The sequence below is a fragment of the Bacillus sp. FSL R5-0709 genome (assembly GCF_038004785.1).
Taxonomy (GTDB): Bacteria; Bacillota; Bacilli; order Bacillales; family Bacillaceae_G; genus Bacillus_A; species Bacillus_A mycoides.
In genome coordinates this window covers 3,365,492-4,288,237 of record NZ_JBBORT010000001.1, presented here as the reverse complement: position 1 = coordinate 4,288,237, position 922,746 = coordinate 3,365,492, and the positions used below count along the sequence as shown (strand labels likewise).

General features: G+C 36.0%; 947 protein-coding genes, 3 tRNA genes, 7 pseudogenes, 8 riboswitches and 8 other annotated features (2 of these 973 only partly in view). Of the genes and pseudogenes, 759 read left to right on the top strand and 198 right to left on the bottom strand.

Features of this window, described 5'->3' with window-relative positions:
• From MKX37_RS21935 to MKX37_RS21890, 10 genes are all read left to right on the top strand, one after another.
• Positions 1-837, top strand: partial view of a purine/pyrimidine permease gene (locus MKX37_RS21935; protein ID WP_078422015.1) — the 3' portion only. The gene continues 459 nt to the left of window position 1, outside the view; 837 of the gene's 1,296 nt are visible here — the last part of the coding sequence; its start codon lies beyond the left edge, outside the window; its stop codon occupies positions 835-837.
• 165 nt (positions 838-1,002) lie between these two features.
• Positions 1,003-1,227: a spore germination transcription factor GerE gene (gene gerE / locus MKX37_RS21930; protein ID WP_000659484.1), complete on the top strand. Its 225-nt coding sequence runs from the start codon at positions 1,003-1,005 to the stop codon at positions 1,225-1,227.
• Positions 1,228-1,334: 107 nt separating this feature from the next.
• Positions 1,335-3,080: an MFS transporter gene (locus tag MKX37_RS21925; protein WP_078422014.1), complete on the top strand. Its 1,746-nt coding sequence runs from the start codon at positions 1,335-1,337 to the stop codon at positions 3,078-3,080.
• A gap of 348 nt (positions 3,081-3,428) precedes the next feature.
• On the top strand, positions 3,429-4,253 hold the full coding sequence (gene racE, locus MKX37_RS21920) for a glutamate racemase (RefSeq protein ID WP_048517140.1): 825 nt from the start codon (positions 3,429-3,431) through the stop codon (positions 4,251-4,253).
• A gap of 130 nt (positions 4,254-4,383) precedes the next feature.
• Entirely contained in the window at positions 4,384-5,433 is a 1,050-nt protein-coding gene (locus MKX37_RS21915; RefSeq protein ID WP_002129281.1) for a GerMN domain-containing protein, read from the top strand.
• A 131-nt stretch (positions 5,434-5,564) separates the two neighbouring features.
• A complete protein-coding gene (rph, locus tag MKX37_RS21910; protein ID WP_002015340.1) occupies positions 5,565-6,302 on the top strand; it encodes a ribonuclease PH in 738 nt (245 codons plus the stop codon).
• An 11-nt stretch (positions 6,303-6,313) separates the two neighbouring features.
• The gene (locus MKX37_RS21905) at positions 6,314-6,922 is read left to right on the top strand and encodes an XTP/dITP diphosphatase (protein WP_002143277.1); all 609 of its coding nucleotides are present in this window, start codon (positions 6,314-6,316) and stop codon (positions 6,920-6,922) included.
• 13 nt (positions 6,923-6,935) lie between these two features.
• Positions 6,936-7,439, top strand: coding sequence for a metallophosphoesterase (locus MKX37_RS21900; protein ID WP_002129278.1), 504 nt, complete (start codon positions 6,936-6,938; stop codon positions 7,437-7,439).
• A gap of 108 nt (positions 7,440-7,547) precedes the next feature.
• Positions 7,548-7,621: transfer RNA gene (locus MKX37_RS21895), tRNA-Gly, on the top strand.
• Between the two features lies 1 nt (position 7,622).
• Positions 7,623-7,696, top strand: a tRNA-Arg gene (locus MKX37_RS21890).
• 51 nt (positions 7,697-7,747) lie between these two features.
• On the opposite strand, the gene MKX37_RS21885 is transcribed toward MKX37_RS21890, so the two are convergent.
• A complete protein-coding gene (locus MKX37_RS21885) occupies positions 7,748-8,362 on the bottom strand; it encodes a PH domain-containing protein (RefSeq protein WP_000473869.1) in 615 nt (204 codons plus the stop codon).
• A 315-nt stretch (positions 8,363-8,677) separates the two neighbouring features.
• Between MKX37_RS21885 and MKX37_RS21880 the strand changes: the two genes are divergently transcribed.
• From MKX37_RS21880 to yihA, 7 genes are all read left to right on the top strand, one after another.
• Complete coding sequence (locus tag MKX37_RS21880) at positions 8,678-8,926, top strand: hypothetical protein (RefSeq protein WP_001983650.1); 249 nt, start codon at positions 8,678-8,680, stop codon at positions 8,924-8,926.
• Positions 8,927-9,124: 198 nt separating this feature from the next.
• Complete coding sequence (locus MKX37_RS21875) at positions 9,125-10,123, top strand: hypothetical protein (RefSeq protein ID WP_002034206.1); 999 nt, start codon at positions 9,125-9,127, stop codon at positions 10,121-10,123.
• Between the two features lie 310 nt (positions 10,124-10,433).
• The gene (gene tig, locus MKX37_RS21870; RefSeq protein WP_002015345.1) at positions 10,434-11,711 is read left to right on the top strand and encodes a trigger factor; all 1,278 of its coding nucleotides are present in this window, start codon (positions 10,434-10,436) and stop codon (positions 11,709-11,711) included.
• Between the two features lie 264 nt (positions 11,712-11,975).
• Positions 11,976-13,235 (top strand): ATP-dependent protease ATP-binding subunit ClpX, encoded by a 1,260-nt coding sequence (gene clpX / locus MKX37_RS21865; protein ID WP_000472285.1) that lies wholly within the window; start codon positions 11,976-11,978, stop codon positions 13,233-13,235.
• A gap of 106 nt (positions 13,236-13,341) precedes the next feature.
• Entirely contained in the window at positions 13,342-15,012 is a 1,671-nt protein-coding gene (gene lonB, locus MKX37_RS21860; RefSeq protein ID WP_002034202.1) for an ATP-dependent protease LonB, read from the top strand.
• Positions 15,013-15,197: 185 nt separating this feature from the next.
• Positions 15,198-17,528: an endopeptidase La gene (gene lon, locus MKX37_RS21855; RefSeq protein ID WP_002034201.1), complete on the top strand. Its 2,331-nt coding sequence runs from the start codon at positions 15,198-15,200 to the stop codon at positions 17,526-17,528.
• Positions 17,525-18,121, top strand: coding sequence for a ribosome biogenesis GTP-binding protein YihA/YsxC (gene yihA / locus MKX37_RS21850; RefSeq protein WP_002088829.1), 597 nt, complete (start codon positions 17,525-17,527; stop codon positions 18,119-18,121). Before lon ends, yihA begins: the two co-directional genes overlap by 4 nt.
• A gap of 35 nt (positions 18,122-18,156) precedes the next feature.
• Here the strand turns inward: yihA and MKX37_RS21845 are convergent, their stop codons facing one another.
• Together MKX37_RS21845 and MKX37_RS21840 are read right to left on the bottom strand one after the other, a co-directional pair.
• Positions 18,157-18,573: an organic hydroperoxide resistance protein gene (locus tag MKX37_RS21845; protein ID WP_002015349.1), complete on the bottom strand. Its 417-nt coding sequence runs from the start codon at positions 18,571-18,573 to the stop codon at positions 18,157-18,159.
• A 2-nt stretch (positions 18,574-18,575) separates the two neighbouring features.
• A complete protein-coding gene (locus MKX37_RS21840; protein ID WP_002034199.1) occupies positions 18,576-19,028 on the bottom strand; it encodes a MarR family winged helix-turn-helix transcriptional regulator in 453 nt (150 codons plus the stop codon).
• Positions 19,029-19,445: 417 nt separating this feature from the next.
• Between MKX37_RS21840 and hemA the strand changes: the two genes are divergently transcribed.
• From hemA to pheA, 32 genes are all read left to right on the top strand, one after another.
• On the top strand, positions 19,446-20,777 hold the full coding sequence (gene hemA / locus MKX37_RS21835; protein WP_002129273.1) for a glutamyl-tRNA reductase: 1,332 nt from the start codon (positions 19,446-19,448) through the stop codon (positions 20,775-20,777).
• A 17-nt stretch (positions 20,778-20,794) separates the two neighbouring features.
• Entirely contained in the window at positions 20,795-21,628 is an 834-nt protein-coding gene (locus tag MKX37_RS21830; protein ID WP_002015354.1) for a cytochrome c biogenesis protein, read from the top strand.
• A 15-nt stretch (positions 21,629-21,643) separates the two neighbouring features.
• Positions 21,644-22,573, top strand: a complete 930-nt coding sequence (gene hemC, locus MKX37_RS21825) for a hydroxymethylbilane synthase (RefSeq protein WP_002034194.1) — start codon at positions 21,644-21,646, stop codon at positions 22,571-22,573.
• Between the two features lie 2 nt (positions 22,574-22,575).
• Entirely contained in the window at positions 22,576-23,328 is a 753-nt protein-coding gene (gene hemD, locus MKX37_RS21820) for a uroporphyrinogen-III synthase (protein WP_078422013.1), read from the top strand.
• 20 nt (positions 23,329-23,348) lie between these two features.
• Positions 23,349-24,338 (top strand): porphobilinogen synthase, encoded by a 990-nt coding sequence (gene hemB, locus MKX37_RS21815; RefSeq protein ID WP_002015358.1) that lies wholly within the window; start codon positions 23,349-23,351, stop codon positions 24,336-24,338.
• Positions 24,338-25,627, top strand: coding sequence for a glutamate-1-semialdehyde 2,1-aminomutase (gene hemL, locus MKX37_RS21810; RefSeq protein ID WP_002034163.1), 1,290 nt, complete (start codon positions 24,338-24,340; stop codon positions 25,625-25,627). Before hemB ends, hemL begins: the two co-directional genes overlap by 1 nt.
• Positions 25,628-25,706: 79 nt before the next feature.
• Positions 25,707-26,714 carry a stage VI sporulation protein D gene (gene spoVID / locus MKX37_RS21805; RefSeq protein WP_002015360.1) on the top strand — a complete coding sequence of 336 codons (1,008 nt, stop codon included), beginning with the start codon at positions 25,707-25,709 and terminating at the stop codon, positions 26,712-26,714.
• A gap of 72 nt (positions 26,715-26,786) precedes the next feature.
• On the top strand, positions 26,787-27,812 hold the full coding sequence (gene ysxE / locus MKX37_RS21800; protein ID WP_002129265.1) for a spore coat protein YsxE: 1,026 nt from the start codon (positions 26,787-26,789) through the stop codon (positions 27,810-27,812).
• A gap of 134 nt (positions 27,813-27,946) precedes the next feature.
• Positions 27,947-28,178 (top strand) — a binding site (T-box leader).
• Between the two features lie 38 nt (positions 28,179-28,216).
• Complete coding sequence (locus MKX37_RS21795; RefSeq protein ID WP_002129263.1) at positions 28,217-30,862, top strand: valine--tRNA ligase; 2,646 nt, start codon at positions 28,217-28,219, stop codon at positions 30,860-30,862.
• A gap of 94 nt (positions 30,863-30,956) precedes the next feature.
• Positions 30,957-32,258, top strand: coding sequence for a bifunctional folylpolyglutamate synthase/dihydrofolate synthase (locus tag MKX37_RS21790; protein ID WP_002129261.1), 1,302 nt, complete (start codon positions 30,957-30,959; stop codon positions 32,256-32,258).
• A 164-nt stretch (positions 32,259-32,422) separates the two neighbouring features.
• Positions 32,423-33,385, top strand: coding sequence for a hypothetical protein (locus MKX37_RS21785; RefSeq protein ID WP_002129259.1), 963 nt, complete (start codon positions 32,423-32,425; stop codon positions 33,383-33,385).
• A gap of 219 nt (positions 33,386-33,604) precedes the next feature.
• Entirely contained in the window at positions 33,605-34,180 is a 576-nt protein-coding gene (locus MKX37_RS21780) for a Maf family protein (protein WP_002129258.1), read from the top strand.
• A 51-nt stretch (positions 34,181-34,231) separates the two neighbouring features.
• Positions 34,232-34,909, top strand: coding sequence for a DNA repair protein RadC (radC, locus tag MKX37_RS21775; RefSeq protein ID WP_002015368.1), 678 nt, complete (start codon positions 34,232-34,234; stop codon positions 34,907-34,909).
• A 158-nt stretch (positions 34,910-35,067) separates the two neighbouring features.
• Entirely contained in the window at positions 35,068-36,087 is a 1,020-nt protein-coding gene (gene mreB / locus MKX37_RS21770) for a cell shape-determining protein MreB (protein WP_002015369.1), read from the top strand.
• Positions 36,088-36,128: 41 nt separating this feature from the next.
• Entirely contained in the window at positions 36,129-36,980 is an 852-nt protein-coding gene (mreC, locus tag MKX37_RS21765) for a rod shape-determining protein MreC (RefSeq protein WP_002129256.1), read from the top strand.
• A 14-nt stretch (positions 36,981-36,994) separates the two neighbouring features.
• Positions 36,995-37,540 carry a rod shape-determining protein MreD gene (mreD, locus tag MKX37_RS21760; RefSeq protein WP_002015371.1) on the top strand — a complete coding sequence of 182 codons (546 nt, stop codon included), beginning with the start codon at positions 36,995-36,997 and terminating at the stop codon, positions 37,538-37,540.
• A gap of 35 nt (positions 37,541-37,575) precedes the next feature.
• Positions 37,576-38,262: a septum site-determining protein MinC gene (minC, locus tag MKX37_RS21755; RefSeq protein WP_002015372.1), complete on the top strand. Its 687-nt coding sequence runs from the start codon at positions 37,576-37,578 to the stop codon at positions 38,260-38,262.
• Between the two features lie 2 nt (positions 38,263-38,264).
• The gene (gene minD, locus MKX37_RS21750) at positions 38,265-39,062 is read left to right on the top strand and encodes a septum site-determining protein MinD (RefSeq protein ID WP_000503308.1); all 798 of its coding nucleotides are present in this window, start codon (positions 38,265-38,267) and stop codon (positions 39,060-39,062) included.
• Between the two features lie 133 nt (positions 39,063-39,195).
• Positions 39,196-39,942 (top strand): M23 family metallopeptidase, encoded by a 747-nt coding sequence (locus MKX37_RS21745; protein WP_002034147.1) that lies wholly within the window; start codon positions 39,196-39,198, stop codon positions 39,940-39,942.
• Positions 39,935-40,795: a M50 family metallopeptidase gene (locus MKX37_RS21740; protein ID WP_002088816.1), complete on the top strand. Its 861-nt coding sequence runs from the start codon at positions 39,935-39,937 to the stop codon at positions 40,793-40,795. Before MKX37_RS21745 ends, MKX37_RS21740 begins: the two co-directional genes overlap by 8 nt.
• Positions 40,796-40,837: 42 nt before the next feature.
• Positions 40,838-42,247 carry an Rne/Rng family ribonuclease gene (locus MKX37_RS21735; RefSeq protein WP_002015376.1) on the top strand — a complete coding sequence of 470 codons (1,410 nt, stop codon included), beginning with the start codon at positions 40,838-40,840 and terminating at the stop codon, positions 42,245-42,247.
• A gap of 77 nt (positions 42,248-42,324) precedes the next feature.
• Positions 42,325-42,403, top strand: a sequence feature (ribosomal protein L21 leader region).
• 14 nt (positions 42,404-42,417) lie between these two features.
• Positions 42,418-42,726 carry a 50S ribosomal protein L21 gene (gene rplU, locus MKX37_RS21730; protein WP_000270907.1) on the top strand — a complete coding sequence of 103 codons (309 nt, stop codon included), beginning with the start codon at positions 42,418-42,420 and terminating at the stop codon, positions 42,724-42,726.
• 11 nt (positions 42,727-42,737) lie between these two features.
• Positions 42,738-43,082 (top strand): ribosomal-processing cysteine protease Prp, encoded by a 345-nt coding sequence (locus tag MKX37_RS21725; protein WP_002184913.1) that lies wholly within the window; start codon positions 42,738-42,740, stop codon positions 43,080-43,082.
• A 3-nt stretch (positions 43,083-43,085) separates the two neighbouring features.
• Positions 43,086-43,376: a 50S ribosomal protein L27 gene (rpmA, locus tag MKX37_RS21720; RefSeq protein WP_000944957.1), complete on the top strand. Its 291-nt coding sequence runs from the start codon at positions 43,086-43,088 to the stop codon at positions 43,374-43,376.
• Between the two features lie 63 nt (positions 43,377-43,439).
• Positions 43,440-43,988 (top strand): sporulation initiation phosphotransferase B, encoded by a 549-nt coding sequence (locus MKX37_RS21715; protein WP_002015377.1) that lies wholly within the window; start codon positions 43,440-43,442, stop codon positions 43,986-43,988.
• The gene (gene obgE / locus MKX37_RS21710) at positions 43,988-45,271 is read left to right on the top strand and encodes a GTPase ObgE (RefSeq protein WP_002015378.1); all 1,284 of its coding nucleotides are present in this window, start codon (positions 43,988-43,990) and stop codon (positions 45,269-45,271) included. The genes MKX37_RS21715 and obgE overlap by 1 nt, the downstream gene beginning before the upstream one ends.
• Before the next feature lie 172 nt (positions 45,272-45,443).
• Complete coding sequence (locus MKX37_RS21705; protein WP_002034150.1) at positions 45,444-46,151, top strand: response regulator transcription factor; 708 nt, start codon at positions 45,444-45,446, stop codon at positions 46,149-46,151.
• Positions 46,141-47,223, top strand: coding sequence for a HAMP domain-containing histidine kinase (locus MKX37_RS21700; RefSeq protein ID WP_078203631.1), 1,083 nt, complete (start codon positions 46,141-46,143; stop codon positions 47,221-47,223). Before MKX37_RS21705 ends, MKX37_RS21700 begins: the two co-directional genes overlap by 11 nt.
• Before the next feature lie 93 nt (positions 47,224-47,316).
• Positions 47,317-48,093, top strand: a complete 777-nt coding sequence (locus tag MKX37_RS21695) for an ABC transporter ATP-binding protein (RefSeq protein WP_002015381.1) — start codon at positions 47,317-47,319, stop codon at positions 48,091-48,093.
• The gene (locus tag MKX37_RS21690) at positions 48,068-49,990 is read left to right on the top strand and encodes an ABC transporter permease (RefSeq protein WP_002167623.1); all 1,923 of its coding nucleotides are present in this window, start codon (positions 48,068-48,070) and stop codon (positions 49,988-49,990) included. The genes MKX37_RS21695 and MKX37_RS21690 overlap by 26 nt, the downstream gene beginning before the upstream one ends.
• A 49-nt stretch (positions 49,991-50,039) precedes the next feature.
• Positions 50,040-51,953, top strand: coding sequence for an ABC transporter permease (locus MKX37_RS21685; protein ID WP_050001089.1), 1,914 nt, complete (start codon positions 50,040-50,042; stop codon positions 51,951-51,953).
• Between the two features lie 97 nt (positions 51,954-52,050).
• On the top strand, positions 52,051-52,902 hold the full coding sequence (gene pheA, locus MKX37_RS21680; protein WP_002167625.1) for a prephenate dehydratase: 852 nt from the start codon (positions 52,051-52,053) through the stop codon (positions 52,900-52,902).
• A 102-nt stretch (positions 52,903-53,004) separates the two neighbouring features.
• Here the strand turns inward: pheA and MKX37_RS21675 are convergent, their stop codons facing one another.
• From MKX37_RS21675 to MKX37_RS21665, 3 genes are all read right to left on the bottom strand, one after another.
• Positions 53,005-53,652: an MOSC domain-containing protein gene (locus MKX37_RS21675; protein WP_033731350.1), complete on the bottom strand. Its 648-nt coding sequence runs from the start codon at positions 53,650-53,652 to the stop codon at positions 53,005-53,007.
• Between the two features lie 86 nt (positions 53,653-53,738).
• Positions 53,739-54,281: a transcription repressor NadR gene (locus tag MKX37_RS21670; RefSeq protein ID WP_002034157.1), complete on the bottom strand. Its 543-nt coding sequence runs from the start codon at positions 54,279-54,281 to the stop codon at positions 53,739-53,741.
• A complete protein-coding gene (locus tag MKX37_RS21665) occupies positions 54,281-55,423 on the bottom strand; it encodes an IscS subfamily cysteine desulfurase (RefSeq protein ID WP_002034158.1) in 1,143 nt (380 codons plus the stop codon). Before MKX37_RS21665 ends, MKX37_RS21670 begins: the two co-directional genes overlap by 1 nt.
• A 153-nt stretch (positions 55,424-55,576) precedes the next feature.
• Between MKX37_RS21665 and nadB the strand changes: the two genes are divergently transcribed.
• The 6 genes and pseudogenes from nadB to MKX37_RS21640 all read left to right on the top strand — a co-directional run bounded on the left by nadB (position 55,577) and on the right by MKX37_RS21640 (position 62,154).
• Positions 55,577-57,106 (top strand): L-aspartate oxidase, encoded by a 1,530-nt coding sequence (gene nadB / locus MKX37_RS21660; RefSeq protein ID WP_002067402.1) that lies wholly within the window; start codon positions 55,577-55,579, stop codon positions 57,104-57,106.
• A 19-nt stretch (positions 57,107-57,125) separates the two neighbouring features.
• Entirely contained in the window at positions 57,126-57,959 is an 834-nt protein-coding gene (nadC, locus tag MKX37_RS21655) for a carboxylating nicotinate-nucleotide diphosphorylase (protein ID WP_002034160.1), read from the top strand.
• Positions 57,960-57,989: 30 nt separating this feature from the next.
• On the top strand, positions 57,990-59,096 hold the full coding sequence (gene nadA, locus MKX37_RS21650; protein WP_002034162.1) for a quinolinate synthase NadA: 1,107 nt from the start codon (positions 57,990-57,992) through the stop codon (positions 59,094-59,096).
• A 224-nt stretch (positions 59,097-59,320) separates the two neighbouring features.
• Positions 59,321-59,477 (top strand): annotated as a pseudogene (safA, locus tag MKX37_RS27490) (SafA/ExsA family spore coat assembly protein); the annotation flags it as partial.
• A gap of 155 nt (positions 59,478-59,632) precedes the next feature.
• Positions 59,633-61,326, top strand: a pseudogene (locus MKX37_RS21645) (spore coat protein).
• A 180-nt stretch (positions 61,327-61,506) separates the two neighbouring features.
• Positions 61,507-62,154, top strand: coding sequence for a YhcN/YlaJ family sporulation lipoprotein (locus MKX37_RS21640; protein ID WP_002015328.1), 648 nt, complete (start codon positions 61,507-61,509; stop codon positions 62,152-62,154).
• A 32-nt stretch (positions 62,155-62,186) separates the two neighbouring features.
• Here the strand turns inward: MKX37_RS21640 and MKX37_RS21635 are convergent, their stop codons facing one another.
• Positions 62,187-62,621 carry a hypothetical protein gene (locus MKX37_RS21635; protein WP_002167630.1) on the bottom strand — a complete coding sequence of 145 codons (435 nt, stop codon included), beginning with the start codon at positions 62,619-62,621 and terminating at the stop codon, positions 62,187-62,189.
• A gap of 433 nt (positions 62,622-63,054) precedes the next feature.
• Between MKX37_RS21635 and MKX37_RS21630 the strand changes: the two genes are divergently transcribed.
• On the top strand, positions 63,055-63,570 hold the full coding sequence (locus tag MKX37_RS21630; RefSeq protein WP_002167631.1) for a BofC C-terminal domain-containing protein: 516 nt from the start codon (positions 63,055-63,057) through the stop codon (positions 63,568-63,570).
• A gap of 10 nt (positions 63,571-63,580) precedes the next feature.
• On the opposite strand, the gene MKX37_RS21625 is transcribed toward MKX37_RS21630, so the two are convergent.
• Positions 63,581-64,525: an iron-hydroxamate ABC transporter substrate-binding protein gene (locus MKX37_RS21625; protein ID WP_002167632.1), complete on the bottom strand. Its 945-nt coding sequence runs from the start codon at positions 64,523-64,525 to the stop codon at positions 63,581-63,583.
• A 189-nt stretch (positions 64,526-64,714) separates the two neighbouring features.
• Here MKX37_RS21625 and ruvA point away from each other — a divergent pair, with 189 nt between their 5' ends.
• The 6 genes from ruvA to yajC are packed head-to-tail and all read left to right on the top strand — an operon-like array spanning position 64,715 to position 69,048.
• Entirely contained in the window at positions 64,715-65,332 is a 618-nt protein-coding gene (gene ruvA, locus MKX37_RS21620) for a Holliday junction DNA helicase RuvA (protein WP_002088786.1), read from the top strand.
• A 5-nt stretch (positions 65,333-65,337) separates the two neighbouring features.
• A complete protein-coding gene (gene ruvB / locus MKX37_RS21615) occupies positions 65,338-66,339 on the top strand; it encodes a Holliday junction branch migration DNA helicase RuvB (protein ID WP_000344470.1) in 1,002 nt (333 codons plus the stop codon).
• Positions 66,336-66,536 carry a DUF2905 domain-containing protein gene (locus MKX37_RS21610; RefSeq protein ID WP_000138161.1) on the top strand — a complete coding sequence of 67 codons (201 nt, stop codon included), beginning with the start codon at positions 66,336-66,338 and terminating at the stop codon, positions 66,534-66,536. Before ruvB ends, MKX37_RS21610 begins: the two co-directional genes overlap by 4 nt.
• Before the next feature lie 19 nt (positions 66,537-66,555).
• Positions 66,556-67,608 (top strand): tRNA preQ1(34) S-adenosylmethionine ribosyltransferase-isomerase QueA, encoded by a 1,053-nt coding sequence (gene queA, locus MKX37_RS21605; RefSeq protein ID WP_002167633.1) that lies wholly within the window; start codon positions 66,556-66,558, stop codon positions 67,606-67,608.
• A 12-nt stretch (positions 67,609-67,620) separates the two neighbouring features.
• The gene (tgt, locus tag MKX37_RS21600; protein WP_002015319.1) at positions 67,621-68,760 is read left to right on the top strand and encodes a tRNA guanosine(34) transglycosylase Tgt; all 1,140 of its coding nucleotides are present in this window, start codon (positions 67,621-67,623) and stop codon (positions 68,758-68,760) included.
• A gap of 27 nt (positions 68,761-68,787) precedes the next feature.
• On the top strand, positions 68,788-69,048 hold the full coding sequence (gene yajC, locus MKX37_RS21595; RefSeq protein ID WP_002015317.1) for a preprotein translocase subunit YajC: 261 nt from the start codon (positions 68,788-68,790) through the stop codon (positions 69,046-69,048).
• 37 nt (positions 69,049-69,085) lie between these two features.
• On the opposite strand, the gene MKX37_RS21590 is transcribed toward yajC, so the two are convergent.
• Positions 69,086-69,469, bottom strand: a complete 384-nt coding sequence (locus MKX37_RS21590; protein ID WP_002015315.1) for a TIGR04086 family membrane protein — start codon at positions 69,467-69,469, stop codon at positions 69,086-69,088.
• 104 nt (positions 69,470-69,573) lie between these two features.
• On the opposite strand from MKX37_RS21590, the gene MKX37_RS21585 reads away from it, so the two are divergent.
• Positions 69,574-70,230: a DUF421 domain-containing protein gene (locus MKX37_RS21585; RefSeq protein ID WP_002143230.1), complete on the top strand. Its 657-nt coding sequence runs from the start codon at positions 69,574-69,576 to the stop codon at positions 70,228-70,230.
• Between the two features lie 29 nt (positions 70,231-70,259).
• Here MKX37_RS21585 and spoVB read toward each other — a convergent pair whose 3' ends face one another.
• Positions 70,260-71,819: a stage V sporulation protein B gene (gene spoVB, locus MKX37_RS21580; protein ID WP_002015313.1), complete on the bottom strand. Its 1,560-nt coding sequence runs from the start codon at positions 71,817-71,819 to the stop codon at positions 70,260-70,262.
• Positions 71,820-72,005: 186 nt separating this feature from the next.
• Here spoVB and MKX37_RS21575 point away from each other — a divergent pair, with 186 nt between their 5' ends.
• The 11 genes from MKX37_RS21575 to MKX37_RS21525 all read left to right on the top strand — a co-directional run bounded on the left by MKX37_RS21575 (position 72,006) and on the right by MKX37_RS21525 (position 86,714).
• Positions 72,006-72,290 carry a post-transcriptional regulator gene (locus MKX37_RS21575; RefSeq protein ID WP_002112000.1) on the top strand — a complete coding sequence of 95 codons (285 nt, stop codon included), beginning with the start codon at positions 72,006-72,008 and terminating at the stop codon, positions 72,288-72,290.
• A 282-nt stretch (positions 72,291-72,572) separates the two neighbouring features.
• The gene (secDF, locus tag MKX37_RS21570; protein ID WP_003191552.1) at positions 72,573-74,837 is read left to right on the top strand and encodes a protein translocase subunit SecDF; all 2,265 of its coding nucleotides are present in this window, start codon (positions 72,573-72,575) and stop codon (positions 74,835-74,837) included.
• Positions 74,838-75,144: 307 nt separating this feature from the next.
• The gene (locus MKX37_RS21565) at positions 75,145-76,038 is read left to right on the top strand and encodes a cation diffusion facilitator family transporter (protein WP_078422011.1); all 894 of its coding nucleotides are present in this window, start codon (positions 75,145-75,147) and stop codon (positions 76,036-76,038) included.
• Between the two features lie 101 nt (positions 76,039-76,139).
• Positions 76,140-78,461: a single-stranded-DNA-specific exonuclease RecJ gene (recJ, locus tag MKX37_RS21560; protein ID WP_050000290.1), complete on the top strand. Its 2,322-nt coding sequence runs from the start codon at positions 76,140-76,142 to the stop codon at positions 78,459-78,461.
• Between the two features lie 65 nt (positions 78,462-78,526).
• Positions 78,527-79,039, top strand: coding sequence for an adenine phosphoribosyltransferase (locus tag MKX37_RS21555; RefSeq protein WP_002015305.1), 513 nt, complete (start codon positions 78,527-78,529; stop codon positions 79,037-79,039).
• A gap of 211 nt (positions 79,040-79,250) precedes the next feature.
• Positions 79,251-81,434: a GTP diphosphokinase gene (relA, locus tag MKX37_RS21550; protein WP_002167636.1), complete on the top strand. Its 2,184-nt coding sequence runs from the start codon at positions 79,251-79,253 to the stop codon at positions 81,432-81,434.
• 17 nt (positions 81,435-81,451) lie between these two features.
• The gene (locus tag MKX37_RS21545; protein WP_002015302.1) at positions 81,452-81,892 is read left to right on the top strand and encodes a D-tyrosyl-tRNA(Tyr) deacylase; all 441 of its coding nucleotides are present in this window, start codon (positions 81,452-81,454) and stop codon (positions 81,890-81,892) included.
• Positions 81,893-82,160: 268 nt separating this feature from the next.
• Positions 82,161-82,337: a hypothetical protein gene (locus MKX37_RS21540; RefSeq protein WP_001242605.1), complete on the top strand. Its 177-nt coding sequence runs from the start codon at positions 82,161-82,163 to the stop codon at positions 82,335-82,337.
• Between the two features lie 54 nt (positions 82,338-82,391).
• Positions 82,392-82,622: a binding site (T-box leader), on the top strand.
• A 69-nt stretch (positions 82,623-82,691) separates the two neighbouring features.
• Positions 82,692-83,963 carry a histidine--tRNA ligase gene (gene hisS, locus MKX37_RS21535; protein ID WP_012261743.1) on the top strand — a complete coding sequence of 424 codons (1,272 nt, stop codon included), beginning with the start codon at positions 82,692-82,694 and terminating at the stop codon, positions 83,961-83,963.
• A 12-nt stretch (positions 83,964-83,975) separates the two neighbouring features.
• Positions 83,976-85,751, top strand: a complete 1,776-nt coding sequence (gene aspS, locus MKX37_RS21530; RefSeq protein WP_002015297.1) for an aspartate--tRNA ligase — start codon at positions 83,976-83,978, stop codon at positions 85,749-85,751.
• Positions 85,752-85,946: 195 nt separating this feature from the next.
• A complete protein-coding gene (locus MKX37_RS21525; protein WP_000903181.1) occupies positions 85,947-86,714 on the top strand; it encodes a tRNA threonylcarbamoyladenosine dehydratase in 768 nt (255 codons plus the stop codon).
• Positions 86,715-86,870: 156 nt separating this feature from the next.
• Here the strand turns inward: MKX37_RS21525 and MKX37_RS21520 are convergent, their stop codons facing one another.
• On the bottom strand, positions 86,871-87,512 hold the full coding sequence (locus MKX37_RS21520; protein ID WP_002034101.1) for an RsfA family transcriptional regulator: 642 nt from the start codon (positions 87,510-87,512) through the stop codon (positions 86,871-86,873).
• Between the two features lie 37 nt (positions 87,513-87,549).
• Entirely contained in the window at positions 87,550-88,836 is a 1,287-nt protein-coding gene (locus tag MKX37_RS21515) for a replication-associated recombination protein A (protein WP_002167638.1), read from the bottom strand.
• Positions 88,837-89,231: 395 nt separating this feature from the next.
• Here MKX37_RS21515 and cymR point away from each other — a divergent pair, with 395 nt between their 5' ends.
• The 7 genes from cymR to MKX37_RS21480 all read left to right on the top strand — a co-directional run bounded on the left by cymR (position 89,232) and on the right by MKX37_RS21480 (position 95,638).
• Positions 89,232-89,648, top strand: coding sequence for a cysteine metabolism transcriptional regulator CymR (gene cymR, locus MKX37_RS21510; RefSeq protein ID WP_000704117.1), 417 nt, complete (start codon positions 89,232-89,234; stop codon positions 89,646-89,648).
• A 35-nt stretch (positions 89,649-89,683) separates the two neighbouring features.
• The gene (locus tag MKX37_RS21505; RefSeq protein ID WP_002129219.1) at positions 89,684-90,829 is read left to right on the top strand and encodes a cysteine desulfurase family protein; all 1,146 of its coding nucleotides are present in this window, start codon (positions 89,684-89,686) and stop codon (positions 90,827-90,829) included.
• Between the two features lie 16 nt (positions 90,830-90,845).
• A complete protein-coding gene (gene mnmA, locus MKX37_RS21500) occupies positions 90,846-91,961 on the top strand; it encodes a tRNA 2-thiouridine(34) synthase MnmA (RefSeq protein ID WP_002088752.1) in 1,116 nt (371 codons plus the stop codon).
• Between the two features lie 110 nt (positions 91,962-92,071).
• Positions 92,072-92,731: a tetratricopeptide repeat protein gene (locus tag MKX37_RS21495; RefSeq protein WP_002088750.1), complete on the top strand. Its 660-nt coding sequence runs from the start codon at positions 92,072-92,074 to the stop codon at positions 92,729-92,731.
• 107 nt (positions 92,732-92,838) lie between these two features.
• Complete coding sequence (recD2, locus tag MKX37_RS21490) at positions 92,839-95,175, top strand: SF1B family DNA helicase RecD2 (protein ID WP_002184924.1); 2,337 nt, start codon at positions 92,839-92,841, stop codon at positions 95,173-95,175.
• 127 nt (positions 95,176-95,302) lie between these two features.
• On the top strand, positions 95,303-95,491 hold the full coding sequence (locus tag MKX37_RS21485) for a hypothetical protein (protein WP_002015288.1): 189 nt from the start codon (positions 95,303-95,305) through the stop codon (positions 95,489-95,491).
• Positions 95,492-95,509: 18 nt separating this feature from the next.
• Positions 95,510-95,638 carry a YrzQ family protein gene (locus tag MKX37_RS21480; RefSeq protein WP_002015286.1) on the top strand — a complete coding sequence of 43 codons (129 nt, stop codon included), beginning with the start codon at positions 95,510-95,512 and terminating at the stop codon, positions 95,636-95,638.
• A gap of 36 nt (positions 95,639-95,674) precedes the next feature.
• Here MKX37_RS21480 and MKX37_RS21475 read toward each other — a convergent pair whose 3' ends face one another.
• Complete coding sequence (locus tag MKX37_RS21475; RefSeq protein ID WP_002015285.1) at positions 95,675-95,887, bottom strand: hypothetical protein; 213 nt, start codon at positions 95,885-95,887, stop codon at positions 95,675-95,677.
• Between the two features lie 176 nt (positions 95,888-96,063).
• Here MKX37_RS21475 and MKX37_RS21470 point away from each other — a divergent pair, with 176 nt between their 5' ends.
• Positions 96,064-97,131 carry an AI-2E family transporter gene (locus MKX37_RS21470; RefSeq protein WP_002129216.1) on the top strand — a complete coding sequence of 356 codons (1,068 nt, stop codon included), beginning with the start codon at positions 96,064-96,066 and terminating at the stop codon, positions 97,129-97,131.
• Between the two features lie 38 nt (positions 97,132-97,169).
• Here MKX37_RS21470 and MKX37_RS21465 read toward each other — a convergent pair whose 3' ends face one another.
• The gene (locus MKX37_RS21465) at positions 97,170-97,514 is read right to left on the bottom strand and encodes a PH domain-containing protein (RefSeq protein ID WP_078422010.1); all 345 of its coding nucleotides are present in this window, start codon (positions 97,512-97,514) and stop codon (positions 97,170-97,172) included.
• Between the two features lie 237 nt (positions 97,515-97,751).
• Positions 97,752-97,970: a binding site (T-box leader), on the top strand.
• A gap of 41 nt (positions 97,971-98,011) precedes the next feature.
• Between MKX37_RS21465 and alaS the strand changes: the two genes are divergently transcribed.
• The 12 genes from alaS to MKX37_RS21405 all read left to right on the top strand — a co-directional run bounded on the left by alaS (position 98,012) and on the right by MKX37_RS21405 (position 110,141).
• Complete coding sequence (alaS, locus tag MKX37_RS21460; RefSeq protein ID WP_002015283.1) at positions 98,012-100,654, top strand: alanine--tRNA ligase; 2,643 nt, start codon at positions 98,012-98,014, stop codon at positions 100,652-100,654.
• Positions 100,655-100,732: 78 nt separating this feature from the next.
• Complete coding sequence (locus MKX37_RS21455) at positions 100,733-100,999, top strand: IreB family regulatory phosphoprotein (RefSeq protein ID WP_000348591.1); 267 nt, start codon at positions 100,733-100,735, stop codon at positions 100,997-100,999.
• A gap of 3 nt (positions 101,000-101,002) precedes the next feature.
• A complete protein-coding gene (gene ruvX / locus MKX37_RS21450; RefSeq protein ID WP_001221204.1) occupies positions 101,003-101,416 on the top strand; it encodes a Holliday junction resolvase RuvX in 414 nt (137 codons plus the stop codon).
• Between the two features lie 12 nt (positions 101,417-101,428).
• Positions 101,429-101,707: a DUF1292 domain-containing protein gene (locus tag MKX37_RS21445; protein WP_002034112.1), complete on the top strand. Its 279-nt coding sequence runs from the start codon at positions 101,429-101,431 to the stop codon at positions 101,705-101,707.
• Positions 101,708-101,948: 241 nt separating this feature from the next.
• Complete coding sequence (gene mltG, locus MKX37_RS21440; RefSeq protein ID WP_002129212.1) at positions 101,949-103,019, top strand: endolytic transglycosylase MltG; 1,071 nt, start codon at positions 101,949-101,951, stop codon at positions 103,017-103,019.
• A gap of 215 nt (positions 103,020-103,234) precedes the next feature.
• Positions 103,235-103,876 carry an O-methyltransferase gene (locus MKX37_RS21435; RefSeq protein ID WP_002129210.1) on the top strand — a complete coding sequence of 214 codons (642 nt, stop codon included), beginning with the start codon at positions 103,235-103,237 and terminating at the stop codon, positions 103,874-103,876.
• A gap of 7 nt (positions 103,877-103,883) precedes the next feature.
• Positions 103,884-104,813, top strand: coding sequence for a peptidase U32 family protein (locus MKX37_RS21430; RefSeq protein WP_002015276.1), 930 nt, complete (start codon positions 103,884-103,886; stop codon positions 104,811-104,813).
• Positions 104,814-104,831: 18 nt separating this feature from the next.
• Positions 104,832-106,112: a peptidase U32 family protein gene (locus tag MKX37_RS21425; RefSeq protein ID WP_002015275.1), complete on the top strand. Its 1,281-nt coding sequence runs from the start codon at positions 104,832-104,834 to the stop codon at positions 106,110-106,112.
• Between the two features lie 17 nt (positions 106,113-106,129).
• Complete coding sequence (gene udk, locus MKX37_RS21420; protein ID WP_002015274.1) at positions 106,130-106,768, top strand: uridine kinase; 639 nt, start codon at positions 106,130-106,132, stop codon at positions 106,766-106,768.
• 276 nt (positions 106,769-107,044) lie between these two features.
• Positions 107,045-107,521 carry a transcription elongation factor GreA gene (gene greA / locus MKX37_RS21415; RefSeq protein WP_078213491.1) on the top strand — a complete coding sequence of 159 codons (477 nt, stop codon included), beginning with the start codon at positions 107,045-107,047 and terminating at the stop codon, positions 107,519-107,521.
• A gap of 92 nt (positions 107,522-107,613) precedes the next feature.
• The gene (locus tag MKX37_RS21410) at positions 107,614-109,368 is read left to right on the top strand and encodes a peptidoglycan D,D-transpeptidase FtsI family protein (RefSeq protein WP_002129205.1); all 1,755 of its coding nucleotides are present in this window, start codon (positions 107,614-107,616) and stop codon (positions 109,366-109,368) included.
• Positions 109,369-109,484: 116 nt separating this feature from the next.
• Positions 109,485-110,141: a YrrS family protein gene (locus tag MKX37_RS21405; RefSeq protein ID WP_078422009.1), complete on the top strand. Its 657-nt coding sequence runs from the start codon at positions 109,485-109,487 to the stop codon at positions 110,139-110,141.
• A 36-nt stretch (positions 110,142-110,177) separates the two neighbouring features.
• Here the strand turns inward: MKX37_RS21405 and MKX37_RS21400 are convergent, their stop codons facing one another.
• The gene (locus tag MKX37_RS21400) at positions 110,178-110,393 is read right to left on the bottom strand and encodes a YrzA family protein (protein WP_002015268.1); all 216 of its coding nucleotides are present in this window, start codon (positions 110,391-110,393) and stop codon (positions 110,178-110,180) included.
• A gap of 137 nt (positions 110,394-110,530) precedes the next feature.
• Between MKX37_RS21400 and MKX37_RS21395 the strand changes: the two genes are divergently transcribed.
• From MKX37_RS21395 to MKX37_RS21335, 13 genes are all read left to right on the top strand, one after another.
• The gene (locus MKX37_RS21395) at positions 110,531-111,169 is read left to right on the top strand and encodes a class I SAM-dependent DNA methyltransferase (protein WP_002015267.1); all 639 of its coding nucleotides are present in this window, start codon (positions 110,531-110,533) and stop codon (positions 111,167-111,169) included.
• 14 nt (positions 111,170-111,183) lie between these two features.
• Positions 111,184-111,879, top strand: a complete 696-nt coding sequence (mtnN, locus tag MKX37_RS21390) for a 5'-methylthioadenosine/S-adenosylhomocysteine nucleosidase (RefSeq protein ID WP_002015266.1) — start codon at positions 111,184-111,186, stop codon at positions 111,877-111,879.
• Between the two features lie 82 nt (positions 111,880-111,961).
• Positions 111,962-112,885 carry an O-acetylserine dependent cystathionine beta-synthase gene (locus MKX37_RS21385; protein ID WP_002067263.1) on the top strand — a complete coding sequence of 308 codons (924 nt, stop codon included), beginning with the start codon at positions 111,962-111,964 and terminating at the stop codon, positions 112,883-112,885.
• 3 nt (positions 112,886-112,888) lie between these two features.
• Entirely contained in the window at positions 112,889-114,022 is a 1,134-nt protein-coding gene (locus MKX37_RS21380; RefSeq protein ID WP_002184930.1) for a bifunctional cystathionine gamma-lyase/homocysteine desulfhydrase, read from the top strand.
• Between the two features lie 260 nt (positions 114,023-114,282).
• Positions 114,283-116,886 carry a bifunctional acetaldehyde-CoA/alcohol dehydrogenase gene (adhE, locus tag MKX37_RS21375; protein WP_078422008.1) on the top strand — a complete coding sequence of 868 codons (2,604 nt, stop codon included), beginning with the start codon at positions 114,283-114,285 and terminating at the stop codon, positions 116,884-116,886.
• Between the two features lie 126 nt (positions 116,887-117,012).
• Complete coding sequence (locus tag MKX37_RS21370; protein ID WP_002034123.1) at positions 117,013-117,249, top strand: YrhC family protein; 237 nt, start codon at positions 117,013-117,015, stop codon at positions 117,247-117,249.
• Positions 117,250-117,396: 147 nt separating this feature from the next.
• Positions 117,397-118,344, top strand: coding sequence for an ABC transporter substrate-binding protein (locus MKX37_RS21365; protein WP_002015260.1), 948 nt, complete (start codon positions 117,397-117,399; stop codon positions 118,342-118,344).
• 5 nt (positions 118,345-118,349) lie between these two features.
• Positions 118,350-119,378 (top strand): FecCD family ABC transporter permease, encoded by a 1,029-nt coding sequence (locus tag MKX37_RS21360; RefSeq protein ID WP_002015259.1) that lies wholly within the window; start codon positions 118,350-118,352, stop codon positions 119,376-119,378.
• The gene (locus MKX37_RS21355) at positions 119,365-120,183 is read left to right on the top strand and encodes an ABC transporter ATP-binding protein (protein ID WP_002129193.1); all 819 of its coding nucleotides are present in this window, start codon (positions 119,365-119,367) and stop codon (positions 120,181-120,183) included. Before MKX37_RS21360 ends, MKX37_RS21355 begins: the two co-directional genes overlap by 14 nt.
• Entirely contained in the window at positions 120,150-120,545 is a 396-nt protein-coding gene (locus MKX37_RS21350; RefSeq protein WP_002129192.1) for an ankyrin repeat domain-containing protein, read from the top strand. Before MKX37_RS21355 ends, MKX37_RS21350 begins: the two co-directional genes overlap by 34 nt.
• 294 nt (positions 120,546-120,839) lie before the next feature.
• A complete protein-coding gene (locus tag MKX37_RS21345; RefSeq protein WP_002129191.1) occupies positions 120,840-121,367 on the top strand; it encodes a GNAT family N-acetyltransferase in 528 nt (175 codons plus the stop codon).
• A gap of 58 nt (positions 121,368-121,425) precedes the next feature.
• The gene (locus MKX37_RS21340) at positions 121,426-121,884 is read left to right on the top strand and encodes a GNAT family N-acetyltransferase (RefSeq protein ID WP_002129190.1); all 459 of its coding nucleotides are present in this window, start codon (positions 121,426-121,428) and stop codon (positions 121,882-121,884) included.
• 110 nt (positions 121,885-121,994) lie between these two features.
• On the top strand, positions 121,995-122,372 hold the full coding sequence (locus tag MKX37_RS21335; RefSeq protein ID WP_002129189.1) for a MaoC/PaaZ C-terminal domain-containing protein: 378 nt from the start codon (positions 121,995-121,997) through the stop codon (positions 122,370-122,372).
• A gap of 38 nt (positions 122,373-122,410) precedes the next feature.
• Here MKX37_RS21335 and MKX37_RS21330 read toward each other — a convergent pair whose 3' ends face one another.
• A complete protein-coding gene (locus MKX37_RS21330) occupies positions 122,411-122,956 on the bottom strand; it encodes a helix-turn-helix domain-containing protein (RefSeq protein ID WP_002015249.1) in 546 nt (181 codons plus the stop codon).
• Positions 122,957-123,112: 156 nt separating this feature from the next.
• Between MKX37_RS21330 and MKX37_RS21325 the strand changes: the two genes are divergently transcribed.
• Positions 123,113-123,517, top strand: a complete 405-nt coding sequence (locus tag MKX37_RS21325) for a DoxX family protein (RefSeq protein ID WP_002015248.1) — start codon at positions 123,113-123,115, stop codon at positions 123,515-123,517.
• Between the two features lie 21 nt (positions 123,518-123,538).
• Positions 123,539-124,396 (top strand): VOC family protein, encoded by an 858-nt coding sequence (locus MKX37_RS21320; RefSeq protein WP_002129187.1) that lies wholly within the window; start codon positions 123,539-123,541, stop codon positions 124,394-124,396.
• Positions 124,397-124,412: 16 nt separating this feature from the next.
• Here the strand turns inward: MKX37_RS21320 and MKX37_RS21315 are convergent, their stop codons facing one another.
• The 3 genes from MKX37_RS21315 to MKX37_RS21305 form a co-directional block, all read right to left on the bottom strand.
• Positions 124,413-124,727 (bottom strand): 4a-hydroxytetrahydrobiopterin dehydratase, encoded by a 315-nt coding sequence (locus MKX37_RS21315; RefSeq protein WP_002167644.1) that lies wholly within the window; start codon positions 124,725-124,727, stop codon positions 124,413-124,415.
• A complete protein-coding gene (locus MKX37_RS21310) occupies positions 124,708-126,462 on the bottom strand; it encodes an aromatic amino acid hydroxylase (protein ID WP_002167645.1) in 1,755 nt (584 codons plus the stop codon). Before MKX37_RS21310 ends, MKX37_RS21315 begins: the two co-directional genes overlap by 20 nt.
• Positions 126,463-126,624: 162 nt before the next feature.
• Positions 126,625-126,852, bottom strand: a binding site (T-box leader).
• A gap of 51 nt (positions 126,853-126,903) precedes the next feature.
• Positions 126,904-127,132 (bottom strand) — a binding site (T-box leader).
• A gap of 70 nt (positions 127,133-127,202) precedes the next feature.
• Positions 127,203-129,950, bottom strand: a complete 2,748-nt coding sequence (locus tag MKX37_RS21305) for a S8 family peptidase (RefSeq protein ID WP_078422007.1) — start codon at positions 129,948-129,950, stop codon at positions 127,203-127,205.
• Positions 129,951-130,160: 210 nt separating this feature from the next.
• Between MKX37_RS21305 and MKX37_RS21300 the strand changes: the two genes are divergently transcribed.
• Positions 130,161-131,399, top strand: a complete 1,239-nt coding sequence (locus MKX37_RS21300; RefSeq protein ID WP_050000296.1) for a TolB family protein — start codon at positions 130,161-130,163, stop codon at positions 131,397-131,399.
• A gap of 43 nt (positions 131,400-131,442) precedes the next feature.
• Here the strand turns inward: MKX37_RS21300 and MKX37_RS21295 are convergent, their stop codons facing one another.
• Both MKX37_RS21295 and MKX37_RS21290 read right to left on the bottom strand, forming a co-directional pair.
• On the bottom strand, positions 131,443-131,565 hold the full coding sequence (locus tag MKX37_RS21295; RefSeq protein WP_000071861.1) for a DUF4023 domain-containing protein: 123 nt from the start codon (positions 131,563-131,565) through the stop codon (positions 131,443-131,445).
• A gap of 72 nt (positions 131,566-131,637) precedes the next feature.
• On the bottom strand, positions 131,638-131,976 hold the full coding sequence (locus tag MKX37_RS21290) for a hypothetical protein (protein WP_002167648.1): 339 nt from the start codon (positions 131,974-131,976) through the stop codon (positions 131,638-131,640).
• Positions 131,977-132,145: 169 nt separating this feature from the next.
• Here MKX37_RS21290 and MKX37_RS21285 point away from each other — a divergent pair, with 169 nt between their 5' ends.
• The 3 genes and pseudogenes from MKX37_RS21285 (at position 132,146) to MKX37_RS21275 (ending at position 133,831) form a co-directional block, all read left to right on the top strand.
• Positions 132,146-132,721, top strand: a complete 576-nt coding sequence (locus tag MKX37_RS21285) for a histidine phosphatase family protein (protein ID WP_002129176.1) — start codon at positions 132,146-132,148, stop codon at positions 132,719-132,721.
• Positions 132,722-133,006: pseudogene (locus MKX37_RS21280) on the top strand (delta-aminolevulinic acid dehydratase); the annotation flags it as partial.
• A 324-nt stretch (positions 133,007-133,330) separates the two neighbouring features.
• Positions 133,331-133,831: a DoxX family protein gene (locus tag MKX37_RS21275; RefSeq protein WP_002015237.1), complete on the top strand. Its 501-nt coding sequence runs from the start codon at positions 133,331-133,333 to the stop codon at positions 133,829-133,831.
• Positions 133,832-133,867: 36 nt separating this feature from the next.
• On the opposite strand, the gene MKX37_RS21270 is transcribed toward MKX37_RS21275, so the two are convergent.
• Both MKX37_RS21270 and MKX37_RS21265 read right to left on the bottom strand, forming a co-directional pair.
• Positions 133,868-134,752: an alpha/beta fold hydrolase gene (locus MKX37_RS21270; protein ID WP_050000297.1), complete on the bottom strand. Its 885-nt coding sequence runs from the start codon at positions 134,750-134,752 to the stop codon at positions 133,868-133,870.
• 15 nt (positions 134,753-134,767) lie between these two features.
• A complete protein-coding gene (locus MKX37_RS21265) occupies positions 134,768-135,607 on the bottom strand; it encodes a GNAT family N-acetyltransferase (protein WP_002129172.1) in 840 nt (279 codons plus the stop codon).
• A 269-nt stretch (positions 135,608-135,876) separates the two neighbouring features.
• On the opposite strand from MKX37_RS21265, the gene MKX37_RS21260 reads away from it, so the two are divergent.
• Both MKX37_RS21260 and MKX37_RS21255 read left to right on the top strand, forming a co-directional pair.
• Positions 135,877-137,262: an alkaline phosphatase gene (locus MKX37_RS21260; RefSeq protein ID WP_078422006.1), complete on the top strand. Its 1,386-nt coding sequence runs from the start codon at positions 135,877-135,879 to the stop codon at positions 137,260-137,262.
• Positions 137,263-137,316: 54 nt separating this feature from the next.
• Positions 137,317-137,781, top strand: coding sequence for a hypothetical protein (locus tag MKX37_RS21255; protein ID WP_002129170.1), 465 nt, complete (start codon positions 137,317-137,319; stop codon positions 137,779-137,781).
• A 75-nt stretch (positions 137,782-137,856) separates the two neighbouring features.
• Here the strand turns inward: MKX37_RS21255 and MKX37_RS21250 are convergent, their stop codons facing one another.
• Positions 137,857-138,507: a GTP pyrophosphokinase gene (locus MKX37_RS21250; RefSeq protein ID WP_002015229.1), complete on the bottom strand. Its 651-nt coding sequence runs from the start codon at positions 138,505-138,507 to the stop codon at positions 137,857-137,859.
• Positions 138,508-138,811: 304 nt separating this feature from the next.
• Between MKX37_RS21250 and MKX37_RS21245 the strand changes: the two genes are divergently transcribed.
• The 3 genes from MKX37_RS21245 (at position 138,812) to MKX37_RS21235 (ending at position 142,285) form a co-directional block, all read left to right on the top strand.
• Positions 138,812-140,308 carry a YcdB/YcdC domain-containing protein gene (locus MKX37_RS21245; RefSeq protein WP_078422005.1) on the top strand — a complete coding sequence of 499 codons (1,497 nt, stop codon included), beginning with the start codon at positions 138,812-138,814 and terminating at the stop codon, positions 140,306-140,308.
• Between the two features lie 183 nt (positions 140,309-140,491).
• Positions 140,492-141,205: an RNA polymerase sporulation sigma factor SigK gene (sigK, locus tag MKX37_RS21240; protein ID WP_000051382.1), complete on the top strand. Its 714-nt coding sequence runs from the start codon at positions 140,492-140,494 to the stop codon at positions 141,203-141,205.
• A gap of 291 nt (positions 141,206-141,496) precedes the next feature.
• Positions 141,497-142,285 carry a phosphatidylserine decarboxylase gene (locus tag MKX37_RS21235; protein ID WP_002129166.1) on the top strand — a complete coding sequence of 263 codons (789 nt, stop codon included), beginning with the start codon at positions 141,497-141,499 and terminating at the stop codon, positions 142,283-142,285.
• A gap of 152 nt (positions 142,286-142,437) precedes the next feature.
• Here MKX37_RS21235 and MKX37_RS21230 read toward each other — a convergent pair whose 3' ends face one another.
• Positions 142,438-142,593 (bottom strand): sporulation histidine kinase inhibitor Sda, encoded by a 156-nt coding sequence (locus MKX37_RS21230; protein ID WP_002015226.1) that lies wholly within the window; start codon positions 142,591-142,593, stop codon positions 142,438-142,440.
• Between the two features lie 246 nt (positions 142,594-142,839).
• Here MKX37_RS21230 and MKX37_RS21225 point away from each other — a divergent pair, with 246 nt between their 5' ends.
• The 8 genes from MKX37_RS21225 to MKX37_RS21190 all read left to right on the top strand — a co-directional run bounded on the left by MKX37_RS21225 (position 142,840) and on the right by MKX37_RS21190 (position 147,972).
• Positions 142,840-143,352, top strand: a complete 513-nt coding sequence (locus MKX37_RS21225; protein ID WP_002015225.1) for a YqeG family HAD IIIA-type phosphatase — start codon at positions 142,840-142,842, stop codon at positions 143,350-143,352.
• 3 nt (positions 143,353-143,355) lie between these two features.
• Complete coding sequence (yqeH, locus tag MKX37_RS21220) at positions 143,356-144,462, top strand: ribosome biogenesis GTPase YqeH (protein ID WP_002167651.1); 1,107 nt, start codon at positions 143,356-143,358, stop codon at positions 144,460-144,462.
• A gap of 15 nt (positions 144,463-144,477) precedes the next feature.
• Positions 144,478-145,311 (top strand): shikimate dehydrogenase, encoded by an 834-nt coding sequence (gene aroE / locus MKX37_RS21215; protein ID WP_002015222.1) that lies wholly within the window; start codon positions 144,478-144,480, stop codon positions 145,309-145,311.
• Between the two features lie 4 nt (positions 145,312-145,315).
• Positions 145,316-145,609 carry a ribosome assembly RNA-binding protein YhbY gene (yhbY, locus tag MKX37_RS21210; RefSeq protein WP_002015220.1) on the top strand — a complete coding sequence of 98 codons (294 nt, stop codon included), beginning with the start codon at positions 145,316-145,318 and terminating at the stop codon, positions 145,607-145,609.
• Positions 145,610-145,744: 135 nt separating this feature from the next.
• Positions 145,745-146,314 carry a nicotinate-nucleotide adenylyltransferase gene (locus MKX37_RS21205; protein WP_002015218.1) on the top strand — a complete coding sequence of 190 codons (570 nt, stop codon included), beginning with the start codon at positions 145,745-145,747 and terminating at the stop codon, positions 146,312-146,314.
• Positions 146,304-146,873: a bis(5'-nucleosyl)-tetraphosphatase (symmetrical) YqeK gene (yqeK, locus tag MKX37_RS21200; RefSeq protein WP_002129163.1), complete on the top strand. Its 570-nt coding sequence runs from the start codon at positions 146,304-146,306 to the stop codon at positions 146,871-146,873. The genes MKX37_RS21205 and yqeK overlap by 11 nt, the downstream gene beginning before the upstream one ends.
• Positions 146,870-147,226 carry a ribosome silencing factor gene (rsfS, locus tag MKX37_RS21195; protein WP_000653209.1) on the top strand — a complete coding sequence of 119 codons (357 nt, stop codon included), beginning with the start codon at positions 146,870-146,872 and terminating at the stop codon, positions 147,224-147,226. Before yqeK ends, rsfS begins: the two co-directional genes overlap by 4 nt.
• Entirely contained in the window at positions 147,223-147,972 is a 750-nt protein-coding gene (locus MKX37_RS21190; RefSeq protein ID WP_002088700.1) for a class I SAM-dependent DNA methyltransferase, read from the top strand. Before rsfS ends, MKX37_RS21190 begins: the two co-directional genes overlap by 4 nt.
• Positions 147,973-148,144: 172 nt before the next feature.
• On the opposite strand, the gene comER is transcribed toward MKX37_RS21190, so the two are convergent.
• Positions 148,145-148,972 (bottom strand): late competence protein ComER, encoded by an 828-nt coding sequence (gene comER, locus MKX37_RS21185; protein WP_078422004.1) that lies wholly within the window; start codon positions 148,970-148,972, stop codon positions 148,145-148,147.
• 77 nt (positions 148,973-149,049) lie between these two features.
• Here comER and MKX37_RS21180 point away from each other — a divergent pair, with 77 nt between their 5' ends.
• The 3 genes from MKX37_RS21180 to MKX37_RS21170 all read left to right on the top strand — a co-directional run bounded on the left by MKX37_RS21180 (position 149,050) and on the right by MKX37_RS21170 (position 152,606).
• A complete protein-coding gene (locus tag MKX37_RS21180) occupies positions 149,050-149,649 on the top strand; it encodes a helix-hairpin-helix domain-containing protein (RefSeq protein WP_002015211.1) in 600 nt (199 codons plus the stop codon).
• A 63-nt stretch (positions 149,650-149,712) separates the two neighbouring features.
• The gene (locus tag MKX37_RS21175) at positions 149,713-150,270 is read left to right on the top strand and encodes a ComE operon protein 2 (RefSeq protein ID WP_002088698.1); all 558 of its coding nucleotides are present in this window, start codon (positions 149,713-149,715) and stop codon (positions 150,268-150,270) included.
• Between the two features lie 14 nt (positions 150,271-150,284).
• Positions 150,285-152,606: a DNA internalization-related competence protein ComEC/Rec2 gene (locus MKX37_RS21170; RefSeq protein ID WP_078422003.1), complete on the top strand. Its 2,322-nt coding sequence runs from the start codon at positions 150,285-150,287 to the stop codon at positions 152,604-152,606.
• Positions 152,607-152,637: 31 nt separating this feature from the next.
• Here MKX37_RS21170 and MKX37_RS21165 read toward each other — a convergent pair whose 3' ends face one another.
• Complete coding sequence (locus tag MKX37_RS21165; protein WP_000997609.1) at positions 152,638-152,772, bottom strand: YqzM family protein; 135 nt, start codon at positions 152,770-152,772, stop codon at positions 152,638-152,640.
• A 348-nt stretch (positions 152,773-153,120) separates the two neighbouring features.
• Here MKX37_RS21165 and holA point away from each other — a divergent pair, with 348 nt between their 5' ends.
• On the top strand, positions 153,121-154,131 hold the full coding sequence (gene holA, locus MKX37_RS21160; RefSeq protein WP_002034073.1) for a DNA polymerase III subunit delta: 1,011 nt from the start codon (positions 153,121-153,123) through the stop codon (positions 154,129-154,131).
• A gap of 84 nt (positions 154,132-154,215) precedes the next feature.
• Here the strand turns inward: holA and rpsT are convergent, their stop codons facing one another.
• Positions 154,216-154,473 carry a 30S ribosomal protein S20 gene (gene rpsT / locus MKX37_RS21155; protein ID WP_002088694.1) on the bottom strand — a complete coding sequence of 86 codons (258 nt, stop codon included), beginning with the start codon at positions 154,471-154,473 and terminating at the stop codon, positions 154,216-154,218.
• Between the two features lie 180 nt (positions 154,474-154,653).
• On the opposite strand from rpsT, the gene gpr reads away from it, so the two are divergent.
• The 32 genes from gpr to MKX37_RS20995 all read left to right on the top strand — a co-directional run bounded on the left by gpr (position 154,654) and on the right by MKX37_RS20995 (position 185,885).
• The gene (gpr, locus tag MKX37_RS21150) at positions 154,654-155,757 is read left to right on the top strand and encodes a GPR endopeptidase (RefSeq protein ID WP_002088693.1); all 1,104 of its coding nucleotides are present in this window, start codon (positions 154,654-154,656) and stop codon (positions 155,755-155,757) included.
• Positions 155,757-156,119 carry a YqxA family protein gene (locus tag MKX37_RS21145; protein WP_033707987.1) on the top strand — a complete coding sequence of 121 codons (363 nt, stop codon included), beginning with the start codon at positions 155,757-155,759 and terminating at the stop codon, positions 156,117-156,119. Before gpr ends, MKX37_RS21145 begins: the two co-directional genes overlap by 1 nt.
• Positions 156,120-156,327: 208 nt before the next feature.
• Entirely contained in the window at positions 156,328-158,151 is a 1,824-nt protein-coding gene (lepA, locus tag MKX37_RS21140) for an elongation factor 4 (RefSeq protein ID WP_002015204.1), read from the top strand.
• A 189-nt stretch (positions 158,152-158,340) separates the two neighbouring features.
• The gene (locus MKX37_RS21135) at positions 158,341-158,715 is read left to right on the top strand and encodes a winged helix-turn-helix transcriptional regulator (protein WP_002015203.1); all 375 of its coding nucleotides are present in this window, start codon (positions 158,341-158,343) and stop codon (positions 158,713-158,715) included.
• Positions 158,716-158,766: 51 nt separating this feature from the next.
• Positions 158,767-159,906 (top strand): radical SAM family heme chaperone HemW, encoded by a 1,140-nt coding sequence (gene hemW, locus MKX37_RS21130; protein ID WP_002015202.1) that lies wholly within the window; start codon positions 158,767-158,769, stop codon positions 159,904-159,906.
• Positions 159,907-160,039: 133 nt separating this feature from the next.
• The gene (gene hrcA / locus MKX37_RS21125; RefSeq protein WP_002015201.1) at positions 160,040-161,056 is read left to right on the top strand and encodes a heat-inducible transcriptional repressor HrcA; all 1,017 of its coding nucleotides are present in this window, start codon (positions 160,040-160,042) and stop codon (positions 161,054-161,056) included.
• 114 nt (positions 161,057-161,170) lie between these two features.
• On the top strand, positions 161,171-161,737 hold the full coding sequence (grpE, locus tag MKX37_RS21120) for a nucleotide exchange factor GrpE (RefSeq protein ID WP_000392715.1): 567 nt from the start codon (positions 161,171-161,173) through the stop codon (positions 161,735-161,737).
• A 26-nt stretch (positions 161,738-161,763) separates the two neighbouring features.
• Positions 161,764-163,599 carry a chaperone protein DnaK gene (gene dnaK, locus MKX37_RS21115; RefSeq protein WP_002015198.1) on the top strand — a complete coding sequence of 612 codons (1,836 nt, stop codon included), beginning with the start codon at positions 161,764-161,766 and terminating at the stop codon, positions 163,597-163,599.
• Positions 163,600-163,801: 202 nt separating this feature from the next.
• Positions 163,802-164,905 (top strand): chaperone protein DnaJ, encoded by a 1,104-nt coding sequence (dnaJ, locus tag MKX37_RS21110; RefSeq protein WP_002129144.1) that lies wholly within the window; start codon positions 163,802-163,804, stop codon positions 164,903-164,905.
• 28 nt (positions 164,906-164,933) lie between these two features.
• Entirely contained in the window at positions 164,934-165,872 is a 939-nt protein-coding gene (prmA, locus tag MKX37_RS21105; RefSeq protein WP_002167655.1) for a 50S ribosomal protein L11 methyltransferase, read from the top strand.
• Positions 165,873-166,017: 145 nt separating this feature from the next.
• Positions 166,018-166,767 (top strand): 16S rRNA (uracil(1498)-N(3))-methyltransferase, encoded by a 750-nt coding sequence (locus tag MKX37_RS21100; RefSeq protein ID WP_002015195.1) that lies wholly within the window; start codon positions 166,018-166,020, stop codon positions 166,765-166,767.
• A 6-nt stretch (positions 166,768-166,773) separates the two neighbouring features.
• Positions 166,774-168,126 (top strand): tRNA (N(6)-L-threonylcarbamoyladenosine(37)-C(2))-methylthiotransferase MtaB, encoded by a 1,353-nt coding sequence (gene mtaB, locus MKX37_RS21095; RefSeq protein WP_002015193.1) that lies wholly within the window; start codon positions 166,774-166,776, stop codon positions 168,124-168,126.
• A 465-nt stretch (positions 168,127-168,591) separates the two neighbouring features.
• Positions 168,592-168,765, top strand: a complete 174-nt coding sequence (gene rpsU, locus MKX37_RS21090; protein WP_000048061.1) for a 30S ribosomal protein S21 — start codon at positions 168,592-168,594, stop codon at positions 168,763-168,765.
• Positions 168,766-168,780: 15 nt separating this feature from the next.
• Entirely contained in the window at positions 168,781-169,224 is a 444-nt protein-coding gene (locus MKX37_RS21085; RefSeq protein WP_000054578.1) for a GatB/YqeY domain-containing protein, read from the top strand.
• A gap of 107 nt (positions 169,225-169,331) precedes the next feature.
• Positions 169,332-169,625, top strand: a complete 294-nt coding sequence (gene yqfC, locus MKX37_RS21080) for a sporulation protein YqfC (protein ID WP_002067170.1) — start codon at positions 169,332-169,334, stop codon at positions 169,623-169,625.
• 249 nt (positions 169,626-169,874) lie between these two features.
• A complete protein-coding gene (gene yqfD / locus MKX37_RS21075) occupies positions 169,875-171,074 on the top strand; it encodes a sporulation protein YqfD (protein ID WP_002184946.1) in 1,200 nt (399 codons plus the stop codon).
• A 3-nt stretch (positions 171,075-171,077) separates the two neighbouring features.
• Entirely contained in the window at positions 171,078-172,037 is a 960-nt protein-coding gene (locus tag MKX37_RS21070; RefSeq protein ID WP_002015189.1) for a PhoH family protein, read from the top strand.
• A gap of 196 nt (positions 172,038-172,233) precedes the next feature.
• On the top strand, positions 172,234-174,378 hold the full coding sequence (locus MKX37_RS21065) for an HD family phosphohydrolase (RefSeq protein WP_002015188.1): 2,145 nt from the start codon (positions 172,234-172,236) through the stop codon (positions 174,376-174,378).
• Positions 174,375-174,845 (top strand): rRNA maturation RNase YbeY, encoded by a 471-nt coding sequence (gene ybeY, locus MKX37_RS21060; protein WP_002088675.1) that lies wholly within the window; start codon positions 174,375-174,377, stop codon positions 174,843-174,845. Before MKX37_RS21065 ends, ybeY begins: the two co-directional genes overlap by 4 nt.
• Positions 174,842-175,195 (top strand): diacylglycerol kinase family protein, encoded by a 354-nt coding sequence (locus tag MKX37_RS21055; protein ID WP_002129138.1) that lies wholly within the window; start codon positions 174,842-174,844, stop codon positions 175,193-175,195. Before ybeY ends, MKX37_RS21055 begins: the two co-directional genes overlap by 4 nt.
• A 99-nt stretch (positions 175,196-175,294) precedes the next feature.
• Positions 175,295-175,693 carry a cytidine deaminase gene (locus MKX37_RS21050; RefSeq protein ID WP_002015184.1) on the top strand — a complete coding sequence of 133 codons (399 nt, stop codon included), beginning with the start codon at positions 175,295-175,297 and terminating at the stop codon, positions 175,691-175,693.
• Positions 175,686-176,591, top strand: coding sequence for a GTPase Era (era, locus tag MKX37_RS21045; RefSeq protein ID WP_002088672.1), 906 nt, complete (start codon positions 175,686-175,688; stop codon positions 176,589-176,591). Before MKX37_RS21050 ends, era begins: the two co-directional genes overlap by 8 nt.
• Before the next feature lie 176 nt (positions 176,592-176,767).
• Entirely contained in the window at positions 176,768-176,911 is a 144-nt protein-coding gene (locus MKX37_RS21040; protein ID WP_000883924.1) for a YqzL family protein, read from the top strand.
• Between the two features lie 33 nt (positions 176,912-176,944).
• Positions 176,945-177,691, top strand: a complete 747-nt coding sequence (gene recO / locus MKX37_RS21035; protein WP_002129136.1) for a DNA repair protein RecO — start codon at positions 176,945-176,947, stop codon at positions 177,689-177,691.
• A gap of 106 nt (positions 177,692-177,797) precedes the next feature.
• The gene (locus tag MKX37_RS21030) at positions 177,798-178,430 is read left to right on the top strand and encodes a helix-turn-helix transcriptional regulator (protein ID WP_002015181.1); all 633 of its coding nucleotides are present in this window, start codon (positions 177,798-177,800) and stop codon (positions 178,428-178,430) included.
• Between the two features lie 29 nt (positions 178,431-178,459).
• On the top strand, positions 178,460-179,272 hold the full coding sequence (locus MKX37_RS21025; protein WP_002015180.1) for a pyruvate, water dikinase regulatory protein: 813 nt from the start codon (positions 178,460-178,462) through the stop codon (positions 179,270-179,272).
• Positions 179,273-179,936: 664 nt separating this feature from the next.
• Positions 179,937-180,080 (top strand): hypothetical protein, encoded by a 144-nt coding sequence (locus MKX37_RS21020; RefSeq protein ID WP_162836445.1) that lies wholly within the window; start codon positions 179,937-179,939, stop codon positions 180,078-180,080.
• A gap of 81 nt (positions 180,081-180,161) precedes the next feature.
• On the top strand, positions 180,162-181,964 hold the full coding sequence (gene dnaG / locus MKX37_RS21015; RefSeq protein ID WP_002129132.1) for a DNA primase: 1,803 nt from the start codon (positions 180,162-180,164) through the stop codon (positions 181,962-181,964).
• 59 nt (positions 181,965-182,023) lie between these two features.
• On the top strand, positions 182,024-183,151 hold the full coding sequence (gene rpoD, locus MKX37_RS21010) for an RNA polymerase sigma factor RpoD (protein ID WP_000764062.1): 1,128 nt from the start codon (positions 182,024-182,026) through the stop codon (positions 183,149-183,151).
• A 385-nt stretch (positions 183,152-183,536) separates the two neighbouring features.
• Positions 183,537-183,893 carry a cytochrome c550 gene (gene cccA / locus MKX37_RS21005; RefSeq protein ID WP_002129130.1) on the top strand — a complete coding sequence of 119 codons (357 nt, stop codon included), beginning with the start codon at positions 183,537-183,539 and terminating at the stop codon, positions 183,891-183,893.
• 166 nt (positions 183,894-184,059) lie between these two features.
• Positions 184,060-184,767: a tRNA (adenine(22)-N(1))-methyltransferase gene (locus MKX37_RS21000; RefSeq protein WP_002129129.1), complete on the top strand. Its 708-nt coding sequence runs from the start codon at positions 184,060-184,062 to the stop codon at positions 184,765-184,767.
• Positions 184,764-185,885 carry a Nif3-like dinuclear metal center hexameric protein gene (locus MKX37_RS20995; RefSeq protein WP_002129128.1) on the top strand — a complete coding sequence of 374 codons (1,122 nt, stop codon included), beginning with the start codon at positions 184,764-184,766 and terminating at the stop codon, positions 185,883-185,885. The genes MKX37_RS21000 and MKX37_RS20995 overlap by 4 nt, the downstream gene beginning before the upstream one ends.
• Positions 185,886-185,925: 40 nt before the next feature.
• Here MKX37_RS20995 and MKX37_RS20990 read toward each other — a convergent pair whose 3' ends face one another.
• Entirely contained in the window at positions 185,926-186,876 is a 951-nt protein-coding gene (locus MKX37_RS20990) for a 4-hydroxy-3-methylbut-2-enyl diphosphate reductase (protein WP_002067184.1), read from the bottom strand.
• A gap of 89 nt (positions 186,877-186,965) precedes the next feature.
• A complete protein-coding gene (gene vrrA, locus MKX37_RS20985) occupies positions 186,966-187,691 on the bottom strand; it encodes a VrrA/YqfQ family protein (RefSeq protein ID WP_002184950.1) in 726 nt (241 codons plus the stop codon).
• Between the two features lie 179 nt (positions 187,692-187,870).
• Between vrrA and MKX37_RS20980 the strand changes: the two genes are divergently transcribed.
• Complete coding sequence (locus MKX37_RS20980; protein ID WP_002015172.1) at positions 187,871-189,181, top strand: DEAD/DEAH box helicase; 1,311 nt, start codon at positions 187,871-187,873, stop codon at positions 189,179-189,181.
• Between the two features lie 250 nt (positions 189,182-189,431).
• Positions 189,432-190,328, top strand: a complete 897-nt coding sequence (locus MKX37_RS20975; protein ID WP_002129124.1) for a deoxyribonuclease IV — start codon at positions 189,432-189,434, stop codon at positions 190,326-190,328.
• A 19-nt stretch (positions 190,329-190,347) separates the two neighbouring features.
• Here MKX37_RS20975 and MKX37_RS20970 read toward each other — a convergent pair whose 3' ends face one another.
• Positions 190,348-190,602, bottom strand: coding sequence for a DUF2624 domain-containing protein (locus MKX37_RS20970; protein ID WP_002088657.1), 255 nt, complete (start codon positions 190,600-190,602; stop codon positions 190,348-190,350).
• A 151-nt stretch (positions 190,603-190,753) separates the two neighbouring features.
• Between MKX37_RS20970 and MKX37_RS20965 the strand changes: the two genes are divergently transcribed.
• From MKX37_RS20965 to MKX37_RS20950, 4 genes are all read left to right on the top strand, one after another.
• The gene (locus MKX37_RS20965) at positions 190,754-191,632 is read left to right on the top strand and encodes a YitT family protein (RefSeq protein WP_002015168.1); all 879 of its coding nucleotides are present in this window, start codon (positions 190,754-190,756) and stop codon (positions 191,630-191,632) included.
• Positions 191,633-191,812: 180 nt separating this feature from the next.
• Entirely contained in the window at positions 191,813-192,583 is a 771-nt protein-coding gene (locus MKX37_RS20960) for a metal ABC transporter ATP-binding protein (protein WP_002015167.1), read from the top strand.
• Positions 192,583-193,416, top strand: coding sequence for a metal ABC transporter permease (locus MKX37_RS20955; protein WP_002015165.1), 834 nt, complete (start codon positions 192,583-192,585; stop codon positions 193,414-193,416). The genes MKX37_RS20960 and MKX37_RS20955 overlap by 1 nt, the downstream gene beginning before the upstream one ends.
• Before the next feature lie 13 nt (positions 193,417-193,429).
• On the top strand, positions 193,430-193,843 hold the full coding sequence (locus MKX37_RS20950) for a Fur family transcriptional regulator (RefSeq protein WP_002015164.1): 414 nt from the start codon (positions 193,430-193,432) through the stop codon (positions 193,841-193,843).
• Positions 193,844-193,927: 84 nt separating this feature from the next.
• Here the strand turns inward: MKX37_RS20950 and ispG are convergent, their stop codons facing one another.
• The 3 genes from ispG to yqgB form a co-directional block, all read right to left on the bottom strand.
• Positions 193,928-195,037, bottom strand: a complete 1,110-nt coding sequence (ispG, locus tag MKX37_RS20945; RefSeq protein ID WP_129146754.1) for a flavodoxin-dependent (E)-4-hydroxy-3-methylbut-2-enyl-diphosphate synthase — start codon at positions 195,035-195,037, stop codon at positions 193,928-193,930.
• Positions 195,038-195,202: 165 nt separating this feature from the next.
• The gene (locus tag MKX37_RS20940) at positions 195,203-195,568 is read right to left on the bottom strand and encodes a hypothetical protein (RefSeq protein WP_002129120.1); all 366 of its coding nucleotides are present in this window, start codon (positions 195,566-195,568) and stop codon (positions 195,203-195,205) included.
• Positions 195,569-195,633: 65 nt separating this feature from the next.
• On the bottom strand, positions 195,634-196,401 hold the full coding sequence (yqgB, locus tag MKX37_RS20935; protein ID WP_078422002.1) for a protein YqgB: 768 nt from the start codon (positions 196,399-196,401) through the stop codon (positions 195,634-195,636).
• Between the two features lie 239 nt (positions 196,402-196,640).
• Between yqgB and MKX37_RS20930 the strand changes: the two genes are divergently transcribed.
• From MKX37_RS20930 to glcK, 14 genes are all read left to right on the top strand, one after another.
• Positions 196,641-196,714, top strand: a tRNA-Ile gene (locus MKX37_RS20930).
• Positions 196,715-196,934: 220 nt separating this feature from the next.
• Positions 196,935-197,546: a superoxide dismutase [Mn] gene (gene sodA / locus MKX37_RS20925; RefSeq protein WP_001052029.1), complete on the top strand. Its 612-nt coding sequence runs from the start codon at positions 196,935-196,937 to the stop codon at positions 197,544-197,546.
• 122 nt (positions 197,547-197,668) lie between these two features.
• The gene (locus MKX37_RS20920; protein WP_002015154.1) at positions 197,669-198,946 is read left to right on the top strand and encodes an MFS transporter; all 1,278 of its coding nucleotides are present in this window, start codon (positions 197,669-197,671) and stop codon (positions 198,944-198,946) included.
• A gap of 109 nt (positions 198,947-199,055) precedes the next feature.
• Positions 199,056-201,188 carry a peptidoglycan D,D-transpeptidase FtsI family protein gene (locus MKX37_RS20915; RefSeq protein WP_016120813.1) on the top strand — a complete coding sequence of 711 codons (2,133 nt, stop codon included), beginning with the start codon at positions 199,056-199,058 and terminating at the stop codon, positions 201,186-201,188.
• Between the two features lie 522 nt (positions 201,189-201,710).
• Entirely contained in the window at positions 201,711-202,628 is a 918-nt protein-coding gene (locus MKX37_RS20910; RefSeq protein WP_002190684.1) for a PstS family phosphate ABC transporter substrate-binding protein, read from the top strand.
• A gap of 27 nt (positions 202,629-202,655) precedes the next feature.
• Positions 202,656-203,606 (top strand): phosphate ABC transporter permease subunit PstC, encoded by a 951-nt coding sequence (pstC, locus tag MKX37_RS20905; RefSeq protein WP_078422001.1) that lies wholly within the window; start codon positions 202,656-202,658, stop codon positions 203,604-203,606.
• A 1-nt stretch (position 203,607) separates the two neighbouring features.
• Positions 203,608-204,474, top strand: a complete 867-nt coding sequence (pstA, locus tag MKX37_RS20900; RefSeq protein ID WP_002167665.1) for a phosphate ABC transporter permease PstA — start codon at positions 203,608-203,610, stop codon at positions 204,472-204,474.
• 28 nt (positions 204,475-204,502) lie between these two features.
• Positions 204,503-205,318: a phosphate ABC transporter ATP-binding protein gene (gene pstB / locus MKX37_RS20895; protein WP_002088644.1), complete on the top strand. Its 816-nt coding sequence runs from the start codon at positions 204,503-204,505 to the stop codon at positions 205,316-205,318.
• 172 nt (positions 205,319-205,490) lie between these two features.
• Positions 205,491-206,147 (top strand): phosphate signaling complex protein PhoU, encoded by a 657-nt coding sequence (phoU, locus tag MKX37_RS20890; RefSeq protein ID WP_002015145.1) that lies wholly within the window; start codon positions 205,491-205,493, stop codon positions 206,145-206,147.
• 330 nt (positions 206,148-206,477) lie between these two features.
• On the top strand, positions 206,478-208,832 hold the full coding sequence (locus tag MKX37_RS20885) for a sugar phosphate nucleotidyltransferase (RefSeq protein WP_050000304.1): 2,355 nt from the start codon (positions 206,478-206,480) through the stop codon (positions 208,830-208,832).
• 70 nt (positions 208,833-208,902) lie between these two features.
• Positions 208,903-209,052, top strand: a complete 150-nt coding sequence (gene rpmG, locus MKX37_RS20880) for a 50S ribosomal protein L33 (RefSeq protein WP_001265616.1) — start codon at positions 208,903-208,905, stop codon at positions 209,050-209,052.
• Between the two features lie 105 nt (positions 209,053-209,157).
• Positions 209,158-209,736 (top strand): 5-formyltetrahydrofolate cyclo-ligase, encoded by a 579-nt coding sequence (locus tag MKX37_RS20875; RefSeq protein WP_002015142.1) that lies wholly within the window; start codon positions 209,158-209,160, stop codon positions 209,734-209,736.
• A gap of 103 nt (positions 209,737-209,839) precedes the next feature.
• Complete coding sequence (locus MKX37_RS20870; protein WP_002015140.1) at positions 209,840-210,040, top strand: YqgQ family protein; 201 nt, start codon at positions 209,840-209,842, stop codon at positions 210,038-210,040.
• Between the two features lie 19 nt (positions 210,041-210,059).
• Entirely contained in the window at positions 210,060-211,043 is a 984-nt protein-coding gene (gene glcK, locus MKX37_RS20865; RefSeq protein ID WP_002015139.1) for a glucokinase, read from the top strand.
• Between the two features lie 80 nt (positions 211,044-211,123).
• On the opposite strand, the gene MKX37_RS20860 is transcribed toward glcK, so the two are convergent.
• On the bottom strand, positions 211,124-211,297 hold the full coding sequence (locus MKX37_RS20860) for a DUF2759 domain-containing protein (RefSeq protein ID WP_002015138.1): 174 nt from the start codon (positions 211,295-211,297) through the stop codon (positions 211,124-211,126).
• A 170-nt stretch (positions 211,298-211,467) separates the two neighbouring features.
• Here MKX37_RS20860 and MKX37_RS20855 point away from each other — a divergent pair, with 170 nt between their 5' ends.
• Both MKX37_RS20855 and MKX37_RS20850 read left to right on the top strand, forming a co-directional pair.
• A complete protein-coding gene (locus MKX37_RS20855; protein WP_002129110.1) occupies positions 211,468-212,097 on the top strand; it encodes an MBL fold metallo-hydrolase in 630 nt (209 codons plus the stop codon).
• A 9-nt stretch (positions 212,098-212,106) separates the two neighbouring features.
• Entirely contained in the window at positions 212,107-213,219 is a 1,113-nt protein-coding gene (locus MKX37_RS20850) for a class I SAM-dependent methyltransferase (protein WP_002129109.1), read from the top strand.
• A 146-nt stretch (positions 213,220-213,365) separates the two neighbouring features.
• On the opposite strand, the gene MKX37_RS20845 is transcribed toward MKX37_RS20850, so the two are convergent.
• From MKX37_RS20845 to metI, 4 genes are all read right to left on the bottom strand, one after another.
• Positions 213,366-213,656: an ArsR/SmtB family transcription factor gene (locus MKX37_RS20845; protein ID WP_000894375.1), complete on the bottom strand. Its 291-nt coding sequence runs from the start codon at positions 213,654-213,656 to the stop codon at positions 213,366-213,368.
• A 437-nt stretch (positions 213,657-214,093) separates the two neighbouring features.
• Positions 214,094-214,600: a cysteine hydrolase family protein gene (locus MKX37_RS20840; protein ID WP_003191346.1), complete on the bottom strand. Its 507-nt coding sequence runs from the start codon at positions 214,598-214,600 to the stop codon at positions 214,094-214,096.
• A gap of 172 nt (positions 214,601-214,772) precedes the next feature.
• Complete coding sequence (gene metC / locus MKX37_RS20835) at positions 214,773-215,936, bottom strand: cystathionine beta-lyase (RefSeq protein WP_002165069.1); 1,164 nt, start codon at positions 215,934-215,936, stop codon at positions 214,773-214,775.
• Positions 215,933-217,045: a cystathionine gamma-synthase/O-acetylhomoserine thiolyase gene (metI, locus tag MKX37_RS20830; RefSeq protein ID WP_002184958.1), complete on the bottom strand. Its 1,113-nt coding sequence runs from the start codon at positions 217,043-217,045 to the stop codon at positions 215,933-215,935. Before metI ends, metC begins: the two co-directional genes overlap by 4 nt.
• An 89-nt stretch (positions 217,046-217,134) precedes the next feature.
• A riboswitch (SAM riboswitch) is annotated at positions 217,135-217,248 on the bottom strand.
• Between the two features lie 202 nt (positions 217,249-217,450).
• Positions 217,451-217,560: riboswitch (SAM riboswitch) on the top strand.
• A 70-nt stretch (positions 217,561-217,630) separates the two neighbouring features.
• Here metI and MKX37_RS20825 point away from each other — a divergent pair.
• From MKX37_RS20825 to MKX37_RS20800, 6 genes are all read left to right on the top strand, one after another.
• Positions 217,631-219,463, top strand: coding sequence for a bifunctional homocysteine S-methyltransferase/methylenetetrahydrofolate reductase (locus tag MKX37_RS20825; protein WP_078421758.1), 1,833 nt, complete (start codon positions 217,631-217,633; stop codon positions 219,461-219,463).
• Positions 219,463-222,861 (top strand): methionine synthase, encoded by a 3,399-nt coding sequence (gene metH, locus MKX37_RS20820; protein WP_078421757.1) that lies wholly within the window; start codon positions 219,463-219,465, stop codon positions 222,859-222,861. The genes MKX37_RS20825 and metH overlap by 1 nt, the downstream gene beginning before the upstream one ends.
• Positions 222,862-222,879: 18 nt before the next feature.
• Positions 222,880-223,938, top strand: a complete 1,059-nt coding sequence (locus tag MKX37_RS20815; protein WP_002067149.1) for an undecaprenyldiphospho-muramoylpentapeptide beta-N-acetylglucosaminyltransferase — start codon at positions 222,880-222,882, stop codon at positions 223,936-223,938.
• Between the two features lie 242 nt (positions 223,939-224,180).
• Positions 224,181-224,423, top strand: a complete 243-nt coding sequence (locus tag MKX37_RS20810; protein WP_085960924.1) for a DUF3966 domain-containing protein — start codon at positions 224,181-224,183, stop codon at positions 224,421-224,423.
• 97 nt (positions 224,424-224,520) lie between these two features.
• Positions 224,521-224,898, top strand: coding sequence for a nucleoside 2-deoxyribosyltransferase (locus MKX37_RS20805; protein WP_002034029.1), 378 nt, complete (start codon positions 224,521-224,523; stop codon positions 224,896-224,898).
• A 108-nt stretch (positions 224,899-225,006) separates the two neighbouring features.
• Entirely contained in the window at positions 225,007-225,495 is a 489-nt protein-coding gene (locus MKX37_RS20800) for a hypothetical protein (protein WP_002015119.1), read from the top strand.
• A gap of 36 nt (positions 225,496-225,531) precedes the next feature.
• Here MKX37_RS20800 and MKX37_RS20795 read toward each other — a convergent pair whose 3' ends face one another.
• Positions 225,532-225,843: a hypothetical protein gene (locus MKX37_RS20795; RefSeq protein WP_002129099.1), complete on the bottom strand. Its 312-nt coding sequence runs from the start codon at positions 225,841-225,843 to the stop codon at positions 225,532-225,534.
• A gap of 252 nt (positions 225,844-226,095) precedes the next feature.
• Here MKX37_RS20795 and MKX37_RS20790 point away from each other — a divergent pair, with 252 nt between their 5' ends.
• On the top strand, positions 226,096-226,311 hold the full coding sequence (locus MKX37_RS20790) for a DUF3912 family protein (RefSeq protein ID WP_002067106.1): 216 nt from the start codon (positions 226,096-226,098) through the stop codon (positions 226,309-226,311).
• Positions 226,312-226,398: 87 nt separating this feature from the next.
• Positions 226,399-226,791: a hypothetical protein gene (locus MKX37_RS20785; protein ID WP_002190672.1), complete on the top strand. Its 393-nt coding sequence runs from the start codon at positions 226,399-226,401 to the stop codon at positions 226,789-226,791.
• 80 nt (positions 226,792-226,871) lie between these two features.
• Here the strand turns inward: MKX37_RS20785 and MKX37_RS20780 are convergent, their stop codons facing one another.
• The 3 genes from MKX37_RS20780 to MKX37_RS20770 all read right to left on the bottom strand — a co-directional run bounded on the left by MKX37_RS20780 (position 226,872) and on the right by MKX37_RS20770 (position 229,593).
• Positions 226,872-228,266: an L-cystine transporter gene (locus MKX37_RS20780; protein ID WP_002138338.1), complete on the bottom strand. Its 1,395-nt coding sequence runs from the start codon at positions 228,264-228,266 to the stop codon at positions 226,872-226,874.
• Positions 228,267-228,373: 107 nt separating this feature from the next.
• On the bottom strand, positions 228,374-228,616 hold the full coding sequence (locus MKX37_RS20775; protein WP_002015110.1) for a DUF2626 domain-containing protein: 243 nt from the start codon (positions 228,614-228,616) through the stop codon (positions 228,374-228,376).
• 281 nt (positions 228,617-228,897) lie between these two features.
• Positions 228,898-229,593 (bottom strand): helix-turn-helix transcriptional regulator, encoded by a 696-nt coding sequence (locus MKX37_RS20770; protein WP_002014995.1) that lies wholly within the window; start codon positions 229,591-229,593, stop codon positions 228,898-228,900.
• Between the two features lie 205 nt (positions 229,594-229,798).
• Here MKX37_RS20770 and comGA point away from each other — a divergent pair, with 205 nt between their 5' ends.
• From comGA to MKX37_RS20720, 10 genes are all read left to right on the top strand, one after another.
• A complete protein-coding gene (comGA, locus tag MKX37_RS20765; protein WP_078421755.1) occupies positions 229,799-230,842 on the top strand; it encodes a competence type IV pilus ATPase ComGA in 1,044 nt (347 codons plus the stop codon).
• Positions 230,829-231,866 carry a competence type IV pilus assembly protein ComGB gene (comGB, locus tag MKX37_RS20760; protein ID WP_002138336.1) on the top strand — a complete coding sequence of 346 codons (1,038 nt, stop codon included), beginning with the start codon at positions 230,829-230,831 and terminating at the stop codon, positions 231,864-231,866. The genes comGA and comGB overlap by 14 nt, the downstream gene beginning before the upstream one ends.
• Positions 231,867-231,877: 11 nt before the next feature.
• Entirely contained in the window at positions 231,878-232,177 is a 300-nt protein-coding gene (gene comGC / locus MKX37_RS20755; protein WP_002088623.1) for a competence type IV pilus major pilin ComGC, read from the top strand.
• Positions 232,174-232,629: a competence type IV pilus minor pilin ComGD gene (gene comGD, locus MKX37_RS20750; protein ID WP_002129089.1), complete on the top strand. Its 456-nt coding sequence runs from the start codon at positions 232,174-232,176 to the stop codon at positions 232,627-232,629. The genes comGC and comGD overlap by 4 nt, the downstream gene beginning before the upstream one ends.
• The gene (locus MKX37_RS20745; protein ID WP_078421754.1) at positions 232,622-232,918 is read left to right on the top strand and encodes a competence protein ComG; all 297 of its coding nucleotides are present in this window, start codon (positions 232,622-232,624) and stop codon (positions 232,916-232,918) included. The genes comGD and MKX37_RS20745 overlap by 8 nt, the downstream gene beginning before the upstream one ends.
• Positions 232,902-233,363, top strand: coding sequence for a competence type IV pilus minor pilin ComGF (gene comGF, locus MKX37_RS20740; protein ID WP_002088620.1), 462 nt, complete (start codon positions 232,902-232,904; stop codon positions 233,361-233,363). Before MKX37_RS20745 ends, comGF begins: the two co-directional genes overlap by 17 nt.
• Entirely contained in the window at positions 233,360-233,731 is a 372-nt protein-coding gene (gene comGG, locus MKX37_RS20735) for a competence type IV pilus minor pilin ComGG (protein WP_033731267.1), read from the top strand. The genes comGF and comGG overlap by 4 nt, the downstream gene beginning before the upstream one ends.
• Positions 233,732-233,905: 174 nt before the next feature.
• Positions 233,906-234,556 carry a 2OG-Fe(II) oxygenase gene (locus tag MKX37_RS20730; protein ID WP_002131210.1) on the top strand — a complete coding sequence of 217 codons (651 nt, stop codon included), beginning with the start codon at positions 233,906-233,908 and terminating at the stop codon, positions 234,554-234,556.
• 151 nt (positions 234,557-234,707) lie between these two features.
• Positions 234,708-235,205, top strand: coding sequence for a shikimate kinase (locus MKX37_RS20725; protein ID WP_033731265.1), 498 nt, complete (start codon positions 234,708-234,710; stop codon positions 235,203-235,205).
• Positions 235,206-235,243: 38 nt separating this feature from the next.
• Positions 235,244-235,444 (top strand): YqzE family protein, encoded by a 201-nt coding sequence (locus MKX37_RS20720; protein WP_002015009.1) that lies wholly within the window; start codon positions 235,244-235,246, stop codon positions 235,442-235,444.
• Between the two features lie 66 nt (positions 235,445-235,510).
• Here the strand turns inward: MKX37_RS20720 and MKX37_RS20715 are convergent, their stop codons facing one another.
• Together MKX37_RS20715 and MKX37_RS20710 are read right to left on the bottom strand one after the other, a co-directional pair.
• The gene (locus MKX37_RS20715; protein WP_002015010.1) at positions 235,511-236,146 is read right to left on the bottom strand and encodes a VC0807 family protein; all 636 of its coding nucleotides are present in this window, start codon (positions 236,144-236,146) and stop codon (positions 235,511-235,513) included.
• Between the two features lie 128 nt (positions 236,147-236,274).
• Positions 236,275-236,392: pseudogene (locus tag MKX37_RS20710) on the bottom strand (GTP pyrophosphokinase).
• A gap of 71 nt (positions 236,393-236,463) precedes the next feature.
• Between MKX37_RS20710 and MKX37_RS20705 the strand changes: the two are divergent.
• Positions 236,464-236,691: a hypothetical protein gene (locus MKX37_RS20705; RefSeq protein ID WP_000032698.1), complete on the top strand. Its 228-nt coding sequence runs from the start codon at positions 236,464-236,466 to the stop codon at positions 236,689-236,691.
• Between the two features lie 98 nt (positions 236,692-236,789).
• Positions 236,790-236,921, top strand: coding sequence for a hypothetical protein (locus tag MKX37_RS20700; RefSeq protein WP_002129080.1), 132 nt, complete (start codon positions 236,790-236,792; stop codon positions 236,919-236,921).
• Between the two features lie 49 nt (positions 236,922-236,970).
• On the opposite strand, the gene MKX37_RS20695 is transcribed toward MKX37_RS20700, so the two are convergent.
• Both MKX37_RS20695 and MKX37_RS20690 read right to left on the bottom strand, forming a co-directional pair.
• Entirely contained in the window at positions 236,971-237,765 is a 795-nt protein-coding gene (locus MKX37_RS20695) for a YqhG family protein (protein WP_002088611.1), read from the bottom strand.
• Entirely contained in the window at positions 237,752-239,434 is a 1,683-nt protein-coding gene (locus MKX37_RS20690) for a DEAD/DEAH box helicase (protein WP_016120803.1), read from the bottom strand. Before MKX37_RS20690 ends, MKX37_RS20695 begins: the two co-directional genes overlap by 14 nt.
• Positions 239,435-239,825: 391 nt before the next feature.
• Between MKX37_RS20690 and gcvT the strand changes: the two genes are divergently transcribed.
• The 12 genes from gcvT (at position 239,826) to MKX37_RS20630 (ending at position 248,877) form a co-directional block, all read left to right on the top strand.
• Positions 239,826-240,926 (top strand): glycine cleavage system aminomethyltransferase GcvT, encoded by a 1,101-nt coding sequence (gcvT, locus tag MKX37_RS20685; protein WP_002034013.1) that lies wholly within the window; start codon positions 239,826-239,828, stop codon positions 240,924-240,926.
• Between the two features lie 20 nt (positions 240,927-240,946).
• On the top strand, positions 240,947-242,290 hold the full coding sequence (gene gcvPA / locus MKX37_RS20680; protein WP_002015020.1) for an aminomethyl-transferring glycine dehydrogenase subunit 1: 1,344 nt from the start codon (positions 240,947-240,949) through the stop codon (positions 242,288-242,290).
• Positions 242,287-243,762, top strand: a complete 1,476-nt coding sequence (gene gcvPB, locus MKX37_RS20675; RefSeq protein WP_078421752.1) for an aminomethyl-transferring glycine dehydrogenase subunit 2 — start codon at positions 242,287-242,289, stop codon at positions 243,760-243,762. Before gcvPA ends, gcvPB begins: the two co-directional genes overlap by 4 nt.
• Positions 243,763-244,046: 284 nt before the next feature.
• On the top strand, positions 244,047-244,250 hold the full coding sequence (locus tag MKX37_RS20670; RefSeq protein WP_000262495.1) for a DUF3929 family protein: 204 nt from the start codon (positions 244,047-244,049) through the stop codon (positions 244,248-244,250).
• Between the two features lie 70 nt (positions 244,251-244,320).
• Positions 244,321-244,512 carry a hypothetical protein gene (locus MKX37_RS20665; RefSeq protein ID WP_002088608.1) on the top strand — a complete coding sequence of 64 codons (192 nt, stop codon included), beginning with the start codon at positions 244,321-244,323 and terminating at the stop codon, positions 244,510-244,512.
• Positions 244,513-244,630: 118 nt separating this feature from the next.
• A complete protein-coding gene (locus tag MKX37_RS20660; RefSeq protein WP_002184968.1) occupies positions 244,631-245,005 on the top strand; it encodes a GntR family transcriptional regulator in 375 nt (124 codons plus the stop codon).
• A 3-nt stretch (positions 245,006-245,008) separates the two neighbouring features.
• Positions 245,009-245,881, top strand: a complete 873-nt coding sequence (locus tag MKX37_RS20655) for an ABC transporter ATP-binding protein (RefSeq protein WP_078421751.1) — start codon at positions 245,009-245,011, stop codon at positions 245,879-245,881.
• Positions 245,862-246,530 carry an ABC-2 transporter permease gene (locus MKX37_RS20650; protein ID WP_033731257.1) on the top strand — a complete coding sequence of 223 codons (669 nt, stop codon included), beginning with the start codon at positions 245,862-245,864 and terminating at the stop codon, positions 246,528-246,530. The genes MKX37_RS20655 and MKX37_RS20650 overlap by 20 nt, the downstream gene beginning before the upstream one ends.
• A gap of 14 nt (positions 246,531-246,544) precedes the next feature.
• On the top strand, positions 246,545-247,177 hold the full coding sequence (locus MKX37_RS20645) for an ABC-2 transporter permease (RefSeq protein ID WP_003191399.1): 633 nt from the start codon (positions 246,545-246,547) through the stop codon (positions 247,175-247,177).
• 32 nt (positions 247,178-247,209) lie between these two features.
• On the top strand, positions 247,210-247,833 hold the full coding sequence (locus tag MKX37_RS20640) for an ABC-2 transporter permease (RefSeq protein ID WP_078421750.1): 624 nt from the start codon (positions 247,210-247,212) through the stop codon (positions 247,831-247,833).
• A 14-nt stretch (positions 247,834-247,847) separates the two neighbouring features.
• Entirely contained in the window at positions 247,848-248,444 is a 597-nt protein-coding gene (locus MKX37_RS20635; RefSeq protein ID WP_033728154.1) for an ABC-2 transporter permease, read from the top strand.
• Positions 248,445-248,691: 247 nt separating this feature from the next.
• The gene (locus tag MKX37_RS20630; protein WP_050000311.1) at positions 248,692-248,877 is read left to right on the top strand and encodes a hypothetical protein; all 186 of its coding nucleotides are present in this window, start codon (positions 248,692-248,694) and stop codon (positions 248,875-248,877) included.
• A 16-nt stretch (positions 248,878-248,893) separates the two neighbouring features.
• Here the strand turns inward: MKX37_RS20630 and MKX37_RS20625 are convergent, their stop codons facing one another.
• The 5 genes from MKX37_RS20625 to MKX37_RS20605 all read right to left on the bottom strand — a co-directional run bounded on the left by MKX37_RS20625 (position 248,894) and on the right by MKX37_RS20605 (position 251,544).
• On the bottom strand, positions 248,894-249,151 hold the full coding sequence (locus MKX37_RS20625) for a DUF3975 family protein (protein WP_078421748.1): 258 nt from the start codon (positions 249,149-249,151) through the stop codon (positions 248,894-248,896).
• 15 nt (positions 249,152-249,166) lie between these two features.
• On the bottom strand, positions 249,167-249,481 hold the full coding sequence (locus MKX37_RS20620) for a DMT family transporter (protein ID WP_002015033.1): 315 nt from the start codon (positions 249,479-249,481) through the stop codon (positions 249,167-249,169).
• A 1-nt stretch (position 249,482) separates the two neighbouring features.
• Positions 249,483-249,815 (bottom strand): DMT family transporter, encoded by a 333-nt coding sequence (locus tag MKX37_RS20615; RefSeq protein WP_000312339.1) that lies wholly within the window; start codon positions 249,813-249,815, stop codon positions 249,483-249,485.
• A gap of 71 nt (positions 249,816-249,886) precedes the next feature.
• Positions 249,887-250,468: a TetR/AcrR family transcriptional regulator gene (locus MKX37_RS20610; protein ID WP_003191412.1), complete on the bottom strand. Its 582-nt coding sequence runs from the start codon at positions 250,466-250,468 to the stop codon at positions 249,887-249,889.
• A 98-nt stretch (positions 250,469-250,566) separates the two neighbouring features.
• A complete protein-coding gene (locus tag MKX37_RS20605; RefSeq protein WP_002129066.1) occupies positions 250,567-251,544 on the bottom strand; it encodes a LacI family DNA-binding transcriptional regulator in 978 nt (325 codons plus the stop codon).
• A gap of 317 nt (positions 251,545-251,861) precedes the next feature.
• On the opposite strand from MKX37_RS20605, the gene MKX37_RS20600 reads away from it, so the two are divergent.
• Positions 251,862-252,398, top strand: coding sequence for a hypothetical protein (locus MKX37_RS20600; RefSeq protein WP_016100627.1), 537 nt, complete (start codon positions 251,862-251,864; stop codon positions 252,396-252,398).
• A 35-nt stretch (positions 252,399-252,433) separates the two neighbouring features.
• On the opposite strand, the gene MKX37_RS20595 is transcribed toward MKX37_RS20600, so the two are convergent.
• Entirely contained in the window at positions 252,434-252,817 is a 384-nt protein-coding gene (locus tag MKX37_RS20595; protein WP_002034000.1) for a rhodanese-like domain-containing protein, read from the bottom strand.
• 170 nt (positions 252,818-252,987) lie between these two features.
• On the opposite strand from MKX37_RS20595, the gene MKX37_RS20590 reads away from it, so the two are divergent.
• The gene (locus MKX37_RS20590; protein ID WP_016120796.1) at positions 252,988-253,824 is read left to right on the top strand and encodes a lipoate--protein ligase family protein; all 837 of its coding nucleotides are present in this window, start codon (positions 252,988-252,990) and stop codon (positions 253,822-253,824) included.
• A 28-nt stretch (positions 253,825-253,852) separates the two neighbouring features.
• On the opposite strand, the gene MKX37_RS20585 is transcribed toward MKX37_RS20590, so the two are convergent.
• From MKX37_RS20585 to MKX37_RS20570, 4 genes are all read right to left on the bottom strand, one after another.
• Positions 253,853-254,662 (bottom strand): hypothetical protein, encoded by an 810-nt coding sequence (locus tag MKX37_RS20585; RefSeq protein WP_078421747.1) that lies wholly within the window; start codon positions 254,660-254,662, stop codon positions 253,853-253,855.
• Positions 254,663-254,862: 200 nt separating this feature from the next.
• The gene (locus tag MKX37_RS20580; protein ID WP_002145779.1) at positions 254,863-255,531 is read right to left on the bottom strand and encodes a DUF1048 domain-containing protein; all 669 of its coding nucleotides are present in this window, start codon (positions 255,529-255,531) and stop codon (positions 254,863-254,865) included.
• Between the two features lie 7 nt (positions 255,532-255,538).
• The gene (locus MKX37_RS20575; RefSeq protein WP_016120794.1) at positions 255,539-256,225 is read right to left on the bottom strand and encodes a DUF1129 family protein; all 687 of its coding nucleotides are present in this window, start codon (positions 256,223-256,225) and stop codon (positions 255,539-255,541) included.
• A 5-nt stretch (positions 256,226-256,230) separates the two neighbouring features.
• Positions 256,231-256,548, bottom strand: a complete 318-nt coding sequence (locus tag MKX37_RS20570; RefSeq protein WP_002111775.1) for a PadR family transcriptional regulator — start codon at positions 256,546-256,548, stop codon at positions 256,231-256,233.
• Positions 256,549-256,704: 156 nt separating this feature from the next.
• On the opposite strand from MKX37_RS20570, the gene splB reads away from it, so the two are divergent.
• The 3 genes from splB to MKX37_RS20555 all read left to right on the top strand — a co-directional run bounded on the left by splB (position 256,705) and on the right by MKX37_RS20555 (position 258,993).
• Positions 256,705-257,730 carry a spore photoproduct lyase gene (gene splB / locus MKX37_RS20565; protein ID WP_002067092.1) on the top strand — a complete coding sequence of 342 codons (1,026 nt, stop codon included), beginning with the start codon at positions 256,705-256,707 and terminating at the stop codon, positions 257,728-257,730.
• A gap of 133 nt (positions 257,731-257,863) precedes the next feature.
• Positions 257,864-258,292: a transcriptional regulator MntR gene (gene mntR, locus MKX37_RS20560; RefSeq protein ID WP_001143080.1), complete on the top strand. Its 429-nt coding sequence runs from the start codon at positions 257,864-257,866 to the stop codon at positions 258,290-258,292.
• Between the two features lie 53 nt (positions 258,293-258,345).
• Positions 258,346-258,993: an HAD family hydrolase gene (locus tag MKX37_RS20555; RefSeq protein WP_050000317.1), complete on the top strand. Its 648-nt coding sequence runs from the start codon at positions 258,346-258,348 to the stop codon at positions 258,991-258,993.
• Positions 258,994-259,071: 78 nt separating this feature from the next.
• Here the strand turns inward: MKX37_RS20555 and MKX37_RS20550 are convergent, their stop codons facing one another.
• Together MKX37_RS20550 and MKX37_RS20545 are read right to left on the bottom strand one after the other, a co-directional pair.
• Positions 259,072-259,473: an SA1362 family protein gene (locus tag MKX37_RS20550; RefSeq protein WP_002129056.1), complete on the bottom strand. Its 402-nt coding sequence runs from the start codon at positions 259,471-259,473 to the stop codon at positions 259,072-259,074.
• A 79-nt stretch (positions 259,474-259,552) separates the two neighbouring features.
• Positions 259,553-260,473, bottom strand: coding sequence for a DUF1385 domain-containing protein (locus tag MKX37_RS20545; RefSeq protein WP_002015047.1), 921 nt, complete (start codon positions 260,471-260,473; stop codon positions 259,553-259,555).
• 244 nt (positions 260,474-260,717) lie between these two features.
• Here MKX37_RS20545 and MKX37_RS20540 point away from each other — a divergent pair, with 244 nt between their 5' ends.
• The 4 genes from MKX37_RS20540 to efp are packed head-to-tail and all read left to right on the top strand — an operon-like array spanning position 260,718 to position 263,344.
• Positions 260,718-261,203, top strand: a complete 486-nt coding sequence (locus MKX37_RS20540) for a YqhR family membrane protein (RefSeq protein ID WP_002192506.1) — start codon at positions 260,718-260,720, stop codon at positions 261,201-261,203.
• Positions 261,204-261,258: 55 nt separating this feature from the next.
• Positions 261,259-261,699 (top strand): type II 3-dehydroquinate dehydratase, encoded by a 441-nt coding sequence (gene aroQ / locus MKX37_RS20535; protein WP_002015049.1) that lies wholly within the window; start codon positions 261,259-261,261, stop codon positions 261,697-261,699.
• A gap of 4 nt (positions 261,700-261,703) precedes the next feature.
• Positions 261,704-262,765 (top strand): Xaa-Pro dipeptidase, encoded by a 1,062-nt coding sequence (gene pepQ / locus MKX37_RS20530; protein ID WP_002015050.1) that lies wholly within the window; start codon positions 261,704-261,706, stop codon positions 262,763-262,765.
• Positions 262,766-262,786: 21 nt separating this feature from the next.
• A complete protein-coding gene (efp, locus tag MKX37_RS20525) occupies positions 262,787-263,344 on the top strand; it encodes an elongation factor P (RefSeq protein ID WP_002129052.1) in 558 nt (185 codons plus the stop codon).
• A gap of 35 nt (positions 263,345-263,379) precedes the next feature.
• Here efp and MKX37_RS20520 read toward each other — a convergent pair whose 3' ends face one another.
• Both MKX37_RS20520 and MKX37_RS20515 read right to left on the bottom strand, forming a co-directional pair.
• Positions 263,380-263,700 carry a hypothetical protein gene (locus MKX37_RS20520; protein WP_078421745.1) on the bottom strand — a complete coding sequence of 107 codons (321 nt, stop codon included), beginning with the start codon at positions 263,698-263,700 and terminating at the stop codon, positions 263,380-263,382.
• Positions 263,681-264,262 (bottom strand): GNAT family N-acetyltransferase, encoded by a 582-nt coding sequence (locus MKX37_RS20515; RefSeq protein WP_002129049.1) that lies wholly within the window; start codon positions 264,260-264,262, stop codon positions 263,681-263,683. Before MKX37_RS20515 ends, MKX37_RS20520 begins: the two co-directional genes overlap by 20 nt.
• 178 nt (positions 264,263-264,440) lie before the next feature.
• Between MKX37_RS20515 and MKX37_RS20510 the strand changes: the two genes are divergently transcribed.
• From MKX37_RS20510 to MKX37_RS20470, 9 genes are read left to right on the top strand one after another with little or no spacing between them, the layout of a single operon-like run.
• On the top strand, positions 264,441-264,722 hold the full coding sequence (locus MKX37_RS20510) for a YqhV family protein (protein WP_000816054.1): 282 nt from the start codon (positions 264,441-264,443) through the stop codon (positions 264,720-264,722).
• A 27-nt stretch (positions 264,723-264,749) separates the two neighbouring features.
• Positions 264,750-265,676 (top strand): stage III sporulation protein AA, encoded by a 927-nt coding sequence (gene spoIIIAA, locus MKX37_RS20505; RefSeq protein WP_002088576.1) that lies wholly within the window; start codon positions 264,750-264,752, stop codon positions 265,674-265,676.
• Complete coding sequence (gene spoIIIAB / locus MKX37_RS20500) at positions 265,670-266,185, top strand: stage III sporulation protein SpoIIIAB (RefSeq protein WP_002088574.1); 516 nt, start codon at positions 265,670-265,672, stop codon at positions 266,183-266,185. Before spoIIIAA ends, spoIIIAB begins: the two co-directional genes overlap by 7 nt.
• A gap of 14 nt (positions 266,186-266,199) precedes the next feature.
• Entirely contained in the window at positions 266,200-266,403 is a 204-nt protein-coding gene (spoIIIAC, locus tag MKX37_RS20495; protein WP_000020914.1) for a stage III sporulation protein AC, read from the top strand.
• Positions 266,404-266,426: 23 nt separating this feature from the next.
• Positions 266,427-266,810, top strand: a complete 384-nt coding sequence (gene spoIIIAD / locus MKX37_RS20490) for a stage III sporulation protein AD (protein WP_078172833.1) — start codon at positions 266,427-266,429, stop codon at positions 266,808-266,810.
• Between the two features lie 10 nt (positions 266,811-266,820).
• Positions 266,821-267,993, top strand: coding sequence for a stage III sporulation protein AE (gene spoIIIAE / locus MKX37_RS20485; RefSeq protein ID WP_002033983.1), 1,173 nt, complete (start codon positions 266,821-266,823; stop codon positions 267,991-267,993).
• A 12-nt stretch (positions 267,994-268,005) separates the two neighbouring features.
• Positions 268,006-268,638, top strand: a complete 633-nt coding sequence (gene spoIIIAF / locus MKX37_RS20480) for a stage III sporulation protein AF (protein ID WP_002015059.1) — start codon at positions 268,006-268,008, stop codon at positions 268,636-268,638.
• A complete protein-coding gene (gene spoIIIAG / locus MKX37_RS20475; protein WP_002088572.1) occupies positions 268,628-269,290 on the top strand; it encodes a stage III sporulation protein AG in 663 nt (220 codons plus the stop codon). The genes spoIIIAF and spoIIIAG overlap by 11 nt, the downstream gene beginning before the upstream one ends.
• Positions 269,291-269,305: 15 nt before the next feature.
• On the top strand, positions 269,306-269,962 hold the full coding sequence (locus tag MKX37_RS20470; RefSeq protein WP_002015062.1) for a SpoIIIAH-like family protein: 657 nt from the start codon (positions 269,306-269,308) through the stop codon (positions 269,960-269,962).
• A gap of 58 nt (positions 269,963-270,020) precedes the next feature.
• Here the strand turns inward: MKX37_RS20470 and MKX37_RS20465 are convergent, their stop codons facing one another.
• The gene (locus tag MKX37_RS20465; protein WP_012261697.1) at positions 270,021-270,218 is read right to left on the bottom strand and encodes a hypothetical protein; all 198 of its coding nucleotides are present in this window, start codon (positions 270,216-270,218) and stop codon (positions 270,021-270,023) included.
• Between the two features lie 471 nt (positions 270,219-270,689).
• Here MKX37_RS20465 and accB point away from each other — a divergent pair, with 471 nt between their 5' ends.
• The 15 genes from accB (at position 270,690) to MKX37_RS20390 (ending at position 286,085) form a co-directional block, all read left to right on the top strand.
• Positions 270,690-271,178, top strand: coding sequence for an acetyl-CoA carboxylase biotin carboxyl carrier protein (gene accB / locus MKX37_RS20460; protein ID WP_002129047.1), 489 nt, complete (start codon positions 270,690-270,692; stop codon positions 271,176-271,178).
• Positions 271,179-271,194: 16 nt separating this feature from the next.
• Positions 271,195-272,547, top strand: a complete 1,353-nt coding sequence (gene accC / locus MKX37_RS20455; protein ID WP_002015065.1) for an acetyl-CoA carboxylase biotin carboxylase subunit — start codon at positions 271,195-271,197, stop codon at positions 272,545-272,547.
• 22 nt (positions 272,548-272,569) lie between these two features.
• Complete coding sequence (locus tag MKX37_RS20450) at positions 272,570-272,962, top strand: Asp23/Gls24 family envelope stress response protein (protein WP_000807630.1); 393 nt, start codon at positions 272,570-272,572, stop codon at positions 272,960-272,962.
• 348 nt (positions 272,963-273,310) lie between these two features.
• On the top strand, positions 273,311-273,703 hold the full coding sequence (gene nusB, locus MKX37_RS20445; protein ID WP_002067080.1) for a N utilization substance protein NusB: 393 nt from the start codon (positions 273,311-273,313) through the stop codon (positions 273,701-273,703).
• Positions 273,704-273,726: 23 nt separating this feature from the next.
• Entirely contained in the window at positions 273,727-274,587 is an 861-nt protein-coding gene (gene folD / locus MKX37_RS20440; protein ID WP_002067081.1) for a bifunctional methylenetetrahydrofolate dehydrogenase/methenyltetrahydrofolate cyclohydrolase FolD, read from the top strand.
• 26 nt (positions 274,588-274,613) lie between these two features.
• Positions 274,614-275,972: an exodeoxyribonuclease VII large subunit gene (gene xseA / locus MKX37_RS20435; protein WP_002015068.1), complete on the top strand. Its 1,359-nt coding sequence runs from the start codon at positions 274,614-274,616 to the stop codon at positions 275,970-275,972.
• A complete protein-coding gene (xseB, locus tag MKX37_RS20430; RefSeq protein ID WP_000428422.1) occupies positions 275,962-276,192 on the top strand; it encodes an exodeoxyribonuclease VII small subunit in 231 nt (76 codons plus the stop codon). The genes xseA and xseB overlap by 11 nt, the downstream gene beginning before the upstream one ends.
• Positions 276,192-277,085, top strand: coding sequence for a (2E,6E)-farnesyl diphosphate synthase (ispA, locus tag MKX37_RS20425; RefSeq protein ID WP_002129045.1), 894 nt, complete (start codon positions 276,192-276,194; stop codon positions 277,083-277,085). The genes xseB and ispA overlap by 1 nt, the downstream gene beginning before the upstream one ends.
• A 308-nt stretch (positions 277,086-277,393) precedes the next feature.
• Complete coding sequence (gene dxs, locus MKX37_RS20420) at positions 277,394-279,286, top strand: 1-deoxy-D-xylulose-5-phosphate synthase (RefSeq protein WP_002129043.1); 1,893 nt, start codon at positions 277,394-277,396, stop codon at positions 279,284-279,286.
• 3 nt (positions 279,287-279,289) lie between these two features.
• Positions 279,290-280,129, top strand: coding sequence for a TlyA family RNA methyltransferase (locus tag MKX37_RS20415; RefSeq protein WP_002015074.1), 840 nt, complete (start codon positions 279,290-279,292; stop codon positions 280,127-280,129).
• Between the two features lie 142 nt (positions 280,130-280,271).
• On the top strand, positions 280,272-280,721 hold the full coding sequence (argR, locus tag MKX37_RS20410) for an arginine repressor ArgR (RefSeq protein WP_002015076.1): 450 nt from the start codon (positions 280,272-280,274) through the stop codon (positions 280,719-280,721).
• Between the two features lie 270 nt (positions 280,722-280,991).
• A complete protein-coding gene (gene recN, locus MKX37_RS20405; RefSeq protein WP_002088564.1) occupies positions 280,992-282,731 on the top strand; it encodes a DNA repair protein RecN in 1,740 nt (579 codons plus the stop codon).
• Between the two features lie 119 nt (positions 282,732-282,850).
• A complete protein-coding gene (spoIVB, locus tag MKX37_RS20400) occupies positions 282,851-284,143 on the top strand; it encodes a SpoIVB peptidase (protein WP_002015079.1) in 1,293 nt (430 codons plus the stop codon).
• Between the two features lie 286 nt (positions 284,144-284,429).
• A complete protein-coding gene (spo0A, locus tag MKX37_RS20395) occupies positions 284,430-285,224 on the top strand; it encodes a sporulation transcription factor Spo0A (protein WP_002015081.1) in 795 nt (264 codons plus the stop codon).
• Positions 285,225-285,521: 297 nt separating this feature from the next.
• Positions 285,522-286,085, top strand: a complete 564-nt coding sequence (locus MKX37_RS20390; RefSeq protein WP_002167694.1) for a PRK06770 family protein — start codon at positions 285,522-285,524, stop codon at positions 286,083-286,085.
• A gap of 240 nt (positions 286,086-286,325) precedes the next feature.
• Here MKX37_RS20390 and MKX37_RS20385 read toward each other — a convergent pair whose 3' ends face one another.
• Positions 286,326-286,472, bottom strand: a complete 147-nt coding sequence (locus MKX37_RS20385) for a YycC family protein (RefSeq protein ID WP_001247671.1) — start codon at positions 286,470-286,472, stop codon at positions 286,326-286,328.
• 50 nt (positions 286,473-286,522) lie between these two features.
• Here MKX37_RS20385 and MKX37_RS20380 point away from each other — a divergent pair, with 50 nt between their 5' ends.
• Positions 286,523-287,251: a glycerophosphodiester phosphodiesterase gene (locus MKX37_RS20380; RefSeq protein WP_002033957.1), complete on the top strand. Its 729-nt coding sequence runs from the start codon at positions 286,523-286,525 to the stop codon at positions 287,249-287,251.
• A gap of 51 nt (positions 287,252-287,302) precedes the next feature.
• Here the strand turns inward: MKX37_RS20380 and MKX37_RS20375 are convergent, their stop codons facing one another.
• Positions 287,303-287,536, bottom strand: coding sequence for a DUF2627 domain-containing protein (locus tag MKX37_RS20375; protein ID WP_001190193.1), 234 nt, complete (start codon positions 287,534-287,536; stop codon positions 287,303-287,305).
• 137 nt (positions 287,537-287,673) lie between these two features.
• Between MKX37_RS20375 and MKX37_RS20370 the strand changes: the two genes are divergently transcribed.
• The 19 genes from MKX37_RS20370 to MKX37_RS20280 all read left to right on the top strand — a co-directional run bounded on the left by MKX37_RS20370 (position 287,674) and on the right by MKX37_RS20280 (position 306,294).
• Positions 287,674-289,746, top strand: a complete 2,073-nt coding sequence (locus MKX37_RS20370) for a sigma 54-interacting transcriptional regulator (protein ID WP_002129032.1) — start codon at positions 287,674-287,676, stop codon at positions 289,744-289,746.
• Positions 289,747-289,941: 195 nt separating this feature from the next.
• Positions 289,942-290,841 (top strand): phosphate butyryltransferase, encoded by a 900-nt coding sequence (yqiS, locus tag MKX37_RS20365; protein ID WP_002033959.1) that lies wholly within the window; start codon positions 289,942-289,944, stop codon positions 290,839-290,841.
• 35 nt (positions 290,842-290,876) lie between these two features.
• Positions 290,877-291,977: a leucine dehydrogenase gene (locus tag MKX37_RS20360; RefSeq protein WP_002015088.1), complete on the top strand. Its 1,101-nt coding sequence runs from the start codon at positions 290,877-290,879 to the stop codon at positions 291,975-291,977.
• Positions 291,978-292,064: 87 nt separating this feature from the next.
• Positions 292,065-293,168 carry a butyrate kinase gene (buk, locus tag MKX37_RS20355; RefSeq protein WP_002088555.1) on the top strand — a complete coding sequence of 368 codons (1,104 nt, stop codon included), beginning with the start codon at positions 292,065-292,067 and terminating at the stop codon, positions 293,166-293,168.
• Positions 293,169-293,172: 4 nt separating this feature from the next.
• Complete coding sequence (gene lpdA, locus MKX37_RS20350) at positions 293,173-294,594, top strand: dihydrolipoyl dehydrogenase (RefSeq protein ID WP_002015090.1); 1,422 nt, start codon at positions 293,173-293,175, stop codon at positions 294,592-294,594.
• A 27-nt stretch (positions 294,595-294,621) separates the two neighbouring features.
• The gene (bfmBAA, locus tag MKX37_RS20345; RefSeq protein ID WP_002167697.1) at positions 294,622-295,623 is read left to right on the top strand and encodes a 3-methyl-2-oxobutanoate dehydrogenase subunit alpha; all 1,002 of its coding nucleotides are present in this window, start codon (positions 294,622-294,624) and stop codon (positions 295,621-295,623) included.
• 13 nt (positions 295,624-295,636) lie between these two features.
• Complete coding sequence (bfmBAB, locus tag MKX37_RS20340; protein WP_000290070.1) at positions 295,637-296,620, top strand: 3-methyl-2-oxobutanoate dehydrogenase subunit beta; 984 nt, start codon at positions 295,637-295,639, stop codon at positions 296,618-296,620.
• A gap of 15 nt (positions 296,621-296,635) precedes the next feature.
• The gene (locus MKX37_RS20335; RefSeq protein WP_078421743.1) at positions 296,636-297,949 is read left to right on the top strand and encodes a dihydrolipoamide acetyltransferase family protein; all 1,314 of its coding nucleotides are present in this window, start codon (positions 296,636-296,638) and stop codon (positions 297,947-297,949) included.
• Between the two features lie 340 nt (positions 297,950-298,289).
• Positions 298,290-299,468, top strand: coding sequence for an FtsW/RodA/SpoVE family cell cycle protein (locus tag MKX37_RS20330; RefSeq protein ID WP_033731238.1), 1,179 nt, complete (start codon positions 298,290-298,292; stop codon positions 299,466-299,468).
• A gap of 106 nt (positions 299,469-299,574) precedes the next feature.
• Positions 299,575-300,279, top strand: a complete 705-nt coding sequence (locus tag MKX37_RS20325) for a DUF421 domain-containing protein (RefSeq protein WP_050000322.1) — start codon at positions 299,575-299,577, stop codon at positions 300,277-300,279.
• A gap of 70 nt (positions 300,280-300,349) precedes the next feature.
• Positions 300,350-300,814, top strand: coding sequence for an NUDIX hydrolase (locus tag MKX37_RS20320; RefSeq protein WP_002129025.1), 465 nt, complete (start codon positions 300,350-300,352; stop codon positions 300,812-300,814).
• Between the two features lie 122 nt (positions 300,815-300,936).
• Positions 300,937-301,344, top strand: coding sequence for a YjdF family protein (locus tag MKX37_RS20315; RefSeq protein ID WP_002129024.1), 408 nt, complete (start codon positions 300,937-300,939; stop codon positions 301,342-301,344).
• Positions 301,345-301,488: 144 nt separating this feature from the next.
• Positions 301,489-301,902, top strand: a complete 414-nt coding sequence (locus tag MKX37_RS20310) for a BrxA/BrxB family bacilliredoxin (protein WP_002008492.1) — start codon at positions 301,489-301,491, stop codon at positions 301,900-301,902.
• A gap of 251 nt (positions 301,903-302,153) precedes the next feature.
• On the top strand, positions 302,154-302,933 hold the full coding sequence (locus tag MKX37_RS20305; protein WP_002129023.1) for a transporter substrate-binding domain-containing protein: 780 nt from the start codon (positions 302,154-302,156) through the stop codon (positions 302,931-302,933).
• A gap of 36 nt (positions 302,934-302,969) precedes the next feature.
• Positions 302,970-303,629 (top strand): amino acid ABC transporter permease, encoded by a 660-nt coding sequence (locus MKX37_RS20300; RefSeq protein ID WP_002067073.1) that lies wholly within the window; start codon positions 302,970-302,972, stop codon positions 303,627-303,629.
• On the top strand, positions 303,622-304,344 hold the full coding sequence (locus MKX37_RS20295; RefSeq protein WP_002088545.1) for an amino acid ABC transporter ATP-binding protein: 723 nt from the start codon (positions 303,622-303,624) through the stop codon (positions 304,342-304,344). Before MKX37_RS20300 ends, MKX37_RS20295 begins: the two co-directional genes overlap by 8 nt.
• A gap of 100 nt (positions 304,345-304,444) precedes the next feature.
• Positions 304,445-305,413 (top strand): aromatic acid exporter family protein, encoded by a 969-nt coding sequence (locus MKX37_RS20290; RefSeq protein WP_002033971.1) that lies wholly within the window; start codon positions 304,445-304,447, stop codon positions 305,411-305,413.
• A 16-nt stretch (positions 305,414-305,429) separates the two neighbouring features.
• Entirely contained in the window at positions 305,430-305,990 is a 561-nt protein-coding gene (locus MKX37_RS20285) for a L,D-transpeptidase (RefSeq protein WP_078421742.1), read from the top strand.
• A gap of 64 nt (positions 305,991-306,054) precedes the next feature.
• Entirely contained in the window at positions 306,055-306,294 is a 240-nt protein-coding gene (locus tag MKX37_RS20280; RefSeq protein WP_002088543.1) for a DUF3894 domain-containing protein, read from the top strand.
• Between the two features lie 90 nt (positions 306,295-306,384).
• On the opposite strand, the gene prli42 is transcribed toward MKX37_RS20280, so the two are convergent.
• Positions 306,385-306,477 carry a stressosome-associated protein Prli42 gene (gene prli42, locus MKX37_RS20275; protein ID WP_000549036.1) on the bottom strand — a complete coding sequence of 31 codons (93 nt, stop codon included), beginning with the start codon at positions 306,475-306,477 and terminating at the stop codon, positions 306,385-306,387.
• Positions 306,478-306,665: 188 nt separating this feature from the next.
• Between prli42 and MKX37_RS20270 the strand changes: the two genes are divergently transcribed.
• Entirely contained in the window at positions 306,666-307,211 is a 546-nt protein-coding gene (locus MKX37_RS20270) for a GNAT family N-acetyltransferase (RefSeq protein ID WP_002015105.1), read from the top strand.
• A 127-nt stretch (positions 307,212-307,338) separates the two neighbouring features.
• On the top strand, positions 307,339-308,457 hold the full coding sequence (locus MKX37_RS20265) for a tripeptidase T (RefSeq protein ID WP_002015107.1): 1,119 nt from the start codon (positions 307,339-307,341) through the stop codon (positions 308,455-308,457).
• 51 nt (positions 308,458-308,508) lie between these two features.
• Here the strand turns inward: MKX37_RS20265 and MKX37_RS20260 are convergent, their stop codons facing one another.
• A complete protein-coding gene (locus MKX37_RS20260) occupies positions 308,509-308,715 on the bottom strand; it encodes a hypothetical protein (RefSeq protein ID WP_002129020.1) in 207 nt (68 codons plus the stop codon).
• Positions 308,716-308,857: 142 nt separating this feature from the next.
• On the opposite strand from MKX37_RS20260, the gene MKX37_RS20255 reads away from it, so the two are divergent.
• A complete protein-coding gene (locus tag MKX37_RS20255; RefSeq protein ID WP_002088539.1) occupies positions 308,858-310,096 on the top strand; it encodes a DNA polymerase IV in 1,239 nt (412 codons plus the stop codon).
• Here the strand turns inward: MKX37_RS20255 and MKX37_RS20250 are convergent.
• From MKX37_RS20250 to MKX37_RS20240, 3 genes are all read right to left on the bottom strand, one after another.
• Positions 310,089-310,238, bottom strand: a complete 150-nt coding sequence (locus MKX37_RS20250) for a hypothetical protein (protein ID WP_162208024.1) — start codon at positions 310,236-310,238, stop codon at positions 310,089-310,091. The two genes, MKX37_RS20255 and MKX37_RS20250, sit on opposite strands and share 8 nt — an antisense overlap.
• A 76-nt stretch (positions 310,239-310,314) precedes the next feature.
• The gene (gene mgtA, locus MKX37_RS20245; protein ID WP_078421740.1) at positions 310,315-313,020 is read right to left on the bottom strand and encodes a magnesium-translocating P-type ATPase; all 2,706 of its coding nucleotides are present in this window, start codon (positions 313,018-313,020) and stop codon (positions 310,315-310,317) included.
• Between the two features lie 331 nt (positions 313,021-313,351).
• A riboswitch (M-box (ykoK) riboswitch) is annotated at positions 313,352-313,519 on the bottom strand.
• Between the two features lie 177 nt (positions 313,520-313,696).
• Positions 313,697-313,948, bottom strand: coding sequence for a DUF3932 family protein (locus MKX37_RS20240; protein WP_050000326.1), 252 nt, complete (start codon positions 313,946-313,948; stop codon positions 313,697-313,699).
• A 189-nt stretch (positions 313,949-314,137) separates the two neighbouring features.
• Between MKX37_RS20240 and rnz the strand changes: the two genes are divergently transcribed.
• The 4 genes from rnz (at position 314,138) to sdaAA (ending at position 317,363) form a co-directional block, all read left to right on the top strand.
• Positions 314,138-315,061 (top strand): ribonuclease Z, encoded by a 924-nt coding sequence (rnz, locus tag MKX37_RS20235; RefSeq protein ID WP_002014952.1) that lies wholly within the window; start codon positions 314,138-314,140, stop codon positions 315,059-315,061.
• A gap of 562 nt (positions 315,062-315,623) precedes the next feature.
• Positions 315,624-315,761: a hypothetical protein gene (locus tag MKX37_RS20230; RefSeq protein ID WP_229193783.1), complete on the top strand. Its 138-nt coding sequence runs from the start codon at positions 315,624-315,626 to the stop codon at positions 315,759-315,761.
• 45 nt (positions 315,762-315,806) lie between these two features.
• A complete protein-coding gene (sdaAB, locus tag MKX37_RS20225; protein ID WP_002088527.1) occupies positions 315,807-316,466 on the top strand; it encodes an L-serine ammonia-lyase, iron-sulfur-dependent subunit beta in 660 nt (219 codons plus the stop codon).
• An 18-nt stretch (positions 316,467-316,484) separates the two neighbouring features.
• On the top strand, positions 316,485-317,363 hold the full coding sequence (gene sdaAA / locus MKX37_RS20220) for an L-serine ammonia-lyase, iron-sulfur-dependent, subunit alpha (protein ID WP_002033842.1): 879 nt from the start codon (positions 316,485-316,487) through the stop codon (positions 317,361-317,363).
• A 57-nt stretch (positions 317,364-317,420) separates the two neighbouring features.
• Here sdaAA and proI read toward each other — a convergent pair whose 3' ends face one another.
• Positions 317,421-318,260 carry a pyrroline-5-carboxylate reductase ProI gene (gene proI / locus MKX37_RS20215; RefSeq protein ID WP_002066991.1) on the bottom strand — a complete coding sequence of 280 codons (840 nt, stop codon included), beginning with the start codon at positions 318,258-318,260 and terminating at the stop codon, positions 317,421-317,423.
• Positions 318,261-318,426: 166 nt separating this feature from the next.
• Between proI and MKX37_RS20210 the strand changes: the two genes are divergently transcribed.
• Complete coding sequence (locus MKX37_RS20210; RefSeq protein ID WP_002014957.1) at positions 318,427-319,380, top strand: MBL fold metallo-hydrolase; 954 nt, start codon at positions 318,427-318,429, stop codon at positions 319,378-319,380.
• A gap of 9 nt (positions 319,381-319,389) precedes the next feature.
• Complete coding sequence (locus MKX37_RS20205) at positions 319,390-320,184, top strand: SDR family oxidoreductase (protein WP_078421738.1); 795 nt, start codon at positions 319,390-319,392, stop codon at positions 320,182-320,184.
• Between the two features lie 29 nt (positions 320,185-320,213).
• Here MKX37_RS20205 and MKX37_RS20200 read toward each other — a convergent pair whose 3' ends face one another.
• Positions 320,214-320,399 carry a YqzH family protein gene (locus MKX37_RS20200; RefSeq protein WP_002014960.1) on the bottom strand — a complete coding sequence of 62 codons (186 nt, stop codon included), beginning with the start codon at positions 320,397-320,399 and terminating at the stop codon, positions 320,214-320,216.
• A 224-nt stretch (positions 320,400-320,623) separates the two neighbouring features.
• Between MKX37_RS20200 and argC the strand changes: the two genes are divergently transcribed.
• From argC to MKX37_RS20165, 7 genes are all read left to right on the top strand, one after another.
• Positions 320,624-321,661, top strand: coding sequence for an N-acetyl-gamma-glutamyl-phosphate reductase (gene argC / locus MKX37_RS20195; protein WP_002129012.1), 1,038 nt, complete (start codon positions 320,624-320,626; stop codon positions 321,659-321,661).
• A gap of 10 nt (positions 321,662-321,671) precedes the next feature.
• On the top strand, positions 321,672-322,895 hold the full coding sequence (argJ, locus tag MKX37_RS20190) for a bifunctional glutamate N-acetyltransferase/amino-acid acetyltransferase ArgJ (RefSeq protein ID WP_078421737.1): 1,224 nt from the start codon (positions 321,672-321,674) through the stop codon (positions 322,893-322,895).
• 11 nt (positions 322,896-322,906) lie between these two features.
• On the top strand, positions 322,907-323,674 hold the full coding sequence (argB, locus tag MKX37_RS20185; RefSeq protein ID WP_033731234.1) for an acetylglutamate kinase: 768 nt from the start codon (positions 322,907-322,909) through the stop codon (positions 323,672-323,674).
• A complete protein-coding gene (locus MKX37_RS20180; RefSeq protein ID WP_002167704.1) occupies positions 323,671-324,831 on the top strand; it encodes an acetylornithine transaminase in 1,161 nt (386 codons plus the stop codon). The genes argB and MKX37_RS20180 overlap by 4 nt, the downstream gene beginning before the upstream one ends.
• A gap of 12 nt (positions 324,832-324,843) precedes the next feature.
• Positions 324,844-325,794, top strand: a complete 951-nt coding sequence (gene argF / locus MKX37_RS20175; protein WP_002185000.1) for an ornithine carbamoyltransferase — start codon at positions 324,844-324,846, stop codon at positions 325,792-325,794.
• A gap of 147 nt (positions 325,795-325,941) precedes the next feature.
• The gene (locus MKX37_RS20170) at positions 325,942-326,493 is read left to right on the top strand and encodes a DUF2062 domain-containing protein (RefSeq protein ID WP_002167705.1); all 552 of its coding nucleotides are present in this window, start codon (positions 325,942-325,944) and stop codon (positions 326,491-326,493) included.
• A gap of 58 nt (positions 326,494-326,551) precedes the next feature.
• On the top strand, positions 326,552-326,767 hold the full coding sequence (locus MKX37_RS20165; protein WP_033731229.1) for a hypothetical protein: 216 nt from the start codon (positions 326,552-326,554) through the stop codon (positions 326,765-326,767).
• 24 nt (positions 326,768-326,791) lie between these two features.
• Here MKX37_RS20165 and MKX37_RS20160 read toward each other — a convergent pair whose 3' ends face one another.
• A complete protein-coding gene (locus tag MKX37_RS20160) occupies positions 326,792-327,238 on the bottom strand; it encodes a MarR family winged helix-turn-helix transcriptional regulator (RefSeq protein WP_002129002.1) in 447 nt (148 codons plus the stop codon).
• A 72-nt stretch (positions 327,239-327,310) separates the two neighbouring features.
• Entirely contained in the window at positions 327,311-328,090 is a 780-nt protein-coding gene (locus MKX37_RS20155) for a GDSL-type esterase/lipase family protein (RefSeq protein ID WP_002129000.1), read from the bottom strand.
• Between the two features lie 271 nt (positions 328,091-328,361).
• Between MKX37_RS20155 and cpdB the strand changes: the two genes are divergently transcribed.
• On the top strand, positions 328,362-330,731 hold the full coding sequence (gene cpdB / locus MKX37_RS20150; RefSeq protein ID WP_078421736.1) for a bifunctional 2',3'-cyclic-nucleotide 2'-phosphodiesterase/3'-nucleotidase: 2,370 nt from the start codon (positions 328,362-328,364) through the stop codon (positions 330,729-330,731).
• Positions 330,732-330,780: 49 nt separating this feature from the next.
• Here the strand turns inward: cpdB and nhaC are convergent, their stop codons facing one another.
• Positions 330,781-332,154, bottom strand: a complete 1,374-nt coding sequence (gene nhaC, locus MKX37_RS20145; protein WP_002128996.1) for a Na+/H+ antiporter NhaC — start codon at positions 332,152-332,154, stop codon at positions 330,781-330,783.
• A 277-nt stretch (positions 332,155-332,431) separates the two neighbouring features.
• Positions 332,432-332,651 (bottom strand) — a binding site (T-box leader).
• 142 nt (positions 332,652-332,793) lie between these two features.
• Here nhaC and MKX37_RS20140 point away from each other — a divergent pair.
• From MKX37_RS20140 to MKX37_RS20105, 8 genes are all read left to right on the top strand, one after another.
• Positions 332,794-333,150: a hypothetical protein gene (locus MKX37_RS20140; protein WP_050000372.1), complete on the top strand. Its 357-nt coding sequence runs from the start codon at positions 332,794-332,796 to the stop codon at positions 333,148-333,150.
• 77 nt (positions 333,151-333,227) lie between these two features.
• Entirely contained in the window at positions 333,228-334,661 is a 1,434-nt protein-coding gene (gene bioA / locus MKX37_RS20135; protein ID WP_002128994.1) for an adenosylmethionine--8-amino-7-oxononanoate transaminase, read from the top strand.
• Positions 334,661-335,389 carry a dethiobiotin synthase gene (gene bioD / locus MKX37_RS20130; protein WP_002128992.1) on the top strand — a complete coding sequence of 243 codons (729 nt, stop codon included), beginning with the start codon at positions 334,661-334,663 and terminating at the stop codon, positions 335,387-335,389. The genes bioA and bioD overlap by 1 nt, the downstream gene beginning before the upstream one ends.
• Positions 335,355-336,542, top strand: a complete 1,188-nt coding sequence (gene bioF, locus MKX37_RS20125) for an 8-amino-7-oxononanoate synthase (RefSeq protein ID WP_002167709.1) — start codon at positions 335,355-335,357, stop codon at positions 336,540-336,542. The genes bioD and bioF overlap by 35 nt, the downstream gene beginning before the upstream one ends.
• The gene (locus MKX37_RS20120) at positions 336,539-337,279 is read left to right on the top strand and encodes an alpha/beta fold hydrolase (protein ID WP_002185005.1); all 741 of its coding nucleotides are present in this window, start codon (positions 336,539-336,541) and stop codon (positions 337,277-337,279) included. Before bioF ends, MKX37_RS20120 begins: the two co-directional genes overlap by 4 nt.
• Positions 337,245-338,054, top strand: a complete 810-nt coding sequence (gene bioC, locus MKX37_RS20115; protein WP_002128987.1) for a malonyl-ACP O-methyltransferase BioC — start codon at positions 337,245-337,247, stop codon at positions 338,052-338,054. Before MKX37_RS20120 ends, bioC begins: the two co-directional genes overlap by 35 nt.
• A 1-nt stretch (position 338,055) precedes the next feature.
• Positions 338,056-339,054 carry a biotin synthase gene (gene bioB, locus MKX37_RS20110; RefSeq protein WP_002014986.1) on the top strand — a complete coding sequence of 333 codons (999 nt, stop codon included), beginning with the start codon at positions 338,056-338,058 and terminating at the stop codon, positions 339,052-339,054.
• 180 nt (positions 339,055-339,234) lie between these two features.
• Positions 339,235-339,555, top strand: a complete 321-nt coding sequence (locus MKX37_RS20105) for a hypothetical protein (protein ID WP_002088493.1) — start codon at positions 339,235-339,237, stop codon at positions 339,553-339,555.
• Positions 339,556-339,578: 23 nt separating this feature from the next.
• Here MKX37_RS20105 and ribH read toward each other — a convergent pair whose 3' ends face one another.
• The 5 genes from ribH to MKX37_RS20080 all read right to left on the bottom strand — a co-directional run bounded on the left by ribH (position 339,579) and on the right by MKX37_RS20080 (position 343,853).
• Entirely contained in the window at positions 339,579-340,040 is a 462-nt protein-coding gene (gene ribH, locus MKX37_RS20100; protein ID WP_000230892.1) for a 6,7-dimethyl-8-ribityllumazine synthase, read from the bottom strand.
• 18 nt (positions 340,041-340,058) lie between these two features.
• Complete coding sequence (gene ribBA, locus MKX37_RS20095) at positions 340,059-341,252, bottom strand: bifunctional 3,4-dihydroxy-2-butanone 4-phosphate synthase/GTP cyclohydrolase II (protein ID WP_002128984.1); 1,194 nt, start codon at positions 341,250-341,252, stop codon at positions 340,059-340,061.
• Positions 341,253-341,264: 12 nt separating this feature from the next.
• Positions 341,265-341,909, bottom strand: a complete 645-nt coding sequence (ribE, locus tag MKX37_RS20090; protein ID WP_002128983.1) for a riboflavin synthase — start codon at positions 341,907-341,909, stop codon at positions 341,265-341,267.
• Positions 341,891-343,003 carry a bifunctional diaminohydroxyphosphoribosylaminopyrimidine deaminase/5-amino-6-(5-phosphoribosylamino)uracil reductase RibD gene (gene ribD / locus MKX37_RS20085; RefSeq protein ID WP_002167712.1) on the bottom strand — a complete coding sequence of 371 codons (1,113 nt, stop codon included), beginning with the start codon at positions 343,001-343,003 and terminating at the stop codon, positions 341,891-341,893. The genes ribE and ribD overlap by 19 nt, the downstream gene beginning before the upstream one ends.
• Positions 343,004-343,312: 309 nt before the next feature.
• Positions 343,313-343,456, bottom strand: a riboswitch (FMN riboswitch).
• Between the two features lie 190 nt (positions 343,457-343,646).
• Positions 343,647-343,853: a CDGSH iron-sulfur domain-containing protein gene (locus MKX37_RS20080; RefSeq protein WP_002128981.1), complete on the bottom strand. Its 207-nt coding sequence runs from the start codon at positions 343,851-343,853 to the stop codon at positions 343,647-343,649.
• Positions 343,854-343,992: 139 nt separating this feature from the next.
• Here MKX37_RS20080 and MKX37_RS20075 point away from each other — a divergent pair, with 139 nt between their 5' ends.
• Complete coding sequence (locus MKX37_RS20075; RefSeq protein WP_002014992.1) at positions 343,993-344,238, top strand: DUF2552 family protein; 246 nt, start codon at positions 343,993-343,995, stop codon at positions 344,236-344,238.
• Between the two features lie 10 nt (positions 344,239-344,248).
• On the opposite strand, the gene MKX37_RS20070 is transcribed toward MKX37_RS20075, so the two are convergent.
• A complete protein-coding gene (locus MKX37_RS20070) occupies positions 344,249-345,172 on the bottom strand; it encodes an alpha/beta hydrolase (protein ID WP_002014993.1) in 924 nt (307 codons plus the stop codon).
• An 82-nt stretch (positions 345,173-345,254) separates the two neighbouring features.
• On the opposite strand from MKX37_RS20070, the gene MKX37_RS20065 reads away from it, so the two are divergent.
• Entirely contained in the window at positions 345,255-345,731 is a 477-nt protein-coding gene (locus MKX37_RS20065; RefSeq protein WP_002128979.1) for a GNAT family N-acetyltransferase, read from the top strand.
• Positions 345,732-345,845: 114 nt separating this feature from the next.
• On the top strand, positions 345,846-346,772 hold the full coding sequence (locus tag MKX37_RS20060) for a LacI family DNA-binding transcriptional regulator (protein ID WP_002014951.1): 927 nt from the start codon (positions 345,846-345,848) through the stop codon (positions 346,770-346,772).
• Positions 346,773-346,797: 25 nt separating this feature from the next.
• Here MKX37_RS20060 and MKX37_RS20055 read toward each other — a convergent pair whose 3' ends face one another.
• The gene (locus MKX37_RS20055; RefSeq protein ID WP_078421735.1) at positions 346,798-348,117 is read right to left on the bottom strand and encodes a Na+/H+ antiporter family protein; all 1,320 of its coding nucleotides are present in this window, start codon (positions 348,115-348,117) and stop codon (positions 346,798-346,800) included.
• 119 nt (positions 348,118-348,236) lie between these two features.
• Positions 348,237-349,235 (bottom strand): alpha/beta fold hydrolase, encoded by a 999-nt coding sequence (locus tag MKX37_RS20050; RefSeq protein ID WP_002128974.1) that lies wholly within the window; start codon positions 349,233-349,235, stop codon positions 348,237-348,239.
• 131 nt (positions 349,236-349,366) lie between these two features.
• Here MKX37_RS20050 and MKX37_RS20045 point away from each other — a divergent pair, with 131 nt between their 5' ends.
• Positions 349,367-349,843 (top strand): ribbon-helix-helix domain-containing protein, encoded by a 477-nt coding sequence (locus MKX37_RS20045; RefSeq protein ID WP_002014948.1) that lies wholly within the window; start codon positions 349,367-349,369, stop codon positions 349,841-349,843.
• Positions 349,844-349,892: 49 nt separating this feature from the next.
• Here the strand turns inward: MKX37_RS20045 and MKX37_RS20040 are convergent, their stop codons facing one another.
• Together MKX37_RS20040 and MKX37_RS20035 are read right to left on the bottom strand one after the other, a co-directional pair.
• A complete protein-coding gene (locus MKX37_RS20040) occupies positions 349,893-350,204 on the bottom strand; it encodes a ferritin-like domain-containing protein (RefSeq protein ID WP_078421734.1) in 312 nt (103 codons plus the stop codon).
• A 169-nt stretch (positions 350,205-350,373) separates the two neighbouring features.
• On the bottom strand, positions 350,374-351,963 hold the full coding sequence (locus MKX37_RS20035; RefSeq protein ID WP_078421733.1) for a bifunctional metallophosphatase/5'-nucleotidase: 1,590 nt from the start codon (positions 351,961-351,963) through the stop codon (positions 350,374-350,376).
• 201 nt (positions 351,964-352,164) lie between these two features.
• On the opposite strand from MKX37_RS20035, the gene MKX37_RS20030 reads away from it, so the two are divergent.
• The 3 genes from MKX37_RS20030 to MKX37_RS20020 all read left to right on the top strand — a co-directional run bounded on the left by MKX37_RS20030 (position 352,165) and on the right by MKX37_RS20020 (position 353,980).
• Positions 352,165-352,428 (top strand): YqkE family protein, encoded by a 264-nt coding sequence (locus tag MKX37_RS20030; protein ID WP_002014945.1) that lies wholly within the window; start codon positions 352,165-352,167, stop codon positions 352,426-352,428.
• Positions 352,429-352,496: 68 nt separating this feature from the next.
• The gene (locus MKX37_RS20025) at positions 352,497-353,021 is read left to right on the top strand and encodes a GrpB family protein (protein ID WP_078421732.1); all 525 of its coding nucleotides are present in this window, start codon (positions 352,497-352,499) and stop codon (positions 353,019-353,021) included.
• Between the two features lie 131 nt (positions 353,022-353,152).
• Positions 353,153-353,980 carry an aldo/keto reductase gene (locus MKX37_RS20020; protein ID WP_078421731.1) on the top strand — a complete coding sequence of 276 codons (828 nt, stop codon included), beginning with the start codon at positions 353,153-353,155 and terminating at the stop codon, positions 353,978-353,980.
• 57 nt (positions 353,981-354,037) lie between these two features.
• Here the strand turns inward: MKX37_RS20020 and MKX37_RS20015 are convergent, their stop codons facing one another.
• Both MKX37_RS20015 and mciZ read right to left on the bottom strand, forming a co-directional pair.
• Positions 354,038-354,952 carry an aldo/keto reductase gene (locus MKX37_RS20015; protein ID WP_002088476.1) on the bottom strand — a complete coding sequence of 305 codons (915 nt, stop codon included), beginning with the start codon at positions 354,950-354,952 and terminating at the stop codon, positions 354,038-354,040.
• A 191-nt stretch (positions 354,953-355,143) separates the two neighbouring features.
• Complete coding sequence (gene mciZ / locus MKX37_RS20010) at positions 355,144-355,278, bottom strand: Z-ring formation inhibitor MciZ (protein ID WP_000870297.1); 135 nt, start codon at positions 355,276-355,278, stop codon at positions 355,144-355,146.
• Positions 355,279-355,352: 74 nt separating this feature from the next.
• Here mciZ and MKX37_RS20005 point away from each other — a divergent pair, with 74 nt between their 5' ends.
• A complete protein-coding gene (locus MKX37_RS20005; RefSeq protein WP_002014941.1) occupies positions 355,353-355,892 on the top strand; it encodes an NUDIX domain-containing protein in 540 nt (179 codons plus the stop codon).
• Between the two features lie 23 nt (positions 355,893-355,915).
• Here MKX37_RS20005 and MKX37_RS20000 read toward each other — a convergent pair whose 3' ends face one another.
• Positions 355,916-356,467 carry a GNAT family N-acetyltransferase gene (locus tag MKX37_RS20000; protein ID WP_002033881.1) on the bottom strand — a complete coding sequence of 184 codons (552 nt, stop codon included), beginning with the start codon at positions 356,465-356,467 and terminating at the stop codon, positions 355,916-355,918.
• 126 nt (positions 356,468-356,593) lie between these two features.
• Here MKX37_RS20000 and spoIIM point away from each other — a divergent pair, with 126 nt between their 5' ends.
• The 9 genes from spoIIM (at position 356,594) to corA (ending at position 364,789) form a co-directional block, all read left to right on the top strand.
• Positions 356,594-357,241 carry a stage II sporulation protein M gene (spoIIM, locus tag MKX37_RS19995; protein ID WP_002167716.1) on the top strand — a complete coding sequence of 216 codons (648 nt, stop codon included), beginning with the start codon at positions 356,594-356,596 and terminating at the stop codon, positions 357,239-357,241.
• A gap of 106 nt (positions 357,242-357,347) precedes the next feature.
• Complete coding sequence (gene fur / locus MKX37_RS19990; RefSeq protein WP_000392654.1) at positions 357,348-357,803, top strand: ferric iron uptake transcriptional regulator; 456 nt, start codon at positions 357,348-357,350, stop codon at positions 357,801-357,803.
• Positions 357,804-357,906: 103 nt separating this feature from the next.
• Positions 357,907-358,137, top strand: a complete 231-nt coding sequence (locus MKX37_RS19985) for a YqzK family protein (protein WP_002167717.1) — start codon at positions 357,907-357,909, stop codon at positions 358,135-358,137.
• Positions 358,138-358,143: 6 nt separating this feature from the next.
• A complete protein-coding gene (gene xerD, locus MKX37_RS19980; RefSeq protein ID WP_002067028.1) occupies positions 358,144-359,034 on the top strand; it encodes a site-specific tyrosine recombinase XerD in 891 nt (296 codons plus the stop codon).
• Positions 359,035-359,180: 146 nt separating this feature from the next.
• Positions 359,181-359,921, top strand: a complete 741-nt coding sequence (locus tag MKX37_RS19975) for a FixH family protein (RefSeq protein WP_002167718.1) — start codon at positions 359,181-359,183, stop codon at positions 359,919-359,921.
• Between the two features lie 364 nt (positions 359,922-360,285).
• Positions 360,286-361,470 carry a phosphopentomutase gene (gene deoB, locus MKX37_RS19970; RefSeq protein ID WP_002014935.1) on the top strand — a complete coding sequence of 395 codons (1,185 nt, stop codon included), beginning with the start codon at positions 360,286-360,288 and terminating at the stop codon, positions 361,468-361,470.
• Positions 361,471-361,482: 12 nt separating this feature from the next.
• Positions 361,483-362,304, top strand: a complete 822-nt coding sequence (locus MKX37_RS19965) for a purine-nucleoside phosphorylase (protein ID WP_001078443.1) — start codon at positions 361,483-361,485, stop codon at positions 362,302-362,304.
• Positions 362,305-362,311: 7 nt separating this feature from the next.
• Positions 362,312-363,616: a pyrimidine-nucleoside phosphorylase gene (locus MKX37_RS19960; protein ID WP_002067030.1), complete on the top strand. Its 1,305-nt coding sequence runs from the start codon at positions 362,312-362,314 to the stop codon at positions 363,614-363,616.
• A gap of 210 nt (positions 363,617-363,826) precedes the next feature.
• The gene (gene corA / locus MKX37_RS19955; protein ID WP_002067031.1) at positions 363,827-364,789 is read left to right on the top strand and encodes a magnesium/cobalt transporter CorA; all 963 of its coding nucleotides are present in this window, start codon (positions 363,827-363,829) and stop codon (positions 364,787-364,789) included.
• A gap of 33 nt (positions 364,790-364,822) precedes the next feature.
• Here the strand turns inward: corA and MKX37_RS19950 are convergent, their stop codons facing one another.
• Both MKX37_RS19950 and MKX37_RS19945 read right to left on the bottom strand, forming a co-directional pair.
• A complete protein-coding gene (locus tag MKX37_RS19950) occupies positions 364,823-366,112 on the bottom strand; it encodes an NCS2 family permease (RefSeq protein ID WP_002143039.1) in 1,290 nt (429 codons plus the stop codon).
• Positions 366,113-366,246: 134 nt separating this feature from the next.
• Complete coding sequence (locus MKX37_RS19945) at positions 366,247-366,918, bottom strand: SIMPL domain-containing protein (RefSeq protein WP_002033894.1); 672 nt, start codon at positions 366,916-366,918, stop codon at positions 366,247-366,249.
• A gap of 160 nt (positions 366,919-367,078) precedes the next feature.
• Here MKX37_RS19945 and MKX37_RS19940 point away from each other — a divergent pair, with 160 nt between their 5' ends.
• Both MKX37_RS19940 and MKX37_RS19935 read left to right on the top strand, forming a co-directional pair.
• Positions 367,079-367,498, top strand: coding sequence for a MarR family winged helix-turn-helix transcriptional regulator (locus MKX37_RS19940; protein WP_078421730.1), 420 nt, complete (start codon positions 367,079-367,081; stop codon positions 367,496-367,498).
• A 100-nt stretch (positions 367,499-367,598) separates the two neighbouring features.
• Positions 367,599-368,144: a hypothetical protein gene (locus MKX37_RS19935; protein ID WP_078421729.1), complete on the top strand. Its 546-nt coding sequence runs from the start codon at positions 367,599-367,601 to the stop codon at positions 368,142-368,144.
• Positions 368,145-368,168: 24 nt separating this feature from the next.
• Here the strand turns inward: MKX37_RS19935 and MKX37_RS19930 are convergent, their stop codons facing one another.
• The 4 genes from MKX37_RS19930 to MKX37_RS19915 are packed head-to-tail and all read right to left on the bottom strand — an operon-like array spanning position 368,169 to position 371,563.
• The gene (locus MKX37_RS19930) at positions 368,169-369,233 is read right to left on the bottom strand and encodes an ABC transporter permease subunit (protein ID WP_002128960.1); all 1,065 of its coding nucleotides are present in this window, start codon (positions 369,231-369,233) and stop codon (positions 368,169-368,171) included.
• Between the two features lie 12 nt (positions 369,234-369,245).
• Positions 369,246-370,307, bottom strand: a complete 1,062-nt coding sequence (locus MKX37_RS19925) for an ABC transporter permease subunit (protein WP_078421728.1) — start codon at positions 370,305-370,307, stop codon at positions 369,246-369,248.
• Positions 370,297-371,178 (bottom strand): ABC transporter ATP-binding protein, encoded by an 882-nt coding sequence (locus MKX37_RS19920; protein ID WP_002128958.1) that lies wholly within the window; start codon positions 371,176-371,178, stop codon positions 370,297-370,299. The genes MKX37_RS19925 and MKX37_RS19920 overlap by 11 nt, the downstream gene beginning before the upstream one ends.
• Complete coding sequence (locus MKX37_RS19915; RefSeq protein WP_002033900.1) at positions 371,144-371,563, bottom strand: GntR family transcriptional regulator; 420 nt, start codon at positions 371,561-371,563, stop codon at positions 371,144-371,146. Before MKX37_RS19915 ends, MKX37_RS19920 begins: the two co-directional genes overlap by 35 nt.
• 166 nt (positions 371,564-371,729) lie before the next feature.
• Here MKX37_RS19915 and dacF point away from each other — a divergent pair, with 166 nt between their 5' ends.
• The 13 genes from dacF to MKX37_RS19850 all read left to right on the top strand — a co-directional run bounded on the left by dacF (position 371,730) and on the right by MKX37_RS19850 (position 380,837).
• Positions 371,730-372,920 carry a serine-type D-Ala-D-Ala carboxypeptidase DacF gene (dacF, locus tag MKX37_RS19910; RefSeq protein ID WP_078421727.1) on the top strand — a complete coding sequence of 397 codons (1,191 nt, stop codon included), beginning with the start codon at positions 371,730-371,732 and terminating at the stop codon, positions 372,918-372,920.
• Positions 372,921-373,085: 165 nt separating this feature from the next.
• Positions 373,086-373,436 carry an anti-sigma F factor antagonist gene (gene spoIIAA / locus MKX37_RS19905; protein ID WP_002128957.1) on the top strand — a complete coding sequence of 117 codons (351 nt, stop codon included), beginning with the start codon at positions 373,086-373,088 and terminating at the stop codon, positions 373,434-373,436.
• Positions 373,437-373,877: an anti-sigma F factor gene (gene spoIIAB, locus MKX37_RS19900; protein WP_001243400.1), complete on the top strand. Its 441-nt coding sequence runs from the start codon at positions 373,437-373,439 to the stop codon at positions 373,875-373,877.
• 12 nt (positions 373,878-373,889) lie between these two features.
• Positions 373,890-374,648, top strand: a complete 759-nt coding sequence (gene sigF / locus MKX37_RS19895) for an RNA polymerase sporulation sigma factor SigF (protein ID WP_002014922.1) — start codon at positions 373,890-373,892, stop codon at positions 374,646-374,648.
• Positions 374,649-374,802: 154 nt separating this feature from the next.
• Entirely contained in the window at positions 374,803-374,904 is a 102-nt protein-coding gene (locus MKX37_RS19890) for a methionine/alanine import family NSS transporter small subunit (RefSeq protein ID WP_002094424.1), read from the top strand.
• Positions 374,905-375,019: 115 nt separating this feature from the next.
• Positions 375,020-375,640 carry a stage V sporulation protein AA gene (locus tag MKX37_RS19885; protein ID WP_002067040.1) on the top strand — a complete coding sequence of 207 codons (621 nt, stop codon included), beginning with the start codon at positions 375,020-375,022 and terminating at the stop codon, positions 375,638-375,640.
• Entirely contained in the window at positions 375,633-376,049 is a 417-nt protein-coding gene (gene spoVAB, locus MKX37_RS19880) for a stage V sporulation protein SpoVAB (protein ID WP_016092269.1), read from the top strand. Before MKX37_RS19885 ends, spoVAB begins: the two co-directional genes overlap by 8 nt.
• 12 nt (positions 376,050-376,061) lie before the next feature.
• On the top strand, positions 376,062-376,520 hold the full coding sequence (gene spoVAC, locus MKX37_RS19875) for a stage V sporulation protein AC (RefSeq protein WP_002128953.1): 459 nt from the start codon (positions 376,062-376,064) through the stop codon (positions 376,518-376,520).
• 13 nt (positions 376,521-376,533) lie between these two features.
• Entirely contained in the window at positions 376,534-377,550 is a 1,017-nt protein-coding gene (gene spoVAD, locus MKX37_RS19870) for a stage V sporulation protein AD (protein WP_002128952.1), read from the top strand.
• A gap of 3 nt (positions 377,551-377,553) precedes the next feature.
• Positions 377,554-377,904: a stage V sporulation protein AE gene (gene spoVAE / locus MKX37_RS19865; protein ID WP_002014916.1), complete on the top strand. Its 351-nt coding sequence runs from the start codon at positions 377,554-377,556 to the stop codon at positions 377,902-377,904.
• A 5-nt stretch (positions 377,905-377,909) separates the two neighbouring features.
• On the top strand, positions 377,910-378,479 hold the full coding sequence (locus MKX37_RS19860; protein WP_002088445.1) for a stage V sporulation protein AE: 570 nt from the start codon (positions 377,910-377,912) through the stop codon (positions 378,477-378,479).
• Positions 378,466-379,938 (top strand): spore germination protein SpoVAF, encoded by a 1,473-nt coding sequence (spoVAF, locus tag MKX37_RS19855; protein ID WP_002128950.1) that lies wholly within the window; start codon positions 378,466-378,468, stop codon positions 379,936-379,938. Before MKX37_RS19860 ends, spoVAF begins: the two co-directional genes overlap by 14 nt.
• Before the next feature lie 95 nt (positions 379,939-380,033).
• The gene (locus MKX37_RS19850; protein ID WP_002014913.1) at positions 380,034-380,837 is read left to right on the top strand and encodes a Cof-type HAD-IIB family hydrolase; all 804 of its coding nucleotides are present in this window, start codon (positions 380,034-380,036) and stop codon (positions 380,835-380,837) included.
• 31 nt (positions 380,838-380,868) lie between these two features.
• Here the strand turns inward: MKX37_RS19850 and MKX37_RS19845 are convergent, their stop codons facing one another.
• Positions 380,869-381,735, bottom strand: a complete 867-nt coding sequence (locus tag MKX37_RS19845; protein WP_002014912.1) for a DUF1002 domain-containing protein — start codon at positions 381,733-381,735, stop codon at positions 380,869-380,871.
• 187 nt (positions 381,736-381,922) lie between these two features.
• Here MKX37_RS19845 and MKX37_RS19840 point away from each other — a divergent pair, with 187 nt between their 5' ends.
• Both MKX37_RS19840 and ribT read left to right on the top strand, forming a co-directional pair.
• Positions 381,923-382,360, top strand: a complete 438-nt coding sequence (locus tag MKX37_RS19840; protein WP_000853785.1) for a peptidylprolyl isomerase — start codon at positions 381,923-381,925, stop codon at positions 382,358-382,360.
• A gap of 484 nt (positions 382,361-382,844) precedes the next feature.
• Positions 382,845-383,213, top strand: a complete 369-nt coding sequence (gene ribT, locus MKX37_RS19835; protein WP_000908403.1) for a GNAT family N-acetyltransferase RibT — start codon at positions 382,845-382,847, stop codon at positions 383,211-383,213.
• Positions 383,214-383,233: 20 nt separating this feature from the next.
• Here ribT and MKX37_RS19830 read toward each other — a convergent pair whose 3' ends face one another.
• Both MKX37_RS19830 and MKX37_RS19825 read right to left on the bottom strand, forming a co-directional pair.
• Entirely contained in the window at positions 383,234-383,752 is a 519-nt protein-coding gene (locus tag MKX37_RS19830) for a DUF309 domain-containing protein (RefSeq protein ID WP_002167723.1), read from the bottom strand.
• A 99-nt stretch (positions 383,753-383,851) separates the two neighbouring features.
• Complete coding sequence (locus MKX37_RS19825) at positions 383,852-383,947, bottom strand: YjcZ family sporulation protein (RefSeq protein ID WP_000510194.1); 96 nt, start codon at positions 383,945-383,947, stop codon at positions 383,852-383,854.
• A 169-nt stretch (positions 383,948-384,116) separates the two neighbouring features.
• Here MKX37_RS19825 and MKX37_RS19820 point away from each other — a divergent pair, with 169 nt between their 5' ends.
• From MKX37_RS19820 to phnF, 6 genes are all read left to right on the top strand, one after another.
• The gene (locus MKX37_RS19820) at positions 384,117-384,860 is read left to right on the top strand and encodes a segregation/condensation protein A (RefSeq protein WP_002143025.1); all 744 of its coding nucleotides are present in this window, start codon (positions 384,117-384,119) and stop codon (positions 384,858-384,860) included.
• A 156-nt stretch (positions 384,861-385,016) separates the two neighbouring features.
• Positions 385,017-385,589, top strand: coding sequence for an SMC-Scp complex subunit ScpB (scpB, locus tag MKX37_RS19815; RefSeq protein WP_002128944.1), 573 nt, complete (start codon positions 385,017-385,019; stop codon positions 385,587-385,589).
• A gap of 78 nt (positions 385,590-385,667) precedes the next feature.
• The gene (locus tag MKX37_RS19810; protein ID WP_002128943.1) at positions 385,668-386,570 is read left to right on the top strand and encodes a ComEC/Rec2 family competence protein; all 903 of its coding nucleotides are present in this window, start codon (positions 385,668-385,670) and stop codon (positions 386,568-386,570) included.
• A gap of 206 nt (positions 386,571-386,776) precedes the next feature.
• A complete protein-coding gene (gene nagA, locus MKX37_RS19805; RefSeq protein ID WP_002088433.1) occupies positions 386,777-387,919 on the top strand; it encodes an N-acetylglucosamine-6-phosphate deacetylase in 1,143 nt (380 codons plus the stop codon).
• Positions 387,920-387,923: 4 nt separating this feature from the next.
• Positions 387,924-388,712 (top strand): glucosamine-6-phosphate deaminase, encoded by a 789-nt coding sequence (gene nagB / locus MKX37_RS19800; protein ID WP_002033913.1) that lies wholly within the window; start codon positions 387,924-387,926, stop codon positions 388,710-388,712.
• Positions 388,642-389,373: a phosphonate metabolism transcriptional regulator PhnF gene (phnF, locus tag MKX37_RS19795; protein WP_078172874.1), complete on the top strand. Its 732-nt coding sequence runs from the start codon at positions 388,642-388,644 to the stop codon at positions 389,371-389,373. Before nagB ends, phnF begins: the two co-directional genes overlap by 71 nt.
• A 73-nt stretch (positions 389,374-389,446) precedes the next feature.
• On the opposite strand, the gene MKX37_RS19790 is transcribed toward phnF, so the two are convergent.
• The gene (locus tag MKX37_RS19790) at positions 389,447-390,265 is read right to left on the bottom strand and encodes a Cof-type HAD-IIB family hydrolase (protein ID WP_033734224.1); all 819 of its coding nucleotides are present in this window, start codon (positions 390,263-390,265) and stop codon (positions 389,447-389,449) included.
• A gap of 165 nt (positions 390,266-390,430) precedes the next feature.
• On the opposite strand from MKX37_RS19790, the gene glcT reads away from it, so the two are divergent.
• From glcT to ptsP, 4 genes are all read left to right on the top strand, one after another.
• Complete coding sequence (glcT, locus tag MKX37_RS19785; protein WP_002033914.1) at positions 390,431-391,279, top strand: glucose PTS transporter transcription antiterminator GlcT; 849 nt, start codon at positions 390,431-390,433, stop codon at positions 391,277-391,279.
• A 340-nt stretch (positions 391,280-391,619) separates the two neighbouring features.
• Positions 391,620-393,683, top strand: coding sequence for a PTS glucose transporter subunit IIABC (ptsG, locus tag MKX37_RS19780; RefSeq protein WP_002014901.1), 2,064 nt, complete (start codon positions 391,620-391,622; stop codon positions 393,681-393,683).
• A 135-nt stretch (positions 393,684-393,818) separates the two neighbouring features.
• Positions 393,819-394,082 carry a phosphocarrier protein HPr gene (gene ptsH, locus MKX37_RS19775; RefSeq protein ID WP_002033915.1) on the top strand — a complete coding sequence of 88 codons (264 nt, stop codon included), beginning with the start codon at positions 393,819-393,821 and terminating at the stop codon, positions 394,080-394,082.
• Positions 394,082-395,794, top strand: coding sequence for a phosphoenolpyruvate--protein phosphotransferase (gene ptsP, locus MKX37_RS19770; RefSeq protein ID WP_078421726.1), 1,713 nt, complete (start codon positions 394,082-394,084; stop codon positions 395,792-395,794). The genes ptsH and ptsP overlap by 1 nt, the downstream gene beginning before the upstream one ends.
• A 96-nt stretch (positions 395,795-395,890) precedes the next feature.
• On the opposite strand, the gene MKX37_RS19765 is transcribed toward ptsP, so the two are convergent.
• From MKX37_RS19765 to MKX37_RS19755, 3 genes are all read right to left on the bottom strand, one after another.
• Positions 395,891-396,268 (bottom strand): DUF3915 family protein, encoded by a 378-nt coding sequence (locus MKX37_RS19765; protein ID WP_003191204.1) that lies wholly within the window; start codon positions 396,266-396,268, stop codon positions 395,891-395,893.
• Between the two features lie 197 nt (positions 396,269-396,465).
• Positions 396,466-396,684 carry a hypothetical protein gene (locus tag MKX37_RS19760; protein ID WP_002088422.1) on the bottom strand — a complete coding sequence of 73 codons (219 nt, stop codon included), beginning with the start codon at positions 396,682-396,684 and terminating at the stop codon, positions 396,466-396,468.
• 234 nt (positions 396,685-396,918) lie between these two features.
• Positions 396,919-397,536: a nitroreductase family protein gene (locus MKX37_RS19755; protein WP_002033918.1), complete on the bottom strand. Its 618-nt coding sequence runs from the start codon at positions 397,534-397,536 to the stop codon at positions 396,919-396,921.
• Between the two features lie 310 nt (positions 397,537-397,846).
• Here MKX37_RS19755 and MKX37_RS19750 point away from each other — a divergent pair, with 310 nt between their 5' ends.
• From MKX37_RS19750 to MKX37_RS19735, 4 genes are all read left to right on the top strand, one after another.
• Positions 397,847-399,139 (top strand): GGDEF domain-containing protein, encoded by a 1,293-nt coding sequence (locus tag MKX37_RS19750; protein ID WP_078421725.1) that lies wholly within the window; start codon positions 397,847-397,849, stop codon positions 399,137-399,139.
• A gap of 149 nt (positions 399,140-399,288) precedes the next feature.
• A complete protein-coding gene (locus MKX37_RS19745; RefSeq protein ID WP_002128933.1) occupies positions 399,289-400,419 on the top strand; it encodes a serine hydrolase domain-containing protein in 1,131 nt (376 codons plus the stop codon).
• Positions 400,420-400,423: 4 nt separating this feature from the next.
• Positions 400,424-401,302: an NAD(P)-dependent oxidoreductase gene (locus tag MKX37_RS19740; protein ID WP_002128930.1), complete on the top strand. Its 879-nt coding sequence runs from the start codon at positions 400,424-400,426 to the stop codon at positions 401,300-401,302.
• Between the two features lie 5 nt (positions 401,303-401,307).
• Complete coding sequence (locus MKX37_RS19735; RefSeq protein WP_002014892.1) at positions 401,308-401,640, top strand: DUF3909 family protein; 333 nt, start codon at positions 401,308-401,310, stop codon at positions 401,638-401,640.
• Positions 401,641-401,751: 111 nt separating this feature from the next.
• Here the strand turns inward: MKX37_RS19735 and MKX37_RS19730 are convergent, their stop codons facing one another.
• The 6 genes from MKX37_RS19730 to MKX37_RS19705 all read right to left on the bottom strand — a co-directional run bounded on the left by MKX37_RS19730 (position 401,752) and on the right by MKX37_RS19705 (position 406,785).
• The gene (locus MKX37_RS19730; protein WP_002014891.1) at positions 401,752-402,027 is read right to left on the bottom strand and encodes a hypothetical protein; all 276 of its coding nucleotides are present in this window, start codon (positions 402,025-402,027) and stop codon (positions 401,752-401,754) included.
• A 319-nt stretch (positions 402,028-402,346) separates the two neighbouring features.
• Complete coding sequence (locus MKX37_RS19725; RefSeq protein WP_002128927.1) at positions 402,347-402,859, bottom strand: 1,2-dihydroxy-3-keto-5-methylthiopentene dioxygenase; 513 nt, start codon at positions 402,857-402,859, stop codon at positions 402,347-402,349.
• Positions 402,837-403,475: a methylthioribulose 1-phosphate dehydratase gene (locus tag MKX37_RS19720; RefSeq protein ID WP_002128926.1), complete on the bottom strand. Its 639-nt coding sequence runs from the start codon at positions 403,473-403,475 to the stop codon at positions 402,837-402,839. Before MKX37_RS19720 ends, MKX37_RS19725 begins: the two co-directional genes overlap by 23 nt.
• Entirely contained in the window at positions 403,472-404,131 is a 660-nt protein-coding gene (locus tag MKX37_RS19715; RefSeq protein WP_002128925.1) for a 2-hydroxy-3-keto-5-methylthiopentenyl-1-phosphate phosphatase, read from the bottom strand. The genes MKX37_RS19720 and MKX37_RS19715 overlap by 4 nt, the downstream gene beginning before the upstream one ends.
• Positions 404,128-405,372 (bottom strand): 2,3-diketo-5-methylthiopentyl-1-phosphate enolase, encoded by a 1,245-nt coding sequence (mtnW, locus tag MKX37_RS19710; protein WP_078421724.1) that lies wholly within the window; start codon positions 405,370-405,372, stop codon positions 404,128-404,130. The genes MKX37_RS19715 and mtnW overlap by 4 nt, the downstream gene beginning before the upstream one ends.
• Positions 405,373-405,436: 64 nt before the next feature.
• Positions 405,437-405,542, bottom strand: a riboswitch (SAM riboswitch).
• A 52-nt stretch (positions 405,543-405,594) separates the two neighbouring features.
• Positions 405,595-406,785, bottom strand: coding sequence for a pyridoxal phosphate-dependent aminotransferase (locus tag MKX37_RS19705; protein ID WP_002128923.1), 1,191 nt, complete (start codon positions 406,783-406,785; stop codon positions 405,595-405,597).
• 14 nt (positions 406,786-406,799) lie between these two features.
• On the opposite strand from MKX37_RS19705, the gene MKX37_RS19700 reads away from it, so the two are divergent.
• From MKX37_RS19700 to MKX37_RS19685, 4 genes are all read left to right on the top strand, one after another.
• Positions 406,800-407,663, top strand: coding sequence for a carbon-nitrogen family hydrolase (locus MKX37_RS19700; RefSeq protein ID WP_002131202.1), 864 nt, complete (start codon positions 406,800-406,802; stop codon positions 407,661-407,663).
• A gap of 71 nt (positions 407,664-407,734) precedes the next feature.
• Positions 407,735-407,875, top strand: a riboswitch (SAM riboswitch).
• Between the two features lie 88 nt (positions 407,876-407,963).
• Positions 407,964-409,142: an S-methyl-5-thioribose kinase gene (gene mtnK, locus MKX37_RS19695; RefSeq protein WP_078421762.1), complete on the top strand. Its 1,179-nt coding sequence runs from the start codon at positions 407,964-407,966 to the stop codon at positions 409,140-409,142.
• Complete coding sequence (mtnA, locus tag MKX37_RS19690; protein ID WP_078421723.1) at positions 409,139-410,194, top strand: S-methyl-5-thioribose-1-phosphate isomerase; 1,056 nt, start codon at positions 409,139-409,141, stop codon at positions 410,192-410,194. Before mtnK ends, mtnA begins: the two co-directional genes overlap by 4 nt.
• Positions 410,195-410,484: 290 nt before the next feature.
• Positions 410,485-410,622, top strand: coding sequence for a YvrJ family protein (locus MKX37_RS19685; protein WP_002014881.1), 138 nt, complete (start codon positions 410,485-410,487; stop codon positions 410,620-410,622).
• Positions 410,623-410,772: 150 nt separating this feature from the next.
• Here the strand turns inward: MKX37_RS19685 and MKX37_RS19680 are convergent, their stop codons facing one another.
• Positions 410,773-411,549, bottom strand: a complete 777-nt coding sequence (locus MKX37_RS19680) for a 3-hydroxybutyrate dehydrogenase (RefSeq protein WP_002128918.1) — start codon at positions 411,547-411,549, stop codon at positions 410,773-410,775.
• A gap of 196 nt (positions 411,550-411,745) precedes the next feature.
• Between MKX37_RS19680 and MKX37_RS19675 the strand changes: the two genes are divergently transcribed.
• Genes MKX37_RS19675 through MKX37_RS19660 form a run of 4 tightly spaced genes read left to right on the top strand, consistent with a single transcriptional unit; the run spans position 411,746 to position 413,971 of the window.
• Positions 411,746-412,078: a PadR family transcriptional regulator gene (locus MKX37_RS19675; protein WP_002014879.1), complete on the top strand. Its 333-nt coding sequence runs from the start codon at positions 411,746-411,748 to the stop codon at positions 412,076-412,078.
• Positions 412,078-412,845: a DUF1129 domain-containing protein gene (locus MKX37_RS19670; protein WP_078421722.1), complete on the top strand. Its 768-nt coding sequence runs from the start codon at positions 412,078-412,080 to the stop codon at positions 412,843-412,845. The genes MKX37_RS19675 and MKX37_RS19670 overlap by 1 nt, the downstream gene beginning before the upstream one ends.
• A gap of 13 nt (positions 412,846-412,858) precedes the next feature.
• A complete protein-coding gene (locus MKX37_RS19665; protein WP_016120762.1) occupies positions 412,859-413,620 on the top strand; it encodes a DUF1129 domain-containing protein in 762 nt (253 codons plus the stop codon).
• 51 nt (positions 413,621-413,671) lie between these two features.
• Positions 413,672-413,971 (top strand): hypothetical protein, encoded by a 300-nt coding sequence (locus MKX37_RS19660; RefSeq protein WP_002128914.1) that lies wholly within the window; start codon positions 413,672-413,674, stop codon positions 413,969-413,971.
• A 15-nt stretch (positions 413,972-413,986) separates the two neighbouring features.
• On the opposite strand, the gene MKX37_RS19655 is transcribed toward MKX37_RS19660, so the two are convergent.
• Positions 413,987-414,604: an ImmA/IrrE family metallo-endopeptidase gene (locus MKX37_RS19655; RefSeq protein ID WP_002167734.1), complete on the bottom strand. Its 618-nt coding sequence runs from the start codon at positions 414,602-414,604 to the stop codon at positions 413,987-413,989.
• A gap of 177 nt (positions 414,605-414,781) precedes the next feature.
• On the opposite strand from MKX37_RS19655, the gene MKX37_RS19650 reads away from it, so the two are divergent.
• From MKX37_RS19650 to MKX37_RS19640, 3 genes are all read left to right on the top strand, one after another.
• On the top strand, positions 414,782-415,075 hold the full coding sequence (locus tag MKX37_RS19650) for a DUF3928 family protein (RefSeq protein ID WP_002088390.1): 294 nt from the start codon (positions 414,782-414,784) through the stop codon (positions 415,073-415,075).
• Between the two features lie 262 nt (positions 415,076-415,337).
• A complete protein-coding gene (locus tag MKX37_RS19645; protein WP_012261633.1) occupies positions 415,338-415,787 on the top strand; it encodes an NUDIX hydrolase in 450 nt (149 codons plus the stop codon).
• Between the two features lie 139 nt (positions 415,788-415,926).
• On the top strand, positions 415,927-417,102 hold the full coding sequence (locus MKX37_RS19640; RefSeq protein ID WP_002128911.1) for an acetyl-CoA C-acetyltransferase: 1,176 nt from the start codon (positions 415,927-415,929) through the stop codon (positions 417,100-417,102).
• A gap of 29 nt (positions 417,103-417,131) precedes the next feature.
• On the opposite strand, the gene MKX37_RS19635 is transcribed toward MKX37_RS19640, so the two are convergent.
• Together MKX37_RS19635 and MKX37_RS19630 are read right to left on the bottom strand one after the other, a co-directional pair.
• The gene (locus MKX37_RS19635; RefSeq protein ID WP_002088384.1) at positions 417,132-417,857 is read right to left on the bottom strand and encodes an AAA family ATPase; all 726 of its coding nucleotides are present in this window, start codon (positions 417,855-417,857) and stop codon (positions 417,132-417,134) included.
• 10 nt (positions 417,858-417,867) lie between these two features.
• Positions 417,868-418,126 (bottom strand): annotated as a pseudogene (locus tag MKX37_RS19630) (hypothetical protein).
• Between the two features lie 148 nt (positions 418,127-418,274).
• Between MKX37_RS19630 and MKX37_RS19625 the strand changes: the two are divergent.
• Complete coding sequence (locus MKX37_RS19625) at positions 418,275-419,003, top strand: DUF4184 family protein (protein ID WP_002167736.1); 729 nt, start codon at positions 418,275-418,277, stop codon at positions 419,001-419,003.
• Positions 419,004-419,039: 36 nt separating this feature from the next.
• Positions 419,040-419,798 (top strand): hypothetical protein, encoded by a 759-nt coding sequence (locus MKX37_RS19620; protein WP_002066932.1) that lies wholly within the window; start codon positions 419,040-419,042, stop codon positions 419,796-419,798.
• Positions 419,799-419,842: 44 nt separating this feature from the next.
• On the opposite strand, the gene MKX37_RS19615 is transcribed toward MKX37_RS19620, so the two are convergent.
• Entirely contained in the window at positions 419,843-420,274 is a 432-nt protein-coding gene (locus MKX37_RS19615) for a DUF3997 domain-containing protein (RefSeq protein WP_002128907.1), read from the bottom strand.
• Positions 420,275-420,405: 131 nt separating this feature from the next.
• Here MKX37_RS19615 and MKX37_RS19610 point away from each other — a divergent pair, with 131 nt between their 5' ends.
• The 3 genes from MKX37_RS19610 (at position 420,406) to MKX37_RS19600 (ending at position 421,805) form a co-directional block, all read left to right on the top strand.
• Positions 420,406-420,861: an RDD family protein gene (locus tag MKX37_RS19610; protein ID WP_002138152.1), complete on the top strand. Its 456-nt coding sequence runs from the start codon at positions 420,406-420,408 to the stop codon at positions 420,859-420,861.
• A gap of 270 nt (positions 420,862-421,131) precedes the next feature.
• Positions 421,132-421,230 (top strand): hypothetical protein, encoded by a 99-nt coding sequence (locus MKX37_RS19605; RefSeq protein ID WP_002128904.1) that lies wholly within the window; start codon positions 421,132-421,134, stop codon positions 421,228-421,230.
• Between the two features lie 65 nt (positions 421,231-421,295).
• The gene (locus MKX37_RS19600; RefSeq protein WP_002066937.1) at positions 421,296-421,805 is read left to right on the top strand and encodes an SDR family NAD(P)-dependent oxidoreductase; all 510 of its coding nucleotides are present in this window, start codon (positions 421,296-421,298) and stop codon (positions 421,803-421,805) included.
• 69 nt (positions 421,806-421,874) lie between these two features.
• Here the strand turns inward: MKX37_RS19600 and MKX37_RS19595 are convergent, their stop codons facing one another.
• Positions 421,875-422,975 carry an ABC transporter ATP-binding protein gene (locus MKX37_RS19595; RefSeq protein ID WP_002128903.1) on the bottom strand — a complete coding sequence of 367 codons (1,101 nt, stop codon included), beginning with the start codon at positions 422,973-422,975 and terminating at the stop codon, positions 421,875-421,877.
• A gap of 278 nt (positions 422,976-423,253) precedes the next feature.
• Between MKX37_RS19595 and MKX37_RS19590 the strand changes: the two genes are divergently transcribed.
• Positions 423,254-424,930 (top strand): glycoside hydrolase family 13 protein, encoded by a 1,677-nt coding sequence (locus MKX37_RS19590; protein ID WP_139358482.1) that lies wholly within the window; start codon positions 423,254-423,256, stop codon positions 424,928-424,930.
• A 38-nt stretch (positions 424,931-424,968) separates the two neighbouring features.
• Here MKX37_RS19590 and MKX37_RS19585 read toward each other — a convergent pair whose 3' ends face one another.
• The gene (locus MKX37_RS19585; protein ID WP_002128901.1) at positions 424,969-426,729 is read right to left on the bottom strand and encodes an alpha-glycosidase; all 1,761 of its coding nucleotides are present in this window, start codon (positions 426,727-426,729) and stop codon (positions 424,969-424,971) included.
• 324 nt (positions 426,730-427,053) lie between these two features.
• On the opposite strand from MKX37_RS19585, the gene MKX37_RS19580 reads away from it, so the two are divergent.
• The 4 genes from MKX37_RS19580 (at position 427,054) to malR (ending at position 431,848) form a co-directional block, all read left to right on the top strand.
• Positions 427,054-428,313 carry an extracellular solute-binding protein gene (locus tag MKX37_RS19580; RefSeq protein WP_002128900.1) on the top strand — a complete coding sequence of 420 codons (1,260 nt, stop codon included), beginning with the start codon at positions 427,054-427,056 and terminating at the stop codon, positions 428,311-428,313.
• A gap of 76 nt (positions 428,314-428,389) precedes the next feature.
• Positions 428,390-429,691: a maltosaccharide ABC transporter permease MalC gene (gene malC / locus MKX37_RS19575; protein ID WP_002088367.1), complete on the top strand. Its 1,302-nt coding sequence runs from the start codon at positions 428,390-428,392 to the stop codon at positions 429,689-429,691.
• Positions 429,692-430,534: a maltosaccharide ABC transporter permease MalD gene (gene malD, locus MKX37_RS19570; protein ID WP_002088365.1), complete on the top strand. Its 843-nt coding sequence runs from the start codon at positions 429,692-429,694 to the stop codon at positions 430,532-430,534.
• 282 nt (positions 430,535-430,816) lie between these two features.
• Positions 430,817-431,848 carry a maltose operon transcriptional repressor MalR gene (gene malR / locus MKX37_RS19565; protein WP_002014809.1) on the top strand — a complete coding sequence of 344 codons (1,032 nt, stop codon included), beginning with the start codon at positions 430,817-430,819 and terminating at the stop codon, positions 431,846-431,848.
• Between the two features lie 4 nt (positions 431,849-431,852).
• Here the strand turns inward: malR and MKX37_RS19560 are convergent, their stop codons facing one another.
• Positions 431,853-433,016 carry an aminotransferase A gene (locus tag MKX37_RS19560; protein ID WP_002128899.1) on the bottom strand — a complete coding sequence of 388 codons (1,164 nt, stop codon included), beginning with the start codon at positions 433,014-433,016 and terminating at the stop codon, positions 431,853-431,855.
• 234 nt (positions 433,017-433,250) lie between these two features.
• On the bottom strand, positions 433,251-433,451 hold the full coding sequence (locus tag MKX37_RS19555; protein WP_000929276.1) for a hypothetical protein: 201 nt from the start codon (positions 433,449-433,451) through the stop codon (positions 433,251-433,253).
• A gap of 309 nt (positions 433,452-433,760) precedes the next feature.
• Between MKX37_RS19555 and MKX37_RS19550 the strand changes: the two genes are divergently transcribed.
• Positions 433,761-435,035 (top strand): sensor histidine kinase, encoded by a 1,275-nt coding sequence (locus MKX37_RS19550; protein ID WP_002014814.1) that lies wholly within the window; start codon positions 433,761-433,763, stop codon positions 435,033-435,035.
• Positions 435,036-435,094: 59 nt separating this feature from the next.
• Here the strand turns inward: MKX37_RS19550 and MKX37_RS19545 are convergent, their stop codons facing one another.
• Positions 435,095-435,838, bottom strand: a complete 744-nt coding sequence (locus MKX37_RS19545; protein ID WP_002014816.1) for a DUF3967 domain-containing protein — start codon at positions 435,836-435,838, stop codon at positions 435,095-435,097.
• Positions 435,839-436,074: 236 nt separating this feature from the next.
• On the opposite strand from MKX37_RS19545, the gene nucA reads away from it, so the two are divergent.
• Together nucA and comJ are read left to right on the top strand one after the other, a co-directional pair.
• Positions 436,075-436,509 carry a DNA-entry nuclease gene (gene nucA, locus MKX37_RS19540; protein ID WP_002014817.1) on the top strand — a complete coding sequence of 145 codons (435 nt, stop codon included), beginning with the start codon at positions 436,075-436,077 and terminating at the stop codon, positions 436,507-436,509.
• Between the two features lie 38 nt (positions 436,510-436,547).
• The gene (comJ, locus tag MKX37_RS19535; RefSeq protein WP_078421721.1) at positions 436,548-436,937 is read left to right on the top strand and encodes a competence protein ComJ; all 390 of its coding nucleotides are present in this window, start codon (positions 436,548-436,550) and stop codon (positions 436,935-436,937) included.
• 41 nt (positions 436,938-436,978) lie between these two features.
• Here comJ and metE read toward each other — a convergent pair whose 3' ends face one another.
• From metE to MKX37_RS19520, 3 genes are all read right to left on the bottom strand, one after another.
• Positions 436,979-439,267: a 5-methyltetrahydropteroyltriglutamate--homocysteine S-methyltransferase gene (metE, locus tag MKX37_RS19530; protein WP_002014819.1), complete on the bottom strand. Its 2,289-nt coding sequence runs from the start codon at positions 439,265-439,267 to the stop codon at positions 436,979-436,981.
• A 130-nt stretch (positions 439,268-439,397) separates the two neighbouring features.
• Positions 439,398-439,585: riboswitch (cobalamin riboswitch) on the bottom strand.
• Positions 439,586-439,807: 222 nt separating this feature from the next.
• Entirely contained in the window at positions 439,808-440,365 is a 558-nt protein-coding gene (locus tag MKX37_RS19525; RefSeq protein ID WP_078203120.1) for a PadR family transcriptional regulator, read from the bottom strand.
• Positions 440,366-440,456: 91 nt separating this feature from the next.
• Positions 440,457-441,998, bottom strand: coding sequence for an MDR family MFS transporter (locus tag MKX37_RS19520; RefSeq protein ID WP_002014821.1), 1,542 nt, complete (start codon positions 441,996-441,998; stop codon positions 440,457-440,459).
• Positions 441,999-442,550: 552 nt separating this feature from the next.
• Between MKX37_RS19520 and MKX37_RS19515 the strand changes: the two genes are divergently transcribed.
• Positions 442,551-443,051, top strand: coding sequence for a hypothetical protein (locus MKX37_RS19515; protein ID WP_002033821.1), 501 nt, complete (start codon positions 442,551-442,553; stop codon positions 443,049-443,051).
• Positions 443,052-443,082: 31 nt separating this feature from the next.
• On the opposite strand, the gene MKX37_RS19510 is transcribed toward MKX37_RS19515, so the two are convergent.
• On the bottom strand, positions 443,083-443,316 hold the full coding sequence (locus MKX37_RS19510; protein WP_002014824.1) for a phage holin: 234 nt from the start codon (positions 443,314-443,316) through the stop codon (positions 443,083-443,085).
• Between the two features lie 162 nt (positions 443,317-443,478).
• On the opposite strand from MKX37_RS19510, the gene MKX37_RS19505 reads away from it, so the two are divergent.
• Together MKX37_RS19505 and MKX37_RS19500 are read left to right on the top strand one after the other, a co-directional pair.
• On the top strand, positions 443,479-444,132 hold the full coding sequence (locus MKX37_RS19505; protein ID WP_078206271.1) for a diguanylate cyclase domain-containing protein: 654 nt from the start codon (positions 443,479-443,481) through the stop codon (positions 444,130-444,132).
• Between the two features lie 550 nt (positions 444,133-444,682).
• On the top strand, positions 444,683-445,345 hold the full coding sequence (locus MKX37_RS19500; protein WP_050000350.1) for a YkyA family protein: 663 nt from the start codon (positions 444,683-444,685) through the stop codon (positions 445,343-445,345).
• A 32-nt stretch (positions 445,346-445,377) separates the two neighbouring features.
• Here MKX37_RS19500 and MKX37_RS19495 read toward each other — a convergent pair whose 3' ends face one another.
• Entirely contained in the window at positions 445,378-445,836 is a 459-nt protein-coding gene (locus MKX37_RS19495) for a YkyB family protein (protein WP_002014827.1), read from the bottom strand.
• Between the two features lie 141 nt (positions 445,837-445,977).
• Here MKX37_RS19495 and MKX37_RS19490 point away from each other — a divergent pair, with 141 nt between their 5' ends.
• Positions 445,978-447,552, top strand: coding sequence for a Ppx/GppA family phosphatase (locus MKX37_RS19490; RefSeq protein ID WP_078421720.1), 1,575 nt, complete (start codon positions 445,978-445,980; stop codon positions 447,550-447,552).
• Between the two features lie 108 nt (positions 447,553-447,660).
• Positions 447,661-449,769 (top strand): polyphosphate kinase, encoded by a 2,109-nt coding sequence (locus tag MKX37_RS19485; protein WP_002014829.1) that lies wholly within the window; start codon positions 447,661-447,663, stop codon positions 449,767-449,769.
• 166 nt (positions 449,770-449,935) lie between these two features.
• Here the strand turns inward: MKX37_RS19485 and MKX37_RS19480 are convergent, their stop codons facing one another.
• Positions 449,936-450,172 (bottom strand): hypothetical protein, encoded by a 237-nt coding sequence (locus MKX37_RS19480; RefSeq protein ID WP_002014830.1) that lies wholly within the window; start codon positions 450,170-450,172, stop codon positions 449,936-449,938.
• A 97-nt stretch (positions 450,173-450,269) separates the two neighbouring features.
• Complete coding sequence (locus MKX37_RS19475; protein ID WP_078421719.1) at positions 450,270-451,127, bottom strand: metallophosphoesterase; 858 nt, start codon at positions 451,125-451,127, stop codon at positions 450,270-450,272.
• Positions 451,128-451,322: 195 nt separating this feature from the next.
• Here MKX37_RS19475 and fadH point away from each other — a divergent pair, with 195 nt between their 5' ends.
• The 3 genes from fadH to MKX37_RS19460 all read left to right on the top strand — a co-directional run bounded on the left by fadH (position 451,323) and on the right by MKX37_RS19460 (position 454,230).
• Positions 451,323-452,087: a 2,4-dienoyl-CoA reductase gene (gene fadH / locus MKX37_RS19470; protein ID WP_002128892.1), complete on the top strand. Its 765-nt coding sequence runs from the start codon at positions 451,323-451,325 to the stop codon at positions 452,085-452,087.
• 254 nt (positions 452,088-452,341) lie between these two features.
• The gene (locus MKX37_RS19465) at positions 452,342-453,559 is read left to right on the top strand and encodes an EAL domain-containing protein (RefSeq protein WP_003191087.1); all 1,218 of its coding nucleotides are present in this window, start codon (positions 452,342-452,344) and stop codon (positions 453,557-453,559) included.
• Positions 453,560-453,741: 182 nt separating this feature from the next.
• Entirely contained in the window at positions 453,742-454,230 is a 489-nt protein-coding gene (locus tag MKX37_RS19460; RefSeq protein WP_002128890.1) for a DUF3993 domain-containing protein, read from the top strand.
• A gap of 25 nt (positions 454,231-454,255) precedes the next feature.
• On the opposite strand, the gene MKX37_RS19455 is transcribed toward MKX37_RS19460, so the two are convergent.
• On the bottom strand, positions 454,256-454,492 hold the full coding sequence (locus MKX37_RS19455; RefSeq protein ID WP_002014835.1) for a glutaredoxin domain-containing protein: 237 nt from the start codon (positions 454,490-454,492) through the stop codon (positions 454,256-454,258).
• Positions 454,493-454,724: 232 nt separating this feature from the next.
• On the opposite strand from MKX37_RS19455, the gene MKX37_RS19450 reads away from it, so the two are divergent.
• The 10 genes from MKX37_RS19450 to MKX37_RS19405 all read left to right on the top strand — a co-directional run bounded on the left by MKX37_RS19450 (position 454,725) and on the right by MKX37_RS19405 (position 461,752).
• A complete protein-coding gene (locus MKX37_RS19450) occupies positions 454,725-454,961 on the top strand; it encodes a YkuJ family protein (protein WP_000055151.1) in 237 nt (78 codons plus the stop codon).
• A gap of 185 nt (positions 454,962-455,146) precedes the next feature.
• Positions 455,147-455,296, top strand: coding sequence for a hypothetical protein (locus tag MKX37_RS19445; RefSeq protein ID WP_002033828.1), 150 nt, complete (start codon positions 455,147-455,149; stop codon positions 455,294-455,296).
• 74 nt (positions 455,297-455,370) lie between these two features.
• Positions 455,371-455,889, top strand: coding sequence for a ribonuclease H-like YkuK family protein (locus tag MKX37_RS19440; protein ID WP_002033829.1), 519 nt, complete (start codon positions 455,371-455,373; stop codon positions 455,887-455,889).
• Positions 455,890-456,016: 127 nt separating this feature from the next.
• Entirely contained in the window at positions 456,017-456,208 is a 192-nt protein-coding gene (gene abbA, locus MKX37_RS19435; RefSeq protein WP_033708000.1) for an antirepressor AbbA, read from the top strand.
• Positions 456,209-456,371: 163 nt separating this feature from the next.
• On the top strand, positions 456,372-456,815 hold the full coding sequence (gene cbpB, locus MKX37_RS19430) for a cyclic-di-AMP-binding protein CbpB (protein WP_002066926.1): 444 nt from the start codon (positions 456,372-456,374) through the stop codon (positions 456,813-456,815).
• Between the two features lie 177 nt (positions 456,816-456,992).
• A complete protein-coding gene (locus tag MKX37_RS19425) occupies positions 456,993-457,877 on the top strand; it encodes a LysR family transcriptional regulator (RefSeq protein WP_003191095.1) in 885 nt (294 codons plus the stop codon).
• Between the two features lie 71 nt (positions 457,878-457,948).
• A complete protein-coding gene (gene dapD, locus MKX37_RS19420; protein WP_002128886.1) occupies positions 457,949-458,671 on the top strand; it encodes a 2,3,4,5-tetrahydropyridine-2,6-dicarboxylate N-acetyltransferase in 723 nt (240 codons plus the stop codon).
• Positions 458,672-458,732: 61 nt separating this feature from the next.
• Positions 458,733-459,863, top strand: coding sequence for an N-acetyldiaminopimelate deacetylase (locus MKX37_RS19415; protein WP_002033831.1), 1,131 nt, complete (start codon positions 458,733-458,735; stop codon positions 459,861-459,863).
• Positions 459,864-460,136: 273 nt separating this feature from the next.
• Positions 460,137-461,003, top strand: coding sequence for a hypothetical protein (locus MKX37_RS19410; RefSeq protein ID WP_002014843.1), 867 nt, complete (start codon positions 460,137-460,139; stop codon positions 461,001-461,003).
• A gap of 83 nt (positions 461,004-461,086) precedes the next feature.
• On the top strand, positions 461,087-461,752 hold the full coding sequence (locus MKX37_RS19405) for a potassium channel family protein (RefSeq protein ID WP_000504033.1): 666 nt from the start codon (positions 461,087-461,089) through the stop codon (positions 461,750-461,752).
• Positions 461,753-461,790: 38 nt separating this feature from the next.
• Here MKX37_RS19405 and rnjA read toward each other — a convergent pair whose 3' ends face one another.
• Together rnjA and MKX37_RS19395 are read right to left on the bottom strand one after the other, a co-directional pair.
• Positions 461,791-463,458, bottom strand: a complete 1,668-nt coding sequence (rnjA, locus tag MKX37_RS19400) for a ribonuclease J1 (RefSeq protein WP_002033834.1) — start codon at positions 463,456-463,458, stop codon at positions 461,791-461,793.
• Between the two features lie 4 nt (positions 463,459-463,462).
• Entirely contained in the window at positions 463,463-463,675 is a 213-nt protein-coding gene (locus tag MKX37_RS19395) for a DNA-dependent RNA polymerase subunit epsilon (RefSeq protein WP_000576436.1), read from the bottom strand.
• Positions 463,676-464,223: 548 nt separating this feature from the next.
• Here MKX37_RS19395 and MKX37_RS19390 point away from each other — a divergent pair.
• On the top strand, positions 464,224-464,997 hold the full coding sequence (locus MKX37_RS19390; protein WP_002014845.1) for a Cof-type HAD-IIB family hydrolase: 774 nt from the start codon (positions 464,224-464,226) through the stop codon (positions 464,995-464,997).
• 62 nt (positions 464,998-465,059) lie between these two features.
• On the opposite strand, the gene def (MKX37_RS19385) is transcribed toward MKX37_RS19390, so the two are convergent.
• Complete coding sequence (def, locus tag MKX37_RS19385; protein WP_002014846.1) at positions 465,060-465,614, bottom strand: peptide deformylase; 555 nt, start codon at positions 465,612-465,614, stop codon at positions 465,060-465,062.
• Between the two features lie 167 nt (positions 465,615-465,781).
• Positions 465,782-465,931 carry a YjcZ family sporulation protein gene (locus MKX37_RS19380; RefSeq protein WP_002014847.1) on the bottom strand — a complete coding sequence of 50 codons (150 nt, stop codon included), beginning with the start codon at positions 465,929-465,931 and terminating at the stop codon, positions 465,782-465,784.
• A gap of 513 nt (positions 465,932-466,444) precedes the next feature.
• Here MKX37_RS19380 and pdhA point away from each other — a divergent pair.
• The 5 genes from pdhA to MKX37_RS19355 all read left to right on the top strand — a co-directional run bounded on the left by pdhA (position 466,445) and on the right by MKX37_RS19355 (position 471,785).
• Entirely contained in the window at positions 466,445-467,560 is a 1,116-nt protein-coding gene (gene pdhA, locus MKX37_RS19375; RefSeq protein WP_000536893.1) for a pyruvate dehydrogenase E1 component subunit alpha, read from the top strand.
• 3 nt (positions 467,561-467,563) lie between these two features.
• Positions 467,564-468,541 (top strand): pyruvate dehydrogenase complex E1 component subunit beta, encoded by a 978-nt coding sequence (gene pdhB, locus MKX37_RS19370; protein WP_000068162.1) that lies wholly within the window; start codon positions 467,564-467,566, stop codon positions 468,539-468,541.
• 93 nt (positions 468,542-468,634) lie between these two features.
• The gene (gene pdhC / locus MKX37_RS19365) at positions 468,635-469,927 is read left to right on the top strand and encodes a pyruvate dehydrogenase complex dihydrolipoyllysine-residue acetyltransferase (RefSeq protein WP_002033838.1); all 1,293 of its coding nucleotides are present in this window, start codon (positions 468,635-468,637) and stop codon (positions 469,925-469,927) included.
• Between the two features lie 5 nt (positions 469,928-469,932).
• Complete coding sequence (lpdA, locus tag MKX37_RS19360; RefSeq protein ID WP_002014851.1) at positions 469,933-471,345, top strand: dihydrolipoyl dehydrogenase; 1,413 nt, start codon at positions 469,933-469,935, stop codon at positions 471,343-471,345.
• A gap of 212 nt (positions 471,346-471,557) precedes the next feature.
• Entirely contained in the window at positions 471,558-471,785 is a 228-nt protein-coding gene (locus MKX37_RS19355) for a hypothetical protein (protein ID WP_002088334.1), read from the top strand.
• 1 nt (position 471,786) lies between these two features.
• Here MKX37_RS19355 and MKX37_RS19350 read toward each other — a convergent pair whose 3' ends face one another.
• On the bottom strand, positions 471,787-472,179 hold the full coding sequence (locus MKX37_RS19350; protein ID WP_002128879.1) for a DUF1885 family protein: 393 nt from the start codon (positions 472,177-472,179) through the stop codon (positions 471,787-471,789).
• A 134-nt stretch (positions 472,180-472,313) separates the two neighbouring features.
• Between MKX37_RS19350 and MKX37_RS19345 the strand changes: the two genes are divergently transcribed.
• The 4 genes from MKX37_RS19345 to MKX37_RS19330 all read left to right on the top strand — a co-directional run bounded on the left by MKX37_RS19345 (position 472,314) and on the right by MKX37_RS19330 (position 473,295).
• Entirely contained in the window at positions 472,314-472,610 is a 297-nt protein-coding gene (locus MKX37_RS19345; RefSeq protein WP_000462037.1) for a DUF3055 domain-containing protein, read from the top strand.
• A gap of 195 nt (positions 472,611-472,805) precedes the next feature.
• Entirely contained in the window at positions 472,806-472,934 is a 129-nt protein-coding gene (locus MKX37_RS19340; protein ID WP_000536778.1) for a GapA-binding peptide SR1P, read from the top strand.
• A 59-nt stretch (positions 472,935-472,993) separates the two neighbouring features.
• A complete protein-coding gene (locus MKX37_RS19335) occupies positions 472,994-473,122 on the top strand; it encodes a GapA-binding peptide SR1P (RefSeq protein WP_002033839.1) in 129 nt (42 codons plus the stop codon).
• A 44-nt stretch (positions 473,123-473,166) separates the two neighbouring features.
• The gene (locus MKX37_RS19330) at positions 473,167-473,295 is read left to right on the top strand and encodes a GapA-binding peptide SR1P (RefSeq protein ID WP_000536785.1); all 129 of its coding nucleotides are present in this window, start codon (positions 473,167-473,169) and stop codon (positions 473,293-473,295) included.
• Between the two features lie 37 nt (positions 473,296-473,332).
• Here MKX37_RS19330 and MKX37_RS19325 read toward each other — a convergent pair whose 3' ends face one another.
• Together MKX37_RS19325 and speA are read right to left on the bottom strand one after the other, a co-directional pair.
• Positions 473,333-474,163 (bottom strand): protein-glutamine gamma-glutamyltransferase, encoded by an 831-nt coding sequence (locus MKX37_RS19325; protein WP_002066931.1) that lies wholly within the window; start codon positions 474,161-474,163, stop codon positions 473,333-473,335.
• Positions 474,164-474,781: 618 nt separating this feature from the next.
• Positions 474,782-476,254 carry an arginine decarboxylase gene (speA, locus tag MKX37_RS19320; RefSeq protein ID WP_002128878.1) on the bottom strand — a complete coding sequence of 491 codons (1,473 nt, stop codon included), beginning with the start codon at positions 476,252-476,254 and terminating at the stop codon, positions 474,782-474,784.
• A 383-nt stretch (positions 476,255-476,637) separates the two neighbouring features.
• Between speA and MKX37_RS19315 the strand changes: the two genes are divergently transcribed.
• Entirely contained in the window at positions 476,638-476,907 is a 270-nt protein-coding gene (locus tag MKX37_RS19315; protein WP_002014862.1) for a UPF0223 family protein, read from the top strand.
• 80 nt (positions 476,908-476,987) lie between these two features.
• Here MKX37_RS19315 and MKX37_RS19310 read toward each other — a convergent pair whose 3' ends face one another.
• Positions 476,988-477,614, bottom strand: a complete 627-nt coding sequence (locus MKX37_RS19310; protein ID WP_002014864.1) for a YktB family protein — start codon at positions 477,612-477,614, stop codon at positions 476,988-476,990.
• A gap of 205 nt (positions 477,615-477,819) precedes the next feature.
• On the opposite strand from MKX37_RS19310, the gene MKX37_RS19305 reads away from it, so the two are divergent.
• A complete protein-coding gene (locus tag MKX37_RS19305) occupies positions 477,820-478,008 on the top strand; it encodes a hypothetical protein (RefSeq protein ID WP_002121995.1) in 189 nt (62 codons plus the stop codon).
• A gap of 88 nt (positions 478,009-478,096) precedes the next feature.
• Entirely contained in the window at positions 478,097-478,888 is a 792-nt protein-coding gene (locus MKX37_RS19300; protein WP_002033721.1) for an inositol monophosphatase family protein, read from the top strand.
• A gap of 43 nt (positions 478,889-478,931) precedes the next feature.
• Here the strand turns inward: MKX37_RS19300 and MKX37_RS19295 are convergent, their stop codons facing one another.
• The gene (locus MKX37_RS19295) at positions 478,932-479,111 is read right to left on the bottom strand and encodes a DUF5325 family protein (RefSeq protein WP_000400127.1); all 180 of its coding nucleotides are present in this window, start codon (positions 479,109-479,111) and stop codon (positions 478,932-478,934) included.
• Positions 479,112-479,251: 140 nt separating this feature from the next.
• Here MKX37_RS19295 and typA point away from each other — a divergent pair, with 140 nt between their 5' ends.
• The 3 genes from typA to MKX37_RS19280 all read left to right on the top strand — a co-directional run bounded on the left by typA (position 479,252) and on the right by MKX37_RS19280 (position 481,852).
• Positions 479,252-481,096 (top strand): translational GTPase TypA, encoded by a 1,845-nt coding sequence (gene typA, locus MKX37_RS19290; protein WP_002014867.1) that lies wholly within the window; start codon positions 479,252-479,254, stop codon positions 481,094-481,096.
• 160 nt (positions 481,097-481,256) lie between these two features.
• Complete coding sequence (locus MKX37_RS19285) at positions 481,257-481,559, top strand: YlaH-like family protein (protein ID WP_002014795.1); 303 nt, start codon at positions 481,257-481,259, stop codon at positions 481,557-481,559.
• Positions 481,560-481,576: 17 nt separating this feature from the next.
• Positions 481,577-481,852, top strand: coding sequence for a hypothetical protein (locus tag MKX37_RS19280; protein WP_002014793.1), 276 nt, complete (start codon positions 481,577-481,579; stop codon positions 481,850-481,852).
• A gap of 35 nt (positions 481,853-481,887) precedes the next feature.
• Here MKX37_RS19280 and MKX37_RS19275 read toward each other — a convergent pair whose 3' ends face one another.
• Positions 481,888-482,088: a YlaI family protein gene (locus tag MKX37_RS19275; RefSeq protein ID WP_002094429.1), complete on the bottom strand. Its 201-nt coding sequence runs from the start codon at positions 482,086-482,088 to the stop codon at positions 481,888-481,890.
• Between the two features lie 145 nt (positions 482,089-482,233).
• Between MKX37_RS19275 and MKX37_RS19270 the strand changes: the two genes are divergently transcribed.
• Both MKX37_RS19270 and MKX37_RS19265 read left to right on the top strand, forming a co-directional pair.
• On the top strand, positions 482,234-482,689 hold the full coding sequence (locus tag MKX37_RS19270) for a pyridoxamine 5'-phosphate oxidase family protein (protein ID WP_002014791.1): 456 nt from the start codon (positions 482,234-482,236) through the stop codon (positions 482,687-482,689).
• A 246-nt stretch (positions 482,690-482,935) separates the two neighbouring features.
• Complete coding sequence (locus MKX37_RS19265; protein WP_002088317.1) at positions 482,936-484,264, top strand: PhoH family protein; 1,329 nt, start codon at positions 482,936-482,938, stop codon at positions 484,262-484,264.
• Between the two features lie 49 nt (positions 484,265-484,313).
• On the opposite strand, the gene MKX37_RS19260 is transcribed toward MKX37_RS19265, so the two are convergent.
• Positions 484,314-484,811, bottom strand: coding sequence for a hypothetical protein (locus tag MKX37_RS19260; RefSeq protein WP_002014789.1), 498 nt, complete (start codon positions 484,809-484,811; stop codon positions 484,314-484,316).
• 150 nt (positions 484,812-484,961) lie between these two features.
• On the opposite strand from MKX37_RS19260, the gene MKX37_RS19255 reads away from it, so the two are divergent.
• The 3 genes from MKX37_RS19255 (at position 484,962) to pyc (ending at position 490,336) form a co-directional block, all read left to right on the top strand.
• The gene (locus tag MKX37_RS19255; protein ID WP_000135698.1) at positions 484,962-485,249 is read left to right on the top strand and encodes a YlaN family protein; all 288 of its coding nucleotides are present in this window, start codon (positions 484,962-484,964) and stop codon (positions 485,247-485,249) included.
• Positions 485,250-485,374: 125 nt separating this feature from the next.
• Positions 485,375-486,556 carry an FtsW/RodA/SpoVE family cell cycle protein gene (locus tag MKX37_RS19250; protein ID WP_002033727.1) on the top strand — a complete coding sequence of 394 codons (1,182 nt, stop codon included), beginning with the start codon at positions 485,375-485,377 and terminating at the stop codon, positions 486,554-486,556.
• A 333-nt stretch (positions 486,557-486,889) separates the two neighbouring features.
• Complete coding sequence (gene pyc / locus MKX37_RS19245) at positions 486,890-490,336, top strand: pyruvate carboxylase (RefSeq protein WP_002167744.1); 3,447 nt, start codon at positions 486,890-486,892, stop codon at positions 490,334-490,336.
• A gap of 86 nt (positions 490,337-490,422) precedes the next feature.
• On the opposite strand, the gene ctaA is transcribed toward pyc, so the two are convergent.
• Positions 490,423-491,358 (bottom strand): heme A synthase, encoded by a 936-nt coding sequence (ctaA, locus tag MKX37_RS19240; RefSeq protein WP_002014781.1) that lies wholly within the window; start codon positions 491,356-491,358, stop codon positions 490,423-490,425.
• 497 nt (positions 491,359-491,855) lie between these two features.
• On the opposite strand from ctaA, the gene cyoE reads away from it, so the two are divergent.
• From cyoE to ctaG, 6 genes are all read left to right on the top strand, one after another.
• Positions 491,856-492,779: a heme o synthase gene (cyoE, locus tag MKX37_RS19235; RefSeq protein WP_002033731.1), complete on the top strand. Its 924-nt coding sequence runs from the start codon at positions 491,856-491,858 to the stop codon at positions 492,777-492,779.
• Between the two features lie 93 nt (positions 492,780-492,872).
• A complete protein-coding gene (gene coxB / locus MKX37_RS19230) occupies positions 492,873-493,922 on the top strand; it encodes a cytochrome c oxidase subunit II (protein ID WP_002088304.1) in 1,050 nt (349 codons plus the stop codon).
• A 60-nt stretch (positions 493,923-493,982) separates the two neighbouring features.
• The gene (ctaD, locus tag MKX37_RS19225) at positions 493,983-495,818 is read left to right on the top strand and encodes a cytochrome c oxidase subunit I (RefSeq protein WP_002014777.1); all 1,836 of its coding nucleotides are present in this window, start codon (positions 493,983-493,985) and stop codon (positions 495,816-495,818) included.
• Positions 495,818-496,441 carry a cytochrome c oxidase subunit III gene (gene ctaE / locus MKX37_RS19220; protein WP_000557861.1) on the top strand — a complete coding sequence of 208 codons (624 nt, stop codon included), beginning with the start codon at positions 495,818-495,820 and terminating at the stop codon, positions 496,439-496,441. The genes ctaD and ctaE overlap by 1 nt, the downstream gene beginning before the upstream one ends.
• A gap of 3 nt (positions 496,442-496,444) precedes the next feature.
• Positions 496,445-496,777 carry a cytochrome c oxidase subunit IVB gene (gene ctaF / locus MKX37_RS19215; protein ID WP_078421718.1) on the top strand — a complete coding sequence of 111 codons (333 nt, stop codon included), beginning with the start codon at positions 496,445-496,447 and terminating at the stop codon, positions 496,775-496,777.
• A gap of 81 nt (positions 496,778-496,858) precedes the next feature.
• Complete coding sequence (gene ctaG / locus MKX37_RS19210) at positions 496,859-497,764, top strand: cytochrome c oxidase assembly factor CtaG (protein WP_033708188.1); 906 nt, start codon at positions 496,859-496,861, stop codon at positions 497,762-497,764.
• Between the two features lie 36 nt (positions 497,765-497,800).
• Here ctaG and MKX37_RS19205 read toward each other — a convergent pair whose 3' ends face one another.
• Positions 497,801-498,166 (bottom strand): YugN family protein, encoded by a 366-nt coding sequence (locus MKX37_RS19205; RefSeq protein ID WP_002014773.1) that lies wholly within the window; start codon positions 498,164-498,166, stop codon positions 497,801-497,803.
• 207 nt (positions 498,167-498,373) lie between these two features.
• Here MKX37_RS19205 and MKX37_RS19200 point away from each other — a divergent pair, with 207 nt between their 5' ends.
• The 6 genes from MKX37_RS19200 to MKX37_RS19175 all read left to right on the top strand — a co-directional run bounded on the left by MKX37_RS19200 (position 498,374) and on the right by MKX37_RS19175 (position 501,890).
• A complete protein-coding gene (locus MKX37_RS19200) occupies positions 498,374-499,408 on the top strand; it encodes a CAP domain-containing protein (RefSeq protein WP_002088298.1) in 1,035 nt (344 codons plus the stop codon).
• 174 nt (positions 499,409-499,582) lie between these two features.
• A complete protein-coding gene (locus tag MKX37_RS19195) occupies positions 499,583-500,020 on the top strand; it encodes a YlbD family protein (RefSeq protein WP_002088296.1) in 438 nt (145 codons plus the stop codon).
• Positions 500,021-500,031: 11 nt separating this feature from the next.
• Positions 500,032-500,277: a YlbE-like family protein gene (locus MKX37_RS19190; RefSeq protein WP_002014770.1), complete on the top strand. Its 246-nt coding sequence runs from the start codon at positions 500,032-500,034 to the stop codon at positions 500,275-500,277.
• Positions 500,278-500,354: 77 nt separating this feature from the next.
• Positions 500,355-500,927 (top strand): histidine phosphatase family protein, encoded by a 573-nt coding sequence (locus MKX37_RS19185; RefSeq protein WP_002014767.1) that lies wholly within the window; start codon positions 500,355-500,357, stop codon positions 500,925-500,927.
• Between the two features lie 116 nt (positions 500,928-501,043).
• Positions 501,044-501,496 (top strand): YlbF family regulator, encoded by a 453-nt coding sequence (locus tag MKX37_RS19180; RefSeq protein WP_002128868.1) that lies wholly within the window; start codon positions 501,044-501,046, stop codon positions 501,494-501,496.
• Positions 501,497-501,623: 127 nt separating this feature from the next.
• Positions 501,624-501,890, top strand: a complete 267-nt coding sequence (locus MKX37_RS19175; RefSeq protein ID WP_002088292.1) for a YlbG family protein — start codon at positions 501,624-501,626, stop codon at positions 501,888-501,890.
• A gap of 55 nt (positions 501,891-501,945) precedes the next feature.
• Here MKX37_RS19175 and MKX37_RS19170 read toward each other — a convergent pair whose 3' ends face one another.
• Positions 501,946-502,335, bottom strand: coding sequence for a DUF7147 family protein (locus MKX37_RS19170; protein WP_002128867.1), 390 nt, complete (start codon positions 502,333-502,335; stop codon positions 501,946-501,948).
• A 529-nt stretch (positions 502,336-502,864) separates the two neighbouring features.
• Here MKX37_RS19170 and rsmD point away from each other — a divergent pair.
• Complete coding sequence (gene rsmD, locus MKX37_RS19165) at positions 502,865-503,431, top strand: 16S rRNA (guanine(966)-N(2))-methyltransferase RsmD (RefSeq protein ID WP_001266992.1); 567 nt, start codon at positions 502,865-502,867, stop codon at positions 503,429-503,431.
• Positions 503,428-503,919 carry a pantetheine-phosphate adenylyltransferase gene (gene coaD / locus MKX37_RS19160; protein WP_002128865.1) on the top strand — a complete coding sequence of 164 codons (492 nt, stop codon included), beginning with the start codon at positions 503,428-503,430 and terminating at the stop codon, positions 503,917-503,919. Before rsmD ends, coaD begins: the two co-directional genes overlap by 4 nt.
• Here the strand turns inward: coaD and ylbJ are convergent.
• A complete protein-coding gene (ylbJ, locus tag MKX37_RS19155) occupies positions 503,911-505,140 on the bottom strand; it encodes a sporulation integral membrane protein YlbJ (protein ID WP_002033736.1) in 1,230 nt (409 codons plus the stop codon). The genes coaD and ylbJ overlap by 9 nt on opposite strands.
• Before the next feature lie 112 nt (positions 505,141-505,252).
• Here ylbJ and MKX37_RS19150 point away from each other — a divergent pair, with 112 nt between their 5' ends.
• Both MKX37_RS19150 and MKX37_RS19145 read left to right on the top strand, forming a co-directional pair.
• The gene (locus MKX37_RS19150) at positions 505,253-506,044 is read left to right on the top strand and encodes a patatin-like phospholipase family protein (RefSeq protein ID WP_002088284.1); all 792 of its coding nucleotides are present in this window, start codon (positions 505,253-505,255) and stop codon (positions 506,042-506,044) included.
• Complete coding sequence (locus tag MKX37_RS19145; RefSeq protein WP_002088283.1) at positions 506,037-507,062, top strand: SepM family pheromone-processing serine protease; 1,026 nt, start codon at positions 506,037-506,039, stop codon at positions 507,060-507,062. The genes MKX37_RS19150 and MKX37_RS19145 overlap by 8 nt, the downstream gene beginning before the upstream one ends.
• A gap of 26 nt (positions 507,063-507,088) precedes the next feature.
• On the opposite strand, the gene MKX37_RS19140 is transcribed toward MKX37_RS19145, so the two are convergent.
• A complete protein-coding gene (locus MKX37_RS19140) occupies positions 507,089-508,330 on the bottom strand; it encodes a nucleotidyltransferase (RefSeq protein WP_175491553.1) in 1,242 nt (413 codons plus the stop codon).
• A gap of 153 nt (positions 508,331-508,483) precedes the next feature.
• Between MKX37_RS19140 and MKX37_RS19135 the strand changes: the two genes are divergently transcribed.
• The 3 genes from MKX37_RS19135 to MKX37_RS19125 all read left to right on the top strand — a co-directional run bounded on the left by MKX37_RS19135 (position 508,484) and on the right by MKX37_RS19125 (position 509,855).
• On the top strand, positions 508,484-508,984 hold the full coding sequence (locus MKX37_RS19135) for a YceD family protein (RefSeq protein WP_002014753.1): 501 nt from the start codon (positions 508,484-508,486) through the stop codon (positions 508,982-508,984).
• 61 nt (positions 508,985-509,045) lie between these two features.
• Entirely contained in the window at positions 509,046-509,219 is a 174-nt protein-coding gene (gene rpmF, locus MKX37_RS19130; RefSeq protein ID WP_001984764.1) for a 50S ribosomal protein L32, read from the top strand.
• 129 nt (positions 509,220-509,348) lie between these two features.
• Entirely contained in the window at positions 509,349-509,855 is a 507-nt protein-coding gene (locus tag MKX37_RS19125; protein ID WP_002066865.1) for an RsfA family transcriptional regulator, read from the top strand.
• 33 nt (positions 509,856-509,888) lie between these two features.
• Here MKX37_RS19125 and MKX37_RS19120 read toward each other — a convergent pair whose 3' ends face one another.
• On the bottom strand, positions 509,889-510,362 hold the full coding sequence (locus MKX37_RS19120; protein ID WP_002014751.1) for an N-acetyltransferase: 474 nt from the start codon (positions 510,360-510,362) through the stop codon (positions 509,889-509,891).
• Between the two features lie 295 nt (positions 510,363-510,657).
• On the opposite strand from MKX37_RS19120, the gene panE reads away from it, so the two are divergent.
• From panE to pyrE, 39 genes are all read left to right on the top strand, one after another.
• Entirely contained in the window at positions 510,658-511,545 is an 888-nt protein-coding gene (gene panE, locus MKX37_RS19115; RefSeq protein WP_002128863.1) for a 2-dehydropantoate 2-reductase, read from the top strand.
• A 79-nt stretch (positions 511,546-511,624) separates the two neighbouring features.
• Positions 511,625-513,241 (top strand): bacillithiol biosynthesis cysteine-adding enzyme BshC, encoded by a 1,617-nt coding sequence (bshC, locus tag MKX37_RS19110; protein WP_002128861.1) that lies wholly within the window; start codon positions 511,625-511,627, stop codon positions 513,239-513,241.
• 366 nt (positions 513,242-513,607) lie between these two features.
• Positions 513,608-514,540 carry a 16S rRNA (cytosine(1402)-N(4))-methyltransferase RsmH gene (rsmH, locus tag MKX37_RS19105; RefSeq protein WP_002014746.1) on the top strand — a complete coding sequence of 311 codons (933 nt, stop codon included), beginning with the start codon at positions 513,608-513,610 and terminating at the stop codon, positions 514,538-514,540.
• Positions 514,541-514,555: 15 nt separating this feature from the next.
• A complete protein-coding gene (gene ftsL / locus MKX37_RS19100; RefSeq protein WP_002014745.1) occupies positions 514,556-514,918 on the top strand; it encodes a cell division protein FtsL in 363 nt (120 codons plus the stop codon).
• Between the two features lie 22 nt (positions 514,919-514,940).
• On the top strand, positions 514,941-517,088 hold the full coding sequence (locus MKX37_RS19095) for a penicillin-binding protein (RefSeq protein ID WP_087944711.1): 2,148 nt from the start codon (positions 514,941-514,943) through the stop codon (positions 517,086-517,088).
• A gap of 81 nt (positions 517,089-517,169) precedes the next feature.
• Positions 517,170-519,086: a stage V sporulation protein D gene (locus tag MKX37_RS19090; protein ID WP_002014741.1), complete on the top strand. Its 1,917-nt coding sequence runs from the start codon at positions 517,170-517,172 to the stop codon at positions 519,084-519,086.
• A 210-nt stretch (positions 519,087-519,296) separates the two neighbouring features.
• Positions 519,297-520,772 carry a UDP-N-acetylmuramoyl-L-alanyl-D-glutamate--2,6-diaminopimelate ligase gene (gene murE / locus MKX37_RS19085; protein ID WP_002014740.1) on the top strand — a complete coding sequence of 492 codons (1,476 nt, stop codon included), beginning with the start codon at positions 519,297-519,299 and terminating at the stop codon, positions 520,770-520,772.
• Between the two features lie 22 nt (positions 520,773-520,794).
• Positions 520,795-521,769 carry a phospho-N-acetylmuramoyl-pentapeptide-transferase gene (gene mraY / locus MKX37_RS19080; protein WP_002014738.1) on the top strand — a complete coding sequence of 325 codons (975 nt, stop codon included), beginning with the start codon at positions 520,795-520,797 and terminating at the stop codon, positions 521,767-521,769.
• The gene (gene murD / locus MKX37_RS19075) at positions 521,770-523,122 is read left to right on the top strand and encodes a UDP-N-acetylmuramoyl-L-alanine--D-glutamate ligase (RefSeq protein WP_002014737.1); all 1,353 of its coding nucleotides are present in this window, start codon (positions 521,770-521,772) and stop codon (positions 523,120-523,122) included. It abuts the gene before it with no gap.
• Positions 523,123-523,212: 90 nt separating this feature from the next.
• Positions 523,213-524,304, top strand: coding sequence for a stage V sporulation protein E (gene spoVE / locus MKX37_RS19070; protein ID WP_002014736.1), 1,092 nt, complete (start codon positions 523,213-523,215; stop codon positions 524,302-524,304).
• A 102-nt stretch (positions 524,305-524,406) separates the two neighbouring features.
• Positions 524,407-525,501, top strand: coding sequence for an undecaprenyldiphospho-muramoylpentapeptide beta-N-acetylglucosaminyltransferase (gene murG, locus MKX37_RS19065; protein ID WP_002088269.1), 1,095 nt, complete (start codon positions 524,407-524,409; stop codon positions 525,499-525,501).
• Positions 525,502-525,562: 61 nt separating this feature from the next.
• Entirely contained in the window at positions 525,563-526,468 is a 906-nt protein-coding gene (gene murB / locus MKX37_RS19060; protein ID WP_002137997.1) for a UDP-N-acetylmuramate dehydrogenase, read from the top strand.
• A 98-nt stretch (positions 526,469-526,566) separates the two neighbouring features.
• Entirely contained in the window at positions 526,567-527,337 is a 771-nt protein-coding gene (gene divIB, locus MKX37_RS19055) for a cell division protein DivIB (RefSeq protein WP_002014733.1), read from the top strand.
• 401 nt (positions 527,338-527,738) lie between these two features.
• Entirely contained in the window at positions 527,739-529,040 is a 1,302-nt protein-coding gene (gene ftsA, locus MKX37_RS19050; RefSeq protein ID WP_002014731.1) for a cell division protein FtsA, read from the top strand.
• Positions 529,041-529,079: 39 nt separating this feature from the next.
• Positions 529,080-530,234, top strand: coding sequence for a cell division protein FtsZ (ftsZ, locus tag MKX37_RS19045; protein WP_002014730.1), 1,155 nt, complete (start codon positions 529,080-529,082; stop codon positions 530,232-530,234).
• A 457-nt stretch (positions 530,235-530,691) separates the two neighbouring features.
• Positions 530,692-531,609 (top strand): sigma-E processing peptidase SpoIIGA, encoded by a 918-nt coding sequence (gene spoIIGA / locus MKX37_RS19040; RefSeq protein ID WP_002165147.1) that lies wholly within the window; start codon positions 530,692-530,694, stop codon positions 531,607-531,609.
• Positions 531,610-531,628: 19 nt separating this feature from the next.
• Entirely contained in the window at positions 531,629-532,348 is a 720-nt protein-coding gene (gene sigE, locus MKX37_RS19035; protein WP_002128857.1) for an RNA polymerase sporulation sigma factor SigE, read from the top strand.
• A 157-nt stretch (positions 532,349-532,505) separates the two neighbouring features.
• The gene (sigG, locus tag MKX37_RS19030) at positions 532,506-533,285 is read left to right on the top strand and encodes an RNA polymerase sporulation sigma factor SigG (protein ID WP_002014725.1); all 780 of its coding nucleotides are present in this window, start codon (positions 532,506-532,508) and stop codon (positions 533,283-533,285) included.
• A 293-nt stretch (positions 533,286-533,578) separates the two neighbouring features.
• Positions 533,579-533,857 carry a YlmC/YmxH family sporulation protein gene (locus MKX37_RS19025; protein ID WP_012261605.1) on the top strand — a complete coding sequence of 93 codons (279 nt, stop codon included), beginning with the start codon at positions 533,579-533,581 and terminating at the stop codon, positions 533,855-533,857.
• Between the two features lie 117 nt (positions 533,858-533,974).
• The gene (gene pgeF / locus MKX37_RS19020) at positions 533,975-534,784 is read left to right on the top strand and encodes a peptidoglycan editing factor PgeF (protein ID WP_033731206.1); all 810 of its coding nucleotides are present in this window, start codon (positions 533,975-533,977) and stop codon (positions 534,782-534,784) included.
• A gap of 5 nt (positions 534,785-534,789) precedes the next feature.
• Positions 534,790-535,464, top strand: a complete 675-nt coding sequence (locus MKX37_RS19015) for a YggS family pyridoxal phosphate-dependent enzyme (RefSeq protein ID WP_002033757.1) — start codon at positions 534,790-534,792, stop codon at positions 535,462-535,464.
• 19 nt (positions 535,465-535,483) lie between these two features.
• Complete coding sequence (locus MKX37_RS19010) at positions 535,484-535,954, top strand: cell division protein SepF (protein ID WP_002014721.1); 471 nt, start codon at positions 535,484-535,486, stop codon at positions 535,952-535,954.
• Between the two features lie 6 nt (positions 535,955-535,960).
• The gene (locus MKX37_RS19005; protein ID WP_002014720.1) at positions 535,961-536,224 is read left to right on the top strand and encodes a YggT family protein; all 264 of its coding nucleotides are present in this window, start codon (positions 535,961-535,963) and stop codon (positions 536,222-536,224) included.
• Positions 536,225-536,239: 15 nt separating this feature from the next.
• Positions 536,240-537,007, top strand: a complete 768-nt coding sequence (locus MKX37_RS19000) for a YlmH family RNA-binding protein (protein WP_002033759.1) — start codon at positions 536,240-536,242, stop codon at positions 537,005-537,007.
• Between the two features lie 89 nt (positions 537,008-537,096).
• The gene (gene divIVA, locus MKX37_RS18995) at positions 537,097-537,603 is read left to right on the top strand and encodes a septum site-determining protein DivIVA (protein WP_001131609.1); all 507 of its coding nucleotides are present in this window, start codon (positions 537,097-537,099) and stop codon (positions 537,601-537,603) included.
• Between the two features lie 51 nt (positions 537,604-537,654).
• Positions 537,655-537,879, top strand: a binding site (T-box leader).
• A 72-nt stretch (positions 537,880-537,951) separates the two neighbouring features.
• Positions 537,952-540,717 carry an isoleucine--tRNA ligase gene (gene ileS2 / locus MKX37_RS18990; RefSeq protein ID WP_002128852.1) on the top strand — a complete coding sequence of 922 codons (2,766 nt, stop codon included), beginning with the start codon at positions 537,952-537,954 and terminating at the stop codon, positions 540,715-540,717.
• Positions 540,718-540,875: 158 nt separating this feature from the next.
• Positions 540,876-541,205 (top strand): hypothetical protein, encoded by a 330-nt coding sequence (locus MKX37_RS18985; protein WP_002014715.1) that lies wholly within the window; start codon positions 540,876-540,878, stop codon positions 541,203-541,205.
• 125 nt (positions 541,206-541,330) lie between these two features.
• Entirely contained in the window at positions 541,331-541,789 is a 459-nt protein-coding gene (gene lspA / locus MKX37_RS18980; protein WP_002128849.1) for a lipoprotein signal peptidase LspA, read from the top strand.
• 4 nt (positions 541,790-541,793) lie between these two features.
• Positions 541,794-542,702, top strand: coding sequence for an RluA family pseudouridine synthase (locus tag MKX37_RS18975; RefSeq protein ID WP_002128848.1), 909 nt, complete (start codon positions 541,794-541,796; stop codon positions 542,700-542,702).
• A 204-nt stretch (positions 542,703-542,906) separates the two neighbouring features.
• A complete protein-coding gene (gene pyrR / locus MKX37_RS18970; protein ID WP_001156489.1) occupies positions 542,907-543,449 on the top strand; it encodes a bifunctional pyrimidine operon transcriptional regulator/uracil phosphoribosyltransferase in 543 nt (180 codons plus the stop codon).
• A gap of 146 nt (positions 543,450-543,595) precedes the next feature.
• Positions 543,596-544,888 (top strand): uracil permease, encoded by a 1,293-nt coding sequence (uraA, locus tag MKX37_RS18965; RefSeq protein ID WP_002014712.1) that lies wholly within the window; start codon positions 543,596-543,598, stop codon positions 544,886-544,888.
• A gap of 147 nt (positions 544,889-545,035) precedes the next feature.
• Entirely contained in the window at positions 545,036-545,950 is a 915-nt protein-coding gene (pyrB, locus tag MKX37_RS18960) for an aspartate carbamoyltransferase (RefSeq protein WP_002128846.1), read from the top strand.
• Positions 545,934-547,220 (top strand): dihydroorotase, encoded by a 1,287-nt coding sequence (gene pyrC, locus MKX37_RS18955; protein ID WP_002088243.1) that lies wholly within the window; start codon positions 545,934-545,936, stop codon positions 547,218-547,220. Before pyrB ends, pyrC begins: the two co-directional genes overlap by 17 nt.
• The gene (locus MKX37_RS18950; RefSeq protein ID WP_002111416.1) at positions 547,217-548,314 is read left to right on the top strand and encodes a carbamoyl phosphate synthase small subunit; all 1,098 of its coding nucleotides are present in this window, start codon (positions 547,217-547,219) and stop codon (positions 548,312-548,314) included. The genes pyrC and MKX37_RS18950 overlap by 4 nt, the downstream gene beginning before the upstream one ends.
• Positions 548,299-551,517 (top strand): carbamoyl-phosphate synthase large subunit, encoded by a 3,219-nt coding sequence (carB, locus tag MKX37_RS18945; protein WP_002128845.1) that lies wholly within the window; start codon positions 548,299-548,301, stop codon positions 551,515-551,517. The genes MKX37_RS18950 and carB overlap by 16 nt, the downstream gene beginning before the upstream one ends.
• On the top strand, positions 551,514-552,293 hold the full coding sequence (gene pyrK, locus MKX37_RS18940) for a dihydroorotate oxidase B electron transfer subunit (RefSeq protein ID WP_002088239.1): 780 nt from the start codon (positions 551,514-551,516) through the stop codon (positions 552,291-552,293). The genes carB and pyrK overlap by 4 nt, the downstream gene beginning before the upstream one ends.
• A complete protein-coding gene (gene pyrD / locus MKX37_RS18935; protein WP_002088238.1) occupies positions 552,290-553,219 on the top strand; it encodes a dihydroorotate oxidase B catalytic subunit in 930 nt (309 codons plus the stop codon). Before pyrK ends, pyrD begins: the two co-directional genes overlap by 4 nt.
• Complete coding sequence (gene pyrF / locus MKX37_RS18930; RefSeq protein WP_000083510.1) at positions 553,204-553,920, top strand: orotidine-5'-phosphate decarboxylase; 717 nt, start codon at positions 553,204-553,206, stop codon at positions 553,918-553,920. Before pyrD ends, pyrF begins: the two co-directional genes overlap by 16 nt.
• Entirely contained in the window at positions 553,917-554,549 is a 633-nt protein-coding gene (gene pyrE / locus MKX37_RS18925) for an orotate phosphoribosyltransferase (protein WP_012261599.1), read from the top strand. Before pyrF ends, pyrE begins: the two co-directional genes overlap by 4 nt.
• A gap of 116 nt (positions 554,550-554,665) precedes the next feature.
• On the opposite strand, the gene MKX37_RS18920 is transcribed toward pyrE, so the two are convergent.
• Positions 554,666-554,920, bottom strand: a complete 255-nt coding sequence (locus tag MKX37_RS18920; protein WP_002033769.1) for a YbeF family protein — start codon at positions 554,918-554,920, stop codon at positions 554,666-554,668.
• Between the two features lie 166 nt (positions 554,921-555,086).
• On the bottom strand, positions 555,087-556,472 hold the full coding sequence (locus tag MKX37_RS18915; protein WP_078421717.1) for a hypothetical protein: 1,386 nt from the start codon (positions 556,470-556,472) through the stop codon (positions 555,087-555,089).
• Positions 556,473-556,636: 164 nt separating this feature from the next.
• On the opposite strand from MKX37_RS18915, the gene MKX37_RS18910 reads away from it, so the two are divergent.
• From MKX37_RS18910 to MKX37_RS18900, 3 genes are all read left to right on the top strand, one after another.
• Positions 556,637-557,002: a YoqO family protein gene (locus tag MKX37_RS18910; RefSeq protein WP_002128842.1), complete on the top strand. Its 366-nt coding sequence runs from the start codon at positions 556,637-556,639 to the stop codon at positions 557,000-557,002.
• Positions 557,003-557,710: 708 nt separating this feature from the next.
• Positions 557,711-558,841 carry an RNA-guided endonuclease InsQ/TnpB family protein gene (locus MKX37_RS18905; protein ID WP_050000356.1) on the top strand — a complete coding sequence of 377 codons (1,131 nt, stop codon included), beginning with the start codon at positions 557,711-557,713 and terminating at the stop codon, positions 558,839-558,841.
• Positions 558,842-558,993: 152 nt separating this feature from the next.
• Positions 558,994-559,335, top strand: a complete 342-nt coding sequence (locus MKX37_RS18900; RefSeq protein ID WP_002014486.1) for a YoqO family protein — start codon at positions 558,994-558,996, stop codon at positions 559,333-559,335.
• Between the two features lie 42 nt (positions 559,336-559,377).
• On the opposite strand, the gene MKX37_RS18895 is transcribed toward MKX37_RS18900, so the two are convergent.
• Both MKX37_RS18895 and MKX37_RS18890 read right to left on the bottom strand, forming a co-directional pair.
• Positions 559,378-560,448 (bottom strand): M24 family metallopeptidase, encoded by a 1,071-nt coding sequence (locus MKX37_RS18895; protein WP_002128840.1) that lies wholly within the window; start codon positions 560,446-560,448, stop codon positions 559,378-559,380.
• A 370-nt stretch (positions 560,449-560,818) separates the two neighbouring features.
• Entirely contained in the window at positions 560,819-562,528 is a 1,710-nt protein-coding gene (locus tag MKX37_RS18890) for an Rqc2 family fibronectin-binding protein (protein ID WP_002128838.1), read from the bottom strand.
• Positions 562,529-562,633: 105 nt separating this feature from the next.
• Here MKX37_RS18890 and MKX37_RS18885 point away from each other — a divergent pair, with 105 nt between their 5' ends.
• The 17 genes from MKX37_RS18885 (at position 562,634) to spoVM (ending at position 580,657) form a co-directional block, all read left to right on the top strand.
• Positions 562,634-565,357 (top strand): calcium-translocating P-type ATPase, SERCA-type, encoded by a 2,724-nt coding sequence (locus tag MKX37_RS18885; RefSeq protein ID WP_002014490.1) that lies wholly within the window; start codon positions 562,634-562,636, stop codon positions 565,355-565,357.
• A 99-nt stretch (positions 565,358-565,456) separates the two neighbouring features.
• Positions 565,457-566,332 (top strand): YicC/YloC family endoribonuclease, encoded by an 876-nt coding sequence (locus MKX37_RS18880; protein WP_002088227.1) that lies wholly within the window; start codon positions 565,457-565,459, stop codon positions 566,330-566,332.
• A 67-nt stretch (positions 566,333-566,399) separates the two neighbouring features.
• A complete protein-coding gene (gene remA, locus MKX37_RS18875) occupies positions 566,400-566,663 on the top strand; it encodes an extracellular matrix/biofilm regulator RemA (RefSeq protein WP_001251456.1) in 264 nt (87 codons plus the stop codon).
• Positions 566,664-566,676: 13 nt separating this feature from the next.
• Positions 566,677-567,294, top strand: coding sequence for a guanylate kinase (gene gmk / locus MKX37_RS18870; protein WP_002014492.1), 618 nt, complete (start codon positions 566,677-566,679; stop codon positions 567,292-567,294).
• A 2-nt stretch (positions 567,295-567,296) separates the two neighbouring features.
• Positions 567,297-567,509: a DNA-directed RNA polymerase subunit omega gene (gene rpoZ, locus MKX37_RS18865; RefSeq protein WP_002014493.1), complete on the top strand. Its 213-nt coding sequence runs from the start codon at positions 567,297-567,299 to the stop codon at positions 567,507-567,509.
• Between the two features lie 197 nt (positions 567,510-567,706).
• Positions 567,707-568,912: a bifunctional phosphopantothenoylcysteine decarboxylase/phosphopantothenate--cysteine ligase CoaBC gene (gene coaBC, locus MKX37_RS18860; protein WP_002014494.1), complete on the top strand. Its 1,206-nt coding sequence runs from the start codon at positions 567,707-567,709 to the stop codon at positions 568,910-568,912.
• Complete coding sequence (gene priA, locus MKX37_RS18855) at positions 568,909-571,314, top strand: primosomal protein N' (RefSeq protein ID WP_002128835.1); 2,406 nt, start codon at positions 568,909-568,911, stop codon at positions 571,312-571,314. Before coaBC ends, priA begins: the two co-directional genes overlap by 4 nt.
• An 11-nt stretch (positions 571,315-571,325) precedes the next feature.
• Positions 571,326-571,796 carry a peptide deformylase gene (gene def, locus MKX37_RS18850; protein WP_002014496.1) on the top strand — a complete coding sequence of 157 codons (471 nt, stop codon included), beginning with the start codon at positions 571,326-571,328 and terminating at the stop codon, positions 571,794-571,796.
• A gap of 22 nt (positions 571,797-571,818) precedes the next feature.
• Positions 571,819-572,763 (top strand): methionyl-tRNA formyltransferase, encoded by a 945-nt coding sequence (gene fmt / locus MKX37_RS18845; RefSeq protein WP_002014498.1) that lies wholly within the window; start codon positions 571,819-571,821, stop codon positions 572,761-572,763.
• A complete protein-coding gene (gene rsmB, locus MKX37_RS18840; RefSeq protein WP_002128834.1) occupies positions 572,760-574,094 on the top strand; it encodes a 16S rRNA (cytosine(967)-C(5))-methyltransferase RsmB in 1,335 nt (444 codons plus the stop codon). The genes fmt and rsmB overlap by 4 nt, the downstream gene beginning before the upstream one ends.
• A gap of 4 nt (positions 574,095-574,098) precedes the next feature.
• Positions 574,099-575,187 carry a 23S rRNA (adenine(2503)-C(2))-methyltransferase RlmN gene (gene rlmN / locus MKX37_RS18835; RefSeq protein WP_002014500.1) on the top strand — a complete coding sequence of 363 codons (1,089 nt, stop codon included), beginning with the start codon at positions 574,099-574,101 and terminating at the stop codon, positions 575,185-575,187.
• 4 nt (positions 575,188-575,191) lie between these two features.
• Complete coding sequence (locus tag MKX37_RS18830) at positions 575,192-575,944, top strand: Stp1/IreP family PP2C-type Ser/Thr phosphatase (protein ID WP_002066780.1); 753 nt, start codon at positions 575,192-575,194, stop codon at positions 575,942-575,944.
• Positions 575,945-575,952: 8 nt separating this feature from the next.
• Positions 575,953-577,926, top strand: coding sequence for a Stk1 family PASTA domain-containing Ser/Thr kinase (gene pknB, locus MKX37_RS18825; protein ID WP_002014502.1), 1,974 nt, complete (start codon positions 575,953-575,955; stop codon positions 577,924-577,926).
• Between the two features lie 270 nt (positions 577,927-578,196).
• Positions 578,197-579,078, top strand: a complete 882-nt coding sequence (gene rsgA, locus MKX37_RS18820; protein WP_002014503.1) for a ribosome small subunit-dependent GTPase A — start codon at positions 578,197-578,199, stop codon at positions 579,076-579,078.
• A 2-nt stretch (positions 579,079-579,080) separates the two neighbouring features.
• The gene (gene rpe / locus MKX37_RS18815) at positions 579,081-579,725 is read left to right on the top strand and encodes a ribulose-phosphate 3-epimerase (RefSeq protein WP_002014505.1); all 645 of its coding nucleotides are present in this window, start codon (positions 579,081-579,083) and stop codon (positions 579,723-579,725) included.
• Positions 579,726-579,829: 104 nt separating this feature from the next.
• On the top strand, positions 579,830-580,510 hold the full coding sequence (locus MKX37_RS18810) for a thiamine diphosphokinase (protein ID WP_002014506.1): 681 nt from the start codon (positions 579,830-579,832) through the stop codon (positions 580,508-580,510).
• A gap of 66 nt (positions 580,511-580,576) precedes the next feature.
• Entirely contained in the window at positions 580,577-580,657 is an 81-nt protein-coding gene (spoVM, locus tag MKX37_RS18805) for a stage V sporulation protein SpoVM (protein ID WP_001213599.1), read from the top strand.
• Between the two features lie 73 nt (positions 580,658-580,730).
• Here the strand turns inward: spoVM and rpmB are convergent, their stop codons facing one another.
• Entirely contained in the window at positions 580,731-580,919 is a 189-nt protein-coding gene (rpmB, locus tag MKX37_RS18800; protein ID WP_000124776.1) for a 50S ribosomal protein L28, read from the bottom strand.
• A gap of 378 nt (positions 580,920-581,297) precedes the next feature.
• On the opposite strand from rpmB, the gene MKX37_RS18795 reads away from it, so the two are divergent.
• From MKX37_RS18795 to mutL, 88 genes are all read left to right on the top strand, one after another.
• Entirely contained in the window at positions 581,298-581,660 is a 363-nt protein-coding gene (locus MKX37_RS18795; RefSeq protein WP_002014507.1) for an Asp23/Gls24 family envelope stress response protein, read from the top strand.
• Positions 581,661-581,682: 22 nt separating this feature from the next.
• The gene (locus tag MKX37_RS18790) at positions 581,683-583,359 is read left to right on the top strand and encodes a DAK2 domain-containing protein (protein WP_002128829.1); all 1,677 of its coding nucleotides are present in this window, start codon (positions 581,683-581,685) and stop codon (positions 583,357-583,359) included.
• A 424-nt stretch (positions 583,360-583,783) separates the two neighbouring features.
• The gene (gene recG, locus MKX37_RS18785) at positions 583,784-585,832 is read left to right on the top strand and encodes an ATP-dependent DNA helicase RecG (protein WP_002014510.1); all 2,049 of its coding nucleotides are present in this window, start codon (positions 583,784-583,786) and stop codon (positions 585,830-585,832) included.
• Between the two features lie 88 nt (positions 585,833-585,920).
• On the top strand, positions 585,921-586,514 hold the full coding sequence (fapR, locus tag MKX37_RS18780; protein WP_000747354.1) for a transcription factor FapR: 594 nt from the start codon (positions 585,921-585,923) through the stop codon (positions 586,512-586,514).
• Complete coding sequence (gene plsX / locus MKX37_RS18775; protein ID WP_002128828.1) at positions 586,511-587,503, top strand: phosphate acyltransferase PlsX; 993 nt, start codon at positions 586,511-586,513, stop codon at positions 587,501-587,503. The genes fapR and plsX overlap by 4 nt, the downstream gene beginning before the upstream one ends.
• Before the next feature lie 14 nt (positions 587,504-587,517).
• Positions 587,518-588,462, top strand: a complete 945-nt coding sequence (fabD, locus tag MKX37_RS18770; protein WP_002128825.1) for an ACP S-malonyltransferase — start codon at positions 587,518-587,520, stop codon at positions 588,460-588,462.
• Positions 588,462-589,202 (top strand): 3-oxoacyl-[acyl-carrier-protein] reductase, encoded by a 741-nt coding sequence (gene fabG, locus MKX37_RS18765; protein ID WP_002014514.1) that lies wholly within the window; start codon positions 588,462-588,464, stop codon positions 589,200-589,202. The genes fabD and fabG (MKX37_RS18765) overlap by 1 nt, the downstream gene beginning before the upstream one ends.
• A gap of 69 nt (positions 589,203-589,271) precedes the next feature.
• Positions 589,272-589,505, top strand: a complete 234-nt coding sequence (gene acpP / locus MKX37_RS18760) for an acyl carrier protein (RefSeq protein ID WP_002014515.1) — start codon at positions 589,272-589,274, stop codon at positions 589,503-589,505.
• Between the two features lie 58 nt (positions 589,506-589,563).
• Entirely contained in the window at positions 589,564-590,301 is a 738-nt protein-coding gene (gene rncS / locus MKX37_RS18755) for a ribonuclease III (protein WP_002033792.1), read from the top strand.
• Positions 590,302-590,449: 148 nt separating this feature from the next.
• Positions 590,450-594,019, top strand: a complete 3,570-nt coding sequence (gene smc / locus MKX37_RS18750; RefSeq protein WP_002014517.1) for a chromosome segregation protein SMC — start codon at positions 590,450-590,452, stop codon at positions 594,017-594,019.
• A 14-nt stretch (positions 594,020-594,033) separates the two neighbouring features.
• Positions 594,034-595,023, top strand: coding sequence for a signal recognition particle-docking protein FtsY (ftsY, locus tag MKX37_RS18745; RefSeq protein WP_002088200.1), 990 nt, complete (start codon positions 594,034-594,036; stop codon positions 595,021-595,023).
• A gap of 132 nt (positions 595,024-595,155) precedes the next feature.
• The gene (locus tag MKX37_RS18740; protein ID WP_000891061.1) at positions 595,156-595,488 is read left to right on the top strand and encodes a putative DNA-binding protein; all 333 of its coding nucleotides are present in this window, start codon (positions 595,156-595,158) and stop codon (positions 595,486-595,488) included.
• 12 nt (positions 595,489-595,500) lie between these two features.
• On the top strand, positions 595,501-596,850 hold the full coding sequence (ffh, locus tag MKX37_RS18735) for a signal recognition particle protein (protein WP_002014519.1): 1,350 nt from the start codon (positions 595,501-595,503) through the stop codon (positions 596,848-596,850).
• 100 nt (positions 596,851-596,950) lie between these two features.
• Complete coding sequence (rpsP, locus tag MKX37_RS18730; RefSeq protein WP_000268750.1) at positions 596,951-597,223, top strand: 30S ribosomal protein S16; 273 nt, start codon at positions 596,951-596,953, stop codon at positions 597,221-597,223.
• Positions 597,224-597,237: 14 nt separating this feature from the next.
• Complete coding sequence (locus MKX37_RS18725) at positions 597,238-597,465, top strand: KH domain-containing protein (protein WP_002088196.1); 228 nt, start codon at positions 597,238-597,240, stop codon at positions 597,463-597,465.
• 121 nt (positions 597,466-597,586) lie between these two features.
• Positions 597,587-598,102: a ribosome maturation factor RimM gene (gene rimM / locus MKX37_RS18720; protein ID WP_078421716.1), complete on the top strand. Its 516-nt coding sequence runs from the start codon at positions 597,587-597,589 to the stop codon at positions 598,100-598,102.
• A complete protein-coding gene (gene trmD / locus MKX37_RS18715; RefSeq protein WP_002014522.1) occupies positions 598,102-598,836 on the top strand; it encodes a tRNA (guanosine(37)-N1)-methyltransferase TrmD in 735 nt (244 codons plus the stop codon). The genes rimM and trmD overlap by 1 nt, the downstream gene beginning before the upstream one ends.
• A 146-nt stretch (positions 598,837-598,982) precedes the next feature.
• Positions 598,983-599,327: a 50S ribosomal protein L19 gene (gene rplS, locus MKX37_RS18710; RefSeq protein ID WP_002014524.1), complete on the top strand. Its 345-nt coding sequence runs from the start codon at positions 598,983-598,985 to the stop codon at positions 599,325-599,327.
• Between the two features lie 100 nt (positions 599,328-599,427).
• Complete coding sequence (gene lepB, locus MKX37_RS18705; protein ID WP_002066791.1) at positions 599,428-599,979, top strand: signal peptidase I; 552 nt, start codon at positions 599,428-599,430, stop codon at positions 599,977-599,979.
• Between the two features lie 20 nt (positions 599,980-599,999).
• A complete protein-coding gene (gene ylqF / locus MKX37_RS18700) occupies positions 600,000-600,890 on the top strand; it encodes a ribosome biogenesis GTPase YlqF (protein ID WP_002128821.1) in 891 nt (296 codons plus the stop codon).
• A gap of 55 nt (positions 600,891-600,945) precedes the next feature.
• A complete protein-coding gene (locus MKX37_RS18695; RefSeq protein WP_002014527.1) occupies positions 600,946-601,719 on the top strand; it encodes a ribonuclease HII in 774 nt (257 codons plus the stop codon).
• Between the two features lie 193 nt (positions 601,720-601,912).
• Entirely contained in the window at positions 601,913-603,073 is a 1,161-nt protein-coding gene (gene sucC, locus MKX37_RS18690; protein WP_002014529.1) for an ADP-forming succinate--CoA ligase subunit beta, read from the top strand.
• A 19-nt stretch (positions 603,074-603,092) separates the two neighbouring features.
• Complete coding sequence (sucD, locus tag MKX37_RS18685; RefSeq protein WP_002033796.1) at positions 603,093-603,995, top strand: succinate--CoA ligase subunit alpha; 903 nt, start codon at positions 603,093-603,095, stop codon at positions 603,993-603,995.
• Positions 603,996-604,083: 88 nt separating this feature from the next.
• On the top strand, positions 604,084-604,953 hold the full coding sequence (gene dprA, locus MKX37_RS18680; RefSeq protein WP_033731198.1) for a DNA-processing protein DprA: 870 nt from the start codon (positions 604,084-604,086) through the stop codon (positions 604,951-604,953).
• A gap of 144 nt (positions 604,954-605,097) precedes the next feature.
• Positions 605,098-607,176, top strand: coding sequence for a type I DNA topoisomerase (gene topA, locus MKX37_RS18675; protein ID WP_002088184.1), 2,079 nt, complete (start codon positions 605,098-605,100; stop codon positions 607,174-607,176).
• 48 nt (positions 607,177-607,224) lie between these two features.
• Positions 607,225-608,529: an FADH(2)-oxidizing methylenetetrahydrofolate--tRNA-(uracil(54)-C(5))-methyltransferase TrmFO gene (trmFO, locus tag MKX37_RS18670; RefSeq protein ID WP_002066796.1), complete on the top strand. Its 1,305-nt coding sequence runs from the start codon at positions 607,225-607,227 to the stop codon at positions 608,527-608,529.
• Between the two features lie 71 nt (positions 608,530-608,600).
• A complete protein-coding gene (gene xerC / locus MKX37_RS18665) occupies positions 608,601-609,500 on the top strand; it encodes a tyrosine recombinase XerC (protein WP_078175468.1) in 900 nt (299 codons plus the stop codon).
• Positions 609,501-609,542: 42 nt separating this feature from the next.
• Entirely contained in the window at positions 609,543-610,085 is a 543-nt protein-coding gene (gene hslV / locus MKX37_RS18660; protein ID WP_002014538.1) for an ATP-dependent protease proteolytic subunit HslV, read from the top strand.
• Between the two features lie 22 nt (positions 610,086-610,107).
• Positions 610,108-611,499, top strand: a complete 1,392-nt coding sequence (hslU, locus tag MKX37_RS18655) for an ATP-dependent protease ATPase subunit HslU (protein ID WP_002014539.1) — start codon at positions 610,108-610,110, stop codon at positions 611,497-611,499.
• 77 nt (positions 611,500-611,576) lie between these two features.
• Positions 611,577-612,356: a GTP-sensing pleiotropic transcriptional regulator CodY gene (codY, locus tag MKX37_RS18650; RefSeq protein ID WP_002014541.1), complete on the top strand. Its 780-nt coding sequence runs from the start codon at positions 611,577-611,579 to the stop codon at positions 612,354-612,356.
• Positions 612,357-612,709: 353 nt separating this feature from the next.
• Positions 612,710-613,411, top strand: a complete 702-nt coding sequence (rpsB, locus tag MKX37_RS18645; RefSeq protein ID WP_002185070.1) for a 30S ribosomal protein S2 — start codon at positions 612,710-612,712, stop codon at positions 613,409-613,411.
• An 82-nt stretch (positions 613,412-613,493) separates the two neighbouring features.
• Positions 613,494-614,381, top strand: coding sequence for a translation elongation factor Ts (gene tsf, locus MKX37_RS18640; protein ID WP_002088177.1), 888 nt, complete (start codon positions 613,494-613,496; stop codon positions 614,379-614,381).
• Positions 614,382-614,447: 66 nt separating this feature from the next.
• Positions 614,448-615,170 (top strand): UMP kinase, encoded by a 723-nt coding sequence (pyrH, locus tag MKX37_RS18635; RefSeq protein WP_002014544.1) that lies wholly within the window; start codon positions 614,448-614,450, stop codon positions 615,168-615,170.
• Between the two features lie 3 nt (positions 615,171-615,173).
• Positions 615,174-615,731, top strand: a complete 558-nt coding sequence (frr, locus tag MKX37_RS18630; protein ID WP_000531506.1) for a ribosome recycling factor — start codon at positions 615,174-615,176, stop codon at positions 615,729-615,731.
• An 85-nt stretch (positions 615,732-615,816) separates the two neighbouring features.
• The gene (uppS, locus tag MKX37_RS18625; protein ID WP_033731196.1) at positions 615,817-616,593 is read left to right on the top strand and encodes an isoprenyl transferase; all 777 of its coding nucleotides are present in this window, start codon (positions 615,817-615,819) and stop codon (positions 616,591-616,593) included.
• A 17-nt stretch (positions 616,594-616,610) separates the two neighbouring features.
• The gene (cdsA, locus tag MKX37_RS18620; protein WP_002088171.1) at positions 616,611-617,402 is read left to right on the top strand and encodes a phosphatidate cytidylyltransferase; all 792 of its coding nucleotides are present in this window, start codon (positions 616,611-616,613) and stop codon (positions 617,400-617,402) included.
• A gap of 23 nt (positions 617,403-617,425) precedes the next feature.
• Positions 617,426-618,568, top strand: coding sequence for a 1-deoxy-D-xylulose-5-phosphate reductoisomerase (gene dxr / locus MKX37_RS18615; RefSeq protein WP_002014547.1), 1,143 nt, complete (start codon positions 617,426-617,428; stop codon positions 618,566-618,568).
• Positions 618,569-618,585: 17 nt separating this feature from the next.
• Positions 618,586-619,842, top strand: coding sequence for an RIP metalloprotease RseP (gene rseP / locus MKX37_RS18610; protein WP_002088169.1), 1,257 nt, complete (start codon positions 618,586-618,588; stop codon positions 619,840-619,842).
• 109 nt (positions 619,843-619,951) lie between these two features.
• Positions 619,952-621,652 (top strand): proline--tRNA ligase, encoded by a 1,701-nt coding sequence (locus tag MKX37_RS18605; protein ID WP_002128803.1) that lies wholly within the window; start codon positions 619,952-619,954, stop codon positions 621,650-621,652.
• A gap of 124 nt (positions 621,653-621,776) precedes the next feature.
• On the top strand, positions 621,777-626,078 hold the full coding sequence (locus MKX37_RS18600; protein ID WP_078421715.1) for a PolC-type DNA polymerase III: 4,302 nt from the start codon (positions 621,777-621,779) through the stop codon (positions 626,076-626,078).
• A 333-nt stretch (positions 626,079-626,411) separates the two neighbouring features.
• Entirely contained in the window at positions 626,412-626,882 is a 471-nt protein-coding gene (gene rimP, locus MKX37_RS18595) for a ribosome maturation factor RimP (protein WP_002088165.1), read from the top strand.
• Between the two features lie 17 nt (positions 626,883-626,899).
• Positions 626,900-628,006 carry a transcription termination factor NusA gene (nusA, locus tag MKX37_RS18590; protein WP_002014554.1) on the top strand — a complete coding sequence of 369 codons (1,107 nt, stop codon included), beginning with the start codon at positions 626,900-626,902 and terminating at the stop codon, positions 628,004-628,006.
• A gap of 11 nt (positions 628,007-628,017) precedes the next feature.
• Positions 628,018-628,290, top strand: coding sequence for an RNase P modulator RnpM (gene rnpM / locus MKX37_RS18585; protein ID WP_002088161.1), 273 nt, complete (start codon positions 628,018-628,020; stop codon positions 628,288-628,290).
• On the top strand, positions 628,291-628,602 hold the full coding sequence (locus tag MKX37_RS18580; protein ID WP_001286519.1) for a YlxQ family RNA-binding protein: 312 nt from the start codon (positions 628,291-628,293) through the stop codon (positions 628,600-628,602). It begins immediately after the preceding gene.
• Positions 628,603-628,606: 4 nt separating this feature from the next.
• Positions 628,607-630,673, top strand: coding sequence for a translation initiation factor IF-2 (infB, locus tag MKX37_RS18575; protein WP_002014558.1), 2,067 nt, complete (start codon positions 628,607-628,609; stop codon positions 630,671-630,673).
• Entirely contained in the window at positions 630,670-630,951 is a 282-nt protein-coding gene (locus MKX37_RS18570; RefSeq protein WP_002088157.1) for a DUF503 domain-containing protein, read from the top strand. The genes infB and MKX37_RS18570 overlap by 4 nt, the downstream gene beginning before the upstream one ends.
• Positions 630,952-630,966: 15 nt before the next feature.
• Entirely contained in the window at positions 630,967-631,323 is a 357-nt protein-coding gene (gene rbfA, locus MKX37_RS18565; protein ID WP_000776437.1) for a 30S ribosome-binding factor RbfA, read from the top strand.
• 90 nt (positions 631,324-631,413) lie between these two features.
• Complete coding sequence (gene truB, locus MKX37_RS18560) at positions 631,414-632,337, top strand: tRNA pseudouridine(55) synthase TruB (protein ID WP_002014562.1); 924 nt, start codon at positions 631,414-631,416, stop codon at positions 632,335-632,337.
• Between the two features lie 43 nt (positions 632,338-632,380).
• The gene (gene ribF / locus MKX37_RS18555) at positions 632,381-633,352 is read left to right on the top strand and encodes a bifunctional riboflavin kinase/FAD synthetase (protein ID WP_002128800.1); all 972 of its coding nucleotides are present in this window, start codon (positions 632,381-632,383) and stop codon (positions 633,350-633,352) included.
• Between the two features lie 100 nt (positions 633,353-633,452).
• A complete protein-coding gene (gene rpsO, locus MKX37_RS18550) occupies positions 633,453-633,722 on the top strand; it encodes a 30S ribosomal protein S15 (protein WP_001229392.1) in 270 nt (89 codons plus the stop codon).
• Between the two features lie 161 nt (positions 633,723-633,883).
• Positions 633,884-636,037, top strand: a complete 2,154-nt coding sequence (gene pnp / locus MKX37_RS18545) for a polyribonucleotide nucleotidyltransferase (protein WP_002128799.1) — start codon at positions 633,884-633,886, stop codon at positions 636,035-636,037.
• A gap of 154 nt (positions 636,038-636,191) precedes the next feature.
• Positions 636,192-637,091, top strand: a complete 900-nt coding sequence (locus MKX37_RS18540) for a polysaccharide deacetylase family protein (protein WP_002128798.1) — start codon at positions 636,192-636,194, stop codon at positions 637,089-637,091.
• An 86-nt stretch (positions 637,092-637,177) separates the two neighbouring features.
• Positions 637,178-638,419 carry a M16 family metallopeptidase gene (locus MKX37_RS18535; RefSeq protein ID WP_002088150.1) on the top strand — a complete coding sequence of 414 codons (1,242 nt, stop codon included), beginning with the start codon at positions 637,178-637,180 and terminating at the stop codon, positions 638,417-638,419.
• 135 nt (positions 638,420-638,554) lie between these two features.
• Positions 638,555-638,803, top strand: coding sequence for a YlmC/YmxH family sporulation protein (locus MKX37_RS18530; protein WP_002014571.1), 249 nt, complete (start codon positions 638,555-638,557; stop codon positions 638,801-638,803).
• A 172-nt stretch (positions 638,804-638,975) separates the two neighbouring features.
• The gene (gene dpaA, locus MKX37_RS18525) at positions 638,976-639,878 is read left to right on the top strand and encodes a dipicolinic acid synthetase subunit A (protein WP_002128797.1); all 903 of its coding nucleotides are present in this window, start codon (positions 638,976-638,978) and stop codon (positions 639,876-639,878) included.
• Complete coding sequence (gene dpaB, locus MKX37_RS18520) at positions 639,875-640,474, top strand: dipicolinate synthase subunit B (RefSeq protein ID WP_002111357.1); 600 nt, start codon at positions 639,875-639,877, stop codon at positions 640,472-640,474. The genes dpaA and dpaB overlap by 4 nt, the downstream gene beginning before the upstream one ends.
• 149 nt (positions 640,475-640,623) lie before the next feature.
• Complete coding sequence (asd, locus tag MKX37_RS18515) at positions 640,624-641,670, top strand: aspartate-semialdehyde dehydrogenase (protein ID WP_002014577.1); 1,047 nt, start codon at positions 640,624-640,626, stop codon at positions 641,668-641,670.
• 23 nt (positions 641,671-641,693) lie between these two features.
• Entirely contained in the window at positions 641,694-642,926 is a 1,233-nt protein-coding gene (gene dapG, locus MKX37_RS18510; RefSeq protein ID WP_002088068.1) for an aspartate kinase, read from the top strand.
• 11 nt (positions 642,927-642,937) lie between these two features.
• A complete protein-coding gene (gene dapA, locus MKX37_RS18505) occupies positions 642,938-643,816 on the top strand; it encodes a 4-hydroxy-tetrahydrodipicolinate synthase (protein WP_002014579.1) in 879 nt (292 codons plus the stop codon).
• A 608-nt stretch (positions 643,817-644,424) separates the two neighbouring features.
• Entirely contained in the window at positions 644,425-646,095 is a 1,671-nt protein-coding gene (locus tag MKX37_RS18500; RefSeq protein WP_002014581.1) for a ribonuclease J, read from the top strand.
• Positions 646,096-646,197: 102 nt separating this feature from the next.
• Entirely contained in the window at positions 646,198-646,947 is a 750-nt protein-coding gene (gene tepA / locus MKX37_RS18495) for a translocation-enhancing protein TepA (protein ID WP_002014582.1), read from the top strand.
• Positions 646,944-647,147 carry a YlzJ-like family protein gene (locus MKX37_RS18490; RefSeq protein WP_002088064.1) on the top strand — a complete coding sequence of 68 codons (204 nt, stop codon included), beginning with the start codon at positions 646,944-646,946 and terminating at the stop codon, positions 647,145-647,147. The genes tepA and MKX37_RS18490 overlap by 4 nt, the downstream gene beginning before the upstream one ends.
• A gap of 214 nt (positions 647,148-647,361) precedes the next feature.
• A complete protein-coding gene (locus tag MKX37_RS18485) occupies positions 647,362-649,746 on the top strand; it encodes a DNA translocase FtsK (RefSeq protein WP_002014584.1) in 2,385 nt (794 codons plus the stop codon).
• Between the two features lie 203 nt (positions 649,747-649,949).
• Positions 649,950-650,051, top strand: a riboswitch (purine riboswitch).
• 233 nt (positions 650,052-650,284) lie between these two features.
• Positions 650,285-651,010, top strand: a complete 726-nt coding sequence (locus MKX37_RS18480) for a GntR family transcriptional regulator (protein WP_002088063.1) — start codon at positions 650,285-650,287, stop codon at positions 651,008-651,010.
• A gap of 90 nt (positions 651,011-651,100) precedes the next feature.
• The gene (locus MKX37_RS18475) at positions 651,101-652,177 is read left to right on the top strand and encodes a BMP family lipoprotein (protein ID WP_002128714.1); all 1,077 of its coding nucleotides are present in this window, start codon (positions 651,101-651,103) and stop codon (positions 652,175-652,177) included.
• A gap of 108 nt (positions 652,178-652,285) precedes the next feature.
• Entirely contained in the window at positions 652,286-653,818 is a 1,533-nt protein-coding gene (locus MKX37_RS18470) for an ABC transporter ATP-binding protein (protein ID WP_002128712.1), read from the top strand.
• The gene (locus tag MKX37_RS18465) at positions 653,811-654,869 is read left to right on the top strand and encodes an ABC transporter permease (RefSeq protein ID WP_078421714.1); all 1,059 of its coding nucleotides are present in this window, start codon (positions 653,811-653,813) and stop codon (positions 654,867-654,869) included. The genes MKX37_RS18470 and MKX37_RS18465 overlap by 8 nt, the downstream gene beginning before the upstream one ends.
• Complete coding sequence (locus MKX37_RS18460; RefSeq protein WP_002066758.1) at positions 654,870-655,829, top strand: ABC transporter permease; 960 nt, start codon at positions 654,870-654,872, stop codon at positions 655,827-655,829.
• A 210-nt stretch (positions 655,830-656,039) separates the two neighbouring features.
• Complete coding sequence (gene yfmF, locus MKX37_RS18455; RefSeq protein WP_002190489.1) at positions 656,040-657,314, top strand: EF-P 5-aminopentanol modification-associated protein YfmF; 1,275 nt, start codon at positions 656,040-656,042, stop codon at positions 657,312-657,314.
• The gene (gene yfmH, locus MKX37_RS18450; protein WP_016120680.1) at positions 657,315-658,601 is read left to right on the top strand and encodes an EF-P 5-aminopentanol modification-associated protein YfmH; all 1,287 of its coding nucleotides are present in this window, start codon (positions 657,315-657,317) and stop codon (positions 658,599-658,601) included.
• A 117-nt stretch (positions 658,602-658,718) separates the two neighbouring features.
• On the top strand, positions 658,719-659,432 hold the full coding sequence (gene ymfI / locus MKX37_RS18445; protein ID WP_078421713.1) for an elongation factor P 5-aminopentanone reductase: 714 nt from the start codon (positions 658,719-658,721) through the stop codon (positions 659,430-659,432).
• Positions 659,433-659,508: 76 nt separating this feature from the next.
• Complete coding sequence (locus MKX37_RS18440) at positions 659,509-659,757, top strand: DUF3243 domain-containing protein (RefSeq protein WP_000114449.1); 249 nt, start codon at positions 659,509-659,511, stop codon at positions 659,755-659,757.
• A gap of 139 nt (positions 659,758-659,896) precedes the next feature.
• On the top strand, positions 659,897-660,682 hold the full coding sequence (locus tag MKX37_RS18435; RefSeq protein WP_000574107.1) for a DUF3388 domain-containing protein: 786 nt from the start codon (positions 659,897-659,899) through the stop codon (positions 660,680-660,682).
• Between the two features lie 21 nt (positions 660,683-660,703).
• The gene (locus MKX37_RS18430; protein ID WP_002128706.1) at positions 660,704-661,615 is read left to right on the top strand and encodes a helix-turn-helix domain-containing protein; all 912 of its coding nucleotides are present in this window, start codon (positions 660,704-660,706) and stop codon (positions 661,613-661,615) included.
• 63 nt (positions 661,616-661,678) lie between these two features.
• Entirely contained in the window at positions 661,679-662,257 is a 579-nt protein-coding gene (gene pgsA, locus MKX37_RS18425; protein WP_002014596.1) for a CDP-diacylglycerol--glycerol-3-phosphate 3-phosphatidyltransferase, read from the top strand.
• A 20-nt stretch (positions 662,258-662,277) separates the two neighbouring features.
• Positions 662,278-663,516, top strand: coding sequence for a competence/damage-inducible protein A (locus MKX37_RS18420; RefSeq protein ID WP_002014598.1), 1,239 nt, complete (start codon positions 662,278-662,280; stop codon positions 663,514-663,516).
• A gap of 142 nt (positions 663,517-663,658) precedes the next feature.
• Positions 663,659-664,690: a recombinase RecA gene (gene recA / locus MKX37_RS18415; RefSeq protein ID WP_002014599.1), complete on the top strand. Its 1,032-nt coding sequence runs from the start codon at positions 663,659-663,661 to the stop codon at positions 664,688-664,690.
• Between the two features lie 483 nt (positions 664,691-665,173).
• The gene (gene rny, locus MKX37_RS18410) at positions 665,174-666,739 is read left to right on the top strand and encodes a ribonuclease Y (protein ID WP_002014600.1); all 1,566 of its coding nucleotides are present in this window, start codon (positions 665,174-665,176) and stop codon (positions 666,737-666,739) included.
• 179 nt (positions 666,740-666,918) lie between these two features.
• On the top strand, positions 666,919-667,713 hold the full coding sequence (locus MKX37_RS18405; protein WP_002014601.1) for a TIGR00282 family metallophosphoesterase: 795 nt from the start codon (positions 666,919-666,921) through the stop codon (positions 667,711-667,713).
• Positions 667,714-667,862: 149 nt separating this feature from the next.
• Complete coding sequence (spoVS, locus tag MKX37_RS18400; RefSeq protein ID WP_000404341.1) at positions 667,863-668,123, top strand: stage V sporulation protein SpoVS; 261 nt, start codon at positions 667,863-667,865, stop codon at positions 668,121-668,123.
• Positions 668,124-668,182: 59 nt separating this feature from the next.
• Entirely contained in the window at positions 668,183-669,106 is a 924-nt protein-coding gene (locus tag MKX37_RS18395) for a dipeptidase (protein ID WP_002128703.1), read from the top strand.
• A 227-nt stretch (positions 669,107-669,333) separates the two neighbouring features.
• Positions 669,334-671,091 (top strand): 2-oxoacid:acceptor oxidoreductase subunit alpha, encoded by a 1,758-nt coding sequence (locus tag MKX37_RS18390; RefSeq protein WP_002014603.1) that lies wholly within the window; start codon positions 669,334-669,336, stop codon positions 671,089-671,091.
• Positions 671,078-671,944, top strand: coding sequence for a 2-oxoacid:ferredoxin oxidoreductase subunit beta (locus MKX37_RS18385; RefSeq protein ID WP_002088040.1), 867 nt, complete (start codon positions 671,078-671,080; stop codon positions 671,942-671,944). The genes MKX37_RS18390 and MKX37_RS18385 overlap by 14 nt, the downstream gene beginning before the upstream one ends.
• Before the next feature lie 433 nt (positions 671,945-672,377).
• Complete coding sequence (miaB, locus tag MKX37_RS18380) at positions 672,378-673,907, top strand: tRNA (N6-isopentenyl adenosine(37)-C2)-methylthiotransferase MiaB (protein ID WP_002128700.1); 1,530 nt, start codon at positions 672,378-672,380, stop codon at positions 673,905-673,907.
• A 3-nt stretch (positions 673,908-673,910) separates the two neighbouring features.
• Positions 673,911-674,342, top strand: a complete 432-nt coding sequence (locus MKX37_RS18375) for a RicAFT regulatory complex protein RicA family protein (RefSeq protein ID WP_002033698.1) — start codon at positions 673,911-673,913, stop codon at positions 674,340-674,342.
• Positions 674,343-674,470: 128 nt separating this feature from the next.
• Positions 674,471-675,013 carry an outer spore coat protein CotE gene (gene cotE, locus MKX37_RS18370; RefSeq protein ID WP_002014610.1) on the top strand — a complete coding sequence of 181 codons (543 nt, stop codon included), beginning with the start codon at positions 674,471-674,473 and terminating at the stop codon, positions 675,011-675,013.
• 180 nt (positions 675,014-675,193) lie between these two features.
• A complete protein-coding gene (gene mutS / locus MKX37_RS18365) occupies positions 675,194-677,866 on the top strand; it encodes a DNA mismatch repair protein MutS (protein ID WP_002128699.1) in 2,673 nt (890 codons plus the stop codon).
• A gap of 8 nt (positions 677,867-677,874) precedes the next feature.
• Positions 677,875-679,818, top strand: coding sequence for a DNA mismatch repair endonuclease MutL (mutL, locus tag MKX37_RS18360; protein ID WP_078421712.1), 1,944 nt, complete (start codon positions 677,875-677,877; stop codon positions 679,816-679,818).
• Positions 679,819-680,226: 408 nt separating this feature from the next.
• On the opposite strand, the gene MKX37_RS18355 is transcribed toward mutL, so the two are convergent.
• Positions 680,227-680,412 carry a hypothetical protein gene (locus MKX37_RS18355; protein ID WP_002111324.1) on the bottom strand — a complete coding sequence of 62 codons (186 nt, stop codon included), beginning with the start codon at positions 680,410-680,412 and terminating at the stop codon, positions 680,227-680,229.
• Between the two features lie 118 nt (positions 680,413-680,530).
• Here MKX37_RS18355 and MKX37_RS18350 point away from each other — a divergent pair.
• A pseudogene (locus tag MKX37_RS18350) lies at positions 680,531-680,699 on the top strand (IS6 family transposase); the annotation flags it as partial.
• Positions 680,700-680,794: 95 nt separating this feature from the next.
• Here the strand turns inward: MKX37_RS18350 and MKX37_RS18345 are convergent.
• Both MKX37_RS18345 and MKX37_RS18340 read right to left on the bottom strand, forming a co-directional pair.
• Positions 680,795-682,084 carry a UDP-glucose dehydrogenase family protein gene (locus tag MKX37_RS18345; RefSeq protein ID WP_078421711.1) on the bottom strand — a complete coding sequence of 430 codons (1,290 nt, stop codon included), beginning with the start codon at positions 682,082-682,084 and terminating at the stop codon, positions 680,795-680,797.
• 82 nt (positions 682,085-682,166) lie between these two features.
• Positions 682,167-682,478 carry a hypothetical protein gene (locus tag MKX37_RS18340; protein WP_033731180.1) on the bottom strand — a complete coding sequence of 104 codons (312 nt, stop codon included), beginning with the start codon at positions 682,476-682,478 and terminating at the stop codon, positions 682,167-682,169.
• Between the two features lie 443 nt (positions 682,479-682,921).
• Here MKX37_RS18340 and MKX37_RS18335 point away from each other — a divergent pair, with 443 nt between their 5' ends.
• The 8 genes from MKX37_RS18335 (at position 682,922) to MKX37_RS18300 (ending at position 691,450) form a co-directional block, all read left to right on the top strand.
• Positions 682,922-684,094: a hypothetical protein gene (locus tag MKX37_RS18335; protein WP_033731179.1), complete on the top strand. Its 1,173-nt coding sequence runs from the start codon at positions 682,922-682,924 to the stop codon at positions 684,092-684,094.
• Positions 684,095-684,180: 86 nt separating this feature from the next.
• Positions 684,181-685,128: an SDR family NAD(P)-dependent oxidoreductase gene (locus MKX37_RS18330; RefSeq protein WP_033731178.1), complete on the top strand. Its 948-nt coding sequence runs from the start codon at positions 684,181-684,183 to the stop codon at positions 685,126-685,128.
• The gene (locus MKX37_RS18325) at positions 685,094-686,023 is read left to right on the top strand and encodes a lysylphosphatidylglycerol synthase transmembrane domain-containing protein (RefSeq protein WP_078421710.1); all 930 of its coding nucleotides are present in this window, start codon (positions 685,094-685,096) and stop codon (positions 686,021-686,023) included. Before MKX37_RS18330 ends, MKX37_RS18325 begins: the two co-directional genes overlap by 35 nt.
• Positions 686,011-687,486: an alkaline phosphatase family protein gene (locus MKX37_RS18320; RefSeq protein ID WP_033731177.1), complete on the top strand. Its 1,476-nt coding sequence runs from the start codon at positions 686,011-686,013 to the stop codon at positions 687,484-687,486. Before MKX37_RS18325 ends, MKX37_RS18320 begins: the two co-directional genes overlap by 13 nt.
• Positions 687,483-688,229: a glycosyltransferase family 2 protein gene (locus tag MKX37_RS18315; protein WP_033731175.1), complete on the top strand. Its 747-nt coding sequence runs from the start codon at positions 687,483-687,485 to the stop codon at positions 688,227-688,229. The genes MKX37_RS18320 and MKX37_RS18315 overlap by 4 nt, the downstream gene beginning before the upstream one ends.
• Positions 688,230-688,281: 52 nt before the next feature.
• Positions 688,282-689,043, top strand: a complete 762-nt coding sequence (locus MKX37_RS18310) for a hypothetical protein (protein ID WP_033731174.1) — start codon at positions 688,282-688,284, stop codon at positions 689,041-689,043.
• A gap of 18 nt (positions 689,044-689,061) precedes the next feature.
• Positions 689,062-689,967, top strand: a complete 906-nt coding sequence (locus tag MKX37_RS18305) for an FTR1 family iron permease (protein ID WP_078421709.1) — start codon at positions 689,062-689,064, stop codon at positions 689,965-689,967.
• A gap of 46 nt (positions 689,968-690,013) precedes the next feature.
• A complete protein-coding gene (locus MKX37_RS18300) occupies positions 690,014-691,450 on the top strand; it encodes a hypothetical protein (protein ID WP_078421761.1) in 1,437 nt (478 codons plus the stop codon).
• A gap of 97 nt (positions 691,451-691,547) precedes the next feature.
• Here the strand turns inward: MKX37_RS18300 and MKX37_RS18295 are convergent.
• Positions 691,548-691,691 (bottom strand): annotated as a pseudogene (locus MKX37_RS18295) (IS6 family transposase); the annotation flags it as partial.
• Positions 691,692-691,989: 298 nt separating this feature from the next.
• Here MKX37_RS18295 and MKX37_RS18290 point away from each other — a divergent pair.
• Positions 691,990-694,773: a dynamin family protein gene (locus tag MKX37_RS18290; RefSeq protein ID WP_078421708.1), complete on the top strand. Its 2,784-nt coding sequence runs from the start codon at positions 691,990-691,992 to the stop codon at positions 694,771-694,773.
• 176 nt (positions 694,774-694,949) lie between these two features.
• Here MKX37_RS18290 and MKX37_RS18285 read toward each other — a convergent pair whose 3' ends face one another.
• Both MKX37_RS18285 and MKX37_RS18280 read right to left on the bottom strand, forming a co-directional pair.
• Positions 694,950-696,287, bottom strand: coding sequence for an NAD(P)/FAD-dependent oxidoreductase (locus MKX37_RS18285; RefSeq protein WP_033731171.1), 1,338 nt, complete (start codon positions 696,285-696,287; stop codon positions 694,950-694,952).
• Between the two features lie 301 nt (positions 696,288-696,588).
• Positions 696,589-697,386: a cell wall hydrolase gene (locus MKX37_RS18280; protein ID WP_078421707.1), complete on the bottom strand. Its 798-nt coding sequence runs from the start codon at positions 697,384-697,386 to the stop codon at positions 696,589-696,591.
• Positions 697,387-697,767: 381 nt separating this feature from the next.
• On the opposite strand from MKX37_RS18280, the gene MKX37_RS18275 reads away from it, so the two are divergent.
• The 10 genes from MKX37_RS18275 to MKX37_RS18230 all read left to right on the top strand — a co-directional run bounded on the left by MKX37_RS18275 (position 697,768) and on the right by MKX37_RS18230 (position 706,082).
• Entirely contained in the window at positions 697,768-698,757 is a 990-nt protein-coding gene (locus tag MKX37_RS18275) for a phosphatidylinositol-specific phospholipase C (protein ID WP_002128693.1), read from the top strand.
• A gap of 205 nt (positions 698,758-698,962) precedes the next feature.
• Positions 698,963-700,372 (top strand): glycoside hydrolase family 1 protein, encoded by a 1,410-nt coding sequence (locus MKX37_RS18270; RefSeq protein WP_002167763.1) that lies wholly within the window; start codon positions 698,963-698,965, stop codon positions 700,370-700,372.
• Positions 700,373-700,402: 30 nt separating this feature from the next.
• On the top strand, positions 700,403-701,110 hold the full coding sequence (locus MKX37_RS18265) for a GntR family transcriptional regulator (protein ID WP_002088023.1): 708 nt from the start codon (positions 700,403-700,405) through the stop codon (positions 701,108-701,110).
• Between the two features lie 193 nt (positions 701,111-701,303).
• On the top strand, positions 701,304-701,498 hold the full coding sequence (locus tag MKX37_RS18260) for a hypothetical protein (RefSeq protein ID WP_002014626.1): 195 nt from the start codon (positions 701,304-701,306) through the stop codon (positions 701,496-701,498).
• Between the two features lie 32 nt (positions 701,499-701,530).
• Positions 701,531-702,211 (top strand): bacillithiol biosynthesis deacetylase BshB2, encoded by a 681-nt coding sequence (bshB2, locus tag MKX37_RS18255; protein ID WP_002167764.1) that lies wholly within the window; start codon positions 701,531-701,533, stop codon positions 702,209-702,211.
• Positions 702,211-703,008, top strand: coding sequence for an alpha/beta fold hydrolase (locus MKX37_RS18250; RefSeq protein WP_078421706.1), 798 nt, complete (start codon positions 702,211-702,213; stop codon positions 703,006-703,008). The genes bshB2 and MKX37_RS18250 overlap by 1 nt, the downstream gene beginning before the upstream one ends.
• A gap of 67 nt (positions 703,009-703,075) precedes the next feature.
• On the top strand, positions 703,076-704,509 hold the full coding sequence (pdxR, locus tag MKX37_RS18245; RefSeq protein WP_002033714.1) for a MocR-like pyridoxine biosynthesis transcription factor PdxR: 1,434 nt from the start codon (positions 703,076-703,078) through the stop codon (positions 704,507-704,509).
• Positions 704,510-704,542: 33 nt separating this feature from the next.
• Positions 704,543-704,899, top strand: coding sequence for a CidA/LrgA family holin-like protein (locus tag MKX37_RS18240; RefSeq protein ID WP_002014630.1), 357 nt, complete (start codon positions 704,543-704,545; stop codon positions 704,897-704,899).
• A 23-nt stretch (positions 704,900-704,922) separates the two neighbouring features.
• Positions 704,923-705,594 (top strand): LrgB family protein, encoded by a 672-nt coding sequence (locus MKX37_RS18235; RefSeq protein WP_002167766.1) that lies wholly within the window; start codon positions 704,923-704,925, stop codon positions 705,592-705,594.
• A gap of 65 nt (positions 705,595-705,659) precedes the next feature.
• The gene (locus MKX37_RS18230) at positions 705,660-706,082 is read left to right on the top strand and encodes a YfmQ family protein (RefSeq protein WP_002088014.1); all 423 of its coding nucleotides are present in this window, start codon (positions 705,660-705,662) and stop codon (positions 706,080-706,082) included.
• 27 nt (positions 706,083-706,109) lie between these two features.
• Here MKX37_RS18230 and MKX37_RS18225 read toward each other — a convergent pair whose 3' ends face one another.
• Positions 706,110-706,511 (bottom strand): CBO0543 family protein, encoded by a 402-nt coding sequence (locus MKX37_RS18225; protein ID WP_002128679.1) that lies wholly within the window; start codon positions 706,509-706,511, stop codon positions 706,110-706,112.
• Positions 706,486-707,664 carry a DUF2515 domain-containing protein gene (locus MKX37_RS18220; RefSeq protein ID WP_002128677.1) on the bottom strand — a complete coding sequence of 393 codons (1,179 nt, stop codon included), beginning with the start codon at positions 707,662-707,664 and terminating at the stop codon, positions 706,486-706,488. The genes MKX37_RS18225 and MKX37_RS18220 overlap by 26 nt, the downstream gene beginning before the upstream one ends.
• 467 nt (positions 707,665-708,131) lie before the next feature.
• Here MKX37_RS18220 and MKX37_RS18215 point away from each other — a divergent pair, with 467 nt between their 5' ends.
• Genes MKX37_RS18215 through MKX37_RS18200 form a run of 4 tightly spaced genes read left to right on the top strand, consistent with a single transcriptional unit; the run spans position 708,132 to position 711,481 of the window.
• Positions 708,132-709,118 carry a UDP-N-acetylglucosamine 4,6-dehydratase family protein gene (locus MKX37_RS18215; protein ID WP_078421705.1) on the top strand — a complete coding sequence of 329 codons (987 nt, stop codon included), beginning with the start codon at positions 708,132-708,134 and terminating at the stop codon, positions 709,116-709,118.
• Positions 709,115-710,023, top strand: a complete 909-nt coding sequence (locus MKX37_RS18210; RefSeq protein WP_078421704.1) for an NAD-dependent epimerase/dehydratase family protein — start codon at positions 709,115-709,117, stop codon at positions 710,021-710,023. Before MKX37_RS18215 ends, MKX37_RS18210 begins: the two co-directional genes overlap by 4 nt.
• Entirely contained in the window at positions 710,023-710,367 is a 345-nt protein-coding gene (locus MKX37_RS18205; protein WP_176126838.1) for a DUF6572 domain-containing protein, read from the top strand. Before MKX37_RS18210 ends, MKX37_RS18205 begins: the two co-directional genes overlap by 1 nt.
• 49 nt (positions 710,368-710,416) lie before the next feature.
• Entirely contained in the window at positions 710,417-711,481 is a 1,065-nt protein-coding gene (locus tag MKX37_RS18200) for an undecaprenyldiphospho-muramoylpentapeptide beta-N-acetylglucosaminyltransferase (RefSeq protein WP_002128671.1), read from the top strand.
• Between the two features lie 107 nt (positions 711,482-711,588).
• Here the strand turns inward: MKX37_RS18200 and MKX37_RS18195 are convergent, their stop codons facing one another.
• A complete protein-coding gene (locus MKX37_RS18195) occupies positions 711,589-714,309 on the bottom strand; it encodes a putative bifunctional diguanylate cyclase/phosphodiesterase (RefSeq protein ID WP_002128670.1) in 2,721 nt (906 codons plus the stop codon).
• 426 nt (positions 714,310-714,735) lie between these two features.
• On the opposite strand from MKX37_RS18195, the gene MKX37_RS18190 reads away from it, so the two are divergent.
• A complete protein-coding gene (locus tag MKX37_RS18190; RefSeq protein WP_078421703.1) occupies positions 714,736-715,125 on the top strand; it encodes a VOC family protein in 390 nt (129 codons plus the stop codon).
• Between the two features lie 224 nt (positions 715,126-715,349).
• Positions 715,350-715,925: a histidine phosphatase family protein gene (locus MKX37_RS18185; RefSeq protein WP_078421702.1), complete on the top strand. Its 576-nt coding sequence runs from the start codon at positions 715,350-715,352 to the stop codon at positions 715,923-715,925.
• Positions 715,926-715,992: 67 nt separating this feature from the next.
• On the opposite strand, the gene MKX37_RS18180 is transcribed toward MKX37_RS18185, so the two are convergent.
• Positions 715,993-716,637, bottom strand: coding sequence for a YczE/YyaS/YitT family protein (locus MKX37_RS18180; protein WP_002128666.1), 645 nt, complete (start codon positions 716,635-716,637; stop codon positions 715,993-715,995).
• Between the two features lie 182 nt (positions 716,638-716,819).
• On the opposite strand from MKX37_RS18180, the gene pepT reads away from it, so the two are divergent.
• Together pepT and MKX37_RS18170 are read left to right on the top strand one after the other, a co-directional pair.
• Positions 716,820-718,052 (top strand): peptidase T, encoded by a 1,233-nt coding sequence (pepT, locus tag MKX37_RS18175; RefSeq protein WP_002128664.1) that lies wholly within the window; start codon positions 716,820-716,822, stop codon positions 718,050-718,052.
• Positions 718,053-718,152: 100 nt separating this feature from the next.
• Complete coding sequence (locus MKX37_RS18170; RefSeq protein ID WP_002128663.1) at positions 718,153-719,217, top strand: lactonase family protein; 1,065 nt, start codon at positions 718,153-718,155, stop codon at positions 719,215-719,217.
• 34 nt (positions 719,218-719,251) lie between these two features.
• On the opposite strand, the gene MKX37_RS18165 is transcribed toward MKX37_RS18170, so the two are convergent.
• From MKX37_RS18165 to MKX37_RS18155, 3 genes are read right to left on the bottom strand one after another with little or no spacing between them, the layout of a single operon-like run.
• Entirely contained in the window at positions 719,252-720,163 is a 912-nt protein-coding gene (locus MKX37_RS18165; RefSeq protein WP_016120667.1) for a DNA-3-methyladenine glycosylase 2, read from the bottom strand.
• 2 nt (positions 720,164-720,165) lie between these two features.
• Complete coding sequence (locus MKX37_RS18160; protein ID WP_016120666.1) at positions 720,166-720,690, bottom strand: methylated-DNA--[protein]-cysteine S-methyltransferase; 525 nt, start codon at positions 720,688-720,690, stop codon at positions 720,166-720,168.
• Positions 720,677-721,267: a bifunctional transcriptional activator/DNA repair enzyme AdaA gene (locus tag MKX37_RS18155; RefSeq protein ID WP_078421701.1), complete on the bottom strand. Its 591-nt coding sequence runs from the start codon at positions 721,265-721,267 to the stop codon at positions 720,677-720,679. The genes MKX37_RS18160 and MKX37_RS18155 overlap by 14 nt, the downstream gene beginning before the upstream one ends.
• Positions 721,268-721,421: 154 nt before the next feature.
• Between MKX37_RS18155 and MKX37_RS18150 the strand changes: the two genes are divergently transcribed.
• From MKX37_RS18150 to MKX37_RS18125, 6 genes are all read left to right on the top strand, one after another.
• The gene (locus MKX37_RS18150) at positions 721,422-722,180 is read left to right on the top strand and encodes an exodeoxyribonuclease III (protein WP_033731159.1); all 759 of its coding nucleotides are present in this window, start codon (positions 721,422-721,424) and stop codon (positions 722,178-722,180) included.
• A gap of 309 nt (positions 722,181-722,489) precedes the next feature.
• Positions 722,490-723,455, top strand: coding sequence for an iron-hydroxamate ABC transporter substrate-binding protein (locus MKX37_RS18145; protein WP_002087985.1), 966 nt, complete (start codon positions 722,490-722,492; stop codon positions 723,453-723,455).
• Between the two features lie 27 nt (positions 723,456-723,482).
• Positions 723,483-724,490, top strand: coding sequence for a FecCD family ABC transporter permease (locus tag MKX37_RS18140; RefSeq protein ID WP_078421700.1), 1,008 nt, complete (start codon positions 723,483-723,485; stop codon positions 724,488-724,490).
• Complete coding sequence (locus MKX37_RS18135) at positions 724,483-725,505, top strand: FecCD family ABC transporter permease (RefSeq protein WP_002087982.1); 1,023 nt, start codon at positions 724,483-724,485, stop codon at positions 725,503-725,505. Before MKX37_RS18140 ends, MKX37_RS18135 begins: the two co-directional genes overlap by 8 nt.
• A 15-nt stretch (positions 725,506-725,520) precedes the next feature.
• Positions 725,521-726,342, top strand: coding sequence for an ABC transporter ATP-binding protein (locus MKX37_RS18130; protein WP_078421699.1), 822 nt, complete (start codon positions 725,521-725,523; stop codon positions 726,340-726,342).
• A 16-nt stretch (positions 726,343-726,358) separates the two neighbouring features.
• Entirely contained in the window at positions 726,359-727,177 is an 819-nt protein-coding gene (locus MKX37_RS18125; protein WP_033731157.1) for an alpha/beta hydrolase, read from the top strand.
• A 47-nt stretch (positions 727,178-727,224) separates the two neighbouring features.
• Here MKX37_RS18125 and MKX37_RS18120 read toward each other — a convergent pair whose 3' ends face one another.
• A complete protein-coding gene (locus tag MKX37_RS18120; RefSeq protein ID WP_078203093.1) occupies positions 727,225-727,911 on the bottom strand; it encodes a class I SAM-dependent methyltransferase in 687 nt (228 codons plus the stop codon).
• Between the two features lie 90 nt (positions 727,912-728,001).
• Between MKX37_RS18120 and MKX37_RS18115 the strand changes: the two genes are divergently transcribed.
• The 10 genes from MKX37_RS18115 (at position 728,002) to MKX37_RS18070 (ending at position 736,538) form a co-directional block, all read left to right on the top strand.
• Entirely contained in the window at positions 728,002-729,078 is a 1,077-nt protein-coding gene (locus MKX37_RS18115; RefSeq protein ID WP_016096283.1) for a helix-turn-helix transcriptional regulator, read from the top strand.
• Positions 729,079-729,231: 153 nt separating this feature from the next.
• Entirely contained in the window at positions 729,232-729,606 is a 375-nt protein-coding gene (locus tag MKX37_RS18110; RefSeq protein ID WP_002066747.1) for an ArsR/SmtB family transcription factor, read from the top strand.
• 66 nt (positions 729,607-729,672) lie between these two features.
• Entirely contained in the window at positions 729,673-730,395 is a 723-nt protein-coding gene (gene gpmA, locus MKX37_RS18105) for a 2,3-diphosphoglycerate-dependent phosphoglycerate mutase (protein ID WP_078203092.1), read from the top strand.
• A gap of 60 nt (positions 730,396-730,455) precedes the next feature.
• Complete coding sequence (locus MKX37_RS18100) at positions 730,456-730,716, top strand: ferredoxin (protein WP_002066749.1); 261 nt, start codon at positions 730,456-730,458, stop codon at positions 730,714-730,716.
• A gap of 92 nt (positions 730,717-730,808) precedes the next feature.
• Positions 730,809-731,744, top strand: coding sequence for a cation diffusion facilitator family transporter (locus MKX37_RS18095; protein WP_002167777.1), 936 nt, complete (start codon positions 730,809-730,811; stop codon positions 731,742-731,744).
• Between the two features lie 261 nt (positions 731,745-732,005).
• Positions 732,006-732,233, top strand: coding sequence for a hypothetical protein (locus tag MKX37_RS18090; protein ID WP_000849103.1), 228 nt, complete (start codon positions 732,006-732,008; stop codon positions 732,231-732,233).
• A 387-nt stretch (positions 732,234-732,620) separates the two neighbouring features.
• Positions 732,621-732,923, top strand: coding sequence for a metal-sensing transcriptional repressor (locus MKX37_RS18085; RefSeq protein WP_002014668.1), 303 nt, complete (start codon positions 732,621-732,623; stop codon positions 732,921-732,923).
• A gap of 195 nt (positions 732,924-733,118) precedes the next feature.
• Complete coding sequence (gene copZ, locus MKX37_RS18080) at positions 733,119-733,325, top strand: copper chaperone CopZ (RefSeq protein ID WP_002033654.1); 207 nt, start codon at positions 733,119-733,121, stop codon at positions 733,323-733,325.
• A gap of 94 nt (positions 733,326-733,419) precedes the next feature.
• The gene (locus MKX37_RS18075) at positions 733,420-735,840 is read left to right on the top strand and encodes a heavy metal translocating P-type ATPase (protein ID WP_002128640.1); all 2,421 of its coding nucleotides are present in this window, start codon (positions 733,420-733,422) and stop codon (positions 735,838-735,840) included.
• A gap of 218 nt (positions 735,841-736,058) precedes the next feature.
• The gene (locus MKX37_RS18070) at positions 736,059-736,538 is read left to right on the top strand and encodes a GNAT family N-acetyltransferase (protein ID WP_002128639.1); all 480 of its coding nucleotides are present in this window, start codon (positions 736,059-736,061) and stop codon (positions 736,536-736,538) included.
• A 19-nt stretch (positions 736,539-736,557) separates the two neighbouring features.
• Here the strand turns inward: MKX37_RS18070 and MKX37_RS18065 are convergent, their stop codons facing one another.
• Both MKX37_RS18065 and MKX37_RS18060 read right to left on the bottom strand, forming a co-directional pair.
• Positions 736,558-736,830, bottom strand: a complete 273-nt coding sequence (locus MKX37_RS18065; protein WP_002033657.1) for an HU family DNA-binding protein — start codon at positions 736,828-736,830, stop codon at positions 736,558-736,560.
• A gap of 141 nt (positions 736,831-736,971) precedes the next feature.
• Positions 736,972-737,787, bottom strand: a complete 816-nt coding sequence (locus MKX37_RS18060) for a formate/nitrite transporter family protein (protein ID WP_002014675.1) — start codon at positions 737,785-737,787, stop codon at positions 736,972-736,974.
• Positions 737,788-737,983: 196 nt separating this feature from the next.
• Between MKX37_RS18060 and MKX37_RS18055 the strand changes: the two genes are divergently transcribed.
• Positions 737,984-738,877, top strand: coding sequence for a metallophosphoesterase (locus tag MKX37_RS18055; protein WP_002167779.1), 894 nt, complete (start codon positions 737,984-737,986; stop codon positions 738,875-738,877).
• A 124-nt stretch (positions 738,878-739,001) separates the two neighbouring features.
• Positions 739,002-740,213 (top strand): M20 metallopeptidase family protein, encoded by a 1,212-nt coding sequence (locus MKX37_RS18050; protein WP_078421698.1) that lies wholly within the window; start codon positions 739,002-739,004, stop codon positions 740,211-740,213.
• Between the two features lie 54 nt (positions 740,214-740,267).
• On the opposite strand, the gene MKX37_RS18045 is transcribed toward MKX37_RS18050, so the two are convergent.
• A complete protein-coding gene (locus tag MKX37_RS18045; RefSeq protein WP_078185578.1) occupies positions 740,268-741,350 on the bottom strand; it encodes a chitinase in 1,083 nt (360 codons plus the stop codon).
• Between the two features lie 270 nt (positions 741,351-741,620).
• Here MKX37_RS18045 and gabP point away from each other — a divergent pair, with 270 nt between their 5' ends.
• The 8 genes from gabP to MKX37_RS18005 all read left to right on the top strand — a co-directional run bounded on the left by gabP (position 741,621) and on the right by MKX37_RS18005 (position 750,636).
• On the top strand, positions 741,621-743,015 hold the full coding sequence (gene gabP, locus MKX37_RS18040; protein ID WP_078421697.1) for a GABA permease: 1,395 nt from the start codon (positions 741,621-741,623) through the stop codon (positions 743,013-743,015).
• Positions 743,016-743,148: 133 nt separating this feature from the next.
• Positions 743,149-743,487 carry a hypothetical protein gene (locus MKX37_RS18035; RefSeq protein ID WP_078175321.1) on the top strand — a complete coding sequence of 113 codons (339 nt, stop codon included), beginning with the start codon at positions 743,149-743,151 and terminating at the stop codon, positions 743,485-743,487.
• A 316-nt stretch (positions 743,488-743,803) separates the two neighbouring features.
• Positions 743,804-744,346, top strand: coding sequence for a DUF420 domain-containing protein (locus MKX37_RS18030; protein WP_000228316.1), 543 nt, complete (start codon positions 743,804-743,806; stop codon positions 744,344-744,346).
• Between the two features lie 118 nt (positions 744,347-744,464).
• Entirely contained in the window at positions 744,465-745,628 is a 1,164-nt protein-coding gene (locus tag MKX37_RS18025) for an iron-containing alcohol dehydrogenase (protein WP_002128630.1), read from the top strand.
• A gap of 157 nt (positions 745,629-745,785) precedes the next feature.
• The gene (locus MKX37_RS18020) at positions 745,786-746,538 is read left to right on the top strand and encodes a DeoR/GlpR family DNA-binding transcription regulator (RefSeq protein ID WP_002128628.1); all 753 of its coding nucleotides are present in this window, start codon (positions 745,786-745,788) and stop codon (positions 746,536-746,538) included.
• On the top strand, positions 746,535-747,446 hold the full coding sequence (gene pfkB, locus MKX37_RS18015; RefSeq protein ID WP_002128626.1) for a 1-phosphofructokinase: 912 nt from the start codon (positions 746,535-746,537) through the stop codon (positions 747,444-747,446). Before MKX37_RS18020 ends, pfkB begins: the two co-directional genes overlap by 4 nt.
• Before the next feature lie 13 nt (positions 747,447-747,459).
• Entirely contained in the window at positions 747,460-749,322 is a 1,863-nt protein-coding gene (locus MKX37_RS18010; protein ID WP_016120659.1) for a PTS fructose transporter subunit IIABC, read from the top strand.
• Between the two features lie 348 nt (positions 749,323-749,670).
• Positions 749,671-750,636: a 3D domain-containing protein gene (locus tag MKX37_RS18005; RefSeq protein WP_002014694.1), complete on the top strand. Its 966-nt coding sequence runs from the start codon at positions 749,671-749,673 to the stop codon at positions 750,634-750,636.
• A gap of 62 nt (positions 750,637-750,698) precedes the next feature.
• On the opposite strand, the gene MKX37_RS18000 is transcribed toward MKX37_RS18005, so the two are convergent.
• A complete protein-coding gene (locus MKX37_RS18000; protein ID WP_002033671.1) occupies positions 750,699-750,944 on the bottom strand; it encodes a hypothetical protein in 246 nt (81 codons plus the stop codon).
• Between the two features lie 181 nt (positions 750,945-751,125).
• Here MKX37_RS18000 and miaA point away from each other — a divergent pair, with 181 nt between their 5' ends.
• Positions 751,126-752,076, top strand: coding sequence for a tRNA (adenosine(37)-N6)-dimethylallyltransferase MiaA (gene miaA, locus MKX37_RS17995; protein WP_016120658.1), 951 nt, complete (start codon positions 751,126-751,128; stop codon positions 752,074-752,076).
• Positions 752,077-752,101: 25 nt separating this feature from the next.
• The gene (gene hfq, locus MKX37_RS17990; protein ID WP_000813896.1) at positions 752,102-752,326 is read left to right on the top strand and encodes an RNA chaperone Hfq; all 225 of its coding nucleotides are present in this window, start codon (positions 752,102-752,104) and stop codon (positions 752,324-752,326) included.
• 81 nt (positions 752,327-752,407) lie between these two features.
• On the opposite strand, the gene MKX37_RS17985 is transcribed toward hfq, so the two are convergent.
• Positions 752,408-756,454: a Gly-Xaa-Xaa repeat protein gene (locus MKX37_RS17985; protein WP_341089118.1), complete on the bottom strand. Its 4,047-nt coding sequence runs from the start codon at positions 756,452-756,454 to the stop codon at positions 752,408-752,410.
• 116 nt (positions 756,455-756,570) lie between these two features.
• Positions 756,571-757,533, bottom strand: a complete 963-nt coding sequence (locus tag MKX37_RS17980; RefSeq protein ID WP_078422192.1) for a tyrosine-type recombinase/integrase — start codon at positions 757,531-757,533, stop codon at positions 756,571-756,573.
• A 113-nt stretch (positions 757,534-757,646) separates the two neighbouring features.
• Between MKX37_RS17980 and spoVK the strand changes: the two genes are divergently transcribed.
• On the top strand, positions 757,647-758,603 hold the full coding sequence (gene spoVK, locus MKX37_RS17975) for a stage V sporulation protein K (RefSeq protein WP_002014481.1): 957 nt from the start codon (positions 757,647-757,649) through the stop codon (positions 758,601-758,603).
• Positions 758,604-758,634: 31 nt separating this feature from the next.
• Here the strand turns inward: spoVK and MKX37_RS17970 are convergent, their stop codons facing one another.
• Both MKX37_RS17970 and MKX37_RS17965 read right to left on the bottom strand, forming a co-directional pair.
• Complete coding sequence (locus tag MKX37_RS17970) at positions 758,635-758,772, bottom strand: hypothetical protein (protein ID WP_002087943.1); 138 nt, start codon at positions 758,770-758,772, stop codon at positions 758,635-758,637.
• A 99-nt stretch (positions 758,773-758,871) separates the two neighbouring features.
• Positions 758,872-759,495 carry a trimeric intracellular cation channel family protein gene (locus MKX37_RS17965; RefSeq protein WP_002014478.1) on the bottom strand — a complete coding sequence of 208 codons (624 nt, stop codon included), beginning with the start codon at positions 759,493-759,495 and terminating at the stop codon, positions 758,872-758,874.
• 92 nt (positions 759,496-759,587) lie between these two features.
• On the opposite strand from MKX37_RS17965, the gene hflX reads away from it, so the two are divergent.
• From hflX to MKX37_RS17810, 31 genes are all read left to right on the top strand, one after another.
• On the top strand, positions 759,588-760,859 hold the full coding sequence (gene hflX / locus MKX37_RS17960; RefSeq protein WP_002069969.1) for a GTPase HflX: 1,272 nt from the start codon (positions 759,588-759,590) through the stop codon (positions 760,857-760,859).
• Positions 760,852-762,123: a methionine gamma-lyase family protein gene (locus tag MKX37_RS17955; RefSeq protein ID WP_002128611.1), complete on the top strand. Its 1,272-nt coding sequence runs from the start codon at positions 760,852-760,854 to the stop codon at positions 762,121-762,123. The genes hflX and MKX37_RS17955 overlap by 8 nt, the downstream gene beginning before the upstream one ends.
• A gap of 173 nt (positions 762,124-762,296) precedes the next feature.
• Positions 762,297-762,686 (top strand): transcriptional repressor GlnR, encoded by a 390-nt coding sequence (gene glnR / locus MKX37_RS17950; RefSeq protein WP_002014475.1) that lies wholly within the window; start codon positions 762,297-762,299, stop codon positions 762,684-762,686.
• Positions 762,687-762,734: 48 nt separating this feature from the next.
• Positions 762,735-764,069, top strand: a complete 1,335-nt coding sequence (gene glnA, locus MKX37_RS17945) for a type I glutamate--ammonia ligase (protein ID WP_002014472.1) — start codon at positions 762,735-762,737, stop codon at positions 764,067-764,069.
• A gap of 269 nt (positions 764,070-764,338) precedes the next feature.
• Positions 764,339-765,079 (top strand): YveK family protein, encoded by a 741-nt coding sequence (locus tag MKX37_RS17940; RefSeq protein ID WP_078422191.1) that lies wholly within the window; start codon positions 764,339-764,341, stop codon positions 765,077-765,079.
• Positions 765,028-765,690 (top strand): CpsD/CapB family tyrosine-protein kinase, encoded by a 663-nt coding sequence (locus MKX37_RS17935; RefSeq protein ID WP_002128609.1) that lies wholly within the window; start codon positions 765,028-765,030, stop codon positions 765,688-765,690. Before MKX37_RS17940 ends, MKX37_RS17935 begins: the two co-directional genes overlap by 52 nt.
• A 305-nt stretch (positions 765,691-765,995) precedes the next feature.
• Positions 765,996-767,825, top strand: a complete 1,830-nt coding sequence (locus tag MKX37_RS17930) for a polysaccharide biosynthesis protein (RefSeq protein ID WP_002167788.1) — start codon at positions 765,996-765,998, stop codon at positions 767,823-767,825.
• Between the two features lie 29 nt (positions 767,826-767,854).
• Positions 767,855-769,012, top strand: coding sequence for a glycosyltransferase family 4 protein (locus tag MKX37_RS17925; protein WP_078422190.1), 1,158 nt, complete (start codon positions 767,855-767,857; stop codon positions 769,010-769,012).
• Positions 768,997-770,106, top strand: a complete 1,110-nt coding sequence (locus tag MKX37_RS17920) for a glycosyltransferase family 1 protein (RefSeq protein ID WP_078422189.1) — start codon at positions 768,997-768,999, stop codon at positions 770,104-770,106. The genes MKX37_RS17925 and MKX37_RS17920 overlap by 16 nt, the downstream gene beginning before the upstream one ends.
• A gap of 5 nt (positions 770,107-770,111) precedes the next feature.
• Positions 770,112-771,005: a glycosyltransferase family 2 protein gene (locus tag MKX37_RS17915; protein WP_016120651.1), complete on the top strand. Its 894-nt coding sequence runs from the start codon at positions 770,112-770,114 to the stop codon at positions 771,003-771,005.
• Positions 771,006-771,040: 35 nt separating this feature from the next.
• Positions 771,041-772,102 carry an EpsG family protein gene (locus MKX37_RS17910; RefSeq protein ID WP_002014464.1) on the top strand — a complete coding sequence of 354 codons (1,062 nt, stop codon included), beginning with the start codon at positions 771,041-771,043 and terminating at the stop codon, positions 772,100-772,102.
• A 35-nt stretch (positions 772,103-772,137) separates the two neighbouring features.
• The gene (locus MKX37_RS17905) at positions 772,138-773,310 is read left to right on the top strand and encodes a glycosyltransferase family 1 protein (protein ID WP_002128602.1); all 1,173 of its coding nucleotides are present in this window, start codon (positions 772,138-772,140) and stop codon (positions 773,308-773,310) included.
• A 119-nt stretch (positions 773,311-773,429) separates the two neighbouring features.
• Positions 773,430-774,638: a glycosyltransferase gene (locus MKX37_RS17900; RefSeq protein WP_002014461.1), complete on the top strand. Its 1,209-nt coding sequence runs from the start codon at positions 773,430-773,432 to the stop codon at positions 774,636-774,638.
• 63 nt (positions 774,639-774,701) lie between these two features.
• The gene (locus MKX37_RS17895) at positions 774,702-775,670 is read left to right on the top strand and encodes a polysaccharide pyruvyl transferase family protein (RefSeq protein ID WP_002014459.1); all 969 of its coding nucleotides are present in this window, start codon (positions 774,702-774,704) and stop codon (positions 775,668-775,670) included.
• Between the two features lie 43 nt (positions 775,671-775,713).
• Positions 775,714-776,982 carry a hypothetical protein gene (locus MKX37_RS17890; RefSeq protein ID WP_002128600.1) on the top strand — a complete coding sequence of 423 codons (1,269 nt, stop codon included), beginning with the start codon at positions 775,714-775,716 and terminating at the stop codon, positions 776,980-776,982.
• 18 nt (positions 776,983-777,000) lie between these two features.
• A complete protein-coding gene (locus MKX37_RS17885) occupies positions 777,001-778,560 on the top strand; it encodes a lipopolysaccharide biosynthesis protein (protein ID WP_016120648.1) in 1,560 nt (519 codons plus the stop codon).
• Positions 778,561-778,894: 334 nt separating this feature from the next.
• A complete protein-coding gene (locus MKX37_RS17880; RefSeq protein ID WP_002128596.1) occupies positions 778,895-781,129 on the top strand; it encodes a right-handed parallel beta-helix repeat-containing protein in 2,235 nt (744 codons plus the stop codon).
• Between the two features lie 616 nt (positions 781,130-781,745).
• Positions 781,746-782,351, top strand: a complete 606-nt coding sequence (locus tag MKX37_RS17875; RefSeq protein WP_002128595.1) for a sugar transferase — start codon at positions 781,746-781,748, stop codon at positions 782,349-782,351.
• Complete coding sequence (locus tag MKX37_RS17870) at positions 782,338-783,315, top strand: ATP-grasp domain-containing protein (protein WP_033729827.1); 978 nt, start codon at positions 782,338-782,340, stop codon at positions 783,313-783,315. Before MKX37_RS17875 ends, MKX37_RS17870 begins: the two co-directional genes overlap by 14 nt.
• A 1-nt stretch (position 783,316) precedes the next feature.
• Positions 783,317-784,012, top strand: coding sequence for an HAD family hydrolase (locus MKX37_RS17865; protein WP_002128593.1), 696 nt, complete (start codon positions 783,317-783,319; stop codon positions 784,010-784,012).
• 30 nt (positions 784,013-784,042) lie between these two features.
• Entirely contained in the window at positions 784,043-785,206 is a 1,164-nt protein-coding gene (locus MKX37_RS17860; protein ID WP_078422188.1) for an aminotransferase class I/II-fold pyridoxal phosphate-dependent enzyme, read from the top strand.
• A 292-nt stretch (positions 785,207-785,498) separates the two neighbouring features.
• The gene (locus MKX37_RS17855; RefSeq protein WP_002128588.1) at positions 785,499-787,436 is read left to right on the top strand and encodes a lasso peptide isopeptide bond-forming cyclase; all 1,938 of its coding nucleotides are present in this window, start codon (positions 785,499-785,501) and stop codon (positions 787,434-787,436) included.
• Between the two features lie 15 nt (positions 787,437-787,451).
• On the top strand, positions 787,452-787,577 hold the full coding sequence (locus MKX37_RS17850) for a paeninodin family lasso peptide (protein WP_000712621.1): 126 nt from the start codon (positions 787,452-787,454) through the stop codon (positions 787,575-787,577).
• 77 nt (positions 787,578-787,654) lie between these two features.
• Positions 787,655-788,626 carry an aldolase gene (locus MKX37_RS17845; RefSeq protein ID WP_002128587.1) on the top strand — a complete coding sequence of 324 codons (972 nt, stop codon included), beginning with the start codon at positions 787,655-787,657 and terminating at the stop codon, positions 788,624-788,626.
• Positions 788,589-788,897, top strand: a complete 309-nt coding sequence (locus MKX37_RS17840) for a lasso peptide biosynthesis PqqD family chaperone (RefSeq protein WP_002128586.1) — start codon at positions 788,589-788,591, stop codon at positions 788,895-788,897. The genes MKX37_RS17845 and MKX37_RS17840 overlap by 38 nt, the downstream gene beginning before the upstream one ends.
• Positions 788,898-788,933: 36 nt before the next feature.
• The gene (locus MKX37_RS17835) at positions 788,934-789,407 is read left to right on the top strand and encodes a lasso peptide biosynthesis B2 protein (protein WP_078422187.1); all 474 of its coding nucleotides are present in this window, start codon (positions 788,934-788,936) and stop codon (positions 789,405-789,407) included.
• A gap of 1 nt (position 789,408) precedes the next feature.
• Entirely contained in the window at positions 789,409-790,596 is a 1,188-nt protein-coding gene (locus MKX37_RS17830; protein WP_002167807.1) for a nucleotidyltransferase domain-containing protein, read from the top strand.
• An 11-nt stretch (positions 790,597-790,607) separates the two neighbouring features.
• A complete protein-coding gene (locus MKX37_RS17825; RefSeq protein ID WP_002128582.1) occupies positions 790,608-792,407 on the top strand; it encodes an ABC transporter ATP-binding protein in 1,800 nt (599 codons plus the stop codon).
• A gap of 227 nt (positions 792,408-792,634) precedes the next feature.
• Positions 792,635-792,958 (top strand): PadR family transcriptional regulator, encoded by a 324-nt coding sequence (locus MKX37_RS17820; protein ID WP_002066545.1) that lies wholly within the window; start codon positions 792,635-792,637, stop codon positions 792,956-792,958.
• Entirely contained in the window at positions 792,951-793,493 is a 543-nt protein-coding gene (locus tag MKX37_RS17815) for a DUF1700 domain-containing protein (RefSeq protein ID WP_002128581.1), read from the top strand. Before MKX37_RS17820 ends, MKX37_RS17815 begins: the two co-directional genes overlap by 8 nt.
• On the top strand, positions 793,494-794,297 hold the full coding sequence (locus MKX37_RS17810; protein WP_002014437.1) for a DUF4097 family beta strand repeat-containing protein: 804 nt from the start codon (positions 793,494-793,496) through the stop codon (positions 794,295-794,297).
• A 103-nt stretch (positions 794,298-794,400) separates the two neighbouring features.
• Here MKX37_RS17810 and lexA read toward each other — a convergent pair whose 3' ends face one another.
• Positions 794,401-795,015: a transcriptional repressor LexA gene (gene lexA, locus MKX37_RS17805; protein ID WP_002087894.1), complete on the bottom strand. Its 615-nt coding sequence runs from the start codon at positions 795,013-795,015 to the stop codon at positions 794,401-794,403.
• A gap of 141 nt (positions 795,016-795,156) precedes the next feature.
• Between lexA and MKX37_RS17800 the strand changes: the two genes are divergently transcribed.
• Together MKX37_RS17800 and MKX37_RS17795 are read left to right on the top strand one after the other, a co-directional pair.
• Positions 795,157-795,813 (top strand): YneB family resolvase-like protein, encoded by a 657-nt coding sequence (locus tag MKX37_RS17800; protein ID WP_002128580.1) that lies wholly within the window; start codon positions 795,157-795,159, stop codon positions 795,811-795,813.
• 45 nt (positions 795,814-795,858) lie between these two features.
• A complete protein-coding gene (locus MKX37_RS17795; protein WP_002014431.1) occupies positions 795,859-796,098 on the top strand; it encodes a DUF896 domain-containing protein in 240 nt (79 codons plus the stop codon).
• A 40-nt stretch (positions 796,099-796,138) separates the two neighbouring features.
• Here MKX37_RS17795 and MKX37_RS17790 read toward each other — a convergent pair whose 3' ends face one another.
• Positions 796,139-797,722 carry a bifunctional metallophosphatase/5'-nucleotidase gene (locus MKX37_RS17790; RefSeq protein WP_002167808.1) on the bottom strand — a complete coding sequence of 528 codons (1,584 nt, stop codon included), beginning with the start codon at positions 797,720-797,722 and terminating at the stop codon, positions 796,139-796,141.
• Positions 797,723-797,907: 185 nt separating this feature from the next.
• Here MKX37_RS17790 and MKX37_RS17785 point away from each other — a divergent pair, with 185 nt between their 5' ends.
• The 15 genes from MKX37_RS17785 (at position 797,908) to MKX37_RS17715 (ending at position 814,326) form a co-directional block, all read left to right on the top strand.
• Positions 797,908-798,846 (top strand): phosphate/phosphite/phosphonate ABC transporter substrate-binding protein, encoded by a 939-nt coding sequence (locus MKX37_RS17785; RefSeq protein ID WP_002137777.1) that lies wholly within the window; start codon positions 797,908-797,910, stop codon positions 798,844-798,846.
• 95 nt (positions 798,847-798,941) lie between these two features.
• Entirely contained in the window at positions 798,942-799,715 is a 774-nt protein-coding gene (phnC, locus tag MKX37_RS17780; RefSeq protein WP_002033479.1) for a phosphonate ABC transporter ATP-binding protein, read from the top strand.
• Positions 799,712-800,506, top strand: a complete 795-nt coding sequence (gene phnE, locus MKX37_RS17775) for a phosphonate ABC transporter, permease protein PhnE (protein ID WP_002137773.1) — start codon at positions 799,712-799,714, stop codon at positions 800,504-800,506. Before phnC ends, phnE (MKX37_RS17775) begins: the two co-directional genes overlap by 4 nt.
• Positions 800,506-801,309 carry a phosphonate ABC transporter, permease protein PhnE gene (gene phnE / locus MKX37_RS17770; RefSeq protein ID WP_002167810.1) on the top strand — a complete coding sequence of 268 codons (804 nt, stop codon included), beginning with the start codon at positions 800,506-800,508 and terminating at the stop codon, positions 801,307-801,309. The genes phnE (MKX37_RS17775) and phnE (MKX37_RS17770) overlap by 1 nt, the downstream gene beginning before the upstream one ends.
• Before the next feature lie 301 nt (positions 801,310-801,610).
• Positions 801,611-803,611 (top strand): transketolase, encoded by a 2,001-nt coding sequence (gene tkt, locus MKX37_RS17765; RefSeq protein WP_002128574.1) that lies wholly within the window; start codon positions 801,611-801,613, stop codon positions 803,609-803,611.
• A 156-nt stretch (positions 803,612-803,767) separates the two neighbouring features.
• Positions 803,768-804,208 carry a sporulation inhibitor of replication protein SirA gene (gene sirA, locus MKX37_RS17760; protein ID WP_002014415.1) on the top strand — a complete coding sequence of 147 codons (441 nt, stop codon included), beginning with the start codon at positions 803,768-803,770 and terminating at the stop codon, positions 804,206-804,208.
• A 78-nt stretch (positions 804,209-804,286) separates the two neighbouring features.
• Positions 804,287-804,508 (top strand): YneF family protein, encoded by a 222-nt coding sequence (locus MKX37_RS17755; protein WP_001132292.1) that lies wholly within the window; start codon positions 804,287-804,289, stop codon positions 804,506-804,508.
• 124 nt (positions 804,509-804,632) lie between these two features.
• The gene (locus tag MKX37_RS17750) at positions 804,633-806,384 is read left to right on the top strand and encodes an ABC transporter transmembrane domain-containing protein (protein WP_002128572.1); all 1,752 of its coding nucleotides are present in this window, start codon (positions 804,633-804,635) and stop codon (positions 806,382-806,384) included.
• Positions 806,384-808,147 (top strand): ABC transporter ATP-binding protein, encoded by a 1,764-nt coding sequence (locus MKX37_RS17745; protein ID WP_002185129.1) that lies wholly within the window; start codon positions 806,384-806,386, stop codon positions 808,145-808,147. Before MKX37_RS17750 ends, MKX37_RS17745 begins: the two co-directional genes overlap by 1 nt.
• 139 nt (positions 808,148-808,286) lie before the next feature.
• Positions 808,287-809,333, top strand: coding sequence for a GH25 family lysozyme (locus MKX37_RS17740; RefSeq protein ID WP_016120641.1), 1,047 nt, complete (start codon positions 808,287-808,289; stop codon positions 809,331-809,333).
• A gap of 139 nt (positions 809,334-809,472) precedes the next feature.
• Complete coding sequence (locus MKX37_RS17735; RefSeq protein WP_002185132.1) at positions 809,473-810,507, top strand: nuclease-related domain-containing protein; 1,035 nt, start codon at positions 809,473-809,475, stop codon at positions 810,505-810,507.
• 124 nt (positions 810,508-810,631) lie between these two features.
• Positions 810,632-811,201 (top strand): hypothetical protein, encoded by a 570-nt coding sequence (locus MKX37_RS17730; RefSeq protein WP_002167814.1) that lies wholly within the window; start codon positions 810,632-810,634, stop codon positions 811,199-811,201.
• A gap of 220 nt (positions 811,202-811,421) precedes the next feature.
• Positions 811,422-813,149, top strand: coding sequence for an S-layer homology domain-containing protein (locus MKX37_RS17725; protein WP_002167815.1), 1,728 nt, complete (start codon positions 811,422-811,424; stop codon positions 813,147-813,149).
• A 166-nt stretch (positions 813,150-813,315) separates the two neighbouring features.
• Entirely contained in the window at positions 813,316-813,462 is a 147-nt protein-coding gene (locus tag MKX37_RS17720; RefSeq protein WP_002014405.1) for a BC1881 family protein, read from the top strand.
• 108 nt (positions 813,463-813,570) lie between these two features.
• Positions 813,571-814,326 (top strand): sulfite exporter TauE/SafE family protein, encoded by a 756-nt coding sequence (locus MKX37_RS17715; protein WP_016120640.1) that lies wholly within the window; start codon positions 813,571-813,573, stop codon positions 814,324-814,326.
• Between the two features lie 320 nt (positions 814,327-814,646).
• On the opposite strand, the gene MKX37_RS17710 is transcribed toward MKX37_RS17715, so the two are convergent.
• The gene (locus MKX37_RS17710; protein ID WP_002167816.1) at positions 814,647-814,847 is read right to left on the bottom strand and encodes a DUF3903 domain-containing protein; all 201 of its coding nucleotides are present in this window, start codon (positions 814,845-814,847) and stop codon (positions 814,647-814,649) included.
• Positions 814,848-814,990: 143 nt separating this feature from the next.
• Here MKX37_RS17710 and MKX37_RS17705 point away from each other — a divergent pair, with 143 nt between their 5' ends.
• Positions 814,991-815,404 carry an NUDIX hydrolase gene (locus tag MKX37_RS17705; RefSeq protein ID WP_002137764.1) on the top strand — a complete coding sequence of 138 codons (414 nt, stop codon included), beginning with the start codon at positions 814,991-814,993 and terminating at the stop codon, positions 815,402-815,404.
• Between the two features lie 12 nt (positions 815,405-815,416).
• Here MKX37_RS17705 and MKX37_RS17700 read toward each other — a convergent pair whose 3' ends face one another.
• Both MKX37_RS17700 and MKX37_RS17695 read right to left on the bottom strand, forming a co-directional pair.
• On the bottom strand, positions 815,417-816,094 hold the full coding sequence (locus MKX37_RS17700; protein WP_002137763.1) for an LrgB family protein: 678 nt from the start codon (positions 816,092-816,094) through the stop codon (positions 815,417-815,419).
• A complete protein-coding gene (locus tag MKX37_RS17695; protein ID WP_078422186.1) occupies positions 816,091-816,456 on the bottom strand; it encodes a CidA/LrgA family holin-like protein in 366 nt (121 codons plus the stop codon). The genes MKX37_RS17700 and MKX37_RS17695 overlap by 4 nt, the downstream gene beginning before the upstream one ends.
• Before the next feature lie 151 nt (positions 816,457-816,607).
• On the opposite strand from MKX37_RS17695, the gene alsR reads away from it, so the two are divergent.
• The 4 genes from alsR (at position 816,608) to MKX37_RS17675 (ending at position 820,291) form a co-directional block, all read left to right on the top strand.
• Positions 816,608-817,516, top strand: a complete 909-nt coding sequence (gene alsR / locus MKX37_RS17690) for an acetoin biosynthesis transcriptional regulator AlsR (protein WP_002128558.1) — start codon at positions 816,608-816,610, stop codon at positions 817,514-817,516.
• Positions 817,517-817,769: 253 nt separating this feature from the next.
• Complete coding sequence (locus MKX37_RS17685) at positions 817,770-818,345, top strand: FtsX-like permease family protein (protein WP_002128556.1); 576 nt, start codon at positions 817,770-817,772, stop codon at positions 818,343-818,345.
• Positions 818,346-818,439: 94 nt separating this feature from the next.
• Positions 818,440-819,351 carry an ABC transporter ATP-binding protein gene (locus MKX37_RS17680; protein ID WP_050000637.1) on the top strand — a complete coding sequence of 304 codons (912 nt, stop codon included), beginning with the start codon at positions 818,440-818,442 and terminating at the stop codon, positions 819,349-819,351.
• Positions 819,344-820,291 carry an ABC transporter permease gene (locus tag MKX37_RS17675; protein ID WP_002128553.1) on the top strand — a complete coding sequence of 316 codons (948 nt, stop codon included), beginning with the start codon at positions 819,344-819,346 and terminating at the stop codon, positions 820,289-820,291. The genes MKX37_RS17680 and MKX37_RS17675 overlap by 8 nt, the downstream gene beginning before the upstream one ends.
• A 21-nt stretch (positions 820,292-820,312) precedes the next feature.
• Here the strand turns inward: MKX37_RS17675 and MKX37_RS17670 are convergent, their stop codons facing one another.
• Positions 820,313-821,473 (bottom strand): M20 peptidase aminoacylase family protein, encoded by a 1,161-nt coding sequence (locus MKX37_RS17670; RefSeq protein WP_002128552.1) that lies wholly within the window; start codon positions 821,471-821,473, stop codon positions 820,313-820,315.
• 88 nt (positions 821,474-821,561) lie between these two features.
• Positions 821,562-822,470, bottom strand: a complete 909-nt coding sequence (locus tag MKX37_RS17665) for an EamA family transporter (protein ID WP_002128551.1) — start codon at positions 822,468-822,470, stop codon at positions 821,562-821,564.
• A gap of 487 nt (positions 822,471-822,957) precedes the next feature.
• Here MKX37_RS17665 and ccdA point away from each other — a divergent pair, with 487 nt between their 5' ends.
• Both ccdA and MKX37_RS17655 read left to right on the top strand, forming a co-directional pair.
• Entirely contained in the window at positions 822,958-823,665 is a 708-nt protein-coding gene (gene ccdA / locus MKX37_RS17660; protein WP_078422185.1) for a cytochrome c-type biogenesis protein CcdA, read from the top strand.
• 90 nt (positions 823,666-823,755) lie between these two features.
• Positions 823,756-824,262 (top strand): CcdC family protein, encoded by a 507-nt coding sequence (locus MKX37_RS17655; protein WP_002014224.1) that lies wholly within the window; start codon positions 823,756-823,758, stop codon positions 824,260-824,262.
• Between the two features lie 551 nt (positions 824,263-824,813).
• Here MKX37_RS17655 and MKX37_RS17650 read toward each other — a convergent pair.
• The gene (locus MKX37_RS17650; protein WP_002128549.1) at positions 824,814-825,245 is read right to left on the bottom strand and encodes a DUF2621 domain-containing protein; all 432 of its coding nucleotides are present in this window, start codon (positions 825,243-825,245) and stop codon (positions 824,814-824,816) included.
• Positions 825,246-825,354: 109 nt separating this feature from the next.
• Complete coding sequence (locus tag MKX37_RS17645; protein ID WP_002033506.1) at positions 825,355-825,651, bottom strand: hypothetical protein; 297 nt, start codon at positions 825,649-825,651, stop codon at positions 825,355-825,357.
• A 253-nt stretch (positions 825,652-825,904) separates the two neighbouring features.
• On the opposite strand from MKX37_RS17645, the gene MKX37_RS17640 reads away from it, so the two are divergent.
• Positions 825,905-826,483 carry an AAA family ATPase gene (locus MKX37_RS17640; RefSeq protein WP_002128548.1) on the top strand — a complete coding sequence of 193 codons (579 nt, stop codon included), beginning with the start codon at positions 825,905-825,907 and terminating at the stop codon, positions 826,481-826,483.
• Positions 826,480-827,052, top strand: coding sequence for a DJ-1/PfpI family protein (locus MKX37_RS17635; protein WP_002128547.1), 573 nt, complete (start codon positions 826,480-826,482; stop codon positions 827,050-827,052). Before MKX37_RS17640 ends, MKX37_RS17635 begins: the two co-directional genes overlap by 4 nt.
• A 13-nt stretch (positions 827,053-827,065) precedes the next feature.
• On the opposite strand, the gene MKX37_RS17630 is transcribed toward MKX37_RS17635, so the two are convergent.
• Positions 827,066-828,034, bottom strand: a complete 969-nt coding sequence (locus MKX37_RS17630; RefSeq protein ID WP_085960791.1) for a class I SAM-dependent methyltransferase — start codon at positions 828,032-828,034, stop codon at positions 827,066-827,068.
• A gap of 181 nt (positions 828,035-828,215) precedes the next feature.
• Here MKX37_RS17630 and hutP point away from each other — a divergent pair, with 181 nt between their 5' ends.
• The 6 genes from hutP to MKX37_RS17600 all read left to right on the top strand — a co-directional run bounded on the left by hutP (position 828,216) and on the right by MKX37_RS17600 (position 834,946).
• Positions 828,216-828,656, top strand: coding sequence for a hut operon transcriptional regulator HutP (gene hutP, locus MKX37_RS17625; RefSeq protein WP_000926519.1), 441 nt, complete (start codon positions 828,216-828,218; stop codon positions 828,654-828,656).
• Between the two features lie 102 nt (positions 828,657-828,758).
• Positions 828,759-830,276 (top strand): histidine ammonia-lyase, encoded by a 1,518-nt coding sequence (gene hutH / locus MKX37_RS17620; RefSeq protein ID WP_002033511.1) that lies wholly within the window; start codon positions 828,759-828,761, stop codon positions 830,274-830,276.
• A gap of 23 nt (positions 830,277-830,299) precedes the next feature.
• Positions 830,300-831,958, top strand: a complete 1,659-nt coding sequence (gene hutU, locus MKX37_RS17615; RefSeq protein ID WP_078422184.1) for a urocanate hydratase — start codon at positions 830,300-830,302, stop codon at positions 831,956-831,958.
• Positions 831,959-831,970: 12 nt separating this feature from the next.
• On the top strand, positions 831,971-833,242 hold the full coding sequence (gene hutI, locus MKX37_RS17610; protein WP_002128543.1) for an imidazolonepropionase: 1,272 nt from the start codon (positions 831,971-831,973) through the stop codon (positions 833,240-833,242).
• Positions 833,221-834,192 (top strand): formimidoylglutamase, encoded by a 972-nt coding sequence (gene hutG, locus MKX37_RS17605; RefSeq protein WP_002128542.1) that lies wholly within the window; start codon positions 833,221-833,223, stop codon positions 834,190-834,192. Before hutI ends, hutG begins: the two co-directional genes overlap by 22 nt.
• A 292-nt stretch (positions 834,193-834,484) precedes the next feature.
• Entirely contained in the window at positions 834,485-834,946 is a 462-nt protein-coding gene (locus tag MKX37_RS17600) for a CarD family transcriptional regulator (RefSeq protein WP_170935206.1), read from the top strand.
• Positions 834,947-835,484: 538 nt separating this feature from the next.
• Here MKX37_RS17600 and MKX37_RS17595 read toward each other — a convergent pair.
• The gene (locus tag MKX37_RS17595; protein WP_078422183.1) at positions 835,485-836,579 is read right to left on the bottom strand and encodes an NAD(P)-dependent alcohol dehydrogenase; all 1,095 of its coding nucleotides are present in this window, start codon (positions 836,577-836,579) and stop codon (positions 835,485-835,487) included.
• 432 nt (positions 836,580-837,011) lie between these two features.
• On the opposite strand from MKX37_RS17595, the gene MKX37_RS17590 reads away from it, so the two are divergent.
• From MKX37_RS17590 to MKX37_RS17570, 5 genes are all read left to right on the top strand, one after another.
• Positions 837,012-838,139: an alkene reductase gene (locus MKX37_RS17590; RefSeq protein ID WP_002128540.1), complete on the top strand. Its 1,128-nt coding sequence runs from the start codon at positions 837,012-837,014 to the stop codon at positions 838,137-838,139.
• Positions 838,140-838,210: 71 nt separating this feature from the next.
• The gene (locus MKX37_RS17585) at positions 838,211-839,785 is read left to right on the top strand and encodes an FMN-binding glutamate synthase family protein (RefSeq protein ID WP_002128539.1); all 1,575 of its coding nucleotides are present in this window, start codon (positions 838,211-838,213) and stop codon (positions 839,783-839,785) included.
• Between the two features lie 486 nt (positions 839,786-840,271).
• The gene (locus MKX37_RS17580; RefSeq protein WP_002167825.1) at positions 840,272-841,210 is read left to right on the top strand and encodes a ring-cleaving dioxygenase; all 939 of its coding nucleotides are present in this window, start codon (positions 840,272-840,274) and stop codon (positions 841,208-841,210) included.
• A gap of 27 nt (positions 841,211-841,237) precedes the next feature.
• Positions 841,238-841,852, top strand: coding sequence for an alpha/beta hydrolase (locus MKX37_RS17575; protein ID WP_002128536.1), 615 nt, complete (start codon positions 841,238-841,240; stop codon positions 841,850-841,852).
• Between the two features lie 137 nt (positions 841,853-841,989).
• Positions 841,990-842,784 carry a phosphotransferase gene (locus MKX37_RS17570; protein WP_033729858.1) on the top strand — a complete coding sequence of 265 codons (795 nt, stop codon included), beginning with the start codon at positions 841,990-841,992 and terminating at the stop codon, positions 842,782-842,784.
• Positions 842,785-842,920: 136 nt separating this feature from the next.
• On the opposite strand, the gene MKX37_RS17565 is transcribed toward MKX37_RS17570, so the two are convergent.
• A complete protein-coding gene (locus MKX37_RS17565; protein WP_078178571.1) occupies positions 842,921-844,453 on the bottom strand; it encodes a BA3702 family sensor histidine kinase in 1,533 nt (510 codons plus the stop codon).
• Between the two features lie 236 nt (positions 844,454-844,689).
• Between MKX37_RS17565 and MKX37_RS17560 the strand changes: the two genes are divergently transcribed.
• Entirely contained in the window at positions 844,690-845,043 is a 354-nt protein-coding gene (locus MKX37_RS17560) for a glyoxalase (protein ID WP_078422182.1), read from the top strand.
• 20 nt (positions 845,044-845,063) lie between these two features.
• On the opposite strand, the gene MKX37_RS17555 is transcribed toward MKX37_RS17560, so the two are convergent.
• Positions 845,064-845,873, bottom strand: coding sequence for a YitT family protein (locus MKX37_RS17555; protein ID WP_000251329.1), 810 nt, complete (start codon positions 845,871-845,873; stop codon positions 845,064-845,066).
• A 143-nt stretch (positions 845,874-846,016) separates the two neighbouring features.
• Between MKX37_RS17555 and MKX37_RS17550 the strand changes: the two genes are divergently transcribed.
• The 12 genes from MKX37_RS17550 (at position 846,017) to MKX37_RS17495 (ending at position 854,281) form a co-directional block, all read left to right on the top strand.
• Complete coding sequence (locus MKX37_RS17550; protein WP_078422181.1) at positions 846,017-846,820, top strand: protein phosphatase 2C domain-containing protein; 804 nt, start codon at positions 846,017-846,019, stop codon at positions 846,818-846,820.
• Positions 846,821-846,835: 15 nt separating this feature from the next.
• Entirely contained in the window at positions 846,836-847,288 is a 453-nt protein-coding gene (locus MKX37_RS17545; protein WP_002146292.1) for a peptidoglycan recognition protein family protein, read from the top strand.
• Between the two features lie 17 nt (positions 847,289-847,305).
• Complete coding sequence (locus tag MKX37_RS17540) at positions 847,306-847,557, top strand: DUF2164 domain-containing protein (protein WP_002087817.1); 252 nt, start codon at positions 847,306-847,308, stop codon at positions 847,555-847,557.
• A gap of 139 nt (positions 847,558-847,696) precedes the next feature.
• The gene (locus tag MKX37_RS17535) at positions 847,697-847,999 is read left to right on the top strand and encodes an urease subunit gamma (RefSeq protein ID WP_001241327.1); all 303 of its coding nucleotides are present in this window, start codon (positions 847,697-847,699) and stop codon (positions 847,997-847,999) included.
• 14 nt (positions 848,000-848,013) lie between these two features.
• Entirely contained in the window at positions 848,014-848,343 is a 330-nt protein-coding gene (locus MKX37_RS17530; RefSeq protein ID WP_002128527.1) for an urease subunit beta, read from the top strand.
• Between the two features lies 1 nt (position 848,344).
• Entirely contained in the window at positions 848,345-850,057 is a 1,713-nt protein-coding gene (gene ureC, locus MKX37_RS17525) for an urease subunit alpha (protein ID WP_002128526.1), read from the top strand.
• Between the two features lie 18 nt (positions 850,058-850,075).
• A complete protein-coding gene (locus tag MKX37_RS17520; protein WP_000582803.1) occupies positions 850,076-850,531 on the top strand; it encodes an urease accessory protein UreE in 456 nt (151 codons plus the stop codon).
• Positions 850,509-851,207, top strand: a complete 699-nt coding sequence (locus MKX37_RS17515) for an urease accessory protein UreF (RefSeq protein ID WP_002128524.1) — start codon at positions 850,509-850,511, stop codon at positions 851,205-851,207. The genes MKX37_RS17520 and MKX37_RS17515 overlap by 23 nt, the downstream gene beginning before the upstream one ends.
• A 14-nt stretch (positions 851,208-851,221) precedes the next feature.
• Positions 851,222-851,839, top strand: coding sequence for an urease accessory protein UreG (gene ureG, locus MKX37_RS17510; protein ID WP_000594929.1), 618 nt, complete (start codon positions 851,222-851,224; stop codon positions 851,837-851,839).
• A complete protein-coding gene (locus MKX37_RS17505; protein WP_002087810.1) occupies positions 851,836-852,657 on the top strand; it encodes an urease accessory protein UreD in 822 nt (273 codons plus the stop codon). Before ureG ends, MKX37_RS17505 begins: the two co-directional genes overlap by 4 nt.
• Positions 852,658-852,675: 18 nt before the next feature.
• Positions 852,676-853,308 carry an AmiS/UreI family transporter gene (locus MKX37_RS17500; RefSeq protein ID WP_002087808.1) on the top strand — a complete coding sequence of 211 codons (633 nt, stop codon included), beginning with the start codon at positions 852,676-852,678 and terminating at the stop codon, positions 853,306-853,308.
• Positions 853,295-854,281 (top strand): HoxN/HupN/NixA family nickel/cobalt transporter, encoded by a 987-nt coding sequence (locus MKX37_RS17495; protein WP_002128522.1) that lies wholly within the window; start codon positions 853,295-853,297, stop codon positions 854,279-854,281. Before MKX37_RS17500 ends, MKX37_RS17495 begins: the two co-directional genes overlap by 14 nt.
• An 88-nt stretch (positions 854,282-854,369) precedes the next feature.
• Here the strand turns inward: MKX37_RS17495 and MKX37_RS17490 are convergent, their stop codons facing one another.
• Together MKX37_RS17490 and MKX37_RS17485 are read right to left on the bottom strand one after the other, a co-directional pair.
• Positions 854,370-854,573, bottom strand: a complete 204-nt coding sequence (locus MKX37_RS17490; RefSeq protein ID WP_016120632.1) for a CsbD family protein — start codon at positions 854,571-854,573, stop codon at positions 854,370-854,372.
• Between the two features lie 171 nt (positions 854,574-854,744).
• Positions 854,745-855,557, bottom strand: coding sequence for a GNAT family N-acetyltransferase (locus tag MKX37_RS17485; protein ID WP_078422180.1), 813 nt, complete (start codon positions 855,555-855,557; stop codon positions 854,745-854,747).
• A 152-nt stretch (positions 855,558-855,709) separates the two neighbouring features.
• Here MKX37_RS17485 and MKX37_RS17480 point away from each other — a divergent pair, with 152 nt between their 5' ends.
• The 6 genes from MKX37_RS17480 (at position 855,710) to MKX37_RS17450 (ending at position 862,259) form a co-directional block, all read left to right on the top strand.
• Positions 855,710-855,913, top strand: a complete 204-nt coding sequence (locus MKX37_RS17480; RefSeq protein ID WP_002185166.1) for a hypothetical protein — start codon at positions 855,710-855,712, stop codon at positions 855,911-855,913.
• Positions 855,914-856,369: 456 nt separating this feature from the next.
• Entirely contained in the window at positions 856,370-857,158 is a 789-nt protein-coding gene (locus MKX37_RS17470) for a helix-turn-helix domain-containing protein (protein ID WP_002185167.1), read from the top strand.
• A 169-nt stretch (positions 857,159-857,327) separates the two neighbouring features.
• A complete protein-coding gene (locus MKX37_RS17465) occupies positions 857,328-858,941 on the top strand; it encodes a long-chain fatty acid--CoA ligase (RefSeq protein WP_078422178.1) in 1,614 nt (537 codons plus the stop codon).
• 123 nt (positions 858,942-859,064) lie between these two features.
• On the top strand, positions 859,065-859,640 hold the full coding sequence (locus tag MKX37_RS17460) for a biotin transporter BioY (protein ID WP_002014265.1): 576 nt from the start codon (positions 859,065-859,067) through the stop codon (positions 859,638-859,640).
• A gap of 65 nt (positions 859,641-859,705) precedes the next feature.
• A complete protein-coding gene (locus tag MKX37_RS17455; protein ID WP_078422177.1) occupies positions 859,706-861,169 on the top strand; it encodes an acyl-CoA synthetase in 1,464 nt (487 codons plus the stop codon).
• Positions 861,162-862,259 (top strand): acetyl-CoA C-acyltransferase, encoded by a 1,098-nt coding sequence (locus MKX37_RS17450; protein WP_002185170.1) that lies wholly within the window; start codon positions 861,162-861,164, stop codon positions 862,257-862,259. The genes MKX37_RS17455 and MKX37_RS17450 overlap by 8 nt, the downstream gene beginning before the upstream one ends.
• A 7-nt stretch (positions 862,260-862,266) precedes the next feature.
• Here MKX37_RS17450 and MKX37_RS17445 read toward each other — a convergent pair whose 3' ends face one another.
• Complete coding sequence (locus tag MKX37_RS17445; protein WP_002128513.1) at positions 862,267-862,848, bottom strand: DUF6434 domain-containing protein; 582 nt, start codon at positions 862,846-862,848, stop codon at positions 862,267-862,269.
• Positions 862,849-862,952: 104 nt separating this feature from the next.
• Here MKX37_RS17445 and MKX37_RS17440 point away from each other — a divergent pair, with 104 nt between their 5' ends.
• A complete protein-coding gene (locus MKX37_RS17440) occupies positions 862,953-863,396 on the top strand; it encodes an NUDIX hydrolase (RefSeq protein ID WP_002128512.1) in 444 nt (147 codons plus the stop codon).
• Positions 863,397-863,438: 42 nt separating this feature from the next.
• Here the strand turns inward: MKX37_RS17440 and MKX37_RS17435 are convergent, their stop codons facing one another.
• Complete coding sequence (locus MKX37_RS17435; RefSeq protein WP_148312556.1) at positions 863,439-864,641, bottom strand: alanyl-tRNA editing protein; 1,203 nt, start codon at positions 864,639-864,641, stop codon at positions 863,439-863,441.
• 133 nt (positions 864,642-864,774) lie between these two features.
• Between MKX37_RS17435 and MKX37_RS17430 the strand changes: the two genes are divergently transcribed.
• Together MKX37_RS17430 and MKX37_RS17425 are read left to right on the top strand one after the other, a co-directional pair.
• Entirely contained in the window at positions 864,775-865,167 is a 393-nt protein-coding gene (locus MKX37_RS17430; RefSeq protein ID WP_002137716.1) for a hypothetical protein, read from the top strand.
• A gap of 84 nt (positions 865,168-865,251) precedes the next feature.
• Positions 865,252-866,490 (top strand): MDR family MFS transporter, encoded by a 1,239-nt coding sequence (locus MKX37_RS17425; RefSeq protein ID WP_002128510.1) that lies wholly within the window; start codon positions 865,252-865,254, stop codon positions 866,488-866,490.
• 51 nt (positions 866,491-866,541) lie between these two features.
• On the opposite strand, the gene MKX37_RS17420 is transcribed toward MKX37_RS17425, so the two are convergent.
• Both MKX37_RS17420 and MKX37_RS17415 read right to left on the bottom strand, forming a co-directional pair.
• Positions 866,542-866,928 (bottom strand): Hsp20/alpha crystallin family protein, encoded by a 387-nt coding sequence (locus MKX37_RS17420; RefSeq protein WP_002066632.1) that lies wholly within the window; start codon positions 866,926-866,928, stop codon positions 866,542-866,544.
• Positions 866,929-867,053: 125 nt separating this feature from the next.
• Positions 867,054-867,197 (bottom strand): small acid-soluble spore protein P, encoded by a 144-nt coding sequence (locus MKX37_RS17415; RefSeq protein ID WP_002128508.1) that lies wholly within the window; start codon positions 867,195-867,197, stop codon positions 867,054-867,056.
• 121 nt (positions 867,198-867,318) lie between these two features.
• On the opposite strand from MKX37_RS17415, the gene MKX37_RS17410 reads away from it, so the two are divergent.
• Together MKX37_RS17410 and pdaB are read left to right on the top strand one after the other, a co-directional pair.
• Positions 867,319-867,582: a hypothetical protein gene (locus tag MKX37_RS17410; RefSeq protein ID WP_002014282.1), complete on the top strand. Its 264-nt coding sequence runs from the start codon at positions 867,319-867,321 to the stop codon at positions 867,580-867,582.
• 46 nt (positions 867,583-867,628) lie between these two features.
• On the top strand, positions 867,629-868,354 hold the full coding sequence (pdaB, locus tag MKX37_RS17405) for a polysaccharide deacetylase family sporulation protein PdaB (protein ID WP_002066634.1): 726 nt from the start codon (positions 867,629-867,631) through the stop codon (positions 868,352-868,354).
• Positions 868,355-868,391: 37 nt separating this feature from the next.
• Here the strand turns inward: pdaB and sspO are convergent, their stop codons facing one another.
• The gene (sspO, locus tag MKX37_RS17400; RefSeq protein WP_002033549.1) at positions 868,392-868,541 is read right to left on the bottom strand and encodes a small acid-soluble spore protein O; all 150 of its coding nucleotides are present in this window, start codon (positions 868,539-868,541) and stop codon (positions 868,392-868,394) included.
• Between the two features lie 289 nt (positions 868,542-868,830).
• Here sspO and acnA point away from each other — a divergent pair, with 289 nt between their 5' ends.
• Positions 868,831-871,554, top strand: coding sequence for an aconitate hydratase AcnA (acnA, locus tag MKX37_RS17395; RefSeq protein ID WP_078422176.1), 2,724 nt, complete (start codon positions 868,831-868,833; stop codon positions 871,552-871,554).
• A 69-nt stretch (positions 871,555-871,623) separates the two neighbouring features.
• Positions 871,624-873,342, top strand: coding sequence for an ABC transporter ATP-binding protein (locus tag MKX37_RS17390; protein ID WP_078422175.1), 1,719 nt, complete (start codon positions 871,624-871,626; stop codon positions 873,340-873,342).
• Positions 873,343-873,375: 33 nt separating this feature from the next.
• Here the strand turns inward: MKX37_RS17390 and MKX37_RS17385 are convergent, their stop codons facing one another.
• Complete coding sequence (locus MKX37_RS17385; RefSeq protein WP_003190802.1) at positions 873,376-873,708, bottom strand: YmzC family protein; 333 nt, start codon at positions 873,706-873,708, stop codon at positions 873,376-873,378.
• Positions 873,709-873,719: 11 nt separating this feature from the next.
• Complete coding sequence (locus MKX37_RS17380) at positions 873,720-873,917, bottom strand: hypothetical protein (RefSeq protein WP_235713463.1); 198 nt, start codon at positions 873,915-873,917, stop codon at positions 873,720-873,722.
• A 499-nt stretch (positions 873,918-874,416) separates the two neighbouring features.
• Here MKX37_RS17380 and MKX37_RS17375 point away from each other — a divergent pair, with 499 nt between their 5' ends.
• The 4 genes from MKX37_RS17375 to sspN all read left to right on the top strand — a co-directional run bounded on the left by MKX37_RS17375 (position 874,417) and on the right by sspN (position 876,508).
• On the top strand, positions 874,417-874,992 hold the full coding sequence (locus MKX37_RS17375) for a TlpA family protein disulfide reductase (RefSeq protein ID WP_002128499.1): 576 nt from the start codon (positions 874,417-874,419) through the stop codon (positions 874,990-874,992).
• 115 nt (positions 874,993-875,107) lie between these two features.
• Positions 875,108-876,055 (top strand): 3'-5' exonuclease, encoded by a 948-nt coding sequence (locus tag MKX37_RS17370; protein WP_002167838.1) that lies wholly within the window; start codon positions 875,108-875,110, stop codon positions 876,053-876,055.
• A gap of 131 nt (positions 876,056-876,186) precedes the next feature.
• Complete coding sequence (locus MKX37_RS17365; RefSeq protein ID WP_002014298.1) at positions 876,187-876,330, top strand: FbpB family small basic protein; 144 nt, start codon at positions 876,187-876,189, stop codon at positions 876,328-876,330.
• 43 nt (positions 876,331-876,373) lie between these two features.
• The gene (gene sspN / locus MKX37_RS17360) at positions 876,374-876,508 is read left to right on the top strand and encodes an acid-soluble spore protein SspN (RefSeq protein ID WP_000527988.1); all 135 of its coding nucleotides are present in this window, start codon (positions 876,374-876,376) and stop codon (positions 876,506-876,508) included.
• A 76-nt stretch (positions 876,509-876,584) separates the two neighbouring features.
• Here sspN and MKX37_RS17355 read toward each other — a convergent pair whose 3' ends face one another.
• Complete coding sequence (locus MKX37_RS17355) at positions 876,585-877,877, bottom strand: glycosyl hydrolase family 18 protein (protein WP_002066644.1); 1,293 nt, start codon at positions 877,875-877,877, stop codon at positions 876,585-876,587.
• A 109-nt stretch (positions 877,878-877,986) separates the two neighbouring features.
• On the opposite strand from MKX37_RS17355, the gene MKX37_RS17350 reads away from it, so the two are divergent.
• Positions 877,987-878,406, top strand: coding sequence for an acyl-CoA thioesterase (locus MKX37_RS17350; RefSeq protein ID WP_002128497.1), 420 nt, complete (start codon positions 877,987-877,989; stop codon positions 878,404-878,406).
• Between the two features lie 77 nt (positions 878,407-878,483).
• Here the strand turns inward: MKX37_RS17350 and MKX37_RS17345 are convergent, their stop codons facing one another.
• Together MKX37_RS17345 and plsY are read right to left on the bottom strand one after the other, a co-directional pair.
• Positions 878,484-878,774, bottom strand: coding sequence for a HesB/YadR/YfhF family protein (locus MKX37_RS17345; RefSeq protein WP_002033558.1), 291 nt, complete (start codon positions 878,772-878,774; stop codon positions 878,484-878,486).
• Positions 878,775-878,883: 109 nt separating this feature from the next.
• On the bottom strand, positions 878,884-879,480 hold the full coding sequence (plsY, locus tag MKX37_RS17340) for a glycerol-3-phosphate 1-O-acyltransferase PlsY (protein WP_002014306.1): 597 nt from the start codon (positions 879,478-879,480) through the stop codon (positions 878,884-878,886).
• Positions 879,481-879,705: 225 nt separating this feature from the next.
• Between plsY and MKX37_RS17335 the strand changes: the two genes are divergently transcribed.
• From MKX37_RS17335 to MKX37_RS17300, 8 genes are all read left to right on the top strand, one after another.
• Positions 879,706-881,562, top strand: a complete 1,857-nt coding sequence (locus MKX37_RS17335; RefSeq protein ID WP_078422174.1) for an anaerobic ribonucleoside triphosphate reductase — start codon at positions 879,706-879,708, stop codon at positions 881,560-881,562.
• Positions 881,559-882,011 carry an anaerobic ribonucleoside-triphosphate reductase activating protein gene (gene nrdG / locus MKX37_RS17330; RefSeq protein WP_002128495.1) on the top strand — a complete coding sequence of 151 codons (453 nt, stop codon included), beginning with the start codon at positions 881,559-881,561 and terminating at the stop codon, positions 882,009-882,011. The genes MKX37_RS17335 and nrdG overlap by 4 nt, the downstream gene beginning before the upstream one ends.
• A gap of 18 nt (positions 882,012-882,029) precedes the next feature.
• The gene (locus tag MKX37_RS17325; protein ID WP_002087776.1) at positions 882,030-882,707 is read left to right on the top strand and encodes a response regulator transcription factor; all 678 of its coding nucleotides are present in this window, start codon (positions 882,030-882,032) and stop codon (positions 882,705-882,707) included.
• Between the two features lie 203 nt (positions 882,708-882,910).
• Positions 882,911-884,152: a S1C family serine protease gene (locus tag MKX37_RS17320; RefSeq protein ID WP_078422173.1), complete on the top strand. Its 1,242-nt coding sequence runs from the start codon at positions 882,911-882,913 to the stop codon at positions 884,150-884,152.
• 79 nt (positions 884,153-884,231) lie between these two features.
• A complete protein-coding gene (locus MKX37_RS17315) occupies positions 884,232-884,645 on the top strand; it encodes a CoA-binding protein (RefSeq protein WP_002014313.1) in 414 nt (137 codons plus the stop codon).
• Positions 884,646-885,023: 378 nt separating this feature from the next.
• Positions 885,024-886,988 (top strand): DNA topoisomerase IV subunit B, encoded by a 1,965-nt coding sequence (parE, locus tag MKX37_RS17310; protein WP_002014314.1) that lies wholly within the window; start codon positions 885,024-885,026, stop codon positions 886,986-886,988.
• A gap of 1 nt (position 886,989) precedes the next feature.
• The gene (gene parC, locus MKX37_RS17305; RefSeq protein ID WP_002014315.1) at positions 886,990-889,413 is read left to right on the top strand and encodes a DNA topoisomerase IV subunit A; all 2,424 of its coding nucleotides are present in this window, start codon (positions 886,990-886,992) and stop codon (positions 889,411-889,413) included.
• 422 nt (positions 889,414-889,835) lie between these two features.
• On the top strand, positions 889,836-890,867 hold the full coding sequence (locus MKX37_RS17300) for an oxidoreductase (protein ID WP_078422172.1): 1,032 nt from the start codon (positions 889,836-889,838) through the stop codon (positions 890,865-890,867).
• A 56-nt stretch (positions 890,868-890,923) separates the two neighbouring features.
• Here the strand turns inward: MKX37_RS17300 and MKX37_RS17295 are convergent, their stop codons facing one another.
• Positions 890,924-891,367, bottom strand: coding sequence for a VOC family protein (locus MKX37_RS17295; RefSeq protein ID WP_002128490.1), 444 nt, complete (start codon positions 891,365-891,367; stop codon positions 890,924-890,926).
• A 59-nt stretch (positions 891,368-891,426) separates the two neighbouring features.
• Here MKX37_RS17295 and MKX37_RS17290 point away from each other — a divergent pair, with 59 nt between their 5' ends.
• Entirely contained in the window at positions 891,427-892,395 is a 969-nt protein-coding gene (locus MKX37_RS17290; RefSeq protein WP_341089087.1) for a helix-turn-helix transcriptional regulator, read from the top strand.
• A gap of 95 nt (positions 892,396-892,490) precedes the next feature.
• Here MKX37_RS17290 and MKX37_RS17285 read toward each other — a convergent pair whose 3' ends face one another.
• Positions 892,491-893,084 carry a TetR/AcrR family transcriptional regulator gene (locus MKX37_RS17285; protein WP_078422227.1) on the bottom strand — a complete coding sequence of 198 codons (594 nt, stop codon included), beginning with the start codon at positions 893,082-893,084 and terminating at the stop codon, positions 892,491-892,493.
• A 164-nt stretch (positions 893,085-893,248) separates the two neighbouring features.
• Between MKX37_RS17285 and MKX37_RS17280 the strand changes: the two genes are divergently transcribed.
• From MKX37_RS17280 to MKX37_RS17240, 9 genes are all read left to right on the top strand, one after another.
• The gene (locus MKX37_RS17280) at positions 893,249-894,142 is read left to right on the top strand and encodes an ABC transporter ATP-binding protein (protein WP_016120619.1); all 894 of its coding nucleotides are present in this window, start codon (positions 893,249-893,251) and stop codon (positions 894,140-894,142) included.
• A complete protein-coding gene (locus tag MKX37_RS17275; RefSeq protein ID WP_002087759.1) occupies positions 894,135-894,941 on the top strand; it encodes an ABC transporter permease subunit in 807 nt (268 codons plus the stop codon). The genes MKX37_RS17280 and MKX37_RS17275 overlap by 8 nt, the downstream gene beginning before the upstream one ends.
• A 209-nt stretch (positions 894,942-895,150) precedes the next feature.
• Entirely contained in the window at positions 895,151-895,684 is a 534-nt protein-coding gene (locus MKX37_RS17270; protein WP_000864747.1) for an RNA polymerase sigma factor, read from the top strand.
• A gap of 12 nt (positions 895,685-895,696) precedes the next feature.
• A complete protein-coding gene (locus tag MKX37_RS17265) occupies positions 895,697-896,695 on the top strand; it encodes an anti-sigma factor (RefSeq protein WP_078422226.1) in 999 nt (332 codons plus the stop codon).
• A 17-nt stretch (positions 896,696-896,712) separates the two neighbouring features.
• Positions 896,713-897,750, top strand: coding sequence for an LCP family protein (locus MKX37_RS17260; protein ID WP_002142691.1), 1,038 nt, complete (start codon positions 896,713-896,715; stop codon positions 897,748-897,750).
• 347 nt (positions 897,751-898,097) lie between these two features.
• Complete coding sequence (locus MKX37_RS17255; RefSeq protein ID WP_078203405.1) at positions 898,098-899,795, top strand: peptide ABC transporter substrate-binding protein; 1,698 nt, start codon at positions 898,098-898,100, stop codon at positions 899,793-899,795.
• Between the two features lie 280 nt (positions 899,796-900,075).
• Positions 900,076-901,791 carry a peptide ABC transporter substrate-binding protein gene (locus MKX37_RS17250; protein ID WP_002167845.1) on the top strand — a complete coding sequence of 572 codons (1,716 nt, stop codon included), beginning with the start codon at positions 900,076-900,078 and terminating at the stop codon, positions 901,789-901,791.
• Between the two features lie 417 nt (positions 901,792-902,208).
• Positions 902,209-903,903 carry a peptide ABC transporter substrate-binding protein gene (locus MKX37_RS17245; protein WP_078422225.1) on the top strand — a complete coding sequence of 565 codons (1,695 nt, stop codon included), beginning with the start codon at positions 902,209-902,211 and terminating at the stop codon, positions 903,901-903,903.
• A gap of 81 nt (positions 903,904-903,984) precedes the next feature.
• Positions 903,985-904,704 carry a class I SAM-dependent methyltransferase gene (locus MKX37_RS17240; protein WP_078178703.1) on the top strand — a complete coding sequence of 240 codons (720 nt, stop codon included), beginning with the start codon at positions 903,985-903,987 and terminating at the stop codon, positions 904,702-904,704.
• Between the two features lie 40 nt (positions 904,705-904,744).
• Here MKX37_RS17240 and MKX37_RS17235 read toward each other — a convergent pair whose 3' ends face one another.
• A complete protein-coding gene (locus MKX37_RS17235; RefSeq protein ID WP_016096373.1) occupies positions 904,745-905,146 on the bottom strand; it encodes a hypothetical protein in 402 nt (133 codons plus the stop codon).
• Positions 905,147-905,284: 138 nt separating this feature from the next.
• Here MKX37_RS17235 and MKX37_RS17230 point away from each other — a divergent pair, with 138 nt between their 5' ends.
• The 10 genes from MKX37_RS17230 (at position 905,285) to MKX37_RS17185 (ending at position 917,788) form a co-directional block, all read left to right on the top strand.
• Positions 905,285-905,620 carry a hypothetical protein gene (locus MKX37_RS17230; protein ID WP_002185200.1) on the top strand — a complete coding sequence of 112 codons (336 nt, stop codon included), beginning with the start codon at positions 905,285-905,287 and terminating at the stop codon, positions 905,618-905,620.
• 72 nt (positions 905,621-905,692) lie between these two features.
• Complete coding sequence (locus tag MKX37_RS17225; protein ID WP_002185202.1) at positions 905,693-906,031, top strand: VOC family protein; 339 nt, start codon at positions 905,693-905,695, stop codon at positions 906,029-906,031.
• Positions 906,032-906,286: 255 nt separating this feature from the next.
• The gene (locus MKX37_RS17220) at positions 906,287-908,383 is read left to right on the top strand and encodes a vWA domain-containing protein (protein ID WP_002128472.1); all 2,097 of its coding nucleotides are present in this window, start codon (positions 906,287-906,289) and stop codon (positions 908,381-908,383) included.
• Positions 908,384-908,466: 83 nt separating this feature from the next.
• Entirely contained in the window at positions 908,467-911,829 is a 3,363-nt protein-coding gene (locus tag MKX37_RS17215) for a tubulin-like doman-containing protein (protein WP_002087746.1), read from the top strand.
• Positions 911,830-911,886: 57 nt separating this feature from the next.
• Positions 911,887-912,027: a hypothetical protein gene (locus tag MKX37_RS17210; RefSeq protein WP_002128471.1), complete on the top strand. Its 141-nt coding sequence runs from the start codon at positions 911,887-911,889 to the stop codon at positions 912,025-912,027.
• 514 nt (positions 912,028-912,541) lie between these two features.
• Entirely contained in the window at positions 912,542-913,918 is a 1,377-nt protein-coding gene (locus MKX37_RS17205; RefSeq protein ID WP_002128470.1) for an APC family permease, read from the top strand.
• 112 nt (positions 913,919-914,030) lie between these two features.
• On the top strand, positions 914,031-914,279 hold the full coding sequence (locus MKX37_RS17200; RefSeq protein WP_000871335.1) for a DUF1294 domain-containing protein: 249 nt from the start codon (positions 914,031-914,033) through the stop codon (positions 914,277-914,279).
• A gap of 105 nt (positions 914,280-914,384) precedes the next feature.
• The gene (gene rarD, locus MKX37_RS17195) at positions 914,385-915,326 is read left to right on the top strand and encodes an EamA family transporter RarD (RefSeq protein ID WP_078422224.1); all 942 of its coding nucleotides are present in this window, start codon (positions 914,385-914,387) and stop codon (positions 915,324-915,326) included.
• 80 nt (positions 915,327-915,406) lie between these two features.
• Positions 915,407-915,832: a divergent PAP2 family protein gene (locus MKX37_RS17190; protein ID WP_000447809.1), complete on the top strand. Its 426-nt coding sequence runs from the start codon at positions 915,407-915,409 to the stop codon at positions 915,830-915,832.
• A gap of 102 nt (positions 915,833-915,934) precedes the next feature.
• On the top strand, positions 915,935-917,788 hold the full coding sequence (locus MKX37_RS17185) for a terpene cyclase/mutase family protein (RefSeq protein WP_002185204.1): 1,854 nt from the start codon (positions 915,935-915,937) through the stop codon (positions 917,786-917,788).
• Positions 917,789-917,862: 74 nt separating this feature from the next.
• Here MKX37_RS17185 and MKX37_RS17180 read toward each other — a convergent pair whose 3' ends face one another.
• Positions 917,863-918,012 (bottom strand): YfhD family protein, encoded by a 150-nt coding sequence (locus MKX37_RS17180; protein WP_002128468.1) that lies wholly within the window; start codon positions 918,010-918,012, stop codon positions 917,863-917,865.
• A gap of 133 nt (positions 918,013-918,145) precedes the next feature.
• On the opposite strand from MKX37_RS17180, the gene fabG (MKX37_RS17175) reads away from it, so the two are divergent.
• Complete coding sequence (gene fabG / locus MKX37_RS17175; RefSeq protein WP_002128467.1) at positions 918,146-918,886, top strand: 3-oxoacyl-ACP reductase FabG; 741 nt, start codon at positions 918,146-918,148, stop codon at positions 918,884-918,886.
• Between the two features lie 50 nt (positions 918,887-918,936).
• Here fabG (MKX37_RS17175) and dhaS read toward each other — a convergent pair whose 3' ends face one another.
• Entirely contained in the window at positions 918,937-920,421 is a 1,485-nt protein-coding gene (gene dhaS, locus MKX37_RS17170) for an aldehyde dehydrogenase DhaS (protein WP_002014355.1), read from the bottom strand.
• Between the two features lie 272 nt (positions 920,422-920,693).
• Here dhaS and MKX37_RS17165 point away from each other — a divergent pair, with 272 nt between their 5' ends.
• From MKX37_RS17165 to MKX37_RS17155, 3 genes are all read left to right on the top strand, one after another.
• Positions 920,694-920,972, top strand: coding sequence for a YhdT family protein (locus tag MKX37_RS17165; RefSeq protein ID WP_002014357.1), 279 nt, complete (start codon positions 920,694-920,696; stop codon positions 920,970-920,972).
• A gap of 3 nt (positions 920,973-920,975) precedes the next feature.
• Positions 920,976-922,409, top strand: a complete 1,434-nt coding sequence (gene panF / locus MKX37_RS17160) for a sodium/pantothenate symporter (protein ID WP_002087740.1) — start codon at positions 920,976-920,978, stop codon at positions 922,407-922,409.
• A 134-nt stretch (positions 922,410-922,543) separates the two neighbouring features.
• Positions 922,544-922,746, top strand: partial view of a nucleoside hydrolase gene (locus MKX37_RS17155; protein ID WP_033708028.1) — the start only. 730 nt of this gene lie beyond the right edge of the window; the window shows 203 of its 933 coding nt (coding positions 1-203); it begins with the start codon at positions 922,544-922,546; the stop codon falls past the right edge of the window.

Below are 922,746 nucleotides of genomic sequence, written 5' to 3'. Positions count from 1 at the left end.
GGAATGCTAGGAATTACAGCTACTGTTTCTCAAATTGATGGATTTACAGCATTAATTGCTTTTGGCATATTTTTATTCGTAGTCATACTCTCCAACTTCGGAAAAGGGTTTGTTAAAAGTTATGCGGTTTTAATAGGGTTAATTAGTGGCTGGATTATTTTTCTCATTGCAGGAAAAGTGACGATCCCATCTCAAGTAACTCATTTTGTGCAACTTCCACATATATTCGCGTGGGGAATTCCAAAATGGAATACAGGTATGGCTGTATCAAGTTTCGTTATGGTATGTATTTTAGTTTCAAATACAGTGGCAGCTATTATAGCAATTAATCAAGCTACCATTCATAAAGCGACTATTGAACAAAAACAGTTGAAGGATGGAACGTGGGTTGGAGGGATTTCACATATCATTTCCTCTGTATTTTCAACTGTAGGTGTCGTTCCGTTACCAGCAACGGCAGGGTTTATACGCTTAACAAAACAAAAATATATACGATCGTTCTTAATGGCATGTGCGTTACTAGTCGTAATGTCTCTTTTTCCAAGTATCATTCGTTACTTAGCGTCTTTACCATCCGCTGTCGCATCAGCCGTTTTAATGGCTTCGTTCGTACAGTTAATTGGAATTGGATTTAATAATATAAAACAAGTGCCAATCAGCGAAAGGAATGTAACGATTTTAGGAGTTGCTATATTATTTGGAAGTGGTGTTATGTTTTTACCGTCTGGAGCACTCCAATCCTTGCCGTCTGTGATGCAATATATATTCGGAAATGGTTTGTTCGTAGGTACAGTTGTCAGCATATTACTAGAACAAATATGGTGTACTGAAAAGTAAGTGGATAAAAAGAGTGTACGCACTGTATAAAAGTCTAAAATAACATAAGAAATAAAGCCCATTTTCATTCACCACCTGCACATTTCGTTCATACAATATCTTGACTAAATAAACACCCAACTTACACATATACAGCTCTGGCTTAAGCAAGGAGGGTTATACCAGTTGAAGGAAAAAGCGTATCAATCTAAACCGTTACTCACAAAGAGAGAAAGAGAAGTATTTGAATTACTGGTTCAAGATAAAACGACGAAGGAAATTGCAGGTGAACTGTTTATAAGTGAAAAAACAGTACGTAATCACATCTCAAACGCAATGCAAAAGCTAGGGGTTAAAGGACGTTCACAAGCAGTTGTTGAGCTTCTTCGTATGGGAGAGCTCGAACTATAAGAAAGCAGCCGACTTTTATACAAAAGGTCGGCTATTTTTCTGTTTGTTTCATGCTCCATATGAATGATAAGAATGTTTCATACATAAATAGGTAGTAAGGAGGGGATATGTTGAAAAGGGTATTATTAGTTTCAACAAGCGCTCATGATTTGAATGGACACCCGACTGGTTTGTGGCTGGAAGAGCTCGCAGCTCCTTATCATTTATTTAAAAAAGCTAAGTTCGATGTTGATATTGTGTCGATAAAAGGCGGGAGAGTACCAATTGATAGAGTGTCTATTCCGAATGGCATACCTCGTGAATTTAAGCATGTCGCTTCTTTATTGCAAAATACGAGGGCGATTTCAACTGTTCACTCTTCAGAGTATGATGCGGTATTATTTTGTGGTGGGCACGGGGCGATTGTAGATTTTCCAGGTAATCCATATGTAGCAAATTTAATTGAGAATATGTACAATAATAACCGGATCGTAGCGGCTGTTTGTCACGGGGTAAGTTCTTTAGTTGGTGTGAAAAATAAAGATGGCTCGTTTTTTGTTGCCGGTAAGCGTATAACAGGTTATACAAACGATGAAGAAAAAGCTGTACATTTAGAAAATCGAGTTCCGTTTTTGCTAGAAAGTAAGTTGAAAGAAGAAGGGGCTTTATTTTATGTAGCACCTAATTTCACGCCGCATGTTGTAGTAGGTTATTCCTTAGTTGTCGGTATTGGTTCGATGATATATGGGAAGTTGGCTGATCGTTATAGCGTAAAAAAACTATTGATTATTTCAATTATCATATTTGTAGCGGGTTCTATTATTGGATTTATGAATCAATCTTATGCGATTACCATTCTTGCAAGATTAGTGCAGGCGAGTGGGGGCGCGGCGTTTATTGCGCTTAGTATGATTGCAGTGGCAAAATTAGTTGCTCCTGCTAAGAAGCCTGGTGCATTAGCGATGATTAGTTCTTCTATTGCATTAGCAATAGGCATTGGTCCTTTAGTTGGCGGGGCTATTACAAATACATTAGGGTGGCCATATTTATTTTTATTTATGGCTATTTCAGTAGTTGGGATTTTCTTGCTTATAAAATTTATGCCAGAAGAAGCGCAGCATACGGATGAAGCGTTTCATTTTGATTACATTGGAGCGGCGTTATTATTTGCATTCATTACGAATGTTTTATTAGGTGTCAATATTAATAGTTGGCTATTTGTGTTATCGGTAGCTTTCTTATTTTTATTCACGGTTCGTATGAAGAACGCGGAGCATCCATTTATTGATATTGAGTTATTTTCGAACAAACCATTTCTTCGTTTAATAGCGGTCGGGTTTATAATTAATGTGGCGTTATGTGCTAGTCTATTATTATTGCCATCACTGTTAGGAAGAGTGCACGGATTGTCGCCATTCGTTATCGGAATTGCATTGTTTGTTGCATCACTCTTTGGTATTGTATCTAGTTTTATTACGGGGAAGATTGTCCCTTCGTTTGGAAATGTGAATATGATTTATGTAGCGTCTGTCATTATGATCGTTGGCTTTTTAATTTTAGGGCTTATTCCGAACGGGAACTTAATCATTATTTTAGTGGCGGTTATTTTAACATTTATGAGTTATTCAGCTATTCAAGTATCATTAAACACATTTATACCGAAAACATTACATCCAGCTAAAGTTGGAGTCGGTCTTGGTTTATATAATTTAATTAACTTTTTCGGTATGGCATTTGGACCAGCTGTAGCGAGCAAAGTTATGGAAGCTACAAATAGTTATCGTTTGAATTTTATTTTAATCATCATTTTAATTTCTGCTCATTTCTTCTTATTAATAGGAATGTCTTCTTTCCAAAAAAAGATGGAGCAATAAAGTGAAACTTTAATTAGTGGGGGGCATCCCCCACTAATTATTAGCCTACACCAATCGGACTTTTACGGGCAGCCCGATCCCCCATATAACTTCTTTGCTTTCGCTGAATTTTGAGGTGGGGGTCTTACTGTCCGGCAAATAGCGGGGTAAATACGCAATTTATATAGAAGAAACCGACTTTCATATAGAAGGTCGGTTATTTTTCTGTCTTGCAAATTATGAAAAAAAGGAGCAAAATAAAAAAGGTCCTGATCTATATAGGTACAAATGAAAATTTTTATACAGGGGCACTTTAAGTTAGCGAACTTAAAGTGTGTAAAATATACTGATAAACATAAAAGATGATGAATGAGAAAACGGGTGATTAAGTTGAATAGAGCGATCGGTGTTATTGATTCAGGAGTGGGCGGTTTAACAGTAGCGAAGGAATTAATTCGTCAGTTGCCGAAAGAGCGTATTATATATTTAGGGGATACAGCACGTTGCCCTTATGGTCCGCGTTCTCGTGAAGAAGTGCGTCAATTTACGTGGGAAATGACGGAGCATTTATTAGATTTAAATATCAAAATGTTAGTTATTGCGTGTAATACAGCAACTGCGGTTGTATTAGAAGAAATGCAGAAACAATTACCAATTCCAGTAGTTGGAGTTATTCATCCAGGATCACGTACAGCTTTAAAAGTGACAAATACGTATCATGTTGGGATTATTGGAACGATTGGAACAGTAAAAAGTGGCGCCTATGAAGAGGCGCTAAAGTCTATTAATAACCGTGTTATGGTAGAAAGTTTAGCGTGCCCACCTTTCGTTGAGCTTGTAGAGAGTGGGAATTTCGAAAGTGAAATGGCGTATGAAGTTGTAAGAGAAACATTGCAACCGTTGAAAAGTACTGACATTGATACGCTTATTCTAGGATGTACACATTATCCGATTTTAGGTCCTGTTATTAAAAAGGTAATGGGGGATCAAGTACAATTAATTAGTTCGGGTGATGAAACAGCGCGTGAGGTAAGCACGATTTTATACCATAGTAAGATGCTAAATGAGGGAGAAGAACAAAGTGATCATCTCTTCTTAACGACTGGTAAAATAGGCCTGTTTAAAGAAATTGCATCAAAGTGGTTCGGTCAGCCGATTGAAAATGTGAAGCATATCAATTTAGAAATAGAATAATAGTAGATTCATATAAGAGAACTCCTGAGAAATCAGGGGTTTTTTCTGTATAAGTAGCCATAGCTTGTTCTAAAACATGAAACAGCTCGTATACATAATAGTACAAACTTAGATTTTAGGGGGGAATGGCATGCCTAAATCCACTTTTAAATGGGTTGTTGGTGCTACTGTGAGTGCGATTTTATTATCAGGGTGTGGCTTGTTAAATCAAGAGAAAGCGACAGAACAAATTGATCCGCCAAAAAAAGTTACGTATACAGAAGGTGAAAAGAAAGAAACTGCTAAAAAAGATAAACAAGGGCAAACAGTAAATAGAGAGTTATACCTCGTTGATAAAAATGGATATGTCGTACCGCAAACTATTGCAATGCCTACTCCGAAAGCGAATGAAGTTGTACAGCAAACGTTAGAGTATCTTGTGAAAGATGGACCAGTTACAAATTTATTGCCAAATGGATTTCGAGCAGTCCTTCCAGCGAATACGACGATGACCTTGAATTTGAAAAAAGGCGGGACAGCAGTAATTGATTTCTCTAAAGAAATGAAAAATTATTCAAAAGAAGAAGAACGTCAAATTGTTGAATCAGTAGCGTGGACTTTGACTCAATTTACAGAAATAAAACAAGTGCAGTTCCAAATAAATGGTGAAAAGTTAGTGAAGATGCCTGTTGCGGGTACACCGCTTGGTGAAGGTGTAAGTCGTGCGAATGGAATTAACTTTGATGATGAACAAGTAGCAGATGTGACGCATACAAAACCGGTTACACTTTACTTTATGGCGCAAAATAATAATAAGCAGCAATATTACGTACCGGTAACAAGGCGCGTTGCAGAAGGGAAAGAAAATGATTACTCGGCAATTGTGGATGAGCTTGTAAAAGGTCCGATTCAAGGGTCGCTACTAAATGATTTTAATCCAGGAGCTAAGCTTATTACGAATCCAAAAGTGGAGAACGGAAATATTACATTAAACTTTAATGAAAATATATTTGTGAACCCAGACAAAAACATGATTTCAAATTATGTGTTGAAATCGTTAGTCTTATCTTTAACGGAAAAACAAGGTGTGAAAAATGTTTCTATTGAAGTGAATGGGAAAGCAAATCTTATGGATGAGAAAGGTGAAAAGTTAATAAAACCTGTTGATCGTCCACAAAACGTGAATACAGGTAGTTTTTAATCGCGAATAATTTGATATACTTATGTAAGAAAGGGGAATTGCTTTTTGAGTTCCCCTTCTTTTATTGTTATACATATCGTGCATTTAAATTTGGCTATACTAATGAGAGTATTTATGAGGGGGTTATTTTTATGCGAGTAGATGGTAGAGGAAAAGCAGAGCTACGCCATATACATATTCATACAAATTATTTGAAACATCCAGAGGGATCAGTACTAATTGAAGTTGGGGATACAAAGGTAATTTGTTCAGCGACAATTGAAGAGCGTGTACCGCCGTTTATGCGCGGAGAAGGAAAAGGCTGGGTAACAGCAGAATACTCAATGATTCCACGTGCGACAGAGCAACGTACAATCAGGGAGTCAAGTAAAGGGAAAGTAACAGGGCGTACAATGGAAATCCAGCGTTTAATTGGACGAGCATTACGTGCGGTTGTTGATTTAGAAGCGCTTGGCGAAAGAACGGTTTGGATTGACTGTGATGTAATTCAAGCGGATGGCGGAACGAGAACAGCTTCTATTACAGGTGCTTATGTAGCGATGGTATTAGCTTTTGAAAAATTATTGCAAGCAGAAAAAGTATCTAAAATTCCGGTGAAAGATTATTTAGCGGCAACGTCAGTAGGTGTTGTTGAAGAACAAGGTGTTGTTTTAGATTTAAATTATGCTGAAGATTCTAAAGCAGACGTTGATATGAACGTTATTATGACTGGAAAAGGTCAGTTTGTTGAAGTGCAAGGAACTGGAGAAGAAGCGACGTTTAGCAGAGCTGAATTAAATGAATTACTTGATGCTGCTGAACAAGGGATTTTCCAACTTGTTGAAAAGCAAAAAGAAGCGTTAGGTGACATCGTATCTCATATAGAGTAGAGGTGGAAAATATGAAGCAAGTTGTTGTAGCGACGAAAAATCTTGGGAAAGTACGTGAGTTTGCTGAGTTATTTGAGAGATTTGACTTAGAAGTGAAATCTTTACACGATTTTCCTCATATTGAAGAAGTCGAAGAAACTGGTGAAACATTTGAAGAAAACGCAATTTTGAAAGCGGACAGTCTTAGTAGACAGTTGAATTCCATCGTAATTGCGGATGACTCAGGTCTTATTGTAGATGCCTTAAACGGGAAACCAGGTGTATATTCAGCTCGTTTTGCTGGAGAGCCGAAAGATGACCAAGCGAATATCGATAAAGTGTTGCAAGAGTTAACTGACATCGATTTAGAAAAACGTACAGCTCGTTTTTACTGTGCACTAGCGGTTGCTTTCCCTGAGGCAGATAAAGAGCCGGTTATTGTAAACGGAACGTGTGAAGGGAAAATCTTAGAACAGCGCCGCGGGGAAAATGGTTTTGGATACGATCCGATTTTTTATGTAGAAGAATATAAAAAGGCAATGGCGGAACTAAGCTCAGATGAGAAAAATGCCATTAGCCACCGCGGACGCGCTCTTCGTAAATTAGAAGAGAAAATCCCGGAATGGTTTTTAGAAGAATAAGGGAGAGAGATTGATGAAAGCTTTAATCGTAAGCGATAGTCATAGCTCTGTGAAGGAATTACAGCAGTTAAAAGAGAAATATGAAGGGAAAGTAGATGTCATGATTCATTGTGGTGATTCAGAGCTAACGCCTGCTCACGAAGAGCTACAAGGTTTCCAAGTTGTAAAAGGGAATTGTGATTATGCTAACTTTCAAGATGAAATTGTAACTGATGTAGATGGAATTCGTTTCTTAGTTGTACACGGTCATCGTCATGATGTGAAAATGACGTTACAAACGTTAGCGTATCATGCAGAAGAAGTAGGAGCACAAGTAGCGTGCTTTGGACATTCTCATGTATTAGGGGCAGAATTACTTGATGGGATTTTATTTATTAATCCAGGAAGTATTTTGCTCCCGCGCTCTCGTGTGGAAAAGACATTCGCTTTATTAGAAATGGATGAAAATCATATAGAAGTTCGTTTTGAAACATTAGATGGACAGCTGGTGGAACAAGCAATTTTTAAAAGAGGATAAGAAAAATTATCCTCTTTTAAAAAAGTGTTGACTTTATAAGTAGTTATGAATATAATAAATATTGTCGATAGGGCAACGGCGCTAACGAAGAAAAATAAAATAACATATGCGGGTGTAGTTTAGTGGTAAAACAAGAGCCTTCCAAGCTCTGGTCGAGAGTTCGATTCTCTTCACCCGCTCCATGTCCCAGTAGCTCAGCCGGATAGAGCATACGCCTTCTAAGCGTACGGTCGGGAGTTCGAATCTCTCCTGGGACGCTAAAAAAACCTTGTTATCCTTTGATAACAAGGTTTTTTGTTTGTTTTAAATTAGTTATTAATAAATTTTTCAAAGACAAAACCGTAATCTTTCACGTTATATTGCTTTTTCGTATCAACGAGCCAGTTAAAGGCGATCTCGTTCATCTCTTTAAACTGTTCTGCTAAATTTACTTGTGCATTTGAAATACGGCTGAAAGCGTTAGATGCCATATCTAAACTTTTATGTGCATACTGCAATGTAATGTCGTTGTCGTATGAAATTTCTTCGATTTTAAGAAGAGCCTTATATAAATCTTTTAATTCTTCAATATGTTTTTTATGAACATCAATTGAGTAATGCTCATCTCCCATTTGAAATTTAATTTCTACATCTAAATCAATCGTTCCTGCAGTTTCAAGTGCTACGTTTTTAATTTGATATTTACTATAGCTAAAGCGGCGTAATGTACGTTTTTTGCTTGTGGCACTTGTACCATCTAGGTGAATTAATCCTTTGTTTGTAAAGCAATATTCATCCGATTTTGATTTAATAAGAAAGTAAATTTTCTCCCCATCTTCATGCATTACGTAATCATCAGCATCGACCTTATCGTAATCTTTTGGTGTGATAACGGAACCTACATCGCTTAATCCTAAAACGTCAGCTGCCATTTTTTTGAACATATATAATCCCCCTTGTAAATTAAATTCTTAATTTTACAAAAATATATTAACATGATTTTAAACTTATTTTTGAAATCTTACAACTCTGTAAGGTAAGTGTAAGGAAGTTCGATGGTAACAAATTACTAATCTTATATAATGAAGATAACAACGATAAATGAGGAGGAAGAGATGATGAAAGGATTAATCGTAACGGGTTTAACAGTAGCTTTTGGGTTTGTGGCGTATGAAAAGTTAACATATGTAATTGATGTTGTAAAACATTTAGTAGCGTAGAAAAAACTGCCATGAGAGGGAAAGGGAATGAGTGAATGAATGGAATGGTTATTTGGAATTATAGGTACTTGTAGTGTAGTTTTATTGTTCTTTGTCCCAAGTGGTATACTTAGTTCGACAACGAGTTTGTTCTTTCTAAGTTTGTTTGCTTGTACGATGCTTATTATTATGTTTTTAATGAAGCGAAGTAAACCAATCTTCTATTTTAGCATGATTGTTATGGCAATTATTGTTCTCCAAATTATTACCCTTGTTATATACCCCACAATTATAAAAGCTTTCCATTAATGATGAACCCTCTGCCGTCTGTTGCTGAGGGTTTTTGTTTGTGAAAAATGAATTTCATTTAGAAGTTTGTTGTTTTTTCGTTATGAAAATAGAATATTCCTATATTTCAAATAAATAATTTTGGAATGTTGTGTTCTCATTACGCATTTGATATATTTACTTTGAAGATCATTAAAATCTAGAAAAAGAGGCGGACGTATGGATAAAAAAGAAAATACGGTCGTATTGTTTCCGCAACTATCAGAACGCTATATTGATAAAGGTTTTTTAGCGTTGAAAGAGCGGGAATTCGAAGATGCATTGCGCTGCTTTGAAATATTACGTCAGTATAATGCAGAAACGGAACAAACAGAATTAGCTTCCGTTATTTGTTTGCTAGAATTAAAACGTATGGAAGAAGCGAAAGAAAAATGTGAGCAGTTGCTTGAAACAGGAGCTGTATTATTTGGTGATATTCTTGAAACGTATGTAACTATTTTAGTTCAAACAAATGATTATGAAGGTGTCATTGAAACTGTTGAGGAAGTTTTGCAAACGAAAGATATAATTCCTGAGCAAAAGGAAAAATTGGCGCAGCTTGCTTTGTTTGCGCAAGGGATGCTGAATGAAGAAGATACACCGCTAGTGGATTCGAATTTTGAATTAGAAGAATTTACCGATGGGCTTTTTGGAGAAAACTTTGGTCAAAAGCTAAGAGTGATCCAGAAACTTTCGTTAAAAGACCTGGATCTCGCACTTCCTACTTTAAAGAAATTTTTAATAGACGAAGATCAGCACCCTTATTTAAAAACTTCTATTTTGTATAAAATGGTAGAAAATCAAATAGAAGAAGAGATAGAAGTAGAGAAGTTTGGAAATACGATAAAGGTGATTCCAGCATTTACAGGTCATAATGAGGAGCAATCCGATAAAATTATACATAAATTCTCAAACCGATTAGAGCAAAATTATCCAGATATATTTAGTACGATGGTTACATACTGGAAAGAATTACAAATTAGCATTTTTCCGTTCCCTCTATTAATGGATAAAGTAGAAATTTGGGCTGCTGTCTTAGAGAGAATTGGAAGAAAGCGTTTCGGATTGGCTATTGATGAAGAAGAACTTATGACAGCGTACAATATTGAGTTTGAGGAATTTCATATTGCCTATCAATGGTTACTGCGCATTGAAAGAGAAGGGTATTTGCCCGTATAATTATGAAAAAGAATCGTTCAGTTATTGAAACGAGCACATTCTATGTTATAATGTAAGGGTTGCAAAAGGCAGAAATCTGCCTGTTTGTAAGAGAAGAGGAGTATAATTCTCTTACTTAATATGTTTCATATTAGTCTCGAACAAAATATACCGTAGTTGTCTTTTAGACAATTAGTAGATTGGAACATTGTATCTGAAAGCTTTTTGCTAGAGGGTTATTTGTACATTTGTTATTTCAAGAAAGAGATAATAAAAATTTTGATCTATAGAGGTATGTGCATACATTATTATAGTTGGAGGGAAAGAATAAATGTCTACAAAATGGGAAAAATTAGAAGGTAACGTTGGCGTTTTAACAATCGAAGTTGATGCTAAAGAAGTAAATAACTCTATCGACGCTGCATTCAAAAAAGTAGTAAAAACAATTAATGTACCAGGTTTCCGTAAAGGGAAAATGCCTCGTCCATTATTCGAACAACGCTTTGGTATTGAATCTTTATACCAAGATGCTTTAGATATCATCTTACCAAAAGCATACGGTGAAGCAATCGATGAAGCTGGTATCTTCCCAGTTGCTCATCCTGAGATTGACATCGAGAAATTCGAAAAAGGCCAAAACTTAATTTTCACTGCAAAAGTTACTGTAAAACCTGAAGTTAAATTAGGTGATTACAAAGGTTTAGCAGTAGAAAAAGTTGAAACAACTGTAACTGACGAGGATGTAGAGAACGAAGTAAAAGCTTTACAAGAGCGTCAAGCTGAACTAGTTGTTAAAGAAGACGGAACTGCTGCAGATGGTGATACAGCTGTAATCGACTTCGAAGGTTTCGTTGATGGCGAAGCATTTGAAGGCGGAAAAGGCGAAAACTATTCTCTTGCAATCGGTTCTGGTACTTTCATCCCAGGTTTCGAAGAGCAAGTAATTGGTCTTAAATCTGGTGATTCTAAAGAAGTTGAAGTATCATTCCCAGAAGAGTACCATGCTGCTGAATTAGCTGGTAAACCAGCAACATTCAAAGTAACAATTCACGAAATCAAAACAAAAGAACTTCCTGAGTTAAACGACGAGTTCGCTAAAGATGCTGACGAAGAAGTTGCAACTCTTGATGAATTAAAAACAAAACTTCGTACAAACTTAGAAGAAGGCAAAAAGCACGAAGCTGAGCACAAAGTACGTGACGAAGTAGTAGAATTAGCTGCTGCTAACGCTGAAATCGACATTCCAGAAGCTATGATCGACACTGAGTTAGATCGTATGGTTCGTGAATTCGAGCAACGTTTAAGCCAACAAGGTATGAACCTTGAGCTTTACTACCAATTCACAGGTACTGACGCTGACAAATTAAAAGAGCAAATGAAAGAGGATGCACAAAAACGTGTAAGAATCAATCTTGTTCTTGAAGCTATCATTGAAGCTGAAAACATCGAAGTTACTGAAGAAGAAGTAACTGCAGAAGTTGAAAAAATGGCTGAAATGTACGGTATGCCAGTAGACGCTATCAAGCAAGCTCTTGGAAGCGTAGACGCTTTATCTGAAGATCTTAAAGTGCGTAAAGCTGTAGACTTCTTAGTAGACAACGCTGCATAATAAAATAACAAGGCGCGATTTTAATCGTGCCTTGTTTTATAAATATAGAAATATATTTATAAAACTTTTCGATGAAGAAGGAAAAGTGCCTTTGTAAGTCGAATATACATATTTCAAAAGTTTTAAAATTTTTTTATTTGTACATAACTAGTCATATTATTTGTATTTCTCGCTACGTAGTGACATAATATGTATTTACATACGATACATTTATCGTGTACATACGAAGGCAAGAGGTTAGCACTTTGTAAGGGGTGTGAAAATATGTTTAAATTTAATGATGAAAAAGGTCAATTAAAATGTTCTTTCTGTGGTAAAACACAAACGCAAGTTCGAAAGTTAGTTGCAGGTCCAGGTGTTTACATTTGTGACGAGTGTATCGAGCTTTGTACTGAAATTGTACAAGAGGAGCTTGCGAAGGACGAAGAAGTAGAATTCAAAGATGTACCGAAACCGGTAGAAATTCGTGAAATCTTAGATGAGTATGTCATCGGACAAGATAACGCGAAAAAAGCACTAGCGGTAGCGGTATATAACCATTACAAACGCATTAATTCTAACAGCAAAATTGATGATGTAGAATTAGCGAAGAGTAATATTTCACTTATTGGGCCAACTGGTAGTGGTAAAACATTATTGGCACAAACATTAGCGCGTATTTTAAATGTTCCATTTGCAATCGCGGACGCAACATCTTTAACAGAAGCTGGATACGTTGGGGAAGATGTAGAAAACATCTTACTAAAACTAATTCAAGCGGCTGATTACGATGTAGAAAAAGCGGAAAAAGGAATTATTTATATTGATGAGATTGATAAAGTGGCACGTAAGTCCGAAAATCCATCAATTACACGTGATGTATCTGGTGAAGGTGTACAGCAGGCACTTCTGAAAATTTTAGAAGGTACTGTAGCGAGCGTTCCACCTCAAGGTGGTCGTAAGCACCCGCATCAAGAGTTTATTCAAATTGATACAACGAACATCCTATTCATTTGTGGTGGAGCGTTTGATGGCATCGAGCCTATTATTAAACGTCGCCTTGGTGAGAAAGTAATTGGATTTGGTGCTGAGAAGAAAAATGCTGATGTAAATGAGAAGCATGTTTTATCTCACGTTTTACCAGAGGATCTTTTAAGATTCGGTTTAATTCCGGAGTTTATCGGTCGTCTTCCAGTTATTGCGAACCTAGAGCCGCTTGATGAAGATGCTCTTGTAGATATTTTAACTAAACCGAAAAATGCACTTGTTAAGCAATTCCAAAAATTATTGGAGCTTGACGATGTTGAGTTAGAGTTTGAAGAAGGTGCACTAGTTGAGATTGCGAAAAAAGCAATTGAACGTAAAACAGGTGCTCGTGGACTTCGTTCTATTATTGAAGGCTTGATGCTTGATGTAATGTTCGAACTTCCATCTCGCAAAGATATCGAGAAGTGTATTCTTACGAAAGAAACAGTAGCTGATAATGAACCGCCGAAATTGGTGTTACAAGACGGTACTGTACTTGATACAAAAACATCTGCATAATGCGAAGAAGAAACAGCAATTTTTATAATTGCTGTTTTTCTTTATGTTTAGCACTATTCCTCCCAGGAAATACTAAAAGGTAAAACATAGCGGGAGGAAATGAATTATGAGCTGGACAAATATATTTTTACTTGTTCAACTTGTTTTTGGCGTAATTGTCGGATTGTATTTTTGGCATTTACTTCGAAATCAGCGAACACAAAAAGTTTCAATTGATCGAGAATCGAAAAAAGAATTAGAGCAGCTTCGTAAAATGCGTGAGGTTTCTTTAACAGAGCCGCTTGCGGAAAAGGTACGTCCTACATCCTTTATAGACATTGTAGGGCAAGAAGACGGGATTAAGTCGTTAAAAGCGGCTCTTTGTGGTCCTAATCCGCAACATGTGATCATATACGGTCCGCCAGGTGTCGGAAAGACAGCGGCAGCACGCCTTGTATTAGAAGAAGCGAAACGAAATCCGAAATCTCCATTTCGTACAAATGCAACATTTATCGAACTTGATGCGACGACAGCTAGGTTTGATGAGCGTGGTATTGCGGATCCATTAATTGGTTCAGTGCATGATCCTATTTATCAAGGAGCAGGTGCAATGGGACAAGCGGGTATCCCGCAACCGAAAAAAGGGGCTGTAACAGATGCGCATGGTGGTATTTTGTTCATTGATGAGATTGGTGAATTACATCCAATTCAAATGAATAAAATGCTAAAAGTGTTAGAAGATCGGAAAGTGTTTTTGGAAAGTGCGTATTATAGTGAAGAAAATTCGATGATTCCAACGTATATACATGATATTTTTCAAAAAGGTTTACCTGCAGATTTTCGCTTAGTTGGTGCAACGACACGTTCACCAGAGGAAATTCCTCCTGCAATTAGGTCGCGTTGTTTAGAAGTGTTCTTCCGTGAGTTAGATACAGAAGAAATTCAAAAAGTAGCGAAAAATGCAGCTGACAAAGTGGAGATGCAAGTAGGTGAGAACGGTATCGAAATGATTGGAATGTATGCAAGAAATGGGCGAGAAGCAATTAATCTCGTGCAAATTTCTGCTGGTATGGCGATAAATGAAGAACGACCTTTCATTAAAGATGAAGATATTGAATGGGTTGTTCATTCTAGTCAGCTTACACCAAAGTACGAAAAACGTATTTATCCAATTCCGAGAATCGGTCTTGTGAACGGGCTTGCTGTATATGGGCCGAATACAGGTGCGTTATTAGAAATTGAGGTAACAGCTATTCCTGCGAAAGATAAAGGATCAGTAAATGTCACTGGAATTGTAGAAGAGGAAAGTATTGGAAATCAAACGAAATCAATCCGCCGTAAAAGTATGGCGAAAGGTTCTGTTGATAATGTGTTAACAGTACTTCGTTCTCTAGATGTGTTGCCAGAAGGGTATGATATACATATTAATTTTCCTGGTGGTATCCCGATTGATGGTCCTTCAGCAGGTATTGCTATGGCAACAGGTGTCTATTCAGCAGTGCATCGTACGTATGTGAATAATGAAGTAGCGATGACAGGTGAGATAAGTATCCACGGAGAAGTGAAGCCTATTGGTGGTGTGTACGCAAAAATAAAAGCTGCGAAAAAAGCGGGAGCTAAGAAAGTCATCATTCCGGCTGAAAACATGCAACCATTTTTGTATACAATAAAGGGAATTGAGATCATTCCTGTTCGCAAATTAAAAGAAGTATTTGAATTAACATTTATGCAGGAAAATATGCATCGTGAGCTTGATGCACATAATGATTTGGACGAAACAGATGCACAATCAATGTGAGAATATACAATAATAAAAATTTGCCAGACTTCGTTTAAGTTTGTATGCTTAAGCGGAGTCTTTTTTCTTTTCGTGAGGCACAAAAAAACAGGGGATTAACAATTGCGAAGAATCTCTGCAATTGCATCTAGATGTATTGTAATATAAAATAGTTGAACAGGAGTTTAATTTATTATGGAGGTGCTATGTCTAGTATGAATACGAATGAAAGAATTGTGCCCCTCCTACCATTAAGAGGCATTCTCGTATATCCAACGATGGTTCTGCATCTTGATGTAGGACGTGATAAATCGATACAAGCACTAGAGCAGGCGGCAATGGATGAAAATATCATCTTTTTAGCAATGCAAAAAGAAATGAATATCGACGATCCGAAAGAAGATGACATATATAGTGTAGGTACAGTGGCGAAAGTGAAGCAAATGTTAAAATTGCCGAACGGTACGCTTCGTGTCCTTGTAGAAGGTTTACATAGAGCAGAAGTAGTAGAGTTTATCGAAGAAGAAAATATAGTGCAAGTTTCTATTAAAACGGTAACGGAAGAAGTAGAAGATGATTTAGAAGAGAAGGCTCTTATGCGTACGTTACTGGAGCATTTCGAACAATATATTAAAGTTTCGAAAAAAGTTTCAAATGAAACATTTGCAACGGTAGCTGATGTAGAAGAACCGGGAAGACTAGCTGATTTAATTGCTTCTCACTTACCGATTAAAACGAAGCAGAAACAAGAGATTTTAGAGATTGTATCTGTGAAAGAACGACTACATACACTTATTTCAATTATTCAAGATGAACAAGAGTTACTTAGCCTAGAAAAGAAAATTGGACAAAAAGTGAAACGTTCAATGGAGCGCACGCAAAAAGAATATTTCTTACGTGAGCAAATGAAGGCAATTCAAACTGAACTTGGTGATAAAGAAGGCAAGGGCGGGGAAGTTGAAGAACTTCGTGAGAAAATTGAACAGTCGGGAATGCCTGAAGAAACAATGAAGGCTGCACTGAAAGAATTAGATCGTTATGAAAAATTACCTGTAAGTTCTGCTGAGAGTGGTGTCATTCATAATTATATTGATTGGTTATTAGCTCTCCCATGGACAACAGCAACAGAGGATATGATTGACCTCACTCATTCGGAAGAAATTTTAAATAAAGATCATTACGGTCTTGAAAAAGTGAAAGAGCGAGTACTTGAATATTTAGCTGTACAGAAGTTAACGAATTCATTAAAAGGGCCAATTCTTTGTCTAGTAGGACCTCCTGGGGTTGGGAAAACTTCGTTAGCTCGTTCTATCGCAACATCGTTAAACCGTAATTTTGTACGTGTTTCTCTTGGTGGTGTGCGTGATGAATCTGAAATTCGTGGTCACCGTCGTACATATGTAGGAGCGATGCCAGGACGTATTATTCAAGGTATGAAGAAGGCGAAAACAGTTAATCCAGTCTTCTTATTAGATGAGATTGATAAAATGTCTAACGATTTCAGGGGAGACCCATCAGCGGCGTTACTTGAAGTGTTAGATCCAGAACAAAACCATAACTTCAGTGATCATTACATTGAAGAGCCATATGATTTATCGAAAGTTATGTTCGTTGCAACTGCTAATACACTTGCAAGTGTTCCGGGCCCATTGCTTGACCGTATGGAAATCATTTCAATTGCTGGTTATACAGAACTTGAAAAGGTGCACATTGCTCGTGAGCATTTATTGCCGAAACAATTAAAAGAGCACGGTTTGCGAAAAGGTAATTTGCAAGTACGTGATGAAGCGCTTCTTGAAATTATTCGTTATTATACACGCGAGGCTGGTGTTCGTACGTTAGAGCGTCAAATTGCAAAAGTTTGCCGTAAAGCAGCAAAAATTATCGTTACAGCAGAACGCAAGCGCATTGTTGTAACAGAGAAAAATATTGTTGATTTACTTGGTAAGCATATATTCCGTTATGGTCAAGCTGAAAAAACAGACCAAGTTGGTATGGCAACAGGTTTAGCTTACACAGCAGCGGGCGGCGATACACTTGCAATTGAAGTGTCTGTAGCGCCAGGAAAAGGGAAATTAATTTTAACAGGGAAACTTGGGGATGTTATGAAAGAATCCGCACAAGCCGCGTTTAGCTATATTCGTTCTCGTGCAGAAGAACTTCATATTGATCCGGATTTCCATGAGAAAAACGATATTCATATTCATGTTCCAGAAGGAGCAGTTCCAAAAGATGGACCATCAGCAGGTATTACGATGGCAACGGCACTTATTTCTGCACTAACAGGTATTCCTGTAAGTAAAGAAGTTGGTATGACAGGTGAAATTACACTTCGTGGTCGTGTATTACCGATTGGTGGTTTGAAAGAAAAAACATTAAGTGCTCACCGCGCGGGATTAACAAAAATTATTTTACCGGCGGAAAATGAGAAAGATTTAGATGATATTCCAGAGAGCGTAAAAGAAAACCTTACGTTTGTGCTTGCATCTCATTTAGACGAAGTATTGGAGCACGCATTAGTAGGAGTGAAACAATGAAAGTAACAAAAGCAGATATTGTAATTAGTGCCGTTAAACCGGAACAATATCCAGACAGTGATTTACCAGAAATTGCCTTAGCAGGTCGTTCTAATGTCGGGAAGTCTTCCTTTATTAATAAAATTTTAAATCGTAAAAAGTTAGTACGTATTTCTTCTAAACCAGGAAAAACGCAAACGCTGAACTTTTTCTTAATCAATGAAATGATGCATTTTGTTGACGTTCCAGGTTATGGATATGCGAAAGTATCTAAAACAGAGCGCGCGGCATGGGGCAGAATGATTGAAACTTACTTTACAACACGTACGCAATTAGACGCAGCTGTATTAGTAGTTGATTTACGTCACCAACCAACAAAAGATGACATTATGATGTATGATTTCTTAAAGCATTATGAAATCCCAACAATTATTATTGCAACGAAAGCCGATAAAATTCCGAAAGGGAAATGGCAAAAGCATTTAAAAGTTGTAAAAGAAACGCTTGCTGTTGAAATTGGCGATGAAATCGTTCTATTCTCTTCTGAAACAGGACTTGGAAAAGAAGAAGCATGGAAAGCAATTCATAAAATGACAAAAACAAAAAACGCGTGACGAATGTCGCGCGTTTTTTTTTATTTACTAAACTTTTAGCGTACGTTTAATGTAACTTCAATATTTCCTCTTGTTGCTTTAGAGTAAGGACATACACCGTGAGCGGCTTCTACAAGTTCTTGTGCTTCGGCATGAGAAACACCAGCAACATGTACGTCAAGTACAGCAGATAGTCCGAAACCACCATCTGTATCTTTACCGATAGAAACGTGTGCAGTCACTTCTGTACTTTCCACCTTCATACGTTTTGTACGAATTACAAGTTGTAATGCACTATCAAAGCAAGCTGCATAACCAGCTGCAAATAATTGTTCTGGATTTGTTGCTTCTCCGCCTGCGCCACCTAGTGCTTTTGGCATTTTTACATCAAGATTTAATATGCCATCATCTGAAACTACCTTACCGTTTCTTCCACCTGTTGCTGTTACTGAAGCAGTATATAATTTATCCATGTTTATTCCCCTTTTCTGTCATTAATTTTTTTCATTGTTTCAATTAACGTGTTTAATTGGATTAATAAAGAATGATATTCTTGCTCTGTAATGCCTAAATTTGTAGCCATCGTTGTTGGTAATGAACAAGCTATTTCTTTTAAATCTTTACCTTGTTTTGTTAATTCAATACAAACTTTTCGCTCGTCTTCTTTTGAACGAACACGTTGTACAAGTTTTAATGATTCCATACGTTTTAACATAGGTGTTAAAGTACCAGAATCTAAAAATAGACGTTCTCCAATTTCTTTTACTGTTAGTCCGTCTTGTTCCCAGAGTACGAGTAAAGTAATGTACTGGGGATACGTAATGCCCATTTCTTCTAAATAGGGGCGGTAAAAACGGGTAACCTCTCTAGAACAAGCGTAAATAGAAAAACAAAGTTGGTTATCTAGATGCAAAGGATTTTCTTTCATAGGCAACTCCTTGTATTTTTAAATTGTGCACAATTTAATTTTGTAAAATCAATATAACGAAAAAGAAATACAATGTCAAATGCATTGCATCGAGAAAGTGAGTACTATATTTTGGAACAATCATACATATTTTCCTTCATGATGAAAGAAGATAGAAAAGATGATGTTATAATTAATATGGAATAGTTTCCATCACTTGATTATGAGGACTTTTTTTGGTAACGTACAAATAGAGTTGTTATTTTATAATTATTATAAAGTAGAAAGTTCTTTATTAATCTTACTGAAGCTCCTTTATTACATATGGAGAATAAATAAAAAATAATCAGTTGTTCACACGATTGTCAGATTCATAAGAGGAAAGTTGTATTATGATAGTAGATAAAGTGATAAAACGGGTGAAGGGGGACATGCTGCGTGCATATTCTTGTTGTTAGTGTAAATTATCGAACAGCCCCTGTAGAATTTCGTGAGAAACTCACATTTCAGGCAGCAGAGCTAGAGCAAGCAATGACTACATTACAAAACCAAAAGAGCGTGCTAGAAAATGTCATTGTATCAACTTGTAATCGCACTGAGATTTACGCTGTTGTCGATCAATTACACACGGGACGGTATTACATTAAGAAGTTTTTAGCTGATTGGTTTCAGCTTGAAATAGAAGAAATCGCACCATACTTGTCTATTTTTGAACAAGATGGCGCAATAGATCATTTATTCCGCGTAACGTGCGGTTTGGATTCTATGGTTGTTGGAGAGACGCAAATTTTAGGTCAAATAAAAGATAGCTTTTTAGAAGCACAACAAGTAAAAGCGACAGGTACAATTTTTAATGAGTTGTTTAAGCAAGTGGTTACGTTAGCAAAACGTGCGCACTCAGAAACAACGATTGGTGAAAGTGCGATGTCTGTTAGTTATGCTGCTGTTGAGCTCGGAAAGAAAATATTTGGCGATTTAACAGATTGTCATGTACTTATTCTTGGTGCGGGTAAGATGGGTGAACTTGCACTGCAAAACTTATACGGAAGTGGAGCTCGTAAAGTAACGGTTATGAATAGGACGCTTACGAAAGCGGAAGTGATGGCTGAGAAATATATGGGACATGCAAAGCCTTTAAGTGAATTGCAATGTGCATTATTAGAAGCGGATATTTTAATTAGTTCAACGGGTGCATCAGAATATGTCATTACGAAAGAAATGATGACAAAAGTAGAGAGAATGCGCTCTGGTCGTCCGTTATTTATGGTTGATATTGCAGTACCACGTGATATTGATCCAGCGATTGATGAATTAGAAGGCTCTTTCTTATATGATATCGACGATCTGCAAGGTGTAGTTGAAGCAAACCGTGCTGAACGTTTAAAAGAAGCAGAGAAAATTCAATTTATGATTGAAGAAGAAATGGTTTTATTTAAAACGTGGTTAAGTACGCTAGGTGTTGTACCGTTAATATCAGCTCTTCGTGATAAAGCGCTAGCAATTCAAAGTGATACGATGGAAAGTCTTGAGCGAAAAATACCAAACCTTAGTGATCGTGAGAAAAAAGTAATTAGTAAACATACGAAAAGTATTATTAACCAATTGTTAAAAGACCCAATTTTAGTAGCTAAAGAATTAGCTGTTGAAGAGGGAGCTGGCGAAAAATTAGCTTTATTTGCGAAGATTTTTGATTTAGAAGTGGAAGAAGCGGGAAATACGGAAGAAGTAGAACATAAAAGAGCGTGGACACCATCCGTTCCATCTTTATAACTTGGAAGGATGATCGGATGAGTTTTTTAAATAACAGTATTATTTATCATATTGCAATTATTTTATATGCTTGTAGCATTAGTTTATATTTTATAGATTATTTCCAAAGTAACCGAAAGGCGAACCGCTTTGCTTTTTGGTTACTTTCGATTGTATGGGTTCTGCAGTCTATCTTTATGTTGCTTAGGGCTACAGATTCAGAAACGAATCCTATTTTAACTTTATTATCAGGGATTTATTTTTATGTTTGGTTATTGATTACGATGTCATTAGTCATTAATCGATTTATGCGTATTGACTTTTTAGTCTTTTTTACAAATGTTGTAGCATTTGGCGTAAGCGCTTTTTCTATTTTTACACCGCTCGGGAAGATGTCGCCAGTACTTGCAGAGCAATTAGTTTCAGAACTTGTATACGTGCATGTCGGTATGGCGATTATTTCTTATGCAACGTTTACTGTATCGTTTATTTTTTCTATTATGTATTTATTGCAATACCGACTATTAAAAAAGAAAAAGTGGAATGCGAGATTAAGAAGATTAGGAAATTTGCCGAAGCTTGAATCTATGTCTTACGGATTAAATTTATTTTCTGTTCCGTTTTTCTTATTAGCAATTATATTAGGATGCATATGGGGATATACAAAATTGGATAATTTCCATTGGTATGATACGAAAGTAATTGGGTCTTTTGTCGTTCTATTTGTATATTGCGTGGGCTTATATTTACGAGCAGCAGATGTGTTGCAAGGTAAGAAAATTGTGCAGTGGAATATCGGGGCATTTCTCGTAATGCTAGTTAACATTTTTCTATTAAGCAGTTTATCTAATTTCCACTTTTGGTATTTATAATGAGGAGAGAGAATTATGCGCAAAATTATTGTAGGTTCACGAAAGAGTAAACTAGCATTAACACAAACTAATTGGTTTATTGATCAATTAAAAGCGCTTGGTTTACCATATGAATTTGAAGTGAAAGAAATCGTCACAAAAGGTGATGTTATTTTAGATGTTACTCTTTCAAAAGTAGGCGGAAAAGGTTTATTTGTAAAGGAAATTGAACATGCGTTACTTACGAAAGAAATTGATATGGCTGTACATAGTATGAAAGATATGCCAGCTGTACTTCCAGATGGATTAACGATTGGTTGTACGCCAAAGCGCGTTGACCCTCGTGATGCTTTTATTTCTAAAAACGGAGAATCGTTTAAAGACTTAGCAGAAGGCGCGATCTTAGGAACGAGTAGTTTGAGACGTAGTGCACAACTACTAGCTGCGAGACCAGATTTACAAGTGAAATGGATTCGCGGGAATATCGATACACGCTTACGTAAGTTAAAAGATGAAGATTACGATGCAATTATTTTAGCGACAGCTGGATTACAGAGAATGGGCTGGGACGGAGAAGTTATTACAGAACATTTAGATGAAACGTTATGTGTACCAGCCGTAGGACAAGGTGCATTAGCGATTGAATGTCGTGAGGATGATACGGATTTACTTCAGTTGTTAGCGCATATTAATGATGCAGTAACAGAAAGAACAGTGGCTGCTGAACGAGTATTTCTTCATAAACTTGAAGGTGGATGCCAAGTTCCAATCGCTGGATATGCAACTCTTAAAGAAAATGATGCAATCGAATTAACAGCGCTTGTCGGTTCTATGGACGGTTCTGTTTTATTGAAAGAGATAGTAGTAGGTAATGATCCGAAGCAAGTTGGATTAGAGGCTGCGGACCGTTTAATTAAACAAGGAGCAAAAGAGCTCATCCTTGCTGCAAATAAGGAGCAACAATAAATATGAACGCTCTCGCTGGCAAAACAGTATTGATTACACGTGCCCAGCACCAAGCGAAACAAATGAGTGTAGCAGTGAAAGAAAGGAGCGGAATTCCATTGGAAATTCCGCTTTTGCGTATGGAAGGTACGTCTCATAGGCAAATTCAACACATAGCAGGGCAGCTACATTCGTATGACTGGGTTATTTTCACGAGTAAAAATGGTGTAGCTTTTTTTCTAGATAGTTTGAGAAAGAAGCTCCCCGGACTGATTAAAATTGCTGCAGTAGGCGTGAAAACAAAGTTAGAGTTAGAAAAGCGAGGCTATCAAGTAGAGTTTGTTCCCACTGCATTTGTTGCAGAAACATTTGCCGAAGAGTTTCTAAAAGAATTAAGTGGAAACGAGCGTATTTTATTTCCGAAAGGGAATTTAGCAAGAGATGTAATCCCGGTTAAACTTAGGGAGTTTGGTGTTTTTCTAGATGAGTTAATTGTATATGGTACGAAGGTGAATGTAGAGAAAAAACAAGAACTTATAACAGCATTGAAATTAGGGGAAGTAAATATTATTACATTTACGAGCCCTTCAACTGTTGATAGTTTTGTTCGTTTACTTGAGGGTACAAACTGGAGAGAATGGACGAAAAAATGTACAATTGCTTGTATAGGGCCTATTACGGAAAAAGAGGCGAACCTCTATTTTCCACATGTTATTGTGCCAAAAGAGTACACTGTAGAAGCATTACTGCAATGCATTTGTGAATCTATAAAATAAAAGAATGGGGATAGAAATCTATGAATTCTTTACAATTTAATCGTCATCGTCGTTTAAGACAAAGCGGGGGCATGCGTGCGCTTGTACGTGAAACATTTTTACATACAGAAGATTTTATTTACCCTATTTTTGTATTAGAAGGAGAAAATACTCGTAATGAAGTTCCTTCTATGCCAGGCGTATATCAAATGTCTTTAGATTTATTGCAAGCTGAAATGCAAGAGGTCGTTGATTTAGGTATTCGTTCTGTTATTGTATTTGGTTTACCTGCTGAAAAGGACGAAGTTGGATCATCGGCATATTGTGAGCATGGAATTGTACAGCGTGCAATTAAGCAAATTAAAGATGAGTTCCCAGAGCTAGTAGTAGTTGCAGATACATGTTTATGTCAATTTACAAGCCATGGTCATTGCGGTGTTATTGAAGATGGCGTTATTTTAAATGATGAGTCTCTTGCAGCTCTTGCAAAAACAGCTGTAAGTCAAGCGAAAGCAGGGGCAGACATTATTGCACCATCTAACATGATGGACGGATTCGTAACAGCAATTCGCCATGCATTAGATGAAAATGGTTTCGCGCACGTACCAGTTATGTCGTACGCTGTGAAATATTCATCAGCATTTTACGGACCGTTCCGTGATGCAGCACATGGTGCACCGCAGTTTGGTGACCGTAAAACATATCAAATGGACCCAGCGAACCGTATGGAAGCATTCCGTGAAGCAGAATCAGATGTAATGGAAGGGGCCGACTTCTTAATTGTAAAGCCAGCTCTTTCTTATCTAGATATCGTTCGTGATGTGAAAAATAACTTTAACTTACCAGTCGTTGCTTATAACGTAAGTGGTGAATATTCGATGATTAAAGCAGCAGCACAAAATGGTTGGATTAATGAAAAAGAAGTTGTACTTGAGAAATTAATTAGCATGAAACGCGCAGGAGCAGACTTAATTATTACGTATCATGCAAAAGATGCAGCAAGATGGTTACAAGAAGGAGGCGCTAAATAATGAAAAAATTTGATAAATCGATTGCGGCGTTTGAAGAGGCTCAAAATTTAATGCCTGGAGGCGTAAACAGCCCTGTCCGTGCTTTTAAGTCTGTTGGTATGAATCCGCTGTTTATGGAGCGCGGAAAAGGCTCTAAAGTATATGATATCGATGGGAATGAATACATCGATTACGTATTATCGTGGGGACCTTTAATTCATGGTCATGCGAATGATCGTGTTGTTGAGGCTTTAAAAGCTGTTGCTGAAAAAGGAACAAGCTTTGGTGCACCAACAGAAATTGAAAATAAATTAGCGCAGCTTGTTATCGAGCGTGTACCATCAATTGAGATTGTGCGTATGGTTAACTCTGGAACAGAGGCGACAATGAGCGCGCTACGTTTAGCTCGTGGTTACACTGGACGTAACAAAATTTTGAAATTCATTGGTTGTTATCACGGTCATGGTGATTCTTTATTGATTAAAGCAGGTTCGGGTGTAGCAACGCTAGGTTTACCAGATAGCCCTGGTGTACCAGAAGGTGTAGCGAAAAATACGATTACAGTAGCGTATAACGATTTAGAAAGTGTAAAATATGCTTTCGAACAATTCGGTGATGACATCGCTTGTATAATTGTAGAACCAGTGGCAGGGAATATGGGTGTTGTTCCCCCTCAACCAGGGTTTTTAGAAGGACTTCGTGAAGTGACAGAGCAAAACGGTGCACTACTTATTTTTGATGAAGTAATGACAGGATTCCGTGTTGCTTATAATTGTGGACAAGGTTACTACGGTGTAACTCCTGACTTAACTTGTTTAGGTAAAGTAATCGGTGGTGGCTTGCCGGTAGGAGCATACGGTGGGAAGGCAGAGATTATGCGTCAAGTTGCACCAAGCGGACCGATTTACCAAGCTGGAACATTATCGGGTAATCCACTTGCAATGACAGCAGGTTATGAAACGTTAGTGCAGTTAACGCCAGAATCATATGTGGAATTTGAGCGTAAAGCAGAAATGTTAGAGGCTGGACTACGTAAGGCAGCTGAAAAGCATAATATCCCGCATCACATTAATCGTGCAGGTTCTATGATTGGTATTTTCTTTACAGATGAGCAAGTTATTAATTATGATGCAGCAAAATCTTCAAACTTAGAATTCTTTGCAGCTTACTATCGTGAAATGGTAGAACAAGGTGTATTTTTACCACCTTCTCAATTTGAAGGTTTATTCTTATCGACAGCACATAGTGATGCAGATATTGAGGCGACAATTGCGGCGGCCGAAATTGCAATGTCAAAATTAAAAGCATAATTTCTTAGAGAAAATCGCTTTCCATTAGGGGAGCGATTTTTTTTATTCATAAAGTAGCCTTAGGGAACATAAATCTGTAATGACATATAGTTTGGGAGGGGGAAAAGAAGTGGCAACAGATCATTCATTACGATTTTCATTAAAAGAATCTGTTTGGTTCCAGAAGGGACAGGAAGTCGAAGAACTTTTGTCAATTTCGTTAGATCCAGACGTTGAGATAGAGGAGCTCGATCATGAAGTTATCGTGAGGGGGCAATTAGATTTAACGGGAGAGTATGTTGCAAGGCAAGATGATTCAGCTTATTCATTAAGAGAGCTATCACCAGCAAAGGCAATTGATTATGTAGAAACAAGGGCAGACGGGGTTAATGAGCTTGTCCATTCCTTTCCGCTCGAAATATCAATTCCAAGAAATCGAGTGAAAGTAATTGAAGAATTATATGTATCAATCGAGGAATTTGATTATGAATTAAAGGAAAATGGTTGCTTACAACTATTAGCGGATATATCTATTACAGGTTTATGTGACGAAGAAAGAACCGAGGATGAAGAGGAAGAGACTGTGTATGCCGAGTTGGAAGCTGATTCAGCTGAAGAAGATGAAAGTAGACCTGCGCCGCACGAAGAGGTACCAGCCTATAAAGAATCAGATGGATGGGAAGATTATGCATTTGAGCCGTTTCAGTTAGAAGAAAGAAAAGAGCAAGAAATAGAAGAAGAGGAATTAGAAGAACATGAACTTGTGGAGCGTGAAGAGGAGCAAGAAAAGACGCCACAATTTGAATTGTTCGGGCGGAAAAATTTCAAGAAAGAAAAAGCGAAAAAGCAGGAAGAGCCAGAGGAAGAAGCATATTCACAGCGAGATGAAAATGCACTTTATTTAACGAAATTATTTACGAAAGAACCAGAAGAAGAATTTACGAAGTTAAGAATGTACTTCGTACAAGAAGGAGATACAATTGAATCGGTTGCAGAACGTTATGAAACGACTGTACAAAGCTTATATCGTGTAAATCAATCAGAAGATATATATTTAACTACAGGGCAAATTATATATATTCCTGTTTCAAAAGCAACAGTGAAATAAGTGAGTGAGTTTTTTCACTCACCTCTTTTCTTTTCCTAGAAGCTATGTTTTGAATAAGAAAGGGTTATTCGTATGGATATTGAATTACGAAATCGCTATGAACCCATTGTGAGGCAATATAGATTGGACACTCAGCATATGGAAGAGCACGGAAGTGTAATGAAAATTTATACGAATCAAGGTCCGTATGCGTTAAAGAAAATACAAGATAGAAAATTAGAGCGGAATAATTTTTTACACCATATTCAATATTTGAAGGAGAAAGGTTTTTCGAATTATGTACCTATCTATCACACGACGGACGGGAATTATGTTTTAAGTGATGGGGCGTATAGCTATTATTTAATGCCTTGGTTAGAACGTGCGGAAGGAAATGGCGAAGATAATGATCAATACCATAAGATGTTTCAAACGCTCGGGACGTTGCATCAAAAAACGGTGAAAGAGGAGACTTATACAGAAGAAGATTTAGAAAAACATTATACAAATATATCCGACCGTTGGGAAAATGATGGTGAGATATTAGAAGAGTTTCTTGTAGAATCAGAAGCGAAGTGGTATATGTCTCCATTTGAATTACAATATTGTACGTATTATCACCACGCTATGAGAGCACGTGAGTTCGCAACGAAACAATTAAGTGAATGGCATGATGCAATGAAAGAAAAGGAAAAAACACGTACTACTTTCGTTCATGGAAATGTATCGCTTAATCACTTTTTATTTGATTATGAACGAAACGGTTATTTTATTAGTTTAGAAAAGTCTCAGTTTGCTACACCGGTACAGGATATCGTCAGCTTTTATTCAAGGTCTTTGAACACATATCCAATTGCGCGGAGCGACCGCTTTGAATGGTATCAAATGTATCAAAAAAATTTTCCATTTACGAAAGAGGAGCAGCTTCTTATGTTTGCGTATATGACGTACCCGTCGCATTTTATTCGGCAAATTCAGTCGTATACGAAAAGAAGAAAGAGTCGTAATGAAGAAAATGAGCTTCGCGGGGTAAAAATTCTGCAGCAATCGCATTGGCTCATTAGTAATACAGAATATTTCCTTTCGCAATTACAAGCTGCCCAGCAAGGGAACGGATAAAGAAGATAAGTAGGGAGAACCCTGCTTATCTTTTTTTATTAGTTCCATAAAGAGATAAAAGCCGTAGTTTCAAATTTATCTTGACGAATAAGGTTTCGTTTTTTACACTATTGTATATAATAATTAACAATCACATAAATGCATTGAAGGGGAAGAGTATAACATGAAACGTCTTCAGAGAGGGGAACCATTGGCTGGGAGGTTCTCTAGATAGTTATGTTAGAAGGTAGCCCTGGAGCATCTTTTCTGAACGGAATGATTCTTATTAGGAAAAGACGGATTTGTCCGTTATCAAATTAAGAGTATAAGCAAATTCTGAATTTGTTTGTAAATAAAGGTGGTACCGCGATGTCCCTCGTCCTTTTTTGGATGAGGGGCATTTTTTATTTTAAGGAGGGAAAATAATGTCAAACACGGAAAATAATTTACCAACTAAATATGATCATATGTCCGTTGAAGAAGGCCTTTACAAGTGGTGGCTTGAAGGCAAATATTTCGAAGCAACAGGAGATGAGAAGAAACAACCATATACAATTGTAATTCCACCTCCGAACGTAACTGGTAAGTTACACTTAGGTCACGCTTGGGATACGACGCTTCAAGATATTTTAACTCGTACAAAGCGTATGCAAGGTTACGATGTATTATGGCTTCCAGGAATGGACCATGCTGGTATCGCAACGCAAGCGAAGGTAGAAGGAAAACTTCGTGAAGAAGGTATTTCACGTTACGATCTTGGTCGTGAGAAATTCCTTGAAAAAGCTTGGGAATGGAAAGAAGAATACGCTTCTCACATTCGTCAACAATGGGGAAAAGTTGGTTTAGGACTAGACTATTCTCGTGAACGCTTCACATTAGACGAAGGTTTATCTAACGCTGTTAATAAAGTATTCGTTCAATTATATGAAAAAGACTTAATTTATCGCGGTGAGTATATCATCAACTGGGATCCAGCAACACGCACAGCTCTTTCTGATATTGAAGTAATTCATAAAGAAGTTCAAGGTGCATTCTACCATATGAACTATCCGTTAACAGACGGTTCTGGTCACATTCGCCTTGCAACTACTCGTCCAGAAACAATGCTTGGTGATACAGCGGTAGCAGTTCATCCAGAAGATGATCGCTACAAACATTTAATCGGAAAAACAGTTACACTTCCAATCGTAGGCCGAGAGATTCCGATTATTGCTGATGAATACGTAGAAAAAGACTTCGGAACAGGCGTTGTGAAAATTACACCAGCTCATGACCCGAATGACTTTGAAGTAGGTAACCGTCATGACTTACCACGTATTTTAGTAATGAACGAAGATGGAACGATGAACGAAAAAGCTGGTAAGTATAACGGTATGGATCGTTTCGAATGCCGTAAAGAGTTAGTGAAAGACTTACAAGAAGCTGGCGTATTAGTAGAAATCGAGCCTCATATGCACTCAGTAGGTCATAGTGAGCGTAGCGGTGCAGTTGTTGAGCCTTATTTATCAACACAATGGTTCGTAAAAATGGCTCCACTTGCAGAAAAAGCGGTAGAACTTCAACAAAAAGAAGAAGAAAAAGTAACGTTCGTACCAGAGCGTTTTGAAAACACATACTTACGCTGGATGGAAAACATTCATGACTGGTGTATTTCTCGTCAATTATGGTGGGGACACCGCATTCCAGCTTGGTATCATAAAGAAACTGGTGAAGTATACGTAGGTACAGAAGCGCCAGCAGATCTTGAAAACTGGAATCAAGATAATGACGTGCTTGATACATGGTTCAGTTCAGCATTATGGCCATTCTCAACACTTGGCTGGCCGAATGAAGATGCAGCAGACTTTAAAAAGTTCTATTCAACAGATGCTTTAGTAACTGGTTATGATATCATCTTCTTCTGGGTATCTCGTATGATTTTCCAAGGTTTAGAGTTTACAGGAGAGCGTCCATTTAAAGATGTATTAATTCACGGTTTAGTTCGTGATGAGCAAGGACGTAAAATGAGTAAATCTCTTGGTAACGGTATTGATCCGATGGATGTTATCGAGAAGTACGGTGCAGATGCGATGCGTTACTTCTTATCAACAGGAAGTGCACCAGGTCAAGATTTACGTTTCAGCATGGAAAAAGTAGAATCTACTTGGAACTTCATTAATAAAATTTGGAACGCATCACGTTTCGTATTAATGAACATGGATGACATGAAGTATGAAGAAATCGATTTAACTGGTGAAAAATCAGTTGCAGATAAGTGGATTTTAACTCGCTTAAACGAAACAATCGAAAGTGTAACACGTAACATGGATAAATATGAGTTCGGTGAAGCTGGTCGTTCATTATACAACTTCATTTGGGATGATTTCTGTGACTGGTACATTGAGATGGCGAAACTTCCACTATACGGTGAAGATGAAGCAGCTAAGAAAACAACTCGTTCGATTTTAGCTTACGTATTAGACCAAACAATGCGTCTATTACATCCATTCATGCCATTTGTAACAGAGAAAATTTGGCAGCATTTACCGCATGAAGGCGAGTCTATTACAGTAGCAGCATGGCCAACAGTTCGCGAAGATTTACAAGATAAAGAAGCGGCAGCAGAAATGCACCTTCTAGTTGATATCATTCGCTCTGTTCGTAACATCCGTGCGGAAGTAAATACACCAATGAGCAAAAAAGTTCAAATGCAAATTAAAGCAAAAGACGAGGTAGTACTAGCTCAGCTTACGAAAAACAGTTCTTACATCGAGCGTTTCTGTAACCCAAGTGAACTAACAATTAAGATTGATTTACAAGCGCCAGAAAAAGCGATGACTGCAATCGTATCAGGTGCAGAGTTATTCTTACCGTTAGCTGATCTTATCAATCTTGATGAAGAGAAAGCGCGTCTTGAAAAAGAACTTGAGAAGTTCGATAAAGAAGTAGAACGTGTACAGAAGAAACTTTCAAACCAAGGATTCGTAGCGAAAGCTCCTGCAGAAGTTATTGACGGAGAGCGTGCGAAAGAGCAAGATTACCTAGAAAAACGCGAAGCGGTTCGTCAACGTCTAGCGGATCTTGAGAAATAAAAATGTTTTTCAGAGACTCACTATATTGGTGAGTCTCTTTTCTTTGCGTATAATAGAATTAAGAAGTTTGTCTTTTGAAAGGGGAATAGCAAACGTGATACATACATACGAAGAAGCGATAAACTGGATTCATAGCCGATTGAAATTTGGGATAAAACCAGGGCTAGAAAGAATGCAATGGATGTTAGAAGAACTCGGAAATCCAGAGCGTCATATAAAATGTGTTCATCTTGCCGGCACAAATGGAAAAGGTTCAACTTTAACATATATGCGCTACATGTTAGAAGGCGCGAAATATAAAGTAGGAACGTTTACATCGCCTTACATAGAAACATTCAATGAACGTATTAGTGTAAACGGAATACCGATTGCAGATGAAGAGATTGCGGAACTTGTAAATATGGTAAAGCCAGTCGTTGAAAAATTAGATGAGACGGACTTAGGAGAAGCGACTGAGTTTGAAATCATTACAGTAATGGCAATTTATTATTTCGGTAAAGTTAATTTCTGTGATGTTGTTTTATTTGAAACGGGGCTTGGGGGAAGATTTGATTCTACAAATGTTATTCATCCGGTTCTCACGATTATTACGAATATCGGCCACGATCATATGCATATTTTAGGCAATACACTAGGAGAAATTGCATATGAAAAGGCAGGGATTATTAAGTCTGGTGTTCCAGTTATTACTGGTGTGAAAAATGAAGAAGCATTGCAAGTAATTCAAAAGGTTGCTAAGGAAAATCATGCAAGCTTATATGAACTTGGAAAACAGTTTACAACACTACATAAACATTCTAATAAAGATGGGGAACACTTTGATTTTGATTGTCCATTTGCCTCGTTTGAAAATGTTCGGATTTCAATGAAAGGCATTCACCAAGTAGGCAATGCAGCACTAGCGCTTATGGCAGTAATGTATTTAAAAACATATTTATCATTTTTAATTAATGAAGAGGAGATGAAAGTTGGCTTACAAGAAGCATACTGGATTGGTCGATTTGAAAAGTTACAAAGTAATCCAGATATTATAATAGATGGTGCTCATAATCCAGAAGGTATTGAAAGTCTTGTAAAAACAGTAGAGGCACATTATAAAAAGAAGAATGTAATAGTTTTATTTACTGCTCTTGGTGACAAACAGTTACATAACATGGTAGGGCAATTAGAAAAAGTTGCTGATGAAATAATATTTACGACGTTTGCCTTTGATCGTGCCATTTCTGCTGACAAGCTTGCATCGTATTCACAACAAGAGTCAAAATTAGTTTTTGAAGATTGGAAAGAGGCAATTGATACAAAGGTTGACAGGATAGGAGAACATGATGTTTTTATCATAACAGGTTCTTTGTATTTCATTTCCGAAGTTAGAAAATATATTCGCGAGAAAAACTAGATAGTCTTTGCTATCTAGTTTTTTGTTCTACAAATGAAGTCAAATGCATACATATAAGATAATAATATAGGGTTATTTGACGAATTCCTCTGACAAATATCTCGTTTTTTTGTGGAATGAATATGATATGATGCGGACAATGACAAGAGGTGAGGTGTGAGTGTATGGACAAGCAATCACGAACGATCTCGGTGAAAGTAAATGGAACAGAAGCGAAGTATGAGGAAAAAAAGAAGGATGAGTTTGACTGGATGATAGCAGAAAGTGAGAGACCGAAAAATGTAGTTCCGTTTCAAAAAGCGAAATCAGTATCTATGGAAAAATATCGAAAGAAGTGGAGCAATACAATAATCGCAATCGTTGCAACTGCAATAATTATCGGTACTGCATTTGGGATGGGTATGATTCATTTATTAACTGGACAAGGGACGACAGGAGAAGGTAAGGTAACGGCTTCGAAGCAGACAGGTAATGAGGAACAAAAGGTGGGTGGAACGGCAGAACAAACACCAACACCGAAAGAGGAAAAACCAAAGGCACAGGTAGGAACGTCATTAGAACCAATGAAACTATTTTTCGTTCAAGGAGGGCTTTATTCCTCTGAAGAAAAAGGACAGGCTGCTATTGAAGAGTGGAAAAGTAATGGGGGCGTGGCTACTTTGAAACCGAGTGGTGATAAGTATGCGTTAGTTGTTGCTATTACGAGCGATGAACAGGCTGTTAATCAATTAATAGATCAGTATAAGCAAGATGGTGTTTCAGTTTTGAAAAAAAATTGGGATATTACAGATAAAGCATTGCTCAAAAATGATAAAGAAGTAGGAATGTTTTTAGCGAAAGTGCAGCCATTATATACTCATTTAGCAAAATATGTGTCCAGCGTACAAACTAGTGGAAAAAGTAATCCAAAAGATATAGAAGCGATTCAAAAAGAGTGGAAAGCTATGGAAAAGGAAGGGAAGAGTATGAAGCGTGAAGATGCAAAGAAGCTTTATACGTATACGTCAATAGCGGTGCAAACGATTAAGGAAGGGAAGAGCGATAAGGAATCTGTAGCTAAATTAAATCAAGTTATTATTGATGGTATACTTTCGTATGAAAAAATGGTTTCACAAAAAGTGAAATAATAGGATAATGAAATGACGAAGAAAGAAGTACATATACTTCTTTCTTTTCTTTTGAATTTAGAACAAAGTGCTTTCTGTATGGGCAGCATATAATCGTATTTAAAAAGAACTATTATTTTGTTTAGAGAAAATGATATTTCTAGAATTTGTGGGGAAACTATTCCTTTGATACGATTGATTTGAATTATTCTGCTTCATGTGAGAAGGGAAGGAGAAAATATGAGGAAAATTATTTTAGCTTCAGGGTCACCTAGGAGGAAGGAACTGCTTGAATTAGCAGATGTGCCATTTGAAATCGTTGTTAGTGAAGTAGAAGAGACGATTGGTGCATATTCATCACCTTCTGATATTGTTATGTCGCTTGCTTTGCAAAAAGCATCTGCTGTGGCAGAAAACCATAGTAATCACGTTGTACTAGGTGCAGATACAATTGTTACATATGATTCGCGTATTCTTGGAAAGCCGTCTAATGAGGCTGAGGCGAAAGAAATGTTACGATTATTATCGGGGAAAACACACGAAGTATACACAGGTGTTGCAATTATATCGAAAGAAAAAACGGTAACTTTTTATGAACGTACAGAAGTAACATTTTGGGGATTAACAGAAGAGGAAATAGACGTATACGTTGCATCGAAGGAACCACTTGATAAAGCAGGGAGCTATGGAATTCAAGGTAAAGGGTCTATTTTTGTTCAACATATTCAAGGGGACTACTACAGTGTAGTTGGCTTGCCAATTGCGCGTCTTGTCCGTGAATTAAAACAGTTTGATAGCGATGTAACCCATGCGTAAAATTGCATGGGGTTTTCTTTAGGAGAAATCGTAAAAAAAAGGGGTGGAGAGATGAACGGTATTCGTGATGTTGTGAGAGAAGAACAGCCACGGGAGCGTTTATTGTTAGAAGGAGCAGGAAGTTTATCGAATCGAGAACTTCTTGCAGTTTTACTCAGAACGGGTTCTAAAGAAGAAACGGTGTTAACGTTATCAGATAATATTCTCCATCATTTTGACGGCTTACGAATGTTAAAGGATGCAACGTTAGAAGAGATGATGAGCATTCATGGTGTTGGGATTGCAAAGGCGTCGCAGCTTATGGCTGCTTTTGAATTAGGTAGAAGAATGGTACGTTTAGAATATCAAAATAGATATAGTATTCGAAGTCCAGAAGATTGTGCGAGTTATATGATGGAAGAGATGCGTTTTTTGCAACAGGAGCATTTTGTTTGTTTATATTTGAATACGAAAAATCAAGTTATACATAGGCAAACTATTTTTATTGGAAGTTTAAATACGTCGATTGTGCACCCAAGGGAAGTTTTTAAAGAAGCGTTCCGTCGGGCAGCAGCCTCTATTATATGTCTTCATAACCATCCCTCAGGAGATCCGGCGCCGAGCCGTGAAGATATTGAAGTTACAAAACGATTAGTAGAATGTGGTCGAATTATCGGAATTGAAGTACTTGATCATATCATAATAGGTGACCATAAATTCGTGAGTTTAAAGGAAAAAGGTCATATTTAAGACTATTCTTTTTACTTATTTTGTTTTATAATGTGATTTATGAGTTTTTTGTAGAAAATTATCTACAAAAAGGATGCAGATATAAAAAAACGTACTGTTTTTATAAATATAAAGTAAGAAAAATGAGTCCGTGAAAATAAGAAGGGAAGATAAATGATATGTTTGGATTTGGTGGATTTACTCGCGATCTTGGAATAGACTTAGGAACAGCGAATACGCTTGTATATGTGAAAGGGAAAGGTGTAGTTTTACGTGAACCTTCAGTAGTAGCATTACAAACTGATACGAAACAAATCGTTGCGGTAGGTAGCGATGCAAAACAAATGATTGGTCGTACACCAGGAAACGTAGTGGCACTTCGCCCTATGAAAGATGGTGTAATTGCTGATTACGAAACAACAGCAATAATGATGAAATACTACATTCAACAAGCTCAAAAATCAAATGGATTCTTCTCACGTAAACCATACGTAATGGTATGTGTACCATCTGGTATTACAGCTGTAGAAAGACGTGCAGTAATCGATGCGACTCGTCAAGCTGGTGCTCGTGATGCTTATCCAATCGAAGAGCCATTTGCAGCAGCAATTGGTGCAAACTTACCTGTTTGGGAGCCGACTGGTAGTATGGTTGTTGATATCGGTGGTGGTACAACAGAAGTTGCAATTATTTCTTTAGGTGGTATTGTAACAAGTCAATCAGTTCGTGTTGCTGGTGATGATATGGACGATTCAATCATTCAGTACATTAAGAAAAGCTACAACTTAATGATTGGTGAAAGAACAGCAGAAGCACTAAAATTAGAAATCGGTTCTGCAGGCGAGCCAGAAGGTATTGAGCCTATGGAAATTCGCGGTCGTGATTTAGTAAGTGGTTTACCGAAAACAGTACTAATTCAACCAGAAGAAATTGCAGATGCATTAAAAGATACAGTAGATGCAATTGTAGAATCAGTTAAAAATACGTTAGAAAAAACTCCACCTGAATTAGCAGCGGATATTATGGACCGCGGTATCGTATTAACGGGTGGCGGGGCATTACTACGTAACTTAGATAAAGTTATTAGTGAAGAAACAAATATGCCAGTTCTTGTTGCAGAGGATCCATTAGATTGCGTAGCAATTGGAACGGGTAAAGCATTAGACAATATCGACCTTTTCAAAACTGCTGCTCGATAATATTGCAAAATAAAAATCAATGAAATTAAGAGGGTGTGAACGTGCCACAGTTTTTCTTAAACAAAAGATTAATTGTTTTGTTAGTTAGTATTATTCTTCTCGTGGCATTGATTGGAATCTCATTGAAAGAACGGAACAGTTTATCATGGCCAGAGCAGTTTATAAAAGATACTGTCGGTGTTGTAGAACGTGTATTCCAAAAGCCAGCGAATTATGTTGCCGGATTCTTCGAGAATGTAGAAGATGTAAAGCGCACGTATGAAGAGAATAAAAAGCTGAAAGCAAAATTAGATTCTACCGCAGATTTATCTGCCGTAGTGAAAAATTTAGACGATGAGAATAAAAAACTACGAGAATTAACTGGTAAAGAAAAGTCCCGTGGTGATTATACGGAAGTACAAGCTAGTGTGGTTTCTCGTAATCCCGATAAATGGTACGATTTAGTTGGAATTGATAAAGGAGCACAGCAAGGGATCAAAAAAGATATGGCTGTTGTAACTCCGAAAGGTTTAGTTGGACGCGTAAAAAGTGTATCTCAGTTTACATCGTCAGTAGAGTTGTTAAGTTCGATGAGCCGAACAAACCGTGTTTCTGCTATTGTACAAGGACAAGAAAATATCTTTGGATTAATTGAAGGTTACGATAAAGAAAAACAACTACTTCTTTTCACAAAGATTAGCTCTGATGCAGAGGTACAAAAAGATCAACTAGTTGTAACATCTGGACTTGGTGATATCTTCCCTAAAGGTCTTGCGATTGGGAAAATTGTTGATGTTCAGCCAGATCCATACGGTTTAACAAAAACGGCTTATGTAAAACCATCCGCTGATTTGAATGATGTAGAGCATATTATAGTTGCAAAACGTGATATGCCTACAGCGCCGTTAGAATAGGAGGGAGAGAAGAGATGATGACGATTTTAAAAAGAGCAGCTCTTCCTCTTTTGCTCCTTTTTGTTTTTTTATTTGAAAATATGTTCTCTACTGTTGTTCCAACAGACGTCTTTTGGAAAGGCAGTATAGCAGCACCGCATTTCTTTATAATTGTGTTATGTTTTATTACAGTGTACTATAGTCCGGTTCAAGGGATTTACTACGGACTATTATTTGGTTTCTTATTTGATACCGTATACACGGAACTTGTCGGTATATATATATTTGCTTATCCGATTTTAGCTTATTTAGTTTATAGTGTGATGAAAGTATTACAATTGAATTTATTTATTGTCGCTTCTATCGTACTGGCTGGCATTGCAGCATTAGAGTATTATGTGTATGGGTTTTTAACTTTGTTAGGACGTACTCACATGTCAGCATCTGTCTTTTTCACAGATCGTCTCCTTGCTACTTTATTGCTAAATGGAATTTTCTTATTAATAGTTTGTTTCCCACTGAGACGATATTTAGTGCGTCTTTCAAAAGCGATAGAAGAAAAAGAAAAAAGGATTTTCTAATTTTATGTCGAATTGAATCGGTGGGGTGAACTTTAGTGGAAGAAAAAAAGCAACAAAATGTAACGATAAAAGGGACAAAAGATGGAATAACACTTCATTTAGATGATTGCTGTTCATTCTCTGAGCTACTAAAAGAATTGGATGAAAAGCTTTCTACACATTACTATGAGAGTGACGGACGTTCTTTAATTGAAGTGCGTGTTAAAGTAGGAAATCGCTATTTAACAGAAGTACAACAAGAAGAGATTCGTACGTTAATTCGCAATAAGAAGAACCTTGTTGTAGAATCAATCGAAAGTGATGTTATAACAAAAGCAGAAGCAATAGCTTGGAAAGAAGAAACAGAAATTGTCCCTATTTCCAAAATTGTTCGCTCTGGACAAGTGTTACATGTAAAAGGCAATTTATTATTAATTGGAGATGTTAATCCAGGCGGAACGGTTATCGCTGGGGGGAATATTTTTGTCTTGGGATCATTAAGAGGAATTGCACATGCGGGGTATGATGGAGATTCAGAAGCTGTTATTGCTGCATCTATTATGAACCCTATGCAACTCCGAATTAGTGATGTGACAATGCGGGCTCCGGAAGAGAAAGAAGACGGAGCAGAGGCGGCAGAATGTGCGTACATTAATGAGAATAATCACATTGTTGTCGATCGCCTGCAACTTCTCACTCATCTTAGACCTAATTTAACAAAGTTAGAAAGGGGAATTGTATAGCTGTGGGAGAGGCAATAGTAATTACATCTGGAAAAGGCGGAGTAGGTAAAACTACAACGTCTGCGAACATTGGTACAGCCCTTGCGTTATCTGGAAAAAAAGTGTGTTTAATTGATACAGATATCGGTTTACGCAATTTAGACGTAGTAATGGGGCTAGAAAATCGTATTGTATTTGATCTTGTTGATGTCGTTGAAGGGCGTTGTCGTTTACCTCAGGCTCTTATTAAAGATAAGCGTTTTGATGATCTTTATTTATTACCTGCAGCACAAACGAGCGATAAATCGGCGGTAACACCTGAACAAATGGATGAATTAATACAAGTATTACGTCAAGATTATGATTACATATTAATTGATTGTCCTGCGGGGATTGAGCAGGGGTTTAAAAATGCAGTAGCAGGTGCGGATAAAGCAATCGTTGTAACAACACCAGAAGTATCCTCAATGCGTGATGCGGATCGTATTATCGGGCTTTTAGAGAAAGAGGATATTGAACCACCGAAACTTGTAATTAACCGTGTGCGTAGTCATATGCTTCATGAACAGGATATGTTAGACGTTGATGAAATTGTACGTACACTGTCAATCGAGCTTCTTGGCGTTGTCGAGGATGATGATGAAGTTATTCGTGCTACGAATACAGGTGAACCTGTAGCGCTGCAACCTAGCGGGAAAGCAGCAATAGCTTATCGTAATATTGCAAGACGCTTGTTAGGTGAGAATGTACCATTACAAGCATTTGAACAAGAAAAAGTATCGGTATTTACAAAGATGAAAAATTTCTTTGGAATCCGTTAAAAGCACTTCGCATAAATGCGGAGTGCTTTCTTTTTTCTTCGCATGAATATCTTCCTTCTATAACTCATACATATGTACAAACTGTATATAACTGTTTCTATTTGAATAAGGCTAACGAAAGAAAGGAGACAGTATGAAGAATAGACGTGTGGAAGAAATTAAAAAGCGGATTGCGAAAAGGAAAGCAGAGCAAGAATTGCTAGAAGAAGAGCAGTATTTTGCGGGAGGAGATTTTGATAGCGAAACGGTCTTTATTGAAGAGGGGGAGAAGGAAATTCATCCTCTATTTCGAAAAGAAGTTTTTCTCTTCAAAGTTTTGCTATCAGCAATATTAGTTCTTTCGGTTGCTATTTTATTTAAGAACGCACCTTCTTCTTTTGATGGTACTAGAGCTGTTACAGAAAAAGTTATGCAAGAAGAATTTCAATTTGCTACTATATCGAAATGGTATGAAAATCAGTTTGGAAAACCTCTCGTGTTCTTTTCTCCAAATGAGAAAAAAGAAGAGGCTATTCAGCAAAAGGATTATGCGATTCCTGCCTCTGGAAAGGTGATGCAAGGATTTCAAAAAAACGGCCAGGGTGTATTTGTTCAAACGGCTACAAATGCAACGGTGGAGTCAGTAAATGAAGGTATAGTTGTTTTTGCGGGCAAGAAAGAGGAACTTGGAAATACAGTTCAAATTCAGCACGCTGATGGTACGGAGTCATGGTATGCAAATTTAAATGATATGTCAGTAAAATTATATGATTACGTTTCAAAGAAACAAAAAATTGGAATAGTGAGTAATGATGAAAATAATAAAAATGGCAAATTTTATTTTGCAATAAAAAAGAATGAAAAATTTATTGATCCAATTCAGGTGATTTCATTTGATTAAATATAGGGATGTTTTCACGAAAATTTCTGTGCATCCGTTGTTTTGGGTTATTATTGTCATTGGTATTTTTACAGCACGTTTTAAAGAGTTACTATTACTATTTTGTATCGTTTTAGTTCATGAACTTGGGCATGCTTTTGCCGCAGCGTATTATAATTGGCGTATTAAACAAATTCAGCTTTTGCCGTTTGGTGGCGTAGTTGAGATGGAAGAACATGGGAATAAATCTTTAAAAGAAGAATTAATTGTCGTTATGGCGGGGCCAATTCAGCATATATGGATGATTGCGGTCGCTTACATTTTGTATAAAGCGGGCTGGGTAACTGACGATTTGTACCATTTCTTTGTATGGAATAATGTCATTATTTTAGGGTTTAATTTATTGCCTATTTGGCCACTTGATGGTGGAAAAGTATTATTTAATGTATTATCATATCGTTTTCCCTATTTACAAGCACATGAAAAGATGATGAAATTGTCATGTGTTTTTTTTAGTGTAATATTAGGATGGCAGTTACTTTGGAATAGTAATAACATTATGATGTGGGTATTACTCGTTTTTCTAGCGATTTCTTTATATCAAGAATGGAAACAAAGACGGTACGCATTTATGCGTTTTTTATTAGAGCGTTATTATGGGAATAAAAGAGATATTGAAAAAATAGCACCTATTGAGGTGAAAACGGAAGATCATTTATATACGATTTTCACAAAATTTCGCAGAGGATATAAACACTCTATTATCGTCCATGGAAAATATAAAGAGCATTACACATTGGACGAAAATGAATTGTTGTATGCGTATTTTGCTGAAAAACGAACAACCTCATCTGTTGAAGAATTAATTGGTTAGTGTTGACGACGACACTAACCTTTTATATTGTAAGGAAAAGAAATGAAAAGTGAGGAAAGAATTTTGAAGACGTTATATATTAACTACACTGGTTCGGAAAAGCGTGTTGCGATAGAAGAGAAACAAAAAATTGTAGAGCTTTTATGGAAACGGAATGAAGAGCAGGAGATTGTCGGACATATTTATGTTGGGCGTATCGTAAGAACAATTGCTGGAATGAACGCAGCCTTTGTAAATATCGGATTAGAAAAACATGCATATCTTTCATTTGATGATGTACCATCTTCATATCGCATACATGAAGGACAGGCGATACTTGTACAAGTTGTGAAAGAGGCAATTGATACGAAGGGGCCAAAATTAACGGCGAAGATAGAAGTTACCGGAAAATATGTCGTTTACATGCCCTATGATGACATGCGCGCTGTTTCTCGGAAAATAAAAAATAATAAAAGAAGACAACAGTTACTGGGAATTGAAGTAGAAGGAACAGGTGGATACATTTTCCGTTCTGCTTCTGAAAAAGGAACGATCGATGAAATACAAGCTGAAATGCAAGGGTTGCAGCAGTTATATGAAGAGTTAAAAAGAAAAGAAGATCAAGGGAAGGCGCCCTTACTACTTCATCAACCAGCGACGTTTTTAGATCGTGTATTTCAGGAGAACCCAATTGAAACAATTGAAAAAATAGTTGTAGATACGAGAAGTATAGTAAAAGAATTAGAAGAAAAAGTAGGGAAAGAAAGAGTATCCTTTTATAATGAAAAATCTTCGATGTTTAACCACTTTGGAATAGATCGTGAAATCGAGAAAGCACTTCAAAAAATTGTGTGGCTACCAAATGGTGCCTATCTAATTGTAGAACAAATGGAGACGATGACTGTAATTGATGTGAATACAGGTAAATTTACTGGAAAACAAAATTTACAAGATACCGTATTTCGCACAAATGAAATGGCTGCTGAAGAGATTGCTCGTCAATTAAGACTTCGTGATATTGGCGGGATGATATTAATTGATTTTATTAATATGAAAAGACGGGAAGATAAAGAGAAGGTAAGAGAGCGTTTAATGATAGCTTTACAAGATGATCGCACATATACAAGAGTGCTTGGGTTTACAGAGTTAGGTATTTTAGAGATGACGCGTAAGCGCAAGAAACATTCGTTACGTGACGTATTATTAGAAGAGTGTGCGCCTTGTAAAGCGACAGGTTACGTTATATCTAATGAAACAATTGCGTATGAGCTAGAGAGAGAGCTTATTACTTATGGTAATATAGAGGATGAAGCTGTATTGATTGGTGCTTCAAAAAAAGTACAAAAACATTTTTCACAAAAAGAATTACAAAAAAATATTCCATTTGAAATTTATTTCAAAGATGATATTATCGAAAAGTACGCTATTATCCGTTTTGGAAGTAAGAAAGAAATTGTAGAACGGAAAAAATAGTTAGCAGAACATTCATTGACAATAGTCAATGAGTCATGGTAATATTTTTATGTTATAGTTTATAGCACCTAAACTGCTATATGCTACAACCGCACAAGACAGGTTCCCTAAAGACATTTTATGTCTACCTCGTTTTTGGCGAGTCTTAGTAATTAAGAGGAGGTGCAAGTATGTACGCAATTATCGAAACAGGTGGAAAACAAATTAAAGTTGAAGCTGGTCAAGCAATCTACATTGAAAAATTAGATGTTGAAGCTGGTGAAACTGTTACTTTTGACAAAGTTCTTTTCGTTGGTGGCGAAAACGTGAAAGTTGGTAGCCCAGTTGTAGAGGGTGCAACAGTTACTGCGAAAGTTGAAAAACAAGGTCGCGCTAAGAAAATCATCGTTTTCAAATACAAAGCGAAAAAGAACAATCGTAAGAAACAAGGTCATCGTCAACCTTACACTAAGCTAGTAGTTGAAGCTATCAACGCTTAATTCTGGTTAAGATGATTAAGATTACGATAAGTCGCACGAAACTAGGAAGTATCCGATCATTTAAAATGACTGGACATGCCAATTATGCGCCACATGGACAAGATCTTGTCTGTGCTGGAACTACAGCGGTTGTGTTTGGTTCTATAAATGCAGTGGAAGAACTTTGTAATGTGCAGGCAACTATTGAACTCGGAAGTGGTGGCGGATTCTTGACGTATGAATTGCCTAATGATTTAGACGTTCATACAGCAGAAAAAGCACAAATACTTTTAGAAGGATTGGTTGTTTCACTTAAGACGATTGAACTTGATTACGGAAAGTATATCCGTTTAATAGAAAAAGTGCAGGAGGTGTAACGTATGTTAAGATTAGATCTTCAGTTTTTCGCATCTAAGAAAGGTGTAGGTAGTACAAAGAACGGTCGTGACTCTCAGTCAAAACGTCTTGGTGCTAAACGCGCAGATGGTCAAACGGTTTCAGGTGGTTCAATTCTTTACCGTCAACGCGGTACAAAAATTTATCCAGGTGTTAACGTTGGTCGTGGTGGCGATGACACTTTATACGCGAAAGTTGACGGCGTAGTACGCTTTGAGCGTCTTGGTCGTGACCGCAAACAAGTGAGCGTATATCCTGTTGCTCAAGAAGCATAAGAACTCACGGAAAACTCTAACCTGAGTGCAGGTTAGAGTTTTTCTATATTAAGGGGTATCTAAATGAATGAAAAATGGACAATTATAGATGCGTTGAGCCACTCGAGACATGATTGGCTCAATCGTTTGCAGATGGTTAAAGGAAATCTTTCCCTTGGAAAAGTGGAAGAGATTCATAGGCTCATCGATCGTTTTGTCCAAGAAGCGAGACAAGAATCCAATCTGATGGGGCTATCAATGCCTTTATTTTCAGAGTGGATTTTAACATATAATTGGAAACAGCAACCGTGCTTATTGGAGTACGAAGTATTAGGGAAATTACATAACTTATCTCATCTAGATGAGACTGTATGTACATGGACGAATCAGTTTTTCTTAATGCTTCAGCATAGTTTAGACGTATATGTTGAAAATTATGTTTGTATCACAATTGAAAGTGACGCGGAGAATGCTCGTTTCTTTTTTGATTTTCGTGGAAAGCTAACGAATGTAGAAGAACTACAAACGTGGCTTGCGAACGAAAACAATAAATGGTATTCCATTTCTTATACAGTACGAGACGAAGAAGTCTCAGTTATATTACAACTAATCGAAAAAAGTGTGGTGAAATAATGTTTGTAGATCAGGTCAAGATATATGTAAAAGGCGGCGACGGTGGTAACGGAATGGTTGCGTATCGTCGTGAGAAGTATGTACCTAAAGGTGGCCCAGCAGGTGGCGACGGTGGTAAAGGTGCAGATGTTGTTTTTGTTGTTGAGGAAGGCTTACGTACATTAATGGACTTCCGCTACCAACGTCATTTCAAAGCTGATCGCGGTCAGCACGGAATGAGTAAAGGTCAGCACGGTCGTAAATCTGAAGATTTAATCGTAAAGGTTCCACCAGGAACAATAGTGAAAGATGAAAAAACAGGTGAAATTCTTGCCGATTTAGTAACGCATGAACAAACAGCTGTAATCGCAAGAGGTGGCCGTGGTGGCCGTGGTAATTCACGTTTCGCAACAGCGACGAACCCAGCGCCAGAAATCGCTGAGAACGGGGAACCAGGTCAAGAACGTGATGTCACGCTAGAACTTAAAGTGCTAGCAGATGTTGGACTTGTTGGATTCCCAAGTGTAGGTAAATCTACATTATTATCTGTTGTATCATCAGCACGTCCGAAAATTGCAGAATATCACTTTACAACAATCGTTCCGAATCTTGGTGTTGTTGAAACTGGTGATAACCGCAGCTTCGTTATGGCTGACCTTCCTGGACTAATTGAAGGCGCACACTCCGGCGTTGGACTTGGACACCAATTCTTACGTCATATCGAACGTACACGTGTAATTGTACACGTTATCGATATGTCTGGTTTAGAAGGACGTGAGCCATATGAAGATTATGTCACAATCAATAATGAACTAAAAGAATACAATATGCGTTTAACTGAGCGTCCACAAGTTGTTGTTGCAAACAAAATGGATATGCCAGATGCAGAAGAAAACTTACAAGCATTTAAAGAGAAATTGGGAGACGAAGTGAAAATTTTCCCAATCTCAGCTGTAACGAAACAAGGTGTTCGTGACTTACTATTTGAAGTAGCGAACTTATTAGAAACAACACCAGAATTCCCAATGTACGATGATGTAGAAGAATCTGAAGCAAGTGTAATGTACAAATTTGAATCTGAATCTAATTTTGAAATTACACGCGAAAGTGATGGCACATTTGTTATTTCTGGTTATGACATTGAGAAAACATTCAAGATGACAGACTTCTCACGTGATGAATCTGTACGCCGATTTGCTCGTCAAATGCGTGGAATGGGTATTGATGAAGCCCTTCGTGCACGTGGTGCAACAGACGGAGATATTGTGAAAATTCTTGAATATCAATTTGAATTTATCGATTAAGACTGCCGAAATATGGCGGTCTTTTTTTTTCGTTATTTGAGTCCAGTAAAAACCCAATTCATATAGGTGAACCATAAGTCGATATAGGAAAAAATCCCCATTGATTAAAGTTTCAATTTATAATAGAAAAAGGAGTGATTTTAGAAGAATATTTTATGGGGAGAAAAGGAATATGTATAAAATATTAATTGTAGAAGATGATGAAAAAATTGCAGAGATATTAGAGGAGCATTTAGAAAGGTATGGATATCAATCTTTCAGAGTGAGCGATTTACGGCATATAAAAGATGAGTTTGTAAAAGTAAGTCCTCATCTTGTGTTACTTGATATTAATTTACCATACTTTGATGGCTTCTACTGGTGCCGCCAAATCCGCACTGTATCGAATGCGCCGATTATTTTTGTTTCTGCAAGAACAGGGGAAATGGATCAAGTAATGGCGATTGAAAATGGCGGAGATGATTACATTACAAAGCCATTCCATTTAGATATCGTAATGGCAAAGGTGAAAAGTGCACTCCGCCGCGGGTATGGTGAGTATGCTTTGGCCGCGGAAAGTGACTGCTTAGGTGTTAATGGATTGTTATTATTCCCATCACAGCACACAGTAGAGTGGAAAGGTCAACAAACGGAACTTACAAAAAATGAGTTTTATTTATTAGAATGTTTAATGAAACAAGCAAATCAATACGTGACACGTGAAGAGCTGTTAGAGGCTTTATGGGATGAAGTAGCTTTTGTTGATGATAATACATTAACCGTGAATGTAAAGCGTGTAAGGAAGAAACTTGAGGAGTTAGGCATTAAAAATGCAATTGTCACAAAGCGTGGGTACGGTTATGCTCTTCTTACTGAGTGGGGCGAAGGGCATGAAGGTTAAAAATTACCTCATAGAACGTTGTTCCTTAATCCTTTCTTACATTATAAGCCTTTGTTTATTTGGACTCGTATTGCAGTTGCAAAGCCTTTTAGAAAAGCGTGCGCTGGACTGGAGTACATGGTTATACGGACTTTTATTAGGGACAGTTGTGTTTAGTGTATACCTTATTTACGATTACCGAAAACGAAGTGTGTTTTTAAAGAGGATAGAACAGTATATTGCCGGTGGACATACATTACATGACTCTTTACTTATCGATACTTCTTATACGTCAGAGCAAGAAATGGTTGTTGAAGCGTTTACGCTATTAAGGCAGCAATATATGAATGAAGTTCATAAGCAGCATGCAAAAGAGCAACAGCAAATGATTTTTATGAACCAGTGGATCCATCAAATGAAAACACCAGTATCCGTTATTGAATTATTGTTACAGAAATATGGTAAGGAGCACCGTGAAGCAAGGGGAACGATTGAAAGTATTCGTGAAGAAAATAACCGTATTTTAAATGGGTTAGATTTAGCGTTACATATGGCAAGGTTAGATCAATTTTCGAAAGACTATAAAGTAGAAGTAGTAAATGTTATAGAGGTCATTCGAGATATTATTAATGAAAATCGGAAGTCGTTCATTCAATCTTCTGTATTTCCGAAAATGATGTTTGAAGAAGAGACTTGTATGATTGCGTCTGATAGAAAGTGGCTTAGTATCGCGATGAGCCAAATTGTTGTGAATGCAATTAAGTATACAAAAATTTCAGAAGCAGAGAAAAAAGAAATTCAATTTCAAATTGAAGAGAAAGATCAAAAGGTGTTATTACATATTAAGGACAATGGAATTGGTATTCCTGAGCAAGATGTAAAGCGTATATTTGATCCGTTCTTTACGGGAATAAACGGCCGTAAAACAAGGGAAGCGACAGGTATGGGTTTATATATTACGAAGGAAATCTGCGGTAATTTACATCATGGAGTGTATGTACAATCAACTGAAGGGGAAGGAACAACAGTTACGTTCCAATTTGCAAAAGATGAAGAATATCATACATTAATGAGAAAAATGACAAAACTGTAAGATAACAAAACGTTTTGTAAGGGAAATCACTCGTTTCTTTTTCTTATTTTTCTTATAGTAAATGTAAGAAGAAAACACGTAGGGGGATTAGAAATGAGTGTTCTTGAAGTAAAAGGATTAACAAAGGTGTACCAATCAAAAGGTTCAGTAGCGACGACTGCTTTAAATGATATAAATTTTAAAATTGAAGAAGGCGAGTTTGTAGGGATTATGGGGCCTTCAGGAAGCGGAAAAACAACGCTTTTAAATTTATTAGCAACAATTGATAAGCAAACTTCAGGTCATGTGCTTGTAAATGGTGAAGAAATTAATCAAATGCGTGCTGCAAAATTGGCGGAATTTCGCCGTACACATCTAGGATTCATTTTCCAAGATTTCAACTTACTTGATACATTATCGATTAAAGAAAATATTATTTTGCCGCTTGTAATGGCGAAGAAATCTGTAAAAGAAATTGATGCGAAAGTACTTGAAATTGCGAGGTTTTTAAACATTGAAGAAATTTTAAATAAAAAAGTATACGAAGTATCAGGTGGACAACAACAACGTGCAGCAGCTGCAAGGGCGATTATTCATGAACCAACATTAATTTTAGCGGATGAGCCAACAGGAAACCTAGATTCTAAGTCAGCGAAATCATTAATGGGAGCACTTCAAGATTTGCATGAGCAAAAGAAAGTAACGATTGCAATGGTAACACATGATCCAGTAGCCGCTAGTTATTGCGAACGTATCCTTTTCATACGTGATGGAGAGATTTTTTCAGAAATACATAAAGGAAGAACGAAGCAAGCCTTTTTCCAAGAAATTTTAGACGTACTTGCGATGCTAGGAGGAGAATATCATGAACTTTCGCCAGCTCGCGCTTAATAACGTAAAAGGAAATTGGCGTAATTATAAAGCGTTTCTTATTAGTAGTTGTTTATCGATTGTCGTATTTTTCATGTATGCTTCCTTCATTTATCATCCAGATGTCGTAAGCGGTAATATTAGTATGAAGACGATGATTACAAAAGGGTTAGAATCGATGAATTATATTGTAGTCATCTTCTCAGCACTCTTTATTTTATATGCGAATTCAACGTTTTTACGAGCAAGAAAAAAAGAATTTGGCTTATTAACGTTAATAGGTGGAACAAAGTCTCAGCTCGGCCGAATGATTATATTAGAGCAACTGATGTTAGGGAGTATTGCCATTGTAGTAGGTATTGGGATTGGAATGCTTTGTTCAAAACTTTTCTTCCAAGCACTCAGTGTCTTACTAAAAATTGATAAAACACTGCCGCTTGTGTGGAATGGAAAAGCAGTTCTTATTACAGTTGGCATATACTTTGTCCTCTTTTTAATACTATCATTGTTTAGTGTTTGGACAGTAGGCCGCTTGCAAATTATTGATTTATTAAGAGAGGCAAGAAAACAAAAAGTAGAACCTTTTGCATTTACATGGTTAGGGGTAGTTGGTATAGGCTGTATTATTGCTGCGTATATACTTTGTTTCCAAGTAACAATTATGAATTTCATTATGTATTTCTTACCAATTGTCGGACTGACGATTGGCGGAACGTATTTACTATTTACGCAAGGAAGTACAGTCGTATTAAAGGCATTGCAAAAACGAAAACAATCTTTTTATACGTATCCCAATATGTTTGTACTTAGCAATCTTATTTATAAAATGAAAGATAATGCTCGTTTTCTATTTGTTATTTCTATTATTACGGCGGTTGTTTCTTCAGCGGTTGGTACGCTTTATGTATATTTTGAAAATATGAGTGCGAAAACGATAGAGCTTACACCGCATGCTATTTCATATGAGGAAAAGGGACTAAATACGCATAGCCTGATTAATGAAGAAAAAGAACAAGAGATTGTAAAAAAACATGGGTTTGAAGATGCACGAAAAGTAACTTACGTAAAACTACCTGCAACACAGAAAATAATGTTGTTTAACAGTGAACGTGAAGTACCAATGACGATTATTTCAGAAAAAGAATATAACGCGGAAGTACGTGAACAAAAGAAAGAGCAAATTACAGAGGTTCATAATGCACCAGGTAGTGCGACGATGGTTATGGTTGATGCAGCAAATGAACTTATGAAGATAGATCGTACGAAACCGTATGAATTTACAATCAACGGACAAAAGCAGTCTGCTCAATTAAATGAGCCAACGTCATATTCTGTTTTTAATGATAGCGAATATCTCATTGTGAATGATCAAGATTTTGAGAAATACGAAAAGCTCGTACCAGATGAAGAAAAGACGAAATATTATGGTTATTATATTGAAGACTGGAAAAGTACGGAAGACCTTGTGCTAGATTTGAAAAAGGAAATTGCACCAGAAAAGCAAGGGGAATTGAGAAACGCAGTGTTCGCTTATAAAGATATAAGAGAAGGTGGAGCAATTACAATGTTCATCGGCTTCTTCGTAGCAGTACTGTTCTTCTTCTTTGCTTGTAGCATGACATACTTTAAATGGTTTAATGATAAAGAACAAGATCGTATTCAATTTAAGTCATTAAAAAGAATTGGTATGACAGATAAAGAAATTCGTAAAATTGCAATTCGACAAATGGGTGTTATCTTCTTTATCCCAATTTTAATCGGTACAATTCATAGTGGATTTGCTCTTCATACGTTAGGAAAAATGCTTTATATTGATTTGTGGAAATCAGGTGCGATAGTAATTGGAGCATATATTTTAGCTTCTACAATTTACTTTATGATTGCGCAAAGAGGATATTTAAAACACGTAAAAAGCTAGGGGAACCTCTAGCTTTTTACGTGTGTAGTAAGTTACAGGAGGACGATAGATGAACATTCGGCAACTAGCGCTGCAAAATATAAAGGGAAATTGGCGTAATTATAAAGTGTTTTTCTTAAGTAGTTGTTTTGCCATATTAGCTTCTTATGCATACATGTCTGTCATTGTACATCCGTATATGCAAGAGACGATGTGGTATCAAAATGTACGCTGGGGGCTTATCATATGTAACGTTATAATTATTTCTTTTTTCGTCATATTTATTTTGTATTCTACTTCTATTTTCATAGAAGCACGTAAGAAAGAATTAGGGTTATATATGTTAATGGGAGCAACGAAATCTAAAGTAATAGGAGTGATTATGACCGAGCAAATATTGATCGGAATTTTCGCTAATATTTTCGGTATTGGGCTTGGCATGATTTCTTTAAAACTCTTTTTTATGGTATTTAGTATGTTACTTCATCTTCCGAAAGAACTCCCTGTCATATTTGACATGAGAGCGATTGGTGTAACGTTTGTTACATATATGCTTGTCTTTGTTCTGTTATCTTTTATAAGTGCTTTACGTATATGGAATATAAAAATCATACGGTTATTAAAAGAATTTCGAACAGATAAACGAGAGAGGAAAACATCAAAGTGGCTTTGTTTATTCGGTTTTGCTTGTTTAGGGACGGGATATGCGTTAGCGCTACAAGTGACGATGACAACGATAGCATTATACTTTTTTCCGGTTGTTATACTCATTTCTTTTGGGACGTATTTTTCATTTACACATGGCGCTACACAAATATTAGAAGTGATAAAAAGAAATAAAAGGATTATGTATACATATCCGTATTTATTTATAGTGAATCAATTGTCACATCGAATGAAGGAAAATAGTCGCTTTTTCTTTCTGTTGTCTATGGCAACAACATTTGTCGTTACGGCGACAGGTACGGTGTTCTTATATTTTTCTAGCATGCAAGATATGTGGCGTGGCGGAGGAGTACACTCATTTTCATACATAGAAAAAGGCACTTCTGCTCATGAAGTTTTCGAGAAAGACAAGGTTGAAAACTTATTACATCAATATGGATATGATGATTTTCAATATATGAGTTTTGTTGGAGTGTATGCATCTTTTCAGTCCAATAAGGGAGAAACAGAGGTAGCGCCGCTTATAAAGGAAAGTGAATACAATCAAGAGGCGAGAAAACAAAAACAGAAAACGTATCATCCTAAAAAAGGAACAGTTACACTTGTTTATTATAATAAACGCAATCATCCGAATGTATATAATCAAAAAGAGATTCAATTACAAGTAATAAATCAAACATATCAATTTGCATTTAACGGTCAGAAAGAAGGGGTACAATTTAACTATCACCCTTCGCACATTAATGGTCTGTTTTTCGTCATGAATGATGAAGATTTTGAGATTATATCAAATACAATTACGGATTCTGAAAAAATGATATATAGAGGTTACACATTACCAAATATCGAAAATACGAAAGATTTGAATGCAGATTTACGGAAACATATGAAACAAGATACAAATGATGCATTTCGAAGTAATATGGAGTTATATGTGAATATGAAAGAGTTCGGTAATATTACTCTATTTGTAGGCTCATTCATTAGTATATTATTCTTCCTTACTTCATGCAGTATCGTATATTTTAAATGGTTTCATAATATTGCATCGGATCGTAAACAGTATGGTGCACTCTCTAAACTTGGGATGACAAAGGAAGAGGTGTGGAAGATTTCTCGTTGGCAATTATGTATGCTATTTTTTGCGCCTATTATAGTAGGGAGTATGCATAGTGCAGTTGCGTTATATACGTTTCATAATACGATCTTTATGGACGGTTCATTAAGAAAAGTAGGCTTGTTTATTTTATTTTACATTGCTGCATGCATTATGTATTTCTTCTTCGCTCAAAGAGAATATAGGAAACATTTAGACTAGCGAATGCTAGTCTTTTTTAAATATTCGAAATTTACATAGAAGAATATTTAAAATTGTGGTATAACAGTAAGAAAACGAAAAAGAGAGGGAAAAGACGATGATTCGAGTAGGATATTTAGGACCAGAGGCAACATTTACAAATATGGCGGTGAGTCGTTTTTTTCCGGAAGCAGAGCATGTACCGTATCGAACGATTCCAGATTGTATTGATGCAGCTGCAAATGAAAATGTAGATTATGCGGTTGTACCGTTAGAGAACGCCATAGAAGGTTCAGTTAATATAACGGTTGATTATCTCGTACATGAGCAGCCACTTTCCATTGTAGGAGAAATTACAGTGCCAATTCAGCAACATTTACTCGTACACCCGCAGTACGAAGGAGTGTGGAAAGAAGTATACGCTGTACATTCTCATCCGCATGCCATTGCACAGTGCCATAAATTTTTAAATGAGGAATTAAAAGGGGTAACCGTTCGCGATATGACATCAACAAGCGCTGCTGCACAATATGTGAAAGAACATCCTGAAGAAAAAATTGCAGCTATTGCAAATGAAGCAGCGGCAGAAAAATACGGATTAACAATTGTAAGGCGTGATATTCATACGCATAAAAACAATCATACACGTTTCCTTGTTCTCCATAAGAAAAAGAAAGCAGTACTCCCAAATAACGGAGAAAACCGAGGAGAGAAAACGACGCTTATGATAACGTTACCTGCTGATTACGCAGGGGCACTATATCAAGTGTTATCAGCTTTCGCATGGAGAAAATTAAACTTATCCAAAATTGAATCGCGCCCGATGAAAACAGGCCTTGGAAATTACTTTTTCTTAATCGACGTCGACAAAGCATACGATGATGTATTATTGCCAGGCGTAACAATGGAACTTGAAGCACTCGGGTTTTCTGTTACTGTGCTGGGGAGTTATTCTTCTTATTGGTTGTAAGGGGAGTGTTTGTCGTATTTTGTAGTTAAGTCGATATAATTTCGGTCGCTAGTATACCGTATGATAGATAAATAGAGTCCCACCTATAAAAGGTGGGATTTATTATTTTAACTTCGAAAGACGATCCTCTAACTGACCACGCCAAATCTCGGCTAGTTCTTGTACAGCAAGAACCTTCTCAATGCCATCTTTATCTTTCCTATTATGAAAATAAATTTCGTTAGAGAACAAAACAGATACATTGTTTGATGGACGCTCTAGTAATGTAATTTTAGAATCTTTACGCACAGTACCTTCTTGAAGAACGCGGCATAAGTAGCCAGTATATCCAGTTGCTACAATGCGTGGTAAAATGCCAGGAATACCGACACGTTTTGAAATTGTGCTACAAGGTACGCGAGCTTGTGTTACTTGAATGATTGCTTCGCCTAGTTGATATGTATCTCCGATGCAAACATCACGCTCTAACATATTTGTTACGGTAATGTTTTCGCCAAATGTGGAAGCTGGAAGTGTAGTTTGAAATTCCTCTTCCCATAGTGCGTAATGCTCGTGTGGGTACACACAAACTGCGCGATCAGGTCCCCCGTGGTGTTTTAAATCCGCTACATCATCACCACGGAATCCGTCTTTTAAGAGGAAGGCCTCTTCTGTAGGATCTTTACATATACCTGTTATCATTTCTTTATCTTCGCCATATTTCATTTGTTTCGGTTTACCGGTGCTAAAGTGAACGAGTTCAATTCCCATATTTGACCTCCTTTACAATTGATTACAATATTATATCATTTACAAAATAAAAGCACAGAGAATGATAAAAAACTCTGTGCTTTACATTAATAAACGAGAAATCCAGCGCGGTCTAGTGCCTCACAGGCAGCATCTAATTTCTCTTTAGAATCTGCTTCGATTGTATGTAAGTGAATACCATCTGTCAGTTGCGAAAGATAGGAAGCGTTTGTGTTTTCGATTTTTTGTAAATATTGCTCTACATCGAAGCGATTACTTACCATAATCGATGCTGTTAAGTCGCCGTATACAGGATGCTCAACTTTTACGTCTTTAATTGTAACGCCGTGGTCAACTAACATAGTAAGTTCTTGACGTACTTCTGCCGGTTTATGTTGGCATACGATTACGCGTTCAAAAGCTTGTTGTCTTGTTTGTGGCTTTAAATATAAATACCCTTGTGCAGTCGCAATAATTGGTTCATTTCGTGCTTTTAGTAAGGAAATGTCTTGAACGATAACTTGCCTACTTACGTTTGTCTTTTTAGATAGTTCATTCCCTGATAACGGTTCATTTGCAGCAAGAAGCCACTCAAGGATGAGTTGTCGTCTTTCTTCGCCTAAAATCTTTTTTTGATCATTTTGTTTCATTATGATTTAACACCTCTATAAAATTGATTTCCAATTGTGTGTAGTGCATGAATAGTTGTATCAATTTGTTCTTTCGTTGTGTGATGTCCGAAAGAAAAGCGGACATATTGTTTTGCCTCTTCATACGTTTTTCCAATTGCAAGCATTGTTTTTGAAGGGTCTTGTTTACCTACTTGGCAAGCACTTCCAGTTGAAATGGCTATACCATGACGGTTACATTCTAACATTGTATACTGACCTTCTATTCCTTTTATTGTAACCCCAATAATATGTGGTAAACAAGAAGTAGAATGTCCTTTCACTTCAATTTCTAGAGGAAGTGTTTGTAATTGCTCTAAAAAATAAGATCGTAATTGTTTAAAACGAAAGCTCTCTTCCTTTTGATTCTTTAATATATGCTCTGCGGCTGTTAAAAAAGCAGCGATTCCAGGAACGTTCACTGTACCAGGGCGAAAGCCTTTTTCATGAGAAGTTCCCGGAAATACTTGTTCCCAGCGAACTTGCGGATTTATATAGCAAGCTCCAACTCCTTTTGGTCCGTATATTTTATGGGCTGAAACAGAAAGACTATCAATCTCCATCGCTTTAACGTCTATTGGAAGTTTACCAAACGTTTGAACACAATCCGAATGAAATAAAACATTATATTTTTTTAAAAGTGCTCCGATCTCTGCAATGTTTTGAACGGTCCCGATTTCAGAGTTTCCGTGCTGTATACTTGCTAGAGCAGTATCTTCTGTAATAGCTGCTTCTAAATCTACTAAATGAATTATCCCACTTTTATCAACAGGAATCTCAGTAATAGTATAACCTTGCGATTGTAAGGATTGAAAATAACTTCGAATCGATGCGTGTTCCATAGGTGTCGTAATAATGTGCTTTCCATTTCTAGCATTTAGAAGGGATTGAATCGCAAGGTAGTTAGATTCTGAACCGCCGCTTGTAAAGAATACACCTTGTTCCTTACCCCCAATCATTTCTGCAAATGTTTCTCTACAAACTTGCAATAAAGATGATGCACTTCCGCCGATATCGTGTAAACTTTGTTCATTTCCGAAATATGTTTTTGCCGCTGCTATATATGTTTCTAAAGCTTCTTCGCTCATAGGTGTTGTCGCTGCATAATCTAGATATATCATCATGTAATTTCCTCTCTTCAGTAAGAGTGACATTTGTTTTCGTTTTTAGAATGGTAGTGAAAATAAGAATTGTAAAAAAACTCTTGTCATTATTTTAAAACTATGTAAATATAGGTGTCAAGACAGTTGGAAAGTGTAAAGTGGGAGGCAACAATTATGCCAAGTGCAGATGTCTTGATTATTGGAAGTGGCGTTGCGGCGCTTCGTGTTGCGAAAGAGCTTTGTCACGAAAAGAATGTGATAATTATCACAAAAAAAACAGGACGTAATAATAATACACATTTAGCTCAAGGAGGAATTGCAGCAGCTGTTGCTACATATGACGATCCGAGTGGGCATTTTGAAGATACATTAGTGGCAGGTTGCCATTATAACAACGAAGAAGCAGTTCGTTATTTAGTTGAAGAGGGACCGAAAGAAATAAGTAAGCTTATTACGAATGGAATGAAATTTGATGGGGATGAAAAAGGGATCCACCTTGGTAAAGAAGGGGCGCATCGAAAACGGCGCATTTTACATGCCGGAGGAGATGCAACTGGTAAAAATCTATTAGAGCATTTAATACAAGAAGTAGTTCCGAACGTTACTGTCGTTGAGCATGAAATGGTGCTCGATTTTATTATAGAAAATAATAAATGCATAGGAGCTTTAACGCGAAATAGTGAAGGGAAGCTGAAGCGTTACTATGCTGATAATACGGTGTTAGCATCAGGAGGAATAGGTGGTTTGTACGCCTTTACATCGAATGATGAGACAATTACAGGCGATGGACTTGCGATGATATATCGAGCTGGGGGAGAACTTGTTGATTTAGAATTTGTACAATTTCATCCGACGATGTTATACGTGGACGGGCGATGTTGTGGTCTCGTTTCTGAAGCAGTCCGTGGTGAAGGAGCTGTCCTTATAAATGGAAAAGGACAGCGTTTTATGATGGATATACATCCCGGGAAAGATCTCGCACCGCGTGATGTAGTGGCAAGGGCTATTCATGAACAACTTCTTGCAGGTGAAAAAGTGTACTTAAACATCGAAACCATTCAAAACTTTGAACAACGTTTTCCGACCGTCTCATCATTATGTAAAAAGAATGGTATTGATTTAAAAGAAAATTCTATTCCGGTCGTACCGGGCGCTCATTTTCATATGGGCGGCGTGAAGACGAATTGTGACGGAGAGACGTCCATTTCAAACTTATATGCGGTCGGTGAAGTGGCTTGTAATGGAGTTCATGGTGCGAATAGATTGGCGAGTAATTCATTATTAGAAGGTCTTGTGTTTGGAAGACGAATAGGAAAACACATTTTAGCTAAGCCAGCAGAGGAAAGAAAAAATGTGCCGGAAGAGAGAGGGAAAAGTTTTATAGCTCTTAATGATTTACCGTTGAAAGAAGAAATACAAGAATGCATGATGAAATATGTTGGGATTGTGCGAACTGAGAAAAATTTATCATATGCTCAGAGATGGTTTAGTAGGTACGGTGTGCGAAATATGATCTTACAATATGATGCACTTACAAATGAAGAGATAACGCTTATTAATATGTTAACAGTTTGTGAGCTTATAACAGTATCAGCTTTGCAAAGAGAAGACAGTATTGGTGGTCATTATCGCATTGATTATCCAGAAAGAAATAGCGTGAAAAAAGAGATTATCCGAGTGAGAAGAAAACTACAACTTGTTTAATAAGGGGAAGAGGGGTTTTATGAATACGTTAAAAGTTAAGGAAGCATTAAATCGATTTTTTCTAGAAGATATAGGAGAAAGAGATGTAACATCTCAGCTTATCTTTCCCGATAATGCACTTGCGAAAGGAACGTTTCTTGTAAAGGATACAGGGGTATTTGCAGGGTGCTTAGTAATTGAAGAAGGATTTAAATTAATTGATCAGAGAATTGGAGTTGAACTTCATAAAAAAGATGGGGATCTTGTAGAAAAAGGAGAAATAATTGCAACCGTGCAAGGCCCAATCGCATCATTATTAACGGCAGAGCGCGTTATATTAAACGTTATTCAGCGTATGAGCGGGATAGCGACGATGACACGTAAGGCGGTTTTTGCTTTAGATAGCAGTCATACACGCATTTGTGATACGAGAAAAACGATGCCAGGACTACGTATGTTTGATAAATATGCTGTAGTATGCGGGGGCGGATTTAACCACAGATTCGGTTTATATGATGGTGTCATGATTAAAGATAATCATATTGCTTTTGCTGGCTCGATTACAAAAGCTGTTACATCGGTGAAAGAAAGATTGGGACATATGGTGAAAGTAGAAGTCGAAACAGAGACAGAGGCGCAAGTAAGAGAAGCAGTAGAGGCCGGCGCAGATGTTATTATGTTCGATAATCGTACGCCAGAAGAGATTCGTGAGTTTTCAAAAATTGTACCAAGTGCCATCGTCACGGAGGCTTCAGGTGGTATTACAATTGAAGATTTATCAAAATACGGAAAAACAGGGGTAGATTATATTTCACTTGGAGCGTTAACACATTCAGTGAAAGCACTTGATATTAGTTTTAATATTGAGGCCTAATGAGAGTGGTTTAGAGGGGGAGAATCATAAATGGGTATTTTAGAGAAAGTTCAGCCAATCGAAGTAATGTTACCAGAGCGTTATCAAACGATGTCTATATTAGAGATGGAAGAGCGTGTCCGTGAAATTAAAGAAAAAATGGGGGCATTACTATTTATTCCAGGACATCATTATCAAAAAGATGAAGTGGTGCAATTTTCAGATGCAGCAGGGGACTCACTTCAACTCGCGCAAGTTGCAGCGAATAATAAAGAGGCAAAATATATTGTGTTTTGTGGTGTGCACTTTATGGCAGAAACGGCAGATATGTTAACGACAGATGATCAAATTGTCATCTTACCAGATATGCGTGCCGGCTGTTCTATGGCAGATATGGCAGATATTGAACAAACAGAAAGAGCGTGGAAAGAGCTCGCGAAATTATTTGGGGATACGATGATTCCATTAACGTATGTAAATTCAACAGCTGCGATCAAAGCGTTTTGTGGTCGTAATGGAGGGGCAACAGTAACCTCTTCCAATGCAAAACAAATGGTGTCTTGGGCGTTTACACAAAAAGAGCGTCTCGTCTTTTTACCAGACCAACATTTAGGAAGAAATACAGCGTATGATTTAGGTATTCCGTTAGAAAAAATGGCAGTGTGGAACCCGCATACAGATTCATTAGAGTACGATGGAGATATAGAAGAAATTCAAGTGATTTTATGGAAAGGCCATTGTTCTGTTCATCAAAACTTCACTGTGAAAAATATTGAAAATGTGCGAAAAAATCATCCGGATATGAATATTATTGTTCACCCTGAATGTTGTTATGAAGTGGTTGCTGCTTCTGATTATGCAGGATCAACGAAATATATTATTGATATGATTGAAGCAGCTCCGGCGGGAAGTAAGTGGGCGATTGGTACAGAGATGAATTTAGTGAACCGAATTATTCAGCAACATCCAGATAAAGAAATTATTTCGCTAAATCCGTTTATGTGTCCTTGCTTAACGATGAACCGAATTGACTTACCTCACCTGTTATGGGTACTTGAGAACATAGAAAGAGGAGAACAAATTAACGTTATTCGTGTAGAGAAACAAGTAACAGAAGAGGCAGTTCTTGCATTAAATCGTATGTTAGAGCGCGTTTAAAGCAGCGGGATTTCCGTTGCTTTTTTTCGTACATATAATCATAACAAGGATGAAATAGGCATACATTGTGTTGAGGAAATCATTGCGGTTTTTCTATGCTTATTCCACTTCGAATCATATTGAAAATAGAAGAAGTGATAAAAGTAAAAGAAGTTAATGTTGTTTAGAAAGTGTTACTTCAAAGTGTTTTTACTTATAGATAAGTTATACAGGAGGGGGAAAATTTGAAAATTCATATCGTGCAAAAAGGGGAGACCCTTTGGAAAATTGCAAAAAAGTACGGAGTGGATTTTGAAACGCTAAAAAAAACAAATACACAGCTTAGCAATCCAGACCTAATTATGCCAGGGATGAAAATTAAAGTGCCATCGCATAGCGTTCATGTGAAACAACAAACTGGATCGGGTTCAGCGCCCCCGAAACAATATGTAAAAGAGGTGCAGCAAAAAGAGTTTGCATCAACACCAACGCCACTTGCAATAGAAGATGAAGATGAGATCACGTATCAATCAACACCTATTACACAACAACCAGCTATGCAACAAACGCAAAAAGAAATGCAGATAAAACCGCAAAAAGAAATACAGGTGAAGCCGCAAAAGGAAGTGCAAGTGAAGCCGCAAAAAGAAGTGCAAAAAGAAATTCCGATTCAAAAAGAGAAGCCAGTTGAAAAGCCGCCTGTCATTCAAAAACCACCTGTTGTAGAGAAAGTAGAAAAACTAAAACCTACTACGAAAGAAAATACTAAATTTTCTATCAATGTATTACCGCAGCCGCCGCAACCACCAATTAAAGCGAAAAAAGAATATAAAATTTCAGACGTAATAAAAAAGGGAAGCGAGTTAATTGCTCCTCAAATTAATAAAATGAAACCTAACAATGTCATTTCTCCGCAAACGAAAAAAGACAATATAGGAAACATAGTGTCACCGCAAGTGAAAAAAGACAATATAGGGAATATAGTGTCGCCGCAAGTGAAGAAAGAGAATGTAGGGAATATAGTGTCGCCGCAAGTGAAGAAAGAGAATGTAGGGAATATAGTGTCGCCGCAAGTGAAAAAAGAAAATGTAGGAAGCATAGTCTCACCAAACGTATCAAAAGAAAGTGTTACTATCCCGCAAGTAATACCGCCTAATATTCAAGTGCCGAATATAATGCCAATAATGGATAACAATCAACCACCAAATATAATGCCAATAATGGATAACAATCAACCACCAAATATAATGCCAATAATGGATAACAATCAACCACCAAATATAATGCCAATAATGGATAACAATCAACCACCGAATATAATGCCAATAATGGATAACAATCAACCACCAAATATGATGCCAATAATGGATAACAATCAACCACCAAATATATGCCAATAATGGATAACAATCAACCACCAAATATAATGCCAATAATGGATAACAATCAACCACCGAATATAATGCCAATAATGGATAACAATCAACCACCAAATATGATGCCGATAATGGATAACAACCAAATGCCAAATATGATGCCGATAATGGATAACAACCAAATGCCAAATATGATGCCGATAATGGATAACAACCAAATGCCAAATATGATGCCGATAATGGATAACAACCAAATGCCAAATATGATGCCGATAATGGATAACAACCAAATGCCAAATATGATGCCGATAATGGATAACAACCAAATGCCAAATATGATGCCGATAATGGATAACAACCAAATGCCAAACATGATGCCAATAATGGATAACAATCAAATGCCGAACATGATGCCGATAATGGATAACAATCAAATGCCGAACATGATGCCAATAATGGATAACAATCAAATGCCAAACATGATGCCGATAATGGATAACAATCAAATGCCGAACATGATGCCATATCAACAGCCAATGATGCCGCCATATCCGCAGTATCAGCAACAAAATCCATACAATCAAATGCCGTATCAACAAATGGCACCGCAATATACTTCTATGCCAAATCCAAATATAATGCCAATGGATAATAATATGCCACCACTCGTACAAGGGGAAGAAGATTGTGGATGCGGAGGAGAGAGTAGGTTATATAGTCCGCAACCGGGTGGACCACAATACGCCAATCCTTTATATTATCAACCAACTCAGCCAGCATATGCACCACAGCCAGGAACGATGTATTATCAGCCGGACCCACCAAACGTATTTGGAGAACCAGTTTCAGAAGAAGAGGACGAAGAGGAAGTTTAAAAAAAGGTGGGGTTATTCCCACCTTTTTTGTATTCGTGATAGTCAGGAATATGGTGAATTTACATTAAGTGCTAGAAAATTCCTAGTGAAATATTAACAGTGTAAAAACCCTCTCTGTTACTCATCATAAGGGGGAGCCTTTCGAAAGAGAAGTTCATTCTAACAGAGGGGGTTTTTGTATTGAATACGAAAGTAAAAGTTATTGCTGCTTCTTTGTTAGTTACCAGTGCATTAGCTGCATGTGGTACACCAAAAGATAATAATGCGATGGATGGACGTAACTATAATTACGAGCGTACATCTTATAATGATACACACCAGTATCGTGATAATGTAGCGCGTAACGATCGTTCTACAGATTATGTAACATATAGAAACGGTCGTAACGATACAGGATATAATAATTATTACCGTGATGTAAATTATAATGGGCAAATTGCTAATCCACATCCAACTCGTAATATTACAATGAACAATTCATACATTAACAATGATGGTAAAACTGCGGAGAAAATTACGAATCGTGTGAAACGTATGAATAACGTAGACCGAGTTTCTACAGTTGTATATGGAAACGATGTAGCGATTGCGGTAAAACCACGTAATACAGCGACGAATGAAACAGCGATGGCGAACGAAATTCGTCAAGCTGTTGCGAATGAAGTTGGAAATAGAAACGTATATGTTTCTGTAAGAAATGACATGTTTACTCGTGTCGATGCAATGAGTACGCGTTTACGTAACGGCACAGCTACAAACGATTTTAATCGTGACATAACAAATATGTTCCGAGACATTCGTTACGGTCTGACTGGTACTATGCGATAACAAATTAAAGAGGAAGGGCTAGCCCTTCCTCTTTATTCATCGTCGTCTTGTAAACGGCGTTTTTTTATAAAATAACTAACGGAGTAAGACGCTAAAAAGCATATGAAGAGAATACCACCTGTTAAAATAGCTTCAAATAGAGGTCTTTCTGGACTGAAAATGATATAAATAATAGCCATGATAATTCCTACAATAAGAGAGCGTAAAATAATTTTGTAATAAGGAGTTAACTTTATTTCCTTTTCGCTTTCTTCTACATCGATAGAAACGCTTAACTGTAAATAACTAAGTACAATACTTGTAAGAATAAATAATAACCACAATGGAGATTTCGTAATTTGATCCATTCCTTCTGTGAATCCGATATAGCCTAAAATTCCGATTATACCAATTGATTGAAAAAGAAAGGCAATACGTATGTTTTTTAACATTTGAAGTATGAGGCGTTCATCTTTAATTTTTTTCAAGGCATTCATCCCCTGTTTATATTTATAGTATTAATTGTAACATATATATTACATTAATCAATTTATAATTTACATAAATTTCAATTGGTTGAAAGAGGAAGAAAAATATATTTAGAAATATATTGCGCTTCTACCTTGTTAATGTTATATTAGCAAAGCGATGAGCTAATTTACGTAAGTCGAGAGATATGCTTAAGTGCTAAACACGCGAATGTGGTCGCCTGGTCTTTCGCCGTAAACGCATCAGACGCCTGCTTTGCAGGCGTCTTTCATTTTATATAAAAGTAAATGATACATGCAGATGAGGATTAACCCTTATCTGCATTTTTTATTTTCCTTAGAAATTTAATGCTATTGTTTATATGGATAAAACCCCCATTTCCGGAAAAGCTACAAATGAAAGTATGATTTTGCCTAGAAGAGGTGAACGGAAATGAAATGGATGCTAATTGCAGTGCAAGCTTTCGTTGTGATGTTTTGCTTAGCTTATGGATCCGATGTGAGGGCAGAAATAACAGAAAAAGTACCTGAAGTTACAATTTTATTAGAGCGTATGTATGTTGATGGAGAAGTAAGCGAGGAAATACTGACAGAAAAAGTAGCGGATTTAGAAAAGTTTTTGCAGCAATATAAAGAATGGCAACTTGTTGATCGTGATGATGTGCAAATCGTATTACAAAGGAAAGTTGATGATATTTCTCCTTTACTGAAAACGAGCGGTTATTTTGGTGTTTCAGAGGAAGGGATATTGCAAATTTTTAAAGGGGTACCGAAAAGTGATAACGCGATCCATTCCTTCTTTCAAATTGATATGAAAAAGCTTGAGAGTTATGAGCGAGCAAAACTAAAGCGTGGTATTCGTATTAAGTCAAAAGAAGGATTCGTGAAGACAATCGAAAAAATGAAGCAATACGCAGTGCAAAATAATAAAAAAAGCAGCTCAGGGTGAGCTGTTTTTTTTATTTATTCTTAGCTAAAATCTCTTTTGCGATTTCATCAATTAGCATATCTTTTCCGATTGGATTGAATGCTTTCGTATTGAAGGCTTCATTCGATACTTCATATACGTGATTGTTTTTTACTGCTTTATTATCTTTCCAAACCGCACTGTTTTTATAGTCTTCGTACACTTTATCAGCTTCTCCGCCGAAGTTTACAATAAACATTTGATCAGGCTGGAATGCAACAAGACCTTCTAGTGATACTTGTGCCATCGTTTGTTTTAAATCTGTACCTTTTGTTGCTGGAAGCTTTAAGTCGTTAAAGATGATGTCACCGTATCCGAAGCTACCGTATACACGGAAGTTTTGTGGTGTAACTGCAACGAACATAAAGTTCTCATCTTTTGTTTTCTCTTTAATTTTTTTAGATAAAGAGTCTGCTTTTTTATCGTAATCTGCAATCCATTTGTCTGCTTTCTTTTCTTCGTCAAATAGTTTACCTACTTCTTTAAACTTACCGCGCCAGTCTTCTAGATTTGTTTCCAGAACAACTGTCGGTGCCACTTTTTCTAGTTGATCATAAATTTTCAATTGACGATTGTTTAAAATAATTAAGTCTGGTTTTAAAGCAGTAACAGCCTCTAAATCAACTTTAGGTGCCCAATACCAGCCAACTGCTTTTACTCCGTCTAACTTTTCAGTTAAATGATTTTGGATTTTATCTTTATATGTGTTTGCTGTGCCAACAGGTTTATGTCCAAGGATTAATAATTCCTCTGTTGATCCAGATAAATCAACAATTCTCTTTGGATTAGCTGGAATTGTTGCTTCCCCTTTAGCATGTTTTACAACTTTTGTTTTCGGTTGTTCTTTTGTTTTTTCTTCTTCTTTTTGAGAAGAACAGCCAACGATAGAAAGAACAACTAGCATGATAGTAAATAAAATAAATAGCTTTTGTTTCATCCTGATGTAACCCCTTTAATTAATATTGATAATCATTATTGACTCCTGTATAGTAATGTTCTTTTTGTATTTATGTCAATAGAAAAAAACGGAAATTGTAAACGGGGAACATTTGTTGGGGCAGTCTCGCTTTTCTATTGTTAAATATGTTAAAATGGAATACATGATTTGAGAGGGAGAGATCGTATTTTGTTTGAATATGTTACAGGTTACGTGGAGTATGTAGGACCGGAATATGTCGTAATTGACCATAATGGAATTGGTTATCAAATTTTCACACCAAATCCGTATGTATTTCAAAGAAGTAAGCAAGAAATCCGTGTCTATACATATCATTATGTGAGAGAAGATATTATGGCACTTTACGGTTTTAAAACACGTGAAGAGCGTTTATTATTTACAAAATTGTTAGGTGTATCGGGGATTGGACCAAAAGGTGCTCTTGCAATTTTAGCTTCTGGTCAAACCGGACAGGTCGTTCAAGCGATTGAACATGAAGATGAGAAGTTCTTAGTGAAGTTCCCAGGCGTCGGAAAGAAAACAGCGCGCCAAATGATTTTAGATTTAAAAGGAAAACTAGCAGATGTTGTACCAGATGCGTTTGTTGATTTGTTCTCAGATACTGAAAGTTTTGATACGAAGAAAGGTTCATCAGTTGAACTTGATGAAGCACTGGAAGCACTGCGTGCACTTGGCTATGCAGAACGAGAAGTCTCTCGCGTTGTACCAGAGTTATTAAAAGAATCACTAACGACGGATCAATATATTAAAAAGGCACTTAGTCTTTTACTAAATGGTAAGAGGTGAGTATAATGGACGAACGTCTCCTTTCAGGGGAATCTGGATACGAAGATGCGGATTTAGAGTATTCATTACGGCCACAGACGCTCCGTCAGTACATTGGCCAAGATAAAGCGAAACATAATTTAGAAGTGTTTATTGAAGCGGCGAAAATGCGTGAAGAAACGTTAGATCACGTACTTTTATATGGCCCACCTGGACTTGGTAAAACGACGCTTGCGAATATTATTGCCAATGAAATGGGTGTTAACATTCGAACGACGTCAGGTCCCGCAATTGAAAGACCAGGAGATTTAGCAGCTGTATTAACAGCGCTTCAGCCAGGAGATGTATTATTTATTGATGAAATTCATCGTTTGCATAGATCTATTGAAGAAGTGCTATACCCAGCGATGGAAGACTTTTGCCTTGATATTGTTATTGGGAAAGGACCATCAGCTCGCTCTGTACGCCTAGATTTACCTCCATTTACGCTAGTTGGGGCAACGACGCGTGCAGGTGCATTATCAGCACCACTTCGTGACCGTTTCGGTGTACTTTCACGATTAGAGTACTATACAGTAGATCAGCTTTCTGCGATTGTAGAACGCACAGCAGAAGTGTTTGAAGTTGAAATAGATTCGTTAGCTGCATTAGAAATTGCAAGACGTGCCCGTGGTACACCTCGTATTGCGAATCGTCTATTACGACGTGTACGTGACTTCGCACAAGTTCGCAGTGACGGAACGATTGCGATGGAAATTACACAAATGGCGTTAGAACTATTACAAGTAGATAAATTAGGACTTGATCATATCGACCATAAATTACTGCTTGGTATTATTGAAAAGTTCCGCGGTGGTCCAGTTGGATTAGAAACTGTTTCAGCAACGATTGGGGAAGAATCTCATACGATTGAAGATGTGTATGAGCCGTATTTATTACAAATTGGCTTTTTACAAAGAACGCCAAGAGGCCGGATCGTAACACCGCTCGCATATGAGCATTTCGGAATGGAGATGCCCAAAGTATGACGGAGATGCCAAAGCTGCTTATTACAGCTGGTATTTTGCTCATTGTTGTTGGATTAGCTTGGAAGTTCATAGGAAGGCTTCCAGGCGATATTTTTGTGAAAAAAGGTAACGTTACCTTTTATTTTCCTATCATTACATGTATTGTGTTAAGTATTGCATTATCTTTCATTATGTATATAATAAATCGATTCAAATAAGAAATAGGTGGATACAGTTATGGATATTAATCTGTTTGATTTTCATTTACCAGAAGAACTCATTGCACAAATTCCGCTTGAAGAGCGTGAAACATCAAGATTGATGGTGTTAGACCGTGAAACAGGAGATATTGAGCATAAACATTTTACAGACATTCTTTCTTACTTACAAGAGGGGGATTGCTTAGTTTTAAATGAAACGAAAGTGATGCCAGCTCGCTTGCACGGTGTGAAAGAAGATACAGGTGCACACATTGAAGTGCTTCTTTTGAAACAAGAGGAAGGCGATAAGTGGGAAACGCTTATAAAGCCAGCGAAGCGTGTAAAAGAAGGAACTGTCATCTCTTTTGGTGAAGGAAAGTTAAAAGCAACTTGCATTGGAACAGCAGATCAAGGTGGGCGTCAACTTGAGTTTTCATATGACGGCATCTTTTATGAAATTTTAGACGAGCTTGGAGAAATGCCACTTCCTCCATATATTAAAGAGACGCTAGAAGATCGCGATCGTTATCAAACGGTATATGCGAAGGAAATCGGTTCAGCAGCAGCACCGACGGCTGGCCTTCACTTTACAGAAGAGTTACTTGAGAAATTGAAGCAAAAAGGCGTCGGGTTAGCATTCATTACACTCCATGTAGGACTTGGAACTTTTAGACCAGTTTCTGCAGATACTATTGAAGAGCATCATATGCACGCAGAGTATTACCATATGTCTGAAGAGACTGCGGCGTTATTAAACCGCGTGAAAGAGAATGGCGGCCGTATTATTACTGTAGGTACGACATCAACTCGTACGTTAGAAACGATTGCGACAGATAATAGTGGTAAGCTTTGCGCAGCTTCTGGCTGGACAGATATTTTTATGTACCCAGGATATGAATTTAAAGCAATTGATGGTTTAATTACAAACTTCCATTTGCCGAAATCAACATTAATTATGCTTGTAAGTGCATTTTCAAATAGAGATAATGTACTTCATGCTTATAATGAAGCAGTAAAAGAAAAATATCGTTTCTTTAGTTTCGGTGATGCGATGTTCGTTGCATCTCACGCTAAAATGAGAAACAAATAAAAGGAGTAAATTATGACAGCAATTCGTTATGAATTTATTAAAACTTGTAAACAAACGGGTGCGCGTTTAGGTCGAGTGCACACGCCACACGGCTCATTTGATACACCGACATTTATGCCAGTTGGTACACTTGCAACAGTTAAAACAATGTCACCAGAAGAATTAAAAGCAATGGATTCTGGCATTATTTTAAGCAATACGTATCATTTATGGCTACGTCCAGGCCACGAAATTATTCGTGAAGCAGGTGGCTTGCATAAGTTTATGAACTGGGATCGTGCAATCTTAACGGATTCAGGTGGATTCCAAGTATTTAGCTTAAGTGATTTCCGACGTATTGAAGAGGAAGGTGTTCATTTCCGCAATCACTTAAATGGCGATAAATTATTCTTATCTCCAGAAAAAGCGATGGAAATCCAAAATGCATTAGGTTCAGATATCATGATGGCATTTGATGAGTGTCCACCGTTCCCAGCTACTTTTGAATACATGAAAAAGTCGGTAGAGCGTACAAGCCGCTGGGCAGAGCGTTGCCTAAAGGCGCATGAACGTCCACAAGATCAAGGTTTATTCGGTATTGTACAGGGCGGGGAGTTTGAAGAACTTCGTCGTCAAAGTGCGAAAGATCTTGTTTCAATGGACTTCCCTGGCTATGCTATCGGCGGTCTATCTGTTGGTGAACCGAAGGATATTATGAATCGTGTTCTTGAGTTTACAACACCACTTCTTCCTGATGATAAACCACGTTACTTAATGGGTGTAGGTTCTCCTGACTCGTTAATTGATGGTGCGATTCGCGGTGTTGATATGTTTGACTGTGTACTTCCAACTCGTATCGCTCGAAATGGTACATGTATGACAAGTGAAGGCCGCTTAGTTGTGAAAAATGCGAAATTCGCTAGAGACTTCGGGCCGCTTGATCCGAACTGTGATTGCTACACATGTAAAAACTATTCTCGTGCGTACATTCGTCACTTAATGAAATGTGATGAAACGTTCGGAATTCGTTTAACGTCTTATCACAACCTTCATTTTCTGTTAAACTTAATGGAGCAGGTGAGACAAGCTATTCGTGAAGACCGTCTTGGCGATTTCCGCGAAGAGTTCTTTGAACAGTATGGCTTTAATAAACCGAATGCTAAAAACTTCTAATACATAATTTAAAAGGAGGAACACAAGATGAATGCAGGTATGATGAATATCGTTATGATTGTTGCGATGTTTGCGATTTTCTATTTCTTATTAATTCGCCCGCAACAAAAGCGTCAAAAAGCAGTTGCACAAATGCAAAATGAAATCAAAAAAGGTGATGCTATCGTAACAATCGGTGGTTTACACGCTACAATCGAATCAGTGGATGAAACAAAAATTGTTGTTAAATCTGGTGGTGCACACTTAACTTTCGATCGCAATGCGATTCGTGAAGTTGTGAAAAACTAATGATGAAGGCCCTGCATGAAATGTGCAGGGCCTTTTTTTAACTATTTTGTTTTGACATATTTACACCGAAAATACCTCCGAGTGTACTCGCACCCATCAATGCTAATTGGTAGAGTAACTGTGAGTTCGATAAAGTTTGAGAGAAGCCTAAATAGTTAACGAGAAAGACGAGAATAGCGAATGTAAGGCCTGTTGTGAAACCTACTAGCCATCCTTTTCCTTGTGCCTTTTTACCAGCAATAAATCCGGACATAAGCATAGATAGAAGGGCTATTATAAAAATAATAATTACTAATGTCCCTTCATTAATATTCGTAAATTTTAATAAAAGAGCCATGATCATACTTGTAATAGATGCGAGGATTAATAGGGTAATAATACCGAAGCCGATTGCGCTCGATAATTTTTTCGTTCCATCCATTATGCATTCCCCCTTTTTAATACAAGCATATTTTCATTTTGTTTAAGTTAGACTAGTTTCTTTTTTTGTAGGGGAGCCTATAAGTAAAAAAAGGGGATGTAGAAATGGAATGGGTATCAATAATCGGACGAACAATGCTTTTGTATATAATCATTTTAATTATTTTTCGTCTTATGGGTAAACGTGAAATTGGAGAATTAAGTGTATTAGATTTAGTTGTATTCATTATGCTCGGTGAAATGGCTGTAGTGGCAATCGAAAATACAGATAAATCACTTTGGCATCAATTAGTTCCAATGACTTTTCTTATGTGTATACAAATCATTTTGTCGGTCATTTCTTTAAAGTTTCAGCGTTTTCGGCATTTAATAGAAGGGGAGCCTGCGATTCTTGTGAATGCAGGTAAAATTGATGAAAAAAAGATGCGGAAGCAGCGATATAACATAGATGATTTATTGATGCAACTACGTGAGCAAGGAATCGGAGATGTGCGTGATGTAGAATACGCTATTTTAGAACCATCTGGAAAGTTATCTGTCTTTCAAAAACAAAAAAGTAAAAAGAGCAAAAATGATACACCAATTTTTACACTCCCACTAATTATTGATGGAGAAATTCAATACAATCATTTGCAAATGATCGAACATACAGATGGGTGGCTCGTTGAGAAACTGAATAACTTAGGTTATAAAGATGTGAAACGGATTTTATATTGTAGTTTTCAAAATGGACAGTTTTTCGTTGATTTGAAAGAAAATTAGAGGCTTACCATTTTGAATGGCAAGCCTGCTTACTTCAAAAATGAAAGTTTCCGAATGATAGGGAGACGACTTAATTCTTCTTTTCGAATGAGTTTGAAAACGAAGAGGAGAACGATATAAACGATTGTTGTTAAAGTGATTTCCCATAATGTTTGTATGCCAAGTGAATGAGAAAAAACGATATACTTATGAAGATAAAAACCGAAGGTACCAGCAATCCCGATAGCAATTCCGCCGAAAATATAGTCTTTTGCATAAATGGTAAATGCAATTTTCTTTAAAACAGTGGCGTAGTGAAGGAATGTTACGGTTACTATATTTGCTGCGATGGCGAGGGCAACCCCCATCATTTGGAACTCTGGGCGTGAAGCGAGTACAAAGATAACGATTAATTTTACGATAGCGCCAATAAATGTGTTCATCATAGCAGCGCGTGCTAAGTTTAAAGCTTGCAACACAGATGTAAGGGGGCTTTGAAAATAATGAAATAAAAAGCAAGGTGCAAGAAGCTGGATGAAAGCGGCCGCGTTGTCTGATCCGTACATGAGAGTTAAAACTGGAGAAGCAAATACATATAATATAACGACTGACCATCCGCCGGTTATTAAGGAAATTCGAAGTGCTTGTTGTAATCGGTGTTCTACTAATTTGTGTTGTCTCTTTGCCATTGCCTCGCTAATTGATGGGACGAGTGCTGTAGAAAGAGCATATGTAATAAAGGCTGGCAGTGATAGAAGTGGGAACGCATATCCGTTTAATATACCGTATTGCTGAGTTGCGACAGAAGCAGCAACGCCGGCGATCGCTAAGCTTTGCATAACGACGATAGGTTCAAAGAAATAAGAAACGGAACCAATTAAACGGCTTCCTGTAGTTGGTAAAGCAATGTCCATAAGGGAATAAAATGTATTTTTGCTCTCCTTTACAGTAGTGAAAAATCCAGAGCGTATAGATAAATGTTTTTCGCGTTGGAATAAAGTAAGTAAAAATAATAAAGATGCAACTTCACCTAGAACAGCTGATAGCATGGCACCGGCTGCAGCATATTCTACGCCGTAAGGTAAAAATAACCGAATGCATACAGCGATAATTGTAATGCGGACAACTTGTTCTATGACTTGAGCGTAAGCGCTCGGCTTCATGTTTTGTTTCCCTTGGAAATAACCACGTAAAACGGAAGAAACTGCAATAACGGGGACGACAGGTAAAATAGCCATTAATGGATAGTAAGTTCTTTCATCTGTTAATAATGTTTTTGCTAAAATAGGTGTGAGTAGCATAATCCCAATTGTTAAAATGATACTAATAATGGATGTAACGGCTAGTGAGACAGTTAATATTTTTTTAACTCTTTGCTTATCGTTCACTGCTTCTGCTTCTGCTACAAATTTTGCGATTGCAACAGGAAGGCCAATTTGTGTTAATGTAATTGCTAAAATGAAGGTGGGGACAGCCATCATATAAAGGCCGACGCCTTCTTCGCCTAAAATACGTGCCATTACAATGCGGTTAATAAATCCAAGGATTTTTGTAATAAAACCGGCTATCATTAAAATAAATGCGCCTTTTAAAAAGCTTTGTCTCGTCATACTCTTCTCCTACCTTCTCAAAATCAATGGAATGATTTACAATAATTTATATGCACGTATGAGACAAGAATGACAAGCATTTAAGAGAGTGAAGTATGAATGGTACTCTTGAAAGAAGTTATTACTGTCCATTAGAGCGGGATTAAAAGCGACTTTTCGTGCTGAAATAAGAAGGAGATGTTATATATGTTGGATAAAGAGGCTTTGGTAGAATCATACCGCGGACAGTTACAAGTCGTTTTAGAAAGTAAAGTAGAAGAGTTTCAAATGTTCGGTTACGACCGAGTGACAGATAATGATATTTGGAAGTTTCTCAAGGCGAAAAAGTGGAAAAAGATAGATAGTGATGTTAGGTTATATGAATTAGTAAATGATGTATTAAGAGTAAGTACTAATGAATATATGAATTATTTAACTGTTGAAGCATATCAAGCACCACTTTGGTCGTTTGATGAATATGAAAATAAATAACCGACTGTAATTGGTTTGTTCTTCCTTTTGCAGTATAATGATAGGTATTGATAAAGAGGAATTAATTATGTCTAAGATTATATATAAAGGAGGTAGTGAAGAGGAAAAATAAATAATGAATAGTGTAGGTATTGTGAAAAGCTTACCGACACAGCTAGTGATGAACTAGCGGAAATACATGTATTTTATAGAAAGTAAGTCTACTAACTAGGCGTATGCACACGTGCGAAAATGAATCGTAAGAGATTTATTGAAAGTGTTAGTAGCAGAAAGAGGGTACATATGGCAAAGCGTGGTACAAGAATTGCCGCCTTTTTCCTCATCGTTTTATTAATTGGTGGAGTAATTGGTGCGGCAGGAAAAGACATAGCAAAAGGAATTAGTCTAGGACTAGACCTTCGCGGTGGTTTTGAAATTCTGTATGAAGTAAAACCAGCCAAAAAAGGTGATAAAATCGATCGTGATGCACTTGTAAGTACAGTAGGTGCTCTTGAAAATCGTGTCAATGTTCTTGGTGTAAGTGAGCCGAACATTCAAATCGAAGGGGAAGATCGAATTCGTGTACAGCTTGCTGGTGTACAAGATCAGCAAAAAGCACGTGAAATGTTATCAACACAAGCGAAACTAACATTCCGTGATGTGGATGATAACCTTCTTATGGACGGAACGGATTTAAAAGGCGGCGGAGCGAAGCAAACATTTGATGAGCAAGGCCGTGCGAGCGTAGGTCTTACACTAAAAAGCGCTGAAAAATTCCGTGAAGTAACTGAAAAGATTTCAAAAATGCCACCACCAACGAATTTAATGGTAATTTGGCTTGATTTTGAAGAAGGAAAAGATTCATATAAAGCAGAATCTGCAAAACCGAATCCGAAGTTTTTATCAGCAGCAACAGTAAGCCAAGTATTTAACCAAGCTGAAGTATCTATCGTAGGTGGAAACTTTACAGTTGAAAGTGCGAAAGAACTTTCATCTTTATTAAATGCAGGTGCACTTCCTGTTGATTTAAAAGAAATGTATTCAACATCTGTTGGAGCGAAATTTGGTCAACAAGCATTAGAGCAAACGATTTTCGCTAGTGCGATCGGTATTGCTATTATCTTCTTATTCATGCTTGTATTCTACCGTTTACCAGGACTTGTAGCGGTTATTATGTTAGGTTTATACATTTTCGTTACATTACTTGTCTTTAACTGGATGCATGCAGTTCTTACGTTACCGGGTATTGCGGCATTAGTGCTCGGGGTTGGTATCGCAGTTGATGCGAATATCATTACGTACGAGAGATTGAAGGAAGAGCTTAAAATTGGTAAGTCGATGATGTCAGCATTCCGTGCTGGTAACCATCGTTCATTAGCGACAATTTTAGATGCGAACATTACAACAATTGCAGCAGCTGGTGTATTATTCGCTTACGGTAATAGCTCTGTAAAAGGATTCGCAACAAGTTTAATCGTAAGTATTTTAGTTGGTTTCATTACGAACGTATTCGGTACTCGTTTCTTACTAGGTTTACTTGTAAAGAGCCGTTACTTTGATAAGAAACTATCTTACTTTGGTGTTAAGGAAAAGGATATTATTCCATTAACAAAAGGTGTAGTACATCCACCGACGAGATTTGATCGTATTAACTTCGTAAATATCGGTCATAAATTTTTCTTATTCTCAATTGTAGTTGTAATTGCTGGGGCAATTATATTACCGATTTTCAAAATGAATCTTGGTATTGACTTTGCAAGTGGTACACGTATCGACTTGCAATCAAAACAAGCAACTACTGTTTCTAATGTTCATAAAGATTTGAAAGAATTGAACATCGATGTGAAGGAAGAAGATATTGTACCGACCGGAGATGACAATAAAGGTTTCGCAGTTCGTACAGTAGGTGTTCTATCGAAAGATGAAATTGCGAAAACAAAAACATTCTTCCACGATAAATACGGTACAGATCCGAATGTAAGTACAGTTTCGCCGACAATCGGTAAAGAGATTGCACGAAATGCATTTATCGCAGTACTAATTGCTTCTGCAGTAATCGTTTTATACGTAAGTATTCGTTTCCGTCTTACGTACGCAGTATCTGCAGTAATCGCATTATTACATGATGCATTCGTTATGATTGTTGTATTTAGTCTTTTCCAGATAGAGGTAGACTTAACGTTTATCGCTGCGGTATTAACGATTATTGGTTACTCTATCAATGACTCGATTGTTACGTTTGATAGAAACCGTGAGTTATACAAACAGAAAAAACGAGTTCGCGACATAAAAGATTTAGAAGAAATCGTAAACTCAAGTATTCGTCAAACAATTGGTCGTTCAATTAATACAGTGTTAACAGTGTTATTCCCAGTAATCACACTACTTATTTTCGGTAGTGAATCACTGCGTAACTTCTCACTTGCATTATTAATTGGATTAGTTGTAGGTACGTACTCTTCTATTTTCGTTGCTTCTCAAATTTGGTTAATGCTTGAAAACCGTCGTTTGAAAAAGGGCAAAAACAAGAAGAAGGTTGAGAAAGAAGAACCTGAACCGCAAGTATAAAAAAGATGATGTCTCATTATGAGGCATCTCTTTTTTCGTTTGTGGATACAATAAGATAGCAACTTTTGAAAGAATGAAATGGAATAAAGTGGTGATGTTATCGCTGATTTTGTTAAAATAAAGTGAAACTTTAATAAGTGGGGGTTTTGTTCATCCCCACTTATTATTAGCCCTCACCAATCGGGCTTTTACGGGCAGTTGATCTCCCACCTAACTTCCTTGTATTTGCCGGATTTTGAGGTGGGGGGCTTACTGCCCGCAAATAGCGGGATAAAAAGATAGGTTAAGAAAAGAAGGGATTTCAATTATGGAAAAAGATGAACGTTTTAAACAGGCCGAGTTTGGTGCTATTGTCGGAATCGTTGGTAATATTATATTAGCGATTGTAAAAGCGGTAATTGGTTATATTGGAAACAGTAAGGCACTTTTAGCGGATGCAGTGCATTCTGGATCAGATGTAATTGGCTCGTTAGCTGTACTTTTTGGATTACGAGCGGCAAAGCAACCGCCTGATGAAGATCATCCGTATGGTCATGGTAAAGCGGAATCGATTTCAGCGATTATTGTTGCGGTATTATTATTTATTGTTGGAATAGAGATAGCGATTTCGTCTATAAAAGCTTTTTCACAAGATTTGGAACCACCAAAAGGAATTACGATTTTTGCAGTTATTCTTTCGATTGTAGTGAAAGAAGGGATGTTTCAGTATAAATATCGATTAGGGAAGAGGATAAATAGTGCTGCAATTATTGCAAATGCATATGAACATCGTTCGGATGTGTTTTCTTCAATTGCAGCTTTAATCGGCATTTGTGCAGCTATTATCGGCGGTAAGTTAGGTATAGATTGGCTTGTATATGCCGATCCAATTGCGGGATTATTTGTTTCAATTCTCGTTGCTAAGATGGCATGGAGTATTGGAGCAGAAGCTATTCATGCAACGCTCGATCATGTTCTGCATGAAGAAGATGTTGTTCCGCTTAGGGATGCAGTTTTTCAAGTGGAAGGTGTGAAAAAAATCGGCTCTTTATATGCAAGAGAACATGGCCACTATGTTATTGTCGATATTAAAGTATCTGTAGATCCATATATCACTGTAGAAGAAGGGCACCGCATCGGAAAACATGTAAAAGAAAAACTTATGAAACAAGATAACGTACAAAACGTTTTTGTACATATTAATCCGTATTCTCCAAATTAAACATAACAGATATTTAATTATATAGATATCGAATCGTAGTTTGCATTATATTGTCACCCCTTAATCTGTCTTGTATAATGGATAGGTTAAGGGGTGATTTCGTGTTACAACCGAAGACGCGTTGGAAAGAAAAAGAATATAATGAGGAACTAGTGAGTGAATTAGCAAATAAATTGCAACTATCACCTCTTGTGACTTCATTATTTCTTGGCAGAGGCTTAAATACAGAAGATAAGATTGTAGACTTTTTAAATACAGCAGATCAAGAATTTCATGATCCATTTTTACTTGAAGGAATGGATCGGACTGTAGAACGTGTGAAAAAAGCTATTGAAAATGGAGAACAAATATTAATATTTGGCGATTACGATGCGGACGGAGTAAGTAGTACGACTGTGTTATATCTTGCTCTCAAAGAATTAGGTGCAGAAGTAGAGTTTTATATTCCAAATCGTTTTACTGAAGGCTATGGGCCAAATGAAGAAGCGTTTCGTTGGGCGCACAGTGCAGGGTTCTCACTAATTATTACTGTCGATACTGGTATCGCAGCGGTACATGAAGCGAAGGTAGCGAAGGAACTTGGAATAGATCTTATTATTACAGATCATCATGAGCCACCACCAGAATTACCAGAGGCACTTGCGATTATTCACCCGAAATTAGAAGGCGGTGTTTATCCGTTTCATTATTTAGCGGGTGTTGGTGTTGCATTTAAAGTTGCACATGCACTTTTGGGCCGTGTGCCAGAGCATTTGTTGGAAATTGCAGTAATCGGTACGGTAGCCGATTTAGTATCGCTTCATGGTGAAAATAGATTGTTAGTACAGCGTGGACTGAAGCATATGCGAATGACTCGGAATATCGGTTTAAAGGCGTTATTTAAAGTTGCTAACGTTTCGCAAAGCGAAATTACAGAAGAAAGCATCGGGTTCGCACTCGCACCTCGTATTAATGCAGTTGGTCGTTTGGAAGATGCAACACCTGCTGTACACCTTTTATTATCAGAAGATCCAGAGGAAGCGAAAGAGCTAGCTGAAGAAATTGATGAGCTGAACAAACTTCGAAAAGATATTGTAAAGCAAATTACTGAAGAAGCTATCGCTGAAGTCGAAAATAATTTCCCGCCAGAAGAAAATAAAGTATTAGTCCTTGCAAAAGAAGGTTGGAATCCAGGGGTAATTGGAATTGTCGCTTCTAAGTTAGTTGAACGTTTTTATCGTCCAACGATTGTATTAAGCATTGATCCTCATAAAGAAACAGCAAAGGGATCGGCTCGTAGTATTGCAGGATTTGATTTGTTTGCAAACCTTTCAGATTGCCGTGAATTGTTACCGCATTTCGGAGGTCATCCGATGGCAGCGGGAATGACGCTTAATATGAATGATGTGGATGAATTAAGACGCAGGTTAAATGAGCAAGCAGATGTAATTTTAACAGCAGAAGATTTTATTCCGATTACAGCAGTGGATGCATTTTGTAAAGTAGAGGATGTAACGCTTGCCGCGATTGAGGATATGCAAAAGTTAGCGCCATTTGGCGTAGGAAATCCGAAACCGCGTATTGCGGTGAAAGATGCCGAATTAGAAAGTATCCGTGCAATTGGATCTGATGGTTCGCATTTAAAAATGGCTCTTCGTGATGGACAAGCAACACTGGACACGATTGGATTTGGATTTGGTACTTATGCGAAAGAAATCTCTCCAGTTGCGAAGGTTTCTGTAGTAGGAGAAGTGTCCATTAATGAATGGAATAACTTTAAAAAGCCGCAATTAATGGTGCAAGATATTGCTGTAGAGGCATGGCAATTATTTGACTGGCGTAGTATGCGTAATGTAGAAGCAAATTTAGCAGAACTTCCGAAAGAAAAAATAACATTGGTGTATTTTTCTGAAGAGGTATTGAATAAATTTTCTTTAGAAGGCTATAAAGAACAGCTCGTGCATGCATCAGAGGTAGCTCATTTTGATGATCAATACATTGTGCTACTTGATTTGCCGAAAGGAACAGATGAATTAGGTGATGTATTTAAGGCTGGATTCCCAGCTCGAATTTACACGCTATTTTATCAAGAGAATAATCATTTATTTAGTACGGTCCCAACGAGGGAACATTTTAAATGGTACTATTCTTTCTTAAGCCAAAAAACACCATTTTCTTTAAGGCAATATGGGGAACAACTGTGTCGTCATAAAGGTTGGTCAAAAGATACAGTAAATTTCATGACACAGGTGTTTTTTGAGTTAGAATTTGTTACAATAAAAGACGGTGTCATTTTTATGGCAGACAAAAAACAAAAGCGTGATTTAATTGAATCGAACACATATCGTGAGAAAATGAACCACTTACAATTAGAGAAAGAATTGGTTTATAGCACATATCAGCAACTATATACATGGTTTGAAACGATTCGTGATCATAAATAAGTAGAACAGTTAGGGTAAAGGATTTGTATTTACAAACCTTTTATATCTGAGGAGGATTCAGAAATATGGATTTCAAGCAACATATCGCAATTGTACCAGATTATCCGAAAGAAGGTATTGTGTTTAAAGACATTACACCTTTAATGAACGACGGAAAAGCATATAAAGCAGCAACAGATGCAATCGTTGAGTATGCAAATAAAAGAGACATTGATGTTGTAGTAGGACCAGAAGCGCGTGGTTTTATTATTGGTTGCCCAGTTTCTTATGCATTAGAAGTAGGTTTCGCACCAGTTCGTAAATTAGGAAAATTACCACGTGAAGTAATTACAGTTGACTACGGTAAAGAATATGGAACGGATGTTTTAACAATCCATAAAGATGCAATTAAGCCCGGCCAACGTGTATTAATTACAGATGACTTATTAGCTACAGGTGGAACAATCGAAGCGACAATTAAACTAGTTGAAGAACTTGGTGGAGTTGTAGCAGGAATTGCATTTTTAGTAGAGCTTACTTACTTAGATGGTCGTAAAATGTTAGATGGTTACGATGTATTAGTATTAGAAAAATACTAATCATTATATAGGTGAAACTACGGTGATAAAAAAGTACCCGTGAATCTCTTGGAGAGGAGCGGGTACTTTTGTATAATTGCACAAAAAAACATGGTGAAATGTCAGTAAAATCTTTTCCTTTTCACAATTCACAATCATTGGGTTATAATGATAGAATATAATTTATTCTATTCAATAAAGATAAAGTCAATTTTCAATAAAAGGTGATTCGATGGCAAATGAGCAAGTACTAACAGCTGAACAGGTACTCGAGAAAGCAAGTCAATATTTAGCGGATGAAGATATTGAGCTAGTGGCACGTGCCTATGAATATGCGCGTGATGCACATAGCGAACAATATAGAAAATCGGGTGAACCATATATTATTCACCCAATTCAAGTTGCAGGTATTTTAGTTGATTTACACATGGATCCGGCTACAGTATCGGCAGGTTTCTTACATGATGTAGTGGAAGATACAGAAATTACATTAGAAGACATTGAACGGGAATTTAATAAAGAAATCGCTATGCTTGTCGATGGTGTTACAAAGCTTGGAAAGATTAAATACAAATCCCATGAGCAGCAACAAGCAGAAAACCATCGCAAAATGTTTATTGCAATGGCTCAAGATATTCGAGTTATTTTAATTAAACTAGCTGATCGTCTTCATAACATGCGTACATTGAAACATTTGCCTCAAGAGAAGCAGCGTCGCATTGCAAATGAAACGTTAGAAATCTTTGCACCTTTAGCACATAGACTCGGAATTAGTACTATTAAATGGGAGTTAGAGGATACGTCACTTCGCTATTTAAACCCGCAGCAATATTATCGTATTGTGAATTTAATGAAGCGTAAACGTGCAGAGCGTGAAGAATATTTAGATGAAGTAATGACTGGCATTCGCGAGAAATTAAAAGAGGTTTCAATTCAACCTGAGATTTCTGGAAGACCAAAACATATTTACAGTATTTATCGTAAAATGGCATTGCAAAATAAACAATTCAATGAAATTTACGATTTACTAGCTGTACGTGTCGTTGTGAATAGTATTAAAGATTGCTATGCGGTGCTTGGAATTATTCATACGTGCTGGAAACCAATGCCAGGTCGTTTTAAAGATTATATTGCAATGCCGAAAGCAAATTTATATCAATCTCTTCATACGACTGTAATTGGACCAAAAGGTGATCCGCTAGAAGTGCAAATTCGTACGAAAGAAATGCATGAGATTGCAGAATTCGGAATCGCGGCACATTGGGCGTATAAAGAAGGTAAAGCAGCAGAAACAACGGGTACATTAGAGAAGAAACTAACTTGGTTCCGTCAAATATTAGAATGGCAAAATGAAGCTTCTAATGCAGAAGAATTTATGGAGTCATTAAAAATTGATTTATTCTCTGACATGGTATTCGTCTTTACACCAAAAGGCGATGTAATGGAATTACCACTTGGCTCTGTTCCAATTGATTTTTCGTATCGTGTCCATTCGGAAATTGGAAACAAGACAATTGGTGCAAAAGTAAATGGGAAAATGGTGACGCTTGATTATAAGTTGAAAACTGGTGACATCATTGAAATTTTAACATCGAAACATTCGTATGGTCCAAGTCAAGATTGGGTAAAGCTTGCTCAAACATCTCATGCGAAAAATAAAATACGTCAATTCTTTAAGAAACAACGTAGAGATGAAAATATTGAAAAAGGCCGTGAACTTGTTGAAAAAGAAGTGCGTGGCTTAGAGTATGAGATGAAAGAAGTATTAGCGCTTGATAATTTAAAACGTGTCGCTGAGAAGTTTAACTTTGCAAATGAAGAAGATATGTTTGCAGCAGTTGGATATAACGGAATTACAGCAGCGCAAATTGTTACGCGACTAACGGACAAGTTCCGTAAACAACGTGAAGAAGAAGACATCGTTGAAGTTAAAGAAGTTCGTAAACCGATGAAAATTCGAAAATGGGATTCTGGTGTAAAGGTAAGTGGTGCAGATAATTTGTTAATTCGTTTATCAAAATGCTGTAACCCAGTTCCAGGCGATGATATCGTTGGGTATATTACGAAAGGTCGAGGCGTATCAATTCACCGTTGCGATTGCGTCAATGTGCATACAGAAGAAGCGGTGGAGCGTTTATTAGAAGTAGATTGGGAAGGTAGTCCTGAAAAAGAAATTGAGTACAATGTTGATATTGAAATTTCAGGCTATGATCGTCGTGGTTTATTGAATGAAGTATTACAAGCTGTTACAGAAACGAAGACGTATATCTCAGCTGTTTCTGGTAGAAGTGATCGTAATAAGATGGCAACGATTAACATGTCGATTTCTATTCGAAACTTACAACACTTGAAAAAAGTAGTAGAGCGCATTAAACGCGTTCCAGAAATTTATGCCGTACGACGCATGATGCATTAATAGGGAGTGTAGAAAAGATGAGAGTTGTTTTACAACGATCAAAGGAAGCGTCTGTCACAGTAGATGGCGAGATTGTAGGACAAATTCCATTCGGTTTAACATTACTAGTTGGCATTACGCATGAAGATACAGAAAAAGATGCAACTTATATCGCAGAAAAAATTGCAAACCTACGTATTTTTGAAGATGAGAGCGGAAAGATGAACCACTCTGTACTTGATATGAAGGGACAAGTTCTATCTATTTCGCAATTTACATTATACGGAGATTGCCGTAAAGGAAGACGTCCAAACTTTATGGATGCTGCGAAACCTGATTATGCAGAACATTTATATGATTTCTTTAATGAAGAAGTTCGTAAACAAGGACTGCATGTGGAGACAGGACAGTTCGGAGCAATGATGGACGTTTCTTTAATCAATGATGGTCCGGTGACCTTAATTGTAGAAAGTAAATAGTGTTGCCGGGGAAGAGAGGATTATAGGTCCTCTCTTTTTTCATACATTGTTGTATGTTTTGTTCATTTATCCCGCTATTTGTGGGAGATCCACTGCTCGTAAAAGCCTGATTAGTGAGGGCTAATAATGAGTGGCGATGGACAAAACCCCTATTCATTAAAGTTTCACTTTATTTGGAATCAATAGCTGTTTCGGTTATGTATAACTCTTTCATCAATATGGAACAATAAAAAGTAAAACATCTATATTGAATGTGAGGGATATACGTATGCGTATGAATGAAAAAGGGCATTCTGTTACAAATGGTGCAAATCAACTGTTTAACGTAAATTTTCATGATTTTATTTCAAAAGAGCAAAACAATACTTCAATGGAGCTCGCTTCTGAGTTTGGGATTTCTCTTCAAGATGTAAAGCGTCTAAAGAAGCAGATTGAGCGCTCTTAGAGTACTTGACAATCCTACTCAACAAACGTATAGTAATTTTATATTTACATATGAATATAACCGTTGATAGAGAAGAGTAAATGAGACACACATGGAAAGAGAAGAAATGTCTTAGGCTGAAAACATTTCTGCATGATGACTGATTGAATGACACTCTAGAGGTTTCAACTTGAACGGCATATATGCTTAGTAGAGATGAACGCAAATTTAAGCGTTATTAAAAAAGTGGAAGCATACGTGCTTCAATTAGGGTGGCACCACGGGTATAATACTCTCGTCCCTACTGTTCAAACAGTAGAGGCGGGAGTTTTTTTATTTTTATTAAGATTAAAACAATTTGAGGAGGAACTGAATATGTCTATTCAAATCCCACGCGGAACGCAAGATATTCTTCCAGGTAGTGTTGAGTTATGGCAGTATATCGAAGGGCAAGCGCGCGACATTTGCCGTCGTTACAATTATAAAGAAATTCGTACACCAATTTTTGAGCACACAGAGCTATTTTTACGTGGTGTTGGTGATACGACAGATATCGTACAAAAAGAAATGTATTCATTCCAAGACCGTGGAGAGCGTAGTTTAACATTACGTCCAGAAGGTACTGCACCTGTTGTACGTTCTTACGTTGAAAACAAAATGTTCGGTGATGCAACACAACCAACAAAATTATACTATATCGGCCAAATGTTCCGTTATGAAAGACCACAAGCAGGTCGCTATCGTCAATTCGTACAATTCGGTATTGAAGCAATTGGTAGTAACGATCCAGCAATTGATGCAGAAGTAATTGCACTTGCTGTAGAGTTTTACCGCGGTATGGGCTTGAAAAATATTAAAGTTGTATTAAATAGCTTAGGTGATGCAGCGAGTCGTCAAGCGCACCGTGATGCGTTAATTGCTCACTTTGAGCCACGTATCGGTGAGTTCTGTTCTGACTGCCAATCTCGCTTAGAAAAAAACCCTCTTCGTATTTTAGACTGTAAGAAGGACCGTAATCATGAATTAATGAGCACGGCACCATCTATTACAGAATACTTAAACGAAGATTCAGCAGTATACTACGACAAAGTACAAGAACTACTAACGATGATGGATGTTCCATTTGAGAAAGATCCGAATTTAGTACGTGGTTTAGACTACTACCAACACACTGTTTTTGAAATTATGAGTGAGGCAGAAGGTTTCGGTGCTATCACAACATTAAGTGGCGGTGGCCGTTATAACGGACTTGTACAAGAAATCGGTGGACCGGAAATGCCAGGTATCGGTTTTGCAATGAGTATTGAGCGTTTAATTATGGCGCTGAAGGCTGAAAATATTGAGTTACCAATTGAACATAGTATTGATTGTTACGTTGTAGCACTTGGTGAAAAAGCGAAAGACCGTGCTGCAAAAGTTGCGTTCGATCTTCGTAAAGCTGGATTATCAGTTGAAAAAGATTATTTAGATCGCAAAATGAAAGCACAATTTAAATCTGCAGATCGTTTAAATGCGAAATACGTAGCTGTATTAGGGGAAGATGAGCTAGATAAAGGCATCATTAACTTAAAAGATATGGCAACAGGCGGACAAGAAGAAGTAGCGTTAGATGTATTTGCTTCATATGTAGCAGAGAAATTAATATAGGGGGAACTTAAAGTGGCTGAAAGAACACATGCATGCGGAAAAGTAACAGTAGAAGCGGTTGGACAAACAGTTCAATTAAAAGGTTGGGTACAAAAACGCCGTGATTTAGGTGGATTAATCTTTATCGACTTACGTGACCGTACAGGTATCGTACAAGTTGTATTTAATCCAGAAACATCAAAAGAAGCGTTAGAAGTAGCAGAAACGATTCGTAGCGAATACGTATTGCACGTAGAAGGTACAGTTGTTGAACGTGGTGAAGGCGCAATTAATGATAATATGGCAACTGGTCGTATTGAAGTACAAGCATCGAAAGTAAATGTATTAAACGCAGCGAAAACAACGCCAATCATTATTGCTGATGATACAGATGCATCAGAAGATGTGCGTTTAAAATATCGTTACTTAGACTTACGTCGTCCTGCAATGTTCAACACATTCAAAATGCGTCATGACGTAACGAAAACAATTCGTAACTTCTTAGATACAGAAGAGTTCTTAGAAGTTGAAACACCAATTTTAACGAAGAGCACGCCAGAAGGAGCTCGCGACTATTTAGTACCAAGCCGTGTGCATGATGGTGAATTTTATGCATTACCTCAATCTCCGCAGCTATTTAAACAGCTTCTTATGGTCGGTGGATTTGAGCGTTACTATCAAGTAGCACGTTGTTTCCGTGACGAAGATTTACGCGCGGACCGTCAACCGGAATTCACGCAAATTGATATCGAGGCATCATTCTTAACACAAGATGAAATTTTAGAAATGATGGAGCGTATGATGACGAAAGTCATGAAGGATGCAAAAGGTGTAGAAGTTAGTGCACCATTCCCTCGTATGAAATATGCTGATGCAATGGCTCGCTTTGGTTCTGATAAGCCGGATACACGCTTTGAAATGGAACTAAAAGACCTATCTGAATTTGCAGTAGGTTGTGGATTTAAAGTATTTACAAGTGCTGTAGAAAACGGCGGACAAGTAAAAGCGATTAACGCAAAAGGTGCAGCGAGCAAATACTCTCGTAAAGACATCGATGCATTAACTGAATTCGCCAAAGTATACGGTGCAAAAGGTCTAGCTTGGCTTAAAGTTGAAGAAGACGGCTTAAAAGGACCGATTGCGAAATTCTTCGGTGAAGAAGAGGCAAACGTGTTAATGAGTACATTAGAAGCGGATGCTGGTGATTTATTACTATTCGTAGCAGATAAGAAAAGTGTTGTTGCAGATAGCTTAGGTGCACTTCGTTTACGTCTAGGTAAAGAACTTGAGTTAATTGACGAAAGTAAATTTAACTTCCTATGGGTAACTGATTGGCCACTTCTTGAGTACGATGAAGATGCAGATCGTTACTTCGCAGCTCACCACCCATTCACAATGCCATTCCGTGAAGACGTTGAGTTATTAGAAACAGCACCAGAAAAAGCACGTGCACAAGCATATGACCTTGTATTAAACGGTTATGAGCTTGGTGGTGGATCACTTCGTATTTACGAGCGTGACGTACAAGAAAAAATGTTCAAAGCACTTGGATTCTCACAAGAAGAAGCACAAGAACAATTCGGATTCTTATTAGAAGCATTCGAATACGGTACACCACCACACGGCGGAATCGCATTAGGTTTAGACCGTCTTGTTATGTTACTTGCAGGTCGTACGAACCTTCGTGATACAATTGCATTCCCGAAAACAGCAAGCGCAAGCTGCTTATTAACAGAAGCGCCAAGCCCAGTTGCAGAAGCTCAGCTTGAAGAGCTAAGCTTAAAATTGAGCTTGAAAGAAGAGAAGTAAGAATAGAGTCTAGATGGTTATACTAACCCCATCTAGGCTTTTTTTATAGAGGTTGTTTAAAAAGTCCGGTTTACATTATGTTTTCCTTGTTTGAAATATGTATTTTTAGGAATTCTATAACTTTTTCTATACAAATAGTCGGAAAAAGGCTAGAATACATGGTAGACCATTTTTGTAATAGGAGTGTAGAGCTGAATGTTACATCAATTTTCACGTAATGAATTAGCCTTTGGAAAAGAAGGCCTTGAAATATTAAAAAATAGTACAGTCGGTATTTTAGGTATTGGCGGCGTAGGATCATTTTCGGCAGAAGCGTTAGCACGTTCTGGCGTAGGACGTCTTGTATTAGTTGACAAAGATGTTGTAGATATTACAAACGTAAACCGTCAAATTCACGCGTTAGTATCTACTGTAGGACGTTCAAAAGTAGAATTAATGAAAGAGCGTATTGCAGATATTAATCCAGAGTGTGAAGTAATTGGACTAGAGATGTTTTATACAGATGAAACATATGAAGAGTTCTTTAAACACGGTTTAGATTTCGTAGTAGATGCATCTGATACGATTACGTTCAAAATTCATTTAATTAAACAATGTTTACGTCGTAAAATCAAAATTATCTCATGTATGGGTGCGGCAAATAAAATGGACCCAACTCGTTTCCGTATTGCGGACATTTCTAAAACACATACAGATCCAATTGCGAAAGTAATTCGTACGAAGCTTCGTAAAGATGGTATTAAAAAAGGTGTAAAAGTTGTCTTCTCTGACGAAAACCCAATCGTAATTCGTGAAGAAGTACGTAAAGAAATCGTACCAGACGAAAATGCAAAAATTCGTAAAGCGAAATTACCACCTTCTTCAAATGCGTTCGTACCATCTGTGGCTGGTTTAATTATGGCAAGTCACGTTGTACGTGAGCGTATTAAAAACGTAGAAGTGAAGCGTGTAGGGCAAGAATAAAAAGGAAGCATATATCGTTTAGGATATATGCTTTTTGTATGTTTTAAAGAAATGTCGATGTCGAATCGTTAATATAATTTCATTTACTGTGGTGCTTTTTCACTAAGGGAAAATAAACAGGGATGTCACTTAGTTGAAAAAGTGGCATCCCTGTTTTTAGTTTTCTGCAGAATATATAATATCTAAATTTCCATTTTGATCGGTTTTGAAAATCGGAGCAATTTGCTCTTCTTGTTCTTCGACCGAAACAAGTTTTCGAGCACGATCCATAATTCTAACAAGCATTGCATAATCTTCTTCGATTGCTTGTTGTTTTTTTGTGAGAACAGCTAATTTTGCTTCAAGTTCATTATTCATTTTTTGCAGGGAAGTGAGCTGATCTTGTAATACGTCATTTTCAGTTTGTAACTTTGCGAGTGAAGGGTTATTGTGCTCCAAGTTTTGCAAAAATGAGATGACATTTTGCATTGTAAGATCTTGTTTATTTGGGACAATATCTTCTGAAAACTCGGCATCGATTACGAGCTGCCGAGTTTGTGTGAACTGCTCTTTTTCTATTTTAGCTTCCGAACGCTTTAATTCTTTACGTTGTTTTTTTGCGATTTGCACCGCATCTTCATAATATGGTCTTACTTCAGCATTCCATCTAAAGCCACAAGCTGCTGAAGTTCGGTTTAATGTATCACCAACTTCATCGAATGCTTTTATTTGTGTACTTCCGCTGCGAATATGTCGTAAAACAGTTTCTGCTAAAAGGAGATCGTCTTCTTTTGTCCATGCATCTTGACGTGTTTTCATAAGCGAACCCTCCGTAATGGTGACGTTTTCGCTTATATTACCCTTTATTCTTCGTTTTATGCGAACTTTGTAATCTTTCATAAACAGTAGAAAGTACTTGTTCAAATTTTCCTGTCGTTTTCGGTTTATAATATTGCTTGTTTTTAATTTTATCAGGTAAGTATTGTTGTTGTACCCAACCGTTTGGGTGATCGTGTGGATATAAGTATCCGATGCCTCTTCCTAACGATTCGGCTCCTTTATAATGACTATCTTTTAAATGACTTGGAATATCGCCTGTTTGGCCATTACGTAAATCGTGTAGTGCGGCATCGAGTGCTTTATAGGCCGAGTTTGATTTCGGTGATAGACAAAGTTCAATAACAGCATTTGCAAGTGGTATGCGTGCCTCTGGGAAGCCGACCCGTTCAGCTGATTCAATCGCTGCAAGTGTACGTTGTCCAGCTTGTGGGCTAGCAAGTCCGATATCTTCATATGCCATAATAAGCAGACGTCTACCGATGCTTTGTAAGTCACCAGCTTCAATAAGACGTGCTAAATAATGAAGTGCGGCGTTCACATCACTTCCGCGTACTGATTTTTGAAAAGCAGATAAAACGTCATAGTGAGCATCGCCACCTTTGTCGTGAACGAAACTCTTTTTCTGTAAGCATTCTTCTGCGATTTCAAGTGTAATTTCCGCGGCTTTGTCGTCAGTTGTAAAGCTAGATAAAACAGCTAGTTCAAGTGCATTATAAGCTGAGCGCATATCTCCGCCTGACGCATTTGCAAAGTGATGTAATGCTTCATCCGTAACAGTTACATCATATTCCCCAAGCCCTTTTTCTTTATCTTCAAGCGCTCGTTTTAAGCCAATTAAAATATCATCTTCTGTTAATGCGTGTAATTCGAAGATTTGACAACGACTTCGAATAGCAGAATTAATAGCATGGAACGGATTGCTTGTCGTTGCACCAATTAAAGTAAGAAGTCCGCTTTCTAAATGGGGTAATAGAAAGTCTTGCTTCGCTTTATCTAGCCTATGAACTTCATCCAAAATTAAAACGAGGTGCCGATGCATCTTCGCTTCCTGTACGACAACTTCCATATCTTTTTTATTATGAGTAACAGCGTTTAAGAGGCGAAACAGGGTTCCAGTACTTCCTGCAATTGCGCTAGCGATTGATGTTTTTCCTGTGCCTGGAGGACCGTATAAAATCATTGATTGAAAATGATTTGCTTGGACCATACGCCATAAAATCTTGCCTTCACCAACTAAATGCTGTTGTCCGATAATTTCTTGAATATTTGTAGGGCGCATTCGATGTGCGAGTGGTTGTTTCATTTGACCCTCTCCCTTAATGTATAATCTCATTCTATCGTACCATTTTTTTTGATGAAATTTGAAATAGGATGCTGTTTTGTGGGGGGGGATGAATATGAATATTCCTATTTTTCTTTCAATTGTAATAATTTCCGAGTTTTTCAATGTGATTTTATGTTATCATTTTGATACACAAGTTGAAATTTCTTATAATACTATATTATGCTATAATTTCATAGGATTTTAAATTGTGTTCTTTTATAAAGTGAAACTTTAATTAGAGGGGGTTTTGTTCATCCCCCACCTAACTTCTTTGCTCCAGCCGAATTTTGAGGTGGGAGTTTTACTGCCCGCAAATAGCGGGATAAATAAGATATAACCAATAGAAGTGAAAATTTGAAATGAGGTGCAAATAGATGAAGATTTCAACGAAAGGCCGCTACGGCTTAACAATTATGATCGACCTTGCAAAAAAGTTTGGTGAAGGCCCAATTTCATTAAAATCAATTGCACAGGCACATGACCTATCTGAGCATTACTTAGAGCAATTAATTTCACCACTTCGTAACGCTCGTCTTGTAAAGAGTACGCGTGGTGCATATGGCGGATATGTATTATCTGATCAGCCAGTCAACATTACAGCTGGAGATGTAATCCGTGTACTAGAGGGTCCAATTAGTGTTGTAGAAATGATAGAAGAAGAAGAACCAGCACAACGCCAATTATGGATGCGTGTTCGTGATGCAGTGCAAGAAGTATTAGATAGTACAACTTTAGAAGATTTAGTACGTTATGAGGAAGAAAATCACGGGGGCTATATGTTTTACATTTAATTCCTTGTGAAACGATTTGGAAAGAAGGAGATTTAATGGAACGCATTTACTTAGATCATGCTGCGACATCTCCGACTCACCCAGAAGTGGTCGAAAAGATGATTCCATATATGACAGAAACATTTGGAAACCCGTCTAGTATTCACTTTTATGGGCGTCAAACGCGCCATGCGGTAGATGAGGCGAGACGTGTGTGTGCACGTAGCATTCACGCGAGTCCAAATGAAATTATATTCACGAGCGGTGGTACAGAAGCTGATAATTTAGCACTTATAGGTGTAGCGCGTGCGAATCGTCATAAAGGTAACCACGTTATTACAACGCAAATTGAACATCATGCGATTTTGCATACGTGTGAATTGTTAGAGCGTGAAGGATTTGAAGTGACGTATTTACCTGTTGATGAAACAGGGCGTGTTCAAGTTTCGGACATACAAAAGGCACTAACGGAAGAGACGATTCTTGTATCTATTATGTTCGGGAATAATGAAGTAGGGACAATACAACCAATTGTGGAAATAGGTAAGCTGTTAAAAGAGCATCAAGCTTATTTCCACACAGATGCTGTACAAGCTTACGGTTTAATAGAAATAGATGTGAAAGAGTTTGGTATTGATTTATTATCGATTTCCGCTCACAAAATTAACGGCCCAAAAGGTGTAGGGTTCCTATATGCTGGTGCAAATGTGAAATTTGAACCGTTATTAATAGGCGGAGAGCAAGAAAGAAAACGTCGTGCTGGTACTGAAAATGTACCTAGTATTGTTGGACTTCAACATGCAGTTTCGCTAGCAGAAAAAACTCGTGAGCAAAAAAATGCCCAATATGAAGAGTTTAAAGATATAATGGTATCTGTCTTCAAAAATGAGGACATTCATTTCGAGGTAAACGGAGACTTGGAATATCGCTTACCACATGTGTTTAATATAAGTTTTACAGGAATGAATATTGAACCGTTTCTTGTAAACCTAGACTTAGCTGGTATTGCAGTATCAAGTGGTTCTGCTTGTACAGCTGGTTCGATTGATCCATCACATGTATTAGTGGCGATGTTCGGAAAAGACTCCGATCAAATACGTTCATCCGTACGCTTTAGTTTCGGACTTGGAAATACGAAAGAGCAAATTGAAAAAGCGGCGTACGAAACAGTGAAAATCGTGAAGCGATTAACACAAAATTAGCATGGGAGGTGACATGATGAACAAACTACCTCAAGAAACACGCGTTGTCATCGGGATGTCCGGTGGCGTCGATTCATCTGTAGCAGCTCTTTTATTAAAAGAGCAGGGTTATGATGTAATCGGAATTTTTATGAAAAACTGGGATGATACAGATGCAAATGGTGTCTGCACAGCAACAGAAGATTACAATGATGTAATTGAAGTGTGTAACCAAATCGGCATTCCGTATTATGCAGTAAACTTTGAAAAACAATACTGGGATAAAGTATTCACGTACTTTTTAGATGAGTACCGAGCTGGTCGTACACCAAACCCAGATGTAATGTGTAACAAAGAAATTAAATTTAAAGCATTTTTAGAGCATGCAATTGCACTTGGTGCTGATTATGTAGCAACAGGTCATTATGCACGCGTTGCTTATATGGACGGCGAATATAAAATGCTTCGCGGCGTTGATGACAATAAAGATCAAACATATTTCTTAAATCAATTAAGCCAAGAGCAACTATCAAAAACAATGTTCCCATTAGGTGAATTAAAGAAACCACAAATTCGCGAAATGGCGACAGAAGCTGGTTTAGCGACAGCGGCGAAGAAAGATAGTACTGGTATTTGCTTCATCGGTGAGCGTAACTTTAAAGATTTCTTAAGTAACTATTTACCGGCGCAACCAGGTGTGATGCAAACATTATCTGGTGAAGTGAAAGGGAAACATGATGGTTTAATGTATTATACAATTGGACAACGTCATGGCCTTGGTATTGGTGGTAATGGTGATCCGTGGTTTGCTGTGGGGAAAAACTTGAAAGAAAACATTTTATATGTTGATCAAGGATTCCATAACGAACTTCTATATGGTGATGAAGTTATTGCTACGAATGTAGGCTGGGTAAGTAATAAAGCGAAGGAAAAAGAATTTACGTGTACAGCGAAATTCCGTTATCGTCAAGCAGACAATAAAGTAACGGTTCAAATCGTTGATGAAAATACAGTTCGTATTCTTTGTGATGAGCCAATTCGTGCAATTACGCCAGGCCAAGCAGTTGTTTTCTATGATGGAGATGAGTGCTTAGGCGGCGCTACAATTGATGAAGTATATCATAGTGGTAAGAAATTAGATTATTTAGGATAACACGAGAAGCCTCTGCCGATTAGCGGTTAGAGGTTTCTTTTACATAAAGCGAATTTTTGTTCGCTTGGAAAATACATTCTTTGTTATAATTTGTTGTAGAGGTGAAGGATATGTCAAACAAACTTGAAACAGGTATTAAATATATGCAAGAAGGAAACTGGGAAGAAGCAGCTGAAAATTTCACAGAAGCAATCGAAGAAAACCCGAAAGATGCGCTTGGATACATTAACTTTGCGAATTTATTAGATGTATTAGGTGATAGTGAGCGAGCAATTTTATTTTATAAACGTGCATTAGAATTAGATGGTAAATCTGCGGCTGCTTATTATGGCTTAGGAAACGTATATTACGGTCAAGAGCAATTTGCAGAGGCGAAGGCTGTATTTGAACAAGCGATGCAAGTGGGATTACAATCAGCTGACGTAACATTTATGTTAGGTATCACACATGTGCAACTTGGAAATGATCGTCTTGCACTTCCATTTTTACAAAGAGCGACGGAATTAGATGAAGGCGATGTAGAAGCTGTTTTCCAATGCGGACTTTGCTTCGCACGACTAGAACATATTCAAGAGGCAAAACCTTATTTTGAAAAGGTGTTAGAAATGGATGAAGAGCATGCAGATGCGTATTATAATTTAGGTGTTGCGTACGTATTCGAGGAGAATAACGAGAAAGCTCTTACTTTATTTAAGAAAGCGACTGAAATTCAAGCAGACCACTTTTTAGCTGGTAATGGTATTCGTTTATTAGAGCAAGAAGCTGAATAAAGTGAAATTATAGTTTAATGCGCAGTTACCCCTCATCTAAAGATTGTGAAAGAGGTGGGGGATGTACTGCTCATTAAAGTGAAAAGAACTCGGAAAGGAGAGGAAATATGGGAAATCAACATGCAATGGATTTGTTTGAGGAAGAAAAAAAATTTATAAAAGCGCAAGTTCTTCATACCATTTTCCACAACGAAGAAAACCTCTATTCCGTTGTCAGTATGAAAGTCATTGAAACGAATGAAACATACGACGAAAAAAAAGTAATGATAAACGGTCATTTTCCTCGTATGCATGAAGATGAAGTGTTTACATTAACAGGTCATTTTAAAGACCACCCAAAGTATGGAAAACAATATTTAGTTGAAACGTTTAAAAAAGAATTGCCACAAACAAAAGCAGGTATGGTGCAATATTTAGCGAGCGATTTATTTAAAGGGATTGGAAAGCGTACAGCCGAAAAAATCGTGGACCATCTTGGTGAGCATGCGATTTCTAAAATTATGGATGATCCGGATGCGTTAAGTGGTGTTGTAAACAAGCAAAAAGCGCAGGAAATATATGAGACGATTATTGAGCATCAAGGGCTCGAGAAAGTGATGAGTTTTTTAAATGGTTACGGTTTTGGAACAAAACTTTCTATTAAAATTTATCAGCAATATAAAGAGATGACATTAGAAGTGATTCGTAATAATCCGTATAAACTTATTGAAGAAGTGGACGGAATTGGATTTGGAAGAGCAGATGATATAGGGCGTGCAATCGGAATAACGGGCAATCACGACGACCGTGTACGTGCAGGGTGTTTTTATACGTTAGAGAATATTTCATTACAACTCGGTCACGTGTATATGGAAAAAGGTCAGCTTGTAAGAGAAACGATGTCACTTTTAAATAATCAAGAAGGCGGAGTGACTGAGGAAGATATTGTAGGCTGCGTTGAAATGATGCAAGGTGAAGGGAAAGTCATCATAGAAGAAGAGCGTGTGTATTTAGCTTCGTTATTTTACTCTGAAAAAGGCGTTGTAAAGTCCATTCGCAGGCTTATGAATCAAGAGGAAACCCCTGCATTTCCTGAAGCAGAAGTGTTAAAGACATTAGGTGAAATTGAAGAACAGCTAAAGGTACAGTATGCACCGCTTCAGCAAGAAGCAGTTCAAACTGCACTTCATAAGCCGATGATGTTATTAACAGGTGGACCAGGAACGGGGAAAACTACAGTTATTAAAGGAATTGTTGAAATGTATGCGTCGCTTCACGGGCTATCACTAAATCTAAATGAATATAGTGATGACAATCCATTTCCAATACTATTAACGGCTCCAACAGGAAGAGCAGCGAAGCGAATGAGTGAATCGACGGGGCTTCCGGCGTGCACAATTCATCGCCTGCTTGGATGGACGCCAGAAGGGTCTTTCCAGCGCAATGAAACAGACCCTGTTCAAGGGAAGCTCCTTATTATTGATGAGTTTTCGATGGTAGATATTTGGCTGGCAAATCAATTGTTTAAATCCTTGCCGACGAACATCCAAGTAATCGTTGTAGGTGATGAAGACCAATTACCATCGGTAGGACCTGGACAAGTGTTGAAAGATTTATTAAATGCAGGTGCCATTCCAACGGTAAAACTCACAGAAATTTATCGTCAGGCAGAAGGTTCGTCTGTTATTCAGCTTGCCCATGCGATAAAAGACGGGACGCTCCCGCCAGATTTAGCACAAAATAAAAAAGATCGTTCATTTATCAGCTGTGCAGGTGCTCAAATTGTTGAGGTTGTTAAAAAGGTTTGTGAAAATGCTAAGACAAAAGGCTTTAGTGCAAGAGATGTACAAGTATTGGCACCAATGTATCGCGGACCAGCAGGTATTAATGTGTTAAATGAAGCTCTTCAAGAAGTGTTTAATCCGAAAAAAGAAAAGAGTAAAGAAATTGCCTACGGTGACGTTGTATACCGCAGAGGTGATAAAGTACTTCAATTAGTCAATCAGCCGGAAAGCCAAGTGTTTAATGGTGATATTGGAGAAATTGTTTCAGTATTTTATGCGAAAGAAAATGTCGAGCAACAAGATATGATTATCGTTTCATTTGATGGAATTGAAGTAACATATACAAAGCCGGATTTAAATCAAATTACGCATGCCTATTGCTGCTCGATTCATAAATCGCAAGGTAGTGAATTCCCAATAGTTATTATGCCGATTGTAAAGAGCTACTACCGTATGTTACGTCGTAATTTAATTTACACGGGTATTACAAGGAGTAAGAAATTCCTTATTATTTGCGGGGAGGAAGCAGCGTTTCAATCCGGTGTAAATCGCCTTGATGATGCAATGCGTCAAACGACTTTAGCTGGCCGATTGCAAGAATCACAAGGAGAAGTGCAGATGGTGACGGTTAATGGTGAAGAAATGGACGTGGAAAACATTTCACCGTATGATTTCATGTAACAAGGTGAAATTATATAGTGAAACTTTCAAACGTATAACGTTGAAAGGCTTTAGCAATGTATAAATGAATGCAGTTTGGACATAATGGCGAATAGAATCTGGGAGACTGTAAGGAGATGAAAGCCATATGTTCAGTTGTCCAAATTGCAAAGGGAAAGACATCGGAAAAATAGGTGTCAACCAATTTTATTGCTGGAATTGTTATATCGAATTATCGGTTTCAAAGGGGAAAATCCATACACATCAAGTAGAGGAAGATGGTTCATTAAGCTCTCTTGATGATTTATTTGATGATAATGAAAGAACGATCGGATAACGAAAAGGGGGATTTACTTTGAATCTACGCAATTCATTAATCGCATTAGGTGTTGGAGCTGCAGCATATCAATATGCTCGCAAACAAGATGTATTCTCAAAACGCAATGTGAAAAAAGCACGTAAGATGATTAAGTCTTATTTATAAGGCGTAAAAAACTCCCTTCATGATAAGGGAGTTTTTTTATGCGCTTGTATGCAAATATAAAAGTCCGATTTCAGAGAAGAGATAAGATAAACCGTAGCATCCAACGCCAAGCATTCCATAATGCCATAAGTGCTTAGCTCTTTCCTTTCGCGAGGAACGAATAAAGAAGCCTTTCCAAATACCAAACCCGATACAAATCCATTCAAGAAGCATAAAAAGTGCGGATAATGCAAGCATAAATAAGATCATTATGAGCCCTCCTGATTATATTTTGACATTTTGTATTTTCAGGGGTGGTTGTCCTTATTATGTTAAATATATGTACGTCTTTAAAAAACAGTATGGTCTGTATAAAAAGATTTTAAAACTTTTGCACATAACCTAACCTATTTATTTTCAAAATAAAGGTGGAGGAGGTTTTTCGTGTGAAGAATCTTAAAATCATTTGGATATATCGTTTAGGATTATTGTTACTCGTTTTTCTTTGTTTGCTCGTCTTTTTAAAAATCAAGCCACTATGGGCGCCGATTATTTTTGTATTTAAAGTGGCGATCACACCGTTCTTTATTGCTTGTTTTATTGCTTATTTATTACACCCTTTAATTGAAAAAATCCATAAGGAAGGAATGCCACGCACACTTGCTATTTTGCTCATTTATATTCTTTTCTTTGGCGGAATTGGCTATGGAATTTATAAAGGAACGCCAGTTGTTATTAAACAGTTACAAGAAATTAATGAACAATTTCCGCAGTTTACAAAAATGTACGATTCTTGGATGGATGGAGTTACAGAACAAACAGCGAATTTCCCATCATTTATTCATGAAAAGGTGAAACAAATTTTTGGTGGTGTAGAAACGAAGATTCAAGCGCTTTTAAATAAAGTCATGAGCACAGCTCGTGGTGTACTGGATTCATTGCTCATTATTTTCTTAATTCCGTTCATTGTATTTTACATATTAAAAGATTACGGTGAGTTTTATCATATTTTTTGGAAACTAGTTCCGAGTAAGTGGCGTAGTACGGGTCAAATGCTTGCGAAAGAAATTGATAAGTCACTCGGAAGTTATATTCGAGGACAGTTATTTGTTTGCTTAGTATTAGGAGGAGTATCTGTTCTTTCTTTTTGGTTTATCGGTATGAAATATCCGTTATTACTCGGTATTATTATTGGGGTAACGGATATAATCCCGTACTTTGGTCCTATTTTAGGGGCGATTCCGACGTTGATGATTGCAGCAACGGTATCAACGAGTTTACTCATTAAGGCGGGAATTACGATTGCTATTTTGCAATTTTTGGAAAGTAACATTTTATCGCCTTACATCGTTGGTAAGTCGCTTCGTATGCATCCTGTGATCATTATGTTTGCATTACTAGTAGGGGGAGAAGTTGCGGGGATTGTAGGATTACTAATATCGGTTCCTATTTTAGCGGTCATTCGGACAGTGGTCGTTCATGTGAGGCCTCTTTGGAAAAAAGAAGATGTGTAATATGATAGCCCTCTACTTATAAAAGTAGAGGGCTATCATTATTTAGAGAGTTGCTCGTGTATTTGTTGAACGAGAGAGCTTATATCATTTGTTTGAATATGTTTTATTTTTTTCCATTCATTATCGTACATAAATATAATTTGATTGCTGAAAAGACGCTTTTGCTCTTTTAGATTAGAAATGTTTGCAAAAGAGTACTCTTCAAATATTGGGCTCTTACTTACATCTGGTCCATAAAAGAAGAGCCGTTTGTTCGTTAAAATTAACAGTCCTGGTCTTGCGACGGAACGATATATAAATATATTTAATGAGCATGCTGCATAAAAAAGGATTTTTTCATCAGTTGTTAACATTTCTTTAGCTTGATTCAATAAGGTTGTCATTGTAATCGCTCCTTTATTGTTAATAATTTAATTATAACAAATAATGTAATATTTAGAAATTTGCATAAAGTATTTTTTGAGAGGAGATTCCTATTTAGTAATAAATGCATAATATATTTAAAGGCTGTTAAGAATGAATAGTAGAATAACTATGATTAATAAGCAATTGATACAATATAAATGATTATCTACATTGACAAACTTAAGAGAATTCTATTATATTTAGTCATATAATACATTAAATCAATGACGGAACAAGTACGTTACAGTCCATTTGTAGAGAGAAGCTTCCACTGGCTGAAAGGAGCTTTAAATGAAGGGTAACAGAAAGCTAATCCTGAGAGCAGCTAATCACTGCCGTCTTGCCACGTTACGGCACCATGAGGTGATGAATTGATTGTTATAATAATCAATTCATAATTAGGGTGGTATCGCGAGTTAACTCTCGTCCCTTTTATTAGGGGCGGGAGTTTTTTATATTTAAGGAGGAAAATACAATGAAACAACTAACAGGCGCACAAATTCGTCAAATGTTTTTAGACTTTTTCCAAGAAAAAGGACATGCAGTAGAACCAAGTGCATCACTAGTTCCTCATGAAGATCCATCTCTGTTATGGATTAATAGTGGTGTAGCGACATTAAAGAAATATTTTGATGGTCGTGTAATCCCACAAAATCCACGTATTACAAATGCACAAAAATCAATTCGTACAAACGATATTGAAAACGTTGGGAAAACGGCTCGTCACCATACATTCTTTGAAATGTTAGGGAACTTCTCAATCGGTGATTACTTCAAAGAAGAAGCAATTACTTGGGCTTGGGAATTTCTAACGAGCGACAAATGGATCGGATTCGATAAAGAATTACTATCTGTTACAATTCATCCGGAAGATGAAGAAGCATTCACAATTTGGAATGAGAAAATGGGTGTTCCAAAAGAACGCATCATCCGTTTAGAAGAAAACTTCTGGGATATCGGTGAAGGACCAAGTGGACCGAATACAGAAATTTTCTATGACCGCGGTGAATCTTACGGTAATGACTTTAGTGACCCAGAATTATATCCGGGCGGAGAAAACGAGCGTTACTTAGAAGTATGGAACCTTGTATTCTCTCAATTTAACCATAATCCAGACGGTTCATATACGCCACTTCCTAAGAAAAACATCGATACAGGAATGGGGCTAGAGCGTATGACATCTATCGTTCAAGATGTACCTACGAACTTTGATACAGACCTATTCATGCCGATGATTGGTGCAACAGAATCAATTTCTGGTGAGAAATATCGTAATGGCGATTTAGAAAAAGATATGGCATTTAAAGTAATTGCTGACCATATCCGTACAGTAACATTCGCTGTTGGTGACGGTGCTCTTCCATCTAACGAAGGCCGTGGTTATGTATTACGTCGTTTATTACGCCGTGCTGTTCGTTATTCTAAGAAATTAAACATCAACCGTCCGTTCATGTTTGAATTAGTACCGGTTGTTGGAGAAGTAATGAAAGACTTCTATCCAGAAGTACTTGAAAAGAAAGATTTCATCGCAAAAGTTGTGAAGAATGAAGAAGAGCGTTTCCATGAAACACTTCATGATGGTGAATCAATTTTAGCTGAAGTAATTGCAAAAGCGAAAGAAGAAAAAACAACTGTTATTTCTGGCGTAGATGCGTTCCGCCTATACGACACGTACGGTTTCCCAATTGAATTAACAGAAGAATATGCAGAAGAAGCTGGTATGACAGTTGATCAAGCGGGCTTTGAAAATGAAATGGAGAAACAACGTGAGCGTGCGCGTGCTGCTCGTCAAGACGTTGATTCTATGCAAGTTCAAGGCGGTGTACTTGGTGAAGTTAAAGTAGCGAGCGAATTCGTTGGTTACGGTACAGTTGCAACAGAAAGTAACGTTGTTGCCCTTGTGAAAAATGGTGAGTATACAGATAGCTTACAAGCAGGTGAAGAAGGACAATTAATGCTTGATGTAACGCCATTCTACGCTGAGAGCGGTGGGCAAATTGCAGACCGTGGTTACCTTCTTGCTGACGGCGTGAAAGTTGTTGTAAAAGACGTACAAAAAGCACCAAATGGTCAAAACTTACACAAAGTAGTTGTGGAAGAAGGTACATTAACGAAAGAAGCGGCTGTAAAAGCTCTTATCGATACGAAAAACCGTAGTAGCGTTGTGAAAAACCATACAGCAACTCACTTACTGCACCAAGCATTAAAAGATATACTTGGAACGCATGTTAACCAAGCTGGTTCTCTTGTAACATCTGAACGTTTACGTTTTGACTTCTCTCACTTCGGTCAAGTACAAGCTGATGAATTAGAAAAAATTGAGCGTATCGTAAACGAAAAAATTTGGGAAAGTATTGATGTTGCGATTTCTCAAAAAGCAATCGAAGAAGCGAAAGAAATGGGCGCAATGGCATTATTCGGTGAAAAATACGGTGATGTTGTACGCGTTGTGCAAGTAGGCGATTACAGCTTAGAGCTTTGCGGTGGTTGTCACGTTGATAACACAGCTTCTATCGGTATTTTCAAAATCGTTGCTGAGTCTGGTATCGGTGCAGGAACTCGTCGTATTGAGGCGGTAACTGGTAAGTCTGCATACGAATTAATGAACGATCAAGTAGGTTTATTAAAAGAAGCAGCAGGAAAAATGAAAACAAATCCAAAAGATATTTTAACAAGAGTTGATGGTTTATTTACTGAAGTAAAACAACTTCAAAAAGAAAACGAATCTCTTGCTGCGAAATTAAGCAATATCGAAGCTGGAAACTTAACTGATTCAGTAATGACAGTTGATGGCGTGAACGTATTAGCGGCGAAAGTAAATGTTGCAGATATGAACAACTTACGTACAATGATGGATGACCTTAAAAATAAATTAGAGTCTGCAGTTGTTGTATTAGCGTCTGTAAATGACGATAAGGTAAACATTTTAGCTGGCGTAACGAAAGATTTAATTAGTCAAGGTTACCATGCGGGTAAACTTGTGAAAGAAGTAGCTTCTCGTTGTGGAGGCGGCGGTGGTGGCCGTCCTGATATGGCACAAGCAGGCGGTAAAAACCCAGCGCAAGTAGAGGAAGCTTTAGCGTTTGTACAAGAGTACGTTAAATCTGTTTCAAAATAAAGAGATAGTAGTGTACAATGGTAGGGAGAGGAGAAGTTCTTCTCCCTATACTTACTACTTACAAGTGAGGTGCTTGAAATGGACGGTTTTGATAAGACAATGAAGTTTAGCATTCAAGATGAAAAACAGAGTGTCCATGTAAATGATGTACTTTTAACTGTGTATGATGCACTTCAAGAAAAAGGTTATAATCCGATTAACCAAATCGTCGGTTATTTATTAAGTGGAGATCCAGCATACATACCTCGCCATAAAGATGCACGAAGCATCGTTCGCAAGCTTGAACGTGATGAGATAATTGAAGAGCTTGTGAAGTCTTACTTGAAACATCATCGTGAGGAGTAGTTTATGCGGATATTAGGTTTAGATGTTGGTACTAAAACAGTCGGTGTTGCAATGAGCGATGAAATGGGCTGGACAGCACAAGGGCTGGAAACAATCAGGATTAACGAAGAACGAGGCCACTTTGGTTTTGACCGTATTTCTGAGTTGGTAAAACAGTACAATGTGGACAAAATAGTAGTAGGTTTACCTAAAAATATGAATGGTACAATCGGCCCTCGTGGTGAAGCGTGCCAACAATTTGCAGAAAACCTGCGAAATCTGTTACAATTAGAAGTTGTAATGTGGGACGAGCGTTTGTCGACGATGGCAGCGGAACGTCTGCTCATTTCAGCTGATGTGAGCCGTAAGAAGCGAAAACAGGTAATCGATAAGATGGCTGCAGTCGTGATCTTACAAGGATTTTTAGATAGTAAATAAGAGGTGACCAAAATGGAAGAAAATCAAATTACAATTGTAGACGAAAAAGGAAACGAACATTTATGTGAAATTATTTTCACTTTTGATGCTGAAAAATTCGGCAAAAAATCTTACGTAGTCTTCTCTCCAATCGGTGAAGTAGACGAAGATGGAGACCAAATCTTCGATGCAATGGCATATGAGCAAAGTGAAGAAGAGGGTGGAACATTACTTTCAATTGAATCTGAAGAAGAGTGGGAAATGGTACAAGAAATGTTTAACACTCTTGCTGATGAGCAAGAAGAAGAATAGTAATGGATAAAAAGGCGAACTGTGTACACAGTTCGCCTTTTTTGTATTCATATGCAAAATGACAGATTTTTTGTCGAAACTACTTAATTGTTTATAGTATAATAAGACGGGTTGTATGAAAAAAGGCTTTAAATAAGTAGCTGTCACCGATTATTTAGAAATGATTGGTTTTGCTTTATGTTTGTAGGGCATTGTATAGAGGAAGTGTATACGGTCTACAATTGAATAAGGAGGAAGAATTTTGGTAGAAAATCAAGTGAAGAAGAAGCGTAGACGCATTTTTTTAATTTCGATTATCGCACTGCTTTTAGTTTGTGGATCAGTCTATGCGTATATTTCATCTGCATTAGGGCCAGTTGATAGTGGAAATAAAAAAGAGATTGAGGTAGAGATTCCAAAGGGGTCATCTACAAGTAAAATCGGTGAGATTTTAGAAGAAAAAGGTGCTGTGAAAAGCAGTACAGTTTTTAGTTTTTATACGAAATTTAAGTCGAAAAGCTTACAAGCAGGTACATATTTATTAAATCCTTCGATGAGCGCCAACGATGTCATTGAACAAATGTCATCTGGCAACGTACATCGTCCGGCTCTTTATAAAGTGACGATTAAAGAAGGGGCGCAAGTAACTGAAATTGCTGAAGTGATTGCGGCAGAATTAAAGTGGAATAAAGATGAGGTTGTGCGTCAATTAAACGATAAAGCATTTATCCAAAAAATGCAGCAAAAGTATCCGAAGCTATTAACGGATAAAATTTTTGATAGTAACATTAAATATCCACTAGAAGGATACTTATATCCAGCAACGTATTCTTTCTATAAAAAGGATACAAAATTAGAAGAAATTGTAATCCCGATGCTTGAGAAAACAAATGCAATTATTGTTCAAAATGAGGCGAAAATGAAAGCGAAGAACTGGGATGTTCATCAACTTCTCACGTTGTCTTCACTTATTGAAGAAGAGGCTACTGGCTTTACTGATCGCCAAAAAATCTCTAGTGTTTTCTATAATCGTTTAGCGAAAGGTATGCCGCTTCAAACGGATCCGACGGTATTATACGCGCTTGGAAAGCATAAACAACGTGTATTATACGAAGACTTGAAAGTAAACTCACCGTACAATACGTATGTTGTGAAAGGGTTGCCGGTTGGACCGATTGCAAACTCTGGTAAACATTCAGTGGAAGCAGCGTTAGATCCTGCGCAAACAGATTATTATTATTTCTTAGCTGCACCAAGTGGTGAAGTGTATTATGCGAAAACATTAGAAGAACATAATGCATTAAAGCAAAAATACATTACGAAAAAACAGTGAAATGGGGAGGGATAGCGAAAAGGGTCGCATATCCCTCTTTTTTGTGGTAAAATATATCGGGTTAAAAACTGGCAGAAGAATCGTTTTTAATATCAAAACGGGACGTACAAGCTAAGGGTGAAACTGGCTTGTATTTTTATTGCATTCTATGTGTGAAAAGACAAAGGTTGACGCGTCATAGAGGCACTTCTCCATGTAAATAAGGAGGACCAATTATGGAGGATACAGTTAACGAGTACCTATTATCATTTATTGATCCAAAAGATAAATTAATTCTTGAAATGGAAGAGTATGCAACTGAAAACCATGTGCCGATTATGGATCGACTTGGAATGGAATTTATGCTGCAATTTTTACGTTTAATTGGACCGGAAAGTATTTTAGAACTTGGAACAGCAATCGGTTATTCTAGTATTCGTATGATGCAAGCTATTCCGAACTCTCGCATTGTGACAGTAGAGCGCAATCGTGAACGATATGAAAAGGCACTTGAATATATAGAATGTTCCTCGGTAACAGACCGTATTTCTGTTATTTACGGTGATGCTTTAGAAACGGGCGAACAAGTGAAAGAACATGGAACATTTGATGTTATTTTTATTGATGCAGCGAAAGGGCAGTATCGTCGCTTTTTTGACTTATACGAACCGTTATTAAATCCTGGTGGCGTTATTATTTCAGATAACGTTATGTACCATGGTCTTGTGACGACAAAAGAGAAAATTGAAAATAGACGTACCCGTGGTTTGATTCGTCGTATTAAGACGTACAATGAATGGCTTATGAATCATGAAGGATATGATACAACGATTTTCCCAATTGGCGATGGAGTGGCTGTAAGTAAAAAGAGAGGGTGACAAAAGTATGAAGAAACCTGAATTGTTAGTAACGCCTAGAGCAGTGGCGGATATTGAACCTCTTGCGAAAGCAGGGGCAGATGCAGTAATGGTTGGTGAACAAAAGTTTGGTTTACGTTTGGCAGGAGAGTTTTCACGTGAAGATGTGAAACAAGCTGTAAACATTGCGCATGAAAATGGTGTGAAAGTATACGTTGCAATGAATGCGATGTTCCACAATGATAAAGTAGAAGAATTAACGGACTATGTTGCCTTTTTAAATGAGGTAAATGTAGATGCGATTGTTTTCGGAGATCCAGCGGTATTAATGGCTGTTCGTGAAGTTGCACCAAATATGCAACTTCACTGGAATACAGAAACGACAGCAACAAACTGGTTTACTTGTAACTATTGGGGGCAAAGAGGAGCGAAACGCGCTGTATTAGCTCGTGAGCTTAGCTTAGATGAAATTGCTGAATTAAAAGAAAATGCTGAAGTGGAACTTGAAGTACAAATTCACGGTATGACTTGCATGTTCCAATCGAAGCGTTCACTAGTAGGAAACTACTTTGAGTATCAAGGGCGTAATCTCGACATCGAAAAGAAAAAGTATGAAGAGAATATGTTCTTATACGACCCGGAACGTAATAACAAATATCCAATTTATGAAGATGAAAATGGTACTCACATTATGAGTCCGAATGATATTTGTTTCATCGATGAGTTAGAGGAACTAATCGATGCTGAAGTCGATAGCTTAAAAATTGATGGTGTCCTAAAAAGTTCTGAGTACATTATTGAGGTAACGAAGAAATATCGTAAGGCGATTGATTTATGTGTAGAAGATCGTGATGCGTATTATGACGTGAAAGATGATTTATTTAAAGAGATAGAAGAAATACAACCGGTAAATCGTCCGTTAGATACAGGATTCTTCTTTAAAGAAACGGTTTACTAAACGAGGAGGGTGTAGGAAATGACTGTACAAGAAATTTCACGAGTGATCGATGGCAAACGCGTTATTGTGAAAAAACCTGAACTGTTAATCCCTGCGGGTAACTTAGAAAAATTAAAAGTAGCTATCCATTATGGGGCAGATGCTGTATATTTAGGTGGACAAGAATTTGGTCTTCGTTCTAATGCAGGTAACTTTACGCTGGAAGACATGGCAGAAGGCGTTGAATTTGCAAAGAAATATGGAGCAAAAATATACGTAACAACAAATATTTTTGCACATAATGAAAATATGGATGGGCTAGAGGAATATTTAAAAGGGATTGAAAAAGCTGGCGTAACGGGAATTATCGTTGCCGATCCGCTTATTATTGAGACATGTAAACGTGTGGCGCCTTCTGTTGAGGTGCATTTAAGTACACAACAATCACTATCCAACTGGAAAGCAGCACAGTATTGGAAAGAAGAAGGTTTACATCGTCTTGTATTAGCTCGTGAAGCAAGCTATGAAGAAATGAAAGAAATTAAAGAAAAAGTTGATGTTGAAATTGAAGCATTCGTCCATGGTGCAATGTGTATCGCGTATTCAGGGAGATGTACATTAAGTAACCATATGACAGCGCGTGACTCTAACCGTGGTGGTTGTTGTCAATCTTGCCGCTGGGATTATGATTTAGTTCAAACGGTATCACAACATAAAGATGCAAAAGAGCTTCCTCTATTCCAAGAAGAAGATGCTCACTTTGCGATGAGCCCAAAAGATTTAAATTTAATCTTATCAATTCCGAAAATGATTGAAATTGGAATTGATAGCTTAAAAGTTGAAGGACGTATGAAATCTATCCATTACGTAGCGACTGTAGCAACTGTATATCGTAAAGTAATTGATGCGTATTGTGCGGATCCGGATAACTTTGAGTTTAAACAAGAATGGTTAGATGAACTTGATAAATGTGCAAATCGTGATACAGCTCCTGCATTCTTTGAAGGGGTTCCAGGACATCAAGAGCAAATGTTTGGAAATCATAGTAAGAAAACAACGTATGATTTTGCTGGTTTAGTGTTAGATTATAATGAAGAAACGGGCATCGTAACGCTTGAGCAACGTAATCACTTCAAACCAGGACATGAAGTGGAGTTCTTTGGGCCAGAAATAGAAAACTTTACGCAGACGGTGGAGAAAATTTGGGATGAGGATGGAAACGAATTAGATGCAGCGAGACATCCGTTGCAAATCGTGAAATTCAAAGTGGATCAACCAGTGTATGTGAATAATATGATGCGCAAAAACATACTTCAATAAGAAAGAGTGGTAGTCGAATGGGGACGAATAAGCCTGTTGTAATTGGAATCGCTGGTGGTTCAGGATCAGGAAAAACAAGTGTAACGAAAGCGATTTTTGACCATTTTAAAGGTCATTCCATTTTAATCTTGGAGCAAGATTATTATTACAAAGATCAAAGCCATTTACCAATGGAAGAACGTTTAAAAACAAATTACGATCATCCGTTAGCGTTTGATAATGATTTGTTAATTGACCATTTGCAGCAGTTGCTTGCATATGAGCAAGTGGAAAAGCCTATATATGACTATACATTGCATACGCGTTCAGAAAAAATTATTCCAGTTGAGCCGAAAGATGTAATCATTTTAGAAGGAATTCTTATTTTAGAAGACCCACGTCTTTGTGAGTTAATGGATATTAAGGTGTTCGTTGATACAGATGCAGACCTTCGTATTTTACGCCGCATGCAGCGCGATATTGAAGAGCGCGGTCGTACAATGGATTCAGTTATCGACCAATACGTAAACGTTGTACGTCCAATGCATAATCAATTTATTGAGCCTTCTAAGAAATTCGCGGATATTATTATCCCTGAAGGTGGACAAAACCATGTTGCAATTGATATTATGGTTACAAAAATTGCAACAATTCTTGAACAAAAAGTAAATTTGTAATAGCATAGTAAAAGATATACGATAGGAAGGGATTTTTTCCCTTCTTATCGAATACAATGAAACATGAAACCTCACCTACCAATAGGTGAGGGCATATTTATATCAACTTTCCATACATACCTTCTTTATATAAGGAAGAATTGGAGAATAAGGGGTTGTATGTGACAACTCCACTAGTGCTACGTGTGCTAGAAACCTCCGCTATATAAGCGGAGGAGTTTTCATATGGAACTCCTCTTTTTTTCGGGGGATTGGTATATAAAAGGAGTGGAAAACATGGCAACAGAAAAAACATACCCTATGACGCAAGAGGGTAAGCAAAAACTAGAGAACGAAGTTGAACAATTAAAAACAGTAAGACGTAAAGAAGTTGTAGAGCGTATTAAGATCGCACGTAGCTTCGGAGATCTTTCTGAGAACTCTGAGTACGATGCAGCGAAAGATGAGCAAGCATTCGTAGAAGGACGTATTACACAACTTGAAAACATGATTCGTAATGCGGTTATCATTGAAGACAATGGTGAAGAGTCTACAGTTGTAACATTAGGTAAAACAGTAATATTTAAAGAGTTACCAGGTGGAGACGAAGAAGCGTACATAATCGTAGGTAGCGCAGAAGCCGATCCATTTGAAGGGAGAATTTCTAACGATTCTCCAATCGCAAAAAGCTTATTAGGTAAGCAAATTGGTGAGAAGGTAGCAATCCAAACACCAGGTGGAGAAATGCAAGTAGAGATTATCTCTGTAAAATAACGTAAAAAATCACTCGTGTAAAAACGAGTGATTTTTTATTTGTATAAAAGGTGAAACACCTCGTCTAAACTACAATAGACGAGGTGTTTTTTATGAAAATGAAACGGAGAATTATAATTGTTTTAATTTGTTTTATGGGTGTGATTTTTTTATTACTTTGTCGTTTAATCCAAATACAGATTATAGATACGGAATCATTTACTGACCGAAATATCAATCTGATTGAAAAAAGTGTTACGCAACGAACACAATCACTTACAGTAGATAATGGAAGAGGGCATTTTACAGATCGAAATGGTAAGGAAATTGGTGAAGAGAAATATCCAGTCTTAATTGTTTTTCCATTTTTACAAATAAAAAATGACATGTTAGAGAAAATTGCGCATATCATTGGTGTGTCGAGACAAGAGATAAGACTGCAAATGAAAAATAAGAATCAAGCATTTATATTACGAAGGGAGAATACCCCATTTCAATTAACGCTCGAGCAGATGAAGAAGGTAAATGAATTAGATATTTTAGGTATTGTAGCAGCAGAAGTTCGACTGAAGCAAATGGGAGAGGCAGATCATTTAATTGGTGATGTGGGAGAGAATGAACAGGAATTTCAAAAGCGTTATGGAGAAATGAAAAAAACTTCGAAACAAACGCCAATTGGTATTTCTGGATTACAACAATCATTTGATGAATTTTTACTGACTGATGGAGAAGCGAAAGTACTATATCAAGTGGATCGACAAGGAGAACCGATTTTTGGGAAGCAGGCGAAATACACTTCACCAGGAAATCCATTTTATCCAGTTACTATTCAAACAACAATACATAAAACGTTGCAACGACGAGCAGAGAAGATTATAGATGAAAACGGAATAAAAAAAGGTGGGTTAGTATTACTAGACATAAAGAATAGTGAAGTTGTAGCAATGGTAAGTAGGCCTTCTTTACAGATGAATGATAGGAGGATATATAAAGCTACACTTGAAAATCAAATGTTAATTCCTCATTTTCCGGGGTCTGTTTTTAAAACAGTAGTTGCAGCAGCAGGAATTGATGAGAATTTGGTGCGGTTTAATCGTACATTTAACTGTAATACGGATTTATACGGTGAAAATCTTCCACAAGTTATGATGGGGTCATTAAACTTTAAGGAAAGCTTTGCTAGAAGCTGTAATCGAACGTTTGCCGTATTAGGTGGTGAACTAATGCAAAAGGATAGGGAAGTGTTAGAAACGTATTTAGAGGCCTTAGGAGCACGTGAGAAGGTAGGTTGGAAAGGTTCGGTATTTCATACACCAGAATTTGAGCAATTGCCAGAAGAAAAGAGTGCTATTATTTGGGGAAGCGAAGAAAATAAAGATAGTAGAAAAGCGATTGCTCAAACGATGGTCGGACAAAAAGATGTACGTGTGTCACCTCTAGCTATAGCGAATATGATGGCGACAATTGCTAGAGGTGGAGAGAAGATGGAAGTGAAAGCTGTGAAAAAAATAGTGTATAAAAATGGAACCGACTTTTTTACATTTGAAAATCATAAATTAAATGGGAAACAGCTTTCTTATGAAACGATGAAAAAATTACAACAGTTGTTAAGAGCCGTTGTAACGATGGAGAAAGGAACGGGAACCGCATTCCGTTCGTTGCCACTAACTGTCGCTGGAAAATCTGGGACGGCACAAACAGGAAAAGGAGAGAGGGTGAATCGCTGGTTTGCAGGTTATTTTCCATATGAAAACCCAAGATATGCTTTAGTTGTAGTTGATATAGAAACAGATAGTAATGAAAATGTAGTCACACCAGTTTTTGCAGAAATGGTAGAGGCAATTCATCAATTAGAAATTGAAAAGTAATCTTGCAATTATTTATGAAATGTTTTCATTTCGTGAAAATATTATTGTAAATGTTCAACCTTTCTAGATTTAATGTTACAATAGCAAGTATGAAAAACTGCATGGAGGTTTGAAGAATGGCAGGAGGATCTAGATTCCAACAGAAACAACAAAAACGTCGTCAAAACGGTGTTTTAAATATTGCAATCGCTATTGTATTAGTAGCAGTAGCTATTGTAGCATATCAATTGTTTGTTCCTGACACAAAAGAGCAAGCGTCTTCTAATGATAAAAAGGTAGCTCAGCAAACAACAAAAGAGAATAAAGCTGAGAAAGCAAAAGGTAAAGAAGAGACGAAGAAGAACGAGCAAGAGAAAGAGAAAACAGAGGCTAAGAAGAAGGAAGAAGAAGAGAAGCTAAAGGCTGAGGAAGAAAAGAAAAAAGCTGAAGAAGAAGCGAAAGCTAACGAGAAAGCACCAGCTGAAAAAACACAGTCACAGGCAACAGATGCTTATACGAAATCTTCTTGGAAGCCAGTAGGTACAGAGCAAGGTGCAACACCTGCGATGACGTTTAAAAAAGGTACAGCAGATTGGAATGAGATGAATCAAGCGATTTCAGCTGCAATTGACGTTCCAGTAAATCAATTAGTTATCCATAGAATTGGAAATAACGGTAAGAATAAAGCTTACGGTAACGTACAAGATAAACAATCAGGTAAAAAATATTATGTAAATATTGATTGGGTAGACAATGAGGGCTGGAAACCAGTACTCGTTCAAACTCTAAACTAAAAAAAGAGAGGCTCTTAAGAGCTTCTCTTTTTTTAGTTAGCGTAATTTCTTTAATTTAAAATGAACAACCGCACTATAATAAGGTCTTTTGCTTTCAGGATCCATAATCATTTGGTGAGAAATATGATGAACTTCGAGCATAAGTGCTTTATTATTATCAATTTGTTCGTTAATTTTTTTTTCTAGAGAAACTAAGTTTGCAGCCTCGAAAAATTCTACTTTATCTTCTAACATTTCAAAGGTAAATGACACGAAGATGCCCCCTCTCCTATGATAATCACCTATAGTGTAACAAAGAAAAGAAGGAAATACTACGTACATTTCAATTGACATTTTTAGAAAGAGAGAATATCATACTGATAAAACCGATAAGAAAAAGGGGAATTTTTATGGGAACAGAATTTAATGGTTTATTTGATGAATGGGCTCATACGTACGACTCATTTGTACAAGGCGAAGATATACAATATAAAGAAGTTTTCGCCCATTATGAGGACATTTTAGAGGATGTAGTTAACAAGTCATTTGGCAACGTATTAGAATTCGGTGTTGGTACTGGCAATTTAACAAATAAATTATTACTTGCTGGTCGCACAGTTTACGGTATAGAACCGTCACGCGAAATGCGTACTATTGCAAAAGAGAAATTACCAAAAGAGTTTTCAATTACAGAGGGTGATTTTCTTTCATTTGAAGTCCCAAATTCAATCGATACTATTGTGAGCACTTACGCATTTCATCATTTAATAGATGAAGAAAAAGACGTAGCAATTGCGAAGTATAGTCAATTGCTAAACAAAGGTGGTAAAATAGTGTTTGCTGATACGATATTTGCAGATCAAGATGCATATGATAAAACTGTCGAAGTAGCAAAACAAAGAGGTTTTCATCAGTTAGCAAACGATTTGCAAACAGAATACTATACACGTATTCCGATCATGCAATCTATTTTTGAAAACAATGGCTTCCACGTAACGTTTACGAGATTAAATCATTTCGTTTGGGTAATGGAGGCAACTAAGCAATAGAAAGAGGGATTAGATTGAGAATTGCTGTAATTGGAGCAATGGAAGAAGAAGTACGTATTTTACGTGACAAACTAGAACAAGCAGAAACAGAAACTGTTGCAGGTTGTGAATTTACGAAAGGGCTATTGGCAGGACATGAAGTAATCTTGCTAAAGTCTGGTATTGGTAAAGTAAATGCAGCGATGTCAACGACAATTTTATTAGAAAAATATAAGCCTGAAAAAGTAATTAATACTGGTTCAGCTGGTGGATTCCATCACTCTCTAAATGTTGGTGATGTAGTTATTTCAACAGAAGTTCGTCACCATGACGTAGATGTAACAGCATTTAACTACGAATATGGTCAAGTGCCAGGAATGCCACCTGGATTTAAAGCTGATGAGGCATTAGTTGCATTAGCTGAGAAATGTATGCAGGCAGAAGAAAATATTCAAGTCGTAAAAGGTATGATTGCAACAGGTGATTCATTTATGAGTGATCCGAACCGCGTTGCAGCAATTCGTGATAAATTTGAAGATCTTTATGCAGTAGAAATGGAAGCAGCAGCTGTTGCGCAAGTATGCCACCAATATGAAGTTCCGTTTGTTATTATTCGTGCACTTTCTGATATTGCTGGTAAAGAATCAAATGTTTCATTTGATCAATTTTTAGATCAAGCAGCTCTTCATTCTACAAACTTTATCGTAAAAGTACTAGAAGAGTTAAAGTAATGTAACAAAAAGGCAACTGTCTCATATAAAGAAAATACATACAGTTGCCTTTTCTTTATTGGCAAATAAGGGGGAGAACACGATGAATGTATATCGTGGAGTTCATGAGTTGATTGGTCATACACCAATCGTGGAAATTACTCGTTTTTCACTTCCGAAAGGAGTCCGTTTATTTGCGAAGCTTGAATTTTACAACCCAGGCGGAAGCGTTAAGGATCGTTTAGGAAGAGAATTAATCGAAGATGCACTAGAAAAAGGGCTTGTTGCAGAGGGCGGAACAATTATTGAACCGACGGCTGGGAATACTGGCATTGGACTGGCACTTGCAGCGTTAGAACATGATTTACGCGTCATTGTTTGTGTACCAGAGAAATTTAGTATTGAAAAACAAGAATTAATGAAAGCGCTAGGTGCAACGGTCGTGCATACACCGACTGAGCAAGGAATGACCGGCGCAATTGCAAAGGCAAAAGAATTAGTAAATGAAATACCGAATTCATACTCTCCAAGTCAGTTTGCGAATGAAGCAAACCCTCGTGCTTATTTCAAAACATTAGGTCCTGAACTTTGGGATGCATTGAATGGAGAAATTAACATATTTGTTGCAGGGGCAGGAACTGGCGGTACGTTTATGGGAACTGCGTCTTATTTAAAAGAGAAAAACATTGATATTAAGACGGTTATTGTAGAACCAGAAGGATCTATTTTAAATGGTGGTAAAGCTGGTTCACATGAAACAGAAGGGATTGGTCTTGAATTCATCCCGCCATTTTTAAAAACATCTTATTTTGATGAAATTCATACAATTTCTGATCGACATGCATTTTTACGAGTAAAAGAGTTAGCGCAAAAAGAAGGCCTTCTCGTTGGGAGCTCTTCAGGAGCAGCGTTTCATGCAAGCTTACTTGAGGCAGAGAAAGCAGCACCAGGTACGAATATTGTAACGATTTTTCCTGATAGTAGTGAGCGCTATTTAAGTAAAGACATATACAAAGGATGGGAATAAAAAATGAGAGCAAAGACAAAATTAATTCATGGTATTCGCATAGGAGAACCTTCAACTGGATCTGTAAATGTACCGATTTATCAAACAAGTACGTATAAACAAGAAGCAGTTGGTAAGCATCAAGGATATGAATATTCACGTACAGGCAACCCAACACGTGCAGCTTTAGAAGAAATGATTGCTGTATTAGAAAACGGTCATGCTGGATTTGCATTTGGTTCAGGAATGGCTGCTATTACAGCAACAATTATGTTGTTCTCAAAAGGAGATCACGTCATTTTAACAGATGATGTTTATGGCGGAACGTACCGTGTTATTACGAAAGTATTAAACCGCTTCGGTATTGAGCATACATTTGTAGATACAACAAACCTAGAGGAAGTTGTAGAAGCGATTCGTCCAAATACGAAAGCGATTTATGTAGAAACACCAACGAACCCATTACTAAAAATTACTGATATTAAGAAAATATCTGCTCTTGCTAAAGAGAAAGATTTATTAACAATTATTGATAACACATTCATGACGCCATATTGGCAGTCGCCAATTTCTTTAGGAGCAGACATTGTGCTTCATAGTGCAACGAAATATTTAGGAGGACATAGTGACGTAGTTGCAGGCCTAGTAGTTGTAAATAGCCCGCAATTAGCAGAAGACCTTCACTTTGTACAAAACTCAACAGGAGGTATTCTTGGCCCACAAGATAGCTTCTTACTACTTCGTGGTTTAAAAACATTAGGAATTCGTATGGAAGAACATGAAACGAATTCACGTGCGATTGCCGAGTTTTTAAATAACCATCCAAAAGTAAATAAAGTATATTATCCAGGTCTTGAATCCCATCAAAACCATGAACTAGCAACAGAACAAGCAAATGGATTTGGTGCTATCATCTCATTTGATGTAGATAGTGCGGAAACGTTGAATAAAGTACTTGAGAAACTGCAATACTTTACACTTGCTGAAAGCTTAGGAGCAGTAGAAAGTTTAATTTCTATCCCATCTCAAATGACACATGCATCAATCCCAGCAAATCGCCGTAAAGAATTAGGAATTACAGATACATTAATTCGAATCTCTGTTGGTATTGAAGATGGAGAAGATTTAATTGAAGATTTGGCACAAGCGCTAGCATAATAAAAATGCACTGCTAATATAGAGCAGTGCATTTTTATTATATTAATTTGTGAAATATTTCACAAATTAGACATACACAAATGAAATGATTTCATGTATATTGAATTCATGAAATGTTATTCACGAACAAACTTGTGAAATGTTTCACAATCAATGGGATTCATGTAGGAAGGTAACTCTATTTTTTTACGCTAATCGGGACTTTTTATGACCTATAGGGACTTATAAAGTCCAGAATAGCAGAATAGGAGGAAATTTACATGGTAGTCAAAGAGAAAGTTGTAAATGAAATGCAAGAGGTAAAAGAGATGATTGATACGTTAGTAGATAACGGTCAAAAAGCTTTACAAGCATTAGAAAGTTTTACACAAGAGCAAATTGACAACATTGTTCATGAAATGGCGCTTGCGGGTGTCGATCAACATATGCCGCTTGCGAAGTTGGCTGTTGAAGAAACGGGCCGTGGCGTATATGAAGATAAATGCATTAAAAATATTTTTGCCACTGAATATATTTGGCATAGTATAAAGAAAGATAAAACGGTAGGAATTATTCATGAAGATCCTCATGAAGAAATAATAGAAATCGCAGAACCTGTCGGTGTAGTAGCTGGGGTAACGCCAGTAACGAACCCAACATCGACAACAATGTTTAAAGCATTAATCGCGATAAAAACGAGAAATCCAATTATTTTCGCATTTCATCCTTCTGCACAAAACTGTTCCGTTGCAGCGGCAAAAACAGTATATGATGCAGCAGTGAAAGCTGGTGCACCAAAGCATTGTATTCAATGGATTGAAAGACCTTCTGTGGAAGCAACGAAACAATTAATGAACCATGATGGTGTCGCACTCGTTCTAGCAACTGGAGGGGCTGGTATGGTGAAATCGGCTTATTCTACTGGTAAACCGGCGCTAGGTGTAGGGCCAGGTAATGTACCATGTTATATAGAGAAATCGGCACATGTAAAACGTGCTGTTAATGATTTGATTTTATCGAAAACATTTGATAACGGTATGATTTGTGCGTCAGAACAAGCCATCATTGTAGATAAGGAAATCTATAATGATGTTAAAGCAGAAATGATTGCAAATAATTGTTATTTTGTAACAGAGGAAGAGAGAAAGAAATTAGAAAAGCTTGTTATTAATGAAAATACATGTGCAGTAAATAGTGATATTGTTGGGAAATCAGCACAGTATATTGCTGAATTAGTAGGAATTACTGTACCTGAACATACAAAAATGCTTGTAGCTGAAATTAAAGGCATCGGAGCAGCGTATCCACTATCTCGTGAGAAACTGAGCCCAGTGTTAGCTTGTGTAAAAGCAAATTCATTAGAAGAAGGATTTACATATTGCGAAGAAATGTTAGAGCTTGGTGGCCTAGGGCATTCAGCGGTTATCCATTCTACAAATAAAGAAGTACAAAAACAATTTGGGTTACGTATGAAAGCCTGCCGTCTCATTGTAAATGCACCTTCATCACAAGGTGGAATTGGTGATATATATAATGGATTTATTCCATCACTTACGCTTGGTTGTGGCTCCTACGGGAAAAACTCAGTTTCCCAAAACGTAACGGCGACTCATTTATTAAATATAAAAAGGTTGGCAAATAGAAAAAAGAATATGCAGTGGTTCAAATTACCACCCAAAATTTATTTTGAAAAACATGCGACAGCATATTTAGCAAACATGCCTAACATTTCCCGCGCATTTATTGTAACGGATCCAGGGATGGTTGAGCACGGTTATGTAGATACAGTTACGCACTATTTACGTAAGCATACAAATGATGTGAAAGTTGAAGTTTTCTTTGAAGTTGAGCCAGATCCATCAGATGAAACTGTATTTAAAGGTGCGGACATGATGAAAAGCTTTAAACCAGATGTAATTATCGCGCTTGGTGGCGGTTCAGCTATGGATGCAGCAAAAGGGATGTGGCTATTCTATGAGCACCCAGAAACGACATTCTATGGAATAAAACAGAAGTTTTTAGATATAAGAAAACGTACATGTAAGTATCCGAACTTGGGAAATAAAGCACAATTTGTTGCCATTCCAACAACATCAGGGACGGGATCAGAGGTGACGCCATTTGCGGTTATTACAGATAAGAAAAATAATATTAAATACCCGCTTGCGGATTATGAATTAACACCAGATGTAGCGATTGTTGATCCGCAATTTGTAATGACAGTACCACCTCATGTGACGGCAGATACTGGTATGGACGTATTAACACATGCAATTGAAGCGTATGTGTCTGTTCTGGCAAATGACTATACTGATGGTTTAGCATTAAAAGCAATTGATCTCGTATTTAAATATTTGCCGAGAGCATATAAAGATGGAAATGATGAAGAAGCACGAGAAAAAATGCATAATGCTTCCGCAATCGCAGGGATGGCATTTGCAAATGCTTTCCTAGGTATTAATCATAGTTTAGCGCATAAAATTGGACCGGAATTCCATATTCCGCATGGACGTGCGAATGCAATTCTTATGCCGCACGTAGTTCGCTATAATGCTATTAAGCCAAGAAAACACGCATTGTTCCCAAAATATGAGCACTTTGTGGCTGATGAACGCTATGCACATATTGCGAGAATGCTCGGGCTTCCAGCAAGCTCAACAGCGGAAGGTGTGGAATCACTCGTCCAAGCAATTATTGAGCTTGGAAAAAGCTTAAATATAAATATGAGTATTGCAGGACAAGGAGTTGCTAAAGATCAATTTGAAGGGGTTGTTGGATTATTAGCAGAAAGAGCTTTTGAAGATCAATGTACAACAGCTAATCCAAAATTACCGCTCATTTCAGAGCTGAAAGAAATCTATATAGAAGCATATAAAGGCGTATAATAGATAAAAAAGAGCCGCGAGTAAGCGGCTCTTTTTTACTTTGGAAAACATCTCCCAGATTGGTTCTATTTACTTGTCTTTAAGCTTGATAGAATGTGATAAAGTGAGGATGGGAGTGATAAGCAGATGAAAGAATTACAAGAAAAAATAGCAGATTATACCCGGTTTGCACAAGTACTTTTAGCTATAAGTACATTTTTAATGATCGGTTTATTAATTCCAAGTGGAATAAAAAGTATGGTACAGTCTTTTGTTATGATGGGGAGTATTATTGTATTTTTAGTTCTTGCTTTTTTCTTCTTTAAGCGTGTTAGAACGATGCGTGATCAATTAGAGGAGAGCGAATATGAAGAAAATTGTTAAATAGGGCGCTACGAAAAGAAGAAATCTTTTTGTAGCGTTTTTTCATTTTTGTAGAAAATGTATGCGTTTCATATTGACAATGATAATCCTTATCAATTAAAGTAGAATAGTAGTTAATGATTATTATTATCAATTAGAGGTGAAAGAATGAACAAATCTATTACGCTGTTCACAGCGATCTTATCTATTTTTTTCTTATTAATAGGTTGCAGTGCAAAAGAAAACGAAAAAGCATCCGCAACAAAAACAGACAAAGGAACAGACAAAATCGAAATTACCGATCTCTCAGACAGAAAGATAACATTCAATAAAGTTCCTGAAAGTTTTGCTACGTTGAGTATGGGAGACATGGATATTATTCATGCTTTAGGTGGAAAAATAGTAGGTCGTCCGGATACAAAATTAACTCTCCCAGAGGAATTAAAGAAAGCACAAGTAATCGGGAATGCACATCAACCGAATTTTGAGCAAATTGCTAGTTTAAAACCGGATGTACTTGTTGCTAACAATGGATTCCAAAAGAACATTCCAACGGTCGAAGGACAAGGAACAAAAGTAATCATTTCTTCAGCCAACTCTGTAAAAGATATTCAAAAGGGTATTGAAATGTATGGAACAGTAATGAAGAAAGAAGATAAAGCAAAAGAGCTTAACCAAAAAATTAATGATCAAATGAAGAAATATGAGAAAAAGAGTGACGTTAAAGCGTTGCTAGTTTATGGAGCACCAGGCACTTATTTAGCAGCATTACCAACATCTCTATCAGGGGATATTTTAGAAAAAACAGGCGGGAAAAATATCGCAGCTAGTTTTCCAGAAATGAAAGAGTATCCGCAATATGCACAGCTAAGTGTAGAACGTATTATTGAAGCAAATCCAGATGTGATTTATTTAATTACACATGGAGATCCCAATAGTGTGAAAAAAGCATTTGAAGGCGAAATGATGAAAAATGAAGCATGGAAAAATTTAGATGCAGTAAAACAAAATCGTGTAGTTATTTTACCACCAGATTTATTTGGATCAAATCCTGGGACAAAAGTTACAGAAGCGATGGACTTTATGTATAAAAGTATACAAGATGTAAGGAAATGATAAGTATGGAGAGTAGTGAAATAGTAAGAGAAAAGGAACATCCTTTTGCGAGAAAAAGGTGGATAATAACAGTTACTTTAGTCGTATTAACTGTTCTAGGTCTTTTTTATGGCCTTTTTGCAGGGAGCTTATCTTTTTCTTTACGAGACATTATAGAAGGTATACAAGATGAAGGTTCGACAGTTCATCGAATTGTATGGGATCTTCGTATACCGAGAGTGCTCGTTGGTTTTATAGTAGGAACGTGTTTAGCTGCATCAGGAGCATTATTGCAAGGGGTTATGAGAAATCCTCTTGCAGATCCTGGAATTATCGGAGTTTCATCAGGAGCAGGTCTTGTAGCAATTATAATCATGATTTTATTTCCTCAACATATGGCATTCTTACCACTAGGAGCGTTTTTAGGAGCTTTTATTACAGCAATGGTCATTTACGCACTATCATGGCAAAAGGGGGCGCCACCTTCACGAATTGTATTAGTAGGTGTTTCAATAAACGCATTAATTGGTGCAGCGACTTCAGCGCTAATGTTATTACATAGCGACAAAGTACAATCAGTTTTACCGTGGTTAGCTGGTGGTATTGGTGGTGTTAGTTGGGCACATTTAAATATGATTATTTACTATGCGATATTCGCTATTATATTAGCTTTCTTCGGTATTAAACATATTCGAGTATTAATGCTTGGGGATGAAATGGCAAAATTATTAGGGTATAACGTGGAAAGAAGTCGGTTTTATTTAATAGTAGTAAGTACAATGTTAGCTGGAATAGCAGTTAGTGTTTCTGGTCTTATTGGATTTGTCGGTCTTGTTGTACCGCATATGTTACGTTTATTAGTTGGAAATGACTATAAATATTTACTGCCATTATCATGCCTTGGCGGTGGGATATTACTTGTTTTTGCGGATGCGATAGCTCGAAGTTGGTTCGATCCAATCGAATTGCCTGTTGGTATTTTATTGTCCTTCTTAGGTGGTCCGTTCTTCTTATATTTAATCCATAGAGGAGGAAAACAACGTGATTTCCGTTAACAAAGTGTTTTACGCACATTCTGAAAGATTTCAAATGCAAAATATGAATGTACATATTAAAGCTGGAGAAATCGTTAGTTTAATCGGCCCGAATGGATCGGGGAAATCTACTTTGCTTCGTTTAATAGCACGGCTACTTAAACAAAGCGAAGGAGACATCATTTTAGATGGGGAAAATATTTATACGATGAAGAGTGCAGATGTTGCGAAGCAATTAGCGATGTTACCACAAATGCACGATCATCAATTAGATTTAACAGTGAAAGAACTAATAGAGTTCGGAAGAGGTCCTCATAAATCATGGAGTAGTCGCTTAAATAAAGAAGATGAAGAAATTGTTGATTGGGCATTGTCTGTTACAAAGCTTGAAGGGTATGAATATCGTCTTTTACAATCCTTATCAGGAGGAGAAAGGCAACGTGCTTGGATTGCAATGACGCTTGCACAACGCACAAATGTCTTACTATTAGATGAACCAACAACCTTTTTAGATATCGTCCATCAGTTAGAAGTAATGGAACTTGTTAAACGATTAAACGAAGAGTTTGGTATGACGATTGTAATGGTTTTACATGATATTAATCAAGCGGCTCAATATAGCGATCGTTTACTCGTATTAAAACAAGGGAAGATTCAGTATGATGGCGTACCAGAAGAAGTACTATGTCATCAAATGTTTCAGCGTGTATTTGGAATTGAAGTTGATATATTCCAAGGGAGTGACAAGCCATTTTTTACACCGAAACGAATTTGTGAAAAGGGAGAAGAGAGATGCAAACAGACGAGCGTATTACCACTGAGTTAGTAAGGGAATTTGTTATGGCAGCTCACGGAGATCTAGAAAGAGTACAGGAGCTTTTGGCCGAATCACCGAGCTTACTTCATGCTTCTTATAATTGGGGTGGCTCAGATTGGGAAAGTGCCTTAGGAGCAGCGGCCCATGTAGGCCGTAAAGATATTGCTCTTTATTTACTGGAAAAGGGAGCTCGGATGGATATTTTTGCAGCAGCTATGCTGGGTGAACTTGAAGTCGTACAAGCCATTTTAGTAGCACAACCAGAAGCATTACGTGCATCTGGCCCACATGGCATCTCTCTTCTTCAACATGCACGAATGGGTGGAGAAAAAGCTCAGCGTGTATTTGAGTACTTAACAGTGCTTTCTTAATGACCGCAAAGTTCTTATGTGCGGTAAACTTTCCACTCAAAGGATTGGAAGGTTTACCGCCCGTTAGAACGGGATAAGTATCTAGTATATTTGAAAATCCTACACCCCCTCAATTGTAGTTTTCTTTATACTAGTTATGATATGGATGCAGTAGACACTCTTTTGTCTACTGCTTTTTTTTGATATAATACACTTTTATAAGATTGAATTTTCTTTCTTTTTGGTAACTTTCTTGATATGAATTATTCAACACTTACGTAGTTTGAAATATGTTGTTATGTAATGAGGTTCAAAATGATGGGAGTGAATAAAAGAGTGTTCCATACAGATCGCTTACAATTTCGCAAATATACAATGGATGATTTACCATTTTATGCTTCTTTATGGGGGGATGAGAAGGTAATGCGCTATATTGGAAATGGAACGTTAAAAACATTTATGCAATGTAAAAAAAGTTTGGAGGAGAGGGTACTTCCAAATTATAAAAATGGTCTCGGTTTATTTGTAATGATTGAAAAGGAAACAGGGATAAGAATTGGTCATGCAGGACTTGTCAAGCAGAAGGTAGATGGAAAAGAGGAAATTGAGATTGGCTATTGGCTACTTCCTAAATATTGGGGGAAAGGGTATGCGAAAGAGGCTGCGGCGGCTTTTCGAGACTATGGTTTTCAAGCATTACAAATGAATAAATTAATTTCACTTATTAATCCGAACCACCCAGCTTCAATATTTGTTGCTAGAAAAACAGGGCTTAGTTATGAGAAAACAACTTCATTTCATGAGATGGAAGTTCTCGTTTATTCCATTAAGCGGGTTGGATGAAAAAAGGTGAATTGCATTTTTTGGAGAATGGTATATAAAAAATAAAGGGAGGGATTACATGTATATTTATCATAATGGATTAATTATTCGTGAAGGAACGAATGGAGTGCCAGCATATGCGATTAAGACATTATTTGAAGATGCTGGCTGGAGTAATGATAATATCCCTTCTTGGCAAATTGAAAAGTTTACGATTGCATTTGAAAATTCAACATGGGCTTTCACAATTTGGGATGAAGAAGAAATGGTCGCGATGGTTAGAGTGATTTCTGATCAAATCATGGTTGCTAACATAGTAAATTTAGTTGTGAAGTGTGAGTATAGGGGGAAAGGGTTAGGTAAGAAACTTGTAGCTCTTTGTTTACAAAAGCTTCCGCATGGCGATTGGTTTGCGCATACGTCCGCTAACAATTTTGATTTTTATAGAAGTTGTGATTTTGAAGTAAGAGAGTTATCAAGAAATGGAACATGTGCGTACTATGGGTATCAAGTGGCCAAAGAGGAAGGGCATCGATAACTTATAAGGTAATAAAGAAAAAGGATTGCTATTTTAATAATATAAACTGAACTGAGACTCATTTTGTGATAAAATAAAAGAAAATTCAGTTTATTAAATGGGGGATAAAAATGAATGTAAAAGTTGGGGATATATTTAAATACGAAAGAAGATTTACCGAGGAAGAAGTTTTTGAATTTGCAAATATTACAGGCGATAAAGGTAGACATCATATGGAATATGATGAGAATGGACGATTAATGGTTCATGGTTTATTGACTGCTAGCATTGGGACGAAAGTAGGCGAAGAGTTACATTACATAGCGAGGGAATTAGTAAGTGAGTTTATTAGACCAGTTTTTACAGGGGATACGGTTACTTGTGAATTAACTTTAACAAATATTGAGCAAATGGAAGGATATAAAAAAGTTTCAATTGAGTCAGTTTATCGCAATCAACATGAAAAGACCGTACTAGTTGGGACGAGTTATGGAATTATAAGGGGATAAAAAAGAAGCCTGTTACGAAACAGGCTTCTTTTTATCGTTTAGTAAACACGTTTTCGATTTTCCGCATGACTAGAGATAAGTAATAATGCAGATTCTTCACCTATATTGCGAACAATATGAGGAACGCATGCATTCCAAGAGAAAGAATCACCTTCTTCTACAATCGCAATATCTTCTCCATGTTGAACTTCTAGTTTTCCGCGTAATACAAGATGACACTCTTCACCTTCATGAGCATTTGGTGAGTTTTCTTTCGGGAATCCGGCAGAAATTTCTACTAGAGATAGGCGGAGACCACCTTGCTCCGCAACATGTTCAATTCTTTGTTCATCTTTTCCATACACACTGTATTTACGCTCTTCTTTTTTTACAATTTTCAAACGATCTTTTTGTTCTAACAATAAATATGGAAGGGGGACATTTAAAAAATTAGCGATCATTTCTAAAGTTGAGATAGATGGTGATGTTTTATTGTTTTCAACCTGACTCATAAAGCCTTTAGAAAGACCTGTTCCTTCACAAATTTGGGCAATCGTAATTCCTCTACGTTGACGAATTTCACGAATCGCAGAACCGATATTCATAAAATCATGCTCCTTTTTGTAAACAACTATTTGTATCATAGCAAAAAAAAAATATTTTTTCTCATGAAAAATGAATTGACGAATAAAAATAATTAGTGTATGTTTTGTTATGTAAATAAAAGTTTTGTATAACAAAACTATAAAGGAGAGAAAGAAATGAATCAACATATTGGTAACTTAATTATTCGTATCGTGTTAGGGGTAACGTTCTTTATGCACGGTTTAACAAAATTCCAATCAGGAATTGACAATATTGCAGGGTGGTTTACAAGCATTGGTTTACCAGGAGGACTTGCATACGGTGTAGCAACAGTTGAATTAGTTGGAGGCCTATTGTTAATTCTAGGTTTAGGCGTAAGGTATATTGGCTTATTATTTGCACTTGTTATGGTTGGAGCGATTGTGAAAGTAAAATGGTCAGCTGGTTTGTTAGGAGACGGGAAAAATCCTGGATTTGAGTTAGAACTTGCATTATTAGCGATGGGTGCTTACTTATTTGTTGCGAAAGCTAATGGTTTTGTAGATAATTTCTTAAAAGAGAAAATGTTAAAGAAGAATTAATTAAAATGGGGGTATAACAAAATGGGCTTTCCACTTCATCCCGAAACAACACTTGGGGTTGTTCATTTATATGTATCAAATTTAAAGAAATCGCTAGAGTTTTATACAGAAGTATTGCGTATGAAGGTACTGGAAGAAAAAAGTACAATCGTTACGTTTGGTAATGAGGACAATGAGCCACTTCTCATAATAGAAGAAAAGGAAGACGCTCTTCCGAAGCAAAGAGGTCGAACTGGTTTATATCACTATGCAATTTTATTACCAAACAGACAAGACTTAGCAAATATTCTTCGTCATTTTGTTGAGAGAGTACACCCATTACATGGTGGGGCTGACCATTACTTTAGTGAAGCTCTTTATTTAGCTGATCCAGATGGAAACGGGATTGAAATTTATCATGATCGCCAAAAAGAAGTTTGGCATGATGAAAATGGAGAGCTACCATTTGTTAGTAACCCGTTAGACGGCGAAGGATTATTACAGCAAGGAAGTACATGGAATGGGTTCCCGGCTGGTACTGTGATGGGGCACATTCATTTACATGTAGCTGACTTAGAAGAAGCGAAACATTTCTATGTTGATGGCCTTGGTTTTGATGTAACGATTCCAGCTCGTAATGGAGCGTTGTTCGTATCAGCAGGTGGTTATCATCACCATATCGGTTTAAATACATGGCAGGGTGAAGGTATACCACCACAAATGCCAAATTCCGTTGGTTTGAAATATTTCACAATTGTACTAGCAGATGAAAAACAAAAAGAGCAAGTGTGTGAAAGTTTAAAATATATTGGCGTAGTTGCTACGTATAAAGATGGAATATTACAGGCCAAGGATCCGTTTGGACATTGTATACATTTTAAAGTGAAAGGAGAAGCCTAAAAAGGCTTCTCTTTTTTCACTTTCTTATAATAGCTTTTTCATTTTGTAAAAATAGTTCATCAAATTGCTTTGCAAGGTCAAAATCTAGTTTCGTTAAACCTTTTGCATTCCATGATGACAAAGTAATAATGACTGCTTTATACTGGATAAGGATAAATGGGTGGTGATTATGTTCTTCTGATAGTTTGGCGGCTTCAGAGACAAATTCGACTCCTTTTAAGTAGTCGGAAAACATATATTTTCTTTCAATCCATTTTTCATCTTTCACTGTCCATTTATCCAGCTTTGTTAATTCCTCTTGTACTTCTTCATTAGTTAATCGTAGCATCATTTTTCACATCCTTTACCTGCAGTAACGCAAGACCATTGTTAATAAGACGTGTTACAGATTCTTCAGTTGTGAAAGTAGAAAGTTGTTGTAATAATGCTGCTGATGCTTCGTGTCCTTTGTTATGTTCTAAAAGCAATTCTAAAATTTCAAGACGAAGCAACCATTCTTTCGGATGAAATTTATTTAATACTTCTTGAATAGCTATTAATTGATCAGTATGAGTATCGTGTAAAATACTATCGTTACGTATATCTCGAACTGTTTGATACATACGTTCAAGCTTATTCAGTACAAGTGGATCAGGCGTTTCTTGTACTTCTTCATTCATCGGGAAAAATGCAGCCGCATCTGCCGCTCCTGGGAATACAGAAGTGATTTGTGAGCCGACAGCCATATCAAATGCTCCCCATGAAGGATCAAATAATAAGCGATCTTTATGAGTAACTGCACAATTTATAAAGGAGATAAGAGCAATTTTTTTATCATTCTTTACAATGTCTGTTACTGTTCCTTTTACATGAATGCCACTTGCAAAAGTAAACTCTGCACTGCTTCCAATTGTAATGCCTAATGATTGTAATTGTTCTTCTGTACAATTTTCTAATGCAATATCTCCATCTAGTAATCCGATTGGTGTCCCGAATCCATCGCTGTGCACAGATGTAGAATGATTTGCTAGTTGTTTATTATGAATTGCTAATGCAGTTGGTGAGCTTGTTCGTGTGTAAATAACTTCACCAGTATCATTTTTAATTGTCTCTGTAAATGTACCTGTAATTTGTAATCCACTACTTAGCTCAGTTGTAGCATGATTTTCGGAGCGGATTGCTTTTTCTAATCCTTCTGTTCCACCTGTTTTAAATGCCATCGTTGTAGAGAACTGCTCAAGGGCCTCAGTCAATTCTTCAAATGATTCACAAACAAATAGCTGTGGTTGCATTTTTGTTACATCATAAGTTGTCCCGGTGCAAGCTTCAATTGAGAATGGGACTTTCTTTACAGCGTTTGTTAAGCAATGCTTACTTTCACCGACAGAGGAAAGGAGACCAGCACCGTAAATTTTCGGATCATTTATATTGCCGATTAAGCCGTATTCCACTGTCCACCAGAATAAACGTGAAATTTGTTCTGCTTCTGATAAACCAGAAACTAAGTTTTGTTTTTCGATTACAGCATTTTCAGCAACTGCAACTTCTTCAGGTGTAGAAGTAGGGCTTTCTTTTACGATCGTTAATGTACGAACGGCTTCAAAAGCATCATGTTCTTCTTTTGTGGAGAAAGCTTTCGCTCCAATTTGTCCAAAGCGTTTCACATATTTTGCATATGTAGAATCAAGCAAAATCGGTGCGTGGCCTGCAGCTTCATGAACGATATCAGGAGCGGGTGTATACTCGATATTTTCTACTTTACGAATATCTGTTGCGATTGGTAGTAATCCATGCCCCTGAAAATCGAAGAATGCGACGCCGGGAATAAGTCCGTCAATCGTTACGGCACCCCAGCCGCTTGGTGCTAAACAGTCGTTCATTTCTTCTACTTTTGGAATTGCATCTATATTAATACCAGATGATTGTAGTCCGTTAACATAGGATGGATGAGCAACATCTTTTAAGAAGCTATGGTTTTGTCTCATAATGTAACGCCAAACAGCGTGATTCACCGGTGTGTATTGATCATAATGCTGTGTGGATACGAATGGTTTTAAATGTGATGGAATTTCTTTTTTCTTTGTCATTTAGACGTCCTCCTTTTTCTCTATAAAAATGAATATCAGTTTTGTATAGCTTGTACCACCTCCTTTCAGAATTGTAAGCGCTTATAAAATTTTATCATAACATTCGAAATTCTTTAACAACTGTTTGCGTGAGAAATAGAAAAATCCCCTATCGGAAAATCCGATAGGGGCGAAAAAATCGCGGTACCACCCTATTTGTAAGTGAAAATATACTTACATCTCAACTAATGATAACGGAAAAATCCCGTCTTTTCCTTCATGCATAAAAGCACTACGAAAAAGAAGCTCCAGAATTGTAATTCGTACTTATATATGTGCTAATTCCCACCGACCATTAGCTCTCTGAAACAGGGATACAAGATACTACTGCGATTCTTTCAACGCGTATATATGAAGTTATTTAAAAGGGAAGGACGCAAAAAAGCCCCTATCGGAAAATCCGATAGGGACGATAAAAATCGCGGTACCACCCTATTTGTAAACAATTAATTGTTTACCACTTACTTTAAGATAACGGAAAGATCCGTCTTTCTCTTCATGCATAAAAAGCATTACGGGAAAGAAGCTCCAGAATTGTAATTCACGCTTGTATATGTACTGATTCGCACCAACCATCAGTTCTCTGAGACAGGGATATAAGTCGCTACTAGTATTCCTTCAAAGCCGATATATAATTCGTTCAACTAAACTATGTTTTGTATTATAAAACTATATTTAAAAGCTTGTCAACAATAATTTTATTATCTCACTTCTAAATCGACGTTTAAATTAGACTTATTTCCAGCTGCATCGGTTGCTACAATATGAATTGTATTCTTTCCTTGTTGTAATTGACTACGATCGAAATAAATTTCATAGTTTTTCTCCCAAGGATTTAGGTATGCACTTTCCCATGCTCCATTTCCGTTAATTTCATACTGTATCGTTACGGGATGTCCTGGAGCAACCCATCCGGATTCTGCCATCCAATCCAAAAGTATATCATTTACTTTACCTCTAATTACGAGGTTTTCTTGATCTACTTCAGACGATAATTTCGGTGCAGTACGATCGACAAACACAGCTCCTGTCTGTTTCGTTTCTCCACCAGAGTTAGAAGCAACAGCTTCGATTTGGTATAAGCCGTCAGGTAGAGGAGATCCGTCGGTTTTCGTACCATTCCATTTGAAAGATTTATAACCAGGTGTTTCGTTTTTACCTTGATGTATCATGCCTTGATATGTTACACGGTCTTTCGTAATTAAATTAGCGTGAAATGTTACATCCTCCACTGGTGTAACTAAATAGTAATTGATCAGGTTGTCATCTAGTATTCCATCATTATTTGGACTAAAAGTAGAATTAACGATTTCAAGACCATCAATACGTTTGTATTCTTTCGGATCAATGCTAAACGTAAATGGAATACGCATTTCTTCAGTCTTACCTTGCTCTTTCACATATAGATTTCCCGTATATACACCTTGTGGTAAGGAGCTATCTACATTAATAGTAAAAGGCTTTTCGATGTTACTATTAGGTTTCACACTAATAGAAGAAGAGAAAGAAGTCTGGACTTTTGTTTTTGTATCTAGTAATTCAATGCGAGTTGAAAAGTTTTTCTTTTTGTTAGAAAGATTTTGTAATGTAATATTTTGTGTTAACTTCACTTTGCCGCTATTAGGTTTAATAAGACCGAAACTTACATTGTTAGGTTTCACTAATGCATCTGTTTGGGCTGCTTTTGGAATGTTAATTAAACCAGATCCTTGTGCCATGACAGGATATGTATTTTCATTGACATCCTTTAATGTTTTTGCAGTGTTGGCAAGAGCTGCTTTCAATTGTTCTGTCGTCCAATCAGGATGCATTTGACGCAGCAGGGCAACGGCTCCCGCCACTTGTGGCGCAGCCATACTTGTTCCGTTGTGAGATTCATAGCCACCTCTCGGCACTGTACTAGTAATTTGTACTCCAGGTGCAACAATATCAGGCTTTATTAGCCAACTACCTTGTGATGGTCCTCTTGAACTAAAGTTACCAATAAGTTCTGTTTGCTTTGGTTGTCCAATTTTTATATTTTTCTTTCGTTTTGTAATTAAAGTTTTTAACTCTTCGCCATTTGTATTTGATAGTTGCATAACTGGAAGAGCTACATCTTCACGTGCAAAATATTCGGGCATAAGATTAATTTCTTTTTCGTTAGAAATTAGTAGCACGCCAAGAGCGCCAGCTTGTTTCGCTTGTTCTGCTTTTACTAACGTGCTTGAAGTTCCTTGTAAAACAAGGGCGAACTTACCTTTCACATCTTGTTTAGCGTAATCACTTGAATTACCGTAGCCAACATATACAAGCTGAGCATCGTTGCCTACTTGGAAATCTGATTTTGATAACGGTAATCCTTGGTAAGATTTATTGGAACCAGCTACTTGGAATGTTGGAAATGGAATAGAAACAGTAGATGCACCAACAGAGATGACACTACTTGCGTTACCAGGAGCGTCAACAGACCAAGGTTTTGGTCCATCATTTCCATTTGAGACGACTGCAGTAACACCAAGTTTTGCTGCGCGTTCTAACGTCATTGTTACAGGTTGATCAGGTACATTCAAATCTTGACCAAGAGATAGATTTAAAACATCGGCACCATCTTGAATAGCTCGCTCAATACCTTGAATAATATCATCGGTCGTACCGGTACCACCATCATTCATGACACGGTAAGCGAGTATAGAAGCATTCGGAGCAATCCCCTTTATTTTTCCGTTACCCGCAATAATTCCAGCAACATGGGTACCGTGGACATTTCCATCCATCGGATCATTATCTTCATCGACTGTATCATAGCCACCGATATAATTTGCTTGTAAATCAGGATGGGTATAGTCGACACCTGAATCGATAATAGCGACTTTCATCCCTTTCCCATCAAGGGGTATACCAGTTGGATCTTTTAAATTCCAAGCTTCAGGTGCACCAACTGTAGGGCCTCCTACGTTTGGTGTTTCTTGATCTGCTAGGCTTTTTGACGTTTCATGTAATTTATATGTTAAGTTCGGATAAATTGCTTTTACTTCAGGTAAAGAAGCTAGAGCGGCAATTTGATCCCCTGGGATAGAAATAGAAAATCCAGAAAATAACGTACTATACGTTTCTTTTATGGTTGCTTTCGGTGCTTTTTCTTTTATTTTCTTTGTTGTATCCTCTTGTGCTTTTTTTAGTTGTGCATGGTATGATTGCACATTGCTATTTTGTAGGTCCGGAGCATGTTGAATGTTACTTTGTGAAGCGAGTGGAGCATGTTGCAATTCTACAATAACTGAAATTTCTTTTGATGTTTTTGTTTCAACATTTTGCGCGATTTTGTTTTCTCCCCATTGTTCAATATTTGCTTTTAAATGTGGACTAAATTGCTTCTCTTTTTGCAGTGATTCAGCATGGGCGCTTAATGCTCCAAAGCTCGAAAAGACGAGCGCCATACTTAATAGTGTTGATGTAGTTTTCTTCATTGAAACTCCCCCTAATAAAAGTGCTAATTTTCCGAAAATAAATATTGCATTTTTATCGTTAATTATAGGTACGGATGTTGGCTAAACTATCCATTCGACATAATCCCAAAAAATTTCTTGGGAAATTTTTTGGGATTATGTCGAATAGCTAAAATTTGCATATAGTAAGCGGAATATGAGGAATGCTAAAGGGGAAAATGGGGGTGCTACATGAAAAGGTTTATAGTAAGTGGAATCGTGATTTTGTTCCTTTTTTTCTGTTCAAGTTCTATTACTAGCGCAGAAAACAATGGAGTGAAAGTTGCCTTTATTCGTAATCATAATCTATGGATTAAAGTCGGTGAAAAAGAAAAACAAATTACAAAAGGAGAGTACATAACAGGGCCGAAATGGTCACATAATGGAGAATGGCTTGCATATGCAAAAGGAAAGAAGCGAAATCACTTTGAACTGTATCGGCTAAAAGATGGAAAGAAAGTTAGACCATCTCAATCAGAAGCATCGAATTATCAATGGTCACCAACAGAGAATATAATTGCATTTGTATTTGCACGCACATTAAATACATTTGATGCTGAAAAAAAGAAAGCAGATTTTGAAAACGTAGCTAATGGTGTAGGTGACTATGCATGGTATCCTGATGGTAAGAAGTTTCTTGTATCATCAGAAGCGTACTTGCTTCCAACAGGATGGACAGGTGCTCAGTTATATGAAATACAAAAGGATGCAAATATGAATCCTCATAAGATGAAGCATTTATATGCACTACCGAATGAGCATGATGACTTTTTGGCATTAGTTGGAAGTGGATTTAATTGGTCGCCAGATCAAAAATGGATTTCGTTTTTGGCAGTACCAACAGCTTCTTTGTCAGCTGATAGTAATACCCTTTGCTTAATTCGATCAGACGGCAGTCGTTTTGAAACAGTAGATCAAATGTTATTAAACACACAATGGTTCAAATGGGCGCCATCAAAAAATATATTAGCCTATATTGAAGGAAGCGGGAGAGTTGCTTTAGAGAATAAGCATTTAAAAATAAAAGAATTGCCGGCTCTCCAGCAAAATACATTTACTCCAAAAGGCTATGTTGATTGGGATTTCACATGGAAGAACGAGAATGTAATTATCGTTTCAAGGGCAAAGGAAGCAGAGCTATCGGTCCCTCTAGAAAAAAGGCCACTACCATCTTTATATGAAATAAATAGTACAACAGATGAACAACATCAAATTACAAAGCCATCCAATAGCCAAGGCGATTATAACCCTATTTTTAGTAAGAAAAGCAACCAATTAATGTGGCTCCGTTCAAATCGTAAGAAAGCTGATGTATGGCTTGCTCATAACGATGGAAAACATGAAAAGAAATGGATTGAAAATATAGATGTACCAGAGTGGTATTATGAGAAATGGAATTGGGAAGATGTCGTTTCGGTTAAAGACGAGTAAAAAAACCTGCCTGAAATATAATTTCCAGGTAGGTTTTTCAATGTTATTTATGTGTTTTATTTGGCTTTTTTTTCGCAGGGTTTCCGTTCCCTTGGCGCTTTCTATTTTGTTCATCTTTTGCTTGTTTTTCATGTAATGTATCTAAAAAGTCATTTGAGTTACTCATTTTTATATCTCTCCTTTTTTCATTGCGTCCTAGTTACTATAACCATTTAGGAGGATAATCATGAGATAAAAGTTAAGCGCTTAGTTTTCTTCGGTAGTATAAGTAAAATAGTCCATACGTAATGAATAACATAAGTAAAACTTGTAACTCTACATTTTCTTTTAAAATAGTTGCGACAGAAGATGGTAAGTAAGGTGATGTATCGCTCGTTCCTAAACCTAACCATTTGTTTAAGAGGTTAATGATACAAAATATGAAAACACCGGACCAGCTTGCGATAATTGCTTTTTGTTTAATTTTTGTTTCACGCTCATCATCTGTAATCCAAGGATTAGCAGTTTTATCACTATTAAAAAAGCCATTTATGTATCCCCATATGATCATTCCCATAAAGACGATAATCCATTTCATATTTGTAATCCTCCTCTTCTTGTAAAAAATATTTTACATATATAATTGTAATATTTTCCAAATGTTGATGTCAAACACTTTTTACATTCTACTTTTTAAAATAGCAGGAGTAAAGAAAAAAATAGGGAAGAAATATGTGAGAACATTTTCTAGTGAGAGGAAGAGGAGAATGAAACTTATTTTTGTTCGGCATGGCGAAGGTGAACATACGAAAGATTTACCATTAAGTTTACAAGCAGTGAATCCGCCATTGACGGGCGTGGGAAAGAAGCAGGCTGAATTGCTTCAGTGCGATGTACCATTACAAGAAAAGGATATATTAATCGCTAGTCCTACACTTCGAACTTTACAAACTGCGACAATATGGAGTGCGGAAGTTGCTTGTCAAAAAATTGTTCACCCATATATATCCCCGCGAATTTTTCCTTATCGGGAATCCGCCAAAACATTACCGTGCGATCAATTGTTAGATCGAAAGATAATACAAAACTTATTTCCACATTTTTCATTAGAAGAAAGTAGAAATGAATTGTTATGGAATGAGGGAGTCAATATCATCTTGGAGATGGAATTTCAGCAAATAGTAGATGAATTTCTGCACTGGTGCTATCAGTTAAAAGCAGAAAAAATTTGTATCGTTGCACACGATGGAACAATTACAGCGTATAGGCAATATTTACAGAAAGTCGCTTTAACTAGAGCTGATTTTTTGAAAGAAACGGGTATATATGAAATGGACTTATAGGAGAGGAAATTTGTAATGGAAGAGTTAGGAGAAGATGTGTACGACTTAAATGAGCCGAGAGTATACTTTAGCGTAGCGGAAATTAAGTGATATGCAAAATTGCATATTACACATATTGTAAATGATTGGTATAAGTTTTGGGGGGTGAAACTAGTAGAATCCTTTTTATATAGTGGTGTAAAATCATATGTTGGATTGATAGATTATGTAGATGGAAATGTAGCACTTATGTTTACAATACGCCTATTTTACGGGTTTATTAACCATGACAAAACGTTAGAATAAGTTGTTCGAGAAGCGAGATTAACCGATGAGGAGACATGTACATTTGGAGTATATAAACAATATGAAACGGATTTATTCTATATTCGAATGAATGCGTTTCACATTTAACTCACAGTTTTTTTACATTTTCTTCAATGAAAATGATTATCACATGTGGTATGATATGTTCAAGTTTTTACAGGTAATAAAAGTTACTATATAAACGTTAGTATGTAATGTTTTTTATGTATGTCACAAATTATTCACGATTAACGTTTTAAAAGTAAGTAACTAATGTTATTATATTATCTGTAACTGAATTAATTACAACTTTAGGAGGAAGATATGATTATTCAATTTTTAAGAGAAAACAAAGCAGTTTCTTTTGTATTAGCGATAATTCGAGTGTATCTTGGTTACACATGGGTAATGGCTGGAATCGGTAAACTACAAGGGAAAGGCTTCGATGCAACTGGTTATTTACAAGGTGCAATTGAAAAATCTAAAGGAGCACAACCAGCTGTTCAATCTTGGTGGGCATCATTTTTACAAGATTTTGCAATTCCAAACGTTGATTTATTTAATACACTTGTGACGTGGGGAGAAATTTTAGTCGGAATTGGTTTAATTGTAGGCTGTTTAACAAAAACAGCGGTCTTTTTCGGTCTTGTAATGAACTTTTCCTATATGTTTAGTGGGTCAATTGGTGTGAACCCTGAAATGGTTATTTTATCCATGTTCGTTCTTGTTTCTGGTATGAATGCTGGAAAACTTGGAATTGATGGCTTAGTTATTCCAAAAGTACTAGGATCAAAAATTCAAAAACGCCAAAAGCAAGCTGCTTAATATATGAAAACGGGTATCTCAAAAGGAGATACCCGTTTATTTTTCAGCACTTATAGGATTTTTCTCGAAGAAATCTTTTACATACCCTACAAACTCTTGTGGCTCTTGACGAAATGGAGCATGATAACCTTTTTCAATAATATGGAAAGTGCTATTTTTTAAGAATTGATGATAAGTTTCTCCTTCTTTCCAAGAAACGCTACTATCATTTCTTCCCCATATAATTAAAGTTGGTTGCTTGATTTCAGTTGCATTGATTTGAAGACGCCTAGGCCATAATTTCATTTTATTATAATGCTCTTCATCATTACGCTTGAATTTAACTTTGCTCTCATCATAATCTGCAATAGAAGAAACGGCACTTAAATCAGTCGACAACTTTGGTTTTGGTGAACCTTGTTTATTAACGAACGTATGAGGGCCGCCTGTAGCATCAGTTAAAATAAGGTGGGTAACCGCTTCGGGGTATAAATATGTTAAATTAAGAGAAATTTCTCCGCCCATAGAATGTCCCAGTATTGCGAATGAGTTATACCCTAATTTTTTCATTAACTTATAATACAAATTTGCATGAGTTGGGAAAGAATAATAAAAATCCATCGGTTTAGAGGAACGTCCGAATCCTAAAGCATCAACAGAAATAATCGTATGATCTTTTGCTAAATCTGAGTAAACCTTTTGAAAACCATTGGATGATCCTCCAAATCCATGGATCATAAGTAAAGGTGGTTTTTCATCACCAATCTTTTTAAAGTAAATCGTTTGACCATCTATCTCTACCATTTTTTCCTCGGTAGCTAGTTTCGCTGTAATTGTATTTTTAACTTGTTTTACTTGTTCTACTGGCTTTTCTGCTGCACTACATCCTACTAATAGTGTAAGAGTAAGACAACCTACCATAAAATAGCTAAATCGCTTCAATTAGGTGTCCCCTTTCTAACATAACGCTGCATCTATCATAGCAAATAGTATATTACGATTTCCAGGAAGTTGATTACCATTCTTTATCATAAGAGGTGAAAGGAGCGTTTCCTGGAAATTTTCTGTTTGAAGAAATTGACGGAAAATGAATTGTGAGTGCGGAACATCAATGCGTATTGTCCCATTCCACGAGTTGCAAATTATTTCTAATAACTGAATAGCGTCTTTTTCTTTTTTTGAAATAAGTGGAGTGATACATAGTACATCTCCTTTTTGTATGCATAAAGCAAAAGCATCTATTTGATTATCCCGCTCTATTTTAAAGGAGTAAGTTGCTCTCGATAGTAGTGATAAATAAAGCTTAGAACGATCTGCACCAGTCGCAGTTTGATCAAGAAAAATGAGAGATTGAAGATCGGCTTGCTGAATTTGTTTTATGGGAAAAGAATTTGTACTTATATGAGCCGCTTGTTTTTCGAAACGATGAATTGTTGTTATTGATTGAAATCCATAAGATACATATAAGGATTCACCAGCTTTTGTTGCAATGAGTGTAATAGGGAGCGATGGATAAGTTACTTTTAAGCTATTGTTTAACAAAATACGGCCAATTCCTTTTCTTTGAAAATCAGGATGCACGATTAACATACCGATAGAAGAAAATCCAGGGGCAAACGAAAAGACCCCGCCCGCTGCAATAAGTTTATTCTCATGTACATAGCCAAAAATTGTGCCAATGGAAAGGTACATATGGAATTGCTCTTTCATAAAACTCGCATGCTGTAACCACCCAACTGATTCGCAAAGAGAGAGTAAGGCTGGAATGGAAGATTCGTCTAGTTTTACTGTTTTCATAAAGTTCACCATATTTCTATTTAAATTAGAAAAAATAAGAATAATATTAAGAAATGTAAAATAATAGGTTCGTATTAAAAGAAATCCAACATGTTTATATTTATCTTTGTAAAGGGGAGTATGCTTGATATGAAAAGACAAACTTATACAAATTATAACTTAAATTTACATAAGTTAACAAAAAATTTACATATAACTCATTTTCTCTTAACAGTCTTCTATTAAATTTGATAGTGGGAAATGAATAACCTAATTAGGGGGACAAGACAGTGAAAAAGTTTGTAAAAAAAGCATGGCCATTTGCAGTTGTGGCGTCGTTAGCAGTTACTTCGGTAGCAACATGGAATTTTACGCGTTCTAGTGAGGTTAATGCAGATGAGAACGGAAATAATGCAAAAATTAAAAATGTCATTGTATTAATTGGGGACGGTATGGGGCCTTCATATATGACAGCTCATCGTTATATGAAAGATAATCCAAAAACATTTGAGATGGAATCTACAGAATTTGATAAGCATCTTGTAGGAACACAAAAAACATATCCAGAAGATGAACATGAAAATATTACAGACTCTGCATCGGCAGCTACTGCGATGTCAGCAGGTATAAAAACATATAACGCAGCTATTGCAGTAGATAATGATAAAGTTGAAGTGAAAACAGTATTGGAGCAAGCGAAAGAAAAAGGGAAGTCAACGGGACTCGTTGCAACTTCTGAAATTACGCATGCAACACCAGCTGCATTCGGTGCACATGATATTAGTCGTAAAAATATGGACGCAATTGCAAATGATTACTTTGATGAAAAAATTAAAGGTAAGCATAAAATAGATGTTATGCTTGGCGGGGGCGTAAAGAACTTTGTTAGAAAAGACCGCAATCTTACAGAAGAATTTAAGAAGTCTGGTTATAGTTATGTAACAGATCGTAATCAATTATTAAATGATAAAAGCGATCAAGTTCTTGGCTTATTTGCACCAGGTGGTTTAGACAAAATGATTGACCGTACTGACAAAACACCTTCATTAGAAGAGATGACAAATGCAGCGATTGAGCGCTTGAACAAAAATAAAGACGGTTTCTTCTTAATGGTCGAAGGTAGTCAAATTGATTGGGCTGGACATGATAATGATATTGTCGGTGCAATGAGTGAAATGGAAGACTTCGAAAAAGCGTTTAAAGCAGCAATTGAGTTTGCGAAAAAAGATAAGAACACATTAGTTGTTGCAACTGCAGACCATGCTACTGGCGGATTATCTTTAGGTGCGAATGGTGAGTATAACTTTAAAGTAGATCCGATTAAAGCTGCGAAACGTACGCCAGACTTTATGGCAAATGAGATTGTAAAAGGTGCAAATGTAGAAGAAACATTGAAAAAGTATATTGATCTACAATTAACACCAGAAGAAATTAAAGCTGTAAATGATATAGCTCCATCAAAAGATGTAACAAAGATTGATAATGCAATTGAAGATATCTTCAATAAGCGTTCGGTTACAGGTTGGACAACGGGTGGACATACAGGTGAAGATGTGAACGTATATGCATTCGGACCAGGTAAATACTTATTCTCTGGCGTTCAAGAGAATACAAATATAGCTAAACGTGTCTTTGACATCGTTGGCGGCGGCGATCCGAATAAAGGAAGACGCTAATTATAAATGAAAGTGAGGCGAAATGCCTCACTTTTCTTTTTAGGAGATGGAAAGATGAGCGTTTTTTTAGGGAAATTAAGATTCCTTCTAGTATTCGTATTATTGCTAGTTGGATGTCAATCTCAAGAGAATAATATAGAACAAAAATCTGCTGGGAAAACTGAGGAAAAGGTACATATAACGAAAGAAGAAGAGAAATCCATTCAAGATGTTATTGAGGCATTTGTACGGACAACGAATGAAAAAAATCTTGCTGAACATATGGAGTTATTTTCAAAGAAGATGCCTAGTGCTGAAGACTTAAAAACACAAAAGGAAGCGGCATTTCAAAAGGGAAATAAGAAAATAGAGTTAGAACATATGAATATGAAAGCTCTTAAAGGTGGGCTTGTTATTGTTGAAACGGAGGAAAAAGAAGTAGATGGAGGGGTTACTCTTCAGAAGAAAATGCAGTACGCACTTGGAAAAGAAGAAGAAGGGTGGAAGATTGAAGAGGTTCGTACGATAGAGAAGAAATAAAGTGAAACTTTAATCAGTGGGAGTCTTACTGCCCGCAAATAGCGGGATAAAAAGGTTCTCATAGGAGAGAACCTTTTAAAGTGGTAATAAAATTTGATTTGAACATGCTTCAATGTCATCAATATCTTGACGGATTGTTGCCATCTTATTATCGAGGTCTTCAGCTTTCATAGCAGCGTCATGTAGTTCATCTTTCAAATAGTCAGGTATATTTCCTTCATATTTGTAGTAAAGCTTATGTTCTAAACTTGCCCAAAAGTCCATGGCAAGTGTACGTAATTGAATTTCTGCAAAGACATCTTTCGTACCAGAATTTAGTGACAATGGATATTTAATAATCATATGCAAACTTTTATAGCCATTTCCTTTTGGATTAGCAATATAATCTTTTACTTCTACAATTTCCATATCTCCACGATTTTCAATAACTTCTTTTAAATGATAAATATCTTCTACAAAGCAACATGTAATACGGATGCCAATAATATCTTGTAATTGTGTTTGAGCATTTTCAACTGTTGGTGATAAGTTTTTACGCTCAAGCTTCCTAATGATACTTTCGGGTTGTTTAAGTCTTGTTTTTATATGTTCAAACGGGTTGTAGTCTTCTAAAAATTGAGCTTCCCGGTTCATAATTTCAAATTTAGTTTTTAACTCTTCTAAAGCGAATGTATAAGGTAATACAAAAGCTTTCCAGTAGTTAACTGTTGATTGGTTATATTCCATTTATATACACACCTTTTCTTATTTACAAGTGAAGTTGTTATTATACTAAACACCAAATCATGTAGGCGCAAGCAGCAAATGATGAGATCATAAAGCGATATTTAGTTTTCATCTTTTCAACCCCTTTCAAATGAAATTATATATGAATAAACGTCATTGTTAGTAATTTCACTATGTACAATTCCTATAGTAATAGATTCATGTGAAATTCGTATGAACTAATTGTTTCAGCTTTTTGTCTTTTTGCTAATGGTTTTTGGTTTTGTTTGTTATAATTACCTTAAATTGTAATGAAGGAGAGGGTATGATGAATCCAAAAGATAAAGCAAGAAAAGAGAAAGTGGCTCATATTTTTGAAATTCCAGATGAATATAGGCTTGTTGTAGATGATCAAGAAGGAGTGGATGATCCTCATCATTTATTATGGTGGGGGCATAAAGAGGATGAGGAGAAACAGATACAAATTTCATTAAATAGGCATACTGGTAATTTATTTGAATTCAGGATAGATGATGAAAATTATTTTTCGAGTGATAAAGAAGCGATAGAGGAGAATAAGGCAAGAGAGATTGCAAATGTATTTATAAAAAAACATGTGGAAGAAGGATTAGAATTTTATACATATGTGTCAGTTAAGGATGACTGGCGTGGTTGGAAAGAAATAAATTATATGCAGGAAGTGAATGGATATCCATTGCCGAATACAGGATGTGTTGTGCGAATTCATCCTTCAGGTAATGTTGTGCATTTTCATTACAATGGACAAAAAGCTATAGAGAAAAAACCGTTATGGCCAATTGAAATTGTTGAGGAGAACGTCGTTTTAGAAACTTTGAAAGCTAGACAAGATATGAGACTTGTATTTGTGGATTTAACACATTCTTCATGTAAATATGAAAATGGTGAGGAAGTAAAAGGCTATCATCTTGTATATGAACCAGAACCTAGTCATGCGTTTATTGATGCAAGTACAGGTAAAGATTTGTTTGACCCAGATCATTATAAATTGCCTCCAACTGTAGCTGTTGAAAAACCGAAAAAAGGTAGTCAACAAGATGATATATTCGATTTATTTGACTGGGATAAAGAAAGTTTTACAAAAGTGGCTGAGACAGAAAATGAAGATGGAATAAGGATGAAATTTGTTTCGAAAGAGGAATTACAAAAACAGAAAGAAGAAAAGAATCCATATTTAATGAATGAATTCTTTAAAAAGCATTTACCGATGTTAAAATATAATAATTTAGTTGGCATTACGATTGATAAATCAACCAATGAATTAATTGGTTTTATAAAACTGGCAGACGATAAAGAAGTAAAACAAATACTGTCTAGAGAGGAATGTTTACAAAAAGCACTTCAATTTTTAGAACATGTTATTCCAGATGTTACACAATATCTTCGCCTTTGGGATGAACGTGACGAAGATGAAGGGATTGAAAGATTTGTCTTTTCAGTATATGTGAATGAAATTCCGGTAGAGTATAGGGAATTCATGGTCAACATTAATACAGAAAATGGTGCTGTGATGCACTACTCGGGAAAACCTAGCAATATAATAGAAGAGTTACTTGCACATGAAACAGCACCAAAAGTAACAAAAGAAAAAGCGTTAGAAATATATAAAGAGGTCATTCGAGTAAAATTAGAATGGTGTATAGATCATGATGCAGAGGAAATGAAATATAAACTGCTGTATAAACAAACGAGGAGTGAAAATCATAAAGAATCCGTCGATTGTAGTCGGAAAATTCGTTACATAGATGCGCATACTGGAGAGAAAATTTGGAGTGAATATTAGTAAAAGCCAATCGATACGTTTCGATTGGCTTTTACTATGTTTATAGAAAAATTTAATGATTAGCGTTGAGTGATTTAAGAATGCCATTAAGTTAAGAGTTCCATATTTACATCGTACAGACACAAACAACCTCATGCCCACATACACATAGTAAAGAACACTATTTTGGCGGAGGTGAAAGGTTTGAGTCTATTCGCCGCAATTGGATATATGGTTCGAGAAGTGTTTGTATTTGTTTCTTATGTGAAGAACAATGCGTTCCCGCAGCCGTTATCATCAGATGATGAGAGAAAGTACTTAGAGTTAATGGAGCAAGGTGATGCTCAAGCGAGAAATCTTTTAATTGAACATAATTTACGGCTTGTAGCTCATATTGTTAAGAAATTCGAAAACACTGGTGAAGATGCAGAAGATTTAATTTCAATTGGTACCATTGGGCTTATTAAAGCGATTGAAAGCTATTCAGCAGGGAAAGGAACTAAGCTTGCAACATATGCAGCACGCTGTATCGAAAATGAAATTTTGATGCATTTACGTGTGCTAAAGAAAACGAAAAAAGACGTTTCACTTCATGATCCGATTGGGCAAGATAAAGAGGGTAATGAAATATCACTTATTGATATATTAAAATCAGAATCTGAAGATGTAATTGATATGATTCAGCTTAGTATGGAGTTAGAAAAAATTAAAGAGTATATCGATATTTTGGACGAACGAGAGAAAGAAGTAATTGTGAAGCGTTTTGGACTTGGGCTTGATAAAGAGAAAACACAGAGGGAGATTGCGAAGGCACTCGGTATTTCAAGAAGCTACGTATCGCGAATTGAAAAGCGTGCTTTAATGAAAATGTTCCATGAATTTGTGCGGGCTGAGAAAGAGAAAAAAGCAAAAGAATAATGTGTATTGTAAGCAGCTACAATTTAAAAGTGGCTGCTTTTCTTTCGGGAAAACGGAAAGAAAACGAGCTGTTCTAAGAAGAAATACATGTTCACTGTTGAAAATGGCGGGTTCTATCTGTAATATTAGAAGGTGCTAAACAATTTAAGAATAAAAATTATACTTAGTTTTTCTTCGTGTATAACGAGACGGCTCCATTCTATATGTGGGAATAAGAACCAATTTTACATATGATATAGAGAGAAAAGAAGGGGAAACTAAAGTTATAGGCTGATTAGGAGGTTTCGTAATTTGCGACGGACATTATATCGACTTATGATCGAACTTACAAATGGTCGTTTTACTTCTTATATATTACGTAAATTTGCACAATCTCGTTTGAGCTCTATCATTATTCCATCGTATGTGAAAGTTTTTCAAATTAATCAAGATGAGATGGAAAAGGGTTTGAAGGAATATGGAACATTGCATGATTTATTTACACGTAGGCTAAAAGAAGGAAAGCGTAGTATTGATACTGATGCATCGAGTATCGTTAGTCCTGTTGATGGTGTTTTTGCTGATCAAGGTCCTATTGAGGATACAAAAACATTCGATATAAAAGGAAAGCGTTATTCAATTGTGGATATGCTAGGTAATGAAGAGCGTGCAAAGCGATATGCAGGCGGTACATATATGGTGATTTATTTGAGTCCAAGTCATTATCATCGCATTCATAGCCCGCTTTCTGGCTCTGTGACTGAAAGATTTGTACTCGGTAGAAAATCATATCCGGTAAATGCAGCGGGTATGGAGTATGGGAAAGAACCATTGTCAAAAAATTATCGCTCTGTTACAGAAGTAAATAGTGACGGCGAACATATGGCACTTGTAAAAGTAGGTGCTATGTTTGTTAATAGTATCGAGCTCCTTCATGAAAGAAGTACTGTTCAAAAAGGTGAAGAGATGGCATACTTTACATTTGGCTCAACAGTTGTTTTATTATTTGAAAAAGATATGATTAAAGCAGTGCAGGAATTGACAAGTGGGCAAGAGCTGCGTCTTGGTGAAAAAATTGCAACCCGAGTATCTCATAAGTAAAGAAAAGGTTTTATAATATACTTATGAAGCTCTAATTAAGAAATGTGGACAAAGATGCTTAATGAAGAAATCCCCTAGATGGGAGTACTTGTTTATTCGAGAGCCATCGCAGGATGGCTCTTTTTACAGGTCAATCAGCAATCTATATGTACTCAAGAAGATTTGACGAGCTTGTCCTCTAACGAGCGTCTAATAATTTCTTGTTTTATAAGTAAAATGAAGTCGGGATTTAATTTTAGTTCTTTTGCTTTATAATAAGACTCAGTGAGTAAATCAGTAGATAACTGTTCCATATGTTTTGTTTTCAAGGTGAGTCACCTCCTAATAATATAAGGATTGATTCGTTGTTGCATTTAATGTACCAAAAAAATATGACAGTCACAAACAAGAGGTTATCCACATAACTCAGTGGATAAAATGTGGATAGATTGTTAGTAAATTCCAAATTGACTGAAAAATTAACGTGGAAAGTGTGTACAAGTTTATCCACAGGTTATCTATCGAAAAATGTTGTCGAAAAATTTTATGAAAAATCCTCAAAGAGGTGAAAGAAATTGAAGTTATTTTTACCAAATGAATATGTGAAAAATATATATCATATTCAACCAGAAGATTTGAAAAAACGTGGAATTAAAGGAGTTATTACTGATTTAGATAACACTTTAATTGAATGGGATCGTCCAAACGCAACGCCACAGCTTGAAGAGTGGTTTTTGAAAATGAAAGAAAATGATATTCAAGTAACGGTCGTTTCAAATAACAACGAGCAACGCGTTAAAGACTTCGCTGACCCATTAGGTATTCCGTTTATTCATAGTGCGCGCAAACCGTTTGTTCGCGCATTTAAGCGTGCGATACATGAGATGCACCTGCAGCCAGATGAAGTTGTAGTAATTGGAGATCAGTTACTAACGGATGTGCTCGGCGGAAATCGTGTGGGACTTCATACAATTTTAGTTGTACCGGTAGCGCAAACGGACGGATTGGTGACACGATTTAATCGGAAAATTGAACGAAGAATTATGAGAAACATGAAGAAAAAAGGCTTAATTAACTGGGAGGAATAAAGTTTGACTGAAACAATTAAATGTATTGGTTGCGGTGTAGAAATTCAAACAGAAAATAAAAATGAAGTAGGATACGCTCCTGTATCATCTTTAGAAAAAGAACAAGTAATTTGCCAACGTTGTTTTCGTTTGAAACATTATAACGAAATTCAAGATGTATCTTTAACAGATGATGATTTCCTTCGTATTTTGAACGGAATTGGACAATCAGACGCACTAGTGGTTAAAATCGTAGATATTTTCGATTTCAATGGTAGCTGGTTACCGGGCTTACATCGTTTTGTAGGGAACAATAAAGTATTACTTGTAGGGAATAAGGCTGACTTAATTCCAAAGTCAGTTAAGCATGATAAAGTAAAACATTGGATGCGCTATAGTGCAAAGCAACTTGGTTTAAAACCAGAAGATGTCTTTTTAATTAGTGCAGCTAAAGGACAAGGAATCGCTGAACTTGCTGATGCAATTGAGCATTACCGCGAGGGTAAAGATGTTTATGTTGTTGGATGTACGAATGTTGGTAAATCAACATTTATTAATCGTATGATTAAAGAGTTTAGTGATGAGACTGAGAATGTAATTACAACATCACATTTCCCAGGAACAACGCTTGATTTAATTGATATCCCATTAGACGAAACGTCATCTTTATACGATACACCAGGTATTATTAATCATCATCAAATGGCGCATTATGTTGGGAAACAAAGCTTAAAGCTTATTACACCGACTACAGAAGTTAAGCCAATGGTATTCCAATTAAATGAAGAACAAACATTATTCTTTGGTGGATTAGCACGATTTGATTATGTAAGTGGGGGCCGTCGTGCATTCACTTGTCATTTCTCAAACCGTTTAACAATCCATCGTACAAAGCTTGAAAAGGCTGATGAATTGCACGAAAAACACGCTGGAGAATTATTGAATCCACCGACACCAGAAGAATTAGAAAATATGCCTAAGTTTGTGAAATATGAATTTAATATTCGTGAGCCGAAAACGGATGTTGTATTCTCTGGATTGGGCTGGGTTACTGTAAATGAATCAGGAGCGAAAATTGTTGCTCATGTACCAAAAGGAGTAAGTGTTTCATTACGTAAATCTTTAATTTAATATGGAGAGGGATTTATGAAACAATTATATGGTGTAATCGGAAATCCAATTGGACATTCATTATCACCCGTTATGCATAACGATGCATTTGAACACTTGAATATGGATGCCCATTACCATGCGTTTCTTGTAGAAGAAGAAGCGCTAGGGGAAGCAGTAAAAGGTTTGAAAGCATTAGGTATTTCAGGATTTAATGTAACGACTCCGCACAAAGTTGCAATTATGGAGTACTTGGATGAGATTGCCCCGTTAGCAAGGCAAATCGGTGCGGTAAATACAGTAGTTCATCGAGATGGAAAATTGATTGGGTATAATACAGATGGAATTGGTTTTGTTCGTGCCCTGCAGTCAATTAGTGAAGATCCACTTCAAGAGAAACGTATTTTATTAATCGGTGCAGGTGGTGCTAGCCGAGCTATTTACTTCTCGCTTGCCGATGTAGGTGTGAAAGAAATTGATATTGCTAATCGTACGAGAGATAAGGCGAAAAACCTTATCTCTGGGTGCATGGCAAATGTCAATTCGCATGCTCTATCGTTAGAATGTGCAGCAGAAAATCAAGGGGAATATGATATTATCATCCAAACAACAACGATAGGTATGCATCCACATGTTGAGTATACGCCGCTGGAAATTCGTTCATTGAAACAAGGAACGATTGTTTCTGATATTATTTATAATCCATTTGAGACGAAAATTTTAGGCGATGCGAAAGAACAAGGTGCAATAATTCAAAATGGAATCGATATGTTCGTTTATCAAGGTGCACTTGCGTTTGAAATGTGGACAGGGTGTGTGCCGAATATTGATAGAATGAAACAATTAGTAATGAGAGAGCTTGGAGGCTAATTATATGTTAACAGGAAAACAAAAAAGATTTTTACGTGCAAAGGCACATCATTTAACACCGATTTTTCAAGTTGGAAAAGGTGGCGTGAATGAAAATATGGTGAAACAAATTGGAGAAGCATTAGAAGTTCGTGAACTATTTAAAGTGAGCGTATTACAAAACTGTGAATTTGATCGTAGTGAAGTTGCAGAAGAGCTTGCACAAGGTGCACGAGCTGAAATCGTTCAAGTAATCGGAAGCACAATTGTTTTATACAAAGAATCAAGAGAAAATAAGCAGATTAAGCTTCCTCGATAAAAGATATACGTGAGTTATTTCGTAATGGACGCTTGATATGTAGAAAGCGAAACCAATTGAACTTTTATTAACAGTGGGCTCTCTTCGAATTTGTATGGGGAGAGTTGCTGTATGTAAAAGGAAGGAGCGTTTCTTTTGAGAAAAATTGGCATTATTGGTGGCACGTTTGATCCACCTCATAATGGGCATTTGTTAATTGCAAATGAAGTGTATCATGCTTTAGGGTTGGAAGAGGTATGGTTTTTGCCGAATCAAGTTCCACCGCACAAGCAAGGACGTAACATTACGAGTGTGAAAAGTCGATTAAATATGCTGCAAATAGCGATTGAGGAAGAAGCATACTTTTCAATTTGTTTAGAAGAGCTAGACAGAGAAGGCCCATCTTATACGTACGATACTATGGTACAATTAACGGAGAAGTATCCGGATGTGCAGTTTCACTTTATTATTGGCGGAGACATGGTTGAGTATTTGCCGAAGTGGTATAACATTGAAAAGTTACTTAAGCTTGTGACTTTCGTTGGAGTTGCAAGACCAGGTTATACATTACATACGCCTTATGATATCGTAAAAGTGGAAATTCCGGAGTTTGCAGTTTCTTCTTCTCTGTTACGTGAGAGATATATGACGAAGAAAACGTGCAAATATTTACTCCCCGAAAAAGTACAGGTATATATCGAGAGGAATGGGTTGTATGAATCGTGAGGAAGCACTTAGTATTGTCAAACAACAAATGCATGAAAAACGTTATATACACACGGTTGGTGTAATGGAAACAGCGATTGAACTTGCCCGATTATATGGTGTAGATGAGAAAAAGGCAGAGACGGCTGCTATATTTCACGATTATGCAAAATGTAGAGCGATTCCAGAAATGGAAGAGATTATTAAGGGAGAAGCTTTGCCAAAGGATCTACTGCACTATAACAAAGAGTTATGGCATGCACCTGTTGGGGCATACTTAGTAGAAAAAGAAGTAGGCATTACTGATCCTGAAATTCTACAAGCTATTACATATCATACAAGTGGTCATGAAAAAATGACAATGTTAGATAAAGTTATTTATGTAGCAGATTACATTGAACCAGGACGTAAGTTTCCTGGTGTGGAAGAAGCGAGGAAACTCGCATATAAAGATATAAATCAAGCTTTACTGTTTGCTTTAAAGCGAACAATTCAATTTTTAATGGAAAAAGATCAAACGATTTATCCATTAACATTCCAAACATACAATGAAGTTATCAAGGAGGAAATTAATAAATGAAAGATAAAGAGTTATTAGTATTAGCGGCAAAAGCAGCTGATGATAAGAGAGCAGAAGATATGGTTGTACTAAATATGCAAGGTATTTCACCGATTGCAGACTATTTTATTATTTGTCACGGAAATTCAGACAAGCAAGTACAAGCAATTGCACGTGAAATTAAAGCGAAGGCACATGAGTTCGAAATTAACGTACAACGTATGGAAGGCTTTGATGAAGCGCGTTGGGTTTTAGTAGACCTTGGTGATGTGGTTGCTCATGTATTCCATAAAGATGAGCGTAATCACTATAATTTAGAGCGTCTATGGGGCGATGTGCCGCGTGAAGATATTGCAGATGAGCTAGATCAATGAAATACGAACAATTTGCTTTGCTGTATGACGAACTGATGAATGATGTCCCTTATGATAAATGGGTGGAATTCACAGAGGAAAGTTTACAACAGGCATCTATGAAAGAGGCAAGAATCCTTGACGTAGCATGTGGAACTGGTAACGTAACACTTCCGCTTGTGCGAAAAGGTTATGACTTAATTGGTGTAGATCTTTCGGAAGAAATGTTAACTGTCGCGCAGCAAAAATTGGGGGGAGAAGGCTATTTTATTCCTTTTTACCAACAAGACATGAGAGAACTCGATGTTCCTGGTGAATTTGATTGTGTGACAATCTTTTGTGACTCATTAAATTATGTATTGCAAGAAGATGGAGTGCAAGAAACATTTAGAAGAGTTTTCCACCATTTACGTCAGGATGGCTTGTTTTTATTCGATGTACACTCTTTATATAAAATACATCACGTATTTCAAAATGAAACATATACAGTGAACGGCGAAGAAATATCACTTATTTGGAACTGCTTCCCTGGAGAAGAATCAGATAGTGTGGAACATGATTTGACATTCTTTGTACAAGATTCAGAAGAAGATGTGTATCATCGTTTTGACGAATGTCACGTGCAACGTGCGTATTCAGTTGAAGTGTTAACAAAATGGCTTGAAGAAGCTGGGTTTACAGTGCTTCGCGTCACAGGTGACTTTGAACGAATTGAAGTGACAGAACAAACAGAGCGCATCTTTTTTATGGCGAAGAAGAATGGATAAAAGAAAAGCAACCGATAAGGTTGCTTTTGTTTTATAGAAAAGATGTAGTTTTAGTTCTAGAAAAATAAAAAGATGATATGTGTAAAGTGTAAAAATGCTAGTTTTAGTGAAAATGTAGTATGAAAAAGATAAGTATTAATAAAAAGGGTTTGGGATTACGATGGCGTATTTATTATGTGTGTTTATTGAATTGCTGCTCAACGCATTTTAAATCTTCATCAAATTTCTCATGTGTCTGTTCGATTAATTTATGAAACATATCCCCAACGTGCTCTTCTAAAATACGAATACCTTCTCCTGTAACACCGCCTTTAACGCATACCTTTTCTTGTAAAGTAGGTAATGTGAAAATTTCTTTTTCAAGTAATTTCCCCATTCCAATGACCATTTCACTTACTAAAGTAGTGGCTTCTTCATGTGTAATATTTGTTTTATCTACAGCAGCGTTAATGAAACATTGTAATAAATAACTAAAAAAAGCAGGGCCGCAGCTTGCTATATCAGATGAAACGCGCGTTATATCTTCTTCTATAACAAGGGGAGTAGAAATGTTTTTGAATAGACGAAGTAGTTTTTGTTGCCATTCTTCAGAGCAGTTATTTCCAAATGTAAATAGTGATGCGCCGGATAAGGCGCGGTTTGTGATGCTTGGAATGATACGAGCGACGTGGCAAGGTATAAGTGTTTCTAATTGTGATGGAGATATGGGGCTTGTGATAGAAACTAAGCAATCTTCGTCTGAAAAATGGTCAGCGTATTTTTGTAGAATAGGGTATATATCTATCGGTTTTACGCAAATGAAAATAAGCTGGGATTGTTCGATTACCTCTTGGATTGTTTTGGCTATATGAACAGAAGGGTATTTTTCTTTTATATGATATGCTTTGGCAGGCGTCCGATTAATAATAGTAAGGCACGAAGGTTTGACAGCACGGGTTTCTAAAAATGCATCGATTAGTATACTCCCCATGTTCCCTGTCCCTATAATTCCTATGTTCAATGTTTCATCCCTCCTTCGTAACAGCTTTCTCCTAAACAATATGAATGATGTTATAAATTTATGATTAGAGGTGTAAAATGATGTGGGATTTTCCGAAAAAATGGTTGGGATTAGTGGTTATTATTGGCACTTTGATTTTTCTTTTTTTCTGGAAAACGAATCAGCAAACAGAGCGATCGCTCGTTACAACGGAAGTTCAAGTGAAAGATGTGGAGAAAAAAAGTAAACCGAAAGTATTGGATGCAAAGGAGCAGAAAAAAATAATTATAATTGATGTGAAAGGGGCGGTTTTTAAAGAGGGTGTGTATGAAATGAAGGAAGGGGACCGGGTGAAGGAGGCCGTTGAAAAAGCTGGTGGTTTGTTGCCGGATGCAGATGTGAAGAAAGTGAATTTGGCGCAAATGGTCCAAGACCAAATGCTTCTTTATGTTCCTAACAAGAATGAGCCAGTGCAAGAAGGGGCTACTTTTTCAAAAAGCGAGGGTAAAGTGCAAATAAATACAGCTTCTAAAGAGCAACTTGAAAAAATAACAGGCATTGGTTCTCGGAAAGCGGAAAGTATTTTGAAATATCGAGAAGAACATGGTCTGTTTCAGAAAATAGAAGATTTATTAGAAATTGATGGGATTGGTGCGAAGTCTTTAGAGAAAATAAAAGATCAAATTATTATTCCATAAAAGATTGACGAAGTTTTTCTTTTTTCGCTACACTACAAGTAGACAAAAAAGAAGGTGAAAAATATGGAACGAATTTCATGGGATCAATATTTTATGACGCAAAGCCATCTACTATCTTTACGTAGTACATGTACAAGGCTTGCGGTAGGAGCGACAATCGTTCGTGATAAACGAATTATTGCTGGTGGATATAACGGTTCAATTAAAGGTGGTGTGCATTGTATAGACGATGGTTGCTATGTCATTGATAATCATTGCGTTCGTACAATTCATGCTGAAATGAATGCTTTATTGCAATGTGCGAAATTTGGTGCAAAAACAGAGGAAGCGGAAATTTATGTCACACATTTTCCTTGTTTACAGTGCTGTAAGGCGATTATTCAAAGTGGTGTTACAGCGGTTTATTATGCACAGGACTATAAAAATCATCCGTATGCCGTAGAGTTATTTGAACAAGCGAGTGTAACAGTAAAGCACGTTCCGCTAGAATACGATATTACATCGCTAGAGGAACAAGAGCGTCATTTACAGCTAAAGGAATTATTCGCAGCTTTAGAAAAAGATAATTTATCAATGGAAGAATTACAGCGTGTATTCACTAAAGCGAAAATGATGCTATAAGGAGTGAGTATGAGTTGAATGGGCAATGGGGCTATGTTGCAATCTCGTTTATAATTGGGATTGCAATTACCTTTTCCGCATCGCATTTGTTGGCTGCTTGTTGTTTCGTTTGTTATGTTTTATTTTGTTTATATCGTACTTCGCGTAAAACCTTCATATTTTGTATAATAGCGTGTTTTAGTGGCGTTATGTACACCACGTATGTTCAGAGTCTAAATAAGCCGCTAGGGGAGTCCTATGAAGTTACACGAGGGGTCGTGCAAAATACACCTCTAATTAATGGGGATCGTCTCTCTTTTCAAATTGAAGATCAGAATAAAAACTTAGTGCAGTTAAATTATAAAATACAATCTGCTTCGGAAAAGAAGCAGTTGCAACAATTACATGTAGGTATATCGTGTACATTTAAAGGGGAGGTGAAAGAACCACAAACTGCCCGGAATTTTCATGTTTTTGATTATCGTAATTATTTATATCAGCAAAAAATACATTTTATATTTGATGTGACATACATTTCTGAATGTCACAAAACATCGTTGTCACTCGTGCAATGGATTTTCCTTCTCAGGCAACAAACAATCTCGAAAGTTACAGAAATGTTCCCGGAACAATCAGGTGCATTTATGAACGCATTATTATTTGGAGATCGACAACAAATGACGTTTGAAGTAGAAGAGCAATATCAACAATTTGGTCTTATACATTTGTTAGCAATTTCAGGATCGCATATCGTACTATTAATGGTTATAATGTATTTTGTTTTGCTAAGAAGTGGTGTGACGAAAGAGACAGCAACAGTATGCCTTATAGTTTGCATTCCTCTGTATATGATCATAGCTGGGGAGTCGCCATCTGTTGTGAGGGCTTCTATAACAGGAGTTTTATTATTGGTAGCTTTCATGTGCTCTGTTCGCTTATCTAGTCTAGACGCCTTAAGTATAACAGCTATATGTATGCTTATATACGATCCGTATCTTATTTTCAACATTGGATTTCAATTCTCATTTGTAGGTAGTTTTTCTTTACTACTATCTGCGCCGATATTATTAGGGCGTAGTAATGGGATAGTTCGAAATTCTATTTACATTTCTATAATTTCACAGCTCGCTAGTACCCCCATCTTGTTATATCATTTTGGTTATTTTTCTCCTTATAGCATTTTCCTCAATCTTATATATGTTCCTTTTCTATCCATTATTGTATTGCCGTGTAGCATCATTATTCTTATATGTATGCCGGTTATTCCATTTTTCGCAAAAGGAATTGCATATGTACTTTCACTATGTTTAACCATTTCTAATGATTTTCTAAGTTACTGTGAAAGTTTCCCTTTCATCCGACTTACTTTTGGTCAAACTCCTTTATTTCTTGTGGCTATATATTGTTTTAGTATCGTTAGTATATTTGTGATTTGGGAAAGGGTAATAACGAAAAAAAATTTGTGCATAGTTGTGGGTGTGTTTCTTTTTATTAGTACTTGTCATTATGTATATCCATATTTTCGCGAAAGTGGGAGTGTTACATTTCTTGATGTTGGACAGGGAGATGCGATATTAATTCGTCTTCCATACGATAAAGAGGTTTATCTTATTGATACAGGAGGAGCCCTTCCTGTCAAGAAGGAAGCGTGGCAACAGAAAAAGCATGAATTTTCTGTTGGGCATGATATTCTTGTTCCTTTTTTACAAAAAGAAGGTATAAAAACGATTGATAAATTAATTGTAACGCACGGAGATGCGGATCATATAGGTGCTGCGCTGGATTTGCTGTCATCTATTATTGTAAAAGAAGTTGTATTTGGGAGAAAGGAACAAGATGCTGTATTGGAAAAAGTGGTGAAGAAAAAGGCGTTAGAAAAGAGCATGAAGATAAGTGTAGTAGGAGAAGGGGAAGGTTGGAGGGTAAATGAAGCGGAATTTTTCGTATTAGCTCCAAAGGGGAAAGAAAAGGGAGAAAATGACTCTTCGATTGTACTATGGGCCAGACTAGGGGGACTAACATGGCTATTTACGGGTGATCTAGAAGAAGAAGGAGAAAAGTTTATAGTATCAACATATCCTGATTTGCGGGCTAATATTTTAAAAGTTGCCCACCATGGGAGTAAAACATCGTCTACAGATCCATTTTTAAGCCTTGTACAGCCTGCTGTAGCGATTATTTCTGTGGGGGAGCGTAATAGGTATGGGCACCCGCATAAGGAAGTTATAGAGCGTTTTAAGAAGATGGGTATTGATATATGGCGTACGGATAAGCAAGGTGCTATTTCCTATGTTTTTAATGGAGAAAAAGGAACCTTTCAAAGTAAAATCACATATGATGAAACACATAGAAGATGAAAAAAAGAAGACTGCCGTTAAGCAGCAGCCTTTAAGAACCGATGAATTTAATAACAGTTGCAATAATGAAAAGTGTTGCGAAAAAACCAAATGAGACGATAAATCCTACCCCTGAATCAATAGCGTCATTGCGTTTACTTTGAACGTTTTGTTCAAAATCATTCATTTAGAATCCCTCCCCAACATTCCATTTTAGTATAAAATATTGTCAGAAAAAAATCTACAATTTCCATATGAAGTGAAATAGAGTATTTGTATACTTTTTCTAGTTAGTTAAGTAGCGTGAATTTTTCATTTCCAATCATGTTAACAGTTGGCACTTATACTAAGATTATTATTGTAAATAATAAAGGGAAGGTGATTACCGCACACCAATAAGAAATCCGGGGCTTATTGCGTGGCGTTTTATATAAATAAAGGGGCGGGTTATAAAGACCGTCCCTTTGTACTTGTAAAACAAAAGCTAGGGCATTAGTATAAATATATATTGCTAAGTTAGGGAGTAGGAAAAAATATGAGTGATATACATAAGAAGATTAAAAAGAAACAGTTCGCTCCGTTGTATGTACTGTATGGAACGGAAGCTTATTTTATAAATGAAACGATAAAGCTTATTACAACGGAAGCGCTTGAAGAGGAAGATCGAGAGTTTAATGTTGTGACATACGATTTGGAAGAAGCGTATTTAGAAGATGTAGTTGAGGATGCGCATACGCTTCCTTTTTTTGGAGAGCGTAAAGTTATATTAATAAAATCACCACTATTTTTAACGGCACAAAAAGAAAAATTAGAACAAAATATAAAAATTTTAGAAGAATATATTGGGGAGCCATCTCCTTTTTCTATTCTTGTTTTTGTTGCGCCTTATGAAAAATTAGACGAACGAAAAAAAATTACAAAACTATTAAAGAAAACAGCGGATGTAATAGAAGCAAATGCGATGCAAGTGCAGGATGTTCAGAAGTGGATTGTTTCTCGTGCGGATGAGGTGCATGTGCATATTGATAATGCAGCTGTTAGTTTATTGTTAGAGCTTGTGGGAAGTAATGTAACAATGTTGGCGAAGGAAATGGACAAGTTAACGTTATACGTCGGTATGGGCGGAGAAATTACGCCAAAACTTGTCACGGAACTTGTGCCGAAATCTGTTGAGCAAAACGTGTTTGCTTTAACAGAAAAAGTGGTGAAAAAAGATATCGCTGGTGCGATGCAAATTTTAGACGGATTATTTACACAGCAGGAAGAACCGATTAAACTGCTCGCTTTATTAGTAAGTCAGTTCCGCTTGCTGCATCAAGTGAAAGAGTTGCAACAGCGTGGTTACGGACAAAATCAAATCGCGTCCCATATTGGTGTACATCCGTACCGGGTAAAGTTGGCGATGAATCAAACGAAGTTTTTCTCTTTTGAAGAATTAAAAAAAGTTATTATAGAATTGGCGGAAGCTGATTATAGTATGAAGACTGGAAAGATGGATAAGAAACTTGTGCTTGAGTTTTTCTTAATGCGGTTAAATCATATGTAGTGACACAAAAAAGTTCACGTACTTAGTACGTGAACTTTTTTGTGTATATAAAAAACGATCCGAATGGATCGTTTTTTAAACGCCTTACGCGTTTACTTGTTTCGCTAAGCGAGATTTTTGACGAGCTGCAGCGTTTTGGTGGATAAGACCTTTACGAGCTGCTTTGTCAAGTTTTTTAGAAGCAGTTTTGAAAGCTTCTTTAGCATTTTCAAGATCGTTATTAGTAACTAAAGTTTCTACAGTTTTAACAGCAGTACGCATGTCAGACTTGATAGAAGCGTTATGTGAACGACGCTCTTCGCTAAGTTTAGCGCGTTTGATAGCAGATTTGATGTTTGCCATACTTTTCACCTCCCTGGTGCAATCGAATGACTCGATTCTTACATAGAACAAGTGATATTTTATCAAACGGTGAAGAGAATTGCAATAGTATATCAATGAAATTTCACGTAAAGGAAAGAATGACCTAATATAACTTGGGGAAATCTAACGATATTTACTATGAATTACGGAGGAGATACGATGAAAGAACCATTAGATTTAAGTAAATATAGTGTTAGAACTGACCTTGCTGTAGAGGCGCACCAAATGCTACAAGAGCGCCAAGAAGAACAAAAAGGGATACAGGGAGTTATTGTAAAAGAGAGGGAAGAAGAGGGAGTTACAATTACAAAAGTAACTATTGATGAAATTGCATCTGAGTCGATGGGGAAAAAACCTGGAAGTTATTTAACTCTTGAGGTGCAAGGTATACGACAACAAGATACGGAACTTCAGCAAAAGGTAGAGCGTATTTTTGCAAAAGAATTTTCTTATTTCTTAGAAGAGGTTGGAGTTTCAAAAGAAGCGAGTTGTTTAATCGTAGGTCTTGGGAATTGGAATGTAACGCCGGATGCACTCGGACCGATAGTTGTAGAGAACGTATTGGTGACGAGACATTTGTTTAAATTGCAGCCTGAAAGTGTGGAAGAGGGGTTTAGACCTGTTAGTGCCATTCGTCCAGGGGTAATGGGAATTACAGGGATTGAAACGAGCGATGTCATTTACGGAATTATTGAGAAGACAAAACCAGACTTTGTTATCGCAATTGATGCATTAGCTGCGCGTTCTATTGAACGAGTAAATAGTACGATACAAATTTCTGATACAGGAATTCATCCAGGATCTGGTGTTGGGAATAAGCGTAAGGAACTAAGTAAAGAAACATTAGGTATTCCTGTTATCGCAATTGGTGTGCCAACTGTGGTAGATGCTGTTTCGATTACGAGTGATACAATTGATTTTATTTTGAAACATTTTGGCCGGGAACTGAAAGAAGGAAACAAACCGTCACGCTCTTTATTGCCAGCAGGTTTTACATTTGGAGAAAAGAAAAAATTAACAGAAGAAGATATGCCAGATGAAAAGAGTCGAAATATGTTTTTAGGAGCTATTGGTACGTTAGAAGAAGAAGAAAAGAGAAAGTTAATTTATGAAGTGTTATCTCCTCTTGGTCATAATTTAATGGTAACTCCAAAAGAAGTAGATGCGTTTATTGAGGATATGGCAAATGTAATAGCCAGTGGTTTAAATGCAGCGCTGCATCATCAGATTGATCAGGATAATACAGGGGCATATACACATTGATGGAAAGAGGCAGAAATAGCTTGAGTCAATTTACGCTGTTATGTATATGCGGTACAGTCTTATGTTTGCTTATGATGATAGCTGGAGTGGGACTCGCTAATCATGGTCTAAAAAGTATGAAGGGATATCGTCAGCTGTCATATGAACAAATTGCTCATATGACAGGAACAGAAGGCACTGGGGCTGAATCGGAAATTTCGGGAGAGACGTTTTCGGCTATTGAAAAACAAAAACAGTTAGAAAGCTTAAGAAGTTTTAATGTTGTAGAAGGTATCGGTATGGCGATAGCAAGTGTTGCTCGTGATATGACAAAGTTTGGAACGGATATAGTTGTTGGGGCAATAAAAGGAATTTTTAGTTAAGGGTAGCGGGAAGGATGGTTGTCTTATGTTTGTAAGAGAGCTGTCTTTTAATTTGAAAAAGGTTTGTCTCTTATGGTTTGTTCGCATAAGATATAGATAGAGTGATTTGTATTGTAAGCAGCACGAGTTTTCATTGAATCTTTGCTGCTCTATTGATATAATCAGTGCTAGTGTATATTGGCGAGACTATTAGGAGTTGAGAACATAGATGAATAAAGAAGAAAGAGCAAAAAGACAGTCCAAAATTCGTAACTTCTCCATCATTGCTCACATTGACCACGGGAAATCAACGTTGGCAGACCGTATTTTGGAGAAAACAAACGCGTTGGCACAGCGCGAAATGAAGGCGCAATTGCTTGACTCTATGGAGTTGGAGCGTGAGCGTGGTATTACAATTAAATTAAATGCAGTACAACTAACGTATAAAGCGAAAGACGGTGAAGAGTATATTCTTCACTTAATCGATACTCCAGGACACGTCGACTTTACGTACGAAGTATCTCGTAGTTTAGCGGCTTGTGAAGGTGCAATTCTTGTAGTGGATGCAGCGCAAGGAATTGAGGCGCAAACATTAGCGAACGTATATTTAGCGCTTGATAATAATTTAGAAATTTTACCAGTTATTAATAAAATCGACTTACCAAGTGCAGACCCAGAACGCGTACGTCAAGAGGTAGAAGATGTAATTGGTTTAGATGCATCGGAAGCTGTACTTGCTTCAGCGAAAGCTGGCATTGGTATTGAAGAAATTTTAGAACAAATCGTTGAAAAGGTACCAGCTCCAACAGGTGATTCAGAAGAGCCGTTACAATGTATGATTTTCGATTCTTTATATGATCCGTACCGTGGTGTAATTGCATATATCCGTGTTGTAAATGGAACGGTAAAAGTTGGCGATAAAGTACGTATGATGGCAACTGGAAAAGAATTTGAAGTAACAGAAGTAGGTGTGTTTACACCGAAAACGACGCAACGTGACGAGTTAACAGTAGGTGATGTAGGTTTCTTGGCAGCATCTATTAAAAATGTAGGTGATACACGCGTAGGTGATACGATCACACATGCGAAACGTCCGGCTGCAGAGCCGTTAAAAGGGTATCGAAAATTAAACCCAATGGTATTCTGTGGTTTATATCCAATCGATTCTGCACGTTATAACGACTTACGTGATGCGTTAGAAAAACTAGAATTGAATGATTCTGCTCTTGAATTTGAGCCTGAAACATCTCAAGCTTTAGGTTTTGGTTTCCGTTGTGGTTTCTTAGGGCTTCTTCACATGGAGATTATTCAAGAACGTATTGAACGTGAATTCAAGATTGACTTAATTACAACAGCGCCAAGTGTTATTTATAAAGTGTATTTAACAAACGGTGAAGATTTTATTGTTGATAATCCATCTAATATGCCAGATCCACAGACTATCGATCGTGTAGAAGAGCCGTTTGTGAAGGCTGCAATTATGGTTCCGAATGACTATGTTGGAGCTGTAATGGAAATTTGCCAAGGGAAACGTGGAACGTTTATTGATATGCAATATTTAGATGAAACACGTGTTACATTGACATATGAAATCCCGTTATCAGAAATCGTATATGATTTCTTCGATCAATTGAAATCAAATACGAAAGGATATGCATCATTTGACTACGAGTTAATTGGTTATAAACCATCTAAACTTGTGAAAATGGATATTCTTTTAAATAATGAACAAGTGGATGCTTTATCATTTATTGTACATCGTGATTCAGCGTATGACCGTGGTAAAGTAATTGTAGAGAAATTAAAGAAATTAATTCCAAGACAACAGTTTGAAGTGCCAATTCAGGCGACTATCGGAAATAAAGTTGTATCTCGTTCTACAATTAAGGCGATGCGTAAAAACGTACTTGCAAAATGTTACGGTGGTGACATTTCTCGTAAGCGTAAACTTCTTGATAAGCAAAAAGAAGGTAAAAAACGTATGAAGTCTGTTGGTTCTGTAGAAGTGCCGCAAGAAGCATTCATGGCTGTACTGAAAATGGATGATAACTAATGGAGTGAACTATAATTAGTGGGGATTTTTCTATTCTTCGCTAATTATTAGCCCGCACCAATCGTGATAAAAGTAGAAGCCGTTCGTTCGGCTTCTTTTTTATATGCTACTTTTTAGACATCTTAGCATCTCTCATTTACAATAGTGAGAGAGCTTTTTAGTGATTGATATAGAGTTAGGAGACTATTAATGTCCGAAAATATTCGAAAAGATATTCGAGAGAAAATACAAAAAGGTAATTTTAATTGCGAAAAGGAACTGACGCTTTCTATAATTAGTGGGAAGTGGAAAGTTGTGATATTGTGGCACTTAGGTGTGGAAGGTCCGCATCGTTTTAGTGAATTGCAACGTCTGTTCCCGAGCATTTCTCATAAAGTGTTGTCAAATCAATTGAAAGAGTTAATGGAGGACGGGATTGTTGATCGAACGGTATACCCGGAAATTCCTCCGCGTGTTGAGTACTATATGACGGAATTAGGTATGTCGCTTTTACCGATCGTTGAAATGATGTATGATTGGGGAAAAATGCGAATGGAACAAATCCGTAATACAGTAGAGAAGTAAAGAATCCTCCGGAGTGCGGAGGTTTTCTTTTTAGAAAGGTAGGAGTTATATTTGGTACAAGCTGCATATATTCATATTCCATTTTGTCAGCATATTTGTCACTATTGTGATTTTAATAAAGTATTTATTGAACGCCAACCGGTTGATCAATACTTACAATATTTAGAGAAAGAAATAATAAATACGGTTCAAAAAGTACCGTTTGAAAGTATGAAAACGATTTTTGTTGGCGGAGGAACTCCGACAGCTTTAAATATGGAGCAAACAAAAAAACTACTCGACATCATTAACCGTCGTTTGCGTCCATTTGCGCCGAATTGTGAATTAACATTTGAAGCGAATCCAGGTGATTTACCGAAAGAGAAGTTGAACGTATTGCTAGAAGGTGGAGTAAACCGAATTAGTTTTGGTGTGCAAACGTTTCGTGATGAGCTACTTGAGAAGATTGGACGCAGGCATACGAGAGAAGATGCATTCGTAGCAATTCGAGAAGCGCAGGAAGTTGGTTTTACAAATATTAATGTAGATTTAATTTATGCTCTGCCAGGACAGACGATAGAAGATGTAAAGGAAACATTAGACATTGCCTTTACGCTTGGTGTACAACATTTCTCGGCATATTCCTTAATTGTGGAACCGAAAACCGTATTTTATAACTTAATGAATAAAGGGAAATTAAGACTTCCAGGTGAAGACCATGAAGCGAAAATGTACGAAATGGTAATGGATGAAATGGAGAAACATGGTTATAACCAGTATGAGATTAGTAACTTCTCAAAAGGTAATAATGAAAGTAGACATAATCTCACATACTGGAATAATGAAGAGTATTATGGATTTGGAGCTGGAGCGCATAGCTATGTGAACGGGGAACGAATTCAAAATGTAGGTCCGCTCAAGCAATATTTCACTAAAATTGATGAGACAGGATTTCCATATTTAGATGTTCATCCAGTGACAGAGAAAGAAAAAATGGAAGAAGAGTTGTTCTTAGGACTTCGAAAAACAAAAGGTGTTTCTAAGTTAGAATTCCAAAAGAAATTTAATGTGGAGATGGACCATGTTTTTGCAAAGCAGTTACAAAGTAATCAAGAACAAGGATTACTTGAAAACAGAGATGGGCATGTTTGTTTAACGAGGAAAGGGAAACTATTAGGGAATGAAGTATTCCAGTCATTTTTGATTGATTAATTAAATGTGCCATAAGCGTGAAAAATTTTTGTTATTTCGTGACGTTTCCGTTGACAATTGAATGTCAATTTTGGTAAGTTATTAATAGATTTAGCACTCGAAGACAAAGAGTGCTAACAGAGGTGATGATGAGATGCTTACGGAACGTCAGCTCTTAATTTTACAAACAATTGTTGATGACTTTATTGGATCAGCGCAACCAGTTGGTTCGAGGACGTTGGCTAAGAAAGATGAAATTACGTTTAGTTCAGCTACTATTCGAAATGAAATGGCTGATTTAGAAGAATTAGGATTTATTGAAAAAACGCATAGTTCTTCTGGGCGTGTTCCTTCTGAAAAAGGATACCGATTTTATGTAGACCATCTTTTAGCGCCGCAAAACTTACCGACCGATGAAATTGTACAAATTAAAGATTTATTTGCTGAAAGAATTTTTGAAGCAGAAAAAATTGCGCAACAATCAGCTCAAATTTTATCAGAGCTTACGAATTATACGGCCATTGTTCTTGGTCCCAAATTGAGCACAAATAAACTTAAAAATGTACAAATTGTACCGCTTGATCGTCAAACAGCAGTCGCTATTATTGTAACAGATACAGGGCATGTGCAAAGTAAAACGATTACCGTTCCGGAATCTGTTGATTTATCAGATTTAGAAAAAATGGTTAATATTTTAAATGAAAAGCTATCTGGTATACCTATGGCAGAACTTCATAATAAAATCTTTAAAGAGATTGTTACAGTCTTGCGTGGGTATGTTCATAATTACGATAGTGCAATAAAAATGTTAGATGGTACATTTCAAGTCCCTTTATCGGAAAAGATATACTTTGGAGGAAAAGCAAATATGCTTTCGCAACCAGAGTTCCATGACATTCACAAAGTAAGATCTTTGCTGACGATGATTGATAATGAGGCTGCGTTTTATGACATTTTGCGTCATAAACAAGTCGGAATTCAAGTGAAAATTGGTAGAGAAAATTCTTCTACGGCAATGGAGGATTGCAGTTTGATTTCTGCAACGTATTCGATTGGAGAAGAGCAACTTGGAACAATTGCAATTTTAGGTCCGACGAGAATGCAATACTCTCGTGTAATTAGTTTACTGCAGTTATTTACAAGACAATTTACAGACGGACTTAAAAAGTAAATGAGAGTAATACATTCGCTCAAGTGATGAAATTTTCATTGCTGTGTGTAATATATAATGCTTAGGTAATCATGCTAAGCATGATACCTAATACCTTTTAAGGAGGTGAAAATTGTGGAAGAGCGTAACGAACAAGTGGTAGAAGAAGTGAAAGAAGCGCAAGTTGAAGAAGCTGTCACGCCAGAAAACAGTGAAAAAACTGTAGAAGAAAAAAGTGAGGCTGCTCTTTTACAAGAAAAAGTAGATGAGTTACAAGCGAAACTAACGGAAACGGAAGGTCGCACATTACGTCTACAAGCTGATTTTGAAAATTATAAGCGCCGTGTCCAAATGGATAAACAGGCTGCTGATAAATATAGAGCACAAAGTCTAGTTTCAGATATTTTGCCAGCTCTTGATAATTTTGAAAGAGCGATGCAAGTGGAAGCGACTGACGAGCAAACGAAATCCTTGTTACAAGGTATGGAAATGGTGCATCGTCAATTGCTAGAAGCGTTGACTAAAGAAGGTGTTGAAGCGATTGAAGCTGTTGGTAAACAGTTTGATCCGAATGAACACCAAGCTATTATGCAAGTGGAAGACAGTGAATTTGAATCAAACGCGGTAGTTGAAGAATTCCAAAAAGGTTATAAACTAAAAGACCGTGTGATTCGCCCATCAATGGTAAAAGTAAATCAATAATTTACATAAAAGTAGGAGGATTCGCCATGAGTAAAATTATCGGTATTGACTTAGGTACAACAAACTCTTGTGTAGCTGTTATGGAAGGTGGAGAACCAAAGGTTATCCCAAATCCAGAAGGAAACCGTACAACACCTTCTGTTGTAGCTTTCAAAAATGAAGAGCGTCAAGTTGGGGAAGTTGCGAAGCGTCAAGCAATTACAAACCCAAATACAATCATGTCTGTTAAACGTCATATGGGTACAGACTACAAAGTAGAAGTTGAAGGTAAAGATTTTACACCTCAAGAAATTTCTGCAATCATTTTACAAAACTTAAAAGCTTCTGCTGAAGCATACTTAGGTGAAACAGTAACGAAAGCTGTTATTACAGTACCTGCATACTTCAACGATGCAGAGCGTCAAGCAACGAAAGATGCTGGTCGTATCGCTGGTTTAGAAGTTGAGCGTATCATTAACGAACCAACAGCCGCAGCACTTGCTTACGGTTTAGAAAAACAAGATGAAGAGCAAAAAATCTTAGTATATGACTTAGGTGGCGGTACATTTGATGTATCTATCCTTGAGTTAGCAGACGGCACATTCGAAGTTATTTCAACTGCTGGTGACAACCGTCTTGGTGGAGATGACTTTGACCAAGTTATCATCGATCATTTAGTAGCTGAATTCAAAAAAGAAAATAGCATTGATTTAAGCCAAGATAAAATGGCACTTCAACGTCTGAAAGATGCAGCTGAAAAAGCGAAGAAAGATCTTTCTGGTGTAACACAAACACAAATTTCATTACCATTCATTAGTGCTGGAGCTGCTGGCCCATTACACTTAGAATTAACGTTAACAAGAGCTAAATTCGAAGAAATTTCAGCTGGTCTTGTTGAAAGAACATTAGAGCCAACTCGTCGTGCATTAAAAGACGCTGGTTTTGCTCCAAGCGAATTAGATAAAGTTATCCTTGTTGGTGGATCTACTCGTATCCCAGCTGTACAAGAAGCAATTAAACGTGAAACTGGTAAAGAGCCATACAAAGGTGTAAACCCAGATGAAGTTGTAGCATTAGGTGCTGCAGTTCAAGGTGGCGTACTTACTGGTGATGTAGAGGGCGTTCTATTATTAGACGTAACTCCACTTTCTTTAGGTATCGAAACTATGGGCGGTGTGTTCACGAAACTAATCGAGCGTAACACTACAATTCCGACAAGTAAGTCACAAGTATTCTCAACAGCTGCTGATAACCAACCAGCGGTAGACATTCACGTACTACAAGGTGAGCGTCCAATGTCAGCTGACAACAAAACGTTAGGTCGTTTCCAATTAACAGACCTTCCGCCAGCACCACGTGGAATTCCACAAATCGAAGTAACATTCGATATTGATGCGAACGGTATCGTTAACGTACGTGCAAAAGACTTAGGAACAAGCAAAGAGCAAACTATTACAATCCAATCTTCTTCAGGTCTTTCTGATGAAGAAGTAGATCGTATGGTACAAGAAGCTGAATCAAATGCTGATGCTGACCAAAAACGTAAGGAAGAAGTTGAACTTCGTAACGAAGCTGACCAACTTGTATTCCAAACAGACAAAGTTGTAAAAGATTTAGAAGGTAAAGTAGATGCAGCTGAAGTAGCGAAAGCAACGGAAGCGAAAGAAGCATTACAAGCGGCAATCGAGAAAAACGAACTTGAAGAAATCCGTGTGAAAAAAGATGCTCTTCAAGAAATCGTACAACAATTAACTGTTAAATTATACGAGCAAGCTCAAGCGGCTGCAGGGCAAGCAGAAGGTGCACAAGGAGCACAAGACGCTGGCGCGAAAAAAGATAATGTAGTAGACGCTGAGTTTGAAGAAGTAAAAGAAGACAAGTAATACAGTGAAATAAAATAAGTAAGATGACAAAAAGTCAAAGTCAAGCGTGCCTTGGCTTTGGCTTTTTTCACGAATAAGAAGAAATGTGTGAGGATCTTAAGTTTTTTATTTTGCATACTGTATGTGAGGAAACTTTGTTGCAAAGCACTTTCTTTCGGTGTTAAAATTACGTTTATGTGAAAGATTCGGGGGTTGCAAATTTATGAATAAACGAGACTATTATGAGGTCCTTGGACTTAGCCAGGGCGCTTCAAAAGATGAAATTAAAAAAGCGTATCGTCGTTTGGCTAAAAAATATCATCCAGACGTAAGTAAAGAAGAAAATGCAATTGAAAAGTTTAAAGAAGTACAAGAGGCATACGAAGTATTGAGCGATGATCAAAAGCGTGCGCAGTATGATCAATTTGGTCACGCTGGTCCGAATCAAGGTTTCGGTGGCGGAGGAGACTTCGGCGGTGGCTTCGGTTTCGAAGATATCTTTAGTTCATTCTTTGGCGGTGGCGGCAGACGCCGTGATCCAAATGCTCCACGTCAAGGTGCTGATTTACAATATCAAGTTACTTTAGAGTTTGAAGAAGCTATTTTTGGTAAAGAATTAAACGTTGAGATTCCAGTGGAGGATCCATGTGATACTTGTAAGGGTAGTGGAGCAAAACCAGGGACTTCAAAAGAAACATGTAAACATTGTTCAGGATCAGGGCAAGTAAGTGTAGAACAAAATACACCATTTGGGCGTATTGTAAACCGTCAAGCTTGTGGACATTGTTCAGGAACAGGTCAAATGATTAAAGAGAAATGTACGACATGCCATGGTTCTGGTAAAGTTCGTAAACGTAAAAAAATCAATGTTAAAATTCCAGCGGGTATCGATAATGGTCAACAAATTCGTGTATCTGGAAAAGGTGAAGCAGGCGTAAATGGCGGACCGGCAGGTGACTTATATGTTGTTGTTCATGTGAGAAATCATGAATTCTTTGAACGCGAAGGGGATCACATTATTTGCGAAATGCCAATAACATTTGCGCAAATGGCACTTGGTGCGGAAGTAGAAGTTCCTACCGTTCATGGCAAAGTGAAGCTGAAAATTCCAGCTGGAACACAAACAGGAACAGAATTCCGCTTAAAAGGAAAAGGTGCTCCGAACGTACGTGGATATGGTCAAGGAGATCAATATGTAGTCGTTCGTGTTGTTGTGCCGACGAAATTAACTTCACATCAAAAAGATTTATTGCGTGAATTTGCAGGGCAAGAAGAGCAGGATGATAGCTTATTCAGAAAGCTTAAACGTGCTTTCAAAGGGGAATAATGGAAATAAAAAATGGAGTTGGTAAATTGTGAAATGGTCAGAAATTAGTATTCATACAACAGAAGAAGCAGTAGAAGCTGTCTCTCATATTTTGCATGAAGCAGGCGCTAGCGGGGTTGCGATTGAGGACCCAGCGGAGTTGACGAAAGAGCGCAAGCAACAATACGGTGAGATTTATGCACTTAACCCAGATGAATATCCAAGTGAGGGTGTTTTGGTAAAAGCATATTTCCCACAAACGGATTCTTTAAACGAAACGGTTGCAGGTGTAAAATCATCTATTGATGCACTACCATCTTTCGACATCGAAATTGGTAAAGGAACTATTACAATTAATGAAGTCGATGAGGAAGATTGGGCTACTGCTTGGAAGAAGTATTATCATCCAGTTCAAATTTCTGATACATTCACAATTGTGCCGACGTGGGAAGAGTATACACCGTCTTCTCCAGATGAAAAAATTATTGAATTAGATCCAGGTATGGCGTTTGGTACAGGGACACATCCAACAACGACGATGTGTATTCGTGCGTTAGAAAAAACGGTTCAGCCAGGTGATACTGTGATTGATGTGGGGACAGGTTCGGGGGTACTTAGTATTGCTGCGGCAAAATTAGGTGCGGCTTCTGTTCAAGCGTATGATTTAGACCCAGTTGCAGTTGAAAGTGCAGAAATGAATGTGCGCTTAAATAAAACAGATGACATTGTCAATGTTGGACAGAATAGTCTATTAGAAGGTATTGAAGGTCCGGTTGATTTAATCGTAGCAAATTTACTAGCGGAAATCATTCTTCTATTCCCTGAAGATGCAGCGAGAGTTGTGAAGCCAGGTGGATTATTTATTACATCTGGTATTATTGGGGCGAAAGAAAAAGTAATTTCTGAAGCGTTAGAAACAGCTGGATTTTCAATTGAAGAAGTACTTCGAATGGAAGATTGGGTAGCAATTATTGCACGAAATGCGTAATATAGATTTTAGTCTATAAAGAACAGGGGAGTCTCTCACCGTATAAGGTGAGGGACTTACCGTTTGTTATATGAAAATGATAACGTTTCGTTCTTTTCGTAAGTGTTGACTTACGAAAGGAACGAAACTCTACTAAGGTGATTATATGCAACGTTATTTTGTAGAAGAGAAATATGTAAATGAGACAAGTATTCGCATAATGGGTGATGATGTCCATCATATCGCAAGAGTGATGCGTATGTCAGCTGGTGACCACATTTATTGCTGTGTAAATGGTAAAACAGCAGAGTGTTCAATTGCTGAAATTACCAGTGAATTTGTGGATACCACTATTGTAGAATGGGTAGAGGCGTCAAGCGAACTTCCTGTGTTCGTGACGATTGCAAGTGGACTGCCGAAAGGAGACAAGCTAGAGTTAATTTTTCAAAAAGGAACTGAGCTTGGGGCAGCTGCATTTTTACCATTTCAAGCATCTCGATCTATTGTAAAGTGGGATGCGAAAAAAGCAGATAAAAAAGTTGAGCGTTTGAAAAAAATTGTAAAAGAAGCTGCGGAACAATCGCATAGAAGTGAAATTCCAGAAGTACACGTTCCCTCATCATTTAAACAACTGCTGTCGATGAGTAGCGAGTATGATGTTTGTCTTGTTGCGTATGAAGAAGAAGCGAAACAAGGTGAGAAATCTAATTTTGCGAAAGCTTTAGCGACGATTAAACCAGGCCAAAAGCTGCTGATTGTATTTGGACCAGAAGGCGGTTTAGCGGAGGAAGAGATAACCGCACTTCGTGAACATAAATTTGTACCATGTAGTTTAGGACCAAGAATTTTAAGAACAGAAACGGCTCCGCTTTATGCGTTAAGTGCCGCTTCTTATCATTTTGAATTGATGGGGTGATAATCAATGGCAACTGTTGCGTTCCACACGTTAGGTTGTAAAGTAAACCACTATGAAACAGAAGCGATTTGGCAATTGTTTAAACAAGGTGGTTATGAAAGAACTGAATATGAAAAAAAATCTGATGTATACGTTATTAACACATGTACAGTAACGAATACTGGAGATAAAAAAAGCCGTCAAGTAATTAGACGTGCTGTACGTCAAAATCCAGATGCGGTAATTTGTGTAACGGGATGTTATGCACAAACATCTCCAGCGGAAATTATGGCGATTCCAGGTGTAGATATTGTTGTTGGTACGCAAGATCGTGAGAAGATGTTAGGATACATTGAAGAATTCCGTAAAGAGCGTCAACCAATTAATGCTGTCCGCAATATTATGAAAACACGTGTATATGAAGAGCTCGATGTACCATATTTCACGGACCGTACACGTGCATCTTTAAAAATACAAGAAGGTTGTAATAACTTCTGTACATTTTGCATCATTCCTTGGGCGCGTGGTTTAATGCGTTCTCGTGATGGAAAAGAAGTTATTAAACAAGCGCAGCAATTAGTAGATGCGGGCTATAAAGAAATCGTATTAACAGGTATTCATACAGGTGGGTACGGTGAAGATATAAAAGAGTATAACTTAGCTGGATTACTGCGCGATATGGAAGCGGAAGTAGGCGGATTGAAACGCCTTCGTATTTCTTCTATTGAGGCGAGTCAAATTTCTGATGAAGTAATTGAAGTGTTAGATAAATCAGAAGTAGTTGTACGTCATTTGCATATTCCATTACAGTCAGGATCTAATACTGTATTGAAACGTATGCGCCGTAAGTATACGATGGAATTTTTCCAAGAGCGTTTAGATCGTTTGAAAGAAGCGTTACCAGGTCTTGCGATTACATCAGACGTAATTGTTGGATTCCCAGGCGAAACAGAAGAGGAATTCATGGAAACGTACAATTTCATTAAAGAGAATCGTTTCTCTGAATTACACGTTTTCCCTTATTCGAAACGTACAGGTACTCCAGCAGCACGTATGGAAGATCAAGTTCCTGAAGACGTGAAGAACGATCGTGTTCACCGTCTAATTGAGCTATCAAATCAATTAGCGAAAGAGTATGCTTCTAGATTTGAAGGTGAAGTACTTGAAATCATTCCGGAAGAGACATTTAAAGATGGTGACCGTGAAGGTTTATATGTAGGTTATACAGATAACTACTTAAAAATTGTGTTTGAAGGATCTGAAGAATTGATTGGTAAGCTAGTAAAAGTGAAAATTACAAAAGCTGGTTATCCATATAACGAAGCGCAGTTTGTTCGTGTTCTTGAAGATGATGTAAAAAAAGAATCAGCAAGCGCATAAAATGAAACTTTAATCAGTGGGGGATTTTGTTCATTCACGCTGATTATCAGCCTGACCCCACCTAAGTTCTTTGCTTTCGCTGAATTTTGAGGTGGGGGTCTTACTGTCCTGGCAAATAGCGGGATAAAAAGCATGCAAACGGAAATAATTTGCATGCTTTCTTTTTTTTTGGGGAGAAGTTAAGTACTGAAAAGGCAGGTACGTTGAATGAGTAGTTATTTAATGCTTTCTTGTATTAAAAAAGGTGTAATGATAAAAAATATAGTTGTCTTCAGGGGAAAAGGATAATAGCTATCTACATAGCTTTTGAACAGGTAAGGGCATCTATTCTTCTTTTATTCTGCCAAATAGTTGACCTGAAGTGATAAAATGTATTATAATCGTAAAAGACATGCTGAAGAAGGGTTTCTTTTTGCATGCTGAAATTAGTATGTAAGTGTGATGTTTCGGAGGGAGGGAAAGAGAATGTCAAAAACAGTCGTTCGTAAAAACGAGTCTTTGGAGGATGCACTTCGCCGTTTTAAAAGATCGGTTTCTAAAACTGGTACACTTGCTGAAGCAAGAAAGCGCGAGTTTTATGAAAAGCCAAGTGTAAAACGTAAGAAGAAATCTGAAGCGGCAAGAAAGCGTAAGTTCTAAGAGAGGGTGTAAGTTATGAGTCTTCTCGGTCGTTTAAACGATGATATGAAACAAGCGATGAAGAATAAACAAAAAGAAAAATTAACCGTTATTCGTATGGTTAAGGCTGCTTTACAAAATGAAGGTATTAAACTGCAACATACTCTTACTGAAGAAGAGGAATTAACAGTTTTAGCTCGTGAAGTAAAACAGTATAAGGACTCCCTCCTTGAATTTAAAAAAGCTGGTCGTGAAGACCTTGTTGATAAACTGCAAAGTGAAATTCAGATTTTAAGCGCATATTTGCCGGAGCAATTAACGGAAGAAGAACTAGCGGATATAATTAAGCAAGTTATTTCTGAAGTTGGTGCTACATCTAAAGCAGATATGGGTAAAGTGATGACTGCTGTTATGCCGAAAGTAAAAGGTAAAACAGACGGATCACTTGTGAATAAGCTGGTTATCCAGCTATTAGCATAAAAAAGCGTCTCATTTCGTATGAGACGTTTTTTTATGCTTTTTTCAGTTTGGACGTGATATTACAAGCTCTTTTTTCATACATATGGGATGAGAGGGGGTCTTTTGAGATGAAAAAAATAGAACAAATGAAGAATTGGTTAACGAAGCAAATAGACCTGCCAGTGGATGTGTTAATGGATCTACCTCGGATCACGCTTGTTGGGCAAGTACATATCTATATAGAAAATCATCGAGGATTATTAGTGTTTTCAGATAAAGAGGTAAGATTGCTATTGAAACATGGTCAATTATTAATTAAAGGTCAATCCTTTGTTATTAAAACAATCCTTCCAGAAGAACTGTTGCTTGAAGGGATTATTGAACAAGTGACGTTTTTAGAAAATGAAAAGAAAGAGGAGTGAGGAGAAACTTCCGTTTGTGGAGTTTTTCTTCGTTACCTTGTATTAACAGGCGGTAACGTTCTGGCCTCAATATTCGGTTCGTACAAAGAGGATAGGTGGGAATTGAGTTCCACGTAAAAAATTGGCTCGTGAAGGTTAATAATTAGTGAGGATCAAGGAATCTGCTAATTAAAATTTTAGTACGAGCTAGTTTGATAATCGAATTGAAAAGTAGTGTATCTACTTTTAGAAAGGTAGTGGAGATAGTCGATGAAAAATAAATGGTTTATAAAATGGCTTGGGTATGTAAAGGTGCGAATTGAAGGTAGAGGAGCGGAACGCTTTGTTAACGAGTGTGTGCGGAAGAAATTACTCGTTTGGGATGTAAAGAAGATAGCTGATGAAACGTTAGTTTTTTGTATGTTATTACGAGATGTGAAAAAGATAAAACCAATTTATAGAAAAAATGAATGTAAATTATATTTTATTGGACGTTACGGTTTTCCTTTTTGGAATAAGCGTGTAATTAAAAATAGTGGATTTTTAATTGGGTTTTTAATATTTTTTTTCGGAATGATCGCATTGTCAAATATGGTGTGGAAAATTGAAATTACAGGAGCAAAACCTGAAACAGAATATATATTGATGAAAGAATTGGACAAAATGGGTATAAAAAAAGGTAAATTACAATTCCAAATGCCGAGTGTAGAAGATGTTCAACGTCATTTGACAGACAATATTAATGCGATTACTTGGGCGGGATTAGAAATAAGAGGGACAACATATCATTTTAAGATTGTTGAAAAAAATGAACCGAAAAAAGAAAGTGAACAACAGCCACAAAACTTAGTAGCAAAAAAAGAAGGGATTATTACAAAAACATTTGTGGAAGTTGGGAAGCCGGTTGTCATGAAAAATGACCATGTAGAAAAGGGGCAACTTCTCGTATCCGGGATGTATGGTAATGAGGAGAATCCGACAGTTGTTTCGGCTAAAGGGATTGTATATGGAGAAACGTGGTATAAATCTGAGGTGGATGTTCCGTTAAAGACACAATTTCAAGTGTATACTGGTAATTCATACAATGAACATTTCCTTAAATTTGGGAGTACTAAAATAAAAATATGGGGATTTCTAAAGGATAAGTATAAGCGCTCTCGTACTGAAAGTGTAAAACATGATGTGAAATTATTTGGATTTACATTACCAATTGCATACGAGAAAGATATTGTACGAGAAGAGGAAGAAGCGAACCGAGAATATACCGAAAAACAAGCAATGAAAGTAGCGAAAGAGATGGCAGAAAAAGAACTGAAGAAAAAATTGGATGAACATGCTATGATTGTAAGTGATAACATTTTGAGTAAAGAGGTTGAGGCGGATCACCTAAAGGTCACATTACATTATACAGTGATTGAAAATATTGCAGAGCCACAACCAATATCTGAATCCGATATTCAAGGAGACTGAGTAATGGCAGAACAATTAGTAGAAATGAACCAACAATTGGAAAATCCCAACGAAGCAATCGCTCTTTTTGGGGTAAATGATGCTCATTTAAAAGTAATTGAACGAGAACTTAGTGTATCGATTGTGACTAGAGGAGAATCTGTTCGTGTATCTGGGGCAGATGAAACTGTGGTGCTCGTAGAAAAAATCTTACAACAGTTACTTGTTGTTATCCGTAAAGGTGTATCAATTTCGGAAAGAGATGTTGCGTATGCGATTCAGCTTGGGCAACAAGGGAAAATTGCTCAATTCGAAGAATTATATGAAGAGGAAATTTTTAAAACGGCAAAAGGTAAATCCATTCGTGTGAAAACGATGGGGCAAAGACGATATATTCATGCAATGAAAAAGAATGATATTGTATTTGGGATAGGACCTGCTGGGACAGGAAAAACATACTTAGCCGTAGTAATGGCTGTGAGAGCTTTAAAGCAAGGGTATGTAAAGAAAATTATTTTAACAAGACCTGCTGTAGAAGCTGGAGAGAGCTTAGGGTTTTTACCAGGTGATTTGAAAGAAAAAGTAGATCCGTATTTACGTCCACTATATGATGCGTTACATGATATTCTTGGACAAGAATATACACAACGTATGATGGAACGTGGTGTAATTGAAATTGCACCTCTTGCTTATATGAGAGGGCGTACTCTTGATGATTCATTTGTTATATTAGATGAGGCGCAAAATACAACTGGTGTTCAAATAAAAATGTTTTTAACACGATTAGGTTTTAGTTCTAAAATGGTTATTACGGGGGATCCCTCACAGGTAGACTTGCCAAAAGGGGTAAAGTCAGGTCTTTCTATTGCTGCTAATATTTTATCTGGTGTATCAGGTCTTTCGTTCATAACACTGGAACAAACAGACGTTGTGAGACACCCATTAGTGCAACGTATTATTGAGGCATATGATAAAATGGAATGATCCTATTTGTCAGGATCATTTCTTTTTGTATGATAAGGTTGGCGAATGACATATTTTTTACTATCATTAAAGACGAGGGAAATAAACTATAGGTGATAGTGGATAAAAATGTTGTCCAAAAAGTATCGTTACCTAGAAGAAATGAAAGCTATAAATAGTTTCACTTTATTTCTGGAGAGGAGAAGGTATTGAAATCATGTCAAGATCTCAAGAAATTTCTAAGTGGTTTCGTAATTTACAACATTCGAAAAAACTAAGTTGGATTTCTTACGTTTTATTAGGGGCAGTGCTGTTTTTTGCACTTATGAATAATGTAAAACCAGAGCAATTAGATGTTACAACATATTCTATTGCGAAAAAAACAATCCATTCTCCTATTAAAATTGAAGATAAAGTTACAACGGACAAAAAGAAAAAAGAAGCCGCTACAAAAGTTGAAGATCAATATACATATAAAAGTGAGTATAAACAAAATAAAGTGGATATTGTGAATGACGTCTTTGCTAAAGTAGATGAAGTGATACAAGAGATTAAAGCGGTTGGACCGGATGAGCAAAAAAAGATTACTGATGCTGAAAAAGTGGACAAGTTGAAAAAAAAATTGCCTACTGATTTAACGAAAGAATTATCTGATTCAAACTTACTAAACTTAATTAATGCGGATTCGAACCAATTAGTATTAGCGAAAGATGCAACAGTTACAGCTATTAATAGTATCATGACTGAGCATGTTAAAATGGATGAATTGAAGGATGCGAAGGAACGATATGTAAGTGAGATGAATAGTGTTAATGTTGATAATGGTTTAAAGGAATCTATTAAGGCGTTAGGGAAATATGCGATTTCTGCAAACTATTTTTATGATCCGACCTTAACAAAAGAGAAGAGAAAAGCGGAAGAAGATTTAGTTCCACCTGTTTATATTCTTCAAGGGCAAGTCCTTGTTAGAGAAGGTGAAACGATTTCAAGTGATATGTACAATCAGTTGAAATTAGTTGGCCTGTTAGAAAAAGGGAACAGTTTTCAACCCTATGTTGGGTTAGCGGTACTCATTGGTGTGCTATTGTACTTTATGCATAAGCAGTTTGAAGTGTTTTTACAGCGGAAAAGAGAAGATAGGCCGTATGTCTTAGCGTATATTACAATTTTGTCTATCACGATTGTTTTAATGAAAATCATTAGTTTGTTTCAAAAGCTTGAGTATGCAGGAATCGCGTATGTTGTTCCAGTTGCAATGGGAACAATACTTGTAAAATTAATGATTGGTGATCGATTTGTATTTTTAACGAGTATGATCTTTTCTGTATGCGGAAGTATTATGTTTAATGAAGGTGTAACGAGTACACTGAATTATAGTGTGGGGATTTATGTTTTATTAAGTTCATTATCAGTTAGTATTTTCTTGAGAGAAAAAAATCGTCGTACGATGATTTTACAAGCTGGTATACTCGTTTCTGTATTAAATGTAGTCGTATTAGCGGCTTTGCTATTATTACGTAACGGGAATTTTTCGCCTCTTGAAATTGGGGTGCAATTATTAATGGCTGCTGTTTCGGGTATTATCTCTTCTGTTCTAGCTATGGGGATTTTACCGTATTTAGAAAGTGGTCTTGGGATTGTATCGAGTATGAAATTGATGGAACTTTCAAGTCCGAATCACCCGCTTTTGCGTAAAATTTTATTAGAAGCACCAGGTACATATCACCATAGTGTAATGGTAGCTAATCTCTCAGAAGCTGCTTGTGAAGCAGTTGGAGCAAATGGAGTATTAGCGCGTGTAGGGGCGTATTATCATGATGTAGGGAAAACGGTACAACCACAGTTTTTTATTGAAAACCAAATGGGTATTGAAAACCCGCATGATAGATTAGACCCTGTAACGAGCAAAGATATTATAATTGCTCATGTAACCGATGGGGTGAGAATGTTAGAAGAACACCATATACCTCAAGAAATTATCGATATTGCTGGTCAGCATCATGGTACAACGTTACTTAAATATTTTTATTATAATGCGATTAAAGAAGATAAAGAGAAATATACGGAGGAAATGTTCCGCTATCCAGGATCAAAAGCAACTTCTAAAGAGTCGGCGATCGTTGGTATTGCTGATAGTGTGGAAGCGGCGGTACGTTCGATGAACCATCCAACACCAGATCAGATTAATAATTTAGTGCAAAGTATTATTAAAGATCGCCTGCAAGATGGTCAATTTAGTGAATGTGATTTGACATTTAAGGAACTACAAATCGTTGGAAAAACGTTATGTGAAACGTTAAATGGTATTTTCCATTCCCGTATTACATATCCGGAACCGCCGGAAGAAAAGGAGAAAGAATGAGTTTATTAATTGATTTTATTGATGAAACAGAAGAAGTGAAAGACGAATATATAAGTTTGATTCGAGGTTTAGTAGAGAAAGCAGCCCAAATGGAGAACATAGAAGAAGGTGCAGAATTATCGGTTACATTTGTAGATAATGAACGTATTCGTGAAATAAACCGTGATTACCGAGATAAGGATCAGCCTACGGACGTTATTTCTTTTGCTATGGAAGAAATGGGAGAAGGCGAAATGGAAATTGTCGGTGCAGAGATGCCGCGTATGTTAGGAGATCTTATTATTTCTATTCCAAGAGCAAAAGAACAAGCTGAAGAATATGGACATTCTTTTGATCGAGAACTTGGGTTTTTAGCACTACATGGCTTTTTGCATTTGCTTGGTTATGATCATATGACAGAAGAAGATGAGAAAGAAATGTTTGGAAGACAAAAAGAAATTTTAGAGGCCTTTGGATTAGGACGATGAAAACAGGAAAACTTTTAGATAGTTTTGGATATGCTATAGCTGGTATATACTTTTGTCTTCGTCATGAACGAAATATGAAAATTCATTATTTAGCCGCAGTCATCGTTATATGCTGCGGCTTTTATTTCCATATTACAACAATGGAATGGATTGTCGTACTTATTGTGATAGGGATTGTAATGAGTTTAGAGATGGTGAATACGGCTATTGAAAAAACAGTAGACTTAGCAACCACCGATATTCATCCGGTTGCAAAAATTGCAAAGGATGTTGCAGCAGGGGCAGTTTTATTATTTGCAATTATAGCTGCTGTAATTGGTGCTATTATCTTTTTACCGTATATGGTATAGTTGCATTCCGAAGCTTTTATTAAGCTTTGGGAGCGCCGTGAAGGCCTTTAATGAAAGAGTGTATCTATTCACATCTATGAACGGAAAGGATGCGGGAATATGAATAGCAAACAATTAATTCAAGAAGCAACCGAAGCGCGTAAACGAGCGTACGTACCATATTCTAAATTTCAAGTAGGTGCAGCTTTACTAACTCAGGATGGAAAAATATATCGTGGATGTAATGTTGAAAATGCATCATATGGTTTATGTAACTGTGCAGAACGAACAGCTTTATTTAAGGCAATTTCTGAAGGGGATAACGAGTTTGTAGCTATTGCAGTCGTAGCGGATACAAAGCGTCCAGTACCTCCTTGTGGAGCATGTCGACAAGTTATGATAGAATTATGTAAACAGGATACGAAAGTATACCTATCAAACTTACATGGTGATGTTCAAGAGACAACAGTCGGAGAATTGTTACCAGGAGCATTTTTAGCGGAGGATTTACATGAATAGAAAAGGTTATAAATCAGGTTTTGTCTCTATTATTGGCAGACCGAATGTTGGGAAATCTACATTTTTAAATCGTATTATTGGCCAAAAAATTGCCATTATGAGCGATAAGCCACAAACAACTCGTAATAAAATTCAAGGTGTATATACAGAAAATGATTCACAAGTAGTTTTCATTGATACACCAGGAATACATAAACCTAAACATAAACTAGGCGATTTCATGGTGAAGATGGCTCAAACGACATTAAAAGAAGTTGATATTGTTTTGTTTATGGTCAATGCAACTGAAGGATATGGTCGTGGTGAGGAATTTATTATTGAGAAATTACAAGAAACGAAACAACCGGTATTTTTGGTAATTAATAAAATTGACCAACTTCATCCAGAGCAATTGCTGGAGTTGATTGATCAATATCGTAAATTATATGAGTTCGCGGAGATTGTGCCAATTTCTGCATTGGACGGTAATAACGTTGAAGCGTTAATCGGAGCAATTAAAAAGTATTTACCAGAAGGACCGCAATATTACCCGGATAATCAAGTAACGGATCATCCAGAGCGATTTATTATTTCAGAGCTTATTCGTGAAAAAGTATTACATTTAACACGTGAAGAAGTACCGCATTCTGTAGCGGTTGTTATTGATGCAATTCAAAAGCGTGAGGGCGGAGCGGTTTATATAAACGCAACGATTGTTGTTGAACGTGCATCACAAAAAGGAATTATTATAGGTAAGCAAGGGAAGATGTTAAAAGAAGTCGGTAAGAGAGCTCGTTTTGACATTGAAGCACTTCTTGGTTCTAAAGTATTTTTAGAAGTATGGGTGAAAGTGCAAAAAGATTGGCGTAATAAGATGTCACAGCTTCGTGACCTTGGTTTCCGTGAAGACGAGTATTAATATGAAGTAAAGTTGTGATCAGTGGATGTTTTGTTCATCCGCTGATTATTGGTTTTTATGAACCTTGATAAATTAGGAAAAATTTTTCTCACATGAAAATGAACAAAATGGGTCAACTTAATAACAACAAAAGAAATTGGTTTATAGGCTACGCTTATTGAGAAAGGTGGATTCTTATGCTAGATTTTACCTGGAAGTTTTTCTCCAAAACAGGAAGCATTGAAACGTATTTGCTTTTGAAAGAAATGGAAAAAGACGTAAACGATGAGATGGATCAACATGAAGAGGAGTTAGCGCATCTAGACTCTCCAATTTCTTGACCCGTTTTGTTCAAACCTTGGATGGTGACGAACATGTTTCAAAAAGTTGAGGGCATTGTTATCCGTACGACAGATTACGGAGAAACAAATAAGATTGTTACAATATACTCGCGGGAATTTGGTAAGGTAAGTGCAATGGCAAGAGGGGCGAAAAAGCCGAAGAGTCGGTTAGCAGCTATTTCGCAACTTATGACACATGGTCATTTTCTTATTCAAATGGGATCTGGACTTGGAACTTTGCAACAAGGCGAGATTATTTCATCTATGAAAGAAATTCGCGAGGATATATTTTTAACTGCTTATGCATCATTTATTATTGAATTAACCGATAAAGCAACAGAAGATAAGAAGCATAATCCGTATTTATTTGAAATGTTATATCAAACGTTGCATTATATGTGTGAGGGTGTTGATCCAGAAGTATTATCATTAATTTATCAAACGAAAATGCTTCCGGTATTAGGGATGCGCCCGTACTTTGATACATGTGCTATTTGTCATCAAGAAACAGATTTTGTCGCCTTCTCTGTCCGGGAAGGCGGTTTTCTGTGCTCGCGTCATGCGGAGCAAGATCCGTATCGTATTCCGGTGGGAGAGGCTGTTCATAAATTATTACGTCTCTTTTTTCACTTTGATTTACACCGGCTCGGTAATGTATCGGTGAAGGATAGTACAAAAAAACAAATGCGCACAGTATTGAATACATATTATGACGAATATTGTGGGATTTATTTGAAAACAAGGCGTTTCTTGGAACAACTTGATAAGTTTCAAATATAAAAAGGGCCGTATACGGTCCTTTTTACATACTTTCTTTTTCGAATAGCATATTTAGTATATAATATTTAAGAGATAGTATAACTTTTTTCGTTGTGCATTAAAGGTGGTGATTATCATAGAGCTGAATAAACGGCAAGAGCATATCATTCAGATTGTAAAAGATCACGGTCCTATTACAGGGGAGTCAATTGCTGGGCAATTGGGTTTAACACGTGCAACGCTAAGACCAGACTTAGCAATTTTAACGATGGCTGGTTATTTAGAAGCGCGTCCACGTGTAGGTTATTTTTATACGGGTAAAACCGGGGGACAGCTATTATCTGAAGCTGTTAAGAAAATTAAAGTGCAAGATTATCAATCTAGACCGGCTGTAATTGATAAAAATGTATCAGTATACGATGCAATCTGTACTATGTTTCTAGAGGACGTTGGTACATTATTTGTTGTAGATCAAGCTACTTTATTAGTTGGCGTTGTATCTCGTAAAGATTTATTACGAGCTAGCTTAGGAAAGCAGGATTTAACCTCTCTTCCGGTTAATATTATCATGACAAGGATGCCAAACATTGCGATGTGTCGCAGGGAGGATTCTTTATATGATATTGCGATGGAATTAATAGAAAGACAGATTGATGCGATGCCGGTTGTGAAGGATACGAAACAAGGTTTAGAAGTGATTGGACGAATTACAAAAACAAATATTACACGTGCGTTTGTAAATTTAGTAAATAACGAATAAGTGTAATTTGTTTAAAGTGAGGTAATGTAATGGATAATAAAATCGTATATGTCGTATCTGACTCTGTAGGAGAAACGGCTGATTTGGTTGTTAGAGCGGCAATGGGACAGTTCCCATTCGCTCCTGATATTAGGCGTGTACCGTATGTAGAAGATACAGGGACATTAAAAGAAGTAATCTCGATTGCCAAGAGCAATCAAGCGCTTATTTGTTTTACGTTAGTAAAGCCTGATATGCGTCAATATTTATTGACAGAAGCGGCAAAAGAAGGAGTAGAGGCATACGATATTATCGGACCTCTTATCGATCAAATTGAAGAAATTACAGGGCAAGTACCAAGGTATGAGCCAGGTGTCGTTCGAAGATTAGATGAAGAGTACTTTAAAAAAATTGAAGCGATTGAATTTGCAGTTAAGTATGATGATGGTAGGGATGCACGTGGTATTTTAAAAGCTGATATCGTGTTGATTGGAATTTCACGTACATCAAAAACACCACTTTCACAATATTTAGCGCATAACAAACGTTTGAAAGTTGCTAATGTACCACTTGTACCGGAAGTGGATCCGCCTGAGGAATTATATCAAGTGGCAAAAGAGAAATGTTTCGGTTTGAAAATTATACCAGATAAGTTAAATCATATTCGAAAAGAACGATTGAAATCACTTGGATTAAGTGATGGAGCAACATATGCAAATATTAATCGTATTCAAGAAGAAATTGATCATTTTGAGGAAGTAATTAGTAAAATAAATTGTCAAGTGATTGATGTATCAAATAAGGCAATTGAAGAAACAGCAAATATTATTGTGAATGCAGTGCAAAACCAAAAAATGTTTTAGCACATTTACCAAAGGTGAATGTGCTTTTTTCGCTCGTGAGAAGGCGTTAGAGGAAGATGCGAAGTAGAGCATGAACTTTTGGCTTAGTAATAGAATATAGCGGAATGGTTATACTTATATTCTTCTGTTTTTTAATTATGCTAAAGGAACGATTTCGTTATCTTTAAGTGTAAGATGAAAATTAAAGGGATATGTAGCGTAGTTGAAGAAAATATATTATAATAAAAAATTGTGATAAAAACCTATATTTTACGTTTAGACTTTAATTTTTCAGAATAAACTAGGGATAGGATTTTCGAAAAAGACATGTATTTACGTTAAATCGACAAAATCTAGACAAGAAAACGCACATTATGGAAGGATTCACAGAAGGGATGTAGAATACAGAAATATGCAAAACATCAGATAAGATATTATTTGATGCAGATGCGTATCCCGTGAAGAATGCAATTGTGCAAGTTGGAACAAAATTTTATGTCGAAATTTTGTTTGTCGTATCCTATGCTCATCGTTCAAGAAAACAGCAAGGTAATTGGGTCTATGTAGATTCTGAGCAAGATGAAGTTGACTGTTATATTTATTAACATGCAAAAGCTACAGATCTCATGATCATACAGGCTATAGTGCTTCTTGCTAGTCTTCTTGTGAAAAAGGAGTATATGTATTGTCTCCAGGAGATACATTTGTAACAGATGAGCAAATGTATACAATTTTATATAGTAGTATGTATCTGCGAATTTACGCAGACTGGGGACTTATACGAAAGGTCCAAAATCGTTTACACAATGTGATCGACAGTACTTTCTAACAAATTTAGAAAAATATTGTCGAATTATAAAGGAATCTTTTAATTTATATCGAATACAAAATACGACACGGAGATGGAGTTATGGGGAACAGAATTCCTGAAGAAGTTGTTGAACAGATTCGGACATCATCCGATATTGTAGAAGTGATTGGTGAGTATGTTCAACTTAGAAAGCAGGGGCGTAACTATTTCGGCCTTTGTCCATTTCATGGTGAGAATTCTCCTTCATTCTCTGTTTCATCTGATAAGCAAATTTTTCATTGTTTCGGATGTGGAGAAGGTGGAAATGTATTTTCTTTTCTTATGAAAATGGAAGGACTTGCTTTCACAGAGGCTGTTCAAAAGCTTGGCGAAAGAAATGGAATTGCAGTTGCAGAATATAAATCAGGGCAAGGACAACAACAACAAGAAGACATATCTGATGACACTGTCATCATGCAACAGGCTCATGAACTTTTGAAAAAGTATTATCATCATTTATTAGTAAATACAGAAGAAGGAAATGAAGCACTTTCATATTTATTAAAACGTGGTATTACAAAAGAGATGATTGAGAAATTTGAAATTGGTTATGCATCACAAGCTTGGGATGCAGCAACGAAAATTTTACAAAAAAGAGGTTTGTCGCTATCTAGTATGGAACAGGCTGGCCTTCTTGTAAGAAGTGAGAAGGATGGCAGTCATTATGACCGCTTCCGCGGAAGAGTTATGTTTCCGATTTATACTTTACAAGGTAAGGTGATAGCGTTTAGTGGAAGGGCATTAGGCGATGACACTCCGAAATATTTGAATAGTCCTGAAACACCGATTTTTTACAAAAGTAAGCTGTTGTATAATTTCCACCAAGCAAGGCCGTTTATTAGAAAACGTGGGCAGGTTGTCCTTTTTGAAGGTTATGCCGATGTACTAGCCGCGGTGAAAAGTGGTGTGGAAGAAGCTGTTGCGACAATGGGAACAGCTTTAACTGAAGAACAAGCGAAACTTCTGCGACGTAACGTTGAAACTGTTGTTCTTTGCTATGATGGTGATAAAGCAGGGCGAGAAGCGACGATGAAAGCAGGGCAATTACTATTGCAAGTTGGTTGCCAAGTGAAAGTTACATCCTTGCCAGATAAGCTTGACCCTGATGAATATGTGCAACAATATGGGACAACCGCTTTTGAAAATCTTGTGAAATCAAGTATAAGTTTTGTTGGTTTCAAAATAAATTATTTGCGTTTAGGGAAAAATTTGCAAGATGAGTCTGGCAAAGAAGAATATGTAAAAAGTGTTTTAAAAGAGTTATCATTGCTACAGGATGCGATGCAGGCGGAATCATATTTAAAATCATTATCGCAAGAATTTTCGTATTCAATGGAAACACTTTTGAATCAATTGCACCAATATCGCAAAGAACAAAAGGTACAGCAAAAACAAATAAAGCAGGTTTCTAAGCCATCTCAAATTGTTCAAACGAAACCGAAATTAACAGGTTTTGAAAGGGCAGAAAGAGAAATTATTTACCATATGTTGCAAAGTGCAGAAGTGACAGTGCGTATGGAACCTCATATAGAAGATTTTTATACAGAAGAACATAAAGGGATTTTATATGAACTATACGCATATTATGAAAAGGGAAATGAACCTTCAGTCGGAACATTTTTAAGTTGGCTCTCTGATGAAAAGTTGAAAAATATTATTACTGATATTTCGACGGATGAATTTATTAATCCAGAGTACACAGAAGAAGCGTTACAAGGTCATTTGGAGGCGCTAAGACGCCATAAAGAAAAACTTGAAAAGATGGAAATTATCTTTAAAGTAAAACAAATGGAAAAAACAAATCCTGTAGAGGCTGCTAAATATTATGTGGCATATTTACAAAGTCAAAAAGCAAGAAAATAGCTTTTTCGATAAAGTTTTAGTATAATGAATGTTTGTATCTCGCGTAAGGAGGGGAACAGATGGCTGATAAACCAGCTCGTTCTAAACAAATTGAAACTGAAATGACCCTTGAGCAAGTGAAAGAACAACTCACTGAGCTCGGAAAAAAACGTGGCGTTCTTACATATGAAGAGATTGCAGAACGCATGAATGGATTTGAAATTGAATCCGATCAAATGGATGAATACTATGAATATTTAGGTGAACAAGGGATTGACTTAGTTGGTGACAATGACAACGACGAAGGTCCTAATAATCGTCAAATTACAAAAACGGAAGAAGAATTTGACCTTAATGATTTAAGTGTGCCGCCAGGTGTGAAAATCAATGACCCTGTTCGTATGTACTTAAAAGAAATTGGTCGTGTAGACTTACTATCTGCTGAAGAAGAAATTCGACTTGCGACACGTATTGAAGAAGGCGATGAAGAAGCAAAACGCCGTCTTGCAGAAGCAAACTTACGTCTTGTAGTAAGTATTGCAAAGCGCTACGTGGGCCGTGGTATGCTTTTCTTAGACTTAATCCAAGAAGGAAATATGGGTCTAATTAAGGCAGTTGAAAAGTTCGACTACCGTAAAGGTTTTAAATTTAGTACGTATGCAACTTGGTGGATTCGCCAAGCTATTACACGTGCGATTGCAGACCAAGCGCGAACAATTCGTATTCCAGTTCATATGGTTGAAACAATTAATAAGTTAATCCGTGTACAACGTCAATTATTACAAGATCTAGGACGCGAACCATCTCCTGAAGAGATTGGTGAAGAAATGGATCTTGCTCCAGAAAAAGTACGCGAAATCTTAAAGATTGCACAGGAGCCAGTTTCTCTTGAAACACCAATTGGTGAAGAAGACGACTCCCATTTAGGTGACTTTATCGAAGACCAAGAAGCAACATCGCCTGCGGACCATGCAGCGTATGAATTGCTAAAAGAACAATTAGAAGATGTGTTAGATACACTAACAGATCGTGAAGAAAATGTTCTGCGTCTTCGTTTTGGTTTAGATGATGGACGAACTCGTACGCTTGAAGAAGTTGGGAAAGTATTCGGCGTAACGAGAGAACGTATTCGTCAAATTGAAGCGAAAGCACTTCGCAAATTAAGACATCCAAGCCGTAGTAAGCGTCTTAAGGATTTCTTAGAATAGGCTACCTTTAAGTTTACTTCACTTTTGTGAAGTAAACTTTTTTGTTTTGTTAATTTTTGTTAAAATTTAGCTATCGGCAACGATTACAATTTCTTGTAATTTATTTTACAGAATTGTCTTTTGATTTGCAAATGCTCATTTTTCGATTTTTCGATTTATTTTGTTTATTATATACAAAATAATATGTAGAAAAGTAAAAAATATGATGAGAAACGTTAGTAATTATCGAAATAATATGCGATATAATAGTGAAAATCAATAAAATGAATTTACGGAATATTTTTAACAAGTAGTAGTTTGCTCTTTTCTGATAGGGCGTTTTCAAGTACAATATAAATGACTGAATCATCTAACTATTTAGCGGTATAGAGGGGGGAGAAGAGATATGAAACGTAATCCGTTGATTCCGTTCGCTCTTATTGCAGCATTAGGTATTATCGTTATGTTTGTATTTTCATTTCAGGGGCTAAATAAATCTAAAGAGTTAGCTGATGCAAAAAATGGTGGGAAACCAGCACAAACAGCATCAAAGCCAGAGGATATTGTAAAGCAAAGCTGTACGAGCTGTCATGGTGATCAGTTACAAGGAGCGGTAGGCCCTAATTTACAAAAAATTGGTGGGAAACTTTCAAAAGATGAAATTAAAGAAGTTATTTCAAAAGGAAAAGGAAATATGCCGCCAAATATAGTTCCAGCTGATCAAGCGGCAAAAGTAGCTGATTGGTTATCGAAGAAAAAATAAAGTATAGAAAAACAAGCCTTTTGCTTTTTGCAAAAGGCTTGTTTTTCTATACTATCTAAAATACGATTAGTAATAGAGAATTGAAGTATTGTTATGGACTTGCAACAACTACTATAAATTCATTATCATGGAGACAGACTGAGAAGAGAAGGAGTAATGGAAATACATGAATGAAGTAAAGCTTTCGAAACGATTAGAAGAAGTTGTGAGGGAGATTCCGGTAGGCTCTACAGTAGCTGATATTGGATCGGATCATGCGTATTTACCGTGTTATACAATTATAAATAATATTGCTACAAAAGCAGTTGCAGGAGAGGTTGTAGATGGACCATTTCGCTCTGCACAAGCAACTGTAGCTGAAAGTGGCTTACAAGATAAAGTAGACGTTCGTAAAGGGAATGGATTAGCTGTTATAGTGCCAGGAGAAGTAGATGTTATTACGATTGCTGGTATGGGTGGAGCGTTAATTCGTGACATTTTAGAAAGTGGTAAAGAAAAATTAGAAGGTGTAACACGTTTAATCTTACAGCCGAATATTGCAGCACACCATATCCGTGAATGGTTTATTGAAAATGGATGGGAGCTTATCCGTGAGAAAATTGTAATAGAAGACGGAAAGATTTACGAGATTTTAGTCGGAGAGCGAGGAGATACAGCAGTACCTTACTCTGAAAATAAACAAGCTGAATTGTTTATGGGTCCATTTTTAATAAAAGAAAAAAGTGAAGCTTTTGTTGAAAAGTGGGAAGGGGAATTGAAAAACTTCCAAAATATTTTAAAACAGTTAGAACGTGCAGCAGAGTCTGAAGAGACAAAAGCGAAGCGTGCAGAAGTAGAAGCGAAAATGAAAATGATAGGAGAGGTTTTATCATGAGTAAAATTCCGAATGGTCATGAAATTATTTCTTTGTTTGAAGGTATGTATCCGAAGCATTTAGCGATGGAAGGGGATAAGATTGGCTTACAGATTGGAGCGCTTAATAAACCTGTCCAGCACGTATTAATCGCGTTAGATGTAACTGAGGAAGTTGTGGACGAGGCGATCCAATTAGGAGCGAATATCATTATAGCGCACCATCCTTTAATCTTTAATCCATTAAAAGCGATTCATACAGATAAGGCGTACGGAAGAATTATTGAAACGTGTATTAAAAATGATATTGCGGTTTATGCCGCACATACAAATGTAGATATTGCTAAGGGCGGGGTAAATGATTTACTTGCTGATGCGTTAGGGTTACAAAATACAGAAGTATTAGCTCCTACATATGCAGAAGAAATGAAAAAAATTGTTGTATTTGTTCCAGTAACCCATGCAGAAGAAGTGCGCAAAGCTCTTGGAGATGCGGATGCAGGTCATATCGGTAATTATAGCCACTGTACGTTCGGTAGCGAAGGGGTAGGTACGTTTATCCCTCAAGAAGGTACAAATCCTTATATCGGAGAAACTGGGCAGTTAGAACGTGTGGAAGAGATACGTGTCGAAACGATTATTCCAGCTTCATTACAAAGAAAGGTTATTAAAGCGATGTTGGCAGCCCATCCATATGAAGAAGTGGCATATGATGTATATCCGCTTGATAATAAAGGTGAAACATTAGGTCTTGGTAAAATAGGGTATTTACAAGAAGAAATGACGCTTGAGCAGTTTGCTTTACATGTGAAACAATCATTACATGTAAAGGGTGCAAGAGTTGTTGGAAAGTTAGATGATAAGGTGCGTAAAGTAGCTGTACTTGGTGGTGACGGTAATAAATATATAAACCAAGCGAAATTTAAAGGAGCAGATGTATATGTAACAGGTGATATGTATTATCATGTTGCTCACGATGCGATGATGATTGGTTTAAATATAGTCGATCCAGGACATAACGTTGAAAAAGTAATGAAGCAAGGTGTACAAAAACAATTGCAAGAAAAAGTAGATGTGAAGAAATTCAATGTACACATTCACGCTTCGCAGTTACATACAGATCCATTCACATTTGTATAAGAAAAATAAAAACCGTTGCTCATGTAGGCAACGGTTTTTATTATTGTTCTTTTTTCACTTTTACACGAGGTAGTATCTTTTGAAGTGGTACTTTTCGAATTCTTTCCCATGTAGCTGGATTCATTGGGTCATATTGATCTAAGAAAGCAATAACTTCTTTTGTAATTGGCGTTGGAGTAGAAGCACCTGCTGTAACAGCTACGTTTTCTACACCTTGTAGCCATTCTAATTGGATTTCACTTACGTCTGCAACGCGGTATGCTGTCGTACCAGCGATTTCTTGTGATACTTGTGCTAAACGGTTTGAGTTGTTACTTTTCGGATCACCGACAACAATTGTTAAATCTGCAACATCAGCTTGTTTAGCGACAGCTTCTTGGCGAACTTGAGTTGCTAAACAAATTTCCTTGTGGAATTCTGCTGTTGGGAATTTTTTCTGAATGTCCTCCATTAAATGTTGAACATCCCATTGACTCATTGTTGTTTGATTCGTAACTAAAATTTTATCCGTTGGAATTTCTAGTGTTTTTAAATCATCAGCTTTTTCGATAAGATGAACGATATCAGGTGCGATACCAACTGCGCCTTCTGGTTCTGGATGATTTTTTTTGCCGATATAAATGACATGGTATCCTTCAGCTTTCTTTGCTTCGATAAGGTCATGTGTTTTTGTAACATCTGGACAAGTTGCATCAATTGTCGTTAAACCTTTTTCTTTTGCACGTTGTTTAACTTCTGGAGAAACACCGTGTGCAGTGAAAATAACAGTACCAGAATCGATTTTATCTAAAATTTCTAATCGACTTGGACCGTCTAATGTAATGATGCCATCCTCTTCGAAAGCATCTGTGACATGCTTATTGTGAACAATCATACCTAAAATATAAATGGGTCTCGGTAATGATTTATCTAATGCGGCGTTACGTGCAATAACCATTGCGTCAACAACACCGTAGCAATAACCACGAGGGGAAATTTTAACAATCTTCATGTGAGTAATCCTCTCCTTCTAAACAAGGGATACTTTTGTGCATAGTCCATTACATTATAAAGGAGGAGTGGATAGAAAACAAAGGATTGTTACACATATAGTTTTGGTTTTGTTGCTGATTGTTGAACGGGTTCTTTCGGAACCTCTTTTTCTATTACCGGTTCAAGCACTATTTTTTTTCGTTTCCTTTTTGGAGGTGGAGGAGGTGGAGTTGCTACCTCAACCTGTTCTGTTGCATCTTCAGTTTGATTTTCTTCCGTACTTTTTCCAGAGGTGAGGATTTTAACAATGCTTGGTAGACTACGCATAATGGGACCGTACTGTTCGACAACAGGACCGACAGATTGCACGACTTGAGATACTTTTTCGATATTATTTATCATATTAGTTGGGTTCGAAATTAAATTTGAAAAAAAACTACCGATGCCGCTGCTAGATGCCGCTGCAGTTGTAGCTGACGCAGCACCACGTGTATCATTTGATTCATACATTTGAGGTGGTATCATCTGCTCTGGATATTGCTGCATGTATGGCTGATATTGTTGTGTATATTGTTGTGTATATTGTTGTTGGTATGGCTGTTGCTGTTGATATTGGGGCGGCGGTTGTTGGTGCATCATCGGTGGCCCTTCCATTTGTCGATAAGGAGGGACCATTTGCATGAAAGGTTCGGTTGGATCGTGTTTTTTAAAGAGTTTAGCAAGGAAACCTTTCTTTTTTTGAGCCATCGGTGGTAGTTGTGGAATCGGATATGGTGTGTAAGATTGTTGTCCTCGATTCGGATACATTTGTCTTATAGGGGATTTCGGAAACATGTGGGAAATCCTCCTTTCTTCAGTTAGGTATATACACATACAATATGCAATGGAAGGAAAGAAGGTTAGTTTTTGAGATAAAAACCTAAACTAAAGATGGATTTTACTTGTAGATTTCGATATAATGTAGACTTGACTGATTTGTGCGCAGTAGAAATTTTAGAAAGAAGGTGTAACTTATGACACTACAAACTTTTACACAGTATGATTTTAAACCATTTTTAATAGATGCAGTTCGTGAACTACGCTTTACAGAGCCAACAGGAATTCAAAAGAAAATTTTCCCGGTCGTGAAAAAAGGTGTGAGTATAATTGGACAATCCCAAACTGGTTCTGGGAAAACACATGCATACTTACTTCCTACATTAAACAGAATTGATGCAAGTCGTGAAGAGGTACAACTTGTTATTACAGCGCCTACTCGTGAGTTAGCACAACAAATTTACGAAGAAATTGTGAAACTAACAAAGTTCTGTGCAGAAGATCAAATGATTACAGCACGCTGTTTAATTGGTGGAACTGATAAACAACGATCAATTGAAAAGTTGAAAAAACAACCTCATATTGTAGTTGGAACGCCAGGACGTATTAAAGATTTAGTAGAAGAAAAGGCGCTATTTGTTTATAAAGCGGATACTATTATTGTCGATGAAGCGGACTTAATGCTTGATATGGGATTCATTCAAGATGTAGATAAAATTGCGGCACGTATGCCTAAAAATCTGCAAATGTTAGTTTTCTCTGCAACAATTCCTCAAAAATTAAAACCATTTTTGAAGAAATATATGGAGAATCCAGAACATATTCATATTAATCCGAAGCAAGTTGCAGCAGGAAATATTGATCATTACCTTGTGCCTTCAAGACACCGTAATAAAACTGAATTAGTGAAAAATATGCTACTTCAATTTAAACCATATTTAGCAATTGTCTTTACAAACACAAAGAAGAAGGCTGACGAAGTAGCCGATGGATTAGCAGAACGTGGATTAAAAGTAGGGCGTATACACGGTGATTTATCACCACGTGATCGTAGAAAAATGATGAAACAAGTTCGTGATTTAGAGTTCCAATACATTGTCGCAACAGATTTGGCGGCACGCGGTATTGATATTGAAGGAATTAGCCATGTTATTAACTATGAACTTCCACCAGATTTAGATTTCTTCGTTCACCGTGTTGGAAGAACTGCACGTGCGGGTCATTCAGGTATTGCAGTGACGATTTATGATCCAGCAAATGAAGAAGCGTTAGATAGTTTGGAAAAACAACGTCATATCGAGTTTAAACATGTAGATTTACGCGGAGATGAATGGGCGGATTTAGGTGACCGTCGTCGTCGTAAGAGCCGTAAAAAACCAAGTGATGGACTAGATGTTATGGCAACAAAAGTTGTTAAGAAGCCGAAAAAAGTAAAACCAAACTATAAACGAAAACTTGCAACAGAACGTGACAAAGTGAAGAAAAAATATAGCAATAAAAAAAGATAAGGGATTTCCCTTATTTTTTTTTATCTCACTGCTTGAGAGAAAGTCGATTAATGTAGACTAATAATTAGTGAGGGGTAGAAAAAACGTTGACTAAAGTTTCGCTTTATTGGGTTAATTTAAGTATAGAGTTCAGATTATTTGAATAGTCCGTTTAATTTATGTAGTGTCTTTTGTGTGAACAAACAATTCGCTACATATTTCTACAAATTATGCTATCATTATATCTATTGTATATTGAAGAGGTGATTGTATGTTAAAGATTGGATCTCATGTTTCTATGAGTGGTAAGAAAATGTTATTAGCAGCAAGTGAAGAGGCTGTTTCATACGGTGCAACGACGTTTATGATTTATACAGGTGCACCGCAAAATACACGAAGAAAACCAATTGAAGAATTGAACATAGAAGCAGGAAGAAAACATATGGAACTAAACGGTATTGAAGAAATTATCGTACATGCGCCATACATTATTAATCTTGGGAATACGACGAAGCCAGAAACATTCCAATTAGGTGTAGACTTCCTTCGCATGGAAATTGAAAGAACATCGGCATTAGGTGTAGCGAAACAAATCGTTCTTCACCCAGGTGCGCACGTTGGTGCAGGAGCAGATGCTGGTATTCAACAAATTATTAAAGGGCTTAATGAAGTATTAACGCCAGAGCAGACGGTTAACATTGCGTTAGAAACGATGGCAGGAAAGGGAACGGAATGCGGTCGTAGCTTTGAAGAAATTGCGAAAATTATTGATGGTGTGAAATATAATGAAAAACTATCTGTATGTTTTGATACGTGTCATACGCATGATGCAGGTTATGACCTTGTAAATGATTTTGACGGTGTGTTAAACGAATTTGATAAAATTGTTGGGATAAATCGTTTACAAGTACTTCATATTAACGATAGCAAAAATGTACGCGGAGCTGGAAAAGACCGTCATGAAAATATTGGTTTTGGTCATATTGGCTATAAGGCATTGCATCAAATTGTGCATCACCCACAACTTACGCACGTACCAAAAATTCTTGAAACGCCGTATGTAGGTGAAGATAAAAAAGATAAGAAGCCACCATATAAATTAGAAATCGAAATGCTGAAAAATGGTACTTTTGATGAAGGAATTCTTGAAAAAATTAAAGAGCAATAAGGAGGGGATTTTCCCCTCCTTATTTTAATAGCTGCTGAAATAAAATATTTACTTGTTGGGCAGTGGCAGGAGTAGTTACTTTAGCGATTTGTTTTAACAAATCTAGTCGCTCGGTATTATCGTAAATGTTAATGTTTTTCCCTTTCATAAGTAAAACGATTTTATCAGCTTGTGCAGTTGTGATTGGAACTTCGTATTCTTTACTATATTTCAATAGTTCTTTTGTAGAAATATGATTTAATTTTTTGTTCACAATTTGTTTAATGAGGTTCATCGTGTTGTCCTCCTTCACACGTTCTTCTATCGAAATATATGTAAGTATAGCTTGTACATATTCGTATCAAGGTGCATTTTTTCAATGGGGAAAAGAAGCTTATGTTATAATATAAGAACAAAACTATAGATAAAGAGTATAAGGAGGACTTATGGAAAAAAAGCAACATCGAAAAGAAAGTGTTATTCATCTTGTATATCGTTTAGTTATGATTGTCTTTGGGGCAGCGTGTGCGGCGGTAGCGATTGAACTGTTTTTAATGCCAAATAAAATTATTGATGGTGGAATTATTGGTATTTCTCTTATATTAGATTATCTTACTCCTAATATTTGGTGGTTAAGCTTTTCTACTTTAGTTGTTATCCTCAACATTCCTTTTATGTACTCCGGGTATAAGCAAATTGGAAAAACATTCATGTTATCTTCAGCATTTGGAATTGTAGCTTTAGCATTTATTGAATCAACGTTGCATGCTATCCCGCCATTTACAACAGAGCCGATTTTAGCAACAGTTTTCGGCGGTCTTATTTTAGGGATTGGTGTAGGACTTGTTATTCGTCATGGTGGATCGTTAGACGGGACCGAGATTATGGGAATTCTATTAACGAAGAAATTACCGTTTTCTGTTGGTGAATTCGTAATGTTTGTGAACTTATTCATTTTTGCATGGGCAGCATTTGTTTTTGGTGTTGAACAAGCGATGTATTCTGTTATGACGTACTATATCGCATTCAAAACAATTGATACGGTAATTCAAGGATTAGACGAAACGAAAGCAGTTTTAATAGTATCGGATCAATATGAGGAAGTATCAAATGCGATTTTACACCGCCTTGGTCGTGGAACAACAAAACTTGTTGCTAAAGGTGGCTATACAGATAAAGAAAAAGAAGTTATTTATGCAGTTGTAACACGTCTGGAAGTGACGAAGTTAAAATCAATTGTGCATGAAATTGATGAAAACGCATTTGTTACGATTATGAATACACAAGAGACAAATGGTGGTAAGTTTAAATCAGCAATTCACTAAAAAGTTAATTGTAATATCTTTTGAAAGCAGAGAATTATTCTCTGCTTTTTGTTATAATAATAAGGTTTCTTGAAATAAAGAATATATTTTAGGCAGATTGGTTTACAACTATAATAAGCTGTACTATAATTCAAATAGAGATAAATCGGAATCATTCTGAATTAAAATAGGTGAGATGCTATGAATAATATATTGGAAATAGAAGGATTAACGTTTCGGTATGAAGATCGCAACGTGTTAGAAGATATTAATTTGCAAGTTCCGAAGGGAGCTTTTTTAGGTTTAGTTGGACCGAATGGTTCAGGGAAATCGACTTTACTTAAATGCTTATTGGGTGTTTTAAAACCAAAGCAAGGAAGTATTAGATTGTTTGGCATTGATAGTAAGAAATTTAAAGAGTGGAATAAAGTTGGTTATGTATCCCAAAAGGCAAGTAGCTTTAACTCAGGTTTCCCGGCAACTGTTTTCGAGGTTGTTTCAATGGGGCTCGTTTCGAAAAAAGGGCTTTTTCGCTTTTTTACGAAAGACGATAATGCGAAAGTAGAAAAAGCGATTGCTGATGTAGGTATGAGCGAGTTTCGAGGTCGCAACATTGGAGAACTTTCTGGTGGACAACAACAGCGTGTATTTATTGCTCGTGCACTTGTAAGTGATCCGGAATTGCTTATTTTGGACGAGCCTACTGTTGGGATTGATGTGAAAAATGTGGCAAGTTTTTATGAGATACTAGAGGATTTAAACAAAAGATTGGGAATTACGTTAATTCTTGTTACGCACGATATGGGTGCTGTAACAGAGAAGGTGACGCATGTTGCATGTTTGAATCAGCATTTACATTTCCATGGGAATGTAGAGAAATTCCGAGAGTTAGAAGATGCAGAAATGTCGATTTTATATGGACATCATGTTCATCGCTTAGAACATGAACATGGGCATCACGGGAGGATATAATGATACAGGATTTTTTACAATATGATTTTTTACGTAATTCCTTATACGCTGGTATTTTAATAGGGCTTGTCGCACCACTTATCGGCGTGTTCGTTGTAATTCGCCGCATGTCGCTTATTGCGGATGCATTAAGTCATGTGACGTTATCAGGAATTGCAGCGAGTTTATTACTTGAAAAGACAATCTTTACCGGTGGGTTTTTAAACCCTTTATATATGGGGATGTTTTTTTCAATCGGTGGAGCATTGCTAATTGAAAAATTACGTACTGTATATAAACATTATCAAGAGTTAGCAATCCCGATTATACTTTCAGCAGGGATGGGGATTGGAGTTATCTTCATCTCACTTGCTAATGGATTCAATACGGATTTATTTAGTTATTTATTTGGTAGTGTAAGTGCTGTAACAAGTGCGGATTTAATTATTATTGGTATAGTAGCAATTGTTGTTATTGCGACGATTGTTTTATTATACAAAGAGTTGTTTTTACTATCATTTGATGAGGAATACGCTGTATCAACCGGTTTAAGTGCAAAGTGGATTCACTTTATCTTCATTATATTAGTTGCTCTTGTAATTGCGGTATCAATGCGTGTTGTAGGTGTTCTTCTCGTATCATCTTTAATGACGTTACCAGTTGCAGCAAGTATTCGTATTGCAAAAGGATTTAAACAAACAATTTTCTTTTCCATTTTATTTGGTGAAATTGCAGTAATTGGTGGAATGTTTGCTTCGTATCAACTTGATTTAGCTCCAGGTGGTACAATTGTTATGATAGCGGTTCTTATTTTAATTGGTGCAATTTTATGGAAAAAGAAAAAAACTGCATAAAGTAGGGATAGGTATGAATCTAACAGAAGCTTTACGCCTAATGAAGGAAAAGGGATACAAACATACAGGGAAAAGAGAAGAAATGCTGAGATTATTCGCAGCTCATAATCGTTATTTAACTGCGAAAGATGTTTTAGAGCATATGAAGGGTGATTATCCAGGACTTAGTTTTGATACGATTTATCGTAACTTAACGGTTTTTGCTGAAGTCGGTGTTTTAGAGCAAACGGAATTAAATGGTGAAAAGCATTTCCGTTTTACATGCTCCATTATGGAACATCATCATCATTTCATTTGTTTAGATTGTGGTGGTACAAAAGAGATTAATTCCTGCCCGATGGATTTTATGAATAAAGATTTTAAAGGTTATGAGGTAACGGGGCATAAGTTTGAAATATATGGTCGTTGCCCAAAATGTGCAAAATGAGAGGGCTCGTCAGTTATATAACTGACGAGTTTTTAATTTGAATGTAAAAAAAGGTTGCTCACAAAAATTGTGGCAACCTTCTTTTTATTGTTCTTGTTTTTCTTTTTGTTTTTCTTTTTCTCGTTCGGCAGCCATTTCAGCAGCGATTACATCAATTTCTTTTTTCAGTTCTTCTACCATTGTTTCTTCTGGTACTTTACGAACGACTTGCCCTTTACGGAATAATAAACCTTCTCCGCGTGCACCGGCAATACCGATGTCAGCTTCACGAGCTTCACCAGGACCGTTTACGGCACAGCCGAGTACTGCAACCTTAATTGGAACTTTAAGTGTGGAGATGTATTCTTCGACTTCATTAGCAATGCTAATTAGGTCGATTTCAATACGACCACAAGTTGGACAAGAAATAAGTGTTGCGGCATTAGATGCAAGACCGAATGATTTTAATAGTTCACGTGCAACTTTTACTTCTTCAACTGGATCAGCGCTTAAAGAGATACGAAGTGTATTTCCGATGCCTTTACTTAAAATTGCTCCAAGACCGGCGGCGCTTTTTACAGTCCCAGCAAACAATGTTCCTGATTCTGTAATACCTAAATGTAATGGATAATCAAAGGCGCGAGCAGCTTTTTCGTATGCTTCAATTGCTAAGTTAACATCAGAGGCTTTCATTGATACGATAATATCGTGGAAATCTAAGTCCTCTAAAATTTTAATATGGTGCAGTGCGCTCTCGACCATACCATCAGCAGTTGGATATCCATACTTTTCTAAAATATGACGTTCTAATGAGCCGGCATTTACACCGATACGGATTGGAATGCCACGCTCTTTCGCTGCATTTACAACAGCTTCTACTTTATGGCGACGTCCAATGTTACCTGGATTGATACGTACTTTATCAATGCCGCCTTCGATTGCTTTTAAAGCAAGGCGGTAATCAAAATGAATATCAGCAACAAGTGGAATGTTGATTTGTTTTTTAATATCAGCAATAGCATTTGCTGCGCGTTCGTCTGGAACAGCAACACGAACAACTTGACAGCCAGCTTCTTCTAAACGTTTAATTTCAGCAACTGTAGCCTCAACATCATGCGTTTTTGTTGTCGTCATACTTTGTATAATTAATTCATTGTTACCGCCAATTGTTAAATTACCGACTTTAACTGGACGTGTTTTTGTGCGTTGAGTCATTTCATTCACGAATTGATCGCTCTCCTTATAAAAGAAGTTTCTTATTTTAGTCCCTTACATCAATGATAGTATGTGTGAGAAAGGGCTATAGAAACCAAAGTACTCGGTTTCACTTTTACTATTGTATCAGCGCCTTTATGTAATTGACAAGGATTAAGTGATTGCTTATTGATATAAGGGGAATTTATAAGACTTTCCAACTTGGATTTTTGTAGCAGATGTATTTTTATTTAATTGCTTAAAATCATCAATTACTTTTTCAATAGAAGGAATTTTTTTCTTATTAATCGCTTCTGTAATAGAAAGAACTGTATCGCCAGTTTTTACTTCGATTGCTTTATAAGCTGTATCCGTTTCTTTTTCTGTTTCTTTCTCTTTATTTTGTTTTGTATCTGTATTTTCTTTTTTTATCGTTTGGGCAGCAGATGTTTTTTTGTATGAACTTAACATCGGTAAAGTACCGATTTTTATGTCGTAATAAAATATATAACCGAGGACAAGCACGAATAAGAGTACACCTAATCTCTTCATATCCTTCACTCCTTTGCTAGGAATATATGCTTGTCCAAAAAAAAAATGCCTATTTAGGCATTTTTTTATAGTTCTTGTTTTTCTTTCGGCTTTGGAACTTCTTTAATTGTTAAGTATAGAACGATTAAAACAACTGCAATGTAAATGAATGTTGCGCCAGGTACGTTTATTTTGAATAAATCCATAATCATAAAGAAGATTGTTGGAATTGTGTAGCTGTAAGCAGTTAATGTCCAAACTTGTTTATAAGATAATTTGCGTTGGCCGCTCATCGCAGAACCGATGAAGGCAAGCAATGTAACTCCTACAAAGGTAATAAATAATTGGAACAAGTACAGTAAGAACCCAATAACGAATAATAAGATTGGATAAATACTGTCAAATAACGAAATGAAATCTTGTAAATCTTTTTTCTCAAGAGATGCGCCTAATAAGTCATTATAGGAGTATGTTTGTGTTTGACCATTCCCCATGGAGACTACTTTATCTTTTAAAACAAATAAACCTGTTTTATTTTGATATTTTTCTAAGTCTGTTGAATTTGGATCAAATACGAAAAGGGCATTTCCATCTTCTTTTTCGATAGGTTGATCAATATCAGCTGTTAGCTCGCCATTTTCAATTTTAAAATCAGGTAAATCTTTTTCGATTACTTTATTTACCATGTTAACACCATCTTGAATAACGCTACCGTACAAGAAAGTTCTTGGAATAGTAGTGATTAGGCAAAGAAGCATAATATACAAAATGGTTTTACCGATTTTTTGAAAACGGAAAAGCGCCATATCTTTAGGCGAATATACGCTTTTTGCTAGCTGTTTAAAAATGGACATAGATTCACTTCCTTTATGTATGTATAAAATCATTGTAACGTACGAATCTAGAGAAGCTCAAGATATATTATATTTACATATAGTAGAGAGGACTAAATTCCTTCTTATTAATTTACTTCTTTTAGTAGAGAAAAATACAATTGACACTTTTCTTTCGTATATGGTAAATTTATCTTACATTTTTCAAACGATATATCCGATTGGAATTTAGTTATTTTTAATGGTACATACATAATCGTGGACCCTTAGCTCAGTTGGTTAGAGCAGACGGCTCATAACCGTCCGGTCGTAGGTTCGAGTCCTACAGGGTCCATATCCATTTCATATGTTTATTATGTCAGCAGGAAGCTTCCTTGTAGAAGGAAGCTTTTTTTCGGAATATATGAGCATTTTAATTGAAAAGAAGTGGGAATTTTGCTACTTTAATGATAGCAAGACAAAGCGATTTATTTGTTTGCACCCTATGGCAATTAGGGTAGAATGAAGTTGTATGTCACTTAAGTGACAATACATAAACCGGGAGGAATATAACAATGGCAAAACACGAATTACCAAATTTACCTTATGCGTATGATGCTTTAGAACCTCACTTTGATAAAGAAACAATGAACATCCATCATACAAAACATCACAACACGTATATTACAAACTTAAACGCTGCTTTAGAAGGTCATGCAGAATTAGCTGACAAAAGCGTTGAAGAATTAGTTGCAAACTTAAACGAAGTACCTGAAGCAATCCGTACAGCAGTACGTAACAATGGTGGCGGACATGCTAACCATACATTCTTCTGGACAATCCTATCTCCAAACGGCGGGGGACAACCAGTAGGCGAACTTGCAACTGCGATTGAAGCGAAATTCGGTAGCTTCGATGCATTCAAAGCAGAATTCGCAAAAGCTGGCGCAACTCGCTTCGGTTCTGGTTGGGCTTGGTTAGTAGTAAACAATGGTGAGTTAGAAGTAACAAGCACTCCAAACCAAGATTCTCCTCTAACTGAAGGTAAAACTCCAGTTATCGGTTTAGATGTTTGGGAGCATGCTTACTACTTAAATTACCAAAACCGTCGTCCTGACTACATCGGTGCATTCTGGAACGTTGTAGATTGGAACGTTGCTGAAAAACTTTACCAAGAAGCAAAATAATTAAAGTTAATACAGCTAGAAAAAAGCTAGGGGGTTTTCTCCTAGCTTTTTTCTATGTTCTCCTTTTACATAATTGAGCTTGTTTTTGGAAGACTAGAACATGAAGTAAAGGAGAGTTGTGTATGAAGTGGAAACATGTAATCGGTGATGTTGAAGTGAATCGGGATTTAGTATTATTGCTCGTTATAGGAGGTTTATACACGCTCGCAATTTCTTTATCGAATACGTTTGTAAACATTTATTTATGGAAGCAAACACAAAATTATGTGAATCTGGGCTTGTATAATTTGGCCAGCGTTGTATTGCAGCCTCTAACATTTCTTGTGGGCGGGAAATTAGCGAAACGTATTGATCGCTCGATTTTATTGAGAATCGGTGTAGGCACGTTAGCTGTTTTTTTTATCGTCGTTTTAGTAGCGGGAAAAAGTGCATCTCACTATATTTTATTAATGGGAGCCCTTTTAGGAGTTGGTTATGGTTTTTATTGGCTCGCTTTTAACTTGTTAACATTTGAGATTACAGAACCAGAAACAAGAGATTTTTTTAACGGTTTTCTAGGACTTCTTACATCGTTCTCTGGAATGATTGGACCGATAGCAGCAGGATATACAATTTCACGTATGGAAAAATGGAGTGGTTATACTGTCGTTTTCTTCCTCTCGTTAATGCTATTTGCGGTTGCAGTCGTTCTAAGCTTTTTTTTATCGAAGAGGGAATGTGAAGGACGCTATGAAATTGTGCAAGTATTGAAAGAGCGGCAAGTTGATGAAAACTGGGGAAGAATTACGCGCGCTCATTTCTTCCAAGGTTTGAGAGAGGGAACGTTTATTTTCGTTATTTCGGTATATGTCTATTTAGCATCTGGTAGCGAGTTAGCACTAGGGAAATATAGTTTAGTGAATTCTGCAGTATCATTTGTATGCTATTATTTAGTTGCTCGTATGTTAAAGAAAGAATGGCGAAAAAAAGCAATTTTACTTGGCGGTATTATTTTATACGCGGTTGTATTTTTAGTTATTTTTAATGTTACATATACGAAATTACTTATTTATGCAGCATGTATTGCGGTTGCATATCCTATTTTACTCGTTCCGTACGGCTCCATGACATACGATGTAATTGGTAGAGCAAAACAGGCGAGAGAATGGCGTGTAGAATATATAGTGGTCAGGGAATTATGGTTAAATGCTGGAAGAATTTGTTCCATTTTAAGTTTTTTATGTGCTGTCATATTTTTTCCGCCTGAAAAAAGTTTACCTTTCTTACTATGTATTTTAGGAGCTGGACATTTCCTTATTTATTTTGCAGTTAAAAATGTCAAATATGATGAGGGGAATGTGAACAAAACCAGTGTTGTAGCGCAAGGGAGCACACAGAATCAAACTGAACCAGAAGGTTAACTTATCGCGTGTTTTATGCTAGAATAGAAAAAGATGTAAGACAGCAGTGAGGGCACCTGTATGAAGGTGTCCCTTTCACATTACATAGCTGTTGGTAGAGGGGGTTTGTATGAGCAAGAAGCAGAAAAAGAACCAGACAAAGAAAAAAACCCACGTTCCCTTTCGGTTAAACGTGTTGTTTTTTTGCGTGTTTTTAATGTTCTCCGCGGTTATTGTAAGGCTTGGATACGTACAAATTGTTCGTGGTGAGGAATATAAAAATGAAGTTGAGAAAAAAGAAAATTCAACGATAAGCAATCCTGTACCACGCGGGAAAATATTTGATCGTAATGGAGAAGCGGTCGTAGATAATGAGCCTATTCGTACAATTACATTTACAAAAATGAAGGGATCAACTGCAGCAGATCGCTTAGAAACGGCGAAAAAGTTAGCAGATTTAATTGAAGTCCCAACAGATAAGTTAACAGATCGCGATAAGAAAGATTATTGGCTTGCTTTACATAAAGAAGAAGCAGAAGCAAAAATCACAAAAAAAGATCGTGAAGATTTTAAAGCGAATAAAATTGAAGATAAAGAACTAGATGAACGTCAACGAAATCGTGTAACAGAAGAAGAGATTAATCAATTGTCAGCAAAAGATTTAGAAATATTGGCGATCAAAAGCAAGATGGAAAGCGGATATGCAATGACGCCGCAAATCGTTAAAAAAGGTGCAACAGAAGAAGAATACGCGATTATTAGTGAAAATTTAGCGAAATTACCAGGCGTAGATACAAATGTTGACTGGGAGCGAAAATATAAGTATGACGATATGTTCCGAAGTGTACTTGGTGGTGTAACTTCTTCTGATGAAGGGTTACCGAGAGAAAGGCTAGATTACTATCTTGTTCGTGATTATAATCGTAATGATCGCGTAGGAAAAAGTTACCTTGAGCAACAATACGAAGATAGTTTACACGGCACAAAAGCTGAAGTAAGAAATGTTACAGATAAAGAGGGTAATATTTTAGAAACTATTAATGTGTCACAAGGACAACGAGGTAACGATCTAAATTTAACGATCGATATGAAATTACAAAAGCGCGTAGAAGAAATTCTTACAAAAAACTTAATGAGATTTAAAGGGAGCGAGCCTCTTTTAGACCGTGCATTCGTTGTAATGATGAACCCGAAAAATGGTGAAGTTTTATCTATGGCGGGGAAACAATTAGTGGATAAAGACGGCGAAACGAAAGTAGAAGATTTTGCATTAGGAACGATGACAAGTTCTTATCCGATGGGTTCAACTGTAAAAGGTGCGACAGTACTTACGGGGTATCAAACTGGTGCGATTCAGCCTGGATCTGTACAGTTAGATGAACCAATTAAATTAAAAGGGACACCTACGAAGTCATCTTGGAAACAGATGGGGTATATTAATGACCTTACAGCGTTAAAACAGTCTTCAAACGTTTATATGTTTAAAACAGCGATGAATATCGCTGGGGTTCCATATGTACGAGGCGGTACGTTAGATATTCCGAAAAGTGCGTTCGATACTATGCGTTACTATTTTGGTCAGTTTGGACTTGGTGTGAAAACAGGAATTGATTTGCCAAATGAAACTGCTGGTCAAATAGGTAAAGGAAATCAACCAGGTTTCTTATTAGATTTATCAATCGGGCAGTATGATACGTATACACCACTTCAATTAGCACAATATATTTCGACGATTGCGAATGGTGGATATCGTATGCAACCGCAAGTTGTAAAGGAAATACGTCAGCCATCGGCGAAGCCAGAGGAAGTTGGAAAAGTTGTTCAATCCATGGAACCGAAAGTATTAAATCGCATTGATATGCCTGAATCGCAAATTAAACGTGTTCAAGAAGGATTTAGACAAGTGTTTAACGATACAGGTGGTACAGCTACAAAATACTTTGCAGGTGCACCGTATAAAGCCGCTGGGAAAACAGGTACAGCTCAAACTGTATATGGCGGAGATAAAGAGATTGGTAGAAATGCAAAGGGTGAGCGTGTTGAAACATATAACTTAACATTAGTAGGTTATGCGCCACTTGAAGATCCAGAAGTAGCATTTTCTGTTGTTGTGCCATGGGTACATGATGATAAAACAGGGATTAATGGATATATCAGTCGTGAAATAATGGACGCTTACTTTGATTTGAAAAAACAAGCATTAACTGGTGAAGCTCCGCAAGATGAAAAAGCGAAAAAAAATAAAAATCAAGATGATGAATAAAAAAGTTGTAAAAAAAGCACACTATCTGAAAAGATAGTGTGCTTTTTTTTATGCCTTACGCATATGGTTTAGTAAATGTGGACAAGCATAAAATATTGAAAAAACATGTAGTTTCAAAAACGATGAACACAACAAGATTAGTGCATACGCTCTAAGTTTGTTGTGTGTGATAGGCGATAGCAGTTTTATCCCGCGTTTGAGGGCGGTAAAACTCCCACCTCAAAATTCAGCTGGAGCAAAGAAGTTAGGTGGGAGCCCTGCTGCCCGTAAACGCCCGATTGGTGAGGGCTAATAATCAGTGGGGGGATGAACAAAACCCCCACTGATTAAAGTTTCGCTTTATGGATGATTAGAAAATTTCCTGCATCTAAAGTACAAAAGTGAAAATAAAGTTTGTGTATACAGTTGTTTTTGTGGGACTTTACAAAACTTTTACAAATAATTAAAACCGAATTAATAGTTTAGCAGTATTCTTATATCTGTAATCCTGTTATTTCCGGTTACTTCTAGGAGGAAGAACACGTGAAATGGATGAGCGCATCGATTAAAGTTTTGACATTATCGACATGTTTCCTTTGTTTTAATATGTCTACTGCATTCGCTACAAATGAAATGGGAGAAGTGAGAGTTGATGGATCCTCAACGGTTTTCCCCATTATAGAGGCAGTAGCAGAGGAATATACAAAGGCCCATCCAAACGTGAAAATTTCTATTAGTATTTCTGGGACAGGGGGAGGATTTAATCGTTTCAGTAAAGGAGAAGTAGATATAAACAATGCTTCGAGATTGATGAAACCGGTAGAAGAAAATGCAATGCAGAAAAAATTCATTCAATTTACACCATTTGAGGTTGCTTATGACGGTCTAACGATTGTTGTGAATCGTCAAAATACGTGGGTAAACAATATGACGATAGACGAGTTACGTCTATTATGGAGTGAAAATGGAAGATTGAAACGATGGTCACAAATTCATTCATCATGGCCTCGTGAACAAGTTAAATTTTATGCGCCAGGCGTAGACTCTGGTACTTATGATTATTTCCAAAATGTTGTCTTACAAAATAATCGCCTTGTAAAAACGGTTTCTTTGTCTGAAGACGATCAAGTTATTATGCAAGGGGTAATGAATGATAAAAATGCCATTGCTTTTGTAGGATATGCTTATTATATGGCCAATCGAGATAAGGTAAAAGCAATACAGGTGGATGGTGTATTTCCAACGAAAGAGACCATTCAGTCGGGTACGTATAAGCCATTATCTAGGCCGCTATTTACGTATGTGAATCATGCATCTATCAGAAATAAAATTAATGTAGCAAATTATGTTGAGTTTATGATTAAGCATGTTGGAAGCCTTGCTGAAGAGGTCGGATATGTAAAATTACCAAAAGAAAAATATAATGAACAGCTGCGAATGTTAACAGAAATAAAAAGGTAATGTCAGGGTGGAAAGGGGTTTTCATCTTTGGCTCATAATGACAAAAGTCAAATTGCATTTTCTGTACAACATTTGATTGAGAGAAATACAAATAGAAGAAAAAAAACGCAGCGAATCAATCGAATTGTTCCGTTAATACTAAAAGCCATTGCTAGCGTGTCCATTGTAACGACACTTGGAATTATTATTACGTTGGCAAATGAAACAATCATGTTTTTTCAAAAGATATCATTGTATTCTTTTTTGACAGAGAAGGAATGGTTACCTTTTTTTGAAGATCCAAAATTCGGTATATTACCACTTATATGTGGAACAATCCTTGTAACAGCAATTGCCATGTTCGTAGCAATTCCTATTGGTTTAGGTTGTGCCGTGTTTTTAAGCGAATACGCTTCGAATGGCGCTCGGAAAATATTAAAACCGTTGTTAGAGCTACTAGCAGGCATCCCGACAATTGTATATGGTTTTTTCGCGTTAACAGTTGTCACACCACTTTTACAACGGGTTATACCAGATTTGCAGTTTTTTAATGCTATTAGTCCAGGTATTGTTATAGGGTTTATGATGATCCCGACGATTGCGTCTCTCTCTGAAGATGCGATGAGAGCTGTAGCGAAAGGAATTAAAGAAGCCTCATTAGCGCTAGGAGCAACTCGTTTTGAGATGGTAAAACAAGTGGTGTTTCCATCGGCTTTTACGGGCATAATGGCAGCGATTATATTAGCAGCTTCCAGGGCAATTGGTGAAACGATGATTGTTGTTATTGCAGCTGGATCAACACCCAATGTATCGATAGATCCGACTCATTCTATTCAAACATTAACAGCCTATATTGTACAAGTGAGTTTAGGTGATGCTCCGCACGGAACGATTACTTATTACAGCATGTATGCTGTAGGTGCAACGTTATTTATGTTTACTTTTATTATGAATATCATTTCGCAATATATTATGCGCCATTTTAGGAGGGTGACATAATATGCGAATGTTAAACCATAAGAACATACAAGAAAATATGGCATCTCGTTTTTTAAAGGATCGGATTTACAAGTGTTTGTTTTATATAGCAATTTTGTTTTCAGTAGTAATACTTTTTATATTGCTTTTTCAAATTTTTGAAAAAGGTATAAGTTATCTTTCAATAGATTTCTTTACAAACTTCGCCTCACGTAATCCGAGAGAAGCTGGGATTGTCGCTGCTTTGTCAGGGACAATACTATTTATGAGCATTGTTATACCAGTCTCTTTTATATTTGGAGTCGGAACAGCTCTTTATTTAGAGCATTATGCGAAGGAGTCCGTTTTTAAAAAGTTAATTGAATTAAATAATCAAACATTAGCAGGGGTACCTTCCGTTGTGTTTGGTTTACTCGGGTTAACTATTTTCGTATACGCTCTCCATTTGGGAGAGAGCATAATGGCAGCGGCACTGACGATGAGTTTACTCGTCTTACCAACTGTTGTTGTAGCTAGTCAAGAAGCGATTAGAACTGTGCCGAGCTCATTACTAGAGGCTTCTTACGGATTAGGTGCTACGAAATGGCAAACGATGTATCGAATTGTATTGCCAGTCGCTTTGCCAGGGATTGTAACGGGATGTACGTTAGCGGTATCGAGAGCAATTGGTGAGGCAGCACCATTATTAGTTATTGGGGCCCTTGCCTTTGCAAATTATGTTCCGTTCAGTATGTTTGATAGATTTACGGTTTTACCAATTCAAATTTTTAATTGGATGAGTAGACCACAAGAAGAATTTCAGTATGTAGCAGCAGCTGGGATGATTGTTTTGCTAGGATTGTTGCTCTTTATAAATATATTTGTCTTATGGTTACGAAATCGAAAATAAGTTGGAAGTGGATGAAAGGGGAATTCAAATGGTAGCAACAGTAGTAAATGTACAGGTGAAAAATGAGAAAAAGATTGAGACAGCACCCAAAAAAATAGTATTTGATACGAAAAATTTAAATTTATGGTACGGAGAAGACCATGCTTTAAAAGATATCAACTTAAGTATTCATGAGAATGAAGTAACAGCGATTATCGGTCCAAGTGGTTGTGGGAAATCAACATACTTAAAAACGCTAAATCGTATGGTAGAGTTAGTGCCTATCGTTCGAACTACGGGCGTTATCGAATATAGAGAACGAAACATATTTGATAAATCATATCCGGTTGAAGAATTACGTACGCATGTGGGTATGGTGTTCCAAAAGCCAAATCCATTCCCAAAATCTATTTATGAAAATGTAGCATATGGTCCGAAAATCCATGGTGTTCGTGACAAAAAAACACTTGATGAAATTGTTGAAAATAGCTTGCGCGGCGCAGCTATTTGGGATGAGTTAAAAGATCGTTTGCATGATAATGCATACGGTTTATCTGGTGGTCAGCAACAACGTCTATGCATTGCACGCTGCTTAGCGATTGAGCCAGACGTAATTTTAATGGATGAGCCAACATCGGCGCTAGATCCAATTTCAACATCAAAAGTAGAAGAATTAATTCAGGAGTTAAAGAAAGATTTTAGTATTGTTATCGTAACGCACAACATGCAACAAGCAGCACGAATTTCAGATAAAACTGCTTTCTTCTTAAGTGGAGAAGTTGTGGAATATACAGATACCAACAAATTATTTACAACACCTGCAGATAAGCGTACAGAAGACTACATTACAGGACGATTTGGTTGATATCGCTAGCAAGGCTAAGAGTAAATGCCCTCTTAACAGAGGGCATTTCTCACTTTCACCTCATTTTAAATAGGGGAGTAATATTTCTCTTTTCTCAAGGCTTAATAAACGTACAAGAGGCTGGGTAGGGGATTTATATAAAAGGGCACATAATATTGAGGGGGAAGAAATGATGGTAAGAGAACAGTTTCAATGTGATTTAAAAACGTTACAGCAAAAGGTGATCGAGCTTGGTGAGTTAGCAAGTGGAGCTTTATTGATTGCTATGGAAGGTCTTCACAACAGGGATGTAGAGAAAGCGTTAGAAGTCATTGATGGGGATTATCGCATGGATAATTTAGAAGAGGAAATAAATGACCTTGCGCTTATGCTTATTACAAAGCAGCAGCCTGTAGCAAGTGATTTAAGAAGAATTTTCATTTCAATTAAAACAGCGACAGATTTAGAACGTATTGCAGACCATGCTGTTAATATTGCGAAATCAACAATTCGTCTTGGTGAAAAAGAAGTGGTTGTTAGTTTGCATAATCTTGAGGAAATGTTTGAGATTGCTCATAAGATGTTAAATTTAGCATTAGAAGCATATGAGCAAGAAAATTTAACTTTTGCTAAACAAATTGCTGAAATGGATGATTCAGTTGATGAAATTTATGGGAAGGCGATTCGTGAATTTATTTCATCTATCCCTGGACAACCAGAAGCGATTACACAAATTACACAACTATCCTTTGTTGCAAGATATATTGAGCGTGTAGCAGACCATGTTACAAATATTGCCGAGAATGTATTTTATGTAGTAAAAGGAAAGCATTATTTATTGAATGAGTAGGGGGAAAAGTAGGTGATGAGAAATCACCTGCTTTTTTTAGTCAAAACATGACAAAAAAAGCTCGTTGTTTCCTTTAGTCTATGATGATAAGATGTATCATAATTAATGGGAAAATAAGTACATATATGTTAGTTACGTCTTATTAATTATTTTACCAAGTTAATGGTAAGCGCTTTCTTTTTGACGGGAGTTAAAAGGTACATTTATTTATAAAGTGAGGCTGTCTCTCGCTGATTGTTAGATCATATCAAACCGGACTTTTACTGCAGTTAATGTGGGGTAAATGATATACGGAGTTCTTGAACATTATATAAGTGGAGGCTGAAGTATATGAAGGGGGTTATTTTAGCTGGAGGAAAAGGGAGACGCCTTAGACCATTAACATGTAATACTCCAAAACCGATGTTACCATTGTTAGAAAAACCAGTTCTTGAATATAATATTGAATTATTACGTCAGCATGGTATTCGTGAAATTGCAATTACAGTTCAATATATGAGTACTGCCATTAAGCAATACTTTGGTGATGGTAGTAAGTGGGGAGTTAACTTGTATTATTTTGAAGATTCTCCTCCGCTTGGAACAGCAGGGAGTATTAAGCAAGCGGAAAGTTTTTTAGATGAAACATTTGTTGTTATTAGTGGGGATGCACTAACTGACTTTCAATTATCAGAAGGAATTGCATTTCATGAACAGAAGAAGAGAATGGTAACGATGTTTGTGAAAGAAGTAGAAAACCCACTTTCATTTGGGTTAGTTGTAATGAATAAAGAACAAGAAATTATACGATATATAGAAAAGCCGAGCTGGAATGAGGTAGTTTCTAATATTGTGAATACAGGTATTTATATAATGGAGCCAGAAATCTTTTCTTACATACCATCCATGGAATTTTCGGATTTCAGTCATGATGTGTTTCCGTTATTGGCAAATAAAAATGCTTTATTTGCATATTTATCAGAAGACTATTGGCTAGATATTGGTACATTTGATCAATATCGGCAAGCTCAATTCGATTTGTTGACGAAAAAATTGAAGGTGCCTATTCCATATACAGAAGTATTACCAATGGTGTGGATGGGAGAAGGTGTAACGATAGGAAAAGGGACGAAAATTCATGGTCCTTCTTTTATTGGGGAAGGAGCAATGATTGGTGCAGGGGTTGTAATTGAACCGTACTCTATTATCGGGAAAAATAGTATCGTTTCAAGTTATTCTCATCTTCAAAAAAGCATCATTTTTGCAAACTCTCATATAGGGAAAAATTGTGAGTTGTTAGAAACAACAATAGGAGATCATACAATGGTCGAAGATGATGTTACACTTTTTCAAAAAAGTATTGTAGCGGATCATTGTCATATAGGGAAAAGTACAGTAATTAAGCAAAAAGGAAAAATATGGCCATATAAGGAGATAGATAGTCATTCGATAGTAGGTTCTGCCGGTGTTAAAGAGAGTGAAAAGAGTGCAGGATGGTTACAAAAAAGCCGGATTGTAGGAAGGGGTAATGTTGAAATTACTCCTCAATTTATTGTGAAAGTTGCAATGGCTTATGGATCTCTTTTTGCTAAAGGAGAGAGTATATTGATTGGAAGTCAGGAAAATATAGAAACAACTTCCTTTAAAAATTTATTCCTCCATGCCATTCATGGCAGCGGGATTCATACGATGGAATGTAAAGAAATGAATGAATCGCTTTTTCAGTATGCCATTCATAATTTGCAATGTGCAGGTGGAGTTTTCGTTCAAGTGGAAAGCGAAAGAGGAATTGTTATACAACTGTATGGCAAGGAGGGCTCGTTTTTAACGTATAAGCAGCAAAAAGCGATAGAACAAGTATATATGTCTGAGTCGTTTTATTACGCTTCTGAGAAAGAAATGGGGCGAAATAAGCTAGTTCACGTTTCTGTAAATAATTATGTAGAAGCTGTGTTAGAGCGTATTGATATTAAAACGATACAAAAACAGAAGTTTCATCTTCTTATTAATAAGAGAAATGATATGTTACAACATTTACTTATGATCTTTCTACAAAGGCTTGGATGCACAGTTACATGGATTTACGCGAGTGAACAAAAAGATCATGTGAAAGCTCTGATGAAATCGAGTAAAGCAAATATGGCGCTTATGTTTTCTGAACACGGAAATCGCTTCGAATTATATGACACTCACAGTAATATTTACCAAGGAACTGATTTTGAAGAAGTAGATATTCCAGATTTATTACTCGAATCAGCAGATAATGTTTATCCAATGTCTTTGAAATTAGGGGAATGTTATCTCCTCTTTTATATGCATAACGAAAAAAACTCTTTTCAATTAAGATGGAAACGAGATATTTTATATCGAATTGGAAAATTATTCGAATTAATAGCGTTGCAAGGAAAAACATTACTTAGCATAGCAGAGCAATCACCGCCACTGTATCTACTTTATGATGAAGTTGTATGTTCATGGAAGGAAAAAGGGAAAGTAATGAGGAAATTATTGGCCGATATGGAAAGAAAAGAAGAAGGTATATTTGAAGGGATACAGTTCAAATATACCGAAAAAGAGTGGTCTTATATCGTTTCTGATACAAAACAACCAAAAATTTTGGTGTATTCACATGCTAGAAACCCAGTAATAGCAAGGGAAAACATGAAAAATCTTATAGAAAAAATTAGACAATATCAAAAGGTGTAGAATTTTTATTTCAAAAGTGGTATTATAGTATAGTCTGATTTAAGTTATTAGTGACTGGAGGGAAATAAGAATGCGTGTGAATATTACTCTAGCATGTACAGAATGCGGAGATCGTAACTATATCTCAAAGAAAAATAAACGTAACAACGCTGAGCGTATCGAGCTTAAAAAGTATTGCAAGCGTGACAAGAAGTCTACGTTACACCGTGAAACAAAGTAAGCAGTAGGAATATTTTCCTACTGTTTCTTTTTTTTATGCGATTCCTACGTAAAAGTGATACACTATCTTCGTAGAGTAAAGTGTCACTGTAAGGGGGAAAAGTGTGTGAAAGAAGAGAAAATACGTTTACGCAAACAAATAATAGAACACATGAATTCTTTATCTGAAGAACAGTATACAACTTTATCGGAACAAATTGCAGTTTCGGTGTATGGACAAAAAGAGTGGGTCGAAGCTAAAACAATTGGAATCACTCTCTCGATGGAGCATGAAGTGAATACATATCCGATTATCGAAAAAGCTTGGGAAGAAGGAAAGAAAATTGTTGTTCCGAAGTGTAATAAAGGGACAAGAACGATGTCTTTTCGACAAATTAGTAATTTAAATCAATTAGAAACAGTATATATGAATTTACGTGAACCGATTCCAGCACTTACGGAAGAAGTGAATGCGTGTGAAATTGATCTTCTTATCGTGCCAGGAGTAGCTTATACACGCCGAGGAGAACGGATTGGATATGGCGGTGGCTACTATGATCGTTATCTCGTGCACTATAAAGGGAAAACGCTATCATTAGCTTATGATTTTCAAATTGTAAAACATATTCCGGTAGAGCCATTTGATAAAAATGTAGAAAAAATTATTACAGAAAAAGGAACAATGGTTATAAATGGGCTTGTATAGACAAATAAAAATTGACGAGACTTTTTCTTCTTGATTATAATAAAATATGTGAACGTTTTCTTATTATAATTTTTTATAGTAAGTGAGCATAAAGGGTGATGAAATGATATCCATTTATGATATTCAGCAATTGCTAAAGAAATTTGGCACGATTATTTATACGGGTGATCGAATCGCTGATTTACAATTAATGCAAGATGAATTGCGTGAATTAAATCAATCACAGCTAATCGATCCACAAGACTATCAAACAGCTTTATTTTTGTTGAAGCAAGAAATTCAAAAAGAGATAAATAAGAAATAGATAAAGGTAGGTACGTAACATGGAAGAGAAATGGTTAGTTGGTGTTGACCTTGGTGGTACAACGATTAAATTAGCATTTATTAATGTGTACGGTGAAATTTTACATAAGTGGGAAATCCCTACGAATACAAATGAACAAGGAAAACATATTACACTTGATGTAGCGAAAGCTATTGATAAAAAGTTAGAAGAATTAGGTGAATTAAAAAGTAAGCTAATTGGTATTGGTATGGGAGCTCCTGGTCCTGTACATGTGGCATCTGGAATGATTTATGAAGCGGTTAATTTAGGATGGAAAAACTATCCGTTAAAAGATTTACTAGAAGTAGAAACGGGATTACCTGTTGTTATTGATAATGATGCAAACTTAGCGGCGCTTGGTGAAATGTGGAAAGGTGCCGGTGAAGGAGCAAAAGATTTAATTTGTATGACACTTGGCACTGGTGTTGGTGGTGGTGTTATCGCCAATGGTGAGATTGTACATGGTATAAGCGGTGCTGCTGGTGAGATTGGACATATTACAGTTGTTACAGAGAACGCTTTTCCATGTAATTGCGGGAAGTCGGGTTGTTTAGAAACGGTAGCCTCTGCAACAGGTATTGTGCGTGTTGCTATGCAACAAATACAAGAGACAGCTAAAGAAAGTGTTTTACGTTCTATGTTAGCAGAAGAAGGGCTTATTACATCAAAAGATGTGTTTGAAGCGCTTGGACAAGGTGACGAACTAGCAGGTGAAGTAGTGGAAAAAGTAGCTTCTTATTTAGGATTAGCTGTAGCGAACCTTGCTAGTACGTTGAACCCAGAGAAAATCGTAATTGGTGGTGGCGTATCTAAAGCTGGAGACGCACTATTAGAGCCAATTCAACGTTATTTCGAGCAATATGCTTTCTCTCGTGCTGTAAAGAGCACAAAGTTAGCAATTGCAATACTTGGTAATGATGCAGGTGTAATTGGAGGAGCGTGGCTTGTAAAAAAGCACAAATACGAGGCGAAGATGATATAAGTTGTGAATAATGAAAAGAGGAAGGGGCCCCCTTCCTCTTTTTATGCAAGATCTTGTTGGAGAATAAAAATGTAAATGGATTAAGCTGTTGGTGGGTACCCATTATATAGAACAGTCATGATTGTAAACCATCCGAAAACAAGTACGGTTGCAATAGCGAAGCCGCCCGCGAATAAGTTTTTTTCGCGAAGTGTTCTAAGCGTAGCAAATACAGCTAACAGAGTGACTAGCGTAAAAATAATAACAAGGCCCATACAATATCCTCCTCTGTCTACTCATTCATTAGAATGAGTTTTTAGAATATTTACTCTTTTATATTGTACATGTTTTAAAAATGATTGTCGAGATAACACGCCTTCTTTTCCTAAGAGAAAGAAATGTTGTATCATTAAAAGTAAATTAAATAACTGGAGGAGATTTTTATATGAAATGGATACAAATGCCTTTAGGCCCATTACAAACAAATGCTTATATTTTAACGAATGATCAAAATGAGTGTATTATTTTTGATCCTGGTCATGAAGGAGAGAAACTTGTTACATATTTACAGGAAGCGCAGTTAAAGCCACTTGCGGTTTTATTAACACATGCTCACTTTGATCATATTGGTGCTGTTGATGCCGTGAGAGACGCTTTTCATATTCCGGTATACGTACACAAAGAAGAAGCGGATTGGTTAGGAGATGCAACTGTGAATGGCTCGCAAATTTTTATGATGAACCGCAGTATTACAGCGAAACCAGCAGATCATATTATCGATGCAGAGGGCACATTAACGATTGGTTCTTTTAGTTTTGAAATTTTTGAGACACCAGGACATTCTCCAGGAAGTATTTCTTATTACAGTAAAGCAGCGAATGCTGTATTTTCTGGTGATGTATTATTCCAAATGAGCATCGGAAGAACAGATTTGCCTGGCGGAAGCTTTGCTGAATTAATTGGAAGTATTGAAGAGAAGCTATTTGTATTACCAGATGAAACAGCAGTGCTATGTGGACACGGTCCAGAAACAAGTATTGGATTTGAAAAAGAAAATAATCCATTTTTACAATAAGGAGTCATTATGGGGATGGAGCTCATTTTAAGAGAATGGATGGAAAAAGAAAAGGATCATTCGATTTCATATAGTACGTATATGAACCTCGCATTATATGCAGAGGGACATGGGTATTATATGAGAGAACGTGAAAAAATTGGCAGACGGGGAGATTTTTTTACGAGTAGCAATGTATCCTCTGTATTTGCGAAGACTTTTGCTAAGTTTTTTATTCGGCTTGTTGAAAAGGGAGAAGTTTCTCCAAATATTTGTGAGATTGGTGGGGGAACAGGAAAGTTTGCCTATGATGTTTTACAAGAATGGAAACAATTATCTCCGGAAACCTTTATCAATTTAAACTATTCAATTATTGAAGTGAGCCCTTTTCATAGAAGATTGCAGCAGGAGAGGCTTTGCTCAGTTGATAATGTATCCTATTATACATCTTATATTGAAATGGGAGAGTCTTTCGAAGGAATTATTTTTTCGAATGAATTATTTGATTCGTTTCCTGTTGAAATAGTTGAGAAAAGAAATGGAATTTTGTATGAAGTACGTATCACGTATACAGATGAGGGGAACCTTACAGAAATATTTAGACCGATTGAGAAAAGAATCGGTCGTTACTTATTGAAATATAACATTCATATTGCGGAGGGACAGCGCTTTGAAGTGCCTATTGCAATGGAAGAGTATATAGAAGAGATTACGAAATGGTTTCAGAAAGGTATATGTATTACAGTTGATTATGGATATACAAAAGAAGAATGGATGCATCCTGCACATCAAGAAGGAAGTTTACGAGGATACTATCAGCATGAGCTAATACGGAATCCTCTAGAGCATCCAGGTGAAATGGATCTTACGACTCATATTCATTGGGATGAGCTGAAGGAGATTTTTAGCCTCCAAGGAATGGGTGCAGTATGGCATAAGAAGCAATCTGAATTTTTGTTAGCGGCAGGAATATTAGAACAGCTTACGAGTCATCAAGATACGAATCCATTTTCTGAAACTCAAAAACGAAATCGAGCAGTTCGTTCTATGATTTTGAACGGAGGCTTAGGAAGTGCTTTTGATGTTGTTATACATACGAAAGATATGAAGAATTTACATTTGAATCAATATTTAACAATATGAAAAAAAACAAGACACAGTATAATTCTGTGTCTTGTTTTTTAATACGACTTATGTAGTATTATATATTTCCTCTCATGATATATATTTATATTAAAGATATGAGATGAAAAATATAGAATACGTTCTTTTTCTCCGTCTATTAGTCCCTAACCTAATAATACGCGAACGAGTTGAATAATTGTTTCATTTTCTACTTTGTAGTAAATTTCTAATCCTTTTCTTTCACTAGAAACGATTTTAGCACTTTTTAACTTTGCTAAATGCTGTGAAATTGTAGATTGTGGCATGTTTAAGCCTGTGTACATTGTAGAAACATTGCTTGGGCCACGTTCAATTAATCCTTTTACAATACATAAGCGAACAGGATGAGCAAGCACTTTCAATAATTCTGCATTGCTTTCATATAGTTCTATTTCTTTTTGAAAGGTTTCTAACATGTTCTTTTCCACCTCCGTGTGAGCTGTTATACCATACTATACATACCAAAAATTTAAAGAAAAGAAAATAGTTGTTGCAGAAAAAGAGTCCTAAAGTAAAGAAATTGTAAGAAAAGAGACCCTGATGTAAATAAAATAGATAAATTAGCACAGTTTTGTAAAATGACATTTTTGGGTGAAAATTTTGATGCGTTTCAAAAATTGAAAGATATAGATATATTCGTAACACAATTTTATCATGATTTTCTTATTCTTTCAAATGAATATACAAAATTTTTAAAATAATATGACAAAGGAATTATAATGTTATATATAGAATATAAAACAGGTTAAAAGAAGTTGATTATAATCAGCTTCTTTATAATGGTGATAATGAAATATTTGAGTGTAGCTGATAAATCTTAGAATGATCAAACCATTAGTCATTTATTCTAGAGTTAATCTTGTATCAATTTTAAAAATCTGTGATTCCATATATTCTCATAAAAATTAATTGTCTCTTTTGCGGACATAAATGGATTATTTAATGTAGAGGTTGTTTTCTGTACCATGAAGTTTTTGTATCCTAGTCCATGGGCAAATTTAATCGTAGCATCCATACAGTACTCTGTTTGGGCACCACAAAATTCAATATGATGTACAGATAATTGGTCTAAAATCTCTTTTAAGTTCGTTTTATAAAATGAATTTGCATGTGTTTTTCTTACAAAAAAATCTTGTTCTTGAACATCTAGATTGGTATGAATAGCCCAAAGTTCGTTTTCGGGTACCAAATCATCATCACAATGTTGAACAAAAATGATTGGTTTATTTGATTTTCTGTATGAAGAAATTCTTTTATTTACTTTTGTAAGTAAATTTTGTAAATCGAATAAATGCTCTTTGCTATAGCATACCCCATTTTGTAAATCGATAACGATTAAAATATCTGCACAAGTATCCATTATTTTTACCCCTTTTTTTATTTCTTAATATATCAATTAATCCATTACTTGGAAATAGATAATGCATTTTTATTTTTTTATGGACTATAACAGAAAGAGAAGCATTAAAATGAATATGCTAGACAGCATAAAAAGAAGATATAAAAACTTAATTTCATATCTTCTTTTCTCTCTATGCATTAATAGGTTCTTCGACATAAGAAAGAGCATTTTCGAAATCGGATATTAAATCGTTAACATTTTCAAGACCAACCGATAAACGAAGTAATGAATTGGAAATCCCTCTTTCATCACGTGCTTCCTGTGATAAAGCTGCATGTGACATTTTTGCTGGATATGAAAGAATAGATTCAACAGCTCCTAGACTAACCGCAAAAACGGGTAGTTTAACTTTTGATAAAAATTGGCGCAGTGCATCTTCGGATTGTAAGGTGAAAGATAAAACAGCCCCAGCTGATGTTGCTTGAGTTTGTTGAATACTATAGCCAAGATGTGATTGTAATCCAGGGTAATAGACATTTTGAACTTTAGAGTGCTCTTGTAAAAAATGTGCGATTTTGTTGGCACCTGCAGCTGAATGTTCGAGACGTACATGCAATGTTTTAATGCCGCGAAGCACGAGAGAACAATCTTGCGGTCCTAAAATAGCGCCGAATGCATTTTGTAAAAATCCAAGTTTTTGAGCGAGTTCGGCATCTTTTACAACTGCTAATCCGGCAGTAACATCACTATGACCGGCAATGAATTTTGTGGCACTATGAAGAACGACATCGGCGCCAAGGTCAAGTGGCTTCTGGAATAGTGGTGTCAAAAATGTATTATCAACAAATGTAAGAGCACCAATAGATTTTGCGAGTTTAGAAACCTCGCGAATATCTGTCACTTTTAAAAGTGGGTTAGATGGTGTTTCTACATAAAAGAGCTTCGTATTCGGTTTGATATTTTGTTTTATTGCCTCTAAATTGGTCATATCAACAAATGTATGTGAAACACCGTAACGAGAGAGAACTTCAGTTATAATTCGGTAAGTGCCTCCATATACATCTTCTGAAATAAGAACATGGTCACCTTGTGAAAGAAGGAGAAATGCAGTAGAAATGGCTGCAATGCCTGATGCAAAGGCAAATCCTTTTGTCCCGCCTTCTAATAAAGCAATGATATCTTCAAGAGCTTCACGTGTTGGATTTCCAGATCTACTATAGTCATACTTTCCAAAAGCATCTACATCAAACTGATGGAATGTTGATGTGTTATAGATGGGAACGTTAACAGCTCCTGTGTGTGAGTCATGCTTGTATTGATTATGCAGTAAAAGCGTATCTATGGAATAACTCATATTCTTACACCTTCTTTTACAATTTTAATTGCTTGCTTTAAGTCTTGAATTAAGTCGTTGCTATTTTCGATGCCGACTGAAAAACGGAGAAGACGATTACAAACACCACGTGCTGTTCGAACATCTTCTGGAATGTCGGCATGAGTTTGCGTTGCTGGATAAGTCATTAAACTTTCGACACCGCCAAGACTTTCAGCAAATGTAATTAAGGATAAAGATTGTAAGAAAGGATTAATCCAAGTTTCATCTTGAAGGCGAAATGAAATCATACCACCTCTTCCTGGATAAAATACATCTGTCACACCATCTTCATCATTTAAATAAGCAACAATTGCATGAGCGTTTTCTTCATGCTGTTTCATGCGAAGTGCTAAAGTCTTCATGCCTCGAATTAATAGCCATGAATCAAACGGGCTTAAGACAGCACCAGAGGCATTATGATAATGAGCAAGCTCCTCGCAAAGAGATTTCCCTTTCGCAACGACAAGTCCGCTTAGTACATCGTTATGACCGCCTAAATATTTAGTTGCGCTGTGAAGGACGATGTTTGCACCTTCTGTTAATGGTTGCTGTATATAAGGTGTATAGAACGTGTTATCTACAATAAGAAGTAGTCCGTGCCTTTTCGCTACACTTGCTACACTTACGATATCAGTTACTTGCATTAATGGATTAGTCGGTGTTTCTATGAAAATAGCCTTCGTTTGAGATGTGATTGCTTGCTCAATTTGTTTAATAGATTGTGTATCTACGTATCTACATCGAATATTCCACTTGTCTTCATGTTCGGAAAATAGACGATATGTTCCCCCGTATAAGTCTTCAGATACGATAAGCTCATCTCCGGAACGGAATAGTGAAAGGACAAGGAGAACAGCCGCCATTCCTGAACTACAGGCATACCCTTGCTCACCGCTTTCTAAGTCTGCAATTGCCTGTTCTAAAAGACCGCGAGTCGGATTTCCAGTTCTTGAATAGTCAAAGCCAGTAGATTTACCAATTCCTTCGTGACGATAAGCAGTTGAGAAATAAACAGGTGGATTAACAGTTCCTGTTGTAGTTTCGCTACGGTTCCCGATTTGTGCTAGTTTTGTTTCGATTGTTGACATGTGAAAATTCCCCCTTTTTAAAGTGAACGACTAAGTGAAAATAAAAAAAGCCTTCTAAGAAGAAGGCTTTCGGATTGAATAGAGTCTTCTTCTCATCTGTCAAATCTTTCACAATTTGCTGGAATTAGCACCTTATTAACGAATGAATGTTAATGGTTGCTGAGGCGTCAAAGGGCCAGTCCCTCTACCTCTCTAGATAAGAATGTTCGTATGAAATTTTATTATGGTTTTAACTTTACAACAAAAGATAATTGAATTGCAACTTTATTTCAAATAATTTTTATTTTTCCGCAAGTGTCATTGACTTTTATTTTAGTGCGTGCTAAATTTATAAAAAATTAACAAACATTGTTAAAAGGGGAACGTATTTCCTTTTAGCTACATAAATAAAATAATAAAGACAAACTCTTATTGAGAGCGGTGGAGGGAAAGGCCCTGTGAAACCCGGCAACCTTCAAACTAAATGTTTGAAACGGTGCTAAAACCTGCAAAACGTGTGTTTTGCATAATAAGAGGAGGAACAATTATGTCCCCCTCTTCAAAGTGAAGAGGGGGTTTTTATATTGATAGAAATGAGGGAGATTCGTGAAATTACTAGATTTATTATCAAAAGGAATTGTAATAGGTGATGGTGCGGTTGGAACGTTATTACATTCGCATGGTTTACAAAGTAGTTTTGAAGAATTGAATTTGTCTGATCCGGACTTAATTATATCGATCCATAAACAATATGTAGCTGCTGGAGCGGATGTTATTCAAACGAATACGTATGGTGCGAATGAAGCGAAACTCCGCATGTATGGTCTAGAGAATCAAGTTGTCCAAATTAATAAAGCGGCAGTGAATATTGCGAAAGCATCAGTAACAGATCGGAATGCAATTTTAGGGACAATTGGAGGTATGAAACATATTGGTGCTGTTACAACGACTGATATAGAGCGAGAATTTATGTTACTTGAGCAGGCAGGTGCTTTACTAGAAGAACAGGTTGATGGATTACTATTAGAAACTTTTTATGATGAATTTGAATTATTGCATGCCGTTAAAGTATTGCGTAAACAAACGAGTATTCCGATTGTTGCTCAGTTAGCGTTACATGAGGCAGGTACGACTCAAAATGGGAATGATGTCAATGAAATATTAAAACAGCTTTTGGATTACGGTGCCAATGTTGTTGGATTGAACTGTCAATTAGGGCCACTTCATATGACGGAAGCTTTCAAAATGATATCGATTCCTCAAAATGGCTATTTATCAGCATATCCGAATGCAGGTCTCCCGAATTATGTGGAAGGGCGTTACGTATATGAGGGAAGTCCAGCGTATTTTGAAGAGATGACACCGAAATTTATTGAACAAGGTATTCGTTTATTAGGTGGTTGTTGTGGTACTACCCCGGAACATATTGAAGGAATGAAACGTGCTATTGCAAATGTTGCACCTGTAATAGCAAAGGAGACGATTCAAAGGCCTAAAGTGGTCCATACACATGAGAAGCGTTCGAGAGCTCATGTTACTCTAGCAGAAAAGGCAAAGAAACAAACGACAGTTGTAGTGGAATTAGATCCACCGAAAACGTTAGACACGCAGCGTTTTTTTGAAGGGGCAAGAGCACTGAAAAGGGCTGGAGCGGATGCTATTACTCTAGCAGATAATTCATTAGCATCTCCTCGTGTTTCGAATATGGCTATGGGTGCATTATTAACGAAGCATGATATTCCAGTATTGACGCATTTAACGTGTAGAGACCATAACGTCATTGGACTACAGTCTCACTTACTTGGATTATCAGTATTAGGTATGGAGGAAGTGCTAGCTTTAACTGGTGATCCAGCGCGCGTTGGTGATTTCCCAGGTGCAACTTCTGTATATGATTTGTCATCGATAGAGCTCATTAAAATGATTAAAGAGATGAACGACGGACGCTCTATTTTAGGGAAATCAATTGGTCCGGCAACAAGATTTTCTGTTGGAGGTGCATTTAATCCTCATGTAAGGCATTTAAAAGCAGCGGTCAAGCGAATGGAACGAAAAATTGATGCTGGTGCTGAATATTTCTTAACGCAGCCGATATATGATGTTGCTTTAATAGAAGAAGTATATGAAGCGACAAAGCATTTGGAACAACCTATCTTTATTGGAATTATGCCGTTAGTAAGTAAGCGGAACGCAGATTTTCTTCATTTTGAAGTGCCGGGTATTACTCTCCCTGAAGAGATAAGACAAAGAATGGATGGACATGAAACGAAAGAGGCAGCCATAGAGGAAGGGATTCGTATTTCACAAGAGTTGATCGATGCGGCGATGAAATACTTTAACGGTATTTATCTTATTACACCGTTTTTAAAATATGAAATTACAGAACATCTCGTGAAATATGTGAGAGAAAAGCAAGAAGTGAAAGAAGGTATTAATTGATGAAACGAATAGAAGAGAGATTACAACATGAAATTTTAATATTAGATGGTGCAATGGGAACGATGATTCAGCAAGAAGACTTAACAGCGGAAGATTTTGGAGGAGAAGAATACGAAGGTTGTAATGAATATTTAGTAAAAACAAGACCGGATGTTATTTTAAATATTCATAAAGTCTACATTGAAGCTGGAGCAGATATTATTGAAACGAATACGTTTGGTGCAACAAATATTGTATTAAGTGATTATGCATTGTCTCATTTAGATGAAGAGTTAAATGAAAGGGCAGCGCTTGTGGCGAAGCAAGCGGTTAAAGAAAGTGGGAAAGAAGTGTATGTTGCGGGAGCGATGGGACCAACGACGAAAGCGATTAGTGTTACAGGTGGTGTGACTTTTGAAGAGTTAATTGAAGCCTATACAAGGCAAGCGAGAGGACTATTAAGAGGAGAAGTTGATGTATTACTCGTTGAAACGAGTCAAGATATGCGTAATGTGAAAGCTGCGTACATTGGAATTCAATCGGCGTTTGAAGAACTAAACAAAATAGTACCTATTATGATTTCTGGAACAATTGAACCGATGGGAACGACTTTAGCGGGTCAAACGATCGAAGCCTTTTATTTATCGGTAGAGCATATGAAGCCATTATCGGTTGGATTAAACTGTGCTACTGGTCCAGAATTTATGAGGGAACATATACGTTCCCTATCTGATTTATCGGAGTGTTATATTTCGTGTTATCCAAACGCTGGTCTTCCTGATGAAGATGGGCATTATCACGAATCTCCAGCGTCACTTGCTGAAAAAGTAAAACGTTTTGCTGAAGAAGGATGGATTAATATTATTGGTGGTTGTTGTGGCACAACACCAGAACATATACGTGTAATGAAATCGGCGCTTGCCTCGATTAACCCTCGTGAGCATCATGAAAGGGTTGGACATGGAATTAGTGGACTAGAAGCGTTGCAATACGATGATTCTATGAGGCCTTTATTTGTTGGAGAAAGGACGAATGTAATTGGATCGCGTAAGTTTAAAAGATTAGTAGCAGAAGGGAAATTTGAAGAGGCTGCTGAAGTGGCAAGAGCGCAAGTGAAGAAAAATGCTCATATTATTGATATTTGTATGGCAGACCCTGATCGTGATGAAATAGAAGATATGGAAAGATTCTTGGCAGAAGTTACGAAAGTGTTAAAAGTACCGATTATGATTGATTCAACAGATGAAAATGTTATGGCGAAAGCTCTTACTTATATTCAAGGAAAAGGTGTTATCAATTCTATTAATTTAGAGGATGGAGAAGAACGTTTTGAAAAAGTGACACCCCTTCTTCGGAAATACGGTGCTGCGATAGTTGTAGGGACAATTGATGAAGATGGTATGGCAGTTAGTGCAGAAAGAAAGATAGAGATTGCTAAAAGAAGCTATGAATTACTAACGAAAAAGTATGGTATACGCCCATCTGATATTATTTTTGATGCGCTTGTGTTTCCTGTAGGAACAGGTGATGAAGAATATATAGGTTCAGCGGCAGCGACTATAGAAGGAATTCGTCTTATTAAAGAAGCGTTACCAGAATGTTTAACGATTCTAGGTGTGAGTAATATATCTTTTGGTTTACCACCAGCGGGACGAGAAGTATTAAACTCTGTCTTTCTATATCATGCAACGAAAGCAGGATTAGATTATGCGATTGTTAATACGGAAAAATTAGAACGCTATGCGTTAATTCCAGAGGAAGAAAAACGTCTTGCGGATGCATTATTATTTGAAACGACGAAAGAGACGTTAGAAAAATTTACAAACTTTTATCGTGTTGCCAAAAAGAAAGATGTCGTTATACAAGAAACGCTAACACTTGATGAACGACTGGCAAATTATATTGTAGAAGGTACGAAGCAAGGACTACAAGAAGATCTAAGTCTCGCGCTTACAGAAGGACGAAAACCTCTGGATATTATTAACGGGCCGCTTATGACAGGAATGGATGAGGTGGGGCGATTATTTAATGGTAATGAGCTTATCGTTGCTGAAGTATTGCAAAGTGCTGAAAGTATGAAAGCTGCCGTAAGTTATTTAGAGCCACATATGGAATCTAGTGAGAGTGCAAAAAAAGGGAAAGTATTATTAGCGACTGTTAAAGGAGACGTACATGATATTGGGAAAAACCTTGTTGAAATTATTTTATCAAATAACGGATATGAAATTATTAATTTAGGAATTAATGTTCGTTCGGATCGAATTGTTCAAGAAGTACAAGAAAAGAAACCTGATATTATTGGCCTTTCTGGTTTGTTAGTAAAATCAGCGCAACAAATGGTAACGACTGCTGAAGATTTAAAAGCAGCGAATATTGATATTCCAATTGTTGTAGGTGGTGCAGCACTAACGAGGAAATTTACAGATAATCGTATTTCTCCATCTTATAAAGGGCTCGTATGTTATGCAAGTGATGCAATGACAGGTCTTGATATTATTAACAAATTACAAAAAGAAGAAGAACGTGAAAAGATGAAGCGAGATAAAAAGGAACGCCATCTTCATATTGTGAAACAAGAGGAGAAAAAAATAGAAATTCCCGCAGTTATTGAGCCGTTGCCAAAAGCAACTGTTATAGTGCCAGATTCGACGAAACGAGTTGTATTACGGGATATTCCTGCCCTTCATCTTGCACCGTTTTTAAATAGACAAATGTTAATTGGACACCATCTTGGGTTAAAAGGAAACGTAAAAAAACTCTTGCAAGAAGGGGATAAAAGAGCACATGAGCTAAATGATTTAATTGATGAATTATTACAAGAAGGACAATCTTGGTTACGCCCAAAAGCGGTGTATCAATTTTTCCCGGCGCAAAGTGATGGACAAAATATAATTATATACGATCCGGAAGATCACACACGTATTATAGAGCGATTTGAATTTCCGAGACAAGGGAAAGCACCATACCGTACTTTAGGAGATTATATACGCCCGATTGGAGATGAGATGGATTATGTCGCTTTCTTATCTGTTACCGTTGGAGAAGGGGTTCGAGATATTGCAGAGGAATGGAAGGCGAAGGGAGATTATTTACGCAGTCATGCGATTCAGTCGTTAGCACTTGAATTAGCAGAAGGACTTGCTGAAAAAACACATATGCTCATTCGTGATCGTTGGGGAATTCCAGATTCGCCTGAACTGACGATGGAAGAGAGATTCCGTACAAAATATAGAGGAATACGCGTATCATTTGGTTATCCAGCATGCCCAGAACTTGCTGATCAAGAAAAATTATTTCGCTTAATTCATCCAGAAGAAATAGGTATTTCATTAACAGAAGGATTTATGATGGAGCCAGAAGCGTCTGTAACGGCTATGGTATTTTCTCACCCTGAGGCAAGGTATTTTAGTGTACTATAGTGTAGAAGGGGGAGACGTATGAAAAAAATAGTCTTTACAGGTGGCGGTTCGGCCGGGCATGTAACACCTAATTTAGCAATTATTCCACATTTACAAAAGCAGAACTGGGATATCTCTTATATTGGTTCTCATCAAGGGATTGAGAAAACGATTATAGAAAAAGAAGGAATCCCATACCATAGTATTGCAAGCGGGAAGCTACGTCGTTATTTTGATTTGAAAAATATAAAAGATCCTTTTCTCGTGATGAAGGGTGTTATGGATGCGTACGTAACAATTCGTAAACTAAAACCGGATGTTATTTTTTCAAAAGGTGGTTTCGTATCCGTACCAGTCGTAATAGGAGGGTGGCTAAATAGGGTGCCAGTTTTATTACATGAATCTGATATGACACCTGGACTAGCAAATAAAATTGCGCTCCGTTTTGCCTCGAAAATATTTGTTACATTTGAAGAAGCAGCGAAACATTTACCGAAAGAAAAAGTAATATATACAGGATCGCCTGTACGTGAAGACGTACTAAGAGGAAATCTTGAAAAAGGTTTAAAGTTTCTAGGGTTTTCCCGGAAGAAATCAGTTATTACTGTTATGGGAGGAAGTTTAGGCGCAAAGAAAATTAATGAAACGGTTCGATCGGCACTTCCAGATCTTCTGAAAAATTATCAAATTGTGCATCTTTGCGGAAAAGGAAATCTTGATGAATCCTTACAAAATAAAGAAGGATATAGACAATTTGAATATGTACATGAAGAGTTGCCGGATATATTAGCAGCAACAGATTTTGTTATTTCACGTGCGGGATCCAACGCGATTTTTGAATTTTTAACAATGCAAAAGCCGATGGTTTTAATTCCGTTATCGAAATTTGCAAGCCGTGGAGATCAAATTTTAAATGCTGAATCCTTTAAAAGACAAGGGTATGCATCGGTATTATATGAAGAGGATGTAACGGTGAACTCACTTATAAAGCATATAGAAGAGCTATCTCATAATAATGAGACGTATAAAACAGCATTAAAAAAATATAATGGAAAAGAAGCGATTAAAACTATCATTCAACATATTTCAGAGGCATGATTAAACAATCATGTCTTTTTTAGTAGGATGAAAGATTCCAAGAATTGATATTTTTATGTTACAATAAAGTGAAACTTTAATCAGTGGGGGGTTCATCCCCACTGATTATTAGTTGAACCAATCGGGCTTTTACGGGCAGTTAATCCCACACCTAACTTCTTTGTTTTCGTTGAATTTTGAGGTGGGGGTCTTACTGCCCGTTAATGCGGGGTAACAAATGGTTAATAGGGAAATTCCAATTGATTAAGCGTGAAAATACGAATGGATTAGGAGTGACTGTGTTGGAGCTAAGTCTCTATGAAAATACTGCACTTATTATATGCTTTGTGTTGTACGTTGGTAGTGTTATTGTTTATATTTCACGGAAATTTTCACAAGAACGAGAGCTTGAAAAATCAGAAATAACAGCTGAACTAGAAATGTTAGCTGATGAAAGTTATAAAAAACAAAAAATAAAAGAAGATCATGAGGCACCCCATCATTGAAACGCAAATAAGTTCTAAGGATGGGGATTTTTTTTGAAAAAATCCCATTAACGCTAAAAAAGGAGTTTCCCCATACATATTTAAGGAGTGAATATAAATGAAATTTTATATTGCTTCAGGATTTCAAAATAAACATCTTGTTCGTTTCGTATCAAGCCAGTTGAAAGAAGTGGGATGGCAGCATACATATGATTGGACGAAAAATGAAAGAGCAACCAATAGAGAACAATTGCAAAAGATTGGTGAAGAAGAACAAGAAGCGATACGAGAAGCTGATGTTTTCTTACTCATACTAGAGGGTGGGAATGGAAGTCATACAGAATTAGGGATGGCAATTGCTTTAGAAAAGAAAATTTATATATATCACAAGGGCAATGAGTTGCAAACGACATTCTACCATTTACGAGAAGTTGATATTTTCGAAGGAGAAATTGAGGGGCTTGTCTCATATATATTAAATAAAGTGGAATGTTAGACGTGGGAATGCAGCGAGAAATATTTCTTGCAAAAAAAGAGTGAAGGTTACCATTAGGCTATTTTGGGCACAGTTATTATAAGTAAAGCATATAAAGGAGTTATAAATATGAAATTAGAAAATGGATGGGAAACAAGTTTTTTAGAGGTTGTACAAAACAGTGAATTTAAGAAAGATGCAATTCTTAGTCAATTGCTTTTTGCGGATAGTGAAGAAGTAGAAGAGCTTGTTGATGATTACGGTTATGAAGAGATTATTGAACGCGAACATGATGATGAGTTAGCAGGAATTTTAGGAGAAGAACTTTTCAGTGAGCTGGAGCGAAACGTATTCTTATCTCCACAGCCAGAAGAAAAACTTATTTCATTCGTAAATGGATTAGGTTTTCATGTGTTAGATTGGATTGTGCTTCTTGAAACAGAATTTGGCATTGATAGCGCAAACTTCACATCGGATGCAGTGAAAATGTTAGAAAAGCGCTTTAGACAGTTTCCCTATATAGAAGAGAAGACAATTTTTGATATGACGTTTGAAGAAGCGATGGATGTATTAGAATCTGTTACAGGATTACAGCTGAAGGGGAAAATGAACGTATAATGAAAAAGAACGTGATAGCTTCACGTTCTTTTTTTTTTACATAATAATAATTTTATCATCTAGCTTTGTTTGTCCAGTAAGAAGTGCATTTAAATACTCTACTTTTCGTATGCAAGCTTGTATATGTCTTTCAACCTCTTGTAACTCTGCTTGGTGATGCGTTTCAATTGGATGAATTTGTACGTTAAATTTTTCGAATTGACTACTATATGTTATTTCTGCATAGCCGCTCATAATATCGGTTTCGTTATGAAATAAAAATTGCTTTGTTTCTTCACAGAATGATACATCCTGAAAGCCATATACTTTTAATGCTTCAATTACTTTGTTAATCATGTTTGTATTCATTTTTTAACCCTCTTTACGAAGTTCTACTTTTATATTATAACATAAAAAATTACGTAGAAAGCGCTTCCAAGTGTATTTTATTATAAACTTTACGTTTCAATCATAAAAATGAAACAAAGAAAAAATAATTGTAAAGAAGGAAGGACTCTTTTATTGTTTCGTCATATATATAGAGAAATAGTGCAATGAAAGGAAATTTTCCGAGGTGGAGATTGTATTTCCAATTTGAGCGCAGTAAAAGAGGTGAGAATCTTGAACTTTGATATTGTAGGACAAAAAGCATATATAAAAGATGGGCCGCATCGGAACCGAATTGGAACTGTAAAGAAAAATGAAAAACAATTAGAATCCCATTTTGCTATTGTAATTGGAGAACAAAGTATTGATGTAGAGCTAAAGGATATCGTGTTAGTTGGAGTAGATGTAGGACAATTTCATAAATGGTGCGAGCAAAATGGTTATTTGTGAAAGGGACGGGCTGTGAGATAATGAAATATATTTGAGAAAAGAGAATATGTTATTATATTCTCTTTTTCTATGTGTGGGGATACGGAAATGAAGTATAAAGAACAAGAGTTTACATTGGAGTTGAAAGAGAACATTAAAGGTATGGAAAAGGAAATCGAGCGAATATCACTTGGATTTTTTAAAGCGTATTCGCATTTATACATAGGGAAAAATATGAAATTAGATATGGGATTTGAAAGAGAAAAAGAGAATCCCTTTGAAATAGGATATTATTCATCAGTTTCTATAGCGATATTAGATGAAGAAGGAGAGATGATTGAATTTTACATTATTCCAATTTGGAGATGCGAAAATACTTTTTTAGGGATGCCAACTCAGTCGAGAGTTTGGGGGAGTAAGAAAGTAGGGGAACTTGTTGATGAATCTTGTTATGAGATTGAGGAAGAGTTAAAAGAGCAACTAGAAGAATACTTGGAGTGATAACTTTCAAGAGAAGATGTATAGAGATGGAACATAATAAAAAAGACGCTAACAGTATAAATTGTTAGCGTCCTTTTTTATTATGAAGCAATCTCACCAGTTTTTACATCATCTTGATTGTACGTATCCTGATCTAATTCACCAAGCCATTTACTAGAAATAAGACCAGCTGTCATAGAACCACTTACGTTAAGAGCTGTACGACCCATATCGATTAATGGTTCAACTGAGATAACAAGAGCGACAATGCCGATTGGTAAGTTCATTGTAGATAGTACGATTAACGCTGCGAATGTTGCACCGCCACCAACACCGGCAACACCGAATGAGCTAATAGCAACGACAGCGATTAAAGTTAAAATGAATTGTGGTTGTAATGGATCAATTCCTACAGTTGGAGCGACCATCATAGCAAGCATTGCTGGATAAATACCTGCGCAACCGTTTTGACCGATAGATACCCCAAAGGATGCAGCGAAGTTAGCGATTCCTTCAGAAATACCAAGCTTTTCTTTTTGAGCTTCAATATTTAATGGCATTGCACCAGCACTAGAGCGAGATGTAAATGCAAATGTTAATACAGGGAACACTTTTTTCAAATATTGAATTGGATTTAAACCAGATAATGCGATTAATAATAAGTGAATGATAAACATTACGATAAGAGCTACGTAAGATGCTAACACGAAGTTACCAAGTTTTAAAATAGCGTTAATATCGCTACCAGCAACTGTCTTTGCCATAAGAGCTAATACGCCGTATGGAGTAAGACGTAAAATTAATGTTACCATACGCATTACGATTGCATATACAGCATCAAGCATTTTCTTAAATAGCTCTGCTTGTTCTGGATATTTTCGTTTTACACCTATAAAGGCAATCCCGATAAAGGCTGCAAATATTACAACAGAAATTGTTGATGTTGGACGAGCACCTGTTAAATCAAGAAAAGGATTCGTAGGCAACAGTTCTAACAATTTGTCTGGAATTGTTGTCTTTTCAATAGAAGTAAATCTTTCTTCTACTAATTTCAGACGAGCAGATTCTGCATCACCTTGTTGTAATCCTGTTGCTGATACATCAAATCCTGCGCTTGCAGCTATACCGACAGCTGCGGCAATTCCTGTAGTAAGAATTAAAATTCCGATAATAAGACCACTGATTTTACCAAGGTTTTTCGTTAATTGTAATTTTGTAAATGCTGAAATAATAGATACTAAAATAAGTGGCATAACGATCATTTGAAGTAATTTCACATAACCGTTACCAATTAAACTAAACCAGGTATTTGATTCGATAATTACTTTAGAAGTAGGTTCATAAATAAATTGTAATATAAGACCAAAGATAATTCCGACTCCTAAAGCAGTAAATACACGTTTATTAAAAGATACATGCTTACGTTGCATATAATACAATACGCCAACTAAAATGAGCATGACTGTGATGTTAATCCCGACAAGCAGTGTATTCATGTTGATTCCCCCTAATTCCAATGTGTTATATAGAATATAAGGTAATAAAACCTATAAGTCAACTAGGGAATTGCGGAATTAAAAAAAAGATGGCAATTTGCCATCTCTTAATGCCCAGCTCCAGGGACAAGTAAAAATGTTGTGTACCATGTAAATCCGATGAAGAAAACGGTTAAATATGCCCCGAATACGTATATATACATACGCTCTGTTAATTTTAAATAACTTAAAAGTACGAAGAATCCTGTTTGTCCTAAAAATAGTAGTGCGGTCGAATGCATATCCCCTACGTAAAACATAACCGAGAAAATTCCAGTCCAAAAGCCGAGAACGCGAAACATGCGCTCCATGCCATCTCCCTCCTTTTCTAAAAAAAGTAAAACCTCTTTTCATTATAGTTTATTTTTCTAACTATTGTAAATATTCATTCATATAAAAAAGAAGCCAATTATAATATTGACTTCTTCTTAGTTGAAAAACTAAATTTGAACTTTATCCCGCTATTTGTGGGCAGTAAAACTCCCACCTCAAAATTCGGCAAAATGCGAGGAAGTTAGGTGGGAGATAACTGCCCGTAAAAGCCCGATTGGTGCGGGCTAATAATCAGTGGGGGAAGAACACCCCCCACTGATTAAAGTTTCACTTTATAGTTACAAGATTTGCATCCATCTAGTAGACTATCGTTTCGTGTTAATTCCACGTTCGGGAATAGGATTTCAAAAATCCCCTTCATCATATCTCCGTGCATATTACAAATTTCAGTCGGATGATGCGCAGCAACTTCTTTAAATGGACAATTGTGTACATCATAGAAAATTTTTGTGCCATCTGTACTTAATTCAAAAGCAGGAGATAAGCCAGCTGTTGAGAATGCTTCTTTTGCGATTAGCATTTTTTGTTCTATCGTCAATGCTTCTGCACTTACATTTAAGCGATGCATATGTTGTTGCATTAATTCTTTGCCGAATTGTTTCCCTGTTTCATATAGCGCTTTTTCACCAGCACTACCTAAGCTTAGCAGTGAATTAAATGCTATCTGCGCTAATAATTGATAATCGCGAAATGGGAATTGTAACTGGATGACATCTTGAGACAAGACGTATAGCCTGCTTGGTCTGCCGCCTTTCCCAGTTTTTTTTGTTTCTGATTTGAGCATATTAACATCTTCTAATTTAGATAAATGTAAACGCGCTACGTTTGGATGAATGTTAAACTCATCTGCAATTTCTTGTACAGTTACGTAATTATGTTTTTGCGAAATATATTTATAAATATAATAACGAGTAGGGTCAGATAATACACCTGTAATTTTTAAAGCTTGTTCCATGAGGATCTCCACCTTTATCACTTTATCCAAGATATTAACATTATAATACAGATAAACTTCTATATAGGTAATTTCAGACAATAATTCGGAAATTGTTCATAATTTCACAAACATATTTTTCCTTTTTCTCTTAGTGAAAATACAAAATCTCTAATTTTTCTTGTGCATTTTTTTATGATATATACATAGTGAGGAGGGAAACTTGATGAATAGTGTCGAGCTTTTTGCAAATATGATTATGAAAGAAGCTTGTAGGGTGCGAGCATCGGACTTACATATTGTGCCCAGGCAGAAGGATGTGGCGATTCAATTACGTATTGGAAAAGATTTAATTACGAAACGGTGTATTGAGAAAGAATTTGGAGAAAAGCTTGTTTCACACTTTAAATTTTTAGCATCAATGGATATAGGAGAGAGGAGAAAACCTCAAAATGGTTCGTTGTACTTACAAATTGATGGACAAGAAGTGTATTTACGCCTTTCAACACTTCCAACAGTATATCAAGAAAGTCTCGTTATTCGCCTCCATTTACAAGCATCTGCTCAGCCGTTGTCTCACCTTTCGTTATTTCCAAGTTCAACGGAAAAATTACTCTCTTTTTTAAAGCATTCGCATGGGTTACTCGTATTTACTGGGCCGACTGGTTCTGGAAAAACAACAACAATGTATGCGTTATTAGAAGTAGCTAGAAAATGGCAAACACGTCGCATCATTACACTAGAAGATCCAGTTGAGCAAAGAAAAGACGGTTTATTACAAATTCAAATAAATGAAAAAGCTGGTATCACATATAAAACAGGATTAAAGGCTATTTTGCGTCATGATCCAGATATTATTTTAGTTGGCGAAATTCGTGATGAAGAAACAGCAAAAGTAGCTGTAAGGGCCAGTTTGACGGGACATTTAGTAATGACAACCTTGCATACAAATGATGCGAAAGGAGCGATACTACGATTTATGGATTATGGTATTACAAGGCAAGAAATTGAACAATCATTATTAGCAGTAGCTGCTCAGCGGCTCGTCGAATTAAAATGTCCATTTTGCAGAGGGAAGTGTGCAACTTTATGTAAATCAATGAGGAAAGTGAGACAGGCAAGCATTTATGAACTGTTATATGGATATGAATTAAAACAAGCGATTAAAGAAGCAAGTGGAGAACATGTTACGTATCACTATAAAACGTTGGAAGCGTCGGTTCGAAAAGGGTATGCTTTAGGCTTTTTAGAAGAAGATGTATATGTTTAAGAGAAAATGGAGTTTAAGTGATCAAGCATTATTATGTAAAAGATTAAGTGATTTATTAGAGAAAGGTTACTCACTTTTGCAGGCGTTGGAATTTTTGCAGTTGCAACTACCATTAGGGAAGAAATTACAGTTACAGCGTATGATCGAGGGATTGAAAAATGGACAAAGTTTGCACGCTTCTTTTCACCAATTAATGTTTCACTCTGAGATGTTAAGTTATTTGTTTTATGCAGAGCGACATGGTGACATTTCTTTTGCTTTGCAACAAGGGAGCGTACTTCTTTACAAGAAAGATAAATATAGGAAAGATATGATGAAAGTAATGCGATATCCTATGTTTTTATCATTTTTTTTAATGATTATGCTTTCTGTTTTTAACCTCATTTTATTGCCTCAGTTTGAAATGATGTATAGTTCTTTACGTTCTACAGCACCACCACTTACGGAGCAAATTTTAGTTGCAATTAAATTATTACCCTACTTCATTTATATGATTGTTCTTATCGTTATAACGGGATTTAGTATATATATATTTTATTTCCGAAAACTTCCGCCTACTCAAAAGGTAAAGATTATGATCCGTATTCCCCTTATGAAAACATTTCTTATTTTAAATCATTCGCATTATTTTTCCACTCAATTAAGTGGTTTATTACACGGTGGATTGTCGGTACACGAAGCATTAACAATAATGATGAAGCAAAAGTATCATCCGTTCTTTCAGTATGAAGCAGACCGAATTGAGCGGCAATTAATTGCAGGGGAACCGTTACAATCTATTATTGATAAAAGCGGTTATTACGAGAAAGAACTTTCTTATATCATTACGCATGGACAAGCAAACGGTAATTTAGCAAATGAGCTTGGTGATTACAGTGAGCTCATTATTGAAAAGGTAGAACAAAAAATTAAACGTATGTTATTTGTGATTCAACCCATTTTATTTACATGTCTTGGGGTTATAGTCATTTTGATGTACTTAGCGATGATTATGCCGATGTTTCAAATGATGAATTCTATATAGGGGGCATTTACATGCAGAATGAGGAGGGTTTTACTCTTTTAGAAATGTTATTAGTTATGGTTGTCATAACTGTATTATTACTATTAATTATTCCAAATGTAGTTACACAGCGCTCATCCGTCCAAGGAAAAGGATGTGCAGCCTATGTGAAATCTATAGAAGCACAAATACAAGCATATCACTTGCAACATAATAAGATTCCATCAATAGAGGAACTTGAAACAGGAAAGTATATTACTTCAAAAACTTGCCCGAAAGGTGAACCAATCCATATTTCCGATGATGGTACGGTATCAGCTGGGAAATCGTGAAGCAAAAAGGTTTTACTCTTTTAGAAATGCTACTTGTCTTATTTGCTATTTCTGTACTGAGTGTTGTTACGCATTTTAACGTTACTTCATTACATGAAAAACAAAAAGTTGAGCAGTTTTTGAAACAGTTTTCAAATGATATTTTGTATATGCAGCAGTTGGCGATTAAGCGTCAACAACATTATACGTTACGCTGGTTTAAAGGGAAACAGATGTATTATATTTCGGAATCGGAGACAGACCTTTTAATTGTTAAGAGAGAATATGATAAAGATGTCCAAATGGATTTGCATACCTTTCCAAATCCAATGACATATAATCCGAGCGGGAATATTAATAGGGGTGGTACGATTTTACTTTCCTATCGAGGGTATAAATATGAGATTGTATTTCAGCTTGGAAGAGGGAGATTTACGTATCGTGAAGTGTCAAAAAGGATCAGTAATGGTTGAAATGGTTGTAGCGTTAAGTTTAATAATGATGGCGGCATCGTTATTGCTCCCGCAAACATTATTAATTATGCAAGAAAGAAAAAATATAAAAATGAGCTATAAAGCATTAATATTATTAAAAAAAGAAGCGGCCTTATTTAAGTATGAGAATGAGGAAAAGCGAGTAAAAGAGCAAGTCATAAAAGGAATTGTATATTACACATATTGGAGAGGAGATGAAGTTTGTACGATGTGGAAAGATATGAGAGGAAAAGCGATGGAGCAATGCCTTTATGCAAAGAAAAAATAAAAAAGAAGCGGGATTTACATTAATAGAAATGATTGCATGTTTGTTGCTTTTATCAATGTTCTTTTTACTTTTACCGCGTCTTCATATTATGGGGATAGAAAATACACATTCAAAAGGATTAAATGACTGGGAGTGGGATGTGTTTTTAGGACAAATGCAATTAGAGTTTCGTGAAGTATTAAGTGGGAGGAAGATAGAGCTAGAAAACGGTGGGAATATTTTACGCTTCCAACTTCGTAATGGTGATCAGGTGACGTATGAAAAGTTGAATAGTAATTTAATAAGAAAAGTAAATATGCGCGGAAGGGAATTTATATTACAAAGGATTGAAGCGATTTCGTATAAATTAACACCTCATTTGTTATATATATATGTGAAAGATATAAGTGGTGAAATATATGAAGGCGTGGCTGTGCGCTATAGTGAAATTGAGATAGAAACATGAGAAAACAAGATGGATTTGCAATGCCAGGAACAATTATTTTTCTTATTTTATTCATTTCTTTTTTGATGTACGAAACGAATATGTTACTTTCGGATAAAAAATTTTATTCTGAAATAGAACAAAGTTTTTTCATGGAGGAACTTGTTGATCGCGCTATGTCAGATATAAAAAGAGAGTTACAGCAAAAAGAAAAAGAGGATGTTTTTTTATTTCAGTATGAAAGAGGAGAAGTGAGTGGAAAGTACGTCTTTGAAAATGATGTTATTATCATTTCGTTGCAATGTGTTACAAAACAGAGAGTTTTCTATACAGTGAGCTTTCGGTATAGGGAAAAGGATAATAAAATATTTGATTGGGTAGAAGGATAATATGTAAAATATATGGAGAAGAACCATGAGTTTCTATTGTGGAGGGAGTCAATTTCTTTGAGGAAAGGGATAAGAATAATGGTCAAAAGTTTAAATTTTCTCAAAAAAGAGAAAGGTAGAAAGAATATGATATATTCATGCTATCCAATCATTTTTTTCTAGGGAGATAAGGAAATGACAAATAACAATCAAATAGGTGAAAATAAGGAACAAACTATTTTTGATCATAAAGGAAATACGATTATGACAGAGGATAGGGAAATACAAATTATTTCAAAATTCGAAGAACCTCTTATTGTCGTATTAGCAAATGTATTAAGTGATGAAGAGTGTGATGAATTAATTGAATTGTCTAAAAGTAAGATGGAACGTTCTAAAGTTGGTTCATCACGTGATGTAAATGATATTCGAACAAGTAGTGGTGCATTTTTGGAAGAGAATGAACTAACTTCGAAGATTGAAAAACGAATTTCATCTATCACGAATGTTCCTGTAGCGCATGGAGAAGGATTGCACATTTTAAATTATGAAGTAGATCAAGAATATAAAGCGCACTATGATTATTTTGCGGAACATAGTAGATCAGCTGCTAATAATCGTATAAGTACTCTTGTGATGTACTTAAATGATGTAGAAGAAGGCGGAGAAACATTCTTTCCGAAATTAAATCTTTCTGTACACCCTAGAAAGGGAATGGCAGTATACTTTGAGTACTTTTATCAAGATCAATCACTAAATGAGCTTACGTTACATGGAGGGGCACCTGTTACGAAGGGCGAGAAATGGATTGCAACGCAGTGGGTGAGAAGAGGTACTTATAAGTAAAAGTGAGCCAGCTTGTTTGATTACGAGAAAATAGTGAGTATGTTACGTTTTGTTCTTCATAGTATAAGAAGAACAAAACGTTTTTTTATTAAATAAAGTAACATCTTTCGTTATAATAACAAATAATAACGGATGATTGAGAGGAACGAAAATGAAATCTATATACATAACCGGCTATATGGGAGTCGGGAAAACAACAATTGGAAAAGCGTTAAGTAAAGAACTCCATATGGAAGTTGTAGATACAGATCAAAAAATCGAAGAGCAGAAAGAGAAAGAGATTCGGTATATTTTTGCAGAAGAAGGCGAAATGGCTTTTCGTGAATATGAAAGTGAAATGTTACGTTCATTACCGGTTCAGAATGTAATTATGACAACTGGTGGAGGGATTATTGAACGAGAGGAAAATCGAAAGTGGATGAAGGAAAATGGAACTGTTGTGTATTTATATTGCGATCCACATGTAATTGCAGAAAGGCTTCGTGAAGATACGACACGTCCACTATTTCAGAAGAAAGATATAGAGGCATTTATAACGAAATTTGAATCGCGCCGAGCTTATTATGAAGAGGCTGATATTCATATCGATACGACAAATAAGTCGGTAAAGCAAATTATGAATGAATTAAAGCAAAAGATTAATGAATAAAAAAGTGGACATACTAATCAAGTAGAGGTGATGATAATATGTCTACTAATGATTATGTACGATTTGTGACACAGCAATTTGTGTCATATATGGATGCTCCAAAAGAGGATCGAAAACAACAGAAACAACAACGTCGTGCGGAGAAAGAGCCATTCTTAAATAAATGGTTTGGTGTTATGCCACTGAGCGCTGCTTTGTTTTATCGAAATGTAAAAAATAAAAGAAAAAAATCAAGCTAACTTTTTCGTAATATGTCTGGCAAAATAAAGATCCCCTAGTGCAACAAGCTGCTAGGGGATCTTTATTTATTGTTGCACAGATTCTTTTTCTTCAGTAACCGCATGTATCTTATTATTTACCCATACAAACCCTATTCCGATGCAAATAGAAATACCCCAGCCAACAGCGGTCATAATAGCTCTCATTTCACCATATCCATCTACACCGAAAACAGAGATGAAATAGATTTTCAAGAAGCTTTTTAATATAAATTGAAGGCCGAAAAATAGTGTTAAATATTGCAGTGCTGGATATATACGACTATCACGATAAAGCTCACGACTTTTATCACGATCATGACCTTGCAGTGCTGAAATATCCGCTGCGAAATATAACATAAGTGGTTTTTTTATAAAGATTGTACATATAACGATGCAGCCAAGTACGATATGATAATATGCATCATTCCATAGCATTCGTTCCGCTGATCCAGATATTAAGTCTACCGTTGTATTAGAAATGAGTGTAATTAAAATAAAGAACCCTGTAACGTTAAACTGTTTTTCTTTTTTAAAGGTATACAGTGTATAAATAATCCCCGGAACAGAGGAAATTAACATTGCGTAATAAGGATCGATATAAGGTTTTGCAAATTTCCAAATGAGGAATGGGAATACGAGATAAAAGACAAGATCTAATATAGCTTTTTTATTTTGATTCATACAAATCCTCCTTAAGTCATACATATATTTTATAATATAATTTCTGAAAATTGTATAAGGTTTAATGAAAAAAAGAAAAGTAGATGATTAGTAGATTAAAAAAATTGTCCCTAGCGTAGTAAGTTTTTTTAGTATATAATAAAGGAAACGCTTTCATTTTTTGATTTGTTCACAAAATGGATGGAAAATCACATATTTACTATTGATATGTTACTTTATAATGAAACTAATTAAATATACATGCATACAATATTGTGAAATAAATAACATAAATAATCTATATAAATGTAAACGTTATCAAAAGAGAGGTGGAGACAATGAGTAAATTTTTCTTCAATCATAATCCAGCAACATTAGAGGATGGAAGACTGGTTAAGTATGCTGAAATTATTTATGGAGAAGGTGGCCGTTCTGTATTAGAAAATTTAATGGTGAAGGCATCTATCAGATTACGTGATCGTTATCCGAATAAATCTGACGAACAGATCTCGAACCTCGTAAATCAAGGCATCCATGATATGTTTCAAAAATACGTGAATGAGTAAGAGCAGCTACTGGCTGCTCTTATTTTTTTGTATAAGGATTGTGCCTCTAGCTGAAAATAAAGATGCATTTTGAAACATGCAAAAAGGAGGCGAAAAAGATGAGTAATGGAATTGGTCGTTCAAAAGAGAATCTTCCAACTGATGCAAACCATGTAAGTGCAAAGGATCGTGCATATCAGAAACGTATGACAGAGAAAAAACAGCAAGGGCGTAATGAAGATAGAGAATAGGCTGGGAACATATCTTAAAAGAAGCTCCTTCAATCTGAAGGAGCTTTCTTTAAGATAGAAAATGATTTGCGGTAACATAAAAGAGACCACCGTTTATAATTTGTATTGTAATGCGTGGTTCGTATTGTTCTTGTAATGCTTGCTTTTCAATTTCATAGCTTTCTGGAAGTTCATCGCTATCTTCGTAAAATCGATTTAAAAGGTCTAAATCGTGATTCCAACGCACTCTCGCTTCTTTTGCCCACGTGTGGTCATCTTCAGCGATTATACTTTTTAAAGCATCCTCTATACGTTGTAAGCCACTTTGTGGCTTAATGATAGGTGAGAGGGTAAAACAAAAGTCAGGTATTTTCGGTGTGAGTTTGATCTCTGCTAAAGTGTCATGAAAGTTTGCAATCATTGTCCCGGAAATAAGATGAATACCGATAGAATGAAGTATGTCTTTTTTTCGGTCGCATTGATAAGATACTTTTATATTTACACCAAGCCAAGGATGAAGGGGGGTATGAGTTGCCCCGCTATGTTTCACTTCCTCATATAAACGTATGTATGAACCTAGTTCTTTTGTTGTTTCAAATATTTGATGCAAACGGGGTGAACCGTAATGAATAAGTTCACCGTCGTTTTCTTCGTTTTCTGGATTTGTAATAAGAGTAAGGCGCATCGGGTTCGGAACGCCTCCTGTTTTTTCAAGATAGTGCCAATAGAAAGGGCGGTTCATTAATAATTTATCCATTTCAATTGTTAACTGCACGTCTAATAGGTGAGGGGAACGTTCTAAAATTTCGCAGTTATTCGCCTCAAAAAAGTTATATAAGTAATTATGAATTTCATTTTGCTGCATAGTCTTGCACCTCTGCTTCATTGCGCTTCGCAAAATCGATAATAGATGTTAAATTTTCCATCTTGATTCGAATTTCACCTTCGCTTTTTGAATGCGCGAAAATTTCTTGAATATGCGCATCAATATTTTTCATGTTGATTCTCGTTAAAATTTCATCGAGTTCACCGATTACACGTTCAAATAAATTAATTTTTTCATATAGTAGTTTTAAAATGTGCTCTTCAACAGTGTGCTTTGTTGCTAAGTTATAAATATGAACATCATTTTTTTGTCCAAGACGGTGAATACGTCCAATCCTTTGCTCGAGTCGCATTGGATTCCACGGTAAGTCGTAATTAATCATATGGCTACAAAATTGTAAGTTAATTCCTTCACCACCAGCTTCGGTCGCAATTAATACTTGGGCATGATTTTGGAAAAGCTCCTTCATCCAATCTTTCTTCCCGCGCTTAAATCCACCGCGAAATGGAACAGAGGAAATGCCATGTTGTTGTAAGAACCATTGTAAATACATTTGTGAAGCTCTATATTCAGTGAAGATAATGACTTTATCGTCAACTTCTTTTATAAGCTCTAGTGCTTTATTTGCTTTGGAGTTGAACGGAATATGATTAATTTTGTCCATCAGCACATCAATATGTGGGTCCTTTATGTAGTGCTCATTTTCTTTCTGTCTTTTTTCTACATGTTTTTTTAGTGAATAGTAAACAGCTTCACGACTACTACATGCTTCCCGTTTTAAAGTTAAGGATGAGAAAGCAGATGTGACGGCATCTTGTCCACGCCAATTTTCAATTTCATTATACAAAGCTTGTTCTTCTTCATTGAATTCAACGAAGATTGTTCGTACATGCCTCTTCGGCCAATCAATGCCAGTGTTATTGCGTCTATTTCGAACCATTACTTTATTGATAAGAGCTTTTAAATCTTCATCGGATTCAGTGGAACGATTTTTGGAAGCGTAATATTCTTCAAAATTAGATTGATTGCCTAAATGACCTGGTTTTAATAAAGAAACGAGGTTGAAGATTTCATCGATTTTATTTTGAACAGGAGTTGCAGTTAGTAATAAACAAAACTTCTTTTTTAATCGCTGTGCAAATTCATAGTTTTTTGTTTTATTATTTTTTAGTTTATGTGCTTCATCGATAATAATAAGGTCATACTCTAGGTTTAAAACGATATCGCGATGCGGTGAACGTTTCGCAGTATCGATTGATGAAACGATGACATCAGCTTGTTCCCAAGAATAACTTTTCTTTTGAGCGACCGCAGGAATAAAAAATTTTGTGTTTAGTTCATACGCCCACTGAGATACGAGAGAAGCTGGAACGAGAATGAGTACCTTTTTTACAAGTCCTCGAACCATATATTCTTTTAAAATAAGTCCAGCTTCAATCGTTTTTCCAAGTCCGACTTCGTCTGCTAGAATCGCTTTACCATTCATTTGTTCAATGACATTTTGAGCGACCTCTAATTGATGTGGAAGCGGCGTGAAATGTGATAAATGTTTCGGTGCTTGCAATCCATCAAAAGTAGGGACGAGTAACGATTTCTCTGTTTTATAAGCTAAATGATATAAATCCCAATTTGTCCAAGGACCATCTTCATCAATTCTTTTTAAAAAATTGTTTTGCCACGTTCGATCTACGGAAATATCGACATTCATTAAGACTCTCCCACCTTTTATAAACTAAAGTGATTATTTAAAAAATCTTTATTATAAGCCTCGTAATAAGGCGCTATCACAATTACTAAAAGTTAAAGAATAGGCAATGATAAAGGGCTAAATTTCAAAATTTGTATTTAATAAGATTAAGAATGAAAAATTCTAAATTATTTTTTATGCTAGAATATTGATGAAATATAGCGAATAATGTTAGGATAATGGTGTGAAATGTGTGGAATCTTTCGTATTTTATCCAAGAAAGTAACTTTTTATTTACGCTTTCATAAAAAAATATACTGAGATTCCGTATAACCTTATCTTTTCAGAATGAAAATGTTTAGATATGGGAAGCAACTTTTATTGATTTGTCAGAGCATAAGGGGGAAAGAGCATGATTACATTACAACGTACACCGTTATTTGATGTATACGCGAAGTATGGTGGGAAAACAGTCGACTTCGGTGGTTGGGAATTACCAGTTCAATTTTCAAGCATTAAAGAGGAACATGAAGCTGTACGTACAGGAGCAGGTTTGTTCGATGTATCTCATATGGGAGAAGTAGAGGTAAAAGGTGTAGATAGTTTAGCATTTTTACAACGTGTTGTTACAAATGACGTATCTACCTTAAAGGTAGGGGGCGCACAATATACAGCTATGTGCTATGAAAATGGTGGCACAGTAGATGACTTATTAATCTACAAACGTGGTGAAGAAGACTATTTATTAGTAATCAATGCATCAAATATCGAGAAAGATTACGAATGGTTAGCTAGCCATGTAATTGGCGATGCGAAAGTAGTCAATGTTTCTAGTGAAGTTGCGCAGCTTGCAATTCAAGGACCAAAAGCAGAAGGCATTTTACAAAAAGTTGTGTCAGAAGATTTGAAAGAAATTAAGTTCTTTAAATTTAAAAATAATATTCTTGTAGATGGAATTCCTGCACTTGTATCTCGTACAGGTTACACAGGTGAAGATGGATTCGAAATTTACTGTAAGAGTGAAGATGCAGCAAAACTTTGGGAGAAACTTCTTGAAGTGGGAGCAGAAGAGGGCTTAAAACCATGTGGCTTAGGTGCTCGTGATACACTTCGCTTCGAAGCAACACTTCCGTTATACGGACAAGAGTTATCAAAAGATATTACACCGATTGAAGCGGGAATTGGCTTTGCGGTAAAACCAAATAAAGAAGCAGATTTCTTTGGAAAAGAAACGTTAAAAGAGCAAAAAGAAAACGGTGCATCTCGTAAATTAGTCGGCATCGAAGTAATCGAACGCGGTATTCCTCGTACGCATTACCCTGTATTTATAGGAGAAGAAAAAATCGGGGAAGTAACGAGTGGTACACAATCTCCAACGTTAAAGAAAAGCATTGGTTTAGCACTAATTGATGTAAAATACGCAGCAGTTGATACAGAAGTAGAAATTGAAATTCGTAATAAACGCGTCAAAGCAGTAGTTGTTCCAACACCATTTTATAAACGTTCAAAGTAACGGGGAGAGGGGTAGATTTCATGTTGCATCGTTATCTTCCAATGACAGAAGAAGACAAAAAAGAAATGTTACAAACGATCGGCGTTCAAACGATCGACGAATTATTCTCTGATATTCCAGAGAGTGTTCGTTTTAAAGGGGATTTAAAAATTAAAGAAGCAAAATCAGAGCCAGAGCTGTTAAAAGAGTTATCTCAAATGGCTAGTAAAAATGCTAATTTAAAAGAATATGCTTCTTTCTTAGGAGCAGGTGTATACGATCATTACGCTCCAGTAATTGTTGATCATGTTATTTCTCGTTCAGAGTTTTATACAGCTTACACACCATACCAACCAGAAATTTCACAAGGGGAATTACAAGCAATTTTTGAATTCCAAACAATGATTTGTGAATTAACAGGAATGGATGTAGCAAACTCTTCTATGTATGACGGAGGTACAGCTTTAGCTGAAGCGGCAATGCTAGCAGCTGGTCATACTCGCAAAAAGAAAATTCTTGTTTCAGCGGCAGTTCATCCAGAATCAAGAGCGGTACTTGAAACATATGCAAAAGGTCAAAATCTTGAAGTTGTTGAAATTGATCATAAAAACGGTGTAACAGATTTAGAAGTATTACAAAGTGAAGTAGATGATACAGTTGCTTGTGTAATCGTTCAATATCCAAACTTCTTCGGACAAGTGGAAAAGTTAGCTGATATCGAAAAAATCGTTCATCAACAAAAATCATTATTTATCGTTTCTTCAAATCCATTATCATTAGGCGCATTAACACCGCCAGGAAAATTCGGTGCTGATGTTGTAATCGGTGATGCACAACCATTCGGTATCCCAACGCAGTTTGGTGGACCGCACTGTGGTTACTTTGCAACAACGAAAGCATTTATGCGTAAAATTCCAGGACGTCTTGTCGGACAAACTGTAGATTCAGATGGTAAACGTGGATTTGTATTAACGTTACAAGCACGTGAACAGCATATTCGTCGTGATAAAGCGACGTCTAACATTTGTTCAAACCAAGCGTTAAATGCATTAGCAGCTTCTGTTGCAATGACGGCACTTGGCAAACAAGGTGTAAAAGAAATGGCACGTCAAAACATTTCTAAAGCACAATATGCAAAACGTCAATTTGAAGCGAAAGGTTTCACAGTAACGTTCGCTGGACCATTCTTTAATGAATTTGTTGTAGATTGTAAACGTCCAGTTAAAGAAATAAATGATGTATTAATACAAAAGAATATTATCGGTGGTTACGACCTAGGCCGTGATTATAAAGAGCATGAAAACCATATGCTTGTAGCGGTAACAGAGCTTCGTACAAAAGAGGAAATTGACACACTTGTAAACGAAATGGGGGCTATCCAATGAAGAACCAAGACCAAGCACTTATTTTTGAAGTGACTAAAGAAGGACGCGTAGGATATAGCTTACCCAAATTAGATGTAGAAGAAGTAAAATTAGAAGATGTGTTTGAGAGTGATTATATTCGAGTAGAAGATGCAGAGCTTCCAGAAGTATCTGAACTTGATATTATGCGCCATTACACAGCGCTTTCAAACCGTAACCACGGTGTGGATTCTGGATTCTATCCACTTGGGTCTTGTACGATGAAATATAATCCGAAAATTAATGAAAACGTAGCTCGTTTCGCAGGCTTTGCAAATATTCATCCACTTCAAGATGAAAAAACAGTGCAAGGTGCAATGGAATTAATGTATGACTTACAAGAACATTTAATTGAAATTACAGGTATGGATACTGTTACGTTACAACCAGCAGCTGGTGCACACGGAGAATGGACAGGATTAATGTTGATTCGTGCATATCATGAAGCGAACGGTGACTTTAACCGTTCGAAAGTAATTGTTCCTGACTCTGCTCACGGAACAAACCCGGCGTCTGCAACAGTAGCTGGTTTTGAAACAATTACGGTGAAATCAAATGAACATGGTCTTGTTGACTTAGATGATTTAAAACGTGTTGTAAACGAAGAAACAGCAGCACTTATGTTAACAAATCCAAATACATTAGGCCTATTCGAAGAAAATATTTTAGAAATGGCAGAAATCGTCCATAACGCAGGCGGTAAATTATACTATGATGGTGCAAACTTAAATGCGGTATTAAGCCAAGCACGCCCAGGAGATATGGGATTTGACGTTGTGCATTTAAATCTTCATAAAACATTTACAGGTCCGCATGGCGGCGGTGGCCCAGGTTCTGGTCCAGTAGGTGTGAAAGCTGATTTAATTCCGTACTTACCAAAACCGATTTTAGAGAAAACAGAAAATGGCTATCACTTCAACTATGATCGTCCAGAAGCAATTGGGCGTGTGAAACCATTCTATGGTAACTTCGGAATTAACGTTCGTGCATACACATATATTCGTTCTATGGGCCCAGATGGCTTGCGTGCAGTAACTGAGTATGCTGTATTAAATGCGAACTATATGATGAGAAGATTAGCACCATTCTATGATCTTCCGTTCGATAGACATTGCAAGCATGAATTTGTATTATCAGGTCGTCGTCAAAAGAAACTTGGTGTACGTACATTAGATATTGCAAAACGTCTGCTTGATTTCGGTTACCATCCACCAACAATTTACTTCCCATTAAATGTGGAAGAATGTATTATGATTGAGCCAACAGAAACAGAATCAAAAGAAACATTAGATGGTTTCATTGATAAGATGATTCAAATTGCTAAAGAGGTAGAAGAAAATCCAGAAGTTGTACAAGAAGCACCACATACAACAGTAATAAAACGTTTAGATGAAACATTGGCTGCTCGTAAACCAGTTTTACGTTATGAAAAGCTAGCACCTGTACAAGTGTGATTGCAAAAAAAAGAACTCGCTACATGCGGGTTCTTTTTTTTGCAACATTGGTGCAGCTAGAATGAAAAAAATGTTAAAAATTTATATTTTTTGTTTCATATTGCTGTAAAGATGCGGTTTTATAGGTGATTTTGTTGAAAAAGTCGGTTTGATAAAAGTATTTATTTTTGTTAGAATTTTATTGAAATTAAGAAGATGTGATGAGGTAGAAATTACTCATTTTTATGTATATGTGAAAAAACGAGCAAGACGGGGGTGGAAGCGTGGGATATCGATGTTATAGAATGGTATACCATTTAGAAAATGGAGAAACAATTAAAGATGTAAAAGAATTTTGTTACCGAGACCAAGGGAAAGTGTTAGAAAGAGTAGCACACCGTGTAATGGATAATAGAGAAGTGACAGCGATTGATAAACAAGGAACAATCATTTCAATAGCGTGTGAGGACATTGTAAAGGTAGAACTTGATTACATAACAGAAAGTTAACCTTGAGTCATATCGAATTATTCGATACAATATACTGTTGAATGGTGAAGAGAGAAGAGAGGAGTTTATCATGGGTAATACACGACACTTTTATATGTTTATTTTAGCGTTTGTTCTTGTTGTGGCGTTAACGATTTATTTAATTGTTGATAGCAGCTGGTACAATACAGTTCATCCAGCATTCCTTCTTTTTATGTATGTAGGAATTGCGGTTGTTAGTTTCGGAATGAGAGACGAAATGTTAGATCGCTTTGAAAAGTGATACATATACGAAAGACCAACAGGAAAATGTTGGTCTTTTTTTCTTGCCAAAAATAGGATGGTGTGTATATACTGTATATATAAGGTATACACAGTATATACACACACTGGAGGAAAACATGAATATTATTATTTCGAATTCTTCCCAAGACCCTATTTATGTGCAAATAAGAAAACAATTAAGCCAGCTTATTTTAAATGGTGGTTTAAAGGGTGGAGACCAATTACCGTCTATTCGTAGCTTAGCGAAGGAATTACAAGTTAGTGTAATTACAACGAAGCGTGCGTACGAGGAGCTTGAAAAAGAAGGATATATAGAAACTGTTGCTGGGAAGGGGACTTATGTTTCACGTAAAAATAATGAACTACTAAAAGAACAGCGGCTACGTCTATTGGAAAGTAAAGCGGAAGGGATTGTGAATGAAAGTAAAGCGTTGCAGCTTTCACTTGAAGATTTACAACAGATGATTGCGTGTTTATATGAGGGGGAATAAGAGATGTTAGAGCTGAAAGATGTTTGTAAAACTTATCAAGATTTCTCAGTGAAAAATATAAGTTTTACATTGCCACGTGGATATATTATGGGATTTGTTGGACCGAATGGAGCGGGGAAAAGTACGACGATCAAAATGATTATGAATCTAATTAGAAAAGATAGTGGTGGTATAAAAATTTTTGGCAAAGACAATAAGAAAGCCGAAAAGGAAATAAAACAAAATATCGGTTTTGTATATGATGAAAATCATTACTACGAAGATTTAACGTGTGAACAAATGAAGCGTATTATTGCACCGTTATATAAAAAGTGGGACGAAAATCAGTATCAATCGTATATGCATAGATTACAAGTTCCGAAGTATAAAAAAATTAAAGAACTATCAAAAGGGATGAAAATGAAATTTGCGATTGCCATCGCACTTTCACATCACGCGGAGTTTATCATTATGGATGAACCGACAGCAGGATTAGATCCAGTTGTACGGAGTGAATTACTTGATATGTTGCAAGAGATTGTAATGGAAGATGAAGTATCTGTATTATTTTCAACGCACATTACAACAGACTTAGAACGTATTGCAGATTATATTACGTTTATCAATGATGGAGAAATTATATTTACTGGTGAGAAAGATGAATTAATGGAGAACTACGTAATTGTAAAGGGAAGTAATGATTTATTAGATCGAGACGGAAAAGAACTATTTGTCGGATTACGAAAAAATAAATTTGGTTTCGAAGGTTTAGCAAAGGATAAACAAGCAATTATCGACTGGTTTGGAAATGAGGTTGTAATAGAAAAGCCTACATTAGATGATATTATCGTCTACACTGCGAAAGGGAGAGGTGCCTATGCGTCAGCTCATATATAAAGATTTGTTCTTTTTTCGGGTAACGTGGTTAGTGAATCTTGTTGTGCCCTTTGTATTATTTATAGTAGATCCAAGTGGTGAATTGTTATTTTCGATGAGTTGTCTATTTATAACACTTTCATCCGTTATGACGTTAGTCCTTATGGATGAAAGGAATAAAAGTGACATTATAATAAATAGTTTACCGGTAAGTCGAAAGGATATCATAATTGCTAGATATATTTCCTGTGCAATATCCATTGTGGGTAGCATGCTTTCTACAATGTTAGTTGTTTTTCTTATAAGAGGCATTGTGGTCATTGGTGACATCGGTGCATATCATCCTAATCTATACATTGAAATTCCATGGTATGAAGTAATAAATGGAGTTGTTTACGCCGTATTTTTGGTTGTCACGTTTTTCCCTAGTTATTATGGTACAAAGTCGAAGGTAGTAAGAAGTATAGTATCAGCAGCATCAATAGGAGTGGGGGGAATCCTTTGGATATTTATTAGTGATGGGCTGAATGAAACAACACCTTCATTCATTGAGTGGATTATGAATCCTCTGCATATTGGTGTATTTATAATTGCATTCATTACATTAGTTAGTATGTATATCGCTTCTATGTTTCTTACAATTAAAATTTATGGAGCACGTGATTTGTAGAGAGGAGAATTCATATGCAACAGTTGATTTTAAAGGAGTTTTTCTTACATAAGAAGATGTTTCCTTTCTATTTTTTAATACCTATTTTCTCTGTTTTTAGGAATCCCGTCCAACCAATGGGGATTGCAATAGGATTATTTATAACATGTAGTACGATTATATATATTTCTTTTTATTATGACGAGAAAAGTAAAGCAGAAAAAGTATTAGTGAGTTTGCCTATAACACGACAAGAGATAGTTATAGCTAAATATATTTCAAGCACATTATTTATTATGGCTGGTTTGAGTGCAACTTTTATAGTCGTAATATTAAAAAATATTTTGTTGGACAGGGATATAGTTATGCCTGGATATGCAGTGTTTTCAGCAATAGTAGCAACTTTAATTTATTGTGTAGTAACGATACCTACTAATTACATTGGGGGATATAAAGCTATTACTGTCTTGAATGTGATTATGCTTTTTCCTTTAATGGGTATGATTGGTCTTATGTGCAATGTTTTTGGTGATAAAACAATTATGTTAAAAGTACTCCACTCTCAAGAGGCTACACTAGCAATGATTGTTCTTGGTATCGGAGTATTAGTAAGTATAGTCATATCAATGTTTCTCTCAATGAAAATGTTTCAGGAGGCAGAGTTATAGAAGGGACATTTTCATATTAGGAGGGGTAAAACATGATCAAGCAACTGGTCTTAAAAGATATAGTGTTGCAAAGAAAGTTAGGGTTTGTTTATCTTATATGTTTGTTTTTCCTTGCTATTGTTGATTTTCGTAGTGACAGCTTTCTTATGACGCTTAGCATAGCTATACCTTTTCTTGGTATGGTACTGTCGATGAGTTATGAGGGGAAAAATAAAAGTGAAATGATAGTAAATAGTTTACCGTTTGAGCGCAAAGAAATTGTCATAGCAAAATACATATTTTCAAGTATTTTAGTTGCTTTAGGTGGCATTTTCTCACTTGTAGTTGGTTTAATCCAGTTACAAAATGAGCATATAACTGTATTTATGCTATGGGGAGCGATTCTCGGAGGAATAACAGGTGGTTTTGTTTATAGCATGATCGTACTTCCTATTGAATTTTCAGTAGGATATAGCAGTGCAAAACAAATTGCTCCGTTCGCCGGACTTGCGTTGGGGTATTTAAGTGGACTGATTGTAAGTAAAGTGTGGTTAGATATAGAGAATGCCTGGAGCACGAGTCTAGTCGTAAATGTTTGTTTTATAGCTGGGCTGCTTCTTTTATATATCATGTCTATGTTATTCTCAATTAATTTGTATAGTGAGCGTGATTTGTAAGAGAGAGGAGAATAGTGTTGAAACAACTAATTTTAAAAGATTTCATCATTCAATGGAAATTTTTAATTTGGTACATATTGTATCCTGTTTTCTTTTATATGGCTTTAACAGATACGGAAAATCTGTTCATAATTATGTCAGTAATTATTACAATTGGGGCAACAGTAAAAACATTTGAAGCAGATAGTAAAAATGAGAGTGAAGTTATAGTAAGTAGTTTGCCAATATTCAGGAAACAAATTGTGTATGCGAAATATATAGTAGCAATTATTATTCTTTTTATAAGCGTAACGGTCGGTTGTTTCACGATGGGAATGAAGAATGGGGTTAACCTATTTGAATTTATTGAAACGACAATGGTTGCTAGTATTAGCTTTATTTTAGTGTATTTAAGCTTTGTTTTACCGATATCGTTTTGGCTAGGGTATAAAAAAACTATTTTTATTACGATAGTAATATTCATGGCGCCGATTGTTATTTTAGAAACTTTGTTTCAAATCAACCTGGAACAAATTCAACTATATAACAGCGTGTTATTCGTTAGTTCAATTTGCATGTTCATAGTATCTATCTTCGTTTCAGTGAAATTGTATGAGAAGAGAGAATTTTAAAAGGTGCCTCGTAAAAGGCACCTTCTTCAATAACGGCAATACGAGAGCAAAAGTTTATAAACAGAAAGGCTATTAGGCACATCTTTCGGAGTATGTAATATAAAGCTGAAAACGATAACGAAAATGAGAAAGAGGAAAAATAAAAATAGGATCTGCTTATGTATAGAATTTTGCATATAACCCACTCCTTTTTTAGGTAGTATGTCCAAAAGAAAGAAGGATATGAAAAATTTTAGGAGGGAGAATGATGAACAAAAGAAAATGGTTATATAGAATAGGAGTACTTTTATTTTCAATAGGTCTCACATTAGCAAATTTTTATTCGGATATACCACCGCTATTTCCTATTTTGCATAAAGGGATTGGTATGAGTGTTGTCATAGTTGGTTTGCTTTGTCTTATCGCATCAAATTTCTATAGAAAATCTAAATAGACATAAAAAAGGACAGTTACTTCTTTTCAGAAGAACTGTCCTTTTTAAATAACTTGTTCCATAGCTTGGCGATACTCCATATAATCACGATTGTAATGGAGGCAATAATTGACCAAGTGATAGATGCAATTTCAAGTGCCATGTTAGGAAGGAATGTAAGAATGGATAATACTTTATGAAACAGCCATTCTATTATATGAAAACTTATTTGTAATAGAATGATAATCCCGAGTGTGATCCATGTTAAGATTTGTTTTCCTTTTTCTTTCCACATGACATTCACCTCACGTTAGCCTAATAATTTTAAGCCAACAGCGCCGCATAGAATGCAGCTTAAGAAGGCAAGGCGACGCCAATCCGCTGACTCGCGGAAAATAAGAATCCCGAGAAGTGCACTTCCGGCAGTTCCGATTCCAGTCCAAATTGCGTAAGCAGTTCCCATCGGTAATGTGTTCATTGCAAGAGATAAGAAGAAGAAGCTTACGCCAAAGTTAGCGATTAAAATAACTTTTGGTGCCCAGCCTTTCTTTTCAGTGGCTACTTTCATAAAGAGTACACCAACAATTTCACAAATACCAGCTAGAATTAAAAATACCCAAGCCATTTTATGCGGCCTCCTTCGCTTCTTTTTCTTCTGTTACTCGTTTTAAACCAATTACTCCGAAGAAGATTAAACCGATTAATAATACTTTTACGATAGAGAAAGGTTCTCCGAAGATGAAAATCTCTGTAAGAACGATTCCACCAGCTCCAATTCCTGTAAAGACTGCGTATACAGTGCCGACAGGTAAATCTTTATATGCTCTAAATAATAAGACGAAACTAATTGTAATTAATAGAGCAACACCAGCCCACTCAAGTGGTGCCTCCGCTTTTTTAAGTCCAATAACCCAAAAGATTTCAATAATACCAGCTATGATTACATAAATCCATGCCATATGTCATTTCTCCTTCCTACCAGTCGTTAGGTAAAGGGCTTAAAAACGACGCATTGCAAAGGAGCAATCCGTCAGTTTGAAAGGCCGCGCCAAAATACTTTCCAAGAAGCTTCTAAACGTGTCTCAAAACGATTTAAACCTGCGTATAGTAGTTCAACCATAAGGCCGTCAAGTAAGCATAAAAAAGCCTCCAAAGCGTCTTTTACTTCAATGTTATGCAGTTCATCTTGTTCGCTTGCTCTTTTAAACACAGGGAATAAAAGTTTTCCGACATTTTCAATGTGTACATTCGCTTTATCAATAATTTGTTCGCGAAATGCATCCGGCGGAAAATAAGAAGTTCGTAACCAAAACATTGATTCTTCACTTTCACCAAATCGTTTTGCATAGCCTTTTAACAAATTTAAGAGCAATTCTTCAGTAGACGATTTTGAAAAATTTTCGATATCGCCTGTGAAGCTTTGCAAATCTTTTTGAAGAGCGGATTCCAAGCATGTAAAATATAGCTCTTCTTTTCCTTTAAAGTGTGCGTAAATCGATGGTTTTTTAATCCCAACTTCTTGAGCAATATTTGCTAATGAAGTTCCTTCGTAGCCGTAGCGCGCGAAATGAGAAAGTGCTACAGCTTTAATGCGGTTTGCTGTCATTTTCATCCCCTACCTACCGTTCGTTAGGTTCATTATATGAGATAAAAAATATAAAGTCAATAGGTGAAGAACTGAAAAAAGAGTGCTATGGTTGGCACTCTTTTCTAGACTGTTTTTCGCTCAATTAAATGGAATGAAAGTTCTTCTGAGTTTCCAATAATGTGTTCGTTTTGTATCTGTTTATGAAATAAAGAAAAAGCACGTGATCCCATTGTGAGCCCGGGATGCTCAATAGTTGTAATTTCTAATGCTTTTGAAATTTCATGGTTATCAAATCCCAGGATAGCGAGGTCTTCAGGTATGCGAATGCCATGTTTTTTTGCCTCTGTTAATAAACCAGCAGCTACTTGATCGTTCGCTGTGAAAATAGCGGTTGGACGATTTTTCATGTTTAAAATACGATGAAGTATTTTTGCCCCGTCCTGCATCGTATAACATTGATGAAAAACCCAATCAGGGTGCACTGTTTTTCCTTCTTGACGAAGAGTATCGGCGAAAGCTTTTTCACGATCGATTGAATTAGCACTTGTTTTTCTTGCTAAACAAATGCCGATTTTTTCATGACCTTTACTGAGTAAATAGGAAGTACCAAGGCGGAATCCTTCGTAATGATCTACATAGACAGATGAAATGAGGGGATGTTTCATTTTTTCACATGAAATAATAGGGGCAAATTTTGCGAACGGTTCAATTTGTTCCCATGAACTCGTGCGAGAGCAAATAATCATCCCGTCAAATTGCTTCATTTTCATCATTTCAAGAACGCGAATTTCTTCAATACTATCGTAATTCGTTTGGCATAAATTAATATGATATCCAGCTGCTAACGCTTCGTTTCCGATTCCTTCAATGATCGTGCTAAAGTACGGAAGATTAATAAAAGGTAGCATAACGCCAATTGTATATGTTTTACCCTTTATTAAATGGATAGCATTTATATTTTTTGCATAGTTCAATTCTTCAACTGCATCTAAAACACGCTTACGTTTTTCCTCTTTTACGTAAGGATGATTATTAAGGACACGAGAAACAGTTGATATAGATACACCAGCAGTTTTTGCAATTTGTTTTATATTGGCCATATGTATCACCTCTTTCCTTAATTATAAGTGGAAAATGATAAGAATGAAAAAAATCTTGACCTGAAAAGCTTTTCACAATCTATGTTATAAGCATGACTTCTGTTGTTCGCGTAACCTTTTTATTTGGGCGTAAGAATAGTGGGGTCTTTTTTGTATGTCTGCAAAGAATTTTTGTCAGAATGTGTGAGAATAACGTGGAAAGTTTTCGGAGGAGGCGTTTGATAACGAAGCGAATAGTAGAGAGTATAAACGCTTCACTCGTTAAGAGAGCGGTATGAAAGGGCGGAAACAAATTGAAAAAAGGAATCATTTGTTTCGTGTTTTCTAGTGTAATACTTAGCTCATGTTCATTTCAGCAAACGATGCAAGAAGAAAAAACATTTGTAGGAACAACAGGAGGGGCTAAGGACCGTGTTACTGATCCGATTCCGCTAAAGGAACTTCCAAAATATTTTCCGGCGAAGTTTAAAGTTCCAACGTTTTTACCTTATGACATTACGAGTGATGTGCAGGGAGAGGTAAGAACGATGGGAAAGAAGAATGCTGTCTTAACGATTAAATATAAGCAACAAGAGAAAGGAAGGCACGATTATATAGAATTAACAGTGGCCAACTTTTCTTACAGTTTTCCATACCTCGTAGAAGAAAATCGATTTCAAGAACAAATGAAATTGAATAATGGAGCACCTGCTTATTTTAAAAATAAGGATGATTACGAGCGAGGGGACGAATTTGCTACGCTTATATGGAAAGAGAAGGGGATTGAATATCAGCTATTATATCGTAATGTAGATGAGAAAGATGAAGATGTGATTAAACAAAATCTACTGTACATTGCGAACAATATGGAATAAAAAACTAGCTGTATCGTGCAGCTAGTTTTTGTATGTTATTTCTTTTTAATTTTGCCTGACCAAGATTTAAATCCACCTTTTAATTGGTAGAAATCTGTGTAGCCTTGTTTTTTTAAGTATTGAGCTGCACGACCTGTACGGAATCCGCTTTGGCAATATAAATAAACCGGTTGATCTTGGCGAAGTTCTTTGTGGCGAAGGCGAATTTGTGATAATGGAATGTTACGCGCACCTAAAATATGTCCCGCGTTAAATTCATCTGCTTCGCGAATATCGATAAGCTGTGCTTTACGGTAGCCAGCGCGAAATTCTTCTTCTGAAAGTGTTTTAATTAATTTTTTCTGATAGAAATACATCCATACAGTGTAGCCGATGAATGCTGCAATTGCGGCTAGTATAATAATCAAGTTTGTTGACACGATTCTATCGCTCCCTTTTTTCTTATCCTACTTTCAATATTATAATGCCCATATGTATTTATGCAACAGATTCATTTGTATATAAGAAGAAATTTCGTATTCTTTCACAAATTTTGTCGAATTTGGTAGACTAGAGAATGTGAAAAATAATTGGTTATATGAGGTGCAGGATGGGAAAAGAAAAATGGTGTTATATTAACTCTGGTCAATGTTCACCAGCATTTAATATGGCGTTAGATGAATGTTTATTAAATTGGCAAAGTGAAAAGAAAATGCCACCAACAATTCGTTTTTACGAATGGGAAGTACCAACATTAACAGTCGGGTATTTCCAGCGTGTTGAAAAAGATATAAATATGGATGTAGTTAACGAAAAAAAATATGGATTCGTTCGTCGTCAAACAGGCGGCAGGGGTGTACTACATGATAAAGAATTAACGTACAGTGTTATTGTGTCTGAAGATCATCCGGATATGCCAAAAACAGTTACAGAAGCATACCGCGTTATTTCGCAAGGCTTATTAGACGGTTTTAAGGCATTAGGATTAGAAGCGTATTATGCAGTTCCGAAAACAGAAGAGGATCGTGAGAATTTAAAAAATCCGCGTTCAGGAGTATGTTTTGATGCACCATCTTGGTATGAAATTGTAGTTGAAGGAAGAAAAATCGCAGGTAGTGCTCAAACACGTCAAAAAGGTGTTATCTTACAGCACGGTTCTATTCCGTTAGAAATAGATTTAGATGAGTTATACGATCTATTTTTATTCCCGAATGAACGTGTAAAAGAGCGTATGAAAAACATGTTTTCTTCTAAAGCGGTAGCGATTAATGAGTTGACAGACCGTACATTTACGATTGAACAGTTAATTAAAGCGTTTGAAACTGGATTTGAAAAAGGTTTAGATATAGAGCTTGTGCCGTATGAACTAACAGAAGAACAGCTTCATGAAGTTCAAACTTTAGCAAAAGAGAAGTATGAAAGTAATGAATGGAATTATAAAAAATAAGGAGATGGCGACCGCCATCTCCTTATTTTTATAGTAAATTAAGTACTTTTTCTACTTTGATTCCTTTATCTTGTAAAGAACGAAGGCGATTTACAACGTCCATAATTTCTTTGTCGAATGTAACGCTAATACCTTGGCTTTGTAGCTCTTTTTTTAATCCTTCAATAGAATCATCTATGTCGATGCCAAGCTCGTAATCTTGACAAACTTCAATTGTCTTTTTCACAAGTTTAACATAATTTTCTTGTAGTTTTGTATTTGTTTCAGTCAAAGCAGGTTGCTTCGGTTTTGCAGGAGTAACCGGTGCTGTCTCTTGCTTTGTAACTGGAGTAGGTACTGCTTTTTTCACAGGTGCTGGAGTAGATAGTTCTACAGCTGCTTCAACACTTACTGACTTCGGCGTTGGTACCGGAGTAGGCTTAGGTGTTATAGCGGGTGTAACTGTTTTAGGAGCCTCTACAACTACTTCTTTGTTCGGAGTAGCTTCTACAACTGTTTCTTCTTGCTCAGCAGCTTCTTTATTTTCTTTGCTCCACATAACGCGTTCAATTTCTAGAGAAACATTGTTCTTATTCATCGCTGTTAATGTAACTTTACCAACTTCCGCGTTCCCAGTGAAATCAACAATTTTATAAATAACACTCTTGTTCCAATCCACGTTTCCGCTCAAAAATAATTCTTCGTTACATTTCGGCGTTAAGCCCTCGATTTTAATTTCTGCGTTTACACCGTTTTCACTGTATACCATAATTAGCGAAGCATTTACATCTTCGTCTGCTAACATTAGTTCACGTACCATTTTGCCGGTGCGTACTTGCGTTTTCTTCTTAACTGACATCTAATTTCTCCTCTCAAAAATTCAGTAATAATAAAAAAATCGTATAACGAAAAATAATTGCTCACGAAGATTTATGATACCGATAATAAAAGCATCACGTCAACAATTAACTTTAATTATTTTGCATTTTTCTTATTTTCTTTATGAAATTTTTCAATTTGTAAAATTAGACAGAAGAAAAACAGCCTTTTGAAAGGCTGTTAAAATTTAGATGTTTTATATAAAAATTTGTACAGAATATAAAAAGAAAGTGTAACAAGAGCACCTTGCCAAATAGACAAATTATAAAATAAGTATGGTTGTGTTTTAAAAAATACGTTTGAAAAAACTGATAAGATAAAAGGTATAAACACTGATAATAAGAGGAGTGCTTTTTGTTTCCAGGAAACCAGTATTGTAAAAGAAAAACGTCTAAATAACGAAAAAGTTATGAAAGCACCAATTGTTAAAACGATAGCAGATAATATTGTTCCAGGAATACTAAGTGGAATTCCTGAAGTGTTTGTATCTGTAAATAGTTTTTGCATAAGAGTAGTAAATGTATCGTATCCAATTTGAATAGCTAATAATAAACTAACTGCAAATCCAATAACGGTAGCTTGTTGGAAAGAATTTTGATGCTCTGAAGAGTTAATCAATTCGTCGCAGTAAGCTTTTAAATCTTCTCCGAAAATATCATGTGCATTTTTACCATCTTCTTGGGCTTCTAAAAGATGATCCAATATTTCTAAAAGCAATTCTTCCATTTGCTTTTGCGGAACGCTAGTAAAACGTAAATAAATAAGCATATCACCATAAGCAGCTTCGTTTTCAGGTGTTAATAACTTTCTTTTTTCATTGTTTAACTTAACCATTTCTTTTTCGGTCATAATATCTTCACTCCTTTTTAAAGGCTAAATATTCTTTTTTGAAGAAGATTTTGTATAGTGCATAGCAAGAGATGGCCAGTAAAGTGCCAATCCAAGGTGAGATTTGTAATGTAGTATAGGGCTGTTTAATAAATAAAAAGGAAATACCGATTAATAGTATCCATAGGCTATGGCGTATTAAAAAACTTCCTATATGCCTCCAAATAGTTGTTTGATTTTTAAATAAATCAGTGTTAATAAAATCGAAAACAAAACGTATCATAAGATGTACGGATAAGATAAATGCGAGCAGATAAATGAAATCAATGTGTACAAATTTAAAACGTGCTTCATTTGAAAATAAGGGAAATACCAATGCAATTACGGAAGAAATAGCAAAGTATATTGCTAACAGATAACTAGTTATAAATAAAGGAATCGATAATTGTTCCCGTAAACTTGGCTTCGGTAGAGCAGCAATTAGTTCGTCACAGTACGCCTGTAAGTCGTCGCCAAAAATATCATAAGCACTTTTTTCTTCTTGCTGGGCTTCAATAAGGTGATCTAGAATTTCAATTAGCAGTTCTTCCGCGTGGTACTCTGGCACTTTAGCTAAGCGGATGTATATTAACATGTCACTATAGGCGGTTTCATTTTCTGTAGTTAATAATTTACGCTTTTGGTTATTTAGTTCGATTAAATCTTTCGCCTTCATCCCTATCACTCTCCCTGTAATAAGTTGTTTACCGTCGTTGAAACCATTCCCCAGCTTTGTTTAAATTCTTCAAGTTGTTCTAATCCTTTATCGGTTACGTGATAATATTTTCGCTTTGGACCGAGTGAGGAGGCTTTTAATGTTCCTTCAATCAATTTTTCTTTTTGCATGCGTAACAATAACGGATAGATGCTTCCTTCACTTACGAATGTAAAGCCATATTTATTTAATTTTGTACTTAGTTCATATCCGTACACTTCTTCTTGTGAAATGATATATAGAATGCAACCTTCTAGTACACCTTTTAACATTTGGCTGTGCATGATTTCACCACCTTTTATCCAGGTAACTTGCGTTGCAAGGTAGCTGTTATCTAAATTATAACAGTCAGTAACTTGCAACGCAAGTTACTGAAGTGGAAAACTTTAATCTGTGTTAATTTTCATGTGCTTCCCATACTAACGAGAGGAGGGAAGCACATGAAACCATTTATGCCAAAACTCGTTTACTTTGAACCGAGGGCACTCGAATATCCGCTTGGAAAAGAGCTTTATGAGAAGTTTACGAAGATGGGATTAGAAATTCGTGAAACGACATCACACAATCAAATTAGAAATTTTCCAGGGGAAAATGAATTGCAAAAGTATCGTAATGCAAAAGCAACACTTGTCGTTGGGGTGAGGAAGACGTTAAAGTTCGATACATCAAAACCTTCAGCTGAATATGCAATTCCGCTTGCAACAGGGTGTATGGGACATTGTCATTATTGTTATTTGCAAACGACACTTGGGAGTAAACCTTACGTAAGGGTGTATGTGAATCTAGATGAAATCTTTGAGAAGGCAAAGCAATATATGGATGAAAGGGCCCCTGAAATAACAAGATTTGAAGCTGCGTGTACATCAGACATCGTTGGAATTGATCATTTGACACATGCATTAAAGCGGGCGATAGAGTTTATCGGAGAAAGTGAACATGGACGTTTACGTTTCGTTACGAAATATTCGCATGTTGATCATTTATTAGATGCAAAGCATAATGGGAAAACGCGTTTTCGATTTAGTATTAATTCACGTTATGTGATTAAAAATTTTGAACCAGGGACATCGCCATTTGAAGAGCGAATTGAGGCTGCTCGTAAAGTAGCGGGGGCTAATTATCCTCTTGGCTTTATTGTTGCGCCAATTTATATGCATGAAGGGTGGGAAGAAGGGTACCGTGAATTGTTTGAACGATTGTACAATGAGTTAAAAGACATGACGATACCAAATTTAACGTTCGAATTAATTCAACATCGTTTTACGAAACCAGCCAAAAAAGTCATTCAAGAACGTTATCCGAATACGAAACTTGAAATGGATGAAGAGAAGCGGAAATATAAATGGGGACGATACGGTATTGGGAAATATGTATATCAAAAGGATGATGCAGAAGTATTGGAAGAAACAATACGAGGTTATATATATGAGTATTTTCCCGATGCAGAAATTCAATATTTTACATAAGGGGAATCTGGATTCTTTTTTTGTTTTATATATTTAGGCTCGTTTCCACCTTGTCACGTTATTCTTTCTGGTGTATCATTTTATTGATTGCTTCGTACGGAATAAGCAAAATGAAATTGGATGGAGGAAACCGATGCCTACCCCTAGTATGGAAGATTATATTGAACAAATTTATTTGTTGATTGATGAAAAGGGTTATGCCCGTGTATCTGATATTGCTGAAGCGCTTAGTGTACATCCATCCTCTGTAACAAAAATGGTACAAAAATTAGACAAAGACGAATATCTAATTTATGAAAAATATAGAGGGCTTGTATTAACATCAAAAGGTAAAAAAATCGGAGAACGTCTCGTATATCGTCATGAATTGTTAGAACAGTTTATGCGCATTATCGGTGTGGATGAAAGCAAAATTTATAATGATGTAGAAGGAATTGAACATCATTTAAGTTGGGAATCAATTGACCGTATCGGTGATTTAGTACAATACTTTGAACAAGATGAAGTTCGAGTAGAAACACTTCGTGGTGTTCAAAAAGCAAATGAAGAGAAAAGTAATTAAGGGGAACGTGTGGCGTTTCCTTTTTTATTTCAATCGAAAAGGACGGGAGAATCATGAAAGCGATTATTTTTGATTTTGATGGATTAATTGTGGACACAGAAACAATATGGTTTCACTCTTTCAGAGATGCTGTTCGTGAATACGGCAGCGAGTTACCTTTAGAGGAATTTGCGAAATGTATTGGAACGACAGATGAAGTGCTTTATGCATATTTAAAAGAGCAATTAAAAGAAAAGTTTAATGAGCATACATTAAAGGAAAAAGTAACAACTTTACATAAAGAAAAAATGAAAATACCGAAAGCACGTGACGGGGTAAAAGAATATTTAGAAGAAGCGAAAGAACTTGGATTGAAAATCGCATTAGCCTCTAGTTCATCTAGGGAGTGGGTCGTTCGTTTTTTAGAAGAGCTACAAATTAGAGATTATTTTGAAGTGATTAAAACGCGAGAAGATGTAGAGAAGGTAAAACCAGATCCAGCTCTTTATAAAGTTGCGATAGAAGAATTAGGAATTGAACCATCAGAAGCTGTTGTATTTGAAGATTCATTAAATGGATTGAAAGCAGCGGTGGCAGCAGGATTAAAATGTGTCGTCGTACCTAATGATGTGACAAGAAATTTACAATTTGAAAACCATCACCTTCGTATCGAAAGTATGAAAGATAAAAGTTTGAAAGAAGTACTTCAACATATAAAGTGAAACTTTAATCAGTCGGGGCTTTTCTCATCCCCACTGATTATTTGCCCATACTAATTGAGATAAAAAAGACCGTATTTCCTAAAAGGAAGCACGGTCTTTCTTTTTGTTTTTTTTACCTTCAATGACAGTTAAATGAGATTGTTTTCTTTTTCTTTTCAACGATGGAGAATTACCCTTTTTCCCCTTGTCATCAGAAGCATTTCGTTTCAAGAAAGAATTACTTAGGGGTGCTACATTTTGTTTCCCGTGTTTGCGGTTCGATTGTTTCGCTGCACGCTTATATGAGCTTTGCGAATTTGCAGAACCACTAGAGTTTGTAAACATTTTGTAGAGTAAGTAAAAGATACCGACGACAGCTAACATGATACCAATGTTTTTCAATACTCCCATTGGATCTGTAATCACAGATGAAACAAGGCCGAATATTGCTAATCCGATAATAAGCACAAATATAGCGAATGTAAACGAACGACCGTTCATAAGGGACACCTCCTAAAAACATATATTAAAATTAGTATATTAACGATGAGGAAAGGAGTTGAACACCATTTTTAAATAATTATTGTTTGTTTTCTAAACGTAATAATTCTTCAAACGATGCGATTGCAACTTCCGCTTGATCATCTGTTGGTTCTTTCGTTGTTAATAGTTGCAGCCATAATCCTGGATATCCAAGTACTCGCAAAACAGGGACATCTCGTAATCGATTGGTAAATTGTAATACTTCAAAAGAAATGCCGAGAACAACTGGAATTAATAAAATTCTGTTTACTACCCTTGCCCAAAGTGGATCTGTAGGAACTAGGAAATAAACAAACATTCCAATAATGACTGTAAATATTATAAAGCTACTGCCACAGCGATAATGGAGGCGAGTTTGCTTTTGAACATTTTCTACAGTCAGTGGAAGGTTATTCTCGTAAGCATTGATTACTTTATGTTCCGCACCGTGGTACTGAAATACCCGCTTAATAAGTGGGGTTAAAGAAATGAAGTATATATAGCTCAATAATAGCATGAGCTTAATGACACTTTCGACAATGATTTGCCCTGTATGAGATGGGAAAATCGGTCTCGTTAATTCAGCTAAAAGTGCAGGAACTGCTGTGAAAATTACTTTACCGAATATGAACGATAAAACGCCAACTGCTGCAACTCCTAATACCATCGTTAATTTTGATTGTTCTTCTTTTTTATTTGCAAGTTGTTCATCTTCTTCTGGGTGGACATCAAATCGTTCTGAAGCAAAGTTTAAATGTTTCGCTCCATTCGCACTTGCATCCACAATAGCGGCAATACCTCGTAAAAATGGAATTTTCTTTAGTAGAGATAATGCTTTATTACGAACGCGTGGTAAACGATAAAATTCAATCGATTTATCTTTACGACGAACCGCTGTAACAGTATATTCTCTACCGCCAAACATAACTCCTTCTATGACTGCCTGCCCGCCATATATTTGTTTTGACTCTTCTGCCATGTTAACACCAACCTGTATTTGTTTCTCTCTTATGTAGAAAAAGAGGCAATTGTCATACTTGGTTTTGTCATCTTGAAATAAGACAATCACCGAGTTTCCTTTATTTTATCGACAAATACAGGCAGATGACAAGGGAAAATGTTACGAGAGTCGGACATTTCTTATTCTTTTTATAGACAAATTTTGCAGGATTTAAACATGCCTCAAAATAGTTTCGGGCATACTAGTGAGCGGAGGTGTCAATGTGAATCAAGAACAATCAACAATAAGAAACTTTGTACAAATTGGTTTATTTGGTGGCTTATTTTGGGGAGGTATATGGTATTTCCTTCATATATTCTCATTTACAGAAGCTGGACCTAACTATTTACTTTTACCGTTTGCATTTGGAGATTGGAAAGAAGGGGTTTGGGGAAATGTACTAGGTATCGTTTGTATGGGACTTCTTTCAATTTTAGTGGCATTTCTCTATAAAGCCCTTTTTAAAAAGTTTGAAGGAGTATTCCCTGGCGTACTATACGGTTTGTTTTGGTGGGCATTATTATTTTTGGGGATGGGGCTAATGGCACCTGTTATTAAAAGTGCACTCCATTTACCGAAAGAAACAATTGTAACGACAATATGTATCTTTATATTATATGGTGTTTTTATTTCGTATTCTGTAGCATTCGAATCGAATAATACAAATAGAGGAGAAGGGATCGAGAAGACAAACTATTCAAATAAGTGATTCCTATGTTAAAATGTCGTATAGACATTTTTTAATATTAAGGAGTTTTAAGAAAATGAAAAAGTTACTCCTCGTAAATGGTCCTAACCTAAATCGCCTTGGCGTTAGGGAAGTAAATGTATACGGAAAAGGAACGTTAGCGACGCTTGAAACAGATATGAAACACGAAGCAGAGAAAATGGGAGTGGAGTTAGAATGTTTCCAATCGAATCATGAAGGTGCTATTATCGATCGTCTTCATGAGGCTGAAGATATATATGAAGGGATCATTTTAAATCCTGGAGCATTTACGCATTATAGCTATGCGATTCGAGATGCAATTGCGAGCATTTCGATTCCTGTTATTGAAGTACATATTTCTAACATTCACCAGCGTGAATCGTTCCGTCACGAATCTGTGACGGCGGCTGTTTGTGCGGGACAAATTGTTGGATTTGGTTTTTATGGCTATAAGTTAGCGTTATTTGCATTAATGGAGAAATTGAGGGAGGCATAAAGTAATGGAAAAGATCGAGAGATTAAGAAGTGCGTTTGATGAGGCTGGTATTGACGGTATCGTATTAACGAATGAACATAGCCGTAGATATATGGCGAATTTCACAGGAACAGCTGGTGTTGTACTAATTTCAAAAGAGCGTGCTCTATTTATTACAGATTTCCGTTATGTAGAGCAAGCTAGTAAGCAAGCGGTTGGATACGAAATAGTGCAGCATGCAGGATTAATTCTTGATGAAGTTGCGAAACAAGTTAAAGAACTTGGAATTCAAAAGCTAGGATTTGAGCAAGATACTCTTACATATAGCTCTTACGTAACGCATAATGAAGCGATCGAAGCTGAATTCATCCCAACTTCTGGGCTTGTAGAAAAGTTACGCTTGATAAAGACTGATTCAGAGATTAAGATATTAAAGGAAGCTGCACAGATTGCAGATGCTGCCTTTGAGCATATTCTATCATTCATTCGCCCGGGAGTATCTGAAATTGAAGTGTCAAATGAACTTGAATTTTTCATGAGAAAACAAGGAGCAACATCTTCTTCGTTTGATATTATCGTTGCTTCAGGTCTTCGTTCGGCATTACCGCACGGCGTGGCATCTGAAAAAGTGATAGAAAAAGGAGATTTCGTTACATTAGACTTCGGCGCTTATTACAAAGGATATTGCTCTGATATTACTCGTACGATTGCAGTCGGTGAACCATCTGATAAATTAAAAGAAATTTATAATATTGTTTTAGAAGCACAACTACGTGGTGTGAACGGTATTAAAGCTGGTTTAACGGGTCGTGAGGCTGATGCATTAACGCGTGATTACATAACGGAAAAAGGATATGGTGAATACTTCGGACACTCTACTGGTCATGGAATCGGTCTTGAAATCCATGAAGCACCAGGTTTAGCGTTCCGTTCTGATACAGTACTTGAACCAGGTATGGCTGTAACAGTAGAACCAGGTATTTATATTCCAGGTGTTGGCGGGGTACGTATTGAAGATGATATCATTGTAACAAGTGAAGGTAATGAAGTAATAACGAAATCACCAAAAGAACTTATTATTTTGTAATACACAGGAGGATTTTTTTACATGATTTCAGTAAACGATTTTCGTACAGGTTTAACAATTTCAGTGGACAATGCCCTTTGGCAAGTAATGGATTTCCAACACGTAAAGCCAGGTAAAGGTGCTGCATTCGTTCGCTCTAAACTACGTAACCTTCGCACAGGATCTGTTCAAGAGAAAACATTCCGTGCAGGTGAAAAAGTAGAAAAAGCACACATCGAAAACCGTCGTATGCAATACTTATACGCGAGCGGTGAGTCTCACGTATTTATGGATAACGAAACTTATGAGCAAATCGAACTTGGTGAAAACCAAATCGAGCGCGAATTAAAATTCTTAAAAGAAAACATGGGAGTATCTATTATGACATACCAAGATGAAATACTTGGTGTTGAACTTCCGAACACAGTTGAATTAAAAGTTGCAGAAACAGAGCCTGGTATTAAAGGTGACACAGCTTCTAACGTAACAAAACCGGCTAAATTAGAAACTGGTCTTGTTGTACAAGTACCAATCTTCATTAACGAAGGCGAAATGCTTATCATCAACACTGGTGAAGGTAAATACGTTTCTCGTGCATAGTAGAAAAGCACTCGTGATTATCACGAGTGCTTTTTTTATAGGAAATAGGGCAGATAGTAAATTGCAGTTATAGCAAAACTAACTGTGACGAGTGAAAGGGTACCCATAATATATGGAGTCAAAACAATTTGAAACGGGCGTATTTCACCAGTTTCAATACCGGTAAAAGTTTTATTCGTTGCATGATCCATATTGTTATTTCTAAAGGTACTCATAATAATTAACCACGTAATTGCAAATATTGCTAGACTGCCAAGGAAAAAGCTCTCCATAAATGACCAGCCGACCATTTTTGAAAAAAGATAAATAATAGCTAATTCTACTACAATTATTAAACTAATTTTCAATCCTTTCATATTTTCCCCCCTCATTTTGTACTTCCAACCAATTTGAAAATTTTTCGCATGATACAACATGCAGTACGCAAGGTGATTTTACTTCTTTCTCCAAAGCAGCGTGTACGTCTGGAAATTGTTTTTCCACATGTAATGAAATGTAAGATAGTTTCTCTTGTGCTTTTAAAGAGCGAATGTTATTCGTTTTAGCACCGGCAAATACGTATGTAAGTTGCAAGTCTAAAAAAGCGATTTTAAAGATCTCTTTTTTCGCAGATTCGTTATATCCTCTTCCCCAATATTGATAGCCGAGCCAACTTCCAATATGTGAGTGCTTTTGTTCGTAATTAATATGTTTAAGTGTCGTGAGGCCAATTATTTCATTTTCCTCACTTACAATCACTCTTGATAAGGAGTGTTTTTTTCGTTCCTCTCCAATTGCAAAAAGAATGAACGCCTTTGTATCTTCCACTGATTCTACTTTTATCCCTAATGCATTTTTTACATGTGGATTGCTGGATAGCTCAAAAAGCACATTTGCATATCGTAAATCGAGTGGTAGTAAAGTAACTTGCTTCATCATCTATGCTCCTTTTCTATTAAATATACCATATATTAATGAGAATATTCAGTTTTATATAAAGTCGATAGAGAAAAATTATGTTTTTACTTCTGAAATAGACAACCTCTGCATATGGTTGTACAAATATATTCTTTTTCAGAATAAGGAAGTAGTAACTGTTATGGGAGAAGGTGGGAGAATGAAACAGTGGCTAGCGGCAATGGAAACATCCGTGCTTGTTATGGGGTTACTTCGGTTGTTTTCAGGAAGCGCGGAAATATTCGCCGCTCTGCTTATGCTTTACGTGAATGATGCGAAGAAAGCATTGTTTATAAATGGTATGTTGGCGTTTGTTGGACCGACCGTATTAATTTTAACAATGACAATTGGCATAGCGAGTGTAGCAAGTGAGATTTCTTTCTTGAAACTCTTTTTTCTAGCACTTGGAATTGGCTGCATTTTTATCGCGTTGTTGAAATAGTAAGTCGAGTATAGTGGGGAGAAGCTTATGAAAGAAGTATTAGAAGTTTTACCGAAAACGATGAAACAGTTAGTTGAAGGCTGTAAACAATACGATACTCTAGAGGAAATTCGCGTTCGAATTGGAAGGCCACTAGAGTGTATCGCACATGGAGAAGTGTTTTTCTATGACTATATCGCTACAGCGGAAGATGCGATCCATTTATTGAATAAATTAAGCCAATTCTCAATTTATACGATGGAAGAGGAATTGAAACGTGGATATGTGACACTACGAGGAGGACATAGAATTGGCCTAGCTGGAAAAGTCATTACAGAAAAAAGTGCAGTGAAAATGATTCGGGATGTCTCTTCTTTTAATATTCGTATTGCCCGTCAAAAAATAGGGATTGCTGAGCCGCTTCTGCCATATCTTTATGAATCGCGATGGTTAAACACGATGGTAATTGGCCCACCGCAAACGGGGAAAACAACACTTTTAAGAGATGTAGCACGCTGTATGAGTCAAGGTGTAAGTGCTTCGAAAATTCCTTCATGTAAAGTGGGGATTGTTGATGAACGATCAGAAATTGCGGGTTGTGTGAAAGGAATCCCACAATATGACTTTGGCGTGCGAGTAGATGTATTAGACGCTTGTCCAAAAGCTGAAGGAATGATGATGATGATTCGTTCTATGAGCCCAGACATATTAATCGTAGATGAAATTGGACGTAAAGAAGATAGTGAAGCGATTATGGAGGCGGTACATGCAGGTGTTCAGCTTTTTATAAGTGCACATGGATTTTCTTATGATGACGTTGTGAAACGTCCATCGTTACAGGCGGTGCTGGAACTTGGTGTATTTGATAGGTTTGTGGAATTATCAAAAGCGAGAGGGCCAGGAACAGTTATGCAAGTGAAAGATAGAGATGGAAAACCAGTATTATCCCATAGAAAGGTTCAAGGCGTATGGTGAAAATATTTGGGGCGGTATTAATAGTTGCTGTTAGCACTTTTTTCGGATTTTCATACGCTAAAAGGTACAGTGAGAGACCGCGGCAACTTAGGTTATTGAAGGCAGCATTGCAATCATTAGAAGCTGAAATTATGTATGGACACACGCCGTTATCTGAGGCTGCAGAGCGTTTAGTCAAACAAATGCCGAAGCCGTTAAATTGGATATTTCAAAGCTTTTCGAAACGGCTAGAGGACGGGGAGCAAACAGTTAGAGAAGCTTGGATTGATAGTTTGAAGGAGAACTGGACGTTAACGGCGTTTAAACAAACCGAGTATGAAATCTTACAACAATTTGGTGAAACACTTGGACAACATGATCGTGAATCACAGCAAAAACATATTCGCTTATGTATTACACATTTGGAGAGAGAAGAAGGAGAAGCGAAAGCATTACAACTACAATATGAAAAAATGATAAAGAGTTTAGGGGTACTAGCAGGGCTACTTATCGTAATTTTACTGCTATAGGGGGGAGAAAGGCGATGTCCATTGATGTTGGATTAATATTTCAAATCGCCGGAATCGGCATTGTTTTAGCTTTCATTCATACTGTACTAAAAGAATTAAAGCGAGAGGATATTGCAAATTGGGTTATCCTTGTCGGTTTTGTCGTTATTTTGTTTCATGTTGCATTTTTAATTAATACTCTATTCGACAAGATTAAAAGTGTCTTTCTCTTCCAGTAAAGGAGGCGGTTCGAATCGAAATTATACAAATTGTCGGATTAGGCCTCGTTGCTACATTTTTAGCTGCTGTTTTAAATCAGCATAAGTCTAGTATTACATCGTTATTTATTGTGTTCATTGGTAGCATGATGTTTCTTCTCTTAATCGATCAAATTCATTCTATTTTACAAATGATTGAGAGAGTGGCGAGTGAAGCGAAGGTTAGCAACGTATATGTAGAAACGTTATTGAAAATTATAGGGATTGCTTATATCGCTGAGTTTGGTGCGCAAATTACAAAGGATGCTGGTCAAGGTGCAATCGCTTCGAAAATTGAATTAGCTGGGAAAATCTTAATTCTCGTCATGGCAATTCCTATTTTGACGGTTGTAATTGAAACAATTCTCGGTTTTTTACCTACGGGATAAGGGGGAGTGAATGTTGAGGAAGTTTGGAGCTAAGCTATTATTTGCTTGCTTCCTTTTCTTTTCTTTACCGATTGTTGTACAAGCTTCTCCTATAGAAACAAACGTCGTTGATCAACAATTGGATAAGCTCGGAATTGAAGATGTGAAGCAATTTTGGGACGGGCTTGTTACAAAGTATGGAGGCTATTTACCAGAGAGTCAAAAAGGAAGCTTTATGGAGTTTGTAAAGGGAGAAAAAGAGTTCTCCATAAAAGAGTGGATGATAGGTCTACTAAAATATTTATTTCATGAGCTTGTTGCAAATGGAAAGTTACTTGGAACGCTCATTATGCTCACGATTTTCAGTGCATTGTTGCAATCGTTGCAATCTGCTTTTTCAAAGAGTAGCGTGAGTAAAATCGCTGATGCAGTCGTATACATGGTACTTATTATTTTCGCTTTAAATAGTTTTTATGTCGTCATGACATATGCAAGAGAGACGATACAAACAATGGTAGATTTCATACTAGCGTTATTACCAATTTTACTCGCACTCATAGCAACAGGCGGCGGTGTTGTTTCTGTATCGTTTTTTCATCCGATTATCATTTTCTTAATGAATACGAGTGGGCTTCTTATGAACTATATCGTTCTACCACTTTTATTACTTGCAACTATATTAAGTATTGTAAGCACGATGAGTGATCAATATAAAGTTACGAAATTGTCCAAGCTTTTGCAAAACGTTAGTGTTGGGATTATTGGTATCTTTTTGACGGTTTTTTTAGGCGTATTATCTGTACAGGGAACAGCGTCAGCCGTTGCTGATGGTATAGCTGTGAAAACGGCTAAATTTGTAACAGGAAACTTCATTCCTGTAGTAGGAAGGATGTTTACTGAGGCGGCGGATACTGTTATTAGTGCATCTGGATTATTAAAAAATACAGTCGGAATTATCGGGCTCGTTATTTTATGCTTAATTGTCGCTTTCCCAGCGATTCAAATTTTTTGTATCGCGTTTATTTATAAATTCGCAGCAGCAGTATTGCAACCGGTAGGCGGAGGAGCAATTATTCAATGTTTAGATATCATTGGACGAAGTATCATTTACGTATTTGCTTGCTTAGCTATCGTATCATTTATGTTCTTTTTAAGTATCACAATTATTATTGCTGCCGGGAACATTACTCTCATGATGCGGTAGGAGGTGAAGAGTATGCAATTTGTTACAGAGTGGATTAGAAATATTATCGTTTTTTTACTCTTAGCGACAATGCTTCATCTTATTCTTCCAAATTCAAATTTGCAAAAGTACGTTAAATTCGTTGTAAGTCTATTGTTAGTCGTATTAATTTTAACTCCTCTATTTAAGTTGTTACAAACAGATGTAAATGAAGTTATCGCAAATTTCAATGAGGAAAAGTACGTAGCAGATGGATCTGTAAAAAATTCGATAGATTCGAAGAAAAAAGAAATACAAGCTCTAACACGTGCATATAGTTTAGAAGAGATGGCTACCAAAATGAAAAAAGACGTAGGAAAAGAGTTTGAGAAAAAGTATGGTATGACAGTCTCTGAAATACAAATAGTCGCAGTGGAACATGCAGAAGAAGTAAAGTCAGCGAAAGATATTCAATCTGTTGTTGTGACGTTGAAAGAAAAAGAACGTAGTAAAAATGATGCAATCGAAACAGTAAAGCCAATTGAAATTAATATGAAAGAACCTCCAAAAAAAATAGAAGAAACGAATGTAGAAATGAAAGATTTCTTTTCAAGCAGGTGGCAACTAGAGGATAAACAAATCCAAGTTCAGATGGAAGGGAGGACAGGTAGCGTAAATGGACAATAAAGATAAAAATTCGAGGTTCTCATTTTTTCGAAACTTATTAAATGGGGATGGAAAAGAAAGTAATGAGAAGGGGAAAAAGGTAACACCTAAGTTTTTGCTTGTCCTACTCATACTTGGGATTGCGCTTATGTTTTCTAGTAATTTCTTATCACCTAAAAAAGAAGAAGTGCCTGTGTTTAAAGAAAAGACAAGTCAAAGCCAAGATAAAGATGTACCAACTTTCGGTCAAAAAAACAATGATAATATGTCAAATGTAGAAAAATACGAAAAAGCGTATGAACAAGAATTGAAAGCTTCTTTAGAAGAGATAGCCGGAGTAAAAGATGTAACTATTAAAGTGAACTTAGATTCATCTGAAGAAAAAATACTCGAGAAAAATACAGTAAAACGTTCACAAACGACAGGTGAAACTGATAAAGCAGGCGGGAAAAGGGAAGTAGAAGACGAGTCTCTTGATGAAAAGACAGTCATTATACGTGAAGGTGATAAAGAAACTCCAATTGTTTTGCGAACAGAGAAACCGAAAGTACGAGGTGTTCTGGTCGTAGCAAAGGGAGTGGATAATATACAAATAAAAGCAATGGTAAAAGAAGCTGTGACGCGATTATTAGATGTACCAGCTCATCGCGTTTCAGTATCACCGAAAAATTGATAGGGAGGAAATAAAGTGTTAAAAAAACAAACGGTTTGGCTATTAACGATGTTAAGTTTAGTGGTTGTACTATCTGTTTATTACGTAACAACTCCTGATAAAATGAATACAGCAGCACCGGCAACGGGTGAAAAGATGGGACAAGAAAAGCAAGGTGTTGATAAAGCAGTTACAAAAGAAACAACGAAAGAAACTACAAATAAAGAGACAACAAAAGAAAATACAAGCAAGGAAACTACAAATAAAGAAACAGACAAAAAAGAGAATGACAAAAAAGAAACAAGTAAAAAAGAGGCTAGCGTAACAGTTCAATCAAGCGATGAGAATTTTACAGCGCTACGTATGCAAATGGAAGATCAGCGTAGTGTAGAGAAAGAAAAGTTACAAAATGTAATGAAGTCATCAAAATCTTCAGCAGAAGAAAAGAGTAAAGCGAAAGATAATCTTGATGCAATCACTACGATGGAAACGAAGCAACAATTACTTGAGACAGTGATTAAATCTCAAGGCGGATATAAGGATGCTCTTGTAAGAGCTGATGGAACGGACATTAAAGTAACAGTTAAATCGGCAAAGCATTCACAAAAAGAAGCGAATAAAATTATTCAGCTCGTAAGAAGTGAAGGTGGTTCAAAAGATGTAGGTGTGAAATTTGATCCATCAGTAAAATAAATTGAAATTATAATAGGTGTTGCTGCTTCAAATTAGATAAAAGAATAATAGAAAAAAGCTATCGTTTTCGATAGCTTTTTTCTATTTCATCTTTGCAGTTGTATTTAGTATTTTCAATTGGAAACGGGGAAATACGCTGTGAGTAAAAGATTAATGGTTCGTGATGATGGTGATTAGTTTTTCCAGATTTGACGTGAATGAAGAGGACCAATGTCCAAATCACTACGGCAGGCAAGAACAGGATGAGCCATATCATATGTCCGCACCTCACTACAATAAATTTGCTACACTTTGAACATACTATTCTTTTATGAAGGAAGAATGAACGGCGCGTAAACAAAAAAATAATATTTGGTAAAAATATGTTTTTTTACCGTAGATAAAATGAAGAATGCTGAGGGAATTACGTTTTTACACTTTGCAGTTTTGAAAAAGTAAAGAATGTTTTTTAGGAAGTGGTCTTGCCAATTTCGTGTGAAACTTGGTATTATTACTAGGTAATAATTTTTTAGTGGAATAATATTTTTACAGGAATTTCGATTTATAATAAAGAAATATAAATTGGAATGTTTAAAAAATTTAGCGTAAGATGGGAATAGTAAATATTTCTATTAGTAAATGTCATAGGAATAAATTTTCTAATAGAATGCATCGTATTTTTACAGTAAATCAGTTTGATGCCAATCTGTAAAAACGGGACAAACAAGAGTATGGGAGTGGATTTTACATGTTTAAAATTCAAGAAGTTCGTGAATTAATTAAATTAATTGATAGCTCTAATATTGATGAATTTGAATACAAAAAAGACGGTACAACAATCAAAATGAAAAAACGTGGTAATGAAGTAGTTACTGTGCAAGCACCGGTAACGAAACAGGTAGTACAGCCAGCAGCATCTGTCGAAGTAGAAACAGCAGTAGCGGCAGCGCAAGTAGAAGCGCCAAAACAAGAAGAGAAGACAGCTGTTCAAAATGAAAACCTACATAAAATCACATCACCGATGGTAGGGACATTTTATTCCTCTTCTTCGCCTGATACACCTCAATATGTAAGTGTTGGGGACAGAGTATCGAAAGATTCTATCGTATGTATTGTTGAGGCTATGAAATTATTTAACGAAATTGACGCAGATGTAGAGGGCGAAATTGTTGAAATTCTTGTTAATAATGGACAGCTTGTTGAGTATGGACAACCGCTATTTCTTGTAAAAGCGTAATAAGGGAGTCTTTGTGATGATAAAAAAAGTATTAATAGCCAATCGTGGGGAAATTGCTGTACGAATTATTCGTGCTTGTAAAGAAATGGATATTGAAACAGTTGCAATTTATTCAGAAGCAGACAAAGAGTCACTTCATGTGCAAATTGCAGATGAAGCGTATTGTGTTGGACCAACGATTTCAAAAGAAAGCTATTTAAATTTGACGAACATTATTAGTGTTGCGAAATTAACAGGTTGTGATGCAATTCATCCGGGATATGGATTTTTAGCAGAGAATGCAGATTTTGCAGAATTATGCCGTGAGTGTAACTTGATTTTTATCGGTCCAAGCCCAGAAGCCATTTCAAAGATGGGCACAAAAGACGTTGCACGTGATACAATGAAAGAAGCAGGGGTTCCGATTGTACCAGGTTCACAAGGGATTATTAAAAATACCGAAGAAGCGATCGAGCTTGCTAATCAACTTGGATATCCAGTTATCATTAAAGCGACTGCAGGTGGCGGCGGAAAAGGTATTCGTGTTGCGCGCCATGAAGAAGAGCTTGTAAAAGGAATTCAAATTACACAGCAAGAAGCCAGTACCGCTTTTGGGAACCCTGGTGTATACTTGGAGAAGTACGTTGAAGATTTCCGCCATGTTGAGATTCAAATAATGGCAGATACACATGGAAATGCCATTCATTTAGGAGAGCGTGATTGTACAATTCAGCGCCGTCTGCAAAAACTATTAGAAGAAAGTCCATCACCTGCACTTGATGAGAATATTCGCAAGCAAATGGGTGAGGCAGCAGTTAAAGCGGCGGTAGCGGTTGATTATACAGGTGCTGGTACGGTTGAGTTTATTTATGAATATAAAACGAAAAGCTTTTATTTCATGGAGATGAATACGAGAATCCAAGTTGAACATCCAGTTACTGAAATGGTAACAGGGATGGATTTAATTAAAGAACAAATTCTTGTTGCTTCTGGAGAAAAGTTATCGTTACAGCAAGAAGAAGTACAATTTAATGGTTGGGCAATGGAATGTCGAATTAATGCGGAAAACCCTGCCAAAAAATTTATGCCATCTCCAGGTAAAGTAGAAATGTACTTACCACCAGGCGGATTTGGTATTCGCGTCGATTCAGCTGTATATCCGGGATATTCAATACCACCTTTCTATGATTCGATGGTTGCTAAATTAATTGTTCACGGAAAAACACGTGAAGAGGCAATTGCAAAAATGAAGCGAGCGCTCAGTGAGTTTGTCATTGAAGGCGTACATACAACAATCCCGTTCCATTTGCAATTGCTAGAGCATCCTGATTTTGTAAAAGGTGAGTTTAACACGAAATTTTTGGAAGAGCATGAACTTGTGACGCAGTGATACATTAAAGGAGGTTTTTTTCATGGCTGAACATATGTTAGATATGGGTCAAGATACAACTCTTGGAAAAGTAGAAATTGCACCAGAAGTAATCGAAGTAATTGCAGGTATTGCAGCTGCTGAAGTAGAAGGTGTAGCGGCAATGCGTGGTAATTTTGCTACAGATGTTGTTGAGAAGTTAGGTAAGAAAAATCATGGTAAAGGTGTAAAGGTTGAATTAGCAAACGAAGATATTATTGTTGACCTTTATGTTGTGATGTATTTTGGTGTAGCGATTCCGGTTGTTGCACAAAAAATTCAAGACAATATTCGCCAAGCACTCTTTACAATGACAGGACTTGAGCCAAAAGAAGTGAACGTTCACATCGTTGGCGTAACATTCGAAACACAAAAAACAGAAATCGAACCAGTGTAAGAGTGGAAAAAGGTGCCTAGTAAAATAGGCATCTTTTTTATCGTTTCATTTCTTCACAAATTAAAACCCTCTAATTATTATACTATTTCAAAAAAAAAGAAAAATAAAACGGTATGTTTCATTTTTCCAAAAAACGTACATTGTGATAAGATATGGAACTTGAAGTTAATCTTTTTATTATTTTTCAGCCTTGTACCCCGTGTGTGAAACGATAAATTGTGTTATTATCATTGTATTATAAGGTTGGAAAATCAATGAAAACTGCAAGAGTAAGTGAATTGACGGCTTATAAATTATAATAATATAACAAAACATAAGGAAAGACTTGAAGTATAAAGGAGAGTTACAATGAAACGTAGGACGGCTAGAGAAAGAGCAATGCAAGCATTATACCAAATGGATATTACAGGTGAATTAGAACCGAAAGTAGCGGTGGAAAATACGCTAGATGAAGGCGAAGAAACAAATGAGTTTCTAGAATCACTTGTTGTAGGATTTGTAGACAACAAAGAAGAGATTGACGCAGCAATTCGTCAAAATTTAAAAAAGTGGAAGCTTGAGCGTATTAGTATTGTTGATCGCAGTATTTTACGTGTAGCTGTGTGTGAGATGAAATACATGGAAGAAATTCCGCACAATGTAACAATTAACGAAGCAATTGAAATCGCAAAAACATTTGGGGATGAGGAATCTCGTCGTTTTATTAACGGCGTTTTATCTAATATAAAAGATACACTGTAATTTCTTTAAGGGGGAAACTTAAAATGGTAGCAGTAATCATCAAAGGAAATGAAGTTGCGGAGAAAAAACGAGCACAATTAAAAGAAAAAGTTGTGAAGTTAAAAGAGCAAGGGATTGTACCAGGATTAGCAGTTATTTTAGTTGGAGAAGATCCAGCATCTCGTTCTTATGTAAAAGGAAAAGAAAAAGGCTGTGAGCAAGTAGGAATCTATTCAGAGCTAATAGAACTTCCTGAAACGATTACTGAGGAGCGTTTGCTTGCTGAAATCGATCGCTTAAATGGAGACGACCGCATTAATGGCATATTGGTACAATTACCTTTACCAAAACATATTGAAGAAAAAGCTATCATTGAAAGAATTTCACCGGAAAAGGATGTAGATGGATTTCACCCAATCAGCGTAGGACGTATGATGACGGGACAAGACACATTCCTTCCATGTACACCGCATGGCATTTTAGAATTAGTAAAAGAAACGAATCTTGATATTTCTGGAAAGCATGTTGTTGTAATTGGAAGAAGTAATATTGTTGGTAAACCAGTGGGGCAACTGTTTTTAAATGAAAATGCAACTGTCACATATTGTCATTCTAAGACGCAAAATATAAAAGAATTATCGAAGTTAGCTGATATTTTAATCGTAGCCGTTGGACGACCGAAAATGGTAACAGCTGACTATATTAAAGAGGGTGCGGTTGTAATTGATGTTGGTGTTAACCGTTTAGAAACAGGCAAACTTTGTGGTGATGTTGATTTTGACAATGTATTAGACGTTGCAGGTTACATTACGCCTGTGCCAAAAGGAGTCGGCCCAATGACTATTACAATGCTTCTTCACAACACTGTGGAGTCTGCAAAGCGTGCAGGTGTTGTTTGTCAATAATTTGAATCGGCTATGAGGAGAGAGAAATGGAGAAACAATATTTAACCGTTACAGCATTAACACGCTATATTAAAACAAAAATAGAGTATGATCCGCATTTACAGTCTGTTTGGTTAAAAGGAGAAATTTCCAACTTTAAATATCATAGTCGTGGTCATATGTATTTTACATTGAAAGATGAAAATGCAAGAATTGCAGCGGTTATGTTTGCGGGTCATAATCGTAACATTAAATTCAGACCGGAAAATGGAATGAAAGTACTTGTAAAAGGAAAGATTTCTGTTTATGAGGCGAGTGGTTCTTATCAAATTTATATTCAAGACATGCAGCCTGACGGAATTGGAAACTTGCATTTAGCTTATGAGCAATTAAAAGTTCGTTTAGAGGAAGAGGGCTTGTTTTCTCAAGTTTATAAAAAAATAATTCCTCCGTATGCTAAAACAATAGGTGTAATCACGTCGCCAACAGGAGCAGCAATTCGCGATATTATAACAACAATTAAACGTCGTTATCCAATTGGAAATGTTATTGTGTTTCCTGTACTTGTACAAGGGGAGTCAGCAGCTCCCTCGATTGTACAAGCAATTCGTACAGCGAATGAAATGGGAGATATTGATGTTTTAATTGTTGGGCGTGGTGGAGGCTCTATTGAAGAATTATGGGCCTTTAATGAGGAAGTAGTTGCAAGAGAAATTTTCACAAGTGAGATTCCGATTATTTCGGCTGTAGGCCATGAAACAGATTTTACAATCGCAGATTTTGTCGCGGATTTACGTGCACCAACACCGACTGCAGCAGCTGAGTTGGCGGTACCTAATACTATAGAGTTACAAGAAAAGGTATTACAAAGAACTCTGAGATTGCAAAGAGCAATGAGAGAGAGAGTACATAAAAAAGAAGAAAAACTGCAAGTGTTACAAAAATCTTATGCGTTCCGTTATCCAAGGCAAGTGTACGAGCAAAAAGAAGAGCAGTTAGACAGGGCTCTTGAACAACTTGTTTTAGCGAAAGAGCGTTATATAGATAAAAAAGTAAATCAATTAAAGCAACTTTCATTTTATTTAGAAAAGCACCACCCATCTCAAAAAATTATACAAACGAAAACGGCAATTGAAACGTTGCAAAAGCAGTTGCAACGTGAAATGCAAACATTACTTCAAACGAAGGAGTTCGTATTTGTGAGAGCGGCTCAAAAGCTTGAGGTATTAAGCCCGCTTAAAGTAATGATGAGAGGGTATGGGCTTGTATACGATGAAGAGAAACAAGTATTAAAAAGCGTGAAGGATGTTAGCCTTGGAGATGCTGTTTCGGTTCAATTACAAGATGGAATACTAGATTGTAGTGTATCAAGCATAGAGGAGCGTGAATTGAATAATGGAAAATAAGTTAAGCTTTGAAGAAGCAATTTCGCAGCTTGAGCATCTCGTTTCTAAGCTTGAACAAGGTGATGTACCTTTAGAGGAAGCAATTTCTTATTTTAAGGAAGGCATGGAATTATCTAAGCTTTGTGATGAGAAATTGAAAGATGTACAAGAACAAATGGCAGTTATCCTTGGGGAAGATGGAGAGCTTAAACCGTTTACTGCTTTAGGAGATGAAGCATAGTGACACATATAGCTTTTGATGCTTTTTTGAAAGAGAGTAAAACTTTCGTAGAAGAAAAGCTTGTAAGCTATGCAAATGAATTACAATGTCCAAATGTGCTTCGTGAAGCGATGGCATATTCTTTGGAAGCGGGTGGGAAACGTCTCCGCCCGTTACTTTTATTTGCAACGTTACAAGCGTTTGGGAAAGAAAGAAATCTTGGAGTGGGTGCAGCTTGTGCCCTTGAAATGATTCATACATATTCGTTAATTCATGATGATTTACCTTGTATGGATGATGATGATCTAAGACGAGGAAAGCCTACAAATCATAAAGTATTTGGTGAAGCAATGGCAGTTTTAGCGGGAGATGGTTTGTTGACATATGCTTTTCAAGTTATTATGGCATATGAGCAAAAAGAAATCTCTGCTGAAAAAAAAGTAAGACTTGTACTTGAGCTTGCGAAAGCAGCAGGACCTGAAGGAATGGTTGCTGGACAAGTGGCAGATATGGAAGCTGAAGGAAAACGACTTACAATTAATGAATTAGAGTACATTCATAATCATAAGACAGGTAAACTGCTTGAGTTTGCTGTACTTGCAGGCGCGATACTTTCTGATGCTACAGAAGAGCAAGAAGAGAAGTTACTTGCATTTGCGAAATATATCGGTCTAGCTTTCCAAATTAGAGATGATATTTTGGATGTAGAAGGAACAGAAGAAGAGATTGGAAAACCGATTGGTAGTGATGCTTCCAACGAGAAGAGCACATATACGACGTTATTTACTGTAGATAGAGCAAAATCTATTTTAGAGGAGAAAATTGCAAAAGCAAAAGCTTCTATTAGCTCCTTACAATTACAAGATGAATATTTACTATCTATTTGTGATTTAATCGCAAAACGTAATAACTAATATAACAGCGTTTCCATTTGTTGAGTCATTCATCATTTTATGATATAAATGTAGGAAAAGGTTTTTCTTTTCTTGTTATTGGCAAAAATATATGTAGATTACATTGCCGTTATCACTTCGTGTTAGCGGCTATTTTTTTCATCACGTAAAGAAATATGATGTATAATATGATAAGTGAAAAAATGGAAGTGTTTTCTGAAAGCAGGACAAGATAAAAAGAATAGAAAAGATAATTTCTTGTGTTGTGTAAATGTTTCTTATAATATTTGACATGTTGACAGATTATGAAATGAAAGTGAGTGATCCATGTGGATCTAACGCAAATTCAAAACCCTAGTTTTTTGAAAGATATGTCTATCAGTGAACTAGAGGGGTTGAGTGAGGATATTCGTAAGTTTTTAATTGAAGAGCTCTCTCAAACAGGTGGACATATTGCACCTAATTTAGGTGTAGTAGAACTCACAATTGCTCTGCATAAATTATTTGATAGTCCGAAAGATAAGTTTTTATGGGACGTAGGACATCAATCCTATGTACATAAAATTTTAACAGGGCGTGCGAAAGAATTCGGCACATTAAGGCAATACCAAGGTCTATGTGGTTTTCCAAAACGCTGTGAGAGTGAGCATGATGTTTGGGAAACTGGTCATAGTTCAACGTCGTTATCTGCTGCAATGGGAATGGCTCTAGCACGTGATTTAAAGAAAACGGAAGAATACGTTATACCAATCATTGGCGATGGTGCATTAACAGGCGGAATGGCTTTAGAGGCATTGAACCACATTGGGCATGAAAAAACGGACATGATTGTTATTTTGAATGACAATGAAATGTCAATTGCACCAAACGTCGGTGCACTTCATAATGTACTTGGTCGTTTACGTACCGCAGGGAAGTACCATTGGGTAAAAGATGAACTAGAGTATATATTGAAGAAAATCCCAGCAGTCGGCGGGAAAGTTGCTGCGACAGCAGAGAAAATAAAAGATAGTCTAAAATATTTACTAGTATCAGGCGTCTTTTTTGAAGAATTAGGCTTTACATATTTAGGTCCGGTCGATGGGCATGATTATGAAAAGTTATTCGAAACGTTGCAATATGCAAAGAAAACAAAAGGCCCAGTACTTGTTCATGTTATTACGAAAAAAGGAAAAGGTTATAAACCAGCTGAAAGTGACGTTATTGGAACTTGGCATGGAACAGGATCGTATAAAATTGAGTCAGGTGACTTCGTTAAACCGAAAGAAGTTGCACCAGCATGGAGTGCTGTTGTTAGTGAAACAGTGCTTAAGCTAGCGAGAACGGATGAACGTATCGTTGCAATTACGCCTGCAATGCCTGTTGGATCGAAACTTGAGAAATTCCAAAAAGAATTTCCGGATCGCATGATTGATGTAGGTATTGCAGAGCAGCATGCTACAACAATGGCAGCTGGTATGGCAACACAAGGGATGAAGCCGTTCTTAGCAATTTATTCAACATTTTTACAAAGAGCATATGACCAAGTTGTTCATGATATTTGTCGCCAGAATTTAAACGTTTTTATTGGAATAGATCGCTCTGGATTAGTAGGAGCAGACGGTGAAACGCATCAAGGTGTATTTGACATCGCGTTTTTACGTCACTTGCCGAATATGGTGCTTATGATGCCGAAAGATGAAAATGAAGGTCAACATTTAGTATATACAGCGATGCAATACGAAGATGGGCCGATTGCTTTACGTTATGCACGCGGAAATGGACTTGGCGTTCAAATGGATGAAGAATTAAAGGCGATTCCAATCGGTACATGGGAAACGTTAAAAGAAGGCACACAAGCAGCAATTTTAACGTTTGGTACGACAATCCCGATGGCAATGGAAGCAGCTGAGCGTCTTGAACAAGCTGGAATATCAGTGAAAGTAGTGAATGCTCGCTTTATTAAGCCGATGGACGAAGCATATTTACATGAGCTTTTAGGGAAAAATATACCGATTTTAACGATTGAAGAGGCTTGTTTAATCGGTGGCTTTGGAACGGGAGTAGTTGAATTTGCTTCTGAGAACGGATACCATAGTGCTTTAATTGAACGAATGGGTATTCCTGATCGCTTCATAGAGCATGGTAGTGTAACAAAACTGTTAGAAGAAATTGGTTTAACAACAGATGCTGTTGTAGACCGTATTCATACAATGATTCCATCAAAACAAAAAAGGGCGTAACAAATGAGCGTAAAAAAAGAAAGAGTAGATGTACTATTAGTAGAGCGAGGGCTTATAGAAACGCGTGAGAAGGCTAAACGTGCTGTTATGGCAGGTCTTGTATATGCGAATGAAATGAGACTCGATAAGCCAGGGGAGAAAATCTCACAAGATACGGAGATTACGGTGAAAGGGCAAGTCATGCCGTATGTAAGCCGTGGTGGTTATAAGCTTGAAAAGGCATTAGAAACATTTCAACTTGATTTACAAGATAAGGTTATGATAGATATTGGTTCATCAACTGGTGGTTTTACAGACTGTGCGCTTCAAAATGGGGCGAAGTTATCCTACGCATTAGATGTAGGATATAATCAACTTGCGTGGAAATTGCGTCAAGATGAGCGTGTTGTTGTGATGGAACGAACGAACTTCCGTTACGTGACACCGGCAGATTTAGAGCGTGGTTTACCGCAGTTTGCAAGTATTGATGTTTCATTTATATCATTAAGGCTTATATTGCCGGTTTTAAAAACAATGCTTATGCCAAATGGTGATGTAGCTGCATTGATTAAACCTCAGTTTGAAGCTGGACGAGAACAAGTCGGGAAAAAAGGCATTGTTCGTGATAGAAAAGTACATGAAGCTGTCGTGGAAATGATTGTCGATTTTGCTCTTAAGGAAGGCTATAATATCGAAGGTTTAACATTCTCACCAATTACAGGCGGGGATGGAAATATTGAATTTTTAATTCATCTAAAGTGGCACGGTGAGCGTGAGAATGGCGAAAATCATTCTCCGGTTTCTATTGAGCAAGTTGTTACAGAAGCACATGATGTTCTAAAACAAAAAGGGAAAGGGGAATAACATATGTTGTTCCTCTTTTTGTTGTAATCGTATAATGATTGTAAAAACAATTGTGTACAAGTAATGGATTATACGGTAACATAAATAAATGAAGTATACCAATGTTTAAACTATGGTAAGAGATAGTGTGAGGTGCAAATGTATGAATAAAGGTCAGCGCCATATTAAAATCAGGGAAATTATTGCTAACAAAGAAATTGAAACACAAGATGAACTAGTTGATATTTTACGTAATGTGGGGTTTAATGTAACGCAAGCAACAGTATCGCGCGATATTAAAGAACTGCACTTAGTGAAGGTGCCATTACATGATGGCCGCTATAAATATAGCTTGCCAGCAGATCAACGATTTAATCCGTTGCAAAAATTAAAACGAAATCTAGTGGATTCATTTGTAAAATTAGACACGGCAGGACATATGCTTGTGCTAAAAACATTGCCTGGTAACGCTCATTCACTTGGGGCACTCATTGATCATTTAGAGTGGGATGAGATTGTCGGAACCATTTGTGGTGATGATACTTGCTTAATTATTTGCCGTACACCTGAAGATACAGGTGTTGTCTCTGATCGTTTCTTAAATATGCTTTAACAGAAAAATCTTGTTTACTTTCCTCTGTAAAGTGGAAAGTAAACAAGATATTTTTATTGGCGAAAAATACGGATTTTCAAATACAATACATTATTTTTTTTGAATGAAGTTAGAAAATAGGTGGATTGACCCGTAAAACGAATGTTTGGTACAATGGAGCGGGTTAGAAGAGTAATTTATACATACAAACATATAGTATAACTATTTGAATGAAGAATACTGAGAAAAGCCCTTAATAGGGGATTAGTTTATAACGAGGTGAATGGGGCATTGTTATCGGAATTATCGATCAGAAACTTTGCTATTATTGAGGCATTAAATATTTCTTTTCAAAAAGGTTTAACCGTTTTAAGTGGTGAAACAGGAGCTGGAAAATCCATTATTATTGATGCAATTAGTTTGCTTGTTGGTGGCCGTGGTTCAGCAGAATTTGTTCGATATGGAACAGAAAAGGCTGAGATAGAAGGCTTATTCTATGTGGAAGATGACAAACATCCATGTATCGCAAAGGCAGAAGAGTTAGATATAGAAATAGAAGATGGCATGATTATTTTGAAGCGTGACATCGCTGCGAACGGAAAAAGTGTCTGTCGTGTAAATGGGAAACTTGTTACACTCAGCATATTAAAAGAGATTGGAAAAACGCTAGTTGATATTCATGGACAGCATGAAACACAAGATTTAATGAATGAAGAGCGTCATATGTTTATGCTTGATCATTTTGATGGAAATCGCATTGTTAAACAATTGGGCATATATCAAAATGTATATACAGACTACGAGAAGTTAAAAAAACAGCTGAAATCTTTAAGTGAAAATGAACAACAAATGGCCCATCGTCTAGATTTAATTCAATTCCAACATGAAGAAATTCGTAAGGCGGATTTAAAAATGGATGAAGAATATGAATTGACTGAGGAAAGATTAAAAATCTCCAATTTTGAAAAGATTTATAAAGCATTAGGAGATGCGTATCGTTCGTTAAGTGGAGACGGACAGGGATTGGATCACGTAAGAAATGCAATGGGACAAATGGAGAGTATTACGCACTTAGATGAAGCGTATCAAGAAAATCATGATTCTATTGCAAATAGTTATTACTTATTAGAAGAAGTTGCATACCAGCTTAGAGAAAAATTAGATATGATGGAATATGATCCGAAACGTCTAGATGAAATTGAAACACGTTTGAATGAAATCCGTATGTTAAAGAGAAAGTATGGAAATACTGTAGAAGAGATTTTAGCGTATGCTGATAAAATTGAACAAGAAATTTTTACGATTGAAAATAAAGACGTACATATTGAAACGACGAGAAAGCAGTTAACGAAATTAGAAGGTGTTATTGTAAAAGAAGCAACGTTGTTAAGTACTATGCGTCATGAGCTTGCAGATCATCTTACAAGCGCTATTCATCAAGAATTAAAAGAACTATATATGGAAAAAACGAAATTTGAAGTGAGAATTATGAAGAGGGTAGGAAATGTAGAAGAACCTCTCGTGGAAGGAACACCGGTAAAACTTACGGCGGATGGCTACGATCATGTGGAATTTTATATTTCAACGAATCCGGGTGAACCGTTAAAGCCACTTTCAAAGGTCGCTTCTGGCGGAGAGTTATCTCGTATTATTTTAGCTTTAAAAAGCATTTTTTCTAAGCATCAAGGTGTTGCATCTGTTATTTTTGATGAAGTGGATACGGGTGTGAGTGGTCGGGTTGCACAGGCTATTGCGGAAAAAATTTATCGTGTATCAGTAAACTCGCAAGTACTTTGTATTACGCACTTACCTCAAGTAGCTTCAATGGCGGACTCTCATTTATTTATTAGAAAACAAGTGGCGAATGATCGTACGATTACATCGGTTACTGTGTTAAGTACGGATGAAAAAGTAACAGAAATTGCTCGAATGATTTCTGGTGTTGAAATTACAGATTTAACGACAGAGCATGCGAAAGAGTTACTTACGCAAGCGCATCATTTCAAACAGACAGCAGAGGCTATCCAGTAATGGATAGCTTTTTTTTCTCAAATGACGATTTCTTAATTCTTCCGGTTATAAATAAAGCGCTGCAAGGAGAGATTAAAAAGTGAAGCCAAGAGGCTGAATGTGGGGTAGGAGCGAGGAGAGTGAACAAATTGAAATTAGAAAGATTTCGAAAAATAATAGGTCTTTGTCTCCTTGTTTCTCTAGTTTTTATTGGATGTTTTAAACCGCTTCGAACGTTTATTTCATCTCCGAAGCAACTTGTTGTTTTTGAAGGACAACAATCAGAAATAGCATCATTACCAGTTTTTAAGGCTGCATCTACAAATCGTAATGTATTTACTGTAAGTTCAAATGAACAAGAACTTATGGTAAATTCTCACCAAAATGGTGAAGCTGATATGGTGTTTCAACTTGCTGGTTTTCCAGTGAAAAAAGTAAATGTGAAAGTATTAAAAGATTTTAAAGTTATTCCAGGTGGACAATCGATTGGTGTAAAATTGAACACAAAAGGTGTACTTGTTGTAGGCCATCATTTAATTCAAACTGAAAAGGGTAAAGTATCTCCTGGTGAAACAGCTGGTGTACAGATTGGAGATATGATTACTGAAATCAATGGTAAAACAATTGAAAGAATGAGTGATGTAGCACCATTTATTCATAATAGTGGAGAAACAGGTGAACCGCTTAATCTTGTTTTATTAAGAGATGGAAAATATATTCGTGCTAAGCTAACACCACAAAAAGACAATGGTGAATCCTCTTACCGAATTGGACTGTATATTCGTGATTCAGCAGCTGGTATCGGAACGATGACATTCGTACATCCAGATTCCATGAAATATGGAGCGCTTGGTCATGTAATTTCCGATAATGATACAAAAAAGCCAATTCAAGTAGAAGATGGACAAATTATGCGTTCGACAGTAACGTCTATTGAAAGAGGAAGTCACGGGAACCCGGGAGAAAAATTAGCAAGATTTTCACCGGATCGTGAAGTGATTGGTAATATTACAATAAATAGCCCGTATGGTATTTTTGGGAAATTAAACACAGATATGACAAACGGCATAATGGATAAAGCAATGCCTATCGCATTATCCCATCAAGTAAAAGAAGGGCCAGCGAAAATATTAACAGTTATTGATCAAGATAAGGTGGAAGCGTTTGATATTGAAGTTGTTAGTACGGTACCACAAAAGTTCCCGGCTACAAAAGGTATGGTTATAAAAGTGACAGATAAACGTTTACTAGCAAAAACGGGTGGTATTGTACAAGGAATGAGTGGAAGTCCGATTGTACAAAATGGGAAAGTAATTGGTGCGGTTACACATGTATTTGTAAATGATCCAACGTCAGGATACGGTGTTCATATTGAATGGATGTTACATGAGGCTGGAATTAATATTTATGATCAAGAGAAAAAAGCGAGCTAATACATATTAGCTCGCTTTTCTTTTGAAAAATTCGTTGAAATTTTGTAAAAGCTCCGCAAGAGCTGTTTTTTGTTGCAAGATATAAGCAAAGGGTTGAACGTTTCGCTGTAATTCTATGATGGAATGTGTTGCGAAAGTAAAAAAATGAACGATAAACATATTTTTTTGTGATTTTATCGGAAAGTAAGAAACTTTAAAGGGAATTTTCACACAATTGTCGAACAATTCATGTAGCCTAGAAGCTTACACATGTCGGAAGAATCGATTCGGTAAGGGAGGAAAAACTGTGGAGAAAATTAAAGTATGTCTTGTGGATGATAATAAAGAATTGGTATCGATGCTAGAGAGTTATGTTGCTGCCCAAGATGATATGGAAGTTATCGGAATTGCTTACAATGGTCAAGAATGTTTAAACTTATTGAAAGAAAAGCAGCCTGATATACTCGTTTTAGACATTATTATGCCACATTTAGATGGTCTAGCTGTGCTAGAGAAAATGCGACATATTGAAAGGTTAAGACAACCTAGCGTTATTATGTTGACAGCATTCGGACAAGAAGATGTGACGAAAAAAGCGGTTGATTTAGGGGCATCATATTTCATATTAAAACCATTTGATATGGAGAATTTAACAAGTCATATTCGTCAAGTTAGTGGTAAGGAAAGTGCTACTATTAAACGTCCATTACCATCTTTCCGATCAGCAACAACGATCGATGGAAAACCGAAAAACTTAGATGCGAGTATTACAAGTATCATTCATGAAATTGGTGTACCCGCTCATATTAAAGGGTACATGTACTTACGAGAAGCAATCTCTATGGTGTACAATGATATCGAATTACTAGGATCTATTACGAAAGTATTATATCCAGATATTGCAAAGAAATATAATACAACAGCAAGCCGTGTCGAGCGCGCAATCCGTCACGCAATTGAAGTAGCTTGGAGCCGTGGGAATATTGATTCTATTTCGTCCTTATTTGGTTATACTGTATCCATGTCAAAAGCAAAACCTACGAATTCTGAGTTCATCGCAATGGTTGCGGATAAGCTAAGACTTGAACATAAGGCTAGCTGAGAGGAAAAGTAGTAAGGGATTTAAGTTTTAGTAGAGCTTAATAATTCTTGAAATTTATACTCGATATCAATTTTAAAACCAATAAACTTTTATTTAATGACCAATGAATTTTAGAATTCGTTGGTCTTTTTATTTTGTTGAGAAAAAGAGGGAGAAGTGATATCGATTTTATCAAAATTATTTGGGTAGATAAAAAGGGTTGTTTGATATTATGGAAAATAAAACCTGTTTTTAGTAATATTACATATAAGTGAGTTTTTTAAGGTAATTAAATAGGTATACAGAGGGAGAAGGAAAATGAAAAACAAAATATTAACTTGGCTAGGAATAGTAGCAGCTATGGGAGTTCTTGCTGTTGCAGTTACATTTGGAATGTTAGAGCTTGCCGATAATCCAGTAGATAAAGAAGTGAGTGCTCAAATAGATAAAAAAGAAGACCCAACGATAGTAGGTAGAGAGGTAGATGGAGTCTTTGTTGATGTGTATGTTACTGAAAATTCTACTGAAAGCGAAGTCATTACAGCGATGTATCACATGACTCATCAAAAAGTAGTGGCAGAACGAAAATCGGGATCCATCCCAATGATTCAAAATAACGCTGAAAAATTAAAAAAAATCATAAATAAGAGTAGTTTTGCGAAGAAAAATGAGCTTGTAGCAATTGCTGATAGATGGGCGAAAAAAGATTTTAGTAAAATTGTAGAAGATCACAATTTTTTCTCGGATGCTCAAGAGGGTAATGTTTGTAAAGCCACTAGAGCGATGGATGCGGTAGAAGAGCAACATTATATTTTAACTACATTCGGGGAGGAAAAAGCGAAAGAACTATACGAATCAGGGGATACTCCGCACATTCAATAAAAAATAATATGAAGGGCTTCTAGTTTTTTTATTACCTTGCTTTAAGGGGGCAATGGTGACTTGTGAATAAATATTCTGCTTTCTTTATGACTTGTAACAAAAAAGAAGATATATAATTCATTATTAAATGATGAAGTAAAGGCTAAATCGCATCGTAGTACATCTGTTAAAGGATTTTAGCGGGGAAGTCATCCATGATATAATAGATGATAATAAAAAGCCCTGCAAAACAGGACTATATTATTCTTCGTCTTTATTTTGTTTTTCTAATTCAACTAACTTTTGGATTAAAATATGCTGTGGCATATGCATAAGTTGTTCAAGTGGAACACCTAACGCTTTTGATAGGCGGACTGCAGTGTCTGGAGAAATTTGTAATGGTCTCATAGAAGTACCTCCTTTTTCGTATAGTATAGCATAAGATTGGGGGAGTGAGGATGACTCTTATATTTGCGCATCGTGGTGCGGCGGGAACGTATCCGGAAAATACAATGATTTCATTTGAAGCAGCAGAGGCTTTCGGGGCAGATGGAATTGAACTCGATGTTCAATTCACGAAAGATGGAAAAGTTGTCGTTATTCATGATGAAACGGTGGATCGGACAACAAATGGAAAAGGTGCGGTTCGAAATTATTTATATGAGGATTTATGTAAGTTGGATGCGAGTTATAAATTCGGTGACAAAGTAGGTTTTTGCAAAATACCTCTTCTAGAAGAGGTGTTAGAATGGCTCGCAAAAACGAAATTGCTACTCAATATTGAACTGAAAAATAATAAAATCCCATACAGAGGTTTAGAAGAAGAGGTTATAACACTTGTACGTAAGTTTAGTCTAGAGGATCGGATTGTGTTTTCTTCTTTTAATCACTACAGTATGAAGCGATGTCATATGATGGCTCCTGATATTCAAACAGCTATTTTGTATCGTGAAGGTTTGCATAGCCCGTGGGCATATGCAAAAAAGATGGGTGCTACTGCAGTACATCCGAATTATCGTTATCTTCAAGATGCTATCGCTGAATTAACGATGGGAAGTGGTGTGGAGGTTCGTCCTTACACGATAAATGAAGAAACGCTTATGCGTAAATATTTTGATATGAATATATCAGCGATTATTACTGATTATCCTGAAACAGCAAGAACTTTATTACCGATAAAAAAATGAGACCTAATATAATGGTCTCATTTTTTATTTATGATATGTGAAAACTTTGTTTTATCTTCTGAAGCGTGCTTGTACTTTATTTCTCTTACGATCTCTGTGTAAGACGAAGCCGCCGAAGATATAAAACCCGAGTGCGAAGCAAAGAGCGCCGATTAAAAATTGTAACCATAATATAGGGATTGGGGAGAACAAAATCCCAAATACAGTATCTCTCATTAGTTTAATACCAAGCACGGCTAATGAAATGGGGATGAGTGCTAATAATAGAGCGAGGTAACGCTGCATACATAACGCTCCTTTTCAGATTATTTTGTGTATTTTAATGATGTTATATGGAATGGGGGTTTGTCAAGAGGTTGCTGAACGAGTAAGATAAGAATGTGAAAAATTTTGCAGAGATACTTCGAGAGGAAGTGTAATGTATGAAACAAAATGTGTTAATTGTTGGAGCAGGTGAAGGTGGGAGTACACTGCTGAGTCTGTTGCAAAATTCGAATATATTTCAAATTATAGGAGTTATTGATAGTAATCCAATTGCGAAAGGATTACAAATCGCAAAGGAATATGGGGTTCCGATTGGTGATAGTGTAACTCCGTTTCTTTCTATGCATATTGATGTAATGTTTGATATGACAGGTGATTATGATTTACATAAAGTTTTATTGGGAAGCAAGCATAAAGACACCCTTCTTATACCAGGGGATATTGCAAAAATTGTTACGAGACTAGCGCATGAGAAGGAAAGCTTAATTGGAAAGCTAGAAGAACAGACGCAACAAGGGAATTTAATTTTAAATTCAACGCATGACGGTATGATTGTTATAGACCAAGAGGGACAAGTTCGTCTGTTTAATAAAAGCGCAGAGCGTATTACTGGATATAAAAAAGAGGAAGCAATAGGGAAATATATTTTAGAAGTTATTCCAACGAGTAAGTTGCTTCGTATTATACGCACGAAAAAAATAGAAGTGAATCATGAACTGACGTTAGAGAATGAAAAAAAGATTATTACAACGCGTATTCCGATATTAAAAGAAGGTGGAGAGGTTCAAGGGGCATTTGCGATTTTTAAAGACATTACAGAAGTTGTAGATTTAGCGGAAGAAGTTACAGACTTAAAAGAAATTCAAACGCTACTTGAGGCGATTATTAACTCATCTGAGGAAGCAATTTCGGTTGTTGATGAGAAAGGAAGAGGACTAGTTATAAACCCTGCTTATACGAAGTTAACGGGTTTGACTGAAGAAGAAATTATTGGGAAGCCGGCTACAACTGATATTGTGGAAGGTGAAAGTATGCATATGAAAGTACTTCGGACGCGCCGAGCGGTACGAGGAATACATATGAAGATTGGGCAAAAAAAGCGAGATGTAATTGTAAACGTAGCACCGGTTATTGTCGATGGAATATTGAAAGGGAGCGTCGGGGTAATTCGCGATGTATCAGAAATTCAAAAGTTAACAAATGAATTGAATAGGGCAAGACAAATTATTCGAACGTTAGAAGCAAAATATTCATTTGATGATATTGTTGGTGATTCAGATGAAACGACGGCAGCTATTGAACAAGCAAAACTTGGAGCGAATACACCGGCAACAGTATTGCTTAGAGGGGAATCTGGTACGGGGAAAGAGTTATTTGCACACGCTATTCATAACAGTAGTAATCGAAAATACAATAAGTTTGTACGAGTAAACTGTGCTGCTATTTCTGAGACCTTATTAGAAAGTGAATTATTCGGTTATGAGGAAGGCGCGTTTTCTGGAGCGAAAAGAGGCGGGAAACGAGGATTCTTTGAAGAAGCGAATAATGGAAGTGTTTTTTTAGATGAAATCGGAGAGTTATCTGCAAATACGCAAGCAAAGCTCCTTCGTGTGCTACAAGAAAAAGAAATTGTGAAAGTAGGGGGAACGAAAGCGATACCTATTAATGTCCGGGTAATTGCAGCAACACATGTGAATTTAGAAAAGGGCATTCTAGAAGGAGAGTTCAGAGAGGACTTATATTATCGTTTAAATAAAATCCCGATTCAAATTCCTTCCCTTCGTCAGCGTAAAGGAGATATACCAGCGATTGCAGAAAGGTTAATTCAAAAAATTAATCAAGATTATGGTCGTAATGTAGAAGGACTCACCGATTCAGCCGTTTCGTATTTGCAATCATATGAATGGCCAGGGAATGTTAGAGAACTTGAAAATATTTTAGGACGAGCTATTATCTTTATGAATTATAACGAAATATATATTGATGTACATCATTTACCGCCTTTACATAAAGAAGAACAAGTAGAGACGAAACAAAATAATTTATTACCTGAATTAGAAGAGAAGGCCCTTGAACACCTAGTGACAGAATTTGAGGGGAATATTATCCGTGAATATTTAGAGAAATTTGATGGGAACAAAACGAAGACTGCAAAAGCGTTAGGAATTTCAGTTCGAAACTTATATTACAAGCTAGAAAAGTATGACTGTGCAAAAAATAGCATGCAATAAATTGCATACCGTGCAATTTATTGCGTGGTATACAAAAAGCGACAAAACGAGACAGAATATTTCGTTGTTTTTCAAAGTATTGATTTTACTGCATTTTGAATGCGTTTTCATTATTGGTAAGACCACTTTTGAAAGTTGGCACGGTATTTGCTTAATGAATAGACGAGGGACGACGGAAAGGGTTGATTACAAAATATGAAGTTAGAACACTTAATTGATCAAGCAGCAGGACAGCCTAAAAAAACTGTGGCTGTAGCAGTAGCTGAAGATCATGAAGTAATTGAAGCTGTAGCGAAAGCAATCAAGTTACAGCTAGCTCAATTTCGTCTATATGGAAATCAAGAGAAAATAATAGGGATGCTACAAGAGCATGGGTTACAAACTTCAGAACATATTGAAGTGATTGCAGCAGCGTCAAGTGCTGAGGCTGCAGAACTTTCTGTTAAATCTGTAAGCAATGGCGAAGCAGATGTGCTAATGAAGGGGAACATCCCAACAGCAAATATTTTGAAAGCTGTATTAAATAAAGAGTGGGGACTTCGTAAGGGTAGCGTGCTTTCACATGTTGCAGCGTTTGAAGTTCCAAATTACGATCGTCTTATTTTTGTTACAGACGCAGCGATGAACATTGCACCTGATGTAACACAAAAAGCTGCTATTATACAAAATACTGTAGAAGTTGCCCAGGCAATAGGAATTGATTTGCCAAAGGTAGCGCCAATTGCAGCGGTAGAGGTTGTTAATCCTGCGATGCAAGCGACAATTGATGCAGCGATGTTAACTCAAATGAATCGCCGCGGACAAATTAAAAATTGTGTCGTTGATGGACCACTTGCTTTAGATAATGCAGTATCACAAATTGCAGCAGAACATAAAGGCATAGTAAGTGATGTAGCAGGTAAGGCAGACATTTTACTCGTCCCAACGATTGAAGCTGGAAATGTGCTATATAAATCACTCGTCTATTTTGCAAATGCAAAGGTAGGAGCGATGATTGCTGGCGCTAAAGCACCGATTGTTTTAACATCACGTGCTGATTCAGCAGAAACAAAAGTATATTCATTAGCATTGGCAGTTGCGACTGCTTCAAAATAAACCAAATAGGGTAAAACAATTAGGGGGAAACGACAATGACATTAGAAATCTTCGAATACTTAGAAAAATATGATTATGAGCAAGTGGTATTTTGTCAAGATAAAGAATCTGGTTTAAAAGCAATCATTGCAATCCATGATACAACACTTGGACCAGCTCTTGGTGGAACAAGAATGTGGACATATGATTCTGAAGAAGCGGCGATTGAAGATGCATTGCGTCTTGCAAAAGGGATGACATACAAAAATGCAGCAGCTGGTTTAAACTTAGGTGGTGCAAAAACAGTAATTATCGGTGATCCACGTAAAGATAAAAGCGAAGCGATGTTCCGTGCATTAGGACGCTACATTCAAGGACTAAACGGACGTTACATTACAGCTGAAGATGTTGGTACAACAGTAGATGATATGGATATTATCCATGAGGAAACTGATTTTGTAACAGGGATTTCACCATCATTCGGTTCTTCTGGTAACCCATCTCCAGTAACTGCATACGGTGTTTACCGTGGTATGAAAGCAGCTGCAAAAGAAGCATTTGGTACAGATAACCTAGAAGGAAGAGTAATTTCTATTCAAGGTGTTGGTAACGTAGCGTATCACCTATGCAAACATTTACACGCTGAAGGAGCAAAATTAATCGTTACAGATATTAATAAAGAAGCTGTACAACGTGCAGTAGAAGAATTCGGTGCAACAGCAGTTGAGCCAAATGAAATTTACGGTGTTGAATGTGATATTTACGCACCATGTGCATTAGGCGCAACAGTTAATGATGAAACTATTCCACAACTTAAAGCAAAAGTAATCGCTGGTTCTGCAAATAACCAATTAAAAGAAGATCGTCACGGCGACCTTATTCATGAAATGGGTATTGTATACGCACCAGACTATGTTATTAATGCAGGTGGCGTAATTAACGTAGCAGACGAATTATATGGATACAATAGAGAACGTGCATTAAAACGTGTTGAGTCTATTTATGACACAATTGCAAAAGTAATCGAAATTTCAAAACGCGATGGCATAGCAACTTATGTTGCAGCAGATCGTCTAGCTGAAGAGCGCATTGCAAGCTTGAAAAACTCTCGTAGCACATACTTACGCAACGGTCACGACATTATTAGCCGTCGCTAATCATTCATATATAACTTTTACAAAAGGTGTGGTTACCTCTTATGAGGTTTCCACTTCCTTTTAAATTTATTAGTGGAGGTAGCAACATTGTCTGTAAATCGAATTCTTGTTATTAACCCAGGTAGTACATCCACAAAGATTGGTGTTTTTGATAATGAAAGACCCGTTCTAGAAGAAACTATTCGTCATGACGTAGAACAGATTGGAAAATATAAGCGAATTATCGACCAATATGAGTTTCGTAAAGAAACGATTTTAGAAGTTCTACATTCTCATGGTATTAACATTTCAAAATTAAACGCTGTTTGTGGGCGTGGTGGATTACTTCGTCCAATCGAAGGCGGTACGTATACAGTAAACGATGCGATGTTAGAAGATTTAAAAAATGGGTTTAGCGGTCATCACGCTTCAAACCTTGGAGGCATTTTAGCATATGAAATCGCTTCTGGATTAAACATTCCTGCATTCATTGTGGATCCTGTCGTTGTAGATGAAATGGAACCGATTGCTCGTATTAGCGGTATTGCTGGTATGGAACGTAAAAGTATTTTCCATGCATTAAACCAAAAAGCGGTTGCTCGTAAAGTGGCAGATGAATTAAATCACAAATATGAGGATTTAAATTTATTAGTTACACATATGGGCGGTGGTATTACAGTTGGTGCTCATAAAAAAGGAAAAGTTATCGATGTTAATAATGGCTTAAACGGAGAAGGACCATTTAGTCCAGAGCGTGCTGGTACAGTACCAGTAGGACAATTAGTTGAAATGTGTTTTTCTGGTGAGTATTACCGAGACGAAATGGTTAAAAAACTTGTCGGACAAGGTGGACTTGTAAGTCTTATCGGTACAAACGATGCAATTAAAGTAGAACAAATGGTTGAAAAAGGTGATCCTGAAGCAACTCTTATTTATAAAGCAATGGCGTATCAAGTTGCAAAAGAGATTGGCGGAGCTAGTGCTGTACTTCACGGGAAAATCGATGCAATCGTATTAACTGGTGGACTTGCGTACAGTAAAATTCTTGTCGATGAAATAAAAGAACGTGTTCACTGGATTGCAGATGTTATCGTACATCCAGGAGAAGATGAATTACAAGCGTTAGCAGAAGGAGCACTTCGTGTATTACGTGAAGAAGAAGCTCCAAAAGAATATATTGTACGAGAAAAACAAACAGTAGCTAGGGGTTGAGATAATGGCAAGAGAATATGATTTAGTCATCGTTGGCGGCGGTACTGGTGGATATGTTGCTGCTATTCGTGCATCACAACTAGGGTTAAAAACTGCACTTGTTGAAAAAGAAAATCTTGGTGGTACTTGTTTACACAAAGGATGTATTCCTAGTAAAGCTCTTTTACGTAGTGCGGAAGTATACGCAACTGCTAAAAAAGGAGAAGAGTTCGGAGTTATTGCAAGTAATGTAGAACTAAACTTTGCTAAAGTACAAGAGCGTAAAGAGAAGATTGTAACGCAGCTTCACAAAGGCGTTCAGCATTTAATGAAACAAGGTAAAATTGATGTGTTTGAAGGTATTGGCCGTATTCTTGGCCCATCTATTTTCTCTCCAATGCCAGGTACAATTTCAGTTGAACTTGCAAGTGGAGAAGAGAATGAAATGTTAATTCCAAAAAATGTACTTGTTGCAACAGGTTCTCGTCCAAATTCATTACCAGGATTAGAGTTAGACGGAGAGTATGTAATGTCTTCGGATCATGCCCTAAAAATGGAAACGCTTCCTAGCTCAATCATTATCGTTGGTGGCGGTGTAATTGGTATTGAGTGGGCATCTATGCTTGCTGACTTCGGTGTAGAAGTTACTGTATTAGAATATGCGAAAAACATATTACCACTAGAAGATAATGACGTTTCAAAAGAAATGCAACGTCTATTCAAGAAAAAAGGTATTAAAGTGGTAACTGGTGCAAAAGTATTACCAGAAACATTGGTAAAAGATAATGGAGTAACAATTCAAGCTGAACATAACGGTGAGAACAAAGCATTTAAAGCAGAAAAAATGCTTGTATCTGTAGGAAGACAAGCGAATACGCAAAATATGGGCTTAGAGAACACAGATATTGTTGTGGAAAAAGGATACATTCAAACAAATGAGTTTTATCAAACGAAGGAATCTCATATTTACGCAATTGGAGATGTAATCGGTGGCTTGCAACTTGCTCACGTTGCTTCTCATGAAGGAATTGTTGCAGTAGAACATATCGCTGGTAAAGAAGTTGCACCAATTGATTATTCTATGGTATCAAAATGCGTATATAGTAGTCCAGAAGTTGCTTCTGTCGGCTTAACAGAACAAGAAGCAAAAGAAAAAGGCTATAAGTTAAAAGTAGGTAAGTTCTCATTCCGTGCAATCGGAAAGGCACTTGTATACGGAGAATCAGACGGTTTTGTAAAACTTGTAGTTGATGAAGAAACAAATGACATTCTCGGTGTTCATATGATCGGACCACATGTAACAGATATGATTTCTGAAGCTGGTCTTGCAAGAGTACTTGATGCAACACCTTGGGAAGTAGCACATACAATTCATCCGCATCCATCATTATCTGAGGCGATTGGTGAAGCTGCACTTGCTGTAGATGGAAGAGCGTTACACGCATAAAAATGTGGATTTAGGAGGTTATGAAAAATGGCAGAAGTAAAAGAAAAGCGCCATGAAGAGCTTGGCTTAAGTGATGAGCAAGTATTAGAAATGTTCCGTACGATGTTACTTGCACGTAAAATTGACGAACGTATGTGGTTATTAAACCGTGCAGGTAAAATTCCATTCGTAATTTCTTGTCAAGGACAAGAGGCTGCACAAGTTGGAGCGGCGTTCGCTCTTGATAGAGAGAAAGATTATGCATTACCATACTACCGTGATATGGGTGTTGTACTAGCGTTTGGTATGACAGCTAAAGAGCTTATGTTGTCTGCTTTCGCAAAAGCTGGAGATCCAAACTCTGGTGGTCGTCAAATGCCTGGTCACTTCGGTCAAAAGAAAAATCGTATTGTTACAGGCTCATCACCAGTAACAACGCAAGTACCACATGCAGTTGGTATTGCACTAGCTGGAAAAATGGAGAAGAAAGATTTAGTAACGTTCGTTACATTCGGAGAAGGCTCTTCAAACCAAGGTGACTTCCATGAAGGAGCAAACTTTGCTGGTGTACACAAACTGCCTGTTATTTTCATGTGTGAAAATAATAAATACGCAATCTCTATTCCAGTTGAAAAACAATTAGCATGTAAAAACGTATCAGACCGTGCAATTGGTTACGGTATGCCTGGATATACAATAGACGGAAACGATCCGCTTGCAGTATATAAAGCTGTAAAAGAGGCAGCAAACCGCGGCCGTCGTGGTGAAGGCCCAACTTTAATTGAAACAGTATCATATCGTTTAACAGCACATTCTAGTGACGACGATGATCGTGTTTATCGTGATAAAGAAGAAGTAGAAGAAGCAAAGAAAAAAGATTCAATTATAACATTTGCAGCTTATTTAAAAGAAGCTGGCGTGTTAACTGAGGAATTTGAAAAACAAATGTTAGACGAAATTATGCATATCGTAAATGAAGCAACAGAATATGCAGAAAATGCTCCGTATGCAGCACCTGAAGATGCATTGAAGCACGTATACGCAGAATAGGGGGGAACGTTTCATGGCTGTAATGTCTTATATTGATGCTATTACATTAGCAATGCGCGAAGAAATGGAACGCGATGAGAAAGTATTCGTTTTAGGAGAAGATGTTGGTAAAAAAGGTGGCGTGTTTAAAGCGACACACGGTTTGTATGATCAATTTGGTGAAGATCGTGCGCTTGATGCACCGCTTGCAGAATCTGCAATTGCTGGGGTAGCAATTGGTGCGGCAATGTATGGTATGCGTCCAATCGCTGAAATGCAGTTTGCTGATTTCATCATGCCAGCAGTAAACCAAATTGTTTCTGAGGCAGCAAAAATTCGTTATCGTTCTAATAACGATTGGACTTGTCCAGTTACAATTCGTGCGCCATTTGGCGGCGGTGTTCACGGTGCATTGTATCATTCACAATCTGTAGAAGCGATGTTTGCAAACCAACCAGGTTTAAAAATTGTTATCCCTTCTACACCATATGATGCAAAAGGCTTATTAAAAGCTGCAATTCGTGATGAAGATCCAGTATTATTCTTTGAGCATAAGCGTGCATATCGCTTAATTAAAGGTGAAGTGCCAGAAGATGACTATGTATTACCAATCGGAAAAGCAGATGTAAAACGCGAAGGTGATGATATTACTGTTATCACTTACGGATTATGTGTTCACTTTGCTCTTCAAGCAGCTGAAAAGTTAGCACAAGATGGAATCTCTGCACACATTCTTGATTTAAGAACGGTATATCCGTTAGATAAAGAAGCAATTATTGAAGCGGCTTCTAAAACAGGTAAAGTTCTTCTTGTAACAGAAGACAATAAAGAAGGAAGTATTATAAGTGAAGTGGCAGCTATTATCGCTGAAAACTGTCTGTTTGATTTAGATGCGCCAATCGCACGTCTTGCAGGTCCAGATGTTCCAGCAATGCCATATGCACCAACAATGGAAAAATTCTTTATGGTAAATCCAGATAAAGTTGAAAAAGCAATGCGTGAACTTGCGGAATTTTAATCGGGGGGACTATACATGGCTGTAGAAAATATCACAATGCCTCAGCTCGGGGAGAGCGTTACAGAGGGTACAATTAGTAAATGGCTCGTTAATGTTGGCGATCACGTAAACAAGTATGATCCGCTTGCAGAAGTAATGACTGATAAAGTAAATGCTGAAGTGCCATCTTCTTTCACTGGTATTGTGAAAGAATTAATCGCTGGTGAAGGTGAGACGTTAGCTGTAGGTGAAGTAGTTTGTGTTATTCAAGTAGAAGGCGCAGATGAAGTAGCAGCGACAGCTGTTGAGGAAAAAACAAAAGAAGAACCAAAGGCAGAAGTAGCTACGCCTGAAAAAGCACCGAAAGCAAAACAACCAACTGATGGAAAACCACGTTTTTCACCAGCTGTTTTAAAACTTGCAGGTGAGCATAATGTTGATTTAGATTTAGTAGAAGGTACGGGAGCAAATGGCCGTATCACTCGTAAAGATATTTTAAAGCTGGTGGAATCTGGAAATATTCCGCAAGCAGGTGCGAAGAAAGAGGAAGCGGTAGCAGTAGTAGAAGCGCGTCCAGAAGCACCAAAAGCAGCGCCAGTAGCACAAAAAGTAGAAGCTGTAAAACCAGTTTCTGTACCAACAATGCCTGGCGATATCGAAATTCCAGTAACAGGTGTGCGTAAAGCAATTGCAGCGAACATGTTACGTAGTAAACACGAAGCGCCACATGCTTGGATGATGATTGAAGTAGATGTGACAAACCTTGTGTCATACCGTAATTCAATTAAAGGTGATTTCAAAAAGCGCGAAGGCTTTAATTTAACGTTCTTTGCTTTCTTCGTAAAAGCAGTAGCGCAAGCGTTAAAAGAGTATCCTCAAATCAATTCAATGTGGGCTGGCGATAAGATCGTTCAGAAGAAAGATATTAACCTTTCTATCGCTGTTGCATCAGAGGACGAACTATTTGTACCAGTAATTAAACACGCGGATGAGAAGACGATTAAAGGTATCGCTCGTGAAATTACAGAGCTTGCAGGAAAAGTACGTACGAAATCGTTAAAAGCGGACGAAATGCAAGGTGGAACATTTACAATTAATAACACAGGATCATTCGGTTCTGTTCAATCTATGGGTATTATTAATTACCCACAAGCGGCTATTTTACAAGTTGAATCAATTGTAAAACGCCCAGTAATTATGGATAATGGTATGTTCGGTGCTCGCGACATGGTTAACTTATGTTTATCACTTGATCACCGTGTACTAGATGGCTTAATTTGTGGTAAGTTCTTAGGACGTGTAAAAGAAATTTTAGAAAATACGTCAGAAAATAATACATCTGTATATTAATAAAAAGCTCGCTTATGCGAGCTTTTTATCATCTTATTTCTTCATTTGCATCCTACTATATGTACAACACTTTTCCCGGCAATCTTACAATGAACGAGTATGTATTAGAAATTTACGAAAATACATTGCTGATATATGGTATATAGATATAAAATAAGAAAAGAATAATTTTTTTGGCAAATCTTACTGACGAAACTGTAGTATAATATATTGTATTGTATGAAAAAGAGAGTTATTCTATATAAGTGTTTTATAGATAATGTGTAATCAGTCGTCAAAACATGAAGAATGTTGACTCCTGGTTTTTTATTTTGCTGTAACAATGTTTCAGGAGGATGTCATGAAAAGAAGTACCGAGTTTCTAAAAAGTTTAGATGTAAAATTAATATTAATTTTGTTTGCATTATGTGTTACGAGTATAGCTGCTATATATAGCAGTCAGCAAACTGGACAATATGGGGCTGAGAATTTTGCTCTGAAACAAGGTGTTAACTACATAATTGGGATTGTAATGTTACTTCTTGTTGCAAGTGTTGATTCAGATCAGCTACAAAAACTATCTTGGCCATTGTATATTGCTACATTTGCTTCGATTATTTTGTTGAAGATATTACCAGTTTCAAACTTTACACCTGAAATACTTGGGGCGAAAAGATGGTTTAGGTTTCCGGTAATTGGATCTATTCAACCGTCGGAGTTTTTCAAAATTGCACTGGTTATGTTAGTAGCAAATTTAGCAGTAAAGCATAATGCACAGTATATGGTTCGAACATTTAAAACAGACCTAATATTAATAGGAAAGGTAATGTTAGTAGCTATTCCTCCTACGGCTGTTGTATATAGCCAACCGGATACAGGTATGGTGTTCTTATATGCTGCTGCAATTGCATGTATTTTATTTATGTCAGGTATTCAGAAGAAATTGATAGCGTTATGTACAACTATTCCGGTGACCATAGTATCGGCGTTAATATTTATTTACGTAAGGTATGAGGATTTCTTCTTTAATAATTTAGTTATGTTACTAAAACCTCACCAACGATCACGTATTTTAGGTTGGTTAGATCCATTTGAACATACAGATCAAGGTTATCAAACACAGCAATCGATTTTAGCTGTAGGTAGTGGCGGTATGGAAGGGAAAGGATTTGGCGAAGGGAACGTCTATATCCCTGAGAAGCATACTGACTTTATTTTTGCTACAATTGCCGAAGAAGGTGGATTTATCGTAGCAGCGTTAGTTGTATTCTTATTCTTATTACTACTATATCGAACAATTATTATCGGTTATTCTGCTGATAATTTATTCGGTACATTATTATGTGCTGGATCAATTGGGATATTAACGGTTCAAATATTCCAAAACATCGGTATGATCGTTGGATTAATGCCTGTAAAAGGGATTGCATTACCGTTCTTATCATATGGGGGAAGTTCCTTGTTCTCGAATATGATTATGATGGGTCTCATATTATCCGTACGAAAAACGTATAAAAAGTATATGTTTTCTGTTAAGTAAAAAAGCTGATTCGTTTAAAAACGAATCAGCTTTTTTACATATATGCTCTTAAACGTTGCAAACTAAAACAAAGTAGCAGTTTGAGATGGGTAAGGAGTGCAAAGTGATGCATATGCATATTTTTGAAGGGGCACGGCATCTTTCTAATAGTGAATGGGTTATTCGGGCTATCATAGCATACATATTTTTAATATTAGTTGCGAAAGCGATGGGGCAAAGGTCCATCGCGCAACTTCGTTTTTTAGATGTTGTATTAGTGTTATTGCTTGGCGGGAATATTTCTAACGCATTATCTGATGAAAAAGTGGGATTACTCGGCTCGATGATTACAACGTTCATACTCGTTGTACTTCACATTATAAGCTCAGTCTTAATGTTGAAATGGGATAGATGGAGACGCTTTTTAGAGCCAGCACCTATTATTCTTATACATAATGGTTCCATTGATTTTAGCAATTTGAAAAAAGCGAGAATTACGGTGGAATATTTATTTTCGGAACTTCGTATGCGAAATGTGAGCGATATTCAAACGATTAAATTAGCATTGTGGGAAGCGAATGGTGTTGTTTCTATATTCCGGTATCCAGAATATGAAGCAGTTTCGCGGCTTGATCTGAAAGTGGCGGGAAGAAGATCTCCAGTTTCTTTTGTATTAGTAAAGGACGGGAGGATTCAGCAAGATGTTCTAGCTTTAGTAGGAAAAACAGAAGAGTGGGCGAGAGAATTTCTAGAGAAGAATGCAGAAATTGAATCCATTATGTTAGCTACAGTAGATGAAGCACATAAAATAAATATTTTGTTAAAAAAATGAAAAATATACGCATTTTGTCGTTTCATACATATGATACAATAGTGTGGACAACGAAAAAGGAGGCGATACGATGGGATATGTAGAAGAATTACGAAAAATAGTTGGTCATCGCCCTTTAATTTTAGTTGGTGCTGTTGTACTCGTTATAAATGAAAGTGGATATGTATTATTACAGCAAAGAACAGAGCCGTACGGAAAATGGGGGTTGCCTGGCGGGCTAATGGAGCTTGGTGAATCACCAGAAGAAACAGCTTACCGTGAAGTATATGAAGAGACAGGAATAGAAGTAAAGAACCTCCGATTAATCAATGTATTTTCTGGAGCGAACTATTTTTCAAAATTAACAAACGGTGATGAGTTTCAATCCGTAACGACAGCCTATTATACCGATGAATACGAAGGGAATTTTGTTATGAATAAAGAAGAAGCGGTTCAGCTTAAATTCTTCCCGGTAACAGAGCTACCTGATTATATTGTAGGATCGCATAAAAAAATGATTGGTGAATATATGAAGATTATGGAAAAAGAGATATAATAATAGTGAAAGAAATACAAAAACACAGCTCTGGTTGGTAGTCCAGACGCATGATTTTATGTCAGTAACCTTCCCCTCCGGGATGTCCAGTATTTCTAATTTTTTTAAAGGAGGGGCTGTCAATGGATTTGACAGTATATCACGATGGTCAATTTTTTGTAGGAATTATTACATGTAAAGAAAAAGGGAAGTTGTATGGAGCAAGGTATATTTTTGGAACGGAACCTTCAGACGAAGAAGTACTTATATTTGTGAATGGTCCAATGTTAGCATATTTCCAGCATGTTGCAAAATGTGGTGTGGAAGTGGAAGAAAAACAGCGTCCCAAAAATATAAAACGTATCATACGACAAGCGGCAAAAGAAGTAAATGTAAAGCGTTTTACTAAGGCACAAGAAGCGATTAGTTTATCTTATGAATTGTATAAACAAGAAAAGAAAGTGCAGTCTAAAGAGAAGCGAGAAGCTGAAAAACAAAGAAGACGTTTAATTAAAGTACAAAAAGCAAAGCAAAAGCATCGTGGCCATTAAAAAAAAGGTGTTAGAGCAAGGGCTCTAACACCTTTTCTATGCCTAAATACAAGTAAACTTACTTGTATTTCATAAACATTAACTGGTAAGATACAAATAGATAGTTTTAGAGGAGGGAAAAGATTGATTAATTTTAACTTTTTTATGAATGATGTTGTCCGCCAAGCGCGTGAAGAGATTGTCTCTGCTGGATATACAGAATTGACGACGCCGGAAGCAGTAGAAGAAGCGTTTAAAAGAAATGGAACAACACTTGTAATGGTAAACTCTGTATGTGGTTGTGCAGGTGGTATTGCTCGTCCTGCTGCTGCGCATTCCGTACATTATGATAAACGTCCTAACCATCTTGTAACGGTGTTTGCAGGTCAAGATAAAGAAGCAACAGCAACAGCTCGTGAATATTTCGAAGGATATCCACCTTCTTCTCCATCATTCGCTTTATTAAAAGATGGAAAAATTGTAACGATGGTAGAACGTCATGAAATTGAAGGTCATGAACCAATGCAAGTTATTGCAAAACTACAATCTTATTTCGAAGAGAATTGTGAAGAACTATAAATACAAGCGAAAAGGCGGTACGTCCACAATGAAGTGGATGTACCGCCTTTTTTATTTAGTTTTTAAAATAATTAAACATGCAGGAAGTTGTTGTTTTATGCATATTTTCATGCATTAACAACAGCTTTAATGCTGTTTTTTTATTTATTTTTATTTTAAATATTGCATAAAAATGAAAGTGCTGATACAATACAAACATCGAATAAATATTCTATTAAACTTTTAAATATACATTATTAGGGGGAAGAAAGATGAAGAAGTTGTTATCAATATCGTTTGCACTTATTTTAATTGTAAGTATATTCAGTGCTTGTAGTAATGGGGAAGAAAAGGCTACTGGAAAAAATAAAAAAGTACTCGTTATGGGGACGTCAGCAGACTATAAACCGTATGAATACGTAGAAGCTTCAAAAAGTGATGAAATTATCGGCTTTGATGTTGATATTGCCAAATATATCGGAAAAGAACTTGGATACGAAGTGAAAGTGAAAGACATGGATTTCGGCGGATTATTAGCATCTCTTAATTCAGGAAAAGTTGATTTCGTTATGGCGGGTATGACGCCAACTGCAGAGCGTAAAAATAATGCTGATTTCACAGATATATATTTTGTTGCAAAAAATATGATCGTTTCAAAAAAGGGCTCTAATATTAAATCGTTAGAAGATTTAAAAGGGAAAAAAGTAGGAGTACAAACAGGATCAATTCAAGAAGAAAAGGCAAAAGAATTTCAGAAACAAGTCGATTTCAAAGCTGAGGGACGTGACCGTATACCAGAAATCGTACAAGAAATTAAAGCTGGTCGTTTTGACGCTGCAATTATAGAAGACACAGTTGCAAAAAATTATTTAGAAAAAATGAAAGAGCTACAAGGAATTGAAATTCAAGAAGCACCAGAAGAAGTAGGTGCAGCAATTGCTCTTCCGAAAAATAGTGATAAAACAGAAGAATTTAATAAAGTAATTAAGAAAATGCAAGAAAATGGAGAAATGGATAAATTAGTGAAGAAATGGTTTGGCAGCGGAAAATAAGCTGCCTTTCACTTTTCTGTGAGGGGAATGAAAAGGATGAATCTAGATTTTTCGGCAATTACGCCTTCAATACCATATATATTAAAGGGATTAGAAGTTACATTGAAAATTGTAGCTGCATCAGCTGTGGTAGGATTTATTTTAGGAACGTTATTAGCACTTTGCAAAATTGCTAGAATACGAGTATTAAATATTGCAGCAGATATTTATACGTCAATATTTCGTGGCACACCGCTAGTATTACAATTAATGATTATTTATTTCGGTGTTCCGCAAATGATGGGTTATGAGATACCGGCCTTTTTAGCAGCTGTACTTGCATTTAGCTTAAATTCAGGTGCATATATGTCAGAAGTAATTCGTGCCGGCATTCAAGCAGTCGATAAAGGACAAACAGAAGCAGCAATGGCTTTAGGTATTCCGTACAGTAAAATGATGAGAAATATTATTTTTCCTCAAGCTTTAAAAAATATATTACCAGCACTTGTGAATGAGTTTGCGACACTTACGAAAGAGTCGGCTGTAGTAACCGTAATAGGAGCGACTGATTTAATGCGCCGTGCTTATATTGTAGGTGGTGAAACATTTAAATATCTTGAGCCATTACTTTTTGTTGGACTTATTTATTATATATTAGTAATTATTCTTACATTAGTCGGGAAAGCCATTGAAGGGAGAATGAAGAAAAGTGATTAAAATTGACAACCTTCATAAATCATTTGGGAAAAATGAAGTATTAAAAGGAATTACAACAACGATTGAGAAAGGAGAGGTTGTTGCAATTATTGGACCGTCTGGATCTGGAAAGTCAACGTTTTTACGCTGTATGAATGTATTAGAAGCGCCGACAGATGGTCACATTTGGATTGGAACGGAAGAAGTAACGAATCCGAAAACAAATATTATGCACGTTCGTGAAAATGTCGGAATGGTATTTCAACATTTTCACTTATTCCCTCATATGACTGTATTAGAAAATATTACGTATGCTCCTATCAATGTAAAAGAAGTAACGAAGCAAGAAGCTGAAAAAAAAGCTGAGAAACTTCTAGAAAAAGTGGGGTTATTAGATAAGAAAGATGCATATCCAAATCGTCTTTCAGGAGGACAAAAGCAACGTGTAGCAATTGCAAGAGCGTTAGCGATGGAACCGGAAGTTATGTTATTTGATGAACCTACCTCTGCGCTAGATCCAGAAATGGTGAAAGAAGTGTTAGAAGTTATGAAATCATTAGTTACGACAGGAATGACGATGGCAATCGTTACACATGAAATGGGATTTGCAAAAGAAGTAGCAGACCGTGTTCTCTTTTTAGATGGTGGAAAGCTCGTAGAAGATAGTAATCCGGAAGAGTTTTTTACAGCACCAAAAAGTGACCGTGCAAAAGAATTTTTGCAAAAGATATTGTAATATGTGAAGGGTACGTGAATAATAGGTAGAAAAGGATGACATTGCGTCATCCTTTTTTTATACTATTTTTAAATACATTTATACATATAGGAGTAATGATATGTTTAAAATTGGATATAGAACAGTGAAAACAGCGCTTGGAACGGGAGCGGCAGTTTTTATTGCTCAGTTATTAGGATTAGAATTTTATAGTTCAGCTGGTATTTTAGTCATTTTATGTGTGCAAAATACGAAACGAAAATCCGTTCAAGTATCGTTGCACCGTTTTTTAGCTTGTGTATTATCGATGGTATTTGCGTTTTGTATTTTTGAAACGATTGGTTATACACCACTAGCGATTAGCGTATTACTGCTTACCTTTATTCCAACTGCAGTTATGTGCAAAATTCAAGAAGGGATTGTCACGAGTTCGGTTATCGTTATGCATCTGTATTCATTAAAGCAAATTACATGGTCTATAGTTGGTAATGAAATTGCTATATTAACGATTGGAATTAGTGTCGCTTTATTAGTAAACATGTACATGCCAAGCAGTGAGAATAAACTGAAAGAGTATCAAGGAAAAATAGAAGAGCATTTCAGAACGATTTTGTTTGAAATGGTCGTTTATTTACGGAATCGAGATAGTAATTGGAGTGGGGCCGAATTAATTGAAACAGAAATGATGCTGAAAGAAGCGAAAGATTTATCATTTAAAAAACTTGAGAATGAATTTATGCGTGAAGATGACTATTATTATCGGTATTTTGATATGCGTATGCAACAATTTGAAATTTTGGAGCGCATGATACCATTAGCTGCATCACTATCTTGGACGTATGAACAAGCTGATATGATTGCAGACGTAATTGAAAATATAGGGAATTCTATTCGACCTGAAAGTACAGGGGTCATTTCGTTAAGACAACTTCAAGAAATGCGAGAAGTATTTAGAGAAATGCCTTTACCAGTCTCGCGAGAAGAATTTGAAATACGTGCAAAACTTGTTCAACTTGTTTATGAGATGGAGCAATATTTACTCATTAAAAGTCGTTTTAAGGGAAAGGATAATATAAAAGAACTTATTTAGAAGGTAGGAACTATATATGCCGTATCTTCTTTCTTTATTATTATGTCTTTCTCTATCACCGATCTGGCCTCTTGGTGATAACCCACGTGCTGGAGATCCTTTTATAATTGTAAATAAAGCAACGAATAAACTAGCTTACATCGATGATGGGAAGATCCAAAAGGTTTTTTCAGTAGCGACAGGGAAAACAAATGAATTAACCCCAGAAGGAACTTTTGACATTGTATTGAAGGCGAAGGATCCCTATTATATTGCGAAGGATATTCCTGGGGGCTCTCCAAAAAATCCACTTGGATCGAGGTGGATGGGATTTAATGCAAGAGGAACGGATGGAAGTAAGTATGGGATACACGGGACAAACCAGCCTAGTTCAATTGGAAAATATATTTCGCAAGGATGTATAAGAATGAAGAAACATGATGTGGAATATTTGTTTGATCGTATTCCAATTGGAACGAAAGTATCGATTGTGAAATCGAAAAAAACATTTCAGCAATTGGCGAAGGAAAAAGGGGCCATAGTATTTGGAAAAGTCAACGAAACGGTTGGCTTTTTCTTTTATTATAAGTTGTCTTGACATGTGTACATAACCATGCGTTAATGAGAATATATAAAGATAATTGAGTAAAGGGGTTGCTCATATGTATTTAAATCCAAAAATTTCTTACATGCAGTTTTGTGTTGGTTTTCTATTTGTTATTACATTCATATTGGCAACTTTTAATATATGTTCTTACGTTGTAGCGATTGTATTTATGGCATTACTCAATCTTACTTTTGTTATTGGGGCATTTCAGCAGAAACAATATACAAGTTTTGTAATAGCACTTGTAATGGCCTTTTCCTTTAGCATTGTAGCAATTGTAATATATATAAAATAAAATGTTCATTACAAGATAGACTATCTCGATTTCGAGATGGTCTATTTTGTATGTGTAAGCAGTAAAAAAAGGACGAGTGAATCGTCCTTTTTACCAAAACATACTTGCGCCAGTAAGTAATGTTGTTACAAGCATAGAAATTAGCATTATATAAACCATAATTTTTTGAGCTTTTTTATGCATCGTTAAACCTCCTTGCAAATCAGTACAATTTCATTGTAACGAGAAATGAAATTGTGGACAAGGGGAGAGAAAGGACAAAATTCGGGAAGGGGGTGCAAAATATTACAGGAAATTTGAGCATACGTAGAGAATATGTTAAAAGATAGATTATTAATTTTTTTTTATGCAAGCTGAAGAATGGAGATACAATGATGAAAATATACGAGACAGATCGTTTACATTTAAGAGAAATTGATGAGTCGTATGCGGAAAAAGTTCTTCAATATTACGACAAAAATCGTGAATTTTTAAAAGCGTGGGAAGAGTATAGACCGGAGGGGTTTTTCACGTTAGATTATCAAAAGAAAAAGTTACAAAAGGATAGAAAAGAGTTCGCGGAAGGCAAGATTATCAGGCTTTGGATTTTTAAAAAGGGTGATGATACAAAAATTATTGGATGTATTTCATTTAATCTAATTGTTCGCGGAATTTATCAATCTTGTGTACTCGGTTATAAATTAGATAAGGAAGAATTGAATAAAGGTTACACAACAGAAGCGCTTAGAAAAGCAATTCAAGTTACCTTTGAAGAATTTCATTTACATCGTATAGAGGCACCAATTATGCCACGAAATTTAGCATCTATACAAGTAGTGACGAAGATAGGATTTCAATATGAAGGTGTATCTCGAAAAATGCTAATGGTAAATGGCATCTGGGAAGATCATATGCGCTGGGTATTGTTAAACGAGTAATAGAAGGCAGATGGGTATCTAGATGTGTTAACCATCTGTTTTTTGTCTTGTATTTCGAAACTTTTGCGAAATTCTGTTATAATTAATGTTGTTATATACATAATGGTAGTGCAGGAGGCGCAGTCTTATGATTAATCAAGAACGTTTAGTAAATGAATTTATGGAGTTAGTACAAGTAGATTCTGAAACAAAATTTGAAGCAGAAATTTGCAAAGTGTTAACAGAGAAATTTACTGCTTTAGGTGTAGAAGTATTTGAGGATGACACGATGGGTGTGACTGGTCATGGTGCAGGTAACTTAATTTGTACTTTACCAGCAACAAAAGACGGTGTTGATACAATTTATTTCACTTCTCATATGGATACAGTAGTTCCTGGTAATGGAATTAAGCCTTCTATTAAAGATGGATATATCGTATCAGATGGTACTACAATTTTAGGAGCCGATGACAAAGCTGGATTAGCATCTATGTTTGAAGCAATTCGTGTCTTAAAAGAGAAAAACATTCCTCATGGTAAAATTGAATTTATTATTACAGTTGGAGAAGAATCTGGTCTTATTGGCGCAAAAGCGTTAGATCGCGAGCGCATTACAGCAAAATATGGTTATGCATTAGATAGTGATGGAAAAGTTGGTGAAATTGTAGTTGCAGCGCCAACACAAGCGAAAGTGAATGCGATTATTCGCGGGAAAACAGCTCATGCTGGCGTAGCACCAGAAAAAGGTGTATCTGCAATTACTATCGCAGCAAAAGCAATCGCAAAGATGCCACTTGGTCGTATCGATTCTGAAACAACTGCAAATATTGGACGTTTTGAAGGTGGTACACAAACAAATATCGTTTGCGATCATGTTCAAATCTTTGCAGAAGCTCGTTCTTTAATAAATGAGAAAATGGAAGCACAAGTTGCAAAAATGAAAGAAGCATTTGAAACAACTGCAAAAGAAATGGGTGGTCATGCAGACGTTGAAGTAAACGTTATGTATCCAGGATTTAAGTTTGCTGCTGGCGATCACGTTGTAGAAGTTGCGAAACGTGCAGCTGAAAACATTGGTCGTACGCCTTCTCTTCACCAAAGTGGTGGCGGAAGTGATGCGAACGTAATCGCAGGACATGGTATCCCAACAGTTAACTTAGCAGTTGGTTATGAAGAAATTCATACAACAAATGAAAAAATTCCTGTTGAAGAATTAGCGAAAACAGCAGAATTAGTTGTAGCTATTATCGAAGAAGTAGCGAAGTAAGTAATAAAGTCAAAAAGACGTGTGAACCAATTATGGTTTACACGTCTTTTTTTATTTTGATTCAATTGCTTTCACAAGGCGGATAAGCCAATATAAGAAGACCCACGGAAGTACATAAGTTGTTGCAAAACGTATGAAATGAGAGAAGATTCCTAAAGCGTAAATGTTAATGTTAAAAAGGGGAAGTAACAAATAATTAATCGCAAGGATTACTATAATAATAATAAATACATAATTGAGTTTATTATGTTGTTTCATAACGATTCACCTCCTTTACAATAATATCCATTTGTTACGTGCAGTATAGCAAAAAATAGATAGAGAAAAGCCAATAATTATTATAACGTGTAAAGAAATTTGATATAATGAAGGAACAAATGTTCTTTAAGGGGTGAGTAGTATGCGAGAAATGTATCCGAAAAATGGACGTGTTATTTTACATGTAGATATGAATTGTTTTTTCGCATCTGTCGAAATTGCTCATGACCCATCATTACAAGGAAAGCCATTAGCGATTGCGGGGAATGAAAAAGAGAGAAAAGGGATTATCATAACATGTAGTTATGAGGCGAGAGAATATGGAATACGTACGACGATGCCTCTATGGGAAGCGAAGCGATTATGCCCGCAATTAGTTGTGAGGCACCCTAATTTTACATTATATCGAGAAGCTTCATTTCAAATGTTTCAAATTCTTTCCCGTTTTACAGAAAAAATACAACCGTTTTCTATAGATGAAGGGTATTTGGATATTACAGATTGCTATGCGCTCGGTTCGCCTCTTGAAATAGCGAAGATGATTCAACAAGCGTTACTAACAGAGTTACAGCTTCCATGTAGCATTGGGATTGCCCCAAACCTTTTCCTAGCAAAGACTGCTTCAGATATGAAAAAACCTCTTGGAATTACAGTACTTCGAAAACGTGATATCCCAGAAATTATTTGGCCACGATCAGTTGCAGAGATGCATGGAATCGGAGAGAAAACAGCTGAAAAACTAAAAGACATTCATATACATACAATTGAACAGTTAGCAAAAGGAGACGAGCATATCATTCGCGCTAAAATTGGAAAGCACGGTGTTGATTTACAAAAACGTGCAAAAGGTATGGATGACAGGGAAGTTGATCCGAATCAAATGGGACAACATAAAAGCGTTGGAAATTCGATGACTTTCTCAAAGGATATGGACGAAGAAAAAGAATTACTTGATATGTTAGAAAGATTATCGAAATCAGTAAGCAAAAGGCTACAAAAACGAACTCTCGTTAGTTATAACATTCAAATTATGATTAAATACCATGATCGTCGCACGGTAACACGGAGTAAACAATTGAAAAATGCAATATGGGAAGAACGGGTTATTTTCCAAGCAGCATCACGTTTATGGAAGCAACACTGGGATGGTGATTCTGTTCGCCTGTTAGGTGTTACAGCTACTGAATTAGAGTGGAAGACAGAATCAGTGAAACAGTTAGATTTGTTTTCATTCGAAGAAGATGCGAAAGAAGAGCCGTTACTTGCTGTTATTGATCAAATTAATGAAAAGTATGGAACACCTCTTTTACAGAGAGGTAGTCAATTATTGCGTAAGCAAGAAAAGTCGTTTCAGCAAAAATTAGAAAATAAGTTTATGTAGAAGGTTTTAGAGATTTAAACCCTTCTTTTTTAGATGGAAGAGAGGGTCCGGCCATTCGATGTCTCCATTGTCTTTCCATTCCGATGCAAGCTCCTACAATAATTGCTATAAATAACCTTAATACGATGTCATACCATATCATCATGGTTACCTCCATACATATAAGTACATGTTATATTTTTTGAGAATGAGTGAGAAATACCCACTCATTCTCATTTTTACAACCAGCTGTGGAATTTTTTAATATAAAGCTTTTTCAGGAATTGTGTTAAGAAAGCATAGCCTAATAATATTCCTATGAGCCACGGGAAGTAGCTTAGTGGTAATGCTTGTAAACCAATTGCTGCACCAAGTGGTGAGAATGGAATGTAAATTCCGATTGCCATAATACAAGCGGTTAATATAAGAACTGGTATTGATGCTGTACTTTGAATGAACGGAATTTTCTGTGTTCTAATCATATGGACAATTAATGTTTGAGTTAGCAACCCAACGACAAACCAACCAGATTGGAATAGCGATTGTTCTCCAGGTGTATTTGCACCGAACACATTCCACATGACAACGAATGTGATAATATCGAATATAGAGCTAATTGGACCGATGCAAATAATGAAGTTACGCAAGTTTGCAGTATCCCATTTTCTAGGCTTCTCTAGAAATTCCTTATCCATTTTATCCCATGGAATTGAAAGCTGTGAAATATCATAAAGTAAGTTTTGAATTAAGAGATGAATTGCAAGCATCGGTAAAAATGGAATGAAAGCACTTGCCACTAATACACTAAATACATTTCCAAAGTTAGAGCTAGCTGTCATTTTTATATATTTTAAAATATTGCCGAAAGTAGTGCGTCCTTCTAAAATACCTGCTTCTAATATAGTTAAACTTTTTTCAAGTAAAATAATATCGGAAGATTCTTTTGCAATGTCAGTAGCAGTATCAACAGATATTCCAACATCAGCATCACGTAGTGCAACGGCATCGTTAATACCATCCCCCATATAACCTACAGTATGACCATTACCTTGCAATACGCGAATGATGCGGGACTTTTGCATTGGATTTAGTTTTGCGAACACTGTTGTTTCTTCTGCCAGTGTTGCTAATGTTTTATCTGGTAAAGAATCAATTTCGTAACCGAGGACAGGCTCACCTATATTTAATCCCACTTCTTTACAAACTTTTTTTGTAACAATTTCGTTATCGCCTGTTAAGATTTTCACTTGTACGCCATGTTTTTGCAATGCTTGAATTGCAGAAGCAGCAGATGGTTTAGGTGGATCTAAAAAGTCGATATATCCAGTAAGGATCATAGTAGATTCATCTTGTACTGCATAAGCTTTATGATAAGGTTTGTTATCGTTCTTGTATGCTACAGCGATGACACGCATTCCTTCACTATTTAAAGTTTCGCTGAGATGTTTTACATTTACTCTCATTTCTTCAGTGAGAGGGACAATTTGTCCATCAACTTCAGTGTAGTTACAAATTGATAAAATTTCTTCTACGGCACCTTTACAAACCATTGTATGTTCACCTAAAATATTTTTCACGATGACAGACATGCGACGCCGAGCAAAATCGAATGGAATTTCATCTAGCTTTTGAAAAGCTGATGGATCAAATTTATGGTTCTCCTCTGTATGTTCAATAACAGCTTTATCTATTAAATTTTTCAATCCAGTTTGATAGAAGCTATTTAAATAGGCAAAGTGTAATACACGATCGCATTCATTTCCGTTAGGATCTAAATGACGAACTAGGACAACTTTATCTTCTGTTAAAGTTCCAGTTTTATCTGTGCAAAGAATGTTCATAGCACCTAAGTTTTGAATTGAGTTGAGCTGTTTTACAATTACTTTTTGTTTAGACATGTTCACGGCGCCTTTAGCTAAATTAGCAGTTACAATCATTGGCAGCATTTCAGGTGTAAGGCCAACTGCAACAGCAATAGCAAAGAAGAAAGCTTCTTGCCAATCTCCTTTTGTGAATCCATTAATGAGAAGGACAATGGGTGCCATAATAAGCATGAATGTGATTAAGAGCCAACTTACTTTGTTTACGCCTTTATCAAAGTTTGTTTCTGCACGTTTTCCGATAACCTTTTTTGCTAAAGAGCCGAAATACGTATCCGTACTAGTTGAAACAACAACAGCTTTTGCGCTACCGCTAACAATATTTGTACCCATAAAGCAAAGGTTTTCCATATCGAGCGGATTGTAATTTTTTTTCATGTTTTTCGGTAATATATGTTTATTTTCCGTATGGTAGCAGTTTTCGTATTTTTCTACAGGAAGTGCTTCCCCGGTTAAAGAAGACTGATTAACAAATAAATCTTTTGCGGATAAAATACGCACATCAGCTGGCACGATATCACCAGCTGAAAGTGAAATAATATCGCCAGGTACAAGTTCTTCAATTGGAATTTCTGTTGTGTAATTTCGATTTAAATTTGTTACGTTTTTTGTTTCGTGTACAAATCCATCTATTCTAAAGACACTCGCAGTTGTTCGAACCATAGCCTTTAACTTATCCGCCGCTTTCTGAGAGCGGAATTCTTGTAAAAAGCGAATCGTTGCACTTAGCAGTACCATTACAGATACGACAATTGTTCCTTGTATATCATCTGTGAAAAAAGAGAGTGCTCCAAGAGCTAACAAAACAAAAATAAATGGATTTTTAAATGCCAGCAGAAATTGAATGTACCACGGCAATGTTTTATTATGAGCGATTTCGTTCGGACCATATAAAGAAAGTCTACGAGACGCTTCTTGTTTAGAGAGTCCATCTTGTGTTGTTTCTAAGAGTTTTAACGCAGAGTTTACATCCTGTGTTGCAACTTCCACTAATAATTCGTTATTTGCTTTCATGCTATCTTGATCGTAAGCATGCTTCGTTTCTTGTTTTTGTAAATTTAACATTGGTAGTTCCTCCTTTTCATGAAGGAGGAAACAATCTGTTACTCGACTATTTTAAACAGGGAGGAACAGCTTCTTTCCTACCTACATGATGAAATATAAATGTAAAACATATGGGTATCTGGGCCGAATCATCACTTGACACTGTTCCTCACCTCCGTACAATTTAATAGTTTCTGAATATGCTATGTTTGTTTCATAGTAGGGTGCATAAAGATATAAAAAAGACCTTTACTCAAAACGAGTAAAGGTCTGAATTCATAGTTAAAAAGAGTCAACAACAAAGACTGTTAGTAAACATAGATAAAAACAGTTTTTGTGTATGACAAAACATACGCACCTCTCCCTCGTTGAGTTTTAGCACTGTATAGCATAGGTACTGAAACCAGCTACGTTAAGAAAGGCCTTCATTCCGACCTTTCCTGTTGACCCATTGGCGTCTCTCGACATTTTTGGGCAGCAGCGTTTCTCTATACAGGAGCCTCACCTAACAGAGACCATATTCAATTACACGTTGAATATTAGCACTGTAAAATCGTAGTGTCAATATCTTTTCGATCTATTTTTTTGAAAAATCAAATAGATTTATGGTGGCTATATAGTAGGAAATAAGGCGGGAAAATAAATACTTTAATGAACATAAATAAAAAGCACTGATTACAGTGCTTTTTATTATAGATTATGAGATTGGAGGATTTTCAAAAATAACAATTTCTGAGTTACTTGTTGTTGAAACGCGTTGTGCGTAATATGTTAAAGCTGAAGAAATATATGTTGGTAACGTCTCATTTGTATGTGATGTTGTATATTCATGGATTAATTCTTTTAAAGTCGTCCATTCTAATTGTGCTGGGTGATCAGAAACGAAAGAACTTACCCAGCGATCAAATGAAGATGAAAAATCAGTTTGTAAACGAAATACTTCTTTCATAATAAAACGCTCCCTTAAAATGTAGTACAATCATTTTACCACAAAATACGAACGATAGCTAAATTTTTTAAGTATAATGTTCGTGTTATATAGTTGTCTAGATGATTGGTTATACAAATTCAATTTGCCATTTGAAATAACATTCCGTAAGATGAAAGATAGATTATATAAAGAGCTGGAGGAAAGAAAGTGGAATTTGTATTTTTAGGGACTGGTGCAGGTGTTCCTTCAAAAGGAAGGAATGTTTCAGCAATTGCTTTGCAGTTGTTAGAAGAACGAGGACAGACTTGGTTATTTGACTGTGGCGAGGCGACGCAACATCAAATACTACATACGTCTGTACGTCCACGCCGCATTGAAAAAATATTTATTACGCATTTACATGGCGATCATATTTTTGGATTGCCGGGTTTATTGGGTAGCCGTTCGTTTCAAGGTGGAACAACAAAATTAACAGTGTACGGACCAAAAGGAATTAAACAATTTATTGAAGTGGCATTATTAGTAAGTACGACACATGTTAAATATCCACTTGAAATCGTTGAGATTACGGAAGAAGGTATTGTGTTTGAGGATAATGAATTTTGTGTAGAAACAAAAAGGTTATCACATGGAATTGAATGCTTCGGATATCGAATTGTAGAGAAAGATATACAGGGAGCTCTTTTAGTGGATAAGTTACTGGGAATGGGTGTGAAACCTGGTCCAGTTTTTAAACGCTTAAAAGATGGTGAAGTAGTTGAATTAGAGAATGGCACAGTGTTAGATGGAAAAGATTTTATTGGCCCGCCTCAAAAAGGAAGAGTTATTACAATTTTAGGCGATACACGATATTGCGAAGCGAGTAGAGAGCTTGCGCAAGATGCTGACGTACTTGTTCATGAAGCGACTTTTGCGGCAGAAGATGAACAACAAGCGTATGATTATTTTCATTCCACATCTAAGCAAGCTGCGAGTATTGCACTTCAGGCAAATGCAAAACGCTTAATATTGACTCATATTAGTTCTCGTTATCAAGGAGATACATATAAGGAATTATTGAAAGAGGCAAGAGAGCTATTTTCTAATACAGAAATAGCTACGGATCTAAAATCATTTCCAGTAGAAAGATAATAATGTTGTGAAAAAATGGTGACGATAGGTTGCCATTTTTTTTATTTCTAAAAAAAATTAAAAATAAAACTGTTATCATTTTATTTTTATATAGGATGACACAGAAAGTTTTAATGATGTGAAGATATAGGATAAAAATACATAATGCCGATTATTTAGAAAAACTGTTATATAAGTCAGACGACATACGAGTGGTACAAGTAGCGAAAATGGATTTTTATTCAGAACTTTTAAAATTCATTAAAAGTAAGCGTTTTATTAAAAACAAGCTATAATGAGGGCAGATTATAATTTATTGTAGGCTACATGCGTTTTAGCCATTTGTCATAACAAGTGAAGTTGACTAAATCGTGAGAGAGCAACATGGAAATTATAATAGGAAGGATATTACTATTATTTGTACTAAGTCTTTTTTTCCTTTTTAGCTTTAAAATATCAAAAGGTATGAAAGCAATGGGAGTTTCACTTGTTTATGCTATGCTTGTAAGGGGTTCTGTGTTAAACTTTGGATTGCTACCAGACTTTATTGTGGACTATCTTATATTATTTTTAAATGCAGGTAATGCTAAGTTTCTTATTTATTATTATAACTGGTATTATTTCAGGATATATTGCTTCACTGTTATTCAAAAACTATCCAATTCTTACAGCGGAACAAATTCGTGGTACGACTGGAACAGCAACCGATTTGGTAGCTTAATAGAATAGTAAATAATTTTTTCATAGAGGTTTAGGGGGAGTTATGATGAAGTATCGCTCAGTGTTTGATATTATTGGTCCGGTTATGATTGGTCCATCAAGTTCACATACAGCAGGCGCGGCAAGAATGGGGCAAGTTGCTCGTCAGCTGTTTCGTCATGAACCAGAGAGAGTTAGCATTTCATTATATGGTTCATTTGCAAAAACATACCGTGGTCACGGTACGGATGTAGCGCTAATCGGTGGAATACTAGGATTTGAAACAGATGATTTACGTATTCCAAGTGCGTTAGATATTGCAAAAGAACGCGGGATTGAAGTGGAATTCATTGAAGAAGATGCAAATGCTCCGCATCCAAATACAGCGAAAATTCGTCTGTATAAAGGTGAAGAGGAAATTGAAGTTGTTGCTTGCTCAATTGGTGGCGGTAAAATTGAAGTTGTAGAATTAAACGGATTCGATCTTCAATTAACAGGCACGAGTCCAGCACTACTTATTGTAAATAACGATCGCTTTGGTGCTATCGCAGCTGTAGCTTCAATCCTTGCTAAGCATGAGATTAACATAAGTACAATGAGTGTTTCTCGTAAAGAAAAAGGAAGAAGAGCGCTTATGGTCATTGAAACAGATGAATTATTAGCAGATGAAGTAATTGCGGAAATAAATGGGCAACAAAATATTTGTCAAGTAACTATTATGGATTAATTGCAGGGGGGACACACCATGTTTCGGAACGCAGCGGAACTAGTGGCGCAAGCTAAAGAGCAAAATGTAAAAATCGCAGAAATTATGATTCAATGTGAAATGCAAACAAGAAATATCTCACGTGAAGAAGTAATTGCTGGAATGGAAAAGAACTTAGTCGTGATGGAACAAGCAGTAGAACGCGGTATTCGTGGTGTAAAATCACCGACTGGTTTAACTGGCGGGGATGCTGTGAAAGTCCAAGCGTATATGCAGAGTGGAAAAGGTTTATCTGGAGATACGATTTTGGACGCAGTGAGTAAAGCTGTTGCGACAAATGAAGTAAATGCGGCGATGGGAATTATTTGTGCAACACCAACAGCAGGATCTGCTGGAACAGTGCCAGGTGTACTGTTTGCACTGCAAGAAAAATTACAGCCGACACGCGAAGAAATGATTGAATTTTTATTTACAGCAGGAGCTTTCGGTATGGTTGTTGCGAATAATGCTTGTATTTCTGGCGCGGCAGGAGGTTGCCAAGCTGAAGTAGGTTCAGCAAGTGGAATGGCAGCTGCAGCAGCAGTTGAGATGGCTGGTGGAACACAAGATCAAGCAGCTACAGCGATGGCGATTTCATTAAAGAATATGCTTGGTTTAGTATGTGATCCTGTTGCAGGGCTTGTAGAAGTACCTTGTGTAAAACGTAATGCAGCAGGAGCTGCGAATGCCATGATTTCAGCTGATTTATCATTAGCTGGTGTAACTAGTACAATTCCATGTGATGAAGTCATTGAGGCGATGTTTAGAATTGGACAAACGATGCCAGTAGCACTTCGTGAAACAGCAGAAGGTGGCCTTGCAGCAACACCGACAGGTCGTCGTTTGCAAGAAGAGATTTTTGGTAAGAGTAATAACTAAAAGCATATCATATGATTAAAGTAAAAACGGAGCTCAAATAAAGTTGAGCTCCGTTTTTTATTTTTCTTTTGCTATTTCTTCTAATGTTTTTCCAAGATCGTGTGATCGTTTCGTTGCTTGTGTAATACATGAGATTAATGCTTGTTGAAAATTATGCTCCTTTAATACTTCAATACCTGCTTCAGTTGTTCCGCCAGGAGAAGTAATTTCTTTTCGCAAAATAGAAGGGTGTTTTTCGCTTGCTTTTAGCATTTCAGCAGAACCAATCATCGTCTGAAGAATAAGAGATTTTGCAACATCTTCTTTTAAACCAATTTTTTTTGCTGCCTCTTCCAGTGCCTCTACCACGTAATAAATATAAGCTGGTCCACTTCCAGATAATGCAGTGATAGCATGCATATCTTCTTCTTCTACAACAGAGACGAGACCAATCGTTTCAAATAAAGATGTTGCAGTGCGAATATGTTCCTCCGTTGTGTGTTCTGAAGGTGAGATAGCGGTAGCGGATTTTAAAATGGCTGCAGATGTATTTGGCATTGCACGAATAATCGGAACGTCTTTTTGAAGTAGGTTTCTAATTGAATGAGTAGAAACACCTGCTAATAACGAAATAATAAGCAAGTCATTATTTATGTATTCTTTAAGAGGAATAACCGCTTCTGCGACATCTTTTGGCTTCATAGCTAGAAAAAGAATATTTGCATCAGCAAGTAATTCCTTTTTATTATGTGTACCTTTGACACCGTATTTTTTATGTAACTCCTGTAATCTTGTCTCGTTAGAACGATTACTTACAGTGACGTGTTCTCCCTTAACAACATTTGCGTTTAATAAGCCACCAATAATCGCTTCGGCAATAGAGCCTGCACCGAGAAAGGAAATGTTTTGCATAGACATGATGTGCCTCCTTTAAATTTGGTTAGAAATACTTATAAATGTACATACATTCGTTTTTTTATGGAAAAGACCTCTTTTTATCTGAAAATAATGACAAATTTATAGGGAAGTTGTAAACTGAAGAGGTATTCATTTTTGAACCGGAAAAAGACAGGGGGGGCTAAGCATGACGGCGATTCATCGAATGGAGATTCCTGTTCCATTTGCAGTTGAGACAGTGAATGTGTTTTTAGTTGAGGGAGAAACATTAACGTTAATTGATACAGGGACAAATACAGAAGAAGCAAAGAAAGCACTAGAAAGTCAATTAGGTGCATTAGGATATAAGATAGAAGATATTGAAACGGTAGTGATTACGCATCACCATGCGGATCATTGCGGACTTTTAAATACATTTTCTGAAAAAGTAAAGATTATCGGACATCCTTGGAATGAACCATGGATTACACAGAATGCTGAATTTTTAAAGAGGTATCATGAATTTTTTAAAGAGACAGCCTTGCAGTTCGGCGTTCCAGCAGTATTTCTGAATGGTGAGGCGTTATTGACGACGAAGACACTTAAATATTCTTGTAATAGATCGTTAACACATACCGTGAGAGAGGGAGATCGTATAGATTCATTACCTGGATTTACAGTGATTGAAACCCCGGGTCATGCTTCCACTCATATTTCATTATATAGAGAATCTGATGGAATATTAATTGGTGGGGATGCTCTCATTAGTCATATTTCTTCAAATCCAATATTAGAACCACCATATGAAGGGCAAACAGAAAGAGCGCATCCCTTATTGCAGTACAATCAAACGTTAAAACGTTTAAGTGAAATGAATATTTCACGGATTTTATCAGGGCATGGGGAAGATGTTCTGAATGTGAAACAACTTATTGAAACAAGATTACAAAAGCAAGAGACACGTGCTTTTAAAGTGCTTGAACTATTAAAGGAAAAGCCAATGACAGCATTTGAGGTGTGTGTAAAACTATTTCCGGTATTATATAAAGAGCAATTACCACTTACTATCTCAGAAACTGTTGGACAATTAGACTTTTTAGCATATAATCAACAGGTGATGATTGATGAATCTTCACAACAATTGATTTATTATGCAAAGTAGGTGACAGCAATGACGGGACGTTTACAAGAAAAAGTAATCGTCATTACAGGTGCTTCTAGTGGAATTGGAGAGCAAGTTGCAATGCAGGTTGCAGAGCAAGGGGCGACGCCGGTATTAATGGCTCGAACAGAAGAGAAGCTACAAGCATTAGCAGACAAAATTAAAGTAACTTATAATACGCCTTGCTATTACTATGTATTAGATGTAAGGGAAGAAACGAAAGTACAATCTGTTTTTTCAAAGGTATTACAAGAAGTAGGCCGTATTGATATATTGGTAAATAATGCTGGGTTTGGTATTTTTAAAACGTTTGAAGATGCTTCAATGGATGAAGTAAAGGATATGTTTCAAGTAAATGTATTTGGATTAGTAGCTTGTACGAAAGTGGTATTACCTAATATGGTAAAAAGGAACGAAGGACAAATTATTAATATTGCTTCATTGGCTGGAAAAATTGCAACTCCGAAGTCGAGTGCTTATGCAGCAACAAAACACGCTGTATTAGGATTTACGAATAGTTTACGTATGGAGTTATCTAACACAAATGTGTATGTCACAGCAATTAACCCAGGACCGATAGAAACGAACTTTTTTGAAATAGCCGATCAATCAGGTACATATGTGAAAAATATGGGACGTTACATGTTAAAACCAACATATGTAGCAGAACAAATCGTAAAGGCGATGCAAACGAAAAAACGTGAAGTAAACTTGCCGAAGTGGATGGGAATGGGGCCAAAGCTCTACGCATTATTCCCAGGTTTATTTGAACGCGTTGCAGGCAAATCATTAAGTAAAAAATAGGAGATTTCCATATGGAAATCTCCTATTTTTTATTTTCCAGTCACATAATCGTAAACGATATCCTCAACAGCCTCGTATACATCAATTTCAGTATTTGAATGAATTATCATTTGAATATGTTTAATTAGCATTTCCTGATCCTCTTTTGAAACAGGATTACATTGATATTGCCGAAAACTTTTTATAATCATTTTCTCAATTAATTTTTTATTCATGTTTTTCCCCGCCTGTATGTATACATGTATTGTTTTATTGTACTTGAAGTGAAATGAAAATACTACTATGCAATATTTTTGCATAAAAATCCACTTGTGTATATCGCTTTTATAGCGAGAATAATATTTTGAAGTTTTTTAAAATTATAAATATTTAATTGACTTTATAATTATGCAATATTATAATCAAACTTAATTTAAAGAATAGATATGAGGAGGAGCTTATGAAAGTCGCAATTATTGGAGCAACTGGATATGGAGGTATTGAGTTAATTCGGTTATTAGAGCAACATCCATATTTTTCGATAGCATCTCTCCATTCTTTTTCACAAGTTGGTGAATTTATAACAAATGTATACCCGCATTTTCGAAATGTTCTTGTCCATACGTTACAAGAAATTGATGCGGAGAAAATAGAGAAGGAAGCTGAAATTGTATTTTTAGCAACTCCAGCGGGAGTATCGGCAGAGTTAACACCAAAATTATTGGCAGTAGGTTTAAAAGTAATTGACCTATCTGGAGACTTTCGTATGATAGATCCCTCGTCATATGAATTGTGGTATAAAAGGCCAGCTGCACAGGAAGAATTTCTTAGGAAAGCAGTATATGGATTAAGTGAATGGAAAAGGCCTGAGATCCAAAATGCAAATTTAATTGCAAACCCAGGATGTTTTGCTACAGCTGCATTATTAGCGGTAGCGCCGTTAGTACGTAGCGGCATAATTGAAGAAGCTTCGATTATTATTGATGCGAAATCAGGAGTATCTGGAGCGGGCAAAACGCCAACAACAATGACTCACTTTCCTGAGTTATACGATAACTTACACATTTATAAAGTTAATCAACATCAGCACGTTCCTGAGATTGAGCAAATGCTTGCAGAGTGGAATCATGAAACGAAGCCAATCACGTTTAGTACACATTTAATACCGATATCACGAGGGATTATGATTACACTTTATGCGAAAGTGAAAGAGGAAATGAAAATAGAGCAACTTCAAAAATTGTATGAAGAAACGTATGAATACTCAGCTTTCGTTCGAGTTCGCTCGCAAGGAGAATTTCCAAGTCCGAAAGAAGTAAGGGGCTCAAATTATTGTGATATTGGGATAGCTTACGATGAAAGAACAGAAAGAGTTACGGTCGTTTCTGTTATAGACAATATGATGAAAGGTGCGGCAGGGCAAGCAGTTCAAAATGCAAATTTATTAGCGGGGCTAGAAGAGACAACGGGTTTACAGCATATGCCGCTTTATCCATAAGGGGGAAATTATGATTAAAGCATCGTCTATTAAAAAATTAGCAAATGGTTCAATTGTTACACCAAAAGGCTTTTTGGCAATCGGTACTGCAAATGGTCTGAAAAAGGTGAAAAAGGATATGGGTGCAATCGTTTGTGAGGTGCCAGCATCATGTGCCGCTGTGTATACAACAAATCAAATACAAGCAGCGCCGTTGCAAGTAACGAAGGATAGCATAGCAGCAGAAGGGAAATTACAAGCAATTGTTGTAAATAGCGGCAATGCAAATGCTTGTACGGGGATGAAAGGATTGAAAGATGCTTATGAGATGCGAACATTAGGAGCGGAACACTTTGGAATAAAAGAAAAGTACGTCGCAGTCGCTTCAACAGGTGTAATTGGAGTACCTTTACCGATGGATATCATTCGAAAGGGAATTGAATCTCTTGTGCCAACAAAGGAAGTAAGTGAAGCTTATTCTTTTTGTGAAGCAATTTTAACGACAGATCTTATAACGAAAGAAACTTGCTATGAGATGATAATTGATGGGAAAGCAGTGATCATTGCTGGGGTCGCAAAAGGATCAGGGATGATCAAACCGAATATGGCAACGATGCTTAGTTTTATTACAACAGACGCCAATATAGAGCATGAAGTATTGCAAACAGCATTATCACAAATTACGAATCATACGTTTAATCAAATTACGGTGGACGGAGATACTTCTACAAATGATATGGTCATCGCTATGGCAAGTGGATTATCAGAAACGAAAACGATGAATATGGAACATGAAGACTGGGAAACTTTCGTAGTTGCTTTACAAAAGGTATGTGAAGATTTAGCGAAAAAAATTGCACAAGATGGTGAAGGTGCTACGAAGTTAATAGAAGTAAACGTGTTAGGGGCTAGAACAAATGAAGAAGCAAAGAAAATTGCAAAACAAATAGTCGGTTCCAGTCTTGTGAAAACAGCGATATACGGTGAGGACCCAAATTGGGGACGAATTATTAGTAGTACTGGACAGAGTGAAGTAATTATTAACCCAAATACAATTGATATCACTCTTCAATCTATCGCCGTATTAAAAAATAGTGAGCCTCAAATGTTTTCTGAAGAGGAAATGACAAAGAAATTACAAGAACATGAAATAAAAATTGATGTGTGTTTACATTTAGGAGATGAAACGGGATCAGCTTGGGGCTGCGACTTAAGTTATGAATATGTGAAAATAAATGCTTGTTATCGTACATAAGGAGAGAGAAGATGAGTGATTATATTGTAGTTAAATGTGGCGGTAGCATGTTGAATCGATTAAATAGTGTCTTTTTTGATTGTATAAAGAAATTGCAAAATAAGTATAAGGTTGTTATTGTCCATGGCGGTGGCCCAGAAATTGATGCCAAGTTAGAAGACTCTAATATCGAGATAGAAAAGAAAGATGGATTAAGAGTAACACCAAAAGAGGTTATGGATGTTGTTCAAATGGTGCTATGCGGAAGTACGAATAAAAAATTCGTAATGAATTTACAAAAACATGATTTACTTGCGGTGGGGCTTTCAGGATGTGACGGTAATTTACTTCAAGTTCAACCTGTTGGCGAAGCGATAGGATATGTAGGAGAAGTAAGTTATGTAGAAACAGCCCTATTGAAAGGGTTGATAGATATGAATTATATTCCTGTCATTGCCCCGATTGGGATAAATGGTAATGAGGTTTATAACATAAATGCAGATACCGCTGCAGCTGGAATTGCAGCCGCACTATCCGCAAAAGAACTCATTTTTATAACGGACGTAGATGGAGTATTACACGAAGGAAGATTGGTAAAGAAAACGGATGAATATGAAATTCTTACTTTTATAGAACAAGGCGTCATTACAGGTGGAATGATTCCGAAAGTACAGGCGGCACTTACATCGTTAAAAATGGGAGTGGAAAAGGCTAGTATCGTAAATGGTACAAAGGATTTTACTGAGGTTACAGGAGAGTGTGTTGGAACTACGGTAACAAAAGGAGTGAGTATCGTATGACAAACCATCTTTTTCAAACATATGGAAGAAGAGAAATTGAATTTCTAAAGGGCAATGGGGCTAAAGTTATTGATAAAAGTGGTGAGCAATATTTAGATTTCACTTCTGGTATTGGAGTATGTAACTTAGGACATTGTCATCCTACGGTTGTAAAGGCAGTAGAAAAGCAACTTAGAAATATATGGCATATATCTAACTTATTTACGAACTCCTTACAAGAAGAGGTCGCATCATTATTAACAGAAGATACAGCATTAGATCATGTGTTTTTTTGTAATAGCGGGGCGGAGGCAAATGAAGCGGCTTTAAAGCTAGCACGTAAGCATACTGGAAAATCTCTCGTAGTAACATGTGAGCAATCTTTCCACGGGAGAACATTTGGAACGATGAGTGCAACAGGGCAAGATAAAGTGAAAGAAGGATTCGGCCCATTACTTCCGTCTTTTTTACATATACCATTTAACGACATACGAGCATTAGAGGAAGTAATGAATGAAGAAGTTGCGGCGGTAATGGTAGAAGTTATTCAAGGAGAAGGAGGAGTAATATTAGCTGATCCATCCTTTTTGAAGGAAATTGAAAAACTATGTAATCAGTACAATGCTCTTTTTATTATAGATGAAGTACAAACTGGAATAGGCAGAACAGGAACACTATTCGCTTATGAGCAAATGGGAATAGTTCCTGATATCGTTACCATCGCAAAGGCGCTTGGGAATGGTATTCCAGTTGGAGCGATGATTGGCCGAAAAGAACTAGGTTCTTCTTTTACTGCCGGGTCACACGGTTCAACTTTCGGTGGGAATTATATTGCTATGACTGCAGCGAAAGAAGTATTGCAATTCATTAAGGAGCAATCGTTTTTTAAAGAGGTACAGGAAAAGGGCGAGTACGTATTAAAGAAATTGCAAGAAGAATTAAGACACGTTGAATGTGTTCAAAATATTCGTGGTAAGGGACTTATGATTGGAATCGAATGCAAGCATGAGGTTGCAAATGTCATAGAACAACTAGAAAAAGCAGGACTTCTCGTATTACAAGCAGGGCCTAATGTTATAAGACTACTACCACCACTTATTGTAACGAATGAAGAGCTAGAACAGGCAATATATATGCTAAAAAGAGTGGTTTGTACAAAAAATGCATCAATAATATAAGGGGGAAATTTCATGTCAACTGTACAAGTACCGAAATTAAATACGAAAGATCTTTTAACGTTAGAAGAATTGACGCAAGAAGAAATCATTTCTTTAATTGAGTTCGCTATATATTTAAAAAAGAACAAGCAAGAGCCTTTATTACAAGGGAAAATATTAGGTCTCATTTTTGATAAACATTCAACCCGTACTCGCGTTTCTTTTGAAGCAGGAATGGTACAGCTCGGAGGACATGGAATGTTTTTAAGTGGAAAAGAGATGCAAATTGGCAGAGGAGAAACGGTGTCAGATACTGCGAAAGTACTATCTCATTATATTGATGGAATTATGATACGCACATTTTCGCATGCGGATGTAGAGGAGCTTGCAAAAGAGTCCAGTATCCCAGTTATTAACGGTTTAACTGATGATCATCATCCTTGCCAAGCATTGGCAGATTTAATGACGATATATGAAGAAGTTCATACGTTTAAAGGAGTTAAATTAGCTTATGTAGGTGATGGGAATAATGTATGTCATTCACTATTGCTAGCGAGTGCAAAAGTCGGAATGAATATGACTGTTGCAACTCCCGTAGGGTATGAGCCGAATGAAGAAATTGTTAAAAAAGCATTAGCGATTGCTGATGAAACAGGGGCTGAAATTGAAATTTTGCATAATCCTGAATTAGCGGTAAGTGGAGCAGATTTTATTTATACTGACGTTTGGATGAGTATGGGCCAAGAAGGAGAAGCAGAAAAATATACTTTATTCCAGCCTTTCCAAGTAAATAAAGAGCTTGTTATACATGCAAAGCAAACATATCGTTTCCTGCACTGCCTGCCTGCTCATCGTGAAGAAGAAGTAACTGGAGAGGTTATAGATGGGCCACAGTCTATCGTTTTTGAGCAAGCTGGTAACAGGTTGCACGCGCAAAAAGCTTTATTAGTGAGTTTATTTAAAAATATAGAAGAGCCTTCCTAAAAGGGAGGTTTTTTTATATGGAAATGTCGGATGTATATTTAGTTAATTATCTCTATATCATTTATAATAAAAAGAGAAAACTAAATTTGTTTTTCATATCATGTAAGGACATACTAGATAAAAAATATAGTTAAAGAGATGATGAATTTGAAAACAACTAAGAAAACATATTCGTTTTTTCAGCGGATGTGGAGAATATTAAAGTTTCAATATTTTAAGTTGCTTCGATCCCCAGAAGGAGCAAAGAAAGTGTCGCTAGGTTTTGCTATTGGATTTGGTTTAGAAATGTTGGTGATTTATACGGCATCGCTCGTATATTTAATATTTTATCCAATTGTAAGGTTAGCAAAGGGATCTTTTCCAGCCGCAGTCATTGGTAATATTATTGGGAAAATATCGTTTCTCCCAGTATTTTTATTTCCGTTTGCTTATGCGCTAGGAAAAATGATTTACCCATTTCATGTACAGAAAATACATCATGAACCATTTACGATATCAGATTTGTTTTCGAGCCATATTTTTACGATGTTAAAGAGCTTATTACAGAGTGAAGTATATGTATTAATTGGTATGACGATAATAGGAATTGTGTGTGGGGTAATTTCATATTTCGTTGTGCATTATTTATATGAAAAGAATCGTAAGTTACGTTTGAAGAAAAGAAAGAAACAAGTGAGAGAACCACTTGTTCAAATATAAAGAATGTCACATTCATTTTCTCCTTTGAATATGTTTAAGAAAAAGGGGGAGAGAATGAATGTATTATTATTACGTACCGCAAGTATACCCATATGTAAATTATTATCCGGTTTATGATATGAGTAGACAATACGAGTTATATCGACAACAACAATTACAGCAAATACCACAAATACCACAAATACCACAACAACAGCCTACGCAAGAACAAAAACCATATTTAACGACATGGCCGTATTCAAATGTATACTATGGTAATTATTACGAATCATAAAGCTGCTTCTATTTAGAAGCAGCTTTATGCGTTTGTTTTCAAAATTAAATTTTGAATGGTTTTAAGAGAATAAATGAGCTTTTCACGCTCTTCCTCAGATAATGTTTGAAAATTTTCTTTTAGTTTGCCTAAAATGAATTGCTGATACTGACTTACTAACACTTTCCCTTCAGTTGTTAGGGAAATTAAAATGACCCTTCGATCTTTTTCGCTATAATGACGCTCTATTAGCTCTTCTTGAATAAGTTTGTTTAATAGAGGGGTCATGTTAGGCCGTGAAATCGCTAGCCGCTTGCCAATTTCTGAAACTGCTAATGTACCATTTTCATGCAAAAGCAGTAACACTTGCGTATGCGATGGCGGCATATGTCTTTGAGAAGAAAACTCTCCAGGAAGCATAAATTTGCGATAAAAAAGAGGCACTAGCGAAAGAAGATGATCAACAATACGTTCCCACTCGCGTGATTCCATATAACGGCCCCCTTCCACTATCATTGTAACAAAAAAGACAAGGTATAAAAATAGAATTGTTTCATGGTAGCCTTAATATTTGTAGGATAACACTTGCTTTGTAAATGTATTGGCAATAATCGCATAACCGTTATCATTTGGGTGTACTTGGTCAAATAGTAACTCTTTTTTATCATTCGATATTAATTTGCGAATTGGTAAAACGATCGACGGTTGATGTGCTTTTGAAATAGAATAAATAGAATCATTCCAACCGTCTAAAAACATATCTGCATAACTTGCGATGGAGTCCTCTAGTTGTAAAGGGTTATAGAGTTCAGAGAGAATGAGTAAAGCATTCGGATTTTGATCTCGAACGGTCTTTACAATATTTTTTACATCCGTTTCAAAACGGGCTTTTTCTTTATTTAACATTTTAATACCATCTATAACACCTACATCACGATTTAAGCGGAATAAATTATTTCCTCCAATACTAATAGTAATGATATTTGCTTCCCTAATTTTTTGTTGAACATCTTCTGATTGAACTTTTTTTGCGAGACGATCTGTAGTAAGACCGTTTATCCCAAGGTTTTCTACTGTAATTGGTTTGTGAATTTGTGTTTCTATTTGTCTAGAAGCTAATTCGGCAAATCCCCCTTGTGTAGATCCATATCCTTTTGCAAGTGAATCACCTAATACGAGGTGATAAAAAGAGTCATTCGTTTGCTTATAAATCCAACTGGGAGCAGATGTTTTTTCTGCTTTTCCTTCAGTTTCTTTTTGTTCTATCTCATCGTTCTTTTCAAAATTAGAACAAGAAATGATTAGAAGGAGGAGACAAACAATTGTTAAGATGATTTTTTTCATAAATTCATCCTCCTTGTAATTGGTAATTGTATCATATTCAGCAGTATAAGCAATGTAAGGGCATATTATATATTTATGAAAAATTCACAATAACTTTACAGAAAATTTGTAGAAGTATGTCAAAAAATATTGACGGTATGAAAGAACTTTAGATATGATAATGTCAGATAAGGTGAAAATCATCGCTCTAATAGAAGAAAAAGGTATGTGATTAGGGACTGATAGAGATTCATTTCATTATTTTGGGGTAATTGTATAAGGGGGATCTTTTGTGAAAAAGTCAAAAAAAATGCTAGCTGGAGCAACACTTGCTATTGGCGTTATAGCACCGCAAGTGTTGCCGACAACAGCTCATGCAGAGGAAAAAGCTGGGGAGAGTACAGTTAACTTACGAATTTTAGAAACATCAGATATTCACGTTAACTTAATGAATTACGATTATTATCAAACGAAAACAGATAATAAAGTAGGTCTCGTGCAAACTGCAACACTTGTTAATAAAGCACGTGAAGAAGCGAAGAACTCTGTCTTATTTGATGATGGGGATGCATTACAAGGGACACCGCTTGGAGATTATGTAGCGAATAAAATAAATGATCCGAAGAAGCCTGTGGATCCTAGTTATACACATCCATTATATCGTGTAATGAATTTAATGAAGTATGACGTCATCTCTCTTGGGAATCATGAATTTAACTACGGTTTAGACTATTTAAACAAAGTAATTAGTAAAACAGAATTCCCGGTTATTAACTCGAACGTCTATAAGGATGATAAAGATAATAATGAAGAGAACGACCAAAACTACTTTAAACCATATCATGTTTTTGAAAAAGAAGTAGAAGATGAATCAGGTCAAAAACAAAAAGTGAAAATTGGCGTAATGGGATTTGTTCCACCTCAAGTTATGAACTGGGATAAAGCGAATTTAGAAGGAAAAGTGAAAGCGAAAGATATTGTTGATACAGCGGAAAAGTTAGTTCCAGAAATGAAGGCGCAAGGTGCGGACGTTATTGTTGCATTAGCCCATTCAGGTGTCGATAAGAGCGGCCGTAGCCCCAAAATGGAAAATGCTTCATATTATTTAACAGAGGTTCCTGGTGTAGATGCAGTATTAATGGGACATTCACATACTGAAGTGAAGGATGTATTTAATGGTGTTCCTGTTGTAATGCCTGGTGTTTTTGGAAGTAACTTAGGTATTATTGATATGCAATTGAAAAAGGTAAACGGAAAATGGGAAGTACAAAAAGAGCAATCGAAGCCGCAACTTCGTCCGATTGCTGATAGTAAAGGGAACCCATTAGTACAATCTGATCAAAGATTAGTTAATGAAATTAAGGATGATCATCAAGCGACAATTGATTATGTGAATACAGCTGTAGGAAAAACGACAGCGCCAATTAATAGTTATTTCTCATTAGTACAAGATGATCCTTCTGTACAACTTGTGACAAATGCACAAAAATGGTATGTAGAAAAGCTATTCGCTGAAAACGGACAATATAGTAAATATAAAGGAATTCCAGTATTATCTGCAGGAGCACCATTTAAAGCGGGTGGCCGAAACGGTGCTACATATTATACGGATATTCCAGCAGGGACGTTAGCAATTAAAAACGTAGCGGATTTATATGTATATCCAAATACGTTATATGCTGTAAAAGTAAACGGGGCACAAGTAAAAGAATGGCTTGAAATGTCTGCTGGTCAGTTTAATAAAATTGATCCAGCGAAAACAGAAGAGCAGCCACTAGTAAATATAGGTTATCCTACATATAATTTTGATATTTTAGATGGTCTAAAATACGAAATTGACGTGACGCAACCAGCGAAATACGATAAAGATGGTAAAGTTGTAAATGGAAATACGAATCGTATTGTAAATATGACGTATGAAGGTAAGCCTGTAGCTGACAATCAAGAGTTCATCGTAGCTACAAATAACTATCGTGGAAGTAGCCAAACGTTCCCTGGTGTAAGTAAAGGGGAAGTTGTATACCAATCACAAGATGAAACACGTCAAATCATTGTGAAATATATGCAAGAAACACCAATTATTGATCCAGCAGCAGATCAAAACTGGACATTTAAGCCGATTGTTGCAGATAAATTAAATACAACATTTGATTCTTCACCAAATGCACAAAACCATATAAAGAAAGATGGAAAGATATCATATGTTGGACCATCTGAAAATGAATTTGCTAAATATGCAATTGATATAACGAAGAAGAATGATGATAAGGAAACTGGTGGAGAGAATCCAACGATACCGCCAACAGGTGAAGGCAATAACGGAGAGAATCCAACGACACCACCAACAGGTGAAGGCAATAACGGAGAGAATCCAACAACACCGCCAACAGGTGAAGGCAATAACGGAGAAAATCCAACGACACCACCAACAGGTGAAGGCAATAATGGAAATGAACCAAAACAAGATGGAAATAATACAGGATCTGGACAAACTACAACGGATAATCAAAACTCAAAAGAAACAACAACTGTAAGTGAAAATAAAGAAGAACGTGATTTACCGAAAACAGGTACAAGTGTTGCTTCTACAATTGGAGCAGGTCTGGCGTTTGTTGGAGCGGGATTACTTATATTATTTAGAAGAAAGAAAGCGAATAGATAGCGGAGAAATATAAAAAGGATTACCGATTAAGGTAATCCTTTTTATTATATTATGAAACTGGTACTGCTTTTTCTTTCTTCCATGAAAGGCCAAATCCAGTAAAGCCGACGATAATCGTTAAGACTGGGCAAGCTAAACAGAAGATTGCGTATGGAAGGTAATCGAATGTTGGAACGCTAAGGACGTTTGTTAAGAATACGCCACTTACACCCCATGGTACGAGCGGGTTAATAACTGTACCTGCATCTTCTAATACGCGTGATAAATTACGACGTTCTAAACCGACTTCATCGTATTTGTTAGCGAATGCTTGTCCTGTTAAAACGATTGATAAGTATTGTTCGCCAAGTAGGAAGTTTACACCAATTGCAGTTGAAGCAGTAGAAATAATTAAGCGTGTGCTATTTTTTACAAAGCTAGAGATAATATTCATCAGCTGCGCTATAATACCCATTCCTTGTAATAATCCTCCCATACAAAGAGCTAGGAAAATAAGAGCAATCGACATCATCATACTTTGTAGACCACCGCGAGATAGTAAGCTATCAATGTCTTTAATACCAGTTTTAGAAACGTAGCCGTCTTGCATAATTTTCATTAAATCAGCTAAAGAAGTGCTAGGTTTAAAAATAAAGAGAATAATAATTCCTACAACAATTCCTGCAAGCAATGTTGGAACTGCTGGAACCTTTTTAAATGCGAATAGGAACAGTAATAAAATTGGAATAAGTGTAACGATAGAAATCGTTGTGTTTTTTTCTAACGTGCTAATAAAGTTTGTGAAGTCAACGTCTCCACTAATACCGCTTCCTAAAATGAAAAATGCGATAAAAGCAATAATGAAAGCAGGAACTGTTGTCCAAAGCATGTTGCGAATATGCTCAAATAAATCTACACCCGTTACAGCAGGAGCTAAGTTTGTTGTATCAGATAAAGGAGACATTTTATCTCCAAAGAATGCGCCAGAAATAATTGCACCAGCGATTAGAGCTGGATCGTATCCGAGAGCACTACCCATACCCATAAAGGCAAGTCCTACAGTTGCGGCAGTTGTAAAGGCACTACCGATACTTGTTCCAACAATTGCACAAACTACAAAAACAGTTGGAACGAAAATTTTAGGAGATACAATCTGGAAGCCGTATACCATTAAAGTTGGAATTGTTCCAGCAGCGATCCAAACACTAATTAATACGCCTACAAGTAAGAAAATAAAAATAGATGGAATACCAGCTGAAATACTACTGATCATCCCTTTTTCCATAGTAGACCAAGAGATTTTTTTCATAAATCCAAATGCTAATAAAAGAACGATACCAAATAAAATTGGGATGTGTGGTGAAACTTCTAATTGGATAACACTAAAGCCAATACAGAAAAAGATAAATAATGTTAAAAGAACAGATTCAATTTTTGAAACCATTGTTTTTCCCTCCTAAGTAATCTAAAATAGCTCTTTTTTATATAAAATTCGCCAATATTGTATATTTCCTTCTAAAATTTAGAATTTTGTGACAAATTACCGGTAATTGTCAACATCTCAATATGATACGGAAATGATTGGATAAAAAAACGCCCCTGCATATAATTATGCAGGGACGAAGAAATCGCGGTACCACCCTAGCTTGTGAAAGGAATGTATCACAAAATAAAGGGTCATATGATATGCGCTCATAAAATAAAAACGCCCCTGCAATATATGCAGGGACGAAAAATTCGCGGTACCACCCTAAATTGTGAAACAGTTTCATTTCACCACTCTTTAGACATAACGGTCTAAACCGTCTTTCACTACTCCTCACGTTTCGTAAAAGAAGCTCCAGGGGGTAATTCATAAATCGCTCTGTACTGGTTCGCACCGACCACCAGCTCTCTGAAATCAGAAAACGAAATACTACTAAATCCTATCAACGCCGATTCATATGATGTTAGTTAAATTTTTATCATATATTCATCATACATGTCAATAAAAACATTCGATATTTTTTTAGGGAAATAAAGGAGAAATGTTTTTCATACTGTAAAAATGTGCGTTATAATGAATTTGAAAGGGGAGGAAAGAGTGAAGAAAAAAATAATTCTTTTTACCACCTTACTAGTCGTTGGCGGAAGTGCTGGAATTTACACAGCTTTTGCAGCTGAATCAGAGCAGTCGAAACAAAAGCAAATACAGCAGTCAGAAGTGAAGAAAGTGAAAGAAACTGAAGAGAAGAAATCGATGGAAAAAGCAGCTACGAAACTAGGAGTTTCTACTGAGGGGAAAACAAAAGAAGAGGTTACAAAAGAAGTAGATACCGCTAGATTTGAGCAGCGCCATGATTTGTTAATTGAGCATGCTAATCAACTTGGAATTGATACAGAAGGAAAAAAAGATGAAGAGATTATTTTAGAAATTGGAAAGATACAACATGGAAAGTAGAACAACTTATCGTATGATAGGTTGTTCTTTTTTGAGAACTATTTGATTTAAAAATAATTGACAGTCATTTGTTTTTAATGTTAACTATATTTATAAATAAGTTAACATTAGGGGTGACAATTGTGGCTGTTAATAGTAACACGAGTGAAAAATCGTTTTATACATATGAAGAATTATCGAAGAAGAATAAAGATTACGTATGGCACCCATTTACACAAATGAAAGATTATTTAGAAGAAGATCCTGTCATTATTGAACGTGGAGAGGGAAGAAAGCTATACGATGTAAATGGAAATGAATATTGGGACGGTGTTTCATCTATTTGGTTAAATGTTCATGGGCATCAAGTACCAGAACTTGATGAGGCAATTCGCGAGCAATTAAATAAAATTGCTCATTCTACTATGCTAGGACTTGCTAACGTTCCATCTATTTTATTAGCAGAAAAAATAATTGAAGTTGTACCAGAAGGTTTGAAGAAAGTATTCTATTCAGACTCTGGTTCTAGCGCCGTTGAAATTGCAATTAAGATGGCCTTTCAATATTGGCAGCATAAAGGAAAACCGAAAAAACAAAGATTTGTTACATTAAAAGAAGCATATCACGGTGATACGATAGGTGCTGTTTCAGTAGGAGCAATAGACTTGTTTCACCAAGTGTATAGTTCACTATTATTTGAGGCAATTAAAATGCCGTATCCATATACATATCGTTCTCCTTATGGAGATAATAAGGAACAAATTGTAAAGAAACATTTAGAAGAAATGGAAGAAATGCTACAAGAAAAACATGAAGAAGTAGCAGCTATTATTGTGGAGCCATTAATGCAAGGTGCTGGTGGGATGATTACAATGCCAAAAGGATACTTAAAAGGGCTTCGCGATTTATGTACAAAATACAATGTATTATTTATTACAGATGAGGTAGCGACTGGATTTGGGCGTACCGGGAAAATGTTTGCATGTGAACACGAGGATGTAACGCCAGACATTTTAACAGCCGGAAAAGGTTTAACAGGTGGTTATTTACCGGTGGCAATTACGGTAACGACAGATGAAATTTATAATGCCTTTTTAGGAGGCTATGAAGAACAAAAAACGTTTTTCCATGGTCATAGTTATACAGGGAATCCGTTAGGGTGTGCCGTAGCAATTGCAAATTTAGAACTATATGAAAAAACTAATTTAATAGAAGATGTTGCGCATAAAGCAGAATATGTAGCGGCACAATTAGAAGCTCTTAATGAATATAAGCACGTAGGAGATATTCGTCAGTGTGGGCTAATGGTTGGTATTGAACTTGTGAAGAATAAGGAAATGAAAGAATCGTTTGAATGGACAGAAAGAGTCGGTGTTCAAGTGTGTAAACGCTCAAGAGAGCTGGGCATGATTTTGCGACCACTCGGTAATACGATTGTATTTATGCCTCCTCTTGCATCTACGGTGGCTGAGATTGACGAGATGTTACGCATTTTATATAAAGCAATCTCGGATGTTACGGAGGGAGAGTAATGAGTGGTTTCTTTATAACAGCAACGGATACAGAAGTTGGCAAAACGGTAGTGACAGGAGCATTGGCAGGTATATTTCGAGAGCGTGGACATAATGTTGGTGTATATAAACCGTTGCAAAGTGGACATGTTGCATCAAATCCTGAGGGTGATGCAGCAAGATTAAAAGCATTATCGGGTGTACCGACAGAAGAAGATGAAATTTGTCCTTATTCCATTGAAGAACCACTTGCTCCGAGACTTGCCATGAAAAGAGCTGGAAGGACAGTAACGTTAAAAGAAATTACTGATCACTATAATGAACTACTAAAAAAGTTTAATAGCCTATTTGTAGAAGGGGCTGGTGGGCTTGCAGTTCCATATACAGAAGATGCTTTAGTGATTGATTTTGCAAAAGAATTACAGCTTCCTCTTATTGTAGTAGCGCGTCCTACGCTTGGGACAGTTAATCATACTATTTTAACAATTTCTTATGCAAAAGCACATGGATTAAAAGTAGCAGGTGTAATTTTATCTGGATGTAAAGGATATGAAAAAGAAAGAGTGCAAGAAAATAAAATAATGATTGAGGAGTTAAGTGGCGTGCCGGTTTTAGGGTTATTACCATTCCTTGAAGGAGAGTTTACAAAGGAAGAATTATTAGGGGCGGCAAAAGAGCATATTATGATTTCAAAATTAGAGGAGCTCATCCAAAATGAATCAAATGTGGCACACGCATCTTCAATCTAAAGTAGAACAATTAAAGGAGCAAGGGCAGTATCGTAATTTACATGTAACAGAGAAAGCGGAAGAGACATGGCTTATTCGAAATAAGAAAAAGATGCTAAATTTAGCATCGAATAATTATTTAGGATTAGCTGGAGATGAAAGGTTGAACGAAGCTGCTATTGCCTGCACGAGAAAATATGGAACTGGAGCGACAGCATCTCGTCTCGTTGTAGGAAATTATCCATTGTATGAAGAGGTTGAGAAAATTATATGCAACTGGAAAGGTACTGAAAGAGCATTAATTGTAAATAGTGGGTATACAGCAAATGTAGGTGCTATATCTGCTTTAGCCTGTCGTCACGATATGGTTTTTAGTGATAAATTAAATCACGCAAGTATTGTTGATGGAATTATATTAAGCGGAGCAGAGCATAAAAGATATCGTCATAATGATTTGGATCATTTAGAAAAGATGTTGCAAATAGCGTCACCAGAAAAGAGAAAATTAATCGTAACAGATACTGTTTTTAGTATGGATGGAGATATTGCATATTTGAGAGGCTTAGTTCAGCTGAAAGAGAAATACGGGGCAATCATTATAGTTGATGAAGCACATGCAAGTGGAATATATGGAATCGGTGGAGCTGGACTATCTCATATAGAAAAAGATATCGCTCAAAAAATTGATATACATATGGGGACGTTTAGTAAGGCTTTAGGGTGTTATGGTGCGTATTTAACGGGTGATTCCATTTATATAGAGTATTTACAAAATATGATGAGAAGCTTGATTTTTACTACAGCTTTACCACCAGGAACATTAGGGGCGATCCGAAAAGCAATTGAAATTGTGAAAGAAGATAACGAAAGAAGAGAGCGACTTATAGAGAATGGTGCATATTTCAGGACGCATTTACAAGAAGCTGGTTTTGATATTGGGAATAGCTCAACTCATATTGTACCGATTGTAGTTGGGTCAAATGAAAATACTTTACGGTTTAGTGAAAGGTTACAAGAGGTAGGTATCGCAGCCATTGCAATTCGTCCGCCGACTGTTCCGGTTGGTAGTTCTCGAGTCCGTTTTGCAGTTACGTCACAACATACAATAGCCGATTTAAAATGGGCTATTCAGCATATTATACGCATTGGTAAAGAAGAGGGGTTTTTAGTATGAAAGAGCTAAAGCTTATTTTTATTCCAGGATGGGGAATGGAAGAAGATGTTTGGACTTTGGTTCTGCCGTATTTTAAAGGATATTCTGTTCAATGTATAGATTGGCGTAACGTGAAAGAACAAAGTGAATTTGCGGGGCGAATAATAGATATAGCGCAGGATGAAAATGTAATTTTAGTTGGATGGTCACTAGGAGCGTTAGCGGCAGTACAAGCTTATAAAAAGATTAAGGCCCAAGGTATGGTACTAATTGGTGGTACCGCTAAATTTACCAATACAAGTGACTATACAAGTGGATGGAATTCCTTGCATATAGAACGTATGAAAAAGAATTTAACGAGAAAAAAAGAAGATACTTTGAAGCGTTTCTATGAAAATATGTTTACAAAAAGTGAGCTGAGGGAGAATACGAGTTTTGAAGAGATTGCGCAGAAGTTTAAAGGAGACTCGATTCAGTCTTTACAATTAGGCTTAGATTATTTAATAGAAACAGATATGAGAAATGAAGTAATAGATATGAAAGCCCCGCTGTTACTCCTTCATGGAGAGCAGGATGTAATATGTCCATTGTCTGCAGCCCATAGTATGGCGAATAATACGAATGCCAATCTAAAAGTAGTAAGCGGTGCTGGGCATGCATTATGTGTAACGAATTTTGAATATTGCGCAAATGAAATTATTCAATTTGTAGAGGGGATACGACATGATCAACAAAACGTTACTGCAAAAACGGTTTAACGGGGCGGCTATATCCTACGATCAATATGCAAATGTACAAAAAAAGATGGCGCATTCGTTACTTTCTACATTGAAGGAACGATATAGTGAAACATCATCGATACGTATTTTAGAACTTGGATGCGGGACAGGATATGTAACAGAGCAATTATCAAATTTATTTCCGAAAGCTCATATTACAGCTGTGGATTTTGCTGATGAGATGATTGCAGTCGCGAAAACTAGAAAAAGTTTGGAAAATGTGATGTTTCGATGTGAAGATATTGAACAATTAAAATTAGAAAATCCATATGATGTCATCATTTCAAATGCTACATTTCAATGGCTTAATGATTTAAAAGAGACAGTGAAAAATTTATTTAACTATTTGTCTGAAGAAGGAATATTATTATTTTCCACGTTTGGTAATACGACTTTTCAAGAATTGCATACGTCTTTTCAGCGTGCTAAGAAAGAAAAGGGGATACACAATTGTACTTCAATAGGACAACGATTCGTTTCGAAAGAACAGTTAGTGAATATATGCAAAAATCCATTAGGAAATGTACATGTTTCTGAAACGTGTTACATAGAAAGCTTTACAGAAGTTAGGGAGTTTCTACATTCTATTCGAAAAGTAGGGGCAACCAATAGTAATGAAGAGTCTTACTGTCAAAGCCCTTCACTCTTTCGTACGATGCTTCGTATATACGAAAGAGACTTCACGGGAAAAGAAGGGATAATGGCAACATATCATGCTTTATTTACGTATATAACAAAAGAGGGGAAGAGATGAAATGAAACAAGTACAAACAAAAAGGGATTGGAAAAAACTTGCATACGACGTAGTAGAAGAGAAAATGATTACGAAAGAAGATGCAATTGCAATATTAGAAGCTGATGATACAGAGGTTTTAGAAATTATGAATGCAGCTTACATCATTCGCCATCATCATTTTGGTAAGAAAGTAAAGTTGAACATGATTATAAATACGAAATCTGGATTATGTCCTGAAGATTGCGGGTATTGTTCACAGTCTATTATTTCAGAAGCACCGATTGATAAGTATGCATGGTTAACACAAGAGAAAATTGTTGAAGGAGCGCACGAAGCAATTCGTCGTAAAGCAGGTACATATTGTATTGTTGCATCTGGTCGTCGTCCGACGAATAAAGAAGTAAATCACGTTATTGGAGCAGTTAAGGAAATTCGTGAAACGACAGATTTAAAAATTTGCTGTTGTTTAGGATTTTTAAATGAAGATCAAGCAGGTCAGTTAGCAGAAGCTGGTGTGCATCGTTATAATCACAATTTAAATACGCATGCCAACAATTATGATAGCATTTGTTCAACGCATACGTATGACGATCGTGTTGATACAGTCCAAAAAGCGAAGCAAGCCGGTATTTCTCCATGCTCTGGAGCAATTTTCGGAATGGGAGAAACGATTGAACAGCGCGCTGAAATTGCATTTGAATTACAACGTTTAGATGCAGATTCTATTCCATGTAATTTCCTTGTTGCTGTAAAGGGTACTCCGCTTGAAGGACAAAAAGAATTAACACCTGTAGAATGTTTAAAAGTGCTGGCGATGATGCGTTTTGTAAATCCAACAAAAGAAATTCGTATTTCAGGTGGTCGAGAACTTAATTTACGTTCTGTACAGCCACTTGGTTTATTTGCAGCAAACTCTATCTTTGTCGGGGACTATTTAACAACAGCTGGACAAGAGCCGACTGCGGACTGGGGTATGATTGAAGATTTAGGATTTGAGATTGAAGAATGTGCGCTATAAGATAGATGAAAAGCAAACTCTTTAAAGGGTTTGCTTTTTTTGTAAATAAAATGTAATAAAAGTCCATTAACGCTTGATAGTAGTCACTTTTGGACGAGAAAAATAATTTTGTGGACGAATTTTCCAAGCCCTAATTGTACATAGTAAAAATGTAATTTATATCGGGTTGGAGGATTTTACATGTACAAATACATATTAACTATTATGACCTGTCTGATTTTAATAAAAGCGATAAGTGCTGATCCAGTTAAGGCGGCTGAAAATCCTGAACAAAAAGAAATGCAACAAAGAATTGAACAGCATTTTCGAACGAAAGCTGAACATTTTGGGCTTGAAACAGAAGGAAAAGATTTAAAAGAAGTGAGGAAGGAAATTTCTATTATAGAAGAAGCGGAAAAGAGAGAAAATGTGTGGAGAACAGCACAAGCTCTTCGTATAAAAACAGAAGGAAAAACGATGGATGAATTAATAGAAGATGTACGAAAAAAGGTGAGAAAATAAAAAAAGAGGCCGTAGCCTCTTTTTTAAGCCCATTGTTTTGATAAATGAGCCATTTCGATCGCAGCAACTGCCGATTCATATCCTTTATTACCAGCTTTTGTACCTGCACGTTCAATCGCTTGTTCAATTGTTTCTGTCGTTAATACACCGAAAATAACTGGAATGTCCGTTTGTAGTGATAAAGACGCAACACCTTTTGCTACTTCATTACAAACGTAATCGTAATGTGTTGTAGCACCGCGAATTACTGTACCTAATGTAATAACAGCATCATATTTTCCGCTATTGGCCATCTTTTTAGCGATTAAAGGAATTTCAAATGCACCAGGAACCCATGCAACATCAATATCATTCTCTTCTACACCGTGACGCTTTAATCCATCTAAAGCTCCACCAAGTAACTTACTTGTAATAAACTCATTAAAACGTCCAACAACAACCCCAACTTTTAATCCTGTACCAACTAAATGACCTTCGAATACCATAATGTATCTCTCCCTTAATTATAAGTTTAGTAAATGTCCTAATTTGCTTGCTTTCGTTTGTAAATACGTTTTATTTTCTTCTTTTGTTGGCATTTGCAACGGTACACGCTCGGTTACTTCTAAATCGTAACCTTGTAAGCCAGCAATTTTTCGTGGATTATTCGTTAATAATCGTAAATTTTGTAAGCCTAAATCTTTTAAAATTTGAGCGCCAATACCGTAATCACGAAGATCAGCTGGGAACCCAAGTTTTTCATTTGCTTCTACAGTATCTAACCCTTCTTCTTGTAACTTATAAGCGCGAAGCTTATTCAGAAGGCCAATTCCTCGTCCTTCTTGTCTCATATAGAGAAGAACACCTTTTCCTTCACGCTCAATTTGAGCAAGTGCAGCATGTAGCTGTGGTCCGCAATCACAGCGGCACGAACCAAATACATCTCCTGTTAAGCATTCTGAATGAACGCGTACAAGTACAGGTTCGCCTGTTGAAATATCACCTTTTACGAGCGCGATATGTTCTTTCATATCTAATGAGTTAGAATAGCCAATTGCATGGAAAGTACCGAAATCTGTAGGTAATGTAATTTCCACTTCTCTCGTCACAAGTGTTTCGTGATGGCGGCGATAAGCAATTAAATCTTCTATTGTAATCATTTTTATATCAAATTGTTTTGCGCACTCTAGTAAATCAGGTACACGTGCCATCGTACCGTCCTCATTTATAATTTCGCAAATGACTCCAGCTGGTTCTGCTCCGCAAAGTTTGGCTAAATCGACAGCGGCTTCTGTATGACCAGCACGGCGCAGTACACCGCCTTCTTTCGCAATTAATGGAAAGATATGTCCAGGGCGATTGAAATCAGCGCCTTTTGATGCAGGGTTTAACAATTCTTGTATCGTAGTTGCACGTTCATGAGCGCTAATCCCTGTTGTTGTAGAAACATGATCAATGCTCACTGTAAACGCAGTGTGATGTGAATCTGTATTATGAGATACCATTGGTTCTAACTGTAGACGTTCTGCGTACTCCTCCGTAATGGGTACACAAACGAGACCACGACCGTGTGTAATCATAAAATTAATCGTTTCTGGTGTAATGTACTCTGCTAAAGCAATAAAATCGCCTTCATTTTCTCGGTTTTCATCATCACATACGATAACAACTTTTCCTTGTTTTAAATCTTCTAGAGCTTCTTCAATACGATGAAACATTGTGCTTCCTCCTTATAGAAATCCGTTTTCTTGTAAAAAGCTTTCGGTCATTGAACTAGTTCTTTTTGCGGGCTTTGAGATAAAGCGTTCAATATATTTTCCAATCATGTCACACTCAATGTTTACAATGTCCCCGGCTTTTTTTTCTCCGATTATAGACTCGCTTACTGTGTGGGGGATGAGTGAAATTGTAATTGAAGATTCGTCTATATCAAATATTGTTAAGCTAGTGCCATCAACAGCAACGGATCCTTTATGCAAACAATAGCGTAGTAATTCATCAGAAATTGCTATTTTGTAATAGATGGCATTGTAATGTTGTTTTTTAGTTAAAATCGTACCGATGCCATCGATATGTCCGGTGACGAAATGTCCACCGAATCGTCCGTTTGCAGCCATCGCCCGTTCTAAATTCACTTTGGCACTTGGCTTTAGCATACGAAGTGATGTTGCTTTCATTGTTTCAGGCATTGCGTCGACAGTGAATGAAGTAGTCGTAAAAGTAGTTACTGTTAAGCAAATGCCGTTAACTGCGATACTATCACCTAATTTGACATCCGATAAAATTTGCTTTGCGCTAATAGTTAGCTTCATTGCTTCACCACTTTGAGTCATGCTTGATATCGTTCCTAACTCTTCTACGATTCCTGTAAACATTCCGTCACCTCGCTTTTTAAGGTTGCAACAATTTTTATATCATTACCGATTTGTTTCATCTCTTGAATTGTTAAGGAAAGTGCATCTTGTAACTTCGAAAAACCAGCTCCGCCAAATAAGGTGGGTGCATCTTTTCCACCAATTAATTTCGGGCTTATATAGGTCACGATTTCATTAAAACTATTTGTTTTTAAGAAGTTTGCATGCACCGTTTGACCACCTTCAACGAACAGAGAAAGAATTTGTTTCTCACCGAGTAGGGATAGGACATCTTGTATTTCAATTTGCTGTGTTTTCATTTGGAATACAGCTATATTGTTAGATTCATAAGACGCTATTTTCTCTTTGCTTACATCCTTACCGACAATAATCCATGTCGGAGTTAAGCCATCTGTTATGACATGAGAAGATGGCGGCGTTCGTAAGTGGGTATCTAAAATAACGCGTATAGGATGTTTACCTCCGTTTGGAATTCGTGTTGTTAAGTGTGGATTATCAGTTAGAACTGTATTCACACCGACTAGGATAGCATCATGTATATGACGATATTGGTGAACGTCAGCGCGTGCTTCTTCGCCTGTAATCCACTTACTTTCACCGGTTACAGTTGCTGTTTTTCCATCTAAGCTCATTGCTGTTTTTATTGTTACAAAGGGACGTTTCGTTTTCATATAGTGAAAAAAGTATCGATTTAATAAAGTGGCTTCCGCCCCAAGAACACCAGTAGTCACCTTGATTCCAGCTTCTTCCAATATTCTTTTTCCATTGCCGGAAACGAGTGGATTGCAATCAAGAGTAGCAATTACAACACGCTGAACTCCTTTTTCAATGAGTAATTCACAGCAAGGGGGTGTTTTTCCAAAATGGCTACACGGTTCAAGTGTTACATAAACGGTAGCGTCTTTTGCTCTTTCACCAGCCATGTGAAGAGCATGAACTTCAGCATGTTCTTCACCAGCACGCATGTGGGCACCCATTCCAACGATTTTCCCATCTTTAACAACAACGGCACCAACCATAGGATTTGGGCTTGTTTGTCCCGATGTTCCTTGTGCTAACTGCAAGGCAATCCTCATATATTCTTGATCTGTCATTCTTTTCACCTCTCCTGAAAAAATCAAAAAACCCCAAGGATTTTATATCCTTGGGGTTTGGGAGACGTGATTTCTAGAAATATAGTTCGAATACGAAAGTATAGGAAAGAAACCTAACGATGACTGATATTTTGGCATAAGGAAAAAACCTAGCAAAATATCAAATTCTTTCAACGCTAGTCGTATCTTTTTATTTCAGTATAGAAACATAACTATACAAAATAAAACATATATAAAGATTCAAAATGAAACTTTAAAAATATGCATACTGAAATAAAAGTGTATTCGCTATATAAAATTACTAGAAAACATATCCTTCTCCCATCCAGACTATACTGTCGGCCCTAGAGTTTCACTAGATCCACCGTTTTCGCGTTGAAAACGGGTCACGGACTTAGAAGCTATCGCTTCATCACCGCCGGTTGGGAATTTCACCCGACCCCGAAGGATGTTGTTTGCTCACATTATAGCACAAAAAAGAAAAAAGCATAGTAAAAAATGTTCGAATGTGAAGAATTGTTTGAAAATATATGCCGATTTGAATGGGGACGAAAGTAATAGAAATGTTGAAAGGGGAAGGGCTGTATAGGCTTTGATCAAAAGAAAAAACATACACAAATAAATGTGCATGCTCTTTAAATATTTATTCTGCCTCTGGTGCTCTAACAACAGACTCGAATTTGCCTTTATGCGAAGCATCGCAATAAGGCATGTTTTTTGATAAACCACAACGACATAAAGAAAATGCTGGTTTTGCTGGGAATACATTCCCTTGTGAGTCAACTAATTCCACGTCCCCTGTAACGCGAAAAGAGCCATTATCATTCACTTTAATTTGTAATTTTGCCAACGTTATCCCTCCTTTCCAAACGCTTACTCTCATCATATAATTAGGGAGAGTACTTGACAATATAAAAAGAGCACTTTGTTTGAGAGAGAAGAGAGTGTTATAATAGTTTTTATAACTGACTAGAGTAAGGTGACGAAAGATGGATAAAAAATTACACACACTACAAAATATTGCAAATGAGCGCACATGGGCATCATTTTTGAATGATAATCATCCATATAGTTTACTTCATTGGTCAATCGCAGGTGTAGGACAAGAACCGAAAGATGTTTGGTTACTTCAAGATGAGGTAACTTTTCAAACGACGGAATTCCCAACGCTAGACGAGGCAGTAAAGTGGATTTCTGAAAATATGGAACAAGTTACAGACGTTTTAGCGCAGTAAAAAAACAGGCTTATGCAAGCCTGTTTTTTGTTTCTTTTACATATGTGTTTAAAAATTGATCGATGGCATCTTCGTACTCTTCTTTATTTTCATTATAAGAGCAAGCGTGTGCACCATGTTCTGCAATATAAAGCTGTTTATTATTTTCTTTCGCTTCATAAAGTGATTTCGTCATATCAGATAAAATATAGTCATCATCTTTACTATGAATAAAGAGAACCGGATTGTTAATATTTTTTATACAATCAATTGGTGAAACTTCACGAATTGTATAGCCATCACGAACTTTTAAAAAGGCATTTGCTAAAGGTAATAAAGGCCATTTTGGCAAATGAAACTCAACTTTCAAACGATGTTGTAACTGTCCATAAAAATCAGAGAAAGGACAATCAGCAATATAAAAATCAGCACCATCTTCTACAAGTCCTGCATATTGAAGAAGAGTTGCAGCACCCATAGATTCACCATGAATTCCGAGTGTAATATTCGTTCCGAAACGATCTTTTAGCCAGTCAACTACTGACTTTAAATCATGTTTTTCATAATAGCCATAACTTGTTGTTTTACCACCGGTTTTACCATGACGGCGATGATCATAAATAAATACGTTATATCCTCTATTTAAAAATAAGTTTGCATATTTAACGGAATTCATTTTATTTACAGTCACACCGTGGCAAAAAATCATAAATTTATTGGAATGACCAGCTGGCATGTAATATCCGTGAAGTTCGTATCCGAATTGAGAAGGGATGTGAACCTCTTCTTTTTGAATAGCCTTAAAATCGTCCAAATGAAAATGCTTTTTCGTTTCGCGTTCTAAAACTTCTTCCTCTGTTTTTTTCTTCAAGTACATAACTTTATTTGTAAAGAAAATCCCAATCGCAGTTAGTGCACCTAGTATAGTAAACAATGCTGTAAAAAAACGTTTCATACTTTACCTCATCCTCCAAATACCTCTACATGTGATACACTAACATTGTATCACAATGATGTGAAAAGGGGAGAAATCGTGTATGGTTCATATACAAAAAATCACACCAGAAATGAAAGAAGCAATTCAGGATTTTATGTGTGAAAACTGGGGAAGCTCAATGATGGTCTCGCGAGGCAGAGTACATCAATTAGAAGAATTACCTGGTTTTATTGCACTTAGAAATAACAGAATAGTGGGAATTATAACATGTAAAGTGATAGAAAACATGTGTGAAATTGTATCGTTAAATAGTTTTGAGGAAGGGAAGGGGATTGGTACAAAACTGGTGGATTGTGTATTGCGAGTAGCAAAAGAGAACGAATGTAAAAAAGTGTGGCTTATTACGACGAATGATAATATGAACGCACTTCGTTTTTATCAAAAACGTAACTTCATGATGACGAACTTGTATATTGATGCGGTAAAGGAAGCACGAAAAATAAAGAAAGAAATTCCGTTTATTGGTTATGATAATATCGCGATTTCACATGAAATTCAGCTGGAGTATATTTTCTGAGTAGAGTGGAAATTGTGTAACAATTTTCAGAAATATAAAACAATAACCTTGACGAATGTTATATTTTGGTTTAATTTAAAATTGTAATCTATTACCATATTAAGGGGTGACGATGTGGCAACTATACGTGATGTTGCAAAATTGGCCGGTGTTTCAGTTGCAACCGTTTCAAGAGTCATTAACGAAAAAGGATATGTCCATGAAGATACGGTGAAACAAGTAAAAAAAGCAATTGAAGAATTACATTATAGACCGAATGCTACAGCAAAGCCTTTATTTAAACAACCTTCAACGGTGATTGCATTACTTGTAGATAATTTGCATAATCCATCATACATCACTTTGCTCCGTTTCGTTGAGGAAATAGCATACAAAGAAGGGTATCAAGTAATAGTTTGTAATATAGAAAATAAGAATAGATACATAGATATGTTGGAGCAAAATAACATTGCAGGCGTTATAATGACGAAATCTGTTTTTCGAAGTATAGGAGAAATCTCACTTCCTTTCGCTGTGCTTGAAGAACGACAATCTCTTATGAGCTATTATGAAAGTGGACAGAAAGCTGTTTCTTTATTAAAAGAGAAAGGCTGCCAGTTTCTTGCTTATATCGGTGAGGGAGTAGAGAGTGAAGAAATGGAAGAGCATGTGGCAGGATTTCTAGATACTGCTTGGAAAGAAGGACTTTCTTATCGAGAGGAAATTGTACAAGGGTATACGAATCAACAGTTTCTTGAATTGTTACAAAAGCATCCATACATAGATGGGGTTGTAGCTTCAAGTGATAAGGTCGCTATTGAGCTAATCAGGGCGGCGAAAACTCTTAATATTCATATACCAGGTAAGTTACAAATCATTGGATTTAACGGGAGTGTAGAGGGTGAATGGATAAGTCCATCATTAACGACGATTGGAAGTTATATCGAAGAAAATGGGGAAATAGCTTTTCAACAGTTAATAGGAAAAATAAAGAAGAAACAAGTGCGACAAGAAGAAGTGGAAACAGAATTTAGGTGCATTGAGAGAGAAACAACAAAGTAAAAGGTGCGTTTTTAAAACGCACCTTTTATAGTGTAATTGCGGCAATAAAGCCGAATATAAGTAACGGTATATTATAGTGTAGAAATGTTGGGACACATGTATCCCATATATGATGGTGCTGACCATCAGCATTTAAACCGGACGTTGGTCCAAGTGTACTATCAGATGCTGGAGAACCTGCATCACCAAGTGCACCAGCTGTACCGATAATTGCGATTGTAGCCATGGGACTAAATCCGAGCTGGACGCATAATGGTACGAAAATTGTTGTTAAGATTGGGATGGTTGAAAAGGAAGAGCCAATTCCCATCGTAACGAGAAGTCCAATAATGAGCATAAGAAATGCAGCAAGCGGTTTATTATTTCCGATTATATGTGCACTCGTTTGCACAAGAGATTCAACATGTCCAGTTTTTCGAAGAACAGCGCCAAATCCAGCGGCAGAAATCATAACAAATCCGATAAAGGACATCATACGCATTCCACTCGTTAAAATAGCATCGGCTTCTTTAAGAGGGAGGCTACCGCTAACTGATAAGACGATAATACCTGCTAAAGCACCAAAAATCATTGATTCTGTTGCTAATTGCACAGTTAATGTAGCGAGTATTGATAATAAACCCAAAGTAATGCTTCTTTTCGTATAGGGAACGATTTCATTCTGTGCAGAATGAATTTGTTCTGTTTCATATGTACGTGGTTTTCGGTATGTAATGAAAACCGCTACACATAATCCGATAATCATACCGATTGCTGGAATAGTCATCGCTTTTGGAATAAGTGCGACATCAAATGTAAGACCGCTTTGCGCAGCATTTGTTTGCAATACGTCATGATAAATTTTTCCGAACCCTGCTGGAACCCACATGTAAGGGGTAATTAACCCAAATGTAATAAGACATGTTACAAGCCTACGATCCACCCTCAGCTCATTTAATACTTTTAAAAGTGCTGGAATTAAGATTGGGATGAAGGCGATATGAACAGGGATAATATTTTGTGAGAAACAAGCCATTGTTAAAATGATAAATAATATAAGTATTTTAGAATAGACTTGTTTTTTCGTGTCTTGTTCGCTGCCGATCCATTTTAAAGCTGATTGGATCATTGCATCAGGAAGTCCTGTTTTTGAAAGGGAAATAGCAAATCCACCGAGCATTGCGTAGCTTAATGCGATAGGAGCACTGTTCCCAAGACCGGCTGTAAAAGTACTAATTGTTTCTGAAATACCGAGTCCGCCGATAAGTCCGCCTGTTAAAGCTCCAACGATAATGGCGACAATGACTTGGACACGTAACAAACTAAGCAGTAGCATGACTGCTACTGCGATGAGTACAGCGTTCATAATAAATGTAATCTCCCTAATTTTTATTCTGTTAAGGCAAGCAAGTGTTTGTAGTGACATATACTTGCGACATATCATTATAAAATGTTTTCTATGAAATGTAAAAGCGCCTTTTATTATTAATGTTGAAAAGATAGTTCTTGTTTAATTGATTGTAAAGATTTAGCGAATAACTCAGGCTCTTCTAAATCTGGAGAATGTGCCGAGTTTGGAAACCAAATCATCTTTTTAATAGGAGCTTGAATGATATCGCAATATTGTTGAACGAGTGCATAAGGAGTTTGATAATCATAGCGACCAGAACAAAAATAAACAGGAATAGATAAACTTGAAATAGATGAAAAGAAATCGATTGTCAGCATCTCTTCCCATAAAACTCCGGATTTTAAATTTCCTGCGAGAAATTTGAACCAATCTAATAGCGTATATTCAGGAGAAAAGAAGCCTTTTCGTATGAAAGAAAAGGAAGATCCATTTTGGATTGCTCCTCCGAATGTACCAAGCCACTTTCTTTGAATAATGAGGCGTCTCGTATCTAAAAAGGGTGGTTTCCCTAATTTTAAAAGAGAAGCTAATGCCTTTTTATGGTCATGTTTTTTGGCAGAGCTAATTAAATGTTGATATAGTAATTCTTCATTTTGCTTCATATGTACGATTTGACCGATGCCGATGTATGCTTCTATATATTCGGGACATTGATTAGCGATTTGTAGTCCGATAATACTTCCCCAAGAATGACCTGCGAGAAATAGTTTTTGCTTATTAAAGCGTTTGAGAAGATATTGAATAACCTTTTTTGCATCTGAAAAAAATTGATCAATCGTAAGATTTGTTTGGATGTCCCGCCATAAAAAGGATTTACCTGCCCCTCGCTGATCCCAATTAATAACGATAAAGTGCTTTTCTAACTCTTTTTGAAAATGGCGAATAAAGCCGATTTGTGCCATACCAGGGCCGCCGTGACAGCATAATAAAATAGGCTGTTCCACGTTTTGACCGCGTATAAGGAGAGATTGTTTCCGGTCATTAATCATAACGCTTTCTATCGTAGCGATACTGTTAGGGATTAGTTGCTTCTTTTCGTTGTAAAACTGAGGGGTATGGCTACGAAAAAGCATATGTAAACCTCCTTTTCTTAAATGGTATGAATCGCACAGGCTCTTTCTTTTGCATATACTACTAGAAAATCATTGTATCATAACATACTGGTTTGATTTCAAGTTTAGGCGATTAAGAGAGGAGGGAGAATGTGACGATTGGAGAAATTATTGATTCTTTAAATAGACGCGAATCAATCGCTATTATAGCGAAACGGCTTGAAATGAGCCCATATACATTATCAAAGAAATTAAGGGTGATTGGATATGAATATGATGGAGAGCAGAAAAAACGTATCTTTATAGGTGATGGCGAAGAGCCACGTCATTTGCAAATCCAAGAAGCTACTGCCCTTCAATATGCAAAAACAGACTATCAATTACTAATTTATGAACAATTACAAAGCATTTATGAATTGCTAAGAAAAAGAGAAGAAGTAAGTGTTCAAATTATAAGTAAGAGCACAGAGAAAAAGAAACGAACCTTTTCGATTAATATAGAAGTATTAGCAAGACTAGATGTTATATCGGAATCAAAAGGGATTCAAAAGTCTAAAATTGTAGAAGAAGCACTACAGGAATTTTTGCAACGGTATGATGTTAATCATGAAACGTATCCAGAGAAATAAAAGAAAGGATACTATGTTCCATATAAGAGCGTGTATCCTTTCTTTTATTTCATTTTTTGTTTTGTTTCGAAAAGTAATATAGGAACCAAACGACATGATTTTGTTCATCAGCTGCTGCGCGCCGAAATGTTTCTTTCACTTGTTGATTTGTCGTTTCGTCAGCAATTTCTAAGTAAAAATCAACTGTTCGTTGCTCATCTTGCCGAATTTCAAGGATTTGAGTTCGTTCATTTATGTCTGGAGCTAAAGTAGCTAATCTAGCATAAAAATGAATGGCGCTATATTCTCCATTAATTGCTTTCTCAATACTACGAATGTGTTTGTCGATACAATGTATCGTCATTGTTTGATAGAAATACATACAAATTTCCCCATTATAGTTTTCTATATACTACGAAGAAACAAGGGGCTATGTGCGTATCCTTTACTGCACTAGAAGAATGACAATACGTATGACTCTAAAAGAAGAAGCTCCTTGCATATAAAAGGAGCTTCTTCTTTCGAGTGTCACGCACTAGTTTGAATAGTATTTAATTGTTTTTTTGAATACGTCCATCAATAATCGGCTGAATTGGTTCTTTCACTTGTTTTACATAATCGACTAATGCTTCAAAATCGTTTGGACCAGTTTCAGCATTTTTTCCATTTTTAAAGGATACGAATCCATCACCGCCAGAAGCTAGGAAAGCATTTGCAACTACGCTATACGTTTTAGAGGGAACTAATTCTTCACCATTTGTTAAACGGATATTCGTAACCTTTTCGTTATTTGGTTTATTTGCATCCCAAGTGTATTGAATACCTGAAATTTGAAGCATTCTCGTTGCTCCTTTTTGCCATTGTTGATTTAATATATCACGAATATCTTGACCTGTTAGATCTACTTTAATTAATTGGTTTCCGAAAGGCTGAATGCCGTATAATTCGCCCCATGTAATATCTCCAGCGTCTAGATCATTACGAATTCCACCAGGATTCATAAGAGCGATTTGTGTTTGCATTATTTGGCGCTGGGCATCCGCAACTAAATTTCCAAGTGTAGATTCACCAGCATCGTTTTGTTTACGGTCGATAGGTGCTGTAGATTTTCCGACTACTTCATTTACAAGAGGTGCGATTTTTTCTTTATATTGATCTAACTTTTGTTTTACTTGTTTATCAGGCTCTACACCTTCATGGTACGTTGTAATAACTTCAGCTTTTTTCTTCATAATATCTTTTGTTTTTCTATCAATCGTTACATCTACATCAGAGAAAGCCATCCCGTAAGAGTTCGCTTGCACGATAAGTTTATTATTTACAGTACCATTTACGTACGTATGACTATGTCCGCCGAAAATAACATCAACTTCGGGATCTGTTTCATTTGCAATGCGAGTAAGGTCACCGTTTGTTACACCAGTGTCATCAGTTGTACCTCCAACGTGTGCAAGGACTACGATAGATTTAACGCCGAGACGCTTTAATTGTTGTGTGGATTTATTAATAGCCTCTACTTCATCAGTGATTTCTACATTTTTAAGCATAGTAGGCATAACGACATTCGGTGTATCCGTTGTAACAACTCCAATGAACCCTACAGGAACTCCGTCAACCATTTTTACAGTGAATGGTGGTAAAAATAAGCGGCCAGTTGATTTATTATAGAAGTTTGCAGCGACATAAGGGAAGTTTGCTCCTTTGAAATTCCCTGTTTTTTCGTGATATCCACCGTAAATGAGGCGTTTCATTTCATCGATACCTTCATCAAATTCATGGTTTCCGATTGTACCAACATCAAACTTTAAGTCATTTAAAAATTCAATTGTTGGTTCGTCTTGTAATAATGCGGAAACTGGTGGGCTGGCTCCGACGATATCTCCAGCATGTACGAGAAGTGTATTAGGGTTTTGTTTTTTGCGTTCTTTTAAATAAGTAGCTAAATAATCAGCGCCACCAGCTTCTTTATTGTTAACTTTTTTTACAGTATCTAGTTGACCATGTAAATCATTAATACCAAGCATTTGTACGTCTATGTATCGGTTTTGTTCGGCAGGAGTCTGAGATGGAGGAGCGGCGAATACGCTTGAAAAAGTAATAGTACTTAAAACAGCAACAGCAGGAATAATTTTTTTCCACATAATTAATTTCTCCTTTTTTTATAATCTGACATCATACGACATAATTTTAATAGATTACTAGGATTATATCTATATAAAAATTTAGTTTTTTCGAAAAATTAACATATTTACAAAAGATAAATAATAGAGTAGGGAACCTTTTTTATTGTCGATTTCGCCGTGTATCCTCTATAATGGAGAAAAAAGTAAAAGGTGAATAGTATGAAGAAAAAGAAGCAAAGACAAACACAAAGACACTCTCAAATGAATCAACCAGAGAAAGAATCACTTACACTAGGTGATCAATTGAACGATTCGTTAATGCAACAATTAAAGAATAAGAAAAAAGAGTTGCAAGTGAGAGAAGAGAAAAAAGAGGCAGCAGAACAAGAAAGAAAGCGTAAAGAACAAAAAGAACGTGAAAAGAATAAATCATTTGAAGAACTGTTAAGTGAAAGTAGCCTTACTTGGAAAGACTTTAAATAATAAAAAGATGATCAGTGAAATGCCACTGATCATCTTTTTGACGAGTTTGTAAGAAAAGGGGAGTTAGAATGAGGAAAATTGTAGTCGTTCCGTATGAAAATCATTGGAGTGAGAAATTTCAAATGGAGGCCGAAAGATTAAAATCGGCGATGCCAGAAACGGTAAAAATCCATCATATTGGAAGTACGTCAGTGCCAGGACTAGCAGCTAAACCTATTATTGATATGATCATGGAAGTAGAAAATATCGACAGAGTAGATCATTGGAATGAACGTTTTAAAGAGCTTGGTTACATCGTGAAAGGGGAAAATGGTATTTCAGGTCGTCGTTTTTTTATTCATGGAACTGAGGAGAAACGCTCGTATCATTTGCACGTATTTGAAAAAGGGAATATTGAGATTACAAGGCATTTATCGTTTCGTGATTACATGATGGCTCATTGCGAAGAAGCAGAGGCATATGCAAATTTAAAGAAAGAACTAGCGGAAAAATATACATATGATGGCACGATGTATACGGAAGGAAAAAATGAGTTTGTACGTAATGTTGATGAAAAAGCGAAAGAATGGAAAGGAAATAAAGTGAATGACTGAGTTCACGTTATTTTTTTAAATGTGTATAAAAGTATTATGTAAACTGTACGTATGTTTTGACTTTTTGGATGAATCTTGTTGAAATAAAGTGGTGGTTTATAAAAAATGTAACATTGAAAGGGAGAGCGAGTGTGCATATTCCAACAACTACACTTCATAATGGCGTGAAAATGCCGATGATTGGTCTAGGCGTTTATAAAGCGAAAGAAGGCGACGAAGTTAAACAAGCAGTAAAAACAGCGTTAGAAGTTGGATACCGTTCGATTGATACAGCAACTGTATATGAAAATGAAAGCGGTGTCGGAGAAGCGGTTCGTGAATCAAGGATTCCGAGAGAAGACATATTTATTACAACAAAAGTTTGGAACGACGATCAAGGATACGAGGAAACACTTGAGGCGTTTGAAAAAAGCTTAAAGAAATTACAAATGGACTATGTAGATTTATATTTAATACATTGGCCAATAAGAGGGAAGTATGTCGATACGTACCGAGCGCTAGAAAAATTGTATGAAGAAGGTAAAGTGCGCGCGATTGGTGTTTCTAATTTTCATAAACATCATTTAGAACTGTTATTACCAAATTGTAAAGTGAAGCCGATGGTCAACCAAGTGGAACTTCATCCGATGTTAGCGCAATTTGAATTGCGTGATTTCTGTCAAGGTGAGCAAATTCAAATGGAAGCGTGGAGTCCTTTAATGAGAGGCGGCGAAGTATTCCAGCATCCAATTATTCAGGCTATTTCTAAAAAATATGAAAAGTCACCTGCACAAGTTATATTAAGGTGGGATATTCAAAGTGGGATTGTGACTATTCCTAAATCTGTTACGCCATCTCGTATTAAAGAGAACTTTACTATTTTTGATTTCTCATTAACTGAAGAAGAGATGGATCAAATTAATACGTTAAATCGTAATTTACATGTAGGAACGAATCCTGATAAATATGATACGTTATAAAAAAAGACTGCCGCCTAGTGTTGGGGGCAGTCTTTTGCTTTTATCGGTATCAATATTTTAGCGATGCAAAGCATATGAATCATACTTAACAATCTTTTGAAGTTGTACATATTCTTCTTTTGTTAAAGATAACTGTTGGCTAGCTTGTATATTTTCTTGCAATTGTTGAATAGAGCTTGCACCAGGTATAACAGCTGCAACAGTTTCGTTATGTAAGCAATATTGAATAGCCGTTCCTGTTAAAGAGCTTTCTCCGATTATTTCTTTTACACTCGCGAGTGTCGAATATAACTCATCGTAAGAATAAGAGAGGTAATCTTTTTCTTTTACTCTTTCTATCTTTCTTGCATTATTGTTAGTTAAAATCCCTTTTGCAAGTGGTCCGCGAGCAATAACGCTAATTTGCTGTTCATTAAGAAGCGGGAACCATTCTTCAGGGCGACGATTTAAAAGGCTGTATTCCATTAATATGCTAACGATATTTGATCGTTTTGCATACTCACGAATGACATTTGGACGTATAGAAGAGATACCATAATGACGAATAATCCCTTCTTTTTTTAATTCTTCAAAGGCTTCAACTGTTTCATCTATAGGATCTTCAATCGTCCCGCCATGCAGTTGATATAAATCAATATAATCTGTTTGAAGTCTACGTAAACTCTCTTTTACTTCGGCCTTTATATAAGCTTTAGAAGGATCCCAAGACCAACCGTTTTTTTCTTCTGTCCATCGATTTCCAACCTTTGTTGTAAGAACAATTTGGTCACGTTTTCCTTTCAGAGCTTTTCCAACAAATTCTTCATTTAATCCATAATCGTATAAGTCCGCTGTATCAAAAAAATTAATTCCTAAATCGATTGCCTCATCGATAATACGCATAGCTTCAGCCTCAGATGCACCGAGAGACATACAGCCAAATCCAATTTCCGTAACATATAAATCTGAGTTTCCTAATTGACGTTTTTTCATAGGTCAACCTCCTTACCTTTATTGTACGAAAGGGGAAGGAGGTTGACAAACGTTTACTTTTTGCCCCGCATTAACGGGCAGTAAGACTCCCACCTTAAACTTCGGCATATGCGAGGAAGTTAGGTGGGAGATTAACTGCCCGTAAAAGCCCGATTGGTTCAACTAATAATCAGAGGGGATGCCCCCTCTGATTAAAGTTTCACTTTATTTGCTGTAATCCACTCTTGTACAGTTGTATACTCTTTTCCGTATTGTTTTAGCTTATGACGAATTTGCCATGCTTTGCCGACTAAAGTGACGCGATTTGGTAAAATGTAAACTTTCATTTCTATCACGCTCCTTTCAATGTGGTAAAATGTATGAAGAACGATTAGGAAATAGAACAGGGAGATGAAGTAGTATGAGTAATCTTGCAGAAAGAACAGTAAAAACTGAACCGATTTTTGATGGTAGAGTTATAAAAGTTCGTGTTGATGATGTAGTATTACCAAATGGAGAAATGAGTAAACGTGAAATCGTAAATCACCCTGGGGCAGTTGCTATTATTGCTATTACTGATGAGGGGAAAATTGTACTCGTTGAGCAGTATCGTAAAGCTCTCGAAAAGGCAATTGTGGAAATTCCTGCTGGGAAGTTAGAACCTGGGGAAAAGCCAGAGGTAACAGCAGTTCGTGAATTAGAAGAAGAAACAGGATATGTATGTGAAAATATGGAGCTTATTACATCTTTCTATACATCACCTGGTTTTGCAGATGAGATTTTATATGTATATAAAGCGACAGGATTAAAACAAAAAGAAAATAAAGCAGCTTTAGATGAAGATGAATTTGTGGAATTAATGGAAGTGTCATTAGAAGAAGCGATTGATCTTATGAAAGACCTTCGCATACATGATGCTAAGACGATGTTTGCAGTACAATATTTACAATTACAAAAATAAACACTCGCCTAAGGCGAGTGTTTTTAGTTGATTTTTGCATATACACGTGCATCGCGTAAGCTGCCATCGGGTGCTAGGAAATCATTTTCCATTGTACCTTCTAAAATAAATTCTAGACGTTCTGCTAAGTTACATGCATTTATATTTGTTGCATCAGTACGAATTTCAATTCTTCTAGCACCTAGTTTATCAAATGCAAATTGAATCGCACCTTTAATGGCTTCTGTCATATAGCCATGCTTTGTATAAGCGCTATGTAGCCAAAAGTGAAGTGAAAACTTTGGAATATCCCAGTTTTCAGGCTTGAGCGTAATAGCTCCGATGAATGTACCAGATACTTTATCGTATAAGTGGAAATCAAGTGTTTCACGAAGTAAAAACTGTCCGTGAGCTTCGCGAACAATTTCTTCAGCACGTTCTTCTGTTTCAGCTGTAATTGGCATCCATGGTAATAAGTCTTCTAGCGAAGCTTGGATTGCTTCATATACTTCTGTGCCATCACCTGGAAACGGCTTACGTACTTGCAAGCGCTCAGTTTGAAATAATGTTGGAAAATCTAATAATAATGGTTTCAAGAGAAATCCCTCCTATTCTCTACTTTTTAGTTTAGCAAAGTAGAGCGGAATTTCAATGCTAATTCGTCATACTTTTTTTCTTTCTTTCATACATTTTTAGTAAGAGTGTGAACGGAGGGAAGGAAAATGTGGCGAAAAACGTGGCAAGACCGTTTAATGTCTCACATACAGGAAAATTCTTCACTATATATATTTAATGCGGTTTTATTACTGATGGGAGTAATATTTGGAGCGATTCTTGTGAATAGTTTACAAATAAACCAAAAGCAAGATTTATCATTTTATTTACAGCGTTTTTTTGGACAAGTTTCTAAAGGAGAATTTGCTGTCGCAGGCGAAATGTTTCGAGAAAGTTACTTTTCGCAATTAAAATATATCGGTTTTATTTGGATTTTGGGGATTTCAATTATTGGGTTGCCGCTCATTTTTATCTTACTATTTTTAAAAGGGGTAGTTGTTGGATTTACAGTAGGTTTTTTAGTAAGTCAGCACGGATGGAATGGACTATTATTAGCATTTGTATCTGTATTGCCACAAAATTTAATTATAATTCCTGTATTTCTCGTAATGACAACAATTGCTGCAAGCTTTTCCTTACGCATGATTAGGCATCAATTTATTCGGAAAATAACTGAGCCACTATTACCGTTATTAATTCGCTATACATGCTTTTTTCTCGTGATTGGAGCGGTATTAGCTATTGCTTCCAGTGTCGAAGTGTATGCATCACCAGTTTTAATGAAAGAAGTTGTGGAGGCTATTAACAAACAATAAATACTTTTTGAGAATAATTATCAATTTGTTTTTATTGTTTTTCTTTTGACAGGAGCCCTTCTTCTGATATAATGGTGTAAGAGTGGCGAGGAGGGAGTAGTACCGAATGGAAGAAAGAATTGAACGAATTAAGAAGCAATTACATGCAGCGAGCTATAAATTGACACCACAACGTGAAGCAACAGTTCGTGTGCTGCTAGAAAATGAAGAAGATCATTTAAGCGCAGAAGATGTATACCTCCTTGTAAAAGAAAAGTCGCCAGAGATCGGATTAGCAACCGTTTATCGAACTTTAGAGTTATTGTCTGAGTTGAAAGTTGTCGATAAAATTAACTTTGGAGACGGTGTTTCGCGTTATGACTTACGCCAAGAAGGTGCACAGCGTTTCCATCATCATTTAATCTGTACACAATGCGGTGCTGTACAAGAAATACAAGAAGATTTACTTGGTGAAGTGGAGAATAAAGTGGAACGAGACTGGAGCTTTAAGGTGAAAGATCATCGTTTAACATTCCATGGGATTTGTAAAAATTGTCAAGAAAATGAAACGGATGAAAAATAACCTTTTCCTATTTAACTAGGAAGAGGTTTTTTATTTGAATAAGGTATAAATTGGTGAAAGCTTGGCATATGTTGTAATAACTTATATTTTGGAGGAATTTACAATGCGCCGAGCTTTAAAATTAACTTTTGATGGGATGAAAGTATTTTTATTATTTACAAGTTGTACGATTTTGTTTTATTTCGCTATACTATGGATAAATGAAGAATATGAAAGTTACCATCGTTATGAAAAGCCAAAAGAAGAGACTGTAGAAAAAGTATCAGGGAATGAGGAGCCGGAAAAGGATACTTTCGTAAATAGAATGATGTTTTTCTATGAAAATGGGGAGTAGTGTAGATTGGAAGATCAATTAAAAGATTTTATTCATTATATGATTGTTGAAAAAGGTTTAGCAAAAAATACAGTTGTATCTTATGAACGCGATTTAAAAAGCTATGTGAAGTATTTGCAAAATGTAGAACAAACGAAGACGTTTCATGAAGTGACACGCTTGCATATTGTTAACTTTTTGCAGCATTTAAAAGAAAACGGGAAATCTTCAAAAACATTGGCGCGTCATATTGCATCGATTCGTTCGTTTCATCAATTTTTACTTCGTGAACGAGCAGTGGAGCATGACCCATCGGTACATATTGAAACGCCACAAGGGGAACGGAAATTACCAAAAGTATTATCAATCGACGAAGTGGAAGCATTGCTTCAAACACCGAAAACGGCAAGTGCTTTTGGGATTCGTGATAAGGCAATGTTAGAGTTGTTGTATGCAACAGGACTTCGTGTTTCAGAATTAATTGCATTAAATTTAGAAGATGTGCACTTAACGATGGGATTTGTTCGCTGTATCGGGAAAGGGAACAAAGAAAGAATTATTCCACTAGGAAGCTTAGCGACAGAAGCGATTCAAAAGTATATTGAAAAAGGAAGAAGAGAATTGATGGGTAAAAAAGCAGTAGATGCGCTCTTTTTAAACCATCATGGTAATCGATTATCGAGACAGGGATTTTGGAAAATTTTAAAACGGCTAGCGAAAGAAGCGAATATTGCAAAAGAGCTTACACCGCATACGTTGCGTCACTCTTTTGCTACGCATCTATTAGAAAATGGGGCAGATTTGCGTGCTGTACAGGAAATGCTTGGACATGCAGATATTTCGACGACACAAATTTATACGCACGTTTCAAAAACTAGATTAAAAGATGTATATAAACAGTTTCACCCGAGAGCATAGTCACTATGCTCTTTTTTCATAGATTAAGAAGAGTGAACCATTTCACAGAAACTTCACAAACATTTCGTACATTGTTTTCAGCAGAAGACTAGAATATTACAATGTATTTCCTCTATACTAAGGAAAGTATGAAGGAGGAAATGAAGATGAAAAAACTTATTATTACATTATTTATCGCGATGCTAGCATTGGCTGGCTGTAATACAAACAAAGAAGAACCGAAAAAAGGACAGAAACTTGAAGGTATAGACGTAGCGGTTCAAACGAATCCGAAAGAAATTAAACCTGGTGAAAAAACAGAAGTACAAGCACTTGTTACACAAGGAAAAGAAAGAGTAACGGATGCTGATGACGTAAAGTTTGAGATTTGGAAAGATGGCGACGAGAAACACGAGATGTTAGATGGTAAGCATAAAGGAAAAGGTGTTTATGCAGTAGAGAAAACATTTGAAACTGATGGAGTATATCATATTATTCCTCATACAAATGCACGTGATATACACGTTATGCCAGAACACAAAGTTGCTGTAGGGAATGCGAAAGTAGAAGATGCGAAAAAAGAAAGTGGTGATCATAATGCAGGACACGGTGATCATAAAAGTGACACAATGATTCATCTTATGGCCGGTGACATAAAAGCAAATGCTGAATCAACAATGAAAGTCCATTTAAAACAAAAAGAAGAAGCGTTAACTGGTGCTGAAGTACAACTTGAGATTTGGAAAGACGGCGTTGAAAAACACGAATTTATTCCGGCGAAAGAAGGGAATAAAGGGGAGTATGAAAGTAAACATACTTTCAAAGAGAATGGTGCTTATAAAGTGAAAGTTCATGTAAGAAAAGGTGAACTACATGAACATAAAGAAGAAACAGTAGAAGTAAAATAAAAAGTAGCTCTTTAGAGCTGCTTTTTATTTTTATATTAGGAAATATGTTATAAAATGATTAGCACTTCTTTGCAGAATGGATTACAATAGAAGGGTAAAGAAAATGAGAAATTCTACGAAAATGTATTAAAAAGAAAGCGTAAACATGGTATGATATCAATATCAGATGTCTGACATCTGACTTAGAAAAAACTAGAAATTTTTTTGATTCGTTTGAAAGTAAAACGAAAAAGTTAGAGACTGGTTTAAAGCAGTACTGTTTGATAATGAGGACGAAAGATAATTCCCATTGATAACAGTTTCACTTTATAGCGTTTTGAACATACTACAAGAAGTAGAACTGAACATATAGGAGGTTGCAGTTATGAATAAATATAAACGTATTTTCCTAGTCGTAATGGACTCTGTGGGAATCGGTGAAGCACCAGATGCTGAGCAGTTTGGTGATTTAGGTTCTGATACAATTGGTCATATCGCTGAACATATGAATGGATTACACATGCCAAACATGGTGAAATTAGGCCTTGGTAATATTCGTGAAATGAAAGGAATCTCTAAAGTAGAGAAACCGCTTGGATATTATACAAAAATGCAAGAGAAATCTACAGGTAAAGATACAATGACAGGTCACTGGGAAATCATGGGCCTTTACATTGATACACCATTCCAAGTGTTTCCTGAAGGATTCCCGAAAGAATTACTTGATGAATTAGAAGAAAAGACAGGTCGTAAAATTATCGGTAATAAACCAGCCTCTGGAACAGAGGTACTTGTTGAGCTTGGTCAAGAACAAATGGAAACAGGTTCTTTAATTGTTTACACTTCTGCTGATAGTGTATTACAGATCGCAGCTCATGAAGAAGTAGTACCACTTGAAGAGCTATATAAAATTTGTAAAATCGCACGTGAATTAACATTAGATGAGAAGTACATGGTAGGGCGTGTTATTGCTCGTCCGTTTGTTGGAGAGCCAGGAAACTTCACACGTACACCAAATCGTCATGACTATGCGTTAAAACCATTTGGTCGCACAGTAATGAATGAACTTAAAGATAGCGATTATGATGTAATTGCTATTGGTAAAATTGCTGACATTTATGATGGAGAAGGTGTAACTGAATCACTTCGTACGAAATCAAATATGGATGGAATGGACAAGCTTGTAGATACATTAAATATGGACTTTACAGGTATTAGCTTCTTAAACTTAGTTGACTTTGATGCCTTATTTGGTCATCGTCGTGACCCACAAGGGTACGGAGAAGCATTGCAAGAATATGACGCACGTCTTCCAGAAGTATTCGAAAAACTAAAAGAAGATGATCTATTATTAATTACAGCAGACCATGGTAATGATCCAGTACATCCTGGTACTGATCATACACGTGAATATGTACCGTTATTAGCATATAGCCCAAGCATGAAAGAAGGCGGACAAGAGTTATCACTTCGTCAAACATTTGCTGATATTGGTGCAACTGTAGCAGAAAACTTTAATGTTAAAATGCCAGAACATGGAACAAGCTTCTTAAACGAGCTAAAGAAATAGGGGGATAAACAGATGAATCGTGAACTAATTACAAAATCAGCTTCATACTTAAAAGAGAAATTTCAAGAGACACCACAAGTAGGACTAATCCTTGGATCTGGACTAGGTGTATTAGCAGATGAAATCGAGAACGCAGTAACAGTACCATACAGTGAAATCCCTGAATTCCCAGTTTCAACTGTAGAAGGACATGCAGGTCAACTTGTATTCGGTACACTTCAAGGTGTAACAGTAGTAGCAATGCAAGGACGTTTCCATTTCTACGAAGGATACGATATGCAAAAAGTAACATTCCCAGTTCGTGTTATGAAAGAACTAGGTGTAGAAACAGTTGTTGTAACGAACGCAGCTGGTGGTGTAAATACATCATTTGAACCAGGCGATCTTATGTTAATTTCAGACCATATTAACTTCATGGGTACGAACCCATTAATCGGACCAAATGATTCTGAAATGGGTGTACGTTTCCCTGATATGTCTACATCATATACGCCAGAACTTCGCGAAATGGCGAAACAAGTTGCAGCAGATTTAAATATTAAAGTACAAGAAGGTGTATATGTTGGAATGACAGGTCCTGTATATGAAACACCTGCTGAAATTCGTATGCTTCGTACACTTGGCGGAGATGCAGTTGGTATGTCAACAGTACCAGAAGTAATTGTAGCTCGTCATGCAGGTATGAAAGTACTAGGTATTTCTTGTATTTCAAATATGGCAGCTGGTATTTTAGATCAACCACTTCACCACGATGAAGTAATTGAAACGACAGAACGTGTTAAAGCTAATTTCTTAGCATTAGTAAAAGCAATTGTAAAACAAATGAAGGGGTGACTTCACAATGAGAATGGTGGACCTAATTGCAAAAAAACGTGATGGACATGCATTAACGACAGAAGAAATTAACTTTATCGTTGAAGGATATACAAATGGTAGTATTCCAGATTATCAAATGAGTTCACTTGCAATGGCAATTTTCTTCCAAGATATGAATGATCAAGAACGTGCAGATTTAACGATGGCAATGGTAAATAGCGGTGATACAATTGACTTATCAGCCATTGAAGGGGTAAAAGTAGATAAGCATTCAACGGGTGGAGTTGGTGATACAACGACACTTGTATTAGGTCCATTAGTAGCTGCTTTAGGTGTACCAGTTGCGAAAATGTCTGGACGAGGTCTAGGACATACGGGTGGTACAATTGATAAATTAGAAGCAGTACCAGGATTCCATGTGGAAATTGAAAATGATGAATTCATGCGTCTTGTAAATGAAAATAAAATCGCTGTTATTGGTCAAAGTGGAAACTTAACACCTGCTGATAAAAAGTTATATGCGCTTCGTGATGTAACTGCAACAGTAAATTCAATTCCTCTTATCGCTAGCTCAATTATGAGTAAGAAAATTGCTGCTGGTGCAGATGCAATTGTTCTTGATGTAAAAACTGGAGCAGGCGCGTTTATGAAAACGGATGAAGATGCAAAGCGTTTAGCAGAAGCAATGGTACGCATCGGTAATAACGTTGGTCGTAATACGATGGCGGTTATTTCTGATATGAGTCAGCCGCTTGGTGAAGCAATTGGTAATGCATTAGAAGTACAAGAAGCAATTGATACATTACAAGGTAAGGGACCGAAAGATTTAGAAGAGTTATGTTTAACACTTGGAAGTCAGATGGTGTACCTTGCTGGACAAGCTTCATCTTTAGAAGATGCACGTGAAAAGTTAATTGAAGTAATGAACAATGGTAAAGCGCTAGAATCATTTAAAACGTTCTTATCCGCGCAAGGCGGCGATGCATCTGTTGTTGATGATCCTTCTAAATTGCCACAAGCACAATTTAAAATTGAAGTGGAAGCGAAAGAAGACGGTTACGTATCGGAAATCGTTGCAGATGAAATCGGAACAGCAGCAATGCTTTTAGGAGCAGGGCGTGCAACGAAAGAGTCTGAAATTGATTTAGCAGTTGGTCTAATGCTTCGCAAAAAAGTAGGCGATAGCGTGAAAAAAGGTGACTCTCTTGTTACAATTTACGCAAACCGCGAAAATGTTGAAGACGTAAAAGCGAAAATTTATGAGAACATGAAAATCGCTAAAGATCACGTAGATGCACCAACTTTAGTACACGGAATTGTAACGAAGTAATAAAGTGAAACTTTAATCAGTGGGGGCTTTATCCCCACTGATTATTAGCCTTCACCAATCGGGCATTTACGGGCAGCCCGACCCAGACCTAACTTCTTTGCTTTCGCTGAATTTTGAGGTAGGTGTCTTACTGCCCGCAAATAGCGGGATAAAAAAAAGCTGAGGAGATTTCTCCTTGGCTTTTTTTACTATTTTTTGTTTATAATAGTAATGGGTGAAATTATGATTAGAATTTGTGCAATAACGAAAAAAAATGAAGTTTTATATGATGTTTCGCTAGAAGAAACGAAAAAAGAGAACATCATATGGTATTGGCTTGATTTATATAAGCCAACGAAAGAGGAGTATACATATATTTTACAAGATCACTTCAAGTTCCATCCCCTTGCAATTGAAGATTGTGTAGAGTATGTACAGAGACCAAAGGTAGATTTTTATGATGGATATAACTTTTTAGTTCTTCATGCATTCGGAGAAGACGGATTAGAACCGCATGAAATCGATTTATTTATTAGTGATCGATATATAGTCTCTTTCCATTTCTCTCATAACAATGCGATTGAAAGAGTATGGAAAACGCTCGGTGAAAAGAAACGTATTAAGAAGAGCCCTTTGCATGTAGCACATACAATTATTGACCAAATTGTAGATGATTATTTCGCACCTGTTTATTACATTGAAGACCATTTAAATGCAATTGATGATAATTTAACGGGTGAGACAGCAGGAAGTGTGCTAGAAGAAGTATTTGATATTCGTGCAGATTTATCTAAGCTAAGGCGTACGATTATTCCGATGCGTGATTTATTGTATCGTATATTAAATTCAACACGTTTTTACGGTATAAGCGATCATGAAATTTATTTTAAAGATATACATGATCATTTGCTTAAACTGACAGAGATGATTGAAGCGAGCCGTGAATTAACAGCAGATATTCGAGATAGTTACTTTTCGTTGAATTCCCACCATATGAACAATATTATGAAAACATTAACTGTTTTCTCAACTATTTTCATGCCGTTAACATTTATTGCAGGGGTATACGGCATGAACTTCGCACATATGCCAGAGCTTGGCGGGAAGTATAGTTATTTTATTTGCTTAATTTTAATGGCATTAATTGGCGGCGGAATGATGGCTTGGTTTTATAAAAAAGGTTGGTTTAAGTAAAAAAACACCGAGGATTTCCTCGGTGTTTTTTTCTTAGCCAATAGCGTGTAATACGAACATGGCTAAGAATAAGCATGTAATAATATACATGGACGGTGCGACTTCTTTACGCTTTCCAAGTGCAACTTTCAAGATAGGATAAGCAATAAATCCGAACGCAATGCCATCAGCGATACTATATGTGAGCGGGATCATAACGATAATTAAAAACGCTGGAAATCCTTCTGAAAAGTCGTTCAGAGGAATTTGTTGAATGCTTGTAATCATCAGCCCGCCAATAATAATTAAGATTGGTGCAATGGCACTGTCAGGAATTATTTTGACAAACGGAAGCGCAAACAGTGATGCGAAGAATAACAACCCTGTAACGATAGACGTCAGACCTGTCTTTCCGCCTGCAGTAATACCTGCGGCACTCTCTACTGTTGAAACGGTAGGGCTTGTGCCAAATAGACCACATGTCATTGCTGAAATTGCATTTGCTTGGTAAGCACGTGGGAATTTACGATCATCTTCTAATAAACCATGTAAAAGTCCCATGTTCTCAAAAATAAGCACCATGCTTAAGGAGAATGTTGCAATCCAAAATGGCAAGGAAGAAAGTTTCCCAAATGACATAGCTCCAAACACATCGCCATAATTAGCGAATGAAAACGAACTATTTCCCATTTGACTCGTATCAACAAGACCAAACAGCCATGCAATACCAGTTCCAATTGCAATCGTCCATAAAAAGCTTCCACGTACGTTACGCGCAAATAGTACAAGTGCGACAATAAGAGTAAGTAGTGTGGCAAGAACGACAGGACTACTTAATTTTCCCATTGCAACAGCAGTATTAGGATGCGAAACGACTAAACCACCTTTTTGCAAGCCGATGAAAGCTAAAAACAACCCGATACCGACAGTGATCGCTTCCTTTAATGACTTTGGAATCGATACCGAAAGCACGCGAGCAATCGGTGTAAAAGCAGCAATTGTAAAAATAATACCGGCGATAAAAACAGCTGCCAATGCTTCTTGCCAAGTTAAACCGAGCGTATGCACAGCAGTGTACGTGAAGAATGCATTTACACCCATACCAGGGACAAGAATAGCAGGTGCATTTGCCCAAAATGCCATGAGTAGACATCCGACAAATGAACTAAAAACAGTTGCCAAAATTCCTGCCTCAAGAGGAATGCCGGCATCTGATAAGATTGACGCATTTACAATCATAATATAAACAATTGTGAAAAATGACGTGACTCCAGCTAAAACTTCTTGTTTTGGTGATGTTTGGTGTAAGTCTAATTTAAATGTTCTTTCAAGTATTCCTTTCATGTTAAACCTTCTTTTTCATATCCCTCTCCCACCCGTGATATCTCTTATGTAAGAGCTCACCGTCCTTTATTATATCAGAACATCATGTTTTTACAACAACGAAAATGATAACGGTTACTTATAAACGAGTTTATTTATAAATACGTAAAGATTGCCCTTATAGATGAAATGATTTCTAGTTCTCCTGATTGAATGGGCGGAGCTGCTTGCGCATGCAAAGTAGCATATGATGAGATCTCCCGTGGTAATTGGGCAGATTCTTCAACGAGTGAGAGGGGAACAGGATTAATATTTAAATTGTAGGTACTCGCAATTGTACGAGCTTTGTCTACTGCTTGTTGCAGAGCTTGAATGAGAGCTTGCTCATAATATTTATTTGGATGAGATATTCGAAAACGTAATCCTTTTGCTACGTTTGCACCATTTGTAACGGCTATATCATATACTTCCCCTGCTTTTTGCACATTTAAAACGGTAATTTCATACAAATGCTCCACACGGTAGCCTTGTAGTAATGCTTTATCATTTACATATTCGTATTGAGGAGTAATTGTATAAGAAATGGTTTCTATATCTTTATCGGCAATACCTAGCTGTTTGAGGGCATCAAGCAATTGTTTCGATTGCACTGCATTTTCTTCTTGCGCCTGTTTTACATTTTTACTATCTGTTCGAATGCCCAGTGTTAATATGACAACATTTGGTTTTGCCTTTATAATGCCTTCTCCTTGTACAGTAATAGTAGCTTCTTTACCAGTATTCGTCGTACGGATATTATGTAAATACGGATTCATTCCACTTTGCATTTATGCTCACCATCCTTTTTTATATGTATATGTGTGAACAAAAAAGAAAATCTTATGAAAAAAGTTACATAAATGAGAATGTTGAGGGAAGAAAGCATATACAATATAGGTATTTATAGATTATAATATGTGTAAATATGATAAAAAAGGGACGAGGCTAGTGAACGAAAATAGAGAAACACTGATTTTAGATCTATCTGCATCATTTCGAAAGATGATACGTTTATTACAAAATGATATTAATACACGTTTTTCAGAGCATATGCCATATAATGAATTCTCTGTATTACGTGCGTTATTTTTAAAAAGTCCACAGATGGCTTCGCAAATTGCGAGTGAAGTAAACGTAACCTCCAGTCATATTACAGCTGTAACAGATCGTCTCGTGCGAAAAGGGTTTGTTGAAAGAAAACGTTCAAATTCGGACCGTCGTATCGTATACTTAGAAATTACTGAAAAGGGACGAGAAGTAACTGAAAAGCTTGAAGCTGTGCGTAAAGAATATTATAAAGAGAAATTTAAAGGTTGGAGCGACCAAGAGATAGAAATGGTTTTAGAACTATTTGGCCGCGTATTATAATAAATGAGGATAGGAAGCGAGAGCTTTCCTATCCTTTTTCTTTTGAATAAAAATATTTTGAAACTCCGATACTTTAATTAAACAGATCGGAGGAAAGATTATGAAATATATTGCTGCACTTACCATTTTACTTGGAAGTTTTTTCTGCTTTCATACATTCATGTACGCTGATAGCCCTATCCAAGTGGTGCAAAAAGAAGTGAAGTACATTGAGAATGATAATACCGTCTTGTATTCGAAATTATGGGTTCGTTCTATGCAAAACGCAGTATTATTTTATCATAGCGATAATGTTCGTAATCAGGACACTTTGCGTAATGTAACAAGTTCATCGCTCGTTAAAGCGAAGCAATTACCATTTAAGAAAGCATCAATGTACATTCCAAGATTATCGCAATACGTATCAAAAGCAGGGAAAGAAAATATTCAAGTGCACTACATTGCGGTGCACTATAATGTGAAAAAAGAAAATGCGTATCAATTAAATGGTATGAACTATTTTCTGCAAGTATTTGTGAAAGAGCGCGGCGAATGGAAAATTGCTGAAAGTGTAGTCGCGCCGACAGAGCAAATTGTGCAAAACGGTGATGGGTTTGGGATGAAAGAAGAGATGGTGTATGGGGATAGGAGAGAGAATGTAAAATAACCTCCTCTTAGTGAGGAGGTTATTTTATTTGAAATTCCAAGAGACCTTCAATCTCAATATTTTAGATAGAAGAAAATAGCTAATTATGCTTGTTCCGAACAAACCAATGTAAAAATTAAGCAACGAATGGGTCCCACCAATTATTAAACCACCGCTAATTCCAATACAGAAAATAGCGCAGACCATAAATGTTTTTTGAAGCTTTGGATATAGTAAGAAACTACCATTCCGCTCATTGACTGAACGAACATATAAATATATACCGAGTGGTAATAAAATAATTATATTTACAATAGGTCCAATCAATGTTTTTACTGAAGGAATTTTTGTAAAGTTTGGTTCATTATGACGCACTCCATCAGGATCGGTATAGGCATTTTGCGGATTATAATCAAATCTAATATGAAAATCTTCTGCTGGACCTGAAATGCGTATGTTTTCCATAACACGATGCATATTGCCATTGTCCTCATGAAAGTCAGTATTCGAGTGAACAGCGATGACTGCTGAGATAAGGGATGGAAATAACAATGGAAACATGAATATAGCTGCAGTGAGAAGTCCCTGCGAGAGAATATTCCCAGTAATTGTTCCTATACATAAAGCAAGTGTATAAATAGCAATTAATACAATTAACATGTATATAAAATAAGAATGAAATGGAGAAAATACTTGATACTTATTATGAAAAGTTGTTTTTTTCATAATGGCGAATAGTCCCCAGTTTAATACGATGATTGCTGCAATGTTGCAGATTCCAAACAACCACTTTGTTATATAGAGGTGTGAACGTTTAAAGGGCATAGACCACAACAAGTCACTAGAGTTATTTTGTCTTTCCCATCCGATTAATGTGCAGGCTAGAACGATAAGTACACTACCTAATAATATGACAGGGTCTATAAGTGTTAAATCAAAGTGGTAATGATATACATAGTTCCACTGTTTATTTTCTTTTAGAAAGTATAGCTGTTGAATAGAAGCCATATAGTATTTATATGATAAAGTATAGAAGCTAACGAACCAAAACAACCACACAACATATTTACTTTGTTGATATGTTCTTAGCCATAGTGCTTTTTGAAACATAGGCCCCCTCCTTTAAAAAACTTTATAATTTGTTAGACGTGATAGTACAACATAAGTAATGATTCCAGCGAGAAGCAAACTGATGTAATAGTTAAGTAAGAAATTAAATTGATTTATTTTATAGCCACCTAGTAATGCAAAATAAATGGTTGTCCCCCATATCCATATTCGTAAATGTTTTTGGAAAATAAATATCTTTTGACTATTTTCATTTGGAGAACGTTTGTATAAATATGTGCCAAGTATTAAGTAAAATATTGTATAGAAAATAGGGACTAACATGGATTTAGCCGAATAGTACCTATAAGATGCTGGATCTCTTAAAGTGGTTGAATCGTTTTCTTTTTCACGTGATTTTGGATCATAATCGTAATAAATAGAAAAATTATATATTGGTGCAACTATATTTGTTTTATTATTTATTTCAGAAAGACTTTCATATAAGGAAGAATTTCTATTATTCTGAGCATCTAAATGATTTATTGTAAAATTGTATAGTAATGAAATAAATGTAAGACCCATTAGTAACCAAGGAATACAAAAAACGATTTGTGAAACAACGCTTCCAGTAAAGGCACCAATACATAATGTAGCTGTATATACTGCAACATATGAAACAATTGCATAAAGAAAGTATCGATGAAATGGTTCGAATGATTGATAATCCAAATGAATTGTTGTTCTATAAATAAAGTACATAACAATCCAGTTTACAAGAAGAGACCCCACAATCCAGAATGAACCGAAAGCCCATTTAGATAAGAAAACATCTTTTCTTTTAAATGGCATTGTCATAAGTAGTGCATTAGACTGGTTGCTACGTTCCCATCCTATTAATAGACAAGCAATAGAAATAATAAGAATAGTTATCGAAAAACTATTACCTGTATTTGACGAAAAAACATAATCATAATAAAACGTTCCCTTTTCATGTAATTTATAATAATTAGCAAGTTGTTGCTGAGCTGCTTTATAGTATCCGAAAGATAGAAGATAAAGAGTATAAAAGAAGAACAGTAGTACAGCATATTTCCCGCGTTTCCAATTCCACATCCACAACGCCTTATGAAACATACCCATCCTCCTCAAGTGTCGTAACGAAGACATCTTCAAGTGACATTGATAATTCTTCAATGAGTATTGGTTGCTCTTTATAAAACTTCTCCAGTGTTGTAGCCACATTTTCCTCAATTAAGATTGTATATACTTTTCCTGTTTGGTTTAATATTTTAATATTGCTTAAGTTTTCTAGTTTTTGAGGTAATGAACGTTCATAAGCAACTTGTATTTTGGCAAATCGTGATTTTGCATCATCTAGTGATGTAATAGAATCTACTGTATGTCCTTTTAAAATAATGATTGTATCGGCAATTTTTTCAACTTCATCTAAATGGTGAGTGGAGATGAAAATTGTAATTTCTTTTTCTGCCACTTCTTCAACGAGAAATTGTAGAATCTGTCTTTTGACGATAGGATCAAGTCCGTTTGTCGGTTCATCTAAAATGACATATTCTGCTTTTGCAGCGAAAGCTAAAATGATCGCAAGCAGTGCTTTCATTCCTTTTGAGTAACTACGAATACGTTTGTTTGGTAAATTAAAACGTTCTAATATTTCATAAAAATATTGTTCATCAAATGCTGTATAAACCGCTTTATAAAACTTTACGATTTCTTTTACTGTATATCCGTTCAGTATGTTAGTAGAGTCTGGAACGTATACAACTTTTTGTTTAATTTCAGGATGCATATGAACATCTGTATTCTCATATGTAACAGTTCCTTCATCGGGGTCTAAAATGCCGACCATCGTTCGTAATAAAGTTGTTTTCCCCGCACCGTTTCTTCCGAGCAATCCGACGATACTACCTTTTTGTAATGTGAAAGAAACATCGTCTAAAATCGTTTGGTTATCAATTGTTTTCTTCAAGTTTGTCACTTTCAACATCTGTATTTCCTCCAATCTCTTTATAGTATGAATCTATCCAATCGTGAATTTTATCTTTCGTAATCCCAAGATAAGAGGCTTCTAGTAATAATTGATGAAATTGCTTTTCAACCATAGCGATTTTCCTTTCGTCTAATGTTGGGGTAATCGATTGGGCTACAAATGTTCCTTTTCCTCGTAATGTTTCAATAATCCCTTGTCGCTCTAATTCTTGATAAGCTTTACTTACTGTATTTGGATTTATAACGAGCAAAGAAGCAAGCTCGCGTACAGAAGGAAGTTTATCACTTGGAGCTAACATATTTTTTAGTACGAGCTCTTTTATATTTTGAACAATTTGTTCCCATATCGGAGTGTTGCTTCTTGGATCAAGTTGAATATGCAAGAGCAATGTCTCCTTCCTGATGAGTATTAAGTGTACTACTACGTGTAATACACTTAATACAATATAGGCAAAGAATTTATTTGTCAACTGAAAATAATAGAAAAATATGGTATTAAAAATGTATAAATTGGAAAAAATAAGTTTGATATAGAATGGAGGGTTAGTCATGAAGCGAGTTTTTGGAATACTTGTTTGTTTCATGTTATTGCTTTCTGGTACTTCAGTTAGTTTCGCACAATCTGAGAAAACGAAGCAGGAAAAAACAGAAGAAACCACGCCGAAGTTAGCGGAACAAGCGTCGTCAGCGATCGTAATTGAGCAAGATACAGGTAAAGTTTTGTTTGATAAAAATCCGAATGAAAAGTTACCACCTGCTAGTATGACAAAGATTATGACAATGCTATTAATTATGGAACAAGTTGAAAAAGGAAAACTAAAACTAAACGATAAAGTTAGAGCGAGTGAACACGCAGCTTCAATGGGCGGATCACAAATTTTTCTAGAACCTGGGGAAGAGATGACTGTAAATGAAATGTTAAAGGGCATTGCAATTGCATCTGGAAATGATGCATCGGTTGCAGTAGCTGAGCATATCGCTGGTTCAGAAGAAGGTTTCGTAAATATGATGAACAAAAAAGCGAAAGATCTAGGATTGAAAAATACACATTTTCAAAATCCGACAGGTCTTCCAGCGAAAGATCATTATTCTACAGCGAATGATATGGCTATTATGGCGAAAGAGTTGATGAAGTATCCACTTATTCGAAAATACACAGGTAAATATGAAGACTATTTACGTAAAAATACGGATAAGAAGTTTTGGCTTGTTAATACGAATAAGCTAGTACGTTTTTATCCTGGAGTAGATGGAGTGAAAACAGGCTTTACGACAGAAGCGAAATATTGTTTAACGGCATCGGCTGAGAAAAATGGTATGCGTGTTATTTCAGTTGTAATGGGAGCACCTACATCAAAAGAGCGGAACAATCAAGTAACGAAGCTTCTTGATTATGCATTTGGACAATACATGACAAAGAAATTATATACACGTGGTGAGAAAATTAAGACTGTACAAGTAGGAAAAGGTAAGGAAGAAAAAGTAGATTTAGTTGCGTCAGACAATGTGTCTCTTCTTATGAAGAAGGGCGAAAATATGGACAAAGTTAAACAAGAAGTGATTGCTGAAAAGAAAGTGAAGGCACCGATTAAAAAAGGTGATGCACTTGGCACACTTGTTATTAAAAGAGATAAAGATGTTTTATTAAAACAAACAATTGTAGCGAAAGAAGATGTTGAGGCAGCGAGCTGGTGGGAGTTATTTAAAAGAAGTTTTGGGATGTTTTCAACATCAAAATAGCGGCGGGAATTTTGATGTTTTTCTGTTCGTATTTACTGAAATAATTGCTGAAAGGTTTCACTTTATGACGAAATAGTTCTTCTTTTGTCAGTAGGAAGGATTCTGATTTTATATCACGAAAATCTTATGTTAATGAGTAAAGTTTGAGCATAAGGAGGAAATCGTGTGAGTCTTTCCATGCATTTAGAAGTAAAACGTGACGTCTTATGTGTGAGGCTAGAGGGCGAGTTAGATCATCATACTGCTGAAGAGTTGCGAACGAAAGTCACAGATATGATTGAGACACATGGTGTTCATCATATTATTTTGAGCCTAGAGAACTTAACATTTATGGATAGTTCTGGTTTAGGCGTTATATTAGGCCGATATAAACATGTAAAGGGATTAGGTGGAGAGATGGTTGTCTGTGCAATTTCACCGCCCGTTAAACGTTTATTTGAAATGTCAGGTCTATTCAAAATTGTTCGTTTAGAAGAAAGTGAAGCGCATGCGCTCGCGACGTTGGGGGTGGCGTAGATGAGAAATGAAATGAACCTTCAATTTTCAGCGTTAAGTCAGAATGAATCATTCGCTCGTGTTACGGTAGCTGCTTTTATTGCGCAATTAGACCCGACGATGGAAGAACTAACAGAGATTAAAACAGTTGTGTCAGAAGCGGTTACAAATGCAATTATTCATGGGTATGAAGGAAATGCAGAAGGTGTTGTTTATATTTCAGTGATTTTGGAAGAAGCGATGGTGAAACTCACGATTCGAGATGAAGGGATTGGTATCTTTAACTTAGATGAAGCAAGACAACCCCTTTTTACAACTAAACCTGAATTAGAGCGTTCCGGAATGGGATTTACTATCATGGAAAATTTTATGGATGAAGTAGAAGTTATTTCAAACGAATCTTTCGGGACAACAATCCATTTGACAAAATACTTATCAAATAGTAACGCTCTATGCAATTAAGGAGAATAGCCAATGGACATAGAGGTCAGAAATGAGAAGAAGAAACCTCAGTTAAAGGACCACGAGCTAAAAGCGTTAATTCAAAAAAGTCAAGATGGAGATCAACAAGCGAGAGATACAATCGTTCAAAGTAATATGCGTCTCGTATGGTCGGTTGTACAGCGATTTCTTAATCGAGGATACGAACCAGACGATTTATTTCAAATTGGATGTATTGGACTCTTAAAATCGGTAGATAAATTTGATTTATCTTTCGACGTGAAATTTTCAACATATGCAGTTCCAATGATTATCGGTGAAATACAACGATTTTTACGTGACGATGGATCAGTGAAAGTAAGTAGATCTTTAAAAGAAACAGGAAACAAAGTCCGAAAGATGAGAGACGAGCTTTCGAAAGAATTTGGAAGGGCTCCAACGATTAATGAGGTAGCACAGGCTCTTGAACTAACGCCGGAAGAAGTTGTTCTGGCGCAAGAAGCGAGTCGTGCTCCTTCGTCGATACATGAAACTGTGTATGAAAACGACGGAGATCCAATTACTATTTTAGATCAAATTGCAGATCAATCGGAAACGAAATGGTTTGATAAAATTGCTTTAAAAGAAGCAATTAGAGAATTGGATGAACGAGAAAGGCTAATTGTGTATTTGCGCTATTATAAAGACCAAACCCAATCAGAAGTAGCGGAGCGAATAGGCATTTCGCAAGTACAAGTTTCAAGACTTGAAAAGAAAATATTAAAACAGATGAAAGATCGAATAGATGAATAGCTATCTATTCGATTTTTTTTGTTGTAACGTATGGTTGGTCGATAGCGGCAGCATTCCTTCTAGTCGCGTTAGTTATTGGTCTGAAAAAATGGAATGCACAAATACATTCAGACTCTGTCCAGCTTGAAAAAGAATGGAAGGACCGAGGTGTTTCATGATGAGTGGATCAGCGATTATGATGATGGTTATAGGTATGGTAGTCATTTGGGGAGGACTTGCATTAAGTATTGCAAATTTATTTAAGAAAAAGGCATAAGCTAAAAACATCTGTCCCGAAATGGTACAGATGTTTTTTTATGAAAAAATTGTATTAGAAAAAATTCCAATAACCATACTACAACTACGAGGAAGAGTGAAGGGGTGAATGAAAATTGGAACAAACGATTTATATTAAAATGCGCAATCGCTTAAAAGTGTCTCCTACGTATGAAGTAAAGCTGAGCGATGTTGCTCAACTTGCCGGAGATTCTTTTGTAGTTGAGTTGTTACAAAATGAAATAGTCTACAAAATAACAGCGCATGATAAAACACATGTTGTAATTGATGTTATGAAAGTGATTGAGATTATTCAACAAAAAGCGGCTCACATACAAATTAATTTACTTGGTTCTGGACAAACTCTTGTTGAAATTATATACGAAAAAAAGAAAGTGCATCCGGTTTTCTTCGGACTTGTATGGTTGTTACTTTTCATTGGAGCGGCCCTTGCAATAATTTATTTCCATGAGGATGTAAGTATGCAACAAGTACACCAACGGTTATATTACATGATTACTGGAGAATTTAAGGCGCAACCACTCTTATTTCAAATTCCTTATTCATTAGGTCTTGGATTAGGTATGGTCTTATTTTTTAATCATGTATTTCAAAAGAGAATTAATGAAGAGCCGAGCCCGTTAGAAGTTGAGATGTTTCAATATCAGCAGTCGCTTGATCAATATGTAATTGTTCATGAAAACAAGGATAATATGAAACAGATTGCTGATGATTGAGTGTGCATTTGTTGTATTAATTGGCTTAGCTGGAGGGATTGCAGTAGGTAGCGGATATGTCGCGTTTTTAGCTGTACTTGGTATAATCCCTCGTTTAGCTCAATTAACGAGAAGTGGAAAGCATATTCAATACTTTGAGTGGGCGGTCATTGCAGGTACTTTAACAGGGGCTTGGTGTAGTTTGAAAAATATTACATTTCAAACGTCACAATATTGGCTTGTTATATTAGGAATATTTTGTGGCACATTCATTGGAATGCTCGCTGCGGCGTTAACGGAAGTGTTAAACGTTTTACCTATTTTAGCGAAACGAGTAAGGGTAGAGGAGAAAATTATTGTTTTACTCGTTGCTCTTGTACTTGGGAAAGTAATAGGCTCGTTGTTTCACTGGATTTATTTCGTAAAGTAGGAGGCAATATATATGGCAGGGCGAAAATTGAAGGACGATTACATAAATAAAGTGAAGGAGTACCATCCAAAACCGAACTATTTCATAAATTGTGTGAAGGCATTTCTTGTTGGTGGACTCATTTGTACGGTTGGAGAAGTGTTGATGAAATTTTATATACATTACTTTCACTTTAGTGAGAAAGAGGCAGGAAACCCTACAGTTGCAACTCTTGTTTTACTATCAGCGATTTTAACAGGGTGTGGTGTATATGATAAAATCGGGCAGTTTTCTGGAGCGGGATCAGCAGTACCAGTTACTGGATTTGCGAATTCTATGGCGAGTGCCGCACTAGAGCATAGGAGTGAAGGGATTGTTCTAGGAATCGCTACTAACATGTTTAAGCTTGCAGGAAGTGTCATTGTATTTGGAGTCGTCGGTGCATACATTATCGGGTTAATAAGATATACATTTCAAATTTTAATGTCTTAAAGGAGGGGTGGGTATGAGATTGACAGGAAAACAAACGTGGGTATTTCAAAATGATATCTTCGTGAATGCAACTGGTACTGCTGTCGGTCCGAAAGAAGCTGAAGGCCCTCTTGGAAAGGATTTTGATATTTCATATTCTGACTTACATTGCGGAGAGGAAAACTGGGAACTTGCTGAACGAAGGTTAATGTCAGACTCAATTCAACAAGCGATGCAAAAAGGGAATATAAAAAAATCGCAAATTGATTTCTTTTTAGCGGGAGATTTATTAAACCAAACAGTGACAGCAAATTATGTTGCTCGTGAGTATGGTATTCCTTTTTTAGGGATGTTCAGCGCTTGTGCGACGTCAATGGAAACTTTGGCGATTGGATCAGCTTTTATAGATGGTGGATTTGCGAATCGTATTTTAGCTACAGTAAGTAGTCATAATGCGACGGCTGAAAGACAATTTCGTTCCCCAACAGAATACGGAGGACAAAAGCCAGGGACAGCAAACTCAACTGTTACCGGAGCAGGGTCAATATTAATTAGCAATGAGGAGAGTGCAATTAAAATAACAGCAGCAACAATTGGTAAAGTGCAAGATTTAGGAATTGCTAATCCTTTAGATATGGGATCAGCGATGGCACCAGCTGCTGCTCATACAATTCAACAACATTTTGAAGATTTGAGAAGAAGTGCAGCTGATTATGATCTTATTGTTACTGGTGATTTATCGGCTGTTGGGACACCGATTGCGAAACAACTTTTACTTGAGGAAGGGTATGATTTGGGGAATGTATACAATGATTGTGGATTAATGATTTACAATTCAAATCAAGAAGAAGTGTTTGCAGGGGGCAGTGGTTGTGCTTGTTCAGCTGTTGTAACATACGGCCATTTATTGAGTGAAATGCAAAAAGGGAATTTACAAAGAATTTTTGTTGTTGCAACTGGAGCTCTATTAAGCCCCATGATGATACAACAGAAGGAAACGATTCCAACGATTGCGCATGGTGTTGTGTTTGAAAGCGTTAAAGGAGAGTGAATTGTGGATTTTATATATGCATTTCTTGTAGGAGGAGCTATTTGTGTAATTGGACAAGTGTTGCTAGATTTCGCAAAGTTAACACCGGCACATTTAATGGCAACTTTTGTAGTCGCCGGAGCTATTTTAGACGGATTCGGATTGTACGATAAGCTTATAAAATTTGCAGGTGCTGGGGCAACAGTCCCTATTACAAGTTTTGGACACTCACTATTGCACGGGGCAATGCATGCGGCAGAAAAACATGGATATTTAGGAATTGGAATCGGTATGTTTAGCTTAACGTCTGCGGGGATTTCAGCAGCGATATTATTTTCATTTTTTGTTGCACTTATATGTAAACCGAAAGGATAAATCAAATGAGACGAAGGGTTGTTTTGGTCACAGATGGAGATGAATATGCAAAGCGGACAATTGAGCTGTTAACAAAGGAATTTGGGGGGAGGTGTATTTCAGCATCGCAAAGTAATCCGACCAAATTGACAGGGAAGAAAGTTGTTGAGCTTATTATGCAAACGCCATATGACCCTGTATTTGTCATGTTTGATGACAGCGGATTTATAGGAGAAGGATCTGGTGAAAAGGCGTTAAAGTATGTCGCAACACATAAACAAGTTGATGTACTCGGTATTTTAGCAGTAGCATCTAATACACATCATTGGGAATGGGCGCGTGTAGATGTAAGTGTAGATCGGAATGGGAATTTGACAGAATATGGCGTTGATAAATTTGGACTCCCAGATGGTGAAATTGGCAGGATTAGTGGGGATACGATTTATTGTTTAGATGGTCTGAATGTTCCTGTCATAGTGGGGGTCGGTGATATTGGCAAGATGTGCGGAAATGATGAATGGGAGAGAGGATCACCTATTACTAGAAAAGCGATTCAATTAATTTTGGAAAGGAGTGGGTTTTATGACGAAGCCTAAAAAAGTGAATATCCCGATTTCATCTTTTTTAAGTGATAATGAAAATTATTTAAAGCAAACAGTTGGACTTGGTGTTACATACGATGTTGGTATTCGTAAATTTCAAATTTTAAATAAAGAAATTGGTGTGTTATTTGTAAATGGACTTTGTGATACGAATTATATTATCCCTATTTTAGAAGAAGCGGTGGATACAAATGAAATAAGGGATGTAGAAGAAGATACAGTAAAGCTTTTAGAGAATCGTTTAATTCATCAACAAGTAAGTAAAGTAAAAACGATGGATGATGTAATGCTCCAAGTATTATCAGGACTCATTGTTATATTTGTGGAAGGTGAAACTGAAGCGTTCGCAATAGATGTTCGTAGTTATCCGGGCCGGACACCGACAGAACCAGATACAGAAAAGGTAGTGCGTGGTGCAAGGGATGGCTTTGTTGAAAATATCGTTGTAAATACAGCGTTAATTCGTAGAAGAATACGCGATCCACGTCTTCGAAATGAAATGATTCGAGTAGGGGATAGATCGCAAACGGATATTTGTATTACATACGTTCAAGATGTTGCAAATCCGGATTTAGTGAAGATTATAAAACAAGAATTAAATAATATTGAAGTAGATGGGATTACGATGGCGGATAAAACGGTAGAAGAATTTGTAGTGAAACAAGGTTATAATCCATTCCCGCTTATCCGATACACAGAGAGACCAGATGTAGCAGCAAATCATCTGTTAGAAGGACATGTGTTAGTACTCGTTGATACATCACCAAGTGCTATGATCACTCCAACAACATATTTTCACCATTTACAGCATGCAGAAGAGTTTAGACAAAATCCAGCTGTAGGTACATTTTTACGTTGGGTACGTTTTTTAGGTGTTATATTTTCGCTATTCTTACTGCCATTTTGGCTAGTTTTTGTTTTTGATCCGACTCTTTTACCGGAAAGTCTTGCTTTCATTGGACCAAATAAGATGACGCATTTACCGATTTTATTACAAATTTTGATGGCGGAAGTCGGACTCGAATTTTTAAGAATGGCCGCCATTCATACACCGACATCATTGTCGTCGGCAGCAGGATTAATTTCTGCCATATTAATTGGTCAAATTGCAATTGATGTAGGCTTGTTTGTACCAGAAGTTATTTTGTACGTAGCAGTTTCTATGATTGGAGCATACGCTACGCCAAGTTATGAGTTAGGGCTTGGGAATAAGATTGGAAAATTGTTTGTCATTATTTTAACAGGCATATTTCATGAAATGGGATTTGTCATTGGAATGACGATATTGATTCTATTTTTAACATCTATAAAAAGCTTGCAAACACCGTATTTATGGCCGTTTTTACCGTTTGATTGGGGCGCGTTAACGAAAATTTTACTTCGTCCAACTATGTCTAGTTTAAAGGTTCGTCCAAGTATTGTAAGACCTCAAAATGTGCGAAGACAAAAATAAGCGGGATTATGCTCCGCTTATTTTTTATTGAAAATTTATTGTTTTTTTAACAAAAATCAAACATTTTTTTTGTACAATTAGAGTAGATATTGTGTATGGAAGGGGAAGAGGACATGATTAAACTATTTGTAAGTGATTTAGATGATACACTCGTTTACAATATGAATGATATGCAAAAAGAAGATGAACGAGCGCTTTGTTGGCTAGCTGAAAACGGGACAAATATTTGTTTTGCCTCTGGCCGTTTTACTCACCGAATTGATGAGGCGGTAAAAAGGTTTTCGTTCCCGTATTACACAACTAGTTTAAATGGAGCGACAATGATACTACCGGATGGAAAAGTATTTCATGAATCGAGTTTTGAAGATGGGGTTGCCCAGGAAATATATCGATATATACATAAAAAGGGACTAGCAGATATTGTTTGTGCAAATGAGCAGCGATATACAAAAAGGAAGAATGAACATCACCATACTTTTGAAGAGTATATGGGAGTGCATATTGCTGAAATCGAAGAGTTAGAAGAGGAATTTGGGAAGACTGTACATCCTGCGAAATTATTTGTTTTTGGCGAAGAAGAAAAAATTGTAGCATTAGATCAAGAGTTGAGAGATACATTTCATAGCGAAGCGGAAGTCTTTATATCGGGTAAGCGATATGTTGACATTATGCCAAGAGGTGTAAGTAAAGGAAGCGCTCTGAAGCGATTAATGGAACATTTACAAATTGAAGCAAATGAAGTTGCATGTATTGGAGATTCTTTCAATGATATTTCTATGTTTGAAGTAACCCCGCACTCCTTCACCCTCCATCATGCTCATCCGTATGTGAAGGAGAAAGCAAATTATGTTGTCCGTTCGGTTGAAGAAGCTATTATGAAATTACCGTTACTTGTATAAAAAAGAAGCTCGTCACTGGCGAGCTTCTTTTTTACTTGAATAAAGATTTAACGAAATCAATGATACTAGAGAAGAAATCTTTTACTTTATCTAGGAAACTTTGCCCTTCTTCAGATCCTAAGAAGGCAGACACATGGTCTTTTGCTTTCTCTAATTGGCTACCAACTTGGTTCCAATCGATATTAAGATTTTTCATTTTATCAAATAACGCTACTAGGCTATCCAACTGTTCATCTGTTAATGTAATACCGAGTTGATCAGCAATTTTTTTAATTAATGTACGTAAATCTTCAGTTGTTTTTGGCTGTTCTTTTGCAATTTCTTCTTTAATTTTTGCAACAAGTTGAACTGCTTTTTCTTCGCCGATTTTATCACCAAGCTGGGCTGTTTGTACCATTTCTTCATTGGCTACTTTTTTTACTTCTTCAGGAATGGCTTTGTTTGATGTTGTTTCATAGGCCTTCATTAAACCTGTTAAAGCAGCAGTTCCTGAAACTTTAAATGGTGCAGTAATTTGAATCTCTGCATCTTTCACACCTGCTGTAATAAGTGCATTTGTGTACATTGCATCTGTTATCGAATTAATGTTTTTTGAGCGTACAATGAGACCTGACCCTGGTTTTGTGTATGTAATCATAGAAGAGGAAATAGCTCTCGTACCAATTTGCGCTTTTGGAACGATGCCCTCTAGAAATTTATGTTCTTCCGCATTAGATACAGTAATAATTTGTGCATCTTTTGGTGCTTTCATTTCTTTCAAAAGATCTTGTTTCTGTTGTTCAGATAAGTTTTCTCCTAGTGTAACAATTGATTCTCCCTCAATGATGTCTGCAAATGAAGCTGTTGGCATAATAAATACGGCTACAGCTAATAGCAGAGCTAGTAATTTCGTTTTCACGAAAAATCGCTCCCTTTCTCTTTCTTAAATTTTCGGGCAACACAGTTATTATAGTATATTTTTCTTATTTGTCACCTAGCTTCTTCCACATTTCAAAAAAGAAGTATGCAGATTGTCGGATTCTTTTTGTTTCTCGTCATGAATATGGTAATATAGTGCTGAGATAGTTGAAAGGAGACATATACATATGAAAACTTTAGGATACATATTAATGGAAAATGGCGAAAAAATCGATTTAGAATTTTTCCCAGAAGAGGCACCAAAAACAGTAGAAAACTTTAAAAAATTAGCAGAGCAAGGATTTTATGATGGTGTGACATTCCACCGCGTTATTCCTGGCTTCGTAAGCCAAGGTGGAGACCCAACAGGCACAGGAGCAGGTGGCCCAGGTTACTCTATCCCATGTGAAACTGATGGAAATCCTCATAGACATCTTGTTGGCTCACTTTCTATGGCACATGCTGGCCGTAATACAGGTGGTAGCCAATTCTTTGTTGTTCATGAGCCACAACCGCATTTAGATGGCGTACATACTGTATTCGGTAAAGCAACAAGCGGTATTGAAACAGTATTAAACATGCGTCAAGGCGATGTAATGAAAGAAGTTAAAGTTTGGGAAGAATAAGTTACGAGAAAAGGAGAGCGATTTTGCTCTCTTTTTTTATTTCCTATAAACAGGGTTGGTATATATTTTAAAGTATATGACACAAATAGGACGGCTACTAACGTTAAATTATATTGTTCATGAGAACACACTTTTAACAAAATACATAGGATGGAGTACGAATTATATGCTTCAATAAATGTATTTCTCTTAACATATTGCTTTTAGTAGAACTACTTTGTTCAAAAGTGGTTAATAAGTGAAATGTGATGAGAAAGGGATTTTCCTTTTAGTTCCTATATAGTATTGTCTCTTTTTTGAGCGGTGTAATAGAAAGAAATAGCGTGGAAACATATATTTGACTTTCTTCTTAACGCTTTGTATGATTATCAAGTTGTTTCAGCCCCTTCTCACTCTGGTAAAAATATTGTAGAATGAATGTGATATGAAAAGAGTGATTGAGGGGATAAATAGTTTGTAACTTTTGTAAGAAGGGATAAGGGTTATGTTAATTCGTTTTAAAAAAAGTTATGAAAAAATTGCAATGGGGCTTCTTTCATTTATGCCAACTGAAAAAGATGTAAAAACATTACAATTGACAATGAAAGAATATGAAGCGAAAGAGGATTGGCAATTGTATTTGTGGAAACAAAATGAAGATTTTGTTGGGATAATGGGGATTATAAAAAAAGAAGATCAGGTATTGGAAATTCAGCATTTGAGCGTGAATCCGTCTCACCGTCATATGGGGATTGGGACGAAGATGGTTCAAGAGCTTAAGAGTAAATTTCTTGAGTTTACAATTTGCGGAAATGAGCAAACAGCAAGTTTTTGCAAAAAGTGTAAAGAGCTTGAACAAAATATACATTCATGAAAGCAGGGATAAGTAGTTTATTATCTCTGCTTTCTTTTTTGTAGTTGCTCGTGTCGCTCAGAAATGACTTCTGTTCGATCACGCAATGTGTGCTTACTTATGATGTATTCACCAGGAATGACGTTCACATCTTTCCAAGAGAGGTTTTGTTTCTTACATAACTGTATGCATTGTTTTTCTAACGATACGTCTAACAATGGTAAAAATAACGGCGCAAAAATTTCCTTTTTGTGGATAGAGTGTAATCTTTCATTTAATAAGAACATAAGTTGTTTATGATCTATTCCTAATTGATGTAAAGATGTACTGTTCTTTTCTAAAAGTGCTATTGCGCTTTTTATCATCTTCTCTGCACCATTCCAGTTGGATCGTCTGTGATGGTATAAGGAAACAGCAATTTGAATGAGACCGACTAAGTAATTGTCGCGTTCTCCTCTAGGTTTTAATTTCCAATACTCTTCTAATATTTCATGACATTCAAAATAATCATAGTCTCCGTGAAAATGAATTAAAAATTGTATGTACTCGGTAGGATACATTTTATTCGCTCCTGTCTAACGGTTATATGTACAGTTTATCATAGAAATATTAACAATAAGCGACTAGGGAAATATCCCTAGTCGCTTTATTGCGTCCTATTAGCAGAAGCAAGCTGCTCCTACAATGATTAGTAAAATGAACAGTACAACAAGTAATGCGAACCCACCGCTAAAACCGCAATCAACGTGACCCATAGTTTTTTGACCTCCTACATTGTTCTTACTACATTGTTATCATATGAAGCGGTGGGCATTATGACATGGGCATAGGTCTATTTTTAATTAAATTTCTTAAAAAGGTTGGATAGAACATGAGTATGCTCTATACTTATGGTGTTATAGAAAAAATGTGGTGGGATGCTTTGTGCAGTATAATTTTAAAGTAGAGGCTTTTGAAGGGCCTTTAGATCTATTGTTACACTTAATAAATCGTTACGAAATTGATATATATAATATTCCTGTAGCGAAAATTACAGAGCAATATCTATCTTATGTCCATACGATGAAAGAATTACAATTAGATGTTGCCAGTGAGTATTTAGTAATGGCTGCAACGTTATTACAAATTAAAAGTAAAATGTTGTTACCGAAACAAGAAGAAGATGTACCTGATAACGGTGAAGACTTTATAGATGATCCTCGTCAAGAATTGATGGAGAGGTTAATTGAATATAAGAAATATAAGCAAGTTGCTACTGAGTTAAAAGAAAGAGAACAAGAAAGAGCACAGCTATATACACGTCCGCCAATTGATTTTACATCATTTCAACAAGAAGAGGAGACAAGCTTGCCTCTTGATGTTACGTTATATGATATGTTAGCGGCATTTCAAAAGCTAATGCGTCGTAAAAAAGCAAAAACCCCCGTAACAACGCGAATTACTCGCCAAGAAATACCAATTGCACAGCGAATGACTGATATTCTACAACAGTTAGAAGTAAGAGGCGGTCGTCAAAGCTTTTATGATTTGTTTGCTGATGAAGAACGTGAAATAATGGTTGTAACATTTTTAGCGGTTCTTGAGCTAATGAAAAATCAACAAATCATAATTGAGCAGGAACATAATTTTGATGAAATTTTCGTATCAAGCTCTAATAAATCCGTATAGAGTTGATGTGAAGATGGGATAGAAATATTTTATCTCATGTTAGGTTTTAATGTATCGTTTGGAACGAGAGAAGAAATATTGAACCGAACGCATTTACTGTGATTCGGTTTTTTTATGTGTGTTTTTTATGGGAAATAGGAGAAAGGAGTTCGTAAAATGGATAGAAAAGAACAAAAATCGATTATTGAAGGGCTTTTATTTGTTGCAGGTGACGAAGGGATTTATCCGGAACAGATAGCTAAAGTTCTGGAAGTTGAAGTGGAAGAAGTAATAAACAGTATAGAGGAAATGCAAAAAGAATGCGAAGGATCGAATCGCGGTTTGCAAATTGTACAATATGCAAAAGTGTATCGTTTTGCAACAAAGAAAGAACATGCTTCGTACTATCAAAAATTAATAGATACTCCAACCGCGGCTTCACTTTCTCAAGCAGCTCTTGAAACGTTGGCAATCGTTGCGTACCGTCAACCGATTACAAGGACAGAAATGGAAGAGATTAGAGGTGTGAAAACGGATAAGGCATTACAAACGTTAGTTTCACACTTACTTATAAAAGAAACGGGAAGAGCGGAAGGACCAGGGCGCCCTATTTTATACGGAACGACGAAAGAATTTCTAGATACGTTTGGATTGAAAACATTAGATGATTTACCACCTCTTTCGGAAGAAAATGAACAAATGAATGAAGCAGATTTATTCTTTGGTTCTTTACAGGAATTATCAAAATAAAAGCTTAGCATTTTGCTAAGCTTTTTTTGTATATCAATTACAGAGCGTGCCATACTAAATGAAAAAAGGAGACGAGTTATGAAAGGTGTACGGAGTATTCTATTGTTGGTTTCTGTTTTATTATGTTTTTCGTTAAACAGCGCATCGGCTAAAAGATATATGATGTCTATTCATACTGCGTCTTCTATACATATGCAGCGGCAACATTTCGGTAAAATGAAAGTGAGTTTTTTAAAAGTTGGACAAGGTGATGCGACACTTATTACATTGCCAAATGGTCAAACGATGTTAATAGATGGGGGTCCTTATGAAGCGGGAGAGGTCATTATTCAAAAACTAATTGAAAAAAGAATTAATCATTTAGATGTGATTGTAAGTACTCATCCTGATATGGACCATATAGGAGGACTTATTCCAATTGTAGAGCAAATGCCAGTTTCCCTCGTATTAGATAGCGGGAAAACATATAGTTCATTTACTTATCATACGTATCGAAATAACATTAAAAAAAGGGGCATTCCTTTCATTTCAGTGAAGGAAGGACAATACATACCGCTAGATCCACATGTTTCTATACAAGTATTAAACAATGGTAAATCGAAAGACGAGAATAACGAGTCCTCAATTGTGTTAAAGATTCGATATGGTAAAGCGGACTTTTTATTAATGGGTGATGCTGATATACGGACGGAAAATGAAATATTAAAGCAATTTGATGTACATGCAGATGTATTAAAAGTTGGGCATCATGGCTCGTATACTTCAACGAGTGAAACATTCTTAAAAAAAGTAGATCCACAATTCGCTATTCTTTCGTACGGGAGTAGAAATCCATATGGGCATCCTCATCAGAGTGTAGTAAGACGATTAAAACAGCGTGGTATAATGATATATGGAACAAACAAGCGAACTGTGGAAATAGAAACAGATGGTGAACATATTACTATGGGGGCAAGCGGTCTTATGCCATTACTTAAGTAACTAATTATATAAGAGGTTATTATCCATTTTGGTAAAAATGGATAATATATATTAGAATGAAAAAGAAATCAATTTCCTTTTTTCGCTGAACGAAGAGGAAATTTCATTAGAATGTATAGACAACTACTTGTGTGTATATTAAGATGGAATTAGGCGAATAAGGTAATAATAATAAGTAGGTATTTCATGGGAAAGGGTCGATGAAAATGAAAACGCAAGTTGTCATCAATGCCGAAATTTATACAGGTAAAGAAGTAGTGGAAAACGGATTTATTCGTTACACAGAAACAGTTAAAGAAATTGGTTTGATGGCTCAATATGTATCACAAGAAAATGAAACTGTGTTAGATGTGGCAGGAAAGATTGTGATTCCAGGTATGATTGATGTTCATATTCATGGTGGATACGATATTGATGCGATGGATGCAAATAGCGATGGATTAGTAACTCTTGGTAAAGAAATGTTAAAAGAAGGAGTTACAACTTACTTCCCAACAACAATGACACAAGCTCCAGAAGCGATTGAAGCGGCGCTAAGTGCTGCGAAGGAAGCGAAAGACAAAGGAGCACATTTCGAATATATTCACTTAGAAGGACCATATGTTTCAAAAAAACGTGCGGGTGCACAACCACTTGAACATATTGTTCCTGCGAGTATCGAGCAATTTAAACAATGGCAGGAAGCAAGCGGTAATTTAATTAAATTAGTAACATATGCACCGGAAGAAGAAGGTGCGTTAGAGTTTGAACAGTATCTTGCTGAAACAGGTGTTGTTGGCACAATGGGGCATACAGATGCAATTGATGCACAACTGAAAAATAGAAAAATTACACATGCAACACATTTATACAATCAAATGCGTGGATTACATCATCGTGAACCAGGAGTTGTTGGTCATGTGTTATTAAATCCAGATGTAATGGTTGAAGTAATTACAGATGGTATTCACATTCACCCTGATATGGTGAAATTAGCATATAAATTAAAAGGACCGAAAAAAGTAAGTGTCATTACAGATGCAATGCGTGCAAAAGGTCTTGAAGAAGGATTATATGAGCTTGGCGGACAGCCAGTACATGTAAAAGATGGCAGTGCCCGATTAGAAGATGGAACGTTAGCTGGTAGTATTTTAAAAATGGATCAAGCTTTCCGAAATGTAATTGAATTTACAGGATGTTCAATCGAGGAGGCAGTGTTAATGACATCAGTTAACCAAGCAGAAGAATTTGGATTAAATAATAAAGGCGCATTAGCGGTAGGTAAAGATGCAGACTTTGTTGTTATGACTGAAGAATTACATGTATATGATACGGTTCGTTTAGGAATTCATATGAAGGAAGGGAAGTAATTAGATGAATATTCTAGTTGTAAAAACTCCAGAAGAATTAGCAGAAGCAGGTTATAAGTTAATTAAAGAGGTTGTAAAATCAAAAGAAAATCCAACTTTAGGAATGGCTACAGGAAGCTCTCCATTAGGTATTTATGCAGAAATGCGAAAAAATAAACTTGATACAAGTCATGCAACCACTGTAAACTTAGATGAGTACGTAAATTTACCACACGAAGATAAAAACAGCTATCACTATTTCATGCAAGAACAGTTGTTTGATCATCTTCCATTTAAACAAACTTATGTACCGAATGGGATGGCAAGTGATTTAGAGGAAGAGTGCAAGCGTTATGAAGGCATTCTAGTAGCTAACCCAGTTGACTTACAGATTCTTGGAATCGGTGAAAACGGTCACATCGGATTTAATGAGCCAGGAACACCATTTAATTCTCCAACTAACATTGTAGAATTAACAGAATCTACACGCCAAGCAAACCTTCGCTTCTTTGAAAATGAAGAAGATGTGCCGACTCATGCGATTACAATGGGAATTGGAAGTATTATGAAAGCGAAACAAATTCTACTTGTTGCTATGGGATCTAAAAAGGCAGAAGCTATTAAAGAATTATTGCAAGGTGAATATAGTGAGGCGTGTCCTGCTACAGTTTTACAACGTCATCCGAATGTAACCGTAATCGCAGATCCAGAAGCTCTATCTTTATGCAGTGAGGCGATTGCTGATGAACATCGACAAGTATTCACCATTTCCGATTTATTATCAGATTCAAGAGTGGGTGAAACAGCTAATTGAGGAAGGCGAATGGAAGCCGGGAGATAAAATTCCGTCTGAGAATGAACTTTGTGATAAGTTCGAAGTGAGTCGTATGACAATCAGACAGGCGATTAATAACTTAGTGGAACAAGGTTATTTATACCGGAAACGTGGGATTGGAACGTTCGTCCAACTTCCGAAAGTGGAGCAAAAGTTGCAAGGAATGACGGGATTCACAGAAGATATGATATCTCGTGGTATGAAACCGAGCAGCCAGTTATTAAGTTTCCGCCTAGTTCCAGCTACTGCTAAAATAGCAGACCGGCTGAGAATACAAGAGGGAGAATCGGTTTATGAAGTGAGGCGTACGCGCTTAGCTGATGACGAACCGATTGCATTTGAGACGACATATTTGTCGCCAACTCTTGTGAAAGATATTAACGAAGAAATATTACAACAATCTTTATATGAACATTTAGAGAAAAAACTGGGCTTTAAGCTTGTTCGCGCTACTCAATCAATTGAAGCTTCAATTGCAACGGATAATGAAGCTGAACATCTGCATATTCCTAAAAAGGCGCCTGTACTTGTAATGCGTCAATGGTCATATTCAGAAGGTGAGTTACCGTTAGAGTATGTGAAATGTATTTATCGTGGGGATCGTTACAAGTTTATTACGAACATCGCACGTAACAAGTAATATATTTCAGTTTGTGAAGTACAGTGAACTTTGATGTTTTCAACATGTAAAGAAATAAAAATACGACTCATCCTTATAAGGATCGAGTCGTATTTTTATTTGCTTCTTCATTATAAACAAGTACTTGGTTAACGGCATCTTTGACAGCATCTACTACATAGTGAGCGTGCTCTTTTACCGCATCATCAGCTTGAGACATAGCAAAACTATGAGGAGTTAAGGAAAACATTGGAATATCATTGTAAGAATCCCCTATGCATGCAACCTCCTCTGGTTGTATTTGAAACTCTTGTAATAAAACAGAAATAGCAGAACCTTTACTAATATTTGGTGGCATTACATCTAAACATTGTTCAGCTGAAATGAAAGTACTAACTTTTCCATAGAATTTTTCATCGATCTTTTTTTGAAGGAGTTGTAAGTTTTCCTTTGTTCCACCGATAGAAATTTTATTTGGAAAAATTGTATCATCGATTTTCTGTAATAAATTTGGTTCTTCAACAGAAGTCATTGCTACTTGTTTTTCGAGTTCATGAATAAAAGGTGTCTTTTCTTCAATATAGTAATTATGCTCATCACTTACATAACGGAAATAAGGGTCTTGATTTGTCATAGCTAGTAAATCAGGAAGAATGCTGGAATCAAAATTTGCGGATAATAGTTGCTTATTTTCATTAGTGTATACAAACACACCATTTACACTAATACGATGGAAATTTGTATTTACAGCTTTCATTAAGTCTGCGATTTCATTATCAAGTCGTCCAGAAGCGAAGCAAAGAATAACATTTTGCTCAGCAAGACTGCGAAGTGCCGCAACATCCTGTTCATCAATCAGACCTCCATGCTGCATCATTGTACCGTCAATATCACTTACAAACATTTTAATCATGTTGCTATCTCCTTTCTATGTACAGTTGCTCTTACATTATACGTATCATATACAAACATGTCTAAAAAATGAATTTTTATCAAATGGTAGATGTTTTACATTGACGACAAAGAAGAATGTTCTGTAACATAAAAGTAGGCTATTTAAGTACGAGGGTGGTGTTATATGAGTAATTATCTAGAAATTAAAAAAGTTTTAAATAATAATGTCATCATTGCTAGCCATCCTGAACACGAGGAAGTAGTAGTGATCGGTAAAGGAATTGGATTTGGAAAAAAGGCTGAAGATGTGTTGGAGCAAGAACAAATTGAGAAAATGTTTGTTTTAAAAAATGAACGTGATCGAGAACAATACAAACTTTTAGTGCCGCATGTGAGTGAAAAGCTAATTGAATTGATGAATGATATTATGTTATACATTCAAGAAAAAGCGGAGTCTCCATTAAATGAACATATTCATATCGCTTTAACAGATCATATTTCTTTTGCAATTAAAAGGCTGAAACAAGGACTTACAATAGATAATCCTTTTTTAGTTGAAACGAAAATGCTATATCCAGAGGAATATGAAATTGCTGAAGGAGTTGTGAAACTTTTAAATTCTCGTTTGCAAATTACATTGCCAGAAGGAGAAGTTGGCTTTATCGCACTCCATATTTATAGCTCGCTTACAAACTCTGATTTATCTTCTGTTAATCAAAATTCTCGTCTTATTGCACAACTTGTGTCTTTAATTGAGACAAACCTACAAATTACATTAGACCAAGAAAGCATTCATTATTTACGCCTTATTCGCCATTTACAATATGCTATTGAACGGGTGAAAAAAGGAGAAAAAGTAGAAGAAGCACAAAGTTTTGCTGATTTATTAAAATTAGAATATCCAGTTTGTTACAATTTGGCGTGGAAGCTAGTCAAAGTAATGCAGAACGAATTACAACTTCCTGTTTATGAAGCGGAGAGTATTTATTTAACGATGCATTTACAACGATTAGTGAAAGCAGAACATGTGTAAAAAGACATATATTTTTGTCTAAAATGAAAACGTTAAAAAAAATGATTGAATCGCTTACAATAGTTATGTATAATAACTATTGCAAAGTTATACAAAATTCGACAAACACATTAAGGTAAATAACGAAAACGTTTGCTTTAATTATAGTGAACTTATACGTAATCCTATTTTTGACACGTGTTACTGATTCGATCAGGCATGAGTGGAGAAAAGTTGGGAATGTAAGCTAAAGAAAGGGACATACTACCCTTTGTATAGCTATCGTTCTATCTTTTTTTTCCTCATGCCTTTTTGGCGTTTGTCGAAAAGTATCAATATAGATAAGAGAGGAAGGGTTTCCATGTTTAAGAAGATCTTTGGTGTTCTTCAAAAAGTCGGAAAAGCGCTTATGCTTCCAGTAGCGATTTTACCGGCAGCAGGTATTTTACTTGGATTTGGTAATGCATTTCAAAATCCACAACTAACAAATGTTATCCCTGCTTTAAAAGCAGATTGGTTCGTAATGGTTGCAAAAATTATGGAACAATCTGGCGATATTATTTTCGCTAACCTTGCGCTATTATTCGCAGTTGGGGTAGCGATTGGTTTAGCTGGTGGAGACGGAGTAGCTGGTTTAGCAGCGTTCGTCGGATACTTAATTATGAACAAAACGATGAGTGTATTCTTAGAAGTAGATAAACTAGTGAAAGTAACAAGCACTGGAACAGATCCAGTAAAAATTGGATTTTCAGATCCAGCATATGCAAACGTATTAGGAATTCCAACGCTGCAAACAGGAGTGTTTGGTGGTATTATCGTCGGGATAGTAGCGGCATATTGTTATAATAAATACTTCAACATTGAATTACCATCATACTTAGGTTTCTTTGCAGGTAAGCGTTTCGTACCAATCGCAACTGCAACATTCTCTTTAGTGGTAGGTATTATCATGTGCTTCATTTGGCCATACATTCAGGGTGGCTTAAATACGTTCTCACATCAAATGATTGATGCAAATAGAACGATAGCAGCATTTATATTCGGTTTAATCGAACGTTCATTAATTCCATTTGGATTACATCATATTTTCTATTCACCGTTCTGGTTCGAATTCGGTCAGTATACAAATGCAGCTGGCGAATTAATCCGTGGTGACCAAAAAATCTTTATGGCACAGTTAAAAGACGGCGTAGAATTAACAGCAGGTACATTTACAACTGGTAAGTATCCGTTCATGATGTTCGGTCTTCCAGCAGCAGCTTTAGCAATGTACCATGAAGCACGTCCGGAAAATAAAAAATTAGCAGCTGGTATTTTAGGATCTGCTGCATTAACATCTTTCTTAACAGGTATTACAGAACCGCTTGAATTTTCATTCTTATTCGTAGCACCAGTATTATTCGGAATTCATGCAGTATTCGCTGGTCTATCATTTATGACAATGCAAATTTTAGGTGTTAAAATTGGTATGACATTCTCTGGTGGTTTAATTGACTTCATATTATTCGGTGTACTACCAGGTCGTACGGCATGGTGGTGGGTAATTATTGTTGGTCTTGTACTAGCAGTTATTTACTACTTCGGATTCCGTTTCGCAATCCGTAAATGGAACTTAAAAACACCTGGTCGTGAAGTAGCGAATGCTAATGAAGGCGCAGGGAAAACAGAAGCAGGAGAACTTCCACGTGAAGTATTAGTAGCACTTGGTGGTAAAGAAAACATTGCTTCGTTAGATGCTTGTATTACTCGTTTACGCGTTCAAGTTAACGAACAAAAAAATGTAAATAAAGACCGCTTAAAAGAGCTTGGAGCAGCCGGTGTACTTGAAGTTGGAAATAACATTCAAGCTATTTTCGGACCGAAATCTGACACATTAAAATCACAAATTCATGATATTATGTCAGGCCGTACACCTCATGTTGAAAAAGAAGCGCCTGTAAAAGTGGAAGAAGCTCCTCAACAGGTTGATGAAAATGAAACAATCGTTTCACCAATTGAAGGGAAAATCTTACCGATTACAGAAGTACCTGACCAAGTATTCTCAGGGAAAATGATGGGAGATGGATTTGCGATTGAGCCAACAGAAGGAACAGTAGTTTCTCCGGTTAATGGTGAGATTGTAAATGTATTCCCTACAAAACATGCGATTGGTATTCAGTCTGAAGGCGGAAAAGAAATTTTAATCCACTTCGGTATTGATACTGTAAAATTAAATGGTGAAGGCTTTGAAGCGCTTGTAGCACAAGGTGATAAAGTGAAGCAAGGACAACCATTATTAAAAGTAGATCTTGCATTTGTAAAAGAAAATGCACCATCTATTATTACACCAATCGTCTTTACGAATTTACAACAAGGGCAACAAGTCGAATTGAAAAAAGATGGAAATGTTAAGAAGGGCGAAAACGCTATTATTGACATTCAGTAGGAATTTGACGCAAAATGTTTATAATTATAATAGGCGATGTGGTTGACCGAACATCGCCTATTATATACAATAGATGATGTAGTACTCACGTCTATACAACTAAAAAAATACTGTATTTGAAGGAGATAAATTATCATGGAAAAAATCTTTAAAGTAACTAGCGACTCAGGAATTCATGCTCGTCCAGCAACTCTACTTGTAAACACTGCAAGCAAATTTGGTTCTGACATCAACTTAGAGTATAACGGAAAAAACGTTAACTTAAAATCAATCATGGGTGTTATGTCTTTAGGAATTCAACAAGGCGCGGAAATTAAGGTCACTGCAAATGGTGATGATGCAGCTCAAGCACTAGCAGCTATCGAAGAAACTATGAAAAACGAAGGATTAGGAGAATAATGACTCTTAACATTCAAGGGATCGCTGCATCAAGTGGGATTGCTATTGCAAAGGCTTTCAGACTTGAGAATCCTGAATTTAACATTGAAAAGAAATCAATTACAGACGAAGCTGCTGAAATTGCACGCTTAGACGCTGCGCTTGAGAAAGCAAAATCTGAACTAGAAGCTATTAAGGACCATGCTTTTGCTGAGCTAGGTGCTGATAAAGCTGCTATCTTTGAAGCACATTTATTAGTATTAAATGATCCGGAATTAGTAAATCCAGTAAAAGATAAAGTAAATGGCGAAAAAGTAAATGCTGAATTTGCAATGGATGAAGTTGCATCAATGTTTATTTCTATGTTTGAAAACATGGATAACGAATACATGAAAGAACGTGCTGCGGATATTCGCGACGTAACAAAACGTGTTCTTGCACATTTACTAGGAATTAACTTCTCAAACCCTGGTACAATTTCTGAAGAAGTAATCATCATTGCTGAAGATTTAACACCATCTGATACAGCTCAGTTAAACCGTAAGTATGCAAAAGGTTTCACAACTGATATCGGTGGACGTACATCTCACTCTGCAATTATGGCTCGTTCTATGGAAATTCCAGCTGTTGTTGGTACGAAAGTTGTTATGGAGAAAATCCAAAACGGCGATATCGTAATCATTGACGGTTTAGATGGAGAAGTAATTGTAAACCCATCTGAAGAAACTCTTCGTTCTTTTGAAGAAAAGAAAGCGAAATTTGAAGAGCAAAAAGTTGTATGGGCAAAATTAAAAGACCAAGCAACTGTAACAAGTGATGGACATCACGTTGAGCTTGTTGCTAATATCGGAACACCAAATGATGTACAAGGTATTATCGATAATGGCGGAGAAGGCGTTGGTTTATACCGCACAGAATTCTTATACATGGGCCGTGACAATCTTCCAACAGAAGAAGAGCAGTTCGAAGCGTATAAAGCAGTTCTTGAAGGTGTAAAAGAAGATCAACCAGTCGTTGTTCGTACACTTGACATCGGTGGAGATAAAGAGCTTCCATACTTACATTTACCAAAAGAAATGAACCCATTCTTAGGATACCGTGCAATTCGCTTATGTCTTGATGAGCAAGATGTGTTCCGTACACAACTTCGTGCATTACTTCGTGCTAGCGTATACGGTAACTTAAAAATTATGTTCCCAATGATTGCAACTCTTGATGAGTTCCGTCAAGCGAAAGCAATCTTATTAGAAGAGAAAGAAAGACTTGTTCAAGCGGGTACAACTGTTTCTGATTCTATTGAAGTTGGTATGATGGTTGAAATTCCAGCTTCAGCAGTATTAGCAGATCAGTTCGCAAAAGAAGTTGATTTCTTCTCTATCGGAACAAATGACTTAATCCAATACACAATGGCTGCAGACCGTATGAACGAACAAGTAGCTTACTTATACCAACCATATAACCCATCTATTTTACGTCTTGTAAAAATGGTTATCGATGCTGCTCATAAAGAGGGCAAATGGGCTGGTATGTGTGGTGAGATGGCGGGAGATTCACTTGCTATCCCATTATTATTAGGCTTAGGTTTAGATGAGTTCAGTATGAGTGCAACATCTATTCTTCCTGCAAGAACACAACTAAGCAAGTTGTCAAAAGCAGAAATGGAAACATTAGCAGAAAAAGCATTAATGATGTCAACTGCTGAAGAAGTTGTTGAATTAGTTAAAAGCATATAATAGTAAAAAAACCTGAGTCGATTTGAAATCGGTCTCAGGTTTTTTCTATGAGAAAAGTAAATCTTATTTTGCGGCTATTGAGGATAAAGAACAAAATTAGATAGCGATTGCAACGATATCAGTTGGGCATACACGTAAAATACCAGTAAAACGATTTTGATTCTGATTGTTCTTATCGTCGTTATTGTTATTTTTGTTATCTTTGTCATTACGAGCTAAAGCAGAGAAAAGAGCAACACCGTTAGCGAAACCTTCAAAAATTAAATTACGGAATGATCCGTCGCCTCTAATGCTTAAAAGGGAAATTTCTGTTCCCACTGAAATGCTAGCAAGTACGTTACATACAGCAGTTCGTTGTGGTCTAACTTCTTCTCTCTCTTTCTCGCGATGTTCGCGATGTTCGCGATGGTCACACTCTCTTTCACGATGATGACAGTCTCTAAAGTTATCACAGCATCCAAATGATCCAAACATAATCCTCATCACCCCCTTCACACTTATAATCTATGTAAGTTCGGTAGTCGGTGACTGGACAGATAATGAAAATTTTTCTAGGGGATTTTCTCATTTTAAATGACTAGATGGGTATTTAGTATGGAATGATGTTTAAAATAGGGGAAATATCACAAAAAAATGTAAAGACCACCTCAATGAAATAAATTAGGTAGCCTTTACACTTTTTTGCTTTTATATAAAACGATGATATATACAGGAAGAGCTAGGAGTAGTGGTGCAATGGATCGTGCAGTATGTTTTTCTGCTTCTAATTGTAACGCTTCTTCTTTTGGGAATTGTAACACTGATATGTTTGCAGCATCGCCAATAAAATATAGCAGTAGTACAGTTACTATGTAACTTAAAAGTGCGATAAAGCTTCCGTATGAACTCAATGAAAATCCCTCTCTTGTTATCTATTTGTTATTATTGTATCACAATTGTAACAAAAATACACGGTTATATTTCAATACTTTAACAAATTTCGACACAAAACGCTATATTTGTTTATAGTGATAGCGTAAAAATTACAATTTCTCTATGTGTAGATGTCGAATAATACATTGTAATATTACGGATGTGTGACAGAATATAAAAAAACGAAGGTAATGAAATTACCTTCGTTTTTATTATTTCGCCCATTCACTTACTTGTTCTACGCTCATGCGCGGTGCAGGGTGACCTTTTAAAGTGGATTCACCAATTGTAATAAGCATAATTGGTACGTAACGAGATGAAACATTAAATTCTTCCATTAGTGCTTGTGGGTTGAAACCACCAATTGCGCAAGTATCCCAGCCAGTTGCTTTAGCAGCAAGCATAAGTTGCATTGCTGCTAAAGCAGCATTTGAAAAGGCAGCATCTCGTGGGTATTGCTCACGAGTATATGCAGATTCAATATTTTTAGCTAAGCGCTCTTTTGCGTCTGCTTTCATAAATCCTTGTTCTACAATTGGACCGTAAACAGGTTCAACATTTTTATATGCCTCTAAATCACCTAAAATAGCGACTACGGCAGAAGCATCAAGAATTTGTTGTTGGTTATAAGCAATTGGGTGTAATCGTTTTTGTACATCTTCGCCTTGGAAAACAAGGAATTTCCAGTGTTGCAAGTTCCAAGCAGAAGGTGCTTGCGCAGCTGCTTTTAAAATTTCATGTAACTCTGTAGATGAAATTTCTTTTTCAGGGTTGAATGCACGTGTAGATGTGCGTTCATATAAAACGTTAAAAAAGTCATTGTTTGTCATTATATATCCTCCAAATTAAATATCAACTTAATATAAAATAAATGTAATATACTCTACTTACATTTTGTAAGTTATTGAATTTAAGAATATAATACCTTTATTTTAATTGTCAAGTTTTAAATAGTAAGGCAGGGCATTCATACAAACGATACAATTCATATAATCATACACTAAAAAAGGAATTTCCAGAGCAGATAAGCGAAGATAACATTCTCAATTAGCTTGTTAATATGAGTTCCTCACAATTCTTTATAAAATGATTGTGAGGAATTCAGTAAAACAAGATATATGAAGTGAGTGAAGACTAGTGATGAACATACTACATTTTTTATTAGAGAATACTGTTTTCCAAAATGTATTACAAGATCTTCAGTTGAATGTCCTTTATATAGAAGATGGATGTACACATCAACAAACGATAGAAAACGTCCATCCAAAATGTATGTTTATAGCAAATAGTTTTGAAGAAGGAGAAATATTGTTTCATAGAACTAGACCACATATTGTAATTATGTACGTAACAGATTTTGCTCAAATAAAATATATAAAGAATATATATAATTCACAGAGCACATTCATTATCATTTGGGATCAACAGATAGATAATCAGTTTGCAGATTTACTACTGTTAGGAATACGTAATATTGTTATAGCACCAGTAACTCCACAAGTGGTACTAGAGGAAGTGAATAAGAGTTTATATCAACTTTCTTTATTGCGGCAAGTAGGTTTACAACAAGAATTGCTTCAAACGATGTTTGATTTTCAAAATGATTTATTATTTATAGTAGAAGATGATGAGATTGTTGATTGTAATACGAATTTTTTACAATTCTTCGGACATGATAATTTATTTACGTATCGTGAACAACATTTAGTGTTTGCAGAACATCTTATTAGAGAGAACGGATATTATTCGACGACTCACGATATAACATGGCTGGATGATACTTTATCAAATGGAAGAAGAATTAAAATGTACAATTATGAAGGAGAAGCATTTACTTTTCTATTACGTGCGACACCATTACCAGAAGACTTATCGCGATTTATAGTAAAATGCACAGAGATTACAGAATTAGATGAAATCTATCAAGAGCAAGAAAGATTGGCTATGATAGATTCATTGACAGAAATATATAATCGCTTGAAATTCCAACAAATATTGGAGACAGAGTGGGAGAATGTATTACGTAATGATGAAAAAGTTGCACTTATTTTGTTTGATATAGATAATTTTAAATCAGTAAATGACACATATGGTCATGATTTTGGCGATTTAGCATTAGTACAACTTGCAGATCTTATGAAATCTAAAGTTGAAGATCAACATGTATTTGCAAGATGGGGAGGAGAGGAATTTATAATATTAGTGACAAATACGGTAGAAAAAGAAGCGTTTCAAGTTGCGGAATCATTGCGATTTTTCATTGAAACAAAGCATTTCTCTGGAATTTCGAAATTAACAGCGAGTTTTGGAGTTGCGTTATATGAGCAAGGGATTACAAGAGAAGAGTTAATGCAAAGAGCGGATATTGCGTTATATGAAGCGAAAAAAAATGGGAAAAATCAAGTATGTATATATAGAAAAGAAAAAATGTGATTTTTCGCAACAAATTGTTGCGATTTTTTTTTATTACTTGATAATAGAATATGGGGGACCATTTTAACCGAGAAGCTCCCACTTCAAGTAAGCTCGCAAGAGAGACTAAGTGGTGGGTAGTTCACATGAAGTAATTACGGAGGAACAATATGATAAAAAAAATAACGGTTATGGCTTCACTGTCTGCTGTAGTTTGCGGCGGAGTATACTATTTTCTCTATAGTCCCGATCCAAAGGAACAAGCAGTATTAACAACAAAGGTAACTCCTGCTATTGAGTCAGAGGTACAGGATAATATAGAAGAAGTACAAAAAATTGATTATGCTAGTATATCTCAAAAGTTAGATCAGTATTTAGTAGGAAAGCAATTTAATGGGACAGTTTTGGTGACAGATAAAGAGCATGTTATATTGAATAAAGGATATGGATATGCTGATGTTCAAAATAAAATAGAAAATACGCCTCAAACAAAATATCGTATCGGTTCTATTACGAAAACAGTTGTTGCTACATCCATTCTACAGTTACAAGAACAAGGGAAGTTAAATATCCAAGATAATGTAAATAAATACATTCCTTCATTTCCAGCAGATAAACACATCACGTTATATCACTTATTAACGCATACATCTGGTTTACCGGAAAATGGGGAAGGGAAGGTTAATGTAGCTTCACGTATAAATTTAGTAACTTGGATTGGAAGTCAAAAATTAGAGTTTCCACCAGGAACAGGTTGGAAGTATACGGATTATAATTATATGGTGCTCGCTTATATTATAGAAAATATAACGAAAAAGCCTTTAGGAGACTATGTAAAAGAAAATATATTTACAAAGGCCGAGATGCATGAATCAGGTATGGGAAATATGGTGCCTGGAGATAAAAACTTCACGAAGGGGTATGTGAAGAAAGATCAAGAGCTTGTACTAGCACAAAAATTAGGGATGGACTGGTTATATGGATCGGGTGAGATGTATACGACAGTAGGGGATATGAAAAAATTAGATGAAGCGATTATAAATGGAAAGCTTCTTTCTGAACAAAGTATACAAGCGATGTTTACACCTTCACAAGAAAGAAAATATGCATTTAGCTTTTACATATATCCAGATTATTTCCATAACCATGGTGTACTATCTGGTTGGAACACTTTCAATAATTTTAATAAAGAAAAAGGAACTTTTGTTATTTTATTTTCAAATGTGAAAAATAGTATGGATGATGATTTTAATAAAGAGTTCCGAAAGATGGTAAATGATTTATTAGAACAAAGGGGATGAGAAGATGGAAAATAAAAATTTATCAATAGGTTTCATTGGTATTGGTGTAATGGGAAAAAGTATGGTACATCATTTAATGCAAGGCGGTCATAAAGTATATGTATATAATAGAACGAAAGCGAAGGCAGCTTCTTTAGTGCAAGAGGGTGCGACTTGGTGTGATACACCGAAAGCGTTAGTAAAGCAAGTTGATGTTGTTATGACGATGGTTGGTTATCCTCATGATGTAGAAGAAGTGTACTTTGGGATTGATGGAATTTTAGAACATGCAAATGAAGGTACGATAGCAATTGACTTTACAACATCTACACCAACATTGGCAAAACGTATTAATGAAGTTGCGAAAAGCAAGAATATATATACATTAGATGCACCAGTATCTGGCGGGGACATTGGGGCTAAAGAAGCAAGACTAGCAATTATGGTCGGTGGAGAGAACAGAATATATGATATTTGTTTACCTCTATTTGAAAAACTAGGAACAAATATTCAGTTGCAAGGCCCTGCTGGGAGTGGACAACATACAAAAATGTGCAATCAAATAGCAATTGCTTCTAACATGATAGGAGTATGTGAAGCGGTAGCATATGCGAAAAAGGCTGGACTTAATGCAGATAAAGTATTAGAGAGTATTTCGACAGGAGCAGCAGGTAGCTGGTCATTAAGTAATTTAGCTCCTCGAATGTTAAAAGGAGATTTTGAACCTGGCTTTTATGTAAAGCATTTTATGAAAGATATGAAGATTGCTTTAGATGAAGCTGAAAAATTACAATTACCAGTACCGGGTTTAACCCTAGCGAAGGAATTGTATGAAGAGCTAATCGCAGATGGAAAAGAGAATAGCGGAACACAAGTATTATACAAAAAGTATATAAGGGGGTAAATGGAATGGATCTCCAAAAGTTTGACGAGATGATTGATGCTGTGCAGCGAGCAACTTGTGTACAGATTAATGATAAGCAAAAAGAAGCTTTTAAACAAAAATACGATTTTGGACCAGATTTTGAATATGGAAGAGATGAGAAAGGGCATTATGTTATCCGAAGCTCGAAAAAGATGTTAGAGGAAATGGAGTTTTATTTGGCATTGAAATATGATCGAGATGGAATTGTCCTTTATATGCATGCTGAGATTGAAGGGACATGTCATGTATCCGTTAGCTACAGTGAAGATGCACTTCATTTGCAAGAATTGTTTCAATTTCTAGAAGAAAATAAATAAAAAGTCCTCATTTGAGGACTTTTTATTTATTTAGGCAGGCATAATATTTAAGTTGGATAATTTATCCCGCTATTTGTGGGCAGTAAAACTCCCACTGATTAAAGTTTCACTTTATAGGCTGGAAGCGCGGCGGCATCGTTCAATTGGGAATGGAATAACTTGGGCAATGTGATTAGGGCCGAGCTGTTTCGCGCGAGCATGGCGTAGTATATAAAATGCGCACAGAATAGAAACAGGAATAGCACCATATAAACCGAAAAATAAAGCGCTTACACATGATGCAACAAAACCTAAAACACCAACTTCTAATTCTTCCATAATAGCTCCTAAAATGACAGGAATAGCTCCGCATGTAACTCCTAGTATAAGTGCGATAAGTAAACTCATGATTATCCCCCTCTGTTTGCAATATTCTTTTCCTTCTTATTAGTTGTAGTATATCATACGTAAAACAGAATTTTCAGAAAAATCTCAAAAAAAGTTCAATAAATGTTCAAAAAAAATCCCGAAATATACTTGATAAAGTGGAATTGTGATTCGAGATATTTGATTTAAACAAACGAAAGGGAAAAATCATTTTAGTAAATAAAAAATCAGGCTTACTTCAATGTTATGAAATAAGCCTGGTCCATAGGAGGATGTATATATGTAGAGTGAATAAAAGGTTGGAAAAGGGGTTCCAAGTTCTTTTATTCAACTAGCTACCTTAATAAATTGGAACCCAACCTTCTGTTGTAACAAAAATACGAATAGCTACAACTTGGCGATCATCTTGTAAGGTGAAATAGTGTCTTGCATTTTCAGGCACAGATATAAGATCACCAGGCTCGAGTTCAACGTCAAAGAATCGACCATCTTTTCCTTCAATAGCGAAGATGCCATGACCGCTGACAATAAAGCGAACTTCATCGTCAGTATGATGGTGTTCTTTTTGGAAATTAATTAATAACTCGTCAAGGTTAGGTGTGCTATTTGAAAGTGAAATCACATCATATGCTTTATAACCTCTGCGCTCTGAAACATCAGCAATTTCTTTTGAAAACAACGTTAATATTTCAGCTTTGTTTTCATCTGTTAAGGAGTAATTTTCTTTTAAATGAGTAGGAAGTTTAGAAATATTCCATTTCTCATATAAAACATCTTCTCCTTGTAGAAAGTTTGATACTGCTACTTCATTTTCAATACGAGTATTTTCCTCATGAATACGAATTTGCGCCATTAGAAACGCCTCCTTGAATTGATAATAATTTTATATGAAATTGGAATAAAAACTCATAAGCTTCTAATCTTTTTTTTGCATCAAAGCTATCACGGCCCCATACGGTAATGCCATGGTTTCGAATTAATACTGCTCCTGAATCTCCTTGTATATGCTTTCGGAATTTCTCTCCAAGCGTCGGGATATGAGCATCATTTTCGATAATAGGAATGTTAATCGTTGCACCTTCTTCCCAAATATCAAGAGCTTTAATAATCTCTTGATTTTGAAGGGTGACTGCATCACTATACAAATTTGTGATGACATTGTTATCAGTTGTATGAACATGAAGTACGCACCCGGCGTTCGTATTGTTATAAATATGTGTATGCAATATTGTTTCTGCCGAAGGGCGTAACTCAGTTTCTAAAACGGGAACTCCTTGATGATTTACTAATAAAAAATCATCTGGAGTGGTTTTGGTTTTATCTTTGCCACTTGCTGTAATAAGAAAAGTAAGGGGATCATGACTGACTTTTATAGAAATATTTCCACTCGTTGCTGGAAACCAATTCCGAGTTGTTAATTCTTTTTTAATTTCACTTAAGTCATACCATTGACGAAAAAGTTGTTTCATAATTTCACCTCCAACAAATGTTTTAGTTCAGCTAGAACATCGTGAAATGTTTCAAACGGTGTATAAGCAATACGATTTTCTTCACACTTTGTAATAAGGAAGTCACGGGCGAATACTTTATCTGCTTGTTTCGTTGCTTGTAAATCAGTAATAGAATCTCCAATCACAATATGAAAATCATCTTTAGAGCTTAGTTTACGAATTAATGATGATTTACAGAGACCACAACTATGCTGACATTGCTCGTCACAAGGGTGCGGCCATTTCACTTCAACAAATTCTCCTGAAAAGTCAGTTGCATTACAATAAATTTGTTCTTTAGGGATTATTTCTTGTAAGAGTGGATAGACGAAGAAATCCATTCCACCTGATATAACGTAAAAGGAAATGTTATTTTCATTAATGAATTGTATGAATTCATGAAAACCTGTACGGATTTCAGCAGTTTCTTGTAAAAACTGAATAATATCATCGTGTAGATTAATAGGTATTAATCGAAATAATTGAGAAACACCTTCTTGAATAGAAAGTTCTTGTGATAAAATTTTTTGCTTTATTTCCTCTGCTTCTGGTGGTGCGAATTTTTCCATAATGGACATGATATTATCGTTATTTGTAATCGTACCATCGAAATCACAAAATACTTGAATACTCATAATTTCACCTCATGAGAAGGATTTCCCCATATTTGTAGTGCGCTATGCAAATTTATTTCATCCACTTCATGGAGTGGTTTAGCTTGTAAAGTAGCTTCAATTGCAGCACGGAAAGCTTTGCCACCACCTTGAGCTCCATTTGGATGCCCATGAATCCCGCCGCCGGCATTAATAACAACATCCTTACCAAAATCTCGTAAAATAAAGGGAACGAAACCAGGATGAATTCCAGCAGATGGAACAGAAAAACTTTTCTTGAAATAGTGGTCTTCCTCAGTTAATGCTTCTGTAATGAGAAGAGCTTCCTCTTTTTCTAATGCAACGTTGCCGTATGGTGATGGGAATAAAGAGAAATCAGCACCAGCGTAACGTAGTAATTTTCCAAGTAGTAATGGAGAAGAGAAACCGTATAGTTTCGATGATGAATATGCGCCACTTACAGCAGGGTGTGCCATAATAGGAATTGGAATTTCATCGTCTTCTACAAGTGCTTGCAGTACATCTAATCCATAAGAAAATACATTAAATAAAAGAATGTCTGCTCCAGCTACCACCGCACGTTTCGCGTTTTCTTTTAAATCATAAGTTCGACCTGTTAAATTTACTGCGTATAAAGTTTTATGCCCGTAAGTTTCGTATACAGATTGTAAAACTTCTTTCCCAGATTCAATTCTTTTTATAAGTGGTGTTAATGAGTTTTCGAATAAAATTTCATCATCTTTTACAATATCTACGCCTCCAATTGCCTGATCGCGTAGTTGAGTTTTTAAATATCCAATATTCCGTCCTATCATCCCTTTGAAAATACTCATTAGAAGAGGTCGATCTTGAACTTGTAAAAGGTTTCGGATGCCTTCAATTCCAAATTTTGGTCCAGGGAACTGTTTCTTTAATTCGTCTGAGAATGTTAAATCAATTAGTTTAATTTCTCCATCTAACGAAAGTTTTCCAAATGTTGTTGTCAAAATGGCTGGTAAGTCAGGGCTAAAGTTCAGCGATGGATAATGAATTTTAATGAGTCCACGTGATACTTTTTTGCCAAGGTAAGAGTTAATATGTTCTTGTTCGTCTAACGCTTCAATATGAATGACATTGCCTTTATGTTGTTTTAATTGTTCTTGTAATAAGTGTGGTAAATGAGTCCATGAACCAATTGTTAAACCGATTGCAATTTGTTCTGCTTTCTTTTCTAAGTTGTGAGAATCATCGTGGATTAAATATGTCGCTATAATTCCGCTCATTGTTATACCCTCCTAGTTAAATAAAAAAACCTCTCAGCTAAGGAGAGGTTTTTTTACAACCAGCTCCTTATCTGTCAGCGTAACGCTGCGAGAATTAGCACCGTGTCTACAATTGTAGATCGGTTGCCGGGTTTCGTCGGGCTCGTCCCTCCACCTGCTCTTGATAAGAAGTATTTAGAAATGTTTAAATTTTTAAGATAACTGAATTTTGTCAGATATTTTTTATGTTGTCAATGACTTTTTGAAAAAATTTAATTTATCAATTCGATTAATTGCTTCGCGTAATCTATCTTCTGTATGCAAGAGACCAACACGGACATACCCTTCGCCGTGCTCACCAAATCCAACACCAGGAGCAACTGCAACGTGTGCTTTTTCTAGTAAAATGTCAGAAAATTGCTCAGATGTATATCCTTTTGGAACAGGAAGCCATGCAAAGAATGATCCTGTTGGAATGTTTACTTTCCAACCAATTGAGTGACAAGCTGAAATAAGAGCATTTCTCCGAGATTCATAACTATTAACAAGATCTACCACACAAGACTGCGAGCCTAATAGTGCTTCGCGGGCAGCATCTTGAACTGCACCAAAAATACTAACATACATATGATCTTGCAATAGGTTAATAGTTTCGATGACACTTTCATTTCCTACTGCAAAAGCAATACGCCATCCAGCCATATTGAAAGTTTTCGATAAAGTGTAAATCTCAATACCTGTATCTTTAGCGCCGTCTGCTTGCAAGAAACTAACAGGCTTTTGACCATCGAATCCGATAGCACCGTAAGCAAAATCGTGAACAACTAATATATTATGTTTATTAGCAAAATGAATGGTTGCATCAAAAAAATCTTTTGATGCAGTAGCGCCGGTAGGGTTATTTGGATAGTTTAAAAACATTAACTTTGCTCGCTCCGCAACAGAGTCATCAATTTTTGTATAATCCGGTAAAAAATTATTTTCTGCAATAAGCGGCATTGTTTCAAATTGTGCTTTTGCTAAAGCAACTCCTGATAAATAATCTGGATAGCCTGGATCTGGAACGAGAATAGTATCACCAGGGTTTGTAAAACAAACTGGTAATTCTACTAATCCAGCCTTTCCGCCAAACAAAATAGCAACTTCAGTTTTTGGATTTACTACTACATCATATTCACGTTGATAGAATGTTGCCACGGCTTCTTTTAAGCTTTCGTGTCCGCGAAATGGCGGATATTTATGATGAATGGTCTTTTCAGCAGCATCTTGTAAAGCTTTAACGATATGCTGCGGTGTTGGTTGATCTGGATTACCTTGACCTAGATTAATAACATCGTGACCAGCTGCAACGACTTTGTTAACTTTTGCAACAAGTGAAGCGAAAAATTGTGTTGGCAATGATGTTACTATCTCAGAAGGTTGAAATAATTTCATACTTTCCACCTCTTTTGAAAGTTGTTACAATTCTAGTGACAAATGATATAATCTTTCCAGTATTTTGTAAAGAAAAAAATGAGAATGGGGCTGAAAAAATGAAAGTCGCATGTATTCAAATGGATATTGTCTTTGGAGATGTAGAAAAAAATATTGAGAACGCTAAAAAAAAAATAAGTGAAGCGATGAAAGAAAGACCAGATGTTATCGTCTTACCAGAACTATGGACAACAGGATATGATTTAACGAGACTTTCTGAAATTGCAGATACGGATGGATTAGAAACGAAAGAAAAGTTGAAAGAATGGTCGAAGCAATATGGTGTACATATTGTTGGTGGTTCCATAGCAAAGCAAACAGAGCAAGGGGTTACAAATACAATGTATGTTGTAAACAATGAAGGGAATCTAGTCAATGAATATAGTAAAGTACATTTATTTCAGCTGATGGATGAACATAAATATTTAGTTGCTGGTAATGAGACAGGTGAATTTAAGTTAGATGATGTAGAGTGTGCTGGTACAATTTGTTATGATATTCGTTTTCCAGAGTGGATGCGCGTTCATACTGCTAAAGGTGCAAAAGTTTTATTTGTTGTAGCAGAATGGCCATTAGTACGTTTAGCACATTGGCGTTTGCTTTTACAGGCGAGAGCAGTTGAAAATCAGTGTTATGTTGTTGCGTGCAATAGAGCAGGAAAGGATCCGAATAATGAGTTTGCAGGTCATTCTCTAATTGTGGATCCTTGGGGTGAAGTTGTGGTAGAGGCAAATGAAGAGGAATCAATTTTATTTGGAGAACTTAAATTCGAGAAAATTAAAGAGGTACGTAAAGGAATTCCAGTTTTTGCAGATCGTCGTCCAGAATTATACAAATAAAATGTTGACAAGTGATTTTTATTCTTGGTATAGTCTTCATCATAAAGTTAAAAATTCTAAAAATTATAAAACTCTTATCAAGAGCAGGTGGAGGGATTTGGCCCGATGAAGCCCAGCAACCGACCGTAATACCATTGTGAAATGGGGCGTTTATGACGCCAAAAGGCACGGTGCTAATTCCAGCAGAAAGTAAACTTTCTGGCAGATAAGAGGGGAGAAGATAAACTTCAAACCTCTTTCTTTGTGGAAAGGGGTTTTTCTATTTTAGAAAAACCTCTGAATGAAAAGGAGGAGAAGACGATGGGATATTATTCATTAACTGAAACAACAGCTATACAATATGCGAAAGAACACGGTTATTTTGAAAAGAAAGCAAATGTAGTTTGTCATGAAATTGGAGATGGAAATTTAAATTACGTGTTCAAATTAGATGATGGAGAGAAGTCTATTATAATAAAACAAGCACTGCCATATGCGAAAGTAGTTGGTGAGAGCTGGCCACTGTCTATAAAAAGAGCGACGATTGAAAGTAAAGCATTACAAATTTTTGCGAAGTATGTGCCAGATTATGTTCCGGTAGTGTACAGTCATGATGAAGAGTTAGCAGTTACAGTAATAGAAGACTTATCAAGACTAACAATTACAAGAAAAGGATTAATAGATGGAGAAGGATATCCACTTTTATCCCAGCATATCGGTCGTTTTCTAGCACATGTTTTGTTTTATACTTCAGATTTCGGTTTACAGTCAGAAGAGAAAAGGGTACTAGAAGGTACATTTGTAAATCCAGACCTTAGTAAAATTACAGAAGATTTAGTTTTTACGGATCCATTTGGACATTATGATACGAATGATTATGAGTCAGATTTACAGTCAGTGATTGATGAACTTTGGAGTGACAAAACTTTAAAACTAAAAGTAGCACAATATAAATATAAGTTTTTAACGAGAAAAGAAGCGCTTATTCATGGTGATTTACATACTGGTAGTATTTTTTCATCACCTTCTGAAACGAAAGTGATCGATCCAGAATTTGCAACGTACGGTCCATTTGGGTTTGATATCGGTCAATTTATTGCAAATCTATTATTAAATGCTTTATCTAGAGAAGAAGAAAAGAGAAGTGTACTATTTTTCCATATAGAAAAGACATGGAGTTATTTTGTAGAAAACTTTACGAAGTTATGGATTGGAGAAGGTGTAGAAGCATATACGAAAGAAAAACAATGGTTACCAATTATTTTGCAAAATATCTTTACTGATACCGTCGGATTTGCCGGATGTGAACTGATTCGTAGAACAATTGGCTTAGCTCATGTAGCGGATTTAGATGGGATAGCAAATAAAGAAAATAGAATTCAAGCTAAAAAACAAGCGTTATCCTTAGGTAGAGAACTAATAAAATATGAAGCCAAGGGTGCTGATATTCAACTGTTTCGAACATTATTTCAACAGACAGTTGGAGGCGTAAAAGCATGAGTACAATTATTACTATTCCGAGATCTGTAAGTTGGAAAGGCGATGCAATTGCAGTATTAAATCAAACAAAGTTGCCGCATGTCACTGAATACAAAACATTAACGAATATTGAAGATGTATGGAAAAGTATCATTATGTTAGAAGTACGAGGAGCGCCTGCAATTGGAATTGTAGCTGCGTTTGGTTTGGCGCTTGCGGCAAAGAAATACGATGCTATAAATATCTATGAGTTTCAGAAGAAGTTTAATAGAGATTGTAACTATTTAGGAACATCACGCCCGACAGCAGTCAATTTATTTTGGGCAATCGATCGTATGAGAGAATCTATTCGAGAGATTACTACAATAAAAGAAGCTCAAAAAATATTAAAAGAAGAAGCGCTTCATATTCAGCAAGAGGATGAAATGGTGTGCCGAAGTATTGGAGAACATGCTTTAACATGTTTTAAAGACGGTGATAAAATTTTAACAATTTGTAACGCTGGAAGTATTGCAACTGCTAGATATGGAACAGCATTAGCCCCATTTTATATTGGGAAAGAGAAGGGTGTGCGTTTACATGCGTATACGTGTGAAACGAGGCCGGTTTTACAAGGTGGCCGTTTAACGACATGGGAATTGAAACAAGCAGACATTGATGTAACGCTTATTACGGATAATACTGCAGCACATGCAATTCGAACGAAAGAAATTAATGCGATTATCGTAGGGGCAGATCGAATCGTTGAAAACGGTGATACTGCTAATAAAATAGGAACATTAAATTTAGCTATATTAGCAAAGTATTTCGGTATCCCATTTTACGTTGCAGCACCGTTATCTACATTTGATACTACGAAACAAACAGGTGCTGAAATTGTCATTGAAGAAAGAGATGAAACAGAAGTTACGAAAATTTTTGGGAAACAAGTGGCGCCACTTGGAACGCCTGTATTTAACCCTGCATTTGATGTAACACCGCATGAATTAATTACGGGGATTATTACTGAGAAAGGTATTTTACGTGGAGATTATAAGCAAAAAATTACATCATTATTTGAAAAAATAAGCTAACTGCTCAGTCGCTATATAAAAAAACGGTAGAAAAGCATGTTTTTAAATGGTCGAGAGGGACTGGCTATGTATAGGAGCGGTAAGTGCCTGTTCCTACCACGCGCAACGTTTTAAAACAAAGAAAGGTAGCAAGGTGTAGGACCATTTGTATCTTCATGGTAGCAATCTATATGCTGAAAAATGAAATGTATGGCTGAGTAGTTAAAAAACAAGCTAATAAAAAATAGCTTGTTTTTTATGCCTTAAGTCTTCGTTTCCTCTTATTTATGTAATGAAGGGAGGAGAGAAAGATGGAAGAGTGGATCGGGATGATAGGTAATGTGGGCTTTCCAATTGTTGTAACGCTATATTTACTACATCGCATTGAAAGTAAATTAGACGGAGTGATTGTAGCAATTGAGAAGCTCCCTAAACAATTACTAAAGTAGGAAGATCCTCGCGATAGAAAGTAAAATAAAGTTTGCTCGCGAAGAGCAAACTTTATTTTTTATCCTGCATTAACGGGCAGTAAAAGCCCGATTGGTGAAGGCTAATAATTAGTGGGGATGAACAAAACCCCCACTGATTAAAGTTTCACTTTATTGAGCAGTATAACCACCATCGATAACGACAGCTTGACCAGTTATACCTTTTGCTTTTTCACTCGCTAAAAACATAGCATAATCAGCAATTTCTTGTACTTGTAGCAAACGCTTCTGTGGTACAAGAGGATAAATGACATCTTCTAAAACATTTTCAAGTGGTACATTTCGCGTAGTTGCTAAGTCTTGTAGTTGATTTCGTACAAGAGGGGTATCAACATATCCGGGACAAAGAGCATTTACAGTAATTCCATGAGTTGCTCCCTCTAAAGCAGCAACTTTTGTTAATCCAATTACACCATGTTTCGCACTATTATAGGCAGCTTTTCCAGCGAATCCAACAAGTCCGTTAATCGAAGCAACATTAATAATACGACCATATTTTTGCTTTTTCATAATCGGAAAGGCATGTTTGATGGCGATAAATGGAGCGATTTGCATAATTTTAATAAGAAGCTCGAATTTATCAGTTGGAAAATCTTCAATCGGTGAAACATGTTGCATTCCTGCGTTGTTAATTAATACATCTAATGAACCGAAATGACGAACTGTTTGAGAAAGTGCTGCTGTAATTTCTTCTTCAGATGTAACGTCACATTTTAAACCAATGGCTTGATAGCCTTCTTTTTGCAATTGTTCAGCAGCTTCTTTTGCACGATCTTCAAGGCGATCACTAATGACAACTTTCGCACCTTCTTTTGCGAAAGCACTTCCCATTTCATAACCAATACCGCTCGCAGCACCTGTTAAAAAGACAACTCGATTTGTAACCATGATGAAAAACACTCCTTCATAATAAAAGTTCTCTTATTGCTCTATTTAGAGAGGTGATAATAAAATCCCTGCAAACATTTGGAAAAATATCTTTAGCTATCTTGTTTTGCAAAATAGTCTCTGCTATACTATTTTGTAAAGCAAGGTACTTACGCTTATCTATCTTGTAAAACAAGATAGCAGGAGGATTTCAATTATGTCGACAAGTCAAATGCTGAAAGGGATTTTAGAAGGATGCTTACTTGCTATTATTTCTGAAGGTGAAATATACGGTTATGAAATGAGTGAAAGATTAGCGAAGTATGGTTTTACAATGGCGAGTGAGGGAAGTATTTATCCGTTATTAATACGAATGCAAAAGGAAGGGTTAATAACAAGTGTAATGAAGGAATCTCCATCTGGCCCAAAGCGAAAATATTATACATTAACAGAAAAAGGCGAGGAAGCACTGGATGAATTTATGGATCGCTGGGAAGCGATGCAAAGTAGTGTAGAGCGTCTACTTGAAGGGAAGGGGAGAAAAAAATAATGTTATCAAATGAAGCGCGAAATTTTTTATTAGATATGAGATTATTTTTAACTGCAAAGAGTGTGAAAGAAAGCGATATTGAAAGCTTTTTAGAAGATGCAGAGTTGCATTTAATAGAAGGTGAGGGTGAAGGGAAAAGTGTAGAAGATATTTTCGGAGGTTCACCGAAAGAATATGCGAATGAACTTGTAAAAGTGATGGAAAGGGATAGAAAGGAAAATTGGAAGCAAATTGGTTTTACGGTAATGAATATCGTATCGTTTTGGTTTATTACTTCTATCTTAATAGTGAATAACGGAATTCTACAGATTTCACTTATTCAGTGCATTGGCTATAGCTTTACATTGATCGTAGCTGTAATGGGTCCAAATTTTCTGCTTCGTAAAATGACATTTGTAACAAGTTTTACAAAAACGTGGTTTTCCATGTGGTTTTTAGTCATGATTGCGCCAATGTTTTTATTAGGAGCAGTTCCGATATTAGATATGATATATCCTACAACGATGTTTACGTTGACTCTAGTCCAAAGTTATATATTAGCTGGAGGGATCTTTATCCTCACGGTAGCTATAAATATATATTTTGAAGGATGGTTTAAAAATTTATATTTAATTATTCCGCTTTCTATTATGTTAGTTTTTAAAACGTTCACATCGGAAGATCTCGTGCCAATGTTATTTCAAATTATATGTTTATACGGAAGTTTGTTTATTTTAATCTTCCTTGAAATTATGATGAAGGCGAATAGAAAAGAAACGGTTAATTAAGGGAGGGATTCTAATGCAAGTTTCTAAAGAAGGAGAAAAGTTTTTAATCGATACGAAAGTGTATTTAATTACGAAGGGAATTAAAGAAGAAGATGTAGATGCTTTTCTAGAGGATGCAGAGCTACATTTAATAGAAGGTGAGAAAAAAGGAAAGACGGTAAGTGATATATTTGGTGATTCGCCAAAAGAATATGCAGAAGAATTAGCGAATGAGATGGAGAAGGATAAAGGCGGGAGTATAAAGACTATTTTAGGAATGATAATTGGGATAGGTGGATATTGGTTACTTACAAATATTTTATTTGAAAGTCCGAATCATGAACTTACATTAACGAATGTACAATTGATTGGGTACCCAATTGTTTTAATGATAACTATTGTGGCTATTATTTTTGCTTTTAAGATGTCATCATTTAAAAGCAAAATAAAAGAATTTAGCATTATTTATGTAGCAGCTTTGCTACCAATTTTATTACTAGTATTATTAATGTTTATGAATAAATGGTATGGGACACCTGTATTGCAATTAACTACTATGCAAAGTTATATACTAGCTGGAATTGTCTTATTAGTGTTGTTAATTGGTGAAGCTTTTATACTTGGATGGATTGGAATATTAGCTGTTATCGTACCGCTATTAATTATGTTTGTATTTAAAGAATTAGGGAAGCAAAACCCATATTGGGGAATACTAGAGCCTTTACTTCTGTACGGAAGTTTGTATGTATTAATGCGATGGTCTTTGAAAAATGAGGAGAAAAAAACTGTAAGCTAGCTTTATATTAATAGTGCACGAACTGAATTTTTTATTAAGGGGGGAACAAATATGCAAAGTATATTTCTAGGTATATTGTCTATTATATTTTTAGGTTTAACGATTTTTGGGCTATATACTACCTTTTCGAAAAAGGTACATGATGACTATTTCGATACTTTATTAGATGACACATCGGGTTATGTTTTGTTCTTCGGTTTAATAGGAAAAGGGCTGCTCTGGATATGCAAAAAAGTATTTCCAAAGAAATATTATATAGGGATTTTTAGAGGGATTACGTTTATCTTTAGTTGTATGTTTTTATTTCTAGCAGCCGGTATTTGGTTTGTTGATTGGAATATATTGTTGTAAACAGTAACAATATCGTTACTGTTTTTTTCTTTGTAATAAAGGACTTTGTAAAGAGAGCGCTTTTTGTTCATTTGTTAATAATGAATTGATGTGAACGTTATTAGGGCTAGGGACTATAGGGTACATAAGGTTCGATGGTGAATGGTGATGTTCAGAACCGGTTGGAGAGTGGGGATCTGCGTGCGTAAGTTTTCCATGAATTCGTCTTGTAAATAAAATATGACCAATTTCGTGAGCGAGGGTGTATATATTTTTCATTGGAGCAGCTGAGTTTGTTAAAACGATGTAACCAGTAAGTTGTTGTTGTTTCGCTAGAGAGTAAGCGCAAGCGATTACTGCGGTTTCTTTGAAATAATCACTACCAATATAACAAATATAAAGGTCGCATTCAGGAGCTTCGTTAACACAAGTTTGAAAAAAAGATGATAATTTTTCCTGACTTTGAATGGAGTTTTTATAACTAATTTCCCGATTACAAAAACGGAAAAGCTCGTTTAGTACAATTACTTCTTTAATTTTAAATGTAATGGGATGCCAAATTGATTCTGCAACTGCTAAATCTTTTGCAATACGGTCGTCAGAAATATCGGCGCCTGGAGTAATGCAAACACATATATTAACGTATGAATTCATAAGGAACACCTCAAATGAAAAAATTCTTTCTATAATATATGTGGGGGAAAGGTCCTATGTATGGATAAACGCCTTGTTTATTACACGAATATATAGACTATAAGTCGAAAAAATTTCATAGTTCTATAACGTAGTATGGTCTGCTTTTTGATATAGTAAAGAAAAGGGGGAGAATATATGTATACATTAAAAATCGTTTCAGACAGAGAAGCTCTGTATCAATTTGCGAGCTATGTAAGAGTTGTGCAAGGGGTTGAAGATGTATATGTGGAGGTGGGAGAACCTTTATATGAACATCCATTAATGAAGTTTTATGTACATATTACAATTGAAGAAACATATGATCAGCATAAAGCATTGCAAGAAATAGCTAGGTTAGTAGAATTAGGGCGTTTTACATATGTCCATTATCATAATGAGGAAATTGAAGAAGCTTTTGAAGTTGTAAAATACGAAAGCTTTAAGAAATAAAGTGAAACTTTAATCAGTGGGGGCTTTGTTCATCGCCCACTGATTATCAGCCCTCACCAATAGGGCTTTTATGGGCAGCCCGATCCCCACCTAACTTCTTTACTTTCGCTGAATTTTGAGGTAGGGGTCTTACCGCCCGCAAATAGCAGGATAACGGTAAAAAAAAGGAAGTGGAAGCTTCCTTTTTTATTGAAAATTACAGCAACAAAAGAAAGAGAATTTTGTTATGATAAGGAAGGGTGAGGAAAGGGGAGTTTACATATTGGGGTATATTGAAGAGTTACGCAAAGTAGTTGGTACGAGACCACTTATTTTAGTAGGATCAGCAATTATTATATTAAATGATAATCAAGAAGTATTGCTTCAATATCGTTCAGATACATATGATTGGGGCGTACCTGGTGGGGCAATGGAACTGGGAGAAACGACAGAAGAAACTGCTCGTAGAGAATTATTCGAGGAGACGGGACTAAACGCGAAAATTATGCAATTTCTTGGCGTTCTTTCAGGAAAGGAAGTTTATTTCCGTTATCCAAATGGAGATGAAATTTTTAATGTGATTCATCTGTATCAGGCACATCATGTAAGCGGAGAATTAAAGCTCGATCATGAAGGGTTAGAACTTCAATATTTTCCAGTAGATAAGTTACCAAAATTGAATGAAACGACAGAGAAGATATTACAAAAATTCTTATACGCATTGACAGAATAGAAGGTTAATTCCTTCTATTTTTATTATATTAAATATTTTGATTTTTTGGTATGTTTATAGTATGATAATTTTAGACATACAACTTATGGAATTTCACCTACAAACTTACTAGGGTACATAAGAGAGGGGCAAGTACAAAATGCATAATGTTGTCATTACAGCTGCAGTTCGTTCACCAATTGGAACTTTCGGAGGAGCACTAAAAAATATAACACCAGTAGAATTAGCTGTTCCTGTACTTCAGGAAGCTGTAAAAAGAGGCGGAGTAGAGCCACATGAAGTTGATGAAGTAATTTTAGGTCATTGTATTCAAAGAACTGATGAAGCAAATACGGCAAGAACAGCTGCATTAGCGGCAGGATTTCCTGACACAGTTACTGGTTATACAATTCAACGTCAATGTTCTTCAGGTATGCAAGCAATTATGTCTGCTGCAATGCAAATCCAATTAGGTGTAAGTGATATTGTTGTTGCAGGTGGAGTAGAAGCAATGAGCTCGAGCCCTTATGCATTAAAACAACACCGCTGGGGACAACGTCTACAGCACGGAGAAATTCGTGATACGGTGTGGGAAGTTTTAGAAGATCCGATTCACCATATTATGATGGGTGAAACAGCGGAAAATTTAGTTGAACAATATGAAATTACAAGAGAGGAACAAGATGAAGTTGCGCTTCGTAGTCATACATTAGCGTTGCAAGCGATGGAGTCTGGATACTTTGACGATCAAATTGTTCCTATTACAATAAAAGAACGTAGAAAAGAAGTTGTATTTGCGAAGGATGAACATCCACGTGCAGATATTACAGCTGAAAAATTAGCAGGATTAAAACCAGCTTTCCGTAAAGACGGATCAGTAACTGCAGGGAATTCATCTGGTCTTAATGACGGAAGTGCAGTTCTAGTATTAATGAGCGAAGAAAAAGCAAAAGAAAAAGGCTTACAACCGTTAGCTCGAATTGTTGGATACTCAGTAGCGGGTGTAGATCCGAAAATTATGGGTATTGGACCAGCACCAGCAATTCGTAAAGGATTAGAAAAAGTAGATTGGTCATTAGAAGATGCAGATTTACTTGAAATTAATGAAGCTTTCGCTGCACAATATTTAGCTGTAGAGAAAGAGTTAGGGTTAGACCGTGAGAAAGTGAATGTAAACGGTAGTGGTGTAGGACTTGGACATCCAATTGGTTGTACAGGAGCTCGTATTACGGTAAGTTTAATTCACGAATTAAAAAGACGTGGATTAGAGAAAGGTATTGCCTCTCTATGCGTTGGAGGCGGTATTGGAGTAGCTTTATTTATAGAAGCATTATAAAAAAGAGGCAGCGATTGCTGCCTCTTTTTTTATGACTCAAATAAGTGATGAAATAATCGATCGCGATTTTCAAAGAAAAGTTTTGTTGTTTGGTAATGCTCCGTTTCTTCTAATGTCGATTCGTGAATCCCCTCTTGAGTTAAAGAGTATATAGTAGATTCAGGATAAGCCATTAAAATGGGAGAATGCGTCGCGATAACAAATTGTGAACCTTGTTCAGCTAGTTCGTGCATGCGAATGAGCATTGAAAGTTGTCTCATCGGGGATAAAGCTGCCTCAGGCTCATCTAAAATGTATAAACCTTGTCCTGAAAAACGATTCATAAATAATGAGAAGAATGATTCGCCGTGTGATTGTTCGTGAAGTGAAACGCCGCCGTAAGATTTTATAGCATCTATTTCATCGATATAAGAAGCAACGTTATAAAATGATTCAGCGCGAAGAAAGAAACCGTCGTTTGGTGTATTGAAACTTTTTGAAATTCGAAGGTATTCATGTAAAGATGAATGGGAATCGTTTGTGCTAAATCGGAAATTTTTTGTTCCACCTTCTGCATTAAAACCTAAAGCCACTGCAATTCCTTCGAGTAATGTTGATTTACCTGTTCCATTCTCTCCAATAATGAATGTTACATTTGGGTGGAAAGCTAGTGATTGTAAAGTTCGAATAGCGGGTAGACAGTAAGGGTATGCGGAAAAGCTAGGGATATTTTCTTTTTTTAATGTGACATTTTTTAAAAAGGGTACGTCAATCAATATATAAACCTCAATTCATAACGGATTTTGATTCTAAAAAAGCGGCAAATACTAATGTAAGACAACTTGCTAATAGTATTGTATATTGAAGTGCGCCAAAACCGAGACCTTCCCAGCCGAAAGCCATTCTCTTTCCTATAAAAATGATAAGAACGTTCATAAATCCATATATATTTTATAATTTTGTAGTGCTTCCATATAAAGAATCCGATGTATGTACTTAAAAACAATATAAACAAAACAAGAAAAAAGACAAGTGTTAATGACACGTGAACACTTCCTTATTTTCTGAATATTTTATGTGGATTATAACACGTAAACTATCATATTCCAATGTGAAAATAAACATTGCATCAAGATTAATTCTCTCGTTATGATAGATGGTATTATATTAGAAATATGAAGAGGAGTATTAATATGCCGTTTACATTTGCACATCCAGCAGCTGTTCTCCCTTTTGCTAAGAAACATTCTAGTTATATTTCGGTGACGGCTCTTATATTGGGTAGTATGGCACCTGATTTTGAATATTTTTTATATTTTAGGCCATACGGTATTATTGGCCATACATGGGCTGGTTTCTTCTATTTGAATTTACCACTCGTTTTTTTATTAGCATATGCATATCATTTTATTTTAAAAGGACCATTTATAACACATTTACCTAAGCCTTTTGCTAGTTACTATAAATATGTAGTAGATGCGAAGTGGGGGCTATATACTTGGAAGAATTTTTTTGTATTTTGCTATTCTGCTTTATTCGGTATGGTGACGCATGTCGTTTGGGATGCTTTTACTCATAAGACAGGCTATTTTGTTATGGAAATGCCGCTGTTACAGCAAGAAGTATATAGTATTCCAATTTATAAATTTTTACAACATGGGAGTACATGTTTTGGTCTACTATTACTAATATATGTACTATGGAAATATAGGAGGGAAACTGATCAAGATACTAGTTTAACTTCGGAAAAAAAGAAATATTGGGCTTCATCTATCGTTGTGGCGGCCATTATATTTATCGTTCACGCGTTATTAGACCCCTATTTTCATATTTTCCAAATAGGAGGTATAATAGTATCTGGACTGATAAGTTCGTTTTGTGGACTTCTTATTGTTTCTATAGTTTACAAATCAAGGGACTAATTTATATTAATGAATGATAGTGTTAGGAGAAATTAAATGATGAAAGCATGGAAAAGTATTTTTGTTTTATGCAGTTTTCTTCTTATGTTAAGTGGTTGCTTCCAGCAAGAAGAAAAGAAGGCAGAACCTAAAAAGAAAGAATCTATTCCAGAAACAAAAGAGTATGGTGGGCGTGAGCTTAAAAAAGTAGGACAAAAAGTGAAAGAAAAAGGGTGGGGGACATTTGAATTAGAACAGATTCATTCTGTGAATCAGACATTTGAAGTAGCCCCAATGAAAATTCACGTACAAGATGTTAAAGTTATCTCATTATCACAAATGAGCAAAGAGGCAAAAAATACATTGAAAGTGTATACTGCATTAACTCCTGAAGAAGTAAAGCGTAGATTGGGAGATAAAGTGAGTCAAGAAGATGCTGAATTATATGCATCGTTAAGTGGAACAGAGATTAGCGATACGATTCGGTATGTTGAAATTACATATAAGGTAGAGAATAGTGGAGATAAGAACATGCAATTTTTCTCTATGAATGATGTTGCTATAAATGACAAACAACATTTTAATGTAGCGACTCAAAACTTTTTATATGATGAAGATACGCTCGTTGGTACAAAGAGTGTTTCAAGGGAAGATTATAGGCCTGGTGAGACACGAGAAGGAATTATCGGTTTAATACTTGATGATGGAAAAGAAAAAGTAAAGGATATTAAGTTTACGACAGATGATTTAGCAGCAGGAGACACAAATGAAGCTGTTAAAGAACCGCAAACTTTTAATATTTCACTCTCTAAATAAAGTGTCTTTATAATAATTTAAGCAAAAACAGTCAGCATAAAAAGTTATGCTGACTGTTTTTTTAGCTCTTTCACATATGAATCTACACTTTGAAAAGGCACTGTAATTTTAAAAGCATCTTTTTGCTCGTTAAATTGTTTTTCATTATAAGGACCAAATCGTTTATTATGCTTTACATCGATAATCCAATAATGTTCAATTTTTTTATTTGTAATTGCTGCGTCAGGATTGTTTGGATCTGATTTTTCCTCAATTTGCTTTGTGATAATGTATTTATCGTCCCAAGCAATTTCTGTAATTTTTGCAGGGATGTATTGTGTAGCATATACAGCATCCTGCGATGGGAAAAGTTCAAATGCATCTCCAGAAGTATGTATGAGTTCATATTCATCGTTAATTGTATAGGTTAAATGGTTTGTATTGCCTGTGCAACCTGTTAATAAGAGTGCGGCAAATAGGATTATCCATCTTTTCAATATGGGAACCTCCTTTATAATGCTGTTGTAACACATTGTACAAGAAAAGTAAGCGAAACGCCAGTTTACAATGTTTTTTAGAAGTGGTACGATGAAACGGGTAAAGAAGGATATGAAGGAGTCGACACAAAATGAAGTTAAAGATGCATCGTCCAGCGCTTGTAATGAATCGCATAGGTGCTTCCCTTATTGACATGTTTTTAATCTCGGTTACGTACGGTGCAGTAGTAGCTATTATTACAGGAAACTATAGTGCTATTTTTAATCGTTTTAATATAAGTTTAGGTGACTATAGATATGACCTTACACTTGTTTTCGTATTAATGGCTATAAATTTTATTCTGTTACCTTTTCTTTGGAACGGTTCTACACTTGGTAAAAAGGTAACAAGAACAAAAATAATCTCGTTAACAAGTGAAAAACTAACGTTACAAACATTAATAATACGATTTTTGGTATTATTATTACCAAGCATATTATTACTTGGAGTTCCATTAATATGCAATGTATATATGATGTTATTCCGCAAAGATAATTGTGGCTTCCATGATTTAATTGCAAAGACAAAAGTGATGAGTCTTGTATAATTAATATTTAGAGTATACGTGCTACTAATGAAATAAGACTTTTTATTGTTTGTATATAAAAAGTCTTATTTTTAATTTCATGAAAAATTCCATAAATGGAATTGATATAGGGCGGATATTTCCTATATAATACCCTCCATATTATTGATGGATGTTTAAAGAAGCGGTAGCTAATTCAAACATCCTATTTTCGTTTTAAATAGATTGAAAATTAAGAGAATGTTATAATGGGTATAAATAATATCGTTATATAACAAAGGGGGATTTGGAATGACTGGAGGTAGCTTAATATTTTGGGGAATTCTTATTTTTATTGGTTTAACCTTCGATCAATATAATAGTAAGAAAAAAAAAGAAACAAAAAAGTAATCGCTTACAAGCTGTAGAGTGAACTTTTCCTGCTTGCAGACTAATCTAATAAAGGAGTATACTGAATGACGGTAAGACTTATAGAAGGGGTAATGAAAATGAAGCTTGCAGGAAAGGTTGCCATTGTAACTGGTGGTGGCATCGGTATTGGACGTAGTACAGCTCTTTTGTTGGCTAAGCAAGGCGCAAAAGTAATTGTGACGGACATTGATCAAGAAAGTGGACAAGCAACAGCTGAGGAAATTACGGATTTAGGCGGAGAAGCACTTTTTGTATCCTACGATATGGGGAAACAAGGAGATTGGCAACGTGTTATTAGTTTTGCTATGGAGGCATACAGTCGTATTGATATGCTTTTTCAAAATGCTGGTCTATATAAAATAGATTCTATTTTTTCTCGCCAACAAGAGAACGATTCCAATGTACTTTGTATTAATGACGTTTGGATAGAGATAAAACAATTAACGTCATCTTTTATGAAACAGCAAGAAGAAGTGGTGCTTAGTGATTTACCTGTTTTTGGTATTATTAGCACGAGAGGACAATCATTTCATACAATAGAAGCCCTAGTATAATAATGGAAAACCGCCCCCAGTATATATGTGGACGGTTTTTTTGTAAGTTCTATTATAGAACTTTATTTTTTAACGAATACGTTGTTCGGTTTGGCTATCAAAGAAATGTGCTTTATTCATATCAAAAGCAAGTTTAATTTGGTCACCAGGTGAAAAAGTATGTCTTGCATCAACACGTGCTGCAAAATCTTGATTTCCAAGTTTCATATATAAAATGGATTCAGCCCCTAACAACTCTGCAACTTCAATTTTTGTTGTGAAAGTAGTAGATTGTGAAGCTTCTAAAAATAATAGTTCATCATGAATATCTTCTGGACGAATACCTAAAACAATTTCTTTATTTACATAGCCTTGTTCGCGTAATAACTTCATTTTTCCTTCAGATACTTTAAACTTTAGTGAACTGTCTATAACGAAATCGGTTTCAGTTAATTTTCCACGGAAGAAATTCATTGCGGGTGAACCGATAAAACCACCAACGAAAATATTTTCAGGTGTTTCATATACTTCTTTTGGAGTTCCAATTTGTTGGATTTTGCCGTCTTTCATAACAACAAGGCGTGAAGCCATTGTCATTGCCTCAGTTTGATCATGTGTTACATAAATTGTCGTTGTGCCAAGGCGGTGGTGTAATTTAGAAATTTCTGATCGCATTGCAACACGTAGTTTAGCGTCTAAGTTTGATAATGGTTCATCCATTAAGAAGACTTTTGCGTCTCGAACAATTGCTCTACCTAATGCAACACGTTGACGTTGTCCACCTGATAAAGCTTTCGGTTTTCTATCTAAATATTGTTCAAGCCCTAAAATTTGAGCTGCATGTTTCACTCGACGGTCGATTTCATCTTTCGGTATTTTTCGAAGTTTTAATCCAAATGCCATATTATCATACACACTCATATGTGGATAAAGAGCGTAGTTTTGGAAGACCATTGCGATATCTCGATCTTTTGGAGGAACATCGTTCATTAGCTTACCATCAATTGAAAATTCTCCTTTTGAAATATCTTCAAGTCCAGCTACCATTCGTAGTGTTGTAGATTTTCCGCATCCAGAAGGACCAACGAATACGATAAATTCTTTATCTTGAATGTGTAAGTTAAAATCTGTTACGGCTGTTACGTTATTATCATATATTTTATAAATATTTTCTAATTTAAGTTCTGCCATGATATTTCCCCCTAGAAAGTTTATGCAAACGTTTTCTTTGAATTTATTATAAACGAATAGATTCAAAAAAGAAATAAAAACACTATAAAAAAATAAAACGTTTTCATTATCCCTATGAATATATAATAAGTTCCACATGTTTTATTAGAAAAAGAAAATAAATATTGTAAGCGCTATTTTAAATTTGGATAGAATCTGTTATCATTCAGTAATGAAAACGTTTGCGCCTTGAAAAAAAGAAAAAAGAATCAATAGTATAGATGAAATGGGGTAGCATAATGGGAAAACAATGGTGGAAAGAAAGTGTAGTATATCAAATTTATCCTCGTAGTTTTATGGATAGTAATGGTGATGGTATAGGTGATCTTCGTGGTATTCTTGCGAAGCTAGACTACTTAAAAGAATTAGGTATTGATGTAATTTGGTTATCACCAGTCTATGAATCTCCAAACGATGATAATGGTTACGATATAAGTGATTATTGTAAAATTATGAACGAGTTCGGAACAATGGAAGATTGGGATGAACTATTACATGAAATGCATAAACGTAATATGAAACTTATGATGGACTTAGTTGTTAATCATACTTCAGATGAACATAATTGGTTTATTGAATCATGTAAATCGAAAGATAATAAATATAGAGACTATTATATATGGCGCCCTGGAAAAGAAGGGAAAGAGCCGAATAACTGGGGAGCAGCATTTAGTGGATCTGCATGGCAATATGATGAAATGACAGATGAATATTATTTGCATCTGTTTTCTAAAAAACAGCCAGATTTAAACTGGGATAATGAAAAGGTAAGACAAGATGTTTATGACATGATGAAGTTTTGGTTAGAAAAAGGAATTGATGGGTTCCGTATGGATGTTATTAATTTTATTTCTAAAGAAGATGGCTTACCATCTGTTGAAACGGATGAAGAAGGATATGTTTCAGGGCATAAACATTTTATGAACGGTCCGAATATTCATAAGTATTTGCATGAAATGAATGAAGACGTATTGTCTCAGTATGACATTATGACGGTTGGGGAAATGCCTGGTGTAACGACAGAAGAGGCTAAATTGTATACAGGGGAAGCTAGAAAAGAACTGCAAATGGTATTCCAATTTGAACATATGGATTTAGATTCCGGAGAAGGCGGGAAATGGGATGTAAAACGATGCTCACTTCTTACTTTGAAACAAAATTTAACAAAGTGGCAAAAAGCATTAGAACAAACAGGATGGAATAGCCTTTATTGGAATAACCATGACCAGCCTCGCGTTGTATCTCGTTTTGGTAATGATGGAGCTTATCATACTGAATCAGCAAAAATGTTAGCGACAGTACTTCATATGATGAAAGGGACACCATATATTTATCAAGGAGAAGAAATCGGAATGACCAATGTTCGATTTGAATCAATTGATGAATACCGAGATATTGAAACACTAAATATGTATAAAGAAAAAGTTATAGAGCGCGGCGAAGATATAGATAAAGTGATGCAGTCTATATATATAAAGGGCCGAGATAATGCTAGAACTCCGATGCAGTGGGATGATAGAGAACATGCTGGATTCACAACGGGTGAGCCTTGGATTGCGGTAAATCCTAACTACAAAGAGATTAATGTGAAACAGGCAATCCAAGATGAAGAATCAATTTTTTATTACTATAAAAAATTGATTGAATTACGTAAAAACAATGAAATAGTTGTGTATGGAACATATGATTTAATATTAGAAAATAACCCTTCTATTTTTGCTTATGTAAGAACATATGGAGAAGAAAAGCTTCTGGTGATTGCAAACTTTACTGCAGATGAATGTGTATTTGAATTGCCTGAGGACATTATTTATAGTGAAGCAGAGTTATTAATACATAATTATGATGTAGAAAATGTATTGATAGAAAACATTACATTACGACCGTATGAAGCAATGGTATTTAAATTGAAATAAGAAAAGCCTTATGCCACCCTGGCATAAGGCTTTTACTATTACCATTTTAAAATAGAGAATCCATACGGTGGAAGTGTAACTTGTAATACACTTGCTTCCGCTGAAAATTCTTCGTTTGTATAAATGTTAATTATTTTCTTCCTGGTAATATGAAGAGGGAGTGAAGTTGTAACTTCACTGTTAGTAGGATTTAAAACGAAAAAGATAGTTTCATCTTCATATGTTTTTGTATAAGAAATATAATTATGTTCATCATTTGCCTCAATGAATTGAAAAGTACCATTTCCTCCAAATGCTTTATGTTGTTTCCGTAATGAAATTAATGTTTGTATATGTGTAAATAAAAGAGTATCTTGTTCTTTTTCATCCCATATCATACATTTGCGGCAGTCTGGATCCATTCCACCATCCATACCGATTTCATCGCCGTAATAAATACAAGGAGAACCGATGAAAGAAAGGTGAAATACATAGAGTAACTTTAACTTATTTTTATCCCCGTTACATGTTGCTAAAATTCTAGGTGTGTCATGACTGTCTAATAAATGAAATGCCGCTTCATTTACATTCATAGAGTAGGAATGTAGAGAATCGGTAATTTGTTTCATAAATTCACTTGCATGAATGGATTCGTTAGCAAAGTAAGAAAGTAGAGCGTTTGTAACAGGATAGCTCATTACAGCATCAAATTGGTCACCTTGTAGCCATGGGAGTGCATCGTGCCAAATTTCACCTAAAATATATACTTCAGGATTTAATGCTTTTATTTCACTTCGGAATTCTCTCCAAAAACTGTGATCGACTTCATTTGCTACATCAAGGCGCCAACCGTCTATATTGAATTCTCTTACCCAATAACGCCCTACTTCAAGTAAATATTCTTTTACATCTGGGTGTGCTGTATTTAATTTAGGCATATACGGTGTAAATGCGAAAGTATCATAATTGGGAAGTGGCTCGGTTATAATTGGAAATTCATGAATATGGAACCAATCTTTATAGGCGGAATTTTCACCTTGTTCCAGCACGTCTTGAAATTTATCAAAGAAGTACCCGCTATGATTAAAAACAGCGTCGAGCATTACTTTTATACCATGTTTATGACACTCCTGAACGAGTTCTTTGAAAGTTTCTTTCGTCCCAAATTGTGGATCGATTTCCATGTAATCAATTGTGTCATATTTATGATTCGAATGAGCTTTGAAAATAGGAGTGAAATATATTCCGGAAATTCCAAGCTTCACAAGGTAATCAAGGTTTTGAATAATACCAGCAAAATCTCCGCCGAAAAAATTAGTTGGAGTTGGTTCGGTACTTCCCCAAGGGAGGGTGTTTGCTGGATTTAATGTGTTATCCCCGTTAGCGAATCGTTCCGGGAAAATTTGATACCATACTGTGTCTTTAATCCAGGATGGTGCCCTGAAAACGTCTTTTGCATGAACAAATGGAAAGCAGAAAAAGTTACCGACATCGTCATTTGGGATATTAGAAAAAAATCCTCGTTCTGTATAAATAAAAGTTTCTACGTCGTTTTTTAATTCGAATCCATAACGTAAGCGTTTAAATTTTGGTTTGATTGAAACGGACCAATAATCAAATAACTCAGTAGATCCAGTTTTTTTCATCGGTGTACTCGCTGTAATCCATTTCCCGTCCTGCCATTCGTACGGGTCACCGTAGATGAGAGCGGCGTTGTGAACATCATCTCTTTTTGTGTGTATTCGGATGTGAATTGTTTTTTCGTCGTAAGCGTATGCATAATTATCTTTTGGCCTATGATAGATCGCTTCTTTAAGCATATAGAAAATCCCCCTTTAATATCTCTATACATATAGTTCCCTTAAACGAAATAATAAAGATTATGTTGCAAACGATTGCCTTCCACATAACTTTAATATTGCTTATAAGAGTAGTATTCATTTTATGTAAAGTCAATGAATAAAGAGTATGATAAGATTATTTTGAAAATTAATATTTGCAAAATGAATAAAAGGATGTATAATGATAGACAAATAGCGCAAACGTTTTCATAGATTTAGATATTGTTTGCGCTTCTATTAAACAATCAAATGCAAACGTTTTCAATTAAAGAGGTACATAGACAATTTAGGGAGGTTTTTGGGATGAAGAAAGCATTATCACTATTAACGATTTCAGCATTGTCAATTGGCATGTTATCTGCATGTGGACCGAAAGATTCAGGAAAAAAAGAGGAAAGTAAAGCGAAGAAAGACTATGATCTTCTCGTTTGGGAAGATGATAAAAAAGGTGTTGGTTTAGAACCAGCAGTGAAAAGCTTTGAGGAAAAATATAAAGTAAAAGTAAAAGTTGTTGAAATGCAAATGACAGATCAAGTGAAAAAGTTACGTCTTGATGGACCAGCGGGGACGGGACCAGATGTTGTAACATTGCCACACGATCAAATCGGAAATGCAGTAACAGAAGGCTTAATTTCTGAAGTAAAAGCAGATGATGCTGTGAAGAGTAAATTTACTGACTTATCAATAAAGGCACAAACATACAACGGGAAATTATATGGTTTACCAAAAGCAATTGAAACACCAATTTTTATTTACAATAAAAAATTAATGCAAAAAGCTCCAGAAACGATGGACGAGCTATTTAACTTCTCAAAAGACTTTACGAAGGATGGCAAGTACGGATTTTTAACATTAGGAGATAACTTCTACTTTGCTAACGCGTTTATGGCAGGTATGGGCGGATATGTATTTGGTGAGAAAGACGGAAAGCCAAATGCAAGTGATGTTGGATTAAATAATAGCGGAGCAGTACAAGGTGCTGAATATCTTCAAAAATGGTACAAAGAAAAGTTATTCCCGAAAGGTATTATCGGTGAATCTGGTGGACCTGCTGCTGACGGATTATTCAATGAAGGAAAAGCAGCATCTATTATGAATGGACCGTGGGCGTTCCAAGCGATGGAAAAGAACGGAATTGATTATGGTGTTGCTCCAATGCCGAAATTACCAAATGGTCAACCGATGAAAACATTTGTTGGGGTAAAAGGATGGCATGTAACAAGCTTCTCTAAACAAAATGATTTAGCTACAAAGTTCACTGAGTGGGTAACAAATGAAGAAAATGCAAAAATTCGATTTGAGAAGACAAAAGAGATTCCTCCAGTAAAATCAGTAATGGAAGATCCAATTATTAAAGATAATGAAGCTGCAAAAGCAGTTGCAACTCAATCAGAAAATGGAATTCCAATGCCGAATATTCCAGAAATGCAAGAAGTATGGAAACCAGCTGGAGACGCTCTTCAGTTAGTTGTTACAGAAAAAGAGGCACCAAAATCCGCGCTTGATAGTGCAGTGAAACAAATTAAAGGAAATATTGAGGCAAATCATAGTAAGAAAAAATAAGGTGAAATTCGTGCCTCTAATAGGAGAGGCACGAATTCTCTCCCTTCCAAGTAGGAAGAAAAAAGGGGGAAGGAACATGCAAACATCTATGGAACCAATGAAAGATATGAATGGTTCGAAACATAGGAAAATGGCGACCATGTTATCTATTATTCCAGGCATGGGCCAAATATATAATAAACAATTTGTAAAAGGTCTTATTTTTCTAGTATTAACAGGTTCATTTATTGTAGCATTTGCTGATTTGTTAAATATGGGATTATGGGGAATTGTAACGCTCGGTACAGAAGTTCCACGTGACCATTCTGTCTTTCTATTAGTAGAAGGGATTTTGGCACTTATCGTCATAGTGTTTGGACTCGGAATATATGGATTTAACTTATATGATGCATACCAAAATGGGAAGAAACGTGATATAGGAACACCATTAAACTCAGTAAAAGAGCAATACCGTAACTTATTAGATCAAGGTTTTCCATATTTAATGGTTTCACCAGGATTTCTATTACTAATCTTTGTAGTTGTATTTCCAATCATTTTTGTAATCTTAATTGGATTTACGAACTATGACTTATATCACTCTCCTCCAGCTAAATTAGTAGATTGGGTGGGCTTTAAAAACTTTATTGATATTTTCACATTACCAATGTGGAGAGAGACATTTTTAAGTGTATTTTCTTGGACTGTCATTTGGACATTTGTTGCAACAACATTACAAGTTGCACTTGGTATTTTCTTAGCGATTATCGTAAATCAGCCTGGTATTAAAGGTAAGGCAATTATTCGAACAATCTTCATTTTACCGTGGGCTGTTCCAGCATTCGTATCTATTCTTGTCTTCTCGGGTATGTTTAATGAAACATTTGGAGCAATTAATAATCAAGTATTAGCTTTATTCGGGATTGAAAAGATTGCTTGGATGACAGATCCGTTTTGGGCGAAGATTGCTTTAATTATGATCCAAACGTGGCTCGGTTTCCCATTCGTATTTGCAATGACAACAGGTATATTGCAATCGATTCCAGGAGAATTATATGAAGCGGCTACAGTAGATGGAGCAACTGCTTGGCAACAGTTCCGCAAAATTACATTGCCACTTGTTTTATACGCAACAGCACCAATTTTAATTACACAATATACGTTTAACTTTAATAACTTTAGTATCATTTATCTATTTAACGGCGGAGGTCCTGCTGTAGCGGGGCAAGATGCAGGTGGAACGGATATTTTAATTTCATGGATTTATAAGTTAACGATGACTTCAGCGCAGTACGGAAAAGCAGCAGCTCTTACAATGATTTTATCGTTAATCGTTATTACAGTTGCGTTATGGCAATTTAAGAGAACAAAATCATTCCAAGAAGAGGATATGATGTAAATGAATATTAAACGACAAAAGATGTTACGTCTTTCATTAAGTTATTTGGTTATCTTCATAATGTGTGCGATTATTTTCTATCCATTACTATGGATTATTGGTTCATCGTTTAATCCAGGAGATAGTTTGTCTGGTTCTAGCATTATTCCAAAAAATGCTACGTTAGATCATTATCGTAAGCTACTTGATCTTGATTCAAGTAATTACTTACTTTGGTATAAAAATACGTTAAAAGTTAGTGTTATGACGATGATTTTTTCGGTGTTAGCAATTAGCTTTACTGCTTATGCATTTTCGAGATATCGTTTTGTCGGAAGAAAAAATGGTTTATTAACATTTTTAATTCTACAAATGATTCCGAACTTTGCAGCGTTAATCGCACTATATGTATTAGCGCAGTTAACAGGATTAATTGATACACATCTTGCATTAATTTTAATTTATGTAGGTGGAGCAATTCCAATGAATACTTGGCTTATGAAAGGGTATTTTGATACGATTCCGAAAGAGTTGGATGAGTCAGCCCGCATGGATGGAGCAGGACACTTCCGTATTTTTTGGCAAATCATTATGCCGCTTGCAAAGCCAATCGTAGCGGTTGTAGCATTATTCACTTTCATCGGTCCATTTACAGATTTCATTTTAGCAAGTATTATTTTACGCACGCCGGAAAATTACACTTTAGCAGTTGGACTCTATGAAATGGTAGCGAAGAAATTTGGTAATGAATTTACGACGTTTGCGGCTGGTTCCGTATTAATTGCAATCCCGATTTCGATTTTATTCTTATCACTACAAAAATACTTTATTTCTGGTTTAACAGCTGGAGGTACGAAAGGATGAGAAATGGGACATTATGTCCCATTTTTCTTTTCATCTCTCTATAAAAAAATTATAGAGAGATGAAAAGAGATTTGACATCGCATATGAAAAGAAGTGAAATAAATAGTATATTATAGTATAGGAAAAAAGAGCTATATCCCTTACAATACATGGAGAGGGAGAATATGATAAGTTTTGCAAGATAGAATAAATAAATGACAGTTTATGACTTCTCCTATGACTTGCAACGGGTGCAAGATAAAATATATGAAAATGGCAGAGAAGTGAAAGGAGGGGATTTTTATGACAGTTACAATTAAAGATGTGGCGAAGAAGGCGAACGTAGCACCATCAACTGTTTCTCGTGTAATTGCTGATAATCCAAGTATAAGTGAAAAGACAAAGCGCCGTGTTCGAAAAGTAATGAGTGAATTAGGGTATCATCCAAATTTAAATGCAAGAAACCTTGCGAACCAAACGACGAAGACACTTGGTCTTGTTATGCCGAGTTCTGCAAGTAAAGCTTTTCAAAATCCATTTTTCCCAGAAGTTATAAGAGGAATTAGTTCATTTGCACATGTGGAAGGGTATGCGCTTTATATGTCGACTGGTGAAACGGAAGATGAAATTTTTAATGGTGTTGTAAAAATGGTACAAGGGCGTCAAATCGGTGGTATTATTCTTTTATATTCAAGAGAGAACGATCGGATTATTCAATACTTGCATGACCAAAACTTCCCGTTTGTTTTAATTGGAAAACCATATGATCGAAAAGATGAAATTACATATGTAGATAATGACAATTATACAGCTGCAAGAGAAGTAGCGGAATATTTGATTTCATTAGGCCATAAACAAATCGCATTCATCGGCGGTGGATCAGATTTACTTGTAACGAGAGATCGTTTGGCGGGGATGAGTGATGCTTTGAAACTAGCAGATATTCTATTGCCGAAAGAGTATATTTTACACTTTGATTTTTCAAGAGAGAGTGGTCAACAGGCTGTTGAGGAATTAATGGGACTAAAGCAACCACCGACGGCAATTATGGCAACGGATGATTTAATTGGACTTGGCGTGTTAAGTGCGCTTTCTAAAAAAGGATTTGTTGTACCGAAAGATGTTTCGATTGTAAGCTTTAACAATGCTTTATTATCAGAAATTGCTAGTCCACCACTTTCGACAGTTGATGTGAATATTTATCAATTAGGGTATGAAGCGGCAAAAGCTTTAGTTGATAAGGTGGAGCATTCTGAATCTACTTCAAAATGCATTATTATTCCGCATAAATTATTGAAGCGTCAAACTTGTGATCATTATGCAACAAAAAGCTAAGAGTTTAACTCTTAGCTTTTTTCTTTAGAAAGGCTTCTAAACGGTCACAGCCTTCTTTTAAAGTTTCAATACTGTAAGCATAGGAAAGGCGAAGGTAGCCTTCACCGTATTCGGAAAATGCGGTTCCAGGAACAACGGCTAGCCCAGCCTCTTTTACAAGATCAAGTGCAAAATCAAATGATGAAGATGTTAAATGTCCAACATATGGGAATAAATAAAATGCACCTGTTGGCTTCTCAACCGTTAAACCCATTTGAATGAGTCTATTATATACGTAATCACAGCGTTTTTTGTATTGATAGCGCATCATCTTCGGGGCATCTTTAGCAGCTGTTAAAGCTTCGATTGCAGCATACTGAGCGATTGAAGTAGCGCATGTAACATTGTATTGATGAACTTTTAATATGTGTTTTGCTAAATATTCTGGAGCAAATAAAAGTCCGATACGCCAGCCGGTCATAGAATGTGATTTTGATAAGCCGTTAATGACAATCGTCTTATCACGCATTTCTGGGAAATGAGCGATAGATGTGTGTTTTTCTTCATATACAAGTTCACTATAAATTTCATCAGAAAGAACGAAAATATTTTTATCTTTTAAGACAGATACAATATCTTCTAATTCTTCTTTTGATAAGGTAACACCAGTTGGATTAGAAGGATACGGTAAAACGACGCATCTTGTTCGTTCTGTAATTGCATGTTGCAATGCTTCAGCTGTTAAACGAAATCCAGTTTCGCGAACATCTATAAAAATAGGAGTTGCACCACATAGTCGAATAATCGGCTCGTAACCAGGGTAAATAGGAGCAGGTAAAATTACTTCCGTTCCTGGTTCTAAAATAGTTCGGAATGCAACATCGATCGCTTCACTAGCACCGATTGTAACAATGGTTTCGTTTTCAGGTGAATAATGTAAATTGTAGTTGTCCTTTACAAAGTTACAAGCTGCCTTGCGTAATTCTAGTAAACCAGCGTTATGTGTATAGCTTGTATAATTTTCTGTAATGGCCCGTTTAGCTGCTTCTTTTACTAGAGAAGGTGTAGGGAAATCGGGTTGCCCAATTGTTAAAGAGATAAGATTATCATAGTTTTGAATCATATTAGAGAACTGACGGATTCCAGAAATTTGGATGTCCTTCACTCTAGGATTAATGAATTGTTCCATTGTATCTCCCTTTCTTCCGTTTGAAAATTAAGTTCATTTTATCATATTTTCAACTATTACGCTTTGTTTATAAAATTTCCCTCGCTATTTGTGAAAGATAAGAATCGTATCTTAAAATTCAGTGGAAGTAAGAAATTATGTGAGGGTTCAAATGTCTATAAGAGTATAAGCTGTGTGAGTTAATTAAAGTTTCACTTAAGCATAAACACAAAAAAAGCCGCTGCAAGCGACTTTTTAATAACCGTATTCCCAATCTATTTCATCTTCGTTCCAAAGTACGGAAGATACTTTGCCAAGATGGACAACGGATTCATTTACAGCACATGTACAGTCTTCGTCCCCTGCTTTATGTTGCAATTCTTCGTATACTGATTTTTCAACGTTTTCTAGCACAACCAAATTTTCTTCTTTTAAAACAAGCGTAGTACCCGCCATATTTATCTTCCTCCTACTAAAGTAATGATCACTTATTTGTAAACATAGATAGTATGGATTATATGCTGTATTTTGCGATAGTTGTCCGTCTAGTAAAGTGTTTTTTATTTTCTTTGTAATCCGTATTCATTGTATACTGCACGAAGGAAATTTGGTACAGGGTTTACAATCATTTCGGAAATTTGTAACATTTATTATTAGTTGTTAACAAATAATTAACAAAGATGTTAAGAAAAATCAAAATTTTGAAACAAATAGACTTATAAAATGATATAATCATATCAAAATACATATAGGGGATGAGAGGCTATGGAGCTGATTCGTGATTTAATGATCCAAATTGCCATCATTATTTTACCACTATTTTTATATGAAGCGATTCGTTTAAATCGTTATCAAGGAATGCTTCCGAAGCCTAATCGCTACTTTATTATGTTTTTATCTAGCGTTACACTCGTTCTCTCCATGACATACTCTATTTGTTTTGGTACCGTTTGCGGATACAATTTTCATCCAGTCCCAATTGTTAGTGGTTTTTTATATGGTGGGATTGTTGGGCTCATCCCTGCCATTATTTATGTTGCATATGAATGGATTTTTAAGGGGCTTAGTTGGTTGCCTATGGTAGAAGTTATATTTCTTTCGATAATTCCATTATTTTTGTCAAAGAAATGGTCTCTTTTTTCAAGAGATAAGAAGCTAATATTAGCTTTTATGATTGCATCATTTTATGTTCTTGTTTCATTAGTAGTCGGGATGTTGAATGTCCTTTTAGAAACAGGTTTTACACCGTACATATCTAATCTATATAGTGGGTATATATTTGCATCACTTATTATGGTTATGACAATGGTATTTCAAGTGTATTTGACTGAGTATTTAAACGAAAATGCATTATTGCGTACAGAAATGCAAAAATCAGAAAAACTTAATATTGTAAGTGAGTTAGCTGCAAGTGTTGCACATGAAGTTCGAAACCCTCTCACTGTTGTACGAGGGTTTATTCAATTGCTAGAGAGTACGGAAGACGTAAAAAACAAAGATTATATGCGTCTCGTATTAGCTGAACTGGATCGTGCTGAACAGATTATTTCAGATTATTTAAATTTAGCAAGGCCTCAAATTGAAAAAAAAGAACATATTTGTTTATCAGCACAATTAATTGAAATGACAACTCTTATGTCATCATTTGCAGCGATGCAGGGCGTTTATTTGCAAGTTGAGATTTCTGAGAGCCTTTATACTATCGGCGATAAGACGAAATTGAAGCAAGCTATTATGAATGTTGTTAAAAACGGTATTGAAGCAATTCAAGGAAACAAAGGGTATTTAAAAGTAACAGCTATTCAAAAAGATGAATTGATAATAATAAGAGTTAAAGATAGTGGTGTTGGAATGACAAAAGAACAGTTAGTAAGGCTTGGACAACCGTATTATTCTTTAAAAGAAAAAGGAACAGGATTAGGCCTTATGGTAACATTTAGTATTTTACAAGCGCATAATGGCACATTGGAATATAAAAGTGAAAGCGGAAAAGGAACTGAAGCTATTATTATATTGCCAGCTGTACGATATAAGGAATAAAAGTTACCGATAGAAGGTAACTTTTTATTTTATCGTGCATTAGAAAAAGATACAAAATTTCATTCATTTATTTTTTCTTGTTTTGTTCGAACGAATAAACTTTTAAATGATTGAAAGAAGCTTTGCTCTTTTGAGGCGGCGACTAATCTTTTTGTTTCTTGAATTTCGCGAATAACTTGCATAAGTTGTGTATCACGGTTGCTATCTTTATTGTAAATTTGATTGACAAGTTTATTCATTTTTTCTTCTTGTTTGGATTCTCGCTTATACATATGATTCATTAATAAGTCCATCTTTTCTTTTTGGAGTGCATCTGTTTGAGCGGCGTGAACAACTAGATCTTGTAACATTTTTTCTTGTGAGCCTTCTTTTACATAAACTTGTTGCATTAGTTCATCTAATTTCTCGTCTTTTAAACGATTTTGTGTAATGAGAGTAGAGTTTTGATGAATAATTGCTTCATTTAATTGAGCAAGCATTTCAAGTTTTAGCATGAACTCCTCAAAGTTACGCCCATCTTCTTTTGGTTGCACTTCTTGCTTATCTTGAATAACAGGTACAGGTGGGGCCTCTTTTTCTTTTAAAATAATAGGTATTGTTTCTGAAATGTCCTCTTGTAATGTAGCAGCTCTTTCATGTATAGATTTCAATAGTTTTAAATCATCCAATTTATAAATACGAGCATCAGCTGTTTTTGAAATGATATAACCGTGTTCCTCTAAGAGTTGGCTATATTTTCGGACTATATGTTTTGGGATACCTGTTTTATTTGTAACATCTTTCGTTTTATAAATAGCTTCCATGATAGTTCCTCCCCAAAAAGTATCGTATATATCATTTCAACCTTTTATGTGGACTTCCTTTGAAAAAGAATGTCGGAAGGTTATTAGTTTTCTACAGCATTAGTGAAAAGATGAAGAAAAATGAATGTTTTTGGCGGAATGGAGAGGAAGAGCTAAAATAATGTCTGAAAACATACATAGAAGAAGTTTGTTATAATAACTGAGGAAAAGAAATTGGTAGGAACACGGAGGTACACATGAAGCAATTTAAAGGTATTATCATTTCAATTATTGCAATTCTTTCTCTTTTGGTAGCGGTATATGAAGTACTTGTGCCAGAGGAGACAAGTACTAAAAAAACAACTACGTATGATCAAATTCTAGAGTTCCCGAAAGAACGATATCCAGAGACCGGGAAACATATAACGGATGCTATAAAAGAAGGACATTCGGAAATGTGTACAATTGATCGTAATGGTGCAGCGGATAGAAGGAAATTATCGTTAGCGCCATATCCGACGAAGAAAGGTTATGATCGTGATGAATGGCCGATGGCGATGTGTAAGGAAGGCGGAAAAGGAGCTCATATTGAATATATAAGTCCAGCAGATAACCGCGGTGCAGGTTCTTGGGTAGGGAATAAGCTAGACAAATATCCAGATGGTACGCGTGTGAAATTTGAAGTGAAATAGTAATTGGCATACATTTCATAGTGGAGAGAGGGATAGTTATGGAATTAACAATTTCATATTCGCAATTAATGATAATGAACTATGATGGTCAGCAGCCTTATGTAGATTGGACTCCTGAAGATTTTGAAAGAGGCTATGCTGAGGTGGATGGAGCTATTATTTTTGAAGCAATCTCTGACTATACTTGTGAAGTGGAAGTTACTTGTGGAAATCATATTGAGAAAGAAGAAGTGGTTAGAACGATATCAGTTCCTTTCACAGTGAAGAATGAAGAAGTATATATAACAAGTATTCTTTCTAATAAATATCATATTCTTATTCCGAACGGGGAATATATGATAGTCTTGCAGGCAACTCCTCTTGAAGAGCCATCAGACGATGAATTGTATAAAGTACAATACGACTTCTATTTTGAGAGTGTAGAATAAAAAAACGTGTTATCCTTTTTGAAGGATAACACGTTTTTTTATTATGCGTTTGTTTTTAGGAGAGAACGAGCGTCTTTTGCTGCCTGAACCATGTGCTCTAAAGCAGGTATAACTTCCTCAGTTCTTCGTGTTTTTAAACCACAGTCTGGATTAATCCAGAAATATTTAGGGTCACATACTTGTAAAGATTGTTCTACGATTGTGAACATTTCATCTTTACTTGGGACACGTGGGCTATGAATATCATATACCCCTAGACCAATTCCTTTTTCATATGTTGTATGCTTTAATGTATTAATAAATTCTCCATGACTTCTTGATGTTTCGATAGAAATAACATCTGCGTCTAACGCTCGAATTGCATCTACAATATCTTCGAAGTTACTATAACACATATGAGTATGAATTTGTGTTTCATTTTCTACAGAAGATGTTGCTAAAAGGAATGATTGAACTGCCCATGTAATGTATGCATCCCAATCTTTTTCTTTTAACGGCATACCTTCACGAAGTGCAGGTTCATCGACTTGGATTACTCTAATTCCGGAAGATTCAAGTAACTCAATTTCATGACGAAGTGCTAATGCAATTTGATATGAAACTTCTTTTCTTGAAATATCATTTCGAACGAATGACCAATTTAAAATAGTGACAGGTCCAGTTAGCATACCTTTTACTACTTTCTCTGTTAAGCTTTGTGCATATACAGTTTCTTTAATAGTCATTCCACTTATAAAGGCAACATCACCATAAATAACAGGTGGTTTTACGCAACGAGAACCGTATGATTGTACCCATCCGTTTTTAGTAAAGGAGAAACCAGCAAGTCTTTCTCCAAAATATTCCACCATGTCAGTTCTTTCGAATTCACCATGTACTAGTACATCAAGACCAATATCTTCTTGGTAACGAATCCACTTTGCAGTTTCTTTTTCAATGAATTGATTATATTGTTCATTTGTAATATCGCCGTTACGCCACTGTTTACGTGTTTGACGAACTTCAGATGTTTGCGGGAAGCTACCAATAGTTGTTGTTGGTAACAACGGTAATTGTAAAGCTACTTGCTGTAGTTCATATCGTTTTTCAAATGGAAGAGGACGTGAGAAATCATCTTCTTTAAGTGATGTACGTGCCACTTTTACATCTTCACGATTACGTGCAGCTGATGAGCGGATTGCATGATGTGCATTACGATATGTTGTTAAATCGCTACTGATGCTTTCTACACCTTTAGTAAGAGCAGAATGGATAAGGACTAGTTCTTCTAATTTTTGATTAGCAAATGCAAGTGCATCAAATAATTCACTTGTTAAGTGCGTTTCTTCCGTTTTATCAATTGGAGTATGCAATAAGCTACAAGAAGGTTGAACAATTAAACCTTTTGCTGTGATTTGATTTTGTAATGTTGTAAATAAAGAAAGTACATCATCAAGATCAGCTCTCCAAATATTACGGCCATCTATACAACCGATAGCTAAAATTTTATCAGCTGGGAATCCGTATTTTGAAATAGCATTTACATTACCTTCTTTGCCATGAACAAAGTCTAATCCAATACCAGAAACAGGGAATGCAATAATTTCTTCATAGTTCTCTTCTACACTGTCAAAATATGTTTGTAGAAGAAGATTAGCATTTGGAACTTCTTTATGAATAGCTTCGTAAAGTTCTTTCGCTTGATTAATTTCATCTTTTGTTAAAGAGGCGAAGATTGGTTCGTCAACTTGAATAATTTGTGCTCCAGCTGCGTGTAATTCAGAGAATAATTGTACATAAGGTGCAACTAGCTCTTTTAAAATAGTGGCAAATTGCTCTTCGTTATAACCTTTTGCTAGTTTTAGGAATGTATAAGGGCCTAAAATAACTGGTTTTCCATCAACGCCTAACTCTTTTTTCGCTTCTTCATATAAACGAAGAGGACGATTGTCTTTTAAAGAGATTTGTAATCCTTCTTCATATTCAGGAACAATGTAATGATAGTTTGTGTTAAACCATTTTGTCATTTCAGAAGCAACGTGATCTTTAGAGCCGCGTGCCATTGCAAAATATACATCAAGGTAAGAGGTAAACTCTGAAAAACGTGACGGGATGAATCCTAACATGTAGGCCGTATCCAGAACGTGGTCATAATATGTAAAATCGCCAACTGGAATTAATTCAATTCCCTTTTCTTGCTGTACTTTGACGTGTTGAAGGCGAATTTCTTTCATTGTCGTTAAAAATTGTTCTTCATCAATTTTATTGGACCAAAAAGCTTCCAATGTTTTTTTCCACTCTCGTTGTAGTCCGATACGTGGATAACCTAAGTTACTTGTTTGAATTGCCATTTTAAATTCCTCCCTAATTGAAAGTAAGCATTTCCGTTTACTCGGAAATACCTATAACAAAAAGCACAAAGGCATAGAAAAATAAGCCTTCCTTTTTGTTCTTAACACCTCATCATCATCCGTGAGTCTATCAGTGTTGTTAAAATAGGCAGGTATCCTGACTTATGCTTCATATAATTTCTTTCACCTTCCCGTTTTCACAGTGGCACAAAAAAGAAATCTCAGCATTTACAGTGGCGGGACCGTGTTGGAGTTTCACCAAACTTCCCTTTTAAACACGAAGTGAAATATTCGTGTACCTATTTTCCTTTTGAAAGGAATTTAACAAGCGATATGATATTGAAACAAATTCTAACACAATTTTCGGAATTTTGTCCACTGTTTTAAAATAAGAAAATTCTAAAGTTTTTCATTTCTTTTTATTCGGAAAATTAAGTTTTTTAATGTTTATTTATTATTAAAATGAGGGTGTTTTGAGTTGCGAGGAATAATTATAGTGTTAAGTTTTTCTAGAAGAGGAGGCACCTCTTTTAGAAAAACTTAATCATTATCTACACCTATTTCTGAAAGACGACCTGCAGTTGCATCTTGTAAGAGCGTGTTTAGCCAACGTAATTCAACATTAATATGCTCAATGACGCTTTGTAGAATATATAGTTGAGCACGAGGAACTAGTTGTTTATTATGATCGTGTATCGTTTGCATTGTATGTAAATAGAGCATTGTATCATCTCTCTTTTTTTTCAAAATAGGAACTAGAGCTTGTTCGTCGCTAAAGTGAGCGAAAGAGAGCGCTGAATAAATAGGTTTATATATTTGGTTTTTCGCTTCAAATTGTTTTAATAATAAGGTGTGGAAAAGGGCTTTTCCTTCCTCTGTTATATGGAAGATTGTTTTATCTGGTCTATTCGTATCTCTAACAATATTGGTAATGCTAATCGCACCTTGTTTTTCTAATTGCTCGAAGGCGTAGTATAGCGATCCCTTGGCATATTTAATATAACAATCCATTTGTCTTTCTTTCATTATGTGCTGCACTTCATAGGGATGTTTATCTCCTTCGAGTAACAAGCCGAGAATGACTAACTTCATGCTCATGCTGTCTCAACTCCTGTATATAGAAACTTTATATATATTATAAACGGTATATCCTCTTTCATAAAGGGATATACCGTTTCGTTTTTCTATATTAGCTTACTTGTTTTTGTTTTTGCTTTGTTTTTGGTCCTGTTAAAAGACGTTCATTTCCCATAAGTAAAATACAAATTATACTTAGCGTAGCTGGGATAAGTGCCCAGAAAAATGTATTAGCAATAGATGTTGCAAGAGCCTCTTTAATTCCGCTCAGTACTTCAGGAGGTAGCTTTTCAGTAGCATTTGGTGATAATAAAAAGCTTGTGTCTCCACCTTTAGGAGCCATTTTTTCTAGTTCAGGAGGGAAGACTGCTTTTAATTTATCAGTGAAAACATGATTTTGAATCGTACCGAAAATCGTGACGCCAAGGGTCATTCCAAGTGAACGGAAGAATGAGTTCGTGGATGTAGCAGAACCGCGATCTCTCATTTCTAATTTGTGGATAGATGCCATACTTAAAACTGAGAAGGAGAATCCAACTCCAAGTCCAGCAAGCACCATAAACATTGTTACGAGTGTACGAGGTGTTTCCATAGTTAAAGTACTTAGTAAATAAATACCAAGAACGAAGAAAACTCCAGATACTGTCATGATGTTACGATAACTTGTTCGTGAAGCTAATTGTCCACCAGTTTGACTTCCGATTACAGATCCTACCATCATAGGTGTCAAAATTAACCCAGCATTTGAGGCTGAACCACCGAGAACACCTTGAACGAAGATTGGAATATAAACTGTACAGATGATAAAAGCTGCGCCATAGAAAAAGGCAACACCTTGGCTAGCTGCAAATAAAGGTTTTTTAAATAAATGGAAAGAAATAATAGGCTCGGTTGCGTTTCTTTCTACGAAGAAGAAAATAATAAGCAGAATAACAACAGTTGAAAATAAACCAATAATCACATTAGAGTCCCATGCATATTCTTTACCACCAAGTTCTAAAGCAAACATTAAGCAAACGATACTAATGACAAGCGTAATAGCACCAGCCCAGTCAATTTTTTGTTTTCGATATTCTAGAGACTCGCTATAGTATTTAGTAATGAAGAAGAAGGAAATAAGTCCTAACGGAATATTAATATAGAAGACCCAGTGCCAACTTATATAATCTGTAATGTAAGCACCTAATAAAGGTCCGAAAACACTAGATGTTCCGAAAACAGCACCAAATAGTCCGGTCATTTTTCCTCGTTTTTCAGGCGGGAATATATCATACATAATTGTAAATGCGATAGGCATAAGAGCGCCGCCACCAATTCCTTGAATGGCTCTATAAATACTTAGTTGTTCAATACTTGATGCTGTCCCGCAAAGTGCAGAACCAAATAAGAAGAGAATTAATCCGCCAATAAAAAAGCGTTTCCGTCCGTACATATCAGACAGCTTACCGAAAATAGGCATTCCGGCCATTGTTGCTACCATGTAGGCGGATGTGACCCAAACGAATTTGTCGAACCCTCCTAAGTCTCCGACAATCGTTGCCATCGCAGTTGCGACGATTGTGTTATCCATTGCTGCCATTAGAATACCAAGTAGTAAACCAGCAACAACAAATTTTGTTTTACTTGAATCGTTTTTTGATAGTTGTGCTTCCAAAAGTAGCCCTCCTTTAATAAAAATTAAACTAACTTAAGTTTTTTAGTACAATGCATAAAAAAACTTTATGTACAGTTTGTATAGTTCCTCTTCATTTTATAAAAAATTGCACTGACATGATATAAAGGATGGAAATCATAAATTATATTATAGTCAAATTTGACTAAAAGGCAAATGTTTTCTACCGCCAAATTATTTTATCCCGCTTTAACTGCCCGTTAAAGCCCGATTGGTAAAAGCTAATAATCAGTGGGGGATGGACAAAACCCCCACTGATTAAAGTTTCACTTTATTATATTGACCAAAAGAGAGTAAGAATTTATTTTGTTATGTAGTCAAGGAAGGAAATTGTAAAAAAATATTTAATAAAGTATAACCTGTGTCAACCTATTAAAAATGGTTTTTTCTTTATATTGTCGAATAGGATAAAAGGAAAAGAAAAATTTAATATGATTTGTAACAAGCTAAATATTTTTTCTAAGTGTAGTTCATTGCATCGAGAGGCAGAATACAGTTGTATAGATGATATATCTGGAATGAGGTGAATATATTATGAAAATATGGAAACGAATTTCGGATCAAGGAAGGTATTCTATACCGTTACAGCCGGTTTTGTGGATTGATGGTTCTAAAAAGGACACGGAAGCATCCGATGTAGCAGTCACATTGCAAATCCGTAGTATGTATAAAGAAAAATTTTCGTATGAGATGATCTATGATGTTAATGACATACTAATTATTCGACTTGAAGTTGAAAATAAAGGCGTTGAAATGATTTCGCGAGTAGTTGTAAGTCATATGATTCGTGATTATTTCGCGTATATCCCAAACTCTTTAAAAGCAGATAAGGGAATAAGTGAGTTTTTATTTCAGCTTGTAAGGTGGCGAATCGATAATTTATCACCGAATGAAAAGGTAGAATTAATTTGTCAAATAAAAGCAAATAAAGATAAAGCTCCTCCCAATTCATTATTTCAGGCTACATATACATTTCAATATAAAGGTGTATCATATGGACCGCTACAAACAAATGAAGTGGTTGTCAGAAAATGATAAGAAGGAACCTGTGCGAAAGGTTCCTTCTTTAATGAAGATTGTGCTTCTTGAGTAATTTCTTTTGTTCCACTCCCTTTTTTCCAATATAGTTATTTTTGTATCCAAAATATAGAATGAATAGAAATGAAATAACATTTACTATAGCGTCAATTTGATCGTTTGTAATGAAGTTTATTCCGAAAGAGTTAAATAGTAATTTTAATGATAACAAAAAGCCAGCTAGTAAGCGCATAATATCTAATAGATTTTCTTTTTGAGGCATATAGGTCACTCCTTCCTAAAAACGATATATAGTATATATATGAAATAAAATAGAAAAGGTATACAAGCTTAAGTAGAAATGTACATTAAATATGTACATTTTTTATTTTATAGAAAAACATTATTGTTATAGAAACATATATTGGTATAAAAGGGGGAGAGTATGAAACATAAAGGGAAAATTAGTGGGTTATTACTTGGGAACACAGTTGCGGTTACAGAATGGATTGCACTTCAGGATGTAATTGCTGAGCTAGATTCGAGATCATTTTTAACCGTCTTTATTATTTATATATTGCAAATGATACTAAGCTATTATTTTGGACATTGGTACGATAAAAGAACGAATACGCGTGTAAATATTGAAGTAGGAGGAATGACGAATAACGATTTTGTCGTTGATTTTTTTGGAAAAGTAGCTGCTTTATCAGAAAGAGATTCTCGTAATATTACAGTGTATATTCTTTCCGTAAAAGAATGGGATGTATTAAAAGACACAGTGCAAGAAAAAAAGTTAGATGAGCTAGTCCAAAGAGTAGAACGTACAATTTTAAAGACAGTTCGAAAAGGCGATGTAGTTACGAGGTGGGATGAAAATAAATATGTTATCGTAGCTGTTGATAATGGCTATGAAAAGTCAACAATAACAAGTAGATTAATCAAAAATATTCAAAATGAAATAGCGAATGATTTATTAAGTGTCACACTATTATTTGGGGCTGCAAGTTATCCTATAGAAGGGAAAACTTTTGAAGATTTGTTTAGAAAGGCACAAAATCAATTGTATAATTATAGAAACTTGCAAAGTCATGAATGAAACTTTGATTTAAAGAAGTATGATATAAAGATTTTTTGTAACATTTTTTTTTCTTTTGTTACAAGAAAACTTTTTTTTGTAACAAAAGTCTTTAAAAATATATGAAATCAGCATATAATTGTGTGTGGATGTGTCAATGCATTTTGCACAATGTTTTCAGTTTAAAAGTGTAGAGGAAAACATGCTCTACACTTTTCCTTTTTAAGAAATTAAAAGAATCTTTGTAAGAGTTGCGAGGTCCCCTTTGCACTATGTAAAATGGACAAAGAGGTTATTTGATAGAAAGTGAGAAAGGGAATGATAGACGTGAGAGGTCAACGATCATCTTTTATCAGGTGAAACATTATAGTGTTTCTTGCAGTAGGTAAGATTAAGGAAAATACCTTTATGTTTTAAGACATTACATAATTTTAAGTACGAAAATTGTACAAGCAGTATAAATAATTATTGATGATCTTCGTAAAAAGATGCGAGCGTGAAATAGCTAACGAAGTTACATGTTTTTCATGGGATTTTTGGCACGATGGTCGTTTATTAATAGGGGGAAAAGATGTTGAAATATAATAAATTAGCAATTGTAACTGCATTATCAATGACTTTACTAGCTGGTTGTTTTGGCCCAAAACCAGAAGAGGAGCTATATGTTGCATTTGAAAATGCTGCCAAGCAAGAAAAAACAATGTTTGAAGATGCGAAAAAATTAGAGTCATTAGAGAAAGAGGGTCAAGTATTATATAATCAAATTGTCCAAGAAGGAAAAGATAATAATCAGGCTGTTAAGGATAAGCTTGATCAAGCGCTGAAAAATACAGCTGAACGAGAAAAAGTTCTTATTAAAGAAAAAGAGGCGTTAAATAAAGCGCAAGAAGAAGTGAAGTCAGCTGATAAGCATGTGAAGAAAATTGAAGATAATAAATTAAAAGAACAGGCTGATAAAGTAAAGAGTACTTATGAGAAACGACATGATTCATTCCAAAAGATGTACGATAGCTATAATAAATCTTTAAAGCAAGAAAAAGAATTATATACAATGCTACAAGATAAAGGTACAAAATTAAAAGATATTAGCGAGAAAGTAAAGGTAGTAAACCAAGCATATAAAGATATTGAGACAGAAAAAGATAAGTTTAATGAATATACGAAATCATATAATACAGAAAAAGTTGCATTCTATAAACAAGCTAATATTAAAATTAAGGAAGATAAAAAATAAAACAGTTTGGCCTAATATTAGGCCAAACTGTTTTATTTTTTTGTATAGGTACGGCTATACCATGGAACTGGTTCGCTTAATTTTTTTTCCTGTTTTAATGCTTCAGGACCAATATAATCTTGAAGTGTTTTTTTTGCTATTGTTAAAGATAAGGTTGTTTTCGGATTTCGATAGGAGGATTCAAGGTGACCAAGATGCGGTAGGGTGCGAAAATCATCTTTCGTAGGAGGGATATGGAAAAAATAATCACCTAAACGTATAAGAACATCGGATTGTTGTTGACTAAAACGTGGATTTCTAGAAAAATGTAATCCTTCTTTGATAGCCTTTTTTTCAGTAATTAAGCGTTCTAAAGCAGTCTTTTTTAACCAATATAAGTACTTAGGGTTAGTTGCAGCTTTAGCATGACGATTCACAACGAAAATAGATTGAGCTAGTCTATTAATAGAATGTTGATTATGCAATGGAGATTGTGGTTGTGAAGGTTTCATATTGACTCTCCTTTCAATTTTTCCTTATTATAGCATAAATAAAATGGGTTTTTATTATATGCAAAAAGTAATTGTATATATTTTCAATATTAAAGCAATATTGTTACAAAAAACAACTATTTTGTATAATAGTGATAGAATATGTTTCAGAAATTTGATAATGAAAGAGTGAGAAGTTTGAAAGAAATATTAAAATTACAATATGCCATTATAGATATTGGATCTAATACAATGCGTTTAGTTATTTATGAAAAGCAAAATGGAGGTTTTTATAAAGAAATTGAAAATACGAAAGTGGTTGCTCGGTTAAGAAATTATTTAATCGATGGTGTTTTGAATGAAGAAGGTAAAGAAGTATTGTTACAAACATTATTTCAATTTCAAGAAAGTACAAAATTCCATCAGTTGCATCATGTACTTTGTGTTGCAACGGCAACAATTAGACAGGCTGAGAATCAAGAGGAGATTAAAAAACTTGTTGAAGGACAAACAGACTTTACTCTTAGAGTATTATCAGAATATGAGGAAGCACGTTACGGCTATTTAGCAGTTATGAATTCTACTTCGTTTTTGGAAGGAATAACAGTAGATATTGGTGGCGGAAGTACGGAAGTTACATATATTAAAAATAGAGAGATTTTAGAGTACCATAGTTTTCCTTTTGGTGCGCTTTCTTTAAAACATCTATTTATTAAAGGTGATATTCCTACTAAAGATGAATTAGAGGAAATTCGAGAGTATTTAGAGTGTCAATTTCGAACGTTACCATGGTTAATTGATAAGAAATTGCCTCTTATTGCAATTGGTGGTAGTGCGAGAAACTTAGCGAAAATCCACCAAAATTTAACAAACTATCCTATAGCGGGAGTACATTTATACAAAATGAAAGAAGAAGATATTGAAAATGTAAAAGGTGCATTGGAAAAACAATCGTTTATCGAACTTCAGAAAATGGAAGGATTGGCAAAAGATCGAGCTGATACAATTATTCCAGCGGTTGAAGTATTTCATAAACTTGTAAATATTACAGAAGCAACGGCATTTGTATTAAGCAAAAAAGGATTAAGAGAAGGTGTTTTCTATGAAGAGTTGACGAAAGATTTAGGGATTTCATATTATCCGAATGTAGTTGAAGAAAGCTTACATTTGTTATCACACGAATATGAAATGGATATGGAATTTGTCATTCAACTTATTAAACATGGAAGATTGATTTGTAAACAACTCGAAGAAATGGGACTGATTTCTGTTTCAATAAAAGACTGGGAAGCATTCCATCAAGCAGCGAAAGTATTTAATATTGGAAAATATATAGACGAAGAAGCGAGTCGTTTACACACGTTTTATTTATTGGCAAATAAAACAATTGACGGCATGATGCATAAAGATCGAGTGAGGTTAGCGCTTATTGCATCTTATAAATCAAAAATGCTATTTAAACAACATTTATCTCCATTTGAAGGTTGGTTTGATAAAAGCGAACAAAAAAAAATCCGCCTATTAGGCGCTGTTTTACAATTTTCAGCTGCTTTAAATGTAAGACAAAGATCGCTTGTTGATACGATATCCATAACAGAAAATAAAGAAGGATTAACGTTTAGAATTTTATGTGAGCAATCGGCATTAGCAGAAAAAGTACAAGCTGAAAAACAAAAAAAGCAGCTAGAAAGAGTATTGAAAACAAATATTCACTTATCATTCGAATCAAAACGTTAAGTTGTACGGATGTCTTTACAGAAAATTAACACTTTGGAATATTGTAATTTGATAAAATGAAAGTAACTAAATTATAGTGAAAAAGTTTCAAAGGGAAGTGTGAAGAGAATGGAATTGCTAAAGGGGAATTTAGTAAATTTAAATGATACAGCGTATTATAATAATCGTGAATTAAGCTGGCTAGCATTTAATGAACGTGTATTACAAGAAGCGCAAGATGAAAATAATCCACTATTAGAAAGACTAAAGTTTATTAGTATTTTTAGTTCGAATTTAGATGAATTTTTTATGGTGCGCGTAGCAGGTTTGAAAGATCAAGTAAGTGCGGGATTTAATCAGCCAGAAAATAAAGCAGGTTTAACACCAAAGAAACAGTTAAATAAGATTGCGATAAAATCGCATGAGTTAATGACTGTGCAGTATGAAACGTTTAAAAATTATGTATTGCCAGCGCTTGAACTAGAGGGGATTGAGCGTTTAACATTCCATGATTTGACGAAAGAGCAAAGGGAATTTATCGAGGAGTATTTTGATGAACAAATATTTCCGGTTTTAACCCCTGTATCTATTGATGCGTATCGTCCATTTCCAATGTTATTAAATAAAAGTTTGAATTTAGCTACTATTTTATATGATGAGCAACAGGCTGAGGAAGAAAATCGTACGAAGTTAGGAATTGTACAAGTGCCTTCATTACTGGAGCGTTTCATATTTTTACCGAGTGAAGGGCAAAAACATAAATTTATTTTATTAGAAGATGTAATTAGTGGTTTTACTCATAAACTATTCACAGGATATAACGTATCACCTGTTACTCGTTTCCGTATTACACGTAATGCGGATTTAACGATCCATGAAGAAGGTGCACGCGATTTATTAAAAGTAATTGAAAAAGAATTGAAAAAGCGTAAGTGGGGAGCTGCCGTTCGTTTAGAAGTTGGTAAAGAACACATTGATGAAAGAGTGTTAGCGTTATTGTATGATGTGTTAGAAGTAAAAGATGAAGATGTGTACATGATGGATGGACCGTTAGATTTAACATGTTTATTCTCCTTATATAAAAAATTAGCGCCTTTATATGAACATCTAGTATATCCGGCTCTTATTCCTCAACCTCCTCAAGATTTAGGTGATGAGGAAGATGTATTTGAAAAAGCGATAGAACATGATATTTTATTACACCATCCCTTTGAGTCGTTTCAGCCAGTCGTTGATTTTGTCCGTGATGCGGCAGATGACTCGAATGTACTTGCGATCAAACAAACATTATATCGTGTAAGTGGAGATTCGCCAATAATTCAGGCGCTGAAGGTAGCAGCTGAAAAAGGAAAACAAGTGACGGTATTGGTTGAGTTAAAGGCAAGGTTTGATGAAGAGAATAATGTTCATTGGGCTAAAGAATTGGAACAGGCCGGATGTCACGTTATTTACGGAGTAAGTCACTTGAAAACGCATAGTAAAATTACGTTAGTTGTAAGAAGAAGAAACGGAAAAATTGAAAGGTTTGTACATCTTGGAACCGGAAATTATAATGATGCAACAGCGAAGTTGTATACCGATTTTGGATATATTACATCGCGAAAAGACTTTGGTGTAGATGCAACAAATTTCTTTAATTATTTGAGTGGTTATACAAAAAAACCGCATTTTCATCATTTATCTGTTGCCCCGTTTGATATAAGAGAGCAGTTTATGGAGTTAATAGATGAGGAAATCCGTTATCATAGACAATATGGAAATGGATATATTATCGCTAAAATGAATTCGTTAACAGATAAACCATTAATAAAAAAAATGTATGAAGCATCACAAGCTGGGGTAAGGGTAGAGCTCATCGTTAGAGGGACATGTTGTTTAAGACCTGGGATTCCGAATGTAAGTGAAAATATTCGTGTAGTTAGTGTTGTTGGAAGATATTTAGAACATAGTCGTATTTATTATTTCCATCATAATGGAGATGAAAAAATATATTTATCTTCAGCTGATTTGATGACGCGAAATATGGAAAAACGAGTAGAAATATCCTTCCCAATTTTAGATATTGAAATGAAAGCGAGAATAAAGGCAATTTTACAGCTGGTTTTAGCTGATAATGTGAAAACACGTGAACAAAATAAAGATGGTGACTATTATTATATAATTAATAGTAGTATAGAAGAAATTGATAGCCAAGTGAATTTATTTAAGATGGCGTATCAAAATACAGACGCTGAATAGTGTGAAAAAAGTAAAAACCTCTTATTGAATTTAAGAGGTTTTTACTTTTTTTCTCTACTCATATATTCTCAAAATGGAAGGATGAGTAGAGAGAATAGTTTTTATTATAGGCGTGTGATGAGTTGGTTCGTTGAGAGAAAAACATTAGAAGAATGGTTGGTTTAAATTAATAATAGTATGGTTGTTGACAAGGCCCTCCGTAACAAGGAAAAGGTGCTGGTGGTGGGAAAGGCGGTGGATAAGGCGGATAAAACGGTCTAGGCCCGAAAGCTAATGCTCCACCGAGCAATCCTCCAGCAATTCCAGCTAGAAATGGAACACCGAAAAATGGAAAGAAGCGTGAGTCGCCTGCTGGGCCAAAAGGTGCTGAACGAACTGGGATCGGTTGATAATATGGATACATGAACAAACCTCCTTTACTGGACTCATTTTTATCATATGGTGGACCAAGCGTGGATGAGCGCGTACAAGGAAGGATATGTAAGGAAATAGGCGAATTGTTACGAATGTTGTAGGATGAAGAGTGTAATTTCAGGTTTTGACATAAAGCGGAATGGGACACGTGTTCTTCCAATACCTCGATTGACATAGAGAGTCAAACCTTGAATGTTATAGAAACTTTCAATATATTCTTTTGCAAGCGACGGGGTAATAATAGCACCTAAAAAAGGAATTTGTACTTGTCCGCCATGGCTATGACCAGAAAGTTGAAGATTGATTGGATATGTAGCGATTTGTGGCGCGATATCTGGTTCGTGAACGAGAACAATTGTATAAATATTTTGTTTTGCATGTTGTAAAGTTTCCGCTATTTTTGGTTTACCCAGTAGCATATCATCGAGTCCGAAAATAGAAATTTCACTATTATCCAGTAAACGAATTCGCTTTTCGCTATTTTGCAAAAGTTCAAATCCAGATTCGCGCATGATGTGATCATAGTATTCAGTTCCATATCCGCCATGGTCGTGGTTACCATAAATAGAAAATTTACCGAAGGGTGCCTGTATATTCTTTAAAATGGATGCAACAAAAGAAGCCTCGGTATATGTTTGGTAATCATCAATGAGGTCACCAGTAAAAAGGACAATATCTGGCTTTTCAGCATTAATCTTGGAAACGATTTGAGATAAATGTTGGAGAGAGAAATAGTATCCTAGATGTAAATCGCTAAATTGAAGGATCTTCATACCATGAAAACCTTTTGGTATGAGCGGTGATTTAAGTGTGTGTTGCGTAAAAGAAAGCAAATAGGGCTCTATATATTTAGCATAATAATAGCCGATGCTTGCGGTTATAAATGAATATAGACAAGTGCGTATTCCAGATTTTAAAAAATTTCTTCTTGTAATTTTCTTCATATACAGGTTACTCGAACCTCCCTTCAGTTTTTTTAAAATATATTTTAAATACTAAAAAAGTAGTATAGATTACGAAAAAAATGAACGAAAAGAAACCTCTTTACGTTAAAATATCAGAAAAATTGAAAAATATAAAGATTTCTATCAAATAAAGTGATAAAATGAATATGTATTCATTTTTTGGAGGGGATGTATGTGAAAGAGAAGGTAGTTATTATAACAGGTGGATCAAGTGGAATGGGAAAAGGGATGGCGATACGTTTTGCGAAAGAAGGGGCACGTGTTGTTATTACAGGGCGTACAAAAGAAAAGCTAGAAGAAGCAAAGTTAGAAATTGAACAGTTTCCAGGGCAAGTATTATCTGTACAAATGGATGTACGAAATACTGATGATATTCAAAAAATGATTGAACATATTGATGAGAAGTTTGGACGAATTGATATTTTAATAAATAATGCAGCTGGAAACTTTATTTGTCCAGCAGAGGACTTATCTGTGAATGGCTGGAATTCGGTAATTAATATTGTATTAAATGGTACATTTTATTGCAGTCAGGCTATTGGGAAATATTGGATTGAAAAAGGTATAAAAGGAAATATTATTAACATGGTGGCAACATATGCATGGGATGCAGGCCCAGGGGTTATCCATTCGGCAGCAGCTAAAGCTGGTGTACTAGCGATGACAAAAACTCTTGCTGTTGAGTGGGGACGTAAATATGGAATACGAGTTAACGCTATCGCACCAGGACCAATTGAGCGTACAGGTGGTGCCGATAAATTATGGATTTCAGAAGAAATGGCTAAGCGTACATTGCAAAGTGTTCCACTTGGTAGAATGGGTACACCAGAAGAAATTGCGGGTCTAGCTTATTATTTATGTTCAGATGAAGCTGCATACATAAATGGAACTTGTATGACAATGGATGGTGGCCAGCATTTGCATCAATATCCATTTTAAAAGGAAAGAAAAATGAATGATTCATTAATTTTTCTTTGGTGAAATGTGACGAAGTTGTGACACGTGAGAGAAATGTGTTTACAAAGGGGAATATATAGGTTATATTTAAGACCTCTTTTTTCTTCATAGTAGAATTGCTAATTCCCCTTAGCATTTTACCCCTCTAATCCCTTCAGGAAAACTGAAGGGATTTTTTATTATTTTTCCGTAAATATCGTGTTATAATTTTTGAAAAGTAAAGGGAGGGAAGCACGTTGATAGATGCATTAGATGTAATGAGTAACTTGGATAAAGTCCTTCCTTATTATCAAGCTATTTTTAGTGCTGATGAGCATACAGTAATTGGATATGAAGTTGTAGGACGTATTCAAACAGAAGAGGGCATACAAAGTTTAGCATCTTTCTTCCATGATGATTCTATTCCGAGTGAGTTCCAACTTGAAGCGGATAACATCATCGTAGAAAAAGCGTTAAATAGGTATTTAGAAACGGATCAAAAATTATTATTATTTATACATCGGAATGCTAATGTATTAATGAATGATGAAGATGAAAGTTTACTTCAACTTTTGCTGATGTATGAAGAACAAGGTTTGAACTTACAACGCATTGTTCTGGAAATAACAGAACATGAATGTAAAGAAGATATAGAACAATTTAATCATTTACTCATGTATTATCGTACATATGGTATTCAAATTTCGATTAATAAAGTCGGAACGGGTACAAGTAATTTAGAGCGTATTAGCGTGTTAGCACCGGATATTTTAAAAGTAGATTTAACAAATTTAAGGCAAACTGCACTTTTACAATCTTATCAAGATATTTTATATTCCTTATCTTTACTTGCTAGAAGAATTGGTGCAACATTGTTATATGAAGAAATAGATGCTTTTTATCAACTACAATATGCTTGGAAAAACGGTGGTAGATATTATCAAGGGAATTATTTGAAAGAGTGCTTACCTGATTTTATTGAAACGAACGTTTTGAAAGAACGACTTGGTAATGAGTGTCATCAATTTATTCAACATGAGAAGAAGAAATTACAAAAAATTTATAATTTAACAGAACTGTTACGTGATCGAATTGGTGATGTTCTAGCTAAACAGAAAAAGAATGAAGATATAAATGATTGGTTATTACAATTTAGCCAAAGTGTATCACAGTGTAGTTTCCGCATATTTATTTGTAACGAAGATGGTTTCCAACAATCAGGAAACGTTATGAAAAAAGATGGGGAATGGATTGTGATGCCTGAGTATTATATGAAGAACTGGAGTTGGCGTCCGTATTTTCTAGAAAATATTATGAAAATGCGTTTTGAGAATAAGGCAAGACTTTCAGATTTATATGCTGATATTGAAACCGGTGAGATGGTACGGACATTTTCCTTCCCAATTGATGATGAAAACTTTTTATTTATAGATTTATCGTATGAATATTTATATGAAGAAGATGTTTTATTTTAATGCACGAAGAGATTCGTGCATTTTTTGTTTGTTTTTATCATAAATTGGTAATAGTGAAAATGGTGATGAAAATGCTGTCTATCGTTGTAAAGATTTTACGAACGAAATCATCCCTTTCTTTGCATAATCATTGTTACAATGAATACTACAAAGACAAGCTCTTTTAAAAGGAAGGTGAAAAAATGAAGAAATATGGAATATGGTTTGTTCTATTTATATGTGTTGCCTTTCTAGTTGGCTATAGTGTCACAACTGTTTTAGGAAAAGAAGAAGTGAAAGTGGATCGGAAAGAAGTGTTTACAACGATACAAAAAGGTTATGAGACGCAATTTTCAATCCGCGGGAAGCAAATACCTACGAATAAGATGATAGAGACGTTATCACCATATTTTACAAATAATTTCCTTCAAGTTTTTACAGATGAAAACAGTAGAAATGAAAAACAAAGTGGTGAATATTTACTTCCAGCAAAAGAAGCTCCATTTTCTTTTAATTCAGAAACAAAAATGTCTTATGATGAAGAACATAAAAATTTATATGTCTATGAGCGGACAAAGAGTGGACAATATCAAATTGTGACATTGCAAAAGGATAATGGAAAATGGAAATTAGCAGGGTATCATGAAAGTCAGGAACTGTTGACTGAAATAAAAAGGTTACAACAATTATGAGAATAGGAATAGGTGTCGCCTATTCCTATTCTATACCGAGTAGCTGTTGTAATTTTTCAATTTGAAAACCTGCCACAACTTCTTCGTCAATTACAACTGTTGGAGTTGAATAGGATTCATAGTCATATAAAAGACGATTGCGTGCAGCAGCGTCTTTTTTTATGTCAAATTCTTCATATACAACGTTATTATGTTTTAAAAATTCTTTTACAATGGTACAAGGCGGACAATCAGGTTGTGTATAAACCTCAATTTTTTTCATTGTAATTCCTCCCTTTTTCTGTTGTTTATTATATTCTGCCAGTATAAAAAGCGCAATAAAGAAGTAAAAAGATGCTCTTTCATCTTTTTACTTCTTATTTCGACAAATTTTAGTTGAGTTTCTTGCCAAGAACCTTTATCCTAGATTGTGGAACGTTTTTTCTGTTATGACGGATAGAATGAGTATAGCTGTAAAACCTATTGGTAGGAAGATCAGAGAAAGGAGAGATTTCATGTCTCTACTCCAAGGAATTTTAACTCGACTTGTTAGTCTACAAGAACAAGCTGAAAGCGGTGAAGTAGCACAACGCTATTTTGAAGTGAACGGTGAGCGCAAATGTAGCGTGAAATTTTTCGATAAAAGTGAAATGTATGAGTTAGAAGTGTATCAACAAGGTGAAAAACCTCAAGTGTATCAATTCGATAACATCGATATGGTTGCAATTGAGATTTACGATATCATTTCTTGATACATATAAAAAAGGTACTGCCAAATGGCGGTACCTTTTTTAGTTATATTAATTAATGGGCTATATAGGTAGTAGAAGTTTCAATTTAAGTCGCGATTAAATAAAAGAGTTTTTATAAATGTATATGTATAGGAATTTTTCATTTTTCCTACAATGATAGTAAATATTAATAGGAGGTGCAAAGGATGGAACGCTTACCGATTGTTATTTGTCCTAATTGTCACAGTCATGCTGAAATTAATCACGTATTAACCGCCCAATCTAATCAAAATGTAATATATACATGTAGGTTTTGTAATTATGTAATTCGAAATATTGAAACGAATAAAGGGTAGTAAGTTATAATTTTTGTTTTTGTCCCATACAATGAGAATACGAAAAGTCTGTCTAATTGAAAGGACGTGACTATGTGGACGGTGAGCATACATTTTATAATGTTTCAGAGAGACATTTGAATTTTGATATGGTATTTAACCGTATTTGTAGTTTCATTGAAAAGGATCCGCGAAATTTATATCGATTATCTATTGGGACAGACTCACAAGCGCATCAAAAGGATACGAGGTTTATTACAGCGATACATATTCATCGTGTTGGAAAAGGAGCATGGGGATGTTTGCATCATAAATCAGTGAAAAATAAGCCAGCAACGTTGCGAGAGAAAATATATTTAGAAACACAGTTTAGTCAAGAAATCGCCTATCTATTTACTCCCAATCATATACAAGCGATATGGGATTTATTGCACCCATACGCTCAAGATGGAGCAGGATTCATAATGGAGATTCATTTAGATATCGGGAATGATGGTTTAACAAAAGAATTTATTTTAGATATGACGATGAAAATTCAAGCAATGGGATTAACAGCAAAAATTAAACCAGATGCTTATGCGGCATTTAGTTACGCAAACAGATATACAAAATAATGTGAAATGATGTCTATATATTCGCAGTCGTTAAGTATTTCTAACAAAAACTGAATATTACATCTGTTAAATAGACTGAAAAATTTATATAATGAGAGTGATGATGCGAGTGCAAGGAGAGGAGCATATGGAAAAGGAATTTGTTTTAACAAGAGAAGAAGAAAATTTATTGTTGGATATTCTGTTTCAGCAAAATTACGCGAGCGAAATTTTAGCGGTGGAGCTTACAGACATTGAGAATGGTTTAAAACAGATAGATGTGACGCAATATAAAAAAATCACAAGATTGTTTTACCGATTAAAAAATAAAGGGTATTAAGCACTACCGGAATGGTAGTCTTTTTTTAATGTTATATGCTAAAATAGTTATGTATTTTTATTAGAAGAATGTCAGGACAAAATAATAATATGAAAACGCTATCATAAAATGTGAATAGGACCGGAGAATATTAGCAGGAAAAAGGGAAAATGGGGGATGTAACATGATTAGTATTCCGAAAGACGAGTTTCAACAAATTCTTGTGAAGGATTTAATGATTTCATCAGATAAAGTAGCACATGTACAAATAGGGAATGGTCTAGAACATGCTTTACTCGTTCTTGTGAAATCTGGATATTCGGCGATTCCTGTTTTAGACCCTATGTATAAATTACATGGGTTAATTAGTACTGCTATGATTTTAGATGGTATTTTAGGATTAGAGCGCATTGAGTTTGAAAGACTTGAGAATATGAAAGTGGAACAAGTGATGAAGGAAGAGATTCCAGTTCTTATGTTAGAAGATTCTTTTGCAAAAGCTTTAGAAATGACAATTGATCATCCTTTTATTTGCGCTGTCAATGAAGAAGGTTACTTCGAGGGTATTTTAACACGGCGGGCTATTTTAAAATTGTTGAATAAAAAAGTGAGACAGCATAATCGATAACGTAGGGAAAGTGACTTCACAGAAAAGGCGAAGTCACTTTTTTTCGTGCATATCAGTTGTGTATGTATTATATTTAAAAAGACATAAAGCATAAGAAAAGTTTGAACTAACAAACCGTTCTAATGTATAAAAGTATGCAATTAAATTAAGGATGAAATACTTATTAAAATTAGGTGTATGGAAGCTAAGGAAAGAGGGAGAAAGTTGCAAATTGATGATTTTCAAATGATGGTTGTGTTAGCTCAGGAATCAAATATGAGAAAAGCGGCGGAACGTTTATTTGTTTCCCAACCTGCGCTTAGTCAACGATTACAATCTATGGAGAAACAATGGGGAATGAAATTTTTTATTCGTTCACAAAAAGGATTAACAATTACACCTGAAGGGGAAAAAGTTGCAAATTATGCAAAAGAAATGTTACAACGGGAAGAGGGTATTAAAAGTGAACTGGCTCTTTTTAGAACCGAAACATACGGTACGTTAAAAATAGCTGTTGCATCAGTCATTGGGCAATATTGGCTTCCACCTGTTTTGAAAAAATTTGTGCATAAGTATCCTTCTGTGAAGATATCTCTGTTTACTGGCTGGAGTAGTGAAGTGCAAAAGCAATTTTATGAAGGAGACGTTCATGTTGCTATACTGAGAGGATCACAAGAATACAAAGGGCAGAAACAACAATTATTTGAAGATGAATTATATTTAGTTGATAAAGAAATAAAAGATATTTCGATGTTAAAAGAGACAAATAGACCATTTATTCAATTTAAAAGTGATTCGACCTACTATGGACAAATACAAAATTGGTGGTATGGATTATTTTCAAATCCACCTAAGCGAACGATTGTAGTTGACCAAATTGAAACGTGCAAACAGCTTGTTTTAAATGGAATAGGTTATGCTCTTTTACCTTCGACTGTTTTAAAAGAAGTGCAGGAAAATATGTATAAAACACCTGTTCAATTAACGAGAGAAACATGGTTATTGACGAGTGACTCGGCAAGGCAGTTGAAGCAAGTACAAGCATTTTTAGAAATTATAGAAGAAATTCAAATGGGAAAATAAGATTATTGTCTTGCTACTCGCTCTATCGTTTGGTAGAGTAACATTATAAATGGATTTAGGAGGCAACAAGAATGAAAATGATGGACGCTAACGAAATTATTTCGTTTATTCAAAACAGTGAAAAGAAAACTCCTGTAAAGGTATACATAAAAGGGGATTTAAAAGAGGTAACATTCCCTGAAACAGTACAAGCATTTGTAAATAAAAAATCTGGTGTATTATTCGGAGAATGGTCTGAAATTAAGACAATTCTTGATGAAAATAGCAAGCACATTGTTGACTATGTAGTTGAGAATGACCGTCGTAATTCTGCAATTCCAATGCTTGATTTAAAAGGTATTAAAGCTCGTATTGAGCCAGGCGCGATTATTCGTGACCATGTAGAAATTGGTGACAACGCTGTTATCATGATGAATGCAACAATTAACATCGGTGCTGTAATTGGTGAAGGTACTATGATCGACATGAACGCAGTGCTTGGTGGACGTGCAACAGTTGGTAAGAACTGTCATGTAGGTGCAGGTGCTGTACTTGCCGGTGTTATTGAGCCACCTTCTGCAAAACCAGTTATCGTTGAAGATGATGTTGTAATTGGTGCAAATGTAGTTGTTCTAGAAGGCGTTACAGTAGGTAAAGGTGCAGTTGTAGCAGCAGGAGCTGTTGTAACAGAAGATGTGCCTCCATATACAGTTGTTGCGGGAACTCCGGCACGTGTAATTAAAGAAATTGATGAGAAGACAAAAGCAAAAACTGAAATTAAACAAGAGCTTCGTCAATTAAACCCAGAGAAATAAAAAATAAAAAGCGTAAGAGCATGAATGTGCTCTTACGCTTTTTATAGATAGAGGTGCAAAAATGACAGTAAGCAAATTTGTCCAAGTTCGTAGAGATTTACATAAAATTCCGGAGATTGGATTTAAAGAGTGGAAAACACAACAGTATATTTTAGATTATATAGGAACGCTTCCTAATGAATATTTGGAAGTGAAAACATGGAAAACAGGTGTAATTGTTAAAGTAAATGGAAAAAATCCAGAAAAAATAATAGGTTATCGTGCAGATATAGACGGTCTACCAATTACAGAGGAAACTGGATATGAATTCTCTTCTGTCCATGAAGGAATGATGCATGCATGTGGACATGATTTGCATGCAACAATCGGTTTAGGACTTCTAACAGCGGCTGTAAGCGAAAGAATAGATGATGATCTTGTGTTTATATTCCAACCAGCTGAAGAAGGTCCAGGTGGTGCACTTCCTATGTTAGAAAGCGATGAGTTAAAAGAATGGAAGCCTAATATGATTCTTGGACTTCATATTGCGCCTGAATACTCTGTGGGAACAATCGCGACAAAAGAAGGTTTATTATTTGCGAATACATCAGAGCTATACGTTGATTTAAAAGGAAAAGGTGGACATGCTGCATATCCGCATACAGCAAATGATATGATTGTTGCAGCGAGTCATCTCGTTACACAACTTCAATCAGTTATTAGTCGTAATGTGAACCCTCTTGACAGTGCGGTAATTACAATTGGGAAAATTACAGGTGGTACAGTTCAAAACATTATCGCAGAAAAGTCTCGTTTAGAAGGAACAATTCGAACGCTATCAGTGGAATCAATGAAACGTGTTAAAAGCCGAATTGAGGCAATTGTTGCGGGAATAGAAGCTTCTTTTCAATGTGAAGCTGTTATTGACTACGGAGCGATGTATCATCAAGTGTATAACCATGAGGAGCTAACGAGAGAGTTTATGCAATTTACACGTGAACAAACGACTATGGACGTAATTACGTGTACGGAGGCAATGACAGGTGAAGACTTTGGTTATATGCTTCGAGAGATACCTGGATTTATGTTTTGGCTTGGAGTAAATTCAGAATATGGTTTACATCATGCGAAATTAAAACCAGACGAAGAGGTTATTGAGAAAGCAATTGTATTTTTAAATCAATATGTGAAGTGGAAGGGAAATAGAAAGTGAACTTACTCGCTAATTGTGCAATAGTTTAGAGTGGGGACTTCTTAGTTCAGAGACGAAAACATCTTTCGTATTCGTTAGTGTTAGACATCTTCATACAAATGAGTAAAGTTAAATTTGACGTCTTAATAATGAGCAGGGGGTTTTTAGCCACTGCTCATTATTAATTATTGCTAATAGGGAAGATAATTATTTAACTACCCTATATATGTTTACTTTTAGTATGAAAAGTGTGTAAAATCAATGTGATACATAGAAAAAAGGGTGGGGAATTACGTGCAAATTAGCAGTGCGATTTTATGTTTCGTCTTATATGCATATGTTATTATTGCGGCGGTTTATTTTGGGATAAGTTTTTACGCCTATCGTTTAGCAAATAATAGTGAATATGAAGAAACATACAAATGGGTGAAAAGATATTTGTCACCTGTACTAGAAATTATGAATGGATTTGTTCTTTTTTTATTTATTGGATTAATTGCTTTCTCAACGAGTTTAGTAGGGAATAAGACTACGTTATTTGTACTAGGTATCATTATTTTTATGCTATTAGGAATTCGGATTGGTAATACGGTGTTTTGGAACGAAAGGAAAATAGATGGTTGGACAGGGATGTTTATTCCATGTATGTTAGCTGCAATTGTGACGAATATAGAACATGAATATTATCAATTACATTTTTGGCTTATCATTGTTTTAACAATCCTCTCTGTTTTGTATATAAGTACTGTCGTGCTAACATACATCGCAAATGAAAAAGGAGATGCAAAAGGTGCGCACTTCTTTAGAGGGCGTGCATTATTATGGAGTGTGCCGACGATGGCAGTTATAGGAATTATTGCGATATTAGTAAATGGATATCAATTTACTAATTGGCAATTGTTTTTAGAAACTTGGTGGATCTTCATTGTTTCGCTTGTAGCTTTTTTAGGCGCAACACATTATTTATTCCATCAACATCATTACATATTGGCACTGTTATTCGCATTTACACAACTGTTATTTGCTTTTTTCGGACAAGAAACGCTATTGTTCGTTTTTGAAACATTTAGTTCATTTGGAAATATATTTGTATTTGGTATGTTAATTTTCGGTATCGCGTTTTATTTACAACAGTATTTTTATATGCAAAAACAAAAATAAGAAGTATATACAGGTTTTTGTAGCGAATTTAAAGTATGTTACAATAAAAGTACATAGTATTTGATGTTATTGGAGGAATTCCTGTGGGCGAAAAAGAGAAAGAATTTGCTGTTATTGGGCTTGGCCGTTTTGGTGGAAGTATTTGCCGTGAATTAGCTCAATTAGGTATGGAAGTAATGGCAATTGACTCAGATGAGGATAAAATTAATGAGTTTGCAAATATAGCTTCGCATGCTGTAATTGCAGATTCAACAGATGAGATGGTATTAAAAAGTCTTGGTATTCGTAATTTTGATCATGTAGTCGTTGCTATTGGAGATAATTTGAATTCAAGTATTTTAACAACGTTAATTTTGAAAGAATTAGGTGTGAAAAATATTACTGTAAAAGCTCAAAATGACTATCATGAAAAAGTGTTAAGTAAAATAGGGGCAGATCATATTGTGCATCCAGAACGAGATATGGGAAAAAGGATTGCTAATAATATCGCATCAAGTAATGTGTTAGATTATCTAGAGCTTTCAGATGAGCATAGTATTGTAGAGATTATCGCAAATAAAAAAATTGATGGGCACTCTTTAATTGAATTAGATATTCGTGCGAAGTTTGGTTTGAACATTGTAGCAATTAAACGTGGAAAAGAAGTTATCGTATCTCCTCGAGCTACAGAAAATGTTCAGGCGGGAGATATATTAATTGTAATTGGTCATGACGATGAAGTAGATCGTTTTAAGCATTTTTTAAGATAAGAGAAAAGGACAATGCCGAGGAGGCATTGTCCTTTTTCTTATATTTCCATAATGATTGGTAAAATCATTGGACGACGTTTCGTTTTTTCGTATAGGAATGGTGCTAATGTGTCTGTAATCTCATTTTTAATTTCAGACCATTGTGTTGTTTTTCGCTCCATTACTTTTTCTAAATGTGTTGTAATTAATGTTTGAGCATCGTTGATTAAATCGCTGCTTTCACGCATATAAACGAAACCACGCGAGATGATATCAGGTCCTGCTGCAACTTTAAATTCTTTCATATCAATGCTTACAACTACAATAACAAGTCCTTCTTCAGAAAGAATGCGACGATCACGTAATACGATATTACCGATATCTCCAATACCATTTCCATCGATATAGACAGAGCCAGATGGGATTTTCCCAGCTACGCTTGCTTCATCAGAACGTAAAGCAAGAACATCTCCATTATCCATAATGAAACAATTTTCTTCTGGAATACCACAATCATTCGCTAATTTCATATGCATACGTTGCATACGATATTCACCATGAATTGGCATGAAATATTTCGGCTTAATAAGACGTAGCATTAACTTTTGTTCTTCTTGTCCACCGTGTCCACTCGTATGAATATTTGAGAGTTTACCATGGATTACATCAGCACCAGCGCGGTACAACATGTTAATTGTACGACTTACACTAATTGTATTGCCTGGGATTGGTGAAGAAGAGAAAACAACTGTATCGCCAGGGATAATTTGAATTTGACGATGTGTACCATTGGCAATACGTGAAAGTGCTGCCATCGGTTCCCCTTGACTACCTGTACATAACATAACAACTTTATTAGCTGGTAGGCGGTTTAGCTGAGCTGTGTCTATGAATGTATCCTTTGGACACCGGATATAACCAAGGTTTTGTCCGATTTCAATAGCCGCTTCCATACTTCGACCGAATACAGCTACTTTACGATTGTTTTCAACAGCAGCCTCAACAACTTGTTGTAAGCGATGGATATTCGATGCAAAGGTTGCGAATATAATACGACCGTCTACTTTGCGGAATATATCTTGAATACTATCACCAACGCGGCGCTCAGACATCGTAAAGTTTGGCACTTCACTGTTTGTACTATCAGATAAGAGACAAAGTACACCGTCTTTTCCGATTTCGGCCATTTTTGTTAAATCTGCTGGCTCACCTACTGGTGTGAAATCAAATTTGAAATCACCTGTATGAACGACTTGTCCTTGAGGTGTTTTCACAACAACTCCGTATGAATCCGGAATACTGTGAGTTGTACGGAAGAAGGAAACAGATGTCTTTTTAAATTTAATAACATCATCTTCTTGAATTTCATAAAGTTTTGCTTTACGAAGTAATCCGTGCTCTTCTAATTTGTTTTTTATTAGGGCAATTGCTAATTTTCCACCGTAAATTGGAATGTTTACTTGACGTAATAGATAAGGAATTCCACCGATATGATCTTCGTGACCATGTGTAATGAATAACCCTTTAATTTTATCTTCGTTTCGCACAAAATAAGTGTAATCTGGTATTACATAATCGATCCCGAGGAGTTCGTCTTCTGGAAATTTAATTCCAGCATCAATTATAATAATTTCATCTTGAAATTGAACAGCATATGTATTTTTACCGATTTCACCAAGACCACCGAGTGCAAAAACGGCAGCTTGATCATTTTTTAGGAATTTCATATGACTATACGATCTCCGCTAATATTAAATCAGCGTTTTGTTTTTCATATTCAAGATGAGCACCAGTAACAGACTGAACGAACTCGATATTATATGCGAACTTATTTAATTTTTTACGAACATCCTTTTGAGACGTAGCCTCTAAATATAAAACTTTTGTATTTTCACGTACTGGGACCTCAGTTAATTTTTCTTGATAAAATACTTTAAAAATCATTGGGAAAACCTCTCCTTGTCTATGTTTTGCATTATCTGTTACTTATTATAAAGCAAACAGTCACGATTTTCATGTTTTTTCGAATGAGAATGAAGAAAAAGCCCGAAATGGGCACAATTTAAGCGATTGTCTTCTTACGGACTAAATCGTTTAAATAACGCTTGAGCTTTTTCTTCAGCTTCTTCAGCATGATTACTCCTTCCTTTCCTTATTTAAAACATGCATATTACTAATGATAACTCTGTCTCCCATACAAGAAAGAAGATTAGAAGTGAATAGTGAATCTTGTTCTTTTTAGTATAGTGTAAGTTATCTTGTAGTAACGATTAGTAGCCGTTAGTTATAGATATAGTATGAGGAAGAATAGAAAAGAAAATTCATCCGAACAAGTATCCACATTTTTTCACTAATAGTATATGCACATTTCATAAATAAGGTCAGAAAGTGAACGCTTTCTTCACAGATGTTTAATATGTTATACTTTTTTTTGAAATTTGAAAAGTGATAATCAAAATAGGAATATAGAGTGCCAGAAAGGATTTTGACAAATGAATGATAAAATTGTCTTTTTTGATATTGATGGAACATTATTAGATCATGATAAGAAAATTCCGCAATCTACAAGAGATGCAGTAAGAGATTTACAAGAAAAAGGTGTGCATGTAGCGATTGCAACAGGGCGTGCGCCATTTATGTTTGAAGATATTCGTGAGGAACTCAATATACATAATTATGTTAGTTTTAACGGGCAGTATGTTGTATTTGAGGATGAGGTATTATTTAATAATCCATTACATCCTGATGCTCTACATAAGTTTACTCAGTTTGCAAAACAAGAAGGATATCCACTTGTATATCTTGACCATCAAGAAATGAGAGCGTCAGTGGAATATCATGATTATGTAAAAGAAGGTTTTGGAAGCTTACAATTCGAGCATCCGGCATATGAACCTGATTTTTATGAGAAACGCGATATTTATCAAACGCTTCTTTTTTGTGAAGTAAACGAAGAAGAAAAGTTTATTCATCATTATCCAGATTTTCATTTTATACGCTGGCATGCATATTCAATGGATATTATCCCTAATGGTGGTTCTAAGGCAAAAGGGATTGAGAAGTTTATTGAGAAAATAGGATTTAATCGTGAACAAGTATATGCATTTGGGGACGGATTAAATGATTTAGAAATGATTGAAGCAGTAGGAACGGGCATTGTGATGGGGAATGGTCATGAGGATTTGAAAAAACTTGCTAATTATGTGACAAAAGATGTTAATGAAGACGGTATTTATCACGGATTAAAGTGGGCTGGCTTGTTATAAGTAAGTGTGGAACCCATTTCATATAATAAAAAGGCGGAAGATTAACTTCCGCCTTTTTACTATTATCGCTCGAGAGGTTTTGAATCATCGGGAGCCACAAATGGATTGTCTTTATTAATATGGTCATAGAACATAACTCCGTTTAAATGGTCGATTTCATGTTGGAATACAATTGCTGGTAAACCTTTTAATCGCAGTTTTACGTCTTCACCGTTAATCGTTGTTGCCTTTACTGTAATTCTCGTGTAACGAGGGACATAACCAGGTACTTCACGGTCTACAGATAGACAGCCTTCACCATTTTGTAAATATGTACGTTCAACAGAATGACTAATGATTTTTGGGTTAAATAATGCGTAGCTATATAACGTATCGTTCGTATCAGTTACATGAACCGCAATCATTTTCTTTGAAATACCGATTTGCGGAGCCGCTAATCCGATTCCGGGGCGTAAATTATATTTTTCAGCCATTTCAGGGTCCTGGCTATTTATTACAAATTCAATCATTTCTTTAAGAGTATTTGTATCTTCCTCGCTAGCAGGTAAGGAGACCTCTTCTGCGACGTCGCGCAAAATAGGATTTCCTTCACGAATTACCTCATTCATTGTAAGCATATGTAATCTCTCCTTTCTCCTTTAGTCTACCAAAGGAGATAAAAAAAGTCATCGGCAAGTAAGGAAGAGCTACTTGGAAACAAATCTTCTACAGATAAGTTATGTAATAAAAAGAAAAGACGGCAAAGCCGTCTGTTTCTTTCCATAGTTGTTTCATTTTACATTAATTAGCGAATGCAAGCAGCACCAACGATAATTAAAAGGATAAACAACACAACGATTAAGGCGAAACCGCTTCCAGATCCGCCACAAGAACCGCCATAACCGTAGGAAGGATATGAACAAGTTGTTGGATAGCAATATGAGTATCCGTACATGAGATGACCTCCTTTATCATTTCCCGCTAATACTGCGGTTACTATAATGTATGGAGGAATGATCAGAAATGTATAGGTATTTACCTATAAAAGGAAGAAGTGTTTGTATAATTTTCTTGAGAAGAGAGAAAAACTAAGGAGAATTAAATCGTTTACATATTATTCTAAGAGAAAAAATAAGTTAAAAAGGGAATAATATAACAGCAGGTTATTGCTTACTAATACAGATGTGAAAAATAAAAACACGTTTGTGTAGAGGAAACCGGCATATTATTTATAAAAAAACGTATTCAAAGTAATTGACATCGTAATTAGAATAGTTGTAAACTAAAAAACGTGATCAAGATTGTATTAATATGTTTTTGAAAAAACATTAGTACAGATTGTTAGGTACACAAAATTATTCTCAACCGACAAACAAATTTGTTGGTTTACATTGTTGCGCTTTCAGTCTAGCTAATAGATAGTGAAAGCGTTTCAGAATATGGTTCAAGAGAGGAAGAGGTGAACGGAATGGGTACTAAAACAAAAAAGACCCTATTTAATGTTGATGAGCAAATGAAAGCTATCGCAGCTCAATTTGAAACATTACAAATTTTAAATGAAAAAGGCGAAGTTGTGAATGAAGCAGCTATGCCTGAATTATCTGATGATCAATTAAAAGAATTAATGCGCCGTATGGTGTATACTCGCGTACTAGATCAACGTTCTATTTCTTTAAACCGTCAAGGACGTTTAGGTTTCTACGCACCAACTGCTGGACAAGAGGCTTCTCAATTAGCAAGTCATTTCGCACTTGAAGCAGAAGATTTCATCTTACCAGGATATCGTGACGTTCCACAATTAGTGTGGCACGGTCTACCATTATACCAAGCATTCTTATTCTCTCGTGGACATTTCATGGGTAACCAAATGCCTGAGAATGTAAATGCACTTGCTCCACAAATCATTATCGGTGCGCAAATCATCCAAACTGCTGGTGTTGCGTTAGGTATGAAATTACGTGGTAAAAAATCTGTTGCAATTACTTACACTGGTGACGGTGGTGCTTCACAAGGTGACTTCTACGAAGGTATGAACTTTGCGGGTGCATTCAAAGCTCCAGCAATCTTCGTTGTACAAAACAACCGTTATGCAATCTCTACTCCAGTAGAAAAGCAATCTGCAGCTAAAACTGTAGCACAAAAAGCAGTAGCAGCAGGTATTTACGGAATTCAAGTAGACGGTATGGATCCATTAGCTGTATACGCAGCAACTGCTTTCGCTCGTGAGCGCGCAGTAAATGGCGAAGGTCCTACTTTAATCGAGACTTTAACATTCCGTTATGGTCCACATACAATGGCTGGTGATGACCCAACTCGTTACCGTACAAAAGATATCGAAAACGAATGGGAACAAAAAGATCCAATCGTACGCTTCCGTGCATTCTTAGAAAACAAAGGCCTATGGTCTCAAGAAGTTGAAGAGAAAGTTATCGAAGAAGCAAAAGAAGATATCAAACAAGCAATTGCTAAGGCTGACCAAGCTCCAAAACAAAAAGTTACTGATTTAATGGAAATCATGTACGAAAAAATGCCTTACAACTTAGCTGAACAATATGAAATTTACAAAGAAAAGGAGTCGAAGTAAGCCATGGCTCAAATGACAATGATTCAAGCAATCACTGATGCTTTACGCGTTGAAATGAAAAATGATCCTAACGTACTTGTGTTTGGTGAAGACGTTGGTGTAAACGGCGGAGTATTCCGTGCTACTGAAGGTTTACAAGCTGAATTCGGTGAAGATCGTGTAATGGATACTCCACTTGCAGAGTCTGGTATTGGTGGACTTGCAGTTGGACTTGCACTTGAAGGCTTCCGTCCAGTTCCGGAAATCCAATTCTTCGGTTTCATTTATGAAGTAATGGATTCAGTTTCTGGTCAATTAGCTCGTATGCGTTACCGTTCTGGTGGACGTTGGACTGCTCCAGTAACAATTCGTTCTCCATTCGGTGGTGGTGTTCATACTCCTGAACTACATGCTGATAGCTTAGAAGGATTAGTGGCACAACAACCTGGTCTAAAAGTTGTTATTCCATCTACTCCATACGATGCAAAAGGTCTTTTAATCTCTGCGATTCGTGACAACGATCCAGTTATCTACTTAGAGCATATGAAATTGTACCGTTCATTCCGTCAAGATGTACCAGAAGGTGATTACACAATTGATTTAGGCAAAGCTGACATCAAACGTGAAGGTACAGATGTATCTGTTATCGCTTATGGTGCTATGGTTCATGCTGCATTAAAAGCTGCTGAAGAACTTGAAAAAGAAGGTATCTCTTTAGAGGTTGTTGACTTACGTACAGTTCAACCATTAGATATCGAAACAATCATCGCTTCTGTTGAAAAAACAGGCCGCGTAGTTGTAGTTCAAGAAGCTCAAAAACAAGCTGGTATTGCAGCTAACGTTGTAGCGGAAATTAACGACCGTGCAATCTTAAACTTAGAAGCTCCAGTTGTACGTGTTGCAGCTGCTGATACAGTATTCCCATTCTCTCAAGCTGAGAGCGTATGGTTACCAAACCATAAAGATATTGTTGAAGCTGTTAACAAAGTAATGAACTTCTAATTTTTAGTTTTTCATGTGCAAAAGAAATCAGCACATGCTGGTTTCTTTTGTACATATTCCATAATAATGAAATGAATCAGGGGGCTGAATTCCGTGGCATTTGAATTTAAACTACCAGATATCGGTGAAGGTATCCACGAAGGTGAAATCGTAAAATGGTTTATTAAACCAGGCGATGAAGTAAATGAAGATGATGTACTTCTTGAAGTACAAAATGATAAAGCAGTAGTAGAAATCCCTTCTCCTGTTAAAGGTAAAGTACTTGAAGTACTTGTAGAAGAAGGAACAGTTGCAATTGTAGGAGATACATTAATTAAATTTGATGCTCCTGGATACGAAAACCTTAAATTTAAAGGTGACGATCATGATGAAGCTCCAAAAGCTGAAGAAGCAGCAGTAGAAGCGCCAGCAGCGGAAACTACTCCAGCAGCAACTGCAGAAGTAGTAAATGAGCGTGTAATCGCTATGCCATCTGTTCGTAAATATGCTCGTGAAAAAGGTGTAGATATTCATAAAGTAGCTGGTTCTGGTAAGAACGGCCGTGTTGTGAAAACTGACATCGATGCATTTGCAAATGGTGGACAAACTGTAGCAGCAACTGAGGCTCCAGCAGCAGTAGAAGCTACTCCAGCAGCAGCAGCGAAAGAAGAAGCACCAAAAGCACAACCAATCCCAGCTGGTGAATATCCAGAAACTCGTGAGAAAATGAGTGGTATCCGTAAAGCGATTGCGAAAGCAATGGTTAACTCTAAGCATACAGCTCCTCACGTAACATTAATGGATGAAGTAGATGTAACAGAACTTGTTGCTCACCGTAAGAAGTTCAAAGCTGTTGCAGCTGACAAAGGTATTAAATTAACTTACCTTCCATACGTTGTAAAAGCTTTAACATCTGCATTACGTGAATTCCCAATGTTGAATACTGCTTTAGACGATGCTTCTCAAGAAATCGTTCATAAACATTACTTCAACATCGGTATCGCAGCTGATACAGACAAAGGTCTATTAGTACCAGTTGTTAAAGATACAGATCGTAAATCTATCTTTACTATTTCTAACGAGATCAATGAACTTGCTGGTAAAGCACGTGATGGTCGTTTAGCTCCAACTGAAATGAAAGGTGCTTCTTGCACAATTACAAACATTGGTTCTGCAGGTGGACAATGGTTCACTCCAGTTATCAATCACCCAGAAGTAGCAATCCTTGGTATCGGCCGTATCGCTGAGAAACCAGTTGTGAAAAACGGTGAAATCGTTGCAGCTCCAGTATTAGCATTATCTCTAAGCTTTGACCATCGTTTAATTGACGGCGCAACTGCTCAAAAAGCATTAAACCAAATTAAACGTCTATTGAATGACCCACAATTATTAGTAATGGAGGCGTAATAACAATGGTAGTAGGAGATTTCCCAATTGAATTAGATACAGTCGTTGTTGGTGCAGGTCCTGGTGGATACGTTGCGGCAATTCGTGCAGCACAATTAGGTCAAAAGGTAGCGATTATTGAAAAATCTAACCTTGGTGGCGTATGCTTAAACGTTGGATGTATTCCTTCAAAAGCGTTAATCAATGCAGGTCATCGTTATGAGAATGCAATGCATTCTGATGACATGGGTATCACTGCAGAGAACGTAAAAGTTGACTTTACAAAAGTTCAAGAATGGAAAAACGGCGTAGTTAAGAAATTAACTGGCGGTGTTGAAGGCCTTCTTAAAGGTAACAAAGTTGAAATCATTCGCGGTGAAGCTTACTTCGTAGATGCTAACACATTACGCGTAATGACTGAAGATGCAGCACAAACTTATACGTTTAAAAATGCTGTTCTTGCAACTGGTTCTACACCAATCGAAATTCCAGGATTCAAATACTCTAAACGTGTTATCAACTCTACAGGCGCTTTAAGCTTACCTGAAATTCCTAAAAAACTTGTTGTAATCGGCGGCGGTTACATCGGTATGGAATTAGGTACTGCATATGCTAACTTCGGTACAGAAGTTACTGTAGTAGAAGCTGGCGACGAAATCTTAGCTGGTTTCGAAAAAGCTATGAGCTCTGTTGTTAAACGTGCTCTACAGAAAAAAGGTAACGTAAATATCCATACAAAAGCTATGGCTAAAGGCGTTGAAGAAACAGAAACTGGCGTAAAAGTTAGCTTTGAAGTTAACGGTGAAATCCAAACTGTAGAAGCAGATTACGTATTAGTAACTGTAGGTCGTCGTCCAAACACTCAAGAAATCGGTCTTGAGCAAGTTGGAATTAAAATGACTGACCGTGGCATTATCGAAATTGATGAGCAATGCCGTACAAATATTTCAAACATCTATGCAATCGGTGATATCGTTCCTGGACCACCATTAGCTCACAAAGCTTCTTACGAAGGTAAAGTAGCTGTTGAAGTAATTAGTGGCCATGCATCAGCAATCGATTACATCGGAATTCCTGCAGTATGCTTCACTGATCCAGAATTAGCATCTGTTGGTTACACTAAGAAACAAGCTGAAGAAGCAGGAATGACAGTAGCTGTATCTAAGTTCCCATTCGCTGCAAACGGTCGTGCGTTATCATTAAACAGCACTGACGGTTTCTTACAACTTGTAACGCGTAAAGAAGATGGTCTTCTTGTAGGCGCGCAAGTTGCAGGTGCAGGTGCTTCTGATATTATCTCTGAGATTGGTTTAGCTATCGAAGCTGGAATGACAGCTGAAGATATCGCTCAAACAATCCATGCTCACCCAACATTAGGTGAAATCACAATGGAAGCAGCTGAAGTTGCTCTTGGAATGCCAATTCACATTGTAAAATAATTTAAGTAATGTAAATACCCCATCTCTTATTTAAAGAGATGGGGTATTTTTATTTTCATAAAATGACTTGCAAGGTCTTTATATGTACTTGTCGAATGAATATATAATACTTTAAATGAACCGTTAGCATATATGCCGTTATATAATATGTAATTGATTCAAACTTAATCCCATATATTAATAAAATAGAGCATGTCAAAGGAGAAGGTTCCATGAGAATATTACATGTTATATTTTATCATTTTCTATTATGGAGTGGTTTTTCCATTGTATTAACATTATCGAATGGTGATAAGTTTCATTATAAAGTAATTCTCTTTTTCGTATTTCTTTATTTGGCATATGTGATTGCATGTTTTGTATTACACGTAAGAAAGCAGGCATTATTCCTTACGTGTTCAAATTGCATACTTTTTTTAATCATATTCTCTATTTTTTAAATTAACGTTTATAGAAATACATTGTTCTTCCATTAAATAGTTGTAACTCTCCTTCTAATTTCTTCGCTAGAAAACGGCTAAATTCATTTGCTTTTCCTTTATCACCAAATGTTGCTGTAGTAGGCAAAGAAACCTGAATAAAAGATTGTTCCTTTTCTATTCCAATCCCAACATAAATAGAATCATATCGATCGTGACTCGATTGGAGTTTTAATGTTGTTGCTGATGTATCTAATATTTCATAAGGAAAAGCTGTATTTGTATAAGCATAATTAATTTGATTACCAGTCTTGGAAGTAACGGTTTTATAGTTATGAAAAAGGTGTTTAACATCTTCTATTGAAACAGATTGTTGATTGGATTTTGGTACAAGTGTGATAAAGGCGTGTTGCATACAAATTCCCCCTTAGCTTAGTAGAATAATATCATTCTACATCCTACTGAATTTTTTGACAATTAAAAGGAGTATTACTTTTTTTGTTTAATATATTAATGAGTAGGAAGTGTTATTTAGAAAGGTGGAAACTCATGTTTGAAAAATTGTATGATGAGCATGAAAGTGTGAAGGTACGATTTTTAGGATTTATGACGCATGATACACGTTATGATTTTGGAGTTATTTATACAAATATGTTTTTTGGAAAGCCACTTATTGTTTGTATGCAAACAGGGAGATCTACTTTGCTTGGGAGAGATGATGTAGAAAATGTTCCATATATACAGGAAACTTTTAAGTTAGGATCGGAAGAGGAGGCGGAGGAGTTAGCTCAATTTTTTAAATTTCTTGTTCCGTCTACTTCTTTGCATGCGGAGTATGAAGAATAATTAACAAGAAACAGTCGTACGTATGAGATATGGCTGTTTTTTTGTGTTAATATCGCATACTAATTTAATTTTAAAATATTTAATGTGTTATACTAAAAACCTATTGACGTAAAAAGTATAACATATTAAAATGAAGACAGAAAGTTAAGCGGTTACAAAAGTTTTTGGGATTATAAACTTAGGGGGAAATGAAAAATGGGAACAATCGTATGTCAAGATTGTGAAGGTACAATTGCACACTTCGAGGATGAGAAAGTAACGGTACTTTACGGGAAATGTGGATCTTGCGGATGTGATCACACAGAACATACAAAAGCCCAATAATTGATAGGAAATTGACAGCTAAAAGTTTTTAGGACCATAAACTTAGGGGGAAATGAAAAATGGGAACAATCGTATGTCAAGTTTGCGAAGGAACAATCGGACATTTTGAGGATGAGAAAACGACAGTACTTTATGGGAAATGTGGTTCCAATTGTGACTGTGCTAGTAGAGACAATGCGAAAGCTTAATCATATATAAGTAGATTATTCTTAAAAATCAGGGGGAAATGAAGATGGGAACAATCGTATGCCAAGTTTGTGAAGGAACAATCGCACATTTTGAAGATGAAAAATCAACAGTACTTTATGGGAAATGTGGATCTCATTGCGAATGTGACCATAAAGAACATACAAAAGCTTAATAATTAAGAAAAAACGCCTACACATGTAGGCGTTTTTTTAATAGATTGTAGTTGTATGTCCGACTGTTGCAACAATTGCATCATCTCTAATAGGAATAAATCCAATTGATGTTTGTGGCGTGTTAGGAGGGGCATATTGACTCATCATACGGCTATCAATACGAGTAATAAAATCGGTTAAATAAGCTGAAATAAAAGCATAAGGGATCCTTCGTTCATTTAATGAATAAATAATTTCCTCTTTCGTTTTTACGCCTACGCCATGTCCGTAAAAAAAGAAGTTTCCTAGATAGATTGTATTTTCTCCTTGCCACTCAATCGTAGCTGGATTAACTTGTGGGTTTTTAAAGTAAACGAGGTCACCTGGAACGATATCGCCACTCGTTTTTGTTATGAGCTTTAAGTCGCGATCGTAGTCCCATGTATAAAGTAAGAGGTTTGCGAATAGACGGTTGAAAGTTTTTTCCTCATATAATGATAGTAATGCTTTGTAAAAAATGATAATCATTGCGGTGGCACATTCAGTTCCATATAGTTTTCCGTTTTTAAAAATATCTTGGATGGCAATGGAAGGGGCTATGTTTGGAAGTAGTTGAAATCCGCCAAGTGATGTTCTTTCCCAAAACTGAGGATTGCAAAAAGATTGTTGAAACGTACGAAACTGAAATCCACTTTGAAAAAGTTCTAGCGCGGAAGTAATAATATTAACTCGTAAATTAAGATCAAAGCTGAGTTCATCGGCTGTTCGGAAGGAATAAACTTCTTGATTTCCCGCCATTATGGATAAAATCTGTTGTTTTTCAGCTGCAAATGGCTCATATTCATTTGTGATATAAGGGTGTACAATAGAACGGCCTATCACAATCATAATGGTATCCCCCCTATACGTTACAGATTTCGCGATACGGGAAATCCTATATTGGACTTTAGACATAGGATGAAAGTATCGCTTTTTCATAGAAAAACATTTATCCCGCTATTTGCGGGCAGTAAGAATTCCACCTCAAAATTCGGCTGGAGCCCTGCTACCCGTAAACGCCCGATTGGTGAAGGCTAATAATCAGTGGGGATGAACAAAACCCCACTGATTAAAGTTTCACTTTATATTTTGGTAGACTTTAACTACAGACAAGTACAAGTCTTTAAAACGCCAATGTGTTCTTTGAAAAAAGATAGCATAGGGAGTTCGATAGCCGAATTCAAGCTATCGGTAAAATGATATGTGTCGTCAAGAACAAGACGCTAAAACACCTGAACACGAATCTGTACGGTATGGTATAAGTACCGTAGCTCACGAACCTATACGGTCTGTTGTGAGAGTGGTGATGGCACACCGCAATCTTGCACGTCAGCGATACCAGAAATGGACTTCGCCTTAGGTAGCAAGAATCCCACTGATGTTAGTCAGCTTGCCCCATTAGGGTGGGAATGTCAAATTCTTTAGTATCGTATGAAAAAAAGAGAAAAAAGGTGAAAGAAAAGCCTATCAACTGATAGGCTTGTACTCTTTAATAACACGTAATGTTTGTAATGTCATATCTTCAGGACCTTGTACAGGTAACCCAGCTTCTAAATTTTTAAGAATATACTCTAAGTTATCTTGTGTAATAATTTCCCCCGGAGTAAAGATTGGAATCCCTGGCGGATAAACCATAACAAAATCAGCTATAATACGACCTGCTGCGTTTTCAAATGGAATGACTTCTGTTTCTGAATAAAAAGCATCTCTAGGAGAAAGTGCTAGCACAGGTATTTCTGGTATTTCTACTTGTACTTGAACACCTTTGTCTGCTCTATTTCTATATGTTGCTGCTAAATCTTGTAATGCTGTAATAAGTGTATCTGTTTCACTTTCTGTATCTCCAAATGTGATAAGACAAAGTATGTTATATAAATCAGAGAGTTCTACTTCAATGTTGTAATGTTCTCTAAGCCATACTTCAGCCTGATGGCCTGTAATACCTAAATCTTTTACAGATACAATTATCTTTGTAGGATCATAGTTAAAAGTAGCATCTGTTCCTAGCATTTCTTTTCCGGGACAATAAAGATGCTCAATAGCATTAATAGCATCACGAACATGCTCAGCTAATTGTATTGTTTGTTCTATGAGAGCTGTTCCTTCTGTAGCAAGACGTTTTCTAGCAACATCAAGGGATGCTAACAAAATGTAAGAAGTTGATGTAGTCGTAAGCATGCTAATAATGGATTGGACATGCTTTACGTTCACAAGACCTTCTTTTACATTAAGAATAGAGCTTTGGGTTAAAGACCCACCTAATTTGTGAACACTTGTTGCTGCCATATCTGCACCTGCTTGCATAGCTGATATTGGTAGTTCATCATGAAAATGGATATGAACACCGTGAGCCTCATCAACAAGTACAGGAATATCGTAAGAATGAGCTAATTCTACAATCTGCTCTAAATCTGCAGCAAACCCAAAATATGTTGGATTTATAACAAGTAAGCCTTTCGCATCTGAGTGCTCTTCAAGAGCCTTTTTGACAGATTGAATTGTGATCCCATGTGAAATACCGAGCTTCGGATCAATCTCAGGATGCATGAAAATTGGTTTTGCACCTGAGAAAATAATAGCTGACATTACTGATTTATGCACATTCCGTGGCACGAGGATTTTATCCCCAGGACCGCACACGCTCATCACCATTGTCATAATTGCACCACTTGTACCTTGAATAGAAAAGAACGTATGATCTGCACCGAAAGCAGCGGCTGCTAAATCCTGTGCTTCTTTAATCATACCTTTTGGATGATGTAAATCATCGAGCGGCGCAATATTAATTAAATCAATTGCTAATGCATTATGCCCAATAAATTCGCGAAATGTAGGATCCATGCCCTGTCCTTTTTTATGACCAGGAATATGGAATTGAACTGGATTTCGCTTACTGTGCTCAACTAAAGCGGTAAACAATGGTGTTTCGTATTGGGACAATCTATACACCCCTTCTTCTTCGTAATATTTATTAGAGTTTGTTTTATATGATTTCATCTCATTCTAAAAGGAAATTAAGATGACAAACTTTTAGAACTTGACTTGTTTTTCTGCCATTCGCAAAAGCCTTTTTGGGGATGGTAGTCTCACTTTATTCTCTATAAAACAAAAGCATTATATCACCAATAATTATAGATGTATAGAAAAATCGCATTTTCAAGGTGAGTATGTTTAATAGTTATATTTTAAATACTGCAAAGAGGAAGACAATTCCATTGAAATGGATAAATGGTGTATAATGCAGAGTGGCTATAGTGAAGAATAAAAGGTTGTCTTAAAGGTAGCATAATGGAAAAAGAAAGAATACTGAATGAGGTGCAAAAATGGAATATCAATATCCACTTGATTACAATTGGTCAAATGAAGAAATGGTAGCAGTTGTAAAGTTTTATGAAGCGATTGAAAAGGTATATGAAAAAGGAGTTTTGAGAGAAGATTTGATGGAATTATATCGTCGTTTTAAAGAGATTGTGCCATCGAAGGCAGCGGAGAAAAAAATTGATAAAGAATTTCAAGAAGTAAGTGGATATTCTATATATCGTACGATTCAAAGAGCAAAAGAAGTAGCGGAAAAAAAGATTGTGAAAATGTAAAAATATTTTGAAAATTAAAATGCAAAGTGCTATAATGTGATAACAACTAAAAACGGACAATATAAATTGTCCGTTTTCTACTATCGATTACAAAGTGCATATAAAGGAAGGAGTGGTTGCATCGTAGATTCAATCTTAGCAAGGAATTGTTCGTTGGTCATTGCTGAAAACTCCTCTGGTGATATATGAATACCGACTAATAACTCTGCTTTTTTCACAGTAGCTAAACGTTCAATCATCTTTTGTAAGTCTTCCGTTTCAAGCGTTTTATGTAGTTTTACACCTGGTTTAGTATGGTCAATGGACCAAACGAAGTCATTTGGAATATTTGTTTTTAAATCATTTAAATGTTCTAAGAAGGCGTGAGCCGTCTCCACTTTTTGTGGACACTCATAGATTAAACCAAAGTATATGAAGGCGTGAGTACCCCATAAACCAATTTGAAAGTGTGGTAACATTTTATATCCACGTTTATTTGTTGAAAAAGCAACCCAAGTATCGTTTGGTGGATTGACTTTGCGGCGTGCATGTTTTGCTACATGGTAGAAAAAGTTTTCATCAGTTTGTTGTGATAAATATTCTGCAAATTGTTCCCCTAAAGCTTCTAGCTTAGGATGAATATTCGTTTTAATTGCGCTCATTCGTTCTTCAAGACCATCAACAGTAAAGACTTCAAAATCAGTTGATGTGAATGTTTGTAGTGTCATGATTGTTCCTCCAACTCCTATTTTGTTTTAATTTTAGCATAGCTTGTACTATTCATAAAAAAAACATCACAAAAAAATTTAAATAAAAAAATATAATTTTGTTGCATAGATGATTTATCCAACATAGTATAGTATAAAACAAAAAATCAGAAAATTGAATCAATTCTAGTCCGAGGGCAGACGAATATTGGGAGGAGGCAAAAAAATGAGACAGGTGATTAATGCGTTAAAGAGAACAGATGCTGAAAAGAGAATTCCGGTGCTACGTTTGGAGCTAGATTATGAATTAGCAACTTTATATGATGCGATGATGGATAACGACAAACAGAAAAAAGAAGAGTGCGTACAAAAATTAGAAGTGTTAAGACTTGAAATGATCCGTTTAGAAGCGTAATAATAGTATATGTATAAATAATTAGTTGGTGCGAACCTTATAAAGGGTTCGTTTTTTCTGTGAACAGTATAGATCGGAGTGTTTAAACATGCAAGAAGTATGGAAAGACATCGATACACACGCGAAACAGTGGATTCGAGAAGCCGGAGAACAATTAATGGCGTCACTGAAAAAAACACTTATTATAGAAACAAAGTCAAATGCAGCTGATCTAGTAACAAATATGGACCGAGAAACGGAGCAGTTTTTAATTGGGAAAATTAAAGAAACATTCCCGGCTCATAACATTTTAGGAGAAGAAGGCTATGGAGATGAGATTACCTCTTCTAATGGGGTTGTTTGGTTAATTGATCCAATTGATGGCACGATGAACTTTGTTCATCAAAAAAGAAATTTCGCAATCTCAATCGGGATTTATGAGAACGGTATCGGAAAGATTGGTCTTATTTATGATCCAGTTCATGACGAACTATATCATGCGGTAAAGGGAGAAGGGGCTTTTTGCAATGATTTAGCTATTCCCATGTTGGAAAAAGGAACGGTAGAGCATGGAGTTATAGCTTTGAATGCGATATGGCTTACTGATAATCCATTGCTTAATATGGAAAAAATGATGATGCTCGTTAAGAAGGCGAGAGGTACGAGGTCATATGGTTGTGCAGCGTTAGAAATGGTATATGTTGCCACGGGAAGATTAGACGCATATGTAACACCGCGCTTATCGCCATGGGACTTTGGCGGGGGACAGATTATTGTAGAGGAAGTTGGCGGTAAAGTGACAACGTTCTTGGGAACGCCTCTTTCTATTGTAGAGAAAAGCAGTGTGTTAGTTGCAAAACCAGGAGTATACGAAGAATTATTACCATTTGTATCGCAATAATGAAAAAAGTAAGAGGCATAAAGAAGCTTCTTACTTTTTAATGTTATTGCGATTTACGCATTTTTCTTTTTGTTACAAAACCGTATCCAACTGTAACAAATGTGCCGATAATGCAAATAATAATGCCGATGGGACTATTTTCAGCAATCATAATTCCGATACCAATTAAGAAGATAACACCGATAATTGCTGTTAATAAAAAGCGATATTGAATGTGTTCCATTTCTTCACCCTCCAATCTTATTTTACTTTCACAAAAGTAAGAATACAACTATATTTTCATTCTTGATTTTATTTTGATTGCCATTGTATCCCCTTCGCTCTTATAATAGAGAAGGATTAAAAAGACATTAGGAGTTGGACATGTTGAAAAAACGACAAGATTTACGAAATATAGCAATTATTGCCCACGTTGACCATGGTAAAACAACACTTGTTGACCAGTTATTACGTCAAGCGGGGACGTTCCGTGCGAATGAACATATTGAAGAACGCGCAATGGACTCAAATGATCTAGAAAGAGAACGTGGTATTACAATTTTAGCGAAGAATACTGCGATTCACTATGAAGATAAAAGAATTAACATTTTAGATACACCTGGTCACGCTGACTTCGGTGGAGAAGTAGAACGTATCATGAAAATGGTTGATGGTGTTCTACTTGTAGTTGATGCATATGAAGGTTGTATGCCACAAACACGATTTGTTTTAAAGAAAGCTCTTGAGCAAAACTTAACTCCAATCGTTGTTGTAAACAAAATTGACCGTGACTTCGCTCGCCCTGATGAAGTAGTTGATGAAGTAGTTGACTTATTCATCGAACTTGGTGCAAACGAAGATCAATTAGAGTTCCCAGTTGTATTTGCATCAGCAATGAACGGAACAGCAAGCTTAGATTCAAATCCAGCAAATCAAGAAGAGAATATGAAATCATTGTTTGACACAATCATTGAACATATTCCAGCACCAATTGATAACAGCGAAGAGCCACTTCAATTCCAAGTAGCACTTCTTGATTACAATGACTATGTTGGTCGTATTGGGGTTGGACGCGTATTCCGCGGTACAATGAAAGTAGGACAACAAGTTGCATTAATGAAAGTTGACGGAAGTGTAAAACAATTCCGTGTAACTAAATTATTTGGTTACATTGGATTAAAACGTCAAGAAATTGAAGAAGCAAAAGCTGGAGATTTAGTAGCTGTTTCAGGTATGGAAGACATTAACGTAGGTGAAACGGTATGTCCGGTTGAGCATGAAGAGGCTTTACCATTATTACGTATTGATGAGCCAACATTACAAATGACATTCCTTGTAAATAACAGCCCATTTGCAGGTCGTGAAGGTAAATTCATTACTTCTCGTAAAATTGAAGAGCGTCTTCGTTCACAATTAGAGACAGATGTAAGTTTACGTGTAGATAATACAGATTCTCCTGATGCATGGATCGTATCTGGACGCGGAGAGTTACATTTATCAATCTTAATTGAAAACATGCGTCGTGAAGGTTATGAACTACAAGTATCTAAGCCTGAAGTAATTATTAAAGATGTCGATGGCGTAAGAAGTGAGCCTGTAGAGCGCGTACAAATCGATGTTCCTGAAGAATACACTGGTTCTATTATGGAATCAATGGGCGCACGTAAAGGTGAAATGTTAGATATGGTGAATAACGGAAACGGTCAAGTTCGCCTTACTTTCATGGTTCCAGCACGTGGGTTAATTGGTTACACAACAGAATTCCTAACATTAACTCGTGGTTATGGTATTTTAAACCACACATTTGATTGCTACCAACCAGTACATGCTGGACAAGTGGGTGGACGTCGTCAAGGTGTTCTAGTTTCACTTGAAGCAGGAAAAGCATCACAATACGGTATTATGCAAGTTGAAGACCGTGGTGTAATCTTCGTTGAACCAGGTACAGAAGTATATGCTGGTATGATCGTTGGAGAACATACACGTGAGAATGATTTAACAGTTAACGTTGTAAAAATGAAACAACAAACTAACATTCGTTCTGCGACGAAAGATCAAACTTCAACAATGAAAAAACCACGCCTAATGACTTTAGAAGAGTCATTAGAGTACTTAAACGATGACGAGTTCTGTGAAGTAACTCCAGAATCAATTCGTCTACGTAAAAAGATTCTTGATAAGAGTGAGCGCGAAAGAGCTGCTAAGAAAAAGAAATCTGTTGAAGCATAAAATAATAGAACAGCTACCTTTTATAAAGGTAGCTGTTTTTTTGTTTTATGTTTATTTTTTTAGAATATTTACTCTTTTTTGTAGACAGTATTTTTTTTGCGAGTTACTCTTGTATTAAGTACATAAAGAGAATTTGTTTCATGAGAAGGGGTGAAAGATAGTGTTAGAAAGAATGTCATTTTTCGCGAAACTTTGTAAAGTTGATGAAAATCCAGAGTTAGGGATGTGGTTACTTTATGGAACAATAATTTTATTAAGTGCACTTGTATATAATTTAGGATTTGCAAGGAAGCTATCGGTACTAAAAAATATAGTGATATATATTTCTTTAGCAATTGGATGCACGGTATTAACTTTTTTTGCAGTTTTTTTACCCGTTGGAGAGGGGCTCGTTGTAGCGGCAATTGTACTTGGAATTTATAGACTGCGTTTACGTCAAGCTAAACAACAAAAAACAGGGTGAAAAAAGGAGGGGCTTTCATGCGCTCAGTACAAGATGCATTATATAATTGGTTAACAATTAAAACGGTTGCGGAAGCACGTCCAGATGATAGAGCTGCACAAGAAACGTATGTATTATTTCAAAATATGATATATGAAGAGCATAAATTACGAAATGTAGAAGTTGAAAAGAACGAGGAAATGTATTTGATTACATATGAAATTGATGGAGAAATAAGGTGTGCAAGATTTCCGGTAGAAGCCATTGATTGTTTTTTGGATCAGATGAATCGTGAACCAGAAAAATACAAATAAGTCCTTATCTATATGATTAAGGACTTATTTCCGGTTTACCAATCGTCTTCTACTTTTTTATCACGATATAATCGGAAATTACCACTCGCATGGCGTTCCATAGTACGCTCTGCAATTCGTTCCGTACATTCCATGCACATATATGTATGAATAGGGCGATTACGCAGTTTTTTTGCCATAGGATTTTCGTCATCTAACATATCTTTTTTATCACAAATCATACATCTGACTCTCATTTCGTCACCTCAATACGAATTCTATCAGTATAAGTATATCATGGAAGCATAATGTTTTTGAATAATAGCGGGAAAAAATAATATTTTCGCAATTCGAAAAATAGGTTATGATAAGGATATATAAATAATATTTGGAGGTGGAAATATGGCGAATGTAGTTGAGCCTACATTGACAGGTGATTTAGTACAATCTTTGCGTAAAGAGTGTATCGTTATGATAGCAACAACAGATTTCGAAAAACAAATTCCTAACGTAAGTGCTATTTCTTGGGTATATGCAGTGAGTGAAACTAGTATTCGATTTGCGGTAGATCAACGCTCACGTATTGTGGGGAATATACGGCATAGTGCAGGGGTTGTATTGACTATAATGGCGAATGAATCCGTATTTTCCATAAGTGGTGAAAGTGAAATTTTAACAGATAGAATGGAAGGGATTCCTCTAAAATTAACGGTAGTAGAAGTGAATGTACAAGAAGTTCGTGATGTTATGTTTTATGGTGCGAAACTTGCTACTGAACCAACATATGAAAAAACATATGATCTTCGAGCAGCTAAAAAGCTTGATAACCAAGTATTAGTAGGAATGAAAGAATTATAAAGAAGATGAATAGGAACATCGTTCATAAACTTTTACAAGTGAGTATTGTGATTTAATGTGAAAAATTATAATAAAAAGTAATATATTGAATAGAAATGAATAAAAAATAAAGAAAAGGTTTAATTTCTATGAATTTCGATTCTACCTCGTTTTTACGGTACATATAATTATAACAATGGTTCGTCCATATTTTATGGATGAAACCCTTGTTCTACAAATTTAAAAGTGGAGTCAGGGGGTAACAGGTTGGATAAAATTTATGTGTTAGATACGAATGTACTTTTGCAGGATCCTTTATCTATTTTTTCATTTGCAACAAATGAAGTAGTGATTCCAGCAGTTGTATTAGAAGAGGTTGATTCGAAAAAACGTTATATGGATGAAGTAGGACGAAATGCTCGCTATGTATCTAAGTTAATCGACAAATTTCGCGAAATAGGAAAGCTGCATGAAAGTATTCCGTTAGAAAACGGCGGTACATTTCGTATTGAATTAAATCATCGCTCATTTGTTCAACTGCAAGATATTTTTGTAGAAAAAACAAATGATAATCGAATTTTAGCGGTAGCGAAAAACCTCTCTTTAGAAGAACAAGAAAAAGAGGACGGGAAATCAGTTATTTTAGTAAGTAAAGATGTACTCGTAAGGGTAAAAGCTGATGCAATCGGATTGCAGGCCGAAGATTATTTAAGTGACCGAGTAATCGAAGTGGAAAATATATATTCAGGATTTTTAGAAGGGTATATATCAAAAGAACAGTTAGATTATTTTTATGAAAAAGGTGAACTACCTTTATCTGAAATCGCAAATCATCCTTTTTATCCAAATCAGTTTGTTGTAATGAAAGATGCACTAGGGGGTTCTAGTTCTGCACTTGGGATTGTGGATCATTTAGGTAAGAAGGTAAAAAAACTTATTTTTCACAATGAACAAGTGTGGGGGATACGCCCACGAAACGTGCAGCAAATTATGGGATTAGAATTGCTACTTCGGGAAGATATTCCACTTGTAACGTTAACAGGGAAAGCCGGTACAGGAAAAACGTTACTTGCATTAGCTTCGGGACTAATGCAAACGGAAGATTTAGGGTTATATAAAAAACTACTTGTCGCGAGACCAATTGTACCGGTAGGGAAAGATATAGGCTATTTACCAGGAGAGAAAGAGGAAAAATTAAGACCGTGGATGCAGCCGATTTTTGATAATCTAGAGTATTTATTCAATACGAAAAAGCCTGGGGAGCTAGATGCTATTTTAGCTGGAATGGGTTCGATTGAAGTAGAAGCGCTTACCTATATACGCGGGAGAAGTATTCCAGACCAGTTCATTATAATTGACGAGGCACAAAATTTAACGAAGCATGAAGTAAAGACGATACTAACAAGGGTAGGCGAAAAAAGTAAGATTGTATTAATGGGGGATCCTCAGCAAATTGATCACCCGTATTTAGATGAATATAATAACGGTTTAACATATGTTGTAGAGAAGTTTAAAGAACAACGTATTAGTGGTCATGTAAAGTTTGTTAAAGGAGAGCGTTCTAATTTAGCACAACTAGCAGCGGATTTATTATAAAAAGGAGTGAGCTTAAGCTCACTCCTTTTTTGCCTTTTAATTATACAATTTAAATGATTGTAAATTTACGGATGTTACGAATCGGATTTTGTCTATTAGATCCATCATGGAAATATAGATGAACAGGCCCGTCTTCTCGTAATGGTTTACCTTCTTTTGAAAAACCGAGAATAGCTTTATGGGCTGTTTCTAACGGAAGTGTAATTGTATTGTCTGTGGTTTCAATTTCGACATGAGTAGCATCTTCTAAAATTTCAGCATTTTTTAGAAATGGATGAAGTGGTATGCCAAAGGTCCCGTTAATAAGCTGTTCTTTTTTATATTTCTTTACACTTTGTTGTATTGGCGGGAAGGCAGCACCATCACGGATTTCGCGATCCCAATGCTCTGAAGTATGTTTTAAGTATGTTTCTAATTCGGATGATTCTTCTCTAGTTTCATCAAAGTAGGTTGTCAAATCTATTTTTCGATCATCGAAAATCCATACAGTTGGATCGATAGTGATTGGAAAACGAACTTTTCCATTAATAAATAAAATTTCGCTCATTGTTGTTCCCCCATTTGTGTTATACTCCCACTTTTCAGTATAATAGTATTAGACACTGTTGTCACAAAAAATGTTTCTATTGCAATTTATTAAAACTATCGCTAATATTAATAGATATGAGAGAGTAGGACGGAAACGGAGGGAATCAATTTGGCGTCTGAGACAGTATCAAATCATCAGGAAAAGGCACTAGCCCTTCTACAAGCGGATGCAGAGAAGATTTTAAGACTTATTAAGGTACAAATGGACAATCTTACAATGCCGCAATGTCCATTATATGAAGAAGTTTTAGACACACAAATGTTTGGACTATCCCGCGAGGTCGATTTTGCGGTTCGCCTTGGTCTTATTGCAGAAGAACAAGGGAAAGCAATGTTAGGAGAGCTCGAACGTGAGTTGTCTGCACTTCATGAAGCATTTACAAACAAACAACAATAACGGGTTCAAATAAGGGGGCTCAAACTGAAATAGTTTGGGCTTTTTATTTGTATAATAAAGAAGGAAGAACCTATATACATATGGAATACAACAATAATTAAATTGAAACAGAAAGAGGAAATGAAATGAAAAAAGTATGGAAATCGATGGATTATTCCTTATTACTTCCTCTTGTTATCTTATGTGTGTTGGGAGTTATAATGGTATATAGTTCTAGTTCCATTGTTGCGATTTCGTCGAGACATAACTGGCCAGCAGATTACTTTTTTAAAAAACAATTATTTGCTCTAGCTGTTGGAACGATAATGTTAGCGATTATCGTTGCCATTCCTTATAAGTTGTGGAGAAAGCGAATAGTTTTGATCGCAATGGGAATAGGGAGTATTGGTCTATTAGCAGCAGCCTTTCTTTTCGGTCAGGTCATAAATGGTGCAAAAGGATGGATATTAGGTATACAACCAGCTGAGTTTGTGAAAATAACGGTTATTATTACGCTAGCAAACTTTTTTGCTAAGAAACAAGAAACGCAAACAGCTTTTGTACAAGGGATAATTCCTCCTCTAGCTGTTGTCGGTGGAGCGATGGGATTAATTTTACTTCAAAATGACTTAGGGACCGATATACTAATAGGTGGAACTGTACTGATTATGTTCTTTTGTTCAGGAGTTAATGTTAATTTAAGTATAAAGCGATTCCTCTTAACGTCTATAATATGGATTCCAGCGTTATATTTTATTGGGAACTATAAGTTAAGTCAGTACCAAAAAGCTCGGTTTTCAGTTTTTCTTGATCCATTTAACGATCCTCAAAATGATGGGTTCCAATTAATAAATTCTTTTATTGGAATTGCTTCAGGAGGGCTAAATGGTCGAGGGTTAGGGAACAGTGTGCAAAAATATGGATACTTACCAGAACCGCAAACAGATTTTATTATGGCAATTATATCTGAAGAACTTGGATTTATAGGCGTAGCTGTCATTTTAATCTGTTTACTACTTATTATTATTCGGGCATTTAGGGTTGCACAAAAGTGCAGAGATCCGTTTGGAAGTTTAATAGCAATTGGAATTGCAAGTTTGTTTGGAGTTCAAACTTTTATAAATGTTGGTGGTATGTCTGGGTTAATACCGCTTACAGGGGTACCATTACCGTTTATAAGTTATGGTGGTAGTTCTTTATTGGCTAATTTACTTGCAATGGGTATACTGTTAAATATTGCTAGTTATGTAAAACGACAAGAGAAACAACAAAACAAATTGACTAACGAAATAGAACAAGGTGGACCGCATCTTGTTGTTGTAAAATAAAAAACACATTGAGCTCTAGAGTTCAATGTGTTTTTTATTTTGTTAGATTTTAAATGTGATACAATATTGATTGTTATAAAACGAAAAGTATATTACATTTAAGTGAATGTGATATACAATATTGTTGTTAGAAAAGGAAGAGGTATGCTATACTATTTTTGTGAAACAAATCGATCAGAAAACTTATCATTTGTTGAAAAATAAGGTATGATGGATAAAAATAAAGTGAAGCTTTCTAAGTATAATATAATGTAGAAAGTGAAGAACTTCACGCTCTTTAGAGTGTGTATGTATTTTATCTCTAGAGTGGTAGGAAAATAGAGGGGGAAAATCATGACAAAGCTGCAACGTATTCAAAAAGTATTGGTAGCTAACCGTGGAGAGATAGCAATTCGTGTGTTCCGAGCATGTTCAGAACTTGGATTAAACACAGTTGCGATCTATTCTAAAGAGGATAGCGGTTCTTATCATCGCTATAAAGCCGATGAGTCCTATTTAGTTGGGGAAGGGAAAAAGCCAATTGATGCTTATCTAGATATTGAAGGCATTATTGAGATTGCGAAAAGTAATCATGTAGATGCAATCCACCCTGGATATGGTTTCTTGTCAGAAAATATTCAATTTGCAAAACGTTGTGAAGAAGAAGGGATTATCTTTATCGGTCCAAAAAGTAAGCATTTAGACATGTTTGGAGATAAAGTTAAAGCAAGAACACAAGCGCAGCTAGCACAAATTCCAATTATTCCTGGTAGTGATGGTCCAGTAAATTCAATAGAAGAAGTTGAAGAATTTGCTGAAAAGTATGATTACCCGATTATTATTAAAGCATCCCTTGGTGGCGGCGGTCGCGGTATGCGTATTGTACGTGCTAGTGAAGAATTAAGAGAATCGTATAATCGCGCGAAATCAGAAGCAAAAGCAGCCTTTGGTAATGATGAAGTGTACGTTGAAAAATTCGTTGAAAAACCTAAACATATAGAAGTACAAATTTTAGCAGATGAAGAAGGTAATGTTGTTCATTTGTATGAGCGTGATTGCTCTGTACAACGACGCCATCAAAAAGTAGTTGAAATTGCACCGAGCGTGTCGCTTTCAGATGATTTGCGTCAGCGTATTTGTGATGCTGCAGTAAAGTTAACGAAAAATGTAAATTATTTAAATGCTGGAACGGTAGAATTCCTTGTAAAAGGTGATGAGTTTTACTTCATTGAAGTAAACCCACGTGTTCAAGTTGAACATACGATTACAGAGATGATTACAGGAGTGGATATCGTTCAATCGCAAATTTTAATAGCTGATGGACATGCATTACATAGCAAAATGGTAGGTGTTCCTAAGCAAGAGGAAGTGGTTGTGCATGGATTTGCAATCCAATCTCGTGTAACAACAGAAGACCCACTTAATAACTTTATGCCTGATACAGGAAAGATTATGGCGTACCGATCAGGTGGTGGTTTTGGTGTTCGTCTTGATACAGGTAATAGTTTCCAAGGTGCAGTTATTACACCGTACTACGATTCTTTACTTGTAAAAGTTACTACTTGGGCACTTACTTTTGAACAAGCCGCTGCAAAAATGGAACGTAACTTAAAAGAATTCCGTATTCGTGGTATTAAAACAAATATTCCATTCCTAGAGAATGTAGTAAAACATAAAAACTTCTTATCAGGAGAATATGACACTTCATTTATTGACGCGTCACCTGAACTATTCTTGTTCCCGAAACGTAAAGACCGCGGAACAAAAATGTTAAATTATATTGGTACAGTAACAGTAAATGGCTTCCCGGGAGTAGGGAAAAAAGAGAAACCAATTTTCCCAGATGCTCGTATACCAAATGTGATACACTCAGAGCCAATGCAAAATGGAACGAAACAAATTTTGGATGAGCGTGGAGCGGATGGATTAGTAAAGTGGGTACAAGATCAAAAGCGTGTACTTTTAACTGATACAACATTCCGTGATGCACATCAGTCATTACTTGCAACTCGTGTTCGTACAAAAGATTTACATCACATTGCAGAGCCGACAGCGAGAATGTTACCAAACTTATTCTCAGCAGAAATGTGGGGCGGTGCAACGTTTGATGTTGCATATCGTTTCTTGAAAGAAGATCCATGGGAACGATTACTAGATCTTCGTGAAAAAATGCCAAACGTTTTATTCCAAATGTTACTTCGTTCTTCAAACGCAGTTGGATACAAAAACTATCCAGATAATTTAATTCAAAAATTTGTAGAATGTTCCGCGCAAGCCGGAATTGATGTGTTCCGTATTTTTGATAGCTTAAACTGGGTAGAAGGCATGAGAGTTGCAATTGATGCTGTACGAGATACTGGTAAGATTGCAGAAGCAACAATGTGTTACACAGGAGACATTCATGATCCGTTACGCAGTAAATATGATTTAAATTATTATAAAAATTTAGCAAAAGAGTTGGAAGCATCAGGAGCTCACATTTTAGGAATTAAAGATATGGCGGGCTTACTAAAGCCAAACGCAGCATATGATTTAGTTTCAGCACTAAAAGAGACGGTGTCGATTCCAATTCACCTGCATACACACGATACGAGCGGAAATGGTATTTTAACGTATACGAAGGCGATTGAAGCAGGTGTTGATATTGTTGATGTAGCGGTGAGTTCTATGGCTGGTCAAACGTCACAGCCGAGTGCGAATACATTATACTATGCGTTAGGTGGAAACGAAAGACAACCAGATGTTAATATAGACTCATTAGAAAAACTATCTCATTATTGGGAAGATGTACGAAAATACTATGCTCCATTTGAAAGTGGTATGAATGCTCCTCACACAGAGGTATATATGCATGAAATGCCGGGTGGACAGTATAGTAATCTTCAACAACAAGCAAAAGCGGTTGGTTTAGGAGATCGCTTTGATGAAGTTAAAGTGATGTATCGCCGTGTTAATGATATGTTTGGCGATATTGTAAAAGTAACACCATCATCTAAAGTTGTCGGTGATATGGCATTATTTATGGTTCAAAATCACCTAACAGAACAAGATATTTTAGAACGTGGACATGCTATGGACTTCCCAGGATCTGTTGTTGAAATGTTCTCTGGAGATTTAGGACAACCATATGGTGGTTTCCCGAAAGAATTACAAAAAATTATTTTAAAAGGGAAAGAGCCATTAACAGTAAGACCGGGTGAATTATTAGAACCAGTAGATTTTGATGCTTTAAAAGAAGAGTTATTCCACAAACTTGGACGCGAAGTAACAATTTTTGATGTAGTCGCATATGCATTGTATCCAAAAGTATTTATGGACTACGAAAAAGTTGCTGGGATTTATGGAAATGTATCTGTGCTTGATACACCGACATTCTTCTATGGTATGAGACTTGGTGAAGAAATTGATGTGGAAATCGAGCAAGGTAAAACATTGATGGTTAAACTAGTTTCCATTGGGGAGCCACAGCCAGATGGAAATCGTGTGCTTTACCTGGAGTTTAATGGACAACCGCGTGAAATCGTAGTGAAAGATGAAAGCGTGAAATCAACTGTTGCACAGCGTGTGAAGGGGAATCGTGAAAATCCAAATCATATTAGCGCAACGATGCCGGGAACTGTTATTAAAGTAGTTGTAAAAGAAGGCGATGAAGTGAAAAAAGGTGATTCCATGGCAATTACAGAAGCTATGAAAATGGAAACGACGGTTCAAGCGCCATTTAGTGGTAAAGTGAAAAAAGTATATGTAAATGATGGGGATGCAATTCAAACGGGAGATTTACTCATTGAATTAGATCATTAAAATAAAGAAAAAGAGCTGTGCGAAAGCAGCTCTTTTTTGTGTGTAAATAATACCTTGCCGAATTGGCAAGGTATTAAAGTTTTACTTTATTTTGTTTGCTTAGAAGTTGATTCAGTTTCTTTTGCATTGACTGTACTTCTTGTACCTATCATAACTAAATAGCATAGTACAGCAAACAGGCAAGAAATGAAGAGCGAATGTAATAATGCCATTGCTAAACTAGCATTTGTAAATACGACTAAAATCCCTACTATAGCTTGAAGTGTAACAAGGATAAATGAAATAATCCATCCCCAGTATACTACACGCTGCTGCTTGTAATGGCGAATAGCGATAATCATCGCATATAGTATCCAAGCGAAAATTAACATCGCTGCAACTCTATGTCCCATTTGAACCCACTCATGTAGTTGAGTTGGCATAGGTCTATTTTTGCTACATAAAGGGAAGTCTGGACAGGCTAAGGTAGCTCGTTCGTGACGTACTAAAGCTCCTGTGTAGACAACGATATAACTGTAAATTGTTACACCATAAATATGAAATTTCATTTTTTTGTCCATAATGAGTGAACGTGCATCAAATTTCTGATCAATTTCAAAAATAAGACACGTTAACAAGATGACAGAAGCAAATGAAATTAAGGAAATACCGAAATGAATAGCTAATACAGCAGGCATTTGACCCCAAACAACCGCCGCCGCCCCCATTAATGCTTGTGCAACTAAAAATACGAAGGATAAAATTGCTAACGTCTTTGTTTCGCGCACATGTTTATAATATTTCCAGGACAAGATACAAAGAAGAGTAACAAGGATTCCTGCTGATCCAGATGTTAAGCGGTGACTTAGCTCAATAATAGTCTCCATTGATAAATTAGATGGAACAAATTCACCGTTACAAAGAGGCCATGATTTGCCGCATCCTTGGCCTGAACCCGTTTTTGTAACTAAAGCGCCTCCTAGTAAAACTACTAATAAATCGAGACTTGTAATGACTGCTAACCATTTAATAAAGCGTTGCAATCTCTTTCACCATCTTTCTGCTATGAAGTTATTGCGAAATATTTTCATTCCATTATGTATAGAATAAAACGTGCTACAGTCCTATGATATATAAAAAATAATAAAATAGCAAAGAAATGGAGGGCGAGGACAACGTACGTATTATAAAGAAAAAAATGGGATTTAAAATACATATTTTAGGAGGAATTTAGGCTATTTTGAAAAGAAATGGGGAGAATACATGCTAAATATGACAAAATAGTTTATTATAGAAGATAACATCATGTTATGATAAGGATAAATTAGAATAAAGTTTTTTAATGTTCGACACAAAAAGTTCATGTTTTCTTCACAAAATGTTCGGGAAATGTGATTTAATATATTGGAGTATGGGCGTAGATTAGTAGTAGAATGGGTTAACAATATTTCTACTGTAATAATATTGCTATATAGAAGCGAAATATTTCACATGAAATATATGCTTAGAAAGATGATAGGTTTAAGAGGGGGTTAAAGTGATGAACCATGCAACAAGTGAGCTGCATGATGAGTCAGCTGTTTCAATTGTACCGGAAACAACTCGGTTACAAGATTTATCAGCGCTCGTTAAAATGGGGATTGTAAACTCAAATACACTTACTGTATTTACAGGATTTTGGTTGGCTTTACATTTTAATGGATTGAGTGTTATGGACAATCTAGATAAGTTATTTTTCACAATCGTTGGTTCGGCATTAATTATGGCAGGGGTATGTTGTTTAAATAACTACATTGACCGAGATATCGATCCATTAATGGAAAGAACAAAAAACCGTCCAACGGTAACAGGTAAATATAAACCTGGCTTTGCACTTGCATTTGGACTTGTAATTTTACTTCTTGGCTTTGCATTTTTATTACTTACTACACCGATGGCAGTGTTAATCTCATTTATTGGTGCCTTCACATATGTTGTTTTATATACGTTATGGACGAAGAGAAAATATACGTTAAATACTGTTGTAGGTAGTATATCAGGAGCAGTTCCACCTTTAATTGGATGGGCGGCAATTGATCCGTCTTTAAATCATCCAATTGCTTGGATGTTATTTTTAATTATGTTTATTTGGCAAATCCCACATTTCCTCGCATTAGCGATGAAGCGTGTTGATGAATATCGAAATGCAGGAATCCCAATGCTTCCTGTTGTACAGGGATTTGATATTACGAAACGTCAGATTATGATTTGGACAGTATGTTTATTACCACTACCATTTTATATGAGTGGACTTGGAATAACATTCATGGTAATTGCAACATTGCTTAACATCGGATGGATCGCATTAGGGCTTTATGGCTTCCGTCAGCAAGATGACATCAAGTGGTCCGTAAAAATGTTTGTTTATTCCCTGAATTACTTAACAATCTTATTTGTGTCAATGATTGTAGTTACATTCTTCTAAGACAACGACATGATTGGATTTCTTTACGTTGAGATTTACTTTACTTAACTATAAAGTACAATCTAATTCACAAAGAAAGTGGGGGTTGTTTGTATGAAGAAACAGTGGCGACTGCTTTCGTTCGTTTCACTGCTGGCTTTACTGTTAGGGGGATGCGGTAAAGCTTTTCAGTCTACTTTAATTCCGCAAGGGGAAGTAGCAAAAATGCAATATGATTTGCTCTTACTAGCGAGTGCAATCATGGTAGGAGTAGTACTTGTAGTTACTATTATTTTCTTATATGTAATTGTGCGTTTCCGACAAAAAAAGGGTGAGGAAGATTATATTCCAGAGCAAGTTGAAGGAAATCACAAACTAGAAATTATATGGACAGTCATTCCGATTATTCTTTTGTTAATCTTGGCTGTTCCGACTGTTACATATACATTCAAGCTTGCTGATGTAAGTGCGATGGAGAAAAAGAATATTGATAAAGATACTATCGTTGTTGATGTAACAGCGAATCTTTATTGGTGGGAATTTTCTTATAAATCAGAAAAAATAGTAACTTCTCAAGATTTAGTTATCCCCACAGGTAAGAAAGTGTATTTGAATTTGAAGGGTGCCGATATTAAACATTCGTTTTGGGTTCCATCTTTAGCTGGGAAAATGGATACAAATACAGATAATGTAAACAAAATGTGGTTAAAGGCAGATAAATCGGGCACTTATAATGGTTTTTGTACAGAATTTTGTGGCCCATCACATTCTTTAATGCAGTTCAAAGTGAAAGCTCTGGATGAAAGCGAGTACAAAAAGTGGCTTGCTGACATGAAGAAGATTGATGGAAAAAAAGAAGTAGCTTCTACAAAGGCGCAAGAGGGTCAAGAAATATTTAATAAAAGCTGTATTGGTTGTCATGCAGTTGGATCAAATGATAGTAGACCACCTTCTGCTCGTATCGCACCGAACTTAGCAAACTTCGCAGATCGCGATATGGTTGCTGGTATTGCCGAAAATAATGAAGAGAACTTAAAAAAATGGCTCAAAGATCCTGAAAATATGAAACCAGGTAATAAAATGACTGGTAAATATGGCAACTTAACGGATGATCAAATTAATGCATTAAATGCATATTTACAAACGTTAAAGATTGAAAAATAAAGAGGGATCATTTGCGAAGGGGAGGTTGAAAACGTGAGTTCTGTAGCAAAAAAACAGGGGATGGGTGCTGTCATATGGGATTATTTAACGACAGTAGACCATAAAAAGATTGCCATTCTCTATTTAATTGCAGGTGGATTGTTTTTTGTAATAGGTGGAATAGAAGCACTATTTATTCGCCTGCAGTTAGCGATTCCTAACAATGCTTTTCTTGTTGGGGATGCTTATAATCAAGTATTAACGATGCACGGTACAACAATGATTTTCCTCGCAGCTATGCCACTCGTGTTTGCATTTATGAACGCCGCTGTACCACTTCAAATTGGAGCACGTGATGTGGCGTTCCCGTTTTTGAATTCGCTCGGATTTTGGTTATTTTTCTTTGGTGGATTATTTTTAAATTTAAGTTGGTTTTTAGGAGGAGCGCCTGATGCAGGGTGGACATCGTATGCATCTTTAGCTTTAGCCTCTAAAGGACATGGTGTTGATTTTTATGTACTCGGCTTGCAAATATCAGGTATTGGTACATTAATTGGAGGTATTAACTTCCTTGTTACAATTATTAATATGCGCGCGCCAGGGATGACGTACATGCGCATGCCGATGTTTACATGGACAACATTTGTAACATCTTCACTTATTTTATTTGCATTTCCACCATTAACTGTAGGATTAGGACTTTTAATGTTAGATCGTTTATTTGGCACAAGTTTCTTTAATCCGGCACTAGGTGGGAACACGATTATATGGGAGCATTTATTCTGGATCTTCGGTCATCCGGAAGTATACATTCTTATACTCCCAGCTTTCGGAATATTCTCAGAAATCTTCGCCACATTTTCGAAAAAACGATTATTCGGTTATTCCTCTATGGTGTTCGCGACAGTATTAATAGGGTTTTTAGGATTTATGGTATGGGCGCATCATATGTTTACTGTTGGTCTTGGGCCTGTTGCAAATGCTATCTTCTCGGTTGCAACAATGGCGATTGCAGTTCCAACGGGTATTAAAATATTTAACTGGCTCTTTACAATGTGGGGTGGAAGTATTAGGTTTACAACACCAATGATGTGGGCGGTAGCTTTTATTCCATCCTTCGTTATGGGTGGAGTTACAGGTGTTATGCTTGCTTCTGCACCAGCTGATTATCAGTTTCATGATAATTATTTCGTAGTAGCACACTTTCATTATGTAATTGTTGGTGGTGTTGTATTTGGTTTACTTGCAGGTGCGCATTATTATTGGCCACTTATGTTTAATAAAGTATTAAATGAAACATTAGGTAAGATAACATTTTGGTTATTCTTTATCGGTTTCCATTTAACATTCTTTATTCAGCATTTCCTTGGATTGATTGGTATGCCACGTCGTTACTACACATATCTTGAGGGCCAAGGGTTGGAAATGGGGAATATGATTAGTTCTATCGGAGCTGTGTTTATGGCTCTTGGAACGATTGTTCTTTTATTCAATGTAATAAAAACAACGGTATCAAAAGAGAAGGCTGGCCGTGATCCATGGGATGGACGTACATTAGAATGGACAATGCCAGCACCAACACCGGAATACAATTTTAAACAATTGCCATTTGTTCGCGGGTTAGATCCGTTTTGGATTGAAAAACGTGAAGGTAATAAAGAGATGACAGCAGCGGAACCAGTTGGTGATATTCATATGCCAAATGCTTCATTTTCACCATTTATCATTTCTCTAGGCTTATTCATAGCAGCATTCGGTGCGATGTATATGCAGGGTGGCAAAGATAAATTTTGGTTATTAGTAGCGATTATCGGTTTAATCATTACGTTTGGTACAATGTTCCTTCGTTCAGTAATTGATGATCATGGATATCATATTCATAAGGAAGATTTAGATGATAAGGGGGGCAAGGCGTAATGCATGTAGATGAGAAATTAACGAATGAAACATTTCCAGCAGAGCCTGAAAAAGCAACCCTTGAGGGGAAAAATAAGTTTGTTGGTTTTTGGTTATTTCTTGGAGGCGAAACAGTGTTGTTCGCTTCCTTATTTGGCACATATTTAGCGTTAAAGAACTCTACAAATGGTGGACCAACATCTCAAGAGATGTTTCAAATGCCACTCGTTTTCATTATGACGATGCTTTTGTTAACAAGTAGTTTAACGAGTGTATACGCAATGTATCATATGAAAAATTTTAACTTTAAGAAAATGCAACTTTGGTTACTTGTAACAGTGTTGCTTGGCTTAGGATTTTTGGGGTTTGAAATATATGAGTTTTATCATTATACGCATGAATTTAAGCATACTATGAGAAGTAGTGCATTTGGTTCTGCATTTTATGCTCTTGTTGGTACACACGGGCTCCACGTGTTGTTTGGATTATGTTGGATTTTAACATTAATCTTTAGAAACGCGAAGAGAGGCTTAAATTTATACAACGCACCAAAGTTTTATGTTGCATCAATTTATTGGCACTTTATTGACGTAGTTTGGGTGTTTATTTTCACTGTAGTATATTTGATGGGAATGGTGGGATAAACAATGGCGGTTAAGCAAACGAATAATCCTAAGGTGGATCTTGTTTATCGGAAGAGAAAAAGTGCAGAGGAAATGAAGCACCAAGTTGTTACATTTTCACTAATGATTTTTTTAACATTAGTTGCATTTGCAGCGGTGGCATATCCGAAAACATTTAGCCCGATTTTTTCGGTTCCATTTATATTATTGTTAGCAGTCATTCAAGTTATATTTCAGTTATATTATTTCATGCATATGAATCATAAAGGGCATGAAGCGGCGAGTTTCTTCTTGTACTCTGGATTGTTAATTGGTTTATTAACAATATTAGCCTTTATGACAATTGTGTGGATTTAAACAGTGATAGTAGGGGGCTCTGATATATCAAAGCCCTCTTTTTATATGAAATATAAGAATTTTGAAAAGGTAGGTGTGGAAATGGAAAACTTATGGGTATTTGGTTTTCAAGCTTTATGGAGTCCAATTTTTTTATTATTTATGATCTCGATTCTTATTAGTTATTTTTTAATTATTGGACCGTATAGAACGCGATTTGAAAATGCGACGAAGGTAAGTAAGAAGCAAATTTTTTATTTTACGACCGGGATTGTTCTTTTGTATGTTGTAAAGGGAGGACCTATTGATTTAATTGGTCATATCATATTTAGTGCACATATGTTTGAGATGGCAGTAATGTATATTGCGGTGCCTCCGTTATTACTGCTTGGTATACCTGTTTGGTTATATCGTTATATTACTTCTTTTAAGTTCGTTCAAATTGTGATAAAGTTTTTTGCTAAGCCGCTTATTGCGTTGTTTGTATTTAATGGCCTGTTTTCCTTTTATCATTTGCCAATTGTTTTTGATGCAGTAAAACAAAGTCAAATAGCGCATCCTATTTGCCTTGCTATATTGTTTTTTGCAGCAATGATGATGTGGTGGCCAATGTTAAATCCACTGCCAGAATATCAAACTTTAAGTGATATTAAGAAGCTTGGTTACATGTTTGCTAATGGTATTTTATTAACGCCAGCTTGTGCGTTAATAATTTTTGCGACTGCACCATTATTTGCAACATATACAGATCCGGCCGCTTGGATGAAGGCAATGGAACTCTGTGTACCGGCGGGTACTTTATCAGATTTAAATATAACTGGACCAGAATTTTTACATTGGATGCCGGTAGTACAAGACCAGCAAACAGGTGGTATTATTATGAAAATTGTCCAGGAAATAGTGTACGGTACGATTATCGGTTATGTGTTCTTTAAATGGGCACGTAGAGAGCGTGAAAAGGATAAAGAGCAGCTGCAAGAGTTACCTCCTTATTTGCAGACGAAATAAAAACTAGCGCATCGTGTTAATGCGCTAGTTTTTTTGTTATTCAATAATTTGAAATTCTTTTAACTCTTTTTCAATATTTTGTAGGAGTTGTTCGCTTTTTTGAAGTACATTCGTTGGAAAAATCTCATCATCGCCATATTCAACGCCATGAGGATAATAATGTTTTCCTAATAAGGGTGGCAATAGTTTTACTTGAGCGTGTCTGCCGCCGATGTCACCTTCAACAGCAAATCCTTGTACACGTAAATAATAAATATCCTTTAATATTTCAAATTTATAATCATATGTAACGCGTTCGTAATCCCATTGTCCGGCAAGTACAAAATGATTGTTTTCCATAATCTCAGTTAAAAGAGTTAGATCAACGACTGCATCAGTAAAGTTTGTATTTGTAAATTGCATAAAATACCTCCTTGTTTTAATGTTAGTTCATTATTTTTATAATAGTACGAATAATAAGAAAGTGCAATTCGTATTGCGAGAAAAGGGATAATCCAGACTTTTTTCGTGAAAATATGATATAGTGAAAAGAGTACGGTACACACAAAAAAGGAAAAAAAAGGATTTGTGTATATCTCGATTTTATGCTTTGTTCAGGAGGTATATCGTTTGAAGAAATTATTGCGTATCGTAATGATTACATTTTTAATTTTAGCTGTTGATTTATACGGGAAGTTACTCGTGTCACAATATATATTAACCCCATCTCACTCTAAGCAAGAAAATAAAATTGTGAAAAAGAAGAAGCAAGTAAATGAAGAATCCACAGACACTGTTTTAAATATGATCGGTGGGGACTCTGAGAATTTATTAGCGAAGTGGGGCGAACCATCTCGAATAGAGCCGTCTGCTTATGGATATGAATGGTGGGTGTATAATCAAGATTTAGCTCAGTATGTTCAATTTGGAGTTGCTGAACGTAAAGTTGTAACGGCGTATGTTGCTGGTGAGCAAGTTAAGGTGGCTCCCTATTATATAAATGAAAAGTATGAAGAGGTATATAAAAAGAATCCACTTTCACATGAGATTTCATTAAAAAGAGGAAAGAATAGTTATCAATTTGAGTTATCTGATACGGAAGTAATGGAACAACCGCTAGTACCTGTAGAAGATGGATGGGCACAATTATACTTTGATCACTTTACACATGAGCTTGTTGGTCTTCGTTATATGGATGATGAAACGCTATTACGACAAAGACCATATCAACTTGTTTATTCAGGTGAATTAATAGCGGAACAGCCGCTGACGCCAGAAAAAATGAAGCAAGTAGAAAATGGAAATATGCAACAAATTCTCGATTTAACAAATATTATTCGGAGTCGTCATCAATTACCGTTGTTAACGTTGGATCAACAAACTGCAGATGTTGCATTTGGCCATAGTAAAGATATGAAGGATAATAATTATTTTTCACACGATTCACCTACTTTTGGTACGTTAGGAGATCGCTTGCAACGTGGGCAAGTGGCTTTTCAACTTGCTGGTGAGAATATAGCGGCGCAACATAGCGATGGAATTGCGGCGGTACAAGGTTGGTTAAATAGTGAGGGTCACAGAAAGAATTTATTAAATGAGCAATTTACTGGATTAGGTGTTGGGGTATATGATAAATTTTATACTCAAAACTTTATCCGAAAATAAAATGAAACTTTAATCAGTGGAGGGCATCCTTCAATGATTATTAGCCTTCACCAATCGGGCTTTAACTGTCCACAAATAGGAAGATAAAAAGGTGCATGAATCGTCTAAAAATAGGCGAACCATGTGCCTTTTTTTTCTTACAATATAGTAGATATACATGAAGAGGTGAGGATTATGCCAACAACAAAAGGGCCGTTACATCCATCGGTTCAACAGTTTAAAGAGTTTGTAAACCATCACCCTAAAATGGTTCATGAGGTTAGAAGTGGTCAAAAAACTTGGCAGCAATTTTATGAAGAATGGTACTTACTTGGTGAAGAAGATCAAATATGGACAGCATATAGACCTGATGGAGCACCTGCTTTTTCTTCGGTAAAAGAAAATAAAGAAGAAAAAGAAAATCGAACAGAAGAGGAAAAAACTGCTGATGTGATGGGGCAAATGCTTTCTTTCTTTAAAAAGCTAGACGTAGAACAAATGCAACATCATTTAGCAAATGTAACGAGTGCGATTGGTAGCGTGCAACAAGTTATTCAACAATTTCAAGGAAACCGTGCGCAGCAAGAACAAAGTACTTCTGAAAATAATCCTTTTTTCTTTCAAAAGGATTAGGGGGAAAGAGAATGAGAGCAGAGCTTATGGAGTTTATAAAAGCTGATGAGGATTTAGCTCGCTATATTCGGGAACAGCCATACTGGTACCGGAAATTGACGCGTAACCCAGAAGAAAAAGAAGCTTTTGAGTTAGCTGCCATGCAGCATTTCAAAAAAACGATACCAGATAAAGTGGAAAAATTTCAAAATCAATTGGCCGTTGCTTCAATTATGATTGATATGTTCCAGTATATGAAGCAGCAAAATACGACGTAATTGGAAGGGAAAACTATGTCCGTTATGCAAAACTTTTGTTACAATAGAATCGGATTATTTAAAAAAGGAGTTGCAGCATGACGGAAATTTGTTTAGTACGACATGGACAAACTGATTGGAACTTTCAAGAGATTATTCAAGGGCGCGAAGATATTCCACTCAATGAAGTTGGGAAGAAGCAAGCGAGTCAAAGTGCAGCTGCCTTGCAAGCGGAATCGTGGGATATAATTATAAGTAGCCCGTTAATTAGAGCGCAAGAAACAGCTAAGGAAATTGCTGGGGCTATTGGATTACCATCTATTTTATTAGATGAGCGATTTATGGAACGTAATTTTGGCGAAGCTTCTGGGAAACCAGTTGCGGCCGTTAGAGAGTTAATTACAGAAGGTAATGTAGAAGGAATGGAGCAGGATGAAGAAATTGTAGAGCGCTGTTTTACGGCTTTACAACAGGTTGCAGCAGCACATGGAGATAAACGTATTATCATTGTTGCGCATTCACATGCAATAAAAGCTATTTTACACGCAATTGCACCAAATGAAATTACATTTAAAACGCCGTTAAAAAACGCATGTATTAGCTACGTGAAAGAGAATAGCGGGAAATGGGATGTTCTTAAATATAATATTGCGGAGCATATTAGTGTATAAGAGTGCAAGGAGATTGTATGAAAAGTAATTAGAATCATATCTTTCTTTTAGGTGAGACACTTCAATTAGTAGTTCTGTTCCAAATGTGTTATGATGAATACTCGGAGGTGTCTCTCATGATTGTAGCGACGCTGGAAAGCGTATTGATTTTAGATAAGGCAGAGCAGCTTGCAAAAGCGATCATCTGTTCAGATATAGCAGAAGATTACCGTAAGTATTATAAGGATTTACAAGAAGATATAGAAGTTCAGACGCTAATTCAGCAATTTACAGCGATGAAAGAGCGATACGAAGAAGTGCAACGTTTTGGTAAATATCATCCTGATTATACTTTCGTTTCGACGAAAATGAGGGAATTAAAGCGTTCTGTAGATATGCATGATAAGGTTGCGACCTTTAAAAGAGCAGAAACAACTTTACAGAAGTTATTAGATGAAGTTAGTGTAGCAATTGGTTCTGAGGTGTCTTCTTCCGTTAAAGTTCCAACAGGAAATCCGTTTTTTGATGCGGGTGGCTGTGGCGGTGGTTGTGGTACCGGAGGCGGTTGTGGTTGTAAAAAAACGGGGTAATTTACCCCGTTTTTTAGAATATAGAAGAAAACGTATACAGAGTTTGTTCTTTAATGTCATAAATTTATGATTGGTTTTCATAAAATATAAGAATATAAGTTTTTAAAAGGAGAAGATGGAGAAGATTATGTTCGGGCAACGACAAAGTATGATTGTTTATTTACATTCATTGAAACATGCCAAGATTTTAAGGAAATATGGTAACATTCATTACATATCAAAACGTTTGAAATATGCCGTTGTATATTGTGATATGGAACAAATTGAGCATATGATGCAAAAATTGAATAAACTTCCTTTTGTAAAAAAAGTAGAACAGTCGTATCGCCCATTTTTAAAAACGGAATTCGAAAATTCGCGTCCTGATCGGGCAAAAGAATACGATTATAGCTAAGTAAAAAAATCCCCTGCTAAATTTAGCAGGGGATTTTTTTACTTGAAATAACGTGTTATTTCATTGGAGGAATGAAATTGTTCATTCGTAAAATACCAATTAGATGATTAAAAAATAGTTCTTTTTCAGGGAAAGTTGTTGATGGTTTTACAGTAAAGGGAGTAACTTTTTTCCCTATTTGTTCCGCCATTTCTTCAAATAAAACGACACGTTTACTTTTTTTATTTTCAAGTACAGGAATGCCTTCACGACATATGTATAATGGTTGGAAATCACCAGTAGTTGTCGGTTTTAGTATTACAACAAGTGAACACACTTTTTTTTCGTTTTTTACAGTTTCGAATTGTAACATATGTGTTACACGTTCTTGGTTTTTTTTGGCAATTTCAAGTAATTCATATAAGTCAGAGTAGCCTTCTCCGAGTTCTATAAAGCGTTGAATCATATTTTTTCCTCCTCTTTCTTTTACTGTACCACCTGACTTTTTAAATGAAAAGTAGACAAATAAAAAAACCCTGCAAAGCAGGGCCCTTCTAATACTAGTATGTACTACTAGTAAGAAGGCAAAGGGAGAGGAGAAACCGGAGGAAGAACTTATGGGGAAACGTAAGTCTTCTCCGCGGTTGGCAACAACATCGAAAATGATGTTGTTATATTTATTTATGTCCAATCTAAAATGAAGATATACATAATGAAATTAAAATTTATGTTAGGCTTTTTATTTTTCTTTTTTTTATTTTATGATAGGATAAAAAAGGTAAAGTGGAACTGATGTACATAGAGGGTTGTTGCTTGCAAATAGTGAAATGGATATGAAAGAAATAGCGAGCGATTATTTTAACTGAGGTTTTCAATTAGTTAAATAACAGATTAATGAAAAAATGTATGAAATAGTATGAATCGGTAGCGGTTACCGAATTGAAATGAATTTGCTGTAATCGCTCTATAGATTGAAATAAAGGTAGTGACAACAGATGAGAGTAGTTTCAGGAAAATGTAAAGGGCACCCACTTAAAGCGGTACCTGGTAATACAACGCGTCCAACGACAGATAAAGTGAAAGAATCTATTTTTAATATGATAGGTCCTTATTATGATGGTGGTATCGCTCTTGATTTATTTGGTGGTAGCGGTGGTCTTGGAATTGAGGCCATAAGTAGAGGGATTGATAAAGCGATTTTTGTTGACCGAGATAGTAAAGCGATAAAAGTCATTCATCAAAATTTAGAAAGCTGTAGACTACAAGAACAAGCTGAAGTGTACCGAAATGATGCAGAGCGTGCGGTAAAGGCGCTTATAAAGCGTGAAATATCATTCGATCTTATACTAATAGACCCTCCATATAAAGCTCAAAAAATTGTGTCTTTAGTTAGTGTAATGGATCAACATGGATTGTTAAATAAAGATGGCATCATTATGGCAGAGCATGGGGATGACGTGGTTTTACCTGATTCTATAGGAGAGCTTGTAAAAGTACGGGCAGAAAACTACGGGATTACAGCAATTTCGATTTATAAGTATGAAGGTGAGGGGACAGAATGACAAGTATAGCTATTTCTTCAGGGAGTTTTGATCCAATTACCCTTGGACATTTGGATATTATTAAAAGGGGAGCAAAAGTATTTGATGAAGTATATGTAGTTGTTTTAAACAATTCATCAAAAAAACCATTCTTTTCGGTAGAAGAACGCCTAGAGTTAATTCGAGAGGCGACAAAGGATATTCCGAATGTAAAAGTTGATTCACATAGTGGATTATTGGTGGAATATGCAAAAATGCGTAATGCAAATGCAATATTACGTGGTTTGCGAGCAGTTTCTGATTTTGAATATGAGATGCAAATTACTTCAATGAATCGAAAATTAGACGAAAATATCGAAACTTTCTTCATTATGACAAATAATCAATATTCATTTTTAAGTTCAAGTATTGTGAAAGAAGTTGCGAGATATGGTGGGAGTGTAGTAGACCTTGTTCCTCCGATTGTAGAGCGTGCTTTAAAAGAAAAGTTTAAAACCCCGTTAAAGTGAACGGGGTTTTTCTTTATGAATGCGTAAAAACAATAAGATGACATACAAATATAAACAAAATAAGGTGAAGATTGGTCCGTAGTGTATAAATGATGTCCAAATATCAGTTAGTGTATAAGAATGATTCAATAAAAATACGGGAAGATCTTCTTGCGTAGGCGAGAAAGAATGAACTTTTTCATAAAATGGTCCCCAAAATATAAAAGTGAAAATAGGAGCGAGAATACTTTGGATAATTCGAGCTAAAAAATATGGTTTAAAGCGGATATCTGTCTCCGCTAATATGCTTGCTACTTGTGCCTGAATAGAAAGACCGCTAAATGCTAAAATGAAGCTTGTTACCATCGCTTGTTGAAGAAGTGTTGATTCATTAATTTGACTAATCATTTGGCTTCCAAGCGTCATTTCAAAAATACCGGATAATATCGGAATACTAAATTGGGATGTAAGTTGGAAGAATGATAAAATATGTTGCATAATAAAAGAAAGCGCTTCTGTAATTTTGAAAACAGTAATCATTTTATTTAAAACAGAGAATAAAATAATAAACCCACCAATCATGAGCAATGTTTGAATAGAAGAAACGATAGCGTCACCGAGTAGTTTTCCGATTGGTCTTTTTTCTTGCATACGTGTTTGGTGGAGGATGGAAAAAGGGTTTTGAAAGGCACGCTTTTGATTCGTATGTTTGTCTTTTATGTAAGTATCGTTATTACCATAAAAGCGCATAAGTAATCCGACGATAAAGTTACTTATATAATGTGCTGCTGCTAATACGAGTCCTAATTTCGGATTATTGAAAAAACCAATAGAAACCGCTCCGAAAATAAAAAGTGGATTAGAAGAATTTGTGAAAGATACGAGTCGTTCCGCTTCAATTTGTGTTAGTTGATTGCTCTTGCGTAGTCTAGCGCTTAATTTGGCGCCAGCGGGGAATCCTGAAGCCATTCCCATTGCCCAAACAAATCCGCCTACCCCTGGAACACGAAACAGTGGACGCATTAGTGGTTCTAATATAACACCGATAAATTTTACAATACCAATACTGATTAGAAGTTCCGCAATGATGAAAAACGGTAGTAGTGAAGGGAATACAACTTCCCACCATATATTTAACCCGCGAATTGAAGCTTGCAAAGCATCTTGGGGGTGAAGTACAAGAGAAAAGGTTAAAAATAACATTGATATGGTAAGAAAAGCAGTTTTCCATTTTTCGTACATGTAAGAAAATCCCCCTTTGTCCCAAAAACGTTCATTTCAGTATACGTGGATATGTGGTGAATTTAGACCATAAGTATGAAAAAGGAATGAAAAAAATTAAAGGGTGAGAAAAATGAAGGAACCAAAAATCGGTTTAGCGCTTGGATCCGGAGGTGCAAAAGGTTTTGCTCACATAGGGGTAATAAAAGTGTTGAGGGAAGCTGGCATCCCTATTCACATGATAGCAGGTAGTAGTATAGGGGCATTAATTGGTACATTTTATGCAGCGAGTTGTAACGTTGAAAGACTGTATAAATTGGCAGCTGTTTTCAAAAGGAAATATTATTTGGATTTTACAGTTCCTAAAATGGGATTTATTGCTGGAAAACGTATTAAAGATATGATTAAAATGTTTACATATAATAAAAATTTAGAAGAGTTAGATATCCCGACAGCTGTTGTGGCTACTGACATTTTGAAGGGGGAGAAAGTTGTTTTTACAAGTGGTCCGATTGCGGAGGCGGTTCGAGCTAGTATATCTGTACCAGGGGTGTTTGTTCCAGAAAAAATAGATGGCCGCTTATTAGTGGATGGAGGGGTAATTGACCGTATTCCAGTATCGGTTGTAAAAGATTTAGGTGCTGATATTGTTATTGCTGTTGATGTATCTCCAATTAAGGTGAATGGAGAGGTTACATCGATTTATGATGTAATTATGCAAAGTATTGAAATTATGCAACATGAACTTGTGATGAATCGGCAAATAGCATCAGATTTAATGATGCGGCCAGCAGTGGAACAATTTAGTTCGCGTGCTTTTACACATATTGAAGACATTATTAGGGTCGGAGAAGTGGAAGCGGAAAAACATATTTCAAACATTTATTTACTAATTGAGCAGTGGAAGGAGAAACATAATGTTTAAGCGTTTTCGGTTTATATATGCAATTTTAATAGGGGTTATATTGGCGATGCTACTTGTTTATGTGCGCTTGCCGTATTATGTGACAAAACCAGGTATGGCCGCGAAATTAGCGCCGTACGTGCAAGTTGACGGTGGAACTAAAGAGTCTGGCGATTTCATGCTTGTCACTGTCTCAATGGGACCTGCTAATGTGGTGAACTTAATAGCCGCGCAATTTAATAAATATACACACGTTTCGAAGGCGGAAGAAATATTGCAAAAAGGCGAGAGTGATGAAGAATATCAATTTCGCCAAAATTATGCAATGAAAGATTCGCAAAATGCAGCAATCTATAATGCTTATAAACGTGCAAATCGCTCTGTTTCTTTTGAAAATAAAGGTGTACTGGTTGCTGGTGTAGCAAAGGGTATGCCGTCAGAGGGAAAGCTTAAGCTTGGAGATGTTATTATAGCTGTCGATGGAAAAATATTCGACAAGACGGAACAATTTATTGAGTATATGACAGGGAAAAAAGAAGGGGACACAGTAAATATTGAATACAAGCGGGGCGGAAAACAGTTTAAAGAAAATTTAAATGTAAAGACGATCCCTAATGGGAATGGACGCGTCGGTATAGGGGTCTCTATCGTTACAGAAAGAGAGTTAGTAGTAGATCCGAAAGTGAAAATCGATTCCCATGAAATAGGCGGTCCATCAGCGGGGTTAATGTTTACACTAGAAATTTATAATCAGCTCGTTGAAGAAGATTTAACAAACGGACATGAAATAGCTGGAACAGGTACAATCAATGATAAAGGAGAAATTGGTCCAATTGGTGGTATTCAGCAAAAAGTAGTAGCTGCTAGTGATGCGGGAGCTGAAGTGTTTTTTGCGCCAAATGAAAAAGGTGTAGAGAAATCGAATTATAAAGATGCTCTTGAAGCTGCGAAAGATATTAAAACGAAGATGAAAATTGTACCGGTGGACACACTGGATGATGCATTAACTTATTTGGAAAAAATGGGTAAAACAAAGTAAACCTCTCTGAAGAAGAGAGGTTTTTCTTATAGGAATTTTTTCGTTATTTCATCATAACGAATTGGATGATGCGTTGCGTCTTGTTTTAGCAGTTGTGTCCGCAAAGGTTCTTGCATTATGGAGAAATATACAGCATTTGATTTTCGTTCTATATCTAAAGTTGGATGTTCGAATGTTTTTGTATGAGTAAGGATTGGGAGTTCTATTTTTTTCTTATTTCTAGAAAGATAAGTTTGTCCTTTTTGTGACATTCCGAGAAGACGGATATACGGCGCATGTTGCTCTATATTTGCTTTGTGTATTTCTTCCTTCGTTGTATTTGTTAAAATATGTGTACAAGCTCTTTGCAATCTAGTCCATGTATAACGTTTTGTTTTTAATGCTTCCATGAATGAATAGAAAGATGAACTGTTTTGTATTTTTGATAAAATACGATGCTCTAAACCTTCTTCCATTTCATATATATGTTGTAAGTCCTCTGAAGACATCGTCATAAGTTTGTATTTAAAAAATGAAAAGTATTTTTCCCAGTTATGTAACGTCCCGTAGTTTTGCTTGTAGTTTTCTAAAAGAGAAGCAGTCATTTTCGGGATAAAAGGCTCAATAGTTGTAGAGGAACTGTTTTCATTAAATAGCTGTTTGCGAATACTTGTTGCACTTGCAATATGTTGATCGTGAAATGTTTCATCATGATAATGAGAGGCGAATCTTTTTATAGTTTGTGCTTGCATCGAACTGTTTTGTAAGAGAATTGCTTTAATGTACTGTAAGCCTAAAATGTTATTTGGTTGTGACATATCTACGTTTTTTTCGGGTGGTAAGATGTGTAGAAAGGCTTCAGATGTAGCTTTGGCATAACTATTACCTGCATTCATAAATCGCTTCACAAGACGATTAAAAGTCTCTTCTTCATTTTTTTGTATAGCGATGGTATTGTAGAAATTTTCAGCTTGTCCATCTTCACTACCGAAACAAATTTCAGAAACACCAAGGGCGTTTAAAATCGAAATTGCGCCATTTGCGAAAGTTTCGGCCTTTTGTGTTGCGAATGCATATGGAAGCTCTACAACGAGGTCTACGCCGTTTGTTAAGGCCATTTTGGTACGATACCATTTGGAGATGAGTGCGGGCTCACCACGCTGCAAAAAAGGACCACTCATAACGGCGATAATAATATCAGACTGTGTTAACTTTTTTGTTTGTTGCACATGATAAGCATGACCGTTATGAAAAGGGTTATATTCAACAACAATACCACTGGATTTTATGGTAATCTCTCCTTTCGATGTAGCATCTTTTTGGAAAACGTGATAGTCTATATATTATTTCCTATGATGACTTCATTATAGTGTAAAGAAAAAACATTGACAAATATAAAATGGCTAGCTATAATTTTGTTTGTTGCCTTGAGGTGATATGATATGAAATGGTCCATCCATCAATTGAATAAATTGAGAAATAAAGGATTGACATTAAATGAAATGGTAGATGTAAGTGAACTAAAAGAGGTCGAGAAAGATATTCGTGAAATTAATCCTGCTCATGTAACAGGAAGAGTTGATTTTGGCTCCGGTAAGTTTACGTTTCATCTACATATAACTGGAAGCATGGTTTTACCATGTTCTCGCTCTTTAGTAGATGTGACATTACCATTTGACATTAAAACAACTGAGGTGTTCCAAACTTCAGAAGAAGAATTTGAAACAGAAGCTGAAATTCATTGTTTAGAAGGAGAAGTACTTGACTTACTGCCCGTAATCAAGGAAAATATACTTTTGGAGATTCCAATGCAAATTTTCAGTGATGATGTTTCTGGTGGAGCACCGATGCAAGGTCAAGACTGGCAAGTGATTTCGGAAGAAAACAAAGAAAAGACTGTTGATCCACGATTAGCAGGACTTGCAAAGTTTTTTGACAAATAATCGGAAGACTGGTTTAGGCCTTCATATGAAAATAACTATTTCTTTTAAGGAGGTGGGAAGAATGGCTGTACCTTTTAGAAGAACTTCTAAAACAGTAAAAAGAAAGCGTCGTACGCATTTCAAATTATCAGTACCTGGTATGGTAGAGTGCCCAAGCTGTGGTGAAGCGAAATTAGCTCACCGTGTATGTAAAGCATGCGGTACTTACAAAGGTAAAGAAGTAATCAGCAAGTAATTGTGGGAAAATAAACGTAGAAGATATCTTCTACGTTTATTTTTTTTGTCTTATTCTTTATTTGTTGTATTCTATCTTTTCTAGTAACTGCATATGCTTAATAAAAAATGCATAGGGAGGACTAGAGAGATGGCGACAACAAGACAAGATGCTTGGACTGATGATGAAGATTTGCTTCTGGCAGAAGTAGTACTCCGGCATATTCAAGAAGGTGGAACGCAACTTTCTGCCTTTAAAGAAGTGGGGAGACATTTGTCTCGCACACCAGCAGCATGTGGATTTAGGTGGAATTCTTATGTTAGAAAGCAATACAAAGAACGTATTGAAGAAGCAAAGCAACTTCGTAAAGTAGAAAATTATGAAGTGAAAGAGACAAAGGTATTAGAGCCTACATCAATTACATTGAATGATGTTATTGAATTCTTGCGAAATTATAAAGATGAAAGCTCTTTAATGGTGTTGCAACAACAAATTGAATCGTTACAAACAGAGAAAGAACGTCTTCTGGAGCGATTATCAGTATATGAGGAAGAATATAGAACATTACTTGATTATATCGATCAAAAAAGAAGTGTAATGGTAGCGGAAAGAAATGGCGCTCGCTCGAATGGAGAATTAGAAAAATTAAAGAAATAAAAACAGCTGCGTAACAGCTGTTTTTTTTGTTTCTTATGCAGATTCTTCGTTTGTAATCGCATTCGAATTTGTTTCTGGATGCCAAATATAAAAATCACCATCAGTTACTGATACTGGCTGGAAACTTAATTTATCCCAAAAACCAGATGACTGGATACGTGCTATCGTTTTAATTGGGAATTGTAGTTGTTTCGCATAATTAACAAGCATTTGTCCGAATCCTTGTTTTTGAAAAGTCGGCAATACTTCAAGTTTATAAAGTTCTAGGTAAGTACCTGTAATTTCAAATGGTTCTCCACCGTTCCTTTTCATATATAGACTCATACGTGCGATTAGCGATCCACCATAATAAATACCGTAAAATGGAGACTCACTATCATTTTCAATAATGTTTGCTTGTAATTCTTCCAACATGGATAGTTCTTGAGCTCCGCACCCTTTAAACTTTTTAAATTCATCTAATGTTTTATAATTGATGAGCAAGCGTTCAACTTTTGGGAATCCCATTACATCACGTCCTTTTCTTATCTTGTTGAATGCAGAAAAGTTAAAATATTTATAATAATATTATAACTCATTTTTAAATTTTTATGAAGAAGATAGAATATTTCTTTCATTATTTTTTTGAGGATTTGCTAAACTAAGAATAGAACTATGTATATAGGTAGTATATACGTAGTGAAAGAAGAGGTTGCATTTGTTAAAAGATAATTGAATCCTCAACTATGTAATTGTAATTTAATAAGATATAAAGGGGGAAAGGCAAGGGAACTTATATCACTTGTTAATATGAGTTCTTTGTGTGAAGATGAAAATTGGAATTGTTGGACCGGGAGCTATTGGTCTCCTATATACATTTTATTTACAAAAAAGTAATCAAGATGTTACGTTGTTTACAAGAAACGATAAGCAAGCAGAAGAATTAAACTTAACGGGTGTAACTTGTATTAGGAATGGAGAACGTGAAACGGTATTTCCATCTATTTTACCGATAGAAAGTATGCTGGATAAACAGTTAGATTATACATTTATTGCTGTAAAGCAATATCATGTAACTGATATATTACCTTTTGTGCAGGGAGAATCGTCATTAATCTTTTTGCAAAATGGAATGTCACATCTTCACGTTATGCAAAAAATAGGAAATGAACGTATAGCAGTCGGGATTGTGGAGCATGGTGCAAAAAAAGAGGATGGACATACAGTTCGTCATACTGGAATAGGTGTTACAAAGTTTGGTGTAGTGCGTGGTCAATCTAGTTGTTTTAAAAAGGTATTTAATTGTTTTCCTTTTGATTATTTTCCGATTCAGATAGAAGATGATTGGAAGGGGATTATGCGTAATAAATTAGTAGTCAATGTATGTATTAATCCGTTGACGGCATTATTGCGGGTTGAGAACGGGGAGTTAATTTCAAACCCGCTTTTTTATCAAATGATGGAGCAAGTATTTCAGGAAGTTGCATTTCTTGTTAAAGAAGAAGATAAGGAAATGCTATGGAAAATGGTATGCCAAGTATGTGAAAAAACATCCCATAATACTTCATCTATGTTAGCGGACGTAAGAGCGAATAGACAAACGGAAGTTAACGCGATTGTTGGATATGTATTAGAAGAAGCTAAGGAACAACAACAATCTGTTCCGACACTTCGATTTTTGTTCAATGCAATAAAAGGAATGGAATTATAAGTGTTTTTCTTTGCTTTTACGTGAAACATTGAATACAATGTGGGTTGGTGAGAGAACAGGATACGAAAGGAAGAATTATATGGAGATAAAAGAAATCTCTGTTCCACTACAAGGTGTTGTAGCGGACTATATGAACGGTAAAAAAGAGATACAGTCATGTTTTGATTATCTGTTAACAGAGGATGCTTTTAAACAGCGTTTACATGATTTACGTGAGAGAGAGTTTTTCCGTCAAGATTTAGTAACGCATTTATTAGAATATAATACACAATTGCAAGCGGGAGAATTTACAATTCAAAATATAAAAGCGCTTGAAGATGAAAATACATATGTAGTTATAGCTGGACAACAAGCTGGGTTATTAACTGGTCCGCTTTATACAGTTCATAAGATCATTTCAATTTTACAGCTTGCAAAAGAAAAAGAAGAGAGCTTAGGGGTTCGGGTTGTTCCTGTCTTTTGGATTGCTGGTGAAGACCATGATATGGATGAAATTAATCATACATTTGTAACGAAAAATAAAAAAATAAAAAAGACCATTTTTCATGATCGTTATCCGAAAAAGGCGAGTGCTTCTGAGTCTGAGTTTTCTATTGAAGACTGTAGAAAATGGGTCGAAGAGATTTTTAAAACATATCCGGAAACGAATTTTACAAAGGATGTATTACAATTTGTTGATGATGCTTTAGGTAAATCGCATACATATGTAGATTTCTTTGCGCACCTTATTACGAAAATGTTCGCAAATTCTGGTTTAATTCTTGTAGATTCACATCATCCTGCATTAAGAAAATTAGAAGTGCCGTTTTTACAACAAATTATAAGTAAATATAAAGAAATTCAAGTAGGGCTTCGTAATCAACAGGAAGTACTTAAGGAATTAGGATTTAAACCGATTATTGAAACGAAGACAAATGCAGTGCATATATTTATGGAAATTGATAATGAGCGAGTATTGCTTGAAGAGAATCAAGGGAAGTTTATTGGAAAAGATGGAGTGCATTCATTTTCGTATGAAGAATTGATGGAAGAGATGGAAAGAAGTCCAGAACGTTTTAGTAATAATGTTGTAACGCGCCCTCTTATGCAAGAATATGTGTTTCCTACGTTAGCGTTTATTGGCGGTCCAGGAGAGTTAGCTTATTGGAGTGAATTGCAACAAGTGTTTCATACGGCAGGTTTCCAAATGCCACCTGTTGTTCCGCGGCTTACAATTACTTATATGGAGCGAGATATAGCGACAGATTTATATGATTTAGATTTGCAAGAAATTGATCCATTTCTAAATAATATAGATAATCTGCGTGACAATTGGCTTTCTAATCAAATAGAGGAACCGATAGACGAGCGATTTATAGAAGCGAAAAAAGAAATAATGGATATTCATACATCATTACAACAATTCGTGAAAAAAATAGATCCAGGGTTAAATGAGTTTGCGGGGAAAAATGAACTGAAAATTAATGAGCAAATTGAACTGTTAGAAAAAATGTTGAAAAGAAATGTTGAGAAGAAACATGAGGTTCAACTGAATAAATTCCGCCGTTTACAATTCGCGCTTCGTCCATTAGGAGCACCGCAAGAACGTGTGTGGAATGTGTGTTATTATTTAAATCAGTTCGGCCTTGATTTTGTTGACCGGGTAATGGAACAATCTTTTTCGTGGGATGGAAAACATCATGTAATAAAACTATAGAATCTTGCTCTTTTGAGCAGGATTTTATTTTTATTCTGTTGAATTAACTGTGAAGTGAAATATTTCTGAATTATCCATCTTATGTTAATGTAATGAATCGCTATGTATCAGGTATATATATATGACAAAATAGCACAAAATGTAAACGGATTAATATCTTTTTCGACAGGTTTTTGTTTAAATTCCCGCAAAAAATGATAAAATTTAGTATATAATAAAATAAAATAGCGATTTGTATAGCGTACTACCTTGTTGGAAGTTAAATGAGTCGTTCTTTAGTAGCATTTCATCCTCTAGTAGTAAATTGTGTTTGTAGAGTGAGAAATGTATTTAACATAATTAATTGGAAAAAGAGTAGGTGCAGCAATGTTCAAACACGTAACAGTACTTTTGAAAGAAACAGTAGATGGCTTAGATATAAAACCGAGTGGTACATATGTAGATTGTACACTGGGTGGAGGAGGACATAGTTCTTATTTATTATCTCAGCTAACAGATGGTGGAAAGTTAATAGCATTTGATCAAGATGAAATAGCGATTCAAAATGCGAAGGAAAAATTTTCTTCTTATGGTGAACAATTTGTAACAGTGAAGAGCAACTTCCGTTATTTATCTGAAAAACTACATGAATTAGGTATCACAGAAGTAGACGGGATTTTATTCGATTTAGGTGTTTCATCCCCACAATTAGATACACCAGAGCGTGGCTTTAGTTATCATCATGATGCACCGTTAGATATGCGGATGGATCAAGATGCCCCATTAACAGCATATGATGTTGTGAACAGCTGGTCATATGAACAACTCGTAAGAATTTTCTTCCAATACGGAGAAGAAAAATTTTCAAAGCAAATAACAAGGAAAATTGAAGCTTATCGCGAGAATAAGGCTATTGAAACGACAGGAGAATTAGTGGAATTAATTAAAGAAGGTATTCCAGCTCCGGCACGTAGAACAGGTGGACATCCTGCGAAGCGAGTATTTCAAGCGATTCGTATTGCTGTAAATGATGAATTAAAAGTATTTGAAGAAGCGTTGGAATCTGCAATTGATATGGTCAAGCCTGGTGGAAGAGTTAGTGTTATAACATTCCATTCTTTAGAAGATCGTATTTGTAAAACGACGTTTAAGCGAAATAGCACAACGCCGCAATTACCACAGGGACTACCGATTATTCCGGATGAATTTAAGCCGAAATTAAAGCTTATTACAAGGAAACCGATTTTACCTTCTGACATTGAATTAGAAGAAAATAATCGAGCGCGTTCTGCGAAGTTGAGAATCGCTGAAAAACGATAAAAAGGAGAGAGAGGTATGACTAATTTAGCTGTAAAGTATAAACAACAGGCGCAAGAAGAGGTACAAATTCAAGCGCCGCCACAGCAGATGGTTAAGCCAAAAGTTAAAACGAAAATTACAAGAATTGAAAAGCTATTGTACGTAACGTTTATTGGATTTTTATTATATGCTTGTGTAGCTTTTATTGGGAATAAAGCGGGTCTATATCAAGTTAATGTAGAAGCAGCGACGATAGAAGAACAAATTGTGAAAAAACAAAAGGAAAATCAAGAATTGCAGGCTGAAGTAGAAAAGTTAAGTCGTTATGAACGTATCGCTGAAGTTGCAAAAAAACACGGGCTAGAAATTAATGCGAATAATGTGAAAGGCCTAAAGTAAGGCAAATAGGTGTGAAGAAAAGATGAAGAGAAATATGACCAAATTTCATACCAATAAGGGAGCAGGTTATTTTATGATATTTTTCCTCCTGCTCTTTTTGCTGTTATTAGCCCGATTTTTTTACATACAAGCAACAGGAACAGTGGACAATCATGATTTGAAGAAACTTGCTGAACAGAAACATAGTAAAAAAGGAGTTCTCGAAGCGAATCGAGGAACAATTTATGACCAAAATGGTCATGTGCTAGCACAAGACGCAAATTCCTATAAAATGGTAGCGGAATTAAAAGGTGCTAGGCCTGTTGAGGATAAAGAGGATACTGCAAAGAAAATCGCTGGAGTACTCGGAACGGGCGAAGATGCGATCTTAGCCGCTTTAAATAAAGATAGAAGTCAAGTGGAATTTGGAACATTAGGTAGGGGCTTGACGAAAGAAAAGAAAGAACAAATAGAAGCGTTGAAATTGCCAGGAATCTCTTTTATCACCGAAAATGCGAGAGTGTATCCAAACGGTGATTTCGCATCTTACGTCATAGGGCATGCCAGCCCTGATGAGAATGGAATCGCAGTAGGTCAATTTGGCTTAGAAAAGAGTTTGGATAAGTATTTAGGTGCTTCTAATGGTGAGGTAGCTTATACAGGGGACCGTAAAGGAGTATCTCTTGACGGTGGGAAAGTGAATGTAAAGGCACCTAAAAATGGAGATAATGTGTATTTAACGCTTGATCAACGTATTCAAAGTTATTTAGAAGACGCAATGAAAGAAGCGAGTAAACATTATGAACCAGAAAATTTAATTGGAATTGTTGCGGATCCAAAGACGGGGAAAATATTAGCGATGTCTAGTAAACCTGGTTATGATCCGAACCAGGGAAAGATGGATTATTATTATAACGATGCAATTGCAAATGCATTTGAACCGGGATCAACAATGAAGATTTTCACATTAGCGGCGGCCATTAATGAAGGTGTATACAATGGACAAGACTTTTATCAGTCTGGTACATATCAAGTTGGTAATCGCAAAATAAAAGATCACAACGGCGGCGCTGGATGGGGTTCTATTACTTTTGATGAAGGGGTAGAGCGCTCTTCAAACGTAGCGTTTGCAATTTTAGGTGATCAAAAACTTGGTCCAGATCGTTTCCGGAAATATATTCATAATTTTGGATTAGATGAAAAAACAAACATTGATTTACCTAGTGAAGGGTCAAATACAATTTTATTTGATCAACAAATACAACAAGTAACAACAGCGTTTGGACAAGGTTCTACAGTTACACCAATTCAACTTGTACAAGCTGCAACAGCGATTGCAAATGATGGGAAAATGATGAAACCTTATACAATTGATAAAATTGTGGATCCAATAACAGGTAAAGTACAGCTAGAGCATAAACCAAAAGAAGTAGGGAAACCTGTTTCCAAAGATACAGCAGCGCAAGTAAGGCAATTACTAGAACGTGTTGTTACATCACCGAAAGGAACAGGAACTGCATATAAAATTGATGGGTACTCAGTTGGGGGGAAAACAGGTACAGCACAAATTCCTGACGGGAAAGGTGGCTATATGACGGGAAGAGAGAATTATATATTCTCATTCTTAGGTATGGCACCGATGGACGATCCGCAACTTGTTGTGTATGTGGCAGTTAAACAACCAAAATTAAAAGATGATGAAAACGGGGCTAAGCCTTTAGCTGATATCTTTAAATATGTAACGAAAAATAGCTTAGAGTACTTAAAGATTAAGCCGAATGAAGTAAAAGACCCGAAAAAATATGTGAAAGAACAACAAACTGTCGTTCCAGATGTAACCGGAAAAACGATGGAAGAAGCGAAAAAAACAATTGATAAAGCAAAACTTCGTCCAATCGTATTAGGTGAAGGTAAAGTGCAGCAGCAAGTGCCAAAAGCAACTGAACAAACATTAAAGGGTGATCGAGTCTTCTTAGTAGGAGATAAACCTACAATGCCAAATATACAGGGATGGGCACTGCGTGATGTTATGAATTTAGCAAAAACATTAAAGCTTAACTTAAAACCTTCTGGTACAGGATATGTAACTGAGCAAAGTGTAGCGGAAGGGACATTGTTGCAACCTGGTACAGAATTAGGTGTAACACTCGTACCACCACTTGAACCGCAGCAAGAAGCAGAAAAGCCATAATGGTAATAGGGAAGAAGTTCTAATTAAATAAGTACAAGCATATATTGGAACAAGCTAGGCGTAAGGGAGGCTTGTTCCAATATGCGTGTATCAAATGTAACAGTTAGAAAACGACTTATTTTTATACTTATATCGGGTATACTCATTTTCACCATTATCGATATTCGTCTTGGATATGTGCAATTTTTTCTTGGAAATATGTTAACGGATCGTGCGAAGGATTCATGGAGTCGTAATATTACTTTTGAACCAGAGCGAGGGAAAATTTTAGATCGAAATGGTGTGGAGCTTGCTACGAATAAAAGTGCACCGACCGTCTTTGTTGTGCCGAGGCAAATTGAAAAACCAGCAGAGACTGCAGAGAAGTTAGCTGCAGTATTAGGTGTGGAAAAAGATGATGTTTATAAGCGGATTACAAAAAAAGAATCGATTGTAAGGCTTGATAAAGGCGGAAGGAAAATATCGCATGACAAAGCGAAAGAAGTACGCGGATTAAGTTTAAAGGGTGTGTACATCGCAGAGGATTCTATCCGGTACTACCCATTCGGTAATTTTTTATCACACGTATTAGGATTTGCGGGCAGTGATAATCAAGGGCTTATGGGACTAGAGAAATATTATGATAAAGAGCTAAATGGTGATAAAGGTCATGTGCGATTTTTTGCAGACGCGAAAGGACAGAGAATGCCTAACGTTGGAGATGATTTCAAAAAACCAGAAGCCGGCTTGAATTTAGGATTAACAATTGATTCACGCATTACGAGGATTATGGAAAGAGAAATGAATATTGCGGAATCAACGTATAATCCTGACGGTATGATAGCAATTGCAATGAATCCGAAAAATGGTGAAATTTTAGGTATGTCAAGTCGACCAAGTTTTGATCCAGCAGATTTCCAAAGTGTTTCTCCGGAAGTATATAACAGAAACTTACCTGTATGGAGTACGTATGAGCCGGGGTCAACATTTAAGATTATTACATTAGCTGCAGCCTTGAATGAAAATTTAGTAGACTTAGAGAAAGATACATTTTATGATGATGGGGCAGCTGAAGTTGGTGGAGCTAGATTGCGGTGTTGGAAAGCTGGAGGCCATGGTAGCCAAACGTTTTTAGAGGTAGTTCAAAACTCTTGTAACCCAGGATTTATTGAACTCGGTGATCGTCTTGGTAAAGATCGATTGTTTAAATACATTCGCAATTTCGGGTTTGGACAGAAGACCGGAATTGATTTACAAGGTGAAGGTAGCGGGATTTTATTTAATTTAGATAAAGTTGGTCCAGTCGAGCAAGCGACGACTTCATTTGGGCAAGGTGTTTCTGTTACACCGATTCAACAAGTAGCAGCTGTAGCGGCCGCTGTAAATGGTGGAACTTTGTATCAGCCATATATAGCGAAGGAATTTATTGATCCGAAGAATAATCAAGTTGTCAGCAAAAAGACACCTGTTGCGAAAAGGGAAGTTATTTCCAAGGAAACTTCAGAGAAAGTTCGTTACGCATTAGAGAATGTTGTAGCGAAAGGTTCGGGTAAAGGGGCTTATATTGATGGATATCGTGTAGGTGGAAAAACTGGAACTGCTCAAAAGGTGAAAGATGGAAAATATTTAGATAATAACTATATTGTATCATTTATCGGTTTTGCTCCAGCTGACGATCCGCAAATTGTTGTTTATGTAGCAGTGGATAATCCAAAAGGAGTCACTCAATTTGGTGGAGTTGTAGCAGCACCTATTGTTGGGAATATTCTTCGTGACGCACTTCCTGTAATGGGAGTGGAACCGAGAAAAGAGCAAGTTGAGAAAGAATATAAATGGGGCGATACACCAACTGTGGAAGTTCCGAATTTAATTGGTATGAAAAAGAAAGATTTACAAACGCAACTTGTAGACTTGAAGCTTGATATAAGTGGTGATGGTGGGAAAGTAATTAAACAATCACCAGAAGCAGGAGCTAAAGTAAAAGAGGGTTCAAAAGTTAGAATTTACTTCGGGAATTAAAGGTAACTGATTGTGTTTTATGGTACAATTGGTGGAAGTGAGTTCTTTATAGAAAAATTGCTTTACTTGAGACGATAAGTGTCTCATTAATAAATAAATCTATTGATTAGACTATAGTAGCACTTACCTCCTATTTTTATATAACTAGGAGGTAACGTGTTACTTGCTAAAATAAGAGATAAATAAACAATGTAGAGAGGGTTTAGTGAAATGAAGTTGCATACACTTGTATCATGTTTGCATGATTTTCCAGTTGTTCCAACAGAAAATCCAGAAATAACATCTATTGAAGCGGATTCACGTAAAGTGAAAGAGGGAAGCTTATTTATATGTATGAAAGGATATACGGTTGATAGCCATGACTTTGCTAAGCAAGCAGCCGCACAAGGAGCGGCTGCTATTGTTGCGGAAAGACCAATTGATGTTGACGTTCCAGTTGTACTTGTGAAAAATACTTTTCGTTCGCTAGCGGTTTTAGCTGATTATTTTTATGGCCAACCAACACACAAGTTACATTTAATCGGTATTACAGGTACAAATGGAAAGACAACAACATCGCATATTATGGATGAAATTATGCGCGCACATGGTCATAAAACAGGGCTAATTGGAACGATTAATATGAAAATCGGTGATGAAACATTTGAGGTGAAAAATACAACACCAGATGCACTAACACTTCAACAGACATTTTCAAAAATGGTTGAACAAGGTGTGGATAGCACAGTAATGGAAGTTTCGTCTCATGCTTTAGATCTTGGCCGTGTACACGGGTGCGATTATGATGTTGCAGTATTTACGAATTTAACACAAGATCATTTAGACTATCATAAAACGATGGAAGAATATAAACATGCGAAAGGGTTGCTTTTCGCACAGCTTGGCAATAGTTATCATCATAATCGTGAAAAATACGCTATATTAAACAGTGATGATCCAGTAGCAGAAGAGTATATGAGAAGTACAGCAGCTACTGTTGTAACATACGGTATAGATGTTGCAAGCGACATTATGGCACGAGATATCGTAATGACGAGTGGCGGTACAACATTTACACTTGTAACACCGTATGAAACTGTAAATGTTACGATGAAATTAATTGGTAAGTTTAATGTATACAACGTGTTAGCTGCTACAGCAGCAGGTCTTGTTTCAGGAGTGAGCTTACAAACAATTATTGATGTAATTAAAGAGCTTGCTGGCGTTCCTGGACGTTTTGAAGTTGTAGATGGTGGACAAAATTACACAGTTATTGTTGACTATGCGCATACACCTGATAGCTTAGAGAACGTACTAAAAACAGCAAAACAGTTTGCAAAAGGCGATGTATATTGTATCGTTGGTTGCGGTGGTGATAGAGATAGAACGAAAAGACCAATAATGGCAAGTGTCGCAACCGAATATGCAACTCATGCAATTTATACATCAGATAATCCAAGAAGTGAAGATCCGAAGGCTATTTTAGATGATATGGTAAATGATGTGAATGGGAATAATTATGAAGTAATTGTCGATCGAAAAGAAGCGATACGTTCCGCTATCTCGAAAGTAAAAGCAGAAGATATTATTATTATTGCTGGTAAAGGGCATGAAACGTATCAAATTATTGGTAAAGAAGTTCATCATTTTGACGATCGTGAAGTTGCTAAAGAAGCAATCACGGAGCGTTTAAACAACGAAGTGTAACAGCATGAGAGGAGGACTACATGTGCTTGAACAAGGTTTATTAGTAACGGCTGGGGTAGCATTTTTAATTTCTGTTGCCCTTTCGCCATTATTTATTCCATTTTTAAGAAAGTTAAAGTTCGGACAGAGTATTCGTGACGAAGGACCGAAGTCACACCAAAAGAAATCAGGGACACCAACGATGGGTGGTATTGTCATATATGTATCTATGATGGTGACTACGCTTATTATGGCGATTAAATTTAACAATTTAGGTGCAGAAGTATCATTGTTATTATTAGTTACATTTGGGTACGGATTAATCGGATTTTTAGATGACTACATAAAAGTAGTAAAGAAAAGAAATCTTGGTTTAACATCAAAACAAAAATTGATTGGTCAGCTTGTAATTGCTATTGCGTTCTTTTTAATTGGAAAAGGGCAAGCATTTCACACGTATATCATGATTCCAGGAACTGATGTTAAATTTGAATTAGGCTGGGCGTATTTTGTTCTCGTATTATTTATGCTTATTGGTGGATCAAATGCGGTTAATTTAACAGATGGTTTAGATGGTTTATTATCAGGAACAGCTGCTATTGCATTCGGAGCATTTAGTATTATTGCTGTAGCTCAAGAACAATTTGGGGTAGCGATTTTCTGTATGGCAGTCGTAGGAGCTGTACTTGGCTTTTTAGTATTCAATGCGAATCCAGCGAAAGTATTTATGGGGGATACTGGTTCTCTAGCTTTAGGTGGTGCTATCGCAGCTGTAGCGATTTTGTTAAAACAAGAATTGTTACTCGTTATTATTGGCGGTGTATTCGTAGCGGAAACTTTATCTGTTATTATCCAAGTTATTTCGTTCAAAACAACAGGAAAGCGTGTCTTTAAAATGAGTCCATTACATCATCATTATGAATTATGTGGTTGGTCAGAGTGGCGCGTTGTTGTAACGTTTTGGTCTGTAGGATTTTTATTAGCTGTGCTAGGAATTTATATCGGGGTGTGGATGTAATTGAAAACTGTAACTGAATATCAAAATAAAAATGTTCTTGTATTAGGTATTGCTAAAAGTGGTTATGCAGCAGCTACTTTATTAAAAAAGTTAGGGGCAAACGTCATTGTAAATGATGGGAAACCATTAGCGGGTAATGTGCTTGCAGCTGAGTTACAAGCGGAAGGAATGGATGTTGTGTGTGGTGGGCATCCATTAGAATTGCTGGAGAGAAACATTTCACTTGTCGTAAAGAATCCAGGAATTCCATATTCTAATCCACTCTTAGTGGCGGCGAAAGAAAAACAAATTCCAATTGTAACTGAGGTTGAATTAGCATATTCCATTTCAGCAGCACCGTTTGTTGGGATTACGGGATCTAACGGTAAAACAACAACGACAATGTTAACGTTTGAAATGTTAAAAGAAGGACAAAAGCACCCAGTTATTGCGGGGAATATAGGTACTGTAGCTTGTGAAGTTGCACAATTGGCGAAGGAAAATGAAGTTGTCGTTACGGAACTTTCATCGTTTCAATTGATGGGAGTGGAATCGTTCCAACCAAAAATTGCAGCCTTTTTAAATTTATTTGAAGCGCATTTAGATTATCACGGGACGAAGAAAGAGTATGGTTTGGCGAAAGCGAATATTTTCAAAAACCAAACTGAAGCAGATTATAGTATAATTAACGCAGATGATGCAGATGTCATGGCGTTATCGGCATATAGTAAAGGACAGAAAGTATTATTTTCGACGACGAAAGAAATTGAAGATGGTGCGTATATAAAAGATAACGCTCTTTATTTTAAAGGCGAAAAAGTAGTTAAAGTAAGTGATATTGTTTTACCTGGTAAGCACAATTTAGAAAATATTTTAGCAGCAATGAGTATTGCTAAATTACTAGGTGTTTCTAATGAAGCAATTACTGCTGTGTTAAAAAGTTTTACAGGTGTAAAACATCGCTTAGAATATGTAACAACGATTAATAATCGTAAATTTTATAATGATTCAAAAGCGACGAATATGCTAGCGACAGAAAAAGCATTATCTGCATTTACACAACCGATTGTATTATTGGCTGGTGGACTTGATCGTGGTAATGAATTTGATGATTTAATTCCATATTTTAAACATGTCAAAGCGATTGTGACATTTGGACAAACTGCACCAAAATTAGTAAGAGCGGCAGAAAAAGCAGGATTAGATGTAATTGAAAGTGTCGAAACTTTAGATGATGCAGTAGTGAAGGCTTATGCTCATTCTACCGATGGTGATGTTATTCTTCTTTCACCAGCATGTGCAAGCTGGGATCAATTTAAAACATTTGAAGAAAGAGGAGACATTTTTATACAAGCTGTGCATAAACTTATATAAAGTAAATCAAAACATCAGTAGGCTAACACCTACTGATGTTTTGTTACATAGGGCAAAAGGTTCTGCCCAAAGAGGTGGTGTTCATGGGTAATGAAGAAAACGCCTGATTTTATTCTCATCATCGTTACACTTGCGTTGTTAACAATCGGAATGATTATGGTTTATAGTGCGAGTGCGGTTTGGGCCTCTTATAAAATGGGGGATTCATTCTTTTTTGCAAAAAGACAATTGTTATTTGCAAGTCTTGGGGTAGTAGCTATGTTTTTTCTGATGAAAATTGATTATTGGGTATGGCGTACGTATTCAAAAGTAATTTTACTAGTTTGTTTCGTTCTTCTTATTCTCGTTCTTATTCCTGGAGTAGGTCTCGTTCGTGGAGGGGCGCGAAGTTGGATTGGAATCGGGGCATTTTCTATCCAACCGTCAGAGTTTATGAAATTCGCGATGATTATTTTCTTAGCAAAATTTTTAGCGGAACGACAAAAATTAATTACATCTTTTAAACGAGGTTTACTACCGGCTCTTAGTTTTGTATTTCTTGCTTTTGGGATAATTATGTTACAGCCAGATCTTGGTACGGGAACGGTAATGATTGGGACATGTATTATTATGATATTTATTTCGGGAGCAAGGGTCTTTCACTTTGCAATGTTTGGTTTGCTTGGTGCAGCGGGATTTGTAGGGTTAATTGCATCAGCGCCATATCGAATGAAACGCATCACATCATATTTAGATCCGTGGTCGGATCCGCTCGGAAGTGGATTTCAAATTATCCAATCGTTACTCGCAATTGGACCTGGTGGTTTATTTGGGCTTGGACTTGGACAAAGTAGACAAAAATTTCTCTATTTACCTGAACCACAAACAGACTTTATATTTGCAATCTTATCCGAGGAATTAGGTTTTATTGGTGGTTCATTTGTGTTATTATTATTTAGTCTATTATTATGGCGTGGGATTCGTATAGCATTAGGAGCGCCAGATTTATATGGTACGTTTTTAGCAGTAGGTATTGTGGCGATGATTGCGATTCAAGTAATGATTAATGTTGGTGTTGTAACAGGACTGATGCCTGTTACCGGTATTACTTTGCCATTTTTAAGTTATGGTGGATCAAGTTTGACCTTAATGTTAATGGCGGTAGGTGTATTATTGAATATAAGTCGCCATTCTCGCTATTAAACCCTGTTTAAAAGACAGGGTTTTTCGTGTGTGTGTGAAAATACAATATGTATATAGAAATAAATACGATTGAATAAGAACAGGGAAGCGGAGGAATCAGTAGTGCGAGTATTAGTAAGTGGTGGGGGTACTGGAGGACATATTTATCCAGCTCTTGCTTTAATTAGAGAAATAAAAAAACTAAATCCTGAAGCAAGATTTTTATACATTGGTACAGAGAATGGATTAGAGAGTACCATCGTACCGAAAGCGGGTATTCCGTTCCAATCTATTGTTATAAGTGGATTTAAACGAAAAATATCTCTTGATAATGTAAAAACAGTGATGCGTTTCCTAAAAGGTGTTCAAGATAGTAAACGATATATTCGTCGTTTTAACCCTGATATTGTGATTGGTACGGGTGGATACGTATGTGGGCCAGTTGTATATGCTGCGGCTAAATTAGGTATTCCGACTATTGTCCATGAACAAAATAGTGTACCTGGTGTAACGAATAAATTTTTAAGTCGTTATGTCGATAAAGTTGCAGTTTGTTTTGAAGCAGCTGCAGAACATTTTCCACAGTCAAAAGTGGTTATGACAGGTAATCCACGTGCATCAGAAGTAATGGACCAAAATGGAATGAAAGGAAAACGTTCGGTAGGACTATCCCTTTCTAAAAAATCCGTGCTTATTTTTGGTGGGAGCCGCGGGGCTAGACCGATTAACGATGCTTTTGTAGAAGCGATTGAACAATTTGGGAATAAAAGTTACGAAGTATTATATGTAACAGGCGAAGTACATTATGATAAAGTTATGGAAGCCGTGAAACAAAAAGGGAATCCGAATAATGTTATTATTAAACCTTTTATTCATAATATGCCAGAGGTACTGACGGGTGTAGACCTTGTTGTTTCAAGGGCAGGGGCTACAACGCTTGCAGAATTAACAGCGTTAGGAAAGCCGAGTGTATTAATTCCAAGTCCGTACGTAACAAATAACCATCAAGAAAAAAATGCACGATCAGTTGTTGATAAAGGAGCAGCTAAAATGCTACTTGAAAAAGATTTAACATCTGAAACGCTTATTCGTGACATTGATGAGATTTTATTGGATACACAAACATTACAAAATATGAAACTGGCTACTAAGCAACTTGGTATTCCAGATGCAGCAAATAAGCTATATGAAGTAATGAACAAGCTTATTAAAAAATAACATTAGGTGAACGCCCTGCATATTACTGTAATAAGGAGACTTGATATGGGGGAGATTGTCTATGGAACAATTAGTAAAAGAGCTTTTAGAAGCAAATGTTGGTCGCGTGTTAGTTAATGAACCGTTAGCGCGTTACACAACTATGAAAATAGGCGGACCAGCTGATATTTTAATTGTACCAAAGCATGTTGCTGGTATTGAGAAGACTCTAGAGTTAGTAAAGAAGTACAAGACAGGGTGGACTGCAATTGGTCGTGGTTCAAATCTTCTCGTATCTGATCAAGGTATAGAAGGTGTGGTTATTCGTTTAGGAGAAGGATTAGACCATTTAGAAGTCGAAAAACATAGAGTAAGAGTCGGTGCTGGATATCCCCTTATTAAATTGTCAACTTTACTTAGTCGACAGGGATTAGCGGGCCTGGAATTTGCAAGTGGTATTCCAGGAAGTGTTGGCGGTGCAGTGTATATGAATGCAGGCGCTCATAAGTCCGACATATCGAGTGTATTAACGAAAGCTCGTATTTTGTTTGACAATGGAACAATTAATTGGTTGACGAATACCGAAATGGGCTTTTCTTATCGCACATCTGTATTGCAAATGAAACGCCCTGGTATTGTTTTGGAAGCTGAATTCCAATTGGAGGTAGGCGAACGCGAGGGAATTGTAAGAAGCATGCAAAAGAATAAAGAGTATCGCCGTGAAACGCAGCCTTGGAATCACCCTTGTGCAGGAAGTATATTTCGAAATCCAGTCCCCTATTTTGCAGGAGATTTAATAGAAAAATCAGGGCTTCGTGGCTATAAGATAGGTGGAGCTCAAATTTCTGAAATGCATGGGAATTTTATTGTTAATACTGGTGTGGCATCAGCGCAAGACGTATTAGACTTAATCGCATTGGTAAAGCGTACAATTAAAGATAAATTTGGTGTTGATATGCATACAGAGGTAGAAATAATTGGAAGATAACGGTTGTTCGTTCCGCTCATTATCATTTATGTTATAATAAGAAGATAAGAACGGCATGAGGAACATGCCGTTCTTTATGTTACATAGGGGGATCGTACATGAAAAATAGTAAAGTGATTAAACTACAAGATCGTGTACCAAAATTAAAGAATCAAAATAAAAAAAATAAGAAACCTGTTAATCATCGGTTAATTTTATACATATCGATTTTATTTTTATTAGTACTCTTTTTAATTTATTTTCGGTCTCCGCTTAGTAATATAAAAAAGATAAGTGTCTTTGGAAATCATTATATGACAGATGAACAAGTTATGAAGGAATCAGGTGTGACATATGATACGAGTTATTTCCGAGTAACAGCACATAAAGCAGAAGAAAACTTAACGAAACGAAAAGAAATTAAAGAGGTAAATGTAAAAAAACGTTTCCCAAACAAAATTGATGTTCATATCGAAGAATATTTAACAATTGGCTATATAAACAAAGATGGGAAATTACAACCGTTATTAGAAAATGGGAAAACACTCGATGTACTTCCGAACGGAAAGCTTCCAGTTGCAGCACCAATTTTCGAACCATTTAAAGAGGAAAAAATGAAGGAATTAATTGCAGAACTAGAAAAATTAACGCCAACTATTTTAAGGTCTATTTCTGAAATTCGTTATACACCAACGAACGCAAATGAAGATCATCTTACTTTATATATGAATGAAGGATATGAAGTGAGCACCACTATTCAAAATTTCGCAAAGCGAATGGAAGCTTATCCACTTATTTTAAAAACAATTGAACCTGGTAAGAAGGTTTTAATTGACTTAGAAGTGGGTGCATATACGAAGGAACTAGGTGCTGAAGAAAAGAAAGAATAGAATGATAGTTTTTACTGCGTTATTACGTATGAAATGAAACAAACGTTCTTTTATATGGATGCTAATTTGCAAGAATGCTTAATTTGATGAAAAAAATGTAAATTTTCTTAGATTCATACTAGGATTGGTACAAGTTTCACTTTTCTACAAGTACATCTTAGTGTAGACTTATACTTGGCGGTAATCTTTACACTTGAAATATAATTATTTCAAGATAGAGCAGTTATTCACAGGTTACTGCGATATTCTTAAATGAATGTTAAATAAAAATAAGAAAAATATAGGGTTAAAAAAGGGAAACGTACAAAGACGTTGAATATTTTTCTTATAAATAGTAAAGTTGCGATTGTTGTTCCATATATTGAGTTGTATGGTATAAATAAAGAAGGAGGTGCCAAAGAATGAACAGCAATGAAATATATGTTAGTCTTGACATCGGTACATCCAATGTTAAAGTCATCATTGGTGAAATGGTTAATGATAGCTTAAACATTATTGGTGTTGGAAACGTAAAATCAAATGGTTTGAAAAAGGGATCGATAGTTGATATAGATGAAACTGTTCGATCAATTAAAAAAGCAATTGAACAAGCTGAGCGCATGGTGGGTATCCACATTGAGCAAGTTGTAGTAGGTGTCAATGCAAACCAGGTACAGTTGCTCCCGTGTCACGGAGTAGTCGCTGTTTCAAATGAAGATCGTGAAATCGGGAATGAAGATGTCTTACGCGTTCTAGATGCAGCGCAAGTTGTGTCAATTGCTCCTGAACGTGAATTTATTGATGTGGTACCTCGACAGTTCATTGTAGACGGTCTTGACGAGATTAACGATCCACGCGGGATGATCGGTGTAAGATTAGAAATGGAAGGTACACTTATTACAGGCTCGAGAACTTTACTACATAACCTACTTCGTTGTGTAGAAAAAGCAGGTCTTGAAATTGTTGATATTTGTCTGCAACCTTTAGCGGCAGCGACAGTTGCGTTATCTTCGGATGAAAGAAATAGAGGGGTAGCCCTTGTTGATATGGGTGGAGGATCTACAACCTTATCTATTTTTAAAGATGGAGAGTTGCAAGCAACGAGCGTATTGCCATTAGGTGGAGATCATATAACGAAGGATATAGCGATTGGGCTGAAAACTTCAACAGAAAATGCAGATCAAATTAAGCTGAAATATGGACATGCTTTTTATGATACAGCATCTGAAGAAGAGATGTTTACGGTTCCTATTATGGGAAGCGATCAAACAGAACAATATTCTCAGTTGGAATTATCGGATATAATAGAGGCTCGTGTAGAGGAAATTTTAATGTTTGTTCAAGATGAAGTGCATAAGTTAGGAGTAAAGCAAGCTGCTTCTGGATATGTACTAACTGGTGGGATAGCTTCTATGCCAGGTGTTCTTGATCTTGCATACGATATTTTACATGAAAATGTTCGTATAGCAACTCCTGATTATATTGGTGTTCGTGAGCCTCAATATACAAGTGGAGTTGGATTAATTAAACATTCTTATCAAAAAGCTAAATTACGTGGGAAAAATGTGCAGGAAAAGCAAGAACATTTTGAACCAGTACCAGCACCAATGCCGGTACAACAGCAACCTGCGAAACAAAAAACTCGTAATCAAAACAATACTAATCAAAATGATGACCGCATGATGTCAAAAGTAAAACGTGCATTCCGTTATTTATGGGATTAAAATTGGACACGAAAAATGAGGTTCTAGGGGGATTTCGACATGTTAGAGTTTGATACTACTCAAGATCAATTAGCGAATATAAAAGTTATCGGTGTCGGCGGTGGCGGAAACAATGCTGTAAACCGTATGATTGAACACGGTGTACAAGGTGTAGACTTTATCGCTGTGAATACTGATGCACAAGCATTAAATCTATCAAAAGCTGAAACGAAAATGCAAATTGGTGGAAAATTAACGCGTGGACTTGGTGCAGGCGCAAACCCTGAAGTAGGGAAAAAAGCTGCAGAAGAAAGTAAAGAACAGATTCAAGAAGCGCTTCGTGGCGCGGATATGGTCTTCGTAACTGCTGGTATGGGCGGCGGAACTGGAACTGGTGCAGCTCCAGTTGTTGCTCAAGTTGCAAAAGAACTAGGCGCGTTAACAGTTGGTGTTGTAACACGTCCATTTACATTTGAAGGGCGTAAGCGTGCAACTCAAGCTGCATCTGGTATTGCGTCATTTAAAGAAAATGTAGATACACTTATCGTAATTCCAAATGATCGCTTATTAGAGATTGTTGATAAAAATACGCCAATGTTAGAAGCGTTCCGTGAAGCAGATAACGTATTACGTCAAGGTGTTCAAGGTATTTCTGATTTAATTGCTACACCAGGTCTAATTAACTTAGACTTTGCAGACGTAAAAACAATTATGTCTAATAGAGGTTCTGCTTTAATGGGTATCGGTTCTGGTAATGGTGAAAATCGTGCTGCTGAAGCTGCGAAAAAAGCGATTTCTAGTCCATTACTAGAAACATCTATTGATGGAGCTCAAGGTGTTATTATGAACATTACGGGCGGCGCAAACTTAAGTTTATATGAAGTACAAGAAGCAGCAGACATTGTAGCTTCAGCTTCGGATCCAGAAGTAAATATGATCTTCGGTTCTGTTATTAATGAAGGATTAAAAGATGATATCGTTGTCACTGTAATTGCAACTGGTTTTGATGATAGTGCTTCGACACAACCACCAAAACCAATTATCCGTCCGACTGCGAATCACACGCAACAGCAACAACAACCAGTAGCTCAACCTTCAAAACAACGTGAAGTTAAGCGTGAAATGAAACGTGAAGAGCCGGTTGTGCATGATCGTCATACTGATTCAGATGACATCGATATTCCAGCATTCTTACGTAACCGTCGTAGACGATAAAAAAAAAGGAGCTTTCATGCTCCTTTTTTTTGTTGTCTAAATGGAAAAGATCTGCTAAGCAGATCTTTTTTTATTATTTTGCATATGGAGAGCCCAGTCCTATTTTTAAACCATAAGCTGTGATAAATAAATTGAAACTTTAATTAGTCGGGGGTGTTCATCCAAAAATGATTGTTAGCCCGACGCCCACTTAACTTCTGTACTTTTTTATAGCTGAATTTTGAGGCAGGGTCTTACTGCCCGCAAATAGCAAGATAAACTTTGTATATATATAATTCAATTATTATGTATACAAGTAAAAAATTTATATTATTCTATGAAAAATACACTTTTATTTTTTACCGACAGATTATGTCTAGAAATCACAAAATAACAAAAAAATCCCTCCACCAATTGACACACTTTCCTATTGGATATGCATTATACTAGTCTCAACTTAAAAAAAGAGGTGAATTGTTTGGTTGTTTACGCCGACATCGTTTGGTTGTTAAACGCCTGCATTGATTTTCTTTTACTTTTATTAACAGCCACCGTGTTAAAAAAGAGAATCAAAAGATGGAGGCTTGTGTTAGGGGCATTTATAGGTTCAACTATTGTTATTTTCGCCTTTACGCCTTTTGCTTCTATGATGACACATCCAATTATGAAACTATTGTACTCGTTACTTATTGTGTATACAGCATTTGGGTTTTCGACATTTAGAAATTATACACAAACTGTTTTTACTTTCTATTTTGTAACCTTTATGGTTGGTGGAGGATTAATTGGAACGCATTACTTTTTGCAAACGAACGAAATGGTAAATGGATTAGTTCAATCTAAATCAGTTTCTTACGGTGATCCAATTAGTTGGGTATTTGTTATTTTTGGTTTTCCAGTAATTTATTATTTTTCTAAAAAGCGTATAGAAAGCGTAGAGGTCACAAAGATACACTATGATCAAATCGTGAAAGTGGAAATTCAATTAGCTGGAGAGGAACTAGAATTAGCAGGTCTAATTGATAGTGGGAACCAACTTTATGACCCGTTAACGAAAACACCCGTTATGATTATGCATATTTCATCATTAGAACATTGTTTGCCAGCTTGGTTAACAGAACAAATTTATTCCAAAACAGAAATTCCTCAAATACCAGAAAATGATTCTGGATGGGCGACGAAACTACGTTTAATTCCTTTCCGAGCAGTAGGAGTAGAGAATCAATTTTTATGGGCAATTAAGCCAGATTGTGTGCGAGTTTATCATGAAGGTAGTTCGGTTGTTGTAAACAAAGTACTGATTGGATTAAATACACAACAATTATCTACTAATGGAGAGTATCAATGCATTGTACATCCGAAAATGTTGATTTCGCAAAAGATGGTAATTGCTTAATTATGAGAGGCGGGATAATATGGTGAAATTTAAATTTTATTTGGTATACCTTTGGTATAAAGTATTGCTGAAATTAGGAATTAAGACCGATGAAATTTATTATATTGGTGGAAGTGAAGCGTTGCCACCGCCGTTAACGAAAGAAGAAGAGGCAGTTCTTTTGAATAAATTGCCAAATGGAGATCAAGCTGCGAGGTCGATGCTTATTGAACGTAATCTAAGGCTTGTTGTATATATAGCAAGAAAATTTGAAAATACAGGGATCAATATTGAGGATTTGATTAGTATAGGAACAATTGGTCTTATTAAGGCAGTGAATACATTTAATCCAGAAAAGAAAATTAAATTAGCAACATATGCATCTCGTTGTATAGAAAATGAAATTTTAATGCATTTGCGTCGAAATAATAAAAATCGTTCGGAAGTTTCTTTTGATGAACCGCTTAACATTGATTGGGACGGAAATGAACTGTTACTATCAGATGTTTTAGGTACAGATGATGACATTATTACAAAAGATTTAGAAGCTACTGTAGATCGTCATCTTTTAATGAAAGCATTGCATCAATTAAATGACCGTGAAAAACAAATTATGGAGCTTCGGTTTGGACTCGCTGGTGGCGAAGAGAAGACACAAAAAGATGTGGCTGATATGCTTGGAATTTCACAGTCTTATATTTCTCGTTTGGAAAAAAGAATTATAAAAAGATTACGAAAAGAATTTAATAAAATGGTGTGAAGAATAAGACCAGTCGGTATCTAGACTGGTCTTATTCTTTTTTTTTGCATGAGGAAATATGATATTTGTGAAAAATGATGGAAAAACCGTATGCATAAAATCCCCTTCAAAGGAAATACTTTACACTGTACAGCAACTCCCGATAGGAGGGAACACTTTGACGAGAAACAAAGTAGAAATTTGCGGTGTTGATACAGCTAAACTTCCAGTACTAAAAAATGAAGAGATGCGTAAATTATTTCGTGAAATGCAAAGTGGAGAGATAAGCGCCAGAGAGAAATTAGTGAATGGAAACTTACGTCTTGTACTGAGCGTCATCCAAAGATTTAATAACAGAGGAGAATATGTTGATGATTTATTTCAAGTTGGTTGCATTGGACTTATGAAATCCATTGATAACTTTGATTTAGGCCAAAATGTAAAGTTTTCAACGTATGCTGTGCCGATGATTATTGGAGAAATACGCAGATATTTGCGTGATAACAATCCAATTCGTGTATCTCGCTCATTACGAGATATTGCGTATAAAGCGTTGCAAGTAAGAGAAAAATTGATTGCTGAAAATTCAAAAGAACCAACAGCAATGGATATTGCGAAAGTTCTTGAAGTGACACATGAAGAGATTGTTTTTGCACTAGATGCGATTCAAGATCCGGTTTCATTATTTGAACCGATTTATAACGATGGAGGAGATCCTATCTTTGTTATGGATCAATTAAAGGATGAAAAACAAAAGGACGAGCAGTGGGTTGAAGAACTGGCGTTGAAAGAAGGAATGAAGCGTTTAAATGATCGTGAAAAAATGATTATTCGAAAACGTTTCTTTCAAGGAAAGACACAGATGGAAGTTGCCGAAGAAATTGGGATTTCTCAAGCGCAAGTATCACGTTTGGAGAAGTCTGCTATTAAGCAAATGAATAAGACGATTCAAGGATAAGGTCCTCACCAGTTATGGTGAGGTCTTTTTTATATATAATATTTTGCGCTCATAGTAGATTGGGTAGGTTCATATAATGAAAATAAAATGGATGTTCTATTAGTAGCGGTTATATACTGTTTATCCGCTTCGAAATTAGGCTGAAGTAAAAAGTTAGATGGAAGCGGGACTGCCCGTAAAAGTCCGATTGGCATGGGTTAATAATCAGTAGGGATGGGGATAATCTCACTGATTAAGGTTTCACTTTATTTGAGAGCGTACTTACGATTCATGATATAAGGGAGAGGATGAATATGATACGGATTTCGGAGTTTCAAATGAAGGATGTTGTAAATGTTTCAGATGGAAAGAGGCTTGGGAATATTGGAGATATTGATATTGATATAGACACAGGAAAGATTAGGGCGGTTATTATTTCTAAGCAGGCACGAATGCTTGGACTCTTTGGGAAGGAAGTAGAATTTGTGATTCCTTGGGAGCAAATTATGAAAATTGGAGAAGATGTCATACTTGTAAAAGTAGATCATGTTAATTCTGTAACAGAATCAATACAAACACCGACAATTTCATAAAGAATATTACAAATTCCTCTTTTTTTTCTGTTGTCATTATGAAAAAATAAAAGTATGGTAAAATAGACAGGAAGTACCATACTTTTTTCTGTTATTTTAATTAAAAGGAGTCGCTTTATGAGAGAACCATTTAAATATGCGGACGGTATACTGTATTTACAAGCGTGGAAAGAACTTGGAAACATTACTGTTGGATTTACGACAAAAGATGGTGGAGTAAGTACAGGCTCCTTTCATGCGATGAATTTAGGATTACATGTGAATGATATCGTGGAGAATGTTCATGAAAACAGACGCATTTTAGCTAATAAGTTACAAAAACCATTAGAAAAATGGATTTGCTCTGAACAAGTTCATGACCATCATGTTGAGAAAGTAGGACTGCAAGAAAAAGGGAAAGGCGTTTATTCATATGAAGACGGTATTCCAAAAACGGATGGCATTTATACGACTAACAAAGATGTTCTCTTAACATCTTGTTACGCTGATTGTGTTCCGCTCTATTTTTATGCACCATCACATGATATGATAGGACTTGCGCATGCTGGGTGGAAAGGGACTGTAACAGAGATTGCGAAAGAAATGATTCAAAAGTGGAATGCAGAAGGTGTTTCAAGTGATGAAATTCATGTCGCAATTGGTCCTGCAATCGGATCATGTTGTTATGTTGTTGATAATCGTGTATTAACAGCAGCACAGCAAGTAGTAAACGGATCTGTTCCTCATAAAGTAATTTCTGATGGTCAGTATGCAATTAATTTAAAAGAAGTTAATCGTATATTATGTGTACAAGCAGGCATAAAAGAAGAACATATTGTAATGTCATCTCTTTGTACAAGCTGTGAAGAACAATTATTTTTCTCTCATCGTCGTGATCAAGGTAAGACGGGGAGAATGTTGAGTTTCATAGGTTTTAAGGAGGAGTGAAGTAAGTGACAGTGCAAGGGAATTTAGCAGATGTAAACGAAGTAATTAAAGAATCTTGTGTACGAGCTGGACGTTCGATGAAAGATATTAAGCTCGTTGCAGTTACAAAAACTGTAGGGATTGAAAAAACAAGCGAAGTAATTGAAACAGGAATTATTGATTTAGGTGAAAATAGAAATGAAGGTTTCTTACAAAAATACGAGCATTTCGGTTCAAAAGTGAATTGGCATTTTATTGGATCATTGCAAACGAGAAAAGTAAAAGAAATCATTAATGAGATTGATTATTTACATTCATTAGATCGTCTTTCGCTTGCAAAAGAAATTCAAAAACGTGCTGATAAGAAAGTTAAATGCTTTATTCAAGTGAAAACATCATCTGAAGAATCAAAGCAAGGATTGGCGATAGAAGAAACAATTTCTTTTATTCAAAGTTTGCAAGAATTGGATAAGATTGAAGTGGTAGGATTAATGACAATGGCTCCGTTTACAGGAGAAGAGGAAGAGATTCGTCGCTGCTTTAAGGAATTGCGCATGCTACAAACAGAGGTGCAGGAGCTAGAATTATTACATGCACCATGTAAAGAATTATCAATGGGAATGTCAAATGATTACACGATTGCAATTGAGGAAGGCGCTACATATATTCGTTTGGGAACGGTTTTAGTAGGAAAAGCGTAGGAGGAAGGAGAAAGTTATTATGAGTTGGTCAAAAGTAAAATACTTCTTTTTTGACACACCGGAAGAAAAAGAAGCAGCTCAATATAGTTATGAAAAGGAGCAAACAGACATGAAAAAGCAACAAGATCCCCCAGAACAACAAGATGTTCCGTTTGCGAAAGTGCAACCGAAGCAAAATGTAGTGAGTATTGAAACAGCGAAGCAATCTTCAAAAGTTGTTTTACTAGAACCACGTACATATTCGGAAGCGCAAGGCATTTCGGATCACTTAAAAGGTAGACGAGCTGTTGTAATTAATTTGCAAAGAATGTCTACAGATCAAGCTGTACGTATCGTTGACTTTTTAAGTGGTACTGTATACGCTATAGGCGGGGATATTCAAAAAATAGGCCCGAAAACATTTATGTGTACACCTGAAAATGTTGATATCGTTGGTGCAATTTCAGAGTTATTCGGTGAAGAAGAAGAGACAAATATAAAGAGGTGGTAATACGCCATGACAACAGTTTTAACAGTGTTACTTACAGCTATCGAGATTTACTCGTGGGCACTAATTATTTACATTCTCCTATCATGGTTTCCTGGCGCAAAGGAATCAGCTTTTGGAGATTTTCTTGCGCGTATTTGCGAACCGTATTTAGAGCCGTTTAGGAGGTTTATTCCACCATTTGGTATGATTGATATTTCTCCACTTGTTGCTATTGTTGCCTTGAAACTTGCTAGAGGTGGTTTAGTGAGTTTATTCAACTATTTTTTATAGTGTGAGGTTAAATACATGAGCATCTATGAGCATTTTAGACCTGATGAAGAGGTCTTTGTGGATAAAGTATTAGAGTGGAAACAGGCTGCTGAGTACCATCAAGTCAAGTTAACAGATTTTCTTGATCCAAGACAGCAACAAATTGTTTCTATGGTAATAGGGCAAGGAGATGTAGCTGTACGGTTTGATGGTGCGATGCCTGAAGCCGAACGGAAAAGAGCACTAATTTATCCAGATTATCTAGAATTAAATGAAGAGGAATTTCAAGTAGAAGTATTAGAAATTGACTATCCTTCCAAGTTTTTTACGCTAGAACATAGGCAAATATTAGGTGCATTCATGTCGCTTGGTTTAACAAGGGAAAAATGTGGTGATATTTTGCTTCAAGAAGACCGTGCCCAAATTGCAGTTGCCAAAGAAGTTGTATCGTATATTGAAATGAACTTACAATCAATAGGGAAAATGAAAGTCACACTCTCTCCTATACAAGTAGAGAAAATTTTGCGTGTAGGTGAAAAATGGGGAGAAAAATCTGGGACTGTTTCGTCACTTCGTCTAGATGTTTTATTAGCTGAAATGCTACATATATCTAGGCAGAAGGTACAGCCTCTTATAAAAGGTGGCTTAGTAAAAGTCAATTGGAAAACAGTAGAGCAAACTTCGTATGAATGTTTTCCAGGGGATGTTTTCTCGGTTAGAGGGTATGGACGAAGTAAATTATTTTCTGTAGAAGGTAAAACGAAGCGCGACAAATGGAGAGTTTTGTATGGTATACTAAAATGATTGGTTTTTTAGAAGGAAATTCTCTTATTTTGTCGAAGAAAAGATATAATTGAAAGAGGAAATTTAGATAACTACTTGGAGGTGGCGTTGTGCCGTTAACACCATTAGATATTCATAACAAAGAATTTGGTCGCGGGTTTCGTGGCTACGATGAAGATCAAGTAAATGAGTTTCTTGATCAAATCATCAAAGATTATGAATTAGTCATTCGTGAGAAAAAAGCTTTAGAAGAAAAGGTTGCACAATTAGAAGGAAAGTTAGATCATTTTTCTAATATTGAAGATACGCTGAACAAATCTATCATTGTCGCACAAGAAGCTGCTGAAGAAGTGAAGCGTAATGCACAAAAAGAAGCAAAATTAATTGTACGTGAAGCAGAAAAAAATGCAGATCGTATCATTAATGAAGCGTTAGTGAAATCAAGAAAAGTTGCTTTTGATATTGAAGAGTTGAAGAAACAAGCGAAAGTATTCCGAACTCGTTTCCGTATGTTATTAGAAACACAACTTGAAATGTTAAACAACGATGATTGGGATAAACTAATTGAATTAGAAGACGAAGTGGACGAACTGTTGAAAAAAGAAGAAACAGTGTAAGCTTGACGTTTTTCTCATTATTACATATAATTTTAAACAGCATATTTATTAAGAGAAACGAAGATAGGGATAAGTACCTTTTTCATACCTTATATAGCGAACTGAGGATGGTGTAAGCTCAGGATAAGGAGATAATGGGAATATCACCCTGGAGTTCCGCGCTGAACAAATTTAGTAAGCGTAGGCGTATATTCGCGTTAAGAATATAAAGAGGACCTTATGCATTTGTATATGGTCTACTAGGGTGGTACCGCGGGAGACTTTCTCGTCCCTTTTTGGGGATGAGAGGTCTCTTTTTTATTCCCTTTTTCAAGGTCTGTCGTTTATATATTTAAGGAGGAATTGAGCATGGAGTACAAAAATACATTACTAATGCCAAAAACAGAATTCCCGATGCGTGGGAATTTACCGAAACGTGAGCCTGCAATGCAAGAAAAATGGGCTGAAATGAATATTTATGAAAAGGTACAAGAACATACGAAAGGCCGTCCTTTATTTGTACTACATGATGGACCTCCATATGCAAATGGTGACATCCATATGGGACACGCACTAAATAAAGTGTTAAAAGACTTTATTGTTCGTTTTAAATCAATGACTGGATACTGTGCACCATATGTACCAGGTTGGGATACACACGGTTTACCAATTGAGCAAGCTTTAACAAATAAAGGTGTAAAGCGTAAAGAAATGACAGTTGCTGAGTTCCGTAAGTTATGTGCAGAGTATGCATATGAGCAAGTGGAACGTCAACGTGAACAATTTAAGCGTTTAGGTGTACGTGCAGATTGGGATAATCCATATATTACTTTAGAGCCAGCTTATGAAGCACAACAAATTAAAGTGTTTGGTGACATGGCGAAAAAAGGTTATATCTATAAAGGACAAAAACCAGTTTACTGGTCTCCAACAAGTGAATCAGCTTTAGCAGAAGCTGAAATTGAATATCAAGATAAAAAATCAGCATCTATTTACGTAGCATTCCCTGTAAAAGATGGAAAGAACGTATTAGAAGGTGATGAGAAATACATTATTTGGACAACAACGCCTTGGACGTTACCTGCAAACTTAGGTATTTCTGTTCACCCAGAACTTGAATATGCTATTGTGAAAGTAAATGATGAGAAATATATCATCGCTTCTGAACTATTTGAGACAGTTGCAAAAACGTTAGAGTGGGAAAATGCTGAAGTTGTGAAAACGGTAAAAGGTAGCGAACTTGAGTATACAGTTGCAAAACATCCATTCTACGATCGTGACTCATTAGTTATGCTAGGAGAGCACGTAACAACAGATGCAGGTACAGGTTGTGTTCATACAGCACCAGGACACGGGGAAGATGACTTCGTTGTTGGTAAAAAGTATGGCTTAGAAGTACTTTGCCCAGTTGATGATAAAGGTGTATTAACAAATGAAGCACCTGGATTTGAAGGCTTATTCTATGATAAAGCTAACAAGCCAATTACGGAAAAATTAGAAGAAGTAGGCGCGTTACTGAAACTAACATTCATTACGCATTCATACCCACATGATTGGAGAACGAAAAAACCAATTATTTTCCGTGCGACAGCGCAGTGGTTTGCATCTATTGAAGCGTTCCGTAAAGAATTATTAGAAGCTGTTGCGGAAACAAAATGGGTACCAGCATGGGGAGAAACTCGTCTTCATAATATGGTTCGTGACCGTGGTGACTGGTGTATTTCTCGTCAGCGTGCATGGGGTGTGCCAATTCCTGTATTCTATGCAGAAAATGGTGATCCAATTATTACAGATGAAACAATTAATCATGTAGCAGATTTATTCCGTGAGCACGGTTCTAACGTATGGTTCGAGCGTGAAGCGAAAGATTTATTACCAGAAGGATTTACACATACAGGTAGCCCAAATGGTGAATTCCGTAAAGAAACAGACATCATGGATGTATGGTTCGATTCAGGTTCTTCTCACCAAGCGGTATTAGAAGAGCGCGAAGACTTACAACGTCCAGCTGATTTATATTTAGAAGGATCTGACCAGTATCGTGGTTGGTTTAACTCTTCATTATCAACAGCAGTTGCTGTAACTGGTAAAGCTCCATATAAAGGCGTACTAAGCCATGGTTTCGTACTAGATGGTGAAGGACGTAAAATGAGTAAGTCGATTGGAAACATCGTCGTACCGAAGAAAATTATGGATCAATTAGGCGGAGACATTTTACGCTTATGGGTATCTTCTGTTGACTATCAATCTGATGTACGTATTTCAGATGATATTTTAAAACAAGTAGCAGAAGTGTATCGTAAAATCCGTAACACATTCCGTTTCTTATTAGGAAACTTAGATGATTTTAATCCAAGTGAAAATACAGTAGCGGTAGCTGAACTTCGTGAAGTAGATCGTTACATGTTAGTGAAGTTAAATGACTTAATTACAAAAGTAAAAGATGCATATGAAACATATGACTTTGCTGCTGTATATCATGCAATTCACAACTTCTGTACAATTGATCTAAGTTCATTCTACTTAGACTTTGCAAAAGACATTTTATACATTGAAGGTGCAGATCACGCGGATCGTCGTGCAATTCAAACTGTATTATATGATGTTCTTGTTGCATTAACGAAACTTGTAACGCCAATCTTACCTCATACAGCTGATGAAGTATGGCCATATGTTCCTGGTGCAGAAGAAGAAAGCGTACAGTTAACTAATATGCCAGAAGCTACAGAAGTAGAGGGTTCAGAAGCGTTAAGAGCAAAATGGGATGCATTTATGACATTACGTGATGACGTTTTAAAAGCGTTAGAAGTAGCTCGTAATGAGAAAGTAATTGGTAAGTCATTAAATGCGAGCATTACGCTATATCCGACTGCAGAAATGAAGGCTATGTTAGAGTCTATTAGCGAAGACTTAAAGCAATTATTCATCGTCTCTGAGTATAAACTTGGTGGTACAATTGAAGAAGCGCCAACAGAAGCACCAAAGTATGAGCATACAGCTGTAGTTGTAGCACAGGCGACAGGTGAGACGTGTGAACGTTGTTGGGTTGTTTCAGAAACAATTGGTAAAGATGCAGAACATGAAACATTATGTGAGCGTTGTGCAACGGTTGTTAAAGAAAATTATGTAAAATAATGAAAAAAAGCTGACTGCTCATAATAGCAGTCAGTTTTTTGTTGATGATATATCGAAATAACTTTCACTCTCTTTCCTATGAAGGAAAAATGTGTGTGAGGTAAGCGTGGAAATTTCGGACACACTAATTGTACATTGCAGCTGGGAGGAATGTACACGTGAATGAAATTTATATGGAAATAAAAGAAGAATTGCAATTGATGAGAAAAGAGTTGCAAGATAGATTGGCGAAAGAAGTAATGCACACATACTATATGGAATTTGGGCAAGAACTTGGATACGAAATAAAGGAAGAGACAAAGAAAAAATTGCTATTACATGATATAAAAGAGGATTTAAAAGATGTAGAACGTGCATTGTTTAAAATGGAAATAGATATGTACGGTATTTGTGAAGAAACTGGAAGAGCGATTTCTACAAAACAAATGAAAACAATGCCGACTGCTCGTACTATTCATGAATTTTTCTATGAAAAGGTAAATGTATGAAATACGCACAACGATATTATGTTACCTTTTTTTAATTTATTTTATTCTTCTACAAAGGTTCATTGTGAAAAGGTAGCAGCTATGCTAAAATTTTGAGGTACACTGTCTTTGTGGGGGAAATGAAAATGATATATTATGTAATAGCGTTATTTGTCATTGCCATCGATCAAATATCGAAGTGGCTAATTGTAAAGAACATGGAATTGGGTACGAGCATTCCGATTATCGATAATGTATTATACATAACATCTCATCGAAATAGAGGAGCTGCCTGGGGTATTTTAGAAAATAAAATGTGGTTTTTCTACATTATTACAGTCATTTTCGTAGCATTTATCGTATTTTATATGAAAAAATATGCGAAAACGGACAAGCTTCTAGGTATTTCATTAGGTCTAATTTTAGGCGGAGCAATTGGTAATTTTATTGATCGTGTATTTAGACAAGAAGTAGTGGATTTCATTCACGTGTATATTTTCTCGTACAACTATCCGGTATTCAATATAGCTGACTCAGCATTATGTATTGGAGTTGTATTAATTATTATTCAAACAGTATTAGAAGGAAAGAAAGCGAAGGAGTAATTGAATGAGTGAAGTAGTACAAGTAACAGTTGCAGAAGAACAAAAAAGCGAGCGAATTGATAAATTCGTTGCAGAAATAAACAGTGAATGGTCACGTTCACAAGTGCAGCAATGGATTAAAGATGCTGTTGTGACAGTAAATGGGAAATCAGTTAAAGGGAATTATAAAGTAAAAGGAAATGATGAAATTACAGTAACAATTCCCGAGCCAGAAGAGTTAGATATTCAACCGGAAGATATGAATTTAGAAGTTTATTATGAAGATGCCGATGTACTAGTTGTAAATAAGCCGCGTGGCATGGTAGTACATCCAGCACCAGGGCATACGAAGGGTACGCTTGTAAACGGACTTATGCATCATTGTACAGACCTATCAGGTATTAACGGTGTAATGCGTCCTGGTATAGTACACCGTATTGATAAGGATACATCTGGATTATTAATGGTTGCTAAAAATGATATGGCGCATGAATCACTTGTAAATCAACTTGTAGCAAAAACGGTAACAAGACGTTATAAAGCGATTGTACATGGTGTAATTCCACATGATAAAGGAATAATTGACGCTCCAATTGGTCGTGATAAAAAAGAACGTCAAAGTATGACTGTTGATGAAAATGGTAAGAATGCAGTTACACATTTCCAAGTGTTAGAGCGATTTAAGGATTTCACACTTGTAGAATGCCGCTTAGAAACGGGACGTACACACCAAATTCGTGTTCATATGAAATATATTGGTTATCCACTTGCAGGAGATCCAAAGTATGGTCCGAAGAAAACATTAGATATGAATGGACAAGCACTTCATGCAGGGATTTTAGGTTTCGATCACCCTCGTACTGGTGAATATATTGAGTTTGAGGCACCGATTCCAGAAGTGTTTGAAGAAGCGCTAAATGTTTTACGGAAATAGTATTGACAAATCATAAGAAAACTGAGATACTGACAACAGTTAAATAATGATCCTTTAACACAGCCCCGTGAGGTTGAGAAGGTAACGGTTTGAAATACTTAGGGTATGTTGTACCCTTTTTTCAAAAGTCCTCTCGCACACGCTGAGAGGACTTTTTTTATACCATTACTCTCACGCAAGAAAAAAAGCTTGGAGGTGTAGAGCATGCAAGAGAAAGCTGTCGTTTTAGATGACCAAATGATTCGCCGCGCTTTAACACGAATTAGTCATGAAATCGTGGAACGAAATAAAGGTGTCGATAATTGTGTTCTTGTCGGAATAAAAACACGTGGAATTTTTATTGCACAACGTTTGGCAGAACGAATTGGTCAAATTGAAGGAAAAGAGATGGAAGTAGGAGAGTTAGATATTACGTTATATCGTGATGATTTAACACTACAATCGAAACATAAAGAACCACTTGTAAAAGGTTCTGATATTCCTGTAGATATTACGAAGAAAAAAGTTATCCTTGTGGATGATGTGTTATATACAGGTAGAACAGTTCGAGCAGCAATGGATGCTCTTATGGATTTAGGTAGACCATCACAAATCCAATTGGCTGTTCTTGTTGATAGAGGTCATCGTGAATTACCAATTCGCGCTGATTATGTAGGAAAGAACATTCCAACATCTAGTGAAGAGCGTATCGAAGTTGATTTGCAAGAGACAGATCAACAAGATCGAGTAAGCATATACGATAAGTAAAGCCCTTTTAAATGTAGTCCTGTGAGGCTGCCAAAGGGTCTTGGCTTTCATATGTCAAATTTGGCATACGAAAGTGTAGGACTCTTTGTGCACAGGCACAAAGAGTTTTTTTATTGCAAAAATTAAAACTGAAGGAGGATGTAACAATGGAGCAAAAGCCAGTGTTAGACATTCATGAAGTACCGAAACCGGGAAAATGGTTATTATTAAGTATACAACATTTGTTCGCGATGTTTGGATCAACAGTGCTTGTTCCGTTTTTAACAGGACTGAATCCATCAGTAGCTTTAATATCAAGTGGATTAGGAACGCTAGCGTTTCTTCTAATAACGAAAGGTCAAGTACCAGCATATTTAGGATCATCATTCGCCTTTATTGCACCAATTATTACAGCGAAAACAGCAGGTGGACCTGGAGCAGCGATGCTTGGAGGAATGCTTGCGGGACTTGTTTACATCTTAATCTCACTCGGAATTAAGAAATCTGGGTCAGAATGGATTATGAAATTACTTCCGCCAATCGTAGTTGGGCCAGTCGTAATGGTAATCGGTTTATCTTTAGCACATACAGCAGTGAACATGGCGATGAACGGTGCGGATGGTAAGTATAGCATTACACACTTTTCAGTAGCATTAGTAACATTAGCAATTACAATCATTTGCTCCATATTCGGGAGAGGATTTTTCAGTATCATACCAGTGCTACTTGGAATCATCGGCGGGTATATATTCGCTTACTTCCAAGGGCTAGTAGATTTAAAGCCAGTAGCTGAGGCAAAATGGTTTGTCATACCAGACTTCACAGTACCGTTTGTAACATATACTCCGGAGTTTTCATGGAAAATTGTACTCTTAATGGTGCCAGTTGCACTTGTAACAATTTCAGAACATATCGGACATCAAATTGTACTTGGAAATGTTATTAAAAGAGATTTAATTGAAAAACCAGGTTTACATCGTTCAATCTTCGGTGATGGGATAGCAACATTGATCGCATCACTAATAGGAGGACCACCGAATACAACGTACGGTGAAAACATCGGTGTGCTAGCAATTACGAGAGCATACAGTGTATACTTATTCATCGGTTCAGCAGTGTTCGCAATCATGTTTGGATTTATCGGGAAGATTTCAGCACTGATTCATTCGATTCCAACACCAGTTATGGGTGGTGTATCAATCTTACTCTTCGGTGTAATCGCATCAAGTGGTTTACGTATGATGGTAGACGATAAAACAGACTTAGGTGACAAACGAAACTTAATGATTGCATCAGTTATACTAGTAATCGGTATTGGCGGAGCGGTACTGCACGTAGGTGAATCGTTCCAAGTAGAAGGAATGGCGTTAGCAGCAATTGTAGGTGTACTATTAAATCTACTACTACCAGAGACAAAACAAACAAATAAAACAAAACAATCTAAGCAGATTGCTTCATAAAAATAACCTTTTAATTCAGTCCTGTGAGATAGAAAAGGGTGGCTACTTTAACGCACCCTAGTCTCAAAGATTAGGGTATTTTTATACAGTTATTGTTATATAAATTCAATGGTGTTATCATAAAAAACAGAAAGATGAGGGATGACGATGAGCCATTTGTTAACGATGAGTGAATTATCGGAACAAGAAATTTCAGAAATCCTAAAAGACGCAGAAGATTTCGCGAATGGAAAAGAGAGAAAAACGACAGAGCAAACATTTGTTGCGAACTTGTTCTTTGAGAATAGTACGAGGACGAGATTTAGCTTTGAAGTTGCTGAGAAGAGATTAGGACTTGAAGTATTAGACTTTTCCGCAGATGCATCTAGCGTACAAAAAGGAGAAACTTTATACGATACGATAAGAACACTAGAATCAATCGGAACAAAAGCGGTAGTCATCCGCCATGAGCAAGATCGTTACTTCGATGAATTAAAAGATCAGGTGAATATCCCAATCTTGAACGCTGGAGATGGATGTGGAAATCATCCAACGCAATGTCTACTCGATCTTCTAACAATTAAACAAGAGTTTGGAAGATTTGAAGGTTTGAAGATTGCAATAGTTGGGGATGTTCGTCATAGTCGAGTAGCACGTTCTAATGCAGAAGCATTAACGAAACTGGGCGCGACAATTTACTTTGCAAGCCCAGAAGAGTGGAAAGATGAAGAGAACACATTTGGAACGTACAAGAGTTTAGATGAACTTGTTCCAGAAGTGGATGTGATGATGTTACTTCGTGTACAACATGAGCGTCATGACCATTATGAAACAGACATTATGAAAGAGTATCACGAGCAACATGGGTTAACAGTTGAAAGAGAAAAACGTATGAAAGAAGGAAGCATTATTATGCATCCAGCCCCTGTAAACCGTGATGTTGAAATTGCGAGTGAACTTGTCGAGTGTGAACGCTCACGCATATTCAAGCAAATGGAAAACGGGGTCTACGTAAGAATGGCTGTACTAAAACGCGCATTACCAAATGTATTAGGAGGAATGAAACATGAATTATTTGTTTAAAAATGGTCGTTATATGAATGCAGAAGGAACAATCGTAGCAACAGATCTTCTCGTACAAGACGGTAAAATTGCGAAGGTAGCAGAAAATATTACGGCAGATAATGCTGAAGTAATCGATGTAAATGGAAAGTTAATCGCACCTGGATTAGTAGATGTACACGTTCATCTTCGTGAACCAGGTGGTGAACATAAAGAAACAATTGAAACAGGAACACTTGCAGCAGCAAAAGGTGGATTTACTACAATTTGCGCAATGCCAAACACACGCCCAGTACCAGATTGTAAAGAACATATGGAAGACCTGCAAAAGCGTATTAAAGAAAAAGCACATGTAAATGTATTACCATATGGAGCAATTACAGTACGTCAAGCAGGTTCTGAAATGACCGATTTTGAAACGTTAAAAGAGCTTGGAGCGTTTGCTTTCACTGATGATGGCGTAGGCGTGCAAGATGCAAGCATGATGTTAGCTGCAATGAAGCGTGCATCGAAATTAAATATGGCAGTTGTTGCACACTGTGAAGAGAACACACTTATTAATAAAGGATGTGTACATGAAGGGAAGTTTTCTGAGAAACACGGATTAAACGGTATCCCATCAGTATGTGAATCCGTACATATTGCCCGGGACATCTTACTTGCGGAAGCTGCAAATTGTCACTACCACGTATGTCATGTAAGTACAAAAGGATCTGTACGTGTAATCCGTGACGCGAAACGTGCTGGAATTAAGGTGACAGCAGAAGTAACACCGCATCACTTAGTATTATGTGAAGATGATATCCCATCGGCTGATCCTAACTTTAAAATGAATCCACCGCTTCGAGGAAAAGAAGATCATGCAGCGTTAATTGAAGGACTATTAGATGGAACAATTGATATGATCGCAACTGACCATGCACCGCATACTGCAGAAGAGAAAGCGCAAGGGATTGAAAGAGCACCGTTCGGAATTACTGGTTTTGAAACAGCATTCCCGCTTTTATATACGAACCTTGTGAAAAAAGGAATCATTACATTAGAGCAACTGATTCAATTCTTAACAGAAAAACCAGCTGACACATTCGGTTTAGAAGCAGGGCGCCTAACAGAAGGTAGAACAGCTGATATTACAATTATCGATTTAGAACAAGAAGAAGAAATTGATCCAACAACATTCTTATCAAAAGGAAAAAACACACCATTCGCAGGTTGGAAATGCCAAGGTTGGCCGGTTATGACAATCGTTGGTGGTAAGATCGCATGGCAAAAGGAGAGTGCATTAGTATGAAAAGACAACTTATCTTAGAAGATGGAACAGTATTAATTGGAAAAGGTTTCGGAGGAGAAATAGAAAAGTCAGGTGAGGTTGTATTTACAACTGGGATGACTGGATATCAAGAAACTTTATCTGATCCATCATACTGCGGTCAAATCGTAACATTTACGTATCCATTAATCGGAAACTACGGCATTAACCGTGATGATTTTGAATCAATTCACCCATCTGTAAATGGTTTAATCGTAAACGAAATTTGTGATCACCCATCAAACTTCCGTAATGAAATTTCGCTAAATGATTACTTGAAAGAAAGAAATATCCCAGGATTAGCAGGAATTGATACGAGAAAATTAACAAGAAAAATTCGTCAATATGGAACTTTACGCGGACGTCTTTGCAATATGGATGTGGATGTAGAGGACATCGTTAGCCAATTGAAAGCAACTGTCTTTACAGATCATGTGAAACGCGTATCAACAAAAGATCCATATCCAAGTCCAGGCCGTGGACACCGAGTTGTACTTGTAGACTTCGGAATGAAACATGGTATTTTACGAGAATTAAATAAGCGTGATTGTGATGTAATTGTTGTACCTTACAATACAACAGCAGAAGAAATTCTACGCCTTAGCCCAGATGGAATTATGTTAAGTAATGGACCTGGGGACCCAAAAGATGTACCAGAAGCAATTGAAATGTTAAAAGAAATTATTGGTAAAGTTCCTTTATTCGGGATTTGCCTAGGACATCAATTGTTCGCCCTGGCATCTGGTGCGAATACAAGTAAGTTAAAATTCGGTCACCGTGGTTTAAATCATCCAGTAAAAAATCTTGCAACTGGAAAAGTAGCAATTACATCTCAAAACCATGGTTACGCAGTAGAAGAAGAATCAGTTGGAAATACAGAACTGGAAATTACACATGTTGCTTTAAATGATGGAACAGTAGAAGGTCTTCGTCATACGAAGTTCCCAGCATTTACAGTGCAATACCATCCAGAAGCTTCTGCAGGACCAGAAGATGCAAATGATTTATTCGAAGATTTCTTAGCAATGATTGAAAACTTCAAGAAAGAAGGGGAAGAGTTATGCCAAAACGCCTAGACATTAACACAATTTTAGTAATCGGATCAGGACCAATTGTAATTGGGCAAGCAGCAGAGTTTGATTACTCTGGTACACAAGCTTGTCAATCTCTTAGAGAAGAAGGTTACAAAGTAATCCTTGTTAACTCTAACCCAGCAACAATTATGACAGATACTGCAACAGCAGATAAAGTATATATAGAACCATTAACATTAGAATTCGTAAGCCGTATCATTCGTAAAGAACGTCCAGATGCACTCCTACCAACATTAGGTGGTCAAACAGGCCTAAACATGGCTGTTGAACTTGCGAAATCAGGCATACTTGAAGAGTGCGGAGTTGAAATTTTAGGAACAAAATTATCAGCAATCGAGCAAGCTGAGGATCGTGATTTATTCCGTACATTAATGCAGGAATTAAATGAACCAATTCCATCTAGCACGATTATTCATACGCTGGAAGAAGCGCATGAATTTGTAAAAGAAATTGGTTATCCAGTTATTGTTCGCCCAGCATTTACAATGGGGGGAACAGGTGGCGGAATCTGTAATAATGAAGAAGAACTAATTGAAATCGTATCAGGTGGATTAAAACATAGTCCAGTAACACAATGTTTATTAGAAAAGAGTATTGCCGGTTGTAAGGAAATTGAATATGAAGTAATGCGTGATTCGAATGATAACGCGATTGTAGTATGTAACATGGAAAATATCGATCCGGTTGGGGTTCACACAGGTGATTCTATCGTTGTAGCACCGAGCCAAACATTAAGTGACCGTGAGTATCAAATGTTACGAAACACTTCATTAAGAATTATTCGTGCATTAGGAATTGAAGGTGGATGTAACGTTCAGCTTGCACTTGATCCACATAGCTTCCAATATTATGTAATCGAAGTAAACCCGCGTGTGAGTCGTTCGTCTGCACTAGCATCTAAAGCAACTGGATATCCAATTGCGAAGCTAGCGGCGAAAATTGCAGTCGGTTTAACATTAGATGAAATTATAAACCCAGTAACACAAAAAACATATGCTTGCTTCGAGCCAGCATTAGACTATGTTGTTTCAAAAATTCCACGTTGGCCATTTGATAAGTTTGAATCAGCAAACAGAACACTTGGTACACAAATGAAGGCAACTGGTGAAGTTATGTCAATCGGACGTAACTTAGAACAATCATTATTAAAAGCGATTCGTTCTTTAGAGCTTGGCGTTTATCACCTAGAGTTAGACCACTTAAAAGAGCTTGATAAAGAAACGATGAAAAAGCGTATTATAAAAGCTGATGACGAGCGTCTGTTCGTTGTAGCAGAAGCAATCCGTCAAGGTGTAACGAAAGAAGAAATCAACGAATGGTGTGAAATGGACTTCTTCTTCTTACAAAAAATTGAAAATATCGTAAACATGGAACGCGAAGTAAAAGCGAATGTAGGAAATATGGAAGTGTTACAATCTGCTAAAGAAATGGGCTTCAGTGACCATTACATCGCCAATGCTTGGAACAAAACAGAGCGTGAAATTTACGATATGCGTAAAGAAAGCAATATGACTCCTGTTTATAAGATGGTAGATACTTGTGCGGCAGAGTTTGAATCTGCAACACCATACTACTACAGCACATATGGTGACGAGAATGAATCGATTGTAACAGATCGTAAGAGTGTAGTTGTACTAGGATCTGGTCCAATCCGTATTGGTCAAGGTGTTGAGTTTGATTATGCAACAGTTCACTCTGTATGGGCAATAAAAGAAGCTGGATATGAGGCAATCATTGTTAATAACAACCCAGAAACAGTTTCAACAGACTTCAGTATTTCTGACAAATTATACTTTGAACCATTAACAATCGAAGATGTAATGCACATTATCGATTTAGAAAAGCCAGAAGGTGTTATCGTCCAATTCGGTGGACAAACGGCAATTAACTTAGCGGCTAAATTAGAAGCACACGGTGTAAAAATCTTAGGAACATCACTTGAAGATTTAGACCGTGCAGAAGATCGTGATAAGTTTGAAGCAGCTTTAACAAAGCTTGGTATCCCGCAACCAGTTGGTAAAACAGCAACGACTGTAGAGCAAGCAGTAGCGATCGCTGACAAAATTGGTTACCCAGTATTAGTAAGACCATCTTACGTACTAGGTGGACGTGCGATGGAAATCGTATATCGTCAAGAAGAATTACTGCACTACATGAAAAATGCGGTTAAAGTTCACGCAGATCACCCAGTATTAATCGACCGTTATATGGTTGGTAAAGAAATTGAAGTAGATGCAATTTCAGACGGTGAGAATGTATTCATTCCAGGTATTATGGAACATATCGAACGCGCTGGAGTTCACTCTGGGGATTCAATTGGAGTATATCCACCACAGAGCTTATCTGAAAAACTAAAAGAACAAATTATTGAACATACAATTGGGCTTGGAAAAGGTTTAAACATTGTTGGATTACTAAACATTCAGTTTGTAGTATTCAAAGATGAAGTGTATGTAATTGAAGTAAATCCACGTGCGAGCCGTACAGTACCATTCTTAAGTAAAATTACAGGCGTACCGATGGCAAATATCGCAACGAAAGTTATTTTAGGTCAAAACCTTGTAGAACAAGGATATGGAACTGGCTATCACCCAGAAGAGAAGGAAGTGTATGTAAAAGCACCGGTATTCTCATTTGCGAAACTACGCTCAGTTGATACAACATTAGGGCCTGAAATGAAATCAACAGGGGAAGTAATGGGTAAAGATTTAACGCTTGAAAAAGCATTATATAAAGGACTTGTTGCTTCAGGAATTAACATTCCAACGCACGGATCAGTAATCATCACTGTAGCGGATAAAGATAAAGAAGAAGCGCTGGAAATTGCAAAACGCTTCCATGAAATCGGCTATAACTTATTAGCAACAGCAGGAACAGCACAATCGCTAACAGAACAAAACATTCCGGTGCAAGTTGTAAACAAAATTGATTCTGAAGACTACAACTTACTTGATATTATCCGTCAAGGGAAAGCTCAGTTTGTAATCAATACATTAACAAAAGGAAAACAACCAGCGCGTGATGGTTTCCGCATTCGCCGTGAATCAGTAGAAAATGGTGTGGCTTGCTTAACATCACTTGATACAACGAGAGCAATCTTGAGAGTATTAGAATCTATGACATTCTCAGCTCATTCAATGAAAGAAATTACGCAAACGAAGCGTCACGAGGTGGTACATGCATGATGCAAAAGCAAAATATGATCGTCGTTAACCAAAAAGAAATCGCAAAAAACATTTACGAATTAGTGCTTCAAGGGGATTTAGTGCAGCAAATGAACGATCCAGGGCAGTTTGTACACATTAAGGTAGCAGAGGGCATTACGCCCCTTCTGCGCCGCCCAATTAGTATTTGTAATGTCGATCAAGACAAGAACGAATTTACAATGCTATATCGTGCGGAAGGACAAGGGACAAAAACATTAGCGAAAAGAAAACAAGGTGAACTTGTAGATGTGTTAGGACCACTTGGTCATGGATTTCCTGTAGAAGAAGCGGAATCTGGACAAACGGCTCTATTAGTCGGTGGGGGAATTGGTGTACCACCACTATATGAATTGTCACAGCGTCTTGTAGCAAAAGGAGTACGCGTTATTCACATCTTAGGTTTCCAAACGAAAGATGTTGTCTTCTATGAAGAGAAATTCGCAGAACTTGGTGATACGTATGTTGCAACAGTTGATGGTACACATGGTACAAAAGGGTTTGTAACAGATGTAATCGATAGCTATGGAATTGACTTTGACATTCTCTACTCATGTGGACCTTTAGCGATGCTTCGTGCATTAGAAGGACGCTATAAGGAGAGAAAAGCCTACATTTCATTAGAAGAACGTATGGGCTGTGGTATCGGAGCATGTTTCGCATGTGTATGCCATTTGCAAGCAGATCCGAGTGGGCATTCTTACAAGAAGGTGTGTAGCGACGGACCAGTATTTCCAATCGGGGAGGTTGTACTATGAACAGATTGCAAGTTGAATTACCAGGGTTATCATTAAAAAATCCAATCATCCCAGCATCTGGTTGCTTCGGATTTGGTCGTGAGTATGCACAGTTCTATGATTTAAGTGTACTTGGATCAATTATGATTAAAGCGACAACAGAACAACCTCGTTATGGAAACCCAACGCCTCGTGTTGCTGAAACACCAGGCGGAATGCTAAATGCAATCGGGCTTCAAAATCCTGGATTAGAAAAGGTAATGAATTCTGAATTACCTTTTCTCGAGCAATTTGATCTTCCGATTATTGCAAACGTTGCGGGTTCACAAGCTGAGGATTACGTAGCGGTTGCGAAGGCGATTTCAAAGGCACCTAATGTTCATGCGCTAGAATTAAATATTTCTTGTCCAAACGTAAAAACGGGTGGTATCGCTTTTGGTACAAATCCTGAAATTGCTGCTGATTTAACGAAGCGAGTAAAAGAGGTTTCTGAAGTACCGGTATATGTGAAATTGTCACCGAACGTGGCAAACATTGTGGAAATTGCAAAAGCAATTGAAAATGCGGGTGCGGACGGTTTAACGATGATTAATACATTGCTTGGTATGCGTCTAGATTTAAAAACTGCAAAACCAATTTTAGCAAACCGTACGGGCGGACTATCAGGGCCTGCGATTAAGCCAGTAGCAATTCGTATGGTACATGAAGTAAGTCAAGCGGTTAACATTCCGATCATCGGAATGGGTGGTATTGAAACAGCGGAAGATGTAATTGAATTCTTCTATGCGGGCGCAAGCGCGGTCGCAGTTGGAACGGCGAACTTTATCGATCCGTTCGTATGTCCGACAATTATTGAAGAATTACCAGCATTACTAGATGAATTAGGATTTGATCATATTTCGGAATGTCAAGGAAGGAGCTGGAAGCAAACATGTCACAGTCGTTAATCGTTGCACTAGATTTTCCAGGGAAACAAGAGGTAGAACAATTCTTACACCACTTTGAAGGGGAAGAGTTATTTGTCAAAGTTGGTATGGAGTTATTTTACAAAGAAGGTCCTGCAATTATTACGTACTTAAAAGAAAAAGGACATAAAATCTTCCTAGATTTAAAACTTCATGATATTCCGAATACGGTAAAAAGCGCTATGCGTAGCCTAGCTAGTCTAGATGTAGATATGGTAAATGTTCATGCTGCTGGGGGAAGCAGTATGATGAAAGCTGCGATTGAGGGATTAGAGGAAGGTAAGCAAGAAGGAAAAGAGAGACCGATTTGTATTGCAGTTACACAATTAACAAGCACTTCGGAAGCTATGATGAAAAAAGAGATTGGCATTGAGAAAACGTTAGAAGAAGCGGTTGCTCATTATGCAAAATTAACGAAAGAAAGTGGACTTGATGGAGTTGTTTGTTCAACACTTGAAGTACCAAAATTACGTGAAGTATGCGGAAATGAATTTGTAACAGTAACACCGGGGATTCGTCTTGCAAGCGATGATGTAAATGACCAAGTGCGCGTAGCAACACCGAAACGTGCGAGGGAACTTGGTTCAAGCTACATCGTAGTTGGACGTAGTATTACAAAAGCAGAAAATCCGCTTGAAGCGTATAAAACAGTAAAACAACAGTGGGAAGGTGTAACAGTATGAAAAAAGAAATCGCATCGCATTTATTAGAAATTGGAGCAGTATTTTTACAACCGAATGACCCATTTACTTGGTCTTCTGGTATAAAATCACCAATTTATTGTGATAATCGTTTAACTTTATCTTATCCAAAAGTACGCCAAGCGATTGCAGCTGGATTAGAAGAGTTAATTAAAGAGCACTTCTCAACTGTAGAAGTTATTGCAGGAACAGCAACTGCTGGTATTGCGCACGCTGCATGGGTAAGCGATCGTATGGATTTACCAATGTGCTACGTGCGTAGTAAAGCAAAAGGTCACGGTAAAGGGAACCAAATCGAAGGAAAAGCTGAAAAAGGTCAAAAAGTAGTAGTAGTAGAAGACTTAATTTCAACTGGCGGTAGTGCAATTACATGTGTAGAAGCACTTCGCGAAGCTGGCTGTGAAGTATTAGGAATCGTATCAATCTTCACATACGAGCTTGAGTCAGGAAAAGAGAAACTAGAAGCAGCAAACGTAGCATCATATTCTTTAAGTGATTACAGTGCATTAACTGAAGTTGCAGCAGAAAAAGGTATGATCGGACAAGCTGAAACGAAAAAATTACAAGAGTGGCGTAAAAATCCAGCAAATGAAGCTTGGATTACAGCGTAACACGAAAAAAGACGACCGCGGGGGAACGCGGTCGTCTTTTTTATATCATTGCTAAAATTTTATGTAAAGTTCCATCGATATCAAAGAAAATCATAGTACAATCTCCTCACTAATAACTACTTATTGTTTTCTGCAACTTCATATCCTCTCACAAACAATAGAGTCATATAAGAAATAATAAATGAGAAGATACTATACATACCGACCCAAAAGAAAAACTTTGGAGGGAAGGCGATAGCACCTACTATTAAAAAACTAGCAAACGTTACAATTGGCATTACATAGTACGTTCTCGTTCTACGTGTTCCAATAACAGAAACGATAAAGATAAGTAATGGACAAATTAATAAGACAAAAATCAATTCATTCATAGTTATGTCCCCTTTTCTAATTGAAGTAATCTGTTTCTCGTAAACGTTTTGAAATAAATACTCTCCTAATATAACTTCGCTAACATATACATAATCCCTTTTGAAAGTCAGTAATAAATGATTGATTTCACAATGAAAAACGTAAGCAAGAGAATACTCGCTTACGCTATAGAATAAACATCGCAACGATCGTGGTGACGATTAAGCCAATCACAACTGGTAAAAAGTTTCGGCGCGCAAGTTCAAAAGGATCTACTTTGCATATGGCAGCGGCAGGAATAAGCGCCCAAGGAATTAAAGTGCCACCGCCAGTCCAGATTGCTGCAATTTGCCCAAGTGCTGTTAATGTAGCGGTTCCATGCCCAAGTGCTGTTCCGAAAAGATTGGCAATCGAACCAGTAAGTGATATACCGGAAAAGCCAGATCCATCTAAGCCTGTTATGACACCAACGATAGTTAATGTTCCTGCCGATACATATTGGTTTAAAGGAACAATTTGAGATAAGGCGATTCCTAAGTCGTTAATGATTCCATGTGAACCTTTCGGTAAATAGTCCCCGATAATTTTCACAAAGCCGCTATCTCCTAAATAAAAGAGTGTAGCAATTGGGATAACTGGACCAAAGATTTTAAATCCAAATTGGAGCCCTTCTATAAAATAATCGGTCGTTTTATTCAGTCCATTACCTTTGTAGGCGATGAGAGAAATAATGATAATCATAATAACAGTCGTCCCGCCGATAAGTGCAGTTGCATCGCTTCCTTGTAGTTTAAATTGAATCATGCAAAGAATATCTATGGCATATACGATCGGAATACAAATAGCGAGCCATTTTTTTGTCTGAGGAGATAATGAAGTGAGCGTTTTAGAAGACTCAGTTGATGGAATAGATTCTTGTATAGATAAGCCTGTATGAAATTCTTTTCGTAAGAAGAAAAATGCGACGGAAGTTGTCACAATACCCATAACGATAACGAGGGGAACACTGGCTGAAACAACGCTGGAAACAGGAAGACCAGCAGCATCTGCAGTTAATTTCGGTGCACCTTGAATAACGAAGTCACCAGATAAGGCGATGCCGTGTCCGAATAAGTTCATAGCGATTGCGACTCCAATTGGCGGAAGGCCGACGCGTACAGCGACTGGTAATAAAATGGCCCCCATTAAGGCGACAGCTGGAGAAGGCCAAAAGAAAAAGGAAATTGTCATCATTAAAAGACCGATAATCCAGTAGGCATGTGCAGGTGTACGAATCATCTTTGTAAATGGTGAAATCATCGTATCATTTATGCCGGTATGAACGAGTAGGTTGCTCATTGATACGATAATGGAGATGATTAATATAGTTGGTAATAGTTCGGTAATGGCGTAAATGAAACTTTGAAAGATACCACTAATGGCAAGAGGGATAGAACTTGTAGCGGTTAATGCTAATAAAAAGATAAAAACGATACAAATGATCGTCGTATCTTTTCTAAAAATAAAAAAGGTAATAATAGTGAGTAAACAAAGAATATAGAGAGCATGTAAAAGCGTTAATTCAACTCCCATAACATTCACATCCTTTAGGCATTCGTGTAGTTTATTGTATGAAAGCAGTGAAAGTATGTGAGTATAGGAAAAAGAAAAAGTGAAATTTCATGTACTGTAATGGTAAGAATAGTAAATGGATGTTACAATACAATTAATCCTAAAAATGGAATTTGAGGGGGCATATGCGCAAACAAATTGGATTTTGGGGATTCATCCTCTCTTGTAGTCTATTAATCATTTTAAATCTGTTCACAAACAATGAATGGATCAGTATCATACCTGTTTTCGGGTTTGTATTTGTACTTTTATATAACTGGGATGATATGAAACAATATAGCAAGAAAAGTATTGGAATTATGATAGGTATCATTGTTGTTAGTTCGTTTGTCGTAGGTTTTATTTTAATAGAAGGTCAGAAGCAAATGGAGAAAATGTCTATTTTTCAACAATGGTTGTCGTCTGCAAAAGCTCTTTATCTTGTAATTGTAGTTGTTATTTTGCTAAGAATTGTTATAAGTATAGCAAGTTACATATTAAAGAAGAAGTAGAATGGGGGAGTACGAATGAGAGAGAAAATAGGGTAACTAACTGTTACGATTTATTTAACCAATTATAACCAAAGTTAATTAAATATATCAGTAAGCCCTGCTAGTCAAGTGATTGGCTAGTAGTGAGGGTTAACTGCGGGCAATCCCTAAAGCTGATTGAACTACAACGTGGCTAGAAATAGCGAGCGTGAATGTCGCGAAAGCAGAAAAAATCAATCAGATCGTGCAAGGTTAAATCCTAAACATTAGAACAATGGGTCTTCCGCCTCGAATCATCTAAGTCAAAATGGATAAGATGAACGTTCAACGACTATCTCGTATAACTGACGAGAGTACATCACAAGCCTATGGTGGTGGAAAAATCCTCTATCTTTAAGTAGATAAACATATAGTCTGCGCTCATGTGAAAACATGAGAAGTTCATAAGAGAACTGGCTAAGGAATTGCGCCCTTAGTTGAACAAGATAAATTTTATTGAATCTATCAAACTTTATTGAAAATACCGAACATACGTTCTGTGTTAGGTTCAATGAGGTGAGAATAATAATGAAATTTTCACGAGTTAGTCAAGTATCGGAATTAACAGGTTTGTATCCTAGTAGTCTTAGGAGAATGCTGATGGAACACGCTACTATTCAGAAGGATCAATCTTTCGTTATCTAAAAGGTGAGTGCTCGAATAATCGCACAGTAAAGGAGTAGGCTTCTGATGATATTGGCGAAGAAAGTTAGACTGATTCCAACGCCTGAACAAGAAAAAGTGCTTAGAAACCATGCTGGTGCTGCAAGATTCGCTTATAACTATTGTAAAAGAATGAGTGATAGATATTATAAGCTATTTGGAAAATCTGTTTCACAGTTAGCTTTACAGAAACGATTTACAAAGATCAAGAAGCGAAAGAGATATGAGTGGTTAAATGACATCAACGCACAAGTTCCCAAACAGGCTTCAAAAGATTTTGATACGGCGAGGAAACATTCGTTCAAAAAGTACAAAAATAGTTATCACACTTCTTATAAATCTAAAAAAGATTTAATCCAAGGATTTTATGCCAATTATGAAAGACTGATTATAGGAAAGAAAGTAGTTCATATTCAGTCCATTGGAGAAGTGAAAACAAGCCAACAACTACCAAGAAACAAAAAACCATCCAATCCAAGAGTTACATTTGATGGTCGTCACTGGTGGATTAGTGTAGGGTTCCAAGAAGATTTTGAATCTCAAGAACTAACCAATGAGTCGATTGGTGTGGATGTTGGTTTAAAAGAGCTGTTTGTAGCTTCTAATGGTACGAAAGAACGAAATATAAACAAAGATGCTAAGGTTAAAAAACTTTTGAAAAGGAAAAAGTCAGCGCAAAGAGATATGTCTAGGAGATTTAAAAAAGGTGTAAAAATTCAATCTGCCGGATATGAAAAAGCTAAAACTGAGCACCTGCGGTTATCTAGGAAAATTACGAATATCCGAAATAACCATATCCATCAAGCAACAGCTAAATTGGTGAAAACCAAACCAATGAGAATTGTTGTGGAAGACTTACCTATCTCAAACCTGTTAAAAAACAAAAAACTATCGAAAGCATTTTTATTTCAAAAATTAAACTTCTTCTTTCAATGTTTGTCATACAAGTGCGAGAAGTATGGCATTGAGTATGTAAAAGCTGATAAATGGTTCGCCTCAAGCAAGATTTGCTCATGTTGCGGAGTAAAATACGACCATTCAGTTCAACCAGAAGGACAGTGGAGTTTAAAAATACGTGAGTGGCGTTGTGTTGGGTGCAATAGCCATCATGATAGAGATTTAAATGCTTCGATAAATTTATCAAGATGGGTAAAATAAAAGCTTGATAATAGGAGGTAACGATACTGCCTCGTGTGGAGTGTTATACCCCTTGTCCCTTCGGGGTTGCGAGAACACGATGAAGCACTAACTTGTGTAAATTTGATTGAATTGCATAGATTTAGTTAAGTTTATCGTATCGGTATTATGGTGTGCTCGTTTGTTTACTATTATCAGTTATTTCAGGGCAATTTCTTAAAAGTGAATGGGTGCCAGTTATATTATGTATAGGAGTATTGATTTTTGCACCTATGTATCGCTGGAAGGAATGGAAAGCATATAGCCGAAAAAAGAAAATTGTTTTCAGCATCGAGTTTGTCATTATAATTAGCACAATTCCGTTTTTGTTATTGAAAGGAAATGAGATAATAGATGGAATTGTAATGTTTCAAGGGTGGTTATTTATTGCGAAATTGCTATATTTAATATGTATATTAATGTCGGTAGCGGTAATCGCTAAAAAAGTAAACGAAAAGCTATTCGCTAATGAATAAAAGAAAATGCCACCTTATTCGGTGGCATTTTTTTCTATGATTTTAACAAGGGATAACAATTAGTTCCCGATTTGATTTTGTAATAACTTCATATCCGTCTTTTGTAATGACGATATCATCTTCAATTCTACAACCGCCCCAGTTCGGTATGTAAATACCAGGTTCAACGGTAACAACCATACCTTCTTCTAAAGTAGCCTTACTTTCTTGGGATAGGCGAAGAGGTTCATGTATTTCTAACCCAAGACCATGACCGGTAGAGTGTCCAAAATATTGACCGTATCCATGTTCTGTAATGTAATCTCTCGTTATATCATCGATACTTTTCGCAGTTTCCCCAGGTTTAATTGCTTCCGTCCCACGTTTTAACGCTTCTCGTACAACATTGTATATCTTTTTGAATTCTTCTGATGGTTCCCCAATTGCTACAGTACGTGTTATATCGGAACAATATCCATCGTAAAGTGCACCGAAATCTAATGTAACGACGTCGCCTCGTTCGATTATTTTATTTGATGCAACTCCATGAGGAAGTGAAGAACGAACACCAGAAGCTACAATGATTTGAAATGAAGAGGATGTAGCCCCTTTTTTTCGCATGAAAAATTCTAACTCATCTCGTACATCATTTTCACTTATTCCTGGTTTTAGAAACGTAAGGATGTGGTGAAATGCTTCGTCAGCAATATTAGCTGCGATTTTCATTGTTTCTATTTCAGGCATGTCTTTAATAATACGAATATTTTCGATGATTTCGCACACTTGAACCATTTCCGCATGTACGTATTTTTGTAAGTTTTTATATTGTTGTAATGTCATGTTATTTTCTTCAATTCCAAGTTTTTGAATGTTTAATTTCGATACTTGATTTGCAACTTCTTTCTCTAAATTTCCTTTATGCATAACAATTTCAGCGTCTTTTATTTGTGATTTCGCTTGATCTACGTAGCGAAAATCAGTTATAAAAACCGCTTTATCCGCAGAGATTAAGACGACGCCAGCGCTGCCTGTAAAGCCTGTTGCATATTGGCGATTTTCTTTTTTTGTAATAAGTAATCCGTCAATTTCATATTTTTGTAGTTGATTTTGGATTTTATTAATTCTTAAAGTCATGTTAATTTCCCCCTTTTCACAGTATTGAATAAAGCAAATAGCGTGCCAAAATATATATTTGAGGAAAAAAGATAGTAGGAACTACATATGTTTTAGGGGAGATGAAAAATTAGCCCGCTATTTGTGAGAGGCGGTTTGTTCATAAAATCAAGATTACTTCAATAATCAGTGGGGGGATGAAAAAATATTGATTGGAGGTGCACTTTATATACATACTGTAAAAAAATTTATACAGATGTGAAATGACACTGTCAATTTTTTTGACAATATTGAAGGGAAGAAAGATGTTATGAATGAGTGAATGGATATATGAACTGAATTGAAACCATATAAAAAATGCGTCGCTTGCAAGCAACGCATTTTTTAATATTTACGCTTTTAATTTCATTACTGTATCAGCATCTGGTGTTACATATAATGTTTGTTGATTGTCATATGTAACAAATCCAAGTTTTGCACCGCTCGGTTTTTTGACATGGCGTACCTTTGTGAAATCTACAGGAACAGAACTAGAATCTTTTGCTTTACTGTAATAAGCAGCGATTTTAGCGGCCTCTTGTAAAGTCTCTTCCGTAGGTTCAAGAGAACGAATGACAACGTGGGACCCAGGTATGTCTTTCGTATGTAACCAAATTTCATCACGACGGGAGAATTTCGTTGTTAAATAATCATTTTGCTTATTGTTTTTACCGACGAAAATTTCTGTGCCATCACTAGCTAAATATTTGTCCAATACTGGTTTTGTCGGTTTTTTCTTTGAGTTTTTCTTCTTACGATTACGTACATAACCTTCTTCGGTCAGTTCTTCACGAATCTCTTCAATATCTTTTGAAGAAGCAACCTCCATTTGTTGAAGTAAGCTATCGAAATAAAGAATTTCTTCATTTGTTTTTACGATTTGTTCTTCTACAATAGCAACTGAATTTTTCGCTTTTTGGTACTTTTGGAAATAGCGTTGTGCATTTTCAGATGGTGTTTTTAAAGGATTTAATGTGATTTTTACAGTCCCACCATTTTCGTCGTAATAGTTAACGACTTCTATCTCTTTATCACCTTTTTTCAAAGCGTACATATTGGCTGTAAGTAGCTCTCCAAATAGTTGATATTTATCTGCTTTTCCGGCATCTTGTAATGTTTTTTCTAGTTTAATTAGCTTCTTTTCATTTTTTGTTTTTTCATTTTGCATAAAGCGTTCTAAATCGTGAGCTTGTTGTTTTACACGATCGCGCTCTGCTTTACCAAAGAAGAAACGATCTAATAATTCACTAACAGATGAAAATGTTTTTTCGTTTCCTTGTAAGTGAGAAAGAGGGAATAGGTAAAAGAACTCTTTTCCATTTGCTGTTATCATTGCTGGCACGTACTGATGTGTTAGCAAAGGTTTTTGCAAGCTGAAGAAAGCTTCAGATAATGCTTTTTCATTTGCCATACCTGCTTTTTTTACAACTTCTTTTGCAAATAATGGGGAAATTCCCATGAATGCTCCGACAAGTTGTTTGTCCATGTTGCCAGATAAAAAGTCTAGCGGTTTAATAAAATCATCTTCTGTTTCGATAAGAAGCGGATTAACTTTATGTTGTGCCGGTGGGGCAACATATTCAGCTCCAGCATATACAGTACGATGTCGGTTTACCGCTAAAGAAACGTGTTTTAAGCTATCTAAAATAACATTTGTTTTCGTATCTACTAAGATAATATTACTGTGTCGTCCCATTATTTCGATTACTAATGTTTTTACTGATTCGTCACCGATTTCATTGCGACTGCGGACTGTAATTTGAATAATACGTTCTAAGTCAATTTGTTCAATTTTTTCAATAAATCCACCTTCTAAATGTTTGCGAAGAAGCATACAAAACATCGGCGGTAGCGCTGGTGAATTGTAGTTTTGATTTGTTAAGTGCATACGCGCATATGTAGGGTGAGATGAAAGAATTAGTTTTTGGTTTTTTCCGTTTGCTCGAATATGTAATAAAACTTCATATTTTGAGGGTTGATATATTTTTGAAATTCTTCCTGTTTGAAGAGAATTTGCAATTTCATGTGTAATTGCTCTTGTAAATAATCCATCGAATGCCATGAATGAACACTCCTTTCTAACTAAAAGTTAATTATAGCATTTTTTTGGACGAGGCTGAATAAGCTTTCATTAGAGTATGTCTGGAATCAGGAGGTCGATGGCAGGATGAACTGGTATGAAATGCGAGCACATGAAGTGGAGGAAAGAACGAATACGAATGTGGAGGTAGGTCTTACAGAGCAAGAAGCAGAGGGCCGATTAAAGAAATTTGGCACAAATGAATTGCAAGAAGCAAAGCGGCCTTCTGCGCTTATGGTGTTTTTAGCGCAATTTAAAGATTTTATGGTACTTGTTTTATTTGGTGCTACAATTATTTCAGCTTTTTTAGGAGAGTATATTGATTCGATTGCAATTGTTGCAATTGTTATTATTAATGGTGTCCTCGGTTTCTTCCAAGAGAGGAAAGCTGAAAAATCGTTGGAAGCTTTAAAAGAATTGGCAGCTCCTCAAGTTACTGTACTAAGAAATGGGAAGTGGATAAAAGCACCGTCAAAAGCGCTTGTACTGGGTGATATTATTAAATTTTCTAGTGGTGACCGTATTGGCGCGGATGTTCGCCTTGTGGAATCTTCAAGTTTATATATTGAAGAATCGGCTCTTACAGGAGAGTCATTGCCTGTACAAAAGAAGGTAGATGCGTTACAAGGTCAAGATGTTTCAATTGGTGATCAAAAAAACATGGCATTTATGGGGACGATGATAACGAGAGGTGCTGGAACAGGGGTAGTCGTAGCAACTGGAATGAATACAGCTATGGGGCAAATTGCAAATATGTTGCAAAATGCTGAGCAAATGGAAACGCCATTACAAAGAAGATTAGAACAGCTTGGAAAAATTTTAATTATTGTTGCTCTTATTTTGACGGCTCTTGTTGTACTAGCTGGTGTATATCAAGGGAATGAAGTGTATCACATGTTTTTGGCTGGGGTTTCGCTTGCTGTTGCAGCTATTCCAGAAGGATTGCCAGCTATCGTTACGGTTGCGCTATCACTTGGTGTACAGCGTATGATTAAAAAGAGGGCAATTGTGCGAAAGTTGCCAGCTGTAGAAACGTTAGGCTGTGCTTCTGTTATTTGCTCAGATAAAACAGGAACAATGACACAAAATAAAATGATGGTAACACATATGTGGTCAGGCGGAGAATTGTGGAAAGTAACAGGTCAAGGCTATGAGCCAACAGGTTCGTTTATGAAAGGTGAAGAAGTAATTGACCCTACTAAGACGAAATCACTGTATCAACTACTTACATTTGGCTGTTTATGTAATAATGCGAATGTTATTCAAAAGAAAAAGACGTATGTGTTAGATGGAGATCCAACAGAGGGAGCTCTCGTTGCTGCTGCAATGAAGGCGGGAATATCACGTGAAGCTCTTAAAGGAAAGTTTGAAGTCATTCGTGAATTTCCTTTTGATTCAACTAGAAAAATGATGAGCGTTATCGTTCGTGATCGTGAAGGTAAAAAATTTGTTATTACAAAAGGAGCACCAGATGTTCTTTTGCAGATGAGTCAAACAATTTTGTGGGGAAATAAGCAGCAGCCTTTAAGTGAAATGTATCGAAAAGAAGTGCAGGCAGCGATTCATAGTTTAGGAAGTCAAGCTTTACGAACGATTGCGGTGGCATTTAAACCGTTAAAAGCTACAGATTCAATTGAACATGAAAGAGAAGTCGAGCAGGATTTTATGCTTGTTGGAATACAAGGAATGATAGATCCGCCAAGACTAGAAGTGGCGCAAGCGGTGAAAGAGTGTAAGGAAGCTGGTATTAGAACGGTAATGATTACGGGAGATCATAAAGTGACGGCAATGGCAATTGCGGAACAGCTAGGGGTTTTACCGGCGGGTGGACGCGTTGTTGAAGGTGTAGAACTTGCGAATATGGATGTAGAGGCATTAGAAGATATTGTAGAAGATACGTATGTATTCGCTCGTGTGTCTCCTGAGCATAAATTGAAAATCGTTAAGGCGCTGCAAAATAAGGGACATATAGTAGCTATGACAGGTGATGGAGTGAACGATGCTCCAGCTATTAAAACAGCTGATATAGGGATTGCGATGGGAATTACAGGGACAGATGTTGCAAAAGAAGCTTCTTCACTTGTGTTGTTAGATGATAACTTTGCTACGATTAAATCGGCGATTAAAGAAGGTAGAAACATATATGAAAATATTCGGAAGTTTATTCGGTATTTGTTAGCATCTAACGTTGGTGAAATTTTAGTTATGTTATTTGCGATGTTACTTGCACTGCCATTGCCGATGGTTCCAATTCAAATTTTATGGGTGAACTTAGTTACTGACGGTTTACCAGCGATGGCATTAGGTTTGGATAAGGCTGAAGGAGATGTGATGAAGAGAACACCACGCCATCCGAAAGAAGGGGTGTTCGCTAGAGGGCTTGCGTGGAAAATTATAAGTCGTGGTTTTTTAATCGGAGCAGTGACATTAGTAGCGTTTATTATTGCATTTAACCAGCATCCGAATGAATTGAAGTATGCACAAACGGTAGCCTTCGCAACATTAGTACTGGCTCAGCTTATTCATGTATTTGATTGTCGTAGTGAACATTCTATATTTCACCGCAACCCGTTTGGAAATATATATTTAGTAGGGGCGGTTATTATTTCTTTACTGTTAATGCTTGTAGTTATATATTATCCACCATTACAGCCGATTTTTAGCACAATGCCGATACAAGCACGAGATTGGTTGTTAATTGGAGGATTATCATCTATTCCGACCTTCTTATTAGTAGGATCCTTATTAACAAGAAAAAAGGGGAAAAAGAAAAAGCCGCTGTTATATAAGAAGGGATTAAACTTGAAATAGTCAATGATATGAAAATATGATATAATTTACAGAAGGTAGTAGAGTCGCATCTCTATTGCCTTTTTCATTGAGTTATTTCATGGCTTGGATGTGATAAAGATGATTTGTAGTATGACAGGATTTGGAAGATCGAAGGTAGAAAACGATACTTTTCAAATAACAGTAGAAATGAAGTCGGTGAACCATCGTTTTTTAGAAATGAGTATTCGGCTTCCGAAGCAAATGATGGCGTTTGAAGACAAGATTCGTAAAATAATTGCAAAGCAAGTTCGCCGTGGACGTATTGAAGTGTCTATTAGTATAACAGGCGAAGGGCTTGTTGAAAGAAAACTAACTGTGAATTGGGAACTTCTCAAGCAGTACCAATCCATTATGGAAGATATAAAAGGGAAATTTCAATTACAAGATTCTATTACACTCGGGCAACTAATGGGAATGCCAGAAGTAACGGCAGTTGAAGAAATAGAAAATGTAAATGAACAATTTGAAACCGGTTTATATGAAGCTGTTCGTCAAGCTGCTCATATGTTGAAAACGATGAGAGATGGCGAAGGAGAACGATTACATAAAGATATAGCATATCGTTTGCAAGAGATTCATAATTGTGTAAATGCAATTATTCCACATGCACCAATTGTTACACAAAAATATCGTGAACGATTAGAAAATCGCTTAAAAGAATTACATAACCAAGATTTAGATGAACAACGATTGCTGACAGAAGTAGCAATATTTGCAGAGCGTTCAGATATTCACGAAGAATTAGTTCGATTACAAAGTCATTTAGATCAATTTCGTGAAGCACTGCAAATTACAGAGCCTGTTGGAAGGAAAATGGACTTCATCGTGCAAGAGATGCATAGGGAAGTTAATACGATAGGTTCTAAGGCAAATGACTTAACAATTTCAAAATATGTCGTAGAAATGAAAAATAACCTTGAAAAAATTCGTGAACAAGTACAAAATATTGAGTAGCTTTCAAAAAATATATAAAGTTATACGTGGTGGAGAAATCGGATAGACTTACTAGGAGGCGCAAACTATGGCCATGCGGTTTTTAAATATTGGATACGGAAATATTGTATCTGCTCATCGAATTATTGCTATTGTAAGTCCGGAGTCAGCTCCTATTAAACGGACAGTACAGGAAGCTCGTGAACATAATGCTTTGCTTGATGCTACGTATGGGAGAAAAACAAGGGCGGTTATTGTTATGGATGATGGGCATGTAGTATTAAGTCCAATTCAGCCAGAGACGATTGCACATCGTTTGAATAATAAAGAAGATTTAAGTGAGGAAGGGTAGGTTTTACATATTTATGAGAAGTAGAAGAGGATTGCTCATCGTTCTTTCGGGACCTTCTGGTGTCGGGAAAGGAACGGTTCGAAAAGAGCTGTTTAGCCATGAAGACACACGTTTTCAGTACTCTATTTCAGTAACGACACGTAAACCGCGTGAAGGTGAAGTAGATGGTGTGGATTATTTCTTTAAAGAGAGAGAAGAATTTGAAGAAATGATTCGTAATGAAAAGTTACTTGAATGGGCTGAGTTCGTTGGTAATTATTACGGAACACCGATTGATTATGTTGAAAAAACGTTACAAGAAGGAAAAGATGTGTTCTTAGAAATTGAAGTGCAAGGAGCAATTCAAGTTAAGAAAGCCTTCCCAGCAGGTGTATTTATTTTCTTAGCACCTCCAAGTTTATCTGAACTAAAGAACCGAATTGTCGGCCGTGGTACAGAAACTGAAGATGTTATTGAAAATCGTTTAACTGTAGCGAAAGAAGAAATCGAAATGATGGACGCTTATGACTATGTTGTAGAAAACGATCAAGTTGAATTAGCTTGCGACCGAATTAAAGCAATTGTGGTTGGTGAACATTGCCGCCGCGAAAGAGTGGCAAAATACTATAAAGAAATGACGGAGGGTCTATAATTATGTTAAATCCATCAATTGACTCATTATTAACAAAAATCGATTCTAAATATACACTTGTAACAGTAGCTGCAAAGCGTGCACGTGAAATGCAAATTGCTGACAATTGTGTTATTGAAAAGCCTGTTTCTTATAAATGTGTAGGTAAAGCATTAGAAGAAATCGATTTAGAAGTATTAAAATATGTACCAAGCGATGACACAATAATTGATTAAGACATTCTTTTCGACAAATTAAAACATAGACTTTATAATTTTCTATGTAACGGTAACAACCTATTTACAAGTAGGTTGTTATTTTTTTACGATAGGGATGAAAAGGAATCGAAAAAGACGGAACGAAATACTGGTACTGACGAGCTGGAAATTCTATTTCAGTAGAATAAGTTTGAAAAAGAAAGAGGACGAGTCATATGCTAAAAGGGAAAAAGATACTTCTATGTGTAACAGGAGGCATTGCAGTTTTTAAAGCGGCTGCGTTAACAAGTAAATTGACACAAGCTGGCGCTCTTGTAAAAGTAATGATGAGTGAGTCGGCAATGAAGTTTGTTACGCCTCTTACATTTCAAGCACTTTCTCGCCATGATGTATATACGGATACGTTTGATGAGAGAGACTCCGCTGTTATTGCTCATATTGATTTAGCGGATTGGGCAGATGTTGTACTTGTTGCACCTGCTACAGCTAATTGCATTGGAAAGTTAGCTGGCGGTATTGCTGATGATATGATTACAACTACTTTGTTAGCTACTACAGCTCCGGTGTGGATTGCACCTGCTATGAATGTGCATATGTATGAAAATAAAATTGTTCAAAAAAACATGATGACGTTAAAAACATTAGGATATACATTTATTGAGCCTGGGGAAGGTTTTTTAGCATGTGGTTATGTAGCAAAAGGAAGACTGGAAGAACCTGAAGCAATTATTGGACGATTAGAAGAGGCTTTCTCGGAACAACAACCATTGCAAGGAAAACGAATATTAATAACAGCTGGACCGACACGTGAAAAGATTGATCCGGTTCGTTTTATGACGAATTTTTCTTCTGGAAAGATGGGGTATGCGATCGCAGAAGTTGCAGCAGGCTTAGGTGCTGATGTCATACTTGTGTCAGGACCGACAGCATTAGAGTCACCATTACATGTCACAACAATACAAGTGGAATCTGCACAAGATATGTTAGAGGCAGTCCTTCAGCATTATCAGAGTGTGGATGTTGTCATCAAAACAGCAGCCGTTGCAGATTACCGTCCGAAATATGTTCATGATAATAAAATGAAAAAGAAAAATGGCGATGCTGTAATTGAATTAGAAAGAACAGTGGATATTTTAAAAACGTTAGGTGAGAAGAAGGACCGACAGTTACTTATCGGTTTCGCAGCTGAAACGACAAACATAGAGGAATACGCAACGAGAAAATTACGTGAGAAAAATGCAAATATGATTGTTGCGAATGACGTGAAAGCGCAAGGAGCTGGGTTTGGTACGGATACAAATATTGTGACAATGTATAGAAAAGATGGAGAAATCATTGAGCTGCCACTTTTAACGAAGAAAGAAGTGGCTCGTGAAATATTAAAGCAAATAGAAATGATGTTAGAAGATGATTATGTATGAAGTTTGCAAGTGTAATTGTTGATGTACCTGCACGTCAAACAGATCGACCGTTTGATTATATTATCCCTAAAAAATGGGAAGATATCGTGCAAACAGGAATGCGTGTAGTAGTCCCATTCGGTCCGAGGAAATTGCAAGGTTTTATTATTGGCATAAAGGATTCGGTTGAACTAGAAAGTAAAAAGTTAAAAGCGTTGTATGAAATATTAGATGTCACTCCGGTTTTAAATGATGAATTATTAAAACTTGGGTATTGGCTTACAAGTGAAACGTTATGTTATATGATTTCAGCTTTTCAGGTGATGCTTCCGACGGCGATTAAAGCAACATATAAAAAGCGTCTGCAACTTCGTAACCGAGAAGAAGTAGCACCAGAAATTCTTTCTTTATTTCAAGGGAAGGAAACGATAGATTGGGAAGTTATCGAAGCACAGCCGCACCTATATCGCACTATTCAACAAGAAATTAAAAATGGTACGACTGAAGTGGTTTATCAAGTAAAGGATAAAGTGCAGAAGAAGAAACAAAGAGTAGTTCAACCGGAGTTGCCGGCAGATAAATTGGAATTAGCAGCATTTGAACTGAAAAGTAAAAAACAACAAGATGTACTCTATTATTTTGTAGAAAACTACAAAAGTGTACCGTTAAAAAATTTAACAGAAGAATTACAAATAACAGATGCTCCAATAAAAGCACTTGTTAAAAAGGGTCTAATCTCAGAAAAGTATGTAGAGGTATACCGGAGTCCGTATGACGATGATGATTTTGAACAAACGAAACCATTTCCGCTTACTGAGGAACAAAAACAAGTAATTACACCGATTTTGTCATCAATTACAAATGAAACTTACAATCCATTTTTACTATATGGTGTTACAGGAAGTGGTAAGACTGAAGTGTATTTACAATCTATAGCAGCGGTGCTCGAGAAAGGAAAAGAAGCAATTGTGCTTGTTCCTGAAATTGCGCTAACGCCCCAGATGGTAGATCGCTTTAAAGGTAGGTTCGGTTCGCAAGTTGCAGTTCTTCACAGTGCGCTTTCTGTTGGCGAGAAATATGATGAATGGCGAAAGATATTAAGAAAAGAAGTGAAAGTTGTAGTTGGTGCGCGTTCAGCTATTTTTGCTCCATTCGAAAATTTAGGAATCATTATTATTGATGAAGAGCATGAATCAAGTTATAAGCAAGAGGATAACCCAAAGTATCATGCAAGAGATGTAGCAGTGTGGAGAGGACAATACCATAAGTGTCCAATCGTTCTCGGAAGTGCAACGCCGACACTTGAATCGTTTGCTAGAGCGAAAAAAGGTGTCTATGGGTTGCTTACAATGGAAAAACGTATGAACAAACAAGCTTTGCCGACTGTAGAAATTGTTGATATGCGTGAAGAGCTTCGTGATGGAAATCGCTCAATGTTTTCAAAGGCACTGCATGAAAAAATAGCAGATCGATTAGAAAAAAAAGAACAAATGGTTCTCTTTTTAAATAGAAGGGGTCATTCTACGTTTGTGATGTGTCGTGATTGTGGGTATGTCGTACAATGTCCGCATTGTGATATTTCGTTGACATATCACAAAATGAACCATCGTTTAAAGTGTCATTATTGTAGTCATGAGGAAAATATGCCAACGGAGTGTCCTGCTTGTAATAGTACGTATATTCGTTTCTTTGGTACAGGGACGCAAAAGGTTGAAGAAGAAATCACAAAACTATTCCCTGAGGCGCGGGTCATTCGAATGGATGTGGATACAACAAGCCGTAAAGGAATGCATGAAAAATTATTAAAGGCGTTTGGTGAAGAGAAAGCAGATATATTACTTGGAACACAAATGATTGCAAAAGGGCTTGATTTTCCGAAGGTGACGCTTGTTGGCGTTTTAACGGCGGATACGATGCTTCATCTACCTGATTTTCGGGCGAGTGAAAAGACGTATCAGCTATTGACACAAGTGAGTGGACGTGCAGGAAGACATGAATTGCCAGGTGAAGTTGTAATTCAAACGTATACGCCGGAACATTACAGTGTAGAATTAGCAAAGAATCAACAATATGATGTATTTTATGAGCACGAAATGCAAATGAGGCAAATGAGACAATATCCGCCATATTACTACGTTGTACTTGTAACTGTATCTCATCCGGAGTTATTAAAGGCAGTCCAAGTGACGGAAAAAATTGTCGGTCATTTACGAACGCATTGTTCAAGGCAAACGATGGTGTTAGGGCCGGTTGCTTCAGCAATTCCAAGGATAAAAGATAGATATCGTTACCAATGCATGATAAAATACAAACGGGAACCAAACTTAAAGAACGTGCTCAAAATGGTAAATGAACATTATCAAGCAGAAATGCAAAAAGAGCTACAAATCTCAATTGATTTTAATCCAACAATGTTAATGTAGCGGAGGGAAATATGGCAGTTTTAGAAATTGTAAAGCATCCAAATGAAGTGTTAGAAACACCATGCGAAAGAGTAATTAACTTTGATAAAAAGTTAGTGAAATTGTTAAAAGATATGCATGAAACAATGTTAATTGCAGACGGAGTTGGTCTAGCTGCGCCACAAGTGGGTGTAAGCTTACAAGTTGCTGTTGTTGATATAGGTGATGATACAGGTAAAATTGAATTAATTAATCCTGTTATTTTAGAAAAACGTGGTGAACAAGTAGGTCCCGAAGGCTGCTTAAGCTTTCCGGGACTTTATGGTGAAGTGGAGCGTGCAGATTACATTAAAGTACGTGCACAAAATCGTCGCGGTAAAATATTTTTATTAGAAGCGGATGACTTCTTAGCGCGTGCAATTCAGCATGAAATCGATCATTTACACGGTGTTTTATTTACATCTAAAGTGAAAAGGTATTATGAAGCAGGCGAATTAGAATAGGTTTAAAAGGAGCGGTTTTTGAATGATGAAAGTAGTATTTATGGGGACACCGGACTTTTCTGTGCCGGTGCTTCGTCGTCTTATCGAGGACGGATATGACGTAGTTGGTGTTGTAACGCAACCTGATCGTCCAGTTGGTAGAAAAAAGGTTTTAACACCTACTCCTGTTAAAGTAGAAGCGGAGAAACATGGTATTCCAGTAGTACAGCCGTTAAAAATTCGTGAAAAAGACGAATATGAAAAAGTATTAGCACTAGAGCCAGACTTAATTGTAACAGCAGCATTTGGACAAATCGTACCGAATGAAATTTTAGAAGCGCCAAAGTATGGATGTATTAATGTCCACGCATCATTACTTCCAGAACTTCGCGGTGGTGCACCAATTCATTATGCGATCATGGAAGGTAAAGAGAAAACAGGTATTACAATTATGTATATGGTAGAAAAATTAGATGCGGGCGATATATTAACGCAAGTAGAAGTAGAAATTGAAGAGCGTGAAACAACAGGTTCATTATTTGATAAGTTAAGCGAAGCAGGAGCACACCTGTTATCTAAAACGGTTCCTTTACTAATTCAGGGTAAACTAGAACCAATTAAACAAAGTGAAGCTGAAGTGACGTTTGCATATAATATAAAACGTGAGCAAGAGATAATTGATTGGACAAAAACAGGTGAAGAAGTATACAATCACATTCGCGGATTGAATCCATGGCCAGTTGCTTATACGACTTTGGCAGGACAAGTTATTAAAGTATGGTGGGGAGAGAAGGTCTCTATTACAGAGAAAGCTGAACCAGGTACAATAGTAGCTCTTGAAGAAGATGGATTTGTTGTTGCAACAGGGAACGAGACAGGCGTTAAAATCACTGAATTGCAACCATCTGGTAAAAAGCGTATGAGTTGTTCACAATTTTTACGTGGAACAAAACCTGAAATTGGTACGAAGTTAGGAGAAAATGCATGAGACAAAATGTTCGTGAGTTAGCTCTGGATGGCTTAATTCAAGTAGAAAAAAGTGGTGCATATAGCAACTTACTTTTAAATAATTTGATTGAAAAAAATACAATTGACAGAAAAGATATTGGTTTATTAACTGAAATGGTATATGGAACAATTCAACGTCGTGACACACTAGATTATTATTTACAACCATTTTTAAGAAAAAAGGTTGAAGCGTGGGTAAGAGTGTTGCTTCGCCTATCTCTATATCAAATGCTATATTTAGACCGAGTTCCAGAAAGAGCGGCTATTCATGAAGCAGTTGAGATTGCAAAGCGTCGTGGGCATAAAGGGATTTCAGGCATGGTGAACGGAGTATTGCGTTCAATTCAGCGAGAAGGTGTACCTTCGTTAGAAGAAATCGAAAATCCAGTAGAACGTCTTGCGATTGCAACGAGTCATCCAATGTGGCTTGTACAAGAATGGGCATCCGAATATGGTTTAGAGACAGCAGAGAAAATGTGTGAAGTAAATATGTTGCCACCTGTACCAACAGCACGTGTAAATGTTGATAAAGTAACGGTAGAAGAAGCGGTTGCGTTATTAGCTGATGAGGGTATAGAAGCAAAACGTGGTGAATTGTCAGAGGATGCAATTCAAATTGAAAGAGGAAATGTCGCACATACAGAAGCGTTCAAAAAAGGTTTCCTTTCTATTCAAGATGAAAGCTCAATGCTTGTAGCACGTGCTTTAGAACCGAATAAAGGAGATACAGTTCTAGATAGTTGTGCTGCTCCTGGCGGAAAAACAACTCATATTGCAGAGCGTTTGGACGGAACTGGTAAGGTAATGTCGCTTGATTTACACGCACATAAAGTACGTTTAATTGAACAACAGGCGAAGAGACTTGGTTTAGAAAATGTAGAAACGATGGCTTTAGATGCTAGAAAAGTTCAAGAGCATTTTGCAAATGAATCTTTTGACAAAATATTAGTAGATGCACCATGTTCTGGATTTGGTGTTATTAGACGTAAACCTGATATTAAGTTAGGTAAAGATAAGGGCGATAGTGAAAGGTTATCAACGATTCAACTTGCGATACTAGAAAAAATAGCACCATTGTTAAAACAAGGTGGTCGCCTTGTTTATAGTACGTGCACAATTGAAAAAATAGAAAATGAACAAGTAATAAAGCAATTTTTACAAGAGCATCCTGAATTTGAATGGGATACTACGATAAAAGATCGCATGCCAGAAAAGTTAAATCCGTATATTGATGAAGGTCAAGTACGAATTTTACCGCATTATTTTGCAACAGATGGCTTTTATATTGCTTGTTTAAGAAAGAAGGTGTAGCATCATGGAAACGACTGTAAAAAAACAAAAGAAAAATCTAGAAACAAAGAAACCATCAATTTATTCTTTACAACTTCATGAAATGCAAGATTGGTTAAAGGAACAAGGAGAACCTAAGTTCCGTGCAGGACAAATTTTTGATTGGCTATATAAAAAACGTGTAAAAAATTATGAGGATATGTCAAACCTTGCTAAAGGATTGCGCGATAAATTGTCGAATTCCTTTGATATTACTACTTTAAACACTTTAGTAAAACAAACGTCTTCGGATGGAACGATTAAATTCCTATTCCAGTTATACGATGGATACTCTATTGAAACTGTACTAATGCGACATGAATATGGAAATTCCATTTGTGTAACAACACAGGTGGGTTGCCGCATTGGCTGTACGTTCTGTGCTTCTACACTTGGTGGGTTAAAACGAAACTTAGAGGCTGGAGAAATTGTAGCGCAAGTAGTAGAAGTTCAGCGTGCGCTTGATGAAACAGAAGAACGTGTAAGTTCTCTTGTTGTTATGGGAATTGGAGAGCCATTTGATAATTATGATAACTTAATGTCATTCTTACGCATTGTAAATCATGAAAAAGGAATTCATATTGGTGCAAGACATATGACAGTTTCAACAAGTGGAATTGTTCCAAAAATTTATAAGTTCGCTGAAGAAGATATGCAAATTAATTTTGCGATTTCATTGCATGCTGCAAATACAGAGATACGTTCAAAATTAATGCCGATCAACCGTGCTTATAAGCTACCTGATTTAATGGAAGCTGTTAAATACTATGTAAATAGAACAGGGCGTCGTATTACATTTGAATATGGCTTATTTGGAGGAGAAAATGACCAAGTTGAGCACGCTGAAGAACTTGCTGCGCTCTTAAAAGGTGTAAAATGTCATGTAAACTTAATTCCGGTAAACTACGTGCCAGAACGTGATTATGTACGTACGCCACGAGAGCAAATTTTCTTATTTGAAAAGACGCTAAAAGATCGTGGAGTGAATGTAACCATTCGCCGTGAACAAGGTCATGATATTGATGCAGCCTGCGGTCAGTTGCGTGCAAAGGAGCGCAAAGAAGAGACGAGGTGACTAGATGAAAGCCGTGTTTCTATCGGATAAAGGAAAAGTTCGTCAACATAATGAAGATAGTGCAGGAGTTTTTCGCAATTTAGATGGAAATATTTTAGCGGTAGTAGCAGATGGAATGGGAGGTCATCGAGCTGGCGATGTAGCTAGCTCGATGGCTATTCAATTATTCCATGATTATTGGAAGCAAACGCATAATATGAATGAGCCTAAAAAGGTAGAAAAGTGGTTACATACTAACGTTGGAATTATTAATGAGCGCATATATGCTTACTCTCAGCAGCATGCAGAATGTAATGGCATGGGAACAACACTTATAATAGCCATTTGTACATCGAATTTTGTGACGATAGGTCATATAGGAGATAGTCGTTGTTATATGGTATCAGAGGGGAAAATGACGCTTGTAACGGAAGATCATTCGCTTGTAAATGAACTTGTAAGACATGGCGAAATTTCAAAGGAAGATGCAGAATATCACCCGAAAAAGAATGTTTTGTTAAGAGCATTAGGAAATGAAGAAACAGTTGGATTAGATGTTAAAACATTGGTGCTTGAAGAAGATGATCAATTACTTCTTTGCTCGGATGGATTGTCTAACAAAGTTTCTATTGCTGATATGCAACAAATTTTACAATTGAATGAACAGCTCGAGGCGAAGGGAGAGCATCTCATTCAATTAGCAAATGATCGTGGTGGAGAAGATAATATTACCCTCGTTATTATTGATTATACGGATTCGACAAACGAAAGTAGGTGAAGTGCAACGTGCTGATTGGAAAACGCTTAAATGACCGTTATAAGCTGCTGAAAATGATTGGCGGTGGAGGAATGGCCAATGTCTATTTAGCTCATGATGATATACTCGGCCGAGATGTAGCGGTAAAAATATTAAGACTCGACTATTCAAATAATGAAGAGTTTATTAAACGTTTCCATCGAGAAGCGCAATCTGTTACAACGTTGTCGCATCCAAATATTGTGAATATGTATGATGTTGGGGAAGAGGATGATATATATTATCTTGTAATGGAATATGTACCTGGACGAACATTGAAGCAATACATAATTGATCGAGGGATGTTACCGATAGGAGAGGCTCTTGATATAATGGAGCAGTTAACGTCCGCTATGGCACACGCCCATCATTTTGAGATTGTACATCGTGATATTAAACCGCACAATATTTTGATTCGAGATGACGGAGTGGTCAAAGTAACAGACTTTGGAATTGCGACAGCTACAAGTGCAGCAACAATTACACATACAAATTCGGTGCTCGGTTCGGTGCATTATTTATCACCAGAACAAGCGCGCGGCGGTATAGCGAATAAACAATCAGATATTTATTCACTTGGGATTGTTATGTTTGAATTGTTAACAGGAAGACAACCGTTTTCTGGTGAATCTGCTGTTGCAATTGCGTTAAAACATTTACAAAATGAAATGCCATCTCCAAAAAGATGGAATGACAATATTCCACAAAGTGTTGAAAATATTATATTAAAGGCAACTGCGAAAGATCCGTTCCATCGATATCAATCTGCTAACGCGATGAAACGAGATATTGAAACAGCACTATACCCAGAACGAATAAATGAACAACCATTTTACATACCAGAAGATATGGAAGCAACGAAAGCGATTCCAATTATTCAACAAGAACAACTATTTCAAAATGTAAGTGATGAAACGATTGTATTAAAAGGAAGTAAAGTGGATGAACAAGTAAGAAAAGAAGAGACCAAATCAGGTAAGAAGAAAAAGCGAAATAATAAATGGCTGAAAGTTTTAATTACAACATTTTTACTTTTAGCGATAGGGATAACATTAGCACTTACTGTTATTCCAGGCTTCTTTATTCCGAAAGATGTGAAGGTTCCTGATGTGGCTGGTATGAAATATACGACAGCTGTAAATACATTAGTTGAAAAAGGTTTTGAAGTTACTGAACCTAATCTTGTATATACAGATGATGTTGAAGCCGGAAAAGTGATAAAAACAGATCCTATAGCAGGAAGAGTAGTGAAAGAAAACTCTAAAATTACTATCTATCAATCAGGTGGGAAAAAGAAAAGTAAGATGCGTGATTTGACAGGAAAAGATTTCGAGAGTATAAGAGCTGAGTTAGAAGAAGAATATAAACAAGTTACAATAAATTATATTGAAAATGATAAGCCGAAAGGTGAAATTGTAGAGCAAATACCAACGCCTGATCAAATGGTTATAGAGACAGAACAAGAACTGAAAATTTGGGTAAGTAAAGGACCTTATCAAATAAGACCAGGTGATTTTTCAGGATGGACTGAAAATAGTGTAAAAGGTTATTTAAATGAAAGAAAGCTTGTTTCTGATATAAAAAGAGAGTATTCAGATACGGTTGATAAAGGTCTTGTTATTTCACAGTTACCAAAGCCTGGGACACCTTTAAAAGAAGGAGATAAAGTATCGATTGTTATCTCCGATGGTCCGAAGCCTAAAGTGACGAAAACGGTAAAAGTGGATAACATTTCTATCCCATATGAAGCTTCTGCAACAGGTGAGAAAAAGCCGCAAACAATAGAAATTTATAAAGAAGATATGCAGCAAAAAATGGATAAACCAGTTGAAACGAGAACAATTACTGAGTCAGCGATTATTTCTTTAGAATTTGTAATTCAAGAAGGTGCAAAGGGACACTATAAAATTGTCCGAGATGGAGTAACGATTATGGACAAGGAAGTACCATATCCAGCTCAATAATAGTGAATTCCATCGTCCTTATATAGAAGATGGAATTTATTACTCTTGCCTGTTATGCTGTCTACATCGTGGACTGTATAACAGGCAAAAATATATGATTCAAAAAGCTGTAAAAGTGATACTGTTGTAAATAATATTTCAAATTTGATGGTAGATTAAATATATGAACCTGGATATATATTTGGTGGGCTTTGAACTAATTGTTTAAAGAACGCTAGTCTATTCATATTTAATTGCAGTTTTATTTTATACAAAATAAAGGAGAATTATATGCCAGAAGGAAAAATTGTAAAAGCTCTAAGTGGGTTTTATTATGTGCAGAATGAGGAAGGGATTACACAATGTCGTGGGCGTGGTGTATTTAGAAAGAATAAAATTACGCCACTTGTAGGAGACCAAGTTGTTTTTCAAGCGGATAATCCGAATGAAGGTTATGTGTTAGAAGTATTTGATCGGAAAAATGAACTTGTTAGACCTCCTATTGCTAATGTTGATCAAGCTATTCTTGTTTTCTCTGCGGTAGAACCAGATTTTAATCCAGGACTGTTAGATCGATTTTTAGTATTAATTGAATATCATAACATTAAACCAATTATTTGTATTAGTAAGATGGATTTAGTAGATGAAAAAATGAGAGAAACTGTTGAATCTTATGCAAATGATTATCGTGAAATGGGTTATGATGTGTTGTTTACTTCAATAAATACATCGGAAAGTATTGATATTCTGAAACCATTCTTAGAAGGTTGTATTTCCGTCGTTGCAGGCCAATCTGGTGTTGGGAAATCTTCAATGCTAAACGTATTACGTCCAGATTTAGAATTGAAAACTAATGATATTTCTTCACATTTAGGACGTGGAAAGCATACGACAAGACACGTAGAATTAATTACAGTTGGAAGCGGACTTGTTGCGGATACACCTGGTTTTAGTTCGCTTGATTTCATAGATATAGAGGTAGAAGATCTTACATATTGTTTTCCAGAGTTGAAAGAAGCGAGCCAATACTGTAAATTTAGAGGGTGTACACACCTTGCTGAACCGAAATGTGCGGTGAAAGCTGCGGTTGAAGAAGGAAAGATTACCGAATATCGTTATAAGAATTACAAACAATTCGTAGAAGAAATTAGAGAGAGAAAGCCGAGGTATTAGTCATGATTAAAATTGCACCATCGATTTTATCAGCAGATTTTTCAAGATTAGGGGAAGAGATTAAAGATGTAGAAAAAGGCGGAGCTGACTACATTCACGTCGATGTAATGGATGGGCATTTCGTACCAAATATTACGATTGGACCATTAATTGTAGAAGCAATCCGTCCGATTACATCATTACCGTTAGATGTACATTTAATGATTGAAAATCCTGATAACTATATCCCAACTTTCGCAAAAGCGGGAGCGGATATTATTACTGTTCATGTAGAAGCGTGTCCTCATTTACATCGTACAATTCAGTTAATTAAATCTCATGACATTAAAGCAGGGGTTGTATTAAATCCGCATACTCCAGTTTCAACGATTGAGCATGTATTAGAAGATATAGACATGGTATTACTTATGACAGTAAATCCTGGATTTGGCGGGCAGAAGTTTATTCATTCTGTATTACCGAAAATCAAACAAGTTGCAGAAATGGTTAAAGAGCGAAATCTAGAAGTGGAAATTGAAGTTGATGGTGGTGTCAACGCTGAAACGGCAAGACTTTGTATTGAAGCAGGAGCGAATGTTCTTGTAGCGGGATCAGCAGTATACAATCAAAAAGACCGCGGTGAAGCAATTCGTGTAATTCGCGGATAAAGAATGAACGAACGAACCTTTATCCTAGTGAAGCTTCTAGTTCATTAAGACTTCACTATTTATACATGTTAGAGTGGCAAATAAGGAGAAAGGCAATCTACCGAATGGCAGATTGCCTTTTTACAATAGAAGGGGAAGGAAAAATGATTATTCATATTTTAGCGGGAGGACCTGCAGAATACTGCGCAGATTTTTCGCGGTATGAAAATGAAGAAGTAGTTTGGGCGGCCGTTGATAGAGGAGTGTACCGTTTGTTGAAAAGAGGAATCACTCCGGCTGTTGCGTTTGGGGATTATGATTCAGTTACTGATGAGGAATTAGCATGGATGAGGCAACAAACAAATGAATTACATATCGTCCCGCGAGAAAAAGATCAAACAGATTTAGAAATTGCAATTAGCTGGGCTTTAGAACAGAAACCAAAATTAATTCGTATTTTTGGTGCTACTGGTGGAAGACTTGATCATGGTTTAGCAAATATTCAGATGCTTTTAAAGGGATTAGAAGTAAATATAGAAATGTGTATTGTGGACAATAAAAATGAAATAATGGTGAAAAAGTTTGGTATGTATATAATTGAAGGAAACGAACATTTTCCATACGTATCATTTGTACCAGTTACTGAAAGGGTAGAAGGTATTACACTTCACGGTTTTAAGTATCCCCTTACTAATAAAACAATAGAGTGGGGATCGACACTTTGTATTAGTAATGAACTCGTTGAGGAAAAAGGTACTTTTTCATTCACTTCTGGCATATTAATGATGATAAGAAGCACTGATTGAAGAAACAATTTTGCTCCTTGCATCATATAGTGAACAAGTGGAGTAATGGGGATTAGGAGGGAAACCATGAGATTTTATACAATTAAGTTACCTAAATTTCTTGGTGGAATTGTTCGTGCGATGTTAAATACCTTCAAAAAAGACTAAAAAAAGCACCTATTACCGGTGCTTTTTCCAATGGTATAATAAAAAAAGAGCCTAGCGGCTCTTTTTTTTATTATTAAACACGTTCGATTTTGCCAGATTTTAATGCTCTAGCAGAAACGTAAACACGTTGAACTTTTCCGTCGATGCGTACGCGAACTTTTTGAAGGTTAGCGCCCCATTTACGTTTTGTAGCGTTCATTGCGTGAGAACGAGAGTTACCAGAACGAGCTTTTCTTCCAGTGATAGCACAAACACGAGCCATTTATATTTCCCTCCCTTAACTACCGTAACATACGTAATTTTTCAATATTAGTCTTTTATGCGATGCTAAAAACACTACTATAATTTAACACAACTAAAAAGAGAATGCAACACCGTAGGAAAAAGAAATCAAGAAAAAATACTTGACACTATATGTCAATGAAGAAAAGGTGAAATCAAGAAAAATTGCTTGACATATTATAGTGGTACATGTTGTATAATAACAATGGACTATTTTGCTCATCATAAAAAAATGTAATTTAAAACATAAAATATGAGAGTGAAAAAGAAAGAACGATGGAATTTTCTTTAAAAAGATTATATGATAGTAACTAAAGTAGTCTAGCTCACTTTCACCATTTATGAAGGGGGAAACGAGATGTCAATTGAAATTAAAACGAAGTACGGTCAAATTGATATTAGTACAGATGTAATTGCAACAATTGCTGGAGGTGCCGCAGTAGATTGCTACGGTATCGTAGGTATGGCATCAAAAAATCAGTTAAAAGATGGATTAACAGAGATTTTACGAAAAGAAAACTTCACTAGAGGCGTTATTGTTCGTAAAAATGAAGATGAAGTACATATTGATATGTATATTATTGTGAGCTATGGTACGAAAATTTCAGAAGTAGCACATAACGTGCAGACTAAAGTGAAATATACATTAGATCAAACTGTAGGACTAGCAGTAGATTCTGTAAACATCTACGTACAAGGAGTTAAAGTAATAAACTTGTAATGTGCATTAAGGAGGAAAATCTGTGTCAATTCAAAAAATTGATGGAAAACGTTTATCACAAATGATCATTCAAGGAGCCAATAATTTAACAAATAATGTTCAGCTTGTTGATGCATTAAACGTATTCCCAGTTCCAGATGGCGATACCGGTACAAACATGAACTTATCAATGACTTCAGGCGCACGTGAAGTGAAAGCAAATCCTTCACAGCATGCTGGTAAAGTCGGTGTAAGTTTAGCCAAAGGATTATTAATGGGAGCTCGTGGTAACTCTGGGGTTATTTTATCTCAGTTATTCCGTGGTTTCTCTAAATCCATTGAACAAAAAGAAGAATTAACGACAGTTGATTTTGCTGCAGCTTTAGAAGCAGGAGTAGAGGCAGCTTACAAAGCGGTTATGAAACCAATTGAAGGAACGATTTTAACGGTTGCAAGAGAAACGGGTAAATATGCAGTGACAGTTGCGAAAAAACAGCGCGACTTTGTTTTGTTTATGGAAGACGTTGTAAAAGAAGCAAACGCATCGTTAAATCGTACGCCAGATTTATTACCTGTATTAAAACAAGTTGGCGTTGTAGATAGCGGTGGTAAAGGTCTTGTTGTTGTATATGAAGGATTTTTAGCTGACTTAAAAGGAGAAACGATTTCTTCTAATATGCCTGCCCAACCATCTATGAATGACATGGTACGTGCAGAACATCACCGTAGTGTACAAAGCCAATTGAGTACAGAAGATATTAAGTATGGATATTGTACGGAATTCATGGTGAAATTAGAGCCTGGAAAAATGAAGGAACATAATTTCTCTGAACAAAAATTCCGTGAAGATATTAGTGTGTACGGAGATTCACTACTTGTTGTATCGGATGATGAGGTTGTAAAGGTTCATATTCATGCGGAACATCCTGGAGATCCTATGAACTATGGACAACGTTACGGTAGTCTAATTAAGATTAAAGTAGAAAATATGCGTGAACAGCATACTGCTTTATTAGATGAACCTACCATGGTACCTGAACAAACGAATCAGCCAATAGAGAAACAACCGTATGGTATTGTAACTGTAGCTATGGGATCGGGTATTAAAACTCTATTTGAGAGCATTGGTGCAACGAAAGTTATCGAAGGTGGCCAAACGATGAATCCGAGTACGGAGGATATTGTGAAGGCGATTGAAGAGGCAAATGCTGAAAAAATCATCATCTTACCAAATAACGGGAATATCGTGATGGCAGCAGAACAAGCAGCGTCAGTTGTAGAACAAGAAGTTATTGTTATTCGTTCAAAAACAGTTCCTCAAGGTATGGCTGCAATGTTAGCATTTAATCCAGTTGGAACGCTAGAAGAGAATGAAGAAAACATGAAAGAAGCTTTAACTCATGTGAAAACAGGTCAGATTACGTATGCTGTTCGTGATACGGAAATTGACGGTGTAGCGATTCAAAAAGATGATTTCATGTGTATTGCAGATGGGAAAATTGTATCTACAAATGCTGAGAAAGTAGGAGCTGCAAAGCAATTACTAGAAGCGCTAATTGATGAGGATTCTGAAATCGTAACGATTCTACAAGGTGAAGATGCAACAGATGAAGAAGTGGCTAAATTAGTTGCGTTTGTAGAAGAGAACTTTGAAGATGCAGAAGTAGAAGTACATGCAGGGAACCAACCGGTGTATTCTTTCATCTTCTCTGTAGAATAAGAAAAGATTCGATTTGAAAATAAATGGGTTACTTACTTGCTAATGGATAAGAAATAGTGATATGAAGTTTATTACTAGTTTTTATTCAAAAGGCTAGCATATTGATGATAGAAAAGAGCCTTGCTGCTAATAGTGAGGCTCTTTTCTTACGTATTGTACAACTTTGTTTTATCCCGCTATTTGTGGGCAGTAAAACTTCCACCCCCTATATTCGGCTGGAGCAAAGAAGTTAAGTGGGGGATTAACTGCCCGTAAACGCCCACTGATTATAGTTTCACTTTATATAGAGGGATTAGAGTAGTTTCTCTTAGAATGCCTATGATAGAATATATAAGGTGAAAGAGAGCGATTACAGATGTCAATGATAATAATGGATAATCAATAGAATGAATCAAAGAAAATAATGTGACGGAGCGTGAGAATCTTGAATGAAGTTGTACAAGTTCCTGTTACGGATGTAAAGGGAATCGGAGGAGAAACATCTGAGTTGTTACACGAGATGGGAATTTATACAGTTTCTCATCTATTAGAACATTTTCCGTACCGCTATGAAGACTATGCGATGAAAGATCTTGCTGAAGTAAAGCATGACGAGCGTGTAACGGTTGAGGGGAAAGTTCATAGTGCTCCTTTACTGCAATATTATGGGAAGAAGAAGTCACGTCTTACAGTTCGTGTTCTCGTCGGTCGTTATTTAATTACAGCTGTATGTTTTAATAGACCATACTATAAACAAAAGTTAAATTTAGATGAAACGGTAACGATTACTGGTAAATGGGATCAGCATCGCCAAACAATTGCTGTATCAGAACTGAATTTTGGACCGGTTGTACGACAACAAGAAGTAGAACCTGTATATTCAGTGAAAGGAAAACTGACAGTAAAACAGATGCGCCGGTTTGTTGCACAAGCATTTAAGGAGTATGGAGATTCTATAGTCGAAGTGTTACCAGATGGTTTGTTAAGTCGATATAAATTATTATCACGCTATGAAGCGCTCAGAGGGTTACATTTTCCAGTGGGACAGGAAGACTTAAAGCAAGCGCGTCGCCGTTTTGTATATGAGGAGTTTTTCTTGTTTCAGTTGAAAATGCAAACATTACGGAAAATGGAAAGGGAAAACTCGAAAGGGACGAAAAAGGAAATTTCATTAGTAGAATTGCAAGAGTTTACTGATGCGCTTCCGTTTCCATTAACTGGTGCACAACGCCGGGTTGTAGATGAAATAATGAAAGATATGATATCTCCGTACCGAATGAATCGATTATTGCAAGGGGATGTAGGTTCTGGGAAAACAGTTGTTGCTGCGATTGCTCTTTATGCGGCGAAATTGGCTCATTATCAAGGTGCTTTGATGGTTCCTACAGAAATTTTAGCCGAGCAACATTATCAGTCGCTCGCGGAGACGTTTTCACATTTCGGTATGAAGGTTGAATTGCTAACAAGTTCTGTTAAAGGTGCGAGACGTCGAGAAATTTTGTCGAGATTAGAACAGGGAGAAGTAGACATCCTTGTTGGAACGCACGCTTTAATTCAAGACGAAGTTATATTTCATAGGTTAGGTCTCGTTATTACCGATGAACAGCATCGATTTGGTGTGGCGCAGCGCCGGGTTTTACGTGAGAAAGGTGAAAGTCCAGATGTATTGTTTATGACGGCGACCCCAATCCCGCGTACGTTAGCTATCACTGCATTTGGAGAGATGGACGTTTCTATTATCGACGAAATGCCAGCTGGTAGAAAGGTAATCGAAACGTACTGGGCAAAACATGATATGTTAGATCGTGTCCTCGGCTTTGTGGAGAAAGAGATAAAAAAAGGAAGACAGGCATATGTTATTTGCCCTCTTATTGAAGAGTCTGAGAAGCTTGATGTACAAAATGCTATCGACTTACATAGTATGCTGACTCATCATTATCAAGGGAAATGCCAAGTTGGATTAATGCATGGGAGACTATCATCTCAAGAAAAAGAAGAGATAATGGGACAGTTTAGTGAAAATAAAGTGCAAATTCTTGTGTCGACAACAGTTGTTGAAGTAGGCGTGAATGTACCAAATGCGACTGTTATGGTTATTTATGACGCGGAACGTTTCGGTTTATCACAGCTCCATCAGCTGAGGGGGCGTGTTGGGCGTGGTAGTGAACAATCATATTGTTTATTAATTGCGGACCCGAAATCAGAAACGGGAAAAGAAAGAATGCGCATTATGACTGAAACAAATGATGGATTTGTATTGTCAGAAAAAGATTTAGAGTTACGAGGTCCTGGGGATTTCTTTGGAAGTAAGCAAAGTGGTCTACCAGAATTTAAGGTTGCTGATATGGTACATGATTATCGGGCGTTAGAAACAGCAAGACAAGATGCAGCGATACTAGTTGATTCAGAAGCGTTTTGGCATAATGATCAGTATGCTTCGCTGCGTACTTATCTTGATGGGACAGGTGTGTTCCAGGGAGAGAAGCTCGATTAAAAGTAGTCTGCAAAAGTTTTTGTTGCATTCTACTTTTAATGATTATATACTACTTTTAGTACCTAGTCATAAAAATGGATGGTGCGGTATGAAAAAAAGAAGAAGTAAAAAAGAAAGACAAGAATTATTACAACAAACAATAGAAACGAATCCTTTTATAACGGATGAAGATTTAGCGGAAAAATTTCAAGTGAGCATACAAACTGTTCGTCTTGATCGTATGGAATTATCTATTCCTGAATTAAGAGAACGAATTAAGCATGTGGCTACAAAACAACATGAAGAAGATGTGAAATCTTTACCGTTAGAAGAGGTTGTCGGAGAAATTATTGATATAGAATTAGATAGACATGCGATTTCTATCTTTGAAGTAAAGGTAGAACATGTATTTAAAAGAAATCAAATTGCTCGTGGGCATCATTTGTTTGCACAAGCAAACTCACTAGCTGTTGCGGTTATTGATGAAGAATTAGCTTTAACTGCAAAGTCCACCATTCGATATATTCGTCCTGTAAAATTAGGAGAGCGTGTTGTTGCAAAAGTACGTGTTGAAGATGTAGAGAATGATAAAGGACGGACGGTTGTCAAAGTGCGTAGTTTTGTTGGAGAAGAACTTGTCTTTACAGGCACTTTTGAAATGTATCGATCTAGTAATTATAGTGAGGAAGGTAACAACTTATGAAAATCGCAATAGATGCAATGGGCGGCGATCATGCACCAAAGGCTGTAGTATTAGGAGCAATGAAAGCTATTAAGGAATACTCAGATTTACATATTACGTTAGTAGGGAAAGAAGAGGGAATTCGTCAATATTTAACGAGTGAAGAGCGAATTACTATACTTCATACGGACGAAAAAATTGAATCGACAGACGAACCAGTAAGAGCGGTTCGTCGAAAAAAACAAGCTTCAATGGTACTAGCGGCGCAGCAAGTAAAAGACGGCGTAGCGGATGCTTGTATATCAGCAGGTAGTACAGGAGCTTTGATGGCAGCTGGATTGTTTGTTGTTGGTCGTATGGAAGGAATTGAACGACCAGCTTTATCACCTACAATGCCAACTGTTGATGGAGAAGGTTTTGTTATGTTAGATGTTGGAGCCAACGTTGATGCAAAACCAATTCATTTATATCAATATGCAGTAATGGGCTCTGTTTACGCAGAGAAGGTAAGAGGAATTAAAAATCCACGCGTTGGACTTTTAAACGTTGGAACAGAGGATGGTAAAGGAAACGAGCTTTCAAAACAAGTCTTTGCTATGCTCAAGGATGCACCAATTAATTTCGTTGGAAACGTTGAATCAAGAGATTTATTGCAAGGTGTAGCAGACGTTGTTGTATGTGATGGTTTTACCGGTAATGTAGCGCTAAAATCATTAGAAGGAACAGCACTTGCGTTATTCTCTATGTTAAAAGAACAATTAATGAGTTCGTTTACGAGCAAATTAGCAGCAGCGGTATTAAAACCAAAACTTATGGTATTGAAAGATAAAATGGATTATTCGGAGTATGGGGGAGCGGCGTTGTTTGGATTGAAAGCTCCTGTCATTAAGGCTCACGGTTCTTCTAATGACCAATCGATATTTAGTGCGATTCGTCAAACGAGAGAAATGGTAGCGAAAGAAGTAATTCCTACAATTTCAAGTGTAATGGAGAAGGAGCCGCTTCAATAAGAGGAGGATTTGAAATGGGAAAAATAGCATTTCTTTTTCCGGGCCAAGGTTCACAGGCAGTTGGAATGGGTAGACAGTTAGCGGAGAATAATAAAGAGGTTGCGAAAGTGTTTGCAAAAGCGGATGAGGTTTTGCATGATTCTCTTTCAGAAGTGATTTTTGAAGGACCGCAAGAAAAGTTAACATTAACGACAAATGCGCAGCCGGCACTATTAACAACGAGCTTTGCAATTTTAACAGCTTTGAAGGAGTATGATATTACACCTGATTTTGTCGCAGGACATAGTTTAGGTGAATATAGCGCTCTTGTAGCTGCTGGTGCATTAACATTCGAAGACGCTGTATATGCTGTAAGGAAACGCGGGGAATATATGGAAGAAGCTGTTCCAGGCGGGGAAGGTGCAATGGCAGCTATTTTAGGTGCGGATCCGGATATGCTGAAACGAGTTACAGAAGAAGTAACAAGTGAAGGATATGCAGTACAAATTGCTAATATGAATAGTACGAAGCAAATTGTTATTTCTGGAACAAAGCAAGGAGTAGAACTTGCTTCTCAAAGAGCGAAAGAAAATGGTGCTAAAAGAGCAATTCCGCTCAAAGTAAGTGGACCGTTTCATTCCTCGCTTATGAAACCAGCTGCTGAGAAATTCCAAAGTGTTTTAAATGAAATTACAATTCAAGACACGAATATTCCTGTTATTGCAAATGTTACGGCAGATGTTATTACGCGTGGTACAGATATTCAAGCAAAGCTAATTGAACAGCTCTATTCGCCTGTATTATGGTACCCATCTATTGAGTATATGGTGAATCAAGGGGTAGATACATTTATTGAAATCGGACCTGGAAAAGTACTTGCTGGTCTTATGAAGTCGATTGATTCTTCAGTGAAAGCATATGCGGTATATGATGAAGAGACATTAAAAGATACCATTTCAAATTTGAGAGGAGAAAGCTGATGTTAAAAGGGAAAGTAGCATTAGTAACTGGTGCTTCACGTGGGATTGGTCGTGCGATTGCTATTGATTTAGCGAAACAAGGGGCAAATGTTGTAGTAAATTATGCTGGTAATGAGCAAAAGGCGAATGAAGTAGTTGATGAAATAAAGAAATTAGGTTCAGATGCCATTGCAGTAAGAGCAGATGTTGCAAATGCTGATGATGTTACTGCAATGGTGAAACAAACTGTAGATACGTTTGGACAAGTTGATATTCTTGTAAATAACGCTGGTGTAACAAAAGATAATTTATTAATGCGTATGAAAGAAGAAGAATGGGATACAGTTATTAATACAAACTTAAAAGGTGTTTTCTTATGTACGAAAGCAGTATCGCGCTATATGATGCGTCAACGTCATGGACGTATTATTAATATCGCTTCTGTTGTTGGTGTAACAGGAAACCCAGGACAAGCAAATTATGTTGCTGCTAAAGCTGGTGTAATTGGATTAACAAAAACATCAGCAAAAGAATTAGCGAGCCGAAATATTACTGTAAATGCAATTGCTCCAGGGTTTATTGCAACTGATATGACGGATGTATTAGATGAAAATATAAAAGCCGAAATGTTAAAATTAATTCCTGCAGCTCAGTTTGGAGAAGCACAAGATATCGCAAATACTGTAACGTTTTTTGCTTCTGATCAAAGTAAATATGTTACAGGTCAAACGTTAAATGTTGATGGCGGTATGGTAATGTAATAAAAGAATCGATTTCAACTAGTTTTTTTGGACAATATTTTATATAATATTTGAGGGGAGGTGAATAGAATGGCAGATGTTTTAGAGCGTGTAACCAAAATTGTCGTTGATCGTTTAGGAGTAGAAGAAACTGAAGTAGTACCAGCTGCAAGCTTCAAAGAAGATTTAGGCGCAGACTCCCTAGATGTAGTAGAACTTGTAATGCAATTAGAAGATGAATTCGAAATGGAAATTTCTGATGAAGATGCTGAAAAGATTGCTACTGTTGGCGATGCTGTGACTTACATAGAGAGTCATCTATAATGCTTAAGTGAAGTCCCGTTTTTTAACGGGGCTTCTCGGCTTATATCTGGAGGGACCTATGCCGTACCGAAAACATAGAGAAAAAAAATACGAAGCAAAATATCGTGAAGCTTTTAAAGTATTTCAAGAAGAGATAGGTATTACGTTTACAGATGAAAAATTATTGATTCAAGCGTTTACGCATTCATCGTATGTGAATGAGCATCGAAAAAAACCGCATGAGGACAATGAGCGTCTTGAGTTTCTTGGCGATGCTGTATTGGAACTCACTGTATCACAGTATCTGTTTCAAAAATATCCGACAATGAGCGAAGGAGAGTTAACAAAACTACGTGCAGCTATTGTATGTGAGCCATCTCTTGTTCGTTTTGCAAACGAAATGTCATTTGGTAGCCTTGTTTTATTAGGGAAAGGTGAGGAAATGACGGGTGGACGTGAACGACCAGCTTTATTAGCGGATGTCTTTGAAGCGTTTATTGGTGCCCTTTATCTTGATCAAGGGCTAGAAACAGTTTGGGGATACTTAAAAGAAGTTGTATATCCAAAAATTAATGAAGGTGCTTTTTCTCATGTGATGGATTATAAGAGTCAATTGCAAGAATTGATTCAGCGTGATGGTAGTGGCAATGTTGAGTATCAAATTTTGCAAGAAAAAGGACCGGCCCACAACCGAGAATTTGTGTCCCGTGTAACTTTAAATAATGAGGCATTAGGTCTTGGAAGTGGTAAGTCAAAAAAAGAGGCAGAGCAACAAGCTGCTGCAGAAGCATTGAAAAAATTAAAAGAACAATCATGAGGAATCCCCCTTTGAATAAGGGGGGTTCCTTATGCATAGAATGAAACTTTCCTTTTATTTATAAATAAAAGGAGTGGGAAATCCGTATAGTAGTTTGTTTTCGTACAGACAACGTTTACAACAACGGAGAATAGGAGGAAGGCCTTTCGTGTTTTTAAAAAGATTAGAAATAGCAGGATTTAAGTCTTTTGCTGAGCGTGTATCTGTCGATTTTGTTCCAGGTGTAACTTCTGTAGTAGGACCTAACGGGAGCGGGAAAAGTAATATTACTGATGCAATTCGCTGGGTACTTGGTGAACAATCTGCAAAGTCATTACGCGGTGCAAAGATGGAGGATATTATTTTTGCCGGCAGTGATACGAGAAGAGCGGTTAATGTTGCTGAAGTTACATTAACTTTAAATAATGAAGACCAACGCTTACCGATTGAGTATAACGAGGTGTGTGTAACGCGTCGTGTATCTCGTTCGGGTGATAGTGATTTTTATATTAATAAACAATCTTGTAGATTAAAAGATATTATTGATTTATTTATGGACTCTGGTATGGGAAGGGAAGCTTTTTCGATTATTAGCCAGGGGAAAGTCGAAGAGATTTTGAGTAGCAAATCAGAAGAACGTCGTGGTGTATTTGAAGAAGCTGCGGGTGTGCTGAAATATAAACTTCGTAAAAAGAAAGCTGAAGGGAAATTGGCGGAAACACAAGAAAACTTAAATCGTGTACAAGATATTATTCACGAATTAAGTAGTCAAGTAGAACCACTAGAAAGACAAGCTTCTATTGCGAAAGATTATCTTGAGAAAAAAGAAGAATTAGAGAAAGTAGAAGCTGCGCTTATTGTACATGAAATTGAAGAATTACATGAAAAGTGGGAAGCGCTTCGAAATCAATTTGGGCATAATAAAGATGAAGAAGCTAAAATGTCAGCGAACTTACAAAAAAGTGAAGAAGAGCTTGAGGAATTACGCGGGCAATTACAAGCCGTTGATGAATCTGTAAATTCCTTACAAGAAGTTCTACTTCTGTCTAGTAAAGAACTAGAAAAACTAGAAGGGCAACGCGAGCTGTTAAAGGAAAGAAAGCAAAATGCAACGACACATTGTGCGCAGCTTGAAAAGCTAATTGTTGAGTTAACAGAGAAAACTACAAGTTATGATGGCGAAATTGAAACAAGTACAGAAGCTTTAATGCAATTTGTGAATCAAGTAAAAGAATTGGAGAAGAAATTGCATGATAACGAGCAATTACTTGCGACTTTTGCTGAGAATTTAGAGGAACAAATTGAGAATTTAAAAGGTGACTATATTGAACTTTTAAATCAACAAGCAAGTCTTCGTAATGAATTATCTATGATTGAAGAACAATCAAAACAGCAAAACTCTAAAAACGAACGACTTGATGAAGAAAATGAAAAGTATGTACAGATGCGTGTGGAAATTACAGCGAAAAAGGCGAAACTTGTAGACAGTTATGAGCAAGCGAGAGAGAAAATAGCTGGCATTATTTCTAACATACAGAAGACAGAAACGGCACTTGGGAAATGTAAGTCACAGTATAGTGAAAATGAAACGAAACTGTATCAAGCGTATCAATTTGTGCAACAGGCGCGCTCTCGGAAAGAAATGTTAGAAGAGATGCAAGAGGACTACTCTGGCTTCTATCAAGGGGTACGTGAAGTATTAAAGGCTAGAGAAAATAGACTACAAGGTATTGAGGGAGCTGTTGCAGAACTTCTGACTGTGCCGAAAGAATATGAAATCGCAATGGAAATCGCCCTTGGGGCAGCGATGCAACATATCGTAGTACAAACAGAAGAGCATGCTCGTAATGCAATTGCATTTTTAAAGCAAAATAAACATGGCCGTGCAACGTTTTTACCTCAAGCTGTTATTAAAAGCCGATCGCTATCATTTGATCAATTACGCATTGTGAATCAGCATCCATCGTTTGTCGGTGTAGCGGCAGAACTTGTGCAGTACAATAATAAATATGAGAATGTAGTTTCAAGTTTATTAGGTACAGTTGTTGTTGCGAAAGATTTACGCGGAGCAAATGAGTTAGCGAAACAACTGCAATACCGCTATCGTATTGTAACACTCGAAGGTGACGTAGTGAACCCGGGTGGTTCTATGACGGGTGGAGCTGTAAAACAGGCGAAATCCTCTTTATTGGGACGTCAACGTGAACTTGAAGAGTGGACTAAAAAACTAACTGACATGGAAGAAAAAACAACGAAGCTAGAAAACTTTGTTAAAGCAGTAAAGCAAGAGATTCAAGAAAAAGAAGTACAAATACGAGAGTTACGCCAAGGTGTAGAGACCGAACGTGTAGATGAACAGAAGCTAAGAGAAGAAATTAATCGTTTAGAATTAGATGAACATCGTATTAATGATCGTTTATCGATTTACGATTTAGAGATTGAAGGATTTTTACAAGATCAAGTAAAAATGCAAGGGCGCAAAGAAGAGTTAGAAAAGATTTTAGCGACTCTTCAAGCTGAGATTGGGGAATTAGATAGCAAAATCGTCGTTTTAACGAAACAAAAAAGTGAACAATATTCTTCAAAAGAAAAAGTTCAGAAGGAAATGACGGAGCTAAAAGTACAAGCTGCTGAACAACAACAACGTTTGTCTAATCAAAAAGAAAAAGTCGAACGATTGACGAAGGAAAAAGAAGAGACTGATGCGACGCTTGTAAAAACGAAAGAAGATTTAGCGTTCTTAAAGCAAGAGATGACATCTAATTCAAGTGGCGAAGAACAAATTACGAATATGATTGAGAAGAAAGCGTATGATCGTAATCAAACTTCGGAGTTAATTCGTTCTCGTCGTGAACAACGCGTATCATTGCAAGAAAGAGTCGAGCATTTAGAGCGCGGTGTGAAAGAAACAATAGGTAAACATAAATATATTCTTGAGATGCTGAAAGATCAAGAAGTGAAAATTAACCGACTTGATGTAGAGCTGGAAAATAGATTGCAACATTTACGTGAAACATATACTATTTCATTTGAAGCAGCAAAACTTAAGTATACAATGATGATGCCTGCAGAAGATGCACGTAAAAAGGTGAAACTAATTAAACTATCCATTGAAGAGTTAGGCGCAGTAAATTTAGGGGCAATTGATGAGTATGAACGTGTAGCAGAGCGCCATACATTCTTATTAGAGCAAAGAGATGACCTAGAAGAAGCGAAATCGACATTGCATCAACTTATTACGGAAATGGATGAAGAGATGAAAAAACGCTTTTCTACTACATTCGAAGGGATTCGAACAGAGTTTCAATCTGTATTCTCTGAATTATTCGGAGGTGGAAGAGCGGATTTAGTAATGACAAACCCAGAAGATTTACTAAATACGGGTATTGATATTGTAGCGCAACCACCAGGGAAGAAACTACAAAATTTAGGTTTACTTTCAGGGGGAGAGCGTGCTTTAACGGCAATTGCGCTCTTATTTGGTATTTTAAAAGTACGCCCAGTTCCATTCTGTGTTCTAGATGAAGTGGAAGCAGCTCTTGATGAGGCAAACGTTGCTCGTTTTGCGCAGTATTTAAAGAAATTTAGTGATGAAACGCAGTTTATTGTAATTACACACCGAAAAGGTACAATGGAAGAGTCTGATGTATTGTACGGTGTAACAATGCAAGAGTCAGGGGTGTCGAAGCTTGTTTCTGTTCGTTTAGATGATGGCGAAGAACTTGTTGCAAGTAGATAGGAAGGATGGGAAGTATGAGCTTTTTAAAAAAATTAAAAGAAAAAATTTCAAAACAAACGGATACGGTAACAGAGAAGTTTAAACAAGGATTAGAAAAAACGAGAAATTCATTTGCTGATAAAGTAAATGACTTAGTGTACCGTTACCGCAAAATAGACGAAGATTTCTTTGAAGAATTAGAAGAAATTTTAATTAGTGCGGATGTCGGAGTTTCGACAGTGATGGAATTAATTGATCAGTTGAAAGAAGAAGTGCAACGTCGTAACATTCAAGATCCGAAAGAAGTACAGGCTGTTATTTCTGAAAAGCTAGTGGGCATTTACAAAGGTGACAGCGATTTTAGTAATGAAGTTAATATACAAGAGGATCAATTAACAGTAGTTTTATTTGTTGGTGTGAATGGTGTGGGGAAAACGACGACGATTGGTAAGCTTGCACATAAATTTAAATCAGAAGGTAAGTCTGTCCTATTGGCGGCAGGAGATACATTCCGTGCTGGGGCGATTGAGCAATTAGAAGTATGGGGCGATCGTGTTGGTGTAGAAGTAATTAAACAAGGGTCAGGATCTGATCCAGCGGCTGTTATGTATGATGCTGTACAAGCGGCAAAGGCCCGTAAAGTGGATGTATTGCTATGTGATACAGCCGGACGCTTACAAAATAAAGTAAACTTAATGAATGAGTTAGAGAAAGTGAAGCGCGTAATTGAGCGTGAAGTACCAGGGGCTCCTCATGAAGTATTACTTGTTATTGATGCAACAACAGGGCAAAATGGTTTAAGTCAAGCGAAAACATTCCGTGAAGCCACGAATGTTACCGGTATTGTTTTAACGAAGTTAGATGGAACTGCTAAAGGTGGTATCGTCTTAGCGATTCGTAACGAAATGGATGTTCCGGTGAAATTTGTTGGGCTAGGAGAGCAAATGGATGATCTGCAACAGTTTGATCCAGAACAATATGTTTATGGTTTGTTTGCGAACGTAGTAGAAACAGAAGAAGTGTAAGTGAAAGAAGCGGTATTTCCGCTTCTTTTTTTATAAAAATATGTGATGTTAAGAAAAAAACTTGACACTCTTTTATACTCCATGTAAACTAAGTCATGTAAAGGGAAATCACTTAACAAAGGATGATCCAACATGCTCGAGAAAACAACGAGAATGAACTATTTATTTGATTTTTATCAATCGTTGTTAACGCAAAAACAAAGAAGTTATATGTCGCTTTATTATCTAGATGATTTATCTCTTGGTGAAATTGCGGAAGAATTTGATGTAAGTCGCCAAGCCGTGTATGATAACATTAAACGGACTGAAGCGATGCTTGAAGAATATGAAGATAAATTAGTATTACTTCAAAAGTTTCAAGAGCGACAGCGACTTGTTGCAAAGCTAAAACAGCTAATCAGCGAAGAAGAGCATGTAAATGAAGAAATGAAACAAGTTGTTGAAGCTATCGAAAAATTAGATTAGGAGGGCGGCAATATGGCATTTGAAGGATTAGCCGACCGACTTCAACAGACAATGCAAAAAATCCGCGGCAAAGGAAAAGTTTCTGAAGCCGATGTAAAAGAAATGATGAGAGAAGTTCGTCTAGCTCTTTTAGAAGCGGATGTTAACTTTAAAGTAGTAAAAGATTTTATAAAGCGTGTGTCTGAGCGTGCTGTCGGACAAGATGTAATGAAAAGTTTGACACCTGGACAACAAGTAATTAAAATCGTACAGGAAGAACTTACAGAACTTATGGGCGGAGAGCAAAGCAAAATTGCTGTTGCTAATAAGCCACCTACTGTTATAATGATGGTTGGTCTGCAAGGTGCGGGTAAAACAACGACGACAGGTAAGCTTGCAAATTTGCTTCGTAAAAAGCATAATCGTAAACCGATGCTTGTTGCAGCGGATATTTACCGTCCAGCAGCGATTAAACAGCTTGAAACATTAGGGAAGCAATTGGACATGCCTGTTTTCTCCTTAGGAGATCAAGTAAGTCCGGTTGAAATTGCGAAACAAGCGATTGCGAAAGCAAAAGAAGATCATCACGATTACGTTTTAATCGATACAGCGGGTCGCCTGCATATTGATGAAGAACTAATGGGTGAATTAGCGAAAGTCAAAGAAGTTGCGAAACCGGATGAAATTTTCCTTGTTGTCGATGCGATGACAGGACAAGACGCGGTAAATGTAGCACAAAGTTTCCATGAACAGTTAGGATTAACAGGTGTTGTATTAACGAAATTAGATGGTGATACGCGCGGTGGTGCGGCATTATCTATTAAGGCTGTAACAAATACACCAATTAAATTTGCTGGTATGGGTGAAAAACTAGATGCAATTGAAGCGTTCCATCCAGAACGTATGGCATCCCGTATTTTAGGGATGGGCGACGTCTTAACATTAATTGAAAAAGCGCAAGCTACAGTTGATGAAGAGAAAGCAAAAGAACTTGAGCAAAAAATGCGTACGCTTTCGTTTACGCTTGACGATTTCCTAGAACAACTTGGACAAGTGCGTCAACTTGGACCGCTTGACGAATTGTTAGGAATGCTTCCTGGTGCAAATAAAATTAAAGGGCTGAAAAATGCACAAGTTGATGAAAAACAAATTGGGCATATTGAGGCAATTATTCGTTCTATGACTAAAGTAGAACGAGAACAACCGGAAATAATCAATGCTAGTCGTAAAAAGCGCATTGCCAAAGGTAGCGGTACAACGGTACAAGAAATCAATCGTCTAATCAAGCAATTTGATGATATGAAAAAAATGATGAAGACGATGACGGGAATGCAAAAAGGTAAGAAAAAAGGACTAGGTGGATTGAAGTTTCCATTCATGTAAGGAAAAAAGATGGCTCTGTTAAGAAAAAATACTTTACAAAGCAATAGTCTTTTTGCTAATATAATTATCTGTGTGAAATAAATTCGGAGGTGCTTTATAAATGGCAGTTAAAATTCGTTTAAAACGTATGGGAGCTAAAAAAACTCCTTTCTATCGTGTAGTTGTTGCAGATTCTCGTTCTCCTCGTGACGGACGTTTCATTGAGGAAATCGGTACTTACAATCCGGTTGCTCAACCAGCGGAAGTTAAGATCAACGAAGAAGCAGCATTAAAATGGTTAGGAAATGGTGCTAAACCATCTGATACAGTTCGTAACCTTTTCTCTAACCAAGGTATCATGGAGAAATTCCACTTATCTAAACAAGGTAAGTAATTGAGGCAATGACAATGAAAATGTTAGTCGAGACAATTGTTAAACCTCTTGTGGATCATCCTGGAGATGTAAAAGTTACACAGGAACTTTGCAACGGAGAAATAAAGTATCGATTAACTGTACATCCTGAGGATGTTGGAAAAGTCATTGGAAAGCAAGGGAAAGTTGCGAAAGCGATTAGAATGCTCTTGTATTCAGTGGGACATCATAATGATGAGAACGTCACACTGGAAATTCAATAAACGTAAAAAGGGCGAGGAGTTATTTCCTCTCCCTTTTTTAACATTTAAAGAGAAATTGCATGTTCCATATATAAAATGGAAATGCTTAATTTATATAGAAACCAGGGGTGACATACTATTTATGACAAAATGGTTTAATGTAGGGAAAATTGTAAATACTCATGGCGTAAAAGGAGAAATTCGTGTTATTTCTCGTACTGATTTTCCAGAAGAGCGATATAAAGTAGGGAACACGTTATACATATGGGATGAGAAAGGTACAGACTATCTTACAGTGAAGGTAACTTCTCATCGTCAACATAAGACATTTGATTTATTAACACTTGAAGGATACAACAATGTAGATGAAGTAGAGAAGTTAAAAGGTTCTTTAATAAAAGTACCAGAAGAGCAGTTAGGCGAACTAGCTGAAGGTGAATACTACTACCATGAAATTATTGGTTGCAACGTTGTAACGGAAGAAGGAGAAGCGTTAGGGACAATCAAAGAGATTCTATCTCCTGGTGCGAATGACGTTTGGGTGATTAAACGTCCAAAGGGTCAAGATTTGTTAATTCCTTATATTGATGACGTTGTACTTCAAGTTAACATTGAAAATAAATTAGTAACCATTCATATAATGGAAGGGCTACTATAATGAAAATTGACATTTTAACATTGTTTCCAGATATGTTTACGGGTGTATTTGGTTCTTCAATTTTAAAGAAAGCACAAGAAAAAGAAGCGGTAGAGCTTCGTGTTGTCAATTTTCGTGAGTATACAACTAGTAAGCATAATAGTGTAGATGATTATCCGTATGGTGGGGGCGCTGGTATGGTATTAACCCCACAGCCTATCTTTGACGCAGTAGAAGAGTTAACGAAGGAAACAGACCGTAAGCCGAGAATCGTCTTAATGTGTCCACAAGGAGAGCGTTTCACGCAGAAGAAGGCAGAAGAGCTTGCTGGAGAAGAGCATGTTATTTTTGTATGTGGCCATTATGAAGGATACGATGAACGAATTCGTGAGCATCTTGTAACAGATGAGATTTCTATTGGGGATTACGTATTAACGGGTGGAGAATTGGCTTCTATGGTAGTCACTGACAGTGTTGTACGTCTTTTGCCAGGAGTGCTTGGGAATCAAACGTCACAAGTGGAAGACTCTTTTAGCACAGGTTTGTTAGAACACCCACATTATACACGTCCTGCTGATTTTCGTGGTATGAAGGTACCGGATGTACTAATGTCAGGAAATCATAAAAACATTGATGAATGGCGCCATAAAGAGTCACTACGTCGTACGTACACACGTAGACCGGATTTACTGGAAGAACGAGAATTATCTAAGCAAGAAGAGAAATGGCTGGAACAGATTAAAGAAGACCGATAAGGGCTTGATATATTTTCTATTGCAACAGTCCTAGCAATATGCTATTATAACATTTGTGCTACTGAAATCAGTAGCCGTATTAACGATGTTCCGCTGTAATTTAATAAGACTTTATAAGAGCATCTGTTTAAAGGAGAGAATTTAATATGCAACAATTAATCACAGAAATCACAAAAGGCCAATTGAAAACTGACCTTCCTTCATTCCGTCCTGGAGACACTTTACGTGTACACGTAAAAGTAGTTGAGGGAACTCGTGAAAGAATTCAGCTTTTCGAAGGTGTTGTAATTAAACGTCGTGGTGGCGGAATCAGTGAAACATTCACAGTTCGTAAGATTTCTTACGGTGTAGGTGTTGAGCGTACATTCCCAGTTCACACGCCAAGAATCGCGAACATCGAAGTACTTCGCCGTGGTAAAGTACGTCGTGCTAAGTTATACTACTTACGTAACCTTCGCGGTAAAAAAGCACGTATTAAAGAAATTCGATAAGACATGTATGGGAGCTTGTAAATACACAAGCTCCCTTTTTCCAATCTATATGAAATTTTGGTATAATACGAGCAGCTTACATAACAGTGGAGGGGAAAGCATGAAGAAAGAGAAGAGCTCACTTTGGGAATGGATCAAAGCAATTTTGATTGCTGTTGTATTAGCGGGCGTAATTAGACAGTTTTTCTTTGCCCCAATTCTCGTAGACGGTGTATCGATGTCGCCGACTTTACATGACCGTGATCGAATGATTGTTAATAAAATTGGCTATCACATAGGTGATCCGAAACGCTTTGATATTATTGTATTCCGAGCGACGGAAGAAAAAGATTATATTAAGCGTATTATTGGCCTGCCAGGCGACGAAATCGAATACCGTAATGATAAACTATATGTTAACGGGAAACCTTATGAGGAGCCGTATTTAGATAAGCAGAAAAAACAACTTGCTGACGGACCGCTTACATATGATTTTACTCTTGAAGAAATGACAGGAAAGAAAACTGTTCCAGAAGGTCAATTATTTGTTTTAGGCGATAATCGTCGTTTTAGTAAAGATAGCCGTTCGATTGGTACAATTTCAATGGACCAAGTGATTGGTAAAGCAAATATGCTATATTGGCCGTTAAAAGATGCACGTATTGTGAAATAAAAGAAAAAGAAGGTGGCAACATGGTAATTCAATGGTTCCCAGGACATATGGCAAAGGCTAGACGCCAAGTAACAGAAAAATTAAAGTTAATTGATGTTGTAATTGAGCTTGTAGATGCTCGATTACCTTTATCTTCTCGTAATCCAATGATTGATGAAATTATTACACATAAACCAAGGCTTGTTGTTTTAAATAAAGCGGATATGGCGGATGATCGTCTTACAAAGCAGTGGATTGCATATTTTGATGAAAGAGGTCAAAAGGCAATTTCAATTAATGCGCAAGCTGGACAAGGTATGAAAGAAATTGCAGCAGCTTGTAAAGTTCTTGTCAAAGAAAAATTCGATAAAATGGTTGCTAAAGGCATTAGACCAAGAGCAATTCGTGCTTTAATTGTAGGTATTCCAAACGTTGGTAAATCTACACTAATTAATAAATTAGCGAAGAAGAATATAGCAAAAACAGGAGATCGTCCTGGTGTGACAACGGCCCAGCAGTGGATTAAAGTTGGGAAAGAAATGGAATTATTAGATACACCAGGTATTTTGTGGCCTAAATTTGAAGATGAATTAGTTGGTCTTCGTTTAGCGACGACTGGTGCAATTAAAGATTCTATATTAAATCTACAGGATGTAGCTATTTATGCGTTACGTTTTATGGAAAAACATTATCCAGAACGTTTAAAAGAGCGATATAATTTAAATGACATTCCAGAAGAAATTGTGGAGTTATTTGATGCAATTGGAAAAAATAGAGGTTGCTTAATGGGCGGCGGAATGATTGATTATGATAAAACATCTGAGCTTATACTTCGTGAGCTTCGTGGTGGAAGATTTGGAAAAATGACATTTGAAACACCAGAAGAGTTTGCAGAGCAGGTAGAAGATGCGGAAAAAGTAGAAGAAGTATAAGACGTGCGTTTGTACGTCTTTTCTTTTTGGTTACGTTTAAAAGGAGTGTAAATAGATGCAAAAAATGACTATTCATGAAGCGGAATGTTTGCTGCAAGAAATTATGAATGAAGAAGACGAGCGTTTTCAAATGTTAGTGAAAGATGAGCGAAAAGGTGTTCAAAAACTAATTTTGAAGTGGTATAAACAAAAAGAGTTAGCGCAAAAAGAAAGAGAAAAATTTCTAGAAATGTCAAAGTACGAAAATGAGTTACGTGAAAAAGGGCTCACATACATTGCTGGTATTGATGAAGTGGGGCGTGGGCCGTTAGCAGGACCGGTTGTGACGGCGGCTGTCGTCCTCCCGGAAGATTTTTATATTCCAGGATTAAATGACTCGAAAAAATTAAGTGAAGCGAAACGTGAGCGTTTTTATGATGAAATTAAAGAGCATGCAATTGCGATTGGAGTTGGAATTATATCACCACAAGTTATTGATGAAATAAATATTTATCAAGCGACGAAGCAAGCGATGTTAGATGCCGTTGCTAATTTATCATGTACACCAGAATATTTATTAATCGATGCGATGAAGCTTCCTACATCAATTCCGCAAACATCAATCATTAAAGGTGATGCGAAAAGTGTCTCTATTTCAGCTGCATCTATTATTGCGAAAGTGACGAGAGACCGCATGATGAAAGAGTTAGGAGGAAAGTATCCTGCATATGGATTCGAACAACATATGGGATATGGGACGAAACAGCATTTAGAAGCGATTGAAGTACATGGAGTATTAGAGGAACATCGAAAATCATTCGCGCCAATTAAAGATATGATTCAAAAATAAGCTGTATATTCACAGCTTATTTTTTATTTTGGTATATAAACATTATTATTTTCGAAAAAGAATAAAGCGATTTCAGTTTTCTGACACTTTATTGTAGACAGCGTGCCAATCATCTTATACAATGGCAATGTAATGTTTTTTAAACATTAAAAAACTTTTCGAGTAAAACAGGAAAACAGGGGAGGATGGGACCATGAATATCCATGAGTACCAAGGTAAGGCAGTCCTTAGAAGCTATGGGGTTAGCGTTCCGAACGGGAAGGTTGCATTTACAGTAGAAGAAGCTGTAGAAGCAGCGAAAGAATTAGGAACGGAAGTATGTGTAGTTAAAGCGCAAATTCACGCTGGTGGACGCGGCAAAGCTGGCGGTGTAAAAGTTGCGAAAAATTTAGAAGAAGTTCGTACATATGCAGAAAGCATTTTAGGAACTACACTTGTGACGCATCAAACAGGTCCTGAAGGTAAGGAAGTAAAACGCTTACTTATCGAAGAAGGTTGCGATATTAAAAAAGAATATTATGTAGGTCTTGTATTAGATCGTGCAACTTCTCAAGTTGTTTTAATGGCATCTGAAGAAGGTGGAACAGAAATTGAAGAAGTAGCAGAAAAAACGCCTGAAAAAATCTTTAAAGAATATATTGATCCAGCAGTAGGTTTACAAGGTTTCCAAGCGCGTAGAATCGCGTTTAACATCAATATTCCAAAAGAACTTGTAGGACAAGCTGTGAAGTTTATGATGGGCTTATACAGTGCGTTTATCGAAAAAGATTGCTCTATCGCTGAGATTAATCCACTTGTTACAACAGGTGACGGTAAAGTTATGGCGTTAGATGCAAAATTAAACTTTGATTCTAATGCGTTATATCGCAATAAAGATATTTTAGAACTTCGTGATCTTGAAGAAGAAGATTCAAAAGAAATTGAAGCTTCTAAATATGACTTAAACTACATTCCTTTAGATGGAAATATCGGTTGTATGGTTAATGGTGCAGGTTTAGCAATGGCTACAATGGATATCATTAAACATTACCATGGTGACCCAGCTAACTTCTTAGATGTTGGTGGCGGCGCAACAGCTGAAAAAGTTACAGAAGCATTCAAAATTATCCTTTCTGACAAAAATGTAAAAGGTATCTTCGTTAACATTTTTGGTGGCATTATGAAGTGTGATGTTATCGCAGAAGGTGTTATTGAAGCGACGAAGCAGGTAGGTCTTGAGTTGCCTTTAGTTGTACGTCTTGAAGGTACAAACGTAGAGCTAGGAAAGAAAATTTTAAATGAGTCTGGTTTAAATATTGTTGCAGCAGAATCTATGGCAGACGGTGCACAAAAAATTGTTTCACTAGTGGGCTAATAGAAAGCGGGGGAGAAAAATGAGCGTATTAGTTAATAAAGATACAAAAGTTATTGTTCAAGGTATTACAGGTTCTCAAGGGTTATTCCATACAAAGCAAATGATTGAATACGGTACGAAAATTGTAGGTGGTGTAACACCAGGTAAAGGTGGCACTGATATTGAAGGCGTACCAGTATTTGATACAGTAGAAGATGCTGTGAAAGCAACAGGCGCAAACGCTTCAGTTGTATACGTTCCACCCGCTTTTGCGGCTGATGCAATTATGGAAGCTGTTGATGCAAAGGTTGATTTAGTAGTATGTATTACTGAAGGAATCCCTGTATTAGATATGGTAAACGTAAAGAGATATATGGCGGGTAAACATACACGTTTACTTGGACCAAACTGCCCTGGTGTCATTACACCTGACGAATGTAAAATTGGTATTATGCCAGGATATATTCACAAAAAAGGTCATGTTGGTATCGTATCTCGCTCTGGTACATTAACGTATGAAGCTGTACATCAGTTAACGCAAGAAGGTATTGGCCAATCTACTGCTGTAGGTATCGGGGGAGACCCTGTTAACGGTACGGACTTTATTGATGCGTTAAAAGCATTTAATGAAGATGAAGAAACGCATGCTGTAATTATGATTGGTGAAATCGGCGGTACGGCAGAAGAAGAAGCAGCAGAATGGGTACAAGCTAATATGACAAAACCAGTTGTAGGCTTCATTGGTGGTCAAACAGCGCCTGAAGGCAAACGTATGGGTCATGCTGGGGCGATCATTTCTGGCGGCAAAGGAACTGCTGCTGAAAAGATTAAAACAATGGAAGCTTGTGGTATTAAAGTAGCGGAAACACCAGCTGTTATGGGTGAAACATTAATCTCTGTTTTAAAAGAAAAGGGATTATTTGAGACTTGTAAAAACTACTAATCTTTTTGAAAGACACCTTCTTATTAGAGGGTGTCTTTTTACACATTTTTTGTTTACATAATAAAAATTATGGGTAAGGAGAATTGAGATGAAAAGAGAACGTTTATTGCACCTTCATTACATGTTGGCGGATCATTGGAAGGCGATGGAGAGACTACTATATGTTGATCCAAAACTGAAGGGAATATACACTTTTAGTCCGGAACAATTTGAATATTACGCTGGAATATCCTCGGAAAAATCTTTAGAACTAGTAAATTTTCTTCAAATTTCAAATCTCCAACAATATGTATCCCAGTTAGAAAAAAAGAGAATATTTTATATAACAATATGGGATAAGGACTATCCACAATTACTGCGAGAAATACAAGATCCCCCTTTTGTTTTATACGGAAAAGGAGAAAGAGATTTTCTAAATAAAGTAAATAAATTAGCGATTGTTGGAACGAGAGAACCGTCTTTATATGGAAAGGAGAGTATGAAGTTTATTTTACAACCTTTACTTGAAAAAGAATGGCTTATTGTTAGTGGGTTTGCAAGAGGGATAGATACAATTGCTCATGAAGTTACAGTAAGGCAGCATTGCCCGACCATTGCAATATTAGGACACGGATTATCTTATATGTATCCAAAGGAGAATAGAGGTTTGTATGACACGTGGAAAGATTATATATTGTTATTGACAGAGTATCCGCCTCATTATGTGCCGAAAAAATGGTATTTCCCAAAAAGAAATCGAATTATTAGCGGTATAAGTAAAGGTGTTTTAGTTGTAGAAGCAAAAACGAGAAGTGGATCCCTTATTACTGCAGACCTTGCGCTAGAACAAAATAGAGAGGTGTTTGCGCTTCCTGGACCGATATTTATAGAGAGTGCAGCGGGAACGAATCATCTAATTCAACAAGGCGCAAAGCTAGTAAGAAATGCGGAGGATATCCTTGAAGAAATTTTAAATTAACCATATATTTTTATGTTTTTATTAAACAATTATTGACAAATGGTAGATTGTCGCTGTATGGTATATTCATTCTTGATTGACAAAAACAAGAGAAATCAATAAGATTGATGAAGACTTGAATCCACCTCTTAAGGAGGCACTAGCATGTCAGATTACCTCGTAATCGTGGAGTCGCCTTCTAAGGCGAAGACCATTGAAAAATATTTAGGGAAAAAATACAAAGTCGTCGCGTCCATGGGACATGTCCGCGATTTACCTAAAAGCCAAATGGGGATAGAAGTAAAGAATAACTTCACCCCGAAGTATATTACCATTCGTGGTAAGGGTCCCGTTTTAAAAGATTTAAAATCAGCGGCAAAAAAAGCAAAGAAAGTCTATCTCGCGGCCGATCCGGATCGTGAAGGAGAAGCAATTGCTTGGCATTTAGCAAATACGTTAAATGTGGACGTTGAATCAGATTGCCGAGTTGTATTTAATGAGATTACAAAAGATGCAATAAAAGAATCATTTAAATATCCTCGTGCAATTAATATGGATTTAGTAGATGCACAACAGGCAAGACGTATACTCGATCGTCTTGTTGGTTACAATATTAGTCCTTTATTATGGAAGAAAGTAAAAAAAGGATTAAGTGCAGGACGCGTACAATCTGTAGCAGTTCGTTTAATCATCGAACGTGAAAAAGAAATTCAAAGTTTTGAACCTGAAGAATTCTGGACAATTAAAACAGAATTTGTGAAAGGGAAAGACACATTTGAAGCAAGCTTTTACGGTGTAGATGGTGAAAAAGTTCAATTAACGAACGAAGCACAAGTGAACGAAATAATCGAAAAGATGAAAGACAATGCGTTTTCGGTTGAAAATGTAACGCGAAAAGAGCGAAAGCGTAACCCTGCATTACCGTTTACAACATCTTCCTTGCAACAAGAGGCAGCGCGTAAGTTAAATATGCGAGCAAAGAAAACAATGATGCTTGCACAGCAGCTGTATGAAGGGATAGATCTTGGAAAACAAGGGACTGTAGGTCTTATTACGTATATGAGAACTGATTCAACACGTATCTCAGAAACAGCTCAAACAGAGGCTCGTGATTACATTACTGAGGCGTTTGGTGCGGAATACATAGGAACAGAGAAGAGGAAAGAAACGAAAAAGTCGAAAGCACAAGATGCGCATGAGGCGATTCGTCCTACTTCGGTAATGAGAAAGCCAGAGGAACTAAAAAGTTTCTTAAGTCGTGATCAACTCCGTTTGTATAAACTGATTTGGGAGCGATTTGTTGCAAGTCAAATGGCATCTGCTATAATGGATACTGTTACAGCGAAACTCATTAATAACAATGTTCAGTTCCGTGCAAGTGGATCAGTTGTAAAGTTCCCAGGATTTATGAAAGTGTACGTAGAGTCGAAAGATGATGGTGCGGAAGAAAAGGATAAGATGTTGCCACCGTTAGAAGTAGGTGAAACTGTATTTTCAAAAGATATAGAACCAAAGCAACATTACACACAGCCTCCGCCGCGTTATACAGAGGCTCGTCTAGTAAGAACACTTGAAGAGCTTGGAATTGGGAGACCGTCTACTTATGTACCGACACTTGAAACAATCCAAAAACGAGGATACGTTGCTTTAGATAATAAACGCTTCGTTCCGACTGAGCTTGGTGGAATAGTAATCGAACTTATTTTAGAGTTTTTCCCAGAAATTATTAACATTGAATTTACTGCCAATATGGAGCAAAGCCTTGATGAAGTAGAAGAAGGAAATGCGAATTGGGTGAAAATTGTTGATGATTTCTACGTAGGATTTGAACCGCGCTTAGAAAAAGCGGAAAAAGAAATGCGTGAAGTGGAAATTAAAGATGAACCAGCTGGGGAAGACTGTGAATTATGTAGTCACCCGATGGTCTTTAAAATGGGTAAATATGGGAAGTTTATGGCTTGTTCAAATTTCCCGGAATGTCGTAATACAAAACCGATTGTAAAAGAAATCGGTGTTACTTGTCCGAAGTGTGATAAAGGGCAAATTATTGAACGCCGTAGTAATAAAAAGAAACGCCTTTTCTACGGATGCGGTACGTATCCAGAATGTGACTTTGTATCTTGGGATAAGCCGATTGGTCGTAAATGTCCGAAGTGTGAAGGTATGCTCGTAGAGAAAAAGTTAAAAAAAGGCGTGCAAGTACAATGTATTTCGTGTGATTATGAAGAAGAACAACAAATGTGAGCGTAACTGCTCACATTTTTTTCGGGAAGAAAAGGAAAGGTGATATATATGACAACACAAGTAGTAAACGTCATTGGCGCAGGTCTTGCAGGAAGCGAAGCAGCTTACCAAATTGCAAAGCGTGGTGTCCAAGTAAAATTATATGAAATGAGACCAGTAAGGCAAACACCAGCTCATCATACAGATAAATTTGCTGAATTAGTATGTAGTAACTCACTTCGCGCAAACACATTAACAAATGCTGTTGGTGTTATTAAAGAAGAAATGCGTCTAATGGATTCTGTCATTATTCGTGCAGCCGATGAGTGCTCTGTACCAGCAGGAGGTGCTTTAGCTGTAGACCGTCATGAATTCGCGGCGAAAGTGACTGAATATGTGAAAAATCATCCGAACGTAACTGTAATGAATGAGGAAATCACTGAAATTCCAGAGGGACCAACTGTTATTGCGACAGGTCCACTTACGTCTCCTGATCTTTCTGCACAATTAAAAAAACTAACAGGTGAAGATTATTTTTATTTCTATGATGCTGCCGCGCCAATCGTTGAGAAAGACAGCATTGACATGAATAAAGTATATTTAAAATCCCGTTATGATAAAGGTGAAGCGGCATATTTAAACTGTCCAATGACAGAAGAAGAGTTTGATCGTTTTTATGAGGCTTTAATTGCTGCTGAGACAGTGCCTTTAAAAGAATTTGAAAAAGAAATTTTCTTTGAAGGTTGTATGCCAGTAGAAGTTATGGCAAGTAGAGGAAGACAGACGTTAGTATTTGGGCCGATGAAGCCTGTTGGGTTAGAAGATCCGAAAACAGGGAAAACACCGTATGCGGTTGTTCAGTTACGTCAAGATGATGCAGCAGGAACATTATACAATATTGTAGGCTTCCAAACACATTTAAAGTGGGGGCCACAAAAAGAAGTGTTACAGCTAATTCCAGGACTAGAAAACGCAGAGATTGTACGTTATGGTGTAATGCATCGTAATACGTTTATTAATTCGCCTAATTTGCTTCGTCCAACATATCAATATAAACAACGTGATGATTTATTCTTCGCTGGTCAAATGACTGGTGTAGAGGGTTATGTTGAATCAGCAGCATCAGGATTATTAGCGGGTATTAACGCTGCTCGACTTGTACAAGGTGAAGAGCCAGTTGTATTACCACCTGTAACTGCAATGGGAAGTATGGCAAATTATATTACTGCGACAAATGCGAAAAACTTCCAGCCAATGAATGCAAACTTCGGTTTATTTACACCGTTAGAGAAGAAAATTAAAAAGAAACAAGAGCGAAATGAAGCATATGCTACACGCGCTTTGGAAACAATTCAAAATTTTGTAAATATTTAATTAAATTTCTTGCAAAGGCTACTAAGTTGTGATACGATTTAGTAGCCTTTATTGAGGTGAATTATATGGATGTGAATGTGAAGAAATTGTTACAATTATTCGTTGGATATTTACAAATTGAAAGAAATTATTCAAAATATACAATTGCAAGTTATCAAAATGATTTAGAACATTTTGTGCAATTTATGGAGCGAGAAGGCATATCCTCTTTTTTAGATGTTACATACGCGGATGTTCGTTTATACTTGACGACGTTGCACGATCAGAAGTTAGCACGTAAATCTGTCGCAAGGAAAGTATCAAGCTTACGAAGTTTATATCGTTTTTTGATGCGTGAAGGTTATCAAAAAGATAATCCGTTTGCACTTGCGTCACTTCCCAAGAAAGAATTGTCAATCCCAAAGTTTTTATATGCTGAAGAGTTAGAGGAATTGTTTGAAGTTTCTGATACAGGGGCACCATTAGGTCAAAGGAATCAAGCTTTATTAGAGTTGATGTATGCAACTGGGATTCGTGTAAGCGAATGCGTTAATTTGCAACTTACCGACATTGACTTTGCAGTGGGAACAATTTTAGTGATGGGAAAAGGGAAAAAACAAAGATATATTCCGTTCGGAAGCTATGCACAAGATGCTTTAATTACTTATATAGAGAACGGGAGAAAACAGTTAGCTCAAAAGACTGAAGAACAATCTCATATGGTATTTTTAAATGCGAAAGGTAAGCCGTTAACAGATCAGGGTGTACGTTATGTTTTGAACGAACTCATTAAGAAAGCTTCACTTACAATGCGGATAAGTCCCCATATGTTAAGGCATACATTTGCTACACATATGTTGGATGAAGGAGCGGATTTACGTACTGTGCAGGAGCTATTAGGTCATGAGAATTTGTCAACCACACAAATTTATACGCATGTCTCTAAAGAAAGATTGCGTTCTGTGTACATGAAGCATCACCCGCGGGCATAAATTGCTTTTAAGGCTATAAAAACATATAAAGGAGTTTTTTCTATGGGAAATTTCCACGCTACAACGATATTTGCAGTTCATCATAATGGAGAATGTGCAATGGCTGGAGATGGTCAGGTAACGATGGGGAATGCTGTTGTAATGAAACATACAGCTCGCAAAGTTCGCAAACTTTTCCAAGGGAAAGTTTTAGCTGGTTTTGCAGGATCAGTTGCTGATGCATTTACTCTTTTTGAAATGTTTGAAGGAAAATTAGAAGAGTATAATGGCAATTTGCAGCGCGCTGCAGTTGAGATGGCGAAACAATGGCGTGGTGATAAAATGCTACGTCAGCTAGAAGCAATGCTCATTGTCATGGATAAAACAACGATGCTCCTTGTTTCAGGTACAGGAGAAGTGATTGAACCAGATGATGGTATTTTAGCAATTGGTTCAGGCGGACATTATGCACTTGCTGCTGGTCGTGCTTTAAAGCAACATGCAAGTGAACATTTAACAGCGAAACAAATTGCGAAGGCCAGTTTAGAAATTGCAGGCGATATTTGTGTTTATACGAACCACAACATAATTGTTGAAGAATTGTAGAATCGTAAGGGAGGCATTTTATATGCATTTACATTTTACTCCGCGTCAAATTGTGGAAAAATTAGATCAATACATCATCGGTCAAAAAGATGCAAAGAAAGCGGTTGCTGTAGCTCTACGAAATCGATACCGTCGCAGTAAATTAGTTGAAAATTTACGTGATGAAATTGCACCTAAAAACATTTTAATGATTGGACCGACAGGTGTTGGTAAAACAGAGGTAGCACGGCGAATGGCGAAACTCGTTGGAGCACCTTTTATTAAGGTTGAAGCGACGAAATTTACAGAAGTTGGATATGTGGGTCGAGATGTAGAGTCGATGGTCCGCGACCTTGTTGAAACGTCTGTTCGCATTGTGAAAGAGGAAATGGTAGTTAAAGTTCAAGATAAAGCAGAAGAGCAAGCGAATCAACGTCTTGTTGAAATTTTAGTGCCGAGTCCGGAGAAACAATCTGGATTTAAAAATCCATTAGAAATGCTTTTTGGTGGTAATCAAAATTCAAACCAAACATCTGATGCACAGGAAGATGATGAAATCGAAAAGAAACGTCAAGATGTGGAAAGAAAGCTTGCGGCAGGCCTTCTTGAAGATGAAGTGATATCGATCGAAGTGACGGAACAACAGTCTTCTATGTTTGATATGTTGCAAGGAACTGGCATGGAGCAAATGGGAATGAATTTCCAAGATGCACTAGGAAGTATCATGCCGAAAAAAACGAAAAAACGTAAACTTTCTGTAAAAGAAGCAAGAAAACTCTTGACAAATGAAGAGGCACAGCGCTTAATTGATATGGATGAAGTTACACAAGAGGCTGTTTATCGTGCTGAACAGCTCGGGATTATTTTTATCGATGAAATTGACAAAATTGCTGGTAAGCAGTCGAATAGCGTAGATGTATCGCGTGAAGGTGTGCAACGTGACATTTTACCGATTGTAGAAGGATCGAATGTAGCAACGAAATACGGATCAGTAAAAACGGATTATATTTTATTTGTTGCAGCTGGAGCGTTCCATATGTCTAAACCGTCGGATTTAATTCCGGAATTGCAAGGGAGATTTCCGATTCGAGTAGAATTAACAAAATTATCGGCGGATGATTTTGTTAAAATATTAATCGAGCCTGACAATGCGCTAATTAAACAGTACACGGCGTTATTAGCGACTGAAGGTATAGAAATTGAATTTTCAGACGAAGCTATTCGTAAGATTGCTGAGATTGCTTATCAAGTTAATCAGGATACAGATAATATTGGAGCGAGAAGACTTCATACTGTTATGGAGAAGCTCCTTGAAGATTTATCGTTTGAGGCATCTGAAATTACGTTAGAGAAAATAACGATAACACCTCAATATGTTGAGGAAAAATTAGCGACAATAGCTAAAAATAAAGATGTGAGCCAGTTTATTTTGTAATAGTGTCATCAGGTGACTCGCCCTAGTTTCCAAGTGATGAAAAAATATGTAAGTAACATGTAGGAGGAAATTTTGAAATGGAATTATTAGCAAAAACGAGAAAATTAAATGCGTTATTACAGAGCGCAGCAGGAAAGCCTGTAAACTTTAGAGAGATGTCTGACACAATGTGTGAAGTAATTGAAGCGAACGTGTTCGTTGTAAGTCGTCGCGGTAAATTATTAGGATATGCGATTCACCAACAAATCGAAAACGAACGTATGAAGCACATGCTTGCAGAGCGTCAATTCCCAGAAGAGTATACGCAAAGTTTATTCAATGTTACAGAAACATCTTCAAATTTAGGTGTGGATAGTGACTACACAGCATTCCCGGTAGAAAATAGAGAATTATTCGGTCAAGGTTTAACTACAATCGTACCAATCGTTGGTGGCGGTGAGCGTCTAGGTACACTAGTATTAGCTCGTCTTGGTCAAGAGTTCTTAGACGATGATTTAATTCTTGCTGAATACAGCTCAACTGTTGTAGGTATGGAAATCTTACGTGAAAAAGCAGAAGAAATCGAAGAGGAAGCACGTAGTAAAGCTGTTGTTCAAATGGCGATTAGCTCATTATCTTACAGTGAGTTAGAAGCAATCGAGCATATCTTCGAAGAATTAAATGGAACAGAAGGTTTACTTGTTGCAAGTAAAATTGCTGATCGCGTCGGAATTACTCGTTCGGTAATCGTAAATGCACTACGTAAATTAGAAAGTGCTGGTGTTATTGAGTCTCGCTCTTTAGGTATGAAAGGAACATACATTAAAGTGCTAAACGACAAGTTTCTACAGGAACTTGCTAAATTAAAAACAAACTAATTTATAAAAAAACTCTCCTCGCTTGAGGAGAGTTTTTTGTTTTTTTAAGTGAATGATTTTGCTTACGTAAGGCGTCATGACAACATTCATTAGAAAACTATTAATTAACCTTCAATTCCTTGCTTAAAGGAATTGAAGGTTGGTAATACTAGAATTTGAGCGTGAAAAAAAGAAAGTTTTACATTGTTCGCATTTTCGACTTGATTGTAATATTTCAGTATGATATAGTAAGCAGTGGTGTCAGTACAAAGTACACACGTTTACTGATTTAAGTGTTGGTGCTACGTTCGTAGTTTCGCTTAGAGATGAAGTAAACGGAGGATATCAAAAAACCATTTAGGAGGAACTAAATTATGTCAGTAATTTCTATGAAACAATTGCTTGAAGCTGGTGTTCATTTCGGACATCAAACTCGTCGTTGGAACCCAAAAATGAAGCGTTACATCTTCACAGAGCGTAACGGTATCTACATCATCGACTTACAAAAAACTGTGAAAAAAGTTGAGGAAGCTTACAGAACGATGCGTGACATCGCTGCTGAAGGTGGAGACATTTTATTCGTAGGTACTAAAAAACAAGCACAAGAAGCTATTAAAGAAGAAGCAACTCGTGCTGGTATGTACTTCGTTAACCAACGTTGGTTAGGTGGAACTTTAACAAACTTCCAAACAATCCAAAAGCGTATCAAGCGTCTTAAAGATATCGAAAGAATGCAAGAAGATGGTACTTTCGAAGTACTTCCTAAGAAAGAAGTTGTTCAACTTAAAAAAGAGTTAGAGCGTCTTGAGAAATTCTTAGGCGGTATTAAAGATATGAAAGGTCTTCCAAGTGCATTATTCGTAGTAGACCCTCGTAAAGAGCGTATTGCAGTTGCTGAAGCGCGCAAATTACACATTCCAATCATCGGTATCGTTGATACAAACTGTGATCCAGACGAAATCGATCACGTTATCCCAGCAAACGATGATGCAATTCGTGCTGTAAAACTTCTTACATCTAAAATGGCAGACGCGATCCTTGAATCAAAACAAGGTGAAGAAACTGTTACTGCGTAACAAATTTGGAAAGGTGATAAGGGGTTCGGCCTTTTATCACCTTTTTTAAGGTATAAATACATATTTTAGGAGGATGAAAAACATGGCAATCACTGCACAAATGGTAAAAGAACTTCGTGAAAAAACTGGCGCAGGTATGATGGACTGCAAAAAAGCTTTAACAGAAACTAACGGCGACATGGAGAAAGCAATTGACTTCTTACGTGAAAAAGGTATTGCGAAAGCTGCTAAAAAAGCAGACCGCATCGCTGCTGAAGGTTTAACTTTCATCGAAACAAACGGTAACGAAGGTTTAATCTTAGAATTAAACTCTGAGACTGATTTCGTTGCGAAAAACGAAGGTTTCCAAGCGTTAATTAAAGAATTAGCTGCTCACTTATTAGCTAACAAACCTGCTAACGTTGAAGAAGCTATGGCTCAAACAATCGAAGGCGGCAAAACAGTAGAAGAGCACATCAACGAAGCAATCGCTAAAATTGGTGAAAAACTTACACTTCGTCGTTTCGAAATCGTATCAAAAACTGATGCTGATGCATTCGGCGCTTACCTACACATGGGTGGACGTATTGGTGTATTAACAGTTCTTGAAGGTTCTACTGATGAAGCAGCTGCTAAAGATGTAGCAATGCACATCGCAGCAGTTAACCCTAAATACATCGACCGCGATGCTGTAACAGCTGAAGAAGTTGAGCATGAGCGTCAAGTATTAACACAACAAGCTTTAAACGAAGGCAAGCCTGAAAAAATCGTTGCGAAAATGGTAGAAGGCCGTCTTGGCAAATTCTTTGAAGAGATTTGCTTACTTGACCAAACATTCGTTAAGAATCCTGACATGAAAGTTCGTCAATTCGTTGAGTCTAAAGGCGGAACATTAAAAGGATTCGTTCGCTACGCTGTTGGTGAAGGTATCGAAAAACGCGAAGACAACTTTGCTGAAGAAGTAATGAACCAAGTAAAAGGTAACAACTAATACAGATTAGGGAACACATTGTGTTCCCTTTTTTAAAATAAAGATGTAAGCAATTGGAGGTTCATTATGAGTAAACCGAAATATAATCGTGTCGTTTTAAAGCTGAGCGGAGAAGCTTTAGCTGGCGAGCAAGGATTTGGAATTAACCCAGCTGTTATTAAGTCAGTTGCGGAACAAGTGAAAGAAATTGCAGAACTTGATGTAGAGGTTGCAGTTGTTGTTGGTGGCGGTAACATTTGGCGTGGGAAAATTGGAAGCGAAATGGGCATGGATCGTGCAGGAGCAGATTACATGGGCATGTTAGCAACAGTTATGAATTCATTAGCTCTTCAAGATAGCTTAGAGAATATCGGAATTCAAACTCGCGTACAAACTTCAATTGAGATGCGTCAAGTGGCAGAGCCTTACATTCGTCGTAAAGCAATTCGTCACTTAGAGAAAAAACGTGTTGTTATCTTTGCTGCAGGTACAGGTAACCCATACTTCTCTACAGATACAACAGCAGCATTACGTGCAGCTGAAATCGAAGCGGACGTTATTTTAATGGCGAAAAATAATGTGGATGGCGTATATAGTGCAGATCCATCTATTGACCCAACAGCTACGAAATACGAAACACTTACTTACTTAGATGTATTAAAAGCAGGTTTAGGTGTAATGGATTCTACAGCTTCTTCTTTATGTATGGATAATGATATTTCATTAATTGTATTCTCGGTTATGGAAAAAGGTAACATTAAACGTGCCGTTTTAGGCGAAAATATTGGAACAGTTGTAAGGGGGAAATAAATTATGGGACAACAAGTATTGAAGTCTTCAAATGAAAAAATGGAAAAAGCAGTTGCTGCTTATTCTCGTGAATTAGCAACAGTTCGCGCTGGTCGTGCAAGCTCGTCTGTATTAGATAAGGTACAAGTTGATTACTATGGTGCACCAACACCAGTTGTGCAATTAGCGAACATTACAGTTCCAGAAGCACGTTTGCTTGTAATTCAACCTTATGATAAAACTTCTATCGGTGATATTGAAAAAGCAATTTTAAAAGCAGATTTAGGCTTAAACCCTTCTAATGATGGAACTGTAATTCGTATTGCATTCCCTGCATTAACAGAAGAGCGTCGTCGCGATCTTGTAAAAGTTGTGAAGAAATATGCTGAGGAAGCAAAAGTTGCTGTTCGTAACGTACGTCGTGACAGTAATGATGACCTTAAGAAGCTTGAAAAAGCTGGCGACATTACAGAAGATGATTTAAGAGGATATACTGAAGATATCCAAAAAGAAACAGATAAATATATTGCAAAAGTTGACGAAATCGCAAAAAACAAAGAAAAAGAAATTATGGAAGTGTAATAGCGATAATTTCGCAAATATGACCCTCTTCTTAAGGGGGTCTTTTTACACTTTTAGGCATACGTCTGCTTGTTGGAGGGTATGAATGATGTTTAAAAAGTTTCCTTTTTTTAAAAGTAAAAAGGTCACATCGTTTGATCATCTCATTGAAAAAGTGAAAAAAGGATATATCCCAGAACATATTGCTATTATTATGGATGGTAATGGAAGATGGGCAAAGAGAAGAGCCATGCCTCGCATTGCTGGTCATCATGAAGGTATGCAAGTTGTGAAGAAAATCACAAAATTTGCAAGTAAGCTTGATGTGAAAGTATTAACTCTTTATGCTTTTTCGACTGAGAACTGGAAAAGACCGAAAAAAGAAGTTGATTATTTGATGAAGCTTCCAGAAGAATTTTTAGGTACATTTTTACCAGAGTTGATTGAAGAAAACGTACAAGTCCGAGTAATAGGGCAAAAAGATCGTCTTCCTACGCATACGCGCAGAGCGATGGAAAAAGCCATGGAAGATACGAAAGAGAATACGGGATTAATTCTTAATTTCGCGTTAAACTATGGAAGTCGAGATGAAATCGTTTCTGCTGTGCAACATATGATGAAAGATAGTGAGGAAGGAAAAATTCGTTCGGAAGAAATAAGTGAAGAAAAGATTTCTTCTTACTTAATGACGAGTTCTTTACCTGATCCAGAGTTGTTAATCCGTACAAGCGGAGAGCTACGTATTAGTAATTTCATGTTATGGCAAATTGCTTATTCGGAATTTTGGTTTACAGATGTGTATTGGCCAGATTTTACCGAGGAACATTTGCTAAATGCGATTACAGACTTTCAACATAGAGGGCGCAGATTCGGAGGCGTGTAGAAAGAGAGGGTTTGGTAGTGAAACAGAGAATTATTACTGGAGTGATTGCTGCCGCGCTATTCATTCCCATCGTAATTTACGGTGGCGTGCCTTTTACAGTTTTAGTGTATGCACTTGCTTCTATAGGTTTATATGAATTAATTCGTATGAACAAGCTTACGCTTATTTCGGTACCAACAGTTTTAGCTGCAGTATTATTGTGGATTATTTTAATTCCGAGTAGTGCATCAGAACTGTTTACGTGGATTGGGTTAGGTAAATTAGAAATCACATTTGTGATTGTTTTATTACTTTTATCATATACAGTCCTTTCTAAGAATACATTTACTTTTGACAATGCTTCATTTTTACTTATGGCAACGACATATGTTGGAATGGGATTCTTATATTTAAATGAAACGAGAATATTAGGAATCAAATATGTGTTCTGTGCACTATTTGTCATATGGGCAACTGATTCAGGTGCATATTTCATAGGAAAAGCATTTGGAAAAAGAAAATTATGGCCAGAAATTAGTCCGAATAAAACGATTGAAGGTTCATTAGGCGGTATTGTTTGTGGAATTGTTGTTGCACTTGTTTACAATATGTTCTTCCCAGTTGAAGCGAATGTAGGAGTTTTAATCGTTCTGACGATTATCATTTCTATTTTTGGACAAATTGGTGATTTAGTGCAATCTGCATTTAAACGCCATTATGGTGTAAAGGATTCAGGTACAATTTTACCTGGACATGGTGGTATTTTAGATCGAACAGATAGTTGGTTATTTGTGTTACCAATTCTATACTTCTTATTACAATACAATTAATAAATGAACGAGGGGTTGGAGTCATGAAAAACATTAGTTTACTAGGTGCAAGCGGATCAATCGGTACACAAACATTAGATGTGTTACGCTCGCACCCAGACCAATTCCGTCTCGTTGCTTTTTCTGTAGGGAAAAATGTTGATTATGCAGTAAAGGTAATTCAAGAATTTTCCCCGCAAATTGTCTCTGTGCAAAGAGAGGAAGATGTTTTAAAATTACAAGCTGTTTCTGGTAATACAAAAGTAGTATATGGTAGCGAAGGCTTATTAGAAGTAGCGCTGCACCCAGATACAGAAATTGTAGTGAATGCTGTTGTAGGTAGCGTAGGGTTGTTACCGACACTCCGCGCAATTGAGGCGAAAAAAACAATTGGAATTGCAAATAAAGAAACGTTAGTAACTGCAGGGCATCTTGTAATGGAAGCAGCACGAAAACATAATGTATCGTTACTTCCAGTAGACAGTGAACATTCAGCTATTTTTCAATGCTTGAATGGTGAAAATGAAAAAAGAATCTCTCGCTTAATTATAACTGCTTCAGGCGGAAGTTTTCGTGATAAAACGAGAGATGAATTGCATCAAGTGACCGTAGAAGATGCACTTCGTCATCCAAACTGGTCAATGGGTTCGAAAATTACAATTGATTCTGCTACAATGATGAATAAGGGGCTAGAAGTAATTGAAGCACACTGGCTTTTTGGTATCCCTTATGAGCAAATCGATGTTGTTCTACATAAAGAAAGTATTATTCATTCTATGGTTGAATTTGAAGATCGTAGTGTAATGGCACAGCTTGGCTCACCTGATATGCGAGTACCGATTCAATACGCGCTTACATATCCTGATAGATTGCCTCTTTCAGACACGAAACAGTTAAATTTATGGGAAATGGGAACATTGCATTTTGAGAAAATGAATCAAGAGCGTTTCCGTTGTCTACGTTTTGCGTATGAAGCTGGAAAGACAGGTGGAAGTATGCCGGCTGTAATGAACGCGGCAAATGAAGTAGCTGTTGAAGCTTTTTTACAAAAGAGAATTGGTTTCTTAACAGTGGAAGACCTCATTGAAAAAGCAATGCACCATCACACTGTCATTGCACGTCCGAGTTTAGAGGAAATTCAGGAAATTGACGCAGCCACAAGACGGTTTGTGATGGAACAAATTTAGCAAAGGTGGTTATGGAATTGAATACAGCGATTGCCTTTATATTAATTTTCGGTGCACTCGTATTTTTCCATGAGCTAGGGCATCTATATTTCGCAAAAAGAGCAGGTATTTTGTGCCGCGAGTTCGCGATTGGTTTTGGTCCGAAAATATTCTCATTTGAAAAGAATGAAACGGTGTATACGATTCGATTACTGCCCCTTGGTGGCTATGTAAGAATGGCTGGCGAGGATGCGGACACAGTTGAGTTAAAACCTGGAAAAAAGGTTGGACTTGTATTAAATGAAAAAGACGAAGTTGTGAAATTAGTTTTTGACGGACATGAAAAATATCCAAATGTTCGTGTCATTGAAGTCGAACAAGCTGATTTAGAGCATAATCTTACAATTTTGGGTTATGAAGAGTACGAGGAAGAGCTGCAAACATTCCGAGTAAATGAAAAAGCTCGTATCATTTCTGCGGGAGAAGAAATTCAAATCGCTCCGTACAATAGACAATTTGGCTCTAAAAAATTGGGCCAACGTGCTCTAACAATCTTTGCAGGTCCTGCAATGAACTTTATTCTAGCATTTGTTATTTTTGTGATTCTTGGATTTGTACAAGGAGTTCCTGTTGACAAACCAATGGTCGGAAAAGTAATGGAGAATAGTGCTGCAGAACAAGCTGGATTAAAAGAAAACGATACGATTCAAGCAATCAATGGGAAGAACACTAGTACATGGAAAGATGTTGTAACGATTGTACGTGAAAACCCAAATAAAGAAATTACGTTACATGTAAAGCGTGATAGTGAGCAATTTAATGTGAAAGTAACACCAACGCTTGATAAAGAAGGAAAAGACGAAGTTGGTAGAATTGGTGTTTATTCTCCTGTAGAGAAAACAGTGATGGGTTCTATTAAATCAGGGTTTGAACAAACATACGAATGGACGAAACTAATTTTTGATTCTCTTGTGAAATTAGTAACGGGTCAATTTTCTATTAATGAGTTGTCAGGTCCAGTAGGAATTTATAATCTAACAGATCAAGTTGTAGATTATGGATTTACGCGTGTACTAAGTTTAGCGGCAGTTTTAAGTATTAACCTTGGTTTATTTAATTTATTACCAGTCCCAGCTTTAGACGGTGGACGTTTGTTCTTCTTCTTAATTGAAGCATTACGAGGAAAACCAATTGATCGTCAAAAAGAAGGAATGGTTCACTTTATTGGGTTTGCATTATTAATGTTGCTTATGTTAGTTGTAACATGGAATGACATCCGTAAGTTTTTCTTGTAAAATAAGAAGAAGTTTATAATGAAATAGAGCTCATAGAATAAAATCCCTCACCTAACTCGAGGTGAGGGGTTTTATTGCGTGTAAGAGTAAAATGAAGAGGTGCGAATAAATGAAACAAAGTATGGTATTCAGTCCTACATTACGTGAAGTTCCAGCAGATGCTGAAATTAAGAGTCATCAATTATTACTTCGCGCAGGGTTTATGCGTCAAAATGCTTCTGGTATTTATAGTTTTCTACCATTTGGTTTAAAAGTGTTACACAAAGTAGAACGTATTGTTCGTGAAGAAATGGAGCGCGCAGGGGCAGTAGAACTATTAATGCCAGCTATGCAAGCTTCTGAATTATGGCAAGAATCAGGTCGTTGGTATTCTTACGGATCAGAATTAATGCGTATGAAAGATCGTAATGCTCGCGAGTTTGCGCTAGGGGCAACTCATGAGGAAGTAATTACAGATCTTGTACGTGATGAAATTAAATCATACAAAAAACTACCATTAACATTATATCAAATTCAAACAAAATTCCGTGATGAGCAAAGACCACGTTTCGGTTTATTACGCGGAAGAGAATTTTTAATGAAAGATGCGTATTCTTTCCATGCAACACAAGAAAGTTTGGATGAAGTATATAGCGGTTTATACAAAGCGTATTCTAATATCTTTGCTCGTTGTGGTTTGAATTTCCGTGCAGTTATCGCTGATTCTGGAGCAATGGGTGGAAAAGATACACACGAATTTATGGTGTTATCTGATGTAGGTGAAGATACAATTGCGTATTCTGATACATCTGATTATGCGGCAAATATTGAAATGGCTCCTGTTGTTGCTACGTATACGAAGAGTGATGAAGCCGAAAAAGCACTTGAAAAAGTAGCAACTCCAGATCAAAAAGCTATTGAAGAAGTATCTGCATTCTTAAATATCGCAGCGGAAAAATGCATTAAATCTATGGTGTTTAAAGTAGATGCGAAATTAGTAGTAGTACTTGTTCGTGGCGATCATGAAGTCAATGATGTAAAAGTGAAGAATGTATACGGAGCTTCAGTCGTTGAGCTTGCTTCACATGAAGAAATAAAAGAGTTATTAAACTGTGAAGTGGGTTCTTTAGGACCGATTGGTGTTACAGGGGATATCGAAATTATCGCTGACCATGCTGTAGCATCAATTGTCAACGGATGTTCAGGAGCGAACGAAGAAGGATTCCATTATGTAAATGTAAATCCAGAACGTGACTTTAAAGTAAGTCAATATACAGATTTACGCTTCATCCAAGAAGGAGACCAATCTCCAGATGGAAATGGAACAATTCTTTTCGCACGTGGAATTGAAGTTGGTCATGTATTCAAATTAGGAACTCGTTATAGTGAAGCAATGAACGCAACGTTCCTAGATGAAAACGGAAAAACAAAACCACTTATTATGGGTTGTTACGGTATCGGTGTATCTCGTACAGTGGCAGCAATTGCAGAGCAGTTTAATGATGAGAATGGTTTAGTTTGGCCAAAATCTGTTGCACCGTTCCATGTGCATGTAATTCCAGTAAATATGAAATCTGATGCACAACGTGAAATGGGTGGAAATATCTATAACTCATTACAAGAGCAAGGATACGAAGTATTACTAGATGATCGTGCAGAACGTGCAGGTGTTAAATTTGCAGATGCAGATTTATTCGGCCTTCCAGTTCGTGTTACAGTTGGTAAAAAAGCAGATGAAGGTATTGTAGAAGTGAAAGTACGTGCTACAGGCGAGTCTGAAGAAGTGAAAGTAGAAGAACTTCAAACATATATTGCTAATATTTTAAAATAAGAAGAGGTACCTCGTAATGAGGTACCTTCTCTTTCTTTGTAAACGTATTTTGTAAAAGAAGAAGGAAGAAATCTTTCTTTGTAGTACGTTTCAATTTATAATAGCAAATGGAAGGAGAGTGCTTATGTCATTAACAAATGAACAACAAGAGCGATTTCAAATTTTGCTCCAACAGTTGCAAATACCAGAAGACCTTATAAATCAATATTTACATGGCGGTGGTATTGAAAAGCTAGTTATTGATAAAGTGAATAAAAGTTGGCATTTTGACTTACAAGTGCCACGTATTTTGCCGACAGAATTATATGAGTTGCTAGAAACAAAGCTTAAGCAATCATTTTCTCATATTGCAAGAACAACATTTGCATTAGAAGCAGAGAATAAACAATTTACAGAAGAAGAAGTGAAGGCATATTGGCCGCTTTGTACAGAACGAATTACATTTTCACCTATGTTCGCGTACTTAAAGAAGCAACTTCCGCAGGTCAATGGCGTGAAGTTGCTATTAAATGTGAATAATGAGCTGGAATCTACTACTTTAAAGAAAAACGTTGCGAAACCAGTAGGTGATCAATACGAAGCTTTTGGATTCCCGCGTTTTCAGTTAGACACACATATAAAGCAAAATGCAGAAGAAATGCAAAAGTTTCGTGAGCAAACACAGGAAGAAGATCGTCAACGAGTTATACAGGCTATGGAAGAGATGGCTAAAAGGCAAGCTGAAGAAAGTGATGTTGTTCATGAAGGACCAGTTGTGCTTGGTTATCTTATTAAGCCAGATGAAGAGATTACGCCGCTGCGTGAAATTCAAGATGAAGAAAGAAGAAAAACCGTTCAAGGGTATGTTTTCCATGTAGAGACGAAAGAACTTCGTAGTGGACGTACATTATTAACTTTAAAGATAACTGACTATACGGACTCTATTATGATTAAGATGTTCTCACGTGATAAAGAAGATATCCCGATGTTACAATCCTTGAAAAAAGGAACTTGGGTAAAAGCGCGTGGTTCAGTTCAAAATGATACATTCGTGCGTGATTTAGTTATGATCGCAAATGATATAAATGAAATAACGGGACCTTCTCGTAAAGATAAAGCAAAAGAAGGGGAAAAAAGAGTAGAACTTCATCTTCATACTCCAATGAGTCAAATGGATGCTGTTACTTCTGTGTCTAAGCTCGTTGCCCAAGCCGGAAAATGGGGGCATGAGGCTATTGCAGTTACAGACCATGCTGTTGCACAGTCGTTCCCAGAAGCATATTCTGCTGGTAAAAAGGCTGGAGTTAAAGTTCTATATGGTGTAGAAGCAAATTTAGTTAATGATGGTGTGCCGATAGCATATAACGAAGCACATCGTCTACTTGCAGAAGAAACATATGTTGTCTTTGACGTTGAGACAACAGGGTTATCTGCTGTATATGATACAGTCATTGAGTTAGCTGCTGTAAAGGTAAAAGGTGGAGAAATTATTGATCGCTTTGAATCTTTCGCAAATCCTCATCAACCATTATCGGCGACGATTATTGAATTAACAGGTATTACAGATGATATGTTAACTGATGCACCAGAAGTGGACGAAGTGTTTAAAAAGTTTGAGGAATGGATGGGTGACCATACACTTGTTGCTCATAACGCAAGCTTCGATATGGGCTTTATTAACGTAGGTTTTAAAAAGGCTGGGATAGAAAAAACGAAAAATCCAGTTATTGATACGTTAGAACTTGCACGGTTCTTATTCCCAGAAATGAAAAATCATCGATTAAATACGATGTGTAAAAAGCTTGATATTGAATTAACGCAACATCACCGTGCGATTTATGATACAGAAGCAACGGGATATTTACTTGTGAAGATGTTAAAAGATGTGATTGAAAAGGGATTTGAATATCACGATCAACTAAACGATAGTATGGGACAAGGGGATGCGTATAAACGTGGGCGTCCAAGTCATATGACGTTACTTGCCACATCAGATGTTGGGTTGAAAAACTTATATAAACTTGTTTCATATTCTCACTTGAATTACTTTTATCGTGTACCACGTGTACCACGATCACTATTAAAAAAATATCGCGAAGGCATTTTAGTAGGAACAGCTTGTGACAAAGGTGAAGTATTTGAAGCTATGATGCAAAAAGCGCCTGAAGAAGTAGAAGAAATTGCACAGTTTTACGATTACATTGAGGTTATGCCTCCAGAAGTGTTACGTCATTTAGTGGAACGTGAACTCGTTCGAGATGAAGGACAGTTAAAAACAATAATTTCTAACTTAGTAAAACTAGGTGAGACGTTAGATAAGCCAGTTGTTGCTACTGGGAATGTGCATTATTTAGATCCAGAGGACGCGATATATCGGAAAATTTTAGTCAGTTCGCAGGGAGGAGCTAATCCGTTAAATCGCCATTCATTACCGCCTGTACATTTCCGTACAACAAATGAAATGCTAGATTGTTTTTCATTCTTAGGTGAAGACAAAGCAAAAGAAATTGTTGTGACAAATACACACAAGATCGCGTCATTAATTGGTGATGTTCGTCCAGTAAAAGATGATTTATACACACCGAAAATTGAAGGTGCTGATGATGAAACACGTGATATGAGCTATATAATGGCAAGAAGTATCTATGGAGATGAACTACCGGAAATTGTAGAAGCTCGTTTGGAAAAAGAATTGAAAAGTATTATTGGACATGGATTCGCCGTTATTTATTTAATTTCACATAAGCTTGTGAAAAAATCGTTAGTGGACGGTTATCTAGTAGGTTCGCGTGGATCGGTAGGTTCATCATTTGTTGCAACGATGATGGAAATTACAGAAGTAAACCCATTACCACCGCACTATGTATGTCCAAAGTGTAAACAATCAGAGTTCTTTAATGACGGTTCTGTAGGTTCTGGTTTTGATTTACCAGATAAAGAATGCCCAACATGTAATGTTCCATATGTGAAAGATGGGCATGACATTCCTTTCGAAACGTTCCTTGGATTTAAAGGGGATAAGGTACCGGATATCGATTTGAATTTCTCCGGAGAATACCAACCACGCGCCCATAACTATACGAAATTACTGTTCGGTGAAGATTATGTATACCGCGCAGGAACAATTGGTACGGTTGCGGAAAAAACCGCTTATGGGTATGTGAAAGGTTATGCTAATGATCATAACTTAACAATTCGAAATGCAGAGATTGATCGCTTAGTTGCGGGATGTACAGGTGTAAAGCGTACGACCGGACAGCATCCAGGTGGTATTATCGTTGTACCAGATTACATGGATATTTTTGACTTTTCACCAATTCAGTTTCCGGCTGATTCAATAGGTGCTGAGTGGAGAACAACGCACTTTGACTTCCACTCAATTCATGATAATTTATTGAAACTTGATATATTAGGACACGATGATCCGACTGTTATTCGTATGCTTCAAGATTTAAGTGGTATTGACCCGAAAACAATCCCAACGGATGATCCAGAAGTAATGAAAATTTTCTCTGGTCCAGAGTCTTTAGGGGTAACGGAAGAACAAATTAACTGTAAAACAGGTACACTTGGTATACCAGAGTTTGGTACGAAATTCGTAAGACAAATGTTAGAAGAAACGAAACCAACGACGTTTTCAGAGCTTGTCCAAATTTCTGGACTGTCCCATGGTACAGATGTATGGTTAGGTAATGCGAATGAATTAATTTATAACGGTACGTGTACACTGAGTGAAGTTATCGGTTGTCGTGATGACATCATGGTATATTTAATTTATCAAGGCTTGGATCCATCATTAGCCTTCAAAATCATGGAGTCGGTGCGTAAAGGTAAAGGTGTACCAGAAGAATGGGAAGAGGAAATGAGAAATAACAATGTACCAGGTTGGTATATTGATTCATGTAAGAAGATTAAGTACATGTTCCCTAAAGCCCATGCGGCTGCTTACGTACTTATGGCTGTACGTATTGCATACTTTAAAGTACATTTCGCACTTTTATTCTATGCGGCATATTTTACAGTTCGTGCAGATGACTTTGATGTAGAGGCGATGGCGAAAGGTTCAGCATCCATACGTGTAAAAATTGATGAAATTGCACAAAAAGGATTGGATGCAGCACCGAAAGAGAAGAGTTTATTAACGGTACTAGAAATGACACTTGAAATGTGTGAGCGTGGTTATTCATTCCAAAAGGTTGATTTATACCGCTCGCATGCAACCGAATTTATAATTGATGGGGATACTTTAATTCCTCCATTTAATGCAGTTCCCGGTCTTGGTACAAACGCAGCTTTCAGTATTGTTGAAGCTCGTAAAAATGGTGATTTCTTATCAAAAGAAGACTTACAGCAGCGCAGTAAGGTTTCTAAAACGATTATTGAGTATTTAGATGGTCAAGGTTGTCTAGGAGATTTACCGGATCAAAACCAATTGTCACTGTTCTAATAGGTAGGAAAAATCTTTGCAAATCAACATTTGCTATGGTATACTATAAACCGAGATAACCATGTCATGTATATTTTGTGAAAAAGAGAGTGGGGAAACCCACTCTTTCGTGTTACTATCTACATTTTGCTTATGTAGATAGTAAAGATATTTCTGTCGTATATACATATTTTGTTACAAGTTTTACTTCTTAAATTTGGTAATACTAAGACAGATATTCCCTGCTTAACGGCAGGGGCTTTTGTTAGCTAACGAGAAAGAATAAGATAGACCGTCTTTATGAACGGGATCTTTTCTTGTAAATGGTACATGGCGGCAGGAAGGAGGCTGTTTATGGATAAGAAAGTCACAGAAATTGTAGAAGCATTTGCGCAGCCAATCGTTGAAGAGTTAAATCTTGAACTTGTAGATGTAGAGTATGTGCAAGAAGGACAAGACTGGTTCTTACGCGTATTCATCGATTCTGAAAAGGGAGTCGAAATTGAAGAATGCGGTGCGGTAAGTGAACGTTTAAGCGAAGCTTTAGATAAAGAGGATCCAATTCCTCATCTTTACTTTTTGGATGTATCATCTCCTGGAGCGGAACGTCCATTAAAGAAAGAGAAAGACTTCCAGCAAGCGGTAGGAAAACAAGTGGCAATTAAAACATATAAGCCGATTGATGGTGAGAAGATGTTTGAAGGAAAGCTACTTTCCTACGACGGTAATACAATTACACTACTATTAACAATTAAAACACGTAAAAAAGAAATCCAAATTCCAATGGATAAAGTTGCAAATGCGCGACTTGCTGTTACGTTTTAGTAAGAAGGGGGATCTTCATGAGCACTGAGTTGTTAGATGCTTTGCTCGTATTAGAGTCAGAAAAAGGTATTAGCAAAGATATTATTATTGATGCGATTGAAGCAGCATTAATCTCTGCTTATAAACGCAATTTTAACCAAGCACAAAACGTTCGTGTGAGCTTTAACCCAGAAGTGGGAACAATTCAAGTTTTAGCACGTAAGGACGTTGTAGATAATGTGTTTGATCCACGTCTTGAAATCTCTGTAGAAGAGGCAAGACAAATTAATCCAAACTACCAAGATGGTGACGTACTAGAAATTGAAGTAACGCCAAAAGATTTTGGTCGTATTGCAGCGCAAACTGCAAAACAAGTTGTAACACAACGAGTTCGTGAGGCGGAACGTGGTGTAATTTATTCAGAATTTAGTGATCGTGAAGAAGACATTATGGTTGGTATTGTACAGCGCCAAGATGCTCGTTTCATCTATGTAAGCTTAGGTAAAGTAGAAGCTTTATTACCTGTAAGTGAGCAAATGCCAAATGAGCAATATAAACCACATGATCGTATTCGCGTATTTATTACAAAAGTAGAAAAGACAACAAAAGGACCACAAATTTACGTATCACGTACACATCCTGGTCTTTTAAAACGTTTATTCGAAATGGAAGTTCCAGAAATTTATGATGGAACTGTAGAAATTCGCTCTGTAGCACGTGAAGCAGGCGACCGTTCTAAAATTTCTGTATATGCAGAGAATATCGATGTTGATCCAGTAGGTTCTTGTGTAGGACCGAAAGGACAACGTGTACAACGCGTTGTAGATGAACTAAAAGGTGAAAAGATTGACATCGTTCGCTGGTCGAATGACCCAGTTGAATATGTTGCAAATGCTTTAAGTCCATCACAGGTTGTTAAAGTACTTGTAGATGAAGCAGAGAAAGCAACAACTGTTGTTGTTCCAGACCACCAGCTTTCATTAGCGATTGGTAAGCGTGGACAAAATGCGCGTCTTGCAGCTAAACTAACAGGCTGGAAAATTGATATTAAAAGTGAGTCTGATGCGAAACAACTTGGTATTGTGACAGAAGAAGATAGCGTAATCGCATTCGGATTCGATTCAGCTGAAGACGAAATCGAATAGAGGTGATGAGTATGAGCAATCGAAAAGTTCCGTTACGAAAATGTATTGCGACGCAAGAGATGAAATCAAAACGAGAGCTAGTTCGCATTGTTCGTTCCAAAGAGGGCGAAGTGTCTATTGATTTATCAGGAAAAAAATCAGGACGAGGTGCATATTTATCAAAAGATAAAGAAAGCATTATTCAAGCCCAAAAGAAAAACATTTTGGAACATCATCTAAAAGCGAAAATCGACAGTTCTCTGTACGAAGAGCTTCTTGAGCTTGTTGAGAAGGAGTCGAAATAAGTGTCTGATTGGAAATCATTTTTAGGACTAGCAAACCGCGCTCGAAAAATTATTTCGGGTGAAGAACTCGTTTTAAAAGAAGTACGAAGTGGCAAAGCAAAGCTAGTATTGCTTTCTGAAGATGCGTCAGCGAACACTACAAAACGTATCATTGATAAAACCACGTACTACAACATACCAATGAGAAAAGTCGAAAATCGACAACAATTAGGGCATGCGATTGGGAGAGACGAGCGAGTCGTTGTAGCTGTTTTAGATGAAGGCTTTGCGAAAAAGCTACGTAGCATGCTCGATACAAATTACCGGGGGTGAAGGTATGAGTAAAATTCGAGTACATGAATATGCAAAAAAAAATAATATCTCAAGTAAAGATCTTATGACCAAACTAAAAGAGATGAATATCGAGGTTTCGAATCATATGACAATGTTAGAAGATGAAGTAGTAAACAAATTAGATAATCAATATAGCGCTGGAGCGGAAAAACCTTCTGTTGCAGATGAGTTTGAAGTAGAAGAGAAAGTTGTTCGCAGTAAAAAGAACAGCAATAAGAATAAGAAAAAAGGCAAAGCAAATGAAGATAAACGTCAAGATAACTTTGCTGGAAGACAACAAACACCAATAGTAGAAACACCAGATAAAATCACTTTCTCTGGAAGCCTTACAGTAGGTGACCTTGCTAAAAAGTTAAGCAAAGAGCCATCTGAAATTATTAAAAAGCTCTTCATGCTAGGAATTATGGCGACAATTAACCAAGACTTAGATAAAGATACAATTGAGTTAATTGCTACTGATTACGGTATTGAAGTAGAAGAAGAAGTAGTTGTAAGTGAAACTGAATTTGAAACATTCATCGATGAGCAAGATGATGAAGAAAACTTAAAAGAACGTCCAGCTGTTGTTACAATTATGGGACACGTTGACCATGGTAAAACAACATTGCTTGACTCTATCCGTAATTCAAAAGTAACTGCTGGCGAAGCTGGTGGAATTACTCAGCATATCGGTGCATACCAAGTTGATGTAAATGATAAGAAAATTACGTTCTTAGATACACCAGGTCACGCGGCATTTACAACAATGCGTGCTCGTGGTGCACAAGTAACAGATATTACAATTCTTGTTGTTGCAGCTGATGACGGTGTTATGCCACAAACAGTTGAAGCGATTAGCCATGCGAAAGCAGCTGGAGTACCAATTATTGTTGCTGTGAATAAAATGGATAAACCAGCGGCAAATCCTGATCGTGTAATGCAAGAATTAACAGAATATGAATTAGTTCCAGAAGCTTGGGGCGGAGACACGATTTTCGTACCAATTTCTGCGATTCAAGGCGAGGGAATTGACAACTTACTAGAAATGATCCTTCTTGTGAGTGAAGTAGAAGAATATAAAGCAAATCCAAATCGCTATGCAGCTGGTACTGTAATTGAAGCCCAGCTTGATAAAGGTAAAGGAACTATCGCGACATTACTTGTTCAAAATGGTACACTTCGAGTTGGAGATCCAATTGTTGTTGGAACATCATTCGGTCGTGTTCGTGCAATGGTAAGTGATATTGGTCGTCGTGTAAAAGTTGCTGGTCCATCAACTCCTGTTGAAATTACAGGTTTAAATGAAGTGCCACAAGCGGGAGATCGTTTCATGGCATTCGCTGATGAGAAGAAAGCTCGTCAAATCGGTGAATCACGTGCACAAGAAGCATTAGTTGCACAACGTGGTGAGAAATCTAAATTCAGCCTGGAAGATTTATTCCAACAAATCCAAGAGGGCGATGTAAAAGAAATTAACTTAATTGTGAAAGCAGACGTACAAGGTTCTGTAGAAGCAATGGCAGCATCACTTCGTAAAATTGATGTTGAAGGCGTAAAAGTGAAAATTATCCATACAGGCGTAGGTGCGATTACAGAATCTGATATTATTTTAGCTTCTGCATCTAATGCAATTGTAATTGGATTTAACGTACGCCCTGATGTGAATGCGAAGCGTACAGCTGAATTAGAGAAAGTTGATGTTCGTTTACACCGTATTATCTATAAAGTAATCGAAGAAATTGAATCAGCAATGCAAGGTATGCTGGATCCAGAATTCGAAGAAAAAGTAATCGGTCAAGCGGAAGTTCGTCAAACATTCAAAGTAACAAAAGTTGGAACAATCGCAGGTTGTTACGTAATAGACGGTAAAATTACACGTGATAGTGGCGTTCGTATTATCCGTGATGGCGTAGTAGTCTTCGAAGGAAAACTTGATACGTTAAAACGTTTCAAAGACGATGTAAAAGAAGTTGCACAAAACTATGAGTGTGGTATTACAATTGAGAGATATAATGATCTTAAAGAAGGGGACATCATTGAAGCATACGTTATGGAAGAAGTGAAGCGATGATTATCGCTTCACTCTCATTCGAGTGTATGATTTACGATGTGCATTCTTTAAAAGAGAAACGAGCAATTTTGCAACGTGTGTTAACTCGTGTGAAACAGCGCTATAATGTAGCTGTTTCTGAAGTTGGGCATCAAGATGTATGGCAACGTACAGAAATTGCAATTGTTTCCGTATCCTCAAATCGTGTTGTCTGTGAAAAAGAAATGAATCGTGTACTTGAGTATATCGATTCATTTCCTGAAATTGAACGTACGATAACACATTTGGAATGGTATTGAATGAGGTGAAGAGTTATGAAATTACGTGCGAACCGTGTGGGCGAGCAAATGAAAAAAGAATTAGGCGACATTATCAGTCGTAAAATTAAAGACCCACGTATTGGATTTGTTACAGTAACAGATGTACAAGTGAGTGGAGATTTACAAATTGCTAAAGTATACATTTCTGTTTTAGGTGACGAAGAACAGAAAGAAAATACATTAAAAGGTTTAGCGAAGGCAAAAGGCTTTATTCGTTCAGAAATTGGCCAACGTATTCGTCTTCGTAAAACACCAGAAATTACCTTTGAGTTTGATGAGTCTATCGGATATGGTCATCGAATTGATACACTTTTACATGAAATTAATAAAGACGGTAAACGTGAAGAATAATGGATAGACATTTGTCTATCCATTTTTTCAATGTAAAATAAGTTTTGCATAATTGCAATTACTACAAAAGAATAATGATGAGGTGAGTATATGGAAGGTGTAGTATTATTACATAAGCCAAAGGGAATGACATCACATGATTGTGTGTTCAAATTAAGAAAGATATTGCGTGAGAAACGAATTGGTCATACAGGGACACTGGATCCAGATGTAACAGGAGTATTACCTATTTGCGTTGGGCGTGCAACAAAAATTGCGCAATTTTTAACAAGTGAAACAAAAACATACGAAGGTGAAGTGACATTAGGATTTTCAACAACAACAGAAGATGCTTCTGGTGAAGTTGTGGAGAAACAAGATGTAAATCGTGTCATTACACGTAAAGAAGTAGAAGAGGTACTAGCGGAATTAACAGGGACAATTGAACAAATGCCGCCGATGTTCTCAGCTGTAAAAGTTAACGGAAAAAAACTATACGAATATGCAAGGGCAGGACAAGAAGTTGAACGTCCAGTTCGTACAATTACAATTCATGAATTTGTATTACTTGATGAACGTGAAGTTTTTGAAGGGGAAAATATTTCATTTCGTTTCCGTGTAACGTGTAGTAAAGGAACATATGTAAGAACACTAGCAGTAATGATAGGTGAAAAACTTGGATTTCCATCACATATGTCTCACCTTGTAAGAACAGCATCTGGTGAATTTTTACTAGAAGATTGCATATCATTTGAAGAAATTGAAGAAAACGTGCAAAATGGAACAGTAGAGTCTATTTTCATCTCAATTGATGAGGCGCTAAGTAAGTTTCCAAAAATGGTTGTAGATGAAAAGCAAGCTGAAAAAATAAAGAACGGTATGTTCTTAAACAATGAATTAGAAACAACAGCACCATTTATTACAGTATTTGATAAAAATGATCGTTGCTTAGCAATTTATGAGCATCACCCAAAACACCCTGGAATGCTAAAGCCAATGAAAGTACTTGTGAATAATCAAGAACTAAAGCTATAATGAATTATTGGAAGGATTATTACAGAAAAAGGTGAATTCAAGCGTGAAACTTATTCATTTAACTCATCCACATGAACAAAATAAAATAGAATTACCACCTACTGTAATGGCATTAGGATATTTTGATGGCATTCATTTAGGACATCAACGTGTGATTCGAACAGCGAAAAAAATAGCGGATGAAAGAGGATGTAAAAGTGCTGTCATGACGTTCCATCCACACCCATCTGTTGTATTAGGAAAAAAAGAAGCGCATGTGGAGTATATTACACCGATGCGCCTTAAAGAAGAAATCATCGCAAGTTTAGGAATTGATATCTTATATGTGGTGAAATTCGATGAGCCATTTGCTGGATTATTACCACAGCAGTTTGTCGATGAGTATATTATTGGTTTAAATGTAAAGCATGTAGTAGCAGGCTTTGATTATTCATATGGACGTTTAGGAAAAGGGAAGATGGAGACTTTACCATTTCATGCAAGAGGGGAGTTTACACAGACCGTGATCGAAAAAGTTGAATATCAAGAAGAAAAAGTAAGTTCTACTTCATTACGAAAGTTAATTCGAAACGGTGAAATGGAACAAATTCCATCTATTTTAGGGAGAGCTTACACGGTAGAAGGAACAGTTGTACACGGTGATAAGCGTGGACGTCAAATTGGTTTCCCAACTGCAAATGTAGGTTTAAGTGATGAATATTTGTTGCCACCTGTAGGTGTATATGCGGTAAGATTGAAGGTTCATGATGAATGGCATGATGGTGTATGTAATATCGGATATAAACCAACTTTCAAAGAGAATGAGCGTCAATTATCTATTGAAGTGCATCTATTTGAATTTAATAAAGACATATACGATCAAAGTGTTACAGTGGAATGGCACATGCGTATAAGAGAAGAAAAAAAGTTTAATGGAATTGATGAGTTAGTTGCTCAAATCGCTCAAGATAAAAAGGTTGCCCAAGAATATTTTGCGAGCGTAAAGAATATACTTGCTTTTTCAAATGAAAAGTAGTATTCTATGTTATGTACTTTATGACAACCATTACTTGGCATTGCGACTCACCGATGCTTGCTAGGTAACTGGGGGTTTAATTATTAGGAGGTGAAATAGGATGGCTTTAACACAAGAGCGTAAAAATGAAATCATTGCACAATTTAGAACTCATGAGACTGATACTGGTTCTCCAGAGGTTCAAATTGCTGTCCTAACGGAGCAAATTAACACTCTAAACGAGCACTTACGTACTCACAAGAAGGATCATCATTCACGTCGTGGTCTATTAAAGATGGTTGGTAAACGTCGTAACTTACTTACTTACCTTCGTAATAGCGATATCACACGTTACCGTGAATTAATCACAAAGCTTGGCTTACGTCGATAGTCAAAGAAGCGGGAATATTCCCGCTTTTTTGTTAGGTAAAAATATATCTTCTACTCTTTATAGCTTACTTAATTTTCGGCAATACTAGAGGAAAGAATATTGTGATATACTATCCATTTACATAGAAGAATTGAATATTTTAAATTGAGAGGGGTACTTAAATGAGTCAGGAAAAGCAAGTCTTCTCGATAGATTTAGCTGGTCGTCAGCTAACAATTGAAACAAGTCAGCTTGCAAAACAAGCAAACGGAGCAGTATTAGTAAGATACGGCGACACAGCAGTTCTATCTACAGCAACTGCATCAAAAGAGCCAAAAAATGTAGATTTCTTCCCGCTTACAGTAAACTATGAAGAGCGTTTATATGCAGTTGGAAAAATCCCAGGCGGTTTTATTAAGCGCGAAGGCCGTCCAAGTGAAAAAGCAATTTTAGCAAGTCGTTTAATTGACCGTCCAATCCGTCCACTTTTCGCAGATGGTTTCCGTAATGAAGTACAAGTTGTCAGCATCGTAATGAGTGTTGATCAAGACTGTTCTTCTGAAATGGCAGCTATGCTTGGTTCTTCATTAGCATTATCTATTTCAGATATTCCATTTGAAGGTCCAATCGCAGGTGCGACAGTTGGTCGTATTAATGGCGAGTTCGTTATTAATCCAACAGTAGAACAGCAAGAACAAAGTGATATGCACCTTGTTGTAGCTGGTACGAAAGATGCAATTAACATGGTTGAAGCAGGAGCGGATCAAGTACCTGAAGAAACAATGTTAGAAGCAATTATGTTTGGACACGATGAAATTAAACGTCTAATTGCATTCCAAGAAGAGATTGTACAAGCTGTCGGTAAAGAGAAAACAGCAGTGAAACTTTATGAAGTGGATGCTGATTTGAACCAAGCTGTACGTGAAATGGCTGAGACAGATATGCATTCTGCAATTCAAGTGCACGAAAAACATGCACGTGAAGATGCAATTAGCGTAGTGAAAAAGCGTGTAATTGAGCATTACGAAGCTGAGGAAGCTGATGCTGATACATTAGGACAAGTAAGTGAGATTTTATATAAAATTGTAAAAGAAGAAGTACGTCGTCTTATTACAGTTGAAAAAATCCGCCCAGATGGTCGTAAAGGTGACGAAATTCGTCCTTTAGCATCAGAGGTTGGCATTTTATCTCGTACACATGGTTCTGGTCTATTCACACGTGGACAAACGCAAGCATTAAGTATTTGTACATTAGGTGCATTAGGCGATGTGCAAATTTTAGATGGTCTAGGTGTAGAAGAGTCAAAACGCTTTATGCACCATTATAATTTCCCTTCATTTAGTGTTGGTGAAACAAGACCAATGCGTGGACCAGGTCGTCGTGAAATTGGTCACGGAGCACTAGGAGAACGTGCTCTTGAACCTGTACTTCCATCTGAAAAGGATTTCCCATATACAGTTCGTCTTGTATCTGAAGTATTAGAGTCAAATGGTTCTACTTCACAAGCGAGTATTTGCGGTAGTACATTAGCGATGATGGATGCGGGTGTACCACTTAAAGCACCAGTTGCTGGTATTGCAATGGGTCTAGTGAAATCTGGTGAGCATTATACAATTTTAACAGATATTCAAGGAATGGAAGACCATTTAGGTGATATGGACTTTAAAGTAGCAGGTACTGCAAAAGGTGTAACTGCACTACAAATGGACATTAAAATCGATGGTTTATCTCGTGAGATTTTAGAAGAAGCATTACAACAAGCGAAAGTTGGTCGTATGCACATTCTAAATCACATGTTATCTGTTATCGCTGAACCTCGCATTGAGTTATCTGCGTATGCTCCGAAGATTATTACAATGGCAATTAACCCAGATAAAATTCGTGATGTTATTGGACCAAGTGGTAAACAGATCAATAAAATCATTGAAGAAACTGGCGTTAAAATTGACATCGAGCAAGATGGTACAGTATTCATTTCATCAATTAATCAAGAGATGAATGAAAAAGCGAAGAAAATTATCGAAGATATCGTTCGCGAAGTACAAGTAGGCGAAATCTACTTAGGAAAAGTTAAACGCGTTGAAAAATTCGGTGCGTTCGTTGAATTATTTAGCGGTAAAGATGGACTTGTTCACATTTCTGAACTTGCACTTGAGCGTGTAGGTAAGGTAGAAGACGTTGTGAAAATCGGTGATGAGATTTCAGTTAAAGTTATCGAGATTGACAAACAAGGTCGTGTAAACTTATCTAGAAAAGTATTGCTAAAAGAAGAGCAAGAAAAAGAAGCAGCTAAAGAAGACGCAGCTAAAGAAGAAAACGCACAAGAGCAACAATAAGTGAAAGCCAGTATAGCTGGCTTTTTTTGTTATGTAAAAAATGTGATTCATTTAGATTTTTATGTGAGTATAGGTATAGTTTTCATCATAACGCTCAAATTAACAAAGATAAGAAGAAAATGGTTTCTTTTTTATAGTTAATGGGAGGGTTTATATGAAAGCTCGTATATTAGCGTACATATTTATATTTTCTTTATATATGGGTTGTGGCTCTTATTCCGTTTTTGCGCAGGATAACTTGTATGAAGAGATTCAAAAGCATGTAAAACAGTACGAGATTATGCCGCAAAATGCGATGATTGATAAGATTTGGAAGGCGACGCCTGGGTATAATGGAAAACAAGTGGATATAGAAGCGTCCTATAATAATATGAAGAAAATCAAGAAGTTTGATCAAAAACAACTTGAATTTAAGGAAGTATCACCGAGTGTTCACTTAGAAGATTTACCACCAGCTCCCATTTATCGAGGACATCCAAATAAAAAGATGGTGGGATTAACAATTAATGTGGCCTGGGGTAATGAGTATTTGCCACGTATATTAGAGATATTGAAAAAACATGATGTGAAGGCGACTTTCTTTTTAGAAGGACGCTGGGTGAAAGAAAACTTACGATTTGCCAAAATGATTGTCGATGCAAATCAAGAAGTAGGAAATCATTCTTACACACACCCTAATATGAAAACGCTGTCTACAGATGAAATACGAGATCAATTACAAAAAACGAATCGAATGATAGAAGCAGCTACAAATCAGAAAGTGAGATGGTTTGCTCCGCCAAGTGGAAGTTTTCGGGATGAGGTAGTAAAAATAGCGGATGATTTCCAAATGGGGACGATTATGTGGACTGTAGATACAATTGATTGGAAGCGGCCAGAACCGGGTGTGCTATTGCAGAGAGTAATGCGAAAAATACATCCAGGTGCTATTGTGCTAATGCATCCTACTTCATCTACAACAGAAGCGCTAGATACTATGATTAAAAATTTAAAGGAACAAGGATATAAAGTGGGGAATATTACAGAATTACTAGATGAAAAACGTGTGGATTAAATACATTTGCATGACATTCATCTCTAAACTTGTTATCATTAAATAATAGCAATTATTTAGAGAAACTGGCATTAGGAGGAAAGTTTTTGATTAAAAAATATACGTGTAAAAATGGTGTAAGAATTGTTATGGAGAATATACCAACTGTACGCTCGGTTGCGATTGGTATATGGATCCACGCAGGTTCAAGAAATGAAAATGAAAAAAATAATGGGGTTTCGCACTTTTTGGAACATATGTTCTTTAAAGGGACAGAAACGCGAAGTGCAAGAGAGATTGCAGAATCATTTGATAGCATTGGTGGACAAGTAAATGCTTTTACTTCAAAAGAATATACATGTTACTATGCGAAAGTGCTAGATGAGCATGCTAAATATGCATTAGATGTTTTAGCAGATATGTTCTTTAATTCAACATTTGATGAGGAAGAACTGAAAAAAGAGAAGAATGTTGTATGTGAAGAAATAAAAATGTACGAAGATGCGCCAGATGATATTGTGCATGATATGTTAACGAAAGCAACATATGAAACGCATCCGCTTGGATATCCTATTTTAGGAACAGAAGAAACGCTTGAAACATTTACAGGTGATACGTTACGTCAATATATGAAAGATCATTACACACCTGAAAATGTTGTTGTATCAATTGCAGGGAATATTGATGAAGCATTTTTACAAACTGTAGAGCAATATTTCGGTAGTTACGAAGGGACAACAAATCGTGAACAAGTACATAGCCCAATTTTCCATTTCAATAAAGTAGCACGTAAGAAGGAAACAGAACAAGCTCATTTATGTTTAGGATATAAAGGCTTGCAAATGGGACACGAAGATATTTATAATTTAATTGTATTAAATAATGTTTTAGGCGGTAGTATGAGTAGCCGTTTATTCCAAGAAGTACGTGAACAACGTGGATTGGCGTACTCAGTATTCTCTTATCACTCTTCTTATGAAGATACAGGAATGTTAACACTTTACGGTGGAACAGGTAGTAAACAATTAGATACACTGTATGAAACAATGCAAGAAACGTTAAATACGTTGAAAAATACAGGTATTACAGAAAAAGAGCTTGTTAATAGTAAAGAACAATTAAAAGGAAACTTAATGTTAAGTTTAGAAAGTACGAATAGTCGTATGAGCCGTAATGGTAAAAACGAATTGCTTCTTCGTAAACATCGTTCTCTTGATGAGATTATTGAAAGTGTAAACACTGTAACAAAGCAAAATGTAGACGAGTTAATTCGCAATATGTTTACCGATGAATTCTCTGCGGCACTTATTAGTCCAGATGGAAAACTGCCAAAAGGAATGAAACTTTAAGCGATCTTGTAATTCATTCGCTTTCGGAAATAACCGTATCTCTTTTATATGAGATACGGTTATTTTTTTTATATATGCAGAATAGGTACTTATTATAGGATAACCTTCATAAAAAGTAGGATAGGGGGAGATTTAATGCGTTTAAGTGAATTAAGTGGCAAAGAGATTGTGGATTTAGAAAGAGCAGAAAAAATGGGAGTTTTAGGTCATGCAGATTTAGAAATTGATGAGAGAGATGGAAAAATACAAGCGCTTATTATACCTGCTGGGAAATGGGGAGGTTTTAAAAGAGAACAGCAAGAAGTGAGAGTAGAATGGAGCAAAATAAAGAAGGTTGGAAATGATATGATACTTTGCGATCTTACGAACCATTCAAGATCATAGTGAAAGATGACCATTTTGGTTGTCTTTTTTTTATCTTTATATAAAGAAGATAAATCACGTGTGCTTTTTGTTTTTCAATCACCTCAAACTCGTACATTACATATGATGTGGAGGAAAAAGAAAAAGTAGGCATTTTTCTTATAAATGAAAGAAAAAGAAGGTGAATTAGGGAATGTTGACTGAGATGCATATTGCTGTCATAGGAGGAGATGCACGGCAGCTAGAAGTAATTCGCAAGCTAGTCGAACTGGACGCGAAACTTTCATTAATAGGGTTTGAACAGTTAGATCATGGCTTCACAGGGGCAGCAAAGGAAAGTATACAAGATTTAAATTTCACTTCTTTAGATGCAATTATTTTGCCGGTTGCAGGGACGAATGCCAGAGGAGAAGTAGATACTATTTTTTCAAATGAGAAAGTTTCCATAACGAAAGAACAAATTGAAAAGACACCAGAAAACTTCACTATATATTCAGGTATTGGTACACCTTACTTGGAAAATCTCGTAGCTACTACAAATCGCAAACTTGTAAAATTATTTGATCGTGATGATGTTGCAATCTATAACTCTATTCCGACCGTAGAAGGTACACTAATGATGGTTATTCAACATACTGATTACACAATTCATGGATCGAATGTAATGGTTTTAGGATTTGGTAGAACTGGTATGAGTGTTGCAAGAGCCTTTCAATCATTAGGAGCACATGTCAAAGTTGGAGCGAGACGTTCGGAACATATTGCTCGTATTACAGAAATGATGTTTTCTCCTTTTCATATGCAAGACATAGAGAAAGAAGTAGGTAATATCGATATTGTTATTAATACAATTCCGCATCTCGTTGTGACAGCGAATGTTATTTCAAAAATGCCAGCTCATACGCTAGTTATTGATTTAGCTTCTAAGCCAGGTGGCACGGACTTTCGCTATGCGGAGAAGCGTGGAGTGAAGGCATTATTAGCACCTGGTCTTCCTGGGATTGTTGCACCGAAAACAGCAGGACAAATATTAGCGAATGTTCTTTCTCAGTTATTAATAGCGGATGCAATCGCAAAGGAGGATGATGAGAAATGAGTTTGAAGGGAAAACGAATTGGTTTCGGATTTACAGGGTCACATTGTACGTATGAAGAAGTTATGCCACATTTAGAGAAGTTAATTGCAGAAGGTGCAGAAGTACGTCCCGTTGTTTCTTATACTGTCCAATCAACAAATACTAGATTTGGCGAAGGGGAAGAATGGATTAAAAAGATCGAAGAAATAACCGGTTTTAAGGCAATTAATTCAATCGTTGGCGCAGAGCCACTAGGACCGAAAATTCCACTAGATTGCATGGTGATCGCACCACTAACAGGGAATTCGATGAGTAAATTTGCAAATGCAATGACAGACTCTCCAGTATTAATGGCAGCAAAAGCGACGCTTAGAAATGGGAAGCCTGTTGTGTTAGCTGTTTCGACGAATGATGCGTTGGGGCTTAATGGAGTAAATCTAATGCGCCTAATGGCTACAAAAGACATCTACTTCGTACCATTTGGCCAAGATGCACCAGAGAAAAAACCGAACTCAATGGTAGCTCGTATGGAGTTACTTGAAGATACAGTATTGGAAGCGCTACAAGGAAAACAATTACAACCTGTTGTTGTAGAAAAATTCAGATATATGAATTAAAAAACGAAAAAAACGTACAATTTTTGTTGAAACCATCATTCTTACTGTAGAATATGATAAAATTAACGTTATTAAGATTAGAGGGGGCATTGTAAGCTCCTTCTAATTCTAAGTTATAGAAGGATTGGTATCTAGAAAGGGGCATAGTGATGGAAAAGCAAAAAACTTTTCATGTCGCTGTAGTTGGAGCAACCGGCGCAGTTGGTGAACAAATGTTAAATACTTTAGAGAAACGAGAATTTCCAATTGGGAAGTTAACGTTACTTTCATCTAAACGATCTGCAGGTAAGAAACTTGTATTTAAAGGCGAAGAATTTACAGTTCAAGAGGCAACTCCTGAAAGTTTTGAAGGAGTAGATATTGCACTATTTAGTGCAGGTGGATCTGTATCGAAACAATTAGCGCCAGAAGCAGCAAAGCGCGGTGCAATTGTTGTTGATAATACAAGTGCATTCCGTATGACAGAAAACGTGCCACTTGTTGTACCTGAAGTAAATGAAAATGATTTAAAAGAACATAATGGTATTATTGCAAATCCAAACTGTTCTACAATTCAAATGGTAGTAGCTCTTGAGCCAGTTCGTCAGCAATATGGTTTAAAACGAGTAATCGTTTCCACATATCAAGCTGTATCAGGTGCTGGTGCGGCAGCTATTGAAGAACTTCATGAACAATCACAAGCAATCTTAAATGGCGAAGAAGTAAAGGCGAATGTTTTACCTGTATCAGGTGACGAAAAGCATTTCCAAATCGCTTTTAATGCTATTCCACAGATTGATAAATTCCAAGATAATGGATTTACATTCGAAGAAATGAAAATGATTAATGAAACGAAAAAAATTATGCATATGCCTGAATTAGAAGTAGCTGCGACATGTGTACGTTTACCAGTTGTATCGGGTCATTCCGAGTCTGTATACATTGAAGTAGATAAAGAAGGCGTAACAGTAGAAGAAATGAAAAACTTACTTGCAAATGCAGAAGGTATTGTACTGCAAGATAATCCAGCAGAGCAGTTATATCCAATGCCAGCTACTGCAGTAGGTAAAAATGAAGTATTCGTTGGAAGAATCCGTAAAGATTTAAATAATGATAAAGGATTCCACCTTTGGGTCGTATCTGATAACTTATTAAAAGGCGCTGCATGGAATTCTGTTCAAATTGCAGAGCGCTTAGTAAAATTACAATTAGTGTAAACGGCTAAGAGAAGGTGCAAAATATGAAAATTATTGTTCAAAAATTTGGTGGTACATCAGTACGTGATGACAATGGGCGCAAGCATGCGCTTCACCATATAAAAAAATCGTTAGCTGCTGGTTATAAAGTAGTTACTGTTGTATCAGCAATGGGCCGTAAAGGTGAACCGTATGCAACTGATACGTTATTAAGTCTTGTAAATCAAGAGGAACCTAATATTTCTAAACGTGAGCAAGATTTATTATTATCATGCGGAGAATTAATCTCAGCAATTGTTTTCTCTAACATGTTGAATGAGAATGGTATAAAAGCAGCAGCATTAAATGGTGCGCAAGCTGGTTTTGTAACGAATAATGACTTTACGAATGCTAAGATTATTGAAATGAATTGCGATCGTATACATGAAGAGTTACAAAATGTAGATGTTATCGTCGTGACTGGATTCCAAGGTCAAACGAAAAATGGAGATACGACAACACTTGGACGCGGAGGTAGTGATACCTCAGCTTCAGCATTAGGTGTTGCGCTTCATGCTGAATATATCGATATCTTCACAGATGTTGAAGGTGTTATGACTGCGGATCCTCGTATCGTAAAAGATGCACGTCATCTTCAAACTGTAACATATAACGAGATTTGTAACATGGCTTATCAGGGTGCGAAAGTTGTTCATCCGCGTGCGGTTGAAATTGCGATGCATGCAAAAGTACCACTTCGTGTACGTTCTACGTATTCTGATAGTGAAGGTACGCTTATTGCGGCATATGATGGTGCTACAAAAGGGCAGGATGTAGAAGAACGTCCTGTTACAGGGATTGCCCATGTGTCAAACGTAACGCAAATTAAAGTGCTTGCAAAAGAAACTGCATATGATTTACAACAACACGTGTTTAAAGAAATGGCTAATGAAGGGATTAGTGTGGACTTAATTAACATTTCTCCTACTGGTGTAGCTTACACAGTAAAGGATAGTGTATCAGCGCGTGCAGTTGAGGTTTTAAAGCAACTTGGATATGATCCAGTGGTGACAGAGCATTGTGCGAAGGTTTCTATCGTTGGTGCTGGAATGGCAGGTATTCCAGGGGTTACAGCGAAAATTGTCACAGCTTTAGCGGAAAAAGGTATTCAAATTCTGCAATCAGCAGATAGTCATACGACAATTTGGGTTCTTGTAAAAGAAGCCGATTTAGTGGAGGCTGTGAATGCATTACATAGTGCATTTGAGCTTTCAAAAGAAAAGCAACTGGAACAATAAGGAGTGAGATCATGATAGATTTTGGGACAATTGCAACCGCGATGGTAACACCGTTTGATAAAAATGGTAATATCGATTTTGCAAAGACAACGAAATTGGTAAATTATTTAATTGATAACGGTACAACAGCAATCGTGGTAGGAGGGACGACTGGAGAATCTCCTACATTAACATCAGAAGAAAAAGTAGCGTTATATCGCCATGTCGTATCTGTTGTCGATAAAAGGGTACCCGTCATCGCTGGAACAGGTAGCAATAATACGCATGCTTCTGTCGATTTAACAAAAAAGGCAACTGAAGTTGGTGTTGATGCAGTTATGCTAGTGGCACCGTATTATAATAAACCGAGTCAAGAAGGGATGTACCAGCACTTTAAAACAATCGCTGAAAGCACTCCGCTTCCGGTAATGCTATATAATGTTCCAGGACGATCTATTGTACAAATCTCCGTTGATACAGTTGTTCGTTTATCAGAAATAGAAAACATTGTTGCGATTAAAGATGCAGGCGGCGATGTATTAACAATGACAGAAATCATTGAAAAAACAGCGGACGACTTTGCAGTATACAGCGGTGATGATGGTTTAACATTACCAGCTATGGCAATTGGAGCAAAAGGTATTGTTTCTGTAGCATCTCATGTTATCGGGAATGAAATGCAAGAAATGATTGCTGCATTCCAAGCTGGAGAGTTCAAAAAAGCGCAGAAATTACATCAATTACTAGTAAAAGTAACGGATGCACTATTTATGGCGCCGAGCCCAACACCAGTAAAAACAGCATTACAAATGGTGGGATTAGATGTAGGTTCTGTACGTTTGCCACTTCTTCCATTAACGGAAGAAGAAAGAATAACGTTACAATCCGTAATGCAATCTATTCCTCGTTAATAAAAATGACCTAGTGTGAAACTAGGTCATTTTTATTTTGACTAACTATATGTAAGTGATGAAAATTAGCTATAGTTAATAGGCTGTAATAAGAAGGGGATGGCAGGGGGGAGAATTAGTAAGAAACTGATTACAGAGATAAGATTTTTTTAGTGAATATCGTTTCATGTTTATGTAAAGAATTTACATGAATATTTTTCCATCAAACTCTTATTACGTAGGGAAAATAGTAAAACTGATATGAATTTTGCCCTCTTAAATTATAATCTCATTTTAGTGTCTTCTCTTGTCTTTCGCATAATTTAACTTGTGTTCTATTTCTTGTATCAGTTATAATATGGCTAAGTAGCTTAGTACGGGTATGCTTAGCAAAATTGGTAAAAATTAAGATTTAATGAAATTTTCATATCATATCGAATAAGATATTTGATTTATATAATGAAAGAGAGGTGAAACCTGGTTTAAAAAATTAACAAGGACATGATATCGCATAACGGTAAGGACATTCGTCTTGGACGGTGAATATATGGTGGTTGTAGAGTTTCCCCTGGTGTCTCTGCAATTTTAGTGAAATCAGTGTTTGCAAGATTTTTAAACCAGGCAACAACATGAAGAGAAAAGAGAATGAGTCTGTTAAAGTATTTGCTCTTGGCGGAGTAGGTGAAATCGGAAAAAACATGTACTGTGTTGAAATTGATTCTGAAATCTTTATTGTAGATGCCGGATTGATGTTCCCGGGAGATGAAATGTTTGGGATTGATATTGTTATTCCTGACATTACATATTTAGTAGAAAATCAAGAGCGAGTAAAAGGACTATTTATTACCCATGGTCATGAAGATCATATTGGTGGAATTGTTTATGTGCTTCGTAAATTATCTATTCCAGTATATGCGACGAAATTAACGGTAGGACTTATACAAGAAAAGCTTGGCGAAGCAGGAATGTTAGGCCGTGTAGACTTAAAAACAATTGACTCGAATTCAACAGTAGAGTTTAATTCAACAAATGTGTCATTCTTCGGAACGACACATAGTATTCCGGATTCTGTGGGTGTTTGTTTCCATACATCAAAAGGTGCTGTAGTATATACAGGAGACTTTAAATTTGATCAAACTCCAATCGGAAATAGTGGAGCAGATCTTGGGAAAATGGCGCAAATTGGAAATGAAGGCGTACTTTGCTTGTTATCTGATAGTACAAACGCTGAACGTCCTGGTTATACAGGTTCGGAAAAAGAAGTTGGTATAGAGATTTCTAAAGTATTCTATAGTTCAGAAGGACGTATTATTGTTGCTTCATTTGCCTCCAATGTACATCGTATTCAACAAGTGTTTGATGCAGCTGCTGAAACTGGAAGGAAAGTAGCGGTAGTAGGACGTAGCATGGTGAAAGTGGTAGATATTGCAAGACGTCTTGGTTATTTAGATGTTCCAGAAGGTATGGTTATTTCATTACAAGAAATAGACAATTTCCCGGAAAAAAAGGTAGCTATCTTAACGACTGGTAGTCAAGGGGAACCGATGGCAGCCCTTTCTAGAATGGCGAAACAAGCTCATAAACAAATTTCAATTCGTAAAGGTGATACTGTTATTATTGCAGCTTCTCCAATTCCAGGAAATGAAGTATCTGTATCAAAAATTATTGACTTGTTATTTAGATCTGGTGCTGAGGTTATTTATTACGGTGAAAGAAAAGTTCACGTTTCAGGTCATGGTAGCCAAGAAGAATTAAAGCTGATGATAAATTTAATGAAGCCGAAGTATTTTGTACCCGTACACGGTGAGTTCCGTATGCAAAAAGCACATGCGTATTTAGCGGAAGATGTAGGTATTGCGAGAGAGAATATCTTTATCGTAGAAAAAGGCGATGTAATTGCTTTTGGTGACGATGAAGCAAAATTAGCTGGTAAAGTGCAAGCTGGTAATGTTTTAATTGATGGATTAGGTGTAGGTGACGTCGGTAACATCGTTCTTCGAGATAGAAAGATGTTATCTCAAGATGGAATTTTAGTTGTTGTTGTAACACTTGGTAAGGATGAAAAGAAAATAATCTCTGGTCCAGAAATTATTTCACGCGGCTTTGTATATGTTCGTGAATCAGAAGCATTAATCGAACGATCCACAGATATTGTACGTATGATTGTTGAACAATCAATTAAAGAATATACAATTGAATGGTCTATGTTGAAACAAAATATTCGTGAATTATTAGGGCAGTTCTTGTACGAAGAAACGAAGAGAAAGCCAATGATTTTACCGATTATTATGGAAGTATAAAGAAGGTCACCTTTACAGGTGATCTTTTTCTTTTTTAACCCTATCGAATGAAATTCATAACTTAAGAAATAATAGTTATATACGAGTGAAAGGGGATGCGATATGACAGAACGTGATCGTTATACAAATGAAGAAAAAGAAGCTGAGCCGAAAGAAGTTCCAAAAGAGGCTTCTATAGTGGAGAAAATTCAGCAACTTGGACAGACAAATGTACCACAAATGAATGAATCGCGTATTCATTGCTTAACAATTGTTGGGCAGGTGGAAGGTCATATTCAGTTGCCACCACAAAATAAAACAACAAAATATGAACACATCATTCCGCAAATTGTCGCGATTGAACAAAATCCAAAAATTGAAGGTTTACTGTTAATATTAAATACAGTTGGGGGTGACGTTGAAGCTGGATTAGCGATTTCTGAAATGGTGGCTTCGCTTTCAAAACCAACTGTATCTCTTGTTTTAGGAGGAGGGCATTCAATCGGTGTACCGATTGCGGTCTCAACTGATTATTCATTTATTGCCGAAACAGCGACGATGACAATTCATCCAATTCGTTTAACAGGTCTTGTTATAGGTGTGCCACAAACATTTGAGTATTTGGATAAAATGCAAGAAAGAGTCATTCGATTTGTGACAAAGCATTCGAAAGTAACGGAAGATCGTTTTAAAGAGCTTATGTTTGCAAAAGGGAATTTGACGCGAGATATTGGGACGAATGTAATAGGTGGAGATGCAGTGAAGTATGGTCTTATAGATGGTGTCGGTGGTATTGGTAGCGCACTTCGAAAATTAAACGAATTAATTGATGAACGCAAGGATAATAGTACAGAAGGGACAATGCTACAATGATTTTATATACAATTATGCCAGAGCAACTTGTGTATCCGGCCGATTATTCACAATGCGAAAGCCAAAAAGTTGTGAATATAAATGGCGTGGAATTAGTGGTTTCTGAGGAGGATAATCAATGTTACTCTATTGTACGTGTATTAAGTACGAATCCGTCTCACTACCTAGAGTTTGAGCCTGGACAGAAAATTACCTTTTAGCAAAAAGAAGGATTTTGTTTAGGAGCTATGGTATAATATAAAAAACAAGACGGTTGAGCAGCCATGAGTAGGCTGCTTTCTTCTGTTTATTTAACATTTTACAAGAAGTGTAAAAATAGAAGATATAAAGACCTGAAAAATAGAGAGAAAGACATGTAAGTAGATCTTTTTTATAAGAAAGTTGTACTTAATTTCTAGAACACGAGGTGAAGAAATGGCAAAACAAAAGCAAAGAGGGACGAAGGCTAAGGCAAGACGTACGATAAAGCCAACTTTGTATTATGAAATCGTCGGGTTGACTCTTTTTGCACTTTCGATTATTACGATTTTACAGCTAGGTGTTGTAGGGAAATCGTTTGTGTTATTTTTTCGCTTCTTCTTTGGTGAGTGGTACATAATTGGTGTGTTAGGTGTAATAGCTTTATCTGTTGCGTTTGTAATAAAGCGGGGATGGCCCAACCTTTTAAATAAACGGCTAATAGGTGTTTATTTAATTGTACTAGCAATATTAATGTTTAGTCATATTACATTATTTAACCTGCTTACGAAAGATGGAGCTGTACAAAATACTTCTGTAATTGTTAGTACAAAAGATTACTTCTTCCTTGAAATGAAAAAGGGCCCGGATAGTGTTCATTTAGGTGGTGGTATGTTCGGTGCATTGATGTTCGCAACGTGCTACTTCTTATTTGACGAAGTAGGGGCATATATCATTGGAATTATTTTAGTTATTCTTGGAATACTTTGTATAACAAATAAACATATTGGAGAAGTACTTGCTCCGGTAGGGAGAATTCTTAGAAGTCAGTTTCAAGTAATGCAAGGGGATTATAAAGATTGGAAATCTCAAAGGGTCGCCGAGCAAACTGAAAAGAAAAAAACAACAAGAAGCAAGAGGCGTGAACGTGTTGCTGAACAAGAAGAAGCTATTGAGCCAGTAGAAGAAATAGAAATTGGTCCACCAATTATTTCGAATTTTACTGAGAATTATCCAGTACGTGAAGAGACGGAAAAGCAGATAGAAGAAAATGATTTAATCACTCCTCCGTTTATTGAAGAGGCAGTTCCGCCTGCGCCAGAAGAACAACCTCACAAGAAACGAGGAGAAAAAATCGTTGAATCGCTAGAAGGTGAAACGAAAGCACCTCCTATGCAATTTTCTAATGTGGAAAATAAAGATTATAAGCTTCCTTCGCTTGATATATTAAAGTTTCCCCAAAATAAGCAAGTTACAAATGAAAATGCGGAAATTTATGAAAATGCTCGTAAATTGGAACGTACATTCCAAAGTTTTGGTGTGAAAGCGAAAGTAACAAAAGTACATAGAGGTCCTGCAGTTACGAAATATGAAGTGTATCCTGATATGGGAGTAAAGGTAAGTAAAATTGTTAGTTTAAGTGATGATTTAGCGCTTGCTTTAGCAGCGAAAGACATTCGTATTGAAGCACCTATTCCCGGGAAATCAGCTGTAGGGATTGAGGTTCCGAATTCAGAAGTTTCTATGGTAACGCTGAGAGAAGTTCTTGATTCAAAGGCGAATAACCACCCAGAAGAGAAGTTATTAATCGGTCTTGGACGTGATGTTACAGGAGAGGCTGTATTGGCACGTTTAAATAAAATGCCCCATTTATTAGTAGCTGGTGCGACTGGTAGTGGAAAGAGTGTATGTATTAATGGAATTATTGTAAGTATTTTAATGCGTGCAAAACCGCATGAAGTAAAATTAATGATGATTGATCCGAAAATGGTAGAGTTAAATGTATATAACGGTGTTCCGCACTTATTAACACCAGTCGTAACTGATCCGAAAAAAGCATCACAGGCTTTGAAGAAAGTTGTGAGTGAAATGGAGCGTCGTTATGAATTATTCGCGCATAGCGGTACGCGTAACATTGAAGGATATAATGATTATATTAAAGAACATAATAGCCAATCGGAAGCGAAACAACCTGAATTACCATATATTGTAGTAATTGTGGACGAGTTAGCTGATTTAATGATGGTTGCTTCTTCGGATGTAGAAGATGCGATTATGCGTTTAGCGCAAATGGCACGTGCTGCTGGTATTCATTTAATTATTGCGACTCAGCGCCCGTCAGTTGATGTTATCACAGGTGTTATTAAAGCGAATATTCCATCGCGTATTGCATTTGCTGTATCTTCCCAAATAGATTCTCGAACGATTCTTGACGGTGGTGGTGCAGAAAAGTTGCTAGGTCGTGGAGATATGTTATTCATACCAATTGGTGCATCGAAACCTGTTCGTGTACAAGGGGCATTTTTATCAGATGATGAAGTTGAGAGAGTCGTAGAATCTGTTATTGCGCAGCAAAAAGCGCAATATCAAGAAGATATGATTCCACAAGATGTTCCTGAAACAAAGCAGGAAGTAGAAGATGAATTATACGATGAAGCGGTTCAGCTTGTAGTAGAAATGCAAACAGCATCTGTTTCTATGTTACAACGTAGATTTAGAGTAGGATATACGCGAGCAGCTCGTTTAATTGATGCCATGGAAATGAATGGTGTAGTAGGTCCTTATGAAGGTAGTAAACCAAGGGGAGTACTCATTAAAGATGTGCAAGAAAAAAGTTCTTAAAAAAAGCCTAATTGTTTTTACAATTAGGCTTTTTTATATGCTGTTTTTGTTATATACTATATTCACCGACTAAGAAAGGGCTTACATTTTTAAGGGTCCTTTAGAATACGAATGCTTATCGTTTTGGTTTTCAAAACGTTCGATATTTAATGTAGAAAAATGTTGAAATCTGTTGACACATATGGGAGCAAGTGGTAAGATTACTTCGAAAAGAATCACTGCCTCATATAATCTTGGAGATAAGGTCCATAAGTTTCTACCTGGCAACCATGAATTGCTAGACTATGAGGGGAAAAGTGTGTAACAAAGGATGTAAGGAATCTTTGTGCCGAACTTTTTCTCTATATGAGAAATGTTTATGGTACAAAGTTTTTTTTATGGGATAAAGTGTGAAAATTTCATCTTGAAAAATTATTAATATTTATTCGATAATTACGCTTATTTTTAGTATTTAGTAATTTATACTATGTTGTAAGTTGAAAAAAGAGAAAAGAAGTCTTACATCAGAGGTCGAATAATTGAAATGCGGGGGAGTCTTATGTCAGTAAAATCCGATAGTCGTCACCTATATTTGCGGGTGATTGATCACATCAAAGGGAAAATTAAAGATGGGGCTTACAAAGAAAAACAAAAGTTACCTTCAGAGTTTGATCTAGCGAAAGAACTTGGTGTAAGTAGGGCAACTTTAAGGGAAGCACTACGTATTTTAGAAGAAGAAAATGTTGTTATTCGTAGACATGGTGTAGGGACATTTGTAAATGCGAAGCCGTTATTTTCTTCTGGAATAGAGCAACTTTCTAGTATTACAGATATGATTTCTAGTGTGGGGAAAACACCAGGAACAATCTTTTTATCATCATCTACAACAACTTTAACAGAAGAAGAAAAAGAGAAATTTAATTGTGAAGATGCTTTTAGCGCAGTAATGATTGAACGTGTTCGTACAGCGGATGGGGAACCAGTTGTATATTGCATTGATAAACTGGCAAAAGAGATATTACCAGATTTATCGGGATACAATGAGGAATCGCTGCTTACAGTAATACATAATAATACGCACAAGCGTATCACATACGCAGTTGCTCACATTGAACCGATTGGTTATCACCCGAAAATTTCACCGATTTTAGAATGTGAACCTGAAACGGCACTGCTAGTTTTAAAACAAATGCACTATGATCAAAATGATGAGCCAATCTTATATTCTATTAATTACTTTAGAGCTGATAAGTTTAGCTTCCACGTATTAAGAAAACGTATGTAGGGAAGTTCCTTTTTAGGGAGGTGACAGCAAGAAGTAAGGGACAGCAGCGTATGAATCATTAGACAAAACATTTCAGGAGGGGTTTCTAGTATGAAGAAAAAAACAGGTCTTTTATTATCATTAACGTTAGCAGCAAGTACAGTGTTAGGTGCATGTGGTAACTCGGATAAAGCGGATAGTGACAAAAAAGGGGATAAAGAGTTTAAGGTTGGTATGGTTACAGATGTTGGGGGCGTTGATGACAAATCATTTAACCAATCAGCTTGGGAAGGTTTAACAAAATTCGGTAAAGACAACGATTTAAAGAAAAATGAAGGATATCGTTACCTTCAATCAAGTAAAGATGCTGATTACATTCCAAATTTAACGAAATTTGCGAAAGATCATTATAACACAACATTTGGTATTGGATACTTAATGGAAAAATCAATTGAAAAGGTGGCTGAACAGTATCCAAAAGAGCAATTTGCGATTGTAGATACTGTTGTAAAGAAGCCGAACGTAACAAGTATTACATTTAAAGACCATGAAGGTTCATTCCTAGTTGGAGCTGTAGCAGCGATGACAACAAAATCAAATAAAGTTGGTTTTGTTGGTGGTGTGAAGAGTCCGTTAATTACAAAATTCGAATCAGGTTTTAAAGCTGGTGCAAAAGCAGTAAATCCAAATATCGAAATTGTATCACAATATGCTGATGCATTTGATAAGCCAGAAAAAGGATCTGTATTAGCTTCAGCAATGTACGGTCAAGGCGTTGACGTAATTTACCATGCTTCAGGTGCAACTGGTAACGGTGTATTCACAGAAGCGAAAAACCGTAAGAAAAAAGGTGAAAATGTTTGGGTAATCGGTGTTGACCGTGACCAAAATCAAGAAGGCATGCCTGAAAACGTAACTTTAACTTCAATGGTAAAACGTGTTGATGTTGCAGTAGCAAAAGTAGCGCAAGAAGCGAAAGATGGTAAGTTAAAAGGCGGTAAAGTAGAAGAGTTCGGCTTAAAAGATGATGGCGTTGGTATTGCGAAAACAACTGATAATGTGAAAAAAGTAAACCCAGAAATTTTAACAAAAATAGAAGAGTTTGAGAAGAAAATCACTGCTGGTGAAATTAAAGTACCTGCGACTGATGATGAATATAAAGCATACGAAGCTGCTCTAAAGAAATAATGATAGAGCAATAGCAAAGGTTAGTTCTTAGAACTAACCTTTGTATATATAAAAATACTTTTAATAGAGTGTAATTGGGGAGTGTTCCCTGCTAGAAGGAGGAACAAAATGGAATACGTAATTGAGATGAACAATATTACAAAAGTATTCCCAGGTATTGTAGCGAATGACGATATTACGCTGCAAGTAAAACAGGGAGAGATACACGCTTTACTTGGAGAAAATGGTGCAGGGAAATCAACGTTGATGAATGTACTGTTCGGTTTGTATCAACCAGAACAGGGCGAAATTAAAATTAAAGGAACCCCTGTAAAAATTACAAATCCGAATATAGCAAATGACCTTGGAATTGGGATGGTCCATCAGCACTTTATGCTTGTTCATAATTTTACAGTTACAGAGAATATCATTCTTGGAAATGAGCCGAAGAGAAAAGGGAAAATAGCTGTTGAAGAGGCTGCAAAAGAAATTAAACAATTATCTGAACAGTACGGTTTAGCTGTTGATCCAAATGCAAAGATTGAAGATATTTCGGTTGGGATGCAGCAAAGGGTTGAAATATTAAAGACGCTTTATCGTGGTGCGGAGATTTTAATATTCGATGAACCGACTGCAGTGTTAACTCCTCAAGAAATTCATGAGTTGATTCAAATTATGAAAAAGCTTGTGCAAGAAGGAAAATCTATCATTCTTATTACACATAAATTAAAAGAAATTATGGAAGTTTGCGATCGTTGCACAATTATTCGTAAAGGTAAAGGAATTGGTACAGTTGACGTTGCGAAAATGGATGAACATAAACTTGCAGAATTAATGGTCGGACGTCAAGTGAATTTTAAAACAGAAAAAATAGGGGCCAAACCGAAAGAGGAGGTTCTGTCTGTTGCGAATCTTGTCGTTCATGATGCACGCCAATTACCTGCTGTAAAAGGCCTTGACTTAACTGTTCGTGCAGGAGAAATCGTTGGTATTGCAGGGATTGATGGAAATGGTCAAAGTGAATTAATAGAGGCGATTACTGGTTTACGAAAAGTTGAGTCAGGTTCTATTGCAATTAAAGGAAAAGAAATAACGAATTGGCCTGTTCGAAGAATTACAGAGGAAGGAATTGGTCATATTCCAGAAGACCGTCATAAACACGGGCTAGTTCTTGATTTTTCTGTTAAAGACAATATAGTTTTGCAAACATACTATAAAAATCCATTTTCAAAGAAGGGGATTTTAAACTTTAGCAAAATCACAGAGAAAGCAAAGGCGCTTATTGAACAGTTTGATGTACGTACGCCTAGCGAACAAACATTAGCGCGTGCTCTATCAGGTGGAAATCAGCAGAAAGCTATCATTGCACGTGAAGTAGATCGTAATCCAGATTTATTAATTGCAGCACAACCAACACGTGGTTTAGATGTAGGTGCGATTGAATTTATTCATAAAAAATTAATCGAGCAGAGAGATAATGGGAAAGCAGTATTACTTCTATCGCTAGAACTGGATGAAATTTTAAATGTAAGTGATCGAGTTGCTGTTATATATGAAGGTAAAATTGTAGCAATTGTCGATGCGAAAGAAACAAATGAACAACAGCTTGGTTTGTTGATGGCTGGCGGAACGGAGAAAGAGAAGGTGAATACAAATGGCTAAAAAATTTTTAACGGAGCGAACAATTAACATTTTAGTTCCTGTATTATCCGTTATTTTTGGTTTACTTGTTGGTGCCATTGTAATGTTAGTTAGTGGATATGATCCAATTGTTGGGTATGCAGCGCTTTGGGAAGGAATGGTTGGAAATCCGCAGGCTATCGGTGAGACGCTACGTACGATGATTCCACTCGTGTTAGCTGGTCTGTCTGTTGCATTTGCGTTTCGTACAGGTCTCTTTAACATTGGGGTAGAAGGACAATTATTAGTTGGATGGCTTGCCGCTGTCTGGTTTGGATATGCAGTATCGTTACCAGTATTTTTGCATATTCCGTTATCTATTTTAGTAGCCGCGATTGCCGGTGGTTTATGGGGATTTATACCTGGATATTTAAAAGGAAAGCTTAAAGTAAATGAAGTAATTGTCACAATTATGATGAACTACATTGCACTTTATGTCACGTATGATCTTATTAAACGTTTTATACATGAAGGTAATGAGAAATCTTATGATGTACAAGCGAGTGCTTCATTAGCTTCTGATTGGCTATCTTCATTGACAGATGGATCTCGTTTGCACTGGGGAATTGTTGTAGCTATTTTAATTGCTATTGTAATGTGGTTCGTATTAGATAGAACTACGTTAGGATATGAGTTGAAATCGGTTGGTTTTAACCAAAATGCATCGCAATATGCAGGGATGAAAGTCTCTCGTAATGTTGTATTATCAATGACAATTGCTGGCGCTTTTGCTGGAATTGGTGGGGCAATGGAAGGTCTAGGAACATTCCAAAGTATGACGGCAATGACATCGTTTACTGGTATTGGATTCGATGGGATTGCGGTAGCTCTTCTTGGAGGAAATAATCCGTTTGGTATATTATTATCGGCTTTACTGTTCGGTGGTTTGAAAAGTGCAGCCCCGCAAATGAATTTTGAAGCAGATGTACCTTCTGAGTTAATTAATGTTATTATCGCATGTATTATTTTCTTTGTTGCTTGCAGTTATGTTTTACGCTGGGCACTTACACGCATGAGCAAGGAGGGGAAATAAATGAGCTTTATAGATATTTTAGCCATTCTTGTGACTGGTACTTTATATACGGCAGCGCCACTTATTTTTACGGCGTTAGGTGGAGTGTTCAGTGAACGTTCTGGGGTTGTAAATATAGCCTTAGAAGGTTTAATGTTATTTGGTGCATTTACTGGTATCGTTACAACGTTATTAATGGGTGATACGTGGGGAGCAATGACTCCTTGGATTGCACTATTATTTGCAGCTATTGGTAGTGGGTTATTTGCACTTCTTCACGCAGTAGCGTCCATTACATTCCGCGCGGATCAAGTAGTAAGCGGGGTAGCGATTAACTTTTTGGCTCTCGGTTTAACAGTATTTGCGATTAAGAAAATCTTTGGTAAAGGACAGACTGATTTTATTCAATACCGAATTGAAAAAATCGATGTTCCAGGACTTTCGGATATTCCGGTAATCGGGAAAATCTTTTTCTCAAATGTACCGTTAACGTCGTATATTGCCATTATTTTAGCATTTGTTGTTTGGTACATTATTTATAAAACACCGTTCGGTCTTCGTCTTCGTGCTGTTGGTGAACATCCAATGGCAGCAGATACGATGGGGATTAATGTATATAAAATGCGTTATATTGCAGTTTGTATATCTGGAATGTTTGCAGGAGTGGGTGGTGCGGTCTTCGCAATGTCGATTTCTGGTAACTTCTCAGGTGCTACAATTACTGGACAAGGTTTCTTAGCACTAGCAGCTATGATCTTTGGTAAATGGAATCCACTTGGTGCTCTTGGAGCAGCGCTGTTCTTCGGATTTGCTCAATCACTTGGGATAACAGGTGGTACAATTCCTATATTAAAAGAAATTCCAAGTGTATTCTTAACGATATTACCGTATGTATTTACAATATTAGCACTCGTTGGTTTTGTAGGCCGATCTGAAGCTCCGAAAGCATTAGGAACGCCTTATGAAAAAGGAAAACGATGAGTATTTAGAAAGTATAAAAAAAGCTCGCACATTAGTGCGGGCTTTTTTACATAGAATATATTTAATACGGAATTTTACTATGTTCCTTACATATTAAAGTTTTTAGAAAGACTCAAATGTAAGCATAATAAGGAAGAAAATTTGATTTTTTATTTCTAAAAACTGTATATTGAAGAGGAATATTCCTACATACGTAAAGGAGGGCTATTAATGAAACTAATGGAACAGCAACTGCATGAATTAGGTGGCTTGCGAGTACATATTATTCCGACTGATAAATTTAAAACAAATACCTTTGTATTTCGTTTTAAAGCACCTTTAAATGAGGAGACGGTGACAGAGCGTGCCCTATTGCCGTACGTATTGCAAAGTGCGACAGAAAAACTGCCTTCTGTAATTCGTCTTCGTCAATATTTAGAAGAATTATATGGATCTTCTTTAGCGGTAGATGTAAGTAAAAAAGGAGAAGACCATATCATCTCTATTTATGTAGACATTGCAAATGAAACATATTTACGCGATGCACCACCGTTATTTGAAAAAGCGCTTTCTATGTTATCTGATATTGTTTTACATCCAGCAACAGAAGGGGACGGTTTTCTATCTTCTATTGTAGAAAGTGAGAAACGAGCACTCTTGCAACGAATTGAAGCTACTTATGATGATAAAATGCGTTATGCAAACGAGCGTTTAATTGCAGAAATGTGCAAAGTAGAACCATATCGCTTAAGTGCAAATGGAAAAAAAGAAAGTGTTGCTTCTATTACAAATGAAAGTTTGTATCAATATTATCAAAAAGTGTTAGCTGAAGATGAAATGGATTTATATATCATTGGTGATATTTCAGAAGATGCTGTGGGGCTTGTAAATAAGTATTTTTCGATTTCACCTCGCGCTATGAAAGAGAGAAATGTACTTCTTCATAAACGAAATAATGAAGAAAAAGAAATTGTTGAAAAACAAGAACTAAAGCAAAGTAAATTAAATATCGGCTATCGCACATTCATTACGTATAAAGATGAAGATTATTTTGCATTACAATTGTTTAACGGATTATTTGGAGGGTTTTCTCATTCGAAGTTATTCGTAAATGTCCGTGAAAAAAATAGTTTAGCGTACTATGCAGCATCGAGATTTGAAAGTCATAAAGGTTTGCTCTTCGTTATGTCTGGAATTGAAGCGAAGAACTTTGAAAAAGCTGTTGAAATTATTAAAGAACAGATGAAAGCAATGCAAAGCGGTGATTTTTCAGAGGAAGAGATTCAGCAAACGAAAAGTGTAATTCAAAATCAAATCTTAGAGGCAATTGATACACCACGTGGTTTTGTTGAAATGCTTTATCACGGGGTGATTTCAGAGCGTACGCGTCCAGTTGAAGAATGGCTAACGGGCATAGAAAGCGTGACGAAAGAAGAGATTGTGAAAGTTGCTAATAATATTGAACTAGATACAATTTACTTTTTACATGGAACGGAGGGAGAATAAATGGAGAAAATTGTGTATGAGCAATTAAAAGAGACGCTATATTATGAAAAACTTCCGAATGGATTAGACGTATATATCTTACCGAAACAAGGCTTCAACAAAACATTTGCAACATTTACGACGAAGTACGGTTCTGTTGATAATACATTTGTACCGCTTGGAAAAGAAGACATGACTCGTGTACCAGATGGAATTGCTCATTTCCTTGAGCATAAATTGTTTGAAAAAGAGGACCATGACGCGTTTCAATTGTTTAGTAAACAAGGTGCTTCAGCGAACGCTTTTACATCTTTTACAAGAACCGCTTATCTCTTTTCCTGTACATCAAATGTAGAAAGAAATTTAAATACGTTGTTAGACTTTGTACAAGAACCGTATTTCTCTGAAAAAACGGTTGAAAAAGAAAAAGGTATTATCGGTCAAGAAATTCAAATGTACCAAGATAACCCAGACTGGCGTTTATACTTTGGGTTAATCGATAGTTTGTTTGTGAAACATCCAATTAAAATTGATATTGCAGGGACAATTGAGTCCATTAGTAAAATTACAAAAGACCTACTGTATGAATGTTATGAGACTTTTTACCATCCGAGCAACATGTTATTATTTGTTGTTGGAGCGATTGATCCTGAAAAAACAATGGATTTAGTTCGTGAAAATCAAGCGAAAAAAGATTACGAAAATCAACCAGAAATCGTTCGCTCTTTTGAAGAGGAACCAGAAGAAGTAAATGAAAAGAAAAAGATTATTTCAATGCCTGTTCAAACTCCAAAATGTTTAGTTGGTATTAAGGCAACGAATTTAAAAGAAAAAGGGCAAGCTCTGTTAAAACAAGAAATTGCACTTACATTACTTTTAGATTATTTATTTGGAAAAGGGTCAGTTCATTACGAATCTTTATATAATGAAGGTCTTATTGATGATTCGTTCTCGTATGACTATACAGAAGAAAATAACTTCGGTTTTGCAATGGTTGGTGGAGATACGAAGCACCCTGATGAATTGGCAGAGCGATTAAAAGGTATTTTACTACAAACGAATTATGATCAGTTAGATGAGACTGCGCTGGAACGGGTGAAGAAAAAGAAAATTGGCGGATTTTTACGATCGTTGAATTCACCTGAATATATTGCAAATCAGTTTACACGATATGCGTTTAATGAATCTAGTTTATTTGATGCTCTTACAGTGTTAGAAGGATTAACTGTTCAAGACCTACAACAAGCAGCAAAAACATTATTAATTGAAGAGAAAATGAGTGTCTGCCAAGTGTTACAAAAAAAATGAAGTAATATGTGAATAAAAAACGCAGTATCTATATCCCTCATCTAACGTTTGGTTATTGCCAAATGGTAAGATGAGGGTATTATTTATTTATACATAAAAAGATAAGAGAGGGAATTTATGAAAAAGTATGCATTAGTAACTGGAGGAAGCGGAGGGATTGGCTCTGCTATTTCGAAGCAGTTAATCGAGGATGGTTATACAGTCTATATTCATTACAATAAAAGCAAAGAGAAGATAAGGGGGTTACAAAAGGAGTTTGATGCAGTGATTCCTGTGCAAGCAAATTTAGCTTCTATCGATGGAGCAGAGAAATTGTGGGGACAAATCGAACATCCTATTGATGTTATTGTATACGCAGCTGGAAAGAGTATATTTGGATTAGTAACAGATGTTACGAATGAAGAATTAGATTATATGGTGGAGCTTCAAGTGAAGAGTGTATATAGACTTTTATCGATGGCGCTTCCACCGATGATCGGGCGGAGAAGTGGTAATGTTGTTGTTATTTCATCCATTTGGGGGCAAATAGGAGCGTCTTGTGAGGTGCTGTACTCAATGGTGAAAGGTGCACAAAATTCATATGTGAAGGCTTTAGCGAAAGAAGTTTCTCTAAGTGGATTGCGCGTTAATGCGGTAGCGCCAGGTGCGATCGAAACAGAAATGTTAAATGTATTTTCAGAAGATGATAAAAATGAAATTGCTGAAGATATTCCATTAGGTAGAATAGGACTACCCGAAGAGGTAGCAAAAACAGTATCATTCCTCGTTTCGCCAGGAGCTTCTTATATTACGGGGCAAATTATCGGAGTGAATGGCGGTTGGCATTGCTAAAAAATTCTTACATAAAAAACAAGAAATTGTACAAATTAAGCATGATTCTATTACTAAAATAGTGAGGTGCTTAAACATGTCAGTGTTAGATAATTTTGATCAGTGGAAGAGCTTTTTAGGAGAACGTTTAGAACAAGCGGGGGGAAAAGGGCTTGATGGTGGTGCCGTATCAGATATGGCATTTCGTGTTGGTGATTATTTAGCAAATGAAGTAGAAGCGCGCAACGATCAAGAAAAATTATTGTCTGAGCTTTGGAAAGTTGCTGATGAACAAGAGCAACATACAATTGCAAATTTAATGGTGAAGTTTGTACAACATAAGTAAAAGTAGAGAGGAGCTTCTCCTCTCTACTTTTTTTGTATAGTAATTAGGAGGAATAGATTATACATTTAGCTTCCCTATTAAGGTGAAATCATATAATATAGTACGTAGGTGTAAAGTAAGCGTAGGGGAGTGATCTTGGATGATTGAATGGTATTTTGAATATGAAATACATAAAAACCGACCTGGCTTACTTGGTGACGTTTCTTCGTTAATCGGTATGCTTGGCATCAATATTGTCACAATTAATGGTGTAGATAATGCACGACGTGGACTTTTGCTTATGTGTGATAATCAAGAACAAATCTCTAGACTTGAATCAATTTTAAATACGATGGATAATATAACGGTAACGAAATATCGTCCGCCAAAGCTTAGAGATAAGCTAGCAGTTAGACATGGTAGGTACATACAACGAGATGCAGATGATAAGAAAACATTTCGATTTGTGCGTGATGAATTAGGATTGCTTGTAGACTTTATGGCGGAGATAATGAAAAAAGAAGGTCATAAATTAATTGGGATACGAGGAATGCCTCGTGTCGGAAAAACAGAATCTATTGTTGCCGCAAGTGTTTGTGCAAATAAGAGATGGTTATTCGTATCATCTACTCTCATTAAGCAAACTGTTCGTAGCCAATTGATTGAAGATGAGTATAGCGACGATAATATTTTCATACTAGATGGAATTGTGTCGACAAAGCGTGCAAATGAAAGACACTGGCAGCTCGTTCGTGAAATCATGAGATTGCCTGCAACGAAAGTTGTGGAACATCCGGATGTGTTTGTGAGTCAGTCAGAATACACATTGGATGATTTTGATTATATTATCGAATTGCGTAACGATTATGATGAAGAAATTCAATATAATTTAGTAGATGAAATTGAGCAAGGTACGCAAAACAATTTCTCTATGTTCGACTTTTAAAGAAATATTGAGGTGTTAGTAGTGACGGAATTAGGACAAAAGCTGACAGAAGCAAGAGAAGCGAAAGGCTTATCTATTGATCAGCTGCATGAGATTACAAAAATTCAAAAACGCCATTTAGTAGCGATTGAAGAAGGCAATTATGATGTGTTGCCAGGAGCTTTTTATGCGCGTGCATTCATTAAACAATATGCAGATGCTGTTGGATTAAATGGAGAGGAACTGCTTGTGGAATATCAGAGTACGATACCACAGTCTGAAAAACGTGAAGTTCCACAAGTATCAACTGGACAAAAAACACAAGAAACAATGCAAAAATCTTCATCATGGCCAATTGCGGATCATATGCCCAAAATTTTGATTGCGTTGTTAGTAATCGCATTTGGAGTGGTAGTCTGGTTTGTTATTCAAGCGTTAACTGGAAAAGATGATAGGCAAGTTCCAAATGCTCAAAGTGAGAAAATTGAGGTTCAAAAAGCAAAAAATTCTCCGTTAGATACGAAGAAAGATGAAGCGAAAGCGGAAGAACCAAAAAAAGAAGAACCAAAGAAAGAAGAACCAAAGAAAGAAGAGCAACCAGCGCAACCAACTGGACAACAAGAAGTGAAGGTAGTTGGAACGAGTGGTAAGGTATCTACTTTGGAAATTCATAATAATAAAACATTAGAACTGGAAATTTCAGCGAAGGGTGCAAGCTATGTAGATGTTAAAGATGATGCGGGTAACGAAATTCTAAACACTACAGTACAAAGTGGTCAAACAGAAAAACGTGATTTATCAACAGTAAAAGAAGTGCGGCTTAATATTGGAAGTGCACCGAATGTTGAAATTAAACTGAATGGCCAAGTGGTTACTTTCCCATTAGATCCAGCAAAAGAATATCACCAAAGATTGGTGATAAAAAACCAAGGGATAGGGCAAGCTGCGCAATAACAGTCATCGCTTCGATGACTTTTTTCAATGAACAAATGTTTTTGACATGATGGAGGAATAGCTGTGAATTTACCAAATAAAATTACAATATCTAGAATCTTCTTAATTCCAATTTTTATGGTAATTATGTTAGCGCCCTTTGAGTGGGGCTCATTTATAATTGGTGATGTAGAGTTACCAATTCAACATTTAGTAGGGGCACTTATCTTTATTATTGCTTCGGCTACAGATTGGATTGATGGACATTATGCAAGAAAGTATAATCTTGTAACGAATTTAGGGAAATTCCTTGACCCGTTAGCAGATAAATTACTTGTTTCGGCAGCACTTATCACATTGGTAGAAATGCAATATGTACCTGCTTGGATCGTTATTGTAATTATAAGCCGTGAGTTTGCAGTAACAGGTTTACGCCTTGTACTTGCTGGGACAGGAGAAGTAGTTGCAGCAAATCAGCTAGGGAAAATTAAGACATGGACACAAATTATTGCGATTGCAGCATACTTATTACATGATGTACCGTTAAATCTACTTCATATTCCAGTTGCAGATATTTTCATATGGATTGCATTATTCTTTACCGTTATTTCAGGATGGGATTATTTCTGGAAAAATAAAGATGCTTTTGTAAACTCAAAATAGAAGTTTATGGGGGAATTGGGATGAATGCTGAAATTATTGCGGTTGGAACGGAATTATTACTTGGACAAATTGCAAATACAAATGCCCAGTTTTTATCTGAAAAGTTAGCTTCAATCGGAATTAACGTGTACTACCATACTGTTGTTGGGGATAATAACAAGCGATTACAGAAGGCAATTGAATTGGCTGAAGAACGAGCTGATATGCTCATTTTTACAGGTGGATTAGGACCGACAAAAGATGATTTAACGAAAGAAACAATAGCGTCTAGTTTAGATGAAGAGCTTGTGTATGATGAAAAGGCATTAACATCGATAAGCGATTATTTTAAGCGTACAGGCCGTGAATTTACGGAGAATAATAAAAAGCAGGCGCTCGTTTTAAATGGATCGACTGTATTTGCGAATGATCACGGTATGGCGCCTGGTATGGGATTAAATACGAACGGAAAAGTTTATATTTTATTACCAGGACCACCAAAAGAAATGAAGCCGATGTATATAAGTTACGTAGAGCCTTTTTTATGTAAGTTTACAACGGGGGAAAATATTTATTCTCGTGTTCTTCGTTTTTTTGGTATTGGGGAATCTCAATTAGAGGTGAAAGTTCAAGATTTAATTGATGGACAAACGAACCCAACCATTGCACCACTTGCAAATGATGGCGAAGTGACATTACGTTTAACTGCCAAACATCATGATGCTGATGAGGCGGAGAAACTGATTCAGCATGTGGAAGATTTGATTTTAGAAAGAGTAGGAGAATTTTTCTACGGATATGACCAAGATTTCCTTCATTACAAGGCAATAAGGCTATTGAAGGAAAAAGGGTTAACTTTAGCGTGTGCAGAAAGTTTAACAGGTGGTCTTTTTGGAAATCAAGTAACAGAAAATGCTGGTGTTTCATCTGTATTTAAAGGCGGTGTCATTTGTTATCAAAATGATGTGAAGCAACAAATTTTACATGTACCTGAAGAAGTGTTACGTACTGATGGCGCGGTTAGTAAACAGTGTGCTCGCTATCTTGCTGAAAATGTAAAGGAACTGTTAAAAGCAGATATCGGAATTAGTTTCACTGGGGTGGCAGGACCGGATGCTTCAGAGCATAAAGAACCAGGAACAGTATTTATTGGATTGGTGATTAAAGATGAACCAGCTGTAGTCTTCTCGCTTAATTTAAGTGGAAGTCGTCAACAAATTAGAGAACGCTCTACAAAATATGGATTTTATCATTTATTTAAAAAGCTAGAAGAGATATAAATTTCTTCTAGTTTTTTTTGTTGGAAAACCTAGTTTTATTCGATATAAAATAAAAAAACGAATAAATGTTCGATTTTTGTTGGCAAATTGAATTGAAAATAGGTATAATAAGATTAGCAATTTAGTTAAGGAGGAATTTTGAATGAGCGATCGTCAAGCGGCATTAGATATGGCGTTAAAACAAATAGAGAAGCAATTCGGTAAAGGTTCAATTATGAAATTAGGAGAACAAGCGGAGCGTAGAATTTCTACAATTTCAAGTGGTTCTTTAGCACTTGATGTGGCACTAGGGGTAGGCGGATACCCACGTGGCCGTGTTATTGAAATTTATGGACCTGAAAGTTCAGGTAAAACAACAGTTTCATTACACGCAATCGCGGAAGTACAGCGTCAAGGTGGACAAGCAGCGTTCATTGATGCGGAGCATGCAATGGATCCTGTATATGCACAAAAATTAGGTGTTAACATAGATGAATTACTATTATCACAGCCTGATACAGGGGAGCAAGGACTAGAAATCGCAGAAGCACTTGTACGAAGTGGAGCGGTTGATATTATCGTAATTGACTCTGTGGCAGCTCTTGTACCGAAAGCTGAGATCGAAGGGGACATGGGTGACTCTCACGTTGGTTTACAAGCACGTTTAATGTCACAAGCACTTCGTAAACTTTCAGGTGCAATCAACAAATCAAAAACAATCGCAATCTTTATCAACCAAATTCGTGAAAAAGTTGGGGTTATGTTCGGGAACCCAGAAACAACTCCAGGTGGTCGTGCGTTGAAATTCTATTCAACTGTCCGTCTTGAAGTACGTCGTGCTGAGCAGTTAAAGCAAGGTAACGATATTGTTGGTAATAAAACGAAAGTAAAAGTAGTTAAAAATAAAGTAGCACCGCCATTCCGTGTTGCTGAAGTTGATATTATGTACGGAGAAGGTATTTCAAGAGAAGGTGAAATCTTAGATATGGCTTCTGAACTTGATATCGTTCAAAAGAGCGGTGCTTGGTACTCTTATAATGAAGAACGCTTAGGACAAGGTCGTGAAAATTCGAAGCAATTCTTAAAAGAGAATACGGATTTAAGAGAAGAAATTGCCTTCTTTGTTCGTGAACATCACGGAATTGGTGAAAACTCTGGTGTTGAAGACACGGAAGATTCAACTCGTCAAGATTAAAAAATAAAAGACACGGTCCCGTGTCTTTTATTTTTTAATCCACTATGAAAGCGTTGTATATAGCTGGAGATAAAATATTTATTCTATCCAAAAGGCTATGTGTAAAGGGGAATATTCATATATTTTAAGTGAATGAATTGGGATTTTCTAAGGTTTTCCAGGATAATATGCCGTCTGTTTTTTTAATCCATATAAGATTCAGGGCTGAAGGTAAAGAAAGTAAAAGTAGACAACGCTTGACAATGAAAATTGCGATAGATACAATGAGAATGTATATTTTTTCTTATATACGATATACTCTTCTCAAGAAGAGAAGTAATATTCGGAGTAAGACTTAAATCTTGCCGAAATAATAATATGACATTTTAATTGTGAAATGAAGAAAGTCCCTTAAAAAAGCGGGACGACGGTCTTTGCTGTACGTTGTAATTCAATGTACATGCCGACAGTCTTTTTTCATTCATAGCAAGGGGAGGTGAAATCATGAGTAGTAGTACAGTTTGGATACTCATCTCCATTTTGCTTGCAACAGTCGGTGCAGTTGTTGGCTTTTTTGTTCGAAAGTCTATTGCTGAAGCGAAGATTAATGGTGCAGCTAATGAAGCAAAACGTATTCTAGACGAAGCGAATCGTGATGCTGAAGCACTTAAGAAAGAAGCGCTTTTAGAAGCAAAGGATGAAATTCATACACTTCGTACAGAAGCTGAATTAGAAATTCGTGACCGTAGAAGCGAATTACAAAAACAAGAAAATCGTTTAATGCAAAAAGAAGAGAACCTTGATCGTAAAGACGAAACGCTCGATAACCGCGAGCGACAGTTAGAAAAGAAAGAGGAATCTCTTGTAGCGAAACAACAACAGATTGAAGAGTTGGAAAGCAAAGTGGGAGAGTTAGTTCAAAAGCAACAAACAGAATTAGAGCGCATTTCCAATCTGACCCGCGAACAAGCGAAAGCAATTATTCTTGGTAAAGTGGAAAGTGAAGTTTCTCATGAAATTGCCGTTATGGTAAAAGAAAGTGAAGTTCGCGCGAAAGAAGAAGCGGATAAGAAGGCAAAAGAGATTTTATCTCTTGCAATGCAAAGATGTGCAGCTGATCATGTTGCTGAAACAACCGTTTCGGTTGTAAATCTTCCAAATGACGAAATGAAGGGACGTATTATCGGACGTGAAGGTCGTAACATTCGTACGTTAGAAACGTTAACAGGTATTGACCTTATTATCGATGATACACCAGAAGCTGTAATTCTATCAGGATTTGACCCGATTCGTCGTGAAACAGCTCGTATCGCTCTTGATAAACTAGTACAGGACGGACGTATTCACCCAGCGCGTATTGAAGAGATGGTCGAAAAATCAAGACGTGAAGTGGACGAGTATATTCGTGAAGTCGGAGAGCAAACAACGTTTGAAGTGGGTGTTCATGGCTTACATCCAGATTTAATTAAAATTTTAGGTCGTTTAAAATACCGTACAAGTTACGGACAAAACGTCTTAAAACACTCTATGGAAGTTGCATACTTAACTGGACTTATGGCAGCGGAGCTTGGTGAGGATGAAAAACTAGCAAGACGTGCTGGTCTATTACATGATATCGGAAAAGCAATCGATCATGAAGTAGAAGGTAGCCACGTTGAAATTGGTGTTGAACTCGCAACGAAATATAAAGAGCATCCTGTTGTAATAAACAGTATCGCATCTCACCATGGTGACACAGAACCAACTTCTATCATTGCAGTTCTAGTTGCTGCAGCAGATGCATTATCAGCTGCAAGACCGGGAGCTCGTAGTGAAACGCTTGAGAATTACATTCGTCGTCTTGAAAAGTTAGAAGAAATTTCAGAGTCTTATGAAGGCGTAGAAAAATCTTTCGCAATTCAAGCAGGACGTGAAGTTCGTATTCTGGTAAAACCAGATACAATTGATGATTTAGAAGCTCATCGTTTAGCTCGTGATATTCGAAAACGTATTGAAAATGAACTGGATTATCCAGGACATATTAAAGTAACTGTTATTCGTGAAACACGTGCAGTGGAATACGCAAAATAAAGTGGTGAAACACCACTTTATTTTTTTGTGTTGGAATTGGGTAAAATAAAGAAAATTATTTATGAGCAGTATGCAAGTGAAAGAAACTTATAATAGATAAATTGTAACTGTTGTAAGGAAATAGCTTTAAGGTTATAGTATGGTAATAAAAAATGTAGTACATAGAAAGGGTAAGACATATGAGAATATTATTTGTTGGGGATGTAGTAGGATCTCCTGGTAGAGACATGATTCAACAGTACGTACCGGCATTAAAGAAGAAATATACACCGACAGTAACAATTATTAATGGAGAAAATGCTGCGGGTGGACGTGGAATTACGGAAAAAATATATCGAAACTTTTTAGAGTGCGGGGCACAAGCGGTTACGCTTGGAAACCACGCTTGGGATAACCGTGAAGTATTTGAATTTATCGATGATGCAAAATATCTTGCAAGACCAGCTAACTTCCCAGAAGGAACGCCGGGAAAAGGGCTTATCTTTGTAAATTGTAATGGAACAGAAGTTGCAGTTATTAACTTACAAGGACGTACTTTCCTTCCTCCAATTGATTGTCCATTCCGTAAAGTGGATGAGTTAATCAGTATTGCAAAAAAACGTACAAACATTATCTTTGTTGATTTTCATGCTGAAACAACAAGTGAGAAGCAGGCGTTAGGTTGGTATGTAGACGGTCGTGCTACAGCGGTAGTAGGTACACATACACACGTTCCTACAGCTGATAATCGTATTTTACCAAGCGGAACAGCTTATATTACAGATGTTGGTATGACAGGCCCATATGATGGGATTTTAGGTATGGATCGCGAAGCGGTATTGAAGAAGTTTTTAACGAACTTACCAGTGCGTTTTGAAGTGACGAATGGTAGAACACAATTAAGTGCAGTGTTAATTGATGTGGATCCTAATACAGGGAAAGCAAAGAAAATTGAGCGCATTTTAATTAATGATGACCAGCCATTTTTTGACTGATTTTTAACAAAAAGTTAGAGGATTCGTTATATTTTAATTTTTTAGAAAAATTACAGAAATTTAGCAGGAATACGTGCCATTCCTCGTGAATATAAGTTAAAGTGAAATAATTGCTATTACTTTTTATAGAAACGAGGAGGAAACGCGGAATGGAAATATTAAAAGTTAAAGCAACGTCGGTCCCTAATTCTGTAGCTGGTGCACTTGCAGGTGTTATTCGCGAACGCGGAACAGCAGAAATTCAAGCTATTGGTGCAGGTGCATTAAACCAAGCGGTAAAGGCAGTAGCAATTGCAAGAGGATTTGTAGCGCCTAGCGGTTTGGACTTGATTTGTATCCCAGCGTTTACAGATATTATGATTGATGGTGAAGAGCGTACAGCGATAAAATTAATTGTAGAACCTCGTTAAGTTGAAACAACCTGTTTGCATGTATGCAAACAGGTTGTTTTTGTAATGGAGGAATGAAAATGAAAATTTTTGATGCACATTGCGATGTACTCTTTCAGTTATGGAGTGCAAAGGGAAAAAAAGACTTTCAAAACGATTCACAATTACATATTACATTTGAACAATTAATGAAAAGAAAAGGAAGTATACAATGCTTTGCTATATATATACCAGAAACAGTAGCGTATGAAAAGCGTTTTGAAGTTGCGCTGCAAATGATAGATATTTTTCATAATGAAATTCTATCGCTACCAGGAATGAAGTTTATTCAGACAAAAAACGATATTAACATGCTAAAACAGGACGAGATTGGAGCATTATTAACATTAGAAGGATGCGAAGCAATTGGAAAAGAAGCGATGAAATTACGTTTGTTTTATCGCTTAGGTGTACGTTCCTTTGGATTGACATGGAACTATGCCAATCTGTTAGCTGATGGAGCGCTAGAGGCACGTGGAGCAGGTTTAACTACATTTGGTAGACAAGTTGTACAAGAACTTAATACGTTACATTTATGGACCGATGTGTCTCACTTAAATGAAAGAAGCTTTTGGGATGTTATTGAAATTGCTAAAAACCCAATTGCATCTCATTCAAACTGTTATCAACTTTGTGGGCATCCACGCAATTTAACCGATGAACAAATAAGAGCCCTTATAAAGAAAAATAGCATTATTGGTATTACTTTCGTACCGCAGTTTTTAACGAATGAAAGACAAGCGAATATAGCAGATATATTAAGGCATGTGGAATATATTTGTTCATTAGGTGGAGAAAAAAATATAGGATTCGGTTCTGATTTTGATGGGATTTTAGAAACTGTTGTAGGTGTAGAAGTATATAGGGATTATGAAAATATAATTAATCAACTGTGTAAAAAGTATAATGAATCAACTGTAGAGCGATTTTTGTATAAAAATTTTGTTGACTGTATAACGTTCTAAAAATTATATTTTAATAATTCGGAAGAGTTAAAATAAATTCACTTGAATTTATTGATTTTTTTAAGACCTAATACTAGAATGGTAAACGAAATAGCATTATACTAAAGATTCAGGGAAAACAGAAGAGGCATAATTTGCGTCCATTGTAGTTTATTTGCATAAAAAATGCTAAACTAATACTGTAAAAAAATACACTACAATGAATGCAGCCAAAAGGGGTGTAGGAGATGATTAGTCAACTTTCATGGAAAGTTGGAGGCCAACAAGGTGAAGGAATTGAAAGTACAGGGGAAATCTTCTGTATTGCATTAAACCGATTAGGATATTACCTATACGGTTACCGCCACTTCTCATCACGTATTAAAGGCGGCCATACAAATAATAAAATTCGTGTAAGTACAACAGAAGTACGCGCGATCTCAGATGATTTAGATATTTTAATTGCTTTTGATCAAGAAACAATTGATTTTAACTTCCACGAACTACGTCCGGGCGGAATTGTAGTTGCGGATGCGAAATTTAATCCGACAATACCTGATAATACAGATGTAAATCTATATGTGATACCGTTTACAGATATCGCTTCAGAATTAGGCACATCTTTAATGAAAAATATGGTTGCTGTTGGGGCATCTAGTGCGGTATTAGGATTAGACGAAACAGCTTATTTAGAGGTTGTTGAAGAAATCTTTGGTCGTAAAGGAGAGCAAGTCGTTCAAAAGAATATGGAAGCAATTAAACGCGGCTCTCAATACATGAAAGAATTGCTTGGTGAGAAAGTAAACATGATGCAGCTTGAAAAAGCTGACGGTAAGAAACGCATGTTTATGATTGGAAACGACGCAATCGCATTTGGTGCGGTAACTGGTGGCGCTCGCTTTATGTCTGCATATCCAATCACACCTGCATCTGAAATTATGGAATATTTAATTAAAAAGTTACCGAAAGTCGGCGGAACAGTAATCCAAACTGAGGATGAAATCGCAGCTTGTACAATGGCGATCGGTGCAAACTACGCTGGTGTTCGTACATTAACAGCATCTGCTGGTCCTGGTCTTTCTTTAATGATGGAAGCAATTGGTTTAGCAGGTATTACTGAAACACCGCTAGTTATCATTGATACACAACGCGGTGGTCCAAGTACAGGCTTACCAACAAAACAAGAGCAGTCTGACTTAATGGCTATGATTTACGGAACACATGGTGAAATTCCAAAAATCGTAATGGCGCCAAGTACAGTTGAAGAAGCTTTCTATGATATTGTAGAAGCGTTTAACTTAGCAGAAGAATATCAAGTGCCTGTTATTTTCTTAACAGATTTACAGCTTTCTTTAGGAAAGCAAACAGTAGAACCACTTAAGTTAGATAAAGTGGAAATTCGTCGTGGTAAGCTTGATTTAGAAGTAGAATTACCAGAACGTGAAAATAAAGCATACTTCAAGCGTTATGAAGTAACAGAAGATGGAATTTCACCACGTGTTTTACCTGGTATGAAAAATGGTATTCACCATGTTACAGGTGTAGAACATGATGAAACGGGTAAACCATCTGAATCAGCGTTAAATCGTAAAGATCAAATGGACAAACGTTTCCGTAAAATGGCGAATTTACAGTTTAATACCCCTATTTACAAAAATGCTAAGCATGATGACGCAGACGTATTGTTAGTAGGCTTTAACTCAACTCGTGGTGCGATCGAAGAGGCAATGCAGCGTTTAGAACAAGAAGGAATGAAAGTAAACCATGCCCATGTACGTTTAATTCATCCGTTCCCAACAGCTGAAATCGATCCACTTGTGAAAAAAGCGAAGCGTGTTGTAGTAGTAGAAAACAATGCAACTGGTCAGCTTGCTAACATTATGAAAATGAATCTTGGCAATGGCGAGAAAATTTCTAGTCTTTTAAAATACGATGGAAATCCATTCTTGCCGAAAGAGATTTACAACGAATGTAAAAAAGGGGTTGTATTAAATGGCAACATTTAAGGACTTTCGTAACAGTGTAAAACCAAACTGGTGCCCAGGTTGCGGAGACTTCTCGGTGCAGGCTGCGATTCAGCGTGCGGCAGCTAACGTTGGTTTAAATCCAGATGAGCTAGCTGTTATTTCTGGTATCGGCTGTTCCGGTCGTATTTCAGGGTATATTAATTCATATGGTTTGCATAGTATTCACGGACGTGCTCTTCCAATTGCACAAGGTGTGAAAATGGCAAATCGTGATTTAACAGTTATTGCATCCGGTGGTGACGGTGATGGTTTTGCGATTGGTATGGGACATACAATCCATTCTATTCGTCGTAACATTGATATTACGTACATCGTAATGGATAACCAAATTTACGGATTAACAAAAGGTCAAACTTCACCACGTAGTGAAGCTGGATTTAAAACGAAAAGTACACCACAAGGTTCAATTGAACCATCACTAAATGTTATGGAAATGGCTTTAACAGCTGGTGCGACATTTGTGGCGCAAAGCTTTTCAAGTGATTTAAAAGAATTAACGCAAATTATTGAAGCTGGTATTAACCATAAAGGCTTTTCATTAATTAATGTATTTAGTCCATGTGTTACTTATAATAAAGTAAATACTTATGATTGGTTTAAAGAGAATTTAACGAAACTAAGTACAGTAGAAGGATATGATCCATCTAACCGCATGATGGCTATGCAAACATTAATGGAAAAGAACGGGTTAGTAACAGGTTTAATTTATCAAAACACAAAGCAGCCTTCTTACCAAGAGCTTGTAAAAGACTATAGTGAAAAACCTTTAGTGCAAGCTGATTTGAATATGGATCAGAAAATGTTTGATGAGCTTGTTGCTGAATTTATGTAATGATCGGAGAGAAGGTTGCCGCTTGGTAACCTTCTTTTTGAGTGAATAAAAATAATTAATAGATTTGTTTACTTAGAAAATTCAGAATGATAAAATAATATATAAATCGTTGTATAAAAATAGCATGTTCATTAACTGTGAAATGAAATATAGGATAAGAAGCCTTCTTCGTTAAAGTTGGCTAAAGGCTCTATACTATGATAATGTGTATAGGGATAAAGCAATATACTTTTGGGTAGGACAAGATGAAATAAAAAAAAGGGAATGTCTATTTGTGTGGGGAAGACTTCATTCTTACGGATGATTAGATCGATTACTCAAGTTTCAAAGGGCAAGTTATCTCTCATGCTATCTAACATCATTGAGATGGGTCTAAGCGCATTAAAATGGACTACAGAGTGTGTGTATAGTTAAGGGTGAAAGGAGATTACCGATGAACGAGCAACAACGATTAGCAAGTCGACAAGCAAATTCCTCTACGAAAAAAGAAGAGAAAGATTATAGTAAATACTTTGAAAGTGTATACCAACCACCTTCCTTGAAATTGGCGAAAAAGCGTGGGAAAGAAGAAGTTAAAATTGAAAGAGATTTTGGCCTACCTGAAGAGTTTCGCAATTTTGGCGCAGGAAGAAAGTTTTACATTCGTACATATGGCTGTCAAATGAATGAGCATGATACAGAAGTAATGGCTGGGATTTTTACAACACTTGGATATGAGCCAACCTTTTCAACTGAAGAGGCAGATGTAATTTTATTAAATACTTGTGCAATTCGTGAAAATGCTGAAAATAAAGTGTTCGGTGAACTTGGTCATTTAAAATCATTAAAGCGAAGAAATCCGGATCTTATAATTGGTGTATGTGGTTGTATGTCTCAAGAGGAATCTGTTGTAAATAAAATTATGCAAAAAAATCAGCATGTAGATATGGTGTTTGGTACACACAATATTCATAGATTACCGTATATTCTAAAGGACGCAATGTTCTCAAAAGAGACGGTAGTTGAAGTTTGGTCAAAAGAAGGGGATGTAATTGAAAACCTTCCGAAAGTACGTCGTGGTGATATTAAAGCTTGGGTAAATATTATGTATGGCTGTGATAAGTTTTGTACATATTGTATTGTACCGTATACACGCGGAAAAGAGCGCAGCAGACGTCCAGAAGATATTATTAAAGAAATTCGCCATTTAGCTGCGAACGGTTATAAAGAAATTACGTTACTTGGACAAAACGTAAACGCATACGGTAAAGACTTTGAAGATATACAATATGGTCTTGGCGATTTAATGGATGAACTTCGTAAAATCGATATCGCGCGTATTCGTTTTACAACAAGTCATCCACGTGATTTTGACAATCATTTAATTGATGTTCTTGGAAAAGGTGGTAACCTAGTAGAACATATCCACTTACCGGTTCAATCTGGTAGTACAGATATGCTTAAAATTATGGCGCGTAAATATTCGCGAGAACACTATTTAGAGCTTGTACGAAAAATTAAAGAAACAATTCCGAATGCAGTGCTAACGACTGATATTATCGTTGGTTTCCCAAATGAAACGGATGAGCAGTTTGAAGAGACGATGTCGTTATATCGTGAAGTAGGATTTGATACGGCATTTACATTTATTTATTCTCCGCGTGAAGGTACACCAGCTGCAAAAATGCAAGATAATGTTCCGATGGAAGTGAAGAAAGAGCGATTACAACGCTTAAATACACTAGTGAATGAATATGCAGTTAATAAGAATAAGTGTTATATAGGTCAAATTGTAGAAGTATTAGTTGAGGGAGAAAGTAAGAATAATCCTGAAGTACTTGCGGGATATACACGTACGAATAAACTTGTAAACTTTGTTGCTTCAAAATCTTTAATTGGTCAGCTTGTGAAAGTAAAAATAACGGAAGCAAAAACTTGGTCTCTTAACGGGGAATTGGTTAAGGAGCCGATTGAGGTGAAATAATAGATGAAAGTATATACGAAAGATGAAATTGTTGAGCAAGCGAAAGAATTAGCAAAAATGATCTCTGAAACAGAAGAAGTCGATTTCTTTAAGCGAGCAGAAGCACAAATTCATAAAAATGAAAATGTAAAGCGAGCAATTGATGAAATAAAAGCTTTGCAAAAACAAGCAGTAAATTTGCAACATTATGGGAAATGGGAAGCTTTGAAAAAAGTAGAAGCTGAAATTGATGCACTTCAAGATAAGTTAGATAATATCCCAGTTGTACAGGAGTTTAAATCTTCACAAACATATGTAAATGACTTACTACAGCTAGTTGCTAGTACCATTTCTAACAATGTAACAGATGAAATATTAGTTTCAACTGGCGGCGATGTGTTGAAGGGCGAAACTGGTGCAGCAGTAGAAAGTAAAAAAGGAAATTGTGGTTGTTAAAGAGATGTCTTATTGACATCTCTTTTTTTTAGTGGGTTATATCGGAAATTCTTCTCAAAAAAAAGAATGACACATTCCGCTATTGTCACGCATATGATTAAGTGAATAGTGATTGAGGAGGGTTACGAATGTCCGAATTTAGAGAGATTATTACAAAAGCAGTGGTTGGAAAAGGACGTAAGTATACAAAGTCAACGCATACATGTGAATCGAATAATGAGCCAACAAGTATTTTAGGGTGCTGGGTAATTAACCATTCGTACGAAGCGAGAAAGAATGGAAAACATGTGGAAATTGAAGGTTTCTATGATGTAAACACTTGGTATTCATTTGATGGAAACACAAAGACTGAAGTTGTAACAGAACGTGTTAACTACAATGATGAAGTAAGTATTGGGTATCGTGATAAAAACTTCTCTGGTGACGATTTAGAAATTATCGCTCGTGTAATTCAGCCGCCAAATTGTTTAGAAGCTCTTGTATCGCCAAATGGTAATAAAATTGTTGTGACGGTAGAACGTGAATTTGTAACAGAAGTAGTTGGGGAAACGAAAATTTGTGTAAGTGTAAATCCTGAAGGTTGCGTAGAATCAGACGAGGATTTCCAAGTCGATGATGATGAGTTTGAAGAATTAGATCCGAACTTTATCGTCGATGCAGAAGAAGAGTAAGAGAAAGCTAGGGAGAAGTTCTTCCTAGCTTTTTACAGTACATAAGTGGTTCTGCATGAACATGATTCCTTATGAAATGTGCTATAATGAGGAGAGACTCCTGGAATAGGAGATATGGATGTCCGTGAAGTGTGACATATATGAATATAGATTATTATGTAAGAATTATGGAGGAAAGACATGACGCAATATACGCCTATGATACAGCAATACTTAAAGGTTAAGGCAGACTATCAAGATGCCTTTTTATTTTTCCGATTAGGTGATTTTTATGAAATGTTCTTTGAAGATGCGGTTAAAGCAGCTCATGAACTTGAAATTACATTAACGAGCCGAGATGGTGGTAGTAGTGAACGTATACCGATGTGTGGTGTACCGCATCATGCAGCTAAAAATTATATTGAACAACTTGTTGAAAAAGGATATAAAGTAGCTGTTTGTGAGCAAGTGGAAGACCCAAAAACAGCTAAAGGTGTAGTACGTCGTGAAGTAGTACAACTAATTACGCCAGGAACGATGATGGAAGGGCGTACAATAGACGAGAAGGAGAATAACTTCTTAGCAGCATTAACACATTTCGAAGATGGATCTTATGCGCTAGCTTGTAATGACTTAACGACTGGACAAAATACAGTGACGTTATTAACTGGTTCAGTAGAAGATATTTTATTAGAAGTGTATGCGACTGGTTCAAAAGAAATTGTTGTAGATTCTACATTTTCAAAAGATGAATTAAATAAGTTAACTGAAACATTAAAAATGACGATTTCGTATGAAGATGCAACAACTATTCCAGAAGGATTAGAACATCTTGTGAAAAGTGTTTCCCAAGCAAAATTAATTAAAGCAATTGGACGCTTATTTAACTATGTGATAAGAACACAAAAACGTTCGTTAGATCACTTGCAACCAGTAGAAATTTATTACACGAATCAATTTATGAAAATTGATGTGCATTCAAAACGTAATTTAGAGTTAACAGAGACTCTTCGCACGAAGGAAAAGACAGGCTCATTATTATGGCTATTAGACAAAACAAAAACGGCTATGGGTGGGCGTATGTTAAAACAGTGGATGGAACGTCCGCTTATCCAGAAAGAAAAAGTTGAAGAGCGTTTAGAAATGGTTGAAACGTTTGTAAATGATTACTTCTTACGTGAAGATTTAAAAGAAAAGTTAAAAGAAGTATATGATTTAGAGCGTTTAGCAGGGAAAGTTGCATTTGGTAATGTAAATGCACGGGACTTATTACAATTAAGACGTTCTTTACTGCAAGTACCAGCTATTTTAGAAGCGATTAGTCTTTTAGATAATGCTTATGCAGCAAGGTTAATTCAAGGTGCAGATCCATGTGAGAGCTTAACTGAATTACTAGGAAGAAGTATTCAAGAAAACCCACCGCTTTCTATTAAAGATGGAGATATTATTAAAGATGGCTATAATGATAAGCTTGATCAATATCGTTACGTTAGTAAAAACGGAAAAACGTGGATTGCTGAGCTTGAAAAACGAGAGCGTGATATTACAGGGGTTAAATCATTAAAAATTGGGTACAACCGTATTTTCGGCTACTATATTGAAGTGACGAAGGCTAATCTTGCAGCACTTCCAGAAGGGCGCTATGAGCGTAAACAAACACTTGCAAATGCAGAGCGTTTCATAACAGATGAGCTAAAAGAAAAAGAAACATTAATCTTAGAAGCAGAAGAGAAAATTGTACAATTAGAATACGATTTATTTACAGCACTTCGCGAAGAAGTAAAAGTATTCATTCCGAAATTACAGCATTTAGCGAAAGTAATTAGTGAACTAGACGTACTGCAAAGCTTTGCGACAGTTAGTGAAGAAGAGCAGTTTGTAAAACCTGTTTTAACAAATAAGCGCGAAATCTTTATTAAAGATGGTCGTCATCCTGTCGTTGAAAAAGTATTGAACGGGAAATTGTATGTACCGAATGATTGTATTATGCCGGAGAAGATGGATGTCTTTTTAATTACAGGACCGAACATGTCTGGTAAAAGTACGTATATGAGACAATTAGCACTTGTTACTGTTATGTCACAAATTGGTTGTTTTGTACCAGCGACAGAAGCAGTATTACCAGTCTTCGATCAAATCTTTACGAGAATTGGTGCAGCGGATGATTTAATCTCAGGTCAAAGTACATTTATGGTTGAAATGTTAGAAGCGAAAAATGCAATTGCAAATGCATCAGAGAGAAGTTTAATTTTATTCGATGAAATTGGACGCGGTACATCCACGTATGATGGTATGGCACTTGCGCAAGCAATCATTGAACATATTCATGACCAAATTGGTGCGAAAACATTATTCTCTACACATTATCATGAATTAACAGTGTTAGAAGAAAGTTTAGACCAACTAAAGAATGTACATGTTTCAGCAATTGAAGAGAATGGAAAAGTAGTTTTCCTTCATAAAATTCAAGATGGAGCGGCTGATAAAAGTTACGGAATTCACGTTGCTCAACTTGCCGAGCTTCCAGAGAGCTTAATCGCTCGCGCGAAAGAAGTGTTAGCACAACTAGAAGGACAGGAAGAAATTGTTATTCCGAAACGAGTAGAAGTGAAAGTGCCAGAAGTCGCTCCAGAACCAGTTGTTGTAAAAGAAGAACCAGCAGAAATACAAGAAAAGAAAGAAGAGACTGAAGAAGATTCACAACTATCTTTCTTTGGAGGAGAACAGTCTTCGAAAAATCAAGACAAGCCTGTGCTAAATCCAAAAGAAACGGCAGTACTTGCACAAATTAAAAAGATTGATTTACTCGATATGACGCCTTTAGAAGCGATGAATGAACTGTATCGTTTACAGAAAAAGTTAAAGAAAGGATGAGTAAGTAGATGGGGAAAATTCGCAAACTCGATGATCAACTCTCTAACTTAATTGCGGCAGGGGAAGTAGTAGAGCGCCCGGCCTCAGTTGTAAAAGAACTCGTGGAAAATTCCATCGATGCGAATAGTACATCTATTGAAATCCACTTAGAAGAAGCTGGATTATCGAAGATTCGCATCATCGATAATGGAGATGGTATTGCTGAAGAAGATTGTATCGTTGCATTTGAACGACACGCAACGAGTAAAATTAAAGATGAAAATGATTTATTTCGTATAAGAACGCTCGGTTTCCGCGGAGAGGCCCTGCCGAGTATTGCCTCAGTGAGTGAATTAGAATTAATTACGAGCACAGGTGATGCGCCTGGTACACACCTTAGTATTAAAGGTGGAGACATTATAAAACAAGAGAAAACGGCAAGCCGAAAAGGAACAGATATTACTGTACAAAACTTATTTTTTAATACACCAGCGCGTCTTAAATATATGAAAACTATTCATACAGAGCTTGGGAACATTACAGATATCGTGTATCGTATTGCAATGTCTCATCCAGAAGTATCGTTAAAACTGTTTCATAATGAAAAGAAATTGCTTCATACATCAGGGAATGGTGATGTAAGACAAGTACTTGCATCGATTTACAGCATTCAAGTTGCGAAGAAGCTTATTCCGATTGAAGCTGAATCTCTAGACTTTACAATTAAAGGATATGTAACATTACCAGAAGTAACGAGAGCGTCGCGTAACTATATGTCAACGATTGTAAATGGCCGTTACGTTCGAAATTTCGTATTAATGAAAGCCATTCAGCAAGGATATCATACGTTATTGCCAATCGGACGATACCCAATCGGCTTCTTATCAATTGAAATGGATCCAATGCTTGTTGATGTCAACGTACATCCAGCAAAATTAGAAGTACGCTTTAGTAAAGAACAAGAATTGCTAAAGCTTATCGAAGAAACATTGCAAGCTGCATTCAAAAAAATACAACTCATTCCAGATGCTGGTGTAACAACGAGGAAAAAAGAAAAAGATGAAAGTGTGCAAGAACAGTTCAAGTTTGAGCATACAAAACCGAGAGAATCATCTATGCCTAACATCGTTTTACCAACAGGAATGGATGAGAAACAAGAAGAAACAACGACTGTAAAACAACCAGCACAACTGTGGCAACCGCCGAAGCAAGAATGGCAACCACCACAGTCACTAGTAAGAGAAGAGCAAAGCTGGCAGCCATCCTCTAAGCCGGTAATAGAACAAACGGTTCGAGAGGAAAAGGAATGGACTAGCAACGATGACGATTTTGAATTAGAGGAATTGGAAGAAGAAGTTCACGAAATAAAAGAGATTGAAATGAACGGTAACGCTTTACCACCACTTTATCCAATTGGACAGATGCACGGAACATATATTTTCGCTCAAAATGATAACGGGCTATATATGATTGATCAGCATGCTGCGCAGGAGCGCATCAATTATGAATATTTCCGTGATAAAGTGGGACGAGTTACGCAAGAAGTACAAGAATTACTTGTACCGTACCGCATAGATTTATCTCTTACCGAATTTTTACGTGTCGAAGAGCAGTTAGAAGAACTAAAAAAAGTCGGACTATTTTTAGAGCAGTTTGGCCATCAATCCTTTATCGTTCGTTCGCATCCAACGTGGTTCCCGAAAGGACAAGAAACAGAAATCATTGATGAGATGATGGAGCAAGTCGTCAAACTAAAAAAAGTTGATATTAAAAAATTACGTGAAGAAGCAGCTATTATGATGAGCTGTAAAGCATCGATTAAAGCAAATCAATATTTAACGAACGATCAAATATTCGCTTTACTTGAAGAACTTCGTACAACAACAAACCCATATACATGTCCGCATGGAAGACCGATTCTGGTGCATCATTCTACTTATGAGTTGGAGAAGATGTTTAAGAGGGTTATGTAGGGGAAATTGCTTTCTTCTAAAATGTTTTGGATTTAATAAAGATAAAGTTAGATTGCAAAGGGAGCAACCGTAATTAGTTGCTCTCTTTTTTATGTAGATTTGTCATTGTTCAATGAGTGTGAAGCAGTTTAGTTTTGAAATAAGAATTGGAAAGAGTATTTAAGAGCTTATAACGGTATTTTGTTTTTTAGTATGTATTCATTTTGAAGGAATTACTTTTTTGGCTATGGTTACTTTATCCTGTTATCAAATCCTACTAAGAATGAAAAAAGCGTGCTATATCAGCACTTTTAAAAAGGAAAGTTTTCTAGTAAACTCTCCTTTTTAAAGGGTGTGTGAGCTGAAAAATCAAGATTTAGACACTACTTAAAACGTAACTGTGCATGGTCACAATGATGCTCTATAGAATTATTTATTTTTGTTATTATTAATTTTTTCAGTATATAGAACTTTTTCTTTGTAATGTTTTGTTATTGGGAAATTATGTGTACCTGTACCGTTTTTGTATTGTTTATAAACTGGATTTTTTATGGGGATTGTTGTAGTTTCGGTAAATTCATATGGGTAATTTATTTTAGATTTATCTTCAAACATGAGAATGCCTCCTTTTTAGGATTTCCTAAGTTCTTTACTATAACATGATATGCATATATATTTTTTTGGACTAGTTATTTATAAATATTAATGGAATTTAATTACATAACTATTGTTGTTTTTTTTAAGTTATCGTGATATATCTGAAATTCTGAAGGAAGGTAGCATCTCGGTTCAGCCAACAACCATTATGCGATGGGTTCATGGAGGGGAAAAACTTATCTATCAAATTTGGAAGAAGAAAAACAAAAGAGCAGAACTATATTGGGAAATGGTGCTATTTATATTGAGCAATTGATAAAAAGGGGATAGACGCTGGATATTCAACTTCGTAGGAAATGGGAGTTCTGGTTATCCAGAACTCCCATTTCCTACGAAGTATTTATCGGTGACCAATCCCAATATATTGTAAACCGTGTTTTACTATTTCATTTTGTTTAATACAATTGCGGCCATCAACGATTTTGCATCCGCGCATTAATCTTTTTACTTGTTGCCAATCAAGTGTTTTAAATTCGTCCCATTCTGTGGCAATAATTATACAATCCGAATTTGTAATAGAAGGTTCCAATTCAGTATGTTGTGTAACTTGTTTTTTCATATGAGAAGGGAGAAGGGCTATTGGGTCATAGGCGTGAATTTCGTAACCGAGCGGAATTAATTTTTCAATAAGTGTTACAGAGAGAGAGTAGCGTGTATCATCTGTATTTGGTTTAAAGGAAATCCCTAAAATTGTTAATCTGTTTGAAGAAGGATTTTTTAAATTGTTTTTGATTTTTTCAATATAGAGATCTACTTGTGTCGAATTGATAGATTGTACAGCTTGTAAAATAGGGACTGGTACTTGTTTACTATTTGCTGTGTAAATTAATGAATTCAAATCTTTTGGAAAACAGGATCCTCCATAACCAAGTCCTGCTTGAAGAAAATGGGGATTGATTCGAAAGTCATACCCAACTCCTTTTGCTACTTCAGTAATATCAATGTGATAAGCGTCACAAATTCTAGCAATTTCATTTATAAAAGATATTTTCGTAGCCAAAAACGCATTAGATGCATATTTAATCATTTCCGCCTCATTTAAACTTGTAGGAAAGAACGGTGCTTGAATACCTTTATATAGTGCTTGCATAATTTCTAGTGACTTTGTGTCATCTTTTTGTATGCCCACGACTGTTCTATCTGGAAAGAGCATGTCATGAACAGCAGAGCCTTCACGAAGAAACTCTGGATTAGAAACGATATTAAAAAGTGAGGATTCTACACCTTTTTTTATAAGCATTTCCCGCATGAGTTGATTGGTACCTGGTGGAACCGTACTTTTCGTGATAATGGTTTTATATGATTTTATAGTTTGAGCTAACATATCGATAACAGAGTAAATATATGTTAAATCTGTTTTTCCATTAGACATGGAAGGAGTTCCTACAGCAATAAGAATAACTGGTGTTTGTTGAATAACTTGATCAACATCACTACGGAATTGTAACCGTTTTTGATGTTTGTGCATAAGTTCTGTTAAACCTGGTTCATAGATAGGATACTCTCCTTTTTGGAGAGCGTTAATTTTATTTTGATCTTTATCAACACAGATAACATGATGTCCTAAATCGGCTAATACTACTGCTGATGTTAGTCCAACATAGCCAGAGCCTATAATACATATATTCATAAAATGATCACCCTTCTGAAATTAGTGCTAGTTTTTAGTTTAATATTGGTGGATAAGTTCAATTGGTGACATATGAAAAGATCTACTCGTACCAGAAATGAGAAGAGATGATTAGGTAAAAGCTTTTTGATTTAGCGAATATTTGATAGTTTGTACGTAGTCCTAGCAATACTCCTGTGTAATCTTCTGGATACATATCTCCACTATATTGTTCACAGGAAAAGATAGGTGGAATAGTCCAATCGCCTATATTAATCACATCAAATCCTCTCACAACAGAATACGGAATATTCTCTGTTTCATCACATTTTCCTACAGAAGAGGTTATACAAAATCGCCCTTTACAACGATAAGATTTTTTTCGAACTTGATGACAACCTTCACATCCAAACAATTTAAATTCATCTTTAAGGTATCCAAATCGTATGAATTTTAAAATTCATTCCAAAGAGATTTACTGAATTTTTATACCATATTTGATTATAAATTGTTCCTAATGATTATGTCTATTAAAGAAAATACGTTTCAGTATATTTGGTTCCATAACTAAAAATTATCATAACCAGAACGGTTATGGTAGTTCCAGATTTTGTACGATGTCCCATGCATAGCAGGGGTTTTTAAGTCAAAATCCAAACAAAAAACCTATATTTTCGTGGTTTAATAAAAAGGATCAGATGCCTTTTTATTAAGCTTTCTTAAATTGGTCGAAATTACCATGTGTAAATGTGACAACTTATGCAATGTTTATGTTGACATATATGGTAAGCGCTTTTATAATCAATTTGACAATAATGAAAATCACTATCACTTAGGGGTAGCAGGGGGAAGTAATTCATGACATTCAAGTTAAAAGTATTATCTGCAGCTGCGGTAACATCTCTTCTTTTTACGGGTTGTGCAAAAGAGGAAACAAAAGCATCGGAAGCACAAAATAAAAAGACAGAACAGACAGTGAAAAAAGAAGAAACAAAACAACAAGAAGCTGACTTTGTACAAGCTTACAAAGATGGGATAGCTGAACTTGAAAAAGCGAAAGATGGCAAAGAGGTTGACTTCGATAAAGTAACAAAGCTATATAAAGAAAAATTACAATCACTTGTTCAAAAGCGTGACGGTGAATTCAGTGAACAAATCGACCAAACAATTACAGCTGCATTAGAAGCAGGAAAAAAGAAAGAAATGGAACCAATGGTTGTAAAGCAACTATTTGATAAATTAATGCAAAAAGAGTTTTTCCAATCGATGCGCCATGATTTTAAAGAAATTGATACAAACTGGGGCAAAAAAGATGTTGTGAAAAAAGAAATGGATGAAGCACTTGCGTTTTATAAGGGCGTAGAAGGTACAGTTGGAAAACGCGATACAGCATATGGTACACAAATGGCTTCTCAAATTAAAGGCGGCTTTGATGAAATGCAAGCAGCCATTGATAAAGACGACAAACTTGCATTTGCACTTGGTAAGCAAGTTGTAGATAAAACGATAATGAAAACATTCTACCTAGCGACAGGTGGAGTTCCACATGGCTATGCTACAAAAATGGTAGAAGCAGCAAAAACTGATGAGAAGACAGCGAAAATTGAACAAGCAGAAGGATGGGCATTTTATCAAGCGATCTATCCGTATATAAAAAAAGCAGCTCCTGAAGATGCGGACTTTATCTTAAAGCAGTTTGATTTAAAAACTGATATAAAAACAGTTGATGCAAAAGCAGTTAATCAAGCGTTTGTACGTGGATTCTCAAAAGTTGCATTAGGTGAGTATAAAGAAAGTCAAGAGAACTTTGGAAAAGATAAAGGCCCTATTACAGCATTAGAAGGCGCGTTGTTCATTAATATCATTGAAAGTGATTTAAAAGCAGTACTTGGCGAACAGCAAACAGTAGAGTTAACAAAAACAGCACAGTCTTATTTAGAAGCAGTAAAAGCGAAGAAGAAAGAAGATGCTGATAAATTGTTACCACAACTTGAGGGTGCGTTAAATAAAGCTGTTGAAGCAGCGAAATAATCTGCTCATACGTATGCCTTTTTGAAGAAACCTTGTCTTGACAAGGTTTCTTCTTTTACATAGTGTGGCAAAGGGTGGTGAAATGAATGAAAGTATTAATTACTGGGGGAGCAGGTTTTATCGGAAGTCATCTTGCTTTGAAATTGTTAGCACAAGGAAAGCAAATTGTACTAATGGATAATTTCCACTCCTACTATGCGAAATCAAGAAAACAGTTTCAGCTTGAACAAGTTCAGCGATATGGAAACGTTCCATTTTATGAGTGCGATATTTTGCATAAAGAAGATGTGAAAGCTGTTATGCAGCAAGAGAAGGTTGATGCAGTTATTCATTTAGCTGGATTTCCAGGTGTGAGACCGTCACTTGAAATGCCAGGTGCTTATATTGATATTAATATAAAAGGGACAAGTAACGTATTAACATGTGCAGGAGAAGAAAATGTAAAGAAAGTCATTGTGGCATCCTCTTCTTCTGTGTATGGTGAGCAAACAGGAATGCCTTTGAAGGAAGAAATGGCAAATGGCCGTGTCTTATCTCCTTATGCAGCATCGAAATACGGGGCAGAGTCACTTTGCTATGCTTATCAATATATGTATGGATTTCAAATGAATATTTTACGATTCTTTACTGTATATGGTCCGTGGGGGCGCCCTGATATGGCGATAGCGAGCTTTATTCGAAAATTATTACGTGGTGAAGAAATTGTTGTATATGGAAAGGGAACAGGAAGAGATTACACATACATTGATGATATTACAGAAGGGATTGCTCTTGCGTTAGAGTCGAATAGAAGCGATGTCTACAATCTAGGTTCGAATGCACCAATTTTAATGACTGAATTGCTTGCACAGTTAGAGAAGCACTTCCCGCTTATGCGCGTAAATAGAGAGGCGCATCGTCAAGGAGATGTAACAACGACGTGGGCCGATATTTCGAAGGCGAAAAATCAGCTGGGATATGAACCTCGTGTATCATTTGCAGAAGGGTTGGAGCAGACTATTGCTTGGGCGAAAGAATATCCGGATACTGTTTAATCTTTGTAGTATTTTCTTGTTATGTGTTTTTTTTGTTATATCGTGGCAATCATTTGAAATGTCTTCTTTGTGGGGAAAACTATATGAATTATGGAAACATCCTTATACCTTAATGTTTCTTATTGTAATGTATGGCGTTGCATTTTTCTTTCGTGCATACGCTTGGAAATTGTATCTTCATCATCATATTACAATGAAAGAGGCTTTATATGGATTGTTTTATAGCTTGTTTATTAATCATGTTTCTCCATTGAAAGTAGGGGATGCTGTTCGCATTGCGATCATTACAAAAGAAAAGAAAGTGACGTTAGGAGAAGCGACACAATCAGTTGTTATTCTTCGTATATTAGATTTACTTATTCTTGGTGTATTTGGAACAGTAGGAATGTTTATACTGTGGGGGAATATTTTACTGAATGTTCCCGTTATCCTAGGTTGCATATGTATCGGAAGTGGGGCGTTGTTTCTTTTGTATAAAAAAGTACCGCAATTTGTAGAGGGGCAATGGGAGCAATTAAAGGCCGTTTTGTTTACAATACAAGGCGTTATCATTATATTACTAATTGTAATGAGCTGGATTTGCGAGGCTTTTGTAATTTATGAGATTGCGAGTTCACTTACATTCATACAGGCGGTTTGGGTAAATAGTATGACCATAGCAGGACAAGTATTTCAATTAACACCAGGCGGTCTTGGGACATATGAAACGGTAATGACGTTTGCGCTAAGGGCGCTTGGAGTAGGGGAAGTGGCAGCATATGAATGGTCATTAATGAGTCACGGTTTTAAATTTATATTTTCTTACGGTGTGGGTGCAATCCTGCTCGTCTTATACCCAATGGAGTTGCGTTCACTAGTCAGTCAGAAGGGGGAAAACATCCGGTGGAAGAAGTAAAAAAAGCATCAAAGTTTGAAAAAGTTGCAGCCCGCTGCTGGAACTTACTGAATGAAGGAAAACCGTTTACGCCTATTTTTGTATTCGGTACATTTTTATTGTTTTCTATCTCGCAGTTTGGACAAAATGGTTTTATTTCAGCATTTTTTAGTAGTTTTGTCCTCATTGTACCTTTACTTGTTTTATATTATTTGTTTGATTTTCCATTGTTTTTAAGAAATTATTTATGGTTTCCGTTTATTGCATATTTAATTGTATTTAAGATGGTCCATTTGCCATTATTCTTTTTTGCATTAGGATTATATTTCTTCTTTACAATTTTATTTTGGGGAACTTTATATTATCATTTACGAATTGGTACATCATGGTTGAACTTCACACGATTTTGGAAGCTGGTTTTAAAAAATAGTGATTCTACAAGTGGGAATGCACAAGAACAGATGCCAAAGTTCTTACTATTACTTTCGCTTTGGTATTACTATTACGATTTCTTTCAAGAAGGCGGTACATTTAACGGTGTAGATTGGAAAGTGCTGTGTATATTTTATGGTGCTCTTCTTATATATACGCTTATTTTACACCGTAATTTATTTGATTGGCAGCCAAAGGCAATTTCTAGCTATACAGAAAACATGCCTGAAAATCAAGAGGCATTAAATGAAAAAGTAGTTGTGATTGTGATAGATGGTATGCGAAAAGATCGTTTTGAGGCAGCACATACACCGTACTTAGATTCCCTTCGAAAACAAGGGACAGAGTTTTTAAATATGGAAACTGTATATCCAGCTCGTACAGTTGTATGTTTCTCATCTATGTTTACAGGAACGTATTCTTTTGAGCATGGAATTAAATCGAATATGGTTTGGAAGCATGGAGTGAACGTAGAGAGTATTTTTGATTCTCTTCGTAAAGTAGATAAAACAGGGAAGATGTTGGCGGTTGCTCATCTTGTCGACGCGTTTGGCGATGATGTGGAAACATTTACTGCTGTGATGAAAAATGATGTTGTTGACTCGAAAATTATGGAGAAAGCAAGAAAGATTATGGATGAACAAGATCCAGATTTATTTATCGTCCAGCTTATTTCTACAGATCAAACAGGTCATAGCCGCGGCGTACTATATGATGAATATTTACAAAAAATTCATGAAGCAGATCAGCATGTGAAGCAATTTATTGAGCATTTAGAGAAAACAGGAAAAGCAGAAAATACGACATTTATCATTTGTGCAGATCATGGACAAGCAGATGGGATTGGTGGTCATGGTCATTTAGACGAAGGAGAACGGTTTGTACCATTCTTTATGTGCGGCCCTCATATCGCTCAAGGTGTAAAAGTAGAAGAAAAGAAGAGTCTTGTTTCTATGGCCCCTACAATTGCTTATTTATTAGGAGCGCCGTATCCATCTCATAGTCGTGGTCCTGTCTTAGTAGAGGCACTAAGGGAGCAGGAAAAAGAATGAAAGTAATTGTTTTTATACCCGCATTAAATGAAGAGGATTCTATTGCACATGTCATTCAAAAGGTACCGCGCCATTTTCATCCAAGTGTAAAGGTAGAAGTACTTGTTATCGATGATGGCTCAACTGATAGAACGGTAGATGTTGCAAAAAAGGCCGGGGCTGATCATATCGTTTCATTTGAAAAAAACGGAGGACTTGGTGCAGCCGTTCGAGCAGGTTTGCAGGAGAGCTATCGTCTTGGGGCTGATATTAGTGTAATGATTGATGCTGATGATGAGTACCCAGCTAATGAAATTCCGAATGTACTCGAACCTATCTTTACTGGAGAAGCAGATTATACGATGGGTTCGCGTTTTCGTGGAACCATTCAAGGAATGAGATTGCATCGACGTCTTGGAAATTATTGTTTTACGACGCTGCAATGTTTGTTATTGCGAAAGTGGATTCGCGATGGACAATCAGGCATGCGTGCTTTTTCTAGACAAGCGATGGAGCATGGGGAAATTATTCATGATTATAACTATGCCCAAGTTATTACTTTGAATTTAGTACGAAAAGGCTTTCGAGTACAAGAAGTACCGATTACGTATAAAGTAAGAGAAACAGGCGATTCTTTCATATCTTTTCGTAAGTATATGACGCGTGTGCTTCCGGCAATTTGGAAAGAAATGAAGCGTCCAGTAGAGAAAGTTATAATTGACTATGCTGCACATGTATTAACAGAAGATAAGAGGTGCTCGTAGCGAGCGGTTCTTATCTTGACAATAATAATCAGTAACCTTGGGAGGAACGTTCATGAAAAGAATCATTACATCATTATTTGTTGGTATCTTCTTACTATTCTCTGTGCAAACAAGTGCATTTGCTTATTCGTATGGAAATCCGAACGAAGAAAAAGTAGCTGAAGCATACAAGCAGATGGTTACCAAGTTAGATGAAACTCCGGCAAACTTTAAAGAAGCAAAAAAAGCATATGAAAATGTGCAAGAAGAAATTGATCAGCATATGGGAAAAGAACCTTCTAAAGCAATGATGAAGGACTTTGATAAACAAAATAAAGAAGATATTATTGCGGATATGCAAAAAATTCTTGCGCTTAATATTAATCGTCGTTTAACAAATGTTGATGAAAAATTTAAAGACTATGATACAAGCAAACGTTTATTAGCTAAAGCATTTGCTACATATGAAGCGTTATCACCAGTTATTGGTGAGCACAATAAAGAGCTGGATAACAAGCTAAAGGATGAATTTAATAAAGCGTTAGAATCATTAGGAAATCCAGGTTTATTTGGAGTAGGTCAAAAAGAAGCAAATCAAGAGGCTTTCAAGAAAAGCAAAGATGTTATTTTAACAGAGTTACAAAAAGAGTTTAAAATTAAAGACTTTAAAGTTGGACACTTTAGTGCAAATAGTCAAGAAGATAAAGCAGTTTCTGATAAAACGGAAAAAACAGAGTGGACAGATTTAAGCAGCCTGAAAAACTGGGCTCCAATCGTAGTTATTGTACTTATACTTGTTGGGGTCATTGTATATGCTGTAAGAAAACGCAAGTAGGGATGAGGGGGAAGAGTAATGCAACTTCAGGCATTTCTCATTACATTTCGTGAAGTATTAGAAGCGTTGCTTATCGTTGGGATTATTACAACGTACTTAAAGCGCACAGATAGTAAGCAGTATGTGAAATATGTTTGGCTAGGAGCAGGGCTTGCGGTTGTAGCAAGTTATATTGTCGCCCTAGTCTTTCAAGTTGTATTTACTGGTTTTGCTGCTATGGGTAGCGAAATGTATTTAAAAATATCCATTATTTTCGTTTCAGCCATTTTACTTACACAAATGGTATTTTGGATGGCAGAACATAGTAAGAATATGACAGCCAATATGGAAAATAAAATGAATCAGTATATTACGGCTGGAAATATAATTGGAATGGTCGTGCATTCTTTTCTTGTTGTACTTCGAGAAGGTGTAGAAACAGTTTTTTTCTTTGCAGCGATTACAGGAGGGAACATCGGAGAAGCGATGAAAGGCTGGGGAGCTATATCTGGTCTACTCGTTGCAGCAGTTGTTAGCTTCTTATTCTTTAAAGGAACGATGCGTATTTCACTCAAAGTATTCTTTAAAGTAACAGGTGCATTTATCGTATTAATTGCAGCAGGACTTCTTGTACAAGGCGTTTCTATGCTTCAAGATTTAAAGATACTTGGCAGCGTAATGCCGCACGTATATGATATTACATGGCTATTACCAGAGCATCCTATTGATTATGCTCATTATCTTCGCGATCATGGTACTGCACCACTTCTTTCTGGTGATATCGGCATTTTCTTAAAAGCATTTTTAGGATATTCCTCGATGCCATCTATTGAAGAAGTACTTGTGTATATCGGATATTTTGTTGTGTTGTATATGTTAATTATCTTTAAAAAGCCTGTTAAAAAAAAGAAAGAAATAATTGAAGAAAATAAGTCAGTTAGTTAAAGTACAAGGTGTTTTCCTTGTACTTTTTTTGAAGAAAGGAAATGAGATGAAACAAGTATTACGTATATGGGCAGTTATCCTTGTTATTAGTGTGATTTGTATTCGTTTTTTCTATGCAAGTCCGTTTGCAGCAACGTGGGACGAAGTCGATTTTACACTTGCATTAAAGCAATATGACATATTAGCGATGCAGCCCCATTTCCCTGGATATCCTTTTTTTATTTTAGGGGGAATGATAACGCATATTTTTATAGAAAACCCTGTGCAATCGTTAGGGATTTTTAATGCCATTATGGCACTTGGTGCAGCTTTTCCGATGTATTGGATTGCACGCCATTATGTAAGTAAAACGAGTGCTCTTATTGTTGTAGCTGTCTTACAAACGAGCGGGTATTTCTCTATTTTAGTAACGCAGCCCATGTCGGAGGGCGCAGCGTTAGCAATCGTATGGTGGTATATATGGAGTATAGAACGTGCCTTTCGCACAAAGCGTTTTCAAACTCAATTTTGGCCAATTCTCTTTTTTGCGCTATTAATGGGTATACGGTTATCTTATGCACCGTTTGGAATAGTACTTATTTTGTTATTATGGCAACAATGGCATGAAGAAAAATGGCGGTTTATAATCTTATTTTGTACAGCTGTCCTTTCGCAGCTAGTTTGGATCAGCGCTCTTATTTGGAACATTGGTGGAATCACGGGATTGTGGGAAATTTCTTTTGGATTTGTAGAAGGCCATTTTACCGAATGGGGTGGAGCAGTTACAGATACGAGTGAACCACTTATTTCACGTCTCTATCGTTTACTTTTTGAAAACATCATCTTTGCAGGAATAGGTATCCACTCTTATTATTTGGTAGGTTTCTTTTTGTTCTTTTTGTTTTTATTTGTTTTACAATGGAAAAACATACGTTGCTATCCAAAGGTTTTGATCGCTCTGGGGATTTTTTATTTTCTTTGGAATTTACTTGGACAAAATATTGATAAACCTCGTCACTCTTATCCGGTTGTAGCGATGTTACTTTGCGTACTTGCTATTTCATGGTTAAAAAGAAATCGTGGTATTATATTGCTGTTGTTTGCAACTACTCAATTTATGATGAGTATACCGCTCATGAAAGAACAACAAGTGGAGGTACCGGCAACATATCAACTCGCGTCATATTTGGAGGGGAAACAAGAGCCGTTTATTGTATACACTTGGGAAGAGACGAGGGTTATGGAATATTTACAAGTGCCGTATGAACATAAACGGTTTTACACATATTCATATTTTTTACAAGATAAAAAATATCATAAAAATGATAATATATATGTTACCAATCATCTCATTGAAGGGTTTCAAAAACAAGGGATTAATATAGAAGGACAAGTTGAAAAGGAAGCCGTCTTTTATTCAAATCCATTATTTGATCCTGTTTATCATAAAATAGTTTTATACAAATGGAAAAAGGATTCTGTTGTAAAGTTTATTCAAGAATAGAGTAATCCAGCTAAAAGTTCTTGATTTTATTCGATTATTAATAAAATTTGTAATTCATCATACCCCGAAAAACCGAAACCTGGGTTCAGATTTCGGTTCGTTTCTTTATAAAGCGATGATCTTGTTCTACTATGTTATTCAAGTATTTTTGTTGTCTAAGTTGCATACCGTTAGGTATGCTTTTTTTTCACTGTTCAATTGCTATAGGAAAAGCGGGATTCTTATTGAATGTTATAACACGTAGCATATATATTCACTATATATTGTTTTTATAAAGGTCTCTACATTAAATGTTCCTAATAATTTAATGTGGATATTATACTCGTATTAAGCTATTAGGAACATTTAATATTGTTTCACAACTGAAAGGGAATTGAAAAAGAACTGAAACTTTTCTCATAAAAATTCAATCTTACTTGAAAAATGAAAGGAAAATGAAATTTTCCAAAAGGAATTCTTTGTTAAGATAAAAAGCATACATACAAAAAAGTATTGACATATCTCGAAAAATGTATTTTCGAGATATAGTGGGGGAAAAGATGAGATTAGAAAAACAATTAATAAAAAAGATGTATTATGAAACATTCTTAATGGAGAATGAAACACACCCACCTCTTCAAGTACTTGGAGAAGCTTATGTAAACGAAGAAAAAAATGAGATTTCTGATGGATCTTATATTCGTTTTGCACAAGGTGAATTTTATTATCACCATCAAGATTTTGAAGCAGCTATTTTTAAATGGGAGAAAGTTAGTAATGAATTAGCGCCATGGGCACAAAAAAATATTGCGGATGCTTACTTCGAACTTAACCAATTATCAGTTGCTGAAAATGTGTATACTTCCATTACTACTGATAACAAAATACTTATGACCGAAATTGTACTGCAATTACTGTCTCTTTACATCGAGCAAAATAATTTTGATTCAGCTTTCGCTGTTATAAAAGAAGCGGTTTCTTTAAATCCCGATTATCCAAGCGTCACAACAATTGCACGTTCCTTTTATGAAGAACAGCAAGATTTTGATAGTGCAGTAGAGCTTGCTGTGAACGAGTTAATTCGAACAGAATCTTATCCGTGGTTTGAGGTTCTAAAAGAATATATCGATAAAGGATTTACTAAAAATATTTCACCAGACTATTTTTATAAAGTATTAGTTACATTAAATAATGTAGATCAAGTACAATTTACGCAAATTGTTTCATCACTTTGGCACAGCTATAAAGATGAACAAAATTACTTATTATGGCTCAACACAATAAATGAATTTTTCATACATATCGAAATACATTCGTCCGATATATGGGACGAAATTTCTTCTCTTTACGAAGAAACATACTTTGAATTAATTCAAGGTCAATATATGCTTAGACAATTACACGATATCATTCCAAACCTGTTAACAAATTGGTTAAAGGTAGTTAATCCCTCTCATGCTGTATTTCCATCTGCAGCAGTATTGGCATGGGATGAGATTTTTCCTTCTAAAATAGATTCAGCGGATATAAAAGATGCAGAAGACCTACTGTCATATTCTATTAATCATGTGAATGGCTTAGAGTATAGTTTACATCTTTTTGAATCTATTACACACTGGGCACAAGAACATGATTTAGAAATGGGTAACCGATTTAGCTGGTTAGTTGGTGAGCTTGCAGATTTAAGAACAAATCGCCTATTAGTAACTGGAACTTCAGGGAACGGAAAAGCTTCATTTATTAACTCTATTTTAGGAGAAAATATATTAGAAAACTCAATCTCAAATGTAGTTGTTTTTAAAAATGACGCTTATACAGAAATTAACGCTATAACAGATTCGGAAATTACAACAACTGAGAATTTCTCTGATTTCCATAACATGATGGCAGTGCATCGTCAAACATATAGAGATAGAGCGTGTGTTGAATTTAAATTACCATGCAGGTTTTTAAGTAAAAATAAACTTACATTCGTTGTTACACCTAGCTTTAATAGGAACAATGACGCGAGAGATGAGGTATTTGAATATTTAAACTCTGTAGATGAATTATTATTCGTATTGAATACGGATTCACCTTTTACTGACAAAGAACGTGACATTCTATTAAGTATCCAAGAACATACACCAAATCTACAAGTTCATTTCTTATTAAATAAAATCGATAACATTTACAATGAAGCAGAAGCAAAAAGAGTTATACAAGATACGCAAGTGAGAATAAATACATATTTCCCTAATGCAAGAGTTTTCCCTTATTCTTCGTTATATACAAATAGTAAACAACTAAACGATTTAACTGAGTTTATTCATTTTAACTTTAACCATAAAAATATCGATGTAGAACGTACTGAAAAGCTATTGTTTTTCATTCGAAAAACAATTACATATCTTTTGGATAAACGTGTCGAGAGGGAAAATAATCTAGTGGATTCTATTAATTGGAATGAAGATATGTTAGTTAAACTAAATGCTTGTATTAATAACCTTACTGCTTTTGAGAAGGAAAAAATTCATTTAATTACAGAAGCATATCGTACAATGAAAAACGAAATTACTAATGATCTTACAGAACATATTCCGAAACTATTGCAGAGTTGTTCCGATTTAATTAGTGAAGAAAGTGATTTTGGGCACATTGATATTGAACTAAATACAGCGATGAATGAAAGGGTGCAACAATATCTAGAACAAACTGTATTACCTAATCTTGCTCGCTCTATGCAAAATTGGATTGCGACTTCTAATAACGAGCTCCTTCAAAGTCAATTGTACTTAGCAGAAACCAGTGAAGGACTTAATTCTTTATTTGGAGAAAATCGAATACAGTTAGAATGTGACTTTAAAGTAATTGATGACTGGCGAAGAGATACTGATAGAATGACAACTAGAATACAAATGGAAGAAGTAAATATTTTATGCCGATTTACGCCAGCACAATTTTTACTGAAAAGTGCCGGTAAATTATTTGGAGTTCTTCCTAAAAATAAAGCTATGCTATATAACAAATACAAACAGTATTTAGAAAATGAAGATTATACCGATGTAACGGCTTCTATTATGAAGAAATTTTTCTTGCAGTTTGAGCTATTTGAAAACACACAAGAGCGGGATATTAATATGTTCTTTAGAAATCCATTTGGCTCGTTGGAACAAGCTGTAAAAAACACTCATTTAGAAATAAAAGAAAAACAAGATAAACTGCATAAAATGAAATCAAACCCTGAAGTTTATCATGATCCTATAACGCTCTTTGAATTGAGATTACGTCAATGTGAAGTAATCTTGAATATAGGTGAGGATAATTCCTATACAGATTTACCTTTAGAAACAATCATAGAATAAACGTAAAGTAACTCCAAAATATACAATAAAAGTTGATTTTGGAGTTGTTTTTTGTTTACATCTGTATAATATGTACGTTCTTTTTAATAGCAGATTGCATCATGTGTTATAAGAGAAGTAATAGGGAAAAGGGAGCAATAGCAATTAGCTGCTCCCTTTCCATTTAATTAGAGTATTTAAATGTCTGATAAATATTTTCCAACATGCAGACCACTTGCAGCTGCTTGAGATAATGAATGAGTGACGCCTGAACAATCTCCAATTAAAAATAGCCCATCCATACTTGTTTCAAAATGGTTATTGATTTTTATTGTAGGAGCATAGAACTTTCCATCAATTCCATATAATAAAGTATCTTTATCGATAGGTTCTTGGATAAATTGTTCTAAACGTAATAAAAATTTTTTGAGTCCTTCAATATATAATGGAGGAATTTCTTCATTCAAATCTCCATAATCTCCGTGTAGTGTAGGCTGTATACGATTATGTTTCATGTTGTTCTCGGCTGTAGGTTGTTTCTTTATTAAGTCCTCTAAACGCTGTATAACAATCCGATCTCGTCCTTGGTTAATGCTTTTAATAATTGAACTTGCGTATACATTTGCTTCTTTGAGAGTTGGAAAATAGCGCGGGATAAATAAAGTGAAATTTAAGTTAGAAGTGCCAGTTCCTTGCTCTCGAAAATTTTGACCGTCAGGCATAACTAAACCTTCTTCATACTTTCGAATAATGCGTCCTTTTGGATTCATACAGTAAGTAGTAGCCGTGAAATGTTCATGCTGATAAGAAAGTTTCGTCTCAAATGTATCTTTTAATATAGAACGTAATTGATGTTCTTTCATCTCTACCCTAATACCTAAATCTATACGGGTTTGTTCCTGTGCAATTTCAAGGGAAGAGCACATTTCTTTTAACCAATCCGTTCCAGAACGCCCAGTTGCAAATACTAATTGCTTAGAATGGACAGTTCCTTGATTTGTAGATATTTTAAAATGGTCTTGCTGCTTAACGACATGTTGTACATCTATATGAAATCGGATATCTATTTTGTTAAGTAAAAATTCATAGAGCTGCTGAAAAATGTTACTTGAAAGTGTAGTGCCAAGATGCCTTACTTCTGTTGTGAGCATTTGTAAACCACACGCTTCAGCTCTCTTAGTGAGATTTAGATTTTCTGTAGAATACTTTGAAACCGAACTTCCGCCAAACTGACATAGAATTTTATCTACTTCAGCCATGAGTTGTATAAAAGCTTTTTTACCTACTTTTTGCTCAAGTTCGCCACCAAATCCATTTGTATAATTAAATTTCCCTTCAGATTTTCCTAAACCACCAAATCCGAAATATTTATCACATGTAGTACAATTACACACTTTTCCTTGGTCTAAAGGACAATGGCGATCTTTTAGTGCTTTACCTTTATCAAGAATTAAAATCTTTTTGTTACTTTGGGCTAATGAATAAGCCATAAAGATGCTACTTACTCCAGCTCCGATAATTGTAACATCATACATATTCTTTCACCTGCTAACGAATAGTTTGTTTTTATTTTCTTAGTGTATAACACTTTTATGAAGTTAAGAAATAGCTTTTATTAATAAAGAGGGAGTTTTTGAACTTGATGCTTTTTTAATTTCTCTGAGTGGTGGAGTAAATACAAATGTTTTTATTTGAAAGAAGAAATAGATTTAAATGATCACTATGTCATATGATTAATAAAATCTTACATATAAAAAAACAGACCTTTTAAGTAAAGAGGTCTGCTAATCATTGGAAATAGTTGTTAAGTGCATAAATTTGAAGAGAATTATAGTTTTATTTAGCGAAGACGTGGTTACCGATTACCGCTACTGTTTGACGTGTCGTAATCCATTTGTTTGTTGAAGTTTTTGGATTATAAAAATAAAGCCAATCAGAATGTATTCCATTTGTAGAGATAGCCTCTTCTACTGCCATTTTTGCTTCTGCGCTTGCAGGCTGATTAATTCTACCATCGGTAACAGGAGTAAATGCATATCCGCGTTTAATAGGTTCATAAATAACACCTGTTATTGTATTTGGAAAACCATTTGCATTTACACGATTCAAGATAACTTTCGCCACCGCTACTTTTCCTTTATATGATTCGCCACCTGCCTCAGCAGTAACTAAGCGTGCCATTAAGTCTTTTTCTTTTTCTGAAATACTTGAATTGATTTTTAAATGTTGTCCTGTATAAAGCTTGTTTCCGACTGTATTGTTAATTTGTTTTATAGATTGAACGGTAACATTGTAACGCTTTGCTATAATTTCTAATGAATCTCCCGGCTGTACTTGATAAATAATTTGTCCAGAGATGTTCTTAGGTTTGTCGTTTTGGCGAACAGTGACCTCATTTGATTTCATGGATCCTGGAATATGTAACTGTTCACCAATAAAAGTTTGATCTTTTCCTTTATTATTTGCTTGTTTAATAGATTGTATTGAAACTCCATATTGTTTACTGATACCCCAAAGTGTATCATTCTTTTTTACTGTATGAATGGTGGAAGCCTCAGCTACACCTTGATTACATACGAATGTAATTGCTGCCGCAGATAAAGGAATTATATGTTTTATTTTTAATAATTGCATTGTAAATCCTCCCAATAAAAAATTAAGTTTTAACTGTTGAGTAATGTAGTTCAGAGTATATAAGATATGTATTTATATTTTAATATAAGTATATTAGCACGTATAGAATAAATAATCATTATAAGTTTTTTATTTATATCATGTAGGACCCAAATATGAAATATTGCATATGAAAGCCCATTGAAGTTCGAGTTGTTGCTTACTATAATTTATCTAGTGAAAAGGGATATTAAATTTTTTTAATGCATTGAGATGAGAATATGTGGATGTTTTTAAATTTTACTTCTATGCAATATTCCATATTTATGAAACATTATTTATTAAGTAGCTTATGTTATATTCAATAAGTTTGATATAAAACAGAAAAAGAGAGGGATAAAAATGAGCAATAAGAAGTTTATTTTGAAATTATTCATATGTAGTACTATACTTAGCACATTTGTATTTGCTTTCAATGATAAGCAAGCAGTTGCTGCTAGCGCTGGTAATGGGCTTGAAAACTGGTCAAAATGGATGCAACCTATACCCGATAACGTACCGTTAGCACGAATTTCAATTCCAGGAACACATGATAGTGGAACGTTCAAGTTGCAAAATCCGATAAAGCAAGTATGGGGAATGACGCAAGAATATAATTTTCGTTACCAAATGGATCACGGAGCTAGAATTTTTGATATTAGAGGGCGTTTAACAGATGATAATACGATAGTTCTTCATCATGGGCCATTATATCTTTATGTAACATTGCATGAATTTATAAATGAAGCGAAACAATTTTTAAAAGATAATCCAAGTGAAACGATTATTATGTCTTTAAAAAAAGAGTATGAGGATATGAAAGGGGCAGAAGATTCATTTAGTAGTACGTTTGAAAAAAAATATTTTCCTGATCCTATCTTTTTAAAAACAGAAGGGAATATAAGACTTGGAGATGCTCGAGGGAAAATTGTGCTACTAAAAAGATACAGTGGTAGTAATGAATCTGGAGGATATAATAATTTTTATTGGCCAGATAATGAGACGTTTACGACAACTGTAAATCAAAATGTAAATGTAACAGTACAAGATAAATATAAAGTGAGTTATGATGAGAAAGTAAAATCTATTAAAGATACGATAAATGAAACGATTAACAACAGTGAAGATTGTAATCATCTATATATTAATTTTACAAGCTTGTCTTCTGGTGGTACAGCATGGAATAGTCCATATTATTATGCGTCCTACATAAATCCTGAAATTGCAAACTATATGAAGCAAAAGAATCCTACGAGAGTGGGCTGGGTAATTCAAGATTATATAAATGAAAAATGGTCCCCAATACTTTATGAAGAAGTTATAAGAGCGAATAAGTCACTTGTAAAAGAGTAAAGATTGTTATAGTAAGAAGCGATGAAATACATCGCTTCTTTTTTGTTTTCTAAAAATTAACATCAAATATAGCTTTACATATCGTACGTTCATGATAGAAAAAAATCGAAACTTAAGCTATAATTACTACATATAAAATTTGTACCTATAAATTTTATATGTAGTAATGAATTTGATTTATTGTAATGAAACGGAGGTATATATTATGAAGTTTCCACATGATTTTTTATTCGGGGCTGCTTCAGCTTCTTATCAAGTAGAAGGTGCATGGAATGAGGATGGAAAAGGTGTTACGAATTGGGATGAGTTTTCAAAAATTCCTGGCAAAACATACGATGGAACAAATGGTGATATAGCGGTTGATCATTATCATCGATATAAGGAAGATGTTCGTTTAATGGCTGAGATGGGATTGGAATCGTATCGTTTTTCGATTTCTTGGGCGAGAATATTGCCGACTGGAGATGGAGAGGTAAATGAAAAAGGAATTGAATTTTATAACAATTTAATTGATGAATGTTTAAAGTACGGGATTGTACCGTTTGCCACTTTATATCATTGGGATCTACCATTACCGTTAGAAAAAGATGGTGGGTGGACGAATAAACGAACAGCAGAGGCTTTTGTAAAGTATGCAGAAATTTGCTTTAAGGCATTTGGTGATAGAGTGAAACATTGGATTACTTTTAATGAAACAGTAATGTTTTGTGGATTAGGCTATTTAAAAGGTGCACATCCACCAGGAATACAAAATGATGTTCCAAAGTATTTTCAAGCGACTCATTATGTATTTTATGCGCATGCGAAAACAGTTGCGGTGTACAAGCAGCTGAAACAGTATGGGGAGATTGGGATTACACATGTTTTCTTACCTGCTTATAGTGTGGATGATCAAAAAGAAAATATACTAGCAGCAAATCATGCGAATGAATATGAAACGTACTGGTACTACGATTCAGTTTTAAAAGGTGAGTATCCGTCTTATGTTGTACAACAATTAAAGGAAAATGGGTGGACTCCTAATTGGACGGTTGAAGAATTAGAAATCATTAAACAAAATGCTGAAAAAAATGATTTTATTGGCTTGAATTATTATCAGCCAATACGAGTAGAAAGATATGATATGGATATAAAGAGCGAGGAGCATTCTCGAGAAAACTCAACACTTGCTCCAGGTAATCCTTCTTTCGATGGTTTTTATCGAACAGTAAAAATGGATGATAAAACATATACCAAATGGGGGTGGGAAATATCTCCCGAAGGTTTCTTAGATGGATTGCATATGTTGAAAGCGCGTTACGGTGACATAAAGATGTATGTAACGGAAAATGGACTTGGTGATGAAGATCCAATCATTGACGGAGAAATTGTAGATGTTCCGCGAATTAAATTTATTGAAGAGCATTTAAAAGTAATGAAGCGTGCAATTCAAGAGGGAATTAATTTAAAAGGTTATTATGCATGGTCAGTTATTGATTTGTTAAGTTGGTTAAATGGATATAAAAAGCAATATGGCTTTATTTTTGTCGATCATAATGATAACTTAAAACGTAAGAAGAAACTTTCGTTTCATTGGTATAAACATGTGATCGAAACGAGAGGAGAAGAGTTATAACAGATAAAAGAGTATTTTAGGAGAAAGTGTATGAGTGCAAAGTATAAACAAATTGCAGATGTGTTAGAGCAAAACATTCGAGATGGGCTTTTTAATGAAACGAAAAAATTACCTACAGAAGAAGCGTTGATGAATCGATTTGAAGTAAGCCGTAATACGATACGTAAAGTAATTAGTCAGCTTGTGAATAGAGGTTATATTTTTCAAGTGCAAGGTAGTGGTATGTTTTTACGTGAAACTTCTGTAACAGATTACATTAATTTAGGAAGTTTACGTGGATTAACGAAAAATCTCGTTTCACAAAATATTGAAACGAAAGTGCTAGAGATTGAAGTAATAGAGGCAAATGAAGAGATAGTAGAACGGATGCAATGCGAGATTGGAACTAGGTTATATTTCTTGAAGCGCGTAAGAATTGTAGATGGGAAACCATTCTCTATTGAAGTAAGTTATTTCAAAAAAGATATCATTCCTTATTTGAATGAAGAAATAGCATTAAGTTCTGTATACAGTTATTTCATTGAGGATTTACGATTAAATATTGGCTTTGCCGATAAAGTTATTAGTTGTGAAAAAATAAATAAAGAAAATGCAAAGCTTTTAGAACTAAATGAAGGTGATCCAGCGCTTCTTATTGAAAATACAGTTTATCTTGTAAATGGAACAATTTTCGAGCTATCTCAATCAATGTTTCATTATGAAAAGACCAAACTTTTAAATCGAATTAATTTTAATTGAAAATGAATATAAGTAGCCTTGTAAAAAAGCAACTGGTCCTAAGTGAGCAGTTGCTTTTTATTTTTAAAGTGGATGAGCAAAAAAACATAAAAGTGGTTGGTCCGTTTTTTACAAACTTCTATTATGATAAGAGAAGAAAGGTAGTATTTTATTCATGCCTTAAAATAGACTGGCCTTAGAGAGGTGGAAGACAATGAGTTTTGCGATTTCACTAGTTGTTATTATTGTAGTTGTATCACTATTTGGGACCGTACTAGTCGCACGAAATGTAGAAGAGAATTACGGTAAGTCTACAAAGAGGAATGTAAAAAACTTATCTGCTATCTATATCATTCTTCTTTTAGGGCTTCTTGTGGGAGTTACTTGGTATGCGGTCGTTATTTTATAGAGTGTGTATATGATGAAGGAGTTAATGCATTGATGAAAAATGAGCGCCATGTTTTAGTTGTTTTCCCGCATCCAGATGATGAGTCGTATTGTGTGGCTGGCACAATTTTGGCTTATACGGAGCAGAAAGTCCCTCTTACCTATGTTTGCTTAACACTTGGTGAAATGGGGAGAGCGATGGGGAATCCACCTTTTGCAACTCGTGAATCTTTATATACAATTAGAGAGAAAGAGTTAAAGCGAGCTACAAATATTTTAGGGATTGAAGATTTACGTATGATGGGATATCGTGATAAAACTCTTGAATTTGAAGAGCCTGGAAAATTAAGAAGCTTGATTCAAAACTGTATTGAAGAATTGAATCCTTCTGTAGTTATTTCTTTCTATCCTGGGTATGCAGTTCATCCGGATCACGATGCAACAGGGGAAGCAGTAGTAGAGGTCTTAGCTAATATTTCGGAAAGTAAACGACCAGCCTTTTATGCTGTAGCTTTTTCGAAAAATCATGAAGACGAAATAGGACCTCCAGATTTTAAAAATGAAGTGAAAAAATATGTTTCGAAAAAATTGGAAGCATTACGAGCACATGCATCACAATTTACAACTAAAGTGGATGAGCTGGAAAGGGAGTATGAAGACGGTATTTCAGGCACAGTTGAGTGGTTAGAAAGAGAACCGTTTTGGATATATTCATTCAAAGATAAAAATATGTGATGCTACATCTGAAGGTGATGAGTATGTATTTTGAATATAAGAATCGAAAGATTTTTTACAATATAGAAGGATCGGGTCCTGTCATATTGTTTTTACACGGTCTTGGAGGAAATTCGAATAATTGGTTATATCAAAGAAAATACTTCAAGAAGACATGGACCGTAATCTCACTCGATTTACCTGGGCATGGGAAATCCGAAGGGATGGAAATTAGTTTTAAAGAATATTCAAATGTTTTATATGAGTTATGTAATCATTTAAAGCTAAAATCAGTAACAATTTGTGGTCTTTCAAAAGGAGCTAGAGTGGGTATCGATTTTGCTATTCAATATCCACGTTTTATTTCTAGCTTAATTGTTGTAAATGCATTTCCCTATTTAGAACCGGCAGATCGTAAAGAACGACTTGAAGTATATGATTTACTTAGCTTGCAGGATAAAGGGAAAACTTGGGCTGATACGTTATTGAGAGCAATGGGGGTAGAAGATAATGATGCAATTGTCCGAGGATTTCATCAATCCCTACAAATGATTCATCCGACGCATATTCAAAGGCTATTCGCTGAATTAGTTGATTACGATCAAAGACCATACCTCTCTAACATTGCATGTCCTGCATTAATAATACGAGGAGAGAATGATTATTTTGTTCCGGAAAAGTATGTGAGAGAATTTGAAAAACACCTGAGAAACGTGACCTTCGTTGAGTTGAAAAATAGTGGGCACTTGCCTTATTTAGAACAGCCTACTAGCTTTAATGTGACGGTAGAGGCATTTTTAAATCATGCGCTTGATTAATACCATTTTTGCAGTGAATACTGTTATTAATGAGTTCAGGGCACCAGCTTGGAGAGGAGGGAACTAAATGGAATGGCAACCGAATCGTGAAGATAAGATACCAGTTTATAAACAAATTGCTGATTACATTGAAAGAGGCATTTCTACCGGTGAATTCCCTTCTGATAGAAAATTACCTTCCGAGCGTATGTTAGCACAGAATTTACAAGTGAACCGGAGTACGGTCGTAGCTGCTTATGAGGAATTGAAATCACTTGGGGTAGTAGAACGGAAAAAAGGAAGCGGCACTCGGGTGAATACAGATATATGGGGTGTGTCACATAAACGAATACCGAACTGGGGTAGGTACGTTGAGGATGGATCGTTCTTACCTAATGTACCACTTGTTCAACAAATTCGAACGGAAACACAAAAAGATGATTTAATCAATTTAGCGAGTGGTGAATTGTCATCAGATTTAATTCCGAGTGATAGATTTCGAACAATTTTGTCGGAGAAAACATTTATGGGAAATCTCGGTTATGACCATCCGCTTGGAAATGAAATGTTGCGAAAAACCATTGCGGCACATGTCGAGCAATATAAACAAATAGAAGCAGATTCAAGCTCTATTCTTATTACATCTGGAGCTCAGCAAGCACTTAATCTTATCGTTCAATGTTTGTTAAAGCCTGGAGATGCGATTGCAATTGAGGATCCCTCCTATTGTTATTCACTTCCGATGTTTAAATCAGCAGGTTTAAAAATATTCCGTTTACCAGTTGATCAGCATGGTATGAATCCAGATGACTTAATCGATTTGCACAAAAAGCATCGCATTCGTATGGTGTTTTTAAATCCGGATTATCAAAATCCAACTGGAACGGTACTTTCATTGGCAAGACGTAAAAAGGTTTTAGAACTATCTTCTGAATTTGGTATACCGATTGTAGAAGATGATCCGTATAGTTTGACTTCTTTTAATGGAGAAGTGAATCCAACATTGAAATCGATGGATCAAAATGGGAATGTTCTTTATGTGAGCTCATTATCAAAAATTGTTGCATCAGGATTACGTATTGGTTGGGTAATTGGCCCCACGCGCGTAATTGAGAGATTGGCAGATGCGAAGCAGCAAGTTGATTTCGGTCATAGTGTATTTACACAGTGGGTAGCGAACCAATTTTTAGAATCTGAGGATTTTCATACGCATATTACGTTGCTTCGTGGACAACTGAAACAAAGAAGAGATGAGTTAATTAGAAAGCTTGAAGAAATATTAGGGGATCAGATTGAATTTTTTGTTCCTGAGGGCGGAATACATTTATGGTGCAAAGTGCAAGGAACGTTTGATGAATATCATTTACTAGGTGAATCTATACAAAATGGTGTAGCATTTGTCCCAGGAAGCGTCCTAGGTTCGAAAAGTGAATATGTCCGATTTACTTTTGGCAGAGCGAATGTAGAACAAATTCAGCTTGGAGTTACAAGGTTTGCGGAAACATTAAATGAGATTTCATAATAGTGAAGCGTAATATGGAAATGAGGGAAAGAAATGAAGTACGTGACGCTTTTACTTCAAGTAGGCGTGCTATATGTGTTTAGCTTAGCTGGTACGTGGATTCAAGGAGTATTCCATCTGTCGATGCCAGGAAGTTTAATAGGGATGTTAATATTGTTTCTACTCCTTTCTACTCGTATTTTTCCATTAAAGTGGTTTGAGGTAGGGGCAGAAAAGTTAATAGTATTTTTACCGTTATTTCTAATTCCTTCGACAACAGGATTAATGGAATATGGATCTTTTCTTTTAAGTAAGGGGAGTGTTATATTCCTTTTAGTAGTTGCAAGTACGGTAGTAACATTGATTGTTTCAGGGTATGTAAGTCAATTATTAGTAACATCAAAAAAATAAAATCGACAAGGTGCACGATTCAAATGGTCTTAATTATTATTACTGTAGTAATTTATTTATTGGCGACAAAGTTATATAAAAAATTTACGTCTCCATTTACGTTACCGGTATTAACAGTTACAGCAATTATGATTTGCTTATTTTTGATATTTGGTATTTCTCATCATGAGTATAAGGAAAATGGGGGAGACATTCTTTCAGGTTTTTTGAGTCCTGCAATTGTAGCGTTAGCCATACCTCTATTTAAAGAGCGAGAGATACTTATGAAAAACTTTTTAGCGATACTAATCGGCGTAGTGATAGGTATAGTGGCTTTAACGAGTATGAATGTAGTGATTGGTGGAATTTTAAATATAGATAAGGAACTTATATTAACAACTTTACCACAATTAGCGACAATGCCTATTGCCATTTCATTAGCGGATCAAATTGGTGGCATTCCATCTATGACTTCTAGTTTTGTAGTTGTTGCAGGAATAACAGGTGCTATTATCGGACCGACAGTACTTAAGTTTTTCCGAATAACAAGTACGATTGGAAAAGGAGTGGGGATGGGCTGTGCATCACATATTATTGGTGTGAGCCGTCTAGTGAAAGAAGGAGAGAAAGAGGCAACTATCGGTTCGGTAACGATGATTGTAACAGGGATACTTATTAGTATATTAGTACCTTATGGAGTGGAATTTTTATTTTGAAAATTAATGAATCGTAATAAGGAGCATAACACTACTCATTTTAGAGCGTAATGGAGATGATTAAAATGACAACATGGTTTATAGTTACATTATTTATTTTTGGTGCTCTTAAAGTACTAGTTTCTAGTATGCCAACTTCTGTTGTAGAATCAATTATTAGTAGATTTGAGTTACACCAAAAACTTGATGAGGAAAATACTACTGTAACGGTAGATGGGGAAAGTATAGAAGGAGAAATGAAACTTCAAGTTATTCATGAATTTAACGAGGCTTTATTTTTAGATAAACATTATTTTCCGCCGCAAGGGAATGGTACACCGATAGTCATGGAGACGAAGAAAGGAAAAAGAGAGATTAGATTTTCTATATATAGCTACGAGGAACACGTTGATGTAGTAAAGCAATATAAGAAGAAAGTAGTTGCATATCGTTTGCGATCAAAAAGCCTTCAAAGTCGTTCAGTAGCAGTGACTGAAGATTATGCTTAAGGAGAGACCGTTATTATAACGGTCTCTTTATTTTTGCATCCAAGTATATAATTTCCAAATAAGAGAAAAGAAAATGATATATCCAAATAAAGAATAAGCATGATGCCAATTCCCGTTATGTACAAATAAACCTAACCGCTCAGCAACTTGTTCAAAAATACTAGCACAAAGCCCTATTAAAATAATAAATATAGTTCTAGAAACTGCAGATAATGTTTTTGAAATTTGTATGAAAATGATTGTTAAAATTGGTAGCACAAACAACGTAAAGCCTATGTTAACTGAAAATATAGATGAGAAAGGTCTAACTGGAAAGGAATATATTTGTGTATGCACAAAGAAAGCATCTAAGCAAGTTCCAATAATAGAAGAAAGTAAGACTGTAACTAATAATGCTAAAAAATCATTCTTCTTCTCGAAGGAGGACATTTTTCTTTGCGAGAATTGCGAGTTCAATTTTTTCGAGTGTTTTGCAGTAGTCTTCTGTAATTTTTCCATTTATATTTTCCTCCTTATCAACTAAATAATTTACAACTTGCCAATCGTTAAACCAATCTTCATTTTCAACTTCTTCATGTTTCATATCCCGCCATGCATAGATGAGTGCAGGGCTGTATATACGATACGCGTCACTACGTAACTGGCATTTCTTTATTCGGCGTTTATAAAACTCACGTGAAAAAGATTCATTTACACTAGAAAATAAATGAGGCCAGTAATCTTTTCTTGAGCCTGTATGTGGATGGTGATGGACCCAGTTTATTATTTGAGATAAAATATGTGTATCCCGAAATAACAATGAATACAACCGTTTTCCAAGTGAAATTCGTTCATGCAAAGAAGTGAAATGTTTCATTGTATCACCAAATAGTAATACTTTTTGCTTTTTATCATTTTCGTAAAATGGGAAAAGGATATGATTAAACTGAAAAAAATCAAAGAGTTTAAATCCAATACTATTTAATACAGTCTTTTTAAAGTGTGCATTTTGAATAACTCTTTTTTCTAAGTAGTTTTGTTCATTAATAATAGTTGCGATCGCTAATGTTTTTTTGTTACCTGTTTTCCAAAAATCGTTCCACATTGTTTCCATAAATGTAGAAACATTTAAGTGAGTGAGAAGGTGAAATAGCTTTTTTGATTTTTTTACACTTTGCTCATATAGTAAAAATTGAGGATATACATCTTGGAAAATGAGCCAATTTCCTCTTTCTAAAAAAGAGAAAAATGTAATTTGATCTTTCTCGGATAAAAGCCTCGTATATAAATCTCCCTTTAAATCTGTCATATTCCAGCCACCGTTACGTGATACGATATGCCCAAGTAGTGCCCAATGTATTTCTGGATATTGAATGTAAAATTGGTAGTATGCACGTGTTCTTGTGACGTTATTTTTATTTAGTTCTTTTGTCTGAGCTTTAATTTTATCGATGATAAGTTGCTCTTCTTTCGTTAATTTATATATGGTAACAGAAGAGATGAGATCGCTTTTTTGTTGTAACTCGTTTTTCACGTCGAATAGGGAGAGAGGGAGTGCTTTTGAGAATTCTTTAGATGTATTGTTTGAATTGCTTTGGTACATTCCATTACCTCCCTTTTCTATGAGTTTAAATGTGGTATTGGTTATGAATCATTCCATTTATCTCGCTATTAACGAGCAGTAAGACTCCCATCTCAAAAGTCGGCTAAAGCAAAGAAGTTAGGTGAGGGTGGGGCTGCTCGTAAAAGCCCGACTGATTCAACTAATAATCAGTCGGGGATGGACAAAATCCCCACTAATTAAAGTTTCACTTTATTTTATTACGAGCATAAGAAATAAATGAGCGGTGTTTTTTAAACCAGTAATATAGTTATCATTCAAACAGTATAAAGAAAATCTAATTGCTAAGAAGTGAAATGAAAAACAGAAACTATTAAAAAATAGTTTCTGTTTTTTTATTTTGTCAATTAAATGTAACAAACGACGATTATGATTTGAATCAATTGAAAATAATTCAATAACCTTAATAAATACAATTTGAATTGAAATATATGGTAGGAGGAAAAGGAATGCTTAATAAAATAATTTTAATTACTGGTGGTACAGGTTCGTGGGGACATGAACTTATAAAACAACTATTAGAAAAATCACCGAAAGAAATTAGAGTTTTTTCAAGGAATGAAACGGTTCAGTTTGAAATGCAGCAACAGTTTATAAATGAAGAGAGATTGAAATTTATTATTGGAGATATTCGTGATAAAGAGCAACTAGTATATGCTTGCCAAGGTGTACATTATGTATTTCATCTTGCAGCTTTAAAGCATGTTCCAGTATGTGAATATTATCCTTATGAAGCTATAAAAACAAATATACATGGTACGCAAAATGTAATTGAAGCATCTATCCAGAATCAAGTTGAGAAAGTTATATATGTTTCAACTGATAAAGCGGCCGATCCATCAAATACGTATGGGATGACAAAAGCAATTGGTGAAAAATTAATGGTTCATGCGAATGTGCAAACGAAGAAAACAAAATTCATTTGTGTTCGTGGCGGAAATGTTTTAGGAACGAGTGGAAGTGTGGTACCGCTTTTTAAAAAGCAAATTAAGCAATCTTCAAAAGTAGGGATTACCGATGCAAATATGACTAGATTTTTCTTAACCATTGAAGATGCTGTTGGATTGTTATTTAAAGCAGCATCTGAAGGAAGAGGAGGAGAAATCTTTGTTATGAAAATGCCAGCATGTAAAATAACGGATTTAGCAAGAGTATTGATTGAAGATTCAAAAAAAGAAAACGTGAAGATAAAAGAGGTAGGGATAAGACCTGGTGAAAAATTAAGTGAAATGCTTTTATCTGAGGTAGAGAGTAAAACAAGTATTAGTTTTGATCAAAATTATTTTGTGGTACTACCGACTATTCCTATAGAAGGACTTCAAGAATATTATGCTAGTTATCCGCTTGTGGATGTGAAGAGTTTTAGTTCTCAACAAGACTTACTTACAAAACATGAGGTGGAACAAATGTTAGAAAAAGGAGGGTTTTTACGATGAAAAGAAATGCGAGCCTTTTAATAACTGGTGCAAATGGCTTCACAGGACGTCATGCTTGCCAATATTTTTTAGAGCAGGGCTTTCATGTAATTCCTATGTTTCAAAATCGTTCACATAGAGAAAAAATCGAAAATGGTATTACTTGTGATTTAACAAATAAGAGTGAAGTAATGAAGGTAATTAAACAAATAAAACCAGACTATGTATTGCATTTAGCAGGAAGAAACTCAGTTAATGAGTCTTGGACAGCTTCTCTGGAATATATAGAGATTAACGTAATAGGGACTTTATATTTATTAGAAGCCATTAAGCAGGAAGCCTCGCATTGTAAAACATTAGTTATAGGATCTGCATTGCAAGCAGATAGTATGAAAAACATAAAAGTTTCAAATCCATATAGTTTAAGTAAAACTATGCAAGTCATTATTGCGGAGGCTTGGGGCGGATTAATGGATTCAAATATTATCATTGCAAAGCCCTCAAATTTAATTGGTCCAGGAGTATCGAATGGTGTTTGTTCAATTCTCGCAAAAAAAATTATAGATATAGAATCAGGTAGAAGTAAAGCGATTATTGAAGTAAACAGTTTGAAAGATAGTAGAGACTTTCTAGATGTACGTGATGCAGTTAAAGCGTATCATGTGTTATTACGTGATGGTATAAATGGAAAACAATATAATATTGGATCAGGAGTAAAACGCTCTTTATTAGATGTATTGGAACAATATAAAGGATTAACACAGTTGAATTTTACTATAAAAGAAACAGAGAATAGTGAGAGCGGCTCAAATGAAAGTTTAGTATTAGAGGATATAAAAAAGTTAGGTTGGGTTCCAGAAATCCCATTTCAGCAATCATTAAAAGATGTACTTGAGTATGCGAAGTGTAGTGACATATGCATTTAATGAAAAATATAAAAGGATGTAAGAAATATATGAATTGTTATGAGACTATAAATAATCAAAATATGCTATCGCTTTCGATTGTTGATACGCTGGATTGGAAAGATGAAGAAGAACACGTTTTGCGCATCTATGAGGCGATAAATACATGTCGAGCATATGTGGAAAAGGTTAATCGAAACCCCAAAACAATATATACAGGAACTAGGCCTGTAATCCAAGTCTTTACTCAGTATGAATGTAGTGAGTATGGAAATGATTTTTATGAACTCATCAAAGATCTTTTGCAAGACATAGGTCTGGAGTTAAATATTTATATAAATCATAGTAAGTTAATGTACATTTGAAAGATTACTATAAAGCTAGACTTTTAATGATAAAGGTGGGATATAAGCTATGAATAAAACGATTCTCTTTACTGGGGGCGGTACAGCCGGACACGTAATGATTAATATGGTATTGATTCCTAAATTTATAGAAAAAGGATGGGGAGTTGAGTATATTGGATCTCAAAATGGAATTGAAAAATTATTAGTTCAAAATGTTAAGTACAATAGTATTTCAACGGGGAAGCTCCGGAGATATTGGGATTGGGAGAACTTTAAAGATCCTTTTAAAATTATAAAAGGCTGCTTACAAAGTTATAAATTAATTAAGAAAATAAAGCCTGACGTTATTTTTTCTGCAGGAGGATTTGTTTCAGTTCCTGTAGTTGTAGGGGCATGGTTAAATAGTGTACCTATCGTAATACGTGAACCAGATAGCACGTTAGGACTTGCAAATAAAATAGCATTACCTTTTGCTACAAAACTATGCACAACATTTCCTCATACAGGGAAGAATGTAAGTAATGAGAAAAAGGTTTATGTAGGACCAATTGTAAGGGAAGAAATTGAGAGAGGTAACGTATTACGAGGAAGAAGGTATTGTGAATTTCAGCAAGATAAGCCAGTATTGTTAATAATGGGTGGGAGTCAAGGTGCTAAGTGGATAAATGATATGGTAAGGAAAAGTTTAGATACATTATTATTAAGTTTTAATATTGTTCATATGTGTGGTAAAGGGAAGGTGGATCCTTCTATCGGAATGGAAGGTTATATGCAATTTGAATATATAGGAGAAGAGTTGCCACATATACTGAATATGGCAAGTGTTGTAGTTTCCAGAGCGGGTTCTACTGCTATTTCTGAATTGTTATTTTTGAAGAAACCGATGTTGCTTATTCCGTTAACTAATGGTTCCAGTAGAGGGGATCAAGTTTTAAATGCTGACTATTTTTCTAGGCAAGGGTATGCGGAAGTATTACTTCAAGATAGAATAAGCACCAGTACATTTACAGATGTGGTAAATAAGTTGTATGTAAATAAGGAGAGATATATTCAAAACATGAATGGATTTAAGAAAACAAATGAGGAGGGAATTCATCAATTAATAGATTTAATAAATGAAGTAGTTAAATAATAAAAAAAGGAAAGAAATTATTTTCTTTCCTTTTTACTATAGTTGTTCAAATTCATTATTACCTATAACGATTACATTCAGTATAGAGTTATATGCATTTTGATTTACTATGGACGAATACCGTTTTCTAACAGCTTAGTAAATGCATTGGCATAAATAGGTTTACTGTAATAGTAACCTTGAATAAACTGACATTTATTTTTTTGAAGGAAATTTACGTGTTCTTTCGTTTCTACGCCTTCAGCAATGACGGACATTCCTAAGGTATTTGCTAATGTGATGATTGTTTTAATGATTTCCATTCCATCTTCACACGTTTCAGACATTGTAATAAATTCTCTTGGGATTTTTAACGTATCGATTGGATATAAAGGTAAGTAGGCTAGGGAAGAATAGCCTGTACCAAAGTCGTCGATTGAAATGTGAATCCCTAAACTTTTTAGTGTACGCAGTTTTATCAATGTTTCTCTCTCATCCATCATTGCAATTCGTTCTGTTAATTCTAGATCAAGGGAACTTGCTGGTAAGCCTGTAGTTGCTAAAGTAGAAGAAATAGATTTTACAAATCCTTCTTGTTCAAATTCTTTAGCAGATAAATTTACCCCTATTTTTAAATGCGAATATCCGAGTGCATGCCAACGTTTCATTTGCTCACAAGCCTGCTGTAATGTCCATTTTCCTATTGGAATAATTTGTAGTGTTTCTTCTGCAATCGGAATAAACTCGTATGGAGAAATAACACCTAATTCAGGATGATTCCACCTGATTAAAGCTTCTGCACCGATAATTTTATTAGATTCACTATCAACTTGAGGTTGATACAAAAGGAACAATTCTTCATTTTGTATTGCGTTTGGTAAATCTTTTTCTAATCGTAATCGTCTTTCGATTTTTTTAGCGATTACATCGTCATAAATAGAGACAGAGTTAAGCTCTTTTGCCTTTGCATCATACATTGCAACATTAGCGTTTTTCAGAAGTGTAGCGGTATCGATTCCGGAATGTGGATAAATGGAGATACCGATACTCAGTGATAAAGTTAATTTATGCTCATGTATGACAAACGGCTTTTCCATGCTTTCAAATAATTGGTTACATAACTCGAATAAGGAATATTCGTCAGTATAGTTTTCAATTAAGATTGTAAACTCATCACCACCGATTCTTGACAGATGAGTATGTGATGGAAGACATGATTGGAATCGCTTTGCTACTTCTTCTAATATGTAATCACCTGACGAATGTCCAAGTGTATCGTTAATTACTTTAAAGCGATCTAAATCTAAATATAATAATGCAAACTCACTTTGTGTTGTTTGAGCATTTTTTATAAATTTTCTTAGCTTCCTATGGAAAAAGGATCGATTCCCAATTTTCGTTACAGTATCGTGGAATGCTAAATATTTTATTTCTTCTTGTTGTTTTTTTAGTGCGGTAATATCCTTTACCATAATATAGCTTCCTGAAATTTGTCCATCTATCATAATAGGAACGATGGTAACGTATAAAAAATAAGTAAAGCCATCTTTATATTGAGAACTAAGTTGTAAGGATGCTGATTCTTGTTGTTTAACTTTTTCTAATGCAGATATCAGTTTATGTTTATCTGCATCTAAAATAATAGAAAAACATGTCTCACCAAGTAACTCGTTCGTTGGTGCTCCAAGTAGTATACTTCCTGCTTTATTTACATTTAAGAATATTCCATTTAAATCAATCGTAAAAATGGGATCAGGATGATATTCATATAATGATTTGAATTTTTGTTGTTTCTGAGATAGGGCCTCTGATTTATGGACTAAATCAGAAGTTCTTAAAGTAACTTTTTCTTCTAGTTGAGCATTAAATACTTGTAAACGTTTTGTTAGGGTGTCGTTTTGCATACGCACAATAGAATGGCGAATAAGTACGAAAACAAAAGCGATACAATTTCCTGTAATGAGAGTTGAAGACGATGTTTGTTCTTTTAATGTAAACCCGATTAGTATTGCAACAGCAAGATAGGGAAATACGACTAAAACTTTCTTTCCTAGTATAGGGTTTACAATGAAATAATTTTTATGGCTATTATCATCTTCTGAAATAGACCCAGCTATTGCGATAAGCAATATAGGTATTCTATATAAAAGACGTAAAAATGTTATAGTGTCAGTTGATAAATGGGTATTTAAGTAAAAATAAATATAGTTAAAAGTTGCAGAACTAATTAATACAAAAATAAAGATATAAATTTTCCGCTTGGACTTAAAAATTGTTGGGCGGAAAAAGAGACTAACACCTAGTAGAAGAAATAATAGATCTGCAATTGGATATAGAAATGAAAGGAAAATATCTGCGAGTGAAAGTGAGAATATATTTAAATTTGGCTGATTAAATAAATACCATTCTAATGTGAATATGGAAGTAAGTACTATACATATATCACAAATAAAGAAAGCTTTTTCCCATTTATTGCATTCTTTTAAGATCTTATAGCAAAAAGCGATAAGGCAGAAGAATAGAAAAAACATGTAAAATACATCAGAAATAGTAAAATGATGTATTGGAAGTTCGAAAAAGGTATCTTGATACGTATATACTACTTTTCCTAATAAAAAACTACCAATTGCAATTGTAATACATATCCAAAAAGGATTTGAACTAACTTTTTTAGAGTATATAGAGTAAATTAGCGATATAAATGTAATGACTTCAACGATGAGTGAAGCGAAGCGTACATTGAAATTTGAAAAATTAGTAGGGAACAGAAAGAAAAACATAAAATAGATTGAATAGCATATTAATGTTGTGATTAATATACATAGCTGTAAATTTTTATTTAATTTCAAAAAAATCACCTTCTTTAAGTATGTACTATATTCGTAATATCTATACGTAATAATATTACTTAAGGATTGTATCAGATTTCCTTATAAAAAGCATGCTTATAAGGAAAAAAACAAGAGTGCAATAATTCTTGAAAATGAAAAAACACTACATTTAATGATTTTTAGTGTATCAAGGTTTTAGATGGGAATTGTATATTTAGTCATCCAGTATATTTTAAAGGTTTTTTAGTGCTTTGCAAGTGGAGATGCAAATTTGCATATAAAATGATGGGATTTTCTTTCTAGGTGAGTTTTTGATTGTTATAGGCTAGTAAGTAACACCTTTGTATGTATCTATTTTCATACTAATGAGGGATTTCAAAAATGTTTTAAGAATATACAATAAAATATAGTCATTCATTACGTTTTTAGTATGGGAGGAAAAGCATGAAAAATTGGGTGAAGTTTCGAATAGCACGTCCAACAGATAAGTTTGAAGAGGTTATAGCATTCTATGAAAAAGGATTAGGTTTAAAGCGTATAGGTGAATTTTACGGTCATGAAGGTTACGATGGCGTCATGTTTGGACTACCAGATGAAGAATATCATTTAGAATTTACAAGATATATAGATGGGAGCCCATGTCCAGCTCCAACAAAAGATAACTTACTTGTATTTTACATGCGAGAAGATAGGGAAATGAAAAAAGTGAGTAAAAGGCTGCATACAATGGGGTATGGTGAAGTAGAACCAGAAAATCCGTATTGGAAAGAAAAGGGGATAACGATAGAAGATCCGGATGGTTGGAGAATTGTATTGATGAAAATAGAAGAATGAGGTGTGGCGAAACTAGAGGAGAAAGACGTTTCGAGTTTTGATAGTGTAAAAGAAAATATATATAAGCTTCCTTGAAGGGGATAAAATCAAGGGGAAGGTTTTTTGTGAATTTATCTGAAAATTAACATTTGATAATTTGTTCTGGGAAGATATGAAATAAGAACGTATATTCTTATGGGTTGATAGTCATGTCTTTAAAGAGGGATATAGAAAAGGGAGGAATTATGAATACATATATCTATATGGTTAGGCATGGTGAATCGCCAAAATTAGAAGGAAATGAAAGAACACGTGGATTAACTGAGAAGGGAATTTTAGATGCTCAAAGAATAACTGAGATATTAGAAACAGAGGGAATTAATACTTTCATTTCAAGTCCGTATAAGAGGGCTATGTTAACGATAGAAGAGTCAGCGAATCTCCATGAAAAAGAAATATTAGTATATGAAGGTCTTAAAGAGTGTAAGTTTTCAAATGAAAATAAAATTATATCGGATAAGGAAGTGTACCCACTTGTAAGGGAGATGTTTTTTAATCCAGAATATGCACTGACGGATGGAGAGTCATATGCGGATTGTCAGCGAAGAGTAGTGAGAGTGTTAAAAGAAATATTAATGAATTTTCAAGGACATAAAATTGTAATTGGTACACATGGGCTTGTAATGACACTAATGATGAACTATTTTGATAATCAATATGGACTTGAATTTTTAATGAATACATCCAAACCGGATATATATAAGCTAGAATTTAAAGAAGAGCAATTAATGAATGTAGAGAGATTATGGAGAGAAGAATGAAATGGGGTATATGGAGTGTGTTTTAAAAATTACTTTTAAAACACACTCTTTTGCATTAAGTTGAGTTTTAAATATTTTCACTAATACGTTCTTTGTTTTTGTTATTTAAAGTATGTAAGAGTTTTTGAAATACCTTAAATGAATGCTGGAATATTGGACTTTGAATAAAAGTGTATAGAAAAGTTACGATAAAAACAGGACCTCCTAGCATGTATCCAATGACTAGTACAAAGCATTCTACAATAATTCGAGCACGGCTAATAGATAACCCAGTTTTGTCAGAAATGGTAAGCATGAATCCATCGCGGGGTCCAGCACCAATGCCAGCCGCAACGTACATGCCGCCCCCAATGCCTGTAATTGCAATACCAGAAAATAAAATGAGTAAGTTTATCCATAAATAATCACTAGCGTTTGGAAGGATTTTTGATTGTAAGAAAAAGTCCATAATAGGACCGATAAGTAGTGCATTTAAAAATGTGCCCACGTTTATATATTTTCGATCTACTAGTAAAGAGATAAGAACGAGACATAATCCACATATGACACTCCAAGTGCCAATTGTCCACCCAAATCGTTGGTAGAGAGCCATATTTAAAACTTCCCAAGGGTGTAAACCGAGGAATTTAACTTTGACTGCGAGAGCATTTCCAAGTCCAAAAAAAATTAATCCTAGGAAAAAAAGAAAATAGCGAAAGAGAGTTAGCCTCATCTTTAAAACCTCCCAATATATAATGATGTATATTACATGTTTGAATTTAAATGTACAAATGTTATGTCTTTTTATGATTTATTAAAAATGTAAATGGATATATATTTTCACAGTCAAAAAAGTTAAAATATTTCGTTATAAGGATTATAATAGAGAGAGAACTATAAAAGGAGTGAACGAATTTGAAACAAGAACTTATTGAAAGATTTACAAGATATGTAAAGATTGATACACAATCAAATGAAGAAAGTCATACAGTGCCTACAACACCAGGGCAAATTGAGTTTGGTAAGTTATTAGTGGAAGAGTTGAAAGAGATTGGGTTATCAGAAGTGACGATGGATGAAAATGGTTACGTAATGGCAACACTGCCTGCTAATACAGATAAGGATGTTCCTGTAATCGGCTTTTTAGCTCATTTAGACACAGCAACAGATTTTACAGGGGAAAACGTAAAACCACAAATTCATGAAAATTTTGATGGTAATGCGATTACGTTAAATGAAGAATTAAATGTTGTGTTAACACCTGAACAGTTCCCGGAATTACCATCATATAAAGGACATACAATTATTACAACTGATGGTACAACACTTCTTGGAGCAGATGATAAAGCTGGTCTTACAGAAATCATGGTCGCAATGAATTATTTAATACATAATCCGCAAATTAAGCATGGAAAAATAAGAGTAGCATTTACACCGGATGAAGAAATTGGCCGTGGACCATCGCATTTTGATGTAGAAGCGTTTGGTGCATCGTTTGCTTATACAATGGACGGAGGTCCATTAGGTGGTTTAGAATATGAGAGTTTTAACGCTGCAAGTGCCAAATTAACTTTTAGAGGGACAAATACACATCCTGGAACAGCGAAAAACAAAATGCGTAACGCAAGTAAACTCGCTATGGAATTCGATAGACAGTTACCAGTAGAAGAGGCGCCAGAATATACAGAGGGATATGAAGGGTTTTATCATTTACTCTCTTTAAATGGTGATGTCGAGCAAAGTAAAGCTTACTATATTATTCGAGATTTTGATCGTAATCATTTTGAAGCGCGTAAAAATAATATTAAAGATATTGTGAAAAACATGCAAGAGAAGTACGGCGAAGATGCAATCGTTTTAGAGATGAATGATCAGTATTATAATATGCTTGAAAAAATTGAACCGGTGAGAGAAATTGTTGATATTGCGTATGAGGCAATGAAAAGTTTAAATATTGAACCGAATATTCATCCAATTCGCGGTGGAACAGATGGATCGCAATTATCATATATGGGATTACCAACGCCAAATATTTTCACTGGTGGTGAAAACTATCACGGTAAATTTGAGTATGTTTCGGTAGATACTATGGAAAAAGCTGTTCAAGTAATTGTAGAAATCGCAAGACGATTTGAAGAACAAGCTTAAAAAGAGAACCAAGTAGTAATGAAGTGCTACTTGGTTCTTTTCTATAGTAAAAATACAAAGTGAAACTTGTTACAAGACGTTTGTAAAAGGGGGAAATGTTATGAGTGAAAATCAGTTTCATGGTTATATAGGGACATATACCAAAGCAGAGAGTAAGGGGATTTATAAATTTATACTTGATACGAACATCGGAGAACTTAAAGGGATTGAATTAGCAGCTCATATAGGAAGTCCGACATATGTAACGATTAGTCATAACAACGAGTACCTTTATTCTGTTGCGAAAGATAATGGGTTAGGTGGAATTGCTAGTTTTTCTATTCATAATAAATCCGGTAATCTAAATTCGATTAGCATGCAAGTTTTAGAAGGGGCATCGCCGTGCTATGTAAGTGTGAATCGGGAGAATAGTATAGTAGTAGCAGCTAATTATCATAAAGGAACAGTAGAGTCCTATTTAGTGAAAAAGGATAATGGAAGTTTAAATGCTGCTACGGTAATTGTAGAACATAAAGGGTCAGGACCAAATAAGGAAAGGCAAGAAAAGGCACATGCTCATTATATAGATTTTACTCCTGATGAAAAATATGTAGTAGCAGTTGATTTAGGAATAGACAAGGTGATTACATATAAAGAAAGTGATGGAGAACTAATAGAAGTTACACGGTTATCTGTAAAACATGGTAGTGGTCCAAGGCATCTTATATTTCATCCAAGTGCGCAGTATGCATATGTTATGACAGAATTAAGTTCAGAGATTATTGTACTTCAATATGATGCAAAGAGTGGCAGTTTTAAAGAAAAACAATACATTTCTACATTACCTGAAGATTTTAGAAAAGATAGTTACGGAAGTGCAATTCACATTTCTTCTGATGGCAAGTTTGTTTACGCAGCAAATAGGGGACATAATAGTATCGCGGTTTTCCGAGTGAATGAGCACAATGGAGAGCTCGCTTTTATTGAAACAGTATCGACAGAAGGGGATTGGCCACGTGATTTTTCTTTAGATCCGGATGGGAAATTTTTAATTGCAGCGAATGAAAGATCTAATACTTTGACTTTATTTGCTAGGGATGAAATGACAGGGGAGCTAACGCTTGTACAGACGGACGTAAATGTTCCAGAGCCAGTATGTGTGAAGTTTTTACATGTGAAAAAATAGATAGGTTTCCCTATCTATTTTTTATTAGGAAATTTTAATATAGCACCCGCCACAAATAAAAAGTCGCGTAAGACTCCCAATTTGTCCAATTTGATGCAAATTCTTTTATTTCATTTTTAGTCGGTTTCTTTTCGGAACCTGTTATAAATTTAATTGCATTATGCAAACCAACATCATCAATTGGAAAAGCTGAAGGGAATCGTAAACAACGCATCAAAACATAGTGAGCTGTCCATGGCCCTATACCGCGAATGCTAGTTAATTGTTTTTCAGCTTGCTTCACATCTTGTATTTGTAATAGAGATTCTTTTGATAATTTACCTTCTGTAATGTGCTGCGCGACGTCAATTAAGTATTCGCACTTTCTTGTAGTCATTTTTAATGTTGCGAGATCTTCTGCATCTAAATTTGCTATTACTTCAGGTGATGGGAATATCCAATGTTTTCTACCGTTCCAATCTACATAATCGCCAAAATTTTCGACTAATCTTCTTTTTAGAGTATAGGCATATGTGAGGTTGATTTGTTGACCTAGAATCCCCCAGCATAGTGCTTCAAATAAATCCGGAATTCCCAAAGTACGAAGACCGTAAAATTCTTTAATGGGTTTTTGAAGGAGTGGGTCGTGTTTAGCTAATTTATAGAAGGGAGCTAAATCAGTAGTTAAATCAAACCACTCTTTTACATAGTTAGATACGGCATCGTGTGCCCATTTTTCAGAGACATATGATGCTCCTAAAAAACGTATTTGAATATTACTATTGGCATTCAAACCAATTTCAACTAATGGATTTATGTTTTGAACAGGAATGACTTTATAGATTTTATTGTTTTCAATATGAAACATACATTCATTTTTAGAACGCGATAGATAGCGTAAGTTTTCTTGAAAACTAAATTCTTTTGGAACGACTAAAGACAATATTTCATTACAATCCTCTGTCATATTTACTCCTCCCGAAGCGCTTCTAATTTGAGCAATTCTTTTTTCATTTCTAAACCACCTCTAAAACCGGTAAGTTTACCATTTTTCCCAATAACGCGGTGACAAGGAATAGTGATAAGCAGAGGATTTGCCCCAACGGCAGTCCCAACGGCACGTACAGCTGTAGGTTTTTGAATTCTTTCTGCAATTTCTGAATAAGAATATGTTTTTCCATAAGGAATTTCACGTACCGTATTCCAAACAGATAATTGAAATTCAGTTCCGTAAGCATCAATAGGGAATGTAAAAGTTTCTCGCTTGTTTTCTAAATACTCGATAACTTCTTTCGTATATGTTAGCAGGTAATCTGGATTGTGAGTCAATATATGCTGTGGCAGTTTTTTTCTAGCCCACAAATTTAGTTCTTCAAAGTTTTCGTCTTGAGATCCAATGAAACATAGTCCATTTTCAGTTGCAGCAATATGCAAGCACCAATTTTTATGTGTAATTAGCGCCCAATATATAGATTTATTTTTATAGGAATTCATTATTGTATCCCTCTTTCATTTCGTTCTTTTTTCGATATTCAGTAGGAGTAAATCCGGTTTTCTTTTTAAATAAAGTTGCGAAATACTCCGAGTTTTCTATCCCGACAGCAGTACTAATTTCCTTAACGGATTGATTTGTATGTGAAAGATATTCTGCCGCTTTTTTAATTCTGAATTGCTGTATATATTTTATTGGACTAATCCCTACAATTTTCTTGAAAGTGCGTTGTAGATGATAAGGGCTACCATGGCATATTTCTGCGAGTAAGTCGAGGGTTAGCACGTCACAATAATGTTTTTGGATATATTCTTTAATTTGCTCTACCCATTCTTCATTAGGTAAAGTTAGCCCGTTTGGTTTACAACGTTTACACGGACGAAAATTTTCATGTAATGCTTGCTCTGCCTTAAGAAAAATACGTACATTGTTTTTATTCGGTATTCTCGATTTACATGATGGTCGGCAAAAAATACCGGTTGATTTTACAGCGTAAAAGAATTTGTCATCATATATGGAGTCATTATGAATAATTGCTTGCCAATACTCATTTGTTACTGTGAACTCTTCATTATGCACAGAACATCACCTCTGGCATTAGTATAACCTGAATAAAGTACGTATGTACGTATTTACGAATGTAAGAGCAAGATTACAAAGATGAAACTATGATAGGGTATCTATTTTGTGTTAGCATGAAAATTGAAAATGCACATCAAGAGGAGGAACATAGATGAAGTTGATTTCATGGAATGTAAATGGTTTGCGAGCAGTTATTGCAAAAGGTGGATTTCTAGAATATCTAGAAGAATCTAATGCAGATATATTTTGTTTACAGGAAATTAAATTACAAAGTGGACAAATTGATTTAAATCCCGAGGGATATTATACATATTGGAATTATGCTGTGAAAAAAGGCTACTCAGGAACGGCTATTTTCACGAAAAAAGAACCGATTTCTGTTACATATGGTTTAGGGATTGAAGAGCATGATCAAGAAGGACGAGTTATTACGTTAGAATTCGAAGATTTTTATATGATAACGTTATATACACCAAATTCAAAACGTGGATTAGAACGATTAGATTATAGAATGAAATGGGAAGATGATTTCCGGGCGTATATTAAGCGGTTAGATGAGAAGAAACCAGTTGTTTTTTGCGGTGATTTAAACGTTGCTCATAAAGAAATCGATTTAAAAAATCCGAAAAGTAATCGGAAAAATCCTGGTTTTTCGGATGAAGAAAGAGAGAAATTCACATGTGTTTTAGAGGCGGGATTCATTGATACGTATCGCTATCTTTATCCTGATCAAGAAGGAGCGTACTCATGGTGGTCATATCGTATGGGTGCAAGAGCGAAAAATATCGGTTGGCGTTTAGACTACTTTGTGATTTCTGAAAGGCTAAAACATAAAATTACCGATGCGAAAATTAATAGTGAAGTGATGGGATCGGACCATTGTCCAGTTGAATTACATATAGATTTCTAAAAAAAGAAGTATCTTCCTGAAAAAAGGAGATACTTCTTTTTTGTTCAGTTTGTTAAAATTTTTCAAATCATTCTTGAAATAATCTGATATTAAATATATACTTAATAACGATAATCATTATCACTGTTAGTGATTATCGTGGGATGAGGGTTGTAAAGAATTTAATACTAGGGGAAGTGAACGAGAATGGCTCTCCATTTTACGTAGATTTATTAATGATGTGAAATATAGATGAGGATTATGTTTCATATAATTAAGTTTCATTGTTGAAATAATATATTTGAAGATTTCGAGAGGAGATATATAAAGATGAACAAGAAGTTATTTACATTAGGGATGGTTACAGTTTTAAGTGTTGGTTTAGCAGCATGTAATAGTGCAGACAAAACTTCTGGGGAACAAAAACAACAGACAAAGGCTACGGAAACGAAAAAAGACGAAAAGCGAAAGATTACATATTTAGGTAAAGAATATACAGTACCAGCAAAAGTAGATAAAATTGCGACAGCTAGTTTAGAGTCAATGGAAGATGCGGCAGTACTTGGAATTAAACCGGTAGGTGCAATTACGGTTGGTGGGAAATTACCAGGGAACGTTGCAAAAGATTTAGAAGGTGCGAAATCTGTCGGTGAGAAAATGGAACCCAACTTTGAAACATTACTTCAATTAAAACCTGATGTTATTACATCAAGTACGAAATTCCCAGCAGAAGCGGCTGAGAAATTTACGAAGGTAGCTCCAACAATCCCAATATCACATGTTTCTACAGATTGGGAAGAAAACTTAAAATTAATGGGAGAACTATCTGGTAAAAAAGACAAAGCAGAAAAAATTATTAAGGATTATAAAGCAGACGCTGAAAAAGCGAAAGCAAAAATTGGAGATAAGTTAAAAGATAAAAAGGTACTTGTAATAAGATTAAGAGCGAATACATTATTCGTTTATCCAGAAGGAGTATACTTCAACCCTGTAATTTATAAAGACCTTGGATTAACTGCTCCAGAACAACTTAAAAATGTAAAAGCGCAAGAGAAACTCTCTTTAGAACAACTGGCTCAAATAAATCCAGATTACGTATTTTTACAATATGAAGCAAGTGAAAATAATAAACCAAAAGTACTAGAAGAAATAGAAAGTAATCCAATTTGGCAAAGTGTAAATGCTGTAAAAGAGAAGAAAGTATTTGTAAATACTGTAGATCCTATTGCACAAGGTGGTACTGCTTGGAGTAAAACAGTATTTTTAAAAGAAGCAGTGAAAAATTTGACTAAATAATAAAATTAGTAAGGTGCGTTGAATGATATGCGGAAAATAAATTCACTTCCAATGATAATTTTATGCTTAGCACCCATATGTATTTTACTTACTGTTATTTTATCTATCTTATATGGGACAAAAAATATCGATTTTGAAACGACGTGGAATGCATTGTTTCATTTTGATTCGAGTAATGTAAATCATAATATTATTGTTACATCTCGTTTACCAAGGGTAATTGGAGCTCTTTTAGTTGGAGCTTTTCTAGCCATATCAGGAGCACTTATGCAGGGGATGACAAGGAATTATCTTGCATCCCCTTCTATTATGGGTGTGACGGATGGTTCTGCTTTTGTTATTACAATGTGTATGGTATTCCTTCCGGGAATGTCTTCAGTCAACATGATTTTATGTTCTATGCTGGGTTCAGCATTAGGCGCGGGGATTGTTTTTGGATTTGGTTCACTGCTTAGAAACGGATTGTCACCTGTAAGATTAGCAATTATAGGAACCGTGATAGGGACATTTTTAAGTAGTCTTTCTGCCGCAATTGCTTCTTATTTTCAAGTCTCTCAAAATATTAGTTTTTGGTACAATGCGAAATTAGATCAAGTAGATCCCAATATACTTAAATTAGCAATTCCTTTTGGTATAGTTGGTATTATTTTAGCACTTCTTATTTCAAAATCTATTACAATCCTTTCATTGGGAGAAGAAGTGTCTATTAATTTAGGACAGCGTACGAAAATTATAAAAATGACTGCAATTTTATCTGTTGTATTTCTGACTGGTACAGCAGTTACTTTAGTAGGGAAAATAGGTTTTGTAGGACTAATTATTCCTCATATTACCCGCTTTTTAATCGGTGTAGATTATAAATGGATTGTGCCTTGTGCTGGAGTAATTGGTGGTGTGTTTCTTGCTTTATGTGATGTGTTAAGCAGATTTGTAAACTATCCATTTGAAACACCAATAGGCGTTGTTACGTCTCTAATTGGAATTCCTTTCTTCCTTTATTTAATTCGTACAAGAGGGGGAGAGAGACATGCTTAAAGGCTCAAGTCAGCGTTTTGTAATGACTATGGGTACTATTATACTTTTAATTTTATGTACCATTTATATTAGCTTAACGAATGGTACATTTGATATTACAATTATGGACGTCTTTCGAACAATTTTTCGGATTGATCCAGTCCCAGAACATGATTTAGTTATATTTGATTTTAGACTGCCGCGAATCATAATTGCTGGCCTAGTAGGATTAGGTCTAGGGATAGCTGGCGCTGTTATTCAAGGGATTACGAGAAATGGTTTAGCAGATCCGGGTATTTTAGGAGTAAATGCTGGTGCAGGAACTGCAATCGTAATTTTTATGTTCTTTTTCCAAGGACAAATAAAGAGTACGGATTGGATTTCTATAATGATGATGCCGATGTTTGGCTTAGTTGGAGGGTTAGGCGCGGCTATATTAATTTATATATTTTCTTGGCGAAATGGAAAGTTAGATTCACAGCGTCTGTTACTAACAGGGATCGCAATAGGGTCAGGTTTCGGAGCGTTTTCTATGTATTTATCATTGAAAATGAAAGCAACTGACTTTGAAATGGCAGCTGTCTGGGTTTCAGGTAGCATATATAATGCAAACTGGAAATACATTATTGCAATGTTGCCATGGCTTATTATATTAATTCCAATTATAAAAAAGAAAGCTTATTTGCTAGATTTATTTCAATTGGAAGAAACGAGTATTACAAGTCTAGGTGTTTCAGTAGAAAGAGAGAAGTCTATTCTATTATTAAGCAGTATTGGACTTGTAAGTGCATGTGTTGCTGTTTCAGGAAGTATTGGATTTATTGGTCTAATGGCGCCACATATAGCCAAAAGACTTGTTGGCATTCAACATAAATATGTAATTCCTACATGCGGAGTAATTGGGATGCTACTTGTAATTGCTTCAGATTTTATCGCAAAAACAATTTTTATGCCTGCAGAATTGCCTGTAGGGATTGTTATTGCTATTGTCGGTGTACCGTATTTCTTATATTTACTTTATAAGGCGAAAGCGTAAGAGGAGGAAATACAAGTGAATATTTTAAGTGCAAAAAACTTGGAAGCAAATTATGAAAAACTTACAGTGTTTCGCGATTTAAATGTGGAAATACAAAAGGGAAAAGTAACGACAATTATAGGTCCAAATGGATGCGGAAAATCGACATTATTAAAAACGATGGGAAGAATTTTAAAACAAAAAAGCGGTAAAGTATATTTACAAGGACAAGATTTAAATACGATTTCAACGAAAGAAATCGCGAAACAGTTAGCTTTGCTTCCGCAAAATCCGATTGCCCCGGGAGAGATTAAGGTAGAAGAGTTGGTTTCTTATGGGCGTTATCCGCATCGTAATAACGTGAATAAGTTAACTTCAAAAGATAAAGAAATGATTGATTGGGCATTAGATATTACCAAAACATCAGCGTTTCGAACGAGACAAATTGCGAATTTATCAGGTGGACAAAGACAAAAAGTATGGCTAGCGATGGCATTAGCACAAGAGACAGAAGTGTTGCTATTAGATGAGCCAACTACATATCTTGATATGTCTCATCAATTAGATGTATTACAAATTGTGGAGAAGTTAAATAAAGAACATAATTGTACGGTCGTTATGGTATTACATGATATTAACCATGCAGCAAGGTTTTCAGATGAAATTATTGCAATGAAGGAAGGGGAAATCGTTACAACTGGAAGCCCAGAAGAGATTATTACAAATGAAGTATTAAAAGAAGTATTTCATATTGATGCGCGTGTCATGATTGATCCGTATAATGGGTCTCCTGTTTGTTTTGGATACGATAGCGTTGTATCTCAAGAAGAGAAAGTAGAAATATATGTAACGAGTTAAGAAGGGGGGATGTAAGATGAATACTACTATTGAAAAACAGCAGATTATTACATCTAATACAGAACAGTGGAAAATGTATTCAAAATTAGAAGGTAAAGAATATCAAATTCATATTTCAAAGCCGAGGCAGCCAGCACCAGAGTCAGGATATCCTGTTATATACGTATTAGATGGCAATGCCTTTTTTCAAACATTCCATGAAGCGGTTAAAATACAATCAGTTAGAGCAGAGAAAACAGGTGTTTCACCAGCTATTATAGTAGGTATTGGTTATCGTATTGAAGGGGCATTTTCAGGAGAAGAAAGATGCTATGATTTTACGCCTAGCGTAATTTCAAAAGATGCTCCTTTAAAACCGGATGGTAAACCGTGGCCTAAAACAGGAGGGGCACATAACTTCTTTACGTTTATTGAAGAAGAATTGAAACCACAAATTGAAAATAATTTTGAAATTGATAAAGAGAAACAAACGTTATTTGGACATTCTCTAGGTGGATTATTTGCATTACATATACTATTTACAAATGTAAATGCTTTTCAAAATTATTTTATTAGTAGTCCGTCTATTTGGTGGAATAATCAATCCGTACTTGAAAAAGAAGAGAACCTTATAAATGAATTAAACAATGCTAAGTTTGAAACAGGGGTATTCCTTACAGTTGGGTCACTAGAACGAGAGCATATGGTTGTAGGTGCAAATGAATTATCAGAGCGCCTTCTCCAAGTAACACATGATAAACTTAAATTTAAGTTTTATGAAGCGGAAGGGGAGAATCACGCATCTGTTGTCCCAACGTCTTTAAGTAAAGGATTGCGATTTATTAGTCAAGTGTAGAAGACGTATATGAAAAAAGGTAAGCAATTGCTTACCTTTTTTCATTATTATTTTATTGCCACGTACCCATCAATTAAAAAGCTAGTGAAAAAACGAGTGATTTGAGTAAAGCCACATTCCTCCATGATAGTTAGTAAATCTGTTTCAGAAATAGGAAACATTTCTTTTTCAAAAGAATTTTCAAATCGTTCCCAATCTTTTAATGGAATTTGATTTTGCATCATATGGTTGCGCCAAGCATTTAATTGTGCAGAAAACATACTTGTATGGGGTATACCATTTATTGAAGAGAGAAAGAATGGAGCACCGGGCTTTAAGCGACTACTAATTTCATTAAGTAACTCTTTTTTCCCCTTCATAGTTGGGATGAAGTGCAGAACAAGCATACAGGTGGCAGCGTCAAATAATGGATTGGTTAATAATGAATGAACAGTTCCATGTACAAATTGAATTTGATTTTGTATGCCTGCGTTTTCAATTCTTTTTTTAGCTAACTGTAGCATGCTTTCAGATGGATCAACACCTGTAAAATAAAAATTGCTATTTTGTTTGCCTATTGAGAGGATTTCTTGTCCACCACCAGCACCTATAATTAGTAACTTTGGATTCATATTTTCTTTAGGGAGTGTAGTAAATAAGAAATGATTCATCATTTCATATAGGGTAAAATATCCAGGGATTTTCAACGGAATTGTTCGTTCATACGTATGTACAGTACAATCATTCCAGCTCATTTTTTAACCTCCTCTTTTACAATAAAGTTTCACTTTATTATGAAATGAAATGGTTAGAGGAAACAATCCCATAAATCTGGGGGAATAAAGATGATTTATGAACAGGCAACGAAAGAAATAACAGTGTTAATGAAAAGCGAGAGCTCAACTAGACAATTCCAAAAAGGGTTTTTAAATATATTAAAAAAGTTAATTCCATTTGATGCTTCCTGCTTCACCGCTATAGACCCACGCACATTTTTATCAACCGGGGCATATACAGATCGAATAATTGAACAGCTGCATTCGCAGTTATTTATGAATGAATTTTTAGAGGATGATTACAACAAATTTAAAGATTTAGCACGAAAGGCCCCCCATGTTGGCGCGATACGTATTGTCACAAATGATAATCCGATAAAAAGCGCTAGGTATCGAAATATTTTAAAACCAGCCGGTTTTATAGATGAAGTAAGAGTGGTTTGTATGAGTAAAGGAAAATGTTTTGGACACTTAAGTTTGTTTCGAGATAATACAAGAGTATCTTTTCAACAAAATGAATGTGAGTATTTATCAAAAATAAGCTCTATTGTGGGAGATACATTAAGAAAATCATTTATAACATGTTCAGAGGAACAAGTGGAAGTAGTAGGAACGGGTACGATTATATTAAATGAAAAATTTGACCTACTATATTGGGATCAAAATGGAAAGGCGTGGCTATCCACTCTTAGAACATATGAACAATTGAATGAAGATGACGTTCCAAGGCCAATACGTGCGGTTTGTTCAAGAGTGAAAGCAAACGAATCTAATAGGGAAGCAGCAGATGAAGGGGAAATGGTAGGTATTGGTTTATCTTGTGGACAATTTTTAGTTATTCGCGCGAGTAGGTTAGAAGGTTACGGTAGTTGTAATGATGGCTATATAGTTTTGTTTGAAAGAGCGAGGCCAGAAGAAGTTTTTCCCCTTATTGCAGATTCTTATAGTCTTTCTCAAAGAGAGAAGCAAGTGATAGTAGGGATTGTTAGAGGAATGTCAACAAAAGACGTGGCGGAAGAATTGCATATTTCTACGTATACAGTTCAAGATCATTTTAAATCCATTTTTGAAAAGGTAGGGGTATGTAGTAGAAATGAACTTATATGGGAGGTTTTTTCGAAGTTTTGTTTTTCTAAAGAGAAGTAATAATAGAAAAGAATCCAAAGTCATTTAGGATTCTTTTTTTATAATTTTTTTTTAGGATAACCGAAAACATTCAAATGAACATTTGAATGTTTTCGGTTAATAAGGTATACTGTATACATAATCAAATATATACTTGAATAAGAGGTGTTACTTATGAAAGAAGAACATTGTGAACTTTGTTATCACGATGAGCAAAAAGTAAAGCATGCAAGTGACATGTTGGAGAAAGAAAATATAAGTAGTGTAGCGAAAATGTTTAAGGCACTTGCAGATGAAACACGTTTGAAAATTGCTTATGCGCTGTATACGGAAAATGAGCTTTGCGTACGAGATGTCGCAAGTATTATTCATAGCAGTATTGCAACGGCATCGCATCATTTAAGACTATTACAAACAATAGGATTAGCGAAAAAGCGTAAAGAAGGGAAACTTGTTTTTTATTCATTAGATGACTCTCACGTAAATGGATTAATTGAATTAGCGTTTAGTCATAGTAGTGAAATGAACAAGAAAGAACTTGATATGTAATCATGCATTTTCATAAAGATACTTCTTTATGAAAATGCAACTTTAAAAGGAGAGGAGATAATAAGTATGGTAAAGCTAGTTTTAATACGGCACGGACAAAGTGAATGGAATGTTGAAAATCGGTTTACAGGTTGGACGGATGTAGACTTATCAAATGCTGGTCTTCGAGAAGCAAGAGAAGCTGGAGAGATTTTGAAAGCCGATGGATTCTCATTCGATATAGCATATACATCTGTTTTAAAAAGAGCGATGCGTACTTTGTGGATTACTCTTGAGGAAATGGATTTGATGTGGATACCTATTCATAAAACCTGGAAATTAAATGAGAGACATTACGGTGCACTTCAAGGATTAAATAAAGAAGAAACAGCGAGAAAATATGGTGATGAGAGAGTAACTTTATGGAGACGTTCAACAAATGTACGCCCACCAGCTCTTACAAAAGATGATGAGAGATATGAAGCGGCACATCCGAAGTATAGAGATTTAAAAGAAAATAAGTTTCCCCTTACAGAAAATCTAGAAGATACAGAAAAACGAGTTGTTTCATATTGGGATGAAGAAATAGCCCCTAATTTAAAAGATGGAAAAAAAGTGATTATTGTAGCGCATGGAAATACAATACGAGCTTTAGTAAAACATTTAGATCAAATTTCAGATGAAGATATAGAATATGTAAACATTCCAACAGGAACACCATTAGTTTATGAATTAGATAACGATTTAAAACCGATATGTCATTATTATTTAAGGGGAAAAGGAGAAGTGATAGAAAGAAAAATAGTGTAAAATAATCATTTCTATATACCCTACCTTAGTATTGTATGAGATTAATGGAGGTAACAAATATTGTTACATTATACTGTTGTAAATAAAGAAACTTGTGAATCATGTGGATTATGCCGCTCTATAGCACCAGATATATATCAATTGGATTGTAAAAGTAAAGCATTTGGTGCATTAGATCACAATGAAGGAATAATTGGAATTCCAACTACATTTTTGAATGCAATGGTGGCAGCATATGAAAGTTGTCCGACAAATTCGATTCGAGTAGGAAAAGAGTCGTTTGAAAATCAAAAATTAGAAAATGGTATGAGAATGGATTAAAGCCGCGTTTCTATATTAATAAAAGCAATAGACAGATAGAAGTGGTGAATTTCAGAACAAATGTTAATAGATTAATAAAAGGAGGAATTTATATGGGACATCATCACGGTCACCAACATCATGGGCATTCCCACGGACATCATCATTTTGAAGAGAGTAGAGAAGGGAATAAGAAAGGTTTAATTACGGCATTAGTAATTACGGCAATTATTATGTTTCTTGAATTTTTTGGAGGACTAGTTACAAATAGTTTAGCCTTATTATCTGATTCAGGACATATGTTAAGTGATACAAGTTCGTTATTATTAAGTTTAATTGCCATTGGATTAGCAGCTAGAACAGTTACTTCTACAAAAACGTATGGATATTATCGTTTTGAAATTTTAGCTGCATTAATTAATGGAATTACCTTATTTGTTGTGGCGGGACTTATCGTGTGGGAAGCAATCGGAAGGTTTTTTGAACCACCAACTGTAGCGAGTGGTCCAATGATGTTAATCGCATCAATTGGTTTACTAGCGAATTTAATTAGTGCAGGGGCTCTTATGAGACAAGGTGATGTGAAAAATAACGTCAATTTACGTAGCGCATATTTACATGTTCTTGGAGATGCTTTAGGTTCAGTTGGTGCGTTAGTAGCTGGTGCACTTATGTCTTTATTTTCATGGTATATTGCAGATCCAATTATCTCAGTAATTGTAGCGCTATTAATTTTAAAGAGTGCATGGGGAGTAACAAAACATTCCATTCATATACTTATGGAGGGTACACCTGTTTCAATTGAGATAGAACAAGTTAAGCAAGCTATTAAAGAAGTAGAGGGTGTACGTGATATACACGATCTCCACATTTGGACAATTACATCAGGATTAGATGCATTAAGTGTCCATGTAATGATCGATAAAAAACAGGACGATCAAGAAGTGCTTCAAAATATTATTACTATGTTAAAACAGGAGTTCCATATTGAACACGCTACAATTCAAATTGAAACGCTTAAGATTAAGCATAGTGAAATGGTCATTTAATAAAATTGAACAAAAAGGCTATGGAGGAAATTCTCCATAGCCTTTTTGTTCACGTAAGTAGAATTGTCCTTTTTGAACGTTTTGTTTCAACTTTTCGTCTAAAGAGACAAAAAGTTGTCACAATTCCGTCACAATTAGCATAAACATAAAATAGACGAAATGAACTTACTTCCAAAAGGGCTTGGTTAATTCAATTTATGATTAGTAAAGCTGAAAAAGCGCGGATTTAAAGTTCACTATATTCTCAAGGAGGTAGATCGTATGAAAACTATTCTTGCTATCGCTGGGCTTATTTGGGTTTTATCACATGGCATTCCAATTTATGAAGGAGAACAAATTCGCAGTGCTCTGAATAAAAATTTTAATGAATATCATATCATTGATCGGCAAGATAATGTTGTGACAGTTCGTGTAAATGACTGTTTTCATACGGTAACCGTTGAAGGAACTTCAGTAGTGAATGATACAAAAGTATGTGACCAGCAATAATTATATATAGGAAGAAAAAAGCCTTGATTTAAATGTGTGAAGATTGAGGCTTTTATATTTGTAGGCGAATAATAAGTGGGGAATGGACAATCCCCGCTTATTATTGTTTCATTTTATCCCGCATTAGCTACCCGTAAAAGCTCGATTGGTGAGGGGTGATTAAAGTTTCACTTTATTGAGTTTTGATGGGAGATGAAATGTTTTTTTGAAAAAAAGAAAGGGTATCATATTAATTGAGACTGAGAAGCTAATGATGTGTTAAGAATAATCATAAAGCGAAAATATACTCATATGGGGTATCCTACATAGATATTTGATGATATAATTGGTATACTCATAAAAGCAATTGTTTTATTGGATGAAGAGAAACTTTAAGAAGGTGATAATATGGATCATAAGGACCATGAATCAGTAACACATAGATCAGAAAAAGAAAAAGAACAAATTATAAATAGATTAAAGAGAATTGAAGGCCAAGTCCGTGGTATTCAAAATATGATTGAAAATGATCGTTATTGCGTGGATATTTTAGTTCAAATTTCTGCGATTAATGCAGCGATGAAAAAAGTAGGAATGGGTGTCTTAAAAAATCATACGAGTCATTGTGTTTCAGGAGCTATTAAAAATGGTAATGGTGACGAAGCAATTGAAGAATTAATGACAGTATTTGAACGTTTTTCAAAAGCATAAAAGCCAAGCTAGTATTTGACTAGCTTGGCTTTTGTTTATATAGGAGAAGATATATAAATTCATAATTGGAGCAAAAAAATAAAGATTTTAGAAAAAAATAAAAATCATGATACAAAACCATTGATTACCTTAGGGGGGTATGGTAAGATGTATTTGTGATTAATAAACAATGAATAAACAAGAGGAGGATTTTAAATGGAACAGTTAACATTAAAAGTTGAGGGTATGTCTTGTGGGCATTGTGTAAATTCTATTGAAAGTAATGTGAAAGAACTAAACGGCGTTGAACAAGTAAAAGTTCAATTAGCAGAAGGAACTGTTGAAGTTACTATCGACTCATCAGTTGTAACGTTAAAAGATATCGTTGCTGTAATTGAAGATCAAGGCTATGAAATTCAATAATAATTTTTAATATAGAAATAAATCGTACTTTATATGGAGTACGATTTATTTTGCTAAAAATTATACCTTATAAGGGTATATAGAGGTGAGAGACATGAATGAACAAAAAGAGGCCAATCTCCAAATATCAGGCATGACATGTGCAGCCTGTGCAAATAGAATTGAAAAAGGCCTGAAAAAAGTAGAAGGTGTTCATGATGCAAATGTAAATTTTGCACTTGAAAAAACAAAAATAATGTATGATCCCCATAAAACAAATCCACAACAATTTAAGGAAAAAGTTGAGTCGCTAGGATATGGAATTGTAAGTGATAAAGCTGAGTTTACTGTTTCAGGGATGACATGCGCAGCATGTGCGAATAGAGTAGAAAAGCGTTTAAATAAGTTAGAAGGTGTGAACGGAGCGACAGTAAATTTCGCTTTGGAATCAGCTACAGTAGATTTTAATCCTGATGAAATTAATGTAAATGAAATGAAGAGTGCAATCACGAAATTAGGATATAAATTGGAAGTGAAATCAGATGAGCAAGATGGATCAACTGATCATCGCTTACAAGAAATTGAACGACAAAAGAAGAAATTTATCATTTCGTTTATTTTATCATTCCCGTTATTGTGGGCAATGGTGAGCCACTTCTCATTTACATCGTTTATTTATTTACCTGATGTGCTTATGAACCCTTGGGTGCAGCTAGCTCTTGCAACTCCGGTTCAGTTTATCATTGGAGGCCAGTTTTATATTGGTGCTTATAAAGCGCTACGCAATAAAAGTGCAAACATGGATGTTCTTGTGGCACTTGGAACGTCCGCAGCTTATTTCTATAGTGTGTATTTAAGTATTAGGTCGATTGGTTCTTCAGAACATATGACAGATTTATATTTTGAAACGAGTGCGGTACTTATTACTTTAATTATTTTAGGTAAATTATTTGAGGCGAGAGCAAAAGGGCGTTCATCAGAAGCTATTAAAAAGTTGATGGGACTACAAGCGAAAACTGCCACAGTTGTGCGAGATGGAACAGAGATGAAAATTTTAATCGAAGAAGTGGTAGCTGGTGATGTTGTCTATGTTAAACCTGGTGAAAAAATCCCAGTAGATGGAGAAATTGTAGAAGGAAAATCAGCGATAGATGAATCGATGTTAACAGGCGAGAGTATTCCAGTTGATAAAACAATTGGGGATGTAGTAATTGGCTCTACAATGAATAAAAATGGATTTTTAAAAGTTAAAGCAACTAAGGTAGGAAGAGATACTGCATTAGCTCAAATTATTAAAGTAGTAGAAGAGGCTCAAGGTTCAAAAGCTCCTATTCAAAGGGTAGCTGATCAAATTTCTGGTATTTTCGTACCAGTTGTAGTTGTAATTGCTATTATCACATTTGCAGTGTGGATGCTATTTGTTACACCTGGTGATTTTGGCGGAGCACTTGAGAAAATGATAGCAGTACTTGTTATCGCTTGTCCGTGTGCATTAGGTCTTGCGACACCTACATCTATTATGGCTGGATCAGGAAGATCGGCTGAGTATGGCATTTTATTTAAAGGCGGGGAGCATTTAGAAGCAACCCACCGATTAGATACAGTTATTCTAGATAAAACAGGTACTGTGACAAATGGGAAGCCGGTGTTAACAGATGTAATTGTAGCAGATGGATTCCATGAAGAAGAAATACTACGTTTAGTAGGTGCGGCAGAAAAAAATTCTGAACACCCACTTGCAGAAGCGATTGTAGAAGGAATTAAAGAAAAGAAAATTGTTATCCCAAGTTCAGAAACATTTGAAGCGATTCCTGGATTCGGCATCGAATCAGTTGTAGAAGGGAAACAATTATTAATTGGTACACGTCGATTAATGAAGAAATTCGATATTGATATTGAAGAAGTTTCTAAATCGATGGAAGCGCTAGAACGAGAAGGAAAAACAGCAATGCTTATTGCGATTAATAAAGAATATGCTGGTATAGTGGCTGTTGCGGATACTGTAAAAGATACTTCAAAAGCAGCTATCGCAAGACTTAAGAAAATGGGTCTAGACGTTGTTATGATTACAGGAGATAATACACAAACTGCTCAGGCAATCGCTAAGCAAGTTGGTATTGATCACGTAATTGCAGAAGTATTACCAGAAGGAAAAGCAGAAGAAGTGAAAAAACTGCAAGCGCAAGGTAAGAAAGTAGCAATGGTTGGAGATGGAATAAATGATGCTCCTGCACTGGCTACGGCGGATATCGGTATGGCAATTGGAACCGGAACGGATGTAGCGATGGAAGCGGCAGATATTACGTTAATCCGTGGTGATTTAAATAGTATTGCTGATGCAATTTTTATGAGTAAAATGACGATTAGAAATATTAAGCAAAATCTATTCTGGGCGTTAGCTTATAACGGCCTAGGAATTCCAATTGCGGCGCTCGGTTTCTTAGCACCTTGGGTTGCAGGTGCAGCAATGGCATTTAGCTCTGTATCAGTCGTATTAAATGCATTAAGATTACAAAGAGTTAAATTGAAATCTTAAACACTTTCAGCTATAAAGCGAATTTAATATGCTTTTTTACAATAAACAATACTTTGTATAAGTATTGTTTATTGTTCGTTTAGAAGGAAAAGTCGATATAATATAGAAAGAGCAGAAGTAGAATCATATATAGTGGAAGAAACTGCTTCGAAAATAAACACGAAATAATTATCCGGATAACCGAAATAAAAGAGTTAGTTTGATAAGGAGTTTTACATATGTTTAAAGATATTAAAATTAGAACATTCCAGAAAGAGGATTTAGAGCAAGTATTACAATTGTTCTATGAAACGGTTCATACGGTGAATGCAAAAGATTATAACGAGTTACAGCTACAGGCGTGGGCCCCAGAGCGACTAGATAGAGAGAGATGGCTACAGTCTTTAGAAAAGAATATTTGTTACGTTGCTGATTATAAAGGTGTGATAGTGGGATTTGGGGATTATAATGATGATCATTATGTAGATCGCTTATTTACGCATAAAGATTATCAAGGACAAAGGATAGCATCATACATACTACAGAAGTTAGAAAAAGAAGCAGTGAACTTGCAGCATAGGGATATATATACAGAGGCGAGTATTACAGCAAAACCTTTCTTTGAAAGCAAAGGTTTTATTTGCATAAAGGAACAAAATAAGCAGCATAATGGTCAGATTTTTATTAATTATGTCATGAAAAAAATAGCCTTCTCATAAATGAGAAGGCTATTTTTCATTATTTTACAGCTTCTTTTAGTTCTTTACCAGCTTTAAAAGCAGGTACTTTAGAAGCTGCGATTTGCATTTCTTCACCCGTTTGTGGGTTACGGCCTGTACGAGCAGCTCTTTCACGAACTTCGAATGTACCGAATCCGATAAGTTGTACTTTTTCGCCAGCAGCTAAAGAGTTAGTGATTGATTCTACTACAGTTTGTAAAACTACAGTAGCTTCTTTTTGAGAAATCTCAGCGTTTTGTGCTACGTTTTTAATTAATTCTGTCTTATTCATGTTTTTCACCTCATATGTAAATAATGCTATTTAAGTTGTTATTATAACGTATAAAACATTCGAGAACAAGTGTACGTACATATATTCGCAAAAAAAATGAAATTTGTAATATTTTTTAGGACCAATTTATAGACATTCAATTTAAGCGGATACAGATTTTTTCTTTAATGCAGTTTGCTCTTTATTGGAAGGTAGTTTCTTATTATAAGATATGAAATAAGGTAATGCTACAAATAACATACCCCCTACTAAGTTTCCGAAGAAAACAAAAATGAAGTTTGGAAAATATTCAACCCAAGTTAAATGACCAGAAAAAATTGCAGCTGGGATGACAAACATATTGGCTACAACGTGTTGAAATCCAATCGCAACAAAAGTCATAACAGGGAACCAAATACCGACAATCTTTCCGATAAATTCTTTACTTCCCATACTGAGCCAAACAGCTAAACAAACGAGCCAATTACACCCGATTGCAGAAATGAAGGCTTGCAGTGGTGTATCTTGTAGTTTAGCTTGTGCAATAGAAACTGTTTTTGCTAAAAAAGCTCCCTCCGTTAAGCCGACGATATGACCAAAAAAATAAGCGACGAATATAGCACCTATGAAGTTGCTAAACGTAACAATAACTAAATTTCGTATGAAGTGAAATAAGTCGATTTTTTTGTGAAGCCATGCCATTGAAACGGTCATCATGTTGCCAGTTACTAATTCACCGCCTGCAAGGATAACGAGTATAAGACCGATAGGGAATACGGCAGCACCTAAAAAGCTAGTAAATGATCCCCAAGATTTTGGCATTGTTCCGATAACATGGATATCAAGTAAATATCCTAATGCTATGAAAGCACCACCAAAAAAACCGAGAATTAGCATAGGGAGCAATGATAAATGAGCTTTTTTTCTTCCAGAATTAGCAGCAAGTTCCGTAATTTCTTCTGGTGTAAATACAGACATGAATAATCTCTCCTCAATAAAATGATAGAATGAATAGAAGGAACATTTTAAAGAATCTATGTATGATAAAAATATGATATGACTTCTGTATAAATTTGTCAAAGTGAATGGGGATGAAATTGGATATAACGAACATTGTTCATGTTGTCACATTAATGTAACAATAAGGATTTAAAGTGATTTTAGAGGTGAAAACATGAATACGCATCATGTAAAAAAAGAACGAAAAAAATCAATCGTAAAGATATTTATTATTAGTTTCATAAGTATATTAATGATACCAGTAAGTTTGTATTTCTATGCGACTGAAATAGAAAGAAGACTAGTAACAGTTACGTGGAATGAAATAGAAGCTCCTACAATTCCTAAAGAGTTTAATAATAAAAAAATATTGCAGTTCTCAGATGTACATTTAGGACCAGATTTTACATTGAAACAACTAGAAAATTTGGTGGAGAAGATGAATGAATTACATCCAGATATAGTAGTTTTTACAGGAGATTTAATAGATAAGTTTGGATCCTATAGTGCGGAAAGAGAAGAAGCAAAGGTTATTTTGCAGAAAATTACAGCTCCCCTAGGAAAATATGCTGTGTTTGGGAATCATGATAGAGGTGGGGGCGGTAGTTTATTTTACAAAAAGTATATGGAGGAAGCTGGTTTTTCTGTGTTAGTAAATGAAGTGCAGAAAATTAAAGCGGAAAACGGCAAGTATATTACAATATCAGGTTTGGATGATTTTTTATTAGGGAAGCCACAAATAGACTCGACTTTAAAAAACTTAAGACAACAAGATTTCAATATGCTATTAATACATGAGCCGGATGTTGTAGATAAAGTATCTCGTTATCCAGTCGATTTTCAAATGTCAGGACATAGTCACGGAGGACAAGTTCAAATTCCTTTTGTAGGTCCTTTAATTACTACAAAACTAGCTGAGAGTCATGTTGAAGGTATGTATGAATTAGAAGGGAAGAGTAAGCTGTTACATTTATACGTAAATCGTGGTATTGGGACAACCCGAATGCCTGTTAGATTTTTGAGTGTACCGGAACTTTCACTATTTGTATTGAAGCAAAGTAGTGACTGAAGTAGAACGTTTAATATTTTGAAGAATTAAGAGTACTTTTAAAGAAAGTTCTCTTTTTTTATTGATTAAATACAGAATATTATGTATTTTTTATTTAAACTGTTAAAAAGAAAGGGGAATTTCTATGATAGAAACATGGCATAAAGAATTGGAAAGTTTATATAATCAAATGGTTTCGTGGCGAAGAGATTTTCATCAATACCCAGAGCTATCGTTTCAAGAAATAGAAACACCGAAAAAAATAGCTGAAATTTTAAAAAGTTTTCATATTGATGTGAAAACAGATGTCGGGGGAAGAGGGGTAATCGGCGTAATTGAAGGTGTAATACCTGGGAAGACGATGGCGCTACGTGCTGATTTTGATGCACTATCTATTCAAGATGAAAAGAAAGTTTCATATAAATCAAAGGTTCCTGGTGTAATGCACGCTTGTGGCCATGATGGACATACAGCAACACTTTTAGGAGTTGCAAAAATATTAAGTGATAACAGAGACCAACTTTCAGGAAAAATAGTCCTTATTCATCAACATGCAGAAGAGAAAGAGCCTGGCGGAGCAATTGCCATGATTGAGGATGGTTGTTTAGAAGGAGTAGATGTTGTTTTTGGTACACATTTATCTTCTCAGATGCCTTTAGGAATTGTTGGAACGAAAGCTGGAGCAATGATGGCGGCAGCTGATACTTTTGAAGTGAAGATTCAAGGGCGAGGCGGTCACGGCGGTATGCCACATCATACTGTAGATGCTATTATCGTTGCAACACAAGTTATTAATCAGTTGCAACTTTTAGTGAGTAGAAAAGTCGATCCACTTCAATCAGCAGTTTTAACAGTTGGTACATTCCATGCCGGGCAAGCCGATAATATTATTGCGGATACTGCTACGTTTACAGGAACCATTCGAACGTTAGATCCTGAAGTGAGAGAATATATGGAGAAGGAATTTAGACGAGTTGTTGAGGGGATTTGTCAGTCCCTTCATGCTGAAGTTAATATTCAATATAAACGAGGCTATCCAATATTAATAAATCATGTAGCTGAAACACGTCATTTTATGACGGTTGCGGAACACGATCTTGGCAAAGAAAGGGTCATGGAAGTACCACCTATTATGGGCGGAGAAGATTTTGCATACTACTTAGAACATGTTCCAGGAGCATTTTTCTTCACAGGTGCTGGTAATGAAGAAATAGGGGCAACATATCCACACCATCATCCTCAATTCGATTTTGATGAACGTGCGATGTTGGTTGGTGGGAAGTTGCTTTTAAGTCTTGTGAATAGTTATTCAAGAGATGGAAAAGAATTTCTTCATCATGTAGAAGTGAAAAAGTAATTTACATAAATAAAAAACAACAATAGGTCATATAAAACCTATTGTTGTTTTTTATTATTTTTGCAAGGAAAGACTATCAAAATATGTTCTATAGTTATTAGAGAATTCAAAGTTGTTTTTTGCATCCCAATTAATAGACCAAGACATTAGGCCACGGAATGCAGGATAGCCACTCTGATTTGAAAGTTTATACTTTCCTCCGAAAGGAATTCCTTTAATGATATAATCTAAAGCTTTTTTCATTTCAGTTGGAGAAATATATCCGCCACTTGGAGCGGCCGCTGGTGCTGCAGGAAGTCCAATCATGACTTGATCCGAACGAAGAGGCGGGAAAATGTTATTTGCATTACCACCTACAGGAAAACCATGTAAGAGCATATCTGCCATAGCGACTTCGTAGTCTGCAGTACCTTGATTGTAGTTATTACCGTCCATTCCAATCCCGCTACCAGCGTTGTAGTGTTGAACGTGAATGTATGTTAGTTTGTCTTTCACTCCGTAAATAATAGGTAAATATGCACCCCAGATGCTTCCATATGCGCTATAGCCGCCTTGAACATAAGCTGTTTCAGGAGCCATGCTTAATAGGAAATCTGGACCGTAATGGTCTGAAATCGTTCGAATTGCTGAGATAAGATTCACGATTTGAGGAGTTGTTGGGTTTTTAAAATTAGTGTCATTACCGTTTAAGTAAATACCTGATTCAAGGTCAATATCTATTCCATCAAAACCGTATTTATCGATTAGAGATTGTATGGAATTAATAAAACGTTGTTTAGCAGCATTGTCAGGAAGTAAAACGACCCCATTTTGTCCACCTATTGAAAGAACTACTTTTTTTCCTTTACTTTTTAAATAGGAAATATCAGATTTGAATTCTGCATCTGTACCATACACAGGGGAAAATTCAACAGTGGAACGATCACCACCAGTTTCACCGAAAGATACATTGAGTACATCCCATTTTGGTGAAACGTCTCTTAATTTAATAATGCCAGTACCGTTATCAAAGTTATGCCAGTATCCAACGAGTAATTTTGATCCTAAATTGTTTGCTGCTTGTGCTTGAAAGGGAGCTAGCGGTAGCAGTAAGAAAATTACTAAAGTACAACAAATGAATTTGAACTTGTTTAACATATCAACACTCCTATACAAAAAGTTGTCTAGATGTATAATCTTGTTTATTTAATGGTATCTGAAAATTCATTCTCTTGTAAGGTGACTATAATTTTCTCAACAATTGTGTATGGGAAATTATTAAACCTAATGAAATAATTTTTGAAGGAGGTCGAATTACGATTGTTAAATTCAGAATATTTTGATATATTTTAAAGTATAGGATAAGATTTTTCACATAATACTCTTACGTAAATTTCAAAATTAAGTTTGGAAGGGGATGTACAAGAGTTGGATAAAAATCTTAAGAAAGACCTCAAAATACGCCACATTACAATGATTTCCATTGGTGGCGTAATAGGAGCTGGTTTGTTTGTTGGAAGTGGTGCGGTTGTGCATTCAGCAGGTCCAGGTTCTATCGTTTCATATGCATTAGCAGGACTTCTAGTTATTTTCGTTATGAGAATGCTAGGAGAAATGGCAGCTATTAATCCGACAAGTGGTTCATTTGCAACATATGCAAGAGAGGCAATTGGTCCATGGGCAGGTTATACAATTGGGTGGCTATATTGGTTTTTCTGGGTAATTGTTATTGCAATAGAAGCTACAGCAGGTGCTGGTATTATTCAATACTGGATTCCAGAAATCCCACTCTGGTTATTAAGCTTAATATTAACGATTTTATTAACGTTGACGAATGTTTTCTCGGTGAAATCATTTGGAGAATTTGAATATTGGTTTTCATTTATTAAAGTAATAAGTATTGTTTTGTTCCTTTGTCTTGGACTAGCTGTTATTTTAGGATTTGTACCAGGAACGGAAGCACCTGGCACTTCGAATTTGGTAGGTCAAGGAGGATTTATGCCAAATGGTATAAGTTCGGTGTTACTTGGAATCACCGTCGTTATATTTTCATTTATGGGATCTGAGATTGTTGCAGTGGCCGCTGGAGAGTCTGCCGAACCTGTAAAGGCAGTCAAAACAGCAACAAATAGTGTAATTTGGCGTATTCTCGTATTTTTCATTGGATCGATCGCTGTAGTTGTTACACTCCTTCCGTGGAATTCGGCGAACATACTAAAAAGCCCATTTGTGGCGGTACTGGAACATATAGGGATACCAGCGGCAGCGCAAATTATGAATTTTATCGTTTTAACAGCTGTACTTTCTTGTTTAAATTCGGGTTTATATACGAACTCAAGAATGCTTTTTTCAATGGCAGAAAGAGGAGATGCGCCAAAGGCATTTTTGAAATTGAATAGTAGTGGTGTTCCAGTTCGGGCGGTTTTATTTGGAACTTTCTTTGCTTACATTGGAGTTGTTTTTAGTTACATATCTCCAGATAAAGTATTTTTATTTTTAGTGAATGCATCTGGCGGGATTGCGTTACTCGTTTATCTCGTTATAGCAGTTTCACATTTCAAGATACGTAAAAAAATGGGGAAAGCGGAACAACAAAATTTGAAAGTGAAAATGTGGCTTTTTCCATATGTAACATATGTTACAATTGCTGCGATTATAGCAGTTTTAGTTGCCATGCTCGCAATTGAATCTTTACGTTCACAAGCGCTTTTAACAATGCTTGTTACTGTTCTTATAATAATTTCTTATTTTATTTTTAATAGAAATAAAAATAGTACATTGTTGAATCCTAAAAGTAAGAATGGGGAATCTGTTCGATTCTAATTTCTTGTTTTAGAAGAGAGTTACACCCAATCATTGCTATAAAAGAATCATATATAATCATAGAAACAAGTAATTACTATTGTCATAGTGAATATAAACTTTTTTCTTGACTTTTTATATGAAGGCGAGCAAAATGGTAAAAAAGGAAGGGGGGATGACGATGGAAGAGTACGTATTAGAGCTGTATAACTTTTTATATACGACAGAATGGCAAGATATTGTTTCATTTCTAGGAATAATGTTTTGTATGAAAATTGTAATTGTATATATGGAAGAGCAAGGTATGTTCTATTCCTTCTCATCTCCGTTCGATGTGCAGCGCGAGCCGTTGCCAAACTATGCCAAGGTAAATTACGAACAATTTCCTTTTGTGATTTTCTTTATGATTCGATTTATAACAGCAATTGTAAAGAAAAAGGAAAGTGACGATGAAGAGTGCCACTCAACTTGTAATATAGCGACTGCTTTTTAAGCTAAATACAAGGAGGAGATTTATATGTGGTTTCGATTTCTTATGATTGGTTTCTTTTCATTAACAGCAATTTCATTAATGGGATATCAAGTGTCTGAAATATATCAAGCGTATAGCAGTACGTTTTTTAACAAAAACTAATCGCATTGCTATTTGAATAATAAAGCGATAAAATCCTTCTTAAGAAGTATTGTTAAGAAGGGTTTTTTCTTTGCCCTGTCTTACTGTGTCAAACTATTGTCACATTTACACTGTGAATAATATGTTAAAATAGTGAGGTTACGTATACATATTTGAAGGAAGAGGAGTGACCATTTTGGTGGATCAATCAACGAATCAGAAAAGCTATGCTCCTATTGTGATAACGCTTTCTGTAATTGTAAATGCGATTATTTTATTTTTGTTCTTTGGACCTGTTGGCTATGAAGGAGAAGTACATTTTGATGTAACAATTTTACCAATGTTAAATGCAATTTTTAATAGCTTTACGTTCGTATTCTTATTAGCAGCTTTATACTCTATTATTAAGAAGAATGTGAAAATGCACCGTGGTTTCATCCTAGCAGCATTTACAACGACGTTGCTATTTTGTGTTTCTTATTTATCGTATCATTACTTGGCGCCAGCAACACATTTTGGCGGAGAAGGATTCATTAAATATGTGTATTTCATCATTTTAATTACACATATTATCCTTGCAGCAATTATTGTACCGCTTGCATTGTTTGCACTTGTGTTTGGTTTTACGAATCAATTAACACGTCACCGTAAAATTGTACGTTGGACGATGCCGATTTGGTTATATGTAAGTTTATCTGGTGTTATTGTTTACTTAATGATCTCACCTTATTATCAATAAAAAAAATCTCAGCCTGTAGGCTGGGATTTTTTTATTAGGCAAATATTTTTGTGAAATGAAAAAATTGTGGTATACAAAAGTATAGTTGCTTTTTATATAGAAGGGATGGTAAAGATATATGCAAAATTTTGTATTTCGTAATCCGACAAAACTTATTTTTGGTAAAGGACAGTTAGAGCAGTTAAAAACGGAAATTCCACAGTTCGGTAAAAAAGTTCTTCTCGTGTATGGAGGAGGCAGCATTAAAAGAAATGGTATTTATGATAATGTGATTTCTATTTTAAAGGATATAAATGCGGAAGTATTTGAGTTGACAGGAGTTGAACCGAATCCTCGTTTATCAACAGTAAAGAAAGGGATTCAAATTTGTAAAGACAATGGAGTCGAATTTATTTTAGCGGTTGGCGGAGGAAGTGTAATCGACTGTACGAAGGCGATTGCTGCTGGTAGTAAATATGATGGAGATGTATGGGATATTGTAACGAAAAAATCATTTGCTAGCGAGGCGTTACCGTTCGGTACTGTACTCACTCTTGCGGCAACAGGTTCTGAAATGAATGCAGGATCTGTAATTACAAACTGGGAAACGAATGAAAAGTACGGCTGGGGCAGTCCAGTTACATTCCCTCAGTTTTCAATTTTAGATCCACTACATACTTCGTCTGTGCCGAGAGATCAAACGATTTATGGTATGGTCGATATTATGTCGCACGTATTAGAGCAATATTTCCATCACGGCATGAATACAGAATTACAAGATCGTTATTGTGAATCTGTTTTAAGAACAGTAATTGAAACAGCTCCTAAGCTTTTAAGTGATCTAGAAAATTATGAGCATAGGGAAACAATTTTATATTGCGGTACTATGGCGTTAAACGGCATTTTAGCGATGGGAGTAAAAGGAGATTGGGCAACTCATAATATTGAGCATGCAGTTTCTGCTGTTCATGACATACCGCATGGGGGCGGACTCGCGATTCTATTCCCAAATTGGATGAAGCATGTTATAGATGAAAATGTGAGTCGCTTTAAACAGTTCGCTATTCGTGTATTCGATGTAGAAACAGATGGGAAGACAGATAAAGAGGTTGCATTAGAGGGAATTGAGGCGTTACGTCAATTTTGGACTTCAATTGAAGCTCCAGTAACATTAGCTGATTACGCTATTAGAGAAAGTGAAATTGACTTAATGGCGGATAAAGCGATGGCTTATGGTGAATTCGGTAACTTTAAAAAATTAAATAAAGATGATGTTCTTGCAATTTATAAAGCTTCTTTATAAGTGAAGCGAGAGAAGAAACCTATTTGATTGTTGTATCAAATAGGTTTCTTTTTTTTGTTTATAACCGATTTTGATTGATAGTGATTATTTTTGACTGTTTATGGTTGATTTTTGTGATCGTTTTCATTATACTGTAATCAAAGAAGAGGTGAATAAAATGTTAACTCCTGAACGTCATCAAATGATATTGCAACTTGTAAAAGAGCAGAAGGTTGTTAAATTACAACAATTAGTTGAAAGAACAGAAAGCTCTGAATCGACAATTCGTCGTGATTTAGCACAATTAGAAAAACAAAGGTTATTAAAAAGAGTTCATGGTGGTGCCTCTGTTTTAACAGGAAAAGGACAGGAGCCAACGATGATTGAAAAATCATCCAAAAACATTCAAATAAAACAACAAATTGCCAAGTATGCGGCTAGTATTGTTGAACAAGGGGATTGCGTTTATTTAGATGCAGGAAGTACAACATTTGAAATGATCCCATTTTTAATAAACAAAGATGTTACTGTCGTAACGAATGGACTTATGCATATTGAAGCTTTAGTTGAAAATAATATTCGTGCGTATTTACTAGGCGGGATGATGAAGAGTAGGACGAAAGCTTTAATTGGTGCTATGGCACAGGAAAGTATGCAAAAGTACCGTTTTGATAAATGTTTCTTAGGAGCAAATGGTGTACATGAACAGCTTGGTTTTACAACTCCAGATCCAGAAGAGGCACTTTTAAAACAAATGGCATTAACATTTGCGAACGAAGGATATTTCTTAATTGATGAAAGTAAGTTCTCAGAAGTTGCATTTGCGAAAATTGCTAATGTTGAAGAAGCGAATATTATTACAAACCATTTAGAAATTGATTTAGAAAAATATAAAAGACAAACCAATGTAATTGAGGCTGATAAACAATGATCTATACAGTTACTTTAAACCCATCTATTGATTATGTAGTACAAGTTAATTCCTTCGATTTAGGCGCAGTAAATCGAGCAGAGAAAGATATGAAATTTCCTGGAGGGAAAGGCATTAACGTTTCTCGTGTTCTTCATCGTTTAGGTGTTGAAAATGTAGCGCTTGGATTTACTGGTGGATTTACCGGTCGATTTATTAAAGATGTATTACAGGCGGAAGGTGTAACAACAAACTTCGTCCAAGTAGACGGTGATTCCCGAATTAATGTGAAAATAAAAGGGCAAGAAGAGACAGAATTAAATGGGCAAGGTCCTAATGTGACAAATGAACAATTTGAACAATTAATGAAACAAATCGAAAGTATGAGGCAGGGAGATTGTGTTGTACTAGCTGGAAGTGTACCGGCGTCTATCTCAACTACTTTTTATGAATCAATCGCAGCGCTCGGAGCTGAGAAAGGTATTCGCGTAGTAGTCGATGCAAGTGGAAGTGCGCTGCAGCATGTAATTAAAAATAAACCATTTTTAATAAAGCCTAATCATCATGAACTTGGTGAGTTATTCGGAGTAGAGATTTCAACAGTAGAAGATGTTTTACCGTTTGGAAGAAAATTAGTTGAACAAGGTGTAGAGCATGTTATCGTATCAATGGCTGGAGATGGGGCTTTATTATTTACGGCACAAGGTATATATGAAGCAACTGTTCCAAAAGGTGTTGTAATTAATTCGGTTGGGGCCGGAGATTCTCTCGTTGCAGGATTTGTAGGTAAATATGAACAGACAAAAGATATTGAAAAGGCATTTCAATATGGCGTTGCAACAGGGAGTGCAACAGCATTTTCAGCTGATTTATGTGAAAAAGAAAAAGTAGAAGAATTATTGTCGCAAGTAATTGTAACTAAGCGATAGGGGGAAGTAACATATGAAAATTACAGAACTATTAAAAAGGGATACAGTTATTATGAACTTGACAGCTTCAAATAAAGAAGCTGTCATAGATGAATTAGTTGAGAAATTAGACGGAGCAAATCGTTTAAATAGTAAAGCTGAATTTAAAGAATCTATTTTAAAGCGGGAGTCACAAAGTACAACTGGCATAGGGGAAGGGATTGCTATACCTCATGCGAAGACGAATGCCGTTAAACAACCATCGATTTGTTTTGGTAGAAGTGTAAGCGGTATCAACTATGAGTCGCTTGATGGACAGCCTGCACATCTGTTTTTTATGATTGCTGCGAGTGAAGGGGCGAATAATACTCATTTAGAAACGTTATCTCGTCTCTCTACGTTATTGATGGATGAAGGGTTCCGCAAGCAATTATTAGAAGCAAAGGATGAGGATGAGCTTCTCCGTTTATTTGATGAAAAAGAGAATGAAAAAGAAGACGAAGAAGAAGTTGAAGTAGCAAAGCCAGAAGGGAATGAGCCATACGTATTAGCTGTTACAGCTTGTCCGACTGGTATCGCTCACACATATATGGCTGCGGATAGTTTGAAAGCAAAAGCAGCAGAGTTAGGAATAGCGATTAAAGTTGAAACGAATGGATCAACAGGTGTTAAAAACGATTTAACGAAAGAGGACATTGAACGCGCAACGGCTATTATTGTAGCTGCAGATAAACAAGTAGAAATGAATCGTTTTGCTGGGAAGCATGTCATTCAAGTACCAGTCGCCGATGGGATTAGAAAAACTGAAATCCTTCTTAATCGAGCTATAAAACAAGATGCACCAATCTTTAAAGGGGTAAAAGAGGATGGGAAGGCAGAAAATGTAGAGAAAGAAAAAGGGCTAGGAATTTATAAGCATTTAATGAGCGGTGTAAGTAATATGCTTCCGTTCGTTGTTGGTGGTGGAATTTTAATTGCACTAGCGTTTTCGTTTGGTGGTATAAAAGCGGAAGGTCCTTTAGCAGAATTGTTCATGTCTATTGGGGGAGGAAAAACAGGTGCGTTTTTATTCCTTGTACCAATCTTAGCTGGATTTATTGCGAGTTCTATTGCTGATCGTCCTGGTTTTATGCCTGGTGTTGTGGGTGGGTTTTTAGCAGCACAAGCGAATGCGGGATTTTTAGGTGGATTAATTGCTGGTTTCTTAGCTGGATATGTTGTTTTAGGATTGAAAAGATTATTTTCAGGATTACCAGTACAGTTAGAAGGAATTAAACCTGTTTTGTTATATCCAGTCTTTGGATTGTTGATTACAGGAGTTGTTATGCAAAAAGTAGTAAATCCGCCTGTAGTAGCATTAAATGAAATGTTAACAGGATGGTTAAATGGTTTGAACGGTACGAATGCTATATTATTAGGTCTTATTTTAGGTGGTATGATGGCAATTGATATGGGTGGTCCAATTAATAAAGCGGCATTTACATTTGGTATTGCTGCAATAGAAGCGCAGAATTTTGGAGTGCACTCAGCAGTTATGGCTGGTGGTATGGTACCGCCACTTGCGATTGCATTCGCAACCACATTCTTTAAAACAAAATTTACAGAAGCAGAACGTAAATCTGGTTTAACAAATTATATTATGGGAGCATCGTTTATTACAGAAGGTGCGATTCCATTTGCAGCTGCCGATCCGGTTCGAGTAATAGTAAGTTGTGTTGTTGGTTCAAGTATCGCGGGTGCCTTATCTATGTTATTCCAAATTACATTGCCGGCACCGCATGGTGGATTGTTTGTTATCGCATTAGTGAATAAACCGTTGCTATATATTGTTTCTATATTAATTGGAACGATTGTTTCAGCTATTATGATAGGTGTTTGGAAGAAGAAAGTTAAATAAAAGATAAAAAGGGACAGCTAATAGGAGTTGTTCCTTTTTCGTTACAAAAAGTAATTTAATAATTGGATTATGATGGATTTTGGTAAAAGATGTAATGAAAAGTGATTTTTTTGTAACAAAAAAGTAATACTGTAATTTTTTCTGGAAAAAAATTCTTATACTAATTTGTGAGAAATATATGAAAACTATTGCTAATTTTGGTAGAAATACAATTTTTTAATATGGAAATTTATGTTACAAATCATTAATCGTTTATTACGAATGCTTTGTAATTGTGTGATTTTCGAAATTCTACAAAAAACTGTTGCTATAATGAGAACACGAAAACAAAGCAAATGGAGGCTATTCATGAAAAAATTATTAGGTATAGCAACAGCAGCAGTTTTTGGTCTTGGGATTTTTGCAGGTTCTGCTAAAGCGGAAACGATTGTAACAACAGATGTATTAAACGTTAGAGAAAACCCAACTGTAGAATCAAAACTTGTAGGTAAAATGTTAAGTGGAAATAAATTAGATGTTATAAATACAGAAAACGGATGGTCCAAAATTAAATTAGATGGTAAAGAAGCTTTTGTAAGTGCTGAGTTTACGAAAAGTTCTTATTATGTAACAGCAAACGTATTAAACATTCGTGCTGGAGCGAATACTGATTCAGAAATTCTTGGCACGCTTAAAAAAGATGACTTGATTGAAACGACAAATCAAGTACAAAACGAATGGTTACAATTCGAATATGGCGGGAAAGCGGCGTATGTTCACATACCATTTTTAACAGGTACAGCACCTGTTATTGAAAGAAAAGAAGTTCCAGCTCAAGATGAAGCGCCAACTAAGGTGAAAACGGCGGTTAAAAATGATACATCAGTTAAGGAGAAAGCGCCGGCTAAAAATGATACGGCAGTTAATGGAAAAGAATCAGTTAAAAGTGGAGCATCAAGTAAACCAGTAGCGCAAGCGAAGCCGGCAACTAAGCCAGTGGCAAAATCTACTGAAACAAGTGAACCTGCTGGTCGTGAAATAACAGTAGAAGCGACAGCTTACACAGCTCACCCGAGTGAAAATGGCACATATGGTGGTCGTGTGTTAACTGCGATGGGGCATGATTTAACAGCGAATCCAAATATGAAAGTTATTGCTGTTGATCCGAAAGTAATTCCTCTCGGATCAAAAGTGTGGGTGGAAGGATATGGAGAAGCAATTGCTGGAGATACTGGTGGCGCGATTAAAGGAAACCGTATTGATGTTTTAGTTGGTTCAGATAGCACTGCTGATAGTTGGGGTCGTAAATCCGTTAAAGTGAAAGTTATAAAATAATTTATTAAAATAAAAAACGGCTGCTTAAAAATGTCTAAGCGGCCGCTTTTTTTATATAAGAATTATTGAAAAGGGTAAATTGTTTTACCTGTAATAATTTTATACGCGGTGCAAAATTGAGTTTGTATATACTCTGTATTTTTATTTTCTGGATGTAACGTTGTTTCTTGAAGAGTAGAATGAAAGGAACGTAGTAAACAATTTAGTGCGAAGTATAATTCTTCTTGTGAACAATTTTGTTCTTTTGTAGCAGTAGCTAAAATAAGGTCTTTTATTAATAATGGAAAATCGATAGTCGCTTGTTTCATAGTCATTGCACCCTCTCCGAGCTATTTTTAATCATGTATATGCAGAATTGGACAAGCTATGCTCTTTTTTTTGTGTAATTTCATGTACTGGATTCAAAGAACTTGCAATCATGCCGTTAAAATTGGTAAGATTGGGTATAATCAATAGATGGAGTATATTACATAAAGAGAGTTGAATGATATGGGAGAAGTGCAACGTGAAAAAGTTGCTGTCATCATTGGGCCAACTGCTGTCGGAAAGACGAAATTAAGTATCGATCTTGCAAAAGCGTTGAATGGTGAGATTATTAGTGGTGATTCCATGCAAATTTATCGTACGATGGATATCGGGACTGCAAAGGTGACGATAGATGAGATGGACGGAATTCCGCATTATATGATTGATATAAAAGATCCGGAAGATTCATTTTCTGTGGCGGAATTTCAAGAACGTGTCCGTAAGTGCATTCGAGAAATTACAGAGCGCGGGAAATTACCAATTATTGTTGGTGGAACCGGTCTTTATATACAATCTGTTCTATTCGATTACCAGTTTACAGATGAGGCTGGGGACGCTACATACCGAGAACAGATGGAAAAGTTAGCATTAGAACACGGTGTGGAATATGTACATAAAAAGTTACAAGAAGTAGATCCAGAAAGTGCGGAGCGTATTCATGCCAATAATGTAAGGCGTGTTATTCGGGCGTTAGAAATTTTTCACACGACGGGTGAAAAAATGAGTAACCAGCTCGAAAAACAAGAAAATGAGTTACTGTACGATGTTTCATTAATTGGCTTGACAATGGATCGAGAAATGCTATACGATCGCATTAACTTACGTGTTAACCTAATGATTGAACAAGGTTTATTAGAAGAAGTAAAAGGTTTACATGAAAGAGGAGTGCGAGATTGTCAATCTATTCAAGCGATTGGTTATAAAGAGATATATGATTATTTTGAGAATCGTGTATCTTTAGAAGAAGCGGTATCACAATTAAAGACGAATTCACGCCGTTATGCAAAACGTCAATTAACGTGGTTCCGTAATAAGATGGATGTCACGTGGTTCGATGTTACTGATGGTGAAAAAACGTCAGAAATTTTACGATACATAGAAGGAAAGCTACAACTAAAGTCGAATAATAGGTAAGTAGAGAAAAAGAGGAGGATTCGACATGAAGCAATCAATCAATATTCAAGATCAGTTTTTAAATCAACTCCGTAAAGAGAATACGTTCGTTACGCTGTACTTATTAAATGGTTTCCAGCTTCGTGGATTAATTAAAGGATTTGATAATTTTACAGTCCTGCTGGAAACAGAAGGTAAGCAACAGCTTATTTATAAACATGCAATTTCTACATTTGTACCACAAAAAAATGTTTCAATTGAATTAGAGTAGTAATGAATTATTGTACATAACAAAAAAAGAGCGAGTTTCTCGCTCTTTTTTTTATTTGTCATAAACAATAAATAGTGAAATTTAAGCGATTCTAAATACAGTAAGACGAATGTTAGTGTTTCCTGTTGCAGGGATCGTAATCTCGTTAAGAGTAGATTGGACAGAAATGTTTGCTCCAGCAGCTAATGTTTCGATTGTAGTAAATGAAAGTGAGTCGCCTATTAGATTTGAAGAGAAGTTGTCAGTAGCAACAGCTCCATTAATTGAAATTCCTACTCCAAGTGGAGCGCATCCTGGCGCAGTTGTAGAAATAGATACGCTAATTACATAAATACCAGCGTTAATAACAGTAACTGTATTTGTGCCGTTAAAGATAATATTGTTTACGTTAATTGCAGTACTAAAAATAAAGTTATTAAATTGGAGTACTGTTTGTTGGATGTTGTTTGTTACAACGATTGTTGCTACTGGGAAGCTAGGTCCAGTAGGTCCGGTAACTCCTATACCAGTAGCACCCGTTGGTCCTTGAACACCTTGAGGTCCAGTGGCACCTGTGTTACCTTGAGCACCTTGAGGTCCAGTAGCGCCCGTGTTACCTTGAATACCTTGAGGTCCAGTGGCACCTGTGTTACCTTGCGCACCTTGAGGTCCAGTGGAACCAGTAGCGCCTGTGTTACCTTGCGCACCTTGAGGTCCAGTGGAACCAGTAGCACCTGTGTTACCTTGCGCACCTTGAGGTCCAGTGGAACCAGTAGCGCCCGTGTTACCTTGAGCACCTTGAGGTCCAGTAGCACCTGTGTTACCTTGAGGTCCAGGAGGCCCACCAGAAGGTCCAGTAGGTCCGGTAACTCCTATACCAGTAGCACCTGTGTTACCTTGAACACCTTGAGGTCCGGTAGCACCCGTGTTACCTTGAACACCTTGAGGTCCGGTAGCACCCGTGTTACCTTGAACACCTTGAGGTCCAGTGGCACCTGTATTACCTTGAGCACCTTGAGGTCCAGTGGAACCGGTAGCGCCCGTGTTACCTTGAATACCTTGAGGTCCAGTGGAACCAGTAGCGCCTGTGTTACCTTGCGCACCTTGAGGTCCAGTGGAACCAGTAGCACCTGTGTTACCTTGCGCACCTTGAGGTCCAGTGGAACCGGTAGCACCTGTGTTACCTTGAACGCCTTGAGGTCCAGTAGCACCCGTGTTACCTTGAACGCCTTGAGGTCCAGTAGCGCCCGTGTTACCTTGAGCACCTTGAGGTCCAGTAGCACCCGTGTTACCTTGAACGCCTTGAGGTCCAGTAGCACCCGTGTTACCTTGAGCACCTTGAGGTCCAGTGGAACCAGTGGCGCCTGTATTACCTTGAAGACCTTGAGGTCCAGTGGCGCCTGTATTACCTTGAGCACCTTGAGGTCCAGTGGAACCGGTAGCGCCCGTGTTACCTTGAAGACCTTGAGGTCCAGTGGCACCTGTGTTACCTTGCGCACCTTGAGGTCCAGTGGAACCAGTAGCGCCCGTGTTACCTTGCGCACCTTGAGGTCCAGTGGAACCAGTAGCACCTGTGTTACCTTGAACGCCTTGAGCACCTTGAGGTCCAGTGGAACCAGTAGCGCCCGTGTTACCTTGAACGCCTTGAGGTCCAGTGGAACCGGTAGCACCTGTGTTACCTTGAACGCCTTGAGGTCCAGTAGCACCCGTGTTACCTTGAGCACCTTGAGGTCCAGTGGAACCAGTAGCACCTGTGTTACCTTGAACACCTTGAGGTCCAGTGGCGCCTGTATTACCTTGCGCACCTTGAGGTCCAGTGGCACCTGTGTTACCTTGCGCACCTTGAGGTCCAGTGGAACCAGTAGCGCCCGTGTTACCTTGAACGCCTTGAGGTCCAGTAGCACCTGTGTTACCTTGAACGCCTTGAGGTCCAGTGGAACCGGTAGCACCCGTGTTACCTTGCGCGCCTTGAGGTCCAGTAGCACCTGTGTTACCTTGAACGCCTTGAGGTCCAGTAGCACCTGTGTTACCTTGAACGCCTTGAGGTCCAGTAGCACCTGTGTTACCTTGAACGCCTTGAGGTCCAGTAGCGCCCGTGTTACCTTGAGCACCTTGAGGTCCAGTAGCACCCGTGTTACCTTGAACGCCTTGAGGTCCAGTAGCACCCGTGTTACCTTGAGCACCTTGAGGTCCAGTGGAACCAGTGGCGCCTGTATTACCTTGAAGACCTTGAGGTCCAGTGGCGCCTGTATTACCTTGAGCACCTTGAGGTCCAGTGGAACCGGTAGCGCCCGTGTTACCTTGAAGACCTTGAGGTCCAGTGGCACCTGTGTTACCTTGCGCACCTTGAGGTCCAGTGGAACCAGTAGCGCCCGTGTTACCTTGCGCACCTTGAGGTCCAGTGGAACCAGTAGCACCTGTGTTACCTTGAACGCCTTGAGCACCTTGAGGTCCAGTGGAACCAGTAGCGCCCGTGTTACCTTGAACGCCTTGAGGTCCAGTGGAACCGGTAGCACCTGTGTTACCTTGAACGCCTTGAGGTCCAGTAGCACCCGTGTTACCTTGAGCACCTTGAGGTCCAGTGGAACCAGTAGCACCTGTGTTACCTTGAACACCTTGAGGTCCAGTGGCGCCTGTATTACCTTGCGCACCTTGAGGTCCAGTGGCACCTGTGTTACCTTGCGCACCTTGAGGTCCAGTGGAACCAGTAGCGCCCGTGTTACCTTGAACGCCTTGAGGTCCAGTAGCACCTGTGTTACCTTGAACGCCTTGAGGTCCAGTGGAACCGGTAGCACCCGTGTTACCTTGCGCGCCTTGAGGTCCAGTAGCACCTGTGTTACCTTGAACGCCTTGAGGTCCAGTAGCACCTGTGTTACCTTGAACGCCTTGAGGTCCAGTGGAACCAGTAGCGCCCGTGTTACCTCTAGGTCCGGTCGCACCGGTAGCACCTGTGTTACCTCTAGGTCCGGTCGCACCAGTAGCGCCCGTGTTACCTCTAGGTCCGGTCGCACCAGTAGCACCTGTGTTACCTCTAGGTCCGGTCGCACCGGTAGCACCTGTGTTACCTCTAGGTCCGGTCGCACCAGTAGCACCTGTGTTACCTCTAGGTCCGGTCGCACCAGTAGCGCCCGTGTTACCTCTAGGTCCGGTCGCACCAGTAGCGCCCGTGTTACCTCTAGGTCCGGTCGCACCAGTAGCGCCCGTGTTACCTCTAGGTCCGGTCGCACCAGTAGCGCCCGTGTTACCTCTAGGTCCGGTCGCACCAGTAGCGCCCGTGTTACCTCTAGGTCCGGTCGCACCAGTAGCACCTGTGTTACCTCTAGGTCCGGTCGCACCAGTAGCGCCCGTGTTACCTCTAGGTCCGGTCGCACCAGTAGCGCCCGTGTTACCTCTAGGTCCGGTCGCACCAGTAGCGCCCGTGTTACCTCTAGGTCCGGTCGCACCAGTAGCACCTGTGTTACCTCTAGGTCCGGTCGCACCAGTAGCGCCCGTGTTACCTCTAGGTCCGGTCGCACCAGTAGCGCCCGTGTTACCTCTAGGTCCGGTCGCACCAGTAGCGCCCGTGTTACCTCTAGGTCCGGTCGCACCAGTAGCACCTGTGTTACCTCTAGGTCCGGTCGCGCCAGTAGCGCCCGTGTTACCTCTAGGTCCAGTAGGTCCAGTAGGTCCAGTAGGTCCTCTGCCGAACGAAGCTGAATTAACTAGAGTAGTTTGTAACTCTGCAATTAATTTAAGGAGTTCTTGGAGTGTACAAGGATCAATTCGGAATAACTTTGTAATGTAAAGTAAATAATTAATTAAAATTTGAAGTTCAACAAATACAGCACTTGCTACGAAGGTTGGATTTTTTAATATAGTTATTAAGTTTTTAATGATGGCTAATCCTTGTGCTTTCAGAGCGGAAGTAGTGTCTAGTGAACAGATGAATTTGCTTAGTAGGTGCAATGTATCTATTAGATTCTCAATGTTTTTGGGAGATGGATTGGCGAAAAGTTTAGGGATTATTTTTATTAAATCGTTAATGATTGCACGGAATGTTCTAATTTGCGCTTTAGTAATTGGAATCGTTGGGGTAGTTGGAATTCGTCCAGCGCTAGTTGGAAAGCAGGGATTGGAGTATTTATTTTGATTGTCGTTAAAGCGAGACATTAAATCTCTCCTTTCTAATAAGAATGTGAACGAAACTCATCATAGTAGATGCAGGGGATAGCTAAATGGTCATAGTGAAATTGAGTGTTTCGAGAAAAAAATAAAAAAACGCCTTATTATAGGGCGTTTTTTTTATTTTCAGCATATTGATAATATCGCTTTAGTGAAATTTTTGATTTGAAGCCAACTAATTTTATGATTTCTGGCTCTGGGGTTTGTTTTTTTATTAGGCGTAAAATAAACGTGTTCCGGAAATGTTGTCCAGAAATGCCTTTACGTAAATTGGCTCTTGCTACTTCAAGTCGGATCATTTTTTGGATAGCGATTTCTGTTAGTGCTTTTGGTGCATCGTTTTCGTATACCCATCTGTATGTTCCGCGGTTAAAATCGAATGCAACAAACAACGGGTCATTACTATGGTATTTAGGACGAACTGGTTCTGGAATACTTTTATAATATGTGTACAGTTGTTTTTTGTCTTCGATTGCTAATGTGATTGTTCTTTCTACTCCTGCGGTTGCTGGAATAGAAAGTGTATTAGTTTCAAAATGAACGTGATGCATAGTTAATGCTGTAAGCTCTTGTAAGGATAGTCCGTAGTCGATTAATATATTTAAAATGGCGATATTACGATCCATTAATAATGGACGAACGGGACGTTGTTTTTCTGAAAGTCCTTCTAATGAAGTGACTATATGCTTTAATCTTTTTTCTTCATCGGATGAAATGAAATCTTCATTACGCAATGCACGGTTTGGTTGAATAGTAATTTCCATATCATTCAATGGATTTGGAATGTTAAGAAAATGATGCATTCTATTTAATACAATAAATACACGATGCATTGTTTTCTCAGAGTAGTGTCGATTCTTTTTTAAGTCTGAAAAGTAATCTTCATAGTCTTTTGTACAAAGTGTTGCCCATATATTACTGGAAGGGAGCTTTTTGTTTTTTTCTAACCAATGTCCAAAATCTTCAATGTCATAAACATAACGTTTAATGGTTGAAGACTTTCGGCCTTTATTCAATAAAAAAATAGAAAAGGCTTGTATTGTATCATGGAATTCCGTTGTTTCCATAGTCCCACCACCTTGATTATTTCTTATATTATAGCAAACTTTTCTGAAAATAGGCATTTGCAAGAGGGACTGGAATAATAATATTTGGTGAGTGGATAAAATGAGGTGATTGTATGGAACAATCGATGCGTAAGAAAAATAACAATCAAATTAATATTGTATTAAACCATCGAAAGAAAATTTCGTTACCGGCATCAGAAAATAAAACGGTAATTTCAAGTGAAACCACTACTAAACATGAGATGTTGCAGAGAATTGAAGAAGAGATGGGAAAGCTTGTTGGGATGGATGAAATAAAAAAGATAATAAAAGAAATTTATGCTTGGATTTATGTAAATAAAAAAAGACAAGAGATGGGGTTGAAATCTGAGAAGCAAGTGCTTCACATGTTATTTAGGGGGAATCCCGGTACTGGGAAGACAACCGTTGCTAGAATGATAGGGAAATTGTTGTTTGAGATGAATATTTTATCGAAGGGGCATTTAGTTGAAGCAGAACGTGCTGATCTTGTGGGGGAGTATATCGGTCATACAGCGCAAAAGACGAGAGATTTAATAAAAAAGGCCATGGGAGGTATTTTGTTTATTGATGAGGCGTATTCTTTAGCGCGGGGGGGAGAGAAGGATTTTGGGAAGGAAGCTATTGATACACTTGTGAAGCATATGGAAGATAAGCAGCACGGTTTTGTATTAATTTTAGCTGGATATTCAAGAGAGATGAATCATTTTCTTTCATTAAATCCAGGGTTACAATCTCGTTTTCCATTTATTATTGAATTTGCGGATTACTCGGTAAATCAGCTGTTGGAAATTGGAAAGAGAATGTATGAGGAGCGTGAATATCAGTTATCTAAAGAAGCGGAGTGGAAATTTCGAGATCATTTACATGCGGTAAAGTATTCGTCGCAAATTACATCGTTTAGTAATGGGCGATACGTACGGAATATTGTTGAAAAATCGATTCGTACACAAGCTATGCGATTGTTACAAGAGGATACGTATGATAAATATGATTTAATTGGGATATCAAGTATGGATTTAATGCTTGAAGAGGAGACGCACAGTACGTAAACTGTGCGTCTGTTTTTATGCATAAGTTCGTTTACTCTTTTTTTGCTTTTTCTTGGTGAGTTTTATGAAGACGTTCCATTTTAGCGCTCTTTTCGTGCGCTGAATTTGGATCATGTCCAAATTGGTTTACTGAGCTTTTTTGAGCTCCTTTATTAACATGGTTTGTCATTTGCATTCACCTCGCTTTAAAAATTAGTATAAACATTATGTAAAGAAAAACTCGTTAGAAAAGAAAAACCTCTTTACGATATGTAAAGAGGTTAGATTGCTATTTATGCATTGAGCGCTCCTTTGTATCGATGCGTCTATGCGGTAAATGCCATTTGTAATGAATAGAAACCATGCGGAAGCAAACAATTAAAATGAATAAGGTGTATAGAGCCCAATCGCTAACGATGACTTTAGCGCCAATCAAAAAACCGGCTAAAATCGTCCAAAACGCATATACATCAGCTCGAAGGACGAGAGGTTTTCTACGTGCTAAAAGATCACGAATAATACCGCCGCCAATGCCAGTTAAAACAGCAGCTACAATTGTAGCGCTAATTGGTAAATTTAATTTTTGGGCGTATAGAGCTCCTTGTACGGCGAACGCTGATAAGCCGATGGCATCTGTGATGTTTTCCCACTTTTTCCAATGCTTAATTAATTTATTAGGAAAAAGAAAAATGATCGTCATTGATAATAGTGCGATTTGGAATAACATGTCTTGTTGCCAAAACGCGACGATTGGATAACCGATTAATAAATTACGAAGGGCACCTCCCCCAAATGCGGTTGCCATTCCTAAAATATATACCCCGAAAATATCATAATCCTCTTCCATTGCAACAATGGCTCCGCTTAGTGCGAAAGCGATTGTGCCTATGATGCTAAAAATCTCCCATGCCATGAATTTTCTCCCCCGCTAACTAGATGAAATGTGCTTCCTCTGCTATTATATTAGAAGGTTTAAATTTCGAAAAGGATGAGTGAACATATTTGATGGAAGAAAAAGAAAAAATCATATTAGTTGGCTGTCAATTGCCACAAGATGATGATGAAAAATTTATGCATTCCATGAAAGAGCTTGCATCGCTAGCGAAAACTGCGCGAGCGGAAGTGTTAGTATCAACGACGCAAAAGCGCCCGAAGTTTCATCCGGCGACTTATATAGGAAAAGGTAAACTAGAAGAGCTTGCAGCGTTGACGGAAGAATTAGAACCAGCTGTTATTGTTTTTAATAATGAGTTAACACCAAGTCAAATTCGGAATTTATCTTCAGTATTAGATGCGAGAGTGATTGACCGAACGCAGTTAATACTAGATATTTTTGCGCAACGTGCGAAATCGAGAGAGGGTAAGCTTCAAGTAGAATTAGCTCAATTGCAATATACAATGCCGCGCCTTATGGGACAAGGTCTTGCTTTATCGCGTCTTGGTGGTGGAATTGGTACAAGGGGACCAGGAGAGACGAAGCTTGAGACAGATCGTCGTCATATTCGATCTCGTATTGATGAAATAAAGAGACAACTTGCGGTTGTTGTGGAGCATCGAAAGAGATATCGTGAGAGAAGAAAAGATAATAAAGTGTTTCAAGTTGCGTTAATTGGGTATACAAATGCAGGAAAATCTACGTTGTTTAATAGATTAACGGAAGCTGATACGTTTGAAGAAAACTTATTGTTTGCAACGCTAGATCCGACGACAAGAAAGATGCCGTTACCTTCTGGTTATACAGTGCTTTTGACTGATACGGTTGGTTTTATACAAGATTTACCTACGTCACTAATTGCTGCTTTTCGATCTACGTTAGAAGAAGCTGGGGAAGCGGATGTTATTTTACATGTTGTTGATTCTGCAGATCCTAATTATGTAGGGCATGAGCAGACAGTAAAACAATTATTGTCGGACCTTGAAATTAATCGTATTCCTATTATTACGTTATATAATAAAAAAGATAAATTGCATCAAAACTTCATTCCATTTCCGAAAAGTGATTTCTTAATGACTAGTGCTTTTGAAGAAAGTGATTTATTGCGTATAAAAGAAGCGCTAGAAACGAAGATGAAGGAAGAAATGGATGATTATCAAGTGGAAATCCCTCCGAGTGAAGGTAGGTTATTAACGCTTTTAAAGACAGAAACAATATTAACTAAAATGGAGTTTCTAGAAGATAAATTTGTATATGATTGTACAGGGTATATATTTGCTCATTCATCGCTTAAGGGGCAATTAAAGAGATTTTTAGTGGAAGAAGGAGAAAATAATGTTTGATCGTTTGAAAAATGGAGAAAAAATTGCTCCAATCGTAAAAGAAGTAGAAAGTCAAATTATAGAAGTACATAAACATGTGGATGAAGTGATTGAGAGTAACCAATTTCGTGTATTAGAAAGTTTTCGTAAACACAAAATTAGCGATTCGCATTTTATTCCGACGACAGGTTATGGTTATGATGATATTGGTCGTGACACGTTAGAAAAAGTGTATGCTGATGTATTTGGGGCAGAAGCGGGTCTTGTTCGTCCGCAAATTATTTCAGGTACTCACGCAATTTCGACAGCTCTATTCGGTATTTTACGTCCAGGAGATGAACTGCTATACATAACAGGAAAACCATATGATACGTTAGAAGAAATCGTTGGTGTACGCGGAAAAGGTGTAGGCTCATTTAAAGAATATAATATTGGTTATAACGCAGTTCCGTTAACTGAAGAGGGATTTGTGGACTTTGAAGCTGTTGCAGCTGCGATCCATAGTAATACGAAGATGATTGGTATTCAGCGTTCAAAAGGATATGCTACTCGTCCGTCGTTTACTGTTTCACAAATTAAAGAGATGATTGCGTTTGTGAAAGAGATTAAACCTGATGTTGTTGTATTTGTAGATAACTGCTATGGCGAATTTATTGAAGAAGAAGAGCCATGTCATGTTGGTGCGGACTTAATGGCAGGCTCTCTTATTAAGAATCCTGGCGGTGGAATTGTTAAAACTGGTGGTTACATTGTTGGTAAAGAGCAGTATGTTGAAGCGTGTGCATATCGTCTAACATCTCCAGGAATCGGTGCGGAAGCAGGGGCATCTTTATACAGTTTGCAAGAAATGTATCAAGGTTTCTTCTTAGCGCCGCATGTGGCGGGACAAGCGCTAAAAGGTGCGATTTTTACAGCTGCATTTTTAGGGAAGTTAGGGATGAATACATCACCAGCTTGGAATGCACCAAGAACAGATTTAATTCAGTCTGTTCAATTTGATGATAAAGATCGTATGATTGCGTTCTGTCAAGCGATTCAATATGCATCTCCAATTAATTCTCATTTCACTCCATATGCAAACTATATGCCGGGTTATGAAGATGATGTAATTATGGCTGCGGGGACGTTTATTCAAGGTGCAAGTATTGAGCTGTCGGCTGATGGTCCGATTCGTCCGCCTTATGTTGCTTACGTGCAAGGTGGGTTAACTTATTCGCATGTAAAGATTGCGATTTGTTCTGCGATTGATGCGTTAATTGAAAAAAAACTATTAACAATTTCTTAAAGGAAAGCTGTCGATTTCGGCAGCTTTTTTCGTGTGAAAGTAATGATTTGTGCCATTAGAAAAAAATGAAAAAATCCACAAAAAAATCATGTTAGAAAAGCTAACATCTATTGACACTAAACATAACATGGTGTAAAATGAGAAACAGTTAAGGCGAAGGAGGAACTGAAACAATGAAAGAAGATAGACGTTCTGCTCCGCTGTTTCCAATTGGTATTGTAATGGATTTAACACAATTATCTGCACGTCAAATTCGCTACTATGAAGAGCATAATCTTATTTTTCCAACCCGTACAAAAGGGAATCGTAGATTATTTTCATTTAACGATGTAGATAAATTGTTGGAAATTAAAGATTTGTTAGATCAAGGCTTAAATATGGCCGGAATTAAACAAGTATTGCAAATGAAAGAAAATCAAACAGAAGCAGTGAAAGTAAAAGAAGAAACGAAAGAAATTTCAAAATCCGAGCTTCGCAAAATTCTTCGAGATGAACTACAACATACAGGTAGATTTAATCGGACCTCATTGCGACAAGGTGACATTTCAAGGTTTTTTCACTAAAGATAACTGATTCTGAAGGTGTTTAGAGGGACTAAGGAGGAATTTATAATGGCTAGGTACACAAAAGAAGATATTTTCCGTTTGGCGAAAGAAGAGAATGTAAAGTATATCCGTCTGCAATTTACGGACCTTTTAGGGGTAATTAAAAACGTAGAAATTCCAGTGAGCCAATTAACAAAAGCTCTTGATAACAAAATGATGTTTGATGGATCTTCTATTGAAGGTTTCGTACGTATTGAAGAATCTGATATGTATTTATATCCGGATTTAGATACTTGGGTAATTTTCCCTTGGACAGCTGAAAAAGGTAAAGTAGCTCGTTTAATCTGTGATATTTACAATGCTGATGGTACTCCATTTGATGGCGACCCACGTAACAACTTAAAGCGTGTGTTAAAAGAAATGGAAGCATTAGGATTCTCAGATTTCAATCTTGGACCAGAGCCAGAATTCTTCCTATTTAAAGTTGATGAAAAAGGAAATCCAACACTGGAATTGAACGATAACGGTGGATACTTCGACCTTGCGCCGATGGATCTAGGGGAAAACTGTCGTCGTGATATCGTTCTTGAACTTGAAGAAATGGGCTTTGAAATTGAAGCATCTCACCATGAGGTTGCGCCAGGTCAACATGAAATTGACTTTAAATATGCAAATGCAATTCGCTCATGTGATGACATTCAAACATTCAAGCTTGTTGTAAGAACGATTGCTCGTAAACATGGTTTACACGCAACATTTATGCCGAAACCATTATACGGTGTGAACGGTTCAGGTATGCACTGTAACTTATCACTATTTAAAAATGGTGAGAACGTATTCTTCGATCAAAACGGTGATTTACAATTAAGTGATGATGCTCGTCACTTCATCGCAGGTATTTTAAAACATGCGCCAGCATTTACAGCGGTAGCAAACCCAACTGTAAACTCTTACAAGCGTTTAGTACCTGGATATGAAGCTCCATGTTACGTAGCATGGTCTGCACAAAACCGTAGTCCATTAGTGCGTATTCCTGCATCTCGTGGTATTAGTACACGCGTAGAAGTACGTAGTGTTGACCCAGCTGCGAACCCATATTTAGTAATGGCTACATTATTAGCAGCAGGTCTTGATGGAATTAAAAATAAATTAACTCCACCAGCTGCAGTAGACCGTAACATCTACGTAATGACAAAAGAAGAGCGTGAAGAAGCAGGTATCGTTGACTTACCAGCAACATTAGCGCAAGCGTTAGTTACTTTACAATCTAATGAAATCGTATGTGGCGCATTAGGTGATCATTTACTTGAGCACTTCATTGAAGCAAAAGAAATTGAGTGGGATATTTTCCGCACGCAAGTTCACCAATGGGAACGCGACCAATATATGTCTCTATACTAAGAGAGAAAAAAGCCCTAATACTACGGTATTAGGGCTTTTTCGTCATTTATCTACAGTGAAAAAACGCGAATATTGTCGCATTTTTTTTAGTGTCATCAGGAAGTAATTTAGTGAAAATAATTTGTGTTGACTCGTTCTGTATAAAGAACTAAAATGGCATTAACTAGAAATGTTTGTATATTAAAAAGAATGAAAATATTGTTTTTTTCTTAAGTTTTCGATGCCAATTTCAAGTTGAAGCTCATTGGTTTTAAATGAGGAGGGAAGTTATGGATAAGGAAATAAATTTGAAAAATCTATTTACTATTATACGGAAAAGAATTTGGATCATTCTATTATTTACAACTCTCACAACAGTAGCAGGAGCGATGTATACTATATATGTAAAAACACCATTATATGCCTCTTCAGCAAGAGTTATTGTTCAAGCTAATGCTGAAACGATGAATACATTGAAAGCGATGGTAAATGAGCCTGTAATATTAGAAAAAGTGGCTGCTGAATTGAATATTAACAGATCTGCAGGTGCATTAAGTGGACAAATAAGTACAGAAAGTGTGCAAGGGTCCCAGATTATGAGAATAAATGTAGTGGATATAGATCCTGTGCTTGCTCATAAAATTGCAAATACTACAGCCGCTGTTTATAAGAAAGAAGTAGCGAATATACTGAATTTTAATAATGTGAGTATATTACCAGAAGACCCAGTTCAAAAACATTCTATGCCTATAAATATAAATCACCTTAAGACGATACTAATTGCATTCTCTATAGGTATGGTGCTCAGTATTGGATTCATTTTTTTATTGGATTCACTTGATGAGAGAATCAAATCGGAACGGCGAATTGAACAATTGTTAGATGTCCCTGTTTTGGGCGGAATATCTAAAATGAATAGAAAAAATGTGAAAGACAAATTCAGTAAAAAAAATACGGTATTATTGAGGGAGGGAACGGAGTGGCTTACAAAAATAGACGAAAAACAAATAAAGTTAAAGGAGAAAGTATAATTGTACATACCGCTCCAAGATCGAAAATTTCGGAGCAGTATCGTTCGCTTCGAACAAACCTTCAATTATCTTCATCTATTCATAAAAGCAGAACTATAGTTATTACTTCTCCGAGGTATGGTGAAGGAAAATCAACGATTACAGTTAATTTAGCAGTCTCAATAGCACAAAAAGGTGAAAAAGTATTGGTAATAGATGCAAATTTACGAACACCAACGATTCATGAAATGTTTGGAGTAGAAAATACAATTGGATTAATTGATATATTGAACGGAAAAACAACTTTAGAGGGCGCCGTGAAAAAAACAGAGATGGAAAGTCTGGATGTATTAACTAGCGGACCAGTACCATTTAATCCATCTGAAGTGCTTAGTTCAGATGCAATGGATATGTTAATTCAAAAGGCGCTGGAACGATACGATATTATATTATTTGATTCTTCTCCTGTACTAGAAGTAACAGATACAAGTGTATTGGCTGATAAGTGTGAAGGTGTATTATTGGTGATACGTTATAATCATACTGTGAATGAAGATGCGCTTGAAACGAAAAGGGCGTTAAGTTTTACGAAAAGTAGGATATTAGGTGCGATTTTGAATGGAAAAGTATAAATAACATAAATGTACTTTAGAAAAATGAATTTAACATCCTTATATCAGGATGTTCTTTATAAAGAATTTTTTAAAGGGATACGATGTGGTGATGTCTCCTTACCGCTATCAACGGAGGCACTCGATTATGCTGTGGGTTGTGAAAACAACCTTAGATGCGAGTCATCAAGAGTGTAATGTGAGGGAGGGTTAGATGCCCCTATTTTATTAAAGTTTCTAACTATGTGTTTTTAATAAAGAGAATATAGTTAGAAACTTTAAATTTGAAAGAGTTAAGTATGGAATTGATTAAAGGAGGAAGTTACATGACGTATCGGCGGAGGATATCGTTATTACTTTTAATGGATTCAATGATTGTGTTAAGTGCTATTTTCTTTAGTTATTTCTTTGTAAATGCTAGCTTTAGTGTTATCACTTTATCATCAATTATTAGCTCTATCACTCTACTAGTCAGTCATCATTTATTTGCTTTAATATATAAGTTGTATAATAAAGCTTGGGAATATGCAAGTATAGGAGAATTACTCATTATATGCAAAGTTGTTACATTTTCTATAATTGCTACAGCGGTTGTGCAGCAACTAATCATGCAAAAAATGTATTTTCGGCTGTTAGTTGTAACTTGGATGATTCATATTTTATTAATTGGTGGTTCACGTTTTATATGGAGAATGTACAGAGATATTTATTATGTAAAAAAGGGTGATAAAAAAAGAACGTTAATTGTTGGTGCGGGATCTGCTGGGACAATGGTTGCAAGGCAGTTGTTAAAGAATAGTGCTGCCGAATTAATGCCAGTCGCATTTATTGATGATAATGTAAAAAAACATAACCTTGATATTTGGGGTATTCCAGTAATTGGTGGTAAGAATCAAATTGAGTATGCTGTTAAAAAACTGAATATTGAAATAATAATTTTAGCAATTCCTTCATTAAACAAAAGAGAGCAAAATGTTATTTTGAAAAGATGTTTAAAAACAGAAGTGAAAACTCAAATTCTTCCGATGTTAGAAGACTTAGTAACGGGTAAAGTATCGGTGAACGAATTCAGGGATGTTCAAGTAGAGGATTTATTAGGGCGTGATCCTGTAGAACTTGATGTGGATATTATTTCAGATTATATAACTGACAAGGTTATTTTAGTTACTGGTGCAGGAGGTTCGATTGGTTCGGAAATTTGTAGACAAATTGCAAAATTCAGGCCGAAAAGGTTGATTTTACTAGGGCATGGGGAGAACAGTATTTATTCTATAGAAATGGAATTAAACAGAAAATATGGAGATATGAAAGGCACGTTTATTCCTGAAATCGCAGATATACAAGATGAAAAAAAGATGAATTCAATAATGAATAAACATCTTCCAAATGTTGTATATCATGCAGCTGCACATAAACATGTACCACTAATGGAGAATAATCCTGAAGAGGCTGTTAAAAATAATTTGATTGGAACTATGAATGTATCAGAGGCAGCGAGAGCACATGGAGTAGGAACGTTTGTTATGATTTCCTCTGATAAAGCTGTGAACCCGACGAGTGTTATGGGAGCAACAAAGAAATTAGCTGAGATGGTAATTCAACATAAAGATAAAATAAGTCATACAAAGTTTGTTACTGTACGCTTTGGGAATGTCTTAGGAAGTAGAGGGAGTGTTATACCTTTATTTAAGAAGCAAATTCAAAATGGTGGACCAGTTACAGTTACTCATCCTGATATGGTTCGGTATTTTATGACAATCCCGGAAGCATCAAGACTCGTAGTGCAAGCTGGTGCTTTAGCTAAAGGTGGAGAGATTTTTGTATTGGATATGGGAGAACCAGTGAAAATAGTCGACCTTGCCAAAAATCTTATTCGATTATCAGGAAATTCTGTGGATGAAATAGGAATAGAATTTACTGGTATACGCCCAGGGGAGAAACTTTTTGAAGAATTACTAAAAGAAGATGAAATGAATGAAAAGCAAATTCATCCGAGGATTTACGTAGGACAAGAAATGAATGTTCGTATAGAAGAAATTGAAGAGTTTATTTCAAGTTATACAGATTTAAACGAAGTAGAATTAAGAAAACGATTGTTAAAGTTAGTAAATCAGCGTAAAACTTTAAAACTGTTAATACCTGTATCAGGTCAATAGAAAAAATTTATATAAGACGGGTGCGTGGGATGGTGTCTAAAAAAGTTCTGTTTTGTGCAACTGTAGATTATCATTTTAAGGCTTTTCATTTACCGTATTTGAAATGGTTTTCAGAACAAGGATGGGAAGTACATGTTGCAGCGAATGGGAATATACATCTTCCGTACGTAACTCGAAAATATAATATTCCTATTCAAAGGTCACCTCTTAGTATACAAAACATCCACGCATATAAAAAACTAAAATCAATTATTGATCAAAATAAATATCATATCATTCATTGTCATACGCCTATGGGAGGAGTAATTGCTCGTTTAGCTGCTCAGAAAGCCAGGCAGCAAGGAACGAAAGTCGTATATACAGCACATGGATTTCATTTTTGTAAAGGAGCACCATTCATAAATTGGCTTCTATATTATCCAATTGAAAGAAGTTTAGCAACTAATACGGATTGTCTTATAACAATTAATCAAGAAGATTACAATTTAGCAGTTAAACATCGTTTTCAAGCGAAAGATATTAAATTCGTTCATGGTGTAGGGGTAGATATAAAGCGATTTGCCCCTGTAACTGAAACTGAAAAGCAAGAATTAAAACTACAATTTGGCTATAATCCACAAGATTTTTTAATGTTTTCTGCTGCTGAATTTAATAAGAATAAAAATCAAAGCTTTTTAATCCATGTATTAGCACAATTGAAAAATGAAATGCCACATGCGAAGCTTTTGCTTGCTGGCGAAGGACCGTTAATGGAAGAGTGCAAAAAAATAGCTACTCAACTAGGAGTGACTAACATGGTTCATTTTCTCGGTTACAGAAATGATATAGCTTCCTTACTACAGATGTGTGATCTTGCGGTTGCATCTAGTTACAGGGAAGGTTTGCCAGTTAATATTATGGAAGCCATGGCTTGTGGACTTCCGGTTGTAGCTACTGATAACCGGGGACATAGGGAATTGATTATTAACAATAAAAATGGTTGGATTGTAGATCGTGATGATATAAAAGCAATGGCTGACAGGATAAAGGGTATTTCTATAAATCCTAAAGTATTAGCTCAGATGGGGCAGTATGGATGTACTATTATTAAAAATCAATATTCAGTAAATGAAGTGTTAAAAGAGAAAAAAGAAATTTATACAACATTTATGGGGGAAATGGAGGATTTAAATTGGGCACTCCATTAAGAGTATTACATGTAGTCGTAAATATGAATAGAGGCGGAGCGGAAACTTTAATTATGAATTTATATCGCAATATAGATCGTTCCAAAGTTCAATTTGATTTTTTAACATGTAAAGAAGGAGTGTTTGATGAAGAAATAGTAAAGTTAGGCGGGGAAATTCATAGAATTCCATATATCACAAACGTTGGACATAGAGGATATATAAAAGCACTGGATAATTTTTTCACCTCTCATCAAGAATATAGAATTGTACATTCACACATGGATAAAATGAGTGGATTTGTACTTCGTTCAGCTAAAAAAGCAAGGGTACCAGTTAGGATTGCGCATAGTCACAATACTAGTAGTGAAGGTGGTGCTACTGCAAAAATCTATAAATGGTATGCAGGAAAATCTATAGGTACATGTGCAACGCATTTGTTAGCATGCTCAAATGCAGCTGCGAGATGGTTATTTGCAGATAAAGCTGATACAGCCAAAATCTTAAAAAATGGAATTGATTGTGATAGATTTTTGTTCCGTCCTGAAATAAGAAAACAAGTAAGAAAGGAATTACAAATTGAACAGGAAGCTTTTGTTATAGGTCATGTCGGAAGATTCGCTTATCAAAAAAATCATACCTATCTTATAGATTTATTTGCTCAGTTAACTCAATTTCGGCCAAATTCAATACTTTTATTAGCTGGAGAAGGGCCGCTTCGTTTGGAAATGGAAAAAAAGGTGAAAGATTTGAACATGGAGAATCACATAAGGTTTCTGGGGGTACGAAGTGATATAGAAAGGATACTTCAAGCATTTGATGTATTTGTTTTTCCGTCTATTCATGAGGGATTACCGGTCACACTTGTAGAGGCGCAAGGGGTTGGTTTACCTTGTATCATATCGGATGCTATTACGAAAGAAGTGGATTTGGGAATGAATCTAGTTGAACATGTTCCTCTAGCAGATAAAATGGCTTGGATAGAAAAAATGAAAAATATAGAAATTAGTAATTTTCCGAGGGAAATACCAGCTCAAGTATTTTTGGAGAAAGGCTACGATATAAAACATACGGCAGAATTAACTCACGACTATTATTCCGTACTTTCGAGGTGAGTAATTTGGAGAATTTAACGATTTTCACCCCTACTTATAATAGAGCATATTGTCTTACAAATTGTTATGAGAGTTTAAAACGTCAAACATGTAAGAATTTTATTTGGTTAATAATAGATGATGGATCTAGTGATAACACAAAAGAATTGGTGGATAGCTGGATTGCTGAAAAATATATAAAAATTATGTATCATTGGCAACAAAATCAAGGGATGCATGGTGCTCACAATACAGCATACGAAATGATTGATACGGAGTTAAATATTTGTATTGATTCTGATGATTATATGCCAGACGATGCTGTAGAAAAAATCCTTTCTTTTTGGAGTAGATATGGGAATGATGAAGTTAGTGGGATAATTGGATTGGATTTGTATACAAATGGGCAAATAATTGGCTCAAAGTTACCAGAAAACCTTAAATATTCCACGTTGTTTAATCTTTACAACAAACATGGTATCACAGGTGATAAAAAATTGGTCTATCGCACAGAATTGACTAAGAAATATCCATACCCAATTTTTAAAAATGAAAAATATGTTGGGTTAGCATATAAATATTATATGTTAGATCAGCAGTATGAGATGTTACTGATGAACGAACCTCTTTGCTATGTTGAATACATGCCTGACGGTTCATCAATGAATATGCTAAATCAATATCGTAAAAATCCAAGAGGTTTTGCTTTTTATCGCAAGGAACTTATGAAATTGCCATTTACTAATCGAGTATTCAAGTATAGGCAAGCTGTACATTATGTATCTAGTAGTTTTATAGCGAAAAATAAAAGATTTATGCAAGAGTCGCCATGCAAAGGTCTTACGATTTGCGCATTACCACTTGGAGTTATTCTTTATAGTTACATTACAATGAAAACAAGAATGGAAGTAAATATATAGGGATTTACTTAGTAAGTAAATGAGAGGACATAATAATGACTATACTTTGGATGAATCTTTTTATCGTATTCATACTCGCATTTTTTGCAAGGTATTTTGCTATACCTGTAACTAATAATTTTACATTGATAAAGCCAAATAGATTATTGGTTTTAATGGCGGCTCTATCACTTGTATTGGTAGCGGGACTTCGGAATAATATTGGGGATACTTATTTTTATATGCATGCATATAAAATAACGGAGTTTAATTGGGAGTATGTTCAAACTAACAAAGACATGGGCTTTAATATTTTTCAAATGGTTTTGAAAAAATATGCGGATGATCCTCAAGTAATGGTTTTTACTACAGCATTGATAACAAATGTACTCATTGTAGCAACACTATATAAATATTCAAGACTAATTGAATTGAGTTTATATGTTTATATTACGTCGGGTATGTATTTAACATCAATGAATGGGATTAGGCAATATTTAGCCGCTGCAATTATTTTTGCTGCCACAAAATATATTTTTGAAGGAAAATGGAAAAAATATATGGCAATTGTATTATGCGCATCAACATTTCATGCAAGTGCATTAGTTCTTATGCCAATCTACTTTTTTGTAAGAAAAAAAGCCTGGTCAGGAACGACATATTTGCTTCTTTTTTTAGCAGTATGTGTAGTTATAGGTTTTAATCAGTTTTCGGAAGTTTTATTTTCGGCAATTGGAAATACTCAATATGGTCAATATAAGGAATTTCATGAAGGTGGTGCCAATATACTTAGGGTTGCTGTGAGTATAGTGCCAATTATACTGGCTTACCTTGGGAAAGATAAAATGAGGGCGTTATTCCCTGAAAGTGATTATATTGTAAATATGTCTATATTAGGTCTTGTTTTTATGATTATTTCAACACAAAATTGGATATTTGCTAGATTCTCCATATATTTTGGATTGTATCAGTTAATATTAATTTCTTGGGTTGTGAAGTCATTTACAGATAAAGATCAAAAGTTGATTTATTATGCAGTTCTAGTGTGCTATTTTATTTATTTTGTATATGAACATGTAATTACTCTGGGAATTATCTATAAGAGTAACCTACTTTGATAATAAAGTGCAAGATGCTGGGAGAGGATTGTTAAATGGGGATAGATTCTAAGCTTAGACCTAAAAATAAAAAGAAGGTTTTACACATTGTCAGCGCTCTGAATCGCGGGGGAGCTGAAACGTTACTAATGAATATATATAGGAAAATAGATAAGAGGCAGCTTCAGTTTGATTTTGTATCTCATCGAAATGAGAAAAATGATTATGAAGATGAAATAATGGCATTAGGTGGGAGAATATATAAGGTACCTAGTTTAGGACAAATAGGACCTTTTTCCTATGTTAAAGAACTTGTGAAAATTATGTCGGATAATCAATATGAAGTTGTACATGCACATACGGATTATCAAGGTGGTTTCGTTGCTGTAGCGGCAAAAATAGCTGGTATAAAAAAGAGGATTTGTCATTCGCATAGTAATAATTGGCCACAAGACTCTGGAATAAAAGCAAGAGTTATCCTAAAGGTTTTGCAATCTATTATTAAATATGCTGGAACTAATTATTGTGCGTGCAGCGTTGAAGCAGCACGTTTTTTATTTGGCGAAAGGATGCTTCATAGTGAGAGGATAGAACTAATTAAAAACGGTATAGATATTAATCAATTTACTGATATAGACGCTGGGAGTAGTGTCAGCGTAAGAAGGGAACTTAATATACCGAATGCAACAAAATTAATAGGACATATAGGAAGTTTTTCAGAGTCAAAGAATCATATTTTTATCCTAAAAGTTTTAAAGCAAATTTTAAAACGAGATTCAAATTTTGTTGCTATTTTAGTAGGAGATGGCCCGTTAAGGATTTCTATTGAATTAAAAGCAAAGCAATTAGGGATTTTTGAAAATATTAGATTTTTGGGGGTTAGGAAGGATATTCCACGACTCATGAAGAGTTTTGATGTTTTTATTTTTCCTTCTTTGTTTGAGGGGTTTGGTATTGTAACTTTAGAAGCGCAATCTGCAGGTGTACCATGTGTTGTAGCAGATACGCTACCTAATAATACTGATATGGGGTTAGGGATAATGTCATTTGTTGACTTAGATGAAGAAATTGAAATATGGTGTAAAGAAATTTATAAAGCCTTGTTAAAAGAAAGACCTGACAGGGAATTCATAATTAACAATATATCGAAATTAGGCTTTGATATTAACGATAACATTTACGAGTGGCTATCGTTATATGGAATTGTGCGCAAGGAAGAAATAGGATAATCTAATTTATTTTCATTTTATATGTCTGATGTATAAGGAGATTTGTTGAGCGTAACAGCAAAATACAAATATAAAATGAGGAAGAGAAATCAATAATAGATTTTGTGAGGTATCCTATAATGAAAAAGAAAAGAATATTAATTACATCTTTTGATATGGAAATTGGTGGAGTAGAAAGAAGTTTGATTGGTTTATTAAATACAATTGATTACAGTAAGTATGATATAGATTTAATGTTATTTAAACATGAAGGTGGATTTTTCTCTTTACTACCTAAAGAGCCGAATTTATTAGAGGAATTGCAACAATATACTACTTTTAGAAAATCAATTAAGCAGATATTACAAGAAGGGCATTACTCAATTGGGATTACTAGGATAATAGGGAGAATTATGGGCGTTATGCATGGGCGATATGTAAATAGTAAAGAACCTGGATACTTCGTCATTCAATATGGATGGAGAATATCTCTTCCATTTCTTCCAAAGTTGAGAGAAGAGTACGATGTTGCGATAAGTTTTTTATGGCCGCATTATTTTATAGGGGATAAAGTTCGAGCGAAAAGAAAAATTGGGTGGATTCATACTGATTATTCGAACATACAACTTAACAAAGAAATGGAATGTAAAATGTGGAGGAAAATGGATGATATTGTGGCGGTTTCCGAAAGTTGTAGAGATACATTCCTGAATAGTCTGCCTTATATTAATAAAAAGGTGCAAGTGATAGAAAATATAATAGATTCTGAATTTGTTCGCGAACAATCTAATGAAGGAGATATTACTCAGGAAATACCAATAAATAGAGAGCGAATCAAGTTAGTTACTGTTGCTAGACTTTCTCATGCTAAGGGAATTGATGACGCTATATATGCGCTTAGAAAACTATTAGATCAAGGGTATGATATCGAGTGGTACATAGTTGGATATGGGCCTCAAGAAGCGGAACTTAAATTGTTGATAGATAAATTAGGACTTCAAGATGAATTTGTTTTACTAGGTAAGAAGATTAATCCGTACCCGTACATAAAAGCATGTGATATTTATGTACAACCTTCTAGATACGAAGGGAAGGCAGTAACAGTTCGGGAAGCGCAAATTCTTAAGAAACCAGTATTAATAACTAATTTTTCAACTGCCAAAAGTCAGCTGGAGAACGGGGTAGATGGATATATTTGTCCAATGGGTATAAAGGGAATTGTCGAAGGAATAAAAAAAATGATTGATGATGTTGAATTCAGAAGTGAAATTGTTAATAATGTAAGTCAAAAAAATTATGGTAATGAAATAGAAGTGGAAAAGATATATAGGTTAATTGAATTAGAATAGATTAAGTTATAAAACTAAAAAATCTTTTACTATTTATAAAAGATACTTGGGGGAATTATTTTTATGGAGAATGTTTTAGTATTAGATACATCGGTAGGTTCTCTTAACAAGGGTGACGATATAATAATGAAGTGTGTAAAGCATCATCTTTCTGATATAACTAAAAATGCATATGTTTTAACATTACCTACTCATGTTTCACCTTTTCATTGGTACCAAGTAGCGAGAAAATCAAATAGGGTAAAGATTTATAGTGATGCGAAATATAAGTTTGTAGGTGGTTCGAATTTGCTAGCAATGGATATGTTTACGCACTTTCCGCAGTGGAATATTAATATATTTAATTATGGTCCTTTAAAGGGGAGTATTCTGGTTGGAGTTGGTGCAGGAAAAGGGAATAAAATAAATCCCTATACAAAAATGTTATATAGAAAAGTTTTATCACATGAATATATACATAGTGTTAGAGATGAAAGAACAAAAAAAATTTTAGAAGAAATGGGCTTTAAAGCTCTAAATACTGGTTGTGCAACTTTGTGGTCTTTTACGCATGATTTTTGTAGGGGAATTCCAAGTGGAAAATCGGAATCGGTTGTTTTTACACTAACCCATCATTCTAAAAATCGTGAAAAAGATCAATTATTGATAGATACACTTAACAAAAGTTATGAAAATGTCTATTTTTGGATACAAGACGCTGATGATTTTGAATATTTAAAAACTTTAGAGGGTATACAGGACATAAAAATTATACCTCCTACTATAGAGGCGTATGAAAAAATCCTAAATACAGCCGTCGATTATATTGGAACACGTTTACATGGCGGCATATTTGCTATGCGTCATAAAAAACGTGCAATAATTATCTCCATAGATGAAAGAGCTAAGGGGATGGGCGAAACGTATAATTTAAATCTGATTGATAGGGAAGATTTAAATAATCTTGAAAAAATGATAAATTCAGAGTTTATCACGGATGTTCAAGTGAATTTTGATGTAGTAAATCAATGGTTAAAACAGTTCTCTAATTAATAAATGTACTTTGATAAAAATGGCGATTTATTAGGAGGCTCAAATGAATAGTATAATTCTCGATAAAATTGTCGTAAGAAATAATAGAGTTGATTATTCTTTTAGTATTAAGGGGGATTTACAAAAGTATTTTAAGACAAGTAATCATATGTTTCTTGAATATAACTATGATGTATCTGATATCCCTTTAAGTATTTTGGCTATTCCGTTTGTTGCAAATGTAGTTCCTCTTGTATGGATTACTAATTCAACAATAGTAATAAATGAACTAGATAAATCTTTTTATATTTGTTTAAATAATATAAAAAATGCATATCAAAACATGTTTCCTGGTGTGAAATTTAAAGGATCCGTGGATGTAGGAGAAATTATTGATAATGTTTACATTCCGGAATTTGAAGCGGCATCTTTATTTAGTGGGGGATTAGATGCACTTACTACATTTATAAGAATAAAAGATAAAAACCCCTTGCTAGTTACTGAATATGGATGGCATGAAAATGAAATAGAGGGTAGTAAAGTATGGGAGGCAGATAAAGAAAATGCCATAAATTTTGTAAAGGATAATGGACTAGAAAATATTTTTATACAATCCAACTATGGGACCTTTATAATTGCAGGGAACATTGACCATGATTTTAGAGAAAAGTTAAACGATACATGGTGGCATGGATTGCATCATGGTCTAGCGATAATATCTGCAGCTATTCCAATAGCTTTTAAACTTAAGATAAAATGTATATACATTGCAAGCTCTAATTCTCCATTATATCAAGTTACTTGTGCATCTGATCCAACTGTGGATAATGAAATAAAATATGCATCTGGAACAGTATTTCATGATGGATACGAACTTACTAGGCAAGAAAAGATTAAAGTTGTTGTGGACCATTATTCAGCTAGTAAAGAACCTGTTAATATCAGGGTATGTTTTAAAAATGAAGAAAATTGTTGTAAATGTGAAAAATGTTTAAGAACAATTATGGGAATTATTGCTGAAGGGAGAGATCCTCGTGAATATGGTTTTAATATTCCAAGTAATCTTTATCAGTACGTTAAAACTTCTTTAAATAGTGAGGTGAAGTTTTTTACTAATACATTCATTGAAATGTATTGGAATTTAATCCAAGTGCGAATGAAACAAAATTGTGATTGTATTACAGATAAAAATTTACTAAATTGGTTTCTAGATTATGATTTCAAGGCGCAACGAAGAAAAGCGTTATTAAAATACAGGATAACAAAGTTTTTCCCTATTTTAAAGAGGAAGATTAGTGCCAAATTTAGTAGAGTGGGTACGCAAAACAACTAAAATATAGAAGGTATTACGATGAGAATACAAAATTCCTTAAAAAATATTTTATTCGGTTTGTCTGGACAAATAATTAGTATTGGCATGGGATTTGTTGTTCGAACTGTTTTTATTTATACACTCGGTATAGAATATTTAGGTGTGGATGGGCTTTTTACAAGTATACTATTGATGTTTTCCCTAGCTAATTTAGGCTTTGATACAGCTATAATTTATAGTTTATATAGGCCATTAGCTGAGAAGGATATCTATAAAATACAGGCATTAATGAATTTATATCAAAAAGCATACAGATTAATAGGAGTAGTAGTTTTATTATTAGGGTTATCTCTATTACCATTTCTTGATTATTTAGTGAATGCAGATACTATGATTAAAGACATTAACATTATCTATCTTTTATTTTTAATAAGTTCGGTGTCATCATATTATTTTGTATATAAGCAATCTATTATTATTGCTGATCAAAGTAACTATATCATTTCTAAAATACACACTTTGTTCATAATTATATCTAACGCATTACAAATTGTTTTATTAATAATTATTAGTGATTACATTGTAGTACTGATAGTTCAATTAACATTGAAAGTAATTGAGAATGTATATATTGCAAATAAGGCAAATAAATTATATCCATTTTTAAAAGAAAAAAATAATGCGAAATTATCTAAGGCAGACAGACGAGAGTTTTTTGAGAATTTGTATTCCTTGTTACTATATAAAATTAGTGGTGTAGTAATTAATGCAACAGATAATATAATTATATCGAAATTCATTGGAATTATTTGGGTTGGTGTGTATTCAAATTATTTGTTGATCTTAAATACATTAAATACCTTATTAGGCTATTTGTTTTATTCTATCACTGCTAGTGTTGGAAATTTGAATGTGAAAGAAAATGCAGAAAAAAAATATTTTATTTTTCGTGTAATTAACTTTTTTAATTTTTGGATATATGGATTTTGTACAGTTTGCCTTTGGAATTTGATAAATCCATTTATAACACTCTGGTTAGGTGAGGAATATGTGTTTAATAAGTATGTATTATTTTTCATATTACTTAATTTTTTCACTTCAGGAATGCAAAATACAACTACAATTTTTAGAGAAACCACAGGTTTATTTAAAAAAGGGAAGTATAGACCTATCATAGCGGCAATTATAAATATTGTAGTTTCTATAATTCTCGCGAAACAAATAGGAATAGCAGGAGTGCTTTTAGGGACTGTTATTAGTAGATTATGTACTTACTTTTGGTATGATCCTTATATTATATTTAAAATGATTTTTAAAAAATCTGTAAAAGTATATTTTATTAGATATATTTTGTTTGTAGTGCTTGTATTATTTTCTGTTATAGCAACGGATTTTATTGGTTATATTTTTCACATAAATATATTTATGGACATGGTAATACGTAGTATTTTGTGCCTGATTATTCCGAATTTGATCTTTTGGATGGTATTTAAAGAGGCGGAAGAGTATAGATATTTCCTTAATTTAACCCGAATATTAATAAAAAAAATAAAGTCGAAAATATTAACTCGGAAAGTTTCGAATGATAATTATCCATAAATTATTATTTTATTTTTTCCATATCACAGTAAAGAATGCTTTATTTACGGAAGAGATTTTAGGTTGTTCTGAAAATAATAGTAGGGGAGTTATGTATAAAGAGCATAGTGTCTTTTTAATAAAATTGTAAGTTTAAATAGTATAAATAAAAGGGTATTGAAATAAAAACAGCTAGTAAGAATAGATCTATTTAGGAAGGAGAAAGGAATTGTGAAAAGACTTTCTAAATAATGGATCTCTAAAAACAATAAAAAGTGATGTTACTTCTCTTATATCCAATCAATTTACCTTATGAAACATAAGATGTAGAAAAGCAAAAAAGAGGTGTGAATTGATGTGGAGAAGAAGGGATAATCTTGGGAATTTGAATGATTTAGATTTGGTGTCCAAGCCTCCTTTTCATAATGACATTTTAACTTATGATAGTACGCAATTAAAATGGATTCCAAAATCATTTGAAGCTACAAATTCTACAAGTATATATGTATTAGAATTAGATAGATGGGATGTTAAGAATGATGGGACTGATGCTATCAATACTTCCAAAGGTATTAATAATGCTTTAGTTTGGGCGGCTCAACAAGGTTATACGGAAGTTGTGTTACCTAGAGGAATATATTTGATTGATAAACAAACACCCATCGAACCACCAAGTCATTTAACTTTGAATCTAAACGGTTCAACATTAAAAATGGAAACAAATAATTTGACTGGATATGCAATTATAAGTTTTCGTAGAAATCAAGTATATTCTAGGATAACAAATGGTATTATCCAAGGAGATAGATATACACATGATTATTCTAGTGGGGGAACACATGAGGCAGGGTACGGCATTGAATTGGGGAGTTTTACTCCACCTGCTGATGGGGGGAACAATACACGGTTTGTATCTTTAGATAATCTAGATATTTTAGATTGTACAGGAGATGCCATTACACTGAACAGTACTTTTGGGCAGATTTCACCTTTTCCTACAGCATTAGCAAGTTCATTTGAACAGGGAGCAATTAATACAACAGATGGTTCATTAGTAAGTAGTACAACAAAGATACGTTCCAATTTGCAAATTGATATGACCCAAGTGGCTATTGTAAAGTATGGTTACTTTGGATTATATGGAAATGGATTTGGAGCATTGGGTTCTGAAATAAAATGCGATTATTATGATGTCATTTTTTACACTTCAAATAATATATTTTTATCTTCAAAAACCAATGTACAATTCTTTGATGAAGTAGAAGTCCCTAATGGAGCAAGTTATGCTAAAATTGTTTTGCATCAAGGGAATGTTCCTGCTCCTGCAAATTGTTTAATAAATGTTCGGGTGCCTTCTTTTTCACAATATACTTATATAGAAAAATGTAATTTACATGATTGCCGTAGACAAGGGATTAGTGTATGTGGGGCAAAGAATGTATATATTCGAGATAATGATATTCATCACATCGCAGGTACCAATCCACAAAGTGGACTAGATATTGAAGATGGATATGATTTAAATCAATATATATACATTGAAAGAAATAATTTTCATGATAATAAAAATTATAATATTATTGTTGTAAATGGGAAATTTATCTATATATCGAATAATTCTATTATGAATACCATTTCAAATGCTTATGTTGGGCTATCTATTAATGGTGGTGCAGATAGGGTAATCGTAACAGGGAATAATATCCGATTAACCAAGGTCTCTTTGTTAGGAGATGTTATTTTTTCCAATAATTATGTATACGGAGCGCAAGTAAATGTTCAAGGTGTATATGTAAATCGACCTATTAATATATTAGATAATATTTTTTCTAATAGTAAAATGATTATTGATACCCCCTTTCCATATGCGGTTAAAGTTGATTCCTGTCGCTTTATAAACGATGCAGATAAACTAAATTCCTTGTCATCATTGTATCAGTGGACATTAGAGATGAAAAATGAGCCGCAAACTATCTCAAATTGTATATTTGAAGGACAAGACGTTTTGTATTTAAATTATGTACCAGTAGGAACAGTTAAATCAGGATGGATATTTGAAAATATTATATTTAATAATGTTAAAAACCCAACCTTAGTTGCAGGGACATATACAAATTGCTTTTTTAAGGACGTAACCTTTTTGGGGATAACAAGTACAGGAAGCACTTTAGAATTAAAAGATTGCAAGTTCTTTAGTATAGATAGAAATAACACGTTATTTACAGTGAATAACCTCAAAGCATTCAAGATGATGGATTGTCATATAGAAAAACCAAATGGTACGGTCTTGAATATTCAAAATGTATCTGATGAAATAGTGTTAGGGGGAAATACTATAAAAATTACAAATGATACTCTTCAGAGAGCTATTATTGTTTTGGATGCAGCGTTTACTGGTAAGCAAGTGATAATTCAAAATAATATTATAAATTCCACAAATTTGATGCAAGTTGGGATAGATAATAGAACAACGAGTATTACACCCCTAGTAGTAATTCAAAACAACGTGTTGAATAATGCGAAAATTACAATTACAGGGAGGGAATTTCTGCAAGGGAATATAGTTAATGGTGTAATAGATCCAAATTAATGCATGGTGATAATTAAATTTGAATAGTTTCAAAAAATTATGAGAAATGAAGTAGAGTGGCTCTTAATAAATATGTCCATAAAGTATTATATAATGGTACATGGAAGGATTTTGTCCAATGTAATTATTCGAAATAGTCTAATTCCTAATAGATAATAGGTTTATTGACTTTTAGTTACTACTATAGAATAGAGAAAAGCTATTATGTTTTTTATAAACATAATAGCTTTTTATTATTACGTTAACTGCATACTAAAAAATAGTGTGTAGGAGAATTTTTAAATAATAAATGGATTTTTTAATATACTACTAAGCGTTGTTTATAAAACTGTGTTTGTGAATATATTTTTTGAGATTTTTACAGTGTGTAATAGTCTCTTGGATAAGCATTTGGAAAAATATATTTTGCACCTATGTGTATTGCTTTCTTCTACTTATTAAGTTTTAAAGCTGTGTACTATAGAAAATGTTTGCAGGTGATAAGTAAAGAGAAATTGAATACAATTCTTTAATTACAACTTAAGAATACTTGATTTCAATCCGTAATGAATACTTTGTAGATTATTTAACTTTGGAAAAGCATTTGTAATAATTTAAGATGGGGGAATGATTGGTAATGAAGAGACTGTTTGATATCTTTATTTCTTTATTATTATTAATTTGCTTTTTTTTCGTTATTCTTTTAGTAGCAATTATAGTTAAAACTCAGATAGGATCACCCATTTTATTTAGACAACAACGTCCAGGGTTACATGGAAAACCTTTTTATCTTTATAAATTTCGTACGATGACCAATGAGCGAGATCGTAATGGGGAGCTGTTACAAGATCACGCTAGATTAACTAAAGTTGGAAAATTTCTTAGAAAATATAGTTTAGACGAATTACCACAATTAATAAATGTGCTAAAAGGTCAATTAAGTTTGGTGGGCCCCCGCCCATTATTAATAGAATATATGCCTTTATATTCGAAAGAGCAAGCTAAAAGGCATAATGTAAGACCCGGAATCACTGGATGGGCTCAAGTTAATGGAAGAAATAGTATCTCATGGGATGAGAAATTTAAATTAGATGTATGGTATGTTGAGAATCAAAGTTTTCTTTTAGATTTGAAAATTTTATATCTAACTTTTAGTAAGGTTTTAAAGTCGGAAGGGATAACAAATAATAAGCATGTGACTATGCCAGTTTTTAAGGGGGGAATCGAGCATGGGGGGGAATAAAATGAATATTTTGTTTACTAGCTCTGGTAGGAGGGTCACCTTAATTAAAAAATTTAAGGAAGTACTTAAACAAGAAGGAATCAAAGGAAAAATCTTTACTGCAGACTTAAAAGAAACTGCTCCCACCATTTACTTTAGCGATAAGCATTTTATTGTTCCGCGTGTAAATGAAGAGGGATATATAAATGAATTATTAAAAATATGTAAATCTGAAATGATAAATCTAATAATTCCGTTAATTGATACAGAATTAACCCTTATGGCTAATAATTCGAAGGTTTTCGAAGGTATTGGTGTAAAAGTATTAGTTTCTAGTATGGAATTAAATAAGATTGCTAATAACAAAAAATACACATATAACTTTTTTGCATCTAATAATATACCAACACCTAGAGTATATAGTGATGAAGAGATTGGAAGAAAAGAATATCAATTTCCACTATTAATTAAACCTTATGATGGCAGTTCTAGTAAAGGTGTAACAAAAATAATGAATGAAAAGGAATTGGAATTTTTTAAGGATTATATACCTAACGCTATGATACAAGAGTACGTTTCAGGAGAAGAATACACTATAGATGTCATGGTAGATTTCTGTGGGAATATAAAAACAATCGTTCCTAGATTGCGTATAGAGACACGAGCAGGTGAGGTAAGTAAAGGTATAACCAAGAAGGATTTTGATATCATCCAAGCAGCAGAAACTGTAATAAAAGCTCTTCCTAATCCTATTGGGTGTATTACTTTACAATGTTTTAAAAAGGAGGATGGACAAATTACGTTTATTGAAATAAACCCTCGTTTTGGAGGAGGAATACCACTATCAATAGAAGCAGGAGCGAATTTTCCACTTTGGACAATTAAAATGTGTCAGGGGGAAGTCTTTATAGATAAGGACTTTAATTGGAGAGAAAATTTAACAATGCTTAGATATGATGAAGCGGTTTTTATGGAGAGTATTTAAGATGATGATTAAAGCAATTGTTTTTGATATGGATGATACTTTATATAAAGAGAAAGATTATGTTGTAAGTGGTTTTAAAGCAGTGGATGATTGGATTAAAGAGAAGTATAAGAAAACCGGATTTTATAATATTGCAATTCAATTATTCGATTCGGGGGAAAGAAGGTTCGTGTTTAATGAAACACTAGAAAAGTTAAACATTCCTTACGATGAAAAATTGATTAGTAATTTGATAGAACAGTATAGGTTTCATAAACCAGATATTCAATTGTTGGATGAAGCGGATTGGGTACTAAATAATTTAGTTAATACCGTTAAAATAGGACTTATTTCAGACGGATATTTAGTTGCCCAAGAAAAGAAAATTAATGCATTAAAGTTAAAAGAGAGATTTCATTCGATAATTCTCACTGATGAGCTGGGAAAAGAATATTGGAAGCCGAGCCAAATTCCTTATGAAAAAATAAGTAAGGAACTACAGGTGCCTCATCAGCAATGTGTCTATATAGGAGATAATTTAAGTAAGGATTTTATAACAGCCAAGAAATTGAAATGGTTAACGATCCATATTAATAGAGAAGGTGGAATTCATCATAATCTTATAGTTGAGCAAGCTTATAAAGCACATTATACAATTGATAATTTAAGGAGATTATCTGATATATCTGTATTAGAGCATATGTTTTTAGATACATAGTATTTAAATATGTATAAAGGATGTGTTTACATGCACACAGTTCAGCATAAAAAGCGAATTTACCTTTCCTCACCGCACATGAGTGGAAATGAACAAAAATATATTCAAAATGCATTTGATACAAACTGGATTGCCCCTCTTGGCCCAAATGTTGATGGATTTGAAAGAGAACTTGCATCTTTTGTAGGAGTGAAAGGTGGGGCTGCAGTTAGTTCAGGTACGGCTGCTATTCATTTAGCTTTGCGATTATTAGATGTCCAAAAGGGAGATACAGTGTTTTGTTCAAGTTTTACTTTTGTAGCGAGTGCGAATCCGATTGTTTATTTGGGAGCTGAACCAGTATTTATTGACTCAGAACCAGAAACATGGAATATGTCACCGCAAGCGCTAGCGCTTGCATTATATGATGCTAATAAAGCAGGGGAATTACCGAAAGCTGTCATTCTTGTTCATTTATATGGTCAGAGTGCTAAGTTAGATGAAATTCTTTCGCTCTGTAATCAATATGATGTTCCTATAATCGAGGATGCAGCAGAATCTCTAGGTTCTACATATAAAGGAAAAGCAAGCGGTACATTTGGTAGGTTTGGTGTTTATTCATTTAATGGAAATAAAATTATTACAACTTCGGGTGGTGGAATGCTAGTTTCTAATGATGTAGAAGCATTAGAGAGAGCGAAGTTTTTAGCGACACAAGCAAAGGATCCAGCTCCACATTATGAGCATAGTGAGATAGGTTACAATTATAGAATGAGTAATATATTAGCTGGTGTTGGGAGAGGGCAATTAGAAGTGTTAGAAGATAGAGTGAGGACTAGAAGGTGTATATATAAACGGTATTATGAAGCGCTATCTCACATGCCAGGATTTTATTTTATGCCTGAATTAGAAAATACACGCTCAAATCGTTGGCTTACTACACTGACAATTGATGAAAAGGAATCTGGGATCTCTATTGGGAAATTATTGAGAACTTTAGCAGAAGAGAACATTGAAGCGCGTCTTATGTGGAAGCCACTTCATATGCAGTCGCTCTTTAAAGAGAAGAAGTATTATCCGCATAGTAAAAATGAAGATGTGTCGCATTCCTTATTTCAAAGTGGAATTTGTTTGCCTTCAGGATCTAATATGTTAGCTGAAGATCAACAAAGGGTAATTCAAAGCATTTTAAAAGCAGTAGAATGGAAGAATTAAAAGAAAAGTAAGTAAAATTGGAATTAGATTTGTATATGTACCACTATTTGTTCTTTATAGTGAATTCCAAAGGGGATTGTTTGGGAACATTCAGTTTCAATTGACATAAAAAAGGGATAATTATAGGCTTTTAATATCTATATCTTAGTCTGAAAGTAAATTTAAGCATGTAATTGAGAAAGTAATAAAACAAATAATTTCGTTCGTTAAAAAGAATGATAAAGAGGTATGTTTAACGAATTTAATATGTAAATAGTATTTGTAGTAACTTTTCATATATTAGGAGGAAGAAATGAGCGCTATAGCTGGCATTATTCACTTTACTAATGAGCCTGTATCAATTGAGCACGGAAGAGAAGTAATGAGTCGTTTATACAAATATCCTGCCGATGATATTCAAATATGGCACAAAGAAAATGCTTTTCTAGGATGTCATGCACAATGGATTACACCAGAGTCAGTTGGTGAACAATTACCCTTTTATAATTATGAAAAGCAACTGGCAATTACAGCAGATGCTATTATTGATAATCGTGATGAGTTATTTGAAAAATTACAAGTGGATTATTCGGATAGAAAAAACATGACAGATAGCGAGTTAATTTTACTCTCTTATCAAAAATGGGGGGAAGCGGCTCCAAAATATTTGGTAGGCGATTTTGCCTTTATGATTTGGGATGAGAAAAAACAAATTCTTTTTGGTGCCAGAGATTTTTCAGGAAGTCGGACACTTTATTTTTATCGTGGTGAGGAAAAATTTACTTTTTGTACTATTATAAATCCGTTATTTTCTCTACCATATGTTGAGAAGAAATTGAATAAGCAGTGGATTGCTGAATTTCTAGCTATACCTGTAAATTTCGAATCGGTAGATCCACAGTTAACAGTTTACAAATATATAGAACAAGTGCCTCCAGCACACACTATTTTGGTAAAGGAAGGCGAAGTGAAGTTTTCGCGATACTATACACCAACTGTTGGGGAAATGCTTAATTTAAAATCAAATGAAGAGTATGAAGAGGCGTTTCGAGAGGTGTATCAAAGTGCAGTGAAGGCACGTTTACGAACACATCACCAAGTAGGAGCTCATTTGAGCGGAGGGCTAGACTCAGGTTCTGTCGTTAGTTTTGCTGCAAGTGATTTACGGGCTGAAAATAAAAAATTACATACGTACAGTTATGTTCCAGTAGAAGGATTTGAAGATTGGACACACAAAGGTAGAATAGCTGACGAAAGACCATTTATTCAATCGACTGTCGAGCATGTAGGGAATATACAGGATTATTATTTAGAATTGCCGGAGAGAAGCCCACTATCGGAAATTGATGATTGGCTGGAAACAATGGAGATGCCATATAAATTTTTTGAGAATACTTTTTGGTTGAGTGGAGTTTATGAAAAAGCATCTCAGAATGGAATAGGAGTACTTCTTAGTGGTCAAAGAGGTAATTGGACAGTATCGTGGGGACCTATTTTAGATTACCAGGCAATGTTATTGAAAAAGCTACATTGGATTCGTTTTTATCGTGAACTACATTTATATAGTAGAAATATAGGAGTGAAAAAATCACGTGTTTTTGAAGTGGTAAGACGAAAGGCATTTCCATTTTTGCATCAGTTACTTTTTTCAGGGAAACAAGATGCAAATTCCGCAATAATTAATCCGGAATTTGCAAGGGAAATGAATGTTTTTGACAGACTCAGAGAACAAGACATCGATATAACAGGCACCTCTATCTCTAATGCATATGACATGAAAAGAGAACAGTTTGAAAAACCATATTATTGGAGCATAAATGGAACGTATGAAACGAAATTATCATTACGTTATGCTTTATGGGATCGTGATCCCACAAATGACTTACGATTGATTCAATTTTGTTTGTCAGTTCCAGAAGAACAGTATGTTCAAAATGGTTTGGATCGAGCCCTGATCCGGAGAGCCACAAAGAATTTCCTTCCTGATAAAGTACGATTGAATCAACGGGTTCGAGGTATTCAAGGTGCAGATGGTGTTTACCGTATGGCTCCTTTTTGGAATGAATTTATTGAGGAAGTTGAAGAACTTAGTGTAGATCCAGTAATTTCTGAATTTCTAAATGTCGAGGTAATTAAGAAAGCTATCTCAAAAATTTGTAAAGAACCTCGACCAGAATATGCATTTGATTTAGATTTTAGAATTTTAATGCGTAGCTTAATCTTCTATCGATTTATAAAAAAAGCAATGTGAAAGGAGGTGATACGTATGAAAAAGGAATGGAAACAACCTGTATTAGAAGTACTTAATATTAATATGACTATGGCGGGGCCTGGGCATAAATATCCAGATGCTGTTCAACCTGACCCAGATGATCCAGTGAAGTACAGTTAAGTCATTGGAAAAATAAAGCTCTTATATAGCTTTATTATATAAGAGCTTTCAAAAAATTGACAATGTGGGGGGATAGGATGTTTGATTCTATGGGGAATGTGTTATATCAAGCCTTCGGGTTAAAAATAGTAAGTGAAATCCCATTACCTGAATTGTCTCAGCTGAATGAAAAAAAAGAGATGGCGGATGTTCAAGTTGAAATAACTGATTTGTCAGAACAGTGGGGTGAATATAGCGCAGAAAAGCAAAAAACGATAGTAGTGGAGGATGATATAGTTATGTTTCATGTTCCTCAAACTGCAATATTCGCTATACAATCAGGTGAGAAAATCACCTTTTCACCTATGGCAAATGCAGAAGAAGATAAAATTCGACTATATATTTTGGGAACTTGTATGGGGGCGCTTTTAATGCAACGTAAAATACTCCCATTGCATGGGAGTGTAATTGCTATAGATGGGAAAGCATATGCATTAATTGGTGATTCAGGAGCTGGAAAATCAACGTTAGCCTCGGCTTTTTTGAATAAAGGATATAAGCTTTTAAGTGATGATGTAGTTGCTGTGTCTCTTTTGAATAAAAATACTGCAATAGTTCATCCTTCTTACGCACAACAAAAATTATGGCAAGAGAGCATAAATGAGTTAGGAATGGAAGTAGCGCAATTTAGCCCTTTATTTGAAAGGGAAACGAAGTATGCTGTTCCTGTGAATTCTCAATTCTTTCCTGATCCATTACCTCTTGCTGGTGTTATTGAATTAGTAAAAACGCAGGGAGAAGATATCGAGATGACCCGTATAGAAGGGCTCGCACGCTTGTATAAATTATACCGCCATACTTTTAGGAATTCTTTGATTTCTAAATTAGGATTGATGGAATGGCATTTTGAAACTTCATCTAATATTGCAAGTGGAATGGAAATATTTCAAGTAAGCCGCCCGGCTTCAAGATTTACAGCTCATGAGCTTGTGGAAGTTATTTTAAATACTATACAGAAAGGGAGTATGGTTGATGGTTGTCCACTCGAGAAAAATATCATTAGAACATAACGTTGTCCAAAGTAAGGGTAATATAGTAAGCGATATGGATGGAGAAAAAGTTATGTTAAATGTCCAGAAAGGAAATTACTATAACTTAGGTGAAATAGGCGGAGAAATATGGGAGCTTATTGAAAAGCCAATAATAATTAATCAGCTTGTTACTATGCTAGTATCTAACTATGATATTGAACGAAAAGATTGTGAAGAGCAAGTTCTTTCCTTTTTAGAGTGTTTGTTTCAAGAAGGGTTAATTCAAATAAAAGATCAGCCTAATAGATAGATTCGTAATTTCAAAAGAACTGTTAGGAAGGGATTAATAAATATTGTGAAAAGGTTAAGGATGTTTTTATCACTAAACATGAAAACAAAGCTCTTATTTTTAGAGGCTTTTATTTTTTTAGGATGGGCACGTGTACTAAAAAATATTACATTTTCCAAAGTTGCACCTTCTTTAGGGGATTACATGAGTGAAACCTCAAGTACTCATATTCAACCGCACGGAGATACGCTAAAAAAGGTGTCCGAAGCAATTTCTATTATGAGTCGTTATACTTTTTGGGAAAGTCAATGTCTCGTTAAAGCTATAGCTGGGATGAAAATGCTCGAAAAACGTCACATTGAGAGTACTCTTTATTTAGGAACTGCTAAGGATAGTCATGGTGAATTAATTGCGCATGCATGGTTACGGAGCGGTTCTTTTTATGTTACTGGATCAGAAGGAATGGAGAAATTTACTGTCGTTGGATCATTTGCAAAGAGGTTAAGTGAGGACACTACTAAAGGAGAATAAAATGGAGAAAGATTTTGGTCTTAATGTAGAGTTCATGTCTAAGGAATTGAAACTTCTTTTTACAATTTTGAAGTTACAAGATGACGAAACACTGCAAACTTATAGTAGTGAATGGTTCACAGATATTGATTGGGAGGTTTTTCTTGAGCAAGCCATGCATCATCGTGTTTATCCGGTGATTTATCAAAAACTTAAACAGGTAGATGAGGAACGAATTCCTTCACATGTTGTACAAACTTTAAATAGAAAATATAGAAATAATACATTTCAAATGCTTTATTTAAGTGCTGAAATGGAACGAATAAATAAATTTTTTAATGAAAATGAGATTCGTACGATGTTTCTAAAAGGACCTGTACTATCTCAGGACTTATATGGAGATATTTCTTTACGAACATCTTGTGATTTGGACGTTCTCATTCCTGTTCAAAAATTAGAAAAAGTAGAAAAACTACTTTTAGAGCAAGGATATGTGAAAGATGATTATATTCAAACGATATTAAGTGATTGGAAATGGAGGCATCACCATATAACATTTTTCCATCCAACAAGGCGGATCAAACTTGAAATTCATTGGAGGTTAAATCCTGGACCGGGTAAGGAACCTGGGTTTGAAGAGCTTTGGAAGCGAAAGAGAAAAAGTGCACTTACAAGTAATTCGGTATATATGTTAGGAAAGGAAGATTTATTTTTATTTCTTGTCTCTCATGGTGCTAGACATGGTTGGTCTAGATTGCGCTGGTTAGTGGATATAAAAAAAATTGTCAATCAAGATCTTAACTGGAGTGAGATTAACAAATTAATGAGAAAATATCAAATGTTTCATTTAGGAGGACAAGCATTAATTTTGGCATCTCAAATGTTAGGTGCACGATTAGATAAGAGGATGATGGAATTAGTAGCGAAAAAACGTTCAAAGCAGTTAGCTCAAGAAGCGCTGTTTTATTTCAAGCAAATGATAAACTTGCATACCGATCCTGTTCCTGAAGAAGTACTTGCTTATCATAGTAGGCATTTATTTTCACTGATGTCTAATCAGCAAAAAATTTTATTTATTATGAGCCAACTCTATCCTTATCCGATTGATGCAAAAACATTGCCGTTACCTAAATTCCTTCATTTTTTATATTTTCCTTTACGTCCGTTTCTATGTCTTTGGAGGAAAACAAAGAAGCTTGCTTTGTCATAGGGGGAACATCGATGAATCATATTATATATTTTATGAAGAAATTATATTCTTCTGCAGGGAAAATTCTGTATGTGAATTTGTTTGGTATGGTTTTAATAAGTTTACTTGAAGGGATAGGTATTATTTTATTAATTCCTATGATAAGTATGGCTGGAATAATTAATATAGGTGAGGAGACTGCTTTTATTGCACCTGTTTATAGATTTTTGCAGGATTTCCCTAAAACAACAAGCCTAATTTCTATTTTAGGTATATATATACTAATAGTGTTAGGGCAAAATCTATTACAACGAAACATAACGCTAAGGGATGCGAGAACGCAACAAGCTTTTGTACGAGAATTAAGAATAGAAACATATAGTATGATTCTAAAAGCGAAGTGGAGTTTTTTTTTAGAGAAAAGGAAAACAAATCTAATAAATATATTAACTACAGAATTAGCTCGCGTAAGTTATGGGGTTAATTTAATTTTACAATTGTTAGCTGTTATTCTGTTTACATTCATACAGGTGGGGCTTGCGTTTTTATTATCTCCCCAAATAACTATATTTGTTTTGGTCTTTGGCTTATTATTCTTAGTAGCTTCTCGTGCTTTTATAAAAAAAGCACGAATACTAGGCGGTAAGACCTCGAAATTAGCACAAGACTATCTTTCTGGTATAACAGATCATTTTAATGGAATTAAAGATATAAAGAGTAATACTTTGGAAGCATCACGTTTAGATTGGTTACAATCTATAACAGAAAAGATGAGTAATGAACAAATGGAGTATATGAGAATAAGGTCGAACTCTCAATTGTTTTATAAAGTTTCAATGGCTATTTTAATTGCATTTTTTATATTATTATCAGTAAGTATATTTAAAGCTCAACCCACCCAATTACTATTAATCATACTCATCTTTTCGAGACTATGGCCACGATTTATGACAATTCAGTCAAATTTAGAACAGCTTGCTGCAAGCATTCCTGCTTTTAAGTCATTATGGGACTTACAAGGGGAATGTAATGAAGCAATTGAAATGCAGGATATACATCAGCAAAAACATATAAAGCCGATTTGTATAGAGCAGGGTATTGAATGTAAGGGTATTTATTTTCGATATAATAAGAAGGAGCATTTGTATGCACTTCAAAATATTAATGTGAAAATACCAATCAATAGTATGACGGCTATTGTGGGACATTCGGGAGCTGGGAAGAGCACATTAATCGATGTTTTAATGGGATTGATTCAGCCAGAGAAAGGTCAAGTATTAATAGATGGAACTCCTCTTACAAGTGAAAATTTATTGTCATTGAGACGGGCTATTAGTTATGTGCCACAAGATCCTTTTTTATTTAATGCAAGCATAAGAGAAAATTTATTGATGATTGAGCCGAATGCGAGTGAAGAACAAATTTGGACTGCATTAGATTTTGCGGCGGCAGCTGAATTTGTACGAATGCTTCCAAAAGGGCTTGATACTCTCATTGGAGATCGTGGAGTGAGACTTTCAGGTGGTGAACGTCAACGACTTGTACTAGCTCGAGCTATTTTAAGACAACCATCCATTTTAGTATTAGATGAAGCTACGAGTGCATTAGATACTGAAAATGAAGTAAAAATTCAATCAGCAATAGAAAGGTTGAAAGGAACGATGACTATTGTTGTTATTGCGCATCGGTTATCTACGATCCGCAATGCAGATCAAGTTATTGTTTTAGGAAAAGGTGAGATTGTTCAAAAAGGTGAATTTAATCAATTGGCTAAAGAGAGAAAAGGTGTATTTCGAAATTTATTAGGGTCACAAATGGAAGTGGGTTCATAGAGGAGAAAGATTGAATGAAATCTTGTATTATTGTAATTCGAGTTGAATGATAGCCCGGATAATGGTCAGTTACAAAAGGTCTTATTCGGGCTTTTATATTTGTGTTTTCTAAATTTAGGGAATAAATATAATTCAGTACCTTGCAATAAACAATACTAAGTGGTATATTATGGATAAAATAGCTACCGTTTATTGAACAGTACTAAAATGAGAAAGGGGGATTGTCCTTGAACGTTCAGTTTAAAAAAGGTGTGTTAGAACTGTGTGTATTGGCACTTGTAAAACGTAAGGATTGTTATGGATATGAACTTGTTCAGCAAATCTCTAATAAATTTTTAATATCGGAAGGTTCTGTATATCCGTTATTACGTCGTTTAACGAAAGAGGGATATTTTCAAACGTATTTAAAAGAATCCACGGAAGGACCGCCCCGTAAATATTATCAACTAACAGAGCAAGGAGAGATGCAACTTACTTTATTAGTAACAGAGTGGCGTGATTTTGCTAAAGGTGTTCAAGAAATTATTGAAGGGGTGGAATGGGATGAGTAAAGAGCAGTTTCTTAAAGAATTATCAAGTCATCTTAGAAAGTTACCAGAAGAAGAGCGACAAGATATTTTATTTGATTATGAAGAGCACTTTCAGTTTGGGATGGAAGAGGGGAAAACTGAATCAGAAATAATAAAGGGACTTGGCTCTCCGAAAGTAATTGCGAAAGACTTACTTGCGATGTATCGATTTGATGAAATGAAAAAAGATCCGTCGACTTCAAATGTGACAAGAGCTGTCATGGCAGCGGTTGGACTTAGTTTGTTTAATTTTATTATTGTGTTAGGCCCGTTAGTTGCAATTATAGCTTTTATATTTTCCTTTTGGGTCGGTGGGATTGCTAGTGTAGTGACACCATTTTTCGTTATTGTAAAAGTATTTATGGGCACTTTTATATGGTTGGATCTTTTCGTTAGTATAACGTTTGTCGGAGTAGGTTTGTTGTTATGTATTGTAGCTTATTATAGTACGAAGTGGTTTAAAAGATTATGTGTACGCTATGTAGTCTGGAACTTCAAAATGATAAAAGGGGAGTAGATGATGAAAAAGATATTATTAGTAGCTATCGCTTGTATCATTATTGGAGTAATAGGGATTTCACAAACATATGAAAAAGCAGTACAAACTGCAGAGAAAGGAGATAAAGAGGACGTAATTAAAAACGAAACGCTAAAAAATGTAGAAGTTAAGTTAGATGCTGGAGATATTGTTGTCCAAAAATCTCCTGATTCCTCTTTTTATGTAAAGCAAAAAGGAGACGTAAGTAAACAGGAGATTCGTATTGCTGAAGATGGTGATACATTAAAAATCATAGGGGAAATAGAAAAAGGTGTTTCATTTGATTTTTCATTTTACAATTTCGGATTTCAAACGCCTACATTGACTATATTAGTACCTGAACGTTCTTATCAAGAGATAAAAGTAAATTCATCCGCTGGACAAATAGAAATAAGTAATGTGAAAAGTGACCGCGTAAGTGTTGAAACACTCGCCGGAGAAGTGGATTTGAAACATGTAACAGCAAAGAGTGTGGAGGGGTCTACAAAAGCTGGTGAGGTGAATTTTAAAAAAGTAATAGGGAAAGTAACAGCAAAAACGGCTAGTGGGGATATAGATATTATTGATCATGATTCTAAATATGATTTAGAGGTAAGTTCAACTGCTGGAGATGTAGATATTACTTTATTGGAAAAACCACAAGATGCAGTTATAACTGGGCAAACTGCTGCTGGAGACGTGACAATTTTTAATGAAGACAATAAAAATATAACGATTGGTAATGGTAGTAAAAAGATTAGCGGTAAAACCGCTGCTGGAGATGTTACTATTGAAACGCGTTAATAATTAATGAAACGCATTCTTTTGAATGAACGGAAATCTATCAAAATATAAAAAGAAGATAATTACCTATATAAATAAGGGAATTATCTTCTTTTTATTATTTTTAATGTAAATCACGATATACGCCAATTACTTTTCCAATAACTGACACTTGTTTTAAAATAATAGGTTCTAGTGAAGAGTTTTCCGGTTGTAGACGGAAATGATCTTTTTCTTTATAGAAACGTTTAACAGTTGCTTCGTTATCTTCTGTTAAAGCAACTACAATTTCACCGTTGTATGCAGACTGTTGTTGGCGAACAACAACTAAATCACCATCAAAGATACCGGCTTCAATCATGCTATCTCCAGAAATGCGTAACATAAACACTTGATCTGCTCCAGCAACGATACTAGCTGGAAGTGGGAAGTGATCTTCTACACTTTCGACTGCTGTAATCGGTAAACCGGCAGTAACTTTTCCGATGATTGGAACTTGAATAACAGATTGTGTTTCCGTTCGGTTGTCACCTAAAATTTCAATTGCGCGTGGTTTTGTTGGATCGCGTCGAATATATCCCTTTTCTTCTAGTCGTGATAAATGTCCGTGCACTGTAGAACTAGAAGCAAGGCCGACTGCTTGACCGATTTCACGTACGGAAGGTGGATATCCTTTTTCTTGTACTTTTAGCTTAATAAAGTCGAGAATGTCTTGCTGGCGTTTCGTTAACTTTTCCATGTTTTCTAACACCTCGTTTTCTTTCATTTTTCTTATTATTAAGTATAACATGCGAAAAAACATTCTACAAACATAAGTTCGAACGAAAGGCAAATTTATGATACACTATAAGGAAAATATAGTGAGAAAGAAGGGTTCAAAATGAATGCAATTATTTATGCACGTGTGAGCACAACAAAAGAAGAACAGGAAACATCATTATTGCGTCAAAAAGATGAATTATTGCATTTAGCTGAGCGCTATCAAATGGATGTTACAAAGGTAATTGAGGAGCAGGCTAGCGGTTATACAATTGAACGTGATGGCATATTAGAAGTGCTAGATACAATTCGAGATGAACAAGTTGATGTACTACTTATACAAGATGAAACGCGTCTTGGTAGAGGAAATGCAAAGATTGCATTAATGCATTGTTTACATAAAGAGGGGATAAAAGTTTATACACACACACATAGTGGTGAATTACAGCTTTCAGATTCTGATTCGATGGTGCTAAATATAATTGGGATCGTTGAAGAGTATCAAAGAAAGATCCACAATTTAAAAATTAAACGTGGCATGCAAAGAGCAGTGGAGAAAGGATTTCGTCCAGAAAATAATTTGAAAAATCGTCATTTAAGCGTAGGACGTGAGAAAAAAGAAGTGCCAATTGAGGAAATTGTACGTTTGCGCCGGAATGAATTAACTTTTGAAGAAATTGCAGCAACACTTCGTGGTTTTGGTCATGATGTTTCAAAAGCAACTGTACATCGAAGGTATGTAGAATATACAAAGCAATTGCTTGATAAAGAGGACTAACTATTGTATGATAATAATCAGTTTTGAGTAGAAGGGGGATTCGAGATGCCAAGTCAAGAACTCATTGAACGCATTAACTTCTTAGCGAAAAAAGCAAAAGCTGAAGGCTTAACTGAAGAAGAACAACGTGAGCGCCAATCGCTTCGTGAACAATATTTAAAAGGATTTCGTCAAAATATGTTAAACGAATTAAAAGGAATTAAAGTCGTTAACGAAGAAGGCACGGACGTTACACCGGCGAAATTAAAAGCTTTAAAAAAGCAGGATAATGCAAAATTAAATTAAAAGATGGGCATAGCCCATCTTTTTTTATTTGTTAAAATTGTTATTTAATAACTTTCCAGTTTTCATTTTTCGTTGCTTCTATCCTTTTATGCTTCAATATATAGTTAGCGATAAGTTCAGACATATCTGTTGGTATGTCTTTTACTACTGGTTTATTTTGAAACATAAAGAAGTTCCCGCCACCGCTTGCACGATAATTATTCATAACAACGTCATATTCTTCATTCATATTAAGAGGAGCGCCTTTATACTGCAAAGACTCTACTCTCTCTCCAATTGGTTTTGAAATGTTTAATACATACGAAATCCCTTCCCACATATCGTAATTATAGTGTTGTGGTTTTGGTTCTATATAGGTAGGGTTTACGATGATGGTTCCATCTGCTTTTAATGTGAAATAAGAAGCAGAGAGTTCGAGAGCATTTTTTATATCCGCTCCGGTTATTCTAATTACTTTTAATGTATTTGGATAAATATAATTAGAAACGATGTCACGCATTGTTACATGTTTAGGGAAACCTGGAGATGTATTATGAAACAAACTTGTACAAGAAATTGAAACATTAGCTATATCCATCTGTATTTTATTTATGAATTCAATAAAAGGATGGTCTTGCAAACGTGTTTGCATAGCATCGGAAATTTGCATATCCCCATAAATTATTCCAATAGGTTTATCAAGCCAATTTTGTGTTTTCTCTTCATAATTGGCAACCAAGGAAAGAACATCTTGGTCTGCCGCAATTCCTTGTACGGGCAATAACTCTGAATAACTCTCTTTTTTCACCCATTTTTGTTCTGCTTTTTCGAATGTTACTGTTACTTTTCCAACTGAGTGTCCATTGCATCCGGTCTGTAAAATTGTTACACCATTAATCACGGTGTGAGCGATTTCTCGGTGTTGGTGGCCTGTTAGTAAAATATCTATGCCTTCAATTTCATGGCACATTGCATATCCTTGGTTTTCACCTGTTAAAACTTCAGTCGGTACTCCGGTTTGTAAATCACGTTCAAATCCCCCGTGATAGGCTACGACTAGTAAATCTGGTTTTTCATGTTTACGGATGTAAGAAACCCATTTTTTTGTTGTTTCAAATGCATCTTCAAATTGTAAATCTTTAATATGATGTGCTTGTTCCCAATGGGGGATGTAATGCGTTGTCACCCCTAAAATAGCAATTTTTATGTTTGATTCAATATGTTTTATTATATATGGTTTTCCGAAATAAGGTTCTTTTCTGTTTTTATCTAAAATGTTTGCTGATAGATAAGGGGAATTTGCAGTAGCCACAGCATTATTTAATATATCCATTCCGTAATTAAATTCATGATTTCCGATAATTGCAATGTCATACTCTAAGTAGTTGGCTAATAAGGACATTGGGTTTTCCATATCTTTTTCGTATGTAGCGTAATGATAAGTAAATGGTGTTCCTTGAATGAAGTCCCCGTTATCAATCAGAAGAACGTTTGCATTTTGAGAACGTTCTTTTTTTATGAGAGTAGAAATTTTAGCTAAACCAATTTCTGCTTTGGAGTTATCTTGGTAGTGAATTGGATACACAGTACCATGTACATCGCTTGTTAATAAAATATTTAAAGTTACAATTTGATTTTGATTCAACGCCATTCACCTTTTCTATAGTTATCTTTCAATTAATCATATCAAATATATGAAAAGAATTTTAATGTGAATGTATAGAATGTGTAAAGATTCTGTAAATAAGCAATTATTTGTAAAAATATGTGATATATTTCTTCATGTTTATGGAAGGTTATTTTATAACAACGAAAAATGGAGGCATTAACATGTTGAAAAAAGTTTTTGCAATGAGCACAACAGTTGTACTAGCAGCGGGATTATTAAGTGGATGTGGAACGAAGGAATCAAGTGCAAGTAAAAATGAAGATACGAAAAAAGGTTATGTACCGAAGACACTAAATGTTCAATTTGTTCCTTCTCAAAATGCAGATACGTTAGAGGCGAAGGCAAAACCATTGGAAAAGCTATTAAGTGATAAATTAAACATTCCGGTAAAAGTTAGTATTTCAACGAATTACAATACAATTGTAGAAGCGATGGCATCTAAGCAAGTAGATGTAGGATTTTTACCTCCAACAGCGTATGTGTTAGCGCATGAGAAAAAGGCTGCAAACGTAATTTTACAGGCGCAACGTTTTGGGGTAGATGATGAAACTGGAGCTCCCACAAAGGATTTAGTAGATGTTTATAAATCAGAGTTTGTTGTTAAGAAAGATTCTAATATTAATAGTGTAAAAGATTTAAAAGGTAAAAAAATTGGCTATCAAGATGTAACATCATCAGCGGGTTATGTATGGCCTGCGGCTGTATTGTTAAAAGAGGGAATCGATCCGTTGAAAGATGTGAAACCTGTTACATTAAAAGGTCATGATCAGTCACTTATTGCTCTTTTAAATGGTGATGTAGATGCAGCTGTTGTATTCCAAGATGCTCGTAATATTGTAAAAAAAGATTATCCGAATATATTCGATCAAACGAAAATAGTAAAATTTACGGAGAAAATTCCAAACGATACGATTTCTGTACGTTCTGATTTAGATGCAGAGTGGAGCAAGAAATTACAGGATGCTTTCATTGAAATAGGAAAGAATGAGGAAGGGCACAAAATCATTAAAGAAGTATACTCACATGAAGGATACGTTAAATCTGATGATAGTAAATTTGATATCGTTCGTGAATATGGAAAGAAAGTGAAAACGCAATAATACATATGGAAATGGCGACTAACTGGAAAGTGTGTGATTTCAGTTAGTTTGCCGTTTTTCAGTTATTGATAATACATAGAAGGTAGGTAAGATGTGTGATAGAGTTTCGAAATGTTTCCAAAGTGTATCCAAATGGTACAAAAGGATTGAATAATATAAACTTGAAAATTCAAAAAGGTGAGTTTGTTGTAATGGTCGGGCTATCCGGTGCTGGAAAATCAACACTTCTCAGATCGGTAAATCGCCTTCATGAAATCACAGAAGGAGAAATCATTATTGAAGGGGAGTCTATTACTGCTGCAAAAGGAAAAGGATTACGACGCATGCGCCGAGATATTGGTATGATTTTTCAAAGCTTTAACCTTGTGAAGCGATCAACGGTACTGAAGAATGTATTAGCTGGGCGGGTTGGATATCATTCTACATTGCGTACAACGTTAGGTCTGTTTCCGAAAGAGGATGTGGAGCTTGCATTCCAGGCGCTGAATAGAGTGAATATCTCAGAAAAAGCATATGCACGAGCTGATGAATTATCAGGGGGACAACAGCAACGTGTATCAATTGCTAGAGCATTGGCACAAGAAGCGAAAATCATATTGGCAGATGAGCCTGTTGCTTCGTTAGATCCTCTGACAACAAAGCAAGTAATGGATGATTTGAAGAAAATTAATGAAGATTTTGGAATTACGACAATTGTAAACTTACATTCTATTGATTTAGCGAGGCAATATGCTACTCGTATTATTGGATTACATGCTGGTGAAATTGTTTTTGATGGATTAGTAGAAGAGGCAACGGATGAAAAATTCGCTGAAATTTATGGGGACGTAGCTCAGAAAAGCGCATTATTAGAGGTGGCAGCTAAATGAATGAAGTGACGATATATTCGAAATCGATACCGAAGCCGCCGAGTAAATTGAAACATATGTTAACGGTTATTTTAGTTATTTTACTGTTGTGGGGTAGTAGTGTACAGGTCGACGCATCATTTTCAAAACTAGTAGTTGGTTTTCCGAATATGATGGATTTATTGAAGGAAATGGTGCCACCAGATTGGAGTTATTTCCAAATTATTACAACAGCAATGTTAGATACAATACGTATGGCGATTATTGGAACGACTTTAGGAGCGATTTTAGCCATTCCACTTGCACTATTTGCGGCAAGTAACGTATTTACTAGTGTATTTTTGTACAGTCCAGCTCGATTGATTTTAAATTTTATACGAACAATACCAGATTTATTATTAGCGGCTATTTTTGTAGCGATTTTTGGAATAGGACCACTTCCAGGTATTTTGGCTCTTACTTGTTTCTCCGTTGGACTCGTAGCGAAATTATTGTATGAGTCAATTGAATCAATTGATCCAGGTCCATTAGAAGCGATGACAGCTGTAGGAGCGAATAAGGTGCAATGGATAGTTTATGGGGTCATTCCGCAAGTGAAAGCGCACTTCGTCTCCTATGTACTTTATACATTTGAGGTGAATGTACGTGCAGCAGCTGTTCTAGGTTTAGTAGGAGCAGGTGGGATTGGATTATATTATGATCGTACACTTGGATTTTTACAATATCAACAAACTGCTTCTATTATTATTTATACCCTTGTTGTTGTATTGCTAATTGATTATATAAGTACAGCGTTGCGGGGGAAATTATAATGAGTAAAACGACAATAATCGTACCAAAACCGAAGAAACCGAGTATATATCGCTGGATTATTTTTATAGCACTTACAGTTATATATGTATGGGCCTTTTCAGGAGTCCCGTTAGAGGGAATAAAGAATACGGCGGGAGAAATTACAAAAGCAATTATGACAGGCGTATTGAACCCAGATTGGTCGTATGTATCTTTGCCAGATGGTGAAGATTTATTACACGGTTTAATTGATACGTTGGCAATTGCGATATTAGGTACATTTATTTCTGCTTTTATATCTGTTCCATTTGCTTTTTGGGCGGCAACGAATATGAGTAGTGGAAAATTAACTTCAGGAACTGGGAAATTTGTACTTAGTTTTGTTCGTACATTTCCTGAATTAGTTATGGCTCTTTTATTTATAAAAGCTGTTGGTCCAGGCTCTTTTGCCGGAGTTCTAGCTTTAGGGTTACACTCTATCGGAATGTTAGGGAAACTATATTCGGAAGGAATTGAAAATATAGATAAGGGACCGACGGAAGCGTTAATAGCAACGGGTGCAAATCGGTTTCAAATACTTTGGTATGCCGTATTACCACAAGTGTTACCGGATTTTCTATCGTATACGTTATACAGGTTTGAAATTAATGTACGATCCGCTGCGATTTTAGGTGTTATTGGAGCAGGTGGTATTGGTACGCCATTAATTTTTGCACTTAGTTCACGTAATTGGTCTCGTGTGGGAATTATTTTATTAGGTATCATTTTAATGGTAATTATAATTGATTTTATTTCAAGTTCTATTCGTAAGCGGATTATTTAATTTTTTTTAAAAGCATCTAATTCAGATGCTTTTTTGTATTTTTAAAGGTTATCAAAAAAGAGATATATCAGAAATTAGTATATTTGTATAAATATACAGATAATTATCTTTATTTTTAAAATAAAAACAATTAAAAAGTATGTCATATTGAATGCCCATACATTCCCTGAATCACTGTATTTTTTATGAAAAATCAAAAAAACATCAACATATTTGTCGATACATGTTGTATAATCTTGCGTGGGAAGCTATCATATAAATGTATAAAACGTTTACTAACATACGCGAAGGGAAGAATAGCATGTCACATTCAATCGAACAACTTTCTATCAACACGATTCGCACATTATCCATTGATGCGATTGAAAAAGCAAACTCTGGTCACCCAGGAATGCCAATGGGTGCAGCACCAATGGCTTATACATTATGGACTCAATTTATGAAACACAATCCAAATAACCCAACGTGGTTTAACCGCGATCGTTTCGTATTATCTGCAGGTCATGGTTCAATGTTACTATACAGCCTACTTCATCTATCTGGTTATGACTTAACAATGGATGATTTAAAGAACTTCCGTCAATGGGGAAGCAAAACTCCAGGACATCCTGAGTACGGTCACACAGCAGGTGTAGACGCAACAACTGGTCCACTTGGACAAGGTATTGCAACTGCTGTTGGTATGGCGATGGCTGAAAGACATTTAGCGGCTAAATACAACCGTGATGCGTATAATGTAGTAGATCATCATACATACGCTATTTGTGGTGATGGAGATTTAATGGAAGGCGTTTCTGCTGAAGCATCTTCATTAGCTGCTCATTTACAATTAGGTCGTCTTGTAGTACTTTACGATTCAAACGATATTTCATTAGATGGCGATTTAAATCGTTCATTCTCTGAAAGTGTAGAAGATCGTTACAAAGCATACGGATGGCAAGTAATCCGTGTTGAGGATGGAAACGATATTGAAGCAATCGCAAAAGCAATTGAAGAAGCGAAAGCTGACGAAAAACGCCCAACGCTAATTGAAGTAAGAACGACAATTGGTTTCGGTTCTCCAAACAAATCAGGAAAATCAGCTTCACATGGTTCTCCACTTGGTGTAGACGAAACAAAATTAACGAAAGAAGCATACGCTTGGACTGCTGAACAAGACTTCCATGTAGCAGAAGAAGTATATGACAACTTCCGTAAAACAGTACAAGATGTTGGTGAAACGGCGCAAGCTGCGTGGAACACGATGCTCGGTGAATATGCACAAGCATATCCAGAATTAGCAAACGAACTGCAAGCAGCAATGAACGGTCTTCTTCCAGAAGGTTGGGAACAAAGCTTACCAACTTATGAATTAGGATCAAAAGCAGCAACACGTAATTCTTCAGGTGCTGTAATTAATGCAATTGCAGAGTCTGTACCATCATTCTTTGGTGGATCAGCTGACCTTGCTGGTTCTAACAAAACATATATGAATAACGAAAAAGACTTCACAAGAGCTGATTACAGCGGTAAAAACATTTGGTACGGTGTTCGTGAGTTTGCGATGGGTGCAGCAATGAACGGTATTGCACTACATGGCGGTTTAAAAACTTACGGTGGTACGTTCTTCGTATTCTCTGACTACTTACGTCCAGCAATTCGCCTTGCAGCATTAATGCAATTGCCTGTAACGTATGTATTCACACATGATAGTATCGCTGTTGGTGAAGATGGTCCAACACATGAGCCGGTTGAACAATTAGCAGCACTTCGTGCAATGCCAAACGTTTCTGTTATTCGTCCAGCAGACGGTAACGAATCAGTTGCAGCTTGGAGACTAGCTCTAGAATCAACAAAAACACCAACTGCATTAGTGTTAACTCGTCAAGATCTTCCAACATTAGAAGGTGCAAAAGACGATACTTATGAAAAAGTAGCAAAAGGTGCATATGTAGTTTCTGCAAGCAAGAAAGAAACTGCTGATGTAATCTTAATTGCAACTGGATCTGAAGTAAGCTTAGCAATCGAAGCGCAAAAAGCTCTAGCAGCAGACGGCGTTGATGCAGCTGTTGTTAGCATGCCATCTATGGATCGCTTTGAAGCTCAAACTGCTGAGTACAAAGAATCTGTACTACCAAAAGCAGTAACGAAACGTTTCGCAATTGAAATGGGTGCTACAATGGGATGGCACCGTTATGTAGGTCTTGATGGAGATGTACTAGGTATTGACACATTCGGTGCTTCTGCTCCTGGTGAGAAGATTATGGAAGAGTATGGATTTACTGTAGAGAACGTTGTTCGTAAAGTAAAAGAAATGCTTTAATGATTTTAGAAAAATCTCTCCAGCATGGGGAGATTTTTCTATGTAATTGAGTTTTTTCGACAGGAAAAGTTTTTTCTCTCTCCGTAGTCAGACAATCATTGCAAATCTTCTCTTATATAATGTAGGGAAAAGGTTGTCCAGATCGGGAGGGGAAAAATGAAAACGTATGAATTGTATTTAATTCAAGAGGATATTGCGAAAGCTTACTTTGGTCGTGAATATTTGTTTTTTGATTTATTTGCTCGATTTTCAGAATCTGGGTTCCTTTCGGAGAAGAAAGTATTATATAAACAAATGACGTATATTACGATGCCGTTACAAGTAATGAAAATTCATCATAAATTAGAACAAGCTTTGCGTGTTCTTGGTAAATATGAAAGAACAAATCATACTCATACGCTTTATACAGGAGCCGAATACGGAGAAATAATGGTGAAACCACAATATATTCGAATAAATACTTCTGGAAATGTATCCATGGAAACAACTTTCTTTGAGGTGCTTAGAAAGTGTGAGTTAACATTTTTAGCGATGGATTATGAAAATAAAAAGTACGGTTGGTTAAATCCTCTCAAACAAGTACGAACATATGTGTAAAAAATGTCGAATAGTATCTTGTCTTATTGAAAAGGTTTTAGTACACTGTAAGGTAGACAACATGAAGGAGGAAAAGATATGCCAATGTGGTTAGGTATTCTAGTGGGCGTAGTAGCACTAGTAGCAGGCGTGGCGTTAGGATTTTTCATTGCCCGCAAATACATGATGAATTACTTACAAAAAAATCCACCAATTAACGAACAAATGTTAAAAATGATGATGATGCAAATGGGACAAAAACCTTCCCAAAAGAAAATCAATCAAATGATGAGCGCGATGAACAAGCAACAAACGAAATAAGCGCCAAAGGGCACTCTTACCGAGTGCCCTTTTCTTTTGGTTATAAAAGATATTTAAAACTTTTAAAAATTCTGTGTTTTTGGTAAACTGAAAACATCGCTCATTTTAAGGGAGGAGGATAAATATGAAAGTGTTTTTTAATTTAGCTTGGTTTTTTAAGCAAGAAAAACGAGCGTACATAATCGGAATTATTATGTTATTTGGTGTCGCGCTTCTTGAACTTGTAGCGCCAAGAGTACTGGGCATTGTAGTAGATGAAATTAATAATGGAACATTAACGTCTGAAAAATTGTTGAACTGGGTTATTCTATTAGTAGTTGTAGGAATTACGATGTATATATTACGTTACTTATGGCGTATTATGATTTTTGGATCTTCTTTAAAACTAGCTCGTCAACTGCGAAAGAATCTATATGAACATTTTACTAAGATGAGCCCATCCTTTTATCAATCACGTCGCACAGGCGATTTGATGGCACATGCGACAAATGATATTCAGGCGATTCAGCAAACTGCGGGGGCAGGTGTTTTAACACTCGTTGATTCATTAGCTGTTGGAGGATGTGTACTCGTAGCGATGGGATTTACAATTAGTTGGAAGTTAACGTTATTAAGTTTAATTCCGATGCCAATTGTAGCTATTTCTACAAATTATTATGGAACTTTATTGCATAGAAGATTTCATAAGGCACAGCAATCGTTTTCTGAAATCAATGATAAAGTACAAGAAAGTATGAGTGGGATGAAGGTAATTCGCTCACTTGGACAAGAGAAAGAGGATTTACAAGCGTTTCGGAAGAAATCTGAAGATGTCGTACATAAAAATATGCTAGTTGCACGTATTGACTCGTTATTCGATCCAACGATTTCCCTAATTGTCGGATTTTCATTTTTGATCGCAATTTGTTACGGATCATTATTAGTCGTACGAGGTGAATTAACTGTAGGGGAATTAGTAACATTTACAACGTACTTAGGGACACTTGTATGGCCAATGTTAGCGTTTGGATGGCTATTTAATATTATGGAGCGTGGACGTGCTTCGTATGATCGTGTGGAGAAAATACTTTCACAAACTTCAGATGTAGTGAATAGGGACAATGCTATAAATACTATAGCAAGTGGTGATGTTTCGTTTGCTGTGGATTCGTTTTCTTATAAAAAGAATGAACTATTAAACTTAAAAGATATTTACTTTAACTTAAGAAAAGGTGAAACATTAGGAGTTGTAGGGCGTACCGGTGCAGGGAAGACGACGTTATTAAAATGTTTAATTCGAGAGTATGATCATTTTAATGGTGAATTAAAAGTTGGGGAGCGGGATATTCGAGATTTAACACTTCACGGTGTGCGTTCTGCAATTTCATATGTACCGCAAGATCACTTTTTATTTTCAGCGAGTATTGGGGAGAACATTGCTTTTGGAAAGGCCGATGCTACATATAAAGAAATTAGCCGAGCTGCTGATATTGCTTGTATTCATAATGATATATTTCAATTTCCAGAAGGGTATGACACTGTAGTAGGTGAAAGGGGCGTTTCACTATCAGGAGGTCAAAAGCAGAGAATCTCTATTGCGCGTGCATTATTAACAAATGCTGAAATTTTAATATTAGATGATTGTTTATCAGCCGTAGATGCAAAAACAGAAGAAACTATTTTAACTGCATTGAAACGAGAAAGGGCAGAGAAAACGACGATTATTACTGCCCATCGTTTAAGTGCTATTCAGCATGCAAATCTTATTCTTGTTATTGATGAAGGTAGGGTTATGCAGCGAGGGACACATGAGCAATTAATGAAAGAAAATGGTTGGTATAAAGAAATGTACGAAAGCCAGCAGTTAGAGGCATTAGTAGAGAAAGGAGGCGTATGATGGCTGAGAAAAAACGGAGTGATTTAAGAAGGTTGCTTTCTTATATGAGGCCCTATAAAGGGTTATTGGCGGTAGCATTTTTATTTCTAGTTGGTGCAACTGTAACTGAAATGATGGGTCCTTTTTTAATTAAACAATTTCTTGATGAACACTTAGTGCCAGGTAACTTTGAACAATCAGCACTTGTAACCCTATTTGTAGTGTATATTATTGCTCATTTATTAAAAGTATTATTTACTTATTTAGACTTATTGTACTTTCAAAATATCGCTTTTAAGATTGTCCAAGATATGCGAGTTGAAGTGTATGAACATGTTCAAAAATTGTCATTAAGCTTCTTTGATCGTACGCCGATTGGTACGCTCGTATCTCGCATAACGAATGATACAGAAGCGATTAAGGATTTTTATGTTAGTGTACTATCAACATTCGTGAAAAATGTAGTCTTTTTAGTAGGGATTTTAGTAGCGATGTTTTTATTAGATGTAAAATTAGCGCTATTTTCGCTCATATTAATTCCGGTAATGTTTGCAATTATGGTGTTGTATCAACGGAAAAGTGCAGCTTTTTATTTAGAGGTACGTAATCAGCTGAGTATATTAAATGCAAAGTTAAATGAGTCCATTCAAGGTATGAATATTGTTCAGGTGTTCCGGCAAGAAAAGCGGATGAGAAAAGAATTTGAAGAAGTGAACAATAAACATTTTAGTGCTGGACGTCGTACATTGAAATTAGATGCATTACTTTTACGTCCAGCAACAGATCTTGTTCATATTGTAGCAATTGCGGTAGTACTTGGTTTATTCGGAATCGATGCTTTAAAGAGTCCTGTTGAAGTAGGGGTTTTATATGCTTTCGTTAACTATATTCATCGTTTCTTCCAGCCGGTAAATGAGATGATGATGAAACTATCTTTCTTCCAGCAAGCGCTTGTTTCATCATCGCGTGTATTTCATTTAATGGATGATAAAGATTTAGCTCCTGTTCAAATGGGGAGTGAACAGCCACGAGTAGCTAACGGGGAAATTCAGTTTAAAGATGTTACTTTTTCATATGATGGAAAGCGTGACGTTTTAAAAAATGTATCTTTTCACGTAAAGTCAGGGCAAACGGTTGCTTTCGTAGGGCATACTGGTAGCGGAAAGAGTACGATTATGAATTTATTAATGAGATTTTACAATATTAAATCAGGAAATATAGTAATAGACGGAGTAGATTTAGAGAAGTTCGAAGAACAAGAAATTCGAAAGAAAATTGGTCTTGTGCTGCAAGATGCATTTTTATTTGCTGGAAATGTAAAGCAAAATATTCGTATGTATAATGAAGAGATTACGGATGAAGAGATAGAGGAAGCGGCAAAGTTTGTGCAAGCGAATACGTTTATTGAAAAATTACCAGAGCAGTATGATACAGAAGTTGTCGAAAGAGGAGCTGCATTTTCTAGTGGTCAAAGGCAATTAATTGCTTTTGCTAGAACGATAGCAACCAATCCGAAAGTATTAGTGTTAGATGAAGCGACGGCAAATATTGATACAGAAACAGAGGAGGCTATCCAAACGGCATTGCAGCAAATGCGAAAAGGTAGAACAACGATAGCGATTGCGCACAGATTGTCTACAATCCAAGATGCGGATCAAATATTTGTTATGCATGAAGGGGAAATTGTAGAAAGCGGAACACATCAAGAGTTACTTAGTAAACAAGGACTTTACTACAATATGTACTTGCTACAAAATAAAGGGAGTTTGCAACAGGCCTTGTAGAATTACAAGGTCTTTTTTCTATTCTCTCAGATATTAAAATGTAATAAAATTTTCGAAATATGTGAGAGATTTGTCGTGTCCTTTAACTAGAGTTGTACATATTGTATATAGAATAACAAAATTTGATAGGAGCTTTTATATGCAAAATAGATCCAGTTCAAATATTACATTTATTGATGTGTCTCATTGGGAAGGAAACATTAATTGGAATGCTGTGAAGTCATCTGGCATTCCAGCGGCGTATGCAAAAGCGACGGAAGGTGTGAACTATATTGACCCTACTTTCGTTCAAAATGTACAAGCTGCGAGAGATGCGAATGTATTAATTGGTGCATATCATTTTGCGCACCCAGAACAAAATGATGCCATTTCAGAAGCGAAACATTTTGTGAATATATTACAGAGTAATCAGACGGACTTAATCCCTGTTTTAGATTTAGAATCGCCAACGGATACTAGCAATAGTAGTTTAACGGGTGCGACTATATCGAATTGGGCAAGAAGTTTCGTAAATTATGTGAAACAAGCTACTGGGAAAAATGTAATGTTATATACAGGAGTTTGGTATATTAATGAATTTGGAATTAGCGGGTTAAGTGACATTCCACTTTGGATTTCCAAATATTCTAGTATACCGCCTGCTGATGCTGGTGGATGGACAGAGTGGACAGCATGGCAGTACACAGATTCTGGGCAAATTTCAGGTGTAGGAAATTGTGACGTATCAGCAGCTGTTTCATTAGAAGCTTTACAAGGAAATGGAGCAAGTGGTGGAGGGAATGTTTCCACGCCTAATAATGCGACTCCAGTATACGGAGTTGCTGTAATTAATGGAGATAATGTGAATTTACGAAGTGGACCATCTTTACAGTCTAGTGTAATTCGCCAATTGAATCGTGGCGAATCATATGAAGTTTGGGGAGAACAAAATGGATGGCTCTGCTTAGGGACAAATCAGTGGGTATATAATGATTCAAGTTATATTCAGTATAAACATTATGTAGCAACTATTACTGGCGATAATGTGAATCTGCGAGATGCTCCATCATTAAGCGGGAATGTTATAAGACAGTTACATCATGGTGAATCATATCGAGTATGGAGTAAGCAAGATGGATGGCTTTGCTTAGGGACAAATCAATGGGTATACTATGATTCAAGTTATATTCAGTATGGTGTACAATAAAGTGAATCTAAAAGGTATCTCGACTGAGGTGCCTTTTATGAAAAATATATAATTTTTACAAAGTATATATTGATAACATAGTATAATGTAATTGATATATGTTTAAAAATAATCGGAAATGAAATAAAGGAGTAATAATATGGAGTATGTGCTAATAGGTGGGATTTTAATATTATTAGCTGTAGTGTTTGTACTGTTTTATAAAAATAAACAGTTAGAATCAGAGAGTCAGCAAGTAGAGTTTGAAAAGAAACAAGCGATTGAAACGTATGAAAATGAGATTGCAGCTACGATTACAGGGCATAAAGAACAACAGGATACTTTAAAGAATATGGAACAGAAAAAATATAATGATTTACAAGTGAATACAGCTAGAGAACTTGAAAATATGCGTATGATGAAAAATCAATTGGCTGTTCAACATAGTAAAGAACGTAGTGAAATGCAAGATAAGCATAGTAGTGAAGTACATATGTTTCAAAATTTAATTGCGGATTTACGAGAATATACCAAAAATGGTGCTGAAGTGAATGCGCATGAAATATTACATTATATGAAGCGAGGTTTCGTTGAGCAAGGAATAATACTAGAAGAAGAGTTTCATATTATACCGAACGTTTTTATGATACGCAATAAATATAGAGATAAACGTGACATAAATGATAATCGAATTCATCACCTTATCTTATGTAAAACTGGTATTTATCTACTTGAGACGAAAGAATGGACAGGGAAATTAATCCATGGCTTAACGAAAGAAAATGCGGGTATATATTCATTTATGATTGAGGAAATTGGTAAGTATCAACATGAAATTGAAAAAGAAGAGACATTTGAATTTATTACGGATGGAACTTCATTAACTTTGCAAGTAAGAAATGAAGGGAATCCAGCGTATAAAGCGAAAATGCTATCTCAAACTTTATATAATTGTTTGGAAGAAATGCAAGTAGATATTGTAAAGGAAAAAGTAAAACCAATTGTATATTTTGAAAATGAGAGTGGAAAAGAAGTTATTGATCTTTCAAATGAAGAATTGCCGAGATTTAAAGATAGAGAGCAAATTGTAACGTTTTTCAGAAATGAAGTTTTAACAAGTAAAGTAATATATACAGCACGAGAACTACAAAAGATTAGAGATATGATTGGCCAGATGAATTATGTTGCGAAGTGAAAAATAAAGTAAAACTTTAATTAGTGGGGGTTTATGGGCAACCCGACTTCTACCCTTTACAGCCGAATTTTGAGGTGGGAGTCTAACTGCCCGCAAATAGCGGGATAAAGTAGGTGTTATTTGGGTGGAGAAAGGTAAAAGCTCTATATTGTGGGGAATGTTGTACATTTATTTTTGTTTGCATATATTAATGTACATTGCGTTTATTTTCGTTATTGATATGGTTCATGTGTCATTGAGTGTAATGAGTATTTTGGTGGTAGTAATGCCTTTTATTTTATTAGTTATTATTCAAAAGTCTATCTTACATGTTTCGGCAAGACGTGATAAAGGTAAGAAACAACTGTTCACTATAATGATGGTAGGTCTCATTCCATTGCTAGTATGCACCGTACAATTAAGTATAAATAAATACACTTCAAATTTTAATCAGGATCGGTGGTTAAATTATGAAGAAAAACGAGTACATATGGTAGATGACCTATTACAGGAGCATAAATTGATAGGGAAATCAAACGAGGAAATTACAAAATTGTTAGGGGCCCCTACGAAAACAAGCAGTTTGGAAACGGGAATTACTACACTATACTATCTTGGGAATGAACGTGGTTTCATTCCTATAGATAGTGAATGTCTTGTTTTGCAATTTGATAAAGATGGTAGAGTTATAGAGTATAAGGTACAACGAGATTGAAATAGTGAGAGGAGAAGCTATATCTTTTATAGCTTCTTTTCTATATTCCAATATAGAAAAAGTAGGCAAATAGTAGTCATTCCTATCTATACGAATGAGATAGAGTTTGTTATATTGTAAAGGGTTATTTAGTTTAGAAGTCTGCTAGATAGCCTTAAATATTTTAGATTAGGGAGGGAAGTTAACACGAATTAAGATATAAACGTGTTAAATAATTAGTATGAAAAAAGAATTTTATAATGTTTTAGCTGCATCAATTGTATTTAGTATGGTAACGATTCCAAGTTTTTCCTATGCAGACACAGTAGAAAAGACCGTAACAATTTCAACAGACGAGCAAGCATTAAAAAGTATTGAAAGCCATATGAAAGATGAAGATGGACGTGGAGAGAGCAAAGGAATAACAAATGAAGTACAAGGAGATTTTTTTGTACATATAATAGGTTCAGCATCTTTATTTGATTCTGCTGAGTTACAAAAAGCGACAGGTGTTCAGCTTTCTAATCAAGTAGTGAAAGCCGAAAAACAAAAAGGAAACGCTTACTATATACAAACAGAATCTGGAGCTGGGTGGATACAAAGTAGTGAAGGAAATGTAGAGGTTAAGGAAGTTTATCACTTGGCAAACGAAAAATTAGTAATTAATGAAGAGACAGCTACATATTCCGCACCATTTAATTCATATAAAGACGAGAAAGTGTTACAACCGCAAACAATTATTGCAATTGGACAAGTTGGAGAGTGGTTCCAAGTCCAAATAGATAATGAGGTGAAATGGATTTATGCACCTTCAGCAAAATTTGAGGGTACAAAAGCATCTCTTATTCAAAGCACAACTCCAACTCGTACGAAACGTGCAGCGGTTATGTATACTGCACCAATAGAAGAGAAAACAACGGATATTTACGGTGTACCATTAAAGGAAATGATTGTACCAACAGGTAATGAAAATATTCGTCCAGGTTATGCGATGAAACCAAAATACATTACAATTCATGAGACAGATAATTATAGTGTTGGAGCAAATGCTAGAAACCATGCACAATATTTATACAGTCAAGCAACAGGAACGACTGATCGTTCAGCATCTTGGCATTTTACAGTAGATGATAAAGAAATTTATCAACATCTACCATTAAATGAAAATGGTTGGCATGCTGGAGATGGATCAGAAGGAACCGGTAACAGAGAATCAATTGCAATTGAAATTGCTGTCAATCAAGATGGTGATTATAATAAAGCTGTGGAAAATGCTCGCAAACTAGCAGCCTATTTAATGGGGGAATTAAATATTCCTTTAGAAAATGTAAAAAAACATCAATTTTGGAGCGGAAAGAATTGTCCGGCCATTATGATAAGGAATAATGCGTGGGAGCCATTTTTACAGGGAACGAAAGCTTATTATGATGCGAATCATAAAGATGATATAACTGGCGGTTGGTATGAAGCAGATATTCGTGAATTAGATAAAAGAGGTATTATGGTTGGAGACGGGAAGGGTTCTTACTGGCCAGAACGTCTTGTAACACGTGGTGAATTTGCGAATTTAGTTTCAAGATCATTGCAATTACCAGAGGGGAAATCGAATTTCAAAGATTTAAGCACAGCTCATCCATCGCTAGTAGATGGTATTAATCGTGCAGCTAGTGCTGGGATTATAAGTGGACGAGGAAATGATATATTTGCTCCGAATGATACGATTAAACGTGATGAAGCTGTCATTATGATTGATCGTGCATTGCAATTCAAAAATATTAAAGGTAATTTAGTTCCATTACCATTTACGGATCAAAATTTAGCGTATGATAAACAGGCGGTTCAACGTGTTTATGGGTTAGGTATCGTAAAAGGGAATGAGAATAATGAGTTTATGCCAAAAGGTTCTGCAACACGTGGGGAATCGGCAGCATTTATTAATAGAATGTTAAAAGTAATAGAGAGTAAATAATGGAAAGGCATTCGCTTTGGCGAGTGCTTTTTTATTTTTCAATATGTTATAGAAAGGTGATGTGAATTTTGACTGGAATAAGGAATGAAAGCGGAGGTGATGCATATATTTAGATGCATTGGGTAGTTTTTTGTAATTTTGTATAAAATGAAAAGGAGGTAGGACGGTGAAATCAATACCGACTGAAGTCCTGAGTAAGGAATTGATGGAAAGAGAAGGGGTTATATCTATTACAGTGATGGAATTTGAAAAGATAGAAGTGGCCGGAGTAGTTGTTTCTGGTCCAGCTGTTATTTTAATTAATCAAGATTAAGTACATATTATCAATAAAGAAAAGTAGTCAGAGCATCCGCTTAGGGTGCTTTTTGTTTGTATAGAAGTGTGTATATGATAGATAATTGGGATATTGGAGGGGAATTATGTGGCAATTATTATAACAATGTTATTAATGGGAGTTTTATTAGGATTTGTCGGAGCAGGGGGAGCAGGATTTATCATCGCGATACTCACTCTAGTATTCCATATCCCTATTCATGTTGCTCTTGCAACATCTTTAACTGCGATGGCATTTACGACATTATCTGGAGTAGTAAGTCATTACCGAGAAGGGAATGTTGTGCTTGTAATAGGCGGAGTTGCTGGGGGATTTGGCGCGATTGGTTCCTTTATTGGTTCAAAGTTTGGTTCGTTAATACCAGCACATCTGTTGCATTGGTTTACAGCTGGTATGTTATTTTTATCGGCAATTTTTATGTTTATTCGGTTGATTATGTTTCAAAAAAGATCACAGTCGTCTTTAAAAGGGCATAAAGAACTTTCGAAAGATAACGTGATTAAATGTATATTCCTCGGATTGGTGACTGGAATTTTAGCAGGTGCATTTGGTATTGGCTCAGCACCTTTTATCCAACTCGGATTAATGGTTCTATTAGGTTTAACAATCCGTCAATCTGTAGGGACGACAATGCTCGTTATATTACCAATCGCAATTGGAGGTGGGTTTGGATATAGTTCGGAAGGGTATTTAGATTATGTATTATTAGTACAAGTTTTAATCGGGACAATGTTAGGAGCATATATAGGAGCTAAGTTTACAAATTATGCACCTCGCATGCTTCTAAGGTTTTCGATGATTATGACACCAATATTAGCTGGATGTATGTTGTTAGTAGATTAAAGAGAATATATAGAAATCTATTAATATATTTTACGAATGAATTATGTAAGTAATTCATATTTCTCATATAAAAGGATTTGCTTTAATATAATGAGTATAAAGTTCGAGTATTCGAAGTATTACTTGAATTATATCCCTATCCCTTTTCTAAAAATGCGAACAAGTTTTGCCCTATTCTATTCAATAGTTTATTGTATAGAAATATATTGTTCGATGACCATTATGGAACGCACATAATGGGTAAATCCCGATCCTTAAAGAGGATGCCCCTAATCTTCATGTGAAAATATGATCGGATAAGAAAGCTGGCCAATTTATGGTCAGCTTTCTTTTTGTTCAATGAGTAAGTCTTCTTTAATTTCTGTTTGCAATAATAAAGTTTTTCCGAAGCGACGTTTACATTCAGCTCGTACTTTTTGAATGGCTAGTAGCTGAGAAGTAGCAGGCACTGTGACAATGGATTGCCGAGGTTTTCGGTTTTCTTCACAAAAAACACATTCCACAACATATTTAGAAATCATAATTTCATCCTTCCGGTTTGAATTTCTAAGAAGGGACTGCTCATGAAGTTGATGTAAACTTTCGGCATCTTTTTACTTATTTCCTCTTTTTTTTCAAAGGGGAAATAAAAAAGAAGGTGAATTTTAGTAGGGGAGGGATGTATATGGAGAGATGGATAGGTACGGCAGCTATTTGTATGAATGAAAGAAATGAAATTTTAATGGTATTGCAAGGAAAAGAAGGGGAAGAAAAAAGGTGGTCTGTCCCAAGTGGAGGACTTGAAAAGGGAGAAACACTAGAAGAATGTTGTATCAGGGAAGTTTGGGAGGAAACAGGCTACAATGTGGAGGTTGTAAATAAAATATACGAAAAAGAAGGTATTACATACGGGATTCCGGTGTATGTTCATTATTACTTTGTTAAAAAAATAGGCGGTAATATGAAAATCCAAGATCCGGATGAGTTAATACATGAGATTGATTGGAAAGGGATACATGAAGTTGGAAAATTATCATTAGCTTTTCCAGAGGATTACGAGCTAATATACCGATATGTAAATAAAAAAGCAAGTGTGTAAATACTTGCTTTTTTAGTGTATCCAAGATAAGAAAAGTGGAACGATAACTAAACTAGCTCCAGCTGTTAAAAGCATTGATAAACTTGCAATTGTACCTTCTACAGGACCGATTTCAAATGCTTTTGATGTTCCGGTCCCATTCGCGCTAGTACCTAGCATTATACCTTTTGCGAGCGCTGTTTTAATACGGCATATGCGTATGAGTGTAGGACCGAATAACGCTCCAGTTAAGGCAGTTAATACAACGAAAACTGCTGTTAATTGTGACATGCCGCCAATCATTTCTGAAATAGCCATTGCAATAGGTGTTGTTACAATGTGCGGTGCTAAACTTTGTTCTATTGTAGAGTCAATTTGAAAAAAATTAGCTAGTAGTGCGGAAGTAATAACAGATAGAAAAGAACCGACAATGACATTAATTAAAATAGCAGTGCCGTGTTTTTTTAATAGATCAAAATGTTTATAGATTGGCCATGCGAAAGCAACTGTTGCAGGTTTTAATAATTCTGTTAGCCAATGACTACCAGATTCGTAGGTTTCGTATGGTGTATCTAATCCAAGTAATAAAGCTATTAAAATGATTGGGCATACAAGAAGGGGAGAAAGCAGACTCCAATTCCAGCGTTGATACATTTTTTTAGATACCCAATATGTGAATAGTGTTAATAGTAAACAAAGAAAGCCGATCATTGTGTTGATCCTTTCCGCTTTAATAGCAATTCTGTTAAAAGTCCTGTTACGAGAGTAACACAAAGTGTACTAATCACGATAATTAAAATGAGATCGATTCCATATTGTGATAATGTATCTTTGTAACGAATGACAGCGACTGCAGAAGGGATGAAAAATAAAATAAGTTCTTTTAATAAAAAGTCTGCACCGTCGTGTATCCATTCTTTTTTCACTATATTAAATTTTAATGAGATTAACAATAAAAAAATACCGATTATACTTCCTGGAACTGGGAGGTGTGCCTGTTTTGCAATCCATTCACCTGTCCAAGCGAAACAAAATAATAATAAAATTTGTCCGCTTAACTTCCACCATTTCATACAGTAACCACCTCTTTGTTTTTTACATAAAAATTGTAAAAAAGAATTAACAATTTCTACTATACGTTCATTCGAAATATTTGTCTAATATATAAATTGTATGTTATTAATATATTAGATGTATTAATCGAAAGTGAAAAGGGTGTCCAAAATGGAATTACGGCATTTGCAATATTTTGTTGTAGTGGCAGAGGAATTACACTTTGGACGAGCAGCTGCTCGTTTACAAATGACACAACCACCGCTTAGTCAACAAATTCAGCAATTAGAAAAAGAAATGGGAGTTATGTTATTTTCAAGAACGAAGAGAAAGGTTGAATTAACAGAAGCAGGAGAAATGTTTTTAAAAGAAGTAAAAAAAGCGTTTGAACAAATTGAAAAAGCAGTGGAAGTTGCACAAAGTGCTCAAAGGGGAGAAGTTGGATCACTTTCAATTGGTTTTGTAGGTGCGGCGATATATGATATTTTACCGTCAATCGTCAGAGAGTATAGAAAGAAATTTCCGAGAGTGTCTGTAGCATTACATGAATTGTCCACACCGGATCAGGTGCATGCACTTCATGATAATCGAATTGATATTGGATTTTTACGTCCGCCAATTCCAACGCAATTACTTGAGTTAGAACCAATTCAAAAACTTTCATGTACGTTATGTTTACCGAAGGCACATCCTCTTGCTGAAAAGGACGAAATACATATCGAAGATTTAAGGGATGAACCGTTCGTATTTATTACGAGACCAGTATGGCCAGCGTTATATGATACAATTTTATCGCTTTGCCGTGATGTAGGTTTTAGTCCGCACATTGTACAAGAAGCAACGGAGTATCAAACTGTTATGGGGCTTGTAGCGGCAGGTATTGGAATTACGGTAATACCTGTATCCGCAAATAAATTGTATAGAACAGAAGTTGTATATAAAGAGTTATGTGATTCTAATTTTGTTGCAGAAATGTCAGTGGCTTATAAAAAAATGAATAACAATCCAGAGTTGTTAGAGTTTTTGAAAATTGCAAGAGAGAAAAAGAGGATTGAAGTGGAAGATGCGAAGGCTGAATAGTTGATGAAGTTACAGGATAGTCATGATAATTAAGTTATATAAAGATTCACCTCGTTAAACAAAAAACGGAAATGTAACTAAAGTGCATTTCCATTTTTTGTTTTTTATTCAATGCTAAGGAGATCAATATGCGTGGTTTCTAGGACTAAAGGCTTAGTAAAGATTCCGATTGAAGTGCGATGTTTAAAATGTCATATTTTTATACACTAGTAGTATAGAATGCGTATGTTATGAAGCAAGGTAGGGGGAAATTATGTCTTTATTTCGGTTAGCGAGAAAAAATATACAAACATTTGCTGCCCAAAGGTTAAAACAATTTATGTGGATTGCTATGAATACAATGATTTGTTTTTTTATGATATCATTCCGATTCAATGAAGCTGTAATAAGTAAAGCGGAATATACACCTATATTTGTAAAGTGGTTTTATGCTATGTTTCTATTTATAGTTTTTGTGTGTATTTTCGTTACATATAAAATGACAACCTCTCTTTTACGGGTAAGAAGAGAGGAGTTTAAATCGTATGAAGTAGTGAAGATGACAAGAAAAGAAATGTTATGTTTATTATGTCAGGAGCAATTATTAACTTACGGAGGAGCTTTTGTTTTCGGATTAATTCATGGTATGTTATTTTTGAAATTATTTATTATTATTTTTATGAAAGCAGTAGGAATCCAAGGGATAACCAATGCACCGATTACGATGTATGCGGTAGTGATAACAGCAGTTGTTATGATAACTGTCATTATAATATCAATGTGGAAATGTTGTAGGTTTACACAAAGGTTAAAGGATGAAAAGTCATATGAAACGAGGAGAAAGGCATGAGAAATCATGGCTTTTTCTTCATTTTACACATGTTATTAATCATGATACAGTGGGAAGAACTGAAAAAAAGAGTTAAGAAGAAAGGTTGTATGGAATGATAAATGAGCAAGCGATCGTAAAAGTTGATCGATTAACAAAGCGAATTGGTTCAAAGACGTTAGTAGAAAATATTAGTTTTGAAGTGAAAAAAGGTGAAGTAGTTGGCTTATTAGGACCAAATGGTGCTGGAAAAACGACATTAATGCGAATGATGGTCGGAATGATTCGTATGACAGAAGGAGAAGTATGGATTGCTGGTCAATCTGTAAAACAGCAATTTGAAAAAACCGCTGCGAAAATTGGTGCTGTAATTGAGACACCAGAATTTTATCCTTTCTTAAGCGGCTATGAAAATTTAACATATTTCGGACGAATGAATGGGAATGTGACTGAAGAGCGTATCGATGAAGTAGTGCAATTGTTAGGAATGGGACAAGTAATTGACCGTAAAGTAAAAGCATATTCACTCGGTATGAGACAGCGTTTAGGAATTGCTCAGGCACTTATACATAATCCAGATGTATTAATACTAGACGAACCGACGAACGGATTAGATCCTAGTGGTATACATGAAATGCGGATGTACATAAAGAAAATTGCGCATGAACAAGGAAAAGCTGTTCTTGTTTCTAGTCACTTACTCTCAGAAGTTGAATTAATGTGTGACAGGGTTATTATTATTCAGCATGGAGAATATGTCGCAACACAAAATATTCAAAGTGATAAAAAGGAAGAAAAAGAAGAAATACATATACGTGTAGATGATGCGAATAAAGCGGCAGAGGTTTTAGAATACGATGTTTTAGTAAAAGAAAACGAATTAATTATAAACGTGAAAGATGAAGAAGTTCCAAATATTCTTCGTACATTGATGGAGAAAAACATTCAAGTTTATCGTGTATATGAAGAAAGAAAAACGCTAGAAGAGCAGTTTTTAGAATTAACAGGAGGAAAAGATATTGTTTAATTTAGTTTATAACGAGCTGTATAAAATATTTAAGCGAAAGCGAACGATTATTCCTTTTGCAGTTATTGCGGTATTAATTATTGGATTAGGATGGGTTACGGTAAAATATTTAGAGCCAGAAACAAAAGGGTGGAAAGCGGATTATACAGAACGCACTGTAGAAATTGAGAAAAAGCTCGGCATGAAAAAAGAGGATATTTTAACAGAAAAGTCAGGAGACGAGCTTGTAAAGGAATACCAGCTTAAAATGAAGCATTTAGATACGAATACAGCGCCAGCAAGTAGTTCTCCGCTTTCATTTATGAGAGATACAGGTTTTATCGTATTTCCAATTTTACTTCCGTTTATTCTCGTATATGCGAGTACGATTTTTGCGAATGAATATAGCTGGGGAACATATAAATTTTTAACAATTCGTCCAGCGAGCCGATTTAAAATTTTAACATCTAAGTTTTTGGCAATCGTTATATTTGCGGCATTATTATTTATATTTAATATGATTTTTTCCGTATTATGCGGGTTGATTATTTATAAATTCCAACAACCAGCTTGGGCTGAATTTGTCGTTCAAAATGGAAATATAATAAAACAAAATATTTTCGTAGAAGCAAGTAAATATTATATTTTATCTTGGTTACCAACTCTTGTGTATGCTGCATTTGCCTTTATGATTTCCGTTTTAACGAGATCGAGCGGAGGTGCAATCGGGATTTCTTTATTTCTTGCATTATCAGGGGGAATAGCGCTAATTCCGGCAGCAAGATATGAATGGGCGAAATATTTATTACCAGCGAATACAGATTTATATGGGCTTTTAAAGGGTGGAAGCTTTATTGATGGAGTAACATTCCCATTTGCTTCTTGTATGCTTCTTCTATACTTAGCTGTATTTTTAGGGGTTTCCTATACTGTATTTATAAAACGAGATTTAACAGCATAAGCAAAAGCCGTTAAGGGTAACTTAACGGCTTTTTGTTTGTAATAATTGATGAATAGCTTCTTCGGCTAATAGGGCGAAATACTCTGCGCTAATAGGCAATGCTTTTTCATCTACTGTAAAAGCTGGATGATGCCATTCATGTGTACCACTTGTTCCCATAAAGACGAATGAACCTGGTATTTCTTGTTGGTAAAAAGAAAAGTCTTCTCCTGCCATTGATGGTGTAGGAGAGATAACGTTTAGATTCATTTTCTCTGCAATATGAATAGAAAAATCAGTGAGTACTTTATCGTTTTGAACAGCAGGAGGACCTGGATAAAATCGGAATTCTGTTTTTACACCTAATGCATCAGAAACGCCATTAATGATACGTTTCATTAATGCCGGAATCTTTTCACGTGTTTCAGCTTGGAATGTACGGACAGTTCCTTCTAATATTGCTTTTTCGGGAATAACGTTCCACGTATTCCCTGAATGAATGTTTGTTACACTTACGACAGCGTTATGAGAAGAACTAATATTTCGGCTTACAATCGTTTGAAGTGCCATAACGATTTGAGATGATGCAACGATAGGATCGACGCCGGCATCAGGCACAGCTGCATGTGTACCAACACCATGGATTTCAATTTCAAATCGATCAACTCCGGCCATTAGTGGCCCATCTTTAATACCGATTGTACCTACTGGTAAATCAGGTTTATTATGCATACCGAAAATAGCTTGCACGCCACGTAAATGCCCAGCTTCAATAACTTTGCAAGCACCATTACTACTTTCTTCAGCTGGCTGGAATATAAGGCGGACAATTCCATTAAGAGAAGCTTCTTTTTCTTTTAATAAGTAAGCCGCACCCAATACAGCAGCTGTATGAAAATCATGCCCACAAGCATGCATTTTACCTTGTATTTTTGAAGTGTATGGAAGGTCAGTTTCTTCCTGGATAGGAAGGGCATCGATATCAGCACGAAGCGCTACAACTGGTCCGTTTTTATTACCAGAAATTTCAGCGATAACTCCTGTTTCTAAATTGGAATCAATAATAGTGATATTGGCCTCGTCTAACCAATTTTTTATCGCTTTTGTCGTTTCAAATTCTTCGTATGATAGTTCTGGATTTTCATGTAAATGCCGACGAATGGAAATAAGTTTTTCTGTTAATTGATCAGGAATAGATGCCACTTATTATGCCCTCTTTCTTAAGTGAAGTATTTGTATTAATTATACAATAATAAAAGAGAGGATTCTCAAATGAAAATCCTCTCGCGTTTTATGCTGCAACTTTTTTATGAGTATGCTGTTTTCGATAACGCCCACGCATTGCGTATGCAATTTGCGGGATTGCGATACCGATTAAAATAAGTGATACACCGAACCATTGTGAAGATAGTACAGCTTCTTTTAAAACGAATACAGACATAATAGTTGTAACTGGTAGTTCTGCTGCACCAAGAATAGTTGCTAATCCAGAACCGATTTTTGGAATGCCAATTGTAAAGGCAATGGACGGAATAACGATACTAAATATTCCTAATCCTAAGCCGTATTTCCAAAGACCTTGAGAGATCGCCCCGTTAAAAATAAATGTTGGCGGGAATACGATCATGACTAAAGTTAAAGCGCCAGCCATTAAAAGGACACCACGTGGTAAAGAAGGTACTTCAACGGCAACTTTCCCGCTTACGAAAATGTATGTTGCAAATGTAATAGCAGATAATAAGCCTAAAATGATTCCAGTCGTATCGAAATCACCAGCTGATGTTTCTAATAACCCACTTGATAAAAATGTACCTGCAAGTAAGAAGATTACTGAAATAACTTTTTCTCTTGAAGGTAATGTTTTTGTTGCGACTGCTTCAATGATAATTCCAACCCAAACGAACTGGAATAAAAGTATAATTGCAATAGAAGCTGGTACAGTTTTTAAAGAAGCGTAATAAAAAATTCCAGTAAAACTTGCAGACGTTCCTGCGACGAATAAAATTAACATTTGTTTTAGTGGAACACGATGTCTAGAAAATAGAAGTGTAATAGCAAGTAAAATAATCCAACCGAACAAATACTGGCTACCAATTACCTCTCCAAGTGAAAACCCTTCTGCATATGCAAGTTTAACAAAAATAGCTAAAACCCCATAACTACACGCTCCTAATAAAACTAAAAGAGAATAACGAAGCATGAAAAATTCCTCCCATCTATATGAAATTGTTCCGTAACGGACATATATAACTAGAGGGAAGTATACAAAATTAAAAATGAAGGGTCAAATGAAAGAAAAGTGCAAAATTTTATAGAATAATAATAAAAGTATGATATTTATGCATAATCTTGAAATTAATAATAATTAAAGTATTGTAAAATCAGCTTTATGTTGTATAAAGACAGCATTTGAAAAAAATTTTTAAGGCCAATAGGTGTGAAGTCAATTGTAATGTGCTAATCATTTGAGAAACTGTGGAACCTTTGTTATGTTAGTAACAATTAGAAAGAGTTTCATAATTCAATTGAGATTTTTCTATATAATAGAAGGGAATGAAAACGTTTTATTAGAAAATGTGTGAAAGGGTAGTTTTTCTTATTGTCATGTTGGAAAAGTGAATTCATGAAATGTCCATAGTATTTTCAATTGTTTTTGCTACAATATTGAAGAGGAGAGGAGTGGAATAATGCAAGATATTAGTATTTTTTTAGCGTTTGGAGCTGGGTTCTTATCATTTATATCCCCATGTTGCTTACCGCTTTATCCGGCATTTTTATCATACATAACAGGTATGTCGGTTTCTGAATTGAAAGAAGAAAATGCAATGCTTCGCAAAAGAAGTATGATACATACAGCGTTTTTCTTACTTGGTTTTTCAATTATTTTTATTGCAATTGGATTTGGTACAAGTTTTATTGGAGGCATCTTTACAAATTATAAAGATTTAATTAGACAGTTAGGCGGTATATTTATCATCGTGTTTGGTCTTATTATTATCGGTGTGTTTAAACCGAAGTTTTTAATGCAAGACCGTAAATTTACGTTTAAAAATCGTCCGAGTGGTTATTTTGGTTCAGTTTTAATTGGATTGGCTTTTGCTGCTGGATGGACACCTTGTACTGGACCTATATTAGTGTCTGTAATTGGATTAGCTGCAACAAATCCAGAATCGGCAATGATTTATATGATTGCTTACATACTTGGATTTGCTATCCCGTTTTTCGTACTTTCATTCTTTATTACGAAAATGTCTTGGATTAAAAGAAATAGTATGAAATTCATGAAGATTGGAGGATACGTTATGATTGTCATGGGTATCTTCCTATATTTTAACTGGATGACGAAAATTATCGTATATTTCTCAAGTTTATTTGGTGGTTTTACCGGTTTTTAGTATTATTCTGTGAAAATGTTGGAAATACTAACGGAAAAGCATATAATAAAATTATATTTTGCATATAGCCACAAAAAAGGATGAGAAAATATGAACATAGTTCTGTTATCAAGTATCGTTGCTGTTTGTATGGCTGTTGGTGCGATGTTTATTCGTTTAAAAGCAGCTAAGAAACCTGCAACATTGAAAAAAATTATACTTCCCCCATTTTTTATGAGCACGGGAGCGTTGATGTTTGTTTTTCCTGAATTTCGATTAACTCCAGCAGAAATGTTAGAAGCAATTGGCGTCGGTTTGTTTTTCTCTATTTTTCTTATTAAAACATCTAAATTTGAAATTAGAGGACAAGAGATTTATTTGAAGCGTTCAAAAGCATTTGTTTTTATACTAATTGGATTACTTGTCGTGCGGATTGTATTTAAAACATACTTAAGCCAATCTCTTGATTTAGGACAACTTAGTGGCATGTTCTTCTTACTGGCGTTCGCGATGATTGTGTCATGGAGAATTGCAATGTACCGTTCCTTTACGAAATTACAGAAGGAAATGGAAAAAGAAGACGGTTTTTATAATGAAAAAGATATGAAGTTAACGTAAAGAGTGTTATATGTATAAAGAAACAACGTCTGATTAGACGTTGTTTTTTGTTAATCACTGAAAGGTAACTTCCTCAATTCTAGTTGTGATGTATAAATTGTCGACCATCGAAGAAGCAATTTAAGTTTGACGTTATGAATGGACCGATATAAGGAATACTATTTGGTTTGAAGTTTTATCACCGGTAATTGGAGGCTAAGTTAGATTAGGTTGGATCGTATAGGAGACGTTCCTTCATTAACAATTACTCCACTTGATGGTACTGATACAACATGAAAGTGGAATGTTAATGACGAAATTTCGCTTAGCTTAAGTGTCTTGAGCCGAATCTAATATTGCAAATATAAATGCAACAGGATGAATTGCTGCGAATACAACATATACCTCTGTAAATATTACAGGTACTGGTGATACGATTTATACGAGTGCTGTAGGGTTACAGATAGATTTAGCGAAAGCGAGATTAATTGCTACAAAATCAGTAACTGTAAGTTGAGCTTATAAAAAAGATTGCTATAAAATAGCAATCTTTTTTATAAGGAATAATGGGCTTACTTTGCAAGTAAAGCTTTATAGTTAGAATAATCAATCTCTTTTTCTTGTAGTTTCTTAATTAAAAATTTATGATCGCGCTTCGGTGTGGCAACGATATATCCTTGTATGATTAAATCTTGTGTAATTTTTGGAGCGTTTTCCTTTATTGCAAGTTCCCCAATTTTACCGGCAATTTTTGACTTAGCAACATCGCGAAATAATTCCGGAACGGGACTTACTAGTTCTTCTAACAATTGTTTTTGTTCGTCAGCCCATAAGTGTCTTGTTTTATTAATATAGTGATCTTCCCAATCCAAAATGGACATACCGTCTTCTTTTGGCAACCGTTTTAGGAATTTTCTGAACATGAAATATCCACCAATGGACATAAGCCCTAATAATACAACAGTCCAAACGACTATAAACCAACTAAACCATCCTTCAAGCAATTGTATGCCCTCCTTTAACGAAAGCAATATTTTGTATTTTATTTATATTATAAGCAATGAGATTCATAGAAAGCAAGAACGCTTGATCATTTTGACCAAGCGTTGTGATTTAAACGAAGTATAGTTGTTCAACACATAAAATATCATTGTCATTTTCTACATATTCAATGATGAGTGTGCCAACTTTACGATCTTTATCTTCAGTTGTGAAAATAGAGTAAGAAGTAAAACGTGTTGTTGATAGGCCGCTTATATGTGTAGGTAAAGGAATGTAGTCGTTATCGCGGAAGAATTCCATCAGTTCAATATCTTCAAATTCTTTTCGGTCAACTTGTTTGTTTGTATAGCGGCGTTGAAGTTGTTTTAAAGATGCATTCCAAGAAATTGCTTTTGTGTCGTATACCATTGTTCTATCTCCTTACTGTATGTAATTATTAAGAACATACGTTCTAATCTAGTATACTCTTTTTATAAGAAAAGGGAAAGCAAAAAATAATGTAAGCTTGGATTTCCAAGCTTACATTATTTTGCGTCCGTCATAATCTCTATTTTTTATTATAAGTTAGATAAGAATAAGAAACAAGATGATATATATCTTGTTGATAGTTTTCAAAATTCTGTTTATTATTTATGTAATACAGTACAAGGGAATGAGAGGGATGACATACGTAATTTCACTCCAAGGACCGATGGCAAGTGGGAAAACAACATTGGCAAAAAGGTTAGAGCAATATGAGCTTTCAATTATATACGAAAATCCATATCCAATTGTAGAAAAAAGAAAAGAATTACATTTAGATATGAACTCAAAAGAGGGGTTTATTACAAATCAAAAAATGTTTATTGAAGCAAAAATAAAAGAGTTTCAAAATGTGAAAAGCTCAGTCGTGATTTTTGATCGTGGACCAGAAGATATTGAATTTTATACACTCTTTTATCCGAAGATGATAGGGAAAGAGTGGGGTATAGAAACAGAATTAAAAGATGAATTGTATAAATTAAGAGAATGCCGTTCGGATGCAATTTTTTATTTAGATGTTTCGAAAGAGAGTTTGTATGATAGGAGAAATAATGATAGGACAAGAAATCGAAGTACATTTGAGGAACAATTTAAATTAGTAGAAGTTGAAAAAGAATGGTATAAACAATTTCCCGTAACTTATGTGGACACTAATATATTATCAGTGGACGAATTAGAGGCATATTTTATAGGGTGGCTAAGGGAGAAAAGGCTATGAAAAAAATATTATTATTCGTATACCCGACATTTGCAGAGTTTGAAATAACGGTAGCAACAGCATTGCTGAAAAAGAAATATGAAATCATTACAGCGGGTGTAACAAAAGAAATGATTATAAGTGAAACAGGCTTACAAGTACAGCCGCATATAGAATTAAGTGAAGTGCGTGTAGAAGAATATGAGGGGATTATCATTCCGGGCGGAGATGAAATACATATGAAAGAGGCGAAACTGCTTTTTTCAGTTATTCGTCAATTTTCTGAGCAAGGAAAATTAGTGGCAGCGATTTGTGCTGGACCGTATGCGTTAGCAAGGGCAGGTTTACTAAAAGAAATCTCTTATACAGTGACCATAGATTATCAAAAATTAGATTGTTTTCCAGTAGAAAATTTTGTGTATACAGAAGTTGTACAGCACGCAAATATTATTACAGCACAAGGACATGCATTTGTGCCATTTGGACTAGCGATTGCCTCCTATTTTGGAGTAGTGAATGAACATAATACAAATTTTTATAGTGGAAAGGGCAATATAATGATGGAGAATCTTTTACCGGAAAACGTGTAAAAGCTAGCGAATGCTAGCTCTTTTCTTTTTTACATCGATAAATCACTAACGTTTTCGGATCGCGCCATATACCGTTATGAAATGATAAATCATTTTCTATTTCTTCTTTTAGCCATTCCTTCATTTCGGTGTGAAGGGACATATTATCAGGTATATTCAACGACGGGAACATGCTAGAAATATAGTTAACGATTGGAGTGGCATGATGAAAAACAAGTGCATTATGAATAATTGTTTCTTCAACAGTTGAAAAAACAGAGTGTAATAGATCTTTACCATTTTCTAAACAAAATGGAGCTACTGACGGTGATGTTTTTGGTAAATCAAATGTGACTAACATTTTGTTACACATTTCATCTATACGAGGTAATGAAACTTTAGAATTTGTTGTAGCTAAAAGGGCGCCGCCAGGACGAATTATCTTATGGAATCCTTGAATAGTTTTTTCGACATCTTTCATGTGGTATAACATATGCCTTGCGATTAGCAGGTCATAACAATTAGCTTCGAAAGGAAGTTTACTAGCGTCACCGAGTTTCCATTCAATCATATTATTCGTTATAGCAGCTTCAGAAAGCATAGTTTCGGATTGATCAAAACCAGTTAGATGTCCTTTATGACCATTAGTTTGCAAAAGGGAAAGAAATTTTCCGTTAGCACACCCGACCTCTAATATTTTTTCTTCCCCTTGGAGTTGTAAATGTTCAATGACGACTTCATCTACATTCACTTGTTTTTCTTCGTAATGTTTATGCGTATCGATACGTGTTTGTAAATGGTTACTTACGTTGTATTGGCGTTTTACATCATTCATTTTTTCACATTCCACCTTTATGCAAAATTGCTGAATCGCATGTGTTAATACATCTGTTTTATTTAAACCTTCGTAATGGAGTGCGTCTTCAAACCTTGTAAGTAATTTTTCTTCAATTCGAAAATGAATATCTTTTCGCTTCGCCACTGAAATTTCGCCCCTTTGCATCTGTTAGTGAGACTATAGCACGTCTGAAAAAAATCTGTAAATAAATTGTGTACACAAGTACAAGTATGAGAGGGATAAAAAATTGCTTGAATAATATTTTAAACTATTGACGATTTAACCGTTTTCATATATTCTTAAATTAAGTAATATTCAAATAATTCAAAAGAAATGAGAGAGTCACATGCTTCTTCAAGGAACACATCGAATTGGTCGTATGGCCATGCTGTTGGCACTTGCGGATGAGAATGAAAGTCCCGTATTATCTATTCCGAAAGGTTGGAAATATTGTACTGGGAAAGTTGGTTCTATGAATTCGCAAAAAGTAGTAGCAGCAATGGAAACAGCGGCTAAGAGCAACCGAGTTATTGAAACAGATGTTTACAGAGAAACACATGCACTTTATCATGCAATTATGGAAGCTTTGTACGGAGTGACGAGAGGTCAAATTCAGTTAGCAGACGTTCTTCGTACAGTAGGACTTCGCTTTGCGATTGTGCGCGGTACACCATACGACGGAAAAAAAGAAGGCGAATGGGTTGCTGTTGCACTTTATGGAACGATTGGTGCACCTGTAAAAGGATCTGAGCATGAGGCGATTGGTTTAGGAATTAATCACATATGATTTGCCCATAGTCTATTAGTTAGAAGGGGGCCTTATTTTTTAGGACAGAAGTCTGTCTTAAAAAGATAAGGTCCCCTTTTGCCTTTATAAGGAGGAAAAAGAATGATTACGTTAACAGGACACACATTGACAGTTGAAGAAATGAAGAGGTTGTTACTTGAAGGTGAAGGTGTAACAGCTTGCCCAACTAGTATGCAAAAAGTGGCAGAGTGCCGCGAAGTTGTCGAGAAAATTGTAGAGGACGGAAAAGTCGTTTACGGTATTACAACTGGATTTGGAAAGTTTAGTGATGTACTTATTCAAAAAGATGATGTAAAAGCACTTCAACACAACTTAATTCAGTCACATGCGTGCGGAATAGGCGATCCATTCCCTGAAGAAGTATCACGCGGTATGTTGATTTTACGAGCTAATACGATGTTAAAAGGAGTATCGGGTGTTAGACCACTTGTTGTAAACATGCTTCTTGAGTTTGTAAATCGTAAAATTCATCCAGTCGTTCCGCAACAAGGATCACTAGGAGCGAGCGGTGATTTAGCACCTTTATCTCATCTTGCTCTCGTTTTATTAGGTGAAGGTGAAGTGTTCTACAAAGGAAAACGAGTTCATGCGATGGTTGCTCTTACAGAAGAAGGACTTGAACCTATTGAACTTGAAGCAAAAGAAGGTCTTGCGTTAATCAATGGTACGCAGGCAATGACAGCGCAAGGGGTTCTTTCTTATATAGAAGCTGAAGCAAGTGCTTATCAATCAGAATTAATTGCATCGATGACAATGGAAGGATTACGCGGCATTATTGATGCATTCGATGAAAATGTTCATAAAGCGCGTGGTTATAAAGAGCAAGTCGAAGTGGCAAGCAGAATTCGTGATATTCTTCATGATAGTAAACTTGTGACAAAACAAGGAGAACTTCGTGTACAAGATGCATATTCACTTCGTTGTATCCCGCAAGTTCACGGTGCTTCTTGGCAAGTTTTAAATTATGTGAAAGAAAAATTAGAAATTGAAATGAATGCAGCAACAGATAATCCACTTATTTTTGATGGCGGTGAAAAAGTAATCTCTGGTGGTAATTTCCACGGACAACCAATTGCATTTGCAATGGACTTCTTAAAAGTAGGGATGGCGGAGCTTGCAAATATTTCAGAGCGCCGTATTGAACGCCTAGTAAATCCGCAATTAAATGACTTACCACCATTTTTAAGTCCAGAACCAGGACTTCAATCAGGTGCCATGATTATGCAATATGCAGCGGCTTCACTCGTTTCAGAAAATAAAACGTTAGCACATCCAGCGAGTGTAGATTCAATTCCGTCTTCAGCTAACCAAGAAGATCACGTAAGTATGGGAACAATCGCTTCACGTCATGCGCATCAAATTATTCAAAATGCAAGACGTGTTCTTGCAATTGAGATGATCTGTGCGATGCAAGCAGCAGAATATCGCGGAATTGAAAACATGAGTACAGTTACAAAAACGTTCTATCATCAAGGTCGTCAGCAAGTGCCTTCTATTACAAATGACCGTATATTCTCAACGGATATTGAAAATATCGCGCATTGGTTAAAAACGAATTATTCAATAAAGGAAAGATTGGATGTAAATGCAGCACTATAAAACGAGAAAAGGGAGAGATTGAAATGGAAAAAGTACAACAAACAATTCGTGCGGCAAGAGGTACTGAGTTACAAACGAAAGGATGGGTTCAAGAAGCTGTACTTCGAATGTTAATGAACAATTTAGATCCTGAAGTAGCTGAAAAACCAGAAGAATTAGTTGTATATGGCGGAATTGGCCGTGCAGCTCGTAATTGGGAAAGCTACCATGCAATTGTTGATTCATTAAAAACGTTAGAAAACGATGAAACGTTACTTGTTCAATCAGGAAAACCGGTAGCAATTTTTAAATCACATGAAGATGCGCCTCGCGTTCTTTTAGCGAACTCAAACTTAGTACCGAAGTGGGCGAACTGGGATCACTTCCGTGAACTAGAGAAAAAAGGTCTTATGATGTACGGACAAATGACAGCGGGTAGCTGGATTTACATTGGGACACAAGGGATTTTACAAGGAACATATGAAACATTTGGTGAAGCGGCACGTCAACATTTCGATGGTTCATTAAAAGGTACTGTAACGATTACTGCTGGTTTAGGTGGCATGGGTGGCGCACAACCGCTTGCTGTAACGATGAACGGCGGTGTTGTAATTGCTATTGATGTAGATAAGCGTAGTATCGATCGTCGTATTGAAAAGAGATATTGTGATAAGTATACAGAATCATTAGAAGAAGCATTGGCTATTGCAAACGAATATAAAGAGAAGAAAGAGCCTATTTCAATTGGATTATTAGGTAATGCAGCAGAAATTTTACCTGAGTTAGTAAACCGTAATATTATCCCTGACTTAGTTACGGATCAAACTTCTGCCCATGATCCATTAAACGGTTATATTCCAGTAGGTTACACAGTAGAAGAAGCAGCGAAGCTTCGTGAAGAAGATCCAGAACGTTACGTACAATTATCAAAAGAAAGTATGAAAAAACATGTAGAAGCAATGCTTGCAATGCAAGAAAAAGGCGCGATTACATTTGATTACGGAAATAACATTCGCCAAGTTGCTTTCGATGAAGGATTAAAAAATGCTTTCGATTTCCCGGGATTCGTTCCAGCATTTATCCGTCCATTATTCTGTGAAGGAAAAGGACCATTCCGCTGGGTAGCACTTTCTGGTGATCCAGAAGATATTTATAAAACAGACGAAGTTATTTTACGCGAGTTCGCGGATAATGAGCATTTATGTAATTGGATTCGTATGGCACGTCAGCAAGTTGAGTTCCAAGGTCTTCCATCACGTATTTGTTGGCTTGGTTATGGTGAGCGTGCGAAATTTGGCCGCATTATTAATGAAATGGTGGCTAATGGTGAATTATCAGCACCGATCGTTATCGGCCGTGACCATTTAGATTGTGGATCAGTAGCATCTCCAAACCGTGAAACAGAATCTATGAAAGACGGTAGTGATGCAGTAGCAGACTGGCCAATTTTAAATGCATTAATTAACAGTGTAAACGGTGCAAGCTGGGTGTCTGTTCATCACGGTGGTGGCGTTGGTATGGGTTATTCACTTCACGCTGGAATGGTTATCGTTGCAGATGGAACAGAAGCAGCGGCAAAACGTATTGAACGCGTATTAACTTCTGACCCTGGTATGGGTGTTGTTCGTCACGTTGATGCAGGCTATGACTTAGCGGTTCAAACTGCGAAAGAAAAAGGCGTTAACATTCCAATGATGAAATAAGGAGGAAGAAACATGCTGGACACTTTACTAATAAATATCGGTCAATTACTAACAATGGATCAAGAAGATGGCTTGTTAAGACGGGAAGCGATGAATACGCTTCCTGTTATTGAAAACGGTGCGGTTGGAATTGAAAATGGTGTAATTACTTTCGTTGGAACAGCGGAAGAAGCTAAAGGATTACAAGCAAAAGAGGTTATTGATTGCGGTGGGAAAATGGTTTCTCCTGGTCTTGTTGATCCACATACTCATCTTGTATTTGGTGGATCTCGTGAAAATGAAATCGCGCTAAAACTACAAGGAGTTCCGTACTTGGAAATTTTAGAACAAGGTGGAGGTATTCTTTCAACTGTAAATGCAACGAAACAAGCGTCGAAAGAAGAACTTGTTCAAAAAGCTAAATTCCATTTAGACCGTATGCTATCTTTCGGAGTTACAACTGTAGAAGCGAAGAGTGGTTACGGATTGGATGATGAGACAGAATGGAAACAATTAGAGGCAACTGCACAATTACAAAAAGAGCATCCAATCGATTTAGTTTCAACATTTTTAGGTGCTCATGCAGTTCCGAAAGAGTACAAAGGAAAATCGAAAGAATTTTTACAATGGATGCTAGATCTATTGCCAGAAATGAAAGAGAAGCAATTAGCTGAGTTCGTTGATATTTTCTGTGAAACAGGTGTGTTCTCTGTAGAAGAATCAAAAGAATTTTTATTAAAAGCGAAAGAGCTTGGCTTTGATGTGAAAATTCATGCAGATGAAATCGACCCTCTTGGTGGTGCGGAAGCAGCGGCTGAAATTGGTGCAGCATCAGCGGACCATTTAGTTGGCGCTTCTGATAAAGGAATTGAAATGCTTGCGAATTCTAATACAGTAGCAACTTTATTACCAGGAACAACTTTCTATTTAAATAAAGAAAGCTTCGCACGCGGCCGCAAAATGATTGATGAAGGTGTTGCAGTTGCTTTAGCTACAGACTTTAACCCAGGTAGCTGTCCAACTGAAAACATTCAGCTTATTATGAGCATTGCGATGCTGAAACTGAAAATGACACCAGAAGAAGTTTGGAATGCGGTAACAGTGAACTCATCTTATGCCATTAATCGAGGCGATGTAGCTGGGAAAATTAGAGTTGGTCGTAAGGCGGATTTAGTTTTATGGGATGCTTATAATTACGCTTACGTACCGTACCATTACGGCGTAAGTCATGTAAATACAGTATGGAAGAATGGGAATATCGCATATACAAGAGGTGAACAATCGTGGAGCACGGCCACTATTTAAAGAAAAATGCAAAGTTTATCGATCGTGAAGTGACGAAGTGGAGCGAAATGATTAAAAATTGGGAGGAAGGTGTGGAAATATTCGGTGCTGCCTTAATTGGAGCGCCCCTTTCTAAACCATCTATTAGTCATTCAGGAGCATGTTTTGCACCAAAAACAATTCGTTCAATGTTGGATGCATATAGCACGTACGCAATTACAGAAGAACACGATATGAAAGAAAGTGTTCTTCATGATTGTGGTGATATTACGATGCATGTGACAGATATAAAAGAGAGTCATAACCGAATTGCGAAAACAGTTGGTCACTTGACGAAAGTAAATCCGAAAATGATACCAATCGTTCTTGGTGGTGACCACTCGATTAGTTTTCCGAGTATAACTGGTTTTGCAAATAGTAAAGGGAAGGTCGGTATTATTCAATTTGATGCCCATCATGATTTACGTAATTTAGATGATGGTGGTCCATCAAATGGTACACCGTTCCGTAGTTTGCTAGAAAATGATGTGATTACAGGAAAACAGCTCGTTCAAATTGGGATTCGTAATTTTTCAAATGCACGAGCGTACCATGAATATGCAAAAGAGCATGGCGTGACAGTGTATACAATGAAAGATGTAAGAGAGCGAAAAATAAAAGATCTTATTTCAGAAAGTATTGAAGTATTAAGAAAACAAGATGTGACTTCTATTTATATTTCTCTTGATATGGACGTACTAGACCAAGCGTTTGCGCCGGGCTGTCCAGCAATTGGCCCTGGTGGGATGGATAGTACAACTTTACTTGATGCAATTGAATTCCTTGGTAAAGAGCCACTCGTTCAAGGGATGGATATAGTAGAGATTGATCCAACTCTTGATTTTAGGGATATGACGAGTAGAGTAGCTGCGCAAGTGATTATGAGTTTTCTTTTAGCGCGAGAAACGATTAGTAAACAGGTTAGTATATAAGCGAAGGATCGTGTGTGAAGTTTTGAAGCAACCATTTTTGTCATTATATAAAAATACATCGCTACTTATATGTAGTGATGTGTTTTTTTTGTTTTACAAGGTATATAAAATTGGAGAAAATGGGTGTAGAAATGTAACAAAATCGCGGGTTTTTTAGTGTTTCTGTACAGCCTGAATTTTTATGTGTAAATAAATTGACATAGAAAATAATTTTGTGATATTATAAAAATTTTGCTAAAAAAATAAATGTGTGTTAAGATTGAGAAGGTTACCATATATGGAGGTGGATTATTTGTTTCAAATTGGCGATAACATCGTTTATCCAATGCACGGAGCAGGTATAATTAAAGCCATAGAAGAAAAGGAAATCTCAGGAGAAAAAAGACAGTATTATGTTATAAAAATGTCGGCTAGTAATATGGAAGTAATGATTCCTATGGGGAAAATATTGAGTTCAAATATACGACCAGTTACAGATATAAAGGCATTAACAAACATAATAGATATTTTTCAGCATGGGGAATCAGATAGATTACTTACGTGGAAACAAAGGTATAAATTGAACACTGATAAAATAAAAACGGGTAAAATACAAGAAGGTGCTGAAGTTGTACGTGATTTATTACGTATGCAGAAAGAAAAAGCACTTAATGCAAGCGAAAAGAAAATGTTAGATAACGCACATGAATTTTTGATTAGTGAGCTGGGATTAATTGAAGGTATCACAGAAAATCAAATAAAAAGCTTTTGTTAAGATTCATTGTAGATAATGTATTACATCCCAAAAAAGATCTTGAATTTTTTGGGAATATAATTATAGAAAATCAATCATTTCAAAGACATTCAACTCTTTCAAACCACTTTTAGAGCATTAACCTCTTTTGTTATTACTACAATTTAATCCATTTTTATTTTTTAATTTCTTTTACGAATGTTCGAAGTTTAATTAAATAACTCGATAAAATAGTTACTTGATTTTTGCAATCCTGATTCACACTGGCACGGACGAGGAGCCGTAAGGATGAAAGAGAGGTAGGGCTTTCATTGTTTTAGGTATATAAGTTATTATTTTTAGAAGAATACTGAACCACTCCCACTTCTATTGTTAAGAGATTTTCCATATGTGAGGAGATAATAATTGTTTATTTTCTTTATTTAAAAGAGATAAACGAATTGTTAGCCTTATATGGTCAACTAAAAAAGGTTTCCTACTTAGGAAACCTTTTTAATTTTATTTATTCCATTTCAGGATATTTTTGTTTTGTTAGTTATCGGGAAAAAGTAAACAAATGTTATTCCATTACGATAATAGGTTTAATCGTTTTTCCTGTTTTAGAATCTTCAAATGCTGGAGCAATTTCTTCAAAAGAATAGAATTGTACAAACTTATCGAATGGGAATAGTCCTTTTTGATAGAAATTAATTAATTTTGGAATGAATAGTTGTGGTACTGCATCACCTTCAACTACCCCTTTAATTGTAATAGCTTTTACGACAATTTCATTTGTTACGTTTAAAGTTAAATCCTTTTTACCAACAGCAACAGTTGCCATTGTACCTTTTACTCGTAAGCATTGAATGGATTGCAGTGTAACAATATTTACGCCAGTTGTTTCAAATGAGTAATTAGCTCCACCGTTTGTAATTTCTTTAATTTTGGCAACTGGATCTTCGTTTAAGCTATTAATCGTGTGTGTAGCCCCTAATTCCTTCGCTAATTCTAAACGACTATCATGAATATCAATGGCAATAATTGTAGTACATCCAGCAATTTTAGCTGCCATTAAGCCACTAAGGCCAACAGCACCGGTTCCAAATACAACTAGGCTACTACCTGGTTTTGGCTGTAATGAATTTAGGATCGTACCGCTACCAGTCATAATTCCACAACCAAGTGGTCCTAATAAACGTATATCAACATCTTTTGGTACTTTTACAGCATTATTCTCATTAACAACGGCATGGTATGCGAATGAAGATTGGCCGAAGAATTGAGAAATGTCATTATTGTTAAGATCGTGTATAGGTGTTACATGGCGTTTGTTTTTTCCAGAGAAGTTTAATTCAATCATATTTTCGCAAGCGGCAGCATTACCATCTAAGCAATTTTCACAATGACCACAGTAAGAAAATCCAAGTACAACATGGTCACCAGGTTTAACCGATGTTACATTACTTCCCACTTTTTCTACGATACCAGAACCTTCATGTCCTAAAACAACTGGTTTTGGTGTTGGCATTGTACCGTCTAAAACTGTTGCATCTGTATGACATATACCCGAAGCGATAATTTTTACTAATACTTCATCGTCTTTAATCTCGTCTAAGTATACTTCTTGCATATTAAAATTTTTTTCAGGTGTAGAAACGATAGCTTTTGTTTTCAATGTTATCCTTCTTTCTAAAAGTTAAATAAGAAAAAATACTTTCAACTATCTAGGAGTCTTTTATTAGTTCCTAAAATTTCGTTGGTATAATTAAAAAACAAATGAATTATTGAAACCTCGTTAGTGTAAGTTTGAACATAGTACATTGGAAACAGGTTCTTTTTGGTTAGTAAATAGTTAAATAATTAATTACCAATATATTCTATAGTAATAAAACTAGAAAAAAAGAAAACATCCACTTAATAAGTATTTTCCTCATCCACTTACTGGACATTAGAATAAACAGTAGATTCTTGAATTTCAGAACCCTTAAAGTTAAAAACGGTTAGTTTTATTATACGAATATTCCTACGTAAGAGCGTATAAATTGACGTTACTATCTAAAAGTAAGTATGATGCGATTATAGTTAGATTTTTTTAGGGGGAAGAAAAATGACAAGTTCGAATAATAAAGCGGCAAGTATTTATGAAGGAACAAATATAAACGCTTGGGGGTCTTTTGAAAATATTGAAGAAACGAAGTTATTTCATCCGATTCAAATTGGATCTTGGTCTCTTCGTAATCGCATAGCGATGGCACCGATGACGAGATGTTTTGCAAATAATGAGACTGGAGTCGTTGGTGCTGATGTAGTCGAATATTACCGAAAACGTGCTGCTGATGGGATTGGACTAATTATTACAGAAGGAATTGTCATTAGCCCGAGAGCAAAAGGGAATCCAGGAGTACCAGGTATTTATACACAAGCGCAAGTCGATTCTTGGAAACCTGTTACAGAGGCAGTACATAAAGAAGGCGGAACGATTATTGCTCAAATATGGCATGTTGGACGTATGAGTCATCACGAAATAATTGGTGATCAAATGCCGCAAGCACCTTCTGCTATTGCTGCGGAGGGGAATGTTCCGCGTTTTCGTAAACCGTTTGATACACCAGAAGCAATGACAATAGAAGAAATAAAAGAAGTTATCGGTCAATATGCACAAGCCGCAAAGAATGCGATAGAAGCTGGATTTGATGGTGTAGAAATTCACGGTGCACACGGATATTTAATTGACCAATTTACTTATGAATTTGCGAATAAGCGTATTGATAAATACGGCGGTGACTTAAAACAAAGGTTAACGTTTATGAAAGAAGTTGTTCAGGCTGTAATTGAAGCAGTTGGAGCTGATAAAACGCTTCTTCGCTTCTCTGCCTTTAAAGGTGATAATCCTACTTATATGTGGGAACATCCTGAACTTGCAATTGAAACGTTTGTAAATATGTTTAAAGAAGTTGGATTAACGATGATTCACCCTTCAACGATGAATTATACGCAAGTTATTGCTGACGGCAAGAATTTTCATCAATTAGTAAGAAAGTATTGGGATAGTACTATCGTAGGAGTAGGTAATTTGAATCCGAAAGAGGCAGAAGAAGCACTGCAAGAAGGAACAATTGATGTAGCGGCGTTCGGAAGACCATTAATCGCTAATCCAGATTTTGTTCAGCGAATTAAAAATGCTGAAAGTTTGGTTGAATATGACGCGAAAGAGCATCTTGCTACGTTAGTGTGAATAAGGATAAAAAGAGAACACATGGAGTGTTCTCTTTTTATTATGGAATTTCATATATAGGGGGAAGCGGAATGAGTGAAGCGCTACTCATTATTATTAGTATATTGCTCTTTTTGATGCTACTTTTAATTGTCTTTTTTATCATTACATTTTTTATTAAAAAACGGACGCATCATTCTATATTAAAACTGCATCCATACTTAGGTAGAATGCGCTATTTACTCGAAAAAATAGGCCCGGAATTTCGGCAATATTGGTTTGATCATGATACTGACGGAAAGCCCTTTTCGCGCTACGATTTTCAAAGTGTTATGTTTCTAGCAAAATACCGTTCTGAAATACTTGGTTTTGGATCAAAACGAGATTTTGAGGAATCTGGCTATTATATTGCTAATACATTATTCCCCACATTAACAGATGAATTAAGTGTGAATCTCACGCAAGAACGTGAGGGGAAAAAATATATGATTCATAAAGAAGGGTTATTTTCAAGAAGAGAAAAATTGACAGCGGATACAACAAACCTTTGGTTGTATGAAGAAGAAGATGCAATTATAGTGGGCGAAAATCGTAAATATCCATGGAAACTGTATGGGATGTTTGGAGCGTCAGCGACATCTTACGGTGCGATTGGAGAAAATTATATTTTATCAGCTGGGTTTGGTGCAAAAATGGCAGGTGGTTCGTGGATTAATACTGGGGAAGGGGGCGTCATTCCAGAACATTTACATACGGGTGCAAATATCGTTGCCCAAATTGGTCCGGGATTATTTGGATACCGTGACGAGGACGGGAATTTTTCGATGAAGGAATTTATGGAGAAGGCGAAAGAAAGTAATATTAAAGCGTTTGAATTGAAATTTGGGCAAGGAGCAAAAATACGTGGTGGTCATTTAGAAGGACAGAAGGTAAATGAGAAAATCGCTTCCGTTCGGAAAGTACGAGAAGGAGAAACGATTAATTCGCCAAATCGTTTTTCATTTATTAGTAGTGCCGCAGAGGCTTTATATTTTATTCAAGATTTACAAGAAAACGGTGGTAAACCAGTGGGCATGAAAATTGTAATTGGTCAACAGAAGCCTTTGGAAGATTTATTAAAAGCAATGAAAGAATTAAACATCTATCCAGATTTTATTACAATCGACGGTTCAGAAGGTGGATCAGGGGCAACATATAAATCGATGGCAGATAGTATGGGGCTGCCGCTTATACCGGCATTACTTACATTTATTGATACAGCAAATCATTACGGTGTCAGGGATAAATTAAAGGTGTTTGCCTCCGGGAAATTAATCACGCCAGATAAAGTGGCGATTGCTTTAGCTATCGGTGCAGATGCCGTAAATTCAGCACGCGGATTTATGATGGCAAGCGGTTGTATTATGGCACTTCAATGTAATTCAGGGCAATGCCCATCTGGGGTTGCAACCACGAATCCACACTACCAAAAAGCATTAGATCCGTATGAGAAAAAATGGCGAGTAATGAACTATGTTATTAGTATGAGATATAGTTTGTTTTCATTAGCGGCAGCAGCAGGGGTAAAGAGCCCGCGCCATTTAACGAGAGAGCATATTGTGTTTAAAGATGAGATGGGGAAAGTAGTTCCACTTTCGGAATTGTTTCCTTCCGTAATTGGGAAGTGAATATGTAGCTGAACAAAAAATAATCAAAAAAGTCATACATTTGTATGGCTTTTTTGGTTATGGGAAAAGTAGAAATTTATTACATGGATGTTCCCGTTTTTCGGTTGCTCTTTTTCAAACAAATTATTTGATGGAGATGAGTTGTCAGAATATTGTTTTTGATGAAAAAATGAAACGATATCTGCATTGACAATAAAAACTAATTAGACTATAATAAATCTCGAATTCAAGATATTTTTTGAAGGATAGTCAAAATCATAAAATCAATATTTAAAATATAATCATAAGAACTGTAGTTTTTTTTGTGAATTATCTCGAATTCGAGATAATTTTTGAACTAAATGAAATGTGTTAGTTTTTTAGAGAGATACCTCAATTTTGTAAAAGATAGTATTGCGGATTGAACTTTATCATATGGACAAAATGAATAATGAATTTTAGCGAATAAACGTTTTTTGTAATGAAATAAAAAAAGGGGTGGAGAAAGTGGAAAAGAAAACGATGGGAATTCATCACATTACAGCAATCGTAGGTCACCCACAAGAAAATGTAGATTTTTATGCAGGTGTATTAGGATTGCGTTTAGTAAAACAAACAGTGAATTTTGATGATCCAGGTACGTATCATCTTTATTTTGGTAATACAGGAGGAAAGCCTGGAACAATTATTACGTTTTTTCCATGGGCAGGTGCTCGTCAAGGTATTATTGGGGACGGTCAAGTAGGCATTACGTCTTATGTCGTACCAAAAGGTACAATGGAGTTTTGGGAAAATAGATTAGAAAAATTCGACGTACCGTATACAAAAATGACTCGGTTTGGAGAACAGTATATAGAATTTGATGATCCACATGGTTTGCATATAGAATTAGTTGAAAGAGAAGAGGGCGAATTAAATAATTGGACTTTTGGGGAAGTTACGCCAGAAGTAGCAATTAAAGGATTTGGCGGTGCTGTTCTTTTATCTGCACAACCTCAAAAAACTGCTGAATTGTTAGAGCATGTTATGGGTCTTGAGAAAGTAGGAGAAGAGGGAGAGTTTATGCGGTTCCGTTCTTCTGCTGATATTGGAAATATTATCGATTTGAGATTATCAACAATTGGACGTGGGCAAATGGGTGTTGGTACAGTTCATCATATTGCTTGGAGAGCGAGTGATGATGCTGATCAATTAGACTGGAAAGAGCATGTGTCTCGCTTTGGATATGGTGTAACCCCTGTACAAGACCGAAACTATTTTAACGCAATTTATTTTAGAGAACACGGCGAAATCTTATTTGAAATTGCAACAGACCCTCCTGGTTTTGCCCATGACGAATCTTTAGAGACGATGGGTGAGGAGTTAAAATTACCGGATCGATATGAACAACATAGAAAACAAATTGAACAGACACTCTTACCATTTGAAGTGAGAAATCTAGATTAAAGTGATTGAAAGGGGAAAAGGAATATGATGAAACATGTTTTTCAAAAAGGAAAAGATACGTCAAAACCAGTGTTGTTATTGCTTCATGGTACAGGAGGAAATGAATTAGATTTATTACCGCTTGCAGAAAGAATTGATCGGGAAGCTTCTGTATTAAGTGTTCGTGGAAATGTATTAGAAAATGGGATGCCTCGTTTCTTCCGCCGATTAGCAGAAGGTATTTTTGATGAAGAGGATCTTGTTTTCCGTACGAAGGAATTAAATGAATTTTTAAATGAAGCAGCAAAAACATATGAATTTGATAGAGATAATATCGTAGCTGTTGGGTATTCAAATGGAGCAAATATTGCGGCGAGCTTATTATTCCATTACGAAAATGCATTAAAAGGTGCAGTCCTTCATCACCCAATGGTGCCTAGAAGAGGAATACAATTACCTAATTTAGCAGAGAAATTCGTATTTATCGCTGCTGGAACAAATGATCCAATTTGTTCACCTTCTGAGTCAGAGGAATTGAAGATGCTATTAGAAAATGTAGATGCTAATGTAACAATGCATTGGGAAAATAGAGGACATCAATTAACGATGAATGAAGTAGAGAAGGCAACAGAATGGTATGAAAAAATATTTTCACATGCATAAATAGTAGACTAAATCGAGTGTAAAATCATAAAGATTTTATACTCGATTTTTTTGTTGTAATTTAAGGGGTTAAAAGAGAATAGGAAAGTTATGTTAAAATATAAAGAAAATGTAGAATAATGGAGGGGGACTATTAGATGTCAAACTACGAAAATGAAGAAATGCTAACGGGAGGGAATGTCTCAAACGTATATCGTTCGGAAGATACTGTTCGACGAGAATTAAAGAAAGGCAGTACCCGAATTCATAAGCTATTAAACCATTTGGAAAACAAAGGTTTTAGTTATGCACCAAAGTTTTTAGGTATTGATGATAAAGATAGAGAGATATTATCATTTATTGAAGGAGAAGCTGGTAATTACCCTTTAAAAGAGTACATGTGGTCTAATGATGTTTTAAAAGAAATAGCGAAGATGCTCCGTCTTTATCATGATGCTGTGAGTGATTTCCCGTTATCAGATGATTGGAAACCGATGGATAATACTCCAAATAAAATAGAGGTTGTATGCCACAATGATTTTGCAATATACAACATTATTTTTAATAACGAAAAACCAGTAGGTATTATTGATTTTGATGTTGCTGGTCCTGGACCAAGACTTTGGGACATAGCCTATACTCTTTACACTTGTGTCCCATTAAGTAGAGTTTATTATAAGGAAACAGGTGCGGCGGTTTATTATAATTCATTACAGCATGCAGACCGCATAAAGCAAAGAGTTAAATTGTTTTTTGAGTCCTATAAAAGTGATGGCATCGCCGAGGATTATTTGGAGATGGTACTTCTACGATTAGAAGGATTATGTAAATACATGAAAAGAAAAGCACTAGAAGGCGATATGAACTTCCAAAAGATGATAGATGAAGGGCATCTTGAACATTATGAAAATGATATTCAGTTTATTCGTAAACATGGAAAAGAGTGGATTTAATAAAATAAATCGTATACAAAAATAAAGCTCAGAGTCATATAGGGACTTTGAGCTTTTTAACGTATTAGTGTAGATGTTTTCCACAATAACCCGACTACTTATAACAGATGTCTTTTACTATATTAATGTAGCATAGTTAAGAGTTTGTTACAGGCTGAGCTGTAGCAATCGGTAATTGGATATCGACAGTTGTTCCTATGTTTAATTCACTGGAAATGAATAATTTTCCGTGATGCTCTTGAATGATTTTATAGCACATCATTAAGCCAAGGCCAGTTCCTTTTTCTTTCAAGCTATAAAAAGGTTCGCCAAGACGAGCCATGCGCTCTTCAGGAATCCCACAACCTTCATCCATAATGCGTATTGAAACAAAATCATTTTCTAACGAAGCTGTTTGAATGAATATGTTACCACCAGCAGGCATCGCCTCGATTGCATTTTTTAATATGTTAATCAAAACTTGTTTTAATTGATTACTGTCACATTGAATGTCAGAAATATAATCGAAATGATCCATGATGATATGAACGCTATGCATAACTGCTGTTGGTAAAATAAAAGTTACAACTTCTTCAATTAATGTTTGTACGTTGCATGTATGAATAGATAACACTTGTGGTTTAGACATCGCCATAAATTGGCTTGTTATAGATTCCATTTGTGAAATCTCACTCAACATAACGTCCACATACCATTTATTTTCCTCATTTATTTCTGGATGTAATAACGTTAAAAATCCTTTTAATGAAGTGAGCGGGTTTCTAATTTCATGGGCAATTCCGGCTGTCAGTTGTCCTACTACTGCAAGTTTTTCGGATTTCCGTAATAACTTTTCAGTTTCTTTTAGTTCGGTAACGTCTCTTCCCATCACTATAAGACCTTTGCGTGAGCCATCAGGATGGAAGAGTGGGACTTTTGAAATGCTTAAAACTAAGTCGAAATCATTTCTATGTATAATAAATTCCTCTCCGTGAAGAATTTGTCCTTTTTGCCATGTTAGTTCATCGACTTCTTCACAATGCAAAAAAGATTCGCGGTATGCTTCGTTATATTGAATGAGTTCATTATCTTTTTTTCCATGATAAGGAACGTTATGGAAATTGAAACAAGAAAGCGCATAGTCATTCGCTTCAAGCCAGCGTCCTTCATGATCCTTAAAAATAACAAATGCAGGCATTGAATTCATTAATGTGCGTAATCGTTTCTCACTCTCTTGTAATACTTTCTCAATTCTTTCTGATTTTTCAAGGGGTTTCATAATGGCGTATACACCTGTTAAACGGTTTTTAACAAAAATAGGAACTAATTTTGTTACGACATCTAGTAAATATCCGTCTTTATGATAAATAGAGACGATATACTCTTTTTGATTGTCAGCTGCAGCATTTTTTATGTATTGTAGCACTTGATCAGAAATATGTGCTTCTAAAATAGAAGTGATTGTTTTTCGCTCTAATTCGTTAGAAGTATAACCTAATATTCTTTCCGCAGAGGGGTTAATATGTAAAATAACTCCTTCTAAATTCAATGAAATAATACTATCAGGGTTATGTTCAAAAAGAGATGCATACATTTCTGCTAAAGAACGATTTTGTATATGGTTTCGCAGGCGTCCAGATACGTTCGGATGACGCTTTTTTTGAGTAGATGAATATTTTTTACGACTCATAATATTTCCTCCGTACAATTAGCATCTAAAAAAGATGGATCTATTAATAACTATAATATAGGTGTGACGTTTATTTCTATAAAAAATGGAAATTACAGAATAAATTTTCTTTTTTTATTATTAGTGGAAGGTATAAAAGGTAGTAATAAGAGAATCTTATATTGCTTAATTAATTTTCTGTAAGTTACATGAATGTGTTTTCGTTATACGATTAGACTAGAAGAGGGGGAAGGAATATGAAAAATTATATTCAAGGAATTGATCATGTACAAGTAGCTGCGCCCGTAGGATGTGAAGAAGAAGCGCGAGAATTTTATGGTAATAAAATTGGAATGGAGGAAATTCCAAAGCCGGAGGAATTAAAGAAGCGTGGTGGGTGTTGGTTTAAGTGTGGAAATCAAGAGATTCATATCGGAGTTGAGCAAAACTTTAATCCAGCTTTTTATGTTTTAAAAATTGATGAATTTAAACAAGAGTTAATAAAGCAAGATGTTGAAGTAATAGATGATCATGCGCGACCAGATATAATCAGATTTTACGTGTCAGATCCGTTTGGAAATCGAATTGAATTTATGGAAAATAAAAACTAGGTGAAGGTCCACCTAGTTTTTTACACTTTTCTAAACAATCCTAATACTTCAACAGTCTCCGTAATATTAACGAATGCATGAGGATCAATTTCCGAAATCGTTAGTTTCATACTTGCTAATTCTTCACGTGAAACGACTGTCATAAGTACACGTTTTTTCTCGTTTGAATAAGCACCTTCACCATCAAGTAACGTAATTCCACGTACTACAGTTGAAAGAAGCTTTTTTTTCATTTCTTCTGCTTGATTTGTTACAATCATAAGTGTAACTTTACGATGTTTCGTATGAACGGCATCAATTACTTTACCAGTTACATAAATTGAAAGTAAGCTTGTAAGGGCAACATCCCAAGTGAAGAAAAATCCTGCAATGACAACAACAACAGTATTTAATGCAATAAGGAATCCACCAAGTTTAATATCTCGCTTACGAGATAACAACATACCGATAATATCAAATCCACCAGTTGAACCATGGCAGTTAAAGACAAGACCAATACCAGCTCCGGCGATGACACCGCCAAATACAGATGATAAAAGTGGATCTGTTGCTACGACTTTTACTGGAACATAGTATAATGCAACAGATAATACAATTACAGAAACAACCGTGTTAAAAATTACTTTTTTTCCAAGACCTATGTATCCTAAAATAAGGATAGGTAAGTTCAATACAAAGTTAATAATACCTGTGTTTACAGGGGTTACAATCCCTAAAATAATAGCAATTCCGCCAATTCCACTACTTAAAATTTTATGGGGGATAAGGAAAAGATTAAAGGCAATTGCGATAATAATAGAACCAAAAATAACACCAAGAAATCTGACCATCTCTTTCCCGTCCTTCACTAAATAATCATATTATTTCAAGATTATATATGAAATTGAAAGTTTTTTGGGAAAACAGTTTATTTTGGAAAATTAGATTAATCTAAATAGTTCGAGTGTTTGATAAATTGGGAGGGGATACAGATATGAAGATAGCGACGTATCAACAGAAGAGTCCTTTAAAACAAGAGTGTGAGGATTCATTTTTTTGTAATGAAGATAAAATGATTTACGGTGTATGCGATGGAGCAACACCGTTAGTTCCATTTTGTGATGAAGAAGGACATAATGGAGCATACATCGCTTCACATTTATTTGCAAGTCATTTTACTTCGCTACGAGAGATCAATAGTTTACAAGGTGAAGTTGCAAAGGCGAATGAATTATTGCAAAACAAGATGCTAGAGTACAAGGTTGATACGAGAAAAAAAGACCATCTGTGGTGTACATGTATTGCAGCAGTTCAAATAGAAGGCGATAAACTTGAATATGCACAATTAGGTGATTGTATGATCGTTGCAATACTTCAGGATGGAGCGATAAGAGTATTAACGAAAGATACAGTTAAGGGAATTAGTAAACGCGCAAAAAAGAAGAGGGAAGAGGATCGTAAAAAAGGATTACCAGTCCCGGAAGAACACGTTTTTCAAGATGTTCGGGAGCAGTTAAAATACAATCGCTATCTTGCAAATATGCCAAACGGCTATTCAGTTGCAAATGGGATGAAAGAAGCTATGGATTATTTACAATATGGTGAATTACAGGTAGCTGAAGTAAGTGGGATTTTTATTTGTTCAGACGGATTGTTTCACCCAGAATGGTCGTTAGAACAAACTGTAGCATATATAAGAATGAATAGTATAAAAGAATATGTAGCAATCATTGAAAGGTTAGAAGGAGAAAATAGAATAAGACCAGATGATAAAACAGTTATTATGATCGATTTGTAAGAGGAGGATGTTCATATGGAAATTAAATGTGCAAATTTAACGTTTCAAAATGAGTTAGTTCCTTTAGAAAAAGTAAATAAACTGATTATCCACCATACGTCAGAAGATGGCTGGGATGTGTATAAAACTCACGAATTTCATCAAAAGGTAAGAGGATGGAGCGGGATTGGTTACAATTATTTTATTGAAGAAGATGGAACTGTAGTCGAAGGACGAGGTTTACATATTGGAGCACATGCGAAAGATAATAATAGTAATACAATTGGAATATGTATGACGGGAAATTTTGATAAATATGATCCAACTACTGCACAAATGAATTCATTATATTCTTTATGTAAAATGTTTATGAAGCAGTTTGCCATAGAGAAAGGGAATATACTCGGCCATAGGGAGTTAGAAGGGGTTACAAAAACTTGTCCAGGAAATCGCTTTTCTATGGTAGAGTTAAGAAAAGTATTATCTTAAATATAGAGGAGTAACTCATGATGATGAACATAAAAATACCGACTGATAAAAAAGAAGAGCTTGTAGCACAAATTCAGCAATTTTTCGTTGAAGAAGATTTAGATGAAATTGGACGTTTCCAAGCAGAACGTTTAATAGAGGAAATGATTAAATTAGTTGGACCATTTGCATACAATCAAGCAATTGGAGATGCAAGAAAGCTTGTAAGTGAGAAATTAACGAATATTGAAGAAGACTTGTATGTGTTAGAGAAGAATGAAGGGAAATAAAAAAAGACTAGAAATTCTAGTCTTTTTTTATTTGATTAGCAGAAAAAAACATGGAGAAAACACGGAAAGGACATTGGAAGTACATCTTTTGTTTTTAGAATATTCTTAGTTTTAAAATATTTTAGAAAGGAAGATTGTAATGAGATTAACTCCAAGAGAAATTGATAAACTGCTGGTAGTTGTTGCGGCTGATTTAGCTTATCGACGAAAGGAGAGAGGGCTTAAGTTAAACTATCCAGAAAGTATCGCTATTATTACGTATGAAATTTTGGAAGGAGCAAGAGATGGTAAAAATGTAGCGGAATTAATGGAGCTTGGAAAAAATATTTTAAGTGCTGAAGATGTTATGGATGGTATTGCAGACATGATATCAGATATTCAAGTTGAGGCAACTTTTCCTGATGGAACAAAATTAGTAACTATTCATCAACCAATTCATTAAAGGAAGTGAATGTTATGATTCCAGGGCAATATATCCTTGCGAAAGAAGACATAGTATGTAATGGAAATAAAAAAGAAACGAAAGTTAAGGTGTTAAATCAGGGAGATAGACCGATTCAAATTGGATCCCATTACCACTTTTATGAAGTGAATGAGGCGTTAAAGTTCAATCGTAGTGTAGCAATTGGACAACATTTAAATATTCCAGCGGGTACAGCGGTAAGATTCGAGCCTGGGGATGAAAAAACGATTGAATTAGTTCCGTACTCAGGGAAGCAAGAAGTATATGGATTTAAAAATAAAGTGGATGGCGATATTGAATCTTATAAAAAAAGAGGGAGATAGCATGAGTTTTAAGATGTCACGTAAACAATATGCTGATTTATATGGTCCAACTACAGGAGATTCTATTCGTTTAGCGGATACACAATTATTCGCACATATTGATCGAAATTACACCGTATATGGTGATGAAGCTGTCTTTGGTGGAGGAAAATCAATTAGGGATGGTATGGGACAAAATTCGCAACTTACAAGGGAACAGGGTGTTGTGGATGTTGTTATTACGAATGCAATTATTATTGATTATACAGGAGTATATAAAGCGGATATTGGTATAAAAGATGGAAAGATTTCAGCAATTGGTAAGAGTGGTAATCCTTCAGTTATGGATAATATTGATATCATCATTGGAACATCAACGGAAGTAATTTCTGGCGAACGAAAAATCGTTACAGCTGGAGGTATTGATACACACGTGCATTTCATATCCCCACAACAAATTGATACAGCATTAGCTTCAGGTATAACAACTTTAATTGGTGGAGGAACAGGACCGGCAGAGGGTACTAAGGCAACTACAATAACGCCTGGATCTTGGAATTTAAGAAAAATGCTAGAGGCAGCAGAAGCTTTTCCTATAAATATTGGGTTTTTAGGGAAAGGAAATAGTTCAAGTTTACCTGCCCTGGAAGAACAAATATTTGCAGGAGCTATTGGATTAAAAATTCATGAAGATTGGGGAGCGACTTCTTCAGCAATTAATCACTCGTTACAGATTGCTGATAAATATGATATTCAAGTTGCTATTCATACTGATACGTTAAATGAATGTGGTTTTGTGGAAGAAACGATAAAGGCTATTGATAATCGTGTTATTCATACGTACCACACTGAAGGGGCTGGTGGTGGGCATGCACCAGATATTATAAAGATTGCTGCACTGAATAATATTTTACCTTCTTCAACGAACCCGACCTTGCCATATACAGTGAATACGTTGGATGAACATTTAGATATGCTCATGGTATGTCATCATTTAAAAGCAAATATTCCAGAAGATGTAATGTTTGCGGATTCAAGGATTCGAAAAGAAACAATTGCGGCAGAGGATATTTTGCAAGATTTAGGGGTTTTCAGCATGATTAGCTCTGACTCGCAGGCGATGGGAAGGGTTGGAGAGGTTATTATTCGCAATTGGCAAACCGCCGATAAAATGAAAAAGCAGATTGGTAGTTTAGAGGGAGATAAAGAGTATAACGATAATAATAGAATTCAACGCTATATAGCTAAGTATACAATTAATCCAGCTATTACACATGGGATTTCAGAATATGTCGGCTCTATTGAAGCTGGGAAATATGCAGACCTTGTAATATGGGATCCACAATTTTTCGGTGTTAAGCCAGATATGGTTTTGAAAAACGGGATGGTAGTGATGGCATTAATGGGAGACGAGAATGCTTCGATCCCCACACCACAACCATATTATGAAAAAAAGATGTTTGGTGCATATGGAAAAGCGGTACAGTCAAGTTCGATTACATTTGTATCTAAAGTAGCTTATGAGAATAATATTAAAGAAAAATTAGGTTTAAATAAAGTTGTATTACCTGTTAGAAATACGAGAGAGATTTCTAAGCAAGATATGAAGCTGAATAATGCAACACCAGAAATTGAAGTAGATCCGCAGACATATGAAGTTAAAGTTGATGGACAAGTTATTACGTGTGAAGCAGTAGATGTATTACCTATGGCTCAAAGATATTTTTTATTTTGATATAACGGAGGAGATAAAATGATTATTGAAAAAATTAATAACAACGTATGCAATATGAATGATTTTGCAAATACAAAAAAGCATCTTGATAGAATATTGATTTCTAGTGAGCTTTTACTAAAGAGGGTTCAGAAATTATATTCAGAATCTGGTTTTGAAATTGGGGTGTCTTTAGATAATGGAGAAACATTAAAGAACGGTGATATTTTATATGAAGATGAACATCGTATTGTATATATTGAAGTGTTACCAGAAGAGGTAATTGTAATTACTCCAACGTCAATAAAAGAAATGGGAATTATTGCGCATAACTTAGGAAATAGACATTTGCCAGCACAATTCGATGAAGGGTGTATGATTTTGGCGAACGACTACTTAGTAGAAGATTTACTCAAAAAGGAAGGTGTTCCTTATCAAAAAGAAAATAGAGTATTACCCAAACCGTTCAAGCATGCTTCACACAAACATATTTAACCTACTTAACCTACTCCAAATTAGTGATTCGAACTTCCCAACAGGAAGTTTTAGTCACTCTTTTGGATTAGAAACATTTATTCAAGAGGGACAAGTTACAAATAAAGGCGAATTTTTCAAATGGATTAATCGATATGTAAAAGTGCAATTAACACACACGGACGGCTTAATTTGCAAATATACTTACGAAGCCACTAAGAATAATGATGGAAAACAAATTACATTTTTAGATGATTTAATAACAGCACAAACATTGCCTTTTGAATGTAGAAGAGCAAATAGAATGATTAGTAAAAGTACTTCTAAACTATTGTGTGAACTGTTCTCATTTGCAAATTTAAATATATACAAAGAAGATGTTATGGGTAATAAATTACAAGGTCATCCGAGTATCGTATACGGAATATTAGGGGCGGAATTGAAAATGACAATAGAAGAAACGCTCTTAGTTTTCTTATATTCAAGTGTTGGAAGCATAATTCAAAATGGTGTGAGAGCCATTCCTCTTGGACAAACAGATGGTCAAAAACTATTACAAGAATGCCATGAATTGATCTGTGAATCTATTGATAGAATTCAAATACTTTCATTAGAGAATTTTGGATTGAATGATCCTGAATTCGAAATAAATCAAATGCAACATGAAGATGTAAATGTAAGAGTCTTCATGTCATAGGGAGGGAAAATAAAATGATAAAACCTATTAAAATTGGTATTGGTGGCCCCGTAGGTGCTGGGAAAACAATGTTAGTTGAAAAGTTAACAAAATATTTAAATACAGATTATGAAATTGCAGCAATTACAAACGATATTTATACGAAAGAAGATGCAAAGATTTTATTGAAAACGGGTGTTTTACCAGAAGATAGAATTATTGGTGTAGAGACAGGAGGGTGTCCACATACAGCAATTCGAGAGGATGCTTCTATGAATTTTGAAGCAATTGAAGAGCTCATGATTAGACATAGTAATTTAGATATTATTTTTATTGAAAGTGGGGGTGATAATTTAGCTGCCACATTTAGTCCAGAGCTAGTGGATTTTTCAATTTATATTATTGATGTAGCACAAGGAGAAAAGATTCCTCGTAAAGGTGGACAAGGAATGATCAAATCTGATGTATTTGTGATTAATAAAACGGATTTGGCACCTTATGTAGGGGCTGATCTTGGAGTTATGGAGCAGGATACGAAAAATTACCGACATAATAAACCATATTTTTTTACAAATTTGAAGGATGAGGAAGGCTTACAGGGATTAATAAATTGGATGCGACAAAACATCATGTTAGAAGGATTGAAGAAATGAAAGCCCCTACAGGTGTCTTAAACATTGATGTGATGGAAAAGAGACATAAAACGGTACCTATTAAGGTTTATCATAAAGATGCCTTAAAAGTAACGCAGCCAATATATTTGGACGATTATGGTAGAGCATATTACTATATCATGAATTCTGGTGGAGGTTATTTAAAAGGAGACTTCTATTCTATAAATATAAATGTTCATGAAGATGCGAAAACATATATAACAAGCCAATCAGCAACGAAAGTTTACAAGACTCCAAATAGTTATGCTTTGCAAGAATTGAATGTTTATATTGGTGAAAATGCTGTTATGGAGTATTTACCAGATCCGTTGATTATGTACAAGGATGCAGCATATAAGCAAAAAACAAATATATATATGCAAAATAATTCTACATTGATTTTATGCGATTCAGTTACGCCTGGTTGGTCTCCAAATATGGAGAAGTTCACATACCAGTATTTTGATTCGCTAACAAAAATATATATGGAAAACAAACTTGTAGTTTACGATCATCTATTGTTAAACCCTTTCAAAGAGTCGTTAGATCAAATGGGAATATTAAATCAATATTCCCATTATGGTACTTTCATGGTTATTAATGAGAACATTACAAATGATTTAATTGCAGCATTGAAAACTTCGCTTTCTAACACTAACAATATGAAGATTGGAATATCTTCTATGCCATGTAAAGGCTTTGTCATACGCATACTTAGTCATAATACAGAGGATATGGAGTCTATATTTTTTCAGTGTCATCGTTTTGTTAGAGAGAATTGTCTGCATGAAGAATTAACATCCTATCGAAAATATTAAGTAGGAGAAGGGGATACTATGACTAATGTGGGATTATTATTTGTCGGTGCAGTTCTATTTATGAATGCACTAGCAGCTTTTAAACTCATTGATAGCAAAAGTGTAGGGTACTTCAATTTATTTGTAGGGGCATTACAAACTTTGACACCATTATATTTATTATTTACAGGAAGTCAATCTAATGAGTGGACTATCCTATCTAATGGAACTATTTTTTTATTTGGTTTTACTTATTTATATGTTGGCCTTACGAATATATTAGAACTTGATTCTTCAGGTGTAGGTTACTATTCTCTTTGGGTTGCTATTATTGCAACGGTTATGGGAATAGCGAATCAATTACATGAGAGTGGAAGTCTACAAAGTACAATAATTTGGTTCTTTTGGGCGTTCCTTTGGTTTTTATTTTTCCTGCAAGATGGGTTGAAAAAGAAGATTCATATTTATGTAGGGATTGTTTGCTTCATTGAATCTTGGATTACTGCAACGATACCAGCCCTGTTAACACTTACAAATCATACAGGCATGTTAAATGATTTTGTAATTATTTTAGTGACTATTATAACGATTGTAGTTTTTATTATGGCACTTTTCTTTTTCAAGAGTATTCAATCTAAAGTAGAAAGGGTTAGTAACTATGTGGAAAAGTGAACTGAAAAAAGCAACTAATTTTTTTGTTATTATTATATTTCTTCATGTGCTTGGAATTCTCTTATTATTACCTGCACTGTATAAAGGCAATAGCATAATTGGAATGGCTATTATTGCATATTCTTTAGGATTGCGTCATGCGTTTGATAGTGATCATATTGTCGCAATTGATAATACTGTTCGGAAATTAATTGAAAAAGGTAAAAACTCACAGGGGGTGGGGTTTTACTTCTCATTAGGACACTCTACTGTAGTATTTGTGATGATCGTATTAATTGCTTTAATTGGAAAAACAGCAAAACATGGAATGGAGAGTTTTTCTACTATAGGCGGTATTATCGGCACAATTGTTTCTAGTACATTTCTTATTATTATTGGGCTTACCAATCTGTTGTACCTTATTAAAGTGTTACGAAGCCAAGAGGATAAGCAACCAGAAAACTTAGGATTTATATATCGTTTCACGCAGCGCTTATTTAGGTTTATTGATAGTCAAAAGCAATTGTATATGATCGGTTTTTTATTTGGGCTTGGTTTTGATACAGCAAGTGAAATCGGATTAATTGCTCTTTCTACAGTAACTGCAACAAGTCAATCTATCCCGCTTGTAAGTATATTTGCTTTTCCCATTTTGTTTGCTGCAGGAATGTCGTTGATGGATACATTAGATAGTACATTCATGAATACGAATTATAAGTGGGCAATGGAAAATAGTCGAATTAGAAATTCATATAACGTATTAATTACCTCAATATCTGTTATAACGGCTTTTTTAATAGGGGGTTATCAACTATTATCTTTACTTATTGAAAGCTATAATTTACAGGGACCGTTTTGGAATCTCATTCAGGTAGTTAATTTTGATTATTTGGGTATATGTCTTGTTGTATTCTTTATTATTTCTCTTATTGTTTTTGCTGTATGGAATAGAAATGCATTTAAAGAACCACTTACAAAGAGTATAGAGAAATAAAAATATACCGTGTGATATTTGGTTAATTATGTATATAAACTGAAATAAAAAACACGTTAGATGAAAATGCATCTAACGTGTTTTTTTATTATTTATGTTCCTTATATTCATGTGCTTTTTCTTTTATATTACCAACCGTATCTTTAGCAGTGCCTTTCATTTTATCCCATTTTCCCTCGGCTTGTAATTTTTTATTGTCCGTTACTTTCCCGACAACTTCCTTTACTTCACCCTTTACCTTATCAATAGCACCTTCTACTTTTTCTTTTAAACCATGATCATGTTTAGTCATACATTTCTCCTCCTTGTAGTTTGAGTAGAATTCTCTTTTCATATTGCAAGTTGAATGATGTATCTAGTAATAGCGTAACAAATTTAGTTTGAATATTCAAATGAATAACAGGATAGAAAGGTAATTGTCATAAAATGTATACATTCGTAATGGAAAGAAAAAGAAAGTTAATTATATGTCTTTCGCAGTCCATATTGATTTTGTATAAGCAATTTTCATATGGGCACGTTCCATATTATTTTGACTGCCGCTACCGAATCTTGCTTGTCCAACTATTAAATTGCAATTGGATGCAAGAGCGGTCTCAATTCGTTTTTGAATTAATGCGGTATGGCAACCTTTACGTTGAAATTCTGGCAAAGTAGCAGAAGCAGCTAATGAAGAAACACCTTTATTTATATAAAGTACCCCTATACTAGCAGGAGTGTTTTGAACTTCGGCTATGAAAAAATGCCATCCTGGTTTATTGTAAAGAATTTCATTATTTTGACGAACGCCATTTTTTGTAAAGGATGGCATGTTAAATCCACGTACATATATGTCTGCAAAAATATCAAATTCATTTTCTTTTAGTTGGCGTACTGAAATGTTAGAAGGCAGCAGCGATGAGTCTTCTCTTGGTAAACTATATAAAGCGGTATGGAAGCTAGATTGATAAAAACCTTTTTGAGATAAGTATTGAAATAATTCAGTTGTACCTTGAGCCGGTGTAATTTCAAAACGGCAAGGGATTTGTAGTGATTGATAATAAGCGATGATTTCATCTATCTCATCTGTATTTGTAAATATAATGCCCTTTACTGTATTAAAAGCAGGACCAGCAATTATTTTTGATGAAAAGGCAGTGGCACTCTCGAACTTTTTCATTTGTACTTGCATTGGATTTCCGCTTATTTCTTGTAGTGCCTCTAATCTAGAAGAAAGCATATGTATTTCTGCGTTCTCAATTTCTTGTGCTGTATTGACTGTCATAATTGTACTCATACGATTCCTCCGTCAATAAATATATTTCATAGTACATATACGATGTTTGTTCTGAGATTCCTGTTGAAATGTAAGAGAATAAGAAGGTTTTTGGAAGGTAAATGGAAGTGAACTGTCGAAGGGAGTAGAAACAGATTAAAGGTGGTGCTCTCATGAAACAGGAAGACGTGCAGACATGCTCTCATTGCGGTTCTCAAAACATAGGAGAAGGTGAGTTTATCGGTTATGCACAGATACGGAAAAAGGAAACGATGTTCACATCTTCACCAGTGGATGCTTATATTTGTACAGATTGCGGGAATATCCTTTCATTAAAGGTACGGAATTATGAAAAGTTTAAGCAGAAGCCGCTATGATTGTTAAGAAGTGGTAATATAAAACGTCGTATACGAAAGATCTTACATTAAGTTAATTTAATATAAGTGACATTTTACATATATATGAGTACGCCTTAAAAAAAGAGATAAAAACATATACTGTATGAGATGCTCATCATTCATTACATGAAACAGAAAAATATATAGAAGAAAAAGTAGTCATCTTAGAATGGTTCATAACGAAAACTCCTTTAAATGAATAAAGGAGTTTTTTTATTTTTTATAACAATAATTCCCTTTAATTGTTATAATTGGTCATTTAGAGTAATTATTTTATTAACGCCATAATTATAGAAGAAAAACAGCTAAATCGTATACAAAATCGCTATATAACACAATCGCAACTGTAAGTTGACAAAGTGCAACCACAGGAAGATAGAGATAAGAGCAATGTTGACCTACAATTTAATTAAGAAAACAAAGGGGGACACACATATGGAATTTGGTGAGAAGCTTTTTAAATTAAGAAAGGAAAAAGGCCTTTCTCAAGAAGCGTTAGCTGAGAAATTAAACACAACAAGACAAGCGGTTAGCAAATGGGAAAATGGTCAAGGTTTTCCTGAAACCGAAAAACTAATAATGATTGGAAATGTATTTGAAGTATCTCTTGATTACTTATTAAAAGAAACTGCTGAGCAAAGTAATGAAAAGGAAAATGGTTATTATGTAAGTAAGGAAATGGCGGAAGGGTATATAGTGTATGGGCAAAAAATTTCTAAATATATCGCATTAGGATTTAGCTTGCTTATTTTATCTACAATACCGTATTTATTATTTAAAGAAAATGCAACAATGTCTACATTCCTTGTCATTATCATTGCTGTCCTTGGAATTGGAGCAATGATGGTACCTGTAACTATAGAAGAGAGTCGATACAATGTATTAAAAAAAGAAGAATTACTATTTGATCCAAACTTTTTAAAAGAATTGACAAAAAGATATGCGACTATTAAAAAGAAGTATGCTGCAGTAGTAATTGTTGGACTTTGTTTCATAGCAGCAGGAGCGATACCATTTTTATTTGAGAAAAAACGAATTACTTCAGGAGAGCTCGTGCAGTATTATCCTTATTGTGTTGTACTTATTGCTATCGGGTTTTATCTTTTTGTTCGTGTTTTAGGAGTGTTAGAGACGTATCGGATTTTAGTAGAAAATAAAGAATATAGTAATCGTGTCATTTTTAAATTAAAAAAGAAAGTAAGAAAAAAGGTAGATAGTTTTTAAATAGGAGAGAACCATGTTTTGTATCGTATGTATTCAAAACATGGTTTTTATTTATTAGAATTATTTCCAAAGAAATAATTCAGAAAATACAGATAAATATCGTAATTATTTGTAGAAGTCTGTTATAATATACAGAAATGAAAACGCTTTAAAGGGGGATATAACCAATATGATGATGAATGTACCGCTAACAATTAGTTCTATGATGGAAAGAGCAGAAAAACTGTTTTCAAAGAAAGAAATTATTTCACGGACACATGACACAGTTACGACATTAACGTATAAGCAGTTAGGTGAAAGGACGAGAAGGCTTTCTAGTGCGTTAAAAAAATTAGGAATTAAAGAAGGCGAGCGTATAGGAACGTTAGCGTGGAATCATCATCGACATGTGGAAGCGTATTTTGCTATTCCTGGTATTGCTTCCGTTTTACACACAATTAATATTCGTTTATCTCCTCAACATATTTCATACATTATTCAGCACGCAGAAGATCGAATTCTACTTATAGATGAAGATCTCGTACCACTTGTTGAAAATATTCAATCACAATTATCAACTGTACAAGCCTACATTATTATGACTGATAAAGATGAACTTCCCAATACTACGCTAGAACCTGTATATCATTATGAAAAGCTATTAGAAGAAGGCGATCCAACTTTCCAATTTGTAAAAGATATTGATGAAAATACACCTGCTGGTATGTGTTATACGTCAGCGACTACAGGAAACCCAAAAGGTGTTGTATATACGCATCGTAGTACTGTATTGCATTGTATGGCACTCGGTTTAGCGGATACAGCTGCTTTATCGGAAAGTGATGCGGCTATGGCAATTGTACCGATGTTCCATGTGAATGCTTGGGGGCTTCCTTTTGCAGCTACTTGGTTTGGAACTAAACAAGTTCTGCCAGGACCAATGTTTACTCCGAAAATTTTATTAGAGATGATTCAAACTGAAAAAGTAACGATAGCAGCAGGTGTGCCGACAATTTGGCTCGGTGTATTACAAGAGTTAGAAAATAATAGTTACGATTTATCTAGTATAACGAGAATATTATGCGGTGGTGCAGCTGCACCGAAAAGCGTTATTAAAGCATTTGAGCAAAAATATAATGTTCCTTTCGTACATGCATATGGTATGACTGAAACAAGCCCACTCGTAACACTTGCACGTTTAAAAAGTTATGAAACAGAATTATCATATGAAGAGCAATTAGAAATCCGCTCAAAACAAGGATATCTTGTCCCTGGTGTAGAGATGAAAGTAGTCGGTACAAACGGTGAAGTGAAGTGGGATGGTACTGAGATGGGAGAGTTATGTTTACGAGCACCTTGGATCGCTGAAAGCTATTATAACGATGATCGTACTGTCGAAGGATTCCGAGACGGTTGGTTATATACTGGTGATGTTGTTACAGTTGATGAGGAAGGCTGCGTGAAAATTGTTGATCGTACGAAGGATGTTATTAAAAGCGGGGGAGAATGGATTTCTTCAGTGGATCTTGAAAATGCTTTAATGGCACATGATGCTATATTTGAAGCGGCTGTCGTTGCAATTCCTCATCCGCAGTGGCAAGAACGCCCAGTTGCCTGCGTTGTTCAAAAGAAAAATAGTACGGTTACGAAAGAAGAAATATATGAGTTTTTAAAACCGCAGTTTGCGAAGTGGTGGTTACCAGATGATATTGTATTTATGGAAGAAATACCGAAAACATCTGTTGGGAAGTTTTTAAAACAGGCACTTCGAAAAGAACTTGAGCATTTGCATAAAGAGAAATAATTGAATTTATATTTGTAAACCAATATTAAAAACGAGTTGACAAAAAGCTAGTGAAAAGATAATATAACTCCTATAATATGTTACCTAAAAAACATTTTAAGTTTACAAATAGGAGAAGCAAATATGAATACAAAAAACTTAGTTTTCGTCGCTTTATTTAGTTCTATTATGGGAGTGTTAGGATTAATACCCCCAATTGCTCTTGCTATTACACCAGTTCCGATTACATTACAATCACTCGGTGTTATGCTTGCTGGTGGATTGTTAGGATCACGTCTTGGTGCGTTAAGTCAGCTTATTTTCTTACTTATAGTTGGAGTTGGAGCACCATTACTTGCTGGTGGACGCGGTGGTCCAGGCGTATTTGTTGGGCCAAGTGCAGGATATTTACTTGGTTATATCGTTGGAGCGTTTGTCATTGGTTATTTAATTGAGCGTTTACGTGAAGTTTCTATAATAAAGGTATTATGTATTAATATAATTGGTGGTATTTTCGTAGTTTATGTATTTGGTATCATTGTCCAAGCTTTCGTAATGGATATTTCCGTATGGGAAACGATGAAAGTAAGTGTCGCATTTTTACCAGGTGATTGCATAAAGGCGACTATAGCAGCGATTCTTGTGACAAGATTACATCGCTCATTGAAACATATTATTACGCCTGCTTTGAAGAATAAAAAAATTACAAATGCAGGGTAAGAAAAAGGAGAAACACGTTACTTGCGTGTTTCTTTTTATTATTTTGTAAAGAAAGGACGTCTCATATGGGGATTACAAAAGAATATAAAAAGTATGCCTCTTTACAACCAAATAAAATAGCGATTAAAGAAAATGATAGAGTATTAACATATAAAGAATGGTTTGAGTCAGTGTGTAAAGTAGCAAACTGGTTGAATGAAAAAGAATCGCAGAATAAAACGATAGCAATTTTATTAGAGAATAGTATGGAATTTTTACAACTATTTGCGGGTTCCGCTATGGCTGGATGGGTTTGTGTGCCACTAGATATAAAATGGAAACGAGATGAACTTAAAGAAAGAATAGCGATTAGTAAACCGGATATTATTGTGGCGGAGCAGTATAGGCTTAGTGATATATCGTGCGAAGAAGGAAGGATTATTGAGATTGAAGAATGGAAAGAAATGATTGAGAACTATCTTCCTGCATATCATTCTGTAGAAAATGTACAAAACGCTCCTTTTTATATGGGATTTACATCAGGATCGACTGGAAAAGAAAAAGCGTTTTTACGTGCTCAACAGTCGTGGGTACATAGTTTTGATTGTAATGTACATGACTTTCATATGAAAAAGGAAAATTCTATTTTAATAGCTGGGACGCTTGTTCATTCTCTTTTCTTATACGGGGCAATAAGTGCATTGTTTTTAGGGCAAACGGTACACATAATGAGAAAGTTTGTACCAGTTCAAGTGCTATCTAGTATAAGGATAGAGAATATTTCTGTAATGTATACAGTTCCTACAATGCTTGAGTCTTTGTATAAAGAAAATAAAGTAATTGAAAGTGAAATGAAAATTATTTCGTCAGGAGCCAAATGGGAAGCTGAAGCAAAAGAGAAGATGAAGAATGTGTTTCCTTATGCAAAAAGATATGAGTTTTATGGTGCGTCTGAGCTAAGCTTTGTAACGGCATTGGTTGATGAAGAGAGTGAAAGAAAACCGAATTCAGTAGGGAAACCTTGTCATAATGTACAAGTTCGAATATGTAATGAAGCAGGAGAAGAAGTACAGACAGGTGAGATAGGAACTGTGTATGTGAAAAGTGATCAATTCTTTATGGGCTATGTATCGGATGGAGCTATAATCCCGCAATTGTCCGAAAGTGGCTGGATGACAGTGCAGGATGTGGGCTACCAAGATGAAGAAGGCTTTATATATATTGTTGGTAGAGAGAAGAATATGATTTTATTTGGAGGAATCAATATTTTCCCAGAAGAAATAGAAAGGGTATTACAGACACATCCAGCTGTTGAAGAAATAGTTGTGGTTGGTGTAGAAGATAGTTACTGGGGTGAAAAGCCTGTCGCTATCGTAAAAGGAAGTGCTACAAAGCAACAATTAAAAAGTTTTTGCTTACAACGATTATCATCTTTTAAAATACCGAAAGAATGGTACTTTGTTGATGAAATACCTTATACAAATAGCGGGAAAATAGCTCGCAATGCAGCAAAAAGTATGATTGAAAACCGGGAGAAGATATATGAATAGGGCGGTTATTGTAGAAGCGAAAAGAACACCTATTGGTAAAAAAAACGGGATGTTGAAAGATTATGAAGTTCAGCAATTAGCAGCACCACTTCTTACGTTTTTAAGTAAAGGAATTGAGAGAGAAATAGACGATGTTATATTAGGGAATGTTGTTGGACCGGGAGGTAATGTTGCAAGATTATCTGCTTTAGAAGCTGGGCTTGGTTATCATATACCTGGTGTAACGATTGACCGGCAATGCGGAGCTGGATTGGAAGCAATTCGTACTGCGTGTCATTTTATTCAAGGGGATGCAGGTAATTGTTATATTGCTGGGGGCGTAGAGAGTACAAGTACGTCACCTTTTCAAAATAGAGCGCGGTTTTCACCTGAAACAATTGGGGATCCAGATATGGGATTGGCGGCTGAGTATGTTGCAGGGCAATATAACATAACAAAAGAGATACAAGATGAATATGCTTGTCTTAGCTATAAAAGAACGCTGCAAGCATTAGAAAAAGGATATATACAAGAAGAGATATTACCTCATTATTTTAATGGATTATTAGATGAATCTATAAAGCGGGAAATGAATTATGAAAGAATGATTAAGAGAACGAAACCTGTATTTTTACAAAATGGAACGGTAACAGCAGGTAATTCGTGCGGTGTAAATGATGGAGCATGTGCTGTTCTTGTAATGGAAGAGGGGCAAGCACAGAAATTAGGGTACAAGCCAGTTCTTCGTTTCGTTCGTAGTGCTGTAGTTGGCGTGGATCCAAATCTTCCAGGGACTGGTCCGATATTTGCGGTGAACAAATTATTAAACGAAATGAATATGAAAGTAGAGGACATCGATTATTTTGAAATAAATGAAGCATTTGCTTCAAAAATTGTTGCTTGTGCAAAGGAGTTACAAATTCCTTTTGAAAAATTAAATGTAAATGGTGGAGCAATTGCGCTCGGTCATCCGTACGGTGCATCTGGAGCTATGCTTGTGACACGTTTGTTTTATCAAGCACAAAGAGAGCATATGAAATATGGAATTACGACGTTAGGAATTGGTGGTGGAATAGGGCTTGCGCTATTATTTGAGAAAGTAGAAAACTAGAAAGGGACTAGTTTTCTACTTTTTGAGGAACATAAGCATTACTACCAGGTTTTGCTTTTATTTCATTCCAAGCAGCGATAGCATCAGCTTTTGATTTCCCTTTGTTATTTGGATCTTCGAAAAAGTCGCGAGTGAAACGATTGTATTCAAACTGCGCGCTGATAGTTGTTTTGTATGTAGGATCTTTTTTTCGTTCGTTTTCTTCATACCAAAACGTTATCGCGTCTTCATATGTTTTTCCAACATTCTCTTTAAAAAATTTTTGAAGAGCTACTGTAAAGCGGAAGTTTGCTCCGATTTTTTCTTTGAAAAAAGCACGAACATCTTCGCTACAGCGGTGATTGTTAGTAATAATCGTTTGAAGAGAAAGTTCTTTATAAGAGAGGGAAGCTTTACTCACCTTTTGACTAGAGCTGTTTTTTAATATTTTACCAGTATGTAAATAATGTGAGATACGCTCGGTTATTTCAATCTTAGAGCCACTAGCTGACAAACCATGCTCACGACAAAATGTTTGCAGTTCTGCTTTTAACCAATAAAAGTTTTGGAAATCTTCAAGTGATATAGACTTTGTTAAAGGTGGACGCATAGATGTAACAACTTCTTTCTTCCATAATTTTCTTTAATTATAAAACATATGTTCTTTTTGTGGAAGGATTAATTTGTAAATATAACGGGAAGAGGAGATTACATATGGAAAGTGTAATGCAAGTTCGTGTTACGGGAATTTTAATTGAAGATGAAAAAGTATTGCTAGTAAAGCAAAAAGTTGCTAATCGCAATTGGTCTTTACCTGGGGGAAGGGTAGAGAATGGTGAAACGTTAGAAGAAGCGATGATTCGAGAAATGAGAGAAGAAACAGGATTAGAAGTTAAAATTAAGAAGCTACTCTATGTTTGTGATAAACCAGATGCTAGTCCATCTTTATTACATATTACGTTTCTGCTTGAAAGGATTGAAGGTGAAATTACGTTACCTTCTAATGAATTTGATCTTAATCCAATTCATGATGTACAAATGGTAGTGATTAAAGACTTAAGTCATTATGGTTTTTCGGAAACTTTTATAACTCTTATAAGTGAAGGTTTTGCAAGTGCAGGGAGTTATCAAGGCTTGAAACAAAATATAGGCCTGTAAATAATTGAAGGATAGCCGTTAGCTACCCTTCATAAACATGTTTTACACTGCTGACTGTAAAGAAGAAACAAGTTGATTTAAAAACTCATCTCTACTCATAATTGCTTTCCCACCGCCACGAGCACTCTTTTTATTTCCTCCGCCTTTTCCTTCAATAGAAGGGAGGGCATCTTTTAAAAGAGCATTCATATCGAGTGTCACTGCTTTACCACAAGCAAGAATACATTGTAATTTGTCCTCATTTTCAATAACGAAGTATGTAATTGCGTGTTCTTGTTGTTCTGTAATAATGGCAGCTAGTTTTGCGACTTCTTGCATAGAGCGATTTGTAAATGCTCGAGAGATAAGTGTTCCAGCATGTATTTCTTCCGATTGTTGTAATAGTTCATTTGCTTCTACAAATAATAGTTTTTCATTCATTGCTTGTATTGCCTTTTCGTTTTCTTTTTGAGAGGTAAGAAGTTGTGCTACTTTTGCTGGAATATCAGTTTCGCTACTGTTCAATTGCTTAGAAACATCGGTTAATATTTGTTGATGTTGTCCCATTAATTTAAGAGAACGCCAACCAGCTATAAATGTTAAGCGTATACCACCTTTATTGCGCTCCCATCCTAGTACTTGAATAGGACCTACTTCACCAGTGTGTTTCGGATGCGTTCCGCCACAGCCGTTGTAATCATAATTTGCGATAATAACAACGCGTATATTTTCTGTCATAGTTGGTTCTTTGCGAAGGGGTAATGCTTTGGCCTCTTCTAAGTTCATCCATTTAATACGAATAGGGTGGTTTTCAAAAACAATTTGATTAGCAATTTGTGCGGCCTTCTCAACAGTTTCTGTAGAAAGATTGGCAGTTTCTAAATCAATGGTTATAGTTTCTTTTCCAAGATGGAACCCGATCGTCGGTATGTTAAAGTGATCCCAAAAAGCAGCGGATAAAATGTGCTGAGCCGTATGTTGTTGCATATGGTCAAAACGGCGCTCCCAATCTATTTTACCCTCTACTTCTTCTGTATGTAATTGTTCTATTATGAAATGACGAATTTCTCCATTTACTTCTTCAACGTTACTTACCGGAATACCATTTAAAGTTCCAGTGTCATGTGGTTGTCCGCCGCCTGTTGGATAAAATGCAGTTTCATTTAAGACAACATATAAGTTTCCTTCTGTATCATGCTCTTGTTTTATAACTTTAGTAGTAAAGTCTTTCTTATAAGCGTCGATGTAATATAATTTTTTCTCCAATTTTCTTTCCCCTTTCGTGTTAGCTAGTTTCATTGTAAAGCAATTGAAATTAGTTTCCTAATATTTCAGAAGAAAGAAACTTTTTTTAGAATTTTCTTGCTATAATAAGAAGAAAATGCGGGGGGGAATGAAAATGCCATATGAAAACGGCGTAGATAAGTTGCTTAGTTTAAGCAGAAATATTTCCGAATTATATCGAGAATTAAATGAGATGACCCGGATTTTAACGGATTGTAATCGAGAAAGTGTGAAATTTGATCGGTTATATGTAAAGGAGTTACTTTGGAAAAAAGAAGATGTCATAGAGAAGTATGAACAATTACTCGTCCAGCTTTGTATTAATGAATGCTTTGATTTAAAAAGTGTAATTACTGGCGAATATAAGTATACATATGAAGAAGTAGAAAGCATTGTTTTAGAATTTAATGAAAAGTATAATGTAGCTATTTTGATTAAAGATGTTTGTAAAGAACTACAGTTTACATACGGAATTGATATGGAAATAACGAGAACAGCTCGGGTATAAACATCTCAAGTATAGAAAAAGGAAAAAGAAAGCAGATCCTTTGCTTTCTTTTTTTATGTAAGAAAAGGGAGAGTAGGTTTAAAGATGAAGGGGAAGTTACAAAATATTCATCCACTTGGAATGAGTATCATTATAGGGACATTATTTGCTAGGTTTGCAACTTCAATGAGCATTCCTTTTTTAGCGATTTATTTAACGACTGTTAAAGACGTATCGGCTGGAATGACCGGTGCTATCATTGGAACGAGTGCGCTTGTTGGAGTGTTAGCTAGTTTTATTGGAGGCAATTTATCGGATCGATTTGGTCGAAAGATGATTATAATATGGTCCATGATTGTTTGGGTGTTTGTATTTATAGGATTTTCAGTTGCAGATCATGTTTTGAGTTTCTTTCTATTAAACGCTTTGAATGGATTATGTCGTTCTTTTTTTGAACCGACATCAAGAGCTTTATTATCAGATTTAACGAAACCAGAGTATCGTTTACTCGTATATAATTTGCGTTACGGTGCAATAAATGTTGGAGTAGCGATGGGTCCACTTGTTGGATTACAGATTGGAAGTGCAAAATCAACGATTCCTTTTTTAGTAGCCGCTGGAGTGTACATTTTATATACAGTTATATTAGCGTTTCAATTTAAGAAATATCCACTTGATAATAAGAAAGTAACTACAGAAAATCCGGTCACAATGTTAAGTGCGGTTCGGATTTTGCGAAAAGACATAGTATTTTTAGTTGCTTTAGTCGGAATCATTTTGAGTAATAGTGGTTTTTCACATTTAACGACGACACTATCTCAATATTTTGCAAACGCACATATATTTCAAGATGGAGTAAAGTTGTTCTCATATATGCTAACTTTAAATGCGGTTACAGTAGTAGTTATTCAATACCCTGTTATTCAAATGTGTAAAAAGTATACGCCGTTAGCATCTATTATGGTTGGAACGTTATTTGTGAGCGGGGGATTGTTTGGATTTGGACTAGTAGAATCTATGTTAGGGGCTGCTATATGTACAATTATTTTTACATTCGGAGAAGTATTAATGTTTTCAATGACAGATGTATTTATTGATGAGATAGCTGTTTCGCATTTGAAAGGGACATATTTTGGAGCTATGGGCTTTTCGGGAATTGGAGTAGTAATTGGTCCTTGGTTTGGCGGGATACTTCTCGATCATTATGGATATCAAAATGGCTTTATTGTATTTTTTATATTAGCTGTTTTTTCAACCACTGCATTTCCAGTCCTATTAGTTACAAAAAGCTTAATGAAAAAAAGATATATTAGAAATTCTAAAATAGAAATACATGCGAAATAACATAAGCCCCAGCAAACTAAAAGGTTGCTGGGGCTTATGTTTGTATTTATATTAATCGTTAATTCGAAAAAAGACTTTCTCTTCATGCGTGTTGGCAACTTCATTTTTGGAAATATGAATGGCTAAATATCCATTCTCTAAGCAGGCTAGCATCTTCTTATAAATAATATTAGCAGGTAAAGGAATTATCCGCTGTAAAGAATTATTTTTATGAAGTATGCAAATGTTTAGGCCTGTCTCCATCTTTTTAATGAGTACATCTTGTTCAGTTACATTTAGTACATCTGTTTCCAAAATGTATTCTTGTTCTGTTTCACAAAGGTCAATATGAATTTGATTTGGAAAACTAAAGTTACTATAAGAATCGGAACAAAATTGATCCATCCATTCTTCGAAACCATCAACATGAAAAAGACAATCCTTCTTTTTCTTGCCCATGAAAGACACCCTCCGTAAAATCTCAATTCATACTATGTTATGCATGAATGAAATAGAGGTGAAGAACAAATAGAAAAATATAAACATTTTATGTGAAAGATACAGTGTGTGTGAATACTTTTGCTTTACATATCATGATGTGCATGATTTTTTTGACGTGAATGATTACGGTTTTTAACTTTATGAGATCCACTTAAAGGCTCGGGCTGTCCAGAAGATTGCCCTTTTTTCTCGTTTTGACGATTAGATTGATTCTTGTTTTTACCCATTGTATTTTACACCTCCTCTCCCTATTTAGAATGAGAGAAGTTTGCGAATTTATACGAGAATGTTTTTTGAGAAATGGGTAAAGATAAGTAGGACTAACTCATATAGGAAGGGGAAAGTGTTATGCCATATCATAAAGATAAGCAACAGGCTTTTCAGGCCGCGCAGCAAGGGGTTGTTCAAGCGGAAAATATATTCAATAATATTGTGAAAAATGACCCGAATTACGGCCATGATTTAAAAGAGTTACGCCAAGAAGTACAAGAGGCGTACGAACAGATTCAAAATGCACTTGAAGTAGCATCAGAAACGCAGCGTCCACAACTTGAGCAATATGAAAGTAATCTCCAAAATATTATGCGAAATGTAGATCAAATAGAAAAGTGAAAAAGGTTGTTGTGAATTCAACAACCTCATTACTTTTAGTGCTACTATGCTGAAACGAAAAATTATTCTATCAATTTTTTCTTTAATTTGTGCAGTACATATATTTCAAGTGGACAAAGTGGAAGCTAAAATGTTGTTAAGAAAAGAGCTAGAGCCAACTGGCTATGTAACATGGGAAGTGCCAAATAATGAAAAAATTATCGCAATTACATTTGATGATGGACCGGACCCAACTTATACACCGCAAGTATTAGAGTTATTACGTCAATATAAAGCGGAAGCGACTTTTTTTATGATTGGCTTTCGAGTTCAGCGTAATCCGTACTTAGTAAAGCAAGTGTTGAAAGAAGGGCATGAAATCGGAAATCATACGATGAATCATTTGTATGCGAGTAATTCATCAGATGAAAAATTAGAACATGATATTTTAAATGGAAAGAAATATTTTGAAAAATGGGTGAAAGAACCTTTATTGTTCCGTCCGCCAGGTGGATATATTAATGATGCTGTATTTACTACGGCAAAAAAAGCTGGGTATCAAATTGTTCTATGGTCATGGCATCAAGACCCTCGTGATTGGGCGAATCCGGGTACAGAATCCATAGTAAATCATGTTGTGAAAAATGCTAAAAGTGGAGATATTGTACTGTTGCACGATGGAGGAAGTGATCGTAGTCAAACAGTGGCGGCATTAGCAAAAATTTTACCTGAACTGAAAAAGCAGGGTTATCGATTTGTAACAGTTTCGGAGTTGTTACGTTATAAACATTAGAGAAAATCCCAAAAGGTATACCTTTTGGGATTTTTCGTTACTGATTCTTTTTTCGTTTCTTATTATTTTGTCGCTCTGCCGGAGTTAAAGGTTCATTTGCGAACTCTTCATTATAGCCAGTTCCTTGCCCTTGGGCGGATGCAGCATTCATTCCTGAAATAATATGATTGGCTTTTCTTTTACCCATTTTTCTCACCTCTATAATGTTTTTTATAGACGAACCATGAGTCGTTCATAGCATATATGAACGTAAAGTAAAACACTGAAAGAGTGCTTTACTTTATAGTAATAGTATTAATAAAGAGCATGGACACTATTCAAATTTAGAAAGATAAAGAAAACTTATGATAATCCATAAGTTTCTTATTATTTACTTATTTAGAAAGTTGTAATAAGATATTATCGTAAGGTATTGAAAAGTTTGTCTACATTTTATATTCAGACAAATTAGTCACGTTTAACAGGGGGGAAACATAATGGTCAAACATAATCCATTTCAATCACGTGCAACTTTTGAACTAGATGGAAAGACGTATCATTATTATCAATTGAAAGCGCTTGAAAACGCAGGGGTTGGCAACGTATCTCAATTACCATATTCCGTGAAAGTTTTACTTGAATCTGTACTTCGTCAAGTAGACGGACGCGTAATTACAGAAGAACATGTTACAAATTTAGCGAAATGGGGAACGAAAGATGTTCAAGATATCGATGTTCCGTTTAAACCATCTCGCGTAATCTTACAAGACTTCACAGGTGTTCCAGCTGTTGTAGATTTGGCTTCGCTTCGTAAAGCAATGGCAGATATGGGCGGAGATCCTGATAAAATTAATCCAGAAATTACTGTAGACCTTGTAATTGACCACTCTGTACAGGTTGATAGAGCGGGTACAGCGGACTCGCTTGCATTCAACATGGACTTAGAGTTTAAACGTAATGAAGAACGTTATAAATTTTTAAGCTGGGCACAGAAATCATTTGATAACTACCGTGCAGTTCCACCAGCAACAGGTATTGTACACCAAGTAAATCTTGAATATTTAGCACCGGTTGTTCATGCGGTGAAAAATGCTGAAGGTGACTTAGTTGCATACCCAGATTCATTAGTTGGAACTGACTCACATACAACAATGATTAATGGTATTGGTGTTCTTGGATGGGGCGTTGGTGGTATTGAAGCAGAAGCAGGAATGCTTGGACAGCCTTCATATTTCCCAGTACCTGAAGTAATCGGTGTGAAATTAACTGGTACACTTCCAAGTGGTACAACAGCAACTGACGTTGCATTAAAAGTAACACAAGTGTTACGTCAAAAAGGTGTAGTTGGTAAATTTGTTGAGTTCTTCGGTAATGGACTAAAGAGCATGCCTTTAGCTGACCGTGCAACAATTTCAAATATGGCACCAGAATACGGTGCAACTTGTGGATTCTTCCCAATCGACGATATTTCATTAGAATACTTACGTTTAACAGGTAGAGATGAAGAGCAAATTCGCGTTGTTGAAGAATATTGTAAAGCAAATGGCTTATTCTATACAGCAGACAGTAAAGATCCAATTTATACTGATCTTGTTGAAATTGATTTAAATACAATCGAATCTAATCTTTCTGGACCGAAACGTCCGCAAGATTTAATCCCACTTTCAAATATGAAAGAGGAGTTCCATAAAGCTGTTGTAGCACCAGTTGGAACACAAGGGCTTGGATTCAATGAGCAAGAGTTTGATAAAGAAGTGAAAGTTATATTGAAAGATCAAGAAGTAACGATGAAAACAGGTGGAATTGCAATCGCTGCAATTACAAGCTGTACAAATACGTCAAATCCGTACGTGTTAATTGGAGCAGGGTTAGTTGCGAAGAAAGCAATTGAAAAAGGACTTAAAGTACCTGGTTACGTAAAAACATCGTTAGCACCAGGATCTAAAGTTGTTACAGAGTACTTAGATAAGTCTGGTTTAACAACGTATTTAGATCAATTAGGTTTCCAAACAGTTGGTTACGGCTGTACGACTTGTATCGGTAACTCTGGTCCATTAGCAGAGGAATTAGAAGAAGCAATCGCAGCAAATGATTTATTAGTAACATCTGTTTTATCTGGTAACCGTAACTTTGAAGGTCGTATTCACCCACTTGTAAAGGCAAACTACTTAGCATCACCACCACTTGTTGTGGCATATGCACTTGCAGGTACTGTTGATATTGACCTGAAAAATGATGAAATCGGTAAAGATGTAAATGGTAATGCTGTTTACTTTAATGATATTTGGCCATCAGCTAAAGAAATTGAAGATGTAGTTCAAAGTGTTGTTACATCTGAATTGTTCAAAAAAGAATATGCACAAGTATTTAACAGCAATGAGCGCTGGAATGAAATCCAAACTTCAAATGAAGCTTTATATACTTGGGATAATGATTCAACATACATTCAAAACCCACCGTTCTTCGAAGGATTATCTAAAGAGCCAGGTGAAGTTGAAACGTTATCAGGTTTACGCATAGTTGGTAAATTTGGTGATTCTGTAACGACAGACCACATTTCACCAGCAGGTTCAATTGGTAAGCACACGCCAGCTGGACGTTATTTACTAGAAAACGGCGTACAACCAGTCGACTTTAACTCTTACGGTTCTCGTCGTGGTAACCATGAAGTTATGATGCGTGGTACATTTGCAAACATCCGTATTAAAAACCAAATCGCACCAGGAACAGAAGGCGGATATACAACATATTGGCCAACTGGTGAAGTAACATCTATCTATGATGCTGCGATGAAATATAAAGAAGATGGCACAGGCCTTCTAGTTGTTGCTGGTAAAGACTACGGTATGGGAAGTTCTCGTGACTGGGCTGCGAAAGGTACAAACTTATTAGGTATTAAAGCAGTAATCGCAGAAAGCTTCGAGCGTATTCACCGCAGTAACTTAGTATTAATGGGCGTATTACCATTACAATTTAAAGATGGCGACAGTGCTGAAACATTAGGTCTTGTTGGTGACGAGTCATTTGAAATTCAAATTGACAAAACGGTTAGACCACGCGATCTTGTAAAAGTAGTTGCAATCGATGCAGAAGGAAAAGAGAAGCAATTTGAAGTAGTAGCTCGTTTCGATAGTGAAGTTGAAATTGACTACTACCGTCACGGTGGTATCTTGCAAATGGTTCTTCGTTCGAAAATCGAAGAGTCTAAAGTGTCAAACTAAATAATTGAAATGAATGATAAGGAAGCTAACATTTGTTAGCTTCCTTACTTTATGTACAGAGGGAAAGGGATGAAACCATTTGGTTTCATCCCTTTCCTTTTATTATGCAAAATTGGGGGAATGACAATGAATGAGTATAGAAGAATAATGTTGCCGCTGTTGCAAGAAAAGCTATTGCTAATTAGTGCGATTTGTAGCGGAATAGTAGCTGCCATTTTAAATTTATCCCGTCCGCTATTTATGGGGCTAATTGTAGATAACATTATTCAGCGGGAGTTAAAAGGTACGTATGTATATATTGCTTTGTTTGCGGGGAGTCGATTTTTGATGTGGGTGAACAATCTGTTATTTGATTATGTAAGCTCAAAAGTAAGTCAGCGAATATTACGAGAGAAGCGTATAGATGTATTACGTCATTTTTTCTTATTACCGTTTGAAGAAAGTGAGAAGGTAAAACAAGGGGAGTTAGAAACATTAGTCGTTTCTAATATTCCGAATTGGGTAAGGTTATATGGATCTATATTAATAGAATACATCCACGCCATTGCACAATTTATTGGTGCGTTCATAGCTCTACAACATATCGATGTACAGTTCATATGGTGGATAACCCCGTTTTTATTTTTAAGTGCAATTGTTCCAATGCTTATGGGGGGGAAAGTAAGAAATATTGCAAGTATTGCTCAAAAAAATCAATCAAGTGTTGTAGAGATGATGTCACAGTTTGTAAAAGGTATACAAGATTTACGTAGCTTACAAAAAGAAAAATGGGCAATTCATTTGTTTAAAGGAGTGACGGCACAATCTTATAAAACAGAAGTAAGGAAGACGATGATACAACATTGTATTGGGATAGTTGGAACGGTAATAGAAACAGGAGCATATATAGTTGTTCTTATTATAGGAGCAAAAAAAATAATAAAAGGGGATATGGAAGTCGGTTCGCTTGTGGCGGTATTAGCTACAATTGAGATGTTATTTTTTCCTGTTCGTTATGCAAGTGATTTATTAATGATGACACAAGTTGCTATTGCTTCGGCAAATCGAGTTTTTTGTTTTTTAAATATAGGAGCTGAATACAGAAATGTAGAGAAAGCGATGGGAATGAGATTAACAAATGTTTCATTTCAAGAGAACGTCGAAGAGAGATGTAGAATTAAAAATATTCATTTGCAAATTAATCCTGGTGAACTCGTCATTATTGTAGGAGAAAGTGGTGCAGGAAAAACAACGCTTTTAAAATTAATAACGGGTGTGTATAAACCATCTAACGGTAGCATTGTTTATTATGGTAATGGGGCTCGTATGACTACAGTGTGGCAAGAACCTAGTTTCTTTCGGACGACAATAAAAGAGAATATGTATTTCGGTGAAGAGTATTTAGAAAACCAGTTAGCAAAAAATATTGAACTTGTAAATGTGAAGCCGATTATTAGGGATTTACCTGAAGGGATTCAAACTGTACTACATAAAAGCGGTGAAGAGTTTTCGGGAGGAGAGAGAAAACGTCTTGCGTTATTGCGAGCGATTGTATCAAATCCGAATCTTATTATTTTAGATGAACCGACTGCGGGATTAGATCCGAGCAATCAAGAAGTGGTTTGGAATATGCTTAAAGGGCTAGGGGGGAATGTAACGAGAATTGTGACGACACATGATGTAGAGAATGCGATGATAGCGGATCGGGTGGTTGTTATGAATAATGGGAGTATTGTGGAATGCGGGGATCCTAGAGAATTATTAACGTGTAAGTCATTGTTTAAAGAGATGCTAATAAAAAGATGCTAATAAAAAGATAAGAGCTATATAGCGCTCTTATCTTTATTCACTCTTATTAAGTTGATACGTATAAGACTCAGTATCGTTAGTGCTAAACTCTTTGACTAGAGTAAGTTGATTTGTATCCGGATTATACTTGAAAATCTTGACTATACGTTCGCTACTTAGTGATGGATTATATTCTTGAATAGCAAATGTATTTTCAGCAATCTGTGTCATATTACTGGTGGAAATATTTTCTATGGAATCATGATTTGTAGAAATTTCAACGACTCGTTCACCGTTGAAAAATAAAAGAACGATTACTAAAATAACTAAACATATGCGTATATAGCGAAGTTCTTTACTAATAGGGTGTTCTCCCAAAACAATCATCCTTTCTGTAACTATTGTATAGTAGTGGTGGTAGTCATCGTGAAGAAACTAAGAATACCGAGACCAGCTAAAAGGATAAATGAGATTAAAGCGATATAGAGACAAATACGTCCCACTTGCTTTTTTTCAGGATCTTTACTGAAGAGCGAGATGATCCAAGTGATAATCCCGATTGGTGAAAATATAAAACTAAGAATATATAATAGTATTTTTTAAAATAAATTCATAAAAATCCCCCTTTTTGAAAGCTCTACATGTGCAGTTTTCTTCGTATTAGCGCTGCTGTTATGTAGGAAAGTACAGAATAAACAGCACTATAAACAATCCAAGCGTCTAAGTTTTGTAAAGCTAGGTGTATATTAAATTTAGAGACGATAATGAAAAATATAAGTGGAACAGTAAAAGAAATAATAATTGCAGCCCATTTGAATTTGTATAGTAAGGTGCTAAAAAAAATACATAGTAATGGTAAAGTGAAAAAAACAAAAGTGAAAGGGTTGATAAGTAATTGTAAAATACATATCACCTCGCAAGTTTTGTATTTATTTCTAATTATATGATAAAAAGGGAAATATTTCATCTGGACTATAAATATTCTAACTATTTCGACTGTGAATATTTCCAAGCTTGTCCGTATAAGCTAAAATAAGGTATATAGTATTTTGGTGATTATGTAATAAGAAGATAAACACGTAAGGGTGATATAATATGTGGCGGAAGCTTACCATTATTGTAGTGTTACTTTGTTTAGCGGGATATGCAGCTTATGAACAGTTTGGTAAAGAGGATCAAGTAATGCAAGAAAAGCCTGCCAAAAGTGAAGCTGCTATGAAAGAGATTTTCGCAAGGAACGGTATTGAAATTGGAAAGAGCGCACCAGATTTTGAATTAGCAAAGATAGATGGAACGAATGTAAAGTTATCCAATTTAAAAGGAAAGAAAGTTATTTTAAACTTTTGGGCAACGTGGTGTGGGCCTTGTCAGCAAGAAATGCCTGATATGGAGGCCTTTTATAAAGAACATAAAGAAAACGTAGAAATTTTAGCTATAAACTATACTCCTTCAGAAAAAGGAGGGGGAGAAGAAAAGGTAAGGAACTTCGCTAAAGAAAAAGGAATTACTTTTCCTATTTTATTGGACAAGAACATTGATGTGACAACAGCGTATAAAGTAATTACCATTCCAACTTCTTATTTTATTGATACAGAAGGTGTCATTCAAGATAAGTTCATTGGACCGATGACGCAAAAAGAGATGGAGAAACGGATTGCTAAATTAAAATAACGGTGAAAAGGTAGAGGTGGAAAGTTACCATTTCTGCCTTTTCTTTTTCACGTAGTGATAGCAGCATGTTATGATAAAAGAAATATAAACGTTTAGAGGTAAAGGAGTGTTTGGAGTGGGGAATATATCCTTACCGTTAGATTATGTTGTAATTGATTTTGAAACAACAGGATTTAACCCTTATAATGATAAAATTATTCAAGTCGCAGCAGTGAAATATCATAATCATGAACTAGTAGATCAATTTGTTTCCTATGTGAATCCAGAGCGTTCAATTCCGGACCGAATAACGAGTTTAACAGGTATTACAAATTATCGTGTTTCAGATGCACCGACGATTGAAGAAGTATTACCTTTATTTTTAGCATTTTTACATACAAATGTTATTGTCGCTCATAATGCATCTTTTGATATGCGTTTTTTAAAAAGTAATGTAAATATGCTTGGACTACCTGAGCCTAAAAATAACGTTATTGATACTGTGTTTTTAGCGAAAAAATATATGAAGCATGCGCCTAATCATAAACTTGAAACGTTAAAACGAATGCTTGGAATTCGATTAAGTTCTCATAATGCATTTGACGACTGTATTACGTGTGCGGCTGTTTATCAAAAATGTGCAGCGGTTGAAGAAGAAGGAAAAAGAAAAGCGAATAAGGAAGTACTTGATGAAACAGCGGTATTTGAAGCAGTAAAAGAAATGCTTGTACGAAATAAACGTGATATTGAGTGGATTCGTTGTATGAATGTTGGGAGTTATTTAGATATAAAAGCCTTTTACCCAATTATAAGGTTAAAGGTCAAAGGGCGAAAGAAATATGTGTTAACAGAAAAAATGGAAGACGATGTAAGAGAAATTTGTACGAGCTTAACACACGAGGCAGCATTGAAAAGTGAGATTGGCAACACGAGAATTATGATTGACAGTGTAGAGGACATTTTGAAGCTAGAGAGCTACATTGTAGCAGAATACGATTCTGTATTACGAGCGCTGGATGAATATAGAGCAAATAAAGTAAATGCGGATGAAGAAATTAAAAAATATTTAAATACGATGGTGTAAAAAATCCCATGTGCAATATATGCGCATGGGATTTTTTATCAAAACATAAAATTTTCTTACAAATCTGATTAAAGAGTTTTTCATTTGCTCATACTATGTAATAAGAAAGCGTAGAAGAAAGGGTGAGCAACATGAGAAGAAGTCGCCGTAGATCGTTTGAAGAACTTGTAAATGAAAATAAACAACAATTATTAAGCGATCGTGATGCAATGGATCGAATTGAAAAACGAATTGAAAAACGTTATGAAATGAAACTTTTTAAGCAGGCTGAATAATTCTTAACACTAGTACGATACTAGTGTTAAGGAGGCGATAGTAATGGGTAATCCGAAAAAGAATTCAAAAGACTTTGCACCAAATCAAATTGGAACACAATCGAAAAAAGCTGGTGGCAACAAAGGAAAGCAAATGCAAGACCAAACTGGCAAACAACCAATTGTTGATAACGGTTAAAAAAAGGAGAATGTCATCATTCTCCTTTTTGTGTGTTTGGATAATATTATAAAAATATTTAAAAAGCTGACTTTCGTCAGCCTTTTTTCGTAATTGTAAAGTTTTCAACGAGTAAACGCCAATTTTGTGGGAATGGTAGACCGATCTTCCAGTAACTAATACCGCCAATGCCTTGTTCTTTCATTAAATTGAATTTACTTTGAATAGACCTCGAATCTTCAAACCAAACCTCGTGTTGTACGCCGTTTTCATCAAAGTAATTAAAATGTGGAGCTTGGGCTGTGAAATCATAGCGGATAGGAACATTGTATTTACGAGCAAGTGCAACAGCTGCGACAGAGCTAACTGCTTTTGCGGGTGGATTCCCTTGTTTGAAAGGAAGTTTCCAATCAAATCCATATAAATTTTGCCCCATCATAATTTTTTGTGGGGGCATTTGAGATTTTGCATATTGAAGTACTTCTTTTACAGGACCAATAGGGGAAATTGCCATCGGTGGTCCACCTTGCCAACCCCAGTCGTATGTCATAATGACGACGAAATCAACAATTTGTCCTTGTGCTTTATAATCGTGAGCCTCAAAAAATTTCCCTTTTTGATTTGAGCTCGTTTTCGGTACAAGTGTTGTACTTAATGTGTATCCGCTAGGTAAGCGTGTTTTCACATTTCGTAAAAAACGATTATACGCTTCGCGATCTTCAGGTGCCACACTCTCGAAATCGAAATGAATGTCTCGCATGCCATATTTTTCAGCTGTTTGCAAAATGTTAGTAATAAACTTGTTTTGAATTGTTGCATCGCGTAAAATAACCGAGGTCAGATCGGCACTGAAATTTCCATTTTCAATATTTGTAATAACGAGCATAGGGATGGTGTTACCTTGCGTTGCAATATTAGCGATTTTCGCTGTTTCCGTCGGTTCTTTTAAAGTGCCGTCTCTTTTTGCTTCAAAGCTGAAGTAGGCTAAATATGTTAAAAATGGATTAATAGCACGTGTAGCATTTACTAAACTTTCTTTTATCGGTATTGTTGAAGGCTGTAAATAAGCAATGGATTCTACTGCTCGTTTTGTTCCTTTCGGTATATATAATTGCTGTCCGACATGGAGAATAGATTTTAATGAAAGGTTATTAACTTTAGCTAAACTGGCGAGAGGGACGTTATACGTTTGAGAAATTCGATAAAGGCTGTCACCTGGCTGTACATAATAATTATTGCCTTTTGTATTAACGATAAGTGCCTGACCAACAACGAGTGTTTCAGCTGGATTTAGTCCATTGTCTTTTACAATTTCTTCAGGTGTAGATCCGTACTTTGATGCTAAACCATAAACACTATCACCGCTACGAACAGTTACAATTTGGATCATGTGCTTGCCCCTTTCGGTAAAAGATTCACTGTTTTTATTTTATTTTTGATTCCTCTGTATTATGATTAAATGTATGCAAGGTAGCAGAAGTGAAAGAAGGCGAATAGAAATGTTTGTAGCAGAACATGAAGTTGAAATCCGCTATGCGGAAACAGACCAGATGGGTGTTGTTTACCATTCAAACTATTTAGTGTGGCTAGAACTTGGGCGCACTAAACTTATACAAGAATTAGGATTTTCATATGTTGAAATGGAGAAAGAGGGAATTATTTCTCCTGTATTAGACTTGCAAATTTCATATCGTAAAGCGATGCGTTACGGAGAAAAAGCTATTGTGAAAACGTGGGTTGATACTGTGAGCCCGCTCCGCGTTGTATATGGATATGAAATTTATAATGGTGATGGCGAACTTTGTATTACTGCAAGCACGACGAATATTTGTGCGAAAAAAGAAGGGTTCCGCCCTGTATCATTTAAAAAATTATATCCTGAGTGGTATGCGAAATATGAGGAAATTAAAAAGAAATAAAGTGAAACTTTAATCAGTGGGGGTCTTACTACCCGCAAATAGCGGGATAAAAAAAGCGTGGCAGAAGCCACGCTTTTTTATTTTTCATAATTAAATTGAGGGAAATCATCACCGTCGTTAAGTGTAACTAATAAATTATGTCCATCGAAGAACCACTCATCATCGCCTTCAATAAAGAAGTTAATACCTTCTTCTTGAGTTTGAACAGCAGGGTGCGCAGGGTCATCTTTACGAATACCTAAAGAAAGTCCTTTTTGCACAGTACTGCAACCGCCGTATTGTACGAAAAGGCGTATTGTTTCACCCGATTGTAAGTTTAATTCGTTTTTATACCATTGTGCTGCTTCTTTTGTTACGGAAAGATTCATGTATAGTTCCTCCAAATTATGTTGCTTTTTCTTTTAGTATAAAAAATAACGCAAAAAGACGCTATTAATATGCTTCACGTTTTCTTTTTGCGTTATGTGGGTTACGATCTTATTTTTGCTTTTTTGAAAAGTTTGCTTTTGGTTCAGTTTTATTTATAATTCGTCCGATATTTGCACGGTGTTTATAAATAACCATACCTGCTAATAAACACATCGCAATAATGAAGATTTTATCCCCGCTAACAATGGATGCAATAACAGCAACGACAGCTGTTATCATAGAAGAAAGTGATACGTATCTTGTTGTAAATAAAAGGCTGAAAAAGACAACAGCTAATATTGCAAAAACAACTGGTGAATAGCATAATAGCACCCCAGCAGAAGTTGCAACTGCTTTCCCCCCGCGGAATTTTGCGAAGATCGGATAGACATGTCCAAGAACAGCGGCTAATCCAAACCATAGTGGGTGAATATCTGACCCGAAAATAATCGGTAGACCTGTTGCTAATGTACCTTTTAAAATGTCAGCAATTGTTACGATAAAACCTGCTTTTTTCCCTAATGTACGGAATGTATTTGTTCCGCCTAGATTACCGCTTCCATGCTCACGAATGTCGATTCCATAACCAATTTTTCCAACGACTAATGCAAATGGAATCGAACCGAGTAGATAGGCAACGATAAATAAAAGATATGTAATAACCATGAGTTCAGTCTCCTTTATACAAATGTGTTGATAAAGGGTAAAAAGAGTTTTTCCCACTTATTGTACCATACATTTGTAAAGAGCACATTTCTTTTTTATAAATGAAAAAGTCATTAATTTTTAAAAAAACTTTCACAGGAATGTTACATTTTTCACAGGAACAGAAGAACTATATGTTGTATGATTTTAATCAAAAGACAACAACATGTTGGTGGAGGGTTATGAATGTTGAAACAAAATGTACGTGGAGAAGAATTAATGAAAGTATTTGAGACAATTATCCACGGTAATGAACAAGATTTAATGCAGGAAAATGCAAATGTAGATGGTCGATCTCCAATGGGAGTAATGGGAACGTTCGCATCTGAGGGCGCAAAGTATTATGCAGTAGAAAAATTATTATCAGATCAAGTGAAAAAAGCGATAGATCAAAATATATTATATCCACATGATTTAGATTTTTATGCAACAGGAACGACGACTTGTTCGCAAATTCCGTTAGCGCAAATGCTAGCTAACGGTTTCCATACTGGACATGGACATATGAGACAACCGCAAGACATTAAAAGTGCGTTGGCGCTTTCTTCAATTATTTTTCAGGCGAATCAAAATATGCAGCACGGTGGTCAATCGTTTGCACTCTTTGATATTGATTTAGCTCCATATGTGAGAAAAACAGTAAAGAGACATAAAAAACGACTACAGTCATATCCGCTTACGAAAGAACAAATAGAGGAATTTGCATGGAAAGAGACAGAAAATGATACGTATCAGGCGTGTGAGGCTTTCGTTCATAATTCAAATAGTATGCATAGTAGGGGCGGGGGACAAGTACCATTTATTTCTATTAACTACGGAACAGACACATCGAAAGAGGGAAGACTTTTAATTAAGCAACTTTTAAAAGCGACGCAAGCTGGACTTGGTAAAGGAGAAACACCGATTTTTCCTATTCAAATTTTCAAAATGAAAAAAGGGGTGAACTTTGAAGAGTGTGATCCGAACTATGATTTATTTGAATTAGCGTTAGAAACGACCGCTGAGCGATTATTCCCTAACTTTTCGTTTTTAGATGCTCCATTTAATGCAGTGCACTATGATGGACGACCTGAAAGTGAAGTATGTTACATGGGATGTCGCACTCGTGTTATGTCTAATATACATGGAGAAGAAACGGCAATAGGAAGAGGTAATCTGTCGTTTACTTCTATTAATTTAGTGAAATTAGGGCTAATTAGTGGATCGAAAGAAGCGTTTTTTGAAGCGCTAAGTTATTATTTAGATTTAGGCGTTAAGCAATTATTAGAGAGATTTGCTTATCAATGTACAAAGAGAGCAAGAGATTTTCAGTTCTTATATTCACAAGGTGTATGGCGCGGTGGAGAGACGTTACAACCTGAAGATGCTGTGGCACCGATTTTAAAACAAGGGACGTTAAGTCTTGGTTTTATCGGTCTTGCAGAATGTTTAGTAGCGTTAACTGGAAAGCATCATGGAGAAAATGAAGAATCGTGGAAGCTTGGATATGAAATTATTTCCTTTATGAGAGAGAGAATGGATAAGGCGATGGAAGAACATCAACTCAATTTCTCTGTAATTGCAACGCCGGCAGAAGGGTTATCAGGAAAGTTTGTGAAAAAAGATAGAGAAGATTTTGGTGTAATTAGCGGTGTGACAAATCATAATTATTATACAAATTCGTTCCATGTACCGGTGTATTACAATATTCAAGCGATAGATAAAATTCGATTAGAAGGACCGTTCCACGCTCTTTGTAATGGCGGACATATTACGTACATTGAACTAGATGGTGCAGCTGTGCATAATCAAAAAGCGTTAAAGCAAATTGTACAAGCGATGGCGCAGTACGGAGTGGGGTACGGTTCAATTAACCATCCTGTTGATCGTTGTAAGTGCTGTAGTTATCATGGCATTATCGGGAATGAATGTCCGAGTTGCGGGAATGAAGATGAGAATGAAATAGAAAGAATTCGCCGCATAACAGGATATCTTGTTGGAGATATGTCAAAGTGGAATAGCGCGAAACGTAGTGAAGAGATGGATCGGGTGAAGCATAAATGAAAGTTATGAATATCATTCATGATAGTGTAGTAGATGGAGAAGGATTGCGGACAGTCGTGTTTTTTGCGGGCTGTCCGCATCGTTGTATCGGTTGCCATAATCCGAAATCATGGAATGTTTGCAATGGAACTGAAATGACGGTAGAAGAAATTGTGAAAGAGATTGAAAAAAATTCATTAACCGATGTAACATTTTCAGGCGGAGATCCATTTTTTCAAGCTGCTGAAGTGAAAAAAGTAGCAAAAGCAGTGAAGGATTTGAGAAAAAATCTATGGATTTATACAGGTTACAGGTTAGAAGAGATACAGAGTGCTCAAAATAATGATATGATAGAATTGTTACATTATGGGGATGTTTTGGTCGATGGAAGATTTGAACTTGATAAAAAAGATTTAACACTTCCATTTCGCGGAAGCTCCAATCAACGTATTATTCGATTGAAAGAGTAAAAAGGCGGGATAGGTTATATGAATAAAACAGTATTACTTGTTGAAGATGAAAGAAGATTACGTGAAATTGTTAGTGATTATTTTCGTAATGAAGGCTTTGAAGTAATCGAAGCGGAAGATGGAAAAAAAGCGCTAGAATTATTTGCTGAACATACAATTGATTTAATTATGTTAGATATTATGTTACCAGAAATAGATGGTTGGTCTGTTTGTAGACGAATTAGAAAAGAGTCAGCGGTACCAATTATTATGCTGACAGCACGTTCTGATGAGGATGATACATTACTAGGCTTTGAACTAGGTGCAGATGAGTATGTAACAAAACCTTTTAGTCCGAAAGTGTTAGTAGCTCGTGCAAAGACGTTATTGAAACGTGCGGATGGAGCGGTAGGAGTATCAGAAGAAAATACTATGTCTTTAGCTGGAATAGAAGTGAATCGACTATCTAGAACAGTTTTAGTAGATGGTGAAGAAATTATATTGACACATAAGGAGTTTGAACTTCTTGTTTATTTAATGGAGAACAAAGGAATTGTGTTGTCACGTCAACATTTATTAGATCAGTTATGGGGATATGATTACTACGGTGATGACCGAACGGTTGATACACATATTAAAAAACTGCGAAATAAGCTAGGAGATAAGGCGAAGCATATCGGCACTGTTATTCGAGTAGGTTACAAATTCGAAGAATAACCTTTAATTTACTATGCATCCCGGCTTTGGGATATAGCAAATTTACACTCTCCTTTGTAGGTGGAATGTACAAAAAATACTTTTCTTGTCTACAATGGTAGATAGGAGTATTTTTTTAATTGGATTTCACGATGAGTTCACAAGAAGGACACAAAATGTGACTATACTGAAAGTACGAATTCACCAGGGAGGGGAAATAAAACATGGGATATTACGATGGACCGAATTTGAATGAAGAGCATAGTGAAACGAGAGAAGTGAAAAAATCAGGTAGTAAAAAAGGATATTTTTTCACAGGTTTAGTTGGAGCTGTAGTCGGGGCGGTTTCGATTAGTTTTGCAGCACCATACATGCCATGGGTGCAAAATAATGATGCAGCTGTTTCGTCATTCAATTCTAATAAACAAGTAGAAGGAACTGTAGTTCCAGTTGTAAATAAAGCGAAAAATGAAACTGATTTACCGGGAATGATCGAAGGCGCGAAGGATGTTGTTGTAGGTGTTATTAATATGCAACAAAGTGTTGATCCATTTGCAATGCAACCGACAGGCCAAGAGCAACAAGCTGGCTCAGGATCAGGTGTTATTTATAAAAAAGCAGGAAATAAAGCGTATATTGTAACGAACAACCATGTAGTAGATGGAGCAAATAAACTTGCTGTAAAACTAAGTGATGGTAAAAAGGTAGATGCAAAGCTTGTAGGGAAAGACCCTTGGTTAGATTTAGCGGTTGTAGAAATTGATGGATCTAATGTAAATAAAGTTGCCACTTTAGGTGATTCAAGTAAACTTCGTGCGGGTGAAAAAGCGATTGCAATCGGTAACCCACTAGGGTTTGATGGAAGTGTAACAGAAGGTATTATTAGTAGCAAAGAACGTGAAATTCCAGTAGATATTGATGGCGATAAGCGTGCAGATTGGAATGCTCAAGTTATTCAAACAGATGCAGCGATTAACCCAGGTAATAGTGGTGGTGCGTTATTTAACCAAAACGGTGAAATAATTGGGATTAATTCAAGTAAAATTGCACAACAAGAAGTTGAAGGAATTGGATTTGCTATTCCAATTAATATTGCAAAGCCAGTTATTGAATCCCTTGAAAAAGACGGAGTAGTGAAACGTCCAGCTCTTGGAGTAGGTGTCGTTTCATTAGAAGATGTGCAAGCTTATACAGTAAATCAATTAAAAGTGCCAAAAGAAGTAACAAATGGAGTTGTATTAGGTAAAATCTATCCAATATCACCAGCGGAAAAAGCTGGTTTAGAGCAATATGATATAGTAGTAGCGTTAGATGATCAAAAAGTAGAGAATTCACTTCAATTCCGTAAATATTTATATGAAAAGAAAAAAGTAGGCGAGAAAGTAGAAGTTACATTCTATCGCAATGGCCAAAAAATGACGAAAACAGCTACATTAGCAGATAATTCAGCTACAAAGAATCAATAATCGGAATAAAAGAAAGTCTCTTTCATGTTGAAAGAGACTTTCTTTATCGGATATACTAAAGGAATAGGAGGGATAAATTATGATAATTGAAAACCCAACTCGTACGGAAATTGGTGAAGTATTAAAGAAAAGTAAAACGATTGCAGTTGTTGGATTATCAGATAAGCCAGAACGCACATCGTATATGGTTTCAAAAGCAATGCAAGATGCTGGGTACCGCATTATTCCAGTAAATCCAACAGTAGATGAAGTACTCGGAGAAAAGGCAGTTTCTTCACTGACGGATATTAAAGAACATGTTGATATTGTAAATGTGTTTCGTCGCTCAGAATTTTTAAAGGATGTTGCGAAAGAGTTTGTAGAGATTGATGCAGATGTTTTCTGGGCACAATTAGGAGTACAAGATGAAGATACATATAAACTTTTACAAGAAAAAGGCTACACAGTAATAATGGATCGTTGCATTAAAGTAGAGCATGTAATGACAAAATAGTATAGATTTTAAAGATAGAAAGATTGATTCAGCCCTCACTTTTTACATAAGTAGGGCGGATGAACGAGGTGTTCATCATGAGATTTTTTAAAGGCTGTTTTTGGGGATTGTTACTTGTTATCCCATTTTGGATATTGATCATTTGGATCATGATAAAGGTTTGGAATGTATAATGTTGGAATACATATCCATTTCTCGTTGACAAACGATTATTTTTCTGAAATAGTAGCCTAGAGGAATCCTTGTGAAAAAAAACAAGGATTTTTCTATTGAAAATAGTATATAAAAGAGATAAGATAACTTGCCAAAACTATAGTCGAGGCGTTATTCTATAATAGAAACATATGTTCTGATTTGATTAGGAAAGGGGCAAGGAGTTTGGCGAAGCATCAGTTCCAATATAATGAAGATGCAATCCAAGTGTTAGAAGGACTTGAAGCCGTTCGAAAACGCCCGGGTATGTATATCGGGAGTACGGATAGCCGTGGATTGCATCATTTAGTATATGAAATAGTAGATAACTCCGTTGATGAAGCATTAGCGGGATTTGGCGACGAAATTTCTGTCGTAATACATAAAGATAATAGTATTAGCGTAATTGATAAAGGGCGAGGAATGCCTACGGGAATGCATAAGCTTGGAAAGCCGACACCTGAAGTTATTTTAACTGTACTTCATGCTGGTGGTAAGTTTGGCCAAGGAGGCTATAAAACGAGTGGTGGTTTACACGGTGTTGGGGCATCAGTTGTAAACGCCTTATCAGAATGGCTAGTAGTAACGATTAAGCGAGATGGTAGCATTTATGAACAACGCTTTGAAAATGGTGGTACTCCTGCAACGACGTTAGAGAAAATCGGGAAAACGAAAGAGTCTGGTACAACGATGCACTTCAAACCAGATACAACTATTTTCAGCACAACAAATTATAATTATGAAACATTATGTGAGAGATTACGTGAATCTGCATTCTTATTAAAAGGAATGAAAATCTCGATAAAAGATGAACGTAATGATTTAGAAGATGTGTTTCATTATGAAACAGGAATTGAGGCTTTCGTTTCATACTTAAACGAAGAGAAAGATTCGATTCATCCAGTTGTATATTTCTCGGGTGAGCAAAATGGAATTGAAGCAGAGTTAGCGTTTCAGTTTAATGATGGTTACTCAGAAAACATTCTTTCGTTTGTAAATAATGTACGTACAAAAGACGGTGGTACACACGAAGCTGGATTTAAAACAGCAATGACACGTGTGTTCAATGAGTATGCTCGTAAAGTTTCTTTATTAAAAGAAAAAGACAAAAATTTAGAGGGTACAGATATTCGAGAAGGATTAGCTTCGATTGTTTCTGTACGTGTACCAGAAGACGTACTCCAGTTTGAAGGGCAAACGAAAGGGAAACTAGGTACAAGTGAAGCTCGTTCTTCAATTGATGCAATTGTATCTGAGCATTTAGCTTACTTTTTAGAAGAAAACCCGGATGTAGCTACACTTCTTGTGAGAAAGGCAATTAAAGCAGCACAAGCACGTGAGGCTGCTCGTAAAGCGAGAGAAGAAGCGCGTACTGGTAAGAAGAAGAAAAAATCAGAAGGTACTTTAAGCGGGAAGTTAACACCTGCACAATCACGTAATCCTCAGAAAAACGAATTGTATTTAGTAGAGGGTGACTCGGCTGGTGGTTCAGCAAAGCAAGGGCGAGATCGTCGTTTCCAAGCGGTACTACCATTACGTGGTAAAGTAATTAACACGGAAAAAGCAAAGCTTGCTGATATTTTTAAGAACGAAGAGATCAATACGATTATTTACGCAATTGGCGGAGGCGTAGGGAATGAGTTCGCTGTTGAAGATATTAACTACGATAAAGTTGTTATTATGACCGATGCAGATACGGATGGAGCACATATTCAAGTGTTACTACTGACGTTCTTCTACCGTTATATGAAACCACTTATTGAAGCTGGTAAAGTATTTATCGCACTTCCACCTTTATATAAAGTAAGTAAAGGAAAAGGGAAAAGTGAAGTAATTGAATATGCATGGTCTGATGAAGAATTAGGTGATGTAACGAAAAAGGTCGGTAAAGGCTACATGTTGCAGCGCTATAAAGGACTTGGCGAAATGAATGCCGATCAATTATGGGAAACAACGATGAACCCTGAAACACGTACGTTAATCCGTGTGAAAATTGACGATGCATCAAGAGCTGAGCGCCGAGTTACGACATTGATGGGGGATAAAGTAGAACCTCGCCGTAAATGGATTGAGCGTAATGTACAATTTGGTATGCAAGAAGAAGGAAATATTTTAGAAAATGAAATGATTATGGAGACGGAGGTGGAATAACATGCAGGCAGAGAAGTTTCATGACCTCCCGCTTGAAGACGTGTTAGGTGACCGCTTTGCACGTTATAGTAAATATATTATTCAAGACCGCGCGCTTCCAGATGCGCGTGACGGTTTAAAACCGGTACAAAGACGTATTTTATATTCTATGTATGTAGAAGGAAACGTACATGATAAAGCGTTTCGTAAATCAGCTAAAACAGTAGGTAATGTTATCGGTAATTATCATCCACATGGTGATTCCTCTGTATATGAGGCGATGGTCCGTTTAAGTCAAACTTGGAAAGTACGTAATGTTTTAGTTGAAATGCACGGAAATAACGGTAGTGTTGATGGGGATCCAGCAGCGGCAATGCGTTATACGGAAGCACGTTTATCACCAATCGCATCTGAGTTATTACGTGATCTTGATAAAGAAACAGTAGAATTCGTGTCAAACTTTGATGATACGAGTGAAGAACCTATTGTATTACCGGCAATGTTCCCGAACTTATTAGTGAACGGATCTACAGGGATTTCCGCTGGTTATGCAACAGAAATTCCACCGCATCATCTTGGAGAAGTAATTGATGCTACAATTATGCGTATCGATCAACCGAATAGTTCTGTGGAGGACTTGTTAACAGTTATTAAAGGACCAGATTTCCCTACAGGTGGTATTATACAAGGGATAGATGGCATTAAAAAAGCGTATGAAACAGGTAAAGGTAAAATTATTATTCGCGGAAAAGCAGAGGTTGAAACGATTCGTGGCGGGAAGCAACAAATCGTTATTACAGAAATTCCGTACGAAGTAAATAAAGCGAATCTTGTTAAGAAAATGGATGAATTACGTATAGATAAAAAGCTAGATGGAATTGCTGAAGTACGTGATGAGACAGATCGTACAGGTCTTCGTATCGTTGTAGAATTAAAAAAAGAAGCGAATGCTGAAGGTATTTTAAATTATTTATATAAAAATACAGATTTACAAATTCCATACAACTTTAATATGGTAGCGATAAATAATCGTCGTCCGACACTTATGACATTACCTAAGATTTTGGATGCATATATTGGACATCAGAAAGAAGTTGTTACAAGACGCTCACAATATGAATTAAGAAAAGCAGAAAATCGTCAGCATATTGTAGAAGGTTTAAAGAAAGCATTATCAATTTTAGATGAAGTGATTGAAACGATCCGTGGGTCTAAAGATAAGCGTAATGCGAAAGATAATTTAAGTGCGAAATTTGGATTTACAGAGGCGCAGTCAGAAGCAATTGTTTCACTGCAATTATATCGTTTAACAAATACAGATATTACAGCGCTAGAGCAAGAAGCAGCGGAACTTAGTAAGAAAATTATAGAGTTACAGTCAATTTTACAAAGTGAAAAAAGACTTTTTCAAGTTATTAAAACAGATTTGAAGAGAGTAAAGAAAACATATAGTGATAATCGCCGTGCGATAATTGAAGAGGAAATTGAAGAAATTAAAATCGATGTGGAAGTTATGATTCCGCAAGAAGATGTCATCGTTACTGTAACGAAAGAAGGCTATGTGAAACGAACAGGTTGGCGTTCGCATAATGCATCGAACGGGAAATACTTCGGTATGAAAGAGGGTGACATCTTACTTGAGCGTTTCGATACAAACACGACAGAAACCGTTCTTTTATTTACGAACAAAGGAAATTATATTTATCTTCCTGTGTATGAAATGCCAGAAATTCGTTGGAAAGATTTAGGTCAACACGTTGCGAATCTTGTTTCACTCGAGCGAGATGAATCGTTAATTTGGGCAACAGTCGTACCGAATTTTGAAGAAGAAAAACGATTTATCGTATTTGTTACCCGAAACGGTATGATTAAGAAAACAGAATTAAACCAATATAAAGTGCAGCGTTATTCACGGGCATTCGTTGCTGTAAACTTGAAAAAAGATGATGAAGTTGTTGATATATTTGCGACAGATGGGACAAGTGATATTGTTCTTGCAACACATGGTGCATATGCACTTGTATTCAATGAAGAAGAAGTAAGTCCAGTTGGTGTCAGAGCAGCTGGTGTGAAAGCAATTAATTTAAAAGAAGATGACTATGTTGCTTCTGGTAAACCGTTAAATGGTGAAAAAGATCAACTTATTCTCGTTACGCAGCGAGGTGCTGTGAAACGTATAAAGGCATCGGAAATTGAGAAATCAACGAGGGCGAAGCGAGGCCTTGTAATTTTTAAAGAGTTAAAACGTAATCCGTACCGCATTGTCGGTATTGAAATTGTTCGAGATGATGAATTAGTTTACATGAAGACAGAGAAACACATTGTAGAAGAAATTGATCCGAAAGCGTTTCGAAATAAAGACCGGTATAGTAATGGTAGTTTAGTACTAGATGTTAATGATACTGGTGAAGTAATTGAAACGTGGACAAAGAAAAGAACAGAATAAAGTGAAACTTTAATCAGTGGTTTTTTTCCATCCCCCACTGATTATTAGCCTTCACCAATCGGGCTTTTACGGGCAGTTGGTCTCCCGCCTAACTTCCCTCGCATTCGCCTTATTTTGAGGTGGGAGTCTTACTGCGCGTTAATGCGGGATAAAGGGAGCATCTTGCTATGAATGATAGCAAGATGCTTTTTTCTAAGCAAATCATTATGTATATAAAAATAATCTTGTTATAATAATGAAATGAAATCGTTCTCATAAAGTGAAACTTTAATCAGTGGGAATTTTCTTTATCCCCACTGATTATTAGTTGAACCAATCGGGCTTTTACGAGCAGTTGATTCCTCACCTAATTTCTTTGCTTTCGCTGAATTTTGAGTTAGGAATCTTACTGCCCGTTAAAGCGGGACAAATGGAGGGGCAACATGAAAAAAATAGGTGTAGGGATTGTAGGATTTGGATTTTCTAGTACAACATTTCACATCCCGTTATTACAAACGATAGAAGAATACGATATTCGTGCTATTTTATCATCAAAAGAAGAAGTAGTGAAACAAGCATTACCAAATGCTGAAGTTGTTGGTACAATTGATGAATTAGTAAATCGAGCTGATATTGACTTAGTGGTCATTACTTCGCCGAATACAACCCATTTTCCATATGTAAAAGAAGCAATTGTACACTGTAAGCATGTTGTTGTGGAAAAACCATTCGTTGTTTCAATTGAAGAAGGAGAAGAACTTATTTCATTAGCGAACCGACATAATGTCGTTTTAAGTGTGTATCATAATCGTCGTTTGGATAATGATTTCTTAACGATAAAGAAATTATTACAAGAAAAAAGAATAGGGAATGTATACGCATATGAAGCGCATTTCGATCGTTTCCGCCCACATGTACGCGATCGCTGGAGAGAAAAGAACTTACCAGGATCAGGTATATTATATGATTTAGGATCGCATTTAATTGACCAAGCATTATCATTATTTGGGAAACCAGATGCGATAAGCGCAGATGTAATAAAGCAACGACCAGGTGCAGAAGTGGATGATTACTTCCATGTTGTACTTCACTATGGAGTGAAGCGCGTTATTTTACATAGTAGCAGTTACGTAAAGCAAGCTGGACCACATTTTACACTGCATGGAGATAAAGGCTCTATCGTGAAGTATGGTATGGATTCACAGGAAGAACAATTAAAGACTGGAATGAAGCCAGGGGATAATGGTTATGGAGCAGACTCTGAAGAGAATTTTGCTACTTTAGAAACAGAAGAAAGCTTAGAGCGTATTCCAACAGAAGTCGGCTGCTATGACATGTATTATAAAGGCGTGCGAGATAGCATATTAAATGGTGAAAAGCTACCTGTAACTGCTCAAGAAGGTTTAGACGTTATTAAATTGATTCAATTGGCGACTGAGAGTAGTGAAACGGGTAGAGTCATTGCGGTAAAATAAAAAAGACACGAATTTCGTGTCTTTTTTATTAGGAACATATGAATATGACTCATTATTTAGTTTAATCGTTTATCATACATTAACTGGATTTGTATGCCGAAAGGATCTTCAATAATACCATATGCTTCACTAAATATATTTTTTTCTAATGGAGAGATTATTTTCACATGCTTATCGGAAATTAAATTATTATAAAATCTTTGTATTTCTTCTAAATTAGCACTTTGAATGCAAAGTGACATGTTATTTCCAACGCTATAACGTTCAGTAGGGTTCATTGTATCTTCGGCTATCATTAGCTTTGTATTCCCAATTTGTAAAACAGAGTGGGCAATATGATCTTTATTTTCATTTGTAATTTCAAAAGAACTATCTCTTTTGGCCAGTTCTTCATACGTAACAATCATTAACTTCTTGGCTTCTAAATTACGTGTATAAAAATTAATTGCCTCCTTTGCTTGCCCATCCATTGAAAGAAAAATAGCTATTTCTAATGTCATAAATATATAACTCCTTTATTAGTTAATAATTATAATATAGACTAAAAAGGTTTCAATACATGACACCTTTTATGGAGGGAAATATGAAAAAAACTGAACGAATAAATGATATGCTTATTTTCTTAAATAATAAAAGATATTTTAATTTAAAAGATTTAATGGTTAGATATGATATTTCTAAAAGTACCGCTCTACGAGATATTCAATCATTAGAAGAAATAGGTGTACCAATATATTCTGAACTAGGTAGAAATGGAAGTTATAAAATTATAGAAAATAGTGTGTTATCACCAATATATTTTAGTGTGGATGAAATGTATGCGTTATACTTTTTGATTCTTACATTAAATGGATACAAAACAAAGCCATTTAATATAGAAAGTATTGCGCTTGAAAATAAATTTAAACATGTATTACCTGATAATGTGAGTAAAAATATTTCAATCATGGAACGAACGCTTTCCTTTGAAGTAACAAATCATAGTAACTTTAGTCCGTTCTTAAAAGAACTTTTACAGGGGATTTTTGCTGAACGGGTTTATCGTTTAACATATTTGAAAAAAGATGAGGAGAAAGCATTGGTCGCCCAATTTATTCGAATAGAATCTAAATTTGGACAGTGGTATGCTAAAATTTTTAATTTTGAGACAAGTAATGTTCAAATAATTAGATGTGATAAAATTCTCTCTATTATGGAAACAAGCAATACTAATCCAAAAAAGCTCGAAGAACTATTAAGTTATCTTACTACTTTTCACAGAAAGCCTGATGCAATTGATTTTATTGTCATTGTTAATCAAGAAGGAAAAGACATTTTTGATAAAGAGAATTATCCTTCCATGAGGATACAAAAAGAAAAAGAAAATTACATTATAACAGGCTATTTTAACAAGAAAGAAATTGATTTTATTTCAAGTTATTTTTTGAATTTCGGAAAAACGATTATCTCAATTCAGCCTGTCATGCTGAAAGATTTAATCTATAATAAGGTAGTATCTATAAAACATCATTTAACTTCTTTGAGATAAAGTTAGTTTTAATAATTCTTTTCGACATGAAAAAGCCCTTGAGATTTAAATATCCAAAGGGCTTTTTTATGATTTTGTTTGTTCTTTAGAAAAAATTATTTTTCTGGGACGGAAAGTCCATAAAAAAACATCGTAACTACATCTTGTATATGTTTTTCTCGATCTCCTTCAAGAAGCTGTGCCCCGAAATCATCACCTAATTTAGTGAACATTTGAATGTAAAGTAACATCATTTCTTTTGAAAGGTGTGGATTAATTTCATTTTTGCGCTGTGCTTGTTCTAATATTTCTAAATACCAAGGCAAGATTTTTTCGTTTTGATAACTATAAATAAATTCTCGGAGCGCTTCGTCTCTTTGCATCATTTGTAGTAACATATCAGGCTGAAATACCCCCCCAGTATTCATTTTTCTTACAATCATTTTTTGCATCATATCATGAAAAGGTAATTTTTCTTCTGCAAGCTCTTTATAATATTGAAATTCAGATATTATAAATTCTTGTATAAGTTCCCTAAATAACGCATCTTTACTTCCGAAATGATTATAAATTGTCACTTGAGAAACGTTTGCTTTTTTTGCAATATGTTCTATTTTCACTTCATTAAATCCACGTTCTGAAAATAATTTAAAGGCCGCATCCTTAATGGCACGTTTTTTCTTTTCTTTCACTTTTTCAAAGCCGTTCAATACAATCACCTCATTTAAAATATACAAGAAAAAATAATTGAAAACAATATTTTTGAAATATGGACATATAAATATTTCAAAAAGTTGTTGCGAATATGAAAGATGAGGAGTACAATAATTTTGAAATATCACATGTTAAATATTTCAAAAAATGAGGTGGGTTTATGATTTCAGTTCAAAATGTCACAAAACAGTTTTCAAATGGAAAAGGCTTGTTTGATATTACATTTGAAGTGAAAGAAGGAGAAGTTTTTGGCTACTTAGGACCAAATGGTGCTGGGAAATCAACAACGATTCGTAATTTAATGGGATTTATAAAACCGACGGCTGGTAAAGCGACAATTTTCGGATTAGATTGTTGGGAAGATGCTGCGAAAATTCAAAGAGAAGTTGGCTATTTACCAGGAGAGATTTCTTTTATTGAAGGAATGAATGGATTAGAGTTTTTAAATTTGATGCAAGGAATGCGTGGGTTAAAAAATATAAAAAGACGAGATGAATTGATAGAACGTTTGCAGTTCGATGTGAAAACACCAATTCGAAAAATGTCTAAAGGAATGAAACAAAAAGTAGGTATAGTTGCGGCATTTATGCATGATCCAGAAGTGTTAATTTTAGATGAACCGACATCAGGACTCGATCCACTTATGCAGCAAGTATTTATAGATTTAATATTAGAAGAAAAGCAAAGAGGAAAAACAATCCTTATGTCATCGCACATTTTTACTGAGATTGAGAGAACTTGTGACAGAGTGGCTATAATTAAAGATGGTCGCCTTGTAACGGTTGAAAATATTCATGATTTACAAAGCTTGAGACGACAGGTAATAGATGTAACCGTATCATCTCAAGAAGAAATCGAGTCTCTTAAACAATGTGATTTGCAATTTGAAGGAGTGAAAGCTAGAGAGGCGTCAATTATTGTGCAAGGAAACTATCAAACTGTTTTACAAATACTTTCAAACTATAATGTAACTGCACTTCAAACGAGAGCGACGGATTTAGAACATTTATTTATGCATTATTACGAGAAGAAAGAAGGGGTAAAGCATGAATAAACAACTATTTTTAGCTAGTTTGAAAGAAACGAAAAAAAGTATATTGAGCTATGCTACTGGTGCAGCTCTTTATTTATGGTTATTAATTTGGATATTCCCATCGATGGTTTCAGCCAAAGGTTTAAATGAATTAATAAGTGCCATGCCTGATAGTGTGAAAAAAATTGTTGGAATGGAAAGCCCAATTCAAAATGTAATGGATTTTTTAGCTGGTGAATATTATAGCCTGTTGTTTATTATCATTTTAACAATTTTTTGTGTCACGGTTGCAACGCATTTAATTGCTCGTCATGTAGATAAAGGGGCGATGGCATATTTATTAGCAACACCTGTATCAAGGGTGCAAATTGCAATTACACAAGCTGCTGTTCTCATATTGGGGCTACTAATAATTGTAATTGTTACTTATGTAGCTGGTATATTAGGTGCAGAATGGTTTTTAAAAGATAATAACTTAAATCGAGAATTATTTTTGAAAATAAACATAGTCGGAGGGCTTATATTTTTAGTAGTTAGTGCCTATTCATTTTTCTTTTCTTGTATATGTAATGATGAAAGAAAGGCACTTAGCTACTCAGCCAGTTTAACAATCTTATTTTTCGTATTAGATATGGTAGGGAAATTAAGTGATAAGTTAGAGTGGATGAGAAATATATCTTTATTTACATTGTTTCGTCCGAAAGAAATTGCTGAAGGAACATATAATATATGGCCAGTAAGTATAGGCTTAACTGCTGGAGCGCTTTGTATCTTCATAGTAGCAATTGTAGTGTTTAGGAAGAGGGATTTACCGTTGTAAATTAGAAAGTCCACTTAATTAGTGGGCTTTTTTCGTTTGTAAATTCGAAGGGATATCTTTTAGAGAAACATTTAAGTAGATAGTCAAAATGGAATGTTTACATTTTTTCTTGTAGAAATATTCAAAAAGAAGTGAACCTTTTTCTAGGATACTCCGTCTAATATGTGTAAAGTTTAATTAATAGAGAGGCTGAAACAGGAGGACCAATTGTGAAAGTAATTCCTTTATATAAGATGATTGTAAAAGAAGAAACGGATGTTTCTTTAGCAAAAAAGGGTAATCATGAGGCTTTTATGACACTTATACATACAGAAAAAGTAAAGATGTATCGCATTGCGAAGGCGATGTTACGTGATGAGACGAATATAGAGGATGCAATGCAGGCAACAATTTTAAAAGCTTATGAAAATATAAAAAAACTGAAAAAGGAAGAGTTTTTTCAAACGTGGCTAATTAGAATTTTAATAAATGAGTGTAACAATATAATTCGCTCTTATAAAAAAGTAATTGTAATTGAGGATCATGATAGTAATATGGTGGCGTTCGATCGATATGAAGATATTGATCTTTGTAATGCTATTCAGTCTTTAACGGAAGAACTAAGAGCTGTAACTGTACTTTATTATTATGAAGATATGAATCAAGAAAGTATTGCAACGCTTTTAGAAATTCCAAAAGGCACGGTTAAATCAAGATTGTCACGTGCAAGGGAACAATTAGAAGAGCGATTAAAGATGGAGTAGGAGGTGGTTAAAATGGATAAAGAAAAATCATTTGATGAAAAATTAAAAAAGAGAATAGAAAAGGATAATACCGTATTGCCACAGGCACTAAATGAAAAAATTAATGATACACTTCATAATCTTCCTGTAAAAAGAAAGAGTTATAGAGTACATATGATGTTTATTAGTGCCGCTGTTCTAACGCTATCAATTGTATCTATGTCTGAGTTTTCTATACAGAGCTTTGCACAAAATGGAGGGATGTTTAATTACGTAAAGAAGAATGCGTTTTCTGATTATGAGAATGAAGAAGAAATAAAGTCGAACGTCAATCATCCAGATAAGGAGAAGATTCATCAAAAGATGCTTGATTCAATTGATCATTTCCAAAATGTTTCAGGGCAATTCGAAGAATATTCTAGCTCTACAAGAATTGCTACAACATATAAATATGTGATTGATACGGAGAAACAAAGTGGTATTTCATCTAAAGAAGACAAACTATCGAAAAAAAGCACGATTATTTATAACGAGGACGGAAAAAAAGAGTTTAATGATAAGAATAATACGTATAAAGAGACGAGATGGATCCCTAAAAAAAGAAATAATGAACTATTAAAATTAAGTCCTATGGAAAGGTTGTTGAGAAAATCAGGTGAGAAGAAACGGTATGATGACGAATATGTGGGATTCGCTAAGTACAGTATTCAATCAGAATTTGCTGATCTATTAATTCGATATAAAGATTGGAGTTATAAAGAAACGAAGTATCTTGGACTCGATTGCTACAAAATAGAAGGGGGAATAAACATAGAAATGCCTGTAAGTACATCTGAAGATTTGAGTGGGAAATTTGAAATGGTTGTAGAGAAAAATACGGGGATTATGTTGAAGTTCCTTAGTTTCCATGAAGGTATGATTCAATATTCGATTACGACTGAATGGATACAAATAAACAAAGGATTGAAAGAGAATGTATTTCAAAAGGATAGCACTAATTATGAAAAATTGAAAAACATATTAGATGAATAGAAAACGGAGGGAACTATATGGAGAATACCTCTCCTTCAAGAGAAAAGAAAAATAAACGAAAATATAAAAAGACAACGATCATAAGTGTATTGTTAGGAGTATTACTATTTGGCGGAGTGGGGTATGGTGCTTATGTATATATGAAAACTTCTAATCTCGTACAAAAATCTAATTTGAACTTATCGCGTGGTGAAAAATCAAATTTACGTGAGAAAGCTGTAAAGCCAATTACACACAACGTTTCAATGTTAATTATGGGGATTGATGAAAATCAAGAACGGCAAAAGGGCTATAATGGTGCATTTCATACGGATGCATTATTGTTAGCTACGTTTAATAAAGAAGATAAGACAGTGAAATTAACCAGTATACCAAGAGATACTTATACATATGTTCCAATCGAAAAGAAAAAAGATAAAATAACACACGCATATGGAAGTGGTTTCGTTAAAAACGGAAAGGATGGAGGGCCACAAGCTTCTGTTGAGGCAGTAGAAAAGTTGCTGCAAGTACCGGTAGATTATTTTGTGAAATTTAATTTTGGGTCATTTATTAAAATTGTCGATGGGCTCGATGGTGTTGAGGTAGATGTCCCGGTTGAATTTACTGAACAAAATAGTAAAGATGAACCTGATACGATTCACTTGAAAAAAGGGGTTCAAAAATTAACGGGAGAAGAAGCACTTGCTTTGGCGAGAACTCGTCATATTGATAGTGATGCAATGAGGGGACAGCGCCAACAACTTGTTATTGAGGCGATTTTAAGTAAATTAAAAAGTGTAGGGTCTATTACAAAACTGGAGAAAATGGTTGAGGCCGTCGATGGCGATTTTAAAACAAATTTAGCATTGGATGATATTTTATCTTTTTATAAATATGGTTTAGATTGTTCAGTTGAGAAGATTCAACTGAACGGTGATGATTTATATTTACCAAATGGCCCAAATGGGAAGCGTGTATATTATTATAATCCTAATAAAAAAGACTTGCAAAATTTGAGTAATACACTCAGAACACATCTTGGATTAAGTGAGAAGCAAATTGAGGGAAATTAAAGCGGATGTTATATCTGCTTTTTTTGTTTTTGTAGGAAAGAGATCTCTAGAATATACATTATTTATTAACGACAATCTACAGTCTATTTATTGGAAAGTATCATTAACACTATTAAATTAGTGTATATGTAACGATAATAAATGATGTTAAAAAACTATATGGAATTTTTATGAATATTACTGTAAGAAAATAATTTTTTAACAATTTTCAATAATAACACTTTACAAATTTTAAAAAATTAGTAGAATAAGAAGTAGTAAGAATCGTCTGATAAATATATAAAGAAAAACAGAATTATCAGAAAATTCTTAAATAGCTATCGTTTAGAATTAGGGAGGGTACAAAAATGAAAAAGAAAAAAATGAAAAAACTAACAGCAGTTGTAGTACCGGTTTTAGCAATGAGCATGGCATTAACAGCATGTTCTACATCAGGCGGAGATAAAAAGACAAGCACAAACTCAAGTGGAGATAGTAAGTCAGGGGAAAAATTAGCGGCAAAACAAGTTTTAAATCGAACAGTAACACAAGAGATTCCAACGATGGATTCTTCTAAATCAACAGATACAGTATCTTCACAAATGCTAGGGAATACGATGGAAGGGTTATATCGTCTTGATAAAGATAATAAGCCGATTCCAGCTGCGGCAGAATCTAGTACGAAAAGTGAAGATGGTAAAAAATATACATTTAAACTACGTAAAGATGCAAAATGGTCAAATGGTGATCCAGTAACTGCGAAAGATTTCGTATATGCTTGGCAACGTCTATTAGATCCAAAAACAGCTGCTGAGTATGCATTTATCGCATTCCCAATTAAAAATGCAGAAGTGGTTAATAAAGGAGAAAAACCTGTCGCTGAATTAGGAGTGAAAGCGGTAGATGATCTTACGCTTGAAGTTGAATTAGAGCAAGCAGTACCGTACTTCTTAAACTTAGTAGCATTCCCATCTTACTACCCATTAAATGAAAAATACGTAAAAGAAAAAGGGGAGAAGTTCGGCTTAGAGTCTGATACAACAGTTTATAACGGACCGTTCGTTCTTAAAGATTGGAAGCATGAACAAGGATGGCAATTAAAGAAAAATGATCAATATTGGGATAAAAAGACTGTAAAACTTGAAGAAGTTAACTTCAGTGTTGTAAAAGAGGCAGCAACGCTAATTAACTTATATGATAGCGGTCAAGTTGACTTTGCTTTATTAAATGGAGAGTTCGTAGATAAATACAGAAATAAGAAAGATGAATTCGGAACATTCTCACAAGTGAGCACGTACTTCATTCGTATGAACCAAAAACGTGATGGACAAGATACACCATTAAAGAGCAAAAAATTGCGTGAAGCAATTGCACTATCAGTTGATAAAAAGAATTTAGCAAACGTAATTTTAAATGATGGATCAAAAGAAGCTGACTTCTTAGTTCCAAAAGGATTAGCGACTGGACCGGACGGTAAAGACTTCCAAGAAACGTTTAAAAATGGTTTGAAACCAGATGCTAAAAAAGCTGCTGCATCATGGGAAGAAGCGAAAAAAGAGCTTGGTAAAGATCAAGTTACAATTGAATTCTTAAACTACGATACTGGTAATGCGAAAAAAGTTGGAGAATATATTAAGGACCAAATTGAGAAAAACTTAAAAGGTGTAACAGTTAACATTAAACTTCAACCATTTAAGCAAAAACTAAAATTAGAATCTGAGCAACAATATGATATTTCATACGGTGGTTGGAATCCAGATTATGCAGATCCAATGACATTCTTAGATATGTTTGAGTCTAAGCATTCTCATAACCAAATGAGCTTCTCAGATCCTAAATATGATGAAATGGTGAAGAAAGCTGGTACTGAATTAATGAGCGATGCGAAGAAACGTTGGGAAGAGTTAGGAAAAGCTGAAAAAACATTACTTGAAGAAGATGTAGCGATTGTACCTTTATATCAACGTGGGGATTCTTATGTTTTACAACCAAATGTAAAAGGTGTAGTAAAACATAATATCAGTCCAGAATTTAGCTTTAAGTGGGCATACGTGACTGAAAAATAATAGAGTTAAAAAAGCATTTCAAAGTAGCTTAGCTACTTTGAAATGCTTTTTTTAGCTCAGTTAAATAGAGAAGAATAAGGCGTATAGTATGTACATATAGTAGATGGGGGATAAATCATACTAATTTATGAAGATAAAAATCAGAATATTTAAAATAAAACTATTTACAAATACGAAAAATAGAGTAGAATAATATTAGTTATAATTTTCAGAAAATTAATTATTAGCAAGGGGTCTCTCAAGGGTTGGTAATGTACATATAATTAGGGAGGGTACAAAAATGAAGAGAAAAAAGATGAAAAAGTTAACAGCGGTTGTAGTACCAGTTTTAGCAATGAGTGTTGCATTGACAGCGTGCTCTGGATCAGGTGGGGAGAAGAAAACGACTACTACATCTAATAGTGGGGAAGAAAAAAAAGCTGATATTAAATATGCAGCGAAGCAAGTATTAAATCGTACGGAAAATCAAGAAATTCCGACGATGGACACTTCTAAATCTACTGATACGTTAGGGGCACAAATTTTAGGGAACACAATGGAAGGATTATATCGTCTTGATAAAGATAATAAGCCTATTCCGGCTGCTGCAGAATCAAGTACGAAAAGCGAAGATGGTAAAAAATATACGTTTAAACTGCGTAAAGATGCGAAATGGTCAAATGGAGATCCTGTAACAGCGAAAGATTTCGTATATGGATGGCAGCGCTTACTTGATAAAAACACAGCGGCAGAATATGCATTTATTGCTTACTATATTAAAAATGCAGAAGCGATTAATAAAGGAGAAAAACCTGGAACTGAATTAGGAGCGAAGGCGGTAGATGATTATACACTAGAAGTAGAATTAGAAAAACCGGTACCGTACTTCTTAAATTTATTAGCATTCCCGTCATATTATCCTTTAAATGAAAAGTTCGTAAAAGAAAAAGGAGAGAAATTCGGTTTAGAAGCAGATACAACATTGTATAACGGGCCATTTGTAATGGCATCGTGGAAACATGAACAAGGTTGGCAGCTGAAGAAAAATGATAAGTATTGGGATAATAAGACTGTGAAATTAGAAGAAATTAATTACAGCGTTGTAAAAGAAGTGGCTACAAAAGTAAATTTATATGATACAGGATCGATTGACTTTACATTATTATCAGGAGAATTTGTAGATAAATATAAATCGAACAAAGATGAATATGGTGAGTATTCAGAAGCAAGTACGTTCTTCTTACGTTTAAATCAAAAGCGTAACGGACAAGATACACCGTTAAAGAGCAAAAAACTTCGTGAAGCAATCGCATTATCAATTGATAAAAAAGGTTTAGCAAACGTTATATTAAATAATGGATCAAAAGCAACGGATCAATTGGTTCCAAAAGGGCTTGCGATAGGGCCGGATGGTAAAGATTATCAAGATACATTTAAAAATGGTCTGAAATATGATGTGAAAAAAGGCGCAGCAGCTTGGGAAGAAGCGAAAAAAGAACTTGGAAAAGATCAAGTTACAATCGAATTACTAAGCTATGATGATGGAACTGCGAAAAAGATTGCTGATTACTTTAAAGATCAAATTGAGAAAAATTTAAAAGGTGTAACAGTTACCACGAAAATTCAGCCATTCAAACAAAAATTAAAATTAGAGTCAGCGCAAGATTATGAAGTTTCGTTTGCAGGTTGGAGCCCAGATTATTCGGATCCAATGACATTTATTGATATGTTTGAATCGAAGAGCCCGTATAACCAAATGGGTTATTCAAACCCGAAATACGATGAAATGGTACAAAAAGCAGGTAATGAATTACTGTCTGATCCGAAGAAGCGTTGGGAAACGTTAGGAAAAGCAGAAAAATTATTCCTTGAAGAAGATGCAGGATTAGTTCCTTTATATCAAACAGGAAGATCATATGTAATGAAGCCAAATGTAAAAGGAATTGTGAAACACAACATTAGTCCAGAATATAGCTTTAAGTGGGCGTATGTAACTGAGGATGGCGGAAAGAAATAATATGAAAGCATTTCAAAAGTGGTTAATATGCTTTTGAAATGCTTTTTTTGTATGAATATGAGAATAAGACACATGGGAATTTTGAGGTCACCTTTAAAATTCTACTGTAGGAATAGTAGAAGGGATTCAATAAAATAGCTAGTGATATCATTTTTATAAGAAAAATATAGAACTTAGCAATAGCGAAGAATAAGAGGAGATATGTTTACATATAGTAGACGGGGGATAATTCATATAGTAGTTAAAACAACAAGTTACTATCATAAAAAAATAAATATTTAGAAAGTTTACAAAACTACTTTACAAAACTTGAAAAAACAGTAGAATATTAATTAATAAGAATTTTCTGATAACGAAAGTTAATAGGGAATCTCTAAATGTTAATATCGTACATATAATTGGGGAGGGTACAAAAAAATGAAGAGAAAAAAGATGACAAAATTAACAGCGGTTGTAGCACCAGTTCTAGTAATGAGTATGGCATTAACAGCTTGCTCGGGATCAGGGGATAAAGATAAGGCAAGCACAACGCCGAAAAGTGGCGAAAAAGAAGGCGGGAAATTAGCTGCAAAGCAAGTACTTAATTTAACAGAAACTCAAGAGATTCCATCTATGGATTCTTCTAAAGCGACAGACCAAGTATCGTTTCTTGCTTTAAATAACGTAATGGAAGGTTTATATCGACTCGATAAAGATAATAAAGCAGCACCAGGGGTTGCTGAATCATATAAAAAGAGTGATGATGGTAAAAAATATACATTCACATTAAATAAAAATGCGAAATGGTCAAATGGAGACCCTGTAACAGCGAAGGATTTCGTGTTTGCTTGGAAACGTGCGGTGGATAAAAATACAGCAGCGGAATATGCATACATTATGTTTGATTTAAAGAACGCAAAAGCAATTAATGATGGGAAAGCACCACTTGATACGTTAGGTGTAAAAGCTGTAGATGACTACACATTAGAGGTAGAATTAGAAAATCCAGTTCCTTACTTTGTAGAATTAACTTCATTCGGAACATTCTATCCGTTAAATGAAAAATTCGTAAAAGAAAAAGGAGAAAAATACGGTTTAGAATCAGATACAACGTTATACAACGGACCGTTTACATTAACAGATTGGAAACATGAAGAAGGTTGGAAATTAAAGAAAAATGCACAATACTGGGATAATAAAACAGTTAAATTAGAAGAAATCAACTTTAACGTAGTAAAAGATAGCGGTACACGTGTCAACTTATATGAAAGTGGACAAATCGATCGTGCAGCACTTGCATCTGAAATGGTTGACAAATATAAATCAAATCCAGATTTCTTTACACAAAAAACACCGTCAACGTTCTTCTTACGATTAAACCAAAAACGTGGTAATCAAGATACAGTGTTAAAGAGTAAAGATTTACGTTTAGCGATTGCAATGGCATATGATAAAAAAGGCTTAACGAATGTAATTTTAAATGACGGATCTACACCTGCAGATTACTTAGTACCAAAAGAATTTGCGAAGAGTCCAGATGGAAAAGACTTCCGTAAAGATAACGGAGATATTTTAAAAACAGATGTGAAAAAAGCAAAAGAGCATTGGGAAAAAGCGAAAAAAGAACTTGGAAAAGAGCAAGTAACTGTAGAGCTATTAAACTACGATAGCGATAATGCGAAAAAAGTAGGTGAGTTCTTAAAAGGAGAGCTTGAGAAGAACTTACCGGGCTTAACAGTGAATTTGAAAAACCAACCGTTTAAACAAAAATTAAAATTAGAATCAGATCTAGATTATGATTTATCTTACGCTGGTTGGGGACCTGATTACTTAGATCCAATGACATTCATTGATATGTTCGTTACAAATGGACCTCATAACCAAACTGGATATTCAAATCCGAAATATGATGAAATTGTAGAAAAAGGTAAAGGTGAGCTATTAACGAAAACGAAAGAGCGTTGGGATAGCTTACTGAAAGCTGAGAAAATGTTACTTGATGATGCTGTAATTGCACCGTTATATCAACGTGGTGATGCTCTTGTTCAAAGACCGAAAGTAAAAGGTATTATTCACCATCCAGTTGGTGGAGATTACAGCTACAAATGGGCATATATTGGTGAAGATAAGTAAGAGAGAGGGCGCGTGATGCGCCCTTTTTTTATGCACTTTTCTTCCTTCCTGGAATATATAAAATAAAAAAGGGAGAATCGTATGGAACGGAATACTTACATCGACTTCTTAGCTTATTACGGAATAGGGAGTGCTCATCCTGGTGGTTTTACGTTAACAAAACAATTATTATCTCAATTGCCACTTAGACATGGGGCTAGTGTCCTTGAGATAGGTTGCGGCACGGGGAAAACAGCGGCGTATATGACAAAAGAATTGGGTTATAAAGTGACAGCGGTTGAAAAGAATGAAATTATGATTCAAAAAGCGAAAGATAGATGGTTGTTTGATGGTTTAAATATACAATTGATTCAAGGCGATGTAGAAGGGTTACCGTGTTTAAATGATTCTTTTGAGCTTGTACTTGGAGAATCTATACTCGCTTTTACAAATAAAGAAAAGGTTATTTCGGAATGTTATCGTGTATTACAAAAGGATGGAAAGCTTGTTGTCATTGAAATGATTACCGAAAAACATATTGAGAAGAAAGAGGAGGAAAAGATTGGACAGTTATACGGTATGAAAGAATTATTAACTGAGAATGAGTGGATTCATTTATTTAAAGCAGCAAATTTTAAAAGAATTACAATTGGGGGTGGCGGAACTATTGCAGAAACAGTTGCAGGACATATGGAAGAGCCAGAGTGGAATGTATCACCGTTTATTCCGGAAGAATTGTATGAGGCGTGGGTGCAACACGAACAAGTACTGCTTATGTATCAACATATTTTAGGGCATCGCATTTTTATATGTGAAAAATAGAGAAAAAGAGTTGGCTAAAGATAGTCAACTCTTTACTATGTTAGATGAAAAATAATGCAGCCAAAGTAATTCCGAAAATAAAGCCAAATCCGAGTTCAAATCCCCAGCCGCCACCAAAGCCACAACCGCCGCAACCACGACGGCCACATCCGCAGCCACCGAATCCACCACTGAATCCACCATCGAATCCACCACCACATCCAAATCCACAGTTATCACATCTGCTAAGACCGCCGCAAATATCACATCCGCCGTTTGAATATGCGCCATGGTATCCAAATCCTGTATCAAAAGATGAACGCTGCTGTACTGGCTCAATCCAAACAGAATCATTTGTCACGTCTATTATTTTTCCTAAATGGATATGACCATCACGATCTTCAATTCGAACAACTTTTCCGAAATAACGTTGGCATGTATTATAACATTTTTGTCTATGCATGTTCTTTCCTCCTTCCCCCATTACAGTAATACGATATGTAAGGGGGACAAGTGCGGCTTGTACGAATGACCTATCTATCATAATTGTTATAGGAAAGGGGAAATATACGAACAGGATATATAGTGAGGAGGAAATGAAATGAAATCTACAGATCAATTTCAGACGTACGAAGTTCCTTGGGAAGAATTTATAGAAGCATTGCGAGGTGAAATGAAGAAGCAAGTAGGAGCGGATATTATAGATACAGTAGTTTGTAATTTGGAAGATGGTTTTGAAGTGTATACATATGTGCAGGGTGATTTGGATTTCGAGTATACAGAAGCTCTTGAACGAAAATATGGGAGTGATGCGAAAATACCGAATTTGTTAACAGTTATGCTGGTAGCTAGCATTTATAATACGGGTGAAGAGAATATACGTTTACATGCAGATAATAAAGATAATCCAATTGTTGAGGTATATGTGAAGCAATGAAACACGCTGTGAAAGGCGTGTTTTTTATTTATATGATAAAATGTTAGAAAATTAAGAAAGAAGGTGAGTGAATTGAAAATTAATCATCTTAATTTAACAGTTACAGATGTAACAGCTGCTAGAGAATTTTTAGAAAAGTATTTTGGTTTAACTTGTGGTGGAACAACGGGAAATGGCTTCGCAGTTATGCGTGATAATGATGGGTTTATATTAACCTTAATGAAGGGAAAAGAAGTTCATTATCCAAAAACATTTCATGTAGGATTTCCACAAAAAAATGAAGAACAAGTTAATAAAATTAATCAAAGATTGAAGAAAGACGGATTTTCAGTCGAACCGCCTAAACATGCACATGCGTATACGTTTTATGTCGAAGCACCTGGAGGATATACAATTGAAGTGATGTGCTGATTAAAAATCAAACTTTTTGTTAAGAGTTTTCAATTTTAAAAGTAGGAAAAGTCTGTTTTAAGGGTGGAGCTTAAACAGGCTTTTTTACCTATATAATTGGATAGAAAATGCTAGAAGGAATATTACCAAGTTATATATATGTTTACATAATAAAGTTAAGGTGCGTTCGTTGTCCTAAAATACAAGTCATATATCTTGTTTCCTCTCATAAATTTAAACATAGGAATTTGTCTACAAAGGTGGCGAAGCCTCATCATGAAAATTCGAATTTGTGCCACGTTCATGCTGTTTCTATTTATATGTTTACCTTTTTCAGTTTTTGCAAAAGGAGAGGAGGCAAAGGAAAGGGTCGTTTCACTTGTATATGATGATTCGGGCAGCATGAGAAATAACGATCGCTGGAAGTATGCCAATTACGCCTTGCAAAGTTTAGTTGCGCTATTAGATGAGAAAGATAAATTTTCTTACGTTCCAATGAGTAAGCCGGATGCTCCATTAAACATTTCATTAACAAAGGATCAAAGGCAAACAGAAATTGAGGGGATTGGGGCGTGGAAAACATATTTAAATACTCCATTTAGCGCAGTAGAAACGGCGATGCAATCTATAAAAAAGGAAGCAGATATAGATGGGAAACGTGAATTTTGGCTTATTGTATTAACTGACGGGGCATTTAATGATTTGGAGAAAGATAAGATTGGCGGAAAAGAACAAATTACACAGAAGTTAGCGCAGTTTAAGAAAGAAATGGATTCGAAAAAGATCTCTTTACATCCAGTTTTAATCACGATGGAAGAGGATTTAGGGCAGCAAGAGAAGCTGCAGTTAAATACGTTTAAAGAGATTTGGAAAAAAGAAATGAATGGAGTTGTCATGCCGTCTAGCGGTGAGGATGGTATTGTACAAAGTGTGAATCAAGTGGCAGCATTAGTTGCAAATCGTGATCCATTTTCTTCTGTTGAGTCGATTGTCAAAACGAAAATAGTAGGGAAAAAAGTAGAGATTACAACACCGTTTCCATTAAAGCGTATGACGCTTGTACGACAATCACCTTCTTTGTCTAATTATAAAGTTATGCAACTTTCCAAACCGTTACAATTGCAGTCTTCTTTTTCTATACATGCACCAGGAGAAGCTAAATTATTCGGAAATATAGTGCATGTAAGTACAGCGAACCAGGAAGTGATTAAGCCAGGGACATATACGATAGAAGTGGATCAGGACATTGAGAAAGAGGGATTACAAGTACTTGTTGAACCAGCGCTTAATTATACTGTTTCTACGTACGACAAAGATGATAAAGATAGAAAAAATGTTGAGAAAATGTATGAAGGTGTGACAGCTGTTATTGAAGCGAAACCTACTGAATTACCAATTCAAACTTCTTATTTCGAAGCAGAAGTAGAAATAGATGGAAAGCAGTATCCGATGAAGTGGGATGATAAAAGACATGTGTTTTATTACGAGACACAGGTTGGTAAAGCGTTAGTACGCGGGAAAGTCCATATGAATATAAAGGGATTTTATAGACAGACGAAAGAATTCAAGATTGAACCAGCTGAAAAACCAAAATTAACACTTCAAGCTGTTACGAAAGATTATGAAGAAAAGGTAACAAATTTAGAAAATAGTAAACCATTTATTTTACAGCCCCAGTTAAATGGTAAACCGATGACAGAAGAGGCTGTAAAGAAACTATTAAAATCTACTGGTGTCACATCGAATCAATCGATCAACTATGAATTAAAACAGCATGGTAGTCAAGTTTATGTTTATCCTCGACCTTATTACTCCGACACATTCAATTTTACAGATACCGGCACCGTAGAGGCTACCATCACGATCAATGATTCAACATTACAAGAAGTAAAGGAAAAGATCGTACTGCACATTGAAAATGCGCCGTTTTTTGAGAAGTATGCGCTCATTTTTAAATTTGTAATTCCTATCACTTTATTACTTTTAATAGTAGGAATTATTATTTTAGGATGGATTGTTCGTCCGAGATTTCATAGGAAAGCATTACTATATTACGAATGGGATCAAGAAGTAGCGAAAGATTGGCTTTATCAATCTGAACCAGAGTTACTTAAAAATAAATGGTGGAAGCACTATTTTGGCATTCCATTCCGAGCAGAAAGAAAGACTGTGCAATCTGTAACATTAATAGCGAAAAAAGGATCGAAATCTATATTTGTAGCGAAAGAATCGCAAGTGGTTGGGATGATTATTGATGGGATGTTTATAACAGAGGAAGAGGTAGGAATGGAGCATAAGACGTTGTATCCAAATGAACTTTTAGTAATTGATAGAGGATATGGTAAGGAGATTTACCGGTACGAATGTGAATAGTAGATAGGGTGTAAGAGGGGCGGAGGAGGCCCGGCTCTCTTTATTCTTCTTTTCAAACAAGCAAGAATAGGAAGGTGGTTCACATGACATTACAAGTTCCAACAATTTTAATTGGCTTAGGTGGAATCGGTAGTACTGTCACACATCAAATATATGAAAGATTACCTGAGGAGCGTCGTAAAAAGGTAGCGATGCATGTATTTGATACAGATGTGAATACATTGAGTAAATTTGATCATATTCGGAAGTTTAAGACGCAAACGAGCTCGAGTAAAACACCGAGAGAGTATATTGCGGGAGATCCAACGATTCCAGAGTGGTTTCCGATGGACCCGACTATACTTGATAAACCGTTAACAGAAGGGGCTGGACAGTTACGCGTCATTTCACGGTTAGCGTTACGTGCTGCGATGAAAGAAGATAAACTCACATCGTTTTGGCAAGAAATCGAGAAGATTTTTCCAGTTACAAGTGATCAGACGGAATATGGTGTACGTGTCATTATTGTAACATCACTAGCCGGCGGAACAGGCTCAGGGATGTTTTTACAAATCGCATTATATTTGCGTGAGATGCTCCGGAAGAAATTGCAGCATCATAACATTTTAATCCGCGGTGCGTTTTTAATGCCAGATGTTTTAGTTAAGACGAGAACGGTTAGTGCGAAAGAGTTTGAAACTGTGCAAGCGAATGGTTATGCATCGTTAAAAGAGTTGCACGCTATTACGCTTGGATCGACTGGTGAATTATCAAAACGAGGCGGCGTAACGATTGAATTAGAATATCGTCCTGATCAAGTGGATGAGGACGGAAGAACAAACCATACGATAAAGCAGCATCATTTACCGTACAATTATTGTTTCTTATATGATTATGAAAATTTACATGGGCACCATTTGCACAATTTATCGGATTATATGGAGCAAATGGCAAATACGATTTATTTACAGTTATTTAGTCCAATGTCTGCAAATCATTTTGCACAAGAAGATAATCAAATTCAGCAATTGGCAGAATCGAGTGGGAAAGGGAGATATTGCGGAGCAGGAACGGCAAAACTTATTTATCCGTATGAGCACGTTTTGAAATACTGTGCTTTAAAATGGGCGGTGCAAGGTTTAGATGAATCTTGGCTTCATTTAGATCAACTGTTTCAAGAAAAAAAGCAAAGATACGACCAAGATGTCAAACGTGGTATGCAGCGTGAAAAGCCAGAGCGCGGGAAAAGTTATTTAGAAGACTTAGAGCATCTTGCTACTCGGCCAGAACAAGCTCATATTTTTTATAGACAAATGTACCATGAAACACGTGAAGGGGCAGAGGGTGGTAAGCTCGGTGTTGCAAAATCAAAATTGTTTTTAGATGCTGTAGAGAGTTACGTACACCGTACAGTGCAAAAAGATGAGGAATTAAACCGCCTGCAGCATGAGTGCAAAATATCGGCTGCGAAGCTTAAAATGATGGAACAAATGAAGGGGGAAGTAGCGAGAGTTGATCATGCGGTTCGTTTATATGCTTATGCCATTCCGAGCCGTGTACATGAGCATGTTACTACCCTTTTATATGACATGATCGAATCAGACCGCTTTACACCGAGTGGCTCAGAAGGACAGTCTTACCAATTAAATACATGGTTTTTAAAGAAAACGGATCCAGTTCATCCAGTTGCAGCACGTTTTATGCTGTATGAAATTCGTAAGCAGTTAGTAGAGAAGATGAATCGACTACATGAAAATAATGAACAAAAGCGTAATTTAATTCAAAACTACGATAAGAAATTTAATGTGAGTAATATTGATGGAACTGTAACGGCTGTTCGCCGCGTTGAAATTGCGCAGCAACAAGGCTGGTTTGGAAAAATGATTAATAATCAGCAGCGTTTGTTTAAAAAAGAATTTGAAGATATTGTAACGCAGTACGTACACAAATTAAGTGAGTATCGTAAAGAAATGTTGTTAGAACTCGTGTATCAATCGCTATACCAAGCAGTTGATAAAATGATTCAATATTGGGAAAGATTCTTTGATAATTTATACGAAACACGTGAAAATTTATTGTTTGAAATCCAAAAGCGAAGCAAGGAATTTGAGGGGAAAACGAACCCGACGAATGTATACGTATTAGCTGAAGAGAAATTGCAAGAAAAGATTTGGCAAGATATGCAGCAACATTTAAATTTAGGTGTATTACCGAAAGATATATCGTCCGAAATTTATATGAGCTTGTACGGGGAATATTGTCGTGATGCGAAAGCCGAAGAAATTCAGTCGAAAAAGGTGGAAGACTTCTATCGTGAACATATATTGAGTTATTGTTATGACGAACTTCAAGTGCGCTATCGTGACAAATTAGAGCTTAATATCGTTGAAGCATTGCGAAAAGAAGCAGATTTCAAGAAGCGTGATCGTGATGAATACGTTCGTGAAAAAATTGAAGATCTTTTCCATTTAGCAAGTCCGTTCGTTCCGAAAGTTTCTCATCATAGAGAATTACAATATTGGGGCGTACATCCTTCTTTAAAACAAGAATTGCAAGAAGAGTTATTGCAAGAAATGTTTAAAGAAAAAGATACGGTAAACGAGGCGTTTTCACCATTTGAAGTGATTTGTTATCGTGCTCATTACGGATTATCGCTACAAGATTTTCCTAAGCTTTCATCTGGACATATTGCGAATGGTTTTATGAACGATAAAGGTGATTATTTTCAATCGTATTATCGCCGCGTGAACAAATTAAATAGTAAAAAATCTAGTTTGACGCCGCATTTAGATAAATATTGGCACTTACCAGCCTTTATGCCAGACTTGAATGCAACGCAAACGAAGTTAGATTACGACAAATGTAATCGTGCTCTTCTATACGCGTATATGTATCGCTGGATTAGCTTAGTTGCTGTTGATGGACAATTCGTGTATCAATATAATGGTGTTGGCCGTAGCTTTTTAATTCAGTCGATGGGGAAAAATATTTCAAGTGAAAGTTATAAGTTGCACAGAGCATTGCTTCATAATCCGTTTATTTATGAAAACATCTTGTCACGATTTGAAGAAGAACAAGAAAAGGCAATGATACAAGGTGGACATTTATATACACATGCATTTGTATTAGGCGCTCAAGATATAAGATGGCTCCGTAAAGAGCATGTTCATAATATTTTAGATATGATTTTAATGTATGACCGTGAGGCAAAATATGACCCGACGTTAGAAGAAACATCTGACGATTTGTTAAGGCTATTCCTTGATGAAATTGAGCTGTATTTCCAAAACTATTACGGAACAGGTGCAGATATGGTTGCGAAGAAAGAGAAAGAGATGTTTATGAAACAATTGTGGGATCGTTCGTATGCGAAAGGGTATGTGGATCCAAATAGTGCGCCTTATAAAAAATGGCAAAATATATTACATGTTCCCGATGAAGAAGAAGTGCCAAAAACGAATGTATAATGAGTGAAAAGGGAATCCTTAAGAATGACAATACAACTTTAGAAATGAGGGATTCCGATGCCATTTTTAGGAAGTGTATATCAAATATTTGGATTATATCCAGAAATTTATTATGGAATGATTTCAGCAGAGCTGCAAGAAGAAGCTCAAAAGGAACATATCGATAATAATAGTACAGAAATTGAAGCGGAAGAATAAAGCGCAGATGAACATCTGCGCTTTTTTTATTGTCTTAAGTGAAAATACTGTTTGTAATTTGCAGGAAAGTTAATTGCTCTAATAAGATGAATAGTTATTTCTGTATAACAAATCGACTGATTTTATCATGTTTGCATACGGGGATTACATTGAGTTAAATGTATAAAAATGAATTTTGGAATAATGAAAATTGTATTAAAATGGGAATCATCAGTGTTCGTGAGTGGTATCGTATATTTTGGAATGCTATTTTATTTATAATTATTCAATTCGGGTGAATTAATTATATTGTTGACAATATAATTAATCCTGTGATAAATTCAATCAATCTTCTAAAAACAAGCCTGTTAACAAGCTTGTTTTTAGAAGATTGATTTTTCTGATTTTAAATTATGTAATTTGTGGAGTCTATATAGGGAGTGAAAGTAAAGCATGAATATTATTAATGTGTAATAGCAACAGTAATAAAGATTGTAATGAGTAAGGGATAATTTTGAAAAAGAGGTTTCTACGAATGAGTTTATTTATAAAGAAAGCAATGAATGAAGAAAAGAAAAAAGTGTTAAAGCAAACTTTAGGAGCAATTGATTTAACGCTTTTAGGAATTGGAGCAATTATTGGTACAGGTATTTTCGTATTAACAGGTATTGTAGCTGCGAAACATGCTGGTCCAGCAATTGTATTATCTTTTATGTTAGCTGCAATTGTATGTGCTTGTGTAGCCTTTTGTTATGCTGAATTTGCATCTACAGTCCCGGTCTCAGGAAGTGTGTATTCGTATACGTATATGACATTAGGTGAGATTTTTGCTTTTATAGTTGGCTGGTGTGTCATGTTAGAGTACTTATTAGCTACTTCTGCGGTGGCGGCGGGATGGTCAGCCTATTTTCAGTCATTGCTACTAGGGTTTAATATTCATATTCCGGCAATCATTGCTTCTGCACCAGGGATGGGGAATGGCGGGATTATCGACTTGCCAGCGGTTATTATTATTTTAATTGTTACATTTTTACTAAGTCGTGGTGTGAAAGAAAGTGCACGTATAAATAATATAATGGTTATTATTAAACTGGCTGTTATTTTAGTATTTATTATTGTAGGAGCAAACTATGTAAAGCCAGAGAATTGGCAGCCGTTTCTTCCTTTTGGATACCATGGTGTTATTGGAGGAGCTGCGACTGTATTTTTTGCCTTTTTAGGTTTCGATGCAGTTGCAACAGCAGCAGAGGAAGTGAAACGCCCACAACGTAACGTTCCAATTGGATTACTTGTCTCTTTATGCATTTGTACAATTCTTTATGTTGGTGTTTCATTCGTGTTAACTGGAATGGTTCCATTTACGGATCTGAATGTAGCTGATCCAGTTGCATATGCACTGCGTATTGTAGGAGAGGATAGAATTGCTGGTCTATTATCAGTTGGAGCGATAGCTGGTTTAACAACAGTTCTGTTAGTTGCTATGTTCGCATTTGTTCGAGTATCATACTCGATGAGCCGAGATGGATTGTTACCAAAAAGATTTTCGAGTGTTCATAAACGTTATCAAACACCATTTTTTAATACATGGATTACGGGTATTCTTGCGGCTGTATTAGCAGGTTTATTGGACTTGAATTTGTTGGCAAATTTAGTGAATGTGGGAACGATAACAGCTTTCATATTTGTATCTATAGCTGTAATTGTATTAAGGAAGACACATCCTAATTTGAAAAGACCGTTCCGTGCTCCGTTAGTTCCATTCTTACCTATACTTGCGATAGTAAGTTGTTTATATTTAGCATTAAATCTTTCTAAAACCACTTTAATCAGTTTTGCAATTTGGGTTATTGTAGGTATTTTTATTTATTTTATATACGCGAAAAAACATAGTAAGATTAGAAATAGAGTATAAGGTATTACAATTATGGCTGTAGGCTAAAGTTTTTTTACCTATAGCCATTTTTATTTGTGCGCACCTTATTTTCGTGTTAACATAAAGCGGATTTTTTAAGGGAGAGAAAGAGATGAAATGGATTTATTTTATTATTATCAACGTTATAGCATTTAGTATGATGGGGCTTGATAAGCGAAAAGCAAAGAAAAAGCAGTGGAGAACGCCAGAAAGTACGTTGTTTTTATCAGCTGCAGCTGGAGGAGCGGTTGGAGCTTGGATTGGTATGTATATGTTTCATCATAAGACACATAAAAGTAAATTTGTCTTCGGTATTCCAGTGCTCGTTATTATAACAGTAGGAGTGTTTTTATACATATAAAGGATTTGCAAGAGGAATGTCGAAAGAAATGCAGATTGAATATTGGTAAAGTAAGTATGTGAGACTTTATAATGAAGAAAAAAAGAGAAGAGGAGAAAAAGGAAGATGGGGAGTCAAACAGCAGAGCAAAAGCAGGGGATTATATATGCAGCAGGTGCGTATACGATGTGGGGAGTCCTTCCGATTTATTGGAAATGGGTGGAGGAAGTACCGGCAGATGAAATATTAGCGCATCGCATCGTTTGGGCATTTGTTTTTATGTTGTTAGTTTTAGGAGTAACGAAGAGGTTTCGTCAGTTTGGTGGGGAGTTAGTGGCCCTTTTTAAACGACCTAAATTATTAATGTCATTAACAATTGCTTCGGTACTTATTAGTGGAAACTGGTTTGTATACATATGGGCCGTAAATCATAACCATGTAATCGAAGCAAGTCTTGGGTATTATATTAATCCACTTATAAGTATTTTACTTGGTACAGTTGTTTTAAAAGAGAAGCTTAATTTTTGGCAATATGTTGCGGTTGGTTTAGCTGGATTGGGCGTTGTTATTTTAACGATACGTTTCGGATCAATTCCATGGGTTTCTCTTTCACTTGCTTTTTCATTTGGATTATATGGATTAACAAAAAAATTATTAAATTATGATGCAACAATTGGGCTTACGATGGAAACGATGTTAGTGACGCCATTTGCACTTATATATTTGTTTATGACAGGATTTCATGGCTTTGGTTCGTTCGGTTCTATTTCGGCAATATCAACGTTTCTTTTAATAGGGGCAGGTATTGTTACAGCGTTACCACTCTTTTATTTTGCTAAAGGAGCACAACTTATTCCGCTCTATATGATAGGATTTTTACAATACATCGCGCCGACTATTAGTTTAATTTTAGGTGTGTTCGTTTTTGGTGAACATTTCACATCTACTCATATGATTGCGTTTTTCTGTATATGGATTGCTTTATTTGTCTTTTCAATGGCGAAAACAAAGTTTCTACTACAGAAGCAACCAAAATTTATTAAAAATAAATCAGCAAAAGTATCATAATGCGTAGTATTTTCTACGCATTTTTCTTTATACTTATATTATATAGAAATTCCATTATAGTCAGTGAGGAGCTGAAAAACATGGAAACAATTTTACATAATGATCCACTTATAGCAGCTATAATTTCTTGGTTTTTAGCACAGTTAACGAAAGTCGTTTTTAAATTAATAAAAACAGGCGAGTTTGATTTTGCTAAGTTCTTTGCTTCAGGTGGAATGCCAAGTTCGCATGCTTCGACTGTTACTGCACTTGCTACAGGTGTCGGAGTGGTGGAAGGTGTGGAGAGTCCAATATTTGCGGTTGCCGCTATTTTTGCCATTATTGTTATGTACGATGCTTCAGGAGTAAGGCTTGCGGTAAGTAAGCAAGCGAAAATATTGAATGATTTTTTTCATGGTAGACAAACAGAATATAAAAAGTTAAATGAGCTCGTTGGACATACACCGTATCAAGTTGTTGTTGGTGCACTATTAGGAATTGTTGTCGGGGTTGGGTATTGTTTGTAAGCAGAATGTGTGTAATGCACGTTCTGCTTTTCTTTGTTTTCATACATATTTAGATGAGTTTTCGAATATCGTATACGGACTTAGAAAGGGTGGGTGAGCGGTGTGCTACTATATGACAAAGTGCATGAGGAGATAGAGCGGAGAACGACTGCACTTCAAACGATGCAAAGGCAAGACGGAACGTGGCAATTTTGTTTTGAAGGAGCTTTGCTAACGGATTGTCACATGATTTTTTTACTCAAATTATTAGGGCGAAATGACGAAATAGAACCGTTTGTGAAAAGGTTAGTATCTCTTCAGACAAATGAAGGGACTTGGAAATTATACGAAGATGAAAAGGGAGGGAATTTATCCGCGACGATTCAAGCATATGCTGCTTTACTTGCTTCGGAAAGATATTCGAAAGAAGCTATGAATATGAGGCGAGCTGAAATGTTTATTAAGGAACACGGGGGAGTTTCTCGTGCTCATTTTATGACGAAATTTTTATTAGCGATTCATGGAGAATATGAATTTCCTGCGCTTTTTCACTTTCCAACGCCAATCTTATTTTTACAAGATGACTCCCCCCTCAGTATATTTGGGCTAAGCAGCTCAGCGCGTATACATTTAATTCCGATGATGATTTGTATGAATAAGAGATTCCGTGTAGAGAAAAAGTTATTGCCAAATTTAAATCATATTGCAGGCGGGGGTGGGCAATGGTTTCGAGAGGAGCGGTCTCCGCTGTTTCAATCGTTTTTAGGTGATGTGAAAAAGGTAATATCTTATCCATTATCGTTACATCATAAAGGATACGAAGAAGTAGAGCGCTTTATGAAGGAGCGTATAGATGAAAATGGAACATTATATAGTTACGCCAGTGCTACGTTTTATATGATTTATGCTTTGCTTGCATTAGGACACTCTATTCAGTCTCCAATTATTGAGAAAGCTGTGACAGGATTAAAATCTTATATATGGAAGATGGACAGAGGAAGTCATTTGCAAAATTCTCCTTCTACCGTATGGGATACCGCTTTACTTAGCTATTCATTGCAAGAAGCTAAAGTTACAAATGAAAATAAGATGATTCAAAGGGCGACGGAGTATTTATTGCAAAAACAACAAACTAAAAAGGTAGATTGGAGCGTACATGCATCATCACTTGTAGCTGGCGGTTGGGGATTTTCAGATGTTAATACGACGATCCCTGATATAGACGATACTACAGCTGCCCTTAGAGCGTTAGCGCGAAGTAGAGGGAATGATAGAGTAGATGATGCGTGGGGAAGAGGCGTGGAATGGGTGAAAGGATTGCAAAACAATGATGGAGGCTGGGGAGCTTTTGAACGAGGGGTAACGAGCAAGTTACTATCGAATTTGCCGATTGAAAATGCGAGTGATATGATAACCGATCCGTCCACACCAGATATTACAGGTAGGGTGTTAGAATTATTCGGAACGTATGCACCGAATGAGTTGCTTGAAGAGCAAAAAAAGAAAGCTATCAAATGGTTAATGGATGTACAGGAACAGAATGGATCATGGTATGGAAAATGGGGGATATGTTATATATATGGGACATGGGCAACGATGACAGGCTTACGTGCATTAGGAGTGCCTTCTACTCATCCAGCGTTGAAAAAAGCAGCTTCATGGCTCGAACATTTGCAGCATGAAGACGGAGGGTGGGGAGAATCCTGTCAAAGTAGTGTAGAGAAAAAATTTATTTCTTTACCTTTTAGTACGCCGTCACAAACAGCGTGGGCACTTGATGCACTCATTTCTTACTACGATCAAGAAACACCGATTATTCGAAAAGGAATTTCATATTTGCTCGCGCAGTCTACTATGAATGAAAAATATCCTACTGGTACAGGGTTACCGGGGGGCTTTTATATTCGCTATCATAGTTATGGACATATATATCCGTTACTTGCTTTAGCGCACTACGTAAAGAAATATAGAAAATAAACCGAGAGATACTCTCGGTTTATTTTGATGGGTAGTAGGTCCCTGTTGAAAAGAATAAGGAACGTTGTAGTTCCTTATTTTTCTGTTGATTGGCGTTTTTGACGTGCATCAGCGGCATTTGCACGTGCGTTTGCTTCTAAGTCATTGTGGTCAGCGAGTTCGCGAGCGAACTCAACATCAATGCCATCGGCAGCTTTGTTTCGATCTACATTCTTTTTTTTCATTCGAAACAATCTCCTTGTGTTTTATGCGGCGTTGCAAAGTTAGTTTGACACAAATAGACTTTTTTATACAAAGAGGATTTGGAAAGCATAGAGCCGAAATATACAATATAACTAATAGAAATGGGGGATAGGGATGGACTTGTTGAATGGGAAAACAGCTGTTGTAACGGGTGCTGCGCAGGGGATTGGAAAAGAAATCGCACGAGTTTTTGCAAAACTAGGGGCCAAAGTATTAATTAGTGATGTAAATGAAGAGAAGCTACAAAAAACGACACGTGAATTATCAGATGAAGGGTATGATGTGAGTTTATATCGATGTGATGTGAGTAATCAAAATGAAGCGAAGTCGTTAATTGAATATGCGGTGCAAAAATTTGGTACATTACATATTTTAGTGAATAACGCTGGAATTACAAAAGATGCAATGTTACATAAGATGGAGAAATCAGCTTGGGAACAAGTATTACAAGTGAACTTAACTGGCGTTTTTTACTGTATGCAGCCAGCGCTTCTTTATATGAGGCAACAAGGGTATGGGCGGATTATTAATATTTCTTCTATTAGTAGGGAAGGAAATATTGGACAAGCAAATTATGCGGCTACAAAAGCAGGGGTTGTAGGTTTAACAAAAACAGCAGCGAAAGAGGTTGGAAGTTTTGGGATTACGTGTAATGCGATTTGTCCAGGATTTATGGATACTGATATGACAAAAACAATACCGGATAAAGTAAAAGAGAAAATGGTTGGAGCGATTCCAGTTGGAAGAATCGGAACGCCGGAAGATATTGCAAACGCAGCTGCCTTTTTAGCATCAGAGTATGCGTCTTACATTACAGGAGAGGTATTAAATGTGAGCGGTGGGTTGCAAGTGTAAATGAATACATAATGAAAAGAACCTGACCGAGTAGGTCAGGTTCTTTCTCGTTAATTTAAGTTAATCCAAACGCTCTTCACTTCTGTATAGTTGTTCAGCGCGTAAGATCCCATTTCGCGGCCAAGACCGGATTGTTTAAATCCTCCAAATGGAGATGCTGCATCAAAGACGTTATAACAGTTTACCCATACAGTACCAGCACGTACTTTACTTGCAACATAGTGTGCTGTTTTAACATTTTCTGTCCACACACCAGCCGCTAAGCCGAATTGTGATTTATTTGCACGTTCAATCACTTCATCAATATCGTTAAAAGGTATTGCAGAAATAACTGGACCGAAAATTTCTTCTTTTGCGATCGTCATTTCGTCATTTACGTCAGCGAATACTGTAGGAGAAACGAAGTAGCCTTGATCGAATGGATTACTTCCTCCGCAAAGTACTTCAGCGCCTTCTTCAATCCCTTTTTCAATGTAGCTCATTACACGTTTTTGTTGTTCTTCGGAAACGAGAGGACCGATTGTTGTTTCAGGGTTAAGACCGGCACCTTGATTTAGTTTTTTAGAATAGAGGACGAGATCAGCCATGACATTATCATACATTTTCTTTGGGATAAATAAGCGTGATCCAGCAGAGCATACTTGTCCTTGGTTAAACATAACACCAGAAAGTGCACCAGGAATCGCGCGAGATAAGTCGGCGTCTGGTAAAATAATGTTCGGTGATTTACCGCCAAGCTCTAAAGTAACACGTTTCAATGATTCAGATGCTTGTCGCATAATTTGTTTACCGACTGGAGTAGAACCAGTAAATGCAATTTTATCAACGAGTGGATGATTAACAAGTGCTTGTCCAGCTGATTCACCGAATCCAGGAACGATATTAATAACACCTTTCGGGAATCCAGCTTCTTCAATTAATTCAGCTAAGTATAGAGCGGATAGTGGAGTTTGTTCTGCAGGTTTTAAAACGATTGTACATCCTGTAGCAAGCGCAGCTCCCATTTTCCACATTGCCATAAGAAGTGGGAAGTTCCAAGGGATAATTTGACCGACGACACCAACAGCCTCATGGCGTGTATAGTTAAAGTAATCACCGGAAACAGGAATTGTTTGACCAACAATTTTCGTCGCCCAGCCAGCATAATAGCGCATATGCTCAATTGCAAGTGGTATGTCTGCCGCCATTGTTTCACGGATTGGCTTTCCGTTATCTAACGTTTCGAGCTGTGCGAGCTCTTCTTTATGCTCTTCCATTAAATCAGCGAGCTTGTACATAAGACGGCTGCGTTCAGCAGTGCTCATGCGTGACCAAGGACCTTCATCGAAAGCCATTCGAGCTGCTACCACAGCTTTATGAATGTCTTCGCGACCAGCTTCAGCAACGATAGCGAGTGTTTCACCAGTTGCTGGGTTAGGAGTTTTAAATGTTTTTCCGGAAGCGCTTTCAATGAACGCTCCGTTCACATATAGTTTCTTTGTGCCTTGAAGAAATTTCTCTACCTTTTCATGAAGATTTACAGCTAGTTGACTCATTGTATAACCCCCTTGAAAATATAATTTAAACGCAGTACGAGACGGCGTTTATTCCGAAATCAAGGATGTGGGAACTAGATGAAAAGCCTCTACTTAAAATCATAAATAAAAAATGCTGAAAATTCAAATTTCATTTTCGTTACAATTGTAAAAAATATGTAATGAAACATTGTATTCTATATAATTACAAAAAATCCTGCGCGTTTTTGTTTTCTAGTAGGAAAAACTAGAAAAACAGTGGTACAATTATACATCGTGAGAGGAGGGGGAAAATGAAGAATTATCATGATGATCCGCGCTTTCGAGTTGCCCATAGAGAAGCGTTAATTGGTCTTGGATTAGCTATTATTAATTTTATAATATGGTATGGATTTGCTTATGGGCTTGGAAGTAAGGATCCAAGTGAATATACATATGTATTAGGTTTTCCAGCATGGTTTTTTTATAGCTGTATCGTTGGATTTATCGTAATGGTTATTTTGCTTATTTTAGTTGTTCGTTTTTTATTTCAAGATATTTCACTCGATGAGGAAGAAAAAAGTGAGGAATGATAGATGAATTGGTATGTAATAATCCCAATGATAATTTCTTTTATCGTTGTGTTTTTAATTGGTGTATATGCATCAAGACGTGTACAAGCAACCGCTAATAATAAATTTTTACAAGAATATTTTCTTGGTGGGCGTGAACTTGGTGGCTTATTATTAGCTATGACGATGATTGCTACGTACGGTAGTGCAAGTAGCTTTATCGGCGGGCCTGGTATTGCTTACAATATGGGTCTTGGATGGGTGCTGTTATCAGCGATTCAAGTTGTAACAGGATATATCGTTTTAACGGTTATTGGTAAAAAGTTTGCTATTATCGCTAGAAAGATGGAAGCAATTACGCTTATTGATTATTTAAAGGGCAGATACAATAATAAAGCGGTAGTTGTTCTTTCTGCGTTATGTATTATAATCTTTTTGTTCTCAGCAACAGTAGCCCAGTGGGTTGGCGGCGGACGATTAATTGAGTCGCTAACAGGACTTTCCTACACAACGGCACTATTTTTATTTACATTTTCTGTACTTGTGTATGTGTTAATTGGTGGATTTCGTGCAGTCGCTTTATCAGATACGTTATTAGGAATCATTATGTTAGTCGGAACAACAATCATTTTAATTGCTACTGTCATTGCTGGTGGCGGAGTTGAAAAGATTATGCAGGAACTTATTCAAATTAATCCGAATCTAATAACACCGTTCGGAGCGGATGGAAGTTTAACGAAATCATATGTCACATCATTTTGGATTTTAATTGGGATTGGTGTCGTTGGATTACCGCAAATTAGTGTGCGTGCTATGTCTTATAAAAATTCAAAAGCTATGCACCAAGCATTAATCATTGGAACGGTTGTCGTCGGTACAATTATGATTGGTATGCATTTAACAGGTGTGTTTGCAAGAGTAGTCCTTCCAGGCATAACGGTACCAGATAAAGTAATGCCGCTACTCGCAATGGAAGTGTTGCCACCTTGGTTAGCTGGAGTTTTCTTAGCTGCACCAATGGCAGCGATAATGTCTACTGTGAACTCATTATTATTACTTGTAAGTTCGTCAATTATTAAAGATATATATGTGAACTACATAAATAAAGATGCCGCGGATAGTACGATAAAGAAAGGTAGCCTATTGATTACTGGTATCGTAGGATTACTCGTATATGCTGCCGCTATTAAGCCACCAGACTTTTTAATTTGGTTAAATTTATTTTCTTTCGGTGGTTTAGAAGCAGCGTTCATTTGGCCGATTGTGTTAGGTTTATATTGGAAAAAAGGAAATGCAACTGGAGCTCTCGCATCTATTTTAGTTGGAGTAGGTTCCTATATGTTTATTCACCTTTGCTACCCTAATCCATTCGGTATACATACAGTTGTTTTCCCGATTTGCTTTGCATTTATCTCTTATATAATTGGTAGTATGGTTACGATGAAAAAAGTAGCATAAAAATATAGAAAAACGTAGGAACTTCTAATATGAAGTTCCTACGTTTTTTGTTTATACAAAATTTATCTTTTTCATTCTGTATTCCGTCATGTATTCATAAAGTAATAACAATTGATGGGATGGAGTTGAGGTCTATGAAAAAAATATTATTTTTAGGAGACCCAGGAATTGATGACTCTTTAGCAATTATGTATGGATTATTGCATCCTGATATTGAGATTGTTGGAGTAGTAACAGGATATGGGAATGTAACGCAGGAAAAGGCGACGAGTAATGCGGCGTATTTATTGCAAATGGCGGGCCGGGAAGATATACCTGTTATTAATGGAGCGAAAAT

Bases quoted from the DNA above. Each gene is read 5' to 3' on its own strand.
- MKX37_RS21925 (WP_078422014.1), top strand. From the start codon at position 1,335: ATGTTGAAAAGGGTATTATTAGTTTCAACAAGCGCTCATGATTTGAAT.
- racE (WP_048517140.1), top strand. From the start codon at position 3,429: ATGAGAAAACGGGTGATTAAGTTGAATAGAGCGATCGGTGTTATTGAT.
- MKX37_RS21915 (WP_002129281.1), top strand. From the start codon at position 4,384: ATGCCTAAATCCACTTTTAAATGGGTTGTTGGTGCTACTGTGAGTGCG.
- rph (WP_002015340.1), top strand. From the start codon at position 5,565: ATGCGAGTAGATGGTAGAGGAAAAGCAGAGCTACGCCATATACATATT.
- MKX37_RS21905 (WP_002143277.1), top strand. From the start codon at position 6,314: ATGAAGCAAGTTGTTGTAGCGACGAAAAATCTTGGGAAAGTACGTGAG.
- MKX37_RS21900 (WP_002129278.1), top strand. From the start codon at position 6,936: ATGAAAGCTTTAATCGTAAGCGATAGTCATAGCTCTGTGAAGGAATTA.
- MKX37_RS21885 (WP_000473869.1), bottom strand. From the start codon at position 8,362: ATGTTCAAAAAAATGGCAGCTGACGTTTTAGGATTAAGCGATGTAGGT.
- MKX37_RS21880 (WP_001983650.1), top strand. From the start codon at position 8,678: ATGGAATGGTTATTTGGAATTATAGGTACTTGTAGTGTAGTTTTATTG.
- MKX37_RS21875 (WP_002034206.1), top strand. From the start codon at position 9,125: ATGGATAAAAAAGAAAATACGGTCGTATTGTTTCCGCAACTATCAGAA.
- tig (WP_002015345.1), top strand. From the start codon at position 10,434: ATGTCTACAAAATGGGAAAAATTAGAAGGTAACGTTGGCGTTTTAACA.
- clpX (WP_000472285.1), top strand. From the start codon at position 11,976: ATGTTTAAATTTAATGATGAAAAAGGTCAATTAAAATGTTCTTTCTGT.
- lonB (WP_002034202.1), top strand. From the start codon at position 13,342: ATGAGCTGGACAAATATATTTTTACTTGTTCAACTTGTTTTTGGCGTA.
- lon (WP_002034201.1), top strand. From the start codon at position 15,198: ATGTCTAGTATGAATACGAATGAAAGAATTGTGCCCCTCCTACCATTA.
- yihA (WP_002088829.1), top strand. From the start codon at position 17,525: ATGAAAGTAACAAAAGCAGATATTGTAATTAGTGCCGTTAAACCGGAA.
- MKX37_RS21845 (WP_002015349.1), bottom strand. From the start codon at position 18,573: ATGGATAAATTATATACTGCTTCAGTAACAGCAACAGGTGGAAGAAAC.
- MKX37_RS21840 (WP_002034199.1), bottom strand. From the start codon at position 19,028: ATGAAAGAAAATCCTTTGCATCTAGATAACCAACTTTGTTTTTCTATT.
- MKX37_RS21830 (WP_002015354.1), top strand. From the start codon at position 20,795: ATGAGTTTTTTAAATAACAGTATTATTTATCATATTGCAATTATTTTA.
- hemC (WP_002034194.1), top strand. From the start codon at position 21,644: ATGCGCAAAATTATTGTAGGTTCACGAAAGAGTAAACTAGCATTAACA.
- hemD (WP_078422013.1), top strand. From the start codon at position 22,576: ATGAACGCTCTCGCTGGCAAAACAGTATTGATTACACGTGCCCAGCAC.
- hemB (WP_002015358.1), top strand. From the start codon at position 23,349: ATGAATTCTTTACAATTTAATCGTCATCGTCGTTTAAGACAAAGCGGG.
- hemL (WP_002034163.1), top strand. From the start codon at position 24,338: ATGAAAAAATTTGATAAATCGATTGCGGCGTTTGAAGAGGCTCAAAAT.
- spoVID (WP_002015360.1), top strand. From the start codon at position 25,707: ATGACATATAGTTTGGGAGGGGGAAAAGAAGTGGCAACAGATCATTCA.
- ysxE (WP_002129265.1), top strand. From the start codon at position 26,787: ATGGATATTGAATTACGAAATCGCTATGAACCCATTGTGAGGCAATAT.
- MKX37_RS21795 (WP_002129263.1), top strand. From the start codon at position 28,217: ATGTCAAACACGGAAAATAATTTACCAACTAAATATGATCATATGTCC.
- MKX37_RS21785 (WP_002129259.1), top strand. From the start codon at position 32,423: ATGGACAAGCAATCACGAACGATCTCGGTGAAAGTAAATGGAACAGAA.
- MKX37_RS21780 (WP_002129258.1), top strand. From the start codon at position 33,605: ATGAGGAAAATTATTTTAGCTTCAGGGTCACCTAGGAGGAAGGAACTG.
- radC (WP_002015368.1), top strand. From the start codon at position 34,232: ATGAACGGTATTCGTGATGTTGTGAGAGAAGAACAGCCACGGGAGCGT.
- mreB (WP_002015369.1), top strand. From the start codon at position 35,068: ATGTTTGGATTTGGTGGATTTACTCGCGATCTTGGAATAGACTTAGGA.
- mreD (WP_002015371.1), top strand. From the start codon at position 36,995: ATGATGACGATTTTAAAAAGAGCAGCTCTTCCTCTTTTGCTCCTTTTT.
- MKX37_RS21745 (WP_002034147.1), top strand. From the start codon at position 39,196: ATGAAGAATAGACGTGTGGAAGAAATTAAAAAGCGGATTGCGAAAAGG.
- MKX37_RS21735 (WP_002015376.1), top strand. From the start codon at position 40,838: ATGAAAAGTGAGGAAAGAATTTTGAAGACGTTATATATTAACTACACT.
- rplU (WP_000270907.1), top strand. From the start codon at position 42,418: ATGTACGCAATTATCGAAACAGGTGGAAAACAAATTAAAGTTGAAGCT.
- MKX37_RS21725 (WP_002184913.1), top strand. From the start codon at position 42,738: ATGATTAAGATTACGATAAGTCGCACGAAACTAGGAAGTATCCGATCA.
- rpmA (WP_000944957.1), top strand. From the start codon at position 43,086: ATGTTAAGATTAGATCTTCAGTTTTTCGCATCTAAGAAAGGTGTAGGT.
- MKX37_RS21715 (WP_002015377.1), top strand. From the start codon at position 43,440: ATGAATGAAAAATGGACAATTATAGATGCGTTGAGCCACTCGAGACAT.
- obgE (WP_002015378.1), top strand. From the start codon at position 43,988: ATGTTTGTAGATCAGGTCAAGATATATGTAAAAGGCGGCGACGGTGGT.
- MKX37_RS21705 (WP_002034150.1), top strand. From the start codon at position 45,444: ATGTATAAAATATTAATTGTAGAAGATGATGAAAAAATTGCAGAGATA.
- MKX37_RS21700 (WP_078203631.1), top strand. From the start codon at position 46,141: ATGAAGGTTAAAAATTACCTCATAGAACGTTGTTCCTTAATCCTTTCT.
- MKX37_RS21695 (WP_002015381.1), top strand. From the start codon at position 47,317: ATGAGTGTTCTTGAAGTAAAAGGATTAACAAAGGTGTACCAATCAAAA.
- MKX37_RS21690 (WP_002167623.1), top strand. From the start codon at position 48,068: ATGAACTTTCGCCAGCTCGCGCTTAATAACGTAAAAGGAAATTGGCGT.
- MKX37_RS21685 (WP_050001089.1), top strand. From the start codon at position 50,040: ATGAACATTCGGCAACTAGCGCTGCAAAATATAAAGGGAAATTGGCGT.
- pheA (WP_002167625.1), top strand. From the start codon at position 52,051: ATGATTCGAGTAGGATATTTAGGACCAGAGGCAACATTTACAAATATG.
- MKX37_RS21675 (WP_033731350.1), bottom strand. From the start codon at position 53,652: ATGGGAATTGAACTCGTTCACTTTAGCACCGGTAAACCGAAACAAATG.
- MKX37_RS21670 (WP_002034157.1), bottom strand. From the start codon at position 54,281: ATGAAACAAAATGATCAAAAAAAGATTTTAGGCGAAGAAAGACGACAA.
- MKX37_RS21665 (WP_002034158.1), bottom strand. From the start codon at position 55,423: ATGATGATATATCTAGATTATGCAGCGACAACACCTATGAGCGAAGAA.
- nadB (WP_002067402.1), top strand. From the start codon at position 55,577: ATGCCAAGTGCAGATGTCTTGATTATTGGAAGTGGCGTTGCGGCGCTT.
- nadC (WP_002034160.1), top strand. From the start codon at position 57,126: ATGAATACGTTAAAAGTTAAGGAAGCATTAAATCGATTTTTTCTAGAA.
- nadA (WP_002034162.1), top strand. From the start codon at position 57,990: ATGGGTATTTTAGAGAAAGTTCAGCCAATCGAAGTAATGTTACCAGAG.
- MKX37_RS21630 (WP_002167631.1), top strand. From the start codon at position 63,055: ATGAAATGGATGCTAATTGCAGTGCAAGCTTTCGTTGTGATGTTTTGC.
- MKX37_RS21625 (WP_002167632.1), bottom strand. From the start codon at position 64,525: ATGAAACAAAAGCTATTTATTTTATTTACTATCATGCTAGTTGTTCTT.
- ruvB (WP_000344470.1), top strand. From the start codon at position 65,338: ATGGACGAACGTCTCCTTTCAGGGGAATCTGGATACGAAGATGCGGAT.
- MKX37_RS21610 (WP_000138161.1), top strand. From the start codon at position 66,336: ATGACGGAGATGCCAAAGCTGCTTATTACAGCTGGTATTTTGCTCATT.
- queA (WP_002167633.1), top strand. From the start codon at position 66,556: ATGGATATTAATCTGTTTGATTTTCATTTACCAGAAGAACTCATTGCA.
- tgt (WP_002015319.1), top strand. From the start codon at position 67,621: ATGACAGCAATTCGTTATGAATTTATTAAAACTTGTAAACAAACGGGT.
- yajC (WP_002015317.1), top strand. From the start codon at position 68,788: ATGAATGCAGGTATGATGAATATCGTTATGATTGTTGCGATGTTTGCG.
- MKX37_RS21590 (WP_002015315.1), bottom strand. From the start codon at position 69,469: ATGGATGGAACGAAAAAATTATCGAGCGCAATCGGCTTCGGTATTATT.
- MKX37_RS21585 (WP_002143230.1), top strand. From the start codon at position 69,574: ATGGAATGGGTATCAATAATCGGACGAACAATGCTTTTGTATATAATC.
- spoVB (WP_002015313.1), bottom strand. From the start codon at position 71,819: ATGACGAGACAAAGCTTTTTAAAAGGCGCATTTATTTTAATGATAGCC.
- MKX37_RS21575 (WP_002112000.1), top strand. From the start codon at position 72,006: ATGTTGGATAAAGAGGCTTTGGTAGAATCATACCGCGGACAGTTACAA.
- secDF (WP_003191552.1), top strand. From the start codon at position 72,573: ATGGCAAAGCGTGGTACAAGAATTGCCGCCTTTTTCCTCATCGTTTTA.
- MKX37_RS21565 (WP_078422011.1), top strand. From the start codon at position 75,145: ATGGAAAAAGATGAACGTTTTAAACAGGCCGAGTTTGGTGCTATTGTC.
- MKX37_RS21555 (WP_002015305.1), top strand. From the start codon at position 78,527: ATGGATTTCAAGCAACATATCGCAATTGTACCAGATTATCCGAAAGAA.
- relA (WP_002167636.1), top strand. From the start codon at position 79,251: ATGGCAAATGAGCAAGTACTAACAGCTGAACAGGTACTCGAGAAAGCA.
- MKX37_RS21545 (WP_002015302.1), top strand. From the start codon at position 81,452: ATGAGAGTTGTTTTACAACGATCAAAGGAAGCGTCTGTCACAGTAGAT.
- MKX37_RS21540 (WP_001242605.1), top strand. From the start codon at position 82,161: ATGCGTATGAATGAAAAAGGGCATTCTGTTACAAATGGTGCAAATCAA.
- hisS (WP_012261743.1), top strand. From the start codon at position 82,692: ATGTCTATTCAAATCCCACGCGGAACGCAAGATATTCTTCCAGGTAGT.
- MKX37_RS21525 (WP_000903181.1), top strand. From the start codon at position 85,947: ATGTTACATCAATTTTCACGTAATGAATTAGCCTTTGGAAAAGAAGGC.
- MKX37_RS21520 (WP_002034101.1), bottom strand. From the start codon at position 87,512: ATGAAAACACGTCAAGATGCATGGACAAAAGAAGACGATCTCCTTTTA.
- MKX37_RS21515 (WP_002167638.1), bottom strand. From the start codon at position 88,836: ATGAAACAACCACTCGCACATCGAATGCGCCCTACAAATATTCAAGAA.
- cymR (WP_000704117.1), top strand. From the start codon at position 89,232: ATGAAGATTTCAACGAAAGGCCGCTACGGCTTAACAATTATGATCGAC.
- MKX37_RS21505 (WP_002129219.1), top strand. From the start codon at position 89,684: ATGGAACGCATTTACTTAGATCATGCTGCGACATCTCCGACTCACCCA.
- mnmA (WP_002088752.1), top strand. From the start codon at position 90,846: ATGAACAAACTACCTCAAGAAACACGCGTTGTCATCGGGATGTCCGGT.
- MKX37_RS21495 (WP_002088750.1), top strand. From the start codon at position 92,072: ATGTCAAACAAACTTGAAACAGGTATTAAATATATGCAAGAAGGAAAC.
- recD2 (WP_002184924.1), top strand. From the start codon at position 92,839: ATGGGAAATCAACATGCAATGGATTTGTTTGAGGAAGAAAAAAAATTT.
- MKX37_RS21485 (WP_002015288.1), top strand. From the start codon at position 95,303: ATGTTCAGTTGTCCAAATTGCAAAGGGAAAGACATCGGAAAAATAGGT.
- MKX37_RS21475 (WP_002015285.1), bottom strand. From the start codon at position 95,887: ATGATCTTATTTATGCTTGCATTATCCGCACTTTTTATGCTTCTTGAA.
- MKX37_RS21465 (WP_078422010.1), bottom strand. From the start codon at position 97,514: ATGACAACCTTATTGAATCAAGCTAAAGAAATGTTAACAACTGATGAA.
- alaS (WP_002015283.1), top strand. From the start codon at position 98,012: ATGAAACAACTAACAGGCGCACAAATTCGTCAAATGTTTTTAGACTTT.
- MKX37_RS21455 (WP_000348591.1), top strand. From the start codon at position 100,733: ATGGACGGTTTTGATAAGACAATGAAGTTTAGCATTCAAGATGAAAAA.
- ruvX (WP_001221204.1), top strand. From the start codon at position 101,003: ATGCGGATATTAGGTTTAGATGTTGGTACTAAAACAGTCGGTGTTGCA.
- MKX37_RS21445 (WP_002034112.1), top strand. From the start codon at position 101,429: ATGGAAGAAAATCAAATTACAATTGTAGACGAAAAAGGAAACGAACAT.
- MKX37_RS21435 (WP_002129210.1), top strand. From the start codon at position 103,235: ATGGAGGATACAGTTAACGAGTACCTATTATCATTTATTGATCCAAAA.
- MKX37_RS21430 (WP_002015276.1), top strand. From the start codon at position 103,884: ATGAAGAAACCTGAATTGTTAGTAACGCCTAGAGCAGTGGCGGATATT.
- MKX37_RS21425 (WP_002015275.1), top strand. From the start codon at position 104,832: ATGACTGTACAAGAAATTTCACGAGTGATCGATGGCAAACGCGTTATT.
- udk (WP_002015274.1), top strand. From the start codon at position 106,130: ATGGGGACGAATAAGCCTGTTGTAATTGGAATCGCTGGTGGTTCAGGA.
- greA (WP_078213491.1), top strand. From the start codon at position 107,045: ATGGCAACAGAAAAAACATACCCTATGACGCAAGAGGGTAAGCAAAAA.
- MKX37_RS21410 (WP_002129205.1), top strand. From the start codon at position 107,614: ATGAAAATGAAACGGAGAATTATAATTGTTTTAATTTGTTTTATGGGT.
- MKX37_RS21405 (WP_078422009.1), top strand. From the start codon at position 109,485: ATGGCAGGAGGATCTAGATTCCAACAGAAACAACAAAAACGTCGTCAA.
- MKX37_RS21395 (WP_002015267.1), top strand. From the start codon at position 110,531: ATGGGAACAGAATTTAATGGTTTATTTGATGAATGGGCTCATACGTAC.
- MKX37_RS21385 (WP_002067263.1), top strand. From the start codon at position 111,962: ATGAATGTATATCGTGGAGTTCATGAGTTGATTGGTCATACACCAATC.
- MKX37_RS21380 (WP_002184930.1), top strand. From the start codon at position 112,889: ATGAGAGCAAAGACAAAATTAATTCATGGTATTCGCATAGGAGAACCT.
- adhE (WP_078422008.1), top strand. From the start codon at position 114,283: ATGGTAGTCAAAGAGAAAGTTGTAAATGAAATGCAAGAGGTAAAAGAG.
- MKX37_RS21370 (WP_002034123.1), top strand. From the start codon at position 117,013: ATGAAAGAATTACAAGAAAAAATAGCAGATTATACCCGGTTTGCACAA.
- MKX37_RS21365 (WP_002015260.1), top strand. From the start codon at position 117,397: ATGAACAAATCTATTACGCTGTTCACAGCGATCTTATCTATTTTTTTC.
- MKX37_RS21360 (WP_002015259.1), top strand. From the start codon at position 118,350: ATGGAGAGTAGTGAAATAGTAAGAGAAAAGGAACATCCTTTTGCGAGA.
- MKX37_RS21350 (WP_002129192.1), top strand. From the start codon at position 120,150: ATGCAAACAGACGAGCGTATTACCACTGAGTTAGTAAGGGAATTTGTT.
- MKX37_RS21345 (WP_002129191.1), top strand. From the start codon at position 120,840: ATGATGGGAGTGAATAAAAGAGTGTTCCATACAGATCGCTTACAATTT.
- MKX37_RS21340 (WP_002129190.1), top strand. From the start codon at position 121,426: ATGTATATTTATCATAATGGATTAATTATTCGTGAAGGAACGAATGGA.
- MKX37_RS21335 (WP_002129189.1), top strand. From the start codon at position 121,995: ATGAATGTAAAAGTTGGGGATATATTTAAATACGAAAGAAGATTTACC.
- MKX37_RS21330 (WP_002015249.1), bottom strand. From the start codon at position 122,956: ATGAATATCGGTTCTGCGATTCGTGAAATTCGTCAACGTAGAGGAATT.
- MKX37_RS21325 (WP_002015248.1), top strand. From the start codon at position 123,113: ATGAATCAACATATTGGTAACTTAATTATTCGTATCGTGTTAGGGGTA.
- MKX37_RS21320 (WP_002129187.1), top strand. From the start codon at position 123,539: ATGGGCTTTCCACTTCATCCCGAAACAACACTTGGGGTTGTTCATTTA.
- MKX37_RS21315 (WP_002167644.1), bottom strand. From the start codon at position 124,727: ATGATGCTACGATTAACTAATGAAGAAGTACAAGAGGAATTAACAAAG.
- MKX37_RS21310 (WP_002167645.1), bottom strand. From the start codon at position 126,462: ATGACAAAGAAAAAAGAAATTCCATCACATTTAAAACCATTCGTATCC.
- MKX37_RS21305 (WP_078422007.1), bottom strand. From the start codon at position 129,950: ATGAAGAAAACTACATCAACACTATTAAGTATGGCGCTCGTCTTTTCG.
- MKX37_RS21300 (WP_050000296.1), top strand. From the start codon at position 130,161: ATGAAAAGGTTTATAGTAAGTGGAATCGTGATTTTGTTCCTTTTTTTC.
- MKX37_RS21295 (WP_000071861.1), bottom strand. From the start codon at position 131,565: ATGAGTAACTCAAATGACTTTTTAGATACATTACATGAAAAACAAGCA.
- MKX37_RS21290 (WP_002167648.1), bottom strand. From the start codon at position 131,976: ATGAAATGGATTATCGTCTTTATGGGAATGATCATATGGGGATACATA.
- MKX37_RS21285 (WP_002129176.1), top strand. From the start codon at position 132,146: ATGAAACTTATTTTTGTTCGGCATGGCGAAGGTGAACATACGAAAGAT.
- MKX37_RS21275 (WP_002015237.1), top strand. From the start codon at position 133,331: ATGATTATTCAATTTTTAAGAGAAAACAAAGCAGTTTCTTTTGTATTA.
- MKX37_RS21265 (WP_002129172.1), bottom strand. From the start codon at position 135,607: ATGAAAACAGTAAAACTAGACGAATCTTCCATTCCAGCCTTACTCTCT.
- MKX37_RS21255 (WP_002129170.1), top strand. From the start codon at position 137,317: ATGAGCGTTTTTTTAGGGAAATTAAGATTCCTTCTAGTATTCGTATTA.
- MKX37_RS21250 (WP_002015229.1), bottom strand. From the start codon at position 138,507: ATGGAATATAACCAATCAACAGTTAACTACTGGAAAGCTTTTGTATTA.
- MKX37_RS21245 (WP_078422005.1), top strand. From the start codon at position 138,812: ATGATGAATCCAAAAGATAAAGCAAGAAAAGAGAAAGTGGCTCATATT.
- aroE (WP_002015222.1), top strand. From the start codon at position 144,478: ATGAAACAATTATATGGTGTAATCGGAAATCCAATTGGACATTCATTA.
- yhbY (WP_002015220.1), top strand. From the start codon at position 145,316: ATGTTAACAGGAAAACAAAAAAGATTTTTACGTGCAAAGGCACATCAT.
- yqeK (WP_002129163.1), top strand. From the start codon at position 146,304: ATGAATCGTGAGGAAGCACTTAGTATTGTCAAACAACAAATGCATGAA.
- rsfS (WP_000653209.1), top strand. From the start codon at position 146,870: ATGAAAGATAAAGAGTTATTAGTATTAGCGGCAAAAGCAGCTGATGAT.
- MKX37_RS21190 (WP_002088700.1), top strand. From the start codon at position 147,223: ATGAAATACGAACAATTTGCTTTGCTGTATGACGAACTGATGAATGAT.
- MKX37_RS21180 (WP_002015211.1), top strand. From the start codon at position 149,050: ATGATGTGGGATTTTCCGAAAAAATGGTTGGGATTAGTGGTTATTATT.
- MKX37_RS21175 (WP_002088698.1), top strand. From the start codon at position 149,713: ATGGAACGAATTTCATGGGATCAATATTTTATGACGCAAAGCCATCTA.
- MKX37_RS21165 (WP_000997609.1), bottom strand. From the start codon at position 152,772: ATGAATGATTTTGAACAAAACGTTCAAAGTAAACGCAATGACGCTATT.
- holA (WP_002034073.1), top strand. From the start codon at position 153,121: ATGAGTGATATACATAAGAAGATTAAAAAGAAACAGTTCGCTCCGTTG.
- rpsT (WP_002088694.1), bottom strand. From the start codon at position 154,473: ATGGCAAACATCAAATCTGCTATCAAACGCGCTAAACTTAGCGAAGAG.
- gpr (WP_002088693.1), top strand. From the start codon at position 154,654: ATGAAAGAACCATTAGATTTAAGTAAATATAGTGTTAGAACTGACCTT.
- MKX37_RS21145 (WP_033707987.1), top strand. From the start codon at position 155,757: ATGGAAAGAGGCAGAAATAGCTTGAGTCAATTTACGCTGTTATGTATA.
- lepA (WP_002015204.1), top strand. From the start codon at position 156,328: ATGAATAAAGAAGAAAGAGCAAAAAGACAGTCCAAAATTCGTAACTTC.
- MKX37_RS21135 (WP_002015203.1), top strand. From the start codon at position 158,341: ATGTCCGAAAATATTCGAAAAGATATTCGAGAGAAAATACAAAAAGGT.
- hrcA (WP_002015201.1), top strand. From the start codon at position 160,040: ATGCTTACGGAACGTCAGCTCTTAATTTTACAAACAATTGTTGATGAC.
- dnaK (WP_002015198.1), top strand. From the start codon at position 161,764: ATGAGTAAAATTATCGGTATTGACTTAGGTACAACAAACTCTTGTGTA.
- dnaJ (WP_002129144.1), top strand. From the start codon at position 163,802: ATGAATAAACGAGACTATTATGAGGTCCTTGGACTTAGCCAGGGCGCT.
- MKX37_RS21100 (WP_002015195.1), top strand. From the start codon at position 166,018: ATGCAACGTTATTTTGTAGAAGAGAAATATGTAAATGAGACAAGTATT.
- mtaB (WP_002015193.1), top strand. From the start codon at position 166,774: ATGGCAACTGTTGCGTTCCACACGTTAGGTTGTAAAGTAAACCACTAT.
- rpsU (WP_000048061.1), top strand. From the start codon at position 168,592: ATGTCAAAAACAGTCGTTCGTAAAAACGAGTCTTTGGAGGATGCACTT.
- MKX37_RS21085 (WP_000054578.1), top strand. From the start codon at position 168,781: ATGAGTCTTCTCGGTCGTTTAAACGATGATATGAAACAAGCGATGAAG.
- yqfC (WP_002067170.1), top strand. From the start codon at position 169,332: ATGAAAAAAATAGAACAAATGAAGAATTGGTTAACGAAGCAAATAGAC.
- yqfD (WP_002184946.1), top strand. From the start codon at position 169,875: ATGAAAAATAAATGGTTTATAAAATGGCTTGGGTATGTAAAGGTGCGA.
- MKX37_RS21070 (WP_002015189.1), top strand. From the start codon at position 171,078: ATGGCAGAACAATTAGTAGAAATGAACCAACAATTGGAAAATCCCAAC.
- MKX37_RS21065 (WP_002015188.1), top strand. From the start codon at position 172,234: ATGTCAAGATCTCAAGAAATTTCTAAGTGGTTTCGTAATTTACAACAT.
- ybeY (WP_002088675.1), top strand. From the start codon at position 174,375: ATGAGTTTATTAATTGATTTTATTGATGAAACAGAAGAAGTGAAAGAC.
- MKX37_RS21055 (WP_002129138.1), top strand. From the start codon at position 174,842: ATGAAAACAGGAAAACTTTTAGATAGTTTTGGATATGCTATAGCTGGT.
- MKX37_RS21050 (WP_002015184.1), top strand. From the start codon at position 175,295: ATGAATAGCAAACAATTAATTCAAGAAGCAACCGAAGCGCGTAAACGA.
- era (WP_002088672.1), top strand. From the start codon at position 175,686: ATGAATAGAAAAGGTTATAAATCAGGTTTTGTCTCTATTATTGGCAGA.
- MKX37_RS21040 (WP_000883924.1), top strand. From the start codon at position 176,768: ATGCTAGATTTTACCTGGAAGTTTTTCTCCAAAACAGGAAGCATTGAA.
- recO (WP_002129136.1), top strand. From the start codon at position 176,945: ATGTTTCAAAAAGTTGAGGGCATTGTTATCCGTACGACAGATTACGGA.
- MKX37_RS21025 (WP_002015180.1), top strand. From the start codon at position 178,460: ATGGATAATAAAATCGTATATGTCGTATCTGACTCTGTAGGAGAAACG.
- dnaG (WP_002129132.1), top strand. From the start codon at position 180,162: ATGGGGAACAGAATTCCTGAAGAAGTTGTTGAACAGATTCGGACATCA.
- rpoD (WP_000764062.1), top strand. From the start codon at position 182,024: ATGGCTGATAAACCAGCTCGTTCTAAACAAATTGAAACTGAAATGACC.
- cccA (WP_002129130.1), top strand. From the start codon at position 183,537: ATGAAACGTAATCCGTTGATTCCGTTCGCTCTTATTGCAGCATTAGGT.
- MKX37_RS21000 (WP_002129129.1), top strand. From the start codon at position 184,060: ATGAATGAAGTAAAGCTTTCGAAACGATTAGAAGAAGTTGTGAGGGAG.
- MKX37_RS20995 (WP_002129128.1), top strand. From the start codon at position 184,764: ATGAGTAAAATTCCGAATGGTCATGAAATTATTTCTTTGTTTGAAGGT.
- MKX37_RS20990 (WP_002067184.1), bottom strand. From the start codon at position 186,876: ATGAAGATTGTTAAAATTTCCCCTCGTGGTTATTGCTACGGTGTTGTT.
- vrrA (WP_002184950.1), bottom strand. From the start codon at position 187,691: ATGTTTCCGAAATCCCCTATAAGACAAATGTATCCGAATCGAGGACAA.
- MKX37_RS20980 (WP_002015172.1), top strand. From the start codon at position 187,871: ATGACACTACAAACTTTTACACAGTATGATTTTAAACCATTTTTAATA.
- MKX37_RS20975 (WP_002129124.1), top strand. From the start codon at position 189,432: ATGTTAAAGATTGGATCTCATGTTTCTATGAGTGGTAAGAAAATGTTA.
- MKX37_RS20970 (WP_002088657.1), bottom strand. From the start codon at position 190,602: ATGAACCTCATTAAACAAATTGTGAACAAAAAATTAAATCATATTTCT.
- MKX37_RS20965 (WP_002015168.1), top strand. From the start codon at position 190,754: ATGGAAAAAAAGCAACATCGAAAAGAAAGTGTTATTCATCTTGTATAT.
- MKX37_RS20960 (WP_002015167.1), top strand. From the start codon at position 191,813: ATGAATAATATATTGGAAATAGAAGGATTAACGTTTCGGTATGAAGAT.
- MKX37_RS20955 (WP_002015165.1), top strand. From the start codon at position 192,583: ATGATACAGGATTTTTTACAATATGATTTTTTACGTAATTCCTTATAC.
- MKX37_RS20950 (WP_002015164.1), top strand. From the start codon at position 193,430: ATGAATCTAACAGAAGCTTTACGCCTAATGAAGGAAAAGGGATACAAA.
- ispG (WP_129146754.1), bottom strand. From the start codon at position 195,037: ATGACTCAACGCACAAAAACACGTCCAGTTAAAGTCGGTAATTTAACA.
- MKX37_RS20940 (WP_002129120.1), bottom strand. From the start codon at position 195,568: ATGAAGAGATTAGGTGTACTCTTATTCGTGCTTGTCCTCGGTTATATA.
- yqgB (WP_078422002.1), bottom strand. From the start codon at position 196,401: ATGTCCATTTTTAAACAGCTAGCAAAAAGCGTATATTCGCCTAAAGAT.
- sodA (WP_001052029.1), top strand. From the start codon at position 196,935: ATGGCAAAACACGAATTACCAAATTTACCTTATGCGTATGATGCTTTA.
- MKX37_RS20920 (WP_002015154.1), top strand. From the start codon at position 197,669: ATGAAGTGGAAACATGTAATCGGTGATGTTGAAGTGAATCGGGATTTA.
- MKX37_RS20915 (WP_016120813.1), top strand. From the start codon at position 199,056: ATGAGCAAGAAGCAGAAAAAGAACCAGACAAAGAAAAAAACCCACGTT.
- pstA (WP_002167665.1), top strand. From the start codon at position 203,608: ATGCGAATGTTAAACCATAAGAACATACAAGAAAATATGGCATCTCGT.
- pstB (WP_002088644.1), top strand. From the start codon at position 204,503: ATGGTAGCAACAGTAGTAAATGTACAGGTGAAAAATGAGAAAAAGATT.
- phoU (WP_002015145.1), top strand. From the start codon at position 205,491: ATGGTAAGAGAACAGTTTCAATGTGATTTAAAAACGTTACAGCAAAAG.
- MKX37_RS20885 (WP_050000304.1), top strand. From the start codon at position 206,478: ATGAAGGGGGTTATTTTAGCTGGAGGAAAAGGGAGACGCCTTAGACCA.
- rpmG (WP_001265616.1), top strand. From the start codon at position 208,903: ATGCGTGTGAATATTACTCTAGCATGTACAGAATGCGGAGATCGTAAC.
- MKX37_RS20870 (WP_002015140.1), top strand. From the start codon at position 209,840: ATGATATCCATTTATGATATTCAGCAATTGCTAAAGAAATTTGGCACG.
- glcK (WP_002015139.1), top strand. From the start codon at position 210,060: ATGGAAGAGAAATGGTTAGTTGGTGTTGACCTTGGTGGTACAACGATT.
- MKX37_RS20860 (WP_002015138.1), bottom strand. From the start codon at position 211,297: ATGGGCCTTGTTATTATTTTTACGCTAGTCACTCTGTTAGCTGTATTT.
- MKX37_RS20855 (WP_002129110.1), top strand. From the start codon at position 211,468: ATGAAATGGATACAAATGCCTTTAGGCCCATTACAAACAAATGCTTAT.
- MKX37_RS20850 (WP_002129109.1), top strand. From the start codon at position 212,107: ATGGGGATGGAGCTCATTTTAAGAGAATGGATGGAAAAAGAAAAGGAT.
- MKX37_RS20845 (WP_000894375.1), bottom strand. From the start codon at position 213,656: ATGTTAGAAACCTTTCAAAAAGAAATAGAACTATATGAAAGCAATGCA.
- MKX37_RS20840 (WP_003191346.1), bottom strand. From the start codon at position 214,600: ATGGATACTTGTGCAGATATTTTAATCGTTATCGATTTACAAAATGGG.
- metC (WP_002165069.1), bottom strand. From the start codon at position 215,936: ATGAGTTATTCCATAGATACGCTTTTACTGCATAATCAATACAAGCAT.
- metI (WP_002184958.1), bottom strand. From the start codon at position 217,045: ATGTCAACAATCGAAACAAAACTAGCACAAATCGGGAACCGTAGCGAA.
- metH (WP_078421757.1), top strand. From the start codon at position 219,463: ATGAAACGAATAGAAGAGAGATTACAACATGAAATTTTAATATTAGAT.
- MKX37_RS20815 (WP_002067149.1), top strand. From the start codon at position 222,880: ATGAAAAAAATAGTCTTTACAGGTGGCGGTTCGGCCGGGCATGTAACA.
- MKX37_RS20805 (WP_002034029.1), top strand. From the start codon at position 224,521: ATGAAATTTTATATTGCTTCAGGATTTCAAAATAAACATCTTGTTCGT.
- MKX37_RS20800 (WP_002015119.1), top strand. From the start codon at position 225,007: ATGAAATTAGAAAATGGATGGGAAACAAGTTTTTTAGAGGTTGTACAA.
- MKX37_RS20795 (WP_002129099.1), bottom strand. From the start codon at position 225,843: ATGAATACAAACATGATTAACAAAGTAATTGAAGCATTAAAAGTATAT.
- MKX37_RS20785 (WP_002190672.1), top strand. From the start codon at position 226,399: ATGAAGTATAAAGAACAAGAGTTTACATTGGAGTTGAAAGAGAACATT.
- MKX37_RS20780 (WP_002138338.1), bottom strand. From the start codon at position 228,266: ATGAATACACTGCTTGTCGGGATTAACATCACAGTCATGCTCATTTTA.
- MKX37_RS20775 (WP_002015110.1), bottom strand. From the start codon at position 228,616: ATGGAGCGCATGTTTCGCGTTCTCGGCTTTTGGACTGGAATTTTCTCG.
- MKX37_RS20770 (WP_002014995.1), bottom strand. From the start codon at position 229,593: ATGGAACAAGCTTTAAAAATTACAGGTGTATTATCTGACCCTACTCGT.
- comGA (WP_078421755.1), top strand. From the start codon at position 229,799: ATGAATAGTGTCGAGCTTTTTGCAAATATGATTATGAAAGAAGCTTGT.
- comGB (WP_002138336.1), top strand. From the start codon at position 230,829: ATGTATATGTTTAAGAGAAAATGGAGTTTAAGTGATCAAGCATTATTA.
- comGC (WP_002088623.1), top strand. From the start codon at position 231,878: ATGCAGAATGAGGAGGGTTTTACTCTTTTAGAAATGTTATTAGTTATG.
- MKX37_RS20745 (WP_078421754.1), top strand. From the start codon at position 232,622: ATGGTTGAAATGGTTGTAGCGTTAAGTTTAATAATGATGGCGGCATCG.
- comGF (WP_002088620.1), top strand. From the start codon at position 232,902: ATGCAAAGAAAAAATAAAAAAGAAGCGGGATTTACATTAATAGAAATG.
- comGG (WP_033731267.1), top strand. From the start codon at position 233,360: ATGAGAAAACAAGATGGATTTGCAATGCCAGGAACAATTATTTTTCTT.
- MKX37_RS20730 (WP_002131210.1), top strand. From the start codon at position 233,906: ATGACAAATAACAATCAAATAGGTGAAAATAAGGAACAAACTATTTTT.
- MKX37_RS20725 (WP_033731265.1), top strand. From the start codon at position 234,708: ATGAAATCTATATACATAACCGGCTATATGGGAGTCGGGAAAACAACA.
- MKX37_RS20720 (WP_002015009.1), top strand. From the start codon at position 235,244: ATGTCTACTAATGATTATGTACGATTTGTGACACAGCAATTTGTGTCA.
- MKX37_RS20715 (WP_002015010.1), bottom strand. From the start codon at position 236,146: ATGAATCAAAATAAAAAAGCTATATTAGATCTTGTCTTTTATCTCGTA.
- MKX37_RS20705 (WP_000032698.1), top strand. From the start codon at position 236,464: ATGAGTAAATTTTTCTTCAATCATAATCCAGCAACATTAGAGGATGGA.
- MKX37_RS20700 (WP_002129080.1), top strand. From the start codon at position 236,790: ATGAGTAATGGAATTGGTCGTTCAAAAGAGAATCTTCCAACTGATGCA.
- MKX37_RS20695 (WP_002088611.1), bottom strand. From the start codon at position 237,765: ATGCAGCAAAATGAAATTCATAATTACTTATATAACTTTTTTGAGGCG.
- MKX37_RS20690 (WP_016120803.1), bottom strand. From the start codon at position 239,434: ATGAATGTCGATATTTCCGTAGATCGAACGTGGCAAAACAATTTTTTA.
- gcvT (WP_002034013.1), top strand. From the start codon at position 239,826: ATGATTACATTACAACGTACACCGTTATTTGATGTATACGCGAAGTAT.
- gcvPA (WP_002015020.1), top strand. From the start codon at position 240,947: ATGTTGCATCGTTATCTTCCAATGACAGAAGAAGACAAAAAAGAAATG.
- gcvPB (WP_078421752.1), top strand. From the start codon at position 242,287: ATGAAGAACCAAGACCAAGCACTTATTTTTGAAGTGACTAAAGAAGGA.
- MKX37_RS20670 (WP_000262495.1), top strand. From the start codon at position 244,047: ATGGTATACCATTTAGAAAATGGAGAAACAATTAAAGATGTAAAAGAA.
- MKX37_RS20665 (WP_002088608.1), top strand. From the start codon at position 244,321: ATGGGTAATACACGACACTTTTATATGTTTATTTTAGCGTTTGTTCTT.
- MKX37_RS20660 (WP_002184968.1), top strand. From the start codon at position 244,631: ATGAATATTATTATTTCGAATTCTTCCCAAGACCCTATTTATGTGCAA.
- MKX37_RS20655 (WP_078421751.1), top strand. From the start codon at position 245,009: ATGTTAGAGCTGAAAGATGTTTGTAAAACTTATCAAGATTTCTCAGTG.
- MKX37_RS20650 (WP_033731257.1), top strand. From the start codon at position 245,862: ATGCGTCAGCTCATATATAAAGATTTGTTCTTTTTTCGGGTAACGTGG.
- MKX37_RS20645 (WP_003191399.1), top strand. From the start codon at position 246,545: ATGCAACAGTTGATTTTAAAGGAGTTTTTCTTACATAAGAAGATGTTT.
- MKX37_RS20640 (WP_078421750.1), top strand. From the start codon at position 247,210: ATGATCAAGCAACTGGTCTTAAAAGATATAGTGTTGCAAAGAAAGTTA.
- MKX37_RS20630 (WP_050000311.1), top strand. From the start codon at position 248,692: ATGAACAAAAGAAAATGGTTATATAGAATAGGAGTACTTTTATTTTCA.
- MKX37_RS20625 (WP_078421748.1), bottom strand. From the start codon at position 249,151: ATGTGGAAAGAAAAAGGAAAACAAATCTTAACATGGATCACACTCGGG.
- MKX37_RS20620 (WP_002015033.1), bottom strand. From the start codon at position 249,481: ATGGCTTGGGTATTTTTAATTCTAGCTGGTATTTGTGAAATTGTTGGT.
- MKX37_RS20615 (WP_000312339.1), bottom strand. From the start codon at position 249,815: ATGGCATGGATTTATGTAATCATAGCTGGTATTATTGAAATCTTTTGG.
- MKX37_RS20610 (WP_003191412.1), bottom strand. From the start codon at position 250,468: ATGAAAATGACAGCAAACCGCATTAAAGCTGTAGCACTTTCTCATTTC.
- MKX37_RS20605 (WP_002129066.1), bottom strand. From the start codon at position 251,544: ATGGCCAATATAAAACAAATTGCAAAAACTGCTGGTGTATCTATATCA.
- MKX37_RS20590 (WP_016120796.1), top strand. From the start codon at position 252,988: ATGGGAAAAGAAAAATGGTGTTATATTAACTCTGGTCAATGTTCACCA.
- MKX37_RS20585 (WP_078421747.1), bottom strand. From the start codon at position 254,662: ATGTCAGTTAAGAAGAAAACGCAAGTACGCACCGGCAAAATGGTACGT.
- MKX37_RS20580 (WP_002145779.1), bottom strand. From the start codon at position 255,531: ATGACCGAAAAAGAAATGGTTAAGTTAAACAATGAAAAAAGAAAGTTA.
- MKX37_RS20575 (WP_016120794.1), bottom strand. From the start codon at position 256,225: ATGAAGGCGAAAGATTTAATCGAACTAAATAACCAAAAGCGTAAATTA.
- MKX37_RS20570 (WP_002111775.1), bottom strand. From the start codon at position 256,548: ATGCACAGCCAAATGTTAAAAGGTGTACTAGAAGGTTGCATTCTATAT.
- splB (WP_002067092.1), top strand. From the start codon at position 256,705: ATGAAACCATTTATGCCAAAACTCGTTTACTTTGAACCGAGGGCACTC.
- mntR (WP_001143080.1), top strand. From the start codon at position 257,864: ATGCCTACCCCTAGTATGGAAGATTATATTGAACAAATTTATTTGTTG.
- MKX37_RS20555 (WP_050000317.1), top strand. From the start codon at position 258,346: ATGAAAGCGATTATTTTTGATTTTGATGGATTAATTGTGGACACAGAA.
- MKX37_RS20550 (WP_002129056.1), bottom strand. From the start codon at position 259,473: ATGAACGGTCGTTCGTTTACATTCGCTATATTTGTGCTTATTATCGGA.
- MKX37_RS20545 (WP_002015047.1), bottom strand. From the start codon at position 260,473: ATGGCAGAAGAGTCAAAACAAATATATGGCGGGCAGGCAGTCATAGAA.
- aroQ (WP_002015049.1), top strand. From the start codon at position 261,259: ATGAAAAAGTTACTCCTCGTAAATGGTCCTAACCTAAATCGCCTTGGC.
- pepQ (WP_002015050.1), top strand. From the start codon at position 261,704: ATGGAAAAGATCGAGAGATTAAGAAGTGCGTTTGATGAGGCTGGTATT.
- efp (WP_002129052.1), top strand. From the start codon at position 262,787: ATGATTTCAGTAAACGATTTTCGTACAGGTTTAACAATTTCAGTGGAC.
- MKX37_RS20520 (WP_078421745.1), bottom strand. From the start codon at position 263,700: ATGAAAGGATTGAAAATTAGTTTAATAATTGTAGTAGAATTAGCTATT.
- MKX37_RS20515 (WP_002129049.1), bottom strand. From the start codon at position 264,262: ATGATGAAGCAAGTTACTTTACTACCACTCGATTTACGATATGCAAAT.
- MKX37_RS20510 (WP_000816054.1), top strand. From the start codon at position 264,441: ATGAAACAGTGGCTAGCGGCAATGGAAACATCCGTGCTTGTTATGGGG.
- spoIIIAA (WP_002088576.1), top strand. From the start codon at position 264,750: ATGAAAGAAGTATTAGAAGTTTTACCGAAAACGATGAAACAGTTAGTT.
- spoIIIAB (WP_002088574.1), top strand. From the start codon at position 265,670: ATGGTGAAAATATTTGGGGCGGTATTAATAGTTGCTGTTAGCACTTTT.
- spoIIIAC (WP_000020914.1), top strand. From the start codon at position 266,200: ATGTCCATTGATGTTGGATTAATATTTCAAATCGCCGGAATCGGCATT.
- spoIIIAE (WP_002033983.1), top strand. From the start codon at position 266,821: ATGTTGAGGAAGTTTGGAGCTAAGCTATTATTTGCTTGCTTCCTTTTC.
- spoIIIAF (WP_002015059.1), top strand. From the start codon at position 268,006: ATGCAATTTGTTACAGAGTGGATTAGAAATATTATCGTTTTTTTACTC.
- spoIIIAG (WP_002088572.1), top strand. From the start codon at position 268,628: ATGGACAATAAAGATAAAAATTCGAGGTTCTCATTTTTTCGAAACTTA.
- MKX37_RS20465 (WP_012261697.1), bottom strand. From the start codon at position 270,218: ATGATATGGCTCATCCTGTTCTTGCCTGCCGTAGTGATTTGGACATTG.
- accB (WP_002129047.1), top strand. From the start codon at position 270,690: ATGTTTAAAATTCAAGAAGTTCGTGAATTAATTAAATTAATTGATAGC.
- accC (WP_002015065.1), top strand. From the start codon at position 271,195: ATGATAAAAAAAGTATTAATAGCCAATCGTGGGGAAATTGCTGTACGA.
- MKX37_RS20450 (WP_000807630.1), top strand. From the start codon at position 272,570: ATGGCTGAACATATGTTAGATATGGGTCAAGATACAACTCTTGGAAAA.
- nusB (WP_002067080.1), top strand. From the start codon at position 273,311: ATGAAACGTAGGACGGCTAGAGAAAGAGCAATGCAAGCATTATACCAA.
- folD (WP_002067081.1), top strand. From the start codon at position 273,727: ATGGTAGCAGTAATCATCAAAGGAAATGAAGTTGCGGAGAAAAAACGA.
- xseA (WP_002015068.1), top strand. From the start codon at position 274,614: ATGGAGAAACAATATTTAACCGTTACAGCATTAACACGCTATATTAAA.
- xseB (WP_000428422.1), top strand. From the start codon at position 275,962: ATGGAAAATAAGTTAAGCTTTGAAGAAGCAATTTCGCAGCTTGAGCAT.
- MKX37_RS20415 (WP_002015074.1), top strand. From the start codon at position 279,290: ATGAGCGTAAAAAAAGAAAGAGTAGATGTACTATTAGTAGAGCGAGGG.
- argR (WP_002015076.1), top strand. From the start codon at position 280,272: ATGAATAAAGGTCAGCGCCATATTAAAATCAGGGAAATTATTGCTAAC.
- MKX37_RS20390 (WP_002167694.1), top strand. From the start codon at position 285,522: ATGAAAAACAAAATATTAACTTGGCTAGGAATAGTAGCAGCTATGGGA.
- MKX37_RS20385 (WP_001247671.1), bottom strand. From the start codon at position 286,472: ATGAGACCATTACAAATTTCTCCAGACACTGCAGTCCGCCTATCAAAA.
- MKX37_RS20380 (WP_002033957.1), top strand. From the start codon at position 286,523: ATGACTCTTATATTTGCGCATCGTGGTGCGGCGGGAACGTATCCGGAA.
- MKX37_RS20375 (WP_001190193.1), bottom strand. From the start codon at position 287,536: ATGCAGCGTTACCTCGCTCTATTATTAGCACTCATCCCCATTTCATTA.
- MKX37_RS20370 (WP_002129032.1), top strand. From the start codon at position 287,674: ATGAAACAAAATGTGTTAATTGTTGGAGCAGGTGAAGGTGGGAGTACA.
- yqiS (WP_002033959.1), top strand. From the start codon at position 289,942: ATGAAGTTAGAACACTTAATTGATCAAGCAGCAGGACAGCCTAAAAAA.
- MKX37_RS20360 (WP_002015088.1), top strand. From the start codon at position 290,877: ATGACATTAGAAATCTTCGAATACTTAGAAAAATATGATTATGAGCAA.
- lpdA (WP_002015090.1), top strand. From the start codon at position 293,173: ATGGCAAGAGAATATGATTTAGTCATCGTTGGCGGCGGTACTGGTGGA.
- bfmBAA (WP_002167697.1), top strand. From the start codon at position 294,622: ATGGCAGAAGTAAAAGAAAAGCGCCATGAAGAGCTTGGCTTAAGTGAT.
- bfmBAB (WP_000290070.1), top strand. From the start codon at position 295,637: ATGGCTGTAATGTCTTATATTGATGCTATTACATTAGCAATGCGCGAA.
- MKX37_RS20335 (WP_078421743.1), top strand. From the start codon at position 296,636: ATGGCTGTAGAAAATATCACAATGCCTCAGCTCGGGGAGAGCGTTACA.
- MKX37_RS20330 (WP_033731238.1), top strand. From the start codon at position 298,290: ATGAAAAGAAGTACCGAGTTTCTAAAAAGTTTAGATGTAAAATTAATA.
- MKX37_RS20325 (WP_050000322.1), top strand. From the start codon at position 299,575: ATGCATATGCATATTTTTGAAGGGGCACGGCATCTTTCTAATAGTGAA.
- MKX37_RS20320 (WP_002129025.1), top strand. From the start codon at position 300,350: ATGGGATATGTAGAAGAATTACGAAAAATAGTTGGTCATCGCCCTTTA.
- MKX37_RS20315 (WP_002129024.1), top strand. From the start codon at position 300,937: ATGGATTTGACAGTATATCACGATGGTCAATTTTTTGTAGGAATTATT.
- MKX37_RS20310 (WP_002008492.1), top strand. From the start codon at position 301,489: ATGAATGATGTTGTCCGCCAAGCGCGTGAAGAGATTGTCTCTGCTGGA.
- MKX37_RS20305 (WP_002129023.1), top strand. From the start codon at position 302,154: ATGAAGAAGTTGTTATCAATATCGTTTGCACTTATTTTAATTGTAAGT.
- MKX37_RS20300 (WP_002067073.1), top strand. From the start codon at position 302,970: ATGAATCTAGATTTTTCGGCAATTACGCCTTCAATACCATATATATTA.
- MKX37_RS20290 (WP_002033971.1), top strand. From the start codon at position 304,445: ATGTTTAAAATTGGATATAGAACAGTGAAAACAGCGCTTGGAACGGGA.
- MKX37_RS20285 (WP_078421742.1), top strand. From the start codon at position 305,430: ATGCCGTATCTTCTTTCTTTATTATTATGTCTTTCTCTATCACCGATC.
- MKX37_RS20280 (WP_002088543.1), top strand. From the start codon at position 306,055: ATGTATTTAAATCCAAAAATTTCTTACATGCAGTTTTGTGTTGGTTTT.
- prli42 (WP_000549036.1), bottom strand. From the start codon at position 306,477: ATGCATAAAAAAGCTCAAAAAATTATGGTTTATATAATGCTAATTTCT.
- MKX37_RS20270 (WP_002015105.1), top strand. From the start codon at position 306,666: ATGATGAAAATATACGAGACAGATCGTTTACATTTAAGAGAAATTGAT.
- MKX37_RS20265 (WP_002015107.1), top strand. From the start codon at position 307,339: ATGATTAATCAAGAACGTTTAGTAAATGAATTTATGGAGTTAGTACAA.
- MKX37_RS20260 (WP_002129020.1), bottom strand. From the start codon at position 308,715: ATGAAACAACATAATAAACTCAATTATGTATTTATTATTATTATAGTA.
- MKX37_RS20255 (WP_002088539.1), top strand. From the start codon at position 308,858: ATGCGAGAAATGTATCCGAAAAATGGACGTGTTATTTTACATGTAGAT.
- MKX37_RS20250 (WP_162208024.1), bottom strand. From the start codon at position 310,238: ATGATATGGTATGACATCGTATTAAGGTTATTTATAGCAATTATTGTA.
- mgtA (WP_078421740.1), bottom strand. From the start codon at position 313,020: ATGTTAAATTTACAAAAACAAGAAACGAAGCATGCTTACGATCAAGAT.
- MKX37_RS20240 (WP_050000326.1), bottom strand. From the start codon at position 313,948: ATGAAAGAAGTATTTCGTTTACAAACTGATTTTTCATCTTCATTTGAT.
- MKX37_RS20230 (WP_229193783.1), top strand. From the start codon at position 315,624: ATGCTAAGTTTCTTATTTATTATTATAACTGGTATTATTTCAGGATAT.
- sdaAB (WP_002088527.1), top strand. From the start codon at position 315,807: ATGAAGTATCGCTCAGTGTTTGATATTATTGGTCCGGTTATGATTGGT.
- sdaAA (WP_002033842.1), top strand. From the start codon at position 316,485: ATGTTTCGGAACGCAGCGGAACTAGTGGCGCAAGCTAAAGAGCAAAAT.
- proI (WP_002066991.1), bottom strand. From the start codon at position 318,260: ATGTCTATGCAAAACATTTCCTTTCTCGGTGCAGGCTCTATTGCCGAA.
- MKX37_RS20210 (WP_002014957.1), top strand. From the start codon at position 318,427: ATGACGGCGATTCATCGAATGGAGATTCCTGTTCCATTTGCAGTTGAG.
- MKX37_RS20205 (WP_078421738.1), top strand. From the start codon at position 319,390: ATGACGGGACGTTTACAAGAAAAAGTAATCGTCATTACAGGTGCTTCT.
- MKX37_RS20200 (WP_002014960.1), bottom strand. From the start codon at position 320,399: ATGAATAAAAAATTAATTGAGAAAATGATTATAAAAAGTTTTCGGCAA.
- argC (WP_002129012.1), top strand. From the start codon at position 320,624: ATGAAAGTCGCAATTATTGGAGCAACTGGATATGGAGGTATTGAGTTA.
- argJ (WP_078421737.1), top strand. From the start codon at position 321,672: ATGATTAAAGCATCGTCTATTAAAAAATTAGCAAATGGTTCAATTGTT.
- argB (WP_033731234.1), top strand. From the start codon at position 322,907: ATGAGTGATTATATTGTAGTTAAATGTGGCGGTAGCATGTTGAATCGA.
- MKX37_RS20180 (WP_002167704.1), top strand. From the start codon at position 323,671: ATGACAAACCATCTTTTTCAAACATATGGAAGAAGAGAAATTGAATTT.
- argF (WP_002185000.1), top strand. From the start codon at position 324,844: ATGTCAACTGTACAAGTACCGAAATTAAATACGAAAGATCTTTTAACG.
- MKX37_RS20165 (WP_033731229.1), top strand. From the start codon at position 326,552: ATGTATTATTATTACGTACCGCAAGTATACCCATATGTAAATTATTAT.
- MKX37_RS20160 (WP_002129002.1), bottom strand. From the start codon at position 327,238: ATGGAATCACGCGAGTGGGAACGTATTGTTGATCATCTTCTTTCGCTA.
- MKX37_RS20155 (WP_002129000.1), bottom strand. From the start codon at position 328,090: ATGAAAAAAATCATCTTAACAATTGTTTGTCTCCTCCTTCTAATCATT.
- nhaC (WP_002128996.1), bottom strand. From the start codon at position 332,154: ATGGTTTCAAAAATTGAATCTGTTCTTTTAACATTATTTATCTTTTTC.
- bioA (WP_002128994.1), top strand. From the start codon at position 333,228: ATGTTAACTATATTTATAAATAAGTTAACATTAGGGGTGACAATTGTG.
- bioD (WP_002128992.1), top strand. From the start codon at position 334,661: ATGAGTGGTTTCTTTATAACAGCAACGGATACAGAAGTTGGCAAAACG.
- bioF (WP_002167709.1), top strand. From the start codon at position 335,355: ATGAATCAAATGTGGCACACGCATCTTCAATCTAAAGTAGAACAATTA.
- MKX37_RS20120 (WP_002185005.1), top strand. From the start codon at position 336,539: ATGAAAGAGCTAAAGCTTATTTTTATTCCAGGATGGGGAATGGAAGAA.
- bioC (WP_002128987.1), top strand. From the start codon at position 337,245: ATGATCAACAAAACGTTACTGCAAAAACGGTTTAACGGGGCGGCTATA.
- bioB (WP_002014986.1), top strand. From the start codon at position 338,056: ATGAAACAAGTACAAACAAAAAGGGATTGGAAAAAACTTGCATACGAC.
- MKX37_RS20105 (WP_002088493.1), top strand. From the start codon at position 339,235: ATGTACAAATACATATTAACTATTATGACCTGTCTGATTTTAATAAAA.
- ribH (WP_000230892.1), bottom strand. From the start codon at position 340,040: ATGGTATTCGAAGGTCATTTAGTTGGTACAGGATTAAAAGTTGGGGTT.
- ribBA (WP_002128984.1), bottom strand. From the start codon at position 341,252: ATGTTTCATCGTATTGAAGAAGCTCTAGAAGATTTAAAACAAGGAAAA.
- ribE (WP_002128983.1), bottom strand. From the start codon at position 341,909: ATGTTTACAGGAATCGTAGAAGAGTTAGGAACGATATCAAGCATGACT.
- ribD (WP_002167712.1), bottom strand. From the start codon at position 343,003: ATGACAGATCAAGAATATATGAGGATTGCCTTGCAGTTAGCACAAGGA.
- MKX37_RS20075 (WP_002014992.1), top strand. From the start codon at position 343,993: ATGGATAAAAAATTACACACACTACAAAATATTGCAAATGAGCGCACA.
- MKX37_RS20070 (WP_002014993.1), bottom strand. From the start codon at position 345,172: ATGAAACGTTTTTTTACAGCATTGTTTACTATACTAGGTGCACTAACT.
- MKX37_RS20065 (WP_002128979.1), top strand. From the start codon at position 345,255: ATGGTTCATATACAAAAAATCACACCAGAAATGAAAGAAGCAATTCAG.
- MKX37_RS20055 (WP_078421735.1), bottom strand. From the start codon at position 348,117: ATGAACGCTGTACTCATCGCAGTAGCAGTCATGCTACTGCTTAGTTTG.
- MKX37_RS20050 (WP_002128974.1), bottom strand. From the start codon at position 349,235: ATGCTTTTTCGTAGCCATACCCCTCAGTTTTACAACGAAAAGAAGCAA.
- MKX37_RS20040 (WP_078421734.1), bottom strand. From the start codon at position 350,204: ATGTATTTCTATCAAACAATGACGATACATTGTATCGACAAACACATT.
- MKX37_RS20035 (WP_078421733.1), bottom strand. From the start codon at position 351,963: ATGTGGAAAAAAATTATTCCTGCTGTTGCTGTTTTAAGTACTATTACT.
- MKX37_RS20030 (WP_002014945.1), top strand. From the start codon at position 352,165: ATGAAGAAAAAGAAGCAAAGACAAACACAAAGACACTCTCAAATGAAT.
- MKX37_RS20025 (WP_078421732.1), top strand. From the start codon at position 352,497: ATGAGGAAAATTGTAGTCGTTCCGTATGAAAATCATTGGAGTGAGAAA.
- MKX37_RS20015 (WP_002088476.1), bottom strand. From the start codon at position 354,952: ATGAAAAAACGTCAATTAGGAAACTCAGATTTATATGTTACGGAAATT.
- mciZ (WP_000870297.1), bottom strand. From the start codon at position 355,278: ATGAAAGTTTACATTTTACCAAATCGCGTCACTTTAGTCGGCAAAGCA.
- MKX37_RS20005 (WP_002014941.1), top strand. From the start codon at position 355,353: ATGAGTAATCTTGCAGAAAGAACAGTAAAAACTGAACCGATTTTTGAT.
- spoIIM (WP_002167716.1), top strand. From the start codon at position 356,594: ATGTGGCGAAAAACGTGGCAAGACCGTTTAATGTCTCACATACAGGAA.
- fur (WP_000392654.1), top strand. From the start codon at position 357,348: ATGGAAGAAAGAATTGAACGAATTAAGAAGCAATTACATGCAGCGAGC.
- MKX37_RS19985 (WP_002167717.1), top strand. From the start codon at position 357,907: ATGCGCCGAGCTTTAAAATTAACTTTTGATGGGATGAAAGTATTTTTA.
- MKX37_RS19975 (WP_002167718.1), top strand. From the start codon at position 359,181: ATGAAAAAACTTATTATTACATTATTTATCGCGATGCTAGCATTGGCT.
- deoB (WP_002014935.1), top strand. From the start codon at position 360,286: ATGAATAAATATAAACGTATTTTCCTAGTCGTAATGGACTCTGTGGGA.
- MKX37_RS19965 (WP_001078443.1), top strand. From the start codon at position 361,483: ATGAATCGTGAACTAATTACAAAATCAGCTTCATACTTAAAAGAGAAA.
- MKX37_RS19960 (WP_002067030.1), top strand. From the start codon at position 362,312: ATGAGAATGGTGGACCTAATTGCAAAAAAACGTGATGGACATGCATTA.
- corA (WP_002067031.1), top strand. From the start codon at position 363,827: ATGGGTGAAATTATGATTAGAATTTGTGCAATAACGAAAAAAAATGAA.
- MKX37_RS19950 (WP_002143039.1), bottom strand. From the start codon at position 366,112: ATGAAAGGAATACTTGAAAGAACATTTAAATTAGACTTACACCAAACA.
- MKX37_RS19945 (WP_002033894.1), bottom strand. From the start codon at position 366,918: ATGCAAAGTGGAATGAATCCGTATTTACATAATATCCGTACGACGAAT.
- MKX37_RS19935 (WP_078421729.1), top strand. From the start codon at position 367,599: ATGAAATATATTGCTGCACTTACCATTTTACTTGGAAGTTTTTTCTGC.
- MKX37_RS19930 (WP_002128960.1), bottom strand. From the start codon at position 369,233: ATGTTTCAAAAAGCACTATGGCTAAGAACATATCAACAAAGTAAATAT.
- MKX37_RS19925 (WP_078421728.1), bottom strand. From the start codon at position 370,307: ATGTTTCATAAGGCGTTGTGGATGTGGAATTGGAAACGCGGGAAATAT.
- MKX37_RS19920 (WP_002128958.1), bottom strand. From the start codon at position 371,178: ATGTTGAAAGTGACAAACTTGAAGAAAACAATTGATAACCAAACGATT.
- dacF (WP_078421727.1), top strand. From the start codon at position 371,730: ATGAAGCGAGTTTTTGGAATACTTGTTTGTTTCATGTTATTGCTTTCT.
- spoIIAB (WP_001243400.1), top strand. From the start codon at position 373,437: ATGAGAAATGAAATGAACCTTCAATTTTCAGCGTTAAGTCAGAATGAA.
- sigF (WP_002014922.1), top strand. From the start codon at position 373,890: ATGGACATAGAGGTCAGAAATGAGAAGAAGAAACCTCAGTTAAAGGAC.
- MKX37_RS19890 (WP_002094424.1), top strand. From the start codon at position 374,803: ATGATGAGTGGATCAGCGATTATGATGATGGTTATAGGTATGGTAGTC.
- spoVAB (WP_016092269.1), top strand. From the start codon at position 375,633: ATGATTGAGTGTGCATTTGTTGTATTAATTGGCTTAGCTGGAGGGATT.
- spoVAC (WP_002128953.1), top strand. From the start codon at position 376,062: ATGGCAGGGCGAAAATTGAAGGACGATTACATAAATAAAGTGAAGGAG.
- spoVAD (WP_002128952.1), top strand. From the start codon at position 376,534: ATGAGATTGACAGGAAAACAAACGTGGGTATTTCAAAATGATATCTTC.
- MKX37_RS19860 (WP_002088445.1), top strand. From the start codon at position 377,910: ATGAGACGAAGGGTTGTTTTGGTCACAGATGGAGATGAATATGCAAAG.
- spoVAF (WP_002128950.1), top strand. From the start codon at position 378,466: ATGACGAAGCCTAAAAAAGTGAATATCCCGATTTCATCTTTTTTAAGT.
- MKX37_RS19850 (WP_002014913.1), top strand. From the start codon at position 380,034: ATGGAAGGGGAAGAGGACATGATTAAACTATTTGTAAGTGATTTAGAT.
- MKX37_RS19840 (WP_000853785.1), top strand. From the start codon at position 381,923: ATGAAAACTTTAGGATACATATTAATGGAAAATGGCGAAAAAATCGAT.
- ribT (WP_000908403.1), top strand. From the start codon at position 382,845: ATGTTAATTCGTTTTAAAAAAAGTTATGAAAAAATTGCAATGGGGCTT.
- MKX37_RS19830 (WP_002167723.1), bottom strand. From the start codon at position 383,752: ATGTATCCTACCGAGTACATACAATTTTTAATTCATTTTCACGGAGAC.
- MKX37_RS19825 (WP_000510194.1), bottom strand. From the start codon at position 383,947: ATGGGTCACGTTGATTGCGGTTTTAGCGGTGGGTTCGCATTACTTGTT.
- scpB (WP_002128944.1), top strand. From the start codon at position 385,017: ATGGATAGAAAAGAACAAAAATCGATTATTGAAGGGCTTTTATTTGTT.
- MKX37_RS19810 (WP_002128943.1), top strand. From the start codon at position 385,668: ATGAAAGGTGTACGGAGTATTCTATTGTTGGTTTCTGTTTTATTATGT.
- nagA (WP_002088433.1), top strand. From the start codon at position 386,777: ATGAAAACGCAAGTTGTCATCAATGCCGAAATTTATACAGGTAAAGAA.
- nagB (WP_002033913.1), top strand. From the start codon at position 387,924: ATGAATATTCTAGTTGTAAAAACTCCAGAAGAATTAGCAGAAGCAGGT.
- phnF (WP_078172874.1), top strand. From the start codon at position 388,642: ATGAACATCGACAAGTATTCACCATTTCCGATTTATTATCAGATTCAA.
- MKX37_RS19790 (WP_033734224.1), bottom strand. From the start codon at position 390,265: ATGATTAAAATGTTTGTAAGTGATATTGACGGTACAATGATGCAGCAT.
- glcT (WP_002033914.1), top strand. From the start codon at position 390,431: ATGAGTAATTATCTAGAAATTAAAAAAGTTTTAAATAATAATGTCATC.
- ptsG (WP_002014901.1), top strand. From the start codon at position 391,620: ATGTTTAAGAAGATCTTTGGTGTTCTTCAAAAAGTCGGAAAAGCGCTT.
- ptsH (WP_002033915.1), top strand. From the start codon at position 393,819: ATGGAAAAAATCTTTAAAGTAACTAGCGACTCAGGAATTCATGCTCGT.
- ptsP (WP_078421726.1), top strand. From the start codon at position 394,082: ATGACTCTTAACATTCAAGGGATCGCTGCATCAAGTGGGATTGCTATT.
- MKX37_RS19765 (WP_003191204.1), bottom strand. From the start codon at position 396,268: ATGTTTGGATCATTTGGATGCTGTGATAACTTTAGAGACTGTCATCAT.
- MKX37_RS19755 (WP_002033918.1), bottom strand. From the start codon at position 397,536: ATGACAAACAATGACTTTTTTAACGTTTTATATGAACGCACATCTACA.
- MKX37_RS19750 (WP_078421725.1), top strand. From the start codon at position 397,847: ATGAACATACTACATTTTTTATTAGAGAATACTGTTTTCCAAAATGTA.
- MKX37_RS19745 (WP_002128933.1), top strand. From the start codon at position 399,289: ATGATAAAAAAAATAACGGTTATGGCTTCACTGTCTGCTGTAGTTTGC.
- MKX37_RS19740 (WP_002128930.1), top strand. From the start codon at position 400,424: ATGGAAAATAAAAATTTATCAATAGGTTTCATTGGTATTGGTGTAATG.
- MKX37_RS19735 (WP_002014892.1), top strand. From the start codon at position 401,308: ATGGATCTCCAAAAGTTTGACGAGATGATTGATGCTGTGCAGCGAGCA.
- MKX37_RS19730 (WP_002014891.1), bottom strand. From the start codon at position 402,027: ATGAGTTTACTTATCGCACTTATACTAGGAGTTACATGCGGAGCTATT.
- MKX37_RS19725 (WP_002128927.1), bottom strand. From the start codon at position 402,859: ATGGCGCAAATTCGTATTCATGAGGAAAATACTCGTATTGAAAATGAA.
- MKX37_RS19720 (WP_002128926.1), bottom strand. From the start codon at position 403,475: ATGAAACAACTTTTTCGTCAATGGTATGACTTAAGTGAAATTAAAAAA.
- MKX37_RS19715 (WP_002128925.1), bottom strand. From the start codon at position 404,131: ATGAGTATTCAAGTATTTTGTGATTTCGATGGTACGATTACAAATAAC.
- mtnW (WP_078421724.1), bottom strand. From the start codon at position 405,372: ATGAGCGGAATTATAGCGACATATTTAATCCACGATGATTCTCACAAC.
- MKX37_RS19705 (WP_002128923.1), bottom strand. From the start codon at position 406,785: ATGAAATTATTTCAACCTTCTGAGATAGTAACATCATTGCCAACACAA.
- mtnK (WP_078421762.1), top strand. From the start codon at position 407,964: ATGGGATATTATTCATTAACTGAAACAACAGCTATACAATATGCGAAA.
- mtnA (WP_078421723.1), top strand. From the start codon at position 409,139: ATGAGTACAATTATTACTATTCCGAGATCTGTAAGTTGGAAAGGCGAT.
- MKX37_RS19685 (WP_002014881.1), top strand. From the start codon at position 410,485: ATGGAAGAGTGGATCGGGATGATAGGTAATGTGGGCTTTCCAATTGTT.
- MKX37_RS19680 (WP_002128918.1), bottom strand. From the start codon at position 411,549: ATGGTTACAAATCGAGTTGTCTTTTTAACAGGTGCTGCGAGCGGTATT.
- MKX37_RS19675 (WP_002014879.1), top strand. From the start codon at position 411,746: ATGTCGACAAGTCAAATGCTGAAAGGGATTTTAGAAGGATGCTTACTT.
- MKX37_RS19670 (WP_078421722.1), top strand. From the start codon at position 412,078: ATGTTATCAAATGAAGCGCGAAATTTTTTATTAGATATGAGATTATTT.
- MKX37_RS19665 (WP_016120762.1), top strand. From the start codon at position 412,859: ATGCAAGTTTCTAAAGAAGGAGAAAAGTTTTTAATCGATACGAAAGTG.
- MKX37_RS19660 (WP_002128914.1), top strand. From the start codon at position 413,672: ATGCAAAGTATATTTCTAGGTATATTGTCTATTATATTTTTAGGTTTA.
- MKX37_RS19655 (WP_002167734.1), bottom strand. From the start codon at position 414,604: ATGAATTCATACGTTAATATATGTGTTTGCATTACTCCAGGCGCCGAT.
- MKX37_RS19650 (WP_002088390.1), top strand. From the start codon at position 414,782: ATGTATACATTAAAAATCGTTTCAGACAGAGAAGCTCTGTATCAATTT.
- MKX37_RS19640 (WP_002128911.1), top strand. From the start codon at position 415,927: ATGCATAATGTTGTCATTACAGCTGCAGTTCGTTCACCAATTGGAACT.
- MKX37_RS19625 (WP_002167736.1), top strand. From the start codon at position 418,275: ATGCCGTTTACATTTGCACATCCAGCAGCTGTTCTCCCTTTTGCTAAG.
- MKX37_RS19620 (WP_002066932.1), top strand. From the start codon at position 419,040: ATGATGAAAGCATGGAAAAGTATTTTTGTTTTATGCAGTTTTCTTCTT.
- MKX37_RS19610 (WP_002138152.1), top strand. From the start codon at position 420,406: ATGAAGTTAAAGATGCATCGTCCAGCGCTTGTAATGAATCGCATAGGT.
- MKX37_RS19605 (WP_002128904.1), top strand. From the start codon at position 421,132: ATGACTGGAGGTAGCTTAATATTTTGGGGAATTCTTATTTTTATTGGT.
- MKX37_RS19600 (WP_002066937.1), top strand. From the start codon at position 421,296: ATGACGGTAAGACTTATAGAAGGGGTAATGAAAATGAAGCTTGCAGGA.
- MKX37_RS19595 (WP_002128903.1), bottom strand. From the start codon at position 422,975: ATGGCAGAACTTAAATTAGAAAATATTTATAAAATATATGATAATAAC.
- MKX37_RS19590 (WP_139358482.1), top strand. From the start codon at position 423,254: ATGGGAAAACAATGGTGGAAAGAAAGTGTAGTATATCAAATTTATCCT.
- MKX37_RS19585 (WP_002128901.1), bottom strand. From the start codon at position 426,729: ATGCTTAAAGAAGCGATCTATCATAGGCCAAAAGATAATTATGCATAC.
- MKX37_RS19580 (WP_002128900.1), top strand. From the start codon at position 427,054: ATGAAGAAAGCATTATCACTATTAACGATTTCAGCATTGTCAATTGGC.
- malC (WP_002088367.1), top strand. From the start codon at position 428,390: ATGCAAACATCTATGGAACCAATGAAAGATATGAATGGTTCGAAACAT.
- malD (WP_002088365.1), top strand. From the start codon at position 429,692: ATGAATATTAAACGACAAAAGATGTTACGTCTTTCATTAAGTTATTTG.
- malR (WP_002014809.1), top strand. From the start codon at position 430,817: ATGACAGTTACAATTAAAGATGTGGCGAAGAAGGCGAACGTAGCACCA.
- MKX37_RS19560 (WP_002128899.1), bottom strand. From the start codon at position 433,016: ATGGAACAATTCATTAATCCTAGAGTGAAGGACATCCAAATTTCTGGA.
- MKX37_RS19555 (WP_000929276.1), bottom strand. From the start codon at position 433,451: ATGGCGGGTACTACGCTTGTTTTAAAAGAAGAAAATTTGGTTGTGCTA.
- MKX37_RS19550 (WP_002014814.1), top strand. From the start codon at position 433,761: ATGGAGCTGATTCGTGATTTAATGATCCAAATTGCCATCATTATTTTA.
- MKX37_RS19545 (WP_002014816.1), bottom strand. From the start codon at position 435,838: ATGGAAGCTATTTATAAAACGAAAGATGTTACAAATAAAACAGGTATC.
- nucA (WP_002014817.1), top strand. From the start codon at position 436,075: ATGAAGCAATTTAAAGGTATTATCATTTCAATTATTGCAATTCTTTCT.
- comJ (WP_078421721.1), top strand. From the start codon at position 436,548: ATGGAATTAACAATTTCATATTCGCAATTAATGATAATGAACTATGAT.
- metE (WP_002014819.1), bottom strand. From the start codon at position 439,267: ATGGCAATTCAAACAAGTAACTTAGGTTATCCACGTATCGGACTACAA.
- MKX37_RS19525 (WP_078203120.1), bottom strand. From the start codon at position 440,365: ATGAGCATGAAGTTAGTCATTCTCGGCTTGTTACTCGAAGGAGATAAA.
- MKX37_RS19515 (WP_002033821.1), top strand. From the start codon at position 442,551: ATGAAAATATGGAAACGAATTTCGGATCAAGGAAGGTATTCTATACCG.
- MKX37_RS19510 (WP_002014824.1), bottom strand. From the start codon at position 443,316: ATGCCTCAAAAAGAAAATCTATTAGATATTATGCGCTTACTAGCTGGC.
- MKX37_RS19505 (WP_078206271.1), top strand. From the start codon at position 443,479: ATGAAACATAAAGGGAAAATTAGTGGGTTATTACTTGGGAACACAGTT.
- MKX37_RS19500 (WP_050000350.1), top strand. From the start codon at position 444,683: ATGTTGAAATATAATAAATTAGCAATTGTAACTGCATTATCAATGACT.
- MKX37_RS19495 (WP_002014827.1), bottom strand. From the start codon at position 445,836: ATGAAACCTTCACAACCACAATCTCCATTGCATAATCAACATTCTATT.
- MKX37_RS19490 (WP_078421720.1), top strand. From the start codon at position 445,978: ATGTTTCAGAAATTTGATAATGAAAGAGTGAGAAGTTTGAAAGAAATA.
- MKX37_RS19485 (WP_002014829.1), top strand. From the start codon at position 447,661: ATGGAATTGCTAAAGGGGAATTTAGTAAATTTAAATGATACAGCGTAT.
- MKX37_RS19480 (WP_002014830.1), bottom strand. From the start codon at position 450,172: ATGTATCCATATTATCAACCGATCCCAGTTCGTTCAGCACCTTTTGGC.
- MKX37_RS19475 (WP_078421719.1), bottom strand. From the start codon at position 451,127: ATGAAGAAAATTACAAGAAGAAATTTTTTAAAATCTGGAATACGCACT.
- MKX37_RS19460 (WP_002128890.1), top strand. From the start codon at position 453,742: ATGAAGAAATATGGAATATGGTTTGTTCTATTTATATGTGTTGCCTTT.
- MKX37_RS19455 (WP_002014835.1), bottom strand. From the start codon at position 454,492: ATGAAAAAAATTGAGGTTTATACACAACCTGATTGTCCGCCTTGTACC.
- MKX37_RS19450 (WP_000055151.1), top strand. From the start codon at position 454,725: ATGTCTCTACTCCAAGGAATTTTAACTCGACTTGTTAGTCTACAAGAA.
- MKX37_RS19445 (WP_002033828.1), top strand. From the start codon at position 455,147: ATGGAACGCTTACCGATTGTTATTTGTCCTAATTGTCACAGTCATGCT.
- abbA (WP_033708000.1), top strand. From the start codon at position 456,017: ATGGAAAAGGAATTTGTTTTAACAAGAGAAGAAGAAAATTTATTGTTG.
- cbpB (WP_002066926.1), top strand. From the start codon at position 456,372: ATGATTAGTATTCCGAAAGACGAGTTTCAACAAATTCTTGTGAAGGAT.
- MKX37_RS19425 (WP_003191095.1), top strand. From the start codon at position 456,993: ATGGAAGCTAAGGAAAGAGGGAGAAAGTTGCAAATTGATGATTTTCAA.
- dapD (WP_002128886.1), top strand. From the start codon at position 457,949: ATGAAAATGATGGACGCTAACGAAATTATTTCGTTTATTCAAAACAGT.
- MKX37_RS19415 (WP_002033831.1), top strand. From the start codon at position 458,733: ATGACAGTAAGCAAATTTGTCCAAGTTCGTAGAGATTTACATAAAATT.
- rnjA (WP_002033834.1), bottom strand. From the start codon at position 463,458: ATGAAATTCCTAAAAAATGATCAAGCTGCCGTTTTTGCACTCGGTGGT.
- MKX37_RS19395 (WP_000576436.1), bottom strand. From the start codon at position 463,675: ATGATTTTTAAAGTATTTTATCAAGAAAAATTAACTGAGGTCCCAGTA.
- MKX37_RS19390 (WP_002014845.1), top strand. From the start codon at position 464,224: ATGAATGATAAAATTGTCTTTTTTGATATTGATGGAACATTATTAGAT.
- def (WP_002014846.1), bottom strand. From the start codon at position 465,614: ATGCTTACAATGAATGAGGTAATTCGTGAAGGAAATCCTATTTTGCGC.
- MKX37_RS19380 (WP_002014847.1), bottom strand. From the start codon at position 465,931: ATGTACGGATACTCATATTGCTATCCAACAACTTGTTCATATCCTTCC.
- pdhA (WP_000536893.1), top strand. From the start codon at position 466,445: ATGGGTACTAAAACAAAAAAGACCCTATTTAATGTTGATGAGCAAATG.
- pdhB (WP_000068162.1), top strand. From the start codon at position 467,564: ATGGCTCAAATGACAATGATTCAAGCAATCACTGATGCTTTACGCGTT.
- lpdA (WP_002014851.1), top strand. From the start codon at position 469,933: ATGGTAGTAGGAGATTTCCCAATTGAATTAGATACAGTCGTTGTTGGT.
- MKX37_RS19355 (WP_002088334.1), top strand. From the start codon at position 471,558: ATGAGAATATTACATGTTATATTTTATCATTTTCTATTATGGAGTGGT.
- MKX37_RS19350 (WP_002128879.1), bottom strand. From the start codon at position 472,179: ATGCAACACGCCTTTATCACACTTGTACCAAAATCCAATCAACAATCT.
- MKX37_RS19345 (WP_000462037.1), top strand. From the start codon at position 472,314: ATGTTTGAAAAATTGTATGATGAGCATGAAAGTGTGAAGGTACGATTT.
- MKX37_RS19340 (WP_000536778.1), top strand. From the start codon at position 472,806: ATGGGAACAATCGTATGTCAAGATTGTGAAGGTACAATTGCACACTTC.
- MKX37_RS19335 (WP_002033839.1), top strand. From the start codon at position 472,994: ATGGGAACAATCGTATGTCAAGTTTGCGAAGGAACAATCGGACATTTT.
- MKX37_RS19330 (WP_000536785.1), top strand. From the start codon at position 473,167: ATGGGAACAATCGTATGCCAAGTTTGTGAAGGAACAATCGCACATTTT.
- MKX37_RS19325 (WP_002066931.1), bottom strand. From the start codon at position 474,163: ATGATTGTGATAGGCCGTTCTATTGTACACCCTTATATCACAAATGAA.
- MKX37_RS19315 (WP_002014862.1), top strand. From the start codon at position 476,638: ATGGAATATCAATATCCACTTGATTACAATTGGTCAAATGAAGAAATG.
- MKX37_RS19310 (WP_002014864.1), bottom strand. From the start codon at position 477,614: ATGACACTACAAACATTCACATCAACTGATTTTGAAGTCTTTACTGTT.
- MKX37_RS19305 (WP_002121995.1), top strand. From the start codon at position 477,820: ATGAGACAGGTGATTAATGCGTTAAAGAGAACAGATGCTGAAAAGAGA.
- MKX37_RS19300 (WP_002033721.1), top strand. From the start codon at position 478,097: ATGCAAGAAGTATGGAAAGACATCGATACACACGCGAAACAGTGGATT.
- MKX37_RS19295 (WP_000400127.1), bottom strand. From the start codon at position 479,111: ATGGAACACATTCAATATCGCTTTTTATTAACAGCAATTATCGGTGTT.
- typA (WP_002014867.1), top strand. From the start codon at position 479,252: ATGTTGAAAAAACGACAAGATTTACGAAATATAGCAATTATTGCCCAC.
- MKX37_RS19280 (WP_002014793.1), top strand. From the start codon at position 481,577: ATGCGCTCAGTACAAGATGCATTATATAATTGGTTAACAATTAAAACG.
- MKX37_RS19275 (WP_002094429.1), bottom strand. From the start codon at position 482,088: ATGAGAGTCAGATGTATGATTTGTGATAAAAAAGATATGTTAGATGAC.
- MKX37_RS19270 (WP_002014791.1), top strand. From the start codon at position 482,234: ATGGCGAATGTAGTTGAGCCTACATTGACAGGTGATTTAGTACAATCT.
- MKX37_RS19260 (WP_002014789.1), bottom strand. From the start codon at position 484,811: ATGAGCGAAATTTTATTTATTAATGGAAAAGTTCGTTTTCCAATCACT.
- MKX37_RS19250 (WP_002033727.1), top strand. From the start codon at position 485,375: ATGAAAAAAGTATGGAAATCGATGGATTATTCCTTATTACTTCCTCTT.
- pyc (WP_002167744.1), top strand. From the start codon at position 486,890: ATGACAAAGCTGCAACGTATTCAAAAAGTATTGGTAGCTAACCGTGGA.
- cyoE (WP_002033731.1), top strand. From the start codon at position 491,856: ATGAACCATGCAACAAGTGAGCTGCATGATGAGTCAGCTGTTTCAATT.
- coxB (WP_002088304.1), top strand. From the start codon at position 492,873: ATGAAGAAACAGTGGCGACTGCTTTCGTTCGTTTCACTGCTGGCTTTA.
- ctaD (WP_002014777.1), top strand. From the start codon at position 493,983: ATGGGTGCTGTCATATGGGATTATTTAACGACAGTAGACCATAAAAAG.
- ctaE (WP_000557861.1), top strand. From the start codon at position 495,818: ATGCATGTAGATGAGAAATTAACGAATGAAACATTTCCAGCAGAGCCT.
- ctaF (WP_078421718.1), top strand. From the start codon at position 496,445: ATGGCGGTTAAGCAAACGAATAATCCTAAGGTGGATCTTGTTTATCGG.
- ctaG (WP_033708188.1), top strand. From the start codon at position 496,859: ATGGAAAACTTATGGGTATTTGGTTTTCAAGCTTTATGGAGTCCAATT.
- MKX37_RS19205 (WP_002014773.1), bottom strand. From the start codon at position 498,166: ATGCAATTTACAAATACAAACTTTACTGATGCAGTCGTTGATCTAACT.
- MKX37_RS19195 (WP_002088296.1), top strand. From the start codon at position 499,583: ATGCCAACAACAAAAGGGCCGTTACATCCATCGGTTCAACAGTTTAAA.
- MKX37_RS19190 (WP_002014770.1), top strand. From the start codon at position 500,032: ATGAGAGCAGAGCTTATGGAGTTTATAAAAGCTGATGAGGATTTAGCT.
- MKX37_RS19185 (WP_002014767.1), top strand. From the start codon at position 500,355: ATGACGGAAATTTGTTTAGTACGACATGGACAAACTGATTGGAACTTT.
- MKX37_RS19180 (WP_002128868.1), top strand. From the start codon at position 501,044: ATGATTGTAGCGACGCTGGAAAGCGTATTGATTTTAGATAAGGCAGAG.
- MKX37_RS19175 (WP_002088292.1), top strand. From the start codon at position 501,624: ATGTTCGGGCAACGACAAAGTATGATTGTTTATTTACATTCATTGAAA.
- MKX37_RS19170 (WP_002128867.1), bottom strand. From the start codon at position 502,335: ATGATTCAACGCTTTATAGAACTCGGAGAAGGCTACTCTGACTTATAT.
- rsmD (WP_001266992.1), top strand. From the start codon at position 502,865: ATGAGAGTAGTTTCAGGAAAATGTAAAGGGCACCCACTTAAAGCGGTA.
- coaD (WP_002128865.1), top strand. From the start codon at position 503,428: ATGACAAGTATAGCTATTTCTTCAGGGAGTTTTGATCCAATTACCCTT.
- ylbJ (WP_002033736.1), bottom strand. From the start codon at position 505,140: ATGTACGAAAAATGGAAAACTGCTTTTCTTACCATATCAATGTTATTT.
- MKX37_RS19150 (WP_002088284.1), top strand. From the start codon at position 505,253: ATGAAGGAACCAAAAATCGGTTTAGCGCTTGGATCCGGAGGTGCAAAA.
- MKX37_RS19145 (WP_002088283.1), top strand. From the start codon at position 506,037: ATGTTTAAGCGTTTTCGGTTTATATATGCAATTTTAATAGGGGTTATA.
- MKX37_RS19135 (WP_002014753.1), top strand. From the start codon at position 508,484: ATGAAATGGTCCATCCATCAATTGAATAAATTGAGAAATAAAGGATTG.
- rpmF (WP_001984764.1), top strand. From the start codon at position 509,046: ATGGCTGTACCTTTTAGAAGAACTTCTAAAACAGTAAAAAGAAAGCGT.
- MKX37_RS19125 (WP_002066865.1), top strand. From the start codon at position 509,349: ATGGCGACAACAAGACAAGATGCTTGGACTGATGATGAAGATTTGCTT.
- MKX37_RS19120 (WP_002014751.1), bottom strand. From the start codon at position 510,362: ATGGGATTCCCAAAAGTTGAACGCTTGCTCATCAATTATAAAACATTA.
- bshC (WP_002128861.1), top strand. From the start codon at position 511,625: ATGGAGATAAAAGAAATCTCTGTTCCACTACAAGGTGTTGTAGCGGAC.
- rsmH (WP_002014746.1), top strand. From the start codon at position 513,608: ATGTTCAAACACGTAACAGTACTTTTGAAAGAAACAGTAGATGGCTTA.
- ftsL (WP_002014745.1), top strand. From the start codon at position 514,556: ATGACTAATTTAGCTGTAAAGTATAAACAACAGGCGCAAGAAGAGGTA.
- MKX37_RS19095 (WP_087944711.1), top strand. From the start codon at position 514,941: ATGAAGAGAAATATGACCAAATTTCATACCAATAAGGGAGCAGGTTAT.
- MKX37_RS19090 (WP_002014741.1), top strand. From the start codon at position 517,170: ATGCGTGTATCAAATGTAACAGTTAGAAAACGACTTATTTTTATACTT.
- murE (WP_002014740.1), top strand. From the start codon at position 519,297: ATGAAGTTGCATACACTTGTATCATGTTTGCATGATTTTCCAGTTGTT.
- spoVE (WP_002014736.1), top strand. From the start codon at position 523,213: ATGAAGAAAACGCCTGATTTTATTCTCATCATCGTTACACTTGCGTTG.
- murB (WP_002137997.1), top strand. From the start codon at position 525,563: ATGGAACAATTAGTAAAAGAGCTTTTAGAAGCAAATGTTGGTCGCGTG.
- divIB (WP_002014733.1), top strand. From the start codon at position 526,567: ATGAAAAATAGTAAAGTGATTAAACTACAAGATCGTGTACCAAAATTA.
- ftsA (WP_002014731.1), top strand. From the start codon at position 527,739: ATGAACAGCAATGAAATATATGTTAGTCTTGACATCGGTACATCCAAT.
- ftsZ (WP_002014730.1), top strand. From the start codon at position 529,080: ATGTTAGAGTTTGATACTACTCAAGATCAATTAGCGAATATAAAAGTT.
- sigE (WP_002128857.1), top strand. From the start codon at position 531,629: ATGGTGAAATTTAAATTTTATTTGGTATACCTTTGGTATAAAGTATTG.
- MKX37_RS19025 (WP_012261605.1), top strand. From the start codon at position 533,579: ATGATACGGATTTCGGAGTTTCAAATGAAGGATGTTGTAAATGTTTCA.
- pgeF (WP_033731206.1), top strand. From the start codon at position 533,975: ATGAGAGAACCATTTAAATATGCGGACGGTATACTGTATTTACAAGCG.
- MKX37_RS19010 (WP_002014721.1), top strand. From the start codon at position 535,484: ATGAGTTGGTCAAAAGTAAAATACTTCTTTTTTGACACACCGGAAGAA.
- MKX37_RS19005 (WP_002014720.1), top strand. From the start codon at position 535,961: ATGACAACAGTTTTAACAGTGTTACTTACAGCTATCGAGATTTACTCG.
- MKX37_RS19000 (WP_002033759.1), top strand. From the start codon at position 536,240: ATGAGCATCTATGAGCATTTTAGACCTGATGAAGAGGTCTTTGTGGAT.
- ileS2 (WP_002128852.1), top strand. From the start codon at position 537,952: ATGGAGTACAAAAATACATTACTAATGCCAAAAACAGAATTCCCGATG.
- lspA (WP_002128849.1), top strand. From the start codon at position 541,331: ATGATATATTATGTAATAGCGTTATTTGTCATTGCCATCGATCAAATA.
- MKX37_RS18975 (WP_002128848.1), top strand. From the start codon at position 541,794: ATGAGTGAAGTAGTACAAGTAACAGTTGCAGAAGAACAAAAAAGCGAG.
- pyrR (WP_001156489.1), top strand. From the start codon at position 542,907: ATGCAAGAGAAAGCTGTCGTTTTAGATGACCAAATGATTCGCCGCGCT.
- uraA (WP_002014712.1), top strand. From the start codon at position 543,596: ATGGAGCAAAAGCCAGTGTTAGACATTCATGAAGTACCGAAACCGGGA.
- pyrB (WP_002128846.1), top strand. From the start codon at position 545,036: ATGAGCCATTTGTTAACGATGAGTGAATTATCGGAACAAGAAATTTCA.
- pyrC (WP_002088243.1), top strand. From the start codon at position 545,934: ATGAATTATTTGTTTAAAAATGGTCGTTATATGAATGCAGAAGGAACA.
- MKX37_RS18950 (WP_002111416.1), top strand. From the start codon at position 547,217: ATGAAAAGACAACTTATCTTAGAAGATGGAACAGTATTAATTGGAAAA.
- carB (WP_002128845.1), top strand. From the start codon at position 548,299: ATGCCAAAACGCCTAGACATTAACACAATTTTAGTAATCGGATCAGGA.
- pyrK (WP_002088239.1), top strand. From the start codon at position 551,514: ATGATGCAAAAGCAAAATATGATCGTCGTTAACCAAAAAGAAATCGCA.
- pyrD (WP_002088238.1), top strand. From the start codon at position 552,290: ATGAACAGATTGCAAGTTGAATTACCAGGGTTATCATTAAAAAATCCA.
- pyrF (WP_000083510.1), top strand. From the start codon at position 553,204: ATGTCACAGTCGTTAATCGTTGCACTAGATTTTCCAGGGAAACAAGAG.
- pyrE (WP_012261599.1), top strand. From the start codon at position 553,917: ATGAAAAAAGAAATCGCATCGCATTTATTAGAAATTGGAGCAGTATTT.
- MKX37_RS18920 (WP_002033769.1), bottom strand. From the start codon at position 554,920: ATGAATGAATTGATTTTTGTCTTATTAATTTGTCCATTACTTATCTTT.
- MKX37_RS18915 (WP_078421717.1), bottom strand. From the start codon at position 556,472: ATGGGAGTTGAATTAACGCTTTTACATGCTCTCTATATTCTTTGTTTA.
- MKX37_RS18910 (WP_002128842.1), top strand. From the start codon at position 556,637: ATGCGCAAACAAATTGGATTTTGGGGATTCATCCTCTCTTGTAGTCTA.
- MKX37_RS18905 (WP_050000356.1), top strand. From the start codon at position 557,711: ATGATATTGGCGAAGAAAGTTAGACTGATTCCAACGCCTGAACAAGAA.
- MKX37_RS18895 (WP_002128840.1), bottom strand. From the start codon at position 560,448: ATGACTTTAAGAATTAATAAAATCCAAAATCAACTACAAAAATATGAA.
- MKX37_RS18890 (WP_002128838.1), bottom strand. From the start codon at position 562,528: ATGGCATTCGATGGATTATTTACAAGAGCAATTACACATGAAATTGCA.
- MKX37_RS18885 (WP_002014490.1), top strand. From the start codon at position 562,634: ATGAACTGGTATGAAATGCGAGCACATGAAGTGGAGGAAAGAACGAAT.
- MKX37_RS18880 (WP_002088227.1), top strand. From the start codon at position 565,457: ATGATTTGTAGTATGACAGGATTTGGAAGATCGAAGGTAGAAAACGAT.
- remA (WP_001251456.1), top strand. From the start codon at position 566,400: ATGGCCATGCGGTTTTTAAATATTGGATACGGAAATATTGTATCTGCT.
- gmk (WP_002014492.1), top strand. From the start codon at position 566,677: ATGAGAAGTAGAAGAGGATTGCTCATCGTTCTTTCGGGACCTTCTGGT.
- rpoZ (WP_002014493.1), top strand. From the start codon at position 567,297: ATGTTAAATCCATCAATTGACTCATTATTAACAAAAATCGATTCTAAA.
- coaBC (WP_002014494.1), top strand. From the start codon at position 567,707: ATGCTAAAAGGGAAAAAGATACTTCTATGTGTAACAGGAGGCATTGCA.
- priA (WP_002128835.1), top strand. From the start codon at position 568,909: ATGAAGTTTGCAAGTGTAATTGTTGATGTACCTGCACGTCAAACAGAT.
- def (WP_002014496.1), top strand. From the start codon at position 571,326: ATGGCAGTTTTAGAAATTGTAAAGCATCCAAATGAAGTGTTAGAAACA.
- fmt (WP_002014498.1), top strand. From the start codon at position 571,819: ATGATGAAAGTAGTATTTATGGGGACACCGGACTTTTCTGTGCCGGTG.
- rsmB (WP_002128834.1), top strand. From the start codon at position 572,760: ATGAGACAAAATGTTCGTGAGTTAGCTCTGGATGGCTTAATTCAAGTA.
- rlmN (WP_002014500.1), top strand. From the start codon at position 574,099: ATGGAAACGACTGTAAAAAAACAAAAGAAAAATCTAGAAACAAAGAAA.
- MKX37_RS18830 (WP_002066780.1), top strand. From the start codon at position 575,192: ATGAAAGCCGTGTTTCTATCGGATAAAGGAAAAGTTCGTCAACATAAT.
- rsgA (WP_002014503.1), top strand. From the start codon at position 578,197: ATGCCAGAAGGAAAAATTGTAAAAGCTCTAAGTGGGTTTTATTATGTG.
- rpe (WP_002014505.1), top strand. From the start codon at position 579,081: ATGATTAAAATTGCACCATCGATTTTATCAGCAGATTTTTCAAGATTA.
- MKX37_RS18810 (WP_002014506.1), top strand. From the start codon at position 579,830: ATGGCAGATTGCCTTTTTACAATAGAAGGGGAAGGAAAAATGATTATT.
- spoVM (WP_001213599.1), top strand. From the start codon at position 580,577: ATGAGATTTTATACAATTAAGTTACCTAAATTTCTTGGTGGAATTGTT.
- rpmB (WP_000124776.1), bottom strand. From the start codon at position 580,919: ATGGCTCGTGTTTGTGCTATCACTGGAAGAAAAGCTCGTTCTGGTAAC.
- MKX37_RS18795 (WP_002014507.1), top strand. From the start codon at position 581,298: ATGTCAATTGAAATTAAAACGAAGTACGGTCAAATTGATATTAGTACA.
- fapR (WP_000747354.1), top strand. From the start codon at position 585,921: ATGAAAAAAAGAAGAAGTAAAAAAGAAAGACAAGAATTATTACAACAA.
- plsX (WP_002128828.1), top strand. From the start codon at position 586,511: ATGAAAATCGCAATAGATGCAATGGGCGGCGATCATGCACCAAAGGCT.
- fabD (WP_002128825.1), top strand. From the start codon at position 587,518: ATGGGAAAAATAGCATTTCTTTTTCCGGGCCAAGGTTCACAGGCAGTT.
- fabG (WP_002014514.1), top strand. From the start codon at position 588,462: ATGTTAAAAGGGAAAGTAGCATTAGTAACTGGTGCTTCACGTGGGATT.
- acpP (WP_002014515.1), top strand. From the start codon at position 589,272: ATGGCAGATGTTTTAGAGCGTGTAACCAAAATTGTCGTTGATCGTTTA.
- rncS (WP_002033792.1), top strand. From the start codon at position 589,564: ATGCCGTACCGAAAACATAGAGAAAAAAAATACGAAGCAAAATATCGT.
- ftsY (WP_002088200.1), top strand. From the start codon at position 594,034: ATGAGCTTTTTAAAAAAATTAAAAGAAAAAATTTCAAAACAAACGGAT.
- MKX37_RS18740 (WP_000891061.1), top strand. From the start codon at position 595,156: ATGCTCGAGAAAACAACGAGAATGAACTATTTATTTGATTTTTATCAA.
- ffh (WP_002014519.1), top strand. From the start codon at position 595,501: ATGGCATTTGAAGGATTAGCCGACCGACTTCAACAGACAATGCAAAAA.
- rpsP (WP_000268750.1), top strand. From the start codon at position 596,951: ATGGCAGTTAAAATTCGTTTAAAACGTATGGGAGCTAAAAAAACTCCT.
- MKX37_RS18725 (WP_002088196.1), top strand. From the start codon at position 597,238: ATGAAAATGTTAGTCGAGACAATTGTTAAACCTCTTGTGGATCATCCT.
- rimM (WP_078421716.1), top strand. From the start codon at position 597,587: ATGACAAAATGGTTTAATGTAGGGAAAATTGTAAATACTCATGGCGTA.
- trmD (WP_002014522.1), top strand. From the start codon at position 598,102: ATGAAAATTGACATTTTAACATTGTTTCCAGATATGTTTACGGGTGTA.
- rplS (WP_002014524.1), top strand. From the start codon at position 598,983: ATGCAACAATTAATCACAGAAATCACAAAAGGCCAATTGAAAACTGAC.
- lepB (WP_002066791.1), top strand. From the start codon at position 599,428: ATGAAGAAAGAGAAGAGCTCACTTTGGGAATGGATCAAAGCAATTTTG.
- ylqF (WP_002128821.1), top strand. From the start codon at position 600,000: ATGGTAATTCAATGGTTCCCAGGACATATGGCAAAGGCTAGACGCCAA.
- MKX37_RS18695 (WP_002014527.1), top strand. From the start codon at position 600,946: ATGCAAAAAATGACTATTCATGAAGCGGAATGTTTGCTGCAAGAAATT.
- sucC (WP_002014529.1), top strand. From the start codon at position 601,913: ATGAATATCCATGAGTACCAAGGTAAGGCAGTCCTTAGAAGCTATGGG.
- sucD (WP_002033796.1), top strand. From the start codon at position 603,093: ATGAGCGTATTAGTTAATAAAGATACAAAAGTTATTGTTCAAGGTATT.
- dprA (WP_033731198.1), top strand. From the start codon at position 604,084: ATGAAAAGAGAACGTTTATTGCACCTTCATTACATGTTGGCGGATCAT.
- topA (WP_002088184.1), top strand. From the start codon at position 605,098: ATGTCAGATTACCTCGTAATCGTGGAGTCGCCTTCTAAGGCGAAGACC.
- trmFO (WP_002066796.1), top strand. From the start codon at position 607,225: ATGACAACACAAGTAGTAAACGTCATTGGCGCAGGTCTTGCAGGAAGC.
- hslV (WP_002014538.1), top strand. From the start codon at position 609,543: ATGGGAAATTTCCACGCTACAACGATATTTGCAGTTCATCATAATGGA.
- hslU (WP_002014539.1), top strand. From the start codon at position 610,108: ATGCATTTACATTTTACTCCGCGTCAAATTGTGGAAAAATTAGATCAA.
- codY (WP_002014541.1), top strand. From the start codon at position 611,577: ATGGAATTATTAGCAAAAACGAGAAAATTAAATGCGTTATTACAGAGC.
- rpsB (WP_002185070.1), top strand. From the start codon at position 612,710: ATGTCAGTAATTTCTATGAAACAATTGCTTGAAGCTGGTGTTCATTTC.
- tsf (WP_002088177.1), top strand. From the start codon at position 613,494: ATGGCAATCACTGCACAAATGGTAAAAGAACTTCGTGAAAAAACTGGC.
- pyrH (WP_002014544.1), top strand. From the start codon at position 614,448: ATGAGTAAACCGAAATATAATCGTGTCGTTTTAAAGCTGAGCGGAGAA.
- frr (WP_000531506.1), top strand. From the start codon at position 615,174: ATGGGACAACAAGTATTGAAGTCTTCAAATGAAAAAATGGAAAAAGCA.
- uppS (WP_033731196.1), top strand. From the start codon at position 615,817: ATGATGTTTAAAAAGTTTCCTTTTTTTAAAAGTAAAAAGGTCACATCG.
- dxr (WP_002014547.1), top strand. From the start codon at position 617,426: ATGAAAAACATTAGTTTACTAGGTGCAAGCGGATCAATCGGTACACAA.
- MKX37_RS18605 (WP_002128803.1), top strand. From the start codon at position 619,952: ATGAAACAAAGTATGGTATTCAGTCCTACATTACGTGAAGTTCCAGCA.
- MKX37_RS18600 (WP_078421715.1), top strand. From the start codon at position 621,777: ATGTCATTAACAAATGAACAACAAGAGCGATTTCAAATTTTGCTCCAA.
- rimP (WP_002088165.1), top strand. From the start codon at position 626,412: ATGGATAAGAAAGTCACAGAAATTGTAGAAGCATTTGCGCAGCCAATC.
- nusA (WP_002014554.1), top strand. From the start codon at position 626,900: ATGAGCACTGAGTTGTTAGATGCTTTGCTCGTATTAGAGTCAGAAAAA.
- rnpM (WP_002088161.1), top strand. From the start codon at position 628,018: ATGAGCAATCGAAAAGTTCCGTTACGAAAATGTATTGCGACGCAAGAG.
- infB (WP_002014558.1), top strand. From the start codon at position 628,607: ATGAGTAAAATTCGAGTACATGAATATGCAAAAAAAAATAATATCTCA.
- MKX37_RS18570 (WP_002088157.1), top strand. From the start codon at position 630,670: ATGATTATCGCTTCACTCTCATTCGAGTGTATGATTTACGATGTGCAT.
- rbfA (WP_000776437.1), top strand. From the start codon at position 630,967: ATGAAATTACGTGCGAACCGTGTGGGCGAGCAAATGAAAAAAGAATTA.
- truB (WP_002014562.1), top strand. From the start codon at position 631,414: ATGGAAGGTGTAGTATTATTACATAAGCCAAAGGGAATGACATCACAT.
- rpsO (WP_001229392.1), top strand. From the start codon at position 633,453: ATGGCTTTAACACAAGAGCGTAAAAATGAAATCATTGCACAATTTAGA.
- pnp (WP_002128799.1), top strand. From the start codon at position 633,884: ATGAGTCAGGAAAAGCAAGTCTTCTCGATAGATTTAGCTGGTCGTCAG.
- MKX37_RS18540 (WP_002128798.1), top strand. From the start codon at position 636,192: ATGAAAGCTCGTATATTAGCGTACATATTTATATTTTCTTTATATATG.
- MKX37_RS18530 (WP_002014571.1), top strand. From the start codon at position 638,555: ATGCGTTTAAGTGAATTAAGTGGCAAAGAGATTGTGGATTTAGAAAGA.
- dpaA (WP_002128797.1), top strand. From the start codon at position 638,976: ATGTTGACTGAGATGCATATTGCTGTCATAGGAGGAGATGCACGGCAG.
- dpaB (WP_002111357.1), top strand. From the start codon at position 639,875: ATGAGTTTGAAGGGAAAACGAATTGGTTTCGGATTTACAGGGTCACAT.
- asd (WP_002014577.1), top strand. From the start codon at position 640,624: ATGGAAAAGCAAAAAACTTTTCATGTCGCTGTAGTTGGAGCAACCGGC.
- dapG (WP_002088068.1), top strand. From the start codon at position 641,694: ATGAAAATTATTGTTCAAAAATTTGGTGGTACATCAGTACGTGATGAC.
- dapA (WP_002014579.1), top strand. From the start codon at position 642,938: ATGATAGATTTTGGGACAATTGCAACCGCGATGGTAACACCGTTTGAT.
- MKX37_RS18500 (WP_002014581.1), top strand. From the start codon at position 644,425: ATGAAGAGAAAAGAGAATGAGTCTGTTAAAGTATTTGCTCTTGGCGGA.
- tepA (WP_002014582.1), top strand. From the start codon at position 646,198: ATGACAGAACGTGATCGTTATACAAATGAAGAAAAAGAAGCTGAGCCG.
- MKX37_RS18490 (WP_002088064.1), top strand. From the start codon at position 646,944: ATGATTTTATATACAATTATGCCAGAGCAACTTGTGTATCCGGCCGAT.
- MKX37_RS18485 (WP_002014584.1), top strand. From the start codon at position 647,362: ATGGCAAAACAAAAGCAAAGAGGGACGAAGGCTAAGGCAAGACGTACG.
- MKX37_RS18480 (WP_002088063.1), top strand. From the start codon at position 650,285: ATGTCAGTAAAATCCGATAGTCGTCACCTATATTTGCGGGTGATTGAT.
- MKX37_RS18475 (WP_002128714.1), top strand. From the start codon at position 651,101: ATGAAGAAAAAAACAGGTCTTTTATTATCATTAACGTTAGCAGCAAGT.
- MKX37_RS18470 (WP_002128712.1), top strand. From the start codon at position 652,286: ATGGAATACGTAATTGAGATGAACAATATTACAAAAGTATTCCCAGGT.
- MKX37_RS18465 (WP_078421714.1), top strand. From the start codon at position 653,811: ATGGCTAAAAAATTTTTAACGGAGCGAACAATTAACATTTTAGTTCCT.
- MKX37_RS18460 (WP_002066758.1), top strand. From the start codon at position 654,870: ATGAGCTTTATAGATATTTTAGCCATTCTTGTGACTGGTACTTTATAT.
- yfmF (WP_002190489.1), top strand. From the start codon at position 656,040: ATGAAACTAATGGAACAGCAACTGCATGAATTAGGTGGCTTGCGAGTA.
- yfmH (WP_016120680.1), top strand. From the start codon at position 657,315: ATGGAGAAAATTGTGTATGAGCAATTAAAAGAGACGCTATATTATGAA.
- ymfI (WP_078421713.1), top strand. From the start codon at position 658,719: ATGAAAAAGTATGCATTAGTAACTGGAGGAAGCGGAGGGATTGGCTCT.
- MKX37_RS18440 (WP_000114449.1), top strand. From the start codon at position 659,509: ATGTCAGTGTTAGATAATTTTGATCAGTGGAAGAGCTTTTTAGGAGAA.
- MKX37_RS18435 (WP_000574107.1), top strand. From the start codon at position 659,897: ATGATTGAATGGTATTTTGAATATGAAATACATAAAAACCGACCTGGC.
- MKX37_RS18420 (WP_002014598.1), top strand. From the start codon at position 662,278: ATGAATGCTGAAATTATTGCGGTTGGAACGGAATTATTACTTGGACAA.
- recA (WP_002014599.1), top strand. From the start codon at position 663,659: ATGAGCGATCGTCAAGCGGCATTAGATATGGCGTTAAAACAAATAGAG.
- rny (WP_002014600.1), top strand. From the start codon at position 665,174: ATGAGTAGTAGTACAGTTTGGATACTCATCTCCATTTTGCTTGCAACA.
- MKX37_RS18405 (WP_002014601.1), top strand. From the start codon at position 666,919: ATGAGAATATTATTTGTTGGGGATGTAGTAGGATCTCCTGGTAGAGAC.
- spoVS (WP_000404341.1), top strand. From the start codon at position 667,863: ATGGAAATATTAAAAGTTAAAGCAACGTCGGTCCCTAATTCTGTAGCT.
- MKX37_RS18395 (WP_002128703.1), top strand. From the start codon at position 668,183: ATGAAAATTTTTGATGCACATTGCGATGTACTCTTTCAGTTATGGAGT.
- MKX37_RS18390 (WP_002014603.1), top strand. From the start codon at position 669,334: ATGATTAGTCAACTTTCATGGAAAGTTGGAGGCCAACAAGGTGAAGGA.
- MKX37_RS18385 (WP_002088040.1), top strand. From the start codon at position 671,078: ATGGCAACATTTAAGGACTTTCGTAACAGTGTAAAACCAAACTGGTGC.
- miaB (WP_002128700.1), top strand. From the start codon at position 672,378: ATGAACGAGCAACAACGATTAGCAAGTCGACAAGCAAATTCCTCTACG.
- MKX37_RS18375 (WP_002033698.1), top strand. From the start codon at position 673,911: ATGAAAGTATATACGAAAGATGAAATTGTTGAGCAAGCGAAAGAATTA.
- cotE (WP_002014610.1), top strand. From the start codon at position 674,471: ATGTCCGAATTTAGAGAGATTATTACAAAAGCAGTGGTTGGAAAAGGA.
- mutS (WP_002128699.1), top strand. From the start codon at position 675,194: ATGACGCAATATACGCCTATGATACAGCAATACTTAAAGGTTAAGGCA.
- mutL (WP_078421712.1), top strand. From the start codon at position 677,875: ATGGGGAAAATTCGCAAACTCGATGATCAACTCTCTAACTTAATTGCG.
- MKX37_RS18355 (WP_002111324.1), bottom strand. From the start codon at position 680,412: ATGTTTGAAGATAAATCTAAAATAAATTACCCATATGAATTTACCGAA.
- MKX37_RS18345 (WP_078421711.1), bottom strand. From the start codon at position 682,084: ATGAATATATGTATTATAGGCTCTGGCTATGTTGGACTAACATCAGCA.
- MKX37_RS18335 (WP_033731179.1), top strand. From the start codon at position 682,922: ATGACATTCAAGTTAAAAGTATTATCTGCAGCTGCGGTAACATCTCTT.
- MKX37_RS18330 (WP_033731178.1), top strand. From the start codon at position 684,181: ATGAAAGTATTAATTACTGGGGGAGCAGGTTTTATCGGAAGTCATCTT.
- MKX37_RS18315 (WP_033731175.1), top strand. From the start codon at position 687,483: ATGAAAGTAATTGTTTTTATACCCGCATTAAATGAAGAGGATTCTATT.
- MKX37_RS18310 (WP_033731174.1), top strand. From the start codon at position 688,282: ATGAAAAGAATCATTACATCATTATTTGTTGGTATCTTCTTACTATTC.
- MKX37_RS18305 (WP_078421709.1), top strand. From the start codon at position 689,062: ATGCAACTTCAGGCATTTCTCATTACATTTCGTGAAGTATTAGAAGCG.
- MKX37_RS18300 (WP_078421761.1), top strand. From the start codon at position 690,014: ATGAAACAAGTATTACGTATATGGGCAGTTATCCTTGTTATTAGTGTG.
- MKX37_RS18290 (WP_078421708.1), top strand. From the start codon at position 691,990: ATGAGATTAGAAAAACAATTAATAAAAAAGATGTATTATGAAACATTC.
- MKX37_RS18285 (WP_033731171.1), bottom strand. From the start codon at position 696,287: ATGTATGATGTTACAATTATCGGAGCTGGAGTAAGTAGCATCTTTATG.
- MKX37_RS18280 (WP_078421707.1), bottom strand. From the start codon at position 697,386: ATGCAATTATTAAAAATAAAACATATAATTCCTTTATCTGCGGCAGCA.
- MKX37_RS18275 (WP_002128693.1), top strand. From the start codon at position 697,768: ATGAGCAATAAGAAGTTTATTTTGAAATTATTCATATGTAGTACTATA.
- MKX37_RS18270 (WP_002167763.1), top strand. From the start codon at position 698,963: ATGAAGTTTCCACATGATTTTTTATTCGGGGCTGCTTCAGCTTCTTAT.
- MKX37_RS18265 (WP_002088023.1), top strand. From the start codon at position 700,403: ATGAGTGCAAAGTATAAACAAATTGCAGATGTGTTAGAGCAAAACATT.
- MKX37_RS18260 (WP_002014626.1), top strand. From the start codon at position 701,304: ATGAGTTTTGCGATTTCACTAGTTGTTATTATTGTAGTTGTATCACTA.
- bshB2 (WP_002167764.1), top strand. From the start codon at position 701,531: ATGAAAAATGAGCGCCATGTTTTAGTTGTTTTCCCGCATCCAGATGAT.
- MKX37_RS18250 (WP_078421706.1), top strand. From the start codon at position 702,211: ATGCTACATCTGAAGGTGATGAGTATGTATTTTGAATATAAGAATCGA.
- pdxR (WP_002033714.1), top strand. From the start codon at position 703,076: ATGGAATGGCAACCGAATCGTGAAGATAAGATACCAGTTTATAAACAA.
- MKX37_RS18240 (WP_002014630.1), top strand. From the start codon at position 704,543: ATGAAGTACGTGACGCTTTTACTTCAAGTAGGCGTGCTATATGTGTTT.
- MKX37_RS18235 (WP_002167766.1), top strand. From the start codon at position 704,923: ATGGTCTTAATTATTATTACTGTAGTAATTTATTTATTGGCGACAAAG.
- MKX37_RS18230 (WP_002088014.1), top strand. From the start codon at position 705,660: ATGACAACATGGTTTATAGTTACATTATTTATTTTTGGTGCTCTTAAA.
- MKX37_RS18225 (WP_002128679.1), bottom strand. From the start codon at position 706,511: ATGTCCTCCTTCGAGAAGAAGAATGATTTTTTAGCATTATTAGTTACA.
- MKX37_RS18220 (WP_002128677.1), bottom strand. From the start codon at position 707,664: ATGTACCAAAGCAATTCAAACAATACATCTAAAGAATTCTCAAAAGCA.
- MKX37_RS18215 (WP_078421705.1), top strand. From the start codon at position 708,132: ATGCTTAATAAAATAATTTTAATTACTGGTGGTACAGGTTCGTGGGGA.
- MKX37_RS18210 (WP_078421704.1), top strand. From the start codon at position 709,115: ATGAAAAGAAATGCGAGCCTTTTAATAACTGGTGCAAATGGCTTCACA.
- MKX37_RS18205 (WP_176126838.1), top strand. From the start codon at position 710,023: ATGAAAAATATAAAAGGATGTAAGAAATATATGAATTGTTATGAGACT.
- MKX37_RS18200 (WP_002128671.1), top strand. From the start codon at position 710,417: ATGAATAAAACGATTCTCTTTACTGGGGGCGGTACAGCCGGACACGTA.
- MKX37_RS18190 (WP_078421703.1), top strand. From the start codon at position 714,736: ATGAAAAATTGGGTGAAGTTTCGAATAGCACGTCCAACAGATAAGTTT.
- MKX37_RS18185 (WP_078421702.1), top strand. From the start codon at position 715,350: ATGAATACATATATCTATATGGTTAGGCATGGTGAATCGCCAAAATTA.
- MKX37_RS18180 (WP_002128666.1), bottom strand. From the start codon at position 716,637: ATGAGGCTAACTCTCTTTCGCTATTTTCTTTTTTTCCTAGGATTAATT.
- MKX37_RS18170 (WP_002128663.1), top strand. From the start codon at position 718,153: ATGAGTGAAAATCAGTTTCATGGTTATATAGGGACATATACCAAAGCA.
- MKX37_RS18165 (WP_016120667.1), bottom strand. From the start codon at position 720,163: ATGACAGAGGATTGTAATGAAATATTGTCTTTAGTCGTTCCAAAAGAA.
- MKX37_RS18160 (WP_016120666.1), bottom strand. From the start codon at position 720,690: ATGAATTCCTATAAAAATAAATCTATATATTGGGCGCTAATTACACAT.
- MKX37_RS18150 (WP_033731159.1), top strand. From the start codon at position 721,422: ATGAAGTTGATTTCATGGAATGTAAATGGTTTGCGAGCAGTTATTGCA.
- MKX37_RS18145 (WP_002087985.1), top strand. From the start codon at position 722,490: ATGAACAAGAAGTTATTTACATTAGGGATGGTTACAGTTTTAAGTGTT.
- MKX37_RS18140 (WP_078421700.1), top strand. From the start codon at position 723,483: ATGCGGAAAATAAATTCACTTCCAATGATAATTTTATGCTTAGCACCC.
- MKX37_RS18135 (WP_002087982.1), top strand. From the start codon at position 724,483: ATGCTTAAAGGCTCAAGTCAGCGTTTTGTAATGACTATGGGTACTATT.
- MKX37_RS18125 (WP_033731157.1), top strand. From the start codon at position 726,359: ATGAATACTACTATTGAAAAACAGCAGATTATTACATCTAATACAGAA.
- MKX37_RS18120 (WP_078203093.1), bottom strand. From the start codon at position 727,911: ATGAGCTGGAATGATTGTACTGTACATACGTATGAACGAACAATTCCG.
- MKX37_RS18115 (WP_016096283.1), top strand. From the start codon at position 728,002: ATGATTTATGAACAGGCAACGAAAGAAATAACAGTGTTAATGAAAAGC.
- MKX37_RS18110 (WP_002066747.1), top strand. From the start codon at position 729,232: ATGAAAGAAGAACATTGTGAACTTTGTTATCACGATGAGCAAAAAGTA.
- gpmA (WP_078203092.1), top strand. From the start codon at position 729,673: ATGGTAAAGCTAGTTTTAATACGGCACGGACAAAGTGAATGGAATGTT.
- MKX37_RS18095 (WP_002167777.1), top strand. From the start codon at position 730,809: ATGGGACATCATCACGGTCACCAACATCATGGGCATTCCCACGGACAT.
- MKX37_RS18090 (WP_000849103.1), top strand. From the start codon at position 732,006: ATGAAAACTATTCTTGCTATCGCTGGGCTTATTTGGGTTTTATCACAT.
- MKX37_RS18085 (WP_002014668.1), top strand. From the start codon at position 732,621: ATGGATCATAAGGACCATGAATCAGTAACACATAGATCAGAAAAAGAA.
- copZ (WP_002033654.1), top strand. From the start codon at position 733,119: ATGGAACAGTTAACATTAAAAGTTGAGGGTATGTCTTGTGGGCATTGT.
- MKX37_RS18075 (WP_002128640.1), top strand. From the start codon at position 733,420: ATGAATGAACAAAAAGAGGCCAATCTCCAAATATCAGGCATGACATGT.
- MKX37_RS18070 (WP_002128639.1), top strand. From the start codon at position 736,059: ATGTTTAAAGATATTAAAATTAGAACATTCCAGAAAGAGGATTTAGAG.
- MKX37_RS18065 (WP_002033657.1), bottom strand. From the start codon at position 736,830: ATGAATAAGACAGAATTAATTAAAAACGTAGCACAAAACGCTGAGATT.
- MKX37_RS18060 (WP_002014675.1), bottom strand. From the start codon at position 737,787: ATGTCTGTATTTACACCAGAAGAAATTACGGAACTTGCTGCTAATTCT.
- MKX37_RS18055 (WP_002167779.1), top strand. From the start codon at position 737,984: ATGAATACGCATCATGTAAAAAAAGAACGAAAAAAATCAATCGTAAAG.
- MKX37_RS18050 (WP_078421698.1), top strand. From the start codon at position 739,002: ATGATAGAAACATGGCATAAAGAATTGGAAAGTTTATATAATCAAATG.
- MKX37_RS18045 (WP_078185578.1), bottom strand. From the start codon at position 741,350: ATGTTAAACAAGTTCAAATTCATTTGTTGTACTTTAGTAATTTTCTTA.
- MKX37_RS18035 (WP_078175321.1), top strand. From the start codon at position 743,149: ATGGTAAAAAAGGAAGGGGGGATGACGATGGAAGAGTACGTATTAGAG.
- MKX37_RS18025 (WP_002128630.1), top strand. From the start codon at position 744,465: ATGCAAAATTTTGTATTTCGTAATCCGACAAAACTTATTTTTGGTAAA.
- MKX37_RS18020 (WP_002128628.1), top strand. From the start codon at position 745,786: ATGTTAACTCCTGAACGTCATCAAATGATATTGCAACTTGTAAAAGAG.
- pfkB (WP_002128626.1), top strand. From the start codon at position 746,535: ATGATCTATACAGTTACTTTAAACCCATCTATTGATTATGTAGTACAA.
- MKX37_RS18010 (WP_016120659.1), top strand. From the start codon at position 747,460: ATGAAAATTACAGAACTATTAAAAAGGGATACAGTTATTATGAACTTG.
- MKX37_RS18005 (WP_002014694.1), top strand. From the start codon at position 749,671: ATGAAAAAATTATTAGGTATAGCAACAGCAGCAGTTTTTGGTCTTGGG.
- MKX37_RS18000 (WP_002033671.1), bottom strand. From the start codon at position 750,944: ATGAAACAAGCGACTATCGATTTTCCATTATTAATAAAAGACCTTATT.
- miaA (WP_016120658.1), top strand. From the start codon at position 751,126: ATGGGAGAAGTGCAACGTGAAAAAGTTGCTGTCATCATTGGGCCAACT.
- hfq (WP_000813896.1), top strand. From the start codon at position 752,102: ATGAAGCAATCAATCAATATTCAAGATCAGTTTTTAAATCAACTCCGT.
- MKX37_RS17985 (WP_341089118.1), bottom strand. From the start codon at position 756,454: ATGTCTCGCTTTAACGACAATCAAAATAAATACTCCAATCCCTGCTTT.
- MKX37_RS17980 (WP_078422192.1), bottom strand. From the start codon at position 757,533: ATGGAAACAACGGAATTCCATGATACAATACAAGCCTTTTCTATTTTT.
- spoVK (WP_002014481.1), top strand. From the start codon at position 757,647: ATGGAACAATCGATGCGTAAGAAAAATAACAATCAAATTAATATTGTA.
- MKX37_RS17970 (WP_002087943.1), bottom strand. From the start codon at position 758,772: ATGACAAACCATGTTAATAAAGGAGCTCAAAAAAGCTCAGTAAACCAA.
- MKX37_RS17965 (WP_002014478.1), bottom strand. From the start codon at position 759,495: ATGGCATGGGAGATTTTTAGCATCATAGGCACAATCGCTTTCGCACTA.
- hflX (WP_002069969.1), top strand. From the start codon at position 759,588: ATGGAAGAAAAAGAAAAAATCATATTAGTTGGCTGTCAATTGCCACAA.
- MKX37_RS17955 (WP_002128611.1), top strand. From the start codon at position 760,852: ATGTTTGATCGTTTGAAAAATGGAGAAAAAATTGCTCCAATCGTAAAA.
- glnR (WP_002014475.1), top strand. From the start codon at position 762,297: ATGAAAGAAGATAGACGTTCTGCTCCGCTGTTTCCAATTGGTATTGTA.
- glnA (WP_002014472.1), top strand. From the start codon at position 762,735: ATGGCTAGGTACACAAAAGAAGATATTTTCCGTTTGGCGAAAGAAGAG.
- MKX37_RS17940 (WP_078422191.1), top strand. From the start codon at position 764,339: ATGGATAAGGAAATAAATTTGAAAAATCTATTTACTATTATACGGAAA.
- MKX37_RS17930 (WP_002167788.1), top strand. From the start codon at position 765,996: ATGACGTATCGGCGGAGGATATCGTTATTACTTTTAATGGATTCAATG.
- MKX37_RS17925 (WP_078422190.1), top strand. From the start codon at position 767,855: ATGGTGTCTAAAAAAGTTCTGTTTTGTGCAACTGTAGATTATCATTTT.
- MKX37_RS17910 (WP_002014464.1), top strand. From the start codon at position 771,041: ATGACTATACTTTGGATGAATCTTTTTATCGTATTCATACTCGCATTT.
- MKX37_RS17905 (WP_002128602.1), top strand. From the start codon at position 772,138: ATGGGGATAGATTCTAAGCTTAGACCTAAAAATAAAAAGAAGGTTTTA.
- MKX37_RS17900 (WP_002014461.1), top strand. From the start codon at position 773,430: ATGAAAAAGAAAAGAATATTAATTACATCTTTTGATATGGAAATTGGT.
- MKX37_RS17895 (WP_002014459.1), top strand. From the start codon at position 774,702: ATGGAGAATGTTTTAGTATTAGATACATCGGTAGGTTCTCTTAACAAG.
- MKX37_RS17890 (WP_002128600.1), top strand. From the start codon at position 775,714: ATGAATAGTATAATTCTCGATAAAATTGTCGTAAGAAATAATAGAGTT.
- MKX37_RS17885 (WP_016120648.1), top strand. From the start codon at position 777,001: ATGAGAATACAAAATTCCTTAAAAAATATTTTATTCGGTTTGTCTGGA.
- MKX37_RS17880 (WP_002128596.1), top strand. From the start codon at position 778,895: ATGTGGAGAAGAAGGGATAATCTTGGGAATTTGAATGATTTAGATTTG.
- MKX37_RS17875 (WP_002128595.1), top strand. From the start codon at position 781,746: ATGAAGAGACTGTTTGATATCTTTATTTCTTTATTATTATTAATTTGC.
- MKX37_RS17870 (WP_033729827.1), top strand. From the start codon at position 782,338: ATGGGGGGGAATAAAATGAATATTTTGTTTACTAGCTCTGGTAGGAGG.
- MKX37_RS17865 (WP_002128593.1), top strand. From the start codon at position 783,317: ATGATGATTAAAGCAATTGTTTTTGATATGGATGATACTTTATATAAA.
- MKX37_RS17860 (WP_078422188.1), top strand. From the start codon at position 784,043: ATGCACACAGTTCAGCATAAAAAGCGAATTTACCTTTCCTCACCGCAC.
- MKX37_RS17855 (WP_002128588.1), top strand. From the start codon at position 785,499: ATGAGCGCTATAGCTGGCATTATTCACTTTACTAATGAGCCTGTATCA.
- MKX37_RS17850 (WP_000712621.1), top strand. From the start codon at position 787,452: ATGAAAAAGGAATGGAAACAACCTGTATTAGAAGTACTTAATATTAAT.
- MKX37_RS17845 (WP_002128587.1), top strand. From the start codon at position 787,655: ATGTTTGATTCTATGGGGAATGTGTTATATCAAGCCTTCGGGTTAAAA.
- MKX37_RS17840 (WP_002128586.1), top strand. From the start codon at position 788,589: ATGGTTGTCCACTCGAGAAAAATATCATTAGAACATAACGTTGTCCAA.
- MKX37_RS17830 (WP_002167807.1), top strand. From the start codon at position 789,409: ATGGAGAAAGATTTTGGTCTTAATGTAGAGTTCATGTCTAAGGAATTG.
- MKX37_RS17825 (WP_002128582.1), top strand. From the start codon at position 790,608: ATGAATCATATTATATATTTTATGAAGAAATTATATTCTTCTGCAGGG.
- MKX37_RS17815 (WP_002128581.1), top strand. From the start codon at position 792,951: ATGAGTAAAGAGCAGTTTCTTAAAGAATTATCAAGTCATCTTAGAAAG.
- MKX37_RS17810 (WP_002014437.1), top strand. From the start codon at position 793,494: ATGATGAAAAAGATATTATTAGTAGCTATCGCTTGTATCATTATTGGA.
- lexA (WP_002087894.1), bottom strand. From the start codon at position 795,015: ATGGAAAAGTTAACGAAACGCCAGCAAGACATTCTCGACTTTATTAAG.
- MKX37_RS17800 (WP_002128580.1), top strand. From the start codon at position 795,157: ATGAATGCAATTATTTATGCACGTGTGAGCACAACAAAAGAAGAACAG.
- MKX37_RS17795 (WP_002014431.1), top strand. From the start codon at position 795,859: ATGCCAAGTCAAGAACTCATTGAACGCATTAACTTCTTAGCGAAAAAA.
- MKX37_RS17785 (WP_002137777.1), top strand. From the start codon at position 797,908: ATGTTGAAAAAAGTTTTTGCAATGAGCACAACAGTTGTACTAGCAGCG.
- phnE (WP_002137773.1), top strand. From the start codon at position 799,712: ATGAATGAAGTGACGATATATTCGAAATCGATACCGAAGCCGCCGAGT.
- phnE (WP_002167810.1), top strand. From the start codon at position 800,506: ATGAGTAAAACGACAATAATCGTACCAAAACCGAAGAAACCGAGTATA.
- tkt (WP_002128574.1), top strand. From the start codon at position 801,611: ATGTCACATTCAATCGAACAACTTTCTATCAACACGATTCGCACATTA.
- sirA (WP_002014415.1), top strand. From the start codon at position 803,768: ATGAAAACGTATGAATTGTATTTAATTCAAGAGGATATTGCGAAAGCT.
- MKX37_RS17755 (WP_001132292.1), top strand. From the start codon at position 804,287: ATGCCAATGTGGTTAGGTATTCTAGTGGGCGTAGTAGCACTAGTAGCA.
- MKX37_RS17750 (WP_002128572.1), top strand. From the start codon at position 804,633: ATGAAAGTGTTTTTTAATTTAGCTTGGTTTTTTAAGCAAGAAAAACGA.
- MKX37_RS17745 (WP_002185129.1), top strand. From the start codon at position 806,384: ATGGCTGAGAAAAAACGGAGTGATTTAAGAAGGTTGCTTTCTTATATG.
- MKX37_RS17740 (WP_016120641.1), top strand. From the start codon at position 808,287: ATGCAAAATAGATCCAGTTCAAATATTACATTTATTGATGTGTCTCAT.
- MKX37_RS17735 (WP_002185132.1), top strand. From the start codon at position 809,473: ATGGAGTATGTGCTAATAGGTGGGATTTTAATATTATTAGCTGTAGTG.
- MKX37_RS17725 (WP_002167815.1), top strand. From the start codon at position 811,422: ATGAAAAAAGAATTTTATAATGTTTTAGCTGCATCAATTGTATTTAGT.
- MKX37_RS17710 (WP_002167816.1), bottom strand. From the start codon at position 814,847: ATGATTTCTAAATATGTTGTGGAATGTGTTTTTTGTGAAGAAAACCGA.
- MKX37_RS17705 (WP_002137764.1), top strand. From the start codon at position 814,991: ATGGAGAGATGGATAGGTACGGCAGCTATTTGTATGAATGAAAGAAAT.
- MKX37_RS17700 (WP_002137763.1), bottom strand. From the start codon at position 816,094: ATGATCGGCTTTCTTTGTTTACTATTAACACTATTCACATATTGGGTA.
- MKX37_RS17695 (WP_078422186.1), bottom strand. From the start codon at position 816,456: ATGAAATGGTGGAAGTTAAGCGGACAAATTTTATTATTATTTTGTTTC.
- alsR (WP_002128558.1), top strand. From the start codon at position 816,608: ATGGAATTACGGCATTTGCAATATTTTGTTGTAGTGGCAGAGGAATTA.
- MKX37_RS17685 (WP_002128556.1), top strand. From the start codon at position 817,770: ATGTCTTTATTTCGGTTAGCGAGAAAAAATATACAAACATTTGCTGCC.
- MKX37_RS17680 (WP_050000637.1), top strand. From the start codon at position 818,440: ATGATAAATGAGCAAGCGATCGTAAAAGTTGATCGATTAACAAAGCGA.
- MKX37_RS17665 (WP_002128551.1), bottom strand. From the start codon at position 822,470: ATGCTTCGTTATTCTCTTTTAGTTTTATTAGGAGCGTGTAGTTATGGG.
- ccdA (WP_078422185.1), top strand. From the start codon at position 822,958: ATGCAAGATATTAGTATTTTTTTAGCGTTTGGAGCTGGGTTCTTATCA.
- MKX37_RS17655 (WP_002014224.1), top strand. From the start codon at position 823,756: ATGAACATAGTTCTGTTATCAAGTATCGTTGCTGTTTGTATGGCTGTT.
- MKX37_RS17645 (WP_002033506.1), bottom strand. From the start codon at position 825,651: ATGGTATACGACACAAAAGCAATTTCTTGGAATGCATCTTTAAAACAA.
- MKX37_RS17640 (WP_002128548.1), top strand. From the start codon at position 825,905: ATGACATACGTAATTTCACTCCAAGGACCGATGGCAAGTGGGAAAACA.
- MKX37_RS17635 (WP_002128547.1), top strand. From the start codon at position 826,480: ATGAAAAAAATATTATTATTCGTATACCCGACATTTGCAGAGTTTGAA.
- MKX37_RS17630 (WP_085960791.1), bottom strand. From the start codon at position 828,034: ATGCAAAGGGGCGAAATTTCAGTGGCGAAGCGAAAAGATATTCATTTT.
- hutP (WP_000926519.1), top strand. From the start codon at position 828,216: ATGCTTCTTCAAGGAACACATCGAATTGGTCGTATGGCCATGCTGTTG.
- hutH (WP_002033511.1), top strand. From the start codon at position 828,759: ATGATTACGTTAACAGGACACACATTGACAGTTGAAGAAATGAAGAGG.
- hutU (WP_078422184.1), top strand. From the start codon at position 830,300: ATGGAAAAAGTACAACAAACAATTCGTGCGGCAAGAGGTACTGAGTTA.
- hutI (WP_002128543.1), top strand. From the start codon at position 831,971: ATGCTGGACACTTTACTAATAAATATCGGTCAATTACTAACAATGGAT.
- MKX37_RS17590 (WP_002128540.1), top strand. From the start codon at position 837,012: ATGACAAGTTCGAATAATAAAGCGGCAAGTATTTATGAAGGAACAAAT.
- MKX37_RS17585 (WP_002128539.1), top strand. From the start codon at position 838,211: ATGAGTGAAGCGCTACTCATTATTATTAGTATATTGCTCTTTTTGATG.
- MKX37_RS17575 (WP_002128536.1), top strand. From the start codon at position 841,238: ATGAAACATGTTTTTCAAAAAGGAAAAGATACGTCAAAACCAGTGTTG.
- MKX37_RS17570 (WP_033729858.1), top strand. From the start codon at position 841,990: ATGTCAAACTACGAAAATGAAGAAATGCTAACGGGAGGGAATGTCTCA.
- MKX37_RS17565 (WP_078178571.1), bottom strand. From the start codon at position 844,453: ATGAGTCGTAAAAAATATTCATCTACTCAAAAAAAGCGTCATCCGAAC.
- MKX37_RS17560 (WP_078422182.1), top strand. From the start codon at position 844,690: ATGAAAAATTATATTCAAGGAATTGATCATGTACAAGTAGCTGCGCCC.
- MKX37_RS17555 (WP_000251329.1), bottom strand. From the start codon at position 845,873: ATGGTCAGATTTCTTGGTGTTATTTTTGGTTCTATTATTATCGCAATT.
- MKX37_RS17550 (WP_078422181.1), top strand. From the start codon at position 846,017: ATGAAGATAGCGACGTATCAACAGAAGAGTCCTTTAAAACAAGAGTGT.
- MKX37_RS17545 (WP_002146292.1), top strand. From the start codon at position 846,836: ATGGAAATTAAATGTGCAAATTTAACGTTTCAAAATGAGTTAGTTCCT.
- MKX37_RS17540 (WP_002087817.1), top strand. From the start codon at position 847,306: ATGATGATGAACATAAAAATACCGACTGATAAAAAAGAAGAGCTTGTA.
- MKX37_RS17535 (WP_001241327.1), top strand. From the start codon at position 847,697: ATGAGATTAACTCCAAGAGAAATTGATAAACTGCTGGTAGTTGTTGCG.
- MKX37_RS17530 (WP_002128527.1), top strand. From the start codon at position 848,014: ATGATTCCAGGGCAATATATCCTTGCGAAAGAAGACATAGTATGTAAT.
- ureC (WP_002128526.1), top strand. From the start codon at position 848,345: ATGAGTTTTAAGATGTCACGTAAACAATATGCTGATTTATATGGTCCA.
- MKX37_RS17520 (WP_000582803.1), top strand. From the start codon at position 850,076: ATGATTATTGAAAAAATTAATAACAACGTATGCAATATGAATGATTTT.
- MKX37_RS17515 (WP_002128524.1), top strand. From the start codon at position 850,509: ATGCTTCACACAAACATATTTAACCTACTTAACCTACTCCAAATTAGT.
- ureG (WP_000594929.1), top strand. From the start codon at position 851,222: ATGATAAAACCTATTAAAATTGGTATTGGTGGCCCCGTAGGTGCTGGG.
- MKX37_RS17505 (WP_002087810.1), top strand. From the start codon at position 851,836: ATGAAAGCCCCTACAGGTGTCTTAAACATTGATGTGATGGAAAAGAGA.
- MKX37_RS17500 (WP_002087808.1), top strand. From the start codon at position 852,676: ATGACTAATGTGGGATTATTATTTGTCGGTGCAGTTCTATTTATGAAT.
- MKX37_RS17495 (WP_002128522.1), top strand. From the start codon at position 853,295: ATGTGGAAAAGTGAACTGAAAAAAGCAACTAATTTTTTTGTTATTATT.
- MKX37_RS17490 (WP_016120632.1), bottom strand. From the start codon at position 854,573: ATGACTAAACATGATCATGGTTTAAAAGAAAAAGTAGAAGGTGCTATT.
- MKX37_RS17485 (WP_078422180.1), bottom strand. From the start codon at position 855,557: ATGAGTACAATTATGACAGTCAATACAGCACAAGAAATTGAGAACGCA.
- MKX37_RS17480 (WP_002185166.1), top strand. From the start codon at position 855,710: ATGAAACAGGAAGACGTGCAGACATGCTCTCATTGCGGTTCTCAAAAC.
- MKX37_RS17470 (WP_002185167.1), top strand. From the start codon at position 856,370: ATGGAATTTGGTGAGAAGCTTTTTAAATTAAGAAAGGAAAAAGGCCTT.
- MKX37_RS17465 (WP_078422178.1), top strand. From the start codon at position 857,328: ATGATGATGAATGTACCGCTAACAATTAGTTCTATGATGGAAAGAGCA.
- MKX37_RS17460 (WP_002014265.1), top strand. From the start codon at position 859,065: ATGAATACAAAAAACTTAGTTTTCGTCGCTTTATTTAGTTCTATTATG.
- MKX37_RS17455 (WP_078422177.1), top strand. From the start codon at position 859,706: ATGGGGATTACAAAAGAATATAAAAAGTATGCCTCTTTACAACCAAAT.
- MKX37_RS17450 (WP_002185170.1), top strand. From the start codon at position 861,162: ATGAATAGGGCGGTTATTGTAGAAGCGAAAAGAACACCTATTGGTAAA.
- MKX37_RS17445 (WP_002128513.1), bottom strand. From the start codon at position 862,848: ATGCGTCCACCTTTAACAAAGTCTATATCACTTGAAGATTTCCAAAAC.
- MKX37_RS17440 (WP_002128512.1), top strand. From the start codon at position 862,953: ATGGAAAGTGTAATGCAAGTTCGTGTTACGGGAATTTTAATTGAAGAT.
- MKX37_RS17430 (WP_002137716.1), top strand. From the start codon at position 864,775: ATGCCATATGAAAACGGCGTAGATAAGTTGCTTAGTTTAAGCAGAAAT.
- MKX37_RS17425 (WP_002128510.1), top strand. From the start codon at position 865,252: ATGAAGGGGAAGTTACAAAATATTCATCCACTTGGAATGAGTATCATT.
- MKX37_RS17420 (WP_002066632.1), bottom strand. From the start codon at position 866,928: ATGGGCAAGAAAAAGAAGGATTGTCTTTTTCATGTTGATGGTTTCGAA.
- MKX37_RS17415 (WP_002128508.1), bottom strand. From the start codon at position 867,197: ATGGGTAAAAACAAGAATCAATCTAATCGTCAAAACGAGAAAAAAGGG.
- MKX37_RS17410 (WP_002014282.1), top strand. From the start codon at position 867,319: ATGCCATATCATAAAGATAAGCAACAGGCTTTTCAGGCCGCGCAGCAA.
- pdaB (WP_002066634.1), top strand. From the start codon at position 867,629: ATGCTGAAACGAAAAATTATTCTATCAATTTTTTCTTTAATTTGTGCA.
- sspO (WP_002033549.1), bottom strand. From the start codon at position 868,541: ATGGGTAAAAGAAAAGCCAATCATATTATTTCAGGAATGAATGCTGCA.
- acnA (WP_078422176.1), top strand. From the start codon at position 868,831: ATGGTCAAACATAATCCATTTCAATCACGTGCAACTTTTGAACTAGAT.
- MKX37_RS17390 (WP_078422175.1), top strand. From the start codon at position 871,624: ATGAAACCATTTGGTTTCATCCCTTTCCTTTTATTATGCAAAATTGGG.
- MKX37_RS17385 (WP_003190802.1), bottom strand. From the start codon at position 873,708: ATGATTGTTTTGGGAGAACACCCTATTAGTAAAGAACTTCGCTATATA.
- MKX37_RS17375 (WP_002128499.1), top strand. From the start codon at position 874,417: ATGTGGCGGAAGCTTACCATTATTGTAGTGTTACTTTGTTTAGCGGGA.
- MKX37_RS17365 (WP_002014298.1), top strand. From the start codon at position 876,187: ATGAGAAGAAGTCGCCGTAGATCGTTTGAAGAACTTGTAAATGAAAAT.
- sspN (WP_000527988.1), top strand. From the start codon at position 876,374: ATGGGTAATCCGAAAAAGAATTCAAAAGACTTTGCACCAAATCAAATT.
- MKX37_RS17355 (WP_002066644.1), bottom strand. From the start codon at position 877,877: ATGATCCAAATTGTAACTGTTCGTAGCGGTGATAGTGTTTATGGTTTA.
- MKX37_RS17350 (WP_002128497.1), top strand. From the start codon at position 877,987: ATGTTTGTAGCAGAACATGAAGTTGAAATCCGCTATGCGGAAACAGAC.
- MKX37_RS17345 (WP_002033558.1), bottom strand. From the start codon at position 878,774: ATGAATCTTTCCGTAACAAAAGAAGCAGCACAATGGTATAAAAACGAA.
- plsY (WP_002014306.1), bottom strand. From the start codon at position 879,480: ATGGTTATTACATATCTTTTATTTATCGTTGCCTATCTACTCGGTTCG.
- MKX37_RS17335 (WP_078422174.1), top strand. From the start codon at position 879,706: ATGTTGAAACAAAATGTACGTGGAGAAGAATTAATGAAAGTATTTGAG.
- nrdG (WP_002128495.1), top strand. From the start codon at position 881,559: ATGAAAGTTATGAATATCATTCATGATAGTGTAGTAGATGGAGAAGGA.
- MKX37_RS17325 (WP_002087776.1), top strand. From the start codon at position 882,030: ATGAATAAAACAGTATTACTTGTTGAAGATGAAAGAAGATTACGTGAA.
- MKX37_RS17320 (WP_078422173.1), top strand. From the start codon at position 882,911: ATGGGATATTACGATGGACCGAATTTGAATGAAGAGCATAGTGAAACG.
- MKX37_RS17315 (WP_002014313.1), top strand. From the start codon at position 884,232: ATGATAATTGAAAACCCAACTCGTACGGAAATTGGTGAAGTATTAAAG.
- parC (WP_002014315.1), top strand. From the start codon at position 886,990: ATGCAGGCAGAGAAGTTTCATGACCTCCCGCTTGAAGACGTGTTAGGT.
- MKX37_RS17300 (WP_078422172.1), top strand. From the start codon at position 889,836: ATGAAAAAAATAGGTGTAGGGATTGTAGGATTTGGATTTTCTAGTACA.
- MKX37_RS17295 (WP_002128490.1), bottom strand. From the start codon at position 891,367: ATGACATTAGAAATAGCTATTTTTCTTTCAATGGATGGGCAAGCAAAG.
- MKX37_RS17290 (WP_341089087.1), top strand. From the start codon at position 891,427: ATGACACCTTTTATGGAGGGAAATATGAAAAAAACTGAACGAATAAAT.
- MKX37_RS17280 (WP_016120619.1), top strand. From the start codon at position 893,249: ATGATTTCAGTTCAAAATGTCACAAAACAGTTTTCAAATGGAAAAGGC.
- MKX37_RS17275 (WP_002087759.1), top strand. From the start codon at position 894,135: ATGAATAAACAACTATTTTTAGCTAGTTTGAAAGAAACGAAAAAAAGT.
- MKX37_RS17265 (WP_078422226.1), top strand. From the start codon at position 895,697: ATGGATAAAGAAAAATCATTTGATGAAAAATTAAAAAAGAGAATAGAA.
- MKX37_RS17260 (WP_002142691.1), top strand. From the start codon at position 896,713: ATGGAGAATACCTCTCCTTCAAGAGAAAAGAAAAATAAACGAAAATAT.
- MKX37_RS17255 (WP_078203405.1), top strand. From the start codon at position 898,098: ATGAAAAAGAAAAAAATGAAAAAACTAACAGCAGTTGTAGTACCGGTT.
- MKX37_RS17250 (WP_002167845.1), top strand. From the start codon at position 900,076: ATGAAGAGAAAAAAGATGAAAAAGTTAACAGCGGTTGTAGTACCAGTT.
- MKX37_RS17245 (WP_078422225.1), top strand. From the start codon at position 902,209: ATGAAGAGAAAAAAGATGACAAAATTAACAGCGGTTGTAGCACCAGTT.
- MKX37_RS17240 (WP_078178703.1), top strand. From the start codon at position 903,985: ATGGAACGGAATACTTACATCGACTTCTTAGCTTATTACGGAATAGGG.
- MKX37_RS17235 (WP_016096373.1), bottom strand. From the start codon at position 905,146: ATGCATAGACAAAAATGTTATAATACATGCCAACGTTATTTCGGAAAA.
- MKX37_RS17230 (WP_002185200.1), top strand. From the start codon at position 905,285: ATGAAATCTACAGATCAATTTCAGACGTACGAAGTTCCTTGGGAAGAA.
- MKX37_RS17220 (WP_002128472.1), top strand. From the start codon at position 906,287: ATGAAAATTCGAATTTGTGCCACGTTCATGCTGTTTCTATTTATATGT.
- MKX37_RS17215 (WP_002087746.1), top strand. From the start codon at position 908,467: ATGACATTACAAGTTCCAACAATTTTAATTGGCTTAGGTGGAATCGGT.
- MKX37_RS17210 (WP_002128471.1), top strand. From the start codon at position 911,887: ATGCCATTTTTAGGAAGTGTATATCAAATATTTGGATTATATCCAGAA.
- MKX37_RS17205 (WP_002128470.1), top strand. From the start codon at position 912,542: ATGAGTTTATTTATAAAGAAAGCAATGAATGAAGAAAAGAAAAAAGTG.
- MKX37_RS17200 (WP_000871335.1), top strand. From the start codon at position 914,031: ATGAAATGGATTTATTTTATTATTATCAACGTTATAGCATTTAGTATG.
- rarD (WP_078422224.1), top strand. From the start codon at position 914,385: ATGGGGAGTCAAACAGCAGAGCAAAAGCAGGGGATTATATATGCAGCA.
- MKX37_RS17190 (WP_000447809.1), top strand. From the start codon at position 915,407: ATGGAAACAATTTTACATAATGATCCACTTATAGCAGCTATAATTTCT.
- MKX37_RS17180 (WP_002128468.1), bottom strand. From the start codon at position 918,012: ATGAAAAAAAAGAATGTAGATCGAAACAAAGCTGCCGATGGCATTGAT.
- fabG (WP_002128467.1), top strand. From the start codon at position 918,146: ATGGACTTGTTGAATGGGAAAACAGCTGTTGTAACGGGTGCTGCGCAG.
- dhaS (WP_002014355.1), bottom strand. From the start codon at position 920,421: ATGAGTCAACTAGCTGTAAATCTTCATGAAAAGGTAGAGAAATTTCTT.
- MKX37_RS17165 (WP_002014357.1), top strand. From the start codon at position 920,694: ATGAAGAATTATCATGATGATCCGCGCTTTCGAGTTGCCCATAGAGAA.
- panF (WP_002087740.1), top strand. From the start codon at position 920,976: ATGAATTGGTATGTAATAATCCCAATGATAATTTCTTTTATCGTTGTG.